We start from the raw sequence: 908726 nt of genomic DNA, 5'->3' as shown, positions 1-908726 counted from the left end.
AACTTCCAACTATCCCGAATAGATTTGTTGCTTTAATACCTGAAAATGATTGTGGAGAAATCAAAAATCTTGCGAATGAGATGAAGAAGAAAATTAAGGAAACTATAAATTCTGCTAAAGATATCATTTTTAAGGAACTCAAAATCAATCAGCAATTTACAAAGGAAATTAATGAAAAAATCAATTCTCAACTCTCCGAATTTCCTGAAATATACTGGGTTGCTTTACCTTGGAAAATTAAAGGTAGAGATGTTTCTTATGACGATTTAAAGGTTTTGTTTGAAGAAAAAATAATAAAGCGACATAAAGAATTATGGGATTTTGCTAATGAGTCTATAGAAAAAGATGGCAAAAAAGAACCCAAAAATGTTGAATGTTTTCCAAATGTAGGGCTATTATATGAACTTTTATATTCTGCCCTTGAGAAATTAATGGGAGCAAGAAAAAATTTAAGATTGTTTAAACAGTATGAGAAAGGAATGGAAGAAAAAGGTAGAAAGTGTAGTGTTTGTGGGGAAAGAGATGTAGTTTTCTTCTGGGAGAGTAAAAACAAAATAAAATTTACAAGTTTTAATACAATTGCTGTTGATTTGACAGAATCTATAGATCCTAAATTTCTTTCAGATGGTGAAGGTTTATGCGCAATTTGTTTTTTAAAAAGGACTTTTGAATTATATCTTAAGAAAGAAATTTCGGAGAGTGTATTTGATAAACTAACTTTTCCTTCAACTGCTGAAATTGCGTGTGCGGATTGGAAAGAGAAGGCAATACTCCAAGCAAAGGATGAATTTAGAAGGTATGTAGAGAAATTGAAAGAAAGTTTAAAGAATAAATTCTTAAAAGTAGAACCCCTTCCTAAACCGAAAGAAAAATTTAAAGATATAGAAAACCCTGATGGACAATATTTCTATGAAGAAAATATAACTCAAAGGTATTTTGAAAAGGAACTAGGAATTTCACTGAGTGTGGATGAAATTAAGCAATTGAAAGAACATTTAAAGGCACTTTATAACAAAATAGATAAACCCAAATCATATTACGCTATTATACACCTTGATGTAGATAATATGGGAAAATGGCTTTCTGGAGAATTCTTGCCTAATATTCAATACGCTTATAATTCTGAAACATGGACAAAGATGTCTGAAGAATTTAAGAAAAAGTTAAATGAGATTTTATCTCGAAAGCTACTAACTCCAGCAATTCATGCTTCAATATCAACAGCCCTGAGAAATTATGCCCTTGAATTTGTGAGGAAAATAGTTGAAGAAGACCATCTTGGTAAACTTGTCTATGCTGGTGGTGATGATGTCCTTGCGTTTGTAAATTTGAAGGATCTGTTTGAAGTTATGGATAAATTAAGATGGGCTTTATCAGGAAATATAAAAATTGAAAATGGAAGAATAATAGTAAATTCAGAAAAAGGATATTTGATTGAAAGCAGTGGATTTGTTGAAAAAGACGAAAAATTTATTCTAACTATGGGACCCAAGGCTACTGCATCAGCAGGGGTTGTAATTGCTCATTATAAGACCCCCCTTCAAATTGTTATAAGAAAAGTTTTTGAAATGGAGAAGAAAGCAAAAGAGAATGGTAAAGACGCTTTTGCGATATGTTTAATGAAGCGTTCAGGAGAAGAAAGAGAAATAGTAGCTAAGTGGAGCTATGATGAAAACAATAAAAAAATTAACACCATTGAGTTAATTAATGAACTTGTAAATGCCTTTGATGAAAATAATAAAGATAAAGATAATAAAGAAGGATACATTGCAAAAGGTTTTATTCAAAAATTGGAGAGTGAATTTGTGCGAATGAAAAATGATAAAGGCGTATTTATTGGAACAGGGGCTATTTTTGATGTGGAACTTAAACGGCTTCTTGATAGGTCTTATAATGGCTCAAAAGAAAAGAAAAAAGATTTTATTGAAAGAAATTACCAGATAATGAAAAAGTTATTTTGGAAAACAGGAGGTAATATAGACAACTTTTTAAATATATGCAGACTTGCTACATTTATTTCCAAGGCGGAGGATTGATAATGTGGATAAAAATCAAGCCTAATGATACTTTGTTTTTTAGAACAGGAAGACCTTTTTCTATGGGTGATGACACATGGGCTGATTTTGTGTTTCCACCTTATCCCTCTACGATTTACGGAGCTATAAGAACATTTTTTATTTTTGAAAAAGGAAGTCTAAAAGAGTTTAAAGAAGAGAAATTTAAAGATGAGATTGGAACTACATCAAAAAAGGGGAGGTTGAAAGTTATAGGACCTTTCATTTACAATGAAAACAACAGTCTTATTTATTTTAAGCCTCCCTTTGACCTCGTAAAATTGAAAAATGGAGAGAAAGAAAACCAATTAATTCCCCTTGATTTGATTAACAAACCAGAGTTTTTTTATTCGGATGAATTTCCTTATGATAAAATTTTGGTTTTCAAAGGCGTTGAGCAAGCAGATGAGCCAGATGGATGGCTGGATCAGATAAATTTAAAGGAATATCTTGAAGGAAAATATGATGGGATATTTATTACTAAGGATAAAGAAATTTTTGAAAAAGAATTAAAAATCGGAATTGCGAGAGACAGAAAAAAATTTACTTCAAGGGAAGGACATCTTTACAGAATACCAATGCTACGACTAAAAAAAGATGTAGGTTTTCTTATAAAAATTCAAGGATTAAACAGTATTCCCAAGCGGGGTGTTTTCCAATTTGGAGGAGAAGGGAAAACAGTTTCTTATGAAGTATTAGATAAAAATCCAGTAAGAGAAATAGAAGATGTAGGATTTGAGTTGATAGATAATATGTTTAAAATTTATCTTGCAACCCCAGCTGTTTTTAATAAAGGGTGGTTACCAAGCTGGATTGACGAAAATAATTTAGAAGGGGAAAAAGATGGAATTAAGTTAAAACTTGTCGCATGTGCAATTGGAAAGTATTTAAGAGTTGGTGGTTGGGACATGGCTAATAACAAACCAAAACTTATGTACAAAGCTATCCCGGCAGGCAGTGTTTATTACTTTAAAGTTCTTAACGGTGCTGATTCTAAAAAAATAAAGGATGTATTTCATTTAAAGAACATTTCTGACATAAACCCTGAAGAAGGATTTGGATTAAGCTTGGTGGGGGTGGTAAGATGAAAAAAATAATAACAATGGTTGGGACTTCTTTATTTGAAAATTATTTTGAAAAAGAAAATAATGATTCTATTAAACATTTTTACGAAACATTAAAATCAAAAAGAAACAAAGATTGGGATAATGAAAAAAGTAGAATTGAAAAAATAAGAAATTTAATTCAAAATTGGATAGAGAAACAGAGGGACAAAAATAATGTCTCTGCAGAAATTAAAAGTCTTGTAAAGTTAAAAGAAGAATTAGACGATGACCTGGAGATTTACCTTCTCTGTTCAGACACTATATTAAGCAGGCTTGCTGGTGAGATTATCAAAGAGATTATTCCAGATATTGAAATTTTGAAGATTAAAGCTCAAGATGAAGTGAAATTGAAAATTATTGATGGTCTTCAAATATGGGATAGAAAAGAGTTTAATAAAGGTATGTCAAATCTAATAAGTGAGGTTTATTCTATAGCTCAAGAGAATTGGGATAATATTGTAATCAATATAACAGGAGGATATAAAGCCACCATTCCATATCTTACAATTATGGCGCAGTTAAATATGTGTCCAATTTATTATATTTTTGAAGAAACAGATGCCTTAATTAAAGTGCCTAATATTCCATTTTCTAAAAATTTATTAAATGTTAAAGAATTACAGAATTATGAGAGGGAACTTGAAATATTAAATAAAGGAGTGGTTGGAAGTCCTGAGTATGAAAGATTAAAATCATCAGATTTTTACTCTAATTTTAGTTTTCTAATTTGGGATGATGAAAAAGACAAGCTGTTAGAACTAAATCCTATAGGAAAAATCTTTTATGAAAGATATAAAGAGATGTTTTTCGTTTTTTACACTACGGAGAATTGCAAAAAGATATTGGAAAATGATATTGAAATAAAAGAACTATTTCATAAAAAATTTTCTAACAAAAATATAAGAGAAAGTAAGACAGAAATCAAAAATGGTCATTATGTTTATGACGATGGAGACAATAAAAAAAGAGTGTTCTATAAAAAAGCAAAAGAGAACAATACTGAAGTCATCTATGTTTATGAGATATTTAATGATCATGATAAATATGAAAGATTTTTAAGGGAAAACCCTTATTCAGAAGAAAAATATCAACAATACAAATTTGAAAAATTTAGAATAAAAAAGGAGGAGGTAAGTTATGTTTAAAGAAAAAAGAATACTTTTTTTGATTGCAGAAACTCCTGTCCATCCAGGAAGTGGAAGTGAAGTCGGAATTGTAGATTTGCCAATTCAGAGGGAAAGATATACTGAATTTCCAAAGATTGAGAGTTCAGGGCTAAAAGGGTGTATAAGGGAGGCTTTTGAGGGATATAGAGTGATTGAGAATAAGAAGGTTAAATTAATCAATAGTGATAAAGTAAAGAAACTTATAGAAAAATTTCCAGAAATTTCCGAGCCTTGGAAAATAAAGGTTAAAGATAAAAGTGGTAAGGAGATAGAAAAAAACAAAACTGATAAAGATGGAAATGAACTTATTAAATTTGATGAAGCCATATTTATTACTTTTGGTCCGGAAGACGAAGAGGCTCACGCTGGAGCTATGACTATAACTGATGCAAGGATTTTACTTTTTCCAATCAAGTCATTAAAAAGTGTTTTTGCCTGGATAACCTGTCCAATGGTTCTTGAAAGATTTAAGAGGGATTTGGAAATAGCTGAATTTAATGTTGATAAAATAAAAAATATAGACTTTTCCGATCTTAAAAATACTGTACCTGAGAAATCTTCGTTATTCGTCTCTGATGAATCTGATAAAATTGTCCTTGAAGAGTTCACCTTTGAAGTTAAAAAAGATAATTCCACAACCAAAATTGCTGAATTTCTTGCGGAAAATATTTTTCCTAATGAGGATTCATACAGATACTGGGTTGAAAAACTTAAAAAGGACTTAGTTATTTTATCTGATGATGATTTTACTCAATTTGTTAAAACTTCAACGGAAGTTGTAACGAGAATAAAAATTGATGATGTTACCGGAACTGTGCAAAGTGGTGCTCTATGGACTGAGGAGTATCTACCTCAGGATACGATTATGTATTCAGTCGTTATGTTTACTCAACCAAGGGTTGAAAACGACGACCAGAAGGGAATTTTTAAAGCAGATAAGCCCGAGGAGGAGGCAAGGCTTGTTGCAGAGTTTTTTGAGAAAGGTTTGCCTGAGGTTATTCAGATAGGTGGAAATCAGACAATCGGAAAAGGATTTATGAGAGTAAAAATCTATCCTGGAAAATAAACAGGGAGGTTAATCATGGCTGAAATGGAAACTTTAATAACAAAGCTTGAAAAGGGAAGAGCTGAGTTTGCATACAATTGTGTAAAAGAGGCTTTGGGTAAATTAGATGATAAAAAGAGAAAAGAATATCGCTCATATACTCGCAAAATTCCACAGATGATACTAACAAATGGATTAGGACAAACACTCGCTTTTATCTATTCAAAAAAAGATAAGGGTAATGCTTATGATTTAATTTACAAGCAATTAACAGATTATCTAAAAAGTGATTCAACTACAAGAATTAATATACCAGAGACAGCAACAGAACTTGTGGAATGGGTTATATCTCTTCCCTCATCTGAGTATCGTTATGTGACGGAAGAAATTCTGGCATTTTTAAGATGGCTTAAAAGATTTGCAGAGGGTATGATTGAGGGCGAAGGAGGTGCTGAATGAGTGTAAGACTACCAGACAAGAATAAATATTATCCAAAAGATACACAGGATATTTTAGCTTCGCTTAAGCAAATTATAGTTCCGGGAAACTGGAACTTTTATTTTTTGTTCAATATGCCTTTTATTTCAGAGGATAAAAATGGACTTCCAAACAAAATTCGAATAAATGAAAATGTTAAACAATTCAAATGGAATAAAGAGTTGTTAAAGAATTTAAAATCCAGAAAAGAAAAATTGATGCAAAGTTTGGAGCTTGCAGGTTTTAAAGTTGAGAGAATTGAAGCCATCTGCAACTGGCGCCTTATTATTGGTCTTGGTGCTTCACATCCTCAGGAAACATCAATGACTCTTCATCACATTTATGGTATTCCTTATATTCCAGGAAGTGCAATAAAGGGGGTTACGAGGCATTGGGCGATTTTAAAATTTTCTGAGGAAAAAGCAAAAAGTGAGGGTAAAGATTTCCTTGAAGTCGTTAAAGAAATTGCGAATGCCCTTGAAAGTGGGAAGGAAATAAACTTAGAAGTTTACGGAATTAATTTTAGGCAATTGATTGAAATCTTCGGAACACAAAAAAAACAAGGGGAAGTTATTTTTATGGATGCCTTTCCAGTTGAAAATATAAATTTAAAGATTGACATAATGAACCCTCACTATCCAGATTACTATGGAAAAGGAAAACCACCTGCTGACTGGCAGAATCCAAATCCTATTAAATTTTTAACGGTAGAAAAAACTAATTTTTTATTTGTTTTAGCTTCAAAAGAAGAAAAATTAGTTGAATCTACCTTAAAACTACTCACAGAAGCTTTAAAAGAACATGGAATTGGTGCCAAAACTTCCTTAGGTTATGGAATTTTTCATATTAGTGGTTGATTGTATATAAATGCCCATTAAATTTACGCTACGCTTTAGGCTGAAACCTAATCCAAAGTATAAAGATAAAACTGATTTTCTAATTACTCCTGATGTGCTTCATGGCTTCTTCTTTAGTTTGTTACCAGAAAAACTTGCTGAGGAGCTTCACCAAAAAACTCAATATCAACCCTTTGCAATCTGGGCTCCTCAAATCTTTAACAAAACCAAATTCCTAAAAAAAGAAAATTCAAACTCAGAAAAAACTTACAACTTTAATCTAACTATTTCCTTTCTTAAAGAGGAACTTTTTTCTCCTTTTTTGTTAGGTCTTTTTGAAAATTCAAAATCCTATTACCTTGGTCCTTTTATAGCTGAACTTGTGCTTTTACCTGGCTCAGTTATTCTAAGAGATCAATATTGCAATTATGATGATTTTCTTCAAGTAAATTGTAAACCCTATTTATACTTTAAATTTATTACTCCAACGGTTCTTAAGAAAACTGGTAAAGATTTAGCTGAACCTGAAGCATACACTATTTTTAAAAGCCTTATACAAAAGTGGAAATATTTTTCTCCTTATGGAATAAATGTAAACTTAAAAAACGTTTTAGAAAATGGTATTAAAGTAGTTTATCATAAAATTCGTCAATCTAAGATTCTTTTTTCCTTTGGAAATAAGATTTTGACTTTCAGAGGAGAAGTTCTTTATTCTTGTGAAGGGGCTTCAGAAGAGGAGTTGAGGTGGCTCTGTGCTCTTTCAGCTTTTTCTGAATTCGCAGGAGTTGGAAGAAAAACCACTATGGGGCTTGGCATGGTCTCTTTTAAAGCCATGGATTCACCAGAGGAGGTGCTAAGCCATGGAGAAAGCCCTAATTTTACAAATAGGTCGCTTTGATAGGAATCTTGAGGAAAATGTTAATTTTGAAATTGAAGGAAAACGGTATGCCTATCCCTTAAGTTCCTTTGCCTTAAAAGACCATCTGCAAGAAAAAGGAAAGATTGCCAAGGTCCACCTTCTTTTTCCTGTAAGTCTTTACTTAAATAAAATTGCTATAAGCGACCTGAAGAATAAAGCTGAATATCAAGAACTTGCAGAAAAACTTGAAGCCCTTTTTTCAGATTCTAATGAAAGAAATAGATTTTTTACCAATCCAGCAGAGTATTATGCCTTACATCCCCATCGTAAGTATTTTGATTCCTTTTCAGTTATTCATAGTGTAGGAACATACGACCATATTACCTTTGATACAGAGTTTTCTTCCCTCGTTTTTGAACTCTTTTTAATTTTAGTTAATCAATACTTAAATGAGCCTTTTAATGAGCTTTATCTTGACATATCAACTGGACAGAATATCTATGTAACTGCCCTTCTTGAAGCAGGAAGATTCTTCCTTGTCTTTAATAATCTTCAGAATTTTCTTCGTAACTCACCTGTTGATGCTTACATAGTCTCTTCAGACCCTATTTTGGGAAGAATTTCACCAGAACAGGTTTTTAAAATTTACCCAAATTATCCCTTTAAGGTCAAGGCTTTCTTTTCAGCTCCCCTTGAACCTGAAAAAACTTCTCTTGAGTACCCCAGAGCTTTTTCTCAACTTTCTAAAAATATTGCTAACCTTTATGCCAGTGGAGATAGAAAATTTAAGCAAAAACTTAATGAAATGCTTAGCAAAGCTTATTTCTTTTACTCAGCTCTTAAAAATAATACTCCTCTTATGTTATATCTTGATGCTTATCACAATCCAGATGAAATAAAGAGCTTTATTAATACTCTTGTGCAGCTTTTCAACGAACAAATTTGTAAAAATTATCTTAACTTAATTATTTCTGAAGTTGACAAATTAAGAAATATACTTCTTATGCTTGCTCTTTATCGTGGTATTTCAATCCTTCTTTCATTTAAAAATATCTCACCTAAAGATGAAATTGCTGTTAGTGAATTGGAAAATCTTTTTGCCTCAGATGAAGATTCTCTTTACTATTATTTTGGGCTCTTTACACATAGACCTTATTTATCTAGCGAAATAAAGAATAATTTCAAAAAAGAAAATATAGTATCAAAGTTCAAAGATACTTTTACCTTATTAAGGGAATATATCTCTGGTGAAGGTCAGGATAAAGATATTGATAATAGAAATTTTCTTGCCCATTGTGGTTTTGAAAGAAATTGTGTTGAAGTAAAAAAGATTAATGATGAAATTTACTTAAGATACACTTCAGATAAAGAAAAAAGAAAGAAAATTATAGAAATTTTACTGGAAAATTAATTTTTATGACTAAAAAGTTTGCCATATATTATGGACAACCTTTAAATCTAACTCTTGATACTATAGGGCTTCTTTGCTTTAAAGAAAATCCCCCTGATGATGGTTTTAATTACAAAAGATTGAAAATTTTTGTTCTCAAAAAGGAAAATTTTAAAAGAAAATATGAAAATTTTAAAACTTTATCTCCTCAATTTGAAGAGAAACTTTATAAGTTTTTCTTTAATTATTCGGAGTTTCGCAGAGAATATACAAAAGTTATTTATTCTTCTCTCAATTATCGGTCTTACAAACTTTACGAAAGGTCTTATCCAGAATATTTATCTTTTGATAAACTTTTAAGGGAGGCATCAGCCCTTATTGAAGCTTATTATTCTTATTACAGCATTGCAGTGTCTATTCTTACCTTTTTATTTTTCTCAAAAATTGGTTTACCCAGTTCAATTCCTAAAATAGTAGATACCCTTTACGGATACGATTTTCTTGACGACTTTTTCTTTCCTGTTGCCTTTCCTTTTATTTGTTACGAATCTACCAATGATCTTTTATATAACTTAAAACTTGAAGACCCCCTTCATATCTTTTATACTTTTGTGTCTTTTCTTCTTTGGAAAAGGGCTAAAGTTTACTTAAAACTTCCTTATTACAAACTATATAATTTAGGAGTTAATAAGCACGATTTATGGATTACCTTGTAGTTTACGACATAAAGAATCATAAAGTAAGAAATAAGGTTTCTCGGATTTTACAAAAATTTGGCTACCGTATTCTTTACAGTGCCTTTTTTCTCAAAGACCTTTCTCGGGAAAAGCTTAACTTTCTTTATGAGGAAATCTCAAAGCTTGTTGACCATAAAACTGATAGAGTCTTTTTCTATCCTGTAGATGAGCCTGAGATTTTTAAAGGTTATCCTCTTGAACCCTGGAAAATTTTCGTTATTTAAGGTTTTTCTGTGAAACAAACGCTAATTATTTTTAGTGATTATGTCTCTCTAAGCCGTAAAGCAGATCGTCTTTTAGTTGAAACTCCAAAAGAAAAGTTTCCCTTTCCCTTAAGTAATCTTGATGGAGTTTTAGTTTATGGGAAGGCAAAGATCACTTCTGAGGCTCTTTCTCTTCTTGCAAGAAACCGTATTCCCCTTATATTTCTTACACAGGGAGGAGGTATCAAGGCTTTAGTTATTCCTGCTGATGGCTCTTACGGCTATAATGCGAGACTTACTCAAGCTTATCTCTTTTTCACTAAAAGACTTGAGATAGCCAAATATCTCGTTAAAAGAAAACTTCTTGAGATAGAATATGCCTTTGATCTTGAGCTTGAAGAGGAAAAGCTTAAAGTGAGCAGGGTAGGGGACTATAAGGCTCTTCTTGGACTTGAAGGAACTGCATCAAGATCTATGTTTGAAGCCTTTTCCCAGATGATTAAAGAGTCTTCCTTTACCTTTACAGAGCGAACCTATAATCCTCCTCAGGATGAAGTAAACGCCCTTTTGAGTTTTCTTTATACTCTTGGATTTAACCTTACCCTTGGAACTATTCTTATAAAAGGTTTTGACCCTTACATTTCCTTTTTACATTCTAAGAGAGGAGAACATCCTGCCTTTGCCTCTGACCTTGTGGAGATTATCAGACCCTGGCTTACCCGCCTTGCAGGAGAGCTTATTCAGGAGGGAAGAATAACTAAAGGGGACTTTACAAAGACAGAAAAAGGAATTTACCTTGGGAAGAAAGGAGCCTCCATAGCGCTTGAAGCCCTTAATCCCAAAAAAGAAGAGTATATAGCTCTCATGAAGGAGTTTCTGCTTGAACTTGAGGAATTTAGAAAAAAGGGGTAAATTAAAATTAAATTCTTTGGGATTTGGGGGTGATGTGTGATGAAAGAACTTGATTTTTTTTAATAAATTGGATAGCGAAGATAAGCAAAAGATTATTTATTTTTGTAAAATACTATTAAAGCAGAAGAAATATAAAAAGTTAAAAAAGAATTAGAAGAAAGATTAGATGAGATTGAACGAGGAGAGGTTTTAACCCACGAAGAAGTATGGAAAGATTTAGATGTTTAAATTTTATACGCTAAAGGTGTGTTAAAAGATATCAAAAAAATTAATAAAGAAGACAGATTAAAAATTAAGAGTGCAATAGAAGAATTAAAAAATTTTTCAAATATCACTAATATTAAATATTTAAAAGATATTTAAAAGAGCATCCTTTAGCAGAATATAGGTTAAAAGTTGGGAACTATAGAATTTTATTCAATGTGAATTGGGAAAAGAAAGAGATTTATATTCTTAAAATAGGACATAGAAAAGAGGTTTATTAAAGAAATAAAAATTGATAACAAAACTGGGATAATTTTATGGCTTTAAGGATAGTGCTTTATGATTATGAGACTGAGAAGGTTAGGGGGAAGGTAAGGAAAAATCTTAAAAAGATAGGGCTTCATGCTCAATGGAGTGTTTTTGAAAGCATTGAGAAATTTGAAAAAATTTTGTCTAATTTACTTGAAGAGGAGGGAAGTTATAGAGTGGCGGTATTTAGAGTAAGACCAGATGGAGAAATAAAGAAAATAGGAAGAGAATGGGAAAAAATAAAGTGTGTTATTTAAAAATAAAACAGTTTAAAAACTTGACACAATTTTAAAAATGTGTTATTAATTTAATAACATTTAGCTGATCTTTGAAAATTGGGTTTTAGCTGGGGCGGGGTTTTAGATTCTTTTTTTGAGGGGGTAATTTTTTAAAAATTCTATCTATTTTCAGGTAAAGAAATAAAGAATTTTTTAGAAAAATTGGCTTTTTGTGTTAGGATTGATGGGATTTTTAGGGGGTATAGATTAGCGGTTGAATTTGAGAATAAGTTGCAAAAAGCCAGTTAAAGGGGTATGGTTTTAAGTTATTGATTTTGTGTTAAAAGTTTAGTTAAAAATTTAGACTTTCAGAGGTTTTGCGCATTAGATTTAGTGAGGGATTTAAGGGGTAGATTTTTGAAGTTGTATTTGTTCTAAAATTCACAAAATAGTATTTATGAGAGGTGCACGGTAGTAGGGTTGAAACCTTCCCCGCTTCTAAGGGGATTGCGACGATTGAAGATATACCTTTAGATACGAGCGCTTTCTATTCTGTTGAAACCTTCCCCGCTTCTAAGGGGATTGCGACAGGCCACCATACAATCGCCTTTATATTCTTCCAATTCCCAGTTGAAACCTTCCCCGCTTCTAAGGGGATTGCGACCATAAACAAAACCATTTTCATAAATGCCCTTTGGTATAAGTTGAAACCTTCCCCGCTTCTAAGGGGATTGCGACTTGGATAACTCGCTTTTCCCAATTTTCAAGTTCTTTCCGTTGAAACCTTCCCCGCTTCTAAGGGGATTGCGACCAAAATAACGAAGGTTCCCAATGTCATCTGACCTTGAGTAAGGTTGAAACCTTCCCCGCTTCTAAGGGGATTGCGACATAAATGTATTGTCGTTTATCCAATGAAGAAAATTTTTCACGTTGAAACCTTCCCCGCTTCTAAGGGGATTGCGACACAACGACCGCCGGAATCGGACCGGCCGGTCGCTTTTGTGTTGAAACCTTCCCCGCTTCTAAGGGGATTGCGACTTGTTTCGGTTCTATTACGGTTTGTTACGGTTTGTTACGTTGAAACCTTCCCCGCTTCTAAGGGGATTGCGACCAAAAGGCTTTCCGTGAGAACAATTCGGTTCATTTTTAAACTGGTTGAAACCTTCCCCGCTTCTAAGGGGATTGCGACTTTATCGTTTCTACTTCGTTAAATGGCCACTTTGCAAGTCCAGTTGAAACCTTCCCCGCTTCTAAGGGGATTGCGACAGGTAACTGGTGGATTCCAGGCAGTCTTGAATTTGAGTTGAAACCTTCCCCGCTTCTAAGGGGATTGCGACTAAATTCCTAAATCTTACCCCATAAATAACCAATTGGTTGAAACCTTCCCCGCTTCTAAGGGGATTGCGACAAAATATCATCTGCATAATTCTTAAATTTAACTTCTTCTAGTTGAAACCTTCCCCGCTTCTAAGGGGATTGCGACACACTTCTTCTTCCCACCAATCACCACCGCACCGAGTTGAAACCTTCCCCGCTTCTAAGGGGATTGCGACCCTCCCTTTTGTTAGAATTTTCCGTTTGAACTTAGACAAGAGTTGAAACCTTCCCCGCTTCTAAGGGGATTGCGACTTTCAACTCCTGAACCGGAATACAACCGATTCAGGAGTTTCAGTTGAAACCTTCCCCGCTTCTAAGGGGATTGCGACGGGAAGACTTCTGTCCTGATGGTGGTCAAAATTGTTGTTGAAACCTTCCCCGCTTCTAAGGGGATTGCGACTTTTTTCCCTCCTTGTTTCTTATCAGGCGGACAATTCAGGTTGAAACCTTCCCCGCTTCTAAGGGGATTGCGACTTAACTTCTGAAGTTATTTGATTTTGGAGACTTTTTGTTGAAACCTTCCCCGCTTCTAAGGGGATTGCGACTTAACTTCTGAAGTTATTTGATTTTGGAGACTTTTTGTTGAAACCTTCCCCGCTTCTAAGGGGATTGCGACCCGAAAGCAGGGAAGTATTTCTTAACAACTCCGATGTTGAAACCTTCCCCGCTTCTAAGGGGATTGCGACCATTTCAGAAATAAATTCTCTTGCTTCCTCTGGGATACCGAGTTGAAACCTTCCCCGCTTCTAAGGGGATTGCGACAACAAATTATCGCCCTCCTCAACTCTTCATCTTCTAGTTGAAACCTTCCCCGCTTCTAAGGGGATTGCGACCATTTCAGAAATAAATTCTCTTGCTTCCTCTGGGATACCGAGTTGAAACCTTCCCCGCTTCTAAGGGGATTGCGACAACAAATTATCGCCCTCCTCAACTCTTCATCTTCTAGTTGAAACCTTCCCCGCTTCTAAGGGGATTGCGACACTTATTTTTGTTTTTTCCTCGTACCTCATCAGTGTTGAAACCTTCCCCGCTTCTAAGGGGATTGCGACATTAATCACCGGATGTCTTTCAACAAACTCAAAATATTCGTTGAAACCTTCCCCGCTTCTAAGGGGATTGCGACCCGCACCCTTCTTTTCCTCCGACAATCCCGTCGTGTTGAAACCTTCCCCGCTTCTAAGGGGATTGCGACCGCTGATGACTGCCTCCGTACCTAAAACCCACCATCAGTTGAAACCTTCCCCGCTTCTAAGGGGATTGCGACTTGACAGATGGGCAGTAGATACCTGCCCATCTGTCAGTTGAAACCTTCCCCGCTTCTAAGGGGATTGCGACAGTGATTGGTTCACTCGTTATAAAATCATTTTCAAATGTTGAAACCTTCCCCGCTTCTAAGGGGATTGCGACATCATAGCTCCACCTCCCTCCTACTGTTTTTTTTTGTTGAAACCTTCCCCGCTTCTAAGGGGATTGCGACAACAAGGTAAATGTCAGTATTCCACAGATCCCTCGTTGAAACCTTCCCCGCTTCTAAGGGGATTGCGACTGAAATGGGTATAAGTTCTATAGTCCATTTGATTTTATGTTGAAACCTTCCCCGCTTCTAAGGGGATTGCGACGAGTTGAATAGTGATTTTTCTTTGAGAAGAGTATCGAGTTGAAACCTTCCCCGCTTCTAAGGGGATTGCGACGGGAGCAGAATTCCCCTCTCCAAGAGGAGTTCACCCGTTGAAACCTTCCCCGCTTCTAAGGGGATTGCGACCAATAATTTGGCTTTTACCTGCTGTGTAGTTTGTTGGGTTGAAACCTTCCCCGCTTCTAAGGGGATTGCGACGCTTATAAGCTTAGCTCCCTTTAAAGAATTTATGAGTTGAAACCTTCCCCGCTTCTAAGGGGATTGCGACCAATAAATAATGTCTTTAGGTTCAAAATTAAAAGATTTGTTGAAACCTTCCCCGCTTCTAAGGGGATTGCGACACAATTTGATCCCAATCCTCTTTTTGAGCAATATCCCGTTGAAACCTTCCCCGCTTCTAAGGGGATTGCGACAAAACACTAAACTGTAATTTGAAGAAGTTCCTGTTAAGTTGAAACCTTCCCCGCTTCTAAGGGGATTGCGACATCTCTGAAATTTCTGACAATCCAGTATAAACAGTTGAAACCTTCCCCGCTTCTAAGGGGATTGCGACTAAACATTGGGGGAACTGGACGCACATACGAAAAGGAAGAGTTGAAACCTTCCCCGCTTCTAAGGGGATTGCGACACAATTTGATCCCAATCCTCTTTTTGAGCAATATCCCGTTGAAACCTTCCCCGCTTCTAAGGGGATTGCGACAAAACACTAAACTGTAATTTGAAGAAGTTCCTGTTAAGTTGAAACCTTCCCCGCTTCTAAGGGGATTGCGACATCTCTGAAATTTCTGACAATCCAGTATAAACAGTTGAAACCTTCCCCGCTTCTAAGGGGATTGCGACTAAACATTGGGGGAACTGGACGCACATACGAAAAGGAAGAGTTGAAACCTTCCCCGCTTCTAAGGGGATTGCGACAATATGTCTCCTTCAATGTCTTTAAATTCCAATTTTTCAAGTTGAAACCTTCCCCGCTTCTAAGGGGATTGCGACAAAGAATTAAAAGTAAATCTTCTAAGGAAATTCCTATAAGTTGAAACCTTCCCCGCTTCTAAGGGGATTGCGACTTTTTTTTCATTTATTTCCTCTTCATTACCTTCAAAACAAAGGGTTGAAACCTTCCCCGCTTCTAAGGGGATTGCGACAGGTAAATGCTGTGACTTCCAAGAAAGTAATTTGTTGAAACCTTCCCCGCTTCTAAGGGGATTGCGACCGGTCCTTCCCTGAATGTTCTTCCCCACCCTTCCCACCAGTTGAAACCTTCCCCGCTTCTAAGGGGATTGCGACATAAACAAATAAACAAATCAAACATACCACTAAAAGGTTGAAACCTTCCCCGCTTCTAAGGGGATTGCGACACTCTGGCTTTTGCATTTCTCCTTTCAGCCTTGTTAGTGTTGAAACCTTCCCCGCTTCTAAGGGGATTGCGACTTCAAAATCTTTTTTTGTTTGGATAACTCTCATCTTGTTGAAACCTTCCCCGCTTCTAAGGGGATTGCGACCAGAAAAACTATCGTATTTTACTTGCCACTTCTCAAGTTGAAACCTTCCCCGCTTCTAAGGGGATTGCGACCTGGTGATATGGAGTTCGAAGTTGCAGGAGAAACTTGTTGAAACCTTCCCCGCTTCTAAGGGGATTGCGACTTACTTTCTGTGGTTATTCCTGCCCTTATTTTTTTTGCGTTGAAACCTTCCCCGCTTCTAAGGGGATTGCGACTTTGACTTTTAAGGTGACCCGGGGCCGGATTTGAACCGGGTTGAAACCTTCCCCGCTTCTAAGGGGATTGCGACTAGTGCATCTGAGTATTTTTTGTTTCGTGTTCAGAAGTTGAAACCTTCCCCGCTTCTAAGGGGATTGCGACTTGTTTTGCCATCCTAACTCCTAAAGTTTTTTTTGTTGAAACCTTCCCCGCTTCTAAGGGGATTGCGACTTTAATACTTTGTGTAGCTTGTTGTTGTTGTGTCATGTTGAAACCTTCCCCGCTTCTAAGGGGATTGCGACACAGAATAGGTTTTCTCCTGAAACAGTTTCTGTAGTTGAAACCTTCCCCGCTTCTAAGGGGATTGCGACATCTTACCACCTCCTTTAGTTTTTTTGTTTTTTCTGGTTGAAACCTTCCCCGCTTCTAAGGGGATTGCGACTCTAATATTAAAATAGCTTTTATACAACCAGTAATTAGTTGAAACCTTCCCCGCTTCTAAGGGGATTGCGACACAGAATAGGTTTTCTCCTGAAACAGTTTCTGTAGTTGAAACCTTCCCCGCTTCTAAGGGGATTGCGACAATTATTTCTTGTGGTTCAAAATTGAAACTTCTTCTAATGTTGAAACCTTCCCCGCTTCTAAGGGGATTGCGACTTTCTTCTTCTGTGTTTTCCTTCAATTTTTTATAAGTTTGGGTTGAAACCTTCCCCGCTTCTAAGGGGATTGCGACTCAAAGAGGTTTATTTTGCAGTTGGTTGAGGTGTTGAAACCTTCCCCGCTTCTAAGGGGATTGCGACTGGATATGGGCTCCCAAAGGAAACCTATCTCCCTTTATATGTTGAAACCTTCCCCGCTTCTAAGGGGATTGCGACTGGATATGGGCTCCCAAAGGAAACCTATCTCCCTTTATATGTTGAAACCTTCCCCGCTTCTAAGGGGATTGCGACAAATCTATCTCTTTTCATCAATCTTAAAAATTTCTAAAAGTTGAAACCTTCCCCGCTTCTAAGGGGATTGCGACCAAACCACCTTCTCTCTATCCCCATCCCTACAAACTCTAAGTTGAAACCTTCCCCGCTTCTAAGGGGATTGCGACACGCTTCGTCATACTCCTTCTTCAAAAGCTCCAAATCGGGTTGAAACCTTCCCCGCTTCTAAGGGGATTGCGACTTTGAATTTTGAATTTTTTTGGATTTTTTGAATTGATTAAGTTGAAACCTTCCCCGCTTCTAAGGGGATTGCGACAAATCTCTCAAAACTTATGTATGCAATTGGAAATCCTCTAGGTTGAAACCTTCCCCGCTTCTAAGGGGATTGCGACATGTAAAATATTTCCTAATACTGTAATTCCATCTTTATCTTTAGTTGAAACCTTCCCCGCTTCTAAGGGGATTGCGACTTTGAATTTTGAATTTTTTTGGATTTTTTGAATTGATTAAGTTGAAACCTTCCCCGCTTCTAAGGGGATTGCGACAAATCTCTCAAAACTTATGTATGCAATTGGAAATCCTCTAGGTTGAAACCTTCCCCGCTTCTAAGGGGATTGCGACATGTAAAATATTTCCTAATACTGTAATTCCATCTTTATCTTTAGTTGAAACCTTCCCCGCTTCTAAGGGGATTGCGACTTCAAAATTGTTTAATGGAATGTTTTTTTCAAAAGAATATGTTGAAACCTTCCCCGCTTCTAAGGGGATTGCGACTTTTTATTTTTGTCATTTTTACCTCCTTAGTTTATTTAGTTGAAACCTTCCCCGCTTCTAAGGGGATTGCGACATGAAAGAATGTCTCCTATAGTCCTGAAGGCACAAATCAAGTTGAAACCTTCCCCGCTTCTAAGGGGATTGCGACAATGAAATTTACATTTCTAATTCCATTTTCCTGATTGTGTTGAAACCTTCCCCGCTTCTAAGGGGATTGCGACTTAAACCCAAAAGAATTAAAGCCAAAAAAGATTTTAAAAGTTGAAACCTTCCCCGCTTCTAAGGGGATTGCGACTCCAATTTTGAAACAATTCACAGATTAACCAGGGGTTGAAACCTTCCCCGCTTCTAAGGGGATTGCGACCCAATTTCCTTTTACACAATTCACAATCTCCGATAAAATTGTTGAAACCTTCCCCGCTTCTAAGGGGATTGCGACTAATAAGGCTCTCCTTGACTGTAAACTTCAAAATAGTTGAAACCTTCCCCGCTTCTAAGGGGATTGCGACTTGTTGGGTGATAGAAGTGAATTAGAAACCCATATAAGTTGAAACCTTCCCCGCCTTTAAGGGGATTGGAAGCCTTTCTGAAAAGATAAACTTTTTCAAATAACTATCATTCTGGGGGCTGGTTATCCCGTAATTGCGCATTTTCAAATTACTGAGTGGACCATAAAGAGCCCTTGTGCGTTCCAGTGGTAGACCAGCCCCCAGCCTAATTTATTTTCCTTTTCTTTAAAAACTCAATTTTTGCTTGACATCCTCTTGAAAATTTTTTAAAGTAATTCTGAGACCGAGATTAGAAGGCCGAGATTAAAAGGGTTAAGAAGAATGAGTATTGCTATAAGTGTGAATGCTTCTTACGCTGAAATCTGGGACGAAAAAAAACTTGCTGAAATAATTAAAAATTTTATTCCTCCTCAATCTGAAAGAATTTATGTTCTTTTTACTGAAATTCCCCTTCAACTTTTGATTAAATTCTGTTATGACAATGACATTCCTTTGGAGCTCCTGAAAACCTATTACGAAAAATATATAAAGCCCGTTTATAGAAACCAGGAACTGGAAGAATATCTTTATGAAAAATAAGTTTTTATGAACTCTTTAGATAAAATCGTTAAAAATTTGAAAATTGCTCTGGAAATTATAAAACAGGTTAATCTTCCTTATGAAGAGTATGGATGGGGAGGAGGCTCTGCCCTTGCCTTTAAATTTCATCACAGGTTTAGCAAAGACATAGACATTTTCCTATATGACCCTCAATGGCTTGGCTTTTTAACACCCCGACTTAATGATGACATAGAAAAACTTGTCAAAGATTACCTTGAAGGTCCAACCTTTTTGAAATTATATTTTTCAGACTTTGAAATAGATTTTATCATTTCAAGAAATCTAACTGGAATTCCTAATGTTTTTGTAGAAATCGAAGGTTATAAAGTTCCTGTAGAGTCTGAGGTAGAAATTATTGCCAAAAAAATTTTTTACAAGGGATTATCATTAAAAGTAAGAGACATAATTGACATAGGAACAGTATATGAAAACAAGAGCCCTGATGAAAGAAGGGATATGATTAAAATATTGGCTAAAATGAAATTGATTCCTAAGCCAACAGAAATCCTTTTTAAAAATCTCAACAGATTTAAAACAGAAATTGACGAAAAGAATTTAAAAGAATTGTCTTTAGAAAAGCCTATAACAATAAAAGATTTTTTACACTTTGTTGAATTAACAGAGGAATTGATCAAGAAAGTGTCAGACGAAGCTGCTAAATTAAGGAGCAAGTAAATTGAGAGAGCAGGGTTTTTTTTTGAGGGTAAGGCATTTTTTTTGTCAGAATTTTTTCAAAAATCTGATTATATTTATAATTAGAAAAATAATAGAGAAAGCAAAGTGAGGGAGTAAAATGGAAGTCTTCGTCTTTTTCATCATAGCTCTCATTGTCTACATCCTTGCCAAAAATTATCAAATAGACTCAGATTCCTCAAGTAAGCCCTTCCATCGTACCCAGACTTATGATGACGATGGCTGTTACACCTCAAGAGCGTTTTGGGCCCCAACTTGTCCTCTTTATCACATTCTACACGATGACGATTGTATTTCCTCTTCAAGCTCTATCACTTCTTCAAGCTTTACCACTTCAGACGATAGCGACCTTTCCCGTGCTTTCTGGGATCCAACTCATCCTCTTTATCACTCTTTTCACGATGATTACACTTCCACTTCGTCCTCCTTTGATGACTGGTCTTCAAGCTCATCTTCTTGGGATGACTGGTCTTCTTCCACCTGGGATGATGACTGGTCTCGCTCTTCATCCTGGGATGACTAAAAATTTTAAGTGTCAGATTTTTTAAAAATTCTGAATTTAATTATATAAGTAGTTTCTAAGTGTTCTTTGAAAAGTGAATAAAGCACAAAAATTTATAAAACATAAAAATCTTAAAAAACAATAATAGGAGGGGGTATGGAAGAAACTGAAATATTTAACGAGCTTGAAGGAGAACTCTCTCAGACTTTAAAAGGGGAGTTCTCCGATGAGCTCAAAGAAGAAATATCTAATAAAGAAGTAACGAAGCTTTCCGAAGAAATTAAGGAACTGGGAAGAGAATTTAAGGAAGGAGGGAAAACATCAGAAAAAAGAGTAAACAAGGCTCTTCCTCTCTTCAAAACCTTCAGAGAAGTTGAGTATATACCTGAGCCCTGTAAAGAGTGTAAAAGTTTGGATCTTACAAGAAAAAAAGGTATTGAGGCTAAAGTAATTGGACTTAGACTTGAAAGTCCGATTGGACTTTTTATTCTTGAGGGTTGCAATTTAAAGCTTCTTTGTGCTTATAAAAAGAAAACCTTTGTTTTAAAATGTTTGCCTATTGATATTAATGGAGTGATTGATGTGATAGCAGATCTTGAAGACTGGCTTTACGGTATTCACAGGGAGATAGACGATTCTTACTTCTGGGAAAAGTTTTCTGTAGATGAAGAGGGGCTTCAATTTGCTAAGGAGATTATTAAAAAGGTGCTTCTTTTTGGAGAAGAAGAAAAAGCAATGAAAGCTCTTGAAAGTTTTCCGTTTCCGGCTCACTTTAATGAAGTTTTTGAAGCCTTTGCAGAAGTTTCTCCTTATGGAACTCTTGTTTTCCCATACATGGCTTCAATTCTTTGCACCGTTAAAGCTGACGAAAGTATAAAAACAGAAGAAGAGACCGGAGTTATAAAGACTGAAGAAGAACTCGAGGAATTTTTTTACAAATTTTTTACCAGACCTTATGAAAACATTGATACATGTTTTATGGAAATGAGAGGTAAAGAGCACGAAATAGGGATTTGTTATTGTATTGCAAAAAGACACCATGCTATCAGCTTTGGAAGTGTAAAAATTGAGTTTTTTGAAAGAATAAATAAAAAATCAGGTAAAGGTCCAATTCAAATGCTTTATGGATTAACCCATGCACCTTTAATTAACGCTATGGGAGACATTCTCTATGCTATACTAACAACCGGACAATCAAAAGAAAACATTTATAAAGTTTTAAACGAGCTATATCAAAAGTATTTGTAAAAAATCAATTTTTACTTGTAAACTCTGAAAAATGTTTTTAAATAAAGATTGATGAAAAATAAAGAAGTAGCAGAAATTTTTAATAGGGTTGCTGCGCTTTTAGAAATAAAAGGAGATAATCCCTATAGAATAAGGGCATATCAGAGGGCAGCTCAAACCATTGAAGCACTTACTACAGATGTTGAAGAGTTAGCAAAGCAAGGGAAATTAGAAAAACTTCCTGGAATTGGTCCAGATCTTGCCGGAAAAATAAAAGAAATCTTAAGAACAGGAACTCTATCTCTCTACGAAGAGCTTAAAAAAGAAATTCCCTTAGTGTTGTTAAATTTTTTAGAAATTCCTGGTCTTGGTCCAAAAAAGGTAAAAGTTCTTTATGAAAAACTCGGAATTACCAGTATAGAAGAACTTGAAAAAGCCTGTAAAGAACACAAAATAGCTAAACTTCCTGGTTTTGGCTGGAAAACAGAAGAAAACATCTTAAAAGGTATAAAACTTTTTAGAGAAAAAACCGGGAGAAGACCACTTGGAGAGGTTTTGCCTTTAGCTGAGGAAATTATTGAAATTTTAAAAAGAGAAAGCCCGGTTGAAAACATCGCTGTTGCAGGAAGTATTAGAAGAAGAAAAGAAACTGTTAAAGACATAGACATTCTCATTACTTCAGTTCAACCAGAAAAGGTAATGAAAAAGGTTACGGAGCTTCCTTTTGTTGAAGAGGTAATAGCCTTTGGAGAGACAAAAACAAGTGTTAGATTAAAAACAGGAATTCAAATGGATGTAAGAGTGGTTGAGCCAGATTCCTGGGGAGCAGCCCTTGCTTATTTTACCGGCTCAAAAGCTCATAATATAAGAGTTAGAGAATTGGCTTTAGAAAAAGGACTCAAAATAAACGAATACGGAGTTTTTAGAGGAGAAAAAAAGATTGCAGGAAAGACAGAAGAAGAAGTATATGCCTCTATAGGATTGCCTTTTATTCCTCCTGAATTAAGAGAAGATAGAGGAGAAATAGAGGCTGCACTCAATAAAAGTTTACCAAATCTCGTTGAATACGACGAAATTCTTGGGGATGCTCATGTTCACTCTAAATACAGTGATGGAACTGCAAGTTTAGAAGAAATAATAGCAAAAGCTGAAAAATTGGGTCTTTCCTGGGTTGCTGTTTGTGATCACTCTCAAGGGTTAAAAGTAGCAGGTGGAGTTCCAATTGAAGACCTTTTCAAAAAGAAAAGGCACATAGAAGAATTAAACAAAAGGTCTCAAAAGGTTAAGCTCATTTTTGGAGCAGAGGTGGATATCCTTTCTGATGGAACTCTTGATTATCCTGATGAAGTGCTTGCTGAAATTGATTTCGTAATTGCTGCCATTCACACGGGTTTTCAGCAAAGCGAAGAACAAATTACTAATAGAATAATTTCAGCTTTAAAACACCCTTTAGTTCACGCTATCGCTCATCCAACAGGAAGAGTTTTAGGAGAAAGAGAGCCATACGCAGTTAACATGCAAAAAGTTATAGAAGTTGCGTCTCAATACGGTAAAGCTCTGGAAATAAATGCATATTATAAAAGGCTTGATTTGGATGATATAAACGCAAGAGCAGCAAAGGAAAAAGGGGTTCCTTTAATTATAGGAACAGATGCACACTTTATAGATCAGATGGAATACTTACCATTGGGGACTGCTGTAGCAAGAAGAGGATGGTGTGAAAAAAAGGATATCTTAAATACTCTAACTTATGAAGAATTTATGGGCTGGCTCAAAAAAGTAAGAAATAGAACCTAAATTAACCTTGCAATACTTAGAAATAAAGGATATCTATACTCACAATTTAAAAGGTTTTAGCTTAAAAATTCCTCTGAATTCTTTAGTAGTAGTAACAGGACCTTCTGGATCTGGGAAAAGCTCACTTGCGATAGATACTATTGCTGAAGAAGCTAAAGAAAAGCTTTTTCAAATAATGAATTATTCCCAGGAGACAACGCTTAGCAAAATCCCCAAAGCTAAATTTGTATCCTCAATACCACCTGTAATAGCAATGACTCAAGGTGTAAAAACCTGGTATCCCTATAAAACTGTAGGGGAGTTTCTTTCTCTTTATCAGGTTTTGAGACTGCTTTTTGAAGAATTTGGAGAATATAAATGTTTTAATTGTGGAAAACTAAATAGGATTAGCACGCTAAACAAAGCTATAAGCTGGTATCAGAACTTAAAAGAAGGAGAAAAATTTTATTTACTTCTTCCCCTCCCAGAAACAACCCCAAAAGCTATAGAATTTCTGATCTCTCAAGGTTATACCAAATACATGATAGATGAAGTAGTAATAGATCTTTCTGAAGAAAAAATGCCAGCTAAGTTTGATAAAATCTATCTTTTGCTTGATAGAATGATAAAAGAAAAGGGAAGTTTAGAGAGATTTGTAGAGAATTTAAGAATAAGTATTGGCTTAAATCAGGGAAGAGTAGTTATAAAGTTTTTAGATGGAGAAGAATACTTTTTTAATCTCAGAGCTATTTGTCTTAATTGTGGAAGTCAGCTTGTAACAGAATGGATAAAGTGTAGAGTTTGCCAAGGACATGGATATAAGGGTAAAGTAGCTTGCGAAAATTGCAAAGGTTTAAAATTAGATCCTCTAATACTTAAAAGTAAACTATTTGAAATAACTCTTGAGGAGTGGCTGAATCTATCTTTAAAAGAGTTTTATAATTATTTAAAAAATTTAAAGATTTCTGAAGGTCTAAGTTCTTGGCTTGAATCTATATTTTTTAAATTAGAAAAAGCTAATTTTCTTGGAATAGATTATCTTAAGCTTTCAACCCCTCTTTTTGAGCTTTCAGTGGGGGAAAGAAAACTTTTAGAAATACTTCTTATTTTTAGCGTAAACTTAAACGGAATTCTTTATATATTAGATGAGCCAACCCTTGGATTAGACATAGAAAGAAAGAAAAAACTTCTTACGATTCTGAAAGATTTAATAGAAAGCGGTAATTCTGTAATTTTAATAGAGCATGATCCATACATGATTCAAAATGCAGACTATATAATAGAGCTTGGACCTGAAGGAGGAGAAAAAGGAGGATACTTAATAAAGGCAGATTTTAAAGAAAAGTTTTTTAAAGAACCTTATACTCTAACCTCTGAATATTTGGCAGGGAAAAGAAAACTTAAAAGAGAGATTTTACAAGGAAAAAGAGATCTTCTTGAAGTATTTATAGAAGAAAAAGAAGTAAGGTTGTTAAAAAATGGCATAAATTTAATTTATGGGAAAGTAGGTAGTAAAAAAACTTATTTTTTTAACAAATTATGTGAAGTTTTAGAAAAAAAGGGAGAAAAGATTCTTAAAGTTGAGGCAAAAGAAATTAAGGGAAAAAGCGATTTAGTTGTTAGTTATACCGGAATATGGGATGATTTGAGAGAAATATTTGTGAAACTTCCTTCTGCAAGAATGAAAGGGCTTACAAAAAAGAACTTTAGTTTTTACGCTAAAGAGGGGATGTGTTCTTCTTGTAAGGGAAAAGGAAAGAAAATTTGGGAAACTGAAAATTTAAAAGTGAGTTATATCTGTGAGGAGTGCCTTGGAAAACGCCTAAATTCTGAAGTATTAAATCTTACTTATAAAGGTTTTAAAATCTCAGAGATTTTAGATTTTACTATAGATGAGGTAGGAACTTTGTTTAGTAATGTTTATCAAATAAGAGAAAAAGTTTGGCTACTAAAGGAGCTTAACCTTTCTTATTTGAGATTAGGACAAGAAATTAACGAACTTTCAGGAGGTGAAAGAAGCAGACTTTTTATAGCCAAAAAATTTTTGGAAAAAAGTAAATTTGACTACATCTTTTTAGAATTTCCTTTGCAGGGATTACATTTAGAGGATGTTAATCGTTTCTCAGATTGGTTAAATGCTTTTAAAAGAAAAGGAGTTAGTGTAATAGTTTTAGAAACTAATCCGTTTGCTTTCTTTTTATGTGATTGGTTAATAGAGGTTGAGAATGGGGAAATTAAATTTACAGGTTTTTTGGAGGAGTGGCTAAAAAGATTGGAAAAAGAGAATTTTGAAAGGGAGATATATTTTTATAAAAAATTTTTTGATTATTGAATTTAGTTGTTTTTCTAAATTTTTAAAACAAATTTAAACAAAAACTGAAAAAGCATTAAAATTTTAAATTTTAAAAAAATTTTTAGATTTATACAAGAAATATTAAGTTTTTTTAGCTTTTATGTGCTCTTGACTTTTTAAAACTAATTTTACAAAATTTAGTTTTTAAAGGTGAATTTTGCTTAGAGGAGTCAACTATCGGAAAATAGGGTAGAAAAATGTTAAACATGGCAAACACCTTCCACCGAAATATGCTTTATTCCTCTTGTAGAAGGAGCAACCAATTCAGGTTTAAAAGTTTCTCCTTTTCTCAACATTGCAAAAATTACTCTTATCAGCTTGTTTGCAAGAGCAATCATAGCCTTTCTAGCACTTCCAAAAGCCTCTTTCTTTCTTCTCCAATACTCCCAAAAAACTTTGTTCCAATTCTTAACTCCATAAGCCATCTGGTAAATAATATCCCTCAAATAAGGGCTACCTCTCTTAGATATTCCTTTTCGGCTCTCCCACTTTCCAGATTGTTTTATTACTGGCTCAAGCCCAGCATACTTTATGAGCTTGGAAGCCTTGCTAAACTTTTTAATATCTCCAATCTCAGCCAAAAATCTGTTAGCAAGATTTTTAGAAATTCCTTTTATAGAACTGATAAGTTCTCTTTCTTTAGGAGACCAATTTTTGAGAGTTTCATCAAGGAAAGTTTCAAGTTCGGCTATTTTTTCCTGAAGAAAGAAATATTCTTTAATGTGAACTTTGAGAGTAGCCTCATAACCTTTATGAGGGATGCCGATAGAGTTTTTGGCAAGGGTTTTAAGAGTTTCTGGAGTAATGGAAGGTTTTCTACCTTTTTCGGAGGTCTCAAGAAGGAAATGATGTATTCTTTTAAGAGGTGCTTTTGCAATATCCTTAGCAGAGGGGAGGTAAAAAAGCATAGTAAGGATGGCTTTAGAGAAGATTTCAACATTTTTCTCAAGTTCTGGGAAAAGGACGGAGAGGCAGGCTTTGATTTGAGTTTTTGTTTTAGCAAGTTCTTTTGTGAGTTTTTGGAGGGTTCTTGCGATGATTTTAGCATCATCTGGGATGGGAGAAGGTTTAAGAAGTTCTGGGTTTTTGAGGGCAAAGAGAGCAAGGAGGAAGGCATCTTTGGGATCAGTTTTAGAAGGAGAAGTAGCCTGATGATATTTAGCAAACTGATAGATGAATTTTGGGTTAACAATGAAGGGTTTAAAGTTTTCGGAGATGAGAAAGGAAGCAAGAGGGATGTGGTATCTGTTGGAAGATTCCATAATAATAGTTACGGGGTTAAGAGTTTGAAGGGTGGAAAGAAAATCTTGAAAGCCTTCAAGGGAGTATGGGAAGGTTCTTCGGCTGATAATTTGAGCTTTTTGGTTGATGATACAGGTTGTGAATTGATTTTTAGAGACATCAATACCGATGTAGTACATAGGCAACCTCCTTGTTATAGGAGTTTTAGTGAAATAGTCCCTCACTCCATCCTCCCGTGTGGCAAGGGCTTTAGAGCCCAACCAACTTATTCGGAGTGGAGGGACAGAGGGACAGACTCCTCTGCGGGCTTGATAGCCCAGAAAAAATGGAGTTCTTGTCCCTCGCCTTTTAAAATTTTGAAACTTAACCATGGTTATATTATAAACTAATTTACTGCAGGAGGGGGAAATTTCTAATGAAAGAAAGCTGGGATTGGGAAACAAAAGAGAAGGTAATTGCAGATATAAATGAATGGAAAGAGAAATACATTGATGTAAGAGAGCTTACTCCTTCTCCTGATGGCGAAAAAATTGCAGGGATAGTTCAGCCTGAAACAAGAAGGTTTACGCTTTGTGTAAATGGCGAAACATGGGAAGATCTTTTTGACAGGATGTATTCTCTTAGGTTTAATTTAGATAATCAACCTATTTGTCTTGTTTATAGTGATTATCAATGGACTGTTGCCATAGGGGATAAAGGTGAGACAAGGTGGGAAAATACTTTTGATATGATGTGGAATTTAACTTTGAGTGCTGATACAAAAAGTATAGCAGTAAACATAAGAACATCTGAGATGACAAGTGGCGTTTGTTTAAATGATCAACCTTGGGAGGAGACTTACCCAGAGATTCAGGGTCTGGTGATGAGCTCAGATGGAACTAAAGTTGCTTCATGTGTGCAGATAAATCAAAGAAGGGAATTGGATATTTTCTGGTTTTATGAAAAAAATTTTACTATAGCTATAAATGGCAAAGCTTGGGATAATTCTTTTCTTTATCTTTGGGGACCAATCTTTAGTGATGATGGTAATCATGTAGCAGCTTGTTTAATGACAGATTTAGCGAAATATACTATTGTGGTAGATGGAAAACCTTGGAGTAAAGAATTTAGTGGATGTTGGGAACCTATCTTTGTTCCTGGAAGTTCAGATGTTATTGCACCTGTTCAGACTCCAGAAGGTTGGACTTTAGCTAAAAATGGAGACCCGATTTGGCCTTATTTTATACAGGTATGGAAACAAAGATTTAGTCCTGATGGTAAAAAGTTAGTGGCTGTTGTTGCAGTGGATGTAGGGAAATGGACGGTAGCTGTAGATGGAAATCCTTGGAAGAATACCTTTAATCAATTAGTTGCAGATCCTGTTTTTAGTCCAGATGGTAAAAGGATTGCAGTAGCATTTAAACATAATGAAAAATGGAGTATTGCAGTAGATGATAAAGTTTGGGATGAAACATTTGATATAGCTTGGGATCCTGTATTTTCTCCTACAGGAGAAAGAGTTGCAGCAAGGGTTGAAAGGGATGGGAAATACTACATTGTGGTTGATGGTAAGATAGGTAAAGAAGCTTATGAATGGGTTTGGGATCCGGTATTTAGTCCTGATGGTTCAAAGCTTCTTGTAAGATGTATTAAAAATGGTAAATACTGTAGAAAGATATTTTCCGTAAATGAGATATAAATAAAATATAAAGAGGGATGAAGCATGGGATTTTTAGAGAGTACAGCTTTATATACCTTTTTAAGAGGTCCTATGGTATGGATAACTTTTATAATTTTTATTTTGGGAAGTATTTATAGGATTTATACCCTAATTGATCTTGCTAAGAAAGAAAAGGTAATTTTTCCTTTTATCAACATAAAAGCAGCTATAAAATCATGGCTTCATTGGTTAATACCTTTTGGTTCAAGAAGCTGGAGACTAAGACCTTATTTTACTATTTTTACCTTTGTTTTTCATACAGGGCTGATTTTTGTTCCTATTTTTCTTTATGCTCATAATGCCTTATGGTATGAATCTTGGGGTATTTCTTGGTGGACTTTACCAGAAAATATAGCTGATGTTTGGACAATTTTTGTAATAATTGGCTGTATCTTTTTTATTGGCAGAAGAATATTTGATCCAACGGTTAGATTTGTAACAGATTATTCTGATTTTATCTTTGTTTTTATCTGTCTTTTTACCTTTTTAACAGGATTTTTAGCTCATTATCACTTAGTATTACCCTATAAAGCTATGTTAAATCTTCATATATTATTTGGGGAAATTATGCTTATTAGTATTCCCTTCACAAGGCTTACTCATATGTATTACTTCTTTATGACAAGAGCGTATATGGCTTCTCAGTTTGCACTTTGGAAAACAAAAGATTGGTAAATATAGAATATAAGAGGAGGTGTTTTAGGAATGACTACAAAGCCTGCTACTAAAGAGGGTGAAGAAAAAGAGTTGTATGTAAGTCCTTATATTCCTGGGTATGTAAGAGAAGTAATAAAAGACCCTGGGCTTGATGAGACTTATTTGAGGTTGACTCCTGAAAAAATAGAAAAAGCCTATAAAGCGGTTTTTGGTAAGCAAACAGCAAGAATTAAGGCGATTATAGAAACCTGTATGCATTGTGGGCTTTGTGCAGAGGCTTGTCAATGGTATTTATCCAATGATAGAGAACCTACTTATGCACCTGTTGCAAAGGTTAAGATGACAGCTTGGGAATTAATAAAAAGGGAGGGGAAAGTTGAACCTGGTCATGTAAAAGACATGTCAAGGATTGTATTTACTGAATGTAATATATGCCATCGCTGTAGTATGTATTGTCCTTTTGGTTTGGATATAACTTTTATTATTGGATTGGTAAGAAGGTTCTGTTTTATTTTGGGAGTTGTTCCTCAGCGTCAATTTGATCAAGCTCAGGCACATATAGTTAGTTTAAATCAGGTATGGATGACCCAAAATGATTACTTAGATACATTATTCTGGAGAGAAGAAGAAGGAATATATGAACTTAAGAATTTTACTATTCCTATTGATAAAGAGGCTCCAGAGGTTATATGGTTTCCTTTGGGAGCGGAACCGAAAAATGGACCCTATCATATAGATAGAATTGCTAAGATATTTCAAGTTGCAGGAGTAAACTGGACGATGGTTTCTCAAGATGCATGGGATTGCAGTAGTATGTCTATGTTTGTGCGTGACTTTTTTACAATGCAAAGAATTGTTAGGGGTTTATATGAAAATGGGTTGCGATTGCGAGCAAAAAAATTAGTATTAACAGAGTGAGGGCATCCAAGATTTGCCACCAGTATGGTGGCACCACCAATGATGGGATATAAAGAATTACCTTTTGAAGTTATGCATCCAGGAGAGTTTTATTACGAACTTTTAGTTAGTGGGAAAATTAAAATAGATCCTGCAAAGAAAATAAAAGAACCCGTTACTTTGCAGGATCCTTGCAATGTTATAAGAAGAGCAGGTGCTGCTGAAAAGTTTAGATATGTTGTGCAGCAATGTTGTGAGGATTTTAGAGAGATGTATCCTAATAGAGAACACAATTTCTGTTGTAATGCAGGAGGTGGACTTGCTGCGTTAGCTCAGTGGGCATCTCATAAGGCAAAGGGTAATAGGGTGAAAGCAGAACAAATAATGGCAACAGGAGCAAAAATAGTAATTACTCCCTGTCATAATTGCAATACAGGAATTAAAGATGTTATAAAATATTGGAATTTGCCAGTTAAAACTATGTTTTTTGATGAATTAATTGTTAATACTATGTATATTCCTGAGGAATTACAACCTGAAGCATAGAGGGGTAAAAATATGAAAAAGACTACCTGGATTTTAATAGTAATTGCGGGCTTAATTTATCTTCTCCTTATAGTTTACGGAATAAATAAGGTTTATACTGCACCTATTTCGCCTATAAAAGAAGCAATTGTGACTGAACCTCAAAACAAGGTTCTTATTGCACATACTGAGTTATTTGGAGCTCTTGAAAGACCTCCTGTAATTTTTGATCATCAAAAGCATGTAGAAGCAATTAAAAAAGAAGGGAAAAAAGAATGGGAAACCTGTAATGTTTGTCATAGACCAAAAAAGGAAGAATTAACAAGAATTAAAAAGGAAGATGAAATAATAAAGGAAAAGAAAATAGAAAAAAGAGATGTTTTAGTGTTTGAGTTTCCCAAGAAAGAGGTGAAGTTAGAAAAAGAGGCTTTGAAAAAGGCTTATCATGATGAGTGTATAGGGTGTCATAAAGAAAAAATGAAAGAAAAGAAAAAGACAGGTCCTATTACTTGTGGAGAATGTCATGTTAAAGGAAATGAACTTGTTAAAATAAAATACCCCTTAGTAGAGTTTGATTTTAAGCTTCATTATGACCATGAAGGAAAGTTGAAAGAAAGGACAGGAGAAAAGGATTGTGGTCTCTGTCATCACATCTATGATTTAAAAGAGAAAAAGTTAGTTTATCAAAATGGAACAGAAGAATCTTGTTATTATTGTCATGATTTAAGTAAAAAGAAAAGAGGTCCTGAACTTTCTCAGATAGTGAAGATTGCCTCTGAAAAGAGACTTTCTTATCAGAAGACAGCTCACGAAAGGTGTCTTAGCTGTCACATAAAAATTAACAAAGAGATGGAAGTTAGCAAAAAGAAGGAAGAAAAGTTACCACCTTTAGAATGTGTTAAATGTCATACAGGAAAGTATAGAACTGTAGAAGATCTTAAAAAAGTGCCTCGCCCAGATAGAGGGCAGAAAGAGACAGCTTTTATAGAAATAAAAGATGCCAAAATGAAAGGTGTTCCTTTTAGTCATAAAAATCACGAGTATTACCATAAGACTTGTAGAGTATGCCATCATGAAAGATTGAAAGCTTGTAAAGATTGCCATAAGTTAGAAGGGACTCCTGAAGGTGGCTGGGTAAATATAGTTGATGCCTATCATGCTGTTTTTTCAGAACATAGCTGTGCAGGGTGTCATAATAAAGAAAAGTGGAAAAAGGATTGTGCAGGATGTCATAAATTTATCCCGTTAATGGATGTTAAGGCAAAGGAGCCAAATAAAGAGGTTTGTGATAGGTGTCATACTGGTAAAAAAGAAGTTATTCTTCCTTCACCACTTTCTACAGCAAATCTTGATCCAGAGGTAGTTAAAAAAGAAATTAAAATAAAAGTTTTAGAAAAAGAATTTGAACCTGCAGATTTTCCGCATCGTAAGATTATAGATAAGTTAGTTGATATTTCAAACAAGAGTAATTTAGCCAGATATTTTCATAACGACTTAAGGATGCTTTGTGAAGGATGTCATCATCAAAGAAAGGCTCCCGCTGAAGCTAAAAAAGATACACCTCCTTCTTGTCAAAATTGTCATCCTAAGTATTTTAATCCTGTAAATCCAAATAAATTAAAATTACAGTCTGCTTATCATGTGCAATGTATAGGTTGTCACGATGCTATGAGACTTGAAAAACCAACACATAGATGCACTGATTGCCATAAAGAAAAAAAACCAAGACCTGTGCCAAAAGATATACTTGGTATAAAAAATTAAGAAAGGAGTGAAAAATGTATATATTTGAGCAACTTTTTACTGCTCACGGTTTTGAATATGTAGTGGCAGTTACAGCAGCGTTTGTGTTTATATTTATTTATTATCTTCTTAGCACAGAACGGAAATATTAAAAAGGGGGAAAGTTTATGAAACTAAGTAGAAGAGAATTTTTGAAGAAATTAGGATTCGTTGTAGGGACCTCTATTGTGACTGCCCCTTCAATCTCTCAAGCTTATACCAAAGAAGATGATCCATCTATATATGCAACCGGTAACAAAGCTAATAAAAGGGTTTGGGAAATATATGAGAAAAGAAAAAAGAAGCACCTTCCACCTCCAGAGGAACCTTATGGAGTATTAGTAGATGTATCTAAATGTATTGGATGTAGAAGATGTGAATGGGCATGTAATGAATGGAATCAAAATCCCAATAGACCTTTAAAAGAGTTTGAAGCTTCTGTTCATCAAAAACCGTCAGTTTTTGATAAGATAAGAAGACCTCATGCAGGACAGTTTACTGTAGTAAATCGTTTTTACACCAAGGACGGAACTCCTGTATATGTAAAAAGACAGTGTATGCATTGCATTGATCCTGCGTGTTATTCAGCATGTTTTGTAGAAGCTTTTAGAAAAACTCCTGAAGGTCCTGTGATTTATAATCCACATGTATGTATAGGTTGTAGATATTGTATGGTAGCATGTCCTTTTGATATTCCAGCCTATGAATATTATGATCCAATAACTCCACAAGTTACTAAATGTACCATGTGTTACGATAGAATTGTAGAAGGGAAAGTTCCTGCCTGTGTTGAAATTTGCACTGCAGGAGCTTTAACTTTTGGCAAAAGGAGTGAACTTCTAAAATTAGCTTGGGAAAGAATACATAATAATCCCGGGAAATATGTTCCTTATGTTTATGGAGAAAAGGAAGTAGGTGGAACGAGCTGGCTTTATATTTCTCCTGTTCCTTTTGAAGAAATTGGCTTCAGAATGGATTTGGGAGAGACGCCAATACCTGAATATAGCAGAAACTTTTTATTCACAGTTAAGTTTTTTGAAGTGGTAGCTGCTTGGCCGCTTGTTTTTGGTGCGTATTATCAAATTTCCAGATCTCGTAAGAAAAAACAGTCTATAAATGAGGAAAAAGGAGAGGGCCATGGCCAAAAGTAATTCTTGGTTTAGAGAAAAAATTCTTATGGGAAGAACTTTTGGAGAATTTATAAGGGATAATTTGACCATTGGAAATATGATAGCTCTTATTGTTTTAATTTTTGGAATTTATGCAATGGTTTATAGACTTATTTATGGACTTGGTCCTTCCACCAATCTTTCTGATGAATATCCCTGGGGTTTCTGGATTGGGTTTGACATTTTAGTAGGAATTGCTCTTGCTGCTCCTGGTCTTACAGTAGGAACTGCAATCCATTTATTTGGGTTAAAAGATTATCACCATATGGCTCGTCCTGTCATTCTTTCAAGTCTTCTTGGATATATATTTGCAGTATTTGCCCTTATGTTTGACCTTGGGCGTTATTATCGTGTTTTTTATTTATTAGGATGGTCTTGGGGTTTTGAATCTATTCTCTTTCTAATCGGTTGGCACTTCTTCCTTTATATCAATATCTCCCTTATAGAATTTGCCCCTGTTATATTTGAATGGCTTGATATAAAAAGACTTAGGGACTTTTTTGCTAAACTTACAATCTGGGCTACTATTTTTGGAGTAATTATCGCTGGAGGACATCAATCTGCTCTTGGTGGTTTGTATTTGGTTGTTCCTTCTAAACTTCATCCGCTCTGGTATTCAGTATTGTTACCGCCGTTTTTCCTTATTTCTGCTATTTTTGGTGGAATTTCTATAGTAATTATAGAAGGAACTATTACTCATAGGGCTTTCAAGCATCAATTGAAAGATTTTGACGAAGAAGATTTTAATAAAAAACTTATTGGTTTGGGAAAAGCTGCAGCCTGCGCTCTTTATATTTATTTAATTTTAAAACTTCTTGATTTTGCTCATTACGAAAAATGGCATTACTTAAAGGGATTTTATGGATGGTGGTATTTATTTGAATTAATCGGATTTGTTCTTGTCCCAGCTCTTATGTTTACTTCTGCAGTAAGGAATAGAATGGTATGGCTTGTAAAACTAAGTGCAGTTCTAACTGCACTTGGAGTTATCGTTAATCGTTTGAATGTTAGTATAATTGCATATAAGTGGTATATACCCTTCTCTCAAAAGTATTACCCAGCTTGGACTGAGATTGCACTTAGTGCAGGTGTAGTTACGATGTTAATTCTTACTTATAGATTTGTACTTAACCGTATGCCAGTTCTTTATGAACATCCTAAATATAAATCTGAACATTAAATTTTTTGAGCATTAAATTTTTAAAGCTTTTATTATTATGTAAGTAATAAAAACTGCACCTGTGATTCTTATTACCCAGAGATACCAGGGACTGCTCTTTAAATAATTCCATATAAATCTCTTCTTACTCATCCTTTATTACCTCTTTAATTTCTGGGAGATGTCTGAATCTTTCTGCAAAATCAAGTCCATAGCCTACTAAAAATCCTTTTTCAATTTCAAATCCTACATAATCTATAGGAATTTCAACTTTTCTTCTTTCTTTTTTGTCAATTAAAGCACAGATCTTAAGTGTTTTCGGGTTAAAGCGTTTAATATGATTGTAAAGAAACTCTAAAGTAATTCCTGTATCTACTATATCTTCCACTAAAATGACATTTTTTCCCTCTAAAGAAAGCTCAAAATCTTTAGTAATTTCAACTTTTTCAGAAGAGGTATCTGACATTCCATAGCTTTTTACCCTAACAAAATCTATTTGCACATTGGGATTTTTAAGATGTCTTATGAGATCAGCTAAAAAGATAAAGGCACCTTTAAGGGTTCCTATTAAAATTATGGGTTCTTCGTCAAAGTCTTTATCAATCTTTTCTGCCAATTCCTTTACTTTTTGCGAAATTTCTTCTTTAGATAAGACTAATCTTAAGTTTTCCTTAGTCTTTTCTGAGTTCATTTTATATGTCAAGTTCTCTGTATTCTAAAGCGTGCTGGTAAATAAATTCTTTACGAGGTTCTACATTTTCTCCCATAAGAATAGAGAAAAGTTCATCAGCTTTTTCTGCATCCTGTATACTTACTTTTTTAAGCACTCTATTTTGGGGATTCATGGTAGTTTCCCACAACTGTTTGGAATTCATTTCTCCCAGTCCTTTATATCTTTGTATAAATAATCCCTTTCTTCCTTCATCCCTTAAATATTGTAAAATCTCGTTTATAGAGAAAATCCAGTTTTCCCACACCTTAACTGAGTCTTTATAAATAATTTGAAGTTTGTAGGAGATATAGGGTTTAAGATTTTCAAATATTTTAGAAGCTTCTCTGTAATCTTTTTCTAAAATAAGTTCTGGACCGATGCGTGTTGAGATAAAACTTTCCCTTTCTGAAGATATGAAAAATTCATAATATTTGGGGTTATACTCACTTGGCTTTATTTTAGAAATTTTGAAATTAAGCTTTTGACATTCTTGGGAAAGAGATTCCATTTTAGAAATGTCTTCAAACATAGAAAGGGTATTAAAACCAGACTTTAAGAGAAGTAATATTACTTGAGAAGGATAGGTTTTTTTATAAAGATTCAAAAGAAGGCGATCAAGTTTTGCACAGTTTAAAAAGAAACTGCGAAAATCTTTAATTTCCAATTTTTCTTTAGGAAAATCTTTTAAAAAGGAAAGTTTAATCCCCTCAGCAATTCTTTTTAAAATATATTTATCAAGCTCTTCGTCGTTTTTTAAGTAAACTTCCTTTTTTCCTTCCACTACTCTATAAAGAGGAGGTTGAGCAATAAAAAGCCATCCATTTTCAATTAATTCTGGCATTTGACGATAAAAGAAAGTAAGAAGGAGGGTTCTTATGTGGGCTCCATCTATATCAGCATCAGTCATAATTATAATTTTGTGATATTTACATTTTTCGGAATTAAAATTTTCTGGACCAATTCCAGCTCCCAAGGCTGCAATTATGCTTTTAATTTCTTCAGAGGAAAGCATTTTTTCCACATTAGCCTTTTCTACATTGAGGATTTTTCCTCTTAAGGGAAGAATAGCTTGAAAACGGCGGTCTCTTGCCTGTTTTGCCGAACCACCAGCAGAATCTCCTTCCACAATAAAGAGTTCTCTTTTTTCTGGATCTTTTTCAGAACAATCTGCCAACTTTCCTGCTACTAAAAACTCTTCTATCTCGCTTTTTTTTCTTACGAGTTCTTTTGCTTTTCTTGAGGCTTCTCTTGCTTTAGCAGTAATGGTTATTTTTTGAATGATTTTTTTCGCTTCATTTGGATTTTCCTCTAAAAATTTAAGTAAACCTTCGTATACAATAGATTCAACAATAGGTTTAACTTCACTATTACCCAATTTCATCTTAGTTTGACCCTCAAATTGAGGGTCAGGAACTTTTAAAGATATAACAGCACAAAGCCCTTCCTTTACATCTTCCCCCTCAACTTTTATTTTAAATTGTTTTGGAACTTTTTCATCAGAAATATATCTATTTATAGCTTTGGTTAAGGCACTTCTAAATCCGATAACATGAGTTCCTCCTTCTTTGGTATGGATGTTATTTACATAGCTATAAAGTGTTTCTGTATATCCAGAATTGTATTGAATGGCTACCTCTACTTTTACATTATCTTTTTCTCCTGAGATATAAATTACTTTTGAATGAACAGGATTTTTTTTGGCGTTGAGAGTTTTTACTAATTCAACTATACCACCTTTAGAATGATATTTTTCTGAAAAGCCTATTCTTTCATCAATTAGATAAAATTTTATTTCTGGATTTAGGTAGGAAAGTTCCTTTATTCTTTTTTGAACCGTATCCAAATCAAATTCCAAATCTCCAAAGATTTCTGGATCAGGTTTAAATCTTACGAGGGTTCCCCTTTTTTTTGTTTCTCCCACAATTTTTACAGGACCATCTGGAACTCCCCTTTTATAAGTTTGTCTATAAATTTTCCCATCTCTATAAACTTCAGCGATTAACCATTCAGAAAGTGCATTAACAACAGATACCCCTACTCCGTGAAGACCTCCAGAAACTTTATAAACTCCGTGATCAAATTTAGCTCCTGCATGAAGTCTTGTCATTACAAGTTCAAGGGCAGAAATTCCTTCTTCTGGGTGTATATCAGTAGGGATTCCTCTACCGTTATCTTCACAGCTTGCCGATCCATCTTTGTGAAGTGTAACTTTTATTTCTGTAGCATAACCAGCTAATGCTTCATCAACAGCATTGTCAAGAACTTCCCAGAGTAAATGATGAAAACCTGAAGCATCAGTTGAACCTATGTACATTGCAGGACGAGCTCTAACTCCTTCAAGACCAGAAAGAACCTTTATACTACGAGCTTCGTAATCTTCAACAAAATTCATATTTTCTTTATACTCCTTTTTCTTTTTATTTGGAACTTGCATAAACTGCTTTACTAAAGAACCATTGGCATTACGAGATAAAGAAAGCCTTCGTCTCTATATCCCGTGATGAGTGCAGGAGTTCTCTCTTCTCCTATTTTGATTTCAACCTCTTCTGAATTCATAACCTCAAGAGCATCTAAAATATATTCTGCATTATAATTTACTGTAAGTGGTTTTCCTTCATAAATAGCATTAAGTTTAATTTGAGCTTTTCCCATCTCTGTTTCCTGAGAGGTTAAAACTATCTCATCAGGTTTTAAATCAAAGGTAATAGGCTTAAATTTTTCTGGAATAATCAGGGAAACCCTTTTTAAAGCATCAATTAAGAGTTTCCTATCTACTTTCAAGATATTTTCATAAGAGGAAGGAATTACACTTCTATAATCTGGATAGGTTCCTTCAATGGTTCTTGCAAAAAATACCGAATTTGATGTCCAGACAACTGCATAGTTATTTATGTATCCTAATTTAACTACAAGCTCTTCTTCAGCAATGTCTTCTATCTGTTTAGCTGCTTTTCTTCCCAGAATAAAACCTTCATTAAAATTAGCATTTTCTATTCCCAAAACTGATCTATCCAGTTTTACAAGCCTGTGTCCATCTGAAGCAACAGCTCTTAAAATACCTTCTTCTTTTATAGGTTCAAAATATATACCTCCTAAAACAAAATGACTTTCTTCTTTGGAAGTAGAGAAAATAGTGGTGGAGATTAGTTCAGCCAATACCTTTCCAGGGATTTCGACAGCGTTTTCTTCTATAAATTCAGGTAAACTTGGAAATTCTTCACTATCAGTAATGGCTAAGTTATAAACTATTCTTTCATTTGCATCTCTTATAATTAATCTGTGATCTTCTTTAATAAGAAAGATTTCTTCTTCTGGAAAGTTTTTAACTATTTCATAAAATTTTCTTGCAGGGACACAAAAGGCTGTTTCTCCTCCTTCTACTTCGGCAAATACTTTACCTTTATAACCTATTTCAAGATCTGTAGAAAGAAAGTGAAGATAACTCTCTTCAGGTTTATATTCTACTAAAACCATAGATAAAACAGCCATAGAAGCTTTCTTATCAGCAACACCCTCCACTTTTTTAAGAATTTTTTCCAATCTCGAAGTATCGATTTTAGCTTTCATAAATATCCCCCTTTAGAAGCGATTTTTTAAAATTATAGCATAAAATTTTGGATTTGCATTTTAAAATTTTCAAAAATTTACTTTTTAATTAAATTTAGCTCTCTTTTTATTATTTCTCTTGCAACTATTATTCCTGAGACTGAAGCCTGGATTAATCCTCTTGTGATTCCTGCTCCATCTCCTGCTACAAAAAGGTTTTTAATTTCTGTTTCAAGAGAACTGGTTAATTTAAGTCTTATACTATAGAATTTGACTTCTACCCCGTAAAGTAAGGTATAAGGTGAATTAATGCCAGGTGCGATTTTATCAAGAGCTTCAAGCATTTCTAAGATATTTACCAAATATCTATAAGGTAAAACAAAACTCAAATCTCCGGGGGTAGCAATTTTTAAAGAGGGTTTAACTGGATTTTTAGAAATTCTTGCTTCAGTTGATCTTCTTCCTCTTTTAATGTCTCCCAATCTTTGAACAAGAACTTCTTTTCCCAGAAGATTTGCGAGTTTGGCAATACTTTTTCCATATAAAATAGGATCTTTAAAGGGTTCAGTAAAGTAAGTGCTACACAAAAGAGCAAAATTGGTATTATCTGTTTTTTTATAGCTATAACTGTGTCCATTAACAGTCCATATTCCTTCTACATTCTCTATAATTACTTCTCCATAAGGATTAACACAAAAAGTTCTTACAGGATCGTCAAAGGTTTTAGAATAGTATATAAATTTAGGTTCGTAGCAAAGTGAAGTTAATTCTTCCATTACTGAAGCGGGGACTTCAACTCTTACTCCAATATCTACTGGATTAATTTGGGTAGTAAGTTTTAATCTTTTTGCTTCAGCCTCTAACCAACTGCTTCCTGCTCTTCCAGGAGCAATAACCACATATTTGGCAAAAATTTTAGTTCCATCTTCAAGTTGAACCCCTTTTATTTTTCCTTTAGAAGCTAAGATTTTGGAAACGGATTTTTCAAAAATAATATCTGCTTTTTCTAAGATTTTATCTTTAAGGTTTTTTAAAATTTCCTTACATTTTTCAGTTCCAATATGTCTTATTTTAGAAGGAATAAAGATAAGACCATATTTTGAAGCAGTTTTTTTAATCTCTTCTATTTTTGTACTTTCAGGGGCATAAACTTTTTGGGTAGCTCCCATTTTAATATAGATTTCGTCTACATAATTAATAAGGTTAATAAGTTCTTCTTTCGGGATATATTCCAGAAGGAATCCTCCTATTTCAGGAGAAAGATTAAGTTTTCCGTCGCTAAAAGCTCCTGCTCCTCCCCATCCGTGTAGCATATCACAAACTTTACAATTTAAACACCTTCCAGATTTTTCTACATAGCATTTTCTGTATTCGATGTCTTTGCCTTTTTCGATGATAATAACTTTTAGATCGCTTTTAGAAATTAACTCTAAAGCAGTGAATATTCCTGCTGGACCAGCTCCCACTATTATTACATCATAGTAATTTTTCATGTTTAAACCGCTACTTGTTAATTTTTAAAATTTAATTATAATTTTTAATTAATACAATAAAGCGGGCGTAGCTCAGGGGTAGAGCGGAAGCTTCCCAAGCTTCAGGTCGCGGGTTCGAATCCCGTCGCCCGCTCCAATCATTTAAAGTAATCCTTTAATTTTTCTATAAATAAAAAGGGATCCGAAGCAACAACAGAAGTTCCAGCATAAAGCTCCATTCCACCTATGTCTGATGTTCTCTCAAGAGGATTTCCTCTGTCAACAATTCTTGCCAAAAAGATATCTTTAGAATTAAGAGAAGGCATAAAAATTGCCATATTAAAACTCCTTACTCCTATTGCATAATAACATTTTAAAACCAAACTTATAGGAGTTGCAAATTCCAGAAGGTTGTCAGAAATCATAACAACTTCTTTTTCTTTTATGGGAGTTAGGTGAACTATAACTTTTACCTTATTATAGGTGAAAGCAAGTCCCAGACTCTTATGCACTCTATAGAAATCTTCAAAATACTCTGTTCCATAGGAGCGGAAATAAGATTTTCTTATATAATTATAAAATCTTTGTTTTCCATAGGGCTCTTCTGAGATTAATATCTGGGCATGTCCGTGAATTAAACTGGCACCAGCTTTCCATAAACAATTCCACATAAAGAAAGGATAAAGAGCGTTTTTATCATATTCGTTAGCTTTTTTATACCATTTTAAGGCAACCTCAAAAAAATCTTTTATTTTTTCTGCATCTTCCACAAAAGGATAGTGATCCTTAAATACTATAACTGCGTGAAGATAGTCATACTTTGCTATGTTACTCGCTGTAATACAGTATTTTCCTTCTATTCTTCCAAAGATATCCGACGGAGTTTGTTCAAGGGGATTGCAAAAAACTCCACCTTTACTTTTTTCAATAATCTCGTTTAAATCCTCATTTACTTTTGTCTCTATAGGTCTTTTCGCTCTCAGTTCATTGAAAAGAGTGCTTTCAAAAGTAATTTTATTAGTAATTCTTATTATTTTTTGCGTTTCGCAGTTGCCAAATTTTTTGTTTGCCCATGATTTTAAATTTTCGGGTATTTTGAGCTTTCCAGTTTTTGTATAAAAAGAATATATTCTATCAAAAAGGACTTTTTTCCTTTTTGGGAAGATTTTTAACTATTTCTTCAAGCTGGTAAATTTTTTTGATTGTATTCATTATCTTTAGTATATTACCCAATGCACTTTAAAAATCTGTAACTTTTGATATATTTGTGATATAATTTTAAACTATGCAAGAAGAAATTAAAGAAAAAATTAAAAAAATTATTGAAATACCTATTTTAAAAAAGAATATGGAGTTAGTGGATTTAGAATGGAGAAGGGAAAGGAGAGGCTGGGTGTTAAGAATTTTTATAGATAAACCAGGAGGGGTTACTATTGAAGATTGTGCTAAGATAAGTGAAATAGTAGGGGAGATATTAGACAGAGAAGACATTATCCATCATTCCTATGTATTAGAAGTTTCTTCCCCAGGAATAGAAAGACCCTTAGTAAAAAAAGAAGATTATGAAAGATTTAAAGGAGAAAAAGCTAAAATTACTTTAAAAACACCAGTTTCGGGAAGAAAAAATTTTACTGGTATTATTTTAGGAATAAAAGAAAATTTAGTGCAAATAGAAGTAGAAGGAAAAGTTTGGGAAATTCCTTTAGATAATATAAAAAAGGCAAACTTACAGCCTGAAATTAGCTTTAAGTGAATTTTAAAAGAAAGGAGATATTTATGCAAGGAGAGTTAAAAAAGATTATAGAAAGTTTAAGCAAGGAAAAGGGCTTATCAAAGGAGATAGTTGTTGAGGCACTAATTGAAGGAATCAAGGTTGCTGCAAAAAGAAAGTTTGGCAATAAAGCCCACATTGAAGTTAAATACGATGAGGAAAAGGGAAGTTTGGAAATTTATAAATTAAAAAAAGTGGTGGAAGAGGTAAAAGATAAGGAAACTGAAATATCCTTAGAAGAAGCAAAGAAAATTTCTTCCAGTATTAAAATTGGAGATATTATTGGAGAAAGAGTTGAGCTACAAGATCTTGGACGCATTGCAGCCCAAATTGTAAAACAACTTTTTTCCCAAAGATTAAGACTTGCTGAAAAACAGCTTATATATGAGGAATATAAATATAAACTTGGAGAAATAGTAAGTGGATATATTCATAGATTTGACAATAAAGGGGTAATTTTATCCTTGGGAAGGGCAGAAGCCCTTTTACCTGAAGAAGAACAAGTGCCTGGGGAAAGGTATATTAGAGGACAAAGAATAAAAGCTCTAATAATAGAAGTTTATAGACAGCAAGAACCTCAAATAATAGTTTCTCGTTCACATCCAGCTTTTGTTAAAAAACTCTTTGAAAAAGAAGTGCCAGAAATTCAAGAAGGTATTGTTAAAATTGTAGCTATAGCAAGAGAGCCCGGTTCAAGAACGAAAATAGCTGTTACCTCAACAAATCCAAATATTGATCCCGTAGGTACCTGCATTGGGGTAAGAGGTTCAAGAATTTCTGTAATTTTGGAAGAACTGAATATAGCAAAGGCAGATAAAAAAGACAGAGAAAAAATAGATGTAGTTTTGTGGGACCCAGATCCAGCTAAATTCGTTTACAATGCTTTAGCTCCAGCTGAATGCAGTAAAGTAATTGTTGATGAAAATAATAAAACCTTAGAAGTAATAGTTCCTGATGACCAATTATCACTTGCTATAGGTAAAAAGGGAGAAAATGTGAGACTTGCTTCAAAACTTGTAGGGTGGAGGATTGATATCCTGAGTGAGACACAATATTTAAGACGACAAGAACCAGAATTTTTAAGACTTCTTAAAGTAACAGGGCTTTCTGATGAAACAGCAGGATACCTTTATGAAGCAGATATCAAAGATTTAAAAACTCTTGTTGAAACTCCTATAGAAAAAATTGCTGAATTAACCAAACTTCCTGTTGAGGAAGTGGAAAAGATTGTTGAAAAAGCAAAGAAAGAAATAAGTGCCTAAGAAAGGACATATTCCTGAAAGAAGTTGTATAGTTTGTAAAAAAAAGTTGCCCAAAAAAGAATTGATTAGATTTTGTTTAAAAGGAGATAAAATAATTTTAGATAAACTTCAGAAAGAAGGGGGAAGAGGAGCTTATTTTTGTTCAGAATGCCTTCACAAGATAAAAAATTTAAAAGTAAAAAAGAGATTACTTCATGCTTTAAGAATAAAAAATAAGGTAGTAGATATAGTGTTATGAAAAACAAGCTTAAGGAACTAAGGGAACGAATTGATAAAATAGATACTCAGATTGTTGAATTGTTAAAGGAAAGAATAGAAGTTGCTAAAAAAATAGGTAAAATAAAGGAAAATATGGGTTATGAGAATTTTGACTTATCAAGAGAAAAAGAGATTTTAAATAAAATTTTGGAAATAAATCAAAAAGTATTTCCTGAAGATACTTTAAAATTAATTTATTCAGAAATTATAAAAGCCTGCAGAAATGTTCAGCAGAAAATAAAAGTAGCCTATCTTGGTCCTGAGGCAACTTTCAGTCATATAGCAGCTTTAAATTATTTTGGAACCTCTGCAGAACTTGTTCCTGTAGAAACTATAGTAGATGTATTTGAAGAGGTTAATAGCGAAAGGGTTAATTTTGGAGTAGTTCCTATTGAGAATTCTATTGAAGGGGTTGTGGCAACTACCCTTGATGCCATCTATGAGTACGGATTAAAAGTGTGTGGAGAGATTTATGAGTCTATATCTCACCATCTTATGAACCAGACCGGGAGAATAGAAGATATTAAGAAAGTGCTTTCTCATCCTCAAGCTATAGCTCAATGTAGAAAATGGTTGAGAAAGAAACTTCCTTCTGTTCCCATTGAGACTGTCCCCTCAACAGCACTTGCAGCAAAATGGGCAGCTGTTGATGAAAGTGTGGGAGCTATTGCAAGCCTTGTAGCAGCAAAACTTTATCATCTTCAAATTGTTGCTAAAAATATAGAAGATATAAAAGGAAATTCTACGAGATTTTGGATTATTGGGAAAACAGAGGTTGAACCAACTGGTAATGATAAAACTTCATTACTTTTTAGTGTGGCAGATAGACCGGGTGCCCTTTTTGATGTGCTTAAATGCTTTGCAGTAAGAAAGATAAATCTTACGAAAATAGAAAGTAGACCTTCCAAGGATGAACCTTGGAAGTATGTATTTTTCTTGGATTGTGAAGGACATATCAAGGATGAAAAAATACAGTCATGTTTGGAAGAGATGCAAAACTACTGTCTTCAGGTAATTTGGTTGGGATCTTATCCAAAGGGACAAAGATAAGATCTTTTCTTAAAAGCTTTTGCCAATTTTATGAACTGGAAAAAATCTTTCACCTTTGTGAGGTAAATCTTATTGAAAAATTTAAACTTTCTGAAAAAGAGCTTAACAGAATGCTTTATGATGTTTATATTCTTAGAAGTAATCAATTTTTAAAAAATAGATTTGCTACTATTTTGAAAGGAGAAATTCTTCATGACCTTCCATCAAAAAGAAAAGATGTTTACTTTATCTGTCTTAACAAAAATAAGGTTTTTTACCGAAAAACCCCTTTTTTAAAAGAACTTTTGCTTTATATTTTAACTCACGAGTTGGTGCACTTGGTTCGTTTTATAAGATATGAGAGCAGTTTTTATTTAAAGGATAAATGGGAAGAGGAAAAGAAGGTGCACGAACTAACAAAAAAAGCCCTGAGAGATTTTTGGTTTTTGCCATACATGAAAAATATTTTCTCTTATTTTGATAAAATATATTCCTAAACTTTTTAAAGGGGGTGGAAGCAATGCCAATTTATGAGTATGAGTGTAAGTCCTGTGGAAAGCACTTTGAAGTGTGGCAGAAAATTACCGATGAACCCTTAAAGGTTTGTAAAGAATGTGGAGGAGAATTGATAAAACTTATCAGTGAAAGCAGTTTTATTTTAAAAGGAACAGGATGGTATGTTACAGATTACGCAAGAAAGGAAAAGGAAAGAAAAGAGAAAAAAGAAAATAACAAAAATAAAGAAGAATAAAGAAGTCAAAAATGAAGAAAAATCTATTTTACTTAACGGTATGGGTATTTTTAATCACATTTTCTTCTAATATTTTAGCCTCAAGTGGGGAAGAGGTTTTTCAAAGATTAAGATGCAGTGCTTGCCATCATCAGGAGGGAAGCGGATTTGCTCCATCTATTAGAGAAATATCTAAATTTTACAAGGATAAAAAAAATAAATTAATCAAATATCTAAAGGGAGAGGCTAAGGCTATTATTGATCCTGATAGAGAAGAGTATATGAAACCTTATTTGAATCAAACAAAAAAGTTAGAAGACAAAGATTTAAAAAATCTGGCAAAATACCTTCTTTCATTTTAAAAATTATTTAAAAGGTAATTTAATTTGCTTTATGAAGATCTTATATACCTCTGGTTAGGATTTATTGTTTATGAATTTGTTCCTATTGTTTCATATAAAGTTTCCTATCTTCTTCTTTTTTCTGCTTTTATTGTAAAAGAAACTTTTTTCCTTTCTTTGTTATTGATAATAAGAAGAAAAATTTATAGCTTAGAGAGCTCGTTTAGTTCAATTTTGGAAAAATTTTTTATATTTCTTGGTTTTGTTTTTTATATTATAGACCTAAGTTTACTTAACTTTAAAGTAATTTTGGATAAAATTTACTTCTCTTCTTTCTTAGGATTTTTATGGTTTTTACATTACATGTTTTTAGTTAAATTTTTAATTCTTAGATTTTCCTTTAATTACTTAAAGATTCTTATAGGTATTGTTGTTCCAGTGCTCCTTTTAGTAATTATTCAGGACATTTTTAACATTTTAGGATTAAGCTTTCAAGGAGACATTTTCCTTTTTCTGTTTTTAGTTCTCATCTTGTCTCCTTTTTTGATGGTTAAAATCTGGCCTTTAGAGCCTTTAAAAGACTTAGAGCTAACACAAATAATTTTAGATTTTTTAAAGAAAAATAAAGTAAAAATAAATCAAATTTATGTTTTAAAAAACTTGGGTAAGACTTTATATACAGCTGGCATAATAGGATTTTTACCTCCTTTTAAATATCTCTTTTTTTCTAAGCCTCTGCTAAATATTCTTTCCCCCGAAGAGATTTTAGGGGTAGTGGCTCATGAGCTGGGGCATCTCAAAAAAAGACACAATATATGGCTTTTATTAATTTTATTAAACCTTCCTTTATTTCTTTTTACAATTTTTATATTATTCTTTTTAATAACCTATCACATTTATCCAGATTTGATAAAAATTATCAAGGATAAAAAAGATTTACCTTTTTCAATGGAAGCCTTCTTAGGAATAAGTTTAATTTTTTTATCTTTTCTTTATATAAGATATATTTTTTCTTACTTTTTGAGGCAATTTGAAAGGGAAGCAGATCTTTATTCTGCAATTATTTTGAAAACACCAGAGCCCATAAATTCTGCCTTATTTAAAATAGGAGAAATTACAGGGCAAATGTATAAGAAAAGCTGGCATCATTATGGAATTTATGAAAGAATTGAATTCTTAAATAGTATTTCAACTAATCCAGAACTTTATAATAAAATTAAGAAAAAATTTTTAAAACTTCGCATAGTTTTGATTCTATGGATAATTTTGAATTTAATAATAATTTCAGGAATTCTATATACTGAGGAGATTTTAAAAAGTTTGCCCTGGCTAAGTTCCTTGTGAGATTTAAATTTATTAATTAAAATAAATAACATATGCTTAAAGGCAAATATAAAAAATACGATACTTTATATGTATATAGTTTCAGAAATTCACATCCAGAGCTTAAAAATTTTGATGATGAAGATTTGATAGGGGTTTGGGAAGAAGAAGGTATAAGTGTTCTTTTTTTCCATAAGCCTAAAGAAGAACTTGTAAAGGAATTGGCAAAAAAGTACGGTCTTGAACTTGAGGTTAAGGATGTTATACCTTATGAGAGTTGGAATGAGAAAAGAGTGCCTCAACCATTTAAAGTAGGTCCTTATAAAATAGCTCCTGTTTGGTATGAAGGGGAGTGGGATCTTATTTTTGATCCCAGTGTAGTTTTTGGAGAAGGTAATCATCCCACAACCTCTATGATGCTTGAGTTAAGTTGGGAATTTTATCAAAATTTTGGAAAGCCTAAGAAAGTGCTTGATATTGGTTGTGGAACAGGTATTTTAAGTCTTTTTTGGGCAAAGCTGGGTACAGAGGTTATAGCTGTAGATATTAATCCACTCTGCGTTAAAGTTACTAAACACAACTTAGCTTTAAATAGTCTTTCAGCAGAAGTAATAGAAGGAGATATTAAAGAATTACTTCCCATTAAAGTAGATCTTGTTTTGGCAAACCTTTATAAAGGACTTTTGGAAGAACTTTTTAATCTTGAATCTTTTTGGACTTCACAATTTTACCTAATTTCTGGATTTATAAATAACATGGAAAATGAACTATTGGAGAAATTAAATAACCGTAAAGTGGAAATTCTTTTAAGAAAAGAAAAGGAGGGTTGGATAAGCTGGTTTATTAAAAATAGAGAAGGGGAGGGGTAAATGCTTTTAACTGTAGATATAGGTAATACCTCTACAGTTTGTGGAATTTTTGAAGATAATGGCAATTTAAGAGCTATATTCAGTTTTAAGACAGAAATATCTGTTTCTTCTCACGAGGTTTTAGTCAAATTAAAATCCTTTCTTGACATTTACAATATAGCTTTAAAAGACATAAAAGGAGTGTGTATAGCCTGTGTGGTTCCTCCTGCGCTTCACTGGTGGATAGAGATGGGAGAAAAGCTTCTTGCAAGGGAGGTTCTTGTTGCAGATCATAAGACGGTAAAAATACCGATAGATCTTCTTTATCCCTGTGAAGTTGGGGGAGATAGACTTGTCAATGCTTTAGCAGGTTGGGAAAAGTATAAAACTTCTTTAATTATAGTTGATTTTGGAACAGCTATAACCTTTGACTGTGTTTCAGAAAAGGGAGTTTATTTAGGAGGAGCAATAGCACCAGGAATTTTGATTTCTATAGAAGCTTTGTTTAGAAAAACAGCTAAATTACCCAAAATAGATTTAACAAAACCCCCTTCGCAAGTTATAGGAAAAGATACCGTTTCAGCACTCAAAAGCGGTTTAATATATGGCTTTATAGGACTTACTGATTTTTTGGTAGAAAAACTTTCAGAAGAAATGGGCACTTCTCCTAAAATTATAGCAACAGGAGGACTTGCTAAATTTATAGCACCCTATTCTAAAAAAATAGAAAAAATAGAACCTAATTTAACCTTAGAAGGACTTTATTATTTATGGAAAAAGAAATAAAAATAGCTCTTTTTTCTCCTGCAAGTCCACCATCGGCAAGAAAATATCAAAAAGGGCTAAAAGTCCTAAGAAAAAATAAAATTTCCTTTAAAACCTTTGCTGATTTTTCTGAAATTTCCCCAGCTTTTAAAGCCTTTCTGCTTTATGAATTAATTACCAATGGAGAATTTAACTTTATTTGGGCAATAAGAGGAGGTTTTGGCTCCATAAAACTAATTCCTTATTTAGAAGAAATTTTTGCCGAAAGTATAAAAATAAATATCTATGCAAATTTAATAGGATTTAGCGATGTTACAGCTTTACATCTTTATTTTTATAAAAAGTTCGGAAAAAAGGGATTGCATGCTCCTATGATTGTAAATTTGTCAGACCTGAGTGAAAAAGCTTTAAAAAATCTTTTAAAAGTTATGTTTGAAAATAAAGACATAGTTTTAAAAGGTAAAGCCTATAGAGAAGGAGAAGCTGAAGGTATTCTTTTAGGTGGGAATTTAATTACTTTAGCAAGTCTTTGCGGAACACCCTATTTACCTTCGGAAAAATCCTTAATATTAATAATAGAAGAAACAAACGAAAAAAAATATAAAATTGAGAGAGCCTTTTTACAAGTGCTTTTTTCTTTTGGTATTAATAATATAAAGGGCGTAATAATAGGGGATTTAGGTAAAGTTGACCCTTTGGAATTTTTAAAAGGAGTAGAAGAATTTTTACCTGAAAATGTACCTATAGGTTATTCTTTTCCCTTTGGACATATTAAAGATAATTTTCCTTTAATAATTGGAGAAAAAGCTTACTTAAGGGTGAAAAATTGGGAAGCAAAGCTTTTTCAAAAAAATTTAGGTTTTTAAAACTTTATAACTTTAATTATAATAGTTAAGAAGGTTTTAAAGGAGGTGAGAAAAAATGAATTTTGATGAAGATATTTTGCAAGATTTTTTGGTTGAAGCCAAAGAGGGAATAGCAAATCTTGAAGAAGGTTTTATAGAGTTGGAAAAAGATAAAAAAAATGTAGAGATTTTAAGGTCTCTTTTTAGAACTATGCATTCTTTAAAAGGTGCAGCTGGTTTTTTTGGGTTTAAAACTCTTGAAAGCATAGCTCACTTTTCTGAAGACATTCTTTCAAAGCTCAGAGATGGTTTGATAGAACCTGAAGAAGATGTAATAGATATTTTGTTAAAAGCTGTAGACCATATTAAGTATGTTATAAGTTACATAGAAGAAAATAAAACAGAACCTATTGAGGAAAAGATTTTGGATTTTTTAGTTGAACTTTCAAATTTCAATGAAAAGCTTAAGAAAAGGATTCAGGAAAAACCAAAAGAAGTTGAAGAGATAAAATTAGAAGAGAAAAAAGAGGAAAAGGTTAAAGAAGAAAAAAAAATTGAGGAAAAAGAAGTAAAGCTTGTGGAGAAGCCTAAAAAAGAAGAAGTTTCTCCTCCTTCTCAGATAGAACTTACAGAAACACACATAAAGGTTGATGTAAAACTTCTTGATCAATTAATGAATTTGGCTGGTGAGCTTGTTCTTGCAAGAAATAGAGTGGTTCAGCTTTCTCAAAGAATAATGGATGAGGAGTTAACAAGAAGTGTTCAGGTGCTTTCTATGATAACAACAGAATTGCAGGAAACTATAATGAAAACGAGAATGCAACCTATTGGGACGGTTTTTAATAAATTTCCAAGAGTAGTAAGAGATCTTGCTAAAGCACTGGGTAAAAGAGTTAATTTACATCTTGAAGGGACAGAAACAGAACTTGATAGATCAATAATTGAAGCCATTAAAGATCCACTTACTCATCTCGTTAGAAATGCCATAGATCACGGCATTGAACCACCCGAGGAAAGAGTTCAAATGGGCAAACCGCAGGAGGGAATCTTAATTCTTAGAGCTTATCAAGAAGGTGGGCAAGTGGTTATAGAGATTGAAGATGATGGAAGAGGAATAGATGTTGAAAAGATAAGAAAAAAGGCTGTAGAAAAGGGTTTTATGAGTTTTGAAGAAGCGGAAAAAGCTTCTGAAAAGGAATTAATAAATCTTATTTTTAAGCCAGGTTTTTCTACTGCTGAAAATGTAACCCAGATTTCTGGTCGTGGTGTAGGGATGGATGTAGTAAAAAGTAACATTGAAAAAATTGGCGGTTCCATTGAACTTAATACTATTCTTGGTAAAGGAACCATTGTTAAAATAAAGATTCCATTAACCCTTGCTATAATTCCAGCTTTAATAGTAACTTCTGGAGAATACCGCTATGCTATTCCTCAAGTTAATCTTAAAGAACTGGTTAATATTGATCCAGAAAAAGACCTTCTTAAAGTGGGGAATACAGAATTTTATAGACTCAGAGGTGAAATAATTCCTGTATTAAGACTTTCTGAAATTTTAAAAAACAACGATCAAACAAAAGAACAGAGAAATCTCGTTATTTTAACTACGGGAGAAAGATTTATAGGGCTTTTAGTTGACAGGATTTTTGCTTCAGAAGAAATCGTGGTTAAACCTCTTGGGAAGTGGTTTAAAAACATTCCTATTTATTCTGGAGCAACCATTATGGGGGATGGGAAACTTGCTCTTATTCTTGATGTAATAGGACTTTCTCAGTTTGTAGGAATAAGCGTAGAGGAGGTAGAAAAAAGATACGAAACAGCAGTAAAAATAAAAACTTCAGAAGAAACCATCTTTTTACTTCTTTTTGAGGTAGGTAAAGATAGACTTGCCCTTCCCATAGCTCTAATATCAAGGCTTGATAAAATAAAAGCAAGTGATATTCAGATTACTGGAGGAAAAGAAATAATTATTTATAACGATGAAGTAGTTCCTATTATAAGACTTGAAAATTATCTTCCCTTGCAAGGAGTTTCTCCACAGGAAGAATATAACGTGCTTTTCTTTACAGAAAGAGGCAAAACCTGTGGAATACTTTGTTCAAAAATTATAGGAACTCTGGAAACCACTCTTGAAGTAGAAGAAGGTATTTACACTCAGCCCGGTATTCTCGGGCACAGAATTATTGATGGCAAAACAGTGCTTTTTATTGATATTTATAAAATAATTGAGATGTATGATCCAGAATGGTTTATTGTAAGAACTAAAAAAGAAGAAAGAGTTAAAAAGATACTTCTTGCTGAAGATTCTCCCTTTTTCAAAAATATGATAAAGAACTACCTTGAAGGAGCAGGTTATGAAGTAGAAACTGCAGAAAACGGGAAAGAGGCTTTGGAAAAACTTTTTAGCGGAGTTCATTTTGATCTCATTGTTACAGATCTTGAAATGCCAGAGATGGACGGTTTTGAGCTTATTAAAGAAGTAAGGGCACATCCAGAATATAAAAATATTCCCATAGTTGTAGTCACTTCTCTTGCAGGAGAAGAAATAAGAAGAAAGGTCTTAGAGCTCGGTGCTAATGGTTACGAAGTTAAATTGAACAGAGAAAAACTGTTAGAAGAAATAGGAAATTTACTGAGTTAAGAAAATTGAAAAGTATTTAAAAGGAGGAAAAGCATAATGGAGTTAGCTAAAAGAGAAAGTTTAGTTATAGAGAAAAAAGAAGATACCTCTCTTACTTTTGCAGAAACTATTACAGTAGTAACCTTTTACTTAGGAGATTTTCTACTTGGTATTCCAGCAGATAAGGTTATGGAGATTAATAAGGAAATAGAAATAACACCTGTTCCTCTTTCAGACGAACACATACTTGGAATAATGAATTTAAGAGGAAGAATAATTACTGTCATGGATCTTGCTAAAAAACTTAAAATTGATTTAAAGGTTACTCCTAAACTTAATCTTATAGTTAAGGATGAGGAAGAGACAGCTATTTCATTCGTAATAGAAGAAATAGGAGAAATTTTGGAAATTCAACCTTCAAAACTGGAAAAAACTCCAGAAAAGTTAGAAGGACTTTCTAAGGAATACATTAAAAATGTTTACCAGCTTCCTGATAGACTTTTGCTTATTCTTGACGTAGAAAAGATTTTTAGAGAGTAATAAAACTTAAAAAATTCTTTAAAAAGGGGGTGGATATGTTTAAAAACTGGAGCATTGCCAGAAAGCTTGTTTTTGGATTTGCCGTGATAATTTTTATAGTTGCTTTAGTTTCACTTAACACCTTGTATAGTCTTTACGTAATAAGTAAAAACGTTAAAGATTTGCAAGAAAGGTTAGCCAAGGTTCACAATGCTTTCGAGTTAAGAGATGATATCCTTACTGATGTTCAGTTAAACATAACCAAGATGCTTTTAACGCAGGATTTGGAAAAAAGAAATCAGATATATAAAAAAATTTTAGAGGCAAGAAAGGAATATAAAGAGTATGTTGACTATCTTACGAAAGTAACGAGATCGGCAGAAGGTAAAAAGGAGTTAAATGAAGCTGTAAATTCCATTCTTTCTTTAGAAGAAAGCAATAATAAAGTTATTCAGCTTGCTCTTGAAGGCAAAGATAAAGAAGCTACTTATATTTATGTTACAGAAGTTGAACCCAAGGTAAAAGCCATGAAAAAAGAACTTGAAGATTTAATAAATTTTTATTCTAACAGGGCTAACGAAAGAACTGAAGAATCTTTAAGGTATATAAAAAGGGAATTTGTAGTTCTTTTAATTTCTGGGGCTATTTTTGTTTTGGTTTCTCTTTCTGTAGTTACTGGTGTTACGAGATCGGTGAGGAATTCAATTGAGAAGTTGAGAAAAGTTCTTGCAAGGGTTAGAGAAGGAGATCTTGCTGTAAGTATTGACATTACTTCTAAAGATGAAATAGGAATTATGGCAAAAGATCTTGCAGAAGCACTAACATCAATGAAAGCACTTATAGAAGAGGTAAAGCAGGCTTCAGTATCTCTTGCAAGCTCAAGTGAAGAACTTTCTGCTATAACCAAACAGTTTAGTGCAAGCATAGATACACAGGCTGAAAAGTCAACTCAAATTGCAAGTTCTGCAGAGGAAATGAGCGTAACGGTTGTTGATATAGCAAAAAATGTTACAGAGATTCTTGAGGAAAGTAAAAAGACCGCAGAAATTGCAAAAGAGGGAGAAAATTATACTTTAAAGACTGCAAATGAAGTTAAGGTGATTGAGGAAGTAGCCAGTAAATTAAAAGAAGTTATGGGAACGCTGGAAGATAGAACAAAGGCTATAGAATCTGTGGTTGAATTTATAAAAGAAGTGGCAGAGCAGACCAATCTTCTTGCTCTTAATGCAACCATTGAAGCAGCTCGTGCAGGGGAGCATGGAAAGTCTTTTGCAGTGGTTGCTGGAGAGATAAGAAAACTTGCAGAAAGGACAGGCAAATCCACAGAAGAAATTGCAAATACCATAAAAGAGATAAAAAAAGCAGTTGAGGAGGTAAAAAAAGAGGTTGAGGACATTTCTGGTAAAGTTGAAATTGGGGTTAAACTTTCAGGTGAAGCAGCAGAAATACTAAATAGAATTGCTAATGCCTCAGAAAAACTTCAGGAGATGATCCAGAGTATAGCTTCAGCTACAGAAGAAATGAGTGTTACTGCAGAGTCAATAGCAAAGGACATTGGAAGTATTGCTGATGCTACTAAAGATCTAAAAGTAGGAGTTGAACAAGTTGTCGTAACTACTGAAGAAGTAGCTAAATTAGGAATAGAGCTTAAAAATGCAGTTGAAAAATTTAAAATTTAAATCTAAAGCAATAGGAGGGACAAATGCAGGCTTCACTTGTTTCAGAATCTCTTAAAAAGGCAGTGGAAGAGGTTTTAGGAATGTATTTGATGAAAAAACCTATATTAAAAGATACCCAAGTTAAAAAAGAAAACACAGGATTGAAAGATATTTCAGTAGTTATAGGGTTAGCTTCGGAAAAATTAGAAGGTGTGTTTATTGTAAGTTACGATAAGAAGATAATTTTTGAATTTATGAAAAATGTTCTTGGAGAAGAAGTAAACGAGGTTAATACGGATGTTATTGATGCAAGCGGAGAGCTTACTAATCAGATATGCGGTGTATTCAGAAGAGAATTTGAAAAGACAGGAATAACCCTGCAAGGTTCTACTCCATCCATAGTAATCGGTGAAAACCACAGAGTAGAAATTCCGAGTAAGATCCCAAGATTGGTATTTTTATATCAGGTAGACGAGAATAAGGAATTGGTAATAGAATTTGGGCTCATTAAAAAATAAGAAATTCAATGCTTTGGGATATTTTAATTGAAGAATCGCCCTTAAGTTTTGAAAAATATATGGAGCTTTCTCTTTATCATCCAGAATATGGATATTACGCGAGAGCTAAACTTCCTTCAAAAAAGGGAGATTACATAACTTCCCCCTGTGTTCATAAAATTTTTGGAGCAACTTTGGTTTATCAAATTATTGAGATGTATGAAATTTTAGGAAAACCCAAAGATTTTTTGATTGTTGAAGCAGGAGCTGGACAGGGCTTTTTAGCTAAAGACATTCTTGAATACTCAGAAAAGAAGGGTTATTTTTTCAATTATTTAATTGTAGAACCCTTTTCAAATATTGAAAAAATTCAAAAGAACACTTTGGAGTTCTTTAAAGAAAAAGTGAGCTGGGTAAAAAGTCTTGAGGAATTGCCTAAGTTTAAAGGAGTTTTTTTATCAAATGAACTTTTCGATTCATTTCCCGTAAAACTCATCCAAAAAAACGGGAAAAAAGTAAAAGAAGTATGGCTTGAAGTAAAAACAAAGGGAGAGATAAAGGAAATTTTGAGAGAGGTAGAAGACGAAAGAATTTTTAAAATAATAGAACCTTATTGTTTTTTCTGGAAAGAAGGCTATAGAACTGAAGTTTGTTTAAAAGTAGAAGAATTTTACAAAAACCTTTCTGAAAAAATGGATGAGGGATTTATCATTACTATAGATTACGGATATCCAAGGCAGGACTATTATTCTCCGGAAAGAAGTAGAGGAACCCTTCTTTGCTATTATCAACACAAAGCCTTTGATAATCCGTATTTAAAACCTGGAGAAATGGATATAACTTCCCATGTTGATTTTACTTTGCTTAGAGAAATGGGAGAAAAATATGGATTTTTAAATGTGAGTTTTACTCAACAGGGTTCTTTTCTGGTTTCCCTTGGTATAAATGAGGTGTTTTACGAGATTTCTGAAAGAACCTGGAAAGACATGTCTGCTCTAAAATTTTTAATTCTTCCAGAGGGATTGGGAACTTCTCACTGGGTTCTTGTTCAGGCAAAAATAAAAGGAAAAGAATTTAACAAAGAATTAAAGGGATTCTCTTTAAGTAATCGCATTTATTTACTTTACAAATAATCTGCAGGAGCTAATGTTGTTAGAACAAGATTTTAACTTTCCAGAAGAAGTAGAAGTTTATGTAGATGGTTGTTCTCTTGGGAATCCTGGTCCTGGTGGATGGGCAGTTCTTATAAAGACAAAAAATGGGGAAAAGATTTTAAGTGGGGGAGAACCATTTGCTACCAATAATCAAATGGAATTGAAAGCTGTAATTTCAGCTCTTTCTTATTTTAAGCAACCTAAGAAGATAAGAATTTACACAGATTCTGAATATGTAATAAAAGGCATTACTGAGTGGCTACCCCAATGGAAAAAAAGAAATTATCTTACCTCAGAAGGTAAACCAGTAAAAATTAGGGAGCTTTGGGAGATTCTTGATAAGTTAGTTAATTTTCACAAAGTGGAATGGAAAAAGGTATTAGCTCATAGTGGTAATCTCTATAATGAAAAAGTTGATAGGATCGCTAAGGAGAGTGCCAAAAGATGGAAAAAAAACTCTTAGTAGGAATTACTGGAGCAAGTGGTTCTTTATATGCCTATTATTTTCTGAAAGAATTGAAAAAACTTGAAATACCTATTGAGGTAATTATTACTAAAGCAGGAGAAATGGTGTGGTGTTATGAGTTAGAAAAGCCGGTTGAAGAGATTTTAAATTTTGCAGAAAGAATTTACAAAGAAGAAGAAATTTTTTCTCCTCCTGCAAGTGGTTCAAGTAATTATTCTGGATTGGTTATTATTCCTTGCAGTATGGGGACACTTTCAGCTATTGCTTGTGGCAGTGCAAGAAATTTATTGCAAAGAGCTGCTGATGTAATGTTAAAAGAAAAGAAACCATTGATTCTCGTTATAAGAGAAACTCCTTTTAATTTAATTCATATAAAAAATATGGAAATTTGTAGTAAAGCAGGAGCAGTTATATTCCCTGCTATGCCAGGTTTTTATCATAAGCCCAAAAGCCTTGAAGAGCTTGTTTTACAGTTTGTAAAAAGAATTCTCCAATTTCTTGGCTTTAATCCTGATGGTTTAAAAACTTGGGATAAAATGGAATTAGAATGAAGGAAATTAGTAAAAGTGCAGAACCTAAAATTCCCAAAAAATTTCCACAACTTACAAAAATAGTTTCTTGATACAAGGGCTTAATTTCTCCGTGAACAATCTCTTCTTTTTCAAGTTGAGTAACTTTTATTATTTTCCCTGTTGGATCAATAATTCCTGTTATACCGGTATTAGCAGCCTGTATAGTATATCTTCTTGCTTCAACAGCTCTTATTATTGCCATTTGAAAGTGTTGATAAGGAGCAGAAGTTTTTCCAAACCATGCATCATTGGTAGCAATAAAAATTAATTGTGGATTTTCAGCAAGTCTATTTCTTAAAATTTCAGAAAAGGCACTCTCAAAACAAATAAGGGGAGTTACCTTGATAGTTAGAGACTTTAATGGAATGACAAGATTTTTAGAAAAACCAGGTTTTAATATTCCAAGTCCAACAGTAATTCTTCTTAAAAATGAAAAGTATTTTTCTAAAGGCACATATTCTCCAAATGGAACGAGCTTTTCTTTATCATAAAGGTCTACAAAGTCTTTTCCATCCCAAACAATCAAACTATTATAAACCATAGGATTTCCGTTTTTGTATTTAACTGTAAATGTTCCAAAAACAAGAGCAGGAGTTTTTTTATCTTGAGATTTTACTTTAAGATCATTTAAAAATTCTAAAAGCTTAAGTGTAGGTTCTCTTTCATCAGGAAAAAAGAAAGGAAAAGAGGTTTCAGGTAAGAATATTATATCTGGACTATATTTTAAAGAAGAAAAAGCTAAAGTTTTATAAACCTTAAGGGAATATTCAATTTCGTGAATTTCTTTCATTTCTTGAGGGATGTTTCCTTGTAAGAGTGAAATTTTTATAGAGGTTTTTTCTTTTGAAAGAATGCTTTCCCAAAAATTTTTTTCATAAATTCCGTAGCTATAAATAAGGGCAAAGATTACAAAAAAGCAAAAATTGTTAATTAAGAAGTTAGCTTTTTTAAGGAGTTTTGGTGTTAAAAAAATTTGATATAAAAAGAAGAAAACATAGTAATTTATAAAGGCTACGATAAAAGATAGTCCCCAGATTCCCCATATATCAGCAGATTGTAGAAAGGGAGAAAAATTGCTTAAAACATAGCCAATTTGTCCCCAAGTAAATCCTGTTAACAGTTTGCTTCTTAGATATTCCTCTCCGACTAAAGTTAAACCAAAAAAAAGAGCCTTAATAAAATTGGGAGATTCAAAGATTTTAAGCTTAAAGTTTACATAAAAAAGAAAAACATAGTATAAAGCTAAATAAGAAGATAAAAGCAATAAAAGAAGAATAGAAAAAACTTTAGATAGATAACCATACTTATTGAGGGTATATACAAGCCAATAAAGAAGGGTTGAAAAGTGAACAATTCCAAAGATAAAGGATAAAATTAGTACATTTCTACTTTTCTTTTCAAAGGCAAAACAAAAAAATAGGGGGATAAAGGAGAAAAAGCTAAATGACCATAGATTCCACTTAGGAAAAGAAAGACTTAATAATAAAGCCGAAAGGAGAGCACTTAAGAGGTTAATAAGATTTCTCACTTTCGTAAGAGGGTGTCTTTCTTATTTTTAAAAGTTCTATTTTTCTTTCGTCAGCCTTAATAATCTCTATTTCCAAGGGAGGTATTTTTATTTTTTCTCCTTTTTTGGGTATTCTTTTAAGTTGACTTATAATAAGTCCAGAAATGGTTTCAAATTCTCCTTTTGGTAGTTTTATTTTCAAACATTCTTCCAATTCTCTGATTTTAAAAGTTCCAGGTAAAATTAGCCAGCCTTCTTGGTCAGGTAAAGGATATTGTAGCTCTTTTTTTAGCAATTCATCAAATATATCCTTTAGCCTTATAATTCCCGTCAATTCAGAAAGTTCATCTACAGCAAAGGCAATTTCTACCTTTTTTTCTATCATTTTTTCTAATGCAGAAACCAAAGAGATATTTTCTGGAATTATTAAGGCATCCTTGACAAACTCAGTCCAATTAAAATTTTCTTCTTCTATTCCTCTTATTAGATCTTTTAAGGCTATGTATCCCAAAAAGTTATCCAAACTTTCTTTATAAACAGGGTAAAAATAATGTGGTTTTTGAGATAAGATTTTTTTTACTTCCTGCCAAGATAAAGAAATATCTAATCCAGTTAATATATTCCTTGGAATTACAATATCTCTTACTTCAAGACCTTTTAAATTAAAAAGAGCTAAAACGAGCTTTTCCTCAAATTCGCTAAGAACCTTTTCATCTTTAAAATCCTCTAATACTTCCTTTATTTCTTCTTCAACTTCAGAAAAATTTTTGGGCTTTTTTTTAAAAAAAGACTTCAAAAAATCTAATATGAGATTGCTATCCATAAAAAAAGGTATAATTTTTTTCTAAATAATTTACATAATTTTTAATTGCGTCTTCCAATTCCCACATTGGTTTATTATAACCTGCTTTTTTAAGTTTGGTAATGTCGGCTTGGGTAAAATATTGATACTGTTTTTTAAGATTTTCTGGCATTTCTACATATTCAATGTTGGGAGATATATTAAGGGCTGAAAAAATAGCTAATACAAGATCTTTAAAAGATCTTGCTTTTCCTGTTCCTACATTAAATATGCCTTTTATATGAGGGTTTTCTAAAAAAAAGATCGTAACCTCTACTGCATCTTTTACATAGATAAAATCTCTTAACTGTTCTCCATCTTTATAATCGGGATGATAGGATTTAAAGAGTCTGACTTTTCCTTCTTTTTTTATTTGTTCATAAGCTTTTAGAGCGACACTTCTCATATCTCCTTTATGAAATTCCCTTTCTCCAAAAACATTAAAATATTTAAGCCCTACAACTTTATTTAAAAATCCATTGTAATAAAGCCAGAGGTCAAAAAGATGTTTTGAAAATCCATAGGGATTTAAAGGCTTTAATTTTGGAAGGAGATTTTCATCATCAGAAAAACCAAGAGAGCCGTCTCCATAAGTTGCAGCAGATGAAGCATAAATAAAGTTTATTTCATTTTCAAAGGCAAAAAGAGCAAGTTTTTGAGAATATTTATAGTTGTTTAAATAAAGATAGTGTAAATCTTTAACAGTGGTATCACTACAAGCTCCCAGATGAATTATAGTTGAAATATCTTTAAAATAGCCTTTTTCAATTTTTTCTAAAAATTCATATTTCTCTATATAATCTAAAAATTTAAGTTCAAGTAAATTTTTCCACTTTATGCCTTCTTTTAAGTGATCTACTATAATAATTCTATCTTCACCTTTTTGATTAAGAGCTTCTATCAAGTTTGAACCTATAAATCCTGCTCCTCCTGTAATTATTATCTTTGGTTTTTTCATATCATTTTGCTCCAGAAAAGATCTAATAAAATGTTTCTATACCATTTTTTTCCAAAAAATCAACTAAACCCGAAATCTGCCACTTGTATGTGGCAGATTTCTAACACATACGAAGTGGCAGATTTGGGATAGTGTATTGATAAGATAAGGATTTATGTTAACCTTATATGAAAATTTGGTTAACGAATTAAAAATGATAAAACTTAGAGGACATCATCTTCTTTGTTTACAGTTTTTTGAAGGAAGAGGTTATGATAAGAAGTTTATCGAAAACCTTAAAGACATTCTCAAAAGGCTAAATAGAGGAGAAAAGATAAAAATAGTTAAAGGAAAAGATGATATCTGTAGTACTTGTCCTTATTTAAGTGATAACGGAAGATGTAGGTTATACAAAAGACATGAAGAGAAAGACAAAATAGTTCTCAAAATTTTTGATTTAAATGTAGGAAAAGAAATTTCCTGGGATAAAGTTATTCAAATATTTAAAAATCTTCCTAACAAGAAAATCTTCTTAAATATATGTAAAGATTGTCCTTGGAAATACATCTGTTTTAGATATTTTAAATAAACACTTAGGAGGTCTATATGGGAATAAAAAGAAAAATTTTGTTTTTAATGTTAACCTTAATTATTTTTAATGTTAACAAAGTTGCTCTTTCTTTAGAACCTCCTTCTTATCTTTTAGAAGAAGTAAAAGTAGTTTCTCCTGCCAAGTTTCAAGATTTGGAAAAAATAAGTCAGGAGGTAAAGATTATAAAAGGGGATGAGGTTAAAGAATTTGGTGCCGAAGCTTTTTCAGCTCTTGAGTTAAGAGAAAGAGGAGCCTTTGGGGTGCAATCCGATCTATCTATAAGAGGAACGAGTTTTGAAGAGAATCTGGTTACCCTTGAAGGAATAAGACTTTCTGATCCCCAAACAGGACACCATCTTATGAATCTTCCTTGGGAAGAGGATGTATTGGAAAGTTTAGAAATTCTTTCGGGAGGAGCAAGTGCTATTTATGGACCAGGTGGCTTTGGAGGGGTTTTAAACTTCAATCTAAGACCCTCAACCCCAGGATATAAATTTTTAGCTGAATACGGAAGTTATGACTTTAAACACCTTTATGCAAATTTGGGCTTTTCTACCTCTTTTTCCCCTTTTAATGTAATCTTTTCTCAAAAGAAGGCTAATGGCTTTATATGGAATAGAGATTTTGACATAAGAACTCTAAATCTTTATACCAAAAACAAAAAAAAGACCATATTTTACGGATTTCAGGAAAAAGATTTTGGAGCAAGAAATTTTTACACCACAAGATGGGATACAGAGTGGGAAAGCACAAAAACTCACCTCTTTTTAGCTAAGAAAAACATATACGGAAAGAACTGGTTTTTTGAACCAACACTTCTTTGTAGAATAAATTATGATGTATATCTTCTTAACAGAAAAAATCCCGATTTTTATAAAAACACTCATAAATCACAAGTTTTTCGTTTAAATATTCCTTTAAGATATGAAACTACTTTTTCGGATTTTCTTTTAGGAGCAGAGTTTTCATACGAAACGCTTGATAGCTCAAGACTTGGAGATCACTTAAGACAGGAGGCAGGTTTCTATCTGGGGATTTATCCTAAAATAGATTCCAAATTTTTTCCAGGTTTTAGCTTGCGCTATGATACCATAACCAAAAATAAAGACATGTTTTCTTATAATTTAGGATTTGCCTATCTTTTAAACTCCAATCTGAAGTTAAGAAGTGCTTTTAGTTTTTCTTACAGAATACCAAGTTTTACAGAGTTATACTATGATTCTCCAACCATAAAGGGGAATCCATCTCTTTCCCCAGAAAAGGCTTATAATGCTGAAGCTGGTTTGGATTACAGTAAGAAAAATTTAATTTTTTCCGGAACGATTTTTTATAGATATGGGAAAGATATTATAGATTGGATAAGTGAAAAAGAAATTATTAGGGCTCGGAATATAGAAACTTTAAAGACTGTAGGTTTTACCCTTGATGGAAGCGTAAAATTAAAGGCTTTTAAACCATTTATTAGTTATACTTATCTCAATCAGGTTGCAGAAAATTTACCGAGTGCCCGTTATCAGGGAAATTATTTAAGGCACAATTTTATCCTCGGAGTTTCAGCAGACCTTCCTTTTGACTTCAAATTTTTTGGGGTTCTTAATTACAGAAAGTACTTTCAAAGAGATAATGTAATTTTAGTAAATTTAAAAATAAAAAAGCAAATTTTTAAGTATATTACTTATTCTTTATGGATAGATAATCTTTTTGATGAGGATTATAAAGAAATAGAAGAAGTAAAAGCCCCTCCTCAATGGATAGGGATAGGATTGGAGATAAAATTTTAAGGAATTTTAAGGAAAATAAAAAGAAAATAGTAAAAAACGATGTATTTAAAAAAGATTTTCTTTTTAATTCAGGATACTTCCAAATTATAAAAAAATTTTTCAGAAAAACTTGACAAATAAATTTTATGATATATTTTAAAAGCCGTTCCATAATAAGGTTTTAAGGGGGGATGAAAAATGAAAAACATCAAAAACATAGAAAAATTTGAATATGGTTTTGGACAGCACCTTATCATTGATGGATATGGAGCAAATCGTGAGAAACTTATGGATCTTGATTTTATATATAACTTTTTGAGTAAATATCCTGAAGAGATTCAGATGACCAAAATAATGCCTCCTTATGTTTTTAAGTATTATGCTCCCGTTCCTGAGAACTGGGGAATTTCGGGATTTGTGATTATTGCTGAGAGTCACATAAGTATTCATACCTTTCCAGAAAAGCTTTATTTAAGTGTAGATGTATTTTCCTGTAAACCTTTTGATGTAGATAAAGCCATTAAAGATATTATAGAGATTTTTGAAATTAAAAAGAGTGAAGTCAAGTTTTTTGATAGAGGACTTGAGTTTCCTCGCTCAATTAGAGCAGTGGAAAAATTTATTCGTATGGAAAGGAAAGACTTGATATTATAAAAGATGAAACTCACTTTCTTGGGGCTACCTGATCATCCTGAAGCAAAGGTAGCCCTTATTCCTGCTCCATTAGAAGTTACTACTTCTTGGCAAAAAGGAACAAAAGAGGCTCCCACTGAAATTTTAAAAGTTAGTCCCAATCTGGAATTTTTTGACGAAGAAACAGAACTTGAACCACACGAGATACTAGGGTTTTTTACCTATCCAGTACCTGAGCTTCCTTTTGATATAGAGAAAGCACTCAATGTTATCTCCAATACTTTAAGAGAAGCCCTTAGAGAAAAAAAATTTCCTATTGTTATAGGAGGAGAGCATACTATTACTATAGGAAGTATCAGGGCTTTGGCTGAGATTTACAAAAATTTAAAAATGCTTCACCTTGATGCGCACTTAGATTTAAGAGATGAATATTTAGGAAGCAAATTTTCGCATGCAACTGTAATGAGAAGAATTTATGAGATGGGGATTCCCATTTTGAGTGTAGGAGTAAGAACCCTTTGTAAGGAGGAACACGAATTTGTAAAAAAGTCTAATTTTTCTCTTCTGTGGATGAAAGATTTAAGAGAAAATTGGGATAAAAGTGTAAAAAAAATAGAGGAGTTTGTAAAAGAAGGAGACATATATTTAACTCTTGATATGGATGTTTTTGATCCTTCTTTTGCTCCTGGAGTAGGAACTCCTGAGCCTGGGGGAATGGACTGGTATGAATTTTTGCAAATTCTTAAATTAGTAGTTAGATATAACTTTATAGGAATGGACATTGTGGAGGTAAAACCAGTTTCAGGAAATGCCATTACTGAATACTTAGCAGCAAAAATAATATTTAAAGTTTCTGCTTATCTTGCTAAGAAATATGAAGCCTTTTGAAAAATACGCCAAACTTCTTTTTGAATCAGCTCTGCTAAAAAGAATACAAAGAACAGGATATGCCTATCTCGGGACAGGTAAAGAAAATGTGGCTTCTCACTCTTTTGGAGTGATTTTTTGTGCTTGGATTCTTTCCGAGATCTGTGAAAAGAGCCTTAATAAAGAAAAACTTTTGAAAATGGCATTAATTCACGATTTTGCAGAAACAAGAATAGGAGATTTTAACGCAGTAAATAAAATATACAATAAGGCTGATGAGAGAAGAGCATTAGAGGATGCCTTTTCAGAAACGCCTATAAAAGATGAAGTTCTTTCTCTTTGGGAAGAATATAGAACCTTAAAAACCCTTGAAGCAAAGATTGTTCACGATGCCGATGTTTTAGATTTGATAATCCAATTAAAGGAGCAAAAAGATTTAAACAATCCCTATGCAGATAAGTGGATTGAATATGCCCAAAGAAGGCTTATTACTGATGAGGCAAAAAAATTGGTTGAAGCAATTTTGAATACAGAGTGGTGTTCTTGGTGGCTGGAATATTTTATTAAAAATAATGAGAACCGAGAAAAAAAATCAAATTCTTAGTCTTTGCAATCGTTGTGGTAAGTGTGTTCCCGTCTGTCCATCTTACGGGGTTTATAAAACTGAGGCTTTTTCACCAAGAGGAAGAATCTTTCTACTTTCCCAGGGCAAAAAACATGAAAGCTTTGACTTTTGCCTTTTTTGCGAAAAATGTCAGAAAATTTGCCCTAATAATATAAGTTTTCCTGAGCTCTATCTTGAAGATTTGAAAAAAAAGAAAGAAAATACCCTTTCTAAGGAGTTAATGAAAGCCTTTTTAAAGGATCCTCTTTTTACCTTTTTAAAACTCAATAACTGGTTACACTTAGTCAATTTAAGAAAAGAGATACAGGTTGAATTTGAAGTAACAAAGGGTGATGTCACTGTGTATTACTCCTGTGGTTTAAAACATCTTTATCCAGGGGCTTTGAAAAACTTTGAAAAGATTTTAAAGAAAAGAGGAGTTTCTATTGGAATACCAGAGGGATTGGTTTGTTGTGGAGCTATTTTCTTAAATCTCGGGCTTATTTCACTTCTTAAAAAAAATGCACTTAAAAATTTAGAAATACTTGAAAAAGAAGAGGGTCCTGTTTTAATGTTTTGTGCTACCTGTTTGTGGATGTTTAAAAGAGTTTATCCTCAAATTTTTAAAGAGACTGAATACGAAAAAAGATTTGAAAAACTTTCAAAAAGGATAGTTTCAGCTCATAGCTACCTTTTTTCTGAGATAGAAGACCAAGTTGAAATTCTCAATAAAAGAGCTTTAAATGAAAACATCATTTTTCATATTCCTTGCCACTTGACAGAAGAATTGAATTTGGTTAAAAATAAATTAGAAGGAAAGGAATTTTGCTGTGGTTCGGTAAAATTTTCCCTCTTGTTAAAAGGGTTTCAGGAAGAAAATAAAAAATATTGGATTAAAAACTTGAAAAATAAAAATATTTTAGCTACCTTTTGTACAGGTTGTTTTTTAAATTTCAATGTGCTTTTAAAAAAACCTCCTCTTATTTATCATTGGTTTGAGCTTTTATGAAAAAGTACCCCTCCTATCTAAATTTGCTTGATTCTGGGGAGATTGATAGAAGAATTGAAGCACTCTATGAAAAACTTTCTTCCTGCACTCTTTGTCCTAATGAATGTAAGGTAAACAGGCTTAAAGGTGAGAAGGGTATATGCAAAGTTAGTGACAAACCTATGGTTTCAAGTTATGGTCCCCATTTTGGTGAAGAAAGACCTCTTGTGGGTAAAAATGGTTCTGGAACTATATTTTTTACTTATTGTAATCTTTCTTGTGTTTTTTGCCAGAACTGGGAAATTAGCCATCTTGGAGAAGGAGACATAATAGATGAAGAAGCACTTGCTAAAATTATGCTTATTTTACAGGTTTGGGGATGTCACAACATAAATCTTGTCACTCCAACCCATCAAGTTCCCTTTATTGTAAAAGCTATAAAAATTGCTGCTGAAAGCGGGCTTAGTCTCCCCATCGTTTATAACTGCGGTGGATATGAATCTATAGAAACTTTAAAGCTTCTTGACGGAATAATAGACATATACATGCCAGATATTAAGTATATGGATGATGAAGTAGCTCTTAGACTTTCTAAAGTAAAGAATTATTCAAAAGTCGTTAAAGAAGCGGTAAAGGAAATGCATCGTCAAGTAGGAGATCTTATTATAGAAAACGGAATTGCTAAAAGGGGATTAATAGTAAGACATTTAGTTTTGCCTGGAGACCTTTCCCAAACAGAAGAAGTGATTAAATTTATAGCAAATGAGATTTCTCCTCACACCTATTTTAATCTTATGGATCAATATAGACCCTGTGGAGATGCCTGGAAGTATCCTCCTCTTGATAGAAAGATTACTAAAGAGGAATGGGAAAGAGCTCTAAAACTTGCTTATAAATATGGTCTCACAAGACTTGATGATAGAAGAGCAAGATTCTGGGATTACTAAAATTTTTGCTATTGGAGATATTCACGGCTGTTTGCAAAGTTTGGAGAAACTTCTTGATATTCTTCCTGTAAATTGGGGTAGCGATCTTGTAGTGTTTTTAGGAGATTACATTGATAGAGGACCTGATCCAAAGGGAGTTATAGAGAAAATACTTGAGCTTAAAGAACTTTACGGAGAAAAAGTAATAACTTTAAAAGGAAATCACGAATGGATGTTTGAAAGATTTTTAAAAGGCATAGATGTTGAAGTTTTTTTATATAATGGGGGAGGAGCAACTCTTAAAAGCTACTACAAGGATGGACGCCTTGATGTTCCAGAAGAGCACCTTAAATTTTTAAAAGAACTTAAGCTTTATTATGAAACCGAAGATTACATCTTTGTTCATGCAGGACTAAGACCAGGAAAAAAGTTAGAGGAGCAAGAGGAAGAAGACCTTTTATGGATAAGAGACAGCTTTTATCTTTATGAGAAGAAATTTCCTAAGACTGTTGTTTTTGGGCACACTCCTTTTCCAGCTCCTTTAATTTTAGATGATAGAATTGGGATTGACACAGGTTGTGTTTACGGAGGAGCATTAACTGCTATAGAACTGCCTTCCAGAAAAACCTATCAAATTGAATGTAGGGGGTTATTCCTATGAGCAAAGACAGCGAAAGAAAAAAACTTTCTTGGAGAGAAATTGACAAACTGAAAGATCAGAGTGGATTTAGTAAGATAAGAAAAAAACTTGAACGCTCTGAAAGAAGCACTCCCAAGGAAGATAATAAAGCAAAAGAAAAATATTTGAAAGAGCTTGAAAAACTTTTTGTAAGCAAAGAAGAACTTGAAAAACAGAATTTTATTGAAAACCTGCATAAAAGTTATGGAACTAAAAATTTTAAAAAACTTGCTAAAGAATTTGTAGAAAAATATGGTATTCCTGATGACTGGAGAACCCTTCTTCTCTTTCTTGATTTAGATGATAGAACCCTTGTTCTTTCAGCTTTAGAAAAATTAAAAGAAGACTTTCCTAATAGAAGCATTTCTGAAAAACAGGGAATCTTATCCAAGTTAAAAACCCTTGCTTTAACTTCCAAAGATGAAATAATAGGATTTAAAGTTGAAAAGACATTAAAGGAATTGACCCTTTAAATGAAAGAGCTTTTAGAAGAGTTTCTCGTTTATCTTGCTTCAGTTAAAAACTATTCTCACAATACTTTATTGGCATATCAATCTGATTTGAAAGACTTCGTAGAATTTTTTGGTTCTTTTTCATTTGACGAAGAAGAAAATTTTGAAAAATTAAGAAAGTATTTAGAGAATTTAAAAAAGAGATACAATCCTTTCAGTATAGCCCGTAAAATTTCAAGTATCAAAAGTTTTTTCAAATTTCTGGAACTTGAAAAAGGCTTTAGCACAGGTTTTCTTCTATTTCTTGAGTCTCCTAAGCTTCCTTTTAGACTGCCCAAGGTTCTTAGTCTTGATGAGATTGAAAAACTTTTAAATTCTCCAGACCTTAATGATCCTCTTGGGATTAGAGACAAAGCTATGCTTGAAGTTCTTTATGCTACAGGTTTAAGGGTTTCAGAACTTGTTAGCCTTAAACTTGAAAACTTAAATCTTGAGCTTGGTTTAGTCAGAGTTTTAGGAAAGGGTTCAAAAGAAAGACTTATTCCTATGGGAGACTATGCCTTAAAATTTTTGAAAATTTATCTTGAAAGCGTGCGAGAAAAACTGGCAAACGAAAAAAGTAAAACTTTCGTATTTTTAGGAAGAAGGGGGTTACCTCTTACAAGACAGAGATTTTGGCAGATAATAAAAGATTATGCAAAAAAATGCGGACTTGAGGACAAAGTTTCTCCTCATGTAATAAGACATTCCTTTGCAACACATCTTCTTCAGGGAGGAGCCGATCTCAGAGCCTTACAGATGATGCTTGGTCATGCAAGCCTTAGCACAACACAGATCTATACCCACCTTGATTATAAAAATTTGAAAGAAATATACGAAAAACATCATCCCAGAGCTTAAAAAATTTTTGAAATGAAAACAGAAAAAATAGAGCTTGATAAGTTTTTAGAAAGTGTTTTACCTAATCAGGGACTTCATAAAATTTTGTCTATAGCTCAGGAAATCTCCGAAAAAAGAAAAGAATTTCTCTATTTTGCAGGTGGAGTAGTAAGGGATTATCTTTGGGCAAAATTTTATAAAAAACAGATCCCTAAGGTGAAAGATCTTGACCTTGTTTTGCAGGGAAATCTGGAAAGATTTTTAGAAGAACTTTTTAAAAAAGTAAAAGGAGAAATTCTCTTTAAGTCTCAGTTTTTAACTTATAAAGTAAAGATAAATTTAGATGAAAAAGAGTTTTTGATAGATTTTGTCACCGCAAGAAAAGAAATTTACGAAGATGTGGCAAAACTTCCCAGGGTTTTTCCTTCAGACTTTAAAGAAGACATTTTGAGAAGAGATTTTACTCTCAATTCTCTTATAATAGGACTTTCCTCTCCTTATAAAGGAATTTTAATAGATATGGTTAACGGAATAGAAGACTTAAAAGAAGGTTTAATAAGACCTCTTCATGTGAATTCCTTTGTAGATGACCCCACAAGAATCTTTAGAGGCATCAGATATAAGGTAAGGTTTAATTTTCGCTTTTCTGAGGAATTTTGGATTGCCCTTGAAAGGTGTTTTGAAGTAGATGCTTTAAAAAAACTTTCTGGAACAAGACTTGCTAATGAGCTAAAACTCTTTCTTATTAAAGAACAAGAAGCAAAATTAAAGAGTTTACTGGAGGAAACTCTGAATCTGAATGTGTTTGAGAAAGCAGGTCTTAAAAGTGATAAAAAAATACTTACCTCAGTTCTTGAACTTTTAAAGGAGTTGGAAGGGGAATTGAGTGAGAAAGAGAGAGAAAAATTTTTCTTACTGGGATTTGTAAGCCCGAATTCTCTGGATTTAGCTTGCAGACTTGGGTTTTCAGAAAAAGAAATAGATGAACTTAAGAGGCATAAAGAGATTTTAGAAAAGTTTGTAAAAAACTGGAAAAAACTATCTTTGTGGGAAAGGGTAAAAATATTTGAAAGAATAACAGTTCCTTATCTTCTCATTTTAAGTATCTATTTTCCGGAGATAAAAAAAGATGTAGTTAATTTTCTAAAAAAATACAGAAAGATAAAGCCTGAGCTTACAGGTGAGGAGCTAAAAAAGCTCGGTTTAAAGGAAGGTAGAAAAATAGGGGAGCTTCTTGAACTTTTAAGAAAAGAAAGAATAGAGGGAAAAATCAAAACAAAAGAAGAAGAAAAAAACCTTATAAATCAAATGCTCTTGATGAAATCAGAAAAGTCAATTAAAATGTAGCAAAAGGTTATACGAGTAATCTCTGATGAATAACTGGTCTCAGGAATTAGAAAAATATATAAATAAAAGTTTCCAGAATATTAAACCTGGATGCATTGTTTCAGATTTACAATGATTGTGAATACGCTCGCAAGGAGTGCCTATACATCAATTAAAAAACTCCACGAAAAACAAAAAAGACTTACACGAAAACTTTACAAAAGAATAGAAAAAACCACTCTGCCCGTCTTTCTACCATTTAGCTATGTTGGAGCAAGAGTGTGCTATTCTGAAACTCATCCTCTTCTTCTCTTTGAAGAAGAAAAGTTCAAAAACCACGAAAAGTTTCGTGAGTTTCTTTTGAGACTCAAAAAAGCAGGACATTACAGCGTTTTCGCACACACTCCCGTTTTCGTAAACACATCTGGATTTTCTCCTGAAGAAAAGTTCGAAATAGCCTCAACCTTTTTCAAGGTCTTCTGGAATGAAAGTTCAGATCTTGCACTTTTCAACCTCCGCCACTTTGCTGAAACGCTTGATGACGACAGCTTTCTTTCCCTTATAGAACCTGAACCAGATCTGAACAAAATAGAAATAATCTTTGCAAGAAATTATCAGGTTCTCTATCAGGGAAGTCTTTCAGAATTTGACAGAAACCTGCTAAACGAAAAGAGAGAGAATCGGGACTTTTTCGTTCAACCAGAGGTCGTAGTTTTAAAAACTGGTGAAACCAGAAATTACCCTTTTAACTGGATTGGAGTTATAGCACACAACTTCTCAAGAATATTCAGTCATCAGTTCGTAAGACACACATGGCTCAACTTCAATCAGAGGTCTCACCGCTACACAAAAGTGGATAGCTTTGTAATACCTGAATCCTTCTCAGAAGAAGATATCGTAATCTACGAAGACATTATCAGGAAGACTACAAAATTCTACGAACTCCTTTACTCAGAAAAACGAATAAAAAAGGAAGACGCAAGGTTTATGCTACCACAAGGAACCGCAACAACAGTTTTTGCAACTGCTCCTGACTTCGTGTGGGAAGATTTTATAAGTAAAAGAGCCATACCTCAGGCACAGGGAGAAATCAGAAAGTTTGCCAGTTTCTTAAAAAACAAATTGCTATCCCAGGGATAATAGTAATAAAAATAAATAATAAAAACCACACTTTTAAGGGTTTACAACAGTAAAATTAGATTTTAACATTGTTTGACTTTTTTTGACAAAAGTTTTATATTTAAAAATATGAGAGCTTACAAAATAGGACAGGCATCGAGAATTCTTGGAGTTCATCCAAATACTCTGAGAAAGTGGAGAAAAGAGGGTAAGATAAAAGCGATCAAGCCTGGAAGAGACTGGGTTCTTGACTTTTCTAAATTTAAAGCTAACAATTAAAGATAAAAATGGAGGATTTAAAATGAAAGTGATAAAAATAACAAATCTGGCACTTAAGACACCTGGACCAGCAAGATCAGTGGGAGAAAAACTTGCCGAAAAAGTAAAACCCAGGGATATTATAGATCTGGAAAACGACAGTATTTTGCTTTCACACTCATTCTGGGACAGTTTTTTCAGAAAGTTTATAGAACTTCATGGAAAAGAAAAAATTGAAACACTGCAATTTCAAAATTTGAGTAGTGAAGTAGATACTCTCATAAAATATGTCATCAAAAGAAGGTGTGGTGAAATAAGGAGTCCTAAGGTTGATATTGAAGTTCTCAGGAAACAGTTCGTTTGAGTTTCTGAGATACCTTTGTAATACCAGTTTCTCCTCCTTGGACAATTTCAAAATCCTTGATCTGAGCGAAGTTAAGTTCGTAACTCCTATCATTTGCGTTCTTTACAAAATATTTCTGCACTTTAACAAGAATGTAAAATTACCTTCATATGGTGAAGCAAAAAATTACTTATCAGGCATCTTTTTTGATGGAGACACGAGATATATTCCTGTTATCCATTTGAACAAGGATAAGCTTAATGAAGAATTACATTACCAAATAGCCAGAAAATTTATAAATGAGACCTTTGCAAAATTAACCCTGATAAAGGCTTGACAATTAAATTTTTATAAGAAACTACAAAGAAAACAAAGGGGTAGATGTTATGTATAAATCAAACAAAACTCAATTAACTATTGGAGAGAACTTACTTCATAGCAATCTACCTGAAGATACCCTTTCCCAAATCAAAAAAAGCAGGTAAGGGAGGTTGATTTCTAAAAAATGGGGGTAAAAATGTAAGGGGAAAGGGATTAAAAGTTAAATGAGTGTGAAAAATTGACAAAAATGTAACAAGGAGAAAGAGTGGAAGTTTAAAAAGGTGAAGTTTTACAAAGGTCTCAATTTATTAAAATGTCAAATAAGGAGGGAAGAATGAAGACATTAGCTTATGGTTTTCCTAAACTTGGAGATAAAAGGGAATTTAAAAACCTTCTGGAAAGCTTCTGGGAGGGTAAAATTTCGGAAGAGGAATTTACTAAAGGAATGGATCTTCTAAGAGACTGGATGATAGAAAACTATAGAGCCTACGTGGAGCTTTTCCCCTCTAACGAGCTTTCTTACTACGACTTTATATTGGATACCGCTTTTATGGTGGGAGCTATACCTAAAAGGTTTGGAGAGTTTAAAGGACTTAACACCTACTTTGAGATGGCAAGAGGGCCTCAGGCGCTGGAGCTTACTAAATACTTTAACACTAATTACCACTATCTGGTTCCTGAGCTTGAAAGTTTCCATTTCAAGCTCATAAAAAACTATCCCCTTGAGGAATACATGTATTTTAAAAACAAAGGTATAGAAACACTTCCCAAGATTATATCTCCTTACACTTTCCTTAAACTCTCCAAAGCACTCGTAAAAGATGAAGGCTCAAGTTTATCCTTATACACTCTTTCCAGGATAAAAAAAGTGGAAGACCTGGAAAGATACTTAGATGCCCTACTACCTGTGTATGAAGAAGTGCTGAGATCTTTAAAGAAAAAAGGTGCTGAGACTGTCCTGATAGAAGATCCCGCCCTTTGTTATGAAATGGAGGAGAAAGAATGGGAGCTTGTAAAAAAGGTATACGAAAGGCTCAGCTCTTACCTTGACATATATGTAATAACCTACTACGACAGCGTATCAGACTACTTCAAGTTCATTAACCTGCCTGTAAAGGGTGTAAGTCTTGACTTTGTATCCAACAGGGAAAACTTAGAAAACTTGAAGAAAAAAGGCTTTCCTTCTGATAAGGTTCTGGTGGCAGGCGTGATAAATGGAAGACAGCCATGGAAAGCTAATCTAAGAGAAAAGATAAAGCTCGTAGAAGAACTCTTAAGTATTAGTAAAGAGCTTATAATTTCCAACTCTTGTCCTCTCTTTCATCTTCCTGTAAGTATAGAACCGGAAGATCAAATGAACGGTTTAAAAGAGAGACTTTCCTTTGCAAGAGAAAAACTGAGAGAGTTAAGTCTTATAAAAGATGTTATAGAAGGAAAAGAGGAAGCCCTAAAAGAAGTGGAAAAAGTACAAGATGTACTCAGCATACCATTTGGGGTTAATGAAGAAGTAAGGAAGAAAATAAGGGAGCTGAAGGAGGAAGATTTTAAGAGGGATGTACCTTATAGCGAAAGAGTAAAGATACAGCGGAACTTGCTAAATTTACCTCTCTTTCCCACCACCACTATAGGCTCCTTCCCGCAAACAGAAGAAGTAAGAAAAATGAGGTCTTCCTATGTCAAAGGTAAGATATCAGAGCAGGAATATAAGGACTTTATAAGAAAGCAAATAGAGTACGCAATAAAGCTTCAGGAAGAAATTGGCTTAGATGTATTAGTTCACGGAGAGTTTGAAAGAACAGATATGGTGGAGTTTTTTGCCCAAAGGTTAGATGGTATAGCCACGACAAAATACGGATGGGTTCTCTCTTATGGTTCAAGGGTTTACAGGCCGCCCATAATATATGGAGATGTGTCAAGACCAAAGCCTATGACCTTAGAAGAAACAACTTACGCCCAATCCCTGACGGACAGGCCAGTAAAGGGAATACTTACTGGACCCGTAACTATACTAAACTGGAGCTATTATAGAGAAGACATACCTAAATATGAGATAGCCTACCAAATAGCTCTTGCATTACTTGAAGAGGTAAAGGACTTAGAAAGAGCAGGTATAAAGGTCATTCAGATAGACGAGCCAGCATTTAAGGAGGGTGCTCCCCTCAAAAGGAGGGCCTGGAAGGAATACTTTAATTGGGCAGTGAAAGCCTTTAGACTTTGTTCCAAAGCAAGCCCCCAAACACAGATACATACTCACATGTGCTATTCGGAGTTTAACGACGTTATAGAATATGTATACCAGATGGACTTTGATGTAATATCCATAGAGGCATCAAGAAGTAAAGGTGAAATAATCTTAGTCTTTGAAAATTTTAAGGGATGGGACAGACAGATTGGCATAGGTGTATACGATATTCACTCTCCTGCCATACCTACAAAGGAAAGTATAAAATCCATACTGGAAAGGGCTATGAGGGTACTTCCTAAAGAACTACTTTGGATAAATCCCGACTGTGGACTAAAGACGAGAAAATGGGAAGAGGTTATACCATCTTTAAAAAACATGGTGGAAGTTGCCAAAGAGATAAGAGAAAAGGTAGGACATGACACTAACCTGTCATATTGCAGGAAACAATAGACGATGACATTACAGTGTCTATACAGACTTATGCGGTAAATTGAAAAAAATTAAATAAGAAAACGTATTTTGAGAAAAATTAACCAGAAAATCTGAAGAATCTACATCGTTAATGTTTTCAATAAAAAATGAAGCAGTAAAAATTGAAATGGAAACTCAGAAAGCAGGAAAAATAAAAATTTCCATTGTTACTCTTTACGATAATTACCTGGTAGATCCAAGGCTGAAAACTGGATGGGGATTTTCCTGTTTGGTAAAAGCCGGCAATAAAAACATTTTATTTGACACTGGAGCAGATTTTGAAACTTTATTTTATAATGTGGAGAGGATGGGAATTGACATTAAACGAGTTGATTCAGTTTTTCTCTCACACGTTCACGAAGATCACACCGGGGGATTAAAGGGAATTCTGGAAAAGAATGGAAATTTGACTGTTTACATTCCGGATTCTTTTCCAGATTCAATTAGAGAACTGATAAAATCTTCTGGTGGAAAGTACATTAATGTAAAGGGACCTGTAAAAATTTCAGAGGGAATTTTTTCTACAGGTGAACTCGGAGATTTGATAAAAGAGCAATCTTTAATTTTGAATTCAGAGAGAGGTTTAATTATAATTACAGGTTGTGCTCATCCCGGGATTTTAAGCATCATCGAAAAAGCAAAAGAAATGTTTCCAAAAGAAAAGATTTATCTGGTTCTGGGCGGATTTCACTTGACTGGAGCTTCAGATTACCGGTTAAACTCTATAATTGACAAATTTGAGGAATTAGGAGTTCAAAAGGTGGCTCCCTGTCACTGTTCAGGTAGTAGGTGCAGAGAACTTTTTAAAAAGGAATATAAAGAGAATTTCATTGAAAATGGAGTGGGGAAAATAATTGAGGTTTAAGGAATGAAAGCGGTAGAGATAGTTGGTTTGCTCCTGCAAAAATGGGAACATAAGGAATATTTTGAACGATAGAGTATCCGTGCATTTAGCAAATTCCTGGGACATGCATCCAGGTAAAGAGGGGGTTGTAATTGTATATTTTCTTCAGGTTCTTTTCTCAAACCGCAGCAAGATAGTATTGTGAAGATTTTTTAAAAAATAATTCCCAGTCCAAAATTATACGGACTTATACATTCCCTTGACAAAGGAAATAAAGTTTTATAATTGAAGTTGATAAAAATGAAAATGTTTTTTGATTTTAAAATTTAAAAAAGGAGGTGTGTAAAATGCCCTGGTTTGGACCAGGTTTTGGTTGGGGTAGAGGTTGGAGATGGAGATGGTGTTGGATTTTTGGAGGACCTGGTTTTGGCTGGAGATGGTGGTGGAGATTTAGTTATCCCTATTATTGGGAAGTTTTTCCGGAAGTAGAAAAATCCATACTGAGAACTGAAGCAGCTCTTTTGAAAGAAAGTCTTCAGGCAATTGAAAGAAGACTTTCTCAGTTAGAAAAGGCTCAGGCTTAAAAATAAAAAAATAGGAGGTAAAAGCTATGCCTTGGGGAGACAGAACAGGTCCCTTAGGAATGGGACCAAGAACAGGTAGAGGATTGGGATATTGTAGTGGATTTGACAGCCCGGGGTTTACCAAAGGTCCTGGTTGGGGTAGAGGAAGAGGCTGGGGATGGAGATTTTGGGGAAGATGTTTGGGCTGGGGTTGGAGATGGCTTTTCGGTTTTCAAGAAAAACCTGTAGATGAAAAAGAAATTCTTAAAGAAGAGGCAGAATCTCTGAGAAGAAGACTTACTGAAATTGAAAGAAGACTTGCTGAATTAGAAAATAAATAAAGATGCCTATTTACGAATATAAGTGCCTTGATTGTGGAAAACTGAACGAATTTTTACTTCTTTCTAATAAGGAAGAAAAGTTGACTTGTAAATATTGTGGAAGTGAAAGGCTGGAAAAGGTGCCCTCTTTTGCAACTTTTTTAAAAGCAAACAACAGAAAAGGAAGAACTTGTTGTGGAAGAGAAGAGAGGTGTTCTTCTCCGCCCTGTGCAGAAGATGGAACTTGTAAAAGACATTAATTTAGCTGTGGTTGCAGGTAACGGATTTGTGATTTGTTTCCAGACACCTTGAATTTCTTTTGATTGATTAAATAAAGCAGTTTGAAAATAATTTAAAAACAATCCCAGGGAGGTGAATCGTGAAAAAAAGTCGTACTCGTAAAGTGCAAAACGATTAGTGATCAGAATATGTGTCCTGGAGATGCAAAGTGCATGATTGCCATGCTTCGTAAAGAGGGTGAATTTGAAAGATACAAAGATGAAGGAGCTCATATTATTGGAATTGTGGATTGTGGAGGTTGTGAGGGAAATGAAAATAGAGTAGTTTGTAGTTTGGCTCTTCTAAAACTTCAGTTATCAGCTTTAAATGAAAAACCAGACGTAGTGCACGTTGGAACGTGTATTATGAAGTTCTGTAAAAGAAAAGACGATCTTATTAAAGCAATTAAAGAAAAAGCAGGAGTTGAAGTAGTGGAAGGAATGCATCCATACGCTTCTCCTACAATTTTTGGAAGCTAATTTTTTAAAAATCCGCTGAAGTGAAAGAAATTACAGATAAGCTTTAAAAAAAACTTTGTCAAAGAAAAAGGAGCTGTCATGCAGGAGAAAAAAGAAGCTGAAAAATTACGAGAAAGTTTCTCTAAGATAAGAAGAAAAATTCTGGTATTATCTGGAAAAGGAGGAGTTGGAAAAAGTACAGTTTCTGTGAATTTGGCTGTTGGTTTATCTTTGAAAAATTATAAAGTTGGTCTTTTGGATGTTGACCTTCATGGTCCAAATATACCTAACATGCTGGGGCTTAAAGGAGCACTTCCTTATGTTACTCCAGAAGGAATTTATCCAGTAAAATATTCAGAAAATTTAGAAGTTATGTCTATAGGTTTTTTTGCAAGAGATGAAGATGCAATTATCTGGCGTGGTCCCCTAAAACACAAAGCAATTCAACAATTTTTAACTGACACAATCTGGGGAGAACTTGACTTTCTCGTTGCTGATTGTCCACCTGGGACAGGAGACGAAATACTTTCTATCTATCATGTTTTACAAAATGTGGATGGAGCTATTATAGTTGCAACTCCTCAAGAGGTTGCCTTAGCAGATGTAAAAAGGTCAATAAGATTTTGTAAGGAAACAAAAATTCCCATACTGGGTATAATTGAAAATATGAGTGGTTTTATCTGTCCAGTGTGTAAAACTCAATTTAATATTTTTAAGAGTAACGGAGCAAAAGATTTAGCTGAAAAATACAAAATTCCATTTTTAGGGAAGATTCCTATAGATCCTGATTTTGTTGAAGCAGGAGATGAAGGTAAACCATATATAAAGTATTTTGCAGAAAGCGAGGCTTCAAAAATATTTAACGAAATTATTGAAAACATAGAAAAACAATTGAATATACAGAGTTAATCGTGAAAATTACTGTTCTAATTGAGAATTCAGCAGAAGTTTTAATTCCTGCAGGGCTTTGTGGAGAGTGTGGGCTAAGCCTCTGAATTGAGCACAACAATCATAAAATTTTATTTGATACTGGCCAAACAGAAAATTTTCCGAACCAAAAATCATTATGGTGAATTGACGATTAGCATGCCAGTTTAATCAAGCAACACACAGCAATTTTATACCACAGGAATCAGCAGAAAAATATTTCGCTCCTGTCTACTGCAAAATTAAGGAATTTTAGAATTCAGGAGAATAAATTTCACGGTCAGGGAAAAAAACAGAACCCGAACTAAAGAGTAACGTCCTGAATTCTAAATCTAAATAAGTATTTGTAAACAAAAAAACAAAACCATTAAGGAGGTGAAGCCATGCAGTTAAAACTCTCAAAGTGGAAAGTTTTATCAATTGCAGGTGTTTTAACCTTAAGCTACGCAGTTTCGACTAAAGCTGCCCAGATCAGGGTTAGTGACGACACTTTTGCCGATCTTGGTTTCTGGATGAAAGTGAGGTACGCAAATCTTGACGACAGAGCCAAAAAAGAAGGCGCCGCCCTCAGCTCTCCCGATTACAGAAGAAACGTTTTTGACGTGGTTGACGCAAGATTTAACATTGAAGGACAGGTAAACAAAATGGTTCAGTTCTACGGTGAATTCGTATCAACCAGTTCCTACGAGAACTGGGTCAACAGTGTGTTTGGTATTTATTACCGTGATACCAACACCAAACTTTCAGAGGGGGGAATTAATCTCGTACTTTTACCCGAACTTCAGCTGAGAGCCGGAAAAATTCGCATACCTTTTACGAGAGGACAGCAGAAGGATCCTTATTCAGCAATCGTCCAGACCGGCTGGATTTACGATCCACACAGCCGGGTTGATTACTGGAGAGATGGACTTTTGAGACCTGCTGACGGTGGTGCAGTTCTTCACGGAGAAATCGCAAAGGGAATGCTGAAATACGATCTCGGTATTTTCAACCAGTCTTCAAATGACAAACCTTTTAACGACGTTGCCTGGACTGTGAGAGTTGAGTTTACTCCAACCATGCTCGGATTCAACCCCGAAACAAAAACTTCGGGAAGAGGATGGTTGAGGGATAGTTATCTTGGTAAAAAAGGAGATATTTTAACCGTTGGTCTTGGTTACCTCAGACAGAGAGTGACCACAGACGTCGATACGGTTGTGGGACTAACCGGAGGAGAATATGCACTTCTTCCTGGTTACAGTGTTCTTTGGGGATATTACGGCGAATATAAAGCTCTTGGTCTTACAAAGACTCTTAACGTTAACGGTTACACTGTAGATGCTTTTCTTGAGAAGAAGTTCGGGCCTGCGATTCTCAATCTTGAAGGTGCTTACGTTTACTTTGATAACAGTCATCTTGCAGGTAAGTTTGACAATGGAAGACTCGTGGGAGTTAAAGGAGAAGATTCTTACTACTGGTATTTACAGGGACAGGTTCTCTATGATTGTAAAATTGGAATTGGTAAACCTGCCATTTATGCCATGTATGAATATTTGAACGCAGACAGGGCTTACAGCGATCCCTCAAGAGGCATTTACTATAAGGATTACAATTACTCTCGCTGGGGAATTGGGTTGAACTACTACATAAAGGACAACGCAGTTCGTTTATCTCTCGGACTTGATCACGTGGATTACGGAAAGGGAACAGAAAAGTATCTCGAAACGAGAAGGCAGTGGAAAGACAGTATGACTGATTACTTCGTTCAGTTTCAGGTTATGTTCTAGTAAATTTATCACGCAGGGCAGGGGTTTGCAACAGTAAAATTAGATTTTAACATTGTTTGACTTTTTTTGACAAAAGTTTTATATTTAAAAATATGAGAGCTTACAAAATAGGACAGGCATCGAGAATTCTTGGAGTTCATCCAAATACTCTGAGAAAGTGGAGAAAGGAAGGTAAAATAAAAGCAATCAAGCTTGGAAGGGACTGGGTGTAAAGAGTATTAAGAATGAAATCAAAGAACTCAAAGTGGAAGGATAATTTTTGTGAAATTTTTGCAGTCCATAAATTAAAGTTTCCGGAGAGATATTACTTTGATTTTCACAATTTATTCGAAAGCAGTAAGTCATATACCAATTCAGTAATTTACTCTTTATGGAACGAAAAAGGATTTAGAGAAGTCTGGAATAATTCTCACGCTTGGAAGTCAATAGAACCACTTTTCAAAAGACCGGAGAAATTTCCTTCAAGAGTTTTCAGAAACGTTCTTGAACTCAGTGGAAGAATAATAAGATCTCAGGCTGAAAGGAAAGAAGTATTTGACCTGGTCTGGGAAAAGCCCTGTTTGGCTTTGTATCCCGAATGGGAAATTAAAGAACATTTTGGTTTGAAAAGTAGTCCGCTTCTCATTTATAATGTTTGCAGACAGGTGAGAAACTTAATTGATAAAGGAAAAAAGATAGAGTCTTACTTTGATTTAAAACCTCCAGAGTTTAGAGGAACTATTATGCTAACTGATGCAGACGATAGCGTTGAAAATGGGCAGTTTAAGAAGTTAAGAGTGACTGAGGAAAAGATAGAATTTGAAATTAAACTTCCAAAGTTTTCAGGCTGGCAGTGGGAAAAGATTGAGTTTGAAACACCAGAAAGAGTAAGAAGACTTCTTGCAAGTGGTTTTGAAGTGAGAGCTCCTTTACTTTACAGGGAAAGGAATCACAGAGGAGAAGAATTTTATCTCATATTAACTTTCAGCAAGACTGTTAATGAAAGAGACAAGGGAAAGATTAACGAGCCTGACAGAGTTTTAGCCCTTGATTTATGTTCATCCATGAAAAGACTTGCTGTTGGAGTAATAATGGACAAAACGGGTAAGTTTTCAAGACCCATTTATTTCAAGGCTGAGAGGATTGTGAAAAAGATTTTGAGGATAAGAAACGAAATATCTAACCTGAGAAGTAAGATAGATAGGACCTACAAAGAATGGAAAAAGACAAAGAAAGAGAGTGTCAGGAAAGCTTTAAGAAAGAGACTGGATCACCTTTATAAAGAGAAGAAGTCAAGAGAAAGAAAGCTTAAAAACTTGAGAAAGGAGATCGTAGAAATTTTTGTTAATGAGGTTTTACTTATTGCTAAGATGTACAATATTGACACTGTAGTAATTGAACAGTTAACTTTTAAAGAAGTACTAGAATGGAAGGATAAAACTTTAAGGTGGTTATTCTCAAGTTGGTTTTATTCAAAATTTAGAGAAAGACTTGAGTACAAAGCAAGGTTGAATAGTATTCAGGTTAAAACGGTTAATCCTGCAAATACGAGTAAAATTTGTTTTTGTGGAGAGAAGGTCAAAAAAGAAAATCATTACCTGATTTGTCCAGTTCACGGAAAGTACGACAGAGACTTTACAGGAGCTATAAATGTAGGGAAGAGGTATCTAAAATCCTCTGCCCTTGAGGTGGGGGATATTCCAGAGGCCGTTCCCTCTGGAGATACCTCTTCTTCTTTCATACAGATTACTACTTTAATGAGTTATCTTTCTATCGTGAAGTGTACATTTTTAATTGCAAAACTGATAAAAATAGTAGAAAGTGTTAAGTATTGTCAGCTGAGAAGGAACGGTAAAATCATAGCTATAGATCCAGAAAAAAGAAGAATTCATATTTCTTATAAAAAGTATCTGGAGGAGCTTGAAAACAGGGAAATAGAAGATTACAAAATGAAAGCTAAGAGTTCTTCTCTTTTAACTCTGAGTGAGATTCTTGCTAAGAAGTTAAGTTAACAAATAGAGGTAAAGGCATGAAAAGACCCTGGCTTGTTTATGGACTTGCTTTCATTGGAGGCTTGGTTGTATTTTTAATATTTTTAAGTTTTCTTTTATCGTTTTTAATGCTTTTTAAAGAAAAAGATTTTGGGAAATCTCAAATAGGTGTTCTTGAGATAAAGGGCGTGATTCTTGATGCTGAAGAGTATCTTATGGCAATAAAGGAGATGGAAAAAAGGGGAAGTATAAAAGCTATAGTAGTGAGAATTGATTCTCCTGGTGGTTCGGTTGGAGCTTCTCAGGAAATTTTTGAGGAATTAAAAAAGGTAAGAAGAACAAAGCCTGTGGTTGTATCTATGGGAAGTGTAGCTGCTTCAGGAGGACTTTATGTAGCTCTGGGAGGAACAGAAATCTTTGCCTCTCCTGGCACCATCACGGGAAGTATAGGAGTTGTGCTTGAAATACCAAATATAGAAAAACTTTTAAAAAAAATAGGAATTGAAGCAGAAATTATAAAAAGCGGAGCTTATAAGGACACTGGTTCCATTTACAGACCTTTAACCCCTGAAGAAAGAAAATACCTTAGTGAGAAGGTTAAACTTATTCACGATCAATTCATAAGAGCAATCTCAGAGGAAAGGAAAATTTCTATAGAGAAGGTTAAAGAGTTTGCAGATGGAAGAATATTTACTGGAGAGGAGGCTCTTTCTCTTGGGCTCGTTGATAAACTGGGAAATTTCTGGGATGCAGTTGAAGAAGCTAAAAGACTGGCTAAAATTCCTGAAGCCAGGCTAATTTTTATGCCAAAGAAAAAGGGAATTCTTTCCAAATTTCTTGAAGAAAAAAGTTCTTTAGTCTTAGAATCTCTTTTTTTCAAACCTTTGTTTATTACGGTTAATTAAAAAAATGACTAAAAAAGATTTGGTAGATAAGCTAAGCTATAAATTTTCCGATATTGAAAAAGAAGACCTTGAATACATTGTGGATTTATTTTTTGAAATTATAAAAGAGGAACTAAGGAAAGGAAACAGGGTAGAACTCAGAGATTTTGGAGTTTTTACTTTAAAAAAGACAAAGGGGATGATTTTTCAAAATCCAAAAAACAGTCAGAAATATTATGTTAAAGAAAAATACAGGATCTTATTTAAAATTGGAAAGGAATTTAAAAAAAGATTAAACACCTCCTTTTTAGCCTCACTTGATCTTGGGACTCAGACTTTTAGACTATGCATAGGTAAAGTTTTTGACGGGAATGTAATGTTTTTATTAAAAAGAAGAGAAAATGTTAGGTTAGGGGAGGGGCTTGGCAAAGAAGATTTAATATCTTCTGAGGCATTTAAAAGAGGTATAGAGAGTTTAAAAAGATTTAAAGAAGAACTTTCAAAACATGAGGTAAAAACTTATAAAGCTATAGGAACGGAGGTTTTCAGAAGAGCTAAAAATGCTGGAGAATTCATAGAAAAAGCAAAGAAAGAGACAGGATTTGAAATTAAAGTAGTTTCTCCTGAAGAAGAAGCGGATTTATCTTTAAAAGGAATTATGTGGGGTTTGAAGGAGCTTGGAATAGAAATAAAAGATTTTATAACAGTGGATGTTGGAGGAGGATCTTCAGAAATTGTTTATATCAAAGATGGTGAAAAAAAGTGGTGTAAAAGCATTGAACTTGGTGCTGTAGTTTTGAAAGAAATGTTTGACTTAAGATATCCCTTAAACTCTAAACTTATACGCTCTTTAAAAAATTACATAAAGGAAAAACTTTCTATTATACCTGCAGATACCCCACAGGAACTTGTTATTACTGGAGGAACGGCAACCCTTCTCGGTGGGCTTGATTTAAAACTTACCCAATATATTCCTGAAAAACTTCACGGGCATAGAATTTCAAAAGATCGGCTGGAAAAACTTATAAAAAAGCTTTCAGGTTTTGATCTTGAAAGATTGCGAAAGGTAAAAGGTATGGAAGAGGGAAGAGAAGACATAGTTTTGCCTGGACTTTTGATTTATTCTGGGATACTCGAGCACTTCAATAAAGATAGCATGATTCTTGACGAATATGGTATTCTTGAGGGCACTTTACTTTCTTTAATTGAGGGTTATAATAATTAACTCAAATCACATAAAAAATTTTAACAAAAAGGGGTTTTAGCCTTTATGCTTGAAATTCTTTATGAAGCCTACACTTTTGATGATGTACTATTAGTTCCTGCTTATTCAGAGGTTTTACCAAAAGATGTTGATGTTTCAACTTATATAACGCCAAAGATAAAGCTTAACATACCCATTCTTTCAGCTGCAATGGACACAGTAACTGAGAGCAGAATGGCAATAAGTCTTGCAAGAGAGGGAGGATTGGGAGTTATTCACAGGAATATGAGTTTGGAAGAACAGGTGAGAGAGGTAGAAAAAGTTAAAAAATCTGAAAGTGGAATGATTTATGATCCTGTAGTAGTAAACCCAGATACTCCCATCAAAGAAGTTTTGAAATTAATGGAAGAATTTAAAATTTCTGGAATCCCTGTGGTTGAGGGACCTGAAAAAAAGCTTGTAGGGATTGTTACTAACAGAGACTTGAGATTTGAAACCAATCTTGAAAAGCCAGTTAAAGAGGTAATGACTAAAGAAAATCTTATAACTGCAAAACCTGGGATTACTTTAGATGAAGCTGTTAAAATATTGCACGAGCATAGAATTGAAAAGCTCTTAATAGTAGATGATAACTTCTGTTTAAAGGGGCTTATAACTATAAAAGATATAGAAAAAATAAAGAAGTATCCCAATGCTTGTAAAGATGAATTTGGTAGGCTTAGAGTGGGTGCAGCCATAGGAGTGGGTAAAAACAGGCTTGAACAGGCAGAAGCTCTTTTAAAAGCAGGTTGTGATGTGCTTTTTATAGATTCTGCACATGGGCATACTAAAAATGTTATAGAAACCATTATTGAGATAAAGTATCACTTTCCCGATTGTCAGTTAGTAGCAGGAAATGTGGCAACTGCTGAGGGTGCAGAAGCACTTATTAAAGCAGGAGCAGACGGAATAAAAGTGGGAGTAGGTCCTGGTTCTATCTGTACCACAAGAATAGTTGCAGGAGCTGGTGTTCCTCAGCTTACAGCCATTCACAATTGCGCTGTAGTAGCTGATAAATACGGAATTCCTGTAATAGCTGATGGAGGAATTAGATTTTCTGGAGATATTACCAAAGCTATTGCAGCAGGAGCCCATGCAGTAATGATAGGAAATCTATTTGCAGGAACTGAAGAAGCTCCAGGAGAAACTATACTTTATGAAGGAAGAACCTATAAATTTTACAGAGGAATGGGTTCTCTTTCTGCCATGTTTAAATCAGGAGGAAGGGAAAGGTATGGACGAGAAGCTGAGGATGTTACTAAATTTGTTCCTGAAGGAGTAGAAGGTAGAGTTCCCTATAGAGGACCGGTTTCTAATATGATTTATCAACTTGTAGGTGGGCTTAAATCAGGAATGGGTTATTGTGGATGTAGGACTATTGAAGAACTCAGAAAAAAGGCTAAATTCGTAAAAATTACACAAGCTGGCTATAGAGAAAGCCATGTTCATAATGTAAGTATTTTAAAAGAAGCACCAAATTACTGGATAGGTAAATAAAATGCCCCTTTTTGAATGGCAGGGGAAGTCCGTCACAGGGGAAATAAGGAAGGGTGTTTTTGAAGCACCTAATCCTCAAGTTGTTGAAGTTTATTTAAGACGCCTTAACATAATTCCTGTAAAGATACAGCAGAAGAAAGAAAGTACCTTTAAGCTTTTTCAAAGAAAGTCAGTTTCAGACAAAGACATTGCTACTTTTACTCGTCAATTTGCAACTATACTGGAAGCAGGGCTTCCGATTGTAAAAAGCCTTGAAGTTCTTGCAGAACAGCAGAAAAATCCATATTTTAAAAAGATTCTTCAGGAAATTAAGTTAAAAGTAGAAACTGGAAGCTCTCTCAGTGATGCCTTAGCTGAATATCCCAAAGTTTTTGACCGTCTTTATGTGCAAATGGTAAAGTCAGGAGAATCAAGCGGAAACCTTGACCTTGTTCTCAAAAGGCTTGCTAATCATCTTGAAAGAATTATGAGCCTTAAAGGAAAGATAAAACATGCCATGGTTTATCCTTCCTTAATTGTAGTAGTTACCATAGCTGTCATTTCAATCATAATGCTATTTGTGATCCCCAAATTTGCAGAGGTTTATGAATCCGCTGGGCATGCCCTTCCTTTACCCACGCAAATTTTAATTAATATAAGCCGTAATTTCGGAAAAATTCTTTTAGCTTTTATTCTTCTTACAGCAGGAATTATCATAGGAATAAAATATTATCGCACAAAAGAAAGGGGGAAATATAATACAGATAAGTTAATTTTACATCTTCCTCTTCTTGGGGATCTTTTCCACAAGGCTGCAGTTGCAAGAATTGCCCGAACTCTTGCCAACCTTATAGGAGGAGGTGTTCCCTTACTTCAGGCATTAACTATCGCTGGAGAAACCTCAGGTAATAAGGTTTTAGAAAAAGCTATGGAAGAAGTTAGAATTAATGTTTCTGCAGGTCAGTCAATAGCTGATCCCATGTTTTATACAGGTGTTTTCCCCTATCTTTTGGTTGAAATGGTAAGAGTTGGAGAACTTACTGGAAACTTAGAAGATATGTTAAATAGAGTGGCAGACTTTTTTGAAGAAGAAGTTGATAGAATGGTAAATACTCTCTCAACTTTAATAGAACCTATTCTCATAGTATTTCTTGGAATTGTAGTGGGTAGTATTCTTGTTGCTTTATATTTGCCTATTTTCAAACTTGGAGAAGTAATAGGTGGAGGAACATAATTTTTAATCTTATTTCTCTCCTTTTTAATATTCCAGAAAGTTAAATTTTCATGAAAAGTATAAAAGACCTTACCTTGGAAGAAGAATGGATTAACATAAGGGGAAACGCTTTAAAAATCTTTCTTCCTGCAAGACTTGAAGAAATATTTGAGGGAGACCCATTTTTAGAGGTTGAGAAGTTTCCCTTTTGGGCAAGGGTGTGGGAGGCAAGTATTGTTCTTGCAGATTATGTAGCAACCATTGAGCCACCTAAAAAGATTTTAGAACTCGGAGCAGGTCTTGGAGTTCCGAGCTTAATTGCTGCAAAGCTTGGGCACAAAGTTTTAGCAACAGACTACGAAAGACTTCCCCTTGAATTCATAGAACTTGCTGCAAAAGAAAACAATATTACCTTAGAAACTAAAATTTTAGACTGGAGAAATCCAGACCTTTCAGGAAAGTTTGATTTAATAATAGGTTCAGAGGTTGTTTTTAAAAAGAGCCTTTTTGAACCTCTCTTAGAAATATTTAAAAACTATCTTGAAAACGGAGGAGAAATAATTCTTTCCCATCCTTCAGAAAGAAAAAGAGTTCTGATTCCCTTTTTACACGAAGCACAAAAATACTTTAAAATTTTTACCAGCATAAGAAGACTCAGAGGTGAAGAAAAAACCGTAGAAATAGTACTAAACAAACTTCAAAAAATTTAATGCGGGTTTTGGATGCCCTTAAACTTATTAAAGAATCTCTTTCAGAAATAGAAACCGTAGAGCATGCTAAATGGGAAGCCTTTCTTATCCTTTCCCACCTTTTAAAAACTTCACCTCTTAATATTTATCTGCATCTTGATAAAGAAATTTCTGAAGAAAAGGTTTTAAAAATTCTTGAAGAAAGAAAAAAGAAAAAGCCCCTTCCTTACATTTTAAAAGAAGCCTATTTCTGGGGAAGAAAGTTTTACATAGAAGAGGGAGTTTTAATTCCGAGACAGGAGACAGAAATTCTCGTTTCTGCTTTTTTGAAACTTCCCATAAATGAAGGTAGAGTTTTAGAACTTGGAATAGGTTCTGGTATTATTGCTGTAACCCTTCTTCTTGAAAAGCCTAAACTAAGGGTTTTTGGAATTGACATAAGTGAGAAGGCTTTGGAAATTACAAAAAAGAATGCCAAAACCTATAAAGTAGAAGACAGGTTATTTTTGATTAGAGGAGACTGGTTTTCTCCCATTTTAGAAAAGCCTCTTTTTAAAGCTATAGTTTCTAATCCCCCATATATATCTTTTTCTGAGTGGGAAGCTCTTGATGAGGAGGTAAGACTTTTTGAGCCCAAAGAAGCTCTTCTTTCAGGAGAAAAGGGAACAGAATTTCAGGAAAAACTTTTAAAATTTGCTCACAAATATCTTTTAGAGGGTGGTTTTTTAATTTTTGAAATGGGATATAATCAGGGAGAAAAAATAAGAGAGTTGTTGAAACTGTATACCTGGGATTTCAAGATTTATAAGGACTTTAAAGGATACGAGAGGGTAGTTTTGGCATGGAAAGAAAATATGTAATAAAAGGGGGAAATCCCTTAAAAGGTGAGATTGAAGTAAGTGGAGCCAAAAATGCTTCTCTTCCTGCAATTTGTGCAACCCTTCTTTCCCCCGGTATTTATAAGTTAAAAAAAGTTCCCAAGGTAAGAGATGTTTTTTGTATGTTAGAAATTATGGAACATCTTGGAGCAACTTATCAATTTGAAAAAGAGGATTTAAAAATAGACACTACAAGTGTTAGTAAGGTTTCTGTTCCCTATGAGCTTGCAAGTCAGATTAGAGCATCAATTTTGTTTTTAGGAGCACTTCTTAGTGCTTATAAAGAAGCAGAAGTTCCTTTGCCTGGGGGTTGTGCTATAGGAAAAAGACCTGTTGACTTTCACATAAAAGGGCTTTCTCAGCTTGGAGCAGAAGTGAATTTAGAAAAGGGAAATCTAATTGTAAAAGCAAAAAAGCTTAAAGGCACAGAAATCATCCTTGATTTCCCCTCAGTTACTGCTACAGAAAACTTAATGATGGCTGGAGTTCTTGCTGAGGGAGAAACGATTATCAAAAATGCTGCCAAAGAGCCAGAAGTGGTATTTTTGGGAGAAATGCTAAAAAAAATGGGAGCAGATATAAAAGGATGTGGCGAAGATACCATATACATAAAAGGAAAAAAGAAGCTTAAACCCGTCAAAATAGAAATAATTCCGGATAGAATTGAAGCTGGAACATACATAGTTCTTGGTGCGTTAATGGAAGAAAACGAAGTTGTAGTAAAAAATGTTAAGGAAGAACACTTAAAAACCCCTATTCTCAAGCTTGAAGAAATAGGTGTTTTTCTTGAAAAAGTTGGTAAAGACGCCTTTAAAGTAAAAAGAGAAAAGAAGCTTAATCCTGCAAAGATTGTAACCTCTCCTTATCCTGGATTTCCGACTGATTTGCAACCAATTTTTACCGTGCTTTTAACTCAGGCAGAAGGTGTTTCCTTTGTTACAGAAAACATCTTTGAGAATAGATTTCTTTATGTTTATGAGTTAAACAGAATGGGAGCAGACATAAAGTTAGAAGATAGAACAGCTATTATAAGTGGTCCTGTCCGTTTAATGGGTTCTCCTGTTAAGGCAACAGACCTGAGAGCAGGAGCAGCTCTTGTTTTAGCAGGACTCATAGCTGAAAATACGACCACCGTTTACAATGCTAAGCTTATAGAAAGGGGATACGAAAACTTTGTAGAAAAACTCTCTGGAATTGGAGCTGACATAAAAGTAGTGGAGGATGAAGGTTAGAAATTTAAAAGAAATTTTAAAACAGGAACCAGCGGTTAATCTCTTAACCCTTGCTTTAAAAAAAGAAAGGCTTTCTCATGCTTATCTTTTTACCGGTCCTAAAGGGGTTGGTAAGGAGACCACAGCCTGGGCATTTTTATTTCATCTTTTTTGCGAGAGAGACAGAGAAAATCCCTGCGGAGAGTGCAGAGCCTGTAAAAAGTTAGAAAAAGAGATTCATCCAGATGTAAAAATCGTCTATCCTGAAAAAAGGGAAATCACCATAGGACAGATTAGAGAGACAATAAACTTCTTAAGATATAGACCCCTTGAAACCCAATATAAGGTAATCCTTATAAGAGAAGCAGATAAAATGAACCTTGAAGCAGGAAACGCTTTGCTCAAATCCCTTGAAGAACCTCCTTCTTATGCCATTTTTATTTTAACGACTGAAAATTTTAGTAAGCTTTTACCCACCATAATTTCCCGTTCTCAAATTGTAAGATTTAGAAGCCTTCCTAAGGAAGTTATAAGTGAATTTTTGAAAAAGAGGTTTCTTTTTGAAGACAAAGTTGCGGAAACCCTTGCAGAGATCTCTTTTGGAAGCATAGGTAAAGCTATAGCTATAGCTGAAAAGGGTATGCTTGAAGAGTTAAATAGTTTTGTTAAGGCAGGAGTTTCTAAAAGCCCATTCAAAAGATTTAAGGTAGCAGAAAGGCTCTCAATTTTTTCACCCCAAGACCTTGAAGAGTTTTTTTACCTTCTTAACATTTGGGTCTGGAGGTCCTACTTAAAGAGAAAGATTGATTATTCTTATCCTCAGGCATTACCAGAAGAACTTTTTCAGGGAGACCCCTATTTAGCTATGAGAGTTATTAATGAAGTAAAAACAGGCTTAGAATTTTACGCTAATTTAGAACTATCCCTTTATTACCTTTTTACCAAGCTTTTTAATTGAAGCCAAAAATTAAAAGTTTTTAAAGATACTCAACTATAGCGTGTATAAATCTTTTAAAATCTTCTAAATTTTGCAAAAAGTCCAATAATTTTAAAGGATCAATAGTAAGATACTCGTGAGCTAAAAGGTTTCTTAAGCCGATCATTTTTATTAAAGTTTCTGCAAAGATCTTCAGAGACATAATTATATTTTTTTAACAACTCTATGCATTCAGAATAAGTTTTAGGCATACCAAGATTATGGAAAGCTACAAAATGGCATGCTATATCTATTATTAATAGATTCGTAAAGTCCGTACCGCAAAGCCCATTCTTTAGTTTTATCTTTTTTTAATATATCTGGAGTTAAAACACTTTTTAGGTCTTTTTAGGTCTTCAAGAATAGCAATATTTTCTTCAAGTAGTTTAATTTTTTCTAATATTTTTTCTGGCAAAAATTCCCTCCCTAATTCTTTTTATCAGGGCTTTGTTAACCATTTCATAAAGGGGCTGATGGTCAAAAAACCAGAGAAAGCACTTAGTTTTGAAATCTGCCAATTTTTCTTTATCTCTACAAAAAATACTTACTCCCTCGCTTACTATGTTATAAGCTAATATAGGCTCTTTTTTGTAAAGGTTGTTTAAAATCACAAGGTCTATATCTTTTTGGGTAATTTTTTCAAGTTTAGATATAATTTCTCCTATTTCGAGAAGTTCAAGTTCTTTAGAAGTATGAATAGCTATGTCTATATCACTTATAGGGAAAGCTTTGTTTTTGGCATAAGATCCAAAGACAATAGCAAAGTCTATAAATTCGTAATTTCTAAAAAATTCTTTCAGTCTTTCAAAAAGCTCTTTAACTTCTTGCATATTTTTAAATATTAGATTATGATTTTTTTAGGTCAAGCATAAATTGAAAGAAGTGGAAGGAAGCGGTTATGTTTTATACTGCTAAGATATATAAAGAAGGTGATATTTATGTAGCTGAGTGTTTAGAATCGGGAGTTGTAAGCCAAGGATATACTGTAGAAGAGGCTTTGAAAAATTTGAAGGAAGCTACAGAGCTCTATCTTGAAGAATTTGGTATTTTAAAAGAGGAGGAAAAAAGATATGAAAGAGAATAAGAGGGGATTTACTTTAATGGAGCTTCTTGTTGCTCTTGCTTTAATGGCGATAATGGCAGCAGTGGCTATAGGTGTTTACAGAGGTTATGTAAAAAAGGCAGCCCGTTCATCTCTTCAGACAGACACGAGAAACTGCGTTACCTGCGTTGCTTCTGAACTTGCAAGAGTAGCCTTAACTGGAGGAACTCCAAATTTTGATAATTGCACAAACCGTGTTTCCCGTTATACCAATAGTTGTAGTGTCCAATGTGACAGCAATTATGAAAATTGCACCTGCACCTGCACCGGGAAAGGTATAATCTCAGATAGCACTTGCGTTCTTTCTACTACGAGTACAAATTTTGAATCTAGAAGTGTAAACTGCGAATAAGTTCCCCATTTATGAAGCAGGAAAACTTTTTCAAGACCTAATTATGAATTACTTGAATGTCTAAGAAATTTTACTAAAATTTAATTAATAAATTGAAAGAGGTGATAAAATGGATAGTAATACAATTCCTTTAAAAAAAGAAAAGTTAATTGAATTTTTAAAATCCTTCCCAGAAGATGATCTGGAAGAAATATTCTTAGGCCTTCTTGTTGGAAGTGATGATTCCCCTCTAAGCGAAGAAGAAAGGGAAGCAATAAGGGTTGCTTTACAGGAATATGAAAGTGGAGAAACTATTAAGTGGGAAGATATAAAATAGAATTTTCAAAGTCAGCTGCTAAAGAGTATCAAAAACTACCTTTAAAATATAAAATTCTTGTAGATAAGGCACTTTTAAATAAAAAAAAATACTTTTGTAGTTGCTAAAATTTCACATAGAAAGGATATTTATAAATGAGAATAAATTCCACACTACTAAGTAGAAAGAGGTTGAGTGCAGATTATTTGGTCAGAAGTAGAATTATAGGAGCAGGTAACTGTAAAAGTTGTTTCATCTCCTTTAATTTTTCCTGAAGCTGAAACTGTTATACCACTTGAACAGCTTCCACTTGGTGTTATTTGAATGTTTTCAAGGTAGCTTGTTTCTGATGTTGGGTGACTGCAGGTGGCAAGGTTTTCAAAATTGTTAAAGTTTGCATTTTCAACACATTGAGCTACTGCCTCTTGAACGCAGGCTCTTGCAAGGGTAACAAGTTCTTTTGCTTTAGCCTTTCTCAAGTAATAAGTATAAGGGATAATAGCCATCCCTGCAAGTATGGCAAGGATGGCTATAACTATCATGAGTTCAATGAGAGTAAAGCCAGATTTAGACATTTTTAAAGCATTAAAAAACATAACAATCAAAAACCATCCCTGAAAAAGGGATGGCTCTTACTAAAAAATCAAAATTGTGTTAAAGTTACTCTACCTGTGGTTGTGTGCATGTAACACCTGTATCTGATATATAGCATTGAACTTGATATTTAGTGTTATTAATTGTTGCTTTAGCTGTAACAGTCATATTACTACTACAAGAAGTTGGGAGAGTAAGAGTCACAGCCTCTCCACTTGGAAGTGTTGCGTTACTTTGACATGATTCGAGTTTTGAAAGATTTGGAGTAGGATTCATACATTCAGCTACAACTTCTTGAGCACAAGACCTTGCTAAAGTAAGAAGTTCTTTTGCCTTAGCCTTTTTTTGATAAGCACGATAACTCGTTAGAGCTACAGCTGCTAAAATGGCAATGATTGCAATTACGACCATTAACTCAATTAGTGTAAACCCTTTTTTACGCATATCTACCTCCTCTTTTTTGATTTTTTCAATTTATTTTTTCCAAAAATCATTTTATTTTACATTCTAAAAAAGTCAACAAAAATTTCCTCAAAATTAATAAAAAATTCATCTTTTACCTTTAATATATATTATCGGCACCTTCCCCAAAAACTTTAACCCCCCACCAAAAATCTACCACTTCGTAGTGGCAAATTTAGTTAAAGCTCTTTTAGTTTTAAATATTCTTTTATTTCGTGGATGAGCTTAGAAGGTGTTTTGATAGGATATTGAATATTCTCAATTATCTCTTGGGAAGGAATGCCTTTTATGGTTATTCCATCAAGTTTTTCTTTTAATTCTTCAGGAGAATTTATGGGATACTTTATTCCCTTCGTTTTTCTTAAAACAAGATAAGCCCAGGGAATATCAAGCCCTTTTACCAGATCTTCTGCTAAGTGAGACGCATATTGAAGGAGGATTTGGGCATCGTGTCCCTCTTTAATTTCTTTGTAGGCAAGTTTAGCAATACCACCTGCAGTGTGGACTTTAAGTTCTCTTGCTTCTTCACTTATAAGTTCTTCCAAAGCTTTTATTTTTTGCAAGGCAAGTTCTGGGTCAGCTCTTAAAATATTTCTTACTGTGTTCTTAGTCAATCCAACTTTTTGAGCTATCTCTTCGTCTGTTTTCATATATTCATCCTTTAAAACTACAACAAAAGCTGCCCTTGCTAAGGAAGGAAGCCAAGTAAGAGTTCTAAATTCGGTAAGTTTATTAAGTCCTCCCAGAAGTTCTATAGCTTTGAAAAATACACGATTTACTAAATGTTCTACTTCTGTATCAGAAACAGCTGGTGCTCCAATTTGTATAACCATGATATCACCTCCTTGTTTAAATTCTATTTAAATTTAGAAATAGGTTCTTTTATTACTACTAAACCCTCTTCTGTTATTTCTAAAAAGCGAGTCTTGGTATCGTGTCCACACATTCTGCATCCGTCAATCCTAAAAAGCCTGACCATTTCCCCAATTTCCTTTTTATAAAGTTTGGCTTTAAAGGCGGAATCAACGAGATCTTTTGCTAAAACCATAGTTCCATCAACAATGTGTCCAACTGCGTATCCACCTGCTGCTTCTGCAGTTAATTCTTCATGACCACTTCTTTTCTGAGAGACAAAAAGGGCTGTTTGATACCACTTTTTCATAAAATTAAAAAGTCTTCTTACAATGGAACGAGCAAGCATTTCCTTTGTTTCAAAAAGTCCCGTTATTGAATCTATAATAGTAAAATTAACTTTATAGTTCTGGATTACATAAGCAAGTGTTGCAAGAAGATCAGGGATGTTTTCCCTTAGCCTGGTAGAAGAGGCTGCATCAATAAGAATAAGGTTATTTTCAAACTCTTCAAAATTTAATCCCATAGCATTTGCTCTGAGTTTTAAGGAGGCTACCACGAAATTGGCTGGAGCTTCAACAGTTATAAAAGCTACTCTTTCACCTAAGGATGCCTGTTTAACTGCAAACTGTTCCACCATTAAAGATTTTCCTGTATCTGAGACCCCTGTAATATTAAAAACTGAATAAGCAGGAATCCCCCCAAGATTCTTTTTTACTAATTTTCCATTTTCAGAGGTTACGATAAAAAAAAGCTCATCAAGACCTTTAATACCAGTTGGAACGCCATATATTTTGGGTGCTTTTTTGATAGCTTGACTTCCAGTATAAATAGATTTTAAATCAGGTTCACCTATACCATAAATACCTTCTTCTTTCTTTTCCGTTCTCTCAGTTTTATCCCACTTATCCATAATTTTCTCCTTTTTATACCTTTTTAATAAAATTCTAAATCTAATTTTTATAAATTCAAGACAAATCTGATTAAAATGTTAATACATAATTTGTTTTTAAGGATTGGCAACGGTTCAAAATAGATTTAAAAATAGACCAAAAAGGGACAGAAACATGCCTCTTGTGAGGAATAAGAACTAAATTATAATTTAAAATAGCATGTACATTTTTGACAGATTTTCCTTAAAGTGGAAGCTTGTAAGCCTCTTGCTTTTACTTGAGTTTATCTTGGTATTTGCACTTTATTTATTTTATACTTTGAGTGAAAAAAAATTATTAAAAGAAATAGAAAATCAAACCGCAGAACTTACAAAAATTATTCAAGTAGGAGTGGAAGAGGTTACTGGAGAAAGATCAGATAGACTTGCGGAGTATTTAAAAAAACTCAAAACCAAAGGTATAAAAGAGGTTTCTATAATTAGTAATACTAAAAAAGTTATTGCAAGCACAAATCCTCAAAAAGTAGGTAAACTCGTAACTCATAGAAAGAAAGAATTAATTATAAAAGCAGAACTTGGTGAACCAGTACTTGAAGAAGAAGAAAACGCTTATAATGTAATCGTTCCTGTAATTGCAGGTGATGTTCAATACGGATACATTCATTTAAAAATCAATAAAGAAAATTTTTCAAAAATTTTAAAAAGTTATACTTTTATGAGAATGCTAATAACTTTAGTTATATTCTCTGTAGGGATACTTGCGATTTATATTATCTCTTCAAGGTATACCAAACCAATTGATATGTTGAATAAAGCTGCTATTAAAGTAGCTCAAGGAGACTTTAGTTATAGGTTAAATATTAACAGAAAAGACGAAATGGGTAAAATAGCAGAAAGTTTTAATTTTATGATCCAAAAGCTTCAAGAAAATCAAGTTTTGCAAAAAAGACTTAGAGAAGCAGAACATCTTTCTGCAATTGGTGAGCTTAGCCGAACAATTGCTCACGAAATAAGAAACCCTCTAAATTTTATAAGTTTAAGTATTGACCACATTATAGAAAAGCTGGAAAAAAAAGAAAAAGATGTTGACACCTATATAAGGTTGTTGAAAACTATAAAACAAGAAATTTATAGGGTAAATAACCTTATTACAGAATATCTTGAATATACAAAACCATTAAAGTTAAACAAAAAGCCAGTAAGTATAGCGGAACTAATAAATGAAGTTATTTCTCTCGTTAAAGTTAATGCAGAGAAAGAGGGTGTCAGAATTTTTAAAGATTATACTTCAAATTGCACTTTAAATCTTGATGTAGATTTAATGAAAAGTTGTCTTATAAATATAATAATAAATGCGATACAAGCAATGAAGGACTCTAAAGTGAAAAATCTCTTTATTAAAACAGAGTTTTTAGAAGATAAGCTTTTAATAAAAATATCTGATACGGGTTCTGGCATTCCTGAGGAGATTATTGATAAAATTTTTGAACCTTTATTCTCTACTAAAAAAGAAGGGCTTGGGCTTGGGTTATCTTTAGCAAAAAAAGTTATAGAAGAACATGGAGGTAAAATAGAAATTTCAAGTAAAGTTGGGCACGGTAGTGATGTAAGAATATATTTGCCAGTTTGATGTAAGCTATGACCACGATACTTATAATAGAGGATGAACCTTCGCAGAGAGAAATTCTCAAAATCATCCTTTCAGAAAAAGGATATAATGTCTATGTTGCCTCGTCTTTAGATGAGGCGAGAAAAATAATTAACGAAACCTTACCAGATATTATCCTTACTGATTTAAAGTTAGGGAATCAAAACGGAATTGACATTCTTGAGGATCTTCCAGAGGAACCTTATAAACCTGCTGTTATTGTTATCACTGCATTTGGGACGATTTCATCTGCGGTAGAGGCTATTAAAAAAGGAGCCTTTGACTATCTTACTAAACCTCTCGATAAGGAAGTTCTTTTATTAACTCTCAAAAAAGCAGAAGAAAGAATGAATCTTATCAAAGAAAATCTGAGGTTAAGAAAAGAACTTTACCAAAAATTTAAGATTGATGGTATTATTGGCAAATCAAAAAAAATGCTTCAAGTTCTTGATATTGTAAAGAAAGTAGCTCCAACAAATGCTACAGTTCTTATATATGGAGAATCTGGAACTGGGAAGGAGCTTATTGCAAAAGCAATACATTATAATTCTCCAAGAAAAGATAAACCTTTCATTGCAATAAACTGTGCAGCAATTCCAGAAACTCTTATAGAATCAGAACTTTTTGGCTACGAACCAGGGGCTTTTACTGGTGCAAATACGAGAAAAATAGGGTTGATTGAGGCAGCAAATAAGGGAACACTTTTTCTTGATGAAATAGCTGAACTCCCACTAACAATTCAATCTAAGTTACTTAGAGTTTTACAGGAAAAAGAAATAAGAAGAATTGGTGGAAAGGATACAATAAAAGTTGATGTAAGAATTATTGCAGCAACTAATAAAAATTTAGCTTTGGAAGTAGAGAAAAAAAGATTTAGAGAGGATCTTTATTATAGATTAAAGGTTGTAACAATTGAACTACCGTCTTTAAGAGAAAGAAAAGAAGACATTCCAGAACTTGTTAATTTCTTTATAGAAAAGTACTCAAAAGAGTTTGGAAAAAAGATTAGTGGGATTGAAGAAAAAGCAATGAAAGCTTTACTTGACTATAATTGGCCTGGAAACATAAGGGAATTAGAATCGGTCATTGAAAGAGCAGTCATTATTTGTGAGGGAGAAAAGATTACATTGAAAGATATTCAGGACGAATTAAAAAATCCCTTACCAGTAAAAAATGTATTTGAAATAGATATACCAGATGAAGGAATAAATTTTGAGGAACTTGAAAAGGAATTGCTGAAAAAGGCTTTGATAAAATCTAATTATGTTATTGCAAAAGCGGCAAGGTTGCTTGGTATGAGTTATAAGACATTTTGGTATCGTCTTGAAAAATTCGGACTTTCCAAAAATTTTCTCAAAAAGGAAGATTTTCCTAAATAAAAAGTCTTATCATTCTTAGTCTATATTTCAAACCTTGTTAAGACTCCGTGAAGCTTTTGAGAAGGTAAGTTGAAAAAGCTTACAAATGAAGGTGTTATTTTTTTGATAAACGCAAATAATTTCCACCATCTTTTTGCAACTATTTCTTCAAGTCCATAGAATATTGCTCTCTCTTCAATTCCATTTTCTCTTAGTATTTCTTCAATATTTATAATTTCCATGTAACCCATTTCAATTTTAAAAACTTTAATGCCTGAGCATAGATCCTCTAAAAAGTATGCATTTACTCCAAAAGGATCTGATTTTACTGTAATTGAAAGAAATATATTTTCTTCATAAATTATTCCGTGATAAAACATTGTTTCTACAATATAAGGAGAAATTACATTGGGATCCCTTACAAAAAAAATAGCAGTGCCTGGTATTTTAGGATTGGTTTTATAGACCCTTTCAAATTTTAAAATAAAATCTTCGCGTGGTAAAAATTTCATAATGTTATAAAGTCTTTTTTGTCCTTGGGTGAAAGTTAAGATAATTATAAAAGGAAATGCAGCAAGTAAAATAGACAAATAGCCACCTGTTGGAATTTTATGTAAAGTTGATATGAAAAACAAAAAATCAGCAACTAATACAATTATAGCTCCGATTATATTTAAATAAGCCTTTTTTAAAAAATATATTGAAATTAAAAATAAGCCTGTTATGCACATAGTTCCTGATACTGCAAGCCCGTAGGCTGATGCCAAATTTGCTGAACTACCAAATTCAATCATTATAAATAAAACCGCTATAAACAAAAGCCAATTTACTGCAGGAATGTATATTTGTGAATGAAGTTCTTTTGAAGTATGTTCAACTTTTAATATAGGCATTATTCTTGTGGTAATTGCCTGATAAACTACTGAAAACATCCCACTTATTAATGACTGTGAGGCAATAGCAGTGGCAGCTAAAGCTAAAATCAAAAAAGAGGTATATAAAAGAGGAAAAAAATAAAAAGCAAGTTCAAAAAGAATGTTTTTAGTTTGAGGATAATTTAAAAGGAAAGCCCCTTGACCAAAATAGTTTATAACTATAGATAAAAATACCAATATCCATGCTCTTTTAATTGGTTTTGCTCCAAGATGTCCCATATCAGCATACATTGCCTCAGCACCAGTAGCACAAAGAATAACTTCACCAAGGACAAGAAAACCTTGCCATCCATTGTCTAAAAGAAATTTAATTGCATAATAAGGGTTGATAGCTTTTAAAACTTGAGGATTACCTAAGAGAGCGTGAAATCCAAGTATAAAAAGTGATAAAAACCATACAAGCATTATCGGACCAAAAGTAGAAGAAACTTTTTCAGTTCCCTTTTTCTGAAAAATAAATAAAAGAACCGCAATTATAATAGCCATTAAAACAATAGTTGTTTGAGAAATATTTTTAAAACCTGGAATAAAAGCTATACCTTCTACTGCACTTAAAATACTTATTGCCGGAGTAATAACTCCGTCTCCCATTAAAAAGGAGACACCAATAAATGTAAGTAATGATACCAATTCTTTGATTTTATTTGATTTTAGAAGAGACTTTAATATTTCGCTAAGGATAATTATTCCACCTTCACCTCTTATACTTAAATTCATGGCTAAAATGTTATATTGTAGAGTTGGGATTAAGATAAGAGTCCAAAATACAAGAGAAAGAACTCCGAGAACATTTTCATAAGTTGGTTTTAGAATTAAAAAGGCAACTGTAAGAGTATATATAGGACTTGTTCCAATATCGCCAAAAACAAGTCCAAGAGCCTTAATAATTCCCTTCACGAGGACTAATTATACCACTTTTAAAATTTTTTTGATATAATTTTTTGGAAAAAGAATTTTACTTCAGAAATGAGAAAAACAAAGATAGTTGCGACAATTGGTCCAGCATCGAGAGATTGTAAAACTATCAGAGCCCTTATAGAAGCAGGTGTAGATGTTTTTAGGCTTAATTTCTCTCATGGAGATTTAAATTTTCATAAAGAAAACATAGAAAGGATAAAAAAAGTCTCTTCAGAACTTAAAAAAACTGTTGCAATTTTGCAAGATCTTTCAGGACCAAAGATAAGAATAGGAGAAGTTAAAGAACCTTTCCCTTTGTTTCAGGGGGAAATCTTAGAAATTTATGAGAAACCTATTTTTTGTGAAAAAGTAAATGGAATAGGTAGAATATTTATAGACCATTCAGAGGTTCTTAAAGAGCTAAAAAAAGGAGATTTTATTTTTATAGCAGATGGACTTATAAAAGTAAAAGTTGTTAAAAAAGAAAAAGAAAAGGTAGTTACAGAAGTTATTCAAGGAGGTGTTATTTCTTCAAAAAAGGGAATAAATTTTCCAGGTAAAGCCTTACCTATTAAAGCTTTTACAGAAAAAGATAAAATTGATCTTCATTTTGGACTTCAAATGGATGTTGACTTTGTTGCTATGTCCTTTGTAAGGGATAAAAAGGATGTTCTTGAAGTAAAAGAAGTAATAAAAAGTTATAACAAGGATATTCCTCTTTTTGCTAAGATTGAAACTCAGAAAGCTTTAGAAAACATAGACGAAATAATAGAGGTTTCAGATGGATTGATGATTGCAAGAGGAGATCTTGGAGTTGAAATACCAGTTGAAAGAGTACCTGTTGTCCAGAAGATTTTAGTAGAAAAGGCAAGAGAGGCTGGAAAACCTGTTATTGTTGCCACTCAAATGCTAACCTCTATGATAAATTCAGTTATGCCAACAAGGGCTGATGTTTCAGACATTGCCAATGCAGTTTTTGAAAAAGTAGATGCTCTTATGCTTTCTGATGAAACAGCTGTTGGAAAGTATCCAGTTGAAGCAGTAAAAGTTATGGCAAAAACCATTGAAGAAGCTGAAAGAATTTTAGAATACAAATTGGAAGAATATGAACATGTTTCCCCAGATTTTGCTATAGCTTACAGTAGTTGCATTCTTGCTGAAGAGTTAGGAGCAAAAGCTATAGTTGTTTTTACTAAATCTGGAAGTTCAGCAAAGAGAGTTGCTAAATTTAGACCAAGATCCGATATTATAGTAAATGTTCATGACGAAGAAATTTTAAGAAGACTTAAAATAGTGTGGGGAGTTTATCCATTTATGGTTCTTACTGAAAGAGAAGATACTGAAAGCATGGTAAGAGAGTTTGTAAAAAAGGCATACGAAAAAAATTTAATCAAAGAAGACACCTTAGTGTTGACTATGGGATACCCCGTGGGTAAAATTGGTTCCACAAATCTTATAAGAATAATAAAAAAAGAGCAAATAATGGAGCTTATTTCAGAGTAAAAATATATGCCTGTTTTTACCCCTGTTCAAATAATTAAACTTGTTGAGCTTGCCAAAAAAAACCGTATAGCTTCAATTTATCTTTTGATAGGTCCAGAAAACATTTGCAAAGAAAAAGCTAAGGAAATTTATGAGGTTCTAAAAGAAAAAAACTCCTTATTGGAATTTTACGATCTAAAAAACAAAGAAGAAAAAAGAGTCTTTCTTGAGACAAAGGGGTATCAGGAAAGTTTATTCGGGATAAGAAAGGTCTATTTTATTTTGGGAGCAGAAAATATACCCTATGAAAAGGGGGAAGAAATTGTTAAAAACCTAAAAGAAAAAAACGATGTTTTCAGCTGGTTTTTGATAAGCGAAAACTTTAGCGAAGCTCACCCTTTGTATCAATACGCTTTTGAAAAAGGTGCTGTAATTCCATTTACTACCAAAAAAGAAGAAGACATTTTTGAATCTGAACTTATAATAACTTTAAAGAAATATGGAAAAATTATGGATAAAAATACAGCAAGTCTTTTTCTTTCATTAGTTGGCAAAGATTATAATTACTTTAAAAACGAGCTTGAAAAATTGATTTTTTATACTGAAGATAGAGAAGTTATAACAGAAGAGGATATCTGGGAAATAGTAATTCCTTCTGAAGACGAGGCTTTATACCTTTTAGTAGATAGCTTTTTTAATTATGGACCAGAAAGGGCTTACAGAATAGTTATAAACCTTTTAGATAGAAAAACCGAACCTCCAAAAATCCTTTGGTATCTTTATAAATACTTTAAAAAAATGGAGATTTTTAGAGAATTTTTAAATAAGCATCCAGAGCTTGCTTCAGAAAAAAGATATTCCAATTTTAGCAAAAATTTCCAAGAACTTAAGGACAATCCTTTAGAAGAAATTCCTAAAATTATTGCAGAGTCTCATCCCTATGTTCTTTTTAATATAAGAAATCAGCTTGAAAAGATAAAAGATTCTAATTCTATCTTTGAAGAACTTTTTAAAGCTGATCTTTCTCTAAAAAGGGACTTTAAAAATCCAGCCAAAGTCTTTAACGAATTATTTTTAAATCTCTGGTATAAAATAGAAAAGAAAGATTCTAAATCTCCTCAAGAAGTTTTTTAAGCTCGTTTTTATTCTTTTCTAAAAAAGTTAGTTTATTCTCTATGTCTTCTACAGAAGAGCTTTTGAAGCGAACTTCAAATTCTTTTTTTTCAAAATAAGGAGAAAAAGTAAGGTAAATCTGTTTTTCTTTAAACCTTTCAATCAAGGGAGAGATTTTTTTTAATTTAGAAAAATAATTTGGATAATAAAGCTCCTTTAAAGTTTGTAAAAATTCCTTTTTTCTTTTATTGAAATCTTGCTCTTTAAGAATTTCTTTCAAAATATCTGGTAAAAGAGAAGGTAGATCTTTTCTTTTTTTATAATCAAGAAGTTTTTCTAAAACCTCTTTCTGCTCACTAAAACTTAATCTTAATTTTTCAAAAATTTCTAAAAATTCTTTTCTTTCTTCAAAAGAAAGCTTTGCAAGAATTTCAACAATCTTTGGATTTAAAGCTTCCTCCACTATCAGCTTTTTAAATTCTTCCTCAAGAGTATTTAAGGCTTTTAAATATTCAATCCAATGATAAGAGGGATGAAGATTTAATTTGGGAAGAAAAATTGAGATTACTTCTTCCAATGAAAAGATTTTCAAAGCCCTTTTTACAAATTCTGCTTTTTCAACTAAATTTAAACCTCTAAAGAGATTGCTTTCGAAAGACAAAAGTAAAAGTTTTTGGGATGAGCTGTTTTTAGCAATAAAAACCGGAAATTCATAAATATTGAGTTCATAGCAAGCAATTATTCTTCCTTCTCCACATATAATTTTAAACTTGGAAGCTTCGTTTTCTAAAAAAAGAATGGGAGGTTGAAGAAGTCCTGCAGATTTTATGCTTTCTTTTAAAAGTTCCCCTCTTTTTGGATAGGAAAAGACATAACTTCTATCTTTAAGATCTATGTCTTCTATGGAAATGATTTTATATTCAAATTTCACTTTTAAATAGTTTTGCCAGTAAGTCTATAAAGAGCTTCTAAATACTTTTCTCTTGTTTTTTCTACTATTTCAGGAGGAATGGGAGGTGGAGGAGTTTTGTCATCCCAAGCGATGGATTTAAGCCAATCCCTTATGAATTGTTTATCAAAACTCTTTTGCGATTTTCCAGGTTCATATTCATCTTTTGGCCAAAAACGAGAGGAATCAGGGGTTAATACCTCGTCAATAAGTATTATTTTTCCGTCAAAGAAACCAAATTCAAATTTGGTGTCTGCAATTATAATGCCCTTAGATTCTGCATAATCTGCTGCCTTAATATACAATTTTAAAGAAAGATCCTTTAAAGTTTCTGCTACATCTTTTCCCAAAAGTTTTACCAATTCTTCAAAGGTTATATTAACATCGTGTCCTTTTTCAGCTTTAGTTGAAGGAGTAAAAATTGGTTCAGGAAGTTTATCAGCTTCTTTTAATCCCTCAGGAAGTTTTATTCCGCACACCTTGCCTGTTTTTTGATATTCTTTCATGGCAGAACCGGTAATGTACCCTCTTACTATGCATTCAACAGGAATTACTTTGGCTTTTTTGACAATCATGCTTCTCTGGAAAAGAACCTCTCTATAAGACTTCAAAACATCTGGATAATCGTTTATATCAGCAGTAATTAAATGATTTTCTATAATATCTTTAAGAAAATCAAGCCAAAAAATGGTCATAAGAGTGAGTATTTTTCCTTTATCAGGAATAGGTGTTGGTAAAACTACATCAAAGGCAGAAATTCTGTCTGTAGCAACAATAAGAAGGGAATCCCCAAGGTCGTAAATGTCTCTTACTTTACCTCTCTTCAGGAGAGGAATTTCTTTTATTTCCGTTTGGAAAATAGCCCTGCTCATTAAGCAATTGCTTTTGCTAATTTTCTTGTGCGTTTTTTAAATTTACTGGCAAGTCTTCTATACCTTTCATATCTTACCCAATCTTTATTTTTCTTTGCCTCTTCAGCAAGGGCTTTAAATTTCTTAACTTTAGCCTTAAGTTCTCTCATTGATTCTCCAACTTTTTTAGGCTCTTCTTTTATTCCATAAACCTTTTTTAGAGCTGAGATAAGCTCCTCTTTGTTCATCCCATGAACGCCACTAATTTCCGGAATTTGAAGAGCAATTTCTCTCAATTCTTTAATAGTCATTTTTTCAAGTTTTTTCTCTAACTTGGGAAGCTCCCTTGTTTCTTCCATAAAGTCCTCCTCCTTTAAGGGGGATATTTTTGAAAGCTTTTATAAAATATCACAAATCACATATAAAACAACTTATCTACGCTTTAAATATTTTAAACAATCTCCTACAAAATAAATAGAGCCAGTAATTAATATTTTTTCAAAATTGCTTTCTAAACCCATTTTAATAGCTTTTTCACTATTTTCTATAAATTTTATCTCAGAGTTTACTTTATTAAAAAAGTTAAGATTTTTTTTCCATTCCTCTAAAGTAACTATTTTTCTTGGAGAAACAAATTCACAAAGATAAACTTCTTTTGCTAAAGGTAAAAGAAGTTTTAACATTTCAGTAAAAGGCTTTTCTCCATCCTCATTAGTAATTCCAAGAATTAGGAGAAAGTTTTTAAAATCATCTTTTAAGATAGAATCTTTTAGTGCTATGAATCCGCTTAAATTGTGAGCTGTGTCAACTAAAATAATTTTATCTTTAATTTTTAATAATTCATAGCGACCAGGTATTTTAATATCAATTAAAGCCTTCCTTAGCTTATCTTCTGAAATTTTAAAAAGTTTTTTATCTTCAAGAATTTCTAAAGTTTTTAAAGCACAAGATAAATTGTTTCCCTGATAATAGCCTTTGAGAGAAAGTTCTAAATCAGAAAAGTTATATTTTCCTTTATAGTTCCATCTATTATTTTTAAATTCTATGTTGAAATCTTTACCAAACATAAAAAGTTTACTCTTTAATCTCTCTGCCTTTTTTTGAAAGATAGGGATTAGGTTTTCTGGAATGTTTCCTAAAACACAGGGGCTTTCTTTTTTTATTATTCCTGCCTTTTCTGAGGCAATTTTTTCAAGGGTGTTTCCAAGATATTTAGTATGATCCCATCCAATGCTTGTTATAACAGAAACTTCAGGATTTACGACATTTGTTGCATCAAGTCTTCCCCCAAGTCCACATTCAATAACTGCTATATCTACTTTTTCTTCCCAAAAGTATAAAAAAGCAAGAGCAGTTGTAATCTCAAAATAAGTGACAGGAAAGTCTTTGATAATAGCTTTAAAGTATTTTAAGTATTCATTTAGTCTTTCGTCTTCAATTTCTTCTCCATTAATTTTAAACCTTTCGTTTAAGCGGAAAAGATGAGGGGAAGTATAAAGGGCTACTTTTAATCCGTGATTTGAAAGAACTTTGCTTATAATATTAGAAGTAGATCCTTTTCCATTTGTTCCTGCAATGTGAATAGTTTTAAGGTATTTGTGAGGATTTCCCAGCTTTTTAAGTAAATCTTTAATTCTCTTTAAACCCGGTTTTATTCCAAAAAAATTATAAGAATTAAGCCATTCTATATAATTAGAGCTTCCCATTTTTAAAAAGAAAACGTTTGTATTACAAAGTAAACATATGTAAAGTAAGCTAATCCTGAGATAAGTAAAAGATAAGGGGGAAGGGTTTTAAAAATTTTCAAAAATAAAAGATAGAAAGTTCCCAAGAAAAGCGCAATTAAAGCCGAAATTAGAGCAAATCCTTTTATTTCCCATGGAGTAAAAAGAAGCCCTATACTTACGGGAAAGGTTGACTGAAAAACCATTGCTCCGGTCATATTTCCAAAGGCAAGGGTGTCCTTTTTTCTTAATGACCAAAGGAGGCTATTACTTTTTTCAGGAAGTTCTGTTGCTATAGGAGCTAAAAGTAATGAAAAGAGAAGAGGGTCTATTCCCCAGTTTTTAGAAAGTATTTCCAGATTTTCTACAAACAAATGTGCCCCTTTTATCATTGCAAAAAGAGCAAAAAATATCTGAAAAATTGAAAGAAAAATTAAAACGAATTTCTTTTCTGAATTAAATTTAAAAAAACCCATCAATTTAGAAAAGTAAAGTTCTCTTGAGGATTCAACTTCTAAGCTATCAGCTTTGAAAGTAAAAAATATATAGATTATATAATTAATAAGAAGCAAAGTGGCGATGATATAGTGAAGCAAACGAGTGTTGGGAAAAATTAAAGGAAAAAAAATGGCTAAAGAATAGCTTAAAATAAAAAATTTAAAGTCTCTTGAAAAGGTATGTGGTTCTAAATATATTTCAAGTTTTTCTCTTCTCTTTAAAAAATAGCTCAAAAAAACCCCAATACCTATTAAGAAAAATCCTGCAGTTGCTAACATAAAAGGAGCCCCTAAAATAGCTCCCACTCCTATGTGAGCTCCGCTTTCTCCTCTGTAAAGAAAAATGGCAACAAGAGGAATTATGGTTTCAGGAAGAGCTGTTCCTATAGCTGCTAAGATACTTCCAACTACTGCCTGAGAAAAGGAAAATTTTTCTCCAAAAACTTCAATACCATTGGTAAAAAGCTCAGCACAAATAAGAATTATTATTAAGGATACAATTAAAAGTAGTATTTCCATAAGAAGTTTAAGATTTTCCAACAATCCAAATAGGAATATCAACCCTTCTAAGTAATTCCTTAGTTATAGAACCGAGTCCTAACTTTACCATTTTTCCTGTTTTCCCAATTAATAAAAGATCTGGAAAATAGACTCTAATGGTTTCGAGTATCTTTTTTACTCTTTCTCCGTATTTTATTTCAAAATCCAGGTTTTTCATTTTTTCATCAAGGCTTAAATTATTTATTAGCTCTTGCCAAGCCTTTTGTCTTTTAGATTTTTCCTCTTCTAATACCTTATTAAGTAAGTTTTTATCTCCAATGTTTATCTCAGGAATTACATTTAAAACTTTTAGTTGAGCTCCTAATTTTTCGCATATAAATTTTGCTATTTTTAAAGAGGACATAGAGGTTTCAGAGAAGTCTATACAACACAATACTTTTTCAATTTTTTGCAAAGGCTTATCTTTTACTACCAAAAAATTACAATCCAGTCTTTCGAGCATTTTTTCTGAGGTTGAGACTTTAAATTTATAAAAATGATAACCCAAAACAAGTAGATGGGGTTTTAGATTTTTAATAAAATTTTCTAAAGCTTCCCAAAAGTTTCCCAAAATAATTTTACTTTCTATAGAAATGTTCCCGTCTTTAAACCTTTCAGAAAGTTTTGAAAGTTCATCTTCTAATTTTAACTTTTCTTCTTTAAAATAACTGAGAAGATAATGGGGAGGAGTTAAAAAATATTCAATTACATGGAAAAGAACCACTTTGTTTTCAGGATAAAGATTTTTTGCCAAAAATAAACCTGTTTCCAAAATAGAGGGAGTAAATTCTTTAAAGTCTATGGCTAAGGCTATATAATTAGACATTACCTTGACCAATAGACCCTTACCAATTTATTCCCTTTGGACCATCTAAATTCAAGGTCTCCTTTATAGGCTTTGTAAAGCGCTCTTCCCAGTCTTTGAGCAAGTTGATCAGTAGTTGTTTCTATGACAGTTTTTCCGTCTTCTTCATATATATCGATTATTTGATGCAAAGGGTTTAATCCCCTTGCCCTTTCAACTTCGTTATTAATTAATCTCATTATATCATCTTTGTGAGTTTCCCAAAATTCTCCAGAAATGTAAAGATATCCCATAGCATACTTATCAAGAGCTTTCCTACAAGCAGGACATATAATCTGAGGAACAGTCTCAATATCTTTTAACTCTTCATAAAGTTCTTCGTCAAGAAACCATCTTTTGTCTTTAAAAACTGCTTTACAATTAGGACAAATCGCTTCTCCTGCAGGGGCAGCTTTTATTGCGTAGGGATCTTCAGTGGATTCAAATTCATGGGTATACCTCATCCATTTCTTTTCTCCCTTTTTGCTCATATTTTACCCCCTTGATAAGAAAGTTTTTTTAAAAATATAAGCTCTATAAAGAAATATTTCAATTTAAAACCCCTGTCTTAGAAGAATAATTGGTTCAATTTTTGTTGCTTTGAAAGCTGGATAAATCCCTGCAATAATTCCAAAAATTATGGTCAAAAAGGCAGAAGTAAAAATAGGAATCCATGGAAAAACTAAGGGATAGTTGAAAAGGGGAAGTAAGATGAGGGAACCTGCAATTCCTATTAAAATGCCAATTATTCCACCAAACATAGTTATAAAAATACTTTCTATTAAAAACTGAAAAAGAATGTCTCTATCTTTTGCTCCAAGAGCCTTTCTGATGCCAATTTCCTTCCTCCTTTCATTAACAGATAAAGTCATTATAGCAGTAACTCCAAGAGATCCTACCAGAAGACACAAGATAGAAACACTTTTTACTAAGGAAGAAAAAAGCTCGGTTGTTTGGGTCTTTACCTGCAATATGTCTTCAGCTTTTACTATTTCAAAGTCCTTATTTTTTTCCGTAACTTTATGTCTTTTTAAAAGGATTTCATTTATTTGATTTTCTATTAAAGCCATTTCATCAAGATTGTCTACACTTAGGTAAATACTTCTTATGTAATCCACATTATACACTGCTGAAATTGCTACACTCCAAGGAATAAGTATCTGATCGTCTTGATCAGCATTACTCGCATCAATTCCTATAGGAGAAAGCACTCCTATTACTCTGAAAGGAAGTTTATTTATGAGAATAATCTTTCCAATAGGATCTTCTTCCCCAAACAATTCTTTTTTTACTTTATAACCCAAAATAGCAACTTTTTTGTATCCCAAAATTTCATCCTTTAAAAAGTTTCTTCCCAAAAGAAGAGGAAATTTTCTTAATAAAATATATTCTTCATTAACTCCATTAACAATTGTAGTTAGATTATTTCCAAGATATCTTACAATTCCATCTCCGTTAAAAACAGGAGAAAGATATTTTATTCCTTTAATTTTTTTGAGAGCTTCAGCATCTTCAGGTTTTAGAGTTGTGGTAATTTCTGTTTGTATAGCTCTTCCTGCGTAAACTCTTACACTTCCAGCAACAACCATCATAACTTCTGGACCAAAGGTCTCAATTTCTTTAGTAGTTTTTATTTTGGCAGATTCTCCAAAAGCATTCATAAGAAGAAGTGAAGAAACACCTATAATTATTCCTATCACCGAAAGAAAAAGTCTTAGTTTTTTATGAAAAAGCCCACCCCAGAGTAATTTATACTTTATAAACATGATTTTTATAAACTCTTTAGTAATAGTGCGGGTTCAATATTAGATGCCTTTATAGCTGGAAGTAAAGTAAAAATTATAGAGGTAAAGGTAGAAAAAAAGAAACTTATTAAGAAAACTTCCCAAGAAAAAATAGGTTTTAGCGGAGTAAAAAAGGAAATAACTTTCATTAAAATTAAACTTAAAATCCAACCCGCAAATCCACATACAATGGCTACAAAAAGGGACATTAATAAATAATGTTTTATTACTTTGAGCGGGGTTGCTCCAAGAGCAATTCTTAAGGCTATAATAGGAGCTTTTTCTTCTATGTTTGCATACATAAGATTCATTATAATAACACCGCTTATAGTTAAACTTATTAAAGCTATGGCTAAAAGGAAAACATTTATAGTCCTTGATGTTTTTGTAAAAGTGGAAATAAAAAGATCAGGTGTAATTATTCTAAAATCGTCTGGTTCTATTCCTGTGAGATTATGTCTTTTTCTTAAAATTTCTCTGATCTTTTTTTCAGCCATCTTTATATCTGTTCCTTCTCTAAATAAAAGTTTTACCACATCTATATAGTCTTTGTTAAATACTCTTCTCTGAGCTGTTGTAAAAGGAATAAGAATTCTTTCATCTCTTCTAAAGTAACCAAAAGAGGGTTTGGGCTCTAAAATTCCCACCACCTCAAAGTTTTCTCCAGCGATTTTTATTCTTTCTCCTATAATATTCTGATTATTAAGTTTTTTAGGAATGTCGGCTCCAACAACACACACTTTAGCCATAGTTTCTAAATCTCTTTCATTAATAAATCTTCCAATTCTTGGATACCAATTATTTGCTACAGTGTAATTAGGAAGCACCCCCTCAATTCTTATCTTTTCCGCAAAATCTTTATAAGATACTTCAAGATCTCCTCTTGACATAGGAGAAGCCAACTTCACGAAATCAAGTTTTTTAATTTCCTCTACATCTTCTAATTTTAAAGTATCGGTTCTTGTGGTAGTTAACCCTACTATTCTACCTCCACCTGCTATGATAAGCATGGCATCTTTTCCAAATTGAACACCGGAGAGAGCATCTAAAACCTGTTTTTTAGCAGAAGCTCCAAGAGAATAGATAGTATTTAAAGCAATAAGGCTTATAGTTAGAGCCAAAAACATAAAAAGAAAGTTTATTTTATTGGAGGAAAGTTCTTTTAAAATGTCTTTTACAAATTGAAAAAAATAACTATTCATTATTCTACAAATATCCCATCTTTTATTATTTTAATTTTCTGTGCAAATTTGGCAATTTCTGGATCATGAGTTACCATAATAATAGTAAGTCCCTCTTCATTTAGTTCTTTAAAGATATTCATTACTTCCTTGCTACTTTTACTGTCAAGGTTTCCTGTAGGTTCATCGGCAAGAAGAAGCTTTGGTTTTGTAATAAGAGCTCTCGCGATAGCTACTCTTTGTTGCTCTCCTCCTGAAAGTTCACTCGGTTTAGCATTTATTCTTTTTTCAAGCCCCAAACGGATTAAAAGTTTTTTAGCTCTTTCTTCATCCTCTTTTTCAATTTTTCCTCTGTAAAGAAGAGGCATTAAAACATTTTCAAAGGCTGTTGACCATGGAATTAAGTGAAATGCTTGAAACACAAAACCAATTTTTTTATTTCTTATCTCAGCAAGCTCTTTTTTGCTTAATTTGCTAACTTCCTGGTCATCAAATATGTAAGTTCCAGAATCAGGTTTATCAAGAAGGCCTATAATATTTAGAAGTGTTGACTTTCCACTCCCAGAAGCTCCCATGATAGCAAGAAATTCTCCCTCTCTAACTTCAAGGTTAATTCCTTTTAAAACCTGATAGGCTACTTTTCCAGTTTGATAAGTTTTGGTAATACCCTTAAGAACAACAAGATTTTTTACCACAAACCTACTTCCTCACCCTCTTTAAGTCCAGAAACTACTTCCGTTTTTCCTTGTGATTCCCAGCCTGTTTTAATTACTCTCTTTTCCCACTTATCCCCTTTTTTGACCATTACATAATAATTCCCTTGAGGATCTATTTTAACTGCTCTTGATGGAACGACTAAAGCATTCTCTTTTTTTCCTGCAATAATAGTTACCTGAGCTGTCATTTCAGGACGAAGAATGTTTTCGTAGGGATCTAAAATGTCTAAAACTACATCGTAAAAAACCACATTATTTTTAATAATTGCACCTGGATAGATCGTTCTAACTCTTGCTTTGAAGACTTTGCTAGGGTAAGCATCTACCGTGAAAGTAGCTTCCTGTCCCTCTTTAATTTTTCCTATGTCTGTTTCATCAACATAACATTCAACTTGAAGTTTGGAAAGATCAATAACGGTTATAAATGTGGGGGCATTGAGCCCTGCAACAACCGTTTCACCTTGTTGGGTGGTTACTTGGGAGACAACCCCTGAAATAGGTGCATAAACAAAGGCATAACTTAATTTCACTTTTGCTTCTTCCCAGGCATTTTTTGCTGCCAAAACCTGAGCTTCAGCCCTTTTAAGTTCTTTTTCATATTCAGAAATCAAAGCAGAAAGGGTTGATTTTTCAGATTCAAGCTCAGCCTTTTTTACTTTATAATCTCTCTGCATTCTCTCAAGGTCAGTTAAAGATATTAAACCGTCTTTATATAAAGTTTCAAATCTTTTTAGTTCCCTTTCTATTTGTTCCAATTCGGCTTTTACTGCTTCAATCCTTTTTTTCTGAGCTTCAATTTTTGGGGGATAAACTTTTTTAACCTTTTCTAAATTTTCAAGAGCATCTTTATAGTTTGCATAGGTTCTGTCAACCTCATCTTTGAGATCTTCATGCTCAATAATAGCAATAAGTTGTCCAGCTTTAACTCTGTCTCCTTGAGTTACAAAGAGTTTTTCTACTTTACCAGATATTCTTGCACCAACTTTAACCTCAGCTCCAACCTGAGGTTTTACAGCACCTGTTGCCCTAACTTCAAGATATATGGTATCTCTTTTTACTTTTGCAACTTCCTTAGGTAAGGAATCTTCAATCTTTTTACCTTTACAGCTGATTAGCAAAAAAAGTAAAGTTAAAATGATAAAAAAAGATCTTCTCATTTTTCTATTTCAGGAATGAGTCCTAAAGACTTTTGAAGAGTATAATAAGCGTATATCCAATTATATTTTGATACTGCAACTTGAGCTCTTGCTTGAGAAAGTCTTGCAAGTAAAGTAGTTACATCTACAATACTTGCCAGCCCACTTTCATATTTTTTCTGAATAATTCTGTAATCTTCTTCTATACTTTTTAGCCAAGCAAGAGCTGTTTCATAATTTTCTTTTGCGGTCTTTAAGTTTTTATAACTGGTAAAAATTTCCTGTTTTATATTAAGTTCTGTGTAAGTCTTTTCAAAGTTTTTTTGCTCCAAAATAGCCTTTTCTTTTTGAAGTTTAGCAATCCTTGAGAAACCTAAAAATATAGGAAAAGTAACTTTTATTCCTGCTATAAATTCTTCATCAAGGTGAGGATAATTTTCATACTTATAATAGCTACTAAAGAGATCTATGGAGGGATAAAATTCACCTTTTACGCTTTTAACTTTCTCTTCTTGAGCAAGAATTTCTTTTTCCTTAGCTTTTAATTCTGGTCTTTTATTTAAACCTATCTTTATTAAATCTTCTAATTCTTTCTCAACTAATTTTTTTTCTTCAACTGGTAAAAATTCAAATTCATTTATTTTAACGATGTCATAACCTATCAAAGTAAACACATTAGCCTTAGCAATCTCAGCTGTATATTTGTAATTAGTTACATTAAATTCGGCTTCCTTTACTTTTGCTTGAGCATCAAGCACATCAGCATAAGGAGAAAGTCCTACCTCATATTTTTTCTGAGCAAGTTTAAGCAGAATTTTAGCATCTTCTAAATCTGCCAGTGCTGCTTCGTAAAGAGCTTTTTGTTTAAAGTATTCAAGATAGGCTTGCACTATATTAAGAGATACATTTAAAATGGTAGCTTTTATGTTTTCATCCTGTGAAGCAATTAATAAAAGAGCCTCTTTATAACTGTGCCAGGTTGAAAATCCAGAAAAGATATTCCAAGTTAAATAAGGTCCCCATCTTTGATAATCAATATTGGGAGCGTTTTTGCCTTGATCCAGCCTTTGAAAGCTATATTCAGCGTATAAATACGGAAAAAATTCAGCTCTCACAATATTTTTTTGATAAAGATATTGTTCCTTTATCTTTGAGGCAATATTAATTTGGGGATTGTTTTTGATTCCTATCAAAATGACATCTTCTAAGGATAAAGTCTGAACTCCCCAAAGATTAGAGCAAAAAGCATAAAAGAAAATAATCAATAAACTTAAGATTCTTTTCATATACATCCCTATGTAAGTACTTACTTAATTAAATCCCTTTTTAAATATTTGTCAAGAAGCATCATTATATTTATTTATAGTTTAGTTTATTAAGCTGTGTTTATAGCCGTAAAAGAAATAAATTAAAATTCCGATAATACTCCATACTACGAATCTGATCCAGGTATCAAGAGGGAGTCCAAGCATTATAAATAAAAGAAAAATTAGATTTATAGGTAAAAATAAAGTAGGGAAGGGCACTTTGAAAGCAGGATTGTATTCTTTATGTCTCCTTAGTAATATTACGGCTACTCCTATTATAAAATAGGCAAAAAGAGTTCCTATATTTATTAATTCTGCAAGGATTTTTAAAGGTAAAAAGCCAGCAAATAAAGACAAAAAACATGCTCCAAAAAGAGAAGCTTTGTAAGGAGTAAAATATTTGTAATGAATTTCAGAAAAAGCTTTAAATATAAGTCCGTCTCTTGCAAGGGCATATAAAACTCTCGTAAAACCTATAGCCATAACAAGCATAACAGAGGTAATAGTTATCACTGCTCCAAGGGATATAAAATCAGCAACCCATTTTTCATTTACCTTATACATAGCATAGGCAAGAGCATCTGGTTTGCCTTCGTATTCCCAATAAGGAAGCATTCCAACCAAGGTAAAAGAAACTGTAATATAAAGAAAAGTAATAATTATCAAAGACAAAATAAGACCTCTGGGAAGAGTTTTTTTAACTTCTTTGGTTTCTTCAGCAAGGGTTGCAAGAGCATCAAATCCAAGATAGGCAAAAACAATAAGTGATGCTCCACTCCAGACACCTCTCCATCCATAGGGCATAAAATCCTTAAAATTTTCCCACTTTATGTATTTAATTCCAAAAATTATAAATACTGAAAGAACAATAAGTTTTAAGGTTACTACAAGATTGTTTACTAAAGCGCTTTTTCTTATTCCTATGGTTACAAGAAGAAAGATTAAAATAACTGCTATGAAAGCAAAAAGGTCTATAAAGGTGCCCTGTTGGAAATTTATAGGACCTGAGAGGGCTTTAGGTAAAACAAAATTGAAATTGTTTTTCAAGAAGGCTCTTAGATAACCAGACCAGCCAGTTGCAACAGCAGCAGTTGCTACCCCATATTCAAGAAGTATGTTCCATCCTACTAACCAGGCAAAGAACTCTCCAAGTACAAAATAGGTATAGTTGTAAGCACCGCCAGCAAGTGGGAATGCAGAGCACAGTTCAGCGTAAACGAGTGCTGTAATTCCTATTCCAATACCAGCCAGTATAAAAGAAAGAACAATAGCAGGACCTGCATACGAAGCAGCTGCTTGTCCTGTTATAACAAAAATTCCTGCTCCAACTACTGCTCCTATCCCTATAAAAACTATATCCCATAACTTAAGCTCTCTTTTTAATTGTGAAGTCGTTTTTTCAGCAAGATCAAAAGGTTTTTTTCTAAAAAGATCCATAATTAAACCAAATTATACTAAAAAATTTCTTTGAGTCCAGTAGTTATATATTCAATGGCTATACTTGCAAGTATTAAGCCAAGAATTCTAACTATAGCTTTCGTTCCAAGTTCCCCTAAAAGTTTGGAAATTTTAGAAGATTTGCTAAAAATAACAAAAGTTACTAATAAAACTAAAAAAATTATTCCAGATAAAGCCAATTTTGTAGAAATTCCGCAAGTTTCACTAAAAATAATAGTAGTTGTTATTGCTCCAGGACCAGCAAGATAAGGAATTCCAAGAGGAACAATGGATATATCCTCTTTTTCTTTAACCTTTAAAGTTTCCTTTTCTGTTGTTTTAACTTGAGTGGTTTTACCAAAAAGCATTTCTATTGCTATAAGAAAAAGAAGTATCCCCCCAGCTATTTTAAAAGAAGAAACTGAAATTTGAAAAAAGGAAAGTAAATATTCTCCTATCCATAAAAAAATTAAAAGAGTTAAAAAAGCTGTAAAGGAAGCTCTTAAAGCAATTTTTTTCTTTTCCTCCTCTGAACATCCAGCAGTAATACTTAAAAAGAAAGGCACCCCTCCTATAGGATCAATAATGGTAAAAAGGGTTAAAAAACTTTTTATTAAGAAGCCTGTTTCCATATGTTTTTTTCCCTTAGATAAAAATAAAGTCCTGGTAAAGAGGATATTAAAATTAAAGAATAACCCAAAAGTCCTAAAGAAATTCCATATTCTAAAGAATAATGTAAAAGAGAAAGAAAGTAGCTTAAAGTTCCTTCCCTTACTCCTAATCCAGAAATACTTATAGGTAGTGCTGCAAGAAAACTGACTACTGGAATAATTACAAAAAGATAAACAAATTTTAAATTTAGATGCAAAGCTTTACTTAAAAAAATAAACTGTAAAACAAAAAGGTTCTGAATTATGAAGCCAAGAAATAGAGGTTTAATATTATAAGGGAAAAGAAGAGGCTTTAGGTATTCGGGAGAATAAAATTTAAGAATTATTATATTGGTAAAAACTGCTGTAAATATTACTATGTAAACAAGAGATATAAGAAAGGTATAAAATTTATAAGGTAAGAATTTTCCAAAGGAAGGGAGGGTCCAAATGAGAATTAAAAAGATACCAGATAATCCAAACAATCTATCATAAAAAACGCTAAGGCTTGCCTTTTTCCAGTTAAGACCTGCTTTTGTTAGAAAGAAAGTTCTCAAAAGGTCACCTCCCACAATCCCAGGAAAGACAGTATTTAAGGAAAATCCCATTAAATAGCTTTTTAAATAAAAGAAATACTTTGTTTTAAAACCCCAAGTTTCGCATATACTTTTCCAACGAAAAGGTATCAATATTTGAAAAGTATTAAAACTTAATAGAGCCAAAAGATAGTAAGGAATAGAAACATTTTTAAAAATATCTTTCAATTTTTCAAAATCGCTTTTTTTGAATAAGATATAAAGTATAGAAAAAGTTATAAAAATTCTTAAAAAGAAAAAAAGATAAGATTTAAACTTTTTCATCTCAGTCTCTAAATACCTTGAAGTATTTAATGTAGGTTGAGGAGGGATTAAGAAGGGGGTTTTCTATAATAGCTACCAGTTTGCCTCTGGTAGTAACGATTCTTATCCACTTTTCCGTAGGTGAAATTACAAGTTTTTGAAATTTTATAAAAGACAGAAAGGAAGAAGTATAAATCTGTTTTCCCTCCCGTATTTTTTGGGAAAGGTCTTCGCTGACAATAATTTTTGGCAGAAATTCAAGGGCTTCATCAGGAGTAATAATGTAAGGCATTAATTTTTCAAGTCCCTGAGAAGAAAGTTCTTTTAATTTTTCCAAGGTTAAAGCCTTTTCAAGAGTAAACACACTTTTTTTAAGTCTTCTTAAATTCGTAAGTGTTGCTCCACAACTTAGCTTTTCTCCAATTTCGTGAATTAAAGACCTTACATAAGTGCCTTTAGAGCAATGAAGATAAAAACGGACTTCAGAATTATTCTTTTCAAGGATTTTAAACTCGTGAATTTTAACTTTTCTTGGCTTTTTGGAGATAATTATTCCATTTCTGGCATATTTATAAAGAGGTTTTCCTTTATATTTGGCAGCAGAAAAAGGAGGAGGAGTCTGTTCAATCTCACCTAAAAAAGTATCAGCTACTTTTTGGATATCTTCTACACTGATTCCAGGAACCTCTTTTTTAGCTACGATTTCCCCTGTTATATCATAAGTTTCAGTAGTTATACCAAGCTTAAATTCACCCTCGTAAATCTTATCTCCCTCAAGAAAGATTTCTGCAAGTTTGGTGGTATTATTTAAAAAAATAGGTAAAACTCCTGTTGCAATAGGATCAAGGGTTCCTCCGTGTACAGCCTTTTTTACCTTTAAAATTTTTCTGACCCTTTCTAAAGTTTCTGTAGAAGTAAGTCCTTTAGGCTTGTCTATTACTAAAATACCATTCAATAAAGTTTTAGCCTCCATAATACTTCCCTAAGGTTTCTTTAAAAGAATTTAAAAATTCATAAAAATTGGTAACCTTAATTTTAAATCCGCAGGCATATTTATGTCCGCCACCCCCGAAACTTTTAGCAAGCTCATACACTTCTATAGGTGCTCTGCTTCTAAGACTTACACTTACTGTATTTTTTTCAATCTCTTTTATTAGAGCTGAAATTTTAACCCCCTTTATACTCCTTAAAAAATTTGCAAAGTCACTCAATTTTTGGGAGCCAAATTTTTGAATGTCTTGATAAGTTAAGTAGGAAACTGCTATAATACCATCTTGAAAGAATTCAAGCCTCTCTAAAATCAATTTTAACACCTCAATATCTTTTAAAGAAAGATTTTCAAAAAGATAAGAAGCTATTATGTGAGGTTTTGCTCCAAGTTTACATAATTCACTTGCCACTGCAAAGGTATTTTCATTTACATTTTCGTATTTAAAACAACCTGTGTCAAAGTAAAGACCAGAAAGCAAATTTTGAGCTAATTCTGGAGAAAAATCAAATCCTCCTTTTTTAAGAATCTCATAAACTAAATAAGTAGTTGAGGGAGCTGAAGTATCAATAATGCAAAGCTCATTTTCAGAAAATAGATAGTTTTTTTTATCAAGTTGATGATGATCTATAATAATAAAAAATTTAGAGGATGAGACTTTTTCGTAAATCCTTTCAGGAAGTCTTTCAGGGGTATTAGTATCTAAAACAATGGTTGCAAAATCTTTAAGGTTTAAGTTAAAATTATCAACTAAAATAAGCTCCTCTGAAGGAGATAAAATTTCTATATCATCTGGGATATCTTCTATTAAAGGGAAGGAACTTTTGTTAAGAGACTTTAAAACTAAGTGCAAGCTTAGCATGGAAGAGATTCCGTCTATATCAGGATTTAAATGGGTAACCAGTATAAAGTTTTGAAAAAGGTTAATTATCTGAAAAAAATCTTTTATTAATTGATCCATTTTCATTTTGTTTTTTTAGAAATTTTTTCAAACAATTCATTAAGTCTTTTTTCTTTTTCAGCTCTATCATCTTGGCGAAATTCTATATCCGGCATATATTTCAGGGTAATTTTTTCTCCCAAGAGTTTTTTAATATATCCTTTAGCTTTGGTTAGTGCTTTTTCTACTTTATTTGTATCACCTTCGTATACTGTAAAATAAACAACCGCTTTTTTCAAATCTTCTCCGATTTTAACCTCGGTAATAGTAATAAGTTGCTTAAGTGCTGGATCATTTAGGTCATGCATAATTATTTCTGAAATAACTTCCTGTAATAAGCTGGCTACTTTTTTTGATCTGTGAGAGATTGGATTATGAGACATTGGATTAATAAGAGATAAAGTCTATTTCAGCTTTAATAATTTCAAACCTTCCATCGTTTTGCATAAAATTTAAAATTGAAGTAATTTTACGATCTACAAATTTTTGGTCCTTTCCTATCACACTTATGCCAATGGTTGTTTTTTGCCATAAGTCGTGACCGTCAACCTCAGCTATGGATACTTTTTTGAACTCAGACTCTAATTTATGAAGAAGCGCCCTCAGTATTTGTCTTTTTGATTTTAAAGAATTAGGCTGAGGAAAAAAGATTTCTATTTTAGCTATTCCTACAACCATTTTAAAATTTTATAGTTCTGGAGTAACTTCTTTTATCTCAAAAGCCTCTATTATATCTCCTTCTTTTATGTCTTGAAAATTTTCTATTCTCAATCCACATTCGTATCCTGCTGCGACTTCTCTCACATCTTCTTTAAATCGTTTCAAGGAAGCTATATTTCCTGTAAAAATTATTACTCCATCTCTAATTACTCTGATCTTGTTATTTCTGTGAATAACTCCTTCTTTAACATAGCAACCTGCCACAATACCAATTTTTGGGATCTTAAAGGTTGCTCTGACTTCGGCAATACCTGTAATGTGTTCTTCAATTTTGGGTTCAAGAAGACCAGCCATAGCCTTTTTGATGTCATCAAGAAGTTGGTAAATTACATCGTAAAATTTGATCTCCACTCTTTCGTTTTTAGCAATATTTTTAGCATTTGGTGTAGGTTTTACATTAAATCCTACCACTATGGCATTTGAAGCTGAAGCAAGCATAACATCACTTTCTGTAATTGCACCAATTCCTGCACGAATGATGTTAACTTTTATTTTATCTGTTGAAAGTTTTGATAGAGAAGTTTTTAAAGCTTCTAAAGTTCCTTGGGTATCAGCTTTTAAAACAATATTGAGCTCTTTAATTTCACCCTCTTTAAGCTTTTCAAATAGTTTTTCTAAAGAGATTTTAGCTTCTTTTGCAACTTCAGCTTCTCGTGCCTTTCTTTGACGATATTCTGCAATTTTTCTCGCCTTTTCTTCTTCATCAACTACAATAAAATCATCTCCTGCTTGAGGAACTTCTTCGAACCCTATTATTTCAACAGGAATAGATGGTGTAGCCTCTTTTACCCTATTTCCATAGCTATCAAACATAGCTCTTACCCTTCCATAGGTAAGACCAGCTACAAAGACATCACCTTCTTTTAAGGTTCCTTCCTGAACAATAACTGTAGCAACCGGTCCTCTACCTTTGTCAAGTTTACTTTCTATAATTCTTCCTCTTGCAGGTCTATTGTAAGCTGCCTTTAATTCAAGCATTTCTGCTTGAAGAAGAACAAGTTCTAATAAATCTTCTATTCCTATTCTTTTTTTAGCAGAAATATTTGCTACTAAGGTATCTCCTCCCCACTCTTCAGGAACGAGACCGAGTTCAGCAAGCTGAGATTTTACTTTTTCTGGATTCGCATCGGGTTTGTCAATTTTATTAATGGCAACCACAATAGGAACTTTAGCAGCTCTTGCATGTTCAATGGCTTCTTTTGTCTGCTCCATTACCCCATCATCGGCTGCTACAACAAGAATAACTATGTCTGTAACCTGAGCACCTCTTGCTCTCATAGATGTAAAGGCTTCATGTCCAGGAGTATCAATAAAGGTTATAATTCTTCCATCTTCTAATTTTACTGTATAAGCACCAATGTGCTGAGTAATTCCTCCTGCCTCTTTGCTTGCCACATCGGTTTTTCTTATGGCATCAAGAAGGGTTGTTTTTCCGTGATCCACATGTCCCATTACTGTAACAACAGGCGGTCTCGGTTTAAGCTCTTCTGGAGAAGGAGGAGTATACTGCAAAAGAATTTCTTCTTCTATAGGAGCTTTTTCTACTTGATAACCAAATTCATCAGCTAAAATTGCTGCAGTATCAGCATCTATCGATTGATTTGCCGTTATAGGCATACCCATTTGTAAAGATTTTTTGATAAGCTCACTTACTTTTACTCCCATAGCCTTTGCAAGGTCAGATACCTGTATAGTTTCGTAAACTTTAATTTTTCTTTCCTTAGGAGGAAGGGTAGGAGGTCTTTCCGGAACCCTTTCTATCTTTTCTTTTAGTTTTTTAGGTTTTTCTTCTTCAATTTCTTCTTTTTCTTCGAAAAGAGCAGCAGGTTCTTCTAAGAAAAGTTCTTCTAATTCCTCTATTTCTCTCCTTGATTTTTTAAATGCACCTGGTTTTTTCTTTCCTTTTTTTCTTTCTCTTAGTTCAAATTCTTTTTCCTTTTTCTTCTTTTTCAGTTCTTCTCTTTCTGGTTTAGTTACTTCTTCGGGAATTTCTTCAGGTACAGGAATGAAAGGCGCTTCTCTTTTTGGTTTAAAGGGTCTTTCTTTTCTCGGTTTAAAATCAGTAACCACTCTCTTTTCAAGAGTTTCGGGAGTAACTTTTTGTTCTTTCTCTGGTTCTGTAAATGGCTTTTCTACTTTGAGCTCCTCTTCAAACTTTACACTTTCTTTTTCAGGAATTTCTTCTTCTAAGGGGACTGAAACTTCGACAGATTCAGGTTTAGGCTCTTGTTGTTCTTCTTTTTTCTTTTTTATAACTAATTTTTTCTTTTTTGGTTTTTCTAAACCTTCAGATTCTAAAATTTCTGAGATGATACTTTCTGAAAGCTCTACCTTATGTTCTTCTATTTCTTCCCTTTTTATAATGATAAAACTTGATTTACTGCCAAAAAGTTCTCTTATCTTTTGAGCTTCTTCTTCACTTACAGAAGAAGCTATCGTTTTTACAGCAAATCCCCTTTCTTGAAGACTTTTTAAAAATTCTTTTGGATCCAAATTTAATTCTTTTGCCAGTTCTCCTACTTTTATTTTTCCCATCAGACACCTAAATTAAAAAAATTTTTTTTAAAATTTAAAAGTTTGAATAAGTTTAATCTTAAAGCAAGAAAATTCAAGAGCTTCTTTTATTTTAAAAAATTTAGATTAAATTTTATTTAAATGAGAAAAGTTATCATCATTCCTGCAAGATACGGTTCTACAAGATTTCCTGGAAAACCTTTGGCTTTGCTCTGGGATAAGACTTTAATACAACATGTTTATGAAAGAGCCATGGCTTCAGACATTTTAGAAGTATATGTGGCAACTGATGATGAAAAAATTCTTAGGGAAGTTGAAAACTTTGGTGGGAGGGCTATTTTGACTGCTAAAGAACATACCTGCGGAACAGAAAGGGTTGCAGAAGCAGCAAACATTTTAGGACTTGATGACGAAGATTTAGTAATCAATTTACAAGGTGATCAGCCTTTATTTCCCTCTGAATATATTTCGTTACTTATAAAACCTTTGCTCTTTTCTTCAAATATTCACATAAGCACCCTTGCAACACCTATAATAAATTTAAGGGATCTTGAAAACCCTAACAAAGTTAAGGTAGTTCTTGATAAAGAGGGTAGAGCACTCTATTTTTCAAGGTCTCCAATACCTTACTTTATGCCTCCTGGGAAGGAACCTCTTTATTTAAAACACATAGGCGTGTATGCATATACTAAAGGATTTTTAGATAAGTTTATAAAGCTTCCTCCTGGAGATTTAGAACAATCAGAAAGACTTGAGCAGTTAAGGGCGTTAGAATATGGCTATAAAATAGCTGTAACAGTTGTTCCAAAAGATGTCCCAGAGGTTGATACTCCAGAAGATTTGGAATACATAAAAAATTTAAAGAAGGAGAAAGTAAAATGAAAAGAGAACCGGCAGTAGCAGGATACTTTTATAGTAATAATCCAAAAGAATTAAGGTTCCATCTGTCAACCCTTATTAAATTTAGAGAAAATAAAATTAAAGCAAAGGGTGCAATTGTTCCTCATGCTGGGTATATGTATTCTGGATGGGTAGCAGGAAAAGTTTACGGAAGTATAGTTCCACCTGATGTAGCCATAATATTAGGACCTAATCATACAGGACTTGGAGAAAGAGTTTCTATTTTTCTGGGAGAATCTTTTATTACACCACTTGGTGAGGTCTTTATTGATAAAGAAATAGCAGAGGATTTAGCTAAAAGAGTTTCTTTTTTAAAAAAAGATGTAATGGCTCATCTTCATGAGCATTCTATAGAAGTTCAGGTTCCCTTTTTACAATACATAAATCCTAAAATAAAAATAGTTCCTATCTGCCTTAGAAAGATGAATTTTGAGGAGATTATAGAATTGGGAAAAGAAATTGCAGAAACTGTTAAAAAGCACTCTGATAAATATATAGTAATAATTGGAAGCAGTGATTTTAGTCACTATGTGCCTCATGAAGTGGCTAAAGAAAAAGATATGTTAGCTATAAAGGAAATTCTTAAGCTTTCAGAGAAGAGTTTCTTAGAGGTTGTTTTTAAAGAAAGAATAAGTGTTTGTGGATACAATCCAATAGCGGTTACTGTAAATGCTTGTAAAAACTTAGGAGCTGAGAAGGCTGAACTTATAGATTATATGACTTCTGGGGATGTAATAAAGGATTATTCTTCTGTTGTTGGTTATGGAGGAATAGTAATATACTAAAAGGGGGTTAGGTAAAATATGGTTGTAACCAGATTCCCTCCAAGTCCTACTGGACATTTACATCTTGGAGGAGCAAGAACTGCTCTGTTTAATTGGCTATTTGCAAGACATAACAAAGGAAAATTTGTGCTTCGTTTTGAAGATACAGATAGAGAAAGGTCTAAACAGGAATATGTGGATTCTATTTTAAAGGCTCTTAAATGGCTTGGACTTGATTGGGATGAGGGACCTTATTTTCAAAGTGAAAGATTAGAGATTTATCAAAGTTATGCTCAAAAACTTTTTGAAGAAGGAAAAGCATACTATTGTGAGTGTTCAAAAGAGCTTTTAGAAATAAAGAAAAAAGAAAGAATGGAAAAGGGGCTTAAACCAAAATATGATGGAACTTGCAGAGAAAAAAACTTAGGACCAGGAGAGGGTAGGGCTCTAAGGTTAAAAATACCAGAAATAGTTGAAGTTGCTTTTGAGGACTTACTTAGAGGAAAAATCATCTTTCCAGCAGAGGAGTTAGATGATTTCATTATTATGCGTTCTGATGGTACTCCCACTTATCATTTTGCTGTGGTGATAGATGATATAACTATGGGAATAACTCATGTAATAAGGGGAGACGATCATATTTCTAACACTCCCAAACAACTTCTTATTTATCAGGCTCTTGGGGTTGAGCCACCAAAATTTGCGCACATTCCCATGGTTCTTGGACCTGATGGGGCAAGACTTTCAAAAAGACATGGTGCTAAATCTATTTTAGAGTATAAAGAAGCTGGATTTTTGCCAAATGCACTTATTAACTATCTTGCCCGTCTGGGCTGGGGATACGGAGATCAGGAATATTTTACTATTGAAGAATTAATTGAAAAATTTGACCTTAAAAGTGTTAATTTATCTCCAGCCCGTTTTGATCAGGATAAACTTCTTGCTATAAATGCTTACTGGATAAAAAATAGCGATAATAGGTATATTTTGGAGCATCTGAAATATTTTCTAAAAGAGTATGATTTAAGCAAGTTTTCAGAGGATTATCTCTTTTCTGCTATAGAGACTGTAAAGACAAGAAGTAAAACCTTAATTGAGATGGCTGAAATGATAAAGTTCTACTTAGTTGAGGAAATTAGTTACGATTTAGATGGAGCAAAAAAGTTTTTAGTTCCTGAGATAAAGCCTCTGCTTCAGAGATTTCTTGAAGATTTTAGAGATTTACCTTTAGATGAAAAAAAACTGGAAGAATACTTAAAAAATCTTGCTGAAAAATCAGGTGTTAAGCTTAAAAATATTGCCCAAGCTATAAGGATTGCTTTAACTGGTAAAACTGTAAGTCCAGGTCTTTTTGAAATAATAAAAGTTTTGGGAAAAGAAAGGGTAGAAAAAAGATTGAGGAAGGCTTTAGATTTTATAAAGGCATAGAGAGTGGCTGAGCTTGTAAATTCTTAAAAAGAGTTTATAATATGTTTTTGAAATAAATTTAAACGGGGCGTAGCGCAGCCTGGGAGCGCACCTGCCTTGGGAGCAGGGGGTCGGCAGTTCAAATCTGCCCGCCCCGATTTGTAAAGGGTTTTAAGCTTAAAGACCTGAAATGCTCTTGTATAGAGATTTTATACCTCTATTTTTCCTGTTTCTTTAGACTTATAACAAAGCTCATCTGCTAACTTTAAAATTTTATCAATTTCCATAGTTCCATCAATTTCCACCACTCCTATACTCACATTTGGTTTGATTTTTTCGGAATTTACCTTGATTTCCTCAGCAGAAAGATTTTCAATAATTCTTTGAGCTATTTTTATTCCTGCAGTTTTATCGCAGTGATTTAAAATTACCGCAAACTCATCTCCACCCCACCTGGCTGCTACATCTTCATCTCTAATAGATTTTTTTATACTTCTTGCAATACTTTTCAAAACCTCATCCCCTACCAAATGTCCATACTTATCGTTTATCTTTTTCAAATCATTGCAGTCTATAAAGAGAAATACAAATTTTTCTCCCCTTTTTGAGGATGCTATAACTCTATTTAAAGTATCTTCCAAATATCTGCGATTGTAAAGATTGGTAAGAAAATCTTGGGTAGCTAATTTAAAAAGCTCTTCTTCTCTTGCCTTTATGGTTGTGATATCCTGCCCAATCAAAAGAAAAAGAACTTCGGAAATCGGTATTATTTGAAAGAAAAACCAGTAGTTTTTTATTTTTAATTCCTTTTTGAAGCTTCTTAAATATTTTCCTTCTTCAAAAAGACTCTCAACTAAGGATTTTAGTTCTTCTGAATTGAAGTATTTTGAAGTATTGGCATTTTGAAAAAGTATATTTTTATCCTTGTCAAAAAGCACAATTATATTTTCAGTTTTTTCCGCAATAGATCTATAAATTTCTTCCCTTATTGAAATGTCTTCAAGAAATTTATTTATAGCAAGTCCCAAGTCTACATATTCCTTAATCTTATATTCTAAAGAAAGTTTTGTGATTTCTTTATCCTTTATCTGATTGATTTCCTTTAAAAGCTTAAAAAATGGTTTCAATACATATTGATTTAACAATAACGAAACCATAATACCAAATATTATTAGTAAAATTATTTGAACAGAAACTGCATAAGAAGCTTGGGAATTTATTAGGGTCGTTTTTATAGGATAAGTTATTCTAATCTTTATTTTATCATTAGCTAAAAAGGGAGATTTTTCTAAAACAATTTCTTTAAGATCAGCCTTTAAAAATCTAACTTCTTTAAAGGGTTCATCTGATCTTAGAATTTCAAAATCCTTTATTTTAAATAAATTTATAATGATATTTTTGTCTTCATCGTTTAAAAATCTTCCCATAAAAAGATATCCCCTTTTAGGACCTTTATAATCAGATCTTAATACAGGATAGACTGCAAGAAAAAAGGGTTTATTCATAAAAAACAAAAAGCATTTTGTTCCTTGTAAAGTATTTAAAGAAGTTTTTTCAATTAAACTTTTTACGAGATTTAAAAGTTCAGTGCTAATGAAAATCTTTTGAGTTTTTCTATCGTAAAGCCCACCTGCCTTAACATTTCCATCTAAATAAGTATAAAGAAGAAGATCTATTTTGAGATTTTTAAAGGTTTCAGAAGTGATATTCTTTTTTACGAAATTTGGGCTTTTATTTTGCATAAAAAGGTAGGCATCATCCCATGCTGCCCAGTCTTTAGTGAGATTATATAAATTGGTTAATTCCCTTTCAAAGTAAAGTTCAACTTTTTCTGCATGTGCTTTGGCTTCTTCTTTTTCTAAAGAAAGAAAAGTTTCTTTTGAAAAATTAGAAATAAAAAAATAAGAAACAGATAGAAAAAGAAAAATTGTTATAAAAAGCAAAAAGAAAACCCTTTTTAAACTCATAGCTTGGAATTTTATTTTAATATAAATTTTAATATAATTTTTAGATTTTATTTTAAAAAATTCAAAAAGCAATTTTTTTCTTGACAACTAAAAGTTTTTAATTATTAAAATTAAAAGCAAAATGAGTAAAATTTCTGTTAAATTTGTCTTTTGTAGTTTAAAAGAAGAACATCTTAAAGAATTAAAGAAACATATTGGAGAGGTCTATTTTTCTGAACCGGAGATTTCCTATCTTCATTTGGACATTTCTAAGGCTTATGATTTTAGAAGAAATCAGTATTTGGCAGAACTTATAATAAAAGAAGCAGAAAGCTTTAAGAAAAATCCTAAAGAGAAATGGTTGCTTGTAGTTGATGTTGATCTTTATGCTCCTGGACTCAATTTTATTTTTGGTCAGGCTGATCCAAGATCGGGAATTGGAATAATTTCTTTATCAAGGCTTAAGCCTGAATTTTACAGACAAAAACCTGATAATAAAGTCTTTTTAGAAAGGGTTTTAAAAGAAGCTACACACGAGTTGGGGCATCTTTTTTATCTTCCCCATTGTGAAAACCTTAAGTGTGTGATGGCTTTTTCTAATTCTATTTTAGATGTTGATAAAAAGGAAAAACATTTGTGTATGAGTTGTAAAAAAATACTAAAAATGTATTTAGGATTAAAAACCTAATAATTTGAAGATTTAAAAATTATAAGAATAACGGATAAATTAGAAAAAATAAAAGAAAATTGCCAAAAAATCAATTTTATTTGTAAAAAAAAGAAAAATTTTAAATTTATTATTCTTGACAAAAAATTAAGTTTTTATAAGATTTTACTTAATCTGCTAAAAGATAAGAATATTGTATTTCTATTTTGAGGAGGAAGGATGAAAAGGAAGAATAAATTTTTTTATATTTTAGGAGTTTTAATATTTGTATTTATTTTTGCAGGAATATATATTTTTTCAGGGAATCCCATCTTTGCGAAAAGTGAAAATAACTGTCTTAAGTGTCATTCAGTAAAGAGATTACCAAAGATTCTTGAAAATGGAGAAAAGATGGAGCTTTATATAGATAAGGAGGCATTTTTGAAATCTGTTCATGGAAGCATTAGTTGCACCGATTGTCATACAGATATAGATACTGCAAAGCATCCAAGACCAATTAAGATAAAAAGCAGATTGGCTTTTACTAAAGAAGTTTCGCAGAATTGTGCTAATTGTCATCCTCAAGATTCTCTTTCACCTATTCATAAAGGGATACTTAAAGAAGGAAAAGTTACTTGTGCTGAATGTCATGGTTCTCATTATATAAAATCTATAGCTGAGCTTAAAAAAGAAAGTGAAAAATGTTTAGATTGTCACAATACTGAAGGAATGACAAAGGTATTAGAAAATAAAGAAGTATTAGATCTTTATGTCAACAAAGAAAAATTTTTAAAATCTGTTCATGGAAAATTAGGTTGTCTATTCTGTCACAACGATATTAACCCCTTAACTCATCCTGAAGATGTTAAGAAAATAGAGAGTAAAAAAATTTATAGTAATAAAATGTATAAAAACTGTTTAAATTGTCATCCTTTGAATTCGCTCTCTCCTATCCATAAAGGTTTTCTCAAAGAAGATAGAATGGTTTGTTTTGGTTGTCACGGAAATCACTATGTAAAATCAAAGACTCAGTGGGCAGAAGAAACTGATAAGTGTTTAAAATGTCATTCAGTAAAAAGATTACCTAAAGTTCTTCCCAACGGAGAAAAGATGGAACTTTATGTTGATAAAGAAGCTTTTAAAAAGACTGTTCATGCAAAGGTGGGTTGTTGGGCTTGTCATCAGGGTATTGACCTTTCAAACCATCCTCGTCCAATTTCTATAGCGAGTAAAAGGGCTTATACTGAAAAAGTTGTAGCTGGCTGTTTTAGATGTCATCCAAGAGATGTAATTTCTAAGCATCCTGGTCATGCTAAAATAATAAATAGGAAAGACCTTTTATGTATTGAGTGTCACGGATATCACAAAAATCAGTCAATTAAAGAATGGAAAAAGAAGGTCAGTATTAATGAATATTGTATGAGCTGTCATAAATTTGATGTGGTAAAAATTCTTCCAAGCAAAGAAAAATTGAGTGTAAAAGTTGATCCCTCTCAAATTAAACAATCTGTCCATTCTGGCTTAAGTTGTACTGATTGTCATACAGATTTTTCAAAAGAAAAACACCCTGCCTATTCTTTCAAAAATAAGAAAGAATATACCATAAATCTTTCCCGCAATTGTAAAGTTTGTCATACTGATAAAGAACTTCAGAAAAATCCAGCTCATTACGCTATTTCAAAAACTGCAACCTGTGTAGAATGTCACGGAGCTCATAATGTAAAACCAGCTAAAATACCCTCTACGGCTTCGGAAAGAGAATACTGCATGACTTGTCATTCTAAAGCCTTAACTAAAATGATGGAAAATAAAGAAGTTATATCTATTAAGGTTGATGACAAACAAATTTTACAGTCTGCTCACGGAAAACTTAAGTGTTCCGATTGTCATAAAGGGTTCTCTTTAAAGACACATCCTGTAAGAAGTTTTAAATCTGTAGCTGAATATAGAAGTAAAGCACAAGATATGTGTAATAGTTGTCATGCAAAGGAGGTGAGTGAATATAACCTTAGTATTCATGCTGCAGTTGCTAAAAAAGGACATTCCAAAGCACCGGATTGTTTATCTTGTCATGGATATCACAATGTAAGAAAAATTACTACCGATAATGCGGCAAGATATCAGCTTTGTGTAAGTTGTCATGAAAAAGAAGCTGTAAGTTTTCAAGAAAGTATACACTATAAAGCTTTTAAAGAGGGTAAAAAGGATGCACCTATTTGTTCAAGCTGTCACGGAGCTCATAAGGTATTACCTACCAATCTTGCTAACTTAAATAATTCTTGTATTACCTGTCATAAAGATGTGAAGATTTCTCATAATAAATGGTTATACAATCCACCGTTTAAGTTAAAGAGTTTTGTTGATGTTCATTTTGCTGGAAGTTCCTGTGCTGTATGTCATGTGTCAGGAGAAAAGGCTGTTATTTTAACGCTCTTTACTTCTGAAAATAAGCCCTTAACTGTTGAAGAACTGGCAAAAATTACAAATTGGGAGAAAGAAGAAGTAAAGAAAAAAATTGATTTAAACAATGATAATTTAATTCAGAAAGAAGAACTTTGGAAATTTGTAGGACTTCTCAAAGAAAGGGTTAAAGTAAAATTTAAAGGAAGGTTAGATATAGTTAATGCAAATGATGCTCACAAAGTTCTTTCTAAGGAAGGTGCTATAAAGGACTGTGCAATTTGTCATAGTCCTACAGCTCAATTTGTAGGAAAGTTAGAAATTAATAAAGAAGAAGGAAAGGCAGAGAAGATTGCCTTAGAAAGAAGTGCGGTAAATTCAGTTTATGCTATACCTAATATTAAAGATTTTTATGTGCTTGGTTTAACCAAAATAAACATTCTGGACGCCTTGTTTGTTATTGCCTTGGTTGCTGGAATTGCTGTTGTTGCAGTTCATGTCTTTTTAAGAATTATAACTATACCAGTTAGAAGAAAAAGAAAGGAGGGGCACTAATGAAAAGAATATATCTTCATCCCATCCCTGTAAGAATTTGGCATTGGGTAAATGCCATCAGTTTTATAATACTTATTATTACAGGTTTACAGATAAGATTGGGGGATAAGTTAAGTTTAATGTCCTTTCAGACAGCAGTAAAGATACATAGCTGGCTTGGTTTCGTTTTGATTGCCAATTACTTAATCTGGTTTATCTATTATTTTGCTACTTTAAAGTTTTTTAAAATCTATTTACCACCTTTCTGGAGACCTATTGAGCTTATCAAAAGAGCTTTAAGGCAAGCTAAATACTATGGATACGGAATAATGGTAGGTGATAAAAATCCACATCATCCAACTCCTGATAATAAATTTAATCCTCTACAACAGATGGCATACTTCTTTATTATGGTAGTTTGTATTCCTCTTCAACTACTTACTGGGCTTGTTTTATGGGATCCTGTTAAATTTAAATTTTTAGGAGATATTTTAGGTGGAATACAGGTTGTTTCTTTAATTCATGTAGCATTGTGGGTGTTTTTTTCAGCCTTTATAATTGTTCATTTTTATTTGGCAAGCTTAGGGCATACATTCTGGGCTCACTTTATTGCTATGATTACAGGATATGAGGAAGAACCGGAAGAACATTAAAAATTAAAATTAAAATAAAGGGGGTGATTTTATGAGACTTAAAAAAGTTTTAATTGGGCTTTTAAGTGGAGCGTTTTTACTTGGAGGAACTTATATTTTAGCTCAACAGATTCCTGAAGAGGCTGTTATTACCGTTCCTGGTGGAAAGATGGCACCTGTTAAATTTTCTCATGCTAAACATTCTAAGGAGTATCAAGTAGACTGTAAGATGTGCCATCATAAAGAGAAAGACCCTACTAAAGGTGTAGAAAAGTGCACAGCTTGTCACGGATTGGAGGGTGGAACTGAGAAAGCTCCCAATGCACCTAAAGCAATGTTAGCTTACCATAAAAACTGTATTGGTTGTCATAAGAACGTAAATGCCGAACAAGGTAAGGCAGCACCAACTAAATGCAACGAATGTCATAAAAAGGAATCCTAACTTTTAGGAATTCAAAACGAAAATTAGGAGGGAGAAAGAACTTTCTCCCTCCTAATTTTAGTATTCTTCCTCTGTTTCTTCTGGAGTTTCCTCTTCTTCGTATAAATATTCTTCTTCTGACTCAAATTTTGATTCCTCAGTTAAGGGAAAAGAATAGGGAACTCTGATAATTTCTCTAAGTTGATCAAGTTCCAGAGGTAAATCTTCGTCTTTTTGGCATATCTCACAATTCTTGATATGTTTGTTTATTAGCTCCATCATTTTAATAGGAGAAAGGGTGAAATTCCTAACCTCTTGATACCAATCTCTAATTAAATTTTTTAATCTTTTACATTGCATTTCTATTTCCTCATTAATGATATTTTCGTAAAATTTTAAAAAAGTTTAGTTATTAAAAGAAAAAATTCAAGTTTAAAATTTACAAACTTGTGATATTTTATTAGATCTTAAAAGAAATGCAATAATGTAAAAAGGGGAATTAAAGTGGAAAAAATAAGGATTTTAAGTGGGATGAGACCTACCGGTCCTTTACATTTGGGACATCTCCACGGTGTTTTAAAGACATGGTTAGAGTTACAGGAAAAATATGAGTGCTTTTATTTTATTGCAGACTGGCATGCTTTAACTACTGAATATGAAAATCCTGAAAATATTTCTGAGTTTTCTAAAGAGCTATTTTTAGAATGGCTATCAGTAGGGCTTTCTCCTGAAAAAAGCACCATTTTTATTCAATCAGCCATAAAAGAGCATGCAGAGCTTCATCTGATCTTTAGTATGTTTGTTCCTGTTCCATGGCTTGAAAGAAATCCATCTTATAAAGAAATGCTGCAAAATTTACAAAATAAGGATCTTAATACTTATGGATTTCTGGGATATCCTGTGCTTCAGGCTGCAGATATTCTTATTTACAAGGCTAAAAAGGTTCCTGTAGGACTTGATCAGGTTCCGCACTTAGAATTAACAAGAGAAATTGTAAGAAGATTTAATTATCTTTATAAAGTGGATTATTTTCCTGAGCCTGAACCTATACTTTCTGAAGTTCCTAAAATTCCTGGTATAGATGGAAGAAAAATGAGCAAAAGCTACGATAATGCCATATTTTTAAATGATTCACCAGAGATTGTGAGAAAAAAGGTGATGAGCTATATTACAGATACCCAAAGGATTAAAAAGAGTGATCCAGGAGATCCTGAAAATCGTTGTGTGGTATTTAATTTAATAAGACTTTATTTTAGCGATGAAGAAAGAGAAGAAATAGTTAGAGATTGTAAGGCTGCAATTTTGGGATGTGTTGAATGTAAAAGAAAATTGGCAGATAAGATAATATTTGAGCTTGAAAAAATATGGAATAAAAGGAAAGAGGTGGAAAAAGAAGATTGGAGAGAGATGTTATATAAAGGTATTGAGATTGCAAAAGAAATCGCCCATCAAACCATGGAAGAAGTAAATATTATTGTTTTTAGAAAAAAAATTATTTAATCTCACCTATCAGTTTTAAAAATTCTTCTTCATTTATTATTTTTACACCCAATTGTAAAGCTTTTGAGTATTTAGATCCTGGATTTTCTCCTACCACCACATAATCAGTATTTTTAGATACTGAATCTGAAACTTTACCACCAAGTTCTAAGACCTTATGTTTAGCTTCATCTCTTGTCATAGACTTTAAAGTTCCTGTAAATACAAAGGTAAGTCCTTCGAGGATTTTTGGTTTTTCTTCTTTTTCTTCTTCAACAAAGGTAATTCCTGCATCAAGCATTCTCTGAATCATTTTGCGATTTTCTTCATTTTTGAAAAATTCAACGATAGATTTAGCTACTTCATATCCCACTCCCGGAATACTTAATAAATCAGACATAGAGGCATTCATGAGTTTGTCAAGACTTTTAAATTTTTCTGCAAGAAGTTGAGCCATTGCCTCACCTACATGTCTAATTCCAAGAGCATAAATAAACCTTGCAAGGGTTGTTTTTTTACTTTTTTGTATAGCTTCATAAAGATTTTTAGCTTTTTTATAAGCAAAACCAGGAAGTTTCATAAAATCTTCCCATTTTAAATAGTAAAGATCAGCTACATTTTGAACCAATCCTTTATCTACCAAATCTCTTGCAACTTTTTCTCCCAGACCATCAATATTCATAGCATTTCTACTTGCAAAGTGAAGAAGCTTTCTTACTGCCTGAGCATAACATCCTTTATTAGGACATCTCCATATAGCTTCTCCAGGTTTTTTAATAAGTTTTGTTCCACAAATGGGACAATGGGTAGGAAATACAATTTCCCTTTCTTGACCAGTTCTGCGCTCCTTTATAGGCATTACTATTTCTGGTATAACTTCTCCTGCTCTTTGCACAAGCACCCAATCCCCAATTCGTATGTCTAAATTTTTAATAAAGTCTTCATTGTGAAGAGTTGCTCTTTCAACAATTACTCCACCTACTTGAACAGGTTTTAATATGGCAACAGGTGTTACAGCGCCAGTTCTTCCTACCTGAAAAACTACATCTAAAAGTTGTGTAGTAGCTTGAGTGGGTTGGAATTTATAAGCAAGGGCATATCTTGGTGAGCGAGCTTTTGTTCCTAATTTTTCCCACAGAGAAAGATCATTAACCTTTATAACAACTCCATCTATTTCATAAGGAAGACCGTCTCTTATTTTTTCAATATAATGATGATATTCAATAGCCTCTTTTATGTTTTTTACCAATTTTGCATGAGGATTTACTTTTAATCCCCATTTTGGAAGAGTTTGTAGTATTTCCCATTGGGTTTTAAAAGTATATCCTTCAACTTTTCCTATTCCATAACAAAATATATCAAGTTTTCTTTTGGCTGTAATTGAAGGATCAAGCTGTCTTACTGAACCTGCTGCAGCATTACGGGGGTTTGCAAAAGGAAGCTCTCCTTTTCTAATTCTTTCTTCGTTCAATCTTTTGAATTCTTCTTTAGTCATATAAACTTCTCCTCTTACATCAATTCGTGCAGGAATATCTGGAGCATCTTCTGTAAATTTTCTAAGTCTTAAAGGAATGGCATGAATGGTTTTAATGTTATTGGTTATATCTTCTCCTACATATCCATCTCCTCTTGTTGCGCCAACAACCAAAATACCATTTTCATAAACCAATTCCACAGCCAGACCATCTATTTTGGGTTCAACTGTGTATTCAATAGGTTCTTCTTCAGGCATTCCCAAGAATCTTTTAATTCTTTTATCAAATTCTATAACCTCTTCTTCACTCATAGCATCATCTAAAGATAACATCGGTTCAGCATGAGGGACTTCCCTAAAACCTTCTGCAGGTTTAAATCCAACTCTTTGTGTAGGAGAATCAGGTGTGATTAATTCAGGATACATCTCTTCTAATTTTTTTAATTCCCTCATTAGGGCATCATACTCTGCATCTGAAATGACGGGAGAATCAAGAACATAGTACCTATAATTATGGTATTCAATTTCTTCTCTAAGTTTTTTAACTCTTTCTATTATTTCTTGCGGTATTTCTCTTTTCTCCTTTACCTCTTCAGGCATTTTTTACCCCCTAAAAGTTTTTTAAATTTTACTTTAAAAAATACAAACTTTCAAAAAAATTTCCAGTTTCGAAAATATTTTCTCTTGTCAAATTTGTTAAAAAGTCTATAATATCAAAAATTTTTTTAAGGGTTAAAATCATGAGAAAATTTTGGGATTTTTTAAGTTCAGCAAGACTTGCTATCACCTTATTTTTAATATTAGCTATTATTTCTATTTTTGGAACAGTCATTCCACAGGGGGAACCTGCCCAATTTTATCTTACGAAATATGGCTCATCTTTGGGAAAATTGATTCTTTTTTTTAAACTTGATGATGCTTATCATTCCTGGTGGTATGTAGGAACTCTCTTTCTGTTTTTAACTAATTTGATTGCCTGTTCTATTAAAAGATTCCCTGTAAGTTTAAAGCTTTACAAAAAGGATCCCAGTGACGTCAATTTAGATAATTTGCCTAATAAATATGAATTATCACTAAAAGGAGATCTCTCTAAAATAGCAGATTTTATTTCTAATAAGTTAAAGTTTAAAAAGGCTGAAAAGGATTTTAATGGATGGATACTTTTTTATAGAGACCTTAATAAATGGGCACATTTTTCTGTTTATGTAGTGCACCTTTCTATAATAATAGTTATCATCGGAGCACTTATAGGAGCTATTTGGGGATTTAGAGGTGATATGTCCATAGTTGAAGGTCAGAGCTCTAATACAGTTTTACCCTTCAGAGACAAAAAACCTATATTTTTGGATTTTTTTGTAAAACTTAATAAATTTATTGTAGAATATTACCCTGATGGAACTCCAAAAGAATTTATTTCAAATGTTACTATAATAGATAAAAATAATACTTTTAATGCCACCATAAAGGTAAATTCTCCTCTTAAATATAAAGGATTTTCCTTTTATCAGGCAAGTTATGATACCATTCCTGAATTTAAAATAAAGGTTAAATACAAAGGAAGAGAAAGTTTTTATACTTTGACTTCTTTTTCTCCGGTTGATATTGATAATAGGTTTACTATTGCTCTTAATGAATTTGGTGAGGTTCATGGTTTAATTTATGCCAGGATTTTACTTTTTGATTCAGAAACAGGTGAACAAATACCTGGTATAATAATAAAAGGAATACCTCATTTTAGAGTTCCTTTAGGCAATGATAAGTTAGAAGTATTTTTAGAAGATATAGAAAAAGTTACCTATGTATCTGGGCTTCAGGTTAAAAAGGACCCAGGGATTAAAATAGTTTATGCAGGATTTATTTTAATAATTCTTGGACTCCTTGGGGTTTACTTTTTTGAACCAAAAACATTTTGGGTATTCGTTAATCCTTTAGAAAAAAATAAAATAGTATTAAAAATAGGAGGCTATGCTAAAAGAGAGAGAGATACTTTGAAATTCAAAATTGAAGAGATAGCAAAAAAGATTAACAATACTGCAGAAACTTAAAATCTTGACAAACTTTCAAAAAAATTTATATTTGAAAGAAGTTTTTATCAATATCTGGAGGTAGGAATGGCAAGGCATAAGAAAAGGGAAAGAGAAAGAGAGATTGAGAGAAGAAGGAGAAGAAGAGCGAAACTTGCTAAGCTCCGTGCTAAAGGTCTTTTTCCAAGACCAGAAGGATACGACCCAAGAGTATATTCTTATGTAGCCTATGCTGTAGCAAAAGGCATTATGAGTTTAGAAGAAGCTCTGGCAAGATTAGAAAAAGCAAAAATTTCTTAACCTTAGTTTCTAAAAGTTCTATTGAAAGTTCATTTTTTGATATTTAACTTCTTTTATGCCTCCTGTTCTTAAAGTAGAAAATTTGGTCAAAAAATATAATCAAAAATTAGTTTTAAATAATATTTCTTTTGAACTTTATCCTTCAGAAATTTTAGGCGTGATAGGTCCAAATGGAGCAGGAAAAAGCACATTGCTTTATGTTCTTTTAGGCGTAGTTTCTCCAACTTCAGGAAAGATATTTTATTTTGGAAAAGATTTTTTTAAAAATAGAAGCGAGATTCTTTATAAGGTAGGTTTTGCTTCTCAATATATAAGTTTACCTTACTCTCTTACTGTAGAGGAAAACCTAAAAGTTTTTGGTTATCTCTATGAAGTTTCTGAAATTAACAAAAAAATAAACAAACTTCTTGAGCTTTTTAAACTTTTAGATAAGAAAAAAACACTTACCAGAGCTCTTTCTTCAGGAGAAATGATGAGACTTAATCTGGTAAGAGCTTTTTTAAATGATCCAGCTATTTTACTTTTAGATGAGCCAACAGCAGGATTAGATCCAGAGTATATAAAATATGTGGGAGGGCTTTTTAAGAAGTTTTCTCAAGAAAAAGGTCTATCCATTATTCTTACTTCTCATCAGTTAGGGGAACTTGAAAAAATAATTAATAAGGCACTTTTAATAAAAAATGGAGAAACCCTTGCTTACGGCAATCTTACAGAACTTTTTGGGAAATTTAAAGTTTTTTCTTTAGAAGAACTTTATTTTAAGTTATTTACTTAAGAAAAGATATGTTAAGAGCAAAAAGAGTTTTGGGAATAGTTTTAAGGCATTTTTATTTGTTAAAACATAGTATTAGTAGATGGATTGACCTACTTTATTGGCCTACAATTGATTTACTTTTGTGGGGATTTATAACTCTTTATTTACAAAGGGGGTCTTCTCAAGAGGGTAAATGGATATTTCAATTTTTAGGAGCTCTTATATTCTGGAATATTTTAATTCGTGCTCAACAGGGTCTGGCAGTAGGATTTTTAGAGGATATATGGGCAAGAAACCTTCTTCATATATTTGTTTCACCTTTAACGATTTTTGAATACCTTGTTGGGCTTTTTATATATAGCCTTTTTAAAGCTTTAATAGCTTCTTTATTAATGGCTATTCTTGCCTTTTTTGCTTTTGATTTCCAGATCTGGATACAGGGAGCGGATGTATTTTTACTTACTTGTTGCTTGATAATTTTTGCTTGGAGTATAGGACTTTTAACCATGGCTTTTGTCTTATTTTTTGGACAGGAGGCAGAAATTTTGGCTTGGGCTTTGTCACTTTTGTTTTTACCTTTTTCAGCGGTTTTTTATCCTGTAGAGGTTCTACCTAAGAGTTTTCAAATCATTGCTAAATTTATTCCCACTTCTTACATTTTTGAAACCTTTAGAAAAATTCTTTTAGAGGGCTATACCCCTTATAAATTTATTGTAAATGCCTACATCCTTGTGTTTATCTATTTTCTTTTCAGTGCAGGGGTATTCGTATTAGCTTTTAATTTTGCTAAAAAAACAGGGAAACTTACTAAAATAGGGGAATAGATACCTTGTTTTTTAAAATAGATTTGTTATTTTTTAAATTGCTATGAGACCTATACCTATAGAGAGGATTAGAAATTTTAGTATTATTGCACACATTGATCACGGGAAATCTACGCTTGCAGACCGTCTGCTTGAATTTACAGGTGCTGTCTCAGCAAGAGAAATGAGAGATCAATATTTAGATCGTCTTGACTTAGAAAGAGAAAGAGGAATTACCATAAAAGCTCAAGCAGTAAGACTTTATTATCAAAGAGAAAATGGAGAGGTCTATCAATTAAATCTTATTGATACTCCTGGGCATGTTGACTTTACTTATGAGGTTTCAAGAGCTCTTTCTGCCTGTGAAGGAGCACTTCTTGTAATTGATGCTTCCCAAGGTGTAGAAGCACAAACCCTTGCAAATTTATATCTTGCTTTGGAAAATAATTTAGAAATAATACCAGTTATAAATAAAATAGATTTACCTCAAGCTGACGTAGAAAAAACTAAAAAAGAAATTGAGGAAATTATAGGGCTTCCTTCTGAAGACGCTCTTCTTGTTAGTGCAAAATTTGGGATAGGAATAAAAGAGGTTCTTGAGGCCATTGTCAATAAAATTCCGCCTCCCAAAGGAAAGAGGGAAGCACCTCTGAGAGCCTTGGTTTTTGATTCTTGGTATGATCCTTACTTAGGAGTGGTTGTACTAATAAGGGTTGTTGATGGAAAAATTTATCCTGGGCAGAAGATAAAATTTCTTTCTACTGGAAAAGTTTACGAAGTTACTAAAGTTGGAGTTTTCGCGCCAGAGGCAGCAACCTTAGATTGTCTATTTGCTGGAGAAGTAGGATTTATTGCAGCTGGAATAAAAGGAGTAAGAGAAGCAAGAATAGGGGATACTATAACAGAAGCCAATGCTCAGGTAGAGCCTTTACCAGGATTTAAAGAAATGAAACCAGTCGTTTTTGCAGGTATTTTCCCAGTAGATAATAACGAATTTGAAAACTTAAGAGAGGCAATAGAAAAACTTTGGCTCAATGATCCTGCTTTTTCTTATGAAATGGAAACCTCAGCAGCCTTGGGTTTTGGATTTAGATGTGGTTTTCAGGGGCTTCTTCATATGGAAATCGTTCAAGAAAGATTAGAAAGAGAATTCAAATTAAACCTTATTTCTACTGCTCCATCTGTTAAATACAAAATAAGACTCAAAAATAAAAAAGAAATTGAAGTAGATAACCCTGCACACTGGCCTGATCCAGCCTTGATTGAAGAGGTTTTAGAACCTTACATAAGAGCTGAAATTTACACACCAAAAGAATACATAGGAGCTTTAATTAAACTTTGTGAAGAGAAAAGAGGAATACAGAAGGAAATTAAATTTTTAACTCCCGATAGATGTATTCTTGTTTATGAGCTACCTTTTAGTGAAGTTGTGCTTGACTTTTATGATAAATTAAAAAGTTATTCCAAGGGTTATGCATCCTTAGACTATCAGTTTATTGGATATAAGCCAGGAGATCTTGTTAAAATGGATATACTAATAAATAAACAACCTGTTGATACTCTTTCATTAATTGTTCATAGAGAAAAGGCTTACTATAGGGGGAGAGAACTTACCTCTAAATTAAAAGAAGTAATTCCCAGACAGCTTTTTGAAGTAGTAATTCAAGCAGCTATTGGAAATAAAGTAATAGCTCGGGAAAGAATTCCACCTCTTAGAAAAGATGTTTTGGCAAAATGTTATGGAGGAGATGTAACAAGGAAGAAAAAGCTTCTTGAGAAACAAAAAGAAGGGAAAAAGAGACTTAAAGCTATAGGTCATGTTGAAATTCCACAAGAGGCATTTTTAGCAGTTCTTAAAATTTAATTTCAAGGAGGTCATTTCAAATGAAAGACTTTCATAACAAACTTTGGGATTGGACTAAAAGTATACTAATTGCTCTTATCCTTGCTCTTTTTATTAGAACTTTTATCGTTCAGGCTTACAAAATACCCTCGGGTTCTATGATTCCCACATTACTGGTAGGAGATTATCTCCTTGTTAATAAGTTAGCTTACGGTATAAGAAATCCAATAAAAAATGATTTTCTTTATTTTAAGAAACTTCCTGAGAGACAGGAAATAGTTGTTTTTACCTATCCTTTGGATAAAAAATTGGATTTTATAAAAAGGGTGATTGGTCTTCCTGGAGATACTATTCAAATTATTAATAAAAAGGTTTATGTAAATGGAAAGCCTCTTACAGAGCCTTATGTTCAATTTACTGATCCAGAAGTTTATCCCAAGGAAATAAGTCCGAGAGATAATTACGGACCTATAAAAGTTCCACCAAATCACATATTTGTCTTGGGAGACAATAGAGATCAAAGTTATGATAGTAGATTCTGGGGTTTCGTTCCGATCAATTGTCTTAAAGGAAGGGCATTAATAATTTATTTTTCTTGGGATTCCCAAAATTTTAAAATCAGGTTTGATAGAATAGGTAAGTTGATTTATTAAAGATTATTTTGCTATCATAGCCCTCATTAAATCTGCTGTATTTTCTGCATGATGGGGTATACCAAGAATTAAATCTACAAGTTTTAGTGTATAAAAGAGCTTTAAAGGCTCCTCTAATTTTGAAAAAATTTCTTTTTTGATTTTATTTCCTGATTCTTCTGCAAGGTATTGAGAATATCTTATGTTTCTTATTATTTCCTTTGCTTGATTTCTACTATTTTCATTTTTAGTGAGAAGAAAATCAGCAGAATAAACAATTAAATCTTCCAAGTATTTTAAAGATTCAATACTTTTTGTTAAGAGATTTTCAATTTCTTGAAAGAGTTCCTTAGGTAGGTCTATGTATTTAAAGGAAAGCCAATTTAAAATCTCTTCTGCTACATCAGCAATAGCATCTTGTTCTTTAAGATACATAAAAAGTTCAAATCTTTCTACAGGAAGAATAATTCCCTTAGGAAGATGTCCTCTTATATTTCTTTTTAATTGGTCTGCTTCTTTTTCTATTTCAAAAATATGTGTAGCAATTTCTTCAAGCCTTACAGTGTCTTTTTTGTCGTAGGCTTCTAAAGCAAGAGATAGCCTTTCAACGCATTCAAGAACTAAGTGGGCATGTTTTTTTAATAAGTAAAAAACAGGAAGCTCCTTTAAAACAACTTCCCTCATTTCTTTCAATTTTTTAGCTTCTAACTTGGGTATTTTTCCTTCAACAGTAAAAATAACACCCTCAGCAATATTAGTAGCCAGATCTCCAACTCTTTCCAAGTTTTGCACTACTATTATGTAATCTATTCCAATGTCTAAAAGCTCGGGATTTCCTTTCATACAATCTTTTATTTGTTCAATGTTGTCTTTTTGAAATCTATCAACTATGTCATCATAATCAATTACAGAATAGGCTTTTTGAACATTTTCATTTACGAAGGCATTAATAGCAGATTGAAGCATGTACAGTGCTTCATTAGCCATTTCTATAATAGTTACTTTACATTGAGGAATAGCCTTTTCTCTTGTTTTAGATATATCAAGAACTCTGAAGGCAATATTAACAGACTGGTCTGCTATCCTTTCTAAGTTTCTTGCAATATCTATAGCAGTTATTATAAATCTCAAGTCTTTTGCCACTGGTTGCTGTAAGGCAATTATTTCCAAAGCAGTCTGAGATACCATGTTTTCATAGTAATCAACTTGATCGTCAAATTCTATAACCCTTTTAGCTAATTCTGGATCCAATTTATCAATAGATAAAATGGCACCATTTACCATTTCATCTACTATTTGTGCCATATCTAATAAAAGGTTTTTAAGAAGTTGTAATTCTTTTTCTAATGTAATTCTTGCCATAAAAACCCCCTAATTTTCAAAAGATTTGATGTTATAAGTTTTAAACCCCTTTTTTCTCAATTTTAAAGCAAAGAAATATCCAACTTCTGGTTCAGGAGAAACTAAAAATATGTGTTTATTTTTGTAAGGTTTTAAAATCTTTTTAAACTCCTTTAAAGATTTATTAAGTAATTCTGCATTTTCTTTTAAATCTATCAAAACCCAATCAGAGTTAAGGTTTTTAACGTAGTTTTCAAATTCTTCTTTTGTAAGTTCTAAGACTCGGTTTTCTACTTTACTTAGCAAATCTATTCTTTTACATCTACTGCAGATATTGTCAGGTGCAGAAGTAATTTCACCACACTTTTTGCAAGCACTCAAAGGAAGTTCTTCTTTATACTGAGACTTGATAAGAGGAATCAACTTTTTGGTAAAAACAGAGAGAAGTTGATATTTAATCTGTTTGTTTTCTTTTTCCAGTTCTTCAAGCACTATTTTAATTCTTTTAGGAGGTGTGCTATCTGCATGGGGACAGACAAAATCAGCTACAGGTATTTCGTTTAAGGCTACATAATAAAATATCTCCTTTTCAGGAGTGGTATAAAGAGGTTTAACCTTTTTAACCTGGGTGGGAGAAAGAGGAGGTAAAACTGGTTGCAATTTTGCAATACCTAAAAAATCTCCTTGGAAAAAAAGAGTTAACATGGTGGAGACAACATCATCAAGGTGGTGTCCAGTTGCTATTACAGTTAACCCTAAGTCTTTTGCAATTTTTGAAAAAAGATACCTTTTTATAGCTCCGCAAGCTGAACATACTTTATTTTTAAAGTAAGTAAAAACGAAATCGTCAATGCTGAATCCTTCTTTCTCTGGTAAATTGTACACATAAAGAGGAACTTCCAGGGTCTCACATAGTTTTTTAACTACGCTTTCTATCTTTTCTGAATAGTATTTTATTCCCAAGTTTAAAAAAACAGCCTGAAGATTTAGCTCTGGATAGAGTTTTTTTAATATAGCAAGGAGGGCGGAACTATCTTTTCCTCCAGAAAGGAATACCCCTACTTTATCTTGAGAATTGATCATTCTGTATTTCTCAATGGTCTTTTTAACTCTATTTTCAAAAAAGTTGTTATAACAAGACTTACAAACTTTTATCTTCTGAGAGGGAATTTCTATTAAAGCCTTTTCTTTTTTACAAAACTTGCAGAAAAAGGGATACTCTTTAAATTCAAATTCAAGGGTTCTATACTTATAAGATTTCATAACTTTATTTTAACCTAAATTTTATTAAATGTTAAGAAAATTTTTTCTATCTGGCAAGGTTTTCTCCTATTTCTGAGACTTATTTTTTGAAAAGGTTATAAGAAAACTTACAGAGAATTTGAGATGTTTAAGTGGATTCTCTTGAAAATTCGTCCATTCTTTCTCTCAATTTTTTCATAGCTTCTGCCTTTTCTTTTTCGTATCTTTCAATAACCTTTTTAAACTTTTCAGGATCTTTTGGTTTCCACATACCAATTTTTACTCCTTCAATAATTAAATCATAAACAGCCTTTTCTATAGCTTCCTGAACAGCCATTTCTACAGGTTCATTAGTAGTATATCCTGCTTCTGCCTCTAAGAGCCTGTTTAATCTTACAAATCTGAAGATACCCATAGAAAGTTGTTGGGATAAAACCACTTTAGTTACCTGAACAGTTTTTAAGATGGCCCCATTTTTGACAGAAACTGCTCTTAAATATACAGTAACCCTATCAACTCTATACTGAACTGCACCACCTGCACCAAAGTACTTAGCCCCAAGTCCTCCAGTAACTATATTTGTATCGTATCCAATTATTCCTCCTTCAAGAAGAAGCCCAGCAAAAACGAGGGGCTGAAGCACACTTGTTGCTGCCTCATGGATTGTGGTTGAGTTATATTGACTGGCCATCTGAAAGGCTATTTTTCTTTCTTGCAAGAGATTGGCAAGTCCTTCCCTTTCTACCGGCATAAACCACCCACTATCCTCAAGGGCTTTAATTAAAATTGAAGTTGCCCCCTGGGTTACCGCTGTTGAGAAATTGGTTGAGGTGGTAGGGGGTTTATACTGCCCGGTCTGATCTCTAAATTTATAAACAGCAACAGGAATTTTTTTCTCAGGTTCAGGAAGGCTTGTTAAGTCTTTGTGAATGGAGGTTACATATTCAGGACCACTTATAGCATTCTCATAAAAGGGAGAATAAAGAGGGGCTGCACACCCTCCAAGAATAGTGAGAAAACCCAGTAGGAATAAACCTTTTTTAGTCCTGGAAAGTTTTTTCATCTCAGCCCCCTTCTTTACATCATTTTTGGCATTTCAATAACCGTGGTTTGTCCAGAAGAAAGGTCTGTAATTTCAAAGGTGTAAGTATCCGTCCCTGGTATAAAGTGAAGCATAAAGTTTCCTATGGTATAAGTTTGCTCAGTTTCTGGAAGGGTATTATCTTCACCAAAGATCTGGTTAAGCATTAAATTAGCCATTCTATAAAGAAGCTGACTAGTAAAGGACTCGGTAAATCTCTCAAGAAGGCTCTTTGGTTGATAAAAAGAGCTTGGCTTTTCTTTAAACTTATTCTGAAGCTGAGCCTGTTGAAGAAGGAAAGTTCCATAAAGAGGATCTCCACCAAAAGAAGGATTGGTAAACTTAAAAACAAGCTCTGAGGCTAAAAGAGGAGAGATAAAAATATATAAATTTGCTACCAAAAAGGTTAATAAACTTAGCCATTTTTTCATTTTTCCTTCCTCCCTACCAGAATTTTGCTTCTTCTTTTAAATGTTCTTCTTGCCTCATTAAAAATACAAAATAGTTTAAAACTGCATCCACAGCCTCATCAACCTTTTCTTCAATATCTTCAAGCCTTGGCTTTAACATGGTGGAATATACAGCCACCTCTTCTACATAAATAATTATCATTGAACCCCATCTGGGATCAGACATCTCATTAATGATTATATTTTTGTCTTCTATGCCAGAGGGAAATTCCCATATCTTGGCAAAGGTCTCGTAAAAATCTCTTCCTACCTTGGTTTTAGTCTGATCAAGCACAAAGCCAGAAAGGATAGCTTCCTGAGCAAAAAGAGAATTACTTAAAAAGATAAGGAATAAAATTATAAGTAAAAAAGCCTTTCTTTTCATAAACTCCCTGAACTGAAGGTTCTTTCTTCAAGAAGATCGCCTTTTTCATCAAAGACCTGTAATATTATCTCATAAAAATCTTCTGGTTTGACATTAAGTTCTGTTACAAAGGGAAGGGAGGTTTCATCTGGTTTTAGATATAAATCTTTGAGCTGGGCTATTTGGGAAATATTTTTATTTGCTCCCTTCTTATAAACTAACATCTTTAATTTGATTGTTTGACTTTCTTTGCTTTCGTTTTTGCAAAGTATAAGAATTTTTAAAAAATGAGAAGTTCTTGTAATTTCAACATCAACCTTCACAGGGGATTTTGAAGGATTTTCAGCAAAAAGAGAAGTTATCATACTTCCAAGAAAAATAGTGCAAAGTATATAAATAAAAAAGATACTCATCCTTTTATCCGCCTCAGTTCTGATAAACGATAGCCCGGTTAAAGTTTCCTTCCTGGATAATAACGCTTCTATATCCTCCGCTTCCTGTCTGATACTGTTCAGCACGGTTTCCTAACCCTATCTGGTATATGATGGCAAGGTTTCCAGAACTTAACTGCTCCTGATAGGCATAATTTTCGCTTCCTATCTGGATGGCATAGGACTTATTGTTATCTCCCTGCTGGATCTGCTCGGCAAAATTTTTTGCCCCTTCCTGATAGATGAGGGCAAGATTAGAGCTACTAGCTTGAGTCTGATAAGCCTTATTTAAAGAACCTATCTGAAAGATTAAACCCTGATTGAGAAGACCTTCCTGAGAGATTTCTGCCTCATTGGAAGTCCCTTTCTGATAAAGGAGGGCAAGATTAGATTGATGAAGAAGCTCAGGATCAAGGGGAATCTCAATATTGGTATCAAGGTTCAGATTAACAGTAACATCCACATCTACGGAAAAGTCAAGACATATATCAGGGGAGGCCTGAAGAAGATTTACCCCTGAAAAACAGATAAAACCAGAAATCCCAAGAAACTTTATGGTCTTTTTTATCATCTTTTTCATTATGGCTTCCCTTTTGCAAAATTTAAAAGGGGAGAGTCCCCCTTGCCCGGCAGGGGGTGAATCTTGTTACTGATTAATGGTTGCGGTGTTGCCAGTTCCAAGCTGAATGGCTATAGCAGATGCAGATTCAAGATTCTGTGTAATAGTAGCAGTATTTGAACTCCCACCCTGAACAGTGAAGGCATAATCATTAGCTGCATTTTGAGTTGTTGTAGCAGTATTGGAATCTCCTACCTGAATGATGCCAGCAAGATCATTGGTGGCAACTTGTGAAATACCTGCGCTATTGCCTTCACCTTCCTGGTAAATTACTGCCTGTGTGGACCAACAATCATCACCATGACAACCTATTAAATTTCCAGCATCCACGCAGACATCAACATCAATATTGAAATCCAGACCAAAATTTAATTGATAGGGATGAGAAATATTGCACTGATCTCCAGAGCATCCCCCACCACTAGGACCTGCAAAAGCGGCACCTGTTGCCAAAAATACACCTAATACACCTGCTAATAAGGCTTTCTTTAACATGGCACACCTCCTTTAAGTTTTTTTGTTATTAAAACCCCCCTGCCGGGTTTTAACTCTTTTGAGTCTTTCTTCATCCTCTTCTCCATAAAATTTTTTTCTAATGTATTTTTATAATGAAGACTAAAATTGAGTAAATCCATAAAAAGTTTGAAAAGGTATGAAAAGAGTATTAAGATTTAAGATTTTTTAAAAATAATACTTTAGATTTAATACTTTGGTATTAAAATTTTAAGGTGAGACTTACTAAGAGGTGTTATTTTCTTTCTTAGGCTTTAGCTTAATAACCTTTTTAATCTCTTTTTTAACTTCTGGGACATTATTCACAATTTGGGAAGAATTCATAAAAAGCTTTATTAATTGAGATCTTCTTTTAACCCTGGTTTTTTTGAAAATACGACTTATGCAAGATTTAACAGTATTAATAGAAATGGATAAGTGATTGGCTATTTCTTTATTGCTAAGCCCTTTTCTAATGAGTAAAACTATTTCTTTCTCCCTCGGAGTCAAAGAAGGAGGATCTTTTGTAGAAAAGAATTCATAATCTTCACAAAGTTTTTTAACCAAGCCTCTTGATAACCAGATTTCACCCCTTGAAACTACTTCAAGAGCCTTTAAAAAATTTTCAGTAGTTGTCTCACAGGAAATAATCCCTGATAACTTGTAATATAAAAATAGAAAAATAGTTTCACTTTCAGAGGCTCCGTCATCAAGAAGAAGTTTTTTAGATTCAGGATAAGCCTCTTGAGGTAATTCTTTAAGAGAGTTTTTATCAAAGATAATTATATCATAGTTTTTCCTTCCTTCAGGTTTGATATCTATTTCCCAGTTTGGTTTTAGCTTTTCAACGAAAAATTGATAAAATGCTTCTGCAATTAATTTATTTTTAAAACTAATAAGAACTTTGCCCATGCTATCTTGCTACTTTTTTCATTATATTATTATTTTTTATCGGCATTATTTAAACTTTCTTTAAGATGCCCACTTTTACCATTAAGGTATTTTAAAATTTATAAAAGTTATTATAATCTAATTTATAATGAATAGAAATACAATTTTTAAAAATTTACTTTTTTTTGGTTTTTTATTTTTTATTTTTGGATGTGCAACGAAACCAGGTCCAAATTTAGCTTCTAAGGCTGCTTTAATTCATCCTAAACAAACTACTAAAGCAGAGGTATTACGGTTTCTCGGTCCTCCTGTTCAAATATTTACTTTTCCTGATGGGAAGGAAGAGTGGTACTATTATTACAGAGTAAGAAATTTTTGGGAAAAGGTTCCACTTGTTAAAAACTACAAGGGACAAGACTATACAGAAGTTTTAAAGGTTGTTATAAAAGGGGAAGAGGTAATAGATTGTGTATACTATACTGTATCAGCTCCCAATAAGAGGTAAATATGAACTCTTTTACAGAAAACGATAAGGATTTATATAGAATTGCCAGAGAAAGGATGGTAGAAACCCAAATTAAAGCTCGCGGTATAAGTGATGAAAGAGTTTTACAGGCAATGCTTAAAGTTCCAAGACATCTATTTGTAGATGAAGCTTTAAGAGATCAAGCCTATGGAGACTTTCCTCTTCCCATAGGAGAAGGACAAACCATTTCTCAGCCTTATATAGTGGCTTTAATGACTGAAGCACTTGAGTTAAAGGGAAATGAAAGGGTTCTTGAAGTGGGAACAGGCTCAGGTTATCAAACAGCAATTCTTGCTGAGCTTGCTCTTTGGGTTTATACCATAGAAAAATATCCCACCTTACTTGAAAGAGCCAAAAAAATACTTTTAAACTTGGGATATAAAAACATTTCTTTTAAATTAGGAGATGGAAGTTTGGGATGGAAGGAAGCTGCTCCTTTTGATGCTATTATTGTTACTGCCGCAGCTCCTAAAATACCTCCTCCTCTTGTAGATCAACTTTTAGAGGGAGGCAGAATAGTAATTCCTGTAGGAGATGCCTTTTCTCAGATGTTGATAAAGGGAGTAAAAAAAGGGGGGAAACTCTACACACAATCTTTAGAACCTGTAAGATTTGTAAAATTAGTAGGAGCTTATGGATTTAAAGAATAAAAGAATTGGAATAATAGGTGCCGGCATTGTGGATAAAGAAACTTACGAGCTTGCTTATAAAGTAGGAAAACTACTTGCAGAAAAAGGAGCTATTATTTATACAGGTGGACTTGGTGGAGTGATGGAGGCTGCCTCAAAAGGAGCTTTTGAGGCAGGAGGAATTACAGTAGGCATTCTGCCAGGAAATAAAGCTGAAGATGCCAATCCCTATGTAAAAATTATAGTTCTTACTGATATGGGATATGCCAGAAATGTAATTTTAGTAAGGTCTGTAGATATAGTAGTTGCAATTGCTGGTGGATACGGAACACTTTCTGAAATTGCCTTAGCTCTAAAAATGTGGAAACCAGTTATAGGACTAAAAACCTGGGAAAATATCCCAGGAGTTCATTATGTAAATTCTGCTGAAGAGGTTTTGTCTAAAATCTTAGAATTCTTAAGCTGAGAAACAAAAGAAAAAAGATTATCAAGTTCTTTCTTGGAAAGAGGTCTTATTTCTCCAGGTTTTAAGTTCTTTAAAGAAAGAGGACCAAACTTAATTCTAACTAATTTGTGAACCTTTCCTCCAAGATAGGCAATCATTTTTCTTACTTCTCTTTTAACCCCCTCTTTTACAGTTACTTCATAAACCCATTTTTCTTTATCTTTTTTTAAAAGGCTAAAACTTAGTGGTTTAATTAGTTTCCCATCCATTAAAATTCCAAATTTAAGTAAGTCTTTAATTTTTTTATCTTCAAGCCTTGGAGTAATCCAAACCCAGTAAACTCTTTTTACTTCGTATTTAGGATGTAGTAAAAGATTGGCAAGATCTCCATCATTAGTGAGTAAAAGCAATCCTTCGCTGTATTTATCAAGTCTTCCTACAGGAAAAACTTTATAAGGAAGTTTTTCCAAAAAGATTTTTATGGTTTCTCTGTGGTGAGGATCATAAAGAGAAGTAAGAAATCCTTTTGGTTTATAAAAAAGGTAATAAACCTTTGGAGGAGGGGTAATAAGTTTGCCTTCTACATATACTTTATCTTTTTCAGGGTTAACTTTATAATTAAGCTCTTTTACTGTCTTGCCATTTACTGAAACCTTCCCAGATAATATTAACTCATCAGCCTTTCTTCGAGAAGTAACTCCACAGAAAGATAAAAATTTGTTAAGTCTCATAATATCTCATTTATTTTTCTTTTCTTCTTCAGGTTCTATATGAATAGTTACCGAAAGTTCTGGAAATTTATCTGTAATTCTTTTTTCAAGCTCATTGCATAAATCATGAGCACATCTCACAGGCATATCTCCTGAAACAGTAAGATGAAATTCTACAAATCCCTTTCTTCCAGCCCTTCTTGTTTTAAGATCGTGGACATCATGTATTTGATAATTTTTTTGAGAAAAAGTTTTTATAGTATCTTCTATGATATTTTGAATGGAATCTATTTTTTCTTGAGGCAAACTTACATCAAGCAAAGAGATTATTGAAGCTTTAACGAGCTTATACCCCAAATAAAGAATGTTTATACCTATTGCTAAGGCAATAATGGAATCTATTATAAGAAATCCTGACAGATGTGCCACATAAACCCCCACTATAACACCACCTGAGGTTAATACATCAGTAAAAAGATGCGAGGCATAAGATAGAAGTATGGGCGAATCTTCTTTTTTACCTTGTTTGTAAAAATAATATGAAAGAAGAGAATTTAAGAGTACAGTAACAAAAATTATGAATAAACCGGTTTCTAAATTTTTAAAAGTTTGAGGATTTATAAAACTTTTATAAGCCTTCCATAATATGGAAATAGAAGCACCTATAATAAAAAAAGCTTCACATATAGAAATAAGATATTCAAATTTAGTATACCCATAAGGATGCCTTTTATCAGGAGGTTTAAGGGCTACCTTAGTTCCTAAAAATGCTATAGAAGCTGATATGATATTAATCACCGATTCCATGGCATCTGAATAAATAGCAATTGAGTGCGTTATGAAAAAGGCAAGCAGTTTAGCTAAAAAAATTAATATACTTACTAATAAACTTATAAAAATCAGTTTTAATGCTTTAGAATCTTGAAAAAGAAAGCGTTCCTCCATTATTCCTTTGCAATCTTTATGGAATAAAGAGCAATTACGAAAGAAATTATAGCTATAAAGGAAAGAATTATCAAGTAAGAAGGCTTAAAAGAATTATAAAGAGCGATACCTCTTAAAGTATGAGAGGTTATAGTAAGAGGTAAAATTTCAATTAAGGGTTTGATAAAAAAGGGGAGATTTTCTGTTGGGAAAAAGGTTCCTCCCAAAAACATCATAGGAGTTATTACAAAGTTAGTTATCAAGGCTTGATCAGCATGTGACTTAACAATCATAGCTGAGGCAAGTCCAAGACTTGCAAATACAAAGGCATTAAGAAAAATAGTGAGAAAAAAATAAAAATTTAAATAAAACTTAATACCTGATAGAAGGGAGATTCCAAGTATAATGAAAATAGCTAAAAAAGCTCTCGTAACTCCGCTTAAAACTTCGCCAAGAGCATAACTAAAATAAGAAATGGGTGAGCTCTGAAATTCTTCAAAAATTTTAAGATAGAAACGAGATATGTTTATTTCTATATTTATGGCAAAGGCTTGCATCATACTTGTTGCAGAAATTAAGCCCGGAATTAGAAATTCCAAATAACTTTTTCCACCGATAGTAATGTTTTTTCCTAAACCAATACCAAAAGCAAAAATGTAAAGAAGAGGATTTACAGAAAAGGAAAGAAGTATCCTTAAAAGTCTCTTTTTTAGAAGTAAAACTTCTCTTAAATAGGTAGCTAAAAAACCTTTCATAAGCTTTTTTCTATATAACTTAAAAATACATCTTCAAGGGTTACCTTTCTCAAACTAACAAAATGATCTTTACTATATTTTAATAATTCCTTTTCAGCTTCAAGCTTTTCTTTAAAGTAATAAGTTTTTACCTTGTCAGAAAAGTATACATCCAGTGCATAATTTCCCAATTGATTTATAAAGTTTTGAGGAGTATTTATGGCTACAATTTTTCCTGAAAAAATAAAAGCAACTCTGTCTGCCAAGTGTTCTGCTTCTTCCATGTAGTGTGTGGTAAGAAGTATGGTTGTTCCTGTTAATTGTATATTTTTTATAAAACTCCAAATTTTTCTTCTTATATGTGGATCAAGACCAACAGTTGGTTCGTCCAAAAGAAGTATTTTGGGATTATGCATAAGAGCTCTTATGATTAAAACCCTTCTTTTTAATCCGCCTGAAAGTTCTTTTATCTTTGCTTTTTTTCTATCCTTCATATCAGCAAGGTCTAAAAGTTCATCTATTCTCTTTTTTATAAAACTTAACGGCATTTTATAGAGTAATCCATGAATTAAAAGGTTTTCTTCTACAGTTAATTCTGTATCAAGATTTATATGTTGTGGAACAAGTCCTATTTGAGATTTGGACCATATAGGATTTTCAAAAAGGTTTTTCCCAAAGAGATAAATTTTTCCTGAGGTAGGATTGGTAAGACCAGCAATTATTCTTATAGTAGTGGTTTTTCCAGCACCATTCGGACCCAATAAGGCAAAAAGTTCTTTTTCTTGTAATTCAAAGGAAATACCCTTAAGAGCAACTACTGAGGCATATTTTTTAACGAGATTTTCAACTTTTAGAACAATTTTTGACATTTAAAAAATTGATTAGAAATGGCGGAGGAGGCGGGATTCGAACCCGCGGTACGGGTTTTAGCCCGTACATGCGATTTCCAGTCGCACCCCTTCGTCCACTCGGGCACTCCTCCAGATGCGTTTAATATTTTTTTAAATTTTAAGTCCTTCTTTTAATTTTGCAATATCCAATATGTTTGATAATCTTATTCCTCTAAATAAGATCTGAGAATTTCTAAAATTTTTTCCGTTGCTCCTCTTTTTTTATTGAAAATTTGATAAGCCTTTTTGCCAATTTCTAACCTCATTTCAGAATCTCTAACAAGATCTTTTAAAACATCTTTTAGCTCCTCTTTATTAACTTGCAAACAGGCATTTTCTGCTAGAAATTCTTTAACAAAAGGAAAGTTTTCCATAGATGGTCCGAAAATAACAGGCTTTTTCCAGTAGATAGCCTCTAAGGGATTTTGCCCTCCATGGGGTATAAAACTTCCACCAATTATAGCAATATCACAAATTCTGTAAAGGGAACCAAGAATTCCCATTTGGTCTACAAGAACGATAAGTTTGGAAAAAGAATTAATTCTTATATTTTCCGATAGATTACTTAGCCTATAAAAAGCTACATCTTTTTCTTTTGAAATAAGAGCATTTACTATTTTTTCAACTTCATCAAATCTTTCGGGATGTCTTGGCACAAGAAAAAGAGAGCCCGAACCAGATATTTTAAGAAAGGCTTTAGTGATCACTTCTTCTTCAGAAGAGTGAGTACTTCCAGCTACAATAACCGGTCTCGGAATAAAGCTTTCCCATATAAAAGAAAGAAGAGAGGGTTCTATATCAAATTTGGTATTCCCTGTAATTATAATTTTTTCTTCAGGAGCTCCTAAAGCTTTAAATCTCTCTTTGTATTTCTCATCTTGGACAGCAATCAAAGAAAGAGACTCCAAAATTGGCTTTAAAAAGAACTTTATTTTTTTATATCTTTTAAAAGATTTATCACTTATTCGTGCATTTATCAAAAAAACGGGAATTTTTTTAGAAGCTGTTAAAATTAAATTAGGCCAGAGTTCAGTTTCTGCAATAATAAGAATTGAGGGATTAAAAGTTTTTAAAATTCTCTTTATAGCAAAGGGACAATCATAAGGTAAATAAATAATTTTAACTGAAAGGTTTTTAAATTTTTGAGAAGCCACTTGATTTCCCGTGTCTGTTATAGTGCTTAGCAAAATGTCATAATTTTTGGCTAAATTTTTTACTATACTTGAGATAGCCACAACCTCTCCTACCGAGACTGCATGTATCCAAATAACTCTTCTCTGAAAAATAAAATCTTCTTTTTTAAAAAAAGCCAATTTCTCTTTTATCCATTTTTTTCTAAGCTCTGGAGGTCTTTTTAAGTATTCCTTTGGTAGTAATATAGCAGAAACTAAGTAATACAAGAAAGTATAAGCCCAATACATCATTTTAGTTTTCCTACCAATGAAATCTGAAATTTTCTATTTTCTTTGTGAAATCTGTGAGACCAATAAAGATCTTTCAAACAATAGGTGCAATCTTTTGAAATCCAAATGTTGTCTAATGGAATTGAAAGTTCTAAAGCTTGCTGAAGATTCAATTTTTCAAGATCTAAGAAAAATTTCCCATTCTTAAAATGAATATAATTTTCAAAATTTTTAAAATTCCTTTTTAATCTTTTCAAAACCTCATCTTTTACTTCGTAGCAACATACTTTTATGTGAGGTCCCATGGCTATTAAGATATCTTCAGGTTTTATGCCTAAGTTTATAACTTTTTGTAAAAATTTTAAAAGGAGCTTATTTACTGTACCTCTCCAACCTCCATGAACAGCACCTACAAAATCCCCCTTTTTGTTAGTGATTAAAATAGGAACACAGTCTGCAGTTTTAATTCCCAAAAAAAGGTTTTTATTAAATGTAAGGACTGCATCTCCTTCAATTTCAAAAAAGGATTGAGAAATTTTTAATTCATCTACTTCTACAATTTTTGTGCTGTGAATTTGTTTTGGGAAAAAGAATTTAAAAGAATCTGAAAAATTTAAAAGTTCAAAGCTAAAGGTATAGGGTAATTTTTTGGAAAATACCCCTAATACAGGTGTATCTTCAAAAATGGGAGGAAAAATAAGTTCTGTTTTGAGTAAATTTTTTAGCCAGTTAATTAGGGTTTCCATAGGATTTTAGCTTATAGATTTTAAAAAGTCTGGAAGAACCTTTTTTAGTTTAGCCAAGGCTTTACCTCTGTGACTTATTTTATTTTTTTCTTCAATAGGTAGTTCAGCTGCGGTTTTTTGGTAGTTATATTCGGGAACTAAAAAAATTGGATCGTATCCAAATCCATAAGAACCTCTTGGTTCAAATCCTATAAGTCCCTCCCAAACCCCTTCGGTTGCTATGTATTTTCCACTGGGATGATAAACTACCATAACACATACAAAACGGGCTGTTCTTTTTTCAAGGGGTATTCCTTCAAGAAGTTTCAGGAGTTTTTTGTTGTTTTCTTCATCAGTTGCCTTTTCTCCTGCAAAACGAGCAGAATAAATTCCGGGTGCTTTATTCAGTGCATCCACCTCAAGACCTGAGTCATCTGCCAGACACATTAATCCTGTTTTTTCTGCCCAGTATTTAGCTTTAAGATAGGCATTTTCAAAAAAAGTTTTTCCTGTTTCTTCTGGGGGTTCTATTTCGCAAAAATCCTTTAAAGTTTTTATTTCTAAAGAAAAATCTTTTAAGGCTTTACTTATTTCTTTTACTTTTCCCATATTTGAGGTTGCAATAAGCAACACCTTATTATTCATCTTTTAATACCTCTTTTTGTTTTTTTATAAGCTCTAAAATACCCTTATAAGCAAGGTCTTTCATAGAACTCAATTCTTCCCATAAAAATGGTGCTTTTTCAGCAGTAGCCTGTACTTCTATGATTTTTCCGGACTCAGTCATAAAAAAGTTGGCATCAACCTCTGCAATTAAATCCTCTTCAAAGTTGAGATCAAGATAGTATTCATTTCCTATCTTTCCTACACTTACACCCGCCATATACTCTAAAATAGGATCTTCATTAAGAATACCCCGTTGTATAAGTTTTTTAATAGCAAGTTTTAGAGCTACGAATGCTCCTGTTACAGAAGCACTTCTCGTTCCTCCGTCAGCATTTAAAACCTCACAATCAACCCAAAGGGTTCTTTCTCCAAGTTTTGTTAAATCTACCACCCCTCTTAAAGTTCTTCCTATAAGTCTTTGAATTTCCATTGATCTTCCTTTTCTTCCCATAACTTCTCTCGGAGTTCTTTCTATAGTTGCCCCTGGGATAAAGGCATATTCAGCAGTTATCCAGCCTGTTCCAGTGCCTTTTAAAAAAGGTGGCACCTTTTCGTCTAAACTTACTGTGCATAAAACTTTGGTATTTCCAAATTCTACAAGAACTGAACTTAAAGGGTTTTTTAAAAAATTAATTATAAAGTTAACAGGTCTTAATTCGTTTTTTGCTCTTCCATCACTTCTCATTTTAAATTTCTCCTCCTTTTTTAATTTCACATAGTCTAAAAGCAACTTTATCAAGCAAATTTTTTAGCTCTAAAGATGAGCTTATCTTTTTTTCAAAAATTTCTTCCCACATCCTTTCTCCCTCCATACAAAAATAATAAGTTACTTTATCCTTTGTTTCATCAATTAAATTCTTGAAAGATTTATAAAGTTTTTTTCTTAAGTCTATAAAATAACGTTTTTTTCCGTCTAAACCTTCTATAAATTCATAGGAATAAATTTTGGTTTCAGGAAATCTGCTTTCAGCTATAGTTTTTAAATCCTTAGGGTATCTTAAAGTGCCAAGGCTAATCCAAGCTATATTTTCAAGTGGAACAGAATTTAATATTTTTTCTAAAACCTGAGGGTATTCTTTTTCTGCTTCTTCATAAAAGATTATAGGATCAAAATGAAAAGCTACTGTAAATCCGTATTTTACGGCTTTTTTAGCACTCTCTATTCTTTTTTCAAGAGAGGAGGCTCCCTTTTCTTCGCTTCTTATAATTTTTTCTGTGTTAACAGACCAAGCAAAAATAATTCTTGGATCAGGTTTAAATTTCGCAAAATAATTTTCAGAAAGGGCTATTTTAGTTTTTAACTCAAGTACAGCCAAGGGATCCGAATCTTGCCAAAAATTTATCAAAATTTCAGAAACATTGCAGATTGATTCCAGAGCTAAACTATCTGCGAATTCGCCTGTTCCAATTCTGAGAATTTCGTTTTTCTTTTTATGTTCTTCTAAAATTTTTGAAACCTCTGGGAGACCATCCTCTATTAAATTCGCCCAAATCTTAAGTCCGGGTCTATTTAAATAAAGTTGCAAAATACAATAGCTACAATCAAGAGGGCATCCCTCTCCAAAGTGAAAAATTTTATATCCACAGCAATAATAAATCTTTGTTCCCGGACAGGATCTGAAAAAATTTCCTTTATAATTCATTAAAAATAATCTTTTTTTCCCAAGGGAAATAAGTTCTGAAAAAGGTTTATCTTCCCACTTGAAAGCCTCATAAGAAGGTATTATTTTAGCAGAATGTCTTTTTAAAAATTTTTTAGTTAATTGAAAAGAAAGGGCTGATTCTTCAACAAATATTTCCATTATAAATAGTTTTGAATTAAAACTTCAGCGATTTGCACTGCGTTGGTAGCTGCACCTTTTCTCAAATTGTCTGCAACAATCCAAAGATTAAGTCCGTTCTCAATGGAAAAATCCTCTCTAATTCTTCCTACAAAGACTTCATCTCTTCCTACAACTTCAATCTGAAGAGGATAGAGTTTTTCTTGAGGATTATCTAATACCACCACTCCAGGAGCTTTCTCCAGAAGTTCTTTAGCTTTTTCAACTGTTATTTTTCTTTCTGTTTCTACATTTACAGACTCAGCATGTCCATAAAATACAGGTACTCTCACAGTTGTTGCAGTTACTCTTATATTTGGGTCTTCCATAATTTTTTTGGTTTCTTCTATCATTTTTATTTCTTCCTTGGTGTAGCCATTGGGAAGAAACACATCAATGTGAGGAACACAATTAAAGGCTATTATTTGAGGGATATACTTAGCAGGAGGCATAGGAGTTCCCTCACACCAAGCTTTAACCTGAGCTTCTAATTCATTTATAGCTTTTTGACCTGCTCCTGAAACAGATTGATAAGTGCTAACTACAATTCTTTTTATTTTCCCATAATCATGCAGAGGCTTAAGAGCAACCACCATTTGAATAGTAGAACAGTTAGGATTAGCAATTATTCCTTTATTTTTATAGTTAGCAACTGCGTGAGGATTAACTTCAGGAACTACTAAAGGAACTTCTGGGTCCATTCTCCAAGCACTGGAATTATCTATAACCACGGCTCCATCTCTTACAAAAAGAGGTGCATAATCTAAACTTCTTTGAGCTCCAGCAGAAAAAAGAGCAATATCTATTCCTTTAAAACTTTTGGTTTCCTCTAACACTTCTACTTCAATTTCTTCGCCTTTAAAGGGAAGTTTTAATCCTTTTGATTTGGGAGAAGCAAAAAGTTTTAAATTTTTAACAGGAAAATTTCTTTCTTCAAGCACAGTAAGCATCATTCTACCAACTGCTCCTGTTGCTCCTACTATAGCCACATTATACTCCCTCACTTTAAGCCCCCCTTAAATGGATTAAATTAAAAAGCTATCATATAACTAAAAGATTTCAATACCTTTGTTTTTGCTTACCCTTTAAATAGCAAAAATTAAAGCTTATATCAACACAAAATTTCATATATACTCTTAAAAGACTTTACAAATTTAATATTTGTGGTAATTTAAAGTTTAAAAATCTAAATATAAAAAGAAAAAAAGTAACATCAAATAAGAGGTTATTTATTATGAGGAAAAAGGGGGAAAAGATGGAAAAACTTGCACGCTTTGGAATTTCCATTCCAGAGGAATTGTTAAAAACTTTTGACGAATATATAGAAAGAAAGCATTATGCCAATCGTTCAGAAGCTATAAGAGATCTTATAAGACAAAAATTGGTGGAAGAGGAATGGAAGGAGTCAAAAGAAGAGGTGGTAGGAGTTATAACTTATTTATATGACCACCATAAAAGGGAACTTGCTGATAAATTACTTGATATCCAGCATGAGCATTATGATAAAATTATTACTACTCAACATATTCATGTAGATCACGATAGATGTCTTGAGGCAATTTTGGTGAAAGGAAAAGCAAATGAAATAAAAGAACTGGCAGATAAAATTCAGGCACAAAAAGGGGTGCTTCATCTTAATCTTGCTTTAACAACCCTTGGGAAAAGTTTACCCACTTAATTTTTTTTATTCTAACAATTCAAAATTGATATAAAACCTTTTGAGATCTACATCTTTTACTTTTACTTTTACTTTTTGTCCCAGCTGAAGGATTTTTCCTGTTTTTTGCCCTATAAGAGCTATTCCCTTTTCATCAAGATTATAGTAATCATCTTTAATGTCAATTAATCTTACAACGCCACTTACCAAATATTCTTCTAAATCCACAAAAAATCCAAAAGCAGTAATTCCTGTGATAATTCCGTGGAAGGTCTCTCCGATTTTGTCTTTCATAAAGAATGCTTGAAATCTTTTTAATACATCCCTTTCTGCTTCTTCAGCAGTTCTTTCTCTTTCCGAAAGAAATTTGCCCATTACTTCAAGCTCTTCCTCTTTATAAGGAGGTTTTTTATTTCTTAAAGCTCTTTTGAGAGTTCTGTGAACTACAAGATCAGGGTATCTTCTTATGGGTGAAGTAAAATGGCAGTAACAGGTAGAAGCAAGACCAAAATGCCCTACATTTTCTGGGGAATACCTTGCCTGTTTAAGAGATCTTAAAAGAAGGGTATTAAAAAGATATGCATAGGGTTTCCCGCTGAATTTTGCAATGAGTTCTTGGAAAAAGTGAGGAGTTAGTTCTTCTGGAAATTCTACATCTATTCCGTAGGCTAAAAGTATTTCAAAAAGTTGCTTGAATTTATTTAAATCAGGGGACTCATGAATTCTATAAAGAAAAGGATAGCCCTTTTTGGTTAAATATTCAGCTACTGCTTCATTAGCAGCAATCATAAAGTCTTCTATCAGCATATGGGCAAGATTTCTTTCTCTTTTTATAATATTTTCCACTTCCCCTTTCATATTCATAATTACTTCTGGTTCTGGAAGGTCAAAATCAAGACTTCCTCTTTTTAATCTTTTTTCTCTTAAAATAAGAGCAAGTTCTGCAGCCGTATCTAACATTGGGTAAAGGTCTTTATATTTTTCTACAGTTTCTTTATCTCTATCCACAATCATTTTTTTTACTTCTGTATAAGTTAAACGGGCATGTGATTTTATGACAGCTTCATAAAATTTAGTTTTTATAATTTCTCCGTCTTTGGTAAAATCGATTTCTACAGTCATAGTAAGTCTTTCAACCTTTGGATTGAGACTACAAAGATGATTAGAGAGTTTTTCAGGAAACATAGGAACAACCATATTGGGAAAATAGACACTTGTTCCTCTTAAATAAGCTTCTTTATCTAAAAAGGTATTTTTTATAACATAATGGGCAACATCAGCTATAGCTACCCAGAGTCTGTATCCGTTTTTGGTTTTCATAACACAGATAGCATCATCAAAGTCCCTTGCATTTTCTCCATCTATAGTAACTAAAGGGATTTTTGTAAGGTCAACTCTGCCTTCTTTATCTTCTGGTCTGACTTCTGATGGTATTCTTATTAATTCTTTTTGAACTTTTTCACTCCAAACATGTGGTAAGTCATAAGCATATACTACCGCCCAAGCGTGAGTTTCTAATTCTTTAGGATCTCCGAGGTCCTTTATTATTTCTCCTACAGGTAATCCAAATTCTGAAGTATTTTGAATAATCCTGGTAACTACTAAATGATCTTTTTTGGCTTGATGAAGTCTTTTTTTGGGAATATAAATTTCAAAGGGAAATCTTGGGTCTTCGGGCTCAACAAAGAAAAACTTTTTACGCTTTACTAAATAACCCACGATATTTTTTCTTTTCCTCTCTAAAACTTTAACAATACTTCCTTCTGGACCTTTTGGAGTTATCTTTTCAATTCTTACAAGGACTATATCTCCATTTAGTGCGTTTTTGATTTTTCTTGGCGGAATAAAAACAGTTCTTCCGTCTTCGGTTTCTACAAATCCAAAACCATCTGGGTGAACTCTCAACTTTCCCTGATAAACCGGATAATTTTCAGGCAGGGCATATTTTCTTCTTTTTAATTGAATTAATTTTCCCTTTTCAAGAAGTTCTTTTATTACTGACCTTACAAAGGGTCTCTTTTCAGAGGGGATATGCAGAAGGTGATAGATCTCTCTTAAAAGAAGTGGTTTTTTATATTTTTTAAACAGAAAAAGAATTTCTTTTTCTAAGTTCTGGAAAATTTTTCCTTTTTCCTTAGAAGGCATAAAAATAATAATGTAACTTTATTCCAGATCCAGATATTGAATAGCTTTCTCTAAGTCCTCATCCGGAACAGTTATATGAAGACCCGATTTAGGCCCCTCTCTTATCAAAAATCTCAGTTTTTTTGCAGAATCGATGTTTTTTTCTTTTACCATATTCTCAAGACTTTTAGAACCTTTGTGGCATTTTAAACATTTAAAGTCTTTTGGCTTTTCTTTCGTGGTATTTTGGATGTTACTTTCCGTTGATGCTAATACAAAGACTTCTTTGCTAACCTTTTGAGCAAATTTTGCATAATAATTATCGTTTAAAACGATAAAACTTCCTATAAATAAAGCCAGAGAGAATAAGATTAAACTAAAAAATCTCATTTCTTACTTTAACTTACTTGGTAAAATTTTATTTGTCAAGATAAATATTTAACAAATCTTTTAAATTCTCAATAAAAGCTTTATTTTCTTCAGGTAATCCCACTGAAATTCTTAAAGCATTTGGAAATCCATAAGCTTTAAGGGGTCTTATTAAAAACCCTCTTTTAAGTAATTCCTGGTATAATATTTCTGCCTTATCTCCAAAATCAACCATGATAAAATTAGCCTGAGAGGGATAAACTTTAAATCCAAGATGAGTTAATTTCTCGGTTAAATATTTTCTACCTTCCTTTACAATGTTTAAGCTTTTTTCTATATATTCCTTATCTTGAAGAACAGCTAATCCAGCTTTATAGGCCAAAAAATTTATGTTAAAAGGCTGTCTCACGAGATCAAGTATTTTAGAAAGTTCTAAAAAAGTTATACCATAACCCAATCTTAGTCCAGCAAGTCCATACGCTTTTGAAAAAGTTCTTAGTACTAAAAGTTTATGTCCTTCTTTCAAAAACTCAATTCCTAAAGGAATAGAAGGATCATCTATAAATTCTCCGTAGGCTTCATCTATCACAAGTAAAACACGAGAAGGAAATTTGTTTAAAAAATCTTCCCAGGCTTTTCTATTTAAAACACTTCCAGTGGGATTATTGGGGTGATCTAAAAAGACGATTTTGGTTTTTTCTGAAATATTTTTTAAAATCTCATCTAAATTATGTGTCAAATTTTCAGTTAGTGCTACAGATTTTATTTTAACTCCGTAGATCTGAGCAAATTTTTCATACATTAAAAAACTTGGTTTACTTACTACTATTTCATCACCATGATTAACAAGGGCTTTAAAGATAAGCTCTATTACTTCATTTGAACCATTCCCAAGAACAATCTGTTCTGGTAAAACATCCCACTTTTCTGCCAAAGCTATTTTTAGTTCATAATAACTTGCTTCAGGATAAAGGTGAATTTGTGTAAGGCAGGCTTTAAGAGTCTCTATAACCTTAGGTGAAGGACCTAAAGGATTTTCATTAGAATTTAGTTTATATACCCTACCGGTAATATTTAATTCTTTCTTAAGTTCATTAATGGTTTTTCCAGGAGGGTAGGGGATCAAATTTTTTAAATGAGATTTAAACTGCATTTTAAGTATTTAAAATCCCAGTTTAGCAAGCTCCATGGTTTTATCAATTTGAGCCTGCAGAGCAGGTGGTATTCCCTCTATTTTAACAGTTAAAAATCCTTTTACAATGAGAGAAGTGGCTTCTTCTTCGTTTAGTCCTCTTGCCATAAGATATTCCACCTCCTCTTGAGCTATTTTACCTACCGCAGCTTCGTGGGTTAATTCTACATCGTAAAAAAAGCTATCTAATTCTGGTATAGCTCTCATAACCCCTTCATTAGACAGCATCAGCCCTTGACATTCAAGGTGTCCCTTTACCTTAGGTGCCTTTGCAATTATTTTCCCTCTGGCAATGTTTTCTCCTCCGTATACTACATTACGAGATATGATTTCTGTTCTCGTTTCTTCTGCTTCTAAATGCACTTCTCCTCCTATATCTACATAAGATTTTGGATAATTGGCAATTATGGATATGAAAGAAGCTTTAGCATTTTTACCTACAAGACGACATACAGGAGCTGTTTGTATATTTCTTACAGGAAAAAGACTAACATAAGTTGAGATATAAGTTCCACCTTCTTCAACTATTATCCCTGTTCTTGGTCTTACATCTGTCTTTTCTCCCCATACATGAAGCATAGTAAAAGTTAACTTTCCACCTCTTTTCACATAAAATTCAGAAATTCCTATGTGAAGAGCAGAACCAATGTGAGGATGAACAGAACAGGAAGTAATTAAATTAAGCTCGGCTCCTTCCTCTACAATTACAATATTATGAACCCTTTGAGCTATATTATCGGTTCTGATATAAAGACAGGTCTGAACAGGATAAACCAATTTACAATTAGGCAAAATTCTGATAAAATAGCCATTATCTAAATCTTCGGCTACAGCTTTTGTAAATTCGTCTTTTTCTGGTGATACAGCCTTCCAGTAGTAGTCAGAAATCCAATCGTATTTTTTTAAAGCTTCAGTAATAGGAAGAATCTCCAGACCTTCTACTTCTCTCTTGCAAAGAACAGGTTCAGCATCTATCTGGACATATTCTCCTTCTCTTTTTAATTCCTCATCCAAACCTAAAAGCTTAAGACGATCCTTTTCTTCCTCACTTAGTTCTGATAAATCCTTAGGTTTAGGAGCTATTTTAGCTGGTTTATATTTCTTTAGATCTATATCCGTTTTTTCTGTCATAGAATCCTCCAAAATCCAAAATTAAAAGGAAAGCCTTTTTAAACACTTTTTACATCCTTCGTATCCATACTTTTGAATACCTTCAAAAATTTCTACAGGATTGCCTTGACAATAAATTTCTCCATCCATAATTACATATCCAAGATCAGCTGCTACATATTGAAGAATAAAACCTGTATGTGTTATTATAAGCCCACTTTTTGTCCTTGGTTTATGAGGGGTATCCTTTTGTAAAAGTTTTTTTATCATTTCTCCAATTAATTGAATGTTTTCTACATCAACTCCTGATTCTGGTTCATCAAGTAAAACTAAGGAAGGATCTTGAACCAAGAGTTGAAGAAGTTCACTTTTTTTAATTTCTCCTCCTGAAAAACCTTTATTTACTTCTCTATCAAGAAAGTCTTCAAATTTAAAGGTTCTTGCCAACTCTTCAATTTTAACATTATTTTCCTTTGCACACAATCTTAAAATGTCTCTTAACTTAACCCCTTTTATAGTGGGTGGTCTCTGAAACATTATACCGATTCCTCTTTTAGCTTTTTCATAAGGAGGAAGGTCAGTTATATCCTCACCTTTAAAGAAAATTTTTCCATGCTTCACTTTATAAGCAGGAAAGCCCATAATAGTCATAAGAAGCGTGGTTTTTCCTGAGCCATTTTTCCCAAAAATTACATGAGTTTGTCCTAAAGGAAGGGTTAAGTTGATACCCTTGAGAACCTCCCTTCCTTCAACCTCAACCCAAAGGTCTTTTATTTCTAAAAGTTTTTCCATTTTTTAAAACCTCTCTAAAGGGTTATTATAGTATAATTATAATGCACAACTTTTAAATTTTTACTATAATGCTTAACAATTCTTAAAAAATTTTTTGAGAGTTTAATAAATCTTTAGCAATTTGACAAGCTCTAAAAATTAAAAGAAGTTAAAAAATAAAGTTATCTTGAAAAATTTAAGTTATATTCTAAACTGTAAAACCAAATTGAAAAATTCTGAAGGAGGCGAGCTGTTATTATGGAGAGAGTAGAGGTGGAAATTGGCTCTTCAGCACCGATAATTATTGAAACTGGAGAATATGCTAAACTTTCTGATGGAGCAGTAGTTGTGAGGCAAGGAGATACAGCTGTTTTGGTTACTGCAGTAATGGGTGAAAATCTGGTTGAAGGAGTAGACTTTCTTCCCTTATCAGTTGACTATAGAGAGCAAGCCTCTGCTTGGGGTAAAATTCCAGGAGGTTTTATAAAAAGAGAAGGTAAACCAACAGATAGAGAAATTTTAGTTTCTCGTTTAATAGACCGGTCTATAAGACCGCTTTTCCCAGAGGGTTTTTTCTATGATGTTGTGGTAACTGCCTTAACTTTATCTGCTGACGAAAAATACGATCCAGATGTTCTTTCTATAATAGGAGCTTCGGCAGCTCTGCATATTTCTAAAATTCCCTTTGAAGGTCCTTTAGCAGGGATAAGGATTGCAAGGTTAGAAGGAAAGTTTCTTATTAATCCTACCTATGAAGAAAGACAAAAAGCAGACCTTGACTTAGTAGTAGCTTGTTCAAAAGATGCAATTGTTATGGTAGAAGGTGGAGGAAAGGAGGTTGAAGAAAAAGTAATAACAGAAGCACTTTATTTAGCTCTGGAAAAATGCCAGCCTTTAATAGAGGCTCAAGAAAAATTAAGACAAAATACAGGTGCTCCTAAAAAGGAAATAGAACCACTTTACATACCAGAAGAAGTAAAAACTAACTTGGAAAATCTTTATTACGAAAAAATTAAAAAAGCCTTAGAAATTTCTGATAAAATTTTAAGAAGAGAAAATCTTAACAAAATTTATGAAGAATTTATAGCAAATTTAGAGGATCAAGAGATCAACAAAGTAGCTTTAAGTTATTTTTATAAAAAATTGATTAGCAAAATTTTGAGAAAAAAGCTTTTTGAGGAAGGAAAGAGAATTGATGGAAGAACTCCTGATGAAATAAGAGAAATAGACATAAAGGTTCACCCCTTTGAAAGACCTCACGGAAGTGCCATTTTTACTCGGGGACAAACTCAAGTTTTTGCTACCACTACTTTAGGATCTCCTGAAGAAGCACAACTTGTAGAAAGCATTTACGAGGGTGAAACCTTTAAAAGGTTTATGCTTCATTATAATTTTCCTCCCTTTTGCACAGGAGAGGCAAGACCTTGGGGACCTCCAAGAAGAAGGGAAATAGGACACGGAGCCCTTGCTGAAAGAGCAATTGAACCTCTAATACCTTCTGAAGAGGAATTTCCCTACATTATAAGAGTTGTAGCTAATGTGCTTGAATCAAACGGATCATCCTCCATGGCAACAGTATGTGCAGGTTCTCTTGCTCTTTTTGATGCAGGAGTCCCTATAAAAAAACATGTTGCTGGAATTGCAATGGGACTTGTTATGGAAGAAGATAAATATGTGATTTTAACGGATATTCTTGGTGAGGAAGATCAGTTGGGAGATATGGATTTTAAGGTTGCTGGAACTAAAGATGGTATTACAAGTATTCAGATGGATATAAAGGTAAAGGGATTAAAAAGAGAAATTATGGAAGAAGCGCTGTTAAAAGCAAAAGAAGCTCGCCTGTTTATCCTTGATAAAATGTACTCAGCTATTTCAGAACCAAGAAAAGAACTTTCTCCTTATGCGCCAAAAATTGAAATTATTACTGTTCCTGAAGATAAAGCATTTCTCATTATAGGTCCGGGAGGAAAAACAGTAAAAGAAATAAGAGAAAAAACTAACACAGTAATATGGGTTCTTGATGGGGGTAGGGTATCTATTACAGGACAGAGAAAAGAAGATATTGAAGCAGCAAAAAGGGAAATCGAAGCTATTATTGCTGAAATAGAAGTTGGAAAAATTTATGAGGGGAAAATTACAAGAATAGAACCTTATGGGCTTTTTGTGGAGGTACTTCCAGGTAAGATTGGACTTTTACACATTTCCAAAATAGAAAATCCTCCTAAAGATTTAAGGTCAGCTTATAACATAGGAGAAAAAATAAAAGTAAAAGTTTTAGAATTTGATGAGCTTGGAAGACCAAAATTTACTACGAAATTTGAGGAAGAAGAAAAATCACTAAATGGAAGAAACGCTCCAATACTTTAAAAAAGTTGAAGAAACTTATAAATTTCTAAAGGAAAAAATTCCCTTTTACCCTGATATTGTTATTACTCTTGGCACAGGACTTTCATCTTTAGGAGAAAAGGTCGAAAAGATACAAACTTTTCTTTACAAAGAAATTCCTAATTTTCCCCTTTCTACAGTAGAAACTCACAAGGGGGCACTTGTTTTTGGGTTATTAGAAGGAAAAAAAGTAGCTATTTTACAAGGAAGATTTCACTATTATGAAGGTTATTCTGCAAAAGAATTAACTTTTCCTTTAAGAGTCCTTACCCTTTTTAAACCTAAAGTTTATATCGTTTCTAATGCAGCAGGAGGATTAAATTTGTCTTTTAAGTCTGGAGATATAATGCTTATCAAAGACCATATAAATTTAATTCCTGATAACCCTTTAAGAGGAATAAATAATGAAAACTGGGGACCAAGATTTCCTGATATGTCAGGTGCTTACGATGCTAATTTAAGAAAACTTTTTAAAGAGGTTGCAGAAGAACTTAATGAGGAAGTTAAAGAAGGGGTTTATGTAGCTGTTCCTGGTCCAAGCCTTGAAACACCTGCAGAAACAAGATTTTTAAGAATGATAGGAGCCGATGCAGTGGGCATGTCTACAGTTCCAGAAGTCATAGTAGCTGTCCATGCAGGACTTAAGGTTCTTGGAATTTCTGTTATCTCCAATGTAAATGATCCAGACAACTTTAAACCTATAATTTTTTCTGAAGTAGTAGAACAGTCTAAAAAAGCCGAAAAAAGACTTGAAAAACTAATAAGAACCTTTATTAAAAAATTAGAAGTTTAAAATGGAAAAGTTACTTATAAATTATACACCCTTTGAGATAAGAGTAGGACTTATAGAGGGAAATCAATTAGTGGAGTTTTATGTAGAAAGACCTTCTGAAAAAGGGCTGGTAGGAAATATCTACAAAGCAAAAGTCGTAAGAGTTGTTCCGGGAATTAATTCTGCCTTTCTTGATATTGGTTTAACGCGAACTGCTTTTCTTTTCGGTGATGACATAATGCCTCCAGGAGAAGTAGACTGGGAAAAAGAAGGGGTTGTAGTTACTAACTTACATGAAATTTTGAAAGAAGGGCAAGAGATATTAGTTCAGGTTATAAAGGAGCCAATTGGAAATAAGGGAGCAAGAGTTTCAACCAATCTTACTTTACCTGGACATTATCTTGTTTTTCTTCCCTATATCAACCATATAGGTATCTCAAGAAAAATAAAAAGCGAAAAGGATCGTAAAAAACTAAGAGAACTATTTGAAGAAATAAGACCTCCCAATACTGGATGGATTATTAGAACAGCAGCTATTGAAGCCTCTCAAGAAGAACTAAAAACAGAAATGGAATTTCTTTTATCTCTCTGGCAGGAAATAAAAGAAAAGGCAGAAAAAGTAAAGGCTCCAGCCCTTATTTATGAGGAATTAAATATAGCTTTAAGAGCTATTAGAGATCTTTTTAACAAACAGATTTCAGCAATAATAGTAGATGACCCAGAATTTTATCAAAACATTAAAGACTTTTTAGAAAAATTTTTCCCTCACCTTGTTCCATATGTTGAACTTTATGAGGGACAAGAGGATATTTTCACAGCTCACGGTATTCAGATAGATGTAAAAAAGTTGCTTTCCCGGAAGGTCTGGCTTAAATCAGGAGGATTTATTGTAATAGAACCTTGTGAAGCATTTACTGCTATTGATGTTAATACAGGAAGATATACTGGCACAAAAGAACTTGAAGAAACCGTTTTTAAAATTAATTTAGAAGCTGCAGAAGAAATTGCGTATCAGTTAAGGCTTAGAAATATAGGAGGACTCATCATAATTGACTTTATAGATATGGAAAATCCTGAACATCAAGAAGTGGTTTTTCAAACCTTAAAAGAAGCTTTAAAAAAAGATAAGGCAAAGCATAGTTTTCTTCCTATTTCTCCTTTTGGAATACTTCAAATGACAAGAGAAAGAAAAAGAGAATCTCTTTATCAAATATTTTATGAACCCTGTCCTTATTGTTCTGGAGAGGCAAAAATAAAGAGCAAAAGAACTATCTATTATGAAATTTTGAGAAGACTTATGAAAATGGGTCCTCATATTAAAAATAAAAAGGTTGAAATAGAAATACATCCAGATCTCTCTGAAATTATAGGAGAAGAAATTAATTACTTGGAAGACCTCGAAAAAAAGTATAATTTTACGGCTATTTTAAAACCAAATAAGGAATTTCATCTTTGTGAATATAAATTTCATATACTTTAAAACTAAGTATTAAATGAAATATCCAGCAGTTTTTTTAGACAGAGACGGGACAATTAATGAAGAAATGGGTTATATAAATGATTTATCGCGCTTAAAACTCTTGCCTGGCGTTGCAGAGGCTTTAAAACTTTTAAAAAGTCATGGATTTAAACTTATTGTAATCAGCAATCAAAGCGGACCTGCGAGAGGATATTTTCCTGAAAGTCTCGTTTTTGAAGCAAATGAGTTATTACAGAAAAGACTTAAAAAAAGAGGAGCTTTTATAGATGATTTTTTCATTTGTTTTCATCATCCCGAAGAAAATTGTCCTTGCAGAAAACCAAAGCCAGGGCTTATATTGCAAGCCTTAGAAAAATACCCCATAGATCTTAAAAAATCCTACTTAATTGGAGACAAAATCATTGACATAGAAACAGCGCAAAACATAGGAATTAAGGGAATTCTTGTTTTAACCGGATACGGAAAAGGAGAGCTTAAATATGTTGCTCCTAAAAAGGGGATTTTTCCCTATTTTGTGGCAAAAAATTTAAAAGAGGCTGCTCAATTTATCATAGAGGATTTTCAAAAGGGTGAAAATTCTAATAGTTAAACTTTCAGCATTAGGAGATGTCGTTCAAACCTTGCCATCTCTGAGTTTTCTCAAAAAGTATTTACCAGATTCTCAAATCGACTGGGTAGTAGATAAAAGAAATGCCGAAATTTTAGAAAATCATCCTTATATTAATAGACTCATTATTTTTTCCAATGACAATTTTTTTTCTTTCAAAAAATTTAAAAACTTTCTGAAAACTTTAAGATCAGAAATATACGATGTAGTTATAGACTATCAAGGGCTTTTAAAAAGTGGTATTATTACAGGATTTACCAAAGCCAAATATAAAATAGGTTTTTCAAATCATAGAGAAGGAAGCCCGTTCTTTTATAATGTAAAACTCCCTCCTTATGATAAAGATTTACACGCAGTTAGAAGATACCTTTATCTAACCAAAAAAACGATAGAGCTATTTAAAAAAGCTGAAATTTTAGAAACCTTTGAAGAAATCCCAAAGGCAATTTTTTCCTCAGAAATATACAACATAAATCTTAATTTTATTAAAAAGCCCTACCTTGTTTTTATTCCTTCTGCCAGATGGGAAACCAAGTGGTGGCTTTATTCTTACTGGGAAAAACTTATTGAACTTTGTACAGATTTAGCTCATAACTTTGAGATAGTTATAACTGGTAGCACCTCTGAAATAGAACTTAAATTTTGGGCAGAAAATATGGAAAAAAGGTATTTTTTTGTAAAGTCCTTAGTGGGTAAACTTTCTTTAAAAGAACTTGTGGTATTAATAAAAGATTCTAAAGCTGTGGTTAGCGTGGATACAGGTCCTATGCACATAGCTTCTGCTTTTGAAAAACCAACTGTTGCCCTTTTTGGACCAACCTCTCCAGAAAGAACAGGACCATGGGCAGGAAGATTTAAAGTCTTAAAAAGTCCTTTATCCTGTAGCCCCTGTTTTAAGAAAAAATGTAAAAACTGGAAGTGCATGTCTGAGATAAAACCTGAAGATGTAAAAAATGCTTTAGAGGAAATTTTGTAAAATTAATCTTTATGAAATGTTTTGTAAAGGTTTTGGTAAAGGGGGGATCTATCAAGTAGTTCTTCGTGAGTTCCTTCATCAATAATTTTCCCTTTTTCAAGAAGAAAGATTTTGTCAGCTTTTTTAACAGTTGTGAGTCTGTGAGCGATGATAATGATGGTGTGTTTACCCTTAAATCTATCAAGAGCTTGCTGTATGGCTGTTTCTGTAATACTATCAAGTTGACTTGTAGCTTCGTCAAGAATAATAATGGGAGGCTTTTTAAGAAATACTCTTGCTAAAGCAAGACGCTGCTTTTCTCCCCCAGATAAAAAAAATCCCTCTTCACCGATAACTGTTTCATAACCTTTTGGTAGTTTCTCAATAAATTCATGAGCCATAGCAAGCTTACAAGCTTCTATTACTTCATCTTTCGTGGCATCTGGTTTGGCTAAAATTAAATTTTCCCAAATAGAAAGATTGAAAAGAAAGGGCTCTTGTAAAACTATTCCAAAAAGGCTTCTTAAACTTAAAATATCAAACTCCTTTAATGGTATATTATCAAGATATACGATTCCCTTTTGAGGTTCGTAAAATCTTGGTAAAAGGGAAACAAGGGTCGTTTTTCCAGATCCACTTGGTCCTACAAGAGCTATTACTTGATTTGCAGGAATAAATAAGTTGATTCCATTTAAAGCATAGGGTAAATGGGAAGCATATTTAAAGTAAACATTTTCAAAATGAAATCCAATTTTTGGTGGGAATGCTATAAGTTCTCCTCCTTTTTCTTCTTCTAATTTCATTACTTCCTGAATTCTTATCCAAGCACCCTGAGCTTCTTTTAGACCTGTATAGGACTTTGCAAGTTGTCTAATAGGATTGAATATAAGAAGAATGGCAGTTAAGACAGATAAGAAAGCCCCTGGAGTTATAGCATTATTTATGATAAGATAACCTCCATATCCTATTACTAAAGCTCCTCCAAAACCTGTAACAATATCTACCAAACTTTTTGAGCCCTCTCTATATTTAGTGATTTTTAAGCTATATCTATAAAATCTATTTAGCTCTTTATGAAAAAGTTCTGCTACATTTTCATAGGATCCACTTACTTTAATTTCTTTAATTCCATTTACAATTTCGTTCATCTTTTGGGTCAATTCCCCAGTTGCACGCTGAGCTGATCTTCTTGCTTCTCTTGTTTTTTTTCCTAAAATTCTTGCCCCTATAACAACTACAGGAATAGTAGATAAAGCAAGGAGGGTTAAATCCCATCTTTGAAAGAAAGCAACACATAAAAGAGCACACACTGTTAAAGATTCTTTAACAATAGTTTGAAAACTATCACCCAAAATAGGCTCTATTTGAGCGGTATCATTAATAACCCGGGAAATAGTTTGACCAGGACCATGTCTGCTCAATTTTTCAACAGAAATAAAAAGACACTTTTTAAAAAGATTAAATCTTATAAGATTTACTACCCCTGTAGAAACTGCCTTCATAAAATAAGCTTGTAGAAGGGAAAAGATTCCAGTAAGACCAAAAGTAATGATTAAAAATAAAGGAATGAATTTAAAGTATTCGTAATGCTTTTCTACAAATACAAAATTAAATATGGGTTTTATTGCCCAGGTGCTAAAACCAGTTATTCCTGAAACTAAAATGGCAAATATTATACCTAAAAAGAATTTTTTCCGGAAAGGTTTTAAATAAGAAAGAAGGTCTTTAATAAAAAAAAGAACTTCAAGAGACAATGAAACTCCTAAACTCCTTCTTTAGCCATTTTTAGGAGCCTTTCTATTCTTTCTTCTATTGGAGGATGGGTGGAAAGAAGCTTAAAAAGGCTTTTACTGGAAAGGGGATTTACTATATACATCTGTGCATGCGCAGGGTTTACATCTAAAGGATATGCTCTATTCCAGTTTTCGAGTTTTTCAAGAGCATTGGCTAAGGCTATAGGATTTTTAATAATTTTAGCTCCTGTTTCATCTGCTAAAAATTCTCTGCTTCTGCTTATAGCAAGCTGAATAAGAGTTGCAGCAATAGGAACTATGATAATAGCTATTAAAGTTGCTATTATTCCTAAGGGGTTGTTGTCTTCTTCATCTCTGTGAAAACCACCAAAGAAAAGAGCCCACTGAGCCATTTGTGCAAGATAAGTAATAGCACCTACCAAAACTGCAGCAATGGTAGAAATTAAAATGTCTCTATTCTTTATATGGGCAATTTCGTGAGCTATAACCCCTTTTAATTCTTCAGGAGTTAAAAGGTTTCTTAGTCCTGCAGTTACAGCAACTACACCGTTTTTGGGATTTCTTCCTGTGGCAAAAGCATTGGGAGTCTCAACAGGAATAATGTATACCTTTGGTTTGGGAATACCTGCTTTTCTTGCCACTTCCTCTACTATAGCATGAAGCTCAGGATCTTGATTGCGGTCAACAGGTATGGCACCACTTGAAGCTAACACAATTTTATCTGAAAAGAAGTAAGCTATCAGATTCATGGTTAAAGCCATAAAAAGAGCAATAGTTGCCCCTGTTTTTCCTCCAATTAGGTTGCCAACAACAATGAAAAGAATACTTAATACAGCTAAAAAGAAAAAGGTTTTTAAAACATTCCACATACTTTACTTTTCACCTCCGGATTTTTTTTAATTATAAAAATATAAAATTAAACAGACCCTTGTCAAGATAAACAATTTTTGAAGACATAATTGTTTACCTCAGTTCCTATGTGAGAAGCAATTACAGGACATTTCACTTTTAAAAGAAAAAATATGTTCTGTTTTCTTATATCCGAAAGACTTTCATAATTTCCCTGTCCCTTACTTATTATAATACTAGCCTTGTAAAAAATTTCTAAAAATTCTTGACTACATTCCTTAAAATCAATACCTGGAAGACTGCACCCTGTGGAGATAATTTTACTGCACTCATGCAATCCCGAAGCATAAGCATCTTCCAGGGTAACATCATTTATAATAGGAATTCCCCTAACAGCATAAAAAATTTCTTTAGCAGATAACTCTTCTATTAAAATTTTGTCAAAAACCGTTTCTCCAGCATTATCTCCCAGAATCAATACACTTTTTGCATCTTTAAGCAGTTTCTCAAAAATTTCTATATCACATACAGCAAAGTCTTTTTTCAATTCTTTTTCTATACATTCCTCTAAATTTATTTTGGAGTAAACTCCTGTATCAATGGTATTACCTATAGCTGAAATTTTCAAAGCCCAATACAATTTGTTTTCCTGCTTATCTAAAAATTCTTTTAAGGATTGATAGTATTTTTTTGCAATTTCTATACTTTTTGCCTTGAATTTCTTATAAGGATCAGTATTTCCGGTATGAATTTTTACCAAGTTATGTATTTCTCTTCCCAGTTCAGGAGGAGATGTATATTTCTTGTAATTTTTCAAGATGTTTAAGGCATCATTTATGATTTTTTCTTGTATATTAATATCATCTGTTACCCAACGGGAAGCCTCTAATGCCTGTCTTAAAAAACATGGTACACAGTCAAGCTGGATTTTCATTTTTAAATAATTTTTAAAGTATGTTATTACAGAGCAAAAATGTCACCATAATTGCAAGGGCAAAATGTCACCATCTTTTTTAATTTTCCTTTTTATCCTAAATTTCTTCTTTTGACAAGTCTTCTCATTCCTTCCCAACTCCTCATAAGGAATTACTTCCCCACTCGGATAATAATTCCTATAACTTCCGTCAAAAAACTCCCTCACCACTACCTTTACCCCAGAAAGTCTCAAACTCATCTTCACAGGCTTAAGCTATAATATCTTCCTCTCAACTGAAATAGTGAAATCCTTATTCACCTTCCTCTCTACTCTCTGACTCAAAATCTCTTTAAGGTTCTCCGGAGCTTCCCTCCATGCCTTCTCCTTATCTGCTGCTTCAACTCCAAATTTCTTATTATACCGTGGAAGAAAAATCTCATTAAAATATTTGGTAGCACTATCTACGTCTTTTATTCCCTGTAATTCAAGCTCTTTTACTAAACGATCTTGCAAAGTCTGAAAAGCCCGTTCTATCCTACCTTTAGCCTCTCCCCTATGAGCATAAATAAGGCCTATACCTAATTCAGCCATGGCTAACTGAAAAGCAGTTGGATTCTTAGCAGATTGTTTAACATGAACACCTTCATGTCTTATGGTAATAAAAACTGAGTGGCGGTCTAAATAAAATCTTTGAGGGAGTCCATATCTGGAAAAAACTTCATAGCAAAGCTGAAAATAAGCTTGAACACTTTCTCTGGAGACAAAAAGGCCATAAAGAGCTTTGGCCTTCGCATCATCCAGAGCAAGAACCAAGGTAGTTTCCTGATTGTTAAACCAGGGATGTAGAGAACCATCAAGGAACACGATTTGTCCTTCTTTTTCAGAACGAGGGCGTCGTTTTCTTCTTTTGTATTTGGTGCGGTTAGGTTTAATTAATCCAGCTTTAATAAGCCAAGATCTTACAGTTTCTCGGGAAAGATTTATGTTGTGTTCTTCTTTAAGAAGATCGGTGAAGTGGGAGAGATGAAGAACTTGGTTTTGGATTTCTTTTGGGTAGGCATTAGGGGGTGTGCGTCCACAATTTTTGTGTATGAGAGCCTTTGGACCTAATTCTTTGACTTTTTTTCTTAAGGCGTTTAAGGTGTCTAAGGGAGATGTTGAGGATTTGAGCAGTGGCTTTAGAGGGGATTAAGCCCTCTATAGATTGTTGAATGATGTGATAGCGCTGAGCGTATTTCATAAGCCATTCCTCCTTTTTGGATGAAATTCTCATAGGCCTTCCTCCTTAATAAGGAACTTAGCCTATGAGTTTACCAGAGGAGTGACATTTTAGCTTTGCAATTAAAAGATGACAAAATCGCTTTGCAATAACAATAATTTTTAAAGTATTGACAATCTGATTGAAAGCTATATTTTAATCATATTTAAAAATTTTTGGAGGACGATTTTAAAATGTTTAAAATTAAATTTTTACCTTACAATATAGAGGTTCAGGCTTTACCAGAAGAAACCATTATAGAAACAGCAATGAGATATGGTATCCATATTAATGCCTCTTGCGGAGGGGCTGGAGTCTGCAATAAATGTAAAATTCTTATAGAAGAAGGAAAGGTAAAAGGGGAAATCATTGAAGGAAATTTTTATAAAGCCTGTGCAACCTTTCCTCTTTCAGATGTAGTGGTAAGAATTCCTCTTGAAAGTGATGTTGATAGAACCGCACTTCTAAAAAAAGCAAAAAAAAGAGCAACCTTTTTATCAAAAAAAGTAGAAAAGTCTCCTGAATCTCCTTTTCAAAAGCTTTATCTTAAACTCCCTCCACCCACTATTGAAGAAAACTATCCAGACTGGACACGGTTAAAAAATTTTCTTGAGAAGAGAAAGATTTTTCATCCCGAAATTAACATTAATCTTTTGAAAAAACTTCCTTATGTTTTAAGAGAGAAAAACTTTGAAATTATTTTAAGTTTATATCACGATCCCATAAAAGATAGATACTATCTTTTAGATGTAGAGAGTGGAAATGAGCTTTCTGAGAATTTGGGTGTAGCTATAGATCTTGGAACAACGACCTTACAACTTGAACTTGTTGATTTAAATACAGGAGAAACACTTGCTTCTACTTCTGATTACAATCCTCAGATAAGTTACGGAGAAGATGTAATAAGTAGAATTGAATTTGCTAAGAAAAAAGACGGATTAAAAATTTTGTCTAACAAAGTAAAAGAAAGGATAACAATTTTAATAGAAGAAATGCTTAAGGTAACACAAAAAAATTTAGAGAATATAAACTTAATTTCCATTGCAGGAAATACAATTATGAGTCATCTCTTTTTGGAACTTGAACCAAGATACTTAAGAGAATATCCTTATGTTCCTGTAACTACAGAATTTCCTTTAATTTATGCCAAGGACTTAGATTTACCTTTTAAGGAAAAAACCATAATTCAACTTGCACCTTGTAAAGCAAGTTATATGGGAGGAGACATTGTGGCTGGAGTTGTAGCCTCTGGCTTAGCAGAGGAAGAACCTTTAACTCTTTTTATAGATCTTGGAACAAACGGAGAGATAGTTCTCGGAAATAAAGAATTTCTTATGTGTGCATCCTGTTCTGCCGGACCTGCCTTTGAGGGAGGGGGAATAAAACACGGAATAAGAGCTGTCTCTGGAGCTATAGAAGCTGTAAATATTGATCCTTTAACCTTTGAACCAATGGTTTTAACCATAAATAGAAAACCTCCTAAGGGAATATGCGGTTCAGGTATTATTTCGCTTTTAGCTAATTTATTTAAAGTAGGGCTTATAGATAAAGGAGGAAAATTCGTAAAAGATGCAAAAACGCCAAGAGTAAGAAAAGGAGAGGAAGGATGGGAATATGTGGTTGTGTGGAAGGAAGATTCAGCAACTGGAGAAGATATAGTTTTTACAGAAAACGATATAGAAAATGTTATAAGAGCAAAAGGTGCTATGTTTGCTGGATATCAGATATTATTAGAATCTATAGGACTTAGTTTTGAAGACCTTGATAGAATATACTTAGCAGGAACTTTTGGTAGCTACATAGACTTAGAAGAAGCAATTACTATAGGGCTTTTACCTGACATTTCTCGTGAAAAAATTTTTTTCTTAGGAAATACAAGCCTTGAAGGTGCAAAACTTGCCTTATTATACAAAGAAACCCTTTTAAAAATGGAAAAAGTGGTTAATATGATGACAAACATAGAATTATCTGTTTACCCCAAATATATGGAATATTACATGGCAGCCTTGTTTTTACCCCATACTAATGAAAAACTTTTTCCTTCAGTAAGAACTTAAAGTAGGAGAAAAAAGATGATTCACAAAGAGGGATTACCCTGGGTAATTTATCCTCTTCTTTTTTCTGCTGGCTCTTTAGCCTTTGGTAAAAAGAAGCTTGCTGTAGCAGGATTGGTGTTGAGTTCTTTAAATGCCTATTTTTTTAGAAATCCAAAAAGAGAGCCTGTATTAAATCCAGAGCTTATTGTTTCTCCAGCAGATGGAAAGATAGTTCTTTGTCGGATAGAAGAAAATAAAGACTGGTATCCAGGAGCTTTATGGAGAATAGGTATTTTTATGAGACTCTGGGATGTTCACATAAATAGAAGCCCTGTTACAGGTAAAGTATTAAAAATGAGCTATTTCAAGGGAGATAAAGGTCCTGCATTTAATGAACCTGCCTTTTCTCAAAATGAAAAACAAATTTACCTTATTGAAAGAGAAGATGGATGCCCTTTCTGGGTGGTTCAGATAGCAGGGTTTGTTGCCAAAAGAATAAAAAGCTTTGTTCTCCCTGGGGACGATGTAGTTGCAGGAGATCCTATAGGAATAATTAAGTTTGGCTCAAGAGTAGAGCTTTTCTTTCCTGTAGAAAGAGCAGAACTTTATGTCAAGGAAGGTCACAGAGTTTTCGCTGGAGAAACTATCCTTGGAAGGATCCCATTAAAAACATAAATTGATCATGATTTATCTCTTACCGCACATTTTCACTACCTTAAATATCTTTTGCGGTTTTTATGCTACTATCAAGGTTATAAGTGGAGATTTTTTAAAGGCAAGTTGGGGTATTTTATTTGCTATAGTTTTTGACATATTTGACGGAAGAGTAGCTAGAATATTTAGAACTTCAAGTAACTTTGGATTGCAATATGATTCTCTTTGTGATCTTGTTTCTTTTGGAGTAGCTCCCTCTTTATTGATATATCAATATTCTTTAAAAGATTTTAACAAAATTGGTTGGTTAGCAAGTTTTTTATATACAACCTGTGTAGCTTTAAGATTAGCAAGATTTAATGTAAAGGTTTTTCTTAAAAATGAGCATTTTGAGGGATTACCCTCGCCTGCAGGAGCTGCGATCTTAGCCTCAGTTGTTCTCTTTTTGCTCAAAACAGATGTTAGCCATGTTTATAAAAGCTGGGGACTGTTGGTATTAACTTACTTTACAGCTTACTTACTTATTTCACCTATCCAATATCCAAGCTTTAAAGAAATAAAAATTAAAAAAGCGCAAGCCTTTTATTTTTTAGTGTTTTTTGTCCTTGGATTAACAATAATTGCCTCAAATCCACCTTTATATCTGGTTATCATATTTAGTTTTTATGTGATTTTAGGTCCGCTTTTGTTTTTTAAAAATAATAGTAGAAAAATTTTAAAAAACTTAAAAAGAAAAACTGAAAAAATTGATAAAAATTGACAAAATAAAAAATTGCTTTAAAATATTTGTTAAAATCTGTAAAAATTTGTGAAAAATTTTAAAATATTAAATATACTGAAGGAGGATAAAAGATGGGAAGTAAATATAAGCTTTTAAACATTGGTTTTGGGAACTTTGTAGTAGCAAATAGGATTATTGCTATTGTTAATCCCAACTCAGCACCCATGAAAAGACTAAAAGAAGAAGCAAAAGAGGCAAAACATCTTATTGATGCTACTCAAGGGCGTAAAACAAGATCTATTATAATCACTGATAGCAATCATGTTATTTTATCTGCTATTCAAGCAGAAACCATAGCGCAGAGATTTATGGGAGATTCTTTGGAAAAATTTGAAAAAGATGAAGAGCCATAAACCCTTGATAATTGTTATTACAGGTCCTTCTGGGGCAGGCAAGACAACGCTTCTCAAATCTTTACCTTCTGAGGATTTTTACTTTTCCGTTTCCCATACTACTCGTGCTCCTCGGAAAGGAGAAATAGATGGTAAGGATTATTACTTTGTTAGTGAAGAAAAATTTTTGGAAATGATTGAGAAAAATGAATTTTTGGAGTGGGTAAAGGTTTTTGATACTTATTATGGAACTGCTAAAAGTGAAATAGAAAAAGCCTTCTCTCAGAATAAACACCTTATATTAGATATAGAAGTAATTGGAGCAACTCGGATGAAATCCTTTTTTGGTAATTCAGCCGTTTTTATATTTATCCTTCCTCCAAGTATTGAAGAACTTAAAAATAGACTCAAAGAAAGAGGAACAGAAAATGAGGAAAAATTAAAAGAGCGTATTCAGCGAGCAAAAGAGGAAATTAAGTTTGCAAGCTGGTTTGACTATGTAATAGTAAATGACAATCTTGAAAAGGCAAAAGATGAGCTTTTTTCTATTATCAAAGCAGAACTTTGCAAACCCTTCAGAAATCCTCATCTGCAAAATATTTTAAATTTTTCAATTTATGAGTAAAGTCATTTACGGTATTAATCCCGTTTTAGAAGCACTAAAGTCTCATCCTGAACTTATTGAAGAAATTTGGATAAATAAAATCAACCTTTCAGGTAAAAAATATCAGATACTTGAAAAAGCCAAAAAACTGGGAATCCCATTAAAATTAATCTCTAAAGCTGAATTTAGACCTCCCAAAGTTTCTTCTCAAGCAAATACTCAGGGTGTAGTAGCTTATCTAAGCGATTTTCCATATTCCTCTTTAGAAGATATTGTAAAAAACTGGGAAGATAAAAAGGAAATTCCTTTAGTTCTTATACTTGATGAATTAGAGGATCCACAAAATATAGGTTCTATTATAAGAAGCGCTGATGCTGGTGGAGTTCACGGAATAGTTATCCCAAAGCTAAGAAGCTGTGATATAAATGAAACGGTAATTAAGGTTTCTTCAGGATCGGCTTTTAATTTACCAATAGTTAAAGTAAACAACCTTAAGCATGCAATCTCTTTTTTAAAAGAAAAAAATTTGTGGATAATAGGATTAACTCACAGAGCTGAAACCTCTATATACGAATTAGATTTAAAATTGCCTATAGCTATAATAGTTGGGAATGAAGGAAGAGGCATAAGACCAAGTATTCTTGAAAAGTGCGATTTTTTAGCAAAAATACCCATGAAAGGGAAGATAGAAAGTTTAAATGTTTCTATAGCTACAGCTATTGCAATTTTTGAAACATTAAGACAGAGAATGAGCATTTAATTTTGCAGATTCACAATCTGCAAGCTTTATTTTTTCAGCCACCGCTTAAGTAAATTGCAAGAATTTTCTTTTCTATTTGAAGATCAAAACTTTTAGTAAATTCTAGTTTATAATCCTTTAAAGTTATAAATTCAGGTATTACTCTTTCATCTCCCTTTTTCTTTTCTCCAGTATATGGATTTATAAGTATAAACTCTTTGAGGTTAGTTATGAGAATAAAATAGGGTGGGGGATCAAAAAAGACCCTTGCTAAAGCAATCATTCCTCTTTCTGAAAAAGTTAAGTTTTGCTGTGGCTTATAATCTACAATAAAAAGTGTTTGAGAGTTATGTTTAAACACTAAAGTGATTAGAATCTCAAAACTAAGATTTTTGTAAGAAAAAATTAAGCTTTTTTTCTCAATGAAACCTTCTTCAGGATAACCTTTATTTTTAAAAAGGGTCTTAAGAGTTGTAAGGATTGGATCTAAAGAAACCTCTTCTTTGCTATTTCCCATATTTTTTCTATTTCTTCTGGTTTAAGACCTGCTCCTAAACCTATTTTAAAGGCAAGCTCCTTAGTTAAAAGGTCAGAAGGACTATGAGCATCGGAATTTATAACCAAATTCGCTCCATATTTTTTGGCAAGGCTTACTACATGCCCATTAGTAAAGGAATGTCCTTTTCTTCCTGAAATTTCTAAAAATACTCCCTTTTCAGCCGCTAATTTTACTTCCTCATCTTTTATAAGTCCAGGATGAGCAAGTATGTCTGCGCCTCCAAGTATAGCTGAAAGATTGGTTCCTTCAGCAACAGGTTCAACTATTGTTTCTCCATGAACCACAACTATTTCTGCTCCACACTTTCTTGCCTCTTTTATAAGTTCTGGAATAAATTCTGGAGGCACATGAGTTAGTTCTATTCCTGCAATGAGACGGGGCTTTAATCCTTGATAAGCTTTTTTTATCTTTAAAAGATTTTTTATTATAAATTCAAAATTTGAATGATCTGCATGATCTGTAATAGCTATAGCAGAGTAGCCTAAAACTTTTACTCTTCTCCAGATTTCAGCAGGAATAAGCTCTCCATCGCTAAAAACTGAATGGCAATGAAAATCTATCATTAGAATTTACATTACATTTTGTATTTGAAATGTTTTGGATCAAGGCTTTCAAGAATTTCTTTGAGTTTTTCTTTTTCTTCTTCTGTTGTAATAACCACTTCTCCTTCTTTTTCGGTTTGAGGAGTTTCAGTATAAAGTTGACTTTTTTGTAAAACTTCTTCATTTACAAATATTTCTGCTCCAGTTCTTAAAGCAAGAGCTACAGCATCACTTGGTCTGGCATCAATATCAAAGGTTTTTCCTTCAATGGAAAGAGTAATAATGGCATAATAAGTATTCTCTCTAAGATCTACAATTTCTATTTTTGGAATTTTCACTCCCAAAAAATCAAAAATATTTTTCATAAGGTCATGAGTTAAGGGTCTTGGGAATTGAATGTTTTCAAGTTTTGCAGCAATAGAGGTTGCTTCAAGCACACCTATCCAGATGGGAAGAATTCTATCTCCTTCTACTTCTTTTAGAAGCATGACAGGGCTATTAGATAACGGATCCATCGCTATTCCGTGTATAACCATTTTTATTTTCATATCCTTTATCCCTCCCTTTTGCAGGTTTAAAACTATTTATATAAAAATATGTTAAAACCTTCTCCAAAAAAGTCAACTTTATATTTCAGCTTTGCATTAACAATTTTTTTTTAAAAAATTTTTTAAAACCTCTTGACAAATGTTTTTTAGTCTATACAATTAAAATCTAAATCAAAATTGAAAATAAAATGCAAAATCAATTATAGAGGGATGAGTGAAAAGTTTGGAAATTCAATTTCAAAAATAAGGAAGGAGAGGGAGAGATGATACCGCTTGCATTTAGTAAAAGTGGAGAAAGATATGAGGTTGTCAGTTTTGCAAGACCAGGATGGAATTTTGCAAATAGGCTTATAAATATGGGGATTTATCCAGGAAAGGTTGTTGAAGTTATAAACAATGTAGGACACGGTCCTATTCTTTTAAAAGTTGATGAATTTAGAGTTGCCATTGGTAGAGGTATGGCAATGAGAATTATGGTTAAAAAAATTTAATAAAGAGGGAGGGGATAAAAATGAAGTTATCAGAGTTAGGAGTAGGAAAGAAGGGCAAAATTTTGCGAATAGGAGGAGATAGTGTTTTGAAAAGAAGATTAAGAGATATGGGAGTGATTACAGGAGAAATAGTAAAAGTAGAAAAAATTGCTCCCTTAGGTGATCCTATTGATATTGTGGTTAAAAACTATCAACTGTCTTTAAGAAAAAGTGAGGCAGAAAATATAGAGGTTGAGGAGGTGACAGAATGAAAGAAATAACCGTTGCCTTTGCAGGTAATCCTAATGTTGGTAAATCTGCTTTAATTAATGCTATTGCAGGAACAAAATTACAGGTTGGTAATTGGCCAGGAGTTACGGTTGAAAAGAAAACAGCTACCATTGAGTATAACGGATTAAAGCTTAATTTAGTAGATTTACCAGGTACATATAGTCTTTCTCCCTTTACTCAAGAAGAAGTTATAGCAAGAAATTTTTTAATTAAAGAAAAACCCGATTTAGTAATAGATGTAGTAGATTCTACAAACCTTGAAAGAAATTTATATCTGCTTTTACAGATTTTGGAATTGGGAATTCCTGTAATTGTAGCTTTAAACATATTTGATGAAGCCAAGAAAAAGGGAATGGAAATAGATATAGAAAATTTAGAAAAACTTTTGGGAATAAAAATTGTTCCAACTGTGGCGATTAAAGGAGAAGGAGTTAAGGAACTGCTTGATGCCGTTAAGAATTTTGTTGAAAATAAAGAAAGTTACTTACCAAAGTCTCCAAAATTTGAGGAACCTATAGAGGATGTTATTCGTGCTGTTGTAGAAAATTTAAAAACGCAGTATTCACACCTTTTACAGGTATATCCAGCAAGATGGTTAGCCATAAAACTTTTAGAGGAAGATGAGTTAATTTTAAAAGAGCTTGGATTTTCATCTTTACCAGAATTTGTTGAAAAAGGAAGAACAAAAATATTTGAGCTTTATAAAGAAGACCCAGCTAATGTAATTGCTGAGGCTTATTATGGAATTGCTCACGGAATTGTTAAAGAGAGCTTAAAGGTTAAACCAAGATTTAAACCAGATATTACAGAAAGAATTGATAAGATTGTTTTGAATAGGTTTTTGGGCTTTATAATTTTTATTTTTATTATGTGGTTAATGTTTAAAATTACCTTTGATTTTGCAAGACCTTTTTGTGATTGGGTAGATGGATTTATTGGGGGGTTTTTGGGAAAATGGGTTAAGATAGGTTTTGAAAACATAAATGCTCCTTCCTGGTTAACATCATTGGTGGTAGATGGAATTATCGGTGGAGTCGGTGCAGTTTTAGTATTTATTCCTTTAATAGGAATGTTTATGTTTTTGGTAACCTTTTTAGAGGGTAGTGGATATTTAGCAAGAGCTGCCTTTGTTATGGATAGGATAATGCATACCTTTGGACTGCATGGAAAATCTTTTATTCCTTTAATAATAGGATTTGGTTGTAATGTTCCCTCTATTTATGCTACAAGAACTCTTGAAACTGAAAAAGACAAAAAGCTTACTGCTACACTTTGTCCTTGCATGTCCTGCGGAGCAAGACTTCCTGTTTATGTTCTTTTTGCAGGAGCTTTTTTTGCATCCTATGGAGCATCTATAATTTGGCTTCTTTATGTTATAGGAATTTTTGTTGCCGTTATTTTAGGAATTATTTTAAATAAAACCGTATATAAAGGTGAAAAAACACCACTTTTGATGGAAATGCCACCGTATAGAATGCCTACTTTTAAATATATGATGATTTACACCTGGGAAAAATTAAAACACTTTCTTATAAAAGCTGGAACTTTTATTTTGGCAACCTCTATAGTTGTGTGGATTCTTTTAAACATTCCTTACGGAGCACCAAAGGAAGAAAGTCTTCTCGGAAGAATTGGCAAAGCAATAAGTCCTATCTTTTCTCCTTTGGGATTTGGCAATTGGCAAGCATCTTCCTCACTTATTACAGGGATAGTTGCTAAGGAAGTTATTGTAAGCACTATGGGAGAAATTTATGGAATAGGAGGAAAAAAGGAAGAAGAAGGGGCACAACCTCAATTTTGGGTAGATCTAAAAGACCAGATTGTTAAATTTATAGGTGCTTTTAAGCCAGCAATTGAAAATCTTTTTAGTTTAAAACCGTCTGTATTTTCGGTAGAAGAAGAGGAAGGTGGTTTAAAAGCAAAACTCAAAGATTCGTTTACCCCACTTTCAGCCTTTTCTTTTTTAATTTTTGTTCTTTTATATTGGCCTTGTATGGCTTTTGCTTATACTTTAAGAGCTGAATTTGGAAGTTGGAAGTTTTTAGGGCAGGTAGTATTAATTTATACAATTGTTCCGTGGATAGCATCTTTTATTGTTTATCAGGTAGGAAGATTATGCGGATTTTAGTTCAAATTTTCTTAAAATATTGCAAAATTTTAAAATTTATATTATCTTTGCAAAGTTAATTTTTAAAAAAATATAAATTTAGGAGGTGTAATATGAGAAAAATAAAATTAGCTGTTATTGCTGGAAGTATTTTGGCAATTGCTTCTCAGACAGTTCCAGGATGGAGTTTTGAAGTTAATAAAAAGCTTTCACTTGAAGGAACTTTTACCGGAGTTTATCAGTGGATGGATGGTTCAAGAATTGATAGTAAAAATAGAGGCTCAGGTGCTGTAGACCTCGGTTTATCTTATAAGCTTACTGAAAATGACGAATTTTATCTTTTGGGTAGTTTTGCAAGTGGAAATGGTTTAAAAAATGTTTCACCTTTTAAAGAAGAATTGACACCTAATGCTGATGATCTGGAAGATGATGTAAAAAACATAAATGGACATAAACAGCAGGATAACATTTTGGAAGCCTGGTATGCGCATACATTTAACTTTTCAAACGATACTTCTTTAAAACTAACCTTAGGAATAATTGATGCTACAAAGTATATTGGTGATAATCGTTTTATTGGTGATGAAATTAATCAGTTTATGAATGGAGTGTTTGTAGATTTACCTTTAACCACTCCTCCAAGTTATGACCTTGGATTAGTTTTTGAACTTAATAAAGGTCCATTTTCTGCAAGATTACTTGGAATGACAACTAAAGACGGAGAGGAAGGTCCTTTTTATCAGTATTATGCACTTCAGCTTGGTTATACTTTAAAATCTAAATGGGGAGAAGGAAACTATAGAATTTATGGTTTTTTAACAAGTGATGATTTTTATAACTGGGAAGGCTCTCATAAGGAGAACAAGTATGGTGTTGGAGTTTCTATAGATCAGGATCTTGGATTTATCAAAAATCCTTTTAGCAAAGATCCTATTGGATTTTTCTTGAGGGCTGGATGGCAGGATGATGATGTAGTAGTAGATTATAATAACTTTGTTGCTCTTGGTTTTAATATTCCATTTTGTTTTCTTGGTAAAGGAGGAAATGAATTTGGAATTGGTTATGCCTATTTGAATAGTCCTGATAAAGCAGACATTTCTAATAGTCACGCAGTTGAAGCCTATGCTAAATTTAAATTATTTACTTATGAGTTGTTAAGTTCGTATCTAACTATAGATTTTCAGTATTTACACGATAATTACAAAGAAAAAGAAGAAGACAAAGAAGGATATATTATTGGTTTAAGGTGGAATCTATCCTTTTAAGTCTTACCTTCATACTACACCTCTTAATTTTCCATAGCTACTCTGGGGTTTTCCCCGGGTAGCTTGACTTTATTTTAAGCATTTTTAAAATATAAAATTAAACTAAGTTAAGAGGAAGGCATATGAGCTGTATATTCTGTAAAATTGCAAACAAAGAGATATCTTCAAACATCGTTTATGAAGACGACAGAGTAATTGCTTTTCACGATATTAACCCTCAAGCTCCTTATCACATTTTAGTGGTTCCTAAGAAACACATTTCAACTCTTCTTGAGTTAAAAGAGGAAGATAAAGATCTTATAGGACATATCTATCTTGTGATAAACAAAATTGCAAAAGACTTAGGATTTGAAGAAAGAGGATACAGGGTGGTAGTAAACTGTAAAGAGGAAGCAGGTCAAACAATTTTTCATCTTCATTTTCATGTTTTGGCTGGTCGTGCTATGGGATGGCCTCCAGGTTAAGAAACCTTTGCTCCTGGCTCAACCTCTTTTTCAGGAACAATTAGGCAAAGACCATTTTTATCTTTAGCAGTAAGGATCATACCCTCAGACAAAACACCTTTTATTTTGGCTGGTTTTAAATTTACTACAAGAATGACCTCTTTTCCTATTAAATCCTCAGGTCTATAGTATTCTGCAATCCCTGAAACAATCTGTCTTTTCTCAGGACAAAGAACTTCCAATTTTAAAAGCCTATCTGCGCCAGCTATTTTTTCTGCAGAAATTATTTTTCCTATCCTTAAATCCCACTTTCTAAATTCCTCTATGGAAAAAGTTTCTTTTTCAACCTTTATCTCTTCCTTTGTTTTTTCTTCTTCAAACTTTTCTTCAATTCTTGGATATAAAGGTTTTCCTTTATTCACAGGGGCACCTGTTTCAAGTAATTTAAAATTAAGTACATTTTCCCAGATAAGATTTTCCCTGCTAAGGGAAAGATTTTTTAAAAGAGTTTCTGAAGTTTCTGGCATGATAGGATAAAGAGCAATAGCAAAACTTTTAATGGCTTCAAGAAGAACTCTAAGTATAGTTCCAGCTCTTTTTTTATTACCTTTTTTGACTTCACTCCAAGGAGCGGTTTTATCAATATAAACATTGCTCTTTCTTACGGCTTCCCAGAGTTTTTCTAAAGCTTTGTAAAAATGAAAATTTAAAAACTGAACTTCATATTCTTTTAAAGCTAATTCAACCGTAGTAAGTAATTCTCTGTCTATATCTTCCATAGCTTCAAACGGAGGAACTTTGCTTTCAAAATATTTCTCAACGAGATTAAGGGTTCTATAAATTAAATTTCCGTAGTCATTAGCCAGATTGGCATTAATTCTCGTTATAAAAGAAGATAAGCTAAACTCTGCATCGTATCCAAAAGCCATTTCTCTTAAAAGAAAATATCTCAATTGGTCTTTTCCAAATTTTTCAGCAAGGGAAACAGGATCTACAATATTTCCGAGGGATTTAGACATTTTTAATTTATCAACTAACCAATAGCCATGAACAAGTAACTTTTTATACATAGGAAGTTCCATAGCTTTAAGCATTATAGGCCAGTAAATAGCGTGAGGTCTTAATATGTCTTTGGCAATAAAGTGGTGAGCATTTATCCACCAATCTTTCCATTCTGGATTATTTGGATAACCAATTCCTGAAAGATAATTGATTAGAGCATCAAACCACACATAGGTTACATAATTTTTGTCAAAGGGTAACTCTATTCCCCAGGAAAGTCTTTCTTTAGGACGGGAAATACAGAGTGGAGGAAGCTCCTCCTCAAGCATGTTTAAAACTTCATCTTTATAGAATTCTGGATAAATTACTTCATTTTTGTGTAAATAATCCTTTAACCAAGCTCTATATTTTTCCAGATTAAAAAAGTAATTTTTTTCTTTTATGGGTTCTGGATAGGTTTTATGGTCTTTACATTTACCTTCTTCGTCAAGTTCCTTTGAGGTCAAAAATCTCTCGCAACCAAAACAGTAAAGTCCTTCGTATTCATCAAGATAGATTTCTCCCTTCTCATAAAGTTTTTGTAAAACATATTGAACTACCTTTTTATGTTTCTCTGAGGTTGTGCGAATAAAATAATTGTAAGTTATACCAAAAAAATCCCAGGTTTTTTTAAAAGCAGAGCTTATTTCATCTACAAAGACTTGAGGTTCTTTACCTTTTTCTTTTGCTGATTTTTGTATTTTATCTCCGTGCTCATCTGTGCCAGTTAAAAAGAAGACTTGCCATCCCTTAAGTTTGTAAAATCTTGCTAAGGTATCTACTACAATTGTGGTGTAAGCATGTCCCAAATGAGGATAGGCATTAACATAGTAAATAGGGGTAGTAAGATATATTCTCATAACCTTACCTTTCTTCAAGTTCTTTTAAATCTTCTTCAGTTGGTGCTTCTTCTATATACTCTTTAATAAAGGTCTTTAAATCTTCAACAGGTACTTGAATTATTTCCCCATCTTTGTTTTCAAGATAAGCTGCTTTTTGAAAAATGTTATATTTTAAAATTCTATAAAACTCACCGTTTACTTTAATTTTACTTTTTACTTTGGGAAGATCCTGCAAAAATTCTTTGTATAAATATTCTTCATAAGCTAAACAGCAGAGAAGCCTTCCACAATGACCAGATATTTTATTTGGGTCTAAAATAAGCCCCTGTTCTTTTGCCATTCTCACGGAAAGAGGTGTAAATTGTTTTAGGAATTTGGTACAACAAAATTCTTTCCCACAATATCCAATTCCTCCTATAAGAGCTGTTTCATTTCTTACCCCGATTTGTCTCATTTCAATCCTCATTCTTAAGGCTCTTGCCAATTCTTTTACCAGCTGTCTAAAATCAATTCTTCCTTCTGCAGTATAAAAGAAAATTATTTTGCTTCTGTCAAAAAAGCAATCAACTCTTACCAAATTCATTTCAATACCAAGTTCTCTACAGAATTGAAGACAAAACTCCTTGCCCTTCTTTTCTATTTCAAGTTTTTTTTCATAACTTTGAATTTCTTTAAAATTGGCTTTTCTTAAAACAACGGGGATTCCCTCTATATCAAAAGGAATTTTATAAGGAACTTCTGTAAGAATAAAAATTTCTTTTCTATTATCTGGAAGCTTTACTAAAACATAACTTCCCTTTGGAACGGGTTTATTAAGCTTAAGAACCTGATCAGGATATCCTCTTTTAAGAGTTCCTAAACTTAACCAGATACCTTGAAAGTCTTCCTGTTTTTGTTTTTTATCCCTTTTAGACATTTATCCACCAATTGCTCTCATCGGTCTTATAGTAAAATTAAGGTTATGTTTAACCGGTTTTAACTTTAAGGCTAAATAAAAAGCTTCTTCTAAAGTTCCTTTACCTTCTCTTAAAATCGGTTTTAAATTTATTTCATAATCAGAAAAAAGGCAAGGTCTTAATTTACCATCAGCTGTAATTCTAAATCTATTACATTTATGGCAAAAATGTTCAGAAATAGGAGAAATTAAACCTATTTTTCCGATAGCATCTTTCCATTTAAAAACCTTTGCTGGTCCACCACCTATAGATAAATCAGGAATTAATTCGGAAAATTTTTCTAAAATTTTTTTTATTTCTTTTACGGTAACAATGTTTTTCTCATCCCAAAGGGTGTTTTTTCCTATAGGCATAAATTCTATGAATCTCACTTCTAAAGGCTTTTCTAATGTGAGTTTTGCAAGTTCTAAAATTTCATCATCATTAAAACCTCTAATTACTACTGTATTTATCTTTACAGGGTTAAATCCCAATTCCAAAGCAATATCAATACTTTTTAAAACTTTCTCAAAAGCAGAAATTCCTGTAAGTTTTTCAAACTTCTTTTTATCAAGGGTGTCAAGACTAATATTTATTCTTTTAAGTCCTGCTTCTTTTAATTTTTCTCCTAAGGTATCTAAAAAAAAGCCATTGGTAGTGAGACTAAGATCCTTAATTTTAGGTATTTGAGAAAGAATTTTTATAAGAAATTCTATGTTTTTTCTTAAAAGCGGTTCTCCTCCAGTTAATCTAACTCTTTTAACTCCTAATTTAGCTGCAACCTTTACTATTTTTTCAATTTCTTCAAATCTTAAAATTTCTTCATGAGGAACCCATTTCCAATTTTGATGAGTAAAACAATAAATACATTTAAAGTTGCATCTATCTGTTACTGATATTCTTAAGTATTCTATTTTTCTTCCGAAGGGATCAATTAACATTTAATTTTTTCCTTATACCAAGCTCTTACTTTGTTAAAAGTTTCAATTATTTCTGGCTGCTTATAATCTGGATATGTCCAAGGAAGTTCTGTAAAGGTTTTGTTTTTATAGATTAAAGTAACCTCAGCATATACTCCTTTACCTAAGTATATTCTGTGTGCATAATCTTTGAATGTTGAAAGCACTATTTTTGAAAGACCTAAATACCCAGGATCTAAATTAACCCTTCTATTACCCGAAGAATCAGCTAATTCTTTTTCTATTTCGTAACACTTAAGTTTAAGTTCAATTAAATAATCAGGTGATTTTAATTTTTCAAAAAAATAAAAGCCCTTTTTTAAGTTTTCTCCCATCTCTTTGGCATAATAAGAAGTGAAAGAGGAAAAATCATAGGTTTGAGATTGAAAAAAGGGATCTCCGAGTTCGGGCTTTAAAATATTAAGCACTTCTTTCCATATTTCTAAGTCTTTACCTGTTATAGCAATAAAATAAAGTTGAGGTGGAGGAACCTTAGGATGGCTCATTTTGTTGTAAATTAGATATATTTATAGCTTCTTCTATAAGCATAACGGGAATATCATCTAATATAGGATAAAAAAGTTTACAATTTTTACAATAAAATCCTTCTTTATCTTCCCAAAATTTAAAAATTACTTCGCCTTTACATTTAGGACAGGCTAAAACTTTTATATATTCTTGAATTTTTATTTCATCCATAGAATCTTTATAATATCACTTTTTAAACTTTGTGCAAATTAGAAAGTTAAATTAAAGAATAGGTTTTAAGACATTCTTAACAAGTTCTAAAAAGATTTTGATACTTTCTATGATTTGATCTTCTTTGATTTTTTGAGAAAAGATAATTTCTCTAATTTTTTCAATTTTTGAAATATCTTCTGAATCAAAGGATTCTAAGGCTTTATCCCAAAGTTCTTTAAATTCAGGAGATTTCTCAGGAGGAGTAACATAGGAAAGAGCCCATATAGCCTTTAATCCCAATTTAAATATTTCTTGTGCTCTTTTTTGGAGTTCAGAGGGATTATCTTTAAATTTGTTTAGATCTTTAAAAAGATCAGAGGCGTATCTGTAATAGCTTTTTGCCCTTATATAATAGACCATTTAAATTTTACGGATTTACTCTTTCAAGATATTTCCCAGTTCTTGTGTCAACCCTTATTATGTCTCCCTCATTAATAAAAAGAGGAACCTGGACTACAAGCCCTGTTTCTAATTTTGCAGGTTTGGTAGCGGATCCTACCGTATCACCTCTTATTCCTGGTTCTGTTTCAACTACTTTTAACTCTACTACATTAGGAAGTTCAATACTAACAACTTTTCCTTTGTAGTAAAGAACATATACATTGAGATTTTCCTTTAAATATTTACCTGTCTCTCCAACCTCTTCTTTTGTAAGATATACTTGATCATAATCTTCGAGATCCATAAATACATATTGATCTCCCTCTTTATAAAGATATTGCATTTCTTTTTCCTGAAAATCTGGTTTTTCAAAGCGTTCTCCAGCTCTAAAATTTACCTCTAAAACCCTTCCTGTAGAGAGGTCTTTAAGTTTTGTTCTTACAGTTGGTTGATTTTTAGAAACTTTTACATGTTGAAATTCTAAAATTTCGTAAAGTTTGCCTTCCCACTCAATTTTTAACCCTCTTTTAAAGTCAGAAGTAGTGTAAGCCATAGTTCTACTCCTTCTTCTTTTTTTCTAAAAAAGAAGGCATTGGAGTAGCCCAGGCTTCTTCATCAAAATACAATTCTTCTAAATCATTAGGAATTGGCACATTTAAAATTTTGGGTCCTTTCACAACTTCGAACCTCACAAAACAAGATTTATACCAGTCTACATCTGGCAATTCCAAATCAAATTCTTTCATAATACGATAGGTACGGTAAAAATCTTCCCATTGATTTTCTTTTTCTGGATAGGTGGTAAAATCTCTTAAAATATCAGTTATAACAAATCCTGATTCAATAAGAAATTTTTCAAAATCATACCACTTTTTCAAAGAAGCTTCTCTATGTGTAAATCCCATATATCCCACTGAACCCTCACCCTTTAAAGCAGAGATACATCTATTAATAAAAAGTTTTAAACCCTTTTGCGTTTCTACTGGATCAGTAACGAATACATCAAATTTTCCTTTTAATTCCTCAGGCAATTCATTTATAACATTATAGTTATAAACTTCCAAATTTTTATAGCCTATTTCTTCGGTTTTTTCTTTAATAAATTTGTTAATTCTTTCGTCAATTTCAACAACCACAATTCTTTTAGGAAGCCCAGTTAAAGCCATACTTAAAGAAATAAGATCATCGTCTCCCAAAATAAATATTTCTGAATTTTCAAGGTCTCCTCTTTCGTAAATAAAAGCTGTTCTTTTTAAAGTATCTTCAGGTTTTATGAAACCCTGGTCAAAATCACTTGTTGGGAGAGGTCTCCCTTCTATTATTTTTAAAAATTTATTTAAAATTTCTTGCCAATAAGAATCTTTTGAAAAGGGAGAACAGTTGAGACATCCAGGATCTTTATAAGAAAAAATATTTATGTTATCACTTATCCGAAAAAAGGGTTTTTCGTATTTTATAAGATTTTTGTGTATTAGATCTTTTAAAGCTTGAAGAAAATTAACTATATGTGAATCTTGATAATTTATTAGTTCCCAAAAGGTAGAAGGTTTTTTAACAAGTTGTCTCAAAATTTGGTTTTTAATCCTATCTAATTCTCTCACGAAAGAACCTCTTTAAAATTTTTAAAAAGACTTAATAAGATTTTTGTTATAAAAGATTTATGATCCTAAAGAAATTGGTTGCGGGGGTGGGATTTGAACCCACGACCTCCGGGTTATGAGCCCGACGAGCTACCTGGCTGCTCTACCCCGCGATCTTAAACCAAAATAAAATATAATAAAAATTCTTTAAATGTCAAGATATCCTGGTATAATTAAAAGTAATGAGGTGCCCTAAGTGTAAAGAAGTTGAAACGAAAGTTATAGATTCAAGAGTTATAGAAGACGGCTTTTCCATTAGAAGAAGAAGAGAGTGTGGCAAATGCGGATATAGATTCACTACTTATGAAAAACTAGAATTAGATATAATGGTTGTTAAAAGAGATGGTAGAAGAGAACCTTACAACAGAGAAAAATTAATTTCTGGCATAAGAAAAGCTTGCCATAAAAGACCAATAAGTGAAAATACTATTCAAAAATTTATAAACGAACTTGAGCTTGATTTAATTCAAAGAGGGGAAAAAGAAGTTTCATCTCAATACATAGGAGAAAAGGTTATTTCTACATTAAAAGAATGGGATAAGGTAGCTTACATAAGATTTGCTTCAGTTTACAAAAAATTTAATGATGTGGAAGAATTTATAACCCAGATAAAAGATTTAAAAGATGAAGACTAATCAAAAACCAGAAGATATTATCGTTTTTCCTTTAGATGTTCCCAGTTTAAGAGAAGCTTTGTACTGGGTGGAAAAATTAAATGGTTTGGTAGGAGTTTATAAGGTAGGATTGGAACTTTTTGCAAGCTGTGGTCCTAAAGCTATAGAAGAAATTAAAAAAATTAGTAATTGTAAAATATTTCTTGATTTAAAGCTTTTTGATATTCCTAATACTTTATCAAAGACTATAAGAGTAATATCTGAATTAGGGGTTGATTGGATTACAGTTCATGCTTTATCAGGAAGAACTGCCTTAAAAAGTGTAGTTGAATCCGCTTTAAATAATTTAAAAATCATAGCTGTTACTATCCTTACTTCCCTTGATAGAGCAGATTTATTGGAACTTGGTTTTAATTCTGAATTTGCAAGAGATACTAAAGAATTGGTCTTTAAACTTACTCAAATAGCTTATAAAAGTGGATGTGATGGAGTTGTGTGCTCAGCAAAAGAAGTTAGCAAAATAAAAGAATTTTTTCCAGAACTTATTACTATTGTCCCTGGTATAAGGTGGGAAAATACTGAGGATGATCAATTAAGGATTGCAACGCCTTATGAGGCTGTTTTGGCAGGTGCAGATTATTTAGTAATAGGAAGACCTATTAGAGAATCTCCCTCACCAGAAGAAGCATGTAAAAAAATAGTAGAAGATATTAAAAAGGCTTGGGCAGAAAAATATGATAACCCGTAGTATAGTTGATCTTCCTTTACATGATGGTAAGTGCCCTCCGTGGCTTTTTGAAAAAATGGTAAGACTGAGCAGAGCCATTCTTCTTCTAATCTATGAAGAATTTGGAAAAAAGGAGTTAATAAAAAGATTAACCGATCCCTTTTGGTTTCAAGCTTTGGGATGTTTACTTGGATTTGACTGGCATTCATCAGGATTAACTACTACTGTAGGGGGAGCTGTTAAAGAGGCATTAAAACCTTATTTCAAAGAGTTAGGGATTTATATATGTGGAGGAAAGGGAAAAAGGGCATTAAATACTCCTCAAGAAATAATTTTTTGGGGAGAAAAGGCAGGGCTTCCTCAAAGTTCATACAAATTTGTAACTTTAAGCAGACTTACAGCAAGAATTGATAACAATGCTATCCAGGATGGCTTTCAACTTTATTTCCACCTTTTTATTTTTTCAGAAAGTGGGGAATGGGGAGTTATTCAACAAGGGATGGATGAAAAACTTGCCTATGCAAGAAGATATCATTGGTATAGTGAAAAAATTTTAAATCTTTGCGAAACCCCACATATTGGTATAGTATCTCAAATTAAAAAGAGAGAAGTTTTAAATTTGGTAGCTAAAAACAGCAAAAATGTCCAAGATGCCTTGGTAAATCTGTTAAAAGAAAATTTAAATTTAATAGTTAAAGAACTTATACCTAAAGTGCATATTACATTTAAAAAAGAACATATTCTAACTCCTCAGGATTTGTCCTTTAAATCACTTAAAAAAATTTGGGAAAAGACTTATGAAAATCCTCCTTCAGATTTTAAAGAACTTGTCTTAACACCAGGTATTGGTGCAAAGGCTTTAAGGGCTTTAACTTTAGCTTCTGAGTTAATTTACAATGTGAAAGCTTCAAGAGAAGATCCAGTAGTATATAGCTATGCCCACGGAGGAAAAGATGGGCATCCGTATAAGCTAAATAAAAATCTTTATGAAACAACTATTCAGGAGTTAGAAGAAATTTTAAAGAGGATAAAATTAAGAGAGAATGAGAAATTAGAAATTTTTAGAAAGCTTCCTAAGATTTTTAATTTTTAAAAAAATGTTGAAAAATTTTAAAAAAATTTAAAAAATTTTTGACAATTTTTGAAAACCTTAAAAACATAATAGAAAAAATATTTAAAACCTTTCAAAATTGAGGTTGACTTTTGTAAATTGGATTATATAAAAGGGTAAAATGCTAAAAAGCTCAACAAGCTTATCTCGAGAATTTGTTGAGTATTTAGAAGGTAAAAAAGGAGATATTTTAAAAAAGTGGAAGTCCATTTTTTGGGATTCCTTTGGAGAGGAAGCAAAAAGATTTTTTACAAAAGAAGTGGATAGATTTCAAAATCCATTTGGATATAGAATTGACGAGACTTTTGAAGGTTTAATAGAATCTATATTTGGAGATTTCAAATGGGAAGAAGTAGATTATTTTTTAAGAAGACTTATGCAATTGAGAGCTGTGCAAGAAGTTAAACCTTCAAAAGCGTTAAATATGTTTATTCAACTGAAAAGTATAATAAGAGAAAAGTTAGGAGAAGAAATACTAAAAAAATTTGGAATAGAGGAGTTTTTAAAGCTTGAAGATAGAATAAATGCGCTTATAATAAGAGGATTTGATCACTTTTCCGATTATAGAGAAACTTTAAATAATCTCAGATATGATGAATGGAAGAGAGCTCACTTTTTGCTTTTAAAGAGAGCAGGTTTAGTATATGATCCTATGGAAGGGATGCCAAAAAGTGGAGAAAATGAAGAAGAAAATATTAATTAAATTATAGAGAGGGAGTGGATTATGAATGCATTGGTAAGTTTTATAATTGTGATTTTCTTAATTTTTATTCCTTGGTTTGGGGTAAGTGTTTTAGGTTTAGAACCTCTCTTTGGAATAATAATTCCTTATGTTTGTTTTCTTGTATTTGTAATAGGTTTAATTTATCGTATTGTATATTGGGCAAGATCTCCTGTTTCTTACAAAATTCCTACAACCTGTGGTCAACAAAAAAGTCTTCCTTGGGTAAAAAGAACTTTAAAAGACAGATTAGAATCTCCTTTTACAACTTGGGAAGTAGTTTTAAGAATGTTTTTTGAGATTGTATTTTTTAGAAGTTTATTTAGAAATTTAAGAGCTGATTTATATGGAAAAAGGTTAATTTACGGTTCTGCCAAATGGTTATGGCTTGGAGCAATTCTATTTCATTGGTCATTTTTTATTATTCTTTTAAGACATTTGAGGTTGTTTACAAATCCCGTTCCAATTTTGATTCAGAAATTAGATTATTTAGATAGTTTTATTCAGAGTTTAGGAGTTCCTCCGGTTTACATTACTGATATATTAATTCTTGCAGGGTTGACTTTTCTTCTTTTGAGAAGATTTGTAGATGCCAAGGTATCTTATTTATCTTATGGTTCTGATTTCTTCCCGCTATTTTTAATTATTGGAATCGTTGTTACTGGGGTTTTAATGAGATATTCTATAAAGGTTGATTTATACGCAGTTAAACAGTTAACACTTGGTCTTGCTACTTTTAATCCAGCCATTCCTGAGGGAGCAAAAATTGGAGTTATTTTTTACATGCATCTATTTTTAGTTTCAACTCTCGCAGCTTATTTCCCGTTTAGTAAGCTTGTTCATATGGTTGGTGTATTTTTCAGTCCTACTCGTAATATGGCTAATAATAACCGTGCAGTAAGACATGTAAATCCTTGGGAATATCCTGTAAAGCATTTAACATACTATGAATTCCAAGAAAGGTTTAAAGAACAGATGCAGAATGCAGGTATACCTCTTGATGAAGAGGTAGAAAAAGAAGAACATGAATGGTATACCATGTATGGACCAAATAAAAATATCTAAGTAGACAGGAGGTAAAATTATGAGTCTTCCCAAACCTGACGAATTATTGGCTGATATAAATTTACATAAAACTCCAGAAAAAGATTGGATGGATATAAAGCCTGAATTAAAGAAAGGTTATTATCTTAGTATTGTAGATCCTAAGATTTTAGAAGAATTAGATCTGCCTAATATGGGAAAGTGGCAACCTTATGATGAAAAGTGGCCACTTCCTGAAAACTGGAAAGAGATTGTAAGGGAAGCTATTCTTAAAAGAATGGAAAAACATAGATCTTTTAAACTTTTTATGGATATATGTGTGAGGTGTGGAGCCTGTGCAGACAAGTGTCACTTTTTTCTTGGAACAGGTGATCCCAAAAACATGCCTGTTTTAAGAGCTGAACTTATAAGATCTATTGTAAAAGGAGAGTTTACTACTTTTGGGAAACTTCTTGGAAAATTTGCAGGAGCAAGGAAATTAACGGAAGATGTTATAAAAGAGTGGTTTTATTATTTTTATCAATGCACAGAGTGTAGAAGATGTTCAGTTTTTTGTCCTTATGGAATAGATACTGCAGAAATAACCATTATGATGAGAGAGATAATGCTTGAGCTTGGTATTGCCGCAGATTGGACATTAAAACCTGTTCATAATTCTTATTATATCGGTAACCATGTAGGAATTCCGCCTCATACCTTTAAAGAGAATTTAGAATTTTTAACCTGGGAATTTGAAGATATTACAGGAATACATATTGATTTGGACAAATATATAAATAGAAAGGGAGCTGAAATTTTATTTGTTCCTTTATCTGGAGACTATTTTGCTGAACCTGGAATTTATACTATGCTGGGCTATCTTGTTCTCTTCCATTACTTAGATCTTGATGTTACTATGAGTCCTTTTGCTACTGAGGGAGGAAATTTTGGATTTTTTAATTCTTTAGAGATGGCAAAAAGACTTCATTCAAAGATTTATGAAGAAGCAAAAAGATTAAAGGTTAAATGGATACTTGGTGGAGAATGTGGACACATGTGGAGGGTCTGGCATCAATATCATAATACCTGGTTTGGTCCAATTGACTTCTTAGAAGTCCCTAAATCTCCTATTACGGGAACAGTTTTTGAACATGCAAAATCTAATAAGATTGTACATATAATAGAATTTACTGCAGATCTAATTGCACATGGAAAATTAAGGCTTGATCCTTCAAGAAATGATCATCTTATTGTTACTTATCATGATTCCTGCAATCCTGCAAGAGCCATGGGAATTTTTGAAGAGCCAAGATTTATTTTAAAACATGTTTGTAATAACTTTGTTGAAATGCCCGAAAATACCATTAGAGAAAAGACCTTCTGTTGTGGAAGCGGTTCAGGACTTAATGCAGGAGAGAATATGGAAATAAGACAAAGAGGAGGTTTCCCAAGAGCAAATGCAGTAGAATATGTGCATAAAGAGTATGGAGTCAATCAATTAGTTTGCATTTGTGCTATTGATAGAGCTGTATTTCCTACTCTTTTAGGTTATTGGGTTCCTGGTGTTGAGGTAAGTGGTGTTCATGAGCTTGTGGCTAATGCATTAGTTTTTGAGGGAGAAAAATCAAGAGATGTAGACCTAAGAAGAAGACCCTTAAAACATCCTGTAAAAGGTAGAGATGCAGAATAGGAGGTATAAGCTATGTATAATACTGGTAAAGTACTATTTTTTATAGTAGTTTTAATTGTATTTTTTACTTCTCCAATGTGGTTAAATTTTGGAAGGTTAGAGGCTATTCCGCAACCTGAGTTACCTAAGGAAGAAAAAAAGTGTATAGAATCAAAGGAGTATATGAGAGCCTATCATATGAAATTACTTGATAATTGGAGAAAAAAGGCCATTCGTGAGAATCAACATGTCTATGTTGCAAGTGATGGTAAGACTTATACTATAAGTTTACAGAGAACTTGTATGAAGTGTCATACTAATAAGGAAAAATTTTGTGATAAGTGTCATAATTTTGCGATAACACACCCAGATTGCTGGGATTGCCATATTGCACCGGAGGTGGCGAAAAAATGGCAATAAAAAGAAGAGAATTTTTAAAATTAACAGGATTAACCTTATTAGGAACTGCGGTATCAACCGCAGTTGGTGACTTACTTACACGGGGAGAGATTAAAGCACAAGAATATACATCTCCCCCCGAGGCTTTAAAAGGAAAAAGATGGGCAATGGTAGTTGATGTTAAAAAGTGTAAAGAAGGGCAAACAAAGGGTTGTGGAAAAAAGTGTATAGAAGTTTGCCATTATCTTCACAATGTTCCCTCTATTCCTGATAAAAAGAAAGAAATAAAGTGGATTTGGGAGGATAGGTTTGAACACGCCTTTCCAGAACAGGCAGATGAGCATTTAGAAGAAATATTTAAAGACGTTCCGTTTTTACTTCTATGTAATCAATGTGATAATCCTCCCTGCGTAAGGGTCTGTCCTACTAAAGCCACATTTAAGAGACCGGATGGAATTGTGATGATGGATTTTCATAGATGTATTGGATGTCGTTTCTGCATGGCTGCATGTCCATTTGGAGCAAGATCTTTTAACTGGTTTGATCCTCGTCCATACATTAAAAAGGTAAATCCAGAGTATCCCACCCGTATGAAAGGTGTGGTAGAAAAATGTTTATTCTGTTATGAAAGATTAGCTCAGGGAAAAATTCCTGCATGTGTTGAAGCATGTCCAGAAAAAGCCCTTATATTTGGAGATCTTGGAGATCCAAACTCTGAAGTTAGTAAAATTTTAAAAGAAAGAGTCGCTATTAGAAGAAAAGCTGAATTAGGAACTCATCCTTCAGTATTTTATTTGATAGACTAAATTTTTTTAAAGAGGGGTGTAAATATGTTAGAAAAGGCATTAACAGGAAGTAAAAAATACTGGTTGTGGGTATTATTTTTATTGACTATTATTTTTATAGGTTTTCTTTGCTATCTTTATCAGTTTAAAGTAGGTTTAGGAATTACGGGAATGAGTAGAGATGTTTCATGGGGTTTTTATATTGCTAATTTTACCTTTTTAGTCGGAGTTGCAGCCTCAGCTGTGATGGTTGTTCTTCCCTATTATTGGCACAATTATAAAGAATTTGGGAAAATAACCATATTAGGAGAATTTTTAGCTGTTGCTGCAGTTACTATGTGTATTCTTTTTGTTTTTGTTGATCTTGGTCAGCCCATGAGGGTGCTAAATGTTATAAGGTTTCCTACTCCTAATTCTATTATGTTTTATGATGTAATTGTTTTAAGTGGATATTTACTTTTAAATTTAATTTGTGGATGGACTGTTTTACATGCAGAATATAAAGGAACCAAATATCCTTCTTGGTTAAAGCCAATTATTTATTTAGCTATAGTGTGGGCTCCAAGTATTCATATTGTTACTGCTTTTCTTTACCAGGGTTTACCAGGAAGACATTTTTGGTTAACTGCTATTATGGCACCAAGATTTTTAGCTTCAGCTTTTTCTTCAGGTCCAGCTTTTATTCTTATTGTAGCTTTATTACTTAAAAAGGTTGCCAATTTTGATCCAGGTAAAAAGGCAATTGAGACTTTATCCAAAATTGTAACCTATGCTTTTGTTATAAATGTATTATTCTTTCTCTTTGAAGTATTTACAGCTTTTTACAGTGGTATTCACAGCCATCAGGCTCCTATTAAATATTTATTTGTTGGACTTGAAGGTCATGCTGAATGGGTACCCTTTATGTGGACTTCTTATATTTTAGCAGCTATTGCCATAATACTTCTTGTAATTCCAGCAACCAGAAAAAATGAAACAACCTTAGTTCTTGCTTGTATGGCTGTATTCCTTTCTTGTTGGATTGATAAAGGTATTGGGTTAATCACCGGAGGGTATACTCCCACTCCATTTGAAACTATTACTCCCTATAGACCTACATTACCAGAGATTGGAATTACTTTAGGAGTTTGGGCGGTTGGATTTTTGATTATGACTATTCTTTACAAAATTGCTTTGGGAGTAAAGTCCTCTAAAGATTTAGTGGTAAAATACGAAGGAGTTTTGTATAAGAAGTAAGGTATTTTGAAAATCTATTATAATATTCCTCGGATTCTTATTTCTTCTCATAAAGGTGGTGCTGGGAAGACTGTATTTACTATAGGATTAATCTCAACCTTTAGATCTTTGGGATTTAAACTATCAGCCTTTAAAAAAGGTCCTGACTATATAGATGCAGGTTGGCTAAGTAAAATTTCTAACATCCCCTGCAGAAATTTGGATTTATTTTTATTTGACGAAAAAGATAATTTATATTCTTTTTATCTTGGTTCTAAGGATTCTGAACTTGCTATTATCGAGGGAAATAGAGGACTTTTTGATGGACTTGATGTATTTGGAAGTTGTAGCACTTCAAAACTTGCCCAGCTTTTAAAAGCTCCAGTGATATTAGTGTTAGATTGTACCAAAGTAACAAGAAGTATGGCAGCTTTAGTAAAAGGTTTTCTTGAGTTTGAAAAAGAAGTAAAGATTAAAGGAGTTGTTTTAAATAGAATAGCAAGAACAAGACATGAAGACATAATAAGAAAATCTATAGAATTTTACACAGATGTAGAGGTGCTTGGAGTTATTCCAAAACTTAAAAATCTACCACAGGAAAGACATTTAGGACTTGTTACTTCTTTTGAATACGATGAAAGTTCATTTTTAGAACAGCTTCAAAGCATAATAAAAGAAAATGTAAATATTAATAGGTTATTAGAAATTAGCAAAGATGTGCCTCCATTGGAGATAGAGTTACCTCAAATAGAAAATGTTTTAGATTGTAAAGGTTTAAAAATAGGAGTTTTTAGAGATGAGGCATTTCAATTTTATTATCCTGAAAATTTAGAATTTTTGACTAAATTGGGGGCTGAGTTAGTTTTCATAAACTCCTTTAAGGATAGAAGATTACCCGAGGTTTCTGGTTTATATTTAGGAGGTGGATTTCCTGAAGTAAGAGCTGAAGAACTTTCTGAAAATAAGGAACTTATGAAAGATGTTAAAACAGCGGTTTTAGAGGGTATGCCGGTTTATGCTGAATGTGGTGGCTTAATGTATTTAGGGGAAAAAATAATATGGGAGAAAAAAGAATATCCGATGAGTAAAGTTTTACCCATTACTTTTATCGTAGAGAAATATCCGCAGGGACATGGTTATGTAATAGCAAATGTAAAAGAAAAAAATCCTTATTTTGAATTAGGGAATTCTATAAAAGGGCATGAATTTCACTATTCAAAACCAGTTGAAGTAAAATTTAATGATGAGATGAAATTTGTATTTGAGCTTGAGAAAGGAAGCGGATTTGATGGAAAAAGAGACGGAATTTTATATAAAAATTTATTCGCAACCTATACCCATATTCATATTTTTAGTGTAAAATGTTGGGCAATAAACTTTTTAAAGAAAGCTTTAGAGTTTAAAGAGTAAAAATTATACTAAAGGAGGTGTGGTATGGTTGAGATTACTGTAAATTATGACACCTGTGAAGCCTGTGGAAGTTGCATTGATTCTTGTCCGGCACAGGTTTATGACAAGGGAGAAGATGGAAAGCCCATTGTTGCAAGACCTGATGAGTGTATGGTTTGCATGACCTGTGTAGAGGTTTGTCCAACAGGATCTATTACTGTTAAGGAACTTTAAAAACTTAAGAGGGGGCTTTATGCCCCCTCTTATCTAAATTTTTCTTTTAGTTTCTCAGCTACAATTTTAGGAACTAAGTCTTCTATATTCCCACCAAATTTAGCTACTTCTTTAACGAGAGAAGAACTTAAAAATATCCATTTTAAACTGGTTAAAAGAAAAACCGTATCTATACTATTAGAAAGTTTTCTATTCATTAAAGCTAATTGCATTTCGTATTCAAAATCAGAAACTGCTCTTAATCCCCTTATTATAGCACAGGCAGATTTTTTTTTGGCAAAATCTATTAATAACCCAGAAAATGGTTCAACTTCAATTCTGTAACTATCAGGCAGTTCTTTTACTGCTTCTTTTACTAAATACACTCGTTCTTCTATAGTAAAAAGTGGCTTTTTTTGAGGATTTTCTCCAATAGCTATTATAACTACATCAAAAAGTTTTAAGGCCCTTTTGATTATATCTAAATGACCATTAGTGATAGGATCAAAAGTGCCAGGATAAATTCCTATTTTTTTATTTTCCATCATAAAAATTTATATAAAAAACCTTTAATTTGGGTTTTCCTTCCAATTTTCCGAAACCTAAAAATCCTTCTAAAAATTCTATATATTTTGTTTCTGGACCCTTAACTATTCTTAATATAAAAGCAAGTTCTTGAACACTTCTTAACTTAGATTTTTCGTATCTATAAAGCCCCCACATTAGTTTTAAAAAGGTATAGTCATTTTGCTTATAATATTCCCATAATTTTAAAAAAGCACTATAATTTCTTTCCATCCCTTCGTCATAAAGTGGCAAAATTGCCGGAAAATAATAAAAATTAGTAGCTTTGTTTGAGGATCCATACCCATAAGATTCGTATCCGTAGAGTAAAGGCCATATCCGATATTCCTTTTGTTTAATATTTTCAGTTTGTTCTGTATATTTATACTTAGAGAAAATCAAAAATCTATATTCCCTTTCATCAAATTTTAAATTTCCTTGAGTAAGATGGTCCTCTTTATAAAAATACAAAGGCCAAATAATAAAATAATCTAAGCTATCACTTTTTTTAACATATCCATAAAAGGGCCAATACCTCACTCCCTTAATATCTTTTCCTTCTATTTTTCTATAAAAAGGCCAGGGTGCATCAAGTTGTTTATAATAATAATTTTTAGCACAAACCTTCTGGAAAAAAGGCCAAAGGATAATTTCTCTGTTATAAGTGTCTGTATCTTCTCTGATATAAAAGGGAAATACTATAAATCTATCAGAATATTCATTTTCAAGATCCTTAAATTTAGTTTTTATGTAAAAGGGCCAAAAAACAAACTTTCTTTCAGTATCCCCTTCTTTAAAATGTCCATAAATGGGCCAGAACTTAAAGCCACTATATTTAGCAGATTCCTTTTTTTCTTTCTCCTTTATAATTCTTATAAATGGCCAAAAATAATTATAAGCTATGTAATCTTCGTATTCAATTTTACTGTAAAGTGGCCAAAGAACAAAAGTAATCTCCTTTTTACCAAATCTATTTTTAAACTTTCCATAAATAGGGAAAATACCCCCATAGGTTTCATTTTGAGTAGTTTGTCCCCAGAAAACAGGAAAGAAATCAAAATGTCTTTCTTCCTCTTTTTCTTCTGGGGTTTTGATCCAGGTTTTATTAATTAAGGGAACAAATTTTAAAGAGGTAGTTTCATTGTCAGATTTATAAATTCCTAACGGAGAAAGAAAGAATATTTTTTTAATTTCGGGTCTTTTTACTGAAGAATAGAAAGGTCTAAAGGAGGTTCCATTTTCTCCAGGAAATGAATATTTATAAAAAAAAGGACCAGCAATTTCCAATCTTTCCATCTTATCAAGTTTATTTTTACTATAAACTACAAAAGGCCAAAGATTAAGACGTTTTTCATAGCTGTCTTCATAGGAAAATAATTGAGAAGAAAAAAATAAAAGAATAATTAAACCCCAAATCAAACAAAAAAAATATTTAGGAAAGCTATACATTGGTATTAAATTATATTTTATTATGTAGATAAAGTCAATACTTTTGGTGTGTCAATATTTTTGGGTGCTTTAGATTATAAAAATTTAAACAGTTTATTTTTAGGAAATTTAGCCCTTAAAGAATTTAGCTGATTATAAAACGTTAAAAAATTTCAATTTAATTTCAATTTACCCTTGACTTAAGTTTTAAAACTTATAAAATTTTAAAATTGTATGATAATAAAATTTAATTTACTTCCCAAAAAAGAGGTATTAAAACCAGAATTAGAAAAAGAAAAATATCCCTTTTTGAAAACATTATTAATAGTTTTTTTAGTAGTGATGATAGGTATTATAGTTGAAGGATTTCATTTGGAATATACCTTAAGAAATTTAAGAAATGAGAAAATAGAAAAAGAAAAAAAACTTGCAGAATATAAGAAAATTGCAGAAAGAGTGCAAGAATTAGAAAAAGGAAATGAAGAAATTAAGAAACGCATTGCTACAATTATAGAACTTAAAAAAAATCAGGGTAGGGAGCTTCAAAAATTAGAAACATTAATAGCAAATATAGGGAAAAATAGAATCGCTTTTACTGAACTTTCGTTAGAACCTTCTAAAGCCGAAATAAACGGTGTTAGTTCAGATCTAAAAGATATAGCTAATTATTTGAAAAACTTAGAAAATATTAAAGAAGTTATAAAAGAGGTATCTTTAAACAAAACCCAAAAAAAAGAAGCATACATAGAGTTTAAAGCAGGAGTTTCTTTTTAGCTATGGAAACTTTTTGGGAAAAGCTTAGATCTTGGGAAGAAGGAGCTACAAAAAGAGAAAAATTTTTGATCGTTTTTATTTTGGTTTTGGTTCCTTTGTTTTTATTTTATCAGTTTTACTATACCGAGACCAAGGAAAAAATAAATATTTTAAAAGAGGAGATCAATAAATTAGATTTAGAAATTAAAAAATACAAAAAAATAACAGAAAAAATGAAAGTTTTAGAAGTTCAAATGAAACAGAGAGAAGAATTTTTAAACAGAATAAAAGAAATTTTGCCTTCAGAAAAAGAGATTCCTGATGTTTTAAAAAGGGTTTCTGATCTTGCTAAAGAGAACAATTTAGAAGTGATAACCTTTGAACCAGGCAAAGAAGATCCTAGAGATTACTACAATATAGTACCTTTTAAGATGGAAATTAAAGGTCGCTTTAATAATATTATCAATTTCCTCAATTCTATAGAAAGTTTAGAAAGATTAATAGTTTTAAATGATATTAAATTGCAAGCAAAGGCTAGCCAATTGGTAGCTACAGCAACTTTTTATACCTATAAATATACGGGTGTGCCTTTAAAGAAAGAAGAAAAAGAAGAAACAAAAGGAAAAAAGAAATGATCAAGTATTTTGTAACATTTTTTTTAGCTGTATTACTATTAGCGGGTTGCTTTCAAAAAGAAGAAAAAACGAGCATAGTCAAAAAGGGGGGAGAAGAGCAAAAAATTGAAGATACAGAACTTAAAAACTGGATGAAAACCTTAGAGGAAAAATCTTATAAAATTGATGTAAGTAAACTTAAAAATCCATTTATCGCTCCAGAAACTCTAAAAGCTTTTTCAGAAAAAAAAGAAAAAATACCTTTAGAACTTGTAGGGGTTTTAGAAAAAAAGGGAGAAAAAATGGCTTTATTAGAGGATAATAACAAAAAGGGTTATATAGTTAAAGTGGGAAATAAGATAGGTAACATTAAAATTTTAAAAATAGGGAAAGATTATGTAATAGTAGAGGAGGAAGAAACTAACATTTATGGAGAAAAAGAGGTCAGAAAAAGGTTATTACCTTTGAAAAAGGAGAAAATGCCATGAAAATAAGAATGGGACTTAAAATTTTTATTTTTATTCTGAGCTTATTTTTAACCAAATTTAATTGTTTTGCCTTAGAAAAAAGAATTCATTTAGAAAATGTATTATTTTTGCAAAAACCTGAAGATAAATTAATTTTTGAGTTTGATAATAAGCCTAAATATGAAGTTTCTAAAGAGAATACGAAAATAAAATTCACTTTTTATAATGTTTCCCCAAAAACCTCAACATGGATGAGAACCCTTCCTAAGGAAATATTTAAAGAAATAAACGCTTCTTATGAGAAAGAAAAATTATATTTAGAATTTACTTTAAATAAACCTTTTAATTTTAAAGCTTCTACTTTTGCAAATAAATTAATAGTTGATTTAATATGGGAAACACCGGAAAAGCCGGTTAAAATAGTTATTAAAAAGGAAAGCCTTGAATATTTAGAAAAAAAGCCTTTATCAGAGATTGAAACTACTCTTCCTAAGGAATCAAAGTTTCCTGAATATGAAATCTATTTAGGTGCTCACAGAATGAAAATGCCTTTAACTGCTAAAGAATATAAGGGAATTCCTGTTTCTGTAGATTTTCAGGAAGCAGATATTCACGCAGTTTTGAGATTTCTTGCTGAGGTTGGTGGAATTAACATTGTTGCCAGTGAACAAGTTAAAGGTATGGTAACTTTAAAAGCCAAGGAAGTTCCTTGGGACTTGTTATTAGATGTAATCCTTGCTAATAATGGACTGGCTAAAATTACCATTGGTAATGTAACAAGAGTAGGAAAAATAGAAGAGATTAAAAAAGAAGCAGAACTTTACAGAGACTATATGAGAGCTCTTGGAGAAAGCACAGAGGGAATTAGAAGAGAGATTGAAAATCAGAGAGATATTTTAAGAGCTATACAAGAAACAGAAGAAATGACAAATAAACTTATTACCAAAACTTTTAAGTTGAAACATATAAGAGCAAGTAAAGTGGTAGATATAATGAAAAATCAGAGAATTTCAGAAAAGCTTGCAGAAATTTTGAAAGACCCCAACAAAATTACCTTTGACCCTTTCACCAATATTCTTATCGTTAAAGCAACACCTAAGGTATTAGAAGAAATGGAAGCGATAATTAAAGAAATAGATAAACCGAGACCACAGTTTTTAATTGAAGCAAGAATAGTAGAAGTCAATGATACTTATGTTCACGAACTTGGAGTAAGATGGGGAGGAGCTACTTGGAGAGCAACTGAACATAGTATTTGGGGCGTTTCTCCCAATCCATCTTCATCTACTGGTAGTATGACTTATACATATCCTGGAGGGGGTTACACTTCTACTAACGCCACAATTTCACTTCCTACTCCAACCATTGTAGATCTTGGAGCAATGCCTACACAAATGGCTAACCCCAGTGCCTTAGGAATAATTTTAGGTTATTTTGGTAAAAATATTGCATTATTAGATTTTCAGCTTTCTGCTCTTGAAGAAAAGGGAGTTGGAAGAATCATTTCTAAACCAAAAATACTTACCTTAGATAGAGAACCAGCAACTATTCAACAGGGATATAGAATTCCATATTTGAGTTATGCTGCTGAAATAAGAGAAGCAACAGTTAATTTTATAGATGCTGGGTTAAAATTTAATGTTACTCCTTCTTTAACTCCTGAAGGGAAAATTCTTTTAGATATATCTATTGAAAGGTCCTATCCAGATTGGACTCACACTGTAGCTGGACAGCCAACTATAATAACAAATAATATTCAAACTTCAGCTCTTGTTGATAACGGAGAAACACTTGTTATAGGGGGAATTAAAGTTACAAATGTCATAGAAAATATAGATCAAGTTCCTGGTTTAGGAAATATTCCAGGTATTGGAGAAGCTTTTAAAAGACGCGGAAAACAATTAACTAATGCTGAGCTTATAGTATTTATTACACCTAAGATTGCATACATTCCTATTGCTGGAATAGATTATTAAGTAAAACTCTTACTAATTCTTAAAAGTTCTAAGCTTTTCCATGAAACATTTTGAAGTTATTGTAATTGGTGGTGGACTTGCTGGTTCAGAAGCCTCATGGCAAATTGCTCAAAGAGGTATCAGAGTAAAACTTTATGAAATGAGACCTGTAAAAATGACTCCCGCCCATAAAACTGACAAATTTGCTGAACTGGTATGCTCTAATTCACTTCGTTCAAAAGATCTAAAAAACGCAGTAGGATTGCTAAAAGAGGAGTTAAAAATTTTAAAATCCTTAATAATGGAAGCTGCTATAAATTGCGAAATTGAAGGAGGAAAAGCTCTCGTAGTTGATAGAACTTGCTTTGCAGATTACATTACACAAAAACTTTTAAATCATCCATTGATTGAAGTAATAAGAGAAGAAGTTATAGAAATTCCAAAAGACAAAATTGTAATCGTTGCAACTGGTCCCCTTACTTCAAAAAAATTAGCAGAAAATCTTGCAAAACTTATTGAAGTTCCCTACTTACATTTCTATGATGCCATTTCTCCCATAGTTTACGCTGACTCTATAAATTGGGAAAAAGTTTTTATTGCAGATAGATATGGAGAAGGGGAGGGGAGTTATATAAATTGTCCTTTAACCAAGGAAGAATACGAAAGATTTGTAGAAGAATTACTTAAAGCTGAAAAGGTCCCTTTACATCCTTTTGAAGATTCCAAATATTTTGAAGGATGTTTGCCTATTGAAGTTATGGCAGAAAGAGGGAAAGATACCCTTCGCTATGGTCCTATGAAACCAACAGGACTTATAGATCCAAAAACGGGCAAAGAACCCTATGCAGTTGTTCAGCTCCGTCCAGAAAATAAAGAAAAAACTCTTTATAACATGGTCGGTTTTCAGACAAAGCTGAAGTATCCAGAACAAATAAGAATTTTTAGAATGATTCCAGGATTAGAAAAGGCAGAATTTGCTCGTTTAGGCTCAATTCATAGAAACACCTTTGTTAATGCTCCATTAGTTTTAGAGCCAACTCTTCAGCTCAAAAAATTTCCTAATATTTTTCTTGCAGGACAGATTACAGGAGTTGAAGGATATGTAGAATCTACAGCTATGGGACTTATAGCAGGTATAAATGCAGAAAGATTAATAAAAGAAAAACCTCTTGTTGTTCCACCAAAGGAGACTGCAATTGGTTCCTTAATCAATTATCTTCAAACTGCAAATTCTAAATACTTTCAACCGATGAATATAAACTGGGGACTTTTTCCACCTCTCGAAGAGAAAATTCCTAAAAAATTTAAATATGTCAAATTAGCAGAAAAGGCTTTAAAGGCTTTACAAAATTGGATTAGAGAAAACTCAATTATTGAGTAAAAGGACCACTTATATAGCCCTTTATAACAGGTATACTTACATCTTTATCAACTTCTAACCACACTACATTATCCTCAATTTTAACAATTTTTCCCACCACTCCACCAGCAGTAAAAACTTTTTGTCCTACTCTCAATTCTGAAAGAAATTTTTGATGCTCTTTCATTCTTTTTTGTTGAGGTCTAATGAGAAGGAGATAAAAAATAATAAAAATAAGAATTAAAGGAAGTAGAGTAAAAAGAAAACCAATTAGTCCTCCTCCCTGAGGAGCCTGCCCTTGTTGAGGGGGTGTTCCCATAGAAAAAGCAAGATTTACAAAAAAGTTTAGTAAATTCATAAGCCCTCCTGTTTAAAATAATATTGAGCTATTTCTTCTCTCAAATCTTCAAGAGTTTCTGTTTTAATAGCATTTTTAATATGTTCCATTAGTTTAGCATAATAAACCAAATTGTGAAGGGTTAAAAGGAAGTAAGCTAAAAGCTCTTTGGCATGAAAAAGATGTCTCAAATATCCGCGAGAATAATTTCTGCAGGTATAACATTCGCATTCTGGATCAAGTGGAGAAGAATCGTATTTTAAAGAAGCATTTTTTATAGAAAGGGGGCCTACCGAGGTGAAAACCGTTCCTCTTCTTGCATTTCTCGTTGGCAAAACACAGTCAAACATGTCTATTCCTCTCATAACTGCATCTATTATGTCTAAAGGAGTCCCTATACCCATTACATATCTTGGTTTATCTTGAGGCATAAATTCAACACTTATTTCTATCATTTGATTTCTGATTTCTAAAGGTTCTCCCACTGAAAGCCCACCTATGGCATATCCATCAAAATCTAAAGAAGTAATAAATTTAGCACTATATGCTCTTAAATCCTCATACATTCCACCCTGAATTATTCCAAAAACTGCCTGTTTTTCGTTTTTATGTCTTTCCCAATATTTTAAAGATTCAACAGCCCACTTATGAGTCAGTTCCGTAAGTGATTTGGTTTCTTCGTAAGATAAGGGATAGGGAATACATGTATCAAGAACCATCATAATATCTGAACCGAGTTTTCTTTGAATATCCATAGCTATTGTTGGAGAAAAAAAGTGTTCGCTTCCATCTATGTGAGATTTAAAAAGTATTCCCTCTTCAGTTATTTTTCTGAATTGGGAAAGACTGTAAACTTGGAATCCACCACTATCCGTAAGTATAAGTCTTTTCCAGTTCATAAATCTATGAATTCCTCCGAGTTCATGAATTATATCTGGTCCTGGTCTAAGATAAAGGTGATATGTATTGGAAAGAATGATATTATACCCAAGGGAACTTACAATTTCAGGTGGCATAGTTTTAACAGTTCCCTGAGTTCCAACAGGCATAAAAACTGGGGTTTCAACAACTCCTCTGTGAGTGATAATTTTCCCTATTCTGGCTGAAGTTTTTTTACTTTGGTAAATGATTTTAAAGTTAAACATAATTTTGAATTTTTTTACATGCTTTCAAGAAGTTAGGTTTCATATTTAATAAAGTTTCTTCAGAAACACAAAAAGATAATCTTACATGATTTGCACTTCCAAAAGCCCTCCCGGGGACTACAAGAATAAGTTCTTCTTTAAGAATTTTGCAAAATTCAAGGTCATCTATTGGGACCTTAGGAAATATAAAAAATCCTCCTTTGGGTTTAACAAAAGACAATCCAGCTTCTTTTAAAATATCGCAAATTATGTCTCTTCTCTTTTGATAGATTTCTACATTTACCTTGGAGAAGGCACAATTTGCTACAATTCTCTGCGCAAGAGCAGGAGCATTTACAAAACCAAGAATGCGATTACATATCACCATACCCTCTAAAATATTTCTTTTGTTTTCCATCTCTGGATGGACAGCTATAAAACCAATTCTTTCTCCTGCTAAAGAAAGCTCTTTTGAAAAACTATAGGCAATAATGCTGTTAGGATAGTATTGAAATATTGAAGGAACTCTTTCATTATCAAAGGTAAGATTCCGATAGGGCTCATCAGAAACAAGATAAATAGGTCTGCCAAGCTCTTTACTTTTTTTACTGAGGAGTTCTGAAAGCTTTTTTATCTCTTCTTCTGAATATATTTGACCTGTAGGATTGTTGGGGGAATTAATTAAAAAAATCTTGGTTTTTTGAGTAATTGCACTCTCTATTTTTTCAAAATCTAAACTAAAATCCTCTTTTGTAGGAATGGGTTTAGGAACTCCCTGATGATTTTCTATATAAAAGAAATATTCTACAAAGTATGGAGAGGGAAATAAAACTTCTTCTCCAGAATTTAAAAGAGTTTTGAAAATAACATTTAAAGCTCCTGCTGCACCACAGCTCATTACAATTTCTTCAGAACTTACCTTAACTCCCTGTTCTTGCGTTACTTTTTTAGCCATAACTTCTCTAACAAAAGGAAAACCAGCATTGGGCATATAGCGATGATATGAGGGATCGTAATTTTTAACAATTTCTTCCAAGGTTTCTTTAACTTCTACTGGAGGAGGTAAATCCGGATTTCCTAAGCTTAAATCAAAAACTTTGTCCTCCCCAAACTTTTTTTTAAGTTCTAAGCCATCTTCAAACATTTTCCTTATCCAAGAGCTTCTTTCTATGTAAATTTCTACTTGTTTAGACATATACATTTTTCTTTCCCCCTTAAGGATTAAAAAGAAGTTATTTCAGTTTACCACATTGCAAAAATATAAACAACATATTGACAGAAATTTAATATTGTGATAATCAATGAATTGAAATTTTAAAAATTTTAATTTAGGAGGTGAAGTATGAAAGAGATTTTAAAAAATGCTATTTTAATTTCATTGGTAATAATGTTTTTAAATGTTTCGCTTGTAAAAGCTCATTTTTTGGTTCTTATACCTGACACAGACAATGTAGAGGGAAACAAAAGAGAAGTAAAAGTAGAGGCAAGATTTACTCATCCAATGGAGGGTGGTCCAAGTATGCCTTTTAAAATTTTAGACAGCGGAGTTTTCGTAAGAGGTGAAAAAATAAATCTTAATTGGGAGAAAAAATTAATTCCTTCCACTAAAGGAAGTTCTCAAAAAATTCCTATGTATACCACAGTTTTAAAAATTACCAAACCTGGGGTTTATCAAATTTATGTAGATCCTGAGCCTTATTTTGAACCCTCAGAAAAGAAGTATATTAAGCAGATTACCAAGGTTCTTGTGCAGGCTTTTGGTTTGGAGGAGGGATGGGATACTCCTATTGGACTTAAAGCTGAAATAATTCCTTTAGTTAAACCTTTTGCCATTTGGGAAGGAAATACCTTTAGAGGACAGGTTTTAATTGATGGAAAACCTGCCAAAAACATTGAGGTAGAGGTAGAATATTTAAATACTAAAAATGTAAAAGCTCCCTATGAATCTTTTATAACTCAAGTGGTAAAAACTGACGAAAATGGATATTTTGAATATACCATTCCCTGGGCTGGATGGTGGGGTTTTTCTGCTCTTGGAGATGGAGGAGTAATAAGAAATGAAAAAGATGGAAAGGAATATCCTCTTGAACTTGATGCAGTAATTTGGGTTAAGGCTTATCCTAAACCTAAGGAGGTAAAATAAAATGCATATCTCAGAGGGGGTTCTTTCCCCTCCTGTTCTTTTAACAGGAGGAATTTTAACAACAGTAGGCTTAGTTTTAGGATTGAAAAATTTAAAAATAGAAAAAATTCCAGAAATAGCAGTTCTTTCAAGCACATTTTTTGTAGCATCTCTAATTCATGTACCCATAGGTCCGAGTTCTGCTCATCTTATACTTAATGGACTTGTGGGACTGATTCTTGGATGGGCAGCTTTTCCTGCCTTTTTTTTAGGTCTTTTGCTTCAGGCAATTCTTTTTCAATTTGGAGGTCTTACCACTTTGGGAGTAAATACCTTTAATGTGGCTTTTCCATCGGTGTTATTAGGTTATTTATTTAAAAAATTTATTCAGAAAAATAAATTTATTTATACTTTTATAGGAAGCTTTTTAACAGGTTTTTTTTCTATAATCTTTACGGCAATTTTGACAGGTTTAGCTCTCTATTTTACAGAAAAAAGCTTTGTTCCTGTTATTATTGCTTTATTAACCGCTCATTTTCCTATTGCTATAATAGAAGGATTTATTACAGCTTTTGTAGTTCTTTATTTACTTAAAGTTAAACCGGAGGTAGTGTTATGAAATATATCAGTATTATGATATTATTTTTGTTGGTTTTCGTTAAGTTGAGTTTTTCTCATAAATTGAGCACTTTTGCATATAGAGAAGGAAGTCAAATTACAGGAGAGACTTATTTTTCAGATGGTTCACCCTGTATAAAGTGCAAAGTTGAAGTTTATGATGAAAAGGGGAATAAAATTTTAGACACTGTAACTGATGAAAAAGGAAAATATAGCTTTAATACAAAATATTCAGGTTCCCTTAAAATTAAAGTTATAGCTGGGGACGGACATCTTGCAGAGACGAGTTTAGAAGGTGTAAAAAAAACTTCTAAAACCGAAAAAGCTATATCTTCTCAAGAGAATAAGATTTCTAAATCGGAAATTTCTAAGTCCTCTCAAAATAAGGAATTAGTTTCAACAAAAATAGATAAGGATGAAATAAAAGAAGCTGTAAAGGAAGCTGTTAAAGAAGAGACAGAAGGAATAAAAAATATATTGATAGAAATGAGAAAAGATATGGATGAAGCAAGATTACATGATATTATAGGTGGAATAGGTTATATTTTTGGTATCTGGGGTATTGTGGTGATGTTAAGATATAGAAATAGTGCTAAATAAATTTGGAATTAGATGCATCTTGAAGTTTTTGCAGAGGGTAGCTCTTTTTTACATAGGCTTGATCCCAGGGTAAAGATCCTTGTATTTATGCCTTTTGTCTTTCTGTGTGCTGTTTCAAAAGGGCTTTCAGTTCCTTCTTTGTATTTACTACTTTCTCTATTTTTTGTTCTTATAGCTAAACTTAATTTTAGAAATCTTCTTAGCCGTCTGGCAGGAGCCAATTTTTTCATACTTTTTATATGGATTTTTATTCCCTTTAGTTATAAGCATAATCCTTATATAGACCTTGGATTTTTAAAACTGAGTTATGAAGGGCTTAAATATGCTTTATCCATTACTTTAAAGTGTAATGCTATCATTCTTGCAACGATTTCTCTTTTATCCACTTCAACTATTTTTTCTCTTGCACATGCCATGTTACATTTAAAAGTGCCTTCAAAACTGGTAACTATATTTTTCCTTTTTTATCGTTATATAAGTGTAATGCATGAAGAATACATTAAAATAAAAAGAGCTGTTTTAGCAAGAGGATTTAAGCCTGGAACAAATCTTCATACTTACAAGACTTATGCCTATATGGTGGGAGCTTTATTGTTAAAAAGTTTTGAAAGGTCTGAAGAGATTTACAGAGCAATGCTTGCAAGAGGATTTAAAGGCTTTTTCCCTTTATTTGAACACTTTAAACTTAAAAAGACTGATATATCCTTTGGTATTATTGCAAATTTAATTATAATATTTATCTATCTCTGGGGAAGTTACAGGTAAGTTATGGAAAATAATATTATTTCTCTTGAAAATGTTTGCTTCGGATACAACTCCTATCCAGTCTTAGAAGACATAAAATTCAAATTAGCATTTGGAGAAAAAGTTGGTCTTATAGGTCCAAATGGTGCTGGAAAAACTACTCTTCTTTATCTTATAATGGGATTTTTAAAGCCAACTTCAGGTAAGATTTTTATATTGGGAAAGGAAAGAAAAAAAGAAAAAGATTTTTTAGAAGTTAGACAAAAAATTGGTTTATTGTTTCAGGATTCTGATTCTCAATTATTTTGTCCCACTGTGAAAGAGGATATAGCCTTTGGTCCTTTAAACTTGGGAAAAGACCGAAATGAAGTAAGGGAAATCGTTGAAAACATAGCAAAAATATTTGATATTGAGCATCTGCTTGAACGCCCTATATATAAGCTTTCAGGAGGAGAAAAAAGAATAGTTGCTCTGGCAACGGTTTTTGCCATGAATCCAGTTTGTTATCTTTTAGATGAACCCTTCTCTGGGCTTGACGAAAAAACTATAGAAATACTTATAGAATTTCTTAAAAATCATGTAAAAACCTGTTTAATAGTTTCTCATGATAAAGACCTTCTAAAAAGAACGGTTGATAAAATCTACATTTTAAAAAACCGAAAGATACATATCTATCAAGAAAAATTATAACAAAATTTTTGGGTATGGTTGGGTACCTCTTAAAGAATCCTTAGCTAAAATAAAATATGAAGCTGAAAAGTTGAGAAAAGAAAAAAGAAGAAAGCTGAATTTATTAAACAATGAAAATTTTTGAAAAATGGCGAAAAATCTGTTAAAATTAAAATATGAGCGAAAAGAAATATGGAGAAATTGCAATAGAGGAAGCTCAGCTTGAAGCATGGGAAAATCCCTATCCTGATAGAGACTATCTTATTGAAATTACCTTTCCAGAGTTTACTTGTTTATGTCCAAGATCTGGATATCCTGATTTTGCAACAATAAAAATTTCTTATATTCCAAAGGATAAAATCGTAGAACTAAGATCTTTGAAACTCTGGTTAAATAAATTTAGAAATAGATATATTTCTCATGAAGCAGCAACTAACGAAATATTTGATGCTTTGTGGAAACTTCTTGAACCTAAAAAACTTAAAGTTATAGCTGATTTTCATCCAAGAGGAAATGTTCACACTATAGTTACTGTGGAAAAACCTTAGTCTTTTAAAAAAGACTGAGATAAAGCTCGCTTTCTGTCTCACCTGGGTATTTACCTTTTACAAGGGTATAATAAATGCCATTTTCAAACACACCCAATCCAGTTATAAAACCTGTTTGAGAAGCCCATAAACTTCTAAAGTAATAGGTCCCCTCAAATCCAAGAACAAATATTTGAGAGGTAGCGCTATTTAATGGTATGTACTTCAAATCTCCTTTAATGGTTTCCAAAGGAAAGTTTGTAGAGGCAAAAAGAACTTCCGATTTTCCGTCTTTATTAATATCTGCTAAAATAGGAGTTATAAGAGGGTAAACAATTCTTTTAATTACTTCCTGTCCTTTTTTCCCTTTGGTTAGTTTTACTTCGTAAAAATGATGGGCTACAGGATAAGGAGATATCCATACTGTATTTGACTCTTTATAAACTGCTAATCTTCCATCTGAAAGATAATTTATAATTTCTACTTTTCCATCTCCATCTAAGTCAACAAAAGCACTTCCAATATTTTTATAATCTGGTGGAACTTTAACCTCTGCTGCATAAACTAATTGATTATTTTCTCTTTTTAGAATATAAACCTCTTTTCCGAAAAAGTTTTCAGGATCAAAGGTCTGTCCTATTAAAGTGTCTCTTACACCTCTTGCAGTATAATCTACAAAATTTAAAATTAAATTCACATTGGTAATAACAGGAATCAATCCTTGCTGGGTATATCTTAAAACCTCGCTTCTCATTCCTGCATTTTCGTCAAAAATATTTAAAGCTATCCAGCCAGAGGGACCTACTGAAAAATTAACGATTTTACCGTTTTTAGGAGAATATTGAGCTAAAAGACCACCTTTTATTTTTACTATAAAAAGTCCTTGAGAGTTAAAGTAAATCATTTCAGGAGTATTATCATTGTCTATATCTGCAAATTCAACTTGAAAAACTTCTCCTTTCATTTTTCCTAAGATACTTGGTGGATTTATTGAAAAAATCCCTGTTGTAGGTGGTTTATAAACTTTCGTGGTAGCTGTAACTGCTGAAGGTGTTATAGGTTTTTTGTAACTCAAACTTCCATAATACCTTATTAAATCTAAATTCTGATTAAAGACCTTTACCACCTCATCTTCTACAGCAAGCACTAAATCATATTGTTGTGAAAGCACATATTGAGGGGTTAAATCCTTTAATTTCAGATTTGGGTCAAATACAATTGTAGATTCAGGTAAGGCATTTTTAAGAATCAAAAATAGACTTTCATCAGGAGTTTGCGTTTCGGAAATTATAAGAATTTTCAAATCTTTAAATCTTTCAATAGGAGTGGGAACAGGAAAAGGTTCTTTTTGAAATATTACTCTTCCTGTAGCAAAGTTTTCTTCAACTTCAGTGATTTCGATTTTTCCAATGATCTCCTTTAAGAAACCAAGAGTTTTTCCTGTTTCTGGATGAACAATCTTTTTTCCCATTTTATAAACTGTAAAAACATCCTTAGGTCTAACTCCTTGAACTTTACCTTTATCTATAATTATTTTGCTATCCTCTATTCCGATAATTAAAGCTGAAAGAGGAGAGAAATCTTTTTTAATTTCTTCATAAGTTTGCGGAGCAACTGCAGAAAAAGAAAGCTTATTAATTAAAAGGCTTAAAATAACTATTAAAAATAAAAAGGAAATTTTTTTTATTTTCATAAATCTTTTTCCTCCTTTTTATTCATTTTTTAGAGAGCCTTGTCCAGTAGATTCCAGAACAGAAAGCCAGAATCTACTATTTAAATTTACTTGTTTTCTCCTTTTTATTGCCTCTTTGATAGGAACATGCACAAATTGATCGTTAAGATAACTTATCATTATTCCTGTTTTCCCAGCCATAGCAGCATGAACTGCATACTGTCCTAAGAATCCACAATAAATTCTATCTTCTACATTGGCAGGAACACTTCTTATAATGTAGCTTGGGTCAATGTATCTTATTACAACCTCTATGTTTTTTTCTTTAAAATACTTTTCGATCTGTTCTTTTAAGAATTTGCCTATATCTCCCAATTTAATGTTTCCCGAAGCGTCGTATTCTGGAGGATCTTTCTGCACATACTTTTGTCCCGCACCTTCTGCTACTACAACTACTGCGTGTTTTCTTCTTTGTAACCTTTTTTCAAGTTCTGCAAGAAATCCTTTTTCTCCTTCTAAATCAAAATCCATTTCAGGAATTAAACAAAAATTGACTTCTTTAGTTGCAAGAGTTGCAGCAGCAGCGATAAAACCTGAATGTCTTCCCATGAGCTTAACCAAACCTATTCCGTTTGGCACTGCTATAGCTTCTGTATGTGCACATCTTATAGCTTCACAAGCAAGTTCAACAGCTGTATCAAAACCAAAGGTTTTAGAAACAAGCCATATGTCGTTATCTATAGTCTTAGGTACAGCAACTATAGCAATTTTAAGGTTTCTTCTTGTAATTTCTTCTTTTATTTTGTAAGCTGCTCTAAAAGTCCCATCCCCTCCAATCATAAAAAGTATTTGAATATTCATTCTTTCAAGGGTATCTACAATCTCCTCAATAGATTGGTGTCCGCGAGAGGTTCCAAGAAATGTTCCACCCATTGTATGTATATCCTTTACAACTTCAGGAGTTAATTCTACTATTTCATGTCCATACTTAGGTATAAAACCTTGCAATCCGTATTTGAATCCGATAATTTTGTTCACCCCATAAGAATAATAAAGGGTCATCACTATTGAACGAATTACATCATTAATACCTGGGCAAAGCCCTCCGCAAGTAACAATTCCAGCCTTTACTTTAGAAGGATCAAAATATATATAAGGTCTGGGACCAGCAAGCTCTAAAGACGGGATTTCTTTATTTTGTAAAAGTTGCTCTCTTAAGTAATTATAATTAACCCTTAAAGTAACTTTTGCTTCGTCAGTAACGAAACATTGTGGTTTAAGTTTTAAAGGAGATGGAATTTTACAAGGACCTAAAGACTCAACTGTGGTATCAATATCTTCTGTTATTTCTTCTGTAAATTCTAAATAATTACAAAATTCCTTCATCTTTTAATCCCCCTTTGTACTTATTCCTTTAATCTTACTCTAACTGCTTCAGCATGCGAAGGAAGATTTTCTGTCTCAGCAAGGATTATAACATCTTTTGCTTCCTTTTTCAGTGCATCGGGGGTATATTTGAGAAAATTTATTTTTTTCAGAAATTTTTCTGCAGAAAGAGAGGAAGCAAACCTTGCAAATCCCATAGTGGGTAAAACATGATTAGGACCTGCGATATAATCTCCTATAGCTTCAGGAGTAAAAGCACCTAAAAACACAGCTCCTGCATTTTTAACAAGCGGTAAAAACTCCATCGGTTCTTTTACCATTATTTCTAAATGTTCAGGAGCAATAATATTTGCCAAGAAAAAGGCTGTTTCTAAATCCTTTACTACTATAATGCTTCCTCTTTTATTAAGTGCTTCTTTAGCTATCTCGCTTCTAAATCCTCTCTCCAGTGCTTGAGGGATTAATTTTCTTACCTCATTAGCTATTTTTTTAGATGTGGTTATAAGAATGGATAAGCTCATGGGATCGTGTTCAGCCTGGGCAAGCAAATCCCAGGTTATAAACTCAGGATTGGCTGTTTCGTCTGCAATAATTAAAACTTCACTTGGACCAGCTATAATATCAATCCCAACAAAAGAAGAAACGATCCTTTTTGCAGTGGTAACATAAATGTTACCTGGACCGCAGATAATATCTACCTTAGGTAAGGACTCCGTTCCATAGGCTAAAGCAAATATAGACCAGGGTCCACCAACTTTATATATTTCGTCAACTCCTGATTCGTTTGCAGCTACAAGAAGAGCAGAATGTAAGGTTTTATCTTTTCTTGGTGGAGAAACCATAACAATTTTTTCAACCCCAGCAACTTTAGCAGGAACTGCAGTCATAATAACTGTAGAAATAAGTGGAGTTTCTCCCCCTTTTCCTCCTGGAATATAAAGTCCTGCAGTTTCTACAGGTTTTATCATTTGTCCAAGAACAATTTCTGAGTCTTCGTCTATAAACCAAGATCTTGGAAGATTTTGAGAATGAAACCTTTCTACTTTTTTAATAGCTAATTTAATTGCTGAAAGAAGTTCCGAAGATACATTCTGATAAGCTAATTTTATCTCCTCTCTACTTACTTTAAATTCTCTTTCTTCAAAAAGAACTCCATCAAATTTATAGGTATATTCAATTAAAGCTTTATCTCCTTCTTTCTTTACTTTTTCACCAATTTTTCTTACTTCTTTTTCTATTTTTTTAGGAATTTCTTCAACTCTATTTATAATTTTCTCCAAATATTTGTTAGCCTTTTTTGAGGGATAATTAAAAAATCTTATTTTCATAGATTTCTCCTTTTTACCAATTACTGAAAGGTTCTTTCCAAACTTTTTTTAACTCTTTTATATCTTCTTCTATTAGAATTTTGCCATTAATTCCTTTTATTCTCAAAATTGGTTCATTGGTTACTTCACCTATTAAAGCAAAAACTACACCCTTCATTATTTCTTCAAAATCTCTTTTTTTTTCTTTTTTAACAGTTACAAGAATTCTTCCTGCACTCTCAGAAAAAATTATAAAGTCATCTCTTAAATCACCTTTATAAGGCACTGCAGATAAATCAACAGTTATTCCGTATCCTCCAGAAAAAGCCTTCTCAGCAAGAGCTACTCCCAATCCTCCATCAGAAAGGTCATGAGCTGATTCAATAAGACCTTCATAAATAGCATCTCTTAGCTTTAAATAAATTTTTTTATTTAAGTTAGGATCTGGTTTGGGAACTTTTCCACCTTTTATTTTTAGAAGACTAAAATATTCTGAACCTGCTAATTCGTCTTTGGTAAATCCTAAAATGTATACAAGATCTCCTGGATTTTTTACATCCATAGTTTTAGCAAGAGAGCAATTGGGAATTTTAGCAACTACCGAGAAAAGAAGAGTAGGGGGAACCGAAATTTTTAAGCTACCATCAGGAAGAATTATTCCTACTCCGTAAGGATTTTCCTCATCTGGATTAAGTCCTAAAGACATAAGATAATCATTTTTCATGGAATCCTTTCCTGAAATACAGGGAACTCCATAAGCTTTGGTAAAAGTATATAGTGCCTGATTTGCTCTTACTAACTGCGCAAGTTTATACCTTCCATCCGGGTTTTTCTCACTTTCAACAGGGTCACACCAACAAAAGTTGTCAAGTCCTGCCATATACTCAATATCTGCTCCTACACAAACAGCGTTTCTTATTCCCTCATCAATGGCATTGGCAACCATCCAATAGGTATCATAATCAGAAAATTTAGGACATATTCCATGAGCAATAACAATCCCGCTTTCATTTTCAAGATCGTATCTTAATACTGCTGCATCACTTGGTCCATCATTTTCTAACCCTACTAATGGTTTTATTACACTTCCTCCTTGAACCTCATGATCGTATTGAGTCACTACATATTCTTTTGAACACACATTATAGGACCTTAAAATTTTCTTTAGAATACTTCCATAATCTTTAGGAACTTCTACTTCAGGATTTAAAGGATAGTCTGGGGTTTTCCATTCAGCATATAGTTCAAGCTGAGGAACTCCTTCATGAAGAAATTCTAAAGGAAGTAATCCTACAGTTTTTCCATCATATAAAATATGAAAATATCCAGAATCTGTAAATTTTCCAAGAACTGTTGCTAATACTCCCATTTTTTTAGCAAGGGTAAGAAATCTTTCTATTTTATCAGGAGGAACAGCAACGGTCATTCTTTCTTGACTTTCAGAAAGAAGAATTTCCCAAGGGCGAAGCCCTGGATATTTAAGAGGAGCTTTTGCAAGATCTATTTCAGCCCCTCCTGACTCTTTTGCCATTTCTCCAACAGAAGAGGAAAGTCCTCCTGCACCATTGTCAGTAATTGAGTTATATAAATTTTCGTCTCTTGCCTTCAGTAAAAAATCTACCATCTTTTTTTGGGTTATGGGGTCTCCGATTTGCACTGCTGTTGCCGGAGAACCTTCGTGTAAGGCTTCAGAAGAAAAAGTAGCACCGTGAATACCGTCTTTACCTATTTTACCACCAATCATTACAACTAAATCTCCTGGTTTTGCGGACTTTTTCCAGCCTGGATCTCCATTAATGTACAAAGGCAAAATTCCCCCTGTTCCACAATAAACCAAGGGTTTCCCAAGATAACGAGGATCGAAAACTATAGATCCATTAACTGTTGGTATTCCACTTTGATTTCCACCATGTTCAACACCTTCTCTAACCCCCTCAAAAATTCTTCTTGGATGTAAAATTCTTGGTGGAAGAGGTTTATCCCAATCTGGAGGTGCAAAGCAAAATACATTTGTATTAAATATAAGCTTTGATCCTTTACCAGTTCCGAGGGGATCTCTATTTACTCCTACAATTCCAGTTAACGCTCCACCATAGGGGTCAAGTGCAGAGGGACTGTTATGTGTTTCAACTTTAAAGGAAAGTGCCCACTTTTCATCAAGTTTAATAACTCCTGCATTGTCAACAAAAACAGAAAGACAAAAATCCTTTTCTCCTTTTTCCTTTCTGATTTCTTCAGTAGCAGATTTTATATAAGTTTTAAACAAACTATCTATAACTATTTCTTCTCCTGTATCAAGATCCTTATAAAAAATTTTGGCGTTAAATATTTTATGTTTACAATGCTCAGACCAGGTCTGAGCTATGCTTTCTAATTCTACATCTGTAATAGCTTCGCTTAATCCATATTTTTTTCTTATTTTTATAAATTCTTCTTTAGAGAAGAAATCCTTTATAGTTTTCATTTCTTTAAGATTAAGAGCTAAAAGCCTTTCCTGAGAAAGTTTCAAAAGCTCTTCGTCAGAAAAGTTGTTTAAATTGAAACTCTCTACTATTGGAGGAAAGTATTCTGTAACTCTGGGAGAGTGATAAAAAAATCCTTTTCTCTCTATAAATTCTTTTTTAGAAAGAATAAACCATCTTTCTATAAGTTCATTCGCAAGTAGTTCTTTTGCAATTTTTTCAACTGTGTCCCTTGAGAGATTCCCTTTTATTAAGTATTGTCTTGCAAAATAGACCCCCTCTTTATCTGTATAAAGCGGTCTTTCTAATATGTAGCTTAGTGCTTCCTCTGCAACCTTTCCTTCATTATCAGTAACTCCTGGACGATATCCAATTTCAAGAGCCCAATCAAAAGAAAGATTTAATTTTAAAGAAATAGGTTCATTAATGCTATAAGTTTGAATTACAGGATCACAAAGAGCAGATTCAGCAAAGTTTTTTATTATTTTTTCAGGAAAAGTGCCTTCAACTAAATATACTTTTACAAAATAAACTCGATCTACATAAATATTTAAATGCTGTGTTATTTTTTTCTTGATTTTAACAGCAATTGCATCTTCAAAAGCAGGTTTAGAAATTACTTCTATTCTGAAAAGGTCCATAGATTTGAAATATATCATTTAACACTTAAAAATTCAATATTTAAGAAGTTAATACCTTAGTTTTAACCAGTTCAGAGGTATTAACCACATTTAGAGCTTTAAATATCTTTTCAAGAAGACCTTCCATGTCTGACAAAATTTTTTCTTTTACTTCAGTCGATAAATCCCACCAATCTTTTTTAAAGACTCCAAATCCTTTTTTTCTTGTTTTATAAATAAACTGTGCTTCTGTCATGCCTTCTTTCCACTCGTTTTTAAAATTGTTTTTAAGATAGTTATAAATCCTTTCTTTGAAGTCCTGAGGTAGGGCAGGGTGGTCGTATATAAAATTTTGGAAACCAGTTGCTAAATGAACCTCTACGCATTCACATTCTGGAAAAAGATTAAAATAATCTTCTGGAAGGGTAGATGCTCCATGCTGAACGGCACCTGCCAGTCCAAATTCCTCTCTTGCAATTTTAGAAAGTGTTTTTAGGGTGTTAAAATCAAGATTAACTGTAGCTACTTTCCCATCTGGTAAAACAACCCCTCCATGAGTAGTTCCTGTTTGTACACTAATTTTTGAAATTCCTATTTTCCCCTTAAAAGTTTTATTAAATCCCGTCATAAAAGCTCTTAATTCTTCAGGGGTACTATTGTGTCCCCCAATTTCTCCTATTTCACCTCCCAGATTAACAGTTATTCCCTTAGGCTCTATAGACCTTATAAACTCCGCCATTTCAGCAGTAACTTCATAATTAAATTTTTGTTGCTCATCAAGAGTCTCTTTTTCAAGTATTACAAGGGTTGAAGCATCTATATCAATGTTATAAAACTGGGCTGAAATAGCCTCTTTTATAAGCTCTCTTATATTGTTTTTTTCTCTTTCTGGATCAGTAAAAAAAGATTTTCTGTTGAACTGAAAATGATCTCCTTGAATAAAAATAGGACCATCAAAACTTTCTCTAAATCCAGCTGAAAGAATAACTGTAGCATATTCAAGGGGAGGCTGTTTAGTATAACCCATCTCAGATTTTGCTATCTCAAAAATCAAAGCTCCCACTTTCAATCTTTTAGCAACTCTAAAAACAGTTCGAGCCACATCATAGGTCATTCCTCTTAAGTTTATTGCAGGAACAGTAAAGCCAAGAAATTTATTTGTAAACTCCTTGTAAAGAGGATAAATGGAATATCCCTTATATCCCAGTTCCTTCAAAACCTCCTGTAAAACCATTAACAATCCTTTATTTTCAAAAACCGCTTTGTAAATTAATTTGTCTATTTCTTCGGGATTTTCTTTTAATTTTTGTAAAATTTCTTCTTTTTCCATTTCCTCCCCCAATGATTTTATTTTAATTATACTTATAAAAGCAATTTTAAGCAATTGACATTTAAAAGAAATAGAGTAAATAAAAAATTAAATGTGAAAATCAGTTTTTAGAAATGCAGATTGCCATAACTGCAGACTGTCACTTACATCCTTTCTATCCAGAAAGAAAGGAAACTTTGAAATTCCTTTTTCAAAGACTTAATGAACTTGGCATTAACATTCTTATTATAGCAGGAGATCTTTACGATAAAGAAACAAATGATTATAGCAGTTTTGACGAAATACTTAAAAACTTTCCCGAGATAAATGTATATTTAATTCCAGGAAATCATGATGCAGGTCTTGAAATTTCATCATTTACTGCTTCTAATTTAAAAATAATTAACCATAAATCTTCGGAAAACATTATACCTATCAATAATTTAAATTTTTTGTTTATTCCCTATTTGCCAGAAAAAAACTCTATGGATGAAGCTATTGAAGAAATTCTCTCAAGCACAGGAAAGATTGAAAATTTAGTCTTAGTTTCTCACGGAGACTACATAACTAAAAAATACGAATTTAATCCCTATGAAGAAGGAGTCTATTTTCCTTTAACTTTTTGTGCGGTAGAAAAGTATAAATTTCTTAAAGTATTTCTTGGACACATCCATAAACCTACTGAATACGGTAAAATTTTTTATCCAGGCTCTCCTTGCCCTGTTGATAGCTCTGAAGTAGGAAAAAGAAGTTTTATAATCTTTGACACCAATACTTTGGAAGTAAAAAGAGAACATATAGACACACCTTATATCTTTATGCAAGAATTTTTGAGCGTATATCCATTTGAAGATGAACTTGACTATGTAAAAGAAAACTTAGAAAATAAAATAAAAATGTGGAATTTTTCGGAAAATGAGCTTAATAAAGTAAAATTAAAACTTATAGTAACAGGTTATACCAAAAATAAAAGAGCCCTTTATGAATTTATTAAAAAATTTTTTTCTGAAAAGGCTATAAATCTTGTGGGCAATGAGCCTATACTTGAAGTTAAAGATTTTCGAGGAGAAATGTTTGAAAGTTATTTTAGACTTTATGAAAGTGTTTTAAATGAGTTAAATAATCTTGAATTAATGGATTTTGAAGAAGGCATTTTAACAAAAGAAGAGATTAAAAAAGAGATTTTAAGATTATTATTTGATGAGGAAAAAAGTTAATGCATATTAAGGAAATCGCAGTAAGAAATCTCGGACCTATTGGAGAATTTAAGTGTGAACCAGCTCTTGTTAACTGCATTTACGGCCCTAATGAGGCTGGCAAAACCCTTATGGTAGAATTTATAATATCTTCTCTTTTTAAGGATGCTAACCTCTGGGAAGATTTAAGAGATCTTCCTTATTCAGCTATGGGAAAAGTTAGAGTAGAAGTTATTCAAGAGGGGAAGAAAATAGTTCGAGAATTTTTACCGGAATTTTCCAAAGGAAAAAAACAAAAAGGTGTGAAAGATAAAATTGAAAAATTTTTACCCATTTCAAACATCCATAGATTACTTATAGTAAAAAGTGGAGATGTGAATATTGATTCAAAACATCCTTTAACGAAGGAATGTCTCGTAAATTTTTTATCACAAAATAATATTTATAATCAAATAAGTGATAAAATTTCTCAAACTGTAAAATCAGCTCAGATTAAAGACGGAATTATTAATATTCCAAAATGGGGAGAGGGAAAGCTTTATCACAACTTAAAAAACGAAATAATGCACCTTGAAAAGCTTATTGAAGAATTGATTTCTCAATATAATCCCACTCAGATTAAAGAATTAGAAAGAGAAATAGAAAGGCTTGAAGAAGAGAAAAGGCTTCAAATAAAGGCAAAAAAATACAGGGCATATAAACTTTTTACTCAAATTGAAAAGCTTAAAAGGGAAATTAAAGAATTACCTTCTCAGGAAGAAATTAATTTTATCAAAGAAAGGATTGAAGAGTTTAATAGTTTAAGTTTGAAACTAAAAGACAAGCAAAATGAATTAAATGAGCTTGAAAAGAAAATTAAAGAGCTTGAGGTTTTATGTGAAGAATTTAAAGAACAGACCAAAGCAAGAGGATATAAGGCTTATCAGTTATCTGAAAAAATAAGAAATTTAAAGATTGAACTCGAAACCAAATATCCTCAGGAGCTATTAAATAATATTGAAAAAAATATTGAAACTTGGAGAGAAAAAGCCCAAGAACTTGAGCATAAAAAGAAAAAAGGTAAAGAGTTAGAAAAAGATCTTTCTATTTTAAATGAACTCGAATCTATTCGTGACATTTATACTAAATTTATTGAAAATCCACCTCTTAAACCACCTTCTCTTTTTGTATTAGTAATTTCTTTTTTATTTGTTTTTTCAGGATCTCTTTTATCACTAACAGGATTAACTTGGGCTATTTTAGGGATTTTTTTAGGATTGGTAGGTATTTTATATTTCTTATTGAAATATCATAAAAGCACAAAAGACATTCTGAAAGTTGAAGAAATTGAGGCATTGAAAAATAGGTTTAGAGAGCTTACAGGACAGGAACTTGCAAGTCTTTCCATTCTTTCATTTAAAATAGAAACTCTAAAAGAAAAGAGGTCCGCTTTTGAAAACTTGGGAATTGATAGATTAAAAACAGAATGTGAAATGTTATACAACAAAATTAAAGAAGATTTTAAAGTTCTTGGATACATCTTGTCAGATGAAACTGAGGTAGATTTTTCTCACTTTTCTGAAATTTATGAAAAATTACTTAAAATACTAAATAAATTTAAACAGAAGAAAAAAGAAAAAGAAGAAGAACTTAAAGATCTGGAAAAACTTCTTGCAAAGCTTGATATTGAAGAAACTGAATATGTAAAGGAAAAGCCTGAAATAGAGTTTGATAAAAATAGATATGAGGAATTAAAAGCTTCATTAGAAGAATTAAAAAGACTTAAAAACAGGGTAGAAGAATTAAAGACTGAGATCGGGAAACTAAATTTAATTCTTGATGATTTAGAAAAAAGTATTAAGGAGTGGTTTAAAGATCATTTAAAAGTTGAATTAAAAAGTGAAGAATGGAAGAAAAAAATTAAAGAATTAGAAAATGAAATTAATGCCAAAATAAAAGAACTTAATAGATTAGAAGGGGAATTTAACGGACTTGGAGTAGAGGAAGAAGATCTTCTTAGTGAGGATCCTGGAGTAACTTATCAAAAGGGACTTCTTGAAAAAATAGAAGATAAAATAAAAGAACTTATAAAAAGAAAATCTGAGGCTGAAGAAAATTTAAAAAGTTTAAAAGCAAAGGTATCTTACATAACGGGCAAAGACATTACAACTCCTTGGCCTGAACTTATAAAGTGCTTGTATGAAAAAAGAGAAGAAAAGAAAAACGAATTGAGAGAAATCACAGCAAGAATAGTAGCTGGTTATCTTGTTCACAATGTTATTGAAAAGGAAAAAAAGGACATTGAAAGGTGGTTAGAAGAGGTTTTAAATTCAGAGGAAATAAAAAATATAATCGAAAAAATTACCACGAAATACAAAGAGTTTAGAATAGGAGAAAAAGAAATTTTGATTTCTGATGGCTACGCTAATTTTAGTTTAAAAGATTTGAGCACAGGTGCAAAAGAGCAGGTTTTAATAGGACTAAGAATTGGTATGGCTCAAAAATTTTTTAATTCTATGAGCGGATTTTTAATTCTTGACGATGCCTTTCAGCATGTTGATTGGAAAAAAAGAGAAAAATTAGTAGATACCCTTATAAACTTCGCAGAAAAAACTAACTGGCAGATTTTTTACTTTACCATGGATGACCATATTAAGTCTCTATTTGAAAAGTATTTAAACAAGAAGCCAGAAACGGTAAAGATCTGGAATTTAGAGGATACATCTTCTGATTATAAATTGACGAAAGAAAAAACATCTGTAGAGAGGAAAGAACCTAAAATATCTGGCTCTATTTACAGTTTATTTTCTTTAGAAAAAGAAAAATGAACTAAATCCCTTGTTTAAAAGGATTTTTTGAGTAAAATAACCTTTCTAAAAAATGAAAAAAAAGAGGAATTTCTATGATTCAATACACTTTAACTGAAGAACAGAAACTTTTAATTGAGCTAATCAAACAAATTGGAGAAGAATATATAAAACCTCATGCTTTAGAATGGGATGAGATGGAAGTCTATGATGAGAAACCTATTAAAGCTCTTGCTGATGCAGATTTGTTTGGAATAATCATCCCTGAAGAGTTTGGAGGATTAGGGTGGGGAAGTTTTGAAATGTGTTTAGCCGTTGAAAAACTTTCCTATTATTGTGGAGGGGTTTCAACAACTTATGCTGCCTCTTTTCTTGGATGTTATCCCATTCTTCTTTTTGGAAGCAAAGAGCAAAAAGAAAAATACTTACCCGATATTGCTAAAGGCAAAAAATTGTGTGCCTTTGCTTTAACTGAGCCTCAAGCTGGAAGCGATGCCTTTGCTATAAAAACTACTGCTAAAAAGGAAGGAGATTTTTATATATTAAATGGTATGAAACAGTGGATTACAAATGGAGGAATAGCTGATATTTACATCGTAATTGCTATAACTGATCCTGCAAAGGGTGCAAGAGGAGCAAGTGCTTTTATTGTAGAAAAAGGAGATCCTGGTTTTTCGGTAGGCAAAAAAGAAAAAAAGTTAGGATTGAGAGCTTCTGTTACGACTGAACTCTTTTTTAACGATTGCAAAATTCCTAAAGACAGACTTCTTGCGAAGGAAGGGATGGGTTTCATAGTAGCTTTAAAGACTTTAGATTATGGGAGATGTGGTGCAGGAGCTCAGGCTCTTGGAATAGCCCAAGCTGCTATGGAAGTATCACTTAAACACGCTACTTCAAGAATACAGTTTGGTCAACCAATTTATAACTTCCAAGCCGTCAGTCACACCTTTGCAGATATGGCAATGAAAATAGAAGCAGCAAGGGCACTGATTTATAATGTTGCTAAATATATAGATAGTGGAGCAAAAGACATTACAGGAGCTTCTTCTATGGCTAAGTGTTTTGCTACAGACATTGCTATGTGGGTTACTGAAAGAGCTATTCAAATGATGGGAGGGCTTGGATACATGAGAGACTATCCAGTGCAAAAATACTTCAGAGATGCAAAATGCCTTCAAATTTACGAAGGAACAAACGAAATCCAGAGAAATATTATAGCAAGAGAACTGATAAAATACTATAAGTAAAGAGGAGATCAATGGAAAGAATAATAGTTTGTATAAAAGGTGTTCCTAAACCAGGAAGTGTTAAGGTTGATCCAGAAACTCATACCTTAAAAAGAGAAAGTATGGAACTTATTTTAAATCCCAATGATAGATCCGCCCTTGAAATGGCTGTAAGATTGAAAAATAGTTATGGTGCCGAACTAACGGTAATATCAATGGGACCTCCCAATGTTATTCCTCTTTTAAAACATGCCTACACTTTAGGAATAGATCAGATGATTCTTCTTTCAGACAGAGCTTTTGCTGGGTCAGATACTCTGGCAACAAGTTATGTTCTGGCAAAAGCTATAGAAAAGCTTTCTCCCTTTTCCCTTGTATTAATGGGGCTAAAATCAATTGATGGAGAGACAGCTCAAGTCCCACCAGAAACAGCAAGCTTATTAGGAATTCCATCATTGACTAATGTAAAAAAGCTTTCTTTTGAAAACAATAAATGGATAGCTACAAGGGAGCTTGAATACGGAGAAGAAGAAGTTGAGGTCAATAGTCCCCTTTTATGTTCTGTATCCCCTACAGCTTTTGAGTATATCAGACCTCCATCCTTAAAAAGGCTTATAGAGGTAAAAAACAAAGAGCCTATAATCTGGCAGGCAAGTGATTTAGACCTTGAGTTTGAAAAGTTAGGGCTTGCTGGTTCACCAACACAGGTAGTAGAAGTTTTAGAAAAGAAAATTGAAGCAAAAGGTGTAATTATAGAAGATGAACCTGAAAAACTTGCAGAAAAACTAATTGAAGTGCTTAGAGACAAGGGATTGATTAAAAACTAATTGGGGTAATGAAATGCTTGAAAAGATAGAATTAGAGAATCTGCCAAAGGGAAATATTTTAGCCTTTGGAGAAGTTTTTAGAGGTGAATTAAATGGCTCAAGTTTAGAAATACTTTCTCCTTTAAAAGAAATAGCAGAAATGTTAAATAAAAAACTTGTTTTGGTTTGTTTAATAGATTCTCTTAAAAGCATTAAAAACTTTGAAGAATTTAAAAAAGCCTTATCAGATGAAATCTGGTTTGTGATAAATGAAAATTTAAGAGATTTTAAAGACGATCTTTATGCTGAAGTTTTTGTCCAAATAATAAGGTTTTCTCAACCTTATGGGGTATTTTTTCCTGCAACGAGAATTGGAACTTCTTTAGCTCCAAGAATAGCAGGTCTTTTACAAGTAGGGCTTTGTGCTCATATAAATAACTTAGAGGTGAAAAATGGACAAATTGTAATGTCAAGACCTACCTATGGAGAAAATATTATTGCCAAACTTGTATCTAAAAGCATACCGGTTATGGCAACTATCTCCTTAGGGGCTTTTAGCATTAAGTATGGAGAAAAAGAGCCTTTAATGAGAGAAATAATTTTTTCTGAAAATTTTTCTTGGGAAAGTAAAATCAAGGTGAGAAATTTTATTCCTTCTAAGAAAAAGACTACTAAGCTTTCTACAGCTAAATTAGTGATTGCAGGGGGTAGAGGGCTTAAAAGTAAGAACAATTTTCAAAAGCTTTTTAAACTTGCAGAAATTCTGGGAGCTGAAGTTGGGGCAACCCGTCCAGCATGTTACGAAGGCTGGGTGGAAGAAGATAGAATGATAGGAGTGAGTGGTGTTACTGTGAGACCAAAGGTTTATATAGGTTTTGGTATTTCCGGAGCCTTACAGCACACCGCAGGAATGGAAAATTCTGAATTTATAATTGCTGTAAACACTGACAAAGAAGCTCCCCTTGTTAAAATGGCAAATCTTGCCTTAATAGGAGATGCAGAAAAGATTATCGATATTTTACTTAAAAAATTGAAAGCTTAATGTTTTTAATTTTTTAAAATCTTCTTCTAAAATCTTCCTTATTTTTGGAAATCTTAATCCTGCTGCCGGATGATAGGTGATAAAGAATTTTTTGTCATCCTTTTCTATCATTTCTCCTCTAAAATTTTTCAACCTTTTGTCAGGAAAAAATACAGAAAAAGCTATTTCACCTAGCAAGATAAAGATTTCAGGATCAATTATTGCGATCTGTTTTTTAAGCCAAGGAAGGCAAGCTTCTATTTCTTCTTTCTTTGGTTTTCTGTTAATAGGTGGTTGAGGAAGACACTTTAAAGGGGAGGTTATAAAAATTTTTTCTCTTTCAAGTCCTGCTAATTCAAGAAGATAGTTTAAAAATTTTCCTGCAGGACCAACAAAGGGTCTTCCTGTTTTGTCTTCCTGAACCCCTGGAGCTTGACCTATGATCATAATTCTGGCGTCAGCTGGTCCTTCCCCAGGAACAGCATTTTTTCTAAACTTCCACAACTCACATCTTTGACATTTTTTAATTTCTTCATTTAACTTTTCCAATTCACTTTTTTTCATTTTTTACCCACTTTTACTTTTCATTTATGCACCACTGAACTATATTTTCCAGCAAAAAACCGTATTAGTATATATAAATTTTACACCTCGTTTTAAAAATTAGAGAATAGTTCAATTCTCTCCTTTTAAAGTCCCTTGTCCGTTTAATTTTTCTATTTTATAATCTTGTTGTGTAAGAAAATGTATTTCAATTTTTAATAAATTGGAGTTAAAAATATGTGGTTTGGAAAACTTGACCTAACAACTCTTGAAAATTGGTTATGGGAGGCAGCTTGTAGTATAAGAGGTCCAGTAGATGCTCCAAAGTATAAAGATTATATTATTCCTCTTATATTTTACAAGAGACTTTGTGATGTTTTTGATGACGAAATAAAAGAACTCAGTCGCGAATTCGGAAGTATAGAGCTTGCTAAAAGTCTTGTGGCACAGGATAAGAAGCTTGTAAGGTTTTACATCCCGGAGGATGCTCACTGGGAAACAATTAGAAAAATCTCCACAGGACTTGGGGAAAGATTAACCTCAGCCCTAAGGAAAATAGCTCAGGAAAATCCCAAATTGCACGGCGTGATAGATATTGTGGATTTTAATGCTACTCAGGCTGGGCAGAGAATCATTAGTGACGAACACCTCCATGCTTTAATGCAAATTTTAAATAAGTATAGACTTGGTTTAAAGGATGTGGAGCCTGATATTTTAGGAAGGGCTTATGAGTATCTTTTGCGAAAGTTTGCAGAAGGTTCTGGTCAATCAGCAGGCGAGTTCTATACTCCAAGAGAGGTAAGCTGGCTTATGGCAAAGCTTCTTGACCCTGAGGAGGGGGAAGAAGTATACGACCCTGCCTGTGGGTCTGGAGGGCTTCTTATTAAGGCCCAGCTTGTTTTAAAGGAAAAGTATGGAGAGGTTAAAAAGCCTTTAAAACTCTATGGACAGGAAATAAATCCTTTTACTTATGCTATGGCAAAAATGAATGCCTTTATTCACGACATGGATGCTATCATTGAGGTGGGAGATACTATAAGAAATCCCAAATTTCTTGAAGGAGATAGAATTAAACAGTTTGATAAAGTTATAGCTAATCCCATGTGGAATCAAAAGTTTCCTCCCGAAATCTTTGAAAATGATCCTTACAACAGATTCAATTTTGGAATTCCTCCTTCTAATCAGAGTTCCGACTGGGGATGGATTCAGCACATGTATGCCTCTTTAAAAGAAAATGGAAAACTCGTGGTAGTTATTGATACAGGAGTAGTTACAAGAGGTTCAGGAAGTTCAGGAACTGATAGAGAAAAAGAGATAAGGAAAAAATTTGTGGAAAATGATTTGATAGAGGCAGTAATTCTTCTTACAGATAATCTTTTTTACAATACCACAGCCCCAGGGAACATTATTGTTATTAATAAGGTAAAACCTCACAAAGGTGAAATCTTGCTGATTAATGCCTCAAAGGAATTTGCCAAAGGAAGACCTAAAAATTATCTTACAGAGGAAAACATAAACAAAATTGTTGATGCCTATTTTGGATGGAAGGAGATTGAAGGTTTTTCAAAGATAATCACGATAGATGAGGCAAGAAGAAACGATTATAATCTTAGTCCCTCTCGTTATGTGTCAACTAACGAAAAGGAGGAGTTAAAGCCAATTGAAGATGTGTTGATTGAACTTGCAGAGCTTGAAGAGGAAAGGGTAAAGGTTGAGGAGGAGTTAAAGGAGATTTTAAGTAAGATTGGGTATGAAGTATGAAGCTATAAATTGAAAAGAAAATAATGAAAGAGGAATTAAAATGAATGGCTTTAAACAAACGGAGATTGGTTTAATTCCTGAGGATTGGGAAGTGGTGAGATTGGGGGAGATATTATTTCCAAATAGGAAAAAATTGAAATTTAGAGAATATGATGGATCTATTCCAATAGTTGAAAAAATTCAATTTGATACAGGGAAAATTATTTTTAGAAATAAAAATCAGACGAAAACAGATCTATATATAGGAGAAAGAGGAAGATTACTTACTTCAAAAATAAATTTCCATCAAGGTGCAGTGGCAATTATTAATAATTATGAAAAAATCGCAGCTACTACTCATTATGAGATTTATAAAACAAATGAAAATCAAGCTAATATAAAATATCTTTGGTATTATTTTCGTTCGAAATTTTTTAAAAAAATTCTTTATGATGAAATAAAGTTTGCTGGCTTTAAAAAGGAAGCAAATTATGAATTTATTAAAAACCTACAAATCCCCCTCCCACCTCTTGAGGAACAGCGAAAGATTGCGAAGGTGCTTGATAAAATCCAGCAAGCGATAGAAATTCAGGATAGGATAATTGAAGAGACCAAAAACCTTAAAAAATCTCTTATGCAAAAACTTTTTACCGAGGGACTTTACGGCGAAGAACAAAAGGAGACAGAAATTGGATTAATTCCAAAGAGTTGGGAAGTGGTGAGATTGGGGGATGTGGCGGAAATTAAATTAGGAAGAACACCTGAAAGAAAAGAAAAAAAATATTGGGAAAATGGTGATATTCCTTGGGTAAAAATCCAAGATTTAAACAACGGTATAATTTATGATACTTCAGAAAAAATATCACAATTAGCGTTTAGAGAGGTATTTAGAAAAATATTTATACCCAAGGGAACCTTGTTGTTCAGTTTCAAACTTACAATAGGAAAAGTAGGAATATTGGGTATCGATGCAGTTCATCATGAAGGGATTGCTTCTTTATTTCCAAATAAAGAAAGAGTAAATAAAGAATATTTATTTTATCTTTTTCAAAATCTAAATTATGAGGAATATCTTGACACGTATGTAAAAGGCAAAACATTAAATAAAGAAAAACTTAACAATTTACCCATCCCCCTCCCACCTCTTGAAGAACAAAAAGAGATAGCCCACATTTTAAGCACGGTTGATAAAAAAATAGAAATTGAGCAAAAGAAAAAAGAGCTTTTAAAAGAACTTTTCAAAACAATGCTCCATAAATTGATGAGTGGAGAAATAAGATTAAGGGATGTAGAAATATGAATAAGATATACGAAGACTCATTAAAAATGCTTATAAAGATTATAGAAAGTGTAATTAATGAAAAGGGAGTAGTTGTCTATCTTTTTGGTTCAAGAGCTACAGGTAAGGCTACAAGTACTTCTGATATTGACATTGGAATTTTATATACAAAGGATACAAACTTAAGTAAAAAACTAACCATTCTTAGGGAAATGATAGAAAATTCTAATATTCCCTATCTGGTAGATGTGGTAGATTTATCTAAAGTTTCTGAATCATTTAGAGAGAAAGTATTAAAAGAAGGAAAAATTATATGGAAAAATTAAAGAGAAAAATAGAGGAAACTGAGCGGGCTTTAAAAACCCTTGATGAAATTTTAAAGGAACCTTTTTCCGTTATAGTAAGAGATGCCACAATTCAAAGGTTTGAATATACCTTTGAATCCTTCTGGAAAACTTTAAAGGAGTATCTTAAAGAATATGAAGGAATAATATGTAATTCTCCGAAAAGCTGTTTTCGTGAAGCATTAAGAGTAGGTCTTTTGAGTGAGGAAGAGACTATTACTTGCCTTGAAATGACTGATGCCAGAAACTTAACAGCTCATACATATTTTGAAGAGGTAGCTCAAGAAATTTATGAAAAAGTAAAAAGTTATTTTGAGATAATGAATAAAATATTCAACAAAATGAAACGAAAATTAGAAAATGAATGAAAGCATTAATAAAGAACAAATTATACAAAAACTAAGAGAGAATATAGATAAGATTAGAAGTTTTGGGGTTAAACGAATAGGGATTTTTGGTTCTGTAGTAAGAGGGGAACAAACAGAAGAAAGCGATATTGATTTTGTTGTAGAATTTGAAAGAGGAAAGGGAACTTTTAAAAATGTCGCTGGACTTATTGAATTCCTTGAGAAATTATTGGGGAGGGAAGTTGATATCTTAACTCCTGATGGGATTGAGTCTATAAGAATAGAATATATTAAAGAACAAATTAAGAAGGAAATAGAATATGTATAAAAGAGGAGATAAAGAATTTATTTTAGATATGTTTTTAGCCTGTAAAAGGATATTGGAATACACAAAAGGAATGGACTATGAAATGTTTTCTAAAAATCAGTTGGTGATAGATGCAGTAGCAAGAAATATTGAAATTCTCGGTGAAGCTTCGAAAAATATATCAAAACAATTTAAAGAAAAATATCATAATGTTGAATGGAGTGAAATTGCAAAAACAAGAGATAAAATTATTCATAATTATTTTGGGATTTCTTTAACTATTCTGTGGGATATTATTACTATTGATATTCCTTTATTAAAAGAAAAATTAGAAAAAGTTATTGAGTTGGAAAATTGGGAGAAAATATGAATGGTATCACGGAAAAAGCAGATGTTCAAAATAGGGTAATAGAGATTCTTCAATCAATCGGTTGGGAATACTTATCTCCTGCTGAAATCCAGGAAAAAAGAGCTTTTAGTATAAGAGAGCCTTTTCTCATTGACATCCTTAAAGAAAAACTTCAAGAACTTAATAAAGAATTAATTACTAACGAAAAAACAAGTGAAATTATAAGAAGATTAAGATTCATTCCTTCAACTCTTAAAGGAAATGAAGAGTTTCTTGAGTATTTAAGAGGTTTAAAAACTGTTTATGTGGAAGAAGAAAAAAGAGAAAGAAATTTTAAACTAATTGACTTTGAAGATTTAGAAAAGAATCACTTTGCTTTCACAAAAGAATTCTGGTTTGAAGATAAAGAAAAAAGAAGACTTGATATTGTTCTATTTGTTAATGGTCTTCCTATTGCAATTTTAGAGTTTAAAAGTCCAATTCTATGGGAGGCAGAAGAAGAAGCTTTATACCAAGTAAAAATTTATAATCAGGTTCTTCCAGAACTTTTTAAGTATATCCAATTCTATGCTGTTTCTGAAGGGATAAGACTTTTTTACGGTCCAACTTGGAAGTATGAAGCCAAAACTTTTTATAGATGGAGAGTGGAAAATGGCTATAATTTTGAAAAGCTAATAAGAACTTTCTTTGACAAAAGGGAAATACTCGAGACTCTAAGAACTTACATTGTCTTTATGACTGTTGATGAGGAATTACAAAAGTACATTTTAAAACAACATCAAAGAAGAGCTATTGCCAAAATTATAAGAAGAGTTTTAGAAGAGAAGAAAAAGAAGGGACTAATCTGGCATACTCAGGGAGCATATAAAAGTTTGACTATGATAGTTACTGCTGATGAATTAAGAAAAATCACAGAGCTTGAAAATCCAACTATTCTTGTTGTGGTAGATAGACTTGAGCTTGAGCATCAGATCTATCAAAATTTTCAGGCTTATAGATTTCCTAATATCGTGAGAGCAAAAAGTAAAGAACATTTAAGGGAGTTACTTGAACAGGATTATCAAGGACTTATCATTACAACAATTCATAAGTTTGAAGGAATGCCTAAAAATGTAAACTTAAGAGAAAACATAATTGTGCTAATTGATGAGGCACATAGAAGTCAGGAAGGTGACCTTGGTAATTACATGCGAGGTGCCTTACCTAATGCTTATTACTTTGGATTTACAGGAACTCCTATAGATAAAACTAAGGTAGGGAAGGGCACTTTTATTGCCTTTGGCTATCCACCAGATGAACCCTATCTTGATAAATATACCATAGATGAATCTATAGAAGATAAAACTACAGTTCCATTATATTACACATTGGCAAAGACGGAGCTCCATGTTGATAAGGAAACCCTTGAAGAAGAGTTTTTTAAAGTTGTGGAAGAAGAAGGAATTGTTAGTATTGAAGGTATTAATAAAATAATTGAAAGAGCTCAAAAACTTAAGTCTATTTTGAAAGCAAGAGATAGAATTGAGAAAATAGCAAAACACATAGCTGAACATTATACACAATATATTGAACCTCTTGGATTTAAAGCTTTTATTGTAGCTGTTGATAGAGAAGCTTGTGCCCTTTATAAAGAGGCAATTGATAAGTATTTACCTGAAAATTATACGAAAGTTATCTATACACCAGATAACAGGGATAACGAATTACTTAGGAAATATTACATATCTGAGGAAGAAGAAAAGAGATTAAGAAAGGACTTTAAATCACCTGAAAAGTTACCAAAAATATTAATTGTCACTGAAAAACTTTTAACTGGCTATGATGCACCAATTCTTTATGTGATGTATCTTGATAAGCCTTTAAAGGACCACACTCTTTTACAGGCTATAGCAAGGGTAAATAGACCATATCCAGAAAAAAGCTGTGGTTTAATTGTAGATTACATTGGAATATTTGAAAACTTACAGAGAGCCTTAGCCTTTTATTCTAAAGATATTGAGGCAGGTTTAATTGACTTTGAAAAACTTAAAGAAAGATTTAAACAATTGATGAGCGAAGCAGAGTTTATTTTAAAGGAGATTGATTTAGAAAGCAAAGAAAGAGTCCAAAACATTATTGACTATTTCTTTGAAGAGGAGAAAAGAAAAGAATTTATAAAAATTTTTAAGCAAATTCAGGAAATTTACGAAATTTTATCTCCCGATGAATTTTTGAGAGATTACATTGAAAAATATAAACTTCTTGTGCAGATTTACGAAGTTATTTATCAAACTTTCAGCCCAGATGTAGAAAAAAAGAAAATCAGGAGAGATATTCTAAAAAAGACGGAAAATTTGATAAAAGAAAATGTGGAACTTTTGCAGATTATAGATGACCTACCTCTTTATGAAATAAACGAAAATATCGCAAGTGTTATCAAGGCTGACAAAATTTCTTTAAGGGTAAAAATCGCAAGTCTTTATAAAAGCATTAAAAAACACATTGAAGAGAATAAATTTGAAAGTCCTTATTTAATATCTATTGCTGAAAAGATTGAGAAAATAGTAAAAGAGTTAAGAGAAAGGCAGAGAAGTGTAGAATCTACTTTAGAAGAGTTGATTAAAATAGCAGAAAGAATGGCTCAGGCTGAAAAAGAACAAAAAAATTCAAAGCTTAATAAAGAAGAATTTAGTTATTTCTGGGTATTGAGAAATTACGGAATTAAAAATGCCGAAGAAATTGCTAAGGAAGTCCATAGAATTTTTTCTGAAAGTGCTTTCTGGAAATTTAATGAAAAGGAGGAAATGAATTTACGAAGAAAACTTTATTCAGTTTTAATGAAAACAAAGGAATGGCCTTTATTATACCAAGATAAATCAAATTTATTTGTAGTAAGAGAGTCGCAAGATTTTTATAATATAGGAGTTTACACAAAATTGGTTGATGAATTATTAAAAATTAATGTAGAAATGGATATAGATAAATGAATCAGGAATTAACTCGTAAAGATATCTTAAAAATTTGTGAAAAGTGGGAAAAGGAATTAAAGGTTAAAATAAAAAGACTTTGTATTAGACCAATGAAAAATAAATGGGGCTCATGCTCAGCTAAAGGAGTGCTTACAATTAATAAGGACTTGTTAAATTGTTCTGAAGAATTGGTTGAATATGTCATAGTTCACGAACTTTTGCATCTAATAATCCCAAACCATGGAAGAACCTTCAAAACTTTACTTTATACTTATTTACCTAATTGGGAAGATTTGCATAAGAATTTGATTGCAAGAGGAGTATAAAAGTGAATCAAAATCATTTAACACTTGATGAATTTAGTCAGTTTTATTCTATGATAGATAAATTTTATTCAGAAAATGATAGAAAAAATCTTGAAGAGATTATAAAATGTTGTAAAGCTCAGGCTTGGAGAGCTGCCTATATCATGATCTGGATATCCATTGCTGAATCTTTAAAGGAAAAACTTAAATTTTTATCACAACGAAATGATGAGATTTTAAAAAAAATTCGTGAAATTGAATTCTTAGAAGCTAATCAAAAATCAGCAGATAGAAAAATTTTAGAAGTTTCTCGTGATGCTGGAATTATTAACAGTACAGAATATGAAAAATTGGAGTATATTCTAAAAATGAGACATGTATATGCCCATCCATATACGGACTCTCCTACCCCAGAGGAGGTATTGGCAGCATTAAAAGTAGCAATTTATTGTGCTTTGATTAAACCTCCTTATTTCAGTAAAGGAATGCTTGAATCTATAATTAGAAATCTTGCGAACGACCCATATTATATCATAGATGATGAGAATAATATTAAAAATTTTGTGTATAAAATAAAAAAGAATATAAAATCCGATGATTCTTATTTCATTTTTAAAAAATGTTGTGAATATTTAGAAAATCTTCTTAAACAACCGGATTTAAAAAATTATCAGAATAGATTAATAAGATTTAGTAAGGAACTTTTTTCTTATGAAGAATTTAAAAATCAACTTTGTGATGAGTTTAGCAAAGCTATTAATGAAGAGTTAAATAAATTATTCAAGAAATGTCCCAATTCATTTATTATTTTAATATTGAAAAGTAATCTTTGGAACAATTTAGACACTGTTTTACAAGATCAAATATTAAACTATTTATTATCTAAAAAAAATCTGGAAACTGGTTTAAAGATAATATACTCTCTCTTTAGATCTAATATGCTTAATGAATCTCAAATAAGTCTTCTAATTAAAACTTTAAACGATAACACTTTATCATACGAACTACTGATTAAATCTGGAATACCAATTAATTACTATTTTAAAAGAATAATTAATGATTTAAAAACTAAAGATTGGTATATTCAGAATCCTGCAGGAATTGCTTTATCTAATTTACCTCCTGAAGAATTCAAAGAATTAGACGAAACACAATTAACAGAATTAGGGCGTAATATCTTACAGGCAGCTGAAGGAAATGCTTTTGATGTCATAAATTTATTAACAAAAATTTTAAATAAGCCAAATCAATATCCTTATCATTTGATAAAAGGTATTTTTTTTGAAACTTTATTTAATGAGCAGTTACAGTTTAGATTAAAAATTAAATTTATGAGTCAAATATTACTATCTATAGACAATTTAGACGATGAATTAATAGAAGCTCTTTTTAAGGAAGCATTAGATAATTTAAAAAAATCAACTTCTAAATATGGTAAAGAATTTGATGAATTTTATATAAAAAGATTATTAGCAATATTAGATAAAACTTATAATGACTTAAAAAATAGTAAACTTAAACAATATCTAGGTGAATTAATTAGTATAATAAAAAATTTGAATTAATTAAATGGTAATAAGGCATGCTTTACTTGAAGAAACAAATCTTGGTTTTGAGGATGCAAAGTTTATGTTAGTTGCATGTTCAGCATTTATTAATTATCTTATCCAGAAAGCAGAAAAGGCAGAAATTAAACTCAATTTTTAAATGAAAATTCGGGAGGAGCAGTTTTTAGAACTGCTCCTCCTGAATTTGTTTTAAATTTTTAAACCTTTAAAAATTTTTTAAAAGATATTCTTTTCCTTTTTCTGTAATTTTCCATATACCTCTTGAAGAATTTGCCGAAATAAGTCCCTCTTTTACTAATTTATATTTGCACCACTGAGCAGTATTTTCCCATCTTTTTTGAGTATTAAATGGCAAAGATAGTAAGTCATACCCATTTAGCTGGTCTTTTATCTTTTGATAAACTCTCTGAAGCACATCTTTTGCCAGAGCACTCCCATCTAATTCATTTAAACTTTGAAGAATCGGAATTCTAAACGCATTTTCAGGAGTTCTTAATCCTTTTTTAAGTTTAAAATATTTTCTTTTCTTTTTTCTTTTTAATACCTTTACTTTGAGTAAATTTTTGCACTTTTTTTGAAATTTTTTAATTTCCTCTACTAAATATTCTAATAAAATTCTCTCTTTTTCATGGTAGTATAATAAATTTTGTATATGCAATGGATTTTTAAAAATGAATGAACTAAAGAGCTTAAAATCTTTAAAGGATGATATAAGTTGCCTTCCTGTATTTAATAGAATTCTTTTCTTTTTTCGGTTAAGCTGAAAGCATAAAAAATGATGTTGTCAAATTGTTTTTGTTTTTGCTCTTTTTAAATACTCTACTCCTTTTTTACTGATTTTCTAAGCGCACCTGGGAGAGTTGGGAAATGCAGTTATTTAATTCTTTATCAAAAGAGATAACCGGATATTTCCTGCTATATGAACATAAAAGACAATCTACAAAATCAAACCCTTTAGTTTCAAACAATTTAATAGCATCAAGAAGAATTTCTTTATCTTGAACTTTTACTCCTTTAAGTTTTATAAGCTCCATTAAAATCTCTGATACTTCTTTTTTACTAATTTTATAAAATTTTAAAAGAACATAAACTACCTCAGCAAGAACGGAATGCATTATCCAGATTTTTTTCTTACCTGAAAAAGCTTCCTCAAACAAAGTTTCAGATATTTTGTAAAACTCTTCGTTATCCTTAAGTAAATATCTTAAAATAACATTAGCATCAACTATTATTATGTTTTTCTGCAAAGGCATTCTTTATAACCTCTTTTTCCATTTGGATTATTTCTTCTATAGGTTTATCTTTTATAGCATATTTATGAAATATTCCTCCAAGTTTTTTGACAGGTGTAATTATTATCTTTTCTCCTTCCATCTCTACTTCTACCAAATTTGTATTAAGCTTTTTTCTAAATTTAGCAGGTATAGTAATCTGTCCTTTTCGAGTAATTTTTACTATAAACATCTTACCTCCTAAAAAAGTATTACTTTTTATAAAAAGTAATCTAATAAAGAATAATAAGTCAAAAGTTGAACAATGCAAGTGTTAATGTAAAGTAATTTTGTCACCACTTAATTGCAAAGCTAAAATGTCATCCTCCTGGTAAACTCATAGGTTCAAATTCTTTATCAGGAGGTTGATACTATGGTAAAAATGAAAATTGTAATATAAAATTATTGATAGTTTTTTACTTTGGAGGTGTATTATGAAGATTGACAAAAGTATGGATTTGTTTCTTGGTGAAATGTCAGGAAGGTTTAGTGAAAAAAAATTAAGTAAATACCAATTTATTCTCAGGCTGTTTTTAAATTATCTTACAAATTATGGAGAACTTCCAATTGAGGAAGATGAAGAAGGCTATTTCATACTTCAAGCTGATACAACAGAACTTATTGAGGGTCATGTTTCTGAGTTTCTTGAATGGTTCCTGATAAGAAAGGTAATAGGACCTAAATGGGTCTATACCACAGCCCCCAAAGTAATGAAGAGATACATTAAGTGGCTTGACAAAAAGAAACTCCTTGCTAAAGATGTTAAATATGAGATGTTAGAAACAATTGAAAAAGCTACTAAAGATTTACCAAGAGTTAAAAAAGCTGCATCATTACTTTATAAGCTTTGTGACAAAAACAATGAAAAATTTTCAGTAGATGATTTTGAAGATGAAAATTTTATGGAAGGCTATGGAGAAGTGATAGAAATTTTTGAAGATAAACTCTATCTCGATTATAATGGAGAAAAAATAGGACCAGTTAAGATTACCAAAAAGATAGCAAAATACTTGAAGATAGGTGATACCGTAAATCTTGCTATGGGTAGAAAAGGTGATATATGGTATCCTCTGGAATCCGGATTTGTATATCCTCGACCTTTGAGTGAATTTGGATTTTAAAAATTTAAATTAGAAATAAAAAATAAGGCAAAAGTTTTATGGAAAAGACCAGTCAATCCGTTAGACTAACCCCTCTGGAAAAAAAGGCTTTAAAAAAAGCCCTTCAAGGATTTAAGGGAGAAATTTACCTTTTTGGCTCAAGACTTGATCCTAATAAAAAGGGTGGAGACATTGATCTACTCTTAGTGCCTTATGAAAAGGTTAATCCTATTGAGTTGGAGCTTCAGGTTCAGACCAAATTTTTCATGGAATGTGAAGAGGATATAGATGTCCTTGTCTACCGAGATACACCTTTTTTCCAGGAGATCCTTAAAAATGCAAAAAAGCTTAATCTTGAAGAGCTTTAAAGACTTAGAAAAAGCCCTCTTTCTACTTAAACAGTCTCTTGAATCCTATCTCCCCTATGACTCTGCTAAAAATTACAGTTCAGAAGAACTTGAAAAGTATGACGCTTTAAGTTTTAGATTTGAAAAAGCTGTAGAACTTACATTATCTTTTTTCAAGGGTCTTGAAATTTATTTATTTGGTGAGGCAAGCGACACTTTGAGAAACCGTCTTTTAAGACTTCAAAAAGCAGGTTTTGTTGATGATCCAGAGTTCTGGATCTCCTCTAGAATGTTGAGAAATAAGATAGCCCGTGCTTATTTGCCAGAAGAACTTGAAGAGATATATACAGATATAGTTAAAACTGGTCATGAAATTTTGAAGAAGTTTGAACATATTAAGAAAAAAATTAATGAACTTTCTATTTTTCTTTTTTAAATAAGCTCAAATATTATGCCTGCGACATCCAATTTAATCTCAAAGAACCTTTTAAAGCCGAACATCTAAGTTTTCCAGATCTCTCCAAAAATTATTTATTTTAACAATTTTTTTAATCTTTCTTTTAGTCTTTTTATGTGATCTCCTTTCCAATAAAGTTTTTTACATCTGGAACAATAATTGAATTCATCATAAAATTGATAAGCCTTGAGTGGAATAAGGTCTTTAAAATCCTTTTTATTAACTGGAATCAGTTCCTCACCACAAATACTGCATATGTTTAGCTTTAACTCTGTGTTCAGATTTAATTTGTTAACAAGAACAACAAGCTGGGATCTAAGGCTGTCCCTTGGCAAAAGTAAATACCTCACACCTGCTTTTTCAAGAGTTTCTGCTGTAGCTGGACTTGTTATGAGGAAAATTTTATCTTTGTGCTTAAGTATCTCTTCTCTTGTAATTTTACCTTCAGAGATCAGGGTTTTATATCCAAAAAATCTTAACCATTTGCTTAGCCCCTTAAGAGATGCTTCAAGAAAAAATTCCATTTCTTAAGATTTTTCTTTTTTCTTTTCCCAGCCAGGCAAAAGATGCAATTCCAGAATTTGCTCAATTCTCACTTCAGCAGGAGCACCTGTAAGAAGGCATTGGGCTCTCTGAGTCTTTGGGAATGGAATAACTTCTCTTATGCTTTTTTTACCAAGCATAAGCATAATAAGACGATCAAGTCCAAAAGCTATTCCACCATGTGGAGGAGCCCCATATTCTAAAGCTGTAAGCAAAAATCCAAATTTCTCCTGTGCCTCATCAGGACTTATATTTAAAAGGGCAAAAATCTTTTCTTGAAGCTCCCTTTTATGAATACGAATGCTTCCCCCTCCTACTTCTACCCCATTTAATACAATGTCATAAGCCCTTGATCTAACTTTTAAAGGATCAGTATCAAGAAGAGGTATGTCCTCTTCCTTGGGATGGGTAAAAGGATGATGAACAGAAACTAAACGATTTTCTTCTTCATCCCATTCAAAAAGAGGAAAATCAACTATCCAAACAAAACTAAACTTATTTTCTGGAATAAGCTTTAAACTTTTTGCTAAATGAACTCTTAATTCAGAGAGCACAGCATTGGCGACCTCTTCTTTATCTGCTACAAAAAAGAAAGTAGCAACATCTTCCAATGGATTAAATATACTTTCAAGCTTTTCTAAAATTGACCTATCAAAAAATTTTACTATAGGAGAACTAAACTTTTCTTCAAAAGAACGTGCATTTTTATTATACTTTATCCATGCAAGACCTTTTGCTCCCAGTTCCTGAGAAACCTTGGTAAGATCATCTAATTCTTTTCTTGAAAAACTGGCAGGAGCTTTAAGTCCTTTGATTACACCTCCAGATTCTAAAGCACTTCTGAAAACTTTGAAAGAGGTCTCTTTAAAAAGAAAAGAAAGGTCTTTTAATTTCATATCAAATCTGATATCCGGTCTATCTGTTCCATATTCCTTAAGTGCAGTTTCATAAGAAAGTTTTGGAAAGGGAGTTTCCAAAGTTATATTTAAAGTCTTCTCAAAAAGATAAGCCAGCAATTCCTCAACCAGATTCATTACATCCTCTTCTTCAACAAAGGACATTTCCAAATCAAGCTGGGTAAATTCGGGTTGACGATCAGCTCTAAGGTCTTCATCCCTGAAACACTTTACTATCTGATAGTATCTATCCACTCCTGCTACCATAAGTATTTGCTTGAAAAGCTGGGGAGACTGGGGTAGGGCATAAAATTTTCCTGGATAAAGTCTACTTGGAACCAGATAGTCTCTTGCTCCTTCTGGAGTACTTTTGGTCAAAAAGGGGGTTTCAATTTCTAAAAATCCTTTATTGTTTAAAAATTCTCTAATAGTTTGATTTACCCGATGTCTGAAAATAAAAGGTTTTAAACCGTCAAGGGCCCTCATTTCTAAATAGCGATACTTTAAACGGACAGCTTCAGAAACTTCTGAAAGATCCTCATCCATGGGGAAGGGTGGGGTTTTAGAGGTATTTAAAATTTCTACTTCATTTGCCACAAGTTCAATTTCTCCAGTTGGTATCTTAGGATTTTCCATTCCAGGAGGTCTTCTTCTTATTAATCCTTTAACACTTATTACATACTCTATTCTTATAGAGTCTGCTAAATCGTGTATTTTTGGATCAAGTCCTTCCTCAAAAACAACTTGCAAAAGCCCGGTTTTATCTCTCAAATCCAAAAAAATAACTCCTCCGTGGTCTCTTCTTCTTAAAACCCAACCTGAAACTATAACTTCTTTGCCTATAAACTCGTTAGTAAGTTCTCCTATATAATGAGTTCTTTTAAACCTCATAGATCTTTAACCCCTTCCTTAAATTTTTAATCCAAAATATTTAATTGCATTGTTTGTAGTAATCTCTGCAACTTCTTCTAAATCCATGTTTTTTAATTCTGCTACCTTTTGGGCTATATATTTTAAAAAAGCCGGTTCATTTCTTTTCCCTCTTACAGGATGAGGTGCCAAAAAGGGGCTATCTGTTTCTAAAACAATTCTTTCTATAGGAATAAATTTAACAGCTTCTCTTAAATTTTCAGCCTTTTCAAAAGTTATTACTCCAGGAATAGAAATAATACCTCCTAAATCAAGAATTTTAAAAGCCGTTGCTTTGTCTGAAGTATAACAGTGGAAAAGAAGCTTAAGTTCTATGTAGTCCTTTAAAATATTTAATGCGGTATTCCAAAAATTTGAGTCTCCTCTTAAGTGAAGAATAACAGGTTTTTCATACTTTTTTGCAAGTTCAAGCTGTCTTATAAAGTGTTCTATCTGTAATTCCTTAGGCGAATATTCTTTAACCCAGTCAAGCCCAATCTCTCCTATAGCACAAACCTTATCTATATTCTCTTCTAAAAATTGATAATGTTCTTCTTTTATGTTTTTTACCTCATGGGGATGAAAACCAATCGCAGGAGAAATAAAATCAGAATAAGCTTCTGCAAGTTTTAAAGCTTCTCTACAAGTAGAAGGATCTATTCCAATTACTATAGTATGAATAACCCCATTTTCTTTTGCTCGATTAATTACCTCTTCTAAATCTTTTTTAAAACTGGGAAAATTTAAATGTGCATGGGTATCAATTAGCCTCATTTCAAAAAACTCCAAACAAAAGAAATCAAAATATATAGGCTCATAAATATAACTACTCCCCCTGAAAATGGAATATCCCAGAAAATGGAAATTATAGCACCACTTATAATTCCAAAAATATTCAAAATAGCAATAAAAAAGATCAATAATTTGAAACTTTTTATAAATTGTAAGGCAAAAATAGTTGAAAATACGAATAAAACAGATATTAAAAGTATTCCCATTAATTTTACACCTATGATTATTTGTAGGGTTATTAAAAGAAGAAAGGCAAAATTAGCTCTTTTAAAATCAAGCCCAGGAATTTCTCTGTCTGTAACTTGAGCTATCCATAAAGGATAAAATTTGTAAAACAAAATAATTGTTAAAATTAGGACTATTACACTTTCTATAAAGTCTTTATCAGTTATTCCAACCAAGCTTCCAAAAAGATAGGAGAGAACTCTTGCGTCATATTGATAGGTTTTTGCAGCTATGATTAAACCAAGTCCCATGGCTAAATGAGCAATTATAGAAGTTGAGGTGTCTTCATAAAGCTTAACTTGTTTTTTTAAAAGCCAGATTAATGAAGTAAAAAGAAGGGTAAAACTAACTATAAAAGGAAAAAAGAAAAAATAGGGAAGTTTATATAAAATTACAGAAGCTAAAATTACAGCTAAAAAATATATATGGGTTAGGGCATGGGGAAAAAGAGCATTTCTTTGAAGCACAAGAAAGGGAGAGGTAAAAGAAAGAGATATTGCAAGTAACACCCCTGATAGAATTCCCCACTTAACTAATTTTAAAGATTCATAGAAAAATTCCATTTTTTACCAGTGAGTATGTTCAATTTTATGGTGTTCTGAGAAGAATTCCAGTCTTTTAGCTATCTCACAAAAACTTTCGTGATCTCCGTGGAAATATAGTTTTTGATTTACACAAGCAACTTTATTAACCCACTTAGTAAGAAGCCAGGTCTCATGTGTAACTAAAATAATAGTAAGTCCCTTTTTGTGAAATTCTCCTAAGGTTTCATAAAATACTTCCTGTGTAAAAAAGTCTAAACCGACAGATGGTTCATCAAGTATTAAAAGTTCTGGTTCTGAAATAAGAGCTCTTACAATATAAGCCCTTTGAAGTTGTCCATAAGAAAGTTCTCCCAATCTTTTATTAAGAAGTTTTTTCATACCAAACTTTTCTATTAATTCATCAAAAAGAAATTTTTTGAAATTATTTTTAAACCATTTAAATGGCAATAAAAGGAATTCCTTTACTAAAAGCGGAGTTAATTGATCAACCAGATCTCCTGCTCTTTGGGGGACATATCCAATTTTGTGCCAATCTTTAAAGTTTTTAAGATTTTTGCCCCATAGAAAAATCTCACCATTGGCAGGTTTTAAAAAACCAAGGATGCATCTTACAAGGGTGGTTTTCCCCCCTCCATTTGGTCCTATAAGAGCTAAAAAATCTCCCTTTTCTACCTTTAGATTAACATCTTTTAAAATAGGATGTTCTTCGTAGAAAAAAGATAGATTTTTTACTTCAATAATTGTCTGGCTCATGTAACTTTTTAATTTCCTCCCATATTAGATCAAGTTCTTTAATGTCAAGCTTCTCCCAAGAAAGCCCTCTTTTTTCTACTTCTTTTTCAAGAAGTTTAAAACGTTTTTCAAATTTATTTAAAGCAGTTTTTAAAGCCTCTTCAGGATTGATATTAAGTTTTCTTGAAAAATTGGCTATGCTAAACAAAAGATCTCCTATTTCTTCTTTTAACTTTTCTTCTGAAGAAGTTTTTAAAGATGTTTTGATTTCTTCTATCTCCTCTTTTATTTTTTCAAGAACATCTTCAGCTTTTTCCCAGTCAAAGCCTACTCTTCCTGCTCTTTCTCCTATTCTGAATGCCCTTTGCAATGCTGGTAAACTTTTAGGAATTTCTCCAAGAACTGAAGATTCTTTTCCTTCTTCTTTTTTTATTTTCTGCCATTTTTTTACCACTTCTTCAGCATCCTTTGCAACTTCTTCTCCAAAAACATGGGGATGACGACGAATCATTTTTTTAGCTGTTAAATAAAGTAAGTCTTTTAAAGTAAAAAGATTTTTTTCTTCATAAAGATAAATAACAAAAAGCAAAAGAAACAGAAGATCTCCTAGCTCTTCTCTCACCTCTTCAGGATTTTCTTTGTCTATAGCTTCCAAAACTTCATAAGCTTCTTCTATAAGATATTTTTTTAGAGTTTGAGGTGTTTGCTTTTTATCCCAAGGACAACCATTTTCTCCTCTTAATGTTTTAATAATCTCCCAAAGGGTATAAAAATCTACTTTTTCTTTTTCTACTATCATTTTATTGAACTTTAAATTTTTTTATAATATGAGGAATTAAACCACCATCTTCAAGAATTTCTCTCATAAAGGGAGGAATGGGCTTAGTAAAATAGATTTTTTTCTTGGTTAAATTTATTATTTTCCCTTCATCTGGATAAACCTCTAATTCATCTCCAGTTTCGGCATCCTTAGATGCCTCTTCACATTCTAAAATTAAAAGTCCAGTATTAAAGGCATTTCTGTAAAAAATTCTGGCAAAGCTTTCAGCAATTACACAAGCTATCCCGCATGCTTTTATAGCAATAGGAGCATGCTCACGAGAAGAACCGCATCCAAAGTTTCTTCCTGCAACAATAATATCACCCTTTCTAACCTTTTTAGAAAATTCTGGATCTGCGTCTTCCATGCAATGCTTAGCCAGTTCTTCTGGATCAGTTGTGTTTAAATATCTTGCAGGAATTATTACATCTGTATCTATATTGTCTCCAAACTTCCAGACTTTCCCTTTTATTTTTTCCATTTTTAATCCTCCCATTTTAGACCCAATTCTTCTGGTGTTCCTATATAACCAAGCACTGCACTTGCAGCAGCTACTGCAGGGCTAGCCAAATATACTTCACTTTCAGGATGTCCCATTCTTCCTACAAAGTTTCTATTGGTAGTGGCAACCGCTTTTTCTCCTTTAGCTAAAATACCCATATGACCCCCGAGACAAGGTCCACAAGTCGGAGGCGAAACAATAGCTCCAGCTTCTAAAAAAATCCTTATATAACCTCTTTTTAAAGCCTGATAATATATGTTAGGAGTTGCAGGAATAATTATACATCTTACATTGGAATTAACTTTACGATTTTTTAAAATTTTTGCAGCAATAGCCAAATCTTCAAGTCTTCCGTTGGTACAAGAGCCAATTACTACTTGATCAATGTATATTTTTTGAGACAATTCTTTTACTGGTTTTACATTTGAAGGAAGATGGGGTAGGGCAACAACAAGATCAATCTTGGAAACATCGTATTCTCTTATATCTATATACTTAGCCTTTTTATCAGCTTTTAAAATAAGAGGTTTTCTTTTAAACCGATTTTTAATATATGCCAAGGTTTTTTTATCAGCCTCTATCAAACCTACTTTTCCTCCTGCCTCAATAGCCATATTTGCCATAGTAAATCTTTCAGACATAGAAAGTTTTTTGATAACCTCTCCTGTAAATTCCATAGCTTTATAAAGTGCCCCGTCAACACCTATATCTCCTATGGTGTAAAGAATGAGATCTTTTCCTGTAACCCAAGGGTTAAGTTTCCCATAATAAACAAACTTTATACTTTCAGGAACTTTAAACCAGGTTTTACCTGTGATCCATGCTGCAGCAAGATCTGTTGAACCCACACCTGTAGCAAAAGCTCCAAGTGCTCCATAAGTGCAAGTATGACTGTCAGCTCCTATCACAATATCTCCTGGTCCTACAAGACCCAGTTCTGGCAAAAGAGCGTGCTCTATACCACATTTTCCTCCTTCATAATAATGGATTATTCTATATTTTTTAGCAAATTCTCTGCAAATTCTAACCTGTTCCGCACTTTTTATATCTTTATTAGGCGTAAAATGATCCATCACAAGAACTATTTTTTCAGGATCAAAAACCTTTTCAACCTTTGTAGATTCAAAAATTTTAATAGCTAAAGGACCTGTTATATCGTTAGCTAAGGTTAGATCTACAGAAATCTCAACCAATTCCCCTGGTTCTACAAAATCTCTATTTAACTTTGCTGCTAAAATTTTTTCTGCTAAAGTCATAGGATGTTTTTTCATAAATTTAGCTCCCTCTTTAAATGTTTACAAAAGAGAAATTTTACTTTTTTTATCAGAATTTGCAACCAAAAGACTTGTAATTTATAAATGTTTTTTTAAACTTTAGATATATGGCTTGGAAAAAAATTGAATTTGAAGATCTAAAACTTGATTTTAATTTCTCTTACGGAACAAACCAATATCCTGAAGAGGAAATCTTTCTTCAGCAAGAAAGACTGGAAAAGGCTTTTGACCTTGCTCTTAAACTTGATAAAGAAGGGTATAATGTATATGTATGTGGTCCAAATGGAATTGGAAGAAGTAGATATACCTTAAAAAGGCTTCAGGAAATAGCTCCTACAAGGGAAAAGCCTTCTGATATATGTTATGTAAATAATTTTAAAGATTTTTATCGTCCTAAAGCTCTTGTTCTTCCTGCTGGCTATGGAAAAAAATTAGCAGATTATATAGAAGAAGCCTTGGAATTTCTAAAAAGAGAAACTTTTAAAACCTTTGAAGGAAAAGAATATGAAGAAGAATTAACCTCTCTCACTAAAGAAATAGATTCTCAAAAGGAAAAAATAATAAACGAACTTATAGAAGAAGCTAAAAAGTATAATTTAATGGTTCTCTTTGGTCCAGAAGGGGTGAGGTTACTTCCTATATTCAAAATAGAAGCTCCTGTCTCTCAAGAACAATTGTTAGAAAATCCACAAATAAGAGAGGAGTATCAGAAAAATTTAAATGCCTTTGAACCAGCCTTTAGAGAATACATGAGAAAACTTCGTGAACTTGATAGCTCCTTTGGGGAAAATTTATTCAAACTGAGGAAAAAAATAGCTACCAATCTTGTAAATAAAGCTTTTGAAAAACTTGAAGCTGAATTCAAAGAAATAGAATCGGTTATGGAGTTTATCTCAGAAGTTAAAGAAGAAATAGCTAAAAATATTCATCTTTTTATTGAGTGGGAAAAGGCAAAAGGTAATGTGGTTGTTCAAAATAGTATCAACAGGGCTTTGAATGTCTTTAGAGTAAATGTTTTGGTAGATAATACGAAAACTGAAGGTGCACCTGTAATTTATGAGAGAGTACCTACATTAAAGGGACTTTTTGGGCAAATTAATTACAGAGCTGAAATGGGAATACTTTATGCAGACCATTTAAGTATTGCTCCAGGAGTTCTTCATAAAGTTAACGGAGGATACCTTGTCTTAGATCTCTGGGAAGTTCTTAAAAATCCTTATGTATGGATTTTGCTTAAAAGAACACTCCTTCATAAAAAACTTTATCTAATGGGGGGAATGGTAGAAGAAATACCCGTTCCTCATATAGGACTCCTTCCAGAACCAATCCCATTTTCAGCCAAAGTATTTCTAATAGGAGACCCTTATCTTTATTACCTTTTAAGCCTATATGATAGAGAATTTATTGAACTTTTCAAAATAAAAGCAGAATTTAATCCCGTAATAGATATAAACAAAGAAGTACTAGAAGCATTTCCTAAAATTATTAAGAAAATTATTAAAGAAGAAAATTTAAAAGAACTTGATCCTTCTGGTCTTTCCGAGGTTTTTAAATATGCCGTATATCAAGCAGAAAACAGGAAAAAAATAAATATCGTCTTAGAAAACATTATAGATCTATTAAGAGAGGCAAACGCTATTTCCAAAAATGAAGTAATAAGCAGTGAAGAAATAAAAACAGCTCTTAAAGAAAAAATTTTTAGAGTGAATCTAATAGAAGAAAAGATAAGAGAATTTATAAAAGAAGGCAAAATAATTATAGACATAGATGGTAAAAAACCTGGACAAATTAATGGTTTAAGTGTTTACATTCTTGGAGATCACAGTTTTGGTAAACCGTCAAGAATTACAGCTAATGTATTTCCTGGAAGCAAAGGAATTATAAATATAGAAAGAGAAATTGAGATGAGTGGTCCTATACACTCTAAAGGAGTTCTTATCCTTTCTTCATATCTTTATAACAAATACAGCTCAGATTTTCCTCTACAACTCTCGTGTACACTTACTTTTGAACAGGCATACGAACCTGTAGAAGGAGATAGTGCATCAGCTGCAGAATTAATGGCAATCCTTTCAGCTATCTCAAAAATTCCTATAAGACAAGATATAGCTGTAACAGGATCTATTGATCAATTTGGTAATATTCAACCTGTAGGAGGGATAAAAGAAAAAATAGAAGGTTTTTATAGAGTTTGTAAACTTACTAATTTTACAGGAAAACAAGGGGTAATAGTTCCTGCTAAAAACTTTGATAATATTCTCCTTGACGACGATGTATTAGAAGATATAAAAGCCGGAAAGTTTCATATTTATACAGTAGAGACAATAGATGATGTGATAGAAATTCTCACAGAATATAAGCCTGAAAGGTTTCACAAAGAAGTTTTAAAAGGACTTAAAAATCTTTACAAGTTAAGTAAAGAAAAAGAAGTAAAAACTAAAAAGAAGTCTAAAACCTCTCAAAAAACCAAAAGTTAAATTCTTTTTCTTAATACTCTTTTATCTCCAATTCTTAAAGTTACTTTCTTCTTGTCCAGATATTCTGCAAGCGGAATTAAATACTTTCTACTTATATTTGATCCAAGAAGAGTTCTAAAATCAGAAAGAGACATTTCTTTGTTTTTGGTCAAAAAATCTACAACTTTCTTCTCTATCTCTTCAAGCACTTTTTGATGATAAACTAATTTTTCAGAAACTTTAACGAGAATACCCTCTCTTAAAAGTATTTGCGAGAGCTCCTTAACCGCTTTATATCTTGCTCCAAAATCAAAAAGGATTTCTTCAAAATCCCTTGGTGTTAAACCTTCTTTTAAGAATTTTTCTTCAATTTGTTTTTTAAGTTCTTCTTTTTCAGTTAAATCTATTTTTTTAAATTCAGAAAGAAAAATTATTTCTTTCTCTTTATTTAAGATTTTGTTTTGTGTGAGTTTATCTATTAAGTAATTAAAAACTATGTCAGAAACAGATGAAGGAAGTCTACTTTTTAAAAGCTCTTTGGTTAATCCAGGGCTAAAGGGATTGTTTTCGTGATATTTTTTAAGAACTTCAATTATTTTATTACTAAGTTCTTCTTCAGCTTTTTTGGAAAAATAAAAGACCCTTTCTCCTTCTTTAAGTTCTATTATTTCTTGAGAAAGTTTTTTAATCAAATTTTTAAATTTTTCACCAAAAATTGAAACAAGAAGCTGTAAATCTTTTTGCAAAATGCCAAGAAATCCTTTTTTTTCTACATAATATTTGATAAGTTCTAAAGGTTCTGCTTGAGAGATAAATTCCAACTCTTTTCTTTCCCAGGGTTTAGTTCTTTTTCTTCGGTAAGAAACTGGATTAATTATTTCTCCTCCTCCAACAGTAAGGTTAGTAGATGCTCTTCTCAATATAAATCTATCTCCTTTCCATACTGTAACTGGTTTTTGAAGAAAAATTTGAGCTATGTCGTTTTCTCCTGGTTCTAAATGATCTTTTCCAAAAAGGATAATTTTTCCGAGAACTTCTGAAGTTCCTACATAAAAAAGTAAATTCTCAAAATTTTTTATGGGATGTTTTATATCTTTTAAAACTGTAAGCTTTATATCAAGCCATTGAGAGGGTTTTAAAACCTCTGGCTCAGCAACTACATCTCCTCTTTCTATGTCTTCTTTTTCTACTCCTTGAAGATTTAAGGCTGTTCTCATCCCAGCATATGCAACTTCTACATTTTTCCCATGAACCTGTATATTTCTTACTTTCGTTTCTATTTCTTTGGGGTAAATTTTTACAATCTGATTAAGGGATACCTTTCCTGAAATAGCTGTTCCTCTTACTACAGTACCAAATCCTTTAATAGTAAAAACTCCATCCACAGGCAGTCTAAAAGGTTGGTCTTCTGGTTTCATAACTATTTGGGAAGCCTTTTCATCAAGTGCTTTTAAGAGTTCTTCTTTTCCTTCCCCTGTAACAGCAGAAAAGTAAATAATAGGTGCATCTTTTAAAAAGGTATTTTTCAAATAATTTTTAACTTCTTCTTTTACAAGCTCTAACCAATCTTTTTCTACCAGATCTACTTTTGTAATTACCACCACTCCATCTTTTATTCCTAAAAGCTCACATATTTCTAAATGTTCTTTTGTTTGAGGCATAATTCCTTCATCTGCTGCGATAACTAAAATTACCAAATCTATACCAGTTGCTCCAGCAACCATATTCCTTATAAACTTTTCATGTCCAGGAACATCAACAATTCCAGCAAGAGTCCCAGAAGGAAGAACAAGATTAGCAAAGCCTATATCAATGGTTATTCCCCTTTCTTTTTCCTCTTTAAGACGGTCTGTATCAATACCAGTAAGAGCTTTTACTAGAGCTGTTTTGCCATGATCTATGTGACCAGCTGTTCCTATAATTACTCTTCGCATTTTAATAGAGCTTTATATAAGAAAAGTTAAATCTCCGAAGGAATTAAATAAAAACGCTACTTCAGCAAGAAGTTTAAGCCTATTTTCTCTTAAAGTTTTATCTTCCACCATAACAAATACCTTTTCAAAAAATCTATCTATTAGCTCTTTGAAATCAAGAAGCTTTTCCAAGTATTTTGTGTATTCTTTTTTAGAAAGAAATTCTCTTAACCCCGGGGTTAGTTCTAAAACTTTAGAATAAAGTTCTTTTTCTTCTTTTTCTCTAAAAAGACTGGGGTTTAATTCAGGTAGTTTGTCTATATCCAATCCTTTAAGAATTTGTGCAACTCTTTTAAACCCTGTAATAAGATTTATAAACTCTTCTCTATTCTGAAAATCTTTAAGGGCTTTTATTCTTAAATATAAATCAAAGGGATCAATGGGAAGTTTTATAACTACACCAATAAGTAATTTGTTAAATCCCTGATTTAAAAATTCACCTTCTAAACGTTTTCTTAAAAACTCTAAAATTTCTGGTAAAACCTCTTTATCTTTTAAGAAGCCTTGCTTTTCAAGAACTTTTAAAGCATAAGCAAAAACATCTTCTAAATTAAGAAAAATATTTTTTCCAATGAGAATTTTTATTATTCCGTAAGCTGATCTTCTAAGTCCATAAGGATCAGCTTCTCCTGTGGGTTTTTCTCCACTTCCAAAAAGAGAGGATATATGATCAATTTTGTCTGCCAAAGAAAGAATAGTTCCTTCTTTGGTTTTAGGTAAGCTGTCGTCTTGGGAAGAAGGAAGATATTGCTCATATAATGCTATCGCTATGTCTTTTTCTCCAAAGTAATTTGCATATATACTTCCCATAATTCCCTGAAGAGAAGTAAATTCCTTAACTACTTCAGAAGCGAGATCAGCCTTAGCGTAAAAACAAACTTTTTCAATTTTTTTTAGCTCTAATTTTGAATCCAATTTTTGGGCTAAGTATTTTCCGAGTTCTATAAGTCTTTGAGTTTTATCCCAAAGGTTTCCACATTTTATGTGATAAACAATCCCTTTCAACTTTTCAACTTTTTTATCTAAGGACTCTTTTAGATCTTTTTCAAAATAAAACTTAGCATCTTCAAGTCTTGCTTTAGTAACTCTTTCGTGTCCTCTTTTAAGTATTTCTGGATTTTTTGGAAAATTATTATTTATTGCAATAAAGTAATTTGTAAGTTTTCCTTTTTTATCCTTTATATGTATATATCTTTGATGTTCTTTTAGCGCTGTAGCTACAAGTGGTTCTGGAAGTTTTAAAAATTCTTTGGGAAATTCTCCAACTATAGGAAAAGGGTATTCAACAAGGTTAGCATTTTCTTCTAAAAGATCTTCTTCAATCTTAGGAATACCAATATTTTCAGAAACTTTTAAAATTTCTTCTTTTGTTTTTAAAATCCGCTTTTCTGGATCGACGATTACAAAATTTTTTACTAATTTTTTTTCGTAGATATTCCAATCTGCTGAAGAAATTTTAATGGGTCTTTTTGATAAAAACCGGTGTCCAAAGGTAAGATTAGAAGCCTTAACATTTGCTATCTCTATTGGAATTATTTCTTTTCCATAAAGGCATAACATCCATCTTATCGGTCTTGCAAATCTTATTTCATAACTTCCCCATCTCATAGACTTAGGAAAATAAATGTTTTGCAAAATATTTAAGAGAATTTGAGGAAGAAGCTCTTTGGTATTTCTACCTGGTATAATTCTTTTTATACAAAAGTATTCCCCCTTTTCAGTTTTTTTTATAATTAAATTTTCAGGAGTAACTCCAAATTTTTTGGCAAATCCTATTACTGCTTGAGTATAATTTCCTTTTTCATCAATTCCTACTTTTGTTGAAGGACCAAGAATTTCTTCTTCTTTTTCTTCCTGCTTTTCTGAAAGATTTTTAACAAAAAGAACAAGTCTTCTTAATGTCCCTGCAGTTTTTATTTCTTCAAAAGGAAGATGGTTTTCTTTAAATTTTTTTTCTGCAAGAACTTTTAAACTCTCTAAAGCTGGTATAATAAATCTTGCAGGTAATTCTTCAGTTCCTATCTCCCAAAGAAGATTTTTTCCCATTTTTAATACCCTTTACTTTCCAACCATTTTTCAGCGGTTTTTTTAGCTATTCCTCTAACCCTTCCTATATAATTTGCCCTCTCTATAGGAGAAAGAACTCCTCTTGCATCAAGTAAATTGAATACATGAGAACATTTTATAACAAAATCATAACCTGGTAAAACAAGCCCTTTTTCTAAAAGTCTGTTTGCTTCCCTTTCAAACTTGTCAAAAAGTTCTCTTAAAAGCGTCACATCTGCTTCATCAAAATTATAGATAGAGTATTCTACTTCCCCTCTAAAATGAATATCTCTATAAGTTACTTTTTCATTCCACTTTATATCAAAAATGTTTTCTACTTCTTGAAGATACATAGTAATTCTTTCAAGTCCGTAAGTAATTTCTACAGTAACAGGATTGCAATCAAAACCTCCTATTTGTTGAAAATAGGTAAATTGAGTTATTTCCATTCCATCAAGCCAAACTTCCCATCCAAGCCCCCATGCTCCAAGGGTAGGAGACTCCCAGTCATCCTCAACAAATCTTATATCGTGTTCTTTTGGATCTATACCAAGGGCTTTTAAACTTTCTAAATAAATATCTTGAATATCATCCGGAGAGGGTTTGATTATTACTTGATACTGATAATAATGCTGTAATCTATTAGGATTTTCCCCATATCTTCCATCTGTTGGTCTTCTGCAAGGTTCTACATAGGCTGCTGAAAACGGTTCTGGTCCAAGTGCTCTTAAAAAGGTAGCTGGATGAAAAGTTCCTGCTCCAACCTCCATATCATAGGGCTGTAAAATCACACATCCCTGGCCTGCCCAGAATTTATTAAGTTCTGCTATTACATCCTGAAAATACATAATCTCTCCTAAATAAAAACTACCTGTTTTTCCTGTTCGTCTCTTTTATCAATATAACCGATAACATAGCATTTCTCTCCCAATGCTGACACAATATTTTGCACATCTTCTAAAATCTCTTTATTAATTATCATAACAAAGCCTATTCCACAGTTAAAAACCCTAAACATTTCTTCTTCAGAAATATCTCCTAATTTTTGAAGAAAGGAAAAAATAGGCTGAATTTCCCATGTGCCTTTTTCTATTACTGCTTTACAATTTTTAGGTAGTATTCTTGGAATATTATCTATAAATCCTCCACCTGTAATATGAGCACATCCTTTTATTTCAAGATTTTTATTAACCACAGTTTTTATAATAGGTGCGTAAATTTTCGTAGGAGTTAAAATTTCTTCTCCAATAGGTTTTCCTAATTCTTCGGGAATATAATCTAAGTCAAATTTATTTTCTTCAAATAGAATTTTTCTTACCAAGGAAAAACCATTACTGTGAAGTCCGCTGGAAGAAATTCCTAAAATGACATCTCCGATAGAAATATTTGAACCATCTATTATTTTATCCCTTTCTACAATACCTATAACAAATCCTGCACAATCGTAATCCCCTTCCGCATACATACCTGGCATTTCAGCAGTTTCTCCTCCAAGAAGAGCACATTCAGAAATTTTGCACCCTTCAACTATTCCCTCTATTAGTTCTGAAAAAATCTTTTCATCAAATTTGCCAAAGGCTAAATAATCTAAAAAAAACAAAGGTTTTGCTCCACAGGTTATTATATCGTTTACGCACATCGCAACGAGATCTATCCCAATCCCTTTATGGCTATTAGCCATAATAGCAACTTTGATTTTTGTTCCTACACCATCTGTTGAAGCTGTAAGAACTGGATTTTTATAAGATGAAATATCAAGAGAAAAAAAACCAGAAAACCCTCCTATTTCAGAAATTACCCCTCTTTGAGGAAGTTGAGAGGCAAATTTTTTTACAATTTCTACTAAAAGATTAGCCTTCTCAAGGTCAACTCCAGCATTTCTATACTTTTCTGCTGTCCCCATTTTGTTCCTCTTTTTGATAAAATTTGAATTCTAAATTTTATAATACATTTTGTCAAAAACAAGTTTTTAAGATAAAATATAAAATCCATAATGGAAACAAGATTTCCTCAAAAGGTTTCAAAAGAAGAAAGGGAAGAAGTCTTAAAATATTTAGAAGATAGGTTTGGTATAGAAGCTTTTCACTTTGATAATTACGAAATTTTAAGAGGAGTATCTAATTTCTGGCTTTTTCCTAAAACTGAATATTTGGAAAAACTGAAAAATCTTCAGGTTCAAACAGTAGGATTGCTATTTATGAGACAGGTTTCTAAGTATTTAAAACCAACTTCTGCATTTTTACAAAGATTTGGCTATTTAGCAAAAAAAAATGTGGTTCATCTTCCAGAGGAAATTATTTTAATTTTAAAGGAAAAAAATAAGGTTGAAATAAATCTTGATTTGGAACCAGGATATGTAATCTTAAAGAACAAGAAATGGATACTTGGATGCGGGCTTTATCTTCCTGGTAAACTTTTTTCATATTTAGAACCAAAAATTTTAAAAAATTTATAGGATTTAAATTTTAGAAGGTCTACAATTAATAAAAAGGGATAAATTTTTAGGAGTTTTTATTTTCCCAATGGCTTGTTTTTTAACTATTTGGTCTCCTATATTTACAGTAATTTCATCAAGTCCTGAAAGAGAAGCTGTGCATTTTTCACCTTCTATTATTACATTAACTTCAGAAGCTTTATAGGAGATCCTTCTTACAATACCATCAATTGGTGCTAATATAGAGACAGGTTCTTTTACTTTAAGGTAATGCCTACCTTCCTTTATAGGTTCACCATTTATTGGATTTACTGCCAAAGCTTTTAAACTTCTTATTTTTTCTTCATTTTTTAATTTTTCTATATCCTTTAAAATTTTACTATAAGCTATATCAAGCTCTTTTTCTTCTTCAGTAATTTTAATTAATTTTCTTAATAAGGCTTTTTCAATAAATTTAAACATTTCCTCTTCTTTCAAAAAGAATAAATAATCAGAACTTTTTAGAAGCTCAGATATGTCATTTTTGTAAATTCTCTTAACATATAAAGCAAGGTAGACTTTAAGAAGTCTTTCTTTTAAAGCTTTTAATTCTTTCTTTTTTCTTTCAAGCTCATTTAGTTGCTCGTTCTTATATCTAAGTATATTATTTATGTCTTTAGCTATGCTTAGGGAACCATAAATAGCTGAGAAAATCAAAAGCGATAACAAAAAAAGACTTATTTTAAATTTCATAATCTTTATAACTTATGATTATAGTAAACCAAGGTAGAAAGAATATAACAAAAAATACATAAATTCCAAAGTATAAGATATGAACTTCCTTAGAAAAGTTGGGATAGGTTTTAAAAAGAGGAATAAGAGATGACACACCATCTGAAATGTAAAAATATAAAAGAGTTGAGTATAAAAAAGCTACAACTAAAATTAGCACCACAAAGAGAAATCTTAAAAGTTTAAATTTTCTAAGGGTTCCTCCCAATAATAAAAAAATTTGAGTTTGGCTTTTTAAATAAGAATTTATTAAATTGTTTAAAAAATATAAAAAAATCACATAGAATAAGGTCCAAGATATGGCAAGGACAATAAAACCGAGTTTAAAAAAATAGGCAAAGTATATGAATTTTAAAAAACTTGGCTCATATATTTCTATATTAAGATTTGCTTTGGTTAAAAGATTAAGCTGATCTTTTAAGGTTTGATAATTTTTTATAGATGAGATGTAAATCTTAAGAATATAAGGAAATTCATCTTTAAGTTCTTCTTGAGAAAAACTATTAAGTATTTCCGGAGGCAAATCATTTTTATATTTTTCCAGCAGTTTATCTGGAGGGACTATAACTATATTTTTAACATAAGGAATTTTCTCAATTTCTGAAGCTAAGTTTAAAACATTAAGTGGATTTTTTTCTGAAAAAATAAGCATATTTATTGGTATCTTGTCTTGATAGATTTGCAAAATATTCTGAATATTTAGATAAAAATACACAATAAACAAAGAAAAAAAGTTCCAAAAAAAGAAGAATAAAAAGAGAAAGAAGTAATAGGAGAAACTCTGTTTTAATTCAATTTTGCTTAAATATCTAAACATCCTCTACTAATTCACCTCTATTAAGTCTTACAATTCTCCCCAAATTTTGATTTAATATAACAGGATCATGAGTAGCAAGGATAATAGTTTTTCCTTCTTTGTTAAAATCTTTGAGAATTCCCAGTATTTCATTTATACTTGCTGGATCCAAGTTTCCGGTAGGTTCATCTGCTATCAAAATTTCTGGATTTCTTATAATGGCTCTTATTATCCCTACTTTCTGCTGCTCTCCTCCTGAAAGCTCTTTTACTTTTTTTTGTGCTTTTTCTGAAAGATTAAATCTTTCCAAGTATTCATAAATAAGGTATTTTAAATCTTTAAAAAATTTTTGAGAAAGAACTAAAGAAATTTTTATGTTTTCATATACAGTTAGTTCTGGAAAAAGTTTGTAATCTTGAAAAATAATTCCTAAATTTTGCCTTAAAAGACTTATCTCTTTTTTATTTAATCTGGAATAGGGTATATCTTCGTAAAAAATTTCTCCTGAAGTAGGTTTTTCTTCTCTATAAATGAGTTTTAGCAAAGTGGTTTTTCCTGCTCCAGTAGGACCTGTCAAAATTATAAAATCACCTTTGTCAATTTTTAAATTTATATTTATCAGAGCCTTAAAAAAAGGAGGATAGATTTTGCTCACATTCTGAAAAGTTATTAAGCTCATTGAAAATTTATTATAGCTAAAAAATTTATTTTAACAAATCTTTTGACATTTAATAACTTTTTGTTATATTTAGAAAAATTTTAAAGACAAAGCTTTTATGTTAAGATTTTTAAGAAAGGGCGCAACCTCTTTATATGTTAAACTTTTTCTTGCAATTATCGTTATTGTCTTTATATTCTGGGGAATAGGCAATTTTACTTCTGAAAGAAAAAATCTCGTAGCCAAAGTTAATGGAATACCTATTACTTTAAATGAATTTGAAGAATATTATAACTTTCAACTCTCAAGACTAAAACAAACTTTTGGAGAAATTTCACCTAAAGACTTAGCTAAGCTCAATTTTAAAGATCAGGTTTTAGAAGAACTGATAAGAATTAAACTTTTAGAAGATCAAGCAAAGAAATTAAATATAAAAATAACACCTGTAGAAATAACCTATGCAATTTCCCAAATACCATCTTTCCAAGAAAATGGAAAATTTAGTCCTTTAAAGTACCAATATATTTTGAGAGAACTTAGGATTTCTCCAGAGTTTTTTGAAAAACTTATAAAATCTGACCTTATTTATCAAAGATTAAAGCTTCTTCTTACCGGACCTATCATTGTTTCTGAAGAAGAAGCCAAAGAATTTTTAAACTACAATAAACAAACCTTAAATATATTGGAATTTGATCTCCCTCTAAGCAATTACATTCAAAAAATAAAATACACAGAGAAGGATCTGGAAAATTATTATCTTGCTCACAGAGACATTTATAAAGAAGAAGAAAAAGTTAAGCTAAGCTATTTATTCATTCCTTATAAAGGTGAAGCAAAAGTTACAGAAGAAGAAATTAAAGCCTATTATGAAAAAAACATAGAAAGATTTAAAAAGCCATTAAGGGTAAAATTAAAAAGAATATTTATACCAGATAGTGAGCCAAATGCTTTCAAAAAAGCTCAATCTATTAGAGCTGAATTAAAGTCTCTTGAGGACTTTTCCAAATTTGGGGTAAAAAATGGGGAATGGTTTGAAGAGTCTTCTTTTCCTGAGACAATAAAAAATATTATAAAAACTTCTCATCCTAAAGATATTCTTGGACCTATCAAAATCCCTTCAGGATTCTTAATTTTAGGAATTGAAGAAATACAACCAGAAAGAGTTTTAAAATTACCAGAAGTAAGAGCTGAGATACGCAGATTTTTAGAGAGAGAAAAGATCGTAAATGAAACTAAAGAAAAGGCAAATAAAATCTATGCAGAAATAGTTAAAGCCAATGGATTGAGTGTCTGGGCTAAAAATAAAAACATTGCCTTACAAGAAACAGACTGGCTTTCAAAAAAAGAATTAAGTGAAAAATTCAACAATTTTAAATTAGCGCAAGAGGTTTTTAATTCTTCAAAAGGAGATTTTTTATCTCCTATTGAAACTTTGCAGGGAATATTGTTAATTGAAGTAAAGGATAAAAAACCAGAAAGGTCTCTCTCATTTGAAGAAGCAAAAGAGAAAGTAAAAAAAGATTATCTTAATGATAAAGGAAAAGAGCTTTGTGAGAAAGAAGCAAAACAATTGATTGAAAATTTAAAGAATAAAAAAGAATTAACCAAAAGTGATCCTATTTTTAAAGATTTTAGTATCAAAGAGTTTAGTATAAAAAGGTATGAAATAAAAGATAAGTTTCCACCTGTAATTTCTCAGGAATTGATGAATGTAGGTAAAATAGGGCTAATAGAAAAGCCTTTATGGGATAAAGATATTTTAAAAATCTTTTATGCCCAGAAAATTATACCTTTTGAGGGTAAACTCGGAGAAGACGAAATTCTGGAAGCCTTGTTGACAATTTTGAAAGAAAAAAGAGAAATGTGGTTTACAGCATGGTATCAAGCTTTCAGAAAAAAGGCTAAAGTTAAAATCTATCCAGTCTTTGAAAAATTTTAGTTTTTTCAGTATTTAATTAAAAGTGACATAATAAAAAAATTTAAAAAGTGAAAGTATGCCTAAAAGAACTGATATAAAAAGAATTCTAATTATAGGTTCTGGACCCATAGTAATTGGTCAAGCATGTGAGTTTGACTATTCAGGAAGTCAAGCTTGTAAAGCACTTAAAGAAGAAGGATATGAAGTGATTTTAGTTAATTCTAATCCTGCTACCATAATGACTGATCCTGAAATGGCAGACAGAACTTATATAGAACCTCTAACTCCAGAAACTGTTGAATACATTATTAAAGAAGAACGCCCTGATGCTTTACTTCCTACCTTAGGTGGACAAACAGGACTTAATATAGCTTTTGCCTTGGCTAAAAAGGGAGTTCTTGAAAAATACGGAGTTGAACTTATTGGTGCTAAAGCATCAGCAATAGAAAAAGCAGAAAGTAGAGAGCTTTTTAGAAAAGCTATGGAAAATATAGGATTAAAAGTTCCAAAAAGTGTTATCGTTCATTCTATTTTTGAAGCTGAAAAGGCTGTTAAAGAAATAGGATTTCCTGTAATAATTAGACCAAGCTTTACACTTGGTGGAACAGGAGGAGGGGTAGCCTATAATATTGAAGAACTTAGAGAAATAGTAGAACTTGGACTTGAAATGTCTTTAATTCATCAAGTAATGCTTGAAGAGTCAGTAATAGGTTGGAAAGAATTTGAATTAGAGGTAATGAGAGATTTTAAAGATAATGTGGTAATTATTTGTTCTATTGAAAATTTTGATCCCATGGGAATTCATACAGGAGATTCTATAACTGTTGCTCCTGCTCAGACTCTTACAGATAAAGAATATCAAAGAATGAGAACAGCTGCACAAGCTATAATTAGAGAGATTGGAGTAGAAACAGGGGGATCTAATATTCAGTTTGCCATAAATCCTAAAAATGGAGAGATGGTTGTGATTGAAATGAATCCAAGAGTTTCTCGTTCCTCTGCACTTGCAAGTAAAGCAACAGGATATCCCATTGCTAAAATAGCTGCTAAATTAGCGGTAGGTTATACTCTTGATGAATTGCCCAATGACATTACAAAAGAAACTAAAGCCGCTTTTGAGCCTACTATAGATTATGTAGTAGTTAAAATTCCAAGATTCACTTTTGAAAAATTTCCAGAATGTCCAGATGAAATAACAACTTCTATGAGATCGGTTGGAGAAACCATGGCAATAGGTAGAACTTTTAAAGAGGCGATTCAAAAAGCTATTAGAGGATTGGAAATAGGTAGATTTGGATTTGGAGCTGATGGAAAGTCTCCTTCTGACCAAGGAATTATATTGCCAAAGGAGGTAATTAGAGAAAAACTTGTTCGTCCTAACAGTCAAAGACTTTTTTATATAAGAGAAGCTTTCAAAGCTGGCTTTACAATAGAGGAAATTTATAACCTAACCTATATTGATCCCTGGTTCTTGTATCAGTTAAAAGAGATTTTTGATAAAAGCGAAGAGATTAAAGGTAAAAAATTAGAAGAAATTGATGAAGAAGAAATGAGGGAGCTTAAACAAATGGGCTTCTCTGATTATCAAATAGCTTTTTTAACAGGAACTACTGAGACTAAGGTTAGAGAATATAGAAAATCCTTAGGTGTAAATCCTACTTTTAAACTTATTGATACCTGTGCTGCAGAATTTGAAGCGTATACGCCTTATTATTACTCTTCCTGGGAAGTTGAAAATGAATCAAGAGTTTCTAAAAATAAAAAAGTTTTAATAATAGGTGGTGGACCAAACAGAATAGGGCAGGGGATAGAGTTTGACTATTGTTGTGTCCATGCCTCTTTAGCTTTGAGAGAACGTGGAATAGAATCTATCATGGTTAATTCTAATCCAGAAACAGTTTCAACTGATTATGATATTTCTACCAGACTTTATTTTGAACCACTAACTTTTGAGCATATTTTAAATATTTATGAGGAAGAAAATCCAGACGGAGTAATAGTTCAGTTTGGAGGACAAACCCCTATTAACTTAGCTGTTCCTCTTTACAAAGCAGGGGTAAAAATACTTGGTACATCTCCGGAAAACATTGACAGAGCTGAAGACAGGAAAAAATTTGATCAACTTTTAGAAAAACTTGGTTTAAAAAGACCAAAAGCAGGAACTGCTTTCAGTGTAGATGAAGCTCTTGCTGTAGCTGAAAAAATAGGATATCCCCTTCTTGTTCGTCCCTCTTATGTCCTTGGTGGTAGGGCAATGAGAATAGTTTATACAGAAGAAGAACTTAAAGAATTCATAGAGAGTGCTACTAAAGTTAACCCAGAACATCCTATCTTAATAGATAAATTTTTAGAAGACGCTATAGAAATTGATGTAGATGCAATTTCAGATGGAAAGATAGTGGTTGTAGCTGGGATAATGGAACATATTGAAGAAGCAGGAATTCACTCTGGAGACTCAGCGTGTATTCTTCCTCCTCTGCATATACCTCCTAAACTTATAAAAGAGATAAAAGAAGCAACAACACTTTTAGCTAAAGAACTTGAGGTTATCGGACTTATTAATGTGCAGTACGCTATAAAAGACAACGAACTTTATGTACTTGAAGTTAATCCAAGAGCCTCAAGAACAATTCCCTTTGTCTCTAAAGCAATAGGGGTTCCTCTCGCTAAACTTGCTACTTGGATAATGTTAGGAGAAACATTAGAAAAGATAGGTTTCACAAAAGAAGTAGTTCCTCCATATTATTCAGTAAAAGAAGTAGTTTTTCCTTTTAAAAGATTTCCCAAGGTTGATGTTATTTTGGGACCAGAGATGAAATCTACTGGTGAAGTAATGGGTATAGACTGGGATCCAGCCTTAGCTTATGCTAAAGCACAAATTGCTGCAGGCATGAAGTTACCAACTGAGGGAACAGTTTTTATTTCTGTTAAAGACGAAGATAAACCAATGGTAGTTCCTATTGCAAAAACATTATCAGAACTTGGTTTTAAAATAATTGCAACTAAAGGGACTGCAAATGTATTAAAATCTTTTGGAATAAAAGTAGAAGAAGTTCCCAAAATATCAGATCACATAAGACCAAACATACTTGATCTCATTAAAAACAGAGAAATAGCTTTAGCTATAAATACTGCCAAAGGAAAAGAAAGTAAAAGCGATGCATATATGATAAGAAGATATACTATGGAATTTGATATTCCCTACGCTACCACTCTCTCCTGTGCAAGAGCCATGGTTGAAAGTATAAAAAAGATGAAATCAAAAAGTTTTTCCTTTTCGTCTTTACAAAAATATTATACCTATTTAGATTACAAATTTTACAAAACATAATATATTTCTCCTGAAAAAATCTCCAAAACTTCTTCAGAAAAGTTATCCTTAATTAATAAAGTTCCTTTTTCTGTAATATCCAAAACTTTACCCACTAATAAATTTTCCTCTACATCAAAGTTATAAGAATAAACTACACACTTTCCAATTGTATCAGAAAATTTTTTAAAATCTTCTACTATTAAATTTAAAATCTCTTCTTCTTCGAGTTTTTTTCTCTCATAAAATCTTAAAAAACCAAAGTAATATCTTAGCCAGTAAATAACAACATTTAGAACCTCAAGGATAGATACTTCTTTTTTTAAAATCTCTTTAAAACTTATGGCAGGAATTCCTGGGGGTAAAGGATTATTAACATTTATTCCTATGCCAGCAATATACCAGTTGTCAAATTTTTCTATTAGTACTCCCCCCATTTTCTTTCCGTTAAGGTGAAGGTCATTAATCCACTTAATTCTTGCTTGAATTATATTAAAATGGTGGGCACATTTAGCCATTGTCAGACCAAAGATTAAAGGAATAAAAAATGAACTTTCTTCCAGAAATTCATCGTATATACTTATTGCCATCCAAAAACCTCCCTTTTCAGCAAACCATTTTCTGTTAAATCTACCTTTGGCTTCAGAAAGAATATCAGCTCTGACAATCCTTCCATTTGCCTTTTCTGGAAAAATTTTAATTAAGTTTTTAATAACTTCCATTGCACGCGGAAGCCTTCTAAAATGCCAAACTTCTTGACCTATTTCTGGAAAATATTTAGAATAATCCAATTTTTAATAGTTAGGCCATTCTTCTTTTATTCTTTCTATAATTTTTTGAAGATAAGAAAGATTTTCTTCGGGACAAAAGCCAATCAAAGGTTGATCCCTTTCTACTAATTGAAAAGGTGTAAAATAGATATGATACACTACAAATTCTCCATCCTCAGTAAAATAAATAGGGGTTTCTCTTTTCATGAAAGTCATTATTAAAATCTCTTCTCCCTTTTTAACTTTAGTTTTTTTTAATCCCTGTTTTTCAAGTCTTGAAGCGAGTGCCGGACTTAACACATACCTTGCTGTTTCTGGAGCTCTTACTATATAAAGAGCTGAAAGTAATATTTCTGAAATAATTTCCTCTTGAGAAAAAGGATGCTTAATTTCTAAAATCGTTTCCTCAGCTTCTACAAATTTATTTAAAAGCTCTTCTCTAAGATTTTGAACAATTCCATTTATTTTTGCTCTAATAATTTTTTGATTTTTCTCTCTTTCTAATACAAAAAGGGGGGTGCCAGGTTTTTCAAGCCATTTACCTGATGGACCTTTTACTAAATCTCCTTCTTTAACTTTAAACTCTCTTATATATCCTGTATGAGGAGTTTGGACTGGATAAACTTTATAAGGATTTGCCTTAAATTTTTGTAAAATTAGATTAAGGTTTTGATATTCTATTTTCATATCTCAAATTACCTATAGTATAAGTTTTTACCTCCCATAGTAAGAAGCGCAGTAAATAGTTTTTTTCTTAATTCTCTTCTATCCCAAATACCTTGAATATGTCCTCTTTTTAAAGCATTTTCTGCACTGTGATAATCAGGTGGGACATCCTGTCCGGTTGTTTCTCTTATTACTCTTGGTCCTGCAAAACCAAGTCTTGTTGATTTAAGGGCGAATTGATAAGGAGCTGCACCTAAAAAGCTTGCAACTGGTCCTGCATAAGAATTATTATCATAAACTACTATATAAAGTCCACCTGCATCTACATAATCTCTTACAGCCATAGTGCATCTTGGCATTTGAATTACTCCAAGAGTTCCTTCGTGAATCCTTATTCCTCCTGTAGTATGAACAAGAGCTAAAAATGGTCGGCGAGTAATTTTAGCGAGTTCAATAGCTCTAATAAATTTTTCTCCTTCAGCCACCCCTACAGTACCCTGTCTAAACTCTCCTACCAGCATAACTGCAACTAAGGAAATACCCCCTATTTTCGCTTCAAAGGAAAGAAGAGCAGATTTTAAACCTGTTCTTTCCCTTGCTTCTTTCAATTTTTCTGCATATCCTTCAAATTCTAAAGGATTTCCTGAAGCTATATCATCATTGAATGTTTTAACACTGCCTTTATCAAAAAGATTGTTAAGATACCATTTATATTCCAATGGAAAATGATATCCACAATTCGGACAAACTCCGCAAAATTCCCCATATAGATCAGGCACCCATATATCAGGACATCCGTATTTTTCAGCTTGAGGACAAGTTACGGTTTTGTCTTCCAAAGCTAAGGGACTTGTATATGGAGTGATTTCTTCCTCAGCTAAAATTGGGACATGTAGTTTGGGTTTAATTTTTTTGCCTACAATAAGATTATATACTGTTTTTACTGGATCTGAAACCGGTTTAAAGAGTAAAGAAGACTCTGTGGTTAACTCATCAAAAAATTTTTTAAATCCTTTATGTCCTGGTTTAAGAACTCTATATTTTAATTCATTTTTAAATTTTAATCCCAAATTGTGTCCAAAATCAAAAAAAGATTTAAATACACTTTTGGGTTCACAAACCGCCCATTGAGACATTTTTCTATATTTTTTATATCGATTTTCTATCAAAATTTCTATTTCATCTTCATCAAGATCCCAGTTTACAAAGAATTTAAAATCTTCTGTATCTTGTTTAGAAAGGGCATATTTTCTTAAAAATTTTAGACTTCTCGTTTGAAGTATTACTTCGTCTGTTGCTTTTATCAGTTCAAATTTTAACCTTTTAAAAAAGTCAAAATCTTTTCTTCTTGCTCCAAGAGGTGGTTCAGGGATAATTTTATCTATAGTTCCAAATTCTAAATTATCTTTAGCAGTTAGCTTTAAAGCTCTTGCACATTTTTCTACTAATTCCCTGGGGGGTCTTCCTTCTTTAAGTTTGGCTACAATGGCTGCTGCACCTTCAGGACTTATAACTGAATAATAACCTTTTTCAGCCATCAATCTCATGTCAGCAAGTCCTATAGCTTCTGCTCCTCCAGAACCCCCTTCTGAAATAAAGGCTATAGTAGGTACTTTTAATTTTGCCATATAATATAAATTTCTTGCTATTTGTTGAGCTGCACCTGGATAATCTTCAATAGGATAAGCCCCTGGAGTAAAAATAAAAAAATGTATAGGAATACCTTCTGTTTCAGCCATTTTCATATAACGAAGAGCCTTTTCATTACCCCAAGGTTTAGCACTTCCTCCTTGACGAAATTCCTCTCCATGCCCCTTTTCGTGTCCAATAACCATAACCTGATGAAAATAAAGCTCATTATCAACCTTTCTAATTAGCATTGCTTTAGCACAAACAATAGCAGGATCTATATTTAGCTCACCCTCTCCCCCTAATTCCATATATGAATCATAAACATTTTCCAAAATATCCTGAAGAGTAAATCTTTGGGGATGTCTTGTAATTTTAACAATTTCATAAGGAGTAAGAGTTTTTTCTCCCTCCTCCATGATAAATTTAAGTCTGCTATCAACTTGAAAAATAAAGTTTTCTATAAAACTTGCATCATAATGATAAAAATTTTCATAAACTTTAGAAATTTCTTCTACAAGAGAAGAAATATTTAAAAAGTCCTCTCCCTTGATATCTCTTACATAAACAGCGGTATCTAAAAGATCTTTAATTTTCCTGTGCCACTCTAGTTTCATAATCTTTAAGTTTTTACAAATTTGTAAAGCAATCCTATGTTTTCTTTTAAAAATTCTATGTTAGTAATGAGCTTTTCTCCTTTTGGAGTATATCCCTCTATTATAACATCATTCAGAAATTCTAAACTTCTCCTTTTTGCTTCTTCAAAATTTTCTCCATAAATTATAGCTAAGGCTAAGTTAGGATCAAACTGAGTAGGAATAGTATAAGGTTTGTCTCGAGGAACATGGGTTCTTATAGTAAGCCAAGGTTTTTCAGTCCAGCTAAACTTAGTAATGGTTCCACTTAGAGGTATAAATCCTTTTTTTGTATCCTCAGCAATTAATCTTAATTCAATACTTACCCCTTTAAACTCAATATCTTCTTGAGAGTATCCCAATTTTTCGCCAAAAGCAATTCTTATCTGCTCTTTTATCAGGTTAACTTGTTTACCCCTGATAAAGGATATTTTAGCTGATATTTCATTTTCTACTTGAATTCTTGTATTTACTTCCATAAGATAATAATTACCTTCAGGGGTTATTAACCACTCCCATGTCCCTACATTATCATAGTTAAAATGTTTAGCCAACTTTAAAGAATAATTAATTATATTTTTTTCAACTTCTCTAAAATCAAAATTATATTCGCCTTTTTCATCAAACCCAGGAGCTATTTCTATTCTTTTTTGTTTAGAAATGCTCTGAATACTACAATTTCTTGTTCCAAAATGAACATATTCTCCGTGTTTACTTCCAAGGATTTGGACCTCTACATGCTGTATACAAGGAATCTTGGCTTCAATAACAATTCCTTCATCACCAAAAAGTCTTTTAGCATAGGCTCTAATTTTTCTAAAGGTTGGACGGAGTTCTTCTAAGTCTTTTACTTCGGCAATTCCCATTCCTCCACCACCTGCAACAGCTTTAATTAATAAAGATGGATTGTTAATACCTTCTGAATTGAGATTTTCATAGAGTTCTTCTGCTTTTAGTTCTGCTTCTATTTCATTATAAATGGGCTCTGTAGTTCCTGGAATAACCGGAATTCCTAAATTTTTAGCTAATTTTTTCAAAAAAAGTTTGTTCCCCAAATTTTTTATGGTTTCCCAAGAAGGACCAATAAAAATAAGTGGTCTTTCTCTTTTTACTACTCTTCTTGCAAATCTATAATTTTCTGAAAGAAAGCCATAACCTGGATGTATGGCAGTACATTTAGCTTCATCAGCTACTGCCAAAATATCATTCATGTCATTGTAATCAGAAATTCTATACTTTTTTTCTGCTAATTTCACATGGAGAGATTCCTGATCTTCCTTAGTATAAACAGCAACATAGTCAATACCTAATTCTTTACAAGCTTCCATTATTCTTAATGCAATTTCCCCTCTATTTGCAATAAGAACTCTTTCTTTCATGAAATTTTTAAGTTAATCTTCAAAGGGATTTTTTAAAATAAGACAGTTTTCCCTTTCCGGACCAGTAGAAATTAAATAAAAGGGAATACCTAAATGCTCTTCTATTGTTTTTATATACAATTTTGTTTCTTCTGGAAGATCTTCAAAATTTTTAATAGATTTAATATCTTGTTTCCATCCTGGAATTTCTTTGTAAATAGGTTTAAGCTTAGCTATTTCAGTTAAATTTGCAGGTAAATAATCTATAATTTTTCCTTCATACTCGTAATCAACACAAATTTTTATTTTCTCAAGTCCTGATAGAACATCAAGTTTGGTAAGAGCAAGAGCTTTAATGCTATTAAGTCTTATAGCAGTTTTAACCAAAACAAGATCTAACCATCCACATCTTCTTGGTCTTCCAGTAGTTGAACCAAACTCATTACCTTTTTCTCTGAGATAATTACCTATCTCATCTTTTAATTCGGTAGGAAAGGGACCTTCTCCAACTCTTGTGGTATAAGCTTTTACTACTCCTAAAACCATATCTATCTCAAGAGGACCAAGTCCTGTGCCGCAACAGGCATTTCCAGCAAGTGTATTAGATGAAGTCACATAGGGATAAGTTCCATGATCTATATCCAGAAATGTCCCCTGAGCTCCTTCAAACAAAATTTTTTTATTCTCTTTTTTTGCTTTCCAAAGGACTAAAGAAACATCTGTTAAATACTTTTTCAAATATTCTCCATATCTTACATATTTTTCATAAATATCCTCAAATTTTATGGTTTCCTCATTAAAATACTTAAGAATAAAATTTTTTTCCTCAAGAATAACTTTTAATTTTTCTTTAAAAACTTCTGGATAAGTAAGATCTATCAATCTAAAACCTTTTCTTGCAACTTTATCCTCATAACAAGGACCTATTCCTCTACAAGTAGTTCCTATTTTATCTTTTTTAGCCTTTTTTTCTCTTGCTAAATCAAGAATTTTATGATAGGGCATTATAGTATGAGCTTTTTCACTTATAAGAAGTTTATTAGAATCTATCTCAAATCCTTCCTTTTTGAGTTTTTCTATTTCATCAATTAATACTTCAGGATCTACAACTACACCGTTTCCTATTACACAAACTGTTTGAGGCCAAAGTATTCCAGAGGGTATCAGATGAAAAATATATTTTTTTCCATTTATAATAATAGTATGTCCTGCATTACTTCCTCCTTGAAAACGGACTACATAATCTGCTTTTTCTGTAAGAACATCAACTATCTTTCCCTTTCCCTCGTCTCCCCATTGAGTCCCCACTACCACTAAGGCAGGCATAATACCCCTCCTTCCTTATTCCCCAAAAAATGTATTATACCATTAAGTTTAAAGATTACAAAGTATTTTGATTTTTTAACTAATTCTTTTAATTTTAGCTACAAAAAAACCAACTGCCTGAATCTCGTGAGTGTAAAAACGTTTAGTCAATTTTAAAGAAGGATGATAGGGTTTTCCTTCCCATTCAGTTAACCCTGGATGATAAGGTAAAGGTGACTCCCAATCTACTATCTCTGCATGTCTTTTTCTAAGAAGATAATCAACTACTTCCTCATTCTCTTTAGGATTTATGGTGCATGTGCTATACACTATTATTCCTCCTGGTTCAATAAGATCAAAAGCTCTAATAAGAAGACCTTTTTGAATAGAAGGAAGATTAGCTCTTCCTGTTCCTTTTTGATAAAGAATCTCCCCTTCTAAGCCTACTCTATATCTTCCCTCTCCTGTGCAAGGAGCATCAACTAAAATTTTATTAAAAGGTATCCCAAAGGGAAATTGTTCTCCTCTATATCTTGTAGTAATAGCACAGGTTATTCCAAGTCTCTTAATATTAGCTACAAGTGCAGTCAATCTATCAATTCTTTTATCATTTGAGACAATTATGGCTTTATCTTCTGTTACCATTGCTATAAGACCTGTTTTTCCGCCCGGAGCTGCACACATATCTAAAATTAAGTCTCCTGGTTTTGGATCAAGAGCTATAACAGGAAGACTACTTGAAAGCGTCATAGAATGAATAAGTCCTAAACTATACTCTTCAAGATTTCCTAAAGACACTTCCTCATTATTGAGCACTCTGTAAAAATAGGGGACCTCTTTTACCTTTTCAAAAAAGACTCCTTTTTCTTTGAGACTTTCAAGCAAATATTCCTGTTCTTCTTTAGTTGAAACCTTTAAAGTGTTTATTCTAAAATATTGAGGCATAGGAATTTTAAGATAAAGAAGAAACTTTTCATAATCTGGGATTAAATTTTCGTATTTACTAAAGTACTCCTCATAATAAAAAGAGGAGACATTATTCTTTCTTCCCATTTAACAAAATCTCGCAAAGTTCTTTATGATTTTTTACAATTAAATCAGCCAGATTTAGGTGATTTTCAGGAAGAGTGGTAGTTATTCCTATACAGAAAATATTAGCATTTTTTGCAGACATAATACCTGCAGGTGAATTTTCCACCACAAGGGCTTCTTCATTTTTAATTTTAAAGATTTCAAGAGCTTTTAAATATGGATCTGGATTAGGTTTTCTCCTCTCAACTTTATCTCCCGTTATTATTACGGAAAAATAGGGAATTAATTTTTTAGGAAATACTTCATTAAAAATTTCACTATGAGAACTCGTAACTAAGGCCATTTTCTTTTTTTCTTTTTTTAAATTTTCTAATAAATCAGGCACTTCAGGAAAGGGTTTAACTAAATTTGCATATTTGGTTTTAAAAATCTCTTTTTGAATTTTAAAAATCTTTTTAAAAAATTCAGGCGTGGGATTTATCCCTTTTTTAAGAAACATATCTTTTGCAGTATCAAGTTCAATTGCTCCTTCATGAAGATAAATTTCTATTTCTTCAAATTTGAGCCCAAAATAAGAAAAAGCTTCTATCCAGGCTTTAGCATGATAAGGCATACTGTCTAAAATAACTCCGTCTAAATCAAAAAATAAATAATCCTTCATAAATCTTTAACCTTTTTCTAAAGCCTTCTTAATTGACTCTAATACTTCTTTTTCAGTAAGTTCCTCTATTTTAACAAGTTTATTTTTAGTTGTTTTTCCTTTTAGAATTTTTACTTGCTCTTTGGGAATTTTAAAAAGTTTTCCTAAAAACTGGCATAAACTTTCATTAGCCTTGTTTTTTTCTGGTTTTGCTTTTAAATTTATTTCTAAAAAATTGGGTTCTTTAAAAAAAATAATTTTGTCCTTTGAAGACCCTGGGTTAACTTTTATTTGTAAAATCATTAAAACATGAAAAGTTTTATACTAAGATAATTAAGAAAATTTTGGATAACAAATATAATGAAAATAACAATAACAGGACTAACATCAATTCCTGCAACAGGTGGGATTATTCTTCTTATCGGGGCTAATACCGGCTCTGTTACTCTATAAAGAAATCTCGCCACAGGATGAAAGGGAAAAGGATTTACCCAAGAAATGATAGCACGAGCTATAATAATCCAGATGTAAATAGTTAATAATAAATCTATCAATTGAATAAAGGACCTTAGCAATATCTTTATAAACGCCATTTTTAAGTATTTACGGTTTTTCCTTTATTTTCGTAAGCCTCTATAATTTTCTGAACTATAGGATGTCTTACCACATCGTTTTTGGTAAAGTATACAAAGGTAATTCCTTCGATACCTTCTAATATTTCTATAGCTTCAAGTAATCCAGATTTTTTAGGATCTGGCAAGTCTATTTGGGTTATATCTCCTGTAATTACAGCTTTAGAATTTTGTCCTAAACGGGTAAGAAACATTTTCATTTGTTCTGAAGTAGTGTTTTGAGCTTCATCAAGAATAATAAATGCTTCATTAAGAGTTCTTCCTCTCATAAAAGCAAGGGGAGCAATTTCAATAGCTCCTTTCTGGAAAAGTCTCATCACTTTATCAAATGAGAGCATATCATAAAGGGCATCATAAAGGGGTCTCAAATAGGGATTTACTTTTTCTGTTATATCCCCAGGTAAAAATCCGAGTTTTTCTCCTGCTTCAACAGCAGGTCTTACAAGGATTATTCTATTTACTTCTCCTTTCATTAAATAAGATACTGCCATAGCTACAGCAAGATAGGTTTTTCCTGTCCCAGCAGGACCTATTCCAAAAACTACTTCAGACTTTCTTATAGCTTCTATATATCTTTTTTGAGTCACTCCTTTGGGAGTTATTATCTTTCTTCCAGAAGTTACAAATATAGTGTCTAAGAAAATGTCTTTTAATTTAGCTTGAGGATTTTCCAGAATAATTCTTGAAGCATATTCTACATCCGAAGGATAAAGGTTATAACCAGACTTTACCAGTAAATACAGTTCTTCTATCGTTTTTTCGGCAAGCTCAGAATCTATAGGCTCTCCTGTAATAAAGACATGATTCCCCTTAAGAGAAAGTTGAACCCTAAAATGATTTTCCAAAATTTTAAAATGTGCACCTCTTTCCCCGTAAAGTGCACGCAATACAGGATATTCTTCAAAAACCAATTCTTTTGTAACAATTTCTTCTTTTACATTCTCCAAATTCATGTTTGCCTATCACCTCAACTTAAAATTTTAATTTTAAAGTTATTTAAATAATAAATGAATTTAAAACAATTTCAAGTTAATTTGACAAAAGAAAAGTTAAGATTAAAATACTCAAGTTGAATTTATTTTTAAGGGGGGAATTGATGATCAAAAAAGAAAAAAGCTTTATTGCGGAACAACAGGATAAAAAAATAAGAGAACAACTTTCCAAAATAAAACACAAAATTCTTGTTATGTCTGGTAAAGGTGGAGTAGGGAAAAGCACAGTTGCAGTTAATATAGCTGTAGGATTGTCCTTACAAGACCTTATGGTAGGACTTCTTGATGTAGATTTACACGGTCCTAATGTCCCTAAAATGCTTGGGGCAAGAGACTTAAAACTTTCAAGAAGACCTGATGGTAAGTTAGGTGCTATAAAATACTCCCCTAACCTTAAGTTTCTTTCTATAGAATCTTTTTTACCCTCAGAGGATACAGCTGTAATATGGAGAGGACCTATTAAGCACTCTGCTATAAGACAGTTTATAGGAGATATTGACTGGGGAGAGCTTGATTATTTAATTATTGATGCTCCTCCTGGAACAGGGGATGAACCTTTAACTGTCGCAAAAACTATGCCAGATGCCTATGCCCTTTTAGTAACAACGCCTCAAGAAGTATCCTTAATAGATGTTAAAAAGGCATTAAATTTTTGTAGAAAAATTAAGTTAAGAATTCTCGGTATAGTTGAAAATATGAGCGGATTTATTTGTCCTCATTGTGGGAAACCTGTAGATATATTTAAAAAGGGAGGGGGACAAAAACTTGCGGATGAATTAGGAGTAAGGTTTTTAGGTCGTATTCCCGTTGATCCTCGAATTGTAGATACAGGAGATGCTGGAAAACCAATAATAGCTGCCTATCCAGAAAGTATTACAGCTAAAGCTTTTGAAGAACTGGTTAGAAATATCATTGTCGCAACTGAAGAAATGAAAAAAGATGTATTAGAAGAAAGGTTCATGAGAGTAGCTATACCTATTAGCACCCCTTCAAAATTGGAAACTGAACCAGAAAAATTTGAACTTTTTGCAATTTACGATATAGAAAACAATAAAATCTTGGTAAAAGATATTGTTAAAAAGGTTGAAAATCAGAGCTTAATAGATTTTCTGAAAGAACAGGTTGTGACTCATATTCTTCTTTTTGATCCTCCCAAAGAACTTGCAGATTGTATTTCGCAAAACGATATAAGAGTTTTAATTACCGATACTTCAACTGAATCGCCAGACAACTTAATAGAGGATCTCTTAAGAGAAAAACAATTGCATTAAAATGGATATTTACTATTTTACCTATACAGGCACCTCACAAAAAATAGCAGAATGGTTAAGTGAAAAAATTTCTATAAAACCAAAAAGAGTTGAAACTTACAAACTTCCTTATCCTATTTGGCTCCTCCTTTCATTCATTCCTTATCTTCCATTAAAAGCTTCTTTTGAACCTCCCTCTAATGAAACTATAATCTTTTGTTTCCCTAAATGGACCTTTAATTGTCCCCCCGCAACTTATTTTTTAAAAAAAATTAATTGTAAAAAACTTATTTTAGTAATAAGTTATAAAGGATGGGGAGAAAATTTTTATAAATGGTTATATTCAAGACTCCTTCAGAAAAAAGTTAAAGATTTAAAAATTATTTTTGTAAAAAGAAAACTTTTAGAAAGCGGAATTTATCCTGAAATAGGAATCTAAATTTTATATTTATAAAAACCCTTAGGAGGTACAAAATGGCTAAAGTTTTAACCATTGATGAAGAACTTTGTATAGGTTGTGGAACATGTGTTGAAATCTGTCCCGAAGTTTTTGAATTAAATGAACAAATTGAAAAGGCTTTTGTCAAAAATCAAGAAGGTTGTTCTCAGTGTGATTGCGAAGAAGCTATAAATAGCTGTCCTGTGGGAGCCATTTCCTGGCAAGAAGAATAATTAATTATGAAGGAAGCTTCCTACCGAGAATTAGAAAGGAAGACAAGGGAACTTACAGTTCTTTTTGAAATAAGTAAAATCCTAAATTCCTCTTTTGACCTAAAAAACAATCTTTACAGAGCTTTAAAGGTCCTTTCTGATATTCTGGATATGCAAAGGGCAACTATTACTCTTTATGATACAGATACAAACACTCTTCAGATTGCTGTAGCCTACGGATTGACAGAAGAACAGATAGCAAAAGGAAAATATAGAGTAGGAGAAGGTATAGTTGGAAGGGTTTTTCAAACAGGAGAACCTATAATAGTTCCCAATATTGGAAAAGAACCTCTTTTTTTAAACAGAACAGGTGCAAGACTGCAGAAAGATAACATATCCTTTCTTTGTGTTCCCCTTAAAATTGAAGAAGAACTCCTGGGAGTCTTTTCTGTTGATAGAATTTTTAGTAGAGAAATTGATCTTGAAGAAGACATAAGGGTTCTCAATATTATTGCCACACTTATTGCTCAATATCTAAAGCTCTACCAATTATTTAATAAAGAAAAGACTGAAAAAGAAAAATTAACCTTAGAACTTAAGAAAAGATATAGTCTTCAAAATGTAATAGGGATATCTGATAAAATGCAGGAGGTTTTTAAAATTGCTTTGAAAGCAGCAAGAACTAGAGCAACCATTTTACTTATAGGTGAATCAGGAACAGGAAAGGAGCTTATTGCAAAAGCTATACACTATGAAAGTGATAGAAGTAAAGGTCCATTTATAGCAATAAATTGTGCAGCTATTCCTGAAAATCTTCTCGAAGCGGAACTTTTTGGATACGAAAAAGGAGCTTTTACAGGAGCTCTGGTATCTAAACCTGGAAAGTTTGAATTGGCAAATGGTGGAACTATTTTTCTGGATGAGATAGGAGATCTACCCTTTTCTTTGCAAGCAAAACTATTGAGAGTTATACAGGACAAAACCTTTGAAAGGATAGGAGGGACAAAACCCATAAAGGTTGATATAAGAATAATTGCAGCCACTAATAAAGATCTTGAAAAAATGGTTAAAAATGGCAGTTTCAGGGAAGATTTATACTTTAGATTGAATGTAATACCTATTTATCTTCCACCTCTAAGAGAAAGAAAAGAGGATATTTTTCTGTTAATTGACCACTTTCTCAAAAAATTTAATAAAGAATACAAAAAGAACATAACCATAAACAAATCCGCTATGGAAAAGCTTATAAACTATTCCTGGCCTGGGAATGTAAGGGAACTCGAAAACACCATAGAGAGATTAGTAATTCTTGCTGAAAAAGATGAAATTACTATAAACGATCTTCCTTTTTACATAAGGCAAGATGAGGAAAATAAGTTTACAGAATTGAAATTGAAAGGTTCCCTTCCAAATCAGATTGAACTTATTGAAAAGAAAGCTATAGAAGAGGCTTTAAAAGCTTGTAATTATAATCAGACAAAAGCTGCTAAAATGCTTGGTTTAACTAAAAGACAGATTAACTATAAAATAAAAAAATACGGTCTCATAAAATAAAAAAGCCTGGAAGATAAAGAGAGCTTCCAGGCTTTTAATTTGAAGAAACTCTACTTAGAGAATAGGCAAGTATTTTTCTATTTCATAGGGAAATACCTGAATCCTATATTCATCCCACTCAATTTTTTTGTTCTTAATTAATTCATTAAAAACATGCTCTCCGAGGGTATCCCTAAGAAGTTCACTTTTTTCAGCATAACTAATAGCTTCACCTAAACTTCCAGGTAAATTTTCAATTCCTAAGGATTTTCTTTCTTCTTCGCTCATATGGTAAATATCTTTTTCAATGGGCTCAGGAAGTTGATAGTTTTTCTTAATGCCTTCAAGTCCTGCTCTTAACATACAGGCGAAAGCAAGATAAGGATTGCATGCTGGATCCGGACTTCTAAGCTCTATACGAGTTGCTTTCTCTTTTCCAGGTTTATACATAGGTACTCTAATTAAAGCTGAACGATTTCTTCTTGCCCAACAAATATAAACCGGAGCTTCGTATCCTGGAACAAGTCTCTTATAAGAATTAACCCATTGATTTAAAACGAGGGTAATTTCCTTAATATGGGTTAAAAGCCCAGCTATGTATTTTTTAGCTACTTCTGAAAGGTGATATTTATCATTAGGATCAAAAAAGGCATTTTTATTCCCTATGAATAATGATTGATGAGTATGCATACCACTTCCATTTACACCAAAAATAGGTTTTGGCATGAATGTAGCGTATACTCCATATTTTTTAGCTACTTCTTTTACTACAACTCTATAAGTCATAACAATATCTGCCATTTCTAAAGCATCAGCATACCTTAAATCTATTTCATGTTGAGACGGAGCAACTTCATGATGAGAATACTCAACCCTTATTCCCATTTGTTCTAAACAAAAAATGGTTTCCCTTCTTAAGTCCTCTGCTGCATCCATTGGATAGTCAAAATAACTTCCTTTATCTAAAATTTCTGTTCCCTTATCACTTTTAAAATAAAAAAACTCTAACTCAGGACCTATATAAAAATTAGTAAATCCCATTCCTTTCATTATTTCTAAATTCTTTTTTAATACATATCTTGGATCTCCTTGATAAGGAGTACCATCGGGATTGTAAATGTCACAAAACATCCTTGCAACTGCTTTTTCCTTTGGTCTCCATGGTAAAAGGGCAAAAGTGGTTGGATCAGGAATAGCGATCATATCTGATTCTTCAATACGAGTAAAACCTTTGATAGATGACCCATCAAATCCCATTCCTTCCTCAAAAGCAATCTCCAATTCTTCTACGGGAACAGCAAAACTTTTTAATTGTCCAAGAATATCGGTAAACCAGAACCTTACAAACTTAACATCATACTGTTTAATCAGCTCCATCACATCTTTTTTGTCTCTCGGCTTTTCTTTAATCATAGAACCTCCCTCCTTATTATGGTTTTGAAAATTTTTAGCAAAATTTATGCCCAATATAAACCACTAAAATGCTTTTTATACCGTAATCCTTTTGTTACATTTTTGTTATCATTACAAAATTGTAATAAATTATTCTGTAAAAAACCTTTTTATCAAACTTTTTACTTCGAAAAATAATTTTAAAGTGTTATTAATGGTATTGTCAATATCTATTTCTACCTCATTAGAAATTTTCCTATGCCCTGGAAGAAGCTCTATTTTAAAAGTTCGTAGTTTTCTTAAAGAATTTAAATATAAGGCTCCAAAATCTTTTCCATCAATTTTTTGCTCAAATTTTCCAAAATATAAATATTTTCACTTTCTATTTCTAAAATTTTTTTCGGATCAATATTTTCCTTTATAAGCTCATTTTTATAAATTTTAGTCCACTTTTCCAGCATATCTGAATCAATTTCTATATGAAACTGAAGTCCTATAGCCTTATTATATACAAAAGCTTGGTTAGGATAATTTTCTGAGGAATATATTCTTAAAGCTCCTTCAGGTAAATCAAAAGTATCCCCATGCCATTGAAAAACTTTAAGCTTTTCAGGAAAGTCTCGGAAATAGAAATGATCTCCGGTTTTGAAAACTTCATACCAACCAATCTCTTTTCCCTTTTCTCCAGGATAAACTTTCGCTCCAAGAACTTTAGCAAGCATCTGAGCACCAAGACATATTCCCAAAACTGGTATTTCTTTTTTCAAAGCCTCTTCTATCAGTTTAAATTCATAGGAAAGAAATTTGTATTTTTCTTCTTCATAAGCTGCCATATAACCGCCGAGAATAAAAAGCATAGAATAATTTTCAAGAGATTCTTTTAAGGTCTCACCTGTAGGGGTATCCAGATATTTAAACTCATACCCAAAAGTCTTTAAAATATCTTCAAACACCCCAAGATCTTCTATTTTTACATGTCTTATTGCCAACACCTTCTTCATTCTAATCCTCCTACTTTCGTTTTTTCTATTTTTTATTTTTATTACCAACTTTTATGCCTGATCATAAAATTAAGATTTTACAAGGATTTCAAGAACTCCTTATCAAAACAAAAATGTTTTTAAATTACAAAATTGAAACAACGAGATTTGACAGGCATAATTTTTGTTATAAGATTTTTTAAATTTTAATAGGGAGGAATTTCATGCGTAAATTATCTTATGAAGCGGTTACAAAAAAGATTGTGGATTTTATAAAAAGAAAGATAAAAGAAAGTAGGGCAGGAGGAGTTGTTTTAGGAATAAGTGGTGGGCTTGATAGCGCAACCGCGGCTTATCTTGCTGTTAAAGCTCTCGGAAAGGATAAAGTCTTGGGGATTATCATGCCTTACTATGAAAATCAAGATATAGAAGACGCCCTTTTAGTTTGCAAAACTTTGGAAATTAATCATAAAATCATAAATATAAAAGATATAGTTAATGAATTTGAAAAAGCGCTAAATTTAGAGCTTGATAGAATAACAAAAGGTAATTTAATGGTTAGAAGTAGAATGGTTATTCTTTATGGATTTGCCAATGCTTTGAATTATTTAGTCCTTGGAACATCAAATAAAAGTGAATATTTAGTAGGTTATTTTACAAAATGGGGAGATGGAGCAAGTGACATAGCTCCTCTTTTAGGTTTATATAAAACTGAAGTAAGAGAATTGGCAAAATTTTTAGGAATTCCTGAAAAAATAATTTCAAAGACTCCTACAGCTGGTCTGTGGAAAGGTCAAACCGATGAAAGTGAATTAGGAATAGAGTATGATTTACTTGATAAAATACTTTACAGACTTGTAGATTTAAAAATGAAAAAAGAAGAAATAGCAAAGGATCTAAATATTTCTCTAGAAAGAGTTTTATATGTAGAAAACCTAATAAAATGGAGTAAACATAAACGAGTTTTCCCGCTAAATCCCCAGCTTTAAGTTAAAAAAATCTTGTATTATAAGGATTTAATTTTATAATTTTTTATTTAATTTTAAATAAATAACTCGGAGGAAGAAAGGAAAAATGAAAATTTTAGAACATTCCTCTTGTGGGGTTGGTTTCATTTGCGATATAAAAAATAAAGCAAGTTATCAAATTGTGAAATGGGGAATAGAGGCAGTTAAAAATTTAACTCATCGAGGTGCAATTGGAGGAGATGGAAAAACTGGAGATGGAGCAGGAATTCTAATTCATATCCCCAAAAAGTTTTTTGCAGATTATTTAAATGAAAACTCTTTAGAAATTTCCGATATAAACAATCTTGCTGTAGGAGTATTTTTCTTTTATAAAGATTTGAAAAATGTAGTAGAAAAATATATTAAAAGGTCTCCTTTCAAATTTGTAAGCTGGAGAGAAGTTCCAGTAGATCCTTCAGCTGCCGGAGAATCAGCCATAAAGGTGATGCCCAAAATTTTCCATCTTATTTTAGATACTGAAAAAGTGGAAAAGGAAAGGGTGGAATTAGAACTTTATTTTTTAAGAAGACTTATAGAAAAAGATCCTCTACTAAATAAAAATGTTTATGTTGCTTCTTTATCCTCTAAAGTTTTAGTATACAAAGGAATGCTTGTCGCACCGCAACTTGATAAGTTTTATCCAGAATTAACTGACAAAAGGTTAGAATCTTCTATTTGTCTTTTCCATCAAAGATATTCTACAAATACTTTTCCTGATTGGAGACTTGCGCAACCATTGAGATATTTAGCTCACAATGGAGAAATAAATACTTTACAAGGGAATAGAAACTGGATAAGAGCTCTGGAAACAGAACTTAGACACGAACTTTTTGGTGAAAGAATAGAACTGGTTAGACCTATTGTTTCTTTTGAAGAAAGTGATTCTGCCTCTATTGATAAAGTTTTTGAATTACTTTGTTTAGCAGGATATTCTACTGCACATGCTATAAATATGCTTATACCCCCAGCTTGGGAAAGTGTTCCAGATATATCAGAAGAAGTACGATTATTTTTTGAATTTCAAACCCTTATGATGCAACCTTGGGACGGTCCGGCTGCAATAGCTTTTACAGATGGAGATACAATAGGGGTTCATCTGGATAGAAATGGACTTAGACCATGTAGATATATTCTTACAGAGGATGGAATAATGGTTGCTGGCTCAGAAGTGGGAATGATCGATCTTTCAGGAAAAAAAATAAAAGAAAAAGGAAGACTTGGACCGGGAGACACCGTTTTAGTAGAATTAAATAAGGGAAGAGTTAAAAAAACAGAAGAAATTTTAGAGGAGCTTTCCAAATCTAAACCTTACAGAGAGTGGATTGAAAAAAATCTTATTAGACTTCAACATCTCATAAAAGAGAATAAAATCTCTATTCCTGTAAGGGATGAAGAGCGTAAAAGAAAACAGATAGTATTTGGGTACACTCAGGAAGAACTTAAAAACATACTTACCTATATGGCAAATGAAGGAAAGGAGTTAACTTTTTCTACAGGAGACGATACCCCAATTCCTCCTCTTGCAGAAAAGCCGGTTTTACTCTTTAGATATTTTAAACAAAGATTTGCTCAGGTAACCAATCCGCCAATAGATCCAATTAGAGAAAGAGCCATTATGTCTCTTTATATGATTCTCGGAGCTAAAGGTAATTTTATGAAAGAAGAAGAAACCCACGCTAAAAACTTACAGATTAATAGTCCTGTTCTTCTCCCACACGAAATATCAGCTATTAAATCTCAAAACTATTTAAAGGTGGCTGAAATCCCTATCGTTTACTCTAAAAAGTCAACCTTAGAAAAGGGATTAGAAAAGATTTGCAAGGAAGCAGAAAAAGCCGTTAAAGATGGAACAAAAATAGTTATTCTCACGGATAGAGAAGTTTCCAAAGATAAGTTACCTATACCAAGTTTACTTGCTGTTTCTGGTGTTTTTCATTATTTACTAAAAAAAGGTCTTGTAACAAAAGCCTCAATAATCATTGAAACAGGAGAAGCAAGGGATACGCATCAAATATGTTGTCTTATAGGTTATGGGGCTTCAGCAGTATATCCTTACTTAGCATACGAAACCATTTACGAACTTTGTGAAAGAGGGGAGATAAAAATTCCCTATGAAAAAGCTATTTTAAACTATAAAAAAGCTTTAGAAGCAGGCATTTTAAAAATTCTTTCTAAAATGGGAATTTCAACCCTTGTTTCTTATCATGGAGGGAAAATTTTTGAAACCTTATGTCTTAACAAAGATTTTGTTGATAAATATTTTCCAGAAACACCTGTAACTTTAGAAGCTGACGGGATAAAAGAGATAGAAGAAAGTATAAGAAAAAGACATGATTTAGCTTATAAAAATAAAGAGCCCCAAATTCCTGCTGGTGGAGAAATGAGATTTAGAAAAGGAGAAGAATGGCATGCCTGGTCTCCTGATGTTATAAAGGCTTTACATAAATTTCTCAAAACCAAAGATTACAAAGATTATAAGGAATTTTCTAAACTTTCTAACTCAGTTAGACCAGTTTTTATAAGAGACCTTTTAACCTATAAAAAAGCAAAAAAACCTCTCTCCATTGATGAAGTTGAGCCTGTTGAAAAAATTCTTCAAAGATTTGTAATCAGTGCTATGTCCTTAGGAGCACTTTCTCCTGAGGCTCATGAAACACTTGCTGAAGCTGCTAACAAATTAGGTATGAAAAGTAACTCCGGTGAAGGAGGAGAAGATCCAAAAAGATACTGGACTCTTAAGAATTCTGCTATAAAACAAGTTGCTTCAGGAAGATTTGGGGTTACTCCAACTTATTTAGCTTCAGCTCAGGAAATAGAAATTAAAATAGCTCAGGGAGCAAAACCAGGAGAAGGTGGTCAGCTTCCAGGACATAAAGTAAATGAATATGTAGCTAAATTAAGACATTCCCAACCAGGGGTAACTTTAATATCTCCTCCACCTCATCATGACATTTATTCTATAGAAGACCTTGCTCAACTTATAAATGACTTAAAAGAAGCAAATCCACAAGCCAAAATTTGTGTTAAACTCGTTGCTGAAACAGGAGTAGGTACCATTGCAGCAGGTGTAGCTAAAGGATATGCAGATCTTATTCAAATAAGTGGTGGAGAGGGTGGAACAGGAGCAAGCCCTTATTCTTCTATCAAACATGCTGGAAACTATTGGGAAATTGGTCTTGCAGAAACTCAAAAAATACTTATGGAAAACAACTTAAGAGATAAGGTTATTATAAAAACAGATGGAGCGATAAGAACGGGAAAAGATATTATAATAGCAGCACTCCTTGGAGCTGAACAATTTGGATTTGGAACTGTAGCAATGGTTGCTCTTGGCTGTATAATGTGTAGAAGTTGCCATACTAATAAATGCCCTACAGGAATAGCAACTCAAGATCCAGAACATAGAAAAAAATTTAAAGGAAAAGTAGAAGATGTAATGGCTTATTTTAAAGCTGTTGCTCAGGAAGTAAGGGAAATTTTAGCTGAAATGGGGGTTAGAAGTCTTGACGAAATAATAGGAAAGCGAGAATTTTTGAGAATAAAAACTTATGATGAGTTTCCAGGCTCAAAAAGAATTAAACTTAAAAAGTTTCTAATTAAAGACTATCCTAAGAATAAACCCTTAAAATGTTTAGTTCAAAGAAATGATAATCCCAGAAGATCAGAATTAGCTAAAAGACTTGAAGAAGAAATTGTTCCTTTTATAGAAAGAGGGGAAAAGGTTTTTAAGGAATATCAGATAAGAAATGTAGATAGAAGTATTCCTACCCGCCTTAGCTATTATATAGCCATAAAATACGGAGACAAAGGATTACCTGAGGATACTATTAATTTAACCTTTATTGGCACTGCTGGACAAAGTTTTGGTGCTTTTAATCATAAAGGAATGTCTCTTACTTTGATAGGTGATGCAAACGATTATGTGGGAAAGGGAATGAACGGTGGAAGAATAGTAATAAAAGCAACAGATGTAAAAGATACCCAAAATCATGTAATAATGGGAAATACCTGTCTTTATGGTGCAACTGGTGGAGAGTTATACGCAGCTGGAAGGGCAGGGGAAAGATTTGCAATAAGAAATAGTGGTGCTATTGCTGTGATTGAGGGAACAGGTCTTCACTGTTGTGAATACATGACAGGAGGAATAGTGGTTGTCCTTGGAAAAGTAGGATTCAATTTTGGTGCAGGGATGACCGGAGGTTATGCTTATGTTTTAAATTTAGACGGAGATTTAGAACAAAAAATAAACTATTCCTATGTTACTTTAAGAAAACTTCTCATAGATGAAGAATTCAAGGAACTTAAAAACCTTATAGAAAAGCATTATAAATATACTGAAAGTCCATGGGCTGAATACATTCTTAAACACTTTGATGTCTTTGCAGAGAAATTTTTTAAAATTATACCCTTAGAACAGTATCACAAACATGTGCCAGAGATTAAGGAACCTGGAGAAGAAGGTTAAAAAAGTAATGGGTTAAATGAGTTAAATATGAATAAATCTTTAGAAAAAGATTTAGAAAAAGATATTAAAAAACTAAAGGAAGTTTTAGAAAAATATAAAAAGAAAAGGAAAATTCTATTAGCCTATCTTTTTGGTTCTTTGGCAGAAGGAAAAATTCATCCCCGTTCAGATATAGATCTTGCCGTTTACTTAACAGGTTCTGAAAGAGAAAAATTACAGATTTTGGAAGAACTACTTGTAAGTGTAAAGAGGGATTTAGACATTTTAAGACTTGATGATGAAGATGAGTCTCCTTTTATTGTTCAAAAAGCTTTAAAAGGAATACCTTTGATTGAACCAGATGAAGAGATTTTATATCAAGTATGGGACAGAGCTTTACACGAATCAGAGCACATTCGTTTAAAAAGAGGTATTAATGAAGACCAAACTGAAGACATTAGTTGATTATCTTTCTGAAACTGTAGAATATTTTCTTAAAAAGTTCGAAAAAACTACAAAAGAACTTTATTTTGCTGATAGGGATACGCGCTACATACTTGATAAAAGCATAAACGATATAATTCTTTGCATTGTAGATATTTGCGAAGAAATTTTAAAAATTAATAAAAGACGCATTCCGGATACTTATAAAGAAACTATTTTGGCTTGTTATGAATTTATAGGAGATTTAGCCATAAAACTGGCTCCTCTTGCTAAATGTAGAAATGAAGTTGTCCATCAGTATCTAAAAATAAATTGGCAAAATATTCAGATGGTTCACAATAAAATTACAGAAATTCAGGAATTTATCAAAAAAATTAAAGAGAATTTCATAAAAAGTTTATAAGGCTTGAATGATATTTTCAAAAACGGGGCTGTTTGCTATTAGATTTTATTTTACATAATATACATTATCGGAAGTAATTTTTGATTTTTAAATTTAAGGGGTTTTTAAGAAACTACATCAATTCTTTAAAGATTCTTTAGAGCTTACAGTCTGAACAGGATATCTTCCTCCACAGTAATAGTGTGCTTCACAAATAAATTTTAGAAGTTTTTATATTTCGTAAGCTCTGCAGTCAGTGGTTGTTCTTTGCTTTTCCCTTCCATCAATAGAAATATTTATAAACTTAAAATCAATTACTTTAATATCAAATTTTAGAAAATCTCTTGATAATAGACCGTCCTTATATTTAAACACTTTCTTAAAAACGAGCTCTAAGTAATTTATTCTCTGAGGATTTCTTCAGAATATGCCTTAAAAGGTTTTATGTCTAAAATGGGAGTTCCGTCAAACATATCTATTCTTCTCACTTTAATTACATTTTCTTTTACTTCCAGAACTTCAAGCACAGAAAGACCTATAGGATTAGGCCTCACAGGAGAACAAGTATTAAATACTCCTGTAGGTTTTTCCCTATGAGGAGGTTTTTGAATTAATTTTTCTTCTGTAAAAGGTGGCGATTTATGGAAACAAAATAAAACTACTATTTTGTCTCCTGGTTTAATATCTTGGAGTCCCTTTTTATATTTTTCGTCAATAATTAATTCCCCTTCTACATCAGAACAGCTCCAATGTCTGGGAATGGAGCTTGCTTGAGTTCTTACATATCCAATGGGTTTAAATACGAATTCCATACAGTTCTCCTTGTAGCAGAAAATTTGAGAATTATATTAAAAATTAATATTAGTATGAAAATCAGAAAAGTGAATCCTCAAGATATAGAAAAATTTACAGAAGCTTATATTAAAGCTTATGAAGCCCTTAGTGATTATAAATACAGAACCAGAAAAGAAGTAAAAAATTATTTCAAGTGGCTTTACAAAAGGGATAAAAATGGATTTTTAGTAGCTGAGGAAAATGAAATTTTTGTAGGATGTGTTGCAGGAGATGCTAACTGGGTAAATTTTGAAGGAGAAAAGGTTTTAGAAATACATGAAATTTTTGTAATTCCAGAATTCCAAAAAAGAGGTATAGGAAGCAAGCTTTTAAATGAAATTTTATCCTATGGAATTGAAAAGGGACGAAAAATCGCCGAGTTATGGGTGGGAAAAACTAATTATGAAGCTATAAAATTTTATGAGAAATTTGGATTTAAGGAATCAGGAGAATGGGGAAAATGGTTAAGGATGATAAAATCGTTAAACTCTTAAAAACACTTGTTGAAATTGAATCTCCGAGCAAAAAAGAAGACAAAATAAAAGAATTTGTAAAAAAATATTTGGAAAATTTGGGATACGAAGTTGTTGAAAGAAAATATTATCTTGCTACAAGATCTGATACAGACCTTATAGTAGCTACACATTTAGATACAGTGCCTGTAAAGTCTAAGTTTTCCTGTGACGGAGTTTATGCCTATGGCACTGGGGTGTGTGATGCCAAGGCAAACATAACTGCAATGCTTCTTGCCGCTGAAAAAGGACTAAGTTATACCCTTGCATTCTTTTGTGATGAAGAAGAAGATGGACTCGGTTCCAAGGAATTTGTAGATTCCTGGAAAGAAGGGAGGTTTGTCATTGTAATGGAGCCCACAGATTTAAAAATAGCCTCAAAACATTGGGGAAATTTTGAACTAATTATTGAGATTAAAGGAAAAGAAGCACATGGAGCTTTTCCTGAAGATGGAATCAATGCTATAGAAAAAACTTTGGAACTCTATAACAAATTAAAAGAATTGAATTTAAAAATAAATCCTCTTAAAATTAATGGTGGTTCAGAAGAATACGTAATACCAAATATTTGTAAAATAAAATTTGAAATTTTTCTAAATCCTGAAGAAAAAATTTCTGATTATTTGAAAAAAATTGAATTTATAAAAGATTTTGGGAAATATGAAATAGATCATGCTTATGAAGGTTATGTAAGTAAAGAAATCATGTATTATATTGAAAAGGCTCTCAAAATGAGTAATTTACCGGTCTCTTACACAGAAATGAAATCTTGGACAGACGCTTTAAATTTAAAAGAAAAATTTGATGTAGTAGTTTGGGGACCAGGAGATTTAAGAATCTGTCATACTAAGGAGGAAAAAATAAAAATAGAAGATATTAAAAAAGCTGTAGAAGTTTTAATTAATTTAAATTCTCTTTTTTCTTTTAAATAATCCAAACATATATAAAGGCACTTTTACAAACATTCTTAAAAATATAGCTGTTCCTATTGAACTTAAGGCTAAAATTGGGAGAAACTTTTTCTTCTTTATTTCCCCTACCCTACTCATATAAGTCTAACCCGCCCCTGGCAGGATTCGAACCTGCGACCTCGAGATTAGGAATCTCGCGCTCTATCCTACTGAGCTACAGGGGCAGGTTAATTACAAAATTTTAATACAATTTTTCATTTTTGACAATAAATTTTGTTGTCTTGAATTTTTACAATTTTTAATTAAAGTTTGCTTATTCAAATTTTTTAAAATAGTTAAATACCAATGGAAAAGAATTTAATTTCTTTAAAAACTACTCATATTGGTAGTTTGCCTTTTGAAGATCCTGAAAAGGCAGTTGAGGTTGTTTTAGAATTTATTGATATTCCTGCATGGCCACAGTTACCAAAATTGAAAAACGAAAATATGATTATTCAATTTAATGAAGGACTTCCTGGTTTCGATAGAAATAGAGAAATTATTAATACTTTATCTCCTGATTTTGAAGATAAGTTAATTGAGTTTTATGAACTTTATTTTCAAATAATAGAGGAAAAAAACTTTGATTTATTGAAAAACTTTTCACTTTCAGAAAATTACGCTAAAGGATTTAAAACTTTTTTAAAAAAAGCTGAAAAGCTGAACCTTTCTATAGTAAAAGGACAGATCACAGGACCTTTTACCTTAGCTACAGCTTTAAAAACCGAAAGCAAAGAGATCTCATTTTTTAAAGATGAGTTAAGAGATTTGATAATCAAATTTTTAACCTTAAAAGCTTTATCTCAGATATTAGAGCTTAAAAAGATTTCTAAAAATGTTATTCTTTTTTTTGACGAGCCTGGTTTATCAGGCTTTGGTTCTTCTTCTTTTATAACTATTTCCAAAAATGAAGTTGTTTCTATTTTAAACGAATTAATTGAAATTTTGAAAAGTTTTGAAGTAATTACAGGGGTTCATGTATGTGCTAACACTTCCTGGGATATAATTCTGGAATCAAAAGTTGACATTATCAGTTTTGACAGTTTTAATTTTTACGATAAATTAATTATCTATAAAGAATCTCTTAAAAAATTTTTAGAAGGTAAAGAAAAATATTTGGCATGGGGGGTGATTCCTACAAATAGCGAAATATTAGAAAATATAAGTTTAGAGGAAATATTTCAAAAATTTGAAATCCAATTAAATAATCTTTCTCTTATTTTGGATATTCCAAGGGATGTAATACTACAAAAGAGTCTTTTTACTCCAGCCTGTGGTTTTGGAAGTCTTACAGAAACCCTATCCATTAAGGCTTTTAAGTTATTAAGAGAGTTCAAAAATTGCGTGATAGGAGGATAAAAAATGCCTATCCGTGCTTATGTTTTAATAAATACACAAATTGGACAAACTCAAAAAGTGGTAGAAGAGTTAAAGAAGATACCTGAAGTTAAGAAAATTGACATAATTATGGGACCTTATGATATAATTGTAGAAATTGAGGTTTCTACTTACGAAGACATATCTAATATTCTTCTTAATAAATTCCAAGATATTCCTGCTATTCAACATACTATGACTTGTCCAGTAGTAGAATAAAGATGGATTCAAAAAGTCTTTTACAGGAAAAAGTTCTTGTTCTTAATAAATATTATCAAGCTATTCAAATAACCACAGTGCAAAAAGCTATATGCCACTTAGTAAAAGGAACTGCTAAAGTAATAACTACAAATTGGACTACTCATACCTTAGAGGATTGGATAAAAATAACAAAATTTCACGAAAACGGAAATAATAGAATAATAAGAAGTCCCTCTATTTCAATCTTGGTGCCGGATGCTATATATCTTCCCTATTATGAAAGTCTTCCCAAGATAGATGTAGTTTTTTCAAGGCAAAATTTATTACTGAGAGATAAGTATACCTGTCAGTATTGTGGGAAATACCTTAAAAATCCGAAAGAACGAACTATAGACCATGTAATCCCTAAAAGTAGAGGAGGAAAAACAGTTTGGACTAATGTAGTTCTTTGCTGTAAGAAATGTAATTTAAAAAAAGGAGATAGAACTCCCGAGGAAGCAGGAATGAAACTTTTGAAACAACCAAAAGCTCCCAAGTGGCAGGCTCTCATTCTGGAAGAATTTCCGAAGCATAAGAAGGAGGTGTGGAAAGTATTTTTAGACTTTGCAGGTTTCTTTGAGGATACAAGCTAATTTTGCAACTAACTTTTTTGCCTGAGGAGGAATTTTTTCCGGAACATAAATCTGAAAATCTATTAAAAGATCTCCTCTTTCTCCGTTTTTAAGAAAAGGACCTCTACCCTTTATCACTATGGGAGGAGTTTTAGTAAAAAAATGAGAAGGGACCGCTTCCTTTCCTTCTAAGGTATGAATAACGATCTCTTCTTTTAAGATTATTTCCCAAAAAGGAATTCTACATTTGTATATCAGATTGCCATTTTTTAAAAGAAAGTATGGATGCGGAGCAATTGATACCTCTAAGTATAGATCATAAGCTGAATCTATTCTCTCTTTTGGAATAAATATAATATCTCCCTCTTTTAATCCTAAAGGAATTTCTATGAACACTTCTTTTTGAGTTCTAACTTTCCCTTTTCCTTTACAATTTCCACAAATTTCTCTTAACAAAATCCCAGTTCCTTTACAGTATGGACAGTTAAGATAGGTTGGAATGTTTTTTCTTTTATCTATCAATTTTATAGAGCCAGATCCTTTGCAAAACCCACAAACTTGAGTTATGCCATCTTTGTTTTTCCCGGTTCCATTACAAGAAGGACAAACTACTTCTTCCCCAGGAATTTGAATTTTTTTCTTTCCCCCTAAAGCAACTTCCTCTACTGTTAATTCAACCATAGAAAAGAAATAATTCCCTACCGAAGGACAACTATTGACTACCTCTATTTTACATTTTTTCTCAAATTCATTTAAAATCTTTTGATACCAGTCAAGTAAACTTAAAAATTCTTCTTTGTTTCCCCCCTTATCGGGATGTAATTTTTTTACTTTTTCTCTAAAATATTGTTTAATTTCTTCAAAAGAAGAAAAGGATTTCAAATTAATTTCGCTCATTTTAATCCTTTTTACGATAAAATGTTGTCTTTCCTATAACTTTTTTTCCATATCAGGAAAACTTACAATTGGAATTTCTGTTGCTCCAAGAATTAAATATCCTCCTGGATTAAGAAATTTCCACAAATCAGTTAAAACTCTTTTTTTTATTTCTTCAGAAAAATAGATTAAAACATAACGACAAAATATTAAATCAAATTTTTCTGATAGCCTTGTTGTTGCTTCTAATAGGTTAAGTTTTTGAAACTTGACCAATTTCTTTACTTTTTCGTCTATATACCAATGAGCCCCGTCCTGTTTAAAATATTTAATCAGAAAAGCAATGGGAAGCCCCCTGTTAATTTCAATCTGATTGTAAACGCCTTTTTCGGCTTTTTCTATGCATTTTTTAGATATATCAGTAGCTAATATACTGATTTTGTAATTTTGTAAATAAAGCGGAAAATATTCTAACAATATCATAGCGATACTGTAAGGTTCTTGACCTGTAGAACAACCTGCTGACCATATATTAAGCCTTTTTTCTTTTTCTCTTTTTTTAAATAATTCTGGTAAAATATGAGTTCTTAAAGCTTCAAAGGGATGAAAATCTCTAAAAAAATAAGTCTCATTGGTTGTCAAGGCATCTATAATTTCATTTAATATTTTTGAATCTATTCCCTTTTTAGTTATGCTCTGATAAAATTCATTTAAATCTTTATATCCCAAAGATAAAGCAAGTTCATTTAATCTGCTTTCAATTAAATATTCTTTTCCTGTAGTATAAGAGATTCCTGAGACTCTTTCTAAAAGAACCGTAAAAAATTCAAACATCTTTTCGTCCATCTCAGTTACACCCAAAAAGGTCTTTTAATCTTTCTGGGATTTTAGAAAGATTAATAACTTCGTCTACCAATCCTTCTTCAATTACTGCTTTTGGCATACCAAACACAATAGAACTTTCTGCATCTTGAGCTAAAACTACCCCACCCTTTTCCTTTATTTTTTTTGCTCCTTCCTTCCCATCACTTCCCATACCAGTTAAAACTAAAGCAAGTGTATTGCCATCATAAACTTCTGCCAAAGATTCAAAAAGCTCATCAACAGATGGTCTACAAAAATTACGAGGCGGCCCTTGGTGTAATTTTATTCTGACTAAAGCATTTTCTTTTTTCACTTTCATATGGTAATCTCCTGGAGCAATATATACTACACTATCTTTCACAAGTTCACCTTCTTCTGCTTCTTTAACTCTTAATCTTGAGATAGAATTCAATCTTTCTGCTAATTGTTTAGTGAAGATAGGGGGCATGTGTTGTACGATTAGAATTGGAGCAGGAAAATTAGGGGGAAGTTCAGGGATTATTTTAAGAAGAGTTTGAGGACCTCCTGTAGAAACTCCTATTCCACAAACCTTATAAATACCTTTCTTAATTTTAGGAGTTATAAGAGAAGGCTTATAAATGGATTTAATTCTTTCTAAGGGGGTAACACTTTTAATTTTGGGAACGAGCTCTTGCTCTATTTTTTTTATGCTTTCATAAAAAGACTTGCTTGAAGGTTTAGGAACAAAATCATAAGCCCCTAAGGACAAACACTCAATAGTTGCTTTTGCACCCTCCTGAGTAAGTGAAGAGAACATAATTACTTTTGTTTGAGGTATTTCTTTTCTCAATATTTTTAAAGCTGAAATCCCGTCCATCTCAGGCATTTCTATATCAAGGGTGATAACATCTGGTTTTAATATTCTTGCTTTTTCTATTGCTTCCTTTCCTGTTTTAGCAGTATCAATAACCTCTATTTCAGGATCATTTTTTAAAATTTCCGTAATTAATTTTCTCATTATAGGAGAATCTTCAACTACTAAAACTTTTATTTTTTTCATTTTTAAAATATTTCTAAAACATATTTAATTTTTGTTTCTAACATTTCTTTATCAAAAGGTTTCATTAGATACTCGTTTGCTCCTGCCATAATAGCTTCTACTATGCTTTTTTGTTGATTCTCTGTGGTTACCATTATAATTTTGACATCTGACCAATTGGGATTAGAACGAACTTTGAGTAAAAATTCATAACCATTCATAACAGGCATGTGCCAATCAAGCAAAATTAATTTAATATCTGGATTTTCCTCTAAAACTTTTAATGCAATTTCACCATTTTCTGCTTCTAATACTTCAAATCCCATTTCTTCTAAATATTTTTTTTCTATTTCTCTTATTGCCTTTGAATCATCAACCACCAGCACTTTATACATTTTTTATATACCTTATCCTTCTTTCTCTAATATTTGCCCTGGTAAAATTTCCAGCATATTTAAACTAATTTTTGCTGGAATTTTATAAGTAACAAATAAATTCTCTAAAACTTTGATTTCCTTTTTAGCAAGTTCAAAAGATTCTTTATTAGCAAAGTAAAGATCTACATAAACTTCATTTTCTATATAGCTTAAAAAACATTCAAGTAATCCTAAATATTCAAAAAACATTTTAAAGTAAAAAAGTTTTATTTTACCTCCCTCTTCTTTTGGTTCCCCCAGTTCTAAAAACCCCCAAGACCTTTCATCACTAAAGACAAAGGGAATTATTATTTTTTCATCTTTATAAATAAATTTGAAGGATTTAATTTTATCTCCAAATAAATCTCTAAATTCCTTGTCATTGATTTCCTTTTTTTCTTTTTTTGTTATATCCACTAAGTCTTTTATAAAAGCTGTTAAGAGATTAACATCCTTCTCAAAACTTTCTTTACTTATAGGTTTTTCAACGAGTTTAGCACTTATCAAATATAAAAATTTAAGTTCTCCTTCCTCTTTTTCTGGAGAAATAACCTGAAGAATTATGGGATTGCCGGTTTTGGTAACCTTTACTTTTAAAACTTCCCCAACGGTAAAATTTTCTGGAAGAAGAGTGCCTCCAATTCTTGCCTGAAACTTTTCTCCTCCAAGTTCTAAATGAAGAGTTTTTCCTTCTATATTGAGCACTTTTATTAACAAGGTTCTTCCCGGTTTTGTAAAAAAAGACCATAAATTCTCAGGTAAGTAAATAATTGGTGCTGGTGCAGTAATTTGCATAATTACTTATTCTTTTAAGTTTTTTTGAGAAGTTAAAACTAACTCTACTTCTGCCTGTGAGATACCTAACTTCTTAGCAATCTCCTTAGAAGATAAACCTTCCATTGCTAACCTTTTTATTTCTTTTTTAATATCAGTTTTGTGAGGCGTCTCTAAAGAGGGTTTTAGCTTTTCAAGTTTACTAACAAGTTCGTAAGCCCTTTCGATACTTTCTTTAATGTCTTCCCAGGGTAATTCTAAAACCTTTTTAAACTTTATATAAAAGAAAACTAAAACCCCTATCATTACCAGATCTGTAATTAAAAGGATAATTAAAAATGCTTCCATATTTCACTTTCTATCCTTTTAATATAGTACCTTCAAATATTATTTTTTGAGGAATTGGTTTTATATTATCCTTTTTCAAACTCTCTTTAAGTCTTTCTTCTAAAAGTTTAACAGCCTCCTCATTTTTCCATGTGTCAGGTGGTACATTTTTAAAATAGCTATAGAGTTTCTCTCTAAAATCAAGCTCAGCTTCAGCTATTTCTTTTGTAGAAGTGCTGTTATCAAAGTATAAAGTTACATTCAGACTTAAAAATTCCTTTGCACCTAAAGGAATTAAAAAATTTTTAAGTTCCAGTTTATAGGGATATTCTCTCTCTTTTTCCTTTTTCATTATTACTATCTTGGAAAATTTTTTAAAAGCTTGACTTTCTGGAATTTTTATCTCAGATTCAGAGAAAACTTTTTCTTTCTTATTTACCTCTCCTTTTATTAACTTTAACCCAATCCACACACCTAAAAGAATAAAAATTAATACAAAAATACTACCAGATATAAGGACTAAATCTCTTGATTTAAATCTTAGAGGTTTTCTTTCTGGAACTTCTTCTTTTTCTTCCTCAGGCTTAATTAACTTTTCAACTAAACCTTCTGCCTTTTCAGGAGTTATCTCAGTTTTTTCTTCTACTTCTGAAGTCTTTTCTTTTTCCTTTACTTCTTCTTCAATTTCTTTGAGATTTTTCTTAATATCTTCTTCCAATTTTTAGTCTCCAAGAACTTTTTCTAATTTTTCTTTCAGAGTTTCTGGAGTAAAAGGCTTTACTACGTATTGATTAACTCCGTGTTTAATAGCTTCTAATACATTCTCCTTCTGTGCTTCAGCGGTAACCATGATAAATTTTATATCTTTCAATTTTTCATCACTACGAACAGCCTTTAGAAGTTCAATTACCGGCATTTTAGGCATATTCCAATCAGAAATTATCAAATCCACCTTTTGTTTTTTCAACAATTCCAAAGCTGTTGTCCCGTCGTCAGCTTCTATTATGTCTTTAAATCCAAGCTGAGTAAGAATGTTTTTTATAATCTTTCTCATAGTTGCAAAATCATCTACTACTAAAATTTTGATATTTGTGTTTAATGCCACTTTTGTTATCCCTCCCCTTTCAAAAAATTATTTAATTAAAATACTTCTAAGTTTTAAAATTGCTTGATTGTGTATTTGAGAAACTCTACTTTCTGTACAATCTAATACCTTAGCAATTTCTTTCATTGTCAATCCTTCGCAATAATATAATGCCAGCACCAATCTCTCTTTCTCTGAAAGATGTTCCAAGGCTTCTGCTAACTTATCCTGCAATTCTTTTAAAGCGTATTTTTCAAAGGGATCCTCTTTTTTATCGCCTGCAATAAATTCAAAAATGTCTTCCTCTTCTAAATCGGATATTTTCTGTTTAAAACTTTCTATATCAATAAAGGTCACTCCTTTTATACTTTCTAAAAATTTATAATATTCTTCCAAACTCAATCCCATAAATTCTGCAATTTCTTCATCCTTTGGCATGCGTCCAAGTTCTTGATAAAGTTTTCTCAGTTTTTCCTCAAATTCATTAATTTTGCTCTTTACACTTCTCGGTATTATATCTAACTTTCTTATTTCATCAAGCATAGCCCCTTTTATTCTAAATTCAGCATAGGTTTTAAATTTAACTTTCTTAGAAGGATCGTATCTGTGATAAGCTTCTATAAGTCCTATCACTCCCGCAGACACTAAATCCTCTTTACTAATTACTGGAGTTCCATAATATGCGTATCTGTTTGCCCAGTAATTAATTAATGGCAAAAATTCTTCTATTACTTCTTCTAAAGGCGGTTTTTCTATGAAAAACTTATCCATTAATTTTTTCATTTTATACTGTTACCAACCTTTCTAAAAAATTCTCCAATCCTTTCACTTCTTGAGAACTAAATTTAAGTAATTTTAAAGCAATTTGTGTTAATTTTTTACTGACATTATTTTCGGGGCAAAGTTTCAAATAAGGAATTTGCGATTTTACTGCAGTTTTAACGCACTCATCAAAAGGAATCCCTCCTAAGTAGGAAAGCTTAACTTCGGGTAAAAATCTTTCTATCACATATAGAAGTTGTTGATAAATTCTTTTCCCCTCAATTTCATCTTTCACCATATTTACGACTAAGTAAAAGTCTTTTAATTTGTGATTTTTATAAGCCACTTTTATGAGGGCATAGGCATCTGCAATAGATGTTGGCTCTGGAGTGCAGATTACTATCCTTTCTTCAGCAAGATACATAAAAAACAATACATTTTCTGAAATACCAGCAGAGGCGTCAAAAAGAAGATAATCGTATTTTTTTAAAACTTCTTCCATTTGGTCTTTTAAAAGTAATTTCTGATCTGAATTTAAATTTGTCAATTCTACCACACCTGAACTTGCAGGAATAAGATCAAAGTTATATTCTGTAGGAAAGACAATATCCTTTAATGCAAGTTCTCCATTAATTACATATCTAATATCAAATTTCGGAGAAATTCCCAACATTACATCTATGTTAGCAAGCCCAAGATCTGCATCAAAAATAAGAACTTTCTGATGATGCTGAGAAAGAGCCAAAGCTAAGTTTATTACAAAACTTGTTTTCCCTACCCCTCCTTTCCCACTTGCTATAGCAATGCTTCTCATAACTCCTCCCTTTTTAGAAATTTGCAATACTTTTTAAAAGTAATTTTTTAATGGTTTCCTCTTCTGCTTTTAGGATGTCTTCCGGAAGTCTTTCTCCATTAGAAATAAAGGTAATAGGAGGTATTCTACTATCAAGTATCCAAAAAAGTGGCAGACTGTTATAAACTTTATCTACAAAAGTGAGAAATATACCCTCTACTGGAAGTTTTTCAATTTTTTCCCACATTCTTAAAATATACTCATAGTGCTCTGTTGCTCTTACAACCCACTGAAATCTTAAAAACGGCATTTTAAAGACCATTTCCTCAAGATCATTTATAAAAAGCCTTTTTTCAAGACCGGGAGTATCTATTAAAACATAATTATATTTAGCAAAAACTGGTTTTATCTTTTCAAGTTCTTCAATATCTAAAATCTCAAAATCAATTTCTAAAAGCTCTGCCATTCTTTTAGTCTGAAAACTATTCCCTACCTTGTAATCGTCTGTATCTATTACCAAAACTTTGGCTTTGTGTCTATATTTATACCAAGCTGCGAGTTTAAAAATGTTAGTAGTTTTACCTGCTCCTGAATCTCCAATAAATACCTGATATTTAGAATTAGGAACACTTCCCTTTTCTTTTAAGGTTTTAGAAATAAATTCTGCTAAATTGGAATTGGTGGAACTTAGAGTTTTAGCTATGAAAGGAGGAACACCCCTTTCAATAAGCTTTAAATAGTTTATATCTTTAAGCCGAGGATTTAAGGTCTCTTTTAACATCATTTTTATTTCTGAAATTTCTCTGCTGATATAATCTTTAAATTCGTCTTCGTCTTTTCCAAATTTTAAAGACCTATACTGGAAGTTGTCTTTTATTTTTACTTCCTCTTCTTCAATAGCTGCAGTTATTTCATAAATTATTCCCTCTTCAGTTTTTACCTGTTCAGAAGCAAGAATTACAGCTTCTTCTCCAAATTCACTTTTAACTTTATTTAAAGCTTCTAAAATGGTTTTACCTCTAAATTTTTTAATCCTCATCTTTTATTCCTTCACCAATCTAACAACTTCCAAAATCTCTATTTGTATTTCCAGAGGTATTTCTGCCTGGGAAATAACCGGTATATGAGATAAAGTTCTTTCTATAAGCTTTCTTAAGTGTCTTCTAACAGTGGGGCTGCAAAGAATTACAGGCATAATATTTTTTTGGCTTGCCCTTTCTACAGCCTGAGTTAAAGCAGCAACTATTTTGCTTCCTATTTTAGGATCAATCATAAGAAAAGTTCCTTGCTCGGTTCTCTGAAGGGATTTTTTAATTATTTCTTCCACATCGTCTCCAATTAAAATCACAGGTAAAGTACGATCTCTAAGTGCTGGCTTTACTATATATCTTGACAATTTCTGTCTAACATATTCTGTTAATATTTCAGGATCCTTAATTGAAACTCCGTAATCACTAATGGTTTCAAAAATAGTTATAAGATCTCTTAAGGGAATTCCTTCTCTTACAAGATTTTGAAGTACCTTCTGAATAACGGTCAAACTAACATTGTTTAGGCATTCTTCTACTATTTTTGGATAATACTTGTTTAAAGTATCTATAATTCTTTGCACTTCCTGTTTGGTTAAAAGTTCATCTGCATATTTCTTAATTATTTCAGCAAGATGTGTAGTAATTACTGTAGAAAGTGAAACCACAGTAAAACCTGCCATTTCTGCTTCATCTCTTAGCTCTTCAGTTATGAAATAAGCATCCATTCCAAAGGTCGGTTCTTTGGTAGGAATTGCACCTTTTGGTGGAATTAGGTCTGGACTTGAAGGCAGTGCCATCAAATAATTAGGCATAAGTTCTCCCTTAGCAATTTCTACACCCTTAATTAAAATGGAATATTCTCCTGGTTTCAAAGCTAAATTATCCCTTACATGAACAGGAGGAACCATTATACCCAGTTCTTGTGCCAGATGTTTTCTTAAATTTTTAATCCTTGCGAGTAAGTCTCCTCCTTTGGTTTCATCTGCTAAGTAAATTAATCCGTATCCCATTTCAATAGCAAGAAGTTCAACAGGTCTTATTTCTTCTATCTCTGGGGGTGGTGGCGGAGCTTTTTCTTCTGGAATAAATTCTTCTTTAGCTTTTTGAGCTGAATAAGAAAGATATCCCAAAGTTAAAAGAAACATACTTAAGATAAAGAAAGGTAAAAAAGGAAGCCCAGGAATAAGGGATAGTACAAAAATTACTCCTCCTGCAAGCATAAGAACTTCTGGACGGGCTGCAAACTGAATAGCAATATCTTTTCCCATTCCAGCTTCTGCTGCAGCTCTGCTTATCAAAATTCCAGCAGAAGTAGAAACAATAAGAGCTGGAATTTGAGAAACTAAACCATCTCCTATAGTTAATATGGTATAAGTTTTAGCAGATGTTGCTAAATCAAGCCCTCTTTGAAGAGTTCCTATTAAAATACCTCCTATTATGTTAACACAGGTAATAATAAGCCCAGCAATTGCCTCTCCTCTTATAAATTTAGATGCACCATCCATAGCTCCGTAAAAATCTGCTTCCTTTGCTATCTCTTCTCTTCTTCTTTTTGCTTCTTTTTCATCAATTAATCCAGCATTAAGGTCTGCATCTATAGCCATCTGTTTTCCTGGCATAGCATCAAGAGTAAATCTTGCTGCTACCTCAGCAATTCTTTGAGCTCCTCTGGTAATAACTATAAAGTTTATCAAAACAAGAATTAGAAATACTACAAAACCTACAACATAGTTTCCTCCTACCACAAACTCTCCAAAACTTTTAATAATGTGCCCTGCTGCATGAGTCCCTTCATGCCCTCTCAAAAGAATTACTCTTGTAGTAGCTATATTCATTGAAAGTCTATATAATGTCGTTACAAGAAGCAAAGCAGGAAAACCTGTAAAATCAAGAGGTTTATTCACCTGCATGGTCATAATAAGAATAAGTACTGATACAGAAAAATTAAGAGCTAAAGCAAGGTCTATAAGATAGGGAGGAAGGGGAAAAAGAATAATGGAAAGTAAAATTACAATCCCTACTATAGCAGTGAGATTATAAAAATCAAAAAAGTTTTTAAGAGTTAATTCTTTAGCCATCTTTACTTAGTTTTAAAGTATATTTTCTCTAAATCCTGATTTTTTCAATTTTTCTAATTTATCTTTTCTTAATTTATATACATAAGCAAGAACTTTAGCCACTACTTGGTAAAGCTCCTCAGGTATATATTTTCCCACTTCAACTTTCTCATAAAGTAATTGAGCCAGCGGTGGATCCTGATATATAGGAATTTTATGATTTTCTGCAATCTCTCTAATTTTTTGAGCAAGATAATTTTTTCCTTTGGCTATCACCTGTGGAGCAGGCATTTTACCCAATTCATATTTCAATGCCACAGCATAGTGGGTAGGGTTTGTTATTACCACATCTGCTTTTTTAACTTCTGCAAGCATTCTTTGACGAGCCATTTCCCTTTGTCTTTGTCTTATTCTTGCTCTTACCCAGGGATCTCCTTCAGTTTGTTTCAATTCTTCTTTCAACTCGTGACGAGTAAGTTTTACTCTTCTTTCCACATCCCACCAGTTATAAAGCCAATCTAAAATCCCAAGAATTGCAAGAATAACAAGAAGCTTAGAGAAAAAATCCTTTAGAAAAACTTTAAAATTATATGCTAAATAAGAAACATCTACTCCAAAAAGTTTTAAAATGTTAGGCATGTATTTACTTATAATCCAGTAGGTAACACCAGATATAATAAAAATTTTCAACAAAGCCTTTAAAAGCTCAAAAAGAGCTGTCAAGGAAAACATTCTTTTAAAACCTTCCACTGGATTTAGTCTTTCAAATTTAAAACTGATGACCTCTTCTGCCCAGACCCCTCCCCCAGTTTGAAAAAGATAAACAATAACAGCTGTTAAAGAAATTATAATAAAAAATGGCAAAATAATTTTTAAAACAAAGGTAGTAATTGATTTGTTTAGGCTTAAGAAGGTAGACATATTCAGATCAAAATAATAACTATTAAAGGACTTGTAAAAAATAAGATAAAACTGATTAAAAAACATATAGCTTAAAAGTATAAAAGTAAAAAAACCAGTTGCTAAAATCGCAACTGAGGACAGTTCTCTACTTCTAACAATCTGTCCCCTTTTTCTCGCTTCCTCACGCCTTCGCGGCGTGGGTTCTTCTGTCCTTTCTTCAAGAAGCTCTTCAGGCATAGTTTTACCTCAAAAAAGTAAATATAGATTTAAAATAATTTTCAAATACAGGGTATATAATCCTTGGAAGAACATAAAGCATCAAACCAAAAAACAAGAGACCAAGTCCTGTTATCAAAGGAAAGGCTACAAAAATAACATTCATTTGAGGTATAAGTCTTCCAATAATAGCTAAACTAACATAAATAAGCATCATAAAAACCAAAAGAGGTGCTAAAAACTTTATAGCGAGTTCAAATATAAGTTTGCTTTTTTTTATCATAAATACTGCAAAGTCTTCTTTTATAGGAAAACTGCCAGGAGGAAATTTTTCAAAGCTTTTATAAAGAAAATAAATTAAGTAATGGTGAAAATCAAAACTAAAAAAGAGCAACAAAAGAATTATATACACAAATTGAGAAATAACAGGCATACTAAATCCTGAAATAGGGTCTATAGTCTGAGATATTCCAAAACCCATTTGTATCCCCACGAGTTCTCCTCCTAATTGTATTCCTGCTAACATGATTCTAAAAATGAGAGAAACGAGGAAAATTAAAACGAAATCAGACACTAAAAATTTTACAATAGTTATATTATCAAGTGGAGGGAGCTTAAAAGTAAGAGCTGGGGTTAAAATAAAGGCAAAAACTAAGGAAAGAAGAATTTTTAATTTTGTAGGAAAAAAGGTAACCCCAAAAATAGGGAAAAGAAGAAATAACAATAGTGTTCTATAAAAGATAAAAAAGAAGTTGTAAAGGTTATTTTCTAAAATTTGAAACATCTCCATAGGCTATTTTATTAAATTAGGGATGTTTAAAAATAAATTTTCTGTAAAGGTAACCAATTTTTTTAAAGCCCAAGGTAAAGTTAAAATAAAAACTACAATCATGGCAAGTATTTTAGGAACAAAAGTAAGAGTCATTTCCTGAATTTGGGTAACAGCCTGAAATATGCTTATAATTAAACCTACCAAAAGAGCTGTTAAAAGAATAGGTCCCGAAAGAAGTATGGAAAGTTTAATTGCTTCTTTAGCTAAGGTTAAAACTGTAGTGTCAGTCATATTAAATCACCCCCTTAATAAAAGCTTTTTACCAAAGAAACTACAAGAAGATTCCAGCCATCAACAAGCACGAAAAGAAGAAGCTTTATAGGTAAAGATATCATCATAGGAGGAAGCATTAAAATACCCATAGAGATAAGAACACTTGAAACAACTACATCAATAACCAAAAAAGGTATATAGAGCAAAAAGCCTATCTGAAAAGCTGTTTTAAGCTCACTTATCATAAATGCAGGAATAAGAGTAAAGATGGAGACATCCTCTGGTGTTTTAGGACGCGGTTCATTTCTTAACTTTATGAACAAAGCCAAATCTTTTTCCCTGGTATTTTTAAGCATAAATTCTTTAAAAGGTTTGGCTGCTCTTTCAAACATTTCCTTTTCATTTATCTTCTTATTAAAATAAGGAACAAGTGCTTCTTCATATACTGCCTGAAATGTTGGAGCCATAATAAATATAGTTAAAAAAAGAGCAAGCGAAATTAAAACCTGATTAGGTGGCGTCTGCTGAGTTCCGATAGCATGCCTTAAAATGGAAAAGACCACAATCAATCTTGTAAATGAGGTGAGCATCAGCAAAAGTGCAGGAGCAACAGAAAGAACAGTAAGGAGAATTAAAATTTGTAAAATCGTAGAAAATTGCTCTGGAGATTGGGCATTTTTTAAACTCAAAGTTACAGTAGGAAAAGCTAAGGCATACAAACTAAGCATCATCTTTTATTTCTCCTAAGCTGGTAAAACCCTTTTCTGAGTACCCTATTAGCAGTTTCTTTTGCTCAACTTCAATTAACAAAAGTTGTGCTTTATAGTTTATAGGCTTTATTTCAAGAATCTTTATGTAATTAGAAGTAGTTTTTTTAACATTTACCTTCTTATAAAGATATGCTCCAAGAGGTAGCATACTTAATACTAACAGAAAAATACCAAGGCTTTGTAAATAGTTAATCCAATCCATATTAGGAACCCAATTTTTTTACTCTTTCCTGAGCACTTATAATTTCTGTAATTCTCACTCCAAATTTTTCATTAACCACAACCACTTCTCCTTTAGCCATTAGTTTTCCGTTTACATAAATCTCTACCGGCTCTCCAGCGAATTTATCAAGTTCAATTATGGAACCCTGATTGAGCTTTAAAAGATCTCTAATAAGCATTTTGGTTCTTCCAATTTCAACAGAAATTTCAAGGGGGATATCAAGAATAAATTCCAATTCTGGGTATACACCTCCTTTTTTTGCTGGAGAAAGTTCTTCCAGTTTAGCAGGTTGAGAAGATGAAGATTCTTCTGGTTGAGATTTTTCTTGTTTGGCTTCTTTAAGTGCCTCTTCCCACATAGCCATTAAATCATCAGGACTTATCTCTTCAGAGTTTTCTTTCTTTTCTACCTCTTCAACTTTTTCTTCTGCTTTTTTTTCTTCCTTCTCCTCTAAAACTTCTTTTGTTTCTTCTGGCATTAACTTTCCTCCTTTTTAGCATTTTCTTCCTCTAAGGTTAAAAACTTTTGAATTTGAACAGCCATACGATTTTTAAATACTCCAAGCTTACCAAGCATCTTAGGAACTCCTTCTATATAAATCTCTACAGGTTCTTCTATCTTTTTGTCTAAAACAATTACATCTCCTTCTTCAAGATTTAACAAATTTTCCAAAGTTATAGTAGTTTTACCAAGAATAGCAAAAAGACTAACCTCACTTCCAAAAATATATCTTTCTAAGGACTTTCTCCAAGCCAAATCAACATATTCCTCAAATTGATAGGGAGAATATAACTTTTCTTTTACTGGCTGAAGAGTATTGAGAGAATAACAAAAAAGAATTTTTCCACTTAAAGACTCAAGCTCAACATTATAACCTGTAACTATTACTGTTTCTTCAGGCATTAGGACTCTTGCAAATTGAGGATTTACTTCACTCCTTATATATTTTGCCTTAACAGGTGTAATGTTTCTCCAAGCTTTCTCAAGCTCAGCAAAAATAATATTTACCACTTTTTTAATTAGTTTTTGTTCAATGGAAGTAAATTCTCTACCCTCAACCCTTACAAGTTTTCTTTCACCTCCTAAAAATCTTTCTATAAAAAGATATGCCAAGGTAGCATCTATTACGAGAAGACTCTGACCTTTTAAAGGCTCTAATTTGAAAATATGAATAGAAGTGGGAACGGGTATTCTATTTAAAAAGTCTCTAAATCTTTCCATTTGAAGAGGTAAACTGTGAATATCAACGACCTCTCTTAAAATAGTTGAAAGATGCATTCTTAAACTTCTTATCAATTGTTCGTTTATAACTTCTAATCCAGGAATTCTTAAGCGAGCTGAAATAGTATAATTTCTAAAATCAAAAGGCTTAACCTCTCCTATGCTTTCCTTTTTCTCAGGCTCAATCTCTATTTTTCCCTCAGCAAGTCCTGCAAGTAAAGCATCTATCTCTTCCTGACTTAAAATTTTTTCTTCCATAACTTACTCCACTATATACTGGGTTATATAAACATTTAAAACCACTTCTTCCCCTAGTGCAGAATTTATTTTTTTTAGAAGCTCATTTTTTATCAAATCCTTCGCCTCGGGCTGTAAAACTTCTTCAGGTGTTTTAGAACTTAAACTACTAATAACTACATCTTTTATCTTTGGTTCTTCGTTCTTAATTTTTTCTTCCGATTTTTTATCTCCCACTTCCAGAGCAAGTCTAATCTGAAGATATCTTTTTCCTGTAGGATCAAAAAGATTTACCACTATGGGTTCCATTGAATAAATAATAGTTTCTTTAGATTGTTTCTTTTCAACCTTCCCTTTTTCTCCCCCTTTAAAAGAAGTAATTAAAGCTACTAAACCACCTGCCAGAATTATGATTACAACACCTATAACCAAAAATAGTAAAAGTTTTTTCTTACCACCTTTTTTAGCTTCTTTTTCTTGAACTCCTACCTGTGTCTCTTCAGCCATAAGCACCTCCTACTTTATTAATATCTTTTACAAATTATATGCCTAATCATCAATTATTAAATTTCAAGCTCTTTCTTTTTAGTATATGTCACATTTTTGACATTACTTGTCAAAAATTTATATTTAGTTCTCTATAAAGTAAAAACTGTTTTATAATCAATCCTTGAGAATATCCTGTAAGTCCTTTGGTTCCTATTATTCTATGGCATGGATAAATAAGGGGTAAAGGATTTTTTGAAAGTGCCTGTCCTACAGCTCTATAAGCATTTTCATATCCCAGTCTTTTTGCGAGTTCTTTATAAGTTAAAACTTCTCCTATTTTCAACTTTTTAAGTTCTTTTAAGACTTTTTTCTGAAATTCTGTTGCAAAAACTTTGTGAGGAATGTCAACAAAATCTTTCTTAAATTCCCAATAATCAAGAAAGGCTTGATAAAAATTTTTTATTAAATTTAAAACTCCTTGTGAGGTTATGCTAAGAACTTGGGGCTTCATATCAAAACAAAATTCAAATTTTAATTTTATTAATTCTTCTTCCTCATTCCAAACCAAATGAAATTTAAAAGGAAAAACATTAAAAGTAGCCTCTTGAACTTTCACATAGAATATTATAATAGTTAGTATGAAAAGCGTTAAGATCGGAGATTGTATTCTTGAGTTAGTTCAGGGTGATATTACTGAGCAAGATACAGAGGCAATTGTTAATGCTGCTAATGAGAGACTTATCCCCGGAGGAGGGGTTGATGGAGCTATACACAGAAAAGGCGGACCTTCTATCCTTGAAGAATTAAGAAGCAAATATACCCATTGCCCCACAGGTCAGGCTGTTATAACAGGAGCAGGAAACTTAAAAGCAAAGTATGTAATCCATGCAGTTGGTCCTATATACAAAGATGGAAAAAGTGGAGAGGCTGAACTACTTAAAAGTGCCTATAAAAATTCTTTAATAAAAGCGGTAGAACACAACATAAACTCTATCTCCTTTCCAGCCTTAAGCACAGGGGCTTATGGATATCCTATAAAAGAGGCAGCTAAAATTGCTTTACAAACTGTTATAGATTTTCTCAAGGAAAATAAAAAACCAAAACTTGTAAGATTTGTCCTCTGGGGAGAAGAAAACTACAAAGCCTTTGAGGAAGTTTTAAATACTTTAATTTAAAAGTTTTTTAATCCTTCGCTCCTTTTTTAGGAAGCGGAATATATTCAACTGAAGGAGTTCTTTTTACAGGTTGAGGAAATAGTTTCATCAATTGGTATATTTCTACAGGCATATCCTTACTTACGGGTAATCCAAGTTTTTTTGCCTCTTCGTAGGTAATGGGATAATCATGAGTAAAATATCCCTGAGATAATATTTCGGCAAGTTCTTCAATCTTTTCAGGTGGATATCTTTCATTTAAAATTATTTTTAAGTTTTCCTTCATTTGTTTTAAAGCCATTTCAGCAACATCTGCCAATATTAAAGTTTTATCGTCTATGTGTTCTAAAGGTTTTCTTTTAACAGCTCTTAAAATTGAGGCAGCTGGATATTCTCCTATTTGAGGATCAACAGGACCAAGAACTGCATGCTCATCCATTACGATTTCGTCACAGGCAAGAGCAATTAAAGTCCCTCCACTCATGGCATAATGAGGAATAAAAGCGGTAACCTTGGCAGGATGTTTTTTTATAGCAAGTGCTATTTGAAGTGAAGGTAAAACAAGACCTCCAGGGGTGTGCAAAATTATATCTATAGGAACATCTTTATCTGTAAGATGTATGGCTCTTATTACTTCTTCTGAGTCATTTATATCAATAAATCTCATAATCGGAAAACCAAGAAGACTCATAGTTTCTTGGCGATGAACAAGAAGAATAACCCTTGAACCTCTTTTTTTCTCAATAGCTTCTATAGCCTTTTGTCTCGCAATTTCCAGAAATTTTTGCCTTAAAAAGGGTTGCATAGCTATAGCTATAAAGATAAGCCAAAATATATCTCCAAAATACATGCTCTACCCCTTTTTATTTTTTGTCTATGTCAAAAAGTGAACCAAATATGCAATATTCGTCAAGATAGTATCTGCGTTTTCTTTTGCAGAAAAATTTATAAATTAAAGCCCCTGTTAAAAATCCTCCTACGTGAGCAAACCAAGCCACACCTCCAAAGGAAGTGGGAAGAGCTAAAGAAAAGAGTCCACTATAAAACTGAATTAAAAACCAATAACCTAAATATAAAAAGGCTGGAATTTCAAAAAATATAGGAAAGAAAAATACAGGAAAAACTACCAAAATTCTTGCTAAGGGATACATCATGAAATAAGCACCCATCACTCCGGAGATTGCACCTGATGCGCCAACCACAGGAATAACCGAATTTTTATAAATTATGGAGTGGACAAGAGTAGCAGATATTCCACAAAGAAGGTAAAAAAGAAGAAACCTAAAGGGTCCCAAGCGGTCTTCCACATTATCTCCAAAAATCCAGAGTGTCCACATATTTCCAATTATGTGGAGCCAGCCTCCATGGATAAAAAGATGCGTAAAAAGGGATAGGTATCTACGATAAGCTGGTTCTCCCACCAATACAGCAAAGTAATCATCAAAAAACCTTGCAGGAACAAATCCCCAAGTTCTAAAAAAAGCCTCTCTTTCTAAAGGAGTTAGAGAAATTTCGTAAAAAAATACCATTACATTTACTATTATCAAAAACCAGGTCATTACAGGAGGATTTCTGCGGGGAAGTATATCCTGAAGTGGAATCATCCAAGAGCTCCTATAGCCTCTCCTCTAACCTTTTTTCTAAAGGCTTCACTTTTATTAACAAGCTTTTCAAATTCTTCTTTTTGAGAAGGGACCTTGCCAAACTCATAGGGCTCAGTTTTTTTAAAATTTTCCAGTCCTTCTTTTCCTTTTTCCAGAAAAAGTTTAGAAAGCTCTAAAAATACACTCCCCTTTTTAGAAAGGACATAAAATTCTGCACTTCTAAGAGCATATCTATTGCCGTTAAAACTGAGAGCCACTCCTCTGTTTTCTTTAAGCAGTTGCAATGCCTGAGTATCGGTTATGCTGTCTCCTACATAAAACCCTTCTGAAAGAGGGGCAGAAAGCTCTTTAGAAATCTTTTCACAAGCATTGGCTTTTTCAAATCCTCCAATAGGATTTACTTCTCTTAAAAAGATCCCTATATCCATATTCCAGATTATATCAAAAAATATTTCCTCTAAGCGATCTAGAATTTTTATTAACTCTAAAGGTAAATCCTCAGGCTTACTTGCCTCCTTAGGAAGCTTAATTTCTGGCATTTCAATTATTTCTTCGTAAAGTTTTTTTAAAACCTGTGCTTCTGAAGGAGAAAGCTTTACTCTATCAAGGTCAACCTCTGTGCAAAAAACATTTTCCATAGGAAAGTTTGTAACCTCACAAAGAGCTTCTAAATAAGGTTTGTAACTTGTGCTTATTATAAAGGTTGGTAAAATTTGATTTAATTTAAACAAAGTTTGTGGGACTTCAGGCAAAAAGGCAAGGGTCTTTTTAGAAAATTCTCTCAAGCTCTTATTATTAGCACCAAAAAGCTTTAAAAAGGGTAAAATTAGTTTTAGGGTATCCCCTGCCTTGTATCCTTCCTTCTTTTTTATATCTGCCAGATAATCGTCAAATCTTGAAATCTGAGTAAAAAAATAATCACCTTTAGGAATTATAGCTTGGGAATATTCAAAGGCATTATCATTAAGGGTTAAAGGACCTTCACAATCAAGAGCTAAAAATGGCATAAATTAAACTATAATAAAAATCTACAATAAGTCAACAAATTCCTAAAGTAGTAATACAAAGCGATTTTTGTCTCCTTTTAACACTTTATAGCCATAAATTTAAAAAAAAACTTTCTATTATACTGAAAAATTTTTTCACAATCTTTTGCAAAAAGAAAAGATGAGATTATATTTTTGGGAAAATTTTATTTTTTAAATAAGGAATGGCAAAAAAGGAATGGCCCTATAAACTAAAAATTGAACCTTTGAGGGATGAATATTTTAAGATAGCCTGGGAAAGGCTTGATAATCTTACAAAACCTAAGGGGAGCCTTGGGAGGCTTGAAGAGCTTGCAGCTCAAATGGTTGCCATCTTTGAGGACCCCTTTCCCAAAATCACCAAAAAACTTTCTTTTGTCTTTGCAGGAGACCATGGAGTTACCGAAGAAGGAGTTTCTGTCTTTCCTAAGGAGGTTACTGCTCAGATGGTCTTTAATTTTCTGAGAGGAGGAGCAGGAATTAATGTCCTTGCAAGATTTGCTGGAGCTGAGGTGAGAGTAGTTGATGTGGGAGTAGACTATGACTTTGAGGATGTGCCAGGTCTTGTCAAGAAAAAGGTCTGTTACGGAACGAAAAACTTTCTCAAAGAACCTGCTATGACCCGTGATGAGGCTCTAAAGTGCCTTGAAGTGGGCTATAGTCTTGCCAAAGAAGCTATATCTCAGGGATACAACCTCATTGGGATTGGGGATATGGGAATTGGAAACACCACTCCCTCCTCTGCCATTACTGCTGTAATCACAGGAAGACCGGTTGAAGAAGTCACAGGAAGAGGAACGGGAATAAATGACCACTTTTTTCAGAAAAAAATTGAGGTTATCAAAAGAGCCATAAAGCTTCACAGACCAGACCCAGAAGACCCCCTTGACGTGCTTTCAAAAGTGGGGGGAACAGAAATTGGGGCCTGTGCAGGAGTTGTCCTTGCCTGCGCAGAAAGTAAAGTTCCTGTGGTGATGGATGGATTTATCACTGGGGCAGGGGTTCTCCTTGCTTACAAAATCAATCCCCTTGTCAAAAATTATGTGATTGCTTCACACAAGTCAGTGGAGAAAGGACATCAAGCTCAGCTTGAATACATGGGACTTTCTCCCCTTCTTGACCTAAACTTAAGACTTGGTGAAGGAACAGGAGCAGCTCTTGCCATGCTTCTTATTGAAGCAGCTTTGAGGATCTATCACGAAATGGCAACCTTTGATTCTGCAAAGGTTTCAAAAAACATAATTTGAAATGCTTAAAGCCCTTTTGCTTTCTGCATCCTTTCTCTGGCGAATCCCCATAAAGGGCTTCTTAGCTGACAAGTCTTCCTTTGAAAAGGCTCTCTCTTTTTTCCCCTTAATTGGCGCTTTTGAAGGTCTTATACTCTACTTTCTTGCAAAAGCCCTTTATCCTTTTTTCTCCTCAGAGCTATTAAGTCTTTTCTTACTGATAGCTCTTTACTTCATCAGAGGCATCTTTCACCTTGATGGACTTTCCGATACCTTTGATGCCTTGTCTTACAAAGGGGGACTCGGGGAGAAAGAAGACAAAAAAAGAAGACTTGAGATTATGAAGGATAGCACTGTTGGAGTTTCAGGAGTCACAGCTATTGTTTTAAACATTTTATCCAAATACCTGCTTTTAAAGTCCTTAATTGAGCTTCAAAATCTAAAAGTTCTCCTCCTTCCCTTTTTCTTTTCAAGGACTTTTTTGCTTGGCATCATATTTTTTTCAAAACCAGCAAGAAAAGAGGGGCTTGGCTTTTTAATGAAAGAATCAATGAGTACCAAAACCTTATTCAGCGGGCATCTTCTTGCCCTTGCCGTCCTTCTCTTTTATCTTTATTTTGAGAGTTTTAAAAACTTAAAGAATCTCTTTTTCATGGCCGGCTTTAACTTTATTTTGCTCTTTTACTTTAAGAGAAAATTTGAAAAGTCCTTTGGAGGGCTTACAGGAGATAACTTTGGGGCTCTTGTTGAACTTTCTGAAATAGCTTCTCTCTTTTATCTGGGGGTTATATGGCCAAGGCTTTAATGATAACTGGCACCAATTCTTCAGCAGGAAAGTCCTTTCTCGTGATGGGGCTTTGCAGGATTTTTGCCAAAAAGGGAATTAAGGTTTGCCCTTTTAAGGCTCAAAATATGAGTCTTCAGAGTTTTATCTGTAAAGATGGAAGCGAGATCGGTCTTGCCCAGGCCTTACAGGCCTTTTCAGCTGGTCTTGAACCCCAAAGATATTTTAATCCCATTCTTTTGAAACCCGAAGGAAAGGGAAAGTCTCAAGTTGTCCTTCTCGGAAAAAAATACAAAACCCTTTCAGCTGAAGAGTATTACAGGGAAAGGGATTTTCTCTGGAATTATGTTAAAGAAGCCCTTGATAAACTTTCTTCAGAATACGAGGTTATCCTTCTTGAAGGTGCTGGAAGCCCAGCAGAAATTAATCTTCTTGAGGTAGACCTTGTAAACATAAAACCAGCTCTTTATCTTAAGTGCCCTGTTCTTCTTGTAGGAGACATTGATAAAGGAGGAGTCTTTGCCTCCCTTTTTGGAACCCTTGAACTTTTAAAAAGATTAAAACCAGATTATGCAAGCCTGTTTAAGGGCTTTATTATTAACAAATTTAGAGGAAATCTTGAGATCTTGAAACCTGGCTTAGCTCAACTTAAAGAACTCACCCAGCAAGAGGTCCTCGGAGTTTTACCCTATTTTGAAGACCTAAAACTTTCAGACGAAGATGGTTTTTCCTTTTTCAATAAGAAAAGACCTTTTAAGAGAGGAGAAATTAAGATTGTTATCCTTCCTCTAAAGCACATTTCTAATTTTTCTGACTTTGACCCCTTTTATTTTGAAGAGGACGTAGAGATTATCTATTCTATGAGAAAAGAGGACATCTTGCAGGCTGATATTGTAATACTCCCTGGGAGCAAAAGTGTCTTTGATGATTTAAAGGAACTTAAAAAGTTAAATATGAGGGAAACTCTGCTTTTAGCCAGAGAAAGGGGAGCTGAAATTATTGGTATCTGTGGGGGGTTCCAGATGCTGGGTGAGGTTTTAAGAGACCCTGAAAAAGTAGAAGGAGACTATGAAGAAATGAAGGGACTTTCTCTTTTGCCTGTTGAAACCATCTTTCTAAAAGAAAAGATTACCTCTCAATGTCTTGCAAGACCCCTTTTTGAAAGAACTTCACAAAATGCAGATGAAAAACTCTGGGGATATGAGATTCATAAAGGGGTTTCAACAGGAGAGCTAAATCTCTTTGAAATTGAAAGACTTGCAACCAAAGAAACTTTGCTTGATGGTTCAAAAAGGGATTCTATCTGGGGGACCTATCTTCATGGCATTTTTATCAATGACACCTTTAGAAGAGAGCTCTTAAACAAACACCGCCTCAAAAAAGGTTTAGAACCTCTCCCAGTTAAGACCTCCTTCTGGGAAACCCTTAATGCAAATTTTGACCTCTTGGCTAACTTTTTAGAAAAACACCTTGATCTTGAAAAGATTTACAGGCTTCTTGGAATATGATTTCACCTTTTAAGATAAAGGGTTATCAGGTGCTTTTTGCTTTTTTACTTGATCTCGTGATTGGTGACCCAAGGATTCTACCCCATCCTGTCTGCGGAATTGGAAAAATCATTGCCAAATATGAAGCCCTTTTTAGAAGACTTTCCTTAAGTGAAAAGATACAGGGACTTTTCTTTTTCCTGGGTGTAGTTTTTACTATTTTTCTTCTTGGTCTTATTTTTTGTTTTCTTCTCTCTGTTTTAGAAAGGGTTTCTTTTTTTCTTTCTCAGGCTATCTTTATTTTGGTTTCCTCTCTTTTTCTTGCCCTGAAAGGCTTAATTGATGCGGGCTTAAAGGTTGAAGAGGCTTTAAAGAAAGGGGACATGCTTTTGGCAAGAAGGGAACTTAAGGCTCTTGTAGGAAGAGATACCGAGAATCTTGATAAAAAGGAAATAAGAAAGGCTATTTTAGAAAGCTATGCGGAGAACCTAAATGATGCCGTTATTGCTCCACTTTTCTGGTTCTCCCTACTTGGTTTTATGGGGCTTTTAATTTACAAAACTGTGAATACCCTTGATTCCATGGTAGGTTATAAGAATGAAAGATATCTTCACTTTGGCTGGTTTTCTGCTAAAATGGATGACCTCTTAAACTTTCTTCCAGCAAGAATTACTGCCCTTTTAATAGCCCTTTCAGCACTTTTTTATCTTGGAAAAGAATCTTTCTTTAGAGCTCTTTCCTCCATTAAAGAATTTGCTCATCTTCATCCCTCACCAAATAGTGGTTATCCAGAATCTGCCTTAGCTGGAGCTCTTGGAGTTAGACTTCTTGGTCCTTCTTTTTACGAGGGAAAACTTATCCCTAAACCCTATCTTGGATACAGTCTTCACGAAAATTACGAAAGAGCCCTTTTTATTGCCATAAGAGTTCTATATCTCAGTTCTTTCATAATGATGATCTTTATTTTGTTATTTAAGGGACTTAAATGAGAGTCAAGACCTATCCTGAGCATGGCGGAAATGTTTATTACTTTGCCAAAATCCTTGGAGTCTCTCCCTTTGAAATCATTGATCTTAGCTCATCAGTGAATCCTCTTTTGAAAAAATATCTCAAAATAAGCCCTGAAGAACTTTTTCAGATGCTTGAACACTACCCTGAACCAGAAGGTGAAAACTTAAAAAGCCTTATTTCTCAGAAATATGGCCTTAAAAAAGAACATCTTCTTCTCGGAAACGGCTCCATGGAACTTATAAAACTTCTTCTTCTTAATCTTCCCTTTAGCCTTAAAATTCTTCTCCCTGAACCCACCTTTGTGGAATACAAAAAAATTCTTAACTTGAGAAGCGATATTAAGGTTTTTCAAATTTTTTCGTTAAATGAGGAAGAAATCTTACAAAATATAGAAAGTTTCTTAAAAAAAGAGAAGAGCTTAAAAGGGGTTATTTTATGCAATCCTAACAACCCTACAGGTCTTCTTTTAAAGAAAGATTCTTTGAAACAATTTTTAAATCATTATGATGATGTTTATTTTATCGTTGATGAAGCTTTTATAGATTTTGTAGAGGAAGAAAGCCTTCTTAATGAAGTTGAGAATTTTCCAAATCTCTTTATCTTCAGGTCCTTTACCAAGTTTTATGGGCTTGCCGGGGCAAGAGTTGGCTATCTTGCAACCTCAAATGCTCTTCTCAAAAAAATAAAATCCATTTTGCCTGTCTGGAATGTAAATACCCTTTCCCTCTATCTTGCTGAAAAATTACTTTCTGATGAGACCTTTAAGAAAGAAAGCCTTAAATATTTTACAGAACTTAAAGGCTATTTTGAAAAAGAGCTTTCTGAGCTTAAAGTTTCTTTTCTTCCAAGTGTAACCAATTTTTATCTTCTAAGAGGAATCCCCAGGGCTGAAGGATTTTTCTTCTATCTTCTTAAGTCAAAGAAAATTCTCGTAAGACCGGCTTTTAATTTTTATGGGCTTACAAAAGAGGACTTAAGGGTGTCTTTAAAGGACTTTGAGAGCATAAATCTCTTTTTAGAAGCTTTAAGGGAATGGCTAAAGGGCTTTTAATTGCAGGCTTAAGAAGTGGGGATGGAAAGACCTTGGTCACCCTTGGGCTCTTAAGACATCTTGTGCAAAGGGGGTTTAAAGTTCAGCCCTTTAAAGTTGGGCCAGACTACATTGACCCAAAGTGGCACTATATAGCCTCAAACCTTCCCTCTTATAATCTTGACCTCTTTTCCATGGGAAAAGAACGGGTTTACTTCCTCTTCTCACAAAAAGCACTCAAAAAGGACTTTGCCCTTGTGGAAGGGGTAATGGGGCTTTTTGATGGAAAGTTTTCTACCTTTGAGGTTGCAAAGCTTTTAAATCTTCCCATTCTTCTTGTCCTTGATACTTTCGGAATTGCAGAAAGCCTTGCCTATATCGTTAAAGGAATCTCTCAGGTGTTAAAAAAGAGGGGACTAAGACTTTATCTCTTTCTGAACAAGGTCTCCTCTGAAAGGCATCTTCTTCGCTTAATGAAGGCTTTAAAGAGATACAGGGTGGTAGGCTATCTTTTTAGAAAAAGAGAGTTTGAGCTTCCTTCAAGGCACCTTGGACTCTTCTTACCTGAACACTTAGAAGAAAAGATAAATTTTATTGATAGTCTTTCTACTGAGCTTAAAAAGACCCTTGATACCTCCTTTTGGAAAGAGCTTCCAGAGGTTGAGACTCTCTCAAGGGATGAGCCTTCCTTTCTTCCTGAACTTCCTTTTAAAAGAATTGGTCTTGCCTATGATGAGGCCTTTAACTTTTATTATCAGCACCTTCTTGATGAGCTGGAAAAGAAGGTAGAATTAGTTTACTTTAGCCCTTTAAGGGATAAAAGGCTTCCTTCTGAGAATCTTTCTGCCCTTTTTATAGGAGGGGGGTATCCAGAACTTTTTGCAGAAGTCTTAAGTGAAAATAGGGACTTTCTTAAGGACTTAAGAGATTTTGTGGCCTCAGGTGGAAAGATTTATGCAGAATGTGGAGGACTTATCTATCTTTCAAAAGGGCTTTACTGGGAAGGAAATTATTATCCCATGGCAGGTCTTCTTCCCTTTAAAATTGTCAAAAAGGGACTTAGGCTTGGTTATAGAAAAGTAAAACTCAAAGGAAGACACCCTTTCTTTGGAGATTTAAAAGGATTCCTTGCTCATGAGTTTCACTATACCTCCTTTGAAGAGGGTAATTTCAAAGGAAAAAAGATTTACAAAGTCTTTACGCAGGATGGAGAAACCTTTGATGAGGGCTATGAATATAAGGGAATTTTAGGAAGTTATCTTCACTTTTTAGCAAAAATTTGATTTTAAGATACTATATGGGGAGGGTTAAAATGAAAGAAAAGATAGTTATCGTACTTCATGGAAGTCCAAGAAAGGAGGCAAATGCCTGGGAAAATTTTTTAGGAGTTCTTGCTTCAGTATTTGGAAGACCAAAGGAGGATTTTTCTTTGAGCTATCTCCAATTTGGAGAGCCCTCTCTTGATAAGGCTCTTGAAGAGGCAATTCTTAAAGGGGCAAGGCGTCTGATTGTTCATCCCCTTTTCTTGAGTGCAGGACACCATGTAGTTAAAGATATCCCCCAGATCATTGAAGAAACTAAGCAAAAATATCCCCAGGTTGAAATTCTTTATACCCGTCCCCTTGGGATGCACGAAAAACTTGCAGAAATTGTTAAAGAAAGAATTGAAGAACTGGGAATTAAAACGGGAAAGGCGATTGAAGAAAAGAGCTTTGAGATTATTGAAAGGGGGGTAGATTTAGGCAATCTTTCTAAGGAAGAAAAGGAAATTGTAAAAAGAGTTATACATGCTACAGCTGACCCTGAATTTAAGGATACCATGATCTTTCATCCTCAGGCTATTTCCAAAGCTATTGAAAACCTAAAAAGCGGTAAGGACATTCTCGTTGATGTGGAAATGGTTTCTGCTGGAATTTCAAAAAAGCTTCTAAAGGGGAATAGAGTCCTCTGTTATCTCTCTCAGGTTGAAGATGAGCCTCTTGAGGGAACGAGAACGGAAAAGGCTATTGAAAGGGCTTTAGAAAAAGAAAGAAATCTGGGAATTATTGCTATTGGAAATTCTCCCACTGCCCTCTTGAAAACTATTGAAATTTTAAATAAAGAAAAGAGAAGGGATCTTGTGGTGATTGGGATGCCTGTGGGATTTGTAAAGGCCTTTGAAACAAAGCTTCTTCTTGCTTCTCAAGATTTTCCTTTTATTACTAATCTAAGTAGAAAAGGCGGAAGCCCTGCCTGTGTAGCTGTCGTCAATGCCCTATTGAGACTTTCTGCAACATAGAGGGTGATATCAAATGGTTAAAAAATTTTATCTTATCGGTATTGGCCCAGGGGACCCAAAGTATCTTACCCTTCAGGCAAAAGAACTTATAGAAAGGCTTGAACTCTTTTTTGTCCCCGAAAAAAAGGAAGGAAAGTCAGAACTAACCAAAAAGAGATTAGAAATTGTAAAATTCGTGAAAGGTAATAGACCCTTTAGTGTCGTTCCTCTTTCCTTTCCAGAAAGGAAAAAAGGGCTTAATTATCGGGAAAAGGTAAGAGAGTGGCGAAAAGAGAAGGCAAAAATTCTAAAAGAAGCTCTTGAAAGGGAAGAAAAAGAAGAAGCCGGGTTTCTCATCTGGGGAGATCCCTCTCTTTACGATGGTCATATTGAAATCATGAAGGAGGTTGAAAAGGTACTTGAGATTGAGTGGGAGGTGGTGCCTGGGCTTTCCTCCTTTCAGGTGTTGAGTGCTAAAGCAAAAGTTTCTTTAACCAATATTGCTACCCCTCTTAGCTTTCACACTCCAAGAACTTTAAGAAAACTGAAAGAGCTTGAACATACAGTGGTTGTCTTTCTTGACAACTACGAGACCTTTCAGCTTTTTAAAGAAAAGGAGCTTGAGATTTGCTGGGGAGCCTATGTGGGAAACGAAGAAGAACTCATTCTTAAAGGATCAATTAAAGACTTAGCTTCAGTAATTAAAGCTCAGAGAAAAGTTTTAAAAGAAAAAAAGGGCTATCTCATGGAAATTTACTTTTTAAAGCCTAAAGAAGATGGCTAAAACTATTCATCTTGTAGGTATCGGTTATAAACCTTTAAATAAAGAAACTGAGAACCTTTTAAAAGGAATCTCAAAAATTTTTGCCTTTAAAGGAACCATTAAAATTTTTGAAAATTATTCTGTTGCTAAAGAGGTGAAAAATTTAATTCAGGTGGTTGAAAAGCTTGATGAGCTTATTCAGAGAATCAAAGAGGAGGATAAAGAAGTTGCAGTGCTTGCAAGCGGAGACCCTCTTTTTTTTGGAATTGGGGAGAAACTGCTTGAGGTCTTTCCCAGAGATTCAATTAAGGTTTATCCAGATCTTACCACACCTCAGGTCCTTTGCAGCCGCCTGAAAATCCCTTTCTACAAAGTCAAGGTCTTTTCTCTTCACGGAAGAAGCCTAAATCTTAAAAATTTCTTAAGAGAGGTCTCTGAAAACCCCTATCTTTTTGTCTATACCGATAAAGAACAAGACCCATCTTTTATTGCCAAACTTTTATGTGAAGAAGCTTTTGAAGGGGTTATCCTTCACATTGGAGAAAGGCTTCAAAGCCCCGAAGAAAGGGTCATTTCAGGAAGCCCAAAAGAATTTCTTGATAAGGTTTTTCATTATCCTCACTGCATCTTAATTGAAAACCGCAAGTGGGGAAAAGAGCCTAAGCTTGGTTTTAGAGAAAGTGAAATTCTTCACGATAAGGGTATGATTACCAAGGATGAAGTAAGGGCGATTATTCTTCATAAACTAAGACCACCTTTAAGGGGTGTTATCTGGGATATTGGTGCTGGTTCGGGCTCCATAAGTCTTGAACTTGCAAGACTTTCTCCTTATCTTGAGGTCTATGCCATTGAGAAAAAAGAAGAATATTGCAAAATCATAGAAAAAAACTCCCAAAGGTTAAGACTTCCCAATGTGAGGGTGGTTTATGGAGAGGCTTCTCAAGTTTTAAAGACTTTGCCAGAGCCAGACCGGGTCTTTGTCGGAGGTTCCTCTGGAAGACTCCAAGAAATCCTTCTTTTTCTTGAAACCTTGAAAAAAACAGAGATTTTTGTCTTTTCTTTTATTACCCTTGAAAATCTTTATGAAACCTATAACTTTTATAAGGAAAAGGGGATTGAGCCTGAGATTCTTCAGGTTCAGGTAAACAGACTTAGACCCTTGGGAGGATTTTTAGGCTTTAAAGCAGAAAATCCTATCTTTCTTTTAGTGGTCTCTAAGGTATAATACTTTTATGGTTGATTTTGAGGCGCTTTCAAAGGCTCTTCAAGAGGAAAGAGACATCCTCTTTGTCTATCTTTTTGGAAGTGTTGCGCAAGGAAGGGCTCATGAGGAGAGTGATTTAGACCTTGCAGTCTACCTGGAAGGGGAAGGGAATAAAGACTACTTCTTTGAAAGAAGGCTTGAGCTTATTGCCAAGCTTGTGAAAGTTACCTCCTTTGACAGAGTAGACCTTGTAATTCTCAATGAGGCTCCACCTATCCTTGTTTACTCTGTCTTTAAAACATGGAAACTTCTTTTTTCAAGGGATGAAAAAAGAAAAATTAGTTTTCTTGTGAAAAATCTCAAGGAATACTGGGACTTGGAGATTACCTGTAGACCCATTTACAGAGCCATGAAAAAGCGAATTGAGGAGGGAAAATTTGGTCTCAGAGGGAGTGATTGCTGAATTTAGCTTGGGAAAGTCCCAAAGGCTATACCTCTCTTCCTGAAATTCTCGTAAAACATGGAGTAATTCCCGAAGATTATGGAAAAACTCTGCAAAAATCTTTGCCCTTAGAAATATCCTTGTTCATGAATACACGGAACTTTTCCTTGAAAAGGTTTATGAAAATCTACAGAGGCTTGAAGACTTAAGAAGATTTGCTAACTTTGTAAAGAAATTTTTTGAAACTAAGTTATAATTTCCTCAGCCCTGGTTTTAAGATTCAAGGATATACCTGCAACAATTAAAAAAGCCTCATCTGAGAGACTTGCAACTTTCTGATTTAAAAATCCTAAATATTCGCGATAAAGCCTTGCCATTTTTGACTCTGGCACAATCCCAAGCCCAACCTCATTGGAAACAAGAATTATCCAATCACTTCTCTCTCCTTTAAATTTTTCAAGGCTTTCAAGAAGTTTATTCATCTCTTCTTCAAAAGGTTTTTTATAATGTAAAAGGTTTGAAACCCAGAGACTAAGGCAATCTATGAGAATAAGGGAACTTGTATTTTTCAAATTTTCAAGGACTTTTGCAACTTCAAGGGGCTCTTCTATCACTTTCCAGAAGGGTTTTCTTTCAAGTCTGTGTTTCTCAATTTTTTGTCTCATTTCTTCGTCAAGGGGTTCTGCTGTAGCGAGATAATAATAATTTTTAAAACCCTTTAAGGTTTCAGCATAAACAAGGGACCATTTTGTTTTTCCTGATTTTGCTCCGCCAAGCACAAAAGTTATCACCTATATGCCTCTCTCCAGAGTCTTACAAGTACCTCTTCAAGAAGATTAATAAGACGCTTGTATTCCCCTCCATAGCTCTTTTTATTTTCCCCGAAAACCTCCTTTAAAATCCCTTTTTCTTTTATTTTAATTCCCCTTTCTTTCATGTAATCAAGTTTTAAGGCATAAAGCACTTTATGAATTAGTTCCTCTATACACTTAGAGATTTCAGAAAGGTAATCCAAGGTTTCTTTTTTTAGCTCTACATAATGTAAAAGATAAATTATTTCCTCAAACAAATAAATTAAATTTAACAGTTCAAGCCCTCTTATACCCCGCCTCCACTGATAAAAATAGGGATATCTCTTATGAAAAAGGAAATTTCTTATACCAAAGTCAAAAAGAGAGAGAGCCTCTTTATAACACTTATCAAATTTTATTTCAAATTTTCTCTGAAGGCGTTTTTTCTGTGAAACTATTTTTAAGGTTCCACCACCCTTTGGCAGTTCATAATGTTCTGCAAGATTTTTGAGAAACTTTAAACCATTTTGGCAATTGGGAGTATCAAAGTGAATCAAAGAAAGAATTACCTTCCCATAACCATAAGACTCCTCAAAAACCAAAGGTTTGCCTTTCATTCTTGAGGGATTAAGAGGAATTCCGTATTTTTCTTCAAAAAAATTAAGGTAATCCTTAAAATCTTCAAAAGCTAAATCAGAGACATAGGCTCCCTTTTCAGGGGCTTCAAAGATTGCAAGAACTTTGATCTCAGGGCTTAACAGTTCAAATTCAGGAGGAAACCATAGAAAAAAGTAAGGTTTTATTCCCTGAAAAAGGGGGTATTCCTTTTCCAGTTTGACTTTACAAGGTCCGCTATAACTTGGAACCCTCTTACTGATTCTCCTTACAGAGGCTATGCCAAGTTCTTCCATTCCTGCAAGACTTGCTCCACCACAAATACCTACATAGAGTCCCCCTCTTCTTACAAATTCTCTAACAATCTCCCTTTGTTCTTCAGAAAGTCCTTCCAATTTGTTTTTTGACCAGCCACCAGGCACAAATAAAGCTTTGTATTCCTCCAAAAACCTTTCATTAATGTCTGAATAAAGTAAGGGCTGGAAAGAGATTTCAGCCTTCTTTAAGGCTTTAAAAGTCCAGAGTCCCCAGAGATGGGAATCAGACACAAGGAGAGCCGATTTTGAGGCGTTCCTCATATTTCCTTTCATACCCCCTTTTAGCAATCAAATATTTGCCAAGCCTTTCAATTCCCGAACTTCCAACAATAATAAGACTATTCATCCCTACCCTTTCCTCAAGAAACTCTTCCAAAGTAGCAAAAATAACCTCTTCCCCTTCTCTCGTTGCTGAATTGATTATAGCTATAAGAGTATTAGAAGGTCTCTTTTTCTTCATTATCTCAAGAGCCTTTTTAAATTTTTCTTTTCTTCCCTTACTTCGGGGGTTATAAATCACAAGGGGAATATCCACCTCTAAAAGTTTATCTAATCTCTTTTCTATCACCTCCCAGGGTGTGAGTCTATCAGACAAACTTATGACTGCAAAGTCATTTCCTAAAGGGGCACCAAGAAGGGCATTTCCCACATTTAAAGCCGAAAGCCCTGGCACAATCTCCACTTCAAGGTTAATTTTATTTTTAGAAAGCATTTCAAGCACAAGCCCTGACATCCCATAAATGCCAGGGTCTCCCCCACTAACAAGGGCCGTATCTTTTCCTTCAAGACAAAGCTCAATAGCTTTCTTTACTCTGTCAACTTCCTGGGTCATGGAAAATTCATAAATCTCCTTGCTTCTGACAAGATGTTTAATCTGTTTCACATAGGTTTTATATCCTACAATCGCTGAAACTCTCGTTAAAACTCTAAGGGCTCTTAAAGTTAAATAGTCTTGGGCTCCAGGACCGATCCCCACTACATAGAGTTTTCCTCTCTTCTGATAGAGTTCAAAGGAAATAGCTATGGTAAAGTCCTGATAAGCCCTTTTGGGGAATAAAAGAAGTCCTTTTGCTGCAAGAAGAGCTGAAGCCTCTGAAACACTTTCAATCCCAAATCTCTTAAAAGTATGCTCTGAAAAGGAAATGGTCTTTACCTCCGAAAGCTCAGCTTTTTCAAATCCCATTAAACTTAAACCATGTTTCAGGGCAAAGTTTTTAAGAGGCAAATATTCAGCCTTTTTCTTAAGGGTTGCTACTCCCTTTAATGCTTTAAATTCTAAACCTAGTTCCTCAAAGGTTCTTTGAAAGAGCTCTTCAAAATCTTCCTCCCTTAAAACCTCATGAAATCCGATACCAACCCAGAGACACCTGGGAATAAGAATCAATTTATCCAAATCCTCAACCCTTTTATAAGTGATAATAAGGTCTGCGTAAGCCCAATTCTCAGTTTCAACGAGCCCCTTTGGAAGGGGATACTTTAAAGGTTTTTCAAAATAAACCTTAAGCTCTCCATTTTTATTAAATTTTGACATTACTTCATAAAGTTTTTTCTCATTTTTAAGAATAAAGCTGAAATCTTTTATCCAGAGATCAAGGGGAGGAAGTCCTTTGGTATCTGAAGTTGTAGTGATTACGGGATGAGCTTTAAGATAGGTTGCAAGCTCAAGGGTTAAGCGATTGACCTCTGCATAGTGCCCTCCAAGATAGGCAATTACATTCCCTCCACCCTCATCAATCACCACAACCCCTGGGTCTTCTCCTTTTTTACTGATTAAAGGTGCTAAAACCCTTGCCACAATCCCAAGAGCCATAATAAAAATTAAAAGATTTTCTCTTTTCCAGTAAAGGGTGAGCTCCTCCTTTTTCAGGGATTTGAATTCAACTATTTCTCCGCTTCCTAAAAAAGCTTTTACAGCCTCTGCAAGATTCCTACCTTCCTCTGACAAATAAAATAAGAAAATTTCTTTATTCTTTTCCATAAAGGTATGAGCGTTTGTAAAAATTTTTGTCTATTAATTCAAGGACCTTCCCCACTACAATTAAGGCTGTTTTTGAGATTCCTTCTCTTTCCATAGTTTCTGAGAGTTTGTCAAGGGTGGTGAGGATGCTTTTTTCTTCGGGTCTTGAAAGTTTGTAAAGAATGGCAACTTTTGTTTCGGGTGAGAGGGCCTTTTTGAGAAGGTCTTCAAGTTTTTTACATAGGCCCGAGCTTAAAAAGAAAACCAGAGTGGATTTGGTTTCGCAAAATTTTAGGATTTCTTCTTCTGTTGCTCCACCAGTTTTTCCTTCAAGCCTTGTAAAGATTATGGAATTTGAAATTTCGGGATAAGTGAATTCAAGAGAAAGACGAGCCCCTGCCATAAGGGCAGAAGAGATTCCCGGAATTATCTCATAAGAAATACCTTCTTTCCTAAGAATCTCGAGATGTTCCATAAGGGAGCTAAAAATTGAAGGGTCTCCGCTTACAAGTCTTGAAACTGTCTTCCCAGAGAAATAAGCCTCTTTGATGATTTGGCAAATCTCTTCAAGTTTTTTGCCGAAGGCATCTACAAATTCAGCCTCTTTATTCTCCCTTTTCAAAAACTCAAGCATTTCCTGGCTTATAAGACTCCCAGGATAAATGATTACCTGAGAACTTTTAATAGCTTTTAAAGCCTTTAAAGTTAAAAGCTCTGGATCTCCAGGCCCAAAACCAATAAAATATACCTTCGCCATAAATCTCAGTCTCCCTTTTTCTTTTTAAGTATAATAGTAGAAAAATAATCAAGTTCCTCTTCAGAAGCCAAATTCAGATCTTCCCAGATTTTTTCTTCCCCCTGCCCTATTCTTTTCCCAAGAAGCCCTTGATAACTATATTTTTTTGCCCATTCTTTAATCTCATTAAAATGGCGATTTCCTTTCATTATAACAATGGTATCAAAATTAACAAACTTTTCAAAATTTTTAATAAAATTTTCTGCCACTGTAATAACAGCCTCTTCTCTTCCAAGGGCTAAAGAAAGGGTTAACTTTGCAGAAAGAGCTGAAAAGGAACTAATCCCGGGGATAATCTCAATTTCAATTTCCTTTTCTTGAAGATAGGGTTTTAAATAGAAAAAAGTAGCATAAAAACTTGGATCTCCTAAGGTAATAAAGGCACCTTCCTTATAAATATCAAGCTCCTTTATGATACTTTCTGCAAGCCCTTGCCAGAGCTCTTTTAAGCTTTCATCCCTTTTCATGGGAAAGTAAAGTTCAACGAGTTTTTTATCTGAAAGTGGCAAGAGTTTTTCTACAATTGAGAGAGCAAAAGTTTCCTTACCTCCAGAGGGATAAAAAATGAGTTTAATCCTTTCAAGGATCTTTTTGCCTTTAAGAGTAATTAACTCAGGGTCTCCTGGCCCAACTCCGATAACAAAAAGCTTCATTTTTTAACTTTAATATTAATCGTCTTTTCAAGCCTCACTGTAAGTTTAAATCTTCAGTAAGTTTAAGATATTTTCTTTTTCCCAATTCTACAACCTCTTGTGAAAAGAATATCAAAAGTAAAAGCATAGGTTGAAGCAAAAAACACTTTACGGTTAAAGCATCAAATCTTGAAAACCTTAAAAAAAGTATTAGCATACTAAATACCATGATGAAAAAATTTTTCCATTCTTTAAATAAAGAGGAGCTTTTTGAAAAAATTACTCTTCAGACTCCTTACTGTCATAAATCTAAAGATTGTTATTTAGTTATTTTACCTATTCAAAATGGGCTTAAGGAGCTTTTTCCTTATCTTAAACCTCAAGTAAAAGCCCTTTTTTCCGATGAAAATTCGCTAATTTTTAAGTGGTTCTTTAGAGATAAATTTTTCAAGGTATCTCTTTCAGACGAGGAACTTAAATTTGGATTGGTAAGTGATAAAGAGGAGGCTAAAGAGGTTCTTTCAGCTCTTATAGATTATCTTAAAGAGCTTGAAGAAAGGGCAAAAGATATTGAGCCAGATTATAAGCCTGTGAAAAGACCTCCTGCCCTTGAGATATATAAATTTCTTCCCAAAACTAATTGCAAGGCTTGTGGAGAACTAACTTGCCTTGCTTTTGCAACAAAGATTTCTATTGGTGAGGCTGAACCTGAGGATTGTCCCTATCTAAAGGAAGAGTCCTTAATCTCTTTACGCCGCCTTCTGGAATGGGACCAGTTTGATTCAAGTTTTATTTAAAAATTTAAAAGAAATTTTTTCTTAGCGGGCTACAAATTTAACAAAACGCTTCTTTCCTATTCTTAAGATGTATTCTCCTTTTTCAAAAAAGACCTCTTCTGAGGTTAAGGTTTCTTTATTTAAATCAATGGCTCTTTGAGCTATCAGTCTTTTTGCCTCAGAGCTTGACTTCACAATACCAAGCTCTTTCAAAAATTTTGGTAAATAGACCTTCCCAGCAGTGATTTCAAAAGTCTCAACCTCAGTCGGAAACTCCCTTTTACTGAAAACCCTTTCAAACTCTTCTTCTGCCTTTAAAGCCTCTTCTTCTGAATGATACTGAGCAACAATCAGGCGAGCAAGCCTCTTCTTCACTTCTTTGGGATGAAGTTTCCCATCTTCAACCCCTTTCTTCATCTCAGCAATCTCTTCAAGGGGAAGATCTGTCAAAAGTTCGTAATATTTCCACATAAGACTATCAGGAATGGACATAAGTTTTCCAAACATCTCCTTTGGAGGTTCCATAATACCCACATAATTTCCAAGGCTTTTACTCATTTTCTGAACGCCATCGAGCCCTTCAAGAAGGGGAAGGGTAATAATGACCTGAGGCTCTTGCCCATATTCTCTTTGGATGTCTCTTCCTATAAGAAGATTGAAGAGTTGATCCGTTCCTCCAAGCTCTACATCCGCTTTAAGGGCTACAGAATCATAGGCCTGAAAAAGGGGATAAATGAGCTCGTGAATTGCAATAGGAAGCCCATTTTCAAAGCGTTTTTTAAAATCATCTCTTTCAAGGATGCGGGCCACGGTGTACTTGGCACAGAGCCTGATAATGTCTTCAGCGGTCATCTTTGAGAACCATTCACTGTTAAAAACTATTTTGGTTTTGGCAGGATCAAGGATTTTGAAGACCTGCTCCTTATAGGTTTTGGCATTTTCAAGCACCTGTTCTTTAGTAAGGGCTGGACGGGTTTCTGAACGCCCAGTTGGGTCACCAATCATGGCGGTAAAATCTCCAATGAGAAAGTAAACCTCGTGCCCAAGGTCCTGAAAGTGTTTGAGTTTTCTTAAGAGAACTGTGTGCCCAAGATGAAGGTCAGGGGCCGTTGGGTCAAAACCAGCTTTAATTCTAAGAGGTATTCCTGTTTTATATGACCTTTCAAGCTTTCTGATTAGCTCTTCCTCCTCGATTAAATCCACAATGCCTCTCTTAATAACTTCAAGGGACCTCTTTACCTCCTCCATTATCTACCCTCTTCTTTTTTCAATTTTAGCTTACCGCATTTTTAAAATATTCTACCATGGCTTTTACCAAACCAGGAATAGTATATTCTTTAGCCTCAACAGTTGGTTCGTATCCAAATTTTCTTATACTTTTAGAAGTTATAGGTCCAATAGAGGCAAGAACGACTCCAGGAGGAAGGGAAAGCTCCATTTCTTTTAAGAGCTCAAAAAAGTTCTCAACTGTTGAAGAACTGGTAAAAGTTATGGCAGAAATGCCCTTTTCAAGGGTTTCTTTCAGTTTTTCTCCTGAATCTACAGGTTTTAAGGTTTCATAAATGGGCAAAATTTCAAGCAAAACCCCTTTTGCTTTAAGTCCTTCTGAAAGCACCTCTCTTGCCACTTTTGCCCTCACATAAAGTACTTTTTTCCCTGAAAGATCTTTCTTCCCAAAGGCTTCTAAAAGACCTTCCTGAGTAAAATTTTTCTCAGGCATAAGATCAGGGAAAATTCCATAAGTCTTTAAGACCTCTTTGGTTGCAGGTCCAATTACAGCAATTTTTATTCCCCCGAGAGCCCTCACATCAAGCCCGGTATCAAAAAGGGCAGAAAAAAAGAAACGAACCCCGTTTTCAGAGGTAAAGATTAGCCAGTCATAATTTTTAAGGTTTTTTAATGTTTCTAAGGTTTTTTTGTTGAAAAGGGGTCTAACCTCAATAGTTGGTATTTCAATCACCTCAGCTCCAAGTTCAATTAAAGCGGATTTCAATTTGCTTGCCTGTTCCCTTGTTCGGGTAATAACAATCTTTTTCCCAAAAAGAGGTTTTTTCTCATACCAGTTAAATTTTTCTCTCAATTTTACTACTTCTCCAACCACAATAATAGCTGGAGCCGTGATTCCCTGTTTTTTAACCTCATCAAAAATGGTTTCTAAAGTACCAACGGCGGTTTTTTGTCTTGGTGTTGTCCCCCATTGAATAACGGCAACAGGAGTATTAGGGTTTTTTCCCTCCCTTATGAGGTTTTCCACAATATTGGGAAGATTTTTAACCCCCATTAAAAAGACAAGAGTTCCAATTTGGGCAAGGGCTTTAAAGTCAATTTTGCTTTCCTCTTTTCCTTCAGCTTCATGCCCAGTGATGATGGCAAGGGTTGAGGTGCAGTCCCGGTGAGTTACGGGAATTCCTGCATAAGCTGGAACAGCAATCGCAGAAGTTATTCCAGGAACTACTTCAAAAGGGATTTCCTCTTTTACCAATTCCTCAATCTCCTCGCCCCCTCTCCCAAAAAGAAAAGGATCACCGCCTTTAAGCCTTACTACTAACTTTCCTTCCTTAGCTTTTTGAACAAGAAGTTGGTTGATTTCTTCCTGAGACATAGTGTGCGCACCACCCTTTTTGCCTACATAGATAAATTCACACCCCTCAGGGCAATATTTTAGAAGTTCTGGATTAGCAAGATAGTCGTAAACTACAACCTGAGCCTTTTCGAGGAGAGCCTTTCCCTTAAGGGTTAAGAGCCCAGGATCTCCAGGCCCAGCTCCAACGAGATAAACCTTCCCTTTTTCTTCATTCCCTTTCACTTCTAACTCCCCTGATAAAGTTCTTTTAAAATCTCTTCTCCTCCTCTTTTTAAAAGCTCTCTTGCAAGAGTTTCTCCAAGTTTTTCTGGTTCTGAAGAATTACCTTTTAAAGTTTCTCTGTAAAAGCGCTTTCCTTCAGGATCTCCAATAAATCCTGTAATAACAAGACTACCATTTTCAAAATAAGCATGGGCTCCTAAGGGGACCTGACACCCTCCCTCAAGGGTCTTAAGAAAAGCCCGCTCAGCTCTAACAGCTATAGCAGTTTTTTCACAGTGAAGTACCTTCAGAATCTCTTTGACCTTTTTGTCCTCGCTTCTTACCTCTATTCCAAGAGCACCCTGTCCTACTGCAGGAATCATCTCATCAAGGAAAAATCTGCGATACTTAACTTCAAGACCAAGTCTTTTAAGTCCAGCTTCAGCTAAGATTATACCCTCATATAAACCCTCTCTGAGTTTCCGTAACCTCGTATCCACATTTCCTCTTAGAGGTTCAATTACGAGGTCAGGTCTAAGCCTTTTCAACTGACAAAGTCTTCTCAAACTGCTTGTTCCAATTTTTGCATTAGGTCTAACCTCTTTAAGGGTTTCGTATTCAGAAATCCAGACATCAAAAGGAGATTCCCGCTCAGGAATAATGGAAACTTCTAACCCTTGAGGTACAAGGGATGGTACATCTTTCATACTGTGCACTGCAAAATCAATTTCTCCCCTAAGTAAAGCTTCTTCAATTTCCTTAACAAATAAACCCTTTCCTCCAATTTTACTTAGTGGTGCATCAAGAATTTTATCACCTGTGGTTTTAATAATTACTTTTTCTATTTCAATTTCAGGAAAAAAAGCTTTTAGCTTACTAATTACCCAATCAGTCTGCGCAAGAGCAAGTTTACTTCCTCTTGTGCCAGCTCTTAAATGCATTCTCAAATGCATAAAGTACTAAACCTCTTAATTTACCAGTTTAGTGGCAGGTGCTGCAGGAGCCACCACTGCAAGAGGAGCATCCTGAGCCAAAGCTTACCACAAACTTCCCTCCTGACTTAAAGGCTACCTGAGACATAACCTTTTTAATCCTTGAACTTCCGCATTTTTTGCACTTAATTCCTTCAAGATTTCCACCAAGCACAAGCTCTTCAAAGATCTCCCCGCACTCTTCACACTGAAACTCAAAAATTGGCATTTCTCCCCACCTCCCTTGCAAGAAAGCTTTTTAATGGATGAATCTTCAATTATAATACTGCTTTTTCAAATTAAAAGAGATTTGCCTTTGACCTGCTGAGGATGTATAAAAATATCTAATGCCCCATACCCTCTCCCTCAGCAGGGACAAACTTCAGCAGAGATAGGCTTATAAGTAAAGAAGTATTCAAAATTTTAAACCCATTCAGCCAGAGTTTTTTAAAATTCACTTTTTTAGCGTTAATCTAACGAGAAGCATGACCAATCCCAGATTTTGAAAAAATTCTTCTTGATTTTTTTAGAAAAGGCCTTTATTTTTAAATTTTAAGAACAGAATGGGGCTTAAAAACCTATGAAAAAATTACCCATTGGAATTCAGAGCTTTGAAAAACTTAGAAGTGAAGGCTGTTACTATGTTGACAAAACCCCTTTTATAAAAAAACTGGTTGATGAGGGAGATTATTACTTTCTCTCCCGCCCAAGGCGATTTGGAAAATCCCTCTTTCTTGACACCATAAAGCAGGCCTTTCTCGGAAAAAAGGAGCTCTTTACCGGGCTTTATCTTGAAAATAACTGGGACTGGGAAAAGACCTACCCTGTGGTGCATCTTGATTTTGGAGAAGGGGTGGTCAGCTCTGCTGAAAAGTTAATCAAAGGCATAGATTCGAAACTGAACAGAATTGCCCGAGCTTATGGCATTGAACTTACCGAGGAATTACAGGAAAACCGTTTCATTGAATTGATTGAAAAACTTTCTGAAAAATTCAAAACTCAGGTGGTAGTCCTCATTGACGAATACGACAAACCCATTCTTGACAAAATTGAAGACAAAGAAGAGGCCATAAAAATCAGGGAGATCCTAAAAAACCTCTATAGTGTCCTCAAGCCCCTTGACCGCTACCTCAAATTCGTCTTCCTCACAGGAGTCACCAAATTCTCCAAGGTCTCCCTTTTTTCTGGACTTAATCAACTCAATGACATAACCCTTGATGAAGCCTATTCAACCATTTGTGGATACACTCAAAGTGAGCTTGAAAGTGTCTTTGGAGAACTTCTAACCAAAGAGAAGCTTGAAGAAGTAAAATGTTGGTATAATGGCTATTCTTGGGGCGGAGAACCAGTTTACAACCCCTTTGATATTCTCCTTTATCTTAAAAAGAAAATTTTTCGCCCCTATTGGTTTGAAACAGGGACTCCTAACTTCTTAGTTAAACTTCTTGTGGAAAAGAGATTTTTTATACCAGAGCTTTCAAATCTTGTCGTTACCGAAAGACTTATTGAAAGTTTTGACATAGATGAAATTGAACCAGAAAATTTGCTTTTTCAATCGGGTTATCTCACTATCAAAAAAATTGAAAAAACTGAAACAGGCCCCATCTATTATCTGAGTTATCCCAACCAAGAAGTCGCTGTAACCCTCAATGACTATCTCCTAAGTTATTTAACTCAAAGCAAGTATGAACCCTCTCGCTTAATAAAAACTTTAAAGCTTGGCTTAAGAGAGGGAAAGGTTGAAACTTTAGGAGAAGCCTTAAAAAGTCTCTTTGCAAGTATCCCTTATGAGTGGTACAGGAAAAACGAACTTGCCCGTTATGAAGGTTTTTATGCCAGTGTAGTTTATAGTTTCCTTTTTGGTGCAGGTTTTAAGCTTATCCCAGAGGATTTAACAAGCAAAGGGAGAATTGACCTGACCGTTCTTTATGAAGGAAGGTGCTATCTTATTGAGTTCAAGGTGGTTGAGATGGAAGGAGAAGGAAGAGCCTTAGAGAGCTTGAAAGAAAAGGGTTATGCCGAAAAATACCAGGGGAAATACAGCGAAATTTATTTGATAGGAATTGAGTTTAGTAAAGAGAGAAAGGAAATCACGCGGTTTGAGTGGGAAAGGGTGTAAAATTCTTGCGAGAGCCTACCTTTTTCCTGTCATTCTCGCGAAAGCGGGAATCCATTCATAGACTCCCACTTTCATGGGAACGACGGTGAAGGAGAAAGGGCTCAGACCTCAAAGGAAGTGTAGCAGGCAAGCTACTTGATATATTTTTTTTAGGTGACCTCAGATGTTCTTTATCTATTATTTCCGGTTGGCCGTAGTACCTTGGTTGGTTCTTCCTCTATCTTCTTGGCAATTATTCTGATTATTTTGAGGGTAAAGTTTTTCAAGTTTCTTTTTGTATATTTTCCAAACCATCTTTAAAAATAATTCTATTGCTGCTATAAGAATAAAAATAATAACTATGTATTTCAATATATTTGAAAAAATTAATGAAATTTGTATTTCAAGTTTATCACAATAAGAAAAATATATACTTATAAAATGTAAAGAAATTAATATTAAAAGAATCACACTGGAATAAGAAAACAATTTGTAAAGCTCAGGTGGGTCAATACAAGATACTCTGTCAATCAAATTAAAATTTGGTGGCAACAAATCTTGACTATATAAACAGCAAAAATCTTCAATTTTAGATAAAACAACTTGATTTTGGCGATAAGTATAAGCAAAAACATTAGAGACAAAGTATATAAAAATACAAATCAGAGCAGAAGCTATATATCCGAGGGATAAAATCAAAAAGTAATTAACATCGTCAGATTTGCTATAAAACTCTTTGACTGCATATCCATATACCACTAATGAAGTAAGAAGAGGAATAGCAAGTTGAATAAAATGACTTTCAAGTTGCCTTAATTCCTTTTGCATAGTGGAATAGAGCTGAATTAGAATATCTTTCTGAACTTCAGATGGCTTAATAGTAGAATAGTTGCCTTGTTGATTGGTTTGCTGAGCCTGACACTGAGGTCTTTGGCTTCCTTCGGCCCCATTAGTATGATTACTCATAAGAACCTCCTCTCCTCTTTGGATTTTTAAATTCTTTAATATCTTGGCAATTTTATTCTATTTTCAAAAATCAAAAAGGGGGAAACTAAGGTTTTGAAAAGGAGCAAGTTGTAAGAAACCCTCTTATTGTCACCCTCCCACTTGTCCTCTGCCCTTTTACATATTTTGAGGAAATGGTCTCCTGGGTCTGGCGATTTAGGCGGAACGCACCGCAGGGATAAATCCTCCTCCTTCCTTCTTCGTCGTCCTCACGAAATTGGGGACCCCCTCTATAGACCCCCGTTGTCACGGGGTGACACCCGCCCCCACCCACGCTTTTGCGAGGGCAAGCTTGCGCAGGGACAAGCCCCTGTCCCTGCTTACGCGGGAATGACGAAAAAAAGGAAAGGAGCGAGGGTAAACCCCCGCGGGGACAAGTTGCGCGGGGGTAAACTTTTGCAGGGGAAGGTCCCTGCTTTCGCAGGGACGACGATATACATTTACGATAGACGACAATATACGATGATATACGAGGACGATATACGACAAAAAGAGAATGCGGGGAAAGCTTTTGTAAGGGTGACAAATAGAGTGGGGCTGTCTCAGGCACAAATTTTGTTAAGATAAATTAAAATTCTTTAGGGAGGGATGAGATGCTAACTGTTCAGGCTAAAAGAAGGCTTTCCTTGGATTTCAATGGCTATCACTTTGAGTTAAAACCTGGAGAAAAGCTCCTTTTTGCAAACGATGTCTTTGCCCTACTACCCAAGGAACTTCAGGAGGCCTTTGAAAAGACTAACTCTGCCCTACCCCCTTTTTACGACGGAGAACCCTTAAATGGTAAAACCCTCTTTGTCTTCATGCAGGGAGCTATTGGTGATGTCCTCTGCTCAACGGTTGCCTTAAGAGAAGTGAAAAGAAGATATCCAGATTGCAAGCTCTGGGTTGCAGTTTCAGGAAGGGCTCGCCCAGTTCTGGAAAAACTTTCCTACATAGATAAACTTTTTCCACACCCTGCCCCAGTAAAAGAGGTAGTTAAGGCAAATTACTTCATCAAAGCTGTCGAAATGGTGAATACCCCTGCCTTTGACAACCTCAACATGGTTAAGTGGTTTCTCTGGAAATTCAGGCTCTACTTTGCAGAAGATGAGACTCCAGATGTAGTGGTAGACGAAGAAGTAGTCAAGGAGTTGACGCCAGTCTTTGAAGAGGTCAAAAAATTGTCAAAGAAAAACAAAGTGCTTCTTTTCCACTATCTTGCCTCTTCTGTTCACCGCACCCTTCCCCCCAAGCTCTTAAAAGAAATTGAAGACCTCATCTGGGAAGAGTATGTACCGGTGATTTGTAGTTTGCCTGAAGAGGATATCACTGTTGAGGTTGCCCTTGATGTTTACGGAATAAGGGCAGCCAATCTCTCCTATCTTATGAAGGACATCCGCTACCTGATAGCTTCCGTTTATCTTTCTGATGCCGTAATCACGGCAGATACGGCTACTTTGCACATTGCGGGGGGTCTTAAAAAGCCCACAGTCTTTATCACAGGCCCCATTGAGGCCGAATTAAGAAGTAGCACCTACCCCACTGTCATCCCTGTAAGACCCAATTATACTGGGCAAACCTGTAAGGCTCCCTGTGGAATTCATGCCCTTGGTGAACCCTGCAGTGAAGCCAAAATAAAGAAGCAATTTTACAGCCCCTGTTTTGAGAGCATCCCTCCTAAGGTTATTTACTTTGCCCTTAAGGATGCTGAAAAAACCCTTGAAAAGGACTATCCCAGACCTGAAAAATGCCCTTTATGTCAATATTCTGGCACCTTTGAGCTATTTGAAATTATTAATGGTCACAGAGTCTTTGAGTGCCCCTCCTGTAATTTGCAATTTACTTACCAAGTTAAAGCGATGGATTATGATAAAGCTTATGAAGGGAAATATGAAGATTTGTTAGCATTTACTTCTATTCCTTATGAAAGCTATCAATTCGTTGAAGATGAGGATAAAGAAAGAAAAAAATGGGAAAGATTACCCCGTTTTAATGTATTACTTCCCATCCTTACCCTTCTTCCCAAAGGTAAGCTTTTTGATGTGGGATGCTCAACTGGCTTTTTCCTTCTTCTTGCCAAAAAGTTTGGCTACGAGGTCTATGGAATGGATGCCAGTGAAAAGGCAATTGAGATTGCACGAAAGAAATTCAAATTAAATGTGGTTAAAGCTCTAACCTTTGATGAGCTCCCCCCTGAATTTAAAGGACCTTACAAAGTGGTCACCGCCTTTGAGGTTATTGAACATGTGGAAAACCCTTATGGTTTCTTAAAGGGAATTTACGAACTTTTGGAAGAGGGAGGTTTTGCTATTTTGAGCTGCCCCCCTTATTTTAAGTTTGAAAACACGGCACTCAGTTATAGAAAATTTAAGTGGTGGCACGGTGATTATCCTCCACTTCATATCAACCGCTTTAAACCCTGGACCCTTTATTATGGTTTAAAGAAAGTTGGTTTTGAAGAGGTGGTCATATTTACAGAGCCTTTGCTTACTGGCACAGTCCTTGAAGGAATTACTCCAAAGGAGGTGGTATTAAAGCTTGATAATGAGCAAACCTTCTTATTACCAAGGGAAACTGTCATAGCCATCATCCTTGATGCTTTAAAACCACTTTATATCAATGCAAGGTATCTCGGAAATTTTTTGTATGCCATTGCCTGTAAGGGAAAAAGCGGTATTCCCTGGGAAAAGGTCTTAAGAGATGCCATAGCTATCTCTGCTGTTGATATTATGTGGAGGGATGATAGAATGTAAAAAAAATCTCACCTCAATTCTAACCCCTCTCCCACTCAAATCTTACGATTTCCCTCTTTTCCTTGCTAAACTCAATTCCTATTAAGTAAACCTCACCGTATTTCCCCTTATATTTCTCTGCATATCCCTTCTCTTTTAAGCTCTCTAAAGCCCTTCCTTCTCCCTCCATCTCAACCACTTTAAACTCAAGAAGATAGCACTTCCTCTCAAAAATAATAGTCAAATCAATTCTTCCTTTGCTCGTTATGTCCTCCGGAATAAGCTCAAAACCTGCTCCTGCAAGAAAACTATATACCACACTTGCATAATAACCTTCATAATTTGCAAGCTCATTTTTTCTATACCACTCATAAGGGATGCTTGCAAAAAGACTCTTTAAAACCTCTCTTAGGGTCTCAACCTTACCTTCTCTCAAACCCAGAATAAGCATTCTTATTAAACGGGGAGGCTCATACTTACTCTGGGTTAGATAACTTATAAGGTAATCATTAAGCGCTATAGCTACTTCTTTATTGGGATAACTCAAATAATAAATTGGACCTGTTTCAGTTTTCTCAACCTTTTTAATAGTTAAATAACCTGATTGAAAAAGCAAATTTTCCGGTTCAATTTCATCTATATCAAAACTTTCAATGAGCCTTTCGGTAACTACAAGGTTTGAGAGTTCTGGGAGATAAAATCTTTTCTCCACAAGAAGTTTAATCAAGAAAGTAGGAGTCCCTGTCTCAAACCAGTAAGGGCGGAAGTCTCTCTCTTGAAGATACAGCAAAATGTCAAAAGGGTTATAAACAGACTCCCCACCCCAGGAATAGCCGTTATACCAACACTTTACAGCCTCAATTTCTTCCTTACTTAAGAGTTCTCCAAAGACCCTTTCAAGCTCCTCCTGAGTATATCCACAAATGGTCGCATAGTCTTTACTTAAAGTAATATCTCTTAACTGATTAAGCCCGGAAAAGAGCGAGACATTGGAAAACTTAGTTACTCCTGTGAGGAAGACGAATTTGAGGTAGCGGTCAAGGGGTTTAAGAACGCTGTAAAGGTTTTTCAGAACTTCCCTTATTTTTATGGCTTCATCTTTGTCTTCAATTCTATCAAGAATTGGTTTATCGTATTCGTCAACGAGGACTACTACTTTTTCTTTGTATTTTTCAAAAAGTTTTACAATCAAATTATGAAATAAAAATCTGATATCTTTTCCATCGTGAGTTTTTAGCCCTTCGTTTTCGTAATGGAATTCAAGCATTTGTTTTATCCAGTTTTCAAGGTCTTTATGGTCTGCAATGACTCCACCTGCAAAGTCAAGATGAACCACAGGATAGCTCTTTCCCCAGTTCCAACTATTTTCGAGGTAAAGCCCAGTGAAGAGTTCCTTCTTTCCAAGGAAAGCCTGTTTCAGGGTGTCAAGAAAAAGAGACTTTCCAAATCTCCTTGGGCGTGAAAGGAAGTAATACTTTCCTTCGTCAACGAGTTTTTTCACAAAAGGAGTTTTATCTACATAGTAGTAATTTTCAGTTATTATTTCTTCAAAACTCTGAATCCCAATAGGTAATTTCTTCATAAGTTTTGTAAACAGTTTTAAACTTTATTTTAAAGTAAACTTCTTTTTTAAAAAAACAAGCGTATAACTAATTCTTTATATCAAATCAAATAACTTAAAATTACGCACACTTAGGTATATAGAATATATAATTGGCAAATACCCCGAGGCATTTAAGAAAGTAGAGCTTTTCAGGTTGGAGCTTGGCTAAAGTGTCAATGTTTCCGATGTAGACATTTCTGAAAAAGGCTCTTCCATACTTGCACTTCACTTCAAAGTCAATGGGTTTAAGACACTGGTGTTCTATCAGGGTTTTGGTAAATTCATAGACCTTCTGGAAATCAAGGGCAAGGTTAGAAAGCTCAGTTTTTACACTTTTTAAAAAGGGGGAGTCAGAACCATCCTCTTCAAAAAGAGGCTCTCCTTCTTCAGAGGCCATTGCAAGGTCAACGAGAACGAGCCAGTCAGTTCTTTCTCCTTCAACCTGCCTTATCACCCCAAAGGGATAGGTTATAAGAGCCCTTGGAATAACATCCACTTTGAAAGACCCCTCCTCATTTAAGTAAACATTTACCCCCTCAATTCCTATAACTGCAAAGGGAAAAAGCTCTTCTTGAAATGAGGCAAACATCACAGGATAATACATAGAAACTGGCAAAAGCTCTGAAAAGGTAAGAGGAACAACTTCTACCTTCTCAGCAAAAAAGTAATCAAGAGGTTTTTTGATTTTAAGATTTTTGTGTTTTTCAACATCAAGTATTTCTGGGTTTTTAAAAGCCTTAAAAGGTGCAAGCATGATTACATAGCCTCCTTTTTAAAAAAATTTGATTTTGTAAAATTTGTAATTAAAATTAACTTTTGATTATATCAAAAGCAAAAGGAATGACAACTCAAAGAGAAATTCAAAAAGAAAAAGTTGAAAAAGTTCTGGCAAAACTTGTTGAACTTTTGAAAGAAGAACTTAATCCTGAAAGGATAATTCTTTTTGGATCAAGGGCAAAAGGAAAATCAGCTCCTTATTCAGATATAGACTTAGCTATAGAGGGGGCTCCAGTTCTTAGTTTAAGAGAACTAAGAAAACTCAAAGAAAAAATTGAAACTATAAGCTGGCCTTTTTTTGTGGATATAGTTTTTCTTGAAAAAGTGGATGAGGAGTTTAAAAAGATGGTAAAAAACACAGGGAGGCTCATTTATGAAAAAAATAGAACTAATTTTTAGTCTTAATAAATTAAAAAAGGCTTTTGATACCTTAAAGGATGGTGTTTTACAGGCTGAAACTCAGCTTGAAAAAGATGGTGTAATTCAGAGGTTTGAATATACCTTTGAACTTTTCTGGAAAACTTTAAAAGTTATACTTTCTTATCTCGGTATTGAATGTTACAGTCCAAGAAGTTGTATAAAAGAAGCTTTTAGACAGGGACTTATAGAAGACGACGAAGTGTTTTTGGATATGCTTGAGGATAGAAATTTAAGTTCTCATATTTACGAAGAAAAATCTGCCGAAGAGATTTTTAAAAGAATAAAAGAAGTATATGTAGAAGTTTTGGAGAAAACAGTTAAGAAGCTGGAAACAAAATTAAAATAATAAGGGAGGTGGGATACTGACTCCCACCTCCCTTTATTTATTCAGGTTATCCGAAAAAATTATCTCAAAAGTTGAAGGACGAGCTGAGGTAAAGTATTTGCCTGAGCAAGCATAGCCATGGTTGCTTGCATACGGATCTGGTAGGTGGTGAATTCCGCCATCTCTTTGGCATAGTCGGTGTTTCTGATAACGGATTCAGCCTCCTTGGTATTGTCGTAAGCCACCTTCTGGGAATCAAAGATGGACTGGAGGTTGTTCATGGTAGCACCAATCTGAGCCCTTATGGAATCAACCCTTCTTAAGGCAATTTCTGTGGCAAGCATGGCTATCTCTGCACCTTGATTGGTGGTTACATCAAGGGCATAGAGATTTTTGAATTCAGAACCAGTATCGGAACCAACTGTAGGAGTACCAAAGGCATTTTTATCAAATCCATCTAAGGTAAACTCACGCTCATTGGCAATGTAGAGCTCACCCACCTTAATGGCAGCGCCAGTCTGGCCAGATTGTGCATCAACTCCCTGAATTAATTGATCAAGATTAATGGTAGCGCTACTATCATTTTTCAGATTGACCTCCACTCCAATGGTATAACCTTTGGATGAGGTAAGGACGAGTCTTCCTGCATTGGTTGAGGCCGTAAGGTCTGCACCAGCTGTAGCAGCAGCTCTGTTAATTTGCTCAACCAATTGGTCAAGGGTGACAGTGGTATCAACATCAAATGAAAAGCTTTTATCTCCCACATAGAACTTAAGAGTTGCAGTATCACTTACATCGGCAATAGCAGTATAAGGGTTGGCAATACTCACATTTACAGCTTTAGCTTTAAATCCAATGTCTGCAAGGCCACTATTAATCTGCTCAGCCACATACCCAGCATCATAGATGTAGTTATTACCATTTTTTATTGTTGCCTCAATTACCCTTCCGCCTACTGTCATGGTAGTAGAAGAAGAGAGAACTTGAGCAGATAAAGTTGATATACCACCAGCCCCGGAAGTTGCACTTCCTCCAGCCACTACCATATGGGCACCAAGGCTCTGGGCTCTAACATCAGCAATGCTTATATAGACAACCTGATCAAGCCTTGCTCCATAGTGAATGTACTTGTTATTGAAAGTTCCATCAAGGAGCTTGATTCCGTTATACTCGGTATCCGTTCCAATCTTCTGAATAGCATCCACAAAGTTTCTGATTTCCTGCTGGAGAGCGGCTCTTGCGGTAGGGTCATTGATGTCGTTTGCGGCATTCTGAGCTCTCACATAGATTTCCTGAAGTTTGTCATAGATTTGGCCAGCACTTGCTTCAGCAATCTGAAGGGCTGAGATTCCGGTCTGGATGTTGCGGTTACCTTGGTCATAAGCTTTAGCCACTGTCCCAAGCATGTCTGCAATGAAAAGACCTGCAGAATCATCAGCGGCACTCAAAATTCTAACACCTGTTGAGAGCCTTAAAAGGCTCTTGTTCATTGCGCGCTCATTTCTGATGAGCGCGGTGTGGGTTTGGGCTGCTGCTTCGTTGAAGTTAATTTTTACTGCCATTTCTCACACCCCCTTTTTGTTTTTTTTCTTTTTTGTATTTAATATCGGTTAATTTTTAAAAAACTTTAATTAATTTTTGCACACTTCTTAAAACACATTTAAGGGTAGATACCTCTTGACAAGACAAAATTAGTTTTTATACTTATTTTTAGCTTTTAAGGTGGCGGCGTAGCTCAATTGGTTAGAGCATGTGGCTCATATCCACAGGGTTGGGGGTTCGAGTCCCTCCGCCGCCACAAGATTTAAAAACTTGGCGGCGTAGCCAAGCGGTAAGGCGACGGCCTGCAAAGCCGTGAATCCGGGGTTCGAATCCCCGCGCCGCCTTTCTTTTTATGTTTAAACTCAGAGTAGAAGACCACTTTTCTTCTGCACACTATCTCAGAAATTACGAAGGTCTCTGCGAAAAACTGCACGGACACAACTGGAAAGTTGAACTCGTTGTTGAAGGCTCCAGACTAAACAACTCTGACATACTCATAGACTTTAAAATTCTCAAAAATTACCTTAAAGAGGTCCTTTCCGAACTTGATCACAGACTGTTAAATGAGCTACCCTATTTCAAAGATGTCAATCCCTCCTCTGAAAGACTTGCAGAATACATTTTTAAAAGAATAAAAGAAAAACTCTCAAATTACCCAAATGTAAAGGTAAAAGAAGTTACCGTTTACGAAACAGAAAAGGCTTCAGCAACATACTACGAAGATTAACTTTCAAAGTGTCTGTACTAAAAATTTCTGAAATATTTTTTAGCATCCAAGGAGAAGGACCCTTGGTAGGTTATCCAACTTTATTTATAAGGCTTTTTGGATGTAATTTAGAATGTTCCTGGTGTGATACCCCTTATGCAAAAGGAAAAAATCCCTACAAAGAAATGGATACCTCTGAGATTGTTTCTTTCTGGAAAAAAAATTTTAGCTCTATTCCCTTTATAACTGTTACTGGAGGAGAACCTCTTTTGCAAAATGCTGTTTACGAACTTATGGATACTTTTTTAGAGCTTAATTGCACTGTGGTTTTAGAAACAAACGGAAGTATAAGCTTAAAAAGAGTTCCAAAAGAGATAATAAAAGTTATGGACATAAAGACTCCTTCCTCAAATATGGAAAAATTTAATCTTTACGAAAACTTTAAGTTTTTAACCCAAAGAGATGCTGTGAAATTTGTTATAAAGGATAAAAATGATTTTGACTTCGCTTTAAACATAGTAGAAAAGTTTCAGCTTTTTTATTATACTCAGGTTTTTCTTTCACCTGCGTATCCCTTTTTAGAAGCTAAAACCTTAGCAAATTGGATTATTGAAACTAAAAAACCATTAAGGTTTCAGGTTCAACTTCACAAAATAGTAGGAATAAAATAATTATGTGATAAAATATTTTATTATGAAAAACCTTGAGAGCAGTGAAAAGCCAGCTCTTATAGACCCCTCTGAATTTGAGGAACTTTCCTATCTTCCTGTAAGTGTAGAAAACTTTGAAGAACAAGTTCCTGCTAAATTTGATCCCCTCCAAAAGTATTTGCAGGAAATAAGCAAGTATCCTGTGCTTTCAAGAGAGGAGGAAGAGGCTATTGCAAGGGCTTATTATGAAACTAAGGATCCTCGTCTTGCTTATAAACTTGTAGTTTCAAACTTAAGACTTGTGGTAAAAATAGCCCTTGAATTTCAAAAATTCTGGGCACACAACTTTTTAGACCTCATACAGGAAGGAAATCTTGGACTTCTGCAAGCAGTTAAAAAATTTGATCCCTATAAAGGAGTTAAATTTTCCTATTATGCCTCTTTCTGGATCAAAGCTTATATTCTAAAATACATTATGGATAACTGGAAACTTGTGAAAATGGGAACTACTCAGGCTCAAAGAAAACTTTTTTATAAGCTAAGAAAGGAAAAAGAAAGACTTTCTGCTCTCGGCTTTGAGCCCACTCCTGCTGAAATAGCTAAAAGACTTGGAGTTAAGGAAAAGGAAGTTGAAGAAATGGAAAGTAGAATGTTTTCTCAAGACCTTAGTTTAGAAGCTCCCATATCTCACGATTCAGAGGATACCTTAGCAAGTTTTTTGAAAGACGAAAGACCAACCCCTGAAGAATCTTACGCAAGAGAAGAAGTTTTAAATAATTTCAAACGCCTTCTTAAAGAATTTGCTCAAACACTTACAGGAAAAGATTATGTTATTTTTTACGAGAGACTTCTTGCAGAAGAACCCAAAACCCTTCAGGAACTCTCTCAAAAACTGGGAATTTCTAAAGAAAGAGTAAGACAAATAGAAGAAAAAATAATTAAAAAACTTAAAAAATTTCTCGAGGAGAGATTGCCAGATGCATACTACTATCCGCTTGCCCTACCCTATAAGGATTAGCCTTTTAATTTCAGCTTTTCTTTTTTTAGCCTTCCTTAATTCCTTTGCTGGAGATAAAACCCAGGCTTATTATTACTATCTTCTTGCCATGAACGAAAAAGATCCTCCAGTAGCAGAAAAGTTTCTCAAAAAAGCTATAAAGTTTGATAAAGAAAGTCTTTATCTTAAAAAAACTTTGATTTCTTTTTATCTTGAAAACGGAAAGTTAGAAAAGGCTGAGGAGCTTTCTAAAAACCTTCTAAAAAGGTATCCAAAAGACAGAGAATTCAATCTCTTTTTAGCTAAAATATACCTTTTAGAAAATAGACCGCTGAGAGCAGCCTCTATTCTTGAAAAATATATAGAATTTTTCCCTGAAGACGAAGTCTTTCTTACCCTTCTTATCAATATCTATCTTGATCAAAAAGACTGGAATTCAGCAATAATAAATCTAAACAAACTTTTAAAAATCAACGAAAACAATTATATAGCTTGGCTTTTAAAAGCTCGTATTTTAAAGGAACAAAAAAAGATAGAAGAAGCAAAGGAAGCTTATTTGAAGGCACTAAATCTTTTTCCGGAAAACAAAGCCCTTTTAATAGAGGTGCTCAAATTTTTAGATGAAAACTCTGAGGTTGAAGAAATTGAAAATTTGCTTAAGTCCTATGTAACAAAATATCCTGAAGATGAAGATTTTATTAAGCTTCTGCTAAGTTTTTATATTGAAAAAGCTAATTGGGAAAAATCTGAAAGGGTATTAAAGGAATATTTGGAAAAAAACAAACACACTCCTGAACTTATTTTCTTTTTGGGATATTCCTTAGAAAAACAAAATAAGATGGATGAAGCCATAAAGATTTATGAAAAACTTTTGTCTGATAACGAATGGAATTATGAAGCCTCAAGAAGAATAGTAAACATATTGAGGCAAAGAAAAAAAGAGGAAGCTATAAAGTATTTAGAGGACTTTTCTCAAAAATACCCTAAGGATAAAAATTATTACATTTTTTTAACAAATTCCTTTGAACTTCTTGATCTTTGTGAAAAGGGATTAGAGTATGCAGAGGAGGGAATAAGAGCCTATCCAGAAGATCTTGATATGATTTTAACCTTGGCTTCAAGTTATGCCTGCTTAGAGGATTACAAAAAAGTTCTTTCTCTTGTTGAACCGCTTTTAAAAAGGTACCCAAAAGATCCTTATGTATTAAATTTCGTAGGATATAGCTATGTTGAACTTAATAAAAATCTTGATGAGGCTGAAAAGTTACTTCTTAAGGCTTTGCAAATTCGTCCCTTAGATCCCTACATACTTGATAGCGTGGGCTGGTTATATTACAAAAAAGATAATTTAGACTTAGCCATACAATACTTAGAGAAGGCAGTAAATAAGCTATCTGAAGACGAAGCAGTTATAATTGAACATCTTGCAGATGCCTACTATAAAAAAGGAGACAAAAATAAAGCCTGTGAGTTATATCAAAGAGCTTTAAAAGCAGTTATCCATAAAAGGGATAAAGAAAGAATTGAAAAGAAAATCAAAAACTGCCCAAATTCTAAATAAGTTCGTTTTTTTTCTTTTTCTTTATTTCGTTTTCGGATGCTGTTATAAATCGCTTATTCTAAGAAAAGCCCCTGCGAAAAGAGTTTATTTCGGAAATTTATGGTTAGAAGTGAAATTTTTTACCAATAATCAAACCCAAATTTTCAGTGGTTATGCAGATTTTCAAGCAAGTGAAGACTTTCTTTTTTTAAGATTTAAATCACCTTTAAACACTACCTTGGGATATGGAAAATGGGAAATTTCTTCGTTTAATCTTATTGAAATTTTTGACTTTTACAGCAAAAAGCATTATCTCGTAACTTTTCAAAAACATCCCGAATTAAAAAACATTCCCCTTTATTTTATGGGACTAAAGGAAAAAACCTTAAGATGGGATTTTTTAAAAACTTCCTTTGAATATTCCTTTTCGGAGGAGAAAAAGGAAGGAATGATAAGTTCTGAGGTTTTTCAGCTAAGGTGGAAAATAAAAACTATTTCAATTTCACAAGATTTCAAACCCCTATTAGATGAAACATCTTTTTTGAAAGATTTTTCCAAAGTAGAAATTACTTTTTAATTCTTATTATTACTTCTTCTACTTTTCTTGGGGTAGCTTTTACAACTTCTATTTCTAAATTTTTGTAATAAATTTTTTCTCCTTCTTTTGGTATTTTGCCTGTTATAAAGTAGATAAATCCATTGAGGGTTTCGTAATCTCCTGAAGGAATGGGTATTCCAAGGGATTGTAGTTTTTCTATCTCTATGTATCCTTTGAATTTATACAGATTTTCGCTGATTTTTTGATACTCAGGAACATAGTAATCGAGCGCGTCTCTAAATTCTCCTAAAACCTCTTCTATAAGATCTTCTATGGTAATAATTCCGGTGGTAGAGCCATACTCATCTACTACCACAGCTATTTCTATTCCACTTTTCTGAAGCTGGGAGAGAATTTCGTGGGCAAAAGCTACTTCCGGGACAAAAATGGGTCTAAAACTAAATTCTTTAATTGGTCTTTCTGGCTGAAGAAGAACTTTTCCCACAAGGTGTTGAACCTTTACCATTGCCTTTATGTTATTAATGCCTTCTTCATAAAGAGGAATATAAGAAAAGTTGTATTTTTTGCTGAATTCTATAGCATCTTTTACAGTTGCTGTTATAGGTAATGCTTTTACCTGAGTTAAAGGGATCATTATTTGAGAAACCCTTTTTTTGGCAAACTCTACAATTTTGCGCATAAGTTCTTTTTCTTTAAAATCAATTTCTTCTTCATAATGAACGAAAGTCAAAAGTATTTCTCTAAACTTGGTTAAGAAAAAGGGATTTTCTTCCTCTTTTGACTTGAGAATTTTATTAGCAAGTTTTGTATTCAGAAAAATTACAGGAAAAAATATAAAAGAAATTATGTAAAGAAATGGCATTAAGTAAAGAACCAAAGGATAAGAAAATTTTTTCCCTATGGTTTTGGGAATTATCTGACCAAAAAAGATCATAGAAAGAGGCAAAAAGGTAGAAGAAATTAAAATCCCCCAGGTTTTTAGACTTTTTATTAAAAAATAGGTAGTGAATATACCGTTTCCTGCTATACAGAGAGCAATTCCCATAAGAGTTGTAGTGAATAAACGTTCAGGGTTTTCCCAAAATTTAAGGTAAAGTTTTGCCCCTATGTTTTTTTTAGCTAAACCTTCTATAAGAATCCTTTCTGCAGAAATAAAAGCGATTTCACTGCAGGCAAAAAAGGCTTCCCCTGAAAGAAAAATTAAGAAAGAAATTAAAGCTTCAAGCATGTTTTTCTATTTCCACCCAAATAATCTTTCTTCCCTTAATTTTTCTAACAGTAAATTTAAACTCTCCATATTCTATGCTTTCTCCTTCCTTAGGAATTTCTTTAAACAAAACGAGAAGAAACCCGCTTAAAGTCTTTATATCTTGAAATTCTTCTTCAACTATTTCCATTCCTAATAAACTTTTTAGTTCTTCTAAAAGAACTTTTCCACTAACCAGCCATTTTTTATCCTCTATCTTTTGTATAGGCTCAATTTTAGCTTCCTTTTCTTCGTAAATTTCACCAAAAAGTTCCTCAAGCACATCTTCTAAGGTAACCAATCCTTTCAAAACGCCGTATTCGTCAATTACCAAAGCTATTTTTATCTGTCTTTTTTGAAACTCAAAAAGTAAATCTCTTACCGTAAAGGTCTCAGGAATAAAATAGGCTGGTCTTACAAATTCAGAAAGTTTTTTAACATTTAAAATTTCAGGAGAAAAATCTTTAATTAAATCCTTTGCATAAAGAATCCCTATAACATCATCAAGGTTTTCTTTATAAACTGGAAACTTGTTATAAGGAAGTTGCTTTAACCTTTCTAAAAATTCTAAGGTTATAATTTGGTCTTTAAAAGCAACTATTTCTGAACGAGAAGTTAAAATAGCTGAAACAGGAATTTTTTCAGAAAGAAATAAACCATGAATAAACTTTTTTTCTTTTTCGGTTATTCTTTTCTGTTTGTAAGCTTCGTCCAGCATGTAAAGTATTATCTGTTCTGCAGGAGAAAAGGTGTGGGGATAAATCGGGGTATAGGGGAATTTTTTTTCAAGGGCTGAGTAAATGGAAGTATAAAGCTTTCTTACAGGATAAAAGAGTTTGTAAAATAAATAATTCAGGTAAAAAACTTTAGTAATTATTAAGCTTTTTAATTTAAACCCTACAACTTTTGGAAAAAAATCTCCTATCCAGAAGCCAATTATAGCAAAGACTATAAAAGCAGTTGTTCTTCCTTCTTCAGAAAATAAAATAGTAAATCCTTTGGAAATACAAAAACTTGCAAAATAATCAACTATTTCGTGTCCTGCTATAAGAACGATTAAAAGCTCCTCGGGATTTCTTAGCATATGTAAATACTTTTCTGATACTCCTAAACTTCTGAGAGAGGCAATTTCTATTCTTGAAAGAGAAAAGATACTTACTTCACTTGCAGAGAATATCATTGAAAGAAAGATTAAAAATGCCGTGATTATGAAATAGAGTTCCGCCATTAAGGGCTTAAAAAAAGCACCCCTGTTTCAGAGGAATAGGTTTTTAAAGAATTTATAATGGATATTCCGATAAGGTCAAAAATAGAGGCTTTAAAGCTGTAAAATTCTGCCTTATCTTCTTCTCTTTTCTTTTCAAAGGAAAATCTATCCTTCCAGTCCTCTAAAAGTTCCTTTTCTGTAATTAAAAGATTATTCAGAGGATGGACTGATTCCCAGTTTAGATATTTTCCAATTATCTTCCATGCAGAAACCCTTAGTTTGAGATTGGGCAATTCCTTTGATAAATAGCCTCCCAGAGGATTTTCAATATGAAATATCCTTTCAAAAGTCTCATCCTCTCCTATTATTTTTTCTTCAAAAAATTGATTGTATTTTTTTTCCATCTCCTTTAAGGATTTTTCAACTTCGTATAGCCTGAAATCAAGCTTTTCAGCAAGAGAAAGAAGAATTAAAGCTCTTCTGACTTTAAACTCTTCCTTAGATTTTTCCTCTTTTTCTTTTTCGTTAAAAGATGGAAACAATCCCTCTAAGGATTCTTCAAGGGTTTCTTTAAATTGACTGAAATATTTAAGATTTTCAGGGGTTCTAAAATTAAATCCCCACTCTTCAATAAGATCAACTTCTTTGTCAATTTGATCCCAATTTATTTTTACCTCATCTTTTAACTCTAAAAATATTATCTTTTCTTGCCAAGGTAAAACACTATCTTGATAAATCTCTTTCGTAATATTTAAAGTTTTAGGAAGTTTTAAAACAACGAGATTAGAAATTAAAGAGAAAACTTTTATTGCTTTCTCAGGAAAAATAAGGCTCTGAGGGTATAACAAAAGTTTTGAGGGAAATTCAGACATCTTTAAGAAATTATCTTCTTAAAAAGATTTTTAAAATATTCAAGCTGTTTCCCATATTCTTCGTCAAGTTTTTCTTTTATTTTGTTCCACTCATCCTTAAACTGTGGATGTTCTTCCACATTTACTTTAACCTCAGCTCCCAATTGATCTGATAAAGCTCTTTCTAAAGCCTCAACACCTGCATTAAATCTTCTTAAAAGCTCATTGTAAATTGCCTCTTTGTGCTTTAAATACTCTCTTACGAGTGTTTCTAATTGTTGACAAATTTTGGAAATTTCTGGAACTTTTTTAAAAACCTTTTTTAATCCTTCAATAGCCTTCTTAATATCGTCCATCTGATATTCATACTTTGGAAGAACTATGTTTTTTAAAAATACATCCACCATACTCTGATAGATAGCTTTTTTTTGTTGAGAATTTTTATTTTTTAAAAATTCTGCTAACCTTTCTTCAAAATTGGGAAGTTCATTTCTTAAAAATTTAGCTGAAAGCTTTTGAGCCTCTTCTTTTATTTGAAGAAGTTCTAATTCTTCTTTTGAAGCTTTTCCAATTTTTTCTGCTTTCTCAAGAGCTATTTCTAAGGTACTTTTTATCTCTTCAGCCATTAAGATTTTCCTCCTTTAGTATTTATTTTTAAAAATTAACATCTTTCTTAATTTTATTCAAGGGGTTTGCAAAATGAGAATCTGGGTCGTCCTACTTGTAGGATTGGAGTTAAAAGTTTATAATTTATAAAATATGAAAAACTTGGATTTTCTTAAAGAACTTAATCCAGCACAAGCTGAAGCTGTTAGAACTGTTTTTGGTCCTCTTTTAGTTATTGCAGGAGCAGGGTCTGGAAAGACAAAAACCATAACCTGCAGAATGGCTTATCTTGTTGCTCAAGGAGTTCCGCCAGAAAAAATTCTCCTTCTTACCTTTACTCGAAAAGCCTCAAGGGAGATGATTGAAAGGGCAGGATGTCTTCTTAAAATGGATTGTGACAAAATTATGGGTGGAACATTTCATTCACTCTGTCAATATATGCTCAGATTCTACGGATACTTGTTAGGCTATAAACCAAGTTTTACCATTCTTGACAGAAGCGACACAGAAGACCTTATAAACTTACTTAGAAACAGTCTTGGACTGGCTGAAAGAAAAAAGAGATTCCCAAGAAAAGATACCCTTGCCAATATCTATAGCAAAATGATAAATCAACAAAGAGGTCTTGAAGAAATTTTATCTTCTGAATATCCCCAGTTTCTTGACCATTATCATGAGATAGAAAGACTCTTTATTGAGTATGTGAACTACAAAAAAGAACATCAGTTAATGGATTATGACGACCTTTTGTTAAACTGGCTTGAAATTTTAAGAAAATTTCCTCAAGTAAGAAAAGAAGTGGGAGAAAGATTTAAGTTTATCATGGTTGACGAGTATCAGGATACAAACACTTTGCAGGGAGAAATAATAAAATACATGGGAGAAACTCACAAAAATGTGATGGTTGTAGGTGATGATTCTCAGAGCATATACGGATTTAGAGGAGCAAACTACAGAAATATCTTCGAATTTCCCAAACTTTTTCCTGATACAAAAATTATAAAATTAGAACAAAATTACAGAAGTACTCAGTTTATTTTAGACCTTGCAAATGCCATTATTTCAAATTCCAAAATAAAGTATACCAAAAACCTTTTTACTCTAAAAAAAGATGGTAGAAAACCCGTTTTGTTTAAAGCCAAAGATGAAACAGAATCAAGTAAATTTGTAGTAGATAGAATTTTGGAATTAAGAGAAAAGGGAATTAAACTTTCTCAGATGGCAGTTCTTTTCAGGTCTGCCTATCATTCCTTTGATCTTGAAGTTGAATTAACAAAAAGGGGAATACCCTTTGTAAAATATGGTGGTTTAAAACTTTTAGAATCTGCCCATGTAAAAGATTTTGTTTCCTTTTTAAAAATTGTAAGCAATCCTCAGGATTTTCTTTCCTGGCACAGAGTTCTTTTACTTTTAGAAGGAATAGGACCAAAGAGCACAGAAAAAATCATCAATTATTTGAAACAAAATCCTTTAAATATTAAACAAACTTTGGAAAAACTCGCTTTTCAGTTCCCTTTTAATGAATTTAAAGAACTGAGCTTTCTTTTAAAAGATCTCTGGAATAGCAAAAAAGCTCCTTTTGAAATTCTTTTAGTTTTATGGGACTTTTATAAACCCATTTTTGAAAGAGTTTATTATGAAGATTATTTTAAGCGAGAAAAGGATATAGAAGGAATTATAGCTCTTTCTGAAAAATACAACTCTCTTGAAGAATTTCTCAGTGATTTAATACTTGAACCCTTAGAAATTACAGATATTACAGATATAGAAAATAATACAGTTAAAGATGAGGAATATCTCACTCTTTCAACTGTGCATTCTGCAAAGGGATTGGAATGGCATACTGTTTTTATCATATCCCTCATAGAAGGAAGATTTCCCTCAATTTATAGCGTTAACAATGAAGAAGAACTTGAGGAAGAAAGAAGGCTCTTTTATGTAGCAGTTACCAGAGCAAGAGAAAATCTGTTTCTCGTTGCTCCTATGACTGTTTACATACCGGGAGAGGGGAAAACCCTTGCCAAACTTTCCCGTTTTTTAAGAGAAATCCCTTCCTCTTTATTTGAATATTACAAAGAAGAAAATGAGGAATCACTCTCAGATAACGGCAAAAAATTTAAGGTGGGAGACATAGTAAAACACCCCCATTTTGGTGTGGGAGAGGTTACAGAAATATTAGGTCCAGAAAAAATTAAAGTACTTTTTGAAGGAAAAGGTCCAACCCTTCTACATCTCAGGTATACAAATTTAGAAAAGCTGATTTTATAAAGTTTTAAGTTATGGAGAAAATTGAGCTTTCAAGTAAAATAAAAATTTCGGTATTAAGTAGAAATGTACAACTTGCTTCGCTTAAGTATCTTCCTATTCCCTTAAGAGTTGATTTAGATAGAACCTTAAAAAATGCTATAGTCTTTCATAAACAAAATATCATTAAAGATTCGTTAAAGGTTTTAAATGAAAAAGAAATTATTCTTGAAAAAACTCAGGATTTGCCCGAATTTACAAAAGGAGAACTTATCCTTATTATACTTCCTTATAACGAGGAAATTAGATTTATCTTTCAAACAGTAGTAGAGGAGATTCTGCCAGAAGGTTATAAGCTAAAAATTCTTAGCCCAAGGCATGATAAAAGACTGATTTTAAAAACTCCTATTCCTGCTTTTGTATCTTATATTCCCCACAGTTTATTTTTTAACTTTCTTCAAAAAAATTATTACTTAGTTAGAAATACAAATTTTTCTTTGGAAAATGTTTCAGAATTAAAGGATTTAGAATTTTACGATCTTATCTTTGATGAAAAGAATCAGCTTAATGAAGAATTTAAAAAGGTTATAAACAAATATCACATACAGGGTGAACTTGTAGATATAAGTAGTAGTGGGCTTTGTGTAAAAGCTATGCCCATTATTCAGATTCCAGAAAATACCCACTTATTATATACTAAATTTGAAATTTCTTCTCAAAATGGAAGCATAAAGTCAGGACTTCTTTGTCATCTAAGAAATCATCGCATTGAGGGAAACAAAACTTTCCTACACATGGCATTCCTATTAACTTTTAAGCCTGAAATATGGCAAAAATTAGAGGAAATATTAAAAGATTTAGCTAAGTAATGTTTGGCAAATATTAATTGCAAAATCAAGGAGATTTTCTTTCGTTTTTATAACAATTTTGGCAAAATTTTTTTCATCTTTTAAATGAAAGTTAAATTTAAATCTACTTAATGTTTTTTTAAACTTTATAAAAGCTTCTTTAGCTTTGACAACAAAAATTAGATTGTCTCCTTTAGCTTCTATTAATGGAAGTTTAAGGCTTTTCATGTAAAGTTTTAAGAGAAAAATTTTAACTAAATTTTCTACAGGTTCTGGTAAGGTCCCGTATTTATCTTTTATTAATTCATAAAATTCTTTAAGTTCTTCTTCGTCTCTAATCAAAACAAGCTCTCTATAAAGGCTTAATCTTTCCTCTGGTTCTGGAATGTAATTTGGAGGAATATAGGCTGGCACTTTTATGTTAACTTCTGGTTCCCAATCTTCTATCTCTTCTCCTTTAAGTGCCCTTATTGTGTTTTCAAGAAGTTCTAAATACAGTTCATATCCCACGGTGTTAATATGTCCTGATTGACGAATACCTAAAAGCTCTCCAGCTCCGCGTATTTTTAAATCACTCAAAGCCAGCTTAAAGCCTGAACCGAGTTCTGTAAATTTGAGCAAAGCCTTAAGTCTTTTTTGAGCTTCTTCAGTTAATCCTTTTAATGTAGGAACCAAAAGATAGGCATAGGCAAGTTCATCAGACCTTCCTACCCTTCCCCTTAGCTGGTAAATATCTGCAAGACCAAACATATCTGCTCTATTTATTATAATAGTATTAGCAGAAGGAATATCTATACCACTTCCTATTATAGGTGTGCAAACAAGCACATCTATTTCTTTGTTCAAAAATTTGTACATATTTTTTTCTATAAGTTCTGCTGGCATCTGTCCGTGAATGATTTCTATTCTTGCCTGTGGAACGAGTTTCTTAAGATAGTTAGCTAAAGAACTTAGTCCTCTAATTCTTGGATTGACAAAAAATACCTGCCCTCCTCTTTCTAACTCTTTTTCTATAGCATTTTTGATGATTTCGGGTTCAAATTTGGCAAGAATAGTTTTTATGGGTTTCCTTCCAGGAGGTGGACTTTCAATAACAGAAAGGTCAAAAATATTTAGAAGACTTAACTGAAGACTTCTCGGAATAGGTGTAGCAGAAAGAGAAAGAACTTTTACACTCTTTTTGAGTTGTTTTATTTTTTCCTTCTGTTTTACACCAAATCTGTGTTCTTCATCTATCACGAGAAGTCCTAAATCTTTAAAAACTACATCTGAAGAGAGCAATCTGTGAGTTCCTATAATTACTTTTATTTCACCCTCTGCAAGTTTTTTTAGGGTTTCCCTTTGTTCCTTTAGGGGTCTTAGTCTTGAAAGAATTCCTACTTTTATATTAAAAGGCTCTAAACGGGTTTTAAAGTTTCTATAATGCTGTTCTGCAAGGATGGTGGTTGGAACCAAGAAAGCAACCTGTTTTCCTGAGTAAGCAACAAGAAATATAGCTCTTAAAGCCACCTCTGTTTTCCCAAATCCTACATCTCCCACTAAAAGCCTTTCCATAGGCTTTTCACTGCAAAGATCGTTAATTATTTCTTCAATGGCAATTTGCTGATCAGGTGTTTCTTCATAAGGGAAAGTGGAGGAAAATTCCTGATAAGCAAGTGCAGGAAATTTAAGAGCATAACTCTTTATTGCTTTTCTTTCTGCATAAAGAGAAAGCAGTTCTTGCACAACTTCTTTTAATTCCTGTTCTATTTTTTTCTTACGATTGATAAAAGTCTTTTTGCCGAGTTTATCAAGTTTAGGTTCTTTCTCCTCTATTCCAACATAAGGATAAAGCTCGTTTAGACGAGAAACAGGTAGATAAAGTTTATCTCCTCCGTCGTATTCAATCTGTAAAAACTCTCCCTCAATTCCATCAACTTTTAAAAAGGTTAATCCTAAGTATTTTCCTATTCCATTGTATTTATGGACAACAAAATCTCCTGGCTTTAAATCTTCAAATTTTCTGAAATAGCTTTTGGCTTTACTAATAGCTCTTTGTGAAAACTCTTTTTTTAACGAAATTTTCCCAAAAAGTTCATATTCTGAAGTCACCCATATAGACCACTGAGGTAAGTAAAATCCCCTTTTTAAAGTCCCTTTTCTAATTTCAAGATTTTTAAAATCCTCCCATCCTCTAAATCTAAGTCCCTCTAAAATAGTTTTTTCAGTCCTTTCATCAGACACCACAAGAATTATTTTTTCTCCTTCTTCCAAAGATTTTTTGAGAAGTTTAAAAGCTTGTTCTACTTTATTAATGCCTTTAATCTCTTCTATCTCTTTTTGGGAAAGAGAAAAAGAAAGCCCATCATTTTTAATTTCAAAGGGAATCTCCTTTACAATCAATTTTCTAAATTTTTGAATTGAATCTTTAAATTCCTCTACAGATAAATACAAAAATTCCTCATCAAAGAATAACCTCTTTTTTTCCTTTGCTTTCAAAGCATTTAAATAAACTCTGTCCCAAAAACTTTCTGCATTTCTTTCTATAATCTCTGGTTCATATAAAATCACTAAAACCTCTTTTTCTAAGTTATCCCATATAGGATTCAGTTTTTCGTAAAAAATGGACATCAAAAGGTCTTTCTTTTCAAAAATATATCTATTTTCTATTTGATTAAGAATTTCTACAAATAAAGGCTCAGGAATCTTTTCTTTTAATTTAAAAAGATTTTTGTAAATGTGTTCTGTATTTTCAGGAAAAAATATTTCTCTACAAGGAAGTATGATAAGTTCTTCAATATGGGAAAAACTCTTTTGAGTTGCAGGATCGAAAAATTTAAGCGCTGTGATTTCGTTCCCAAAAAACTCAATTCTCACAGGAAATTCATAGTTTGGAGACCAAAGATCTATAACTCCTCCTTTTACTGTAAAAGTTCCCCTCTCCCTTACAGTTCCTACTCTTTCATATCCAAGATCTAAAAGTCTTTTTAAAAAGCTATCTCTATCAATTTTTTCACCGGAAAGAAGATAATGATAAGCCTTTTTAAGTTCCTTTCTTGGAATATACTTTCTTAAAAAGGCTTCTATTCCTCCAGCTAAAACCTTAATTTCAGGAAGCTCCCAAAGAATTTTTATTCTATCCAGCTCTTCTTCTTCAAAAGCATATACTTCAGAAAATGGAGGAATATCTGAAGTAGGATAAAGTTCAGCTTTTTGAGAAGAAAATACTCTTAAGGCTGAAACAAATTCAGAAGCCTGTTTTTCTTCAGGAAAGATAGCCAAAACAAAAATATCCTGTAATACACCTAAGTAAAAAGATAAAAAATAAGATAAAAACGCTGGATTTACTCCTGAAATAAAAAAATCTTTATTATAATTTTTATTTTCTAAAAATTTTTCAAAATTGTGAAACCTAAACATTACCACTTTTAATTCTTTAAATTATTACCTATTTTGAAACTTCAAATTTTTTATAAATTTTAGGTTATCCTTTATTTTTTTCAACAATTTGTCATAAAGACAAATCTTATCTTGACAAAACCTAATTTTAGGATATTTTTTAAGGTGAATTTTTAAAAGGAGGTTTTCTTGTGTTTGCAGTAATTAAAACAGGGGGTAAACAGTATATAGTAAGACCTGGTGATCGTTTAAGAGTTGAAAAAATAGAAGGTGAAATAGGAGAAGAAGTTGAAATCAACGAGGTTTTGCTTGTTAAAAAAGAAGAGGAATTAAAGATTGGAACTCCCGTAGTTGAAGGGGCTAAGGTTAAGGCTTCTATTGTTGAACAAGGTAGAGCCCCAAAGGTTATCGTTTTTAAGAAAAAACCCAAAAAGGGATATAAAAGAAAAAAAGGACACAGACAATATTACACAACCATAGAAATTAAAGAAATTTTAGCATAAGGAGGAAAGTAGATGGCTCATAAAAAGTCAGGTGGTGCCTCAAGAAACGGAAGAGATTCTCATTCAAAGCGTTTAGGAGTAAAAAGATATAGTGGACAATATGTAAAACCTGGTGAAATTATTGTAAGACAAAGAGGAACTAAAGTTTATCCCGGATTTAATGTAGGTTTAGGAAGAGACTACACTATTTTTTCAAAAATTGAAGGAATTGTAAAATTTGAAACAAAAAACGGGAAAAAAGTAGTAAGTGTATATCCTCTGTAAAAGTCAAAAATTATCTAAATAACTTAGTGTTTTCTTGTCTTTTCTTTATTTTCTATTAAAATAATTTATGTGCTCAAACTAATTTTTTTGTTTTTTTTTAGCTATCTTTTAGGCTCCATTCCTTTTGCTCTCATTGTAGCTTTACCACAGGGAGTAGATCCCAGAAAGGATGGAAGTAAAAATCCCGGTGCTACAAATGTGGCAAGACTCCTAGGAAAAAAGTGGGGTATTATTACTTTCTTAGGTGATTCCTCAAAAGGTGTCATAGCCCTTTTAATAGCCTTTTTCTTTTCAAAAAAAATCCCATATCCTAAGGAATTTATTTTAGCTGGAACTGCTTTTTTTGCAGTCTTAGGTCACTTATTTTCTATCTTCCTTAAGTTTAAGGGTGGAAAGGGAGTAGCAACTACCATAGGAGTTTTTTTAATTCTTACACCAAAGGCAATGCTCATTTCCTTGATTATATTTCTGATTGCTGTTTTCCTATCAAATTATGTTTCTGTGGGGTCTCTTTTAGCTACAGCTTTACTTCCCCTAAACATTTTTTTTCTTGGTTATCCTTCCGAATATGTTATATGTAGTCTTTTTTTAGCTATTTTGATATGGATAAAGCACAAAGATAACATAAAAAGACTTTTAAGGGGAGAAGAAAAAACCTGGAAGAAAATAAAAGATGATAGACAGAGCTCAAGCTAAACAGGAAGGAATACTAATTGAAGATTTTGTAATAAAAGTCTCTCCTGATGACATGTATCTATATTTAGAGATAGATCCTAAGGATATCTCTTTAATAAATGCTTTAAGAGAAAAATGGAAAAAAATAAAAACTCATTTAAGGGAAAACAAAATTTTTGGCATACTTGATGATCCAGACTTTGTAGATAATATGCTAATTATTGCCAAAGGAGTACCTCCTAAAAATCCCATTCCTGAAAAAATAGAAATTTTTGAAAAATTTATGCGGGTTTTACAAAAAGACAGTAATCTAAAAAAAATATGTGAAGAGGTATCAGAGGAGGAAGCAGAGGATCTGAGGGATCTCTGTCAAAGTATAGTTTGTGCTAAAAAGGATGAAGTTATAGGAAGGTGGTTTCCTTCAATACCTGGGGTTCCTGGAGTAAATATATGGGGAGACCCTATTGAACCACCTCCTCTTTCTGAAAAACCTCCCTTTACACTAGGGAAAAACCTTTTTATCGATGAAAAAGATAATCTTATTAAAGCTAAGGTTAGTGGAGTAGTCTTGGTTGAAAAGAATGTAATTGAGGTTTATCCAGAATATACTCTTAAAGGAGATGTAGACTTTTCAACGGGAAATGTGTATTTTACAGGTAAAAAACTCACTATACAAGGAGATATAAAGTTTGGATTTAAAGTAATTTGTGAAGGAGAACTTGAACTCCAAGGCGCTACAGAAAATAAAGTATATATAGAAGTTAATGGCACTTTTATTTGCCAAGGGATTGTAAGAGGAGAAGATACCACAGTAAAAGTAAAAGGTTATGCCGAAATTAAAGCTGTTGAATTTGCAAAACTTGAAATAGAAGGGAATCTTACTATTACAAATTATCTTATATTTTCAAAATGCACTGTTTATGGAAATCTCACTGTAACTTCAGGGAAAGGGATTATTTATGGAGGAGAAGTAAAGTGTAGCGGAAATATAGAAGTTAAAATTCTTGGAAATGAAACCCATACCCCTACTAAAGTATTTGCTGGATATAATCCTGAATTAATGGAACCCTATAAAAAAGCTTTAAAAGAGGAAATGACCATAAAAGAAACCTTAGAAAAGCTTGAACAAGGAATAAAATTAGGAAAAAAATTAAAAAAATATGGAACTCTCTCTGAGGAAAAAGAAAAAATCTTATTGAAACTTCAAGAAGAAGCTGAAAAATGTTATAGACATTTAGAAAAAATAAAGGAAAATTTAAATAACTTAAAAATTTTGATTGCTGAATACAAGTCTAAAACCATAAGAATTCTTGATAAAGTTTATGCAGGAGTTACTCTTGGTATTACAGATATTACCTATACCTTAAATGAAGATAAAACAGGTCCTGTTACCTTTTACTTAGAAGCTGATAAACCAAGTTTTAAAAGTTAAAATTTATGGAAAAAAACTGGGAAGAGTTTTTAGAAAATTTAACCTCAGAAGTAAAAAGAGAAATTGTAGAAAATTACTTTTCAGAAAAACTATATTTAGAAGAAGAATGGAAAAATTATCAAGATCTTTTGGAAAATCTTAAAAAGAGCCAAAAAAGAGTTTTCAATAATGCTTGGAGAATATATTTTATTCTCAATAAAGACGGAAATCTAATTAAAGAATTTGAAAATATTACTTCCTTTTCCCTTACTGATACCTGTAAAAAAAGTTTGGAATTATATAAAGAAACTTACGGAATTTCAGAAGATGAGCTTAAAAGAAGGCTTTTTAACAACATATTTTCTCCTTTTGGATTAACCTCAAAAGGAAAATTCGTAAAGCTTTTTTACAATATATACAAACGCCTGTATAATATTTTAACGATTTACTTAAACGATTATAGAAAAGCAGAAAAAACTTATAAAGCTTTGAAAGAAGAGACTGAAAAATTTCACAAAGCTTTTGATCTTTCTTATATTTTAGGTTTTTTTGAAAGGCTTGAAATTTCAGAAAAAGAATTGGGAGCAATCGAAAATAAGGGAAAGGTTATTGAAGATCTTGTTGAAAAGCTAAAAATACCTATTCCAGAACCTTTGGAACATAACTTTATGAAGTATTCTTTGATTTCTCCGCCTTCTAAAATTTCCTCTAAACTATCACACCTGGCTAAAGCTTCTTTTGAACTAAATCCTGAAAATGCAAAAAAAATTTTAACTTTTCTTCTTTAGGATGTTTCTTAATACCGTAAAAAAATATATAGAAAAATTTAAATTATTTCAAAAGGGAGATAGAGTCCTTCTCGGAATTTCAGGTGGAGTAGATTCTGTTGTTCTTCTGGAAACTTTATATATTCTTAAAAAGGAATATAAACTTAGTCTTTTTGTATCCCATTATGACCATAAGATTCGCAAGGATTCCTACAAGGATGCTCTTTTTGTATACAAACTTTGTAAAGAAAGGGATATTCCCTTTTTCTATACGGCTTCTTCAGTTCCAGCGTATGCTAAAAGAGAGGGTTTAAGTTTGGAAATGGCTGGAAGAGAGCTAAGATACAGACTCTGGTATAGTTTAGCTAAAAAGTATGATTTTCAAAAAATTGCTCTTGCCCATCATTTGGATGATCTCGTAGAAGAGATTTTTATGAAACTCATAAAAGGCACCGGGAAAAGAGGGCTTGCTGGGATACCCATAAAAAGAGAAGATTTGATTGTAAGACCGCTTTTGTTTGTTACCAAAGATGAAATAATAAAATTTGCTTTAGAAAGAGGATTAACCTGGAGAGAAGATGAAACTAATAAAGACTTAAGATTTTTAAGAAATAAAATAAGGCATGTGCTTATACCCTTCTTGGAAAATAATTTTAGTAAAAAAATAAAAGAAAATATAAGAAAAACTGCTTTTTTAATAGCAGAAGAGGAAGAACTCATTGAAGAATTAGCTAAAAATAAGTTTGAGGAAATTAAATTTTATTTAGAGGGAGATCTGGCTTTAAAACTTCACGAATTTAAACAGATTCATCCTGTTCTCAGAAGAAGAATATATTTTATCACTTTTAAAGAGGCAAATATCCCCCTTTTTAGAATAGGATACTCTCATATTGAAAGTCTTGAAAATTTAATAACCAAAAAGGCAAAAGGTCCTGTGTATTTACCTGGAAATTTTTTAGCTTATAGAGGTCCAGGATATGTAATTTTTACAAAAAAACTCTTCTCTTTACCCTATTTTGAAATTCCTGTATCTAAAGAAGGAGAATATTTGCTACCTAATAAACAACTTCTTAAAGTCTTTAAAATGCCTATTACTAAAGATTTTATTCAACCTGCAAATAGTATGCTATTTTCTGCTGAAAAACTTAATTTTCCTTTTGTTGTCAGAAGAAGAAAACCAGGAGATAGAATATATATACCTTCTGTTGGACACAAAAAATTAAAAAAATTCTTTTGGGAAAAAAATATCCCCTTTTATTTAAGAGAAAGTATAATATTGGTGGAACACCAAAAAGAAATTGTAGGGGTATGGAATCTATATATCCATCCTGAATATAAAATAAACAACCAAACGAAAGAAGCTATAGTTTTGCAAATCATTTAGTTTTTTTCTTTTTGTTGATTTTAAGAAAACTTGTAATAAATTTATTTTTTAGAAAAAAAGGAGGTAATGTTTTGCATGAAAAACATAGGTAAAACTCTTGTTATTTGGATAATTATAAGTGTTATAGTTTTATTGCTTTATAATTTTTTCTTTTCAGAGAAAGGTTTTTATCCTACTTTTAATAACAATGTTAATATAAGCTATTCAGATTTTTTAGATAAAGTTAATAAAGGCGAGATTAAAGAAGTAACCATAGAAGGGAAAAAGATCACAGGAAAGCTCTATTCAGGAGATAGTGTAACAACTTATACCCCCGAAGATAATGAATTAATTAGACTTTTAAAGGAAAAGAATGTAAAAATAATAGTAAAACCCGAAAATCAAAACAATTGGATTACTTCCTTTCTTATTTCTTGGCTTCCCTTTCTTATACTAATTTTCCTTTGGATTGTCTTCTTAAAACAATTGCAACCGAGTAATAAGCCTTTTTCTTTTATAAAAAGTAGAGCAAGATTAGTAAAAGGAGGAGACACCAAAGTTACTTTTAATGATGTAGCAGGGATAGAGGAAGTTAAAGAGGAGTTGCAGGATGTAGTGGAATTTTTAAAGAATCCTCAAAAATTTACCAAGCTTGGTGCTCGCATACCAAAAGGGATTCTTCTTGTGGGACCTCCTGGAACAGGAAAAACTCTTCTTGCTAAAGCTGTAGCTGGAGAAGCAGGTGTTCCATTTTTTAGTATAAGTGGTTCTGACTTTGTAGAAATGTTTGTTGGTGTAGGAGCTGCCCGCGTAAGAGACCTCTTTGCTCAAGCTAAAGCACACGCTCCTTGTATTATATTCATTGACGAAATTGATGCAGTAGGAAGACAAAGAGGAGCTGGACTTGGAGGAGGTCACGACGAAAGAGAACAAACCCTTAATCAGTTACTTGTTGAAATGGACGGATTTGATACTGAAGAAGGTATAGTAGTTTTAGCTGCTACAAATAGACCCGATATTCTAGACCCTGCCCTTCTTAGACCAGGAAGATTTGACAGACAGGTAGTAGTACCTCCTCCTGATCTTAATGGAAGAGAAGCTATTTTAAGACTTTATGCAAAAAAATTTAAGGTTGATCCATCAATTGATTTTAAAGCCTTAGCAAAAAGCACACCTGGTTTTACTGGAGCTGATCTGGAAAATATGTTAAATGAAGCAGCACTTATCGCTGCAAAGAAAGGAAAAGAAAAAATAGAAATTGAAGATTTAGAAGAAGCAAAAGATAAAATCCTTATGGGTAAAGAAAGAAAAGGAGTTATTTTGAGTGAAGAAGAAAGAAAAATCATAGCTTATCACGAAGCAGGACATGCCTTAGTTGCTTATTATCTTCCCGATCCTGACCCGGTTCACAAAATAAGTATTATTCCAAGAGGGCAGGCTTTGGGAGTTACTCAGCAATTACCTTTAGATGATAGACACATCTATACCGAAGATTATTTATTGAAAAAAATTACCGTTCTTTTGGGAGGAAGGGTAAGTGAAGAGATAGTCTTTAACAGATTAAGTAGCGGTGCTCAAGATGACCTTAAAAGAGCTACTCAAATTGCAAGAAAAATGGTATGTAACTGGGGTATGAGTAAGAGATTGGGACCTATAACTTTTGGAAAAAGCGAAGAACATATATTTTTAGGTAAAGAAATGTTTCAAATTAAAGACTTTTCAGAAGAAACAGCTCGAATAATAGATGAAGAAATTAAAAACATAATATCAAGTTGTTATGAAAAAGCGAAAGCTATATTAACCCAATACATACATAAACTCCACAAAATTGCTCAAGCTTTATTAGAAGAAGAGACCTTAGATGCAGATAGATTTAAACTTCTTCTTGAAGGAAATTAGTTTTTTATGCTTCCGCCTTTAATTTTTGGTTCAAAAATTTTGGATTGGACTAAATCTCCTTATTTCGTTGGAATACTTAATGTTACCCCTGACTCTTTTTCAGACGGAGGAAAGTATTTAAATATAGAGTCAGCATTGAAAAGAGCTAAAGAGTTGCTAGAAGAAGGTGCAGACATTATTGATGTAGGAGGTGAGTCAACCCGCCCTTTTTCAGACCCTGTTCCTGAAGATGAAGAATTAAAAAGAGTCATTCCGGTAATAAAAGCTATTAAAAAAGAATTTCCTAAAGCTATTATTTCTGTAGATACATATAAAAGTAAGGTAGCTGAAAGGGCTTTAGAAGCTGGGGCAGAAATCATTAATGATATAAGTGCTTTGCGCTTTGATCCTAAAATGGTTGAAGTTGTAAAGGTTTTTAGTTGTCCTGTAATAATTATGCATATGCAAGGTAATCCCAAAACTATGCAGATAAATCCTACTTATAAAGATGTAGTAAGTGAAGTTAAGGATTTTTTGAAAAAAAGAATTGAATTTTTGGTAGAAAAAGGGATTTCTTTTGAAAAAATTATAGTTGATCCTGGTATAGGATTTGGCAAAACTTTTGAACATAATCTACAAATTCTCAAAAACCTTGATTCATTTAAAGAACTAAATCGCCCCATTTTAATAGGACATTCAAGAAAAAGCTTTATTGGAGAAATTGTCAAAAAACCTCCTTATCAAAGGGATGGAGGAACTGTAGGTATTTCTATTTTCGCTTATTTAAAAGGAGCACATCTTTTAAGGGTTCATAAAGTTGATATTAATAGGGATGCACTAACTACTTTTAAATTTTTAAATAAAAATTAAAGAGGTCTGATTTTGATTTCTGGAAAAATTTTAGAAATTTTGAAGGCATTAACTTTTAGAGATGTTTTAGATATAGCTATTGTTACTTTTATAATATATAGAATTCTTCTCTTAATTCATGGAAGTAGAGCCTTTCAAATGGCAGCAGGACTTACTATAATAGTTTTAATATATCTCATATCAGAGACCTTTCAGCTTTTAACTCTAAACTGGATCCTACATACCTTTATGTCCTCTATATTTATTTTAATTATTATTGTCTTTCAGGAAGACATAAGAAAAGCTCTTGCTCAAATTGGGAAACCTACTTTTCTAAAATTCCAGACCGAATTTTCTTACGGTATCGAAGAAGTAGTAAAAGCAGTTACAGCTCTGGCAGAAAAAAGAATAGGTGCTTTGATCGTTTTTGAGAGAGAAATAAGCTTAAAAGATTTTTTAGAAGGAGCTATAATACTTGACTCTAAGGTAACTAAGGAACTTCTTATAAGTATTTTTAATCCTAAAAGCCCTTTACATGATGGAGCAGTTATAATAAGTAAGGGAAAAATCCTTGCTGCTGGGGTAATACTTCCTCTTTCCACCAATCCAGATATAGCAAGAGATCTCGGAACAAGACATAGAGCTGCTATAGGAATTACTGAAATTACAGACGCAGTTGCTATAGTAGTTTCTGAAGAAACAGGATATATTTCTTTAGCAGTAAGTGGTAAAATAACAAGAGATGTTACACCTGCTACCTTAAGAAAAATGCTTTCTCAACTTTTGGGATTTGAATCAAAAGCCCCCTGGTGGGTAAGAATAGGTTATGAAATTCAAAAGGGAACATAAGTTAAAAATAATTTCCTTTCTCTTAGCTGTAACTTTATGGTATTTTGTCGTTTTGGGTAAACCTATAGAAACAAAGCTTGAAGTTCCTATTGTTTTAAAATCATCTAATTCTAATTATTTAATAGAAGTTAATCCCTCTGAAATTACGCTAAAAGTAGAGGCTACAAGAAAAATATTAAGAACTTTTCCCAACAATAATCTTAAATTAGAAATCGATGCCTCCCGCTATCCTTCAGGTATTCATCAAATAAGAGTTCCTATAGAAAAATTAAATCTTCCTTCAGATTTAAAAATAATAGAAATTAAACCTGATACAATAACTTTAGTTATCAAAAAGGTAGGAACCAAAAAAGTTCCTATTAAACCTTCTTATGATGAAGAACAATATTATTTTCCCAAAAAATTTAAACTGATAATAAAACCTTCTTATGCTATTGTTAAAGCCCCTGTAGAAATTTTAAGTAACATTCATTACATAACAACAGAACCTTTAAATATTTTTAAATTAAAAATAAAAGGAGAAACAGAAATAGAACTTATTCTTCCATCTGGAGCTTTATCAGTATATCCTAAAAAGGTAAAAATAATTTATCGTGAGTAAGGGGATTTAAGATATGAAGAGAAAACTGTTTGGAACTGATGGAATAAGAGGAGAAGCTAATGTTTTCCCAATGCTTCCTGAAATAGCTTTACAAGTTGGTAGAGCCATTGGATATTTATTTAAAAATAGTGTTCATTCCAGTAAAGTTCTTATTGGAAAGGATACTCGTCTTTCAGGCTATATATTTGAGTCAGCATTAGTTGCAGGGCTTTGTTCAATGGGAATTTCAACTTTATTAATTGGCCCTCTACCTACTCCTGCAGTAGCATTTTTAACTAAGGATATGCGAGCTGACGCAGGAGTAATGATCTCAGCTTCACACAATCCCTATTACGATAATGGTATTAAAATCTTTGATAGATACGGTTACAAGCTGCCAGATGAATTAGAGGAAAAAATTGAAGAACTTGTTTTTGATGAAAAATTTTCTATGAAAAGATGTTTAAAAAGTGAACTTGGAAGAGCCTATAGAGTAAAGGATGCCATTGGAAGATACGCAGTTCATTTAAAATCTGTAGTCCCCTCTTACATTAATTTTGAAGGAATAAAAGTTGTAATAGATTGTGCTAACGGAGCTGCTTATCAAATAGGACCTCAAGTTTTAGAAGAGCTTGGAGCTGAAGTTATTTCTATTGGATGCAGTCCCAATGGATTAAATATAAACGATGAATGCGGAGCACTTTATCCTGAAAAAATAAAAAAATTGGTTTTAGAAAAAAAGGCACATATTGGTATAGCACTTGATGGAGACGGAGATAGAATTGTGATAGTTGATGAAAAAGGAAATCTAATAGACGGAGATGATATTTTAGCTATTTTTGCCCTTGATTTTAAAGAAAGGGGAATTCTTTCAAATAATACAGTAGTTGGGACAATTATGAGTAATTTAGGATTGGAAAATTTTTTAAAAACTAAGGGTATATCCTTCGTTAGAACATCTGTAGGAGATAGATATGTGCTTATGAAAATGAAAGAAATTGGAAGTATACTTGGTGGTGAAACCTCTGGTCATATTATTTTTCTTGACAAAACAACCACAGGAGATGGACTTCTTACAGGAATAAGGCTCATTTCTTTAATGAAAGAAAAAGAAAAAGCGCTCTCCGAACTTGCCCACCTTTTTGAAAAAATACCTCAAATAATAGTAAATGTGAAGGTCAAAGAAAAAAAACCTGTAGAAGAAATAGAAGGTCTTAAAGAAAAATTAACCTTAGCAAAATCTAAAATAGGTAAAAATGGGAGAATTGTAATAAGACCCTCTGGAACTGAACCAAAATATAGAATAATGGTTGAAGGAGAAAATAAAGAAATTATTGAAGAAATAGCAAAAGAACTTGCTGAATACATAAGTCAAAAGCTTAATTAAATGAAAAAGCTTGTTCTTCTTCTCTGGATACTTATTTTTGTAGGATTTTTTTTAGGTATTTTATTCAAAGGTAATAATTTTGTCAAAGAAAGGGCATCAATCCTTTGTTTATCCTGTATGGGATTAGAAGAATGAAAAGAAAATGGGTTCAATTAATTTCAACCTTTATTCACAACGGTTATTTTGGATTTTTAGTAAATAGTAAAATTTACACAGGTTTTCTAAAAAATTTTTGTGGACCTGGACTTAACTGTTATTCCTGTCCTGCAAGTCTTTTTGCCTGTCCCCTTGGAATTTTACAAAACTTTTTTATCTCAGTAAGAATTATCTCCTGGCAAGTTTTAATAGGTTCTTTTTTCTATATTATGAGTTTCTTTCTACTTTTTGGTCTTCTCTTAGGAAGATTTATTTGCGGTTGGCTATGTCCTTTTGGATTTTTTCAGGATTTGCTTTATAAGATTCCCTTTTTAAAAAGAAAAATTATTTTCCCTTTTCAGCTTCAACGTTCTTTTAAATTTTTATTTCTAAGTTTTTTTGTAATTATCCTACCCTTATTTTTAACAAACGAATTTGGATATGGAACTTTATGGTTCTGTAAATATTTGTGTCCTGTAGGAACAATAGAGGCTGGATATTTTAACCTTCTCTTGCATCCTTCTTTAACTCCTCTTATAGGCTTTGTTTTTTATTTAAAAACCTTTATATTAATTGGACTTTTAATCTTGTGCCTTGTAGATTTGAGATTTTTTTGTAAAAACATTTGCCCTCTTGGACTTATTTATGGGGCATTTAATAAAATAGGAATTTTTAAACTTTCTTTTAATAAAAAAAATTGCAATTTATGCAAAGTTTGTGAAAAGGTATGCCCAATTGACCTTTCTATACCAGAAGAACTTAACTCCATAGAGTGTATAAGATGTTTAAATTGTCTTAAAGTATGTCCTACCAAGGCTATAAATTTAGAAGTACAAAAACCTTATGAATTATCCAGTTATCACACTTAATAAAACAGGTATTAAAAGGTATCTAAACAATCACTTATGGTTCACCTTTAAAGAAATTCTTCATTTTGAAAAAGTTAAGGAAAAGATAGAACCTGGCTCATTAGTAAATGTAGTTTCTGAAGAAAATAACTTTTTAGGGTGTGGATACTTTAATCCTAAAAGTTATTATTCGTTAAAACTATTAGCTAAAGAAAAAACTATCATAGATAAAAATTTCTTTTTGAAAAAATTTTCTCAGGCTTTAACTTTAAGAAAGTATATTTATCCGAAAGAAACCTGTTTCAGACTTATTTTTTCTGAAGGAGACTTTCTACCCGGACTTATTATTGACATTTATGAAAAAGTTGCTGTTATCCAAATACAAACTCTTGGCATGGAAAATCTGAAAAATCTTATAATCTCAGCTTTAAAAGAACTTTTAAACCCGAAAGCCATTATACTAAAAAATGATTCTTCTAAAAGATTAGAGGAAGAACTTGAGCTTTATGTAGAAGTTGTCTATGGAAAAACTGAAGAAATAATTTCTGTTGAAATAGATGAAATAAGGTTTCTTATACCTGTTTTAAAAGGACAAAAAACAGGCTTCTTTTTGGATCAAAGAGAAAATAGAAAATTTTTAAAAGGTATAGCAAAAGATCAAATAATATTAGATGGATTTTCTTATGTAGGTGGATTTGCTTTTTATGCTTTAAAAGGCGGTGCCAAAAAAGCTTTTCTCATTGATAGATCAGAATTTGCTTTAAGTCTTGCTGAAGAAATAGCAAAAATTAATGGATGGAAAGAAAAGATAATAACCTTTCAGGGAGACATTTTTCAAATCCTTAAAAACCCTCCTAAATCAGATATTATAGTTCTTGATCCACCAGCATTTATAAAGAGTTCAAAAGATATAAAGGCTGGAGAAAAAAAATACGAAAATCTTTATTTTCTTGGAATTAAGGCTCTGGAAGAGGGATTTATTTTTGCCTTTTCTTGTTCTCATTTTTTTAAAATTGAAAAAATGAAAGAATTGATTAAAAATTGTTTAAAAGGGACAAAAAAAGAGGGAAAGATTATTTTTTATGCTTCACAAGCCCCTGACCATCCTGTCAATCCCTTTGTTGAGGAAACTTTTTATTTAAAGGGTTTAGGAATTTATATAAAATGAAGTGTAAAGTATGCTTAAAAGAAAAAAGTATAGTTTCTCAAATTTTGGAGGTTTGTGTTGATTGTATAAGAGACTTGCCAGAAAAAGTAAAGCCCTTTGTAGAAAAAGCCCATAAAATTAGCAGAGTCCCTTTTGGTCTTCCTCCTAACTTGCCTTCTTCTAAAGATGGAATAAAGTGCAAAATATGTGCTAATGAGTGCAAAATTTCTGAAAATCAATATGGTTTTTGTGGTCTTAGAAAAAACATAAACGGAAGACTTATAGGTCCAAGTTATAGAGAGGCTAAGGTTTCTTGGTATCTTGATCCATTACCTACAAATTGTGTGGCAGACTGGGTATGCCCAGCTGGAACAGGATGTGGATATCCTGAATTTGCCTATAAACCTGGTGCAGAAACTGGATATTATAATTTGGCTGTATTTTTTCATGCCTGTAGCCTTAATTGTTTATTTTGTCAAAACTGGCATTTTAGGGAACTTACTTTTAAACCAGAAACCAAATCTGTAGAAGATTTACTAAAAGCTTTAACTCCTAAGGTTTCCTGTATTTGTTATTTTGGAGGGGATCCCTCCCCACAACTTCCCTTTGCTATCAAAGCCTCTGAAGAAGCTTTAAAAAACAAAAAAAATAGAATTTTAAGAATCTGCTGGGAAACTAACGGACTTATGAACAAAAATATGCTTAAAAAGGTAATTAAACTTTCGTTAATCTCAGGGGGTTGTATAAAATTTGATTTAAAAGCCTGGGATGAAAATTTACATATTGCTTTAACAGGCGTTTCCAACAAAAAAATTTTAGAAAATTTTGCTTTCGTTTCTCAATATATAAAAGAAAGACCTAAAGTGCCTCTTCTTATTGCAAGCACCCTCCTTGTTCCAGGATATATAGATGAAAAAGAAATAAAAGGTATTGCTCAATTTATAGCTGATTTGAATCCAGAAATTCCTTATAGGCTACTTGCCTTTTATCCTCATTTTTACATGAGAGACCTACCCTTAACTTCAAAGGAATTTGCTTACCGATGTTATGAAGTGGCTAAAAAAGCTGGATTAAAAAGAATTTCCATAGGAAATATACACCTTTTAAGCTAAAACTCTACAACCTCTCTATTAAATCCGTTTAAATCTTCTTCTTTCTTTTCAAAATTAATAGTCTTATGGTTAAGTATGTTTAAAACCTCTTCTTCCTCAAGTTTTTCAAATTCTATCACTACTCCTTCAAGAAAAACTTTTTGAAATTCTTCAGGATTATAAAAAAATATATAAGAGTTTGATTTAATTTCAGCTTCTAAATAAACAAGACAATCTCTAATAAAGGCTTCCTTAGGAATAAAGTTTTTAAACTTTTGAGCATCTTCTTTAAATTCCCTTTCTAATAAAACCCAAGGTTCTAAATACTCCCTTTTTATACAACCAAGATATTTATAATTTAGAAATTTTCTATAATATTCTTCATAAGTATTTCTTTTTAAGATCAATTTTTTAAGCAAAATAATTTCTTTAAAAAACATTTGCTTTTTGGTATTTCTCAATCCTGAAAAATTCATATAGGTAACGATATCAAAAAGTTTAATTTTTAATCCCTTAGATTCTTCGTAAAGATTTTTTAGATATTCAAAACCATTTTCTAAGTATTGCCAGAGTTTTTCTTTTAGAAGCTGGTTATAAAAATTGAGCTTTCTATTTTGGGTTTTTAATTCTTCTATTTCCCTCTGCAAAGTTTTTCTCGAAAGTCTTTCTATGTATTTTTTTCTATAGGCTCTAAAATTTTCTGGATTTTTATCAAGATTTATACTTTCAAAAGCAAGATTTATTTCTAAGGCCTTCTTAGGATCTCCTCCTTTATCAGGGTGATAGACAAGCTGAAATACTCTATAAATTGCTTTTATTAATTTAAAAAGGGTTTCTTCGTCAAATTCTTTAACAATTTGCGGAGAAAGCCCAAAAATTTCAAAGGGATTCTTTTTTCTATTTTTCATAATTTATACTCAAGAAAATCTTTTAATATTTCAAAAAGTCTTTCTCTTTTAGTTAAAATTTCTTTTTCAGGTCTTTTACTAAAAATTTTACCCACCTCATCTACTATAAAATGTAAAGCCATAACCTTCATTTGTAAAGACTTACCAACTGAAAACAGAGCTGAAGTTTCCATATCTACTGCTTCTACTTTATTTCTCCATTTTTTTAAGTATTCCTTATTTTTTTCAAACACAAAGGGAGCATCAACAGAAATTATGTTTCCTTTTTGAAAGGGTATTTCCTTTTTAGCAATTTCTTTTTCTATTTTTTTAAACAAAAGCATATCCGGATAAAAGACCCTCTTTCTGGGGAAGTATAATTTGCTAACACCTTCAAGAGAATAGGCTCTTTCAGGCAAAAATAAATCTCCTAAACTAAGCTTATAATTTACTTTTCCAGACCATCCTATTCCGATAATTTCTTTTAAACCTAAAGATTTTAATACTTCTAAAATTATGCTTAAAAGTGAAGCTCCTATTAAAGGACCTAAAATAAGAGCTTTTTCGTTATAACCTATTTGTAAATTTAAAAACTTTATATATTTTCCTGTAAAAAGTGCTCTTTTTGCATAATCCCATTCTGGCTGAGTAAAAAAAATGACTGCTCTTGAACCAGTTTCAATATTTAATCTTGGCAAAAACATAATTTTTTATTCAAGATTAATTCTATCTATTCTATATTTTATAATCAAATTTTGAAATACTTCATTTTCAAAAGGATTTTGAAAAAAATAAAAGAGATGAGATTCGCACTTACAATCTGACGATCCAAATCTTAAAATAGGCTTATCAGAAATGGAAAAAAGCTCTTTGGCAATTTCACATTCTAATTTTTCTGCACTTCTTATAGGGATAGATTTTAAATTTGAAGCTTTTAAAAGTAAGTAATCTATATGCCATTTTAATTTTTTCTTTTTCCTGAAATGTCTTTTAATTCTTTTTGACAAATTATTCATAGATGAGCCTACATAAACATAAAATCCTTTTTTAAAAATTTTTTCCCCCAAGTTTCCGATTTTTATTTTTTCTTCGTTTTTAAGCTCAAATACTAAAAGATATGTTCCTTTGTCTTCTATTTTTTTAAAAAAATCAAAAGGGATTTGAAGTTCTTTTATTTCTTTTATATAAGTAAAGGTCTCGTCCCACTTTAGACTCAATGCTTTAATTAATATTTCTTCCTTAGCTTCAATCAAGGCTTTAGAAAATTCGTAATCAATATGATAGGCAGGTAAAAAGTATTTTATTTCTGGATTCATGACTACAAAAAGAATACCGCTCTTTAGTCCTTTTCTCTGAATTTCTCTTAGTTCCAAAATATGTTTTGTTCCTCTCTTGGTTTCTGCATCAGGAAACATAGCTATTTTTTTACCAAAAAGTGTGCAAGTCTTAATTTCTAAAATAAGTCTTTCTTGGGTGTGTTTTTTCTCAAGTAATAAGTCAAATCTTGAGGATCCAAAGCTGACTTCTTCTTTCAAAACTACGAAACCCTTTAAAAATTCTATTTTTTCTTCCTCAACAAGTTTTTTAATTACCTTATTAGTTAAATGAGTGTGAAGAAGGATAAAATTTGAATTTTTCTGGCAAGCTAAAACTGTGTAAGGAATTTTAGAAGGTTTATTATTTTCAAAAAGAAGAAGAGGTTTTCCTGGCAATAATAATTCCCAGAGTCTTCCTGGATTGGGAAGATAGGCTAAAACTTCTTTATTTTTAAATTTTGCTTTTACCACAAAACGATTTAGCCTTTTTAAAAAAGTAGCTTTTATTTTTTTAAAGTTAAAGGGATATTCGATTTTCATATATAGGTGATTTTACCTCAAAATTAAATATAATTAATGCCATGGTTAAAAAATTAGAGGGTGAAGAAATCTTAAAAAAGTGGAGAAAAATACGTCCTAAAGAGAGATATCCTATCGTTGCTATTCTTGATAATATAAGAAGTGCTTATAATGTAGGATCAATGTTTAGAACCGCGGAATGTGCTTATATTTCAAAACTTGTTTTGTGTGGAATCACTCCACATCCTCCCCATCCCAAGATTGAAAAAACTGCACTTGGGACAACAAATTTAGTTCCTTGGAGCTATTTTGAAAACACATTAGATGCTGTTAAAAATTTTAAAAATAAAGGGTTTAAAATTGCAGTTCTTGAAATTACAGAAAAAAGTATTCCTGTTCAAAGTATTGAAAAAAGCTTTTTTCCTTTGGCTTTAGTAATAGGAAATGAAGTAACGGGTGTAAGTGAAGAAGTGTTTCCTGAAGCTGATTTAATTTTAGAAATTCCACTTTATGGAGAAAAAGAATCCCTTAATGTTGCTTTAGCCTTTGGAATAGCCATTTTTTTACTTCTTGAAAAACTAAAAAGTTAAAAGTAACTCTTGTAATAAAAAAATTTTTTTTTATATTTATTTTATAACTCAGCCTATTTAAGGAGGTAAATGAGTTATACCGTTTTTGGAAATACTGCAGGATTAAAACCAAGTGAACTTAGAAAGTTAGAAAAGATCTATAGGCGTAAAGTTCCTCCTTCATCTATTATCACTCATGAATTAGCAAGAGAAATTTCCAAAATCTCTGCAGAATTAAATCGTCAGGTAGGAGTTCTTATTAATAGAAAAGGTGAAATAGATTTTGTCATAGTGGGAACTTTTAACAGAATAGAAATTCCTGAACTTAAGGGATATCGTGATCACATAGCAAGATTAAAGGGATTAAGATTTATCCATACCCATCTTCTTACCAATCAAAGCAAGCACTCTGGTCTTGATCAGGATGATTTACTTGATTTAGCTTTTTTAAGATTAGATTTAATAGGAGCTTTAGAAGTTAAAGAAGATGGAGAACCTGGAAAAATCTATATTGCACACATACTCCCTGATCCAGAATTTTATAGGGGTAACCTTTCTGATCAGGAAGAAAAATTTTTCTACTTTTTAAATCCCTGCTATGTATGGGAATTGAAGGAAAACTTTCTTGAATTGATTAAAAATTTAGAAGACGAATTAGAAAGGATAAAACCTCTTAAAGAAGTAGGAGAAAATAAGGATCGTGCCATTCTCATTTTTATTAAAGAACCAAAAGATATTTACATTGAAGAAAGAATAGAGGAGCTTGAGGAACTTGCAAGAACAGCAGGAGTAACTGTAGTAGGCAAAATAATTCAAAAAAAGGTCTCCCCAGATCCAAGATATGTAATAGGAAAAGGAAAGCTTGTAGAAGTTATGATTGAAGCTATGAGAAATAGAGCAAATTTGCTCATTTTTGACAGAGAACTTACTCCTTCTCAAGTCAGAGCTCTTACTGAGATTACAGATTTAAGAGTTATAGATAGAACTCAATTAATCCTTGATATCTTTGCTCAAAGGGCATCTTCCAGAGAGGGAAAGATTCAGGTTGAAATTGCTCAACTAAAGTATGCGCTCCCTCGTCTAAGGGCAAAGGATGATGCCTTCTCTCGTTTAACTGGAGGTATTGGAGGAAGAGGACCTGGAGAAACTAAATTAGAAATTGATAGAAGAAGAATAAAAGATAAAATTGCTAGACTTGAAAAAGAACTTAAAAAAATTTCTCAGGAAAGAGACCTTAGAAGAAAAAGAAGAAAAAAACTTAATTTTAAAGTCGTTTCTTTAATCGGTTATACCAATGCAGGAAAAACTACCCTTCTTAACACATTGGCAAAAACTCAATACCTTGCAGAAGATAAATTATTTGCCACTTTAGATCCTGTAACAAAGTTAATAAAAACAAAAAATGGTAAAGTTTTTCTTTTAACTGATACAGTAGGATTTATAAGAGATCTTCCAGAAGATCTCAAAAAAGCTTTTAGAGCTACTTTAGAAGAACTCTATTCTGCAGACATTCTTTTACATATAGTTGACATAGCTCATCCTGATTTTGAAAATCATATTAAGACTGTTGAAGAAATTCTTGAAGAAATGGAGCTTATTTCTACTCCAAGAATTATTGTTTTTAATAAAATAGATCTTTTAGAGAAAAAAGAAAACTTTTCTCCCTTGTGGCTTAAAAACCTAATTTCAAAATATAATGCTATACCCATTTCTGCTAAAATGGGGATTAATTTAGACCTGCTTATAGAAGCTATAGAAAATAAGTTATTTACTCTTGAAAAAGAGGAGCCTGAGATTTATTTTGTGCCTTCCGAAAAGGAGGCTCTCCCCACAACTCCTCAAGAGCATAAATTCTTCTAATAGGTTCATAAAATATATGAACTATTACTGTTTCATAGTCCATCACAACCCATTGTCCTAACTCTAAACCTTCTACACCAAGTGGTTTAATTCCCAATCTTTCAAGTTCTAAAGTTATGAATTCACAGAGTCCTTGAGCATGCTTGGTAGAATGGGTGCTACATATTATAAAAAAATCTGCGTAATCTACTTTCTTTCTCACATCTATTAAAATTATCTCCTCAGCTTTTTTTGATTCTAAAAGGTTTACTATCTCTTTAGCTAAAGCTTCACTTTCCATTTATATCTTTCCTTGTTGAACTAATTTAGCAAAGAATTCAAAACTTCTGTCATATGTTTTTTCATATTCAGGAGGAAAAAAGCAGCCAGGAAGTTGTCTCATTCTTAAATGATACCTTAAACATTCACAGCAAATACCTTTTTTAGGACAGGGCTCATAGGTGCAATTACATTTTTTCAAATTTTCTTCTCTTTTACATTCCATTTTTCCACCTCCTATTCTACAGTAACACTTTTAGCAAGATTTCTTGGTTTATCTACATCACATCCTCTTAAAACTGCCATTTCATAGGCAAAGAGCTGTAAAGGGATTACATAAAATATAGGCAATAATTCATAAAAGGTCAATGGAATTTCTATAAAGTCTTCAGCAATTTTTTTGAACTCTTCTGAACCTTCAGAAACAAAGGCTATAATAGGACCTCTTCTTGATCTTACTTCTTCAGCATTGGAAAGAGTTTTTTCGTAAATAATCCCTGTTTCTTTTGCAGCAAGCACCACTGTAGGAAAGTTTTCATCAATCAATGCAATTGGACCGTGTTTCATTTCTCCTGCTGCATATCCCTCTGCATGAATATAAGATATCTCTTTTAACTTTAAAGCTCCTTCAAGAGCTATAGGATAAAGAATGTCTCTTCCTAAATAAAGACAGTTTCCTATATGATACCACTTCTCAGCTATTTTTTTAACCTCCGAATGAACCTTTTTAGTAAATTCTTCAAGAATTTGAGGAAGCTTTAGCAATGCCTCTATCTTATCTTTATTTTCATTCTGATTAAGAAGTACTCTTTTCAAGTAAAAAACTAACAGTATAAAAATTATTACCTGAGTTACAAATGCTTTAGTTGAAGCTACACTTATTTCTGGACCTGCTTGTGTGTAAAGAACTACATCACTTTCTCTTGCAATAGTGCTTCCCAATACATTACAAATAGATAAAATTTTAGCACCAAGCTTTTTAGCAAGTCTCAACCCTGCCAAAGTATCTGCTGTTTCTCCTGACTGAGAAATAGCTATAAATAGGGTTCGGGAATTTATTAAAGGTTCTCTATAACGAAATTCAGAAGCAAGATCAACTTCAACGGGAATTTTCAAATGTCTTTCTATCAAGTATTTAGATACCAATCCTGCGTGATAAGAAGTCCCACAGGCAACAACAAAAATCTTTTCTATGTCTTTAAAAAATTCTTTCTCAAGTCCTTCTTTTGAAAAATCTATTTCCTGTTTGTCAAGGTTTATTCTACCAAGTAGAGTATGTTTTATAGCCTCTGGCTGATCATAGATTTCTTTTAACATAAAATGAGGAAAACCACCCTTTTCTGCAGAAGAAATATCCCAGGAAATAAAAACCGGATTTCTTTCTATTTTATTCCCTTCTAAATCAAATATTTCAATTCTATCTTTATACAGTATAGCTACTTCACCATCATTTAAAAACAAAACATTTCTGGTAAAGGGTAATAAAGCCGGAATATCAGAAGCTAAAAAGTTTTCCCTTTCCCCAATTCCTAACACCACTGGACTCTGATTTCTGGCAACCATTATCAAATCTGGATTTTCTTTAGAAATAAGACCTATAGCATAAGCTCCTTTTAATCTCTTTAAAGCTGAAAGAAAAGCTCTTCTTAAATCTAAACCTTGGTTTATATAATCTTCTATTAAGTGCACTATTACTTCAGTGTCAGTTGCTGACTTAAATTTATGTCCCCTTTCTAAAAGTTCTTTTTTAAGTTCATAGTAATTTTCTATAATTCCATTGTGAACAACTGCAAGCATTTCTTTACAATCAAGATGGGGGTGAGCATTTTCATCTGAAGGCTCTCCATGAGTAGCCCACCTTGTATGCCCAAGCCCAGGAGCTACTGGCTTTTGAGGAAGATTTCCAAAAATCTTTTCCTCTAAGTTAAATACCCTACCCTTTACTTTTATAACCTTTATTTTTTTGTCCTCTAAAAAAACCACCCCTGCTGAATCATACCCTCTATATTCCAATCTTCTTAAACCTTCTAAAAGAACTGGCAAAATTTGTCTATCCCCTATATAACCTATGATCCCACACATTAATCATTCCTCCTGAGTTTTCCCCTTTAAAATTCTTAAATACTCTTCCCATTCCCAAGGAAGTAAATACTTCTTTTTGTTATTACATTCTTTACAAGCAGGAACTATATTAATTCTATCCGAGGTTCCCCCGCGAGAAAGGGGTATTTTATGATCCATAGTAAGTTCTTCTGGTTTAACCTTTCTACCACAATAATAACATATCCCTCTTTCTAATTGTTTCCTCCACCACCTGGTATTCTTAAGTTTTTTGGCTTTAGCTTTTTCTCTCTTTATAAACTCTTCCAAACTTAAAACTTTTCTTTTCATTTCTTGCTTTCTATTATTTTTAAAATTTCTTCTAAAACTTGTTCTGGAGTTAAATAAGATGTATCTATAATATAAGCACCTTCAGGAATAGTTAAAGGTGAAGTCTCTCTTTGACTATCTAAGTTATCCCTTAATTTTATGTTTTTTAAAATCTCTTCGTATAAACAATTTTCTTTTTCTGCCTTTTCTTTAAACCTTCTCTGAGCTCTTATTTTCTCATCAGCAGTTAAAAATATTTTTACATCTGCATAAGGAAAAACTACACTTCCCATATCCCTTCCCTCTGCAATTAAACTACCTGTAGCAAGACTTCTCATAAATTCGGTTAAAAATTCTCTAATTTTTTTATTTGCAGAAACTTGAGAGACCATTTCTTCTACCTCTTTATTTCTAAGTTCTTCACTTATAATTTTTCCGTTTAAATAAATATGTGTACCCGATGGCTTTAACTCTATTTTTATCTTTCTAAAAATCTCATTCAAAAAATTGAGTAAAGTATTTTTATCTTTTAAATATTTATCAAAGGACTCTTCTGAATTTATCAAAAGATAAGTTATAAGTCTATATAAGGCGCCTGATTCAAGTAAAGGAATGCTTAGTTTTTGGGCAAGCATTCTTGCAATCGTTGTCTTACCAGAAGAAGCAGGACCATCTATAGTAATAATTTTATTTCCCTGCATATTATTTTTTTATATTTTTTATTTCTTTTTTGTAAATACTATCTAAAACTCCGTTTATAAAGGCTGGGGAGTCATCGGTTCCATAAAGTTTGGCAAGTTCTATAGCTTCATTTATGGAAACCACTTCTGGAATATCTGGTCTAAAAAACATTTCATAAATAGCAAGTCTGAGAATGTTTTTATCTGTAAGATTAAGTCTTTCTAATGGCCAGGATGGTGTATATTTTTTTATTATCGCGTCTATAAATTCTATATTTTGGGAAACACCAAGGGCTAATTCTTCACCGAATTTAAATGCTTCGTTATCCTCTTTTATATTGAAGTAATTTTTGTAATTATTAATAGCTTCGGTTATAGGTATTTGAGCAGCTTCTTTCTGATAAAGAATTTGTAAAGCTATTTCCCTTCCTTTTCTTCTTTTCATAAATTATATCATTTTTTCTGCAATAAATACAGTTAAATCACCCATTAAGTTAGTATAAGAACCTAATTCATTATCATACCATCCATAAACTACTATCTGAGTAATAGGTATTTCTACATGAGTGCAAACAGTTTTACCTATTTCTGGTAAAACATTACATATATCAACTTTAGCTAAAGCTGTTCTGGTATGAGTTTCAGCGCCTTCAATAATAGCTGCTGCCCTGGGATAACCAATAATATCTGAGGAAACATTCTGTTCCATAGTAAAAATAAGAAAATCTTTGTATTTGGTATTGGCTGCTTCTTCGTAAATCTTATTTATCAAATCTCTGTTTATGTGATTTTCTATACTTTCATCTTGAATATTTACTGTCAAAATGATAAGACTCCCTGTATTCAAGGGGACCCTTACACTTTCAGCCATAAATCCAATCTTTTGCATCTCTGGTATAACAAGTCCTAAAGCTTCAGCAGCACCTGTAGTAGTTAAAATAATGTTATTAAATATGCTTCTTGTTCTTCTTAAGTCTTTTGCTCCTTCTTTAGGAAGTCTATCTAAAACTACCTGAGAACTTGTAACTGCATGAACCGTCACCATAGAAGCTGAAAGAATTCTATCTGCCCCAAAATAATCCAATAAAGGCTTAATCATAAAAGCTAAGCAAGTAGTTGTACAAGAAGCAGAAGAAATTATATTGTGCTTATTAGGTTGATACATATCTTCGTTAATGCCATAAATTACAGTGATCGCATCTTCGGGAATTCCTTTTTCTTTGTCTTTTATTTTAAAAGGCGCAGAAACTATTACTTTTTCAGCACCAGCTAAAAGATGTCCCCTTACAGAACCCTTAGGATCATCTGGATCAACATTGGGATCTCTAAACTTTCCCGAACACTCTACTACAAGTCTTACTCCTTCATCCCTCCAATTAATCTCTTTGGGATTTCTCGTTTTTCTAAGGATTTTCACCTTTACCCCATCTACATACATGGTTCCTTCTTTCTCATCGAGATTCTCTATAACTCTTTTTCCTTTATGTCCATAAAGATAAACTGGCAACCATCCATAGGTGCTATCCTTTTCTATATAATTTGCTATATCAGAAAGAGATGTTCCCACTTCCCTTCCTACATTCACTACTATTTCATCAAAATATTTCCTTGCTACATGATGCCAAAGAGTTAATTTTCCTATTCTTCCAAAACCATTTATACCTAATTTCATTTTTACACCTCCCTATAATTTTTAAAGTTTATTCTACTTTAAAGTTTTTGATTAGCTCATCTATTTTACCTTTAAAGATTTGTCCACTTATACCATTTAAGGTAATCCAGTCTCCTAATTTTAACACATATCCATTAATTTTTGCCTCCTTTTTCAATTCATTTATGCTTAAACCTTCACATCCGACCACACAAACTTTCCCAAGTCTTGAAGCCACAATAGCTGCATGGGAGGTCTGTCCCCCTCTTGCGGTAAGAACCCCACTTACAAGTGATATTTCTCTTATATTATCAGGCACCGTATCATATCTTAGCAAAATTAACGGATCTTTGGTAGATTTAAATTCTAAAATGTCTTCTAAAGAAAAAACAATCCTTCCTGAAATAAGACCTCCCGAAACCCCTATTCCCTTTCCTATAAGTTCTAAGTTATCTAACAACTTTTTATCAAAAAGAGGAATTGCCCTTTCTTCTCTTAAGATAATGTCTCTTACTTGAAGTATATAAAGGTCTTCCGGCTTTTCACTTTCAAAAGTAAATTCAATTTCTTGATGACCCCATTCCTTTTCGTATACCAAATAGTAAGCAAAATCTAAAAGGGCTTTGTAAATGTTAGGAAAAGCTTCCTCTAAAGATGGACCTTCTCTATTTTCTATTTTTCTTTGTTCTAAAGATATAGGATAAGCATTGACAAGCCCTGAAACAATATCTTCTCCCTGATTATAAGGGGTATAATCTCCCCATAAAATAATTCTTGGAAACTTACCTACAGGAGAAGTAGTTAAAGTAACCCCTGTTCCTGAAGATAATGACTTGTTACCAAATACCATCTGCTGAACTATAACAGCTGTTCCCCATTCTTCAGAAAGATGCATAATTTCTCTATAAGCATTTGCTTTGTAAGTATGCCAAGAATTTAAAATAAGTTCTATTCCTCTAAAAAGCTGTTCCCAAGGATCATCTACTAAAAAAACTCCCAATTTCTCAACGGACTTTTTATAAAGTAAAGCTAATTCTCTCATCTGTTCACCAGCAAATTCTCTCTTCTTTTTTACTTTATATTTTCTTTTATGTTCTCTCATAAGATTGTTAAAAAAATCACGAGGAATTCCATAAGCCATTGCCCAGCTCTGTATAAATCTTCTATAAGTATCCCATGCAAACCAAGGATTTTTGCTAATTTCAGCTAATCCCTCTATTATCTCTTCGTTAACCCCAACATTTAAAAGGGTGTTCATCATTCCAGGCATAGAAAGCGCTGAACCACTTCTTATACTAAAAAGCAATGGATTTTTTTTATCACCTAACTTCTTATTAGTCAAATTTTCCAACACTCTTACACATTCTTTGATTTTATTTTCGTAATCCTCCCACAGCTCTCTATACTTTTTTATCAATCTATAACATCTAAATACTTCTGTAGTCAAAATAAATCCATAGGGTATTTTTATGCTAATGTTTTCCTCATTAGCAATAGTTACAAGATTGTATCCTTTATTTCCCAAGTAAATTAAATTGTTAACTAAATGATTAGGTTTGTGAATTAAAGAAAGTATTCTTCTGGAGTCATAACTCATAAGTAAATTTAAATCTTCCATATCAACCTTGTTTGAATAAGAAGAGAGAAGATCGTATATTTTTTTGAGAAATTTATCAAGATATTTTAAGACTAAGGCACTATCTATAATCTCTCTAATAACAATTTCACTTATACAAAAATAGGCTTCTTCTTTATTGTGAAGGTTTTTAAAACATCTCTTGTATTTTTCCTGTATATCCTCAGAATCAAGTGCCTCAAATACCAGGGGAAATACTTTTAAAAATGGACTTACATAGTATGCCTTTAAAATATGCTGGACTCCTTCTATTAATCCTCTAAAAATATCAAGGTACTGTCTGTAAGAAAGTGGATAACTTTTTATAGAACTTTCAAGAAGATTTAAGTAAGTATCAAATTTCTGAGAAAAAATTCCATCAATATAAAGGGCTTTTTTAAATAACTTCAAGATTTTCAAAATTTTAAAAAATGAAGCTTTAGTAATAAAACTAAGATCCAGTTCATCTATAAGCTTTGAAAATAAATTATTTACCACATATTCAATTCTAAAAGTAAGACCGAGTGCATCAAACTTTTTTTCTTTATACCTTCCATACATAGAAGGAATGTCAACTGCTATATGCCTTTTAATCAAAATCTCTTCAACAGGAGTAAATTTCTCTGAAGTTAATATTATGTTTTCCTTTAATTCTTTTAACCATAATAACAATTTATCTATCTTTTTTTCAATTTCTATTTCTTTATTAACAATTAAATCTTTTATATCTGAAATAAAAGGGAAATCCTCTTTTGAATATTGAGACAAAAATGTATCTATATCTTCTAAAACACCATAGTATTTTTGAAATTCTAATTTATAAAGATATATAATTAAATAAAGTTTATGCTTATAAATATTATCAAATTCAATTTCTTCTATATATTTTTTTATCTGATTTATATCCTCACTAAAAATAGCTTCTAAAGTATTTTTCTGAGATCTTTCAAGCAATAAATTTAAGAGTTTTTGCATATTTAAATGATATTCTTTTTCCTCATTAACTACTTTTTCATAAATTTCTTGAGGTAAATATTTTTTTATAAAATTGTCATCTAAGGTTAACCAATAATTCAAAATATCTTTAATAAACTCAATAGCTAAACTTGAATTTTCTATGTGAATAAATTTTCTTAAAAAGTGAATTAAACTATCTTTTCTTTGAAATATTTCGTCAACTTCTGTAGAAAAATCTCTTATTAACCCTTCCGCTCCTATTTCATTGTAATAAACAGGTAAAATTTTACAAAACTGCTTCACCAAGTTATAAACCGGTTTTATAGGAGAATTTAAAAGACTGGTTATTTCTTTCTGAAAAAGATCGGTATCTTTAATTGATACCCCGTATAATTTCAAATTTAATATAAGCGCAGAAAGAAGACTGCTACACCATTCTGGATTCACTTTAAATATATCTAACCAGGTTTTAATGTTTAATAAGTGATTGGGATTTTGTTTAATTCTCCAGTTAACATCAATCCCTCTAATCTGTGGAGGTTGAAAACCAAATTTTATCATTTCATTTATAAGAACTTCCGTGAGATATACATTCTTTTTATTTAAAATGCATATTCCTATATTTTTTATACATTCTAAAGCTGTCCAAGGATAAAGATGGATTTTTTCTTTAAGAATCTTAAAAAATTCAATTAAAAACTCATCTAAATTGTGAGAAGGTTTAGAATTAATTAAATAAATGAGATTGTTATTAACCTCTTTTATTAATTCCTCATGTATGAGTCTAAGGGTAGGGACTTCTATAAGTTTAAATAAAAACAAAATTTTCTTTTCCTCAGAAAAAGTTGAATTTTCTAAAGAATTAATAAACTGAATAAGTTTCTTTAGTTCTTTTAAAAGATCTAAATGATCAGGTAGCTTTAATAGATAATTCAAATCAGATTTGGAAAAATTCAATTCCTCAATAACCTTAGCAAAATATGAACTTTTTAAAATAAACTTTTTCTCTAATAAAGGTAGCTCTAAATTATCTATATTTTTTTCAACAAGTTTTTTCCATAAGGTATAAGTCAATGTATAGGATCTCACAAGTAAAAGAGTGCAAATTTCTTCTAATTCTAAGGGAAGTGAAAATTTAATAAGTTTTGATACCAATTTTTTGAAAGAATAGTAGTTTTCCAAGAAATTTAAAAAATATTTTTCAGGAAGATTGGTTATAGCTTTTAAAATTTCCTTTAAAATTGGAGCAATCTCTTGTAAAACCTTTTCATCTATAATATCTATAGTTTTATCAAGAACTGAAAAGATTGTTTCGGCTGTTTTGATGTTTAAATCTTTTTCTTCGCTGAAAAATTTAAATAAAATATCAAAAGTCAACCAATATCCTTGAACTTTAAGTTTGTGATTTATGAGAAGGGAAAGATTTTTTAAAAGAAAACTTCTAAATTCATTAAGCACTATATAGCTATTTTTATAAGGATGAAAAATTTCTCTCAATAATAGTTTTATTTGATTTTTTAATGCAGGAAAATTGGAAAAAATTTCCAGAAAAACATTATACTGAGGTTCGTATTGAACTTCCTCTACAAAGGTATGAGTTAAATTTGCTAAAAGAGCTTTAGAAGTAAATCTTTCCATCATAAATTACATATTAAATTACATATTAATACTAAACTTCTTTTTCTGCTATATAATTTACTAAATCCAAAATTCTTACAGAGTAACTCCACTCGTTATCATACCAGGCAAGCACTTTTACTAAATTTCCATCTATTACTTTTGTTAAAAGCCCATCAATTACGGCATTATAAGGCTCTTCAATAATATCTGAAGATACGACAGGATCTTCAGTATATTTTAAATATTTACTCTGGTTTTCTTTAAAGATTTTGTTAATCTCTGCAGGATTAGTTTTTCCTTTTATTAAAATGTTAAAATCATTTATGGAAACATCAGGAACAGGAACCCTTACGCAAATCCCTTCAATTTTCCCTCTTAAATTGGGGATAACTTTTGTTATAGCTTCAAAATCTATGTTTACAGGAACTATATTTAAAGCCGCCGCCCTTGCTCTTCTAAAATCCTTAGGATGAACCATATCAAGAAGTCTTTGAGTATTGGTATAAGCATGGATACTGTTTAAATAACATTTTTCCAACTCATAATGTTTCATTAAAAGATCAAGAACAGGAATTGCAGAATTAGCAATACAAGAAGAAGCTGAAATAACAAAATGAATAAGTGGATTATAATCCCCCTCATTTACTCCCATAACAATGGTAACATCCTCATTTATAGCAGGAGCAGAAATAATAACCCTCTTTGCTCCCTTTAAAAGATGCTTTCTTGCTAAATTCCCATCTGTAAATCTACCCGTTGCTTCTATTATGTAATCTACTTTTTCCTCATGCCAAGGAATTTTTTCTGGTTCTGGTTCCTGAAATATTCTTATCTCTTTCTCTTCTATTTTAATATAACCTTTTTCAGCTTTGACCTTAAAAGGCATTTTTCTAAATACTGAATCATACTTTAACAGATAAGCTAACATCTCTGGAGAAGAAAGATCATTAATAGCTACTATTTCAAGATTTTTAAATTCAGAATATTTCAGCTTTGCTCTTAATATAGCTCTTCCAATCCTACCAAATCCGTTAATCCCTATCCTTACCATAAAACCCTCTATATCTCTTTAAACATAATCAAGGCGTCTTCGTTGTTATAATAATTTTTTCTTCTGTAAATTTCCTTAAAACCCAACTTTTTGTAAAAATTGAAAGCTTGTAAATTGGAAGCTTTTACCTCTAAAAATATTTTACTTATCTTTTCCTTTTTGGCAAATTCTATCAAATTTTTTATAAACTCAGTCCCTGCTCCTTTTCTTTGATATTCCTTTTTTATTCCTATCCGCAAGATCTCAATTTCTGGTTCAATTTTCCTGAAAATGAGATATCCAATCACTTTTTCTTCAACTTTTAAAATCCAAATTTTAGAAAATTTGTTCTCAAATTCTTTTAAAAGTTGTAAATAAGACCAAGCTTCCTTTGAAAAGAGGTTATTTTCCAATTCCGAAATAATTTTAATATCCTCTTTTTTTACTTCATTGAGAATGAACATCCTTCTCTATATCTCTATAAGTTTTTACTAATTCTATTTCTGGATGTTTCTCTTTTATTCTCTGAGCCAAAATCTCTATAATTGCAGGAGATCTATGTCTTCCACCTGTACAACCTATTCCTACAGTTAAATATTTTCTATTTTCTTTGTAATAAAAGGGTATCAACCAATCTAAAAAGGACTCTAAATAATCCATAAATTTGAGGGTTTCAGGAAATTTTAAAAGATAATTTTTTACTTCCTCATCTTTTCCACTCAAAGGCTTTAAAGATGAAACAAAATAAGGATTGGGTAAAAATCTGACATCAAAAAGGAAACTTGCTTCATAGGGAATACCATATTTGTATCCAAAACCTATAAAATGAAGAATCAAATTTTTATCTGATTTTCTTTCTTTATAAAGTCTAAAAATTTCATTTCTTAGTTGATGAACATTAAATTCAGAGGTATCTATAATCAGATTTGCTATCTCTTTCAAATCTCCCAGAAGTTCCCTTTCTTTTTTAATAGCCTTTTCTAAGCTTTTAAGTTCTTCTTTCATTAAAGGATGCATTCTCCTTGTTTGATTGAATCTGGTTATAATAACATCATCTTTCGCATCAAGAAAAAGAATTTCAAAGTTGTATCCTTTCTCGTTAAGTTTCTTAAAAACTTCCGAATATTCTCTTAAAAAATGCTTGTCCCTTATATCCATTACTAAAGCTATATTTTTATTTTCTAAACTCTCTTTAACCTCTTCTAAAAATTGCAGAAGAAGTCTTATAGGAAAGTTATCAATAGAGAGGTATCCCAAATCTTCAAAAGCTTTAAGAGCTGTACTTTTACCAGAACCAGAAAGACCTGTAATTATAACTATATTCATAGATTGCTTTTAAGAAAATTCAGGCACAATAATAACCGATTTTTCTCCCTCTGAATAAATTAAACAAATTTTTTCATAATCAGTATTATAAAAAAGCATAAAACTGTTTTTATTTTTTTTGAACCATTCTAAAGCTTCTTGGGTTGACATAGGATCAATTTTTACTGATTTTATAATATATTTTTCTTCAGTTTCAGGTAAACCTGTTTCTACCTCTTTGCTTTTTCTAAATTCTTTTCTTTTTTCTTTAATTTTCTTAATCTGTTTCTCTAAAGTTTCATAAGCTAAATCTATAGCTTCATAAATGTCTGAAGTTTCTTCTTTGGCAATTATATTTTCTCCATCTCCATTTATGATAACTTCTACAATTTCTCTAAACTTTTCTCTTTTAAATACCACTTGAACATTAACCGGTCCTGTAAAGTATTTTTCAAATTTACTGAACTTCTTTTCTGCATAATTTTTAATTGCTTCTGAGGAATCCATTCCTTTGAAAGTAAAATTAAATTCCATCATAGATTTATCCCTCCTTCTTATTGTTTTTTAGATATCTTTCTTTCTTTTATAGATGGAATTTGCATCTCTTCTCTATATTTTGTAACAGTTCTTCTTGCAATACTAATTCCGTATTTTTCTCTTAATATTTTAGCAATAGCACCATCGCTTAGAGGTTGGGCAGGATTTTCCCCATCTATAATTTCTTTTATATAGTCTTTCACAGCTTTAGCTGACAACTTTTCTCCTTCTTTGCTTTTATAACCTGAGGAAAAGAAAAATTTTAAAGGAAACATTCCTTTAGGAGTTTGCACATATTTATGAGTGATAATTCTACTAATTGTAGATTCATGTAAATTAACATCTTCAGCAACATCTTTAAGAGTAAGTGGCTTCAAGAACTTAATTCCTCTTTCCAAAAAGTCCTTCTGATGTTTTAAAATTGATAGACCAACTTTATAAAGATTGGAATATCTACTATCTAAAGCTCTTAAAAGATCTTCAGCATCTTTAAGTTTCTGCTTAAGAAATTTTTTAACTTCTAAATCTTTTCCTTTTTTAAGAAAATTTTTATAATAATTATTTAATTTAATTATAAAAGGACCTTCCTTTACGACCTCTACCTTCCATTCATCTTCCTCTTTATAAAAAATTAAATCTGGTTCTATATAAACGGTGTTTTCGTTAAAATAATTTCTGGCAGGATATGGTTCTAAGTGTCTAATTATTTCTAAAGCTTCTTCTATCTCTTTTTCATTGTATTTATAAGTATTTTTAAAATATTCTATTCCTTTTGGTATCTCTTCAAGATGTTTTTCTACTAAAATGTAAGGTAAGGAGTTTTTATCGTATCCAATAAATTCAAGCTGAGTAAGAAGGCATTCTTTGAGATTTAGTGACCCTACCCCTACGGGATCAAGAAATTTTAAAATGTTCCTTACTTTTTCTACCTTTTCAAGAGAGGTGTTAAACTCTTTTGAAATCTCTTCCAAAGGAATACTCAAATAGCCTTTGTTATCAAGATTACCTATTATAAAATAGGCTATGTTTTTTTCTAAATCTGTAAGGTCTTTTAAATTGATTTGCCATAAAAGATAATCCGTAAGTTTTTCTTCTGCTTTAAGTGTTTTTTCCCAACTTCTTTCTTCTGGTATTTCTTCATCAAAATAAAACTTTCTCTCTATAAGTGCTTCTTCGAAGTTGATTTCTTCGTTTAATTTAATTTCTTCTAAACTTTTTTTTTCAAAATAAGAATCTTCTGGAAGGTCTTTATACTCTACCTCTAAAAATGGATTGCTTTGAGCTTCTTGAAGTAAAAAATTGTATAATTCCAAAGTGTTTAACTGTAATACTTTTAAAACAAGCTTAAGTTGAGGAGTAAGTATTAGCTGAGGCTTAAGCTTTAATTCGTTTCTCAGGTCTACCATCTTTTAACTTCTAAATAACAAATTTCTCACCTAAAAATTTTTCTCTTACCAAATTATTTTCTAAAAGTTCTTGAGGATTTCCTTCCCCAATTATTTTCCCTTCAGCTATCACATAACCTCTGTCACAAATTTTAAGTGTATCTCTTACATTGTGATCTGAAATCAGTATACCTATACCTTCCTCTTTCAAATCCTTGAAGATCTCTTTTAATTGAGCTATTCCAATGGGATCTATTCCTGCAAAAGGCTCATCTAAAAGAATAAATCGAGGTTCAATTAAAAGAGCTCTTACTATCTCAACCTTTCTTTTTTGCCCTCCAGAAAGGGTATATGTTTTTTGATTTAGTATATCATTAAGATTAAAAAGCTTTATATAATATTCTAATTTTTCTTCAATTTTTTTGAGATTATTTTTTAGTCTTTCTAAAACTAGCTTAAAGTTTTCGGCAACGGTAAGTTTTCTAAAAACTGAAGATTCTTGAGGTAAGTAAACTATCCCTTTTTTGGCTCTTTCAGCTACATCTAAATTTGTAATATTTTCTTCTCCTAAAATTATCTGACCTTTGTCTGGTTTCAAAAATCCAGCAATCATATAAAAACATGTAGTTTTACCTGCTCCATTAGGACCTAAAAGCCCTACAATTTCTCCTTGTTGAATCTTTAAAGATATATCTCTAACCACTAATTTTTTTTTAAAAGATTTTTCTAATCTCTCAGCCTTTAACATAAAATGTTATCTCAAATACACCTTTGCTCTCACTCTACCCTGATCTTTAGCTAAAATTTCACTTCTATCTTCATTAAAGTATATAATTACTATGTCTCCTTCTACTAAATTTTTATCGTGCCATACCTTTGGAGTTTCTTCCAATACCAATTTTTCCTGGTTTTTAAAGTAAACTGCCTTACCAGCATAGGCTTTCCATTTTCCCTTTTCTATTATCACCTTCCCTAAAGCAACTATTTTGTTAATCTCCTTTTTCCCCTCTGGAGTAGTTACATAATACACATACATCTTATCACACCAAACTTTTAAATCTTTTTTAACTCCAAAAACTTTTCCAGTAAACACAACTAATCCCTCACTCTCAAAAACTTCCATTTTGTCAGAAGTTATATTTATCTCTGAAGCTTCGGAACAAAAAACAAAACTAAATAGCAAAAATAATACCAATATAATCCTTAATAAAGCCATAAATCTTTCCTTTAACATTGTTTATTTTTAATATAAATCATCTTTTAGGTTTAAACAAGATCAAAATAATGAGAGAATTAAGAAGACTGGTCAAAACTTGAATTGGTTTTTAAGAATTAAAAGATTGGTTTAAAAAATAAAAAAGGGGGGGGTTAACCCCCCTTTTTATTTTCATTTAGAATTCTCCAGGTGGTGTAACCGGTCCTTTTTCATCCTTCTTAGGTTTCTCAGCAACCATAGCTTCTGTGGTAAGGAGAAGTCCTGCTATAGATGCTGCATTTTGTAAAGCGCAACGGCTAACTTTCTTAGGATCTATTATACCAGCAGCTACAAGGTCCTTGAATTCTCCAGCTTCTGCATCAAATCCAATTGACCCTTTTTCAGCCTTTACTTTTTCTACAATTATAGAACCTTCATATCCTGCATTAGAAGCTATTTGACGAAGTGGAGCTTCTAAAGCTTTTTTAACAATTTCTACACCATATTGTTCGTCTCCGTCTAATTTAAGATTTTCTAAAGCTGGTAAACATCTAATATAAACGGTTCCGCCTCCAGGAACAATTCCTTCTTCTACTGCAGCTTTTGTAGCATTAAGAGCATCTTCTACTCTGGCTTTCTTTTCTTTCAATTCTGTTTCAGTTGCTGCTCCTACATGGATAACTGCTACTCCACCTACTAACTTAGCAAGTCTTTCCTGCAATTTTTCACGGTCATAATCTGAGGTAGTTTCTTCAATTTGAGCACGAATTTGTTTAATACGAGCTTCAATATCTTCTTTTTTACCAGCTCCGTCTATGATTGTTGTATTTTCTTTTGTTACCACCACTCTTCTTGCTCTTCCAAGATCAGAAAGCTGAACATTCTCAAGTTTCATACCAAGCTCTTCAGAAACAAAAGTTCCTCCAGTAAGTATTGCAATATCCTGTAACATTGCTTTTCTTCTCTCTCCAAATCCAGGAGCTTTCACTGCACAGCACTGTAGAACTCCTCTAAGTTTGTTTACAACTAAAGTAGCAAGAGCTTCTCCTTCCACATCTTCAGCAATGATTAAAATTGGCTTTCCTGCACGAGCTACCTGTTCAAGAAGTGGCAAAAGATCTTTCATTGCACTTATCTTTTTATCATAAACTAAGATATATGGATCCTCTAAAACGCATTCCATCTTTTCAGCATCAGTTATAAAATAAGGAGAAATGTATCCGCGATCAAACTGCATTCCCTCAACTACTTCAAGATAGGTTTCAAGTCCTTTAGATTCTTCTACAGTAATAACACCTTCTTTTCCTACTTTATCCATTGCATCAGCGATAAGATTTCCAATAGTTGAATCGTTATTAGCAGAAATAGTAGCAACTTGTGCTATTTCCTGACGAGATTTGCAGGGCTGAGCAATCTTTTCCATTTCTTTTACCACTACCTCAACGGCTTTATCAATTCCTCTTTTTATAGCCATTGGATTAATCCCAGCTGCGACCAATTTTAACCCTTCACTAAAAATAGCCTGAGCTAAAACTGTAGCTGTAGTAGTTCCATCACCTGCTACATCGCTGGTTTTTGAAGCTACTTCCTTTACCATCTGAGCTCCCATATTTTCAAACTTGTCTTCTAACTCAATCTCTTTTGCAACTGTGACTCCATCTTTAGTAATTAAAGGTGATCCAAAAGATCTTTCTAAAATTACATTTCTACCTTTAGGACCAAGAGTTACTTTTACTGCATTAGCTAACTTATTAACTCCACTCAAAATTTTCTCTCTGGTAGTAGCTCCGTAAATAATCTCCTTAGCAGCCATATCACTACCCCCCTTTTTTAATTTTTAATTATTCCTCAATAATAGCTAAAACATCGTCTTCTCTCATAATTAAATATTCTTCTCCTTTTATTTTAATTTCAGTTCCAGCATATTTGCTGAAGAGTATCTTATCTCCCTCTTTTACTGTTAAGGGCTGTTTTTGTCCATTATCTAATATTCTTCCATCTCCTACAGCTATTACTTTACCCATAATAGGCTTTTCCTTAGCTGTATCTGGGATGATAATTCCTGCTTCAGTTCTCTGTTCTTCTTCTATACGTTGGACTAAAATACGATCATGCAATGGTTTAATCCTCATACCTCCACCTCCTTTTTAAGATTAATTTTGAAATTATCTTACGAGTTTAGCAAAAAGATAATCATTAATTTTAAAAAGACAAGGGAGAAGAATTTAATTTTTGGCTTTTAAAAATGATAGAATTTTATTTAAAAGATTTTCCAAGGATTCTGAAGTATCAAGAGTCAAAAGGGGGAAACAATCGTCAGGTAATTCAAATTTTTGTTTTTGAGAAAGATAAATATCCCAGAGTGCATCAGAGTAAGTCTTTTCTAATTTCCTCTTAAAAATCCTTTCCCTAACAACTTCATCTTCTGCCTTACACCATATCCAGTAAATCCTTGTTTTTACATTTTTTAATTTTTCCCTTAGTAAATCTCTAAATTTTCTCTCTCTAAAAGTAGCATCTAAAATTACATCTCTTCCATAAGATATTTCTTCTATTGCCATTTCTATCAATTTTTCGTAAGTTTTTAGTGTAATCTCAGGAGAATAAATTCCCTTTTCAAATTCAGCATAATAATGTTTATCTGGATCAAGCTTTAAAAGTTTTTTTCTTATAATATCAGAAGCCAAATAAACCGCTGGCATTTTTTTTAAAAGATTTTGTGAAAGAAAGCTTTTTCCAGTCCCTGAAAGACCAAAAAATACAATAACTTTTGGAATCCCTCCTGCATAGAGATAAGCAAGATCAAAATATCTTTGAGCAGACTCAAGCGCCTTTTTTCTTTCCTCTTCTAAAATCTCCAAAGATGCATAGGTAAAACACCCGATTTTGCCTCTTACATAGGCTCTATAACATTTATAAAAATTTAATAGTTTATAAATATCCTTATCTCCGCTTTTCTCCACATAACTCTTTATAAAGTATTCGGACAAATCTTTAAATCTATGATAATCAAGATCCATAGCTAAAAAGGATATATCACAACATACATCTCCGCATCTAAATCTTTCATTAAACTCAATACAGTCAAAAATGTATACTTTTTTTAAATTTTCAAAACAAATATTGGCTGAGTAAAGATCTCCATGCCCATCCCTTATAAATCCTTCTTTAATTCTTTTTTCAAAAAGCCTTTTTTCTTGTTTAAGAAATTCTTTGGTATAATTAACAATATAATTATATTTTTCTTTTGTTAAGGCTATCCCGACAAAATCTTTTGTTTGCTCAAAATTTTCATTAGTGTTATAAGATATAGTTTCTATACTTCCGTATTTATTAATCTCTTCTCCTGTTTGAGAATTTTTGTAAAAAGGAACTAAAACATCCACAATAAGATCAATGTGTTTTTCAGTAACCTTACCATTTTGCAAAAGCTCTTTCATCATTCCTTCTTCAGGAAGTCTTTTCATTTTCACTGCATATTCCACTATTTTACCCTTTCCTTCAAATTCAAATTTTCCGTCTTTTTCAGTAATAGGTACAACCCCAAGATAAATATCAGGAGAAAGCCTTCTATTTAGTTCTACTTCTTTTTCGCAAAAATATTTTCTTTTTTCTAAGGTGGTAAAATCAAGGAAACCAAAATCAACTGGCTTCTTGATTTTATAAACCAGTTCATCTGTAATAAAAACATAAGAAATGTGAGTCTGGATAATTTTTAGCTGAGAGGTTTTGTAAGGAAAAGAATCTAGAGTTATAAGTTTATCCCAAAAAATTTTCTCCATTTTCTATAATTTTAAATTCTCTTATTGATTTAGGCAATATAATTTACCTTGACCAATTTTTATAATTTATTTAAAATTTAAAAAAACAAAGGTAACGGAGGAAAAAAAATGGGTTTAACTATACTTTTCTTAATTGTTTTTCTTTTATTGTTTTTGCAGGCTTCTGTAAAAATAATAAATGAGTATGAAAGAGCTGTTGTTTTAAGATTGGGTAAGTTTTTAGCAGTAAAAGGACCTGGCTTAATTATATTAATTCCAATTATTGATAAAATGAGAAAACTTGACTTAAGAACAGTAACTCTTGATGTCCCTCCTCAAGAGGTTATTACCAAAGATAATGTTTCTATTAGGGTTAGTGCAGTTGTTTATTTTAGAGTTATAGATCCGGAAAAAGCTTTTTTACAAGTTGAAGATTATCATTATGCTACCAGTCAATTAGCTCAAACCACTTTAAGAAGTGTCTGTGGGCAAGCAGAATTAGACGAAATTTTGGCAGAAAGAGAAAAATTGAACATAAAGTTACAGGAAATTTTAGATGCTGATACTGAACCTTGGGGAGTAAAAGTTTCAAAAGTTGAGATAAAAGAAATTGATCTTCCTGAAGAAATGAAAAGAGCTATGGCAAAGCAAGCTGAGGCTGAAAGAGAAAGAAGAGCCAAAATCATAAACGCTGAAGGTGAGCTTCAGGCTTCAAAAACGCTTCTTGAAGCTGCTCAAGTAATGGCACAAAATCCCATAACTTTACAATTAAGGTATCTTCAAACATTAACCGAAATATCTACGGAAAAAAATTCTACTATTATCTTCCCTCTTCCATTGGAAATACTTAAAGCTATTAGCGCCTCTCACAAATGATTTTAAAAAAAATTTTAAGGTTAAAGGAATTTTTTCACAAATTGTGTAATAATTTTATTTATTTATATATAATATTTTGTGAAAAAAGGAGGTTTGGATGAACAAAGAAATAGTTAAAGAATTTAGTAAAAAGTATCCTGATATAAAGGACTTATTTGAAAAACATCAGGCTTTAGAAAATGAGGTTGCTCAGATATCCCAAAAAATTTACTTAACACCTGAAGAAGAACTCAGAGTTAAGCAGCTTAAAAAAGAAAAGCTATACATAAAGGAACAAATTTACAAATTGATAAAAAAATACGAGGGAATAGAAATAGAATAAAAGCTGAGTTTCTCTCTTTTCTGTTTTGTATTTTAAAAATTTAAAAAGGGAGGGATATAAATTGGGGAAAGTAATGAGTGGAGCTCAAATGGTTATAGAAGCTTTAAAAAAAGAAAAAGTTGAGGTTGTTTTTGGATATCCAGGTGGGGCTGTTATTGATATTTATGATGAACTTTATAAAACTCCTGAAATAAAGCATGTGCTTGTTAGACATGAACAAGGTGCTGCTCATGCTGCTGATGGTTATGCCAGATCAACAGGTAAAGTCGGAGTTGTATTAGTTACTTCTGGACCAGGATCAACAAATACTGTAACTGGTATTGCAACAGCTTACATGGATTCCATTCCTATAGTAGTTTTAACAGGACAGGTTCCTACAAAACTTATTGGAAATGACGCTTTTCAAGAAGTTGATACTACCGGAATTACCAGACCGATTACTAAACACAATTTTTTGGTAAAAAAAGTTGAAGATTTACCAAGGATTTTAAAGGCTGCTTTCTATATAGCCAGAACCGGAAGACCAGGACCTGTGGTAGTTGATCTTCCAAAGGATATTCAACAAGCTAAGGGAGAATTTGTTTATCCTGAAGAAATAACTTTAAGAAGTTATAATCCTGTCTATGAGCCTCATATTAAACAAATAGAAAAAGCTTATTCTCTTCTTGAGCAAGCAGAAAGACCAGTTCTTTTGCTTGGAGGTGGTGTAATTTCTTCGAATGCCTCTCAAGAGGCTATAAAATTAGCTGAAACACTAAATTTGCCTGTTACTATGACTCTTATGGGACTGGGTTCCTTTCCAGGAGACCATGAACAGTCTCTCGGAATGCTTGGTATGCACGGAACTTATTATGCAAACATGGCTGTTGCTAATTGTGATGTATTACTTGCTGTTGGAGCAAGGTTTGATGACCGTGTAACAGGAAAGGTAGATGCCTTTGCTCCTGGAGCTAAAATTATTCATATTGATATTGACCCTACTTCTATTCAAAAAAATGTTAAAGTCCATGTTCCCATTGTAGGAGATTGCAAAAGAGCTTTGACGAGGATTTTAGAAATGGTCAAAAATAGCGGAAAACCTAAAAAATATTGGAAAGAAAGATTTAAAGAATGGTGGGAACAGATTGATATCTGGAAAAAAAGATATCCCCTTTCTTATAAATATGATCCTAATTATATAAAACCTCAATTCGTAATAGAAAAACTTTATGAATTAACAAAAGGAGAAGTAATTATCGCTACAGAAGTAGGACAGAATCAAATGTGGACTGCTCAGTATTATAAATTTAAATACCCAAGAACCCTTATTACCTCAGGTGGACTTGGAACTATGGGTTTTGGATTTCCTGCTTCAATTGGTGCTAAGATAGGTAACCCTGATAAATTGGTTATAGATATCGCTGGTGATGGTTCTATCCAAATGAATATTCAAGAATTAGCTACTGCTATGGAACAAAGGCTACCTATTAAAATAATTATTCTTAATAATGGATATTTGGGTATGGTAAGACAATGGCAGGAATTATTTTACGGAAAAAGATATTCATATGTAAAATTCCATGTTTTGCCTGACTTTGTCAAATTAGCTGAAGCTTATGGTGCAGTTGGAATGAGAATAACCAAACCTCAAGAGGTTGAACCTGCCCTAAAAAAAGTATTAAGCATGGATACTTTAGTAATTTTAGATGTTCACATAGCTCCTGAAGAAGGTGTATTTCCAATGGTTCCTGCAGGTAAAGCAACTACTGAAATGATTTTAGTATAAGAGAGAGGGAGGACAAAAATGGAAGAAAAAAGACATACTCTTTCTGTTTTAGTAGAAAATACACCTGGAGCATTAGCAAGAATTGCTGGGCTTTTTAGCGGAAGAGGATTTAATATCGACAGCTTGTGTGTTGCTGAAACTCTTGACCCCACATTATCTCATTTAACCCTTGTTACTCACGGAGATGAATTTATTTTAGAACAAATTATAAAACAATTAAGAAGATTAATCGATGTGTATAAAGTTGTAAATGTTACAGAAGAAGGAGAATATGTAGAAAGAGAAATGGCATTAATAAAAGTAAAAGCAGAAAAAGAAAATAGAGAAGAAATTTTCAGAATTTGTGAAATTTTTAGGTGCAAAATTGTAGATGTTAGTCCGAGAAGTTACATAATAGAAGTTACAGGAGATAGAGAAAAACTTCAAGCAGTAATAGAACTTTTAAAACCTATGGGAATTAAAGAAATTGCAAGAACTGGAATCATAGCTATGAAAAGAGAGAAAAAAACTTTATAATTTTTCGCAACTTTCTTCTTGATTTTTTCTTACTCTCAAGTTATAAATGTCTTTTATAATTTTTTATAGAATTAGAAGAGGGAGGTTTTATGATGAAGTTTGATCTCAATAAAGACGATTTGTCAAAAGAGGAAATCCAAGCTTTGGAGCTTTCCTTTAAAAGGTGTGCGAGAAGAATTATATTAGCTACCACTTTGGCAGGAAGTGGACATCCAGGAGGTTCTTTATCATCTTTAAGTATGCTTCTTGTTTTGTATGGAATTGCTAAAATTGATCCTAATAATCCAAGAGCTTATGATCGAGATAGAATAGTTATAAGTCATGGACACATTAGTCCTGGTGTATATAGTGTTCTTTGTGAATATGGATTTTTCCCTGAAGAACCTTTTCTTATGGAATTTAGACGCGCTGGATCTGCTTTTGCTGGGCATGTAGAACAGGCAGTTCCTGGAGTGGAGTGGAATACGGGAAATTTGGGACAAGGTCTCTCAGCAGCTTGTGGAATGGCAATAGCTATTAAATTGAAAGGACTTAATAATAAAGTTTTTTGTTTAATGGGTGATGGAGAGCAACAAAAAGGGCAAGTAATTGAAGCAAGACGCTGGGCTGTAAAATTTGGACTTGACAACTTAATTGTTTTAATTGATTATAACAAACTTCAAATAGGAGGAGATATATCAAAAGTTATGCCTCAAAAAATAAAAGAAGAAATATTGGCAACTTCTTGGAATGTAATAGAAATAGACGGACATAATTATTCAGAAATATTTAAAGCTTTAAAAAGGGCCATCAAAAAAGAAGTAGACAATCCTGGGAATCCTACTGCAATTTTAGCTCATACTACAATGGGTAAAGGAATATCTTTTATGGAAAACGACCATAAATGGCATGGAATGGCTCTTCCAGAGGATTTAGCAAAAAAAGCTTTAGAAGAACTTGGTTTTGATCCAAAGGAACTCGATGTTCTTAAAGAAAAAAGAAAAAGCTGGGTTGTATCTTTTCCTCACCAACCACATGAACCCCTTCCTGTTGAAATAGAAACACCAGAACCTACCATCTATTCAGTTGACACCAAAACCGATTGCAGAAGTGCCTACGGAAATGCCCTCCTTAAACTTGCTGAAAAAAACAATTTACCAAATAAACCTCCTAAGGTTTTAGGATTAACCTGTGACCTTGAAAGTTCCGTAAAAATGGGAAGTTTTAAAAAACATTCTCCTTCAGCATTTTTTGAATCTGGTATTCAGGAGCATCATACTGCTTCTCTATCTGGAGCTCTTTCAAAAGAAGGCTTTTTAGTATTTTTTTCAACTTTTGGTGTATTTGCTGTTGATGAGGTTTACAATCAATTAAGGTTAAATTCTCTTAACAAAACCGCCTTAAAGGTTGTTTCAACCCATTTAGGAGCTGATGTGGGAGAAGATGGTCCAACTCATCAGTGTATAGACTATTTAGGAATTCTTTTCAATCTTCCTGATTTTGAAATTTACATACCTGCAGACCCCAATCAAACAGATCACATAATAAGATTTATTGCTAAAAGACCAGGAAATGTTTTTGTTGGCATGGGAAGATCAAAAGTTCCTATAATAACTAAAGAAGATGGTAGTCCTTATTTTGACGAAAACTATCAATTTATCCCTGGAAAAGCAGATTGGATAAGAACTGGAAATAAAGGTGTAATTATTACCTACGGAACTATGTGTCATTATGCCCTTTCTGCTTGGGAAATGCTTAAAAATAAAGGCATTGAAATTTCCCTTTTAAATGTAGCCTCAATTAGACCTTTGCCAGAAGAAGATCTTCTAAAAGCTTCAAAACTAAAAAATATATTAGTAGTAGAAGATCACTATGTAGAAACTGGTTTAGGAAGTAAAATCGCTTCTTTTTTTGCTCTAAAAGGTATATCTGTAAAACTTAAACTTCTGGGATTAAAGGGTCCTATGTCTTCTGGAAGTCCAAAAGAATTATTTAAATTAGCAGGAATTGATCCAGAAAACATAGCAAAAGCTATGGAAAATCTTATTCATGAATAATTTGACACAAGAGTATAAAAAACAAACAATAATAGATCACCTTATTGAATTAAGAAGCTGTTTAATTAAGTCTTTTATTGGATGGGTAATAGGTGCAATTGTCTCTTATATATTTGCTGAAAAACTACTCAATTTTCTATTATTACCTTTATATAAAGTTGTTTCTCCTCAGTCTAAAGTTTTTTTTAGGATATTTCCTGAAGTATTTATCGTTTATATAAAGTTAGCTATAATTGTAGGGTTTATTGTAGCAAGTCCTTATATTTTTTATCAAATATGGGCATTTGTTGCTCCAGGTCTTTATCCACACGAGAAAAAATGGGTAAAGAGTGCTGTTTTTCTAACCTGCTTTGCCTTTTTGATAGGTGATCTCTTAGCCTATTTTGTGTTTCTTCCAGCTATTTTAAAATTTTTATTATCTTTCGGAGAAAAATTTCTCGTTTTTAAACCCTTTTTAAATGAATATATATCTTTTGTTCTGAAAATTTTTATAATCTTTGGTGTGCTTTTTCAAATACCTTCTTTTTTATTCCTCCTTTCAAAACTTGATTTAGTAACCTCTAAACAGCTAAAAAATTTTAGACCATACGCCATCATTTTAGTCTTCTTCATAGCTGCTATTTTAACTTCAGGAATTGACCCTATTAATCAGATTCTTTTAGCTATACCCTTGACACTTCTTTATGAAGTAGGTATAATTTTAGTAAAACTTGGAGAAATCAAAAAGGGAGGATAATCATGTTTCCTAATTTAGGAGGGCAAGAACTTTTTATTATTCTTTTTTTAGCTTTACTTATTTTTGGTGCTAAAAGACTACCAGAAGTTGGAGCAGGTCTGGGAAAGGGTATCCGTTCTTTTAAAGAGGCATTAAAAGGTGCAGATGTTAAGGAGGATATTGAAAAATTAGAAGACAAAAGTGAAAAAAGTGCATCTAAGGAAGCATAAATTTTTAAGTGCAAGCCTTTATCCTTTCAGCAGGTAAAGGGACTCGTCTTTTACCCTATACTAATATCTTACCTAAACCTCTTTTCCCCATCTTAGGAAAATCAATTATTGAAATCATTTTAGACCAGATCAAAAACTTAGGAATAACCTCTATAGGTATAAATGTTTTTCATCTAAAAGAGAAACTTATAAATTTTATAAAAGATTATCAGAAAAGAAATCCAAATTTAGAAATAAGAATTTTTGAAGAAAAAGAACTTTTAGGAACAGGTGGTGCTATAATAAATGCAAAAAGTTTCTTTAAAGAAGAAACCTTAATTATAAATTCTGATATTTTAACTAATTTTGATTTTAAAAAGTTTTTTTCTTTTCTAAAATTTTCAAAAAGCCCTGTAGTAATGGTTCTTTATAAAGGGGATAAAAACAATGTTAAAGTTGACGAAATCTCTAACAATGTTATCTCTTTTAGAATAACAAAAAACAACCTTTTCACCTTTGCAGGGATTCAAATAATAACCCCAGAAATAATTAAATACTTTCCCTTTAAAAAAGACATCATAGAAATATACCAAGATTTAATAAAAAGTGGAATTAAAATTTCAGCTTACATAGAAAATTCCTCTTATTTTAAAGACATAGGAACAATTGAAAGTTATTTTAAAGCCCATGAAGACATTCTTATTAAAAAAATAAAAATTCCTGAAACACCTTTTTATTCTAATCCTTTAGTCGTAAAAACAAAAAACATAGGAAAAAAAGTTATATTTAAGGATTGGGTATATATTGAAAAAGATACTGTTATAGAGGATGAAACTTTACTATCAAAGGTTATTTCTTGGAAAGGAGCTTATGTAAAAACAGGAATTTACAGAAATCAGATTTTAATATGAAAGATGTTTTAAACTGTTTAAAAATTTTTAAAATTTATCCTGAGAAAATAGAATCTTTGAGAGGTGATGGTTCTAATCGTAGGTTTTACAGGCTTTTTTTAAAAAACTATTCTTTAATTCTTATTTTACCTCAAGAAGGTCCTTATGGATTAAAAGAGGCAGAATCTTATTACGAATTAGGAACTTTCTTTTATAGAAATGACATACCAGTCCCAGAAATAAAATTATGGGACAAAGATAGAGGAATTCTTATAATAGAGGATCTTGGTGATATTAAATTATGCAATATCAAAAATCTAGAATCTTTTTATTATGCGACTATAGAAATACTAATTAGACTACAAAATCTTTCTTCCATTTTCCCTATAGAAAAGACCTTAGATACCCCCTTTTATGATTTTAATTTTCTCTGGGAAAGGGAAATAAATTATTTTTTTGAGTGGTATCTTAAAGATTACAAAAACCTCAAGTTAGATTTTAACTTCATTAAAGATTTTTTTAACTGGGCAAAAGAAAAAAGTGAATTTATTTCTTTGGTGGTTATGCATAGAGATTTTCAAAGTAAAAATATTATGATTAAAAATAAAAAAGTATTTATTATAGACTTTCAAGGAGCAAGGTTGGGACCTCCTTCTTACGATTTAGCCTCCTTATTATTTGATCCTTATGTAGATTATTTTGAAAATTTTAAAAATTCTTATAAATTTTTGAGATACTATTTAACTCTTGCGAAATATCCTGAAAATAAATTTTTTGAAGAATTTAAATTTTTAAGTGTTATCCGCTTAATGCAGGCTTTAGCAGCTTATTGTAAATTATCTAAAATGGGAAAATTATGGTTTAAAAAATATATACCTATTGCTGAGAAAAGATTATTTAAATTGACGGAAACTTTTTATCCTAAAATTTTTAAACTTTTTCAAAAAATAATTAAGGGAGGGGGTTAACCCTCCCTTAATTTTAAAAATCTAACTTTACTCTTCTTTCTCTTCTTCCTCTTTTCTAAAAGCAGTTTCTACACCAATTCCTACACCAGGAATTCCAAACATTACTGTACTTCCAGAGGAGAAGTATTCAAGCTTACCTTCTCTCACCAGTTCATTAGCTGCATTTTTAATATCACGGGGACTAACATCAGGAAGATCTCTCTGAATATCTTTTAAATACACCTTACTTTTTCCACCTTTTTTAACTTTTTCTTCTATTACCTGAAGAATTTTTTGCTTAAGTTCTTCTTTGGTCATAATTTTTCACCCCTTTTTTATTTTTGAATAAAATATTCTTCTAATTTTGTTTTTACATGTTTAGTAAACTTAAAGTGAGTAGAGGTTCTGTAGGTAGTATAAGCGAGTCTGTAGTCATCTATGCATTTTTCAGTAAATGGAATATCTGTTAATTCAAAGAATCTTTCCCAACCAATTCTCTGAATCCAGTCACCCACTCTTTCATATTTTCTCGCGTGTTTAGCATAAACTTCTAATATGTGTTTTACCCATTTTACAGTAGTTGGCCAACGAGGAGGTTCATTGGGAATTCCTGTAAGAACAACCCTTGAAAATCTGGGAGGTGAAATTCTATTAGATACTTTTCCACCAACAACTATAGTAACACAATCTCCCTCTCCATCAGCAAGAGGCATAGCAGGACACATAGTATAACAGTTTCCACAGAACATACAGCGTTCTACATTAACTCTTACTGTTTTCTTTTTCTTTCCGTCAATTTCTACTGTTGCAGGTCTTATAGCTCCTAAAGGACAAGAGGCAATTGTTAAAGGAATTTCACAAACTGCTTCCAATCTTTCATCTTCAACAAAGGGTGGTTTTCTGTGAATTCCAACAATGGCAATATCTGAACAATGAACTGCTCCACACATATTCAAACAGCAGGCAAGAGCAAGTTTTGTTTTTGCAGGAAGTTTGTGAGAACCAAAATATTCAAAAAGTTCATCCATTAATGCTTTAACAATTCCAGAAGCATCAATAGCAGGAGTATGACAATGGATCCAACCCTGAGTATGAACAATATTGCTTACTCCGGCCCCAGTTCCGCCAACGGGAAATTTATAAGAACCGTTAGGATGCTTTCTATTTTTTAAATCCTCAAGAAGAGCTTTTAATTTTTCTTCAGAATCTACAATAAATTCTACATTATTTCTGGTAGTCCATCTTACATATCCACCACAATACTTATCAGCAATTTCACAAATCTCTCTTATATAATCAGTTGTCTCTAAACGGGGAGTTCCACATCTTACTACATAAATAGTATCTCCTGTTTCAGAAACTCTCTTTATAACACCAGGTTGTATAATCTGATGGGATTTCCATTTTCCAAAGTTTTTCTGAACAATAGGAGGCATAAACTGCCAAAAATAGGGAGGTCCAATATCACTGATTCTATTTTCCATGGGTTTCTGAGGATTATATAACTTCTCTGCTAATTCTGGATCATAAGGTTTTTGAAAAATAGGATCAAGCTCTTTTAATTTTTCTAAACCCATAACTCCCTCCTTTTAATTTTATAATTTTTTAACTTTCATAACTTAAGCTGGGTGGCGTTTTCTAAATTCTGCAAGATCTCTTGTCCATCCACCAGGAACCTCTTCTTCTCTCCAGAAAATATAAGGCTCAGCACGAGGTATAAGAATATGCTGAGGAAGTGGCTCAATTCCAAGAACATCAACTAAGAATCTATTTAATCCAACTCTCTGAATCAATTCCCCAACTCTTTCACGGTTCTTACCATTTTCCATCCAATAGTCCCAAATTTTATAAATTAAATCCTTTATTTCATCATAAGGTGGCTCTGTTTTCATAAAAGGAATAAGAACAGTTGAAAGTTGAGCACCCTCTAAAATAACCGATTTAGCTCCAATTAATATACAAACACCTCTGTCATCTCCCGGTCTCAAAGCTTCAGGCATAACTGCTATACAGTGCATGCATTTGACACATTCTTTATTGTCTATGTAAAGTTTCTGTTCCTTTTCATCCCAATACATACACTTTGCTGGACAAAGATCAATTACTTCCTTTTTAATATCAAAAGGACCCCAGTCCCTATCAGAAAAAGCACCAGCATTGGGTGGTATCTCACCATTTACATAAGCTCTTACTGCCTCCTGATCAATTTTTATGTCATCCCTCCAAATTCCAATAAAAGATAAATCTGCTCTTGCAACAGCTGCTACACAATCAAGAGGACATCCAGAAAATTTAAATTTAAATTTATATGGAAATGCTGGACGATGAAGCTCATCCTGAAAATGCATAGTCAATTCATAATCCATTTCCTGAACATCAAATAAAGCCCATTCGCAAAGAGATTTTCCCATACAGCAGGCAGGGCTTCTTAAATTGGATCCTGATCCACCAAGATCCCAATGTAATTGGTGAGTTAAGTCATAAAAGGTATATTCCAATTGTTCTGTTACTGTCCCAAGAAGAATGATATCTCCTGTAGAACCATGAAAGTTCACAATTCCACTTCCACGATGATCCCACATGTCACAAAGTTTTCTTAAAGCAGAAGTATGATACCACTTACCTGCAGTATGATGAACACGAATGGTATGAAAGGCCCAAATAGCAGGAAATCTTTCCTGCTGGTCTGAATACCGCCCAATAACCCCACCACCATAACCAAAAACTCCCACAATCCCACCATGCTTCCAATGAGTTTCCTTATGAACATAAGACAACTCTAACTGGCCCATAATGTCAAAACAAGCCTGCTTTTTGTGCTTTTCTCCATAAGTATAAATGTCATCTACAAAACTTGGCCAAGGACCCTTTTTTAGCTCATCAAGCATCGGTGTATCATGCTTCTTTACCTCACTCATAATACCCTCCCACAATTTTTTTGGATAAAGTTATTTTACAATTATTTAATTACAAGTCAAGAATAAAAATAGCTAAATATCAAAAATACTCTTTTAAAAATCTTAATTATTTAAAATTTTCCATTCCTTTTTTTGTTTTTATAAAAAAATATAAAAATATTGCTTTTTTTATATATTGACTTAAAATTTTTTTTATGGATGCTCAAATTAAAAACTTAAAAACTCTTATCAATTCCAATCTCTCAAACTTAGAATTTATTAAAAAAAGTATCGAAGACTTAGAATCAAAAACACCTCAACCCTTTTTACTATTAGAAATAATTTTAGAGATCCTTCAGAGTAAAAAATTACCCAAAAATGTAGAAATTTATCTTTTAGAAAAAGCTGCTAATATCTGTGAAAAACTTTATGAATTCAGTAAAGCTTTAGAATTATACAGAAGACTCTTTCTTTTAACTTCAAATCCCAGATATTTAGATCAACTTGAAAAAGTAAAAACTCTAAAAATCTTTGAAAGACTTAAGGAAGTTCTTAAAAAGGCTACCTTTTCTCCTGATGACCTTTTAAAAATTTATTATCGATCTTTAGAGACAAATAAAAGTATAGAAGCTATTATAATGGAACTTTTGAAGGTTTCTAAAAAAGAGGTCTTGAATGCAATCAAAAAATTTTACCAAATTCCTGCATTTGATTTGGAAGATCTTAAAAAGTTTAAAAAGGTTCCTCAGGTCTTAACCATTAAAAAAGACTTTTTCTTAAATACCCTTTGTATTCCCTTCCAATCTCAAAAAACCATATATTTAGTGTGTTACAATCCTGAAGATTTAGAAACTATTGAAAGAGTTAAGAGAGTCCTTCAAATTCCCTCAACAGATGTTCAATTAGCCTTTGCAATAAAGGAGGATCTTTTAGAAGTTATAGAGATGTATTATTCCTCGACCTCTCCTTATATTTCGGAATTTGATTTTGAAATTGAACCTGTAGAAGAAAGAGAGGAAGAAGTAGAAGAAGAAGCTCTTATTGACAGTGCTGTTGTTCAATTGGTAAATAATATTATTGAAGAAGCTTATAGAAAGAGAGCATCAGACATTCATTGGGAGAGTTTAACAGGAAAAAAAGGGCTCCAGGTAAGATTTAGAGTTGATGGCGATTGTTTTGTTTATACTACTATTCCAGAAAATCAAAAAAGACCTGTTATATCCCGTATTAAAATTATGGCGAACTTAGATATTGCAGAAAGAAGGCTTCCACAGGATGGAAAAATTAAATTTAAGACAAAGGATGGAAAAACTTTTGAGATAAGAGTTGCCACAATCCCAACCATAGAAAATAATGAGGATGTAGTAATGAGAATTCTTGGAGGAATAGAATTTAGAGAATTAGAAGAACTTGATTTTAGTGAAGAAAATTATAAAAATTTTAAAAAAATATTAAGCTATCCCTATGGATTAATTTTAGTTGTTGGACCAACTGGCTCAGGGAAAACAACAACTCTACATGCTGCTTTGAAATACTTAAACACTCCAAATAAAAAAATATGGACTGCTGAGGATCCTGTAGAAATTGTTCAAGAAGGATTGAGGCAGGTTCAGGTAAATCCCAAAATAGGACTCACCTTTGCAAGGGTTTTTAGATCCTTTTTAAGAGCAGACCCTGATATTATTATGATAGGAGAAACAAGGGATCAGGAAACTGCCCACACTTTAATTGAGGCTTCTTTAACTGGACATTTGGTTTTAACTACCCTTCACACCAATAGCGCTCCTGAAACAATTACAAGACTTCTTAATATGGGAATAGATCCCTATAATTTTGCAGATGCCTTGTTAGGAATCTTAGCACAAAGGTTAGCAAAAAGATTGTGCAAAAATTGTAAAAAACCTTACAAACCAAATAAGGAAGAAATAGAAAGACTCAAAAGAGAATACGGATACCATCCAGTAAAACCACTTACCGATGAATTAATTGAAAAAGCAACCTTTTATGAACCAGTTGGATGTCCAGAATGTAATTACACAGGATTCAAGGGAAGATTTGCTATACATGAACTTCTTATCCCAGATGATGAATTGAAAAGGCTTATTATTAAAAATGCCCCTGCCAATGAAATTAGAGATGTAGCTATGCAAAAAGGATTCCTTACACTTAAACAAGACGGTATATTAAAAGTTTTAAAAGGAGAAACCACCTTGAAACAAATCTTAGCTGTTACTGTAAGATAGTTTGAGTTTTAATCTATGAGGTCGGTTATTTCTCAAAAAATACTTAAAGTCAAGAACGAAAAGATTGAAACCTTAGAAGACCTTTTAGCAGTTGAGACAAAAATAAAAATATTTATTAACAATAAAGAAATACTTTCTTTTTCTGCAACTCCTATACAAATAAGAGAACTTATTGTAGGTTTTTTTCTTACTGAAGATATAATAAAAGGAAACTTTTGTCCTGAAGAAATAGAAATTATTGAAAAAAATGGAGAAATAGAAGTGAAAATTGAAACTGAAGGATCCTTAGATCTTAGTGAAAAAACCTTGACTTCAGGTTGTATGTCTTCTTTTAATTTTATGAAAAATATACCAGAAAAATATGAAAGTACTTTTAAAATTGGACTTAAAAATATTTTTCTCCTTTTTAAGGATTTTCAAAAAAAATCAGAATTATACAAGACTACAGGTTGTATACACTATGCAGCCCTTGCTGATTCAGAAAAAATCATTTTTCTAGGAGAAGATATAGGAAGACACAATGCAGTAGATAAAGTTATAGGGTATGCTCTTTTGAACGAAGTTTCTTTAAATAATAAATTACTTCTTGTAAGTGGAAGAATTTCTTCTGAAATGGTTTTAAAAGCTGGGAGATGGAAAATTCCTGTTATTATTAGCAGAAGTGCTCCTACATCGCTTGCTATTGAACTTGCAGAAAAAATTGGACTAACAGTAATAGGATTTTTAAGAGGTAATAGGTGTAATATTTATACTTATTCTAATAGAATCATCCTTTAAAGGGGGCTTTAACATGAGTATTTCTATAGGATTTTATGGAGGGGTTCAAGGAGTTACAGGAAGTTGCTTTTTATTAGACATAAGAGGAACTCAAATCCTTGTAGATTGTGGTCTTTTTCAAGGATTGGAAAGTGAAAAAAATTATCTTAAATTCCCTTTTGACCCTAAAAAGATTTCCTATTTAATTCTAACCCATGCTCACATAGACCATTGTGGAAGGCTCCCCCTCTTAATAAGAGAGGGTTTCAGAGGAAAAATTATATGCACAAAACCTACATCTCAGATTGCAAGAATTATGCTTCTTGATGCTGCAAAGGTTATGAGAGAACATTATAAAACACTTTATAGAAAGTCTGTAAGAAAAGGGCTAGATCTTCCTCCACCGCCTCTGTATGATGAATACGATGTTATTGAAAGTTTTAATTACTTTAAAATATTAATTTCCTATGACACTCCTTTTCTTTTAGAAAACAATATTAAGATAACTTTTAGGGATGCTGGACATATACTTGGTTCAGCTTTTGTAGAAATTGAAGACCTTAAAACCAATAAAAAAATTACTTTCTCAGGTGATCTTGGAAATAAAAATAAACCTATCGTAAAAGATTTTACCTACCCTTCTCAAACTGACTTTTTATGCATTGAAACTACCTATGCTGATAGAAATCATAAAACCTTTGAAGAATCTAAACAAGAACTATTACAAGCTATTTTAGAAACTTTTGAAAAAGGAGGAAATGTAATTATTCCTACCTTTGCTTTAGAGAGAGCTCAGGAAATTCTTTATGTATTAAGAGAATTTTATGAAGAAGGAAAACTTCCAAGATGTCAAGTTTTTCTTGATAGTCCTTTAGCCATCAAAGCTACAAAAATTTTTAAAGATAATCCAGAATTTTTTGACGAAGAAACCTTTAAAATCTTTATACAAAAAGATCCTTTTGAATTTCCCTATTTAGTTTTTACTGAAGATGTAGAGGAATCTAAGGCTATAAACAATATCAAGTCAGGAGCCATTATAATTGCAGGAAATGGCACAGTTAGCGGTGGAAGAATTTTACACCATCTTAAAAACAATATATGGAGAGAAGAGTGTAGTATTGTTTTTGTAGGATTCCAACCTAAGGGCACCTTAGGAAGAAATATAGTAGATAGAGCTGAAAAAATTCATCTTTTTGGTGAAGAAATTCCTGTTAAGGCAAGCATTTATACTATAAATGGTTTTTCTTCCCATGCAGGACAGAATGAATTAATTGATTGGATATCAAAATTGGAAAAGGTTGAAAAGGTATTTTTGGTTCACGGAGAGCCTGAAAAAATGGAAATTTTCAAAGATCTACTTACCCAACAATTCAAAGATAATTTTAAAGAAGTACATATTCCTTCTTTTGAAGAAGTTGTCCAAATTTTTTAAAATGCATTTATTTTTCTTAATTTACCTACTAAATTACCAAAAATGGGTAATTTTCCTCTTAATTCTAAGGGAACCCTCTTTTCATCCCATAAAAACATGTCCACTTCAGAAGCTCTCTCCAGCAATTCGCTTTTTTTGGGTAAATAAACTCTGATATACAAGCATTCTTTTTTTGCCTCTTCAAATTCACAAATCTTTCTTTCTACAAAACTAACTTTTACATATTCTTTCTTCTTTTTTATAAATAAAGGTAAATATCTCTGAGGGCTTTTCATATAATCTATATAAAATGAAGCCACAAAAGAGGATAGCTCATCATATATAGGAAAATCTAAAGAAATATTTTCAGGTTCTTTATATTTTGGTAAAAGTTCTTGATAAACTACTTTACCTTCTTCTCTTTTAAAATAAATCGCCCTTTTTCTCTCTTTCCCTCTTTCTTTAGAATAAATAACTACTGTTTTGGGATATCCTTTTTTATCTACCCAAGTTTCCCATTTAGCATAAAAAGGAAAAATCTTTTCTGCTAAACCGGTGCTATAAACAATAGCAGTGTATTTTTCAGAGGTTAAATAAATCTCCGATTCCCCTACTTTAAAGGGGCCGTAATAGATTTCATAAAACAATTTTACCTTATTTTCTATACAAAAACTCTTTGGTATCCAGAAAAAATAAAATACTATACCTACTAAAAAAATACCAAACAATTTATTTAAATTTCTCATTTTTTTTTCTCCGATTTTTTTATGATTATTAAAAACCAAAATTAGCAAAAAGTAAAGGTTGAATTTTTAAAACTTTGAAATATACTATGTAAACTTCTTTAAAGAAAGTTAAAGAGGAGGTTGAAAATAATGTCCAAGATATGTGAAATTTGTGGGAAAAAACCTCACGCAGGAAATCAAATTAGCCATTCTAGTAAAAAATCTACCCGGTGGTGGTATCCAAATATACAAAAAGTAAGGGTTAAATTGCCTAATGGAAAGGTAAAAAGAATGAAAGTATGTACTCGCTGTTTGAAGGCTGGGAAAGTTCAAAAAGCAGTAAGTTAACCAAATTTTCTCTCTACACTTAAAACACCTTCTACTTTAAATATGTTAGAAATAATTCTATCTAAATGTTCCTTATTATTTACCTCTATATAAAATTCAAAAAAGGCTTTCTTATCTGAGGTGGTTTTTACTTCAGCTTTAAGTATATTACTTTCTGAGGCTGCTATTGCTGAGGAAATATTAGCTAAAAGTCCCTTTCTGTCTACACAAACTATGTATAAATGTGCGGGATATGTTTTGTTATCATAACTTCCCCAGTTTACCTCTATAAATCTTTCTGGATCAAGATCTTTTAAATTGGGACAGTCAGCACGATGAACAGAAATTCCCTTTCCTCTGGTAATATAGCCAACTATTTCATCTCCTGGAATAGGTTTGCAACATTGAGCAAGGTGAAAAAGAATATCCTTTGCACCCTCTACAACAATTATATCCTTTGGAGGTTCAAAAACGGGTTTCTCTTCAAAGACTTCCTTAGAAATCTTTTCTATGTTTTCTTCTTCAGAAATAATAACTCCCTTCTTTTCAGCAAAAACTTTTGCTATATGTTTAGCTGAAATTTTAGCACTACCTATCTGATAAAATAATTCATCTAAATCTTTTATATTAAAATCTTCAAAGAAGGTTAAATTTTTTTGGGTTTCTTCTATAAATGTGTTTAAAGAAAGTTTGTATTTTTTAAGTTCTTTATTTAAAAGTTCTTTTCCTAAATTAATAAGTTTTTCTTTTTCCTCTCTTTTAAACCATTGTTTTATTCTGCTTTTTGCTCTACCTGTAACAACGATTTTAAGCCAATCTCTACTCGGTTTTTGATAAGGTGAAGTTTCTATTCTAACTATGTCTCCTGTTTGAAGCTTATAATCAAGAGGAACTAATTTTTCGTTAACAAATGCTCTTACACACTTATTACCTACCTCAGTATGAATAGCATATGCGAAATCAAGGGGGGTAGCTCCAACAGGTAGTGTAATTACATCTCCCTTGGGAGTAAAAACATATATCTCATCAGGAAATAAATCCAATTTTAAAGATTCCAAAAATTCTCTTGGATGTTTAAGCTCTTTTTGTAGTTCAATTAATTTATTTAACCATTCTAAATATTTATAATGTTGATGTTTAGAAGTAAAAAAACCTTCTTTATAAAGAAAGTGAGCAGCTATCCCTTCATTAGCAATCTTATCCATATATTCTGTTCTGATTTGAATTTCCACTTTTCTGCTATTAGGGCCAAGAACAGTTGTATGAAGACTTTGATACATATTAGGTTTGGGGAGATTTATATAATCTTTAAATCTCCCTGGAATAGGAGTCCAAAGGGCGTGAACAAGTCCCAAGGTTTTGTAACATTCTTCAACTGTATTTACAATAATTCTAAATCCAATTAAATCATAAATTTGATCAAGCTCGTCAATGGTAAGATTATATTTTTGAAGTTTTTTATATACACTGTAAAGATGCTTCACCCTCCCTAAAACTCGTCCTTTAATATTATTTTTTTGAAGAAGATCTTCTAAAATTTTTTTTACTTCCTCTACATAATCTTGAGCTTCTTTAACTCTTTTTTCTACTTCTATTTTAAGCCTTTTATATTCTTCGGGATATAAATATTTAAATGACAAATCTTCTAATTCACACTTTATCCAATCAATACCAAGTCTTCCTGCAAGAGGAGCGTATATCTCTAAGGTCTCTTTTGCAATTCTCAATCTTTTATGTTCTGGTTGATATTCTAAGGTTCTCATATTATGTAATCTATCTGCCAGCTTAACTAAAATAACTCTTAAGTCTTTTGACATAGCAAGAATTATCTTTTTTAAATTTTCAGCTTGTTTAGAAATTTTATCTATTGAGCCAGGAATATTTTTTAGTTTAGTAACTCCATCTACTATAAAGGCTACTTCTTCCCCAAATTCTCTTTTTATTTCGTCTATACTTATTTGAGAGTCTTCAACAGCGTCATGAAGTAATCCAGCAGCAATTGTAGGAAGATCAAGTTTCATTTGAGTAAGTATATAGGCAACTTCAATAGGATGAGATAAATAAGGTTCACCAGATTTTCTAAATTGTCCATCGTGGAGGCGAGCTGCCCACTCATAGGCTTTTTCTACAATACGAGTATTACAACCTGGTAAATAACTCTGTATTTCATCTAAAATTTTACTTAAAGTTATCATCTTATAATTAAATTTAAATCTATTTGTGGTTTTTACAAGAAAGATACTTGTTAAAAGAAGATTATTAGTTACTAAGTAGTTCTAAAGCACATTGTTTAATGTATTCAGAAGTAAGTCCATATTTAGCTTTAAGAGTTTTAAGATCTCCATGTTCTATAAACTTATCAGGAAGTGCTATTCTTTTCATCTTTACAGAAACATTTTTATCCATTAATAACTCACAGATAGCTGAGCCGAATCCACCAATTATTGTATTTTCTTCTACAGTTATAATTTTTCCTGTTTTTCTGGCAAATTCTAAGATTAGTTCTTCATCAAGAGGTTTTATAAATCTTGCATTTATTACTGCAAGAGAAATTCCCTCTTTTTCAAGTTCTTCCGCTGCTTTTAAAGCTTGATAAACCATATTTCCTACAGCTATTACAGCAATATCCTTTCCATCCTTTATCAATTCTGCTTTAGCAAAGGGAATTTTTTTAAACTCCCAATCTAACTCCACTCCCTCTCCAGGGCTTCTTGGGTATCTTATAGCTACAGCTCCAGGATATTCAAGTGCACTATAAAGCATGTGTTGTAATTCGTTTTCATCTTTTGGTGCCATTATAGTTAAATTGGGGATAAGCCTTAAATAAGAAAGGTCAAAACTCCCGTGATGCGTTGGTCCATCTTCTCCTACCAATCCTCCCCTATCTATAACAAAAATAACCTTCGCATTATTTAAAGCTACATCATGGATTATCTGATCATAAGCCCTTTGCAAAAAGGTGGAATAAATTGCACAAATCGGGATAAAACCTTCTAAAGCTAAACCTGTAGCAAAAGTAACAGCATGCTGTTCGCAGATTCCTACATCAAAAAATCTTTCAGGATACTTTTCAGAAAAAGCCTTTAATCCTGTCCCAAGTCTCATAGCTGCAGTTATAGCTACAATTCTTGGCTCCATTTCTGCAAGTCTAAGAATCGTTTTTCCAAAAACTTCAGTATAAGAGGGAGGTTCTTCAGGAGATTTTAGCACCTTACCTGTGTTTATATCAAAGGGTCCTATTCCATGAAAGGTTTCTGGATCATTTTCAGCAAATGGATATCCCTTCCCTTTTTTCGTTATTACATGAAACAGTATAGGTCCTTTCATTTTTTTAATGTTATTCAAAATTTCAATGAGGGTTTCTAAATCGTGTCCATCTACAGGACCTATATATTCAAAATTTAAGGCTGTAAAAAGTGCACCAGGAGTAATAGCCATTTTAAAAATATCTTCACCCTTTTTGAGAAGATTAACCACGCTATCTCCACCAGGGAATTTATGAGCCATTTTCTCAACTTCTTTTTTAATAAACCTTGCAAGATTTCCTGTCAATTTCTTTGAAACAAAAGAGGATAAAGCTCCTACAGTTGAAGAAATACACATTTCATTATCATTTAAAACCACTATTAAATCTTCTTTACGGAATCCTGCATTATTTAAACCTTCAAAGGCAAGACCCGCCGTAATTGAACCATCTCCTATAACAGCTATAACTTTACCATCTTCTTTTTTCATCCTGAGAGCAGTAACTATCCCAAGAGCAGCAGAAATAGAGGTGCTACTGTGTCCTGTATCTAAGATATCGTGAGGACTTTCACTTCTTTTAGGAAATCCAGCTATGCCATTGTATTTTCTAAGTGTAGGAAATTGATCCCTTCTACCTGTAATAATTTTGTGAGTATAGCATTGATGTCCCACATCCCAAATTATCTTATCTTTTGGAGAATCAAAAACATAATGTAAAGCTAAGGTTAGTTCAACTACACCAAGGTTTGGTGCCAAATGACCGCCATTTTTAGAAACTACCTCTATAATGTATCTTCTAATTTCCTCAGCTAAAGCCTTTAAGTGAGAAATTTTAAGTTTTTTTAGATCCTCTGGAGAATTAACCATTTTTAAAAATTTCATTTTTAATAAACCCTGTGAAGTATAAATTCTGCTATAGCCTTGAGTGGCTCTGCTTTTTCCCCAAAAATCTTTAAAGCTGAGATAGCCCTTTTAGTATATTTCTCTGCAATTTCTTTAGTTTTTTCTATTCCAAAAAGAGAAGGATAAGTAAGTTTTTGTTTTTTCACATCAGAAAAGGTTTTTTTGCCAAGCTTTTTCTCATCTCCCACCACATCAAGTAGATCGTCAACTATTTGAAAAGCAAAACCCAAATTCTTTCCATAAGAAGATAAAGCTTTTATTTCTTTAGTTTTAGCACCTCCTAATAAAGCTCCACTGAGCACTGAAGCTTCAATTAATCTAACTGTTTTATTTAGGTGTATCCATTTTAATATACGAGCATTTCCCTTCTTTCCTTCCATTAAAAGATCAACCATTTGTCCACCTACCATTCCTTCAAAACCTACAGCCTTAGAAACAATGTAAATAGCTTTTAAAAGCCGATTTTTATTAACATTTTTTACTAAATCTGGGTGAGTAAAAAATTGAAAGGCTAATGCTTGTAAACCATCTCCAGCAAGAATAGCGGTAGCCTCATCAAAAGCTTTGTGACAAGATGGCTTTCCTCTTCTAAAATCGTCATCATCCATACAGGGAAGATCATCATGAATAAGCGAATAGGTATGAATGCATTCTATTCCAGCAGCAAAGAGAAGAATTTTCTCCCAATCTCCTCCTACTACTTCACATCCTGCAAGACACAATACAGGTCTTATTCTTTTCCCACCTGCAAAAAGACTATATTTTCCTGCTAAAATAACCCGCTCTCCATAATTACCTTCTGAGGGAAAATACCTTTCTAAGACCTCTTCAACTTTTTTGCTTCTTTCTTTTAAATACGAACTGAGCTCAAATCTATTTTGAACCATTTTTTAAGATTTCGTATGCCTTTTCCAGACTTTCAAACCTAAACCCTTCTTTATCCTTTAAAATAACCTCAATTCTTGTTCTGGCATTTTTAAGCTTTTCTTCACAAAAATGAATTAATCTTAAGCCCTCTTCGTAAAGATTTATTGCCTCCTCAAGATCAAGCTCTTTATTCTCAAGTTGTTTCAAAATTTGTTCAATTCTCTTTAAAGCCTCCTCAAAACTTAGACAATTCTCTTTAATCATAACTACTCCTCCACTTTCTTAACTTCTACAAAAAGTCTTCCTTCTGAAAGATAAATTTCCAATAACTCTCCGTTTTTTACTTCTTTTGCACTTCTTATAATTTTACCTTCTGGATAGGATTTTACTATACTGTAACCCCTTTGTAAAACATTTAGAGGTGATAAAGACTTAAGCAACTTTTCAAATCCTTCTACTCTTTTTTCTTTTTCTGCAAGATAATTTTTTATAGAATAAAACAGTCTATTTTTAAAAAATTTTAGCCTTTCTTCTTCAAGTCTTATTTTCTCTTGAGGATGCCTTTTTCTCAGTAAATTTTTTATTTCCCATAACTTTTTTTCTCTAACACCCAAGTGTTTTTCCATCATTAAAATGAGTCTGTGAGAAAGATCCTTAATTTTCTTTTCAAGATCGTGAACAATTTTAAAAGGATTTTTGTTTTCGAGTTCTATTTTAGCTTCATAAAGTCTTTTCTCCCGTTTTGAAAGTGCAATTTCTAAAAGTTGATTGTATTTCTTTTTGTAAAAACTTAATCTTTCGAAAATCTTTTCTTTTGAGGGAATTATTTCTTCAGCAGCAGCAGTTGGAGTTGCACACCTCTTATCTGCAATCATATCACATAAGGTATAATCTATTTCATGCCCTACAGCTGAAACCACAGGAATTTTTGAATCTTTTATTCCAAGAATGATATCCTCTGTATTGAAAGGAGCTAAATCTTCAAAAGATCCTCCTCCTCTTGTTATTACAATTACATCCACTTCACTAAAATATGTATTTATATCTATTAAAGCCTGAACTATCTCCTTTTCAGCTCCTTCTCCCTGAACTCTTACAGGGTAAATATAAATATCCAATTCCCATCTGTCTTTACTTATTTTTAAAAAGTCTTGCAAAGCTGCTCCAAAAAGAGAAGTAATTAGGGCAATCTTTTTAGGATAAAGCGGAATAGATTTTTTTCTATTTATATCAAATAGATGCTGATACTTTCTTAAAAGTTGTTCTTTTTTTAAAGTTAAAAGACCTTTTCCTAAAGGTTCAATTCTTCTTACTATAAAATAACATTCTCCGGAGCGAGGATAAAAATTGAGTCTTCCTAAACAAAGAACCTTGAGTCCATCTTTTAAATAAGGGACAACTTCAAAATCTCTTTGGGAGCTAAAAATTATAGCCTTAAGAGATGCCTCCTCTTCTACTAAATTAAAATATATGTTTCCATTCTGACTGTATCTTAAATTAGCGATTTCTCCTTCTATCCAGAGAAGGGGGAAATTTTTTTCAATGAGAGATTTTAATTCCTGAGTAACTTCTTTTACAGTAAAATATAGTTTTTCCCTTTCTTCTAATCCTCCGACGGTTATTTCTTCTAACTCTCTCATATCAGAAATTAATTTACCATATTTATTAGTATTTACTATATCAAAAGTTTTCTTGACTTAACTTTTTACCTTTTTAAAATTTAAATTTATGGAAAAAGAAAGGCTTATTCCGGACACAAGCATTTTCACTAATCCAGATGTATATGTGCAGTTTGGAAAAACTCCTTCTGAAGCTTTTACTAATTTTCTTTTAATGGTTGCTGAATTAGAAGGGGAAGTGGCAGTTTATATTCCTACTTCAGTTTTTGAGGAATTGAAGCGAATGTTACCAAATCTTAAACTCCCTCCAAAAGCACGTTCAGTTTTAAAAGTAAAGTCTCCTAAAAAATATGAACTTTACATACCTGCTTTTTTGATGTATGAATTTATTGAAGAATTAAGAAGCAGAATAAACAAAGGTTTAAGGGTGGCTGAAGAAGCTGTAAAAGCTTCAGCTTATAAAAAACCAGAAGAAGTTTTAAAATTTTTGAGAAAACGCTACAGAGAGGTTTTAAGAGAAGGAATCGTTGATAGCAAAGAAGACTTAGAACTTATTCTCTTATCCTTAGAACTTGATGCTATAGTGCTTTCTGCTGATAGAGGTATTTTAAATATGGCAGATAAATTGGGATTAAGATACTTAGAACCAAAAGATATAAAGGATACTTTAGAAGGTTTCAAATTTTGGTAATTATTTGATTTCTACATCTTTAAACATTATTTCTTGTAAAATAATATCTGCTAAGTCTTTTGCCAAAAGTTCTATAGCTTCACTTCTCCCTGGATCCATAACCTCAGTAGCCTCCACAGGAACACGATATATTTCGTATCTACTTAGTTTCTCTTCTAAAATAACCTTCCCTTCTTTTTTTTCTATTAGCTGAAATTTCCCTTCAAAATTAATTTTTCTTTCTTTAGTTTGAACAAAGGTTTCATAAGATACGGGCTCTAAGTATACCTTTGTTATTTCTCCTTTAAGTATTAAGTCAGCATAAGCCTCATCATAAACAGGCATCAAAAATTTACCCTGAGCTAATTTGTGTCTTAATTCATAAGCAATTAATTCTCCAAGAGAAGTTTCTGAGGTAAAATTTTTCCACGGAGCAATATAGATAGTATGCCATTCTGGCTTGAAATAATTTGGTCTCTCTAAAACCTGATAACCGCAAGAGACGAATAAAAAGCTAAGAAACAACAAAATTAATAAGTTTTTTGGGCACATAGATAGCATTTTTTAAGGTCTTACCCTCCAAATATTTTAAAACTTTTGGTCTTTCTTTTGCTATCCTTATGATTTCTTCCTTTGAAAGTTCAACAGGAACCTCTATTTGATCTCTAACCTTCCCATTAACTTGAATTACAAGAATAAAAGTGTCTTCCTCTATAAGTGCCGGATCATATTCAGGAAAGGTTTCTAAGGATATAAAAGTTTCATGTCCAAGTTCATGCCAAAGTTCTTCTGCAATATGAGGACAAATAGGAGAAATAAGAAGTAAAACCTTTTCAAAACTTTCTTTTAAAACTTTTTTAACTTTCTCATCTTCGGCAGAAACCTCTTTTAAGGTATCCTCCAGAAAGTTTAAAAATTCCATAATACCTGCTATTGCAGTATTAAAATGAAGTCTTTTTTCTAAATCTTCAGATACTTTTTTAATGGTTTGATGAAGCTTTTTTCTAAGCTTTAGTAAGTTGACTGAAAGATTTTTAAAATCCTCTTCAGTATAAGTAATCCCTTTCAATCTTTCAGCATGGCTTATAACCAGATTATAAAGTCTTCTTAAAAATCTATAAGCTCCTTCTATTCCGTGATCACTCCATTCAAGATCTCTTTCTGGCGGTGCTGCAAAAGCTATAAAAAGCCTCACTGTGTCTGCTCCGTATTTTTCAATCATTTTATCTGGATCAACTACATTGCACTTACTTTTAGACATCTTCTCAAATTTTCCAACTATAACTTCTTTTCCGCATCCATCTTTTAAACACTTCCCCTCTGGAGAAACTTCCTCTGGATAAAGCCATCCGTGAACAGGACACTTATAAGTTTCTTTAATAACCATTCCCTGAGTTAATAAATTAAGAAAGGGTTCATCAAAATCAAAATATCCCAAATCTCTTAAAACCTTAGTAAAAAATCTGGCATAAAGAAGATGCAAAATAGCATGTTCTATTCCTCCAATATACTGATCCACAGGAAGCCAATACTTTATATCTTCTTTATCAAAAGGTTCTTTAGCATTTGGACAGACAAATCTTGCAAAATACCAAGAAGATTCCATAAAAGTGTCAAAGGTATCGGTTTCTCTTTTTGCTTTAGCTCCACATTTGGGACAGGTTGTATTTACAAATTCGGGAAGATTGGGAAGTGGAGATCTTCCTGAGGGATCTATTTGGGCATCTAAGGGTAAAACTACAGGGAGATTTTCCAGCTTTTCAGGAACAATTCCACACTTTTCACAATAAATCATAGGAATTGGGCAACCCCAGTATCTTTGACGAGAAATTCCCCAGTCTCTCAATTTATAGGTTACTTTTCTTTTCCCAAGCCCCTTTTCTTCTAAATAGGCGGTTATTTTTAACTTTCCTTCAATACTATCAAGACCGGTAAAAACATCAGAATTTACCATTATTCCTGGTTCTTCATAAGCTGATTCCATTTCCTCAGGTTTTAAGTCTTTATCCTTAGGTCTAATCACTACCTTAATAGGCAAATTGTATTTTTTGGCAAACTCAAAATCCCTTTGATCGTGTGCAGGAACACACATTATAGCTCCTGTACCATATTCCATAAGAACAAAATTTGCTGCAAAAAGAGGTAATTTCTCTTTTGTAATTGGATGAAGGGCATAAGTTTCTAAAAACAAACCCTCCTTTTCAGCAAGCCCAGCTTCTATGTTTCTTCTTTCTTTTCTTACTTTCTCTTTAAAAGTCTCTAATTTTTCTATTAATCCTTTTTTTCTTGCTATTTTTTCTGCTAAAGGATGTTCTGGGGACATACAAACAAAGGTTGCTCCAAATAGGGTATCTGGTCTGGTCGTATAAACAATAAGATCCTCCTCTATTTCTGGTAAATAAAATTTTATTTCTGCTCCCTCACTTTTACCTATCCAGTTTCTTTGCATGGTAATGACCTTTTCAGGCCAGTGTCCTTCAAGTTTTTTCAAATCCTCTAAAAGTTCTTCAGCGTAAGCTGTAATTTTTAAAAACCAGCCATCCATTTCTTTAAAAGTCACTTCTTCCCCACATCTCCAGCAGGCTCCATCTTCAACCTGTTCATTAGCAAGAACTGTATGACAGGAGGGACACCAATTAACAAGCGTTCTTTTCCTATAAGCAAGCCCTCTTTCATACATCTCTATAAAAAATCTCTGTTCATGCTTATAATATTCTGGATCACAGGTGGCAAATTCTCTTGACCAATCATAACTGAAACCAAGTTTTTTAAGCTGTTTTCTCATGTAATCTATATTTGAATAAGTCCACTTAGCAGGATGAATGCCGTGTTTAAGTGCTGCATTTTCAGCTGGAAGTCCAAAGGCATCCCATCCCATGGGATGAAGCACATTATATCCTTTCATTCTTTTAACCCGAGCTAAAATATCTCCGAGAGTATAATTTCTTACATGCCCCATGTGAATCCTTCCTGAAGGATAGGGAAACATTTCCAAAACATAATATTTTAGCTTTGAAGGATCCCTCTTTACCTCAAAAATTTTATTTTCTTCCCAAAGTCTTTGCCATTTAGCTTCTATAAAGGAGGGATCGTATTTTTTCATAAAGAAAACCCCCTTAAAGCCAAATACTCTAAAACTTACTAATTTTCTTCGTCCTCGTAAATATTTTTTACTACAGCCTCAGCAAATTCAGAACACTTAACCTCTTTTGCTCCTTCAAGTTGTCTTGCAAGATCATAAGTAACAATTTTTTGCTGAATCGTTTTAGAAAGAGCCTTCCATATAAGTTCTGCTGCTTCTTTCCAGCCTATGTATTCAAGCATCATTTTTCCAGAAAGGATAAGTGAAGAGGGGTTTACTTTGTCAAGCCCAGCATACTTAGGAGCCGAACCGTGAGTTGCTTCAAAAACTGCATAACCATCTCCAATGTTTGCACCAGGAGCCATTCCTAAACCACCTACCTGAGCTGCAAGCGCATCTGAAAGATAATCACCATTTAAATTTGTAGTAGCAAGAATACTATATTCTTCTGGTCTTAAAAGTGCCCATTGAAACATGGCATCTGCGATTCTATCTTTTATAATTACTATTCCTTCTGGCACTCCCTCAGGATATCTTTCTGAAATCTCTGCTTCTGCTACTGTCTTGTCTGGAAACTCTTCTCTTGCCAGCTCATAACCCCAGTTTCTAAAAGCACCTTCCGTATATTTCATTATATTTCCTTTATGCACAAGGGTTACACTGGGATATCCATTTTCCAAAGCATATTTAATTGCCTTGCGAACAAGTCTATAAGTTCCAAACTTACTTATAGGTTTAATGCCTATTCCAGAATCTTCTCTTATTTGTTTCCCAAAATTTTCTTTTATAAATTCTATGAGCTTTTTAGCTTCTTTTGATCCTGCTTCATATTCAATTCCTGCATAGACATCTTCTGTATTTTCTCTAAAAACTACCATATTTACTTTTTCTGGATGTTTAACAGGAGATGGAGTTCCGGGAATCCATTTCACAGGTCTTATACAAGCATAAAGGTCTAAAACCTGTCTTAGAGTAACATTAAGGCTCCTAAAACCTCCTCCTACTGGAGTAGTAAGAGGACCTTTTAATGTGACCACACACTCTTTTATGGTTTTTAAAGTTTCTTCCGGAAGATAATTACCTGTTTCCTTAAAAGCTTTTTCACCTGCCAGAACCTCTTTCCAGATAATTTTTCTTTTCCCATTATAAGCTTTATCAACTGCTGCATTTAAAACCTTTAAAGTTGCTTTCATAATATCTGGACCTATTCCATCTCCCTCAATAAAAGGTATTTCTGGATCATCTGGAACCTCTAAAGAAAAATCTTCTCTCAATTTTATTTTACCCATAACCAACCCTCCACACTTTAAAAATTGTTCTTAAAAATCTTAATCTATGTAAAAAGTTTTGACAAGATAAAATTTCTCTTATATAATTTTTAAAAACACCATGAATCTCTTAGAAGAAATTAAAAAATACTTTCTTTATCTAAATGAGTTAGGATTTTACCATATCCCTTTTGATAAAAGTTTTAAAAAATTATTACAAAACAACAATTATTTACCTGAAAACAATTTAGAAAAGATTAAAAATGCTATTGTAAATTGTGAAAGATGCCCTCTTCATAGAATAAGAAAACAGCCCATCTGGGGAGAAGGAGAATCAACATCTGAACTTATGCTTATAAGTGAATACCCTGATAAAGACGAGGACTTTTATGGAAAACCCTTTGTAGGAACCATAGGAGAACTGCTTGAAAAAATGTTAAAAAGTATAAAACTTTCGCGAAAAGATTTTTTTATTACTCATGCTGTTAAGTGTAAAACTCCTGGGGGAAGACCACCTGAAACAGAAGAAATTTCAGCTTGTAAAATCTATCTTTTGAAACAAATCAAATTTATCAAACCAAAACTTATTTTGGCTCTTGGATTTACCCCTCCGAAAGTCTTTTTTACCACAAATCCCACCTTTTCTTCAATAAGAGGTCAGCCCATTAAAATGAAAGAATTTATTATTCTTTTTACTTATCATCCCAATTATATGCTTAAAAATCCCGCTGTAAAACGCTTAGTGTGGGAGGATTTACAAAAATTTAGGAAACTCTATGAGGAACTTTTTAAAGTTTCTTAAATTATTTCTTTTTGTAAGTTTTGTTTTTTTGCCCACCTTTAGTTCTTGTAAAGAAAACAAGGTTTTTGTGGTTAAAATCGATGCTCCTATTACTCCAGTTATTGCTAATTTTCTGATATATAGCATTGATTTAGCAAACAGAGAAAATGCCCAGGCTTTGATCGTAGAGTTAGATACTCCTGGTGGATTAGTAGAATCAACAAGAGAAATTGTAAAAGAAATTTTAAAAAGTAGAGTCCCTGTTATAGTATACGTAAGTCCTTCTGGTGCAAGAGCAGCTTCAGCAGGAACATTTATACTTCTTGCTTCTCATTTAGCAGCTATGGCTCCTGGAACCCATGTAGGTGCTGCACACCCTATAGAACTTACAGGAAAAGCTGACGAAAAAATAATGGAAAAAATCACCAACGATCTTGTTGCTTGGGCTAAAAACATTGCCCAAATGAGAAAAAGAAATGAAAAATTCGCAGAAGAAGCCGTGAAAGAAAGCAAAAGCATAACAGAAACAGAAGCTCTAAAATTAGGCGTAATAGAAGTAGTAGCAAAAGACCTTAACGATCTTTTAAATAAAGCCCACGGAAAAACAGTTTTAATAGATGAGGAAAAAGTTCCTCTTAAATTAAAGAATGCCGAAATTAAAGAAATCAAAGAAGATTTTAAAACCAAGCTTTTAAAAATTTTAACCAATCCAAATTTAGTTTATTTTCTTTTAATGCTGGGGCTTGTCGGTCTTTACTTTGAATTTTCTCATCCTGGAACAATCTTTCCAGGAGTAGTAGGAGCAATCTGCCTTATTCTGGCTTTAGTAGGTTTAAGTATATTACCTGTAAATTATGCAGGACTTGCTCTTATCATATTAAGTGGAATTCTTTTTTTCCTTGAAACACAAGTAACTTCTCACGGACTTCTTGCCCTTGGAGGAACAATTTGCCTTCTTTTAGGTTCTCTTATGCTTTTTGGTAAGAACCCACCTTCTTTAAGAGTCTACCAACCTTTCTTATACACCGTAATTTTAACTATTTCTGCAACCTTAGCTGGCATAACCTACTTAGCTGTAAAAACTATTAGAAAAAAGCCTGTTTCAGGAAAAGAGGCTCTTATTAATAAAATAGGAAATGTTATAGAGGATATTGGACCAAAAGAAGGAAAAATATTTGTAGAAGGTGAAATATGGAAAGCTATTTCAGACGAATACATCCCCAAGGGAACAAAGGTAATAGTAATAGAAAAGAAAGGCTTTACTTTGAAAGTCAAACCTTTAAAAGAGAAATGATAAAAAGGTTTTTTCTACTTTTCTTAACGCTAATTTTTATAAGCTTTGAGCACTCTTTTTCTTATGATATGAGTATTTCTTCTGAAAGCTGCCAAACTGATCCCTTTTTAAATACTGCCAAATTTTTTATTGATGTTAAAGGTTTTGAAGCAAAACCAGTAAAGATAGAATATGTAGGCTTTTTTGGAAATATATTTATAGAAAGAAGAACTTATAAAAGTGCAAAGGGAAATTTTAAAGTTCGTTTGTATAAAGGAAAAGGACTTATTAACAATTGGAAATCGTTACTTTTTGCTTTAACAGGATTTTCTGAAAGTGAATTAAAACCTTTACAAATAGATGATTTGGGAGCAAGACTTTACGAAAAAGAAAATTATAAGGCTGTAATTATACCAGTTTTGGAAACGCAAGACAGCGAAATTATAATTGTTTTTAGCACAGAAACATTTTCATTAGAAGAATTAGTAAACTTAATAAAGCAATTTCCTATTAAGAATTTTTATTTACCCCCTTGCCCTCAAAATTAATTCTTTCATTTCTTTTACTGCCTCTTTCATTCCTACAAAAATGGCTCTTGAAATAATGCTATGTCCTATACTAAACTCTTCTATTTGAGGGATTGCAGCAACAGGTCCTATATTTTCGTAATTTAATCCATGCCCAGCATGTACCTCAAATCCAAGGTCTTTAGCAAGTCTTGCAGAAATCTCTATTTTATTAAGCTCTTCTTCTCTTTTCTCTTCAGTTTCAGCTTCAGCATAAATTCCCGTGTGAATTTCCACAATCTGAGCTCCGGTCTTTTTAGCAAGCTTTATAGTTTTTTCATCGGGATTTAAAAATAAGCTTACTTTTATTCCGGCTCTATTCAACTCCTCTACCGCCTTTTTAACCTCATCAATCCTTCCTTCTAAATTCATACCCCCCTCTGTAGTTACTTCTTCTAATCTTTCAGGAACTAAAGTAACCTGATAAGGTTTTACCTCTTTAGCAAATTTAATCAGTTCTTCATCAATAGCCATTTCTAAAATAAGCTTAGTTTTTACAATTTCTTTTATAATCCTAACATCTCTCTCTTTTATGTGTCTTCTATCAAGTCTTAAGTGAACAACAATTCCATCAGCACCCCCAAGTTCAGCAAGAACTGCTGCATGAACAGGATCAGGATAATAGGTTTTTCTTGCTTCTCTTACTGTAGCTACATGATCTACATTTACTGCAAGTTTTGCAGGCATATACTCCCTCCTTTTAATAAAATTTATAACCTCTTTTTTGCCCTTTTTAAATCCAAGTTTATTAAATAAATTTAGCTCATTTTTAAGCATAAGAAAAGGGGAAAACCAACCTTTTTCGTGATCATAATCTAAAAGATGAAAAAGACCGTGAATTAAAAGCAAAAGAAGATAATTTTTAAAATCAAGTTGATATATCTCCGCTTCTTTCCTTGCTTTTTCCACTGAAATAATAATCTCTCCTAAAACATTAGAAACCAATTTTCTTTCTCTGCCAAAAGGAAAGGCTAAAACATTTGTAGGATATGATCTTCCAAGGTATTGAAAGTTAAGCTTTTTAATGTGTCTATTATTGGTGAAAACTATAGATACTTCTTTTTTTGAAAGTTTCAAGTATTTTAAAGCTTTTTCAACCTTTTTCTCTATTTCTTTAACTTCTTTTTCTGAAAGTAACTTTTTAGAAGTAAGCTTTATCAGAACTGGCATTATTATTTTTCAGAAATCTTTTTAGCAAAAATTAGATATCCCGTATGAGCAACCATTCTATCTTCTGGACGAAATCTTTCTGGATTGGTTTTATACTTTCTTAAAAGTATTTCTGCTACTTCTACATCTACAAAGGGATATTTCTCAATTTCTGACAGGCACTTAGATACTTGATTTGCCGTTGGAACAAGGATACCAAGAGGATGACCACTTTTTAAAGCTTCCCAAGCACCTTTTATGAGCTCCCAGGGAGTTTTTAAGTCAAGAAAAACAGCATCAACCTCTTTTTCTTCGAAGCCTTCCAAAACTTCTACATTCTTAAAAATGACTCTATGAGAAATCCCCAGTTTTTTGAGATTTTTTTTGGCAACCTCTTGAAATTTAGCCTCTTTTTCATAAGAAATGACCTTTCCTTCTTCGCCAACCATATAGGCAAATGCAGAAGTCAAAGCACCTGAGCCTCCTCCGCATTCAAGAACTGTCTTTCCAGGACCTATATCAAGCTTTAAAAGTATATATCCTATATCCTTGGGATAGACAATTTGAGTTATTCGCTCTATTTTAATTAAAAAGTCATAAATAGTCGGTTTTAAAAGGTAAAACTTTTCTCCTTTTTTTCCAAATACAGTTTCTCCGTAATTTTTACCTATTAGCTCTTTTAAGTTTAAATAGTCTTTGTGAGTGTGAAAGTTTAAATCCTTTATTTCAACAAGATAGGATTTTTCATCAGGAGTTAAAAGTAAGACATAATCCCCTTCTTTTAAAGACATTCTTTATCAAGCTTTTAAAAAGGTTTTATATGCTTTATAGGTCATATAAAGGTCAGCCTTATGAGCGATTTCAAAAGGAGAATGCATAGAAAGAAGTGGCGGTCCAGCATCAACTATGTCCATTCCATAAGAAGCAAAATACTTAGCTACTGTTCCACCTCCGCCTTCATCAACTTTTCCCATAGAGCAAACTTGATACACTACACTATTTTCATCCCATATTTTAAGAAGCCATGCTAAGAATTCAGCGTGGGCTTCACTTGCTAAATATTTTCCCCCATGTCCTGTATATCGGCTAACTGCTATTCCAAAACCAAGTTTAGCATCATTTAATTTGTCGTGAACCTCTATATAATTGGGATCTATTCCAGCTGTAACATCAGCAGAAATAGCTTTTGTTTTAGCCATTATGTTAAAAAAGGTATCTGCTGAAGGAGAAAACCCTACTTTTTTTATAAGATTATAGATAATACCTTCAAAAATTCTGCTTTTAGCTGAGGTATTACCTTCAGAGCCTATTTCTTCTCTGTCCATAAATAAAATGAGGTTAGTATATTCTGGGTTTTCTATTTCTAAAAAGGCTTTTAAAGAAGTAAAGGCACAGATTCTATCGTCCTGCCCATATCCTCCTATAAAGGCTCTATCAAGCCCGACCTCACGAGCAGAACCAGCTGGCACCACATAAAGTTCTGCAGATACAAAATCTTCCTCCTTAATACCGTATTTTTCATAAATTAACCTTAAAAAGTTAAGCTTTATTTTTTCTTTAACTTCTTTTTCATCTTTTTCATCTTTTTCTAACGGAATACCTGCTACTAAAACATTGAGTTTCTCTCCTACTATAGCTTCTGAAAGTTTCTTTTCAGCCTGGATTTTCTTTGCAAGGTGAGGAAGAAGATCGCATATTGTAAAAACAGGATCTCTTTTATCCTCTCCTATAACAATTTTAACTATCCTTCCGTCTTTTTTGGCTACAATTCCGTGTAGAGCTAAGGGTTTAGAAACCCAATGATATTTTTTAATCCCTCCATAGTAGTGGGTTTTTAAAAAGGCGAGGTCTGTATCCTCAAAAAGGGGATGAAGTTTCAAATCAAGTCTTGGAGTATCTATATGACTTACAATTATTCTTAAACCTTCTGTAATTGGATTTTTTCCTAATTTCCAACAAGCTAAAAATTTATTTTTATAGATGAAATATCCCTTTTCAAGCTCGTTTTCTTTAAATCCTTCTTTGTCAAGAAGTTCTTTAGCAAAATCTACAGTTTCTCTTTCTGTTTTTGCTTTTGAAAGAAAGTCTATATATTCCTCAGATAAAACTTCCAGAATCTTTTTTTCTTCTTTGTCTATTTTTGTATAGACATGCTGAGATTTGTAGACCAATTCTTTTTCAAGCTCTTTTACCTTCATTTTTGTTTCCTCTCTTTAGTGTTAATATCTTAAATTTTTAGCAATATAATAATAACATTATATTCTACTTTTTCTACTTTTAACAACAATTCCAGCTACTTGGAGATGAGGGGATTCGAACCCCCGACCTCCGGAGTGCGATTCCGGCGCTCTCCCGCTGAGCTACATCCCCCTTATTATGAGGTAGTAGTTTGAGCTTTAGCTTGATTTAACTTTTGAAATAGTTTAGATATTTTATTGGAGGCTTTTTTCCAATGGAAAATACCTTTACTTACTCCTTTATGAAGTAAACTTTGAGCCACTCTTAATTGAGCTTCGGCCTTTTCTAAATCCCCTGCTTGCAAATAGTTCAAAAATTTCTTTATTTCTGTTTTTACTCTGCTTTTAAACGCCTTATTTCTTAATCTTCTTTTTTCACTTTGCCTAAGTGCTTTTTCCGCTGATTTGTGATGTGGCACCTTCCCCTCCTAATTTTTGTTGTCTCTAAATTTAATAACACATTTTAATTTTGTCAAGTTCAAACACAATTTTTACAAGCTCTTGACTTATTTTTCAAATTTTTTTATTCTAAAAATAATGTCACCAAACAAAAGGAGGTCAGAATTATGGAGCCAAAAGTATTAGCTATCTTAGGTCAAACTGAATCAGGAAAAGCAACTTTCTGCGAAACACTTTGCAAGCTTTGTGGAGAAACTATCAAAAATCCAAAGAAAGAACCTTTTTATTACTTAAAGATATACGGTTTAAAATACAAAAATATTCCCTTTTATCTTTTAAATACACCAGGAGACGAAAATTTTATAGGTGAGGTCAAATGGGCATTAAAGGTGGCTGATGCTGCCATTCTTTTAATTGATACCACCTCTCCTTTAAAGTATCACAATGTCCGCGTTGTTGATTTTGCAAAAGAAGAAGGTGTCCCTATATTTGTATTTCTAAATAAAATTGATGATTTTGAAAAATCTAATATTGAAGAGACTTTGTCTAACCTAAATAATTCTTTAGAAATTTCCCAAATTCCTATCACTTATGCATTTAAAGATTCTAACGGTTTTTCTCTGTTAGATCTTATAGAAGAGAAACTTTTTGTAGAAGAGGGATCTAAAGTCAAATATCAAGAAGCCCCTGAAAAGTTTAAAGGGAAAATTGCAGAAATAAAAGAAAAGCTTATGGAAGCTGCTGCTGAAAGCTCTGATGAACTTATAGAAAAATATTTAGAAAAAGGGGAACTTGAAAAAGAGGAACTTTTAATTGGATTAAAAGAAGCTGTTAAAGCTGGAAAAATAAATTTTGCCTTTGCAGGTTCTGCAAAAACCGGAGCTGGATTAATAGCCTTTCTTGAATATGTCTCATCTCTTGCCCCTTCTTATAAGTTAAAACTTGAAAAAGAAAATATAGATCATCCAGTTATTGGATTTATTTTTAAAAACTACATAGATCCTTACGCGGGGAAACTTTCCTATGGAAGAATTTTTGCAGGAAGTTTTACTTCAGATGGAGTAGTATATCTCTCTAATGGAAAAGAGGAAAAATATACCCAGATATTTATACCAAGAGGAGACTCTTTAGAACAAGTTAAAGAGGTTGGTAAAGGAGAAATAATTGTATTTTCTAAGGTTGAAAGTTTAACAACTGGAAGCACATTTTCAAACTCACCTATTTCTGTAAATTTTGGTATTCCTGAAATGCCTTTTCCTATGCTCACCATGGCTCTTCATCCTGAAACAAGAGCAGACGAAGATAAAATAAGTGGAGCCATTTCCAAAGTAAAAGAAGAAGACCCATCTATAGTATTTAAAAGAGAAGAAGAAACAAGAGAACTTTTGATTTCAGGAGTGGGACTTCCTCATATTGAAAAAACTGTAGAAAAACTAAGGGAAAAATACGGAGTTAAAGTAAAACTTACTACTCCAAAAATTCCCTATAGAGAAACCATTAAAAAACCTGTTCAAAGTGTAATTTATAGACATAAAAAACAGACGGGTGGAAGGGGGCAGTTTGCTGAGGTTCATTTCAACATCTTTCCTTTAGAAAGAGGAAAAGGTTTTGAATTTATAGAAACCCTCACAGGTATGAATGTTCCAAGAAATTATGTTCCTGCTGTTGAGAAGGGTGTAAAGGAGGCTATGGAAAAAGGTCCTTTGGCAGGATATCCTGTAGTAGATGTAAAAGTCCAGTTTTATGATGGAAAATCTCACGAAGTAGATTCCTCAGACCTTGCCTTTAAAATTGCTGCATTCCATTGTTTTAAAAAAGGAATAGAACAAGCCAATCCCGTTCTTTTAGAACCGTATGTAGAGCTTGAAATATTTGTGCCTGATGAGAATGTGGGAGATGTAGTGGGAGATTTAAATGCAAGAAGAGGAAGAGTTTTAAATCTGGAAAAAGAAGGTAAACGCACGAAAATAAGAGCTCTTGCCCCTATGGCTGAAATTCAAAATTATGTAGTAACTCTTCAAGGAATTACTGCAGGAAGGGGTTATTTTACCGCAAAGTTTTCCCACTATGAAGAAGCTCCTCCATTTATAGCTGAAAAAATAATTGCTGAAAGTAAAGAAGCTAAAGAAAAGGAGACCAAATGATAAAAGTTGGAATACTTACACTTAGTGACAAAGGAAGCAAAGGAGAAAGAGAGGATCTCTCAGGAAAAATCTTAAAAGAACTGTCTGAATCTCAGGAATGGAATGTCTTAAAATATAAGATTATTCCAGACGAACGATCTCAAATTGTAGAAACTCTAAAAAATTGGGTTGATAAGGAGAATCTTGATTTAATTTTAACTACAGGTGGGACAGGTGTTTTCCCGAGAGATGTTACTCCTGAGGCAACTAAAGCTGTTATAGAAAAAGAAATCCCAGGAATTCCTGAATATATAAGGTATATAAGTTATCCTATAACTCCGATGGCTGCTTTAACAAGAGGAACAGCTGGAATAAGAAAGAAAACTCTAATAATAAATCTTCCGGGAAGCCCTAAGGCTATAAAAGAAATCTTCCCAAAATTGATTCCTATAATCAAACATGCTATAGAAAAGATAAAGGGCGACCCTAGTGAATGTGCAAGAGATTAAACTTACCCAAATGACTAAAGCCTCCGGTTGAGCAGCAAAACTACCGCAGGAGTTTCTTGCGGAAATATTACAAGAACTTGAACTTCCAGTTCATCCAGACTTAATTCAAAGCTTTGAATACGGAGCTGATGCAGGAATTTTCAAGCTTAACAAAGATATAGCTCTTATATTTACAGCAGATTTTTTTACTCCTGTAGTAGATGATCCTTTTGTCTTTGGACAGATTGCTGCTGCTAATTCTCTTTCAGATGTATATGTATGCGGAGGAAAACCTCTTTTAGCTATAAATCTTATCTGTTTCCCAAAAGAAGGTATACCAAAAGAAGTATTAAAAAGTATTTTAAAAGGGGGACTTTCCAAAATAAAAGAAGCCGGTGCGCTTCTTGTGGGTGGACACAGCGTTGATGATCCAGAACCTAAGTATGGACTTGCTGTTCTCGGAATCGTTCATCCAGAAAAAATTATAACCAATAAAAACGCAAAAGATAAAGATCTTCTATATCTTTCTAAACCTCTTGGATTAGGCATTCTCATTACTGCTTATAAAGGAGGGCTCATTTCTAAAGAAAGCGACATTTATAAAATTATGATAAATACTATGACAGAGCTTAACGATAAAATAGCTGAAGTTCTAATAAAACTTGAAATTAAAGCTGCAACAGATATTACAGGATTTGGACTTCTGGGACACGCCCTTGAGATGGCAATTGCAAGTAAAAAAGACTTAATCATATATGCCCACAAAATTCCTTATTTTGAAAAAGCTAAGGATTTTGTTGAAATGGGCATAATTCCTGAGGGAGATTACAATAATCTAAATTTTTGTAAAAAATATATAAATTTTCACCCAAGTATTTCAGAAAACGAACAAATTTTACTTTGTGACGCTCAAACTTCTGGAGGTTTTTTGATAGCTGTTCCTCCAGAAAAAAAAGAACTTTTTGAGGCAAAAACAAAAGAAAAAGGATTAAAAGTCTTTCTTATAGGAGAGGTCAAAAATCCAAAAAATCATTGCCCTACTGTAAAAGTCCTTCCTTAGTCTCTTATTTATTTTTTAAATAATCTTTAAACTATTAATTTAAATTATCTATTTGATTTTACCTTTTTATAATGCTAATTTTAAAAATGCTAATTTTAAAAAAATCTTTTCCAGGAGGACTCTATGCCAAAGGACTATACTGAAATGTGGAAAGACCTTGAACTTGATTTAAAAGCTCATGAAGTGTTACTTAACACTCTTTCTGAGTTTTACAAAAACATCTATCTTTCTCAAAAAAATAGACCTGAGGGGATGAAATATTTTGACTTTGTTATATCTGAAGCACACGGATTGAGGATTGAGGAGCTTGTGAATGCCAAAAATGAGGGAAGAAAAGTAATTGGAGCTTTCTGTGTATATGTTCCTGAGGAGATAATTCTTGCTCTGGATGGAATATGTGTTGGACTATGTGCTGGGGCTGAAGTTGGATTTGATGAGGCAGAAAAATATATACATAAAAACAGTTGCGCCCTTATAAAGGCTTTTATGGGATTTGAGTTAACCAGTGTGTGCCCTTACATAAGATGCTGTGATTTACTTGTTGGGGAAACAACCTGTGATGGAAAGAAAAAAGCCTATGAAGCTCTCCAAGAAATTACAGGCAAGGTTTATGTGATGGAAGTACCTCATACTAAATCAATTGAGGCAAGAAAATTATATCTGAATGAGGTCAAAAAATTTAAAGAACATATGGAAAAACTTACTCAAAAAGAGATTACCTTAGAGGCGCTTAAAAAGGGTATTTCAATTGCTAATGAAAAAAGAAAGGCTCTTGCAAGACTTGAAAAACTAAGAGCTTTTGATCCAGCCCCCATCTCCGGACTCGATGCCTTGCTTATTCAACAGATAGCTTTTTATGATGATCCTGTAAGATTTACTCAAAAGGTTAATGAGCTTTGCGATGAGCTGGAAGAAAGAGTAAAAAAGGGTATTGGGGTTTTTCCCAAGGGCACTCCGAGAATTCTCGTTTCAGGATGCCCCTTTGCTTTGCCAAACTGGAAGCTTCATCACTTAATAGAAACAAGTGGAGCAGTGGTTGTGGGAGAAGAATCCTGTGTGGGAAAGAGATATTATTATAGTTTGATAGATGAAAATTTTTCTTCTGTAGAAGAAGCTCTTGAAAAAATTGCAGAAAGATATCTTCTTACACACTGTGCCTGCTTTACACCCAATGACGAAAGAATAGAAGATATTAAAAATTTGTTTTCCTCCCAAAAAGTAGACGGAGTTATTCACTATTCCTTACAGTTCTGTACACCTTACATGTTTGAATCTTATAAAGTTGAAAGAAAAGTTGATTTTCCTTATCTTAAGATAGAAACCGATTACAGTATGGAAGACCTTGCCCAATTAAGAAACAGAATAGAAGCTTTTATAGAAACTTTAAAGATGTAAAAATGAAAGTCCTTGGTCTTGATATTAGCTCAACCTATATTAAATGCGTTTTAATTGAAGATAAAAAACCTACGGTTTTTGAAATTACTGAAACTTCATACAATCCTTTAGAAAAGTGTCTTTTCTTTGTCAAAAAATTTCAGCCTGATAAGGTTATAGCTACGGGTTATGGAAGAAAGCTGATCAGCCAAAATTTGAAAGATTTCAATATAACTGATCTTACAGAAATAAAAGCTTTTGCAGTGGGAGCAAAGTATATTTATCCTTCAGTTAGAACGATTATAGATATTGGGGGACAGGATACCAAAATTATAAGGCTTAATGAAGAAGGAAAGATCATAAAGTTTGAAATGAATGATAAGTGTTCTGCAGGCACAGGTAGATTTTTGGAAATAATGGTAAAAACCCTTGGTTATACTTTAGAAGATGTGAAAGATTTTCCTGTAGATACAGAACTTAGTGTCAAAATAAACAGCGTGTGCACTGTTTTTGCAGAATCAGAGGTTATTTCAATGATTGCTAAAGGAATTAAGAGAAGAGAAATTTTAAAAGCTGTGCACTACTCAATTTCCCAAAGAATAGTAAGCATGTTAAAAAGAGTTTCTTTTGAAAAAGACATAATTATTGCAGGAGGATGCGCCTATAATGAACTATTAAAAGCTTTCATTGAAAAAGAAATTAAAATGCCTATTATCATTCCTAAATATCCTCAGTTTCTTGGAGCTTTAGGTGCTGGGCTTATTGGTTTTAACTCAGATTAACTGCTTTTTTACAAATTTTATGAACTTTTCTTCTGAAGAAGTTAATTTTCTTATTCTTGAGTAAATAAGATAAAACTTTCTTTTTATTAGAACATTTTCTATTTCAATTATTTTTAAAAGACCTAATTTTTTTTTCCAGTTCTATTGCAAAAGAGGAAACAAAACCGCATCCAAGTCCAAATTTTACTGCTTCTTTGACTGCCTCTGTTGAACCCATTTCTCCTATAATTTTTAATTTTAAAATGTCTAAACCTTTATTCTGCAAATTTTCTATTGCATTTTTCCAGGTACCTGAACCTTCTTCCCTTTTTATTAAAGGAATATCATAGAGTTCTTCCAAACTTATCTTATCCTTAGGAAAATCAGAAGGAGCTATTAAAACTATTTCATCTTCATAGCAGGGCACATATACTAATTCCTTATTTTTATATACCGCTCCTACCATGCCAAGATCTAAATCTCCTTTGATAACTCTTTCTGTTATTTCTTTACTATCTCCTACTTTTAAAAAGACGGACACTTCTGGATTTTCTTCTCTAAAATCTTTTATAAGCTTAGGAAGAATATATTGACCAGGAATAGTGCTACCACCTATTTCTATCACTTTCCTCTTTTCTTCTTTATACGCCTCAAGCTCTTTTTCCATTTCTTTTAAAAGTTTTACTATTTCTTTACCATATTCATATACCACCCTTCCAGCCTTACTTGGCACTACTTTTCTCGTATTGCGGTTAAGTAATGTAACTCCAAGACTTTCTTCTAAATCTTTTATATGAAGAGTTATAGTTGGTTGAGTAAGGTATAGCTCTTTTGAAGCTTTAGAAAAACTCCGAGTTTCGTAAACCTTAAGAAATACCTCAAGCTTCCTTAAATCTATCATAGAAACCCTATGGATGAGAATATTTAATAAATTTTAATTGCAATTCACATATTTGTTTAAAATTTTAATCCAGTCCTTCAGTCCTTTATAACCTACTACTTTTTCTACTAAATTTCCATTTGGATTTAATATGTAAGTTGTAGGGGTTATAGAAAAATCTGGGAAAATCGTAAAAATATTATCAGGAGCTATTCCTACAGTATAACTAATATTATTAGAGGTTATTATTTTGGAAAGAGAGTTTATCCCTTCTTTATCAACCAATAAAGAAACAATGACATAATTATTGGATTTGCAGGTATTATTAAGTTTGTTTAAAGTTTTTAATTCAACTAAACATATTGAACAATAACTGGTAAAAAGATTTAAAAGCACATACTTTCCTCTAAAGTTTTGTAAGTTATTTTTTTGCCCTTTATATGTATAAAAATCAAAGTTTATTTTAGAAGAGATAGCCTCTGAAAAGCAAAAAATACTTAAACTTATAGCAAAAATAATCAAAATTTTTTTTAACTTCATGCTTCCTCCTTTTTTTCTTGTTTTTATTATTTTTCTAAATTAATTATTATATCTCAAAAATTTTAAAATGAATTCAACAAGCCCTTCAACTTCTATTTCAAAATCCAATAAGTAAAGATTTTCTTTCCGAGAAAATTTTACTCCATCTTTTAAAGTAGTGATATAGCTTTCTTCTGGGTCAAGCTTAAAATTCTTATAATGATAGTGGTCTGGAAAAGAAAGTCTTTTTTTTATCTTTAAGCCAAGTCTTTCTAAGGTATCAAAAAACTGTCTATTATCTCCTAAACCACAAAAGGCTATAAATTCTCTATCTTTAAAATTTTTAACTTCCTTTAAATCCATATTTAATATTTTCCAGTTTTTTCTATAAAGCTTAAAAACTGGTTTGTTTGGGAAGGAAAAATTAAAGGGTTCGTATTCTTGATAAGTTAAAATTATAGCATCTGCTCTTTTCAAAGAATCTAAGGATTCTCTAAGTCTTCCAAATGGGAAAAGCCTATCTTCTAAATCTTTTCTTTTTAAAAGAACTAAATCAAGGTCTCTTTTAAGCTTTTGGTGTTGAAATCCATCATCTAAAATAATTAAATCTGTGTGAAACTCTTTTAAAGCTTTTTCACATCCTCTTTTCCTATCTTCATCAACTATTATATTTACTTTTATACCCCTTTTCTCAAAAATTTTACCAAGCAAATAGGGTTCATCTCCTGCATAAATCCAATTGGTTTTGAGGTTTCCCCTTTCCATAACAATAATGGTCCCTTTACTTTTTCTTTTATATCCTCTTGAAAGTACTGTTATACTAAAAAAAGAAGATAATTTTTCACAGAGATATCTTACAAGAGAAGTTTTTCCACTTCCACCAAAAGATAAATTTCCTACAGAGATAACAGGAACTGGAATTTTAAAACTCTTTAGGATCCCTTTTTGATATAAAAAGTTTCTTGTTAAAACAAGGTAAAAATAAGGGTTTATATGATCTAAGACTTTAAACATTTTTTTTAGCAATGTCTTTTGCTAAGATTATTAAAAATAAAATACCCCCGATAGAGGCACTGAAATATTGACTTATAAATCTCCACAGTATGGCAAACACTCCTGCAGATTGAGGAGTTAAAAACCTTTCAAAAATATAAAGTGCTCCCAATTCTCCTACTCCACTTCCTCCAGGGGTAGGACTCATAAAAATAGCATAAATAAGAGGTAGCTGAGTTAAAAATATATTTTTTATAGATACATCTTTATTAAATGCTTTTACCAAGAAAATCCCTACGAAAAGCAAAGAAATATACATCAAAAAACTAAAAAACAAAGTTAATAAAAAAACCCCCTTTTTTTCTTGGAAAAAGAGTTTACAGGTAACGAAATACCTTAAAACAGTATACTTGATTTTAATAAAAGTTGCTTCATTAATCAGTTTTAAATTTCCTTTGAAAAGGATCTGCCATAGAAAAAACAAAAAAATAGCTAAAGAAATTATTACCAAAAGTAAAATTGCCAGTTCTTTTGCTTCTTTGGGATTGTTTAATAGTGATTGAATAGTAAAAGGAGAAAAGAGTACATAAAAAACCATCCCAGAAAATCCCTTTAAGGTTACTATACTCATTATTTTATAAATTTCTCCTTTAATTCTCTTTAAGGTATAAAAAGGCAATATCTCTCCACCTAAGCAAAAGGGGGTTATTGTTGCTCCAAAGGTATTTATTAAAGAAATAACATAACCGTATAAAAAAGAATAATGTAATTCTAAGGATCGTGCAATAACAAAGATTCTTAAATTATCAAAGGTGTGAAAACAGAAAAGTGCAAAAAAACTCAAAAAAAGATAATTTTTATTAATTAGATAAATTATCTTTAAAAAATCTTTAGGAGCACTTTTGTTAACTATATATAAAACTGATAAAAGGATTATTATGAGAGTTAAAAAAAGACCGTAGATAATATTTTTATACATTCTTCATCTATTTTACTTGATGTTATTTTACTTCTAAATTCATAATCTTAAAAGAGGGCTTTCATGGAAAGAAAAAAATTTATGGACTCCTTGGAAAGGTAAACAGGGTATCTTTTATCTTAAATTTATTTTTAATGGCAACTGCTACAGGTACCACCTTTACAAGTTGCACAAGCTGAACCTGAGGAGCTAACGAATTTATTCCCTGATTTGAAGGCTACTTGAGAAATCAATTTTTTGACCTTAGGACTTTTACATTTTTTGCAAACCACTTTATCATCATTACTTCCCAGAACTAATTCTTCAAAAATCTCTCCACATTCCTCACATTTAAATTCAAAAATAGGCATGGTTATCCCCCAGTAAAAATATTTGTAAAGGAGATCTATTTAAAATAATACCATATTTTAATTCGTCAACAGCCCTTCTGCATTCAGAAACTGGTAAAAGGTAAATAAATTGGCTTAATGAGGGATATCTGTAGTTTCTAAAAGTATATCCCACATAAATTTTACTTCTACATCAAGATTGTAGGCTTTTACTAAATCATGTATCTGCGTATGACAGTTATGACAGGGAGCAATTACTATTTTAGCTCCTGTTGCCCTTAATTGTTCTGCTTTTACTTTATATCCTTCAACTCTTACTTTTTTCCAGGGAGGACCACATGCTATAGGCCCTCCTCCTGCTCCACAGCAAAAATTGTGTTCTTTATTGGGATAAGGTTCTCTGAAATCCTCACATGTTTTATTAACAAGGTATCTGAACTTTTCTGCAGCTCCTTTTCTTCTAACCAAATTACAGGGTTCATGTATAGTAACAGGTTCTTTAATTTTTCTTACAATTTTTAATTTTTCTGTCTTTACAAGCTCATAGTAAAATTCTACCGCATGCAGTACTTCAAAGGGTAATCTTTTATAACCTAAAAGCGGAGGCGCTTCCAAAAAAGTTCCCTGAAGTGCATGTCCGCATTCAGTTGCTACTATTTTTTTACTCTTAATTTTATAGCTTCATCAAAAATTGCTTTAGCTATTCTTTGCATAGTAAATTGATCCTGAACAAACATACTTGCTTGGGCATAATCATGCAATGAATAACTCCAGTTTACTCCTGCATGATTTATAATTTTAGCCACAACTGCTATATACTGAGGCACCAATTTAGGTTCTGTTCCTAAGGGAACATATAGCACTTCTGCACCTTCTTTACTTATGGGAATATAGATCTTTTCCATTTCCAAGGCTGTTTCCTCCTCCATCCACTGAGCAGTATCAATCCATTCTGCCTCTGATATCCAGAGCTGAGTAAGGGTAGTCATCAGACTATACGCATAATCCATTAAAATGTAAGGAACAACCCCCAGTAAAAAGCAAATTCTTCTTACCTGTCCTATTAAAAAAGGAATATCTATTCCAAAGGGACAATACATACTGCAACGATGACACATATTACACTCTGTAAATACAATTCTTGCACAGTCTTTTATAAATTCAGGTTCTACCTTTCCCTTTCTTTTTATCATCTCCCAGAGGGTCATTTTGATCTTACTAACAGGTGCATAAGTGGGATCTTTATCCATAGATAAATAATAGGCACAAGCATCAGCGCAAAGACCACAATGCATACAAGTTTCTATAGCTGCTTTTACCCTTGCAGAAAGTTTTCCTAATACTGCATTTATAGTTTTTTCTATTTTTTCCGGTGTTAATTGTTTAATTTTTTCATCAAGACCCGGATCTTCTACCTTATCCCTTACATATTGTGGAAAAAATTTGCTAACATATTTATTTTCCTTAGTTTTTTCATCTAATTGAGCTATTTTCCTCACCTTAACCCCCCACAAATTTAATTATCAAATAAGATAAAAACTTGTTTAACATAAGTCAAATAGATTTTTTAAATAAAAATCAATCTAATTTATTTAAACCCTTAAATCTACACTTTGAAGTGAAAGATTTTTATCACATCGTAGATGGTGGTAGTTGTTTTGTGTATTCTGTGGTATAATAGAGGAAATTTGTTGTAAGTGCTTAAATGTTTATCAAAAGATTAGAAATTTACGGCTTTAAATCTTTTCCCTATAAAGTTTCTATCCCTTTTTCTCCAGGAATTACCGCTATAGTTGGTCCAAACGGAGCAGGAAAAAGCAACATATTGGATGCTATAAAATGGGTTCTTGGAGAACAAAGTCCTAAAAAACTAAGAATTAAAGACCTTTCAGATCTTATATTCTCTGGAAATAGCGATAGAAAAGTTGATTTCGCTGAAGTTAAACTTATTTTGAATCACGAACCAGTTCTCTTAGAAGCCTATAAAGATTACCCAGAAATAATTATTACAAGAAGGTTTTATAGAGACGGAGAAAGTGAATTTTTTATTAATCAAAAACCTTGTAGATTAAAAGATATTCATTTTTTATTTCTTGATCTGGGAGTAAATCCTCAAAGCTACGGAATTATTGAACAAGGAGAAGTAAATAAATTTATCGAACTTTCTCCAAAAGAAAGAAAAATCTTTCTCGAAGATCTGGCAGGTGTATCTAAACTAAAAGTTACAGAAGAAAATACCTTAAAAAATCTTCAAAAAACAGAAGAAAATCTGGTAAGATTAAATGATATTTTAAATGAAGTAAAACTTCAATACGAACATCTGAAAAAGCAGGCAGAAGAAGCAAAAAAATATTTAAACTTAAAGGAAACTCTTCAAAATCTTCTTATTGAAAAAAATTTACACCTTTTAGAAATAAATAAAAAAGAAAAAGAACTTATAAAAAAGAAAAAAGAGAAACTCTTACAAAAAAGGGAATTTCTTGAAAAAGAAATAGAAAACTTAGAAAAAGAAGAACACACAATTTATCAAGAAATTTTCCTTTCAGAAAGAAAGATAAAAGATTTAAAAACTGAACTACAATCCAAAGAAAGATATTATTACGAACAAAAAGAAACTTTAGAAAACCTTCTTAAACAAGAAAGAGACTTGCTTTACAAATTAGAAAAAATAAAACTAAAAAGAGAAAATGAAAAGGAAAGGATTGAAATACTCAATAAAGAAAGTCTTTCTATAGAAAAAACTTTAGAGGACTTAAAAATAAAGTATCAAGAGCTTAATCAAGTCTTAATAGAATTTAAAAACGAAAGGGAAAAAGCTTTGAAATTATACAAAGAAAAACTTAATAAATTCCAAAACCTTGAAAAAGAATACCTTTTGATCAAAAAAGACAAAGAAAGACTTGAAGAAAAACTAAATTTTCTTGAAAAAGAGTTAACCCGTTTAAAAAAAGAAGAAGAAATCAATGAAAAAATTTTAAACGAGCTTAACCTAAACTTAAAAAATTTGGAAAAAGAAAGAATAACCTTTAATTCTTTAATCGAAGAAAAAGAAAAGGAACTTAAAAACTTAACAAATACTTTAGAAAAATTTAAAGAAGAAAACGAAAAATTCAAAGAAGAATTTGAAATACTTAATCAAAACAAACAAAATATTTTAACCCAAATTCAATCTTTAAAAGATAGGCTAAATCTTATAGAAAAAATTCTCGCAAAAAGCCCAAACTTTGGTTCTTTACTTTCCAAAGAATTTAACCTACCAACTTTAGAAAACTATCTAAATTTGGATTCTGAAGATATTTCTCTTCTTGAGATAGTATTTAAAGAAAATCTAAATGCCTCTGTAATAGAGGATATAAATATAATAAAAAGCCTTATTTCAAAAAACTTTAAAGAAAATATGGTACTAATCTGGATAAAGCCCGAAAGAATTAAAAATTTTTCTGTAGAAAAATTTGATTCTTTTTCTGAAGAAATTTTAGAAAGTTACGAAAATAATCCCAGATTTATTTATCTTAAAAAAGAAAAAATACTTTTTACTCCCTATGGGTTTATTTACTTTATAAGAAAGGAAAAAAAGGGGATTTTCAGTTTAAAAAGAGAAAAGGAAGAACTTTTAAAAAGTGTCAAATCTTTAGAGGAGTTGTTAAAGGAATTTCTTGAAAAAGAAAAAAAATTAAAATCTAAAAAAGAGGCAGTAGAAAAAAGCTTTAAGGAACTTGAGAAAAAAATAAACAGAACCAATTTGGAACTGCAAAATCTTAAATCTCAAAAAGAAAAATTAGAAATATCCTTTATAAAGCTTGAAGAACAAAAAAAGAATATAGAAGAGAAGATAGAAGACTTTAAAAGAAAAAAGAAAGGCTTAGAGGCAGAAAAAGAAGACTTTAATAAAAATATCTTAGCTATAAACACATTAATTAAAAAAAGCAAAGAAGAATATGAAAATATTAAAAAAGAAAAAGAATTTTTAAGCTCAAATTTAGAAGATCTCAATAAAAAAATCTATTCTCTTGAGCAGGAAATAGTGAAAATTCAGACACAAGAAGAAAACTTGAAGAAAAGAAAAAACTCCCTAAAAGAAGAATTAGAAAGAATAAAAAATTCTCTAAGGCAATGTGAACTTAACGAAGAAACCCTTCTAAAAGAGCTTGAATATATAAGGGAAAACATGGAAAAATTCAATAAAAATACTAAAAAGCTTCAATCAGAAATTTTAACAATTAAAAAAAACATAGAAGCCTTATTAATTGAAAAAGAAAAAAAAGAAAAAATAGCAAAAGAGTTAGAAGGCAAAAAAAGACAGTTTGAGCAAAAATTGAAAGAGTTAAGTGCTGAAGAACATAATTTAGAACTTAAGCTTCTAGAAATTAACTTAATCTTAAGTTCTGTAGAGAGAGATTTAAGAGAGCTTGGATTTGAGAATAAAAATCTTTTAAATAAAAAAGAGGAAAAAACTTTTAACTTTGAAGAACTCGAAAAGAAAATTGAAGAAACAAAAAAATTATTAAATCAGTTTCAGGAGGTTAATTTAGCAAGTATAAAAGAGTTTGAATTGGTATCTCAAAGATATGAAAATTTAGTAAAACAAAAAGAAGATCTTGAACTAAGTATAAAGGAGTTCAAAAAAATTCTCGAAAATATTAAGGAAATTTCAAAAGAAAGAATCTTAAAGACTCTGGAGGAAATAAACAAAAAATTAAATGAAATTTTCCCTTTGGTTTTTAAAAGCGGAAAGGCTGAACTTTTTCTTTCAGGAGAGAATCCATTAAGTTCGGGACTTGAATTAAGAGTAAACATTCCGCATAAGGGATTAAAACACATAAACATGCTTTCCGGGGGTGAAAAGACCCTTTGTGCTATCGTTATTTTAATTTCTTTTTATTTAGTTAAACCTGGTCCTTTTTGTATATTAGATGAGGTTGATGCCTTTTTAGATGAAAAAAATTCCCTTGAATTTATTAAACTTCTTGAACTCATTAAAAAAACTTCCCAAATAATTCTAATAACTCACAATCCAAATATAATGAAAGAAGTAGATACTTTACTTGGGGTAACTATGGAAGAAAGGGGAATTTCAAAAATTTTTATTCTAAAAAAGGAAAACTTCCTTAACGAGTATACATATCGCTAAGAGAGGAAAGAGCAAATTCTGAAATCAAAGACGATAAGACTTCTCTGTTTACCATATCCATTTCTGTAAATCTTATTCCAAATTCTACATGAAATTCTTCATTTTTAATCCATCTTACCTCAGCTTTAGCCTTAATGGGCGATTTCCATTTTATTACTATACTTATAATATCTCCTTCTTCTAAAGGTGGTTGAGAGTCAGTTCTTAATCTTGCTCCTTCTGCACTTATATCAAGAACTCCTACAGGAAAGATATAGCCCTTTTCTGTAGCTACCCTTCCTTCTAAATAGGTCTTATAACGAGTATAATAACGCTTATCTGAATCCATTTAACATTTCTCAAACCAGGTTATATATTTTAATTCAGAAAGATAATGCATTATCCTTTCAAGCCTTTCTTTAAATTCTTTATAACTCATCTTTTCCTTTTCTACAATTTCTTTAGGTGCTTTTTCAAGAAACTCTTTATTTTCAAGCTTTTTCTCAATTTGAGCTAACTTTTTCTCTATTTTCTCCTTTTCTTTTTCAAGTCTTTTTATTTCCCTTTCAACATCAATAAGTTCTGCGAGATTTATAAAAATTTCTCCTTCTGAAAGAACCAAAGAAATATCCCCTTTTTTCTTTTCATAATTACTGCTAACTTCTATATCTGAAATTTTTGCTAAAAATTTTATAGGCTCTTTTTGTGCCTCGACAACCTCTAAAATGTTTTTGTCTGAACTTTTAAAAATTATGCTTAAATTTTCTTTTAAAGTCAAGTTATATTCTGCCTTAATACTTCTTATACCTACAATTAACTCCTGTAAAACCTGAACTAAATGCTCTATCTTTTCATCTACGAATCTTTCTTCAAAAGAAGGATATTTAGCTATAATAATATGTTCTGTTTCTTTTTCAGGCAAATATTGCCAAATTTCTTCAGTAATAAATGGTATAAAAGGATGAAGCAATTTAAGAGAATCTTTAAGAACCTTTACAAGGACTCTCTGAGTACTTTTTCTATGCTTTGAATCTTTAAGATATATTTTGGCTACTTCTAAATACCAATCGCAAAATTTATCCCAGAAAAAGTGATAAATTTCCATAGCTGCTTGATCAAACTCAAATTCCTCAAGCTTTTCTCTGGTCGTTTTTATAGTTTTTTGAAGTTCAGAAAGAATCCATTTTGAAAATAAGGGAAGTTCGTTAAAATTAAGCTCTTTTTCCTCTGGAGTATAATCTTCAAGGTTCATCAAAACAAATCTTCCCGCGTTCCAGATTTTATTGATAAAGTGCCTAAAGCCTTCTATACGGGCTTCTGAAAGTTTTATATCTCTTCCTTGGGCAGCAAGGGCAACCAAAGTAAATCTTAAGGCATCCGTTCCGTATTTTTCTATCATTTCCAGAGGATCTATTACATTTCCTCTGCTTTTACTCATTTTTTGACCTTTCTCGTCTCTTACCAAAGCATGAATATAAACATTTCTAAAAGGAATTTGTCCCATAAAGTGAAGTCCCATCATTATCATTCTTGCCACCCAAAAGAAAATAATATCAAAACTTGTTACCAGAACTGAGGTAGGATAAAAGGTTGAAAGTGCCTCTGTTTTTTCAGGCCATCCAAGAGTGGAAAAAGGCCATAGAGCTGAAGAAAACCAAGTATCAAGTACATCTTCGTCTCTTTTCAAATTCTTAGAACCACAATTGGGACATTCCTCTACATTTTCTTCTTTACTTACTATAGTTTCTCCACAGGAATTACAATACCAAACAGGGATTCTGTGCCCCCACCATATTTGTCTTGAAATACACCAATCTCTTATATTTCTCATCCAATCAAAATAAAGATTAACCCAGTTTTCAGGTATAAACTTTATAAATCCATACTTAACTGCTGAAATAGCAGGCTGGGCGAGGGGTTTGGTTGAAACAAACCACTGCTTTGAAAGTAAGGGTTCAATAACTGTATTACATCTGTAACAATGCCCAAGAACAAGCTGATAATCCTCCTCCTTTTCTAAAAGACCTTGAGCTTTTAAATCTTCAACTACCCTTTTTCTTGCAGAAAATCTATCAAGTCCTGCATAATCTCCTGCTTCTTCGGTCATTTTGCCTAATTCATCTATAACCTTCACAAAAGGAAGTTTATGTCTTTTAGCTATTTCAAAATCTGTAAAGTCATGAGCAGGTGTCACCTTTACTGCACCTGTTCCAAATTCAGGATCAACTACTTTATCCGCAATAATAGGAATTATTCTTCCTATTAGCGGAAGTTTTAATTTCTTTCCTATTAAACCTTTATATCTTTCATCTTCAGGATGAACTGCTACTGCTGTATCACCAAGCATAGTTTCTGGTCTTGTTGTTGCAACAACTACATATCCGCTTTTGTCTTCTAAGGGATATTTTATATACCAGAGTTTTCCTTGTGTACTTTCAAATTCTACCTCTAAATCTGAAAGAGCTGTTTGACATCTTGGACACCAGTTAATAATATAATCTCCCCTGTAAATAAGTCCTTCCTCCCAAAGTTTTACAAATACCTCCCTAACAGCTCGTGAAAGACCTTCATCCATAGTAAATCTTTCATAACTCCAGCTACAACTTGCTCCTAATTTTTTAAGTTGATTTATAATTTTATTTCCGTATTGCTCTTTCCACTTCCAAACCCTTTCTAAAAATTTTTCTCTTCCTAAATCATGTCTGGTAAGCCCCTCTTTAGCCAATTCTTTTTCCACCACATTCTGAGTAGCTATTCCTGCATGATCAGTTCCAGGAACCCACAAAACATCATAACCATCCATCCTTTTATATCTCACTAAAACATCTTGAAGGGTATTATTCAAAGCGTGTCCAATATGAAGTGCTCCTGTAACATTGGGAGGAGGAATCACTATAGAAAACTTAGGCTTGTTTTGATCATAGGTTGGTTCAAAATATCCTCTTTTTTCCCAAATTTCATACCATTTTTCTTCAACTCTTTTTGGATCATAACTTTTTTCAAGGATCTTGCTTTTCAAGGCTAACCCCCTCCCTTTGCAAAATTTGAGTGCCCAGTCCTTCATCGGTAAAAAGTTCTATAATTAAACTGTGAGGTATTCTACCGTCTATTATATGTGCTTTTTTGACACCTGCTAAAATTGCTTTTCTTGCACTTTTCAATTTGGGAATCATTCCACCTTTAACTATACCCTTTTCTATAAGCCTTTCTATCTCATCTACATAAAGGGTTGAAATTAGACTACCCTTTTCATCCTTTACACCTTCCACATCTGAGAGATAGATAAGCTTTTCTGACCCCAAAGCTCCTGCTAAAGCACCTGCTACAAGATCTGCATTAATATTGTATGCCTCACCATCAGGTCCCACTCCTACAGGAGCTATTACAGGAATAAAATCGTTCTCAATAAGAGTGTATAAAACTTCAGGATTTATGGTTTTTACCTTTCCAACCCTTCCTATATCAATAATCTCAGGTGGTCTATCCTCTCCTGTATATTTGTAAAGGGTCATCTTTTCTGCTATTATCAAATTTCCATCTCTTCCTGAAAGTCCAACAGCTTTACCTCCTGCTTTATTAATAAGACTTACTATTCCTTTGTTAACCGTTCCTACCAGAACCATTTCAACTACATTCATAGTTTCTTCATCAGTAACCCTTTGTCCTTCAATAAAAACTGGCTTTAGTCCCATTTTTTCCATAACTTGATTTATCTGGGGTCCTCCTCCATGAACAATTACTGGACGAATTCCCACATACTTCATAAGAACGATGTCCTGAGCAAAAAAACTTCTAAGCTCTTCATCTACCATAGCATGCCCACCATATTTGATAACCATTATTTTGTTATAAAAATTTTTAAAATAAGGTAAGGCTGAAATTAAAATTTTGGCTTTTTCATTAATTTTGGCATTCATAAGAATAACCTACCAGAGAGCTGGTGCATGAACAATATAACATTTCAACGGAGTATTACCTATATTTTTAATCCCATGTTTTTTACCAGCTTGAATTACAACTATATCTCCCTTCTTTACTTTATACTCTTTGTCCTCCAAAAATAAAGCTCCTTCTCCTTCAAGAATAAAAATCGTGTCTACTTCTTTCTCATGAATATGAACAGGAATGACAACTTCTTTTTCAATTTCCAAAAGGGTAATACTTAATTCTGGAGTTTTCTCTTTAGTGGTAATAAAACCAATTTTTACTCCTTTAAATTTAGGATGAGGTTTCATTTCAACTTGTTCTAAATTAATAATCATTTCTTTTACTTTCCCCTCTTATTTTGAATATTTTAAGTATTCTGACTTCACTTTATAAACAACCATATTGGGAAAATCATCCAAAACCAGCTCAAAATATTTAGGATCATACTTTCTTAAAAGAAACATTTCATTAAAAAGGGTTTCATCTGAAGGAGGCTCAAGAATAAAAAGGGCTGTCTGATTGTTTCTTCCTTTAACTATTTCTACTGTCAGACCTTGTTCAAAAAATTTCTTTTTAGTCAAGTTCTTTCCATCATAATAATAAAAATCTTTTACTGGTATAGTTCTGTTAGAAACAGTGATTAAACCATTGTTTAAATCTATGATAGCATTATTTAATTCATCGCACTGAATTAAATTATTGAAAAGAAGCTTACATGTAGGTGCTATGATTTTACCAAAAATACCTTCTTTTTTATCAAAATCATAGCTACCAAAATAATGAATCCACCCAAATTTAGCTATTAAATCCTCTGTAAAAACCCAATAAACAGGGTTTTTAATAGGTTGACAAAATTTGCCACTTTTTATCTCTTCAACAATCTGTTTGGCAGGTATTCCCTCTTTTAAAAGTTTGGCAAGACCTGTTAAACCATAATTTGAGACAAAGGAAGTTAAGAGCCAGGCTTCTTTCGGGTCAGAGGTGGCAAAGGAGCGAGCTATAAAATAGGTCTTGGGACTTTCTTGAGATCCCCCATCATGAAAAGTTGCTCTTCTTGAATAAAGCTGAAAGGCATATCCGTAATCCCACCAAGTCCAAATTACAGAATCCTTGGGAGTACTTTTCTTTAGCCATTCCATATCTTTCACCAGAGGAGAAAACACCTTAGGAGTACTGTGAAGACTTAATGCTTCTTTTGCTTCTTTTTGAACTATCAAAGTAGTAATAAAAATAACTATTCCCACTAAAAGTACAGTTATTTTCTGCTTTCTTTCTTCTTCTAAAATGTGAAAGAATGGTAAAATATCTTTAAATAAAAGATAGATCCAGTATCCAAGTCCCATACCAATAAAGGGAGAAAGATACATAGCAAATCTTGCTCCAGAAAAAAAAGACAAGAGTCCAATTCCAAAAAAAGGAAGTAAAAAAAGAAGTTTCCTAAAATGAAAAAGAAAGAGTAAAAAAACACCTATTAAGCCAAAAACTCCAAGAACTTTGTTAAAAATAACAGCAGATAAAACCTCCCAAAAGCTCATTTTTTGCAATTCAGAAATAGACATAAATATATTTGGAAAGTCCTTAAAAAGAAGTTCTGCAGCAGTAGGGCTTTTAATATTGAAAACTAAAGTTTTTACCTGTTTGTATAGATGAATAGGTCCTATGTATACATACCAAAGTTGAGGAAGAATTAGTAAACCTAAAAAAATTATATCTTCTCTTTTCCAGTTTAGTTTTTTATCCCAAAAGTATCTTAATAAAAACATTATAATCAAAACAAAGTTAAGATTGGGATGAGCATACCAGAGCTGATATAATATAAGAAAGAAAGAAGAAATTAAAATCCAGGTATATTTTTTCCATTTCTCAGAGGTTTCAAAGAATTTATAAAAAGTATAGGCTATGAAAATTGGGAGAGCCAAATTTAAAACATCGTGATCAAGCCTCATAAGATTTGTTCTTGATAAATACATGGGAGCTGAAACAGAAATTACTCCTCCTATCAATCCAGCATAGGGATATCCAAGATCCTTAAGATAAAAAAACACTGGAATAGCAACGGAAACTGCCAAAATAGGTATTAAATACCAAGTTAATTTCTCAAGAGAAATATTAAACCAGTCAGAAAGATATGCCCATATAATACTTATAAAATTTCCAGAAATTGCATATTTTACATAGAATTTGTTATCCTCATCAAGCATTGCTTTTGAAGAATTATCTGGAAAAAATCTATAATTATCTATTGCTCCTGGTTTAAACTTTCCTTCTTTTACATCCAAAGCAAGTCTTGCAAAATAATAGGAATCATATTCACTATAAATTGGAGAATTATTGTAGAAAAAAAGTTCTTTATTTTTTTTCCAAAACTTTACATCTTCAAATCTAAGGTAAATGCCAAAAAAGATTATAATAAGAAGCAGAAAATAAAAATAGATCTTTTCAATTTTATTCATCAATTTTAGCCCTCTTGTTTCTAAAATTTTAAAAATTATATAAAATAATACTAAAAAAACAAGCAAGTTTATACTTGTATAATGTTTGAATTAACTGAAGAACAAAAAAGGGTTCTTTTAGAGGAAGGAGATCTTACTGTAATAGCAGGTCCAGGAACAGGAAAAACTTATACTCTCGTTAAAAAAATCGGATATCTTTTAGAAGAAAAAAACTTCTCTCCAGAAAAAATTCTTGTTTTAACATATTCTGTTAAAACTTCTCAAGAATTAAAATTTCGTTTAGAAAAAGAGGGATTAACCTTTATAAAGGTTGATACTTTTCACGGATTTGCTTACGATCTCTGGAAAGACTATTTTAATAAACTACCTTCTTTAATTTCGGAAAAGGAAAAAAATAAAATTTTAAAAAATCTTTTCCCAAAAGTAAAAAATCCCTTAAGGGATAGAAAAAATAGGGAAATTTATTTTAGATACCTTAAATCTAAGAATTTGATGGACTTTGAACTTCTGCTTTACGAAGTTTCTAAACTACCTCTACCCGAATTCAAAGGGTATTATTTTATTATTGATGAATTTCAGGATCTTTCACCTGATTTATTAGAATTTCTCATACCTTTTCAGAAAGCCAATTTTATTCTCTTTGGCGACCCTAATCAATCTATATACAGTTTCAGAGGAGTTGATCTTAATGCTCTTTATCAGTTCTGGCAAAAATTTAAACCCGAGATGAAAATACTTAATTTAACAATAAGTTTCCGCTGCCCAGAAAAGATTTTAGATTATGCTGAAAAATTTAAAAATGCTCCTTGGAAAGTTCCACCTTACAAAGGTCTTAGAAAAGAGGGAATTATTCAAGGGTTTCTTTTTCCAAATACTTTTGAGGAAGAAGATTATCTTGTTAATTTAGTTAAAAATCTTCTAGGTGGACTCCAATTAGAAACTCAAAAATATCAATCTGTCTCTCCAAAGGAAATTTTTATTATTGCAAGGATAAAAAACATCTTTTTGTCCCTAAAAAATAAATTTTTAAGCGAGGGAATTCCTGTGAACTTTGTAGAAGAGGAGGCTTTAAACTCATTTGAAAAAATCTCCCAATTTTTAAATAAAATTGAAAATAGTTTTGTTCCTGTTGAAGAACTTATTAAAAATAGTGATATAGAAATTAAAATTTTTTTGGAAAACCTATGGGCACTATCTTTTAAAGATAAAGAAAAATTTATAAGTTATCTGAAGTCCCTCGAACCTTCTGATTTTATAAACCCTTACAAAGAAGGAGTAAATTTTCTTTCTATTCATGGGTCAAAAGGATTAGAAGCTGAATATGTAATTTTGGTTGGAGCTGAAGAAGGGATAATACCTTTAAAGTTATTTGAAGATACCTTAGAAGAAGAGGAAAAAAGGCTGGTTTATGTTGCTTTAACTAGGGCAAAAAAGGGTTTTTATTTTACCTCAGTAAAAGAAAGAAAAGTTTTTAATTTTACTTTAAACAGAGGAATTTCTTCATATTTTAGAGACTTTCCTTTTAAAAGTTTTTCTCCAAAACCTAAAAAACCTAAACAGGAAGGACTTTTTAATCTCTGAGGTCAAATTTTTCTTTTTGTGCAATCTGTCTCATTTTAGCAAGAGCTTTCTTTTCAATCTGTCTTATTCTTTCTCTTGAAACCTTAAACATGTATCCAATTTCCTCTAAAGTGTATCCTCCATACTCTCCCAAACCAAACCTCATACGGATTATCTTTTCTTCTCTTGGAGAAAGGGTTGCTAAGAATTTTTTCAATTTTTCTGAAATATCCTTTTTTCTTGCAATTTCATAGGGTGAGGGGCTTTTTTTGTTCTCTATAAAGTTGCCAAGGGTGCTATCTTCATCTCCAATTGGTGTTTCCAAAGATACAGGCTCTTTTGAGGTTTCAAAAATAACTAAAATTTTCTCATAAGGTACTCCTGTTCTTTGTGAAAGTTCTTCTGGAGTAGGTTCTCTTCCAAGTTCTTTAGAAAGCTCATAAAAAACTTTAAATACTTGATTTCTTAACTCTAAGAAATGAACGGGAAGTCTTATAGTGCGAGTTTTATCAAGTATAGCTCTGGTAATAGATTGCCTTATCCACCAAGAAGCATAGGTGCTAAATTTGTTACCTTTTCTATAATCAAATCTGTAAACTGCTCTCATAAGACCCAAATTTCCTTCCTGAATTAAATCAGCCAAAGGAAGCCCTTGTCTTATATACTTTTTAGCAATAGATACCACTAATCTCAAATTAGCTTTAACCATTTCATCTTTTGCTTTTTCAATCTGAGCAATATATTTCTTTATTTGCTCACAAAAGTTCAAAATGTTTTTCTTATTGAGATTTTTATATTTTTCTTCGCAAGCTTTTATAGTATTTTCAAGATAATTTACATAACTTTTCTTAGGTTTCAGATTAGGATCTCTTTTTCTCCATTCTTTTACAGCCTCTTTAAGTTCTTTAATCTCCTTATAAGAAAGTTTTGTATTTTCGATTAACTCTATTATTTTTTCAAATCCCTCTCTTATTTGTCTTGATAATTCTTCTTCCCTTTCAGGAGTTAAAAGCTCATATTTACCCATTTCTTTTAAATATAGAGAAAGAAGTTCCTCAGTCCCTGGTTCAGAAACAGGTTCCTCTTCAAGCTCACCCTCTACAAAGGTTGACAACTCTTTTATCTTATCCTGAACTTTTTTCTCTATAAATTCTTCCTTTTCATAAGGATCAAGTTCTTTCAACTCTATTCCGTAAGACTCGAGAAGATCAAAAATTTCTTCCATCTTATCAGGATCATTATACTCCTCAGGTAACATCTTATTTAACAAATCATAAGTAAGCTGACCAGCTTTCCCAAGTTCTACAATTTTTTCTTGTAAATCCTTAATAGCCATATCCTTTTTACTCACCTCTTTTTTAGTAAATTTATGTTATAATATAAATCGGTTTTTTAAACAGTTTATTAAAAAATAATTCATTAATCTTTCTTATTCAATGCTAAATAATTTATTATTTAAATTTCTCCTTTACCTTTTAGCCCATCATCCAGAAGAATTTGGTTTAATACCTGATAATAATGGATTTTTTAAAATTAAAGAAATTTTTCAAGTTCTAATTTTTACTAAAAAATTTAAAAAAGTAAGATTAGAAACATTAAAACAATTATTTTCTTATTATTACAAAGATTTTTTTGAAATTTCAGAAAATTTCAATTTAGTTAAACCAAAATCTATATATTACTCACCTCCTCAAAAAATTGAATTTTCACAAATTAATAAATATACTACTCTTTGGACATTTGTCAAGCCAAAAATCTGGCTAAAAATTTCTGTGGAAGGAATGTGGAAGCCTTGCAATTCTCTTATTCCGCTTTTTTCTGACAAAGAACTGGCGCAAAATTGGGCAAAAGTAAAGGGTTGTTTACTTCTTGAGGTTTTTCCAAAACTTATCACCCTTAATGTAAATCTCTATGTTTTCGGAGAAAAAATTTTTCTCGCAGATAAAATAAATTATGAAGCACTTAAAGGACCTTCAATTGATCAAAAGTTTCTAAGAAAATATGGTCCCAAATTTGAGGTATCTCCTAAACCTTTTAAAATTATTCCTTTTAAAGAAATTTCTTCTCAATCAGAAGAAGAAATGGAAAAACTATCTTATAGAAAGATAACCCACGGAAAGAAAAAGGAAAAACCCTGGAAAAAATATCAAAAAGAAAAAGCAAAAAAGAAAATTTCACAAGAATAAAAATTTATTTTCCAACTGCTGTCATATAAATTACACTTTCTCCTTCCTCTAAGTCAAGAAATTTATTTAATTCTTCATCAAAAAAGGCTCCAACAGGACAAGCTTTAAATCCAAGCGCTTCACTTGCCAAGAGCACATTTTGACATATATGTGCTACATCCATAAATATATACCTTAAACCTCTGCTTCCATATTTAGAAATAGTTCTACTTAAAACTGCAGACCAGATAAAAATAACACTTGCATTAGCTAAAAAAGCTTGACCAAGAGCTAATTCACTTAATGTTTTTCCTACATATCCATTTTTTAAAAGGGCAAGTGAAAAATCCCTTACTTCTAAATGGTAAACTCCTGGATTAATTTCAGAAGAATAATTTACAGTTAAATAAGTTTCTATAGGGTATAAAGCTCCTGCTGAAGGTGCAGTTCTTAATAAATAAGATCCAGCAATACCTGTAATCCCCTGAGCAGCATAACAAAGAAGAGAAATTTCTTTTAAAGAGAAGGGCGCTTTTTTATAACCTCTTCTGCTTCTTCTTTTAGCTAAAATTTCAAAAAAGTTTGGAGTTTTAGGAAACTCATCTATTAAGAGTTTTATTTTAGGCACATTTTGATACTCTTTAAAAGGTGGTGCCGAAGGAACCGAAGCCTCCCTTAAACCAAGAGTTTTTAAGGATAAATTAGTAAATTTTAAAAATTCGTAAGCTTTCGTTTCTTTTAATCCCATTTTATTCTCCTCTATTTAGAAACTGTATCAGATATAGAATGCTTTTTCAGATAAATCTGGATAGCGGATATAGCTGAAGGAGTAACCCCGGGAATTCTTAAAGCCTGTCCTATTGAAGTAGGTCTTATTTTGCTAAACTTTTCCTTCATCTCATTAGAAAGCCCAGGTATTTCATAATAGTTGAGCCACTCAGGAAGTTTCATATTCTCAAGCTTTTTAAATTTTTCAACCTCCTTAAGCTGCTTGCTTATATAACCGCTGTATTTTATTTCTGTTTCTATTTCAGATAAAATGTCGTCTGAAAATTCTTTCAAATCTGGTATTAACTCTGAAAGAGCTTTTATTTCCACCTCTGGTCTTTTTAAAAGCTCATAAAGTTTTATTCCAGATTTAAGGGGAGTAGAACCTATACTCTGGAGATAGCCATTTACAAGATCTGGGGAAACTTTTGTTTCTTTTAAAAATTCCATAGCTCTTTTTAGTGCTTCCTTTTTATCAAGATACAAGCTCCATCTTTCATCATCAACAAGCCCTAATTTTCTTCCAATTTCAGTAAGCCTTAAATCTGCATTGTCTTCTCTTAGAAGTAATCTATACTCTGCTCGGGAAGTAAACATTCTGTAGGGCTCATCTGTCCCTCTGGTTACCAAATCATCTATTAAAACTCCTATATAAGCTTGGGAACGATCAAGGATAAGAGGTTCTTCTTCTTTTACAAATAGGGCTGCATTTATTCCTGCTATAAGTCCCTGAGCAGCTGCTTCTTCATAGCCTGTTGTTCCGTTTATCTGCCCTGCTAAAAATAGACCTGAAATTAACTTTGTTTCTAATGAATGTTTTAGCTGGGTTGGGATCACATAATCGTGTTCTATTCCATAACCAGGTCTCAAAATTTCAGCCTTTTCAAGCCCTGGAATACTTCTTACCATTTCCCACTGCACATCAATGGGGAGACTTGTACTTATTCCGTTGGGGTAAACCTCTACTGTATCAAGCCCCTCTGGTTCAAGAAATACCTGATGTCTTTCTTTATCAGGAAATCTAAAGACTTTATCTTCAATAGAAGGACAGTATCTTACTCCCCTTCCTTTAATTTTTCCTGTAAAAAGAGGAGATCTATCAAGGGCATTTCTTATAATTTCATGAGTTTTTTCTGTAGTATAAGTTATAAAACAGGGCACTTGTGGAAGAGGTGGTCTTTTACCCTTATTTTTAAAAGAAAACAAAGGAGGAGGAAAGTCTCCCCACTGGATTTCAAGTTTACTATAATCTATGGTTCTTCCATCGAGTCTTGGGCAAGTCCCTGTTTTAAATCTCCCCATTTCAAAACCGAGCTCTTTTAAATGCTCTGGAAGCCTATTAGATGGAGGATCACCCATTCTTCCTGCAGGAAAGCTTTCAAGTCCTATATGAATAAGCCCGTGCAAAAAAGTTCCAGGTGCTATAACTACTGCTTTTGCTCCAAATTGTTCTCCTGCTTTTGTTTCAACCCCTATTACTCTTTTATCCTTTACCAAAAGTCTTGTTACTAAAGCCTGCTTTAGGTAAAGATTGGGAGTCCTTTCTAAAACTCTTTTCATTCTTTCCTGATATTTAAATCTATCTGCCTGGGCACGAGTTGCTCTCACTGCTGGACCTTTTTTAGTATTAAGTTTTCTAAATTGAATTCCTGTTTCATCGATAGCAAGAGCCATTTCTCCACCAAGGGCATCAATCTCTTTAACCAGATGCCCTTTACCTATTCCACCAATAGAAGGATTACAACTCATAGCTCCTATACGCTCAAGATTTATGGTAAGAACTAAAGTTTTGCATCCCATTCTACTTGCTGCTAAAGCTGCCTCAATCCCCGCATGCCCTGCCCCAATTACAATTACATCAAAATTTTCCAAAAACTTCATATTATTAAATCACCTCTCAACTTAATCTATCTTAAAATAAAAAATATAATCAAAGTTGAAATTTTTGGCAAACAACTTTATTTTTAAATTTATGAAAAGTAACACAAGGCTTTATTATACTTTAAATGAATTTCTAAAGGAAAAGTTTGGAGAAAAAGTCAAAAAAATACCTTTGGATGCAGGATTAACCTGTCCAAATAGAGACGGAACTAAAGGTTTGGGAGGATGCATCTATTGTGATCCAAAAGGTTCTGGAACAGGTCTTTACAAAGAAGGAAAGACCTTAGAAGACCAAGTAAAGTTTTTTTTAGAAATTTTTAAAAAGAAAAATTTCAAAAAGTTTATAGCCTATTTTCAATCTTTTTCCAATACTTATGCTCCTATAGAGAAACTAAAAGAAATTTATGATATAGTATTTATAGATTCTTCTATTGTAGGAATGGCAATAGGAACAAGACCCGATTGTATAGATGAAAAAATTATCAATTTATTAAAAAGCTATAAAGAAAGAGGTTATTATCTGTGGATAGAACTTGGACTTCAAAGCATACATAATGAAACTTTAAAGTTTATTAATAGAGGGCATACCTTTGAAGATTTTTTGAAAGCTTACGAGCTTCTTAAAGAAAATAGTATACCAGTAGTTGTGCATATCATTTTTGGATTGCCAGGTGAAACAAAAGAAATGATGATGGAAACTGTAAAAACTTTAGCGAAACTTAAAATAGACGGAATTAAATTTCACGCCCTTTACATTCCAAAGGGATCAAAAATGGAAGAAATGTATTTAAAAGGAAAGTATAAACCTTTAGAAATGAAAGAATATGCAGAACTTGTTGCTGAAGCCTTAACATATTTACCTCCTATAACCGTTATCCACAGACTGTGTTCTGAAGCAAGAGCTGAAGATATATTAGCTCCTTCTTGGATTGCAAGAAAAATGGAAGTTATAAATTATATAAGAAAACTTATGAGCGAAAGAAACCTTTTCCAAGGTAAAAACTATCAGCCATAGCTATTTGGTTTTTATTTGTAAATTGTCAATTACTTTAATTACTCCTGAAACACTTTTAGCATGCTCTATAGCTTTTCTTTTTTGATATTCACTTTCTACAACCCCTGTTAAAGTTACAACTCCATTTACTGTGTCTACATCAATTGAAAGTGCCTTGAGATCCGGATCTTCTATAAGCTTGAGCTTGACCTTTGTAGTAATTTCTTTATCAGATAAGTAAGTCCCTATACCTCTTTTTCCTATTTTTAAATTATTTACTACCTTTCTAACTCCTTTAACACTTCTTGCAATTTCTATAGCTCTTTCAATTTCCCTTTCACTTTCTACAACCCCTGTTAAAGTTACAACTCCATTTACTGTGTCTACATCAATTTTGCGAGCTTTGGTTATAGGATCCTCAAAAAGTTTTAACTTTATTTTTGCAGTAATAGTTGCATCATCAATTTGAGTTCCCACACTTCTTGGATCGGACCCCATTTTATAACCTTCATAAACCCCCCCTCCTACAGCTATCCAGCCACAGCTTGAAATAAAAAAACCTATTATAACAACTACTAAAAAGAGGTTGTTAAAATTTTCTTGCAAATTTCCGATAATATTATTAAAATATTTCATAGGAGACTCCTTATGAAAATAGACTCAAAATTTAATTTTCCAATTAATTTTACTACTGAATCTGTAACTTCAAAGAGAGAAAAAAGCATTTTTGAAGAATACTTTAAAACAGCTCTTTCTGAATTAGAGGCAAAGGAGTTATTAGAAAGGACTCAAAAAGAGAGGTTAAATCTAATATCTCAAAAACTCGAAGAAAGTTTTCAATTATTAGAAAGAGTGTGTAATATGGAATTAGATGAAGCCTCCTCTGAAACTGTAGGGAACTTTCTTTTAGCTCAAGCATTAGAAATGGATAAAATTTTAGAAACTTTACCAGAATCTTCTTTTAAAAATCTTTTAAAAGATTGGATATTTCTTGTAGGAATTGAAGCTCAAAAAATAAAACAAGGGATTTATTCTTAAGACTTTCTTTTTAAAGCTAATTCAAGTAATTTTTGAACAAGATTTTCGAAAGTATATCCAGCAACTTTAGCAGCAAGAGGTAGTAGACTCGTTTCTGTCATACCAGGGATGGTATTTGTCTCAAGAACATAAATTTCATTTCCTACAACTATCATATCAGTTCTACTGTAATCTCTCAATCTTAAAACTTTATGTGCTATGAGCCCGCATTTTTGCGCCTTTTTTGTCAAAGCGGAAGAAAGCCTTGCAGGACAAATTTCTTCAGCAAGACCTGGAGTATATTTAGTCTGGTAATCAAATACCTCTGAAGCCTTTGGAATTATTTCAACAACAGGTAAAGGTTTATCATCTAATATCCCTACTGTTATTTCTCTTCCTTTAAGGTATTTTTCTACGATTATTTCCTCATCTATCTCAAAAGCTTTTTCCACTGCGTCTTTTAGGTTTTCTTCTTTTTTTACTATACTTAAACCTACGCTTGAGCCTTGTGTTGCAGGTTTAACAACTACTGGAAAATCAATCTTTTTTGCATATTCTTTAATTTTCTCAAAAGAGTAGTCTTTAGAGAAACATTTTCCCTCAGGAACTTTAAGTTTAGCAAGTTTATATAAAGTTTTTGATATTCCTTTGTGCATAGCAAGAGCGCTACCCAAAACACCTGAGCCCTGATAAGGAAGTCCTATAGAATCAAGAAAGCCCTGCAAGGTTCCGTCTTCTCCCCCAGAACCATGAACCACCAAAAAAGCACAATCAAATTCTTTTGCCCTTTTTGCAAGTTTAGGTAAGTCTTTTGCTGGGTCAAAAAATTCATACTTGTGTCCTATATTTTCTAAAGCCCTTTTTACTGCTTCTGCTCCCTTAAGAGAAACTTCTCTTTCAGAGGAGGTTCCGCCAGCAAGAAGTGCAACCTTCAATGCAGTAAAAGAGGACATCCTTAACCTCCCTTATCTTTTCTAATTCTAAGATCTTATCTGGTGTAAAAGGAAGTTTTTCAAAAATTCGCTTTTCAAGCAAATAATTTAATCTCTCCAAATTCTCTAATCTTAAAATAGCTTCTCTGTTTTTGCCGTATCTTTTTTTAAGATCTTCAAATCTTTCCTTTAAAGTTACTATTTTATCATGCATTACCCTTTTGTCTGCATAATGCACTATTTCTTCCTCAGTAATGGGAACATCTGAAGGCACTATTTCTAAGTAAATGTGAGCTTTTATAATTTCTCCTATCCTTGGATAACCTAATTTTTTCATAAATTCATCTCCGAGAATAGCATGACTTTCTCCTCTCAATATAGACTCATATTTTTTTATATCATGTAAAAGCGCTCCTGTAACCAATAAATTAAGGTCAAGTTTTTCACCAGTTTCTTTCAAAAAACAACCTATGAATAAAGATACAAGAGCCACTTTTTCAGAATGTTTGATAATATGTTCAGGAACTTTTTCTTTCTTTAAAAGAAAGTAAGCTTCTTCAAGGGAAGGAATCATTTTTTATTTTAATAGTTTTAAAATTATTAAAAAAAGAGGTGAAGAAAGTAACACACTATCTATTCTATCAAGTATTCCTCCATGTCCAACTACAATACTACCTGAATCCTTTTTATCAACTATCCTTTTGAAAGCAGATTCAAGAAGGTCTCCCATTGTTCCAAAAATAGAGAGAGCTAAAGACACAATAATGTTAATCTCAAATTTGAAAAAATTCCAGTAATAATTTAGAAAAATTGCCACAATTAGGGCAAAAAACAATCCTCCAAAAAAGCCTTCCCAAGTTTTTTTAGGAGATATTTTGGAAAAAAAAGGGGTCTTTCCAAGGGTTTTCCCTAAAATATAAGCTCCTGTATCATTAGCAAAGACAACAGAAAAAAAATAAACCAAGTATTCTCTTTTAAACTCTTTTAATATCTCAACAAAAGGATAAAGACCTATAAAAATATATATGAAACCGACAAAAAGGGGAAAATAGCCGTTTTTGAATTTTTCTTTTTCAAAATTAAGTAAATAAGATAAAAAAGAGAAAATGAAAAAAAAATATAGTGCGTAAAAAGGGGGAATTTTACATAATAAAATACCTAAAAAGCTGGTTAGAAGTGCAATTTCTCCCAACACCCATAAAAAGAAAGAAAAATTATAAAGATTTTTCCACTCATAGAAACACAGAAAAGCTACAAGAAGAAGAACAAAAATTATAAGTGAAAAGTTTGCTTTTAAAAGAATAAAAACGAGTAAAGGAAAAAGAATAAATGCTGTAATTACTCTTTTAAGGTTCATAAATTCTGCCAAATCTTCTTTCTCTTTGTTGATAAGACTTTAAAGCTTTAAGGTATTCTATTTCATCAAAATCTGGCCAATAAACAGGAGTAAAGTAGAATTCTGTGTAGGCTAACTGAAAAAGCAAAAAATTTGAAATTCTCATCTCTCCGCTTGTTCTTATAAGAAGATCAGGATCTGGAATGTCCTTGGTGTCTAAAAAATTTCTAAACAGTTTCTCATCTATATCTTCTGGAGAAATTCTCCCTTCTTTCACCTCTTTTGCTATTTTTTTTACTGCTTTTAGAATCTCGTTTTTCCCTCCATAGCTTAAAGCCAAGCATAGAACCATGTTCTTATTTTTTTCTGTAACCCTTTCAATAAACTCTAACTTTTCTTTTAGATCTTTTGGAAGATCTTCTATGTCTCCTATTATTTTAAGCCTTATGCCATTTTTATTCATTTCTTCAAGTTCGGTATCTAAATAAATTTTTAATAAATCAAGAAGAGTTTCAACTTCTTCCTTTGGACGCAACCAGTTTTCTTTTGAAAAAGCAAAAAGAGTAAGATATGGTATTCCGAGTTCTCTCGTTTTGTATATAATTTTTTTTGCTACTTCCGCCCCTTTTTTATGACCGTAGATTCTTGGCAAGCCCTTACTTTTTGCCCATCTACCGTTTCCATCCATAATGATAGCAACATGCTGGGGAAGTTTTAAAGGATCTAAAATAACATCATTTGAAGATTGGTTCATTCTTAAGGAGCTAAAATTTCTTTTTCCTTCTCTTTTAAAGCTTGGTTTACTTTTTCAATATATTCGTCTGTTATCTTCTGCACTTTCTTTTCTAATTGAATGTAATCGTCCTCAGAAATTTCTCCTTTTTTCTTAGCTGATTTAAATTTCTCCAGAACATCTCTTCTTAAATTGCGAATAGCTATTCTTGCCTCTTCAGCAAGTTTTCCTGCAACCTTCATAAGTTCTCTTCTTCTTTCCTCAGTTAAAGGTGGCATAACAAGTCTTACGGTCTTGCCATCACTTGTCGGAGTAATACCAAGGTCTGATTTTTGAATAGCCTTTTCAATCTCTTTTACTAAGTTCGGATCCCAGGGTTGTATAACTAGCATTTTACCTTCAACTACATTTATAGTAGCTATTTGAGGAATAGGTAGCTTTGTTCCATAACAATCTACTTTTATTGCTTCAAGAAGCGCAACAGATGCCCTTGAAGTTCTTATATGTGAAAGTTCTTCTTTAAAATTTTTAAAACTTTTTTCCATTTTCTTTTTTAATTCTTCTAAAGCCTCATTCACAAATCTACCACCTCCTCCTTTAAGGTTTTATCAATGTTCCTACATCACCTCCTAAAATCGCTCTTTTTATATTCCCCTGTTTTAAAAGATTAAAAACCAAAATAGGTAATTTGTAGTCCCTTGCTAAAGAAAAGGCGGTAGCATCCATAATCCTCAACTTTTTTTCAAGAGCCTCGTCAAAAGTAAGAACTTCGTATTTTTTTGCTGAAGAATCCTTCATAGGATCTTTATCGTAAACTCCGTCTACTTTTGTGGCTTTAAATAAAATATCTGCATTAAGTTCAAGAGCTCTTAGAACTGCCGCAGTATCTGTAGTAAAAAAAGGATTACCTGTCCCACAGGCTAAAATAAGAATGTTACCTCTTTCAAGGTGTTTGAGCGCTCTTTCCCTAATGTAAGTTTCTGAAACTTCTACTACCTCAAAAGCTGACATAACTCTGCAGGGAACACCATTAGAAATTAATGCATCTTGCATTACTAAGGCATTTATAAGAGTAGCCAGCATCCCTATATAATCCGCTCTTACTCTATCCATTCCTATTTCTTGTCCCTTAATCCCTCTAAAAATATTACCTCCGCCTATTACAATACCCAATTCTATCCCTAAATCATAAACTTCTTTTAACTCCTCTGCTATACCCTTTACTACTTGATGATCTATTCCAAAGGGTTTATCTCCTAATAAAGCCTCTCCTGAGATTTTTAAAAGTATTCTTTTATATTTTGGCTTATCCACTTTTTATTCACCTATTTGAAACCTGCAAAACCTTTTTATTACAATCTTTTCTCCTGTTTTTGCCATAAGTTCATTTAAAAGATCTTGAACAGTGATATCAGGATTTTTGATAAAAGGCTGTTCAAGAAGTACGCTTTCTTTATAAAATTTTTCCAATTTTCCCTCTAAGATTTTAGGAATGATATGTTCAGGTTTGCCAGCCTCTCTTAATTGTTCTTCATAAATTCTTTTTTCTCTCTCGAGTATTTCTGGAGGAACTTGTTCTCTACTTATGGCAACGGGATTTGTTGCAGCAATTTGCATAGCAATATTATGAGCAAACTCCTGAAATTCTTCTGTTCTTGCTACAAAATCAGTTTCACAATTTACCTCTACCAAAACACCTATTTTTTTATTACTATGAATATAAGATGCTATAACCCCCTCTAAAGTTTCTTTAGCTGCTCTTTTAGCAGCAATAGCAAGTCCTTTTTTTCTGAGTATATCAATTGCTTTTTCTATATCTCCTTGAGCTTCTTCAAGCGCCTTCTTACAGTCCATAAACCCTGCTGCTGTTCTTTCTCTGAGCTGTTTTATAAGTTCTAAACTAATCTCTGCCATTTCTTCCTCCTACTATAAATTTTTTATTCTTTATCCATAAGTCTTGCCGCTTCTTCTTCAAATTTTATTTCTTTTTCTTCTTCAGAAAGTATTTCTTTGATTATCTCTTCTGCCTGTTTTTCTTCTGTTTTTAATAGTTCTTCTTCAACAGAAACTTCTTTATCGGTCTGAGCTGCCATTCTTTCTTTATAAATTTCTAATCCCTCTAAACAGGCATCTGCAATTTTACTGGTAATGAGTTTTATGGCTCTAATAGCATCATCATTTCCGGGAATTATATAATCAATAAGATCTGGATCGCAGTTTGTATCAACTATAGCTATAATAGGTATTCCAAGTTTTCTTGCTTCTTTTACTGCAATTTCTTCATGCACAGGATCTACTATATAAAGTGCCTGAGGAAGAGTCTCCATATTTTTAATTCCAGCCAAATTTCTTTCCAGTTTATTTTTTAAACGTTCAAGTCTTAATCTTTCCTTTTTAACAAATCTTTCGATAGTCCCATCTTGAAACCAAGTTTCAAGTCTTTTAAGCTTTTCTACACTTTGTCTTATGGTTTTAAAATTGGTAAGTGTTCCTCCAAGCCATCTGTGAACTACATAATACATTCCACATCTTTCAGCCTCTTCTTTGACAGTTTCCTGTGCCTGTTTTTTGGTACCTACAAATAAAATTTTACCTCCTTGAGAAACTAAATTTACTACAAATTCATAGGCAATTTCAAAGTAGTGTAAAGTTTGCTGTAAATCAATGATGTGAATCCCGTTTCTTTCACCAAAAATAAAAGGTTTCATTTTGGGATTCCATTTACGAGTTTGATGCCCAAAGTGGACACCAGCTTCAAGAAGCTGTTTCATGGTAATGTGTGACATTCTCTCTACCTCCCTTGGGGTTTTTACTTCCGTCTAAGGTGGATTTTAACCAAGCATCCCTCTAAAGAGGGACACCCCAACCCTTAGACGTGCTTTTTAGTCTCATAATTAAATCACTTTTTATCTATTTTTCAAGCTTGTAAAATAATCTCAGAATTTTAATAAGCACAATATCTTGAAAAAAATATATTTAGGTGTTTAATTTTTAGAAATTTCTATACTTTATAAGGAGTTATTAGTATGTATAAGGCTCTTAAAAATTTGAAAATTTATTTATTTTTAACTCTGGGAATTGTTTTTCTTTTAATCTTCAATTATGGCTTTTCTGAAGAAGCCAAAGAAAAAAATGAAGAAATTTATAAATATCTTAAACTTTTTTCACAGGTTTTAAGATTAATTGAAGAAAACTATGTAACTGAAGTGAATCCTAAAGATCTCATTTATGGTGCTATAAATGGAATGCTAAATTCTCTTGATCCATATTCTTCCTTAATGAAACCAGACGAATATAAGGAGTTAGAAATAGAAACAAAGGGAAGTTTTACAGGAATCGGAATAGAAATTACCATTAAAGATGAGGTCATTACTGTGGTTGCTCCTATAGAGGACACTCCTGCGTGGAAAGCAGGGATAAAACCAGGAGATAAAATTTTAAAAATTAATGACAAATCAACCAAAGGAATGAGCTTACTTGAAGCAGTAAAACTTTTAAGAGGTCCCAAGGGAACTAAGGTTACCCTTACTATTTTAAGAGACGAAAAGGATATAAAAGAAATCACTTTGGTAAGAGATGTAATTCCTATAAAAAGTGTAAAATTTAAAATACTTGAACCAGGGTATGCTTATGTAAGAATTACAAGTTTTCAGGAAAAAACACCACAAGAGTTAGTTGAGGCTCTCGAAAAATTGGAAAACGAACAGCAGATTAAGGGAATTATACTTGATTTAAGATTTAATCCAGGAGGTCTTCTTTCCTCAGCCGTAGATGTAGCAGACGAATTTTTAGAAAATGGGGTTATTGTTTCTGTAAAAGGAAAAAATAAAGAAGCACAAATGGAATTTAAAGCAAAGCCTAATCCACCTCAAAGAAAGCATGCTTATCCTATAGTTATTTTAATTAATCACGGAACCGCTTCTGCTGCTGAAATCGTTACTGGTGCTTTAAAAGATAACGACAGAGCTCTTATTTTAGGACAGAAAAGTTTTGGGAAAGGACTTGTGCAGACCGTAATTCCATTGGAAGAGGGTTATGCAGTAAAATTGACTACTGCCTACTATTACACACCAAAAGGGATTTGCATTGATAAAGTGGGTATAACCCCTGACATAGAGCTACCTGAAATAGAGCTTCCTGAAAAAAAGAATTCAAAAAAGGAAGAAGAGGAAGTTTTTAAAATGTTTCCCAAACCTGAGGAAGATTTTCAGGTTAAAATGGCTCTTTCTATACTAAAAAATATAAAATATATAGCAAAATTGAAATATTAATGTTTGATCTAAAAGTATTTCTATTTCTTACTCCACCTTTATTGCTTGCTTTAACGATACATGAATTTTCTCACGGTCTTGTGGCTTATATTCTCGGAGATCCTACTCCTAAAGTTGCTGATAGATTAACTTTGAATCCTATTAAACATTTAGACTTTTTGGGAACTTTAACTTTATTTATTACTCAAGCTATAGGATGGGCAAAACCTGTGCCTATAAATCCAAACTATTTTAAAAATCCCTGGAGAGACATGGCTTTAGTTTCATTAGCTGGTCCAATATCCAATATTGTCTTAGCCTTTTTATTTGGCTTATTTTTCAATATTTTTAGTAATATAAACTTAAATTTTCAAAATTTTGTCATTTCTGAACCCCTATCTCTTATGTGCTATCTTGGTGTAAAAATAAACATAGGTCTTGGAATTTTTAATCTACTTCCCATACCTCCCCTTGATGGAAGTAAAGTAATCGTAAAATTTTTGCCTCTTTCCCTGAGGGTAAGTTATTTAAGATCAGAACTTTTCGGTTTCTTTTTTATCATTTTTTTAGCTATTACTGGTATTCTTTCTAAAATAATATATCCTGTTATTACCCTTTTTTCTGATGTTATTTTTTATTTAACAAAAGTATTTTAATTGTTTTTTATGATAGAAATTGAAATTCCAGGAGAAAAAAAACTTATTCTAAAATATTTAGTTTCTGATTTTACAGGAACTCTCTCTGTAGACGGAATTTTAGTACCAGGAGTGATAGAAAAATTAAATCAATTATCTAAATTTCTTGAAATTTATATACTTACTGCTGATACTTTTGGAAAAGCAAAAGAAGCCTTAAAAGAAGCTAAGGTTAAAATACACATTTTAGAATCAGGAAATGAGGATTTACAAAAAGAAAATTTTGTTAAAACCTTAGGAAGCGAACATGTTATAGCTTTGGGAAACGGAAAAAATGACAGGTTAATGGTAAAAACTGCCAGAATAGGGATTGCAGTCATACTAAATGAGGGATGTGCAGTAGAAACCCTTTTAAATTCTGATATAGTAGTAAAATCCCCTTTGGATGCGCTTGATTTAATCTTAAATCCTAAAAGATTGATAGCTATTTTGCGAAGATGAAAATGGACAAAAATGTTTTAATACTTTGGCTTTTAACTATTCTTTTCTGGGGTATGTCTCCTGTTATAGAAAAAATAGGCTTAAAGGGAGTTGAACCCTTACTTGCACTTTTTATAAGAACATTAGCAGCTCTTATAGGGATTTCTTTAACGCTTTTAGTAAGCTCTCACTCAGATTTTTCCTCGCTTACTATTAAAAATATAGGAATACTTTCTTTGAGTGGCATTCTTGGAGGTTTCTTAGGAATGTTTACCTATTTTTCTCTTCTTAAAACTAAAAATGCCTCTCAGATTGTTCCTTTAACCTCTACCTATCCCTTAGTTGCAACTTTACTTGCAATTTTATTTTTAAAAGAAGAACTTACTCTTTTAAAAATTTTAGGAACCCTTTTTATAATAACAGGAATTTATTTTCTATTTAAAAGTTAAAAATCTTCAAAAAGGAGGAGGGTGGTATTATGGAAAGAACTCTTGTTATGATCAAACCCGATGGGGTTGAAAGAAATCTTATTGGTAAAATTATTAGCATTTTTGAAGAAAAGGGATTGAGGGTTATTGCTCTTAAAAAATTAAGGCTTACAAAAGAACAGGCAAAGGCATTTTACATTGTTCATAAAGAGCGTCCTTTTTATGAAAGTCTAACAGATTATATAAGTTCTGGTCCTGTTGTGGCAATGGTTATTGAAGGGGAAAATGCCATAAAAAGAGTGCGTGAAATAATGGGAGCAACAGATCCTAAGGAAGCTGAAGAAGGCAGTATAAGAAAGCTTTTTGGCTTAAACAAAGAAAAAAATACTGTTCATGGTTCTGATAGCCCTGAATCTGCTCAAAAGGAAATACACTTCTTTTTCAGTGAGTCAGAATTAATAGCAGCTGAATAAATGACAGAAAAAGATTGGATAGAATATCTTAAAAAATACCTTGTAGAAGATTTTTTAGTTTTAAAATCTAAAAATGAAGATTGTGCAGTCATAAAATTAGGTAATAAAAAGTATTTACTTCTCACTACAGATGCCTTGGTAGAGGAAATTCATTTCCGATTTGCTTATACCTCTTTTTTTGATTTAGGGGTGAAACTTGCTACTTCAAATTTAAGTGATATAGCTGCTATGGGAGGAGAGCCCAGGTGGGCTCTTCTAACCATAGGCTCTCCACACTCTATAGAACCATTTTGGATTGATCCTTTTATGGAAGGATTAACCTCTGTTCTTAAAAAATATGGAGCTTTTTTAGTAGGTGGAGACACTGTAAAAAGTCCTTCCTTTTTTGTTAATTTGGCTCTCATTGGAGAAACTAAAAATCCCATTCTGAGAAAAGGAACAAAACCTGGTGAATTTATCTTTGTTTCAAGACCTCTTGGAGAAAGTTCTGCTTTTTTAAGATTAATTAAAAGCAAATCCTTAGAGGAAATACCTCAGTCTGTAAAGTTAGCTCACTTAAGACCTGAACCAGAAATTGAACTTGGAAAAGTTTTGTCTAAAAATAATTTAGTAACCTCTATGATTGATATTTCTGACGGACTTCTCCTTGATCTTTGGAGAATTTGTGAAGAAAATGAAACAGGTGCAGAAATTTGGGAAGAAAAAATCCCTAAAGGTGAATTTGCTACCTTAGAAGATGCCTTATACGGTGGAGAAGATTATGCCCTTTTATTTACAGTTAAAGAAAATAACCTTAAAAATTTAGAAAAAATAGCTAAAAAGCTTAAAAAAACCTTATTTAAAATAGGAAAAATAATAGAAGAAAAAAAGCTTTATTTAATAAGAGGAACTGAAAAAGTTGAAATTAAACCAGAAGGATTTGATCACTTTAAAAATTAAAGAAAAAGAAGGGAGGAAAAATTTTTCCTCCCTTCTTCACTTAAATCTTTATTTTTCAACATTGATTTTAATTACTTTCTTCTTTTCTTCTGGCTTCTTCGGTAATACTATCTTTAATACACCATTTTTATAGGTTGCTGAAACTTTGTCTTCTTCCACTTCACAAGGTAACTGGATTGATCTCATAAAACTACCATAGTATCTTTCCATTCTATAAAAGTTTTCTTTCTTTTCTTCTTCCTCCTTCTTCTTTTCACCTCTAATTATTAATACATTATCTGAAATACTAATTTCCATATCCTCAGGATTTACACCTGGAACATCAACTTTTACGATAATTTCATTTTCAGTTTCTGAAACATCAATAGCTGGTATCCATTCTATACCTTCAAATCTTTCTGTTAACCAACCTTTACCAAAAAATTCTTGTAATATACGATCCATCTCCCTTCTTAATTCTTGAAATGGACGCCAAAGTGTTAAATCAGCCATATTCTCACCTCCTTTATTTTATTTTTTCAATTTTTATTTTAAAAATAAGCATCAATTTATTTTTTTCAAGCAGTTAAACTGAAGTAATTTTAGTATAATTTTTATAACAATTTATCAATGATACACATATTGAAACTTTAACGATCGTATTTATTTTTAATAAAAAACTTTTACCTTAGGGGGTAAAAAATGAGACTTGACAAATTTACTTTTAAAGCTCAAGAGGCTTTACAAAGTGCTCAGCGATTAGCTGAAGCTTATAGCCATCCTCAATTAGAAGCTGAGCACTTACTAAAAGCTTTAGTTGAACAAGAAGGAGGAATAATACCTACTATTCTCGATAGATTGGGGGTTAATTCAAAAATTATTTCTTCTGATTTAGACGAAATTTTAGAAAAATTTCCCAAACTCACATATGGAACATATCAACTATATCTTTCAATGAACCTGAAACAGATCCTTGATAAAGCTGAAGCATTAGCTAAGGAAATGAGAGATGAGTACATATCTACGGAGCATTTATTTTTAAGTATAATTGACAGCCCCACAAGAGCGGGAGAAATTTTAAGAAAAAGGGGAATCACTTTTAGTAATGCTAAAGAAGAAATTATGAAAATAAGAAAAGGGCAAAGAATTACAGATCAAAATCCAGAGGAGAAGTATCAGGCTTTGGAAAAATTTGGAAGAGATTTAACAGCTCTTGCCAAAGCTGGAAAACTTGATCCAGTTATTGGAAGAGATGAAGAAATAAGAAGAATTATGCACATTTTATCAAGAAGAACTAAAAATAATCCTGTTCTTGTTGGAGAACCAGGAGTTGGTAAAACAGCCATTGTAGAGGGTCTTGCTCAAAGAATTGTTGCGGGAGATGTTCCAGAAGTATTGAAAAACAAAAGAATCATTCAACTGGATATGGGTGCTTTGCTTGCAGGAACAAAGTTTAGAGGTGAGTTTGAGGAAAGGCTTAAAGCTGTTTTGAGGGAAATACAGGCAAGTGAAGGAGAAATCATTCTTTTTATTGACGAGATTCACACTATTGTTGGTGCAGGAGCTGCAGAAGGTGCAATTGATGCAGCTAACATGCTTAAACCTGCTCTTGCAAGAGGTGAACTTAGATGTATTGGAGCTACAACAATTGATGAATATCGCAAATACATAGAAAAAGACCCAGCCCTTGAAAGAAGATTCCAACCAGTTTATGTAGATGAACCCACTCCAGAAGAAGCAATAGCCATTTTAAGAGGATTAAAGGAAAAATACGAAGTTCATCACGGAGTCAGAATTACTGATAATGCCATTATCGCTGCTGTTATGCTTTCTCACAGATATATTAGCGATAGATACCTTCCTGATAAGGCTATAGACTTAATAGATGAGGCTGCAGCAAAACTTCGTATAGAGATAGATTCTATGCCAACAGAAATAGACGAAATAGAAAGAAAAATTAAACAGCTTGAAATTGAAAAAGTAGCTTTAGAAAAAGAGACAGATCCTAAGGCAAGAGAAAGATTAAATAAGCTTCTTGAACAGCTAAACGAACTTAAAGAAAAGGCTGAAACTTTAAAAGCTCAATGGTTAAAGGAAAAAGAAATAATTCAGAGTATAAGAAAATTAAAGGAAAAAATTGATCAACTAAAAATTGAAGCTCAACAAGCTGAAAGACAAGGAGATTTAAACAGGGTGGCAGAAATTATATATGGTATTATTCCTCAGCTTCAGAAAGAATTAGAGGATAAAAATAAAAAATTAGAAGAATTACAAAAAGAACATAAATTTCTAAAAGAAGAAGTGGATGCAGAAGATATAGCTCAAATTGTATCTAAGTGGACGGGAATTCCTGTGAGTAGGCTTCTTGAGAGTGAGAGAGAAAAACTTTTGAAAATCGAAGAAAGGTTGAAACAAAGGGTGGTCGGTCAGGATCATGCCATATCTGCAGTAGCTAATGCTTTAAGACGAGCAAGAGCAGGATTAAAAGATCCAAGAAGACCTATAGGTTCATTCCTTTTCATTGGTCCCACAGGAGTTGGAAAAACAGAATTAGCAAAAGCACTTGCAGAATTTATGTTTGATACAGAAGATGCCATGATAAGAATTGACATGAGTGAATATATGGAAAAACACTCAGTTGCAAGACTTATAGGTGCTCCACCTGGATATGTAGGTTACGAAGAAGGTGGTCAATTAACTGAAGCAGTAAGAAGAAAACCGTATTCTGTTATCCTTTTTGACGAAATAGAAAAAGCTCATCCTGATGTTTTTAACATACTCCTTCAGGTTCTTGATGATGGAAGACTAACTGATGGAAAGGGAAGAACCGTTGATTTTAAAAATACAATTATCATAATGACCTCAAATGTAGGAAGCTTTTACTTCCAAGACCTATCTTTATCCCGTAAAGAAATAGAAGACAGAGTTTTTGAACTTCTTAAATCTACTTTCAGACCTGAGTTTTTAAATAGAATTGACGAAATCATAGTATTTAACAATCTCACAAGAGATGATATAATTAAAATTGTGGACATTCAAATTAGATATCTTAATGAAAGACTTGCAGAAAAGGGAATGGTTTTAGAATTAACAGATAAAGCTAAAGAACTTCTTGCTACTTACGGGTATGATCCAGTATTTGGTGCAAGACCTCTAAAGAGAACTATTCAAAAGTATATTGAAAATGTCTTAGCTTTAAAAATTTTAGAGGGAGTTTTTAACGAAGGAGATAAAATAATAGTTGATGTAAATGAAGCCAGAGAATTTGAATTTAGAAAAGCTGGAGAAGTAGAAGAGTTTAAAAAGGTGGCTCTTCATTAATGAAATATAAAATAATTTTTTTTGGAACTCCTGAATTTGCCATTCCTCCTTTAGAGGGTCTTTACGAAAAAGAAGACTTAGTAGCTGTTGTTACCCAAACAGATAAACCAAAAGGGAGGGGATTAAAACCTTCTCCCTCTCCTGTTAAAACCTGGGCTTTATCAAAAGGTATAAAAGTATTAGAACCTCTAAAATTAAAAGACCCCCAATTTTTAAGTACTATAAGAGAACTAAATCCAGATCTTATTGTTGTTTGTGCTTATGGTAAAATATTACCGAGAGAGCTTTTAGAAATCCCTAAATTTGGCTGCTGGAATATACATGCATCTCTTCTTCCAAAGTATAGAGGCGCTTCTCCTATAAACTGGGCAATTTTTGAAGGGGAAAGAGAAACAGGTATTACTATAATGATTATGGATGAAGGACTTGATACCGGTCCTATACTTTTGCAAAAAAAGATAGAAATTTCTGAAGAAGATGATGCTATAAGTCTTTCTAAAAAACTCAGCTTTTTAGGAAAAGAAGCTATCCTTGAAGCTATTGAATTACATAAAAAGGGAAAACTCAAACCTTTTCCACAGCCAGAAAACGATATCTCCTATGCTCCTATTTTAAAAAAAGAAGACGGATTTTTTACTTTTGAAGAACCTGCTCAAAAAATAGAGAGAAAAGTAAAGGCTTTCTTACCCTGGCCAACTGCTTTTACTTATTATAAAAATAAAATTTTAAAAATATTTTCAGCTAAGGCTATAACATTTGAACATAATGAAAAACCAGGAACTATTTTAGAAATAAATAAAGATGGCATACTTGTTGCTACTTCTAAGGATGCAATCTTACTCAAAGAGGTCCAGTTAGAGGGTAAGAAAAAAATTTCTGCTTATGAATTTGCCTGCGGTCAAAGACTTAAAAAAGGTGATCTTTTGGAGTAAGATGAGGAATCCTTCCTTTGTGTAAAATCTTTAAAATTGGAGAAGCGATAAATATAGAACTATAAATCCCTACGATAAATCCAATAGTTAAAGCAAGAGCAAAATCTCTTATAACAGTTCCTCCAAATATTAAAAGACTTACCGAGCCAAAAAGAGTGGTAAGAGTAGTGATTACAGTTCTTGATAGCACCTCATTTATGCTAACATTTATTAAATTATCAAATTCGTCAAACTTTTTATTTAAAATATTTTCTCTTATTCTGTCAAAAATAACTACTGTGTCTGTTAATGAGTAACCAGCTAAGGTAAGTAAAGCTGTAATAAAAAGGAGGTTTATTTCCTTTCCTAAAAGGTAAAATATTGCAAGGGTTACCAATACATCGTGGAATGTTGCAATTCCTGCTGCTACACCAAAATAAAAATCAAATCTAAAAGTTAAGTAAAGAATAATTCCTATTAAAGCACCAAGAATTACAAAGGTAGCCTTGTTTTTTAATTCTTTACTTATAGTTGCTCCTATTTCTTCTTTTGCTAAAAGAGTAAATTTATATTCAGAGCACTTAGTTCTTAAAGTAGTTAGAATTTTTTCCACATCCTCGGTAAGAGTTTCCTTAGAGCTTTTTAGCTTTAAAAGAAGCATATTTTCTCCTTTTACATCCTGAAGGGTAAAATCCTTGAATCCCTCCTCTAAAAGAGCTTTTCTTACTTTATCAAGAGCTGGAGGAGTTTCACTTTTCAGGTAAAGAAGTGTTCCACCTGTAAAGTCTATTCCAAGATTTGCCTTTCCTCTAAAAGCCTGAATAAAGGCTATTATTCCTATTATAGAAAGGATGATAGATAGTCCTGCAAATATTTTTTTATACTTCATAAAATTAAATTTAGGATTTCTTATAATTTCGAAAAACTTGATCTTAAAATCCTTTCCCCCTTCGTAAAGATATTCATAAAATATTTTGGTTACAAAAATAGCTGTAAAAAGATTAACTATGATAGAGATGGAAAGAGTTACTGCAAAACCTCTGATAGGTCCTGTTCCAAAAATAAACAAAATTAAAGAAGTTATAAGCACTGTAATGTGGGCATCAAATATAGTCCAGAAAGTTCTTGAATATCCTTGAAAAATAGAAGAAAAGGTGCTTCTTCCTAATTTTAATTCTTCTCTAATCCTCTCAAAAATAAGCACATTTGAGTCAACACCCATCCCTATACTCAAGATAATTCCTGCAATTCCAGGAAGAGTAAGGGTTGCCTGAAAGGCAGATAAAAGAGCTAAAAGAAAATAAATATTTAAAATAAGCGCAAAAACTGCTATCATTCCAGAAATTGTATAATAAATAGAAGTAAATAGGACAACAGCTGTTGCTCCTATCAAACCTGCTACAATTCCCTTTTGAATTGAATCTTTTCCAAGAGAAGGACCAATGGTAATATTTTGTAAAATTTTAACTGGAGCAGGAAGGGCTCCGGCTCTTAAAACAAGAGCAAGATCTGAAGCCTCTTCCATAGTAAAACCACCTGTAATCTGAGCCTCTCCTCCTGAAATCTTCTCCCTAATAACAGGTGCAGACCTAACTACTTCGTCAAGAACAATGGCAAGTCTTTTACCTACATTTGAAGAGGTAATCTGTTCGAATATCTTTGCTCCTCTTGAATCAAATTGAAGCCATACATAAGGCTCATTAAACTGTGGATCTATTCTAACTTGAGCATTTTTAAGATAAGTTCCTGTAAGAACTGCCTCTTTTTTAAGAATTATAGGTTTTTTAATAATTTTACCGGTTTTTCTATCTTTTTCTACTAAAAAGTAAAACTCGGAATCTACAGGAATATAAGAACTTATAATCCTTCTCCATTCCTCTAAGGACGCATCTGGAGAAATCTTACCTTCTTTTATAAGGGAATTAATAAGAGCATTTAAATCGAGTTTTTGCATGGTTTCTTCATCTACAAGTTTAAATTCAAGCTGAGCAGTCTGCCCTATTACATTTATAGCTCTTTGAGGATCTTTTAGTCCAGGAAGTTGAATTACAATTTTATCTGAGCCCTGTTTAGTTATTATAGGTTCTGCCACTCCAAATTGGTCAATTCTATTTCTTATTACCTCAAGAACCTGATTTAAAATATGCTCTTTTATATAGGAGATTTTTTCTTCTGATAAGGCAATTTCTACAAAAAATGCTCCTTCCTTCTTTTCTTCCTTAGTTATCTGAAGTTCTTTAAAGTCTTTTAAAATGTCCTTTTTAAATATTTGCAAATCCTCTTCTCTATAAAACTTCAAACTTGCCTTATTTTCTTGAGGAATTAGGTCAAATCTAATGTCTGCTCTTACAAGTTGAGCTTTTATATCCTGCAAATAATTATCGAATTGATTTTTTAAAGCCTTATCTAAATCAGGTTGTAAAACTAAATGAACTCCACCTTTTAAATCAAGACCGAGCTTTAGCTCACCTCTATAAATATATTTCTTAAACCAAGGAGGAAGCTCTTTTACAAAGGTGGGAAGTAAAAGGAATCCTGAAAATAGAATCAAAAAAATTACTAATCCTATTTTTAACTTTAGTTTTAAAGACAAAACCAGATCTCCCTTAAGACTTTACTTACATTCAAGTGCTTTTCTAATGTTTTCTAAATTATAATTTAAGAGATCTATATAGCTTCCTGGCATGTAATAGGTTCCACCAGACCAAAGTTTTATAACTTTGATTCCTCTTTCTTCAAAAAATTTTCGATATCTTTCAAATTCAGGATCTGTTAAAAATACAATTTTACTTCCTGAATTTTTAGCTTTTTTATAAATCTCTATTAAAGCTTTAATGCTTGGTTCCCCTTCTTTATGATGACTTTTTAAAAGAGTAACTTCTCTCACTCCAGAATCTTTCAAAAGATAGCCAAAAACAGGATGACCTAAAAGATAAATCTCTTTTAATTTACACCTTTTAAGAGCTTGATATTCCTTTTGAACTTTATCTAAAGACCTTAAAAATTCCTCTTTTCTTCTTTGATAAACTTTTTCTTTTGAAGGCTCTTTTGTAATTAAATAGTCAGTAAAATCCTTTACCAATACTTTTATTCTTTCTATATCAAACCAAAGATGAGGATCTGAAAATTTAAATTCTCCTCTTGAAAGACTTAAAGTTTTTTTATCTTTTCTCAATTGATATACCTTCTTTGCCCAGCTTTCAGTTCCTACAATTATAACAAGATCTGCTGATTTGATCCTTTGCCACTGAGAAAGAGTGGGTTCAAAAAAGTGGAAGTCCTCTTTTTCACTCTGAAGTCTGTAAATGTTATGCTCTTTCGCAATTTCTTTTACAATCTTTTCCAAAGGTTGATTAGAAACAATTATTTCTAATGCATAAAGAGAATCTTTTAGAAAAAATAAAATTAAAATACCTAAAAATATTCTTAAAAATAACTGAACTATTTTCATATTTTAAACCTCCTAAAAATTCCTAAAAATTTTAAATTATACTTTTTAAAAAGTCAATAAAAAATTTAGGATATATTCTATTTTAAAATACGAAAATCCACTGAAATTGGCTTACCATTCAAAACTTTGCACAACTATTATTCCTTCTTTTTTGGCAAGCTTTATAGCTTCCTTGGTTGCAAAATGGGTAACAATAAGTTTTACCAACTCAACTTCTCCATATTCTTCCTTTAATGCCTTTTCCTTTTTCTTAAGCTGCTTGAGAGTTTTTTCAAAATCCTTCTTTTTCTCCTCAAATCTAATCTTTGACTCACCTATAATATAAACTTCCTTACCATTAAATTTCCCCTTAGCAAAAAAGTTAATTTCTTCACCTTTAATGCAAGTTCTAATAAATCTTTCAATTACTTCAATTCCATATTTTTCTTTTAAAAAAGAAGGAAGACGTCTATAAGCTTCGTTTTCAAAAGCATAGCTGAGACTTGTAGTAAAGCCTCCAAAATCTTTGCGAAGTTTATCAAGATCATCTCTCGTTTTTCTATGCTCTTCAACAAGTTTTCTAAGTTCCTCTTCAGTTCTCCTCTGAGCCTCAGCTAAAGCCTCAACCTTTTCACTTAAAGTATTAAGTCTCTCCTCGGTTTTCCTCTGTGCTCCAGCAAGAGCCTCAAGTCTTTCCTCAGTTCTCCTCTGAGCCTCAGCTAAAGCCTCAACCTTTTCACTTAAAGTATTAAGTCTCTCCTCGGTTTTCCTCTGTGCTCCAGCAAGAGCCTCAAGTCTTTCCTCAGTTCTCCTCTGAGCCTCAGCTAAAGCCTCAACCTTTTCCTCTGTTCTTTTCTGTGCCTCAGCCAAAACCATCAGGGTATTTGAAATTTTTTCTACAATATTTTTAAGCTCAAGAAAATCTTCTCTCCTCACAGTCTCCCCGATAACTTGATCAATTTTCTCAAGAATTTTAAAGAAAATTTCCCTCAAATGAGGTTCAAGATTTTGTAATTCACGATAAAGATCAACTATTAAAACCCCCATCTTTTCCCCTTTTTAAAAATCTTAAAAAGAATTTAGGTTATTTTCAAAATTTGTCAACATAAAGTTTCATTGAATAAAATATTATATTAAAGCTCATCTGAAAGAGTAACGAATTCTATTTTCTTTCCATTAATTTCCTTTGTTTTTATAACAGTTTTTAAGGATAAAAGATTTTTTTGTAAAAGCTCCTTTTTTCCAAAAGGTATTTTTAAAACATAAAAATTTCCTGGAGGTGTTATTCTTCTTCTTAGTTCTGCATTTAAAAGTAAGAGAATTTTATAATCTATTTCTCCAGCAACAGAAAATACTCTTAAATCAACTCCGCCATTTACTTTTATCTCTTCGTAATCAAAGACTTTATTTTCTTCAAAAGATAATCCGTATTTTTTAGGATTTTTTGCTATTAATGTAATAGCCATCCATTGAGGTAAATAGGCAGTTGTCTCAACAGGTAAACTATTTGAATTCAATACCTGCCAGTAATCCATAAAATTTTTAGCTGCTAAAATTCTTTTAAGTTTACCTTCTCCTAAATTATAACTTGCTATAGCTATTCTCCAGTCTCCAAAAGCCTCATATAAAGTTTTTAAATATTTCGCTGCTGCATAAGTAGATTTAATAAAATCTCTTCTTTCGTCAATCCAATCGTTTATTTTCAACCCGTATCTTTTTGCTGTTAATTCCATAAATTGCCATATACCAGCTGCACCTGCAGGAGAAGTAGCAAGAGGATTGCAACCACTTTCAATAAAAGCAAGATATACTAAATCTTCTGGAAGTCTGTATTCTTTGAAAATTGCTTTAAAATAAGGTAAAAAAAGAGAACATCTTGCAAACCAGCTTTCTAAAACTTCTTTTTTTTCGTTAGTGAAATATTTAAGAAAATAAGCTACTTGAGCATTTATGTCGGGAGGTAAGTTCTTTATAATTTGGGGCGGAAGTTCCTCTGTTGCTTCATAAGCCTCATCTTGATAAAACTCTTTATTTAAAAGCTCACTTTCAGAATTTACCCTAAAAGGGAAAATTAAAAAAATTATCCATATTATTAAACTAATAATCCCCCTTAAAAACATTGAGAAGTATCTCCACATTAATGTAAGTATCTTCTTCATTATGAGCTTCTGAAACTAATAGAGGTCTTATATTTTTTTCTTTAAGAAAGTCAAATACTTCTTTAAACCTCACTTTCCCCTTTCCTATGGCTAAATGATCATCATATTTTCCTAAATTATCATGGCAATGAATTTCTTTAAGATAAGGATAAAGGACTTTTAACCATTCCATTTCTTCTTTTTCAGAAAACACTCTTGCATGAGCAGGATCAAAGCACCAATAAAGTTTTCCTTTAAAATTTTCAAAAACAGGCTTTAAAAATTCAGGATCTGGCTCAAAAACATTTTCCAAGGATATGGTTAAACCAAGTTCTTCTGCCAGAATTAAAATCTTTTCCAAACCCTTTATAAAACTTTCTCTCCATTCCTCTTTTGCTTCTCTATGATAATCCATATGATATCCAGAGTGTAAAACAAGATTTAAAGGCTCAAAAAGAGAAGCCCTTTCCATGCTCAAAAAAATTCTTTTTAAACTCACTTCTTTTATCCAAGGATCAAGCGCCCCCACAGATAAATCCATAAAAGGTAAATGAATAGTTGTTTTTATGCCATAATCTTTAAGTTTCTTTGCAATATGTTTGAAATCTAAATAAGAATAATTATCAAGTGCCTTTGCATTTATAGATATTTCTAAATTTATTTTTGTTTCAAGAACTAAAGGAAAATATTTATTCAACAAAAGCTCCCAAGGAATGGAAACAAAAACCAATTCTTCCATCTTAAGCACCTTTATAAAAATTCTTTATTGATAAAATAACATAATCAACTTCTTCCTCAGTCAAATAGGGATATAGAGGGAGACTTAAAACCTCTTTTGAAAGTCTTTCTGTAATAGGAAGATCTCCGTTTTTAAAATTAAGCTCCCTATAAATAGGCTGTAAATGCAAAGGTTTTCTGTAATAAATTCCTGTTATTATTCCTCTTTCTTCTAAAAATTTTTTCAGTTTATCTCTATTTTTAGCTCTTATTGTAAATAAAGAATAGGAAGAAAAATAATTTTTAGGAAAATAAGGAAGTTTGAGATAAGGCTCTAAATCTTTTAAACCGTTTATATATTTTTCTACAATTTTTTTTCTCAGTTCTAATTCTTTTTCAAAATATTTAAATTTTACAAGTAAAATTGCACTATGTATTTCATCTATTCTGCCATTTAACCCATGATATTTATAAAAATAAGGCTTTGTCTGGCCGTGTTCCTTTAATCTTCTTATGAGTTCTGCAAGTTTTCTATTTGAGGTAAATACCATTCCAGCATCCCCAAAAGTAGAAAGTGGTTTAGTGGGATAAAAAGAGGTTGCAGAAGCTATACCAAAGGTTCCCACCTTCTTTTCTCCAATCTTTGCTCCAAAAGCCTGACATATATCCTCAATTAAGTAAATTTTCTTTTCTTTACAAAATTCGCTAATCTCTTTTAAGTCTGCAGGAAGCCCAAAAAGACTCACAGCTATTACCGCTGAAATTTTTTTTCTTTTCTTTTTTAATTTTTCATAGCTTTCAACTAAACTTTTAAAAGACATGTTATAAGTGTTCTTTTCTACATCAACAAAATAAGGAATTAGCCCGGCTCTTATCACTACCTCAGCGGTGGAAACAAAAGTGAAGGAAGGAACAAGAACATAGGTGTTTTGAGGAAGATTTAAAGCTTTTAAAATAAGAAAAAGTGCCTCTGTCCCAGAAGAGACTCCTATGGCATAAGAAGTCCCCAAATAATCAGCTAAGGTCTCCTCAAGTTCTCTGGTATTTGGTCCATTTAAATAAATACCACTTCTCAAAACCTCTAAAACCTTACTTTCTAACTCTTCTTTATAAACCTCATAACATCTTTTAAGATCTATAAAAGGTATCTTCTTCATACTTTTTTCCTTTAAAACCTTGTAATAAAAAATTACAATAATTATACTTTAGTTTTTAAGAATTTCCAAAGGAAATTTTTACCACTTGCAATGACTGCACACTTAGCTATCCAGTGATAAATTTCATCTACCTTATGTATCACTTCGAAATTCGCTTACGAGTGATTTGTTTTATTTTTAATAGCTTTTATGAAAAAGAGTTTTATTCCTTCCCAGAGAGGCTCTATCTCTGGAAGAATATCAAGCTCCGCATCTTCAAAATAAATCACAGCCCTTTCAAAAGCTGCTTCAGAAAAAACCTTACCATATTTGCTCTTGCAAATCTCTTTAATTTTGTTCAAATTCCACCTGTGAGTCTTCATAAGAAACCACAGATCATAAAAGTCTTTTTTTGTTCCTCTCTGCATAATGGCTATTGCTTTCATTCCTGCTATATCCTCATCTGAAGCCACAGCCACGTTTTCTATTATTTCCACAGGTTTTATTAACTTATAGGGATAAAGGAAAAAACTGCATTTTACTCCATCAAGATAAAAGATCAAAGTGTCATCCTTAAGTGTTTCCACTTCCAGATTTCCGTGCTTTTGAAGAGTATTTAAATGAAGAAGGACAGGTTTTTGAAAAAAAACTTCAGAAAAAAAGTCAAAGTCTTTTGAAGTTCTATGATTATACTTTAAGGCTAAAGCTGTGCCACCTGCTAAATAAAAACTTTCTTCAATAATCCCAGATTTTACAAGCTTCTCTAAAACTTTTTTTAGCTTCTCTGGCAATTTCATCATCTGAAATCTCCAGAATTATTTTCCAGAAATTTCTGTTTCTTTTATCCATCTGATAATAAAACTTGAAATAAAGATCTTTTAGATATTCCACAGGATACTCTTTTAGAAGTGTTTCATAAGGCTCTCCGCACATTTTTCTGAAAACAAGCACATCTTTGCTTTTTGTCCCATCCCAGAGGTATTTTTCCATCTCAAATAACTTTTAGTTTTCTTTTAAATTTGAAATTTAATCCTTGATATAATGTTTTATAATAATTATACTTTAGTTTTGGTATTCTCCCAAGAAATTTTCCCAACAAAAAAATGAAAAAAGTCCTTTTTTACAGAAGAGGAGCACTGGGGGATACCCTTCTCACTTTTCCCATTTTTGAAACACTAAAAAGAAAAAATTTTTATATAGTAGCTGTAGGGAATACAGATTATTTAAAAATAGCCAAAACCTTGGGATGGGTTGATGAAATCTATAGTGATCTCTATCCTCAAATTCTTGAAAAGGACTATGATCTAAAAATTTTATTTCGTAAAAATGAAGGCTTTTCTCCATTTCCCTCTGAAAGAGTCTGGATAGTTGATTATTACTTCAAAATTTTGAATCTGAAAAAGGATTATTCTCCTATTTTACCTATAAAAAAGAGTCCTGAAAGTCCTCTTAAAGGAAAGGCTGTTTTGCATCCCGGAAGTGGTTCATTCAAAAAGATTCCTCCCTTTTTGCTTTTTGAAAAAATTGAAAAATATCTGCATTCAAAGGGATTTGAAGTAATATACCTTGTGGGAGAATCAGATAGATGGGTAAAAAATTTAGTTTTCAACTACTGGGAATGCTTTGACCCATTATCCATAGCACAAGCCTTGAAAAGTGCGAAGCTTTTCATTGGACTTGATAGCGGAATATCTCACCTTGCTAGTTATCTGGGAGTTAAATCTCTTCTATTTTATGGTCCAACAGATAGCATTATCTGGAAACCCATAGGGATTAATTACAAAATCATATCTCTAAATTTAGAATGCAGTCCCTGTTTTCCTGATGTATGTGAAGAAAGAACCTGCTTAAATCCAGATGCTCTTTTTAATGAGTTTTTGAAGCTTTTTAATTATTAGTTTTTCTAATAATTTCTTAACATTTTATTAATACTTTCTATTAGCCTTATCCATTTTTAAAAGTAAACTTTATATAAAAACTTTCTTGGAGGTTGGAAGATGAAGGAGGTTGATGCAAAAGGGCTTCCCTGTCCACAACCTGTTATAAAAACTAAAGAAGCTTTAGACTCCTTAAATATAGGAGAAAAAATAAAGGTAATTGTAGATAACGAGACTGCTCTTAAAAATATCCAAAAATTTGCAAGCTCCCAGGGGCATAAAATTATTTCTGTAGAAAAGGAAAATTCAAATTTTTTGATCACTATTGAGAAAGGGGGCAAAATAAAAAAAGATTTTACTATTAGCTGTGAGTTAGATATTGAAAAAGAAAGCGAAGTGTTTGTTGTGGTGGCAACTGATACCATGGGAAAGGACGAAGAGCTTGGAAAAATTCTTATGAAAGCCTATTTTGAAACTATGCTTGCCCACAATCTTTTCCCCAGCAGAATTTTTTTTATGAACAAAGGGGTTTTTCTAACCACTATTTACGAAGATTTTATTCCCTTACTTAAAAAGCTTGAAAAAAAAGGAGTAGAAATTTTTAGTTGTGGAACATGCTTGAAATATTTTCAGTTAGAGGATAAACTAAAGGTCGGACATAGAGCAGGAACAGATGTATATTTAGAAGGAATCTTTTATTCTAAAAAGACCGTTTGGATTGGATAAAAGATTTAAGGGGGATCTATGAAAGTAGGAATTCTTATGGGAAGTGATTCAGATCTCCCTGTTATGAAGGATGCGGTTGAGCTTTTAGAATTTTTTGAGATTCCCTATGAAATTTCCATCATATCTGCTCACAGAACTCCTGAAAAGGCTTTTGAATATGCAAAAACTGCTGAAGAAAGGGGAATTGAAGTAATAATTGCAGGAGCTGGTGGTGCAGCCCACCTTCCAGGTGTAATAGCTGCGTTGACCGTTGTCCCCGTAATAGGAGTCCCAATTAAAAGTAAAACCTTAGATGGACTTGACTCCCTTTTATCTATTGTTCAAATGCCAGCAGGTATACCTGTTGCTACAGTTGGTATAAATAATGCTAAAAATGCAGCTCTTCTTGCAGCCCACATCCTTTCTATAAAATATCCAGAAATAAAAGAAAAGTTAAAAGCTTACAGAGAAAAAATAAAAGAAGATGTAATAAAGAAAAACGAAAAACTTCAAAAATTAGGTTATAAAGAATACTTAACCACTTAATCTATTTTCTATCATTAAAAGTGTTTTAAATTTAAGTATTTATACGCTCTTTTCCCTATATCTTTTCTGTAATGAGCTCCTTCAAAATGAATCATAGATACTGCTTTGTATGCCTTTTCTATAGCTGAAGGTATATTCTTATCAAGTGCAGTTACTCCGAGAACCCTTCCTCCATTTGTATAAAATTCTCCATTTACCTTTTTTGTCCCTGCATGAAACACAATAACTCCCGGAATTTGTGAAACCCTATCAAGACCTTCTATTTTTTTTCCTTTTTCATACTTTCCAGGATATCCTTTGCTTGCCATCACCACACACACTGCAGATTCCTTTTTTTCTTTCAAATCTATTTTTCCAAGTTCTCCCTCTAAGGTTGCCTCAATAATTTCAAGAAAATCGTTTTCAATTCTTGGTAAAATAACCTGAGCTTCAGGATCCCCAAGCCTGCAATTAAATTCAAGAACATAAGGCTCTTTATCAACAATCATAAGACCCGCATATAAAAAACCGAGGTAGGGATGTCCCTCTTTTTCAAGAGTTTTTAAAACCGGGGCTATTACCTTCTCTTCTATCTTTCTTCTAAGTTCTTCATCAATCAAAGGAGTAGGTGAATAGGCTCCCATCCCCCCTGTGTTGGGACCCTCATCATTGTCAAGAAGTCTTTTGTGATCTTGAGAGGTAGGTAAAGCCTTAAAAGTATATCCATCTGTAATTACAATATAAGACGCCTCTTCTCCAACAAGCCTTTCCTCTATTACAACTCTATTTCCGGCTTCTCCAAAGACTTTTTCTTCCATTATTTTTTCAATAGCTCTGATCGCATCCTCTTTTGTTTCGCAGACAAAAACCCCTTTCCCGGCACAAAGTCCATCAGCTTTAACAACTATAGGAGCTCCTTTTTTTTCTATGTAAGCCTTTGCCTTTGAAGCATCATCAAAAACCTCAAATTTAGCTGTTGGAACACCAGCTTTACTCATTATTTCCTTGGCAAAGGATTTGCTTCCTTCTATAAGTGCCCCTGTGCTATCAGGACCAAAAACTTTAATATTCTCCTTCTCAAGAGCATCTTTTAATCCCTTTACTAATGGCTCCTCAGGACCTGGGATTACGAGATCAATTTCCTTTTCTTTGCAAATTTTAATAATACTTCCAAAGTCAGTTATAGAAACATTTTCTATTGTCTCTGCTATTTCTGAAATCCCTCCGTTACCAGGAAGACAATATAGTTTTTGAAGCTTTGGACTTTTTGAAAGGACATAACAAATGGTATGTTCTCTTCCTCCTCCTCCCAAAACAAGTATTTTCATTTTTCTGCCCCTTCTGGACTTTTTATTTTATTATAGGAAGACTTTTTAAATGTCAACACCTTAAATCTATAAAGCATTAAAATTATTAGAAATATCCCGCCAACTTGAGTCCAGATAAAGGTTTCTCTAAAAGTATCCTGAAAGGCAAAGCTTAAAGCCTGAATGTATTCTGCTTTATACAATAAAGCTTTTGCCTTTTTTAAGGCGTAGGCTTCAGAAAAATATTTTTGTGCCATATTCCACCATTTTTCCAAAAACATATTAGTATATCTAAAGTCTTGTAATTCTGTAATTCTCAAAAAATGATAATTTGTGCTTTTTTCAAGAGTATTTGTAGCTATTGCAATACCTATTGAACCTCCTACAAATCTTTGATAATGAAAAAGGGCTACTCCAAGACCTATTTTCTCTCCAAGATTTCTAAAAGCAAGGGTTGTCAGAGGAGCAAAAAAGCACCCCATAGCAATTCCCAAAGGTATGGTTAAAATTGCTGCTCTTAAAGCAGGAGTATAATAATTGAGTTTTGGTAAAAGAAAAATGGTAGTAATACTGAGAATTAAAAAATTAACTAAAAGAATTGTTTCTGGTGGAATTTTATCGGAAAGTCTACCTGATACAATGGAAAAAATACCTACAAAAGAAGCATAAGAAAGCATGTGAACTCCTGCTTGAAAGGTAGTAAGTCCTTTTAGATTTTGATAATAAAGGGGAATTAAATAAAAAACCTGATACATAACAAAACCCAAAATAAAAAACTGAAAAGCCATTGCCAGACCAAATTCTGGAATAGTATAAATTTTAAAGTCTATTAAAGGTTTTTTACTCATTAGCTCTCCCGCAAAGTAAAGGGAATAAAAGGTAAAACTTAAAAGAAGAAAGGAAACTATGAAGGTAGATTGAAACCAGCCATATTGTTGACCTTTTGAGACAGCTATAAGAAAAAAGATGGTTGCAAAAGAAATTAAACCGTAGCTAACAAAATTAAAGGAAAACTCTTTTCTTCTCCCGAGAGCAAAGGGTAAAAAAGATATAGCTGCTACGAGATCAAGAATACCAATAGGAACATTTATATAAAAAGCCCATCTCCAGGAAATATACTCAGTAAGAAAGCCTCCCACTGTGGGACCAAGAGCTGGAGCAAAGCTAACTCCAAGACTATAAATTCCCATAGCAGTTCCTCTTTTTTCAGGAGGATAAACATTAAGAAGTATAGTCTGAGCTGTTGCCATAATAAAGGCTTCTCCAATGCCTTGAAAACTTCTAAAAATAATCATTTGAGGCAAACTACTGGAAAACCCAGAAAGTCCACTAAAAATTATAAAAAGAACAAGTCCAGTTGTGTAGCAAAAAGAATATCCCACATATCTTGAAAAACTCTCTACAAAAAGAAGGGCTATAGCTGCAGAAATCATATAACTTATACCTACCCACTGAACTCCGTAAAGATCTGTAGAAAGAGGACCAAGAAGTTTGGGCATTATAGTATTTACAACTGTTGTATTAAGAATAGCCAAAAAGTGACCTATCATAAGGGTAATAGTTATGGCTATTCTCTCAAAAGAAGATATTTGATGATAAAACTCGGTTTGACGCATTTTATCTAAAGATTTATTTTAAGTTTTACATATTTTCCAGGCAAATTTTCTACCAATCCTTTTAGTTCAAGTTCAGTAAGAAGAGAAAGAACTTCAAAGGGAGGTCTATTTATCTTTGCAAAAATTTCCTCTACATGCTGGGGATAGGAAGATAAAACAGAAAGGATTTCTTTTTCTTCTTCTGAAATTTTAATTTTTATCTTTTCTTTGGATGAGGCTTCTTTTCTTTCCCAGCCAAAATATTCCAGAATCTCATCTGGAGAGGTGACCACATTTGCGCCCTCTTTTATGAGAAGATGTGTGCCTTCACTCTGAGAAGAAAAGACACTTCCTGGAACAGCAAAAACCTCCTTTCCCTGATCCAATGCCCATTTGGCAGTTATTAAAGTTCCACTCCTTTTTCCTGCCTCTATAACTACTACTCCCTCAGAAAGACCACTTATTATTCTATTTCTAATAGGGAAATTTTCTTTTCTTGGCTTTGTGCCAAAGGGAAATTCAGAAATTATTGCCCCTTTGCTTTTAACGATTCTTTCAAAAAGTTCTCTATTTTCTGAGGGATAAACAATATCAACTCCACATCCCAAAACCCCTATTGTATAGCCATTTGCTTCAAGAGCGGATCTGTGAGAAATACTATCAATCCCTCTTGCAAGTCCTGAAACTATTCCCACTCCAGATTCTGCAAGTTTTTTAGAAAATTGATAAGCTACCTCTTTTCCATAAGAAGTAGGCTTCCTTGAACCTATAATAGCAATTAAATTAATATCTTCTCTGAATTCACCTTTAACATATAAAAACAAAGGCGGATAAGATATTTTTTTTTAGTTTCTCTGGAAATTCTATATCTTTGATAAAAAGAATTTTTACTCTCCTTTCTTTTGCCTTCTCTAATTCCTTCTTTGCTAACTTAAGTATCTCATCTTCTGAATATTTTTTAGTTCTTAAAATATCTCTTATTTCTAAAGCTTCTTCAAAATATTTTATAGTTTTAAAAATGTTTCTTTCCTTGAGATAAAATCCTAACCAAAGAAGTTTTTCTTCCATTTTTTAATTTTTAAAATTGAAAAGAAATAAAGTTCTTATCCACTTTAATGTCTGCTAAATCTTTAAAGAGTTGAGAGAGGTTTTTTAAATTTTCATAAACTTGAGAATCCAAATCTTTATCCCAAACAAACTCAATCTTTTTATCTTTTTTTATAAAGATTTTTAAATCGGTGTTTTCTTTTAGATTTAAAAATAACTCCTGGCAAAAATTGCAAAAAAGACCTTTTAACAAATTATAGGGAACTTCCACAAAACTTTGAGTTTCTTCTATAATCTCTTTTTTAATTTTGTGTTTAAAAGGCATAAAAGCTTCCCAAAAAAGTATTTCCTTTTCTATAATTTCTTTAAGAGCCCAAGGTCCTTTCTTTTCGTTATAAATCTCGTCAAAAGCTGCATCTATTTGATTTTGAAGTTTCTGCAAAAGTGAAAAAGCTTTATTTATTCTTTCCTTAATTTCCTCGTTAAAATCGGGATCTTTTTGTACCTTCATAAGGATAATTTGGAGTTCAAGGGAAATTCCTTGCAAAGTGCCTCTTATATTATGGAAATATCCCTGAAGAAGTCCTCCTAAAGCCAATCTTTTGCAAAATAAAGAATTTTCTTTCATCTGTCTTTTAATATCTCTCTTCCAAAAAGGGCTTTTTTTAGAGTTAAAGGGTCAACAAATTGAATTTCCATACCCATAGGAATCCCACAAGCTATTTTAGTTATTTTAACAGGGTAATTTTTTAGCACTTCAAGAATGTAAGAAGTAGTTGCCTCCCCTGCAAGAGTTGGAGAAAGAGCTATAATTACCTCTTTTACATTTCTTAGCTTTATTAAATGGACAAGTTGTTCAAGTCCAAGTTCTTTTGGTCCAATTCCATCCTTTGGAGATAAAAGATAATGTAAAACAAAGTAATAACCGTTAAATATACCCGTTTCCTCTATATAGAAAAGATTTACCGGGTTTTCGACAATGCAAAGTAATTCTTGATCTCTTTTTTCATCTTTACAGATGTTGCAGATCTCTTCTTCGGAAAGATTTCTACAAAATTTGCAGAGTTTAACTCTATAAGGTAATTCCTTAATGAGTTCTCCCAGAGTTTCGCAAAGTTCTGGTTTTGACAAAAGAAAAAGAGAAAACCTTGTTGCACTCTTTTCCCCTATCCCGGGTAGCATAGAGAATGTTTCTATCAGTTTTTTTAAAGTGTAGGGATATGCTCCAGACATAAATTTAGAAAAATCCCGGCAGATTTAAACCTGGAATTTTTAGTCCACCTGTGATTTTAGCTAATTCTTCTTCAACCATCTCTTTCGCTCTTTTTAAAGCTTCATTTACTCCTGCCACTATAAGGTCTTCAAGCATTTCTTTTTCTTCAGGTTTAATAAGTTCATCCTCAATCTGAATAGAAATAATTTCCTGCTTACCATTTGCTGTAACTGTGACCATTCCACCACCAACCTGTACAGTTACTGTTTTTTCTTCAAGTTGTTTCTGCATTTCTTCCATTTTTTTCTGAATCTTTTGCATTTCTTTTACCAACTGTTGAAATTGTGGTGGTAATTTCATTTTTTACTCCTTTAAAGGTTGTATGTAAGCTATTTTTGCAGAAAAAATATCTAAAATCTTTTTAACTTCCTCTCTTTTCTTAACCTCTTCTAAAGTAGTTCTTTTAACTTCTTCTATCTCTACTTTAAAAGGTCTGTTAAAATAGTTTTCTACTTTTTCTTTTAGAAGTTTATAATAGGGAGAGTCTGTAAAATTAAGGGATGAGCTTAATCTTAAAAATACTTCATTTGGTCTTATTTCTGGTTTAGGTAAACTACTCACCAATCCATAAAGAGGCAAACTTTCTTTTTTTATTTCCTCCACAAAGTCTTCCCAGCTTTTTTCTTTTACTTCTGTAATTTTTTCTTCAGGAGGAGGAAGAACAAAAGAAAGGTTGTTGCTGGTAATTTGCTCTAATCTTTCTACTATATTTTTTAAAGGTACAAGTTTTCCGTATTCGCATATTCTTAAAAGCGCAAGTTCAAACTGAAGCTGAGGATAGTTGCTTCTTCTTAATGTTTCTAAATCTCTTACCAAACTCTGAAATATAAGTAAAATATCCTCTAACTCGTTTTCAAGAACAAGTTCTCTAAGCTCTGGAGTTTGAAATCCAATTTTGCTTTCCTTGGGAAATGCTTTCATAACAAGAAGTTCTCTGAAAAATTCAGTCAACTTTTCCATTAAATATATGAGATCTATCCCTTCCTCATAAACTCTCTGAGCAATCTCTAAGGCTTTTTTTAGATTTTTCTCAAGAAGAGTACTTGCTATTTCTTCTACTAAAATGGTTTCATGCCATCCAAAGGCAGAGATTACATCTTCTTTAGTTTTTGATCCATATGCCATTGCCTGATCAAGAAGAGATAGAGCATCTCTCAAACTACCTTGTGCTTCTTTAGCAATAAGCTCTAATGCCTCTTCTTCCATTTCGTAATTTTCTTTTTCGCAAATCATTTTTAAATACTTTACTATTAACGGTTGTTCAAGCCTTCTAAAATCATATCTCTGACACCTTGAAAGAATAGTAGGTAAAAGTTTATTAGGTTCGGTAGTAGCAAGGATAAAATAAACATGAGAAGGGGGTTCTTCTAAAGACTTTAAAAGAGCATTGGAAGCTTCTCTTGTCAACATGTGCGCCTCATCTATTATATATACTTTAACTTTTCCTTTTGCAGGAGCGAATTTTAAATTTTCTATTAATTCTCTTATTTGATCTATTCCTCTATTTGAAGCTGCGTCAATTTCTATGACATCTACAAAAATTCCCTTGTTGATTTCTATACAATTAGAGCATTCATTACAAGGTTCATACCCATCTATAAGGTTTTTACAATTTAAGGCTTTAGCAATAATTCTTGCAACGGTAGTTTTTCCTGTTCCTTTTATACCTGAAAATAAAAGTGCATGAGAAAGTTTCTGATGTTTAAGCGCATTGGTTAAGGTTCTGACTACATGAGCCTGTCCCACTACTTCTTTAAAGGTTTGAGGACGATAACGCCGAGCTAAAACCAGATAGGACATATGTATATTTTAAAACTTTTTATTGAGTTGACAACAAAGTTTTATCCAGTGCTCTTTAAGAGCTTCTATTTCCTCCTGATATTCTTTAGCAGGTCTTTCAATTCCGCAGGTAAGGCACCTTACCTTTGCTTTTGCTCAGGTGCCTTCAATTACAGCTTTTCCTCCACAATATTTACAGGTAAGATAATTTTCTTTTACTTCTTTGTCCATTTTTAATTTTTTTATAATAGTTAAACTTTTTCAACTTGACAAGGAAATTTTTAAAGTTAACTTATATTAAGGAAATTTTGCGGGGCGTAGCTCAGCCTGGTAGAGCTCCGGCTTCGGGAGCCGGGTGTCGCAGGTTCAAATCCTGTCGCCCCGATTTGAAAAAACTTGCCGGGGTGGCGGAACTGGCAGACGCGCTGGATTCAGGATCCAGTGGAGGTTACTCCGTGCGGGTTCAAATCCCGCCCCCGGCATTAGCCTCAATTTTTCTCTAAAAACTGGTTTCCAAAAAATCTTTAAAAATCTTATCTTGAGTTAGATATAAATTTTTCATATATCTTACGCAGGGCTTCGGGAAGGAGCTCTGCAGGATACTGCCTCTCAGCAATCAAATCAAGATACCACCACCACTTTTCAAGAGGAGGGTTTACTTCTCCGTATTTTCTTTCATCAGGCACATCAGCATCCCCTATCTCTAGGGTGTAACGAATAAGATTCTTGTCAAGCTCAATCACTTTATCTGCAAGTCCTCTCTCTTCAATAATATCCCGAATAGGAATAGCTACATCACAAGCCCAGTAAGAAATAGCATCCAAAACGCTATCTCTGTCCAAAGTGTAGTCTTCCCAAGCTTCAAGCAACTCTTCATCTGAAAAACTTCTCAAATATTCATAATATTCTAACAAGCCCATCTCTTTTTTTTTCCTTTAAAGTTACTTCTATAACGACATTTTATCTTTTCAAACTTCTGAAATAACAGCTTTCATTCCACCAATTCAAAAGAAATTCCTTTTTCTAAGGAAAATTCCCATAAAAGGTTCTTTGCCTGTTCTACTAAAGCTGTTCCCTGAAAAAAATAGCAAAGAGTTCCTCCTTCTACTTCTTCAAAAGAAGAAAGTCTCTTGAGTTCTTTTTTAAAATCTTTTGGCAAACTCCCCCTTTTCTATTTTTTCAAGAAAAGCTATAGCCTCAACTCTACAACCAATTCTTGTAATCACAAATTTAACCTTTGCCAAAGCTTTTTTCCTTTTTTAAAGTTCTTCCTTTTCTTAACTCCTTCCTAAAGGTTAGAAATTTACTTCAAAAATTAATTAATACAACATTTCTTCTTAACTGCATCGTAGCTTTTTTATTACCTATAATCCCTGGAAAGATCTCAGATTCGCAGAGAAGCTTTCAGCTAATTAAAGATGAAAAGAAAAGAGAAGAGATATCTTTTAGGGTTAAGATGATAGAATTTCATGACAAATACGGAACTCCCACTACAGTATCTGCTTTTGGTGTTTCAAGGGCAACTATATATTTATGGAAAAAAAGTTTAGAGAAAGTTGAGGAAAGCTTGAGAGTCTTATTTCAAAGCCAAGAATACCAAAAAGGGTTAAACAAAAGACTTGGAGACCTGAGGTAATTGATTTTATTTTGAGATTTAGAAAGGAGCATCCTGGTATAGGTAAAGAGAAACTTAAACCATTTGTGGACAAATTTTGTGAGCAGAAGGGAATACCTAGTGTATCAGTTTCAGCCATAGGGAGGATAATTAAGTATTTGAAAGGGGATTACTTCGAGGGGAGAAGGGTGTAAAGTTAAGTTATTGTGGAAGGACAGGAAGGTTTTATGAGAGGGTGAGGAAAAGGAGGAGGATAAAGAGGTATTTGGTAGTAGGAGTTGATTTAGCAAGCAGATTTGGATTTGCATATGGATACAAGAATTTATCAAACAGGAGTGCAAGAGATTTTATGGAGAAATTTAGGATGGTAGCACCTTTTGAGGTGAGAGGGATGCAGACGGATAATGGGAGTGAGTTTTTGGGTAAGTTTGAAAGGTATTTAAGGGAAGAGGGTATTATAGAGCATTATTTTAGTTATCCGAGGAATCCGGAGGGGAATGGATATGTTGAAAGATTTAACAGGACACAGCAAGGATTTTGTAGATTTTATGGAGGAAGAGTTAAGAAATGATTTAGAGGGATTTAACAGAAAGTTGATGGAGTATTCAATCTGGTATAATGGTGAGAGACCTCATTATGGGTTAAAAAATAAAACACCAATAAGATGATATTGTGAAGATTTTTAAAAAATAATTTCCAGTCCAAAATCATATGGACTTATACATCTTCTTGACAAAAATTTATTTATATTTTTAATAAAGTAAAGAGACTTGGAGCTTTACCCTTGAGGCTCAAGATTACCTTTAAGGCTGATAAAGATTCTCCAGTAATCTTTCCTATCAATTACAACGAACTTATTCAGGGTTTTATTTATCGCTATCTTGATGAATATCTTGCTACCCAACTTCACGAAGAGGGACTTAAAGACCCTGAGTCAAGAAGAAAATTCAAGTTCTTTACTTTTTCAAGGTTAATTCCACTTGAAAAGCCAAGAATTGAAAAAAGTCAGATTTTCTTTTCAAGCCCGATTATATTAGTAATAGGATCACCTTTAAGGGAGTTTATTCAAAGTATGGCAAACTACTTGATAAAGGCAGAAACTATAAAGCTTGGGAATGAGACCTTTTTAATAGAATCTATTGCAGTTGAGTCACCCCCTCCTTACAGAGAAAAGGTCTTGGTAAGAGCCCTTTCTCCTATAACAGTTTATAGCACCCTTACTGCCCCAAACGGCAAGAAGAAGACCTACTATTACAGCCCCTTTGAAGAGGAATTTGAAACTCTGATTATTGAAAATCTCAATAAAAAGTATAGAGCCTTAACAGGAGAGGAGGCTTCTTTTTCAGGAAGTGTTAAGCCTTTTAAGGTAAGCTCTCGCAATCAAAGGATTGTGATATATAAAGGGACGGTGATTAAAGGCTGGGATGGAGTGTATGAGCTTTCATTACCCCCTCAACTTTTTCCCCTTGCCTTTGAAGCAGGTCTTGGCGCAAAGAACTCCCAGGGGTTTGGCTGTATTGAGGTGTGGCAAGGTGAAAGAAACTTATGAGGTCTTGACAAGTAGATAGAGATTTGATAGGATAGAGTAAGTATTATGATTGAATCGTTTTGGCAAGTAGGAAAAGGACTTAAAGAAGGGGTTAACATAGATGAATTTGTTAAAAATTTAACTCTAGATATAGATAAAGAAAGGAATAATAGAAGACAGCATATAGTTATTCTGGACATTCAGACAGAAGACTTTAGGTCTTTTAAATTAGGTATAGATTTTAAAGAAATCTCAGATGAGTCGCGAATAGAATATTTATGGGTTGGTAACGCACCAGCTCCCAATTTGCCTCAAGACAGATTTACGACTAACAATATAAACTACTTAATTTCTCAAACTATTCCCAATTTAATTGGAAATTTGCCTGATTGCAGTCTAAAGGAACTTTTACTGAAGCTGAAAGAAAATATGTTCTTTGATTTGGGAGAAAAAGAGAGTGTTGGTTCTACAGAACAGAATTATGAAAGATACAGGTTTATTTGGGATTTATCAAAATTTGGTTTTGATTTAACTCCTCAAAAAATAAGAGACGAAATTAAAAAAGAACCAGCGAATAAAAAAGCTAAAAAGGCCATAAATATTGTTAGTAAATTTCTGATGCAAGTTATAGAAGATACAACAAGATTAACTGAAGAAGATATTGCTCTTTTTACGCTTTCTGTTAATGGTGCTCCTTTAGTAAATTACAACGAATATAAAAAATATATTTACAAAAAATTAATAGAAGAAGCTTTTAAAGATTCAAAAAAAGGTATTTGTCATATATGTAATAAAGAAAAAGAAATTACTTGGGACACAACAAAATTTTGGTTTAAATTCTATATGACTGATAAGATTGGATTTTCAAGTAACTTAGGAGGTGGAGAAAATTTCTTAAAAAATTATTCCCTGTGCAAAGATTGTTATCAAGCTGTACTTTTAGCGGAAGTATTTGTCAGAAATAATCTCAAAACATCTTTATCAAATTATCAGGTTTATATCCTTCCATCTTTTCAATTAAATCAACTTATGCCAGTAAAAAAATTAGAAAGATGGGCAGAATATTTTAAAGATAAATTCTCTGCAGTTGCGTCACTTAAAGGTTTATATAATTTTCAGAGTAAACTCGAAGAATATATGGATTATCAAAATTTGCAAGATAACTTTATTTTAAATTTTCTTTTTGCTGAAAAGTCGAAAGCTGCTTTTAAAATTTTTCAGTTGATACAGGATGTTCCGCCAAGTAGGTTGGACGAAATTATGAGCGCTGGTTTGGATGTGCAAGAAATGGGAGAGAAAATATTTAAGGAAGATAGTTGGTATCTTTCATTAGATAAAATGTTTTATTTATTTCCTATTGGTAAAGATAAGAATTTAAAGTTAAAGTTCACATTGAACTTTTATAATTCGTTATTCAGTTATACCCCAATGGAGTCAAAAGCATTGCTTAGAGAATTTATAAAGCGGATATGGGAAATAAGATTTTTAAAAGACTTTGACGATATAGAATTCTCAAGAACTATATTGTTCCAAAACTTTTTATTTTATTACTTAGACAAACTAAATCTTTTAATAAGAGGTGAGGCCATGGCGAACTCTTTTGACTTTTTAGATACTTTGGAAGTAAATGAAAACATAAGGAAATTTTTAAAGGAAGCTAAATACGATGAAAAGAAAACTTCGCTTTTTCTTCTTGGTCAACTCATAGGAGAGATAGGAAGAGCGCAATTTAACAAAGGCGATAAGAAGAAATCTATTTTGAATAAGTTGAACTTTCAAGGTATGGACTTAAATAAAGTTATGAGGTTATTTAATGAAGTTTTTGAAAAAATGAGACAATATAAAGTCCTAACATCTGAAACGGAAAAAATTTACGGTCTATCAAAGAAGTTGTTTGAGGCTCACAAATCTGATTGGGGATTAACTCCTCAAGAAAATGTCTTTTATATTTTATCAGGATACAGTTTTACTACTTATACCGCAATAACGAGTGGGAAACAAAAACCATTAGAAGAAGAGGAGGTGGCAAATGAGTAAAGATCTAAAGATATTGAACAGTGAAATCCTTTTTATTTACGATGCTAAGATGTGTAATCCGAATGGAGACCCTGATGAGGAAAACAAACCCAGGATGGATTATCACACGGGTAGGAATCTGGTTAGTGATGTAAGGTTGAAGAGGTATTTAAGGGACTATTTACAATCTAAAGGGTTTGAAATATGGGTCTCAAAAGTTAATGACGAGGTAGTTGACGCTACAAAGAGACTTGAGTTTCTTGCAAAAAAGTATTCAGAGGAAAGGGGGAAGAAGGTTAGTTACAAAAAACCTGATAAGGAATTTATTGAATGGCTCTTGGATACTCTTATTGACATACGGCTTTTTGGAGCCACTATACCAATAAAGGGAGAGGATGAAGGTGCGCGGGGAGGAGGGCTTAATTTTATAGGTCCTGTTCAATTTTCTTGGGGGTATTCATTAAATCCTGTTGAAATTATACCTTCATCTTCTATCACATCCACTTTTGCAGGAAGAGATGAGGGATATGGAACCATAGGTAAAGATTGGAGAGTTTATTATTCTCTTATTGCCTTTTACGGAATAATTAGTTTCAGAAGAGCAGAAAAGACTAGGCTATCGCTAGATGATGTCAAGTTACTTGACAACGTTTTAATTGAAGCAATTTCAGCAGAGGCAACAACAAGAAGCAAAATTGGGCAGTTTCCAAGGTTGCTAATGAGAATCGAGTATCAAGAAGGAGGATATGTTGGTGATTTAAGAAGATACATTGAGATAAAACCTAAAGAGAATATCAATTTAGAAACTATTAGAGACATTAGTGATTTTGAATTGGATATAAGTCGACTTAACGATATTTTAAGTGGAAATAAAGAAAGAATTCACAAAATTTATGTATGGTTCCATCCCGAATTATCAATTGTTGGAAGTAAACTAGATGTTGAGTTTAAGGATAAAATAGTACTTCTTCCTCACAAAATATAAGGGGGAATGATTAAATAGTCAAGGAGATAATTTGACTGTGGATAGAATTATAATTTTTGATTTAGAAGGAGCTATTGCTCACTTTAGAAAGTTTTATACTAATTCTTCATCTCTGTCTTATGCTTTTCCACCAAGAACAGTAATTATTGGCTTAATAGCTGGAATTTTAGGATTTGAGCGTGATTCTTATTATGATAAGTTTAATACTGAAAATTGTAAAATAGCATTATCCGTTAGGACTCCTGTTCGCAAATTGATGCAAACAGTAAATTATATTAGAACAAAGGATACGCGTGAGCTAACTGGTTCAGGTGGGTATACACAAGTCCCTGTTGAATTTGTGTTGCCTCTTAATGCGGACTTTTTAAGGTACAGAATATACTTTCTTCATAAAGACGAGAAGATAATGGAAAACTTAAGAGAACGGCTTAAAAATGGTACATTTGAATACCCACCTTATCTTGGAATAACAGAATGTCTAGCAACAATACGTCTCATAGACGATGAAGCAGAAATGTTCTTTTATGATGACTTAGATAAAAAATTGGAATTACCAACAGTAGTTCCTATACATAAGATCAGATCTATTAATTTCGTTGAGGGCTTTAAATACATAAAAGAAGATAGGGTTCCTGTTGAATTTGACATGAATAGGATGATTAAAAAAGTTTATGGATATATATACGAGCACAATTGCAAATCTATAAAAAATGTAATGATTAAAGGTGAAGTATTTAAAGTTAATTATAAAGAAGGCAGTAAGACAATTGAAGAGTTTGGTGTATTTATGGAATGAAAATAGACAAGTTTTATTCTCATCCTGGAATACTGTTAAAAGATCATTTGAATGCTGTAGGACTTCACGCAAAGTCTTTTATTGAAAAGCTTGAAACAAAATATAGAGGAATTTCTGATATTGTTTGTCTTATAGGTAAGTGTCATGATTTTGGAAAATATACTTCATTTTTTCAGAGGTACTTAAGAGGTGAAAGAATTGGTACTCAGGCACATCATTCTTTATTGTCAGCTTTGTTTGGTGCTTATGTCGTTAAGTCTTATTTAAATAAAAACCTCAAAAATGTTGAATTACCAGAAAAAGAGTTCTTACCGTTCATAGCTTATCTGGTAATTTCCAGACATCATGGAGACTTAAGAAGTCCTGAAGAAATTCTTCCCAGAATTAAAGAATTAGATGACTATCCAGATTTAAAAAGGTTGAGAGAACCATTAAGGAGTGAGATTAAAAACTTGAAGTTTCAGTGGGAGGACATAATACACAATCTCAGCAAAATACAGGAAGAGCTTAAAAGTATAGATCTTGAAGTAAATCTTTCATTTCTTGATATATCTGAATTTTTGAGACTTTTTAAGGAGCTTGATAGATTAAGGTATAGATTATTAGAGAATGACACTGTTGATATTTCTGGAAAATTAAGGATATACTTTTTGACTCTATTATTTTATTCTGCTCTTATAGATGCAGACAAGAGGTCTGCAGGAAGAGACGATATTCTCAAGGTTTCTCGGAAGGATATTCCACCGGATCTGGTTGATGTGTATATTGAGAGAGTACTTAAGCGAGATAAGTTTGACAGTAGGTTAATGGATAAAATGAGAGAAGAAATTTATCGCAAAGTATCAGGTAAGGCAGAATCTGTTCCTCTGGATCAAAAGATTTTTACTCTCACAGCTCCTACTGGTTCAGGGAAAACTTTAACTGCTTTTTCTTTTGCTTTAAAACTCAGAGACAGGATTATAAAAACTAAGGGACTGAAGCCGAGGATAGTTTATTCTCTCCCGTTTGTTAACATAATAGAGCAGAATTATGGGGTTATATACGATGTTTTAAAATTGATTTCTGATTTTGAAGAAAATTCTTCTTTGTACTTGATAAAACACCATCATCTTGCAGATTTAGAGTATAAAGAGAGTAACGAATTAAAGCCCGTTGAAGATGCGCTGCTTTTGATTGAGTCCTGGGAGGCTGAAGTAATCGTAACGACTTTTGTTCAGTTACTACACAGCATAATAGCTTTTAAAAATAGCTTTTTAAAAAAGTTTCACAACATTGCTGGGAGTATAATCATTCTTGATGAGGTACAGAGCATACCTATTGAATACTGGGACCTCGTTGGGGAGGTCTTGAAGGGTTTGGTTGATTTTCTTGACTGCAGGATAATACTTATGACGGCAACGAGGCCTTTACTTTTACGAGATTGTTCTTTTGAACTTTTGGAAGAGCATAAAAATTACTTTAGCAATTTGAACAGAGTGGTTATTGCTGGAAAGATGAATAAGATTACTGATAAGGAATTTATTGATTTTGTTTCTGAGAAAGCTAGTGGTAAATCTTGTTTGGTTGTATTAAATACAATTAGTAAGTCAATAGATATTTATAATGCTTTGAAAGCAAGGTTAGGATGTAGAGGTTTTACTGAGATTGAGGAGAGAGATAAAGGTTTTGTTTTACTGGACTTGAATGAGGTAAGTATTTTTGAGGAGTTGCTTGCCAAACTTTTACAGGAAAAGAAGGTTATTTTTTATTTATCTACCAATATTACACCTATACAGAGAGCTAATAGGATTAAGATTTTGAAGGAATTTATGAAGAGAGGTGGTAAACCGATTTTAGTTTCGACTCAGGTTGTAGAAGCGGGAGTCGATTTAGACTTTGAAGTAGTTTTCAGAGACATAGGTCCCCTAGATTCAATTATACAAGTTGCAGGTCGCTGTAATAGAAATTATAGGTCTGACTGCTTGGGTGAAGTTTATGTCCTGAATTTAGTAGACAACTATGTGGAGAGTGTTTATGGGAAAGTTCATCCTTCTATCACATCAAAGTTACTTCATGGAAAGGTAGAGGAAAAGGATTTTTATGACTTAATAGACAAGTATTTTCATGAGGTTGAGATAAGAACAGACAAGGATGTTTCTAAGAAAATTCTTAAGGCAATACATTCGTTGAATTTTTATCACAGCCAGTTGTCTGATAACATTAGTAAGTTTCAACTTATAAAAGAAAAAGGTCAGTTTTATGATGTTTTTATAGAAATTGATGAACATTGTATGGAGCTAAGGGAAAGATTTATAAATGAAGTATTGAAAGAGAAGGATTTCAGAAAGAGGAAAATTGCGTATCTTCAGTTGAAGAAAGAATTTTATAAATTTTTGATTTCTGTTAGAGAAAACAGGTTAGATAAGAATTTTCCAATACGGTATGAAGATTATAATTTATTTTTTGTTTCTCATAATCAGCTTAAGGATTTTTACGATCTTGAAACAGGATATAAAATCTCATCACCGTCTGCTTTTATTTGGTGATAACTTTAGTCATTCCCACCCTCATCTGGTATTACTACATTTGCCCAAGGGAGGTGTGGCTTATGAGTAGACATCTTGAGCCACATCAGGAAAATCCCTTTATTGAAATTGGAAGACTCCTTTCTGAAGAGGCTTATAAGCGAGATACCAAGGAAGTTAAGCTTCTTGACGAAAAGGAAGGAGGTATGATTCTTGACTTAATTAGGTCTGAAGGCGAAGAGGTGGTGGTTGCAGAAATTAAAAAGAGTTCATCTTTTGAAAAGGCAGCAACCATGCAACTTGCTTACTATTTGTATAGATTAAAGAAACTCGGAATTTTGGCAAAAGGAATTTTGCTCTTCCCAAAAGAGAAAAAGAGAATTGAGATAACTCTAACAGAGGAGCTTGAAAGGGAGCTTATCTCGGCACAGAAAGCCATACAAGAGATACTTTCAAGGGACTTACCTCCAGAGCCCAAAAGAATTAAATATTGCTCCAAGTGTGGATACCAAGAACTTTGCTGGGCTTAAAAGGACCCTTATGAAGAAGACTATTTACATCTTTTCCGATGGAGAACTAAAGAGAAAAGATAATACCCTTTATTTTGAAACTAAGGAAGGAAAGAAGTATATACCCGTTGAGAACACCCGTGAAATCTATATCTTTGGAGAGGTCTCTCTTAATAAGCGTCTTCTTGAATTTTTAACCGAAACAAAAATTATACTTCACTTCTTTAACTATTACGGATACTATGTTGGCTCTTATTATCCTCGTGAGCATCTGAATTCTGGATATATGATTCTTAAGCAGGCTGAGCACTATCTTGACCAGAAAAAAAGAATGAATCTTGCAAGAAAGTTTGTAAGAGGAGCTATTGAGAATATTTTGAAAGTGCTTAGCTATTACGAGAATAGAGGAAAGGCTTTGTCTGAAACTATTAACAAAATAAGAGAACTTTCTCTGGGGCTTGATAAGTGTTCTCAAGTTGATGAGCTTATGGCTATTGAAGGAAATGTCAGAGATAGATACTATCAAGCCTTTGATGTAATTCTTGATAATAAACACTTTGTTTTTGAAGGAAGAACCAAAAGACCTCCTAAAAATAGGCTTAATGCCTTGATAAGTTTTGCCAATTCTCTTGTTTATACCATTTGCTTAAGTGAGATTTATCAGACACATCTTGATCCTCGCATTGGTTTTCTGCATTCTACCAATTTTAGACGTTTTACTTTAAATCTTGATGTAGCAGAAATATTTAAACCAATTTTAGCTGACAGAGTAATTTTTAGTTTGGTCAATAAAGGGATAATAAAACCGCAACACTTTGAGAAAAAGCTTGACGGTATTGTTTTGAATGACAAAGGTAAACAGATAGTTATTCAGGAAATGGAAGAAAAGCTCAAAAGCACAATTAAACACAAAAAGCTTGGAAGACATGTCTCTTATCGTCAATTAATTCGTCTTGAGTTATATAAAATTGAGAAGCATCTTATGGGAGAGGCGGAGTATCAACCTTTTGTGAGTAGTTGGTAATGAGAGTTATACTGGTTTATGATATAAATGTAAAGAGAGTTGCCAAGGTTTTGAAAATTTGTAGAAAATATTTACACTGGGTCCAGAACTCTGTCTTTGAAGGAGAAATCACTGAGTCAAAACTTGAGAAGTTGAAGAGAGAACTTAAAGCAATAATAAATGAGGAAGAAGATTCTATTATAATTTATACCTTTAAGACAGGTTGGTACACTGAAAGGGAGTTAATAGGGGTTAAGAAAGGAGGTGAGGAGGTTTTTCTGTGAGGAAACTAAAGAGTTTCGTCGATGTGGAATAAGGTAAAAAGTGCTGGGGTTCGACGAAAATAATTTTTGTTGACAAATCAATAGGTTTTGAGTAAAATAATAACCGAGGCTAAAGATCTTTGAAAATTTAGAAAAGAACTTTATAATTAGATTTGACGAACCTTTTAACGGGTTGCGAGCCTACCTATAAGGAATTGAAACAACCTTAAGCCAATTAAACCAGTTATTAAACCTTAAGCGTTGCGAGCCTACCTATAAGGAATTGAAACAAGGAGCTTGAACCGTTTGTCGTTCATCATTACTGGGTTGCGAGCCTACCTATAAGGAATTGAAACCTTAAATTTGAAAATTCCCGTCTTGTAAAGGAGATGTTGTTGCGAGCCTACCTATAAGGAATTGAAACCTGGAATCCTGTAAGGGCTGTTGAGACTACTAAAATTGTTGCGAGCCTACCTATAAGGAATTGAAACATTCTTTTCCATCCTTTCAGTTCCTCGTAATTTAAAAGTTGCGAGCCTACCTATAAGGAATTGAAACCAAGATATTAACAAAGTAAAAGATTATATCATTAAAGGTTGCGAGCCTACCTATAAGGAATTGAAACAGAGAATTACCAAAAAAGGATAAAATGGAAGAAAATGTTGCGAGCCTACCTATAAGGAATTGAAACTGTCACCTATCGCCGTTTCTATCGTATCAAGCAAAACTGTTGCGAGCCTACCTATAAGGAATTGAAACCTCCATAAATTCTTCCTTTGTATAAGCATAAATATTCTACGTTGCGAGCCTACCTATAAGGAATTGAAACTTGTTCCTGTCTATCTCTATCTTCTCAGGAAAGAAAGGTTGCGAGCCTACCTATAAGGAATTGAAACAACGCAACGGCAGGAAAATGCCCTGATGGTACAAGGTTGCGAGCCTACCTATAAGGAATTGAAACTTATACGGATATCACGAAAAGAGAGGAGCTCTGATATGTTGCGAGCCTACCTATAAGGAATTGAAACCCCTGAGTCTGATAAATGTGCTTTAAAACCTTCTCAAGAGTTGCGAGCCTACCTATAAGGAATTGAAACTCACCACTGCGTTCGGATACTCTGCACCATACTCCACATGTTGCGAGCCTACCTATAAGGAATTGAAACCTTGATAAATCAAGTGTGGTTAAATCAAAAGGTAACTGTTGCGAGCCTACCTATAAGGAATTGAAACATCCTTTTCTCTCTGAAGTAAAATAAATCGCAAAGTAAGTTGCGAGCCTACCTATAAGGAATTGAAACATAACGCATTAGGAGGGTAGGGTATGCAAAAATTTTGTTGCGAGCCTACCTATAAGGAATTGAAACATAGTATGCAGGGATACAGCAAACGGTAAAGAGGTAAGTTGCGAGCCTACCTATAAGGAATTGAAACCCCGAACATGCTATAAAGTGGAGTGTCGGTAGGGCTAAGTTGCGAGCCTACCTATAAGGAATTGAAACCCCGAACATGCTATAAAGTGGAGTGTCGGTAGGGCTAAGTTGCGAGCCTACCTATAAGGAATTGAAACTTTAAATGAATTGAAAGGTAACCCTGAGAAGATAGAGTTGCGAGCCTACCTATAAGGAATTGAAACTCGCTGGTTCAAAGATGCTCTCATTGGTGGGCTTGGGGTTGCGAGCCTACCTATAAGGAATTGAAACTCACCAATATTAGCCCTACCGACACTCCACTTTATAGTTGCGAGCCTACCTATAAGGAATTGAAACAGGAGATGTTTGGTTCAGCAGTGCGGGGATGTGTTTAGTTGCGAGCCTACCTATAAGGAATTGAAACTGATGGAACTCAATGGGTAGCATTGAAAACAAACTTTGGTTGCGAGCCTACCTATAAGGAATTGAAACAAAGTTTTGAAAGCTTTCTTTTTTGCATCCTTCTTAAGGGTTGCGAGCCTACCTATAAGGAATTGAAACAATTTACAACTAAAGTATTCTTTAATTCATCCTCACGTTGCGAGCCTACCTATAAGGAATTGAAACCAAATTTTTTCAACTTCATCAAAAAATGTAGTTTGTGGTTGCGAGCCTACCTATAAGGAATTGAAACAAGCTTTGTGAGTGGATAGATTTCAGGAATGTGCAGGAGTTGCGAGCCTACCTATAAGGAATTGAAACCAGGACAGGTTTATGCAGGAGAGATATGTTTTGAGTTGCGAGCCTACCTATAAGGAATTGAAACCTGTAATCGGCATATAAGGAGCATAAACTGCTGGAGCGTTGCGAGCCTACCTATAAGGAATTGAAACAAGTTTGAACTGAATTAACTAAAGGCAAAAGCCAAGTTGCGAGCCTACCTATAAGGAATTGAAACTCAATTTTTAAATTATCTGTTTTATGTAAAAATTCTTGTTGCGAGCCTACCTATAAGGAATTGAAACCCATTTTTGAGCGAAAACGAGTTAAGTTTTACCAATGTTGCGAGCCTACCTATAAGGAATTGAAACCCCGGAATACCTTTTCAAACTCAGGAAAATCTATCCGGGTTGCGAGCCTACCTATAAGGAATTGAAACCTCTAAAGCCGTGGTTCACTGAGTCCCTCAGTTTCCTCAGGTTGCGAGCCTACCTATAAGGAATTGAAACTTTTCTTCTTTCTTAATTTTTTTCTCTTTTTTTGCCAGTTGCGAGCCTACCTATAAGGAATTGAAACTAATCAAACTGTTTCCATCTTCAACATACCAGTCATAGTTGCGAGCCTACCTATAAGGAATTGAAACATTTCTTGCCACATTTCGTTTTCAGCCTCAATTGACGTTGCGAGCCTACCTATAAGGAATTGAAACTGAGCTTATCGCTGGCGTTCCTCTTACCAAAGGCCAGGTTGCGAGCCTACCTATAAGGAATTGAAACTAGTATTTCTTGCAGGCACTTGTTTTCTGTTTCTGAGTTGCGAGCCTACCTATAAGGAATTGAAACACTGCAAAATGCAGTCAAAAATGGAATGAAATTCCACGTTGCGAGCCTACCTATAAGGAATTGAAACTTGGTCAGCTGCGAATGATGGTATTTATTTTATTATGAGTTGCGAGCCTACCTATAAGGAATTGAAACCAAACTTTTCTTCACCTACTTGATAAAACAAAATTGGTTGCGAGCCTACCTATAAGGAATTGAAACACATACTTCCTTTCAAAATCAGAAATATCACTGAAATAGTTGCGAGCCTACCTATAAGGAATTGAAACCAAACTTTTCTTCACCTACTTGATAAAACAAAATTGGTTGCGAGCCTACCTATAAGGAATTGAAACACATACTTCCTTTCAAAATCAGAAATATCACTGAAATAGTTGCGAGCCTACCTATAAGGAATTGAAACTGTAACTAATCCAATTCTTCATAGAGATAGAGCAATCTGTTGCGAGCCTACCTATAAGGAATTGAAACAAAAAGTGTGCTCCACATCTACTGCAGGAGCCTGCTCCGGTTGCGAGCCTACCTATAAGGAATTGAAACCAGGTATTCTTTTTGTTCTGCGTAACTCATAACTCCGTTGCGAGCCTACCTATAAGGAATTGAAACAACATGTCTGTAGGATGGTTTCTCTGCGACATAAAAAGTTGCGAGCCTACCTATAAGGAATTGAAACTAAGGTTTGGCTTCCAAATGAACATCTGATAATACAGTTGCGAGCCTACCTATAAGGAATTGAAACTTGTTTTAATTCTATTCTTTGCATACTCATTGGCATCAAGTTGCGAGCCTACCTATAAGGAATTGAAACCAATAACAGTTTTGAAATCTGAAATAGCAATTATTGGGTTGCGAGCCTACCTATAAGGAATTGAAACAAAGAAAAAATCCAGATCCAGATAATTCGACTTGAAGAGTTGCGAGCCTACCTATAAGGAATTGAAACATCAATAAAAAGATGTATACTGTTGATGAATTGGCAGTTGCGAGCCTACCTATAAGGAATTGAAACCTCATCCAGGATCCGTAGGCTCAATACGAACCTTATCCGTTGCGAGCCTACCTATAAGGAATTGAAACCTTCCCAATCAGACTGAAACTGACTGGGAAGTCCTACCTGTTGCGAGCCTACCTATAAGGAATTGAAACTTTGCAAAATATGCCATTCTTCGCCCTCCCCCCTAGTTGCGAGCCTACCTATAAGGAATTGAAACCATCGTAGAACTCAATTCTGTTTGTATCAAGAGGAGTTGCGAGCCTACCTATAAGGAATTGAAACCAGTTATGATAATGTTTATGGTTATGACGATGTTTGGGTTGCGAGCCTACCTATAAGGAATTGAAACACATTGCCAATCTCTGAAGATCAATGGTAGCCATGGCTTGTTGCGAGCCTACCTATAAGGAATTGAAACCTGATAAAACTGTCTTTCAAGTCTGGAAACGGTGGCTGTTGCGAGCCTACCTATAAGGAATTGAAACCTCAGCTTGTTGATGAAAAAGTAGCAAAGGTTTTAGGTTGCGAGCCTACCTATAAGGAATTGAAACCATCTCCAAACAATTCATATAATACAGAATCCAAAATGTTGCGAGCCTACCTATAAGGAATTGAAACAAAAGGATAGAAGAAGGCTTGCTATGAGAAGGTTTTGTTGCGAGCCTACCTATAAGGAATTGAAACTAGAACATGGCAGAATCTCTTAAGAGGGGTGAACCAGCCGACTTCAGAAACTCTTCAACGAATTGCCCAGACCTTTGGTGTAAATCTCAACTGGCTTCTCACGGGCGAGGGGCCAATGTTCATAAAAAAGCCTCGCTGGCTTGAAGAAAGAGAGGAGCAAGAAGCCCTTGCAAAAGAGCTCGGGGCCATACTCGTTGAACCCGTCCCAGTCCTCGGCTATGTCCCCGCAGGCTTCCTCACAGAAATCCCCGAAGATGCCATCATTGAATGGGTCCAACTCCCCGACATTCCCAAGAACTCTTTCGTCTTTATTACCCGTGGCGACTCCATGAGCCCCATCATCCGTGACGGTGACTACATCGTGGTGGTCCCCAACAAAGAAATTGTCTCAGGGAACATTGTCATGTATCAGAACGAGTGGGGCGAGGTCTCAATCAAACGACTACGCAGGAAAAACGACAAAATCTACTTGGTTCCCGAGAATCCTGAGTATCCCATTACTGAATATGACCCGCAAAAGCATAAAATAATCGGAAAAGTAATAACGGCTTTTAGAAAGTTAAAATTGGAGTAAGATAGAAAAAACCCGATAAAGAGGAGAAGTAATATGATAGAAATTCTCTCTATGCTTCTTATTGGAATAGTGACAGTTTTATTTGTTTTGTGGGAGTTTATTATGTGGAAGGGGGAGAAAAAGCTCAAGCTAATAGAAAATCTTGAAAAACAGTTGAAAGTCTTTGGGAATAAGGGCGTTTTAAAAATGGAAATAGAAGTTGAGTATCAATACAACCCTTTAAGTAGGAATTATGAATTTAAGGGGAAAATCTTTTACACGCTCTTGCATTTTATCCCTTTCCCTCAGCAAACTAGTATTACCTCTCACTTCTTAAGAGAAAATTAAAGGCCACTAAAAGGAGGTGTGCCATGAAACTTTTTGTGACTATTGTAACCTTCTTTTTGATGGTCTGCTTCTTTGTATCTCCCTCTTATGCTAAGAGAGGCTGTTGTTCTAAACACGGAGGTGTTTGTGGTGATAGATGCTGTGATGGAACCCCTCTTTCTGCCCAATGTCTTTCAAGTGGCTCAGGCACTTCCTATTCCAAAGCTTCTTCCTATTCTCGCTCTAAACACAGCCATCACACTTATAGAAGGCACAGCAGAAGACACAGATAAGGTGAGCTGATAGAGAAAAAGTGAATTAAGTTTTTATTTGTTCAATGAGCTTTACTAAAAGCAAATAAACTTTTCTTTTTTCATCCATGTCAAATATTATAGGTTTGCCTGACCCTTTGTGAATAAATATCCCTACAGGATATAATTCAAGGTAAATAATCTTATTGTATGGCACAGTGATATTCTTTTTCAGTCCTTTAAATATAATTCTTTCACTGGTAACGCAAAAAATACCGCTATCAACATCTTTAATTGTTTCAGTAACTTCTTTCTGGACTGTTCCTCTACCTGATCGCAAATATATTCCTTTTGCTACTCTAAAACTTATTCCTGCCCCTCCAACTGAATAACTCTTTACTTCCTTTTTCCATTCTCTTAAATTAGCTTCTGTTTCCCAATAACATTTTTCATCTTTCTTTAATAGTAAAGACGGAGAAAGATGTAATGGTAAATTGCCCTGCTCTATTTGCCATGCGAATCTATAATCTTCTAAAAGTTTTTCTGTTTCAGGATCAAAAGTAAGGTTGACATGGAATTCTTTAGCAAAGTCAAATAAAGCTTTTTCCTCTTCAGGGCTCCAACTTCCATCAGCCAAAGCTTGGTTGATATAATCACGGATAGCTGACTCCATGAAATTTTTATAAGTTTTCTTGAACATGTCCTCTGGAATATCAAAAAGTTTAAGCAGTGTTTGAATTTCTTCTTTTTCACTTTCATCAAACTTTTTGTCTGCAATAACATGCTTTAAATACTCTTCAATTAAAGTCAAAAGTTTTTTACGAACATCCTTCCGCACCAAGAAACTATCAAGCTTATACTTTTTCAATAGCTCTTTAATGGCAGTCTCAGGTATTTCTTTGGCTGAATTTACTTGTGCAAGTAAATTATTGACTTCAATTGTAAAATTCTCTAATCGCTCTATACCTGCCAACTTTTGAAACCAGCTACCCTTCATAAGGGGTTTCATAATAAATGGCTTCATAGGTGCCCCCATTAAAAGAAACTCTAATATATGAGTTTAATGGGAATGCGAATTGAAGTCAAGATTATGATTGAGGATTACCCCTTCACATATACTTCCCGCAGGGCTTCGGGGAGGAGCTCTGCGGGATACTGCCTTTCAGCAATTAAATCCAGATACCACCACCACTTTTCAAGAGGAGGATTCACCTCTCCGTAAAGCCTTTCCTTAGGGGGATAGGCATCCCCTATCTCCAAGGTGTAGCGAATAAGGTTCTTGTCAAGCTCAATTACTTTATCCGCAAGGCCTCTCTCTTCAATGATGTCCCGAATGGGAATTGCCACATCACTTACCCAGGGAGAGGTCGCCTCAAGGACGCTTTTTCGGTCCAAGGTGTAGTATCCCCAGACCTCAATCAACTCTTCATTTGAAAGGCTCCGCAAATATTCATAGTATCTTGATAATTCCGACACGCTTGCCCCCTTTTAAAGCTTTATCTATGTCCTTTTCTGCCTCCTCCCTGAGTTTATAATAACTCACAATCCTTAATTCGTCATCATTGGAAACCACCACTTGATTTCCTTTAACGAAAATCAGATTGGTCTCTCCATCCCGTGCCTCTAGTTGCGAACCTACCTATAAGGAATTGAAACAAAACTCTTCCGTTCTTTTTTAAAAAATAAAATTAATTTTAATATCCAGAGGTATAATAAAGGTTTTTAAAATCTGATAAAGAAAGGAATTTATGAAAAAGAAAGGAAAGGTTAAGGGGCATATTGGTATAAAAATCCCTGTAAGTCAATTAAGCCCTCTTCTCCAAGTTCTTCCCTTATAATTTTTTCAAGTTTTTTAAGATCATAATGCAAAGACTTTATCAATAACTCGATATCCCTTTGATCCTTGATTCTTCCAGCTATCAATTTGTTAAGAATTAACCATTCTGGTGAGAGAATCTTTAGTTTTAACCCTTCCCAAGTAGCTACTCTGTAATCGGATTTATGCAAAAATTCCTCATTTAAAAGTATATCAAATTCTTCTGAATCTTTACTTGCAATGTAATGTTCAAAAATGGTCCAGTATCCTGACTTTACTACTTTCCATCTCTTTTCCTCGAGAGTCCCTGCAATTTTTATCAGGTCTTCAGGGTCTAAAAGAAGATCAAGGTCACCTGGGGTGGGCATTCTTTCAGGCACATAAAAAGAAACAGCAACCCCACCAATAAGACGGTGGGGATAAGAAGTGATTATCGTTAAGTATTCTTTAAGGTTTTGATAGTTAGAAATTTGAGAGAAATTAATCACTCTTGTACTTCAATTTTATTCAATTCAAAATTTATTTTGTATTTAAATAAACTTATATTTTTGTTCACCATAGAAGTAGCATATTTTAATTTATCATCAATATCGTATGCTATAATAACACCTTTTACTTCTTTATCTTTTGCTAAATTTTTCTTTACCCATCCCATATATTTTAATAATTGACCAAGAGCATCATCTTTTGCTATTCCCTGTTTTATTTCAATAACCACAAAGTTTTTCTCGTTATCTACTGCTAAAATATCTATTCTTCCAACCTCAGTAAGATATTCTATTCCTTCTCTTCCATTTTCGTCAATGTATAATTCTAAATTTTTTCCGTCTATCTGTAAAGATTGAAGATTTTTGGCAATAAAATCTCTTAAATGTGCTTCTAAAGGAAATTGCAAACTTTCTTCTTTTGATATTTCTTCAGGCTCATCTTCAAAAATTTGAACTACTTTTAAATTGCCATATTCATCTTTTTTAATAGCCCATTTTTCCGTGTTTATCTGGATCATAAAATTCTACCCATCCGTTACCCAAATTATAAAGAACATCATATTTATTTGATGGATCACAGATTCTTTCTTTTTTATTTTCAGGATAATGAATCCTTGAAGGCATGTTGACCGAAAGCACAGCAATTTGGCAATTAATCGTACCTTCGTTAATTTCACCGTACTTGTTTTTAATATATTCTTTAATTTGCTTGTAAGACGCTTTACCTCCATGATATTCCACTGCTTCTTTAATCATTTCGTTAACCGTTGGTTTTGTCATAGGCCCCCTCCTTGTTTTATTTTTTATTTCATTTTCTCCCAAATTCTTCTCATCCAATTATTGAATTCTACACATTTTGGGCAGTCTGGTAAGCCCACTGGTGGCTCTTTCTCTGAAAGAATACTTTCCGCTTTCCTTATAAGTTTTATAATTTCCTCTTTATCCCATTTTTCAACTTCTTTTACCTTAAAATCAAAGGATAAAACAAGACATTCTTCATTAAGCTCAGGTTTATAAAAAGGGTGTTCAAAGTTAGTAATTGGCTCAAAATAAATTAAGGCAAGGTGTTTAACATTTAAACCATTTCTTTCCGCAAGAAAGGCATAGCCGTTTAACTGCACTTCATAAAGTGGAAAAAGTTTTTCCTGAGTCTCTGTAAACTTTGCGGTCTTAAAGTCAACAATAAAAATCTCTCCATCTTCAAGACGAAAAATCATATCTGGCTGACCTGTAAGATTAATATTCCCTAATTTAGTTGTAAATTTTTTACTTTTCCTTACTCCAACTATATTATAAGTTTCTTTAAGATCTCTCAACCAGGAAAATAATCTATAGCCTTCAAAAGCCAATTTTATAATATTTTTAATATACGAATCAATATCCGTAAATATGCGCGGAAAATGTATATAATGAGGATGTCTATCTTCTATAGGATAATGATACTTAAGCCAGAAACATCTTGGACAAAAATCCTCTAATCTGAGTTCACCAAGAGCTTTAACACTTAACTCAAACATTTTTCACTCCTTCTTTTAGATTTTGTTTTAAATGCTCTTCTAATTTCGGCAAGTCTTTCTTTTTCGTAATCTTTTCTCCTTTCAAGCTCTTTCTTGATAAAATCGATTATTTTTCTCTCTATATTGCTAAAGTTAACCCTTTCCTCCAGAAATGAGAATACTTTAAAATCTCTTTGAATAAACGCTCTTACAGAAATACACCAGTAGTAAAGAATACGAGCAAACTGGCACTCCTTTGATTCAATATCTTCAAAGTCCTTACAGTCTTTATCCATGTCTTCAAAACTTTCATTTTCAAACTTTTCTCTCATGTAGTCATCTTCACTTATTATTCTTTCAAGTGCATATCTGAGAATCTCGTATAAAACTTTAATTAGTTCACTATCAAGTGCTTTCGTAATATCTGCATTAAACTTACTTAAAATTTCTCTTATTTCTTCCTCTGTTATGTCAGCATATTCGTTTAAGATTTTATCAATTGCATAACAAAATCGGTCATAGTATGGTTCTTCCATAATACTTTCATCGTCCACAATCTTCATTTTTTCTAAATATTTTTCCGTATACCGCCTTTCTATATTTTCTATAAATAACCTTAAAACAAGCTCCTTATCCTCTTTTATAATTTCTTCCTCAGTATCTTCTGAAGTATTATACTCTTCTTCATAAAATTCTTCATAATATTCTTCCTCTTCAAAGTTTTCAAAGCGATAAAACCACCTTTTAAATTCTTCATAAGTTGGATAATATCTGGCAAGAAGTATCGCAGAAAGAAAGTTTGTTATTTTTGGGTCTTTTATGCACTTAAGGGCTATATCTTTACCTGTGGTTGAGAAAAACCATAAATCATTGGTTGAGACCCTTAAGGCTTGCTCAAGAAGGAGAAAATTTTCAAATCTTATCTTAAGAATTTTATTTTCATCCAAATTTTTGCTTTTTAAATTTTCCAGAGTTTCTCTTACATATCTCTTTAAATACCTTATAAGTTTTCTTAAAAGCTCTTTTTTACCGTAATGTGCAAAAGAAAATCCTTTTTCAAAAAGCTTTTCAAGTAAAAACTGAGAATCTAATTTGACATTACCTTTGGAAAGAGTTAACTTGTATATCTCTCTTTCAACATTTTTTAAATCTTCATCAGCATAGTAGAGGCTGATATTCATGGTGATCTTCTAAAACCCAAGCTGTTCTCTTGCTTTAACCTCCTTATGAAAGGAAATCTTAAGTTTTTCAATTGCTTCAAGCACGGTTTTAGGATCATATTTTGATTCATTAAACCTTTCTCTTTTTAAGTATTTTACTAGGGTTACCAGAAAGGCACCGGTTGCTTTTAATCTTTCAAGTCTTTGAGAAACCCTTTCGTCTTTAAAAACTGAAGCTAATTTTTCATCTCCTGTTTCTCTTAAAACAATAGAAGGATAAAACTCTGGTTCAAGATGCTGAAATTCAAGAATTAAATCAAACCTTCCAGGTCTTCTAAGAGCAAAGTCAACAAGTTCTCTATCATTAGTTGTTGCAATTAAGAATGTATCTTCTTTTGAAATAAATCCGTCAAGAGCTTGAAGGGCTGTTGAGAGCTCAGTTGAACGCAATGATTTTTCCCTTGAACCAACAATTAAATCGATATCGTCAATGCAAACCAAAACCGGTCTAAAAATCTCAGCATATTCAAATAAGACCTCAAGAGGAATTCTACCTCCTGCATCAACTACAAATACTGTTAAATCTTTATTAACTCTTTTACACTCCGCTATTATAGCCTTTATTGTATCGGTTTTACCAGTTCCGGGATCACCTACAAAAAGATATCTTACACCCTCTCTGGCTTCTTTTACAGACAAAATAAAATCATAAAGTTCAGATTTATCTTTAAGATATATATCGTCAAGTGTTATCTCTGGAAAAGGCAAAGTTTTAAAAGTTACACTTTCTGAACGATTATCATAAACCATTCTTAAAATTTTACCTAAATAGCCAGAATGTTTAACAGCCTCTTTAAGTAAAATTTCTGAAAGTTCTTGAGGTTTGAAATCTCCTGTTATATCTCCAGAAATGCTAAGAAAGTAATTGTTATTAAATCTCTCTTCCACTGAATAACAGGAAATAAGATACCTTTCCCCTTTGAAGTTTATAACTCCAAGCAAAGAAGACTCCCCTGAAATTATATTGTTATAAATGTCAAAACCCGCAACAATTGGAAAAGTAAAAAATCCTGGCTTAGTATAGGAATAAAGGTCTTCAAGTTTAAAACTTTCCGTATTTATTTCCTTCATGTAAAGTTTTATAAGAAAAGATCTTACTGCGTTGTAAATCTCATAATTAAGAATTTTTGAAAAAGTTGATGTAATAAGAAGGGGGAGCTGACAATCTCTTCTTAGTTTACGCATAGTTGACTCCTTTTTTTAGAATTAAAAAATTTTAAAAAATTTTTAAAATTATTTCTAATTTTTAATTTTAGATAAATGAAGCTTAGCGTCAAGTTTTGTAGATAAAATGAGAGCTGAAAAGATTCCTTTTTGATTTAAATTTTTTAAATTAAAAACTTGCTATTAAAAAACAAAATGCTTAAAAATTAGCCTATGAAAATTCGTCTTGATAAATTTTTGAGTAAATGCGGACTGGGTTCAAGAAAAGAAGTTCTAAGGCTAATAAGAGAAGGGAAAATAAAAGTAAACAATAGTATTGCTAAAAACCCGGCTTTAAAGGTAGACCCTCAAAAAGATTTGATACACTTTAAAAATTTACCTATTTATTACCAACAATTTTATTATTACAAATTTTATAAGCCAAAAGGAATTATTACTTCTACTAAAGATAAAGAAAAAACTATCTTTGATTTACTGCCTCAAAATCTTCCTGGATATAAGGAACTTTTTCCAGCAGGGAGACTTGATAAAGATGCAGAGGGATTAATCATACTCACTAATGATGGAGAGCTTGCCCATAAAATTACTCATCCCCGCTGGAAATTGGAAAAAATCTACGAAGTTTTAATTGATAAACCTTTAAATCCTGAAGATGAAAAAATTATAGAAACTGGAATTGAATTAAAAGACGGAAAAACTCAACCCTGCGAGGTCTTTCCTTTAAACTTGGAAAGAACCTATTTAAAAGTTGTAGTAAGAGAAGGAAGATATCATCTCTTAAAAAGAATCTTTGGAAAAATGGGATATAAAGTGCTTAGCATTAAAAGAATTGCTATAGGTCCTGTTTTACTTGGAGATCTTAAGCCTGGTGAAGTAAAAAAATTAACCAAAGAGGAACTTCTTGCTTTAAAAAACTATTTCAGCAAGCTATCTTCTAAACATTAAAAAACTAGAGAAAACGAGCTGGATAAAAGTCTCCGTGTCCTGGAAAAATTATTAAACCTTTACCCTGCTTCCTTAAATTCTTGTCTAAATCTATACAAAGATTTTTAAGTAATTCCATTTCTTGCCTAAAAATTCTTGAATTAGCATTTGTACTTGTCATCAAAAATTTCGGAATGTTAAGTATATTTTTTTCTTCCTCTGTTAAGCTTGGAACATAAAGAAGATAATCAGCTGTAAAAATTATCCCAGCTTCTTCACATAAAAAGAAAACCTGACCAGGTATATGTCCTCCCAAACTTTCTAATACCTTAAATTTGTAGTCTCCAACTTTAAAAAAATCTACAACTTTAAACTGATCGTATCTTTCAATTTCCTCAGCATTAAACACCTTATAATTTTGGGGAAATTTACATTTAGTAAAATAATTTACTAAAATCGTAAAATAATGATTTAAATCATATAAAGGTGTATTAACTCCGTATACGCGATTTTCATTTTTAATAACATCTATAGCATCTTTATGTAAATAAACCTCAGTATTAAACTCCTCTTCAAAATATCCGCTTAATCCAGCGTGATCAGCATCTGGATGAGATATATATATTCTTCTTATTTTTTCAGGAAAAATTCCATTTTGTCTAAGCATTTTTTTCACATCTTCGTAATAAATACCGTATGAGCCATCAATCATCACATATTCATCCTTTGTTTCCAAAAGATAAAGATTACCTCCTGTTGGTAATTTGAAAGTGTGAATTAAAATATCTCCGATAGGAAGACTTGGAAGTTTCTTGTAAAAGAAGTTGGTGTGAGTTTTTGTTCTTGAAGAGATTGCAAAAGTTAAAATATTTGCAAAAACCTGCCCAGCTTCCAAATTTTGCCCAGCTTCTCTATTAAATTTTAACAAGGTTTCTGAAAGATACTTTGATGCATTAATTATTTTCCTTAAGTTTTCTACTTCCTCTTCTGAAAGAATTTTTTTAAGCTTTAAATAGAATTTTTCAACTAAATTAAGTCCTATCAGCTTATTAGTATCTTCTTGATTTACTCCAGAATATTCTAAGTTGTAATGATAACCAAGAGCATTTAACTCATTTAATAAACTATTTATCTGAGTAGAATCCTTTACATAAAAAGCTATGTTAGCTTTATTTTCTGAAACAAGTTCATTAAATATCATGTAAATTACATTAGCTTCATGCTTTTTTAAAATTTGAGCCACTTTGAAAAGGGTCCCAGGTTTATGTTCTAAATAAATGGACAATTTTAAAATGTTTTCAAGCTCTGTAATTTCTAAGTCTTCTTCATAAATTTCTTCAAAAAAACCTTGATTTTGGGCTTCTTCATAAAGACTTTTCAAACTTTCAGAATCTAAAGCTTTCCCTTCAATTACAACTCTATTAGGATGCTCAGATCTATTATAGTAAAAAAGCACAATATTTATGTTTCTTTTTGAAAAAAGTTCTGCTAATTTAGCAAGAGACCCTGGTTTATCTGGGACATAAAATTTAGTCCTTACTAAGAATAAATTACCATCTAAAGCCCTTAAGGTCTCCCACATAACTTTATTTTGAAGATTTAAGAAGTTTCAATATTGCATTTGCAAAGGCTTCTGCTGCATGAGGACCTGATGCTGTAACAATTTTTCCATCAACTGTAACATCCTCTCCTGTGTATATTGCTCCTCTTGCTTTCAAAGCATTAGCTTCTGATTTCCAAACAGTTGCTTTTTTACCTTTGAGAATCCCTGCTTCAGCTAAAATTCTTGGTGCAATGCATATAGCCCCAAGAATTTTACCCTGTCTTACAGAATCCTGAGCAATTTTTAGTGCTATAGGATTCCCAAAATACTCAGTTGCTCCTATTCCTCCAACAAAAACCACTGCATCATAATCTTTAACATTTACATTGTTAATTAATGCCTCTGGCTTAACCTTTGCACCAAGCATACCAGTAGCAGTATTTAAAGAAGATGAAGCAATTGTTACTTTAAAGCCCTCTTTCTCAAAAATTTTCTTTGGTTTTAAAAGTTCCTCATCTCTAAAATTTTGAGAAGCAATAATCATAAGGATTTTTTTACTTTGTCCTGCATAGGAAGAAAAATTTAAAATATTAATAACTAAAAAAATTGAAATTAAAGAAAACATATATAACACCTTTCTCATACTTTTCCCCTCCCCTTTTTATAAAAATTTAATTTTACTTTAAGGCTCTTTTAAAAGTTGTCAATAGTGATAATTTATTAAATTAAAGGTATGAAAAGAAATCAAAAATTCCCTTCAAAAGAGCTTTTAGAAAAAACATTTATTGCTGATTTACATATACATTCTAAATACAGCCGTGCTTGTAGCAAGTCTATGGAAATCCCCTTATTAGCTGAAACAGGGAAATTAAAAGGGCTTCAGGTTATAGGAACTGGCGACTTTACTCATCCACTTTGGTTAAAAGAGCTAAAGGAATACCTTGAGTATGAAAAAGAAACAGGTCTTTATCTCTTTAAAAAACAGCCAGACGGACCAAAATTTATTCTAACCACTGAGGTTTCTCTTATTTTTTCAAAAAACCATAAATCAAATAGAAGGGTTCACTTGATTATAATTGCCCCTGATTTTGAAACAGTAGAAGAAATAAATCTTTATCTTTCAAAACTTGGAAATCTTCTTATAGATGGAAGACCAACTTTTGGCATAGATTGTGAAAAATTGACCCTTGATTTAATAAAAATCTCTGAAAAAATTCTCATCATTCCTGCTCATGCATGGACTCCATGGTATTCAGTATTTGGTGCTTTTTCAGGCTTTGATTCTCTGGAAGAAGCTTTTGGAGAAGCTACTCCTTATATTTATGCTATAGAAACTGGACTTTCCTCTGACCCTGAAATGAATTGGAGAATTTCAAAACTTGATAACATTACTTTAATATCCTGTTCGGATGCTCATTCTCTTTCTAAATTAGGAAGAGAGGCAACCGCTTTCTTCTATCCTTTAACTTACGAAAACATTTATAATTCCATCAAAACCGGAAATATTGCCTTTACCATAGAGTTTTATCCCGAAGAAGGAAAATATCACTATGATGGACACAGAAATTGCAAAATATGTCTTTCTCCTAAAGAAACTAAAGCTCTGGGATATAAATGTCCGAAATGTGGAAACCCTCTTACTATAGGAGTTCTTCACAGAATAGAACTTTTGGCTGATAGGGAAGAAGGTTATATCCCTCCTAACAAACCTCTTTCTGTGCACTTAGTTCCTTTAATAGAAATAATAGCTGAAATATTCAACACTAATACAATTAGTAAATCTACAGAAAAATTATACAAACAATTTCTATCTATGGTTGGAACGGAATTTGACGTTCTCTTAAAAGCTAATTTAGAGGAACTCGAAAAGGTCCTTCCTCAAAAGCTAATTGAAGGAATTAAAAGAGTTAGAGAAGGAAATGTTTTTGCTAAACCAGGTTATGATGGAGAATACGGAATTATAAAAGTCTTTGAAGCTCCTGCAGAAGAAAATTCTTTAGGTTTAAAACAACAAAGTCTTTTTTCTTTGCAATAATTGCAAAGATTTTGAAAATTCTGCACCCTTCTAATCGATTTACTCTTGACTCCTAACAGAAAATGTCCAATTATTCTTACAAAATCACTTGTAATTTTAGGCACTTTTTTTGAGTATCTATTAGTAAAAACCACCAGGAGGTGAAGAAATGAAAACTACTAAAATTTTTACCCTTTTGTCACTAATTTTGGTGTGTCTTTTTATTCCTTTCACTGTAAAGTCTTCTTACGGAAAAGATATAGATATAGGTATTTCCTTAAACGACGGAAAACTTTCTCACTTCTATTTTTCTGTGGGAGATTATTATAGAGTCCCTGCAGAAAGAATAATTATCATCAAAAAAAGATACCCCTTTATTTTAGATGAAGAAATCCCCGTAATTTTTCTTATCTCAAGACATTGCGGAATTGAACCAGAAATTATTATAGATATGAGAAAAAGAGGATATTCTTGGTATAGCATAATGATTCACTTTGGTTTATATCCAGAAAGACTGTTTAGAGAGTATATTGTAGTTTATGGACCACCCTATGGAAAAGCCTGGGGTTATTATAAACACCATCCTAAAAAAGAAAAAATAATCATTTTATCAGACAGAGATATTATAGAACTTTCAAATATTAAATTTTTATCTGAATATTATCAACAAAAACCAGAAACTATCATTTATTATAGAAAAAATTATCCTAACTATATAGAAATCAATGAATTATTTGTAAAACCTCACAAAAAATGGAAAGATAAAAAATGGAAGGACAAGAAATGGGAAGATTAAAATAAAATTAGTCCCTCCCTTTAAAGGGAGGGACTAATTTTATTTTCATTACTTTTTCTCAGCAGGTTTTTCAGGAGCTTTTTCAGGTGCCTTTTCAGGAGCTTTTTCAGGTGCAGTTACATTTCCTGTCTGATTTTCTGCAGGTGCAGGTGCAGGAGCTTCTACCTTAGGAGCTTCCCCTGTTTTAGGAGCTTCTTCTTTTTTCTTACAACCTGCAGTTAATCCAACCATTCCAACTAAAGCTAAACTCAACACGAAAGACACTAACTTCTTCATGGCTTACCCCCTCCTTTTTAATTTTTAATTTAAGATTAAATTATTGAACTTTTTTAATTTTTGTCAAGGGGATAATTTAAAAAGTATTTAAAAAAATGTTAAACAAACTCTCTCTGAATTAGAAGTGATTTGTATAATCCCGTTTTTAAATACCTGTAAATTTTCTCAGGCTCTATTTTAAGATTTTCCAACAGATTTTTAGGAACTCTGTAATTAAAAACATCTACCCCACCACCTATACCAAGCATATTTGCCAAAATATTTGCCAAAGCAACAATACTTGCTATGTCACTTTGAAGCATAAGATCAGCATCGTGATGAGCCCTTACTGCAAAAGAAATATATTTAGGAAATTTCCATCTTTCTAATAAATGAGCTCCTACAAGTCCATGGTCTACTCCTAAAACTAACCATTCCACCTGAATGAAATCCCAATCCCTATTCTCCTTGGATATTTTTTGAAATTCCTTAATTTCAAGTTTTGTATATAAATCAAGCACTATCTTACCAATATCATGTAAAATTGCAGCAATATATACAGTCTCTATTTTGTGAAGAGGAAATCCTATGTCAAAGGCAATTTCCTCAGCAATAATCCCGCAAGTAAGAGAATGAATCCATATCTCTTCCACATTAAGTCCATATCCTATCAAATCTTTATTAAAATAATTTTTAGCAACTGAAGCCACAACAATAAACTTGATCTGATTAAGTCCTAAAAACATAAAGGCTTTAAAAAGAGAATCTATTTTTTGAGGCAAACCAAAAGCTGGAGAATTTACTATTTTTAAAAAGTTTGCTGTAATACCTGGATCGCTCTTTATTACCCTTTCAAGTTCTCTAAAGTCAACATCTTCTTTTTTAAGCAATTCAAGTGCCTGAAAAGCTACCTTAGGAAAAGTAGGAATGGTGTCAACCTTGTCAAATATTCTTTCTAAAATTTGCCTTTTCATAATATCTCTTCTTCCCCATTTAAATTTATTTTTAAAACTTTCTCTTTTAAATTAACCTCCAAAAAACTCTGGCAACTAAAACCCACTCTTAATATAACATTTTCAGGATTTATGGGATACTTAATTAAAAAACTCTGGACAACTTTAAAATTTGCTTCACCTATGTCTAAAGCTTCTGTAACCTCTTTATATTTACTTCCCCCTGCAATTGCTATTTTAGCAGATGAAAAATCAAAACCCCTCTTTTCTAATTCTTCTAAAAATATTGGAAGCAGGCTCTGACCTGACAAAACTACCTCTCCTTCTCCAATCTCTATATCATGTTCTTTATAAGGCAGAACAAAATGGCACAGAGCTCCTATCTCGTTTTCTTTATCAATCATTCCAAGAGCAATTCCACTTCCCAGAAAATCTGTTTTTAATATTACTCCCCTTTTCTCTACTATCTGATAATGTCCTTTGGGAACTTTTATTATCACCTCTTTACTCCTTTATTCCAGAATTCTAATTTTTTTTGTAGGGGCTGTTACTACATCAAGCTTGTCTATTTCCTGCAAGGCTTTAATCACATTTTTTTCCTTGGTTTCATGAGTTAGCATAACTACTGGTACAGACCCCTTCTTTTTTTGCCTTCCAATTTGAACTACAGAAGCTATACTTATATTATACTTACCTAAAATACCAGAAATTTTAGATAACACCCCTGGTTTATCTATAGCTGAAAACCTAAAGTAATATTTAAATTCCACTTCTTCTATAGGTCTTATATTAGAGAAATTATCTTTTTTTGTCAATGGATATTTTATAAAAGGTTTTTTACCAAAATAAGAGTATTCTATGGCATCTATTATATCGCTTACCACTGCACTTGCTGTTGGTTCTTTACCTGCTCCTAATCCATAAAGTAAAACATCTCCTACAAAATCTCCTGTAATGTAAAGTGCATTGTAATTTAACCTTACAGAGGTTAATACATGATTTTCAGGAATGAGAGTGGGATGAACTCTTATTTCAATCTTTCCTTTTCTTTTTCTGGCAAAGGCAAGCAATTTAACGATATATCCAAAATCTTTAGCAAATTTTAAATCCATAAGATCTATTCCATCTATTCCCTCAGTATAAACTTCGGAAGCAGGAATATAAAATCCAAATGCAAGGGAGGCTAAAATTGAAATTTTATGAGCTGAATCAATCCCTTTTATGTCAAGAGATGGATCCGCCTCAGCATATCCTTTAGTTTGAGCAGCTTTTAATGCATCTTTAAAATTTAAATTATTCTCAAGCATACGAGTTAAAATGTAATTGGTAGTTCCGTTTATAATCCCTATTATAGATTTAATGCTATTTCCAATTAGAGCTTCCTTTAGAGTTTTTATTACAGGTATACCTCCTCCAACTGAGGCTTCAAATCCTAAAAATCTCTTTTTTTTCTTGCTTCCTCCCAGATTTCATCTCCGTGCTGAGCAAGTATTGCTTTATTGGCTGTAACAACCTCTTTACCTTTTTGTAAAGCTTTAAGCACATAACTTTTTGCTGGCTCTATACCTCCCATCAGTTCACAAACAATTAAAATTTCTGGATCATTTAAAATCTCTTCTATATCGGTAGTAAAAAGATTTTTATCCACTTTCGCATCTCTTTTCTTTTCCAAGTCTCTAACTAAAATTTTTTTGATAACCGGTTTTATTCCTACCCTTTCTTTTATAAGCTCTGAGTTCTTTTCTAATAACTCATAAACTCCCGTTCCTACAGTTCCAAATCCAAGCAAAGCTATCTTAATTTCTTTCATATAACCTCCGGATTTTAAATCAGAGAAAAACTACAAATAGGACAGGAGGGTTCTCTTTCTTCAGAACCTCCTATATAAATTACTTGTTCACTTTTTGAACCATACCTAAAAACTGTAACACCTTTTAATCCCAATTTATAAGCTTTTAAATAAATATTTTTAACATCTTCCACTGTTGCTTCTTTTGGCAAATTGATCGTTTTAGAAACGGCATTGTGAGTATATTTTTGAAAGGCTTCTTGAATTGCTAAATGCTGATCAGGAGAAATTTCATAAGTTGTCATAAAAAGCCTTTTTATCCTCTCAGGCAATTTTATATCCTTTAAAATCCCTTTTTCTTTAACCTCTTTCAGGATATTCTCTATTTCATTTCCAGAAAATTTTTCTTTTTCTAAAATTTCTACAAAAAGCGGATGAAATTCTTTTATAAACACATTTTCAAGTGTTCTTCTTTCATAGTAAATCCCAAAAAGAGGCTCTATACCTGATGAAACACCTGCAATAAGAGAAATGCTTCCAGTAGGAGCAATAGTTGTGGTAGTGGCATTTCTCATAAAGGGTGTCTCAGGTCTATCCCATATACTTCCTGCATAAGCGGGGAAATTACCTCTTTCTTTAGCAAGTTCAGCAGATGCTCTAACAGATTCTTCATTTATAAATTTCATAACCTTTTCTGCTATTTCCACTGCTTTAGGCTCTGCATAGGAAATCCCCAGCTTTATAAGAAAATCTGCAAATCCCATAACTCCAAGCCCTATTTTTCTTGTAAGTCTTGTAAGTTTTGCTATCTGAGGAAGAGGAAATCTATTTATCTCTATTACATTATCAAGGAATCTTACGGCTAAATGAACGGTTTCTCTAAGTGTTTCCCAGTCAATTTTGCCATCTTCAACAAAATTTGCTAAATTAATAGAACCTAGATTACAAGATTCAAAAGGAAGAAGAGGTTGTTCCCCACAAGGGTTTGTAGCTTCAATCTCTCCCAAATGTGGTGTGGGATTGTATCTATTTATAGTATCTATAAAAATAACCCCAGGATCTCCCGATTCCCATGCACACTCAGCTATTAAAGAAAAAATTTTCCCAGGATCTACATATCTTACTATTTTCTGATTTCTTGGATTTATTAAAGGAAATTTTTCTCCCTTTTCTAAAGCTTCCATAAATTGATCGGTTATAGCTACTGATAAATTAAAGTTTGTCAAAACATTTTCTTCTCTTTTAGCTGTTATAAATTCTTCTATATCTGGATGATCAACTCTTAGGATACCCATATTTGCTCCGCGTCTTTTCCCACCTTGTTTGATAGCCTCGGTGGCACTATCAAAAACTTTAATAAAAGATAGCGGACCACTTGCTACTCCTTGAGTAGAAGCTACTATGTCTCCTTTAGGTCTTATCTTTGAAAAGGAAAAGCCTGTTCCTCCTCCTGATTTATGTATAAGAGCTGCAAATTTAAGAGTTTCAAATATTGAATCTAAGGAATCTTCAACAGGCAATACAAAACAAGCAGAAAGCTGTCCTAATGAGCAACCTGCATTCATTAAAGTGGGAGAATTAGGCAGAAAATCAAGATTAACCATGAGTTCATAAAATTTCTCAGTATATTCTTCAACACGACTCAAACCCTTTGAAAAGTTTGCTTCAGCACTTGCAACAGCCTTAGCCACTCTTTCAAAAAGTTCTTCAGGGGTTTCAATTACTTCATTTTTTTCATTTTTTAATAAATACCTCTGTCTTAATACAATAAGAGCCGATTCTCTTAACTTAGCCTTTTTACGCTTCTTCATTTTTACCCTTTAAGATCTATAAGTATAAGGATCTGATACTTAGGATCTGGTGGCTCTTTTACATCTATATACTTAAATTCGTCTTCAAACCTTTTAATTACGAAATTTAAAAAGGAAGTAAGCAATTCCTTTTCAAGATACCAATTAGTTTTTGCAAACTTTTCAAAATTTTCAAATAAAGCTTTTTTCAAATCTTCTTTCATATAACATACTCCGTCTTTTTCTTCTATCAGCTCTTCTATTACTTTTTTCCAAGCACTTTTAGGCAGAGCTTCAAAAACAAATTCTTTTTTATAAACCCATTGAGAAAGCGCAGTTAATATTAAAGAACTCCAGGTAAGAAAGGTAGCATCAAAATTTCTTCCAGGCTTCCCTATTTCATTTATCCAAGAGAAAGAAGAACCGAACATCTTTTCAATAAGTGGAGCTATATAGCCTATTTCTTCAATATATCTTCTTACCATTTTTATTTCACTTAATCTTCTGAAAATGGTATACTCTTCAGAGGTTCCTATTTTATTAGGCTGGAAAAGTTTTATTTCATTTATTTTTTTAACAAGAACTCCTTTCAAAAAACCTTGATAGGGCTGATCAAGATAGTTAAGGATTGAAGGGTCAAATTCCTTACTTTTGGTAAGATTTAACGCAAATCTTCTTAATTCTCTTAAGACTGTTTGGGAAACTCTGAAAATATCTTCAAGAAAGTGTTCTTCTAAAATTTTTTTTGCTATTTCCAAATTTCCCATAGAGATATATTCAAGTCCTATATTTAAAGAACCCCAAACTTTATCTAAACTTTTTTTAATTTGTTCTATGTCATCTATAACTACATTATCAACAATTATCACCTTATTTGCTACCCAAGCAAGTTCTCTTTTCATTCTTTCGATTTGGCTTATATCTTTTATAGTATCAAGTACCTTAAAAATAAATAATTCTTCAGGACCTGTATAAACTGCAATATTAATAGAAGGTTGATATTCTTCTTCGACAGAAGGCAAATACTTGGGATCTATTTTTCTTAAACTTTTGGGATGAATATAGGAATAAACATCAAGGGCTTCAAAATACTCTGGTATACCCTCATCAGCAAGCCTTCCGTTTCTCCATCTATAAGCCCTTTCTTCAACCTCAGCAGGAATTTCCCAAATTACCGATTCCATGAGAGCAAAATAAGTATCTGGCATTTCTTCTCTTATAATCTCAATCATTCTCCTAAAATAAAATTCTAAAGATGGAACTTTAAAATCTATAAAATAAAAGTCATCAAGGGTATAGGGAGGTAAAAAATCCATAGCTTCAATTAGCTCCATCTCATCAGGTTTTTTATAAACTTTTATAAACTTTTGGAATATGGCAATCAAAAAATCCCAATCTGCAACCCTTAACCACTCAAGAACTTTATCTTCTCCAGCATTAAAAAGAAGTATAATCCAGGAAGCAACTCTTTCCGACTTTATTCTATCTTTATACCAAGCATCTATGTCAAACATAAATTGAATTTGGGTCCCCTTGGCATAGGAAAGTAGTTCTACCGCTAAATCAAGAGAAGAAGCCTTTAGAGTAAGGAATAATTCCTGAGGAGGCAAATTTTTCACTATGCCTTCTGGATAAGGTGAATAAAGAATCAACTTTGCCCTCTCTTCCCAAGGAACACTTAAAACAAGATCATATACCTGATGAAACTTTAAACCTGCTAAAGCCTTTTCTATTTCTTTTTCAGAAAGTTTTACAAGTTCTTCTAAATTAATCTCTGCTAAGGTTTCTTTCTTTGAAGAAAGCAGACTCATAATGTATTACCTCCCCACTTTTTCCCTTTACCACCATTACATCAAACCTAATTTCCTTTATTTTACTTAATTTTTCGGAATTTTTAAGAAGAAAATACTCTGCTACCTTAAAGATTTTTTCTCTTTTTCTCAAATTAACCTTCTCTTCAGCAAGAAGTTCTTCGTTACTGAATTCACTTTTTACCTCTACAAAAATAAGTGTTTCTTTTTTCTGAGCAATAATATCTATCTCTCCAAAGGGGGCTTTAAAATTTCTTTCTAAGATTTTATAACCCTTAGAGCAAAGATAATTAGCTGCAAAATCTTCGGCTTTTGCTCCCTTTTCTTTAGAGGTTAACTCTTGAAAAAATTTTTTTATTTTCACTTCTTAAAACACCTATAATAGGTTCTGTGAACCTTACAATACCCATATTTTTCAATCTTTTCAAAATGGAGTTTTGTTGCGTATCCTTTATGTTTAGAAAAGGCATATTGAGGATAAATTTCATCAAGTTTTTCCATATACTTATCTCTTGCTACTTTTGCTAAAATTGAGGCTGCAGATATAGAAGGGCAAAACCTATCCCCGTCTATTATGGCTTTCTGTAAACCCTTATATTGAGGAATCTCATGAGGACCATCTATCAGAACAAGTTGAGGCTTTATTTTTAAACTTTTTAAAGCTTGAAACATAGCTTTAAAAGTAGCAAACGAAATACCAATTTTATTGATTTCTTCAACTTCTACATAAGAAATAGCGTAATCTAAGGCATTCTTACAGATGTAGTCAAATAGCCTTTCTCTTTTTTGGGGAGAAAGAAGTTTTGAATCTTTTATTTCTGAAGAGTCAAAATCTGGAGGAAGTATAACAGCTGCTGCAAAAACAGGACCAGCAAGAGCACCTCTTCCAGCCTCATCTACTCCTGCAATGAGAGAATATCCTAATTTTTTGAACTTAAGCTCTAAGTTTGAAAATTCAAAAATGTTAAATAATTTGTTTTCCAAACCTTTAAAAGTTTATTCCATAATCTTATTGTCAAATCTTTCTTTGATACGGGCAGCCTTACCTGAGCGTTCTCTCAAATAATAAAGTCTTGCCCTTCTAACCTTTCCTCTTTTGACAATTTCTATCTTTTCAATACGAGGAGAATGATAGGGAAATGTTCTCTCTACTCCTACTCCAAAAGAAACTTTTCTTACTGTAAAGGTAGCATTAATACCTGAGCCTCTTCTCCTAATTACTACACCTTCAAAAACTTGAACCCTTTCTTTTTCCTCTCCTTCTTTTAACCTAAAATAAACCCTTATAGTGTCTCCTGGATTAAATCTTGGAAGATCTGTTCTCATATATTTCTTCTCAACTTCTCTTATCACAGGCAACATAAGAGATCTCCTCCTTATTATAGACTAAGCCCAAATATAGCACGATTTGATAAAAATGCAAATAATTTATTTTCTGCAAATAATACAAGGGAGGCCGACGGGACTCGAACCCGCAACACCCGGGGCCACAGCCCGGTGCTCTACCATTGAGCTACGGCCTCCGATACCAGAATTCTTTTTTAGAAATTTAATACATTTTATTAAAAAAGCAACCAATTGTAGAAATATTCCCAATTTTATTACTACATCTTGAAATATTGGTCTTGGGTCTTAAATTTTATGAAAACTTTAAAAATTTAAAAAAGTTTTTATGAGAGAAGAGTTTGAACTTCAGATCCCAGAAATTTCAGAAGAAGAAATTATTGATGTCCCAGAAGTTTTGCCTTTAATGGCAATAAGGGATATTGTGCTTTTCCCCTCCATGGTAGTCCCTCTTTTTGTAGGTAGACCAAAATCTATTAAAGCTATAAATGAGGCTTTAAATAATAAAAACAAACTTATAGTTCTATCTACCCAGAAAAACTCACGCATTGAAAATCCAAAACCTGAAGATCTTTATAAAATAGGAACCATAGCCTTAATTCTTAAAACCTTAGTCTTATCAGAAAATAGGTTAAGAGTGGTTGTTCAAATTTTATCAAGGGCTGAAATAAAAGAATTTCTGCAAACTGAGCCTTATTTCAAAGTTAAAATAGAACCCTGTAAAGAGATTGAACCAGAGATTATAACTCCAGAGATAGAAGCCTTGATGAGATCTGTTAAAGACAACATTGAAAAGCTCCTATCTTTGAAAGGAAATCTAAATCCTGAAATTTCTACAGCAATTCAATCTATAGAAGAACCAGGAAGACTTGCAGATCTTATTACGGCTTACTTGAAACTTAAAGTAAAAACTGCTCAGGATCTTCTTGAAACCTTAGATGGAGTGGAAAGGCTTAAAAAAATTTCAGAAATACTTATTCAGGAAATAGAAATAACCACTCTTCAAAACAAAATCCAAACTGAGGCTCAGGAAGAAATAGGAAGATCCCAAAGAGAATATTTCTTAAGAGAACAATTAAGAGCAATAAAAAGAGAACTGGGTGAATTTGAGGATGTAGAAAGCGAAATAGAAGAGTTAAGGAAAAAGATTAAAAAGGCAAAGATGCCCAAAAATGTAGAGAAAGAGGCTTTGAAACAGCTTAAACGCCTTGAATTTATGCATCCAGATTCATCTGAGGCAGCAGTCATAAGAAATTATCTGGAATGGTTGATAGAACTCCCCTGGAATAAATCAACAAAAGACAACCTAAACTTAAAACATGTAAAAAAGATTTTGGATGCAGATCATTATAATCTTGAGAAAGTAAAGGAAAGAATTCTTGAGTTTCTTGCAGTTAAAAAGATAAATCCTAAAGCAAAGGGAGCTATTATCTGCTTTGTTGGTCCACCAGGTGTTGGGAAAACAAGTCTTGGAAAGTCTATAGCTAAAGCCCTGGGAAGAAAATTTGTAAGAATTTCCTTAGGCGGAGTAAGAGATGAAGCAGAAATAAGAGGACATAGAAGAACCTATGTAGGAGCTTTGCCTGGAAGAATTATACAGGGAATAAGACAGGCTGGAACAAATAATCCTGTTTTTATGCTTGATGAAATAGACAAACTTTGCTCAGATTTTCACGGAGATCCCGCAGCAGCTTTACTTGAGGTGCTTGATCCCGAACAAAATAAAGAATTTGTAGACCACTTCTTGGATGTTCCTTTTGATCTTTCAAAAGTTTTGTTTATAGCAACTGCTAATATGACTGAACCTATTCCCAAAGTCCTTCTTGACCGTATGGAAGTTATTTACCTTTCTGGTTATACCTTTAAAGAAAAGCTTGAAATTGCTAAAAGACATCTTCTTCCCAAACTTTTAAAAGAACACGGTCTCACTAAAAAAGACATTTTAATTTCAGATGAAGTAATTTTGAAAATTATAGAAGAATATACTTATGAGTCTGGGGTAAGAGAGCTTGAAAGAAAGCTCGCAGCTATATGCAGAAAAGTGACCAGAAAATTGGCTGAAGGTGAAAAGGGTCCTTTTGAAATTACTGAAGAAAATCTTACAGAATACCTTGGACCACCTGAATATGTTGAAGAACTTAGACAGGAAAAAGACGAAGTAGGAGTTGCGACAGGTCTTGCCTGGACTCCTTACGGTGGGGAAGTTCTTTATGTAGAAGCTGTGACTATGCCTGGAAAAGGCAACCTCATTTTAACTGGGCACCTCGGAGATATTATGAAAGAAAGTGCCCAGGCTGCTCTATCCTATATAAGATCAAAACACAAAGAACTTGGTATTGATCCCAAATTTTACACCAAATATGATATCCATGTGCATGTGCCTTCTGGAGCTATACCAAAAGACGGTCCAAGTGCTGGAGTAACTATTGCAGTGGCTTTAATCTCAGCTCTTACTCAAAAACCCGTTTCTAAAGATTATGCTATGACGGGAGAAATTACTTTAAGAGGAAAAATCCTTCCTGTAGGAGGAATAAAAGAAAAGTGTCTTGCAGCCTTGAGAAAAGGAATTAAAAAGGTTCTTTTACCTTACAAAAATCAGAAAGATCTCGAAGAAATTCCAAAAGATTTAAGAGATCAAATTGAGTTTATTTTTGTCTCTCACCTTGATGAAGTTATAGATTTAGTGATAAAAAGAACTTAGGTCTTTTCAAATTAAAATTTTCTGTAATAATAATTAAAAATCCTTTAAAATTGTTTAAAAAAATGCACGAAAATATTAAAAAGAAAGGAAGAAAGCCAAAAGAAACTCCAGAAAGTAGAAAAAGAGAAATCTTGGAAGTTGTAGATAAAGATTGTAATCCTATAAGTATTTTAAGTAGAGAAGAGATTCACAAAAAAGGGTTATTTCATAAAATTGTCCATATCTTTCTTTTTAATAAAAATGGAGAAATATATCTTCAAAAGAAATCTCAAGCAGTAGATGATAATCCAGGACTATGGACCTCTTCAGCGTCTGGTCATGTTCTTGCTGGAGAAGGCGTTGTAACTACTGCACAGAGAGAATTAAAGGAAGAACTTTCTATAAAAGTAAAACTTAAAGAGGTTTTGAATTTTCCTCCTTCAGAAGAAACGGGAAACCAATGTGTTACCTTATTTGTAGGATATACCAAAAAAATACCTAAACCAAATCCACTTGAAATAGAAGAAGGTAGATTTTTTTCGGTTGAAGAAGTTGAAAGGCTTATTAAAGAAAGTCCTGAGATGTTTTCTCCTATTTTTCGCTTTTTATGGAGAAAATATTGGGAAAGTGTTTTTCAAAAAGCTCAACTGGAAAAGTAAGTCCTTCCTTTTCAATCAAAACCTTTAAGAGCTCAAAATCTCCATACTTTATGTAACGAGGAATAGGAGCTAACGCAAGTTTCTGAAGTTTTTGTTCCTTTTCTTCTATTGATAGATTTAAAGCTAATATCTGCTTTCTTAAATTTTCCATAAGCTCTATGTAAACTTCATATTCTTTACCTATAATTTCTTCAAGGGTCTCTCTCAATCTTCTTGTAACTGCAGGAACTTTTCCAGAGGTAGAAATAGCAATGTTTAAAAAACCTCTTCTTATAACTGAGGGAACAATAAAACTACAAAGGGAGGGAACATCAACTACATTGCAAAAAATACCCCTTTCTTCAGCTTCCATATATACTTCTTTCTGAACCTCTGGATCATTTGTAGCAGCAATAACCAACCAAGCTGAATTAAGATCCCCCTTTTCATATAACTTTTTTTCCCACTCAATCTTCCCTTCTTCAGCAAGTTTTTTTATTGTGGTTGTGACTTCTGGAGATATAACTTTAACCTTAGCACCAACCTTAAGTAAGTTGTTTACTTTTCTTTCTGCAACCTTTCCTCCGCCTATCACTATACAAAGCTTATCTTTAAGGTTTAAAAAAGCAGGAAAAAATTCACTAATCAATTTCTCCCCACCCCTCTAATTTTGATTTCCAAAACTGGGTTGCTTTTGGATATATTTTAATAAACTCTACATAAAGATAACCGTTTTTCCACTCAGTATTTTTTATCTCTATACTAACTTTTGCCAAACGAAAATGAGCAAGCATAGCTAAAAAGCTACTTTCTTTTTTAAATCTTACTTTAAATGTTTCCTGAAAAGGTTTATCTGTTTTAAAGATCTGAAGGGTTTCCTCAAACATACTTTTTCCTAAAGTATTATAAACTTCTTCTTTAAATTCTTCAAATTCATAAAGATTAAGCGCAAGCCTTATTAGTCTTAAAGATACGAAATGTGGATCTATTTCCCCAAGGTATGGAAAAACAACTCTTAAATCTTCGAGATTGGAAAAGGGAGTTACATATTTAACCCTTGAACCCTGATAATCAGGCTTAAAAACTACTCCTTCTCTCTTTTCTAAATGATACCTTTCTAAAAGTTCTTTTACTCTTTCATAATCTTTTTCTGGATCAAAAGGTCCACTTATCTCAGGAGAATTAAAACCATATTTTTTTAATAGTTTTAACTTTTCAGAAACACTTAAAAACTCTCCTGTTCCTTTTTTCATAAAATCGAAAACAAAAAAGTTAATATCCTCTTTTATATAGCTTGGATACTCACTAACGAAAGGGTTTTCTGGTCCTGCAACCTCAGCACATACAACAAGATCTGGATTTTCTTCAAAAAAGTCAGGAAGTCTTGGCAAAAAGTCTTCCCATCTATCAGTAGCAAAAGCACAGACATAACCTCTTCTCGTAAAAGCAAGTATCTCATCTTCTACCTTAATTAGTCTTACATTGTAACCCTCTATTTTTTCTTCAGCATAAAAGGGATATTTTAAATATCTTTTAAGACCTGTTTTTAACACATAAATTCTTGGAATATGGGGATAACCTGGGACAAAAATCTTTTCGTTAAAAAATGTTCCCATAGAATAGCTTTTAAAATCCTTATTAAGCCTAAAAAAGTTTTTTTCCTTCCAGCTAAAAAATATTAACTTTCCTTTATAATAGGCTTCTTCCCACTCTTTTAAAGGATATTTCTTTAAGTATGAATTTTCCTCCCAGCAATGTTTTAAATATTCTAAAATTTCTTTTTCATTTTCTCTCAACTTTTACCTCCCCCGGTAATTTTTCTTTTCCTAAAACTTTTATTTCTATATTTTCAATAAACTGGGGAATAAGCCAAGCTTGAGTTAGTAAATGCCTTGTTACTTTTGAAGTTGTGAATGAAAAACTTTTTCTATCACTTTTTAATATAGCTAAACTTAAAGGAATCAAAATTTGATCTGCCAGATGTTCATCTATTTGGGCTTCAGTTTTAAGAAATTCTAAAAATTGAGAAACTGCTTCTTCTCCTACCTTTTCTACAGGATATCCCTTTTTACCAAGCTCAAAAAAACCAGCCCTTTTAATTCCATCTTTATCAATTGAGTAGACAAATAGCATAGTCCCGGGAGAATCGCTTTTTACTTTTTCTAAAAATTCCTCTTTTGGTTTTAAATTAGCTTCTAAAAGCTTTTTTCTTGCAGAAGATGCCTGTCTTTCGAGAATATGCGAAGGCAAATCTTGTGAAATTACACTATAAATGTAAACATCTTCTGGTAAAAACCTTTCATTTATATCTGGTAAGAAAAAATTTTGCCACGGTAAAATATTTACCTTTATTTCTCCTCCTCCCTTTGGATAAAAACCAGCTTTTTTAAGATTTACTTCGGCTCTTAAGCCTAAAAACTTGAGAAAAGGTAAAAATACATACTTTATGTAATGAAAAGAGGGACTAAAGGGAACATGGGTTCCCCCTCTTAAATTTAGCTCTCCTCCTTGTGATAAAGCTATAGGATAAAGAAGGGTTTGAAAAAGTAAAGAGGTTGATCCTGCTGTTTTTATATCAAAAGTGTATGTTTTATTTGCAGGATTTTTTCTTGGAATAAAAGTTATTTCTGTAGAGTTAAGCTCTGCTCCAATTACTTCTGCTTCAGAAATTTCTGCACAGGCTTTTACACAGGCTAAATGCTGAGGCTGAAGTCCTGGTTTAGGTCTATTTTTTCTTATGTTAAAAATTTTAAATGGCTTTTTAAGTACTACCGAAAGAGAAAGACAGGTTCTTAAAACCTGCCCTCCTCCTTCTCCGTATGAACCATCTATTAAAATCATTTTAACTCCTCTTTTTCAAGCTCTCTTATTTCTTTTAAAAGAATTTCTACCAATTTTTCTGCCAAAATTTTTCCTTTTTCTTTAGATGCCTTCAAGGGATTGCCCCATATTCCAGAAGACCAGTATTTTTCTTTTTCAGCTACAACTCTAAACTTGGGAAACTTGGGATAGTCTTCAAAAGCCCCTTCTTTAACAAGCTCTGGTTTAAAGTAAAGTATGAGAGAAGTTTCCCATTCTCCAGCGTGGGAATCACTTTCAGGAATTTCCAATTCCTTTAAAACTGGTTTTAAAAGTTCATAAATATCTGCCACGAAAAACTTTGCATCTTTGTACATCTCAATAAAAGTTTCTGCAGTATCAATTAAGTAGGCTTTGTGCGTTCCACCTGCGTGTCCAGAAAGAATAAAAAAATTCTTAAAACCCTGCCTGTAAAATTCAAAGATAATATTTAAGAGAAGGGATTTCAAGGTTTCTCCCTTAAGACTTATAGTTCCAGAAAGTGGTTTCGTGCTTCTACAAAGACCATAATACAAAGGTGGCGCCACAAGAATTTTTGCTTTTTCTGTAATTAGTTTGCAGACTTCATATATAGTATAGAGATCTGTAGCTAAAGGAAGATGTGGACCGTGTGCTTCAACTGAACCTACGGGTATAATAACAGTTTTTGTTTCCTTTCTTAGCTTTTCAAATTCTTTAGAGCTAATACTTTCCATCAACATAGCATCCTCCCTTAATTTGAAAAAAGTTTTAAAGTGAATTATATTTAATTTTGCTATGAAAAAAAGGGTTTACATTAAAACTTTTGGCTGCCAGATGAATGAAAATGATACGGAGAAAATGTATATTTTGCTCTCTGACGAATACGAACCTACTGCAAATCCAGAAGAAGCTGATCTTATCCTGATAAACACCTGTTCTGTAAGGGAAAAACCTCAGCATAAAGCTTATAGCGAAGCAGGAAGATATAAGCATCTCAAAAAGAAAAACCCAGAGCTTATCATTGGAATAACAGGATGTGTTGCTCAGCAAGAGGGTGAAAATATTATAAAAAAACTTCCCTATGTGGATCTGGTTCTTGGAACTCAGGGATTTTATTTTATAAAAGAAGCTTTAGAAAAATTTAAAAATACAAGAAAACCTGTAGTCTTTACCGAGCTTAAACCTAATTTTAAGCCTCCTCTTATTCTTGACAAAAATGGAGTTCTTACTTCTAAGGAAAGAAAGGTTACAGCCTATGTTACTATTATGCAGGGGTGCGACAATTTTTGCTCATACTGCATTGTTCCTTATGTAAGGGGAAGGGAAATAAGCAGAGCCCCAGAAGATATTCTTAAAGAAGTGGAAGAGCTTGTTAAAAAAGGGGTAAGAGAAGTAACCCTTCTTGGGCAGAATGTTAATTCCTATGGGCTTAAGGAAAAGGGATATCCTGATTTTCCAGAACTTTTAAATTTAGTTTCTCAAATAGATGAAATCTGGAGAATAAGATTTACTACAAGCCATCCAAAGGATCTTTCTGAAAAGCTGATAAAAGTTATGGCAGAAAATCCAAAGGTATGTAAACACATTCACTTACCTTTACAGGCTGGTTCTAACAAAATTCTTAAAAAGATGAACAGAAAATACACAAGAGAAGAATACCTTGAGAAAGTAAAGAAACTGAAATCTGCAATTCCTGAGGTTGCTTTAACAAGCGATATTATAGTGGGATTTCCAGGAGAAACAGAAGAGGACTTTAAAGAAACTCTTGATATGCTTGAAAAAGTAAGATATCACGAAATCTTTTCTTTCAAGTATTCAGATAGACCTTTCACTCTGGCTCAGAAATTAGAAAACAAAATCCCTGAGGAAGAAAAAGAAAAAAGACTTAATGAGGTTCACAAACTTCAAGCAGAAATAACAAAAGAAATTTATAATTCCTATATAGGAAAGGAAGTTGAAGTTCTTGTAGAAGACTATAGTGCTAAAAACAAAAACATGCTTATGGGAAGAACTACAACCAATGTAATTGTTAATTTTAAAGCTCCTCGCCTTGACATAAAAGGCGCACTTGTAAAAGTTTTAATAACTGAAGCTGGAAAGCATTCCTTAAAAGGTGAATATTTAGAAACTATTAAAACTTAAACCTTTGTAAATTTTGCAAAATTTTGAATTTCTTGCATTTTTAAGTCAATTTTAAAATCATTTCTTTAACTAAAATCTTATAATTTCTTAGTTCATTTTTCAGGCACAACTTTTGTAGATAATAAAAAATAAAAAATCTTTTGCAGGAGGTGCGGTATGTTTAAGAAATTAAACAAAGGATTAGCTATTCTTGGAGTAATGTGGATTCTTACCCTTGGAACGGCTTTTGCTCAAAATGAGGCAGCTCCTCAACCTGGTCCTATGGGATTTCCCTACGGTAAAGGACAAAAGCACTACAGACAGAAAGAGGCTTTTTATAAACCCAATATAGATCCACAGAAAGCTCAGGAGTTTTGCAAAGAAATTCAACCTGAATGGGAAAAGATGTGGAAAACGAAAAGGGAACTATACGAATTATGGAGGAAAAATCCACCTGATTGGAAAGAAATAGAAAAAAAAGAGATGGAGCTTAGAAAAACTCAGCTTGAAATTAGAAAAAAAGCATATGAAAAGGGATTACCGTATGCTCCAAGAAATGGGCTCAGATTAAGAAAGATGTGTGGATGGTAACTAAAAATTTGGGGGCTTTTTAGCCCCCTAAATTATACTCTTTAAGTTTGTTATAAAGCGTTCTTAAAGATATCCCCAAAAGTTCTGCAGCCTTTTTTTTATTCCCACCTGTCTTTTTTAAAGCTTCCAAAATTGCCTTCCTTTCAAGATTTTTTAAACTTTCTGCCTTTTCTTCATACAAAACCTTGTCAAAACCCTCTAACTCTATCTCTATTTCTTCTCCTTTTGCCAATATAAAGCTTCTCTCAAGAACATTTTCAAGCTCCCTTATATTTCCCGGCCAAGAATAACTTTTTAAAATCTCTAGGGATCTCTTACTAAGTTTTAGAGGTTCTTTCCCTAATTTTTGAGAAATTTTTTTAATAATGTAGTCTGTAATTTTAAAGATAGCCTCTTTTCTTTCTCTTAAAGGTGGAATGTGTATAGGAAAGACATTAATCCTAAAATAAAGATCTTCTCTAAATTTCCCTTCTTTGACGAGTTCAAGAAGATTTTTATTAGTGGCAACGATAAATCTTGCGTTTGTTTTAATAAGTGTTAAACCGCCAAGCCTTTCAAAGGTTCTATCTTGTAAAACTCTTAAAAATTTTGCCTGAACAGATGGATTCATCTCAGCTATTTCGTCAAGAAAAAGGGTCCCATCTTTTGCCATTTCAATCTTTCCTGGTTTAGATTTTATTGCACCTGAGAAGGCTCCTTTTTCGTATCCAAAAAGTTCTGATTCTATAAGGGTTTCTGGAATTGCTGCACAATTTATTTCTACAAAATTTCCTTTTCTCCCACTTAAAAGGTGTATAGCCTTAGCAATCGCAGATTTTCCAGTTCCTGTTTCCCCATAAAGAATTACCGTGGTTTCTGTGGGAGCTACTTGCATTACTTTTTCATAAACATCTTCCATTCCAGCAAAAAGAATTTCTAAAGGTGGAATTTCAAAAGGCTTTTCAAAGGATTCAGGCTCTTTTCTCTCCTTGGGAATTGACTTTTCAATTTTAGAAAGAAATTCTTCTGGACTTGATAAAGGTTTAGTTATGTAATCAAAGGCTCCCTTTTTAATAGCTTCTACTGCTGAGGGGATAGTTCCATAGGCTGTTATCACTATAAACCGGGTTTCTGGTAAAATTTTTTTTGCTTTTTCTAAAAAGGTAATGCCGTCCATTTTAGGCATTTTTAGGTCAGTAATGACAAGCTGGGGGCAAAAATCAGGTAATTTCTTCAAAGCAGTCTCAGGATCGTAATAAACCTCTACTTTATATCCACTTTCTTCAAGAATAGTTTTTAAAAATAAAGCAAAAGACTTGTCATCTTCAACTATAGCGATTCTGGGATAATCAGACATACTCTCGTCCCTTCCCCTTTCTTACTTTCTATTTTAAATTTTATATTTAGTGCCTCTGAAAGTTTTTTAACTATAGCAAGCCCAAGCCCTGAACCCTTAGATTTAGTAGTGAAAAATGGCTCTATGGCTTTGTTTAAAGTCTCCTTATCCATCCCTACTCCATTATCTACTACTTCAAGTTTAATTTTATCTTCTCTTTTTTCCACATTAATTTCAACAATTTTTTCTTGCTTATTTAATTCTAAAACTGCATCAACTGCATTTTGTAAAAGATTGATAATTACTTCCTTTAATTTGTCTCTATCGCTTTTTATTTTAATACTCTCTTTAAAATTTAGCTTAAAAACCACTTCCGGATAAGTGCGTTCAAAACTTATTAACACTTCTTTAAGAAGCTCAGTTAAAGAAAATTCAGAAACATTTATTCTAACAGGATTTGCATAGAGAAGTAGCTCATCAGTAAGTCTTTCTATCCTTAGCGTCTCATTAAAAATTATTTTAAGTGGTTCTCTGAATTTTTCATCAACTCTTCCCATCAAATACTGAGAAAAGCCCTTAATACTTCCTAAGGGATTTCTTATTTCATGAGCGAGAATTTTTGTCATAAGAGAAATGCTTTCTAATTCTTTAAATTTTATTTGCATTGCCTCAACCCTTTTTATAAGTAAACTTCCCAAAATTCCAAATAAAATGAGTATAAAAGCTAATCCTATTTTTATTCCTGCAAAAATTTTAGCTTTTTTTATCAGGGTCTCAGCAGAAGAAGTATATAAAGCTATTCTTAAAATGTAAAAAATATTGTGAGTAAAACTTATTTTAAAGTCAGCTACAAAAGCTTTCCCAAAATCCTGAAAGGTTATGTAATGATAATAGGGATAAGTTGAGACCTTTTCAAGTTTAACCCTTTTACCTATCAGTTCTGGATTGGAATGCAAAACAGTATAACCATTTTGATCATAAAGGCTTATAAAAGCTACTCCTTCCCATTTTTCGTTAAGAATAATGTCAGAAAAAATTCCGTAGTCAAAACTACTTAATTCTTCAAGTTCAAGGGATTGTAAAAAATTTTGAAGGGTTATTGCTATTCCCATAGCTTTCATTTTTAAAGTATTTTCAGCTGCTATTTTTGTATTTTTGTAAGTAAGTATGGCACTTATTGTCAGGGTTAAGGAAGAAAGGATAACAACAAACCAAAGGATAATTGCAGACCAGAGATTTCTATACTTTGAAAAAAAGTTATAAAACTTTGATTTTTCCATAAAATTTATTATAAAGTTTTATTGTAAAAATTGAAAGATATGGGTTTAGCTTGTAAAAATTGGAAAATACTTTATATTATTAAATAGTTTTGAGATGCGCCCGTAGCTCAATTGGATAGAGCATTGGACTACGAATCCAAAGGTTGCAGGTTCGAGTCCTGCCGGGCGCGTTGCTTTTTCACTAACTCAAAAAGGCTTTCAAATCTTTTAAAGGCAAAGGTGGACTAAAGTAATAGCCCTGAGAATAATCAATACCAACTTCGCAAACCTTCTGATAAATCTCTTCATCTGCCACAAATTCAGCTATTGTTTTAATCCCAGCCTCTTTTGCAAAGCTAACAATAGCCTTAACAAGAGAATAAACCTTTTCATCTTGAGGTAATTTCTTTATGAGAGAGGCATCAATTTTTATGTAGTCAACTTTAAGTTCAATAATCCTTTGAAGATTTGAATATCCACTTCCAAAGTCATCTATGGCTATTTTTACTCCCTTTTTCTTAAATTCTTTTAGCTTTGAAAAAACTAATTCTGGATTCCCAATTTCTTCAGTTTCAAGAAATTCAAAAACAAGCCTTGATGAAATATCCTCATCAAGAGCCTTTTCTATAAAACTTAACAGTTCTTCAGAGAGAAAATCTCTATAAGAAAGGTTTACAGAAACCTCAAAAGGTAAAAAGCGAAAATCAGAAATAACCTTATTTAACATTATTTGAGTTAATCTAGGACCATATCCTGCTTTCTGGGCAACAGATAAAAACCTGAACGGGCTTACAACTTCTCCATTTTCGTCAATAAGCCTTACAAGGGCTTCAAATTTAACAGGTTTTCTGGTTTTATTATCAAAGATTGGCTGATAATAGGGAACTATTCTATCCTCTTCAAGGGCTTTTCTAAATTTTTTTAACCAGAAAAGTGATTCCTCGTGCAGTTTTCGAAATCTTTCTTCAGGCTCGTATTCGTATAAAAAGCTCTCATTCCTTGCTTTAGCCTCATTAAGAAGTGTATAAGCATCTGTGAGGAGTCTCTCACCTTCTACTGATTCGCAGATAGCAACTGCCGTAAAATTAAGTAAAATATTTTCTCCATCCAGAAGAAAAGGACTTTTTATTAAACTTTCAAGCCTATTTTTTATTTCTTTTGTAAGAATTTCAGAGACTTCTTTCTCTTTTTCAGGAAATTCAAATACTACAGCAAATTCATCTGCCCCCACTCTGTATGCCTCACTCTTAAAAGCCTCCTTTAACCTCTGGTAAAGCTCTTTCAAAATTTTATCTCCTGCTTTATAACCATATATAGAATTGATGTCACCGAAAAAATTGATGTCTATTAAAATAAAAACAGGATGCGAAAATTTTTGAATATCAAGAAGAAGTTTTTGACGGTTTGGAGCCGAAGATACTTTGTCGTAAAAGGTAAGAAAGAAAATTTCATCCAGGGACTGATTAAGAACCTTTACTGTCTCTGCTATTTCATCTTTTCCTTCAAGAGTTATCCTGTAAGCATGGTCTCCTTCCGTAATCCTTTTTACTCCCTCTGAGATTGCTTTCAATTTGCTAATTATATATCTGTAAGAAACATAAAAACCCAGAGTAGTCAGTATAAAAACAAAAGATAGACCTGAAAGGAGTAAAGTAAGTCGTTTAAAATAACTGATTTTCTTATTTTTAATAATTTTTAAGGAGGTATACAACAACACTTTATGGGACTCAATAAATCCATCTATAACTGAAGTTGCAGATTTAAAAAATTCAGTTCCTCTCAATCCTTTTACTTTGAAATCCTTAGCAAAGTATTCATTAAAGGTGGACATAAACATATTAAGTAAATCTTGCGCATTTCTGAACATTATAATGGTCTCTTGAGGTAAAGTTATATTTTCAAGAATCCAGTGCAGGCTTTTTCTATAACTGACAATTTCTTCAAGATATCCGAGTATAAGCTTTTTATCCTCCTCACTAAGCCCACCCTTTTCAATAGCCCCACTACTAATAGCTCTAAGTCTTCCCATATACTCAATAAATCTTGGCATTTCCATAAGAGTTACCTGAGCAAGAGTTCTAACATACAAATCAGGTTCTGTAAAAAGTTTATGTGCTTCACCTTCCATCTGTAAAAGTTGCAGACCTTTATTTATAAGCTTAGTATGGCTAAAAAAAACTTTCTTCAGCAGTGCCTTTAAATTGAGAAATTTTTAAAGACTGGTATGCTTCCCACAGAGCTTTCAAAGTCTCCTTTGTTTCAGCCTCTTCAAGATAAAGGATTTCTAGTTTTTTATAGATTTCTTCAAGCTTTCCTTCAATCTGTTTAACCTCCTTTTCTGCATAAGACTTCTCTTCTCCCTCTGGAAGAAGTAGATATAAATAAGAACGACCTCTATGTCTCTGTAAGTTCCAGACAAATTCAGCTAAGGGAGGGATATGTTTTTCTGCTTTAAGCTGAAGTCTTGCCTCTTTAATGTGAGGATAAATATAGTAAACACCCAACATTAATCCCAGTAACCACGGGATAAATGTTAAAATAAAAAGAATAAAAAGAATCTGTTTTAAGGTGAATTTTTGAAAGAATTTCCCCTCCATTACAACAATTCCATCACTTTCTTGATTAATTCTTCAGTAAGTTTAACATAGTTTACAAAGTCTTCTAATGTTATTGTTTTTTCAAGAGATAATTCTTTTAGACTCTCTTCATCAATTTCTTTTTTAATCTATTGAGATTTTAAAAAAGGATTTCTACAGGTTTGGGAAGTAATACTCATATTTTTGTAAACTGTTCCTATGTCAATTATATCTCTTAATTTTAATGATAAACCTTTATAAAAAACTTTTTTGGCAACGATTTCTATATCAGACTCTACAGGAACTTTATAACCTTCAATTTCTACAAGATTATTAGGTATTCCTGTTAAATTTCGGGAAACAATGAAAAAGGCATATTAACTTGTCTTAATTTAATAAATTCATAAAGTTTTATTTTTCGTATAAATATTCTTCAAGTTCTTGATTTCTATAGATAGGCTTTATAAACTTTTCATAATAGGTTTTCAAAAGTTCAAGGAAGATATTGTTATAATAACAGAATTGAATTAAAAGCGGAAGAGGAACTTCGGTAAAGAGGACATAAATTCTCTCTGATTGAGGAGGGATGAGGTTTTTAATAATTTCAGCAAGCTTTTTTTCTTCCCATATTTCCTTGTATGCAGCACTTACTGTTAAAGCAATACTCATATAACTAACTATGAAGATATAAGGTGCAACCAAGCAGGTCAAGATTTTACCATTTCTGACCACTTTTGAGCAAGCTCGTCTCTTCTTGGTTTGTAAACAGCTTCATAAAAATATCTTTGTGAAAGAAGAACACCTTTGTCGTAACTTTTAACAATTTCTAATGCCTCTTTCCATGCCTCTTCAAATTTGCCTTTAAACCTTGCTTCAACCTGTTTTTCAAAATCCTCTGGAGTTTGTATGTCATCCCCTATTAAGAAAAATTTTTTATCTTCTATTTTCACACAATAAGCCATTTCATCCCCCAGTCTTTCTATGGAAAAACTTTTTTCTATTTCACTGATGTCCTTTTTTGGAAACTTGCGAATTAGCTTCCATTTAGGAAGCTTTATTTCTTTTAAAAGTCTGTGGGATTTAAATCCCTTCTTTGCAGCAGCATAAAAAATGGCTCTATTTAAACCAAAGCTTTTTGCCTCATCAATAGAATAACCTAAAACGTAAGCCCTTGCTGCCTGCAATGTTGCCATTACTTGAAATCTTCCTATCATCTTTATCCCTTAATCTTTCTCCAGTAATGCGTAGCAATAGGTGCTGATTCAGAAACTAAGTATGGCGAATCAAGATTTTTTATAACTATACCTTCAAATCCCTTTTCTAAACACTCTTTTAAGGCAGTTTCCCAGTTTTCTAAAATTTTATATTCTAAAAAATAAAATGGCGGATTTAATGTAATTTCTTTTAACAAAAATTTCCTTTCTCTTAGTGGTTTATTTCCTACAAATTCTCCTTTAAAATATACCACATCAAAAACATAAATTACAGGTTTTGCAAGCCCTGTTTTTGCCATTACAGAGGGAATCCCTCTCCTACCTTTTGTAGAATAAAGTTCACTGTCAAGTAAAGTACCTGGAGGAAGTTCTTTTAAGTAAGGAATGAGATAGAAGAGATTTTTTGTCCAGTTAGGGTGTTTTTCAAGTCTTCTTCCCCAAAATTCAATTCTGCCATCTTCATACTTTATTATTTGAAGTCTCCATCCATCTATTTTAGGTTCGAAAATCCATTCTCCTTCTAATTTTTCTCCAAAATATGGAATTGGTTGCATAGGAAATATGGGAGAAATTTTCATAATTTTAATTTTAACTTATTTTTTATAAATTTTCTCGTTTCTTCTGCTAAAAGAAGCAAAACTGCAAAGGGTATCAAAATAAGCCAGACCTCTAAAGAAATTGGATAAGTTGAAAATATTTTATTCCCAATTGGATGATAAACAATAAAAAGTTGCAGGGCGATTTCAAAGGCAATTCCTACTAAGAGAAATTTATTTGAAAACATTCCTATGCTAAAGACAGATTCTTCAAAAGAGCGATTGGCAAAAGCATTTGCAACCTGAGCTATAACGATACCTGTAAGACAGGCAGTGGTAGCTTGCAGATAAAGATGAGTGTGGTTTAAAACATAGAAAAACCCAAAAAGTCCTGCGGTAGCTTCAATCGGTCCCAAAAACAAAAAGACTCTTAAAAGAAGCCCAAGATTTAAAAGCCTCTCTTTTGGACTTCTTGGCGGTTTTCTCATAACCTCTTTAGTAGGTTTTTCCACCCCAAGAGCAAGAGCAGGAAGTATATCAGTTCCAAGGTCAATAGATAAAATCTGCATAATTGTTAAAGGTAAGGGGATTCTGAAAATTGCATAAGCAAGATAGGGTACAAGCTCTGCTACATTAGAAGTAAAAAAGTAAGAAATAAACTTTCGTATGTTTTCATAAATTGCCCTTCCCTCTTCAATTGCACTAACTATGGTTGCAAAGTTGTCATCAAGAAGAATCATTTCAGCAGATTCTTTAGCTACATCAGTTCCACTTCCCATGGCAACACCTATGTCAGCTTTTTTTAATGCTGGAGCATCATTTACTCCATCTCCTGTAACAGCAACCCTTTCTCCCAATTCCTGTAAAAGTGTTACAATTCTCAACTTGTCTTTTGGGGTCATTCTCGTAAAAATTATCTCTTTTTGAGAAAGCCTTTCTTTAAGCTCTCTATCACTTATTTTGTGAAATTCTTCTCCCTCAATTATTATTGGATTTTCCCTTACAAGCCCTATTTCCTTAGCTATGGCAAGAGCAGTTCTACTTGCATCTCCTGTAATGAGAATTATCCTTATACCTGCTTCATGACACTTTTTTATAGCTTCTTTTACCTCTAGTCTTGGTGGATCCTCAAGTCCGGCAAGCCCAACAAATACCATATCTTTTTCTGGCTCTTCTGAATAGGCAAAGCATAAAACCCTTAGTCCCTCATCCATTAAAGCTGTATAAGAAGTACGAATTTTTTCTGTCAATTCATCATTTAGAATTACTTTTTCGCCATTTATAAGAGCATACTTACACAAAGGAAAAACAGTCTCAACAGCACCTTTTGTAAGAGAAAGCTTAATACCGTCAATCAGATTTACTGTTGTCATTCTTTTTCTTTCAAAATCAAAAGGAATCTCAAAAAGTCTTTTAGATTCAAAATCTCCAAAATTTTCTCTAACATACTTTAAAAGTGCTACTTCTGTTGGCTCACCTTTATACTGATTATCAACGAATTTAGCATTATTGCAGAGATAGGCAATTTTTATAAGCATATCAACGGCTTTGGAATCAAAGGTCCAAAGTTTTTTTACTTCCATTTTATTTTGAGTGATTGTTCCTGTTTTATCAGTGCATATAACTGTTATTGAACCAAGAGCTTCAACTGAGGTTAATTTTTTTATAAGTGCCTTTCTTTTAAGCATTCTCTGACTTCCAATAGCAAGTGAGAGAGTAACAGTAGGAAGCATTCCCTCCGGGACAAGGGCAACAATTACGCCAATAGCAAAAATAAAATTATCCCAAAAACTTCTTCCAATGATATGCCCTATAACAAAAAAGAGTAATCCAATGGAAGTAGCAAAAAAAGCGATAATTTTTGATGTTTTTGCAATTTCTCTTTGAAGAGGGGTTTGCTGAACCTGAACAGTTTCTGTAAGACTTGCAATTCTTCCAAACTCTGTTGACATTCCTGTAGCAAAAACAACAGCCTTCCCATTTCCTGAAACAACTGTTGCACCTGCAAAGGCTATGTTTTTACTTTCGATTAGTTCTCCGGTGTCAGGCTCATCAGTTAAAGTAACTGCGATAGATTCTCCTGTTAAGGGAGCGTTATTAACAGTAAGGCTGTGAGATTCAATTACCCTTGCATCTGCTGGAACTTTATCTCCTTCAGATAAAATAATTAAATCTCCTGGAACGAGCTCTCTTGCAGGAATTTCCTTTTCCTTCCCTTCTCTTATTACTTTTACATAAAAAGGAAGCATCTGCCTCAGTTTTTCAATAGCCTTTTCTGCTTTGTATTCCTGAACAAATGCAAAAATAGCATTTATAAAGATTACTCCAATAATTGCAAAACCAAGATGACGCATTCCCTCGCCAGGATTGAGGTAATCAGAAATGAAAGCAAGCAAAGCTGCAAGCCATAGAATTATAGCAAGAAAGTGAGTTAACTGATTTAAAAACTTAAAAATTAATGAACCTTTGCGAAGCTCTTTTATCTCATTAAAACCAAAGTGCAAAAGTCTTTGCCTTGCTTCTTCCTCTTTTAGCCCATCCTCTGATGTGCCAAGTAATTTGAAAACTTCTTCTTTTGAAATTTCGTTTATTCTCATTCTTTTTGGTAGAGCCTGAAGGTTATTAAATTACAAGGCGGATTTTCAATAAACTTTTCGTAATCTGATTTTAAAAACTTAAAAACCTTTGGCTTTTCTATCTCTATCAAAACAAGTCCCACCTTCTTTGATAAAGCCTGAAATACGGCTGTTTTGTAAGAAAACTTAGGAAAGATTTTGCTCTCAAATTTTATTCCTTGGTCTTTTAAAATCGAAAAAAAATTTTCTATGTCTTTATCATTTCCAAAGTAATTTATAATAAACTTTGCGTGAAAAATTTTAGCTATATTTTCAAGAAAAGTGGCTTTTTCTTTTATTTGAGATATTTTTCCTTTTAAGATCAAAAGGATTTTTTTGGGAAGTATCTTACCAAGATTAACGATTTTAACATTTACAACTGAGCAAGGAAGTTCAAAGATTTTTCTCAAATTCTCATCAGGCAAAAATACAATTTCAACATTTTCTTTTTTAATGATTTCTTTTAATTCCTCAAATTTATCTCCTGTTTTTATAATACCTTGGGTCTTAATTTTTATTTTTTCAGCCTCAAGAAATATTTTTTGCAGAATTTGTTCAGATCTTTCAAACTGAGTTCCCTTTTTATGAATAAGACAGATAAGAAAAAAAGCATTATTAATTTTAGCAAACTTTAAGGCATAACGGGCTGAAACTTCTGAGGTTATTTTTTCATCAACTAACGCAAGAATTCTTTTAAACATTTAAAAATAAGCTCTTTTCTTTCTCTCTATATCCACAATTTTTACACAGAGAGCCTCAAAAGTCAATTGATAAATTAAAGGCTAATTTTTATGAACATTATAACTTATAGTCAAAATTTTTAGTCCATTTTTGACATAATATAGTTGTTTGATTATATTATTTGTATCATGAAACCAAAAGAAGTAATGGAAGTTTTAAGAATTTCAAGAAGCACACTAAGAAGACTCAGAAAAGGAGGAAAGATAAAAGCCATTAGGCTTCCCAACGGAAGATACGAATACGATGAGGAGAGCGTTTATAGATACCTCTTAGAGACTATGGGAAAACCGCGGGAGAGGAAAATCGTAATCTACGCAAGAGTGAACTCTCCGAAACAAAAGCAAGACCTTATAAACCAGATAGAACTTGCCAAGAACTTCTGCGTAGCAAGAGGCTGGAGAATAGATGGAGTTTATAAGGATGTAGCTTCTGCTCTTAACTTTGATGCAAGAAAGGACTTTCAGGCACTCTTGAACGAGATTTTGAGTTACAGAATAGAGAAGGTTGTGGTGACCTACAAAGACAGACTCACAAGGGTGGGATTTAACTTTTTTGAAAACCTTTTCGCAAGATTCGGAACTCAGATAGTTGTTATCAATGACTACACCAACGAAAAGAAGGATGTTGAGGAAATAATAGAAGAGATAACAACTCTACTTCACTCCTTCTCTATGAAGTATTATTCAAACAGAAGAAAACTCAGGAAGATCGTGGAGGATGTCATCAGTTAAGAAAGTTCTCACAATAAGGATTTCTGGAAAAGAAAGAAAGCAGAAGGTTAGAAGACTTCTTTATGATCTTTTACACTTCAAGAATTTGCTTATAATTCTTATAAACAAGTACAGGCTTATTTTCAAAGAAACTCTTCTAAATCAATCTGTCCTTTACGGTTTGCTTACAGAAAACGGTTATACAGGCAAGTATAAAACGGACCTTGAAAAAGTTCTGGAAAGCATAAGTATTAACAGAGAATTGGCGGAATTTTTAGACAAATTAAAACCTCAAAAGAAAAAAGCTGGAAATGCGCCACTTATTCAATCAGTTATAAGACAGGTTATAAAGGATTTTAAAAGCTATTTCAAAGCTCTTAAGAAGTTTAGCATAGACCCATCAAGATTTACAGGGGTTCCTCAACCTCCGAAACCTAAAAAACTGAGATTCTTAATGAACTTTTCTGTAGAAGCCAACGCGAATATTTTCAAGCAAGAAAAAATTATCTTCTCATAAGACTAAGAGAAGGAAAGTATTTGAAAGTGAAACTTCCCAGAGACTTTCCTTACAGAGTAAGCTCAGTCAGGCTTAAGTTTTTTGGTGATGACCTGTACGTGGATGCCGTGTATGAGTGTTCTCTAGAGACTAAACAATCTAAAGGCAACTTCAAGGTAGGAATAGATGTAGGACTTGATGAGCTTTTATCGGTAGTTTCGGAAAATCCAGAACTAAAAAGCTTCATAGTCTCTGGAAGAGAAATCAAGGCTTTCAACCAGTGGTTTAACAAAAAGAAGGCAAAACTTCAAAGTCAAATGGATTGCCTGAAAAATGAACTGAAAAACGAAATAAATTATGGAAAAGAAGACTTAAATCACTTAAAAAGAAAACTACATGAACTTGAGATAAAAAGCAAAGTTTTATCCGCTTATAGAAAAAGATGGATAGATACTCAATTTCACAGGATTGCAAGAAAATTGGTAGATTTACTTTACGAAACAGGACACAAGGTAATTTACATAGGCAAAAGTGCATTGGAAAGCAAGAACGGAATAAATCTTGGAAGAAAAACTAATCAAGCTTTTGTATTTATACCCTTCAGGAGATTGATAGAATTAATTAAATACAAGGCACAAGAACTTGGAATGGAAGTTGTGGAAGTGGACGAATCTTATACTTCTAAAACTTCACCTTTTACAGATATAGAAAAAGTTCAAGAAACAAAAGACTTTAAAGGAGAAAGAAAAGGAAATCTTTTTAAGGACAAAATTTTGAATAAAGTATTTCATGCAGATCTTGTGGGAGCTTTAAATACTCTCAGAAAGGGAGCAAAGCTCCCGAAACTTGAGTTTTACGATAACCTGAAAGTTCTATTTGTTAAGCTTTGTAATCCTGTAAGATTGAAACTGATGGACTTGTTTTTCAAAGTAATCCCTGAGTCCCTGTTAATAACAGGGATAGGGGATAGTAGGCGGGAAAGTATATCTCCCGCAGGGTTGAGTCTGAGAGCTGAAAAATCTAATTATTTAAATACATTTTGTTCTTAATTTTCAGTTCTCAGATACCTTCCTGAAAAATGGGTTTATCAAAACGATATACCATGCCTTCAAAAAATGCCACTTTTTCTCCTGTATCCTTTTTAGTAACAGTTATATGATAGGTTGCCAAGTTTTTCCCTCTGTGAAATTCCTGGGCTTTCGCTACAAGTTTTTCTCCCACCTTAGCAGATTTTATATAAGTTATATTTGCATTTATAGCCAGCGCCAGAGTACCATAGGAATTTGAGGCAAGGGCAAAGGCAAGATCTGCTAAAGTAAAAATAACCCCTCCCTGACATACATTAGCAGCATTTAAATGGGTTTCTTTAACCTCCATTTCAACTTCTGCTACTCCCTCTCCCATATCTGTAACTTTTGCTCCAAGAAATTCAAAAAGTTTATCTCTACTATAAATGTATTCTTTTACTCTTTCATAAATCTTTTTCTCCATTTGAATCCTCCCACATAGCATTTTTAATTTGACCAATAATTTTAACTGTTATATAATTTTTGTAAATCTTTTATAAACTTGAAATTGGAGGGGGTTATGAAATTTTACAGAACCCTTCATCCAAGACCAGTTGTCGTTATAGGAAGTGGAAATGTAGAAAAAGAAGAAGTAAATTTTATGGCATGCTCTTGGATTACTCCTATTGCTGAAGATATTCCAGCACTTGGTTTTGCCTGTGATAAAGGGCACTTTACCCATAGGCTTATTCAGAAATATAAAGAATTTTCAGTAAACATAACAGAGGATATTGAGCTTATCTGGAAAGTTGGTACATCAAGTGGAAAGGAAATAAATAAAGTTGAAAAATTCAGTATAAAAGTTAAAAAAGGTAAAATTTTAAGTGTGCCTCTTCTTGAAAATGCTCTTGCAGTTCTTGAATGCAAAGTAATAGAAGAAGTTGAAGTGGGAGAAGTAATGTTTTACATAGGTGAGGTTAAAAACTGGGATGCAAGAGATTTTGATGAATATGGATATAAAGAGTTTTGGAGACTTCCGCTTCACAAAGGTGGAAAGGCTTTTACTTTTTCCTCTAAAAAACTTTACTTTCCAAAGTAAATTTTAGAATGCAAATTTACACACTTGGAACCTCTAACAGAACTCTGGAAGAATTTCTTGAAATTTTAAAATTCTATAAAATTCAAGCTGTTGCTGATGTTAGAAGATGGGCAACTTCTCAGAGATTCCCACATTTTAAAAAAGAAAATCTTGCAAAAATTTTGCCTGAAAGTGGAATCTCATATTATCACTTTGATGATCTCGGAGGTTATAGAATTGAAAACTATGAGAATTACATGAAAACAGAAGCTTTTGAGTCTGCTCTAAAAAAACTTATAGAGGTTGCTAAAAGAGAACTGACCTGCATGATATGTGCCGAAAAATTTCCCTGGAGATGTCACAGAAGATTTATAGCAAGAGCTTTGGAAGAATTAGGAATTGAAGTTATACACATTATTGAAAAAAATAAGCTGTGGAAACCAAAAATTGCATTTATTTTTTCCAGAAAATAGGAATAAGAAGAATTAAAACGGTATAGTATTCAAGCCTTCCAACAAGCATACAAAAGATAAGAATCCATTTGGCTAAAGTGAGAAAAGGAGCATAGTATATAAAGGTCCAGCTTTCCCAAGACCTGAACCAACACTGCTTAAGGCTGAAATGGTTGTAGAAAACGCAGTGATTATATCTAACCCAGAAAAAGTAAGAATGACACTTGCAACAATCCACACAAATAAAGATAATAAGGCAAAAGAAAATATACTTGCAACAATTTCAGACTCTATAGTTTTATCACTTATTTTAATTGCAGTAACAGCCTTAAGATGAATTAAATGAAAACATTGAGAATAGATTTGTTTTAATATTACGCAAAAGCGAAGCTGTTTTATTCCTCCTGCAGTTGATCCAACCATTCCACCTAAATACATCAGAAATAGAATCTAATTTGAGAAAAAGAACTCCATTTTGTATAATCAGCTGTAGCATATCCAGTAGTTGTAATAAAAGTTACAACCTGAAATAATCCATATCTAACAGATTTTTCAAAAGATGAATAAATACCTGTAAAATAAAGATTAAAAATCACTAACAGAGAAACTACGAAAACAAATAACAGATAAAATTTTAATTCTTCATTTTTAAAAACTTTAGAAAAATCCATTTTTGCTAAATAAAAGTAAAGGGTAAAATTAATACTTCCGCATACTATTCCTATTATTCCTACATATTCAATCAAGGGATTATTAAATCCTGCTAAACTGGCATTTTTAGTAGAAAAACCTCCTGTAGAAATGGCAGTAAAGGCATGGCAGATGCCGTCATAAATACTCATTCCACATAATATATAAGCCCCTGCTATTATTAAAGTCACACTTGCATAAATAATCCACAAAATTTTAGCAGTATCTACAATTCTTGGCTTTAACTTATCTACGGTAACACCAGGAAACTTCTGCTTTAAAAAGCTGCATTCCTCCAGTTCCCAAAACTGGAAGAACTGCAAGTACAAAAACTATTATTCCCATTCCTCCTATCCACTGAGTTAAGCTTCTCCAAAAAAGAATGCCCCTTGAGAGACTTTCTACATCTGCAATCACACTTGCACCAGTTGCTGTAAATCCTGACATTGACTCAAAATATGCATCTGTAAAAGAGCTTAAAGCTCCTGTTAAAAAATAAGGTAGACTACAAAAAAAAACGCTATACTTATCCAGGAAAAGGTTACACTTGCAAAAGCCTCTTTATATCTTAATTCCTCATATTTATATCTTCTTGTTAAGAATTATAATAAAATCCCTGCAGCAAAAGTAATTAAAAAAAAGAAAGGAAAAATCCCTGTATTCAGATGTTTTATAAAAGAAAACTACTCCAAGAGGAAGAAGCATAAAGAAAGAAAGTATAATTATACTTAAGCTAACTACATTGATAACGATCTTGATGTTCATTCTTGAATTTTATGTAAGAAGTTTTTCTACATCCCTTATGGATTCTTTAAGTGCAAAAATTATAAGTTTATCTCCCTCTTTTATTATATCTTCTCCTTTAGGTATTATTACTTCTCCTCCTCTTATAATCGCTCCGATTACAGCATTTTTGGGGAATTTAATGTCTTTAAGTACTTTGTCAACAATAGATGACTTTTAGCTTCTGAGAACTTCCATTATTTCAACTTTATTTTCTGCAATAGCGGTTAAAGATAAAACATCTCCTTTTCTTATATATCTTAATATTATACTTGCAGTTAAAAGCCTTGGACTTAAAACAGAGTGAACTCCAAGCTCATAAGCAAGAGGAATATAATCAGACTTGTTTAACCAGTGCTATAACCTTTTTAGCTCCAAGTTTTTTAACAAGAAGAGCACCCATTATGTTCATTTCATCATTTCCTGAAACTGTAATATAAGCATCCACATCTTTTATATTTTCCTCAACTAAAAGTTGCTTATCCGTTCCATCTCCATGAAGAATAAGGGCTTTTTTTAAATTTTTACTTAAAAATTTGCATTTTTCTTCACTTTTTTCTATTATTTTTACACTTGCCTTTTCTTCAAGAGCCTTAGCAATGTAGTATCCAATTCTTCCTCCCCCAACTATAATTACCTTCTGAGTAGGGAAAACAGGTATCTCAAAAGCCTGAGCTATATCCATTGCATCTTCTTTTTTTAAAGGGATATAAACTATGTCTCCTTCATAAAGCACATCTTCTCCTCTTGGAACTATAACCTCTTCGTCTCTTTTCACCACTCCGATAATAAAATCTTTATTAATTATGTTTCTAAGATATTTAAGTTCTCTGTTAATCACCTTGCTTTTGGGTGGAATTTTGAAACCTGCCACAACAACCCTTCCTTCCTCAACCTCTATAACTTCTGTAGCAAAAGGAATTTCTAAAATTCTTAAAATAGCCTTTGCTGTTTCAAGTTATGGATTTATTGCAGGATCTATATCAAGATAGTTTTTCCCAAGAAGCTCTTTATTAAAGAAATAATCTGGATTTCTAATTCTTGCAATTCTTCTCCTGACATTAAACATAGCTTTACCAAGCAAACAAGCTATCATGTTTGTTTCATCACTATTAGTAACTGCAATAAGAATATCTGCGTTTTTTGCTCCTGCTCTTTAAAAACATTTGGATCACTTCCCTCTCCTTCTATAGTTGCAATGTCAAGCTCTTCAGAAATTCTTCTTAATTTCTCCCCATCTCTATCTATTACAACTACATCAATTCCTTCATAAACTAAAAATTTTGCAATATTATACCCTACCTTTCCTGCACCAACAATAATAACTTGTATAAAATATCTTTTTGAATTAACTCAAATTTAAGCGGATTTTTTAAAAATTAGCTTCCAAAAATTGTAGGGGGAGCGTATGAATGTGTTCCTTCCACTACTTCAACACCTGCTTTTTCTTTAATTGCTTCAATAAGATCATCTTTTCTTTTACAGAACTTTATAATACATGTTCCAACATGCACTACATCTGGTTTTTCATTTAAAGCTGATAACTGAAGTTTTAGAAGAGCCAAACTACAAACTACTCTGTTTTTATTCCCCTCACAGCCTCCACAATCTACAATTCCAATAATATGAGCGCCTTCATCTTTGTATCTTGCAAATTCTCCCTCTTTACGAAGCATAGCAACAAAGCACTTTGCATCTCCAGGACACAAATTTTGATCACTAATCATTTTGCATTTTACAATTACAACCTTTTTCATAATCCACCTCCTAAAGGTTGTTTTAAAATTATTTTTTCATTTAATTAATCAATGGAAATTTTTATTCAAGCTTATATGAAATGGGAAGTTTGATTTTGACATCAACAGGAGGCAAAGGAAAGTATTTTGAAGTCTTTTTAATGGTTTCCATTGCATTTTTATCAAGAATCTCATATCCAGAAGATTTTTCTATACTCAAAAAGTTGATTTTACCCTCCTTTGTTAGAACAAAAGAGACCACTGCCTTTCCTTCCCATCCCATTTTCCTTGCAATATAAGGATAACTTATGTTGTTTTGCACCATCTTTGAAATAATAGAAAGCTTCTCCAAAAGATATTTCTCTCTTAATTTTTCTAAATTATAACTACTTCCTCCCCCTCCTTTCTCGCTTCCGTCTCCTCCTTTCCCGCTTCTGTCAACCTCCCCGCTTCCCCCTTCTTCCCTACTAAACCCCCCTTCCCTAATCATACCAATATTCTTAAACTTTCCTTCCCCCTCTCCTTTTTGAACACTTCCTTTGTCCTCTGCATGTAAAGGTTTTACCACTTCTTTTACCACTTCTTTTGAAATAACCTCCTCAACCCTTTCTTCCTTGGGAGTAATTGAAGTATTTTTTACAACAGAATCTTGTTTTAATGCCTTTTCAGGTATCTTTGTAACTTTTAAATTTTTTACTTGATTTTTCGTTTCTAATTTTACATTTTCCTTATTAGAAGTAGCTTTATTAGAAGTAGCTTGGGATAAATTGGCAAGGCTTGCTAAAGAAAGGTCTATTTCTATATACTTTGCAGAAGTTTCTGCGTTAAGCTTTAATAATCCTGCAACTGCCGTTAAAAAGAAAATGTGTATAAAAAGAGAGCACAAAAAGGCTCTTAACTTTATCATCTTATCAATTCTGTTTTAATTACCACTCTTTTAATTTCGTATTTTTTCAGTATGTCAAGAACAGAAACCAGAGTTTGAACTTTAGAAGCTTTATCAGCAAGTATGGAAACTTGTGCCTCTCTATCCAAGTTTTTAACAATTTCTTCAAGTTCTGAAAGCTCTAACTTTTTTCCTTCAAAAAATACATCTCCTTTTTCAGTAATGTTTATCTGAAAACTTTTGATATTTTTTACCTCAGCATTTTTAGCTGTTGGAAGTCTCACAGGAATACTTCCCTGAACGATAAAAGTTGCTGTAGTAAGAACGATGGTTAAAAGAACAAGCATTATATCAACTAATGGAATCACATTTATGTAATCAATTTCCCTTTCTTCCATTTACTATCTCCCAGAGCGCAATTTTTTCTTTAACCTTTCTTAAAAGATAGTTATAGAGCGCAACTGATGGAATAGCAACGAGGAGTCCCACTGCTGTAGCTTTTAGAGCAAGGGCAAGTCCTACCATTATTTTTTTGCTATCAACAAGCCCTTCCTGCCCTATGGTGTAAAAGGTAAGCATTATTCCAAGAACAGTTCCGAGAAGCCCAATATAGGGAGCATTAGCACCAATGGTAGCTATTATGTAAAGTCCTCTTGTTAAGTCAGTTTCAAGCTCTTTTACACTTGAAAACTTTAAAACATCTACCTTTTTGTAATACCCTACTCTTTCTATTGCTACGGCAATAGAAATAATGCTTAAAAGGATAAGAAAACCTATAATTCCGTAATCAATTATCAATTTTAGGTATTCCATAAACTTTCACCTAATTTTATAAAATTTTTAAATTTGTGACATTATCAGAAAACTCTTTAATCCAAAACTTTAATTTTGTCAATACCATCTACCACATCGTAGCAGTAGAAATTTACTACTACGATGTGGTAGATTAAGGCTAAGCGCCATATTTTTTGAGTCTTCCTGCGTGAGCTAAGAGAAGGGGCATAAGCTTGTAAGCGTAAAATATGCCAAGCTCCCCTTTTAGAGCCTCCCTTTCCGTAAATCTTTCTGAGGTGCCTCCAAGAACATAAGGAGAATTTATAAGAACAGGAACTGGATGCCAGGAATGAGATTTTAAAATGCAGGGGGTTGAATGGTCTCCTGTTATACAAATGACATCTGGTTTTAGCTCTAAAATTTCAGGCAAATATTTATCAAATTCCTCTATTATCTTTACTTTTAGCTCAAAATTCCCGTCCTCACCTGCTGAATCAGTTTTTTTAATGTGGACAAAAAAGAAGTCAAAATTATTCCACTCTTTTTTTAAAGCTTCAACCTCGTCTTTTATGTCCATTCCTTCAAAATTAATAAGTTTCATTCCAACAAGACTTGCAAGTCCTTTATACATTGGATATGTAGCAATACAACAGGCTTTTAAAGCAAATCTTTCTTCAAAAGTTTCGAGATCTGGTTTTACAGAAAATCCCCTCAAAAGGGCATAATTAGCCTTTGGCTCATTTTTTAAAAGTTCTGCTACTTTCTGAGAAAAAATTTCGGCAATCCTTGAAACCTTTTCAGCCATTTCACCTTTTCCAGAAGGCTTAAGTGGAGTTTTCCCCACTACCTGAGGATCTGTATCATTTATGGTTTCTACCTCCTGAGAAACCTTATAAGGAAATCTGAAAACCACAACAAATCTATGCTCCATTCCGGATTTTAAAATTACTTCAGCATCTTCTATTTTTTTGATATTTTCTGAAAGATAGCTAATAAGCCTTTTATTTTCTTCTGTTGGAATACGCCCTGCCCTTCTATCAACAACAACCGGAATACTGTTTTCATACTTTACCGTAGCAAAATTACCTCTTATAGCAACATCCGTTTCTTTTAGTTCAAGTCCTACTCCAAGAGCTTCAAGTACTCCCCTTCCTATGTTTATTTTCAGAGGATCGTAGCCAAAAATACCAAGATGTCCTGGTCCGCTTCCAGGGGTAATTCCGTAATCAACAGGAATGTGAAGTCCGAGGGCAGATTTTTTGGCTAAACTGTCCAAATTGGGAGTTTTAGCATATTCAAGTGGGGTTTTTCCTTCTTTAAGGGGTAAATCTCCTACTCCATCAAGAACAAGCAAAAGAATTTTGGAATTACTTTTTTTAAGAAGAGTTTTAAGAATTTCCATTTTTAAAACCTCTCAAATTTAGTTTAAAGACTTTTAAAAAGTTTTTCTATCTTTCCAGATTTCTTCAAGTCTTTCTGTTTCTTCGTCTTTTTTTCTGATTTCCTCTTCCCAGTCCATCTTTTTTTCAAACTGAGCTACTTCGTGCTTAATAAGCCTTTCTTTGAAATCAGCATGAGAAAGGTAGATAAGAGCTGCTTTTAAAAAGTTTTCTTTCATGTTAGAAAATATGGTAGATACTGCATCTTCAGGGACAAAGTGTCTTTCTTTTCTATAGCGGTAATAAACTTTTCCATCAGTTTTTTCAAGAAATTTTTTATAATACTCAGGGTTTGAAAAATCCTTTTCTGAAGGAGAAATTCCAATTTGAGCAAGAAAACCAACAAGCCAGCGATCGCCTGCAAGTCTTCTTGAATAATTCCATATTTCTAAAACTAAACCGTTTTCTAATTCTATTTTTTCAACCATTATACCCTCCCATAGTGGTTTGTGTGTCTTTGATGGCGGAAGCCATTTATATGCCATAGTGTTTTTAATTTTAGTTTAAATTACAAATTCAATTATTGCAACTATTTGGTCTTAACTTTAATCTGTCACTTCGGAAATGGTTGACAAGGGAAAAGATAAGAATAATATTAGATTTGATTATGAAAGGAGAAGTGTGGATTTTAGATGATGAAAAAGGCATTCTTGAAATCCTTGAAGACATTCTCAAAGACGAAAACTTCCAAGTTAAAACCTTTCTCTGGGGTAAAGAACTCCTAAAAGAAATAAATATTAGCCAACCTCAAGTAATTCTTCTTGATCTCTGGCTAAAAGACATAGACGGTTTTGAAGTTTTGGAAAAGGTTAAAAAATTTTATCCTGAAGTTCAGATTATAGTAATTTCAGGACACGGAAATATAGAAACAGCAGTAAAGGCAATAAAGTTAGGAGCCTTTGATTTTATTGAAAAACCTCTTTCTTACGAAAGAGTCATAGTTACAGTAGAAAATGCTTTAAAAATTGCTCTTTTAGAAGAAGAAAACAAAAGACTTAGAGAAAATGTTTTTGGAGAGGTAAAACTATCAGGAATTTCTCCTGCTATACAGAGTATAAGAGAACTAATTATGAAGGTTGCTCCCACAGATACTACTGTTTTAATTCAGGGAGAATCTGGCGTGGGAAAAGAGGTAGTTGCAAAATTAATACATCTTTATTCAAAAAGAGCAAAGGAAGCATTTGTGGAAATAAATTGTGCAGCAATTCCAGAAACCCTTATAGAATCAGAACTTTTTGGATACGAAAAGGGAGCCTTCACAGGAGCTCAAAGCTTTAAAAAAGGAAAATTAGAAGTGGCTCACAAAGGTACTCTTTTTTTAGATGAAATCGGGGATTTAAGTCTTGATGCACAGGCAAAACTTCTAAGAGTTTTACAAGAAAAAAAATTTGAACGCTTAGGAAGTAATAAATCCATAGAAATTGATGTAAGAATAATTTCTGCTACGAATAAAAACTTGCTTCAAGAAATAAAAAAGGGGAAATTTAGAGAAGATCTATTTTTTAGAATAAATGTTTTCCCTATTTATATACCTCCGTTAAGGGAAAGAAAGGAAGATATTCCCATACTGGTAGAGGAATTTCTGAAAGAATTTAGCTACAAAATTGGTTCAGAAAAAAAGATTATTAAACAGGATGCCCTTTCCGCACTTATGGAATATGATTGGCCTGGAAATGTAAGAGAACTTAAAAATTTTATAGAAAGACTTGTTATAATATCCTCTTCCTCAGAAATAGGTTATGAAGACCTTCCTTCAGACTTTAAAAATCTAATAGAAAAGAAGAAAAAAACTGAACAAGACGCCGATTACTGGTTTAAAGAAAAAAATTACAAAACAGCTAAACTTCTTTTTGAAAGAGAATTTATTAAAAGAAAACTTTTAGAATATAAGGGAAATATCTCTAAAACGGCAAGAGAAATTGGTTTAGAAAGAGCTTATTTACAGAAAAAAATAAAAGAACTTAACATAAAAGAAGAACTTACCGACTAAAATTTAAATTTTTCAAAAGTAGCTCTGGCATAAGGTTCTTTTTCTAAGAAATCAAAAAGCCCTTTTTTCCACTTATAATATCCTACTATTCCCACTATAGCAGCATTATCAGTACAAAACTCTGGAGAAGGAAAAAATACTTCAATTCCTTCTTTTTTAGCTTTTTCATTGAATAATTCCCTTAATCTCTTATTTGAAGCCACTCCTCCTGCAACAACAATCCTTGGAATTTCGAATTTATAACTTGCTTTTAAAGCCTTTTCCACCAATACTTCACAAACAGCTTCTTCAAAGCTTGCACACACATCTTCTATTTTAAATTGAGAAACAGATTTTAGATAATTGAGAACTGCTGTTTTTAATCCTGAAAAACTAAAATCAAAGGTGTCTTCTTCTAAAAGTGGTCTTGGAAAAAAAATGGCTTTTCTATTTCCCTTTTCTGCAAGTTTACTTATAACAGGTCCACCTGGATATGAAAGTTTCAAAAGCTTTGCCACTTTATCAAAGGCTTCTCCTGCTGCATCATCTCTTGTATGCCCGAGAAGTTTATAATCCTCCCAAGAATTTACTAAAAAAAGTGCAGTATGTCCTCCAGAAGCAAGAAGTCCTATATAGGGAAATCTTACCTCCTTTTCTAAGAATATAGAAAAAAGATGAGCCTGTAGGTGATCAACTCCTATGATAGGAACTTTAAGTGCAAAACTTAAGGCTTTGGCTAAAGAAACCCCTACCAAAAGAGAACCTATCAATCCAGGACCAAAGGTTACACAAATACACTTAATTTCTCTTAAAGATTTACCTGTTTCATCTAAAAGTTTTTTAATCAAAGGGGGTAAAATTTCCAATTGTTTGCGAGAGGCAATCTCAGGAACTATTCCTCCAAAAGGCGAATGTAGAGCAACCTGTGAATAAAGAAGATGCTTTACTAAAAAACCTTCTTCAGAAAATAGAGCAACTCCTGTTTCATCACAAGAAGTTTCTATAGCAAGAAGCATTTCTAATCTTGAAAAATAACCTCTTCTAAGAGTTCTGAAAAAATGTGTAAAAATAAAAGATGCCCTTCCTGTATGCGTGGAGTTTCATGACTGGGAACTAAAATAAGGTAATCACATAAATCTTTCATCAAACCTCCATCTCCTCCACTAAGTCCTACTGTATATAATCCTAATTCTTTGGCAACCTTTAAGGCTTCTATCACATTTAAAGACCTTCCACTTGTGCTTATTCCAAGAGCTATATCTCCTTTTTTTCCAAGAGCCAAAATTTGTTTTGAAAAAACTTCCGAAAAGCTGTAATCATTTGCAATAGCAGTCAAAATAGAAGTATCTGTTGTTAAAGCTATAGCTGGAAGAGGTGTCCTTTCCTTTTTAAAACGGTTAACAAGCTCAGCTGCTAAGTGTTGAGCATCTGCTGCGCTTCCTCCATTTCCAAAAATAAGAATTTTCCCATTTTTTAAAATGACTTTTTTAGCAAGAAGAACAACTTCTACAATTTTATCTTTTTCAAGTTCAATAAAGCTTTCCTGAACCTTTCTTGAAATCTCTGAAATTTCAAAAATTCGTTTTTTTAATTCTACTTTTTTCATTTTATTATTCCTAAAATAAAATATTTTATTTTGTAAAACCCCAAAGCTAAGTATTCATGAGCTGCTCTGTTAGTTAAATTTATATAAAGATCGTTAGGCAAAAATTTCCATATACTAAAAGATGGAATGCAAAGTTTGTAGTTATAATTAGTAGGATATGGTATAGGATTTAACCCTTCCTTTTTAAAAAGATACATTGCTCTCGGAAGATGATAAGCAGAAGTTAAAAGTAAGAAAGGAGTATCAGCTTTTTTCCCCTCTTTTAAAAAGTAATCCTTTAAAACTTTAGCACTTGTTATAGTATCAAGAGGTGTATCAACTGCTTTGACTTTAAAACCAAATTTTTCAGCTAATTCTTTAAGATAGGAAGCTCCTTTATTGAATCTATCTTCGTAAGACCCTCCCAGAAGAATTATTTCTTTATCTGGATAATCTTTTTTTAACTCTAAAGCCTTAAAAAGTCTTATTAAGGTCTCCCTACTAAATCTTTCCTCTAAACTTAAGTTTTCTTCTCCATAAATTCTTCCAGTAAGTACGACTATATTTTTTGTGTTAACTATTTTTTCTTCAGAAGGAGGAAAATAGTTTTTTTCAAGTTGCTTTAAAAGAAAATAGGGTAAAAAAGGGGTTGAGGAAAAATAGTAAAGAATGATGGCAAGAAAAAGCAACAATCTTCTTCTCCCTTTTCTTTTTTCAAGGATTACATAGATAGAAATTAAAAGGAAAATAATAAAAATTAAACTTGAAGGATAGAATAAAAAAAGAAAGAATCTTTTAAGAGAGGGTAACCAATTTTCCATAAAAAATATGGCGGGGCTGACGGGACTTGAACCCGCGGCCTCCTGCGTGACAGGCAGGCGCTCTAACCGTGCTGAGCTACAGCCCCTTGTTGAATTAAATTATAACTCAAATTTTAAAATTTACAAATGGGCGGAAGAGGATTTGAACCTCTGACCCCCGGCTTGTAAGGCCGATGCTCTCCCCCTGAGCTATCCGCCCACTCATAATTTTAAATTAAATTAATCTAAATTTTGCTTTTGTCAAGCATTTGTAAATTACAAACTCAGATAATTTATAAGAAATCTGGATAAATTGTCCATAAAATAATCCACTCCCCTTTTTCATCTCTCTCAAGAGCTACAACCCCTCCTTGCCTAAATTTGATAACAGGCTTTTCTGAATTCTTTATAATTAAAAAAGAACAAAGCTTTTGTAAATGTGGTAAGTGCCCAACTAACATGATAGGATCCTTTAACTCAAATAATTTATTTGCCCAAATATCTGGCGGATCAAGAGGGTTAAGCCCCTCTGCTTCTGCAATTCCTTCCGAGGGATTTAAATAATCTCCTAAAATTTCCGCAGTTTCCTTTGCTCTGAGTTTTCCTGAATGAAAAATCTTTGAAACTTTAATTCCTGCTAATTTAAGAGCCTTAGCCACCTTTTCAACTTCAGTTTTTCCAATTTCAGAAAGAGGTTTTTGAGGATCCTCAGATTCAGGTTTGGGAATTCCATGCTGAACAAGATATAACCTCATCTTTATCACCCCCTTATTAGATAATTTACTTGCCATATTGGTTAATTTAATTATAATATAAAACTTCAATGAAACATATTAAGTTTTCATGGTTTTTATTTTTATTTTTTCTTTTATTTCTTTTAGTCTCTTGCACAACCTCTAATTCTGAAAAGCCATTTTTTACCCTTATCTCTGAAGAAAAAGAAGTAGAATTAGGAAACCTATATACTCCTTCTTCCATTGACGAATTTGAAGGACTTTATCCAGAAAAAGAGGTTCAGGAGTATGTAAATTCTGTAGGATTAAAAATTGCTAAGGTAACTGAAAGAAAACTTCCATACAAATTTTATGTTGTAAATTCTGGAATTGTAAATGCCTTTGCCCTACCAGGAGGGGCCTGTTGTAATTACAAGAGGACTTCTTTTACAACTTGATAGTGAAAGTGAACTTGCAGGAGTTCTTGGCCATGAGCTGGGACATATAAATGCAAGACACCATGTAAAATTTCTGGCAAAACAATTAGCTTTAAGCTTTATTTTACAAGTGGGTAGTCTTTTTGTTCCCCAAAATTTAAGCGGAGAAATACTTTTACAACTTGGACAAATTTCAGCCTCCCTTTTAACCCTTAAATTTAGTAGAGATCAGGAAAGAGAAGCAGATAGGTATGGATTTTTATACGCCTTTAAGGCTGGATATTCTCCTGAAGGAATGATTGAGGTTTTTGAAAAATTTAAAAAGTTAGAAAAAAAGAGACCTCCTGCATGGCTTTCAACTCATCCTTTACCAGAATCAAGAATAGAGGAAGCAAAAAAGCATATCGCTACCTTTAAACCAAGCGGGATATTAATAAAAGATACTCAAAGGTTTCACGAGGTTAAAAACTATCTCGTTAAAACGAAAGAATCTTACGATTATGTAGAAAAAGGAAAAAAGGCTTATAAAGATAAAAACATAATTGAAGCAAAAAGTTATTTCAAAAAAGCTTTAGAACTTTATCCCAAAAATACTGTTGCTTTAGTTTATTTAGCAAAGATTGAAGCAGAAGAGAAAAATTTAGAAAAAGCAAAAGAATACTCAGATCTTGCTCTCAAATACGATCCGGAATTTTTTACAGCAAACATAATTTCTGGAATGGTTTACTTTAAACTTAAAAATTTTGACACTGCTTTAAGGTTTTTTGAAAAGGGAAAAGCCCTTATTCCTTTTAATGGAATTTCTTACTATTATGCAGGAAGAATATACGAAGAAAAGCAGAATTTAAGTTTAGCCTTAAAAAATTACGAAAAAGCTTTAGAGCTTGGACCTAAGGACGCAAGCTGGTATAGAGATTGTTATTACAGATACAACAATTTGAGAGGGTATTAAGTATGGTAGAATTACCTTTTACTGTTACTTTTCCTATTTCTCATGTAAAGACTTCTATCATTATTCCTCCCCTGGTTTCTTTTGTCATTTCTTATTTATGTGCTGCAGGAGGAATTAGTGGTGCCTTTTTATTACTTCCTTTCCAGGTAAGCGTTCTTAAATTTACCACTCCTTCTGTGAGCGCTACGAACCATCTTTTTAATGTCTTTGCCATTCCCTTTGGAGTATATAGATATTGGAAAGAAAAAAGATTTTTTTATCCTCTAACTCTAATAATTATTTTGGGAACCCTTCCTGGAGTTCTTATAGGTTATTTTTTAAGAATTTCATTTTTTGTAGAATTAAAAAAATTTAAATTATTGGTGGGATTGGTTCTTTTTGTAATATTTGTAAGATTGATATATGAATTTTTTGCAGTTAAAAAGGAAATCAAATTTTCTAAAGAACCACCAAAGGTTCTTGTTTTTAACTGGAGATCCTTAGAATTTACATATTCTCAAGAGACATTTAAAGTGAACTCTTTCGTTATTACTATTCTTGCCTTTGTAATAGGAATAATAGGAGGAATCTATGGGATTGGTGGAGGAGCTTTAATGGCTCCGATATTACTTGCTTTTTTTAGGCTTCCAGCTTATGTTTTTGCTGGAGCAACACTTGCTGGAACTTGTATTACTTCAGTATTTGGAGTTATAATCTTTACCCTCGGTGGAAATCCACCAGACTGGTTACTTGGATTTCTTTTTGGAATAGGAGGTGCCTTAGGACTTTATCTTGGCGCAAAAACTCAAAAATATATGCCTCAAAAACTTATAAGAGCTATAATAACACTTGCAGTTCTTTTTATTTCTGTTAGATACATTGTTTCATTTTTTAAATAAAGTTTTTTTCTAAGTCGTAAAATAATTTTAGTCTGACTTTTTTTAATTCTTTTATCGTTTCAAGCATAACATAATTTTTTATTCCAAATTCTCTTGCAAGCAAATGAATTTTTTCTTTTTCTTTTTCTTCTTTAAAATGGCACATAGTATAAAGATTGTATTTCCAATGGGGATAGGTTTTTCTTTCGTAACAATGAGTTATAAATAAATTTTTAGAAAGTTTTTTGACAATGTCTTCCATTTTATTTTTCTCTACCTCCCAAGCTACCATTACATTTGTTTTAAATCCCAGCTTGTCATGTTTTAGAAGTGCTCCAAATCTTCTTAAAGCTCCTTTCTTTTTCATTTCTTTAATCCAAGAAAAGATCTCTTCTTCTTCCATTCCCAAAGAATTTGCGATCTTTTCAAAGGGATTTTTAACTAAAGGAATTGGTTCTTGCAGTGCTTTAACCAAATTTTTATCTTTTTCGGAAAAATCTTTATTAAGTTTTCCAGACTCTGTTTCCAAAATCTCTTCTTTAGCATAGTTGTTGATAACTTCGTTCTCGAAAACTGTAGAAATTTTAAAAGTTTTTAAGGCTGGCAAATACAGATATTCATCTATTTCACAAAGCTCAGCCAATCTATGAGCCTCTTTTAAAAGATCTCTTTCTGGTAAATTAACCAAAATAAACCATAAATTATATTTATGATCCCTTAAGTAGTTGTGACTAACTCCAGGGTGTTTATTTATAATAGATATTGCTTTTTCAAGTTTTTCGGAAGAAACTTTAAAGGCAAAAAGAGCAGATTTATGTCCAAAAAACCAAGGATTGAATATAGCTGAAATTTGCCTCAAAATTTTCTTTTTTTGAAGCTCTTTTAAAACTTCAATTACCTTTTCTTCTTCTATATTTAATAAATTACCTATTTCAAGAAAAGGACGCTTTTTCAAAGGAAAATTTTTTTGAATAATATTAAGAAGATCCTTTTTAACTGCTTCTGAAATTTCGCTAAGAGCCATAAATTAAAAAGTTTTTCAGCAATTTAATTCTATTGGGATGTTTGAGCTTTCTTAAGGCCATACTTTCAATTTGCCTTATTCTCTCCTTAGTAACACCAAATTTATTCCCTACTTCTTCAAGGGTACAGGCTTCTCTTTCTCCTATCCCGAATCGCAGTCTAATAATTTTTTCTTCTCTGGGAGATAGGGTTTTTAGAAGTTCTCTAACTTTTTCTGAAAGAGCTGTGTTAAAGGTTACCTCATCAGGTTTAACGGCATTCTGATCCTCTATAAAATCTCTCAAAGTTGTATCTTCATCCTCCCCAACTGTCGTTTCAAGAGAAATGGGTTGTTTCATTACTTTAAAAATGTAATTGAGTTTTTCAACAGAATACCCTGTTTCTTTAGCTAATTCATCAAGCGTGGGGTCTCTTCCATACTCTTGATAAAACCTTGTTGAAATAATTTTGCTTATTTTATATATGAGCTCAATAATATGCACAGGCACTCTTATTGTTCTTGTATTTTCAGCAAGATATCTGGTTATACTCTGTCTTATCCACCAAGTAGCATAGGTGCTAAACTTAAATCCCTTTCTATAATCAAATTTTTCTATAGCTTTCAATAAACCTATATTACCTTCCTGAATAAGATCACTTAAAAACATATCCTTAGGAGAATACTTACGAGCAAGGGATATTATCAATCTAAGATTTGCTTTTACTAACTCTTCTTTATTTTTTTTGATCTCCTGTAAAGCTTTACAAATTACCTCTCCACTTTCGTATATTCTTTCTAAAGGCTCTCCAAAATAATCATTTATTTGTTTAAGAAAATTATTATATTCGTAAACCTCTTTTTTGATCTTTTCTACATCAAATTTTTCTAAATGCATCCTCTTTAAACACTTTTCAATGTAATCCCTTTTTCCGTTTAATGAAAAGATTCTTTTTAAAACTGTTTCTTTCAATAAATAATCTTTTTGAAGTTTTTCTTTAAATTTGTAAAATTCTTTAATTTTTTTGTAACTTTCTAATATTTCACAAGCAAGTTCATCAAGTAAAACTTTTGTTGGTCTTGTTACATAAACTATGTCTATAATTTTTTCTACAAGTTTTTCTTTTTTATTTTTATTAAATTTTTCCACCAATTTATTTATATTTGATTTTAATTCTTCAAGCCATTTTTGAGCTTTTTCTCCATTTCTTGAAAGTTCTTCATAGTCTTTAAAAAGAAGAGTAAGATTTCTATTCTTTTCTGCTTTAATCAATAAATGATAAAACTTTATAACCTGAGAATAGTAATTTAATACTTCTTTTAAAATAATTCTTTCGTTTTCTTCAATGGTTTTGCCAATTCTTACTTCATCTTCTCGCGTTAGAAGATTATGAGAAAATACCTCTTTAAAATAAATTTTAATGGGATCATCTACTTTCCTTTTTAAACTCTTTGTTTTTTCCTCATTTTCATCCTCAAACCAATCATCTTTATCTTCCTCTAATACTTCTTCAAAAGTTACATCATCTTTAAATAAGCAAAACTTTCTATCTTTTTGGAGGCTCACCATTCCCCTCCTTTAATTTTTATTTTCTCTGTTAATTTATTTGCTAAAGAACTTTTTAAAATCCAGAGGTATTTTTCTATTTCCTCTTTTGAACCCTTCATCTGAAGAAGCTTTAGACTTTCTGTAATTTTTTTTATGTCTTTTTTCGCAAGCTCCCTTTTTATATATTCCTTTATATGAGAAAGTGCCTCTTCTTTATTTTCAAAAGGGGGTTCTAAAAGAAGATCACTTAATATTTCTTGAAATTCAAGATCAGGAATGTACTCAATTTCGGTATTACCCTTTTTAAATTCCTCTATTAAGTATTTTAAAAATCTCCCATAAACTACTGTAGAATAAGCCTCGACAAACTCTGAAAGACCTGAAGCTTCAAGTTCATTATAACATTCTGGATAGTTTATCAAAAATTGAGAAATTTTCTTTAAAAAAAGTGTTTCTCTACCATCCTTTTTTTCTATTACTTCGTCTATTTTTTCCTTTGCATAGGTGTTCTTAGCGAAATACTTAAATATTTCACTTTCAAAAATTCCTAAATTAAAGTTTAATTCCCTTGCAATTCTATTTCTTAAAAAGGGATCTTCTGTAAATTTAAAAACTTCCATCATTTCCTTAAATGCTTTAGAGGGATTTTCTCTGTATTCTTCTTTATAAAAGTCAATAACAAAGGAAATAGCATCCACTGCCTGCTCTTCTATTTTCTTTTTTAGCTCTTCATTCTTTAACCCCTGCTTTCTTACCCAGGAATCTGGATCATCTTCTTCTGGAAGCAAACCACACTTTGGTAAGATACCCTCTTTCAAAAATAAAGAAATAGCCCTTAAGGTTGCCTTTCTACCTGCAAGATCTCCGTCGTAAAAAATAATCCAATTTTCTGTAAAATTTTTAAGAAGTTTTACATGAGCTTCTGTTAAGGCAGTACCGCAGGTAGCAACTACATTCTTTATACCTTTTTCCCAAAGACTTAGAAAATCAAAATATCCTTCTACTAAAATTCCCTGATTTTCTCTTTTAATAAATTCTTTTGCTTGGTAAAGCCCATAAAGAATTTCACTTTTTTTGAAAATCTTTGATTCTTGAGTATTCAAGTATTTAGGTTCTACATCTTTGTTTAAAGCTCTTGCACCAAATCCTACACACTCCCCTCTAAGATTAAAAATAGGAAAAATTATCCTTTCTCTAAAAAGATCAATATAAGATCCGTCAGGAGTTTTTTTTATGAGACCAAGTTCTTCACCTTTTGTCAGTTCTTCAGAGGAATTTCTCAAATATCCAGCAAGAACTCTTCCATCAGGAGGAGCAAAGCCTAATAAAAAATACTTGATAGTTTCCTCACTTATTCCTCTTTCTTTAAGATAATTCTTAGCTTCTTCTGAAGAGCTGTGGAAATATAAAAGATGATGATAAAATTTAGCAACTTTATAATTAAGCTCTGCTAAATCTTTTTCTTTCTTTTTTTCAACAAAGTATTTTTTATCTACTGTGATACCTGCCTTTTCAGCAAGCTCAAGAAGTGCCTCTTTAAAAGAAATACCTTTTATTTTTGTATAAAAAGTCACAACATCTCCTGCTACTCCACATCCAAAACATTTAAAAATTTGTTTTTCAGGACTAACTACAAAGGAAGGAACTTTTTCAGAATGAAAAGGACAATATCCTACAAAATTTCTTCCTACTCTTTTGAGCTTAACATAAGAAGAAACTATTTCTACAATGTCATAAGACTTTTTTACTTCCTCAAAAAGATCTTCTAAAGGCATATTTTTATAAAGTTTTTAAAATTTAGCTTAATCTTAAACTCTACAAATACTTATGTGCGCCTTTTGAGAAAGAAAGAAAACTTTTGAATACAAGAAGATTTTACTAATCTGCCCCATAGACTGTTCAATAAGAATTAAAAGAAACCTTAATATTTTTTTAACACAGTTTTTAAAAAGTTCAAGAGTTTTTACGAATTTTATTTTAGTTCTTTTCTTCTAAATATACAATAGTTACTCCTGTTCCTCCTTCCTCAGGATCTGCAAATTTAAAATCCTTTACCAAAGGATGTTTTTTAAGGTAGTCTCTTACGCTCTCTCTAAGTTTACCTGTTCCGTGTCCGTGAATTAAATGAACTCTTTGAAATCCTTCCAAAAAGGCTTTGTTTAAAACCTTCTCAACCTCTTCTAAAGCTTCTTCAACACTTAATCCTATAAGCAAAACTTCCCATTTTTTATTTCTGAATTTTTCGTAAATATTTTGAGGATTCTCCAATTTTAAATTACTTCTAAACTTTAAATATTTAGAATCTAAGGGCTTATTCTCAAAATGTTTTTTAATTATATTTCCTTTGGAAACTTCTAATTTAAACCCTCCAAGCTTTACTTCTACCATTTTGTCTTTTATTTTTAAAACTTCTCCTTCTCTTTGAAAAGGCAAAACAAACACTATATCCCCTTCTTTAATTTCTTCTTTTATTTCTGCTTCTAAAAATCTGTTTACGAATTCCTCAAAATATCTACTTGCCTTTTTAAAATCCTTTTTCTTTTTCACATCTTCTATCGTCCTTCTAAATTCTTCATTCCAAAAAGACATCAGCTCTTCTATTTTTTTGTCATAGGTATCTTTCAACTTCTTTTTTTCTTCCTCAAGGAATTTTTCTTTAGCCTCAACCTCTTTCAATTTTAGTTTTAGTTCCTTTTCCAATTCTTTAAGTTTTTTTCTTTCTTCTTCTATCATTTTATACCATTCCCAATATTCTTTATTTTTCAAATATTTAGTAGCTTCTTCCAAAATTTTCTCTGAAAATCCCAGCTTTTTAGCAAGGTCAAAGGCTAAAGATTCTCCCCAAGCATTATATATCAATCTATAAGTAGGCTCCTTGGTCTTTAAGTCATATTCCATAGTAGCTACATTTAGATTCTCCATTTTTAAGGCAAGTGCTTTTAAAAATTGAGAATGGGTAGTTATAACTACCTTTGTTTTTCTTTTAAGTAACTCACTGATAACAGCAGCAATTAAAGCTACTCCCTCTTCTGGATTAGTCCCTTTTCCAGGTTCATCAAGTAAAACTAAACTATTATCGTTAGCACTATCAAGAATTTCTTTTAAGCTTTTAAGATGTGAAGAAAATGAAGATTCTCCTTCTATCATATCCTGGTCATCTCCCAGATCAACAAAGATTTTAGAAAATACAGGTATTTCTGCTTCTTCAGCTGGGATGGGAAAACCAGCTTGTGCCATAAGAGTAAGAATACCTATGGTTTTTAAAGAAACTGTCTTCCCCCCTAAGTTAGGACCTGAAATTAAAAGACCACTCTCAACTATAAAATCATTGTAAACTATTTTTTGGAAAGGTTTCTCTTGTTTTTTAAGTATTAATAAAGGATGCGCACCTAAATGAATTTTTATTGTCCCTTCTCTTTTTAAAAGAGGAAATTTTCCTTTGTAAACTTTACCAAGGCTTGCCTTAGCAAAAGCTATTTCAAAATCCGCGTAAGCTTCTTCTAAATTAAAAAACAAAGAAGAAAAAGAAAAAATTTCCCTTGAAACTTCCTTCAAAATTTTAACCACTTCTCTTTGTTCTGCATGCTTTAGAGTTTCTATCTCATTGGTTATCTCAATTATACTTGCTGGCTCTATAAACACCGTGGCTCCACTTTGAGAAACCTCATGTAATATACCTTTAACCTTATTTTTGTATTCTACCTTAACTGGCAATACATATCTTCCCTCTCTTTGCGTAAAGAGATTTTCCTGAAGATAACCTTTTTTGTAAAGATTTTCTTTTATTTTTTCAAGCCTTGAAAATAAAATTTCCCTTGTTTCTTTAAGTTTCTTTCTTATAATAAATAAATCATAAGAGGCTTTATCTTTTATTTCGGCTCTCTCCCAATCAAGTATTTTTTCAAAATAAAAATCTATTTTCTCAAGCTCTTCGTATAAACTCTTGAGAATGCTAAAAGGAGAATTTTCAAGATAGGGAATTAGTTTTTTTAAGGTGATAAACCACTTTTTAATTTCTGTAAGTTCAACGGGAAGAAAAAAACCTCTCTTAAATGCCTTATTAAATGAAGCTTTTAAAGATTTTAAGGAAATAAGTTCTAATTTTTCTCCTTTTTCTATTAAGTCCCAGATAAACTTGGTTTTTTCCTGTGCTTTTACCGCTTCTTCATAAGAAAAAAAGGGAGTTAATTTTGAACAAATTTCTTTAGAAAAATCCGAATATAGAAAATTACTTAAAAAACTAAGTAGACGATTCCAATCTAATTTGTTTAAAAATTTAAGCACCTAAAAACAAAGCTTATAAAAAACTTAAGCTTTTGATTTTTGTTGAAGTTTTTTAAGTTTTTTAAGCAATTTTTTACGAGCAGCTTGCATCTTTTTTCTTCTTCTTACTCCAGGTTTTTCATAAAACTCCCTCTTTTTTATTTCTGAGAGAATTTTTGTTTTTTCAACCAATCTTTTAAATCTTTTCAATGCTTGTTCAAAAGACTCCCCTTCCTTAACTATTATTCCTGCCAAAAACATCCCCTCCTTTTTAAGAATTTTGCTTAAGTCTAAACTCTTTTCTAATTTTGTCAAGAAGAAATTACTTGATTTTATTTTAAAATGTTTTAAAAATGTTTCTACCTATGAATAAGGTCTTTTCAAATAATTTTGATAAAGACTCTGTAATTTTAATAGATGGTTCTTCTTTTATTTACAGAGCCTATTTTGCCATTCCAGGTTATTTAGCCACAACAAAAGGGTTGCCCACGAAGGCTATATTTGGTGTAACTCAGATGATTTTAAAAATACTTAAGGAGTGGAAGCCAAAGTATGTTATTTGGTTTATGGACGAAAAAGAACCAACCTTTAGACACAAAATATATGAAAATTACAAAGCTACCCGTCCAAAGATGCCAGATGATCTAAAAATTCAAATTCCCTACATAAGAACTATCGTTTCTGCTCTTGGTATACCTGTTCTTTCCTCCCCTGGATATGAAGGAGATGACCTCATCGCTTCTTTCGTAAAAAATATAATTAAAAAAGTGGATCTCCCAGCTATTATTGTTGCAGGAGATAAAGACCTATATCCTTTAATTGACGAAAAAATATCCATCTACGACCCAGTAAGAGAAAAATTTTTAGATCTAAACTCATTTTTAGAAAAATATCAATTTCCACCTCAAGTTTTCCCAGAATTTAGAGCTTTAATCGGAGATCCAAGTGATAACATCCCTGGCATTCCAGGAATTGGAGAAAAGACGGCAAAAGATCTTTTAATAAAATTTAAAAATCTGGAAAATCTATACCAAAACATTCAAAAGTTAACTTCCTCTAAACTTGGAGAGGTTTTGATAAAGTATAAAGATCAGGTGTTTAATAATCTCACTTTATTAACTTTAAATTTCAGTGCTCCCCTTCCATCTTATGAATTATCTTACTACTTAAGAAAAGAGCCTGACTATTCTGTTTTGAGAAAGCTTTTTAAAGAATTAGAATTTAGAAAACTTTTATCAGAAATAAAATACACTCCTCCTGAATTCAAACCTATCTTAATAGAAAAGAAAGATCTTTCTGACCTTCCAAAAGGTGATCTCTTAAGTCTTTTACCTATGAAAACTCACAGTTCTCTTTTTTCCATAGCACAACCCTCTGATATTTTATTAGCTTTTTCTGAAAAGGAAGCCTACAAACTATCTGCTATCCATTTAAAAGATTTGGTCAAAACTTTCTCAGAGGCTGAATTTATTGTTCACGATTATAAAGATTTTTTAAAAACTTTTGAAATCCCTTTAAATAAAGTTTTCGATACAAAACTGGCAGGTTATCTTTTAAACCCTTCTTTAAAAAAATATGACCTTGAATTTTTACTGCAAGAATACTTAGACATCGTGTTAGAGCCTTCTACAATTTACAAAAATGGTAAAGCTGCTGTAAAAATCTGTGGTCTCTTCTTATTAGGAAAAGAGTTGTATAAGAAGATAGAAGAAGAAAAGTTAACAGAGTGGCTTAGAAAAGTTGAAATACCTTTAAGTGAAATTCTTTTTGAAATGGAAAAAAAGGGATTTAAGATAGATCTGGATTATGTAAGAACTCTTAATAAGGAGTATCAAGTAAAACTAAAAGAATTAGAAGAAAAACTATTTGAATTAGCAGGTTGTAAGTTTAATCCAAGATCAAGTCAGGAAGTAGGAGAGATTCTTTTCAAAAAATTAAAGCTACCTTTAATAAAGAAAACACCCAAAGGACTTTTTCCTTCAACTGATGCAGAGGTTTTAGAAGAACTTGCTCCACTTCATCCTTTTGTCAGCTATCTTTTGCAATACAGAACTTTTTATAAAATAAAAAGCACCTATTTAGAAGCTTTTCTCAAATATGCCTCAACAAAAACTCACAGAATCCATACAGAATTTAATCAAACAGGAACAGCAACAGGAAGATTGAGTTCACAAAATCCTAATTTGCAAAATATTCCCATAAAAGGTGAAGAAGGATTAGCTATAAGACGAGCCTTTATCGCTGAGGAGGGAAATCTACTTTGCAGTCTTGATTATTCACAAATTGAACTAAGAATTCTTGCTCACTTTTCTGGTGATGAAAATTTAATTGAAGCTTTCAAAAAAGGAGAAGATATTCACACCTTTACTGCGTGTGAGGTTTTTGGAGTTCCTTCAGAAAAAGTAACCCCTGAGATGAGAAGAATGAGCAAAGCTATCAATTTTGGTATAGCCTACGGAATGAGTGCCTACGGCTTGGCAAAAGAATTAAAAATAAGCCCAAAGGAGGCAGAAACCATTATTAACCGTTACTTCAGTCGTTATCCCAAAATAAAAGATTACATCCAAAAAACTATAGAATTCGCTAAAGAAAATGGTTATGTAAAAACCTTAGCAGGAAGAAAGCGTTATGTTCCGGAACTTTTCAGTTCAAACAGAAGTATAAAAGAATTAGGAGAAAGAATAGCCATAAATACTCCTATTCAAGGATCTGCCGCAGATCTTATAAAATGTGCTATGGTTGCTTTACAAAGGGAACTAAAAAAACACAACCTTAAGTCTGCTATAATTTTACAGGTACATGATGAGCTCGTTCTTGAAGTTCCAGAAAATGAAGTAGAAAAAATCAAAGAATTAGCTCCAAATATTATGGAAAATCCCTTCGAATATTTAAATCTTCCTTATAAACTCAATGTTCCTATAAAAGTAAACTTTTCCTTTGGCAAGAACTGGGCAGAATGTAAGTAAAATTCTTAATTAAAGTGTGCAGGGAATTTTTATAACTATAGAAGTTCCAGAAGGTTCATTTTTTTCAATCTCAAAAGTCCCTTTATGCAGTTTTATAATGGAATAAGCCATTATGAGTCCCGTCCCAAGTTCTTTTAGTTTTACTAAATCTCCTTCGGTAATTTTTTTTATTATATCTTCAGAAATACCTTTTCCATTATCTACCATTTTTACTATAACCTGTTGATCTGATCTTCCTAAAAAAAATTTTATTTCTCCCTTTTCTTGCATAGCCTTTATAGAGTTATCAATCAAATTAATCCATACTCTTTTAAAATGGAATTTATCAAATATACACTCTCCGTCATCATCAGCCTCAATAATAAATTTTACTTCGGGATAGGCAAGTTCATATAAATTAACAACCTCTATAATATTTTCTAATAAACTACTTTTTTCTAAGTTAAGAATTGGTTTTTTGGAAAAATAGTAAAAATCTGTAGCCAACTTTCTCAGCTCCTCTACATACTTTTCTATTATTTCGGTTGTTTTGAGAAGTGTCTCTTTATTTTCCCCCTCAAGGTTTTTTTCAAGCTTTTTTCTTAGTCTTTCTACGGAAAGTTTAATAGGGGTTAAAGGATTTTTTATTTCGTGAGCTATTCTCATAGCCACTTCTTTCCAAATGGAAAGCCTTTTTAAGTTTTCTTTTTCCTCTAAATTTTCCAGAATAACCATAAGATTTTCTTCACGAAATAAATTTAACTTTAAAATTGTTAATCCTAAAAATATTTCCTTTGTTTCTTTGCTAAATTCAAAAACCTTGTAAAAAGGAACTTCTAAATCTAAGGTATGAACTAAATTATAGAAATCTAAATAATTTAAAAGCTCCTCTACACTCTCAAAGCCATAATTTGTTAAAAATTTCTTAAGACTTTCATTAAGATATCTGATTTGGAAATTAGAATCAAATATGAGTATCCCTACAGGAAGATGGTTCAATATAGAGATTAAATATTCATTATATTTTTTCATTTCTTCTTCGTATTCTTTAATTTTTTTAACCATATCTTTGAAGGACTTCATCAATATGCCTATTTCGTCTTCTGAAGAAGAAGTAAGTTTGCTTTCTTCTATTTGATAATCTTTTTGAGAAATTTTTTGGGTAGCTAAAACAAGATTTCTTAAAGGTTCAGTTAGATTTCTTCCAATTTTACTTCCCACCCATATACCCACAAAAATTACAAGCAAAAAAACAGAAATACCTGCCATTAAAAGAAATTTTTTGAATACTTGAAAGTATTTTTTTTCTGGAAAAGACTTACTTTCAGCAAATTTTTGTAGATTTAAAACCTTTCCAGTAGCAAGAATCCATTCATTTCCGTATTTATCCTTACAGGGAATAAAAACCCGCAACAGTACTCTGGAGTCTATTATTGAAATCTGGGTTACAGGAATTTTTTCTTTCTTAAGTTTTTCCAGAATAGAAGGGGGAATACCAAGTTTTTCCGAAATATTTGAAGAATAGGTTTTTTTGTAACGCTCTCCAGCATAATTATAAATTTCTATAGAATCAAGATCAGAAAAGTATCTGTATTTTTCTCGCAGATCTTTACTTCTTATTTTCTCAGTTTTTAAAATGTAGTCTTTAATAATTTCCTGACCTTTTATTAAAAGATATCTTTCCGTTTCTTTATAATAATCTTCTGCCTTCATAAATTGAGATATAACCCTTTCTTCAAAAAATTCTTTAATCCAGTAGTCCAAGGTCTTTTTAAAAAAGAAAAAGCTTCCTAAAATTAATATTAGAGAAGGAAATATTATTGAAATAAAATAAGTAGCAAAAAGTTTAAATTTTATGCTTTTTGATATTTTACCAACTTGTATTTCCCAGAAAATTTTAAAAACATATCTAAAAATAAAGTAAAGAAGAACGAGAATAAAAATAAGATTGAGCTGAAAAAGTAAAAAAACTAAAACATTTTTTTGAGATAAACTGAAAAACGAAAAATCAAAAATGTTAAATTCTAACCATAAAGTAATAACGATAAGACCAAAAATAAAAATAAAAATTTTACATTTTTTAATAGCGTTTTTAACTCTTCCCCAAAAGTTCATCAAAACCAACGATCTTTTCTGCTTCTATTTTTTTGAAGCGTTCTTTTCTGATATACCTAAGCTCATCTGAAAGATGGAGGCTATAGGTAATAATAACTTTCACTTTTAGTTTAAGTGAGTTTTTATCAGGTGGAAGGGTATATCTTAGCAAATAGGATTCTAAATTAATTATAGAAAGTACTGCATCTTCTGGTCTTTCAAAGGCTTTAAGACTAAAGTTATCTTCTAAATAATACAAGTTTTTTTCAGGATCATAATAAAGTTTTTGATAGTATTTATCTCTGTATAAAAGGACATCTTTTAAGAAAAGACGCTTTTGATAAATTTCAAACTCGTAGTCTATCAAAACAGGATTTTTTTGCTCCTTTAGTGCAAGAACCAGCTCTTGAAAGGGAAAATCCTTAAAAAAAATATTTATAAGAAAATTTTGTTCATAAAAATAGCCTTTTAATTCCTTTATTTCAAAAGCATAAAGGTTGGTAACAAGAAAAAAAACTATTATAAGAAAAAAATCTTTAAAAATTCTCATTTTAAAACTATAATATCACGATTTTAAAAGTTGAAAACTTAAAGTATAGTTAAAAAAATGGATAAATTTTTTGACAAAAAAAGAATAATCCTTTTGTTAATAATTTCCTTTTACTTTTTAGTTCTTTTTAACTGGTCTATAAATATAACCTCTTCTGATGAAGGAAAAAATGCCTATGTGGTTTTAAACATGATAAAAACGAAAAATTTTTTGATTCCCTACTATAACTGCGATTATAGATTTGAAAAACCACCTATGCTTTACTGGATAGGCACTGTAACTTCTTTAATTTTTGGAGTAAACGAATTTTCCTTAAGACTCGTTTCAGGATTATCTGCCATAGGTCTAATACTTTTTTTTTATTTAATAGTTAAAGAGTTTTTAGATAAAAACATTGCCCTAAAAAGCATTTTAATTTTTTTAACACTTCCTCATATCTGGATAGAAGCAAGAGCTTTTACACCTGAGATGCTTCTTAATTTTTTTTCTATCGGAAGTATTTACTTTTTTATAAAAGAAAAACCCGTTTGGGGATGGATATTTTTAGCCTTTGCAGTTCTTACTAAAGGACCTGTAGGAGTTATCCTTCCTTTTGTGGTAATTTTATTCTTCTGGCTTTTTCAAAAAAGATTCCCTATTTTTAATATTTGGGGAATTATTTTATTTATACTTATAGGAGGATCTTGGTATTTTTTTATGCTTTATAAATTTGGATATACCTATTTTTATAAATTTTTTCTTCAAGAAAATTTTTTCAGATATACAGGTAAAAAACTCTTTCATCCTTATCCCTTTTACTTTTATTTCATAATTGTTTTATTAACTACTTTCTTTTATATACCTATTTATTTTAAAATTTTTTCCAAAATTAAATCTATGTATACTTCACCTATTAAACCTTTTTTATTCTGGTTTTTATTTGTATTTCTTTTTTATAGCTTTTCTAAAAATAAACTTCATCATTACATTCTTTTTGCTTATCCACCTCTTTGTGTAATCTTAGCTAATTTCACTTCTGAAAGATATATTAAATGCATTGCAATATTTTCTGGATTTTTACTTTTAATTCTGATTTTACTTTTTAGTAATATCTATGAAAAAAATCGTTTTACTGTTCAGGCTAAAAACTTTTTAAAAACTTATGAAGGTGAGGTTTATTTCTATAAAAGTGATCTTGCCAATCTGCCTTTTTATCTTGAAAAATGTATCCCCGAAATAGAAAATCCCCAAAAATTAAAAAAAGGGCTTATAATTACCAAAAAGAGGTATGAAAAAGTCTTTAATAATTGCACAAAAATTATTGAGGCAAAAGAGTTTAATATGTCCTTTGTTTTGTTAAAATGCGATTAAAAGTTAAAGTTCATATTTAGCGTGCTTTCTAACTATTTCTTTTTTAGTAAACAAAACTTGATACTCTGAAAGACCAAATTTTTCTGAAATTTCTTTTATTCTTCTTTCCACTTCAGTTTTATCTTTTCCGTGAATCATAGTATAAAGATTATAATCCCAATCTTTGTAAGTTTTTCTAAGATAGCAGTGAGATATACAGCTAAGCTCAGTTAAGTATTTACCGATTTCTTTTATTTTTTCTTCTGGAACTTTCCAAGCAACCATGGCGTTTCCTTCAATACCTGCAAGATTTTGTCTAAGAGTTATCCCTATTCTTCTAATTATTTTTTTATCAAGTAAATTTTTAGTAATTTCTAAAACCTCCTCTTCTTTAAGCCCTATGTTTTTAGCAATCTCACGGAAAGGACATTTTGATAGAGGAATCCCTTCTATTAAATGTTTTAAAACCTTTTTTTCTTTTTCAGAAAGTTTTTCCATAATACTTTTAAAATAGAAAGCGGTAAAAAACTATAAGGATTGAAGTTATTATACTTTATGTTAAAATTTATAGCAAGATTTTTTAGACTTTTCCTCTTGACAAAAGGAAAATTCGATTTTATTATTTAATTTGATTGTTTTAGCAGAGTGAGAATAAAGTTCCCCGGTAGCTCAACAGGCAGAGCGGCGGGCTGTTAACCCGTAGGTTGCAGGTTCGAGTCCTGCCCGGGGAGCTTTAAACTCTTAAAATCTTGTAATTCTAGTAAAATCTTAAAAATCTTAAAAATGCAATTTCTATTTTTAGTAAAAACAAAAATCCTTTAGTAAGGAGAAAAAGGTATGGATCAACAAGCAAATGGAAAACTCACTTCTGAAAACTTAGAAGTATTTCTTCCTGAAGAGTTTCCTGAAACAATTACTTCTCCGGTATACCTTTCAGAACTTAGAAAAAAAACCCTTACTGAACTATATGCCTTAGGAGAAAAATTGGGAATTGAGAATATTTATAATTATTATAAAAAGTCTGAAGTCATTTATCAGATAGTAAGCAATTTGCTTAATAGAGAGATAGAGGTTATTGTAGAGGGTGTTTTAGAGGTTTTACCTGAAGGGTTCGGTTTTTTGAGATTTAACGATTATAATTATCTTCCAAGCTCAGAAGATATCTATGTCTCTCCCCCTCAAATAAGAAAATTCGGACTTAAAACTGGAGATACAATATTAGGTTATATAAGACAGCCAAAAGAGGGAGAAAAGTATTTTGCTCTGGCAAAGATTGAAAAGGTTAATTACTATCCTCCAGATGTTGTAAGAACAAGGACTCCCTTTGATCATTTAACTCCTATTCATCCTAATAAATGGCTTCGTTTAGAAACTACTCCTGATAACTATTCAACCCGCATTATTGATCTTTTTGTTCCTATTGGTAAAGGTCAGCGTGGGCTCATTGTTGCTCCTCCAAGGACAGGAAAAACGGTTTTATTGCAAAACATAGCCAATGGAATAGTAACTAATTATCCAGATGTGCACCTCATTATTCTTCTTATAGATGAAAGACCAGAAGAAGTTACAGAGATGCAGAGAACTGTTCCAAGAGCAGAAATTATAAGTTCTACTTTTGATGAGCCTCCTCAAAAGCATACTCAGGTTGCAGAAATTGTCATTGAAAAAGCAAAAAGATTAGTAGAATGTAAATACGATGTAGTTATTCTTCTTGACAGTTTGACTCGTTTAACAAGAGCTTATAATGTGGTGGTTCCCTCAAGTGGTAAACTTCTTTCTGGAGGAATAGATGCTAATGCTCTTCACAAACCAAAAAGATTTTTTGGAGCAGCAAGAAATATAGAAGAAGGAGGAAGTCTCACTATTATTGCTACCTGTCTCATTGATACAGGAAGCAGAATGGATGAAGTAATCTTTGAAGAATTTAAAGGTACTGGAAATATGGAAATAGTTTTAGACAGACGCCTTGCAGATAGAAGAATTTGGCCTGCTATTGATATCCATCTCAGCGGAACAAGAAAGGAAGAACTTCTTCTCCCACCTGAAATTCTTCATAAAGTGTGGCTTTTAAGAAAAGTTCTTTCTCCTTTAAGTCCAGTAGAATGTATGGAATTTTTACTCGAAAAGATGAAAGATACTTCAAGCAATGAAGAATTCTTAAATAAGATGAATCAATAAATGCTATTAATGTTCTAAAGCTACTGTCTGATCTTTAACCTTTTCTTGTAATTCCATAAGTTTCCAAATGTCAAGAGAGGGAGCTTCTCTAAAGAGCGTGGAAGGATCTTCAAGAAGAAGAGCGATCTTTAAAACCTCATCCATATTATCAACCAATATCACTTCTAAATCCTTCAATACTTTAGGATTAATTTCTTTTAAATCTTTTTCATTTTCCTTAGGTATGAGAACGGTTTTTATTCCGCCTCTAACTGCAGCAAGAAGTTTTTCTTTTAATCCTCCTATAGGAAGAATTCTTCCTCTAAGAGTTATTTCTCCTGTCATAGCAACAGTATTTTTAACAGGTATCTTTAAAAGTGCTGAAATAATAGCGGTTGCTATGGTTATTCCTGCACTTGGACCATCCTTTGGTATAGCTCCTTCAGGAACATGAACATGAATATCAACTTTTCTATAAAAATCCAAAGGAAGTCCTAATTGAAGTGCTCTTGATCTCACATAACTCATTGCTGCTTGAACGGATTCTTGCATTACCTCTCCAAGTTTACCTGTAATTTGAAGGTTTCCTTTTCCAGGCATAATAACTGCTTCAATCTGAAGTAAAGCTCCTCCTGTTTCTGTCCAGGCAAGCCCTGTGGCTATACCTACTTGAGGTTGTTCCTCAGCTACTCCATATCTATACTTAGGAACACCTAAAAATTCTCCAAGCTTAGAAATTGTAATTTTAAAAGGTTTAAATTCTTGAGGATTCTTAGCTACATCTTTTGCTATTTTTCTACAAATGGTTGCAAGCTCTCTTTCTAAATTTCTAACTCCAGCTTCTCTGGTATATTTTCTGATAATTTCTAAGATAACATCATCATCTATAGGAACCATTTCAGGCGTAAGCCCATGAGCCTGGAGTTGTCTTGGCAATAAATAATTCTTAGCAATTTCTAATTTTTCTTCTTCAGTATATCCAGGAAGCTCTATAATTTCCATTCTGTCAAGTAAAGCCGGTGGAATAGTATAAAGAGTATTAGCAGTGGTAATGAAAAGAACCTTTGATAAGTCGTATCCCACCTCTAAATAGTGATCCTGAAAAGAATGATTTTGTTCAGGATCAAGAACCTCAAGAAGCGCTGCAGCTGGATCTCCTCTAAAATCCATACCTATTTTATCAACCTCATCAAGACAAAAAACGGGATTAATAGTTCCTGCTTTTCTCATTCCCTGAATAATCTTTCCAGGTAAAGCTCCTACATAAGTTCTTCTATGCCCTCTTATCTCTGCCTCATCTCTAACTCCACCCAAAGATATTCTGACAAATTTTCTTCCAATAGCTTCAGCTATAGACTTAGCTAAAGAAGTTTTACCTACTCCAGGAGGTCCAACAAAACAAAGAATAGGTCCTTTGATAGATTTGGTAAGTTTTTGAACAGCTAAATGTTCTATAATCCTTTGCTTAGGTTTTTCCAATCCATAATGATTTTTATTAAGTAACTCCTCTACCTTTTCTATGTCTATATTATCTTTCGTCTGCTCATACCAGGGAAGACTAATAAGCCAATCAATATAATTTCTAACCACTGTTGCTTCAGCTGACATTGGAGACATAAGAGAAAGTTTTTTAAACTCTCTTCTTACTATGCTTGCAACTTCCTTAGGAAGTTTTTTCTTTTTTATTCTCTTTTCCAGTTCTGCAAGATCACTTCTACCATCCTCTCTTTCCCCAAGCTCTTTTTGAATAGCCTTCATCTGTTCATGGAGATAATAATCTCTCTGAGTCTTTTCCATCTGTTTTTTTACTCTTTCCCTGATGCGGGACTCAATTTTTATAATTTCTACTTCACCTTTAAGATAATTGAGAAGAAATTCTAAACGTTTTTTAACACTAATAGTTTCAAGAAGTTTCTGTTTTTGCTCTAACTTAAGATTCAAAATAGCTGCAAGTCTATCGGAAAACTCTGCAGGACCTTCTACATTAAGAAGATTATTAACCAACTCGGGATTTATTTTTTTATTGTAATGAGAATATTCTTCCAAAGCCTCTTTACAGAGCTTCAAAAGAGCCGTTGTCTCTAAATCTGCCTCAATGATTTCAGTTTTTAGTTCAACCTCAACCTTAAAGTAATCTGCATCAGATAAAAATCTAACAATCTTTCCTCTGTTTAAACCCTCTACCAAAATTTTTAAAGTTCCATCAGGAAGTCTTAAAAGCTGAATTATTTTACATATGGTTCCGACTTTATATATATCCTGCTCGGTGGGATTATCCAGTTTGGCATCTTTTTGAGCAGAAAGAAAGATCAATTTGTCTCCTTCATAAGCCTTTTCAATAGCAAGAATACTTTTTACTCTTCCAATAAAAAGAGGAACCGCAGTATAAGGAAATACTACAATCTCTCTTAAAGGTAGTAAAGGTAAAACCTTTAAACTTTCATCAAACATTACTTTATTTATCCCTCCTTTGCTTTTTTGTTTTTATTAAAAATTAAGATCGGTCTTTCTTTTTTCAAGATTACTTCCTCAGTAACCACACACTCTTTAACATCTGTTAAAGATGGAATCTCATACATTACATCTACCATTACTTCTTCAATTATTGATCTCAATCCACGAGCTCCTGTTTTCCTTTTGGCTGCTTCTTCAGCAACCGCTCTTAGAGCACTTTCAGTAAACTTAAGCTCAACCCCTTCCATTTCAAAAAGTTTTTGATACTGCTTTATTATTGAATTCTTTGGTTCAGTAAGAACTCTTATCAAATCATCTACCGTGAGTTCATCAAGAGTTGCAACCACAGGAAGTCTTCCTACAAATTCAGGAATAAATCCGTATTTTATTAAATCCTCTGGCTGAACTCTGGATAAAATTTCTCCTAAAGTTAAGTCCTTTACATTTTTTATTTCTGCACCAAAACCTATAGATCCTTTACCAAGCCTTCTTTTTATTATTTCTTCCAATCCTACAAATGCTCCTCCACAAATAAAAAGGATGTTTGTGGTATCCATCTTGATATATTCCTGTTGAGGATGTTTTCTTCCTCCCTTTGGTGGAATATTAGCTATGGTTCCCTCAAGAATTTTAAGAAGTGCCTGCTGAACCCCCTCTCCAGAAACATCCCTTGTAATAGACGGTCCCTCTCCTTTTTTAGCAATTTTATCTATCTCATCAATGTAAACAATTCCCTTTTGAGCAAGCTCTAAATCATAATTGGCAGCCTGTAAAAGATAAAGAAGAATATTTTCCACATCTTCTCCTACATAACCCGCTTCAGTAAGAGGAGTAGCATCAGCAATAGTAAAAGGAACTTTTAAAAATTTAGCTAAAGTTTGAGCCATAAGGGTTTTACCACAACCTGTTGGTCCAATCAGCAAAATATTAGTTTTTTGAAGCTCAACATCTTTTGAGCTTCTTCTATTTAATTTTTGATATTCTATTCTTTTGTAATGATTATAAACTGCTACAGAAAGTATCTTTTTTGCTCTTTCCTGACCAACTACATACTGATCAAGATAGGCTTTTATTTCAGCAGGTTTAGGAAGTTTAACCAATCCTTCATCTGAAAGATTTACTCTTTCGTACTCCTCTTCAAGAATTTCATTACATAGCTCTACACATTCATTGCAAATGTAAGCAGACGAACCTGCTATGAGCTTTTTAACTTCACTTTGTGCTCTTCCACAAAAAGAACACCTGGGTTCTTTAGTAAAATCTTTCATATTTCATCTCCTACCTTGTTATTAATATTTTATCAATAATTCCATATTCTAAAGCTTCTTCAGCAGACATATAAAAATCCCTTTCTGTATCCCGAGCAATTTTTTCCTTTGGTTGTCCAGTGTGTTTAGACAAAATCTCGTTAAGTATTTCTCTTAAGCGCAGAATTTCTTTTGCTTGAATTTCAACTTCTGTAGCCTGCCCCTGAAAAGCACCAATTGGTTGATGAAGCATTATTCTTGAATGACGAAGTGCGTATCTTTTACCTTTAGTTCCCGCTGCTAAAAGAACTGCTGCCATACTTGCAGCCTGCCCCACACAAATAGTACATACATCTGGTTTTATATACTGAATCGTATCATAAATTGCAAGACCCGCTGTTACCAATCCACCTGGAGAATTAATATAAAGCATAATGTCTTTGTCAGGGTCTTCAGCTTCTAAATACAAAAGCTGAGCTATAACTAAATTAGCCACATTTTCATCTATAGTAGTGCCTATAAAAACAATCCTTTCTTTTAAAAGGCGGGAATATATATCATAGGCTCTTTCAGTTCTACCTGTCTGTTCTATTACTATCGGTACATAAAATGCCATACTTTAATTCTCCTTCTTTTCCTCTGTTTTTTCTTTAATTATAGGTTTAGCATTATTTACTAAAAATTGCAAGGTCTTTTCTGCCAATTTTTTGGGAAGTATATTAAAATAAACAATTCCGCGTGCCTGTGCTAAAGAAATTTTCAAACCCTTAGAAATACTCTCTACAGTTTTATCTATCTCCTCCTGTGGAATTTCAATATTTTCGAGTTCGGCTATCTTTTCCAAAAGTAATTCCTCTTTTGCCTGTCTTTCAGCAATAGGCTGAAGTCTTTCCTTTAATTTATCAATAGAAATATTAAACTTTTCAAAACTTAATCCATCTCTTTCAAGACCTTCCTTTATTTGCTCTAACAATTGATACATCTTTAACTCCACATATCGGGCAGGTACTTTGAAATCTACTTTTTCTAAAATTTTCTCAAGAAGTTTTTCTCTAAATTTATTTTCATTCCTTCTTTTTTTCTCTTCTAAAAGCCTCTTTCTTATACTTTCTCTGAGAGCAGAAACCCCTTCAAAACCCATGTTTAACCCTTTAACAAACTCATCAGTCAACTCTTGTAACTTTCTTTTATAAACCTCTTTTACTTCTATTTCATACCTCACTCTTTTACCAGCAAGAAGAGGATTTAGCCCATCTTCTGGATATTCTACTTCTACACTAAACCTATCTCCTTCTTTTTTCCCAATTAATTCGTTTTCTACTTTTTCATTAAATTCTCCTGTCCCTACATCTATAAATAAAGCCTCTGCTTGATGCCCAGGTATAAGTTCTTCTCCATCGTATGCAGAAAACTTAATAACTGCTACATACCTTTCTTTAATTGCTTCATCCTTTTCAACTCTTTCTAACTCTGAAAAAGAATACCTAAATTCATTTAAAATCCTCTCTACCTCTTCTTCCTCTATTTCGTCTGGTTCTCTTTCAACCTCTACTCCAACATAATCTTCCCTTTTTATATTAATTTCTGGTCTTATCTCTACTAAAACCGAATAATTAAAAGGTTCACCTTCTTTTAGCTCTCCAAGTTTTTCCACTCTCGGTCTCAGAAGAGGTTCAATCTTCATTTCCTTAATAGCCTCGCCAAGAGTATCCTCTATAATTTTTGATATACTTTTTTCTTCAATTTCTTCTTTGAAAAACTTTTTAACAAGATAAACCGGAACTTTTCCTTCTCTAAAACCTTTAATCCTTGCTTTTTTTCTAATCTCTTCAGTAATTTTTCTAATTACTTCATTTACTTTTTCTTGAGGGACCTCTACCGTTAAAATCTTCTCAACTTCGCTTAAATCCTGCAATTCCACCTTCATACCTTCTTTCTCCTCCTCCAATTTTTTACTTTACCTTACCTTAAATTTAAAAATTTACAAGTTTAGCTAAGCTTTCAAAACTTGTGTCTACTATATTTCTTTTTTACATATTCAATAGCTTCTTCTTTAGTTTTAAGTTTATTTTCCAAAACTTGAAGTTCTACATCCTGCAAAATTTCTTTAAACACTGGTCCTGGTTTAAACCCAAGCTCTATCAAATCATAACCAGTAATAAGCCTCTTTTTTTGTGTCTCTTTTTCTAAGGCATCTTTTAATTCAAAAATTTCATGAAAAAATACTTTTAGGCGTTCCTCGTAATTTGGCTCTTTATCAGGTCCCTGGCTTGCGAAAGAATCTGCCATACAAACTACAAAAAGTTCTCTTAAATAAGGTATATCTCTTATTAAATTTCTCTTAGCCCTCAAGGTGAGCCTTCCTTTTTCCTTTTCATTTAACAAATGAAATGGTCTCATGTGGTTTTTTATAAGAAGACAAATTTTATTAATTAAACTCTTTTTAAATCTCAATCTTTCTGCCATCTCTTTAAAAAGCTCAGCTGAAACCTTTTCATGCCCATAAAAAGTAATCCTATCTTTAAAATCAAAAGTATAAGCTTTACCAAGATCATGAAAAAGACTTGCAAGTTTTACAGATACAACAAATTCCTCATCTTCCATATCTTCTGTTTTTTCAATCCCCAGATATTTTTTCGGATCTTTTAATATCTCCTCAGCCCATTTAAGTGCTTCGAAAAGATGCCCTTCCACATCTAAGTGATGGAAAGAGGGCTGAGGAACACCCTTTGCTGACTCTAAATGAGGAAAAAGCTCTTTCAATACACCGTCTTCATTCATTAGTCTAAAGGTTTCAAAGGATTTAAATGTAGTTAAAATATACAGAAGTTCTTGTAAAATCCTTTCTTTAGCACACCAGTTTATTTTATGTTTGTGAATACGAAAAAGCTTTCTTGTATTTTCTTCTATAATTCCGAAACCATAAGCAAAAAATCTATAACCTCTTAAAATTCTTAAAGGATCTTCTACTATGTTTTCTTCACTAATTGCTCTTATAATTCCCTCTTTTAAATCTTTATAACCAGAAAGTGGATCAAAAATAAGAAGTTTATTCTCAAAAAGGGAACTTACAGGAATAGCCATTGCATTAAAGGTAAAATCTCTTTTTTTTAAATCTTCTTCTATTGTTTCTCCTCTAAACTTAGTAAAATCTATAGTATTTTTACCTTTTGCAAGTCTATATATACCTAATTCTGGGGCAAGTGGAACATAGTTATATTTGAGATATATCTGAGCAAAATTTACTAAAAATGTGATATCTTCTTTGACTGTTAGATCAAGATCAGTAATTTTCTCTAAAGTAAATAAGGCTCTTACTGAGCCTCCTGTTACAAAAAAATCTTTTCTATTTTTGAATTTTCTCAAAAATGATATAATTAATTCTTTTTGAGGAAAATCGAGAAGATTAAAAAACCTATCCCTTGATGTTTCGTTAAATTCTAATAACATTCATGGCAAAAATTTTGGATTCTACTCAGACTCTCTTTTTTCTTCTTGAGAAGAAGTTTCAGGTTGAGAGATTTCTTCTACTTTATTTTCTTCTGCTTTTTTTTCAGAAGGGGCTTCTTTTATTAAACCATATTCTCTCTTTTTTCTTTCAATAAATTCTACAATTTTTTTTAATCTTTCTTTTTTAATCTTTGAACCTTTAGTAGTTATTTTTTCTTCAACCAGTTCTACAATAGCCATCATTGAAGCATCTCCCCTTCTTGGACCAACCTTTATAACTCTGGTATATCCCCCTGGTCTGTCTAAGTATTTTTCTCTTAATTCATTAAAAAGTTTTCTAACAACTTCTTTATCTCTTATAAAAGCTAAAGCCTTTCTTCTTGAAGCAAGATCTCCTCTTTTGGCAAGAGTAAGCATTTTATCAGCTATTCTTCTCAGTTCTTTTGCTTTAGCTAAGGTTGTAGTAATTCTCCCGTGTTTGAAAAGATCTGTTACCATATTTCTCAAAATTGCTTTATGATGCTCTGAATCTCTTCCAAGCCTTCTACTCACTTTTCTGTGTCTCATCTTCTCCTCTCCCCTTTTTATTAATCCTTAGATGGCTTCCATTTAATATCTGTCATTCCAAGTCTTAAATTTAATTTAGAGAGCTTTTCTATAATCTCATCTAAGGATTTTTTACCAAAGCTTCTTAATTTAAGAAGTTCCGTTTCTGTTTTCTGCACCAATTGTCCAACATAGTTTATACCAGCGTTTTTAAGACAATTATATGCTCTTCCTGAAAGTTCAAGTTCTTCTATCTTCATGTTTAATAAATTGTTTATAGGAGTAGCCTCAGCTGCAGTCTCCAGAGATATGCTTTCTCCTTTTAAAAATATCATAAAATGTTCTATCAAAATCCTTGCAGCCTGAATAAGGGCTTCCTTAGGATCTATCGTTCCATCTGTATAAATTTCCATTACCAAACTGTCATAATCACTACTTTTACCTACACGAGCCTGCCCTACAGTAAAATTCACTTTGGTTATAGGAGAAAATATGGCATCTACCAAAATTACCCCTATTTCATTATTTTTGGTATATTCTGCAGGAACATACCCTCTTCCCTTTTCCACCTTTAATTCCATAAAAAGCTTTCCATCCTTGGTTAAGGTAGCAATGTGATGATCTGGATTGGCAATTTCACCTTCTTTGTTTATTTTAATGTCTCCTGCTTTAACCTCTCCTTCTCCTGTTTTTTCAAGTCTGAAATAAAATGGACCTTCTCCGTTAAGTTTAAATCTTACTCCTTTAAGATTAAGAATTATTTCAGAAACATCTTCTATTACACCAGGAAGACTTGTAAATTCGTGTGGGGCACCTTCTATTCTTACCTCTGTAATAGCATAACCAGGAATAGAAGAAAGTAAAACCCTTCTCAAGGCATTGCCAAGAGTTATTCCATATCCCCTTTCTAAGGGTTCTATTATGAACTTTCCATAAAAAGGAAATTGACTATCCTTGTGAACTTTAATTTCTTCTGGTTTAATTAATTCAACTTCTTTTCTCATAGGTTTTTAACCCTCTTTTAAATTTAAAGATTTTTTACAAAATTATTTAGAATAGAACTCAATAATATAGCTTTCCTGGATAGGCATGGTAATATCTTCTCTGGTAGGAAGACTTTTAACTATACCTTTGAAGTTTTCTGTATCAAGCTCAAGCCATGATGGAATTCCTCTTCTCATTACTGTTTCCAGGGATTCAAGAATTTGAGGATTATTTTTATATTTTTCCTTAAGTTCTATAACATCTCCTGGTTTAACAAGATAAGAGGGGATATCTACATTCTTGCCATTTACTTTAAAAAATCCGTGATTTACATATTGTCTTGCCTGAGCACGAGATACTGCAAACCCTAATCTATAAACCACATTGTCAAGTCTTCTCTCAAGAAGTTGTAAAAGATTGTGACCGGCTTGTCCAGGCATTTTGGTTGCCATTTCATAATATCTTCTCATCTGTTTTTCTGAAATACCGTAAATTCTTTTTACTTTTTGTTTTTCTCTTAAACGAATTCCATAGTCAGAAAGTTTAACTCTTATTTGCTGAGGTCCGTGCTGACCAGGAGGATAACTTCTTCTTTCAAAAGCACACTTATCAGTATAACATCTCTCACCCTTCAAAAATAATTTCATTCCTTCTCTTCTACAAAGTCGGCATTTTGGTCCGGTATACCTTGCCACCTTAATTTCCCTCCTTTACAAAAATTTTAAACCCTTCTTCTTTTAGGTGGACGACACCCATCATGAGGAATAGGCGTTACATCCTTAATAAGGGTAATTTTAATTCCTGATCCTTGTAAGGCTCTTAAAGCTGCCTCTCTCCCAGGTCCGGGACCTTTTACATAAACCCAGGCTTCTTTTAAACCATAAGCCTGAGCTTTCTTTAAAGCTGATTGAACTGCTAACTGAGCAGCAAAGGGTGTTCCTTTCCTTGTTCCCTTAAACCCCTCTGTTCCACCACTTGCCCATGCAATCGTATTTCCCTGTCTGTCAGTTATAGTTACAATAGTATTATTAAAGGTTGAATGAATATGAATAATCCCTTCAGTAACGGTCTTTTTAACCTTCTTCTTTTTTGTCTTTTGGCGTGCCACTTTTCAAACCTCCCTATTTTTTCTTTCTTCTTAATGAACCAGGTCTCGGTCCTTTCCAAGTTCGGGCATTAGATCTTGTTCTTTGCCCTCTTACTGGAAGCCCCATCTTATGCCTCAATCCTCTGTAACATCCAATAGATATAAGCCTTTGAATATTTTGCCTAACCTCTTTTCTTAAATCTCCCTCTACTTTGTATTCTTTTTCAATTATTTGCCTAATTCTATTTAACTCCTCTTCTGTTAAATCCTTTATCTTTTTAAACCAATCTACTCCAGCCTTAGATAAAACCTTCTGCGCAAGGGTTCTTCCTATTCCATAAATGTAAGTTAAAGCTATCTCTGCTGGTTTATTTTCAGGAATATCTACTCCTGCAATCTTGGGCATGTTTATCCCTCCTAACCTTGTCTCTGCTTATGCTTAGGTATCTCACAAATGACTCTCACAACCCCCTTTCTTCTTATTATTTTACACTTTCTACATCTTTTCTTAACAGAAGGGCTAACTTTCATAAACCTCTACCTCCCCTTTTCGTAGTCTTTTTTTGATCCTCTGTAAACTATTCTTCCTCTTGTTAAATCATAAGGAGAAAGCTCTACTACTACAGTATCTCCAGGCAATATCCTTATATAATGCATCCTTATTTTCCCAGAAATATGAGCTAAAACCTTATTTCCTGTCTCAAGCTCAACTCTAAACATGGCATTAGGTAAAGCCTCTATAACCTTCCCTTCCAAAAGAATTACATCTTCCTTAGGCATATCTTTTAAATCCTTGATAAAATTTCTGGCCCCTGTGGAGTTATAGCAACAGAATGCTCAAAATGGGCTGCTAAACTTCTATCTTTTGTTACTGCAGTCCATCCATCTTCTAAAATTTCTACTCTATAATCTCCTGCTGAAACCATAGGTTCTATCGCCAAAACCATTCCTATTTCTATTTTTGGACCTTTACCAGGTTTCCCAAAATTAGGAACCTCAGGTGGCTCATGTAATTGTCTTCCTACTCCATGTCCTGTAAATTCTCTAATAACATTAAATCCATGTGCCTCAACATGTCTTTGTATAGCACTTGAAATATCTCCTATTCTATTACCAAAATGAGCTTTTTCAATACCCTTGTAAAGCGCTTCTTCTGTCACTTTAATGAGCTTCTTTGCTTCCTCTGAAATTTCTCCTACTCCCACTGTTAAGGCAGCGTCTCCTACATATCCCTCGTATATAACTCCAAAATCAAAACTCACTATGTCTCCTTCTTTAAGCACTAATTCTTTCTTAGGCATCCCATGCACAACTACTTCATTCACAGATACACAAACTGCATAAGGATATCCTCTATATCCTTTAAACGCTGGTATAACTCCTTTTTTTTCACAAAGTTTTAAAGCTATCTCTTCAAATTCAAAAGTGCTTTTTCCAGGTTTTACTTCTTCCTTTAGGGTAAGCAAAACCTCCATTACAATAGCATTAGCTTTTCTTAATATCTCTATCTCCCACTTATTCTTTAAAATGGGTCTGTTACCTAAAAACTTTCTAAACAACTTATTTTTTCTCTAAAATATTAATAAGTTGATTTGTAATTTCTTCAATGCTTTTGCTACCATCAACTTCAAATAATACACCTTTCTTTCTGTAATATTCAATAAGGGGTGCTGTTTGTTCGTGATAAACTTTCAGTCTATTCCTTACTGTTTCTTCATTATCGTCAGGTCTTTGATATAATTCGCCTCCACAAACATCACATTTTCCTTCTACCTTTGGAGGTTTAAATTTTATATGATACATCATTCCACAATTTTTACAAGTTCTTCTTCCTGTAAGCCTTGTCACTAACTCCTCATCAGGAACTATAAGAGCAAGCACGAATTCTATTTTTTTACCCATTTCTTCTAACATCTTATCCAAAGCTTCAGCCTGAGCAACTGTTCTCGGGAAACCATCAAGAATGAAACCCTTTTGAGCATCAGGTTGACTAAGTCTTTCCTTCACCATGCTTAAAATAATTTCATCTGGAACAAGCTGTCCCTTTTCCATATATTCCTTGGCTTTAACACCCAGCTCAGTTCCCTTAGCCACATGCTCTCTCAACATGTCTCCTGTTGAAATTTGGGGAATTCCATATTTTTCTACTAAAATTTTTGCTTGTGTCCCTTTACCTGCTCCTGGAGGTCCTAAAAATATAATATTCATAGCACACCTCCTTACTTTATCTAATTTTTATTTTGCTCTGTTTTATAAAGGTCTCATATTGACGAGTAAGTAAATGAGCTTCAATGTTCCCCATTATATCTAAAGCAACACCAACTACAATCAAAAGCGAAGTTCCACCAAAATAAAAAGGAAGATTAAGCTTAGTAATTAAAAAACTTGGTAAAACACAGATAAAGGCTATATATAGAGCACCTATAAGAGTTATCCTTGCTAAGACTTTGTCAATAAATTCTTCAGTTGCTTTGCCAGGTCTTATTCCTGGAATAAATCCACCCCATTTTTTCAGATTGTCAGCTACTTCCTTAGGATTAAAGATAACAGCAGTATAAAAATAACAAAAAAAGATAATTAAAAGAGCAAAAACAATTTCATAAAATATAGCACCTGGTCTTAAAAAGGCAGATATTTTCTGAAAATATTCTATGGGAACGAAGTTGGCTATGGTTGCAGGAAACATTAAAATTGAAGAGGCAAATATAGGAGGAATAACACCTGCAGTATTTACTTTTAAAGGTAAATATGTACTTTGCCCACCTACTATTTGACGCCCCACCTGTCTTTTTGCATAATGTATGGGAATTCTTCTCTGAGCTAATTCCATAAAACATGTAAAGGCTAAAATTCCTATTATCAAACCAAGTATTAAAAATAAAGAAAAAACCGAAAACTCCCCAGTCTGAACAAATTTAAGGGTTCTTGATATAGCTGGAAAAATACCTGCCACTATTCCAGCAAATATTATTACAGAAATCCCATTTCCTATTCCATGTTCGGTCATTTGCTCTCCCAACCATACGAGAAACATAGTTCCTGCAGTCAAACTTATCATGGTAGTTATTCTAAAAAGCCACCCTGGTTCACTTACTATAGGAATTCCGTTGGGAGCTGTCATTCTTTCTAATCCCAAGGATATACCAAATCCCTGTATTAAACAGATAACAACCGTCAAATAACGAGTATAATAAGCCAATTTTCTTTTTCCCTCTGGTCCTTCTTTATATAATTCTTTTATAGAGGGATATACTACCGTCATTAACTGTAAAATGATGGAAGCACTGATATAAGGCATTACTCCAAGAGCACAAACAGAAAATCTTCTTAATGCACCCCCTGAAAAAATATCTAAAAAACCAAAAAGTGTTCCACTTGCCTGTTTAAAAAGACTTAAAAAGGCTTCCCCATTAATTCCAGGAGTTGGAATGTGAACAGCAAAACGATATATTGCAAGACCGAGAAATAAATAAAAAAGCCTTCTTTTTAGTTCTGGAATATTTGCTAGGCTTAAAAGATTTTCTCGAGTATTCACCCTAAATTTTTCCTCAAAAACTAAACCTTAATTATTTCTACTTTACCACCAGCTTTTTCAATCTTTTCCTTTGCTGAACGAGAGATAGCATTTACCCTTACAATTAAAGGAAAATCTATCTCCCCTTCTCCTAAAAGCTTAACGAGTTTATTTTTCCCTTTTAAAAGCCCTTTCTCCTTCAAACTGTTAGGATCTACTACCTCATTTGCCTTAAACTTTTTTACTAGGTCTTTTATATTTATTACTCTATATTCTATTTTAAAAGGATTTTTAAATCCCCTCTTAGGTAGTCTTCTTATAATAGGAGTTTGTCCACCTTCAAACCATGGAGCAATGTCTGGAGACTTTCTTGCCTTTTGCCCTTTATGCCCTCTGCAGGAAGTCTTTCCATGACCAGAACCATGACCTCTTCCTACTCTCTTTTTTCTATGTTTTGAACCAGGAAAGGGTTTTAAATTTTCAAGCGTTATAAGTTCACTCATTTAACTCCTCCACTTTTACCAAGTGTTCCACTTTCCTTATCATACCTCTTATCATAGGATTATCTTCCCTAATCACACTCTGACCAATTTTTCTAAGTCCAAGCCCTTTTAAGGTCTCTCTCTGATCAGGTTTTCTTCCGTACTTGCTTCTTACTAAGGTAATTTTTAACCTCTTCATTATGACCTCACCTGTGCTAAAATTTCTTCAATACTTTTTCCTCTTTTTTTAGCCACATAATCTATGCTTTGAAGTTGAGACAAAGCTTTAAAAGTTGCCTTAACAAGATTATGAGGATTGCTGCTACCTATACATTTGGTCACTACATCTGTTATTCCTGCAGCATCCATAATAGCACGAACTGTTCCACCTGCTATAACACCAGTTCCAGAACGGGCAGGCTTTAATAAAACTCTTGTTGCAGCAAATTTAGTCATTATAGTATGAGGGATGGTTCCATGCACAATCGGAACATTAATCATATTCTTTTTAGCTTTTTCTATAGCTTTTCTTATGGCATCTGGCACCTCAGATGCCTTACCCAAACCATAACCCACTTTTCCCTTACCATCTCCCACCACTACCAAGGCTGAAAATCTTAACTTTTTTCCACCCTTAGTTACCTTAGTTACCCTATTTATCATTATAATTTTTTCTATAAGTTCTTCTCCTACCTTAGCCAAAGCTCAAACCTCCTTCAAAATTTAAAATTCTAATCCTGCTGCTCTTGCAGCATCAGCCAGAGCTTTAATTCTTCCATGATATTTAAATCCACCTCTGTCAAAACAAACCTTTTTAATCCCTTTTTCTAATGCCTTTTTAGCTATCAATTCTCCAACTGCTCTTGCTACCTCAGTTTTTCCACCCTTTTTCTTTAATTCCTCTATTTTTTCCCTAATTTCAGGAGATAACGAGGAGGCTGCAACCAAAGTATGCCCAATAGTATCATCTATAATTTGAGCATAAATATGCTTACAGCTTTTGTAAACACTTAGCCTCGGTCTTTCTGGAGTTCCAAAAATCTTTTTCCTAACCCTTTTTTTTCTCCTAAGTCTTGCTTCCACTTTTCTTTTGCGTTTTTCAAGCTTTGCCATAAATCCACTCCCTTACTTATTTAGCACCTTTTCCTGTTTTACCAGCTTTTCTGTAAATTACTTCTCCAGTATATCTAATTCCCTTTCCTTTATAAGGCTCAGGTGGTCTAAGTTTTCTAATATTTGCTGCAACCTGTCCAACTAACTCTTTGTCTATACCTTCAATAATAACTCTTACTTGAACATCTCCACTACCCTTCTCAACCTTAGCAGAAATTCCTTCTGGTAATTTAAAATTTATAGAATGAGAATATCCCAAACTAAAAATTATTTCTTGGCCCTTAAGCTCAGCTTTATACCCAAGTCCAACAATATCCAAAGATTTTCTAAATCCTTCAGTAACTCCAATTACCATATTATTTATTAATGATCTAGCTAATCCTTGAAACGCTTTGGCTTTCTTTTTAAGCTTTTTTCTCACTTCTTCCGGAGAAACAGTAATAATATCATTATCAATATTAACTTTCACTAAAGGTGGAAGTTTCTTTATTAGCTTGCCTTTTGGTCCTTCTACTTCAATAATTCCGTCCTCTTTAAGTTGAACTTTAACCCCACTTGGTATTTTAATAGGCTTTCTTCCTATACGAGACACTTCTCCCATCTTTTAACACCCCTTTTTACCAAATTTCACAAAGAACTTCCCCACCAATTTTCCTTCTTCTTGCTTCGTGATCAGTCATAATCCCTTGAGAAGTAGAAACAATAGCAATTCCAAAACCATCTAATACCTTGGGCAGATTTCTATATCCTCTATATATCCTTCTTCCTGGTTTACTCACTCTTTTTACTCCTGCTATTACAGGACGCTTGTTTTCATCATACTTAAGAAAAATTTCTATTTTAGCTTGCGGTTTTTCTTCAATATACTTAAAATCCTCTATATACCCTTCTTCTTTTAGTATTCTTGCAATCTCTAACTTTATTTTAGAAGCAGGCACTATAACACTTTTATGTCTTGCCATAGAAGCATTTTTTATTCTTATCAGCATATCAGCAATTGGATCTGTCATCATCTTTTATATCCCCCTACCAACTTGCCTTTCTAACTCCAGGAATTTTTCCCTCAGAAGCTAATTTTCTAAAACACATCCTACAAAGCCCAAATCTTCTTATGTATCCCCTTGGTCTTCCACAAATAGAACAACGATTTCTTTTTCTGACTTTAAATTTAGGTTCTCTTTTTGCTTTTTCTATTTGAGCTTTTCTTGGCATTTAGTTTTTACCTCCTAAATGGCATACCTAATTCTTTTAAAAGTTCATAAGCTTCTTCATCTGTTTCAGCTGTTGTTACTATGGTTACACTCATACCTTTTATTTTTTCAACTTTACTTAAATCTACCTCTGGAAAAATTGTATGATCAGTTATACCAAAAGTATAATTACCTCTTCCATCAAATCCAGATCTTGAAAGACCTTTAAAGTCTTTTACCCTTGGTAAAGCAACATGAATAAGCCTTGCTAAAAAGTCATACATTCTTTTTCTTCTTAATGTTACCATAACTCCAATGGGAACTCCCTTTCTCAGCTTAAATCCAGCTATAGATTTTCTTGCTCTACAAATTTTAGGCTTCTGTCCTGTTATTTGGGCAAGTTCAACTAAAGCTTGATCAATAATTTTAGGATTAACTGTTGCTTCTCCCAAACCCATGTTTACACATATTTTTTCAATTTTTGGTACTTCATGAATGTTTTTATAATTAAATTTTTCCATAAGTTTTGGTCTTACCTCGTTAATATAATAATCTCTTAACCAACTCATTTCTTACTCCTTTGCCTCAATTATTTCTCCACATTTTTTACAAACTCGTACTTTTGTACCGTCTTCAAGAATTTTTCTCCCTATTCTTACACCTCTCTGGCATTTGGGACAGTATATCATCAAATTTGAAACATGTATAGGTGCTGGCTTTTCTATAATACCTCCACTACTATAAGGAGTAGGTTTCACATGTTTTTTAACAATATTTACTCCCTCAACTATTGCTCTTCCTCTTCTCGGAAAAACTTTTAACACCTTCCCAATTTTACCCTTATCTTTTCCAGCAATCACTACTACTATATCATTTTTTCTTATGTGAACTTTTGCTTCGTGTGGTTTAGGTAAATTTTTGCTCATTCCTCTCCTAATCATGTTCTTTCCCCTCTTTTTTTATACCACTTCTGGCGCTAAAGATATGATTTTCATAAAACCTTTAGCTCTTAATTCCCTTGCCACAGGTCCAAATATACGAGTTCCTATAGGTTCATTATACTGATTAATAAGAACCGCTGCATTTTCATCAAATCTAATATACGTTCCATCAGGTCTTGAAACCTCCTTTTTTGTCCTTACAATAACTGCTCTCACTACATCTCCCTCTTTTACCTTTGAATTAGGAAGAGCTTCTTTTACAGAAGCTACAATAATATCACCTACCGTTCCATATCTTCTTCCAGATCCTCCTAATACACGAATACACATTATTCTTTTTGCCCCCGAATTATCAGCTACATTTAAATAGGTCTGTTGCTGAATCATGACTCACCACCCTCCTCAGGAAGCTCTTCTTTCTCTATAACCTTTGCTCTTTCCAATATCTGCCTTACTCTCCATCTCTTTCTGCGAGAAAGTGGTCTTGTCTCTTCTATTAAAACTTTATCCCCGACTCTACATTCGTTATTTTCATCATGAGCCATGTATTTTTTTCTTCTCCTTACATACTTTTCATATAAAGGATGCTTAACCAGAGTTTCCACCATTACTACCACTGTTTTATCCATTTTGTCACTTACCACAGTTCCTATAAACTGTTTTCTTCTACCCATAATTTTCTCCTAAATCTATCTAATATTAAGCTCCTTTTCTCTTAAAATCGTTAATATTCTTGCAATATCTCTTTTTACCTGCCTAATTCTCATAGGATTTTCTAATTTATGAATGGTTTTTTGAAATCTTAAATTTAGCAATTCCTCTCTTAATTGGGACAGCTTTTCTTTTAACTCTGGTATAGAGAGTTCTCTTAATTCACGGGCTTTCATTAAAATTCCTCCCTGCTAACAATCTTACATTTAAAAGGAAGCTTACTTGCTGCAAGTCTAAGAGCTTCTCTCGCAACCTCTTCAGGAACTCCAGCAATTTCATAAATTATCTTACCTGGTTTAACAACCGCCACCCAACCTTCTACTGGTCCTTTCCCCTTACCCATACGGGTTTCCGCAGGTTTTTTGGTTATAGGTTTGTCTGGAAAAACTCTAATCCATAATTTAGCACCCTTTTTAGCTGTTCTTACAATGGCAACACGCCCGGCTTCTAATTGTTGAGCTGTAAGCCAACCTCCTTCCAATACCTTTAATCCATATTCTCCAAATTCCAGAGTATACCCACAGGTAGCCTTTCCTCTAACTCTACCTTTTTGCTGTTTCCTATATTTTGTCTTTTTAGGCTGAAGTAACATCTTCTCACCTCTTTAACTTTTTATATTACAATTCTTTCTTGCTCTCCCTTTTCAGGTAATACTTCTCCTTTAAATATCCAAACCTTTACTCCAATACTTCCATACTTCGTAATAGCTTCTGCAAATCCATAATCAATATCAGCTCTTAAGGTTGAAAGGGGAACTCTACCAACTCTATACCATTCACTTCTTGCAATTTCAACTCCTCCTAATCTTCCTGAACATTGAACCTTAACCCCTTGAGCTCCAAACCTCATCACCAGAGTTACCGCTCTTTTCATCGCCCTTCTAAAAGAAACTCTTCTTTCAATCTGGGTGGCAATATTTTCTGCAACAAGTTGTGCTTCCAATTCTGGTCTTCTAACTTCATTAACGAAAACTTCAATTTCTTTATTTTTCAGAAGGTCGGACAATTCCCTTTTTATCTTTTCAATTTCTGCACCTTTTTTACCTATTATAATTCCTGGACGAGCTGAATGTACAATTATTCTTACCTTGTTAGATGCCCTTTCTATTTCAATTCTTGCTATCCCCGCATGATAATAATTCTCTTTTAAGTATTTTCTTATTAAATAATCTTCATACACATATTTTGCAAATTCCGAAGGCTTAGCAAACCAACGAGAATCCCAAGTTTTAATAATGCCAATTCTTAATCCTATTGGATTAACTTTCTGACCCAAGACTTACCCCCTCCCTTTCTTTTTGTCTGTTTCTTTTTCCTCAACAACTATGGTAATGTGACTCATCCTTCTCAATATTCTACTTGCTCTACCCCAAGCTCTTGGCCATATTCTTTTCAAACGGGGTCCTTCATTAACATAGGCTTCACTCACATAAAGCTTATCAACATCCATTCCGTAATTATTTTCTGCATTAGCAATAGCACTTTCTAAAACTTTCTTGATTATTCTTGCAGCCTTTTTAGGTGTAAACCGCAAAATATCTAAAGCCTCATCTACCTTTTTACCTCTTATTAAATCAATTACCAGTCTTGCTTTATAAGGAGAAATCAAAACATATTTAGCTGTAGCACGAGCCTTCATTTTTTAAACCCCTTTATTTTTTCTTTACCCCTTTAACTCTACCTTTATCTGCAGGATGCCCTTTATATGTTCTGGTAGGTGCAAATTCTCCTAATTTATGACCTACCATATTTTCAGTTACATAAACAGGTATAAATTTGTGTCCATTATGGACTGCAAAGGTCAATCCAACCATTTCAGGAATGATAGTTGAGCGTCTGCTCCAAGTTTTTATTGGTTTTTTATCACCTGTTTCCTTTGCTTTTAAAACCTTTTTCAAAAGGTGTTCATCTACAAAAGGACCTTTCTTTTTTGATCTTGGCATTAAAATTCACCCCCAAAATTACTTTCTTCTCTTTATAATAAACTTATCAGAAGGTTTCTTTTTACGAGTTTTAACACCCTTACACAACCAACCCCAGGGTGAACAAGGATGTCTCCCTCCGTGAGACCTACCTTCTCCACCACCTAAGGGATGATCAACCGGATTCATTGCCACTCCTCTTACATGCGGTCTTCTACCAAGCCACCTTGATCTTCCCGCTTTACCAATGGTTATGTTTTCCCACTCTAAATTCCCCACCTGCCCAATAGTTGCTCTACAATCTCCATGAATCATTCTTATTTCGCCAGAGGGAAGTCTTAATATTACATAATCTCCTTCCTTACCAAGTATCTGAGCAAAAGAACCGGCAGCACGAGCAATCTGCCCTCCCTTTTTAGGTCTTAGCTCAACATTGTGAACCATAGTTCCTACAGGAATATTCTTTAAAGGTAAAGCATTCCCTACTTTTATTTCTACATTTTCTCCTGACATAACAACATCGCCAACCTTCAAACCATGAGGAGCTAAAATATATCTTTTTTCCCCATCTGCATATTGAAGTAAAGCAATGTTTGCTGATCTATTGGGATCATACTCCAATGCTATAACCTTTGCTGGAATGTTGTCCTTGTCTCTCTTAAAATCAATAATACGATAAAGTCTTTTGTGCCCACCTCCTCTAAACCTTACCGTAATTCTTCCATAGTTATTTCTACCACCTGTCTTTTTTAAAGGCTCAACCAAACTCTTTTCAGGTTCTTTTTTAGCAAGCTCCGGATCAACTAAACAGGTCATAAATCTTCTGCCAGGTGAGGTAGGCTTAAACTTTTTAATAGGCATTTTATTCACCCCTTATTTATAAGGTTTCAAAAAATTCTATAGTTTGTCCTTCTGCAAGTCTTACAATTGCCTTCTTTCTTATTGATGTTCTTCCAGGATTTCTAAAACCTCCCTTGGGTTTTCCCTTTACCCTAATTGTCTGCACATCTATCACCTTAACCTTAAAAAGATCTTCCACTGCCTTTTTAATCTCAATTTTATTGGCAGAAGGATCCACCCAAAAACAAACCTGATTATACTTCTCTTTTAAATACATAGACTTTTCAGTAATAATTGGTGCCAAAATTATCGTTCTCGGGTCTTTCATTTTTCTCTCCTTAAACGCTCCTCTATTTTTACCAAAGCATCCTTTGCCAAAATTAAATTTTGGTGATTTAAAATATCATAAACATTTAATCCTTCAACTGCAAGCACTTTAACTTTTGGTAAGTTGTCTGCACTCTTTTCTAAAACAAGATTTCTTTCAGGAACCACTATCAATGCATCATTTATACCTAAATTTTCTAAAAATCCTTTTAAAACTTTAGTCTTAGGTTTATCTTTAACAGGAAATTCTTCTGCTACATAAATTCTGTTTGCTAAAGCTCTTGAAGATAAAGCCATTTTCAAACCAAGTCTTCTTACTTTTTTATTCAACTTAAATTCATAACTTCTTGGCTTAGGACCATGAACCACTCCTCCTCCTACCCACTGAGGCGCTCTTATAGATCCTTGCCTTGCTCTTCCTGTATGTTTCTGAGGCCAGGGCTTTCTACCCCCTCCTCTTACTTCCCCTCTTGTTTTAGTTGAAGCTGTTCCTGCTCTCCATCTTGCCATCTGCCATCTAACGACCTCATGTAAAATCCCTACCTTAGGAGTAACTCCATATAGATCTGAAGGTAACTCTATTTCACCAATTACTTTTGCTGAAGCATCAATTAGCTTTGCTTTTATAGCCTCCATTTTTTAACTCCTCTTTTCTTTGAAATAAACCATTACATATCCATTATTCCATCCAGGAACAGCACCTTTAACCAAAAGTAAATTTTTTTCTGGAATTATATCAACTACTGTTAAATTTTTAATTGTAACTGTCTCATTCCCATAGTGTCCAGGCATTTTTTTCCCTTTTATAACTCTTCCAGGAAAAGTATTTGCACCACTTGAACCCCTTTTGCGATGAACCTGTTTAGCACCATGGCTCATAGGCTGTCTCGAAAAATTCCATCTCTTAATACAACCAGTAAAACCTCTTCCCTTGGAAGTGCCAGTTACATCAACCTTTATACCCTTTTCTATAGCTAAATCAGAGAGAGATATGTATTGTCCTGGTTTAAATTCCGAAGGATCTTCTATTCTAAACTCCCTTAAAATGTAAAACCCTGTATCTAAACCTGCTTTGAGAAAATGCCCTATCATGGGCATAGTACATTTTGTAAGTTTTTTAGGTTCAAATCCTAACTGTACTGCATTATATCCATCTTTTTCTACCGTTTTAACTTGAACCACCGCACAAGGACCTACCTGCAATACCGTAACAGGAATAGCATTTCCTTCTTCGTCAAATATTCTCGTCATTCCTAACTTTTTTCCAATTAAACCCTCAAGTTTCATCTTCATCACTCCCTTTTATACCTTTATTTCTACCTCTACTCCAGCAGGTAACTCTAATTGCATTAAAGCATCTATAGTCTGTTGAGTAGGTTCTAATATCTCAATAAGTCTTTTGTGGACCCTAATTTCAAATTGTTCTCTTGAGTTTTTGTCAATATGGGGAGATCTTAATACAGTCCACCTGCTTATTTTTGTGGGAAGTGGAATAGGTCCAATTACTTTAGCTCCTGTTTCTTTAGCTGTATTTACAATACTCATTACCGACTTATCAAGTATTCTATGATCAAAACTTTTTAATTTTATTCTTATCCTCTGTGCAGGTATCATATTTAAAACCTCACACCCCTTATTCTATTATTTTTGTAACAACTCCAGCTCCAACTGTTCTCCCTCCCTCTCTTATCGCAAATCTCAACCCCTCCTCCAATGCAACAGGCTTTATTAACTCAACCTCTAACTCAACATTATCCCCAGGCATAACCATCTCAACCCCATCAGGTAACTTCACTACCCCCGTAACATCTGTCGTCCTAAAATAAAACTGCGGTCTATACCCACTAAAAAACGGTGTATGCCTCCCACCCTCCTCCTTCTTCAACACATATACCTCAGCCTTAAACTTAGTATGCGGCTTTATACTACCAGGCTTCGCTACAACCTGACCCCTCTCCACATCATCCTTACCCACTCCCCTCAAAAGTATCCCTATATTATCACCAGGTAACGCCTCATCAAGTATCTTCCTAAACATCTCAATACTTGTCGCTACCGTCTTTATCGTAGGCCTTAACCCAACTACCTCAACCTCATCCCCAGGCTTAAGTACTCCCCTCTCTACCTTCCCAGTTACAACAGTCCCTCTACCACTTATACTAAATACATCCTCTATCGGCATCAAAAATGGCTTGTCTATATCCCTCACAGGCTCAGGTATGTACTCATCCATAGCCTTAACTAACTGCCATATCGGTCCGCACCACTGACATTCCTCCTTCCCACACCCACACTCAAGCGCCTTCAATGCACTACCCCTAATAACCGGCACCTCATCTCCAGGAAATCCATACTTCGTCAATAACTCCCTAACCTCAAGCTCAACAAGATCAAGTAACTCAGGATCATCCACCATGTCTATCTTATTCATAAATACAACTATCGCCGGCACATTAACCTGCCTTGCCAAAAGCACATGCTCCCTCGTCTGAGGCATAGGTCCATCAGTTGCCGCAACAACAAGTATAGCACCATCCATCTGCGCAGCCCCTGTTATCATGTTCTTAATGTAGTCCGCATGTCCAGGACAATCTATATGCGCATAATGCCTCTTCTCACTCTCATACTCAATATGCGCAAGCTGTATCGTTATACCCCTTGCCTTCTCCTCAGGTGCCTTGTCTATCTCCTCAAAAGGAACCCAATTCGCTAACCCCTTCGTTGATAATACCCTCGTTATCGCACTCGTCAGCGTAGTCTTCCCATGATCAATATGCCCTATAGTACCTACATTCACATGAGGCTTTTTCCTCTCAAATTTAGCCTTTGCCATCTCCCTTTCCTCCTATTATTTTTATTTTATATTCCTTTAGCTTTTTTTATAATCTGTTCTGCTAAATTAGCTGGCACTTTTTCATAGTGGGAAAATTGCATAATAAATGTTCCTCTTCCTTGGGTTAAGGATCTTAAAGTTGTCGCATATCCAAACATTTCTCCAAGCGGAACATAAGCTATGATAACCCTTGCATTACCTTTTAAATCCATACTTTCTACTTTCCCTCTCCGAGAGGAAATATCACCTAAAACATCTCCTAAATACTCTTCTGGAGTAACTATTTCAACTTTCATAATGGGTTCAAGTAAAAAGGGAGAAGCCTTTTTACAGGCTTCTTTAAAAGCTAAAGAACCAGCAATAGCAAAGGCAAGATCAGAAGAGTCAACCTCATGATAACTTCCGTCAACAAGTCTCACTTTAACATCTATAACTGGATAACCAGCTAAAACCCCCTCTTGGGTAGCCTCTCTTACACCTTTTTCAACAGCTGGTATAAATTCTTTTGGAATAACTCCTCCAACTATCTCAGAAACAAATTGAAAACCCTTTCCTGGATTAGGTTCAACTATTAACTTCACATGTCCATACTGTCCTCTACCACCTGTTTGCCTAATATACTTTCCTTCTGCTTCGGCAGAAGTGGCAATACTTTCTTTATAAGCTACCTCTGGTTTACCTACATTTACACCTACCTTAAATTCCCTTATGAGTCTGTCAATAATAATTTCCAAATGCAATTCTCCCATTCCCCAAATAAGAGTTTGCCCGGTCTCATGATTTACTGTTACCCTAAAGGATGGATCTTCTATAGCTATCTTTTGAAGAGCTAAGGTAAGTTTGTCTTGATCTGCTTTTGTTTTAGGTTCTACAGCTATTGAAATAACTGGTTCAGGAACTTCAAGTTTTTCAAGCTCAATCGGATGAGCCTCATCACACAAAGTATCACCTGTAGTGGTTACTCTCAATCCTATAGCAGCAACTATGTCTCCTGCAAAAGCTCCTGTTATTTCTTCTCTTTGGTTAGCATGTAATCTTACCAGTCTTCCAATTCTTTCTTTTTTTCTTTTAGTAGAATTATAAACTGACATTCCACTTTCTAATCTTCCTGAATAAATTCTCAAAAAGGTTAAAGTCCCTATGTAAGGATCAGTCATAATTTTAAAGGCAAGTGCTGAGAGTGGAGCATCAGGATCAGTAGGTCTTTCTTCAATTTCTCCTGTATCTGGATTAACCCCTTTTACAGGTGGAATATCAAGAGGAGAAGGAAGGTAATCTACTATAGCATCAAGTAAGGGCTGAATTCCTTTATTTTTAAAAGCAGCTCCACACAGTACAGGAACTATTTTAAAACCTATAGTTGCCTCTCTTATTGCCTTTTTAATTTCCTCAGAACTAATTTCCTTTCCTTCTAAATACTTTTCCATTATCTCATCGTTAATATCTGCCAAAGCGGAAAGAAGATTTTCTCTATATTCCTCAGCTTTATCTCTAAAGTCTGACGGAATTTCTTTAAAATAGTATTTAACACCCAAGGATTCTTCGTCCCAGTATATGGCTTTCATTTCTATCAAATCGATAACTCCTTCAAAATCGCTTTCCTGTCCAAGCGGAATTTGTAAAGGAACAGGATTTGCTCCTAATCTTTGCTTAATCTGTTCAACAACCTTTTCAAAATTTGCACCAATTCTATCCATCTTGTTAATAAAAGCTATTCTCGGAACCTTATATTTGTTAGCTTGTCTCCAGACAGTTTCTGATTGAGGTTCAACCCCTCCTACAGCACAAAAGATCACTACTGCCCCATCAAGAACTCTCAAACTTCTTTCTACCTCTATTGTAAAATCTACATGTCCTGGAGTATCAATAATATTTATTCTGTGTCCTCTCCAGAATGTGGTTGTACAAGCAGAAGTAATGGTAATTCCTCTTTCCTGTTCCTGAGGCAAAAAGTCCATGGTTGCTGTTCCTTCGTGCACTTCACCAATTTTGTATGTTTTACCAGTATAGTAAAGCACTCTCTCAGTGGTTGTAGTTTTTCCAGCATCAATATGTGCAACAAATCCTATATTCCTTGTTGTTTTCAAAATTTTTAGTTCTTCTGGTGTCATTCTCTCACCCTATCCCTAAGTCTTAAAAAGCACAAAAATTTATTATCTTTTTTCTTCCCCAATATTTAATATTTTCCTAAAAGAATAAATTACCAGCGATAGTGAGCAAAAACTCTATTTGATTCTGCCATTCTATGAGTATCGTCTCTTTTCTTTATAGCTGCTCCTCTTTCATTGTATGCATCCCACAACTCATTTGCCAATCTTTCAACCATTGTCTTTTCAGGGCGAGCTCTTGCAGCATTAATAATCCATTTTATAGCTAAAGATATCTGTCTCTCAGGTCTTACCTCAACCGGAACCTGATAATTTGCTCCTCCTACTCTACGAGTCCGAGTTTCAAGTAAAGGCTTAACATTTTCTACAGCTTTTTCAAAAATCTTTAGAGGGTCTTCTCCACCTGATTTTTCTCTAAGTTTCTCCAAAGCTGAATAAAAAATTTTACGAGCTATATTCTTCTTTCCATCTTTCATAAGGTTATTTATAAACTTAGCTACAAGAACACTTCCAAACTTGGGATCTGGTGGAATTTCTCTTTTAGGTACTGGTCCTTTTCGCGGCATAAAAACTCTCTCCTTTTACAATTTTATTTAGGTTTAGGTGTTCCATATTTGGAACGGGATTTTCTTCTGTTCTGCACCCCTGCTGCATCAAGAGCTCCTCTTATAATCTTATATCTTACACCAGGTAAATCCCTTACACGCCCTCCTCTTACCAAAACCACTGAGTGTTCCTGTAAATTATGGCCAATTCCAGGTATATAAGCAGTAATTTCTATTCCATTAGTAAGCCTTACTCTAGCAACCTTTCTTAAAGCTGAGTTAGGCTTCTTGGGAGTTACGGTATAAACCCTTACACAAACTCCTCTCTTTTGAGGACAACCTTGCAAGGCAGGGGCTTTTGATTTCCTAATCTTTTTTCCTCTTCCTAATCTTACTAATTGGTTAATAGTTGGCATATTATCCCTCTTTTAAATTTTTAAAAACTTTTCTTAAAAATGCAAACCCTTTATATACTACTTTTTCCTATATTGTCAAGGGTTCAAAATTTCTAAATTTTTTAATTATTGAGGTTTAACTATTATATCATTTTTTTAAAATTTGTTAAGAGCTTTGTGCAATTTAAATAATTTAAAATTGGGGGTTAAGTTCTATACAAAAATTTAATTTGGGTTTAAAATAATTAGAGTTAAAAAATGTTAAAGAAGATATCCTTGATAATCCCAGTTCACAATGAAGAAAAAAATATCCCTGTAGTATATAAAGAGGCAAAAGAAGTTTTAGAAGAATTATCAAATCAGGGTTATACATACGAAATTCTATTTATAAATGACGGAAGTAGTGATAATACTTTAGAGGTTCTCAAAAGTATTAAAAAAACTGATCCTTTCTTAAGAATTCTTAATATGGATAAAAATAGAGGGCAGGCTGCTGGACTTTCAGCAGGTTTTCATTATGCTACAGGGGATATTATTGTAACTATGGATGGAGATGGACAAAATGACCCCAAGTATATTAAAGATCTTGTTAAAAAATTAGAAGAAGGATATAAGGTAGTTACGGGTTATAGAATTAAAAGAAAGGAACCTTTTCTAACAAGGATCTTGCCCTCCCGAATAGCTAATTGGCTCATTAGTTTAATAACAGGTCTTAAGGTTAGAGACAATGGCTGTTCGCTAAAGGCTTACATTTCTTTTATACCTAAAAAATTTCAAATCCCTCACGGTTTTCATCGCTTTATACCTGCTCTTTTTGGAGTGAAAAATGAAGAGGTTTGCGAAATTCCTGTAATTGATAGACCAAGACTTTATGGAAAAACCCATTATGGACTTAAAAGAACATTTGAAGTAATAAGAGAATTATTAACCATACCCTTTGTTCTTAAAGACCCTGTTAAATTTGAAAATATTTTTAAAAACCTTTTCTATCTTTCTCTCGTATTTCTTTTAATAGGCTTTTCTCTTATTTTAGCTTTAGATTTTTCTACTTTTTTAGTTCTTATAGAGGGTATTTTTTCTGTTTTATCAGGTTTAAGTTTTATAATTTGGAAAAATTTGGAAAGATTTAATAAGGCTCAAAAAGAAGGAGTTTTTAAAGTTGAGGAAATTTTTTAATTTTCTGATAAAATTGAAATTAAATTTAAAATTTAGGGGGAATAATAAATGTCTCTCTTGAAAGAAGTTGATCCAGAAATATGGAGTTTAATTCAAAAAGAAATTGATAGACAGGAGTATCAGCTTGAAATGATAGCTTCTGAAAATCTTGCAGATGTTGCAATAATGGAGGCTGAGGGCTCTTGTTTGATGAACAAATATGCAGAGGGATATCCCTTTTCTCGTTATTATGGAGGCTGTGAAAATGTAGATGAAGTAGAAAAACTTGCTATTGAAAGAGTTAAGCTTCTTTTTGGGGCAGAACATGCCAATGTCCAACCCCATTCAGGAACTCAAGCAAACATGGCAGTTTATTTTGCCATCTTAAATCCAGGAGATACTATTCTTTCTATGAATCTTGCCCATGGTGGACACCTTTCCCATGGAGCAGGAGTAAATTTTTCAGGGAAATTTTATAAAATAGTGCATTACGGTGTATCAAGAGAAACAGAAACCATTGATTATGAAGAGGTAAGAAGGCTTGCTTTGGAATACAAACCTAAACTCATTATAGCTGGTGCAAGTGCCTATCCAAGAATAATAGATTTTGAAGCCTTTTCTAAGATAGCTCAAGAGGTGGGAGCTTATTTTATGGTTGATATGGCTCATATTGCAGGTCTTATTGCTGCAGGTATTCATCCTTCTCCTATACCTTTTGCTGATTTCGTAACCTCTACTACCCATAAAACTTTAAGAGGACCAAGAGGAGGGTTTATTCTTTGTAAAGAGGTATATGCAAGGTTAATTGATAAAACCGTTTTTCCAGGAATCCAGGGTGGTCCCCATATGAATATTATTGCTGCAAAAGCTGTATGTTTCAAAGAGGCCTTACAGCCTGAATTTAAAGCTTATCAACAACAGGTAGTAAAAAATGCCAAGGTAATTGCTAATGTTTTTAAGGAAGAGGGTTTTAGAGTTGTTTCCGGAGGAACGGATACTCACTTAGTTTTAATAGATGTTTCTACAAAAGGGCTTACTGGAGCTGAGGCAGAAAGACTTTTAGAAGAAGCAGGAATAACAGTAAATAAAAATGCCATTCCCTTTGACACTCGCCCACCAAAAATTACAAGTGGTATAAGAATTGGAACCCCTGCTATTACAACAAGAGGTCTTAAAGAGCCTGAAGTTGAGGAAGTAGCTCGTTACATGTGCGAAATTCTTAAAAATCCTGATAACGAAAAATTAAGAAGAAATATAAGAGAAAAAGTAAGGGAAATATGTAAAAAATTTCCCTTTTATAAGAGACAAAATGGGGGATAAAATACACAGACCTGATTGGCACGAATACTTTATGCTTATTGCTAAAATAGTAGCTTTACGATCTGGTTGTAATTCCCGTCCTACAGGAGCTGTAATTGTAAAAGACAAGAGAATTCTTGCCACGGGTTACAATGGTCCCATGCCAGGAGCCTGGCACTGCACTGATAAAGGAAGGGGATATTGTTTTAGAAGAGAAAAGGGTATTCCTGACATAGACAAATATAACTTTTGCAGATCTACCCATGCAGAAGCAAATGCTATTGCTCAGGCTGCTAAATTTGGCATTTCTGTAGAAGGAGCAAGTATATACTGCACTCTTGCCCCCTGTTATGTATGTTTGAAACTTCTTGCTTCAGCAGGGATTAAGGAAGTATATTACGAATATGATTATGAAAGCAGAGATTTTGAAAGAGATGAGTTCTGGAGAACAGCTATTAAAGAGGCTAAAATAGAGGTTTTTAAACAGATTACTGTTTCAGAAGAAACACTAAAAGCTTTGCAGGAAATTTTACCCTATCCTACCTCAAAAAGAAGACTTCCTCCTACTGAGTAATTAAGCTTTGGTTAGCTCCTTTCTAAGCCAGGTAAAATGTTCAGGAGAAAACAAAAATTTTTTACTCCTATACATTTTTAAAATTCCTATTTTGACCATATCATTAAAAATAAACCAGGGCATAGTATAACCCCATACAAATAAAGCCCATTTCCAACCTATAGGGGTAATTAAATCAAAACCATAAACTGCTATAATAGTTCCTATAACTCTGGTACTAAAAGTTGCTATCCAAAGAATAGAAGAAGGCCAAGGTTTTTTCCAAAACCAGTCTTTTATACGTGTATTATAAATAGTTACATGACCTGCAACTACCAGTTTAGTAAATATGATACTTTGTATTAAATCCGTAGGCAAATTCCAATATTCTTTTAATTAATATAAATAAAATGAAAGATGAAATAACTCCAGCTATGCCAAGCCAGAAAGCCATAATACTTATTTCGTATAAATCCCAACGGACAGGTTTTTTAGAAATACTTACATTATCATAAGCAATGGTAAGAATAGGTAGATCATTAAGGAGAGCTAAGATTATAATCATGATGGATGTAACAGGATAAAATTTGAAAATTATAATAGATAAAACCATAAAAATTGCTATTCTAATAGTTTCAGCTATTCTATAAATGGTATAACTTTCCATTCTACCAAATATTTGTCGGGCTATTTTAATGGCTTTAATAATAACCATCAATCCTGGAGAAAGAAGTATAAGTGAGGCTGCAGCTCTTGCTGCATCTGTAGCATTTGAAACTGCTATCCCTACATCTGCTTTTCTCAAAGCTGGAGCATCATTTACTCCATCTCCTGTCATTCCAACTATATGTTTTGATTTCTGCAACTTTTCTACAATAAAATATTTATCCTCTGGAAAAACCTCTGCAAATCCATTTGCTTCCTCTATAATTTTTATAATTTCCGATTCATGTTGTTTAACAATTCCCATAGGCAATTTCCTATGTTCTAATTCTTTTTCAACTAATTTTGCAATCTCTTTTGCTTTTTTCTCAGCTTCTTCTTCAGAGAGACCTTTTTCAATTTTAAGAAAACTTTTACTAATAACTTCGGCAAGGATAGCATATTCCTGATAGGTTTCTCCTTTAAGCTCCTTCGCATTATATATTTTTTCACCTATCCTAAAATCCGAGAAATATATTTAGCAATAGCAAGGTTATCTCCTGTTAACATTTTTATTTCTACATTATAGCTTTGAGCCATTTCTATAGCTTTTTTAGAATCTTCTCTTGGAGGATTAAAAAGAGGAATAAGTCCTATAAATTTGAAGGCTTTTTCTTCAGGTTTCTTATAAGCAACCCCGAGTGTTCTAAAACCATTCTCTGCAAATTCTTCTATTTTTTTAAAAATTTCCTCGTTATGATTTTCTTCCTCGCATAATTTTAAAATAACTTGAGGAGCGCCCTTTACAACAACCCATTCCTGGTTATCCAAACTGCACATTAGTGAGCTGTGCAGCCGTCCCTGCACCAGGTACAGGAACTCGTCTCTTCACCACCCTCTCCCACTTCCCCTCAATAAGCACTGGCCTTAGGGGAGAGAAGTCTCTTGCAAAAGACTTCCCAAGGAAAGGGAAGGTGAGGACTGCCCTGAGAACTCTCCAGCTTTTTTGTCCCTCAACGGAACCCCTCACAGGCTTGTTCCCTCCAGAGGCCTGATGTCGGGTAGCCGGATCACTCTCAGGGCTTTTTAATCTTTCAATTTCTTTCCTTATGATCTTTATATCAAAGTTTATTTTCTTAAGCTCTTCTTTTATTGGATTTTGCTTCCACTTGTTGGTTTCTTTTCTTAATTTTTCCTTTAATTCTTCTTTTCTCTCTTCCAACCTGTATAAGCAATACATCAAAAAGTCTTTCCTATTTAAAAGTTTTAAATAGTTTTCAGGTATCTCTTCTCTAAATCCCATTCCTCTTCTACCTATTACGAATGCTCCTGCCACGTCCTTATCAATGCCGTATTGTGGAGCATACTTAAGTTCCCCTATTACTGAAGTAAATGCAGGATCTACTTTGATAACCTCTATTCCACTTCTTTTTGCTAGAACTTCTATCTTCTCAAGTATTCCCCTGTAGATAAACTGCTGTAACCTCTTTCTCAGTTTCCTTCTTCCGTCTCCCCTGCTTCCTTTAGGTATTTTTCTGAGATTTTCTATTACAATTGCTTTTTGCTTTTCTCTGGCTAAGTTGACGATACTGTGAGCTACTTTCCAGGAAAGTATTTCCCTCTCCCCTTTGCTCTTATCTATAAGACAATCTAAACTTATCTTTCCATAGCTTTTGAGGTTTCCATCCTTACCTACTTCTGCATAAGCCAGGTGAAAGGGGCTTGCATTTACGTCTATTCCTATAACTCCACTCTCTTTCGTTATTTCTATTTCTGGTAATTTCTCCTCAAAACTTACAAACGCATAAATCTTCCCATTCTTCTTTTTAAGCTCAACTGAGTAAGGAATGTAATTTCCTGTAGCTTCTCCTACAAGAAGTCTCTCAATAAAACTAACCCACTTGTCTCTATCTGCTCTTCCTTTCTGAACATTTCTGTAAACCTTTGCATATACGTAGTTTCCTTTACCCGTATTAATCCTTAAGCATAGCTCTCCCTCTATAAAAACAAATCTCATGTTTAAGTTTCCTTTTTTTGTTTTATCCCCTCTTGAATATGCTGCCCCCTGTCTTTTCTCTTTCCACTTTCTCTTTAACTCTTCTAACCTTTTCCCTGTTAAATGCCTTTTGTGGAGCTTTTCAAATAGACTCCTTCCTCCAAATACAAGCTTCTTTGGATTTTGTCCTCTTTCTTTACAGCTCTTTAAAGACTCATTAGCTTTCATTATTGCATCGTCACAGTACCTTGAATTGAGGGGAAATATGAATTGCAGATGTTTTTTCAGTTCTTTTCTTTCCCATCCTTCAAGAAGTCTGTTGTATGCATATCTCATACAGGACGAAAAATTTCGCATCAACTCTGATACTTCTTCCTCTTCTTTTGTCTTTCTAAATCCCAGTCGGGAGGATAGCGTTATCATTTCGCTTTTTCCCTCCAAGTGAACCGTAAACTCTTGCCGCAAAAGAGGTAACTATTGCTATTAAATCTTCTGCAAGTTCTTTAGTTCTATCCTCTTCGTTTTCCTCACCATTCAAAACTATCAACTCCACTCCAAAGCTTTCGAAGAAAAACTTAAGATACTCATACCCAAATCTTGCAAGTCTATCAGGGTATTCAATCACTACTTTTTCCACCTCTCCCCTTTTTACCATGTTAAGAAGCTTTCTGAGCTGTCTTCTGTTCTCGTTTACTCCGCTTGCTATTTCTGAAATAACTTCGTAGTTCCATCCTTTAGACTTTGCAAAGTTTTCAAGTCTCCTTATCTGGTTAGTGAGGTAATCTTTCTGCTTTTTCGTAGAAACTCGAGCATAAAGAACTACTCTGGGCCTGGGGTTTTCTTCAAGTATACCGAGTAATTTCTCTATGTCTTCCTTTTTGTATCTTCTCTTGCCTCCAGGTGTTTTTATAGACTTAAGAAGTCCTCTTTTTTCCCAGTTCAGGAGAGTATTCCTGTGAATGCCGTAAAGCTCTTTTACTTTTTGTGCAGTTAATAACATTGATAACAATTATAATATAACTGTGCAGTTTTATCAACAAATTATCAACTGTTGTCAGCCTCCTCTCCACACTGAATAAGAGCTTCTGTTCTTTTTCTGACAGGATCAAAAGGAATAAATTTCTTTTGTTTACAATTTTTAATTTTATTATACAAATTGTGATTTTTTAGCCATTGAAAAATAGGTATCTCTATGGGATCTCTATTTTCTTCTTTGGAGGCAAGGGCTGCAAAAAACATTAAATCTTCGGGATTAAAATTTTTAACAGTAAAAGGTTCTGCTACAGTCATCTGATTTTTTGTTAATGTTCCGGTTTTATCACAACACAAAATGTCAACACCAGCAAGTTCTTCAATAGAGGCTAATCTACTCACAATAACCTGCTTTTTAGCAAGATAAAGAGCTCCTATAGCCATAGTTACTGTAAGCACAGCTGGCAAAGCAACCGGGATAGAAGCTACCAATAAAACTAAGGAGAATCTGATTAATTCGATCCAATTAGTTCCTCTTTTAAGTTCTACCAAAATCATTAAAAATATTAGAACAAAAGCCATAGCAATTAATAAATTTCCCACTTTTATAATCATCTCTTTAAAATGAGATCTTTCTTCTTTTTCAGCTTTGGTAACTAATTTTACTGTTTTTCCAAAATAAGTATCTAATCCTGTAGCAGTAACTAAAGCTATCATTTCTCCTTGTTTTACAATAGAATTAGAGTAAACTACATCTTCTTTACTTTTACTTACTGGTAAAGATTCACCTGTAAGAGCTGATTGATCTACTAAGATAAAATCGCCTTCTAAAAGCTTTACATCGGCAGGAACTATATCTCCTATTTTAATTTTTATAATATCTCCAGGAACAAGATATTTAGCTTCAATTTCTTGCCAAACACCATCTCTTAACACCAAAGCTTTTTTAGCTAATTTTTGTTTCAGAACTTTTAAAGCTGAAAGGGCTTTATTTTCCTGCCAAAAATCAACCAAGGCATTTACAAAAAGTAATATAGTAATAATGATAAAGTCTTCCCATTTTCTAACCAGAACTGATAAAATTGCAGCAATTTCGATCATCCAAGGAATAGGTCCCCAAAATCTACGAAAAATTCTGTGCCATAAAGGTTCTTCTTTTTCAGGAATTTCATTGAAACCGTATATTTTGAGCTTTTCTTCCGCTTCCTTAGAACTGAGACCCTTTTTTAATATCTATCTTTTCCATTTAATCATTTCCTTTTCTATTTTTCTTACTTTTAAAGCTATTCCAGATAATAAATATATCTGCACCAATAGCTCCAAATACACTCAAAAATCCTAAATAATAAAAAATACAGAAAAGAAAATCTTGATGACACATTTCTAACATTTAATTTTATATCAATTTTCAAAATCGCACACATCAGTTTTGAATAATCTTGATTTTTATTTTTTTAGAAATTATTTTTAAAATACAAACAGATTTTGGGGGTGTAAATCTATGCCTAAGGATTATTATGAAATTCTTGGAGTTCCGAGAAATGCTACCCAAGAGGAAATAAAAAGGGCGTATCGTCGTCTTGCTATGAAATATCATCCAGATAGAAACCGTGGAAACAAAGAGGCTGAAGAAAAATTTAAGGAAATAAATGAAGCTTACGCAGTCCTTTCTGATCCTGAAAAAAGAAGATTATACGATATGTATGGTTCTGCAGAGTTTGAGAAAAGATATACTACTGAGGATATTTTTAGAGGATTTGACTTTGAAAGTGTTTTTAGAGACCTGGGAATTGATCTTGGAGGATTTTTCAAGAGAAACAGAAGAGGCGGAAGAACATTTATCTTTGATTTAGGAGATTTATTTAGCAACCTTTTTGGAACCTACTTTGAAGAAGAATTTTCACCCTTTGGAGAAGTTTATGAAACTATACAAATAGATTTACCCCTCACCCTGGAAGAAATTATGAAACAGGGTGAAAAAGAAGTCGTTCTTCCTGGAACTTATGAAACTATAAAAATAAAAATACCTAAAGGAGTAAAAGATGGGCAGATTTTAAGAATAAAAAGAAAAGAAGGAAGAAAAACCAAGGAATATCTTTTTAAAGTAAGAATTGTTCCAGATTCTGAATATAAGGTTGAAAATGGAAACATTTTAATTGAAAAGGAAATTCCTCTCACGAGTTTCCTTTTAGGAGATGAGATTGAAGTAACAACACCTGAAGGAAAAAAGGTAAAAGCTAAAGTTCCTCCTTTAATTAAACCCGGTGCAAAACTTAGACTTAAAGGATTGGGATTGCCTTTAGAGGGAGGAAAACAAGGAGATTTGTATGTAATTCTTCAACCAAAAATTCCCGATAAACTAACCTTAGAACAAAAAAACTTAATTGAAAAATTGAGAAGCACTGGTCTTTAGTTTTTATCTTATTTGTTGACAAAATACCTCAAAATGATTAAAATTTTTTTAGTCTTTCAAAGAATTTCATAGTTGGGGCGTTCTTTATGGTCAAAGAAATAATGGCTAATGCACTATTTACTGAAGACAAAGGGGTTAGAGTTCTTTTTGCTGAATTTGTTAATACAGATTACATGTTTGCTTATATAGGAAGAATTATTTATGGAGAATCTGGATTGCAAAATATATATATTTTAGAAAATAAGTTCTGGGGAAGAATGCTTTTTATAAACAATAATTTACAATTTACTTCAAGAGATGAATTCATTTATCATGAAGCCCTTGTTCATATTCCTGTGCAAGCTTCTCCTGAAAATTCAATAAAAAGGGTCTTGATTTGCGGAGGAGGAGATTACGGAGCTGCCCGTGAGCTTCTTAAGTATCCCGAGATTGAGGAGGTTATAATTGTGGATATAGACCCCAGAATACCTAAAATAGTGGAGGAATATTTTCCTGAACTTCTTCCTGAAAATCCAAAGGATCCCAGATTAAAGCTTATTGTAGCAGATGCTTATGAGATGGTTAAAAAATATAAAGAAGCAGGAGAAGTTTTTGATATGGTAATTATAGATTCAACAGATCCTGATGTTACTGAAACTGGAGTTACCCAAGAGCTTTCCCACGCTCTTTTTGGTATAGATTTTCATCAAATGCTTCTTCAAATTTGTCCCAAAGGAATTATCGTTCAGCAGTGCGGAACTCCTTTTACTATGAAAAACATTCTTGTTGAAACCTATAAAATTTTTAAAATGGTTTATCCTGAAAAAGAAATTTATTGTTATAGAACCAATGTCCCTTCCTTTGGAGGGGATAATGCATATTTGATGAGATGCCCTTATCCTAATCCGGAAATTCCAAAATGGAAAGAAATCCCTAATACTTATTACTATACCCATGAAGTCCATAAGTGTTCTTTTGGATTACCAAAATTCTGGAAGGAGGTTTTGAAATAATGAAAGTGCTGGGAATTTTAGGTTCTCCTCATAAAGATGGAGGATCAGCCCAGCTTCTTTTTTCTGCTTTAAAAGCTGCAGAAAAAGAAGGAGCAAAAACTGAACTTGTCAGTGTTTATGATGAAGAGATAAAACCCTGTATAGGTTGTATATTAGATTCTGAACCTACCTGTAAATTTCCTTGTATTTTTGACGATTATGGAAAGGTAATCTTAGAAAAAATAAATGACGCTGAGGGATTGATTTTTTCTACTCCTATTTACTGGTTTGCTCCCTCAGGTCCTTTAAAAATTTTGATAGATAGAATGACATGTCTTGAAAATATGGTAAGCTATGGAGAGCCAAGTTATATGGAAGGAAAAGTTGTGGGAGCAATTGCTGTGGGAGCTGATGCTGGCGGTCCTTGGACCTGCGGATATTTAATTACTGCTCTTACCTCTATGGGAGCTATAATTCCTCCCTGGGGAATAGCCTACTCTTATAAAGGAAAAGAAGCTATCTGGGACGATAAAGCTCTTATGGATGCTATAAACATTGGACTTTTGGTAACAAATATGATAAAAATTTTAAAAGGAGAAAAGACCAAATTGACTTATTTAGATGACAAAAAACTTTTAAAAGAAATAAGGATTGCAGTTCTTGAAGAATTAAAAATTTTTAAAAAGTTTGAAAGCAAAGATTATGAAAGAAACACAATTTCAAGAAGCAGTCTTTAAGGCTGTATTTGAGAGAAGAAGTATAAGAAAATATTTAGACAAGATTCCCGAAAGAGAAAAAATACTTAAAATTATAGAAGCTGGTATTTGGGCTCCCTCAGGAATGAACAATCAACCTTGGAGATTTGTTATCATCTGGTCAGAAGAAATAAAAGAAAAAATTGCTGAACTTACTAAATATAAAGCACTTGTGAAAAATGCTCCTGTATTAGTGGGAGTTTTCCTTGACAAAAATGCCATATATCATCAAATAAAGGATCATCAATCAGCCGGAGCTTGTATTCAAAATATGCTTCTTTCTGCTTATGCCCTCGGACTTGGAACTTGCTGGATTGGAGAAATTTTAAAAAATGAGGATAAAGTAAAAGAAGTATTAGGCTTGCCAAAGGATAAATATGAAATGTGCGCTCTTATCTCCATAGGATATCCTGATGATAAGAGCGAAAGGGCTGGAAGGTATCCTTTGGAACACTTTATTATTAAGGAATTTTAAATCTTTTTTAAAAAGGAGGCTGTCGTGAAAAATTTAAAATTCTTAAATTTAAAAAGTGTTTTTGTATTATTTTTGGGTTTCGTTTTTTTTATATCCTGTAATAGCGTAAAAAGTTCTTCAAACAATTGTCCAAGCAAAGAAGATGTAAAGAAAAGGTTAGAATCTGTCCAAAAAGGAATTGAGATCGAAAGTGTTGGAAAAACCCCCATTGATGGTATCTGCGAGGTTATTGTAAAACTCTCTGACATTCAAAAAGGAATTTTTTATATAGATTCTTCAGGAAAATATATATTTAGTGGAAGCATTATTGATCTTCAAAATCTTAAAAATTTAACTCAGGAAAAACTTGAGAGTATAAATAAAAAAGTGCTTTCTAAAAGCGATTTATCTAAGCTCGACAAGATGACTGATATAGTTTACGGAAAATCTAATAATGTTGTCTATTTAATTACAGATCCAGACTGCCCTTATTGTAAAAAAGCAGAAGCCATCCTTGATAGATTGGTAAAAGAGGGAAAAATCACTGTAAAGGTTATTCTCTTACCTCTTGAAATGCTTCATCCAGATGCTAAAGCTAAAGCTATATCCCTTATTTGTGATAAAAAAGGATTTAAGGAGCTAATGGAAGGTTATAAAAGCTTCAATCAATGTGAAATTGGAAAGAAAAAAATAGATAAAAATATTGATTACTTAATTAACGATTTAAAGGTTAGAGCAACTCCTACTTTCATTTTCCCTGACGGAGAGATGAAATCCGGGATTATAAATGAAACTTACATACTAAGTAAATTTTAGTTCTTAAGATGCTTCAGGAAGAAGAAAAAATTTTTTGCCTTAAACTGGCAAGAAAAACTTTAGAAAATTACTTTACAAAGAAAGAAGAAAAAATTTTCCCACCTAAGGAATATAAGAATCTCTGGGAAAAAAGAGGGGTTTTTGTAACTCTTTTAAAAGAGGGACATTTGAGAGGATGTATAGGAGTTCTTGAGCCTATTTATCCTCTTTATGAAGGCATTCAAAAAATGGCTTTATCTTCTGCCTTTGAGGATCCAAGATTTCCACCTCTTAAAGCTGAAGAATTGCCTCTAATAGAAATTGAAATCTCCGTTCTTTCTCCTTTAAAACCTGGAACAATTGAAGAAGTAGAAGTTGGAAAACATGGGGTTTACTTGGTAAAAGGGATTCATAGAGGGGTTTTACTTCCACAAGTTCCTGTGGAGTATAACTGGGATAAGAAAACCTTCTTAGAACATGTTTGTCTTAAAGCAGGGCTTCCTCCTGATTGTTACAAAGATCCTGATGCCAAAATCTATTTATTTACTGCTGAGGTCTTTAAAGAAAGCGATTGTCTAAATACTTTTCTTTCTTAAGCTTTTGGAAATATTTTAGATTCAAATTTTTTATATGTCTTTTCGAAGCATTCAAAAGTTCTTTGGAACTTTTCTATATTAATCCCTTCTACTCTTGCAAGGTCAACAACCTCAACATTTCTTATAAAATAGGAAGTTTTTCAAGCTCCTTTTCAATCTCCATTAAAGTCTTTGTAGAAATCTTATTTTTACAAAAAATAGCTACATCTATATTCAAAGCTTGATCAACCCCCTTTCACAAGCGAGCTGTAAAAGATAATTAAAGCAATTTGAAGAAGTTTAAATTTTACTAAAGTTGACAAATTAAAAAACATGTCCTAAATTTTTTTAAAATTTTTAAATTTTTAAAAAGGGAAAAGATATGGGGGTTTTAATAGTTGATCTTTATCGTGAATTACAAAATCTTGAACCTCACTTGAGGGAAATTTTCTTTAAAATTCTTGAGAAAATTGATCAAGTTATCGGGGAGACTGTGAGGAGAGAAGATTTTCTTGAGCTTAAAAATATTGTAGAAAAAATTTCAAATACCCTGATGGTTTTGGCTGAGGCACAGAAAAGAACAGAAGAGAGAGTTGAGGCTCTTGCTGAAGCTCAAAGAAAAACTGAGGAGAGACTTAATGCCCTTGCTGAAGCTCAGAAAAGAACTGAAGAGGAACTTAGAAAACTTGTTGAAGAGCATAGAAAAACGAGAGATGATCTTGATAAACTTCGCAAAGATTTTGGAGGCTTTACTACAAGTCTCAGCTATGCTTTTGAAAACGAAGCTTATAGACGTCTTCCTTCTTTTTTAAAAGAAAAATATGGAATTGAAATAATTGAAAGATTTATTAGAACTCGCATTAAAGGTGAAGAAATTAACTTTTTTGCCAAGGGTAAACTTAACGGTAAGGAAGTTTATATTATAGGTGAGTCAAAGATTAGATTTGAGGAGAAAAAGAAGGATTTTGAAAAAACTCTCAAGCAGCTTAAGAAAAAGGAAAAGGCATTAAAAGAGACTTTTGGAGAGGTTGAGATAGTTAAACTTATTGTCACTCATTTTGCAACTAAGGAAGCTATTGACCTTGCTAAAAAGGAAAAAATAATTGTTGTGCAAAGTTTTGAATGGTAATGTGAACAAAAATATCTTCCAAAAAGCCAATCAGCCAAGTTTTTAGCAAAGAAAAGTTCTAAAAATTTAAATATTGTTTTAAAAACTACCGGTTAAAAACTTTATAACCTTTTAACATCTGGTAAAGTCCTACAATTCCAATAATCCAACCTGCAATTCCAAGGGCTATAAAAATTTTTGTATACCTTGCAACAAGAGGCTTCTTAAATTCCTCAATACTTAGCTTTCGGTTTAGTTTTATTTCTACTTTAGCTCCGTGCAATCCGTGTTCTGTCTCACCCTTTGCAAAAACCTGCCAAATTCCATCTCTATCTGGCATAAAGCAAAAAATTCCATTTTTATCAGTCCTTGCCTTTTGAAAAACTATATTTTCTCCTGGTGCATAAACTTCAATTTCTGCGTAATTCATAGGCTCACCACCAGCAAAAAAGAAACTAACACAAACCCCTTTCCCCTCTTTTACCTGATAATTAACCTCATGTGCAAAAAGGTTCTGAAAACTCAATATCCAAAACAATACAAAAATAAAGATAATTTTTTTCATAAAACCCTTAATTTATTTCAAACCTTTAATTTATTTCTGCCAGGTTAAAGAAGTCATAAACCAATAATAATCAGCCTTAGGATCGTTAACCTTTACCTTATAAAAAGCTACAAAACCATAATATCCTTCCTTTATCTTAAGGTCTTCTAAGTTTAATTCAACCATACCTTTGGAATCAGTTTTTGCAAGCTCTTTGTGAAAGGCATTAAAAATAATTACCCCTTCTGCAGGTTTATGTTCATATAAAACTTTTACTCTAACTTTGTTTTTACCTTTGTAGGGGGTTTCAACAAAAATTGGTTCAAGCTTTAAGCCTAAAGGTTTCCTCAAAATTGAGGAGTCCTCAAAAATGCCCTTAGTAGCCTGAAAAACGCAGGCACTATCTACAACCTGTAATCCCTGCTTTTGAGCCTCAATTTTATCCATCCTCTTTTTCCCCTCTGGTGTGGTAACTATGTAAACTCCTTTCATAGAAATGACAATCAAGGAAGGTTTTTTCTCAATATCTAAGATTAATTTTCCCTCTTTAGCTTCTTCCTTTAGCTTTAAAGATTTTCCTTTTTTATCAAAAGCTTTTATCTCTTTTTCAAATTTAGGAATAGGCTCAACTTTCCCAACATGTCCCCAAAAAACCTCAAATTTTCCATCATTCCTTTCTATCCAGAGCATATGGGCAAAACCATAACTTACTAAAAAAAGAAACATTATTAGCCCAAGGAAACTGCGTTTTAGATAAGTCTTAATCATGGTACTCCCTCCTTTATAAGTTTTTATAAGATTTAAATTTCAAAAAATATAGGAACAATCCTGCCAAAATGGTTAAAGCTCCTGCTAAAAGGGTTAAAGGTTTAGTAAACACAGTAAAAAATATTATCCAGAAATTTATAAGGATAAAGATAAGGGCACAGAAGTCAAGCTTTTTCTTTAATTTAAAAAGACCTGCTACTGTTAGACTTGCGCATAAAGATAGAGTAAAACCAATGTAAAGCAGTAAAGCTTCAAAAGTAGAAGTTAAAACCATAAAAATTGCAATTAATGCCTGAAATAAAATTGAAAAAACAGGTGTTCTGGTGTTGGGATTAATTCTTGAAAAACTTTTAAAAAACACTCCATCCCTTGCCATAGCATAATAAACCCGAGGACCTGCCATAATCATAGCACTTAAAACTGAAAGAAGTCCTAAAGTTATTCCAGCTGTAAAGACAAAGCAAAGTTTCTTCCCAAAAATCTTTTCAACAGTCTTAGCACCTATTTCTAAAACACCCGACATTTCATCAATAGATAAAGTTCTTATGTAAAGAAGATTTAGCCCAAGGTATAATAATATGACTATTAGCGTTCCCAAAATAAGAGAAAGGGGAAGATTTCTTTCGGGATTTTTTATCTCCTCTCCAATGTAAGTTGAGGCATTCCAGCCACTATAAGCATACATAACATAAATAAAAGAAATAGGAAAACTTAAATTAAAAACTGCCTCCTTTTTTGGAATTAATTCTTTGAATCCAAAAGAGTTAAATTCTTCTCTACTCAGCAAAAAACCAAAACTTATTAGGGCTAAAATAAAAAAAATCTTAAAAAGAGTAATACCTGTCTGAAAATTAGCTCCTACTTTTATTCTATTTAAGTGAATAAAAGAGAGAATCAAAATAATGCAAATTGCTATAATTTTGGATAAGGAAAAATTAAAATACATTTCAAAGTCTTTGAGTTTAAAAAGCTCTAAAAAGTATTTTGAAAAGGCAATAGAAGTTGCAGCAATGGGAGCTGAAAATCCGACTATAAGTGAAATCCATCCAGCAAGAAATCCAAATGGTTCACCAAAACTTTCTTTTAAAAAGACATACTCACCTCCTGCCTTAGGAAAAATCTTACCAAGTTCAGAATAACTAAGAGCTCCAAAAAAAGCAACCATACCACCTAAAATCCAAACCAGTAATAATGCACCTGGGTCTCTCAATTCCTTCATAATAAAACCAGAAGTAGTAAAAATTCCCGTTCCTACAGTATTCCCCACTACAAGCATAATAGACGGAATAAGCCCAACTTCCCTCCTGAGAATAACAGAAAAAGCCCTACTTTCCAACACCAAAGTCCCCTATGTAAACTATATACTCAAAAGGAAGTTTAACATCTTTAATTTTTTCGTATATGTCCTCAAAAGTTCCAGCTATCACTCTCTCTTTATCACTATAGCCTGCATAAATAACAAAAATAACTTGAGTTTGGGGAGAGTAATATTTTTCAAGTTTTTTCAGAACCTCCTTTATGTCTTTTATTCTCATAGTAAATAGAACGAGATTTGTACCTGTTTGAGCAAGCTTTTCAAGATCTGAAAAACCACTTGCAAGAGTTATACTTCTCGTTTTATTTTTACTCCAGCCACCAACAACAGAACTCTTTATAGCTGCATTCCCCGCATTAAAGGCACTCACTCCAGGAATAATCTTCGGATTTAAATCCTTAAAAGCATCCATATACCAAATGTGAGGTCCAAAAATTGTTGGATCTCCATCATCTAATATAGCAACAGTTTTACCCTCTTTTACAGCATTCCTTATAATCTTGTTTATCTTTTCAAATTCCTTTTGTTTTTCTTCTAAGTTAAATCTTTCGTCTTTTACTTTGTAATAAGCCCAGCCAACTCCAAACCCTGCATCGTGAATTTCCTTACCATTGATAAGTTCTTTTACTCTTTCACAAGTCCATTTACTGCAAAAAATGACATCAGCTTCTTTTATAATTTTATAAGCCTTAAGGGTAATATTGTCTGGGTCCCCAACCCCTACACTTACAAGGTAAAGCTTTCCTTCCTTGCTCTGAGCAAAGCACAAATTAACACCTAAAAAGATTAAAACAACTAAAGTAAAAATCACTTTTCTCATAGCTCCACCCCTTTAAAACTTAAATTTTACGGAACCTATATTAGCTTTTCTCACAAAATCAGTAATTGTAGTCCCTCCATAGCATAGGAAGGAATCACATTTATAAAAATCAGACATATTAAAATATATTAAAATCAAGATTTTTCTTGAGCTATGCATAAAGCTTTTCCAAAATTTCTTTAATTTCGCTAAAAGCGTGAACTTTCTCTGGAATCTTACCTTCAATGGAGAAGCTATAAACTTCGGGATAGAAGTGAATCATGCCTGCAATACTTAATCCTCTTCTTTCCACTGTCTCTCTAACTTTGTTTTCAAGCTCTTTAGGAACTTTATTTAAGATTAAATAAACCTTCTTTCCCATCTCTTGGGCAAGGGCTAATGCCTTTTCTGCCACTTCAATTGAATCCAGATATGGCTCAGCAATTGCTATAACTGTATCTACTCCCTTTTCTACACCCCTTCCAAAGTGCTCAATCCCTGCCTCGGTATCAACAATTACTATCTCATCTTCTTTAAGCCTTATTTTTTCAAGAAATTCCCTACTTAAAGCCCCCATTGGACAGGCACAACCCTCCATAGGCTCCTTTATTTTGCCAATACTTATAAGAAAGAGATTTCCTTTCTTTTTTAAAAACTCTTCTGGTATTTCTTCAAGCGTGTAAGACTCCTTTTCAAAAATTTTTACCTCAGGCTCTTTCTCATCTTTTCTAAATCTCTGCATTAACCTTTCTTTAAGTGCTTCTTTCCCACCAAGAAATTCCATAAAATCTGAAGGCGGTTCATTAAAACCAAAAAACTTATACAAGCTCTGATTACTCTCATCAGTATCAACTACTATAACCTTCTTTCCTTTTTCCAGAAAAGCCTTAGCAAGACCATATACGACAAAACTTTTACCTACACCACCTTTTCCACAAACTGAAACTTTTTTCATACTTTTATCCCCCCTTCTTAAAAACTAAAACTTATAAAAGCTTTAACAGAAAAAGGAGCACCTGCTCCATAACTTGTCCCAGATACTGCATCATCCATAGCATTTATAACAGAGACATATTTTTTATCAAAAAGGTTGTCTATGTTAACTCCAACTTTAAAGCTCTTTAATCCATAAAATTTTTCTTTTTCATAACTTAAACTTAAATCGCAAACCACATAAGAAGGAATTTTCTCATCATGCTCAACATCTCCATATCTTCTTCCTAAATATTTTACTACAGGAGTAATGGTAAATCCCCTGTATTTCCAGATTGCACCTGCAACCACACTCCATCTTGGAACATCAACAACTTGTTTTCCCTCTGTATCAAGGGTATTTCCTGCATAGGTTATATCTTCATCATAAGTTAAGTGAACATATGTAGGATTAACAAAAAGAGTTAAATTTTTAGAAGGAATAAAATTTACATTAAGCTCAAAACCATATCCTGTAGCCTCACCAATGTTTTGCTGATAATTTACTGGTTTTTTTGTTGTTGGATCAATTACTCTCGGATCTGAAATAGTAGTTAAAAGTTTTTTGTGTTTGGAATAAAAGAGAGTGGGATTAATTTCTAAAAATTCATGTCTAAATCTTAATCCCAGATCATAATTATAGGAATATTCAATATCGAAACCCTTAAAAAGGTCGTTTAAAGTTATACCTGCGTTCTGAAACTGAGATCTTAAGCGATTATAAGTATTTACAAGAGGCATGTAGGCATAGGGTCTTATAAAGTTTTTGCCGTAGCTTGCATAGACTTCAAGATTAGGATTAAAAGAGTAAGAAACCCCAGCTGTAGGAAGCCAGATATCATAAACCTTTCCTTCTCTATCAAGATCTGGAGCTCTCTCAAAAATCATGGTCCCATTAACTATTTTACTCGTATATCCTTTACTGTCTGAATCTTTAAATCTAAAATATTTTAAACCAACTTGCCAGTTAAAATTTCCTATAGTTCCTGCTAATTTGGCGTAAGGACTATTTATGTAGGTCATTCCAGTAGTTGCCATAACTCCATATCCTCTGTAAATTAAATTTCCTGTGCTGTTCTCAATCCAGTAATTTTCTGTGTAAATATTCATATCGGCTTCTTCATACTGGTATCCCAAAAATAAATTAATCCCTTTAAAGCTAAAATAAATCTCAGGTATAAGTCCTTTTTTCTCAATATCTCTTGTTCTTTTCGTCACCCCTGGTTTTCCTTGAAGATTAGAGCTTCCTCCCCAGATCTTGGCATCTTCACTTAAATAGTAAGCTTTTAAACTTACTTTAAGGTTGTTTATTGGCTTAAAGTCTATAAATCCCATATAATCTCTGTTTATATGTTTAGCTCTATTATACTTATAATATAGCCAGTCTTTATTAGGATCACCTGTTAGATTTTCGTTATAGTCAAGCCTTCTATAGCCAGATATATCTCTTGCCTGATCATAAGTGAGATACCTATATTGATCATATTCAATTTCATTAAAGTTGGTTAAAAACTTAATTTCTAATTTTTCCCCAAAAGGCTGAACAAGCGTAAAGTTTATATTATGTCTTGGACCAAGGTCACCAGGACCCTTCCACTTATCACTTTCTGTATAAGAATAAGCTATACTGGAACGGGTACCTAAGGGACCAAGTTTCCCTGTATCAATTCTTACATAGCTTCTTTTATAATCAAAACTTCCATAAACTCCCTTCACTTCAAAATTAAACTTTTCTTCTGCCCATCTTGGTCTAAGCTCAATAAGCCCTGCCCTGTTTCCCACCCCTGCTCCAAGATCAACAGGAATGGCACCTTTGTAAACCGCAATGCTTTCAAAATTTTCTAAATCATAAAGATAATCTCTTGGTCCTATCGGGTTACCTCCATAATTAGGAATCCCTTGAACTGTCATTCCTCCTAAATAACCTCTAACACCTCTGATCCTTATATTTGACTGCTCTGCTGCAAGATTGTTAGGATCAACACTTTCAAAAGATACTCCCGGAATAATACTTATAGCCTCCCAAACACTCCCCTTTCCTTTTTCTCCAGAAACTTCTAATCCTTCTCTTGTTATCTCAACCCCTGTATAAACCGTCTCTGCAGTTTCTTTTGTGGGAACAATAATTTTTTCCCCTTTAACCACAACCTCTGGAAGCTCCTTTTCTTCCTTACCTTCCTTTACCTCCTCTCCTAAACAAGGCATGCTCAAAACTAAACTTCCCAAAAGCCCTAAAACACTTAAGGCTACAAAACACCTTTTTATCATACTTACCCCTTTTTAAGAATTTAAAAATTTTTTAATCAAATTATAGAAAATTGTCAAGTATAATATTATAAAATTGCTAAAGTTTATAAGAAGTATTATTAATTTTCTTTGATTTTTTTAAAAATAACTACAAATTTTTGCTACTTTTAAAACTTTTAACAGTAAAAACCCGATTCTATCTTGACTAATCTTTTTATCTCTGTAAATTGAAAAAAAATGAAAAACTCTAAAAAGCTATTAATAGTTGAATCGCCAAGTAAGATAAAAACTCTTAAAAAACTATTAAACTCTTCAAAGGAAAACTTTATCTTAAAAGCAACACTTGGGCACATAAAAGACCTTCCTCCCAAAAATCTTGGTATTGATTTCTCTACTTTTGAACCAACTTTTTTATATTTACCAAGTAAAAGAAAGATTCTTAAAGAGCTTAAAAAATTAGTTTTAAAGGTTGAAGAAATTTATCTTGCAACAGATCCAGATAGAGAGGGTGAAGCCATAAGTTACCATCTTTACGAATACTTAAGCCAGGTCAAATCCTCACTTAAGTTTTTCCGTCTTCCCTTACAGGAAATTACAGAACTTGGTTTAAAAGAGGGCTTTAAAAATTTAAGAGAAATTGATAAAAATCTTTACCTTTCTTGGAAAGCAAGAAGGGTTTCAGATAGACTTATTGGATACCTCATTTCTCCCTTTCTTTCCAGAAGTTTTAAAAAGCCCCTTTCTGCAGGTAGAGTGCAAAGCCCTGCCTTAAGACTAATTGTAGAAAGAGAAAAAGAAATAGAGACCTTTATCCCTCAAAAAAGTTATTCCCTCATTGTGCTGGCAGAAGACAAAAACGGGAAACTTTACGAACTTGAGCTTATCTCAAAAAAAGAACTTTTAAAAAAAGAAAACAAGGAAACTCTTTTAGAATATTTTAAAAAGTATTTTGAAGGAAAAACTTTAAGGCTTTTCAGTATAAAAGACAAAATTCTTAAAAAGTATCCTCCTTACCCTTTAAAAACAAGCACTCTTATTGAGGTTTCTGGAAATTATCTTTCTCTTTCTCCCAAAGAAACCATGAAAATTGCTCAAAAACTATACGAAGAGGGATACATAACCTACATGAGAACAGATTCTATAAGGGTAAGCCCTCTTGCAAAAAAGGAAGCAAGGGCTTACATAGAAAAGTTTTTTGGTAAAGAATATGTGGGAAAAGAAAGAAAGATAAAAACTTTAGCCTTTGTTCAAGATGCTCACGAGTGCATAAGACCAACTCAAATTGAAAGAAAAAAAATTTTTTTGAGCAAAAAAGAAGAAGCTCTTTATGGTTTAATAAAACAATTTTTCCTTGCCAGCCAGATGAGTGAAGCAAAGTATCTTGAAAGAACTTACGAATTTAGAAGTGATACTCTCCCAGCTAATTTAAAACTTCAAATGAAAAGAAAAAAACTTCTCTTTGATGGTTTTTTAGCTCTTTTAAAGACCGAAGAAGAAAAACTTTCGGAACTTCCTGATTTAGAAGAGGGAGATGTATTGAAAGTAAAAGGATGTAAGATCAAGGAACACGTTACTAAACCACCCGAAAGATATACTCCCCAAAGTCTTATTAAAAAATTGGAATCTCTTGGAATTGGCAGACCTTCAACTTATGCTACTATTCTTGATATTCTTTGGAAAAGAGGTTATGTGGAAAAAGAGGGAAAGTATCTTAAACCTACGGAACTTGGAAGAAAAGTTTGTGAGTTTTTAGAAAAAAGAACTCCCCTCTTTATGGATTATAACTTTACTGCAAACCTTGAAAATGCACTTGATGAAATTGCTAATAATAAAAAAGATTACTACTCCACAGTAAAAGAAGTTTTTAAAGTTCTTGAAGAGTATTTAAAATAATATTATAATAGCTCTGATGTTTAGCTTTAGATTGTGCTTACTATTTATTTTGATGTTTATTTTTTACGGATGTGCAACTTTACCTAAGGAATTCCAAGGTTTAAGCTTTGACAGAAATGCGACAATTTCTCAAGTATTGGCTTCACCCGAAAAGTATAAAGATGTTAATGTTCTCTGGGGAGGAAAAATCGTAAGTTGTGTAAATAAGGAAATGATAACCCTTTTAGAGGTTGTTTACTTTCCTTTAGATTCTGAAGGGAGACCAAAAGTTGATACAAAGTCTGAAGGAAGATTTCAGGTAGAAACTCCTGATTTTTTAGATTGTGCTATATATTCTCCTGGAAGATTAATAACTGTTTCAGGAATTTTTAAAGGATTGAAAGAAGGAAAAATCGGGGAAAGACCTTATAAATTCCCGCTAATTGAGGGAAAGGTTTTCCACTTATGGAAGGAGGAGTTAAAAGTTGAGTTAGAACCTTATCCTTGTTATTGGTGCCCCTGGTGGCATCCTTACTGGTATCCTTGGTGGTATTGTCCTTGGTGGTGTTTTTAAATTAAAAAGATGTCTTTAAAAGACAAGCTTGAAAAACTTGAAGAGGCAAGAAAGATTTTAAAACTTCCTAAAAAAACTACGAGAAAAGAAATTATTGAACAGTATAGAAAGCTTGCGAAGGAATGTCATCCTGACCACGGAGGAAGTGAAGAAATGATTAAAAAGCTTAATTTTGCTTATGAACTTTTAATGGAGTATTGCGATAATTACATAATTGATTTAGAGTCTATAGAAAACACTAAATTGAGCCCTGATGAGTGGTGGTTTGAAAGATTTGGAGAAGATCCCATTTGGGGAAAAAAGGAGTAGCTTATGTTAATAGTGCAAAAGTATGGTGGAACTTCTGTTGCCAATTTAGAAAGAATTAGAGCTGTTGCAGAAAGAATTATAGAATACAAAAAACAGGGACACGATCTTGTGGTAGTTGTTTCTGCCATGGCAGGTGAAACAGACAGACTCATAAATCTTGCAAAGCAAATAACCCCAAATCCACCTTTAAGGGAGCTTGATCTTCTCGTATCAACAGGGGAGAATGTAAGTTCGGCTTTGCTTGCTATTACGCTTCACAGCCTTGGTTATCCTGCTATTGCATATTTAGGATATCAGATTCCAATAATTACTACCGATTTATTTACTAAAGCAAAAATAAAGGAAATAAAGGTTGATAAAATAAGAGAAGCTCTTTCTGAAGGAAAAATAGTAGTTGTTGCAGGTTTTCAAGGAGTTACAGAAAAAGGGGATATTACTACTCTTGGAAGAGGTGGCTCTGACACCACCGCTGTTGCACTTGCTGCAGCTTTAAAGGCTGATCTTTGCGAAATTTATACTGATGTAGAAGGGGTTTATACTGCTGATCCAAGAATTGTAAGCAATGCAAGAAAGCTTAAAAAGATTTCCTATGAGGAAATGCTTGAGATGGCAAGCAGTGGTGCCAAGGTTTTAGAAATGCGCTCAGTTGAACTTGCTATGATTTACAAAGTTCCTCTTGTTGTAAGATCAAGCTTTACCAATTCAGAGGGGACTTTAATAACTGAGGAGGATGAAGAGATGGAAAAAGTTCTTGTTTCTGGAATTACCTATAATAGAAATGAAGCTCGTATAAGTATTTACGGGGTTCCAGATAGACCAGGGGTAGCAGCACAAATCTTTGGTCCTGTAGGAGAAAGAGGAATCGTTGTGGATATGATCATTCAAACCGCCCGTCCTGATGGAAAAGCAGATATTACCTTTACCGTGCCAAGAGGAGATTACAAAGAAACCTTAAAAATTATAGAAGAAGTAGGAAAAAAACTTTCTGCAGAAAGAATAGAAGGAGATGATAAAATAGCTAAGGTTTCTATAGTTGGTGCAGGAATGAGGGCTCATCCAGGAGTAGCTACTAAAATGTTTGAAACCCTTGCAAAACATGGTATAAATATTATGATGATTTCTACTTCTGAAATAAAAATTTCCTGTGTAATAGATGAAAAATATACAGAATTAGCAGTAAGAGCTTTACACGAAGCTTTTAAACTTGGAGAAGAAAATGTTATAAAAGAAGAAAAACTTTAAGATTTGAGTTAGAGGCTATGAAAAAGGTTCAAATTTATGATACTACTTTAAGAGATGGGGCTCAGGCAGAAGAGATTAGTTTTTCTTTAGAAGATAAGATAAGAATTGCTTTAAAATTGGATGAATTTAAGATTGATTATATAGAAGGAGGTTGGCCTGGCTCAAATCCTAAGGACTTACAATTTTTTAAAGAAATTAAGAATTATAACCTTAAACATGCTCAAATTGTTGCCTTTGGAAGTACCCATCATCCTAAAAAAACTCCAGAAACAGATGAGAACTTAAAGCAACTTCTCCTTGCTAAAACTCAAGTTGTAACTATTTTTGGTAAGTCCTGGACTGTCCATGTAAAGGAAGCATTAAAAACTGATTTAGAAACCAATTTAGAAATTATTTCAAATTCTATAAAATTTCTTAAAGCCCATGTTAAAAAAGTTTTTTACGATGCCGAACATTTTTTTGATGGATTTAAGGAAGACCCAGACTATGCTGTAGAAACCATTAAAAGGGCAAGAGATGCAGGAGCAGATTGCATTGTGCTCTGTGATACCAATGGAGGAACTCTTCCTTTTGAACTTGTAGAAATAATTAAGGAAGTTAAGAAAAGAATGGGCAAAAAGTTTCCTTTTGGAATTCATGCCCACAATGATTCAGAATGCGCAGTAGCAAATAGTTTAGAAGCTGTTAAGCTGGGAGCTATCCAGGTACAGGGAACGATAAACGGAATTGGGGAGCGCTGCGGAAACGCAAATCTTTGTTCAATCATTCCAAATCTTGTTTTAAAAATGGGATATAACTGCAGTTGTGCAGACAACTTACACAAACTGACTGAGGTTTCAAGGTATGTTTTTGAAATAGCCAATCTTCCTCATCCACCTCGTCTTCCTTATGTAGGTCGTTCAGCCTTTGCACACAAGGGAGGAGTTCATGTCTCTGCAGTTTTAAAATCACCAAGAACTTACGAGCATGTAGATCCTCTTGCTGTTGGAAATACGAGAAGGGTTCTCGTATCAGAACTTTCAGGAAAAAGTAACATCATTTATAAAGCTAAGGAATTTGGCATAGATCTTAAAATGGACAGTCCTCTTTTAAATAAAATAGTTGAGGAGATCAAAAATTTGGAGGCTGAAGGATACGAATTTGAAGCTGCAGAAGCCTCTTTGGAGCTTCTCATTTATAAATTAATGGGGGAACCAAAACAGTATTTTGAGCTTTTAAGCTATAAAGTATTTGATTTAAAAGTAGATCAGCATTTTCCAAAAGCTGAAGCAACGGTTCTTGTTAGAGTCCCACCTGGAGTTGGAGAAGTTGAACATACTGCTGCTCTTGGAAACGGACCCGTTAATGCCCTTGACAATGCTTTAAGAAAAGCTCTTGAAAGGTTTTATCCTCAAATAAAGGAAATGGAATTAGAAGATTATAAAGTAAGGGTTCTTCCTGGTCTTCCAGGAACAGCATCTAAAGTGAGAGTGCTTATTATCTCTAAAAGTAAAGATAAAAAATGGGGAACTGTAGGAGTATCTACAGACATTCTTGAAGCAAGTTGCCAAGCTCTTATAGATTCTTACACTTACAAACTCTTTCTTGATAAACGGGGAATTTAAACATTTATGTCTATTAGAATTTCCTTTGTAGGAAAGGGTGGAACAGGAAAAACCACTTTAGCTTCGCTCTTAATTGACTTTTTAATCCAAAACAATAAAATTCCTATTCTTGCTGTAGATGCAGATCCCAATTTCAACTTAAATGAGCTTTTGGGAGTGGAAATAAATCTAACATTAAGTGAGCTAAGAGAAAAATTGCTTAAAGAGGAAGTTCCAAATTTCATGTCAAGATACGAATATGTAGAACTGATGTTAAATCAAATCCTTGTAGAAGATCGTTTTTTTGATCTTTTGGTTATGGGCTATCCAGAAAAATCAGGCTGCTATTGCCCTGTTCACAGTTTTCTTTCAAATGCTTTGGAAAATCTTATAAGGGCTTATTCTTACATAGTTATAGATAATGAAGCAGGAATGGAACATCTTTCAAGACTAAATCTTACTGAAATGGAACACCTCATAATTGTTTCGGATGCAAGTATAAGAGGAATTTTAACTGCTGGAAGAATTGCAGAGCTCGTTAAAGCCTTAAATATAAAGGCAGAAAATATTTGGTTGGTAGTAAATTTGTGTCCCGAAAACAAAGAAAATGAACTAAAGAAACATATAGAAGATATAATAAAAAGAGAAAACATAAAATTTCTTGGATTCCTTCCCCAGGATCAAACTCTTTTAGAATACGAACTTAAAAAGGTTCCAGTTTTTAAATGGGAAAATCTTTTAAAAACTAAGGCTTTTGAACTTTTTGAAAAAATTAATCTTTAAGATATGGAGAAATCAAAAACTTTAAAAATCTATAATTCTTTAACGAAAAAATTAGAAGAGTTTGTTCCCTTAAATCCACCTAAGGTAACCATGTATGTGTGCGGAATCACTGCCTATGATTCTTCTCATCTTGGACATGCAAGATCTGCAGTAATCTTTGATGTACTTTACAGATTTCTTAAATTTTTAGGATACGAAGTAATTTATGTTAGAAATATAACTGATATTGACGATAAAATCATAAATCGTGCAAACAAGGAGGGAATTTTTTGGAAGGATTTAACGGAAAAATACATAAAAGAATACGAAGAAGTAACCAGGGCTTTAGGGCTTTTAAAACCAACTTACGAACCGAAAGCCTCAGAGCACATTCCTGAAATAATAGCTCTTATAAAAAAACTCATTGAAAAAGGATTGGCCTATCAAAGCAATGGAGATGTTTATTTTGAAGTAGCTAAATTTCCTTCTTATGGAAAGCTTTCTGGAAGAAAGATTGAGGAATTAATTGCAGGAGTAAGAATTGAAGTTTCTGAGAAGAAAAAAAATCCTTTAGATTTTGCTCTCTGGAAAGCCTATAAACCAGGGGAACCTTTCTGGGAAAGTCCCTGGGGTAAGGGGCGTCCTGGCTGGCATATAGAATGTTCTGCCATGGCTCTAAAGTATCTGGGAGAAACCATAGACATTCATGGAGGAGGACTTGATTTAATCTTCCCTCATCACGAAAATGAAATTGCCCAAAGTGAAGGTGCAAACGGAAAACCCTTTGCAAGATATTTCATTCATCACGGACTTATTACTGTTAACGGGGAAAAAATGTCTAAAAGTTTAGGAAACTATGTAACCATGAAATACCTCTTAGAAAGATTTCATCCGGAAGTAATTAAAGCTTTTCTTCTTTCAACGCATTATAGAAGTCCTTTAGATTATTCTGAGCAGAATGTGAAAAACATGGAAAAAGCAATTTATCGTTTTTATGAAACTTTATACTGGATAAAAAAAGCTCAGCCAATAAAAGAAGGACTCCTTTCTGAAAAGGCAAGAAAACTTGAAAGAGCCTTAAACGAATTTGAAGAAAAATTTATTTCAGCCCTTCTTGAAGACTTTAATACTGCTTTAGCCCTTGGGCATCTTTTTAGCCTTGAAAACGAAATTTACAATTTTATAACCAAAAATCCCTATTTAACTACCGAAGAAGTTCTTTTATTGGAAAAGATAGAAAAAAAAATAAAAGAACTTTCTGGAAAAATACTGGGAATTGGAAAAACTGAGCCAATTGAATTCTGGAAAAAAGAAAGACTCAGAAAACTTCAATCTATCGGTAAAAACCTTGAAGAAGTGGAAACGATGATAAGAGAAAGAGAAAGGGCAAGAAAGGAAAAAAATTTTATTTTAGCTGACAAAATAAGAGACGAATTGAAAAATTCTGGTATAATTTTAAAGGACACAAAAATGGAAACTTTCTGGTATGTGGAGTAAATTTTATGATATGGTTTGATTACTTTGCTCTTGGTTTTTTAACTTATTTTGTAATACGAGGTTTTTTATCAGGTTTTGTAAGGGTAATTTTTTCTTTTTTAGGAATGATAATTGCGTTTCTTTATTCAGGCTGGCTTTCTTTAAAAATAAGTCCTTTTGTAGGAACTTTGGTTACTTCTAATCCTAAAGTACTTCCTGTCTTAAGTTTTATTATTTCCTTTTTGCTAATTTACTTTAGCTTTGTAATAACAGGTTTTATAATTTTAAGTATTCTCGGCAAATTTCATTTAACAGTGGCAGATTACATTTTGGGAGCCCTTCTTGGTTTTATAAAAGGTGCTTTATTTATAACGATTTTTTATATAGCCCTTGTTTTACCTTATCCTCCTTCTCAACAAACTTTAAACAAAGCTTTAGTTTATCCTGTTATTAAATGCAATCTAAAGTTTTCCTCTAAAATCATGCCACAAAGCTGGAAAATCTTTCTTAAAAACAGAGGGATAGAGATAGAGTAGTCCTTAAAGAATCCCCTTAGTTGAAAGAACATTTTCTTTAGTAGGTTCAATAGCTTTTCTAAAGGCATAAGCTAATGCCTTAAATATGCTTTCTGCTATGTGATGAGCATTTTTCCCATAAAAATTCCTCACATGTAAAGTAAATTTTCCGTTCATACAAAGGGCTTTTAAAAATTCCTCAATAAGTTCGGTGTCAAAATTCCCTATTTTTTCAACAGGAAATTTAACATCGTAATAAAAATATGGTCTCTTTGCAAGATCTATTACAACTTGACTTAAAGCCTCTTCCATAGGAATGGTTGCTTCACCATAGCGGGAAATCTCTTTTCTTTCTCCTAAAGCTTCATCTATTGCCTCTCCAAGAACAATCCCAATATCCTCAACAGTATGATGTAAATCCACCTCTAAATCTCCTTTTGCTTCTATTTGAAGTTTTATTCTTGAGTGATAAGAAAAAAGTTCAAGCATGTGGTTTAAAAATCCAATTCCTGTATTTATAATGCTTTTTTCTAATTTTTCTCCGTTTAAATCAAGCTTTATTTTTATTTCAGTTTCAAAAGTCTTCCTTTCTTTTTCAACAATTTCCATTTTAACCCCCAATGTCATTTATCAGATTTAAAAAGTATATAAATTTTTTTTCAAAAATAAAGGCTTGTTTTATTAAAATTCAGCCATATTTTTTATATTCTGATGGATTACATAGTAAACGGATTTATTATTTTTCTTGCCAGAATCTGTGATGTAAGTCTTGGAACAATAAGGATCGTTCTTTTAACAAGAGGTCTTAAACTCCAGGCAAGTATTATAGCTTTTTTTGAAGTACTGATCTGGATTATTGTGGTTTCTCAAATTATAAAGCATCTTGATCACCCTTTTTACTATATAGCCTTTGCCTCTGGTTTTGCCTTTGGTAATTATGTAGGATTGACTCTTGAAAACAAATTGGCTATAGGAAATGTGCTTGTGAGAGTAATAACCAGAAAAGATCCTGAAAAATTGCTAAGTATTTTGAGAGAAAATGGGTTTATAATCACTTCAGTTAACGCTGAAGGAAGAGAAGGTCCTATAATGATTTTATTTTCAGTTATAAAAAGGAAACAGATCTCAAAATTTTTAAATCTGATACAAACACACTGTCCTCAAGCTTTTTACACAATTGAAGACATAAGAGAAGTTAAAAGATACAGCGGAGAAACATATCCTCATAAAACTGGTTTTTTTGATAACTTCAAAAAATTTTTCTTTATAAAGAAAAAGTAAGTTAAAGCTCTACCTTGAACCTGGGGTAACTATCTATAATTTTTACCTCTGGATATTCTATCTTTTTTAAAAATAGCCCCTGAGGTGGAGCTGGGGGTGGAGCAACCTTTCTATCTCTTGCCTCTAAAATCCTCTGAAAATCTTCAACTGTAAGATTTCCTTTGCCAACCTCAACAAGAGCCCCGACTATGTTTCTTACCATGTAACGCATAAAGCCTCTTCCTGTTATTTCAAACGCTATCATGTGTTTTTTGCCAGGAACTTTCTTAAATTTTGCCTCATAAATTGTTCTTACTGTAGTTTTTATATCTGTTCCTGATTTTCTAAAACTTGCAAAATCCTTTTCTCCTATAATTAACGGCAAACAGGCTTTCATAGCAGATAAATCTAATTTTTCAGGAACCCACCAGGAATAAAGCCTTACTAAAGGATTTCTTATTGGGTAGTTGTAAATGTAATAAACATAGGTTTTTTTAAGTGAATCTCTCTGGGCATGAAATTTAAGATCTACTTCTTCAATCTTCCAGATCACTATGTCTTGAGGAAGCATTGCATTTACTGCTCTAAAAATGACCTCAAGAGGTCTATCTGAAGTGGTTAAAAAGTGTGCCACCTGATAAAAGGCATGCACTCCAGTGTCTGTTCTTCCAGCAGATTTAAGTTTAACCTTGTGCCCTAAAATTTTGGAAAGTGCATCCTGAATTAATCCCTGAATAGTCGGTCCTTTAGGTTGAATCTGCCACCCTAAATAATTTGTGCCATCATAAGCTATAAATATTCGGATATTGCGAAGATTAACTTCAGACATATTCTAAACATTTCAAATATTAAAAAATTTTTTTATTTCTTCTATAAAAACTTCAAAATCTTTTAATCGTTCTTTGTATACTTGATATACAATTTTATCATCTATTTTGTCGTAAATATGAATAAGTAAATTTCTAAATTTTGCCATCTGTTTGTAAATTTCTAAATTTTCCTCCTTAATTATCTTATTTTCAGCAAGTATTTCAAAACAGTCCGCATAACTTGTAGGTTCTCTCAAATTTAATCTGCTTACAATATGCTTACATATACTTATAACTTGCTCTATAGCCAGTTCTATATTTCTTTCTATAAATCTTTTTAAAATAACATTTTTACAATATTCTTCATAAGTATTTACATTTACATCCCTTAATTCTTTTAAATAAGTTTCAATCTTATTTAATTTGTTTTTTATTAGAACCTTATCTATCACTTTTCTATCAGTCTATAGTTATCACTTATATACAAATATTCTTCATAATCTGTCATGGTTTTTTCTCTAAACTTTGCATAAGTATCAAAATCTTTAATAACCAAAATCTTTCTCTCTTTCATTATTCTATGTCTTAAAAGAGGTGATGACGTATTTAAAACAATTAAATGGACTTCTCTTTTAATAAGGTCAGAAAGTTTTGTTGCCAACTTAAGATATTCTAAAGGCTCTAATTCTTTTGTTACATAAATAGCCACATCTATGTCACTATCTTTTCTCAATCTTCCTTCTGCAGCAGAACCAAAAACAAGAGCAAACGAAATGTTGGGATCTTTTTCCAAAAATTCCTTCAGCTTTTCAAAAATCTCATCAGGAGAATTACTCATAAATACTATTTTACACAAAGAGGGGGGTTTTTGGAAGTCCTGTATCTTCAGAAAATCCAAACATTAGATTAAAGTTTTGAATAGCCTGTCCACTTGCACCTTTTATAAGATTATCAATCACAGAAACTATAATACCAAATCCTCTTTTTTTATCTTCAAAAACTCCTATTTTACAAAGATTTGTTCCTTTAACCTCTGCAATTCTTGGAATCACTCCCAAAGGAACCACTTCCACAAAGGGGCTATCTCTGTAATACTCCCTTAAAGTTTTGTAGATTTCTTCCTTTTTAACTTTAAATCTTACATAAATAGTTGAAAAAATGCCTCTGTTTATAGGTAAAAGATGAGGAGTAAAGATAGCTTTAATTTGAGTATCAGAAAATAAGCTAAGTTTTTCTTCTATCTCTGGATTATGCCTATGTTCTGCAATTTTGTAGGCTTTAAAATCTTCATTCACTTCACAAAAACTGTAATAATTTTCCGCCTTTCTTCCGGCTCCAGAAGTTCCACTTTTGGAGTCAATAATTATTGGTTCTTTTTCTATTAGTTTGTTTTTTACTAAAGGGATAAGTGGTAGTAAAACAGAAGTTGGATAACATCCTGGATTGGCAATGAGCTCTGCGTTTTTAATTTCTTCTTTAAAAATTTCTGTTAATCCATAGACTGCCTTTTGACAAAGTTTTGGATGAGAATGTTTTATATTGTAAGTAACTTCATAGGTTTCTACATTTTTAAACCTAAAATCTGCTGAAAAATCTATAACTTTTATTCCTTTTTGTAAAAAGGAATATGCCATTTCTTGGGCTTTACCTGAAGGAACACACAAAAAGACAACTTCTACTTTTTCAGCTATTTTTTCAACTACAGGTTCTTCAAAAATAAGATCCGCATACTTACCACTCCAGGAAAAAACCTCTCTAAGACTTTTACCTGCTTTTTCTCTTGAAGTAATGACTGATATCTCAAGGTGAGGATGGGTCTCAGAAAGTCTTATAAGTTCTAAACCTGTATAACCAGTAGCTCCAATAACAGCTGCTTTGATCACAGAAAAATTTTTAACGCTTGGAGTATTGTTGACCTCTTCTTGCTCCTCTAAGTCCGTATTTCTTTCTTTCTTTTTCGCGAGGATCACGGGTAAGAAATCCTGCTTTTTTAAGGACTGGCTTTAAGTCAGGCATATAAGATACCAGAGCCCTTGCAATTCCGTGCCTTATGGCTTCAGCCTGAGCAGACTTTCCTCCACCTTCTACTGTGCATTTTACATTAAATTTACCGAGAAGATTGCAAATTCTAAAAGGAGCAAGTATAACATCCTCAGCAACTATATGATCATAAAAGTATTCTTTAAAAGGCTTATCATTTACTATAACCTCACCATTTCCAGGATATATCCACACTCTTGCAACAGCAGTTTTTCTTTTTCCGGTAGCATAAATTCTTTCCATTCTTTCTCACCCTCCTTAAATCTCTAAAGGTTTAGGATTCTGGGCTAAATGTGGATGATTGGGACCAGCATATACTTTAAGTTTTTTTAGAAGCTTTTTTCTCATTCTATTTCTGGGGAGCATTCTTTTTACTGCTAAATAAATTAACTGTTCAGGTTTCCTTTCCAGAAGTTTTCTAGCAGTTTCAAGCTTTAATCCACCCATATACCCGGAATGACGCCAGTAAACCTTCTGGTCAAGCTTTTTACCTGTAAGTTTTATTTTTTCAGCATTAACAACTACTATAAAATCTGCTTGATCTACATGGGGAGTGTAATCAGGACGATGTTTACCCTGTAAAATGTAGGCAAGTTTGGAAGCCAGTCTTCCTAAAATTTTATCTTTTGCATCAACAATATACCATTCCCGTTTAACTTCTTCTTTTTTAACCCAAGGAGTTTGAGTAGTAAAAATTGAACTCATAAAAAATTACCCCTCCTTTTCAGTTTTCTAAAAAGCACTCCTAACTTTATAATAAATTAAAAAATTGTCAAGCTTTTATTGGGCAAGTTTTCCAAAAATAGCAATTCTATCTATCCATGGTTTTCAATAATTTTTTACCTGACATGCCTCCAGGTATCTGGCTTTCTTTAATGCACTTTGAGCATCATTTTGGCTTATACCTCAGAAGGAACCACTTCCTCAGGTAAAGCATCGAATAAAACAGCACAAATTAAAACTTTTCCAAGATAATGCTTTTTCAACATCCTTTAAGTCATATTCAGCTTGTTTAAACCACTTTTTAGCTAAAGCTCTAAGTCCTTCTTTCATACAATATAACTCCTTCTTCCAAAGCTTTCCTTATAAATGGATTTTTTTTCTTTCATTTTTTCTATCTCCTGCAGTAAATTAGTTTATAATATAACCATGGTTAAGTTTCAAAATTTTAAAAGGCGAGGAACAAGAACTCCATTTTTTCTGGGCTATCAAGCCCGCAGAGGAGTCTGTCCCTCTGTCCCTCCACTCCGAATAAGTTGGTTGGGCTCTAAAGCCCTTGCCACACGGGAGGATGGAGTGAGGGACTATTTCACTAAAACTCCTATAACAAGGAGGTTGCCTATGTACTACATCGGTATTGATGTCTCTAAAAATCAATTCACAACCTGTATCATCAACCAAAAAGCTCAAATTATCAGCCGAAGAACCTTCCCATACTCCCTTGAAGGCTTTCAAGATTTTCTTTCCACCCTTCAAACTCTTAACCCCGTAACTATTATTATGGAATCTTCCAACAGATACCACATCCCTCTTGCTTCCTTTCTCATCTCCGAAAACTTTAAACCCTTCATTGTTAACCCAAAATTCATCTATCAGTTTGCTAAATATCATCAGGCTACTTCTCCTTCTAAAACTGATCCCAAAGATGCCTTCCTCCTTGCTCTCTTTGCCCTCAAAAACCCAGAACTTCTTAAACCTTCTCCCATCCCAGATGATGCTAAAATCATCGCAAGAACCCTCCAAAAACTCACAAAAGAACTTGCTAAAACAAAAACTCAAATCAAAGCCTGCCTCTCCGTCCTTTTCCCAGAACTTGAGAAAAATGTTGAAATCTTCTCTAAAGCCATCCTTACTATGCTTTTTTACCTCCCCTCTGCTAAGGATATTGCAAAAGCACCTCTTAAAAGAATACATCATTTCCTTCTTGAGACCTCCGAAAAAGGTAGAAAACCTTCCATTACTCCAGAAACTCTTAAAACCCTTGCCAAAAACTCTATCGGCATCCCTCATAAAGGTTATGAGGCTACTCTCAAAGTTCACATTAAAGAATATTTCTTTCTTCAGGAAAAAATAGCCGAACTTGAAACTTTCCTTGATGAAACTCTCAAAAATTGGTCTCCTAAAGAAAGAGAACTTATCAGTTCTATAAAAGGAATTTCTAAAAATCTTGCTAACAGATTTTTGGCTGAGATTGGAGATATTAAAAAGTTTAGCAAGGCTTCCAAGCTCATAAAGTATGCTGGGCTTGAGCCAGTAATAAAACAATCTGGAAAGTGGGAGAGCCGAAAAGGAATATCTAAGAGAGGTAGCCCTTATTTGAGGGATATTATTTACCAGATGGCTTATGGAGTTAAGAATTGGAACAAAGTTTTTTGGGAGTATTGGAGAAGAAAGAAAGAGGCTTTTGGAAGTGCTAGAAAGGCTATGATTGCTCTTGCAAACAAGCTGATAAGAGTAATTTTTGCAATGTTGAGAAAAGGAGAAACTTTTAAACCTGAATTGGTTGCTCCTTCTACAAGAGGAATAAAGCATATTTCGGTGGAAGGTGTTTGCCATGTTTAACATTTTTCTACCCTATTTTCCGATAGTTGACTCCTCCGGAGTATAAACTAAAATGTCTATTGGGAAAATCTGGATTCAAAATTTTGTAAACTCTATCTAATCTTTCTAAAAATTTAGAAGGTATGTCTTTTGCTATAATAAGGTCTACATCGCTACTTTTATGAACATTTCCTTTGACAAAAGAGCCAAATAAAATAACTCGTTCAGGATTTAATTCTTCCAAACGAGGAAGAAGTTCTTTTAATTTTTTTTTCGAGATAAATCGAGATAAAGCTTTCTTTTCTTTGCAAGTCCTGTTTTAATAGGCATTATTTAATGTGGTAGATTTTCTATTTTTACTTCTGGCTCTTCAGGTTTTGCAGTTTCAAGTGGTTGCAGAACAAAAAGAAGCTGTCCTTCTTCTACCCTTTGATTAAGTTTTACACATATCTCTACAATTTGAGCATCAAAAGGTGCTACAATAGGATTTTCCATTTTCATAGATTCTAAATTAGCTATTTCCTCTCCCTTATGCACAATATCTCCCACCTTTAAAGTACCTCTCTTGGGATTACCTATTCTCCAAATGGTTCCACTAATAGGTGCTCCAATTTCATTAGGTTTGGTTGCCTTTTTAACCTCTTCTTTCTTTGCTCTTGGAGTCTTTACTTCAAAAACTCTGGTTTTGTTATTTACTTTTAGAACTACATGAATAACACCATCTGTCTCTGAACCTATGGAGACAAGTTCAATACAGTAAGGTTTGCCCTCGTATTCAAATTCCACTTTATCTCATGGTTTTTTAAGTCCTTCTCTCCATACTTTAGTGGGTAAAACAAGAGGAGCGTCTCCATACTTTTCTCTAAATTTAATAAACTCTATAGCATCCTTAGGGTGCATTAAAAATAAAATAAATTCCTCTTCTGTTGCAGGTCTTCCAAGTTCCTCTTCAAGTTGTTTTCTTAATGCTGAGAGATCTTCATCTGGAATAGCCTCTAAAGGTGAGGTTTCTTTTCTTTCTTTTATTTTTTCTTGCCACTGATCTCCAAAAGCGCTTTTATAAACCCATTCATCAGGCCAACCAACAGGCATTCTTCCATAATGCCCAAGTATTAAATTTTTAAAATCCCCTGGAGCATGTCTAAATAGTTGTAATAACTCTTCCTGCTCTTCTGGTTCCATCGCAGAAAAGTCTTGATTTTTCTCTTCTACAAACTTTTTAAGAAGTCTTATAACATGTTTTACTCCTTCTTCCCCTCTTTCCTTGGCATATCTATTTACTATTCCACTACAGGTAACCCAAGTAATTTGAGAGCCCGGAGTTACATCAAAATATTTAACAATTTGATTGTAAAGAGACATTACTTGCAGAATGTAGGGCATATAGTGTAAAAAGCCTCCTTTTTCTGCCTGTTCAAAAGAGCTTGGGAAGGCTCCTCCCGGCATTTTGTGTTTTGTAACCATATGATCAAATCCTTTAAAAGGAGATTCAGCCCATTCATAATCTCTTATCCACTCTCTAACCTTTTGAACTGCCTTTTCTGCAGCTTCTCTATTTAAATTTACAGGAATGCCGTGTTCTCTAAGAAGTGCTTCTACTGCCAAAATCGGGGGATGCCCGTAAAATCTAACAAGGGTATCCTCTTCTACATCAAGTATTTTTGCACCTGCTTTGGCAGCTGCAAGCAAAACCGGCATGGCAAGCCCATCTGTAATGTGTCTGTGATAGTTTATAACAAGCTCTGGATACTTTTGTTTTATAGCATCAATCAATTCTGTTATAGAAGTAACTGTTCCAACCCCTGCCATATCTTTAATACAAAGAATTATCTCATCTGTCCCTCCACAAAGATCTATAATTTCGTCGACTACCTTCAGGTAATACTTAGTATCAAACCAGGGAGCCACTGTATAAGAAATTGCAGGTTCAAAAAGTTTCCCTCTTTTCATAACAACTTCTGCAACGGTTCTCATATTTCTAACATCATTTAGAAAAGAGAAACATCTCCACACATCTATGTCTACTCTCTCAACTACGTACTCAATTATATTTTTAGGATAGGGTCTATAACCCCACATGTTGGTTTCACGAATAAGTGTTTGAAGAAGAACATTTGGCATAAGTTCTCTCAATATAGCTATCTCTTCAAAAGGACTTTCTCTTCTGTTCATAATTCCAACATGCCACCTTGCCCCACCATGGCACTCTGCAGCAAAAAGTCCCATTTCATTATAGTAAGGAGCAAGGGTTTTTAAATCGTATATTCTTAAACGGTTTTTATAATCAGATTGTCCTGCATCTCTCATACCCACAGAGACAAAACAAACCCCAGGAAGTTCTCTTACTTTTTGAACTATTTCCCTCGGGCTCATTCCTGGTTTTACAAATATATAGCTCATATTTCCCCCCCTTTTTTTACATCCAGCTCTGAGGACCAAGAGCTGATATTTCAGCTATATATCTTGCTATTTTTAATACTTCATCATCTGGTGTTTTTTCCTTAAACATAGAAATTAGCTCTTCGTAATGCTCCTCAATAAATCTTGTTGAATAATTTCCTTTGATAAATTCTGGATGTCTTATAATGCTTAACAAAAGTGGGGCTGTAGTTTTTATTCCTTCAACTCTTAAACCTCTACTTAGTGCTCTATCCATAACTCTTATAGCCTCATTTCGGTCTGCCCCTGCAGCCATAACAAGCATGATAAGAGAGTCATAATAAGGTGGAACCTCTGCTCCTTCATAAACACCTGAAGAAACCCTTATACCAGGTCCTTGTGGAATTTCTAATCTTGTTATAGTTCCAAAGGAAGGATTGAAAGTTTTTGGATCTTCTGCATTAATTCGCACTTCTATCGCATGTCTATTGGGAACTATGTTATCCTGGGAAAAAGGAAGTGGCTTTCCTTCTGCAATATCAAACATTAAACCTACAATATCAACTCCTGTAGCAAGTTCAGTTATTCCATGCTCCACTTGAAGTCTTGTATTTACCTCAAGAAAATAAAATTTCTTTGTTTGAGGATCAAGTAAGAATTCTACAGTTCCTGCAGAATAATAACCAATTTCCCTCATAAGTCTTACTGCAGTAAAACAGATTTCTTGTCTTAAATCATCATTTATACTTGGGGAAGGTGCTTCTTCCAGTATTTTTTGGTTTCTTCTCTGAATGGTACATTCTCTTTCATAAAGATGAACTATTTTCCCATACTTATCACCAAGAATTTGGACCTCTATATGTCTTCCCTTCTGAATATATTTTTCTACAAAAACTCTATCATCTCCGAAAGCTTTCCTTGCTTCTGATTTTGCCTTTTCAAGAAGTAAAGGTATAGCATCCTTGTTATCAACCCTTACCATTCCCTTCCCACCACCGCCTGCTGCAGCTTTTATCATAATGGGAAAATCAATTTCTTCTTCTTCCATCCACTTAAGTATATCTTCTACTCCTTCTACTTTTAACAATGCAGGAATTGTGGGAACATTTGCTCTTTGAGCAATTTTTTTGCTTTTTATTTTGTCTCCCATTAAACGTATTACTTTAGGAGGAGGACCTACCCAGATAAGCCCTGCTTCTTCTACCATTTCTGCAAAATCAGGATTTTCTGCAAGAAATCCCCAACCAGGATGGATGGCATCACAGCCTCTTTCTAAAGCTATCTTTATAATTTTCTCCATATTCAAATAAGATTCATGAGGGGGTGCCTCCCCTATATGAACTGCTTCATCTGCAAGAAATACATGATAAGCTAATCTATCTGGGGTGCTGTAAATAGCTACTGTTTTAATTTTTTTATCTCTACAAGTATTCATAATTCTTACAGCAGGAACCCCTCTATTAGCAATAAGAACTTTCTTAATTTTTTTAGTTTCTTTATTTTTCATTACTTCCCTCCCTCAATTTTTAGGGATTTCAACTATTATAACATACATCATAGCAACTAAAATCGCAATCAGATTGTGAAAAAATACTAAAAAATTCTGACCTAAAAATTTCTGAATTTTCAAATTTACTTAAAAAAGCAAAATTTTGTGAAGCAGATTGTAAGGTATTTAAGATAAGAGCTAAAAAGGCATTGTAAATGTTCAGGTTGCAGAAACTCCAAAATTACAATTTATAGATCTTTTATTTTAGAAGTATCAGAAGAAAGAATTGTAAGTTCTGGGTGGTGCCGGGGCCCGGAATCGAACCAGGGACACGCGGATTTTCAGTCCGCTGCTCTACCAACTGAGCTACCCCGGCAACCAATAATTAAAATATAATATTTCTCTATTTTGTCAAGAGTTTTTAAAAATAAACATTTACTTTAAACAACTTATAAGATGTCCCAGTTTTTCTTTTTTAGTTTTTAAGTAATTGTAATTTTCAGGTCTTGGAGGAATTTCAAGTGGAACCCTTTCTACTACTTTCATCCCGTATCCCTCAAGACCAACTATTTTTCTTGGATTATTAGTCATAAGTCGCATCTGTCTTACTCCTAAATCTTTCAAAATCTGTGCTCCAATTCCATAATCTCTTAAATCGGGTTTAAATCCGAGAGCAAGATTAGCTTCTACTGTGTCTTTTCCTTCCTCTTGCAACTTATAAGCTTTAAGTTTATTTAAAAGTCCTATACCCCTTCCTTCTTGCCTTAAATAAAGAAGAACTCCTTTTCCCTCTTTGGCAATCATTTCCATAGCTTTTCTTAACTGCGGTCCACAGTCACATCTAAGAGAACCAAAAACATCTCCAGTTAAACATTCAGAATGGACCCTCACTAAAACTGGATTTTCATCAATTTCTCCCATTACAAGGGCTATATGAGTTGCATTATCAATGAGATTGGAATAAGCAATAAGTTTAAAAACCCCGTATTGCGTGGGAAGATAGGTTTCAACCTCTCTTTTGACTAAACACTCTTTTTTTATTCTGTAAGCAATGAGGTCTCTTATAGTAATAATTTTTAAACCATGTTCTTCCGCAAATTTTTCAAGATCAGGAAGACGAGCCATAGTGCCGTCATCTTTCATAATCTCACAGATAACACCTGCAGGTTTAAATCCCGCAAGCCTTGCAAGATCAACAGCTGCTTCTGTATGACCTGCTCTAACAAGAACTCCTCCTTTTTTAGCTATAATAGGAAAAACATGCCCCGGAGTAATAAAGTCTTGAGGTTTGCTGTTTTCATCAATTACAAGTTTTATAGTATATGCTCTATCATAAGCTGAGATTCCAGTTGTAATTCCATATCTTGCATCTATGGATACCGTAAAAGCTGTGCCAAAAGGATCTATTCCTCTTCTTGGCTGAAGAGGAAGTTCAAGCCTTTCTGCTGTCTCCTGAGTTATAGCTAAACAAATAAGACCTCTTCCGTATTTTGCCATAAAGTTTATAATCTCAGGAGTTACTTTTTCTGCAGGTATTATCAGATCTCCTTCGTTTTCTCTATCTTCATCATCAACAACGATTATCATTTTTCCTGCCTTTAAATCTTCTAAGGCTTCCTCAATGGTGCTGATGGGCATAAAAAATCCCCCTTTTATAGGTTGGTTAAAAAAATACTTTAATTATAATAAATTCTGTTAACTCTTTTGCCAAGAGGCAAGATGAAAAAAATTGAAAGTATAACAAGCTCAGCTACTTCAGTAACGATTGCGGTTTTTATAAGTAGAATTCTTGGACTTATAAGAGAGCAAGTGCTTGCTTATTTTTTTGGAGCAGGAAAGAGTATGGATGCCTTTGTTGTAGGCTATAGAATTCCCAATCTTTTAAGAGATCTTTTTGCTGAAGGTGCTCTCAGTTCAGCCTTTGTAAAAGTTTTTAGTTCAAGCCTTGAAAAACAAGGAAAAGAAAAAAAGCGACAACTGTTCCTCTATTTTATTCTTTGGGTAAAACTGTTATTCCTGCTTTTGGAAGTGTTATAGCAGTTGTTACAAATGTAACGTAATACTTTTAACTATAAAAAATTTAGGAATAAACGGAGTGGCTTTAGGAACAAGCATGTCTCTTGTTTTTCAGGCAGGTTTTTTGCTTATCATGGCTATTTATAATTTAGGAGCCCTCAAATTTAAATTTTTGTTGAAAAGCCTTTTCACCCTTATTTTTGCAAGCCTTGGATTGATTGTAATATTAAAGCTTTTAAATATATTTATTTCTTCAAAAACTTTTGAAATTCTTTTTGGCATTCCTTTAGGAGCTATAATCTTTATTGGAATTTGTAAATTTTTCGGACCAGAGGAAACCTACATGTTCTTTGAAAAACTCATTAATCTATTACGATGTGGTAGAAAAGAGGTAAATCAGGCTAGAAAGAGCTAAAAAGGGACCAAAGGGAATTTCTGCCTTTAAATCAAATTCCTTTGCTACACCTTTCATCCTATACCAGAAATAAACCCCAAAAAAAGCAAATATGCCCGTTAACGAAGCTATTATCAAAATCGAGTAAAAACTCTTATATCCCAGAAAAGCCCCTATTCCTCCCATAAGCTTAAAATCTCCCATTCCCATGCCTTCTCTCTTGGAAAAAAGATAGTAAACTTCATTTATCAGAAATAAAAGTCCTATACCTGCTAAACCAGATATAAAACTTTTCTCAAAATCAACAAAAGGATTAAATCCAAATAGAGAAAAAATCCACCCTACAAAAATAAGACCTAAACTCAATGTATCAGGAATTTCTTTTACTTTTAAGTCTATAAAAGAAATTGGAATAAGAGAAAGCACAAAAAAAGAAAAGCCTAAGAATGGAATTAAGCCAAAAGATCTAAACTTTAAATAGGTTAAAACAAAAAGGATAGCCGTTAAAAGCTCTATGAAAGGATAAATAGGAGATATGGGCTCTTTACAGTAGGCACACCTTCCTTTTAAAAAAAGGTAAGAAAGAAGAGGGATGTTGTGATACCACTTTAGAGTTTTTCCGCACTTTGGGCATATGGAAAATATAGGATTTTTAATGGATAACCCTTTGCTCCATCTGTAAATTACTACATTAAAAAAACTTCCTATACAGAGTCCAAAAACAAAAATTAAAAAAACCATCTTATTCTTAATAAAGATATTTTATTATTGGAAACTTACTTGAAATTACCTTAAAATCTGTATCTACTGTATATATCTCTTTACATTTTGCTTTTTTATATGTAATGTAAATTAACGCATCCGCAGTTGGAAGACCCGTTCCATGAGATATTAAAGCAGCTTCTAATGCTATTTCTTTATCTATATTTTCAATTTGAAATAGAGTTGCCCAGTGATTTTCAATTATTTTATATGCCTCTTTATTTATAGCCCCCTTTAAGGCAATCCGTTTTAATTCGAAAATTACAATAACTGAAACTACTCCTATTATATTACCTTCAACTATTGCTTTGTACAAACTAATAGCTTGTTTATTTCCACTAAAAAGTTCTATAAAGAATCCTGTATCTAATCCAATTCTATACTCTTCACCATTCATACTTTTTCTCTGATATTTATCACCACTCTCTTCTTAATCTTTCCAGCTCTTTTAAAGCTTCTTCTTTATTAAGTTGTGGTCTTTTTTCTACAAGATTTAAAAGATTTTCTCCTACCTGTTTCCTTTTTTGATAAAGAATAAATCCTTCTATAGCCTCTCTTACAATTTCACTGATAGATTTTTTTTCTTGTATTGCTATCAACTTTAAACTTTCTACAATTTCTTTATTAAGACTTACTGTTACTCTTTTCACCATCTCCCTAACCTCTTATGTCTTAATTTTGTTTTTTTTGAATTTTACCATACACTTGATAAGCTGTCCATTTTGTATATTTTTTACAAATTTTATTTACTGGACAATTTTTACAGTTTGGATCTATCTCAGTACAATATCCATCTTCAAAAAGATAGAAAGCATTGCTCTAAAATAACATCAATAAAATTCATACCATTCTCGTTCAACCATTTTATAAATCCCTCATAAGCCTTAAACCGATATGAAAATAGTGATAAAGGCTTTATTCCGCCCAGCGCTCCCACTCGGTATAACAAAGAACCTCTTTCACCTGCAACACTTTTAAAAACTCTAAACAATTCACTTTCTGAAATTTTAAAAGGCTCAAAAAGAAACATATCCGTAAATTCTTCTAAAATTTTGATAGACATCTCCCTTACTTTCTCAAATCTCGCTTGCTGATTTATTAAAACTCTCAAAAGCAAATATCTTAAAATCTTCTCCTGTTCATTTTTATCTTTCGATAATACATCCAAATTACTTGGAATTGCCATATGTTCTTTCCATCTTTTGAGCCACTTTACTTTACCCTCTTTTTCTAAAATAGTTAGTACTTTTTCTTTTTCTCTATCAGATAATCCTTGCTGTTTTTCTTTTGGCATTTTTTACTACTGATTTTTGTTTTTTAACCCTTTCTTGTAAGTTTGTTCTTAAATGTTTAGCATCTTCTCTAATAATTATTTCAACCTCGTAATTCTTCTCAAAAAGTAAATTCTCCTTCAAACCCATTTTTTCTTTTACGACTTCACACAATTCTAAGTCAATTTCATAACCAACACTATTTCTACCAAGCATCGCAGCAACTTTATTTGTGGTTCCAGAACCCATAAATGGGTCTAATACAGTCTCACCTATATATGAGAACAATTTTATCAATCTATAAGGAATTTCTTCAGGAAAAGCTGCTATTCCTTCTTCTATTCTATTTTTAAAAGGTAATACATTGGTTATATTCCATACCGTTAGATACCACTTATTTTGTTGATACTCTTTTATATCTATTTTTGACTCTTCTTTTCTTTCTTTTGGAATACTTTTATACTCAAATTTTCCATTCTGAAAAATAAGAATTGTTTCTTGAATATTGTCAGGATAAAAATACATCGGATAGGGATGCTGTAAAATTACTCCACTTCTTTTACTTATCCGAATATAACCCTCTGGCTTTATCCAAATAATTTTATCTCTATAAATAAATCCTTCCTCAACATATATTTTCGTTAAATCTGCAACAATAGGATATTTTTTTCCATTTATAAGTGTATCATCACATACGATACATACTATTCTCCCTTCAGCAACAACTCTTTTTAATTCTTTTGCAACCCCTCTCATTTTCTCTAAATATTTTTCGTAACTTTCAAACAAATCTGGATAATCAAATGGAGCATTAAAATAAGGAGGAGAAGTAACCACAAGGTGTATACTTCCATCCTCTAATTCTTTCATATTTTCTGAATCACCAAAAATTAACTTGTGATGTGTTTTTATTGTTTTTTCCATTTTGATTTAATTTTCTTCTGGACCAGGTTCTTTTGAAGATTCTTCTTTTCCAATTTCCTCTAAAGCCTTTTTGTATGCGCTTTTAGCTTCCTCTATGTAAAAAAGTGCTTTTAAATAATAATTTCATACAGGACGCATATTTTTATCTATGTCAACTATTTCTATTCCAAGTCCTTCTCTTTCAGAAGTCCCATGATGAATTACTACTCCATATATAGGAATCAATCCCACATCTGGAATTTCTATTTCAAAATACACCAGTTTGTTAATGGGGATTTTTTTGTCAGTCTTTATAAAACAACCTTTATAAGAAACATTTAAAACTTCGTAAGGATTTTCGTCACCTGGAAAGAAGGCTTTAAGCTTGGTTAAACATCTGGGATATCTTCTAAGGTCTATCATTTTCAATCTCCTTTAAAACTTTTGGTATAGCCTCTGCCACATCTGTGGCAGTATAGCCAAAAGGTCCCAGATTTTCTCTTAAATAACTTCCCGCCTTTCCGTGTAAAAAAACTGCAAAACATGTTCCGATAAACGGTTCATATCCCTGAGAGATAAATGCTCCAATAAGTCCTGAAAGTACATCTCCCTGTCCTCCTTGAGAAAGCCCAGGTTCATCAATAGAAGAAATACCACACCTACCATCAGGGGAATAAACTATACTGTGTGGTCCCTTTAAAACCACTATTGAATCAGTTATTTCAGAAAGATTTTCAGCAGCTTTTAAACGGTCTCTCATTATTTCATCTTTAGAAACTTTGAGAAGCCTTACTGCTTCACCTGGATGAGGTGTTAAAACCTTAGGTGCTTTGTAATTTTTCAAAATTTCAGGATTTTCTGAAAGAAGGGTTAAAGCATCTGCATCTATCACAAGAGGAATATTTAGCTTGGATAGTAACTCAAAAAGAAGCCTTTTTACATCTTCGCTTAAACCCAATCCAGGACCTACTACAAGAACACTTTTATTTTTTGCAATCTCTAAAACCTCTTCTAAACTTTCGTAACTAATTTCTCCTTTTTCATTTTCTTCAAATCCTGCCGTAAGGATTTCCGGTATGAGGGAACAGTATATTTTTTGGAGACTTTTTGTTGAGGCAAGGGTTACAAGCCCTGCTCCTCCTTTTAAAGCACCAAGAGCACAAAGTGCTCCAGCCCCACTTTTCCCCCTGCTTCCTGCTAAAATAAGAACATGCCCAAAAGTCCCTTTATGGGTATAACCCTTTCTTGGCTTAAAAACCTTTTTCGCCCAGCTTAAATCTAAATACTCTCTTTTAAGGTCTGCTCTTTCAATAATTTTAGAAGGAAATCCTATAGGAACAACTTCAAGCTTTCCGGTATATTCTTTTCCCGGATAAAAAAAATGCCCTATTTTGGGAAACTCAAAAGTAACTGTTAAATCTGCCTTAACTGCTATCCCTAAGATCTCTCCATTATCAGCTGAAATCCCAGATGGTATATCAACAGAAACAACTTTAATTTCTTTTTTTACTCTGTACTCGGTTATCTCCTCAATTACCTCTTTATAAAAACCCTCTATATTTCTTTTTAAGCCTGTTCCGAAAATGGCATCAACAATAATATCTGGCAAAAAGAAGTAAAGCAAATTTTTTAGCTGTGTTTTTTCTTTTACTTCTTCCAAGGGAATTTTTAAATTTTCAAGGATTTTTAAATTGGTTAGAGCTTCACCTTTGTATTTTTCCTTTTCCGTAAGAAGAGCTACCTTTACTTCGTAACCTTTATCCCAGAGATAGCGGGCACAAACCATTCCGTCTCCGCCATTATTACCAGGACCACAGATAACTAAAACTTTTTTATAAGTTTTTTTAGGATAGTATTTCATAATATTTTCGGCAACTCCAAGCCCTGCTCTTTCCATTAAAACCTCAGCAGGAATTCCGACAGAATTAATAATTACTCTATCAAGTTCCTGCATTTCAGAAGCTGTAACTATTTTCATAGCGCTTAGCTTAAAATTATGACTATATTATTATAACTATACTGATAGTATATTCATTTTCGTGAGATAAGGCAAGATAAATTTTTTTTCCCCCTTTTTTTTGAAATACCTCTTTGGCTTTGCCAGAAAGTTCTAAAAAAGGAGCTCCCGTTTTTTTGTCTCTTTTTAAAATAACTTCTTTAAAGGAAAAAGGGCTATATCCTCCTATAGCTTTGAAAAAAGCTTCTTTTGAAGCAAAGGAAGATGCAAGATGAAAGGAGACATTTTTTCTTTTTATGGCATATTCAATTTCCTCTTCAGAAAAGACTTTTTTTAAAAATTTTAAACCGTATTGATCTAAGAGCCTTTGAATTCTTGGAATGTGAACTAAATCTACACCTATGCCTATGAGATCCATTTATTTTTTGCAAGCTCTTCTATGAGATTAATCCTTCTTTCGTGTCTACCTCCTTCAAAGGGTGTTTCAAGAAAGGTTTTAACTATCTCCACTGCCATAGCTTCTCCTATAATTCTTCCTCCAAGAACAAGAACATTGGCATTATTGTGAAGTCTTGCCATTTTAGCTGAAAAGGGTTCATGACAAAGGGTTGCTCTTATTCCAGGAAATCTATTGGCAACGATACTCATCCCAAGCCCTGTCCCACATATAAGAATCCCTATTTCAACTTCTTTATTGAGAATTTTTCCCACTGCCTTAGCTCCATATTCTGGATAATCAACCGATTCAGGAGAAAAACAGCCAACATCTATCACCTGATAATTTTCGCTTTGAAGAAACTCTTTAATTTTTTCTTTTAGATAGTATCCTGCGTGATCCGAGGCTATTACTATTGATTTTCCCATTTTTTAAATACCAAACAGGCGTTTGTTCCACCAAAGCCAAAGGCATTGGAAAGTGCTATTTTTATATCAGCCTTGCGAGCCTGATTGGGAACATAGTCAAGATCGCATTCTGGATCGGGATTTTCTAAGTTTATGGTAGGAGGAACAATTCCTTCGTAAAGTGCCAAAACAGTTATTACCGCTTCAAGGCCACCAGCTCCTCCAAGTAAGTGACCTGTCATGGATTTAGTTGAAGAAACCATTAGTTTATAAGCGTGTTCTTTAAACACCTTTTTTATAGCTTTTGTTTCTGCCACATCGTTAAGGGGAGTGCTTGTGCCGTGAGCATTTATGTAATCTACCTGTTCTGGGGTAACACCTGCATCCTTAAGAGCCTGTTCCATACACCTTGCAGCACCCTCTCCGTCTGGAGGTGGAGCAGTCATGTGATAGGCATCCGCATTAAGTCCATAACCTATGAGTTCTGCATAAATTTTAGCACCTCTTTTCTGAGCATGTTCAAGATCCTCTAAAATAAGTATCCCACAGCCTTCAGCAATAACAAATCCGTCTCTTTTTGCGTCAAAAGGACGGGATGCCTTTTCTGGCTCGTCATTTCTTGTGGATAAAGCCTTCATAACAGAGAATCCAGCAACACAAAGCGGAGTAATTATACTTTCTGTTCCACCACAAATCATAACTTTAGCTCTTCCTTCTCTTATGAGTCTAAATGCTTCTCCTATGGCGTGGTTCCCAGCAGCACAGGCAGTGCATACTGCTGAATTTGGACCCTTTGCTCCAAAAAGAATAGCTACCTGACCTGCAGCCATATTAGGAATAATCATAGGGATGAAAAAAGGGGTTACTCTTCGGTATCCTTTTTCATCAAGTATTCTGGTATAGTGTTCAATTAATCCCACTCCTCCCATTCCTACGCCAATAATAACACCTACCTCGTCTCCGAGATCACTTAAAGGCAAACCTGCATCTTCTAATGCCATTCTGGTTCCTGCTATAGCATACTGAATAAAGGTATCCACTCGGGAAACAAGTTTTTCAGGCATAAATTCTTGGGGCTTAAATCCTTTAACCTCTCCTGCAATCTGGCTCGGAAGATTAGAGGCGTCAAATTTAGTTATTCTGCCAATTCCAGATTTTCCTGCTTTTATGTTTTTCCAGGTCTCTTCAACCCCTATTCCAAGAGGGGTTACTGCTCCAAGCCCTGTAACTACCACTCTCCTTCTCACAATCCACCTCTAAAGCTATTCTCCAACTTTTGCTTTTACATATTCTATAACATCTTTTACGGTTCTTAATTTCTCAGCCTCTTCATCGGGAACTTCCATTCCAAAAGCCTCTTCCATAGCCATAACAAGCTCAACAAGATCAAGGGAATCAGCACCTAAATCATCTACAAATGAAGCCTCAGGTTTAATCTGGTCTTTTGAAAGATTTAATTTCTGAGAAATAATTTCAATAACTTTTTCCTCTACAGACATATACACCCTCCTGCCTAAAAATTTTTCCTTACTTTTTACCAGATTTTCTCAAAAAAACAAGATAAAATTTTATTTCTTCTTTAGAATTAAGATAAAACTTAAAAAATTACTTAGTATCAACAAAACTAACAAGATACCTGCTAAAAGAATACCCTTCCTTAAAAGTGCCTGTAAAAATAAATAAGTAGTCAATAAAGCAAAATAGGCAGCCAAACTTTTTAGAAAAGAGTTTGTTATTTGCGAAGGGGTGTAATTATTAACAAAAAATACTATGGGCAATAAACCCAAAAATAAAGGCACAAAAATGTAAATTATCTTCAAAAATATTTCTGATGCCACCTCGTTACAGGGTCTTTTTACTAATTTCAAAAATTTGTATCTTTCTATAAGTTCCCCAAAGGATAGAAATTTCATAGGTTTTTCTATAAGGACCAAAGTTTGAGGAGTAAAAACTGCTTCGACTTCCAAAGTTTTAAAAATCTCTGGAGAGAAATTTTTTTCTCTTTTTTGAACAATCACATTTTTAAAAATCCACTTGCCTTTGTAATAACCCTCTTTTGCCCATATAACTTTACTTGGCTCTTCCTTTTCTAAAAATACAATTAATACATCCTTTAAATATTCCCCTGCTGGTTCTAAAGGTTTAGCCACAAGATAAAAATCTATTCCTCTAACAAAAATCTCTTCGTTAAATATAAGATATTGCTCTTTTTTTTCCGCAATTTTGTAATCCCAAGTATAAAGACTTAAAAATGCTGCTCTTGGAAATATTACATTCAAAAAAATTCCTCCCAATAAAGAAAAAAGGAAAATTCCCTTTCCTATCAGACTCATAATCTCTTTTTTAGAAAAACCCAGAGAGAGAAAAGCAAGAAGTTCTCCTGTCCTTGCTAACCACAAAAGCAGTAATATTCCCGAAAATCCACAAACAAAAGGGAAAAATTCATATAAATTCGTTAAAGACTTCCAAAAAATGTAAGTTAAAAATAAATAAAAAGGTTTCTTAAAAGAGAGAAAATTTCCCAGTTTATCAAAAAAATCTATTAGCAAATAAAAGGAGGAAAAGATAAACAACAAAAGTAAATTTATTTTTATGAGATCCGATAAAAGGTATTTTTTGTAAATTTTCATAAATAGGCTTCTTTTAACTTTTTAAAGGCAAAAAATTGAAAAATAAGTAAAAAGCTTATTATAAGGTAAAAAATAAGGAAACTCCAAAGAGGAAATATTTTTCCGTTTTCTCCCAAGGAAGAAAAAAAACTGTAAGTAATGTTAAAAATCAAGAAAACCGCAATACCTATAAAAAAAAGCAAGAATCTATGAGAAGTTTTAATATAAATACCCAGAAAAAAGGCTTGAAAAACAAGAAAGAAAGCTAAAAGAGGGAAGAAAAATCTTTGATAGTATTCTTCAAGATATCTGAAATATTGAGAAGTTCCTGGTTTTATTTTTCTCAAATCTTCCCTCAATTCTGAAAAACTTTTTTCTCCTCTTTTAAAATAAAATCCCTCCTCCAAATTTTTCCTCTCTAACCTAAACTTATAGTTATCAAATTTTAAAACTTCTATGTTGTTTTGAGGATCTATAAAAATTCCCCATCCCTTTACAAGAGTAAACAAATTCTCTTTTAAAGAATAACTTCCATTCTGAGAAATAAAAAATCCTCTTTTTCCTTCTTGGGTTCTTGTCAAAAGAAATATATTTTTAAAAATCTGGGTTTGATCCTCTTTTTTGGACTTTAATACATAAAGGTAATATTCCTTTCCCAAAGATATTGGTCTTTTTTCTACAAAGGGGTTTTCAATCTGAGCTTTTATAAGAGATATTTGAATTAATTTTGCATTTCTTTTAGCCCAGGGTAAAAGAAAAAAATGCATCAAAAAGGTTATTGCCAAACTTATTAAAGAGAAAATTATAAGAGGTTTTAGAAAGTCTTTTAGAGAAAAGCCAAGAGAATAGAAGGCAAGCACTTCTTTTTCAAACTTAAATCGGTGAATTGCAAAAAGAACTCCCATAAAGGCTGATAAAGTGTAAATAAAAGATAAGAGCTGAAAATACACCAAAACAAAAAACTTAAACATAATTTCAAAAGAAGGATTTAAATCCAAAATCTCTTGAAGTTTGATTATCCCTTGAATAAGAGTTATAATACTACTAAATATTATAAAAAAAGAAAAGGTATAAAAAAGGTATTCTCTGAGATGATACTTAAAAAAAGTATTCATCTGGTCTAATTTTAAAATTTTTTTGGTAAATTTAAAGAAACTTTAATGAAATTAAAAGCTGGTTTATACCTTCACATTCCTTTTTGCCTTAAAAAATGTCCCTACTGTGATTTTTACTCTTTAAGCCTTAGATCTTTAAAATCTCTCAAATCTTTAGAAAAAAATTACTTAGATGCTATTAAAAATGAACTGACTTTATTAAAACAATTTTTAGAAGAAAGATTTAACTTAAAAGAGATTTCTTTTATAACCTTTTATGCGGGAGGTGGAACTCCTTCTTTGCTTTCTCCTTCTTTTTATGAAGCTCTTTTTAACTTTTTAGCTCAAAACTTTGAATTTTTTCCAGAAGAACTCACCTTAGAAGCAAATCCAGAAACCCTATCTTTTGAAAAAGTAAAGGCTTTTTATGAACTTGGATTTAACAGAATAAGTCTTGGAGTTCAAAGCTTATCTCAAAGAGGTTTAAAGTTTTTAGGAAGAATACACAGCTTAAAAGATGTTTTTAATTCACTTGAATACATTATCAAAAGCGGATTTAAAAACTTTTCCTCAGACTTTATATTTGGATGGAAAGGACAGGGAGAAAAAACTCTCCAAAAGGAAATCTTAAAAATTTTAGAATTTAAACCCACTCATCTTTCTTTTTATGAGTTAACCTTAGAAAAGGGAACACCCTTTTACAAAATTTTTAAAAATAAGAAAAACTTTATGAATGAAAAAAAATTAATGAGATTTTGCAAAATTATTGAAGAAACCTTAAAAACTTACGGATACGAAAGGTACGAAATTTCAAACTATGCTATTCCTGGGTTTGAATGTAAACACAACCTTATCTATTGGAAACTCAAACCTTATTTGGGAATCGGACCCTCTGCTGTATCAAGAATTGAAAATTTAAGGTGGGAAAATCCGAGAAATCTTAAGTATTATTTAACTAATCTCTTAAAGCTTAAAAAACTTCCTCTTAAAATCGTCGAAACTCTCAACGATTACGAATTTGCTAAGGAATACATCTTTATGGGATTAAGATTAAAAGAGGGAATAGACCTAAAAGAATTGAAAACTAAGTATAATCTGTCTATTTCTGAAGACAGCATAAATACTTTAATTAAAGAAAGTTTATTAGAAAGAAAGGACGAAAAAATATGGCTAACTTTTAAAGGAAAACTTCTTCACAATAAGATAGCGGTTATGTTATGGGAAAGTCTAAAGAATTAGTTCCTACCCCATTTTTAGAGGGTTCTATAACTGTTTATCAGCCAGAAAAGGGATTTAGATTTGGTATAGATTCTGTCTTACTTGCTCATTTTTTAAATTTAAAGCCAAAAGAGCTGATTTTAGAAGTAGGAGCTGGCTCTGGGATCATTTCTCTTATCGCCTTAAAACGCTTTTCTAAATGTAAAATCTTTGCTTTAGAACTTGAAAATATTTTTGTAGAGTGTCTTAAAAAAAATTTACTTGAAAATAACATGCAAGATAGACTCTTTGTGATTCACGGAGATATTAAAGAGTGCCCTTTTAAAAGAGAAACCTTTGATGTGATCTTTTCTAATCCTCCTTATTTTAAAAGCGAAGCAGGAAGAAAAAGTCCCTACGAAATTGAAAACATTGCAAGAAGGGAAAGAAAATTCAATTTAGACGAATTTTTAAAAAATATAAGCAATCTTCTTAAAAATAGAGGAAGATTCTATCTTGTATTTACAGCTTTAAGACTGGCAGAATTAATTTATTTACTCAAAAAGCACAAACTTGAGCCTAAGATTTTAAGATTGGTTTATTCCTATCCAGGGTCAGAAGCAAGACTTGTTCTTTTATTAGCTATTAAAAATGCAGGAGAAGAAGTTAGAATTCTTCCACCCCTTTTTATATATACCTCTCCTAAAGGACCTTATACAGAAGAAGTTAAAAATTATTTCAAAAAATTAGATGTTGAAGAAAATTGAAAAATAGCTTATAGTATTGGTATGAGAGAAGCGCTATTTTATGAAAAATTGGAAGATAAAAAAGTGAGGTGTAATCTTTGCAATCATCATTGTGTTATTTATCCTGATCATACGGGAATTTGTGGGGTTAGAAAAAATGTAGAAGGTGTGCTTTTTTCTTTGATTTATGGAAAGGTCATTGCTGAGCACTTAGATCCTATTGAAAAAAAACCTCTTTATCACTTTTTGCCAGGTTCCTGGAGTTACTCTATAGCTACGGTTGGTTGCAATTTTCGTTGCGATTTTTGTCAAAACTGGGAAATTTCTCAATATCCGCACATTTATGGAGGTATTCCTGGAACACAAACCTCAGCAAAAGATGTGGTAAAGGCTGCCAGGGCTCAAAATGCTAAAAGCATTTCCTATACCTACACCGAACCTACAGTCTTTTTTGAATTTGCCTATGATTGTGCAAAACTTGCCGTAAAAGAAGGGCTTAAAAATGTGTTCGTTTCTAATGGATACATGACAAAAGAAGCTATTGATTACATTAAACCATACCTTCACGGCATCAATGTAGATTTAAAAGCATTTAAAGAAGATTTCTATAAAAAATTTTGCAAAGCAAAGCTTCAGCCAGTGTTAGAAAATTTGAAATATTTGAAATCCCAAGGAATATGGGTTGAAATAACCACTCTTGTCATTCCAGGGGAAAATGACGACCCTTCAGAATTAAGAGATATTGCTAATTTCATAAAAACTGAACTTGGTCCAGAAGTTCCCTGGCACATATCTCGCTTTTTTCCCAATTACAAGCTTTTAAATAAGCCTTTTACCCCAGAAGAAACTCTTTTAAAGGCTTATTACATAGGAAAAGAAGAAGGTCTTTACTACATCTATGTAGGAAATGTTCCAGGAAATCAGTATGAAAACACCTACTGTCCAAAATGTAATCATTTAATTATTGAAAGATATGGATTTAGAGTTTTAAAAGTAGATCTTAAACCTGACTTAACCTGCCCTAAGTGCGGATTCTTTATACACGGGGTGTGGAGTTAAAGATCTTAAAAATTTTGCTCCAAGCTGACCACAGGCAGCATTTATTCCAAGTCCTTTGCTTTTTCTTATAGTGGTTAATATGTTTTTTGATAAAAGATATTTCTGAAATCTTTCTACATCCTCATCAGAGGGTCTCTCAAAAGAAAGTTCCGGATGAGGATTAAAAGGAATGAGATTTACTTTAAATGGATAACCCTTTAAAAGTTCTGCAAGCTTTTCAGCACACTCAATGCTGTCGTTTATTCCCTTTATAACTATGTACTCAATGGTTGTTCTGCTGTTTTTAATACGGGGAAATTTTTTACAGGCTGAGATAAGTTCTTTAACTGAATACTTTTTAGCAATGGGAATGAGTTCTCTTCTTATTTCATCTGTTGGAGCATGAAGTGAAAGAGCAAGCGCTACTGGAAACTCTTGAGAGAGTATTTTCATTTCTTTTATAAGTCCCACTGTTGAAACGGTAAGCCTTTTTCTGGAATAATTAAATCCCTTAGGATGAGCAAGTATTTTTAAAGCTTTTAAAAGATTTTTAAGATTTAAAAGTGGTTCTCCCATACCCATAAAAACGATGTTTCTTAAAGGAAGTTCTGCCTTTTTTTCTTTTAAGTATCTTCTTGCCAGAACAACCTGAGAGAGAATTTCGTAAACCTTAAGGTTTCTTTTAAACCCAAGTTTACCTGTGACACAAAATTTACAACCAATCGGACATCCAACTTGAGTAGAAACACAAAGAGTATAATGATCCCTTTCTGGAATAATAACAGTTTCAATAAAATTTCCGTCATCAAGTTTTAACACAAATTTAACTGTTTCGTCCATATCTTCTTCTTTTTCAACGATTTCTGGTAAATCAAGAGAAAATTCTTCAGAAAGTTTGGCTCTTAATGTTTTGGGAAGATTTGTCATCTCTTCAAAACTTACAGCGTTTCTACAGGTAATCCAATGAAAAATCTGCTCCCCTCTATAAGATGGTTCTCCCAAATTTTCCATTAAATCTTTAAGTTCTTCTAAGTTGTAATTTCTTAAATTTGGTTTTTCCATATTTTTATTTAAAGCTCCAAGGGTTTTACCAAGTAAACAGTTGAAAGTTCACTCAATTCCTTTAAAGCTTCTTGCGTAGGTGGCTGATCTAAGCTCAACAAAATGACATTTGTTTTTTTCATAGGATCCTGTCCCACATACATTCTTGAAATATTTAAATTGTGGCTACCAAGAATAGTTCCTATTTTTCCTATCACTCCTGGTCTGTCTTCGTTAAAAATATAAAGCATGTGTCCTTCTGGTAAAGCATCAAGTCTAAATCCATTAATTCTTACTATACGAGGTTCTTTCTTACCAAATAGGGTTCCTTCAACCACCGTATAACCTTCTGTATGCTTTATTTTAACACTGATTAAGGAGGTAAAATCTTCTGAAATCTCAGTTTTAGATTCTGTTATTTTTATGTCCCTTTCTTTTGCTCTTATAAGGGCATTAACATAGTTTACATCTTCTTTAAGGAAAGGAGAGAGAAGCCCTTTCACAAGAGCAAGGGTTATGGGTCTTGTATCAAGTTGAGAAATCTCTCCTTTATAAGTGATTTCCACTTCTTGTATAGCTCCTTCTGCAATTTGGGCAGCAAGCAATCCCATCTTTTCTGCCAAATTCAAAATTGGAGTTATAATTTTTAAAACCTCCGGTGGTAAAGAAGGAACATTTACTGCGTTTCTTATTATTCCTTTTGTTAAATAATCCGCAATTTGTTTAGCTATTTCTATAGCTACAATTTTTTGAGCCTCAACTGTTGAGGCTCCAAGATGGGGAGTTCCTATAAAGTTGTCTAAGGAAAGAAGAGGATGATTAGGGTCTACAGGTTCTTTTTCAAATACATCAAGGGCTGCACCTGCAACCTTACCTGAAATCATAGCCTTATAAAGGGCTTCCTCATCTATTATTCCACCCCTTGCACAATTTATAATGTAAACTCCGTCTTTCATCATAGAAAAAGCTTTTTCATCTATAAGATGATAAGTCTCTTTAGTAAGGGGCGTATGAATGGTTATGAAGTCTGCTCTTCTATAAAGATCCTCCAAGCTTACAAGTTCTACTCCTTTTTTTTCTGCAGTATCTGGAGAAACATAAGGATCATAGGCAATAACTTTCATCTTAAGTCCTATAGCTCTATCTGCTACGATACTTCCTATTCTCCCAAGACCAATAATTCCAAGAACTTTGTTATTAAGCTCAACACCCATGAATTTCTTCTTTTCCCACTTTCCACTTTTTAAAGACGATACTGCTTGAGGAATTTTTCTTGCGAGAGCAAAAAGTAATGCTAAAGTGTGTTCTGCTGCAGATAAAGTATTTCCTCCTGGAACATTCATAACTACAATACCTTTTTCATTAGCAGCTTGAAGATCTACATTATCAAGACCTGTCCCAGCTCTTCCTATTACTTTTAAATTATTAGCTCTCTCTATTACTTCTCTCGTAACTTTAGTTGCACTCCTTATAATAAGTGCATCATATTCAGGAATTATTTCTAATAGTTCCTCATAAGGAAGTCCTGGTCTGTATGTGACTTCAAGACCCGAATTCTCTAAAATCTGAATTCCCTCTTCTGAAATAGGATCTGAAATTAAAACCTTCATCTCTTTTCCCCCTATTTTTATAAATTTTTTACATAATCAAAAATTATCTCTTCAGCTGCTCTCACGCCTTCACCCAAAGGAACTTTGTATCCAAAGAGATTTAATCCTATCTCTAAAGCTGAAATAGCTATTAAAAGATCAAAGGGGGATTGATCACCCATGTGGGTAATTCTTAAAATTTTTCCCTTAAGCTGATCCTGTCCCCCTGCAAAAACAATTCCTAATTTATTTCTCAAAAACTTTAAAAGTTCTCCTGTATTTAATCCATCTGGAGTCTTAATTACTGTAAGTGATTCTGAGGGAACCTCAGGAAAGAGTTCAAGATCGAGTGCCAAGATAGCAGATCTACAGGCAAGAGAAAGGACTTTGTAGTGTTTAAACAGATTTTCTAATCCTATTTCTCTAATGCGTTTAAGCATTTTTCTTAGTCCAACAAGAAGACTTACAGCAGGAGTAAAGGCTGTCGTATCCTTTTCATAAGCTTTTTTCTCTTTTTGGAGATCAAAGTAATATTTAGGAAGTTTTGATTTTTGGGAAAGCACATAGGCTTTATCTGAAAAGGCAATAAAAGAAAGACCTGGAGGAAGGCTAAGAGCTTTTTGAGATCCTGTTATAACTACATCAAGCCCCCATCTATCCATGGGAAGCTCATACACCCCGAGAGCAGTAATAGCATCAACCACGATAACTGCGGGAGTTTCCTTAGTTATTTCTGCAATTTCTTTAACAGGATGCTTTACCCCTGTTGAGGTCTCACAGGCTTGAATTAAAACACCCTTAATATCAGAATTTCTTTTAAAAATTTTTTCTACCTCTTCAGGCTTTACGGCCTTACCCCAAGGCACTTCTATTACTAAAGGTTCAAGGCTATATGTTTTTGCAAGCTCAAGCCATCTTTGACCAAACTTTCCTCCCACAACAACTATTACCTTATCTCCAGGAGAAAAAAGATTAACTATGGCTGCTTCCATTGCTCCAGTTCCAGAAGAAGCAAAAAAATAAACTTCTTTTTGAGTCTGAAAAAGATATTTAAGATCTTCTCTTATTTCTTTTAAAATTTCTGAAAATTCAGGCAATCTGTGATGAGTAATAGGCTGAGCCATAGATAAAAGTACATCCGGTGCAACTGGGACTGGGCCTGGGGTAAAAAGGTATTTTTTATCCAAAAATTTCACCTCATACCTCCTAATTAAATGTCTATTTCTAATATTTCAAAATTTTTTACTCCTGAGGGTGTATTCACCTGAACTTCTTCCCCTACTTCTTTTCCTATTAAAGCTCTGGCAATGGGAGAATGTATGGAAATACTCCCATTTGACGGATCTGCTTCATAGGGACCAACGATTTTATAAATAACTACTTCATCTGTATCAAGGTTTAATAGTTTTACTTTTACTCCGAATTGAACTCTATTCGGAGGTTCTTTAAGCTCAGGGATTACTTCTGCATTGGCTAAAATCCCTGAAAGTTCTTGAATACGCCCCTCCACATAAGCCTGTCTTTCTTTTGCAGCTTCATATTCAGCATTTTCTGAAATATCTCCATGGGCTCTTGCCTCTTCAATAGCTTTTATTACATTTCTTCTTTCAACCTTAATAAGATGTTCTAGCTCTTTTTTGATTTTTTCCAAACCCTCAGGAGTAAAAGGTATTTTGGTCATAAATCCCCCCTTTTAAAAACTTAATGTTTAAAGGCTCTCTGCCCTGTAAACATCATAGCAATAGGAGGATTGTATTCGTTGCATGCCTGAATCACTTCCCAATCTCTAACCGATCCTCCTGGCTGAAGTATAGCTGTAATTCCGTGTTTTGCTGCAACATCTACAGAATCCCTAAAAGGCAAAAATCCATCAGAAACCATAACCGCACCTATAAGTCCTGCCTTCTTTTCCTTGGTCTCTTCGTCAATTTCCTCTTTTTGAGATCTTGGTCTCAATCCCTTTTCTATTTCCAATTCTAACTGTTTATAAGGTATTCCGTATTTTTCATAGCAAAGAAGATCTGCAAACTTTGTATAGGCTTTAAAAATGGCTATCTCAGTACAACCAACTCTATCTTGCTCACCTGTTCCAATACTTACTGTGCATTCATCTTTTACAAACAAAACTGAATTAGAAGTTACCCCCATTTCAACAGCCCAACCAAAAATCATATCCCTTATTTCTCTCTCATCAGGCTCTCTAACACATCTATACTCAATTCCGTCTTTAACCGCTACTGCCGGTAGAAGATCCTCTTTTTTTCTAATTTTATTTATCTGAGAAACTTGAACGATCAATCCTCCATCAATAAGGCTTTTAAACTCAACAACTCTGTATTTAGCATATTCTTCTAACCTATCTAATTTCTTTATTCTTATAATCCTTAAAGACTTTCTCTTTTTTAAAATTTCTATACTTCCCTCCTCATATTCAGGTGCAGCAATCACTTCAAAATACTCCTTTGCTATAGCTTCGGCACATGCCTTATCTACAGGTCTATTCAATGCTATAGCACCACCAAAGGCAGCTATTCTATCTGCTTTATAAGCTCTTAAAAAAGCCTCTTCTATAGTGTTACCGTAGGCAACACCACACGGGTTATTATGCTTGACAATTACACAAGCTGGTTTCTCAGTTAAATACCTCAAAATACTTAGAGCGTCATCTATGTCCGTTAGATTTATCTTACTTGGATGTTTACCAAATTGAATAAAATCTGATTCCTTTAAATTTGAGATAAGACCAAGTCCAGGTGAAATAAATTCGCATTCACCTAAAATCAGATTTCCTGCAACAAGTTCATAAAGTGCAGCCTCTTGATCAGGATTTTCTCCATATCTTAATCCTCTTTTTTCAAAAACTCCTGGTTCTACCTCAACTTCCCAGGTTTTTTTCTTATAAATAAGGGTTTGATCACCAAAAGTAATTCTTAATTCTGAAGGGAAAGGATCTTCTACAACGGTTTTATACATCTTTTTTAAGTCCTTACCCATATTTACACCCCCAATTTTAACTTATTTTTAAGAGCTACTAATAGATGAAATATACTTTATCATATCTTCCGCAATTCTCCAACTTGCTCCAGGAGAACCTATTATCTTTTTCACATTTTCAAGCTCTTTTTTTATCCACTTTCTTTTTTCCTCATCCTCAATAAATTCCCTTATCTTTTGAGTAATAAGCTGAACCTTGTTTTTTTCTGTTATTATTTCCGGATACACCTCTTTTTGTAAAATCAAATTAGAAAGACTTACATAAGGGACTTTTATCAATCTTTTAGCTATAAAATACATCCAGGAAGGTAATGAATAAGTAACTATAGCAGGAGTCCCAAGAAGGGCAGCTTCTAAAGTAATTGTCCCTGATGCAAGAAGAGCTACCGTAGAGTATTTCAAAACCTCATATTGAGTATTTTCTATAACCCTAAGCGCGGATCTTGCTTTATCCCATAAAAATGAGTCTCTCAATCCTGGTGCTTTTACCATTATCCCCTGAACATCGGGATTTGTTTTTTTTAAATTATCAAAAATTTTTAAAAACATAGGTATATGTCTAACTACCTCTTTTTCTCTGCTACCTGGGAAAAAACTCACAATAGGTTTGGTCTTATCAAACTTATACATTTCATAAAAAAAACTCTCTGTTAAATTGATTTTTATTAAGTCTAAAATAGGATGTCCAAGATAGACAGTAGGAATATTATAGGAAGAAAAGAACTCCTTTTCAAAGGGAAGAACTACATATAATCTATCCACACATTCTTTTATTACATAAACTCTTTTCTTATTCCAAGCCCAAACTTGAGGAGCAATGTAATATATTACAGGATAACCTAATTTTTTGGCTAATTTGGCTACTTTTAAATTAAAACCCGGGAAATCTACCAGTATAACTACATCTACTTTCCTTTTTTCCAAGAATTCTTTAATTTTTTTATAGACAAATAAATATCTTTTAAGCTCAGAAAAACTTGGTAATCCTACTAAGGCAAGCGATTCAGCTGGAAAGAGTATTTCTATACCAAGACTTCTCATCTTGGGACCACCGATTCCGACAAATTGAAAGGCTGAATTTAGTTCTTTCATTCTTTTAATTAAAAGATATCCGTATATGTCTCCTGAGATTTCACCTGTAATTATCAAAACACGAGAAGGAGTTTGAACTTTCATAAGAATTTTTTTAAATTTTTTTCTACTTCGCTTTTTATTCTAAAAGCAAGTTCAAGAGAATTTAATGCTTCTTCTGCGGGCACCTCCACCCTGCTTCCATTTACAATACTTCTAACAAAAACTTCAAGCTCCTCTTTCAAAGGATCACTCTCAGGAAAGGATTTTTTATCAAGTTTATATTCTCTATTTTTAGGATCTACCTTAACTTCTAAATAGCTTTTTTCTATAGTATCTACTACATAATAGGCACCCTTTGAAAAGACTCTGAACTTTCTCTGTTTATTAAGAGATATTCTACTTGCCGTAAAATTGCAGGTAGTGCCATCTTCAAAAACGACTCTTGCATTGACTATATCAGGTAAATCGGTAAAAAGAGGAGCTCCCACAGCATGAATAAACTCTATTTTTTTATCTTTTTTCAAAAGCAGCGTAAGATCAAGATCGTGTATCATAAGATCTAAAATCACATCTATGTCTAAGTTTCTTTCTACAAAAGAAGATAGTCTGTGAGCCTCTATAAATAGAGGCTCTTTTACTTTTTGCAAAAGAATTTTTACAGGGGGTTGAAATCTTTCAATGTATCCTACCTGAAAAGGAAGACCTTTTTTTATTGAAATTTTAACCAATTCTTCTGCTAACTTTAAATCATGCGCAAGGGGTTTTTCCAAAAAAACAGGTTTACCTGCCTCTAAAAATTCCTTAGCAATCTCGTAATGTGTTATAGTTGGTGTAGCAATACTCACTGCATCAACAAGAGGTATAACCTCTTTGTAATTGGTAAATGTTTTTACAAACCCCTTTTTATCTCCTAACAATTCTAAAGTTTCTCTAATTCTTTCTGGATTAATATCAACTATAGCAAAAAGCTCTACTTCAGGTATTTCGGTAAATTTTTTAGCATGAAATTTTCCTAAGTGTCCTACTCCTATAACAGCAACTTTTATCTTGTCCATCAATTTTTTCCCTCTTTATATCCTACTATGGAGATATCATTTTTATCAGCTAATTTGATAGCTTCTTCTCTTTGTAGGAAAAAGGTTTTACCTGTTTCTAAGGCAAGAACTTTTGCACCAGCCTTGATGAGCGTTTCTATAGTTTTTAATCCAACTACTGGAAGATCCATTCTAAGATCCTGAATAGGTTTAGCTACCTTTATCACCACTGTGTTTTTTCTAAGTTTACCTGCTCTTAAAATTGTAGCATCTGTTCCTTCCATAGCTTCAACAGCAACGGTCATCTTGTTTTTTACTACCACACACTGCCCAATATCAAGAGCCCCAATCATTTTGGCAATTTTAAATCCATATTCTATATCCTCCCATTCTTCAGAAGTTGGAATTCTTTTGGTAAAAACTCCTTCAGGAGTTAAATAATCTTGTAAAAACTCAGAAGGACCCCTTATTATAAATCCTTCATTTTCAAGCTCTTCAACTATACCTCTTAAAATGGAATTATCCTCTCTATTTTTTAGTTTTTTCCACAAAATCAGGGCTTTAAAATCAGGAATACCTATTTTTAAAGCTTGGCTTTTATCTATTTTACCTAAGAACACAAGTTCTTTTATTTTTCTTTCTTTAAAAATTTTGATTAATTTCCCAAACTGTCCGATAGAAATCTTAAAAACTTCAGAGGTAAGGTTTTTTAATTTCTCTTTTTGATCATTAGAAAAACAAACTGCTACAACTTGGTAATTTCGCTCTTTTAAGTTACGAGCTAGAATAATAGGAAATTCTCCTTCTCCTGCAATTAAACCTATTTTATTTTCCTCTGTTTCCATAATTTTTTAACCAAAAGCTTCTTCACCTTCAAAGGGCTTTCTTCTCATTATACCTTGTTTTGAGGGATTTTCCAAAAATCTAATAAGTTTTTCTACTACGGGATCATTACCAAATATATCTCTTAGCTCTACTATAATTTCCTTGATTGTTGAAGGGGCATCTAAAAAAAAGCCGATTGCCTGAGAAATTTTACGGATTTCTTCTTTAGTAAAGCCTGATCTTCTCAATCCTACTAAATTAATTCCCTGTATTTTAGCTGGAATACCAAAAACTTTTACATAAGGGGGCACATCCTTATCAACCCCACTCATAGCACTAACAAAAGCAAAAGCTCCTATTCTACAAAATTGATGAACAGCAGAAAAACCACCCATTACTACCCTTTCTTCAACTCTTACATGCCCTCCTAAGGTGGCATTATTTGACATGATTACATTATCTCCTATCTTGCAATCATGAGCAATGTGAACATAACTCATCAAAAGACAATTGTTTCCTATCCGAGTAATTCCATCGTCAAAGGTTGTTCCTCTGTGAATAGTTACAAACTCCCTGATTACATTGTAATCACCTATTTCTACGGTAGTTTCTTCACCTTTATAACCAATGTGCTGAGGAGGTGTCCCAATTACAGCAAATGGTCCAATTTGATTGTATTTCCCTATTTTAGTGTTTTTCTCAATATAAGAATTTGCCTTTATAACTGTTCCTTTCCCTATATATACCTTTGGTCCTATATAAACCCCTGGACCGATTTCTACATCTTCTTCAATCTCAGCTGAAGGGTCTATGAAGGCTGTGGGGGAAATTTTAGTCATTTTCCCTCCCTATCCATTAAAATTCCAGCAGTAATCTCTGCTTCTGCTACAACTTTGTCATTCACTTTAGCAATAGCCATAGCCTTAACAATATATCCTTTCTTTTTAAATCCCTGGGCTTCAATAATAAGCGTATCTCCAGGATATACAGGTTGTCTAAATCTAACCTTGTCAATTGCAGCAAGCACGAAAAGCTTGTCTTTATACTCTGGATAGATTACTTTCAACCCAACCCCTGCAGCTTGAGCCATAGCTTCTAAAATCAAAACTCCTGGCATAATAGGATAATCTGGAAAATGCCCTGCAAAATAGGGCTCATTAATAGTAACATTTTTTATTGCCCTTACATATTCCTTTTCTAAATCTATCTCCTCTATTTTATCAATCATCAAAAAGGGATGTCTGTGAGGCAAAAGCTGAAAGATTTCTAACAGGGTTATTTCTCTTTTTTCCATCTCTCATTACCTCCGTTTTTATTCCTTATGTTTTTTCATCCCTATAATATCATAAAAATTTCTATCCAAAAGATTAAAACTTATTGCATTTTTAAATCTTATTGTTAACTTTTTACCAAATGTCTATCCATAAAGATGATAAATTTAAAGCCCTAATTAACTTTTTACAGAAAGATTTTCCCTTATCTTCTGAACCATTTAAAATTCTTGCTGAAAAGTTTGGCTTAGAGGAAGAGGAAATTATAGATTATTTGAAAAATTTAAAAGAAAAAGGAATAATAAGACACTTTGGAGCAAGTGTAGATTCTCATAAACTTGGATATGTTACTTGTCTGTGTGCAACAACTATCCCAGAAAATAAAATTGAGATTGCATACAAAATAGCCGAACTTCCGCAAATAACACATGCCTATCTTAGGGAGCATAAGTTAAATTTTTGGTTTACCATAGTTGAAAAATCAGAAGAGGATTTAAAAAAACTTTGTAAAGAATTAGAGGAAAAATATCAAATAGAAATTAAACTTTTTCCAGCTACAAAAAAATTTAAGGTAAAAGCAGTTTTTGAAGTGTAGCTTTAATGCATAGCTGCACCAGCCACAACTCCAAGAACTGTAATAGGTACTTGTTCCTCTACACCCTGAGCAGCTCTATTAACACTTTTTAATGTTTTCTTAGCCTCTAAATAAAGAGAATCATCTTTAAGCAGTTTTCCAAGAGTTCCTTTACCACTCTCAATCTGAGCTGTTATTTTTCTTAAATCCTCAGAGATAGCCTTTAAGTCTTTATAAAGTTTGTCATCTCTCATTAATTTACCAAGTGTTCCTTCTCCCCTTTCAAGTCTCTTAGATACACTTTCTAAATTAGCAACAGTAATTTTTAAACTCTTATAAAGTTCGTCATCTTTAACAAGCTTTCCAAGGGTTCCTTGACCACTTTCAATCTGTTTAGTAACCACCTTTAAACTCTCTGCAGTTGAGGCTAAATCTTTATAAAGCTTGTCATCACTTATAAGTTTGCTTAGAGTACCCTGCCCTTTTTCTATTTTTTCTGCAATATTTTTAAAGCTTTGAGAGGCATCCCTAATGTTAGCTACTAAAATTTTTAAATTTTCCCTGCCTTCTTCAGTTCCTAAAAGTTCTTTTAATCCTTCTACAGTCGGACCAATGCTTGCCAAAATCTCATCAACAGAAATTGCCCCTTCTGTATAGGCTATCATAGAACCAGGCTGTAAATAGGTAGTTGAAAATCCGGGTTTTATCTCCACAAATTTATCTCCTAAAACTCCATAAGTTCTTATAACTGCTTTAGCATCTTCTTGAATTTTGTAATTCTTGTAAATTAAAAGCTCTACCTTTGCTTTCCCATCTGGAGTTAGTTCAATATTTCCTACTCTTCCAATGGGAATTCCTGCCATTTCTACCTTAGCCCCTTTAGTGAGCCCAGAAATATTATTAAATACTGCATAAATTTTATACACATCCTTGGGAACGAATGCCTCCTCTCCAAGTTTAAAAGTAAGATAAAGAAGAGCTACAATACCAATAAATACAAAAATACCCACTTTTATTTCTGTCGCTCCTCTAATGGTAGCCATTTTAAAGTCACCTCCTTATTTTTATAGCAAAGCACTTTTTATAAATTTTTTAATAAACTCGTTAGTTGAATTTTTTATTTCCTCAGGTGTTCCTACTTCTATAATAATTCCTTCATTTAAAAAGGCAATATAATCTGCAAATTTGAAAGCAAGATTAAGATCGTGACTAACTATTACACAGGTGAGATTGTATTTTTCTTTAAGATTTTTGATCAATTCTAAAATTGAGACCTGAAGAATGGGGTCAAGACCTGTAGTGGGTTCATCAAAAAGCACTACTTGAGGTTTGAGAGCAAGTGTTCTTGCAAGAGCTGCCCTCTTCTTCATCCCCCCAGAAAGTTCAGAAGGATACTTATCTTTAGCTAACTGAAGATCAACTGCAGAAAGAAGCTCATCTACCGTCTTTTCCATTTCAGCTTTTGACATTTTAAAATGTTCCTTTAAAGGGAACATTACATTTTCTTTGACTGTCATAAAATCAAAAAGCGCTCCTTCTTGAAAAAGAAATCCTATTTTTTTTCTTATTTTCTGTAATTCTTTTTCAGAAAGCTTTGTAATGTCTTTATCTTGAAACCAGATTTCACCGCTATCCGGTTTTAAAAGACCTACTATATGTTTTAACAAAACACTTTTTCCGCTTCCACTCTGCCCCATTATAAAAGTAATTTTACTTTCTGGAATGGTCAAATTAACTCCTCTTAAAACTTCAAATCCGTTAAAGCTTTTTTTGAGGTCTTTTATAGTTATCATAAGCCTTAAAAGAACAAAGTAGTTAAAATATAGTCAGAAACTAAAATTCCAACTGTTGAAATAACAACAGCCTCAGTAGTTGCCCTTCCAACCCCTTCTGCTCCACCTGAAGCATAATAGCCTTTGTATCCACAAACTGTTACTAAGAATGCACCAAAAAAGATGGACTTTATTATCCCGCTCATAATGTCTTTAAGCTCTACCATATCAATCATTCTTGCTGTTAAGAGCCCAGGGTCTATGTGAAGTAAAAAAGTACCTATTACATAACCTCCTGCAATACCTACAAAATCTGAAATAGCCGTCAAAAGAGGTAAAACGAGGATAGCGGCCCATAATCTTGGACTCATAAGATATTGAATTGGATTAACAGCCATAATTTTTAGCGCATCAATCTGTTCTGTTATTCTCATACTTCCAAGTTCAGCAGATATAGCTGAACCAGCTCGAGCAATTACCACCACTGCGGTAAGAACAGGACCAAGCTCTCTTGTAAGGGTTAAAGCAACTACCCCTCCAAGAATACTCTGAGATCCAACCTTAGCCAAGGCAATATTCACCTGATAAGCAGTAACCATCCCAGAAAAAAGTGAGGTTAAAATTACCACAAGCCAGGACTTTACTCCAATAAATTCCATATGTTTTATAAGAAGTCTTCCTCTATAAGGAGGTGAAAAGGAATAAATAAGGCTTTTTAAAAAGAAAAGAAAAATTCCACCACAATCACTTAAAATTTTAATAAAAGCCCTTCCTAAGAAAAAAAAAGGATTCATTCTAAGATTGCTCCCTTAGCTCCAGATTTTACTAAACTATAATATTTTTTCAACACCCCTTTTAATTTTTTTTGCAAGGGTTTCCATTTTTTTCTTCTTCTTTCTAATTCCTCTTCTGAAACCTTTAAATCAAGCCTTCTTTGAGGAATATCTATTTCTATGATATCCCCGTCTTCTACCAAGGCTATAGGACCTCCTTCAGCTGCTTCAGGAGAAACATGCCCTATACAGGCTCCCTGAGTTCCCCCACTAAATCTTCCATCAGTTATAAGAGCAACAGAATCACCGAGTCCCATTCCTATTATTGCTGAAGTAGGAGATAGCATTTCTCTCATTCCTGGTCCACCTTTTGGTCCCTCATATCTTATTACTACTACATCACCTGGCTTTATCTTTTTCCCCAAAATGGCTTTATAAGCTTCTTCTTCTGAATTAAAGACTTTTGCTGGTCCTGTATGTCTTAACATCTTTGGAACTATGGCACTTGTTTTTACCACTGCTCCTTCTGGAGCAAGAGAACCATAGAGAATAGCTATCCCTCCCTCTTTGTAATATGGATCCTCAACAGGTCTTATTACATTTCTGTCAAGCACTTCCACTCCCTCAAGATTTTCTTTCAAAGTTTTTCCTGTAACTGTTTTTACCTCAAGATGTATTATTCCCAATTTGGAGAGTTCTTTCATAACTGCTGGAATACCACCAGCAAAATGAAGGTCAACCACTCCGTGCTCTCCTGCAGGAATAAGCTTTGCAAGAACAGGGGTTTTTCTTGAAATTTCGTCAAAGGTCCTCAAATCAATATCAATTCCTGCTTCCTTAGCAATAGCCATAAGATGAAGAACCGTGTTAGTAGAACAACCAAGTGCCATATCAACAGCTATGGCATTTTCAAAGGATTTTTTAGTTATAAGCTTTTTGGGTGTTAGACCTTTTTTAACGAGTTCAACAATTTTTCTTCCTGTTTCTTTAGCAAGTCTTATCCTATCAGAAAATACGGCAGGGATTGTTCCATTCCCAGGAAGAGCAAGACCTATAGCCTCGGAAAGACAATTCATTGAATTTGCCGTAAACATACCTGCACAGGAGCCACAGGTTGGACAGGCACAAGCTTCTAATTCTTTTAATTCTTCTTCAGTCATTTCTCCAGCCTTAACCTTTCCTATTCCTTCAAAAACTGAAATAAGATTTGCCCTTTTTCCTTTATAACTTCCTACAAGCATTGGTCCACCAGCTACGATTATAGAGGGTATATCAAGTCTAAACATAGCCATAAGCATACCAGGGGTAACTTTATCACAGCTTGTAACCATAACCAATCCATCAAAACCATGAGCCATACTCATTATTTCAATAGAATCAGCAATGATTTCCCGGCTTGGTAAAGAATATTTCATACCTTCGTGGTTCATAGCAATACCATCGCAAACCCCAATTACACCAAATTCTACAGGTACTCCTCCCATCTCTCTAATACCTGCTTTAACTGCTTCAGTAATCTGTCTCAAATGAATATGCCCAGGAACTATTTCATTAAAGGAGTTGGCAACACCAATTAAGGGTTTTTTAAGTTCTTCATCTGTGAATCCAAGAGCTTTAAATAAAGACCTATGAGGAGCTCTTTCTAAACCCTTTTTAACTCTGTCACTTCTCATCGGCCTCTCCTTTAAATTTTTAATTTGTTTAAATATTTTAATTTTAAATAAGTCGCCCTTGCTGTCAAGAAAAATTGTATTAAATTTTAAAAAATCAAAGTTTTAATCAGGAGGTTTTTTATGCTTAAAGATGAGGTGGAAAAAGCCTTAGCTAAGGTTAGACCCTATTTACAAGCAGATGGAGGGGATGTGGAGTTAGTTGAGGTTACTGAAGATGGTATAGTAAAGGTAAAATTAAAGGGTGCCTGTGGATCCTGTCCTATGGCTCTTATGACTCTAAAAATGGGTATTGAAAGATACTTAAAAAAAGAAATACCAGAAGTAACTGAAGTAGTTGCTGTCTAATTTGATATTTTAAAATTTAATTGTTGGGGTGATAAAAAATGGCAAGAATTACCGTAGAAGATTGTCTCAAAAAAGTGCCAAGTAGATTTAGATTAATTCATCTTGCCATAGAAAGGGTAAAACAACTAAAAGAGGGGGCTCAACCACTTATAAAGTGCGATAATAGAGAAATAGTTACTGCTTTAAGAGAAATTGCTGCAGGACTTGTTACTCCAGAAAATATAAAAGAGCTTGCAAAAAAAGAAAAGGTATCCTCTGTTTACGAAATTTCTGAAATTTTAAAGCAAAAAAGCCTGAATAAATAGAAAATTTAAAGATGGTTTATAAAGACTACTATGCCATTCTTGGAGTTCCCAGAAATGCAACTCAAGAAGAGATAAAACGTGCTTACAGAAAACTTGCTCTCAAATATCATCCTGACAGAAATCCAGGGAACAAAGAGGCTGAAGAAAAATTTAAGGAAATTTCAGAAGCCTATGAAGTTCTCTCAGATCCACAAAAAAGAGCAATATACGATACTTATGGATATTCTGGATTAAAATCCTCAGGTTACAGAGGATTTGAAGATATATCTGATATTTTTAAAGCCTTTTCTGATATATTTGAAGAGTTTTTTGATTTTTCCTTTGAAGAAAAGACTCATACCAGACCGAGAGATGGAGCTGATCTTTCTTATGAAGTAGTTTTAGACTTTGAAGACCTTTTTGAGGATAAAAAAGTTAAACTTGAAATTGAAAAATTTGATGTATGTGAATATTGCAAAGGACTTGGATACGATCCTCAAAAGGGTTTTAAAACCTGTGAGGTCTGTAAAGGAAGAGGAAAAGTTACTTATACAGAGGGTTTTTTTAGAATAAGTTATACCTGTCCTGATTGCAAGGGAAGAGGGACTACCTATATAGCTCAATGTCCCAAATGTAAAGGTTCTGGAAAGATATGGAAGAAAAAAGAACTTGAAGTGGTCATACCTGCTGGTATTGAAGATGGAAGCATTTTGAGAATCCCAGGAGAAGGTGAACCAGGACTTTTTGGCGGAAAACCAGGAGACCTTTTTTTAAGAGTAAAAGTTAGACCTCATCGCTACTTTTATAGGGAAAAAAATAATGTAATAGGGATGCTTAAAATTAATTTTGTTTCAGCTATTTTGGGAGATAAAATAAGACTTCCCTACTTTAAGGAGGATTTGGAAGTAGAAATTCCTCCTGGAACTCAGCCAGGAGAAGAAATAATTATTGAAGGAAAAGGTCTTCCAGATGTTAAAACAGGCAAAAGAGGAGATTTAATCTTAAAAATCCAAGTAGAAATACCAAAAAAATTAAGCAAAGAAGGAGAAGAATTGTTAAAAAAATTTGCAGAGATAGAAGGAATTAAAACCTACGAAAATGAGCTCCTTTTAAATCAAAAAAACTCTAAAAAGAAGAAGGAAAAATTCTGGGAAAAATTTATTTTTGGAAATAAATAAAGATAAATTATGCCTCAATTTTCTCATCTTACAGAAAAAGGCGAACTTCAAATGGTAGATGTTAGTGAAAAACCAGATACAGAAAGAGTAGCTATTGCAAAAGCAGAAGTTATCTTTCCTGAGGAAATCTACCCAAGGATCATTTCTCAGGATATACCAAAAGGAGATTTTTTAGCCTGTGCAAGGATTGCAGGAATACTTGCAGCTAAAAAGACTTCAGAACTTATTCCCCTTTGTCACCCTTTACCTATCTCTAAAATTGATATAGAATTTAATTTTATTCCAGAAAAATTTTCTATAGAAATTACAGGAAGTGTTAAGACTGTTGGGAAAACAGGGGTCGAGATGGAAGCTTTAACCTCTGTTTGTGTTGCAGCTTTAACTATTTACGATATGTGTAAATCCTTACACAAGGGTATAAAAATAACCAATGTCCGTTTAATTTACAAAAGTGGGGGTAAAAGTGGGGAAATCCTTTTAGAAGAATAGCCTTAGGAGGTTTTTATGGAAAAAGAAAAGCTTGAATTCTTTAAACAATTACTTTTAAAAAGAAAAGAGGAAATTCTTAAGGAAGTTATGGAAACTAAAAAGGAATTAACAGAAGTGGGAGAACCTCTCCCTGACGCTCTTGATCAAGCTACAAGAGAAAGCAACCTTGCTTTTGAACTGAGATTGAGGGATAGAGAACAAAAGCTTTTAAAGAAAATAGAGAAGGCTTTAAGAAAGATTGAAGATGGAACTTATGGAATATGTGAAGCCTGTGGAGCAGAGATAGATGAAAAAAGACTTATGGCTCGTCCTGAAGCTACTCTTTGCATAGACTGCAAAAGGGCGCAGGAGAGGATGGAAAAAATCAGAGGCGAATGAAATTTATTGAAGTTCTTAAAGTCTCACAAAACAATCTTAAAGGCTTTGATCTAAAATTACCTTTTTACAAACTTACAGTAGTTACAGGAGTTTCTGGAGCTGGTAAATCAAGCTTAGTTTTTGATACCCTTTATGCAGAGGGACAAAGAAGATATCTGGAAACTTTTTCTTCTTATGTAAGACAGTATTTTGAAAAATTACCTAAACCTAAAGCAGAAGCTATAAACAACATACCACCTGCCCTTGCTTTTCCTCAAGGAAATTACATCAAAACCTCACGCTCAACAGTAGCAACTCTCACGGAGATAAGCCATTTCACTAAAATGCTTTACTATAAAGCTGGAGTCCCCAAATGCCCAAGATGCAATCGATACATCTACATGAAAGATCCTCACTCCATCGCTAAGGAAATTATACAAAAATTTAAAAACACTCCTATATACTTAATTTCCCCGCAAAAAATTAAAGTAGATTTTGAATATCTTAAAAAGGGACTTCTTTCAGCAGGATTTAGTAGAATTTTGTGGAAAGGTAAAGTTTGTGAGCTTGAAGAATTAGAAGAAACGCCACAGGAAGAAATAGAAATACTTCTATACAGACTAAAACCCTCTGAAGAAGACATACCCGAAATCGTTAATGCGGTAGAGCAGGCTTTTAAAATCTCGGGTCGCTTAAAGGTTAAAACCGTATATGGAGAAGAAATTAATTATGTTCAAGATCTTATCTGTCCAATTTGTGGTTTTAAGGTTCCTCCCAAAAATCCTAATCTATTTTCTTTCAACACTTCTCAAGGAGCTTGTCCAGAATGTAAAGGATTTGGCAATCTTTTAGTTGTTGACTATGAAGCCTTAGTAAAACATCCAGAAAAGTCAATTAAAAACGGTGCTATTCCCCTTCTTGATTATCCTTTTATGCTGGAAGTTAAAATGGATCTTATGGAATTTTTAAGAAAATATGAGGTGGACTTAAATCTTCCTTTTTATAAGCTTCCCTCTGAAATAAAGGAAAAGATTTTCTGGGGAGAGGGGGAATGGTACGGGCTTAAAGAAGTTATAGACTGGCTTGAAAGTAAAAAATATAAGGAACATATAAGAATTCTTCTTTCAAAGCTAAGAAGAGAAATTACCTGTCCTACCTGTAAGGGAACACGCTTTAATCCACAGGCTCTCATTTTTTATATTCAGGATCTAAACATAGGAGATTTTTATTCCCTTGAGGTATCGCAGGCAAAGGAATTTATAAGTGAATTTCTTTCTAAAACAAGGCTTCCAGCTGAAGAAAGACTTGCAAAGGAGATTTTAAAAAGACTTTCCTATTTGGAGGAGGTTGGACTCTCCTATCTTACTTTAAACAGAACAAGTAGAACCCTTTCTGGAGGAGAAGCAAGTAGATGTCTTTTAACAAGAGCCCTTTCTTCAAATCTTGTAGAAACTCTTTATATAATAGATGAACCTACAACAGGACTTCATCCAACTGATACTAAAAAAGTTATCAAATTTATGGAAAACCTTGTTTCTCAGAATAACACCGTTGTAGTAGTAGAACACGATCCAGAAGTTATTACTCAAGCAGATTATTTAATAGATCTTGGACCAGAAGGAGGAGAAAGAGGAGGTTATCTTTTATATGCAGGAAGTCCAAAAGAAATATTTGAAAAAGATACACCTACAGCCCTTGCGCTTAAATTAGTAAGTTCTCCGCGAAAAAAAGAATTTACCTCTTTAAACTCTTTTTCTCAAAGATTGATAATAAAAAAAGCAAAAAAACACAATTTAAAAAGCATCACCTTTTCCATTCCCCTTAAAGCCATTACTTCTATAGTAGGAGTTTCTGGTTCTGGAAAATCAACCCTTCTTGAGGAAATACTTTATAAGGGGATAAATGCTTACAAACAGGGAATAAATTTTGAATTTTGCGAGTCTATAGAGGGAGCTGAAAACTTCTCTCAAGTGCTTTTCATCACTCAAGAACCCCTTGCCCGTTCTCCAAGAAGTATCGTTGCAACCTATATAGGAATCTTTCCTTACATAAGAAAGCTTCTTGCAAGCACACAACTTGCCAAAAAATACGGCTACACAGAATCCTTCTTTTCTTTTAACTCTCCCGTTTCACAATGTCCTGAATGTAAAGGTCTTGGCTTTGAAGTAGTTGAAATGCAGTTTCTTTCAGATCTTGTTCTTCCCTGTGAAGTCTGTAAGGGAAAAAGATTTAGAGAGGAAGTCCTTGAAGTAAAATGGAAAGATAAAAACATTGCAGAAATTCTTGAGCTAACTGTGGATTCAGCAATTGAATTTTTTGGAAATCATCCCCTTATTAATAAGCCTTTAACAATCTTACAAAAACTTGGACTTGGATATTTAAAATTAGGACAACCCCTTTCAACCCTTTCTGGAGGAGAAGCTCAAAGATTAAAAATTGCAGAGATCTTATCACAAATTAAAAAAGAAAAGGCTCTTATTCTTCTTGATGAGCCAACTGTAGGACTTCATTTAAAAGATATAGAAAAGCTCATCTCCTCTTTGAAGTATTTAAAAGATGAAGGGCATACTATAGTGGTAGTAGAACATCATCCAGAGATAATACTTTCTTCAGACTGGATAATTGAGCTTGGACCTGAAGGAGGAGAAAAGGGAGGTTATCTACTTTTTGAGGGACCTATAAGTGACTTTTTAAATTTAAAAAACCAGAAAAGTCCAACTGCTTATTATTTAAAAGAGTATTTAAACGGGCTCAAACTTAAAGAAAAGGCTTTTCAAAAAAAGGAATATCAATACGAAGACCAATATATAAAACTTAGAGGGATAAGACATCACAATTTAAAAAACATAGATGTAGATTTACCAAGAGGCAAATTCATTGTTATTACAGGGGTTTCTGGTTCTGGAAAATCAACCTTAGCCTTTGATGTAATCTTTACGGAAGGACAGAGAAGATTTTTAGAGACCTTACCTGCTTATTTAAGACAATTTTTAAAACTTTACGAAGAAATAGACTATGATCTTATTTCTGGAATTCCACCTACTATTGCTTTAGAACAAAGGTCAGGAGAGCTTTCACCTCGCTCAACTGTAGGAACTCTTACAGAAATCCTTCCATACCTGAGACTTCTTTACTCAAAAATAAGCAAAGCCTACTGCCCTAAGTGTAATTCTCAATTGATGCCTCATTCTGAGGAAGAACTTCTTGAAATTGCTAAAAATCTTTTTAAGGAAGAGGGGCTTACATCTACAGAAGTGATTTTTCTTGCACCTATGGTAAAACATCGCAAGGGAATTTATAGAAATTTATTTGAAAGACTTTTAAACTCCGGATACAATGAAGTAAGAATTGATTCAGCTTTTTATAAGCTACCGCCTATACCCTCTCTTTCAAGATATAAAGAACACACCATTGAAGCAGTCATAGGAAAAACCTCTTTTAAAAAAGAAAAAATATTTGAAGAACTGTTTTTAAAGACTTTAAAGGAAGGAAATGGAGAGGCTTTGCTAATTGTCGATTCTCGAGAATTCCTTTTTGGTAAAAAAAGAACCTGCATAAAGTGCGGAATAAGTCTTCCTGAACCTGATCCGCTTTTATTTGCCTTTAATTCAAAAATAGGTGCCTGTCCATATTGCCAAGGAATGGGAAAAGTGGAAGATGAAATATGCCCTCTCTGTAATGGAAGTAGATATAGAAAAGAGGTTTTTTACTATAAAATAAATGGATTATCTCTTCCTGAACTTTGTGAACTAAGCATTTATGAAGTAAAGAAGTTTTTTGGAAACTTAAAACTTGAGGGAAAAGAAAAAATTTTAGCTGAAGGACTTATTTCTGAGGTGATATCAAGGCTTGATTGTCTTATTAAGCTTGGTGTAGGATATTTAACCCTTGGAAGATCTGCTGACACACTCTCTTCTGGTGAGGCAAAAAGAGTGAGAATTTCAGCTGAAATTGGAAGCAATTTAACAGGAGTTGCCTACATTCTTGATGAACCTACAATTGGACTTCATCCCAAAGATAACGAAAAATTAATAAATGTATTAAAAGCTTTAAGAGATAAAGGAAATACGGTTATAGTGGTTGAGCATGATGAAGAAACTATTCTTTCAGCTGATTTTATAGTGGACCTTGGACCAGGAGGAGGTAAAAGGGGAGGAGAAATTGTTTTTGTTGGCTCTCCTTCTGAACTTCTTAAAAATGAATTTTCAGAAACTGCAAAAGTTCTCAAAGATAAAAAAAGAAAAGAATTGAAAAGCCTTAAAAGAATTCCCTCAAAATTTATAACCCTTAAAAATGCCCATTTAAGAAATCTTAAAAACATAGATGTATCCATACCTTTAAATGTGCTTACAGTTGTAGTAGGGGTTTCTGGTTCTGGAAAGTCAACCCTTATTTGTGATCTTCTTTACGAAAACCTGAAAAGACTTTTAAGCAAAGAGAAACAATCCAAATTGGATCTATGGGGTGTAGAAAAAATAGAAGGTTTTAAAAACATAAAAAGGGTTTATCTTGTTGACCATTCTCCCATAGGAAACACTCCCAGATCAACTCCTGCAACTTACATAAATGTATTTACCAACATTAGAGAAGTTTTTGCTAATACTCATCTGGCAAGAGAAAGGGGTTATAAGGAAGGAAGATTTTCCTTTAATACCCCTGAGGGGCAGTGTCCTTATTGTAAAGGACAGGGTTATATAAAGGTAGAGATTAAATTCCTACCCGAGGTTTATCAATTGTGTGAATACTGTGAAGGGAAAAGATATAATCCAGAAACCCTTGAAATCTATTTTAAAGGAAAAAACATTTCAGAAGTTTTAAACATGGATTTTTCTGAGGCAAAGGAATTTTTTAAAAATTATCCTCTTATTCAACAAAAGTTAGATACTGTATGTAAAATTGGTCTTGATTATTTGAATCTTGGACAACCAAGTCCTTCTCTTTCTGGAGGAGAAGCTCAGAGAATAAAACTCGCTAAGGAATTTGTCAAATCTTCAAAAGGAGGGTCCCTTTTTATTCTTGACGAACCAACAACAGGTCTTCACATAAAAGATGTAGAAAAGTTAGTAAATGTTCTTCAAGGGCTTATTGAAAAGGGACATACAGTAGTAGTTATAGAGCATAATCCAGAATTAATTAAGTGGGCAGACTGGATAATTGAGCTTGGACCCGAAGGAGGGGAAAAAGGAGGTTATCTCCTTTTTGAGGGACCTATAGAGGAATTTCTTAAAAAAGATACCCCTACCTCTGAAATTTTAAGAAACTATCTTAATCTTTAATAACCTGTCTTATCATTGTTTTCTCTTTGCGTTTTAAATTTTTGTGGTATAGTTTTTTTAAAGTTTTTGTGTGAGGTATTCATCCTATGAAAGTTAAAAACTGGATGGTAACAGATGTAATTACAGCTTCTCCAGATGATACTGTAGAAGGAGCAATTCAACTTATGAGGAGATTTTCTATAAGACATATCCCTGTAGTGGAAAATGGAAAACTTATAGGTCTTGTAACTGAAAGCAATCTAAGAGCCTATCTATCTCCTGAAAAATTGCAATTACCTTTGAGAGAGGTTATGATCCTTAATCCCATTACTGTAGATCCAGAAACTTCAATTGATGAAGCAGCAAAAATTATTTATAAATACAAAATTGGGGGATTGCCTGTAGTTTCTAAAAGTGAACTCGTTGGAATTATTACTATTACCGATATTTTGGAAGCTTTTATTGAACTTATGGGACTTCTAAAATCTTCTTCTCGTTTAGATGTGATTCCCAAAGAAGACAACTTAGACGATGTTCTTGAAATAATTAGAAAGAATGGAGGAAAAATAATTTCCATAGGAATGGATGTAAATCTTAACGGAGAAAAGGTATATTTTATAAGGCTGGAAAAGATAGCTCTTGATAAAATAGCTTCAGATTTAGAAGCTTCTGGACATAAAGTAGTATCACTATTGGAATAAGGGAGTTTTGAAGTGAGTAATGAATTTAAAGTTAAAAGAACCGTAGAGGAGATAAACAGAAAAATTGAGAAAGGGGAGGTAGTGGTATTAACAGCTGAAGAGTTTTCAAAGTTGGTAAAAGAGGTGGGATCTGTCCAGGCTGCAAAGGAGGTTGATGTAGTTACTACTGGCACCTTTTCTCCTATGTGTTCTTCTGGTGCTTTTATAAACTTTGGACATCCTGTTCCAACCATTAAGGCTTATAAAGTCTGGTTAAACGATGTTCCTGCCTACGGAGGACTTGCTGCTGTAGATTTATACATAGGAGCAACTGAACCAAGAGAAGACGATCCTCTTAACAGAGTATTTCCTGGTCAGTTTCTTTACGGTGGTGGGCATGTAATCCACGATCTTGTTGCAGGAAAAAAGATACATCTCAGAGCTATAGGATACGGAACTCACTGTTATCCAAGAAAAACTTATGAAGCGGAAATAACCATTCACGATTTAAAAGATGCTATTTTGTGTAATCCAAGAAATGCCTATCAAAATTACAACTGTGCTATAAATCTTTCTGATAAAATTTTATACACCTATATGGGGGTATTGAAACCAAATCTGGGTAATGCCAATTATGCTACAGCAGGATGCCTTTCTCCCCTTCTTAAAGATCCTTATTTGAAAACTATAGGAATTGGGACACGAATATTTCTTGGGGGAACAAAAGGGTATGTGATCTGGTGTGGGACACAGCACAACATGGAGGTTAAAAGGACTCCTAAGGGAGTTCCCATTCAGCCTGCAGCAACTCTTATGGTTATAGGAGATCTAAAAAAGATGAGTCCCAAATGGCTTGTCGGAACAAGCCACATAGGATACGGTTGCTCCTTAGCTGTAGGATTGGGAATCCCCATTCCCATCTTAAATGAAAAGGTCGCTGAATGGGCAGGTCTTTCTGATGAAGATCTTTTCACTCAAATAGTTGATTATTCCTATGATTATCCTAACGGTATAAAAAGAAATTACGGAATTGTAAGCTATGCAGAATTAAAAAGTGGAAAAATAAATATTTTAGGAAAAGAAGTTCCTACCCATCCCCTGTCAAGCTTTTCAAAAGCAAGGGAAATTGCAGAAATTCTCAAAAACTGGATAAAAACTGGAGAAATGCTTTTAACAGAACCCGTAGATAGTTTGCCTGGTGCAAAACTTTTCCCCATGAGATAATCAGGAGGAAAAAATGGAAAATTTTTTAATCGTTTTTCAAATAATTTTGGCAATTCTGATAATCCTTATAGTTTTAATAAATGTAACCAAAGGTTCTGAATACGGAGCAGTTTTTAGAGGAGCAGAAGCCATTTTTGGCGGTGCAGGACCAACAAGCTTTTTAAATAAAGTTACCATGCTCCTTGTTTTACTTTTTTTCTTAAATTCTATTTTTCTTACCAAGGTTTTAACCGAAAAACATAAACCCGTTTTATTAAAGGCAGAGCCTCCCTCTTTACCAGCTTCAAACCAAACTTTACCTCCTAATCCTCCAATAATACCTACACCACCCAAAGAACTTCCTTCTATCCCAGAAAGTAATAAATAAGTCTATTTAGTAATGAAAGGTCTTGCCATTTTTGGAGCAACAGGATCTATCGGAAAATCAACTATAGATTATGTTTCAAAAAATTTAGACAAATTTAAAATTGTTGGACTTACAGCAAAATCAAGAATAAATGAACTAAAAGAGCTTTCCGAAAAATTTAGAGTTCCCTATGTAGTCGTTGAAAAAAAAGAAGATGCAAAGTATTTAAAAGATTCTTTAAGTTATGAGGCTAAGGTTTTATGGGGAGATGAAGGTCTAAAAGAACTTGCTTCTTTAGACCTAATAGACATAGCAGTTATAGGAATTTCAGGAATAAAAGCTCTCATACCTACCTATTATGCTTTAAAGACAGGAAAAAGAGTTGCCATAGCAAATAAAGAGTGCATTATTTCTGCAGGTAACCTTTTAAAAGAAACTGCTAAAACCTATAAAGCTGAGCTTATTCCTGTTGATAGCGAGCATTCTGCTTTTTTCCAGCTTTTGCAAAAGGAAAAAAAAGCTCATATAAAAAAACTCATTCTTACTGCTTCAGGAGGACCTTTTTATAAAACTCCTAAGAAAGACTTTCCTAAGGTAACACCAGAGATGGCTATTTCTCATCCAACCTGGAAGATGGGTAAAAAAATTTCTGTAGATTCTGCAACCTTAATGAATAAAGGTTTTGAGGTTCTTGAAGCGATGGTTCTTTTTGACTTTCCCCTTGATAAAATTGAAGTAATCATTCATCCCCAAAGTTTGGTGCACGCAATAGTAAAGCTTATAGATGGAAGTTATTTAATGCATTTAAGTCCTGCTGATATGAAAATTGCTATAGCCTATGCTCTTAATTATCCAGAAAGAAGGGAACTAAATTTGGAAAGCTTTGATCTTGCTAAAGTAAAAAGGCTTATTTTTGAAAAACCAAATTTTAAAAAATTTCCCTGTCTAAAATTGGCTTATGAAGTGGGAAAACTTGGAGACCCATATCCCCTTATATTGGAAGCTGCAGATGAGGTAGTAGTTTCTGCTTTTCTTAACCGCGAAATTAGCTTTGATAAAATTCCATATTTCCTTGAAAAAACCTTAAATGAATTTAAAATACCCATTATTAACTTAAAAGATATTTATGAGATCTTAAAGTTTCATCAAGAGGTTTGTAATTTTACTGAAAATCTTATTAAGGGTAAAAAATGACTATAACCATTGCTGTTGCTATTTTAGTAATAGGTGTTCTCATTTTTGTTCATGAGCTTGGACATTTTTTAGCTGCCAAGGCAATGGGAGTAAGAGTTGATATTTTTTCCTTAGGTTTTGGTCCTCGTCTTATTGGATTTACAAAAGGAGAAACAGAATATAGGCTTTCTCTTATTCCCTTGGGTGGATATGTAAAACTTTATGGAGAACACCCTGAAACTATTCCACTTGTTGAAAATCCAGAAAGGGCTTTTGCTTTTAAAAAATCTTACCAAAAAGCTATTATAGTCATTGCAGGGCCATTGGCTAATTTTATTTTAGCTTTTTTCATTTTTTGGATTTTATTTGCGATCGTAGGAAGTTATATTATTCCAGCTAAAGTTGGTGGATTAATACCAGGCTCTCCTGCAGAAAAAGCAGGACTCAAACCAGGAGATGAAATTCTGGAAGTAAATGGTAAAAAGGTAAAATCCTTTCAGGAACTGTTGTTTTACCTGCGATCTAAAAATGTTCAGGATTGGGTAATCTTAAAAGTAAAAAGAAACGATCAAATTTTTGAAGTTAAGCTAAAACCAGAATTTCAAGAAGGTTATAACATCTTCAGCAAAAAAACCAAAATCCCCATAATAGGAATAAAATCTACCCAAGAAATTATTCATCAAAAACATGATTTGATAACTGCCTTTTACTTAGCTGCTGAAAAAGTATGGGAAATAACGAGTCTTATATTTATAGCTATTTATAAACTTTTTACAGGAGAAATGCCTTTTTCTACCCTCGGAGGTCCTATAACTATCGGAAAAATGGCAGGGGAAGCAGCAAAAATAGGATTATCCTCTCTTTTTTCTTTTACTGCTATTCTTTCTATAAATCTTGGTGTGCTAAACATACTTCCTCTTCCTATGCTTGACGGAGGACACCTTGTACTTTTTGGAATTGAAGCTATAAGAAAAAAACCTCTTTCTTTAAAAACTCAAGAACTAATTTTTAAAATCGGCTTAGCTTTAATAATCGCCTTGAGTATAGCAGTTTTCTACAATGACATTTTAAAGCTTTTTAAAGGATGGAATCTCCCTTAATTCTTGCTATTGAAACATCTGGAAAAACAGGAGGAATAGCACTCTTTAAAGAAATCTTGTTAGGAGAGGTTTCTTTATCTTCAAAAGAATCTTATTCAACTATAATCTTTAAGACACTTCCTTTTCTTGAAAAAAATCTAAAATTTTCTTTAGAAGAAGTGGATTTCTATGCAATAGATATAGGACCTGGAAGCTTTACTGGATTAAGAATTGGGTTTTCTATTTTAAAAGGGTTAAACTTAGCCTATCCAAGACCTGTAATTCCAGTTTCAAGCTTAGAGGTTCTTGCAACCAATTTCATTAATTATCCTGGGAATATAGTGAGTCTCGTTGATGCATACAGCAAAGAAATCTTTTTTGCTTCTTATGTATGGGAAAATTTTAACCTTAAGACCTTAATTTCACCCATATGCATCCCATTAAAGGAATTGCTTAGTTTCGTAAAAGTTCCCTCTCTTTTTGCCAGTGAGACACTTGAAAAATGGAAAGATTTTTTTAAAAAAGAATTAAATGAGGTTTTCATTGAACCCCCTTTTTCACCTAATTTAAGTGCAGGACTTGTTGCTAAATTAGCTTTCATTAAACTTAAACAGAAAAAGGTAGAATTAAAAGATGCAGAAACCCTTTTACCCCTTTATTTAAAACCCTCTGAAGCCGAAAGAAAAAGCGGTTTAAAGCTAACATGATAGCCTTTTTATTAAAAAGAATACTAACCCTTATTATCACTCTCTTTGGCATAACCATTATAAGCTTTTCTATCATTCATCTTGCACCAGGAGGACCATTAAGTCCTCTAACGGAATTCAATCCCAAAATAACACCAGAATATAGGGAAAAGCTGGTAAAAATGTATGGACTTGATAAACCCCTTTATATCCAGTATTTAATGTGGCTTAAAGGAATTATAAAACTTGATTTTGGGAAGTCCTTTTCTTTGGATCAAAGACCTGTGTGGGATAAAATAAAAGAAAGACTTCCTATAACTATTTTCATAAATACTCTTTCTCTTTTCCTAATTTTACTTTTTAGCATACCCTTAGGTGTTTATTCTGCAGTAAGAGCAGGAAGTACTTTTGACAGGATAACTACAGTTATCACCTTTATTGGTTATGCCATGCCGAGTTTCTGGTTAGCTATAATACTTATGATGATTTTTGGAGTAAAACTTCAACTGCTTCCCATTTCAGGGCTTCATTCAACCATAGGTTATGAAGAAATGAGTTTATTAGAAAAGGTCTGGGACTGGACAAAACACCTCATTTGCCCTCTGTTTGTAGCAACCTTTGGAGGAATGGCAGGAGTATTAAGATATGTAAGAAATTCTATGTATGAAGTCTTAAAAACAGATTTCATACTTTTTGCCAGAGCAAAGGGACTTCCAGAAAAAGTAGTAATTTATAAACACGGTTTGAGAAATGCCCTCTTACCTCTTATAACCATTCTTGGACTTTCCATCCCTGGACTAATAGGAGGAAGCGTAATTTTTGAAACCATTTTTGGAATCCCTGGAGTAGGGCAACTTATGTGGCAAGCTGTAATGGCAAGAGATTACCCTGTTATTATGGCAAACCTATTTTTGATCTCCCTTCTTACCCTTCTTGGAAATTTCCTTGCGGATATAGGTTATGCACTTGCTGATCCAAGAATAAGGTTAGAAGGAAAATGAAAGAGATCTTAAGAGAACTTTTAAAGCACAAAATAGGATTTACCTGTCTAATTATTATTTTTGTTCTTGTTTTTCTTGCCCTTTTTGCTCCCTACATTTCTCCTTATGATCCTTTTGAAATAAATGTAAATGAAATTCTTCTTCCACCTTCCTTTAAACACCCACTTGGGACAGATCTTCTTGGAAGGGATTTATTAAGCAGAATGATTTATGCTTCAAGAATTTCTTTAGAGGTAAGCATTGTTGCAGTTGGAATTTCTATAGGAATAGGAGTATTTTTGGGTTCTCTGGCAGGTTATTTAGGAGGAGTTGTTGATCAGATTATCTCCCGTTTTATAGATATTATGCTTTGTTTTCCCACTATTTTTCTTATTTTAGCAGTTATTGCCTATTTAGAGCCTTCTATTTTAACCATAATGATTGTAATTGGGGCAACAAGCTGGATGGGGGTTGCAAGGCTTGTAAGGGCTGAAATAATGTCTTTAAAAGAAAGAGACTTTGTTCTGATAGCCAGGGTTTATGGTGCAGGAACTTTAAGAATTATCTTTAAACATCTTCTTCCCAATGCTTTACCACCTATTTTAGTTTCAGCTTCTTTAGGACTTGGACAGGCGATTCTTATTGAATCTGCCTTGTCTTTTTTGGGAATAGGAGTTCAACCACCTATTCCATCTTGGGGAAACATTTTAATAGAAGGTAAAGAGACTTTAGAGGTTGCCTGGTGGTTATCTGTTTTTCCAGGGCTTGCCATATTGATTACTGTTCTTGCTTTTACTTTGCTTGGAGAAACTTTGCAGGAGATTTTAAATCCGAAAAGAGAGGCAAAGTGATTTTTGTGGTGCCGAGGGCGGGACTCGAACCCGCACGGGCCGAAGCCCACTAGCCCCTCAAGCCAGCGCGTCTTCCAATTCCGCCACCTCGGCGTTAATACTTAATATATTCTCATTTTTTCCTTTGTCAAGACAAATTTATTACTTAAATTTACTAATATTAACTTGGGGTTTAACCTTTGGAGAAAGATTTCTACCAAAGTTTTTTATATTTGACTTTTTGTTATTCTTCGCTACATTTTATAGAAATAACTATGAGGTAGGCATCCCGGGAGGGGTAAAAAATTACAAACACCAAACAAGGTGCAAGGAAAAGCAGACATATTCCCACAAGAACCGTCCAAGCAATTCATTTGCTTGTTTATACCTATGTAAGCAAGACAAGTCTTGCAAAGCTTAATAGACTGATGAAAGAGAGAGGAGTATAATTTCGCTTAGAGAGATATATATGCGCAATGCGGATATTATTCTAAAGAGGGGGTATATCCGCAATGAGTATATGAACGAATTAGGCGTAATCGGGGATGCGGCTTGAAAGAAAGATTAAAAAAGAAAGAACTATTAAAGAATTATAGGTGAAGAACATGCTATACGAAACAAAAAAACAAACAACATTACTTGGTTTAAAAACTCCTGAACAAGAATATTGGGACATGATCAATAGGGATTACTCCTTTTCAGAAGCTTTACAAATACTTGATAAAATTGATTGGGATTTTAAAGATTTTACTACACAATATTTAACTCATAAATTTCATTCCTATCCTGCAAGGTTTATTCCCCAAATCCCTTTAACATTCATAAAGTTATTTACAAAGGACGGAGAAACCGTTCTTGATCCTATGTGTGGATGTGGGACAACTTTAGTAGAGGCTTTCTTAAATAACAGAAATTCAATAGGCAACGATTTTAATCCCCTTGCAACTTTAATAACTAAGGTCAAAGTTACACTAATACCTGATACAGAGTTCAAATATTTAAAAGAGAAACTGCGAAGAATGAAAAGATATTTAGATTTAGATTATAAAAGAATTAATAAAAGGATTGAATCATTACCAAACAGGAAAATCAGCAAGATTTTCAATAGAGTTGTAATATCTAAATTAGAAGTTATTAGAGAAACTCTCCTAGAAATTAAAGAAGAAGGGGAACATGATGATATTTATGATTTGGGAAGGGTTGCTTTATCCTCTACAATATGGTCTTTAGTTGAAAATGGTGGCGGACTTGATGTAGATGATTTGTTTTTGAAAAAAGTGAATTCAATGGAGAAAGAGTTAAAAAAGATGTCTAAGATTGTAAAAAATCCACCAAAAGTGAAAGTGATAACAGGAGATGCCAGAAAACTTGAAGTTGAAAGTAATTCAGTTGATTTAATAGTTACATCACCACCTTATGTTAATGCGTTAGATTACTATAGAGTTCATATGTATAACATGTTATGGTTAGGAATGGACTTTGATTTATTTAAGAAACATGAAATTGGTGCTCATTCTCATTTTATCTATAATCGTTTTAGACTTTTGTCTGAATATTTAGGCGATATGCTCCGTGTAATGATAGAAATGAATCGCGTTTTGAAAGAAAATAAGTTATGCGTTATTGTTGTTGGTAATTCAAGTTTGGAGTATGAATTGATAGAAAGTCATAAATTCTTTGCTGAAATGTCTAAATTTATTGGATTTAAGCCAATAAAAACATATTTCAGGAATATTGATAAAACTCGTAAATACACAAGTGCAGACATAGGAAAAATTGATGATGAGTACATTTTGATTTTACAAAAAGTAAAAGATAGTGAAGTGACAGCTGAAGACGATGATTTCATAATAGATGTAGTGACTCAGCAGATGATTAATTTTAAAAAACGAGTAGAAAGGGTTCAAGGAACGTCAATAAGGGGAAGAAAACCTACGAAGGAAAGACTACTTAAAAACATAGAGAAAATAGAAGAGGCAATTAATCATATACCAGAGGATATAAAAATAAAAAAGTAAAAAAAATGAAAGAATTGATAAGTAAAATAATCCATTCGATTCTAACGGGGCAAGATTATAGAACTTATGTGTTGGCTACTATAAACAAGCGGTTTATTGACAAAGTGGAAGAGTTAACAGCTGAAATTTTTGAATACAAAAAACGCGGCGATAACTGGCTTGAGAAACTATTAGAAGATACATCAAAAAAGCAAGGAAAAGAAAATAAATTTAAATTGCTATGGTATGGTGGATTAAATGACAAAACTGTCAAGAATATGACAGGCGGAACTTCTAAAAAAGAGGTATGCTTAGAAATAGGTAAAAAAAACTTAGAATCATTCAGGCTTTTACTCTCAGAAATAGAAAATGAAAGCTCCTATAAGATTAAAATAATTATCAAGAAAGATTACAAACAAGTTGAGCTTGATGATCTTGAGAGTATAATATTTGTTAATATCATTTCTGCAATGAAGTTAACCATTCAGGGTGGTGCATGGAGTGAAGTGGGGAAACAAACAGAGAAAAGTTTGCTATATGTAATTTTTAGTATTTTAAAAATTCCAGAGGAGGATTACATCTTAATTTTTGATGAGATGAAAAAGAAAGGATTGGTTAAAAATAGAGAAATTGATGCTATCGTGTTCAACAAAAATAAAGAACCTATCACCATTGAATTAAAATTGCTGGGAATAGGAAATCCAGAGATTGGAGACGAAGCACTAGCTAGAAAAGTAGATTTATTTCTGATTGATAGATTAACAGAAATGATGATTAAAGAGGCTGAAAAAATAGGAGTAAAAGTAATTGAATTTAGGCAAGAAAATCCATTAAAGGAAATTTACAACTTCTTTATTTCTAAAAATGTTAATTGTAGTGAACCAGAGGACATGACTTTGGAAGAATTAAAAGAAAAAATTGAACAAATAATTAGTGAATGGCAAGAAACAAAGGAAGAATATAAGATCTTAAAGAAACTAAAGGAGTTAACAAAATGACACCGCACCGCCCGACTCTTCGTTCGCTTACGCTCACTTCGGGGCTATCGCCCACGCCTAACAAGCGAGTATCTGGCTTCGGCGACTTCAGATACTCGCCAAGCCGTTATAATAATAACGGTGGAAAAGCCCATATCTTCATAAATACCAAAAAGTTCCCAGCCTTCAAACTTTTGGTTTTTAAGAAAGAAAAAAGTAGTTTTAAGGAGGAAAAGGGTAAATAAATATGCTGAGAACTGCCGTAAATATGTGGGGAAATCTAAAGAAGGAGAAAACTCATTGATAATTTTAAATAAAATTTCGTCTCTTGCTTTCAATGGCTATCAAAGCAAGCAAAAGTATTGAAGCAACTATAAACCCCCTTGAAACTATCAAATTCCAGGAAAGCTCTCCAAGATATTCTGGCAATTTAGTCATTGTCCAGAAATAAAAAAGCACCCCTATAAATATAGCTGAAGTTCCATAGAAAATATAAACAAATATTTTAGGAATCTTCAAAAATACATCTCTTGTAAGCTCTTTATAGAAATTTTCTACCCCAAAAAGCCATACAAAGGCTAATATCTCTATAAAGCCAAAGATTATTAAAAACATAGTTCCTGCCCAAAAATCAAGTTCGTCAAGAAATTTGGGAACGAAAGCAGAAAGAAAGGCACCAATAGACACCATAATCATAGAAAGGTTAACTGCTCTTGAGTGAGAAAAATTCAGCTCATCCTCAAAAAGAGCAACAAGAGGTTGAATAAGGGCAAGAGAAGAGGTAAGAGCTGCTATAAATAAAAGAGAAAACCATATAAAAGAAAAAAGATATCCAAAGGGTAAGGCTGTCAAAATTGCTGGCATACTTACAAAACCAATTCTAAAAGTCCCTTCCTGAGCTAATTGAGAAATTGAACCTGCGCCAAACATAGCAAAAGCAGCTGGAATTGCAATAGAGGCTCCTATAACTACTTCTACAAATTCGTTTAATCCCGCTGTATAAAGTCCTGCTTTTAAAACATCTTCATTTTTCTTTACATAACTTGCATAGGTAGCTATAGCTCCCATAGCTAAAGAAAGAGTAAAAAAGATTTGACCAGAAGCCTCTACCCATACCTGAGGATCAATAAGCCTTGAAAAATCAGGCTTGAAAATAAAATAAAGTCCTTCTAATCCTTTCCAGTTATTCATGGAAAGGGAAACAAAAGAAAAAAATATCCCCATCAAAAGAAGAGCAGGAATTCCAACTTTAGCTATAAATTCAATTCCCTTTATTATCCCTCTATTAAGTATATACCAGTTAATAAAAAGAGTTATTATCAAAAAATAATGGCATAAAAGGATGGCTTAGTATAGTTTCTATAAAACTCTAAAAAAGGTAGCATTATTGCTTCAGAATTTCCGCTTACAGGTTGAGGTAATTTTTTAAAAAGAGATAAAAAGGCAAAACCAAGTGTCCAAGATTCAATATAGATATAATAACAAATGATAAGAAAGGAGATAGTAACTCCAAGACTTCCCACAATTCTTGCCAGATATGAATGGTTGAAAAATTCTCCCATAATTCCAACCATAGATCCGTGTCCTTTTGAACCTGCATATCTTCCTATAACCCATTCCAGGATCATAAGAGGAATTCCGAGAAAAATAAGAGAAATAAAGTAAGGAATGATAAATGCTCCTCCACCATAGAGGGCTACCTTAGAGGGAAATCTAAAAAGGTTACCCAATCCGATAGCATTTCCTGCTGCAGCAAAGATTAAACCAATTTTTGTAGCCCAGGTTTCTCTTTTTGCATAATTTTAATTTTATAGCCATTTTAGCTTATCCTGTCAAGCGACAATTCATTAAAATTTTGGGTAGCAAAATTTTTAAATGGGGATATATTAAAATTATATGGAAAGTGTAGTTATAGACGGAGTAACTTTATACCTTTCTCATCCTGATGAATTAAATATTCCCCTTTATCCAAGAGATGAGATTATTGATCAAATCCTTGCCTGCTGGCTTGTGTTAGATGAAAGAGATATTCCCTTAACGCCTCGCCTTATAGGAAAACCCGGAGTGGGGAAAACTACCCTTGCCTATGCAGCTGCTAAAAAACTAAATAAAGAAGTTTATATATTTCAGGCAACAGTTGATACCCGTCCTGAAGATCTTATTATAACTCCTGTTATTTCAGAGGATAAAAAAATAAGATATGTAGCAAGCCCTATTGTTACTGCTATGATAAGAGGAGGGGTTGCTATAATTGATGAGGCAAATAGAATGAGTGAAAAGTCCTGGGCATCCCTTGCTCCTCTTCTTGATAGTAGAAGATATGTAGAATCAATTGTAGCTGGAATTAAAATAAAGGCACACCCGGATTTTAGACTTTGTGTAACTATGAATGAAGATGCCTCAACATTTGAATTGCCTGAATATATTCAGTCAAGACTTCAGCCTCAAATTTTTATTGATTTTCCTTCTTATGAAGAAGAAAAAGCCATTTTAAAAACAAATCTTCCCTGGGCTGAAGAAGGACTTCTTGATTATATAGTGAGATTTTTGCAAATGGCTCATGAATATGGAGAACTTTACAGTGTGAGAGATGGAGTAAACATAGGGCGTTATATCCTTAAAAAACTTAAATTTTTGAATAAATCTATTGAAAACTCTACAGACCTTTTACCACTTCTTAAAGAAGCCATATCACTTATACTTGGCTCTCAGGCTTTAGTATATTTTAAAGAATTACTTGAAAGTAAAAAACCCTCAAAACCCTTACTTCGTCCTTTAGATTAATCATGTTTTATGCTTAAACTTGAAAGAGTTTTTCATAACAGGACTTCAACTTTATACTTCTTGCCTTTCTTTCCGGGAAATCTTGAGACTACCCAAAGCATTGCGAAACTTTTAGCTGAGATTAATCCCTCAGCTATAGCCTTATCTCTTCCATTTTTTGTAAAAGATAAGTGGTTAATTGCTGTAAAGGAACTTCCTAATATTTCCGTTCTTGCTCTTATATATAAAGAGAGAAAAACTGAATACTTGATTATAGAACCTTTATGCGCACTTGTAGAAGCAACAAGATATGCCTTAGCTTCAAACATTCCCCTCTTTTTTATAGACTTCCCAAAAGAAGCACCTCAGGAAGAACCACCTCAGCCTCCCCTTCCTCCCTATCTTATCAAAAACTTAGGTTATACTAAATATGTAGAATCTATACTTTCTTTTTTAGAAGACCACATTACAGAAAGAGAAAGGTATATTGCAGAAAAAATTTACGAAATTTCTCAAAAGCACAGTTCTCTTGCTATTGTGCTTCCCTTTAATCAGGTAAAAGGGGTAATAAAAGCCCTGAAGAGTGTTTCAGGATTGCTATATTTTCCCAAAAACATACCTAAGGAAATTAAAATCTTTACCCTGCATTCTAAAAGCGTGAGAGAGATACTTACAGAACCAGGCTATTTTCAGAGTACTTATGAAAAAAATAGAAAAAAACTGATAGAAGATAAAACCTTTTATCTTGACAGAATAACCCTTTTTGAAGAAATTTTTGAAAAGGCGAGACAAAAATATCATAAAGAAACTGGGGCAGAACTTTCTCCCAAGGATCTTAAAATTTTTGGACAATTTTTGAGAAATCTTCTTTTGATAAAAGGTCAGTATGTACCTGATCTTTATACACTTATTTTGGCAGTAAGAGGTATAGGAGGAGACGAGTTTTCTTTTTGGTTCTGGGAGATTGCAACCTTCTACGAATTTCAAAAAGAGGGGCTTTCACCTTTTCCTTTAATAAGCCTCTCTCCTGAAGAACTCAATTTCCCCTATAAAAAGCTTAGATTTTCCAGAAAAATAAAAAGTATAAGAAGTAAATTAAATTTTTTGAAAAGATATACTACGAGAGAAGAAAGAAAATTTTTAAGAACGGGATTTTCTGGAAAGGTTATTTGTTCTTTTCCACCTGAGGATGTAATAATTGAAACCTTTGGGAAAAAAGTTATGGAGAAAGGTCTTAAGGTTATAACAGAAAATTTGAGAAAAGTTGAACCTTTTACCTCTTCTTTAAAAGATGGTTTAGATCTAAGAGAGACTATAAGAAGATGGGTTTTGGAAGAAACCCCCTATATTAAAGAAGAGCCTCAAGCCCATGCAAAAGCAGGATCTGTAGTGATAATTTTTGAGGAAGATCCAGATCCTTTTACAGGAAAGGAAAAATATCCTTGGAACTTTACTTGGCATGGAGAACACAATCAAGAATCTGATATGGCTTTTTATGCAACAGACCCAAAGGAAAATGTTATCGGTCCTGGAATTGCTAAGGCAAAATATGGAGGATTTATGCTAACCTATCCTCCTATGAGAGTATACGATATATGGGAAGATCCTTATTTTGATATAGCAAAAAATAAAGCTGAAAGGCTTCTTTTAGCTGGAATTGATTATAGTTTAGAAAAATATATAGTTTATGTAGCTAAAAAACCTCCTGAAAGATTTGCTAAAGAATTTGCCTATGTTCAAGGGAAAAAAATAATTTTCTTACCTATAGGTTCTTTTTCCAGAAGCTTTCTTGAAAAAATACGCATTTTCCATGTGCTTGAAGGACATCATGTAAGAAAGTATGCCCATAAGTATATAAATAAATAATCAAAAATTTGACATCTCTGTCAAATTTATGATATAATTGAGGTATGTATCTTTTAGAGACCCATAATCCTGTAATGAGAAATATTTATCAGTTAGTAAAAAAAATCGCTCCCTCTTCAAGCACAGTTCTTATTCTTGGAGAATCTGGAACAGGAAAAGAAGTATTAGCAAAGTATATACATTTTTGTAGCAAAAGAAAAGGACCCTTTGTTCCTATAAATTGTGCAGCCATACCTGAAGAGCTTTTAGAGGCTGAACTTTTTGGATACGAAAAAGGAGCTTTCACAGGAGCAATAAGAAGTAAACCAGGAAAATTTGAGATGGCAAACGGAGGAACGATTTTTCTTGACGAAATAGGAGATCTAAGCCCAAAACTACAGGCTAAGCTTTTGAGGGTTATACAAGAAAAACAAGTTGAAAGACTGGGAGGAGAACGCCCCATAAAAATTGAAGTAAGAATTCTTGCTGCTACAAATAAAGATTTGGAAAAAGAAGTAAAAGAAGGAAGATTTAGAGAGGATCTCTTTTTTAGACTAAATGTTATCCCTATAAAACTTCCACCTTTAAGGGAAAGAAAGGAGGATATACCTCTTTTAGCAAATTTTTTCTTAAAAAAGATCTGCGAAAGAGAAGGAGTAGAAGAAAAAAAACTAACTCCTGAGGCTATGGAAAAACTTATTAATTATCCATGGCCTGGAAACATAAGAGAGCTTGAAAATTTTATAGAAAGATTGGTAATACTTTCAGAAAACAACATCATCGGAGTAGAAGACCTTTCCCTATCTTCCTTAGATTTTAAGATTAAAATAAGAGAAACTCTTACCGAAGATAGAGATATACTAATTAAAACAACCCTTCCAGAAATATCAGAAAAAGGAATTGAATTACCCAGACTTTTAAAGGAGATAGAAATATATTATCTTAAAAGGGCTCTTGAACTCTCAAAAGGAGTAAAAACAAAAGCAGCTAAGTTATTAGGACTAAACCGTACAACCTTTATAGAAAAACTTAAAAAATATAATCTGGTATAATTCTTGATATTTGTTTAATCAAATGAGAAATTTAAAGATGGGAATTCTATTTTCCTTAGTCCTTTTATGCTTATTTTTCATTCTCATTTCTATATCTATTTCTCAGGAAAACAAAAACCAAAGTATTTTTTTGTTTATTTCTAATGAAACCAAAGAAAAAATAAAAGAAGAAGAAATTAAAAAAGCTGAAGAACTGGTAAAACAAATCAAAAATTTCTACAATAAAAGGCTTTATGAAAAGGTTGAAGAACTTCTAAAAGATTTACCCCCAGATTTTTCTTTAACTCCTGAAGAAAATCTTATAGTAGCTGAAAGTCTTCTCAAATCAGGATCACCTGAAAGGGCTATTGATTTTTCTGAAAAGGTAATATCAGTAAAAAAGGGAACCACTGAGGCATGTATGGCTAATTTGATAAAAAATAAAGCTCTTATAATAAAAGGAAACTACAAAGAGGCTAAAATAAATTTGAAAGACTTTTTAGAATCTTATTGCGAAGAAGCTCTTAAAAATGAGGCAAAAGTTTTACTTTATTTTATGAAGGAATTATCCCCTGATGAATTTAAAAAAATAGATAAGAACCTTGCTAAGAGAGTATTAGGAGAACTTTATAAACTCAGAGGATTTTATTTTGTTAAAAAAGGGGAACTTAAAAAGGCAGAAGATGACTTCTTCACCTATATAAATGTATATGGAACCTATAAAGATGCTCCAGAACTAATATATAAATTAGCTGATGCTTATTTTAATAAAGGGGAGAAAGAAAAAGCCAAAACCTATTATGAGTTAATTATTACCAACTGGGATGGAACTAAAGAAGCTCTTTTCTCTAAATTTAGACTTTACCAAATGGCTTATGAAAAGATTTTAGTAAAAGAGTTGGTTCCTGAAAAGACTATACAGGATCTAATTTCTTTTGCAACCCTGATTAAAAGTAAGTATCCTGAAGAAAAAATAGCTGAGGAAGCAAGTTTTACTATCATTAAAGTAAACTTTGAGAATAAAAATTATCTTTCTGCAAAAAAAAGCGCTGTAGAATTTTTAAAAGCTTATGAAAAAAGCTCACTTGCTGAAATGGTTAAAAATTATTATTGCGAAAGCGTGAGTTTTCTCTTTGAAGAGGATCTAAAAAAGGGAAATATTTCTTCAATTGTAAAATTAGAAAAAGAGGACAAAGAATTCCTGGAAAAAACAAAATGCGGGAAAGCTTATTATGCCTTAGGAAATGTTTACTTAAATTATAATTTTTATAATAAAGCTACCTATTGTTATATTAAAGCTTATGAATTAGGAGGACGCAAGGAACTTATATCTAAAACCTTACTTAAACTGGGATTGATGGCTCTTGAAACGGAAAACATGGATATATTTGATGATATATTTGTACTTTTGGAAAAGAAAAAAACTGAGGAAATAAAAAATGATCCTTATTATTTTTATCTCAAGGCTTTTTATGAACTGCGGAAAAATTTTAAAAATGGTGAATATTACTTGAATCTGGCTCTAAATTCTTCTTTACCTGAAAATTTTAAAGAAAAACTTTTAAAATATTTTCGCGATAGAGCTCTCTTTTTAAAAAGGTATAACCAAGCTTTAGCTTATACACTTAATCCCTTCTTTAAAGCAAAAGCTGAGGATTATATACTCTTACTTTTAGAAACCTTTTATAATGACAAAACTACCTTTGAAAAAACGCTGGAATATGCTAAGTCAAAATTTCCTGAAAATTCCAAAATTAAATGGTTAGAAGTTTATTATCTTGAAAAAAAGGGAAATATTAAAGATTCAGAAAAGCTTTGGAAAGAGTTAACAAAGGGAGATTCCTTAGAAAACGAACTTGCCAGAAGTTATGAGAAAATGAGAGAATTCATAGAAAGAACCCATCAAACCATTTTTTAGATATTTAAAGTTATGAAGGGAAAAATATGCTTAGTTGGAGATAGTCTGGAAGTTAAACTCCTTAGAGACTTTCTTTCAGAAAGAGGACTTGAGATCTTCTTTTTTAAAAAATCTGAATTTGATTATCATAGAATTCCTTCTCATGTAGATGTAATGGTGTATGAACTTAGCTATGAAGAAACTAAAGATCCTTCTATAGTTGATAAGTTTTTTAAATCGGAATTAAAGTCCGTTGTTTTTCTTGCTAAAAAGGCAGATTTAGAAGATGCCATTGAATTTATAAAGAAGGGAGCTTATGATTTCAAACTTCTTTCAACTCCTTTGGAAATTTTAGAAAAAACAATACTTTATGCACTGGAAGAAAAAAGAATTTTCTGGCAAAATGATACCTTTCTTACTAAAAATCCCTATATGTTGAAAATTCTTAAAAAGTTAGAGGAAGTTGCCTCAAGTAAAGTCCCTATTCTTTTGATAGGTGAATCTGGAACTGGAAAAGAATTACTTTCCAAATACATTCATCAAAAAAGTCCAAGAAGATTTGGACCATTTATAGCTATAAACTGTGCAGCTTTGCCTGAATCTCTTTTAGAATCAGAACTTTTTGGATACGAAAAAGGGGCTTTTTCGGGTGCTATCTTCAGAAAAAAAGGAAAAATTGAACTTGCTGATAAAGGAACTCTTTTGTTAGACGAAATTACCGAAATGCATACTCATCTACAAAGCAAACTTTTAAGAGTTCTTCAAGAAGAAGAGGTAGATCGTTTAGGTGGCTATCAACCTATAAAAGTAGATATAAGACTTATTTCAACCACTAATAAAGACATAGAAAAAGAAGTTGCCGAGGGTCGTTTTAGAATTGATCTTTTTTACAGGATTAATACTATAACTGTCAAAATTCCGTCATTAAGAGAAAGGAAGGAGGATATAGAGTTTTTAGCTTTTTATTTTCTGGAAAAATTTTCCTCCTTATATAATAAGAAAATCAAAGGATTTACGGATAGAGCCTTATCTTTTTTAAAGAATTATTCCTTTCCGGGAAATGTGAGAGAACTAAAAAATATGGTTGAGCGTGCGGTGCTTACCTGTGAAGAAAAATTAATAGATCTGGAAAACTTAATAGATCCTTTTTCTCAAAGCTCTATTTCTTTAGATACAGGCACGGAATTTGCTAAAGATTTAAAAGAGGTGAAACCTCTTTCTGAACTTGAGAGGGAGGCTATTTTGAAAGCTTTAAAAGTGTGTAAAGGTAACAGAACAAAAGCAGCAGAACTTTTAGGAATTACGGTAAGAACCTTAAGAAATAAACTTAAACAATACGAAAAGGAGGGTCTTTTATAGTAGCTATGTTAGGAGTTTTTGAAAAAACTTTTAATCTTGTTAAAACTGCTTTAAAACTTAGATCATATAAACACTCACTTCTTGCTTCAAACATTGCCAATGTTGATACTCCTGGTTACAGAAGAAAAGATATTCCCTTTGAAAAAATTATACAAAGCTACCTTTCTAAAGAAAATTATTTAAAAACCACTCATCCAAAGCATCTAAAAGGCTATAGAAAAAATATAAATGAGCTTATAAAGGTTTATGAAGAAGAAAGTTTAGGAACTCCAAATAATGTAAACCTTGAAGAAGAATTGACTCAACTTACAGAAAATCAAATGCTATATGAGGCAACTCTACAGGCGCTTTCTAAGGAACTGGAAAGGTTAAAAGAAGCAATTACAGAAGGAGGTAGGTAGAAATGAACTTACTTAAAATATCTCAAATAGTGGGCAGTGGACTCTATGCTCAAAGAGTAAGATTAAATATTGCAGCAACCAACATTGCCAATGCTCAAGTAACAAGAACTTTGGAAGGAGGTCCCTACAAAGCTAAAATTGTAGTTTTAAAAGCTGTTCCTATTTCAGAAAAAAATCCTGAACTTAAGGCTGTAAAAGTAGAAAAAATCGTTGATGATCCCTCACCTTTTAAAGAAGTTTATGCCCCGGGACATCCAGATGCGGATGAAAGAGGAATCGTTAAATATCCCAATGTAGATGTTATTACGGAAATGGTAGAGCTTATTTCTGCTGGAAGAGCCTATGAAGCAAACTTAACCGTTCTCTCTACAACAAAAAGTATGATCCTTAGAACCTTAGATTTGTTAAAATAAAGATGGAGGAGTCAACTATCGGAAAATAGGGTAGAAAAATGTTAAACATGGCAAACACCTTCCACCGAAATATGCTTTATTCCTCTTGTAGAAGGAGCAACCAATTCAGGTTTAAAAGTTTCTCCTTTTCTCAACATTGCAAAAATTACTCTTATCAGCTTGTTTGCAAGAGCAATCATAGCCTTTCTAGCACTTCCAAAAGCCTCTTTCTTTCTTCTCCAATACTCCCAAAAAACTTTGTTCCAATTCTTAACTCCATAAGCCATCTGGTAAATAATATCCCTCAAATAAGGGCTACCTCTCTTAGATATTCCTTTTCGGCTCTCCCACTTTCCAGATTGTTTTATTACTGGCTCAAGCCCAGCATACTTTATGAGCTTGGAAGCCTTGCTAAACTTTTTAATATCTCCAATCTCAGCCAAAAATCTGTTAGCAAGATTTTTAGAAATTCCTTTTATAGAACTGATAAGTTCTCTTTCTTTAGGAGACCAATTTTTGAGAGTTTCATCAAGGAAAGTTTCAAGTTCGGCTATTTTTTCCTGAAGAAAGAAATATTCTTTAATGTGAACTTTGAGAGTAGCCTCATAACCTTTATGAGGGATGCCGATAGAGTTTTTGGCAAGGGTTTTAAGAGTTTCTGGAGTAATGGAAGGTTTTCTACCTTTTTCGGAGGTCTCAAGAAGGAAATGATGTATTCTTTTAAGAGGTGCTTTTGCAATATCCTTAGCAGAGGGGAGGTAAAAAAGCATAGTAAGGATGGCTTTAGAGAAGATTTCAACATTTTTCTCAAGTTCTGGGAAAAGGACGGAGAGGCAGGCTTTGATTTGAGTTTTTGTTTTAGCAAGTTCTTTTGTGAGTTTTTGGAGGGTTCTTGCGATGATTTTAGCATCATCTGGGATGGGAGAAGGTTTAAGAAGTTCTGGGTTTTTGAGGGCAAAGAGAGCAAGGAGGAAGGCATCTTTGGGATCAGTTTTAGAAGGAGAAGTAGCCTGATGATATTTAGCAAACTGATAGATGAATTTTGGGTTAACAATGAAGGGTTTAAAGTTTTCGGAGATGAGAAAGGAAGCAAGAGGGATGTGGTATCTGTTGGAAGATTCCATAATAATAGTTACGGGGTTAAGAGTTTGAAGGGTGGAAAGAAAATCTTGAAAGCCTTCAAGGGAGTATGGGAAGGTTCTTCGGCTGATAATTTGAGCTTTTTGGTTGATGATACAGGTTGTGAATTGATTTTTAGAGACATCAATACCGATGTAGTACATAGGCAACCTCCTTGTTATAGGAGTTTTAGTGAAATAGTCCCTCACTCCATCCTCCCGTGTGGCAAGGGCTTTAGAGCCCAACCAACTTATTCGGAGTGGAGGGACAGAGGGACAGACTCCTCTGCGGGCTTGATAGCCCAGAAAAAATGGAGTTCTTGTCCCTCGCCTTTTAAAATTTTGAAACTTAACCATGGTTATATTATAAACTAATTTACTGCAGGAGGAGTTTTAGTGAAATAGTCCCTCACTCCATCCTCCCGTGTGGCAAGGGCTTTAGAGCCCAACCAACTTATTCGGAGTGGAGGGACAGAGGGACAGACTCCTCTGCGGGCTTGATAGCCCAGAAAAAATGGAGTTCTTGTCCCTCGCCTTTTAAAATTTTGAAACTTAACCATGGTTATATTATAAACTAATTTACTGCAGGAGGAGGCTAAAAAATGAAAATAAATAATTTAGGTTTTCAAATCAAAAATTTACCGTTTACCAAAAAAAACTCTGTAGAAAATAAGCTCGACTTTAAAAACTTTCTTATTAAAAAAATAAAGGAAATTGATACTTCTCAAAAGGAAGCACAAAAAATGTTAGAATCCCTTGCCAAGGGTGAGGATATAGATTTTTCAGAAGTTGCCCTTGCTATTTCTAAAGCTGATTTAAATTTCAAATTGCTTTTAAGAATAAGAAACAAGATTTTGGAAGCTTACCAAGAAATTATGAGAATGCAAATTTAACAAATAAAAGAGCTAAAAAATGGATTTAAGGGCTATTCCAGCTCAATTAAAAGATTTTTGGAATAAATTAGACAAAAAACAAAAATTATTTCTTATAGGTGGAACCATAGGTATAACTTTGTTTTTACTTTTGAGTATTTGGTTATACAATCAAACGAAATGGGGACTTCTTTATAGAGGACTTGATGAACAAACTACTGGTCAAATTGTTCAATATCTCAAGGAACAAAAAATTCCTTACAAAGTAGAAGCTGATGGAAGTATATATGTGCCAAAAGATAAAGTTCCTGAGTTGAGAATAGAAATAGCAAGTAAAGGATTAGTAGGTGGTGGAGGTCCAGGTTTTGAACTTTTTGATAAAGAAAAAATGGGACTTACCGAATTCCAAGAAAAGGTAACCTATCAAAGAGCTTTAGAAGGGGAATTAGCAAGAACCATTATGGGAATTAAAGGAATAAAATCTGCAAGGGTTCATCTTGCTTTGCCTAAGGAAAGTATATTTATAGAAGAAGAAAAACCTCCCAAGGCTTCAGTATTGATAGAATTAAAACCTGGCTATCAATTAACCCCTTCTCAAATAAAAGGAATTGTCAACTTGGTAAGCGGTGCTGTGCCTAAGCTTGAACCACAAAATGTAACTATAGTTGATGCTAACACAGGAAAAAGTCTTTATACACCTTCAGAAGAGGAAGAGTTGCCAGCTACTGCTTTTGCTTACAAGAAAAAGATGGAAAAAGAACTAAAGGAAAAAATAGAGGAAATACTTTCTGGAGCTTTAGGATATGGAAAAGCCATTGCTCAAGTTTGGGTAGATCTTTCCTTTGACAAAGAAAGTATTGTAGAAGAAACATACGATCCTGAGGGAACAGCTGTAGTTTCTGAAGAAACTGAAGAAGAACAAAAAACAAGTAGAGTTCCTGAAGAAGGTGGAGAAGCTGGTGTAAAGGGAGCACTTCTTCAAAAGATGGAAGCTACAACACCTCAAACTCAGGGAGAATCTTATATTAAAAAAAGAAGCCTCAAAAACTATGAAGTAAGTAAAAAAGTCAGAAATCTTGAAATTTCTCCAGGAAGTATTAAAAAAATAAGTGTAGCTGTATTAGTTGATAAAAGTGCCTTAGGAGAAAATGCAACAGCAAAGCTTTCTTGGATTGAAGAGTTAGTAAAAGGTGCTATAGGTTATAATCCCGATAGAGGAGATGAGGTTAAGATTCAAACCGAAGAATTTGTAAAAATTCCTACAGCAAAACCTGGAATTATGGATTATGTAGTTCAGTTTTACAAGCCAGTTTTATTAATTGGGGCTTTAATTCTTTTATATCTTTTTGTTGTAAGACCTCTTATTAAAGCCCTTACAACACCAAAGCCTACTCCAGTTGAAGCACCTCCTGTTCCTCCAAGTGTACCCACTCCACCAGAAGAAGAATTAGGACCTTTGCCTCAGGAAATTGCTCTGGGAATTATAAAAAGTCAACCTGAAAAAGCAGCTATGCTTGTTAAAAAATGGCTTTTAGAGGAAACTGTTGAAGAAAGAAAGAAAGAAAGCTTTAACTGAGGCTGGATACTAAAAATGGCTAAAATAGATCCCAATAAATTAACAGGACCGCAAAAAGCAGCTATTTTTTTGATGTTAATGGGAGAAGAATTTACCTCTGAAGTTTATAAATACTTAGATGAAGAGGATATCAAAAGAATTGGTATTGAGATGGCTAAAATTGAATATATTCCTTCTGAAGCAGTCAAAAAGGTTTTAGAAGAGGCAAATATTGAAGCAAGGGACTTATTAGTAGACATTAATGTTGTCCCGGAGGAATTTCTGAAACAGAGCTTAGTTAAAGCTTATGGAGAAAAGGGTAAAGAAATTTATGAAGAAATTAAAAAAGAAATTGGTCCGGAGATCTTTAAGAAACTAAGAAAACTCGATCCAAAAACTATTGCAAGTTTTCTTTCACAGGAGCATCCTCAAACCATTGCTATTATTTTAGTTCACCTTGATCCGTTTTTAGCTGGACAGGTTCTTCAACTTCTTCCTGAAAGAATAAGAGGTGAAGTATTGTTAAGAATTGCTCTTTTAGATAAAGTTGATCCAGAAATAGTGAAAGAAATAAGTGATTCCTTAGAAGCTGAGCTTCAAAGTGTGGGAGGAGCCCTGGGTAAAAAAATAGGGGGACCAGAAAAGGCTGCAGAAATTTTATCTCACGCAGGAAGAGAACTGGAAGATGAACTTTTAACCGAAATTGAAGATGAAAACCCTGATTTAGCTGAGGAAATAAGAAAATATCTATTTACCTTTGAAGACTTTATTAAAGTTGACGATTTTGCCATCCAGACCCTTCTGAGAGAGATTTCAACTGATGACCTCAAATTAGCTTTAAAGGGTGCCTCTCCGGAAGTAAAAGAAAAATTCTTTAGAAATATGAGTAAACGCGCCGCAGACCTTCTCAAAGAAGAATTGGAAATGATGCCTCCAGTAAGAATTACAGAAGTTGAAAAGGCTCAGCAAAATATAATAAGAACAGCTAAAAAATTAGAACAAGAAGGAAAAATCGTTCTTACAAGAGGAGAAGAAGAATTTGTCTAAAATTTTAAAAACTAATGAAAAAAATAAGGTTTCTATTATTAAACCCGCTTTAACACCTGTAGAAGAGGAAAAATTTTATTCTCTTTTTGAAATAAACTTGGAAAATTCTTATAAATCTAAAAAAAATTTAGAAACTGAAGAGGAAAAACTTAAAAAGGAAGGATTTGAAAAAGGTTATAAGGAAGGATTTAACAAAGGCTACCATGAAGGACATCAAAAGGGATATAAAGAAGGTTTTGATAAAGGAAAAAAGGAAGCCGAAAATGAATATAAAAAGCTTGAGGCAAAATTAGAAAGTGATTTCCGGGAAAAAATCCAGACAATAAACACATTTTTGAAAAATTTAGAAGAAGAGACTAAAAACTTAATAATAAACATGGATAAAGAAGTCTTGAACTTAGCTTTAGATATAGCTAATAAAATGGTTTTAAAGGAGATCCAAATAGATTCAGAAGTTCCGCTAAGAATAATAAGAGAAGCTTTAAATTATATTGCTGAAGGGACAGAACTACACATTAAAGTAAATCCAGAGGAATATCAATTTTTAAAGGAAAATTTTTCAAAATATTTTTCTCCTTCACAAAAGATTAAATTAATTCCTGATGAATCTATTTCAAAGGGAGGGGTATTTATTGAAACTTCTTTAGGAGTAATAGATGCAACTTTTGAAAAAAGATGGAAAATGCTTTTGGATACCCTTTTAAAAAATGAAAGTTAAAAGTTTAAAAGAATATAGAAAGGAACTTTCCAAGGCAATTCCCTTTGAAATCTATGGTTATGTAACTAAACTTCTTGGGTTAACCATTGAAAGTAGCGGACCTTTTTTAAAAGTGGGAGATCTTTGCAGAATTGAAGGAAGAAATGCCAATTTAATTGCTGAGGTTATAGGTTTTAAAGAGAACAAATTACTACTTACTGCTCTGGGGGATATAAAAGGAATTGAAGTTGGGGCAAAGGTTTTTCCCATAGGTTCTTCCTATGCACCTGTTGGAGAGGATTTTCTTGGTAGAATAGTAGATGCCTTAGGAAATCCTTTAGACAATAAAAAAAAGCCCAAAATTTCTGAGTTTTATCCATTACACGGAGAACCTCTAAAACCTTTAGAAAGAGCTCCTATTAAAGAAATATTAGATGTAGGAGTAAAGGCTATAAATGCCCTTTTAACTATAGGGAGGGGGCAAAGGGTTGCTATAATGGCTGGTTCTGGGGTAGGTAAAAGTACTCTTCTTGGAATGATTGCAAGATATACAAAAGCAGATGTAAATGTTATTGCTTTAATAGGAGAAAGGGGAAGAGAAGTAAGGGAATTTATAGAAAGGGATCTTAAGGAAGAGGGCTTAAGGAAGTCAGTAGTTGTTGTTGCAACCTCTGATGAGGCACCTTCCATAAGAATAAGAGCAGCTTATTATGCTACTTCCTTAGCTGAGTATTTTAGAGATAAAGGCTACAAGGTTCTCCTTCTTATGGATTCTTTAACCAGATTTTGTATGGCTGGAAGAGAAATAGGACTTGCAGGAGGAGAACCACCAACAGCTCGTGGATATACCCCTTCTGTATTTGCAATGCTACCAAAGCTTTTAGAAAGGGTTGGTCCAAAAATTGGTGCAAGGGATATAACAGGAATTTATAATGTACTTGTTGAAGGAGATGATTTAAATGATCCCATTGCAGATTCAGTAAGAAGCATTGTAGACGGTCACATCGTTCTTTCAAGAGACCTCGCTCACGAAGGACATTATCCACCTATTGATGTTCTTTCAAGTATAAGCAGGGTTATGAAAGATATTGTCTCAAAAGAGCAATTAGACTTAGCTTACCAAACTATTGCTATTTTAGCTACTTACAAAAAGGCTGAAGACCTTATAAATATTGGAGCTTATGTTAAAGGCTCCAATCCTGAAATAGATAGAGCTCTTTCTTTAATAGGAGATCTTAAAAATTTTTTACGCCAGTCAGTTGAAGAATGTTATTCCTATGAAGATTCCGTAAGTTTATTAAAGGAAATTCTAAATAAAAAATGAAAAGAAAATTAGAAATTTTAAAACTCTTAACCTGGTACAAAGGTCTTCAAGAAGAACAGGCAAAAATAAGGGTGATAAATTGTAGAACAAACTTAAAAAAACTTTTACAAGAAAAGGAAGAAATCATTTCTCTAAGAAAAAATTGTTACAGTTTTTTGGAAAAGGAACGTATCTTAAGTGGAGAGGAGTTAAAATACATACTATTTCAAGCAGAAAAAAGTTTAGAATTTGAAAAAGCAATAAATAAAAAAATTGAAACGCAAAGAGAAGAACTCAAATCCCTCTTAAAAATTTTAGAAAAGGCTTACAAAGAAAGAAAATTAATGGAAACTTCAAAAAACAAAGTTCAACAATTGTGGAATATGGAAATTACTAAAAAATTTTATAGAGAATTAGATGATCTAATTCTTTTAAGAAAAGGAAGATCTTATGCATAGCATTTTGAAAATTAAAAAGCTTTTAAAACCCCTTTTAAAAACCAAAAATGTTTTGGGATTTTTAATCTTTTTAGGGATTATCAAATTTTTTCTTGTTATTGGCTTAATTTCTACTAAGGTTTATAAAGTAGAAGCAAAAGAAGAAAATGTTTTAACAGGATGTCCTCCTGAATTTTCTGAAATTCTTGTTTTGGAGCGAGCAAAACTTTATGAAAAAGCTAAAGAATTAGAACTCAGAGAAAAGAAATTAAACCTTTTAGAAAAAAGAATTCATGAACAAATAGCAGCTTTAAAAGATTTAGAAGCTACTATTGATAAAAAACTTTCGCAAATTGAAACTATTCAAGATCAAAGAGTTAAACTTTTAGTTAGGGCTATATCTGAGATGAGAGCCTCAAAGGCTGCTGAAGTTTTAATAAATATGGATAAAGAAATGGCTGTTAAGATATTAAGCCAACTAAAAAGCTCACAAATAGCAAGCATTCTCAGTGCCATGCCTCCTGACAAAGCCGCATCTTTATCCGAAGCTTTATCTGGTTATCCTCCTAAGGAGTATTAGAGTAAAAGATTTTACCAAGTATCAGTCCCAATTCAAATAAAATATATAAGGGGACTGCAAGGAGTGACATATTAAAAGCATCTGGAGTAGGAGTAATTAAAGCTGCAATTACCACAATAACGAAGAAAATTTCCTTCCTGTATTTGCCAATTTTCATAGGATTAATTATTTTTGCCATAGAAAGAAAACAAATAAATAATGGCAGTTCAAAAATCAATCCAAAAGCAAGTACAAAAAAACAAAAAAAATTGACAAAATGGCCAAGAGAAATGGCAGGTTCAATCCTTTCCGTTCTAAATGAAATTAAAAACTTTATTCCATACGGAAGTGTAATTTCATAGCTAAAAAAAACTCCTAAATAAAAAAGAAAGACACCTAAAAAATAAAAGAGCCAGAAAAGAGATTTTTTAAATGAAAAAAGAATGTTTAAAAAGGAAAGAAAGAAATACCATAAAAAGGGAAAAAGAAGGATAAGAGTTAGAATAAAGGAAAATTTTAAAAGAGAAACCAAAGGTTCAGAAATACTGTAAAAGATGAATTTTTGATGATAGCTATCTTGGAGATATTTTAAAATGTAAGGAGAAAGCAAAAAAAATGTTAAATAAACTGTAAACAATAGAATTAGTATAAGAATTCCTTTACTTTTCCATAATTTCAAAAATTTCTTTAAAAATTGGGCTATTTTTTTTGAATTCATCAAAAGATGTTTTCTTTCACCCACTCTACAGCATTTTTAAAAATGTAAAGTCCTTGTGCTATTTTGGTTTTTTCTCTTGTCCAGCGTGGATGATTGGTAAAGTGGTTAAAAGCTTCTGGATGAGGCATAAGACCAAATATCCTCCCCGAAGGATCACATATTCCTGCTATTGCTTCCTGAGAACCATTGGGATTAAAGGGATATTCAGAAGTAGGTTCTTTACTTTCAGGATTTATGTATTGAAGGGCAATTTGATTGTTTTTCTTTAGCTCTTCTAAAATCTTTTCACTTTCTGCTATAAAATTTCCTTCTCCATGTCTCACTGGAAGATATAATTCCTCAAGGCCTTTTAAAAAAACACAAGGAGAATGTGGATTCACTTTTAAATAAACCCATCTATCTTCAAATTTTCCTGATTTATTGTAAGTAAGGGTTACTTTTCTCTGTCCTAAATATTTACCTCCTGGAAGCAAGCCCATTTTTACTAAAAGCTGAAATCCATTACATATTCCAATTATGAGTCCTCCTTGATCAAGAAACTTTAACAATTCTTCCCAAAGAGAAATCTTTCCTTGAATCTTAAGATACCTAAAGCGATGAGCGCAGGCTTGAGCACTACCAAGATGATCTCCATCTAAAAACCCACCAGGAAAACATAAAATATGATAATCTTTAATTCTTTTTTCCCCAGAAAAAATCTCAGAAAGATGAACAATTTCTGGATCAGCTCCACACATTTTAAAAGAATAAGCTGTCTCTGTTTCGCAATTTATACCGTATCCCCACAAGACAAGCACTTTAACTTTTTTCATATAATCCGATGTTCTTTGCAAATTTCAGTTTCTTTAGTATAGTAATAACATAACCTTGTTATTATATTTCAAAAAATTTATTTTTCAAAAACTTAAGTTTTTATGAGATTTTTTCTTTTAATTTTATTTTCTTTGATATTGCTTTTACCAAATCTTTCGTTAGGAGCTCCTCCTTTTCTGAAAATAGAATTGAATTTTTATCCAGAATTAAACCTTCTTAAAGGTAATCTTTCTACTAAACTTTACTTTAATGAAAACTATAAATTTACAACCTCTGACCTTTTTATAGAAGAAATTAAAGCTACTTCAGGTATTTTTCTTTCTGAGGAAAATGAATTCTTAAAAGTTTCCAACGAAAAAGATTCAGGGTTCTTAGAAATTTCTTTTGAAAAAACAGTTAACCCTCTGCTCTTACCCATTACAATTATTTATCCCCCTTTCCCTTATCCTGATAAACCTTTTACTTATGAAGTCACTATTAGGCTTCCTTCAAACAGAAACATAGAAATCTTAATGCCCTCAGAAGAAACAGAAATTAAAGAAGAAAAGGATTTCTTAGTATATACTTTTAAAGTACAAACACCTGTTTTACTTCCCTGTATAGTTTTGAGCACCACACAAATGAAAAAAGAAAAATTTTTTTTAAAAAATTTTAATCTTTATTTCTGCTATTTTCCTCAAATAGATAATTTATCACCTAAGGATTTTAAAAACTTAATTGAAGAATTAAAACCCTTAGTTCCTTACTTGAAAAATATAGGAGGTGATTTTTCCCCTTTTAAAAATCTTTACATAATTGTTTCTAACAACATTTCAGAAACAAAAAGTTTTTCAAATATTTTACTTATCAATCCTTTTCTTTTAAAAGATCCCAAACAAATTCTGCATCTCCTTGCAAAGAAAAAACTTGAAGATGGTCTTTTTTTAGAAAACGACGAAATAAAAGATGGACTAATCACTTATTTAATTGATTATCAACTTGCTGAAAATAAGAAAACTTTCAGAAAGTTAAAGGCCCTTTATCCTGAAGAAAAAAGCAAAAACTTTTTTTACTTTTTATTTTTATCTCAGAATATAGGTGAGAAGGAACTGATAAAACTTTTTAAAAAATTTTACGAAGCTAATATTTTCAGTGTTAAAACCTGGGATGACTTTTTGAACTTTGTAAAAGAATCCTATCCAGAGTTTGAAACTTATTTAGTTCCATACCAAAAATTTCAAAAATTAAATTTAGAAGGAAAAGTGATTGATATAAAAAAAGTTGAAAATTTTTATTGGATACACTTAATTATAAACACAAATTCTACCCTTATAGATCTTGTTAATTCTATTCCTGTTACTCTTAAAATCGTGAAAGAAAGTGGGGTAGAACTTTATGTTTTGCAACTAAAAAAATCGTTTCAAAATTTTAACATATCTGTAAAAGAAAAACCAAAAGCTATTTATCTTGATCCTGAATATATGCTTTGGAGAAATTTAAATTTTGAAGAAATTCCTAATTCTATTGGTAAACTTTTTTATCATCCAGGGGTTATTTTTGTTAAAATAGAGCAATTTTTGCTTTATAAGGACATAATAGACTTTTTTAGAAATATTGGTTATAAACTATCCTTTTCTTTAGTGGATCCTTTTAATAATTCTCAGGAATTACAAAACCTCATTTATTTGGACACCCCTCCCATACCTTGGCATTTTATCCCACCTTCAAAAGGTTTTTATTTGAAGGTCATTCCTAACCCTTTTCATCCTGAATATAGTATCGGATATATATACATTTCATCTAAAGATGAGTGTAATTCAATTTTCTCTCATCTGAGTTTTTTAAATCTTTACTCTGAAATTCTGCTTCAGTCCGGAAAAGTTCTTTTAAAAAGAGAAGATAACGCTATAGAAGGTATTCCCATTTATCTTTCTTCTTTACCTCAAAAAGATCTCTCTCCAAGAAAAGTAGCTTTTAATTTCATCAATTCTCAAATAATTATCTTAGGAGTAGAGGAAAATTCTTTATCTTCTCAAGATTTTTTAAAACCCTTTCTTGATAATATTTATGCTTTAAATACTAATCTTATTTTAGCTTTAGATTTACCCCTTTCTTTTCAAAAACTTTTTGAAGATTATTTTGAAAATAAAGTTTCCGAATCTCAATTTAAGGAAGCTATAAAAGATGCAGGTATATCCAATCCATCAACACTTTTAGAAATTATAAATTGGGCAAAAAGCAACAAAATAAAAGCTTTTGTAATAGGTGAAAAGCCTGATTTATCATCAAAAATATTAACTAAAGGATTAAAAGGGCTTTCTACAGAAGATTTTCTAAATCTACCTGAAATAGACCTATTTAATCCTGATTACAAAGATTATTTATACGATTTATTCACTTCCTCAAAAGATCTTCAAAAATATAGTTTTGAGAGTTTTTATGAAGCTCAAATTTTTAAAATTGAAAACTTAGCTGAAAATATTAAAAATCTTTTAGATTTGTTTAAAGACAACCAGATTGTTGTTATTACTTATAAGTACTTAGTAGACAAAAAATACAAACTTGCTTACTACTTGCAAAAGAGAAACATTTTAAATTTTAAAATATTAATCTTGGATTCAGAAAAACTTGAAATTTTAGAAAACCAGTAATTAAACGGGGGCAATAGCCCCCATTTAAAAAATGTTATTTCCCTTGAGCCGCCTCTTCAAGTTTTTTGCCTGGTTTAAACTTTACTACCTTTTTAGCAGGAATCTTAATGGGCTTACCGGTTCTTGGATTTCTTCCTTCTCTTGCTGCTCTTTTAACTAGCTGAAAGCTTCCAAATCCAACCAATACAACCTTATCCCCTTTTGATATGGCTTCTTCAACAGCTTTCATAAAGGCATCTAAAAGTTTCTCTGCTGCTGCTTTAGGAACCTCTGCAATTTCTGCCATTCTTTTAACTAATTCTGCCTTATTCATACTCCCCTCCTTTTATTTGAGTTTTTCTTATTTTTATTTTTTATACGAATTTTTAAAAAATTGTCAAGTTTTTTTTAAAGATAAAACGATAAATTCTTATAAAATTTTTGTAAATTTACATAAAAACTTGTTGACAATTTTGACAATAAAAAGTTCCTCTTTGAGATATTTTTTGATATTTCAAAGGCTCCCCACACTCTGGACAGGGATAACCCGCTTTACCATAAACTAAAAGTCTTTCCTGAAAATTTCCCTTTTTACCTTTAGCATCTACATAGTCTTTAATTGAAGTCCCCTTTAAATCTATAGCTTCTTTGAGTAAATTTTTCATCTGAAAAAACAGTTTTTCTATTTCTTCCTCTTTTAGCTCATTTGAAAATTTAAAAGGATTTACTTTAGCTCTGAAAAGGAGTTCATTTGTATAAATATTGCCAAGACCAGAAATGATCCTTTGATCCATCAATAAATCTTTAACCCTCCTTTTTTTACTTTTAAATATGTTTTTAAACTCGTCAAATTCTATTTCTAAAGCATCTTTCCCAAGTTTCTCTAATTCCTTTAATTTTTTAAATTCTTTAACTTTTTTAATTTTTCCGAACTTTCTTATGTCAAAATAATTCAATACATGCTTCTCAAATTCAAAAATCAATATAAGATGTTTTTGTTCCTTTTTAAAACTTAAATCTTTTTCTTGAAGGATAAAAAAACCTGTTAAACCTAAGTGAAAAAGAAGAAGCTCTTTTTCAAATAAGAAAATCAAATACTTTCCTTTTCTTTTAACAGAAAGAAGTTTTGTATTTATAAGAGTATTTAGATTTTCAACTTTATTTTTAAGTAAAAAAGGGGGATCAAAAATCTTTATATTTATTAATGTTTGCCCTTTTAATTCTTTTTCTAAATCTTTTCTAATGGTTTCTACTTCAGGAAGTTCAGGCATAATATATTCTATTCAAGAACTTTCATTTTATAAATTTCAATTATAGATAAAACAAGACCAAGAATTACAGGACCAAGAAATAATCCTAAAGCTCCAAATTGGGCAAGTCCACCGAGAACAGAAAAAAATATGAGGAGGTTGTGAATCTTAGTTTTTTCCCCAATAAAAACCGGTTTCAAAACATTATCAACTTGAGCAATTATTAAAACTGAACAGAGGAAAAGAATAAAGGCTTTGGCATATTTTCCTATGATTAAAAGATATATAATAAGGGGACCCCAGATCAGACTTGTTCCAAAAACAGGTATGAAAGAAGCAATTAAAGTAAGAAAAGCCCAGAGCAAATATTGAGGTATTCCCAAGACTAAATATATAAAAAATGCAAGAACTCCTTGAGCAAGAGCTGTTAAAACATTACCATACAAAACCCCCTTCAATATTAGGGACACTCTATTTAAGATTTTTTCTTTTTCTTCCTTATCTCCGGGAATAAGATTGAAAACCTCATTTACAAATTTTTCTCCGTCAATTAAAAAATAGTATAAAGTAATTAAAGTAAACGCCATTTGAAAACCAAAAGAGAATAAAAATTTGATAAAATTTTTAAAAAACTCAAATCCACTTTGAAGTAAATTCGTGACAAATTGCGCAATTTTTTCTTGAAAATTAGGAAGATAAAGCTGAATTTGATTGATAATTTTAGAAGCAAGTTCATAAAGATGAGGATAACTTTTTAAAGATTCAACAAATTCAATTAAATCCTTTTGAGTAATAGGCTCTAAACTTTCTAAGAAGGAAACGGTCTGAGAATAAAAATTTAAAAGAATCAAGCTAAAAGGTCCTATTATAAAAATCAAAAGACAAACTATTATAAATAAAGCTGAGAGCCTTTTTTTTCTTTTAAACTTGAGATAAACAAATTTATAAACCGGGTGAATAAAAAAAGCTAAAATAGCTGCCCAGCAAAAAATATTGAAAAGAGGAGTTAGTAGGTATAAAAAAAGCAACAATATAATGAAAGCTAAAACTATTAATATCCAATTGCTTAAGTTTTTAAACGGAATTTTTTCAAGGTTGTTCATACTAAAGTTTGAGTATAAAGCATTTTAATAAATTTTGAAGATATTTTTAAAAAGTTACGAAACTGTTCTAAAATCGTTGATTTAGGCTTTCTTGTAAAGTTTAAAATAAATATTATAATAAAAACATGCCTATTTATGAGTTCAGATGTGAAATATGTGGAGAAATTTTTGAAGCTTTACAAAAGATGGGTGAGGATTTTCCTCCTTGCCCTAAATGTAATTCAAGTTATGTAATAAAATTACCCTCTATCTTTGGTTTTCAAGATAGAAGTGCAAGAGTTTCTGAAAGGGAAAAAGCCATTTTAAAGAGAGCAAGAGATTACTTAATAGATGGAAAGGTTAAGGATGCTAAAAGATTTTTGGAAAAGGCTAAAGAATTTTGTCCCACCGATAAAATTAAAAAGCTTCATGATACTTTAGCTGAGAGAAAGCCTATAAAAGGTGGGTATATCTGTAGAACTGAACTTATAGTAACTAAAAAGAAGGAGAAATAAGCTATGAGTAAAGAAAATGATGAAATTTTTTCCAATCTCATAACTTTTAGCACTTTCATTCTTTCTTTAAATACAGCTGCATTAGTTCATTTAGGAGAAATTCCAGATCCTATAACCAATAAAAAACAAGTAAATTTAACCCTTGCCAAACAAACCATAGATACTCTTGAAATGTTAAAAGAGAAAACAAAGGGTAATCTCTCCATAGACGAAGAAAAGCTTTTACAAAGTATTATTTATGAACTCAAACTAAAATTCTTAAAATTAGTTGAATAGTTTTTATCATGAAAAGCTGTTTTCTTCTTTCTCCTGCAAAAATCAATCTCACTCTTCAAGTTTTGAGAAAAAGAGAAGATAATTATCACGAAATATACACTATTTTCCAAAAAGTTGACCTTTTTGACGAAGTTGAAATAAAAAAAGCCCAAAATTTTTCATTAGAGTTTTTTTGTGAGGTCCCTATTCCCTTGGAAAAAAATTTGGTTTACAAAGCTTTTAAGCTATTTAAGGAAACTTTTAATATTAGAGAAAATGTAATTATAAGAGTTAAAAAAACCATTCCTGTTTCCGCAGGACTTGGAGGCGGTAGCAGTAATGCAGCCTCTGTTCTTAGAGGTTTAGCTTATCTCTATGGAATAAACATAGAAAATCTTTATCCTTTAGCAAAAATTCTTGGAGCGGATGTTTCCTTTCTTTTAAGTCCATATCCTTCTGCTATAGGAAAAGGTATAGGGGATGAGCTATCACCTTTCCCAAATTTTTCTGCCTGGTACATAATAATATCTCCTAATTTTCAAATTAGCACTAAATGGGCTTACGAAAATTTAGGATTGACAGAATCAAAAAATCCGGTTTTTTATACTAGAGATATTCCTCCCTGGTATCAGAATCAAGGATTAATTAACGATTTTGAAACATTAGTTTTTAAAAAATATAAAGTATTAGAAAATTATAAAGAAATTTTAAAAAAATTTGGAGCCCTTACCGTAAGTTTAAGCGGAACAGGACCTTCTATTTTTGGTGTATTTGATGGAGAGCCACCGTTTTTTATTTATAAAACTTTGAAATCTCTCTTAGAAAATTGCAAAGTATTTCTCGTTAAAAATTTAGAGTAAACCAAAATTTAGGAGGGATTTATGCCTATAAATCAGTTCAAAGTTTTTTCGGGAACTGCTAATCCAGAGCTTGCTCGAAAAATTTGCAATTATTTAAACATTCCCTTAGGTGAATGCATAATTAAAAGGTTTAGTGATGGAGAAATTTTCGTAGAAATAAAGGAAAATATAAGAGGGGCTGATGTTTTTATTATTCAACCTACTTGTCCACCTGTTAATGAACATTTAATGGAGCTACTTATTATGGTTGATGCTGCTCGTAGAGCTTCTGCAAGAAGAATAACTGCTGTTGTTCCCTATTATGGATACGCAAGACAGGACAGAAAAACTGCTCCCAGAACGCCTATTTCTGCAAAGCTTGTTGCCAATTTAATAGTTACTGCTGGTGCAAGAAGGGTTCTTACTATGGATCTACATGCAGGACAAATCCAAGGATTTTTTGATATTCCTGTAGATCATCTATACGCTCTACCTGTTTTTCTTAAATATATAAAAGAAAATTTTCCGACTGATAAGATCGTTATTGTGTCTCCAGATGCTGGAGGGGTGGAAAGAGCAAGAGAATATGCTAAAAGACTAAATACAGGAATCGCTATAGTTGATAAAAGAAGGGAAAGACCTAATGAAAGTGCCGTAATGAATATTGTGGGTGATGTAAAAGATAAAATAGCTATTATTATAGATGACATGGTAGATACAGCAGGAACAATGTGTCAGGCTGCTGATGCTATAATGGAAAGAGGGGCAATTGAAGTTTACGGAATGGCTACCCATCCAGTATTATCCGGAAATGCAGTGGAAAGGATTAAAAAATCTTCTTTAAAAGCCCTTTTTGTAAGTGATACCATTCCTCTAAAAGATGAGGCAAAAAACCTTGAAAAAATAAAAGTTTTATCTGTAGCTAACCTTTTAGGAGAGGCTATAAGAAGAATTCATACTGATGAATCCATTAGTTCTTTATTTGTTTAAAAAAAATTGACAGGAGGTGAAAGAAAATGAAACAGGTTACCTTAAATGTTATCAAAAGAGAAAAAACAGGAAAGGAAATCTGTAAAAAGTTAAGAAAAGAGGGATTAATCCCTGCTATTGTATACGGACCCCATATTCAGAGTCTACCTATTGCTGTAAAATCTAATGAGCTTGAAAGTATATTAATAAAACATAAAGGGGAAACTATCCTTTTTAATTTGCAATTAACAAATGGAGAACCTTCCAAAATACAGGCTATATTAAAAGAATATCAGACTCATCCTGTAACAGATAAAATTATTCATATTGACTTTTTGGCTATTCACGAAAAAGAAACTATAACCATAGATGTTCCTTTGGAATTTATTGGAAAACCTGTAGGAATTAGTAAGGGTGGTATTTTAGAAATTCTTTTACATGAATTAACAATAGAGTGTCTGCCTTCAAAAATTCCTGATAAGATAACCGTTGATATAAGTCATCTTGATATTGGAGATGTCTTGCATGTAAAGGATATTAAAGTTCCTGAAGGAATAAGAGTGTTAGATGATCCTGAGGAAACTGTGGTTACCATCCTAACAGAAGAAAAAGAAGAAGGAGCAGAGGGAGAAACTCCTGAAAAACCAACAGAATAAAATTTGAATGTGGCTTTTTTGTGGACTTGGGAATCCTGGCGAAAAATATAGAGATACCAGACATAACTTTGGTTTTTTAGTAATAGATACCTTTGCAAAGAAGCATAACTTAAGATTCAAGTTTTACAAAGATTTAGAAAGTGAAGCAGCCTTTTACAAAGACAAAGCTATTTTAATAAAGCCACAAACCTATATGAATTTATCTGGAAGAGCTGTTAAAAAATGGATAATAAAAGAAAATATTACCCCTGCAAACTTACTTGTAATTTATGACGATTTAGATCTGCCTCTTGGGAAAATTAAAATACTTCCTAAGGGAGGGGCAGGGGGGCATAAAGGAATATTTTCTATAATTGAATATCTTGGAACTTCAGACTTCCCAAGGATGAAGTTAGGAATAGGTAAACCCATGAATTCTTCAGTAGTAGAATATGTGCTCTCTCCCTTTTTAGAAGAGGAAAAGCCTATAGTAATGAAAATCTTAGAACTTTCCTCCTCTGCCCTTGAAGACATTTTAAATATAGGACTTTTAAAAACCATGACCAAATATAATTCCTTAAAAGGAGTTTTAGATGCAAAACCATAAAGAATCTAAAAAATGGCATATATTTGGAAAATTATTTCTTATGAAGTCTGAAGAAATAGGGTATTTCATAATTTCTATAGGTTTATTACTTGGTTTTGTGCTTATAATTTTTGATGCCTTTAAAACTTTATTTAGTCTTCTTTCCTATGAAAACTTTACCCAGGGTGCAATTGTTATTCTTGATAAATTTTTAATTGCTCTTATTTTTTTGGAAATATTTTATACAGTTGAAGTGGCTCTATTGGAAGAAAGTGCAATAAAATGTGTAGAACCTTTTCTTTTAGTAGGCATTACAGCTCTTATAAGAAGGCTACTTATTTTGAGCTTTGAAATCTCTCACCCAAAAGAGTTTTTTATAGAAAAAATTAAATATTCTCTTTTAGAGCTTGCAGAAGTTGGATTTTTAATATTGGCTTTACTTGGGGGATTGATTATACTAAGGAAATTTAGAAGATAAAATGAATTTAAAGAATAAAATTTTGGTCCTTGATTTTGGTTCTCAAACTACTCAACTTATTGCCAGAAGAATAAGGGAACTCGGAGTTTATAGTGAGATAAAGCCCTGCTTTGTAAATTTAGACGAAATAAAAAGATTTTCCCCCTCCGGTATTATTCTCTCGGGTGGTCCAAGTAGTGTCTATGATAAAAATGCTCCGCTCATTGATAAAGAGATTTTTAATCTTGGAATACCTGTTTTAGGGATCTGCTATGGTGCTCAGCTTATAACCCATCTTTTCGGAGGAAAAGTTGAAAAAAGCGAAAAAAGAGAGTTTGGGTTAGCTTACATAGAGATTTTAAAAACAGACAAACTTTTCAAAGGGCTCAGAAAAAATAAAAAGTATAAAGTTTGGATGAGCCACAGTGATAGGATTGAAAAACTTCCTGAAAATTTTTATACACTTGCAAGAACTGAAAATTCCCCCTTTGCAAGTATAGCTCATAAAGATAAACCTTTTTATGGTGTGCAATTTCATCCAGAGGTTGTGCATACTGAGATAGGTATGAAACTTTTAAGTAATTTTGTTTTTGAAATCTGCAAATGCAAAGCTGAATGGAGTATGCCTTCATTTATTGAAGAAACCGTAAAAGAAATTGCAGAGACGGTTAAAAAAGATGAAAAAGTCATTTGTGCTCTTTCAGGAGGTATAGATTCTACTGTTACCGCTATCCTTGTTCATAAAGCTATAGGGGATAGACTTATTCCTATTTTCGTAAATACTGGTCTTCTAAGAAAAAATGAGCCAGAAGAAGTTCTAAGTTTAATGAAAGATTTGGGATTGAATGTTCATTATGTTAATGCCTCTTCTATTTTTTTATCCCGTTTAAAGGGTGTCAAAGACCCAGAAGAAAAAAGAAAAATCATTGGAGAAACCTTTATAGAAGTTTTTGAAAAGGAAGCACAAAAGTTTGAAAATGTTAAATATCTTGCTCAAGGAACTCTTTATCCTGATGTTATTGAAAGTATTTCTTTTAGAGGTCCTTCAGCTACAATTAAAACCCATCACAATGTGGGTGGATTGCCTGAAAAAATGAACTTAAAGCTTATAGAACCCCTAAGAGAGCTTTTTAAAGATGAGGTAAGAAAGATCGCAGAGGTTTTAGGTCTTCCTAAGCATATAATCTGGAGACAACCTTTTCCAGGTCCTGGATTGGCTATAAGAATTATTGGAGAAGTTGACGAAGAAAAACTCAACATTTTAAGAGAAGCCGATTTTATCGTAACAGAAGAAATGCTCAAATCTGGATGGTATTACAAAGTTTGGCAAAGCTTTGCTGTCCTTCTCCCCGTTAAAACAGTTGGTGTTATGGGAGATTACAGAACCTATGAATATGTAATTGCTATAAGATGTGTTGAAAGTCAGGATGCAATGACCGCAGATTGGGTAAAACTACCTTACGAAATTCTTGAAAGACTCTCAAACAGAATAATAAATGAAGTAAAGGGTGTAAATAGAGTCGTATATGACATTTCATCAAAACCTCCTGCAACTATTGAATGGGAATAAATCTATATAGAAAACTTTTTCATATCTTCTGGGGACTTTTTCTTTATTTTTTAAGCTCTTACCTCTCTTTTTTACACTTTACTATTTTTTTAATTCTTTTATTTTTTCTTTTAACCCTTTTTGAAATTTTTCGTCTTTATAAGCCCTATTTCCTTCCTTTAAAATCTATTTGGCAACCCCTTTTAAAGAAGGAAGAAAAGGATAGATTAAACGATGCGTGGTTTTTTCTGGCAGGTATAATTATAAGTTGGTTTTTCTTAGATCTTAAAAATTTTCAGACTATTGTTTTAATTTTAGCTCTTTCAGATCCCTTTGCTTCAATAATTGGGCATTCTTTAGGAAGGAGAAAACTTAAAAATAACAAAACTTTGGAAGGAAGTTTAACCTTTTTTACCCTTTCTCTCATAATTACTTATTTTCAAGTAGAAAATTTTTCTTTTTCTGTGGTTTTGTTTTGTCTAATTCTTACTCTTACCGAGGTTTTTACTAAAAGAGATAATTTCTGGATACCTGTAATAGGAAGTGTTTATTTAAAAATTTTATTTGACAAAATCTTTTTTGGAGTTATTTTTTAACAAATTTATAGGGAGTTAAAAGTTATGAATGATCTTAAAAATTGGGGAATTTTTTTAGAAGAAATTCCTCCAGAGGGAATTAAAGTTGAATTTGATAATGTTTCTGATCTGGGAAATGAACTTAATATAAAAGTACCCTTTTCTGGCTACTTTAAATTGAAAAAATTAGGAATTGAGGTAAAATTAGAGGGCTTTTTAAAAGGTGTAGTAATTCTTGAATGTGATAGATGCTTAACCTCTTATGAATTTCCTATTGAACATACCTTTAAAATAGATATTTTACCCCTTGCTTCGCTTAATTTAGAAGAGGAAAAAGAGCTTTCTGAGGAGGAGATGGAAGTTAGCTTTTATGAAAACTCTTGGATCTCTTTTTATGAACTTTTAAAGGAGGAAATATTTTTGAGCCTACCTTATAAAAAACTCTGCAAACCTGATTGTAAGGGGCTTTGTCCTATTTGTGGAACAAATTTGAACGAAAAATTATGTCAATGCAAGGTTTATAAAAAGGATAGTCCTTTTGCAGTTTTAAAAGAACTTTTTTCTGGAAAAACTTAAAAAGGAGGGCTATTTACCATGGCTGTTCCAAAAAGAAAAACTTCCAGATCAAGAAGAGGAAAAAGAAGGGCTCATCAGCATTTAACAGCTCCGTCTTTATCTATATGTCCAAAATGTAAATCACCCAAAATGCCACATAGAGTTTGTCCTAACTGCGGATATTACAAGGGAAAGGTCTTTTTAGAAAAGGAAGAAATCTAAATTTAATCAAAAATGTATAGAGTCGTATTAGATGTAATGGGGGGTGATTTAGCTCCCTCATCTACTCTAAAAGGAGCTGAACTTGCTCTTCAAAAGTTTCCGGATCTTTATCTTTATCTTGTAGGAACTGAATCTATTTTAAAAGATTGGGAAGGAAAAGAAAGAGTTTCTCTGGTGTATACTGAAAAAGTTGTAGAAATGGATGAAAGCCCAAAGGATGCTTTAAAGAAAAAGAAAGATGCTTCAATCTTTAAGGGGCTTGAACTTTTAAAAAGTGGAGAAGCGGAGGCTTTTGTTTCAGCCGGGAATTCCGGAGCGGTAGTTGCAGGTGCTATTTTTATTCTTGGAAGAATTGAAGGAGTGAGACGCCCAGCTATAGCTACTTTACTTCCCACTCTAAAAGATCCCTTTGTTCTTATTGATTCAGGTGCCAATGTTGATTCCAAACCTTTTGATTTGTTTCAATTTGGAGTTATGGGAAGTATTTTTATTGAAAAAATCTGGAAAAGAAAAAACCCTAAGGTAGCTCTTCTCTCTATAGGAGAAGAAATTGGTAAAGGAAATATCTTAGTAAAAAAAACCCATCAGCTTTTCACCAACTCTAATCTCAACTATGTGGGAAATATTGAAAGTAGAGACATTTTTAAAGGTGAGGTAGATGTAGTGGTATGCGATGGTTTCATTGGGAACATTTGCCTTAAACTCTCTGAAGGCTTAGCAGAAGTGATTTTAGAAATGCTAAAAAATGAGATAAAAACTTCTTTTGTTTATCTTCTTGGAATGAAACTTGCCGAGGGAGCAATCAGGAATTTTAAAAAAAAGGCTGACTGGAGGGAACACGGAGGTGCCCCCCTTCTAGGAGTTAAAGGAAATGTTATAATAGCTCACGGAAGATCAGATGCGATAGCTATTAAAAATGCTATAAAAGTAGCTATTAACTCCATAAAGTTTAACTTAGTTAAGCAACTTGAAAATGCTATTACAGAAACCCTGGATTTAGAGGAGAAACAATGGGCTTAAATTCTATAAGATCTGCCATACTTGGAATAGGAATGGCTGTTCCTTCCAAAGTTCTTACTAATTTTGATCTGGAAAAGATGGTTGATACCTCTGATGAGTGGATAACAGAAAGAACAGGCATTAAAGAAAGAAGAATTTTAGAAGATGGAGAAAACATAAGTAAATATGCAATAAAGGCATGCCTTGAGGCATTAGAAAAAGCAAAGATTTCATCAGAAGAAATAAATCTTATTATATGTGCTACCGTTACCCCTGATTATCTTATACCTTCTTTGGCAGTTTTGGTTCAAGAAGGAATTAAAGCTTTCAATGCTGGGGCTTTTGATCTTTCTGCCACCTGTTCTGGCTTTATATATGGATTAGCAGTAGCAGATCAGTTTATTAAAAACAATCCTGATTGGAAAATTCTTGTTGTAGGAGCTGAAGCTTTATCCAGAAAAACGAATTGGAAAGATAGAACTATCTGTGTGCTTCTTGGAGATGGAGCTGGAGCAGTAGTAGTAGGAAAAAGTTCAAATCCTGAAAAAAGTGGCATTATAGATTTTATCCTTGGTGCTGATGGTTCTCAATGGTCTCTTCTTACTTTAAAAGGAGGAGGATCTTGTTATCCTCCTTTTGATAAGAGGCTTCCTGAAGATGAGTATTACATCAAAATGCAGGGAAGAGAAGTTTTTAAAGTAGCTACAAGAATGATGGAAAAGATTTCTCTTGAAATTCTTCAAAGAAATGGTTTGACTGCTAAGGACATAAACCTTCTTGTTCCTCACCAAGCAAACTTAAGAATTATAGAATACTTAAGAGAAAGGCTTGGACTTCCGAAAGAAAAAGTATATGTAAATATTCATAAATATGGAAATACTTCAGCAGCAAGTATACCTTTGGCTCTTTACGAAGCAGAAAAAGAAGGAAAGCTTAAAAAAGGAGACCTTGTTTTACTGGTGGCTTTTGGAGGAGGTTTTACCTTTGGGGCTACCCTATTAAAATGGTAATCTACCACTTCCGAAGTGGTAGAAATCTACCACTTCGAAAGTGGTAGGAAGTTATTATCTCTTGAGGTTGATTAATTCTTCAAGCATGCTGTCTGAAACGGTAATAATTCTTGCATCTGCCTGAAATCCCCTCTGGAAGATAATCATCTTAACAAACTGCTCTCCAAGATCAACATTAGATTGTTCTATACTATTTGGTGCAATTGTTCCAAGTCCATTTGTTCCTGGTTTCCCAGTAACAGGAGGTCCTGAATGAGTGGTTTCTTTAAATAAATTACCACCAACTTTCTGTAACCTTTCTGGTGCATTAAAATTGGCAAGCGCAACCATCCAGAGAGGAATAACCCTTCCATTGGAATAATAACCAGTAATTCTTCCTTCATTATCGGCAGCAATACTTTCCAAAGTTCCTGGACCGTATCCATTTTGATCATAAAATAGGGTTGCAAAGGGAGCTGAATACTGGGTAGTTCTTACTGTCTCTGAACGCCAAGAAGAACCATCCCAATAATAGCCAAAATTAAGTTCTATAGGCTGTAAGTTCTGAGTTGCTGAAGGATCTTCTGTTCCCCCTGAATCGGCAACTTTTATACCTAAGAAATCTGCTATTAATATAGGATAACCATTGGCACCAAGTGCACCAATAGTTGTGGTAAAAGGAGGTGAAGTAGCAAAGGCATCGTTAGGAACCTGAGGAACTCCACTATCATTAACTATTCTAACTAATTGATATTGATTATTATTAGCATCCCATCCATATCTGTAAACATCTAAAAAGTTTTTCACATTTCCCTGAGTATCAAATTCAAGAAGCCCATACATTAAAACTCCTTTTTTATCCCCAAGATCACTCCCATCTGCATTTCTTCTCATATCCTCATTGGGATTACAGGTAACCAAAAATTCATATACCGGTGTGGTAGTCCCATCAGCCTTAACCAATTTTGCAGCTTTATAATAAATAGTTATCTCATGAGGCGTTCCAAGAGAATCATATATATTAAGAGAAGTTCTGTAATCATAATCTGTAGTGGCAAGAGGAGTGGATAAAGTAGCATTCCACTTAGAATAAAGGGTAACTCCATTGTTATCTGTAATGGAATTATCTCCAAAAATAGCATTGTTATTGTTATCTATGGTCACATTTCTTTCAACCTCAGCATTTAAGTTTGTAATTACCTCAACGAGACTTGTTTTGACAGGGGGTGAACTTCTGTCAATTCTGATATCTGTGATAGCACCTGTAATGTCTCCTGTATTTTCATCTATTCTCCAACCTTGAACTCTTAGTCCTGCTGCATTAACAAGGTATCCGTTTTTGTCAATCATAAACTGTCCATCTCTCGTATAATATACATTACCTGTTGCTCTTGGATCTGCTACTATAAAAAATCCATTTCCTGCAATGGCAAGGTCTGTAGGATTTGCTGTTGATTCAAAAGATCCCTGAGTAAATATGGGATAAATAGCCTGAATTGTTGAACCTCTTCCAAGTTGACCAGATCCTGCAGCAGTGTTTATATTCTGAGCCATTATGTCACTAAAGGAAATTCTCGAACCCTTGAAAGCTGTGGTATTGAGATTGGCTACATTATCTCCTATAACACTCATGCCATGCCCAAGTGCTCTTAAACCACTTGTTCCTGCAAATAAGGCATCGGTTAAACCCATTTTTTATTCACCCCCTTTTTTATTTATCGGCTATTTTTATGTTTTATTAAAAAAATATTCCAAGGTTTGATCTGCTGTAACAATAACTCTTATATTGCTTTGGAAAGCCCTTTGTAAAACAATCAAATTGACAAATTCCGTTGCTAAATCTACATTTGATTCTTCTAAAGCTCCAGAAATAAGCCTTCCTCTTTCATAAAGTCCCGGAGCAAATATAAATGGCTTTATTCCTTCTCTTGCCTGAAAAAGATTTGATCCAATTTTTGCTAATGAATCTTCATATCCCGTAAAATCAGCAAGAAATATCTTGGAAACCTCTATATTTTGCCCATTAGTATACCAGGCTCTTATAAGTCCTTCTTCGGTAATTACTTCAATTTTGTCAAATATGCCTTGAGAATACCCATTTTGATTGTAATAGAGCTGAACAAAGGGATTTGCCATAAGTTTACTTGCATAAGAAGTTCTTGTGATGCTTCCATCTGCCTCAACCTGAAATCCAAAATCTAAGGTTATGGTTTGAGTATTCCCCTTAACATTTAAAGTAAATTGAGGCTTCCCAAGGGTTTTTAAATCCATAGGAAATTGCGTGTTAGGATCAAAAGATGAGGGATTGGTAATTTCCCAAAATTTTGCATCGGTAATATCTCCATTTCCTCCAAAAGTTAAAATTCCGTAAAGAAAAGCTCCCTGAAATTTGCCAGCTCCCCTTCCATCAAGTGAAGGATCATCAAGAGCAACAAGAAGTTCATATTGATTAGGATCACTCGTTCTATCTATGTAAAGCTGAAGATTCCTTTTTTCTCCTAAACTATCATAAATAGGTAAATTCCACACAAATTCATATTTGCCATCTTCAAGAACTTTTTCTCTTGTTGCGTCATAATTTTGCCAAAGAGGATCATCTACGACTTCTGCAGGTTTTCTACTGTCAAATATTGCTTGAATATTTATTTCACTTGTAGCTTTAGGAGGCATTATTTTAGGAATTAAATAGGGTTTTAAAGAAGTTAAATCTGCAGTTGTTGCTTCTGGTTCAGCTCCAAGGAGGTAAAGTCCAAGACTATTTTGAAGGGCAAAATGATTTTCGTCAACCTCATTTACAAAAAATTGCCCATCTCTTGTGTAAAAAATGTTGCCATTTTTATCTGATACTATAAAGAATCCTTTGCCTGAAATAGCAAGATCTGTAGGAACATCAGTTGTTACAATTCCTCCTTGAGTATATAAAGTTCTTATGTCCTTTACTCTACTCCCCAACCCTTTTTCCCTAACAAAAGCCTCCTGAGTTGCTGTAATTACTTCATTGGCGAACTCCCATCTACTTTCTTTAAAACCAGTGGTGTTAAGATTAGCAATATTATCAGCAACTACCTTCATACCTACGGTGTTTGTACAAACACCACTATAACAGGTGTAAATTGTTCCAAATATTCCCATTTTTTACTCCCCTACCAATTCTTTTATATCCTTTAAATCTATAGGATAATTTTCATCAATTACTATTTGAGGTTTTTCTCCAAGCTTAGCCCCTGTTACCTTAGCAATCATGGTGGGAGTAATACTTTTAGTTGTGTTCTCGTAGGGAATAATTATAGAAAATACATAATTACCATCAGGAACTTTATTCCCATTTTTATCTGTGGCATCCCAATCAATTTTGTGAGTTCCTGCTTGAAGCCCATTTAATTTTATGTTATCAATCAAATTGCCTTTACTATCTTTTATTACAATTTCTAAATAATTTACAGGTTCATCTAAACTAAATTCTCCTCCCAAAAACTCTCCATTTTCAACTCTACCTATATTAGTTTCAACTTTAATTTTTTTACCAACAAGATTGGAAATATAAGCTAACTCCAAAGATTTAGCCATATCAACCAGGGTATTAAGTGTTTCATTAATTTTAAAAAGCTGATCTACCTGATTAAATAGGGCAAGCTGTATAGCCATTTCATTATTTTCTATAGGATTCATAGGATCCTGATACTGGAGCTGAGTTATAAAGAGCTGAATAAAATCTTGCATATCAAGGACCTTTTTTGGAGTTCTATTTGTTGAAATACTTGGAGTATTTACATTTATGTTGCTAATCTGAGACGCCATTTTCTAAAACCTCCTTTAAACAATGTAATAGTATTTACCATTCGTATTATAAACTTTAATAGTGTCTTTTTCTTTCGTATTTTTACTTACCTCTTCTATTTCTTGTATTTCCTTCTTATAAGAGGGGCTTCCTTCTCTTTCAAAATTTTTGGTAAAAGCTTTATTTTCCAATCCAGAACCCAAAAATAACTGAAACTCTTTAAGATTGAGACCCAGCTCTTCCAAACTTGCTTTTATGTTATGCAGATTATTTTTTATATCCTGTAATACTTCAGGTTTTTCAACCCTCACAATTATCTCTATATCCTTATTTTTTGTTTTTATCTCAAGATTAAGAAAACCCATATCTGGTGGTTCAAGTTTTATAAACGCCCTTTTTTCTCCTTCTGGCTGAATCTCAAAACTCATACTTTTTATTATCTCAAGAAACTCATCCGGAAATTTGTAAAAATTAACAACCTTAACATTCTCCGATTTAATTACATCTTTTATTCCCAAGTCTCCCTTTGTAAAGCTATCATCAAAAAATCTGTTAATAAAATAAGTTTCTACCTCTACCTTTTTATTTAACACTCTATTTAATGCATCGTAAAAACCAAATTCTTTACTAACTTCTCCTTTATTTTTAATCAACAATTTTTCATTCTCTAAAGTGCTATCGTTCGTATGAGCTTTTTTAAACAGAAAAATATCTTCGTTCAGTTCTTTTACCCCGTTTTTATTGTTATTATTTTTAACTTCTAACCTTTCGCCTTTTCCACTCTGATTTTCATTTTCTGAATTAAAAACACTTATATAGGTTTGTAAACTCTCCTTGTCTAAATGTTTATCTAAATGAAAAGGATTTTCAGAATTTTGTTTATTTTGAATCTCATCTTTTACAGCGATTAAATTTTTTATATGGACAAATGACTCATTGATTTTCTGCAAATCTCCATCTTTCGCTAAATTTGTTACATTTTTATCATCTTCTCCAGATCGGAAAGAAACATTTTTAAAATCTGAAAAATTATTTGAAAGTTGTAAAACCTTCCCTTTTATAGCTGAAATGTCAATCTCTTTAAACTCTGGCAAAGATTTTTTCAAAATATTTTCAAAAATTTGATTTAATTGAGGAAAATTAATCTCTTTTGCATTATTTATTTGGGAAATTATTTCCTCAATAAAGGAAAATTTTTCTTTATTATAAATTCCTAAGTTCTCATTATTTCCCTCTGAAATTTCAGAAAAAATGTTTTTCTGATAGTTATAACTCCCAGATTCAGCTAAATTTTCTATACTGAATAATTCTAAATTATTATTATCTAATACATAAGCTAAAAGTGAGTTTATTTGATCTAATTTTTCTTGACCTAAATTTCTTAAAAGAACATTCTTGTTAATTTCTTTATCTTTTCTAAGAAAGTTTGTTTCAAAATTTTGAATTACATCAGGATTTTTGCCTAAACTGTTGTCTAAATTGTTATCTATTAAACTTAAAAAAATTAGCTGAAACCAATCAGATATTTCAACATTTTTATTGTTATCAAAAAGGGAAACAAACTCTTTTGTTTTTGGATTAAGATAACCTGTTAATACTTTAATCATCCTGTTTTCCTAAAAACTCATTTTTTTGTTTTTTTAAAATAGCAAGATGTATGCCAAAGTTAAAATGAGATTTTTTAAGGAATTAGAGGAGGGTTTTGATAGAAATTAAGAAAAAATTTCCTATTTTATGAAAGGTAAAAAGGAAAAATTTTTCAGATTAGTAAGGATATAATAGAGAACTAATGTAAAAATACATAGTTTTGTAAATTATATCTGTCCAAGGTTTGGGATATATTCCTATAATAATTACTAAAAATACTGAGATACAAACAGGGATTAGAAAGGCAAAATCATATTTAAACTTAAATTCAAATTCCTGTTTATCCATGTATATAACTTTTAACACCCTCAAGTATGGATAAGCACCTATTACAGCAAAAAGAATAGCGATAACAGCCACCCATACATATTTGGCTTTAATTAAACTCATAAAAACATAAAATTTAGCTATAAATCCTGCTGTAGGTGGAATACCTGCTAAAGAAAACATCAAAATTAATATTAATAGGCTAACAAAGGGGGTTTTCTCACTTAAAGCTGCCATCCTTGGAATATTGAGCAATTCTTTCTTGAAATTGGCTAAAAATATCAAAACTCCAAAAATTCCGATAGTCATGATTAAATATACAAGCATATAAAATATGGTAAAGCTATAACCCATGTAATCTGCACTGATAATCCCCAATCCTGCATAACCTGCATGAGCTATAGAGGAATAAGCTAACATTCTTATAATGTTGTCTTGTTTGATTGCCATTATGTTTCCAATTAATATACTTGCCAAAATTATAGGTATAAGAACTTCTCCTATTTCTATTCTTAGAGGATTAAATCCTACAAGAATTATCTTAACCAAAGTAGATATTACTGCAAATTTTACAATACCAGCTATAAAGGAGGTGATAGGAACAGGAGCACTTTCATAAGCGTCAGGAGCCCACATGTGGAAAGGAACTAAAGAAAGTTTTATGGAAAAACCTATAAGAATAAAAATAAAGCCTACTAAAAGTTCTTTGAAATAAAGATTTTGTGCCAGAGTTTGAGCAATTTCCTGCAAAACAAAAGTTCCGATAAAGTAGTAAATTATTCCCAAACCTATGAGAATAAAAACTGAGCCAAGACTTCCTACAATAAAGTATTTTAAAGCTCCCTCAAGAGAAGGTCTGTTATAAGCATAATTTAGAGCAATAAGAAAATAAACAGGGAAACTCATAAGCTCCATGGCTAAATAAATAGTAACTAAGTCCATTCCAGAAAGCATTAAAAATGCACCAACGATAGAGAACAGAAGAAAACCATAATATTCCCCTGAATTTAAATTCATGTAATACTGAAGATAATTGTAAGAGAGAATAGAAATCAGTATTGCTCCACAAACTAAGAAAAGTTTTATAGTTGAAGAATAAAAATCAGCTTTATAAGCATAAGTAAACTCTCCAAAGGGAACAAAAAGAATTAAATAAGTAGCTATTATTAAAGTAATAAGCGTGATATAAAAAGCATAATTTTTATTTTTTATAAACTTGTCTATAAGAAAGATAAAAGAAGATACTAAAATAAAAATTATCTCTGTTAAAATTACTGAAAAATTTAAAACAGTTCCCATAAATCCCCCCAAACTACCTCAAATTCATTAATAGATTTTGCACTGAAGTGGTCATAAAGTCTAAAAAAAGATTGGGATACAGCCCAATCCAAAATACTAATATAGTTGGTAAAATAAGGGCTGCAAGTTCATTTACTTTTAAAGGTGGCATCTTAGCTACATTGGGATTGAGTTCTTGGAAAAATACCCTTTGATAAAGCCACAACATATAAGCTGCTCCTATTATTACACCAGTAGCTCCAAATACCACCATAATTTTGGTAGAAAGAAATGTCCCAAGAAGAATGAGAAACTCTCCTATAAATCCATTTGTTCCTGGAAGACCTATGGAAGCTAAAGTAAAAATCATAAAGAAGGCTGCATATAAAGGCATGGAGGTTGCTAAACCTCCATAATAACTTATAGCCCTGCTGTGAGTTCTATCATAAACTATACCAACACACATAAAGAGGGCACCTGTAACAATACCATGGTTTATCATCTGCAAAATCGCACCTTTCATGGCTATGGGATTAAAGGAAAAAATACCAAGCGTTACAAATCCCATATGACTTACTGAACTGTAAGCAATAAGCCTTTTTAAGTCTTCTTCTACTAAGCAAACTAGTCCTGCATAAATTATTGCAATAACAGAAAGCACTAAGAATAACTTAGAAAAATATAAGGCTGCCTGAGGAAATAGAGGTAAGGCAAACCTTATAAATCCATAACCTCCTAATTTAATTAAAATTCCTGCTAAAATAACAGATCCTGCAGTAGGAGCTTCAGTATGGGCATCAGGAAGCCATGTATGAACCGGCCACATAGGCACTTTTATAGCAAAGGCAATGGCAAAAGCCAAGAAAAGAAGAGCTTCTACTAAAAATGGATATTTCTGATTTAATAACAGTGTATAATCAAAAGTGCCAAACTTAATATATAAATAAATTATACCAATTAACATAAAGACTGAACCAAAGAAAGTATAGAGGAAGAACTTTATAGTAGAGTATATTCTTCTTGGTCCTCCCCAGATTCCAATAATTAAATACATAGGAATAAGTATGGCTTCCCAGAAGAGATAAAATATTACTAAATCAAGAGCACAGAATGTTCCTACCATAGCAATATTAGTAGCAAGAAGAGCTAAATAAAATTCTTTCACCATCTCTTTTATTGAATCCCAAGAAATCAATATACAAAGAAGTGTAGTAAGAGTGGAAAGAGGAACAAACAAAATACTTATTCCATCAACACCTAAAAAATAGTAAGAATTTATAAATTCTATCCAGCGTTTTTTCTCTACAAACTGAAAACTAGCTTTAGAAAAATCAAAGTTAACAAGGAGATAAAGAGATAGTATGCAATCAATTAAAATGGTTATCAAAGAGACCCACTTTATGAAAGTTTCATTTTTTCTATTAGTAAACATTATCACTAATATTCCAATTAGAGGAAACCAGATAATCCAAGAAAGCAGATTATTTAATAAAAATTCCATAGTACTCCCCCATACCAACTATTTCAAATATAAATAAATCAAAAGATATACTAACACACCAATTAAGATAAATGTTGAATAGTGGTTTATTATTCCAGTATGCAAAATCCTCAATCCTGTTCCAGTAATATTTACAAGCTTTGCACTTCCATTGACTATTCCTTCTATGATAATATTGTCTCCCACTCCGCGCACAACTTTTCTTGAAATCCAAAGAGTTGGTCTCACAATGATATAATGATATAGTTCGTCAAAATACCACTTTCTAAAAAGGAAAATATAAACAGGCCTGACATTTTTTGAAAAGAGAGTTTCAAGTTCAGGTTTTTTAATATAAACTAACCAAGCTAAGAAGATTCCAAAAAGACCTGCTCCAACTGAAAGAAGCATAAGAAGATATTCTGTAGAGGGTGAGGCTTCGTGAATAATTCTTGGATGACCCAGAACAGGAACTAAAAACTTTTCAATATGGTTTTCTCCCCCTAAAATTTCAGGAATTCCTATCCAACCTGCAACTATAGAACCTATAGCTAAGAAAATTAAAGGAATAGTCATAACTCTTGGGGATTCATGAGGCTTTCCGTGAACATATTCCCAACCTTTAAACTCTCCATAAAATGCTTTAAAGAAAATTCTAAAAGTGTAAAAAGCCGTCATAGAAGCCACAACCCAACCTACAAACCAGATAAATTTACCCCATGGATATTTTGAAAAAAATGCCTGAGCAAGTATTTCATCTTTACTGAAAAATCCTGCAAATCCAGGAATTCCAGAAATAGATAAACTTGCTATTAAAAGCGTCCAAAAAGTAATAGGCATGTATTTTCTAAGCCCACCCATAATTCTTATGTCATTTGGATCTGGTGCGTGATGAAGCAAATGAATAATACTTCCAGCTCCCAAAAAGAGTAAAGCCTTGAAATAGGCATGAGTTAAAAGATGGAACATTCCAGCTATAAAAGCCCCCACTCCACAAGCCATAAACATATACCCAAGCTGTGAAAGGGTTGAATAGGCAATAACTCTTTTTATATCAAACTGAGTTGGCGCAATAGTTGCAGACATAAAACAGGTAAATGCTCCAATAATTGCCACTATAAACATCATTGCGGAAGAAAGCTCAAAAAGTGGATGAAGTCTGCATACCATAAAAACACCAGCTGTAACCATAGTAGCAGCATGAATTAATGCTGAAACAGGTGTAGGACCTTCCATAGCATCAGGAAGCCATACATGAAGCGGAAATTGAGCACTTTTACCCATTGCTCCACAGAAAAGTAAAAAGGCAATTAAGAAAGGAACATGTACCTCATAACCAAGAACATTTATATATTTATTAGCAATTTCAGGAAGCTTGGGAAAAATTTCATTGTAATAAAGCGTTCCCAAAAAATAAAATGCCATAAATATACCAAGAGCAAAACCAAAGTCCCCTATTCTGTTAACTATGAAAGCCTTCTTTCCTGCATCAGAAGCACTCTTCTTTTGATACCAGAAACCAATCAGAAAATACGAACAAAGTCCAACCCCTTCCCATCCGAGATAAAGCTGAACAAGATTGTTGGAAAGAACAAGCATTAACATAAAAAAGGTAAATAAAGATATGTAAGCAAAAAATCTATAATATCCTGGATCCCCTCCCATATAACCTACTGAATAAACATGAATAAGAAAAGAAACACAGGTTACCATAGTTATCATAGCAACAGAAAGAGGATCAACAAGAAAACCCAATCCTACCTTAAAATTATAGGCAAATATCCAGCTATATACATCAAAGTGATAAATCTTTCCATTTATCACCTCAACCAAAACTTTGATTGAAAGTAAAAAGCTAAAAAATAAGGCTAAAATTGGCAAAATGTGAGCCTTATTTTTGAAATATTCGTAATATTTTCTTCCTAAAATTAAAGTAATGATACTCGCTACAAGAGGTAAAAAGGGAATTAAAAATACATAAATATCAAAATTGGTTATTACCTCAAAATGCTTTTCTACCATACCTTACCCCTTAAAAGTTGTAATCTCATCTGAATAAATTGTTCTAAGTCTCTTATAAATTAAAACAACTAAGCTCAATCCTATAGCAGCTTCTGCAGCAGCCATAGCTATTATAAAAAATACTATAATGTATCCACTTATGTCTTTAGTAAAGTGAGAGATAGCTGCAAAAAGCACGATAAGTCCATTAAGCATTATCTCTATAGAAATAAGAATAACAATGAGATTTCTTCTTGAAATAAAACCAAAAAGCCCTATTAAGAAAAGAATTATGGATAAAATTATATATTGTTCTAAGCTCGGCATCTTACCTCCCCTTTTATTCTACAGTTCTTACCTTCCTTATTAAAAATACCGCCCCAAGTATAGCCACAAGCAAAATCACTCCTATTATTTCAAATTGCAAAAGATAGTTTTTAAAAAGATAATTTGCTATCCACCAGACATTACTCTTTTCCTCTACACTAAAGGGTAAATAAGCTCTAAAAGAAGGCTTGAGAGAAATGAGAATGAAAAGATTCTTCACAAAAAGAGCTCCAAAAAGTAAAAACACTATAGCTATTAAACTAACCTTTCTTATAAATATACTTCTTCTAGTCTCCTTTCTTAGATTAATAAGATAAACTACGAATAAAAATAAAACTAAAATTGCACCTGCATATACTATAATCTGAACAACAGTTAAAAATTCAGCACCAAGGGTTAAAAGTAAAAAGGCTTGATGAATAATCATTAAAAGCACTAATAAAACCGTATATACGGGATGCCTTGAAAATATGGCAAAAATACTTGAAAATATCATTACAATAGCCAAGTAATAAAAAATAATTAAATCCCAATTCATATTTATACTCCTGTAAACTGGCGTTTTTTAACAGGTAAAAATTTCTCTGGAATACCTCTTGGTTTCCAGAAGGGATTTAAATAAGGTCTTTTTTGAGTAACTATAAATTCGTCCCAATTTTTAAGCAGTTTTTCTTTATCAAAATAAAGATCATCCCTTTTGAAACCTACATACTCATACCATTCTGTAAGCACAACTGCATTAACAGGGCAGACCTCTTCGCAATAACCGCAATAAACGCATCTTAAAGCATCTATTTCGTATTTAGTAACCTTCCTTTTTTTAGTCTCTGCATCTACTTCATACTCAATGTGAATACATTTAGAAGGACAAACCCTTGCACAACGCATACAGGCTATGCATAAAGTATCTCCTGTTTTTTCGTCTCTAACCAAAGCATGACGCCCTCTAAATCCAGGAGCAGGAACAGGTCTAACCTTATCATAATATTGAATAGTAACAGGTTTTGCAAAAAGCATTTTTCTTAAAGTTAATGCAAGCCCTTTCAGAATCTCAATAAGTAAAGCCTTTTCAAGTATCTTCATTACCCTACCCTCTTAAACTATTAATTTCAAAAAGGCTGTCAAAAAAAGATTTGCTAAACCTACAGGTATTAAAACCTTCCAACCAAGCCCCATAAGCTGATCGTAACGATAACGGGGTAAAGTAGCCCTTACCCAAATATATACAAATAAAAGAAAATACAATTTCACTAAAAACCAGAAGAAGGGAATATAGGGCACCTCAAAAGGTCCTATCCATCCACCTAAGAAACAGGTAACAGCAAGGGCACTCATAACAACCATTCCAAAATATTCCGCAAGATAAAATATGGCAAATCTCATCGCAGAATACTCTACAAAATACCCTGCAACAAGCTCTGTTTCAGCCTCAGGAAGATCAAAAGGCACTCTGTTACATTCTGCTATTGCTGAAATCATAAATACCAAAAAGGCTACAATTTGAGGAATAAGATATATTTTATAGGGAGAATTAATCTGAGCCTTTACAATATCCATCAAATTAAGACTTCCAGCCATAAGAACTACGCTAAGAAGGGCAAGACTCATAGCAATCTCATAACTTATCACCTGCGCACTCGCTCTCAATCCTCCTAAAAAAGCATATCTTGAATTTGAAGCCCATCCAGAAAGAATAACTCCATAAGCACTGAGAGAACTCAAAGCCAAAATAAATAAAAGCCCCACATTTATGTTACTTAAAACAAACTTTTCCCAAATAGGAATTAATGCTACCCCTGTTCCTGCGCAAACAAGAGAAATAAAGGGTGCTAAATAAAATATGGGCTTATCAACTCCGTAAGGAACAATATCTTCCTTAGTTAAAAGCTTTAACATATCTGCAATAGGCTGAAGAAGACCTCTTGGACCAACCCTATTAGGTCCAAGTCTCTGCTGCATACGAGCTATTATCTTTCTTTCTGCATAGGTCAAATAAGCTACATGTAATAAAGCTATAACTAACAAAATAACCGCTGAAATACCTAAAATTATTAATTTATCTATTGTTTCTCCCATCTTTCCTCCTCATCTATCAGAATCACCCAAAACTATGTCTAAGGTTCCAATAATAGCTATAAGGTCTGCAATCATGTGATTTTTAGCCATATAAGGAATAGCTGAAATATGAACAAAAGAGGGTGTCCTAACCCTTAATCTCCAGGGCTTATTTGAACCATCACTTACCACATAAACAGCAAGCTCTCCCTTAGGTGATTCTATGGAGGCAAAAGCCTCACCTGGTGGAACAACGGGAACATCTTCTCCTCTAAAAATTACTCCTTTCTTGGGAACTGGCTTAGGCTCTGGCTTTTTAATTTTTTCTGGCATCAAGAGATCTGGAGCATTTTCTGCAATAACAGGTTCTCCCTCAGTTTCAGACAACTTGTCTAAGCACTGTCTTATAATATAATTAGACTGTCTTAATTCCTCCATTCTAACACGGTATCTATCATAGGTGTCTCCATTTTTACCTGTAGGAACGATAAAATCTACCTCTCCATAAGCATCATAAGGTCTAAACTTTCTTACATCATAGGGAACTCCAGAACCTCTTAAAACAGGTCCTGTAAGTCCGAGATTAATAGCCTCCTCTGCAGTAACTACCGCTATCCCCTTTGTCCTCTTAAGCCAAATCCTGTTAACATCAATTAGAGTCTCATAATCGTATATTCTTGAAGGAAATTCTTCAGTAAATCTATAAAGCTCATCTATAATCTCTTGAGTAAAATCCTGCCTCACTCCCCCAACCCTTACATAAGTATGAGTAAGCCTTGCTCCACATATTTTTTCATAAATATTGAGAAGCCATTCTCTGTCTCTAAAACAATAAAGAAATACCGTCATAGCTCCTATATCAAGAGCATGAGTAGCAAGCCAAAGCAGATGGTTACAAATCCTTGCCATCTCACAAACAATTGTTCTTAAAAGCTTTGCCCTTCTTGGAACTTCTAAATTCATAAGTTTTTCAAATGCAAGAGCAAAAGCAGTGTTATTAGCTGCCGAGGCTATATAATCTAAACGATCACTTAAAACGATAGCCTGATTGTAGTTAAGATTTTCTCCTAACTTTTCAACCCCTCTGTGAAGATATCCTATTATAGGTGTGCAATTTACAATAGTTTCTCCCTCAAGCTCTAAAAAAAGTCTTAAAACTCCGTGAGTAGATGGATGCTGAGGTCCCATATTAAGATAAAAAGGCTCTTCCCATCTTTCCTCATTTACCTGTTTTTTGTTAATTTCAAGATATGTAGCCATATCAGTTCTTAACCCCTTTCTTTAACTTTTTGTATAAAGTCTTTATATGTTTTCCATTCTTGCTCTTCCTCTAAATAAAGCGGATAATCCTTTCTTAAAGGATGTCCTTCCCAATCATCCGGCATAAGAACCCTCTTTAAGTTTGGATGACCCTTAAACTTTATGCCAAACATGTCATAGGCTTCTCTTTCAAACCAATCTGCTGTTTTCCAAAGAGAAGTAACTGAATATTGCCAACAATCGCTTTCTGGGATCCTTACTTTTATTCTTAAAAGAATTTTGCTATCCAGATTATAAAGATGATAAACTACTTCAAAGCGCTCTTCAAAGTTCTTTTGAGGATAATTCAAATAATCTGCTCCACATAAATCTATTAAATACTTAAATCCCTTTTCATCTTTTAAATACTTCATTAAATCTAAAAATCCACTTCTTTTACAAATCAAAGTGGGAAAATCTTTTTCCTGAATTTCTACAATAACTGAAGAAAACTTTTCTTTCAATTCACTAAGCAATTCCTCCATCTTCTATCTCCAAAATCCCCATTTTTTAGCTTCTTGCTTTATCTTTTGTTGAAGATTTAATAAACCAAAAAGAAGAGCTTCAGGTCTTGGAGGACAACCTGGAATGTAAATATCTACTGGCAAAAACTCATCTGCGCCCTGAACCACAGAATAGGTTTTAAAAATACCTCCAGAACAGGCACAACTTCCCATAGCAATAACATATTTGGGTTCTGGCATCTGATCATAAACCCTTCTCACAATAGGAGCCATCTTTTTAGTAACTGTTCCTGCAACAATGAGAACATCTGCTTGACGAGGAGTAGCTCTAAATATGATTCCATATCTATCCAAGTCAAAGTGACTTGCTCCTGTTGCCATCATCTCTATGGCACAACAGGCAAGACCAAAAGTTAAAGGCCACATAGAACCTGCACGAGCCCAATTGATAATTTTATCAATGGGACTTATAACTACAGGTGCTCCTGGAATCTGCCTAATACCAGGGGCTATTTCTACGGTATCCTTTTCTATTCCCATTTTAATGCTCCCTCACTCCAAGCATATATATAAGCTATTAACAACATTAATACAAAAATTCCTATTTCTACAAAACCAAACCAGCTAAGTTCCTCAAAAATAACTGCCCAAGGATAAAGAAAAATTATTTCCACATCAAATACCAAAAATATAACCGCTATCAAATAAAATCTTACTCTAAAAGGGATCCTTGCATCACCTGAAGGATCAAGCCCACATTCGTAAGGAATCAACTTTTCAGGATGAGGTCTTCTTAATCCCAAAAGTAAATTTATTCCAACAAGTGCTATACCAAGAACTAAAAGTAATAAAGCAAAAGTGAATAAATTGAAATAAGGTCCCATTTTAGCTATTCTCCCTTTGCAGTTTTTTCTGCAGCTTTTGGTTCCACTTTTTTTACCTCTAAAGCTTTATTTGGACAGGCACTTACACAAAAAGGCATTTCACCTGCTATTATTTTATTATAACAAAGATCACACTTATTAATAGTTCCTGTATTGAAATTAAATTGAGGAACACCCCAGGGACAAGCCTCTACACAATTTCTACAACCTACACAGAGTTCTGCATCAAAAACTACTACACCCTCTTTAATAGAAATTGCTCCCACAGGACAGACAGCGCCACACTGAGGCTTTTTACAATGCATACAGGAAAAATAATAAAATTTATCTCCAACTTTATAAATTCCACAATTGCTTAATCCAAAATGATTTTCAGCACAGACACTTACACAACTTCCACAACCATCACAAATCTCAAAATTATGAACGATCTTGTAGGACATACTTTTACCCTAATTGTAAATTTTCAACTATTATTTTGCATTTTTATTTTACTAACCAAAAAGTCAAATTTTAAAAATAGCCAAACAACTTGCGATTTTTTATATCTTCCAAAATTTTATAATTTTTTATTTAATTTTCTTAAATTTTCTTTTATTTTTAATTTAATCCTATTTTGGATTACAGGTGATTTTTTGAAAACACTACAATATCTTCATTTTCGCTATTCTGAATCATATAACAAATCTCTTCAAAGCACAAAAAAAGTAATGACAAAAAATAATAAACAATTTCCGCAAATCTATTCTCTTTTTCTTTTCCTACTTTTTCCTCTATCAGTTCTCTAAACGAAAACGATATCTTTTCTTTTAGATATTTTTTCAATTCATTCATATAAAACTCTATCGAAAAAGTCGAAAAATTTTTTTGCATTCTTTCTTTAAACTCTTCCCGAGCTAAAATAGATAAAATTGCTTTCAAAATTAAGCTTTTCTCTCCTCTTTCTAAATTCTTCTCTCTACTTATTTTTTCTAAAATCTCTGGAACTTTACTTAAAAAGATTCTATCAAATAAAATCCTGTCTAAGGGGAGAGCTTTGTAGTAATTCAGCTTTTTTTCTACTTGGTATTCCTCAAATTTTAATTCTTTTGAAGTTTCCATCTCATTTTCACTTTTAACATAGGTATTAATGAGTAAGCAACTTTTTAAATAGATAGCTTCAGAAAGCCTCATTAAAAATTCCAGAAATACTTCATTTAAGGTCGTTAAGGATAGATATTTCTGGGCAGAAAGGACAAAGGGAGTAAGGGTTAGCTCTATAAGGTCAAATCTTTTTTTTGAAATTATGTTTTTAAGATTCTCAAGGGTATTATAAAGTTCTAAGGCTGTTTCTGAAACTGCCATCTCTCAGAATTTATTTTTGCCAAGAATGTGAATTTTTTTAAAACACTTATTCATAACCACCTTTATACCTTCTTTTTCAGCAAGTTCTTTAGCTTCTTCATTAATTATTCCTTCTTGCATCCATATTACTTTTGGTTTTAATTTTATAGCTTCTTTTACAATGGGTAGAACCTGATCAGACCTTCTAAAAATTATAATGACCTCGGGGTAAAATCCAGAAGGCAAATCAGATAAAGAGGGATAAACTTTCTGTCCTAAAATTTCTTCTCTTATAGGATTAACAGGTATGACCTTAAATCCTTCTTTTAAAAGATACTCCATTACCATGTAACTTGGACGATCCGGATTATGGCTTACTCCAACAATAGCGATATTTTTATATTTTTTGGAAATTTCTAATATTTCTTGAGGAACATTTGAATAATCTGATAAAGAACAGGATTTTTCCACCATTTTTTATTCTTTCTCCACCTTTATACTACAAATTTTGAAAAATTTTTCTGGATCAAGAGAAGCACCACCTACAAGAACACCATCTATATTTGGCTTTTTTATTAAATCTTTTATATTTTCAGGAGTAACGCTTCCTCCATAAAGAATCCTAATTCTATCTGCTACTTCCTCTGAATATATATTTTTGATTTTTTCTCTTATAAAAGCTTGAACTTCTTCTGCTTCTTCAGGTGTTGCGTTAATACCAGTTCCTATAGCCCATACAGGCTCATAAGCAATAACTATGTCGTCTCCTTTCACCTTTTTTAAACCCTTTAATCCTTCTAAAAGTTGTTTTTCTACCACTTCTAAAGTTTTTCCCTTTTTTCTTTCTTCTAAAGTTTCTCCTACACATAAAATTGGCACGAGTTGAAATTTATAAACTCCTTCCACTCTTTTAGCTATTAGCTCGTCAGTTTCTCCAAAAATGTGTCTCCTTTCTGAGTGTCCTAAAATCACATATTCAACTTCAAGTTCTTTAAGCATAGGAGGTGCTATTTCTCCTGTAAAAGCTCCTTTTTCTTCCCAACAAGCATTTTGCGCACCTAACTTTAAAGGAGTATTTTTAATAATGCTTTGACATAAAGCTAAGTAAACAAAGGGTGGAGCAATCATTACTTCTCTATCAGAAAAGTCTATTTCAGGAATCTTTTTTAAGAAATAGTCAAAGTATTCTTTTACTTCTTTAAGGGTTTTATTCATCTTCCAGTTTCCAGCAAAAAGATATTTTTTCATTCCACTTACCCCTTAAAATTTTGAGTTTAAATTTTAAGAACTTTTAATCCTGGAAGTTCTTTTCCTTCAAGGTATTCTAAAAAGGCTCCTCCTGCAGTAGAAATATAAGAAAAAGCTGTTTCAACTCCAGCAAGTTTTATAGCCAATATCGTATCACCACCACCTGCTATGGTTGTTCCAGAAAGAGTTGCTATTTTTCTTGCTATAGCTACAGTTCCTTTATGAAACGGAGGCTTTTCAAAATATCCTAAGGGACCATTCCATACAATGGTGTTAGCTCCTTCCAAAGCTTTAGAAAAAAGTTCTACAGTTGCACTTCCTATATCATAAATTTTGTCCTCGTTAGTTATTTCTTTTAAACTGACTTCCTTAACCTCATTTCCTCTTTCAACAACAACATCAACGGGAAGATAAATTTTTACTCCCTGATCCTTCCCCTCCTTTATTATTTCTCTTGCTATATCAAGGGAATTTTCTTCTAATAAGGAATTACCTATCTGAAATCCCTTTGCAGCTAAAAAGGTATTGGCCATAGCTCCGCCTATTATAAGCTTCTCTACTTTATTAAGAAGGCTCTTCAAAACTCCTATTTTCGTAGAAGTTTTGCTTCCTCCCACAACTGCATAGAAAGGTCTCTCTGGTTTACCTACGATTTTAGAAAGATATTTCAATTCCTTTTCCATTTGGAATCCTATTCCTTTCTCAGTAACAAGTTGAGCAATTCCTACTACTGAAGCATGAGGTCTATGTGAAACAGAAAAGGCATCATTTATAAAGATATCTGCAAATTTAGCTAAAATTTTTGCAAACTCTAAATCATTTTTTGTCTCTCCATCATAAAATCTGACATTTTCTAACAGTAAAACTTCTCCCTCTTTTAATTCTTCAAGAACTTTATCTGCTTCTTCGCTTGTGATGTCTTCTAAAAATTTGACCGGAACTTTTAAAAGCTTTTTTAAATATTCATATACTGGTTTTAAAGAATATTCAGGAAGTCTTTTACCTTTTGGTCTTCCGAGATGAGAACAAAGAATAGCTTTTCCAAAGGAATTAACGACATAGTTTATGGTAGGAAGACTCTCTATAATCCTCGTATCATCAGTAATTTTACCATTTTCCATAGGAACATTAAAATCAACTCTAATAAAAACCTTTTTACCCTTCAAATCAAAATCACTTAAAGTTTTCATAAATCACCCCCTTAGAAATGTTCAATCTTTTTTATAAGATTGACCATTTCCAAAGCTGCAAGTGCAGCCTCAGCTCCTTTATTACCTGCTTTTGTTCCAGCTCTTTCTATTGCCTGTTCAATGGTATCTGTGGTTAACACACCAAAAATAATTGGTATTCCCGTCTCTAACATTACCTGGGCTATTCCTTTTGAAGTCTCTGCTGCTATGTATTCAAAGTGAGGGGTTGCTCCTCTTATAATTGTTCCCAAACACAAAATGGCATCAAATTTTTTGGTCTCTGCAAGCTTTTTTGCCACAAGAGGAATCTCAAACGCACCAGGAACCCAAGCAACATATATGTTTTCTTCAGAAACATTGTGTCTTTTTAATATGTCAAGTGCCCCTTCTAAAAGCTTTTGAGTTATAAAAATATTAAACCTACTAACTACTATACCTATCTTTATCCCTTCTCCTTCATAAAAACCTTCCAATACTACATACTTCATTCCCCTACCTCCGTCTGTCTTTTATAGTAGTATGGAGAATATATAATAATCTTTTCTCCCTCCTTTATATATCCATATTTTGTTCTTAAAAGCTCTTCATAAGGAACATCAGAACTTGATAACTTCTGAATTTCTTTTCTCAGGTATCTGTTTTCCTTTTCAATTTCTTCAATTTGCCTCATTTCCCTTTTAACCATAAAATTAAGAACTAAATAGATAGAAATTGTAAAAATAATACCTATTAACAAGATCCCTATAAACCACTTTCTTTTTTTCTTTCTCTTTTTTTTATATGATTTAATAATAATTTGAGATTGGTATCTTTTAAGCATCTCTTTTTACTTAAAACCACTGCCACGGAGATGGTGGATAAACTTCTTTTTTAGGTTGAACTTGCTGAGGTTGCTGATAAACATTTTTCGGAATTTCTTTATATTCAGTATAACCTGGAGGTGGAGGAGGAGGTGGGACGGGAATCTTTATATCAAATTCATTCTTCTTAGAAAATAACTTAGAAAAAAGGCTATTTATTTTGGTAAAAGGATTTATTTTAGAAAAAAAAGACTCTTTTTCTTGAGATAAAATAGGAGTTCCCTTATTTGACAAAATTCTTCTTTTTATTTCATCACAATGAATTGCTAATCTTGATAAAAGTTGAGGAAGATCTACTTTTTCTTTTACTGAATAAACCTTTTTTGAAGAGGCACCTTCCAATAAGTCAATTTCCATTTTTGCTTTTTCTTTTGAAATTTTTATAGAAGATTTCAAAAAATAGTGAAAAAATGAAACCTCCTTTTCTTTTTTACTTAAAATTACTGGTTCAATTTGAGAGGGAAAGGATAAATTTTTATAAATAGTTTCTTTTACTTCTTCTATAAATTGAGGAGATACCTCTTTTCCTTTAAATTCAGTAGGTAAAATACCTATTCTAATTTGTGCAAAAACTAAAGATGGAAAGCACACTAAAAATAGTATTAAAAGATTTTTCATCTTCTAAGGCTTTTTTCTTTTTCTGCTACTAAAAGTCTTGTTTTAACTATGGTATCTGGGGTTAAACTCATGGAATCAATTCCGCACTCAACTAAAAACTCAGCAAAATCAGGAAAATCACTGGGAGCTTGACCGCATATTCCTATTTTTCTATTATAGCTTTTGGCAATCTGTATAACTTCCCTTATTAGTTTTTTAACTGCTGGATTTCTTTCATCGTATATGTGAGAAACGAGCTCTGAGTCTCTATCAAGACCAAGGGTTAACTGAGTAAGGTCATTTGAACCAATAGAGAATCCATCAAAAACTTTGGCAAATTCTTCTGCTAAAATGACATTGCTTGGAATTTCACACATTACATAAACTTCAAGCCCATTTTCTCCTTGTTTAAGCCCGTATTTTTCCATAACTTTTATTACTTTTATTCCCTCTTCAACGGTCCTACAAAAGGGAATCATTACCTTTACATTATGAAGCCCCATTTCATCTCTAACTTTTTTGATGGCTTTACATTCTAAAGCAAAGGCAGGTTCAAATTTAGGATCATAATAACGAGAGGCTCCTCTCCACCCAATCATGGGATTGTGTTCCACTGGTTCGTATAAAAATCCTCCTACAAGATTAGCATATTCGTTAGTTTTAAAGTCTGAAAATCTAACAATAACATCATTGGGATAAAAAGCTGCACCAATCATGGCTATACCTTGTGCAAGTTTATCTACATAAAAGTCTGCCTTATTTTCATATCCATAGGTTCTTTCTTCAATAAAAGAAACTACTTTAGCAATCTTTTTATCGTTTTTAGCCATTTCTTTAAGTTTTTCGTATTCTATTAAAGCAAGAGGGTGAATTCCTATGTGAGAACCTATTATGAATTCTATTCTTGCAAGTCCAACTCCATCGTTAGGAAGTTGTGCATAAGTAAAGGCTTGTTCAGGGATACCTATGTTCATCATAATTTTTGTTTTTGTTCTCGGTAAAGCTTCAAAATCAATTCTTTCTACTTCAAAAGGAACTAAACCTTCTAAAACCCTTCCTTCTTCTCCCTGAGTGCAGTCAACAGTTACTTCCATTCCTGTTTTTACAAGTTGAGTTGCCACTTCAGCTCCTACAATGCAGGGGATACCAAGTTCTCTTGAAACAATGGCTGCATGACAGGTTCTTCCTCCCTTATCAGTAACGATAGCTGCTGCTTTTTTCATTATGGGTTCCCAGTCAGGATCTGTCATAGTGGTTACTAATACCTCTCCTTCTTTGAACTCAGAAATCCCACTCACATCTAATATCACCCTTGCTTTCCCTTGTCCAATTTTACTACCAACTGCATTTCCTGTGCAAATAACCTTTCCTTCTCCTTTCAGTTTATAAATTTCATAATATCTTTGTTGCTTCACAGCATGAACTGTTTCAGGACGAGCCTGAACAATGTATAATTCTCCTGTCCCAACATTAATTCCGTCTCCATCTTTTGCCCATTCTATATCCATCGGTCTTCCATAATGTTCCTCAATAATAATTGCCCACTTAGCAAGAGTTAATATTTCATCATCCGTTAATACAAATCTTTTTCTCTCTTCTTTTGATGTCTTTACCGTTTTTATAGGATTTTTTGTACTATTTCCATAAACTATTTTTATATGTTTTGTTCCTAATTTCTTTGAAAGAATGGGCTTATAGCCTTGCTTTAAGGTTGGTTTAAAAACATAATATTCATCAGGATTTACTTTTCCCTGAACAACAGCCTCACCCAAACCCCAAGCACCAGTGATATAAACTACATCTCTAAATCCGCTTTCAGTATCTAAGGTAAACATAACTCCTGAACAAGCCACATCGCTTCTTACCATCTTTTGCACAGCTACAGATAAATAAACAGAAAAATGATCAAATCCCTTGTCTTCTCTATAGGAAATAGCTCTATCTGTAAAAAGTGATGCAAAGCATTTTTGCACCGCTTTAACTACATTCTCTTTTCCAACAATATTGAGATAAGTTTCTTGCTGTCCTGCAAATGAGGCATCTGGTAAGTCCTCAGCAGTAGCAGAAGATCTTACAGCTACATCTACATTTTCAAAATAAATATTTTCCAATTTAGCATAAGCTTTTTTTATTTCTTCAGCCAAATCTTCAGGCATCTTAGCTTTTAAAATCAATTTTCTTATTTTTTCTCCTCTTCTCTGAAGATCTGCTACATCATGAGTATCAAGCCCTGTTAAAAGCTCTTTTAACTTTTCATCAAGGTGATTTTCTTTAATAAAATATTTATATGCCTCAGCTGTAACAGCAAATCCGTATGGAACTTTAATTCCTTTTTCTGTAAGTTTAGAATACATTTCTCCTAAGGAGGCATTTTTACCCCCTACAAGTGGAACATCTTTATAAGTGATTTCATCAAACCACAAAATAAAAGGTTTATGAGAACTCATTAATTGCCTCCTTGTTAGGTATTATGTTTCCTTTTAAAAGGATAATAGCAAAGGTTATTTTTCTTGTCAAGAAGCTGTAAAGTAAATTGATTTTATGCTTACATGTGTTATTTTTTGAATATGCCACAAAAAATAGTTTGTACTAATAAAAAGGCTCACCATCTTTATAACATAGAAGAAACTTATGAAGCTGGAATCCAGCTTCTTGGTTGTGAAGTAAAGTCATTAAGACAGGGAAGGGCTAATTTAAATGATAGCTTTGCAAGAGTGGTTAACGGAGAAGTTTTTCTTTATAATCTCCATATAGGCCCTTATCCTCACAGCAGGGAAGCTCAAAATATAGATCCTACAAGAACAAGAAAGCTTCTTTTAAAAAAATCAGAAATAAAAAGACTTGCTGGAAAGGTCCAAGAAAAAGGATATACCCTTATTCCACTTAAAATTTACTTTAATGAAAGAGGACTCGCAAAGGTTGAACTTGCCTTAGCCAAAGGTAAAAAAATTTACGATAGAAGAGAAGAAATAAAAAGAAGAGACCTTGAAAGAGAACTTAAAAGGAAATTTAAAATTAAATAAATAAAAGTTGAAAACACTCATCTTAGCAGGAGGAAAGGGTAGCAGATTAGGAGGAAAGAAGGCTACCCAAATTCTTTTAAAAAAACCTCTTATTTATTGGGTTTTTCAAAAATTAAAAGATCTTTTTTCCCCTATTTATATTTCAGTAAAAGATAAAAATCAAGAGACTGAAATAGTTGAGGCTCTAATTAAAGAAAAGATCAAACTTGGCGAAATAATATTTATAAAGGATTTATATCCAGAAATAGAGGGACCTTTGTCTGGGATTGTTTCTGCTCTAAAAACTTTTTCAGAAAAAGAAGCTCTTTTAGTAGTAGCAGTAGATCAACCTTTAATAAAAAAAGAATTTTTAGAATGTTTATGCAATCTTTCTTATATTTTCTGCCATAATTTTTTAATAGTTAGTAAAGGGAAAGAAAAAATTAGACCTTTTCCCGGAGTCTATCCCTGTTCTTTAAAGGAAGAAATAGAAAATTTTTTACTTAACTCTCCCAAAAAAAGTCTTTTTAGACTCTTTCAACATTTAGCCTCTAAAAACCAAATTTTGTTTATTGAAAAAAATGATAAAATAAATTATGAAAATTTTATAAATATAAATACTTTTGAAGATTTAAAGATGGTAGAAGAATGTTTTTCCCAGAACTTGAAGACCCAAGAAATGTAAAAATTTTAGTAGTTGACGATGATCCTGCTACTCGGGAGAATCTTAAGGATATTCTTTCCTTAGAAGGTTATAAGGTTTATACTTCAAAAAACGGAAAAGAAGCTTTGGAAAAACTTTTTGAGGTCAACCCTGATATTATAGTAGTTGATTGTTTAATGCCTGAACTTGATGGAATATCTTTATGTAAAATAATTAAAAACAATCCAGAAACAATTGACATAGGAATAATTCTTATTACAGCAGCAAATGATATGGACACAAGAATTAAAGGACTTGCTTCAGGAGCTGATGATTTTCTAAATAAACCCTTTCTTATACCAGAGCTAAAAGCAAGAATAATTTCTCTTTCTAAAATAAAAAAATATAGAGACTTTTTAAAAAACTATCAAACTCTTTTAGAAAAAGAAGTAGAAAAAAAGACATCGGAACTGCAAAAACTTTACCTACAGCTTCAAATAGCTTACAACGAAATAAAAGACCTTTCCCTTGAAGTAATTTACAGACTTGCAAAAGCTGCAGAATTTAGAGACATATTTACAGGATATCATATCCAAAGAGTAAGCTTTTATTCTACAAAAATTGCTGAGCATTTGGGATTAAATAAAGAAGAAATTGAACTAATAAAATACAGTTCTCCTCTTCACGATATTGGAAAACTAAAAATACCAGATAGTATCCTTCTAAAACCAGGTCCTCTTACTAAAGAAGAATGGGAAATAATGAAAACTCATACTATTATAGGTGCAAAAATTCTTGAGGGCTCAAAAATAAAATATCTAAAAGCTGCAGAAAAAATAGCCCTTTTACATCACGAAAAATGGGATGGAACAGGATACCCCTTCGGACTTAAAGGAAAAAAAATACCTCTATTGGCAAGAATTGTTTCTCTTGCAGATGTCTTTGATGCCTTAACTTCAGATAGACCTTACAGAAAAGCCTTTTCTATTGAAGAAGCCTTTGAAATAATTAAAAATGAATCTGGTAAACATTTTGATCCAAAACTTGTGGAGCTGTTTCTTAAAATAAAAGACGAAATAATTGAAATAAAAACCCTCTTCAAAGACGAAAAACCACTCAGTCACAAGTCATAAGTAGCTCCTTTAATTTTAAGGCATTGGGAACAGCATATCCCTCTGCAGTATTGTCAAAATAAACAAAGGCTGAATCAATCTTAAAAGCTTTAATCTTTTCGGCTAACCTTTTTAATTCTTCTTCTTCATAATTTGATACATAAAGCTTTTTGGAACCATGCATTCTAATGTACAAATAGTCTGTTGTTTGAACTTCATACCAGGAAGGATATTTACCAGCACAATCAGAAAAACACAAACATACATTATATCTTTTTAAAAGCTCTACAAACTCTTCGTTGTGAAAAGATATGTTTCTTATTTCAATCGTGTTTAAATAATCTGAGGGTAAAACTTTTAAAAAATTTTCTAAAACTTCTTTGTTATACTTAAAAGAAGGAGGAAGCTGAAAAAGAAGAATTCTTGCCTTTTCCTTTAAAGGAGATATAGCTTTAAGAAAATTTTTTAAATCTTCTTCTATTTCTTTAAGCTTTTTTAAATGGGTTATAGTTTTTGGCGTCTTAACTGAGAAGATAAAATCTTCAGGGGTTTCCTCATACCACTTTTTAAAAGTTTTTGCTGTAGGAATTTTGTAAAAGGTAGCATTTATTTCTACGGTATTAAAATATTGAGAGTAAATTTTCAGCCACTCTCTTGGTTTACTATCTTGAGGATATAAAAATCCTTTAAAAGAATAATAACTCCAGCCACAAGTTCCTACATAATACTTGACTTTCATATCTTTTAAAGTTAAAATATTTTCAAAAATTTTAAAGTATTATTTTTAAATTTGCCAAAACATTTTAAAAATGAAAAAGACCTGAGACTCTTTATAAAAAGATTTTTAAAGGAAAATTTAAAAGGGCTTCCTCCTGAAAGCAAAATTGAGATTGAAGTTCTAAAAGTTAAACCTGCTGAGGTGATCTTGAAATTTCCCTTTTATTCAGAAGGCAATCTAATAAGGGCAAACGAGGTAGATTTTTTGTTAAAGGATTTGATAGAACTTGGGATAAAAGCTCACATTATGTATGTAGATGATTTTGAAATAAACGAAATAAATTAATATGAAAAAACTAACGGTTTTTGTTCCTTCAGAATTTGAGGCTAAGGCATTAGAGGGGCTTGATTTAGATTTAAATGTTATAGGTTTTGGACCAATTGAGGCTGCTTTATCTTCTTATGAAATTCTTTTACAAAAAAAACCAAAAGTAGTATTTTTAACAGGTTGGGCTGGAGCTTATCCTGATACTGATTTAAATATAGGTGATGTAGTAATTGCAATTGAAGAAGTTTTTGCAGACTTTGGAAGAAAATATAAAACCCATTACGCTTCCTTTCCAGAGAGTTTTAAGGTCTGCAACAGAATATCTTTAAGTCATATATTTACAGAAAAAACTGTTAATATTTTGGAAGAGTGTAATTTTAGTGTGAATGTAGGAGTTTTTGCCACAGTTTGTACAGCAACCTATGATGTGGAAAGAGCCTATTTTATAAAAGAAAAATATGATGCCATTGCAGAAAATATGGAAGGATTTGGAGTGGCTAAAGCCTGTGAAAGGCTAAAAATTTTTTTAGTGGAGGTAAGGATAATAAGTAATCTTCTTTCTCAACCAGAAAAAGAATGGAATAAAGAAAAGGCATCTCAAGTTTTAAGAGAGGTCTGGGAATGCATGGAGAAAAATTGGAAATAGCCCTTTCTCCTTGTCCAAATGATGTTTTCGTAGTATCGGGACTTCTTTTAAAAAAGTTTAACTCCTTTTTTGAATTTACTTTTTATTTTGAAGACATAGAAACCCTAAACAATTTAGCTATAAAAGGAGCTTTTCCTGTTATAAAAGCTTCTTTTGCTATCTGGAATCTTATCTATTCTGATTATGAGCTTTTACCAGTTGGAGCTGCAATAGGTTTTGGGGTAGGACCTCTTCTTGTAGGAATAAAACCTTATGATCTAAACGAATTTAGTAATTTAAAAATCGCTATTCCAGGAGAACACACAACTGCTCATCTCCTTTTTAACTTTTTTTATCAGGGGAAAATAGAAAAAATTTTTACAAGATATGATAAAGTAATTCCTCTTTTAATGGAAAATAAGGCTGAGCTTGGTATCCTTATTCATGAAGGAAGATTTGTATATTCCAAATACGGGCTTTACAAAATCGTTGATTTAGGTGAATTTTGGGAAAAAAGTACCAAAGCACCTCTACCCTTAGGCGGCTTTTTTGTAAAAAGAGAGCTTCATGAAGAAAAAAAGGCTGAATTAACAAGACTTTTTAGATTAAGTTTGAACTGGGCAAAAAATAACTGGAAAGAGGCCTTACCTTTATTAAAATCTTATGCCCAAGAACTTGACGAGAAAGTTATAAAAAGGCATGTTGAAACTTATGTTAACGAATATACCTACGAATTGAAAAACTCAGCCTTAAAAGGCTTGACATTTTTAAAGGATTTCTTAAAAATAAAAAAATCCTTACAAGAACTTATCTGGGGAATTTAATGGAACTCTTAAAAATATTTTTACAAACAGGATATGTAGGAAAATTTGTTCTTCTAATACTCCTTTTAATGAGCATACATAGCTGGTATGTAATTTTAGCCAACTATTTTAGGTATAAAGCCTTTAAAAACCTTTTACATGAGACGGAACTTTTAGCAAAAAGAGCAAAAGATTTCCCCTCTTTAATTAAAGAAGTAAAAGAGATGGAATCTCATTTTCTTGGACAGAGCATAAAAAAAATTGTAGCCTCCTTTGGAGAAATCTATGAGAGTTATTTTGAAAAAGAGAAACTTTCTAAAAATCTTGATAAGGAGCTTTCTTTAAATTTGGCTGAAAAGGAACTTATGGAAAAAGCTTTAATAGAACAAGAAACTCTTGTTATGAAGCTAAATAAAGGATTAGGGGTCCTTGCTACTGTGGGTAGTGTGGCTCCATTTATAGGATTATTTGGAACGGTTTGGGGAATAATGAAGGCTTTTCATGATATAGGTTTAAAAGGGAGTGCAAGTTTAGCAACTGTTGCCCCAGGAATTGCAGAAGCTTTAATAAATACTGCCATGGGACTTTTCTGTGCCATTCCTGCTGTAATGGCTTATAACTATTATCTTTTAGAAAAAGAAAACATTTCTAAATCCTTAGAAATACTTTTTAAAAAAATCCTGCTTGTTTTAAAAAGGGGATTTATTTCTTATAAATCCTAAAAAATTATTGAAGGCTACGGAAATTATATTAAATTAAATTAAAATTTTTCAAAAAATTTTATACATTAGGAGGTTTTATGCCTGCATACAAAGTAACTGATCAGGATTTTGAAAAAGAGGTTCTTAAATCAGAAATACCTGTATTAGTTGATTTCTGGGCACCTTGGTGTGGACCTTGTAAAATTATTGCTCCCATTATTGATGAAATAGCTGAAGAAATGGAAGGCAAAGTAAAGGTTTGCAAAATGAATGTAGACGAAAATCCAATTATACCGGGTAGATACGGAATTAGAGCTATTCCAACTTTAATTATTTTTAAGAAAGGGGAAGCAGTAGAAATTATTGTAGGAGCTGTATCAAAAACCACAATTATTAATGCCTTAAACAAAGCACTATCCTCTTAAAACTTAAACTATGTTTTTAACAAATTTTCAAAGATTCCTTTTTATATTTTTTTTGTTAGTTTTCTTAAATTCCTGTGGAACTATTTCAAAGATTAGCTCTGGAATTGGGACTCAATTTTCCGAGGCTTTTGGAAAAAAGAAAGCAAAAAAAGAAGAACCTTTGCTTGCTGAACTTTTAAGGGAGGCTGAAAAAAATTTTGCCAAGGGAAACTATGAATTGGCCTATGAAAATTACAGAGAAATAAGGGATAAATTCCCAGGCTCTCCTCAGGCTGTGCTTGCAGCATTAAGAATGGCAGATTGTAAATTCTGGCAAGAAGAATATCAGGAAGCTATAGCTTTATATGAAGAATTTGAGAAATTTTATCCCAACAATGAAGCTATTCCCTATGTAATATATCAGATAGGAACATGTTATTATAAGATGAGACGTTCCTACGATAGAGACCAAAGTTATAGTAAAAAAGCTATTTCTGCCTATCAAAGGCTTTTGCAAAATTTTCCTGAAAATCCTTATAAAGCTGAAGCTGAAAAAAGAATTAGGGAATTGAGAGAGCTTCTGGCACAACACGAACTTTATGTAGCTAAATTCTATTATAAAATAAAATATTATAGAGGCGCCTATGGAAGGCTTCTTTACATTATAAACAACTATCCAGATACCTATACAGCTAAAATTGCTCAAAAACTTGTTTTACCTTTTTATCAAAAAGCCCTCTTAGAAACCAAAGAACTTGCAGAAGGAACAAAAAAGGATTTTTGGGGAGAAAAAATTCCCTAATCTTTTATTCTTCACTTAACTCATAAGGCATATCTATTTCCTTTCTCCCCTCTTTAGTTCCTTCTCTTTCTAAAGATTCGAAATTGGGTTTTTCTTTAAAGTCTTCTACGGTTAAAAAGGGTTTAGAGGCAGAGGGAGGAAAATATCCTAACTTTTCAAGTACCATCCCCATATCAGCTCCACATTTGGGACAGATTTTAATTTCTTCAGAAAAAATGTAATTACATTTTGGACAATTCATCTCTCACCTCTCCCTGTTCTAAATTTCTGCCACAGCATTTTTTATACTTTTTACCACTCCCACAAGGGCAAGGATCATTCCTACCTATTTTCTGAGCTCTAATAGGTTGAGAAGCTGGTTTTTCTTTTTCTTTAAAAACATCTTCCTTTTTAAATTGAAGCTTTTTTTGGTCAGGTTCTTCTATTTTTAATTCTTCTAATATTTCTTCGGAAACTTCGTGAGCTTCTTCAATTTCTATTCTAAATAAATAAGATAAGGTGGTTTCTTTTATCCTTTTCATCAAATCTACAAAAAGATAGAAAGCCTCTTTTTTATATTCCTGTAAAGGATTTTTCTGCCCGTATCCTCTTAAACCTGTGCTTTCCTTTAAATGGTCAAGCATGAGTAAATGTTCTTTCCAAAGGGTATCTATAGTAGTTAAAAGAAAATACTTTTCAAGTCTTCTAAGAGTATCTGCACCTATTAATTTTTCTTTATCTTCGTATCTCTTTAATGCCGCTTCTTTGAGTTCCTCTACAAGATCTTCCTTTTTAGAAATATTTAAATCTATTTTTGGATTAAAGGCAAAGATTTCTTTAAATCTTTGTAAAACTTCCTCTAAATTCTCTTTTTCAAGTTGTTTGCTTCCACCAAGATTTTCTTCTACAATTTCTTCGCATTTTTCTTCTATCATAGAAATAATCCAATCTTTTATGGACTCGCTTTTTAGAATTTCTCTTCTTTGAGAGTAAATAGTCTCTCTCTGTTTATTCATTACATCGTCATATTCCAGAAGATGTTTTCTTATTTCGAAGTGATAAGCTTCTACTTTTTTCTGTGCCTGCTCTATTGCTCTTGAAAGCCAGGGGTGTTCTAAGGGTTCTCCCTCAGGAAGACCAAGTTTTTCCATAAAAGACTTAAGCTTTTCTGAACCAAAAAGTCTTAAAAGATCGTCCTCTAAAGATAAGAAAAAGCGAGATGCACCTGGATCTCCCTGTCTACCAGCTCTTCCTCTAAGCTGATTATCTACCCTTCTTGACTCATGTCTTTCAGTTCCAATAATATAAAGCCCACCGAGTGCTTTTACTTTTTCTGCATCTTTCTGACATTCGAGATACTTTTCGTAAAGGACCTTTGCCCAGTAGTCTTTATACTTAGTTGTAGGGTCAAGCCCTTGTCTTGCCATAGCAAGAACTTCATTCCAGGCTCTTTCATCAATTTCAGATAAATCATATCCTTCTGCAGAAAGCTGAGCCTTTGCAAGACCCTCAGGATTTCCTCCCAAAATGATATCTACTCCTCTTCCTGCCATATTGGTAGCAATAGTTACTGTGTGAGACCTTCCAGCTTGAGCAATAATCTCGGCTTCCTTTTCATGATGCTTTGCATTTAAAACCTGATGAGGAATCTTTTTCTTTTTAAGCATTTTTGAAAGAAGTTCGCTTTTCTCAATACTTGTCGTCCCAACAAGAACTGGTCTTCCTTCTTTATAACATTTCTCTATTTCTTCAACTACTTTTTCAAACTTTTCTTTTTGAGTTCTAAATACCACATCTGGGTAATCAATTCTTATCATGGGTTTGTGAGTGGGAATTACCACAACATCAAGATTATATATCTCTTTAAACTCTGCAGCTTCTGTTTCAGCAGTTCCTGTCATACCAGCAAGTTTCTCATACATCCTAAAATAATTCTGAATGGTAATCATAGCTAAGGTCTGATTTTCAGGTTCAATCCTTAATCTTTCCTTAGCTTCTATGGCTTGATGAAGCCCATCACTCCATCTTCTTCCAGGCATAAGTCTTCCAGTAAATTCATCAACTATTATTACCTTTCCATCCTTTACTACATAATCAACATCCCTTTTAAATAAGTGATGAGCTCTCAATGCTTGATTGATGTGATGCACAATTCTTACGTATCTTGGATTATATAAATTTTTTATACCAAGAAGCTTTTCACATTCTGCGATTCCCTCTTCTGTTAAAACTGCATTTTTGGCTTTTTCGTCTAAAGTAAAGTGCACATCTTTTTTCAATTTTCTTACGATTTCATCTATGTAGTAATAAATATCTGTAGATTCTTCAGAAGGACCAGATATAATTAACGGAGTTCTTGCTTCATCTATGAGGATAGAATCTACTTCGTCTATAATAGCATAGTAATGACCTCTTTGAACCATATCATCTAAGGAATATTTCATATTATCGCGAAGATAGTCAAAACCAAATTCACTGTTTGTTCCATAAGTAATATCACAAGCGTAGGCTTTTTTTCTTTCATAATCATTCATTTGATTCTGAAGATAACCTACAGTTAAACCGAGGAATCTATAAATAGGACCCATCCATTCAGCATCTCTTTTAGCGAGATAATCATTAACGGTTACTATGTGAACCCCCTTTCCGGTAAGGGCATTTAAATAAGCAGGAAGAGTTGCAACAAGAGTTTTTCCTTCTCCTGTCTTCATTTCAGCAATCTTTCCTTCGTGAAGCACTATTCCTCCCATAAGCTGAACATCAAAATGGCGCATTCCAAGAACCCTTCTTGCAGTTTCTCTTACTACTGCAAAAGCCTCTGGTAAAAGTTCATCAAGGGTTGCTCCTCTTTCAAGCCTTTCCTTAAATTCTATAGTTTTTCTTGCAAGCTCTGCATCAGAAAGTTTTTGCATTTGAGGTTCTAAGGAATTTATCTTTTCAACTATAGGTTTAAGCCTTTTTAATTCTCTTTCATTCTTTGTCCCTACAATTTTAGCTAAAATCTTAGTAATCATAACCCAGAATCTCTCCTTTTTTTGAATTTTTAATAATTTAATACTTTTTCTTCACAAAACAACCACCTTGTTTTTAAGGCTCTATCTTTTAAAATAAGGCTTAATGAAAATAAAAGAAAGATTGGAAGATTTTATTGTTTCAGAAGTTGCAGATATTTATCCAGAGGGAAAGGGAGAATATTCTCTTTACATGCTTAAAAAATTTGATATCTCTACTTGGGATGCCCTCGGGAAAATAGCAAAAAAACTCAGAATTTCAATGGATTCCATAGGTTACGGTGGAATAAAAGACAAGAAAGCCATAGCACATCAGTTTCTCACTATAAAAAATGGCCCTAAAAAAGATATAAAAGAAAAAGATTACGAGCTTATTTATCTTGGAAAAACAACAAAACCTATGTCAAAAGAACTACTCATAGGAAATAAGTTTGAAATTGTAATAAGAGATTTTAAAGTTGAGGTAGATAGATTTTCTAAAGAAGTAGAGCTCGTTAAAAAATTTGGTCTTGCAAATTACTTTAATGAACAAAGATTTGGTTCAGTAAAAAGCTCTAAAGAATTCGCAGTAAAGGAAATTATTTTAGGAAATTACGAAAAAGCTCTTTATCTCATGCTTGCTGAAGGAAGTGCCGTTGATATAGAAAAAACCAGAAAATTTAGAAATTGTTTGAAAAGAAACTGGAGAAATTTTGAAAAGTGTTTAGAACTTGCCAAAGTTAATTGGGAAAAAAATCTGTTAAAATTTTTAATTGACCACAAACCTTCAAAAAGAACCTTTAAAAGAGCCTTAAATCTTGTAGATAAAGAGTATCTATTTTTTCTAGGAAACGCCTATCAGAGCTTTATCTGGAATGAGGTTTTAAAAGAAGTTCTTTTAAAACTTAACATTCCCTGCTTTAAAGCACCTTATATTCTTGGAGATCTTTATTTTTATAAAGAGATACCTGAGGAAAAATGGGAAATTTTGAAGAGCCTCAAACTTCCTTTACCTGCCCCAAAGCTTCAGTTTAAAGAAAAAGTTGATACCCTTAACTTAGAAGAAATCTATAATGAAATATGCAAAAGAGAAGGGTTAAATGGTATTAAAAACTTGAGAACCTTCATAAAGGGTCTTATATTTAAGACCTATCCACGACCAGCAGTTGTGTTTCCAGAAAATTTGGAGTGGGAAATAGTGAATGATAAAGCTGTTAAAATAAAGTTTTTCTTAGAAAAAGGAGCTTATGCTACCTTAGTAGTAAAGAGGCTGTATTATGGTTATCAGAATCCCTAACTGGCTTGGCGATGCCTTAATGGCGACTCCAGTTTATTATAATCTCTGTAAAATAGAAAAAATCTATCTTTTTGGACTACCTCAATTGGTAGATCTTTTCAAAGCATTTCCGAATACAGAAATTCTTTACTACAAAAAGGGGGATTCCAAAGAAAATATCAAAACTTTAGCCCCTTTTAAAAATGAAATAGGACTTCTTCTTACCAATTCTTTTTCCTCAGCCTGGCTTTTTTTTAGAGCGGGTTTAAAAGAAAGATGGGGTTATGCAAGGGATTTTAGAAGCTTTCTTTTAACAAAGGCTATAAAACCTCCTCGCGAAAAACTACATCAAAGAGATTATTATCTTTATCTTTTAAAGTCTTTGGGATTGCCAAACGAATTTAAAGACCTTTTTTTGCCTGTAAAAGAGGAATTTCTAAAAAGTGCAGAAAAATTTTTAATCCCACTAAAAGATAAACCTTTTGTCGTTCTTGCACCAGGTGCTGCCTATGGACCAGCAAAAATGTGGCCTAAAGAATACTATAAAGAGGTTGCCTCTTTTCTTGTTAAAAAGGGAGTTGCTGTGTTGATAATAGGTAGCCTAAGAGAAAAAGAAGTGGGAAATTTTATCAAAAACGGGTTAAAGGAAGTATACAATCTTTGCGGAGAAACAAAATTAACAGAAGTTGCAGGAATTTTTTGCAAGGCTAAGGTTGTTGTTTCTAATGATTCTGGTCTCATGCATCTTGCAGCATCGTTAAAACTTCCTCAAATAGCTATTTTCGGCTCAACAGATCCTGAAATAACAGGTCCTTTAAATCAAAAAGCTATAATTTTAAAGAAAAATTTACCCTGTAGTCCTTGTTTTGAAAGAACCTGTAAATACGGACATTACGAATGTCTGAAAAGTATTACTCCTTATGATGTTATAAAAGCCTTAGAAAGTTTGATTTAAATTTTAAATCTTTTGTAGTAATCAAGAATTTCTTGCCATTTTTCCCATGCTTTCCCTTCTTCAATAAGTGCTTTTGCCTTTTTGATTCCTCCTTTAAAGTCTATGGCTTTTTCACAAAGATAAATTGCTCCTCCTAAATTTAACAAAAACATATCCATAATAGGACCTTCAAGCTTCCCCTGCAAAAGGTTTTCAAGAATTTCTTTACTTTGGAAAGGATCCTTCACCATAAGCTCCTCTGGATTTTCACACCTTTCAAATCCAAAGTTTTCAGGATCTACATAATAGGTGGTGATTTTTTCCTCTCTTAATTCTGAAATTTTTGTGGAACCTGTTATAGTAATTTCATCGTAGCCTTCTTCTCCAAAAACAACCAAAGCTCTTTTAACTCCTATGCTATCAAGAACATAGGCTATTTTTTCCGTAAGTAAAAAATCATAAACTCCCATTAGCTGATAATTAGCAAGAGCTGGATTCAAAAGAGGACCCAAAGTATTAAAAATGGTTCTGCCAAGTTTTTTTCTTATTTTAGCAACCTTTTTAAAAGCAGGATGATAAGAGGGAGCAAAAAGGAAACAAAAGCCTATTTCTTCAAGAGCTTGAGCTGAAGCCTCAGGTGGAAGATCTAAGGGAATACCACAGGCTTCAAGAAGATCTGCACTCCCACACTTACTTGAAACTGATCTATTGCCGTGTTTAGCAACATAAACTCCATCAATAGCTGAAAGAGCTATAGCAACTGCTGTTGAAAAATTAAAGGTGTGTTTTTGGTCTCCTCCTGTTCCGCAAGTATCAACAATTATAGCATCTTTACTTAAATTATGAGGAACTTTTATCATTACCTCTCTATATGCCATAACAGCACCAGTTATTTCCTGCCAGGTCTCACCTTTTTTTCTCAAAAGATCAAGAAATGTTTCTGCTTCAGACTCATCAAAATCTTCAATAGCTATCTTTTTAAAAACCTCGTAAGCCTCTTCTTTTTTCAAATTTTCTCCTTCTTTAAGTTTTACTATAGCTTCTTTAATTTCCATTAATCTATCCTCCTAAATCCATTTTTTCTATAAGCAGACTTGGAGAACCGAAAGAACCATAAAAAGTAAGATCAGACCCTATCTCCACAACATTTCTAAATAGCTCAAAAAGATTACCAGAAAGAGCAACCTCACAAAAGTAATCAACAGGTTCTCCATTTTTATAATATATCCCAGATACTCCAAAAGAAAAATCCCCAGAAATTGGATTCGCAGTGTGAGCACCTAAGACTTCTAAAACTTCAAATACTTCTTTTTCAAGCTTAATTAATTCTTCTTTTGCTAAATTACCTTTTTTAAGATAGAAATTGGTTGAAGAAATTTTAGGAAATGATGAAAAGTCAGGTCTTCTTGAATTACCTGCTTTAAACCCCTTTAACCCCTTCTTTTCAGCTTCTAATTTCCAGTAAGTATCAAATAAAAAGTCCTTAATTACTCCCTCTTCTATAAGAATTTTTTTATTCTGAGGAACTCCTTCGTCGTCAAAGGGTCTACTCTCAGGCAATTCAGGACTTATTCCGTCATCAAAGAGAGTTATCCTTTCACTAAAGATCTTTTTTCCAAGCTTATCTTTTAAATAGGATCTTTCTTTTAAAACCTCATCTCCGAGAAAAGAAAATTCTAAAATATCAAGAAGTTCAACCGCTACAAAAGGAGGAAAAAGAACGGAAATTTTTAAATTTTTTCCCTTTTTTGTTTTAGAAAGAGCTAAGGCTTTATTACAAGCAAACTCAACTCTTTCTAAAAGTCTTTCATAGTCGTAATTTATTCCTTCATACCATTCGTAGGCTGAAGCCTCTTTATCTTTACCCTTGGCAATAACTGATATAAAAAAGGTACAAAAAGGCTTTTCGTAGCTCAATTCTTTTCCATTTCTTATTAAAATGTATTTTGTCTTACCAAGCGAAACTTTTATCTTTTCAACCCTTGCAATTGATGAATTAAAGCCATATGCCTTTTCTTCAAGCTTGTTAAGATTTTCTTTAAGTTCTTCAAGTGGTATGTTAACTTGTGTTTGATAAGAAATTTCAGGATACTCTTCTTCTATTTCTGGAAAAATAGAAGGAACTCCGTATTGGGAAAGAAGTTTTGCTTTTAAAACTGACTTTTCTACCTCTAAAGGATCAAGATAAGTAGTATATGAAAGTCCTGCTTTTTTATTTTCGTTTAAGTATCTTACAGATATACTTTGATCTACATATTTTTCTTCTAAAAAGGGGGTTCCGTCTCTTTTTTCTATCTCTAAGCCTTCTTCAATTTCAATAAAGAATTCAACAGTTTCTTTTTTAGAAAGGGTTTTAATCTTTTCTAAAGCTTTCATAAAACTTTTAAAATGCTTTTTCCTGCAAAAATAGCTGAAGAACCAAGGCATTCTTCAATTCTCAGAAGTTGATTAAACTTTGCCACCCTTTCACTTCTTGCAGGAGCACCTGTTTTTATTTGTCCTGTATTTAAAGCTACAGCGAGATCTGCAATAAAGGTATCTTCTGTTTCTCCAGAACGATGAGAAATCATACATTTCCAGTTGTTTTTATAAGCAAGCTCAACCGCTGAAATTGTCTCAGTAAGTGTTCCTATCTGATTAAGCTTAATCAGTACTGCATTAGCAAGTTTTTCTTTAATTCCCCATTCAATTCTTTTGGGATTGGTAACAAATATATCATCTCCTACAATTTGAATTTTATCTCCGAGACGGGACCTAATAAGCTTAAATCCCTCTGGATCGTCTTCAGAAAAGGGATCTTCTATTAAAATAATAGGATAATTTTTGACGAGTTTTTCGTAATATTCTAACAATTCTTCTCTGTCCATTTTTTTACCAAGACCAGAAAGGTTATAAATTCCGTTCCCTTCGTAAAATTCTGAAGCTGCAACATCCATAGCAATTGCTACATCTTCTCCGGGTTTATATCCAGCTTTTTCAATAGCTTTTATAAGATAATCGAGAGCCTCTTCAGGGGATTTAATTTGTGGAGCAAAGCCTCCTTCGTCCCCTACAGAAACACTTAAACCTTTTTCTTTTAGAACACTTTTTAGAGCTTGATAGGTTTCAACTCCCATCCTTAAAGCTGAGGAAAAATTTTCTGCTCCCCAAGGAGCAATCATGAATTCTTGAAAATCAAGGGGATTGTCTGCATGAACTCCTCCGTTTATTACATTCATAAAAGGAACAGGAAGGACCCGTGCTCTCAAACCACCGATATAAGCAAAAAGGGGCATACCAAATTCCTCAGCTGTTGCCCTTGCACAGGCAAGAGAAACACCGAGAATTGCATTAGCTCCGAGTTTTGATTTGTTTTCTGTTCCATCAAGCTCACAGAGCATCATATCAATTTCTGCTTGCTTAGAAGACTCAAATCCCTCTAATTGCGGAGCAATAATTTCATTTACATTAAAAACAGCTTTTTGAACCCCTTTCCCGAAATACCTCTTAGGGTCTTTGTCTCTTAATTCCAAGGCTTCATGTTTACCTGTTGAAGCTCCAGATGGAACAGATGCCCTTCCATAAAATCCACTTTCTAACCAAACTTCTACTTCAATTGTGGGATTTCCTCTTGAATCAAGTATTTCACGAGCTTTTATAGAAGAGATTTTACCCATCTCTAACCCCCTTTTGAATTCTCTTTTGAATTCTCTTTGACAAAAGCTTTTATCTCATTCCAGTAAACAGGTTTTGTTCCTATCTTTCCAACAACAATTCCAGCTGCGATATTAGCAAGGTTAATAATTTGTTTAAGAGGCAGTCCTATAGCATAAAATGCCCCCAGGGAGGCAACAACAGTATCCCCTGCACCAGAAACATCGTAAACTTCTTTAGCTTGAGAAGGAGAATGAAAAGCTCCTTCCTTTGGGTGATAATAAAATATTCCGTCCTTTCCCAATGTTATTACAAGAAAGTCAAGATTATATCTTTCAACAAGAAGGGAGGCTGATTTTTTTAAATCTTCTTGAGGAAGATTTTCCTTTAATGCTGTTTCTTTAAATTCTTTGAAGTTTGGAGTAATTGTAGTTGCACCTTCGTATTTTTTCCAATCAACGCTTTTAGGGTCAACTATAAGAAATTTTCCCCTTCTCCTTGCCTCTCCTATTATCCAAGCACAAAAACTTTCAGATAAAAACATACCTTTAGCATAATCAGAAAGAATAACTCCATCAACTTCCGTTAGAAGAGTTTCGTAAATTTCTTGAAATTTTTTCTTTAAATTTTTATCAATTGGTTTTCTTTCTTCTTTATCTATGCGAAGAAGTTGTTGTGATTGAGCAATTATTCTTGTTTTAATGGTAGTGGGACGAGTAGGATCTTCCAAAATACCTTTTACTCCTACTCCTTCTTTTTTTGCAAGTTCTTTCAAAATCTTTCCGTGCTCATCTTTGCCCACAACCCCTATAAGTTCAACTTGAACATTAAGTCCTCTTAAGTTTGCTGCAACATTTGCTGCCCCACCAAGGCTAAAGTAAGTTTCCTTTAAATCAAATACAGGAACTGGAGCCTCAGGAGAGATTCTATTAACTTCTCCAACGAAATATCTGTCAAGAATGCAATCCCCTATTACGAGAAGTTTTACATTTTTTAGCTTTTCTTCTATTTTTTCTAAGGTTTCTAACTGCATTTGTTTTTAAAGCGGTAAACCTGCCATTTCTCTTATTTTTCTTTCTATTTCTTGAGCAAGTTCTTTTTTCTCTTTAAGTAATTTTCTAACATTTTCTCTTCCCTGTCCTAATCTTTCTTCTTTACCATCAGTTTTATAGGTATACCAGGCACCACTTCTTTCCAAAATTCCCATAGCAAGCCCAAGATCAATCAATTCAGCTTCTTTTGAAATGCCTTCCCCAAAATATATATCAAATTCAACTTCTTTAAAAGGTGGAGCAAGTTTATTTTTAACTACTTTCACTTTTACTCTATGTCCCAAAGTTTCTGTGCCTTCTTTTATGGCTCCTAATTTTTTTATTTCTAATCTTAAGGAAGCAAAAAACTTAAGAGCCATTCCTCCTGGAGTTGTTTCAGGAGGACCACCATATGTTCCCATACCTATTTTCATACGAGTCTGATTGATGAAAACAACTGCCGTATTGCTTTTAGAGATGGCTGCAGTTAGTTTTCTCATAGCTTTTGACATAAGACGAGCTTGTAAACCAACTTGTTGATCTTCCATCTCCCCTTCAAGTTCAGCTTTGGGAACAAGAGCAGCAACTGAATCAACAACAATAATGTCCACTGCTCCGCTTCTTGCGAGAAGCTCTGCGATTTCAAGAGCTTGTTCTCCTGTATCTGGTTGAGAAATAAGTAAATCCTCTACATTAACACCAAGTTTTTTAGCATAATTTACATCAAGAGCATGCTCTGCATCTATAAAAGCAGCAATTCCTCCCATTTTTTGGGCTTCAGCAACCATATGTAGAGCTAAAGTGGTTTTCCCTGAAGCCTCTGCACCGTAAATTTCCGTAATTCTTCCCCTTGGTATTCCCCCAATACCGGTTGCAATGTCAAGACTTAATGAACCTGTAGGAATTACGCTGACTTCTATCTTTTTTTCGCTTTCTCCCAGACGCATTATAGCACCTTTCCCAAACTGCTTTTCAATCTGGGAGATTGCTGCTTCTACAGCCTTTTTTTTGTCTAATTCTTTTTCTGCAACCTTCATAAAAATTCCCCCTTTAATTTGGAACAAAAAACAAATTTTTTTAAATCTTACCATAAAAAAATTTTATAAAAAAGTCAAGTTTGGTTTTATTAAAAGTAGATGATAAAATTACCATTAAGATGAGCAAAAATCCCTGGTTTGACAAATGGGCAAAAAAGGCAAAAGAAAAAGGGTTCCCTGCCCGCTCTGTTTTTAAATTACAAGAAATTCAAGAAAAATATAAAATTATTAAAAAAGGAGATATTGTATTAGATCTAGGAGCATCTCCGGGCTCTTGGTCTAAATATGTTTTAAATATCGTAGGAAAGGAAGGAAAAGTAGTGGGAATTGACTTATTACCAGTCAAAATAAGTCATCCTAATTTTTTCTTTTTACAGAAGGATGTTTTTGAGTTAAAAAATGAAGATTTTAAAAACTTAGGGATAGAAAAATTTGATGTAATTTTAAGTGATATGGCACCAAAAACAACAGGAGATAAGTTTGGAGATCATGTTCGTTCTGCAAGACTCGTTGAGAAAGCCTTGGAATTAGCTAACAATTATTTAAAAGAAAGTGGAAACTTTGTAGCTAAGGTTTTTGAAGGAGAAAAAATTCCCCAGTTAAAAAAACAAATTGAAAAATGTTTTAAAAGTGTTAAATTTTTTAAACCAAAAAGCTCAAGAAAGGAAAGCAGAGAAATTTTTATTATAGCTCAAGGATTTAAAAATATCTGTTTTAAAAATCAAAATAAATAGGAGGTAATTTCATGGCAATAAAAGCTATAGTTGCAGGTGTAGCAGGAAGAATGGGGAAAACAATTACTAATTTGATATTTCAAAATCCAGAAATAGATTTAGTTGCTGCCTTTGAGCATCCAGAAAACCCTGCAGTGGGAAAAGATGTAGGGGAGATAGTAGGTCTTCCTAAAACTGGAATCATAATAGAGGATTCCTTAGAAAAGGTTATAGAAAAAGGGGATGTTATTATTGATTTTACCTTTCACAAGGCTTCCCTTGAACACGCAAGAATTAATGCAAAATATGGAAAGGCAATGGTAATTGGGACAACAGGGTTTGCCAAAGAAGAACTTTCTGAAATTCATGAGCTTGCCAAAAAACATTTTCCCCTTGTTCAAGACTACAATATGAGCATGGGAGTTAATTTGCTTGTAAAACTTGTTGAAATAACTGCTAAGGTTCTTTCAGAAGGTTACGATGTAGAAATAATTGAAGCTCACCATCGTATGAAAAAGGATGCCCCAAGTGGAACTGCTTTAAAACTTGCCAATGCTATAGCAAAGGTTCTCGGAAGAACTGAGGAAGACTTTAGATTTTGCAGAGAAGGACTCATAGGAGAAAGACCTTCTAAGGAAATAGGTATTCAAACCATAAGAGGAGGAGACATAGTAGGAGAACATACAGTTCTTTTTGCAGGAATTGGAGAAAGAATAGAACTAACTCATAAGGCAAGTAGTCGTGAAACTTTTGCGCGTGGAGCTATAAAAGCTGCTCTCTGGGTTGTAAGTAAAGAACCCGGAGTTTATAATATGCAAGATGTTCTGGGATTAAAAAATCTTTAAAGCTATGGAAGAAAAGACTTGTCCCTCAGCTGAAGAGTTTTTTAAAAAAGAATTTAAAAAGCATACAGGAATAAAAGATATTCGCTTTGTGCTTGCTGTAGGAAGTGGAAAGGGTGGTGTTGGTAAAACTACAGTTTCTGCTATTTTAGGACTTGCTTTAAGTAAAGCTGGTTATTTGGTAGGCATCTTTGACCTTGATTTTTATGGACCAAACATAAATCTCGCCTTAGGAATAAATAAAAAACCTGTTATTGAATCTGGAAAAATTAAACCAATTAGTGCTACTAACATAAAAATACTTAGTTTAGCTTTAATGATTTCAGAAAAAGAGCCTATTTTCATGAGAGGTCTTATGGCTTCTAAACTTCTTCAGGAACTTCTTCAAAAAGTGGAATGGGGTCCTCTTGATTTCTTAATCCTTGATCTACCGCCTGGAACAGGAGACATCTTTCTTACCACACTTGATCTTTTTAATCTTGAAGGTTTTATACTCGTTACAACACCTCATAAACTTGCTATTTCAGACGCAAAAAGAACTGTAACTATTCTCAAAGAAAATAAAATTCCCATATTAGGAGTGGTTAAAAATATGGCTGATTTCTTTGAAGATGAAACAGCCTTTCAAAGCTTTTTAACTGAACAAAAATTAAATACTCTATTTGAAATCCCTTTATTAAAAGAACTTTCTAAGACTGAAAACTTAATAGAAGTTTTTGAAAACCCAGAAAAACAAAAATTTTTGGAAACCGTTGCTGAAAGGGTGTTGGAAAAAATTTTCAGAATCCATTAAAGCTTATGGAGTATAAAGACATTTACAAAAACCTTGTGGAAGCTTCTTTATCTATCGCAAGAGCAAAAAAAATAAAACGAGTTTGTGTAGGAATACATTATACTATGGTTGAAATTGAAAGAGGAGGAGTAGGATTAGCTTATACACTTTTACCTTCTGCTAAAACTTGTTGTGAGCTTGGAAATGAATTTAATTTCTGGAAAAGTCCTGCAGATGTAGTTATAAAAGGTTATTTAGGAGGTCATCCAATAGAAGTCTCTATCGGACTTGCAACCATTAATGCTATTTTTAACCATAAAAAAGATCTTTTAAAGGATTTTGTAGTAGGAGACGTATTTTCAGAAATCAAACTAAATAGTAAGGATGAAGTTTTGATGATAGGTTTTTTTGAGCCCCTTTTTAAAAAACTTGAGGGAAAAGTTAGTAAAATCTGGGTAATAGAAAAAAAACCAGAAGAAAGTAGTGTAAAAATATCTGATATAAAAACAAAGGTTAAAGTTGCTATAATTACTTCATCAACCTTAGTAAACAAAACACTTCATTCTGTTTTAGAAGAGTTAGAAGGAATACCCGAAGTGTTATTAATGGGACCAACAACTCCTTTAAATCCTGAGGTATTCAGATTTACTCCCATTACTTGGCTTTGCGGAAGCAGAGTAAAGGACTCTGAGCTTTTGTTTAGATTGGTCTGTGAAGGAAAAGGTGCTTCCTCTTTTTTTAAGAGTGGCGCTTTAGAAAAAGTTAATATAAAGGTAAAGTAATGAAAATCTTAAATTATCTCAATTATCAATTTATTTTACCTTTTTCTCTTTGGGTTCTTTTTAGTTTAAGAATTTATCCTTCAGATGTTTTGAAATCAATCCTTCATTCAGGGAAAATTTTTATAGGATGTGGTCTTTATGGATTTGGACTAACTATTATTATAAATGGGCTTTCAGCAAAGCTTGCTAAGAAAACCTTAGGAAGAGAAAAGTTTATAAAAATTGCACTCTGGCTTGCTGTGATAACAGCTCTTTCTGCAAGTCTTGAATTTTATTTCGGGATAAAAAAGTGATTGGAGTCTTTGATTCTGGTCTTGGTGGTCTCACAGTTGTAAAAGAGATCTTAGATAAACTTCCGAATTATAAAATTATTTACTTTGGAGACACTGCAAGAATGCCCTATGGAACTAAAAGTGCAGAAACAGTGAAACGCTATGCTATAGAAAATACTAAATTTTTACTTGAAAGGGGAGCAAAAATTATAGTGGTAGCATGTCATACAGCATCAAGTACCGCTATGGATGCTTTAAAGGAAAAGTTTCCTGAAGTTCCCTTTTTTGAAGTGGTAACTCCTTCTTTTAAAAAGGCTTTAAAACTTACTAAAAATAAAAAAATAGGACTAATAGGAACGAGAACAACTGTTGAAAGTGGAATTTATGATCGTCTTTTTTCTCAAGCAGGAGAAGAAATAAAATTTTATGCCAATCCTTCTCCTCTTCTTGTTCCTCTTATTGAAGAGGGTTGGTTAAAAAAACCCGAAACAAGAAAAATTGTAAAGAAATACCTTATTCCTCTTAAAATGAGAGGAATTGATACCCTTATTCTTGGCTGTACACACTATCCACTTATTAAAAAAGTTATTCAAGAGAAGGCAGGAAAAAGGATAAAGCTTGTTGATCCATCTGAAGAAATAGCCCTTGAAATTAAAGAATTTATAGAAAAAAATCCAGAATTAGCAAAAGAGCTTGAACCAGATGGAGAACCAGAAATTTTTGTCTCAGACATAACTCCTAATTTTGAAAAAATTGCTCAGCTTTTTTTGGGAAGAAAAATAAAGTTAAAAAAAATAAGTTTTGAGTGAGGTAGAAAATGGGATACATTGTAGAGATGGGGGAACTTTTTTTAGCTGGAAATTACAAAAGGGAGAGACTTGCTTTTGTAAAAGGTTCTGGAACGAGACTTTTTACTGAAGATGGAGAAGAATATCTTGATTTTACCTCAGGAATAGCAGTTTGTAACTTAGGGCATTCTCACAAAGAACTTGTAGAAATTTTGCAAACCCAGGCTAAACTCCTCTGGCACACTTCAAATCTTTATTATGTCCCACCACAGGCAAAACTTGCCAAAAAACTCGTAGAGCTTTCTTTTGCTGATAAGGTATTTTTTGCAAATAGTGGAGCTGAGGCAGTAGAAGCTGCATTAAAACTTGCAAGACGCTATGCCTATGAAAATTTTGGAAAAGAGAAAAATCAATTTATTGCTCTTGAAAATTCCTTCCATGGGAGAACATTTGGGGCTCTTTCAGTTACAGGACAACCTAAATACTGGGAAGGATTTGAGCCACTCGTCCCGGGTGTTATTTTTGTTCCTCCAAATGATAAAAAAGCTTTAAAAAATGCCTTCAATGAAAAGGTCTGTGCCATTATTTTAGAACCTATTCAAGGAGAAGGAGGGGTTTATCCACTGGAAAAAGATTTTATAGAGTTAGCAAGGGATTTGTGTTATAAATTTAATGCCCTTCTTATCTTTGATGAAATACAAACTGGAATAGGAAGAACTGGAAAGCTTTTTGCATACGAACATTATGGAGTTGAACCAGATATTATGTGTCTTGCTAAAGCTCTTGCCAACGGTCTTCCTCTCTCAGCTATGCTTGCAAAGGAAAAAGTAATGAGTGCCTTAAAACCAGGAACTCATGCCTCAACCTTTGGAGGAAATCCTTTAGCCTGTGCAGTTGCATTAAAAGTACTTGAAATTGTAAGTGAACCCTCTTTTTTAAAAGAAGTTGATCTTAAAGGAAGAATTTTAAAAGAAAAAATAGAGAGATTAAATGAGGTTAAACCTGGTATTATAAAAGAAGTAAGGGGTTTAGGGCTTCTTATTGGAGTAGAATTTAACATCTCTGCTGATAAAATTTACAAAAAACTTTTAGAAAGAAAAATTCTTGTAACTCAGCCAAAACCAAACATTATAAGACTTTCTCCCCCTCTTATTATAAACTACAGAGAAATAGACTTTTTTATAGAGAATTTTAAAGAAGTCTTGGCTTCTTTATGACTAAGTAATGTCTTTGGGTTTAATAATTTTTGATCTCAAAAATAACAGATACAGTATCAATGCTCTTCTTGGAGCACTTGAAAAAAATGAACTTATTGAAAAAATACCAATTTATTTTTTAAAAACAAAATCTGAGCTTTTAAAAGGTGTTTCTGAATTTCTTGAAAAGTTTAATAAAGTGGTAATTGCTTTTTCCTTTTTTACTACTCAGGTCTGGGATATAGCAGAAATTGTCAATTCTTTAAGAGAAGTTTTTAAAAACAAAAAAGAAAATCTGATTTTAATTGCAGGAGGTCCTCATTCTACAGGAGATATAAAAGGGGTTTTAAATCTTGGATTTGACTTTGTTTTTGTAGGAGAAGGAGAAAAGAGCTTTTCTCAATTTTTGAAAACACTTTTAAACGATAAAGATTTTTCTAAGATTAAAGGGTTGGCTTATTTTAACGAAAATAAGGAATTTATTTATACGGGAAGACCAGAGCAAATTGACCTTAATTCTTATCCTCCTTTTTCTCTTAAGCTTAACCGAATAAATCCTATTGAGATAACGAGAGGCTGTCCCTTTGGCTGTTATTATTGCCAGACTCCAAGAATATTTGGCAAAAAGGTTAGACACAGAAGCGTAGAAGTTATATTGAAATATGTGGAATTTCTTTTAAAAAAAGGTATTAGGGATTTTCGTTTTATTACTCCCAATGCTTTTAGCTATGGCTCCCCAGATGGAAAAACATTAAACATTTCTGAATTAGAAAATCTTCTTAAAGGTTTATACGAGCTTGTCAAATCAAAAGGAGGAAGAATTTTTTATGGTTCTTTTCCTTCTGAAGTGAGACCAGAACATGTAACAGAGGAAACTATAGCTTTGGTAAAAAAATATGCAGATAACGACAATCTTGTTATAGGTGCTCAATCAGGTAGTGAAAAGATTTTAAATCTTTGTAAAAGAGGGCATACAGTAGAAGATATATATAGAGCTGTTAAATTAACCATTAAAGCAGGACTAAAAGCGAAGGTTGATTTTATTTTTGGTTTACCAGGTGAAGAAAAAGAGGATGTAAAGGCAACTATAAAAGTTATGGAAGATCTTGCGAAAATGGGAGCTATCATTCATGCTCACACCTTTATGCCTCTTCCACAAACTCCTTTTGCTTATAAAAAGCCTGGGAAAATTGATCCTGAACTTTTAAAAACCATAAATAAATTACTTGGTAAAGGACTTCTCTTTGGGGATTGGCAAACTCAAGAAAAGCTCTCCGAAAAAATCTATAAATACTTTCACACCCATAAACTAACTTGATTTAATCTTGATTTTAATATACAGTTGATATATTTTAATAATTAAGTGATAATTAAATAAACTTTTTGATAAGAGGTAAAATATGGCAAAGGGTCTTTTTATAAAATTCATCCTATTGTTGTAGGAATAAAGGTATTTGATAAAGGTATGATGACCTATCAGCACGATTATGGAATTGAATATGTAATTCCCATATACTCCTGGCTACAATCCCCATCCCTTAGATTTTAAATACATGTCTGAATTTATAGAAGAAGTAGATATAGAGGAAGTAGATCAAGCTGGATAGATGGTCTAATAAAATAAAAGCTATGGATCAATAGAAACTATTCCATAAGTTTAAAAATGCTCAAATAACTATAAGGACTTATCTCTTGAGATTTTTCAAGCTTAAAGCCAAATTTTTCTAAAAGCTCCTTTAGTTCTTCTTCTGATATTCTTATTTCCAGAGGTGGACCAATCTCTGTGGCTTCTTTTTTAAATTCAATAACCACAAATCTACCCTGATTTTTAAGCACCCTTTTAACTTCTTTTATTAATTCTTCTTTTTCCTCGTTATCAAAACCATGTAATACATTTGAAACAAAGTAAATATCAACACTTCTATCCTCTAAGGGTAATCTTTTCGTTATATCGGCTTTAATAACCTCAACGTTAGTAATTTTCTTTTCTTTTATTTCTTTTTTCAGTTTTTCTAAGGATTCTTCGTGTATATCAACGGCAATTATCTTTGAATTTGGGCTTAATCTCAATGCGGCTTCAATAGCAAAGTATCCATCTCCGCATCCTGCATCAAGAAAAGTGATATCTCCAGGAAGATTTAAAACATCAAAAACTTGAGAAGCAGAAATTATCCCTTTACTTGATTTACCTGCATGATGATGCTTATGTTTTCTTTCCATATTTTTAATTTTTACCCTAATTTTTTCTTTGTAAACCTTAATCTTAAATTTTTTCCATTTAGAAAATTTGCTTGCAAGGAAGAAAAAAGAAAAATAAAATGTTAAACATGAATCAAAATTTAAAAGAGCTTGAGAGAATACAGCTTGAGTGTGCAAAAAGGGTTATAAAAAAGGATGTATTAACGGATGTGAAAACTGTTGGGGGAATTGATGTCACCTTTGAGAAAGAAAAGGAGAATCCAACCAAAGCCTGGGCATGTATGGTGATAATTGAACTTCCTGCTTTAAAACCGTTATATCACAAAGTAGTGGAAGATAAGGTAAATTTCCCATATATTCCTACTTTTCTTGCCTTTAGAGAACTACCTATTATGCTAAAGCTTTATCAAATTCTTGATTTTAAACCGGATGCAGTATTTATAGATGGGCAGGGAATTTCTCACCCAAGAGGCTGTGGAATTGCTTCTCACTTTGGTGTAGAAACAGGTGCGGTGAGCGTGGGGATTGCAAAGAAAAAACTATGTGGAGAGTATCAGCCTCCTGGAGAAAACCGTGGCAGTTTTTCTTATCTGGTATATAAAAATGAAATTGTAGGAGCTGTTCTTAGAACAAGAGACAAAGTAAAACCTATTTATGTATCTATCGGACACAAAATAAGTCTTGAAACTGCAATTGAACTTGTTTTAAAAACCTCTATTTACCGTATTCCTGAGCCCCTAAGACTTGCCCATAATCTTTTACAGAAGATAAGAAAAAACGCCTCTTTATAAATTTTTCTATCTCTACTGCGATGAAAACTACAGTTGAAAGGGCAAAAGTAATAGCTAATTCCTGTAAAGATAAAGGCTGAGTATGGAAAAATTTGTTGAAAACTGGACAATAGATTATAGCAAGTTGTAAAAATATACTAAATAATACTGAAAGTAATAACACTTTATTAGATAAAAGTCCAAGTTTAAAAAGAGATTCTTTTTCAGATCTTATAGCGAGAACATTTCCCAGCTGGCTTAAGCATAACACTGAAAAAACCATAGTCTGCCAGTGCATGTCAAACTTAAGTGCCAATGCTTGAGTAAAAAGAGAAACTGCTCCCATTAACAGTCCTACCCATATAATATGAATTCCAAGACTATGAGCAAAAATGCTTTCTTTTGGATGTCTCGGAGGTCTTTCCATTACATCCTTTTCAGCAGGCTCTCCTGATAGAGCTATTCCAGGAAGTCCATCAGTTATGAGATTAATCCAGAGAATATGGACAGGTAAGAGTGGCAAAGGCAATCCTAAAAACGGGACTAAACCTACAGTCCATATTTCTCCTGAATTGCTTGTCATAGTATATTTTACAAATTTTCTTATATTATCGTAAATCTTTCTCCCTTCTTTTATAGATTTTACAATGGTTGCGAAATTATCATCAAGAAGAATAAGGTCTGAAGCTTCTTTAGCAACCTCTGTCCCGCTTCCCATAGCAATTCCAATATCTGCTTTTTTCAAAGCAGGAGCATCATTTACCCCATCACCTGTCATGGCAACAAACTGCCCTTTATCCTGCAAGGCTCTTACAATCTTTAATTTTTGCTCAGGAGAGGTTCTTGCATAAACTTTTATTCTTTCAACTATTTTTTCAAACTCTTCTAAAGACATCTCTTCTAATTCTTTTCCTGTTATGGAAACTTCTTCAAAAACCTCATCTTTTTCCACAATTCCAAGTTCCTTAGCAATAGCAAAGGCTGTGATAGGATGATCTCCTGTAATCATCACTACTTTTACTCCTGCTGTTTTACAAAGCTCTATAGCAGACTTAACCTCATCTCTGGGAGGATCAATCATTCCACAAAATCCAAGAAATATCAAATCTGTCTCATAATTTTCTGTTTTGGAAATATCTTCTAATTCTTTGTATGCAAAAGCTAAAAGTCTCATTCCTCTATTGGCGAACTCTTCAGCTTTTTCTAAAACAATTTTTCTTATTTCATCTTTAAAAGGTTCAACTTTACCATCAGAGAGAACCTTATCTGATTTTTCAAGAATAATCTCTAAAGCTCCCTTGGTAAAAACAAGATATTTATTTCTGCTTTTATGAACTGTAGTCATACATTTTCTTTTTGAATCAAAAGGAATTTCAAAAATCCGAGGAAAATCTTTTTGAAGTTCTAATTTATCATATCCTTTACTTTTAGCAAATTCGTAAAGGGCAATTTCTGTGGGATCCCCTGTAATTTTATTGTCTTCCGTTATTTTTATATCGTTATTTAAAATCATACACAAAAAGAAAAGTTCTGAATTTTTGTTAAAAGAAAAGATTTCTTTTATAGTCATTTTGTTTTGGGTTAGGGTACCTGTTTTGTCTGTATAAATATAAGTTACCGATCCGAGAGTCTCCACAGCTGGAAGGTTTCTTACAAGGGCATTTAGATTGACCATTTTCCTTGCGGAAAGGGCAAGGGTTATAGTAACCACAGCTGGTAATGCCTCAGGAACAGCAGCTACTGCAAGTGCAACTGCTGTAAGAAGCATTATTAAAGGTCCTTCTCCTCTCAAAATTCCTAAAAGAAAAATAATTAAACAAATTATAATAGTGGCTATTCCAAGTTTTTTACCAAAATCAGCAAGTCTTTTCTGCAGGGGAGTTTTTGTTTCCTCTTCTTGGACCATTTTTGCAATTTTACCAAGTTCTGTATTCATTCCTGTTGCAACAACAACTCCCTTTCCTCTTCCATGAAGAACAAGGGTTCCTTTAAAAGCCATATTTTTCCTTTCCGAAAGTGTAACCTTTTCTTCCAAAATAGGTTCTGTATGTTTTAAAACAGGAACAGATTCTCCTGTAAGAGGTGATTCATCAACTTTTAACTGATAAACTTCTAATAATCTAAGATCTGCAGGAACTATATCTCCTGCTTCAAGTAAAACTATGTCTCCAGGAACAAGCTCTTCTGCTAAGACCTTTTTAATTTTTCCTTCTCTCACTACTACAGCATGAGGAGAAGCCATTTTAGAAAGCGCTTCCATAGCTTTTTCGGCTCTATATTCCTGAACAAAACCAATAATTGCATTTATAAAAAGAATTACTACTATGGTAATAGTGTCTAAAAGCTCTCCCACAAAACCAGATATAAAAGCTGCAATTATAAGGATTAAAATTAGAAAATCTTTAAACTGATCTATAAAAATCTGAAAAGCTGTTTTTTTCTTCTTCTTTTCCAAAATATTTTTTCCATAAAACTGAAGCCTCTTTTCTACCTCAGCGGAAGATAAACCATTAACAGATGTTTTAAAAAGTTTTAATATCTCTGAAGAATCTTTTTTAAAATAATCCATTTTAAAAAGCCATTTTTAAAGCCATTTTTTAGAATTTAACATAAAGATTTCATTTTTGCATTGCAATTATATACCTATATGTTAGAATTGTTTTAAATAGCACTTAAAAGGGAGGACTAATATGGGTTTACAAAAACTCATTTCTGCTTATATACCTCAGGGAGTTTTTGTGGTGACTTCTAAGATGAATGACAAAATAAACGGAATGACAGCTGCCTGGGTATCCCAAGTTTCTTTTAGACCAAGACTTCTTGCTGTTGCCATTGCACCCCAAAGGTATACCTATGAATTTATTAAAAGCTCTGGGCTTTTTTGTATTAACACCTTAAGCAAGGACCAGATTGATCTTGCTAAACACTTTGGGTTTAAAAGTGGAAGAAGTGTAAACAAGTTTGAAAATGTAGCTTTTACTTATTCTTTAAATGGTTGCCCTGTTTTGAAAGATGCTGTAGCCTATTTTGAGTGTCATGTTGTAGGAGAATGTCAAGCAGGAGATCACATGATAGTCATAGGAGAAGTGACGGATTACGAAGTTTTAAGAAAGGATGCTGAACCACTCATTTTTAAGTGGGACGATTTCTTTGGTGGAATAGAAGATTAGAGGTTTCTAAATGAATTTTTCTGAAAAATTACTTGCCTTTCACGAAAAATTATCTCAGTTCCTTGGAAAACATCTCAGACTCATCTTGGGACTTATAGCTATTTTAATAACAATAGGACTATTATGGGGAGGTTTTACTTATTATAAGCACAAAAAAGAAAAAGAGGCTTCCTTAAAGTTAATGGAAGTTGTTAAATCTCCAAACATAATTCAGGCTTTAAAAGAAGTAAAAGAAAAGTATAAAGGCACTCAAGCCTCTTTGCAAGCATCTCTTTTGTTATTGGATTATTATTTTTCTCAAAAAAACTATAAAGAAATGCAAAACCTTATAAATGAGCTTGAAAAAGAATATCCCAAAAAAATTAAAGGGGTTATTTTATACGGAAAAGCAAAAACCTTTGAAATTCAGGGAGACTTTTCCAAAGCCTTAGAAATTTACAAAGAAATCTCTCAAAAACAACCTGAAATGAATTTTCTTGTTTATTTAGACATAGCAAGGGTTGCTGAAAAACTTGGCAAATTTGATTTGGCAAAAGAATATTATGAAAAATATTTAAAGGAGAATAATACTAAGGATATTGGATTTGCCCAATATAAACTCTCTTACTTAAATACTAAAAAATGAGCCTTCTTATTTTTAAAAAGATTGCCGAAGAAAGAATAAGAAGAGCAATGGAAGAGGGATTTTTTGACAATTTAGAATTAAAAGGAAAGCCTATTGAACTAAAGGAAGATCCCTTTGTTCCAGAAGACCTAAGAGTAGTTTACAAGATCTTAAAAAACGCAGGTTTCTTGCCAAAAGAGGTGGAGTTAAAGAAAGAAATCGCAAAACTTGAAGAGCTTCTTGATGAAGAAACAGGAGATGCCTATCTGAAAGTAAAAAAATTAAGCGTTCTCATTTTCCAGCTAAGTCAAATGAGAAAAGGTCCTATTAACCTTGAGGAAAGTGAATATTATTATAAGATTGCTGAAAAGATTAAACTTGCTAAACAGCAAAAGTCGGGAAAAGAAACAAAAGAGATAGATTGGGTTAAACTTCAAAATCAACTCTATATATCAGCCTTAAAACCAAAGAAGAAGTAATCTTCTTTTATGCATTTTAAAAGTTCTTCTCACGAATTTTTTATGAAAATTGCTATTAAAGAGGGATATAAAGGTTTGGGGTGGACCTCTCCCAATCCACCAGTAGGAGCAGTTCTTGTAAATCCTTTAAACTACGAAATTATAGCTAAGGGCTATCATAGAAAGTTTGGATATCCCCATGCAGAAGTTGAGGTTATTAAAAAAGCAGGAGAAAAGGCAAAAGGAGCTATACTTTATGTAACTCTTGAACCGTGTTCACATTACGGGAAAACTCCTCCATGCACAGAAAAGATTTTAGAGGCTGGAATCTCAAAAGTTATATGTGGAATAAGGGATCCTAATCCAATTGCTAAGGGTGGTTTAGAATATTTAAAATCAAAAGGAATTGGAGTAGAAGTAGGAGTTCTTGAAAAGGAAGTAAAAATTCTTACCAGATTTTTTTTAAGTCATATTTTAAGAAAAAGACCCTGGGTCATAATGAAAGTTGCTTCAAGCCTTGATGGAAAAATAGCAGTTTCTACAGGTGATTCCAAATGGATTACAGGAGAACAAGCAAGAAAATATGCTCATAAATTAAGACACATATGTGATGCTATAGTTGTGGGAAAAAATACAGTTTTAAAAGATAATCCAGAATTAACTTGTAGGCTCTTCAAAGGGAAAAATCCAATAAGGATTATTCTTGATACTAATTTAGACTTAAGCCCTGAATTTAAGGTTTTTAATGTTGACGAAAAAAAGAAAACTATTTTAGTTTGCGGAGAAAATGTAAATTCTGAAAAGGAGAAAATTTTAGCTAAAAAAGGAGTTGAAATTTGGAAACTTCCCTTAAAGAGGGAGAAAATTGACCTCAATGCTGTTTTAGAAAAGTGTTATGAAAATAATATTTGTTCTCTTCTTATTGAGGGAGGGGGAAAAGTTCACGGAAGCTTTATAGAAGAAAACCTTGTAGATGAAATATATTATATTATAGGACCTGTAATAATTGGAGATAAAAAAGGAATTTCCTCAATAGAAAGAGAACCTCTTTCAAGTTTAAAAGAAGCTCTTTTTTTGAAGGACTTGAAAATAAAAAAATTGGGGGATTCTTTTTTGTTTCATAGTTATACACAAGAAGGTATCAATCTTTTAAATACTCCTTTAACATTTCTTTAATTTCCTTTTCCAGTTCCTCCAAATCTTTATCTGTAAATATGACTTTGTGTGCTTTTTTTTCTTTTTCTTTAAGAGGTTTTTGATGTTTTAAAATTTTTTCTCCTGTTTCTATATCTAAACCTTTTTTTAAGATTCTCTCTTTTTGAGTTTTTTCAGAACAGGTTGTTACCCATATTTCATCAAATAGACTTTCCCACCCCACCTCAAATAAAAGAGGAACTTCAAGAAAAACGAGTTTCTTTTCTTTATTTTCCTCCAAAAATTTTAAAAGTTTTTCCTTAACCAAAGGATGAATGAGATTTTCTAAGCTTTTCTTTAATTTCTGGTTTTCTAAAATCTTTTCTAAAATCTTCCTTCTATTAAGTTCTCCGTTAGGTCCAAGAACCTCCTTGCCAAAAATTTCTAAAACTTTCTTCTTTACCTCTTCCTCTTCATAAAGCTTTTTTACAACTTCATCACAAGAAAAGGTAGGAAAACCCATATTTTTTAAAATTTTTAAAACTGTAGATTTACCGGTAGCAAGATTTCCTGTGATGGCTATTTTTTTCATTTTTCTTCTCTTAAAACTTCAATGTAGTTTTTAAATTCTTCAGGAATTTCCGCTCTAAAGGTCATTTTTTCCAAAGTTCTGGGGTGTTTAAAGGAAATTTCATAGGCATGTAACATAAGTCTTGGAGGCTTGGAAACATCATGTTTTAGTCCTCCATAAACAGGATCTCCCAAAACAGGATGTCCTATATAAGAAAAATGAACCCTTATCTGATGGGTTCTTCCTGTGATTGGTTTAGCTAATACTAAAGAAGCCTTATTAAAAACTTCCAAAACCTCATATAATGTTATAGCAAGTTTTCCTTCTTTTAAAACTGCCATCTTTTTTCTGTTAACAGGATGTCTTCCTATAAATGTCTCAATTTTATCCTTCTTTTTTGCTATTTTACCATAAACAAGGGCTATGTATTTTTTTTCAATCAATCTATCTTTAAAGGCTGAAACAAGATTTCTATGTGAAAAGTCATTTTTAGCAATGAGCATAATTCCTGAAGTATCTTTATCAAGCCGATGCACTATTCCTGGTCTTATTTTACCTCCAATTCCAGAAAGATTTTTAAGCTTTAAAAGCAAACCGTGAACTAAAGTGTCATTATAATGTCCAGGTGCTGGATGAACTACAATACCTGCAGGTTTATTTATAACTGCGACATCATCATCTTCATAAATGATTTCAAAGGGGACCTCCTTTGGTTTTATTTCAATTTCTTTCTCAGGAGGAATAATGACCTTTATTTTTTCTCCTTCCTTAATTTTATAACTTGCTTTGGAAGGTTTAAAATTTACTAATACATATCCTTCTTTAATAAGGGCTTGAATTCTACTTCTACTTAATTCTGGAATTTTTTCCTTTATGAATATATCAAGCCTTTTAGCTTTCTCTTCAGGAGATACATCAAAAATATATTCTTTTTGATCCATTAATTATCTTTTATTGAAATTCTGTTTCACAAAGTCCATTTATTGAAGCTCCTCTTTCTATGTAAATAAGCTTAGTTTTTATGTTTCCTTTTACTACACTTCCAGAATATAATTCCACCTCTTCAGCTTTAATATTTCCAAAAATTTGTCCATAAAGCATCAATTTTTTGACCTCTACATCACCTCTAATAACTCCATTCTCTCCAACAAGGAGACCCCCTTCCCCTTTTATATTTCCCTGAACCTCTCCGTCAATTCTTGTTATTCCATCCCCTATAGTAATATTTCCCTCAAAAAAACAACCTGAACATATAAAGGTCCTAATTTCTTCTAAATCTTTTTGATCTTTTTTCTTATTAAAAAACTTTATCATTTTATTCCCAAACCATAAATTTTAAGGGATCTAAGTTTTTGGAATTGAGGAGCACCTCGTAATGAAGATGGGGTCCTGTACTTCTTCCTGTAGAACCAACATATCCTATTATTTCTCCTGCCTTTACCCTTTCTCCAGATTCAACTTCTATTTTTGAAAGGTGCGCGTAAAGAGTTTCATAACCTGAGGGATGTTTTATAATTACTGCTTTTCCATAATCTGAATACCAGCCTGCAAACATTACAACTCCTTCAGCAGTTGCATGAACAGGAGTTCCATAAGGAGCTTCAATATCAACACCCGTATGGTATTCATATCCTTTACCAAAGGGATTTTTCCTCCATCCTAAAGTTGATGTTATCTTTCCCTTAACTGGAAATCCAGTAGGAGTTATTTTTAACTGATAAAAAAGCTCTTCACTTTTGGTAATCAAAAAATCTAAATAATCTTCATCTGAAAGTTCTTCAACCCTTAATTTACTCAAACCTCCAAGACCTTTTTTACTTTTTCTGATAACCCCTCTTTCTATAAGATAGTTTTCAAGTTTTAATAAGTTATTTTTAAATTTGATTAACTCCTCTTGATACTTTTTGTTAAGCGTAGTAATATTTTTTAGCTTTTTTTCTTTTTCTCTCAAACTTAAATATTTTTGAACAAAAAAAGCATTTAAAAAATAAGAAACTAAAGAAAAGAAAGAAAAAATAAGAATTAAAACTGAAAAAATTTTTATGTGTTTAATTTTTAGACTTATAATTTTAGGTGCCTTTCCACTGGGAGTGTGAATTACTATACTAATCTTATCCTTCATTTATCACCTCTTTTGAAAATTTTTTGAAAATTTTAAAAATAAGAAGGTTTTGGAATTTTAACTTTAAAAATTATATACATTTTGTTCTGAAAGTCAAATATTAAATAAAATTAATTATTTTTTAATTCTAAATAAAGTTTAGATTAAACCTACTCATTTTTTTTGTAATTTTTGAAAAATGTATTATAATTGATTTTAAATCTGCTTGGGAAAAGGGGTATTCCTTTCCTAAGCTTAAATATAAAGTAGGAGGTAGAAAAAATGCCTTTAGATCCTGAGATTAAAAAGCGAATTATTGAAAATTTCAGGCGTCATCCTAATGATACTGGTTCTCCTGAAGTTCAAATTGCCCTTTTAACTGCAAGAATAAAACAGTTAGAAAACCATCTTAAGATCCATCGAAAGGATTTCCATTCAAGAAGAGGTTTAATGAAGCTTATAGGTCAAAGAAGAGCCCTTTTAAGATATTTGAGAAGAACTGACTTTGAAAGGTATCAAAATCTTATTCAGAGTTTAGGTCTAAAAAAATAAGGTATGGGGGATATTCTCCCCCATATTCATTTATACCCATCCTTTTTCTTCGTAAACGATTCTTCCTGTGCCAGCAGGAATAAGTCTTCCTATAATAACATTTTCTTTCAAGCCCCTTAAGTAATCAACTTTACCTGCGATTGAGGCTTCTGTTAAAACTCTAGTTGTTTCTTGGAAAGAGGCAGCAGACAACCAGGAATCAGTAAGTAAAGCTGCTTTTGTAATTCCAAGAATAACTGGTTCAGCAACTGCTGGTTTTCCACCTTGAGCAAGAACCTTCTCATTTTCCTCCTCAAATTTTACTCTATCTACAATTTCACCTATCATAAAATCAGTATCTCCTGCTTCTTTAATCTTTACCTTTTTAAGCATCTGTCTTACAATAACTTCAAAGTGTTTATCGTTTATTTTAACTCCCTGCAATCTATAGACTTCTTGGATTTCTTCAACCAAAAATCTGGCAACTCCTTTTACTCCCTTTACTTTTAAAATATCATGAGGATTGGGAGAACCCTCTATTAATGGATCACCTGCCTTTACTAAATCTCCCTCTCTTACCACTATATGTTTACCCTTTGAAATATAATATTCTTGAGCCTCTCCTATTTCTGGTTGAACAACTATCTTCTTTTTACCTCTTACCTCTTTTTCAAAAATCACTTTACCATCAATCTCACTAATAATTGCATATTCTTTGGGTTTACGAGCCTCAAAAAGATCTGTAACCTTAGGTAAACCTCCTGTAATGTCTTTAGCTTTAAGGGTTTCCCTTGGAATTCTTGCTATAACATCTCCTGCATGTATATAATCCCCTTCTTGAACACTTATAATAGCACCAACTGGAAGCTCATAACGAGCCTTCCCTCTTCCATCAGGTAAATCTTTTGTCCTTCCCTTTTCATCTTTTAGAGAAACGCGGGGACGATAATCTGTAAGTTTATAATCCCTTACTACAATGCTAACCCTTCCAGTAGTTGGGTCTATTTTTTCATCTACCGTTACCCCTGCTATAATGTCTCCAAACTTGACTATTCCGTCTATTTCAGCAATAATAGGAGTCGTATATGGATCCCATTCTACTAATAAATCTCCTGGTTTAACTTCCTGCCCTTCCTCTACCTTTATCTTTGCTCCATAAATAACGGGATATTTTTCAAGAATTCTTCCATCCGGACCCTCTATAGCTATTTCTCCTTGTCTGTTTAAAGCAACCAATGTTCCATCCTGCTTTCTTACCAATCTAAGATTAATAAATCTTACTTTACCCTGAGATTGTGCTCTGTGTTCACTCTGTTCTAAAGCTTTACCAACTGCACCTCCTATGTGGAAGGTTCTCATAGTAAGCTGTGTTCCAGGTTCTCCAATAGATTGTGCAGCAATAATTCCTACAGCTTCACCAATTTCTACAAGTCTTCCTGTAGCCAAGTCTCTTCCATAACATTTTCTACAAACTCCGAATTTAGCTTCACAAGTAAGAACTGAACGAATACTTACCTTTTCAATACCTGCTTCTCTTATTTTTTTAACTGCTTCCTCATCTATTTCTTCATTTGCCCTAACAATAACTTCTCCGGTTATAGGATCAACTATATCTTCTAAAGCTACCCTTCCGAGAACTCTATCCCATACAGGCTCTATAATTTCTCCAGCTTCAATTAAATGTCCAATCTCTATACCGTCAATAGTTCCGCAGTCTTCTTCAGTAACCATACAATCCTGAGCTACATCTATTAATTTACGAGTTAAATAACCTGCATTTGCAGTTTTTAAAGCTGTATCTGCAAGACCTTTACGAGCACCGTGTGTGGAAACAAAATACTCAAGCACGGAAAGACCCTCTCTAAAGTTACTTTTAATTGGTGTCTCTATAATTTCTCCAGAAGGTTTAGCCATAAGACCTCTCATACCAGCAAGCTGTCTGATCTGATCTTTAGAACCACGTGCTCCAGAAAAAGCCATCATATAAACAGGATTAAAACTCGGACCCTTAACTTTCTCTCCATTAGGACCGATGTATTCCTTGGTTTCCATTTCTTTTATCATTTCCTCTGTAACTCTTTCAGTTGCATTAGCCCATATATCAACTGCTTTATTATACCTTTCGCTTTCAGTAATAAGTCCATCTCTATATTGTTGCCAGATTTCTGCAATCTTTTTCTCAGCCTCAGCTATTATTTCTGCTTTTTTCTCAGGTATGGTTAAATAATCAACGCAAATAGAAAGCGCTGCTTCTGTAGCCTCAGAAAATCCCATATCTTTTAATTTATCAGCAAAAATTACTGTCTTTTTCATACCAGCCTTGTGATAAGAAAGATGAATTAATCTCTGTAGTTCTTTCTTAGTCAGAGGTTTATTATATTCTTCAAAATCAATCTCTTCTGGAACTATAGTAGAAAATATAACTCTACCCACAGTAGTATCTACCATTTTTCCGTTCATTTTAACTTTTATTCTTGCCTGTAAATCTACAGCCCCGGTTTGATAAGCCAAAATAACTTCATCTCTGTCTTTAAAAATCTTACCTTCTCCTTTGGCAAAAGGTTTTTCTAAAGTCATATAGAATAAACCAAGAACCATATCTTGAGTGGGATATACAATAGGTATTCCATTAGCAGGAAGAAGGATATTATTAGTAGAAAGAATCAACACTCTATTTTCAACTTGAGCTTCTACAGAAAGAGGAATGTGAACAGCCATCTGATCGCCGTCAAAATCTGCATTATATGCAACGCATACCAAAGGATGGAGTTGAATGGCTTTTGTATCGATCAACACAGGTTCAAAGGCTTGTATTCCAAGTCTATGAAGTGTAGGAGCTCGGTTAAGCATTACTGGGTATTCTTTTACGATTTCTTCTAAAGCATCCCAAACAGCAGGATGTTCTTCTTCTACAAGTCTTTTAGCTGTTTTTATGTGAGTAGCATATCCGTGTTTTTCAAGCCATCCATATATGTAAGGTTTAAAAAGTTCAAGAGCCATCTTTTTAGGAAGACCACACTGATGCATTCTTAACTCAGGACCTGCAACTATCACCGATCTTCCAGAAAAGTCTACCCTTTTTCCAAGTAGGTTTTGTCTAAATCTTCCTTGTTTCCCTTTTAAAACATCAGATAAACTTTTAAGAGGTCTCTTGTTAGGTCCTGTTACGGGACGCCCCCTTCTTCCATTATCAAAAAGAGCATCCACAGCTTCCTGAAGCATTCTCTTTTCATTTTTTAAAATTATCTCAGGAGCATCAAGATCTATAAGTTTCTTAAGTCTCACATTACGATTAATAACTCTTCTATAAAGGTCATTTAAATCCGAAGTTGCAAATCTACCACCTTCTAAAGGAACAAGAGGTCTAAGTTCAGGTGGAATAACTGGTATAACTTGAAGAATCATCCACTCTGGTTTATTCCCAGAATTTTTAAAAGCTCTCGCAAGCTGAAGTCTTTTCCCTAATTTCTTTCTTCTTGCTTCACTCTGGGTAGAGTGCATCTCTACAGTTATTTCTTGAATTAACTTATCAAGATCTAAAGACTTTAACAATTCATATATAGCTTTAGCCCCTGTATCAATAATAATTTTATCTCCATACATTTCTTTTAAAGCATAATATTTATCCTCGGTTAGAATAGTCCCTTTAGGATATTCATCTACCTCACTTTCAATAACCACATATTTTTCTAAGTAAAGAATAGATTCAACTTCTTTAAGAGTCATGTTAAGAAGAAGTCCTATTTTACTTGGAATGCTTCTTAAATACCAAATATGAGCAACAGGGGCTGCAAGTTCTATATGCCCCATCCTTTCCCTTCTTACTTTGCTTTGAATAACTTCAACTCCACATTTTTCACAAATTACCCCTCTGTGTTTCTTTCCCTTATATTTACCGCAGATACATTCAAAGTCTCTTACCGGACCAAAAATCTTTGCACAAAAGAGCCCGTCTTTTTCGGGTTTTAAAGTTCTATAATTTATAGTTTCAGGTTTTTTCACTTCTCCATAGCTCCATTCTCTTATCTTTTCTGGAGATGCTATACCTATTTTTATAGCCCTGATTTTCATTAAATCCTTAGGTTTTTCTAAAATAGCTAAGAGTTCTTTCATTCTTAGCTACACCTCCTTTTATTCTTCTATTAATTCTATATCTAAACAAAGCCCTTGCAATTCTTTTGTTAAAACTCTAAAACTCTCAGGCATTCCTCCTTCTAAAAAGTTCTTTCCTTTAACCAACTTTTCATACATTTTTGCTCTACCTTCTACATCATCGCTTTTAACAGTAAGGAATTCATGAAGAGTATAAGCTGCTCCATAAGCTTCAATTGCCCAAACCTCCATTTCTCCAAGTCTCTGACCTCCAAATTGAGATTTCCCACCAAGAGGTTGCTGAGTAATTAAAGAATAAGGACCTGTTGAACGGGCATGAATTTTATCATCAACAAGATGATGAAGCTTTAACATATACATATAACCTACTGTAACTGGTTCTTTAAAAGGTTCTCCTGTCATACCATTATAAAGAATAGTTGTCCCACTTGGATTTAAACCTGCAAGTTTTAACCATTTTTTAATTTCCTCTTCCTTAGCACCGGCAAAAACAGGTGTAGCAACTGGTATTCCATCAATAAATCCCTTGGCAAGTTCTATTATCTCTTCGTCACTTTTTCCTTCCACATACCTTTCGTACTCTTCTTCATTAAAAATTTCTTTTAAAATACTCTTTACACTTTCTACTTGATACTCTTCAGCAAGTTTTGCAAGTTTTTTACCAAGTTCCTTACAAGCCCAACCTAAATGGGTTTCCAAAAGTTGACCTATGTTCATACGAGAAGGAACTCCCAGTGGAGAAAGAATCATATCTACCGGTGTTCCATCAGGAAGATAGGGCATATCCTCTATAGGAACAACTTTAGATATAACTCCCTTATTTCCGTGTCTTCCTGCCATTTTATCCCCTGGTTGAAGCTTTCTTTTCATAGCCACATATACTTTTACAATCTTTAAAACCCCTGGAGGAAGCTCGTCTCCTCTCTTAATTTTGTTTATCTTAGCTTCATATTCTTCAATAATTTCTTTTCTCTTTTTCTCATATATATCTAAAAGCTCTGAAACTATTTCTTTTTTAGAAGGAGGAACAACATCCTTTAATTTTAAAAGCAGGGAAGCAGGGATTGAATCAAGGAGTTCAAAAGTAAAAACCTCTTTCTTTTTAATATATACTTCTCCTTCTTTCTCCAAATCTTTTACTGCTTTTTCTCCCTCTAAAATTTTAGAAAGTTTAGTTATAAGACTTCTTTTAAGAACTTCCAATATATCTGCCTGATTTCTCAATAACTTAGCTATTGCTTCATCTTCCTTTTGTTTGGCTCTTATATCTTTTTCCAATCCTTTTCTGGTAAGAACCTTTGTATCTATAACAATCCCTTCAATTCCTGCAGGAACTCTTAACGATGTATCTTTTACATCTTTTGCCTTTTCTCCAAAAATGGCTCTCAGAAGCTTTTCCTCAGGAGTAAGGGTAGTTTCTCCTTTAGGAGTAACTTTACCCACTAAAATGTCTCCTGGTCTCACATAACTTCCTATTTTTATAATCCCGCTTTCGTCTAAATTAGCAATCAACTCTTCTCCTACACCAGGAATATCTCTTGTTATTTCTTCTCTACCTAACTTAGTTTCTCTTGCTATACATTCAAATTCCTCTATATGGATAGAAGTGAACACATCATCTCTTACAAGTCTTTCTGAAATTATAATGGAATCCTCAAAATTATATCCTCTCCAAGGCATAAAGGCTACAAGAACATCCTTACCAAGAGCAAGCTCTCCATGGTCTATAGAGGGACCATCTGCTAAAATATCTCCTTTTTTTACTCTTTGACCAGGTCTTACAATTGGTCTTTGATTAAAAGTAGTATTTTGATTGGATTTTTTCCATTTAACAAGTTCATAAACTTTTACCTCAGGTAATCCACTACCCTCTTCATCATATCTTACGACAATTCTTGTGCTATCAACATCTTCAACAACTCCATCTTTTTCTGCTATTAAAAGAAATCCAGAATTTAAAGCAATTGACCTTTCCATTCCAGTACCAATAAGGGGTGCTTTTGGTACAATAAGAGGCACAGCCTGTCTTTGCATATTGGAACCCATAAGTGCTCTATTAGCATCATCATGTTCTAAGAAAGGAATAAGTGAACTTGAAACACTTACTATTTGAGCAGGAAATAAATCCACTAAGTCAACTTCATCTCTATGAGCAATGATAAATTCTCCATTTTTCCTTGCTGGAACATATTCATCCAAAATATTTCCTTCCTTGTCAATTCTTATGGTTGACTGAGCAATTATCAAGTCCTTTTCCTCAGCAGCATTTAAGTATATAACCTGATTGGTAACCTTCCCGTTTCTCACCAATCTATAAGGAGTTTCCAAAAAGCCATAAGGATTTACTTGGGCATAAGTTGTGGGAGAAACTATTAATCCGATATTTGGTCCTTCTGGAGTTTCTATTGGACAAATCCTTCCATAATGACTGGGATGAACATCTCTTACTTCAAAACCAGCCCTTTCTCTCGTTAAACCACCTGGTCCAAGAGCCGAAAGCCTTCTTTTATGAGTAAGCATAGAAAGAACATTGGTTTGATCCATAAACTGAGAAAGCTGACCTTGAGCAAAAAATTCCTTCACCGCTGCCATGACTGGCTTACTATTTATAAGCTCTGCAGGAGTTAAAGTTTCTACCTCTTGAAGTTGAAGTTTTTCCTTAATAATCCTTTCCATTCTCATCAAACCAATTAAAAACTGATTTTCCACCAATTCTCCTACAGATCTTACCCTTCTGTTTGACAAACTATCTATATCATCTCCTTCTTCTTCATTCTCTCTTAAGCGAATAAGTTCCTTTAATATGGCTATTACATCCTCTACAGTTAATGTTCTTTGAGTAATAGGGATATCAAGATTAAGCCTTAAATTTATTTTGTATCTTCCTATTTCTGATAAGTCATAAGTTGTTTGATCAAAAAATAGAGACCTAAAGTAGGCAGAAGCTACTTCTGGAGTTACAGGACTTGAAGGTTTCATTTTTCTGAAAATCTCTATCAAAGCTTCTTCTCTGGTCTTTACTTTATCAGCCTTTAAAGCATCCCTCAAAGAAGAAGTATAACGATGGGCGTCCACAAAAATTGTTTCAATTTTTTCTATCTTTTTTTCTCTTAATAATTTGAGTTTTTCTTCTGTGATTTCTTCGTTTGCTTCAACTAATACCTCTCCTGTCTCTTTATCTACAATCTCTTTAGCACTTATCTTTCCAATAATCATCTCATCTGGAAATTTTAGACTCTTTATTCCTGCTTGTTTTAATTTTTTTATTACTCCTGCACTTATTACCTTACCCTTTTTAATCAAAACTTCTCCTGTTTCAGGATGAACAATATCTATAGGAGCTTTACTTCCTGCTAAAAGTTCATAATCTATTTCCTTTTCCACTCCGTCTTCTAAAATTCTGTATTTTTCAGTGGGATAAAACAGTGAAAGAATCTCTTCCTCTGATAATCCCATAGCTCTTAAGAATACCGTAGCAGAAATGTTTTTTCTCTTGTCAATTCTTACCAAGAATCTGCCTCTGTAATCGTATATAAAATCTAACCAAGAACCTTTAACAGGAATAACTCTCCCAATATAAGTTAATCTTCCAGCTTTAGCATGAGTTTTATCTTTTTCAAAAATTACTCCGGGAGATCTTTGAAGTTGATTAACTACTGCTCTTTCTGTTCCATTAATAATAAATTTTCCATCTTCTGTCATTAAAGGAATTCCACCAAAATAAATTTCCTGCTCTTTTATATCTTTTATATTTTTTACTCCTGTTTCTCCTTCTACCTCATAGGTAACTAAACGAACCCTCAATTTCATCGGAGCTTCATAGGTTAATCCCTTTTCTTTAGCTTCATCAGGAGTGTATTCTGGAGGTAGTATCTTATAATCTAAATATTCTAAAACTGCTATATCTGAATAATCCTTTATAGGAAATACAGTTTTAAAACATCTGTGAATCCCAACATCTTTTCTCATATCTGGAGGGGTATTAGCTTGCAAGAAATTATGATAGGATTCCTTCGGAATTTTTAAAAGGTCAGGTAAATCTTGAATTTGTTTAACCTTTACAAAATTTTTTCTTATTTTTGGTTTTTGATTAATATAAGACATATTAAGAATCCCCTCCCTTATAAATTTCTCTTTTCTAAAAATTTGAACAGGGTTTCCCCTTTTTCATAAGAGGAAACCCTTTTAATTGCAAAGTTTTTAAAAAATTTTTTAATAAGCAAGTTATTTGATCTCTACCTTTGCCCCTGCTTCTTCTAACTTTTTCTTAATTTCTTCTGCTTCTCCCTTAGAAACTCCAGTTTTAACAGGTTTAGGAGCACTCTCTACCAATTCTTTAGCCTCTTTCAATCCCAATCCCGTAATTTCTCTTACTACCTTTATAACATTAATTTTATTAGAGCCAACATCAGCAAGTATAACATCAAATTCTGTCTTTTCTTCTGCTGGTGCAGCTTCTGCTGCAGCTGCTGCTTGAGGTGCAACTGCTGCAAATGTTGCAACTGGAGCTGCTGCAGTAACTCCAAACTTTTCCTCTAACTCCTTAATAAATTGAGACAACTCTAAAACACTCATGTTAGCAATAAATTCAATTACTTCTTCCTTAGTTACTGCCATTTCCTATCCCTCCTTTTAAGTTATTTTTTATTCTCCTTTAGCCTTTTTTTCTTCAATTGCCTTAAGAACATAAAGAAAGTTTCTAATAATAGCTGAGAGTACCCCAATAAAATTAGCAATTGGCGCTTGAAGTGTTCCCAAAACCTGAGAAAGTAATACTTCCCTGGGAGGCAACTTCACCAATTCTTCTATAGCTTCTCCCTCAAATCCCTTACCCTTTATAACAAATCCTCTTAATTTTAAAGATGGATGATCTTTTATAAATTTATTTAATACCTTTGCTATCTCAACTGGATCTTGATAAGCAATAACAAGGGCTGTAGGTCCCTCAATATAGTCATTTACAGGTTGAGCAGGTGTGTCCTTAGAGGCTAATCTTATTAAAGTATTTTTAACAACTTTAAATTCTCCTCCTTTTTCTCTTATAAGTTTCCTAATTTCATTACTCTCAGCTGCTGTAAATCCTTTAAATGAAGTTACAAATATGCCCTCTGAATTCATAAATTTTTCTCTTAAACTTTTAACAATCTCCGCTTTCTTTGCTCGGGTAAGCAAGGCTAACCTCCTTAAATATCATTTAGTTTTCTTTCTGAAAGGGTACCCTTTCGCCTCTAAGTAGGCTGGGAAAAGCTTTTCCCATTTAAGCCTCAAGGCACCTACTTGTCTTAGGCCCCAAGAGCAACCCTTACCTCTGAGGGATTCTCAAGGGGCTTACTAATAAATTAAATTTCTTAATCTCCCGAGTATTTATGTATTAAATTTCTCACATCGTTAGGATCCACTTTTATACCAGGTCCCATTGTAGTAGAAATAGTAATTCCTCTTATATATTGTCCTTTAGCTGCAGGAGGCTTTGCCTTTATAAGTGCATCAAAAAAAGCAGCCAAATTTTCTAATATCTTCTTTTCTCCAAAAGATACTTTTCCAACAGGAGCATGCACTACCCCTGCTCTGTCCACTTTAAAATCTACCTTACCAGCCTTAATGTCCCTTACTGCTTTGGCTATATCAAAAGTAACCGTTCCTGTCTTTGTGCTTGGCATAAGTCCACGAGGTCCTAATATCTTACCAAGTTTGCTAACAGCTGGCATCATATCAGGAGTCGCCACAGCTTTGTCAAATTCTAACCAGCCATCTTGAATCTTTTTAATTAAATCTTCATCTCCTACATAATCAGCTCCTGCTTCTATAGCCTCTTTAGCCTTTTCACCTTTAGCAAAAACAAGCACTCTAACTGATTTTCCTATCCCGTGAGGAAGAACTACAGATCCCCTTACCATCTGATCTGCATGACGAGGATCTACTCCTAAATTAACTGCTACCTCAACTGTTTCATCAAACTTCGCATACGAAGTCTCTAAAGCTAACTTTACCGCTTCTTCAAAAGTATATCTTTTAGTTCTGTCAACCTTTGCTAAAGCGGATCTGTATTTTTTACCTCTTCTTGCCATTTCATTCACCTCTTTTTTAATCTACAATTTCAATTCCCATACTTTTAGCTGTTCCTTCTATAATTCTCATTGCTGCCTCTAAGGATGAAGCTGTAAGATCCTGCATTTTCATCTTTGCAATTTCTTCTAACTGTTTTCTCGTTATTCTTCCAACTATCTCTTTTTTTGGATTATGGGCTCCTACCTCAATACCTGCTGCCTTTTTTAAAAGAACAGATGCTGGAGGGGTTTTAAGCTCAAAGGTGAAAGATCTGTCTGCATAAATAGTAATTACTACAGGTATAATCATTCCTTCTTGATTGCGAGTTTTCTCATTAAAAGCCTTTACAAATTCCATTATATTAACACCATGCTGACCCAGAGCAGGACCAACTGGTGGTGCCGGAGTTGCCTGACCTGCTGGAAGCTGTAATTTTACCTGAGCTATTACCTTTTTAGCCATAGGTCTTTCTACCTCCTTAAATCTTCTGTAAATAAGCAAATTCTATTTCAACAGGAGTTTCTCTACCGAAAATACTCACTAACACCCTTACTTTACCTTTCTCAGGCTTCACTTCATCAACTACTCCTATAAAATTAGCAAACGGTCCTTCTATAACTCTAACCTTATCTCCTGGCATAAATTGATATCTTAGCTTAGGCTTAATTTCTTCTACACCAAGTTGAGAAATAAGTTTATCAACCTCTTCTGTTCTAAAAACATAAATTTTGTCCCCTCCTACTACATCAATAACGCCTTTTATCTTCTTAATCTCTTCTTTGAGTGTTTCATCAAGCTCTCCGTAAATCAAAAAATAACCAGAATAAAATTTCTGAGTTATCTGCTTTTCTGGAGAAAAAACCACTTCTATTTCCTTTGGAGGTGGAACAAAAATCTTTTCTATTTTTTCTCTTACTCCCTTTTCTTCAAACAACCTTTCCACATGTTCTTTTACTTCTTCTTCTAAACCTGCCCAAACTTGCACAGAATACCAAGCCTTGTTCATTACCTCACCAAAAATGAAATTAACACATTGTAAATTACATCAAGAATTCCTAAATATCCCCCTATAAGCATACTTAAAAACATAATCATAAAAGCACTAATAACAACCTGTTTCTTCTGAGGCCAAGTAATTTTTTTTGCTTCTATTTTAACCTCTTTTAAAAATTTTACACCCTTTTCTATTAAATTTTCTTCCCTTTCTTTAAGAGATTTATTTTTAAGCTCTTTTTGTCTCATTTTTTTAATTTCTCTAAATTATTAAATGGCAGGCCAGGAGGGATTTGAACCCCCAACCTTCGGATTTGGAGTCCGATGCTCTGCCAGGTTGAGCTACTGGCCTGCCTTACTTTTTAACCTCTCTGTGAATCGTATGCTTTCTTTCCCAAGGACAATATTTTCTTAACTCTAATCTATCAGGAGTATTACGCCTATTTTTTGTTGTTGTATAATTTATTCTCTTGCATTCAGTACACTGAAGATGGATTATTACTCTTGCTTCTCCTTTTTTAGCCATAACCTAAACCCCTTTATTCTAATATTTTTGTAACAACTCCAGCTCCAACTGTTCTCCCTCCCTCTCTTATCGCAAATCTCAACCCCTCCTCCAATGCAACAGGCTTTATTAACTCAACCTCTAACTCAACATTATCCCCAGGCATAACCATCTCAACCCCATCAGGTAACTTCACTACCCCCGTAACATCTGTCGTCCTAAAATAAAACTGCGGTCTATACCCACTAAAAAACGGTGTATGCCTCCCACCCTCCTCCTTCTTCAACACATATACCTCAGCCTTAAACTTAGTATGCGGCTTTATACTACCAGGCTTCGCTACAACCTGACCCCTCTCCACATCATCCTTACCCACTCCCCTCAAAAGTATCCCTATATTATCACCAGGTAACGCCTCATCAAGTATCTTCCTAAACATCTCAATACTTGTCGCTACCGTCTTTATCGTAGGCCTTAACCCAACTACCTCAACCTCATCCCCAGGCTTAAGTACTCCCCTCTCTACCTTCCCAGTTACAACAGTCCCTCTACCACTTATACTAAATACATCCTCTATCGGCATCAAAAATGGCTTGTCTATATCCCTCACAGGCTCAGGTATGTACTCATCCATAGCCTTAACTAACTGCCATATCGGTCCGCACCACTGACATTCCTCCTTCCCACACCCACACTCAAGTGCCTTCAATGCACTACCCCTAATAACCGGCACCTCATCTCCAGGAAATCCATACTTCGTCAATAACTCCCTAACCTCAAGCTCAACAAGATCAAGTAACTCAGGATCATCTACCATGTCTATCTTATTCATAAATACAACTATCGCCGGCACATTAACCTGCCTTGCCAAAAGCACATGCTCCCTCGTCTGAGGCATAGGTCCATCAGTTGCCGCAACAACAAGTATAGCACCATCCATCTGCGCAGCCCCTGTTATCATGTTCTTAATGTAGTCCGCATGTCCAGGACAATCTATATGCGCATAATGCCTCTTCTCACTCTCATACTCAATATGCGCAAGCTGTATCGTTATACCCCTTGCCTTCTCCTCAGGTGCCTTGTCTATCTCCTCAAAAGGAACCCACCTTGCTAACTCCTTCGTTGATAACACCCTCGTTATCGCACTCGTCAGCGTAGTCTTCCCATGATCAATATGCCCTATCGTCCCTACATTCACATGAGGCTTTTTCCTCTCAAATTTAGCCTTTGCCATCTCCCCTTCCTCCTATGTTTTTACAATTTAATTTTAAAAAAGCCCACGACCGGACTCGAACCGGTGACCACTTCCTTACCAAGGAAGTGCTCTACCTCCTGAGCTACGTGGGCTTCTTAATCATTTTTAAAAAGCGGGCGACGGGACTCGAACCCGCAACCCTCAGCTTGGAAGGCTGATGCTCTACCATTGAGCTACGCCCGCATTATTTAAAATTTAAAAATGGAGGGGGGAGGATTTGAACCTCCGAAGGCGAAAGCCACCGGGTTTACAGCCCGGCCCCTTTGGCCACTCGGGTACCCCTCCTAATTTCACTATAAAATTAACTTAAATTAAAATTTTGTCAAGAGAAACTTAAATGAACATTAAGACATTTTCTGACTCACATCTTTAAAGTATAAATCAAATACAATCGCTGTTGTTCTAAAAGCAAGATGAGCAAATTTGGAATAAACAACTCCTAAAAATAATATAAACACAAATACTAAATGAGAAAGATAAATTATAGAAGTTAAAGACCTTATACCTGGTATACTACGAAAAATTTCAATTCCAAATCCAGTTAAACCTATAAGTAAAATCAAATAGACTAAAAAGCTATCAGGATAACTCGTTCTTAAACTTTTTTCTCTCTCGGCTTGAGATCTTCCTAAAATTATGCTTATAATCCCATAAAGTAATAAAAGACCACCTATGTTCCCTAACCATTTTACAGGATGAAAAATTGGATTCCAAGGAGTATGGAATCCTAAAATGTCAGCCATAACAAATACAATAGCTGTAGTTAAAGCCAAAATAATAAATGCCCAAAGGAGAAGTTTGTGAGGAGTGGCTCTCCATTTATTAGCTTCACACTGCTCAAATCTCGTATGATTTAAAATTTCAGCAATGGCAGGTATAAAATAGGTTTTTAAAATAGTCCAAAATCCATATCTATAAGCCTGAGGAATTTTATAAGTCTCTACATAGGCATTCCACATTTTATTAATAGCTGAAAAAAGAATAATTATAACAAAGGCAGCCAAGGGTAAAAATATCACATCTATCATTAAAACTCTTGCTGGGAGATGTAAAAACCATATCTCATATGTAGGACCGCCATAAGGAAATGACTCAGCATCAAAAAAGTTAGGAATTCCTCCAAAAGTTGCAAAGGTAGCGATTAAAATAAAGAAAAGAGCTATAACTACAAGTATAGGAAATCCCCAAGCTTTACTATAAAAGGTGTGTAAAAACTTGAAAGGTGTCGCTTCTTTTATTACTAAAAGTCTTAAAGCTGCCAATACATCGCCAGGATTGGCTCCTCTTGGACAATACTTACTACAATCCCCACATTGATGACACAACCAAATAGCTGGATCATTAAGTAACTTCTCCTTAAAACCCCATTGAGCTAAGATCATCTGTTTTCTTGGAAAAGGTGCGTTATCAGGAGATAAAGGACAAACTGTAGAACATGTAGCACATTGATAACATTTTTTAACCGTATCACCACCTATAGCTTGTATCTCCTTTATAGCAGTTAAATCTCCTTCCACTTTTATAATTTCATTACCCATAGGTTCCCTCCTTTACCAACCTTTAAATGGATTCTCATCAAATCCTTTTATTTCTTCATCAAATTCTTTCATCTTTTTAACTGCCTCATCTACTTCATCAATAGAAACAGTATGCAAAGTAACCCTCTCAGGTTCTAAAGCAAGCTGTTGTAATGTTTCAGCTACATTTTCCATACGCCTGTTAGAAAGCTCACTTCCTTTAATAAAGTGACATTGATAATTTTCACCATATTTACAACCTAATAGTAGAATACCGTCATATCCTTTACTCATAGCATCCTTTACAAAAGAAACATTTACTGCTCCAAGACATCTCACAGGAATTATTCTGAAAGTAACAGGAAGTGGCTTTCTTTGATAAGCTGCCATATCAAGTGCAGGTAAGGCGTCATTTTCACAAACAAAAGCCATAAGTCTGTAAAGCCCATATCCCTGTTCTGGCATTTCAGTTGCCTTTATCATATTTGCTACCATTTCAATAGAGTAATCCTTAAAGTTAATAATTCTCTGTGGACAAGCACCAAAACAGGTTCCACAACGACGACATCTTGTGATATTGGGCAATGGATTGCCTTTCTCATCCTCATTCAAAGCACCAAATGGACATTCCTCTGTGCATCTCTTACACTGAGTGCACATTTTAAGATCAAACTCTGGATAAGCAAAATCCCAAGTTCTTGGATGAACTGCATGCCCTTCTTCAATAGCAACAAGACACTGAATTGCCTTGAGAGCTGCCCCACGAGCATCCTCAATTGCCTGGGCAATGGTCATAGGCTGATGAATCGCACCAGCTGCATATATTCCCGTTCTTCTAGTTTCATAAGGGAAACAAATATAATTAGAATCTGCATAACCATAATGAAGTTCAAGTTCATCAGGTGGTAACCCCGGTCCTTGTCTATACTCTAAATTAAGAACAGGTTCTTCAGCTGTAACAGGAACCATCCCTATAGCAAGGATAACAAGATCTACATTTATCTCTAATGTCTCTCCAAGTAAAGTTTCTTCAACTACAACCTTTACCTTACCATCTTCCCCCTCAGAAACCTCAACTACCCTACCTTTAGTTAAAAATATTCCTGGATCATCCTGTAAAGTTTTATAAAAGTTTTCATAAATCCCCATAGTTCTCATATGATCGTAAACAATATAAGCCTTTGCTGAGGGATCTGCCTCTCTCACATACTTTGCCTGCTTAAGAGAAGCTAAACAACAATAGGAAGAACAATAAGCTAAATGATTCTCATCTCTCTGTCCTGCACACTGGATAAAAAGAACGCTCTTAATAGGTGCTCCATCAGAGGGTCTTACCAATTTTCCATTTTTTGCCATTTCTTCAAACTGAACATTAGTAACCACATTTTTAATATTTCCATACCCAAACTCGGTAAGCTTACTTGCATCATAAGGCTTAAAACCTGCTGCCAAAACAACAGCTCCAATTTTAACCTCTTCTTCCTTGCCACCTACATTAATTTTTACCCTGAATAAACCTGGCATCCCTGAAATACTTGTTACAGTTGCTCCTTTATAAACTTTTATCTTTTCATTATTCTCAACCTTGGGAATAAGATCATTTACAATAGGGGGAACGAGATTTTTAAATGGATGAGTAACCTCACAATGAGCCTTCATCTTGGCTACAAATCCACCAAGTTCCTTTTCCTTTTCAACAAGAACAACTTCATAACCAGCACTTGCAGCTTCAAGTGCTGCAGTTAACCCTGCAACTCCTCCACCAATAACAAGTATAGTTTTAGAAATCTCTTCCTCTGGCTTAAATGGCTCTGGAAACTTATAAACCTGGAGTTTTGCAACCCCCATTCTTACATAGTCCTTAGCAAGAGCCATAAGCTCATCCTTAAAAGAAACCCCTTCTACATACTGTGTAGTGTCTTCTAAAATTTCTCCACCCTCTCCTACTGGAAATCTACTCCAAACAATTCCCTCTCTTAAATTTACTCTCTCTACAGCTACATTTTCAAATTCAAATACATCATAATTCACTCTCGGAGAACAAGCACAAATACAAACTGCATCAAGCCCGTCTTGCTTGATTTTTTCCTCTATAAAAGCTTTTCCTTCCTTAGAACATAAAAATTCTTTACTATAGCAAGCAACTGCTCCTTGCTCACGAGCAGCATTTTCAAGTTCGGCAATATCTAAACGTTTACCAATATCACAGGAAGTGCATATAAATACACCTATTTTTTCCATTTTTTACCCCCTTAATATAGTTTGAATAGCTTTTAAAGCTGCACCTGTTGCCGTTTCATTAGAGGTCATGACATCAAGTGGCATTTTGGCACAACCACAAGCAATTATTCCATTTTCAGAAACAACAAAGCCATTCTCATCTATTTTTAACCCTTTAATATTCATTCCTGCTATACTTGGCTGCATACCAAGGGCAAGAACAACCATATTTACTTTTTCTTTTATCTTTTTACCTGAAAGCACATCCTCTGCTGTTACTATTAAATCCTTAGTTTCAGGATCCTCCTCAACCTTAGCTACCTTTCCTTTTATAAGATGGATTCTTGCCTCCTTTTCCACTCTTTTATAAAATTTTTCATATTTTCCTGGGGTTCTTAAATCTATATAGAAAATAAATGACTCTGCTTCAGGATCTTGTTCTGCTAAATACCAACTGTGTTTAAGTGAAGCCAAGCAACATATGTAAGAACAATAAGGCAAATGATTCTCATCACGAGAACCAGCACATTGAACAAAAGCCACTTTCTTGGGTGGAGTCTTATCAGATGGTCTTAGTATCTTTCCTTCAGTTGGTCCCCAGGGTGAGGCAAGTCTTTCCATCTGCATATTGGTAATTACATTTTCAAATTTTCCGTAACCCAGATTGTCAAGTTTTGTAGCATCATAGGGCTTCCAACCCGTTGCCCATATAATAGCTCCTACTTCAAATTCTAAATTTTCTTCCTTCATATCAGGATCTATTGCATTATACTTACAGGCTGACATTATTCTCTCTAAATCCCCTTCTGCTAAAGCGGATTTGTCAAGAACATACTTAAGAGGAAAAGCCATAGGATATGGTAAGTAAATTGCTTTTGTCTTTCTTAAACCAAAATCAAATTCACTTATTCTTTCACCTTCACACACCTTCTCACACTCACCACAAGCTGTACAATTGTCATTTACATAACGGGGCTTAACTCTAACCTTTACCTTATAATTACCTGGTTCACCAGAGATTTCAGTAACTTCCGCCATTGTATAAACTTTTATTCTTGGATTTGTTTTAATTCTTCTATAATTAATTTCAAGCCCACAAGTAGGAGGACAGAGCTTAGGAAAATAATATCTTAATTGAGCAACTCTCCCTCCTAAACTTGGTTCTTTTTCAACTAAGATTACTTCGGCTCCAACCTCAGCAGCTTCAACAGCTGCCGTTATACCACTTATCCCTCCCCCAACAACTAATATGGGTTTGCCCATTTTATACCCCCTCTTAACACTTTTTCAGAATAAAACCTCTTTTCTAAAAAGAGGTTTTATTCTGAAAAAAAATAAAAAAGGGGGACAAATTGTGTCCCCCCTTTTTTTATCCTAACTTAACTTTTACGGTCCAAGCGGATCAGGAATAATCTGGACATAAGGATATGTCTCTAAAGTCCACTCCTTAGTTTCAGGATCCCATCTTGAAATAGTGAAACATCTCCAGTTTGCATCATCAAGGTTTGGAAAATCTGTTCTATAGAAGTATCCAGGATAACGGGTCTCTTCACGGAAAAGAATGTGTAAGAGGTGAGCCTCTGCTGTCCATACACGATGTCTATTCTCCCAAGCTCTCATAAGTTCATGAAGGTCTCTTGCAGCAGCAAGCTCCATATCCTCTTTCAACATTTTAATAAGTTCAAGTCCTCTTTCAAGCATTACTTTGTTGGTCTTATAAAATGTAGAACAACCAGCTACATATTCATCCATAAGTTTCATAAGTCTATCCTGAATGTGACGAGGAAGTAGATAATTGGGATTAATTTCATAATGAGTAGATGCGTTCTTGAATTCTTCAAATCTATACCAAGGACCATAAATCTCTTTCTTTAATTCTTCAGGAGTTTCTTTAATTGCAGGCTTGTAATCTTTGTGATCAAGACAGAATTTTACCATAGCTTTTGCAGCAATTCTACCCTCTACATGAGAACCAGAGGAGAATTTATGTCCAGATGCTCCTACAGTATCTCCAGCACAGAAAAGTCCCTTAACTGTGGTCATTCTGTTATAAAGCCCGATCTCTCTCCAAGGAGCTTTATATTCTTCAGGAACCCAATCTTCATCAGGTCCACATACCCAAGCACCAGCACAACCAGCATGGCTACCAAGTAAATATGGCTCAGTAGGCATAATTTCTGAGGGTGATTTTTCAGGTTCAATATTCAAGCATGCCCAAAGTCCAGCCTGAGTTACACACATATCTAAAAAGTCTTCCCAAGCTTCAGCAACAAGGTGTTTAAATTCTTTCTTGTCCATTGTTTTTGCTGCTTCCTGAAGAGCCCATTCAGTATGCATATAAATTGGTCCGCGACCAGCTTCCATTTCAATAAGCATCGCATGGTTTCTTAAACAAGTTCCAATATGAGATGCTTCACCATAAGGAGCAAACTTCTTTAACTCATCTTTATGTTTTGCTACATAATCTTCACCAAACGCATTTGTTGCTCTTGCTTTAAAGAGCAAGAACCATGCTCCAACTGGTCCGTAACCATCCTTAAAACGAGCAGGTATAAATCTATTTTCCATAAGAACAAGTTTGGCTCCAGTCTGAGCGCACATTGCATATCCTGTTCCAGGGTTCCATACAGGATACCAAGCGCGTCCTTTTCCTTCACCAATAGATCTTGGACGGAATATATTTACTGCTCCACCAGTAGCAAGTAAGGTCGCATTGGCTTTAATAATAAAGATCTTATTTTCTCTTACAGAAAATCCAACTGCTCCGGCACAACGATTGGGTTCATTTGCATCAAGAAGTGGTCTTACAATAAAACATCTTTCAATTATTTCAGCCTTGTCATATTTAGTAAGAGCATTTTTGGCTGCTTCAGCAACAATCACCTTGTAAGATTCTCCATTAATCATTATCTGCCAACGACCAGAACGAACAGGCTGAGCACCACCCTTTAAAGTTAATCCTTTTGCCTTTGCCTCAGCTCCATCTAAGGTTTTTCCTGTTGCAGGGTCTTTTTTCCAAATAGGAAGACCCCATTCCTCAAAACAATGAACTGTATCATCAACATGACGACCTACATCAAAAACAAGATCTTCACGAACAATTCCCATTAGGTCACAACGAACCATTCTCACATAGTCATCAGGTTTGTTCTCCCCAATATAGGTGTTAATAGCAGAAAGACCCATAGCAACTGCACCAGATCTTTCCATAGCAGCCTTATCACAAAGAATAATTCTCAATCCGTGAGGTCTTGCCCACTTTACAGCCTCAACCGCAGCTCCACAAGCTGCCATTCCACCACCAACTATTAAAATATCTGTTTCTTTTTCTACAATTTCAGGTTCTGCACAGGCTAAACCTGAATTATAAAACCAAATCTTAGGCATAGTGCCACCTCCTTTTAAATTTTTTTCAAATTTTTAGGCTGTTTTAATTTTTAAAGTTTTACCAAGGGCTCCAACTTCAAACTTCTTGTTAAGAACTGCTTCAGGTTTTGCAACTTCTTTTCCTTCAGCAGCTTCAGTAAAAAGCTGATTGTTTCCAATTAAAGCTGGATCAGGATCAGGTTTGCCAAGATCAGGATCTGCAGAACCCTCAGGTGTAGTTCTTGTAGGATACTTAAATCTCAAAACAACACCATTTCTAAATTTAATGGTCCACATGATGTCAGTTGTTCCACGCATAGGCTGACAAGTTCCTTTAAGAGGAGCAAAATCTGCATAATGTCTTATAGAAATAGCTCCCTGAGGACAGCTCTTTACACAGCTGTAACACTCCCAACACTGATCTGGTTCCTGATTGTAAGCCTTCATAGCTTCTGGATCAAGAATCATAAGGTCATTGGGACAAATGTACATACACACTGTTTTGTCTCCACCTTTGCAACCGTCACACTTTTCAGGGTTTACATAGCTTGGCATAGCCAACCTCCTTTTATGGTTTTTTTCTAATTTTTATTATATTTTCAAAATTTACCAAGTCAAACCTTTTTAAAGGCTTTTATTTTTAATTAAAGCCTTTTATTTCTCTCCTTTTTGTATTTTTTATCCCTTTTTTTAATTTTTTAACAAATTATTCTATATCAGAGGTATCAATATCAGGAGGTGGTAAATACTCAGCCTCTTTAGCAGCTGCTTTTTTAATTTCATCAATTTTAGCTAAAATTGCTTTAACCACTTCCTCTCCTAAACTTTTTTGATTGGCAATCTCTTCAAATAAAGCCCTTCTAAAAGCAACTGGAGTGTCAGTTATACAAGCACGAGAATCAATACGAGCAGTTTCAAATGCCTTTAATACCTCATTCTTAACCTCTTCACCCACCTTTACCCTCAAAACCTTTAACTCACCTCCAAATACTGTCTCAATTTGATTTTCAACAGGAGTCCCTTTAATCTTGCTTAATCTGTAGTCATCTAAAAATACCTCAAGTATGTATTCCATCTTTTCACCTCCTTTATATTTTCTTAATTACTCAAGATCGGGAAGATCAACCTCAAGTTCTTCTTCTTTCCGCTGTACATATTTCTCATTAACAAAGGGATATCCAAACTTTTTCCACCACTTCACAATCACTTTAAATACCTCAGGTCTCATAATTACTGTTGGAGGCTGAACACCTTCAGCAACAAGTCCTCTAATTAAACTTCCAGAAAGCTTTTCCTTTTCCTTGATGTGATTGCAGTTTTCACTATAAGCCATCTCCTTACATACTGGACAATACCAGAACTCTCTCATGTTCTGTGGTCTAATTAAAAGCCCACCCTCAACTTCATTTATAGGCTTATCAAAGCCATAACTTGGTATTCCCTTTAACCAAAGAATTTGTGTAGCGTAAGAATCATAATACTCACCCACTGCTGCATGGTCACGACCAAACATATGATGAGTGCATCCCATATTCTGACGAATTATTCCATGTAACAAGCTCTCAAGAGGATTACCATATCTCATGTCCCAGAGAGTAAAAGTAACCATATGCCTTTCGGGTTTAATATATCCAGCCTTGTGAACCATCTCATGAGCTTCCAATATAGCCTCATCAGGATAATCGCCTCTTCTCTTAACCCCAATAATTGCATTAACTAAAATACCATGACAAGGTTCCACATCTCCAGTATAAGCAGCATTTTTCATAAGAAATTCGTGTCCAACATGAGGTACATTTCTTGTCTGATGCGCTATAACTGTTCTCCACCCTCTTTGCTCCATAATTTCTCTACACTTCCTTGGAGGAAGCCAAAATCTATCAAAAGGTGGCTTAAAAATAGGCTCATTGATTATAGTATATTTTCCAGCAAGAATAATAGGATTGTAAGATCTATAAATTACCCACCCAGGATGCTTATCGTCAAACTTTTCCCTCACAACCTCTGGATTGGTCTCTGGAGAACCAAAGGTTCTATTTGCTAATTCTTCAGGATCAATTTCATAAATTTCTTCTATATCTAACATAGCAAAAGGCTTACCTTTAAGCCTTAAAATAAGTCTATCTCCTTCAGAAACACCAAGTTTTTTATAATCTTCTTTAGAGATGTCAAAAAGAATTGGATAAGGAAAAACCCATCCATTAAGAAGTCTTCTCTTAGAAAGAACCGATTCTAACTCAGCTGAAGTCATAGAACCTTCAACAGGACTAAAGAATCCATAACAAACTGACATAATCTCACGATAAACATTCCTTACAGGAACTCCTCTTTTGTAATGAAGAGTTGGCTTAATGTCATAAAATGTACAATACTTTGTACAAGCCCTTAAAAATTTCAAAGCAACTTTTCTGTCTTTGATAACCCTTTCTACTAATTTCCCCCCATGAGGCATAGGTCTTTTAAAGTATAACTCTGACATAGGAACCTCCTTTAATTTTTTTTTAACTTAGCAAGGTAAATTAACTATAATGAAATTATTTAAAAATAATGTCAAAAGTCAAATCCCTTTTTAAACTATTATATGAAAAATATAACTCATTATACAATTTTCTTTTAAATTTTTCAAAATTTTTTTTAATTTTTCCTTGTTTTTCTTAGTCTTTTCAAACACAAATTTTACACTATAATGGGATAAAAACAGGTGAAAAAACAGTGAAAAATACAGATCCTTTAGCACTAATAAAATCTGAGTTAAGTGTTATAGAAAAAACTTTAAAAATCTATTTAGACTCCCAACATCCTTTTATAAATCAAGTTAGTGAGTATGTCATTTTTTCTGGTGGAAAAAGAATTAGACCTCTGCTTACAGTTCTTTCTGCAAAACTATTTTTGAACGAAAAAATTAATAACGAATGTTTGGAATCTGTTTACAGAACTTCAATACTTTTTGAATATCTTCACGCAGCAACCCTTCTTCATGACGATGTAGTTGATTCTGCAGAATTTAGAAGAGGAAGAAAGGCTGCAAGAAATCTATGGGGAAATCAAGCAACCATACTTGTGGGAGATTATCTTTACGCTAAAGCCTTAAGGTTAGCAAGTTTACTAAAAAATACAAAAGTTATGGATGTTATTACTCAAACAACTCTTCTTATGAGTGAAGGGGAAGTGCTACAGCTTTTAAACCTTGATAACTTCAATTTAACCGAAGCTGAATATGAGGAAGTTATTTTTAGAAAAACTGCTGTTTTAATTTCAGCCTGTTGCGAGGTGGGAGCTATTCTTGGAGGAGCAAAAGAAGAAGAAGCTTTAAAACTTAAAGATTTTGGAAAATATCTCGGACTTGCTTTTCAAATAATTGATGACATCCTTGATTACTTAAGTGAAGAAACAGGAAAAGATCTTGGAAAGGATTTTAAAGAAGGTAAAGTAACTCTTCCCGTAATCTATGCCTTAGAATCAGCATCAGAAGAAGAAAAAAATACCTTGCTAAATCTTTTAAAAACCTCTGATATTGAAAAAAAGGATTTCCATACTGCAAAGAAAATTATTGAAAAAAATGAAGGATTTAAAAAAAGCAAAGAAAAAGCCAAATTCTATATAGATTCAGCAAAAAACTGTTTAAAAGATCTTCCAGACAATCTTTATAAAGATTCACTTCTTTTTATAAGTGATTATCTTTTAGAAAGAAAAAAATGAATCTTCTTAAGCTTCTTATTTTTGATTGTGACGGGGTTCTATTTGATTCAAAATTAGCTAATATTAATTTTTATAATTACATATTGGAAAAAGTTGGAAGAAGTCCTTTAACTCCAGAAGAAGTAGAATTTATTCATATGCATTCAGTAAAGGAATGCATTGAATTTCTTTTTAGGGATTATCCTGAAAAACTGGAATTTGCAAAAAATATTCAGAAAAATACTCCCTATGAATTATTTTTTAGGTATATAAAACCGGAGGAAGGACTTATAGAGTTTTTAAATTGGGCAAAAAAATATTTTTACTTAGCTATCTGCACAAATAGAACAACCTCAACTTTTCCTCTTTTAGAACACTTTAATCTAAAAGATTATTTTGATTTTGTTATGACTGCCTCTCAAATTCCTAAAAATGATCCCTCTGCACTTCTTACCATTTTAGAGCATTTTAAAGTAAAACCTGAAAATGTGCTCTATATTGGGGATTCAGAGGTTGATAAAAATTTATGCGATAAATGTAAAGTAAAATTGGTTGCCTTTAAAAACCCTAAGCTTTCAGCTAACTTTCATGTCAAAAATTACAAAGAGTTGAAAAAACTTATAGAGGAAAATTTTGGTTTTCAACCTTTAAAGCTGAGTAAATCTTGTTAAAAATTTCCGTAGCTTCAAATTTTACTCTTTTATCTATTTCTTTTAAATCTTTCAAATCAGGAAGTATTAAGTGGAGAGTTTTTATAGCTCTTGTAAAGCCGACATAAAGAAGATTAAATAATTCAAGTTTTGTTCTTGCTTTTTCTAAATACCATCCAATTAAGCCTTCTTCAGAAAGTTCATCTTTCTTTCCTCTGTAGATATTTCCATTATAAAATACAAGCCCAAGTTCTGAAATATAATTAGGTTCTTCCCAGACAAGAGGCAAAATAACATGATTAAACTCAAGACCTTTTGCCAAATGAATGGTAAGAATTTTTATAGCTGAACTATCCTTTGGCATTTCAAGCTCATCTTCTGAATATTTTTCCCAGTATTCTAAAAATTCTTCCAAATCTCCTCCTTTGAAAGAAAAATCAAGAACTATGCTCAAAAACTTATAAAGATAGGAGGTTTCATTTTTTCTTTTCTCTTCTATCTTTAATTTTTTTACTATGTATTGGCAAAGTTCATAAAGAGATAAATATTTATTAGCTTCAAGAAAATCATTTATATAGGTTTCCCAAAAATTGGGATATTCGCTTTTCACAAAATCTGGTAAAGTAAGCGAAGTTTTTAGAGTCTTAGTTTCGTAATATTTATTTAAAATATTTAAAAAATCTTCTGTAAAACCTCCACTTAGGAACCCAGCAAGAGCTATTTCATCTTCCTGATAATTAATAAACTTAAGGAGGGATACAAGGGAATTTACAAGAGGAGATTCTTTAACTTTTAAAAAGGAACTTCCAATAACTTTAAATCCTTCTGAAATCAGAAAGGAAGATAACTCTGAAATATCTTCATTTTTTCTAACAAGTATGGCTACATCCTCTAATTCCCCTTCGTTTCTAAGTTCTCTAAGTATATTCAAAATCTCTTCCTTCACCAATTCCTTTATTTTTTCTTTAACTTTTTTATCTAAAGACTCCTCTATTTTCAAAAGTTTACATATTACCTTACCTTCAAAGTCTTTTACTGCTTCTTGAAAAACATTTTCAAAACTCCAGTCAAAATTCTTTAAGACTAATTTAATTACTTTTTCTTTTATCTCTGGATTTTCTTTTTCTTTTCCACTTTTCCCAAAAATTAACTTCTCTAAAATTTCTCTTTTGAGCATAACATTTTTTCTGATTTGAGAAAAGAAAAGATTATTAAAATTTACTATTTCTGAAGCGCTTCTATAATTCTTCTCTAAAACCTCTATTTTTATAGAATAATGAGAAAATCTCTGTAAAAGCTCTTCTAAAATAAAGGGATCTCCTCCTCTCCATTGAAAAATGGATTGTTTGGGGTCTCCAGCACAGATGAGAAACCTATTTCTACTAAGAACATCTTCTACTATAGGCATTATGGCTTCCCATTGCACACGGTCTGTATCCTGAAATTCATCTATTATAATTCCTTCTAAATTGCCAAGTTTTACATAGATCCAGGGGATAAATTCTGAAAGGTTTCTTAAAGATTGAGATAGCGTCTCTTTCCAGCCCCCAATAAAAAGTATTTTCTCTTTGTTAAAAACCTCTTTAAGCTTATTTTTTAAAAGGGCACAAAACTTCAAATAATAATCTTGAGAGGGTAAACAATCTTCCTGATAATTTTCCAAAATTTCTATTAATTCCTTCTTATAAGTAATCTTTTGAAAGATTCTTTCTGCCAATCTTATCAGTTTAATTTTCATGTCAATTTTTAACCTTTCTTCTTTAGAAAAAAGATAATCCACAAAGTTTTCAAGAAACTCTAAGAGTTCCCTCTTTTTTTGAGCTTCTTCAAAAAGGCTATTTAAAGATTTTTCTATAAGAGGCTCTTCTATATAAGTTTTTATTTGAAAGTCTGAAGGTATACCAAGTTCATAAGAAAGTGCTCTATAAAGATTTAAAAGAAAACTATCAATAGTTTTAATCTGAAAGGAATCGTATTTTAAAAAAATTTCTTCTAAAAATGTACCTGCCTTTTCAGGAGAAATGTTTGTTTCTTCAGACAAAGTTTTTCCTTTTTCTGTTTTTTTAAAAATTTCCTTCAAAAAGGAGATTATTCTTTCTTTCATCTCAAAAGAAGCTTTGTTGGTAAAGGTAATAGCAAGTAAGTTTTTAAGGTTAAGATTCTTTTCTTTCTCAAATTGATTTAAAAGTTTTAGATAATTAAGTGCAAGTTGATAAGTTTTTCCACTTCCTGCACTGGCATTATAAATTATTATATTGGCAGACATCGGAGTTAATTGTATTATAATATTGTGGAACTTCAAGCCGGTAATAGATTTTATTTTACCTTTGAAGAATCAGAAGGATTTCTTTCTGAAGAGGAGTCTCATCATTTAATAAGGGTCTTAAGGAAAAAAGAAGGAGAAAAAATAAAACTTATTAATGGAAAAGGGGAAGAGTATGAAGGAGAAATTGTTGAAATATTAAGAAAAGGAAAAGAGCTTAAAGTAAGGGTAAAAATTCTTAAACTTTTAAGAAAAGAAGAACCTTTACCCAAAAAAATTACAGCACTTATTCCGGTTTTAAAAGGAGATAAAACAGAATTCTTGGTGGAAAAGGGGACAGAACTTGGAATTACTGAGTTTATCCCCTTTCTATGTGATCATTCCGTTGTAAAGCCCTCTTCTAAATTAATTCACCGTTTAAAAACAAAAAGCATAAATGCCTTAAAACAGTCTGGAAGACTTTATCTTCCTGAAATCAGAGCTACGGTAGTTCTTAAAGATTTTTTGTCTAAAAACCCTTTTCCTCAATCTTTTAAAATCGTAGCTTCCCCAGAAAAAGAAATATCTTTTGAAACTTTTTTAAAAAAATTAGTAAATTCTAAAGAAATCGTTCTAATTTCAGGTCCAGAAGGAGGATTTAGCAAAGAAGAAAAAGAATTGCTAAAAAAATTGGAGTTTGTTCCTCTACCTCTATCTCCCTATATTTTAAAAGCTGAAACTGCATCCTTCTCTATGATGAGTATTATCTCCTGGTTTTTTAATATCATCTTTTCTTAAAAAGGCTTGAAAAAAGTTAAATCTGTGATTTTATTAATTTAGGGAAAATTTTTAAATGAAAAAGGGGTGTTTTTATGGGTGGGCGTTCTCGTAAATCTATTTTAAAGCAAAAAATGGCAAAGTATTATAAAGAAAGGGAAAATCCACTTGCGCTTTTGGCTTTACAAGACGAAATTATTCGTCTCAATCAGGAAAAATTAAGTGTTTTTCAAGAAAATCTTGAGTTTTTAAGAAACCTTGATATGTCTTCAAGTGATGGAAAACCAGTCTCTAAATTGAGTATAAGACGCTTCCCTAATGAGCCAGATAAAAAATTTACTACAAGAGCTTTCTATGAAACTTTATATCCCATTACTATGGAATATCGTTTTATGCCTCTTCAGGCAATTTTTGTATGGTATTTAAGGGCTTTAGAAATGATTTACGGAGAAAAGATACCTAAAATTCATCTAAACAGGCTTCAAAAGTGGATAAAATACTGGCTTTCAAGTCTTACTCCGGAACAGGAATTACAACTTAAAAGCGCAGTTGTTTCCTGGATTTTAAATAGATTTACCTAATAAGATGGTTTTCCTTTTTTTAATCTTTTTAGTTTTTTTTACTTCTTCTGCTTCAGCTTATAAGCTTTTTATAATTTCTCCTTCTGATAATTATGGGAAAATTAAAAAAGAAAAAGTATTTTATATAGGAGGCTCTGAACCTGCCTTTGGAGTTATCTACGATTTAAAACCACCCAAAAAATTTTTTTTACTGTCTCCAAATAATAAACAAATCAAACTTACTCTTTTTAGAACCCAATACGATGACAAAGCATTAAATGTAAAAAGAGTGGGTTATAAAACACAGGTAATTCCTGAAGAAAAGGGTGACTATTATTTATGTATAGAAAGTGATTATTACCTAACAAGGGAACTTAAATTGAGAAAATCCTTTGCTAAGGTGCCTTTCCATGTTGAAGTGGAAAAAGGCTGGGATAATCTATGCGGTTTTGATTTAGAAATAAAGCCATATACAAGACCTTATGGATTCAACGATAGAGGTATTTTCTGGGGACAAGTTCTTTATCAGAATAAACCTCTTAGAAATGTAATTGTAGAATTTGAAAAATTTAGCCCTGTTTTTTTAAGCTTAGAAGACCTCCCCAAGGATTCTTATGGAGAGATAAATTATCCTTATTTAAAAAAGACTGTAAAAACAAATAAAGAAGGGTTTTTTGTAGTATCCTTGGAAGAACCTGGATGGTGGGTTGTTTCTGTCAAAAAAGATTCTGGCACTAAGTCCTTAGGAAATTTCCTTTATCCTTTTGAAATTGTCAATTACTTTTGGATTTATGTTTTTCCATCTAAAAAATAATTCAAAATTTGGTTTTGTGTTTTAAAAATTGCCTTGACCTTTAAATTTTTTTTAACTAAAATGAAATTATTCTATAAATTCTAAACTTCGGAGGTGCCTATGTATAAAAAAATCTTGGTTGGAATTGATGGATCAGAAAGAAGTATGCATGCCCTTGAAGAGGTTTTAAATTTTTCAAAAAAAACTAAGGCTGAGGTTGTGGTTGCAAGTATAGTTCCTACCCACAGAGAACTTGCAAGCTCTTTTTCTATATTTGGACATGTAAAGGATTTAATCAAAAAGCCTTATGAAAAGGCTATTGAGGAAGCAAAAGATATGGCTGAAGAAGTAGGTGTAAGCATAAAAACCATCCTTGAGGAAGGAGATCCTGCTGAAAAGATTATAGAAATATCTAAAAAAGAAAATTGTGACCTTATCGTTACAGGTAGAAGAGGGCTTACTGTATTTGAAAGAATTTTCATAGGAAGCACCGCCCATAAAGTCATTGATGAGAGCCCTGTTGATGTTCTTATAGTCCCTAAAATTCCGAGAGATGGTAAAATTGATTTTAAAAGGCTTCTTGCTACAACTGATACCTCTGAATTCGGAAATAAAGCAGTTAAAAAGGCAGGACTTATTGCCAAAACTTACAATGGTGAATTAGGAGTTATCTCTGTAATTAAGCTTCCTGTAGAGCCCGTTATTGATCTTCAGGAAGTTCTGGAAACCTTGAAAAAAGATTTAGAATCTCACCTTCTTTCTCTTACAGAAGAGTTTGCCAAGGAAGGAATAAAAGTTGAAGTTTTTGTAAAATTTGGAGAACCCTATAAAGAAGTTATAGAAACTGCTAAAGAAATAGATGCAACAACCATTGTAATAGGTGAAAGTCGGAAAACCTTAGGAAGTGTTGGAGAAAAGATAATTGCTAATTCTTTTTGTCCTGTATTGATAGTTAAAACTTAAAAGGATAAAGTTGTATCTAAGTTGCCAAAAGAGGTGTATTGAGGAAAGTAGTTTAGTTTAACTACTCCTATAGGTCCGTTTCTTTGTTTACCTATGATTATTTCTGCAATCCCCTTTTCGGGGGTTTCTTTATTATAGAATTCATCTCTATAGATAAATAAAATTACATCTGCATCCTGTTCCAAAGCACCTGATTCTCTAAGATCTGAAAGCTGGGGTCTTTTATCGGGTCTTTCTTCAACTTTTCTGTTAAGCTGAGATAAAGCAAGTATAGGAATATTTAGCTCCTTTGCAAGTGATTTCAATCCTGCAGAAATCTCTGAGATTTCCTGTTCTCTTCTCTCCTTTTTCTCAAGTCCTTTCATAAGCTGTAAATAGTCAATTACTATAAGTCCGAGAGAAATCTCTTTTAAAAGTTTTCTTGCTTTGGCTTTCAACTCTAAAATATTAATCCCTGGGGTCTCATCAATATAGATGGGAAGCTGACTTAAAGTTGAGGCAGCTTGAGTTATTTTTTGCCATTCTTGAGAATCAAGCTGTCCTGTTCTAAATCTTTGAAAATTCACTTTTGCCTCAGCACAAAGCATTCTTGCACAAAGTTGCTGTTTACCCATTTCAAGAGAAAATATGGCCACTCCAATATTAGCCAGTTTACTGGCATTTCTTGCAATATCAAGTGCAAAGGCAGTTTTACCCATACCAGGACGACCAGCAAGTATGATAAGATCTCCTTTTTGAAGTCCTGCTGTCATCCTGTCAAGATCATAAAATCCTGTAGGAATTCCCGTTATAGCAGTCCCCTTTTTATAAATATTTTCCAAATGTTTTATAGTATCTTTTATAACTTCTTTGAGGAGTGAAAAGCTTTCCTTTCTTCCGTAATAGGAAAGGTCAAAAAATGCCTTTTCTGCATAATTTAATAATTCCTGAGAATCTTCTCCTGAGTAATAAGCCCTGTATATTAGCTCTTGACTTACCCTTATAATTTCTCTTAAAATACTCTTTTCTTTAACTATTTTAGCATAATGAAGGATGTGAGCTGAGGTGGGAAGAAGTCCTACAATTTCTGATAAATAAACTGCTCCACCTACTTTTTCTAAATCTCCTCTTTTCTCAAGTTCGTTGTAAACAGTAACTATATCAATAGGTTCATCCCTTTCAAAAAGAGAAAGACAAGCCAAATAGATAGCCCTATGAGCAGGAGAATAAAAATCTTCTGGTTTCAAGTAATCAATAATTTTAACTATGGAAGAGGGATCTATAAAAATACTTGCTAAAAGATACTTTTCTGCTTGTAAGTCCTGAGGAGGTAAAAATTCTGAAAAAAAGGCGAATTCAGAATTTGCTTCTATTTTTTTGGAATGTTTGGTTGAGGGCATTTTATTTATTTTTCCTCTAATACCTCAACCTTTATATTTACTATTTTACTACCTAATTTTATAGGAACTTCAAAAGTTCCTAAAGTCTTAATGGGTTCTTCTAATAATACCTGATTTTTTTCAATTTCTATACCTTGCTCCTTTAGTAAGTTAACAATATCCAACAAAGAAACAGAACCAAAAATTCTATCTTCTTCTATTTTTTTTCTATAAACTGTAAGAGTTAAACCCTCAAGCTTTTCTGCAAGACTTTCAAGTTTTTTTCTTTCTCTTTCTGCTTTAGCTAATATAATTTTTCTTTGATTTTCAAGAGCTTTTATAGTTTTTTGATTGGCTAAAATAGCAAAACCTTTTGGAATAAGGTAATTTCTTGCATATCCATCCTTTACTTTTACCACATCTCCTGCTTTACCAAGCTTAGGAACATCTTTTATTAAAATAACTTCCATAAGATTCCTCCTTCAGTATTTATTCTTCTGTCTCCACATCAGCTACGAATGGTAAAAGTGCCATTATTCTTGCTCTTTTTATAGCAGTAGTCAATTTTCTTTGGTGATAAGCACATGTGCCAGTTTGTCTTCTATGAATAATCATACCTTTTTCATTTAAAAAGGGTTTTAAAATTTCCGGATTTTTATAATCAATTTTTAAATTGGGATCTACGCAAAATTTGCAAACTTTTTTTCTTACAAAAAATCTTCTCTTTATATTTAATCCTTCGTTCATTTTTTATACACCTCCTTCCTGAATTTCTTTAGTTTCAGCAGTTTCTGGCTTAAATCTATCTTCCAGTTTTACAATAATAAATCTTATAACTCTTTCATCAATTCTAAAAAATTCCTCTAATTCCTTAGGTAAATCTGTTAATCCATAAAACTCTATTAACACATAATAACCTTGTTTTTTCTTTTCAATAGGATAGGCAAGTTTTCTCATTCCCCATTCATCAACTTTTAAGAGCCTGCCTTCTTTTGCTTCAACAATTTGTTTGATCTTTTCTAAAACCTGATCCTTTTCTTCCACTCTTTCTGGATGGATGATAAAAAGAGATTCCCATTTACGAAATCTTTTGACAGGTTCCCAAAGTTCAAACATAGGTCTCCTCCTTTTGGCCTTTATTTGGCCCCCTTTATTTATAAAGGGAGCAAGGAGTAAATGGGCGGTGCTGGATTCGAACCAGCGACATCCACCGTGTGAGGATGGCGCTCTACCCCTGAGCTAACCGCCCCAATTAAGCTAATTTATTAAATTAACCCATATTTTATTTTTTACAAGTATCTTTTAAAATCTCAATAATTTTACTATCTGCTGGACAGAGCTCTAAAGTTTCACATTCCTCAAAATCTACCCACTTCATTTCTAAAGCTTCCTTTAAAACAGGCTCTTCTTCAAATTCCACCTCAAGAAGATAAAGCTCTATATCTCCTTCTGGATATTTATAATTTGTTTTAGCAAGTAAATTTTTTGCCCTCACTTCTATTCCCAATTCTTCTCTAAGTTCCCTTTCTATAGCCTTTTGTAAGGTTTCTCCGTTCTCAACCTTTCCTCCTGGAAATTCCCAAAATCCTCCCCTCTTTTTATTAAAAGGTCTCCTAACAAGCAAAAACCTATTCCCCCTTTTTAAAAAACCTGCAACTACCTTTAAACTCATCTAATCTTCCTTAAAAACCCTCTCAAATATCTTATCTACATATCTCAAATAATATGAAATATCAAAAATTTTTTCAATCTCTTCAAGACTTAAAAACTTAAGTATCCTCTCATCTTTTAATACAAGATCTTTAAAATTTAGGGTTTTATCCTGCCAAACCTTCATAGCCAGTTCCTGAACAATTTTGTAAGCCTCCTCTCTTATCATACCTTTTTCCGTTAGAGCAAGCATAACCTGTTGTGAAAAAACAAGTCCTCTTAGAAGATTAAAGTTTTTTTTCATGTTTTCAGGATAGACCACTAAATTTTTGAGAAGATTCTCAAGTCTTGCAAGCATAAAATCCGCAACTGTTGTAGCATCAGGAATTATAACCCTTTCAACTGATGAATGGCTTATGTCTCTTTCATGCCACAAAGCCACATTTTCCAAAGCTGGAAGCAAATATCCTCTTAAGAGTCTTGCAAGCCCACAGAGGTTTTCAGAAAGAATGGGATTTCTCTTGTGAGGCATAGCCGAAGAACCTTTTTGACCAGGAGAAAAATATTCTTCAGCTTCCAGTACCTCTGTTCTCTGCAAATGCCTTATTTCTGTAGCTATTTTTTCTACCGTTGTTCCAAGGATGGCAAGAGAAGCCATATATTCTGCGTATCTATCTCTCTGAACAATCTGATTAGAAATAGGATCAGGTTTAAGCCCCAGTTTTTCACAAACATAAGCCTCCACTTCAGGTGGAACATGCGCAAAAGTTCCCACTGCTCCAGATATTTTTCCGTAAGAAATCGTATCAAGAGCCTGAAAGAGTCTTCTTTCATTTCTTTTCATTTCTTCATACCAGAGAGCAAGCTTTAAACCAAAAGTGATTGGCTCTGCATGAATTCCATGGGTTCTTCCAATCATCAAAGTGTCCTTAAATTCATAGGCTCTATTCCTTAAAATCTCCTTTACCCTTTTTAGATCTTCTATAATGATTTCCATAGCCCTTTTCATTAACCATGCCATGGCAGTATCAAGCATATCAGAGGAGGTCATGCCAAGGTGAAGATAACGCCCAGAAGGTCCTATAATCTCAGAAAGATGAGTCAAAAAAGCTACTACATCGTGCTTTGTTTCTTTTTCAATTTCCTCTACTCTTTTAACATTTTCTTCCTTAAATCCACCTTCCATATAGGGAGTCAATTTTTCTTTAATAATCTGATAATCTTTTTCAGGAACCTTACCAAGCTTATACCAGGCTTCACAGGCATAAAACTCAACTAAACACCAAACTCTAAGTTTTTCTTCAGGACTCCAAAGTTTTGCCATTATCGGTCTTGTATACCTTGGAATCATTTTATAACCCCTCTTTTAAATAATTATTATATTCTTTTATAAACAAATATTTGACTTTTTTCTATTTTTCCTGTATAAAACTTTTAACTTCATTTTTCAATTTTACCAAATTTTTAAAAATTTTTACAGATGAAAAGAAAGTTTTATTATATTTTAAGTTTTTTGTCAATTATCTTTTTAATTCCTTCTTTTTCTTTTTCTAAATCGCAACCTACTTACATTCACAACAATCTTGAGTTAAAATACATTCCCTATCTGGTAAAAAAAGGAGACACTCTTTATAGCATTTCCAAAAAATATAACATTTCCTTAGACGAACTTAGGGAGCTAAACAACCTCTCAGATAATCACATTTCAGAGGGTCAAATTTTAAAAATACCTGTAAAATTGCAAATAAATAAACCGGAATTGGCAAATCACTCAAACGAATTTTCTTATCAAAATAAGCCTCAAGTTTTTTATCATAAAGTCAAAAGAGGAGAAACCCTTTACAGAATTTCTAAAAATTATGGAGTTCCTTTAAAAGAGTTAATGAAAATAAATGGATTAAAAACTACAAAATTAAAACCTGGGCAAAAAATAAAAATATATCAATATTCTAAAACTGAAATCGCTCAAGAAAAGCCTCTGGGAAAATCCGAAAAAAGTAATTTTACACTATATAAAGTTAAGGAAGGAGATACCCTATATTCTATCTCTTTAAGATTTAATGTTCCCTTAGATGAATTAAAAAGCTTTAATAGAATTGAAGACAATACCATTTTCGTGGGACAAAAACTAAAAATACCTAACAGTTCTTTAGATGAAAAACCTTTTATATTAGAAAATCCTACCGTTTATTTTAAGGAAAAACCTAAAGAAGTTTTATCTCAAAAATTTAGTATAAACTTTTTATCTAAATCTGATTTAAATGAAAGGGACGAAAATCTTCTCAAAAAGAAGTTTTTAGAAATTGCTGAAGAATATAAAAATTACAAGTATAAGCTTGGCGGGAACGGAGATGGATATCTTGATTGCTCTATGTTTGTAAAACTCGTATATGAAGAATTAGGAATTGAACTTCCGAGAACCTCTCGTGAACAATTTTTAGTAGGTATAGATGTAGGAAAAGATGAATTGATTCCGGGAGATCTTCTTTTCTTCTCAAGAAGTGGAGACAAAGAAAGGATTAATCATGTAGGAATTTATATAGGAAATAATAAATTTATCCATTTTTCCTCGTCAAAAAGAGGACTTTCTATAGATTCCTTGGATGAACCTTATTTCAGTTCAAAATTTGTAGGAGCAAAAAGAATACTTAATGGAGAAATTCTGGAACAATTTTATAGATTAAGTAAACTTGAAAATCAAAACTCTTAATAATTTTCATTTTTATTATCTTGATTTTTTTTCGTCTTTGGTTTACATTAAGGTAACTATGAAAAATTCAGACAAAATAGTAAGTTTAAAGGATTGGATAGATTCTTTTTGGAACTTTCAAGAAGAGGATTTACAATATTTACAAAGTTTGATTACTAAAAAAATACCCTTTAATCCTGAAGAAATTATTAATAACATAAAAGAGCGGTTTAAAACGAGAAGGGCTTTTTACCAAATTTACAAACACCTTCCAAGAAATGACTTATCTTTAAAAGATTTGGAGTGGGCTGAACAAAAACTTGCTGAAATTTTATATAGAGAGGAGCTTATAACCAATCTTACCAACAAAATCCTTGATCTTTTAACCTTTTTTATAGAATTTGAAAATTTTTACCTTACCGAGGTTTCTTCTAATCCCTTCTTAATACATTAGTATTTATTCTTTATGAAAAAAGACTTACTTAAAAGGGCAAAAGAAGTTCTTGAAATAGAAAAGGAGGGTATTGAAGAATTATCTAAAAATTTAGATACTTCCTTCATTGAGGCTTTAGAGCTTATTCTGAATACCAAAGGAAGAGTTGTTGTTACAGGGGTAGGAAAAAGCGGAATTATAGGAAGAAAAATCTCAGCCACTTTATCTTCAACTGGAACACCTTCTTTTTTCCTTCATCCAGTTGAAGCCCTTCATGGAGATTTAGGAATGGTTACACCCGAAGACATTTTACTTGCTATATCCTATTCTGGAAACACTTTAGAAGTTTGTGAGCTTGCTTCAATCCTTAAAAAAAGAAACATAAAAATAATCAGTTTTACAGGGAATCCAGAAAGTAGTTTAGCTAAACTTTCTGACATAGTAATTAATACAAAGATTCCTAAAGAAGCCTGTCCTTTTAATCTTGCACCTACAACAAGTACAACTGCTACCTTAGCTTTGGGAGATGCCTTAGCTATATGTCTTTTTGAATTAAAGGGTCTAAAATCTGAAGATTTCAGAAGAAATCATCCAGGAGGTTCCTTAGGAGAGAGACTAAAAGTAAAGGTAAAGGAAATTATGTTAACAGATGAAAAAATACCCGTTGTCCTTGAAGGAACTCTTTTAGAAGATGCTATAGTTGAAATAGATAAAAAAAGATTAGGCTGTGTCTTAATTACTAATTCTTTGGGAATTCTAACAGGAATTATTACAGACGGAGATCTTAGAAGAATATTCTTAAAATATAAAACTTACAGTAATCTTAGGGTTGAAGAAGTTATGACTAAAAATCCGAAAGTAATTGAAGAAAATCGCTTAGCGATGGAAGCCCTTGAGATGATGGAAAAATACCTTATTACAGTTTTACCTGTAATAAACTATGACAACAAACTCGTAGGGATACTACATCTTCACGATATTTTAGGAAAAGGAACCTTTAAATTTACTATCTAAAAACTCAAGAACATACTTTAAATTTTCTTCTAAAGGTTTTTTGGCATCAACTATCAAATGATTAAAAAATTTTAGAAAATTTTTATAGTTTTCATCAACTTTTTTTAAAAAATTTGTGTTTTCAAAAAAGCTTAATTTGCGGTTTTTTATTCTTTCAAAAGCCTCGGAAGAAGGAAGATCTAAATAAATCACAAGATCAGGAATAGGAGCAATGGTTTCATTTTCTATTAAAAGCTCTCTTACCGAGAAACCTTGAGAACCTTGATAAGCAAGCGTAGAAAGATAGTATCTATCAAGAATAATCCATTTTCCTTCTTCTAAAGCTGGAATAATTAAATTTTCTACATGCCACATCCTATCTTTTAAAAAAAGTGATTTCAAATCCTCCTTACTATATTCCATCTTTTTCTCTAAAATTTCTCTTATCCTTTTCCCAAAAGGACCTGAAGTAGGCTCAAAATCAAAAAGGGAGTCAATTCCTTTTTCTCTTAGCTTTTCGCATAAAGCTTTTGAAAAAGTAGTTTTGCCAGCACCATCTATCCCTTCTACAGCTATAAGTTTACCCTTTCTAAAAAATTCTAAACTAAGTCTTTTTTTTAAAAATTCTCTATTTTCTTTTGTAACTTCACAAAAGAAAGAAAACTCAAAGTTTCTTACCTTTTCTAAAAATGCAGACTCTCCTTTACCTATGGTAGCTAAAAAGTAATTTTCAGATTCTAAAAGTTTTTCTATAAATTTGCAGAATTTTGGGGACAAAATTTCCATTTTACCTATTTCATCAACAATAAAAAAAACCCTTTCTTTATTAAAATTCTTTTCTAATTCTTCTATTACTTTGTCTAAATTTTCTACCATTACTAAATACTTACCCACGAAGGGTCTTTTTTTGGTTTCCTTAGAAGATAAAAGTTCTCTTTTTAATGCAAGAATATATTCTTTTTCGGAATCTAAAAGGTTTATTTTAAATCCCTTTCTTTCTCCTCTTTCTCTTATTTCCTTGGTTATAAATCCTTTGAGATCAAATCCTTTAAGATGAGTTTTTAAAAAATTGAAGAGATATTCTACTAAGGTGGTTTTACCAACTCCTGGAGAACCGGAAATGAAAAATTTTTTTCTCGGAGAATTTATAAACATTATCTTTTTATAGGTTTTGAGGAGAGAAGAACATAGGTTGCACCTAAACCACCATCACAGGGTCTTGCAGAACAATAGGCTAATACATATTTTCTGTAAGGTCCTCTCTCTAACCATTCTCTTACTTTATTTTTTAACACTGGCTCGTGCTTTGAAGAAAGACCTCTTCCATGAATAATTAAAACACACCTCTCCCCATTTAAAATAGCTTCTCTCATAAATTCTTCAAAGGCTTCTTTCGCTTCTTCCACAAACATTCCTCTTAAGTTAAGTGTTTTTTGGACAGCAAATCCGCCCTCTCTAAGGATTCTAACAATTCTCTTGCTAACACCCGGGGCTCTACCTTCTATGTATTCTGAGGTTAACCAAATTTTAATTTCTATTCTTTCTGGAGGCCATTCTTTTTTAATTTCCCAAAAAGCTTTTTTAGGGGAAAATTTCCAATAAAAGTTTTTTTCTTTGAGAGGTTTAGAGGTATGAACTATTTCAGACCAATCCCTTTCTTTACATTTGTGAGGCTTTTCAGAATAACAATCTACCTCTTTTTTAAAAAAATTTGGGGGAGTTCCTAAGACCTCCCCCAGCTTTAAAAATGGTTTTTGCATTTCTTATTTTTTTAATCCCTTTTCAAAGATTCTTTCGCACTTAGCTGCTGCAGTTTCTGCCTTTTTAGCAGCCTCTTCAGCCTTGTTAGCTGCCTCCATTGCTTTTTGAGATGCAGAAACTGCTTTTTGAGCAGCCTCATTGGCATTGGTTACATCAACTTTGAGCTGATTTACCTGAGTTTTTAAAGCTTCAAGCTCTGCCTTTAAACCATCAACTTGGTTTTTAACCTCTGTTATGCAATCTGGGCATTCTGACTTGGCTGGAGTTGCCTCAGGTGCTTTAGTTGTCTCAGGTGCTTTTACAGGGCATGTGCAACCAAAAGCTAATAAACCTGCTAAACCTATTCCAGTAAATTTTAAAATGACTTTTTTCATGGCACCCCCCTGTATTTGAAATTTAATTTTTATTTTAACGATTTTGATTATTTAGTCAACTTTTTAAAAAATTTTATCCCTTTATGCATCCCATTGGAATGAGTTTGGCAACTTTTTTAGTAAGTCCTGCTTTACAGGTAGCATTTATAACTTCATTAACATCTTTATAAGCCTCTGGTGCCTCCTCTGCAAGACCCTTTTTAGATTTTCCCATTACGATAATCCCTCTTTTTCTCAATTTTTCTATTATATCATCAGCTCTAAAGGATTTTATAGCCTGGTGTCTGCTCATGGTTCTTCCTGCTCCGTGACAAGCAGAACCAAAAGCCTTTTCTTCTCCCTCTTTTGTCCCTACCAAAATATAAGATGCAGTTCCCATAGAACCACCTATGATAACTGGTTGCCCTACTTCTCTATAGGCTTCTGGCAATTCTTTTCTTCCAGGTCCCCAAGCTCTTGTTGCTCCTTTTCTGTGCACATAAAGCTTTAGTTTCTTTCCGTTTACTTCGTGATATTCTACTTTACAGGTATTATGACTTACATCATAAAGTATTTTTAAATGAATACCGGGAAAGAAATCTTTAAATACTTCCCTTACGAGATGAGTAATGACCTGACGATTAGCAAGGGCACAATTTACTCCACATACCATAGCTTTAAAATACTGCTGTCCTTCAGGAGAATTAATCGGTGCACAAACAAGTTCCTTTTCTTTTATAGGTATTCCGTATTTTCTTGCTGCTTGAGCTAAAACTGGAAGATAATCAGTGGCAATTTGATGCCCAAGAGCACGAGAACCACAATGAAAAGTAACAACTACTTGGTTTTCAAAAAGTCCAAAGGTAGAAGCCACCCTTTTATCATAAATTTCTGCTACATATTGTATTTCAAGATAATGATTTCCTGAACCAAGAGTTCCTACCTGTCTGTGTTGCCTTTTTTTTGCTTCCTTGGAAACATATGCCGGATCTGCTCCAGGCATACATCCTTTTTCTTCAATGTATTCTAAATCTTCTTTCTCCCCGTAGCCCATTTCAACTGCCCACTTTGCACCACCAACAAGAACTTCATCTAACTCTGAGGGAGAAAGTTTTATTTCCCCTTCAGAACCCACTCCACAAGGAACTGTTTCAAAAAGTTCCTTTACAAGCTTTTCCAAATAGGGTTCTACTTCTTCCTTAGTAAGAGGAGAAAGTAAAGTTCTTACTCCACAAGAAATATCGTATCCTACTCCTCCTACTGAAATAATTCCTCCTGCATCTGGATCAAAGGCAGCAACTCCTCCTATAGGAAATCCGTAACCCCAATGGGCATCTGGCATAGCAATGGAAAACTTAACTATACCAGGAAGACTTGCCACATTGCAAATCTGCTCATAAACCTTTTCATCCATTTCCTCAATGAGTTTTTCATCTGCAAAGATTTTTCCAGGAACTCTCATATCTCCATGCGGAGGAATTTCCCATTCATAATCGCTAACCTTTTTCAACTTTTTTAATTCCATACCTTTACCTCACTTAATTTTTAGTTAAAAAAAATAATAAAATTTTATTGGATAAAATCAAGGACTTTTTAATTTTTCAAATTATGGTAAGCTTTATAACATGTTTAAAGGAACTACTGTTATTGCTGTAAAGAGGGATGGCAAAATTGCTATGGCAGGAGATGGTCAGGTTACCTTTGGTAACACCATACTTAAACATAAGGCTAAAAAAATAAGAAAGCTTTACAAAGGAAAGGTTCTTGCAGGATTTGCAGGAGCAACAGCTGATGCCTTAACCCTTTTTGAAAGATTGGAAAAAAAACTTGAAGCTTATGGTGGACAACTTTTAAGAGCTGCAGTTGAACTGGCAAAGGATTGGAGAACAGATAAAGTATTGAGAAGGTTGGAAGCATTTCTTATTGCCTGCGATTCCGAACATTTACTTCTTATATCAGGTGCGGGGGATGTAGTGGAACCAGACGAAAATGTAATAGCTATAGGTTCTGGAGGACCAATGGCTCTTGCTGCTGCAAAAGCTTTACTTAGACATACCAATCTTTCAGCTAAAGAAATTGCAGAACTTTCAATTAGAATAGCAGGAGAAATTTGCATTTACACAAATTCTGAAATAGTGGTAGAAGAACTATGAGCCACAAAGAACTTACACCAAGAGAAATTGTAGCCGAATTAAATCGTTACATAGTTGGGCAAGAAAAAGCAAAAAGAGCTGTTGCCATTGCTATGAGAAATCGCTGGAGAAGGCAACAAATTAAAGGACCTATAAAGGAAGAAATTTATCCGAAAAATATTCTTATGATTGGACCAACGGGTGTTGGAAAAACAGAAATTGCAAGAAGACTTGCCAAGCTCTCCAATTCTCCCTTTTTAAAAGTGGAAGCCACAAAATTTACCGAAGTAGGATATGTGGGAAGAGATGTAGAATCCATGATAAGGGATCTTACTCACATTGCAGTGCAAATGGTAAAGGAGGAAGAAGAAAAAAAAGTTTTAGAAAAGGCAAAAAGAAATGCAGAAGAAAGATTGGTTGAACTTCTTATTCCTTCTTCATCTTCAAGAGTAGAATACGATCCTTTAACCAAAGAAAAGTTTTTAAAAATGTTAAGGGATGGGGCTTTAGATGAAAGATATGTAGAAATTGAGATTGAGCCATCTCAAAAAACACCTGCCATAGAAATTCTTGCAGCCTCAGGTTTAGAAGAGATTGAAATGCAGTTAAGGGATATGCTTTCTACTTTTCTTCCCTTTAGAACCAAAAAAAGAAGGGTTAAAGTTAAGGAAGCTTTAGAAATTTTAACTAAAGAGGAGGCAAACAAACTAATAGATATGGATAAAGTAATAAAAGAGGCTATACATAGAACCGAAACAAGTGGTATTATCTTTATTGATGAAATAGATAAAATTACAAGCAGGGGAGAAACTCACGGTCCTGATGTCTCAAGAGAGGGTGTCCAAAGGGACCTTCTTCCCATTGTTGAAGGAACCACAGTCAACACCCGTTACGGAATGGTTAGAACAGATTACATCTTGTTTATTGGAAGTGGAGCCTTTCACATTGCTAAACCTTCAGATTTAATTCCTGAACTTCAAGGAAGATTTCCTATAAGGGTTGAGCTTGACCCCTTAACAAAAGAGGATTTTGTCCGCATATTAACAGAACCAGAAAATGCCATTATCAAACAGTATCAAGCTTTATTAGCAACCGAAGGGGTAGAATTAGAATTTACTAAAGAAGCTATAGAAGAAATGGCAAGAATTGCTTACGAAATAAACCAAAAAATGGAAAACATTGGAGCAAGAAGACTTTACACAGTGGTGGAAAAAGTTTTAGAAGATATATCTTTTGACGCTCCAGACATTGCACCAACAAAAATAGTTATTACCCCAGAATATGTGAGAGAAAAATTAGAAAACATCGTTTCCGATACAGAACTTGTGAGATTTATTCTTTAATCATTTCTCCCCACATATCGTAAATACCTGTTTTCTTTACCTTAATCTTTACTAAATCACCTGGATAAACTGATTTTTCATTTTCTTTTAAAATGTAAGTTATTCCGTCTATTTCTGGAGCCTGGATTTTAGCTATTCCAAATAGTTTCCCTCTTATATCTTCTCCCAAAACAAGAACCTCCTCCCTACTTCCTATTCTCATTTTAAGTCTCTTTTTAGAAATCTCTTTTTGAATCTTCATAATTTCTTTTTTCCTTCTTATTTTTTCTTTATATTTAACCCTGGGGAAAAGTTTTTCTGCAAAAGTGCCTTCCTCAGGATAAAAAATAAAAACCCCTAAGTGATCAAATTCTACTTCCTTTACAAAATCACAGAGATACAAAAATTCCTTTTCACCTTCTCCTGGAAATCCCACTATTACAGTGGTTCTTATAGCTGACAAAGGATTTAGCTCCCTTATGTAAGAAATTATTTCTTTAATTTTTTCAGAATTTACAGGTCTTTTCATTCTCTTTAAAATCTCAGAATGAGCGTGTTGAATAGGAATATCAAAATAGGGAACAATTTTCGGATTTGAAAGGACTTCCTTAACAAACTTTTTGTTAATATTGGCTGGGTGTAAATAAAGAAGCCTTAGTCTAAACTCGTAAGGAAGTTCTGAAAGCTTATAAAGAAGTTTAATCAAACCCTCTTTCTTTCCTTTATCTTTTTTATAAGAGGTTATATCTTGTCCAACTAAAATAAGCTCTTTAACTCCTTTTTTTAATAAGTTTTCCGCTTCCTTTATTATTTCTTCTTCGTCTCTGCTTCTTAAAGGACCTCTTATTTTGGGAATGGTGCAATAGGAGCATTTATAATTACATCCTTCTGAAATTTTTAAATAGGCATAAAAAGGACTTTCTGTAAGAATTCTATCCGAGGGTTCTTCCCTTTCAAATTCTTTAAATGGCTCTATTCCAAAAAACTCATCTACTTCTGGAAAAAGTTTTTTAAGGGTTTCTTTTCCATATCTTGAAGTTAAGCATCCTGAAACGATGAGTTTTTGACCTCTTCTTTTTTTCTCCCCCAATTCCAAAATATGTTCAATTGCTTCTTCCACAGCAGGTCTTATAAAAGCACAGGTGTTTACCCACAAAATATCTGCTTCCTCAGGAAAAAGAACTATTTCATAGTTTTTCTTTAAAAGAACATAAAGTAACTTTTCAAAATCAACCTTATTTTTGGGACAGCCAAGACTTACAGGATAAACCTTAAGCATTTAAGAATGTGATTTGAACTTTATATCTTTGATTTGATTTTCTTCTGTAAGATATACCAATGTAGTTTGAAAATCTTTTAAATCCTCCTCTGAAACCCAAGCATAAGAAACAATAATTATTTTATCTCCCACCTCACCCAATCTTGCAGCAGCACCATTTAATATGACTTCACCACTTTTTCCTTCTATGAGATAAGTTTCAAACCTTTTACCATTATTTAAATTATATACCCAGACAGCTTCAAAGGATTTTAATTTAGCTTTTTCCATTATTTCTTTGTCGAGAGTAAGACTTCCTTCGTAAAAAAGATTCTTTCCTGTAACTGTTGCTGTATGAATTTTGCTTTTTAAAATTTTTATAAACATAATTTTTAACTTATAAGCATATTATCTATTAATCTTGCCTTTCCTACAAATACAGCTAAGGCACATAAAATTGGAAGTTCTATTTTTCCAACTGGTTCAAGACTCTCTGGATTAACGAATTCAATATACTGAACTTTTGTAAAGGGAAAACTATGAATAAAATCTTCCATTTTTTCTCTTATTCTTTGTGGGTCTCTTTCCCCTTCTTCAATAAGTTTTTTAGCTAAAAGAAGTGCCTGATAGAGTGCAATTGCTGACTTTCTTTCTTCTTGAGATAAGTATGTATTTCTTGAACTCATGGCAAGCCCGTCTTTTTCTCTAACAGTGGGATGAGGTATAATTTTTACATCTAAATTTAAATCTTTAACCATTTGTCTTATCACTTGAAGTTGTTGATAGTCCTTTTCTCCAAAAACTGCAAAGTCAGGATTTACTATGTTAAAAAGCTTTAAAACGACTGTGGTAACTCCTTTAAAATGACCAGGTCTAAAAGCCCCGCAAAGTCCTGTAGTTAACTTAGTAACCTCAACATAGGTTTGAAAATCAGAAGGATACATTTCTTCTACTTCTGGAACAAAAACTACATCAACCCCTTCTTTTTCTAATAAAGTTAAGTCTCTTTCTAAGTCTCTTGGATATTCTCTAAAATCTTCTTTTGGTCCAAATTGCAATGGATTAACAAATATACTTACAACTGTTTTATCCCCCAACTCTTTTGCTTTTCTTACCAAAGCTAAATGTGCCTCGTGTAAAAATCCCATAGTAGGAACAAAAGCTATTCTATATCCGCTTTTTTTCCAGGATTTACTAATCTCTTTCATTTTAGAAATTTCTTTTATGACTTCCATTTTACAATTCAAGCTGTCTATAAGGTTTTAAAAAATTTTCCAAATTTTCTATAAGAAGTTTTTTAAAATGTTCCTCTTTTTCTCTATCTAAAATACTCCCTCTTTCATCACTTTCAACTTTTTCTTTTAAAGCGCCTTTAACCCATTTCTGAATAGTAAGCCTTCTAAGACCTGAAAAATATTCCACAAGATAAAAATTTAAATAACTATACTCGTCTAACTTTATATATAACTCACCCTCAAAAATTTCCATGGGTTTTATTTTGACAGGATAAACAAACTTTTTAAGAATATCATAAAGGTTTTTTTGTGAATTAAAAATATAAACTTTTTCTCCAGATTTAACATTTTTTAAAAGTTCTAAAAGATCTTTGTCATTTAAAGCGATACAGCCTTTTGTCCAGTAATAGTTTTTATAAATGTTTCCATTTTTCTTTTCCAACTTAAATGCTCCTCCTCCGTGAATGCCAATTTCGTTTCCAAAAGGACTATCTCTTATAATATCATAATTTTCTAAGATTTTCATCCATTGGATAAATTTTTCCTTATCTATTTCTCCCTTATAATAAGCAAGAGCTAAGTCATTCACATTAGGATAATTTAGTTCGAGAAAGTATCCATATTCTTTTGAAGGTCTTATATTAACAATTCTATATACCCCTTCTGGAGTTAAGAAATCTCCTTTCTTTTCCTTCGGAAGGGGACTTTTTAAACCAAGTCCTATTTCGTAAAGAGCTATGGTCTTTTTTTCTTTTCTTATTTCAAGTGTTTTTTCCCCTTTATCTATAACAATTATAGTTTCTGCTTTAAGCGGACAAACTTTAAAAATAATCAAAATAAAGCCCAATATTACCCACAAATTTTTCATTTTTCTCTTGACTTTTTAAGTTTTGTAAATATTATAAACTTCTATGAAATCTATTACAATAAATTCAAAAAAGAAAGTAGAATTAATAGATATTACCAAAGAAATTGAAAGTTTATTACCACCTAAGGATGGCATTTGTATAGTATATGTCCCTCATACTACTGCAGGTATAATTGTGAATGAAGGTGCTGATCCTGCAGTAAAGGATGACATTTTAGAAATTTTTCAAAGATTAGCCCCGGATAATTTTAACTATAAACATCTTGAAGGAAATTCTCCAGGGCATGTAAAATCAAGTCTTACAGGTCCTTCCTTAACTTTAATAGTAGAAAAGGGAAGGCTTGTTCTTGGAACCTGGCAAAGGGTGTTTTTTGCAGAATATGATGGTCCAAGAACAAGAAAGGTATATGTAAAATTTATAGAAGGGTAATAATTATGAGAATAAAAATTTTAATTTCTTTAATGCTTTTAGGTTTATTTCTTTTTTCTTGTAAAGCTCAAAAAGAGTATTATGTAGAAAAGGCAGCTTCCCATAAAGAACTTGCTCAAATTTATATTAAGGAAAATCGCTATACCGAAGCCTTAAATGAACTTGAATTGGCTAAAGCTGCTGATAAATGTGATCCAGAGATATACAATCTCTTTGGACTTGCTTACATGGGAAAATATGAGTATTCAAAAGCAGAAGAAAACCTGAAAGAGGCTATCAGACTTGATCCCAATTTTTCTGAGGCTTATAATAATCTTGGTTCTTTAAAGATGCTACAAGGAAAATACAGTGAAGCAATTAAATATTTTAATAAAGCCCTTGAAAATCCCTATTATGTAAATTCTTTCATTGTTCGCACAAATCTTGGATGGGCTTATTATCAGTTAAAAGATAAAGATAAGGCTATTTCAACTCTTCTTGAAGCTTTAAAAGAAAATTCTCGCTATCCCAAGGCTTTGATTTACTTGGGGCTTATCTATTTTAACGAAGGTGATTTAGATTCTGCCGAATTTTACTTTAAAGAAACTTTAAAAGTGGATAAATTTTCTGGAGAGGCAAGATACTATCTCGGAGAAATTTACTTTATGAAAGGTGATAAGGAAAAGGCAGAAGAACTCTGGAAATCTATAATTTACTTAGCTCCAGAAAGCGAATGGGCGAATAAAGCTACTCAAAGAATTTTTCTATTGAGAAAAACTTCTAACCCTTAAAAGATAACACCCTACTTTTAAGCTCTTCTCCTTTTTCTTTAAAGGCTTCAAGACGATTCAAGGCTTTAAGAAGGGCTTTTAAACTTGCAATTACTATATCTCCATCTTTTCCAAGCCCAGCAGTTCTAAATCCCTTTTCATCCTCAATAATTAAACCACAAACTCCTTCAGCAGAAGTTCCACCTGTAAGGGCACTTATGTGAAAATCTATAAGTTTTAAAACCTTTTTTCCATCTTCTTTATCAAAAGAATATCCTAAAGCCTCTGCTACTGCTTTATAGGCTGCATCAATGGGTCCTACTCCAAGTCCAACAGAAACTTTTTTTCCTTCTCTTTTATCCTCTATTTCTACTTGAGCAATAGGCTTTAAAGAACCACTATGAACACTTATAACTTGAGAAGAAACAAGCTGATACCTATATTCTTTTTCTAAAAATAAATCTATAAGAATACCTTCTACATATTCATCATCTATTCTTTTTAGAACATCTTTTATTTCTGAGCGAAATTTTTCAAAAATTTGGCTTAATACCTCATCATCAAATTGCCACCCTTTACTTCTAAGTTTAAATCCTATGGCATGTCTTCCAGAGTGTTTACCTAACACAATAGCAGAACCTGTCCATCCTACATCTTCTGGATTAATAATTTCATAAGTGGTTCTTTCACAAATAACCCCATGTTGATGAATTCCAGATTCATGAGCAAAGGCATTAGCTCCTACGATAGCTTTATTGGGTTGAACAATCATACCAGTATATCTTGAGACTAATTGACTTGTAGGAACTATCTTTTTTGCATTTATATTGAGCTCAAGAGGATATCCAAGTTGTTTTTCAAAGAAATCTTTTCTTGTTTTTAAAGTCATTATAATTTCCTCTAATGCTGCATTACCAGCCCTTTCTCCTATTCCATTGATAGTTCCTTCAACCTGAGTTGCTCCTGCCAAAATTGCAGAAAGAGAATTAGCAACAGCCAATCCAAGATCATTGTGGCAATGAACTGAAATTCTTAAGATTCCCTTTTTAAGTTCCTCTTCATATCCTGCAGAAACAAGCTTTTCTATAAGAAATCTAATTAGGTTGTAATATTCCTGTGGAACTGTATATCCTACTGTGTCAGGAATATTAATAGTTTTTGCACCAGCCTTGACAGCTTCTAAAACCACTTTAGCTAAAAATTCCCAATCACTTCGGGTAGCATCCTCTGCTGAAAATTCAACATCTGGACAAAAAGAAAGAGCATAGCTTACTGCTTCTCTTGTGATTTCTAAAACTTCTTCTCTGCTTTTCCTGAGCTTATATTTTAAGTGAATATCTGATGTAGCAATAAATGTGTGAATTCTTGGAAATTCGGCATCTTTCAAAGCCTCCCAAGCAACTTCTATATCCTTTTTATTTGCCCTTGCTAAAGCAGCAATAGTTACTCCTTTAATTTCCTTAGCAAGTGTTTTAACAGCTTCAAAATCACCAGGTGAAGTAATAGGAAAACCCCCTTCAATTACATCAATTCCTAACTCAGCAAGAGCCTTTCCGATCTCTACTTTCTGCTTTAAATCTAAGGAAACTCCAGGAGACTGCTCCCCATCCCTGAGAGTGGTATCAAAAAAAATTATTCTTGGATTCAAGAACTTACCCCCCCTTTTTAAATCTTATCTTTCAAAAAATTTTAACCTATTTTTAAAATTTGCCAATTAAATGTATAAGTCAATATGATTTTAGATTGAGAGTTTTTTTTAAATCTTCACAATACCATTTTATTGGTGTCTTATTTTTAATTCAAAATATAGTTGAAACTGATACCTTAGCTAAACCTCTCCTCACAAAACTTGTCCACAAATGGTTTAAGTTTCTCTTTTCTTCTCATCTTTAATAGCTAAAAGCGGATCTGCAAATCTAAGATCTTTCCAGAGATTAAGAGTAATAAAAAATAACCTTTTTAATTTTTAATTACACAGAACTTATACATTTTAAAAGAAACCTTGCAAAAATTAAAATTTGGGCTTTATTGAATTTCATAAGTCTATTAAAGAGGGGGATTAAGCATGATTATTATTATGGAACCTCACATTACAAAAGATAGCCCTGAATTTAAATCTTTAATGACCTATTTAGAACGATTTCCCCACCTGCAGATCAAAGTAATGGAACATCAGGGAGTAACAAGAAACCTTCTTGAGGTTCATCTTATTGGGGAGGATTACATGGTATCTTCTGAAGAAATAGAAAGTTTGCCAGGTGTAGAAAAAGCTATAAGAGTAACTGCTAAATATAGATTAATTGGAAGGCATGGGGTTCTTAGTGATTTTGGCTTTGAATATAAAGGAATTCAGTTTAATCAGGATTCTTTTCACATTTTTGCAGGGCTTTGTGCAGTTGATACCTATGAAAATGCAGAAAAGATCTTTAAAGCTTTAAAGGAAAATAATGTATGTTGTGCCAGAATGGGAGCCTATAAGCCAAGAACTTCTCCTTATGACTTCCAAGGTCATGGGAAAGAATGTCTTCCCTGGCTTTTTGATCTTGCTGGAAAGTACGGAATTAAAATCATTGTGATGGAAGTGCTTTCTCCTCATCACATAGATGAAATAATAGAAGCCTTAGAAATTACAGGAAATCCCTGTGGAGTAATTTTACAGATAGGAACAAGAAATGCTCAAAATTTTGAATTACTAAAAGCAGTAGGGAAACAGCAGGATTTCCCGGTTCTTTATAAAAGAGGATACGGACTTTCCTTAGAGGAAAGTCTTAACGCAGCTGAATACATAGCCTCTGAAGGAAATATCAAAATTATCTTTTGTTTAAGAGGTGTAAGAACTCATTTGGGAGATCCTCACAGAAATTTAACTGACTTTGCCCATGTTCCTGTAGTAAAAAGGCTTACAAGACTTCCTGTATGTATAGACCCTTCTCATCCTATAGGCACAAGAGTAAAATCTTCTGATGGAATAAGAGATATCTATCATGTTACTGCTCAGGGAGTTATAGCTGGAGCAAATGCTGTTCTTGTTGAATTTCATCCAGAACCTGATAAGGCACTATGTGATGGACCTCAAGCTATTCCACTTTCTGAACTTCCCCTTTATTTAGATTATGTTTACAAAGTAAGAGAAACCTACTTAGAATTAAAAAAACTGGTAAATAAATCTCAATAGGTTTTACGCTTAGGAGGACCCCTTATGAAAATAAGTCCTTACATCTTCAGAGAATACGACATAAGAGGGAAAGTTGATGTAGATTTTACAGAAGAGGTGGTTAGAGAAATTGGAAAGGCTTATGGAACAATGATTAGAAGAACTGGAGGAAAAAAGGTTTGTTGCGGAAGAGACGGAAGAAATTCTTCTCCCTCTTTGCAAAAAGCTCTTATTGAGGGAATCTTATCAACGGGTGTTGATGTAATAGATATAGGAATGTGCCCAACCCCTGTAATGTATTTTTCCCTTTTTGTGTTTGAAGATACTCACGGAGGAATTCAGGTTACAGGCTCACACAATCCCCCAGAGTTTAACGGCCTTAAAATTTGTGTTGGAAAGGATACCATTTTTGGGGCAAAAATCCAGGAATTAAGAAATTTAATAGAAAAGGAAGATTTTGAAAAAGGAGAAGGAAGGATTGAAGAAAGGGAAATCTTAGATAAATACATAGATTATGTGTGTAAAAATGTAGAGATAAAAAGACCTTTGAAAATAGCCATAGATCCAGGAAACGGGGTTTGCGCACTTACTGCTCCTGAAATATTTAAAAGACTTGGTTGTACAATAGAATGCCTTTTTTGTGAAGTTGATGGAAACTTCCCCAATCATTTTCCAGATCCTGTAGTTCCTGAAAATTTAAAGTGGCTTAAAGATACGGTAGTAAAAAAGGGATACAATGTAGGGTTTGGATACGATGGAGATGGAGATAGAATCGGAGTTATTGACGAAAAGGGAAACATTATTTGGGGAGATCAGCTTTTAATAATCTTTGCTAAAAATTTACTCAAAAAATATCCTGGAGCAAAAATCATAGGAGAAGTGAAATGTTCCAGAACCTTATATGAAACTATAGCAAAGCTTGGTGGAACTCCTATTATGTGGAAAACAGGGCATTCCCTTATAAAAAACAAAATGAAAGAAGAAAAAGCCTTGCTTGCAGGAGAAATGAGCGGACACCTATTTTTTGCAGACAAATGGTTTGGATTTGATGACGGTGTTTATACAAGCGTTAGACTTGCTGAAATTTTGTCAGAAGGTGATATCCCGCTTTCTGAATACTTAAAAGATATTCCCAAAATGTATTCTACCCCTGAAATAAGAAAGGAATGCCCAGATGAGATAAAATTTGAAGTGGTTAAAAGATTAGTAGAAAGATTTAAAAGGGAAGGATTAAATGTAGTTGATGTAGATGGGGCAAGAATTGAATTTAAGGAAGGTTGGGCACTAGTTAGGGCTTCAAACACTCAGCCAGTTCTTGTCTTAAGATTTGAGGCTGAAACAGAAGAGTTTTTAGAAAAATTACAGGAAAAGGTTTATAAAACCTTAGATGAGGTCCTCAAGGAATTTTAAAATGTTTTCTCTTAAAGAAATATTAGAAGAACTTCCTTTACCCCGCGAGGTTAAAAAGGGTATGGTTGCGCTTGAAATAGCAAAAAAATACTGGAAAGATGTTTTGCCTAAAGAACTCTCAGAAAAGACTAATCCCCTTTCTTATGATAGCGGAACTCTAATAGTTGAAGTAGCAAATCATTACTATCTTCAGGTGCTTTCTCTTAAAATTTTAGAAATTCTTGAAAAGCTTGAAAGCTTTTCTCCCTCCGAATTTAAACCCCTTTTTAAAAACCTTAAATTTATTATCAATCCATCCTTAGAAAAATCTCAAAGGGCTAAATGGACCCCTTAAAGATTATTGAAAAATACTATTCTAAAAATCCTAAGCTTTTAGAAATTTTGGTAAAACATTCTTCTGCAGTTGCTAAAAAGGCTTTAAAGATTGCAGAAAGGTTTAAAGAGGTGGACAAAAATTTTATTTACGAGGCTTCTATGCTTCACGACATAGGAATAATCTTTACTTACATTCCTAAACTCAATCCAGAGGGCAAGTATCCCTACATTGCTCATGGCTATCTTGGAAGAATGCTTCTTGAAAAAGAGGGGCTTCCTAAACATGCTCTTGTATGCGAAAGACATATAGGAGTTGGAATAACAAAGGAAGAAATTATTAAAAAGAAACTTCCTCTTCCTGCAAGAGACATGGTTCCTGTAAGTTTAGAGGAAAAAATTATTGCCTTTGCAGATAAATTCTATTCCAAAGATCCGGACGGAAAAGTAAGAGAAGAATCAGTTGAAGAAATAATTGAAGAACTTAAAAAATACGGAGAAGAAAAAGTAAAAATTTTTAAAGAGTGGTTGAAATTATTTGGGGAGGGAGGAGAGAATGGCTAAACTATCAATTATTGGTGCAGGAGCAGTTGGGGAGTCCTGTGCAAGATGGGCTTTGGCAAAAAACTTAGCTGAAGAAATCGTTCTTGTTGACATCGTTCCAGATCTCGCAAAAGGCAAAGCCTTAGACTTAATTCAAAGTAGCCCTCTTTTGGGATATTCTGGAAAAATATGGGGAACAGAAGATTTTTCAGCTATAAAGGATTCTGATGTAGTAATTATTACTGCTGGAAAACCAAGGCAACCTGGCATGTCAAGAGAGGATCTTTTAAACATAAATAAGGAAATTGTAAAGTCCTGTGCAGAAAAAATAAAAGAGTTTGCAAAAGAAAGCATCGTAATAGTTGTTACAAATCCCATTGATGCGATGGTTTATGTAGCTTATAAAGTTACTGAATTTCCCAAAAATAGAGTAATAGGTATGGCTGGTGTTCTTGATTCTGCAAGATATCGCTATTTTATAGCAGAGGCTCTCGGAGTTTCCCCAAAAGATGTTCAGGCTTTAGTAATGGGAATACACGGAGATATGATGCTTCCTCTTGTCAGGTTTGCTAATGTTGCAGGAATACCTGTTACAGAACTTTTACCTCAAGAAAAAATAGAAGAAATAGTTAAAAGAACTAAATTTGGAGGAGGAGAAATAGTCTCTTATCTAAAAACAGGAAGTGCCTTTGTAACCCCTGGTCTTTCTGTAATAGAAATGGTAGAGAGCATCATAAGAGATGAAAAAAGGGTTTTAGTTTCTTCGGTTTACTTAGAAGGTGAATACCAAATCGAAGGGGTGTTTTTGGGAGTTCCTGTGATTCTTGGAAAAAATGGAGTAGAAAAGATTATTGAAATAGAACTTCTTCCTGAAGAAAAGGAAGCCTTAAAGAAATGTGCAGAAGCCTGTAAAAATCTTATTAAGCTTTTAAACATGTGATTCATGCCCAAGATCTATATTCTTCCAGAAGAAATAAGAGGAAAAATCGCTGCAGGAGAGGTAATAGAAAGACCTGCGGGAGTAGTAAAAGAATTAATCGAAAATGCCTTTGATGCTCAGGCTTGCTCTATAAAAATAACCTTAAAAGAAGGTGGGATAAAAGAAATCTCAGTTTATGACGACGGAGAGGGAATAGAGCCTGAAGACTTAAAAATCTGCTATAAACACTTTGCAACAAGTAAAATTAAAAACCTCTCAGATATATTCAGAATTGTTACCTACGGGTTTAGAGGAGAAGCTTTAGCAAGTATTTCTCAAGTGTCCAAATTAACCATTGCAAGCAAACACATAGATCATGAACTTTCATACGAAGTGAGAGTAGAATTTGGAAGGGAAGTCTCTTTTAAACCTGCTAAAATTAACAAAGGCACTCTGGTAAAGGTTGAAGATCTTTTTGTAAATCTTCCTGCAAGAAGGGCTTTTTTGAAAGCTCCAAAAACTGAAACCTTAAAAATTATGGAAATCGTAAAGGGACTCAGTCTTTGTCATCCCGATATTAAATTTGAAGTTAAAAGTATAGAAGAAGGAAAAGAGAAAAGTCTTTTTTTCTGGGAAGGAGGAAATGAAAAGGAACTTCTAAGTTATATAGTAGGGATAGAAGAAACCTTTTTTAACGAAATTTTACTTGATAATCCTCCCTATTCAATCTACTTAGCTCTTACAGATACCTCTAAAACTTTTTCTCACACAAAATATTTGTATGTTTTAGTAAATAAAAGGTGGATAAAAGACGAAAGGTTAAATAAGTTACTTTTAAGTGCTTTTAAACCTTATTACGGAAATCTCGGTTTCCCTGCAGGAGTTATTTCTATAAAAGTTCCCTATCATTTAGTAGATGTAAATGTTCATCCTGCAAAATGGGAAGTAAGATTTAAGGATGAAAAGGCTCTTTTTAACTCTATAAACAAGGCTTTAGAAGAACTTTTTAGCAAAAAAACACTTTATTACAAAAAAGAAGAACCTTACTTTTCAGCTGAGATAAGGGAAGATGTTCCTTTAGATTATTCCAGTTATTCTAAAAAAGCTGATTTTCAGGAAAAAAAGCCTTTTCATTTATTTCCGTCATTTCCCAAAATCTCTTACAAATACCTTGGTACTTTTTTAAATACCTACATTCTTATGGAAAAAGATGAAGAACTCTACATTATTGACCAGCATGCCCTTTCAGAAAGGATAATCTTTGAAGACCTAAAAACCAAAATTTCAAAGAGTTTTTCCCAAGAATTGCTTATTCCTGTATTACTTAGAATTCCAGATTCACTGCTTTCTGAATTTGAAGAAAAAAGAAAGATTTTAAGCTCTTTAGGATTTGATCTTGAGCTTATTAATGCAAATGAGGCAATTTTAAAAAGAATTCCCTCTATTTTTAAAGAGGATGTAAAAGATGTTTTGGAAAAGGTTTTAGAAACTCCTTTTGTTGATGTTAAGGATTTAGAATCTGAAGTCTTAAAAGAATACGCCTGTTTACTTGCAAGAAAAAAAGGAGACATTCTTTCAGAAAGAGAAATAAATTTTATGCTTGAAAGATTTTTAAAGGAAAATTTACAAACCTGTCCTCACGGAAGGCCCCTTTATTTTAAAATTTCTCTAAAAGAAATAGAAACAAAACTCAGAAGAAGGTAACCTTATGAAAAAAGTAGTTGCCATAGTAGGTCCTACAGGAGTTGGAAAATCAGAACTTGCTGTATTTTTAGGAGAAAAGCTAAATGGAGAAATAATAAACTTTGATTCCATTCAATTTTACAAAGAGCTTAACATTGGAACTGCTAAACCAAGTGAGGAAGAAAGGAAAAGAGTTCCTCATCATTTGTATGATCTGCTTTCCCTTAACGAAGAATTTAATGCGGCAAAATTTGTAGAAATAGCTGATAAACTAATTAAAGAGATTTGGGAAAGAGGCAAAGTCCCCATTCTTGTTGGTGGAACAGGTCTTTATCTAAGAGCTTTAGAATACGGACTCTTTCCTATAGAAATACCAAAGGATATAAGAGAAAAAATAAGGGCTGAAGCAGAAAAAGATCTTCCCTCTCTTTACGAGAAACTTAAAAACCTTGATCCAGAATATGCAAAAAAGGTCTCGCCAAGAGATAAGGTTAGAATCACAAGAGCTCTTGAAGTAATTTATGTTTCTGGAAAACCCTTTTCTGAATTTCATAAGGAAAATCCCTTTTTTGGAGAAAAAAGGTATAATATTATAAAAATAGGGCTAAACCTTCCAAGAAAAGAACTTTATCAGAAAATAAATCTCCGCGTCCTTAAAATGATTGAAAGTGGATGGATAGATGAAGTTAAGACACTTCTTGAAAAAGGGTATTCTCCCGAACTAAAACCTTTTAAAGCTATAGGATATAAATACATTATTAAGTATTTAGAGGGAAAACTATCCTTAGAAGCCACTATAAAGCTTATTCAAAGAGATACGAGACGCTATGCCAAAAGACAGCTTACCTGGTTTAAAAAAGAGCCTGATATACACTGGTTTAGACCTGAGGAAAAAGAAAAGATTTTAAAATTTTTAAAAGATAAGCTTTCAGAAAACTGAGAGGTTTTTTATGGAAAGCATGACGGGTTTTGGAAAAGGGATTTTTCAACACAAGAATTATACTGTAACTGTATATGCAAAAAGTCTTAATCACAGATACTTAGAAATTTCTCTTAAACTTCCCAAAAGATATACTTTTTTAGAAGAAAGGATTAGAAAATTCGTTTCTGAAAGATTTAAAAGAGGAAAAATTGAAATTCAGATTAAAAGTATAGGCTTTGAACTCAGTGAAAAAGAAATACTTCTTGATACGGAGCTTGCAAGAAAGTTAAAAACTGCCTTAATTCATTTAAAATTTGAGCTTGGTTTTGAAGACCCTTTGATTTTTTCTGATTTTTTAAGATTTAGAGATTACCTTATCTTAGAAGAAAAAGAGGAAGCTCCTGAGAAACTCTGGGAAGAAATCTATCCTGCCTTAAATTCTGCCTTAGAAGAATTGAAAGAAACCCGCTTAAAAGAAGGGGAAAATCTAAAAAAAATCTTAAAAACTTACTTAGAATCACTTAAAAATAAAGTCTCTCAGATTGAAAACTTAAAGGAAAAAATCTTAAAGGAAAGTAAAGAAAGGCTAAAATCAAGACTTGATAAACTATTCAGGGAATTTAAACTCAATGAAATAGATGAAAACAGATTTTATCAGGAATTGGTTTACCTTTTAGATAAAATTGATTTTTCAGAAGAACTTGAAAGACTAAAGATACACATAAAACATTTTGAAGACACCATGGAGGAAGAAAATTGTGGTAAAAAGCTTGACTTTCTTTGCCAAGAGATGTTTAGAGAAATAAACACCCTTTCAAATAAAGCTCAGTCCTCTGAAATTTCCTTAATCTCCGTTAATATAAAAGACCTAATAGAAAAACTAAGGGAACAAATTCAGAATATAGCTTAAAAGGCTATGGGAAAATTTATGAAAAGACTTAAACTTTATTCAGAACTCCTAAAACTTGAACATACCATATTTGCCCTTCCTTTTGGCTTGGCAAGTTTGTTAATTCTTTACCAAGAGTTTCCTTCCTGGGGAAAAATTTTATACATTTTGCTTGCCCTTGTTTCTGCAAGAACTCTTGGTATGGCATTAAACCGTTTGATTGATAAACCTTTTGACGAAAAAAATCCGAGAACTTCAATTTGGCCTCATGCAAGAGGTCTTATAAAGGACTGGGAAATAAAATTGATCATACTTTTAAGCTCACTTCTTTTTATTGTTTTTTGCTACCAAATAAATTTTTTAGCTTTCGTTTTAAGCCCTGTTGTAATTCTTTCTCTTTTTATTTATCCTTTTGCCAAAAGATTTACCTACTTTCCTCACTTTTTTCTTGGATTTGTTTACTTTCTTATTCCTATCGCTATAGATGTAGCTTTAAATGAGAGTATTTCCTCACTTTCTCTTTTTCTTGGAATAGCCATGGCTTGTTGGGTTTCTGGGTTTGACATTCTTTACAGTTTGCAAGACCTTGAATTTGATAAAGAATCTGGTTTAAAATCTATTCCAGTAAAATTCGGGATTAAAAACTCTTTAAGAATAGCAAAACTTTTACACCTGATAACCTTTTTTTCTTTACTTTTAGTTGGCTACTTTTACTACAAAGCAACTTGGATATACTTTTTAGGGCTTTCTTTAATTGCTTTGTTTTTAGCTTACGAACACAGCCTCATCAAAGAAAATGATCTTTCAAAGATAAATAAGGCTTTTTTTATTACAAATGGCTTTATAAGCATTATCTTTTTCTTAGTGATTCTGATTAACCATCTATATTTTTTTTTGAAATGATTTTATGAAGGTCTTTGCTTTAATAAATCAAAAAGGCGGGGTTGGGAAAACAACAGTTGCCATAAATCTTGCAAGAGCTTTAACTTTAAAAAATTTTAAAGTTCTTTTAATAGATTTTGATCCTCAAGCCAATGCAGGAAGTGGTCTTGGAATAAAGGTAGGAAAAGATGAAAGTATTTATCAAGCTCTTATAGAGGGAAACTGCGAAAGATTTCTCAAAAATCCATATCCAAATCTTTATGTTCTTCCCTCATCTATTGATCTTGTAGGGCTTGAAGTAGAGCTTGTAAATTATCCCAAAAGGGAATTTCTTCTAAGAGAATTAATTGAAAATAGTTCCATCAATAGCTTTCCTTTAAAAGACTTTTTTGACTTTATATTTATAGATTCTCCTCCTTCTTTAAGTTTAATTACTGTAAATATTCTTACTGCCTGCCAAGGGGTGATCATACCTTTGCAGTGTGAATACTATGCCCTTGAGGGCTTATCTCTTCTTGTAAAAACTGTAAGGGGAATTAAGAAAAGTTTAAATCCAGATTTAGTTCTTTTTGGACTTGTTTTAACTATGTATGATGCAAGAAACAGGCTTTCCCATGAAGTAGCAGAGGAGGTAAAAAGTCGTTTTAACTGGATTACTTTTAAAACCCTTATTCCTCGCAGTGTAAGAGTAAGTGAAGCTCCAAGCTTTGGGATGTCAGTAATTGATTATGAAAAAAATAACAAGGCATCCCTTGCCTTTTTAGAGCTCGCAGAAGAGTTCTTAGAAAGAGTAAAAAATTACAGTCAAAAACTTTAAAAGCGCTAAAACTTGACGAAGGAAAAAAAGTTGATTAGATTTAATTTATAAGTATTAGGAAATACAAAGTAATGGGAGGTATTTAATAAGTGGCACTTAAAAGAATAACAGTGGATCCAAATCAGATGGAAGGAGTACCTTGTATAAGAAATTTACGTATTCCTGTGACTACTGTGATAAATATGCTTGCAGAAGGATTGACCGAGAAGGAAATTCTTGATCTTTATCCAGATCTTGAGCCTGAAGACATCAAAGAAGCCTTAAGATTTGCTGCTGAGTTGTTATGGGAAAAGACTCAATATTTGGATAAAATTGAAAGTTTTCAATCTCAGGTAGATGTTTAAGTTTTTAATTAACAATGCTCTTTCCCCTCTTATTGCTAAAAAGTTAAGAGAACATGGATATGATGCTGTTCATGTTAGAAAAATTAATCTTCATCAAGCTTCAGATGAAGAAATTTTTCTAAGAGCTTTTAATGAAGACCGAATTTTAGTATCTGCTGATACAGATTTTTTCTTATATTCTTTTTAAGTGGAATAAAAAGAAACCATCTTTAATTCTTTTTAGAAAAGGTTATCATAAACCTGAAAAACAGATTAAAGTTTTAACAAAATATCTTCCTATTTTCAAAAAAGAACTTCTTGAAGGTAATATTATCGTTTTTGAAAAGGAAAAAGTGAGAATTAAGAAATTGCCATTAATTCCATAAGTCCTTATGTGTTTCCTTCTAAGATCTCAGCTTATTATTGGCTGCTTTTCAAGCTGGTTTTGGGAAAAATTAAGAGAGGGGCGGAAAATTCGCCCCTCAAATTTTCTTAATACTTTTTAGAAGTTGATTCTCAGCATGGCTTTTCCAGTGTAAGCCTGATAGTCAGCATTAAAGTCTCCACGCACATTAAGGTCAAAATAGGCATTCTTTTAGCTTGACAATTTAAAAAAGTTTTTTAATATAAAAAATTGAAACAGGTTTTTTTGTCTTTTCTAATCGGGACGTAGCGCAGCTTGGAAGCGCACCCGCTTGGGGTGTGGGGGGTCGGCGGTTCAAATCCGCCCGTCCCGATTTTTTTATGTTGAAAATCAATTAAAATCTAATAAAACCAGGCACCTTGCCTGGGGGGAGGTGAGCTATGAGAGTCCTTGAACCCGTCTGCCAAGTAGAAAGATTTGAAATCACTCCTACCCAGCAGGGTGCGTTTAAACGAAGTATATGGGGTTATCACCTAATTGTAGAATTCTGGAACTCCCCTTTTGAACTTCTTGCTGAAGCAAAAACCGTAGAAAAAGCTCTGAAATCTGCAATAACCTCTCTTAACGGAAATAAAAGCATAAGAACCATAAGTTATCAGTTCCAACCCTTTGGAGTCTCAGCTCAGGTTAACTCTGGAAGAATTAACATATACATTCATACCTGGCCTGAAAACGGATATTCCGCAATTGATATCATAGCAGAAGACAAAGAAGAGGCTTATAAAATCCTTGAAAACCTTAAAAACGCTCTAAAACCTAAAAATATATATGTAGCTGAATTATCAAGAGGAATTTCCGAAGATTGGGGTGAGACTTGACTGGTCAATTTTGGTGGAAAGAAAAAATCTACCGAAATTTTGGACACGCTTATAAAGTTGAATTAGTCTTTGAAGAAAAAAACTTACAAAAGATTCAGATTTTTAAAAACCCCTTTTGGGGATATTTTTTTGTTCTGGATGGAATAGTACAATTTACTGAAAAAGACGAGTTTATTTATCACGAAACTATAACCTATCTTCCTGCAAGCCTTCTAAAAGAACCTCCTGAAAAGGTTATTATTGTTGGAGGGGGAGATGGTGGAGTTTTAAGGGAATTACAAAAAATCCCCTCTATTAAAAAAATCGTTCAGTTTGAAATAGATACCCTTGTTTTTGAAGTTTGCCAAAAATATTTTTTCAAACTTTCAGGAAATTATAAAGATCCTCGAGTTTCTTTTGTTATTAAAGATGGTTTAGAAGGGCTTAAATACTGCCAAACAGAAGAATTTGACCTCTTAATTGTTGATTGCACAGATCCAGTAGGACCTGCTAAATCCTTATATAGTGAGGATTTCTATAAAGAAGCTTATAGGGTTTTAAAAGAAACAGGGGTTTTTATTCAGCAGGCAAGTTTGCCGGTTTACTTTCCACATATAATAAAATCTGCCTATCCTTTAATTAGTTCAATCTTTCCCATAGTTAAAATTGCAAGAGCCTTTGTTCCTTCCTATGGAGAAGAAATTGCTTTTCTCCTTGCAACCAAAGAACCAAAAGACTGGTTTAATCCCAAACAGCTTTTTAAGGGAAAATACTACCATCCCGAGCTTAACCCTTATTATTTTTCCATTCCCAATAACTGGATGGAAATTCTTTTTGACAAGGAAACATAAACTTGCAAATAACTGGAGGTTTTTTAAAAGGAAGAAAACTTTACTGCCCACCAAAAGATCTTGATCTTATCCGTCCTCTTAGAACAAGGATAAGAAAGGCACTTTTTGATATACTCGGGCAAAATCTTCCTAACCTAAAAGTACTTGATTTGTTTGCAGGAACAGGTGCTCTTGGAATTGAGGCTCTTTCAAGAGGTGCAGAATTTGTAGTTTTCGTAGACAATAGCCCCATAAGTATAAACATCATTAAAAAAAATATCGAAAGATTTAATCTCACCGATAAAGTACAAATCTTTAAATTGGATCTTCCAAAGGGCTTAAAATTTCTTTCTCAAAAATTTAAAAACTTCTTTGACTTGGTTTTTATAACCCCTCCTTATGAAAAAAAACTTTCATTGAAAACCTTGCAAAGTCTTTCTGAAGATATGCTAAAAAAAGAAGCTACAATTATTGTAGAAGAAAGAACGGGAATAGAACTCCCTGAAAAGGTAAATAACTTTCTACTTCTTCAAAAAAGAAGCTACGGAGAAACTACTCTACACATTTATAAGGTGTCTTAGGTCCTGGAATTAAGGTATTTCTAAAATTTAAAATAGCTCTCACGCTGTAACAAACTTTTTCCTTAGGCTCAATTCTATCCAAATATTCTTCCTTGTCTTTCACTTCTATCAGTTTTATCCCCTCTTTGGAACTTCTTTCTATTTGATAAAATAACTCACCTTCAAGAGAACCCCCGTATACATTCTCTTTTGGTCTTTCCCAAGTGATTAATAAAGTATCTTCTCCTAAAATTCCAATCTGAAAGTTTTGAGGAATTGAAGGTGGATCATGCCAATAAATGGTAACTTGCTCTGTGAAAGGGGTTTCTACTAAAAAGTCCTTAATTACCTTTATTCTGTAGGTATATTTGTAACGATGTTTTAGCTCATAATCGCTATAAACAAATAAGTTTCCTGCTGAATGAAGTTTGGGAGAAAGCTTAATGATTTTTTTCTTTTCTTTAGCTCTAATATCAATAGGAGCTTCAGTTTTTTCAATAATGAGTTTTTTTATTTTAACTAACGGATAGCCCCCCTCTGTCTTCGTAGGAAGATAAATTAGGAGATCTACTCCTTGAGGATTAAGTTTTACCTCAAAGGAAAGGTCTTTGGGAATGCTTTCCTTTATAGGAAAGGGTTCTGTCTTTTTCCCACATGAAATTAATAAAAATCCTAATAGCAAAATAAAAATAGCCCTTCTCATTTAGCAATTCTCCTACAAAATTTTTATTTTAAAAACTCTTGCAGAATGGCATTGAATATTAACAGCTACAGGCAAACTTGCTATATGGCAAGGACAGGTCTCAATATGCACGGCTAAGGAAGTAGTTTTACCACCAAATCCAAGGGGTCCAATTCCTAAGTCATTTATTTCTTTAAGAATTTCCTTTTCAAGTTCTGCAACCTTTGGATCAGGATGAGGGTGTCCAAGTTCTCTAAAAAGTGCTTTTTTAGAAATTAAGGCTGCCTTTTCAAAATCTCCTCCTATCCCAACTCCAACAATAACTGGAGGACAGGGATTAGGCCCTGCTTTTTTAACAGTTTCAATAACAAATTTTTTAATTCCCTCTATTGCGGATGAAGGAGGAAGCATGCGCAAAGCACTCATATTCTCACTTCCGCATCCCTTTGGCATCAAATATATCTCAAAGATATCTTCAGGAACTACTTCATAATGCAAAATAGCAGGGGTATTGGTTTTGGTATTTTTTCTAGTAAGGGGATCACAAACAGATGCCCTTAAAAAGCCCTCTTTATAAGAAAGATATAAGCCTTCATTAATAGCCCTTTCTAAATTTCTAACCCTTATTCCTTCTCCTATTTTTACCCAAACTACAGGTATACCCGTATCCTGACACAAAGGTAGTCCTTCTCTTTTAGCTATTTCTGCATTTTCTAACAATACCTCTAAAACTACCTTAGCTAAGAAATTTTCCTCTTTTTCTATTGCGGATTTAAAAGCTGAAATTACCTCTTCTGAAAGAATCCTTGCAGCTCTGATGTAACCTTCCTTAACCAGAGACACTATTTTCTCATAAGAAATTTCTTTTTCCATTTTTACTCCTTAACAACTTTATCTAAAATAAACAAACTTTCTTTAATTCTTTCCTTCAAAACCGAACTTTTTTCAACCTCGCTTTTTATGTCTTCTAAAGCATAAATCAAATCTCCAAAACCTCCACAATAGATTAAAATGTTGTGTCCGCTTGCCAAACTAAGGATTATTCTTTCCTGAATACTCCAATATTTTAACGCTCCCATGTTTAAATCATCAGTAAGTATTAGTCCTTTGTAATTTAAATTTTTTCTTAAGATGTTTAAAACAGCTTGGGAAAAAGTAGCTGGTTTTGTATCAATTTCTTCTACCATTAGGTGAGTTGTCATAACAAAACTTATTTCTCCTTTTTCAATCAAATACTCATAAGGAATTAGACTTTCTTTAGAAATATTTTTAATTATGGGAAGCTCTTTATGGGGATCTATTTTTACCTCTTTTAATCCTGGAAAGTGTTTAGGGCAGGTAAAAACATTTTCTTTTTTATGCTCATCTATAAAAATGTGGGCAAGTTTTTTAACAAGCTCAGGATATTTTCCAAAGGTTCTTTCTCTTAAAAATTCTTCAGCCTGCTCATCGGCAAGATCAAGGCAAGGGGCAAGATTAAGGTTAAATCTATATCTTTTTACTGAATTTGCCACCTTTTTTGCCCAATCCTTAGCTACCTTCTCTCCTTCCTTTAAATACCTTTTTGCAATTTCTAAAGGTGAAGAAAGTTCTTCCTCAATTCTACAAACCCTTCCTCCTTCCTGATCAACTGCCAAAAGCCTCAAATTTATTTTTTCTTTAAGCTTAGAAAGATAATAGTTAAAGTCTTCCTTAAAATGTTCTCTGAAAAATATAAAGTTTGAAAAGTTTAAATCTTTGTAGATTGATATGTTTTCCTCTAAATTCTCTGGCTTAATTAAAAAAAGTTTTCCGATGTTTTTAAACATTTCTTTTGAAGTATTCTGAAAGGATTTGCAAAGTTTTTTCTATATCTTCTAAATTGGTATATTTTCCTAAGGAAAATCTTATCATTCCTTCTGCGATTTCTTGAGAGACTTTTAAAGCTAAGAGGGTATGAGATCCCTTTCTATCATGGCAGGCTGAGCCAGTTGAAGCACATATTTTAGGGTTTTCAGAAAGTATTTTTGTTCCGCTTTTCCCGATAAAAGAGACTGCTAAAGTATTTGGCAAGGTTTTTTCAGGAATACCGAAGCGATAAAGTTTAGGATAAATTTCTTTCAATCCTTGAAAGAGTTTTTCCCTTAAAAATATCAATCTTTCTTTTTCTGGATTTATGTCTCTTAGAGCTATTTCTGAAGCCTTGGCAAGTGAGGCTATTAAGCCTAGGGGCTCAGTTCCTGCTCTTATACCCCTTTCCTGCCCTCCTCCCAAAAACAAAGGTTCTAATTCCAATCCTCTTTTTATGTAAAGTGCTCCTATTCCTTTGGGAGCATACATTTTGTGTCCTGCTATGCTCAAAAGGTCACATCCAATATCTTTAACATCAACAGCTATTTTCCCAACAGCCTGACAGGCATCGGTATGAAAATAAACACCCTTTTCTTTGCAAATTTCAGCAATTTCTTTAACTGGCTGGATGGTTCCTATCTCATTGTTTGCCATCATTACAGAAACCAAAATGGTATCTGATCTAATTCTCTTTTTTACTTCATCTGGCTCAACATAGCCTTCTGAACTAACAGGAATAAAATCTACTTTAAAACCTAACTCAAGAAGCCTAACTGCAGGTTTTAAGATAGAAGGATGTTCAAAGCTACTAACAAGAATGTGTCCCTTTTCTTTTTTGAAAGCAATTCCAAATAACGCAAGATGATTTGACTCTGTGCCTCCTGAAGTAAAGACTATTTCCTCAGGTTCTGCGTTAATAAGTTCTGCAACTTTTTTGCGAAATTCCTCTAATTTTTCTTTAGCAAACTTTCCAAAAATATGACCTGAGCTTGGATTGGCAAAATATTCTGTGGAATAAAGATTAAAAGCTTCTGCTACTTCAGGTAAAACCGGGGTTGTTGCATTATAATCTAAATAAATAAAGTCCCTTTCTTTCATTCTAACTAAATATAAATTATTTTGTCCCTTTTACTACAACAAATGCTGAAAAATTTTTAAAGAAGGTAAAACAAAATTTTTCGTCAAACCTTCTGGCAAAATTCAAAAAGGGAAAAAAGGAAGGAAAGAAAATTACCCCACCTGTTTTTATTTTTCTGAAATTTTCTTTTTCAAGTAAGTTTTTAAGTTCTGAAATTGTATAAAATCTTGCATATCTATAAGCTGTCTCTTTAAAAATAGATTTAAGCCTTTTAAACAAAAACCATAGGCTTTTTGCATTCATTGTTCCTATAACTATTTCTCCTTCTGGTTTTAAAATTCTATAAATTTCTTTTAAAACATTTTCTGGCTTTTTTATGAATTCAAACATGGTAACACTTAAAACGAGATCAAAGGTGTTATCTTTAAAGGGAAGTGAGTAAGCATCTCCTCTAACAAAGAGTATCTCCGGCATTTTGTTTTTGGCAATTCTTAACATTTCTTTACTTATGTCAAGCCCTACAACTTCAAATCCTCTATTTTTAAGTTCAAAAGTATAATTTCCTGTTCCACATCCCAGGTCAAGGGCAAGCCCTTTTTTACTTTCAAGCAAAGAAAAGATAAGTTCTTTTTCTGTGGTATCAACATACCTTCCTAAGCTTGTTTCATACCATTTGTCATATCTTTCAGCAATTTTATCAAAATAATTAAACATTCTGTTTTTAAAATAGAGTCAATTGATGAGAAACCCTTGATTCCTGTAAAAAGATTGTATCTAATTGTATTTCTCTAATTCCTTTACAAAGGGGTTTCCCTTTTATAGCAATAAAATACTTAGCTTTTTTTAAGGGAATTTTTAATTTTTTAAGAGTTTCTTCGTTTATGACTCCTCTTTTTCTTGCTTCAATTATTTTTTTAGCAGAAATAATTCCAATTCCTGGAATTCTTATAAGCTCCCAATAATCAGCTTTAGCTATGTCAACAGGGAAAAACTCTGGATGAGAAATCGCCCATCTTAGTTTTGGATCCATTTTCAAATCTAAATTTTCCTCTTTAGTAAACAATTCTTCTAAAGAGAATCCATAAAGTCTTAACAGAAAATCTGCTTGATAGAGCCTATATTCTCTTAGATATGGAGGTTTTTCAAAAAAGGGTAGATCTTCATCTCTATTTACAGGAATATAAGCTGAATAGTAAACTCTTTTAACAAGGGCTTTCTTATATAAATTTTGAGAAAGTTCTAATATGGTTTTATCAGTATCTGGAGTTGCCCCTATAATTAGTTGAGTTGAGGCTGAAACATTTTTTTCAAGCTCCTCTTTAAGAGTTTTTATTTTAGCTAAAGTTTCTATAAGAACTTTTTGTTCCTTATCTGGAGCAAGCTTTTTTAAGCTTTCCTGAGTAGGAAGCTCTATATTACAACTCACTCTATTGGCAAGTAATATTGCCTTTTTAATGAGTTCCTCTGATGTTCCAGGAAGTATTTTTAAATGAATATAAGCTTTAAAATCGTAATCTCTTCTTAAAATCTCAATTGTTCTAATCATTCTTTCCATGGTATCATCTGGTGAAGGATATATACCTGAACTTAAAAAAAGACCTTTTATATAGTTTTTTCTATAAAGCTCTAAGGTTAGTTCTGCAAGTTCCTGAGGAGAAAAGGAAGTTCTTCTTATATCGTTTTTTCTCCTGTTGTAACAGTATTTACAATTATTTACGCAAAAGTTAGTATAAAGAACTTTCAAAAGTGGAAGACATTTTCCATTAGAAAGCCAAACATAATGAATTCCTCTTAATCCCTTTGTAAAACTATAGGTTAACCTTTTTCCACTTCCAGTGCAGACATTATCAAACTCTGCTGCCTGTGATAAAACTTCTAATTTTGTATGCACATCTTTTTTTATCATATTTATCATTTAAAATTAAAAGACACTTTTTCCTTTGTCAAGAAAGTTAAAATAGTGTAAACTTAAAATTACTTTTAAAGGAGGGATTAAATCTTATGCTTTTTTACATAGCAAATGGGTGTCCTAATTGCCGGGGAATGATTTCTGATGAAAGATTAGCAAAAGGACTTCCTTGTGAGAAGTGCCTACCTGAAGAAAATATTAATGTTTCTGGAATTTCTGAGGTTTGCGAAGTATTGAATTCTAAAAATTCTTTAAAGGATCTTAAAATCTTTTGTGAGGTAGAAAAAAAGGTTGAACTTTTTAAAAAAATTTTTAATCAAATTTTAAATACTTCTCCATCTTCTTTACAAATAGGCTGGGCAAAAAGACTCTTTTTAGGAGAATCCTTTGCTATTGTTGCTCCAACCGGAACAGGGAAAACAACCTTTGGTCTAATAAGTTGCCTTTTTACCTCTAAAAAAGCCTTAATCATAGTTCCTACAAAAGTTTTAGTAAAACAGGTGGAGGAAAAACTAACAAGTTATTTAGAAAAAATCAATGATCCCATTTTAAAAAATAAAAAGGTTATTGCCTATACAGGCTCTACAAAAGAAAAGGAAATTCTTGAAAAGGGTGAATTTGACATATTTGTCTGCACCTCAACTTTTATGCATAGAAATTTTGAATTACTAAAAAATCTTGATTTTTCTCTTATCTTTGTTGATGATGTGGATTCCTTTTTGAAAAATAGTAAAAATGTAGATAATCTCTTTTTACTTCTTGGCTTTACAGAAAAAGAAATAGAACTTGCTTTGAAAAGAAATAAAGATGAGGAAGACTACGAAAAGCTTTTTAAAATAAAAGAAAAGCATAAAAAAAAGATCAAACAACTCATCATTTCTTCAGCAACTTTAAAGCCAAAAACTAATAGAGTTCTTCTATTCCAGAATCTACTCGGTTTTGAGATAACAAGATTTGTTTCAACCCTCAGAAAGGTCATAGACACCTATATTCCTATTCATATAGAAGCTAAATTACCTAAAAATGAGCTGTTTTTAAAGCTTCTTGAGATAGCAGAATCTTTAGTAAAAAATTTAAAAGATGGAGGGCTTATTTTTGTTGAAGAATCTTTTGGAAGAACCTATGTAGAAGTCGCCACAGATTATTTAAGATCTAAAGGATTTAGAGTTATTTCCTATTTAGAAGCTGATGAAGAAAAACTTCTTTCTGTTTTAAAAAATAAAGAGGTAGATGTAGCTATCGGACTTTGTCATATAGGTAATCCTCTTGTAAGAGGAATAGACTTACCAGAAATATTAAGATACGCCATATTTTTGGGAGTTCCCAAACATGTCTTTCCTCTTTCAAGAGAAAAGGAATCTTTCACACTTTCAATTTCTCCCCAATTTTTAAACAACCTTCTTGTCTCCCTAATGCCTCTTTTTGAAGAAGAGGAAAGAATTACTGCTATATCTTACATTAATTATCTTCGCAAATATTTAACATTAAAGGAAGAGCAAGTTATACAATATGAAGGTCTTTATAAAAAAATCCTTTCTATAAAGGAGTTTTTAGAAAAAAAATTGAATGACACTGAATTTTTGGAAAATCTTAAAAAAAGTGAGGAAGTATTTTTAGAAGTTGATGAAGAGGGAAATTATTATGTCATAGTAGGGAACGCATCCTCATATTTACAGGCATCTGGAAGGGTATCAAGATTAACCACCCGTGGATTGTTGCCAGGTCTTTCCATCATTTTAGCTGATAATTTTAAAGCCCTAAATAGTCTCAAAAAAAGATTGCGTTTTTATCTGGGAGAGGAGGTAGAACTCAAAGAAATAAACCTAAATGAAGCTTTGGAACTGGATAATAAGATAAGAGAGGAACGCCAAAGACTGACCAAAGAAAAAATAGATTTTAAAAATTATCTCTTAATTGTTGAATCTCCTCACAAAGCTAAAACTATTGCTAATTTCTTTGGTAAACCCTCTATTAGAAGAATTAAAAATGTGTGGGTTTATGAAATCCCTATGGAAAATACTCTTTTATCCATATGTGCTTCTCTTGGACATGTATTTGATCTTTCAAGAAGGAAGGGTGTTTTTGGCATACTTCAAAGGAATGGTCATTTTTATCCTGTTTTCAGCACGATTAAAATTGATAAAAAAAATGGAGAACAATTTGTGGATGAAGAGGAAATAAAAAACAAAGAGGAAATTTTTGATAAAGGAGAAATTATAGAAGCTCTCAAAATCCTATCTTTTTGTGCAGACCAAACCTTTGTAGCATCTGATCCTGATGCAGAGGGAGAAAAAATTGCCTATGATCTTTATACCAATATTAAGCCTTTTCAGCCTAATGTTAAGAGACTTGAATTTCACGAAGTTACAGAAAGAGCTTTAAAAAAGGCTTTAGAAAATCCTCAAGAAATAAATATAGCAAGGGTTAAAGCTCAGCTTGCGAGGAGAGTGGCAGATAGATGGGTAGGCTTTTCCTTATCTCAACAGCTTTGGAAAGTCTTTAAAAAATCCCGTTTGTCTGCTGGAAGAGTTCAAACCCCTGTTTTAGGATGGATAATAGAAAGAGCTGAATTAGCTAAACAGCATAAATTCAGAATTTCTTTCAGTTTAAATGGCTATAAATTAAGTATTGAAGTTGAAGAGGAAGAATTAGCTAAAAAAATACTTAATGAACTTCCCAAGGATTTAAAAATTATAGAAAAAGAGAGATTTGAAGACGAAATTTCACCCCCTCCTCCTTACACAACTGATACAGTTTTAGAAGATGCCTTTAACTTTTTTAGATTTTCTTCCTCTTACACTATGCAACTTTTACAGGAACTTTTTGAACTTGGACTCATTACTTATCACAGAACAGATTCTACAAGAATCTCTGAAGTTGGACGCTATCAAGTAGCTAAATCCTATATCACTCAAGTATTGGGAGAAGAATTTTTTAATCCCCGGGAATGGTTTAGTGAGGGAGCCCACGAAGGCATAAGACCTACAAGACCTTGGGATCTTTCTGAAGTCAAATTAAGAGTCGCTCACGGACTTTTAACTTTTAAAAACCCAAGAGACAGTTTTAAACTTTACGACATTATTTTTAGAAGATTTATGGCAAGTCAAACAAGAAAAACAAAGGTTTTAAAGGGTATTTTTGAATTCAAACTTCCTTCTTACTCCTGGGAAGCCTCTTTAATTCTTGAAATAATTCAGCCTGGATATGAATATTTCTGGACAAAACCCCAGATCTTTAAATTAAAAGAACCCGTATATCCAGAAAACATCCAATATAGCAAAATTCCTAAGGTCTTTCTTTATAACCAGGGCTCTTTAATTCAGGAAATGAAAAAAAGAGGTCTTGGAAGACCTTCAACCTATGCAGAAATTGTTTCCACCCTTCTTCAAAGATATTATGTTTATGAGTTAAAAAATGGAAGCTTAGTCCCTACATCCTTAGGAAAAGAAGTTTATGCTTACCTTCGAGATAATTACAGTGAATATGTTTCTGAAGAATTTACAAGGGAATTAGAAAAATTTATGGACGAAGTAGAAGAAGGTAAAAAGGACTGGAAAGAAATATGCCTTAAACTGCTTCCTTTGTTAAAGGAATTAAACATTATTTCTTCAAATTAAACCGGGTTGTTTTTTTATTCTTTTTATATTATATTTTTTCTAACTCTTTTGCTGGAGGAAAAAGATGAAGCTTAAAAATGTTTTCTTAGGATTTGTTTTAACCGGATTAATATATCTTGTATGTGTTTTAAATGAAAAAAGTTTTTTACCAGAAAACAGTCTTCTTTTTAGCTTGGCTACTTTTGTATATTTAGGTGCTGCTCTTACTTATTTGGTTCACTGGATATTCAAATGGGACACTCAAGCTTTCGTAGGTTCTTCTTTGGGATGGAGCGGATTTTTCCTTAATCTTTTAGCTTTTTTTGTAAGATGGTTGCAAACTCATCAGGCAGGATTTGGATATATTCCTCTATCTAATTTATATGAATCTTTAGTATTTTTTGGATTGTGCATTGCAGGAGTTTATTTGTTTTTAGAATTTAAGCTTCCTACAAAGGTCTTTGGAAGTGTGGTATTTTTATTAGCAAGTTTCATTATGGCTTATGCCTCGTTAAAAGCAAGTTCCGAGATCAAACCCCTTATTCCTGCTTTAAAAAGTAACTGGCTCATTGCTCATGTTATTACCTGTTTTTTAGGTTATGGTGCTTTTGCAGTTGCCTCTGCTTTTGGAATTTTTTATTTAATAAGTGATAAGGAAAATTTAAAAAAATATCTTCCTTCAAAAGCTACTTTAGACAATCTAATTTACAAATTAATACTCTTTGGATTCTTCTGGCTTACCTTGGGAATTATAACTGGTGCTGTTTGGGCAGAACAAGCCTGGGGAAGCTATTGGAGTTGGGATCCAAAAGAAACCTGGTCTTTTATAACCTGGTTAATCTATGGAGGAACTATTCACGCTCGTTTGACCCGTGGATGGAGTGGCAAAAAACTTGCCTGGTTGAGTATAATCGGTTTTGTATCGGTTCTCTTTACCTACTTTGGAGTAAATTTCTTACTATCTGGACTTCACAGCTATGCTACTTCTTAAAGATTTTCTGAAGTAGAATTTTCGCTCTGAACCTCTTCGTTTTCACTTTGAGTTTTTTCAGTTGGTATATTCATAGGATTAGGAAAATTTAGGTATTCGTGAGCTGTTCCTTGCATGATACTTAACCAGACAGGACAAGCAATTCTTCCTCCTGTTTCCCCTTTTCCTAAAGTTTTACCTCTATCATAGCCTACCCATACTCCACAGGTATAACGAGGTGTATAGCCAATAAACCATGCATCTTTGTAATCCTGAGTAGTTCCTGTTTTTCCTGCAATAGGAACTCCTAATGCTTTAGCACATGTTCCTGTCCCATACTGAACTACTGCTTGCATGAAATCAACCATTACATAAGCAGTATTAGCTGAAATCACAGGAATATTTTCTGGAATATTTTGATAAATAATTCTTCCGCCATAAATACTATCATAAATCTTTTCAATAAAGTGAGGTTTTACCAAAATTCCCATATTTGGAAAAATTGTATAAGCACGAGTTAATTCTAAGAGTGTAACCTCATAAGTTCCGAGGGCTACACTGTAGTCAAGATTGCTTTTAAAGTTAAATCCTAAGTTCTGAAACATCTTTTGTAATCTGTTTATTCCAGTCATTAAAGCTATTCTTACTGAAACAGTATTCCTGGAAAAGGCAAGTCCATCTTTTAAACTAACCGGACCCATATATTTTCCATCATAGTTTCCTGGACTCCAATCTTTCCCAGCATCAGCTCCAGGAAGAACTATAGGGGCATCAGGAATAACAGATGTAGGAAGTAAAATTCCATTTTCTAAGGCTGTTGCCCAAATAAAAGGTTTAAAGGCAGAACCTGGCTGACGTTTTGCTAAAAGTGCTCTATTATAGGAAGATTGAGTATAATTTTTACCACCTATTAAAACTCTTACTCCTCCATCATCATTATTTAAACATACTACTGCAAATTCAGGAACTTCTCTTCCAGCATAAAGTGTATTTATAGTTCTTAGAGCATTTTGATAAGCTCTTTTAGCCCACTCTAAATCTATGGTAGTCTGAATTTTTAATCCACCTTGTTCTATAACTTTAGAAGGTAGTATTTGTGATAATTCTTCTTTTACAGCATCAATAAAATAGGCAGCATATACTGGTATATTGACATTTTTAGGATTAAGGATTACAGGCTGAGAAGAAACGCGTTGGGCAACATCCCAAGAGATATAGCCCACTTCTGCCATTCTTTTTAAAACATAGTTTCTGCGAGCTATAGCAAGTTCGGGATTATTTAAAGGACTGTATTTTACTGGAGCAGGAGGAAGACCTGCAAGAACTGCTGCTTCATTTAGGTCTAATTCCCAAACATGTTTGTTAAAATAGGTTAAGGCTGCCGCCTCTACTCCATAGGCTCCTTCTCCTAAGTATATGTGATTTAAGTATATTGTGAGTATCTGATCTTTGGTAAGATGTTTTTCTATTTGCCAAGCAAGAATAATTTCTTTTATTTTTCTCTGAAAAGTTCTTTCTGGGGAAAGAAGAAGTGCTCTTACAACTTGTTGAGTTATAGTGCTTGCACCTTGGACAATTTTTCCATGGACAACATTTTTGTAAATTGCTCTTAATACACTAAAAAAATCTATACCTTTATGTTTATAAAAATTAGCATCTTCTGCTGCAATAAAAGCTTTTATTACATGGGGAGGGATTTTTTCTAAAGGGACGAAAATTCTTCTTGGTTCTCCGAGATATCCTACGAGATTTCCATTAATATCCAGTATTACATTTGTTTGTTTTGGTCTATAATTTTTAAGCTGAGAAATGCTGGGAAGGGTAATTTTAAGGTAGAGGAAAAATGTGAGAAACAGAATACCTGAGAATAAACTGAAGGATAAAAAAATAAATCCTAAGAGTTTTAAGAGGGATTTCATAATTGATTTTTTAATGATAACTAATTTTTTGAAAATTACAACTGAATTTTAGGATTTAAGAATAAAAAAAAATCCCGGGCACCGACCTACTCTCCCAGGGCGGTAACGCCCCAGTACCATCGGCCCTGGAGGGCTTAACGACCGTGTTCGGAATGGGAACGGGTGTTTCCCCTCCGGTATGGGCACCCGGGAAATTTAAAATATTTTTAACAAGTGAATAAGGGTAATTCTTTAGAACTTTTAAGCTGGTTCTGCAGCCAAGCCGCACGGGTGATTAGTACCGGTCGGCTCCACCCATTGCTGGGCTTCCACCTCCGGCCTATCAACCGGGTGTTCTCCCCGGACCCTTCAGGGGGTGGGTTGCCCCACCCTCGGGAGGCCTAATCTTGGGGTGGGCTTCCCGCTTAGATGCTTTCAGCGGTTATCCCTTCCGCACATGGCTACCCGGCTGTGCTCCTGGTGGAACAACCGGGCCACCAGAGGTGCGTCCACCCCGGTCCTCTCGTACTAGGGGCAGCTCCCCTCAAGCCTCCTGCGCCCGCGGTGGATAGGGACCGAACTGTCTCACGACGTTCTGAACCCAGCTCACGTACCCCTTTAACGGGCGAACAGCCCGACCCTTGGGACCTTCTCCAGCCCCAGGATGGGATGAGCCGACATCGAGGTGCCAAACCGCCCCGTCGATGTGAACTCTTGGGGGCGATCAGCCTGTTATCCCCGGGGTAACTTTTATCCGTTGATCGACGGCCCTTCCACTCAGGACCGCCGGGTCACTAGGCCCGGGTTTCCCCCCTGCTCGGCCTGTCGGCCTCGCAGTCAGGCCCCCTTATGCCCTTACACTCAACGGTGGATTTCCATACCACCTGAGGGGACCTTTGGGCGCCTCCGTTACTCTTTAGGAGGCGACCGCCCCAGTCAAACTGCCCGCCAGGCACTGTCCCTCGGGAGGCTAACTCCCGCAGGTTAGAACCCTGAGGCAGGAAGGGTGGTATCTCACCGGTGGCTCCACGGGAGCTGGCGCCCCCGCTTCACAGCCTCCCACCTATCCTGCACATCCTGCCCCAAGATTCAATGCCAAGCTGCAGTAAAGCTCCACGGGGTCTTTCCGTCCCACCGCGGGTACCCGGCATCTTCGCCGAGACTACAGTTTCGCTGGGCCCCTGGCTGAGACAGCGCGGCAGTCGTTACGCCATTCATGCAGGTCGGAACTTCACCCTTCTCTTGCCTTTCGGCAAGGGGCAGACTATACCTTCACACGACCAAGAACCCTTAGGAGGTCCTCCTTGGTATATTTCCGCTTACCTGAAGGGTTCATACTGTAAGCTAAATCAATTATCTCCTCTAAATAACGAGGAGAAAGATGTAAATTGGCTCTCACCATCTTACATATCTTCTTAAACTTTTCAAAATCCTCAGCTTTACTCCCCTGAAGAGGATACCTCTCAAAGTGAGGAATTATTTTTTCCACTAAATCCTTAATAGAACGAACCTCAAACTTATATGTAAAATCACCTCGGGAAAATCTAATACCTCCACATTGGAAATATTCTCTAATCTTTTTAATTAACTCCAAGTCCCTTTTATTAAGGCTTATTGAAAAAGAAGGTCTTGTTTCAATTCCTACTTTAAGTCTCTTCCTTAAATTAAAACTTACACTAAAGCAACCTTCCCCTTCAGATAAGCCTGTAATATACCAAGGATCTAACATAAGACCTCCATAGGCCTTTCTGCCTGAGAGCTTTTCGCTCTCAGGGGTCGTGGCCGGCGTCTTGCCCATCCCATAGTTTTGGGGTTTACCCCCAGGAGATGGGCCTCCCCTTTCGGGTCAGTCGTTACGGGGCTCTGTAGCCCTCACGAGCTACAGGCTTCCCTCGGGATTACCCCACACCCCTGATAATTTTCAGGGGTAGGAGGGCTCCCCCGATATGAGCCGGACACGGGCAAGTCCTCACTTACCCGACAAGGAATTTCGCTACCTTAGGACCGTTATAGTTACGGCCGCCGTTTACTGGGGCTTAAGGGCGGAGCTTCGCGGAAAGAATAATCTTTCCGCTAACCCCACCCCTTCACCTTCCAGCACCGGGCAGGCGTCAGGCCCTATACGTCCTCTTACGAGTTAGCAGAGCCCTGTGTTTTTGGTAAACAGTCGCCACCGCCGCTTCCCTGCGACCTGCCTCAGCGTAGGTCCGACAAGGGACCTACACCTACACGCAGGCACCCCTTCTCCCGAAGTTACGGGGCCAATTTGCCGAGTTCCTTAGCCAGGGTTGCCCCACGCGCCTGAGCATACTCTGCCCGCCCACCTGTGTCGGTTTGCGGTACGGTCACCAGGGCTTCATCGGTCACGAGGTTATTTCTTGGCAGTGTGGTCCAGGCTCCTTCCCGAGAGCCGTAGCTCTCAGTTACTTACTCCCCCTCACCCTCCGGACGGGGATTTGCCTCCGTCCATCATCGGGCTAGAGGTTTGGAGGGCCAACCATACAGCCCCGGAGCCCTTCCCTCCTGCGTCACCCCTTGACCTCCACCCTGGTGGCGGGGGAATATTAACCCCACTTCCCATCCCCTACGCCTTTCGGCCTCGGGTTAGGGACCGGCTAACCCTGGGCGGACGACCCTTCCCCAGGAAACCTTGGGCTTACGGCGGGAGGGATTCTCACCCTCCTTATCGCTACTCGTGCCCGGATTCTCTCCTCCAGCACCTCCAGCAAGCCTTGTCGGCTTGCCTTCATCGGCAACTGGAGTGCTCCCCTACCGCTGGAAGACATAAGTCTTCCAGCCCGCAGCTTCGGCGCCTGGCTTAAGCCCCGAGTAATTTTCGGCGCACCCCCGCTCGCCCAGTGAGCTGTTACGCACTCTTTAAATGATGGCTGCTTCTAAGCCAACATCCTGGGTGTCTTAGCAGGGGCACCTCCTTTACCACTTAGCCAGGACTTGGGGGCCTTAGCTGGCGGTCTGGGTTCTTGCCCTCTCGTCCTAGGACGTTATCGCCCTAAGACTCACTCCCGGGCTGCGCTTGCCGGTATTCGGAGTTTGCCTGGGTTCGGTAGGCCGTTAAGCCCCCTAGCCCAAACAGTGCTCTACCCCCGGCAGCGACCGCCCGAGGCTGCACCTCAATGCATTTCGGGGAGAACCAGCTATCACGGGACTCGATTAGCTTTTCACTCCTACCCACAGCTCATCCGAGGAGTTTTCACCCTCCACCGGTTCGGGCCTCCAGTGGGGTTTAACCCACCTTCACCCTGGCCATGGGTAGATCGTCCCGCTTCGGGTCTACCGCCGGCGACTAAACGCCCTATTCGGACTCGCTTTCGCTACGGCTCCGCCTCAACGGCTTAGCCTCGCCACCGACGGTAACTCCCGGGCTCATTATGCAAAAGGCACGCCGTCAGGAGGCTTATCGCCTCCCTCCGACTGCTTGTAGGCTGGCGGTTTCAGGTTCTATTTCACTCCCCTCCCGGGGTTCTTTTCACCTTTCCCTCACGGTACTAGTGCGCTATCGGTGCGCGGGTAGTATTTAGCCTTGGAGGGTGGTCCCCCCTGATTCACACGGGATTCCACGTGTCCCGTGCTACTCGGGATCTACACCCAGGGAGACCGTCTCCTTTTCGCCTACGGGGCTTTCACCCTCTCTGGCGGGCCATTCCAGGCGCCTTCAGCTAAGGAGACGGTTTTGTAACTCCCCGAGGAGTCCGTGGCCTCCTCCGGTGTAGTCCCACGACCCCGGATAGGCAACGCCCACGGGCTTTTACACCTATCCGGTTTAGGCTCCTCCCCTTTCGCTCGCCGCTACTCGGGGAATCTCGGTTGATTTCTTTTCCTCGGGGTACTGAGATGTTTCACTTCCCCCGGTGTCGCCTCCATGGGCTTTTAACCCATGGATGACTGGGTATTACCCCAGCCGGGTTTCCCCATTCGGGCATCCCCGGATCAACGCCTGCTTGCGGCTCCCCGGGGCTTATCGCAGCTTGCCACGCCCTTCATCGCCTCCCGCGCCCGAGGCATCCACCGCCAGCCCTTAGTAGCTTGGCTACAGGAACCAGCTTAAAAGTTCTAAAAAATTACCCTTATTCACTTGTCAAAGATCTTTTTTACCACCACTTACCAAGAAGTGGTGGAGGTGAACGGATTCGAACCGTCGACCTCCGGCTTGCAAAGCCGGCGCTCTCCCAACTGAGCTACACCCCCACAATCTTAAATGGGCCTAGGAGGATTCGAACCTCCGACCTCACGCTTATCAGGCGTGCGCTCTAACCTAAGCTGAGCTATAGGCCCTTTTTCGAATCCGTTCACCTTAAGATATTTTCAAAGATCAAAAATTTATATTGAATAGCGTCTGCCCTGACCCCTTTACTTTCTCCTTAGAAAGGAGGTGATCCACCCCCACCTTCCGGTAGGGGTACCTTGTTACGACTTCACCCCAGTCACCAGCCCCACCGTAGGCACCCCCCTCCCAGCCGAAGCCGGGTTAGGGTAGTGACTTCGGGTGGGACCGGCTCCCGTGGTGTGACGGGCGGTGTGTACAAGGCCCGGGAACGTATTCACGGCGGCATGCTGATCCGCCATTACTAGCGATTCCGGCTTCACGGGGTCGAGTTGCAGACCCCGATCCGAACTGAGGAGGGCTTTCTGGGATTAGCTCCCCCTTGCGGGTTCGCATCCCTCTGTACCCCCCATTGTAGCACGTGTGTAGCCCTGGGCATAAGGGCCATGAGGACTTGACGTCATCCCCTCCTTCCTCCGGGTTATCCCCGGCAGTCCCCCTAGAGTGCCCGGCATTACCCGCTGGCAACTAGGGGCAGGGGTTGCGCTCGTTGCGGGACTTAACCCAACATCTCACGACACGAGCTGACGACAGCCATGCAGCACCTGTGCCAGAGCGCGCAGAGTAAAACCCTGCGCTCCCCCAGTGTTTCCACCGGGGTACGACCCTGGCATGTCAAGCCCAGGTAAGGTTCTTCGCTTTGCATCGAATTAAACCACGTGCTCCACCGCTTGTGCGGGCCCCCGTCAATTCCTTTGAGTTTCAGCCTTGCGGCCGTACTCCCCAGGCGGGGTGCTTAACGCGTTAGCTTCGGCCCGGAGAGTTTAACTCCCCAGACCTAGCACCCATCGTTTACGGCGTGGACTACCCGGGTATCTAATCCGGTTTGCTCCCCACGCTTTCGTGCCTCAGCGTCAGGGACCGTCCAGCTGGCCGGCTTCCCCACCGGTGTTCCTCCCGATATCTACGGATTTCACCCCTACACCGGGAATTCCGCCAGCCTCTCCGGCCCTCAAGCCAGACAGTATCGCAGGCCTTTCCGGGGTTGAGCCCCGGGCTTTAACCTGCGACTTATCCGGCCGCCTACGCACCCTTTACGCCCAGTGATTCCGGGCAACGCTCGCCACCTGCGTATTACCGCGGCTGCTGGCACGCAGTTAGCCGTGGCTTTCTCCTGGGGTACCGTCAGCAGACCCGGGCTATTAACCCAGGTCTGGTTCTTCCCCCAGAACAGGGGTTTACGACCCGAAGGCCTTCTTCCCCCACGCGGCGTCGCTGGGTCAGGCTTTCGCCCATTGCCCAAGATTCCCCCCTGCTGCCTCCCGTAGGAGTCGGGCCCGTGTCTCAGTGCCCGTGTGGCCGACCACCCTCTCAGGCCGGCTACCCGTCGTCGCCTTGGTGGGCCGTTACCCCACCAACTAGCTGATGGGCCGCGAGCCCCTCCCCAGGCAGGAGCTTGCTATGCAGAGGCCCCCTTTCATCACAGAGCTTGCGCCCTGTGACTTTATCCGGTATTAGCCACCCTTTCGGGTGGTTATCCCAGACCCGGGGACAGGTTACTCACGTGTTACTCACCCGTCTGCCGCGGTACTTGGGAGGAAAACCTCCCTTTCCCGCACGACTTGCATGGGTTAGGCGCGCCGCTAGCGTTCGCCCTGAGCCAGGATCAAACCCTCAGGGAAAATTTGTCCCGGCTCAATTACCCTCCTTAGTTAAGCTAAGGAGGGACGGCCGCAATCTTTCGGGGCCAGGTACAGACGCTATTCAATTTTCAAAGATCAATTACCTACCTTTAAATAATAAACTCACTTTTTAATTTTGTCAAGAGTTAATTCAAAGATCGCTTAACAAAGCAATTTAAAATTTTAATATTTATAATTTTTTTGTCAAGAGCCCCTTAAAAAATTTCAAATAAATTTTTTCATTAATAGGTTATGCAATTTTCACCTTTTTTCTTAGATTCATAAAGTTTACGATCTGCCAATCTCAACATCTCTTTTAAAGAATTTTTAATCTCTAATTCAACTCCCATAGAAACGGTATATTTTATTTTTATCTCGTCAGAATTTTCTAAAACTGTTAATGTATTACTTTCAACTTGTTTTCTAAATCTTTCCAAATACTCCAAAATACTCTCTTTATCTTCGTATCCTACAAGACAGGCAAATTCCTCTCCACCTATACGGGCAACTAAATCGCTTTTTCTTCTAAAAAAAGTTTTTAAATGCTTGGCAAAATCTTTTAAAACTTCATCTCCTACGTCGTGTCCATAAATGTCGTTAATTTTTTTGAAATCATCTATATCTATAACTATACATGCTAATTTATACCCATACCTTTTAGAAATGGCTAATAACTTTTCTCCTTCTTGAAAAAAATACCTTCTATTTCCAAGAGTGGTCAAAGGATCTCTGTATGCATAAAAATTTAACTCTTTTATAATATCAAGCATCTCAATAGTATTTGTAATTCTAACCATAAATTCCTCTTGACTAAAGGGCTTACTTAGAAAGTCGTTTGCTCCTGCCTTTAATAAAATTGGTATTTTCTCCGTCTTTATAATTCCTGAAACTACAATAATTCCCAATTCCTCTTTTTTATGTTTCTCCCTAACTGAATAAATAAACTCTAATGTATCTTCCTCTGGCAAATAATAATCTAAAACTATTAATCTCGTATCCGGATTTTTTTCTAACATTTCTAAAGCATCTGAACATCTTGAAAATTCAAAAACCTGAAAAAGCATGTTTTGCAAAATTTTTTTCATTATAGTTCGATCAGTTTGAGAATCTTCTATTATAAAGACTTTTGTATTTTTATTTTTTAAAACCCTTGAAATAGAACTGACAATAAGCTCAAGTATATTAGGTGTTCCTTTAACTAAGTAATCAACCACTCCTTTTGCTAAAATATTTTCTCTAATTTTTTCATCATAGGAAGCTGTTAAAACTATTGTTGGAATTTTATTCTCTAATAAAAAGTCTATAGCTTCTCCATGTTCTGCATTAGGAAGATGATAATCACAAATAGACAATAAGTAGGCATTTTCCTTTGCTACTTTCTTAAGTTCTTCAAAAGTTGTTACACATTGCGTAGGAATTTTAATTTGCTCTTTGACTATTTTTGAAAGAACTTTGAGAACTATTTTATCATCATCAACTAATAAAATTTGAGACATTTTTAATAACCTTTTATTAAAAATTTAAACTCAATTTTAAACACCTTATAAAAATTTTCAAACTCAAAAAAATCCTTCTTTTTTACTAGCAGTTTGTTATTATTAAAATTATGTTTTATTTTTTGGGAATTGATATTGCAGGAAGCAAAAATACATGGGTTGTAGCCTTAAAAAGCAAAAACAATCTTTTAGAACTCTGTCCTCTATTTTCTTTGGATTCTCCCCAAAGTCCCTCTTATATAAAAAACCTTTTATCTATTGTTGAGTTTTGCAAAAGAGAAAGGGTTTTAGCTGTTGCTATTGATGCTCCCTTAAGCTTTTCTTTAAAAAATGATAAGGGTTTTAGAACCTCTGATCAGGCTCTCAAAAAACTTCTTCCTAAAAAGGCAAGATCCTGGGTAGTTTCCTATCACACTCTTATGGCTGTTCCTATAAGAGCACTTCTTCTTAGTGAAGTTTTATCACCGCTTTGTGGAACTATTATTGAAACTCATCCAAGAGCAAGTCTTTATTTTTGTTTACCAGAGGATAAAAAGGAGATTTCTTTTATTTACAAAAAGAGATTCCCTGCTGAGGAAGAAAAATTTCTTATTAATTGGTTAAAGGAAAAGTTTCAACTTATCATAAATTTTAAACTAAAGCTTACAGAAGGAACTTTAGATGCTATAATGTGTGCCTTAGCAGCTTATTTTTATCATAGAATTCCAGAAAAACTTATTTTTTTACCCTCTGAGGAGGATCTGAAAGGGTTTGGTCCATTCGTGATTATCTCTTTTTAAAAAATCCTTTCAAATTTTTAAAAATAATTTAAAATTAATTCAAATAAAACTGAGGGGTTTTAATTATGTTATCAAAACTTTTTAATTGGTTTTCTAAAGATTTAGCTATAGATCTTGGGACTGCTAATACTTCGATCTACTTAAAAGGTAGAGGAATCATTCTTACTGAACCTTCTGTAGTTGCAGTAAAAGAAAACGGAAGATATAAAAAGATACTTGCTGTAGGTGAAGAAGCCAAAAGAATGCTTGGAAAAACTCCGGGAAACATAAAAGCCATAAGACCTCTCAGGGAAGGAGTAATTGCTGATTTTGAAGTAACTGAGGCTATGATTAAGTATTTTATACAGAAGGTTTACAATAGAGGCTATTTTTTGAAACCAAGAGTTATAATAAGTGTGCCCTCTGGCACTACTCAGGTTGAAAGAAGGGCAGTTAAAGAAAGTGCAGAAGGTGCAGGGGCAAGGGAGGTTTATTTAATTGAAGAACCTATGGCAGCAGCAATAGGTGCAGGACTTCCCATTACTGAACCTGTAGCAAATATGATTGTAGACATAGGAGGCGGAACAACCGAAGTGGCTATTATTTCTCTTGGTGGAATTGTAATAAGCCATTCTGTGAAAGTTGCAGGAGATAAAATTGATGAGGCTATAGCTCAGTATATCAAAAGAAAATATAGCCTTCTTATAGGAGAAAGCACTGCAGAATATATAAAAATAAAAATTGGAAATGTTATGCCTGAAGAGCCTTACGAAACTTTGGAAATAAAAGGAAGAGACCTCATCACAGGAATCCCAAAAACTATTACGGTATCTTCAAAAGAAATTCAAGAAGCTATAAGAGAACCGGTAGAACTAATTTTACAGGCAATTAAACAAGTTTTAGAAGACACCCCTCCGGAACTTGCTGCAGACATAGTAGATAGAGGTATAGTTCTTTCAGGAGGTGGAGCGCTTTTAAAAAATCTTGACAAATTAATTGCTCAGGAAACGGGACTTGAAGTTAAAGTAACAGAAAATCCACTTTTCTGTGTAGCTATGGGAGCAGGAAAAGCCCTTGAAGAAATTGATAAGTTAAAAGAGGTTATGGTGGAAATTTAGAACAGCTTTTTAAAAATTCCTCTAAACATTTCTTTGAACAAAAATAATATTCCTTACCTTCTATTTCCATTTTTATAGCTTCTTCTTTTTTAACATAGGTTTTACAGTTCTCATCAAAAACTAATTCTTCTGCAAGTTCTTTACGCTTTTTCTCAGAAAGCTTTTTCTTTCTTTCAAAAAAATACCAGTAAATAATGCCTAAAAGAACTAAAAGGATTAAATATTTCATCTTTATCCTCTACTTTTAAATTCTTTATAAATTTCTAATATCGACTTTTTTAAAACCGGGTGAATCCAATTAGGAATTACTTCTAAAGAGGGCAAAATTACGAAATCTCTCTTATGCATGTGAGGATGGGGAATGGTTAAAGTTTTAGATTCTATTACTAAGTTTTCAAAAAAGATAATGTCTATATCAATAACTCTATCTTCGTAATAATTTTTTTTCCTTATTTTTCTTCCCATTTTAGCTTCTATTTTTTTTATTTCAAAAATTAAGGCAAAGGGAGAAAGAAAGGTTTCTCCCAATATTACCATATTCAAAAATAAATTTGAGCTTTCAAAACCCCAAGGAGCTGTTTCATAAATTCTTGAACATTTTATTATTCTGAAAGGAAGTTGACTAAGATGCTTCAAGGCTAATTTTAAATTATCTTCTCTTTTACCAAGATTAGTTCCTAAACTTAAGACAACTTTGTTTAAAATTGCAGGGTAGCTAATCTTTTTATAGCGGATTTTAATCTTTCCTCTCCTACTGTTAAAGCAATTCTGAAATAGCCTTCTCCAGCGTCTCCAAATCCTATTCCTGGCGTAACTACCACACCAACCTCTTGAAGAACCCTTTTACAAAATTCTTGAGAAGAAACTCCAGACGGGGTCTTTACCCACAAATAAAAGGTGGCAGAAGGTTTCATAAGTTGATAACCGAGTTTTTTTAGCTCCTCAAACATAAAATCTCTTCTTTTCTTAAAAATTTCTCTTAAAGGAGGGACAATTTTTTCTAAATTATTAAGTGCATAAGCTCCAGTTTCTTGGATGGCAGTAAAAACTCCTGAATCAATATTGCTTTTTACCTTAGCTAAGGCTGAAACCAAAAAACTATTTCCTACAGCAAAACCTATTCTCCATCCTGTCATACAGAAAGTTTTTGAAAGACTATGAAATTCTATAGCTACATCCTTAGCTCCATCTACTTCAAAGATACTTATTGGTGGTTCTTCAAAATATACCTCTACATAAGCTGCATCGTGTGCTACAATGATATTGTGTTTTTTGGCAAGTTTTATAACCTCTTTTAAAAATTCTTTGGTTACTGTTGCTCCTGTGGGATTATTAGGATAATTAAGCCAGATGATTTTAGCTTTTTCTAAGATTTCATTTGGGATTTTGCCAAGATCTGGCAAAAATTTATTTTCCCAGGCAAGTGGCATATAATAGGGGATCCCATCAGTAAATATAGTTCCTAAATGATAAACAGGATAAGCTGGATCTGGGCACAAAACCACATCCCCTGGATTAACAAAAGCTATGGGAAAATGAGCAATGCCTTCTTTAGAACCTATAAGAGCTAATACCTCTTTTTCTGGATCAAAGGAAACTCCAAACCTTCTTTTCATATAATCTGCGCAAGCCTTTCTAAAAAGTAAACTTCCCCAATTTGAAGGATATCTATGATATTCAGCTTTTTCCAAAGCTTTTTTAGCTACCTCTACTATTTCAGATGGAGTAGAAATATCAGGATCACCAATCCCAAGGTCTATAACATCTATTCCTTCTTTTATTTTTTCATTTTTTAAACGATCAAGTTCTACAAAAAGATAAGGAGGGATTTTTTGGAGTCTTTTAGAAATTTCCATAACTTTTCCCCTTATTTTTCTCTTTTTCCTTCAATAAATTCTAAAACCATTTGACGAGCAATGTAATCAGGAAACTGTTGGGGAGGATGTTTCATAGTGTAGGCAGAAATAGAAATTAGCGGACCCCCAATTCCGCGGTCTTTAGCAAGTTTAGCACACCTTATAGCATCAATAGCAGAACCTGCAGAATTGGGAGAATCCTCAACCTCAAGTTTAACTTCTACAGACATGGGAACTCCCCCGAAGTGTTCTCCTTCAATTCTTATGTAAGCAATTTTTCTATCCCTAAGCCAGGGAACCCAGTCTGAAGGACCTATGTAAATATTTTCCCATCCTATATCATAGGGAATTAAACTGGTTACAGCTTCAGTTTTAGATACTTTTTTGGTTTTAAGTCTATCCCTTTCAAGCATATTGAGAAAATCTGTGTTTCCTCCAAAATTAAGTTGATAACTTCTTTTTATCGGAATACCCCTCTCAACAAAAAGCTGAACAAGAGCTCTATGTAAAATAGTTGCCCCTAACTGAGATTTTATATCATCTCCTACCGCAGGAATACCTTCTTTTTCAAATCTTTCTCCCCAGACAGGATCTGAAACTATGAAAGTTGGCATAGCATTAACAAAAGCAACTCCAGCTTTTAAACAGGCTTCTGCATAAAATCTTGCTGCCTTTTCTGAACCAACAGGAACATAATTTATCAACACATCTGCAGAAACATCTTTAAGCACTGCTACTACATCTTCTAATTCGTCTTCTTTTTCTGAAGATAAAACAAAGGTTTTTTCCTCGGGAAAATTTTTCATGTGTGGAGCTACCCCATCAAGAACTTTTCCTTTTCTTACTTTTACTCCAAGTTTAGGAACATCTCTATAAAAGATAGTCGTGCAATTAGGATAACTAAAGATCGCCTCAGAAATATCTTTGCCTACTTTCCTTTCATCTATATCCCAAGCTGCAACAACCTCTATGTCAAAAGGTTTATATCCTTCTATATCTGGAAACATAATACCCTCAATATTTTCTATTCCTTTTTCCTTATAATAAAAAATTCCCTGCACTAAGGAGCTGGCACAATTTCCTACTCCCACAATAGCTAAGCGAACTTTTTTAGACATAGGCACCTCCTAAAAATTTTCCAAAGCGAATCTAATAAAATTGTAAAATTTTAAACAAAATAACATAAAACCTGATTATATCAATTTATTTTTTCTTTGAATTATAGAAATTCCTGTTACATATTCCCCTGGTAAAAGGGAAATCAATCTTACACCTTTGGTAGATCTTTTTTGTTCAGGAATTTCTTTATCTTCTATTCTTATAGCCTTGCCAGAACTTGAAAATATTAATATGTCTTCTTTACCCATTATACACTTTGCACCAGCCAATTTTCCTGTTTTCTCATCTATACTGTGCCCAATTATACCCTTCCCCCCTCTTCCTTGGATTCTAAAATCTTTAAAAGGTGTTTTTTTTCCAAAACCTCTCTCAGTAATAGTAAATAGATATCCCTCTTCTTTAGTGGTTATTATATCTAAAACTTCATCCTCTTCATCCATTCTAATACCTATAACACCTTCTGATTGTTTTTTGGTTATCCCGATACTCTTTTCAGGAAAATGAATGGCTAATCCGTTTTTGGTGATAATCAATAGGTTTTCGTTTCCATTGGTAATGACACCACTTTTGAGGCAATCGTCTTTTTTTAACTTTATCACTACAGAACCACTTTTTCTTAAATTTTTTATTTCTGAAATCTCAAATTTCTTAATAATTCCTTTAGAGGTTATAAGAACAATAAAACCCTCTTCTTTGTAAGGAAGAATAAAAGAGATCTCTTCTTCTAAATTGGGATTTAAATTCTTAATATGAATTCCTTTTGAGGTTTTTGTAGACAAATTTATCTCGCTAAGATTAAGAGGATAGACTTTACCTTTTTTAGTGAAAATCAATATTTGAGCATCCGAGTCAACCTGTAAGGCTATTTTTAATTTCTCATCTGGCGAAAACGCTAAAGCACCCTTACCTCCCCTTTTTTGAGAAGAAAAACTTTCCAAACTCAGCTTTCTTATGTATCCTTCCTCACTTAATAAAACTAAAACCGGCTCTTTCGGAATACTTTCTTTTGAACTTAAGAGCTCTTCTTTATCATCCTCAATAATCTCTGTTTTCCTCTTATCTCCGTATTTCTCTTTTATTTCTTTTAATTCTTCTTCAATTACCGTAAGAAGAGTAGGCTCATGCGTGAGTATCTTCTTGTAATAACTTATAGCTCTTTTAAGTTCTTCGTATTCAAGTAGTATCTTTTCCCTTTCCAAAGCTGTAAGTCTTTGAAGTCTTAAATTCAAAATTTCCTGAGCTTGAATAGGAGAAAAATCAAATTTTTTTATTAAATTTTCTTTAGCCTCTTGGGGCGTTTCTGATTTTTTAATAAGTTCTATTATCTCATCTATATGAGAAAGAGCCTTTAAAAATCCTTCTAAGATGTGAGCTTTTTCTTCAGCCTTTCTTAAATCATATTGAGTTCTTCTTATAACAACTGTTTTTCTCCAATTAAGAAAGTTTTGAAGAATTTCTTTTAAATTTAATATTTCTGGCTTTCCATTAACAAGTGCTAACATAATAACTCCAAAGGTGGTCTGAAGAGGAGTTAATTCATAGAGTTTTTTGACAATGGTATGAGGGGCTTCTGCCCACTCTTTTTTCAATTCTACCACAATTCTTATACCCTCTCTGTCAGATTCGTCTCTTACCTCAGAAATTCCCTCTAATTTCTTTTCTTTTACAAGATAGGCAATTTTTTCTACAATCTTGGCTTTACTTGTTTGATAGGGTATTTCGTAAAAAACAATTTTTAATTTATCTTTTTCCTTTTCAAGTTTATATTTTGCTTTAATCTTTATAAGCCCCTTTCCTGTAGTGTATGCAGATTTTATACCCTCTTTACCTACAATAAACGCACCTGTAGGAAAGTCAGGTCCTTTTATGTATTTCATAAGGTCTTCAATATTTAGATCAGGGTTTTTCAAAAGTGCTAAAAGTCCGTCTATTACCTCAGAAAGATTATGAGGAGGGATATTTGTTGCCATACCTACTGCAATTCCTGAAGAACCGTTAATTAAGAGATTAGGTATTTTGGAGGGTAAAACTACAGGCTCCTTAAGGGTATTGTCATAGTTGGGAACGAATTCTACGGTTTCCTTTTCTATATCTGCAAGGAGTTCGTGGGCAATCTTTGCCAATCTAACTTCTGTATATCTCATAGCTGCTGGAGCATCCCCATCAACAGAACCAAAATTACCCTGACCATCAACCAAAGGATATCTCATAGTAAAATCCTGAGCCATTCTTACAAGGGCTTCGTAAACAGGAATGTCGCCGTGGGGATGATATTTTCCTATAACCTCTCCCACAATTCTTGCGCTCTTTTTATAAGGTTTATTCCAATCGCTTCCTGTTTCATACATGGCATAAAGTATTCTTCTTTGAACAGGTTTAAGCCCGTCACGAACATCAGGAAGGGCTCTACCAACTATAACACTCATAGCATAATCTAAATAAGATTCCTTTAGCTCCTCTTCTAAAGGAACAACCACTATTTCTCCCATATCTTATTTACCCCCTCAGTTTTTCTTAATAATTTCCAAACCCTTTAAAATTTTATCTCTTACCAATTGAGAAAGCTTTTCTTTATCTTTTATATTAAAATCTTTCACTTCTATAGGCTCATCTATGTAAACCTTTACTTTTTTATTACCAGAAACTCTAAACCAGATAGAGCCCTTAGGTAAAATATCTCTTGTTCCCCAAATTGCTACAGGAACGATAGAGGTCTTACTTTTTAAAGGAATTATAAACCCTCCCAGTTTAAAGGGTAAAAGTTCTCCTGTGGGACTTCTCGTTCCCTCTGGGAAAATTACAAGGGAAAATCCCTTTTTAATCTTTTCTATACAAGCTAAAACACTTTTTACTCCTTCCTTTGGATCTCCTCTCTCCACAGGCACATAGCCAAGAATTCTTATTCCCCATCCAAAAAAGGGGATCTTAAATAAACTTTTTTTGGCTAAAAATCTTATGTTATAAGGCTCTAAGACCTTTTCTAACACTGGTATATCGAGTTGACTTTGGTGATTACTCATAAATACATAAACTCCCTTTGGCAAATCTTTCTTTTTTAAAATCTCTATTTCTATTCCAAGAATTTTGAGAAGTCCCTTACACCAAAAACGAGCCCAAAAGTGTCTTCTTATTACAAAAACCATTATACCAAAAGTGGGAACCGTAAGAAGAACATAAATCCAAAGTAAAAAATTTCTAAAAATTTCGTGAAGCTTTTTAAACATCACTTAATATAAACTTAAGAAATTTTTCAAAAGAATAACCCCCTCTGGTAAATCATCTCTATTAAAATCCCAATTCTTGGGAGGAGTTTTATAAAACTTCCATCTTTCAAGGGAAGTTCCTATGGATTCTGGATGAAATTGAACTCCTTCTATAGGTAGTTCTCTGTGTCTTATTCCCATAATTTCCCCATCCTCAGCTCTGGCAGAAATTTCAAAAAAAGAGGGCAAAGTTTCAAAATCAATTGCTAAGGAATGATATCTCATTCCTGAAAAAGGATTGGGAAGACCTGTAAAAACACCTTTCCCATCATGAAATATTTTAGAAATCTTTCCATGCATAAGTCTTTTTGCCTTTATAATTCTTGCTCCAAAAGCAGCTCCTATACATTGATGCCCAAGACATACTCCTAAAACAGGAACTTTACCTGCAGCCTTTTTTATAAGCTCAACTGATATTCCTGCCTCCTTAGGAGTGCTAGGTCCAGGAGAAATAATTATATGCGTTGGATTAAGTTTTAAAGCTTCATCAGGAGTTATAGCATCATTTCTAAAAACTAAAACCTCTCCTCCCCAAAGTTTTTCAAGCATAATCCCTACAAGTTGAACCAAATTGTAAGTAAAGGAATCGTAATTATCTATTACTAAAACCTTTTTCATGTTAAAAAAAATCTCTAACGAGTTCTAAGGCTTTAAATAAGGCTTTAGCTTTGTTTATAGTTTCTTCGTATTCTCTTTCTGGATGAGAATCAGCAACTATTCCTGCTCCTGCCTGAAGATAAAGTCTTTTTCCTTTTTGAAAAAGTGTTCTTATGGTAATACAAAAATCCATATTTCCTGAAAATCCAAAGTATCCCACTGCTCCAGCGTAGGGACCTCTTGCTTTCTTTTCAAGCTCTGTAATGATTTCCATAGCACGAATCTTAGGTGCTCCTGAAACAGTGCCTGCCGGAAAAGTAGCAGAAAAAACATCAAACATATCAACTCCTTCTTTTGCTTTTCCTCTCACTCCAGAAACTAAGTGCATCACATGAGAATATCTTTCAATCACCATAAGTTCGTATACTTCAACACTTCCGTATTCTGAGATCCTTCCAATATCATTTCTTCCAAGATCAACAAGCATAATGTGCTCCGCCAGCTCTTTTTCGTCGTGCTTAAGCTCTTTTTCAAGAGCCTTATCTTCAATCTCATTTTTACCTCTTTTGCGAGTTCCTGCAATAGGTCTTGTCTCAACTATACCATCTTCCATCCTTACTAAAATCTCTGGAGAAGAACCTATCAAAATCTCATCCCCCAGCTTTAAATAAAAAAGATAAGGTGAAGGATTTACCTTTCTTAAAGCACGATATATAAAAATTGGAGGAATTTCTGTATCAAGATAAAATCTCTGAGAGAGAACAACCTGAATAACATCTCCATTTTCAATGTATTCCTTGGCTTTTCTTACCATTTCTAAAAATTCATCTTTTGAAATTTCAGAAGAAAAGTAAAAAGAATGGTTTTCAAAATTTCTTTCCTTTGAAATCCTTCTTTTATCAATTTTTTCTTTTATTTCTCTTAGGCTCTCCACAGCAATATCGTAAAGTTTTGATGGATCTTCTTTTTCGTCCCTTTTCCAGGTATTATAAATAAGCTTTAAACTATGAGCAAATCTGTCATGCACGATTAAAACTTCAGGAAACATAAAATGTAAATCTGAAAACTGAAGAACATCTTCCCCACAGGGAATATTTTCAAAAAACCTGACACTCTCATAGCTTACAAAACCCACTGCTCCACCTGAAAATCTTGGCAGTTCTTTAAAAATAGGCATTTTAAATTGTTTTATAAGTCTTTTTAACTCTAAAAAGGCATTCTCAGACTCATATTTTTTTTCTTCTAATTTGAAGTTTTTCTTTTCTCTTATATCAACCTTTTTTTCTTTGCTTTTAAAAACTAAAAAGGGATTAATTCCTATAAAACTATATCTTGCCCATTTTTCCGCACCTTCAACGCTTTCAAGTAAAAATCCATAATCCCCATCAAATACTTTGTAAAAAAGGGAAATCGGAGTATCAAGATCACAAGGCAAATCCACAAAAACAGGAATTAAATTGTAATTTTCTATAAGCTTTAAAAATTCATCTTTGGAAGGATAAGGTTTAAAACCCATTTTTTACTTTTTCAAAAATTTTTTGACTGAGATCCTCTAAAGAAGTAAATGCCACCTTTTCCTGAACACTCTTTCTCATATTTCTAAGTATAGCTGATTTATTTTTTAATTCCTCCTCTCCTAAAATGAGAGAGTATCTTGCAGAATGTTTATCGGCGCTTTTAAGCTGAGCTTTTAAAGATTTTTCTTCATAAAGCACTTCACATTTTAAGCCCTTTTTCCTTAAAAGATCCGCTATTTGAAAACCAATCATTAAAAGCTCTTTCCCGAGAAGAATAATAAAAACATCTGGATTTAGTTTTTCTAAAAGTTCTTTTGAAGACAAAGTGCCTTTATTTTCTTCGTCTCCAAAGAGAGAAATAGCCCATCTTTCAAGACCTATAGCAAAACCGATGGCAGGAAGATGAGGTCCTCCGAGCTCCTCTAAAAGATAGTCATATCTTCCTCCTGCTGCTACGGTGTCTTGCGCCCCAAGTCCCTTAGCCTTAATCTCAAAAATGGTTCTCACATAATAATCAAGTCCTCTAACAAGTCTTGGATTTTCTACATATTTGATTTTCATAAAATCTAAAATGTGCTTTATACTTTCAAAGTAATTTTTACAATCACTGCAAAGATAATTTGTAATAATTGGACTTTTTGAAACAACTTCTTTACAAGAGACTTCCTTACAATCAAGAACTCTTAAGGGATTTCTTGAAATTCTTTCTTTACAGGTTTCACACAAATTTTCTTTGTTTTCCTCTAAAAATTTTAAAAGTTCTTTTTTATAATTTGGTCTACACTGAGGACATCCGAGAGAATTTAACTCTAAGGTGTAAATCTGTTCTAAAGTGTTTTCTACAGAAAGGGGAGCTTTAAGTATTTCCATAGCTAAAAAAATTACTTCAGCTTCTATATAAGGATTGAGTTCTGAGAAAAGTTCCACATCTATTTGAAAAAATTCACGAAGTCGACCTTTTTGAGGTCTTTCATGTCTAAACATTGGACCAATAGTAAAAAATTTTAAAGGTTTTGGATTTACAAACAAACCTTTTTCTATAATCATTCTACAAATACCAGCAGTTGCTTCAGGTCTAAGGGTTAAAAATTCCTTATTTCTGTCTTGAAAAGTATAAGTTTCCTTTTGCACGATGTCTGTAAATTCTCCTATAGATCTTACAAAAAGTTCTGTCTTTTCAAGAATGGGAATTTTAATTTCCTTATAATTGTAAGTTTTTAAGATGTTTTTAGCAATTTCCATAAGGTATTCATATTTAACAAAATCTTCTGGAAGCCAATCTTTAAATCCGCGAACTGCTTGAATTTTCATTAGAATTCCTCACCCCAGCTTTTTGGAAGAACAATTCCTCCCAAGGCTACATAAACATTTTCAAACCCTTCAGCATTAAGCCATCTTGCAACTTCATAAGCCCTTGCCCCCACACTACATACAATAACTAAATCCTTATCTTTTGGCAAATTCTTTATTTTTTCTCTTGCTTCCTGATAAGGAACATTTATCCAGTTTGAATATTTCTCTGTAAGGTCTTTTATTTCATCAGGAGTTCTTACATCAACAATTAGCATATTTTCATCTCCTTTTTTTAACCTTTCAATTACAGTTTCCCAATTTATAGGTTTAAATCTTTCAAAAATAATGTTTTCAGCGATGAAAGAAGCGGTATGAATTGGATCTAAAGCGGTGTTAAAAGGTGGAGAATAAGGAAGTTCTAAGGAGGAAATATCCTCAATAGTTGGTTTAAAGGGTAAAATACTTGAAATAGCGTGAATCCTTGCAAGGGTTCCATCAGTAAAAGGACCTATGGTTTGAAATCCCAGAACTTTTCCAGTCTTTTTATCAAAAACTAAGGAATAATAAGAACATCCTGAAGAAAAAAAATGAGCTCTTTCGTGCTGGATGTTTAATGCATATGTTGCTTCACTAAATCCTTCAGCTCTTGCAACCTCTAAACTTAAACCACAGCCACCTATAGCCATGTCAAAACACTTAAGAATAAAAGACCCTACCGTTCCTTTGAAAACAGCATATCCACCAGCGATGTTTGTAGCAATAACTCTACCCTGTCTATTAGCCAAAGACCCCATAGGCATTACTACACCTTTTCCAGTTATTAAATGTCTAATCTCAACACAATCCCCACCAGCATAAATATCAGGATCTGAGGTTTGCATTCTTTCATTTACTACTATTCCCTCTGTAGTTGGAGAAACAAGCAATCCAGCCTTTTTTGCCAACTCAGAATTTGGTTTTACTCCTGTTGCCAACAAAACAAGATCAGCAGGATAAAAGCTATCTTCAGTTCTAACTCCTACTACTTTACCGTTTTCTCCTACAATTTCTTTTATCCTTACATTCAAAACCACATTTACTCCTTTTTTTCTTAAGTGATTTTCTATTATGCGAGACATAAAGGGATCTATAAGTCTTGGCAACACTTGAGGGAAATACTCAAGAAGTGTTACAGGTAATTCCCAGGATTCTCCAAAGGCTTCAACTACTTCAAGCCCTATAAAACCAGCTCCTATAACAAGAGGTCTTTCTACCTTTTTATTAACAAGCCTTTCCTTTATCTTTATAGCATCGTGTAAATTAGAAAGGGTAAAAACTCCGTCAAGATTAGTTCCTGGTATAGGAGGTATTTTAGGAATAGAACCAGTTGCTATTACAAGCTTATCATAGGGAATTTCCTCTTTCTTTCCACTATCTAAATAACAGACTTTCACCACTTTTCTTTTTCTGTCTATTTCTTCTGCAAGAGTTCTTGTTAATGTGGTAATTCCCTTTATATCTTCAAAAAATTTTTTATCCCTTAATATATAAAAAGTGGTTCTTCTAAGTTCGTCTATGTGAGAAACATCTCCAGTAAGGTAATAGGGCATACCGCATCCACCATAGGAAATAAATTCGTCCTTATCAATAAGAACAATTTCTGCATCTGGTCTCAACCTTTTGAGTCTGCAAGCGGTTTTTGTTCCGCAAGCAACTGCGCCAATGATAACTACTCTCATTTTTTTAAAACCTCCTGCAGTAAATTAGTTTATAATATAACCATGGTTAAGTTTCAAAATTTTAAAAGGCGAGGGACAAGAACTCCATTTTTTCTGGGCTATAAAGCCCGCAGAGGAGTCTGTCCCTCTGTCCCTCCACTCCGAATAAGTTGGTTGGGCTATAAAGCCCTTGCCACACGGGAGGATGGAGTGAGGGACTATTTCACTAAAACTCCTATAACAAGGAGGTAGCCTATGTATTACATCGGTATTGATGTCTCTAAAAATCAATTCACAACCTGTATCATCAACCAAAAAGCTCAAATTATCAGCCGAAGAACCTTCCCATACTCCCTTGAAGGCTTTCAAGATTTTCTTTCCACCCTTCAAACTCTTAACCCCGTAACTATTATTATGGAATCTTCCAACAGATACCACATCCCTCTTGCTTCCTTTCTCATCTCCGAAAACTTCCAACCCTTCATTGTTAACCCAAAATTCATCTATCAGTTTGCTAAATATCATCAGGCTACTTCTCCTTCTAAAACTGATCCCAAAGATGCCTTTCTCCTTGCTCTCTTTGCCCTCAAAAACCCAGAACTCCTTAAACCTTCTCCCATCCCAGATGATGCTAAAATCATCGCAAGAACCCTCCAAAAACTCACAAAAGAACTTGCTAAAACAAAAACTCAAATCAAAGCCTGCCTCTCCGTCCTTTTCCCAGAACTTGAGAAAAATGTTGAAATCTTCTCTAAAGCCATCCTTACTATGCTTTTTTTACCTCCCCTCTGCTAAGGATATTGCAAAAGCACCTCTTAAAAGAATACATCATTTCCTTCTTGAGACCTCCGAAAAAGGTAGAAAACCTTCCATTACTCCAGAAACTCTTAAAACCCTTGCCAAAAACTCTATCGGCATCCCTCATAAAGGTTATGAGGCTACTCTCAAAGTTCACATTAAAGAATATTTCTTTCTTCAGGAAAAAATAGCCGAACTTGAAACTTTCCTTGATGAAACTCTCAAAAATTGGTCTCCTAAAGAAAGAGAACTTATCAGTTCTATAAAAGGAATTTCTAAAAATCTTGCTAACAGATTTTTGGCTGAGATTGGAGATATTAAAAAGTTTAGCAAGGCTTCCAAGCTCATAAAGTATGCTGGGCTTGAGCCAGTAATAAAACAATCTGGAAAGTGGGAGAGCCGAAAAGGAATATCTAAGAGAGGTAGCCCTTATTTGAGGGATATTATTTACCAGATGGCTTATGGAGTTAAGAATTGGAACAAAGTTTTTTGGGAGTATTGGAGAAGAAAGAAAGAGGCTTTTGGAAGTGCTAGAAAGGCTATGATTGCTCTTGCAAACAAGCTGATAAGAGTAATTTTTGCAATGTTGAGAAAAGGAGAAACTTTTAAACCTGAATTGGTTGCTCCTTCTACAAGAGGAATAAAGCATATTTCGGTGGAAGGTGTTTGCCATGTTTAACATTTTTCTACCCTATTTTCCGATAGTTGACTCCTCTTCTTTTTAAGGAGAAAAACAATTTCCCTGAAATTTTACCACAAAAGATGAAAATTTATAAATGCAAGAAGCCAAGCTAAAATAAAACTATAAAGTAAAAATCCCAAAGAGAATAGCAAGTTTCCCTCCTTAGCCATAACTACAACCGTTGCCAAACAGGAATTATAAATAAGGACAAATAAAAAAAATGACAGAGCCTGTTTCGGAGTTAAAAGCTCTTTTATTCTTTCCTTTAATCCAGAGACCTCTCCTTCTTCCACTTCAAGTGTTTTAGGAAGAGGATAAAATAAAGAACTTATAGCTTTTTTAAATGCCTTTCCAAGATTTATAATTTCTTCTTTAAAAGTTGAACCTATTTTAATCTCTGAATAAAGTTCCTTTTGGGTTTCCCCAAAAACGATAATTCCCATATTGCTTATAATTGCCTCTCTTGCAAGAAAGCCTTAAAGTAAGGAAGTGGTAATTCTCCAGTCTCCCAGACCAACAGGTTTAAATACATAGCTTATGGTTTTACCCACCTTCCCTGCAAAGGTGTTTTCTATGTGTTTTTCTCCATAGGGAGATTAAGAAGAAGCCATATAATAACAGAAACCACAAATATAACTGTTCCTGCACGATAGACAAAGTTTTTTAAGTGCACCTTGGTTATGTTAAAAATCATCCCTAAAGAGGGAATCCTATAAGGAGGAAGATCCATTACAAAGTGAGACAACTCTTTTTTCAATATGGTTTTTCTTAAAACTAAACTTGTGAGCACAGAAAAGAAAAATCCTATTAAATAAAGGATAAAAATTACAAAAGCTGGATTTTTAAAAAAGATCAGAGCTATAAAAGAAAATACCACAAGTCTTGCTGGACAGGAAATGAAAGGAATCATTGCCATAACAAGCAACTTATCCTTTGTATCTTGAAAGGTTCTTGTAGCAATAACTGCAGGAACATTACAGCCAAGCCCCAATATAAGAGGAATAACGCTCTGACCATGAAGCCCAATTTTATGAGTAAATCTATCCATTAAAAAGGCAACTCTTGGCAAATAGCCTGAGGTTTCAAGTATGGTCAAAAGAAAATACATTATAAAAATAAGGGGTATAAAAGTAAGAACTATACCCACACCTCCTATCAAGGCTTCTGTAACAAATTTAATGAGAAAAAAAGGAGCTCCTAATTTTTTTAAAAGATTAAATAAAAGAGGGGGATGAAAACCCCTGCATAAACTCATCAATCCAGTCAATAAAAGGAGCTGAAAAGTCAAAAGAAATTTTGAAAAAAAGATACATTATTAGAAGAAGAAAGATATTTCCTAAAAAGGGATGAAGAAAAACGCTATCAAGAATTTCTGTTATAGTTCTTTTATGCAAAATTCTTCTATAAGTTACTTCCTTAGCCAATCCCTTTGAAAATCTTAGCCGTTTTTCTTTTACGATCTCATAAAGTTTCTGATTTTCTTTGATTAAATTTTCAAGCTTAGTCCACTTAGAACCTTCTTTGTTTTTAAGCTTTTCTTCAATCTCAGAAGAATATACTATTTCTACAGGTCTTACATTATTTTCGTAAACCTCTATTATAGCTGGCAAAATATCTTTTACCCCTTCGCCGGTTCTTCCATTTGTTTTAATAATTTTAGTTTTTAAGAGTTCTGAAAGCCTTTTTGTATCAACCTCAATGCCTAAATCCTCAGCCTCATCTATCATGTTAAGAACAAGAATAAGAAGTTTTTCCATATCAAGAAGTTGACAGGTAAGATATAAATCTCTTTCTATTCTCGGAGTTTCTATAATGTTTAAAATAATGTCATATTCCCCATTAATAAGAAAGTCTAAGGTTATCTTTTCGTCTTCAGAAATAATCTCTTCTAAGGTATATACTCCGGGAAGATCAATGAAAGTGATTTTATAATCTTGAAAAGTGGTGTATCCCTCTTTCTTTTCAACTGTTACTCCTGGCCAATTGCCAATCTTTAAATCACCCTTTACTAAATGATTAAGAATGCTTGTTTTTCCTACATTTGGATTGCCAACAAGAGCTACTTTTATGTTTTTTTCACAACCTTTCATTTTTACTCTATAACTTTTAATTCTAAGTCTTCTTGAGAATAAATCTCTCCCTTTCCATTTTCTACAAACACTATATTTTCAAGTCTAATACCAAACTTGCCAGGAAAATAAAGCCCTGGTTCTATAGTGAAAACCATCCCGTCTTCTATAATTTCCTCTTTATTCAAAGGTTTATAGTAAATCCGCGGTGGTTCGTGAACCTCAACCCCTATTCCATGTCCTGTTGCATGAACAAAAAACTTATCTACATCTTTACTTTTAAAATATTCTCTTATAGTTTTATCTATTTCAGAAAAAGGACTACCTCTTTTTACTTTCTCAAAACCCTTATACCAGGCAGTTTTTACTAATTCGTAAAGTTTTTTGAATTCAGAGGAAGGTTTTCCTAAGTGTAAAGTTCTCGTAAAATCTGTGCAATATCCCTTCCAAATAATACCCATATCTATTAAAAGCGGAGCATTTTTCTCAATCTTACTTTTTGAGGTTACCCAATGGGGAATGGCAGAATTTTTACCACCTGCTATTATTGCTGGAAAGCTTTCTCCTTCTGCCCCTATTTCAAAAATTCTTGCAACAAGAAATCCTTTTAACCTTAATTCAGTTAAATCCTCTTCTTTATCAAAAATTGTTTCCTTTATAATATTTAATATATATTTATAAAGCTCATCAGTTTTTTTAATTCCCTCTTTTAAGATTTTCAGTTCTTTTTCATTTTTAATTATCCTTAGATTTTTTAAAACCTTTGTAAATCCCTTAAATCTTATTCCTTTTATTTTTAGTTTTTCTCTTAATTCACAGGTAATACCGTCTTTTTCAAATCCTACAACTTTGGGATTAAGATTTTTAATAAATTTTTTTAAAAAAGAATAGGTGTTTTCTTTTATAAGAACCACTTCCCAGTCTTTTAACTCATTTTTTGCCCTTTCAAAATATCTTGCATCTGTAAGAAAAAAATGTTCTTTAGAAGTAATGATAATAAAGGCATTTGAAGATCTAAAATTAGTTAAGTAAAATATATTGGGAGATGATGTAAATAGAAAAGCTGAAAGATTATTTTCTTCTAAAAACTTTCTTATCCAATTTAATTTTTTTTCAAAATTCATATATTTACCTCAAAACTAAATTTATTTTAACAAAAATTTTTTGAATTTCAATCTCAATTCAAATTTTTTTATTATTTATCTCTTGTCTACATTTTAATATTTATTTAAAATAAATTCAAAAGTTTTTTAAACTAAGAAAGGAGGTGGAACTATGCCCTTTATGGAATGGTCTGATAAGCTTGAGACAGGAGTCAAGGAGGCAGATGACCAGCACAAGAAGCTGGTTGGTTTGATAAATGATCTCTATGATGCCATGAAGCAAGGAAAGGGGAGGGAGGTCATTGATAAGGTCCTGGATGAACTGGTAAAATATGCCTGGTATCATTTTACTACTGAAGAAACTCTGATGAGTAAATACGGATATCCCGAGTTACAGGCTCACAAGAGAGAACATGAGGCTTTTAAGGCCAAAATCAAAGAGTTTTTAGAAAAAAAAGCTAAAGGTGAAATAACCCTTTCAGTGGAAGTAATAAGCTTTCTTAAAGATTGGCTGGTAAAACATATTATGGGAACAGATAAGAAGTATGGGCCTTTTTTGATTGAGAAAATGGGTAAGAAGTAAAAGTAACTTTTTAATTCAAGATAAAATAGAAGTGACGATGTAAGAAGTTTTACTTTTCAACCTTGACAAAAAATGAAGTTATATTTTTAAAAAATAAAAATTTAAATTCGGAAAAAAGAAGATAAGATTATGAAAATTCTTGATATAAGTAAAAAAGTTGCTTTTTTACGTTTTTATTTTTGTTGTTATGCTTTTTGCTTTAACAATTGTTTTATTTAATAAGCAAAAGTTTTAAACCTGATATATCTATTCCTGATAAAATTACAGCTATGACTGGTGGTTCTGTAGCGACCACTTTTAAAAAAGAAGGAGATGATTTTTTAAGGATTACGACTTCTCTGAAAAAAGAAGATAAATGATGAGTGACTCCCCCTTTTCTTTGATTATCAATTCTGATGGCATAATTTTAGGCCTAAATCAGTCCCTTCAGAGGGCTTTAGGTTTTACTCTCGCTGAATTAAAAGGACGCTCCCTTAGAGACCTTTTACCAGACGATAAGACTTTTGAAAAGCTCCTTGGAGTCCTGAAAAAGATTGAGGTACCCTCTCCTCTTGAAATCGTCTTTCTCAAAAAGGATAAGTCACACATTCACTTTCAGGGATTTATTAAAAAAATAAGAGAAAATCTCTACCTCCTTTATGGCTTACCTCAAAAATTTATTTTTCAGAGCTCTTTAAGACTTATTAAATTTTTAAAAAGTGTAAACAGGATTATTACCAAAGCACAGAGTGAGGAGGAGCTCTTTCAGAGTATCTGTCAAAGTCTGGTTGAGGAACTTGGGCTTCGCTTTGTCTGGGTGGGAGTCCCTGATTGGGAAAAAGAGGAAGTAAAACCCCTTTATCATTACGGATACGAAGAGGGCTATCTAAGTCAGATTAAAATCTCCTTAAATCCTGAAGTGCCTGAGGGTAGAAGTCCAACTGCAAGAGCTATCCAGAGCGGGAAGATTTCTATCAATCCCTATACCTTAACCAATCCTGAATATGTGACCTTTAGAGAGGAGGCCTTAAAGCGGGGCTATCTCTCAAGTGTAGCCATCACCCTTTATGTTGAGGGAAGGCTTAAGGCTATCCTAAATATTTATGCTGATGAGCCCTATTACTTTGACGAGCTTCAAAGGGATCTTCTTGAGGAGCTAAAGGAGGACCTTGAGTTTGCCTTAAAAAGGCTTGAAAAGGAGAGATATTTAAGAATTCTTCAAAGTGCCCTCACCAATTCTGACCTTCTCCTCTTTATCACCAATGAAAACTTTGAAATCCTCTATGTTAATCCTGCTGTTACCCTTTATACTGGTTATACTGAGGAAGAACTCCTTGGAAAAGACTTATGTTCTTTTATGAAGGGTGAACATTGTTCTCTAAAGGAGTTGAAAGAGCACCTTCTTTCCCTTTCTGAAGGGGAGAGCTATCCCTTTCTTGTAGATCTTAGAAAGAAAAATGGCGAAATCCTCTATGTAGAGTTTAAGGCCCTTCCCCAATCTTCATGTGTAGAGAGGCGATTTATCTTTCTCGGAAAAGACATCTCACTTCAAATAAGTCTTTTTGAAACTATTGAAAAATTAAGAGAATATGACCATCTAACAGGAGCCCTTTCTCTGAGAGGATTTCTGGAAAGACTTAAAGTGAAGCTTGAGTTGAAAAGGTTTTCCCTTGGGATTTTAGTTGTGCTTGACCTCTATCAGTTTGCTTACATAAATGATTTTTATGGCTTTGAGGTAGGGGATGAGCTTTTGAGAAACCTTGTTTCTCGTTTGAAAGAGAATTTCCCTCAGGCCTTAATAGGAAGAAGTTCTGCAGACGAGTTCGTCCTCTTTTTTGAGGATCTCTCCTCTCTTTACGACCTTGAAACCATCTTAGCATTACCTTTTGAAATTCGGGGAGAAAAAATAATCCTTAAGTACAACTTAGGGATTGCCCTTTATCTCAATGATGCAAAGGAGGCTGAAGAACTCTATCGCAGGGCCAATTCTGCCTGTTCTCTTGCGAAAATGGAAGGTCCAAATGTTACCAAATTTTACAGAAAAGATGTAGAGCTTCTCATTAAGAAAACCCTGGATGCAGAGAGACTGATTGAAGAGGCCCTAACCTTTGGTTACTTTCAATTCTTCTTTCAGCCCTACTTTGATACCAAAAGCTTTATTCTTTCTGGAGCAGAATCCCTTATCCGCATCGTAAAACCCAATGGAGAGGTAGTAAGCCCAGGTGTTTTCATTGAGGTCTTAGAAAAGTCACCCCTCAGATTTGACTTTGAAGTCTGGGCAGTAAAAACCATTGTTGAAAAGGTTAATCAACTCCAAATTCCCATTGGTTTAAACCTTTATCCCAAAACCTTTCTTAATGAAAATTTCTGGAAAGAGGTTGCCCCCTATCTTGATAATCTTAAAGGCCCTCTCGTCCTTGAAATCACTGAAAGGGGCTTTATTCATCAGCCAGAAAAACTCCTTGAGTTTCTGAAAGAGCTTAAAGAGAAATATCCTCATCTTAAGATTGCCCTTGACGACTTTGGAACAGGCTATAGCAACATGAGTTATCTCAAGTTGCTTCTCCTTGATTACTTAAAGATTGATATTGCCTTTGTGCGGGATATAGACCGGGACGATAAAGTAATAGGTATAGTGAAAAATATGATAGATCTGGCTCACTATCTTGGTGCAAGAGCCCTGGCTGAAGGTGTGGAAAGAAAGGAACAGGTAGAGATTCTTGACCTTATGGGATGTGACTACTTACAGGGCTTTTACTTTGAAAAACCCCTTCCTTACGAGGAGTTTGTCAAAAAGTATTCTCTTTCAACTAATCTTTAAGCCTTCTCCTATAAACTCAATTTTAAGATGGGTTTTTTTGATTAACTGGTAAGGAATTTACCGCTCTTATGAAATTTATTTTTGCATTCCCTGTTATGCTTTTAAAGATTGAATTTCCCCTTTAAATTGCATTTGGCAATTTTAAACATCTTGAAAAGACTGGGCATTTTGGACACAATTATTTTTCTGCTCCAAAAATTGCATTCTTTGCTGTAAAATTTGTTCTCTTTCCTGAATGTGTGATAGTATTTTTGTTTCACTTTCTGTAACTTTTGCTGATTTGGTTAAAGTATCTGTGGATTTTGTGGATCAGCCATGGCAAGACCAGTTAATGTGGTTACTGATAATAAAACTAATAATAATTTCTTAAGACCTTTGCAAAATTGACCTAATAAAGACTGCATAAGTTCCGTAGCTTTTCAGAAAATAAACTTTTTATCACCCCTAACCCTTGGAAAGATTTCAGATTTGCAGTCCATTTTTCAGCTATTAAAGAGGAAATAGGGAAAGAGAAACTTAGACCATTTGTGGACAAATTTTGTGAGCAGAAGGGAATACCTAGTGTATCAGTTTCAACCATAGGGAGGATAATTAAGTATTTGAAAGGGGGTTACTTCGAGGGGAGAAGGGTGTAAAGTTAAGTTATTGTGGAAGAACAGGAAGGTTTTATGAGAGGGTGAGAAAAAGGAGGAGGATAAAGAGGTATTTGGTAGTGGGAGTAGATTTAGCGAGTAGATTTGGATTTGCTTATGGATATAAGAATTTATCAAGTAGGAGTGCAAGAGATTTTATGGAGAAATTTAGGATGGTAGCACCTTTTGAGGTGAGAGGGGTGCAGACGGATAATGGGAGTGAGTTTTTGGGTGAGTTTGAGAGGTATTTAAGGGAAGAGGGTATAGAGCATTATTTTAGTTATCCGAGGAATCCGAAGGGGAATGGATATGTTGAAAGATTTAACAGGACACAGCAAGGATTTTGTAGATTTTATGGAGGAAGAGTTAAGAAATGATTTAGAGGGATTTAACAGGAAGTTGATGGAGTATTTAATCTGGTATAATGGTGAGAGACCTCATTATGGATTGAGAAATAAAACACCAATAAGATATATTGTGAAGATTTTTTAAAAAATAATTTCCAGTACCAAATCATATGGACTTATACATTAAATTGACAGAAGCTGAAAATTATGTTATTTAATTTAATTGGGCTGGAGTTGTGGAAGAGGGGTGAAAATCCCCCGCTGCCCCGCAGCCGTGACCGGGGACGAAAGCCGCTTGGGCTAAGCTAAAACTTAGCCGACAAGCCACTGGGGTTTAAAAACCCTGGGAAGGTGCGGCGAGTAGGAAGATCCGGAAGCCGGAAGACCGCTCCAGCCCCAAAAAACCCGAGGGGGTGAAACAATGACTAAAATTATCCTTTCAAAAAAACTCATCCTCTAAATAACCTCCCATCTCAAACTCCTTAAAACTATCTAAAAACATCCTATGGGAGGGGATTATGTCTAAAAAATTTTACGGTATTTTTGCTAACTCTTTACTAATTACTTTTTTTATATCTTCTTTTCAGAATTTAAGTTATTCAGCAGAAAATCAAAAAGAACTTCCAGAAGTTATAGTTACTGCAAATAGATTTATAGAACCTTTAGAAGAAACCACTTCAGAAGTTAAAATTATTACGGAAAAAGAATTAGAAAAAATGAAGGTAGATTGGACAATTGATGCCTTAAGAAAATTATCAAACATATATGTAAAACAGTATGGTGGGATAGGAAAACTGGCTTCTGTCTTTTTAAAAACTTCTACCAAGTCTGGAGATGTTTTAGTAATGATTGACGGAGTAAAGGTAAATAGTCCAACAAGTGGAGATTTTGATTTTTCAAGTTTAAGTGTTGATGAAATAGAAAGGATTGAAATCATAGAGGGACCTCAAAGCACGCTTTATGGCTCTGAAGCTATGGCTGGAGTTATAAACATTATAACCAAAAAAGGGAAGGGAAAACCAAAAGTTAGTCTATCTTTAGAAGGGGGTTCCTACGGAACATATAAGCCTTCCTTTAGCCTTTCAGGAGGAGATTCTCAATTTGATTACAGAATTACTACTTACTACTATAAAACAGATGGCTTTTCTGCCTATGCTAAAGGGAAAGAAGATGATAGCTACAAACAAGCCTTTATTTCTGGCAAATTTGGATTTAGACCCTCTGAAAAATTAGAACTTGAGTTTTTTACAAGATATTATTATGACAGAAACGAATTAGATTTTGGGACAGAAGATGGTTTTCTCGTATATAAAGATGATCCTGATTATGTTCAGAGAAGGCATCACTCACTATTTTCTGGAAGATTTAAATTAAATCTCACCTCTTTTTGGGAACAAATTTTAACTATTTCAAAGGTTAAAGAAATTATGAATGCTAAGGATCCTGATGATATTTTTAAATGGTATGGGTTTAAAATTACTCCTCAAATTTACATGGTTGATTGGCAAAATAACTTTTATCTTTTAGAAAGGTTTACTTTAACCTTAGGAGCTGAATATAGAAAGGAAAAGGGGAAATATGAAAGTTTTTCAAGTTTTGACGAAGATATTGAAAATAAAGCCATTTACTTAAATGGCAAATTTAAGTTTTTAAGTAATAAGCTGATTTTGAATGCTGGCTTAAGGTATGATGATCATCAAACCTTTGGAGAAAAGCTAACTTACAGAGCAGGTCTTCTTTACAACTTTCCTTCTTATGGATTAAGATTTAAAGCAAATTTTGGAACGGCTTTTAAAGCACCCACACTTAATGACCTTTTTTGGCCTAATACAGGATGGTCTATGGGTAATCCAAATCTTAAGCCTGAAGAATCCTGGGCTTGGAATTTAGGATTTGAAAAGGATTTTCTGAATGATAAAGTTATTTTCTCTTTTAATAGTTTTTATCAGAAATATAAAAATCTTATTAATTGGACTGAGATAGCTCCTTGGACTTATCAGCCTCAAAACATTGGAAAAGCATCTATAAAAGGATTTGAAGTTAATCTTAATTTAAAAATTACCCCTAATTTTCAGCTAAAAACAGGGTATACCTATCTTGATTCAGAAGACAAAGATACCAAAAAGTATTTAATCTATAAACCCACACACAAGTATTCTCTAATAGGGGAATATTCAGTAGGAAAATTTTTTCTTTTTGCTGATTATGTGTATACAGGAAAAAGATATGATGATAGAGCAAATACTAAAGAGCTAAAATCCTATTCTTTAGTAAATTTTTCAGCAAGTTATGATTTTACTAAAAGAATAAAAGCTTTTGCTCGTATAGAAAATTTATTAAATACCAATTATGAAGAGGTAAAAGACTATGGAACTCCAAATCGTTCTCTCTATTTTGGAATAAATTTTTCTTATTAATGTTATAATTAAACTCAATGAAAAAAAGTGGAATTCTTTATGTGGTAGCACTACCTATTGGAAATTTAAAAGATATTACTCTCAGAGCTTTAGAGGTTTTAAAATCGGTAAAGTATGTCGTTTGCGAAGACACAAGAACTTTTAAAAAACTTGTAAATCATTATCAACTTGGAGAAAAAAAACTTATAAGCCTTTATAAGAATGTAGAAAAGGAAAGATCTGAAAAAATAATAAATATCTTAGAAAGTGGAGAAGACATTGCTCTTGTTAGTGAGGCAGGAACTCCTGGAATTTCAGACCCAGGAGCTTATCTAATAAATCTTGCATATGAAAAAAGAATAAAAATTGTTCCAATTCCAGGAGTTTCTGCCCTAACCTGTGCCTTAAGTGTTAGCGGAGCAAACCTAAACAGGGGTTTCATTTTTCTTGGATTTCTTCCGAGAAAAAAGGTTGAACAAAAAAAAGTATTTGAAAATCTTCCAAAAGACCTTCCCATAATAATCTTTGAAGCCCCTCACAGATTTGCCAAAACTCTTAAAAATCTTTTAGAAATTCTCGGAAATAGAAGGTGCTTTCTTGCAAGGGAGCTAACCAAAATGCACGAAGAACTTTTGTGGAGTGATTTAAAAGAATTAAGCGAAAGAAAAGAATTTTTAGGAGAAATAACACTTATAATAATGCCTGAGAATGAAGAATTTGCTAAGGAAATAAATCTTTCTAAGATTAAAAAGGAGGCAGAATCTTTAAAAGCTCAGGGATTAAGAAAAAAGGAAATAGCTAAAACCTTAGCTAAAAAATACAATCTTTCAGCAAAATTTTTATATGAGCTTATTTCAGAAAAATCTAAGGATTAAGCCTTTCAGGATGTTCTTTAAGAAACTTTTCCACTTCCTCAAAAAAGGCAGGTAAGAGCTCCTTTTCAGAAACCTTTCTTATTATTTTCCCGTTTTTAAAAATTATACCTACTCCCTTTCCTCCTGTTATTCCAAGATCAGCATGTTTTGCCTCTCCAGGTCCATTGACCACACAACCCATTACAGCAAGCCTCAAATTTGCCTTTACATTTTTTGCCCAACTTTCCACTTCTTTGTAAAGTCTCATCAAATCTATTTCACATCTTCCACAGGTTGGACAGGCTATTATATCTGGATGTAAAGTTCTTAATCCAAGATTTTTAAGTATTTCGTAAGCTACATAAACCTCCTCAACAGGATCTGCAGTTAAAGAAACCCTTATGGTGTCTCCAATTCCCTTAAGCAGAAGATAGCTTATTGCCATAGTATTTTTTATAGTTCCAGGGATAATTCCTCCTGCCTCTGTAACACCTATATGTAAAGGAAAATCCGATTTTTTAGAAAAAAGTTCATAAGCCTTAACTGTATCCCACCAGTTAGAAGATTTTAAGGAAACTTTAATGTTTTCGTAATCAAATTTTTCAACAATGTATGCCAACCAGTTTAAAGCACTTTCAACCATAGCCTTTGGTGTAGGCTTTTTGTATTTTTTTAAAACCCTATCTTCTAATGATCCTGCATTTATTCCTATTCTTATGCAAACTCTGTAATCTTTGCAAGCAGAAACAAGTCTGTCAAGGTTTTTTCTGTTTTTAAATGTCCCAGGATTAATTCTTATTCCTGAAATACCTGCTTTAACTGCTTTTTCACCAAGAGAAGTAACAAAATGAAGATCAGCAATAACAGGAATTGGACTCTCTTTAGTAATTTCTTTTAAGGATTCTACAGCCTTCTCATCAGGTATAGCAACTCTTACTATCTCACATCCTGCAGAATAAAGTTTTTCAATCTGAGAAAGGGTTGCTTTTACATCTCTTGTATCAGTATTTGTCATACTTTGAACACGGATGGGATTTTCTCCTCCGATAGAGACACTTCCAACCTGTACAACTCTTGTCTTTTTGCGTTTAATTTGAGGATACATTATTAGCTTAAATGGGCTTTATTTTTTTAACCGATGGGCTTTCTTTTTTTCTCTTAACGAGATTGTCTCCAAAAAGAACTGTTTTTAGCCACTTAAATCCAAATTGCAAAAGTTTTAAATCGTCTTTTTTTATCTCCTCTAAGGTTTCTTCTGGAACCTCAAACATATCTAAAAATTTTGTTTCAAAAATAAAAGCTCTAAATCTTTCAGGATTTGTGCTAACCATAAAAAATAACTGTAAACTTTTTTCTGGAACTTCCATAGGACCAAAGGATTCCTTTCTCATTATAATTTCTCCCCATTCTTTGATAGGCTCTTCTAACTCTGGAATGCCTTGAGAAATTCTATATTCTTCAACAGTCATTTCTTCACCAGATTCTAACCCCTGACAAAATCCTTCTTTTACAAGATAATAGATGTCTTCATTTTTCCTTTCATCTCTATTTCTAAACATGCCAAATCCAAGAGGATAATATCTACAGGCAAGTGGTCTTACTTCATAAATGGTGCAACCACCTTCACCCAAAAAAGGACAGGTTTTTTCTTCATTTTCTCTCATTTTAAGCCTTACAATAGGAAGACCAGATTTTGGCAATATAAAAGGCTCGGTATAAATAAGCAAAAACTCATCTGTCGTAAGACCAAGTTTGTCTCTTATTCTTATAATGTCATAAGGAGTAAGAGGCAAATATAAATCTGAACAGCAAAGCTTAAAGCATGGAACCCCAGGATAACATTGAAACCTAATTTTAGAAGATGAGGTAAGTCTAATAGGAACTATAATTCTATCTAATCCTCTTAAATTAGTAATTGCATCCATTTTTTTCCTCCAAATTTTAAAATTTTTTAAGGTTTTATTAATTATAACTCAGAGACGGAATTGTTTCAAATTTTGAAAATTTTTGTGCTTGACTTTTAAAGAATTTTAAGTATAAATTTTATAATTTAATAAAGCTTAGTAGAATGGGTAAAAGACGATGAAAAGAGTTCATGTATTTATCTCTGGAAGGGTTCAGGGGGTTTGGTTTAGATCTTATACTGAAGCTGAAGCAAAAAAGCTGGGAGTTAAGGGCTGGGTAAGAAATCTCCCAGATGGAAGAGTTGAAGCGGTTTTTGAAGGGGAGGACTCAGCAGTAGATAAAATGGTTGCCTGGTGTCATAAAGGTTCTCCCTATGCAAAAGTTGAAAAAGTTGAAGTTATAGAAGAACCCTACAAAGGTGAGTTTACTGATTTTAAAATCCGTTACTAAATAAAATGATAGATCCTGATAGATTAGCTTTAGAATTTCAGACCCTTTTAACTATAGAAAGCCCCTCTAAAAAAGAGGGAAGATTAGCTTATTACATAGCAGATATTTTTGAAGCCCTTGGATACAGATGTTTTTTTGATAAGTCTTCAGAAAACACAGGTTCTGAAGTAGGTAATTTAATAGTAAAAATTCCTGGAACTTTTCCTTCTGATCCCATTTTTTTCTGTGCACACCTTGATACAGTTGGACCTTGGGAAAATCCGAAAATAATCTTTGATAAGGGGGTTTACAGAAGTGATGGAAGAACGATCTTAGGAGCAGATGATAAGTCAGGAATAGCTGTTCTCTTAGAAATTGCCAAAGTTTTAAAAGAAAATATTTTACCCCATCCTCCTATAGAATTTATCTTTACCACCTGCGAAGAAATAGGTTTACTTGGAGCAAAGTATTTAGACTATAACTTAATTGATGCAAAAGAAGGATTTGTCCTTGATAGTGAAAATCCGGTAGAAGTTATAAATGCTGCTCCTTCTTCATATCATTTTAAAATTGAAATTAAAGGTAAATCTGCTCACGCAGGTCTTGAGCCAGAAAAGGGAATAAACGCAATACATATTCTTTCTCAGGTTTTGGCTAATCTTTCTTTTGGAAGAATTGATGAAGAAACTACCATGAATGTTGGAATTATAAGTGGTGGAAGCTATGTAAACATTGTTCCTGATTATGCAGAGGCAAAAGGAGAAATGAGAAGTCATAATGAAGAAAAGCTATTAAAATTACAAAAAAAGATTCAAGAAGAACTTGCAAAAGTCCTTGATTCTTACCCAAAAACCGAAAATAATCTTCCTTCTGGAAAAGTAAGATTTGAAAAGCTTTTTAAAGCCTTTAACATTCCTTTAGACGATCCCTTGTGTAAACTTGTTAAGAAAGCCGGAGAAAGACTTGGTTTAGAAATTACTTTTAAAAGAAAAGAAGGTGGATCTGATGCCAATGTTTTTAACGAGCATGGATTAAAATGTCTTATACTGGGAACGGGTATGCAAAAAGTGCATACTACAGAAGAATTTATTAGATTAAAAGACCTTATTATTACTGTTAATTTTGTTCTTGAAATTATAAGAACAAAAGGTGAAATGGTTTAAAAATATTCTAAATTTTATTTTTCCTGAAATCTGTAAACTCTGCCAAAATCCTTTAAAGGATAAAGAAGTTCTTGTGTGTTCTGAGTGTTTTAAAAAACTGCCTTTTGTAAAGATCCACTGTATAAGATGTGGAAGCCCTTTAGATGATTCTCTTTTAGATTACATTGAGAAGAAGTATATTTCTTATTGTGGCTATTGCGAAAAACAAAAGCTTTATTTTGATAAAGCTTTTGTTGCCTTTTTATATAAACCGCCTGTCTCAGATTGGATAAATGAGTTAAAATTTGGAAAAAACTTTTCCTTAGGCTATAAGTTAGGCATTCTTTTAAAACGAATTCTTAATGGAAAAATTCCGGAATTTGACTTAGCCATTCCTCTGCCCTTATCTTTAAAAAGACTCAGAGAAAGAGGTTTTAATCAAAGCTTTCTTATAACTTGGGGGTTTTTAGGAAAAAGACCTTCTGATAAATTTTTAAAAAGAATTTTACATACCAAGCCTCAGACAGAACTTTCTCAAAAAGAAAGATGGAAAAATGTTAAAAATGCATTTTTAGCTGATGAAAGTGTTGAAGGAAAAAGAATTCTTTTAATAGATGATATGATGACAACAGGAGCAACATTAAACGAAGCTTCCAAAGCTTTAAAGAAAAAGGGAGCCAAAGAGGTTTATGCTTTAGTTTTGGCAAGAAGCACCATTTAAGGTAAATCTATGCTTAAATTAAGTCTCATTCAGATGGAAGTTAAACCTAATTTGGAGGAAAATTTACAAAAAATAAAAGATTTTATAAAATTTTCTAAGGGTGAACTTATTATTTTCCCCGAACTTGCCTTAACAGGCTACAAATCTCCATTAGCCTCTTTTTCTCAAAAAATTGTTGACAAGGCACTTTCTGAAATTCAGGCTTTAGCTAAAGAGCTTAAAAAATTTGTTTTGATTGGTGCTCCTTTTTATAAAAAAACAAACATTTTTAATGCGGTTTATTTTATCTCTTATAAAGGTATAGAGGTTGTTGCAGAAAAATTTTTGCTTTTCCCAAAAATAGATGATATTTTCTCTCCTGGAACAAAAAGAAAGATTATAGAAGTTAACGGTTTTAAACTTGGAATTATCATTTGTTTTGAACTGAGAAGCCCTGAAATTATAAGAAACTTAATAAAAGAAGGCATAGATATGGTTATAGTCTTAGCACAATGGCCTGAGATAAGAATTGAGCACTGGGAAAACTTACTTAAGGCAAGAGCTATAGAAAATCAGATATTTGTGGTAGGGGTAAATGCTATTTCTCAAATAGATGAACTTTTTATCTCAGGAAATTCTCTCGGTTTTTCTCCCTTAGGAGAACTTCTTAATCCTTATTCTAAAGAAGAAAAAATAATAGAAATAGAAATCTCAAAAGATTTTCCAAAGCCTTCTTATCCTTTAAAAACTCCTTATGTAGAGTTTTCTGAAAAAGTAAAGACCTTAGATGAGTTAAAACCTATTATTCAGAAAAGAAAAGAAAAGGGGCAAATTATGGTCTTTACTAATGGATGCTTTGACATTTTACATGCAGGGCATGTTCATTATTTAAATTCTGCAAGAAATTTGGGAGATTTTTTAGTAGTGGGATTAAATAGCGACATTTCTGTCAAAAAAATTAAAGGTTCTTTAAGACCTATAAATTATCAAGAAGAAAGGGCTTATACCTTAGCAGGGCTTTCCTGTGTGGATTATATTGTTTTTTTTAATGAGGAAACACCTGAAAGATTAATAAAAGAATTAAAACCAGATATTCTTGTGAAGGGTGCTGATTGGGAGGAAGAAAAAATTGTTGGTGCTGAGTTTGTGAAAAGCTATGGTGGAAGAGTAGAAAGAATTCCTTTTAAATTTGAAACTTCTACTACCAAAACAATAGAAAAAATTTTAAGACTCTATAAAAGTTAATTAGGCTATTTCATTAAGAAGATTGAGAATCATTGCCCGAGCAATTTCTCTATTGGAAACTCTGTAATTGCCAGACTGAACCCTTTCTTTTACCTCAGCAACCTTTTCCTCTCTAATTTCAGGCATAGAAAGAGTTTTATCAAGCGCCCTTTCTATAAGTTTTTGAAAAGAAACCTCTACCACTTCAGTTTGATTTGTGCTCTTTTCTTCAGGCTTTGTAGTGCCTACTTTTGAAAGTTCTTCTCTTTTTCTTGCTTCTTTTATATCTCTTAAATTTTCTATATTCTTCCCTATAACTCCGTTTATTTTCATTGCTATATCACCCCGTTTTTTTTATACTTATCGGCACTTTTAAAATTTACTTTAATAATTTTAAAATTTTTGTCAAGTTTTATTCTCTAAATGGAATGGCAAGTCTTCTTATGTAAGTTTCTTTCTCTCTCCAGTCCTTAAGTGCTTTAACCCAAAGGTCTAAATATACTTTTTTCCCAAGTAAAAACTCAAGTTCCTCTCTTGCAAGAGTCCCAATTTTTTTTAGCATTCTTCCACCTTTCCCAATTATAATCCCCTTTTGAGAATCCCTTTCAATAAATATGGTTGCTTGAATATAAAGAAGATTCTTTTCTGGCTCTTCCCTTATTTCTTCCACTTTTACTGCTGTAGAGTAGGGAACTTCCTGATAGGTAAGCATAAATACCTTTTCGCGAATTATCTCTGCTACAAGAAGACTTAAAGGCAAATCAGTAACTCTATCAGGCTCATAGTAAAATGGTCCTTCTGGTAAAAGTTTTACAATTTCCCCAAGCAATCTATCCAGACCATCATTTTTTAAAGCTGAAATAGGAACTATTACGTGAAAATCATGCAGTTTAGAAAAATAATCTATAATAGGTAAAAGTTCCTGTTTTTTTATAAGATCTATTTTATTTAAAGCAAGGATGGCAGGTTTGTTTGCCTCTTTTATAAGATTTAGAATTCTTTCTTCCTCTGGAATGCGATGAGTAACATCCATAACCCAAAGAATGACATCAACCTCCTGTAAAGCATTAAGTGCCTCTTTTACCATCATTTGATTGAAAAGATCTTTGGCTTCGTGAATTCCAGGGGTATCAACAAATACAATCTGATAGTTATCTCTTGTTAGAACCCCTCTTATGTTAAATCTTGTAGTTTGAGGCTTTGGACTAACTATAGAGACCTTTGTTCCCAAAAGCTGGTTTAAAAGTGTTGATTTACCAACATTAGGAAGACCTATAATCCCAACAAAACCTGATTTAGTTGTTTTTAATTCCTTTTCTGTCATCTTTTTTTAAAATTTTTAAAGCTTTTTTAGCTGCCAAAATTTCTGCTTCTTTTTTAGAACCTCCTTTTGCTGTGGCAATTATTTTCCCGTTTAATTTTACTCCTATCTCAAATTTTGGATTGTGTGAGGGGCCAGAAACTGACAAAATTTCATATTCTGGTTTTTTGCTATAGTATTTTTGCGTAAATTCCTGAAGCTGAGTTTTATAATTTTTAAATTTCTTTTGACGAAACTTTACAAAATAAGGTAAAAACCATTTTTTTACCTTTTCAAATGTTAACTCAAAACCACCTTCTAAAAATAAAGCTCCTATAAGCGCTTCCACTGTTCTTGCACAAATGTTTTCTTTACTTTTTTTATCAAGCTTTTCTTCCCTTTTTCCAAGATAAATATAATTCAAAATGTTTAATTTTTTAGAGACCTTTATTAAAGTATCTTTACAGACAAGATATGCCTTTTTCTGAGTAAGTTCTCCTTCTCTATCTTCTTTAAATTTCTGAAAAAGCAAAAGGGAAATACAAAAATTCAAAACTGAGTCTCCCAAAAATTCCAATCTTTCATTATCTTCCCAATCAATATCTTTATGACTTATTTTATATGACCTATGAGTTAAAGCACTTTTAAGAAGTTTTTCGTTTTTAAACTTAAAATCAATAACTTTTTCAAACTCCTCCAAATCTTTTTCCATTATCTTGCCACTAAAAAGGCTGACCTAAACTTTTTCTTTTTTAATCCATCAGAAATTTTAAAAGCTTCGTAGAGATCATCTGTTAAATATACCTGAACTCTGTAAAAGGTTTCACCATTTCTTAAAATAGGTTCTATTCTTACATTTTCAAATTCTTTTTCTAACTCTGATTTTAATCTCAAAGCATTTTGATAATTTTTAAAAGCTCCAACTTGAAGATAAAATTCCCTAAATCTTATGTTGGGAATGTTTTTATAAACTATACCTCCATTTACAATTTCTCCTTCACTTAAAGCAACTATTTTAACCTTTGCAAGACCTTTACCAATCATTCCAAGTTCTTTTGCTGCAGCATAGCTTAGATCTATGCATCTATTTTCTACAAAGGGTCCTCTATCATTTATTCTTACCACTACCTCTTTACCGTTTTCTAAATTTTGGACAAGAACATATGTTCCTAAGGGTAAAATTTTGTGAGCTGCAGTTAAGTCATGCATATCGTATATCTCTCCGCTTGAAGACTGATTTTGATGAAATCCAGGACCATACCAGGAAGCTATACAGACCTCTTCATAACCCTTAGCTTCAGGTAAAGGATAATAGGTTTTTCCATCTATAGTATAGGGTTTAAGCCATCCGGGAATTATCTTTGATGGTTCTTCATATCCGTATTCTGGAGCTGTTTTCGGTGGTCTTGTACAGCCTGCCAAAACAAGAATTAAAAGCAAAAGAAAAAAAATTCTCATCTTTATCTCCTGCTTAAGCTTTTTGCTACTTTTTTTGCAAAATAAGTTATTATGAGATCTGCTCCAGCTCTTTTTATGGAAATTAAACTTTCCCAGAGTATTTTATCCTCATCAAGCCAACCAAATTTTGCCGCAGCTTTTATCATAGCGTATTCTCCACTCACTTGATAGGCAGCTATGGGATAATTAAACTCATTTCTTAGCATTTTTATAATATCAAGATAGGGCATAGCTGGTTTTACCATTATTATATCGGCACCTTCTTCTATATCTAAATAGGCTTCTCTTAAAGCTTCTCTACTATTTGCTGGATCCATCTGATAAGAGCGTCTATCTCCAAATTTAGGTGCTGACTCTGCTGCCTCTCTAAACGGACCATAAAAAGAGGAGCAATACTTTACAGAATAACTCATAATAGCAACATTAGTAAATCCCGCGGAATCAAGGGCTTCCCTTATTCTTCCTACCCTACCATCCATCATATCTGAAGGGGCAACAATGTCAGCCCCTGCTTTGGCATGAGAAACTGCAATTCTTGCAAGTTGCTCCAAAGTTAAATCATTATCAACCTCACCATTTTTAATAATTCCGCAATGCCCATGAGAGGTGTATTCACAGAGGCAAACATCAGTAATTACTACAAGTTCAGGAAACTTTTCTTTTATTTTTCTTACTGCTCTTTGAATGATTCCCTTTTCAATATAGGCTGATGTTCCTACCTCATCCTTTTTATCAGGTATTCCAAAAAGTAAAACCGCTTTTATTCCCAAATCTACAGCTTCTTTTATGTCCTCAAGCGCTTTGTCAATAGAAAATCTAAAAACCTCTGGCATTGATCTTATCTCCTGTTTAATATTTTCTCCTTCACAGATAAAAAGAGGATAAATAAGATCATCAACCGTAAGATGAGTTTCTCTTACTAAAGCCCTTATATTTTCTGTTCTTCTGAGTCTTCTTGGACGATATTCAGGAAAAAGCATTTTTTTCCTCCTTCTATTCAAAACTTAACGCTTTTTCAAGATAGCTGTGAAATTTTTTTAAATCCTCTTTATAGTTCTCTGTAAGGTGAATCATAATAACAGGTTTTTTCTTCTCCTCTAAAGCTTTAAAATCTCCACATGCCTGAGCAAATTGCTGATCCCAGAAGGTGTATCCTTCACCGGGTATAACTTGTTCAGCCTTCCTTCCCCTTCTTGTAAATATCATAAATCTTGACAAAATAGGACCCCCTTTGTAAAGTTGCCCACTTGAATGAAGATATCTCGGACCAAAGCCAAAAACTGTACTACAATTTTTTTTCTCTCTAACTAAGGTCCTAAAATCCCTAAAAATATCCTCTATTTCAAAATCAACAGGAAGATAAGCTAAAAATCCTATATAGGTCCAGGGAGAAAGGTCTTTAAAAAACTTTTTTAAAAGTGCTGTAAATTTGGGATATTCAATGGTTACAGTTTTTTCATAGTAAAATCCCCAGTTAGTATCTTCATCAAGATAGAATTCAATCCCAAAATCTTTTTCTTTTTTAAACTTTTCTAAAAATTCTTTAGTTTTCTGTTTGGTCAAAACTACATCTGGTTCGTCAAAGGGATTAAGGCTCATAAAGTATCCACAAAGAGCAACTGCAAGCATCCATCTAAAGGTTTCTGCAAAAATTTCATATCTATCTTCTAAAAACAGGGTCTTTACTGGAAAACCTTCTTCTTTTAGTTCCATTATAAGTCTTTGATAAAGTTTTTCTCTTCCTCTAAGAGTTAGATAGATAAAAGTTCTATCTGTTCCGTAAACTGTTGGAGAACCTGGAGATTCACCAACAACAGGAATAATCCCTGTAAACTCTTTACCGAGACTTTCAGCCACAAGTTGTTCTATCCAAAGAGTAAAGGGTCTGAGAAGTGGATCAGTTATAAAAGTAAGCTTATCCTGCCCCTTGATATAACATTCCATTAAAAATTCTGCAAGTCCTGCAGAAAGGTTGTATTCCCAAGGAATGTCAGGCAAACAAGCTTCGTACATGTTTTTTGCATAATTTAAAGCTTTATTTATATCAAGCCCCATTAGAACCACTGGCAAAAACCCTATTTCAGTAAGAGCAGCATATCTTCCTCCTATAAAAGGTGGATGATGGAAAATCTTTCTAAATCTGAGTTCCTTAGCAACTTTTTCTAAAGGAGAGTCAGGGTCAGTTATGGCAACAAAGTTTGAGCCAGGATCTGATTTTAGATTTTCTAATTTTCCCCAGAAATATTTAAAATGAGAAAGAGTTTCAATGGTTGTTCCAGACTTAGAAACTACTACAAATAAAGTTTTTTCCAAAGGAAGTTCTTCTATTTTTGAAATGTTTTCTGGATCGTTAGTATCAAGAACAAAAAAATTAGGATAACCTTCCTTAGGTCCGAAAATTTGCGAAAGAACTAAAGGAAATAGAGCTGAACCTCCCATTCCACACCAAACAACATTTGAAAATTCCTTTTTTATTTCCTCTGCAAAACTTTGAAGTTCTTTTATTTTTGGAAGAATATAATTAGGACCATCTATCCAATCAAGTCTTTTTCTAATTTTTTCCTGAGTTTCTTTATCAAAAGGAAAAACCTCTGGATTTTTTTGAAAAAGTTTTTGCAAAACCTCTTTTTTAGTCTCTTCAGGAAGGTTTTTAGGTCTTTTTATTCTTTCTGTGCTTTTGTAAGTCTTTTTGATAATAAAAGGACTTTCTTGCATAGGTGCTCCTTTAGTTTTTTGATTTTGAAGAATTTTTAATAATAAGACATTTTAAAAGACAGAAAAGTTTTGTCAAGCCTACGAATTGCTTAAAAGTTGAAAAATCCTTAGTTTAGATTAAATTTTAACTTAAATTTAGCGGGAGTGGCGGAATGGTAGACGCTCCGGACTTAGGATCCGGTGGGGTTTATCCCCGTGAGGGTTCAAGTCCCTCCTCCCGCAATTTTCAGGATTTTTAAAACACTCAGCTCCAGTCGTTAAATAAAAATGGAACTATTAAAAAATGTATTTTTCTGGACAACCATAGCTACAACTTCTATTGTGTTAGAGTTTGTTATATTTATATCAAGAAGAAAGTATAAAAGATTTGTTTATGTGTTATCAGGAATTTCAGCTTTAATCTTTTTTGAAGTTCCCCGCATTATCATTCCTCTACTTCCACAACCTTCCCTTGGACTAAATCCAAAAACAGCTAAAATTCTTGGAGGATTAATATTTTTTGCAGGTTTATTTATAGTGGAAGGAGCTTTTTCTCAACTTATGAAGGCTAAAAAAGAAAGCTGGAAACTGAGAACTACTGGATTTTATGGGATAGTAAGACACCCCATGTACTTAGGTGATATACTCTGGGCTTTGGGCTGGAGTATTATTTTTAATGCACTTTACGGATTGATTCTTACTTTGCTCTGGTTCTTTCTCAGATATTCTCTTGCAGTGCTTGAAGAAGAAAAATTAATTGAAAAATACGGAGAAACTTACAAAATATACATGCAACAAGTCCCCAAAAGAATAATACCATACATTGTTTAAGTTCAACTATAAAAATTAATTTATTAAAAAATTAATAAAAATTGGCTTTAATTATGGTTTGATAACTCTATTTAGCAAGCTGCATTAAAAATTGCCTGCTCTCAATAAGGTTTTAAATTTTAAAATTAAATTTATACTTTCTCCCACTCAAATCTTACGATTTCCCTCTTTTCCTTGCTAAACTCAATTCCTATTAAATAAACCTCCACATATTTACCCTTGTATTTCTCCACATATCTCTTCTCTTTTAATCTTTCTAAAGCCTTTCCTTCTCCCTCCATCTCAACCACTTTAAACTCAAGAAGATAGCACCTTCCCTCAAAAAGTATAGTTAAATCAATTCTTCCTTTGCTCGTTATGTCCTCCGGAATAAGCTCAAAACCTGCTCCTGCAAGAAAACTATATACCACACTTGCATAATAACCTTCATAGTTTGCAAGCTCATTTTTTCTATACCACTCATAAGGGATGCTTGCAAAAAGACTCTTTAAAACCTCTCTTAAAGTCTCAACCTTCCCCTCTCTTAAACCCAGAATAAGGGTTCTTATTAAACGGGGAGGCTCATACTTACTCTGGGTTAGATAACTTATAAGGTAATCATTAAGCGCTATAGCTACTTCTTTATTGGGATAACTCAAATAATAAATTGGACCTGTTTCAGTTTTCTCAACCTTTTTAATAGTTAGATAACCAGATTGAAAAAGCAAATTTTCCGGTTCAATTTCATCTACATCAAAACTTTCAATAAGCCTTTCAGTAACTACAAGGTTTGAGAGTTCTGGAAGATAAAACCTTTTCTCTACAAGAAGTTTAACCAAAAAAGTAGGAGTTCCTGTCTCAAACCAGTAAGGACGGAAGTCTCTCTCTTGAAGATACAGCAAAATGTCAAAAGGGTTATAAACAAACTCCCCACCCCAGGAATAACCATTATACCAGCACTTTACAGCCTCAATTTCTTCCTTACTTAAAAGTTCTCCAAAGACCTTTTCAAGCTCCTCCTGAGTATATCCACAAATGGTCGCATAGTCTTTACTTAAAGTAATATCTCTTAACTGATTAAGCCCGGAAAAGAGCGAGACCTTGGAAAACTTAGTTACTCCTGTGAGGAAGACGAATTTGAGGTAGCGGTCAAGGGGTTTAAGAACGCTGTAAAGGTTTTTCAAAACTTCCCTTATTTTTATGGCTTCATCTTTGTCTTCAATTCTATCAAGAATTGGTTTATCGTATTCGTCAACGAGAACTACTACCTTTTCGTTATACTTTTCAAAAAGCTTTTCTATTAATTCTATAAATCGTCTTTCCTGTAATTCTTCGGTAAGTTCAATGTTATAAGCTCGGGCAATTTTATTAAGTTTTGAATCTATGACTTTAATTAGATTTTCAGCAGATCTAACTACTCCCTCTCCAAAGTCAAGATGCATCACAGGATAGCTCTTCCCCCAGTCCCAGTTATTTTCAAGATAAAGTCCGGTAAAGAGCTCTTTTCTCCCAAGAAAAGCCTGTTTCAGGGTGTCAAGAAAAAGAGACTTTCCAAATCTCCTTGGACGGGAAAGAAAGTAATAAGACCCTTCATCAACAAGTTTTTTCACAAAAAAAGTTTTATCTACATAGTAATAATTTTCAGTTCTTATTTTTTCAAAACTTTGAATCCCAATAGGTAACTTTTTCATAAGCTTTATGATCCTTTAAAACTTAAATTTAAAGTAAAACTTTTTAAAGTAAAATCAAGCATGAAAAAGATTAATGGCGAAATCTCTTTAAAGCATAAGTTTTCTTTAGCACTTTTAATATGCAATTTTTGCTACATAAATATATTTTTTCTTAAGCTCCGTTAACTCCTTTTTTTCTTTTTGATAAATTTGTTTAGATTTTCGTTAAGTGATTGGCTATCATTGAAGGCTATAAACAGACACTTTCCGGCACATTTGGAAATTTTTTCAAATGTCCCCTTTTCAGGCTGTGAAACTCCCTCTTTTCGGAACATTGGAAATTTTTTAAATGTGTCGTTTTCTGGCAGTAAAACTGCCATTTTCAGGGCACTGAAGTTTTTCTCATAATAACCTGAAATATTTTTTAAAAAGGAAATTGAAAAATTTAAAAAAGAACTGAAAGAAGTAGAAGTCAATTTAGGTCAGGTTAAAAGCAAAGGTTTGAACTTATAAGTTTATAAAAATCACTTTGCATTAATAAACAATTTTTATTTTACCCTCTTGACAAATATTTTTTATTGGACATAATTGAATTTGAAACTGAATTTCAAAATCAAACTAGGGAGGTGAAAAATGAAAAAGGTTGTGGTTTTAGGAGGACATAATCGTATAAGAATCCCTCTTGAAAGGTATGCCAGAGAAAAAAATATAGACTTAGAATTTATTGAAAAGCCACAACAAAATTTGAAAGAAGTTTTAAAAAAGGCAGATTTTGTAATAGTATTAATAAAGCTTGTATCTCACGAAATGGTTAAAATTGCTAAAAATTGTAGTCAAGAAAAATGTATCTTTTGTCCTCAACAAGGTGTTTGTGCTTTAAAAAGAATAATTAATTTGATTAACAATTAACTTCAGAAGAGTTTGTTAATTTTTAATATAATAGAAACTGAAAAATCGGAAAAAAGCTTTTTAAATGTGCAGGCTTCTTTATTTAAATATTTTTAGAGAGGGATAAAATGAAATTTTAGCAGAAAAAACTAAAAAGTATGTTGAAAATAATATTAATTATAATATTGTATTTGATAATAGGTTTTTTAAAAGGGGGATAAGTGTGGTAAAAAGGTATTTTGTAGCCTTAAATGTTTTGGGGCTTTTAGGAAGTTTAATTCTGAGCGTGCCCTGTTTTGGAGAGGAAGTAAAGGGGGTAAAGGAAGAAAAGGAGCTTCCAGAAGTTGTGGTAACAGCAACAAGAACAGAGAAAGAGGTTGAGGTTGCTCCTGCAAGCGTAAATGTGGTAACAAAAGAAAAAATTGAACTTAAAAACCCAATGACCATTGATGAGGCTTTAAATGACCTTCCCGGAGTAATGGTAAAAAGAGGGAAGGGACTTATGGATACTGAGGTTCTTATTACTTTAAGAGGTATCTCTACTCAAAGAAGAACTCTTGTTCTTCTTGATGGAATACCTTTAAATGACTCCATGTCGGCAAATTGGGTACATGTAGAAGGTATTTATCCTGAAAATCTTGAAAGAATTGAGGTGGTAAAAGGACCCTTTTCAAGTCTTTATGGTGGTCATGCTATGGCAGGGGTGGTTCAATTCTTAACTAAAATGCCTGAAAAGAGAGAGATTATCCTTAAAACAGGATATGGGACCTCCTTTGACAGAGGAGATGCTATGGATGACTTAAAGAGAGGATACTTTAGTTTTGGGGATAAGATTAAAAATCTTAGCTTTTTTGTAAGTTATGGAAGGCAAGATACCAATGGTTATCCCCCAGATTTTGTGACCTCAAGTAAAGTCCCTTTTGGCACCATTGGTGCAAAGCCAGGTTATAATCAATACGGAAATCCTGTCTATATTCTCGGAGATAAAGGAGATGAAAGGTATTGGGATGATGGAATAACTATAAAGGCTCAATACGAGTTTGATAAAAATACAAAACTTAGACTTACTTTTATGAGAACTCGTTACGAATACAATTACGATAAGCCCCATACTTATCTTTTTAATGCTACCACTGGGGTTCCTGTTTATTTTCCAAGTGAGTCATATTATCTTTTAGGCAGTAGCGTCAGTGGAGGAAGAACTCAAAATATCTATGCCACCTATTTTGAAACAGAGCTTTTTAAGAAATTAAAGACCAAGCTAAATATTTCCTATATAGATACAGAAAAGAACTGGTATGTCATTGCTGGTTCTAAGGCTAAAATTGGAGGATGCGACTCAGGGACAAATCCTGAGGAATGTGGGTATGTTTCTAACACTCCTCAAAGGGCTTTAACAGCAGACCTTCAATTTATTCTCCCTATCTTTTTAAATCAACTTTTAACCTTTGGAGGATATTACAGATGGGAATATGCAAATACCAAAGAAAAGTATTTAAGAAACTGGAAGGACGAAGATTCAACGGTAAAGCTTAAGTATCAGTCTAAGGGAAAAACAAGGACCTATGCCTTTTATGTGCAGGACGAAATTTCTTTAAGAGAAAATCTTACAGCCTATCTTGGAGCAAGAGTTGATTTCTGGAAGACCTATGATGGATATGCAAACTTGATTGGAGCTTCGGGTTATCCTAAGAAATATAAATCTAATTCTGAATCTTGCTTTAGTCCCAAATTTGCTATTGTTTATAAGCCTTTTGGAAAAACCACTTTAAGAGCCTCTGTTGGCAAAGCTTTTAGACCACCAATAGTTCATGAGCTTTATATAACTTCGGTTCTACCAGGAAGACCGGTTGTTAAACTTGGGAATCCCAATCTTTCACCTGAGACAGTCTGGTCTTATGAGCTTGGAATTAATCAAGACCTCTGGAAGGGAGCAAAATTCAGTTTTACAGGATTTTACAATAAAATGGATGACCTTATTAATCCAAAAGTGTTCAATGCTACCCATAGAATACCTGTCAATGTTGGTAAAGCAGAGAGCAAAGGTTTTGAGGCAGGCTTTGAACAAAAGTTTGACTCTGGATTAAAGCTTTTTGCCAATCTCACTTACACTGATTCAGAAATCCTTGAAAATAAGGTTAACCCAAAAACAGTAGGTAAAAGAATAGTTTTAACCCCTCTCTGGATGGGGAATATTGGAGCGGAACTTAAAAAAGGGAGATTTTCTGCCTATGTGGTGGGAAGATACATGGATAAGATGTATTTTGATGATATGAACAGCGATAAAAAATCTGGAGTTTATGGTTCTTATGATGAATACTTTGTGGTTGATGCAAGACTCTCTTATGAGCTAACGAAATTTGCAACCCTTTCTCTTTCCTTTGATAACATTTTTGACAAAGACTACTACCATTACTATAAAGCACCAGGTGCTTCATGGTTTGCCGAGTTATCTATAAAATTTTAAATTTAGCTCCTCCTATCATAGTTTGCAAACTCATTTTTCTATACCACATAAGGATTGCTTGCAAATTGGTAACTCCTGTGAAGAAAAACGAATTTAAGAGAATGGTCAAAAGACTTAGAGACGCTATAAATTACTAAAATTACCCCGGGGTATGCCCCG

926 protein-coding genes, 26 tRNA genes, 3 rRNA genes, 7 pseudogenes, 2 CRISPR repeat arrays and 1 riboswitch (1 of these 965 cut by a window edge) are annotated in these 908726 nt (G+C 33.1%); of the genes and pseudogenes, 439 read left to right on the top strand and 523 right to left on the bottom strand.

Annotated features, from left to right (window positions below):
• The 19 genes from cas10 to ACLGLP_RS07695 all read left to right on the top strand — a co-directional run.
• Positions 1-2036, top strand: partial view of a type III-B CRISPR-associated protein Cas10/Cmr2 gene (gene cas10 / locus ACLGLP_RS07785; RefSeq protein ID WP_492112715.1) — the 3' portion only. 793 nt of this gene lie to the left of the window's left edge; the window shows 2036 of its 2829 coding nt (coding positions 794-2829); its start codon lies beyond the left edge, outside the window; it ends in the stop codon at positions 2034-2036.
• Between the two features lie 2 nt (positions 2037-2038).
• A complete protein-coding gene (cmr3, locus tag ACLGLP_RS07780; protein WP_492112714.1) occupies positions 2039-3142 on the top strand; it encodes a type III-B CRISPR module-associated protein Cmr3 in 1104 nt (367 codons plus the stop codon).
• The gene (locus tag ACLGLP_RS07775) at positions 3139-4305 is read left to right on the top strand and encodes a putative CRISPR-associated protein (RefSeq protein WP_492112713.1); all 1167 of its coding nucleotides are present in this window, start codon (positions 3139-3141) and stop codon (positions 4303-4305) included. The genes cmr3 and ACLGLP_RS07775 overlap by 4 nt, the downstream gene beginning before the upstream one ends.
• Positions 4298-5392 carry a type III-B CRISPR module RAMP protein Cmr4 gene (gene cmr4 / locus ACLGLP_RS07770; RefSeq protein ID WP_492112712.1) on the top strand — a complete coding sequence of 365 codons (1095 nt, stop codon included), beginning with the start codon at positions 4298-4300 and terminating at the stop codon, positions 5390-5392. Before ACLGLP_RS07775 ends, cmr4 begins: the two co-directional genes overlap by 8 nt.
• A 15-nt stretch (positions 5393-5407) precedes the next feature.
• Positions 5408-5830 carry a type III-B CRISPR module-associated protein Cmr5 gene (gene cmr5, locus ACLGLP_RS07765; protein ID WP_492112711.1) on the top strand — a complete coding sequence of 141 codons (423 nt, stop codon included), beginning with the start codon at positions 5408-5410 and terminating at the stop codon, positions 5828-5830.
• Positions 5827-6705, top strand: a complete 879-nt coding sequence (gene cmr6, locus ACLGLP_RS07760) for a type III-B CRISPR module RAMP protein Cmr6 (RefSeq protein ID WP_492112710.1) — start codon at positions 5827-5829, stop codon at positions 6703-6705. The genes cmr5 and cmr6 overlap by 4 nt, the downstream gene beginning before the upstream one ends.
• Positions 6706-6715: 10 nt before the next feature.
• The gene (gene cas6 / locus ACLGLP_RS07755) at positions 6716-7582 is read left to right on the top strand and encodes a CRISPR system precrRNA processing endoribonuclease RAMP protein Cas6 (RefSeq protein ID WP_492112709.1); all 867 of its coding nucleotides are present in this window, start codon (positions 6716-6718) and stop codon (positions 7580-7582) included.
• Positions 7545-8954, top strand: coding sequence for a CRISPR-associated CARF protein Csx1 (gene csx1, locus ACLGLP_RS07750; protein WP_492112708.1), 1410 nt, complete (start codon positions 7545-7547; stop codon positions 8952-8954). The genes cas6 (ACLGLP_RS07755) and csx1 overlap by 38 nt, the downstream gene beginning before the upstream one ends.
• 5 nt (positions 8955-8959) lie before the next feature.
• Complete coding sequence (locus tag ACLGLP_RS07745) at positions 8960-9649, top strand: hypothetical protein (protein WP_492112707.1); 690 nt, start codon at positions 8960-8962, stop codon at positions 9647-9649.
• Complete coding sequence (gene cas2, locus ACLGLP_RS07740) at positions 9634-9894, top strand: CRISPR-associated endonuclease Cas2 (protein WP_492112706.1); 261 nt, start codon at positions 9634-9636, stop codon at positions 9892-9894. Before ACLGLP_RS07745 ends, cas2 (ACLGLP_RS07740) begins: the two co-directional genes overlap by 16 nt.
• A gap of 9 nt (positions 9895-9903) precedes the next feature.
• Complete coding sequence (cas1, locus tag ACLGLP_RS07735) at positions 9904-10785, top strand: CRISPR-associated endonuclease Cas1 (protein ID WP_492112705.1); 882 nt, start codon at positions 9904-9906, stop codon at positions 10783-10785.
• A 344-nt stretch (positions 10786-11129) separates the two neighbouring features.
• Positions 11130-11270, top strand: a complete 141-nt coding sequence (locus ACLGLP_RS07730) for a type II toxin-antitoxin system RelE family toxin (protein WP_492113742.1) — start codon at positions 11130-11132, stop codon at positions 11268-11270.
• 36 nt (positions 11271-11306) lie between these two features.
• On the top strand, positions 11307-11555 hold the full coding sequence (gene cas2, locus ACLGLP_RS07725) for a CRISPR-associated endonuclease Cas2 (protein WP_492112704.1): 249 nt from the start codon (positions 11307-11309) through the stop codon (positions 11553-11555).
• 440 nt (positions 11556-11995) lie between these two features.
• Positions 11996-18513: direct repeats of the CRISPR family, unit length 35 nt; unit sequence GTTGAAACCTTCCCCGCTTCTAAGGGGATTGCGAC.
• Between the two features lie 249 nt (positions 18514-18762).
• Entirely contained in the window at positions 18763-19020 is a 258-nt protein-coding gene (locus ACLGLP_RS07720) for a hypothetical protein (RefSeq protein WP_492112703.1), read from the top strand.
• A gap of 6 nt (positions 19021-19026) precedes the next feature.
• Positions 19027-19716 (top strand): nucleotidyl transferase AbiEii/AbiGii toxin family protein, encoded by a 690-nt coding sequence (locus ACLGLP_RS07715; protein WP_492112702.1) that lies wholly within the window; start codon positions 19027-19029, stop codon positions 19714-19716.
• Positions 19717-19834: 118 nt separating this feature from the next.
• Positions 19835-20257, top strand: coding sequence for a hypothetical protein (locus ACLGLP_RS07710; protein WP_492112701.1), 423 nt, complete (start codon positions 19835-19837; stop codon positions 20255-20257).
• Between the two features lie 135 nt (positions 20258-20392).
• A complete protein-coding gene (locus ACLGLP_RS07705) occupies positions 20393-21484 on the top strand; it encodes a hypothetical protein (RefSeq protein ID WP_492112700.1) in 1092 nt (363 codons plus the stop codon).
• A 51-nt stretch (positions 21485-21535) separates the two neighbouring features.
• Complete coding sequence (gene polX, locus ACLGLP_RS07700; protein WP_492112699.1) at positions 21536-23260, top strand: DNA polymerase/3'-5' exonuclease PolX; 1725 nt, start codon at positions 21536-21538, stop codon at positions 23258-23260.
• 7 nt (positions 23261-23267) lie between these two features.
• Positions 23268-25571 (top strand): AAA family ATPase, encoded by a 2304-nt coding sequence (locus ACLGLP_RS07695; RefSeq protein WP_492112698.1) that lies wholly within the window; start codon positions 23268-23270, stop codon positions 25569-25571.
• A 221-nt stretch (positions 25572-25792) separates the two neighbouring features.
• On the opposite strand, the gene ACLGLP_RS07690 is transcribed toward ACLGLP_RS07695, so the two are convergent.
• On the bottom strand, positions 25793-27205 hold the full coding sequence (locus tag ACLGLP_RS07690; RefSeq protein ID WP_492112073.1) for an IS110 family RNA-guided transposase: 1413 nt from the start codon (positions 27203-27205) through the stop codon (positions 25793-25795).
• Between the two features lie 44 nt (positions 27206-27249).
• Here ACLGLP_RS07690 and tmcD point away from each other — a divergent pair, with 44 nt between their 5' ends.
• The 6 genes from tmcD (at position 27250) to nrfD (ending at position 34743) form a co-directional block, all read left to right on the top strand.
• A complete protein-coding gene (gene tmcD, locus ACLGLP_RS07685) occupies positions 27250-28512 on the top strand; it encodes an electron transfer complex subunit TmcD (RefSeq protein ID WP_492112697.1) in 1263 nt (420 codons plus the stop codon).
• 24 nt (positions 28513-28536) lie between these two features.
• Entirely contained in the window at positions 28537-29208 is a 672-nt protein-coding gene (gene tmcC, locus ACLGLP_RS07680; protein WP_492112696.1) for a TmcC family electron transfer complex membrane anchor subunit, read from the top strand.
• A 30-nt stretch (positions 29209-29238) separates the two neighbouring features.
• Positions 29239-30633 (top strand): (Fe-S)-binding protein, encoded by a 1395-nt coding sequence (locus tag ACLGLP_RS07675; RefSeq protein ID WP_492112695.1) that lies wholly within the window; start codon positions 29239-29241, stop codon positions 30631-30633.
• A 12-nt stretch (positions 30634-30645) separates the two neighbouring features.
• Positions 30646-32376, top strand: a complete 1731-nt coding sequence (gene hmcA / locus ACLGLP_RS07670; protein WP_492112694.1) for a sulfate respiration complex hexadecaheme cytochrome HmcA — start codon at positions 30646-30648, stop codon at positions 32374-32376.
• A 146-nt stretch (positions 32377-32522) separates the two neighbouring features.
• Positions 32523-33545, top strand: a complete 1023-nt coding sequence (locus ACLGLP_RS07665) for a 4Fe-4S dicluster domain-containing protein (protein WP_492112693.1) — start codon at positions 32523-32525, stop codon at positions 33543-33545.
• On the top strand, positions 33532-34743 hold the full coding sequence (gene nrfD / locus ACLGLP_RS07660) for an NrfD/PsrC family molybdoenzyme membrane anchor subunit (protein WP_492112692.1): 1212 nt from the start codon (positions 33532-33534) through the stop codon (positions 34741-34743). Before ACLGLP_RS07665 ends, nrfD begins: the two co-directional genes overlap by 14 nt.
• Positions 34744-34867: 124 nt before the next feature.
• Here nrfD and hpt read toward each other — a convergent pair whose 3' ends face one another.
• The 4 genes from hpt to ACLGLP_RS07640 form a co-directional block, all read right to left on the bottom strand.
• Complete coding sequence (gene hpt / locus ACLGLP_RS07655; RefSeq protein ID WP_492112691.1) at positions 34868-35413, bottom strand: hypoxanthine phosphoribosyltransferase; 546 nt, start codon at positions 35411-35413, stop codon at positions 34868-34870.
• Position 35414: 1 nt separating this feature from the next.
• Complete coding sequence (gene gyrB / locus ACLGLP_RS07650) at positions 35415-37826, bottom strand: DNA topoisomerase (ATP-hydrolyzing) subunit B (protein ID WP_492112690.1); 2412 nt, start codon at positions 37824-37826, stop codon at positions 35415-35417.
• 53 nt (positions 37827-37879) lie between these two features.
• The gene (gene dnaN, locus ACLGLP_RS07645) at positions 37880-39001 is read right to left on the bottom strand and encodes a DNA polymerase III subunit beta (RefSeq protein WP_492112689.1); all 1122 of its coding nucleotides are present in this window, start codon (positions 38999-39001) and stop codon (positions 37880-37882) included.
• Between the two features lie 77 nt (positions 39002-39078).
• Positions 39079-40473 (bottom strand): NAD(P)/FAD-dependent oxidoreductase, encoded by a 1395-nt coding sequence (locus tag ACLGLP_RS07640; protein ID WP_492112688.1) that lies wholly within the window; start codon positions 40471-40473, stop codon positions 39079-39081.
• A gap of 61 nt (positions 40474-40534) precedes the next feature.
• On the opposite strand from ACLGLP_RS07640, the gene ACLGLP_RS07635 reads away from it, so the two are divergent.
• Positions 40535-40609 (top strand) — tRNA-Gly (locus ACLGLP_RS07635).
• Position 40610: 1 nt separating this feature from the next.
• Here ACLGLP_RS07635 and ACLGLP_RS07630 read toward each other — a convergent pair.
• Entirely contained in the window at positions 40611-41222 is a 612-nt protein-coding gene (locus ACLGLP_RS07630) for a hypothetical protein (RefSeq protein ID WP_492112687.1), read from the bottom strand.
• 515 nt (positions 41223-41737) lie between these two features.
• On the opposite strand from ACLGLP_RS07630, the gene rimP reads away from it, so the two are divergent.
• The 18 genes from rimP to ACLGLP_RS07540 are packed head-to-tail and all read left to right on the top strand — an operon-like array spanning position 41738 to position 57086.
• The gene (rimP, locus tag ACLGLP_RS07625; protein ID WP_492112686.1) at positions 41738-42205 is read left to right on the top strand and encodes a ribosome maturation factor RimP; all 468 of its coding nucleotides are present in this window, start codon (positions 41738-41740) and stop codon (positions 42203-42205) included.
• 23 nt (positions 42206-42228) lie between these two features.
• Complete coding sequence (gene nusA, locus ACLGLP_RS07620; protein WP_492112685.1) at positions 42229-43485, top strand: transcription termination factor NusA; 1257 nt, start codon at positions 42229-42231, stop codon at positions 43483-43485.
• The gene (locus ACLGLP_RS07615; protein ID WP_492112684.1) at positions 43478-43723 is read left to right on the top strand and encodes a YlxR family protein; all 246 of its coding nucleotides are present in this window, start codon (positions 43478-43480) and stop codon (positions 43721-43723) included. The genes nusA and ACLGLP_RS07615 overlap by 8 nt, the downstream gene beginning before the upstream one ends.
• Positions 43720-44793 (top strand): prephenate dehydratase, encoded by a 1074-nt coding sequence (gene pheA / locus ACLGLP_RS07610; RefSeq protein ID WP_492112683.1) that lies wholly within the window; start codon positions 43720-43722, stop codon positions 44791-44793. Before ACLGLP_RS07615 ends, pheA begins: the two co-directional genes overlap by 4 nt.
• On the top strand, positions 44721-45269 hold the full coding sequence (locus ACLGLP_RS07605; protein WP_492112682.1) for a hypothetical protein: 549 nt from the start codon (positions 44721-44723) through the stop codon (positions 45267-45269). The genes pheA and ACLGLP_RS07605 overlap by 73 nt, the downstream gene beginning before the upstream one ends.
• A gap of 23 nt (positions 45270-45292) precedes the next feature.
• A complete protein-coding gene (locus ACLGLP_RS07600; protein ID WP_492112681.1) occupies positions 45293-45523 on the top strand; it encodes an FmdB family zinc ribbon protein in 231 nt (76 codons plus the stop codon).
• 11 nt (positions 45524-45534) lie between these two features.
• Positions 45535-45864 (top strand): c-type cytochrome, encoded by a 330-nt coding sequence (locus tag ACLGLP_RS07595; protein ID WP_492112680.1) that lies wholly within the window; start codon positions 45535-45537, stop codon positions 45862-45864.
• Between the two features lie 24 nt (positions 45865-45888).
• Complete coding sequence (locus tag ACLGLP_RS07590) at positions 45889-47187, top strand: M48 family metallopeptidase (RefSeq protein ID WP_492112679.1); 1299 nt, start codon at positions 45889-45891, stop codon at positions 47185-47187.
• A gap of 32 nt (positions 47188-47219) precedes the next feature.
• Positions 47220-48035 (top strand): 50S ribosomal protein L11 methyltransferase, encoded by an 816-nt coding sequence (locus tag ACLGLP_RS07585; protein WP_492112678.1) that lies wholly within the window; start codon positions 47220-47222, stop codon positions 48033-48035.
• Positions 48036-48800 (top strand): type III pantothenate kinase, encoded by a 765-nt coding sequence (locus ACLGLP_RS07580; protein ID WP_492112677.1) that lies wholly within the window; start codon positions 48036-48038, stop codon positions 48798-48800.
• Positions 48785-49645, top strand: coding sequence for a S66 peptidase family protein (locus ACLGLP_RS07575; protein ID WP_492112676.1), 861 nt, complete (start codon positions 48785-48787; stop codon positions 49643-49645). Before ACLGLP_RS07580 ends, ACLGLP_RS07575 begins: the two co-directional genes overlap by 16 nt.
• A 55-nt stretch (positions 49646-49700) precedes the next feature.
• Complete coding sequence (locus ACLGLP_RS07570; RefSeq protein ID WP_492112675.1) at positions 49701-52262, top strand: hybrid sensor histidine kinase/response regulator; 2562 nt, start codon at positions 49701-49703, stop codon at positions 52260-52262.
• Positions 52263-52298: 36 nt separating this feature from the next.
• Positions 52299-52781 carry a chemotaxis protein CheW gene (locus ACLGLP_RS07565; protein WP_492112674.1) on the top strand — a complete coding sequence of 161 codons (483 nt, stop codon included), beginning with the start codon at positions 52299-52301 and terminating at the stop codon, positions 52779-52781.
• A 35-nt stretch (positions 52782-52816) separates the two neighbouring features.
• Complete coding sequence (locus ACLGLP_RS07560; RefSeq protein ID WP_492112673.1) at positions 52817-54439, top strand: methyl-accepting chemotaxis protein; 1623 nt, start codon at positions 52817-52819, stop codon at positions 54437-54439.
• Between the two features lie 23 nt (positions 54440-54462).
• The gene (locus ACLGLP_RS07555) at positions 54463-54936 is read left to right on the top strand and encodes a chemotaxis protein CheX (RefSeq protein WP_492112672.1); all 474 of its coding nucleotides are present in this window, start codon (positions 54463-54465) and stop codon (positions 54934-54936) included.
• An 8-nt stretch (positions 54937-54944) separates the two neighbouring features.
• The gene (locus ACLGLP_RS07550) at positions 54945-56048 is read left to right on the top strand and encodes a class I SAM-dependent methyltransferase (RefSeq protein ID WP_492112671.1); all 1104 of its coding nucleotides are present in this window, start codon (positions 54945-54947) and stop codon (positions 56046-56048) included.
• A 16-nt stretch (positions 56049-56064) separates the two neighbouring features.
• A complete protein-coding gene (rnhA, locus tag ACLGLP_RS07545; protein ID WP_492112670.1) occupies positions 56065-56532 on the top strand; it encodes a ribonuclease HI in 468 nt (155 codons plus the stop codon).
• A complete protein-coding gene (locus ACLGLP_RS07540) occupies positions 56514-57086 on the top strand; it encodes a UbiX family flavin prenyltransferase (protein ID WP_492112669.1) in 573 nt (190 codons plus the stop codon). Before rnhA ends, ACLGLP_RS07540 begins: the two co-directional genes overlap by 19 nt.
• Here ACLGLP_RS07540 and lnt read toward each other — a convergent pair.
• Genes lnt through rfaD form a run of 3 tightly spaced genes read right to left on the bottom strand, consistent with a single transcriptional unit; the run spans position 57040 to position 60413 of the window.
• Positions 57040-58635, bottom strand: coding sequence for an apolipoprotein N-acyltransferase (gene lnt, locus ACLGLP_RS07535; RefSeq protein WP_492112668.1), 1596 nt, complete (start codon positions 58633-58635; stop codon positions 57040-57042). The genes ACLGLP_RS07540 and lnt overlap by 47 nt on opposite strands.
• On the bottom strand, positions 58619-59437 hold the full coding sequence (locus ACLGLP_RS07530) for a transporter associated domain-containing protein (protein WP_492112667.1): 819 nt from the start codon (positions 59435-59437) through the stop codon (positions 58619-58621). The genes lnt and ACLGLP_RS07530 overlap by 17 nt, the downstream gene beginning before the upstream one ends.
• Positions 59430-60413, bottom strand: coding sequence for an ADP-glyceromanno-heptose 6-epimerase (gene rfaD, locus ACLGLP_RS07525; RefSeq protein ID WP_492112666.1), 984 nt, complete (start codon positions 60411-60413; stop codon positions 59430-59432). The genes ACLGLP_RS07530 and rfaD overlap by 8 nt, the downstream gene beginning before the upstream one ends.
• Positions 60414-60567: 154 nt before the next feature.
• Here rfaD and ACLGLP_RS07520 point away from each other — a divergent pair, with 154 nt between their 5' ends.
• The 32 genes and pseudogenes from ACLGLP_RS07520 to holB all read left to right on the top strand — a co-directional run bounded on the left by ACLGLP_RS07520 (position 60568) and on the right by holB (position 90474).
• Positions 60568-60981, top strand: a complete 414-nt coding sequence (locus ACLGLP_RS07520) for a DUF1284 domain-containing protein (RefSeq protein WP_492112665.1) — start codon at positions 60568-60570, stop codon at positions 60979-60981.
• Positions 60982-60998: 17 nt separating this feature from the next.
• Complete coding sequence (locus ACLGLP_RS07515) at positions 60999-62765, top strand: TonB-dependent receptor plug domain-containing protein (protein WP_492112664.1); 1767 nt, start codon at positions 60999-61001, stop codon at positions 62763-62765.
• A gap of 177 nt (positions 62766-62942) precedes the next feature.
• Positions 62943-63398: an adenosylmethionine decarboxylase gene (speD, locus tag ACLGLP_RS07510; RefSeq protein ID WP_492112663.1), complete on the top strand. Its 456-nt coding sequence runs from the start codon at positions 62943-62945 to the stop codon at positions 63396-63398.
• Positions 63399-63401: 3 nt separating this feature from the next.
• Entirely contained in the window at positions 63402-64265 is an 864-nt protein-coding gene (gene speB / locus ACLGLP_RS07505) for an agmatinase (RefSeq protein ID WP_492112662.1), read from the top strand.
• The gene (locus ACLGLP_RS07500; RefSeq protein ID WP_492112661.1) at positions 64252-64848 is read left to right on the top strand and encodes an HD domain-containing protein; all 597 of its coding nucleotides are present in this window, start codon (positions 64252-64254) and stop codon (positions 64846-64848) included. The genes speB and ACLGLP_RS07500 overlap by 14 nt, the downstream gene beginning before the upstream one ends.
• Positions 64817-65857, top strand: a complete 1041-nt coding sequence (locus tag ACLGLP_RS07495) for a (Fe-S)-binding protein (RefSeq protein ID WP_492112660.1) — start codon at positions 64817-64819, stop codon at positions 65855-65857. The genes ACLGLP_RS07500 and ACLGLP_RS07495 overlap by 32 nt, the downstream gene beginning before the upstream one ends.
• Complete coding sequence (locus ACLGLP_RS07490; RefSeq protein WP_492112659.1) at positions 65854-66783, top strand: radical SAM protein; 930 nt, start codon at positions 65854-65856, stop codon at positions 66781-66783. Before ACLGLP_RS07495 ends, ACLGLP_RS07490 begins: the two co-directional genes overlap by 4 nt.
• On the top strand, positions 66752-67423 hold the full coding sequence (locus tag ACLGLP_RS07485) for a metallophosphoesterase family protein (protein WP_492112658.1): 672 nt from the start codon (positions 66752-66754) through the stop codon (positions 67421-67423). Before ACLGLP_RS07490 ends, ACLGLP_RS07485 begins: the two co-directional genes overlap by 32 nt.
• Positions 67420-67914: a hypothetical protein gene (locus tag ACLGLP_RS07480; protein ID WP_492112657.1), complete on the top strand. Its 495-nt coding sequence runs from the start codon at positions 67420-67422 to the stop codon at positions 67912-67914. The genes ACLGLP_RS07485 and ACLGLP_RS07480 overlap by 4 nt, the downstream gene beginning before the upstream one ends.
• On the top strand, positions 67915-68793 hold the full coding sequence (gene xerD / locus ACLGLP_RS07475) for a site-specific tyrosine recombinase XerD (protein WP_492112656.1): 879 nt from the start codon (positions 67915-67917) through the stop codon (positions 68791-68793).
• A gap of 12 nt (positions 68794-68805) precedes the next feature.
• Positions 68806-70119, top strand: a complete 1314-nt coding sequence (locus ACLGLP_RS07470) for a tRNA nucleotidyltransferase/poly(A) polymerase family protein (RefSeq protein ID WP_492112655.1) — start codon at positions 68806-68808, stop codon at positions 70117-70119.
• A gap of 111 nt (positions 70120-70230) precedes the next feature.
• Entirely contained in the window at positions 70231-71238 is a 1008-nt protein-coding gene (locus tag ACLGLP_RS07465; protein ID WP_492112654.1) for an FAD-dependent thymidylate synthase, read from the top strand.
• A 108-nt stretch (positions 71239-71346) separates the two neighbouring features.
• Positions 71347-71496: a helix-turn-helix domain-containing protein gene (locus tag ACLGLP_RS07460; RefSeq protein WP_492112653.1), complete on the top strand. Its 150-nt coding sequence runs from the start codon at positions 71347-71349 to the stop codon at positions 71494-71496.
• A 22-nt stretch (positions 71497-71518) separates the two neighbouring features.
• A complete protein-coding gene (locus ACLGLP_RS07455; protein ID WP_492112652.1) occupies positions 71519-71839 on the top strand; it encodes a hypothetical protein in 321 nt (106 codons plus the stop codon).
• A gap of 634 nt (positions 71840-72473) precedes the next feature.
• On the top strand, positions 72474-74774 hold the full coding sequence (gene metE / locus ACLGLP_RS07450; RefSeq protein WP_492112651.1) for a 5-methyltetrahydropteroyltriglutamate--homocysteine S-methyltransferase: 2301 nt from the start codon (positions 72474-72476) through the stop codon (positions 74772-74774).
• 112 nt (positions 74775-74886) lie between these two features.
• Positions 74887-75660, top strand: a complete 774-nt coding sequence (locus ACLGLP_RS07445) for an MBL fold metallo-hydrolase (protein ID WP_492112650.1) — start codon at positions 74887-74889, stop codon at positions 75658-75660.
• A 326-nt stretch (positions 75661-75986) separates the two neighbouring features.
• The gene (locus ACLGLP_RS07440) at positions 75987-76223 is read left to right on the top strand and encodes a DUF5320 domain-containing protein (protein ID WP_492112649.1); all 237 of its coding nucleotides are present in this window, start codon (positions 75987-75989) and stop codon (positions 76221-76223) included.
• Positions 76224-76249: 26 nt separating this feature from the next.
• Positions 76250-76543 carry a DUF5320 domain-containing protein gene (locus ACLGLP_RS07435; protein ID WP_492112648.1) on the top strand — a complete coding sequence of 98 codons (294 nt, stop codon included), beginning with the start codon at positions 76250-76252 and terminating at the stop codon, positions 76541-76543.
• A 2-nt stretch (positions 76544-76545) separates the two neighbouring features.
• A complete protein-coding gene (locus tag ACLGLP_RS07430) occupies positions 76546-76782 on the top strand; it encodes an FmdB family zinc ribbon protein (protein ID WP_492112647.1) in 237 nt (78 codons plus the stop codon).
• Between the two features lie 138 nt (positions 76783-76920).
• Positions 76921-77280: pseudogene (locus tag ACLGLP_RS07425) on the top strand (CGGC domain-containing protein); the annotation flags it as partial.
• 78 nt (positions 77281-77358) lie between these two features.
• Entirely contained in the window at positions 77359-78168 is an 810-nt protein-coding gene (locus ACLGLP_RS07420; protein WP_492112646.1) for a P-loop NTPase, read from the top strand.
• A 401-nt stretch (positions 78169-78569) separates the two neighbouring features.
• Positions 78570-79952 (top strand): hypothetical protein, encoded by a 1383-nt coding sequence (locus tag ACLGLP_RS07415; protein ID WP_492112645.1) that lies wholly within the window; start codon positions 78570-78572, stop codon positions 79950-79952.
• 92 nt (positions 79953-80044) lie between these two features.
• The gene (locus ACLGLP_RS07410; protein ID WP_492112644.1) at positions 80045-80164 is read left to right on the top strand and encodes a helix-turn-helix domain-containing protein; all 120 of its coding nucleotides are present in this window, start codon (positions 80045-80047) and stop codon (positions 80162-80164) included.
• A 12-nt stretch (positions 80165-80176) separates the two neighbouring features.
• Positions 80177-81943, top strand: coding sequence for a zinc ribbon domain-containing protein (locus tag ACLGLP_RS07405; protein ID WP_492112643.1), 1767 nt, complete (start codon positions 80177-80179; stop codon positions 81941-81943).
• A 17-nt stretch (positions 81944-81960) separates the two neighbouring features.
• Positions 81961-82827 (top strand): signal peptide peptidase SppA, encoded by an 867-nt coding sequence (sppA, locus tag ACLGLP_RS07400; RefSeq protein WP_492112642.1) that lies wholly within the window; start codon positions 81961-81963, stop codon positions 82825-82827.
• A gap of 4 nt (positions 82828-82831) precedes the next feature.
• Positions 82832-84031, top strand: a complete 1200-nt coding sequence (locus ACLGLP_RS07395) for an HU family DNA-binding protein (protein WP_492112641.1) — start codon at positions 82832-82834, stop codon at positions 84029-84031.
• Positions 84032-84076: 45 nt separating this feature from the next.
• Positions 84077-85546 carry an IMP dehydrogenase gene (guaB, locus tag ACLGLP_RS07390; RefSeq protein ID WP_492112640.1) on the top strand — a complete coding sequence of 490 codons (1470 nt, stop codon included), beginning with the start codon at positions 84077-84079 and terminating at the stop codon, positions 85544-85546.
• 1 nt (position 85547) lies between these two features.
• The gene (locus ACLGLP_RS07385; protein WP_492112639.1) at positions 85548-86759 is read left to right on the top strand and encodes a type II secretion system F family protein; all 1212 of its coding nucleotides are present in this window, start codon (positions 85548-85550) and stop codon (positions 86757-86759) included.
• A gap of 50 nt (positions 86760-86809) precedes the next feature.
• On the top strand, positions 86810-87448 hold the full coding sequence (locus ACLGLP_RS07380) for a class I SAM-dependent methyltransferase (protein ID WP_492112638.1): 639 nt from the start codon (positions 86810-86812) through the stop codon (positions 87446-87448).
• An 8-nt stretch (positions 87449-87456) separates the two neighbouring features.
• On the top strand, positions 87457-88287 hold the full coding sequence (gene prmC, locus ACLGLP_RS07375; RefSeq protein WP_492112637.1) for a peptide chain release factor N(5)-glutamine methyltransferase: 831 nt from the start codon (positions 87457-87459) through the stop codon (positions 88285-88287).
• Positions 88269-89537, top strand: coding sequence for a UDP-N-acetylglucosamine 1-carboxyvinyltransferase (gene murA / locus ACLGLP_RS07370; RefSeq protein ID WP_492112636.1), 1269 nt, complete (start codon positions 88269-88271; stop codon positions 89535-89537). The genes prmC and murA overlap by 19 nt, the downstream gene beginning before the upstream one ends.
• Positions 89527-90474, top strand: a complete 948-nt coding sequence (gene holB, locus ACLGLP_RS07365; protein WP_492112635.1) for a DNA polymerase III subunit delta' — start codon at positions 89527-89529, stop codon at positions 90472-90474. The genes murA and holB overlap by 11 nt, the downstream gene beginning before the upstream one ends.
• Before the next feature lie 19 nt (positions 90475-90493).
• Here the strand turns inward: holB and ACLGLP_RS07360 are convergent, their stop codons facing one another.
• The gene (locus tag ACLGLP_RS07360) at positions 90494-90655 is read right to left on the bottom strand and encodes a HepT-like ribonuclease domain-containing protein (protein WP_492112634.1); all 162 of its coding nucleotides are present in this window, start codon (positions 90653-90655) and stop codon (positions 90494-90496) included.
• Between the two features lie 223 nt (positions 90656-90878).
• A complete protein-coding gene (gene mntA, locus ACLGLP_RS07355) occupies positions 90879-91322 on the bottom strand; it encodes a type VII toxin-antitoxin system MntA family adenylyltransferase antitoxin (protein ID WP_492112633.1) in 444 nt (147 codons plus the stop codon).
• A gap of 68 nt (positions 91323-91390) precedes the next feature.
• Between mntA (ACLGLP_RS07355) and ACLGLP_RS07350 the strand changes: the two genes are divergently transcribed.
• The 3 genes from ACLGLP_RS07350 to ACLGLP_RS07340 all read left to right on the top strand — a co-directional run bounded on the left by ACLGLP_RS07350 (position 91391) and on the right by ACLGLP_RS07340 (position 92262).
• Positions 91391-91576: a type II toxin-antitoxin system HicB family antitoxin gene (locus tag ACLGLP_RS07350; protein ID WP_492112632.1), complete on the top strand. Its 186-nt coding sequence runs from the start codon at positions 91391-91393 to the stop codon at positions 91574-91576.
• Positions 91563-91946, top strand: a complete 384-nt coding sequence (locus ACLGLP_RS07345; RefSeq protein WP_492112631.1) for a prepilin-type N-terminal cleavage/methylation domain-containing protein — start codon at positions 91563-91565, stop codon at positions 91944-91946. Before ACLGLP_RS07350 ends, ACLGLP_RS07345 begins: the two co-directional genes overlap by 14 nt.
• Before the next feature lie 109 nt (positions 91947-92055).
• Positions 92056-92262 carry a hypothetical protein gene (locus ACLGLP_RS07340; protein WP_492112630.1) on the top strand — a complete coding sequence of 69 codons (207 nt, stop codon included), beginning with the start codon at positions 92056-92058 and terminating at the stop codon, positions 92260-92262.
• 155 nt (positions 92263-92417) lie between these two features.
• On the opposite strand, the gene ACLGLP_RS07335 is transcribed toward ACLGLP_RS07340, so the two are convergent.
• The 4 genes from ACLGLP_RS07335 to ACLGLP_RS07320 form a co-directional block, all read right to left on the bottom strand.
• Positions 92418-92837: a pilin gene (locus tag ACLGLP_RS07335; protein ID WP_492112629.1), complete on the bottom strand. Its 420-nt coding sequence runs from the start codon at positions 92835-92837 to the stop codon at positions 92418-92420.
• 64 nt (positions 92838-92901) lie between these two features.
• The gene (locus tag ACLGLP_RS07330; RefSeq protein WP_492112628.1) at positions 92902-93279 is read right to left on the bottom strand and encodes a prepilin-type N-terminal cleavage/methylation domain-containing protein; all 378 of its coding nucleotides are present in this window, start codon (positions 93277-93279) and stop codon (positions 92902-92904) included.
• A gap of 197 nt (positions 93280-93476) precedes the next feature.
• Entirely contained in the window at positions 93477-94130 is a 654-nt protein-coding gene (locus ACLGLP_RS07325) for a bacterio-opsin activator (protein WP_492112627.1), read from the bottom strand.
• A gap of 23 nt (positions 94131-94153) precedes the next feature.
• Complete coding sequence (locus ACLGLP_RS07320) at positions 94154-95062, bottom strand: KaiC domain-containing protein (RefSeq protein WP_492112626.1); 909 nt, start codon at positions 95060-95062, stop codon at positions 94154-94156.
• 247 nt (positions 95063-95309) lie between these two features.
• Here ACLGLP_RS07320 and ACLGLP_RS07315 point away from each other — a divergent pair, with 247 nt between their 5' ends.
• Together ACLGLP_RS07315 and ACLGLP_RS07310 are read left to right on the top strand one after the other, a co-directional pair.
• On the top strand, positions 95310-96671 hold the full coding sequence (locus tag ACLGLP_RS07315; RefSeq protein ID WP_492112625.1) for a sensor histidine kinase: 1362 nt from the start codon (positions 95310-95312) through the stop codon (positions 96669-96671).
• A gap of 8 nt (positions 96672-96679) precedes the next feature.
• Entirely contained in the window at positions 96680-98068 is a 1389-nt protein-coding gene (locus ACLGLP_RS07310; RefSeq protein WP_492112624.1) for a sigma-54-dependent transcriptional regulator, read from the top strand.
• A 20-nt stretch (positions 98069-98088) separates the two neighbouring features.
• Here the strand turns inward: ACLGLP_RS07310 and ACLGLP_RS07305 are convergent, their stop codons facing one another.
• Positions 98089-99879: a KUP/HAK/KT family potassium transporter gene (locus ACLGLP_RS07305; protein ID WP_492112623.1), complete on the bottom strand. Its 1791-nt coding sequence runs from the start codon at positions 99877-99879 to the stop codon at positions 98089-98091.
• A 69-nt stretch (positions 99880-99948) separates the two neighbouring features.
• On the opposite strand from ACLGLP_RS07305, the gene pyk reads away from it, so the two are divergent.
• Together pyk and holA are read left to right on the top strand one after the other, a co-directional pair.
• On the top strand, positions 99949-101382 hold the full coding sequence (pyk, locus tag ACLGLP_RS07300) for a pyruvate kinase (protein WP_492112622.1): 1434 nt from the start codon (positions 99949-99951) through the stop codon (positions 101380-101382).
• A 6-nt stretch (positions 101383-101388) separates the two neighbouring features.
• Entirely contained in the window at positions 101389-102495 is a 1107-nt protein-coding gene (gene holA / locus ACLGLP_RS07295; RefSeq protein WP_492112621.1) for a DNA polymerase III subunit delta, read from the top strand.
• Here holA and ACLGLP_RS07290 read toward each other — a convergent pair.
• The 20 genes from ACLGLP_RS07290 to infB form a co-directional block, all read right to left on the bottom strand.
• Positions 102470-103405: a ParB/RepB/Spo0J family partition protein gene (locus ACLGLP_RS07290; RefSeq protein ID WP_492112620.1), complete on the bottom strand. Its 936-nt coding sequence runs from the start codon at positions 103403-103405 to the stop codon at positions 102470-102472. The two genes, holA and ACLGLP_RS07290, sit on opposite strands and share 26 nt — an antisense overlap.
• Before the next feature lie 2 nt (positions 103406-103407).
• Positions 103408-104295 carry a phosphoribosylaminoimidazolesuccinocarboxamide synthase gene (locus tag ACLGLP_RS07285; RefSeq protein WP_492112619.1) on the bottom strand — a complete coding sequence of 296 codons (888 nt, stop codon included), beginning with the start codon at positions 104293-104295 and terminating at the stop codon, positions 103408-103410.
• Positions 104295-104633: a Rho termination factor N-terminal domain-containing protein gene (locus tag ACLGLP_RS07280; protein WP_492112618.1), complete on the bottom strand. Its 339-nt coding sequence runs from the start codon at positions 104631-104633 to the stop codon at positions 104295-104297. Before ACLGLP_RS07280 ends, ACLGLP_RS07285 begins: the two co-directional genes overlap by 1 nt.
• A 72-nt stretch (positions 104634-104705) precedes the next feature.
• On the bottom strand, positions 104706-105980 hold the full coding sequence (locus ACLGLP_RS07275) for a bifunctional folylpolyglutamate synthase/dihydrofolate synthase (RefSeq protein ID WP_492112617.1): 1275 nt from the start codon (positions 105978-105980) through the stop codon (positions 104706-104708).
• A gap of 2 nt (positions 105981-105982) precedes the next feature.
• On the bottom strand, positions 105983-107014 hold the full coding sequence (locus ACLGLP_RS07270; RefSeq protein WP_492112616.1) for a sodium:calcium antiporter: 1032 nt from the start codon (positions 107012-107014) through the stop codon (positions 105983-105985).
• 7 nt (positions 107015-107021) lie between these two features.
• Positions 107022-107861 carry a universal stress protein gene (locus tag ACLGLP_RS07265; protein ID WP_492112615.1) on the bottom strand — a complete coding sequence of 280 codons (840 nt, stop codon included), beginning with the start codon at positions 107859-107861 and terminating at the stop codon, positions 107022-107024.
• On the bottom strand, positions 107861-108370 hold the full coding sequence (locus tag ACLGLP_RS07260) for a BCAM0308 family protein (protein ID WP_492112614.1): 510 nt from the start codon (positions 108368-108370) through the stop codon (positions 107861-107863). The genes ACLGLP_RS07265 and ACLGLP_RS07260 overlap by 1 nt, the downstream gene beginning before the upstream one ends.
• A gap of 63 nt (positions 108371-108433) precedes the next feature.
• Positions 108434-109645: an ABC transporter permease gene (locus tag ACLGLP_RS07255; RefSeq protein ID WP_492112613.1), complete on the bottom strand. Its 1212-nt coding sequence runs from the start codon at positions 109643-109645 to the stop codon at positions 108434-108436.
• Between the two features lie 5 nt (positions 109646-109650).
• On the bottom strand, positions 109651-110865 hold the full coding sequence (locus ACLGLP_RS07250) for an ABC transporter permease (protein ID WP_492112612.1): 1215 nt from the start codon (positions 110863-110865) through the stop codon (positions 109651-109653).
• A complete protein-coding gene (locus ACLGLP_RS07245; protein ID WP_492112611.1) occupies positions 110865-111539 on the bottom strand; it encodes an ABC transporter ATP-binding protein in 675 nt (224 codons plus the stop codon). The genes ACLGLP_RS07250 and ACLGLP_RS07245 overlap by 1 nt, the downstream gene beginning before the upstream one ends.
• Positions 111533-112717: an efflux RND transporter periplasmic adaptor subunit gene (locus ACLGLP_RS07240; RefSeq protein WP_492112610.1), complete on the bottom strand. Its 1185-nt coding sequence runs from the start codon at positions 112715-112717 to the stop codon at positions 111533-111535. Before ACLGLP_RS07240 ends, ACLGLP_RS07245 begins: the two co-directional genes overlap by 7 nt.
• Positions 112714-113982, bottom strand: coding sequence for a TolC family protein (locus ACLGLP_RS07235; protein ID WP_492112609.1), 1269 nt, complete (start codon positions 113980-113982; stop codon positions 112714-112716). The genes ACLGLP_RS07240 and ACLGLP_RS07235 overlap by 4 nt, the downstream gene beginning before the upstream one ends.
• A gap of 81 nt (positions 113983-114063) precedes the next feature.
• Positions 114064-115440 carry an amino acid permease gene (locus ACLGLP_RS07230; RefSeq protein ID WP_492112608.1) on the bottom strand — a complete coding sequence of 459 codons (1377 nt, stop codon included), beginning with the start codon at positions 115438-115440 and terminating at the stop codon, positions 114064-114066.
• Between the two features lie 17 nt (positions 115441-115457).
• Positions 115458-116072: a MarC family protein gene (locus tag ACLGLP_RS07225; RefSeq protein WP_492112607.1), complete on the bottom strand. Its 615-nt coding sequence runs from the start codon at positions 116070-116072 to the stop codon at positions 115458-115460.
• Positions 116054-116950, bottom strand: a complete 897-nt coding sequence (locus tag ACLGLP_RS07220) for a lysylphosphatidylglycerol synthase transmembrane domain-containing protein (protein ID WP_492112606.1) — start codon at positions 116948-116950, stop codon at positions 116054-116056. Before ACLGLP_RS07220 ends, ACLGLP_RS07225 begins: the two co-directional genes overlap by 19 nt.
• Position 116951: 1 nt before the next feature.
• Complete coding sequence (truB, locus tag ACLGLP_RS07215) at positions 116952-117902, bottom strand: tRNA pseudouridine(55) synthase TruB (RefSeq protein ID WP_492112605.1); 951 nt, start codon at positions 117900-117902, stop codon at positions 116952-116954.
• Positions 117892-118878 carry a DHH family phosphoesterase gene (locus tag ACLGLP_RS07210; RefSeq protein WP_492112604.1) on the bottom strand — a complete coding sequence of 329 codons (987 nt, stop codon included), beginning with the start codon at positions 118876-118878 and terminating at the stop codon, positions 117892-117894. Before ACLGLP_RS07210 ends, truB begins: the two co-directional genes overlap by 11 nt.
• A gap of 2 nt (positions 118879-118880) precedes the next feature.
• Complete coding sequence (gene rbfA, locus ACLGLP_RS07205) at positions 118881-119240, bottom strand: 30S ribosome-binding factor RbfA (RefSeq protein WP_492112603.1); 360 nt, start codon at positions 119238-119240, stop codon at positions 118881-118883.
• A gap of 4 nt (positions 119241-119244) precedes the next feature.
• Entirely contained in the window at positions 119245-119535 is a 291-nt protein-coding gene (locus tag ACLGLP_RS07200; protein WP_492112602.1) for a DUF503 domain-containing protein, read from the bottom strand.
• A 9-nt stretch (positions 119536-119544) separates the two neighbouring features.
• A complete protein-coding gene (infB, locus tag ACLGLP_RS07195) occupies positions 119545-122112 on the bottom strand; it encodes a translation initiation factor IF-2 (protein ID WP_492112601.1) in 2568 nt (855 codons plus the stop codon).
• 120 nt (positions 122113-122232) lie between these two features.
• Here infB and kdsB point away from each other — a divergent pair, with 120 nt between their 5' ends.
• From kdsB to ACLGLP_RS07175, 4 genes are all read left to right on the top strand, one after another.
• On the top strand, positions 122233-122973 hold the full coding sequence (gene kdsB / locus ACLGLP_RS07190) for a 3-deoxy-manno-octulosonate cytidylyltransferase (RefSeq protein ID WP_492112600.1): 741 nt from the start codon (positions 122233-122235) through the stop codon (positions 122971-122973).
• Complete coding sequence (gene amrB / locus ACLGLP_RS07185; RefSeq protein WP_492112599.1) at positions 122970-123776, top strand: AmmeMemoRadiSam system protein B; 807 nt, start codon at positions 122970-122972, stop codon at positions 123774-123776. Before kdsB ends, amrB begins: the two co-directional genes overlap by 4 nt.
• A gap of 18 nt (positions 123777-123794) precedes the next feature.
• Complete coding sequence (gene gltX, locus ACLGLP_RS07180; protein ID WP_492112598.1) at positions 123795-125183, top strand: glutamate--tRNA ligase; 1389 nt, start codon at positions 123795-123797, stop codon at positions 125181-125183.
• Positions 125184-125246: 63 nt separating this feature from the next.
• A tRNA-Pro gene (locus ACLGLP_RS07175) sits at positions 125247-125320 on the top strand.
• 51 nt (positions 125321-125371) lie between these two features.
• On the opposite strand, the gene ACLGLP_RS07170 is transcribed toward ACLGLP_RS07175, so the two are convergent.
• Positions 125372-127105 (bottom strand): sensor domain-containing diguanylate cyclase, encoded by a 1734-nt coding sequence (locus ACLGLP_RS07170; RefSeq protein ID WP_492112597.1) that lies wholly within the window; start codon positions 127103-127105, stop codon positions 125372-125374.
• 145 nt (positions 127106-127250) lie between these two features.
• On the opposite strand from ACLGLP_RS07170, the gene ACLGLP_RS07165 reads away from it, so the two are divergent.
• The 4 genes from ACLGLP_RS07165 to ACLGLP_RS07150 all read left to right on the top strand — a co-directional run bounded on the left by ACLGLP_RS07165 (position 127251) and on the right by ACLGLP_RS07150 (position 131762).
• Complete coding sequence (locus ACLGLP_RS07165) at positions 127251-127796, top strand: archaemetzincin family Zn-dependent metalloprotease (protein WP_492112596.1); 546 nt, start codon at positions 127251-127253, stop codon at positions 127794-127796.
• 198 nt (positions 127797-127994) lie between these two features.
• Entirely contained in the window at positions 127995-130709 is a 2715-nt protein-coding gene (locus tag ACLGLP_RS07160) for a cytochrome c family protein (protein ID WP_492112595.1), read from the top strand.
• Positions 130709-131341, top strand: coding sequence for a cytochrome b/b6 domain-containing protein (locus ACLGLP_RS07155; protein WP_492112594.1), 633 nt, complete (start codon positions 130709-130711; stop codon positions 131339-131341). The genes ACLGLP_RS07160 and ACLGLP_RS07155 overlap by 1 nt, the downstream gene beginning before the upstream one ends.
• 31 nt (positions 131342-131372) lie before the next feature.
• Positions 131373-131762: a cytochrome c3 family protein gene (locus ACLGLP_RS07150; RefSeq protein ID WP_492112593.1), complete on the top strand. Its 390-nt coding sequence runs from the start codon at positions 131373-131375 to the stop codon at positions 131760-131762.
• 57 nt (positions 131763-131819) lie between these two features.
• Here ACLGLP_RS07150 and ACLGLP_RS07145 read toward each other — a convergent pair whose 3' ends face one another.
• Positions 131820-132101: a hypothetical protein gene (locus ACLGLP_RS07145; protein ID WP_492112592.1), complete on the bottom strand. Its 282-nt coding sequence runs from the start codon at positions 132099-132101 to the stop codon at positions 131820-131822.
• A 144-nt stretch (positions 132102-132245) separates the two neighbouring features.
• Here ACLGLP_RS07145 and trpS point away from each other — a divergent pair, with 144 nt between their 5' ends.
• Positions 132246-133241, top strand: coding sequence for a tryptophan--tRNA ligase (gene trpS / locus ACLGLP_RS07140; RefSeq protein ID WP_492112591.1), 996 nt, complete (start codon positions 132246-132248; stop codon positions 133239-133241).
• Here the strand turns inward: trpS and ligA are convergent.
• Positions 133234-135294 (bottom strand): NAD-dependent DNA ligase LigA, encoded by a 2061-nt coding sequence (ligA, locus tag ACLGLP_RS07135; protein ID WP_492112590.1) that lies wholly within the window; start codon positions 135292-135294, stop codon positions 133234-133236. The two genes, trpS and ligA, sit on opposite strands and share 8 nt — an antisense overlap.
• Positions 135295-135434: 140 nt before the next feature.
• Between ligA and resB the strand changes: the two genes are divergently transcribed.
• The 6 genes from resB to lepB all read left to right on the top strand — a co-directional run bounded on the left by resB (position 135435) and on the right by lepB (position 141071).
• Positions 135435-136739, top strand: a complete 1305-nt coding sequence (gene resB, locus ACLGLP_RS07130; RefSeq protein WP_492112589.1) for a cytochrome c biogenesis protein ResB — start codon at positions 135435-135437, stop codon at positions 136737-136739.
• 66 nt (positions 136740-136805) lie between these two features.
• A complete protein-coding gene (locus tag ACLGLP_RS07125; RefSeq protein WP_013909920.1) occupies positions 136806-137018 on the top strand; it encodes a hypothetical protein in 213 nt (70 codons plus the stop codon).
• 55 nt (positions 137019-137073) lie between these two features.
• Entirely contained in the window at positions 137074-137793 is a 720-nt protein-coding gene (locus ACLGLP_RS07120) for an ABC transporter ATP-binding protein (protein WP_492112588.1), read from the top strand.
• A gap of 8 nt (positions 137794-137801) precedes the next feature.
• A complete protein-coding gene (locus ACLGLP_RS07115) occupies positions 137802-138596 on the top strand; it encodes an ABC transporter permease (RefSeq protein WP_492112587.1) in 795 nt (264 codons plus the stop codon).
• A gap of 52 nt (positions 138597-138648) precedes the next feature.
• On the top strand, positions 138649-140439 hold the full coding sequence (gene lepA, locus ACLGLP_RS07110; RefSeq protein WP_492113741.1) for a translation elongation factor 4: 1791 nt from the start codon (positions 138649-138651) through the stop codon (positions 140437-140439).
• A 20-nt stretch (positions 140440-140459) separates the two neighbouring features.
• Entirely contained in the window at positions 140460-141071 is a 612-nt protein-coding gene (lepB, locus tag ACLGLP_RS07105; protein WP_492112586.1) for a signal peptidase I, read from the top strand.
• Between the two features lie 3 nt (positions 141072-141074).
• Here lepB and phoU read toward each other — a convergent pair whose 3' ends face one another.
• The 9 genes from phoU to ACLGLP_RS07060 form a co-directional block, all read right to left on the bottom strand.
• Positions 141075-142412 (bottom strand): phosphate signaling complex protein PhoU, encoded by a 1338-nt coding sequence (phoU, locus tag ACLGLP_RS07100; RefSeq protein ID WP_492112585.1) that lies wholly within the window; start codon positions 142410-142412, stop codon positions 141075-141077.
• Between the two features lie 9 nt (positions 142413-142421).
• On the bottom strand, positions 142422-143654 hold the full coding sequence (locus ACLGLP_RS07095) for a TIGR00269 family protein (RefSeq protein WP_492112584.1): 1233 nt from the start codon (positions 143652-143654) through the stop codon (positions 142422-142424).
• A gap of 127 nt (positions 143655-143781) precedes the next feature.
• Positions 143782-144696, bottom strand: a complete 915-nt coding sequence (locus ACLGLP_RS07090) for a CsgG/HfaB family protein (RefSeq protein WP_492112583.1) — start codon at positions 144694-144696, stop codon at positions 143782-143784.
• A 14-nt stretch (positions 144697-144710) separates the two neighbouring features.
• The gene (locus ACLGLP_RS07085; RefSeq protein WP_492112582.1) at positions 144711-145145 is read right to left on the bottom strand and encodes a curli production assembly/transport component CsgF; all 435 of its coding nucleotides are present in this window, start codon (positions 145143-145145) and stop codon (positions 144711-144713) included.
• Between the two features lie 13 nt (positions 145146-145158).
• Positions 145159-145548, bottom strand: coding sequence for a CsgE family curli-type amyloid fiber assembly protein (locus ACLGLP_RS07080; RefSeq protein ID WP_492112581.1), 390 nt, complete (start codon positions 145546-145548; stop codon positions 145159-145161).
• Complete coding sequence (locus ACLGLP_RS07075) at positions 145545-145940, bottom strand: hypothetical protein (RefSeq protein WP_492112580.1); 396 nt, start codon at positions 145938-145940, stop codon at positions 145545-145547. Before ACLGLP_RS07075 ends, ACLGLP_RS07080 begins: the two co-directional genes overlap by 4 nt.
• Before the next feature lie 13 nt (positions 145941-145953).
• A complete protein-coding gene (locus tag ACLGLP_RS07070) occupies positions 145954-146538 on the bottom strand; it encodes a hypothetical protein (protein ID WP_492112579.1) in 585 nt (194 codons plus the stop codon).
• Positions 146539-146604: 66 nt separating this feature from the next.
• Positions 146605-147072: a hypothetical protein gene (locus ACLGLP_RS07065; protein ID WP_492112578.1), complete on the bottom strand. Its 468-nt coding sequence runs from the start codon at positions 147070-147072 to the stop codon at positions 146605-146607.
• 243 nt (positions 147073-147315) lie between these two features.
• A complete protein-coding gene (locus ACLGLP_RS07060; protein WP_492112577.1) occupies positions 147316-147981 on the bottom strand; it encodes a helix-turn-helix transcriptional regulator in 666 nt (221 codons plus the stop codon).
• Between the two features lie 127 nt (positions 147982-148108).
• On the opposite strand from ACLGLP_RS07060, the gene ACLGLP_RS07055 reads away from it, so the two are divergent.
• From ACLGLP_RS07055 to ACLGLP_RS07045, 3 genes are read left to right on the top strand one after another with little or no spacing between them, the layout of a single operon-like run.
• The gene (locus ACLGLP_RS07055) at positions 148109-148465 is read left to right on the top strand and encodes a hypothetical protein (RefSeq protein ID WP_492112576.1); all 357 of its coding nucleotides are present in this window, start codon (positions 148109-148111) and stop codon (positions 148463-148465) included.
• A 2-nt stretch (positions 148466-148467) separates the two neighbouring features.
• Entirely contained in the window at positions 148468-149136 is a 669-nt protein-coding gene (locus ACLGLP_RS07050; protein WP_492112575.1) for a protein-L-isoaspartate(D-aspartate) O-methyltransferase, read from the top strand.
• The gene (locus ACLGLP_RS07045; RefSeq protein WP_492112574.1) at positions 149120-149581 is read left to right on the top strand and encodes a TIGR00725 family protein; all 462 of its coding nucleotides are present in this window, start codon (positions 149120-149122) and stop codon (positions 149579-149581) included. Before ACLGLP_RS07050 ends, ACLGLP_RS07045 begins: the two co-directional genes overlap by 17 nt.
• On the opposite strand, the gene ACLGLP_RS07040 is transcribed toward ACLGLP_RS07045, so the two are convergent.
• The 11 genes from ACLGLP_RS07040 to ACLGLP_RS06990 all read right to left on the bottom strand — a co-directional run bounded on the left by ACLGLP_RS07040 (position 149527) and on the right by ACLGLP_RS06990 (position 158436).
• Positions 149527-150291 (bottom strand): pseudouridine synthase, encoded by a 765-nt coding sequence (locus ACLGLP_RS07040; RefSeq protein WP_492112573.1) that lies wholly within the window; start codon positions 150289-150291, stop codon positions 149527-149529. The genes ACLGLP_RS07045 and ACLGLP_RS07040 overlap by 55 nt on opposite strands.
• Positions 150292-150297: 6 nt before the next feature.
• The gene (locus ACLGLP_RS07035; protein ID WP_492112572.1) at positions 150298-151215 is read right to left on the bottom strand and encodes a cation diffusion facilitator family transporter; all 918 of its coding nucleotides are present in this window, start codon (positions 151213-151215) and stop codon (positions 150298-150300) included.
• Positions 151215-151949, bottom strand: coding sequence for an ABC transporter permease (locus ACLGLP_RS07030; RefSeq protein ID WP_492112571.1), 735 nt, complete (start codon positions 151947-151949; stop codon positions 151215-151217). Before ACLGLP_RS07030 ends, ACLGLP_RS07035 begins: the two co-directional genes overlap by 1 nt.
• Entirely contained in the window at positions 151946-152797 is an 852-nt protein-coding gene (locus tag ACLGLP_RS07025) for an ABC transporter ATP-binding protein (protein ID WP_492112570.1), read from the bottom strand. Before ACLGLP_RS07025 ends, ACLGLP_RS07030 begins: the two co-directional genes overlap by 4 nt.
• Positions 152798-152816: 19 nt before the next feature.
• A tRNA-Ser gene (locus ACLGLP_RS07020) sits at positions 152817-152910 on the bottom strand.
• A 72-nt stretch (positions 152911-152982) separates the two neighbouring features.
• Positions 152983-154239: a 3-deoxy-D-manno-octulosonic acid transferase gene (locus ACLGLP_RS07015; RefSeq protein WP_492112569.1), complete on the bottom strand. Its 1257-nt coding sequence runs from the start codon at positions 154237-154239 to the stop codon at positions 152983-152985.
• Positions 154239-154967, bottom strand: coding sequence for a peptidoglycan editing factor PgeF (gene pgeF / locus ACLGLP_RS07010; RefSeq protein ID WP_492112568.1), 729 nt, complete (start codon positions 154965-154967; stop codon positions 154239-154241). The genes ACLGLP_RS07015 and pgeF overlap by 1 nt, the downstream gene beginning before the upstream one ends.
• Positions 154968-154973: 6 nt before the next feature.
• On the bottom strand, positions 154974-155591 hold the full coding sequence (locus ACLGLP_RS07005; protein WP_492112567.1) for an XTP/dITP diphosphatase: 618 nt from the start codon (positions 155589-155591) through the stop codon (positions 154974-154976).
• Complete coding sequence (gene rph / locus ACLGLP_RS07000) at positions 155584-156297, bottom strand: ribonuclease PH (RefSeq protein WP_492112566.1); 714 nt, start codon at positions 156295-156297, stop codon at positions 155584-155586. The genes ACLGLP_RS07005 and rph overlap by 8 nt, the downstream gene beginning before the upstream one ends.
• 1 nt (position 156298) lies before the next feature.
• Positions 156299-157414 carry an SPL family radical SAM protein gene (locus ACLGLP_RS06995; RefSeq protein ID WP_492112565.1) on the bottom strand — a complete coding sequence of 372 codons (1116 nt, stop codon included), beginning with the start codon at positions 157412-157414 and terminating at the stop codon, positions 156299-156301.
• Positions 157414-158436, bottom strand: coding sequence for an aspartate-semialdehyde dehydrogenase (locus ACLGLP_RS06990; protein ID WP_492112564.1), 1023 nt, complete (start codon positions 158434-158436; stop codon positions 157414-157416). The genes ACLGLP_RS06995 and ACLGLP_RS06990 overlap by 1 nt, the downstream gene beginning before the upstream one ends.
• A 251-nt stretch (positions 158437-158687) precedes the next feature.
• On the opposite strand from ACLGLP_RS06990, the gene nikR reads away from it, so the two are divergent.
• The gene (gene nikR / locus ACLGLP_RS06985; protein WP_492112563.1) at positions 158688-159110 is read left to right on the top strand and encodes a nickel-responsive transcriptional regulator NikR; all 423 of its coding nucleotides are present in this window, start codon (positions 158688-158690) and stop codon (positions 159108-159110) included.
• A 6-nt stretch (positions 159111-159116) separates the two neighbouring features.
• Here nikR and rnr read toward each other — a convergent pair whose 3' ends face one another.
• From rnr to ACLGLP_RS06960, 5 genes are read right to left on the bottom strand one after another with little or no spacing between them, the layout of a single operon-like run.
• A complete protein-coding gene (gene rnr / locus ACLGLP_RS06980) occupies positions 159117-161234 on the bottom strand; it encodes a ribonuclease R (protein ID WP_492112562.1) in 2118 nt (705 codons plus the stop codon).
• 18 nt (positions 161235-161252) lie between these two features.
• Positions 161253-161603, bottom strand: a complete 351-nt coding sequence (locus ACLGLP_RS06975; RefSeq protein WP_492112561.1) for a hypothetical protein — start codon at positions 161601-161603, stop codon at positions 161253-161255.
• A gap of 28 nt (positions 161604-161631) precedes the next feature.
• On the bottom strand, positions 161632-162735 hold the full coding sequence (hisC, locus tag ACLGLP_RS06970; protein ID WP_492112560.1) for a histidinol-phosphate transaminase: 1104 nt from the start codon (positions 162733-162735) through the stop codon (positions 161632-161634).
• Between the two features lie 9 nt (positions 162736-162744).
• Positions 162745-163905 (bottom strand): SufB/SufD family protein, encoded by a 1161-nt coding sequence (locus ACLGLP_RS06965; RefSeq protein ID WP_492112559.1) that lies wholly within the window; start codon positions 163903-163905, stop codon positions 162745-162747.
• 21 nt (positions 163906-163926) lie between these two features.
• Positions 163927-164676, bottom strand: coding sequence for an ABC transporter ATP-binding protein (locus ACLGLP_RS06960; protein WP_492112558.1), 750 nt, complete (start codon positions 164674-164676; stop codon positions 163927-163929).
• A 237-nt stretch (positions 164677-164913) separates the two neighbouring features.
• Between ACLGLP_RS06960 and ACLGLP_RS06955 the strand changes: the two genes are divergently transcribed.
• From ACLGLP_RS06955 to waaC, 5 genes are read left to right on the top strand one after another with little or no spacing between them, the layout of a single operon-like run.
• Entirely contained in the window at positions 164914-167022 is a 2109-nt protein-coding gene (locus ACLGLP_RS06955) for a polyribonucleotide nucleotidyltransferase (protein WP_492112557.1), read from the top strand.
• Positions 166997-167833: a purine-nucleoside phosphorylase gene (locus ACLGLP_RS06950; protein ID WP_492112556.1), complete on the top strand. Its 837-nt coding sequence runs from the start codon at positions 166997-166999 to the stop codon at positions 167831-167833. The genes ACLGLP_RS06955 and ACLGLP_RS06950 overlap by 26 nt, the downstream gene beginning before the upstream one ends.
• A 1-nt stretch (position 167834) precedes the next feature.
• A complete protein-coding gene (locus ACLGLP_RS06945) occupies positions 167835-169292 on the top strand; it encodes an Rne/Rng family ribonuclease (protein ID WP_492112555.1) in 1458 nt (485 codons plus the stop codon).
• Positions 169293-169305: 13 nt separating this feature from the next.
• Positions 169306-169881: a D-glycero-alpha-D-manno-heptose-1,7-bisphosphate 7-phosphatase gene (locus ACLGLP_RS06940; protein ID WP_492112554.1), complete on the top strand. Its 576-nt coding sequence runs from the start codon at positions 169306-169308 to the stop codon at positions 169879-169881.
• Positions 169862-170875, top strand: coding sequence for a lipopolysaccharide heptosyltransferase I (gene waaC, locus ACLGLP_RS06935; RefSeq protein WP_492112553.1), 1014 nt, complete (start codon positions 169862-169864; stop codon positions 170873-170875). Before ACLGLP_RS06940 ends, waaC begins: the two co-directional genes overlap by 20 nt.
• A 2-nt stretch (positions 170876-170877) precedes the next feature.
• Here the strand turns inward: waaC and ACLGLP_RS06930 are convergent, their stop codons facing one another.
• The 5 genes from ACLGLP_RS06930 to ACLGLP_RS06910 form a co-directional block, all read right to left on the bottom strand.
• A complete protein-coding gene (locus tag ACLGLP_RS06930; protein WP_492112552.1) occupies positions 170878-172608 on the bottom strand; it encodes an ABC transporter ATP-binding protein in 1731 nt (576 codons plus the stop codon).
• A gap of 8 nt (positions 172609-172616) precedes the next feature.
• Positions 172617-173477, bottom strand: a complete 861-nt coding sequence (locus ACLGLP_RS06925) for a zinc metalloprotease HtpX (protein WP_492112551.1) — start codon at positions 173475-173477, stop codon at positions 172617-172619.
• 62 nt (positions 173478-173539) lie between these two features.
• Positions 173540-174391: a damage-control phosphatase ARMT1 family protein gene (locus tag ACLGLP_RS06920; protein ID WP_492112550.1), complete on the bottom strand. Its 852-nt coding sequence runs from the start codon at positions 174389-174391 to the stop codon at positions 173540-173542.
• Between the two features lie 255 nt (positions 174392-174646).
• Positions 174647-175465, bottom strand: coding sequence for an ISNCY family transposase (locus ACLGLP_RS06915; protein ID WP_492113740.1), 819 nt, complete (start codon positions 175463-175465; stop codon positions 174647-174649).
• Positions 175434-175646, bottom strand: coding sequence for a hypothetical protein (locus tag ACLGLP_RS06910; RefSeq protein ID WP_492112549.1), 213 nt, complete (start codon positions 175644-175646; stop codon positions 175434-175436). The genes ACLGLP_RS06915 and ACLGLP_RS06910 overlap by 32 nt, the downstream gene beginning before the upstream one ends.
• 179 nt (positions 175647-175825) lie before the next feature.
• On the opposite strand from ACLGLP_RS06910, the gene ACLGLP_RS06905 reads away from it, so the two are divergent.
• The 6 genes from ACLGLP_RS06905 (at position 175826) to rlmB (ending at position 180798) form a co-directional block, all read left to right on the top strand.
• Entirely contained in the window at positions 175826-177688 is a 1863-nt protein-coding gene (locus ACLGLP_RS06905) for an ASKHA domain-containing protein (RefSeq protein WP_492112548.1), read from the top strand.
• Positions 177689-177703: 15 nt separating this feature from the next.
• On the top strand, positions 177704-178342 hold the full coding sequence (locus tag ACLGLP_RS06900) for a phosphatidylserine decarboxylase (RefSeq protein WP_492112547.1): 639 nt from the start codon (positions 177704-177706) through the stop codon (positions 178340-178342).
• 7 nt (positions 178343-178349) lie between these two features.
• Positions 178350-179081, top strand: coding sequence for a CDP-diacylglycerol--serine O-phosphatidyltransferase (pssA, locus tag ACLGLP_RS06895; RefSeq protein WP_492112546.1), 732 nt, complete (start codon positions 178350-178352; stop codon positions 179079-179081).
• 92 nt (positions 179082-179173) lie between these two features.
• Positions 179174-179455 carry a DUF370 domain-containing protein gene (locus tag ACLGLP_RS06890; RefSeq protein WP_492112545.1) on the top strand — a complete coding sequence of 94 codons (282 nt, stop codon included), beginning with the start codon at positions 179174-179176 and terminating at the stop codon, positions 179453-179455.
• On the top strand, positions 179442-180059 hold the full coding sequence (gene gmk, locus ACLGLP_RS06885; protein ID WP_492112544.1) for a guanylate kinase: 618 nt from the start codon (positions 179442-179444) through the stop codon (positions 180057-180059). The genes ACLGLP_RS06890 and gmk overlap by 14 nt, the downstream gene beginning before the upstream one ends.
• Complete coding sequence (rlmB, locus tag ACLGLP_RS06880; protein ID WP_492112543.1) at positions 180052-180798, top strand: 23S rRNA (guanosine(2251)-2'-O)-methyltransferase RlmB; 747 nt, start codon at positions 180052-180054, stop codon at positions 180796-180798. Before gmk ends, rlmB begins: the two co-directional genes overlap by 8 nt.
• 34 nt (positions 180799-180832) lie before the next feature.
• Here rlmB and ACLGLP_RS06875 read toward each other — a convergent pair whose 3' ends face one another.
• From ACLGLP_RS06875 to ACLGLP_RS06865, 3 genes are read right to left on the bottom strand one after another with little or no spacing between them, the layout of a single operon-like run.
• Entirely contained in the window at positions 180833-181294 is a 462-nt protein-coding gene (locus ACLGLP_RS06875) for a hypothetical protein (protein ID WP_492112542.1), read from the bottom strand.
• The gene (locus ACLGLP_RS06870; protein ID WP_492112541.1) at positions 181264-181899 is read right to left on the bottom strand and encodes a histidinol phosphate phosphatase domain-containing protein; all 636 of its coding nucleotides are present in this window, start codon (positions 181897-181899) and stop codon (positions 181264-181266) included. Before ACLGLP_RS06870 ends, ACLGLP_RS06875 begins: the two co-directional genes overlap by 31 nt.
• Before the next feature lie 11 nt (positions 181900-181910).
• A complete protein-coding gene (locus ACLGLP_RS06865; protein ID WP_492112540.1) occupies positions 181911-182426 on the bottom strand; it encodes a bifunctional nuclease family protein in 516 nt (171 codons plus the stop codon).
• A gap of 263 nt (positions 182427-182689) precedes the next feature.
• Between ACLGLP_RS06865 and ACLGLP_RS06860 the strand changes: the two genes are divergently transcribed.
• From ACLGLP_RS06860 to ACLGLP_RS06840, 5 genes are all read left to right on the top strand, one after another.
• A complete protein-coding gene (locus ACLGLP_RS06860; RefSeq protein WP_492112539.1) occupies positions 182690-182917 on the top strand; it encodes a FeoA family protein in 228 nt (75 codons plus the stop codon).
• A 20-nt stretch (positions 182918-182937) separates the two neighbouring features.
• A complete protein-coding gene (locus ACLGLP_RS06855) occupies positions 182938-183168 on the top strand; it encodes a FeoA family protein (protein ID WP_492112538.1) in 231 nt (76 codons plus the stop codon).
• Complete coding sequence (gene feoB / locus ACLGLP_RS06850; RefSeq protein ID WP_492112537.1) at positions 183165-185315, top strand: ferrous iron transport protein B; 2151 nt, start codon at positions 183165-183167, stop codon at positions 185313-185315. Before ACLGLP_RS06855 ends, feoB begins: the two co-directional genes overlap by 4 nt.
• A gap of 92 nt (positions 185316-185407) precedes the next feature.
• A complete protein-coding gene (locus tag ACLGLP_RS06845; protein WP_492112536.1) occupies positions 185408-186559 on the top strand; it encodes a carbohydrate porin in 1152 nt (383 codons plus the stop codon).
• 122 nt (positions 186560-186681) lie between these two features.
• Positions 186682-187023, top strand: a complete 342-nt coding sequence (locus tag ACLGLP_RS06840) for a histidine triad nucleotide-binding protein (protein WP_492112535.1) — start codon at positions 186682-186684, stop codon at positions 187021-187023.
• On the opposite strand, the gene metG is transcribed toward ACLGLP_RS06840, so the two are convergent.
• The 9 genes from metG to ACLGLP_RS06795 form a co-directional block, all read right to left on the bottom strand.
• The gene (gene metG / locus ACLGLP_RS06835; protein WP_492112534.1) at positions 187020-188903 is read right to left on the bottom strand and encodes a methionine--tRNA ligase; all 1884 of its coding nucleotides are present in this window, start codon (positions 188901-188903) and stop codon (positions 187020-187022) included. The genes ACLGLP_RS06840 and metG overlap by 4 nt on opposite strands.
• Before the next feature lie 4 nt (positions 188904-188907).
• Positions 188908-189801 (bottom strand): PSP1 domain-containing protein, encoded by an 894-nt coding sequence (locus tag ACLGLP_RS06830; protein WP_492112533.1) that lies wholly within the window; start codon positions 189799-189801, stop codon positions 188908-188910.
• Complete coding sequence (gene moaA, locus ACLGLP_RS06825; RefSeq protein WP_492112532.1) at positions 189802-190761, bottom strand: GTP 3',8-cyclase MoaA; 960 nt, start codon at positions 190759-190761, stop codon at positions 189802-189804.
• Positions 190755-191285 (bottom strand): DUF4416 family protein, encoded by a 531-nt coding sequence (locus tag ACLGLP_RS06820; RefSeq protein WP_492112531.1) that lies wholly within the window; start codon positions 191283-191285, stop codon positions 190755-190757. Before ACLGLP_RS06820 ends, moaA begins: the two co-directional genes overlap by 7 nt.
• Positions 191272-191478, bottom strand: coding sequence for a Trm112 family protein (locus ACLGLP_RS06815; RefSeq protein ID WP_492112530.1), 207 nt, complete (start codon positions 191476-191478; stop codon positions 191272-191274). Before ACLGLP_RS06815 ends, ACLGLP_RS06820 begins: the two co-directional genes overlap by 14 nt.
• Before the next feature lie 51 nt (positions 191479-191529).
• Positions 191530-191880, bottom strand: coding sequence for a hypothetical protein (locus ACLGLP_RS06810; protein WP_492112529.1), 351 nt, complete (start codon positions 191878-191880; stop codon positions 191530-191532).
• A gap of 7 nt (positions 191881-191887) precedes the next feature.
• A complete protein-coding gene (gene efp, locus ACLGLP_RS06805) occupies positions 191888-192454 on the bottom strand; it encodes an elongation factor P (RefSeq protein WP_492112528.1) in 567 nt (188 codons plus the stop codon).
• Positions 192455-192458: 4 nt separating this feature from the next.
• Entirely contained in the window at positions 192459-193502 is a 1044-nt protein-coding gene (locus ACLGLP_RS06800) for a bis-aminopropyl spermidine synthase family protein (RefSeq protein WP_492112527.1), read from the bottom strand.
• 75 nt (positions 193503-193577) lie between these two features.
• Positions 193578-193654, bottom strand: a tRNA-Met gene (locus tag ACLGLP_RS06795).
• A 69-nt stretch (positions 193655-193723) separates the two neighbouring features.
• Between ACLGLP_RS06795 and nrdR the strand changes: the two genes are divergently transcribed.
• From nrdR to ACLGLP_RS06740, 11 genes are all read left to right on the top strand, one after another.
• The gene (gene nrdR / locus ACLGLP_RS06790) at positions 193724-194176 is read left to right on the top strand and encodes a transcriptional regulator NrdR (protein ID WP_492112526.1); all 453 of its coding nucleotides are present in this window, start codon (positions 193724-193726) and stop codon (positions 194174-194176) included.
• Positions 194166-194903 (top strand): orotidine-5'-phosphate decarboxylase, encoded by a 738-nt coding sequence (pyrF, locus tag ACLGLP_RS06785; RefSeq protein WP_492112525.1) that lies wholly within the window; start codon positions 194166-194168, stop codon positions 194901-194903. The genes nrdR and pyrF overlap by 11 nt, the downstream gene beginning before the upstream one ends.
• A complete protein-coding gene (locus ACLGLP_RS06780) occupies positions 194890-195975 on the top strand; it encodes a DUF763 domain-containing protein (protein ID WP_492112524.1) in 1086 nt (361 codons plus the stop codon). Before pyrF ends, ACLGLP_RS06780 begins: the two co-directional genes overlap by 14 nt.
• A gap of 139 nt (positions 195976-196114) precedes the next feature.
• Entirely contained in the window at positions 196115-196696 is a 582-nt protein-coding gene (locus tag ACLGLP_RS06775) for an RsbRD N-terminal domain-containing protein (protein WP_492112523.1), read from the top strand.
• A 21-nt stretch (positions 196697-196717) separates the two neighbouring features.
• Complete coding sequence (gene dsrM / locus ACLGLP_RS06770) at positions 196718-197779, top strand: sulfate reduction electron transfer complex DsrMKJOP subunit DsrM (RefSeq protein WP_492112522.1); 1062 nt, start codon at positions 196718-196720, stop codon at positions 197777-197779.
• 19 nt (positions 197780-197798) lie between these two features.
• Positions 197799-199427, top strand: coding sequence for a sulfate reduction electron transfer complex DsrMKJOP subunit DsrK (gene dsrK, locus ACLGLP_RS06765; protein ID WP_492112521.1), 1629 nt, complete (start codon positions 197799-197801; stop codon positions 199425-199427).
• A 12-nt stretch (positions 199428-199439) separates the two neighbouring features.
• The gene (dsrJ, locus tag ACLGLP_RS06760) at positions 199440-199826 is read left to right on the top strand and encodes a sulfate reduction electron transfer complex DsrMKJOP subunit DsrJ (protein ID WP_492112520.1); all 387 of its coding nucleotides are present in this window, start codon (positions 199440-199442) and stop codon (positions 199824-199826) included.
• Positions 199817-200611: a sulfate reduction electron transfer complex DsrMKJOP subunit DsrO gene (gene dsrO, locus ACLGLP_RS06755; RefSeq protein WP_492112519.1), complete on the top strand. Its 795-nt coding sequence runs from the start codon at positions 199817-199819 to the stop codon at positions 200609-200611. The genes dsrJ and dsrO overlap by 10 nt, the downstream gene beginning before the upstream one ends.
• A gap of 24 nt (positions 200612-200635) precedes the next feature.
• Positions 200636-201826, top strand: coding sequence for a sulfate reduction electron transfer complex DsrMKJOP subunit DsrP (gene dsrP / locus ACLGLP_RS06750; RefSeq protein ID WP_492112518.1), 1191 nt, complete (start codon positions 200636-200638; stop codon positions 201824-201826).
• A 6-nt stretch (positions 201827-201832) separates the two neighbouring features.
• Positions 201833-203215 carry a cobyrinic acid a,c-diamide synthase CobB gene (locus ACLGLP_RS06745; RefSeq protein WP_492112517.1) on the top strand — a complete coding sequence of 461 codons (1383 nt, stop codon included), beginning with the start codon at positions 201833-201835 and terminating at the stop codon, positions 203213-203215.
• Positions 203216-203239: 24 nt separating this feature from the next.
• The gene (locus tag ACLGLP_RS06740) at positions 203240-203428 is read left to right on the top strand and encodes a 4Fe-4S dicluster domain-containing protein (protein ID WP_492112516.1); all 189 of its coding nucleotides are present in this window, start codon (positions 203240-203242) and stop codon (positions 203426-203428) included.
• 29 nt (positions 203429-203457) lie between these two features.
• On the opposite strand, the gene coaD is transcribed toward ACLGLP_RS06740, so the two are convergent.
• Entirely contained in the window at positions 203458-203952 is a 495-nt protein-coding gene (gene coaD / locus ACLGLP_RS06735) for a pantetheine-phosphate adenylyltransferase (RefSeq protein WP_492112515.1), read from the bottom strand.
• Positions 203942-205420 (bottom strand): hypothetical protein, encoded by a 1479-nt coding sequence (locus ACLGLP_RS06730; RefSeq protein WP_492112514.1) that lies wholly within the window; start codon positions 205418-205420, stop codon positions 203942-203944. Before ACLGLP_RS06730 ends, coaD begins: the two co-directional genes overlap by 11 nt.
• A gap of 213 nt (positions 205421-205633) precedes the next feature.
• Between ACLGLP_RS06730 and ACLGLP_RS06725 the strand changes: the two genes are divergently transcribed.
• The 5 genes from ACLGLP_RS06725 to trmFO are packed head-to-tail and all read left to right on the top strand — an operon-like array spanning position 205634 to position 210569.
• A complete protein-coding gene (locus ACLGLP_RS06725; protein WP_492112513.1) occupies positions 205634-206173 on the top strand; it encodes a PilN domain-containing protein in 540 nt (179 codons plus the stop codon).
• Positions 206174-206175: 2 nt separating this feature from the next.
• Complete coding sequence (locus tag ACLGLP_RS06720) at positions 206176-206787, top strand: type IV pilus inner membrane component PilO (protein WP_492112512.1); 612 nt, start codon at positions 206176-206178, stop codon at positions 206785-206787.
• Complete coding sequence (locus ACLGLP_RS06715; protein ID WP_492112511.1) at positions 206784-207254, top strand: hypothetical protein; 471 nt, start codon at positions 206784-206786, stop codon at positions 207252-207254. Before ACLGLP_RS06720 ends, ACLGLP_RS06715 begins: the two co-directional genes overlap by 4 nt.
• The gene (pilQ, locus tag ACLGLP_RS06710; RefSeq protein ID WP_492112510.1) at positions 207251-209209 is read left to right on the top strand and encodes a type IV pilus secretin PilQ; all 1959 of its coding nucleotides are present in this window, start codon (positions 207251-207253) and stop codon (positions 209207-209209) included. The genes ACLGLP_RS06715 and pilQ overlap by 4 nt, the downstream gene beginning before the upstream one ends.
• Positions 209210-209249: 40 nt before the next feature.
• Positions 209250-210569: a methylenetetrahydrofolate--tRNA-(uracil(54)-C(5))-methyltransferase (FADH(2)-oxidizing) TrmFO gene (gene trmFO / locus ACLGLP_RS06705; RefSeq protein ID WP_492112509.1), complete on the top strand. Its 1320-nt coding sequence runs from the start codon at positions 209250-209252 to the stop codon at positions 210567-210569.
• Here the strand turns inward: trmFO and yajC are convergent.
• Genes yajC through ACLGLP_RS06690 form a run of 3 tightly spaced genes read right to left on the bottom strand, consistent with a single transcriptional unit; the run spans position 210559 to position 213204 of the window.
• The gene (yajC, locus tag ACLGLP_RS06700) at positions 210559-210906 is read right to left on the bottom strand and encodes a preprotein translocase subunit YajC (protein ID WP_492112508.1); all 348 of its coding nucleotides are present in this window, start codon (positions 210904-210906) and stop codon (positions 210559-210561) included. The genes trmFO and yajC overlap by 11 nt on opposite strands.
• On the bottom strand, positions 210903-212030 hold the full coding sequence (gene tgt / locus ACLGLP_RS06695; RefSeq protein ID WP_492112507.1) for a tRNA guanosine(34) transglycosylase Tgt: 1128 nt from the start codon (positions 212028-212030) through the stop codon (positions 210903-210905). Before tgt ends, yajC begins: the two co-directional genes overlap by 4 nt.
• On the bottom strand, positions 212023-213204 hold the full coding sequence (locus ACLGLP_RS06690; RefSeq protein ID WP_492112506.1) for a pyridoxal phosphate-dependent aminotransferase: 1182 nt from the start codon (positions 213202-213204) through the stop codon (positions 212023-212025). Before ACLGLP_RS06690 ends, tgt begins: the two co-directional genes overlap by 8 nt.
• A gap of 147 nt (positions 213205-213351) precedes the next feature.
• On the opposite strand from ACLGLP_RS06690, the gene ACLGLP_RS06685 reads away from it, so the two are divergent.
• The 6 genes from ACLGLP_RS06685 (at position 213352) to queF (ending at position 217310) form a co-directional block, all read left to right on the top strand.
• Entirely contained in the window at positions 213352-214152 is an 801-nt protein-coding gene (locus ACLGLP_RS06685) for a DUF4198 domain-containing protein (RefSeq protein WP_492112505.1), read from the top strand.
• 1 nt (position 214153) lies between these two features.
• On the top strand, positions 214154-214750 hold the full coding sequence (gene cbiM / locus ACLGLP_RS06680) for a cobalt transporter CbiM (RefSeq protein ID WP_492112504.1): 597 nt from the start codon (positions 214154-214156) through the stop codon (positions 214748-214750).
• The gene (locus ACLGLP_RS06675; protein WP_492112503.1) at positions 214747-215349 is read left to right on the top strand and encodes a NikL family nickel/cobalt ECF transporter subunit; all 603 of its coding nucleotides are present in this window, start codon (positions 214747-214749) and stop codon (positions 215347-215349) included. Before cbiM ends, ACLGLP_RS06675 begins: the two co-directional genes overlap by 4 nt.
• 12 nt (positions 215350-215361) lie before the next feature.
• The gene (gene cbiQ / locus ACLGLP_RS06670; RefSeq protein WP_492112502.1) at positions 215362-216114 is read left to right on the top strand and encodes a cobalt ECF transporter T component CbiQ; all 753 of its coding nucleotides are present in this window, start codon (positions 215362-215364) and stop codon (positions 216112-216114) included.
• 3 nt (positions 216115-216117) lie between these two features.
• Positions 216118-216783 carry an energy-coupling factor ABC transporter ATP-binding protein gene (locus ACLGLP_RS06665; protein ID WP_492112501.1) on the top strand — a complete coding sequence of 222 codons (666 nt, stop codon included), beginning with the start codon at positions 216118-216120 and terminating at the stop codon, positions 216781-216783.
• Between the two features lie 155 nt (positions 216784-216938).
• Positions 216939-217310 carry a preQ(1) synthase gene (gene queF / locus ACLGLP_RS06660; protein WP_492112500.1) on the top strand — a complete coding sequence of 124 codons (372 nt, stop codon included), beginning with the start codon at positions 216939-216941 and terminating at the stop codon, positions 217308-217310.
• 4 nt (positions 217311-217314) lie between these two features.
• Here the strand turns inward: queF and ACLGLP_RS06655 are convergent, their stop codons facing one another.
• From ACLGLP_RS06655 to ACLGLP_RS06635, 5 genes are read right to left on the bottom strand one after another with little or no spacing between them, the layout of a single operon-like run.
• Positions 217315-218982 carry a hypothetical protein gene (locus ACLGLP_RS06655; RefSeq protein WP_492112499.1) on the bottom strand — a complete coding sequence of 556 codons (1668 nt, stop codon included), beginning with the start codon at positions 218980-218982 and terminating at the stop codon, positions 217315-217317.
• An 18-nt stretch (positions 218983-219000) separates the two neighbouring features.
• Complete coding sequence (locus ACLGLP_RS06650) at positions 219001-220347, bottom strand: ATP-dependent 6-phosphofructokinase (RefSeq protein ID WP_492112498.1); 1347 nt, start codon at positions 220345-220347, stop codon at positions 219001-219003.
• Positions 220348-220367: 20 nt separating this feature from the next.
• Complete coding sequence (gene hisD, locus ACLGLP_RS06645; protein ID WP_492112497.1) at positions 220368-221675, bottom strand: histidinol dehydrogenase; 1308 nt, start codon at positions 221673-221675, stop codon at positions 220368-220370.
• Between the two features lie 13 nt (positions 221676-221688).
• Positions 221689-224775, bottom strand: a complete 3087-nt coding sequence (locus ACLGLP_RS06640) for an AIR synthase-related protein (protein WP_492112496.1) — start codon at positions 224773-224775, stop codon at positions 221689-221691.
• Between the two features lie 22 nt (positions 224776-224797).
• Positions 224798-226066 (bottom strand): class II fructose-bisphosphate aldolase, encoded by a 1269-nt coding sequence (locus tag ACLGLP_RS06635; protein WP_492112495.1) that lies wholly within the window; start codon positions 226064-226066, stop codon positions 224798-224800.
• Between the two features lie 113 nt (positions 226067-226179).
• On the opposite strand from ACLGLP_RS06635, the gene ACLGLP_RS06630 reads away from it, so the two are divergent.
• The 5 genes from ACLGLP_RS06630 (at position 226180) to ACLGLP_RS06610 (ending at position 233101) form a co-directional block, all read left to right on the top strand.
• A complete protein-coding gene (locus ACLGLP_RS06630) occupies positions 226180-227262 on the top strand; it encodes a metallophosphoesterase family protein (RefSeq protein WP_492112494.1) in 1083 nt (360 codons plus the stop codon).
• Positions 227262-230048, top strand: coding sequence for an ATP-binding protein (locus ACLGLP_RS06625; RefSeq protein ID WP_492112493.1), 2787 nt, complete (start codon positions 227262-227264; stop codon positions 230046-230048). Before ACLGLP_RS06630 ends, ACLGLP_RS06625 begins: the two co-directional genes overlap by 1 nt.
• A gap of 77 nt (positions 230049-230125) precedes the next feature.
• On the top strand, positions 230126-231274 hold the full coding sequence (locus ACLGLP_RS06620; protein WP_492113739.1) for an acyl-CoA dehydrogenase family protein: 1149 nt from the start codon (positions 230126-230128) through the stop codon (positions 231272-231274).
• A gap of 11 nt (positions 231275-231285) precedes the next feature.
• Positions 231286-232080, top strand: a complete 795-nt coding sequence (locus tag ACLGLP_RS06615) for an electron transfer flavoprotein subunit beta/FixA family protein (protein WP_492112492.1) — start codon at positions 231286-231288, stop codon at positions 232078-232080.
• Between the two features lie 13 nt (positions 232081-232093).
• Positions 232094-233101, top strand: a complete 1008-nt coding sequence (locus ACLGLP_RS06610; protein WP_492112491.1) for an electron transfer flavoprotein subunit alpha/FixB family protein — start codon at positions 232094-232096, stop codon at positions 233099-233101.
• Here the strand turns inward: ACLGLP_RS06610 and ACLGLP_RS06605 are convergent.
• Complete coding sequence (locus ACLGLP_RS06605) at positions 233078-233644, bottom strand: uracil-DNA glycosylase (RefSeq protein WP_492112490.1); 567 nt, start codon at positions 233642-233644, stop codon at positions 233078-233080. The two genes, ACLGLP_RS06610 and ACLGLP_RS06605, sit on opposite strands and share 24 nt — an antisense overlap.
• 216 nt (positions 233645-233860) lie before the next feature.
• On the opposite strand from ACLGLP_RS06605, the gene ACLGLP_RS06600 reads away from it, so the two are divergent.
• From ACLGLP_RS06600 to ACLGLP_RS06555, 10 genes and pseudogenes are all read left to right on the top strand, one after another.
• Complete coding sequence (locus ACLGLP_RS06600) at positions 233861-235384, top strand: type I restriction-modification system subunit M (protein ID WP_492112489.1); 1524 nt, start codon at positions 233861-233863, stop codon at positions 235382-235384.
• Positions 235385-235424: 40 nt separating this feature from the next.
• A complete protein-coding gene (locus tag ACLGLP_RS06595; RefSeq protein WP_492112488.1) occupies positions 235425-236663 on the top strand; it encodes a restriction endonuclease subunit S in 1239 nt (412 codons plus the stop codon).
• Positions 236660-236968: a type VII toxin-antitoxin system MntA family adenylyltransferase antitoxin gene (gene mntA / locus ACLGLP_RS06590; RefSeq protein ID WP_492112487.1), complete on the top strand. Its 309-nt coding sequence runs from the start codon at positions 236660-236662 to the stop codon at positions 236966-236968. Before ACLGLP_RS06595 ends, mntA (ACLGLP_RS06590) begins: the two co-directional genes overlap by 4 nt.
• Positions 236956-237354, top strand: coding sequence for an HI0074 family nucleotidyltransferase substrate-binding subunit (locus ACLGLP_RS06585; RefSeq protein ID WP_492112486.1), 399 nt, complete (start codon positions 236956-236958; stop codon positions 237352-237354). The genes mntA (ACLGLP_RS06590) and ACLGLP_RS06585 overlap by 13 nt, the downstream gene beginning before the upstream one ends.
• Positions 237347-237661 (top strand): nucleotidyltransferase family protein, encoded by a 315-nt coding sequence (locus ACLGLP_RS06580; protein ID WP_492112485.1) that lies wholly within the window; start codon positions 237347-237349, stop codon positions 237659-237661. The genes ACLGLP_RS06585 and ACLGLP_RS06580 overlap by 8 nt, the downstream gene beginning before the upstream one ends.
• Positions 237654-238010 carry a HepT-like ribonuclease domain-containing protein gene (locus ACLGLP_RS06575; RefSeq protein ID WP_492112484.1) on the top strand — a complete coding sequence of 119 codons (357 nt, stop codon included), beginning with the start codon at positions 237654-237656 and terminating at the stop codon, positions 238008-238010. The genes ACLGLP_RS06580 and ACLGLP_RS06575 overlap by 8 nt, the downstream gene beginning before the upstream one ends.
• A complete protein-coding gene (locus tag ACLGLP_RS06570) occupies positions 238007-240955 on the top strand; it encodes a type I restriction endonuclease subunit R (protein WP_492112483.1) in 2949 nt (982 codons plus the stop codon). The genes ACLGLP_RS06575 and ACLGLP_RS06570 overlap by 4 nt, the downstream gene beginning before the upstream one ends.
• Entirely contained in the window at positions 240952-241263 is a 312-nt protein-coding gene (locus tag ACLGLP_RS06565; protein ID WP_492112482.1) for a M48 metallopeptidase family protein, read from the top strand. The genes ACLGLP_RS06570 and ACLGLP_RS06565 overlap by 4 nt, the downstream gene beginning before the upstream one ends.
• A gap of 2 nt (positions 241264-241265) precedes the next feature.
• Entirely contained in the window at positions 241266-242807 is a 1542-nt protein-coding gene (locus tag ACLGLP_RS06560) for a hypothetical protein (RefSeq protein WP_492112481.1), read from the top strand.
• 10 nt (positions 242808-242817) lie between these two features.
• Positions 242818-242949 (top strand): annotated as a pseudogene (locus ACLGLP_RS06555) (AbiJ-NTD4 domain-containing protein); the annotation flags it as partial.
• 66 nt (positions 242950-243015) lie between these two features.
• Here ACLGLP_RS06555 and ACLGLP_RS06550 read toward each other — a convergent pair.
• The 3 genes from ACLGLP_RS06550 to ACLGLP_RS06540 all read right to left on the bottom strand — a co-directional run bounded on the left by ACLGLP_RS06550 (position 243016) and on the right by ACLGLP_RS06540 (position 244274).
• The gene (locus ACLGLP_RS06550) at positions 243016-243468 is read right to left on the bottom strand and encodes a winged helix-turn-helix domain-containing protein (RefSeq protein ID WP_492112480.1); all 453 of its coding nucleotides are present in this window, start codon (positions 243466-243468) and stop codon (positions 243016-243018) included.
• Positions 243469-243640: 172 nt separating this feature from the next.
• Positions 243641-244063 (bottom strand): type II toxin-antitoxin system VapC family toxin, encoded by a 423-nt coding sequence (locus ACLGLP_RS06545; RefSeq protein ID WP_492112479.1) that lies wholly within the window; start codon positions 244061-244063, stop codon positions 243641-243643.
• A complete protein-coding gene (locus tag ACLGLP_RS06540; protein ID WP_492112478.1) occupies positions 244032-244274 on the bottom strand; it encodes an AbrB/MazE/SpoVT family DNA-binding domain-containing protein in 243 nt (80 codons plus the stop codon). Before ACLGLP_RS06540 ends, ACLGLP_RS06545 begins: the two co-directional genes overlap by 32 nt.
• Before the next feature lie 241 nt (positions 244275-244515).
• Between ACLGLP_RS06540 and ACLGLP_RS06535 the strand changes: the two genes are divergently transcribed.
• From ACLGLP_RS06535 to ACLGLP_RS06525, 3 genes are read left to right on the top strand one after another with little or no spacing between them, the layout of a single operon-like run.
• Complete coding sequence (locus ACLGLP_RS06535; protein ID WP_492112477.1) at positions 244516-245202, top strand: hypothetical protein; 687 nt, start codon at positions 244516-244518, stop codon at positions 245200-245202.
• A 38-nt stretch (positions 245203-245240) separates the two neighbouring features.
• The gene (locus ACLGLP_RS06530) at positions 245241-245549 is read left to right on the top strand and encodes a nucleotidyltransferase domain-containing protein (RefSeq protein ID WP_492112476.1); all 309 of its coding nucleotides are present in this window, start codon (positions 245241-245243) and stop codon (positions 245547-245549) included.
• Positions 245518-245964, top strand: coding sequence for a hypothetical protein (locus tag ACLGLP_RS06525; RefSeq protein WP_492112475.1), 447 nt, complete (start codon positions 245518-245520; stop codon positions 245962-245964). The genes ACLGLP_RS06530 and ACLGLP_RS06525 overlap by 32 nt, the downstream gene beginning before the upstream one ends.
• Before the next feature lie 95 nt (positions 245965-246059).
• On the opposite strand, the gene ACLGLP_RS06520 is transcribed toward ACLGLP_RS06525, so the two are convergent.
• The 8 genes from ACLGLP_RS06520 to leuC are packed head-to-tail and all read right to left on the bottom strand — an operon-like array spanning position 246060 to position 253220.
• On the bottom strand, positions 246060-246509 hold the full coding sequence (locus ACLGLP_RS06520) for a Mut7-C RNAse domain-containing protein (protein WP_492112474.1): 450 nt from the start codon (positions 246507-246509) through the stop codon (positions 246060-246062).
• A gap of 3 nt (positions 246510-246512) precedes the next feature.
• Positions 246513-248315, bottom strand: a complete 1803-nt coding sequence (gene aspS / locus ACLGLP_RS06515; RefSeq protein ID WP_492112473.1) for an aspartate--tRNA ligase — start codon at positions 248313-248315, stop codon at positions 246513-246515.
• Between the two features lie 18 nt (positions 248316-248333).
• Positions 248334-249107, bottom strand: a complete 774-nt coding sequence (locus tag ACLGLP_RS06510) for a TatD family hydrolase (protein ID WP_492112472.1) — start codon at positions 249105-249107, stop codon at positions 248334-248336.
• Positions 249104-249913, bottom strand: a complete 810-nt coding sequence (locus ACLGLP_RS06505) for a metal ABC transporter permease (protein ID WP_492112471.1) — start codon at positions 249911-249913, stop codon at positions 249104-249106. The genes ACLGLP_RS06510 and ACLGLP_RS06505 overlap by 4 nt, the downstream gene beginning before the upstream one ends.
• A 3-nt stretch (positions 249914-249916) precedes the next feature.
• Positions 249917-250648 carry a metal ABC transporter ATP-binding protein gene (locus ACLGLP_RS06500; RefSeq protein ID WP_492112470.1) on the bottom strand — a complete coding sequence of 244 codons (732 nt, stop codon included), beginning with the start codon at positions 250646-250648 and terminating at the stop codon, positions 249917-249919.
• Entirely contained in the window at positions 250629-251426 is a 798-nt protein-coding gene (mazG, locus tag ACLGLP_RS06495) for a nucleoside triphosphate pyrophosphohydrolase (protein ID WP_492112469.1), read from the bottom strand. Before mazG ends, ACLGLP_RS06500 begins: the two co-directional genes overlap by 20 nt.
• Before the next feature lies 1 nt (position 251427).
• On the bottom strand, positions 251428-251928 hold the full coding sequence (gene leuD, locus ACLGLP_RS06490; protein ID WP_492112468.1) for a 3-isopropylmalate dehydratase small subunit: 501 nt from the start codon (positions 251926-251928) through the stop codon (positions 251428-251430).
• Between the two features lie 2 nt (positions 251929-251930).
• Entirely contained in the window at positions 251931-253220 is a 1290-nt protein-coding gene (gene leuC / locus ACLGLP_RS06485) for a 3-isopropylmalate dehydratase large subunit (protein WP_492112467.1), read from the bottom strand.
• A 110-nt stretch (positions 253221-253330) separates the two neighbouring features.
• On the opposite strand from leuC, the gene ACLGLP_RS06480 reads away from it, so the two are divergent.
• The gene (locus ACLGLP_RS06480) at positions 253331-255700 is read left to right on the top strand and encodes a Lon protease family protein (protein ID WP_492112466.1); all 2370 of its coding nucleotides are present in this window, start codon (positions 253331-253333) and stop codon (positions 255698-255700) included.
• Here the strand turns inward: ACLGLP_RS06480 and selB are convergent.
• The 4 genes from selB to purM are packed head-to-tail and all read right to left on the bottom strand — an operon-like array spanning position 255697 to position 261601.
• A complete protein-coding gene (selB, locus tag ACLGLP_RS06475) occupies positions 255697-257613 on the bottom strand; it encodes a selenocysteine-specific translation elongation factor (protein WP_492112465.1) in 1917 nt (638 codons plus the stop codon). The genes ACLGLP_RS06480 and selB overlap by 4 nt on opposite strands.
• Positions 257614-257625: 12 nt before the next feature.
• Positions 257626-259698, bottom strand: coding sequence for a glycine--tRNA ligase subunit beta (gene glyS / locus ACLGLP_RS06470; RefSeq protein ID WP_492112464.1), 2073 nt, complete (start codon positions 259696-259698; stop codon positions 257626-257628).
• A gap of 2 nt (positions 259699-259700) precedes the next feature.
• Positions 259701-260546 (bottom strand): glycine--tRNA ligase subunit alpha, encoded by an 846-nt coding sequence (locus ACLGLP_RS06465; protein WP_492112463.1) that lies wholly within the window; start codon positions 260544-260546, stop codon positions 259701-259703.
• 8 nt (positions 260547-260554) lie between these two features.
• A complete protein-coding gene (gene purM / locus ACLGLP_RS06460; protein WP_492112462.1) occupies positions 260555-261601 on the bottom strand; it encodes a phosphoribosylformylglycinamidine cyclo-ligase in 1047 nt (348 codons plus the stop codon).
• A gap of 90 nt (positions 261602-261691) precedes the next feature.
• On the opposite strand from purM, the gene ACLGLP_RS06455 reads away from it, so the two are divergent.
• Positions 261692-262153 (top strand): hypothetical protein, encoded by a 462-nt coding sequence (locus ACLGLP_RS06455; RefSeq protein WP_492112461.1) that lies wholly within the window; start codon positions 261692-261694, stop codon positions 262151-262153.
• Between the two features lie 3 nt (positions 262154-262156).
• Here ACLGLP_RS06455 and ACLGLP_RS06450 read toward each other — a convergent pair whose 3' ends face one another.
• From ACLGLP_RS06450 to ACLGLP_RS06440, 3 genes are all read right to left on the bottom strand, one after another.
• Complete coding sequence (locus ACLGLP_RS06450) at positions 262157-262864, bottom strand: M23 family metallopeptidase (protein WP_492112460.1); 708 nt, start codon at positions 262862-262864, stop codon at positions 262157-262159.
• Entirely contained in the window at positions 262854-263555 is a 702-nt protein-coding gene (locus ACLGLP_RS06445; RefSeq protein ID WP_492112459.1) for a hypothetical protein, read from the bottom strand. The genes ACLGLP_RS06450 and ACLGLP_RS06445 overlap by 11 nt, the downstream gene beginning before the upstream one ends.
• 157 nt (positions 263556-263712) lie before the next feature.
• Positions 263713-264378, bottom strand: a complete 666-nt coding sequence (locus ACLGLP_RS06440; RefSeq protein WP_492112458.1) for a cell division ATP-binding protein FtsE — start codon at positions 264376-264378, stop codon at positions 263713-263715.
• A gap of 97 nt (positions 264379-264475) precedes the next feature.
• On the opposite strand from ACLGLP_RS06440, the gene ACLGLP_RS06435 reads away from it, so the two are divergent.
• The gene (locus ACLGLP_RS06435; protein WP_492112457.1) at positions 264476-266296 is read left to right on the top strand and encodes a SurA N-terminal domain-containing protein; all 1821 of its coding nucleotides are present in this window, start codon (positions 264476-264478) and stop codon (positions 266294-266296) included.
• A 55-nt stretch (positions 266297-266351) separates the two neighbouring features.
• Positions 266352-269606, top strand: a complete 3255-nt coding sequence (carB, locus tag ACLGLP_RS06430; RefSeq protein WP_492112456.1) for a carbamoyl-phosphate synthase large subunit — start codon at positions 266352-266354, stop codon at positions 269604-269606.
• On the opposite strand, the gene ACLGLP_RS06425 is transcribed toward carB, so the two are convergent.
• The 10 genes from ACLGLP_RS06425 to ACLGLP_RS06380 all read right to left on the bottom strand — a co-directional run bounded on the left by ACLGLP_RS06425 (position 269594) and on the right by ACLGLP_RS06380 (position 279205).
• A complete protein-coding gene (locus ACLGLP_RS06425; RefSeq protein ID WP_492112455.1) occupies positions 269594-270307 on the bottom strand; it encodes a biotin--[acetyl-CoA-carboxylase] ligase in 714 nt (237 codons plus the stop codon). The genes carB and ACLGLP_RS06425 overlap by 13 nt on opposite strands.
• A gap of 72 nt (positions 270308-270379) precedes the next feature.
• Entirely contained in the window at positions 270380-271042 is a 663-nt protein-coding gene (locus ACLGLP_RS06420) for a biotin/lipoyl attachment domain-containing protein (RefSeq protein WP_492112454.1), read from the bottom strand.
• Positions 271043-271050: 8 nt separating this feature from the next.
• A complete protein-coding gene (locus ACLGLP_RS06415; protein WP_492112453.1) occupies positions 271051-273267 on the bottom strand; it encodes an acetyl-CoA carboxylase carboxyl transferase subunit alpha/beta in 2217 nt (738 codons plus the stop codon).
• A 5-nt stretch (positions 273268-273272) separates the two neighbouring features.
• Positions 273273-274664, bottom strand: coding sequence for a biotin carboxylase N-terminal domain-containing protein (locus ACLGLP_RS06410; protein ID WP_492112452.1), 1392 nt, complete (start codon positions 274662-274664; stop codon positions 273273-273275).
• A 12-nt stretch (positions 274665-274676) separates the two neighbouring features.
• Positions 274677-275969, bottom strand: a complete 1293-nt coding sequence (locus ACLGLP_RS06405; RefSeq protein WP_492112451.1) for an adenylosuccinate synthase — start codon at positions 275967-275969, stop codon at positions 274677-274679.
• A gap of 75 nt (positions 275970-276044) precedes the next feature.
• Positions 276045-277001 (bottom strand): NOL1/NOP2/sun family putative RNA methylase, encoded by a 957-nt coding sequence (locus tag ACLGLP_RS06400; RefSeq protein ID WP_492112450.1) that lies wholly within the window; start codon positions 276999-277001, stop codon positions 276045-276047.
• Positions 276985-277641: an HAD family hydrolase gene (locus ACLGLP_RS06395; protein ID WP_492112449.1), complete on the bottom strand. Its 657-nt coding sequence runs from the start codon at positions 277639-277641 to the stop codon at positions 276985-276987. The genes ACLGLP_RS06400 and ACLGLP_RS06395 overlap by 17 nt, the downstream gene beginning before the upstream one ends.
• A 6-nt stretch (positions 277642-277647) precedes the next feature.
• Positions 277648-277923 (bottom strand): DUF167 domain-containing protein, encoded by a 276-nt coding sequence (locus ACLGLP_RS06390; RefSeq protein WP_492112448.1) that lies wholly within the window; start codon positions 277921-277923, stop codon positions 277648-277650.
• Positions 277923-278174, bottom strand: coding sequence for a YggT family protein (locus tag ACLGLP_RS06385; protein ID WP_492112447.1), 252 nt, complete (start codon positions 278172-278174; stop codon positions 277923-277925). The genes ACLGLP_RS06390 and ACLGLP_RS06385 overlap by 1 nt, the downstream gene beginning before the upstream one ends.
• A 41-nt stretch (positions 278175-278215) precedes the next feature.
• Positions 278216-279205 (bottom strand): PhoH family protein, encoded by a 990-nt coding sequence (locus tag ACLGLP_RS06380; RefSeq protein ID WP_492112446.1) that lies wholly within the window; start codon positions 279203-279205, stop codon positions 278216-278218.
• A gap of 143 nt (positions 279206-279348) precedes the next feature.
• On the opposite strand from ACLGLP_RS06380, the gene ACLGLP_RS06375 reads away from it, so the two are divergent.
• Genes ACLGLP_RS06375 through ACLGLP_RS06360 form a run of 4 tightly spaced genes read left to right on the top strand, consistent with a single transcriptional unit; the run spans position 279349 to position 282699 of the window.
• Complete coding sequence (locus ACLGLP_RS06375) at positions 279349-280515, top strand: P-loop NTPase (RefSeq protein ID WP_492112445.1); 1167 nt, start codon at positions 279349-279351, stop codon at positions 280513-280515.
• 1 nt (position 280516) lies between these two features.
• Positions 280517-280933, top strand: coding sequence for a hypothetical protein (locus tag ACLGLP_RS06370; protein WP_492112444.1), 417 nt, complete (start codon positions 280517-280519; stop codon positions 280931-280933).
• 35 nt (positions 280934-280968) lie between these two features.
• The gene (locus ACLGLP_RS06365) at positions 280969-281166 is read left to right on the top strand and encodes a ferredoxin (protein WP_492112443.1); all 198 of its coding nucleotides are present in this window, start codon (positions 280969-280971) and stop codon (positions 281164-281166) included.
• A gap of 6 nt (positions 281167-281172) precedes the next feature.
• Positions 281173-282699 carry a sigma-54 interaction domain-containing protein gene (locus tag ACLGLP_RS06360; protein ID WP_492112442.1) on the top strand — a complete coding sequence of 509 codons (1527 nt, stop codon included), beginning with the start codon at positions 281173-281175 and terminating at the stop codon, positions 282697-282699.
• Positions 282700-282753: 54 nt separating this feature from the next.
• Here the strand turns inward: ACLGLP_RS06360 and ACLGLP_RS06355 are convergent, their stop codons facing one another.
• Positions 282754-284091 carry a glutamine synthetase family protein gene (locus ACLGLP_RS06355; protein ID WP_492112441.1) on the bottom strand — a complete coding sequence of 446 codons (1338 nt, stop codon included), beginning with the start codon at positions 284089-284091 and terminating at the stop codon, positions 282754-282756.
• 287 nt (positions 284092-284378) lie between these two features.
• Positions 284379-285071, bottom strand: coding sequence for a type 1 glutamine amidotransferase (locus ACLGLP_RS06350; protein ID WP_492112440.1), 693 nt, complete (start codon positions 285069-285071; stop codon positions 284379-284381).
• A gap of 203 nt (positions 285072-285274) precedes the next feature.
• Here ACLGLP_RS06350 and ACLGLP_RS06345 point away from each other — a divergent pair, with 203 nt between their 5' ends.
• The 4 genes from ACLGLP_RS06345 to ACLGLP_RS06330 all read left to right on the top strand — a co-directional run bounded on the left by ACLGLP_RS06345 (position 285275) and on the right by ACLGLP_RS06330 (position 291348).
• A complete protein-coding gene (locus ACLGLP_RS06345; RefSeq protein ID WP_492112439.1) occupies positions 285275-286039 on the top strand; it encodes an NAD+ synthase in 765 nt (254 codons plus the stop codon).
• A gap of 85 nt (positions 286040-286124) precedes the next feature.
• Positions 286125-290522: a glutamate synthase large subunit gene (gene gltB / locus ACLGLP_RS06340; RefSeq protein WP_492112438.1), complete on the top strand. Its 4398-nt coding sequence runs from the start codon at positions 286125-286127 to the stop codon at positions 290520-290522.
• Positions 290523-290549: 27 nt separating this feature from the next.
• A complete protein-coding gene (locus ACLGLP_RS06335; RefSeq protein ID WP_492112437.1) occupies positions 290550-290966 on the top strand; it encodes a nucleotidyltransferase domain-containing protein in 417 nt (138 codons plus the stop codon).
• Positions 290938-291348: a DUF86 domain-containing protein gene (locus ACLGLP_RS06330; RefSeq protein ID WP_492112436.1), complete on the top strand. Its 411-nt coding sequence runs from the start codon at positions 290938-290940 to the stop codon at positions 291346-291348. The genes ACLGLP_RS06335 and ACLGLP_RS06330 overlap by 29 nt, the downstream gene beginning before the upstream one ends.
• A gap of 380 nt (positions 291349-291728) precedes the next feature.
• On the opposite strand, the gene tsaA is transcribed toward ACLGLP_RS06330, so the two are convergent.
• Positions 291729-292139 carry a tRNA (N6-threonylcarbamoyladenosine(37)-N6)-methyltransferase TrmO gene (gene tsaA, locus ACLGLP_RS06325; RefSeq protein ID WP_492112435.1) on the bottom strand — a complete coding sequence of 137 codons (411 nt, stop codon included), beginning with the start codon at positions 292137-292139 and terminating at the stop codon, positions 291729-291731.
• A gap of 54 nt (positions 292140-292193) precedes the next feature.
• Between tsaA and ACLGLP_RS06320 the strand changes: the two genes are divergently transcribed.
• Both ACLGLP_RS06320 and ACLGLP_RS06315 read left to right on the top strand, forming a co-directional pair.
• Positions 292194-292655, top strand: coding sequence for a GNAT family N-acetyltransferase (locus tag ACLGLP_RS06320; RefSeq protein WP_492112434.1), 462 nt, complete (start codon positions 292194-292196; stop codon positions 292653-292655).
• Entirely contained in the window at positions 292622-293605 is a 984-nt protein-coding gene (locus tag ACLGLP_RS06315) for a M20/M25/M40 family metallo-hydrolase (protein ID WP_492112433.1), read from the top strand. Before ACLGLP_RS06320 ends, ACLGLP_RS06315 begins: the two co-directional genes overlap by 34 nt.
• A 129-nt stretch (positions 293606-293734) precedes the next feature.
• On the opposite strand, the gene ACLGLP_RS06310 is transcribed toward ACLGLP_RS06315, so the two are convergent.
• Positions 293735-293808, bottom strand: a tRNA-Arg gene (locus tag ACLGLP_RS06310).
• Between the two features lie 121 nt (positions 293809-293929).
• Between ACLGLP_RS06310 and ACLGLP_RS06305 the strand changes: the two genes are divergently transcribed.
• The 3 genes from ACLGLP_RS06305 to ACLGLP_RS06295 are packed head-to-tail and all read left to right on the top strand — an operon-like array spanning position 293930 to position 295833.
• Entirely contained in the window at positions 293930-294982 is a 1053-nt protein-coding gene (locus ACLGLP_RS06305; RefSeq protein ID WP_492112432.1) for a uroporphyrinogen decarboxylase/cobalamine-independent methonine synthase family protein, read from the top strand.
• A 3-nt stretch (positions 294983-294985) separates the two neighbouring features.
• On the top strand, positions 294986-295219 hold the full coding sequence (locus ACLGLP_RS06300) for an Lrp/AsnC family transcriptional regulator (RefSeq protein ID WP_492112431.1): 234 nt from the start codon (positions 294986-294988) through the stop codon (positions 295217-295219).
• 2 nt (positions 295220-295221) lie between these two features.
• Positions 295222-295833 (top strand): HNH endonuclease, encoded by a 612-nt coding sequence (locus tag ACLGLP_RS06295; protein WP_492112430.1) that lies wholly within the window; start codon positions 295222-295224, stop codon positions 295831-295833.
• Here ACLGLP_RS06295 and ACLGLP_RS06290 read toward each other — a convergent pair.
• From ACLGLP_RS06290 to ACLGLP_RS06190, 21 genes are all read right to left on the bottom strand, one after another.
• The gene (locus ACLGLP_RS06290; protein ID WP_492112429.1) at positions 295798-296709 is read right to left on the bottom strand and encodes a DnaJ C-terminal domain-containing protein; all 912 of its coding nucleotides are present in this window, start codon (positions 296707-296709) and stop codon (positions 295798-295800) included. The genes ACLGLP_RS06295 and ACLGLP_RS06290 overlap by 36 nt on opposite strands.
• A 33-nt stretch (positions 296710-296742) precedes the next feature.
• Positions 296743-297534: a CheR family methyltransferase gene (locus ACLGLP_RS06285; RefSeq protein WP_492112428.1), complete on the bottom strand. Its 792-nt coding sequence runs from the start codon at positions 297532-297534 to the stop codon at positions 296743-296745.
• A gap of 1 nt (position 297535) precedes the next feature.
• Positions 297536-298573, bottom strand: a complete 1038-nt coding sequence (locus ACLGLP_RS06280; RefSeq protein WP_492112427.1) for a protein-glutamate methylesterase/protein-glutamine glutaminase — start codon at positions 298571-298573, stop codon at positions 297536-297538.
• A 2-nt stretch (positions 298574-298575) separates the two neighbouring features.
• Positions 298576-298947 carry a response regulator gene (locus ACLGLP_RS06275; protein ID WP_492112426.1) on the bottom strand — a complete coding sequence of 124 codons (372 nt, stop codon included), beginning with the start codon at positions 298945-298947 and terminating at the stop codon, positions 298576-298578.
• A 12-nt stretch (positions 298948-298959) separates the two neighbouring features.
• Positions 298960-299763, bottom strand: a complete 804-nt coding sequence (locus ACLGLP_RS06270; RefSeq protein WP_492112425.1) for a hypothetical protein — start codon at positions 299761-299763, stop codon at positions 298960-298962.
• A gap of 6 nt (positions 299764-299769) precedes the next feature.
• Positions 299770-300090 carry an ECF-type sigma factor gene (locus tag ACLGLP_RS06265; RefSeq protein ID WP_492112424.1) on the bottom strand — a complete coding sequence of 107 codons (321 nt, stop codon included), beginning with the start codon at positions 300088-300090 and terminating at the stop codon, positions 299770-299772.
• Between the two features lie 10 nt (positions 300091-300100).
• Positions 300101-300787, bottom strand: a complete 687-nt coding sequence (locus ACLGLP_RS06260) for a hypothetical protein (protein ID WP_492112423.1) — start codon at positions 300785-300787, stop codon at positions 300101-300103.
• 3 nt (positions 300788-300790) lie between these two features.
• Positions 300791-301174, bottom strand: coding sequence for a response regulator (locus ACLGLP_RS06255; protein WP_492112422.1), 384 nt, complete (start codon positions 301172-301174; stop codon positions 300791-300793).
• 27 nt (positions 301175-301201) lie between these two features.
• On the bottom strand, positions 301202-301936 hold the full coding sequence (locus tag ACLGLP_RS06250) for a sigma-70 family RNA polymerase sigma factor (RefSeq protein WP_492112421.1): 735 nt from the start codon (positions 301934-301936) through the stop codon (positions 301202-301204).
• 1 nt (position 301937) lies between these two features.
• Positions 301938-302729 (bottom strand): MinD/ParA family protein, encoded by a 792-nt coding sequence (locus ACLGLP_RS06245; protein WP_492112420.1) that lies wholly within the window; start codon positions 302727-302729, stop codon positions 301938-301940.
• 13 nt (positions 302730-302742) lie between these two features.
• Complete coding sequence (locus ACLGLP_RS06240) at positions 302743-303747, bottom strand: flagellar biosynthesis protein FlhF (protein ID WP_492112419.1); 1005 nt, start codon at positions 303745-303747, stop codon at positions 302743-302745.
• Between the two features lie 3 nt (positions 303748-303750).
• On the bottom strand, positions 303751-305817 hold the full coding sequence (gene flhA, locus ACLGLP_RS06235) for a flagellar biosynthesis protein FlhA (protein WP_492112418.1): 2067 nt from the start codon (positions 305815-305817) through the stop codon (positions 303751-303753).
• A gap of 12 nt (positions 305818-305829) precedes the next feature.
• A complete protein-coding gene (flhB, locus tag ACLGLP_RS06230; RefSeq protein WP_492112417.1) occupies positions 305830-306936 on the bottom strand; it encodes a flagellar biosynthesis protein FlhB in 1107 nt (368 codons plus the stop codon).
• 4 nt (positions 306937-306940) lie between these two features.
• Positions 306941-307699 carry a flagellar biosynthetic protein FliR gene (locus tag ACLGLP_RS06225; RefSeq protein ID WP_492112416.1) on the bottom strand — a complete coding sequence of 253 codons (759 nt, stop codon included), beginning with the start codon at positions 307697-307699 and terminating at the stop codon, positions 306941-306943.
• A 9-nt stretch (positions 307700-307708) separates the two neighbouring features.
• Positions 307709-307978 (bottom strand): flagellar biosynthesis protein FliQ, encoded by a 270-nt coding sequence (gene fliQ / locus ACLGLP_RS06220; protein WP_492112415.1) that lies wholly within the window; start codon positions 307976-307978, stop codon positions 307709-307711.
• 14 nt (positions 307979-307992) lie between these two features.
• Positions 307993-308691, bottom strand: a complete 699-nt coding sequence (fliP, locus tag ACLGLP_RS06215; RefSeq protein ID WP_492112414.1) for a flagellar type III secretion system pore protein FliP — start codon at positions 308689-308691, stop codon at positions 307993-307995.
• Positions 308681-308932 carry a flagellar biosynthetic protein FliO gene (locus ACLGLP_RS06210; RefSeq protein ID WP_492112413.1) on the bottom strand — a complete coding sequence of 84 codons (252 nt, stop codon included), beginning with the start codon at positions 308930-308932 and terminating at the stop codon, positions 308681-308683. The genes fliP and ACLGLP_RS06210 overlap by 11 nt, the downstream gene beginning before the upstream one ends.
• A gap of 1 nt (position 308933) precedes the next feature.
• Positions 308934-309431: a flagellar motor switch protein FliN gene (gene fliN / locus ACLGLP_RS06205; RefSeq protein WP_492112412.1), complete on the bottom strand. Its 498-nt coding sequence runs from the start codon at positions 309429-309431 to the stop codon at positions 308934-308936.
• On the bottom strand, positions 309431-310432 hold the full coding sequence (gene fliM / locus ACLGLP_RS06200) for a flagellar motor switch protein FliM (RefSeq protein WP_492112411.1): 1002 nt from the start codon (positions 310430-310432) through the stop codon (positions 309431-309433). Before fliM ends, fliN begins: the two co-directional genes overlap by 1 nt.
• A 3-nt stretch (positions 310433-310435) precedes the next feature.
• Positions 310436-310918, bottom strand: coding sequence for a flagellar basal body-associated FliL family protein (locus ACLGLP_RS06195; RefSeq protein ID WP_492112410.1), 483 nt, complete (start codon positions 310916-310918; stop codon positions 310436-310438).
• Between the two features lie 109 nt (positions 310919-311027).
• Positions 311028-311516, bottom strand: a complete 489-nt coding sequence (locus ACLGLP_RS06190) for a methylated-DNA--[protein]-cysteine S-methyltransferase (RefSeq protein WP_492112409.1) — start codon at positions 311514-311516, stop codon at positions 311028-311030.
• A 22-nt stretch (positions 311517-311538) separates the two neighbouring features.
• Between ACLGLP_RS06190 and ACLGLP_RS06185 the strand changes: the two genes are divergently transcribed.
• Complete coding sequence (locus ACLGLP_RS06185) at positions 311539-312075, top strand: macro domain-containing protein (RefSeq protein ID WP_492112408.1); 537 nt, start codon at positions 311539-311541, stop codon at positions 312073-312075.
• Positions 312076-312082: 7 nt separating this feature from the next.
• Here the strand turns inward: ACLGLP_RS06185 and ACLGLP_RS06180 are convergent, their stop codons facing one another.
• The 3 genes from ACLGLP_RS06180 to ACLGLP_RS06170 are packed head-to-tail and all read right to left on the bottom strand — an operon-like array spanning position 312083 to position 314665.
• Positions 312083-312904, bottom strand: a complete 822-nt coding sequence (locus tag ACLGLP_RS06180; RefSeq protein ID WP_492112407.1) for an SDH family Clp fold serine proteinase — start codon at positions 312902-312904, stop codon at positions 312083-312085.
• 13 nt (positions 312905-312917) lie between these two features.
• Positions 312918-313658: a rhomboid family intramembrane serine protease gene (locus ACLGLP_RS06175; RefSeq protein WP_492112406.1), complete on the bottom strand. Its 741-nt coding sequence runs from the start codon at positions 313656-313658 to the stop codon at positions 312918-312920.
• Positions 313655-314665, bottom strand: coding sequence for a hypothetical protein (locus tag ACLGLP_RS06170; protein ID WP_492112405.1), 1011 nt, complete (start codon positions 314663-314665; stop codon positions 313655-313657). The genes ACLGLP_RS06175 and ACLGLP_RS06170 overlap by 4 nt, the downstream gene beginning before the upstream one ends.
• Positions 314666-314868: 203 nt before the next feature.
• Between ACLGLP_RS06170 and cobT the strand changes: the two genes are divergently transcribed.
• From cobT to ACLGLP_RS06115, 11 genes are all read left to right on the top strand, one after another.
• Positions 314869-315930 carry a nicotinate-nucleotide--dimethylbenzimidazole phosphoribosyltransferase gene (gene cobT / locus ACLGLP_RS06165; protein ID WP_492112404.1) on the top strand — a complete coding sequence of 354 codons (1062 nt, stop codon included), beginning with the start codon at positions 314869-314871 and terminating at the stop codon, positions 315928-315930.
• Between the two features lies 1 nt (position 315931).
• Positions 315932-316714: an adenosylcobinamide-GDP ribazoletransferase gene (cobS, locus tag ACLGLP_RS06160; protein ID WP_492112403.1), complete on the top strand. Its 783-nt coding sequence runs from the start codon at positions 315932-315934 to the stop codon at positions 316712-316714.
• Positions 316699-318201 carry a cobyric acid synthase gene (locus ACLGLP_RS06155; RefSeq protein WP_492112402.1) on the top strand — a complete coding sequence of 501 codons (1503 nt, stop codon included), beginning with the start codon at positions 316699-316701 and terminating at the stop codon, positions 318199-318201. Before cobS ends, ACLGLP_RS06155 begins: the two co-directional genes overlap by 16 nt.
• Positions 318202-318230: 29 nt before the next feature.
• A complete protein-coding gene (cbiB, locus tag ACLGLP_RS06150) occupies positions 318231-319169 on the top strand; it encodes an adenosylcobinamide-phosphate synthase CbiB (RefSeq protein WP_492112401.1) in 939 nt (312 codons plus the stop codon).
• Complete coding sequence (locus ACLGLP_RS06145; RefSeq protein WP_492112400.1) at positions 319166-320242, top strand: pyridoxal phosphate-dependent aminotransferase; 1077 nt, start codon at positions 319166-319168, stop codon at positions 320240-320242. The genes cbiB and ACLGLP_RS06145 overlap by 4 nt, the downstream gene beginning before the upstream one ends.
• Complete coding sequence (locus ACLGLP_RS06140; protein WP_492112399.1) at positions 320224-321504, top strand: cobyrinic acid a,c-diamide synthase CobB; 1281 nt, start codon at positions 320224-320226, stop codon at positions 321502-321504. The genes ACLGLP_RS06145 and ACLGLP_RS06140 overlap by 19 nt, the downstream gene beginning before the upstream one ends.
• Positions 321505-321533: 29 nt before the next feature.
• Complete coding sequence (locus tag ACLGLP_RS06135; protein WP_492112398.1) at positions 321534-322499, top strand: precorrin-8X methylmutase; 966 nt, start codon at positions 321534-321536, stop codon at positions 322497-322499.
• A gap of 13 nt (positions 322500-322512) precedes the next feature.
• On the top strand, positions 322513-323262 hold the full coding sequence (gene cobF, locus ACLGLP_RS06130) for a precorrin-6A synthase (deacetylating) (RefSeq protein WP_492112397.1): 750 nt from the start codon (positions 322513-322515) through the stop codon (positions 323260-323262).
• Entirely contained in the window at positions 323255-324466 is a 1212-nt protein-coding gene (gene cbiE / locus ACLGLP_RS06125) for a precorrin-6y C5,15-methyltransferase (decarboxylating) subunit CbiE (protein WP_492112396.1), read from the top strand. Before cobF ends, cbiE begins: the two co-directional genes overlap by 8 nt.
• Positions 324467-324473: 7 nt before the next feature.
• Entirely contained in the window at positions 324474-324908 is a 435-nt protein-coding gene (gene mntA, locus ACLGLP_RS06120) for a type VII toxin-antitoxin system MntA family adenylyltransferase antitoxin (RefSeq protein ID WP_492112395.1), read from the top strand.
• A gap of 97 nt (positions 324909-325005) precedes the next feature.
• On the top strand, positions 325006-325143 hold the full coding sequence (locus tag ACLGLP_RS06115) for a HepT-like ribonuclease domain-containing protein (RefSeq protein ID WP_492113738.1): 138 nt from the start codon (positions 325006-325008) through the stop codon (positions 325141-325143).
• Here the strand turns inward: ACLGLP_RS06115 and cobU are convergent.
• Genes cobU through ACLGLP_RS06085 form a run of 6 tightly spaced genes read right to left on the bottom strand, consistent with a single transcriptional unit; the run spans position 325133 to position 330212 of the window.
• Positions 325133-325678: a bifunctional adenosylcobinamide kinase/adenosylcobinamide-phosphate guanylyltransferase gene (cobU, locus tag ACLGLP_RS06110; protein WP_492112394.1), complete on the bottom strand. Its 546-nt coding sequence runs from the start codon at positions 325676-325678 to the stop codon at positions 325133-325135. The two genes, ACLGLP_RS06115 and cobU, sit on opposite strands and share 11 nt — an antisense overlap.
• Positions 325675-326883, bottom strand: a complete 1209-nt coding sequence (locus ACLGLP_RS06105; RefSeq protein WP_492112393.1) for a BPL-N domain-containing protein — start codon at positions 326881-326883, stop codon at positions 325675-325677. The genes cobU and ACLGLP_RS06105 overlap by 4 nt, the downstream gene beginning before the upstream one ends.
• Positions 326834-328588 carry a precorrin-3B C(17)-methyltransferase gene (cobJ, locus tag ACLGLP_RS06100; protein ID WP_492112392.1) on the bottom strand — a complete coding sequence of 585 codons (1755 nt, stop codon included), beginning with the start codon at positions 328586-328588 and terminating at the stop codon, positions 326834-326836. The genes ACLGLP_RS06105 and cobJ overlap by 50 nt, the downstream gene beginning before the upstream one ends.
• Positions 328575-329324 carry a cobalt-precorrin-4/precorrin-4 C(11)-methyltransferase gene (locus ACLGLP_RS06095; RefSeq protein WP_492112391.1) on the bottom strand — a complete coding sequence of 250 codons (750 nt, stop codon included), beginning with the start codon at positions 329322-329324 and terminating at the stop codon, positions 328575-328577. The genes cobJ and ACLGLP_RS06095 overlap by 14 nt, the downstream gene beginning before the upstream one ends.
• A 5-nt stretch (positions 329325-329329) precedes the next feature.
• Entirely contained in the window at positions 329330-330016 is a 687-nt protein-coding gene (gene cobI, locus ACLGLP_RS06090) for a precorrin-2 C(20)-methyltransferase (protein ID WP_492112390.1), read from the bottom strand.
• Between the two features lie 34 nt (positions 330017-330050).
• Complete coding sequence (locus ACLGLP_RS06085) at positions 330051-330212, bottom strand: hypothetical protein (protein ID WP_492112389.1); 162 nt, start codon at positions 330210-330212, stop codon at positions 330051-330053.
• A 10-nt stretch (positions 330213-330222) separates the two neighbouring features.
• Here ACLGLP_RS06085 and ACLGLP_RS06080 point away from each other — a divergent pair, with 10 nt between their 5' ends.
• Entirely contained in the window at positions 330223-330792 is a 570-nt protein-coding gene (locus ACLGLP_RS06080; protein WP_492112388.1) for a (Fe-S)-binding protein, read from the top strand.
• 21 nt (positions 330793-330813) lie between these two features.
• Here ACLGLP_RS06080 and tyrS read toward each other — a convergent pair whose 3' ends face one another.
• From tyrS to ACLGLP_RS06060, 4 genes are read right to left on the bottom strand one after another with little or no spacing between them, the layout of a single operon-like run.
• Complete coding sequence (gene tyrS / locus ACLGLP_RS06075) at positions 330814-332019, bottom strand: tyrosine--tRNA ligase (RefSeq protein ID WP_492112387.1); 1206 nt, start codon at positions 332017-332019, stop codon at positions 330814-330816.
• A 25-nt stretch (positions 332020-332044) separates the two neighbouring features.
• Positions 332045-333577 carry a uroporphyrinogen-III C-methyltransferase gene (gene cobA / locus ACLGLP_RS06070; RefSeq protein WP_492112386.1) on the bottom strand — a complete coding sequence of 511 codons (1533 nt, stop codon included), beginning with the start codon at positions 333575-333577 and terminating at the stop codon, positions 332045-332047.
• A gap of 2 nt (positions 333578-333579) precedes the next feature.
• The gene (hemC, locus tag ACLGLP_RS06065; protein ID WP_492112385.1) at positions 333580-334509 is read right to left on the bottom strand and encodes a hydroxymethylbilane synthase; all 930 of its coding nucleotides are present in this window, start codon (positions 334507-334509) and stop codon (positions 333580-333582) included.
• 28 nt (positions 334510-334537) lie between these two features.
• On the bottom strand, positions 334538-334756 hold the full coding sequence (locus ACLGLP_RS06060) for an FmdB family zinc ribbon protein (protein WP_492112384.1): 219 nt from the start codon (positions 334754-334756) through the stop codon (positions 334538-334540).
• A 351-nt stretch (positions 334757-335107) separates the two neighbouring features.
• Here ACLGLP_RS06060 and ACLGLP_RS06055 point away from each other — a divergent pair, with 351 nt between their 5' ends.
• Complete coding sequence (locus tag ACLGLP_RS06055) at positions 335108-336646, top strand: ATP-binding protein (protein WP_492112383.1); 1539 nt, start codon at positions 335108-335110, stop codon at positions 336644-336646.
• A 177-nt stretch (positions 336647-336823) separates the two neighbouring features.
• On the opposite strand, the gene ACLGLP_RS06050 is transcribed toward ACLGLP_RS06055, so the two are convergent.
• Positions 336824-337591 (bottom strand): hypothetical protein, encoded by a 768-nt coding sequence (locus ACLGLP_RS06050; protein ID WP_492112382.1) that lies wholly within the window; start codon positions 337589-337591, stop codon positions 336824-336826.
• Positions 337592-338223: 632 nt separating this feature from the next.
• Here ACLGLP_RS06050 and ACLGLP_RS06045 point away from each other — a divergent pair.
• Positions 338224-340362 carry a methyltransferase domain-containing protein gene (locus ACLGLP_RS06045; RefSeq protein WP_492112381.1) on the top strand — a complete coding sequence of 713 codons (2139 nt, stop codon included), beginning with the start codon at positions 338224-338226 and terminating at the stop codon, positions 340360-340362.
• 19 nt (positions 340363-340381) lie between these two features.
• Here ACLGLP_RS06045 and ACLGLP_RS06040 read toward each other — a convergent pair whose 3' ends face one another.
• Together ACLGLP_RS06040 and ACLGLP_RS06035 are read right to left on the bottom strand one after the other, a co-directional pair.
• Positions 340382-341923, bottom strand: a complete 1542-nt coding sequence (locus tag ACLGLP_RS06040) for an ATP-binding protein (protein ID WP_492112380.1) — start codon at positions 341921-341923, stop codon at positions 340382-340384.
• A 100-nt stretch (positions 341924-342023) separates the two neighbouring features.
• Entirely contained in the window at positions 342024-342698 is a 675-nt protein-coding gene (locus ACLGLP_RS06035) for a SapC family protein (protein WP_492112379.1), read from the bottom strand.
• Positions 342699-342784: 86 nt separating this feature from the next.
• Between ACLGLP_RS06035 and ACLGLP_RS06030 the strand changes: the two genes are divergently transcribed.
• Together ACLGLP_RS06030 and ACLGLP_RS06025 are read left to right on the top strand one after the other, a co-directional pair.
• On the top strand, positions 342785-343120 hold the full coding sequence (locus ACLGLP_RS06030) for a nucleotidyltransferase family protein (protein ID WP_492112378.1): 336 nt from the start codon (positions 342785-342787) through the stop codon (positions 343118-343120).
• Positions 343095-343487: a nucleotidyltransferase substrate binding protein gene (locus ACLGLP_RS06025; protein ID WP_492112377.1), complete on the top strand. Its 393-nt coding sequence runs from the start codon at positions 343095-343097 to the stop codon at positions 343485-343487. Before ACLGLP_RS06030 ends, ACLGLP_RS06025 begins: the two co-directional genes overlap by 26 nt.
• Positions 343488-343546: 59 nt before the next feature.
• Here ACLGLP_RS06025 and ACLGLP_RS06020 read toward each other — a convergent pair whose 3' ends face one another.
• A complete protein-coding gene (locus ACLGLP_RS06020) occupies positions 343547-345028 on the bottom strand; it encodes a flagellin N-terminal helical domain-containing protein (protein WP_492112376.1) in 1482 nt (493 codons plus the stop codon).
• Between the two features lie 162 nt (positions 345029-345190).
• Here ACLGLP_RS06020 and ACLGLP_RS06015 point away from each other — a divergent pair.
• The 7 genes from ACLGLP_RS06015 (at position 345191) to ACLGLP_RS05985 (ending at position 349478) form a co-directional block, all read left to right on the top strand.
• Positions 345191-345264 (top strand) — tRNA-Met (locus ACLGLP_RS06015).
• 16 nt (positions 345265-345280) lie between these two features.
• Positions 345281-345352 (top strand) — tRNA-Cys (locus ACLGLP_RS06010).
• Between the two features lie 8 nt (positions 345353-345360).
• Complete coding sequence (gene queD, locus ACLGLP_RS06005) at positions 345361-345735, top strand: 6-carboxytetrahydropterin synthase QueD (protein WP_492112375.1); 375 nt, start codon at positions 345361-345363, stop codon at positions 345733-345735.
• An 8-nt stretch (positions 345736-345743) separates the two neighbouring features.
• The gene (locus ACLGLP_RS06000; RefSeq protein ID WP_492112374.1) at positions 345744-346385 is read left to right on the top strand and encodes a 7-carboxy-7-deazaguanine synthase QueE; all 642 of its coding nucleotides are present in this window, start codon (positions 345744-345746) and stop codon (positions 346383-346385) included.
• Positions 346386-346407: 22 nt separating this feature from the next.
• Complete coding sequence (locus ACLGLP_RS05995; protein WP_492112373.1) at positions 346408-347382, top strand: sigma-70 family RNA polymerase sigma factor; 975 nt, start codon at positions 346408-346410, stop codon at positions 347380-347382.
• The gene (locus ACLGLP_RS05990; protein WP_492112372.1) at positions 347342-348922 is read left to right on the top strand and encodes a tetratricopeptide repeat protein; all 1581 of its coding nucleotides are present in this window, start codon (positions 347342-347344) and stop codon (positions 348920-348922) included. The genes ACLGLP_RS05995 and ACLGLP_RS05990 overlap by 41 nt, the downstream gene beginning before the upstream one ends.
• A gap of 109 nt (positions 348923-349031) precedes the next feature.
• Positions 349032-349478 carry a hypothetical protein gene (locus ACLGLP_RS05985; protein ID WP_492112371.1) on the top strand — a complete coding sequence of 149 codons (447 nt, stop codon included), beginning with the start codon at positions 349032-349034 and terminating at the stop codon, positions 349476-349478.
• Here the strand turns inward: ACLGLP_RS05985 and ACLGLP_RS05980 are convergent.
• Genes ACLGLP_RS05980 through ACLGLP_RS05965 form a run of 4 tightly spaced genes read right to left on the bottom strand, consistent with a single transcriptional unit; the run spans position 349468 to position 353390 of the window.
• Positions 349468-350688 (bottom strand): hemolysin family protein, encoded by a 1221-nt coding sequence (locus tag ACLGLP_RS05980; protein WP_492112370.1) that lies wholly within the window; start codon positions 350686-350688, stop codon positions 349468-349470. The genes ACLGLP_RS05985 and ACLGLP_RS05980 overlap by 11 nt on opposite strands.
• Positions 350681-351934, bottom strand: coding sequence for a hemolysin family protein (locus tag ACLGLP_RS05975; protein ID WP_492112369.1), 1254 nt, complete (start codon positions 351932-351934; stop codon positions 350681-350683). The genes ACLGLP_RS05980 and ACLGLP_RS05975 overlap by 8 nt, the downstream gene beginning before the upstream one ends.
• A complete protein-coding gene (locus tag ACLGLP_RS05970) occupies positions 351934-352785 on the bottom strand; it encodes a hypothetical protein (protein WP_492112368.1) in 852 nt (283 codons plus the stop codon). Before ACLGLP_RS05970 ends, ACLGLP_RS05975 begins: the two co-directional genes overlap by 1 nt.
• 2 nt (positions 352786-352787) lie before the next feature.
• The gene (locus ACLGLP_RS05965) at positions 352788-353390 is read right to left on the bottom strand and encodes a DUF6657 family protein (protein WP_492112367.1); all 603 of its coding nucleotides are present in this window, start codon (positions 353388-353390) and stop codon (positions 352788-352790) included.
• A 133-nt stretch (positions 353391-353523) separates the two neighbouring features.
• Here ACLGLP_RS05965 and ACLGLP_RS05960 point away from each other — a divergent pair, with 133 nt between their 5' ends.
• Positions 353524-355638 carry an ATP-dependent helicase gene (locus tag ACLGLP_RS05960; RefSeq protein WP_492112366.1) on the top strand — a complete coding sequence of 705 codons (2115 nt, stop codon included), beginning with the start codon at positions 353524-353526 and terminating at the stop codon, positions 355636-355638.
• A gap of 11 nt (positions 355639-355649) precedes the next feature.
• On the top strand, positions 355650-356483 hold the full coding sequence (locus ACLGLP_RS05955; RefSeq protein WP_492112365.1) for a hypothetical protein: 834 nt from the start codon (positions 355650-355652) through the stop codon (positions 356481-356483).
• On the opposite strand, the gene mfd is transcribed toward ACLGLP_RS05955, so the two are convergent.
• Positions 356472-359861 carry a transcription-repair coupling factor gene (mfd, locus tag ACLGLP_RS05950; RefSeq protein ID WP_492112364.1) on the bottom strand — a complete coding sequence of 1130 codons (3390 nt, stop codon included), beginning with the start codon at positions 359859-359861 and terminating at the stop codon, positions 356472-356474. The two genes, ACLGLP_RS05955 and mfd, sit on opposite strands and share 12 nt — an antisense overlap.
• A gap of 170 nt (positions 359862-360031) precedes the next feature.
• Between mfd and rplU the strand changes: the two genes are divergently transcribed.
• From rplU to ACLGLP_RS05875, 15 genes are all read left to right on the top strand, one after another.
• Positions 360032-360343 (top strand): 50S ribosomal protein L21, encoded by a 312-nt coding sequence (rplU, locus tag ACLGLP_RS05945; protein WP_492112363.1) that lies wholly within the window; start codon positions 360032-360034, stop codon positions 360341-360343.
• Between the two features lie 12 nt (positions 360344-360355).
• The gene (gene rpmA / locus ACLGLP_RS05940; RefSeq protein ID WP_492112362.1) at positions 360356-360607 is read left to right on the top strand and encodes a 50S ribosomal protein L27; all 252 of its coding nucleotides are present in this window, start codon (positions 360356-360358) and stop codon (positions 360605-360607) included.
• A gap of 69 nt (positions 360608-360676) precedes the next feature.
• A complete protein-coding gene (gene plsY / locus ACLGLP_RS05935; protein ID WP_492112361.1) occupies positions 360677-361303 on the top strand; it encodes a glycerol-3-phosphate 1-O-acyltransferase PlsY in 627 nt (208 codons plus the stop codon).
• Positions 361281-362714: a flagellar assembly protein A gene (locus tag ACLGLP_RS05930; protein ID WP_492112360.1), complete on the top strand. Its 1434-nt coding sequence runs from the start codon at positions 361281-361283 to the stop codon at positions 362712-362714. Before plsY ends, ACLGLP_RS05930 begins: the two co-directional genes overlap by 23 nt.
• 5 nt (positions 362715-362719) lie before the next feature.
• The gene (locus ACLGLP_RS05925) at positions 362720-363481 is read left to right on the top strand and encodes a hypothetical protein (RefSeq protein ID WP_492112359.1); all 762 of its coding nucleotides are present in this window, start codon (positions 362720-362722) and stop codon (positions 363479-363481) included.
• A 1-nt stretch (position 363482) separates the two neighbouring features.
• On the top strand, positions 363483-364844 hold the full coding sequence (gene tilS, locus ACLGLP_RS05920; RefSeq protein WP_492112358.1) for a tRNA lysidine(34) synthetase TilS: 1362 nt from the start codon (positions 363483-363485) through the stop codon (positions 364842-364844).
• A 75-nt stretch (positions 364845-364919) separates the two neighbouring features.
• Entirely contained in the window at positions 364920-366722 is a 1803-nt protein-coding gene (gene ftsH / locus ACLGLP_RS05915; RefSeq protein WP_492112357.1) for an ATP-dependent zinc metalloprotease FtsH, read from the top strand.
• A 6-nt stretch (positions 366723-366728) separates the two neighbouring features.
• The gene (folP, locus tag ACLGLP_RS05910; RefSeq protein ID WP_492112356.1) at positions 366729-367571 is read left to right on the top strand and encodes a dihydropteroate synthase; all 843 of its coding nucleotides are present in this window, start codon (positions 366729-366731) and stop codon (positions 367569-367571) included.
• Between the two features lie 12 nt (positions 367572-367583).
• Positions 367584-368399 (top strand): diadenylate cyclase CdaA, encoded by an 816-nt coding sequence (gene cdaA, locus ACLGLP_RS05905; protein WP_492112355.1) that lies wholly within the window; start codon positions 367584-367586, stop codon positions 368397-368399.
• On the top strand, positions 368377-369000 hold the full coding sequence (locus tag ACLGLP_RS05900; protein WP_492112354.1) for a CdaR family protein: 624 nt from the start codon (positions 368377-368379) through the stop codon (positions 368998-369000). Before cdaA ends, ACLGLP_RS05900 begins: the two co-directional genes overlap by 23 nt.
• 13 nt (positions 369001-369013) lie before the next feature.
• On the top strand, positions 369014-370366 hold the full coding sequence (gene glmM / locus ACLGLP_RS05895; protein WP_492112353.1) for a phosphoglucosamine mutase: 1353 nt from the start codon (positions 369014-369016) through the stop codon (positions 370364-370366).
• Entirely contained in the window at positions 370367-370501 is a 135-nt protein-coding gene (locus ACLGLP_RS05890) for a hypothetical protein (RefSeq protein ID WP_492112352.1), read from the top strand.
• The gene (locus ACLGLP_RS05885; protein WP_492112351.1) at positions 370498-371370 is read left to right on the top strand and encodes a 4Fe-4S binding protein; all 873 of its coding nucleotides are present in this window, start codon (positions 370498-370500) and stop codon (positions 371368-371370) included. Before ACLGLP_RS05890 ends, ACLGLP_RS05885 begins: the two co-directional genes overlap by 4 nt.
• Complete coding sequence (locus ACLGLP_RS05880) at positions 371345-372517, top strand: class I SAM-dependent rRNA methyltransferase (protein ID WP_492112350.1); 1173 nt, start codon at positions 371345-371347, stop codon at positions 372515-372517. The genes ACLGLP_RS05885 and ACLGLP_RS05880 overlap by 26 nt, the downstream gene beginning before the upstream one ends.
• The gene (locus tag ACLGLP_RS05875; RefSeq protein WP_492112349.1) at positions 372514-373608 is read left to right on the top strand and encodes a radical SAM protein; all 1095 of its coding nucleotides are present in this window, start codon (positions 372514-372516) and stop codon (positions 373606-373608) included. The genes ACLGLP_RS05880 and ACLGLP_RS05875 overlap by 4 nt, the downstream gene beginning before the upstream one ends.
• Here the strand turns inward: ACLGLP_RS05875 and ACLGLP_RS05870 are convergent.
• The 3 genes from ACLGLP_RS05870 to sfsA are packed head-to-tail and all read right to left on the bottom strand — an operon-like array spanning position 373605 to position 376330.
• Complete coding sequence (locus ACLGLP_RS05870; protein ID WP_492112348.1) at positions 373605-374495, bottom strand: J domain-containing protein; 891 nt, start codon at positions 374493-374495, stop codon at positions 373605-373607. The genes ACLGLP_RS05875 and ACLGLP_RS05870 overlap by 4 nt on opposite strands.
• Positions 374492-375178: a phosphorylase family protein gene (locus ACLGLP_RS05865; RefSeq protein ID WP_492112347.1), complete on the bottom strand. Its 687-nt coding sequence runs from the start codon at positions 375176-375178 to the stop codon at positions 374492-374494. Before ACLGLP_RS05865 ends, ACLGLP_RS05870 begins: the two co-directional genes overlap by 4 nt.
• A gap of 6 nt (positions 375179-375184) precedes the next feature.
• Positions 375185-376330, bottom strand: coding sequence for a DNA/RNA nuclease SfsA (gene sfsA, locus ACLGLP_RS05860; protein WP_492112346.1), 1146 nt, complete (start codon positions 376328-376330; stop codon positions 375185-375187).
• Between the two features lie 41 nt (positions 376331-376371).
• On the opposite strand from sfsA, the gene ACLGLP_RS05855 reads away from it, so the two are divergent.
• Both ACLGLP_RS05855 and hflX read left to right on the top strand, forming a co-directional pair.
• Positions 376372-376899: an RNA methyltransferase gene (locus tag ACLGLP_RS05855; RefSeq protein WP_492112345.1), complete on the top strand. Its 528-nt coding sequence runs from the start codon at positions 376372-376374 to the stop codon at positions 376897-376899.
• Positions 376900-376968: 69 nt separating this feature from the next.
• A complete protein-coding gene (hflX, locus tag ACLGLP_RS05850; RefSeq protein WP_492112344.1) occupies positions 376969-378738 on the top strand; it encodes a GTPase HflX in 1770 nt (589 codons plus the stop codon).
• Here the strand turns inward: hflX and rsfS are convergent.
• From rsfS to ACLGLP_RS05760, 18 genes are all read right to left on the bottom strand, one after another.
• Positions 378647-379018, bottom strand: a complete 372-nt coding sequence (gene rsfS, locus ACLGLP_RS05845) for a ribosome silencing factor (RefSeq protein ID WP_492112343.1) — start codon at positions 379016-379018, stop codon at positions 378647-378649. The genes hflX and rsfS overlap by 92 nt on opposite strands.
• Positions 379019-379222 (bottom strand): DUF6485 family protein, encoded by a 204-nt coding sequence (locus ACLGLP_RS05840; protein WP_492112342.1) that lies wholly within the window; start codon positions 379220-379222, stop codon positions 379019-379021.
• Positions 379223-379233: 11 nt separating this feature from the next.
• On the bottom strand, positions 379234-381078 hold the full coding sequence (gene glmS, locus ACLGLP_RS05835; protein ID WP_492112341.1) for a glutamine--fructose-6-phosphate transaminase (isomerizing): 1845 nt from the start codon (positions 381076-381078) through the stop codon (positions 379234-379236).
• A gap of 3 nt (positions 381079-381081) precedes the next feature.
• Positions 381082-381387: an HNH endonuclease gene (locus ACLGLP_RS05830; protein ID WP_492112340.1), complete on the bottom strand. Its 306-nt coding sequence runs from the start codon at positions 381385-381387 to the stop codon at positions 381082-381084.
• Entirely contained in the window at positions 381384-382067 is a 684-nt protein-coding gene (cmk, locus tag ACLGLP_RS05825; protein ID WP_492112339.1) for a (d)CMP kinase, read from the bottom strand. The genes ACLGLP_RS05830 and cmk overlap by 4 nt, the downstream gene beginning before the upstream one ends.
• A gap of 1 nt (position 382068) precedes the next feature.
• The gene (nusB, locus tag ACLGLP_RS05820) at positions 382069-382491 is read right to left on the bottom strand and encodes a transcription antitermination factor NusB (protein WP_492112338.1); all 423 of its coding nucleotides are present in this window, start codon (positions 382489-382491) and stop codon (positions 382069-382071) included.
• A 3-nt stretch (positions 382492-382494) separates the two neighbouring features.
• On the bottom strand, positions 382495-383718 hold the full coding sequence (locus tag ACLGLP_RS05815) for a type I glyceraldehyde-3-phosphate dehydrogenase (RefSeq protein ID WP_492112337.1): 1224 nt from the start codon (positions 383716-383718) through the stop codon (positions 382495-382497).
• Positions 383719-383746: 28 nt separating this feature from the next.
• A complete protein-coding gene (locus ACLGLP_RS05810) occupies positions 383747-387910 on the bottom strand; it encodes a PEP/pyruvate-binding domain-containing protein (RefSeq protein ID WP_492112336.1) in 4164 nt (1387 codons plus the stop codon).
• Between the two features lie 28 nt (positions 387911-387938).
• Entirely contained in the window at positions 387939-388940 is a 1002-nt protein-coding gene (locus tag ACLGLP_RS05805) for a type I glyceraldehyde-3-phosphate dehydrogenase (RefSeq protein WP_492112335.1), read from the bottom strand.
• Positions 388941-388948: 8 nt separating this feature from the next.
• Entirely contained in the window at positions 388949-389383 is a 435-nt protein-coding gene (gene rimI, locus ACLGLP_RS05800) for a ribosomal protein S18-alanine N-acetyltransferase (protein WP_492112334.1), read from the bottom strand.
• Positions 389367-390245: an RNase adapter RapZ gene (rapZ, locus tag ACLGLP_RS05795; protein WP_492112333.1), complete on the bottom strand. Its 879-nt coding sequence runs from the start codon at positions 390243-390245 to the stop codon at positions 389367-389369. The genes rimI and rapZ overlap by 17 nt, the downstream gene beginning before the upstream one ends.
• Positions 390246-390254: 9 nt before the next feature.
• Positions 390255-390761: a ribosome hibernation-promoting factor, HPF/YfiA family gene (gene hpf / locus ACLGLP_RS05790; protein ID WP_492112332.1), complete on the bottom strand. Its 507-nt coding sequence runs from the start codon at positions 390759-390761 to the stop codon at positions 390255-390257.
• A 17-nt stretch (positions 390762-390778) separates the two neighbouring features.
• The gene (gene rpoN, locus ACLGLP_RS05785; RefSeq protein WP_492112331.1) at positions 390779-392167 is read right to left on the bottom strand and encodes an RNA polymerase factor sigma-54; all 1389 of its coding nucleotides are present in this window, start codon (positions 392165-392167) and stop codon (positions 390779-390781) included.
• 10 nt (positions 392168-392177) lie between these two features.
• On the bottom strand, positions 392178-392894 hold the full coding sequence (gene lptB, locus ACLGLP_RS05780; RefSeq protein WP_492112330.1) for an LPS export ABC transporter ATP-binding protein: 717 nt from the start codon (positions 392892-392894) through the stop codon (positions 392178-392180).
• A 6-nt stretch (positions 392895-392900) separates the two neighbouring features.
• Positions 392901-393362 (bottom strand): LptA/OstA family protein, encoded by a 462-nt coding sequence (locus tag ACLGLP_RS05775; protein WP_492112329.1) that lies wholly within the window; start codon positions 393360-393362, stop codon positions 392901-392903.
• 175 nt (positions 393363-393537) lie between these two features.
• Positions 393538-395154 (bottom strand): chaperonin GroEL, encoded by a 1617-nt coding sequence (gene groL / locus ACLGLP_RS05770; RefSeq protein WP_492112328.1) that lies wholly within the window; start codon positions 395152-395154, stop codon positions 393538-393540.
• A gap of 28 nt (positions 395155-395182) precedes the next feature.
• Positions 395183-395473, bottom strand: coding sequence for a co-chaperone GroES (gene groES, locus ACLGLP_RS05765; RefSeq protein ID WP_492112327.1), 291 nt, complete (start codon positions 395471-395473; stop codon positions 395183-395185).
• Positions 395474-395566: 93 nt separating this feature from the next.
• On the bottom strand, positions 395567-397123 hold the full coding sequence (locus tag ACLGLP_RS05760; protein ID WP_492112326.1) for a bifunctional aminoglycoside phosphotransferase/ATP-binding protein: 1557 nt from the start codon (positions 397121-397123) through the stop codon (positions 395567-395569).
• A gap of 108 nt (positions 397124-397231) precedes the next feature.
• On the opposite strand from ACLGLP_RS05760, the gene ACLGLP_RS05755 reads away from it, so the two are divergent.
• The 9 genes from ACLGLP_RS05755 to ACLGLP_RS05715 all read left to right on the top strand — a co-directional run bounded on the left by ACLGLP_RS05755 (position 397232) and on the right by ACLGLP_RS05715 (position 405399).
• A complete protein-coding gene (locus ACLGLP_RS05755; protein ID WP_492112325.1) occupies positions 397232-397978 on the top strand; it encodes a slipin family protein in 747 nt (248 codons plus the stop codon).
• Between the two features lie 97 nt (positions 397979-398075).
• Positions 398076-398300, top strand: coding sequence for an HP1242/YdcH family protein (locus ACLGLP_RS05750; protein ID WP_492112324.1), 225 nt, complete (start codon positions 398076-398078; stop codon positions 398298-398300).
• Between the two features lie 73 nt (positions 398301-398373).
• On the top strand, positions 398374-400065 hold the full coding sequence (gene ilvB / locus ACLGLP_RS05745) for a biosynthetic-type acetolactate synthase large subunit (protein WP_492112323.1): 1692 nt from the start codon (positions 398374-398376) through the stop codon (positions 400063-400065).
• Between the two features lie 18 nt (positions 400066-400083).
• The gene (gene ilvN / locus ACLGLP_RS05740) at positions 400084-400581 is read left to right on the top strand and encodes an acetolactate synthase small subunit (protein ID WP_492112322.1); all 498 of its coding nucleotides are present in this window, start codon (positions 400084-400086) and stop codon (positions 400579-400581) included.
• A gap of 89 nt (positions 400582-400670) precedes the next feature.
• The gene (locus tag ACLGLP_RS05735) at positions 400671-402617 is read left to right on the top strand and encodes a transketolase (protein WP_492112321.1); all 1947 of its coding nucleotides are present in this window, start codon (positions 400671-400673) and stop codon (positions 402615-402617) included.
• Positions 402610-403353: a twin-arginine translocase subunit TatC gene (tatC, locus tag ACLGLP_RS05730; RefSeq protein ID WP_492112320.1), complete on the top strand. Its 744-nt coding sequence runs from the start codon at positions 402610-402612 to the stop codon at positions 403351-403353. The genes ACLGLP_RS05735 and tatC (ACLGLP_RS05730) overlap by 8 nt, the downstream gene beginning before the upstream one ends.
• A 2-nt stretch (positions 403354-403355) precedes the next feature.
• Entirely contained in the window at positions 403356-403562 is a 207-nt protein-coding gene (gene tatA, locus ACLGLP_RS05725) for a twin-arginine translocase TatA/TatE family subunit (protein ID WP_492112319.1), read from the top strand.
• Between the two features lie 8 nt (positions 403563-403570).
• Positions 403571-404452: a nucleotidyltransferase family protein gene (locus ACLGLP_RS05720; RefSeq protein WP_492112318.1), complete on the top strand. Its 882-nt coding sequence runs from the start codon at positions 403571-403573 to the stop codon at positions 404450-404452.
• A complete protein-coding gene (locus ACLGLP_RS05715; protein WP_492112317.1) occupies positions 404449-405399 on the top strand; it encodes an aminoglycoside phosphotransferase family protein in 951 nt (316 codons plus the stop codon). The genes ACLGLP_RS05720 and ACLGLP_RS05715 overlap by 4 nt, the downstream gene beginning before the upstream one ends.
• A 27-nt stretch (positions 405400-405426) precedes the next feature.
• On the opposite strand, the gene ACLGLP_RS05710 is transcribed toward ACLGLP_RS05715, so the two are convergent.
• From ACLGLP_RS05710 to dsrA, 3 genes are all read right to left on the bottom strand, one after another.
• Positions 405427-405696 carry a dissimilatory sulfite reductase D family protein gene (locus ACLGLP_RS05710; RefSeq protein ID WP_492112316.1) on the bottom strand — a complete coding sequence of 90 codons (270 nt, stop codon included), beginning with the start codon at positions 405694-405696 and terminating at the stop codon, positions 405427-405429.
• Positions 405697-405713: 17 nt separating this feature from the next.
• On the bottom strand, positions 405714-406862 hold the full coding sequence (dsrB, locus tag ACLGLP_RS05705; RefSeq protein WP_492113737.1) for a dissimilatory-type sulfite reductase subunit beta: 1149 nt from the start codon (positions 406860-406862) through the stop codon (positions 405714-405716).
• A 135-nt stretch (positions 406863-406997) separates the two neighbouring features.
• Positions 406998-408296: a dissimilatory-type sulfite reductase subunit alpha gene (gene dsrA, locus ACLGLP_RS05700; RefSeq protein ID WP_492112315.1), complete on the bottom strand. Its 1299-nt coding sequence runs from the start codon at positions 408294-408296 to the stop codon at positions 406998-407000.
• 194 nt (positions 408297-408490) lie between these two features.
• On the opposite strand from dsrA, the gene ACLGLP_RS05695 reads away from it, so the two are divergent.
• From ACLGLP_RS05695 to ACLGLP_RS05685, 3 genes are read left to right on the top strand one after another with little or no spacing between them, the layout of a single operon-like run.
• Positions 408491-410518 carry a GspE/PulE family protein gene (locus ACLGLP_RS05695; RefSeq protein WP_492112314.1) on the top strand — a complete coding sequence of 676 codons (2028 nt, stop codon included), beginning with the start codon at positions 408491-408493 and terminating at the stop codon, positions 410516-410518.
• A gap of 15 nt (positions 410519-410533) precedes the next feature.
• Positions 410534-411295, top strand: a complete 762-nt coding sequence (gene fdhD / locus ACLGLP_RS05690; RefSeq protein ID WP_492112313.1) for a formate dehydrogenase accessory sulfurtransferase FdhD — start codon at positions 410534-410536, stop codon at positions 411293-411295.
• Between the two features lie 13 nt (positions 411296-411308).
• Positions 411309-412706, top strand: a complete 1398-nt coding sequence (locus ACLGLP_RS05685; protein WP_492112312.1) for an MBL fold metallo-hydrolase RNA specificity domain-containing protein — start codon at positions 411309-411311, stop codon at positions 412704-412706.
• Here the strand turns inward: ACLGLP_RS05685 and ACLGLP_RS05680 are convergent.
• Positions 412703-413431, bottom strand: coding sequence for a DUF3108 domain-containing protein (locus tag ACLGLP_RS05680; RefSeq protein ID WP_492112311.1), 729 nt, complete (start codon positions 413429-413431; stop codon positions 412703-412705). The genes ACLGLP_RS05685 and ACLGLP_RS05680 overlap by 4 nt on opposite strands.
• Before the next feature lie 129 nt (positions 413432-413560).
• On the opposite strand from ACLGLP_RS05680, the gene rpmB reads away from it, so the two are divergent.
• Positions 413561-413758, top strand: coding sequence for a 50S ribosomal protein L28 (gene rpmB / locus ACLGLP_RS05675; protein ID WP_492112310.1), 198 nt, complete (start codon positions 413561-413563; stop codon positions 413756-413758).
• On the opposite strand, the gene ACLGLP_RS05670 is transcribed toward rpmB, so the two are convergent.
• The 5 genes from ACLGLP_RS05670 to xseA form a co-directional block, all read right to left on the bottom strand.
• Positions 413755-415932, bottom strand: coding sequence for a RelA/SpoT family protein (locus ACLGLP_RS05670; RefSeq protein WP_492112309.1), 2178 nt, complete (start codon positions 415930-415932; stop codon positions 413755-413757). The genes rpmB and ACLGLP_RS05670 overlap by 4 nt on opposite strands.
• Before the next feature lie 64 nt (positions 415933-415996).
• The gene (gene dxs, locus ACLGLP_RS05665; RefSeq protein WP_492112308.1) at positions 415997-417865 is read right to left on the bottom strand and encodes a 1-deoxy-D-xylulose-5-phosphate synthase; all 1869 of its coding nucleotides are present in this window, start codon (positions 417863-417865) and stop codon (positions 415997-415999) included.
• Between the two features lie 2 nt (positions 417866-417867).
• Positions 417868-418773 carry a polyprenyl synthetase family protein gene (locus ACLGLP_RS05660; RefSeq protein ID WP_492112307.1) on the bottom strand — a complete coding sequence of 302 codons (906 nt, stop codon included), beginning with the start codon at positions 418771-418773 and terminating at the stop codon, positions 417868-417870.
• Positions 418760-419017, bottom strand: a complete 258-nt coding sequence (gene xseB / locus ACLGLP_RS05655) for an exodeoxyribonuclease VII small subunit (RefSeq protein WP_492112306.1) — start codon at positions 419015-419017, stop codon at positions 418760-418762. Before xseB ends, ACLGLP_RS05660 begins: the two co-directional genes overlap by 14 nt.
• 2 nt (positions 419018-419019) lie before the next feature.
• Positions 419020-420393: an exodeoxyribonuclease VII large subunit gene (gene xseA / locus ACLGLP_RS05650; RefSeq protein WP_492112305.1), complete on the bottom strand. Its 1374-nt coding sequence runs from the start codon at positions 420391-420393 to the stop codon at positions 419020-419022.
• Positions 420394-420481: 88 nt separating this feature from the next.
• Here xseA and ACLGLP_RS05645 point away from each other — a divergent pair, with 88 nt between their 5' ends.
• Complete coding sequence (locus ACLGLP_RS05645) at positions 420482-421063, top strand: RNA ligase partner protein (protein WP_492112304.1); 582 nt, start codon at positions 420482-420484, stop codon at positions 421061-421063.
• On the opposite strand, the gene lptE is transcribed toward ACLGLP_RS05645, so the two are convergent.
• Genes lptE through icd form a run of 3 tightly spaced genes read right to left on the bottom strand, consistent with a single transcriptional unit; the run spans position 421064 to position 425413 of the window.
• Complete coding sequence (lptE, locus tag ACLGLP_RS05640; protein WP_492112303.1) at positions 421064-421594, bottom strand: LPS assembly lipoprotein LptE; 531 nt, start codon at positions 421592-421594, stop codon at positions 421064-421066.
• Positions 421557-424145, bottom strand: a complete 2589-nt coding sequence (leuS, locus tag ACLGLP_RS05635) for a leucine--tRNA ligase (RefSeq protein WP_492112302.1) — start codon at positions 424143-424145, stop codon at positions 421557-421559. The genes lptE and leuS overlap by 38 nt, the downstream gene beginning before the upstream one ends.
• Before the next feature lie 38 nt (positions 424146-424183).
• Positions 424184-425413: an isocitrate dehydrogenase (NADP(+)) gene (icd, locus tag ACLGLP_RS05630; RefSeq protein WP_492112301.1), complete on the bottom strand. Its 1230-nt coding sequence runs from the start codon at positions 425411-425413 to the stop codon at positions 424184-424186.
• 100 nt (positions 425414-425513) lie between these two features.
• Here icd and ACLGLP_RS05625 point away from each other — a divergent pair, with 100 nt between their 5' ends.
• The 3 genes from ACLGLP_RS05625 to ACLGLP_RS05615 all read left to right on the top strand — a co-directional run bounded on the left by ACLGLP_RS05625 (position 425514) and on the right by ACLGLP_RS05615 (position 427994).
• Positions 425514-426194, top strand: a complete 681-nt coding sequence (locus ACLGLP_RS05625) for a uracil-DNA glycosylase (RefSeq protein ID WP_492112300.1) — start codon at positions 425514-425516, stop codon at positions 426192-426194.
• A 67-nt stretch (positions 426195-426261) separates the two neighbouring features.
• A complete protein-coding gene (locus tag ACLGLP_RS05620) occupies positions 426262-427467 on the top strand; it encodes an NfeD family protein (protein ID WP_492112299.1) in 1206 nt (401 codons plus the stop codon).
• Complete coding sequence (locus ACLGLP_RS05615; RefSeq protein WP_492112298.1) at positions 427464-427994, top strand: hypothetical protein; 531 nt, start codon at positions 427464-427466, stop codon at positions 427992-427994. The genes ACLGLP_RS05620 and ACLGLP_RS05615 overlap by 4 nt, the downstream gene beginning before the upstream one ends.
• Here ACLGLP_RS05615 and ACLGLP_RS05610 read toward each other — a convergent pair.
• From ACLGLP_RS05610 to rpsT, 5 genes are all read right to left on the bottom strand, one after another.
• Positions 427971-429182, bottom strand: coding sequence for a pyridoxine 5'-phosphate synthase (locus tag ACLGLP_RS05610; protein ID WP_492112297.1), 1212 nt, complete (start codon positions 429180-429182; stop codon positions 427971-427973). The two genes, ACLGLP_RS05615 and ACLGLP_RS05610, sit on opposite strands and share 24 nt — an antisense overlap.
• 2 nt (positions 429183-429184) lie before the next feature.
• Positions 429185-429952 (bottom strand): tRNA (adenine-N1)-methyltransferase, encoded by a 768-nt coding sequence (locus ACLGLP_RS05605; protein ID WP_492112296.1) that lies wholly within the window; start codon positions 429950-429952, stop codon positions 429185-429187.
• A 6-nt stretch (positions 429953-429958) separates the two neighbouring features.
• A complete protein-coding gene (locus ACLGLP_RS05600) occupies positions 429959-431359 on the bottom strand; it encodes an aminopeptidase (RefSeq protein ID WP_492112295.1) in 1401 nt (466 codons plus the stop codon).
• A gap of 100 nt (positions 431360-431459) precedes the next feature.
• Positions 431460-431531: transfer RNA gene (locus tag ACLGLP_RS05595), tRNA-Ala, on the bottom strand.
• Positions 431532-431535: 4 nt separating this feature from the next.
• Complete coding sequence (gene rpsT / locus ACLGLP_RS05590; protein ID WP_492112294.1) at positions 431536-431817, bottom strand: 30S ribosomal protein S20; 282 nt, start codon at positions 431815-431817, stop codon at positions 431536-431538.
• Positions 431818-431964: 147 nt separating this feature from the next.
• Here rpsT and ACLGLP_RS05585 point away from each other — a divergent pair, with 147 nt between their 5' ends.
• From ACLGLP_RS05585 to ACLGLP_RS05565, 5 genes are all read left to right on the top strand, one after another.
• On the top strand, positions 431965-433941 hold the full coding sequence (locus ACLGLP_RS05585) for an elongation factor G (RefSeq protein WP_492112293.1): 1977 nt from the start codon (positions 431965-431967) through the stop codon (positions 433939-433941).
• Positions 433938-434429: a MogA/MoaB family molybdenum cofactor biosynthesis protein gene (locus tag ACLGLP_RS05580; protein WP_492112292.1), complete on the top strand. Its 492-nt coding sequence runs from the start codon at positions 433938-433940 to the stop codon at positions 434427-434429. Before ACLGLP_RS05585 ends, ACLGLP_RS05580 begins: the two co-directional genes overlap by 4 nt.
• Entirely contained in the window at positions 434416-435468 is a 1053-nt protein-coding gene (gene selD / locus ACLGLP_RS05575) for a selenide, water dikinase SelD (protein ID WP_492113736.1), read from the top strand. The genes ACLGLP_RS05580 and selD overlap by 14 nt, the downstream gene beginning before the upstream one ends.
• Positions 435469-435591: 123 nt before the next feature.
• Positions 435592-436863 carry a double-cubane-cluster-containing anaerobic reductase gene (locus ACLGLP_RS05570; RefSeq protein ID WP_492112291.1) on the top strand — a complete coding sequence of 424 codons (1272 nt, stop codon included), beginning with the start codon at positions 435592-435594 and terminating at the stop codon, positions 436861-436863.
• Positions 436864-436865: 2 nt separating this feature from the next.
• Entirely contained in the window at positions 436866-437624 is a 759-nt protein-coding gene (locus ACLGLP_RS05565; protein ID WP_492112290.1) for an acyl-CoA dehydratase activase, read from the top strand.
• A gap of 103 nt (positions 437625-437727) precedes the next feature.
• On the opposite strand, the gene ACLGLP_RS05560 is transcribed toward ACLGLP_RS05565, so the two are convergent.
• The 7 genes from ACLGLP_RS05560 to ACLGLP_RS05530 all read right to left on the bottom strand — a co-directional run bounded on the left by ACLGLP_RS05560 (position 437728) and on the right by ACLGLP_RS05530 (position 442802).
• A complete protein-coding gene (locus ACLGLP_RS05560; RefSeq protein ID WP_492112289.1) occupies positions 437728-438504 on the bottom strand; it encodes a selenium metabolism-associated LysR family transcriptional regulator in 777 nt (258 codons plus the stop codon).
• A 33-nt stretch (positions 438505-438537) separates the two neighbouring features.
• On the bottom strand, positions 438538-439023 hold the full coding sequence (locus tag ACLGLP_RS05555; RefSeq protein WP_492112288.1) for a TlpA family protein disulfide reductase: 486 nt from the start codon (positions 439021-439023) through the stop codon (positions 438538-438540).
• A 39-nt stretch (positions 439024-439062) separates the two neighbouring features.
• Complete coding sequence (lpxK, locus tag ACLGLP_RS05550) at positions 439063-440016, bottom strand: tetraacyldisaccharide 4'-kinase (protein ID WP_492112287.1); 954 nt, start codon at positions 440014-440016, stop codon at positions 439063-439065.
• Positions 440009-440974, bottom strand: coding sequence for a flippase-like domain-containing protein (locus tag ACLGLP_RS05545; RefSeq protein ID WP_492112286.1), 966 nt, complete (start codon positions 440972-440974; stop codon positions 440009-440011). Before ACLGLP_RS05545 ends, lpxK begins: the two co-directional genes overlap by 8 nt.
• A 131-nt stretch (positions 440975-441105) precedes the next feature.
• On the bottom strand, positions 441106-441324 hold the full coding sequence (locus ACLGLP_RS05540) for an FmdB family zinc ribbon protein (RefSeq protein ID WP_492112285.1): 219 nt from the start codon (positions 441322-441324) through the stop codon (positions 441106-441108).
• A gap of 114 nt (positions 441325-441438) precedes the next feature.
• Positions 441439-441918 (bottom strand): (Fe-S)-binding protein, encoded by a 480-nt coding sequence (locus tag ACLGLP_RS05535; protein ID WP_492112284.1) that lies wholly within the window; start codon positions 441916-441918, stop codon positions 441439-441441.
• A gap of 38 nt (positions 441919-441956) precedes the next feature.
• Positions 441957-442802, bottom strand: a complete 846-nt coding sequence (locus tag ACLGLP_RS05530) for a 4Fe-4S dicluster domain-containing protein (protein WP_492112283.1) — start codon at positions 442800-442802, stop codon at positions 441957-441959.
• A 206-nt stretch (positions 442803-443008) separates the two neighbouring features.
• Here ACLGLP_RS05530 and ACLGLP_RS05525 point away from each other — a divergent pair, with 206 nt between their 5' ends.
• The gene (locus ACLGLP_RS05525; protein ID WP_492112282.1) at positions 443009-446434 is read left to right on the top strand and encodes an AAA family ATPase; all 3426 of its coding nucleotides are present in this window, start codon (positions 443009-443011) and stop codon (positions 446432-446434) included.
• Here the strand turns inward: ACLGLP_RS05525 and ACLGLP_RS05520 are convergent.
• The 5 genes from ACLGLP_RS05520 to ACLGLP_RS05500 are packed head-to-tail and all read right to left on the bottom strand — an operon-like array spanning position 446412 to position 452793.
• Positions 446412-446762 carry a PilZ domain-containing protein gene (locus ACLGLP_RS05520; RefSeq protein WP_492112281.1) on the bottom strand — a complete coding sequence of 117 codons (351 nt, stop codon included), beginning with the start codon at positions 446760-446762 and terminating at the stop codon, positions 446412-446414. The genes ACLGLP_RS05525 and ACLGLP_RS05520 overlap by 23 nt on opposite strands.
• Positions 446763-449477: a valine--tRNA ligase gene (locus tag ACLGLP_RS05515; RefSeq protein WP_492112280.1), complete on the bottom strand. Its 2715-nt coding sequence runs from the start codon at positions 449475-449477 to the stop codon at positions 446763-446765.
• Entirely contained in the window at positions 449413-450330 is a 918-nt protein-coding gene (gene argB / locus ACLGLP_RS05510) for an acetylglutamate kinase (RefSeq protein WP_492112279.1), read from the bottom strand. Before argB ends, ACLGLP_RS05515 begins: the two co-directional genes overlap by 65 nt.
• 9 nt (positions 450331-450339) lie before the next feature.
• On the bottom strand, positions 450340-450675 hold the full coding sequence (locus tag ACLGLP_RS05505) for a cupin domain-containing protein (RefSeq protein ID WP_492112278.1): 336 nt from the start codon (positions 450673-450675) through the stop codon (positions 450340-450342).
• Positions 450676-450693: 18 nt separating this feature from the next.
• Positions 450694-452793 (bottom strand): STT3 domain-containing protein, encoded by a 2100-nt coding sequence (locus ACLGLP_RS05500; RefSeq protein ID WP_492112277.1) that lies wholly within the window; start codon positions 452791-452793, stop codon positions 450694-450696.
• An 81-nt stretch (positions 452794-452874) separates the two neighbouring features.
• Between ACLGLP_RS05500 and ACLGLP_RS05495 the strand changes: the two genes are divergently transcribed.
• Entirely contained in the window at positions 452875-454374 is a 1500-nt protein-coding gene (locus tag ACLGLP_RS05495; RefSeq protein WP_492112276.1) for a UvrD-helicase domain-containing protein, read from the top strand.
• On the opposite strand, the gene ACLGLP_RS05490 is transcribed toward ACLGLP_RS05495, so the two are convergent.
• Complete coding sequence (locus ACLGLP_RS05490) at positions 454364-455689, bottom strand: sigma-70 family RNA polymerase sigma factor (RefSeq protein ID WP_492112275.1); 1326 nt, start codon at positions 455687-455689, stop codon at positions 454364-454366. The two genes, ACLGLP_RS05495 and ACLGLP_RS05490, sit on opposite strands and share 11 nt — an antisense overlap.
• A 100-nt stretch (positions 455690-455789) precedes the next feature.
• Between ACLGLP_RS05490 and ACLGLP_RS05485 the strand changes: the two genes are divergently transcribed.
• A complete protein-coding gene (locus ACLGLP_RS05485; RefSeq protein ID WP_492112274.1) occupies positions 455790-456539 on the top strand; it encodes a hypothetical protein in 750 nt (249 codons plus the stop codon).
• Between the two features lie 4 nt (positions 456540-456543).
• On the opposite strand, the gene ACLGLP_RS05480 is transcribed toward ACLGLP_RS05485, so the two are convergent.
• Both ACLGLP_RS05480 and mnmG read right to left on the bottom strand, forming a co-directional pair.
• Positions 456544-457266: a SagB/ThcOx family dehydrogenase gene (locus ACLGLP_RS05480; RefSeq protein ID WP_492112273.1), complete on the bottom strand. Its 723-nt coding sequence runs from the start codon at positions 457264-457266 to the stop codon at positions 456544-456546.
• A gap of 11 nt (positions 457267-457277) precedes the next feature.
• Positions 457278-459167 (bottom strand): tRNA uridine-5-carboxymethylaminomethyl(34) synthesis enzyme MnmG, encoded by a 1890-nt coding sequence (gene mnmG, locus ACLGLP_RS05475; RefSeq protein ID WP_492112272.1) that lies wholly within the window; start codon positions 459165-459167, stop codon positions 457278-457280.
• A 91-nt stretch (positions 459168-459258) separates the two neighbouring features.
• Between mnmG and mnmL the strand changes: the two genes are divergently transcribed.
• Positions 459259-460182, top strand: a complete 924-nt coding sequence (mnmL, locus tag ACLGLP_RS05470) for a tRNA modification radical SAM protein MnmL/YtqA (RefSeq protein WP_492112271.1) — start codon at positions 459259-459261, stop codon at positions 460180-460182.
• Here mnmL and ACLGLP_RS05465 read toward each other — a convergent pair whose 3' ends face one another.
• Positions 460183-460797: a BON domain-containing protein gene (locus ACLGLP_RS05465; protein ID WP_492112270.1), complete on the bottom strand. Its 615-nt coding sequence runs from the start codon at positions 460795-460797 to the stop codon at positions 460183-460185.
• A 12-nt stretch (positions 460798-460809) separates the two neighbouring features.
• Here ACLGLP_RS05465 and ACLGLP_RS05460 point away from each other — a divergent pair, with 12 nt between their 5' ends.
• Positions 460810-461199 carry a hypothetical protein gene (locus tag ACLGLP_RS05460; RefSeq protein WP_492112269.1) on the top strand — a complete coding sequence of 130 codons (390 nt, stop codon included), beginning with the start codon at positions 460810-460812 and terminating at the stop codon, positions 461197-461199.
• Here ACLGLP_RS05460 and ACLGLP_RS05455 read toward each other — a convergent pair.
• From ACLGLP_RS05455 to rpsB, 8 genes are read right to left on the bottom strand one after another with little or no spacing between them, the layout of a single operon-like run.
• Positions 461196-462131, bottom strand: coding sequence for a D-alanine--D-alanine ligase family protein (locus ACLGLP_RS05455; protein WP_492112268.1), 936 nt, complete (start codon positions 462129-462131; stop codon positions 461196-461198). The two genes, ACLGLP_RS05460 and ACLGLP_RS05455, sit on opposite strands and share 4 nt — an antisense overlap.
• Positions 462076-462684, bottom strand: coding sequence for an HD domain-containing protein (locus ACLGLP_RS05450; RefSeq protein WP_492112267.1), 609 nt, complete (start codon positions 462682-462684; stop codon positions 462076-462078). Before ACLGLP_RS05450 ends, ACLGLP_RS05455 begins: the two co-directional genes overlap by 56 nt.
• A 3-nt stretch (positions 462685-462687) precedes the next feature.
• Positions 462688-463467: a phosphatidate cytidylyltransferase gene (locus ACLGLP_RS05445; protein ID WP_492112266.1), complete on the bottom strand. Its 780-nt coding sequence runs from the start codon at positions 463465-463467 to the stop codon at positions 462688-462690.
• Positions 463457-464200 (bottom strand): undecaprenyl pyrophosphate synthase, encoded by a 744-nt coding sequence (gene uppS / locus ACLGLP_RS05440; protein ID WP_492112265.1) that lies wholly within the window; start codon positions 464198-464200, stop codon positions 463457-463459. The genes ACLGLP_RS05445 and uppS overlap by 11 nt, the downstream gene beginning before the upstream one ends.
• 2 nt (positions 464201-464202) lie before the next feature.
• Positions 464203-464724, bottom strand: coding sequence for a ribosome recycling factor (gene frr / locus ACLGLP_RS05435; protein ID WP_492113735.1), 522 nt, complete (start codon positions 464722-464724; stop codon positions 464203-464205).
• A gap of 52 nt (positions 464725-464776) precedes the next feature.
• Positions 464777-465493, bottom strand: coding sequence for a UMP kinase (gene pyrH / locus ACLGLP_RS05430; RefSeq protein ID WP_492112264.1), 717 nt, complete (start codon positions 465491-465493; stop codon positions 464777-464779).
• A 3-nt stretch (positions 465494-465496) separates the two neighbouring features.
• Positions 465497-466093, bottom strand: coding sequence for a translation elongation factor Ts (tsf, locus tag ACLGLP_RS05425; protein WP_492112263.1), 597 nt, complete (start codon positions 466091-466093; stop codon positions 465497-465499).
• Between the two features lie 23 nt (positions 466094-466116).
• Complete coding sequence (gene rpsB, locus ACLGLP_RS05420; protein ID WP_492112262.1) at positions 466117-466965, bottom strand: 30S ribosomal protein S2; 849 nt, start codon at positions 466963-466965, stop codon at positions 466117-466119.
• 240 nt (positions 466966-467205) lie between these two features.
• Here rpsB and ACLGLP_RS05415 point away from each other — a divergent pair, with 240 nt between their 5' ends.
• Genes ACLGLP_RS05415 through thiL form a run of 6 tightly spaced genes read left to right on the top strand, consistent with a single transcriptional unit; the run spans position 467206 to position 471384 of the window.
• The gene (locus ACLGLP_RS05415) at positions 467206-468450 is read left to right on the top strand and encodes a S41 family peptidase (protein WP_492112261.1); all 1245 of its coding nucleotides are present in this window, start codon (positions 467206-467208) and stop codon (positions 468448-468450) included.
• Positions 468450-469085, top strand: coding sequence for a site-2 protease family protein (locus tag ACLGLP_RS05410; RefSeq protein ID WP_492112260.1), 636 nt, complete (start codon positions 468450-468452; stop codon positions 469083-469085). The genes ACLGLP_RS05415 and ACLGLP_RS05410 overlap by 1 nt, the downstream gene beginning before the upstream one ends.
• Positions 469086-469094: 9 nt before the next feature.
• Positions 469095-469565: an HAD family hydrolase gene (locus ACLGLP_RS05405; RefSeq protein ID WP_492112259.1), complete on the top strand. Its 471-nt coding sequence runs from the start codon at positions 469095-469097 to the stop codon at positions 469563-469565.
• 2 nt (positions 469566-469567) lie between these two features.
• On the top strand, positions 469568-469993 hold the full coding sequence (locus tag ACLGLP_RS05400; RefSeq protein ID WP_492112258.1) for an EamA family transporter: 426 nt from the start codon (positions 469568-469570) through the stop codon (positions 469991-469993).
• Positions 469994-470022: 29 nt separating this feature from the next.
• The gene (gene ndk, locus ACLGLP_RS05395; RefSeq protein WP_492112257.1) at positions 470023-470445 is read left to right on the top strand and encodes a nucleoside-diphosphate kinase; all 423 of its coding nucleotides are present in this window, start codon (positions 470023-470025) and stop codon (positions 470443-470445) included.
• Positions 470446-471384 carry a thiamine-phosphate kinase gene (thiL, locus tag ACLGLP_RS05390; RefSeq protein ID WP_492112256.1) on the top strand — a complete coding sequence of 313 codons (939 nt, stop codon included), beginning with the start codon at positions 470446-470448 and terminating at the stop codon, positions 471382-471384.
• A 48-nt stretch (positions 471385-471432) separates the two neighbouring features.
• On the opposite strand, the gene ACLGLP_RS05385 is transcribed toward thiL, so the two are convergent.
• Positions 471433-471876: an Hsp20/alpha crystallin family protein gene (locus ACLGLP_RS05385; RefSeq protein WP_492112255.1), complete on the bottom strand. Its 444-nt coding sequence runs from the start codon at positions 471874-471876 to the stop codon at positions 471433-471435.
• A 189-nt stretch (positions 471877-472065) separates the two neighbouring features.
• On the opposite strand from ACLGLP_RS05385, the gene clpB reads away from it, so the two are divergent.
• Positions 472066-474684, top strand: a complete 2619-nt coding sequence (clpB, locus tag ACLGLP_RS05380; protein ID WP_492112254.1) for an ATP-dependent chaperone ClpB — start codon at positions 472066-472068, stop codon at positions 474682-474684.
• Positions 474684-475616 (top strand): methionyl-tRNA formyltransferase, encoded by a 933-nt coding sequence (fmt, locus tag ACLGLP_RS05375; RefSeq protein WP_492112253.1) that lies wholly within the window; start codon positions 474684-474686, stop codon positions 475614-475616. Before clpB ends, fmt begins: the two co-directional genes overlap by 1 nt.
• Here fmt and secD read toward each other — a convergent pair.
• From secD to ACLGLP_RS05335, 8 genes are all read right to left on the bottom strand, one after another.
• Complete coding sequence (gene secD / locus ACLGLP_RS05370) at positions 475591-478188, bottom strand: protein translocase subunit SecD (protein WP_492112252.1); 2598 nt, start codon at positions 478186-478188, stop codon at positions 475591-475593. The two genes, fmt and secD, sit on opposite strands and share 26 nt — an antisense overlap.
• Positions 478189-478209: 21 nt before the next feature.
• Positions 478210-479046, bottom strand: a complete 837-nt coding sequence (locus ACLGLP_RS05365; RefSeq protein ID WP_492112251.1) for a metal ABC transporter substrate-binding protein — start codon at positions 479044-479046, stop codon at positions 478210-478212.
• Between the two features lie 111 nt (positions 479047-479157).
• Positions 479158-480072, bottom strand: a complete 915-nt coding sequence (locus ACLGLP_RS05360; RefSeq protein ID WP_492112250.1) for a DUF8196 domain-containing protein — start codon at positions 480070-480072, stop codon at positions 479158-479160.
• Positions 480073-480158: 86 nt separating this feature from the next.
• On the bottom strand, positions 480159-481184 hold the full coding sequence (locus ACLGLP_RS05355) for a lytic transglycosylase domain-containing protein (protein WP_492112249.1): 1026 nt from the start codon (positions 481182-481184) through the stop codon (positions 480159-480161).
• Positions 481123-481902 carry a sugar phosphate isomerase/epimerase family protein gene (locus tag ACLGLP_RS05350; RefSeq protein ID WP_492112248.1) on the bottom strand — a complete coding sequence of 260 codons (780 nt, stop codon included), beginning with the start codon at positions 481900-481902 and terminating at the stop codon, positions 481123-481125. Before ACLGLP_RS05350 ends, ACLGLP_RS05355 begins: the two co-directional genes overlap by 62 nt.
• 1 nt (position 481903) lies before the next feature.
• Positions 481904-483037, bottom strand: coding sequence for a DegT/DnrJ/EryC1/StrS family aminotransferase (locus ACLGLP_RS05345; protein ID WP_492112247.1), 1134 nt, complete (start codon positions 483035-483037; stop codon positions 481904-481906).
• Between the two features lie 155 nt (positions 483038-483192).
• Positions 483193-483816 (bottom strand): nucleotidyl transferase AbiEii/AbiGii toxin family protein, encoded by a 624-nt coding sequence (locus tag ACLGLP_RS05340; RefSeq protein WP_492112246.1) that lies wholly within the window; start codon positions 483814-483816, stop codon positions 483193-483195.
• A complete protein-coding gene (locus ACLGLP_RS05335) occupies positions 483752-484006 on the bottom strand; it encodes a hypothetical protein (protein WP_492112245.1) in 255 nt (84 codons plus the stop codon). The genes ACLGLP_RS05340 and ACLGLP_RS05335 overlap by 65 nt, the downstream gene beginning before the upstream one ends.
• Before the next feature lie 113 nt (positions 484007-484119).
• Here ACLGLP_RS05335 and ACLGLP_RS05330 point away from each other — a divergent pair, with 113 nt between their 5' ends.
• The 3 genes from ACLGLP_RS05330 to purE all read left to right on the top strand — a co-directional run bounded on the left by ACLGLP_RS05330 (position 484120) and on the right by purE (position 486144).
• Entirely contained in the window at positions 484120-484914 is a 795-nt protein-coding gene (locus ACLGLP_RS05330; RefSeq protein ID WP_492112244.1) for a glycosyltransferase family 9 protein, read from the top strand.
• A 99-nt stretch (positions 484915-485013) separates the two neighbouring features.
• A complete protein-coding gene (yedF, locus tag ACLGLP_RS05325) occupies positions 485014-485619 on the top strand; it encodes a sulfurtransferase-like selenium metabolism protein YedF (protein WP_492112243.1) in 606 nt (201 codons plus the stop codon).
• 18 nt (positions 485620-485637) lie between these two features.
• Positions 485638-486144, top strand: coding sequence for a 5-(carboxyamino)imidazole ribonucleotide mutase (gene purE, locus ACLGLP_RS05320; protein WP_492112242.1), 507 nt, complete (start codon positions 485638-485640; stop codon positions 486142-486144).
• 14 nt (positions 486145-486158) lie between these two features.
• Here purE and purD read toward each other — a convergent pair whose 3' ends face one another.
• Genes purD through dnaX form a run of 8 tightly spaced genes read right to left on the bottom strand, consistent with a single transcriptional unit; the run spans position 486159 to position 493145 of the window.
• Positions 486159-487451 (bottom strand): phosphoribosylamine--glycine ligase, encoded by a 1293-nt coding sequence (gene purD / locus ACLGLP_RS05315; protein WP_492112241.1) that lies wholly within the window; start codon positions 487449-487451, stop codon positions 486159-486161.
• Positions 487448-489046 (bottom strand): DHA2 family efflux MFS transporter permease subunit, encoded by a 1599-nt coding sequence (locus ACLGLP_RS05310; protein ID WP_492112240.1) that lies wholly within the window; start codon positions 489044-489046, stop codon positions 487448-487450. The genes purD and ACLGLP_RS05310 overlap by 4 nt, the downstream gene beginning before the upstream one ends.
• A 5-nt stretch (positions 489047-489051) precedes the next feature.
• Entirely contained in the window at positions 489052-489849 is a 798-nt protein-coding gene (dprA, locus tag ACLGLP_RS05305) for a DNA-processing protein DprA (protein ID WP_492112239.1), read from the bottom strand.
• A complete protein-coding gene (locus tag ACLGLP_RS05300) occupies positions 489833-490093 on the bottom strand; it encodes a hypothetical protein (RefSeq protein WP_492112238.1) in 261 nt (86 codons plus the stop codon). The genes dprA and ACLGLP_RS05300 overlap by 17 nt, the downstream gene beginning before the upstream one ends.
• A gap of 10 nt (positions 490094-490103) precedes the next feature.
• Complete coding sequence (locus ACLGLP_RS05295) at positions 490104-490700, bottom strand: hypothetical protein (RefSeq protein WP_492112237.1); 597 nt, start codon at positions 490698-490700, stop codon at positions 490104-490106.
• Positions 490697-491305, bottom strand: a complete 609-nt coding sequence (gene recR, locus ACLGLP_RS05290) for a recombination mediator RecR (RefSeq protein ID WP_492112236.1) — start codon at positions 491303-491305, stop codon at positions 490697-490699. Before recR ends, ACLGLP_RS05295 begins: the two co-directional genes overlap by 4 nt.
• Positions 491306-491309: 4 nt before the next feature.
• Complete coding sequence (locus ACLGLP_RS05285) at positions 491310-491645, bottom strand: YbaB/EbfC family nucleoid-associated protein (RefSeq protein ID WP_492112235.1); 336 nt, start codon at positions 491643-491645, stop codon at positions 491310-491312.
• A gap of 3 nt (positions 491646-491648) precedes the next feature.
• On the bottom strand, positions 491649-493145 hold the full coding sequence (gene dnaX, locus ACLGLP_RS05280; protein ID WP_492112234.1) for a DNA polymerase III subunit gamma/tau: 1497 nt from the start codon (positions 493143-493145) through the stop codon (positions 491649-491651).
• 290 nt (positions 493146-493435) lie between these two features.
• Here dnaX and ACLGLP_RS05275 point away from each other — a divergent pair.
• Positions 493436-493509, top strand: a tRNA-Pro gene (locus ACLGLP_RS05275).
• Between the two features lie 13 nt (positions 493510-493522).
• Positions 493523-493606 (top strand) — tRNA-Leu (locus ACLGLP_RS05270).
• Between the two features lie 51 nt (positions 493607-493657).
• On the opposite strand, the gene ACLGLP_RS05265 is transcribed toward ACLGLP_RS05270, so the two are convergent.
• On the bottom strand, positions 493658-494044 hold the full coding sequence (locus ACLGLP_RS05265) for a hypothetical protein (RefSeq protein WP_492112233.1): 387 nt from the start codon (positions 494042-494044) through the stop codon (positions 493658-493660).
• Between the two features lie 71 nt (positions 494045-494115).
• A complete protein-coding gene (locus ACLGLP_RS05260; protein ID WP_492112232.1) occupies positions 494116-494283 on the bottom strand; it encodes a hypothetical protein in 168 nt (55 codons plus the stop codon).
• Between the two features lie 297 nt (positions 494284-494580).
• Here ACLGLP_RS05260 and ACLGLP_RS05255 point away from each other — a divergent pair, with 297 nt between their 5' ends.
• The 13 genes from ACLGLP_RS05255 to ACLGLP_RS05195 all read left to right on the top strand — a co-directional run bounded on the left by ACLGLP_RS05255 (position 494581) and on the right by ACLGLP_RS05195 (position 510168).
• A complete protein-coding gene (locus tag ACLGLP_RS05255; protein ID WP_492112231.1) occupies positions 494581-494760 on the top strand; it encodes a hypothetical protein in 180 nt (59 codons plus the stop codon).
• Positions 494761-495242: 482 nt separating this feature from the next.
• A complete protein-coding gene (locus ACLGLP_RS05250; protein WP_492112230.1) occupies positions 495243-495407 on the top strand; it encodes an integrase core domain-containing protein in 165 nt (54 codons plus the stop codon).
• A 116-nt stretch (positions 495408-495523) separates the two neighbouring features.
• Positions 495524-496288: a CRISPR-associated endoribonuclease Cas6 gene (cas6, locus tag ACLGLP_RS05245; RefSeq protein WP_492112229.1), complete on the top strand. Its 765-nt coding sequence runs from the start codon at positions 495524-495526 to the stop codon at positions 496286-496288.
• 45 nt (positions 496289-496333) lie between these two features.
• A complete protein-coding gene (locus tag ACLGLP_RS05240) occupies positions 496334-498304 on the top strand; it encodes a TIGR02556 family CRISPR-associated protein (RefSeq protein WP_492112228.1) in 1971 nt (656 codons plus the stop codon).
• Complete coding sequence (cas7b, locus tag ACLGLP_RS05235) at positions 498297-499268, top strand: type I-B CRISPR-associated protein Cas7/Csh2 (protein WP_492112227.1); 972 nt, start codon at positions 498297-498299, stop codon at positions 499266-499268. The genes ACLGLP_RS05240 and cas7b overlap by 8 nt, the downstream gene beginning before the upstream one ends.
• A gap of 37 nt (positions 499269-499305) precedes the next feature.
• Positions 499306-500064, top strand: a complete 759-nt coding sequence (gene cas5b, locus ACLGLP_RS05230; protein ID WP_492112226.1) for a type I-B CRISPR-associated protein Cas5b — start codon at positions 499306-499308, stop codon at positions 500062-500064.
• On the top strand, positions 500061-502589 hold the full coding sequence (locus ACLGLP_RS05225; RefSeq protein ID WP_492112225.1) for a CRISPR-associated endonuclease Cas3'': 2529 nt from the start codon (positions 500061-500063) through the stop codon (positions 502587-502589). The genes cas5b and ACLGLP_RS05225 overlap by 4 nt, the downstream gene beginning before the upstream one ends.
• Entirely contained in the window at positions 502586-503098 is a 513-nt protein-coding gene (cas4, locus tag ACLGLP_RS05220; RefSeq protein ID WP_492113734.1) for a CRISPR-associated protein Cas4, read from the top strand. The genes ACLGLP_RS05225 and cas4 overlap by 4 nt, the downstream gene beginning before the upstream one ends.
• A 10-nt stretch (positions 503099-503108) precedes the next feature.
• Positions 503109-504101 (top strand): type I-B CRISPR-associated endonuclease Cas1b, encoded by a 993-nt coding sequence (gene cas1b, locus ACLGLP_RS05215; RefSeq protein ID WP_492112224.1) that lies wholly within the window; start codon positions 503109-503111, stop codon positions 504099-504101.
• A complete protein-coding gene (gene cas2, locus ACLGLP_RS05210) occupies positions 504101-504364 on the top strand; it encodes a CRISPR-associated endonuclease Cas2 (protein ID WP_492112223.1) in 264 nt (87 codons plus the stop codon). The genes cas1b and cas2 (ACLGLP_RS05210) overlap by 1 nt, the downstream gene beginning before the upstream one ends.
• A gap of 171 nt (positions 504365-504535) precedes the next feature.
• A CRISPR array of direct repeats spans positions 504536-508995; the repeat unit is 30 nt; unit sequence GTTGCGAGCCTACCTATAAGGAATTGAAAC.
• Positions 508996-509110: 115 nt separating this feature from the next.
• A complete protein-coding gene (locus tag ACLGLP_RS05205) occupies positions 509111-509569 on the top strand; it encodes a LexA family protein (RefSeq protein ID WP_492112222.1) in 459 nt (152 codons plus the stop codon).
• A 33-nt stretch (positions 509570-509602) separates the two neighbouring features.
• A complete protein-coding gene (locus ACLGLP_RS05200; RefSeq protein WP_492112221.1) occupies positions 509603-509896 on the top strand; it encodes a hypothetical protein in 294 nt (97 codons plus the stop codon).
• A 23-nt stretch (positions 509897-509919) separates the two neighbouring features.
• Positions 509920-510168: a hypothetical protein gene (locus ACLGLP_RS05195; RefSeq protein ID WP_492112220.1), complete on the top strand. Its 249-nt coding sequence runs from the start codon at positions 509920-509922 to the stop codon at positions 510166-510168.
• A gap of 25 nt (positions 510169-510193) precedes the next feature.
• On the opposite strand, the gene ACLGLP_RS05190 is transcribed toward ACLGLP_RS05195, so the two are convergent.
• The 8 genes from ACLGLP_RS05190 to ACLGLP_RS05155 form a co-directional block, all read right to left on the bottom strand.
• Entirely contained in the window at positions 510194-511150 is a 957-nt protein-coding gene (locus ACLGLP_RS05190; protein ID WP_492112219.1) for a hypothetical protein, read from the bottom strand.
• Between the two features lie 77 nt (positions 511151-511227).
• Positions 511228-511602 (bottom strand): hypothetical protein, encoded by a 375-nt coding sequence (locus ACLGLP_RS05185; protein WP_492112218.1) that lies wholly within the window; start codon positions 511600-511602, stop codon positions 511228-511230.
• A gap of 291 nt (positions 511603-511893) precedes the next feature.
• A complete protein-coding gene (locus ACLGLP_RS05180) occupies positions 511894-512430 on the bottom strand; it encodes a hypothetical protein (RefSeq protein WP_492112217.1) in 537 nt (178 codons plus the stop codon).
• Positions 512427-512948: an endonuclease NucS domain-containing protein gene (locus tag ACLGLP_RS05175; RefSeq protein WP_492112216.1), complete on the bottom strand. Its 522-nt coding sequence runs from the start codon at positions 512946-512948 to the stop codon at positions 512427-512429. The genes ACLGLP_RS05180 and ACLGLP_RS05175 overlap by 4 nt, the downstream gene beginning before the upstream one ends.
• The gene (locus ACLGLP_RS05170; protein ID WP_492112215.1) at positions 512914-513252 is read right to left on the bottom strand and encodes a DUF7669 domain-containing protein; all 339 of its coding nucleotides are present in this window, start codon (positions 513250-513252) and stop codon (positions 512914-512916) included. Before ACLGLP_RS05170 ends, ACLGLP_RS05175 begins: the two co-directional genes overlap by 35 nt.
• Positions 513234-513947, bottom strand: coding sequence for a CRISPR-associated protein Cas4 (locus ACLGLP_RS05165; RefSeq protein ID WP_492112214.1), 714 nt, complete (start codon positions 513945-513947; stop codon positions 513234-513236). The genes ACLGLP_RS05170 and ACLGLP_RS05165 overlap by 19 nt, the downstream gene beginning before the upstream one ends.
• Positions 513935-515107, bottom strand: coding sequence for a hypothetical protein (locus ACLGLP_RS05160; protein WP_492112213.1), 1173 nt, complete (start codon positions 515105-515107; stop codon positions 513935-513937). The genes ACLGLP_RS05165 and ACLGLP_RS05160 overlap by 13 nt, the downstream gene beginning before the upstream one ends.
• 9 nt (positions 515108-515116) lie before the next feature.
• Positions 515117-516331 (bottom strand): ATP-binding protein, encoded by a 1215-nt coding sequence (locus tag ACLGLP_RS05155; RefSeq protein ID WP_492112212.1) that lies wholly within the window; start codon positions 516329-516331, stop codon positions 515117-515119.
• Between the two features lie 192 nt (positions 516332-516523).
• Between ACLGLP_RS05155 and ACLGLP_RS05150 the strand changes: the two genes are divergently transcribed.
• Positions 516524-517255: a pseudouridine synthase gene (locus ACLGLP_RS05150; RefSeq protein WP_492112211.1), complete on the top strand. Its 732-nt coding sequence runs from the start codon at positions 516524-516526 to the stop codon at positions 517253-517255.
• A gap of 4 nt (positions 517256-517259) precedes the next feature.
• Here ACLGLP_RS05150 and ACLGLP_RS05145 read toward each other — a convergent pair whose 3' ends face one another.
• Both ACLGLP_RS05145 and ACLGLP_RS05140 read right to left on the bottom strand, forming a co-directional pair.
• Complete coding sequence (locus tag ACLGLP_RS05145) at positions 517260-518816, bottom strand: MBL fold metallo-hydrolase (RefSeq protein ID WP_492112210.1); 1557 nt, start codon at positions 518814-518816, stop codon at positions 517260-517262.
• Positions 518817-518820: 4 nt separating this feature from the next.
• A complete protein-coding gene (locus ACLGLP_RS05140; RefSeq protein WP_492112209.1) occupies positions 518821-519420 on the bottom strand; it encodes a DJ-1/PfpI family protein in 600 nt (199 codons plus the stop codon).
• 90 nt (positions 519421-519510) lie between these two features.
• On the opposite strand from ACLGLP_RS05140, the gene ACLGLP_RS05135 reads away from it, so the two are divergent.
• Together ACLGLP_RS05135 and ACLGLP_RS05130 are read left to right on the top strand one after the other, a co-directional pair.
• A complete protein-coding gene (locus tag ACLGLP_RS05135; protein WP_492112208.1) occupies positions 519511-520812 on the top strand; it encodes an endonuclease Q family protein in 1302 nt (433 codons plus the stop codon).
• 148 nt (positions 520813-520960) lie between these two features.
• Complete coding sequence (locus tag ACLGLP_RS05130) at positions 520961-521587, top strand: hypothetical protein (protein WP_492112207.1); 627 nt, start codon at positions 520961-520963, stop codon at positions 521585-521587.
• A gap of 48 nt (positions 521588-521635) precedes the next feature.
• Here the strand turns inward: ACLGLP_RS05130 and ACLGLP_RS05125 are convergent, their stop codons facing one another.
• From ACLGLP_RS05125 to ACLGLP_RS05075, 11 genes are all read right to left on the bottom strand, one after another.
• Positions 521636-521863: a hypothetical protein gene (locus ACLGLP_RS05125; protein WP_492112206.1), complete on the bottom strand. Its 228-nt coding sequence runs from the start codon at positions 521861-521863 to the stop codon at positions 521636-521638.
• A gap of 98 nt (positions 521864-521961) precedes the next feature.
• Entirely contained in the window at positions 521962-522816 is an 855-nt protein-coding gene (locus ACLGLP_RS05120; RefSeq protein ID WP_492112205.1) for an HDOD domain-containing protein, read from the bottom strand.
• On the bottom strand, positions 522813-523295 hold the full coding sequence (locus tag ACLGLP_RS05115; protein ID WP_492112204.1) for a chemotaxis protein CheD: 483 nt from the start codon (positions 523293-523295) through the stop codon (positions 522813-522815). The genes ACLGLP_RS05120 and ACLGLP_RS05115 overlap by 4 nt, the downstream gene beginning before the upstream one ends.
• 12 nt (positions 523296-523307) lie before the next feature.
• The gene (locus ACLGLP_RS05110; RefSeq protein WP_492113733.1) at positions 523308-524192 is read right to left on the bottom strand and encodes a homoserine dehydrogenase; all 885 of its coding nucleotides are present in this window, start codon (positions 524190-524192) and stop codon (positions 523308-523310) included.
• A gap of 35 nt (positions 524193-524227) precedes the next feature.
• Positions 524228-524605 (bottom strand): hypothetical protein, encoded by a 378-nt coding sequence (locus ACLGLP_RS05105; protein WP_492112203.1) that lies wholly within the window; start codon positions 524603-524605, stop codon positions 524228-524230.
• A gap of 14 nt (positions 524606-524619) precedes the next feature.
• On the bottom strand, positions 524620-526395 hold the full coding sequence (locus tag ACLGLP_RS05100; RefSeq protein ID WP_492112202.1) for an adenosylcobalamin-dependent ribonucleoside-diphosphate reductase: 1776 nt from the start codon (positions 526393-526395) through the stop codon (positions 524620-524622).
• A gap of 2 nt (positions 526396-526397) precedes the next feature.
• The gene (locus tag ACLGLP_RS05095; RefSeq protein ID WP_492112201.1) at positions 526398-528185 is read right to left on the bottom strand and encodes a DUF6178 family protein; all 1788 of its coding nucleotides are present in this window, start codon (positions 528183-528185) and stop codon (positions 526398-526400) included.
• Positions 528142-528549, bottom strand: coding sequence for a YraN family protein (locus ACLGLP_RS05090; protein WP_492112200.1), 408 nt, complete (start codon positions 528547-528549; stop codon positions 528142-528144). The genes ACLGLP_RS05095 and ACLGLP_RS05090 overlap by 44 nt, the downstream gene beginning before the upstream one ends.
• The gene (rnhB, locus tag ACLGLP_RS05085) at positions 528546-529169 is read right to left on the bottom strand and encodes a ribonuclease HII (protein WP_492112199.1); all 624 of its coding nucleotides are present in this window, start codon (positions 529167-529169) and stop codon (positions 528546-528548) included. Before rnhB ends, ACLGLP_RS05090 begins: the two co-directional genes overlap by 4 nt.
• A gap of 12 nt (positions 529170-529181) precedes the next feature.
• Positions 529182-529547, bottom strand: a complete 366-nt coding sequence (rplS, locus tag ACLGLP_RS05080; protein WP_492112198.1) for a 50S ribosomal protein L19 — start codon at positions 529545-529547, stop codon at positions 529182-529184.
• 89 nt (positions 529548-529636) lie between these two features.
• Positions 529637-529708: transfer RNA gene (locus ACLGLP_RS05075), tRNA-His, on the bottom strand.
• Positions 529709-529857: 149 nt separating this feature from the next.
• On the opposite strand from ACLGLP_RS05075, the gene lon (ACLGLP_RS05070) reads away from it, so the two are divergent.
• Together lon (ACLGLP_RS05070) and ACLGLP_RS05065 are read left to right on the top strand one after the other, a co-directional pair.
• Positions 529858-532230 (top strand): endopeptidase La, encoded by a 2373-nt coding sequence (gene lon, locus ACLGLP_RS05070; RefSeq protein ID WP_492112197.1) that lies wholly within the window; start codon positions 529858-529860, stop codon positions 532228-532230.
• 62 nt (positions 532231-532292) lie between these two features.
• A complete protein-coding gene (locus ACLGLP_RS05065) occupies positions 532293-532868 on the top strand; it encodes an NUDIX hydrolase (protein WP_492112196.1) in 576 nt (191 codons plus the stop codon).
• On the opposite strand, the gene ACLGLP_RS05060 is transcribed toward ACLGLP_RS05065, so the two are convergent.
• The 4 genes from ACLGLP_RS05060 to ACLGLP_RS05045 are packed head-to-tail and all read right to left on the bottom strand — an operon-like array spanning position 532801 to position 536401.
• On the bottom strand, positions 532801-533496 hold the full coding sequence (locus tag ACLGLP_RS05060; protein WP_492112195.1) for a precorrin-2 dehydrogenase/sirohydrochlorin ferrochelatase family protein: 696 nt from the start codon (positions 533494-533496) through the stop codon (positions 532801-532803). The two genes, ACLGLP_RS05065 and ACLGLP_RS05060, sit on opposite strands and share 68 nt — an antisense overlap.
• A complete protein-coding gene (locus tag ACLGLP_RS05055; protein WP_492112194.1) occupies positions 533489-534643 on the bottom strand; it encodes an RNA ligase in 1155 nt (384 codons plus the stop codon). Before ACLGLP_RS05055 ends, ACLGLP_RS05060 begins: the two co-directional genes overlap by 8 nt.
• A complete protein-coding gene (rtcA, locus tag ACLGLP_RS05050; RefSeq protein WP_492112193.1) occupies positions 534630-535688 on the bottom strand; it encodes an RNA 3'-terminal phosphate cyclase in 1059 nt (352 codons plus the stop codon). The genes ACLGLP_RS05055 and rtcA overlap by 14 nt, the downstream gene beginning before the upstream one ends.
• Positions 535685-536401 carry a creatininase family protein gene (locus ACLGLP_RS05045; RefSeq protein ID WP_492112192.1) on the bottom strand — a complete coding sequence of 239 codons (717 nt, stop codon included), beginning with the start codon at positions 536399-536401 and terminating at the stop codon, positions 535685-535687. The genes rtcA and ACLGLP_RS05045 overlap by 4 nt, the downstream gene beginning before the upstream one ends.
• Before the next feature lie 61 nt (positions 536402-536462).
• Between ACLGLP_RS05045 and miaB the strand changes: the two genes are divergently transcribed.
• Both miaB and ACLGLP_RS05035 read left to right on the top strand, forming a co-directional pair.
• Complete coding sequence (gene miaB, locus ACLGLP_RS05040) at positions 536463-537809, top strand: tRNA (N6-isopentenyl adenosine(37)-C2)-methylthiotransferase MiaB (RefSeq protein ID WP_492112191.1); 1347 nt, start codon at positions 536463-536465, stop codon at positions 537807-537809.
• Positions 537810-537965: 156 nt separating this feature from the next.
• Positions 537966-538379: a hypothetical protein gene (locus ACLGLP_RS05035; RefSeq protein ID WP_492112190.1), complete on the top strand. Its 414-nt coding sequence runs from the start codon at positions 537966-537968 to the stop codon at positions 538377-538379.
• 19 nt (positions 538380-538398) lie between these two features.
• Here the strand turns inward: ACLGLP_RS05035 and ACLGLP_RS05030 are convergent, their stop codons facing one another.
• Both ACLGLP_RS05030 and ACLGLP_RS05025 read right to left on the bottom strand, forming a co-directional pair.
• Positions 538399-539715, bottom strand: a complete 1317-nt coding sequence (locus ACLGLP_RS05030) for a sigma-54-dependent transcriptional regulator (RefSeq protein WP_492112189.1) — start codon at positions 539713-539715, stop codon at positions 538399-538401.
• The gene (locus ACLGLP_RS05025; protein WP_492112188.1) at positions 539688-540974 is read right to left on the bottom strand and encodes a two-component system sensor histidine kinase NtrB; all 1287 of its coding nucleotides are present in this window, start codon (positions 540972-540974) and stop codon (positions 539688-539690) included. Before ACLGLP_RS05025 ends, ACLGLP_RS05030 begins: the two co-directional genes overlap by 28 nt.
• 96 nt (positions 540975-541070) lie before the next feature.
• Here ACLGLP_RS05025 and ACLGLP_RS05020 point away from each other — a divergent pair.
• Positions 541071-541144 (top strand) — tRNA-Arg (locus tag ACLGLP_RS05020).
• 11 nt (positions 541145-541155) lie between these two features.
• Here the strand turns inward: ACLGLP_RS05020 and ACLGLP_RS05015 are convergent.
• The 7 genes from ACLGLP_RS05015 to ACLGLP_RS04985 all read right to left on the bottom strand — a co-directional run bounded on the left by ACLGLP_RS05015 (position 541156) and on the right by ACLGLP_RS04985 (position 548595).
• Positions 541156-543081 (bottom strand): EAL domain-containing protein, encoded by a 1926-nt coding sequence (locus ACLGLP_RS05015; RefSeq protein WP_492112187.1) that lies wholly within the window; start codon positions 543079-543081, stop codon positions 541156-541158.
• A 40-nt stretch (positions 543082-543121) separates the two neighbouring features.
• Positions 543122-543457 carry a hypothetical protein gene (locus tag ACLGLP_RS05010; protein ID WP_492112186.1) on the bottom strand — a complete coding sequence of 112 codons (336 nt, stop codon included), beginning with the start codon at positions 543455-543457 and terminating at the stop codon, positions 543122-543124.
• Positions 543458-543940: 483 nt separating this feature from the next.
• Entirely contained in the window at positions 543941-544198 is a 258-nt protein-coding gene (locus ACLGLP_RS05005) for a hypothetical protein (RefSeq protein WP_492112185.1), read from the bottom strand.
• A gap of 38 nt (positions 544199-544236) precedes the next feature.
• The gene (locus ACLGLP_RS05000) at positions 544237-544743 is read right to left on the bottom strand and encodes a hypothetical protein (RefSeq protein WP_492112184.1); all 507 of its coding nucleotides are present in this window, start codon (positions 544741-544743) and stop codon (positions 544237-544239) included.
• 2 nt (positions 544744-544745) lie between these two features.
• Positions 544746-545321, bottom strand: coding sequence for an ATP-dependent DNA ligase (locus ACLGLP_RS04995; protein WP_492112183.1), 576 nt, complete (start codon positions 545319-545321; stop codon positions 544746-544748).
• Positions 545318-547876, bottom strand: a complete 2559-nt coding sequence (locus ACLGLP_RS04990; RefSeq protein WP_492112182.1) for a cation-translocating P-type ATPase — start codon at positions 547874-547876, stop codon at positions 545318-545320. Before ACLGLP_RS04990 ends, ACLGLP_RS04995 begins: the two co-directional genes overlap by 4 nt.
• A complete protein-coding gene (locus ACLGLP_RS04985; RefSeq protein WP_492112181.1) occupies positions 547873-548595 on the bottom strand; it encodes a universal stress protein in 723 nt (240 codons plus the stop codon). The genes ACLGLP_RS04990 and ACLGLP_RS04985 overlap by 4 nt, the downstream gene beginning before the upstream one ends.
• Positions 548596-548763: 168 nt before the next feature.
• Between ACLGLP_RS04985 and ACLGLP_RS04980 the strand changes: the two genes are divergently transcribed.
• Genes ACLGLP_RS04980 through ACLGLP_RS04970 form a run of 3 tightly spaced genes read left to right on the top strand, consistent with a single transcriptional unit; the run spans position 548764 to position 550890 of the window.
• Entirely contained in the window at positions 548764-549366 is a 603-nt protein-coding gene (locus ACLGLP_RS04980) for an IS607 family transposase (protein ID WP_492113732.1), read from the top strand.
• Complete coding sequence (locus ACLGLP_RS04975; protein ID WP_492112180.1) at positions 549353-549862, top strand: hypothetical protein; 510 nt, start codon at positions 549353-549355, stop codon at positions 549860-549862. The genes ACLGLP_RS04980 and ACLGLP_RS04975 overlap by 14 nt, the downstream gene beginning before the upstream one ends.
• Positions 549863-549888: 26 nt before the next feature.
• The gene (locus tag ACLGLP_RS04970) at positions 549889-550890 is read left to right on the top strand and encodes an RNA-guided endonuclease InsQ/TnpB family protein (RefSeq protein ID WP_492112179.1); all 1002 of its coding nucleotides are present in this window, start codon (positions 549889-549891) and stop codon (positions 550888-550890) included.
• A 10-nt stretch (positions 550891-550900) separates the two neighbouring features.
• Here the strand turns inward: ACLGLP_RS04970 and ACLGLP_RS04965 are convergent, their stop codons facing one another.
• Entirely contained in the window at positions 550901-551332 is a 432-nt protein-coding gene (locus ACLGLP_RS04965; RefSeq protein WP_492112178.1) for a PaaI family thioesterase, read from the bottom strand.
• A 96-nt stretch (positions 551333-551428) separates the two neighbouring features.
• On the opposite strand from ACLGLP_RS04965, the gene ACLGLP_RS04960 reads away from it, so the two are divergent.
• Positions 551429-551947: a flavin reductase family protein gene (locus tag ACLGLP_RS04960; protein WP_492112177.1), complete on the top strand. Its 519-nt coding sequence runs from the start codon at positions 551429-551431 to the stop codon at positions 551945-551947.
• Positions 551948-551955: 8 nt separating this feature from the next.
• Positions 551956-552399, top strand: a complete 444-nt coding sequence (locus ACLGLP_RS04955; protein WP_492112176.1) for a DUF488 domain-containing protein — start codon at positions 551956-551958, stop codon at positions 552397-552399.
• 72 nt (positions 552400-552471) lie between these two features.
• On the opposite strand, the gene ACLGLP_RS04950 is transcribed toward ACLGLP_RS04955, so the two are convergent.
• The 3 genes from ACLGLP_RS04950 to ACLGLP_RS04940 are packed head-to-tail and all read right to left on the bottom strand — an operon-like array spanning position 552472 to position 553515.
• A complete protein-coding gene (locus tag ACLGLP_RS04950) occupies positions 552472-552801 on the bottom strand; it encodes a potassium transporter TrkG (protein ID WP_492112175.1) in 330 nt (109 codons plus the stop codon).
• Positions 552802-552815: 14 nt separating this feature from the next.
• Complete coding sequence (locus tag ACLGLP_RS04945) at positions 552816-553259, bottom strand: potassium transporter TrkG (protein ID WP_492112174.1); 444 nt, start codon at positions 553257-553259, stop codon at positions 552816-552818.
• A gap of 55 nt (positions 553260-553314) precedes the next feature.
• A complete protein-coding gene (locus ACLGLP_RS04940) occupies positions 553315-553515 on the bottom strand; it encodes a potassium transporter TrkG (protein WP_492112173.1) in 201 nt (66 codons plus the stop codon).
• A gap of 310 nt (positions 553516-553825) precedes the next feature.
• Between ACLGLP_RS04940 and ACLGLP_RS04935 the strand changes: the two genes are divergently transcribed.
• Positions 553826-554032, top strand: coding sequence for a hypothetical protein (locus tag ACLGLP_RS04935; protein WP_492112172.1), 207 nt, complete (start codon positions 553826-553828; stop codon positions 554030-554032).
• A 156-nt stretch (positions 554033-554188) separates the two neighbouring features.
• On the opposite strand, the gene ACLGLP_RS04930 is transcribed toward ACLGLP_RS04935, so the two are convergent.
• The 8 genes and pseudogenes from ACLGLP_RS04930 to ACLGLP_RS04895 form a co-directional block, all read right to left on the bottom strand.
• Positions 554189-554725 (bottom strand): NAD-binding protein, encoded by a 537-nt coding sequence (locus tag ACLGLP_RS04930; protein ID WP_492112171.1) that lies wholly within the window; start codon positions 554723-554725, stop codon positions 554189-554191.
• A gap of 84 nt (positions 554726-554809) precedes the next feature.
• A pseudogene (locus ACLGLP_RS04925) lies at positions 554810-555171 on the bottom strand (NAD-binding protein).
• Between the two features lie 59 nt (positions 555172-555230).
• Entirely contained in the window at positions 555231-555608 is a 378-nt protein-coding gene (locus ACLGLP_RS04920) for a CGGC domain-containing protein (RefSeq protein ID WP_492112170.1), read from the bottom strand.
• Positions 555609-555669: 61 nt separating this feature from the next.
• Entirely contained in the window at positions 555670-556494 is an 825-nt protein-coding gene (locus tag ACLGLP_RS04915; protein ID WP_492112169.1) for an energy transducer TonB, read from the bottom strand.
• Positions 556491-556871: an ExbD/TolR family protein gene (locus tag ACLGLP_RS04910; RefSeq protein ID WP_492112168.1), complete on the bottom strand. Its 381-nt coding sequence runs from the start codon at positions 556869-556871 to the stop codon at positions 556491-556493. Before ACLGLP_RS04910 ends, ACLGLP_RS04915 begins: the two co-directional genes overlap by 4 nt.
• The gene (gene exbB, locus ACLGLP_RS04905) at positions 556852-557286 is read right to left on the bottom strand and encodes a TonB-system energizer ExbB (RefSeq protein ID WP_492112167.1); all 435 of its coding nucleotides are present in this window, start codon (positions 557284-557286) and stop codon (positions 556852-556854) included. The genes ACLGLP_RS04910 and exbB overlap by 20 nt, the downstream gene beginning before the upstream one ends.
• Positions 557287-557425: 139 nt before the next feature.
• Positions 557426-558649, bottom strand: coding sequence for a 2,3-bisphosphoglycerate-independent phosphoglycerate mutase (locus tag ACLGLP_RS04900; protein WP_492112166.1), 1224 nt, complete (start codon positions 558647-558649; stop codon positions 557426-557428).
• Positions 558650-558682: 33 nt separating this feature from the next.
• A complete protein-coding gene (locus ACLGLP_RS04895; protein WP_492112165.1) occupies positions 558683-559114 on the bottom strand; it encodes a hypothetical protein in 432 nt (143 codons plus the stop codon).
• Positions 559115-559293: 179 nt separating this feature from the next.
• On the opposite strand from ACLGLP_RS04895, the gene ACLGLP_RS04890 reads away from it, so the two are divergent.
• Positions 559294-560676, top strand: a complete 1383-nt coding sequence (locus ACLGLP_RS04890) for a sigma-54-dependent transcriptional regulator (protein WP_492112164.1) — start codon at positions 559294-559296, stop codon at positions 560674-560676.
• Here the strand turns inward: ACLGLP_RS04890 and tsaD are convergent.
• The 6 genes from tsaD to sixA form a co-directional block, all read right to left on the bottom strand.
• On the bottom strand, positions 560673-561671 hold the full coding sequence (tsaD, locus tag ACLGLP_RS04885; protein WP_492112163.1) for a tRNA (adenosine(37)-N6)-threonylcarbamoyltransferase complex transferase subunit TsaD: 999 nt from the start codon (positions 561669-561671) through the stop codon (positions 560673-560675). The genes ACLGLP_RS04890 and tsaD overlap by 4 nt on opposite strands.
• A 2-nt stretch (positions 561672-561673) precedes the next feature.
• Positions 561674-562261: a D-sedoheptulose 7-phosphate isomerase gene (locus ACLGLP_RS04880; RefSeq protein ID WP_492112162.1), complete on the bottom strand. Its 588-nt coding sequence runs from the start codon at positions 562259-562261 to the stop codon at positions 561674-561676.
• Complete coding sequence (locus tag ACLGLP_RS04875) at positions 562258-562932, bottom strand: YdcF family protein (RefSeq protein WP_492112161.1); 675 nt, start codon at positions 562930-562932, stop codon at positions 562258-562260. Before ACLGLP_RS04875 ends, ACLGLP_RS04880 begins: the two co-directional genes overlap by 4 nt.
• Positions 562933-563069: 137 nt before the next feature.
• Positions 563070-563147: transfer RNA gene (locus ACLGLP_RS04870), tRNA-Asp, on the bottom strand.
• 41 nt (positions 563148-563188) lie between these two features.
• Positions 563189-563260: transfer RNA gene (locus ACLGLP_RS04865), tRNA-Val, on the bottom strand.
• 73 nt (positions 563261-563333) lie between these two features.
• Positions 563334-563795, bottom strand: coding sequence for a phosphohistidine phosphatase SixA (sixA, locus tag ACLGLP_RS04860; protein ID WP_492112160.1), 462 nt, complete (start codon positions 563793-563795; stop codon positions 563334-563336).
• A gap of 68 nt (positions 563796-563863) precedes the next feature.
• On the opposite strand from sixA, the gene ACLGLP_RS04855 reads away from it, so the two are divergent.
• The 3 genes from ACLGLP_RS04855 to ACLGLP_RS04845 are packed head-to-tail and all read left to right on the top strand — an operon-like array spanning position 563864 to position 566020.
• Positions 563864-564211 (top strand): hypothetical protein, encoded by a 348-nt coding sequence (locus ACLGLP_RS04855; RefSeq protein WP_492112159.1) that lies wholly within the window; start codon positions 563864-563866, stop codon positions 564209-564211.
• Entirely contained in the window at positions 564150-565142 is a 993-nt protein-coding gene (locus ACLGLP_RS04850; protein WP_492112158.1) for a tetratricopeptide repeat protein, read from the top strand. Before ACLGLP_RS04855 ends, ACLGLP_RS04850 begins: the two co-directional genes overlap by 62 nt.
• Before the next feature lie 2 nt (positions 565143-565144).
• Positions 565145-566020 (top strand): sulfite exporter TauE/SafE family protein, encoded by an 876-nt coding sequence (locus ACLGLP_RS04845; RefSeq protein WP_492112157.1) that lies wholly within the window; start codon positions 565145-565147, stop codon positions 566018-566020.
• Here ACLGLP_RS04845 and ahbA read toward each other — a convergent pair.
• The 5 genes from ahbA to rpsU form a co-directional block, all read right to left on the bottom strand.
• The gene (gene ahbA, locus ACLGLP_RS04840; protein WP_492112156.1) at positions 566013-567023 is read right to left on the bottom strand and encodes a siroheme decarboxylase subunit alpha; all 1011 of its coding nucleotides are present in this window, start codon (positions 567021-567023) and stop codon (positions 566013-566015) included. The genes ACLGLP_RS04845 and ahbA overlap by 8 nt on opposite strands.
• Positions 567013-568566: a sigma-70 family RNA polymerase sigma factor gene (locus ACLGLP_RS04835; RefSeq protein WP_492112155.1), complete on the bottom strand. Its 1554-nt coding sequence runs from the start codon at positions 568564-568566 to the stop codon at positions 567013-567015. The genes ahbA and ACLGLP_RS04835 overlap by 11 nt, the downstream gene beginning before the upstream one ends.
• Entirely contained in the window at positions 568563-570323 is a 1761-nt protein-coding gene (dnaG, locus tag ACLGLP_RS04830; RefSeq protein ID WP_492112154.1) for a DNA primase, read from the bottom strand. The genes ACLGLP_RS04835 and dnaG overlap by 4 nt, the downstream gene beginning before the upstream one ends.
• Before the next feature lie 202 nt (positions 570324-570525).
• Complete coding sequence (locus ACLGLP_RS04825; RefSeq protein WP_492112153.1) at positions 570526-572832, bottom strand: endonuclease MutS2; 2307 nt, start codon at positions 572830-572832, stop codon at positions 570526-570528.
• Between the two features lie 24 nt (positions 572833-572856).
• Positions 572857-573066: a 30S ribosomal protein S21 gene (gene rpsU / locus ACLGLP_RS04820; RefSeq protein ID WP_492112152.1), complete on the bottom strand. Its 210-nt coding sequence runs from the start codon at positions 573064-573066 to the stop codon at positions 572857-572859.
• A gap of 110 nt (positions 573067-573176) precedes the next feature.
• Between rpsU and polA the strand changes: the two genes are divergently transcribed.
• Positions 573177-575777 (top strand): DNA polymerase I, encoded by a 2601-nt coding sequence (polA, locus tag ACLGLP_RS04815; protein ID WP_492112151.1) that lies wholly within the window; start codon positions 573177-573179, stop codon positions 575775-575777.
• Between the two features lie 9 nt (positions 575778-575786).
• Here the strand turns inward: polA and ACLGLP_RS04810 are convergent, their stop codons facing one another.
• Together ACLGLP_RS04810 and ACLGLP_RS04805 are read right to left on the bottom strand one after the other, a co-directional pair.
• A complete protein-coding gene (locus ACLGLP_RS04810; protein WP_492113731.1) occupies positions 575787-577871 on the bottom strand; it encodes an ATP-binding protein in 2085 nt (694 codons plus the stop codon).
• Complete coding sequence (locus tag ACLGLP_RS04805; RefSeq protein WP_492112150.1) at positions 577849-578400, bottom strand: hypothetical protein; 552 nt, start codon at positions 578398-578400, stop codon at positions 577849-577851. The genes ACLGLP_RS04810 and ACLGLP_RS04805 overlap by 23 nt, the downstream gene beginning before the upstream one ends.
• Before the next feature lie 57 nt (positions 578401-578457).
• On the opposite strand from ACLGLP_RS04805, the gene ACLGLP_RS04800 reads away from it, so the two are divergent.
• Positions 578458-579750 carry an ArnT family glycosyltransferase gene (locus ACLGLP_RS04800; protein ID WP_492112149.1) on the top strand — a complete coding sequence of 431 codons (1293 nt, stop codon included), beginning with the start codon at positions 578458-578460 and terminating at the stop codon, positions 579748-579750.
• 3 nt (positions 579751-579753) lie between these two features.
• On the opposite strand, the gene ahbB is transcribed toward ACLGLP_RS04800, so the two are convergent.
• Complete coding sequence (gene ahbB, locus ACLGLP_RS04795; RefSeq protein WP_492112148.1) at positions 579754-580227, bottom strand: siroheme decarboxylase subunit beta; 474 nt, start codon at positions 580225-580227, stop codon at positions 579754-579756.
• 160 nt (positions 580228-580387) lie between these two features.
• On the opposite strand from ahbB, the gene ACLGLP_RS04790 reads away from it, so the two are divergent.
• Positions 580388-580460, top strand: a tRNA-Asn gene (locus ACLGLP_RS04790).
• A gap of 106 nt (positions 580461-580566) precedes the next feature.
• Positions 580567-581907 carry a transcription termination factor Rho gene (rho, locus tag ACLGLP_RS04785; RefSeq protein ID WP_492112147.1) on the top strand — a complete coding sequence of 447 codons (1341 nt, stop codon included), beginning with the start codon at positions 580567-580569 and terminating at the stop codon, positions 581905-581907.
• A 6-nt stretch (positions 581908-581913) separates the two neighbouring features.
• Here the strand turns inward: rho and lon (ACLGLP_RS04780) are convergent, their stop codons facing one another.
• From lon (ACLGLP_RS04780) to rpsL, 40 genes are all read right to left on the bottom strand, one after another.
• A complete protein-coding gene (lon, locus tag ACLGLP_RS04780; RefSeq protein ID WP_492112146.1) occupies positions 581914-584337 on the bottom strand; it encodes an endopeptidase La in 2424 nt (807 codons plus the stop codon).
• An 8-nt stretch (positions 584338-584345) separates the two neighbouring features.
• Positions 584346-585608 (bottom strand): ATP-dependent Clp protease ATP-binding subunit ClpX, encoded by a 1263-nt coding sequence (clpX, locus tag ACLGLP_RS04775; RefSeq protein WP_492112145.1) that lies wholly within the window; start codon positions 585606-585608, stop codon positions 584346-584348.
• 10 nt (positions 585609-585618) lie between these two features.
• Entirely contained in the window at positions 585619-586203 is a 585-nt protein-coding gene (gene clpP / locus ACLGLP_RS04770; RefSeq protein ID WP_492112144.1) for an ATP-dependent Clp endopeptidase proteolytic subunit ClpP, read from the bottom strand.
• A 3-nt stretch (positions 586204-586206) separates the two neighbouring features.
• Complete coding sequence (gene tig, locus ACLGLP_RS04765; RefSeq protein WP_492112143.1) at positions 586207-587514, bottom strand: trigger factor; 1308 nt, start codon at positions 587512-587514, stop codon at positions 586207-586209.
• A gap of 74 nt (positions 587515-587588) precedes the next feature.
• On the bottom strand, positions 587589-589037 hold the full coding sequence (locus ACLGLP_RS04760) for a tRNA nucleotidyltransferase/poly(A) polymerase-related protein (protein WP_492112142.1): 1449 nt from the start codon (positions 589035-589037) through the stop codon (positions 587589-587591).
• Positions 589038-589058: 21 nt separating this feature from the next.
• Positions 589059-589604 carry a 50S ribosomal protein L17 gene (rplQ, locus tag ACLGLP_RS04755; protein ID WP_492112141.1) on the bottom strand — a complete coding sequence of 182 codons (546 nt, stop codon included), beginning with the start codon at positions 589602-589604 and terminating at the stop codon, positions 589059-589061.
• A 20-nt stretch (positions 589605-589624) separates the two neighbouring features.
• Positions 589625-590587 (bottom strand): DNA-directed RNA polymerase subunit alpha, encoded by a 963-nt coding sequence (locus tag ACLGLP_RS04750; RefSeq protein ID WP_492112140.1) that lies wholly within the window; start codon positions 590585-590587, stop codon positions 589625-589627.
• A 42-nt stretch (positions 590588-590629) separates the two neighbouring features.
• Complete coding sequence (gene rpsD / locus ACLGLP_RS04745; RefSeq protein ID WP_492112139.1) at positions 590630-591262, bottom strand: 30S ribosomal protein S4; 633 nt, start codon at positions 591260-591262, stop codon at positions 590630-590632.
• A gap of 26 nt (positions 591263-591288) precedes the next feature.
• Positions 591289-591675: a 30S ribosomal protein S11 gene (rpsK, locus tag ACLGLP_RS04740; protein ID WP_492112138.1), complete on the bottom strand. Its 387-nt coding sequence runs from the start codon at positions 591673-591675 to the stop codon at positions 591289-591291.
• 13 nt (positions 591676-591688) lie between these two features.
• Positions 591689-592060 carry a 30S ribosomal protein S13 gene (rpsM, locus tag ACLGLP_RS04735; protein ID WP_492112137.1) on the bottom strand — a complete coding sequence of 124 codons (372 nt, stop codon included), beginning with the start codon at positions 592058-592060 and terminating at the stop codon, positions 591689-591691.
• 11 nt (positions 592061-592071) lie between these two features.
• Positions 592072-592185, bottom strand: coding sequence for a 50S ribosomal protein L36 (gene rpmJ / locus ACLGLP_RS04730; protein WP_492112136.1), 114 nt, complete (start codon positions 592183-592185; stop codon positions 592072-592074).
• A 6-nt stretch (positions 592186-592191) separates the two neighbouring features.
• Complete coding sequence (gene infA / locus ACLGLP_RS04725; protein ID WP_492112135.1) at positions 592192-592434, bottom strand: translation initiation factor IF-1; 243 nt, start codon at positions 592432-592434, stop codon at positions 592192-592194.
• 5 nt (positions 592435-592439) lie between these two features.
• A complete protein-coding gene (map, locus tag ACLGLP_RS04720; RefSeq protein ID WP_492112134.1) occupies positions 592440-593213 on the bottom strand; it encodes a type I methionyl aminopeptidase in 774 nt (257 codons plus the stop codon).
• A 1-nt stretch (position 593214) separates the two neighbouring features.
• Positions 593215-593862 (bottom strand): adenylate kinase, encoded by a 648-nt coding sequence (locus ACLGLP_RS04715; RefSeq protein WP_492112133.1) that lies wholly within the window; start codon positions 593860-593862, stop codon positions 593215-593217.
• A gap of 16 nt (positions 593863-593878) precedes the next feature.
• Entirely contained in the window at positions 593879-595189 is a 1311-nt protein-coding gene (gene secY / locus ACLGLP_RS04710) for a preprotein translocase subunit SecY (protein ID WP_492112132.1), read from the bottom strand.
• 20 nt (positions 595190-595209) lie between these two features.
• Positions 595210-595671, bottom strand: a complete 462-nt coding sequence (gene rplO / locus ACLGLP_RS04705; RefSeq protein ID WP_492112131.1) for a 50S ribosomal protein L15 — start codon at positions 595669-595671, stop codon at positions 595210-595212.
• On the bottom strand, positions 595664-595849 hold the full coding sequence (rpmD, locus tag ACLGLP_RS04700; protein ID WP_492112130.1) for a 50S ribosomal protein L30: 186 nt from the start codon (positions 595847-595849) through the stop codon (positions 595664-595666). The genes rplO and rpmD overlap by 8 nt, the downstream gene beginning before the upstream one ends.
• Positions 595849-596352: a 30S ribosomal protein S5 gene (rpsE, locus tag ACLGLP_RS04695; RefSeq protein WP_492112129.1), complete on the bottom strand. Its 504-nt coding sequence runs from the start codon at positions 596350-596352 to the stop codon at positions 595849-595851. Before rpsE ends, rpmD begins: the two co-directional genes overlap by 1 nt.
• Before the next feature lie 21 nt (positions 596353-596373).
• Complete coding sequence (rplR, locus tag ACLGLP_RS04690) at positions 596374-596763, bottom strand: 50S ribosomal protein L18 (RefSeq protein WP_492112128.1); 390 nt, start codon at positions 596761-596763, stop codon at positions 596374-596376.
• A 16-nt stretch (positions 596764-596779) separates the two neighbouring features.
• Complete coding sequence (gene rplF / locus ACLGLP_RS04685) at positions 596780-597355, bottom strand: 50S ribosomal protein L6 (protein ID WP_492113730.1); 576 nt, start codon at positions 597353-597355, stop codon at positions 596780-596782.
• A gap of 25 nt (positions 597356-597380) precedes the next feature.
• Complete coding sequence (rpsH, locus tag ACLGLP_RS04680; RefSeq protein WP_492112127.1) at positions 597381-597776, bottom strand: 30S ribosomal protein S8; 396 nt, start codon at positions 597774-597776, stop codon at positions 597381-597383.
• Positions 597777-597789: 13 nt separating this feature from the next.
• Positions 597790-597975 carry a type Z 30S ribosomal protein S14 gene (locus ACLGLP_RS04675; protein WP_013909566.1) on the bottom strand — a complete coding sequence of 62 codons (186 nt, stop codon included), beginning with the start codon at positions 597973-597975 and terminating at the stop codon, positions 597790-597792.
• 7 nt (positions 597976-597982) lie between these two features.
• Positions 597983-598522 carry a 50S ribosomal protein L5 gene (gene rplE / locus ACLGLP_RS04670; RefSeq protein WP_492112126.1) on the bottom strand — a complete coding sequence of 180 codons (540 nt, stop codon included), beginning with the start codon at positions 598520-598522 and terminating at the stop codon, positions 597983-597985.
• A gap of 3 nt (positions 598523-598525) precedes the next feature.
• Positions 598526-598879, bottom strand: coding sequence for a 50S ribosomal protein L24 (gene rplX, locus ACLGLP_RS04665; protein WP_492112125.1), 354 nt, complete (start codon positions 598877-598879; stop codon positions 598526-598528).
• Between the two features lie 33 nt (positions 598880-598912).
• Complete coding sequence (rplN, locus tag ACLGLP_RS04660) at positions 598913-599281, bottom strand: 50S ribosomal protein L14 (protein WP_492112124.1); 369 nt, start codon at positions 599279-599281, stop codon at positions 598913-598915.
• The gene (rpsQ, locus tag ACLGLP_RS04655; protein ID WP_492112123.1) at positions 599278-599568 is read right to left on the bottom strand and encodes a 30S ribosomal protein S17; all 291 of its coding nucleotides are present in this window, start codon (positions 599566-599568) and stop codon (positions 599278-599280) included. Before rpsQ ends, rplN begins: the two co-directional genes overlap by 4 nt.
• Before the next feature lie 15 nt (positions 599569-599583).
• On the bottom strand, positions 599584-599781 hold the full coding sequence (rpmC, locus tag ACLGLP_RS04650) for a 50S ribosomal protein L29 (protein WP_492112122.1): 198 nt from the start codon (positions 599779-599781) through the stop codon (positions 599584-599586).
• Positions 599781-600197, bottom strand: a complete 417-nt coding sequence (gene rplP / locus ACLGLP_RS04645; RefSeq protein WP_492112121.1) for a 50S ribosomal protein L16 — start codon at positions 600195-600197, stop codon at positions 599781-599783. The genes rpmC and rplP overlap by 1 nt, the downstream gene beginning before the upstream one ends.
• 20 nt (positions 600198-600217) lie before the next feature.
• The gene (gene rpsC, locus ACLGLP_RS04640; protein ID WP_492112120.1) at positions 600218-600880 is read right to left on the bottom strand and encodes a 30S ribosomal protein S3; all 663 of its coding nucleotides are present in this window, start codon (positions 600878-600880) and stop codon (positions 600218-600220) included.
• 3 nt (positions 600881-600883) lie between these two features.
• Positions 600884-601243 (bottom strand): 50S ribosomal protein L22, encoded by a 360-nt coding sequence (gene rplV / locus ACLGLP_RS04635; protein ID WP_492112119.1) that lies wholly within the window; start codon positions 601241-601243, stop codon positions 600884-600886.
• A 13-nt stretch (positions 601244-601256) separates the two neighbouring features.
• Positions 601257-601547 (bottom strand): 30S ribosomal protein S19, encoded by a 291-nt coding sequence (gene rpsS / locus ACLGLP_RS04630; RefSeq protein WP_013909557.1) that lies wholly within the window; start codon positions 601545-601547, stop codon positions 601257-601259.
• 18 nt (positions 601548-601565) lie between these two features.
• Positions 601566-602387 carry a 50S ribosomal protein L2 gene (gene rplB / locus ACLGLP_RS04625; RefSeq protein WP_492112118.1) on the bottom strand — a complete coding sequence of 274 codons (822 nt, stop codon included), beginning with the start codon at positions 602385-602387 and terminating at the stop codon, positions 601566-601568.
• A 16-nt stretch (positions 602388-602403) separates the two neighbouring features.
• Positions 602404-602694 carry a 50S ribosomal protein L23 gene (rplW, locus tag ACLGLP_RS04620; protein WP_492112117.1) on the bottom strand — a complete coding sequence of 97 codons (291 nt, stop codon included), beginning with the start codon at positions 602692-602694 and terminating at the stop codon, positions 602404-602406.
• Entirely contained in the window at positions 602691-603329 is a 639-nt protein-coding gene (gene rplD, locus ACLGLP_RS04615) for a 50S ribosomal protein L4 (RefSeq protein WP_492112116.1), read from the bottom strand. The genes rplW and rplD overlap by 4 nt, the downstream gene beginning before the upstream one ends.
• Before the next feature lie 3 nt (positions 603330-603332).
• The gene (rplC, locus tag ACLGLP_RS04610) at positions 603333-603980 is read right to left on the bottom strand and encodes a 50S ribosomal protein L3 (protein WP_492112115.1); all 648 of its coding nucleotides are present in this window, start codon (positions 603978-603980) and stop codon (positions 603333-603335) included.
• 15 nt (positions 603981-603995) lie between these two features.
• Positions 603996-604304 (bottom strand): 30S ribosomal protein S10, encoded by a 309-nt coding sequence (gene rpsJ, locus ACLGLP_RS04605; protein ID WP_492113729.1) that lies wholly within the window; start codon positions 604302-604304, stop codon positions 603996-603998.
• Positions 604305-604326: 22 nt separating this feature from the next.
• The gene (gene tuf, locus ACLGLP_RS04600) at positions 604327-605526 is read right to left on the bottom strand and encodes an elongation factor Tu (protein ID WP_492112114.1); all 1200 of its coding nucleotides are present in this window, start codon (positions 605524-605526) and stop codon (positions 604327-604329) included.
• A 26-nt stretch (positions 605527-605552) separates the two neighbouring features.
• On the bottom strand, positions 605553-607637 hold the full coding sequence (fusA, locus tag ACLGLP_RS04595; protein WP_492112113.1) for an elongation factor G: 2085 nt from the start codon (positions 607635-607637) through the stop codon (positions 605553-605555).
• Between the two features lie 89 nt (positions 607638-607726).
• Positions 607727-608200, bottom strand: coding sequence for a 30S ribosomal protein S7 (gene rpsG, locus ACLGLP_RS04590; protein ID WP_492112112.1), 474 nt, complete (start codon positions 608198-608200; stop codon positions 607727-607729).
• Positions 608201-608223: 23 nt separating this feature from the next.
• Positions 608224-608595, bottom strand: a complete 372-nt coding sequence (gene rpsL / locus ACLGLP_RS04585; RefSeq protein WP_492112111.1) for a 30S ribosomal protein S12 — start codon at positions 608593-608595, stop codon at positions 608224-608226.
• Positions 608596-608832: 237 nt separating this feature from the next.
• On the opposite strand from rpsL, the gene ACLGLP_RS04580 reads away from it, so the two are divergent.
• Genes ACLGLP_RS04580 through ACLGLP_RS04570 form a run of 3 tightly spaced genes read left to right on the top strand, consistent with a single transcriptional unit; the run spans position 608833 to position 611602 of the window.
• Complete coding sequence (locus ACLGLP_RS04580) at positions 608833-609750, top strand: glycosyltransferase family 2 protein (RefSeq protein WP_492112110.1); 918 nt, start codon at positions 608833-608835, stop codon at positions 609748-609750.
• A gap of 48 nt (positions 609751-609798) precedes the next feature.
• Positions 609799-611049: a serine hydroxymethyltransferase gene (gene glyA / locus ACLGLP_RS04575; protein WP_492112109.1), complete on the top strand. Its 1251-nt coding sequence runs from the start codon at positions 609799-609801 to the stop codon at positions 611047-611049.
• On the top strand, positions 611039-611602 hold the full coding sequence (locus ACLGLP_RS04570) for a deoxycytidylate deaminase (protein WP_492112108.1): 564 nt from the start codon (positions 611039-611041) through the stop codon (positions 611600-611602). The genes glyA and ACLGLP_RS04570 overlap by 11 nt, the downstream gene beginning before the upstream one ends.
• On the opposite strand, the gene ACLGLP_RS04565 is transcribed toward ACLGLP_RS04570, so the two are convergent.
• The 6 genes and pseudogenes from ACLGLP_RS04565 to ACLGLP_RS04540 form a co-directional block, all read right to left on the bottom strand.
• Complete coding sequence (locus ACLGLP_RS04565; protein ID WP_492112107.1) at positions 611603-611959, bottom strand: hypothetical protein; 357 nt, start codon at positions 611957-611959, stop codon at positions 611603-611605.
• The gene (locus ACLGLP_RS04560) at positions 611922-612596 is read right to left on the bottom strand and encodes an HAD-IC family P-type ATPase (RefSeq protein WP_492113728.1); all 675 of its coding nucleotides are present in this window, start codon (positions 612594-612596) and stop codon (positions 611922-611924) included. Before ACLGLP_RS04560 ends, ACLGLP_RS04565 begins: the two co-directional genes overlap by 38 nt.
• A gap of 140 nt (positions 612597-612736) precedes the next feature.
• A complete protein-coding gene (locus ACLGLP_RS04555) occupies positions 612737-613054 on the bottom strand; it encodes a hypothetical protein (protein WP_492112106.1) in 318 nt (105 codons plus the stop codon).
• Positions 613047-614642 (bottom strand): IS200/IS605 family accessory protein TnpB-related protein, encoded by a 1596-nt coding sequence (locus ACLGLP_RS04550; protein ID WP_492112105.1) that lies wholly within the window; start codon positions 614640-614642, stop codon positions 613047-613049. The genes ACLGLP_RS04555 and ACLGLP_RS04550 overlap by 8 nt, the downstream gene beginning before the upstream one ends.
• Positions 614611-615219 carry an IS607 family transposase gene (locus tag ACLGLP_RS04545; protein WP_492112104.1) on the bottom strand — a complete coding sequence of 203 codons (609 nt, stop codon included), beginning with the start codon at positions 615217-615219 and terminating at the stop codon, positions 614611-614613. The genes ACLGLP_RS04550 and ACLGLP_RS04545 overlap by 32 nt, the downstream gene beginning before the upstream one ends.
• A gap of 68 nt (positions 615220-615287) precedes the next feature.
• Positions 615288-616424, bottom strand: a pseudogene (locus tag ACLGLP_RS04540) (HAD-IC family P-type ATPase); the annotation flags it as partial.
• 268 nt (positions 616425-616692) lie between these two features.
• Here ACLGLP_RS04540 and ACLGLP_RS04535 point away from each other — a divergent pair.
• The 7 genes from ACLGLP_RS04535 to ACLGLP_RS04505 all read left to right on the top strand — a co-directional run bounded on the left by ACLGLP_RS04535 (position 616693) and on the right by ACLGLP_RS04505 (position 622283).
• Positions 616693-617604, top strand: a complete 912-nt coding sequence (locus tag ACLGLP_RS04535; RefSeq protein WP_492112103.1) for a DnaJ domain-containing protein — start codon at positions 616693-616695, stop codon at positions 617602-617604.
• A gap of 86 nt (positions 617605-617690) precedes the next feature.
• Positions 617691-618596, top strand: a complete 906-nt coding sequence (locus ACLGLP_RS04530) for a spermine/spermidine synthase domain-containing protein (protein ID WP_492112102.1) — start codon at positions 617691-617693, stop codon at positions 618594-618596.
• Positions 618596-619312 (top strand): flavodoxin family protein, encoded by a 717-nt coding sequence (locus ACLGLP_RS04525; RefSeq protein ID WP_492112101.1) that lies wholly within the window; start codon positions 618596-618598, stop codon positions 619310-619312. The genes ACLGLP_RS04530 and ACLGLP_RS04525 overlap by 1 nt, the downstream gene beginning before the upstream one ends.
• Positions 619278-619805 (top strand): nitroreductase family protein, encoded by a 528-nt coding sequence (locus tag ACLGLP_RS04520; protein WP_492112100.1) that lies wholly within the window; start codon positions 619278-619280, stop codon positions 619803-619805. Before ACLGLP_RS04525 ends, ACLGLP_RS04520 begins: the two co-directional genes overlap by 35 nt.
• 24 nt (positions 619806-619829) lie before the next feature.
• A complete protein-coding gene (locus tag ACLGLP_RS04515) occupies positions 619830-620600 on the top strand; it encodes a DsbC family protein (RefSeq protein ID WP_492112099.1) in 771 nt (256 codons plus the stop codon).
• A gap of 8 nt (positions 620601-620608) precedes the next feature.
• A complete protein-coding gene (amrA, locus tag ACLGLP_RS04510) occupies positions 620609-621175 on the top strand; it encodes an AmmeMemoRadiSam system protein A (RefSeq protein ID WP_492112098.1) in 567 nt (188 codons plus the stop codon).
• A gap of 361 nt (positions 621176-621536) precedes the next feature.
• Positions 621537-622283 carry a DUF8196 domain-containing protein gene (locus ACLGLP_RS04505; protein WP_492112097.1) on the top strand — a complete coding sequence of 249 codons (747 nt, stop codon included), beginning with the start codon at positions 621537-621539 and terminating at the stop codon, positions 622281-622283.
• 85 nt (positions 622284-622368) lie between these two features.
• Here ACLGLP_RS04505 and ACLGLP_RS04500 read toward each other — a convergent pair whose 3' ends face one another.
• From ACLGLP_RS04500 to ACLGLP_RS04475, 6 genes are all read right to left on the bottom strand, one after another.
• Positions 622369-622827 (bottom strand): hypothetical protein, encoded by a 459-nt coding sequence (locus tag ACLGLP_RS04500; protein WP_492112096.1) that lies wholly within the window; start codon positions 622825-622827, stop codon positions 622369-622371.
• A 30-nt stretch (positions 622828-622857) separates the two neighbouring features.
• Positions 622858-623574, bottom strand: a complete 717-nt coding sequence (locus ACLGLP_RS04495; RefSeq protein ID WP_492112095.1) for a DUF4198 domain-containing protein — start codon at positions 623572-623574, stop codon at positions 622858-622860.
• Between the two features lie 13 nt (positions 623575-623587).
• A complete protein-coding gene (locus ACLGLP_RS04490) occupies positions 623588-624910 on the bottom strand; it encodes an APC family permease (RefSeq protein WP_492112094.1) in 1323 nt (440 codons plus the stop codon).
• Positions 624900-625709 carry an SAM-dependent methyltransferase gene (locus tag ACLGLP_RS04485; protein WP_492112093.1) on the bottom strand — a complete coding sequence of 270 codons (810 nt, stop codon included), beginning with the start codon at positions 625707-625709 and terminating at the stop codon, positions 624900-624902. The genes ACLGLP_RS04490 and ACLGLP_RS04485 overlap by 11 nt, the downstream gene beginning before the upstream one ends.
• Before the next feature lie 151 nt (positions 625710-625860).
• The gene (locus ACLGLP_RS04480; protein ID WP_492112092.1) at positions 625861-626643 is read right to left on the bottom strand and encodes an ATP-binding protein; all 783 of its coding nucleotides are present in this window, start codon (positions 626641-626643) and stop codon (positions 625861-625863) included.
• A 17-nt stretch (positions 626644-626660) separates the two neighbouring features.
• Complete coding sequence (locus ACLGLP_RS04475; RefSeq protein WP_492112091.1) at positions 626661-628928, bottom strand: TonB-dependent receptor; 2268 nt, start codon at positions 628926-628928, stop codon at positions 626661-626663.
• A gap of 216 nt (positions 628929-629144) precedes the next feature.
• Here ACLGLP_RS04475 and topA point away from each other — a divergent pair, with 216 nt between their 5' ends.
• From topA to ACLGLP_RS04435, 8 genes are read left to right on the top strand one after another with little or no spacing between them, the layout of a single operon-like run.
• Positions 629145-630800 carry a type I DNA topoisomerase gene (gene topA, locus ACLGLP_RS04470; protein WP_492112090.1) on the top strand — a complete coding sequence of 552 codons (1656 nt, stop codon included), beginning with the start codon at positions 629145-629147 and terminating at the stop codon, positions 630798-630800.
• A gap of 16 nt (positions 630801-630816) precedes the next feature.
• Complete coding sequence (locus ACLGLP_RS04465; protein WP_492112089.1) at positions 630817-631353, top strand: Slp family lipoprotein; 537 nt, start codon at positions 630817-630819, stop codon at positions 631351-631353.
• 9 nt (positions 631354-631362) lie between these two features.
• Complete coding sequence (locus tag ACLGLP_RS04460) at positions 631363-631662, top strand: J domain-containing protein (protein ID WP_492112088.1); 300 nt, start codon at positions 631363-631365, stop codon at positions 631660-631662.
• Positions 631663-631665: 3 nt separating this feature from the next.
• Positions 631666-632904 (top strand): aspartate kinase, encoded by a 1239-nt coding sequence (locus ACLGLP_RS04455; protein WP_492112087.1) that lies wholly within the window; start codon positions 631666-631668, stop codon positions 632902-632904.
• A gap of 17 nt (positions 632905-632921) precedes the next feature.
• Complete coding sequence (cimA, locus tag ACLGLP_RS04450) at positions 632922-634508, top strand: citramalate synthase (protein ID WP_492112086.1); 1587 nt, start codon at positions 632922-632924, stop codon at positions 634506-634508.
• Between the two features lie 6 nt (positions 634509-634514).
• The gene (locus ACLGLP_RS04445; protein WP_492112085.1) at positions 634515-635270 is read left to right on the top strand and encodes an ATP-binding protein; all 756 of its coding nucleotides are present in this window, start codon (positions 634515-634517) and stop codon (positions 635268-635270) included.
• A gap of 3 nt (positions 635271-635273) precedes the next feature.
• A complete protein-coding gene (gene cysS, locus ACLGLP_RS04440; RefSeq protein WP_492112084.1) occupies positions 635274-636746 on the top strand; it encodes a cysteine--tRNA ligase in 1473 nt (490 codons plus the stop codon).
• 5 nt (positions 636747-636751) lie between these two features.
• Positions 636752-637261: a CvpA family protein gene (locus tag ACLGLP_RS04435; RefSeq protein ID WP_492112083.1), complete on the top strand. Its 510-nt coding sequence runs from the start codon at positions 636752-636754 to the stop codon at positions 637259-637261.
• 3 nt (positions 637262-637264) lie between these two features.
• On the opposite strand, the gene hisB is transcribed toward ACLGLP_RS04435, so the two are convergent.
• The gene (gene hisB, locus ACLGLP_RS04430; protein ID WP_492112082.1) at positions 637265-637849 is read right to left on the bottom strand and encodes an imidazoleglycerol-phosphate dehydratase HisB; all 585 of its coding nucleotides are present in this window, start codon (positions 637847-637849) and stop codon (positions 637265-637267) included.
• A gap of 102 nt (positions 637850-637951) precedes the next feature.
• Between hisB and ACLGLP_RS04425 the strand changes: the two genes are divergently transcribed.
• Complete coding sequence (locus ACLGLP_RS04425) at positions 637952-638521, top strand: DUF2179 domain-containing protein (RefSeq protein ID WP_492112081.1); 570 nt, start codon at positions 637952-637954, stop codon at positions 638519-638521.
• A 1-nt stretch (position 638522) separates the two neighbouring features.
• Here ACLGLP_RS04425 and truA read toward each other — a convergent pair whose 3' ends face one another.
• The 7 genes from truA to ACLGLP_RS04390 form a co-directional block, all read right to left on the bottom strand.
• Positions 638523-639329 (bottom strand): tRNA pseudouridine(38-40) synthase TruA, encoded by an 807-nt coding sequence (truA, locus tag ACLGLP_RS04420; RefSeq protein WP_492112080.1) that lies wholly within the window; start codon positions 639327-639329, stop codon positions 638523-638525.
• A gap of 12 nt (positions 639330-639341) precedes the next feature.
• Entirely contained in the window at positions 639342-639761 is a 420-nt protein-coding gene (gene hepT / locus ACLGLP_RS04415; protein WP_492112079.1) for a type VII toxin-antitoxin system HepT family RNase toxin, read from the bottom strand.
• Positions 639758-640147, bottom strand: coding sequence for a type VII toxin-antitoxin system MntA family adenylyltransferase antitoxin (mntA, locus tag ACLGLP_RS04410; RefSeq protein WP_492112078.1), 390 nt, complete (start codon positions 640145-640147; stop codon positions 639758-639760). The genes hepT and mntA (ACLGLP_RS04410) overlap by 4 nt, the downstream gene beginning before the upstream one ends.
• A gap of 10 nt (positions 640148-640157) precedes the next feature.
• On the bottom strand, positions 640158-641192 hold the full coding sequence (gene argC / locus ACLGLP_RS04405) for an N-acetyl-gamma-glutamyl-phosphate reductase (RefSeq protein ID WP_492112077.1): 1035 nt from the start codon (positions 641190-641192) through the stop codon (positions 640158-640160).
• A gap of 10 nt (positions 641193-641202) precedes the next feature.
• Positions 641203-641592 carry a 30S ribosomal protein S9 gene (gene rpsI / locus ACLGLP_RS04400; protein WP_492112076.1) on the bottom strand — a complete coding sequence of 130 codons (390 nt, stop codon included), beginning with the start codon at positions 641590-641592 and terminating at the stop codon, positions 641203-641205.
• 15 nt (positions 641593-641607) lie between these two features.
• Positions 641608-642054 carry a 50S ribosomal protein L13 gene (gene rplM / locus ACLGLP_RS04395; RefSeq protein WP_492112075.1) on the bottom strand — a complete coding sequence of 149 codons (447 nt, stop codon included), beginning with the start codon at positions 642052-642054 and terminating at the stop codon, positions 641608-641610.
• Positions 642055-642273: 219 nt separating this feature from the next.
• Positions 642274-642402: a hypothetical protein gene (locus ACLGLP_RS04390; protein WP_492112074.1), complete on the bottom strand. Its 129-nt coding sequence runs from the start codon at positions 642400-642402 to the stop codon at positions 642274-642276.
• Between the two features lie 96 nt (positions 642403-642498).
• Between ACLGLP_RS04390 and ACLGLP_RS04385 the strand changes: the two genes are divergently transcribed.
• Positions 642499-643911 carry an IS110 family RNA-guided transposase gene (locus ACLGLP_RS04385; protein WP_492112073.1) on the top strand — a complete coding sequence of 471 codons (1413 nt, stop codon included), beginning with the start codon at positions 642499-642501 and terminating at the stop codon, positions 643909-643911.
• A 7-nt stretch (positions 643912-643918) separates the two neighbouring features.
• On the opposite strand, the gene ACLGLP_RS04380 is transcribed toward ACLGLP_RS04385, so the two are convergent.
• The 5 genes and pseudogenes from ACLGLP_RS04380 to ACLGLP_RS04360 all read right to left on the bottom strand — a co-directional run bounded on the left by ACLGLP_RS04380 (position 643919) and on the right by ACLGLP_RS04360 (position 649396).
• Complete coding sequence (locus tag ACLGLP_RS04380) at positions 643919-644170, bottom strand: nucleotidyltransferase domain-containing protein (protein ID WP_492113727.1); 252 nt, start codon at positions 644168-644170, stop codon at positions 643919-643921.
• A 53-nt stretch (positions 644171-644223) separates the two neighbouring features.
• Positions 644224-646290: pseudogene (locus tag ACLGLP_RS04375) on the bottom strand (biotin/lipoyl-containing protein).
• A 16-nt stretch (positions 646291-646306) separates the two neighbouring features.
• Positions 646307-647776 (bottom strand): acetyl-CoA carboxylase biotin carboxylase subunit, encoded by a 1470-nt coding sequence (locus tag ACLGLP_RS04370; RefSeq protein WP_492113711.1) that lies wholly within the window; start codon positions 647774-647776, stop codon positions 646307-646309.
• Between the two features lie 282 nt (positions 647777-648058).
• Positions 648059-648134: transfer RNA gene (locus ACLGLP_RS04365), tRNA-Phe, on the bottom strand.
• Between the two features lie 59 nt (positions 648135-648193).
• Entirely contained in the window at positions 648194-649396 is a 1203-nt protein-coding gene (locus ACLGLP_RS04360) for a bifunctional 3,4-dihydroxy-2-butanone-4-phosphate synthase/GTP cyclohydrolase II (RefSeq protein WP_492113710.1), read from the bottom strand.
• 81 nt (positions 649397-649477) lie between these two features.
• On the opposite strand from ACLGLP_RS04360, the gene ACLGLP_RS04355 reads away from it, so the two are divergent.
• Positions 649478-649795 (top strand): lipid II flippase MurJ, encoded by a 318-nt coding sequence (locus ACLGLP_RS04355; RefSeq protein WP_492113709.1) that lies wholly within the window; start codon positions 649478-649480, stop codon positions 649793-649795.
• A 120-nt stretch (positions 649796-649915) separates the two neighbouring features.
• Here ACLGLP_RS04355 and ACLGLP_RS04350 read toward each other — a convergent pair whose 3' ends face one another.
• From ACLGLP_RS04350 to ACLGLP_RS04285, 14 genes are all read right to left on the bottom strand, one after another.
• Positions 649916-650056: a hypothetical protein gene (locus ACLGLP_RS04350; RefSeq protein WP_492113708.1), complete on the bottom strand. Its 141-nt coding sequence runs from the start codon at positions 650054-650056 to the stop codon at positions 649916-649918.
• 88 nt (positions 650057-650144) lie between these two features.
• Complete coding sequence (locus tag ACLGLP_RS04345) at positions 650145-650909, bottom strand: prepilin peptidase (RefSeq protein WP_492113707.1); 765 nt, start codon at positions 650907-650909, stop codon at positions 650145-650147.
• Positions 650910-650916: 7 nt separating this feature from the next.
• Positions 650917-651327 (bottom strand): type II toxin-antitoxin system VapC family toxin, encoded by a 411-nt coding sequence (locus ACLGLP_RS04340; protein ID WP_492113706.1) that lies wholly within the window; start codon positions 651325-651327, stop codon positions 650917-650919.
• Positions 651328-651346: 19 nt separating this feature from the next.
• The gene (locus ACLGLP_RS04335) at positions 651347-651583 is read right to left on the bottom strand and encodes a DUF6364 family protein (RefSeq protein ID WP_492113705.1); all 237 of its coding nucleotides are present in this window, start codon (positions 651581-651583) and stop codon (positions 651347-651349) included.
• Positions 651584-651726: 143 nt separating this feature from the next.
• The gene (locus tag ACLGLP_RS04330; RefSeq protein WP_492113704.1) at positions 651727-652224 is read right to left on the bottom strand and encodes a hypothetical protein; all 498 of its coding nucleotides are present in this window, start codon (positions 652222-652224) and stop codon (positions 651727-651729) included.
• Complete coding sequence (locus ACLGLP_RS04325; RefSeq protein ID WP_492113703.1) at positions 652193-653125, bottom strand: DNA-methyltransferase; 933 nt, start codon at positions 653123-653125, stop codon at positions 652193-652195. Before ACLGLP_RS04325 ends, ACLGLP_RS04330 begins: the two co-directional genes overlap by 32 nt.
• A 123-nt stretch (positions 653126-653248) precedes the next feature.
• Positions 653249-653527: a PilZ domain-containing protein gene (locus tag ACLGLP_RS04320; protein ID WP_492113702.1), complete on the bottom strand. Its 279-nt coding sequence runs from the start codon at positions 653525-653527 to the stop codon at positions 653249-653251.
• Entirely contained in the window at positions 653514-655082 is a 1569-nt protein-coding gene (locus ACLGLP_RS04315; RefSeq protein WP_492113701.1) for an NAD(P)H-hydrate dehydratase, read from the bottom strand. The genes ACLGLP_RS04320 and ACLGLP_RS04315 overlap by 14 nt, the downstream gene beginning before the upstream one ends.
• A gap of 22 nt (positions 655083-655104) precedes the next feature.
• Entirely contained in the window at positions 655105-655479 is a 375-nt protein-coding gene (gene acpS, locus ACLGLP_RS04310) for a holo-ACP synthase (protein ID WP_492113700.1), read from the bottom strand.
• Complete coding sequence (gene rpiB / locus ACLGLP_RS04305; protein WP_492113699.1) at positions 655467-655925, bottom strand: ribose 5-phosphate isomerase B; 459 nt, start codon at positions 655923-655925, stop codon at positions 655467-655469. Before rpiB ends, acpS begins: the two co-directional genes overlap by 13 nt.
• Positions 655910-657151, bottom strand: coding sequence for a beta-ketoacyl-ACP synthase II (fabF, locus tag ACLGLP_RS04300; RefSeq protein ID WP_492113698.1), 1242 nt, complete (start codon positions 657149-657151; stop codon positions 655910-655912). Before fabF ends, rpiB begins: the two co-directional genes overlap by 16 nt.
• Positions 657152-657166: 15 nt before the next feature.
• Complete coding sequence (gene acpP, locus ACLGLP_RS04295) at positions 657167-657403, bottom strand: acyl carrier protein (protein WP_492113697.1); 237 nt, start codon at positions 657401-657403, stop codon at positions 657167-657169.
• Positions 657404-657472: 69 nt separating this feature from the next.
• On the bottom strand, positions 657473-658534 hold the full coding sequence (locus tag ACLGLP_RS04290; RefSeq protein WP_492113696.1) for an LptF/LptG family permease: 1062 nt from the start codon (positions 658532-658534) through the stop codon (positions 657473-657475).
• Positions 658531-659628 (bottom strand): LptF/LptG family permease, encoded by a 1098-nt coding sequence (locus tag ACLGLP_RS04285; protein WP_492113695.1) that lies wholly within the window; start codon positions 659626-659628, stop codon positions 658531-658533. The genes ACLGLP_RS04290 and ACLGLP_RS04285 overlap by 4 nt, the downstream gene beginning before the upstream one ends.
• Before the next feature lie 45 nt (positions 659629-659673).
• On the opposite strand from ACLGLP_RS04285, the gene hemW reads away from it, so the two are divergent.
• From hemW to amrS, 3 genes are read left to right on the top strand one after another with little or no spacing between them, the layout of a single operon-like run.
• On the top strand, positions 659674-660846 hold the full coding sequence (gene hemW / locus ACLGLP_RS04280; RefSeq protein ID WP_492113694.1) for a radical SAM family heme chaperone HemW: 1173 nt from the start codon (positions 659674-659676) through the stop codon (positions 660844-660846).
• Positions 660825-661571, top strand: a complete 747-nt coding sequence (locus ACLGLP_RS04275; RefSeq protein WP_492113693.1) for a tRNA1(Val) (adenine(37)-N6)-methyltransferase — start codon at positions 660825-660827, stop codon at positions 661569-661571. Before hemW ends, ACLGLP_RS04275 begins: the two co-directional genes overlap by 22 nt.
• 21 nt (positions 661572-661592) lie before the next feature.
• Positions 661593-662609 carry an AmmeMemoRadiSam system radical SAM enzyme gene (amrS, locus tag ACLGLP_RS04270; protein ID WP_492113692.1) on the top strand — a complete coding sequence of 339 codons (1017 nt, stop codon included), beginning with the start codon at positions 661593-661595 and terminating at the stop codon, positions 662607-662609.
• Here the strand turns inward: amrS and rlmN are convergent.
• The 10 genes from rlmN to fabZ are packed head-to-tail and all read right to left on the bottom strand — an operon-like array spanning position 662562 to position 672439.
• A complete protein-coding gene (rlmN, locus tag ACLGLP_RS04265; protein WP_492113691.1) occupies positions 662562-663650 on the bottom strand; it encodes a dual-specificity RNA methyltransferase RlmN in 1089 nt (362 codons plus the stop codon). The two genes, amrS and rlmN, sit on opposite strands and share 48 nt — an antisense overlap.
• 8 nt (positions 663651-663658) lie before the next feature.
• A complete protein-coding gene (gene serA / locus ACLGLP_RS04260) occupies positions 663659-665239 on the bottom strand; it encodes a phosphoglycerate dehydrogenase (RefSeq protein WP_492113690.1) in 1581 nt (526 codons plus the stop codon).
• Positions 665240-665256: 17 nt separating this feature from the next.
• Entirely contained in the window at positions 665257-666414 is a 1158-nt protein-coding gene (locus ACLGLP_RS04255; RefSeq protein WP_492113689.1) for a pyridoxal-phosphate-dependent aminotransferase family protein, read from the bottom strand.
• Between the two features lie 14 nt (positions 666415-666428).
• The gene (gene greA / locus ACLGLP_RS04250; RefSeq protein ID WP_492113688.1) at positions 666429-666899 is read right to left on the bottom strand and encodes a transcription elongation factor GreA; all 471 of its coding nucleotides are present in this window, start codon (positions 666897-666899) and stop codon (positions 666429-666431) included.
• Positions 666900-666919: 20 nt separating this feature from the next.
• Entirely contained in the window at positions 666920-668212 is a 1293-nt protein-coding gene (locus ACLGLP_RS04245) for an IMP cyclohydrolase (protein ID WP_492113687.1), read from the bottom strand.
• Between the two features lie 27 nt (positions 668213-668239).
• Entirely contained in the window at positions 668240-669388 is a 1149-nt protein-coding gene (gene lpxB, locus ACLGLP_RS04240; RefSeq protein ID WP_492113686.1) for a lipid-A-disaccharide synthase, read from the bottom strand.
• Positions 669385-670341, bottom strand: coding sequence for a Gfo/Idh/MocA family protein (locus ACLGLP_RS04235; RefSeq protein WP_492113685.1), 957 nt, complete (start codon positions 670339-670341; stop codon positions 669385-669387). Before ACLGLP_RS04235 ends, lpxB begins: the two co-directional genes overlap by 4 nt.
• A complete protein-coding gene (locus ACLGLP_RS04230; protein WP_492113684.1) occupies positions 670341-671165 on the bottom strand; it encodes an LpxI family protein in 825 nt (274 codons plus the stop codon). Before ACLGLP_RS04230 ends, ACLGLP_RS04235 begins: the two co-directional genes overlap by 1 nt.
• Positions 671166-671171: 6 nt before the next feature.
• A complete protein-coding gene (gene lpxA, locus ACLGLP_RS04225) occupies positions 671172-671984 on the bottom strand; it encodes an acyl-ACP--UDP-N-acetylglucosamine O-acyltransferase (protein WP_492113683.1) in 813 nt (270 codons plus the stop codon).
• Entirely contained in the window at positions 671981-672439 is a 459-nt protein-coding gene (gene fabZ, locus ACLGLP_RS04220) for a 3-hydroxyacyl-ACP dehydratase FabZ (protein WP_492113682.1), read from the bottom strand. Before fabZ ends, lpxA begins: the two co-directional genes overlap by 4 nt.
• A 119-nt stretch (positions 672440-672558) precedes the next feature.
• Here fabZ and ACLGLP_RS04215 point away from each other — a divergent pair, with 119 nt between their 5' ends.
• Entirely contained in the window at positions 672559-673011 is a 453-nt protein-coding gene (locus ACLGLP_RS04215; RefSeq protein ID WP_492113681.1) for an Lrp/AsnC family transcriptional regulator, read from the top strand.
• A 2-nt stretch (positions 673012-673013) separates the two neighbouring features.
• On the opposite strand, the gene ACLGLP_RS04210 is transcribed toward ACLGLP_RS04215, so the two are convergent.
• From ACLGLP_RS04210 to ilvD, 4 genes are read right to left on the bottom strand one after another with little or no spacing between them, the layout of a single operon-like run.
• Positions 673014-674033: an MlaD family protein gene (locus ACLGLP_RS04210; protein WP_492113680.1), complete on the bottom strand. Its 1020-nt coding sequence runs from the start codon at positions 674031-674033 to the stop codon at positions 673014-673016.
• A 21-nt stretch (positions 674034-674054) separates the two neighbouring features.
• Positions 674055-674783, bottom strand: a complete 729-nt coding sequence (locus ACLGLP_RS04205; protein ID WP_492113679.1) for an ABC transporter ATP-binding protein — start codon at positions 674781-674783, stop codon at positions 674055-674057.
• Positions 674784-674788: 5 nt separating this feature from the next.
• Entirely contained in the window at positions 674789-675556 is a 768-nt protein-coding gene (locus ACLGLP_RS04200) for an MlaE family ABC transporter permease (RefSeq protein ID WP_492113678.1), read from the bottom strand.
• The gene (gene ilvD, locus ACLGLP_RS04195) at positions 675553-677208 is read right to left on the bottom strand and encodes a dihydroxy-acid dehydratase (RefSeq protein WP_492113677.1); all 1656 of its coding nucleotides are present in this window, start codon (positions 677206-677208) and stop codon (positions 675553-675555) included. Before ilvD ends, ACLGLP_RS04200 begins: the two co-directional genes overlap by 4 nt.
• A 120-nt stretch (positions 677209-677328) precedes the next feature.
• Between ilvD and ACLGLP_RS04190 the strand changes: the two genes are divergently transcribed.
• From ACLGLP_RS04190 to ACLGLP_RS04125, 14 genes are all read left to right on the top strand, one after another.
• Positions 677329-677553 (top strand): NifU family protein, encoded by a 225-nt coding sequence (locus ACLGLP_RS04190; RefSeq protein ID WP_492113676.1) that lies wholly within the window; start codon positions 677329-677331, stop codon positions 677551-677553.
• A gap of 38 nt (positions 677554-677591) precedes the next feature.
• A complete protein-coding gene (gene rpoZ / locus ACLGLP_RS04185) occupies positions 677592-677858 on the top strand; it encodes a DNA-directed RNA polymerase subunit omega (RefSeq protein ID WP_492113675.1) in 267 nt (88 codons plus the stop codon).
• An 11-nt stretch (positions 677859-677869) separates the two neighbouring features.
• A complete protein-coding gene (gene dnaJ / locus ACLGLP_RS04180) occupies positions 677870-679015 on the top strand; it encodes a molecular chaperone DnaJ (protein ID WP_492113674.1) in 1146 nt (381 codons plus the stop codon).
• 9 nt (positions 679016-679024) lie between these two features.
• Positions 679025-679504, top strand: coding sequence for a cyclic pyranopterin monophosphate synthase MoaC (moaC, locus tag ACLGLP_RS04175; RefSeq protein WP_492113673.1), 480 nt, complete (start codon positions 679025-679027; stop codon positions 679502-679504).
• Positions 679505-679519: 15 nt separating this feature from the next.
• Positions 679520-679882, top strand: a complete 363-nt coding sequence (gene dksA, locus ACLGLP_RS04170) for an RNA polymerase-binding protein DksA (protein WP_492113672.1) — start codon at positions 679520-679522, stop codon at positions 679880-679882.
• On the top strand, positions 679879-685137 hold the full coding sequence (gene uvrA, locus ACLGLP_RS04165) for an excinuclease ABC subunit UvrA (RefSeq protein ID WP_492113671.1): 5259 nt from the start codon (positions 679879-679881) through the stop codon (positions 685135-685137). The genes dksA and uvrA overlap by 4 nt, the downstream gene beginning before the upstream one ends.
• Positions 685138-685223: 86 nt before the next feature.
• On the top strand, positions 685224-685817 hold the full coding sequence (locus tag ACLGLP_RS04160; protein WP_492113670.1) for a CBS domain-containing protein: 594 nt from the start codon (positions 685224-685226) through the stop codon (positions 685815-685817).
• Positions 685818-685829: 12 nt separating this feature from the next.
• The gene (locus tag ACLGLP_RS04155) at positions 685830-687020 is read left to right on the top strand and encodes a homocysteine biosynthesis protein (protein WP_492113669.1); all 1191 of its coding nucleotides are present in this window, start codon (positions 685830-685832) and stop codon (positions 687018-687020) included.
• A 13-nt stretch (positions 687021-687033) separates the two neighbouring features.
• Positions 687034-687387, top strand: coding sequence for a preprotein translocase subunit SecG (secG, locus tag ACLGLP_RS04150; protein WP_492113668.1), 354 nt, complete (start codon positions 687034-687036; stop codon positions 687385-687387).
• A 12-nt stretch (positions 687388-687399) separates the two neighbouring features.
• Positions 687400-688560, top strand: coding sequence for a 1-deoxy-D-xylulose-5-phosphate reductoisomerase (gene dxr / locus ACLGLP_RS04145; RefSeq protein ID WP_492113667.1), 1161 nt, complete (start codon positions 687400-687402; stop codon positions 688558-688560).
• On the top strand, positions 688557-689639 hold the full coding sequence (gene rseP, locus ACLGLP_RS04140; protein ID WP_492113666.1) for an RIP metalloprotease RseP: 1083 nt from the start codon (positions 688557-688559) through the stop codon (positions 689637-689639). Before dxr ends, rseP begins: the two co-directional genes overlap by 4 nt.
• Positions 689624-690325 carry a tRNA (adenosine(37)-N6)-threonylcarbamoyltransferase complex dimerization subunit type 1 TsaB gene (tsaB, locus tag ACLGLP_RS04135; RefSeq protein ID WP_492113665.1) on the top strand — a complete coding sequence of 234 codons (702 nt, stop codon included), beginning with the start codon at positions 689624-689626 and terminating at the stop codon, positions 690323-690325. The genes rseP and tsaB overlap by 16 nt, the downstream gene beginning before the upstream one ends.
• Entirely contained in the window at positions 690322-691305 is a 984-nt protein-coding gene (locus tag ACLGLP_RS04130) for an ABC transporter permease (RefSeq protein WP_492113664.1), read from the top strand. Before tsaB ends, ACLGLP_RS04130 begins: the two co-directional genes overlap by 4 nt.
• Positions 691302-692135, top strand: a complete 834-nt coding sequence (locus ACLGLP_RS04125) for an ABC transporter permease (RefSeq protein ID WP_492113663.1) — start codon at positions 691302-691304, stop codon at positions 692133-692135. The genes ACLGLP_RS04130 and ACLGLP_RS04125 overlap by 4 nt, the downstream gene beginning before the upstream one ends.
• Positions 692136-692141: 6 nt before the next feature.
• On the opposite strand, the gene ACLGLP_RS04120 is transcribed toward ACLGLP_RS04125, so the two are convergent.
• Positions 692142-692228, bottom strand: a tRNA-Leu gene (locus ACLGLP_RS04120).
• Between the two features lie 491 nt (positions 692229-692719).
• Here ACLGLP_RS04120 and ACLGLP_RS04115 point away from each other — a divergent pair.
• A complete protein-coding gene (locus ACLGLP_RS04115; RefSeq protein ID WP_492113726.1) occupies positions 692720-694132 on the top strand; it encodes a DNA methyltransferase in 1413 nt (470 codons plus the stop codon).
• 5 nt (positions 694133-694137) lie between these two features.
• Positions 694138-695109: a CfrBI family restriction endonuclease gene (locus tag ACLGLP_RS04110; protein WP_492113662.1), complete on the top strand. Its 972-nt coding sequence runs from the start codon at positions 694138-694140 to the stop codon at positions 695107-695109.
• 288 nt (positions 695110-695397) lie between these two features.
• Here the strand turns inward: ACLGLP_RS04110 and ACLGLP_RS04105 are convergent, their stop codons facing one another.
• Positions 695398-696411, bottom strand: coding sequence for an SLC5/6 family protein (locus ACLGLP_RS04105; RefSeq protein ID WP_492113661.1), 1014 nt, complete (start codon positions 696409-696411; stop codon positions 695398-695400).
• Positions 696408-696866: pseudogene (locus tag ACLGLP_RS04100) on the bottom strand (sodium-dependent transporter); the annotation flags it as partial. The pseudogene ACLGLP_RS04100 and the gene ACLGLP_RS04105, both read right to left, overlap by 4 nt.
• A 118-nt stretch (positions 696867-696984) precedes the next feature.
• Here ACLGLP_RS04100 and ACLGLP_RS04095 point away from each other — a divergent pair.
• From ACLGLP_RS04095 to flgC, 7 genes are read left to right on the top strand one after another with little or no spacing between them, the layout of a single operon-like run.
• Positions 696985-697872, top strand: a complete 888-nt coding sequence (locus ACLGLP_RS04095) for an AAA family ATPase (protein WP_492113660.1) — start codon at positions 696985-696987, stop codon at positions 697870-697872.
• 9 nt (positions 697873-697881) lie between these two features.
• A complete protein-coding gene (locus ACLGLP_RS04090; RefSeq protein ID WP_492113659.1) occupies positions 697882-699717 on the top strand; it encodes a hypothetical protein in 1836 nt (611 codons plus the stop codon).
• Between the two features lie 44 nt (positions 699718-699761).
• A complete protein-coding gene (locus ACLGLP_RS04085) occupies positions 699762-700748 on the top strand; it encodes a sigma-54 interaction domain-containing protein (protein WP_492113658.1) in 987 nt (328 codons plus the stop codon).
• Between the two features lie 37 nt (positions 700749-700785).
• Complete coding sequence (locus ACLGLP_RS04080; protein WP_492113657.1) at positions 700786-702645, top strand: tetratricopeptide repeat protein; 1860 nt, start codon at positions 700786-700788, stop codon at positions 702643-702645.
• Positions 702646-702657: 12 nt separating this feature from the next.
• Positions 702658-703983 (top strand): sigma-54 interaction domain-containing protein, encoded by a 1326-nt coding sequence (locus ACLGLP_RS04075; protein WP_492113656.1) that lies wholly within the window; start codon positions 702658-702660, stop codon positions 703981-703983.
• Positions 703984-703988: 5 nt separating this feature from the next.
• Complete coding sequence (gene flgB, locus ACLGLP_RS04070; protein ID WP_492113655.1) at positions 703989-704384, top strand: flagellar basal body rod protein FlgB; 396 nt, start codon at positions 703989-703991, stop codon at positions 704382-704384.
• Between the two features lie 2 nt (positions 704385-704386).
• Positions 704387-704797: a flagellar basal body rod protein FlgC gene (gene flgC / locus ACLGLP_RS04065; protein WP_492113654.1), complete on the top strand. Its 411-nt coding sequence runs from the start codon at positions 704387-704389 to the stop codon at positions 704795-704797.
• A 41-nt stretch (positions 704798-704838) separates the two neighbouring features.
• Here flgC and ACLGLP_RS04060 read toward each other — a convergent pair whose 3' ends face one another.
• Positions 704839-706251: an IS110 family RNA-guided transposase gene (locus ACLGLP_RS04060; RefSeq protein ID WP_492112073.1), complete on the bottom strand. Its 1413-nt coding sequence runs from the start codon at positions 706249-706251 to the stop codon at positions 704839-704841.
• Between the two features lie 14 nt (positions 706252-706265).
• The gene (locus ACLGLP_RS04055; protein ID WP_492113653.1) at positions 706266-706454 is read right to left on the bottom strand and encodes a hypothetical protein; all 189 of its coding nucleotides are present in this window, start codon (positions 706452-706454) and stop codon (positions 706266-706268) included.
• Positions 706455-706496: 42 nt separating this feature from the next.
• Between ACLGLP_RS04055 and fliE the strand changes: the two genes are divergently transcribed.
• Genes fliE through ACLGLP_RS04020 form a run of 7 tightly spaced genes read left to right on the top strand, consistent with a single transcriptional unit; the run spans position 706497 to position 712385 of the window.
• Positions 706497-706787 carry a flagellar hook-basal body complex protein FliE gene (fliE, locus tag ACLGLP_RS04050; RefSeq protein ID WP_492113652.1) on the top strand — a complete coding sequence of 97 codons (291 nt, stop codon included), beginning with the start codon at positions 706497-706499 and terminating at the stop codon, positions 706785-706787.
• A 19-nt stretch (positions 706788-706806) separates the two neighbouring features.
• Positions 706807-708342 carry a flagellar basal-body MS-ring/collar protein FliF gene (fliF, locus tag ACLGLP_RS04045; protein WP_492113651.1) on the top strand — a complete coding sequence of 512 codons (1536 nt, stop codon included), beginning with the start codon at positions 706807-706809 and terminating at the stop codon, positions 708340-708342.
• Positions 708343-708357: 15 nt separating this feature from the next.
• A complete protein-coding gene (gene fliG / locus ACLGLP_RS04040; RefSeq protein WP_492113650.1) occupies positions 708358-709368 on the top strand; it encodes a flagellar motor switch protein FliG in 1011 nt (336 codons plus the stop codon).
• Positions 709361-710086, top strand: a complete 726-nt coding sequence (locus ACLGLP_RS04035; RefSeq protein WP_492113649.1) for a FliH/SctL family protein — start codon at positions 709361-709363, stop codon at positions 710084-710086. Before fliG ends, ACLGLP_RS04035 begins: the two co-directional genes overlap by 8 nt.
• Complete coding sequence (locus ACLGLP_RS04030) at positions 710076-711389, top strand: FliI/YscN family ATPase (RefSeq protein ID WP_492113648.1); 1314 nt, start codon at positions 710076-710078, stop codon at positions 711387-711389. The genes ACLGLP_RS04035 and ACLGLP_RS04030 overlap by 11 nt, the downstream gene beginning before the upstream one ends.
• Positions 711386-711826, top strand: coding sequence for a hypothetical protein (locus ACLGLP_RS04025; protein ID WP_492113647.1), 441 nt, complete (start codon positions 711386-711388; stop codon positions 711824-711826). Before ACLGLP_RS04030 ends, ACLGLP_RS04025 begins: the two co-directional genes overlap by 4 nt.
• A complete protein-coding gene (locus ACLGLP_RS04020; RefSeq protein WP_492113646.1) occupies positions 711819-712385 on the top strand; it encodes a MotE family protein in 567 nt (188 codons plus the stop codon). Before ACLGLP_RS04025 ends, ACLGLP_RS04020 begins: the two co-directional genes overlap by 8 nt.
• Here the strand turns inward: ACLGLP_RS04020 and tatC (ACLGLP_RS04015) are convergent.
• Together tatC (ACLGLP_RS04015) and ACLGLP_RS04010 are read right to left on the bottom strand one after the other, a co-directional pair.
• Positions 712372-713106, bottom strand: coding sequence for a twin-arginine translocase subunit TatC (gene tatC / locus ACLGLP_RS04015; protein WP_492113645.1), 735 nt, complete (start codon positions 713104-713106; stop codon positions 712372-712374). The genes ACLGLP_RS04020 and tatC (ACLGLP_RS04015) overlap by 14 nt on opposite strands.
• Positions 713082-713894 (bottom strand): phosphoribosylformylglycinamidine synthase subunit PurQ, encoded by an 813-nt coding sequence (locus tag ACLGLP_RS04010; protein ID WP_492113644.1) that lies wholly within the window; start codon positions 713892-713894, stop codon positions 713082-713084. The genes tatC (ACLGLP_RS04015) and ACLGLP_RS04010 overlap by 25 nt, the downstream gene beginning before the upstream one ends.
• Positions 713895-713996: 102 nt before the next feature.
• Here ACLGLP_RS04010 and ACLGLP_RS04005 point away from each other — a divergent pair, with 102 nt between their 5' ends.
• Positions 713997-716525, top strand: a complete 2529-nt coding sequence (locus ACLGLP_RS04005; protein WP_492113643.1) for a ChaN family lipoprotein — start codon at positions 713997-713999, stop codon at positions 716523-716525.
• A 34-nt stretch (positions 716526-716559) separates the two neighbouring features.
• Here ACLGLP_RS04005 and ACLGLP_RS04000 read toward each other — a convergent pair whose 3' ends face one another.
• The 3 genes from ACLGLP_RS04000 to ACLGLP_RS03990 form a co-directional block, all read right to left on the bottom strand.
• Positions 716560-716838, bottom strand: coding sequence for an HU family DNA-binding protein (locus ACLGLP_RS04000; protein ID WP_492113642.1), 279 nt, complete (start codon positions 716836-716838; stop codon positions 716560-716562).
• Between the two features lie 115 nt (positions 716839-716953).
• Positions 716954-717775: a bifunctional DNA-formamidopyrimidine glycosylase/DNA-(apurinic or apyrimidinic site) lyase gene (gene mutM / locus ACLGLP_RS03995; protein ID WP_492113641.1), complete on the bottom strand. Its 822-nt coding sequence runs from the start codon at positions 717773-717775 to the stop codon at positions 716954-716956.
• 8 nt (positions 717776-717783) lie between these two features.
• Positions 717784-718857, bottom strand: coding sequence for an AI-2E family transporter (locus ACLGLP_RS03990; RefSeq protein WP_492113640.1), 1074 nt, complete (start codon positions 718855-718857; stop codon positions 717784-717786).
• Between the two features lie 125 nt (positions 718858-718982).
• Between ACLGLP_RS03990 and ACLGLP_RS03985 the strand changes: the two genes are divergently transcribed.
• From ACLGLP_RS03985 to ACLGLP_RS03925, 13 genes are read left to right on the top strand one after another with little or no spacing between them, the layout of a single operon-like run.
• Entirely contained in the window at positions 718983-719351 is a 369-nt protein-coding gene (locus ACLGLP_RS03985; protein WP_492113639.1) for an FmdB family zinc ribbon protein, read from the top strand.
• A gap of 3 nt (positions 719352-719354) precedes the next feature.
• Positions 719355-719627, top strand: a complete 273-nt coding sequence (locus ACLGLP_RS03980; protein ID WP_492113638.1) for a DUF1844 domain-containing protein — start codon at positions 719355-719357, stop codon at positions 719625-719627.
• 8 nt (positions 719628-719635) lie between these two features.
• Entirely contained in the window at positions 719636-720466 is an 831-nt protein-coding gene (gene ispE / locus ACLGLP_RS03975; RefSeq protein WP_492113637.1) for a 4-(cytidine 5'-diphospho)-2-C-methyl-D-erythritol kinase, read from the top strand.
• 21 nt (positions 720467-720487) lie between these two features.
• Positions 720488-721435: a ribose-phosphate pyrophosphokinase gene (locus tag ACLGLP_RS03970; protein WP_492113636.1), complete on the top strand. Its 948-nt coding sequence runs from the start codon at positions 720488-720490 to the stop codon at positions 721433-721435.
• 26 nt (positions 721436-721461) lie between these two features.
• The gene (locus ACLGLP_RS03965; protein ID WP_492113635.1) at positions 721462-722070 is read left to right on the top strand and encodes a 50S ribosomal protein L25/general stress protein Ctc; all 609 of its coding nucleotides are present in this window, start codon (positions 721462-721464) and stop codon (positions 722068-722070) included.
• Positions 722071-722077: 7 nt separating this feature from the next.
• Positions 722078-722656, top strand: coding sequence for an aminoacyl-tRNA hydrolase (pth, locus tag ACLGLP_RS03960; protein WP_492113634.1), 579 nt, complete (start codon positions 722078-722080; stop codon positions 722654-722656).
• On the top strand, positions 722643-723113 hold the full coding sequence (locus tag ACLGLP_RS03955) for a phosphate-starvation-inducible PsiE family protein (protein WP_492113633.1): 471 nt from the start codon (positions 722643-722645) through the stop codon (positions 723111-723113). Before pth ends, ACLGLP_RS03955 begins: the two co-directional genes overlap by 14 nt.
• 1 nt (position 723114) lies before the next feature.
• Positions 723115-724662: a glutamine-hydrolyzing GMP synthase gene (gene guaA / locus ACLGLP_RS03950; RefSeq protein WP_492113632.1), complete on the top strand. Its 1548-nt coding sequence runs from the start codon at positions 723115-723117 to the stop codon at positions 724660-724662.
• Positions 724653-725237 carry a hypothetical protein gene (locus ACLGLP_RS03945; RefSeq protein WP_492113631.1) on the top strand — a complete coding sequence of 195 codons (585 nt, stop codon included), beginning with the start codon at positions 724653-724655 and terminating at the stop codon, positions 725235-725237. Before guaA ends, ACLGLP_RS03945 begins: the two co-directional genes overlap by 10 nt.
• A gap of 24 nt (positions 725238-725261) precedes the next feature.
• On the top strand, positions 725262-725792 hold the full coding sequence (locus ACLGLP_RS03940; RefSeq protein WP_492113630.1) for a YceD family protein: 531 nt from the start codon (positions 725262-725264) through the stop codon (positions 725790-725792).
• An 18-nt stretch (positions 725793-725810) separates the two neighbouring features.
• Positions 725811-725993 (top strand): 50S ribosomal protein L32, encoded by a 183-nt coding sequence (rpmF, locus tag ACLGLP_RS03935; RefSeq protein ID WP_492113629.1) that lies wholly within the window; start codon positions 725811-725813, stop codon positions 725991-725993.
• 12 nt (positions 725994-726005) lie between these two features.
• A complete protein-coding gene (gene plsX / locus ACLGLP_RS03930; RefSeq protein WP_492113628.1) occupies positions 726006-727013 on the top strand; it encodes a phosphate acyltransferase PlsX in 1008 nt (335 codons plus the stop codon).
• Entirely contained in the window at positions 727004-728002 is a 999-nt protein-coding gene (locus tag ACLGLP_RS03925; RefSeq protein ID WP_492113627.1) for a beta-ketoacyl-ACP synthase III, read from the top strand. The genes plsX and ACLGLP_RS03925 overlap by 10 nt, the downstream gene beginning before the upstream one ends.
• A gap of 54 nt (positions 728003-728056) precedes the next feature.
• Here the strand turns inward: ACLGLP_RS03925 and ACLGLP_RS03920 are convergent, their stop codons facing one another.
• The 24 genes from ACLGLP_RS03920 to ppsA all read right to left on the bottom strand — a co-directional run bounded on the left by ACLGLP_RS03920 (position 728057) and on the right by ppsA (position 751126).
• Positions 728057-729673, bottom strand: a complete 1617-nt coding sequence (locus tag ACLGLP_RS03920) for a flagellar hook protein FlgE (RefSeq protein WP_492113626.1) — start codon at positions 729671-729673, stop codon at positions 728057-728059.
• Between the two features lie 36 nt (positions 729674-729709).
• Complete coding sequence (locus ACLGLP_RS03915; RefSeq protein ID WP_492113625.1) at positions 729710-731113, bottom strand: flagellar hook protein FlgE; 1404 nt, start codon at positions 731111-731113, stop codon at positions 729710-729712.
• 3 nt (positions 731114-731116) lie between these two features.
• A complete protein-coding gene (locus ACLGLP_RS03910; protein WP_492113624.1) occupies positions 731117-731779 on the bottom strand; it encodes a flagellar hook assembly protein FlgD in 663 nt (220 codons plus the stop codon).
• 15 nt (positions 731780-731794) lie between these two features.
• The gene (locus ACLGLP_RS03905) at positions 731795-733366 is read right to left on the bottom strand and encodes a flagellar hook-length control protein FliK (RefSeq protein WP_492113623.1); all 1572 of its coding nucleotides are present in this window, start codon (positions 733364-733366) and stop codon (positions 731795-731797) included.
• Between the two features lie 157 nt (positions 733367-733523).
• A complete protein-coding gene (locus tag ACLGLP_RS03900; protein ID WP_492113622.1) occupies positions 733524-734972 on the bottom strand; it encodes an NADH-quinone oxidoreductase subunit N in 1449 nt (482 codons plus the stop codon).
• A 13-nt stretch (positions 734973-734985) separates the two neighbouring features.
• The gene (locus ACLGLP_RS03895; protein WP_492113621.1) at positions 734986-736452 is read right to left on the bottom strand and encodes an NADH-quinone oxidoreductase subunit M; all 1467 of its coding nucleotides are present in this window, start codon (positions 736450-736452) and stop codon (positions 734986-734988) included.
• A gap of 18 nt (positions 736453-736470) precedes the next feature.
• Positions 736471-738453 (bottom strand): NADH-quinone oxidoreductase subunit L, encoded by a 1983-nt coding sequence (gene nuoL, locus ACLGLP_RS03890; protein WP_492113620.1) that lies wholly within the window; start codon positions 738451-738453, stop codon positions 736471-736473.
• 3 nt (positions 738454-738456) lie between these two features.
• A complete protein-coding gene (nuoK, locus tag ACLGLP_RS03885) occupies positions 738457-738759 on the bottom strand; it encodes an NADH-quinone oxidoreductase subunit NuoK (RefSeq protein WP_492113619.1) in 303 nt (100 codons plus the stop codon).
• A 13-nt stretch (positions 738760-738772) separates the two neighbouring features.
• On the bottom strand, positions 738773-739297 hold the full coding sequence (locus ACLGLP_RS03880; RefSeq protein ID WP_492113618.1) for an NADH-quinone oxidoreductase subunit J family protein: 525 nt from the start codon (positions 739295-739297) through the stop codon (positions 738773-738775).
• A gap of 2 nt (positions 739298-739299) precedes the next feature.
• Positions 739300-739842: an NADH-quinone oxidoreductase subunit NuoI gene (nuoI, locus tag ACLGLP_RS03875; protein ID WP_492113617.1), complete on the bottom strand. Its 543-nt coding sequence runs from the start codon at positions 739840-739842 to the stop codon at positions 739300-739302.
• Positions 739843-739854: 12 nt separating this feature from the next.
• Positions 739855-740835 carry an NADH-quinone oxidoreductase subunit NuoH gene (gene nuoH / locus ACLGLP_RS03870; RefSeq protein WP_492113616.1) on the bottom strand — a complete coding sequence of 327 codons (981 nt, stop codon included), beginning with the start codon at positions 740833-740835 and terminating at the stop codon, positions 739855-739857.
• A gap of 9 nt (positions 740836-740844) precedes the next feature.
• The gene (locus ACLGLP_RS03865; protein WP_492113615.1) at positions 740845-742074 is read right to left on the bottom strand and encodes an NADH-quinone oxidoreductase subunit D; all 1230 of its coding nucleotides are present in this window, start codon (positions 742072-742074) and stop codon (positions 740845-740847) included.
• A gap of 8 nt (positions 742075-742082) precedes the next feature.
• Positions 742083-742598: an NADH-quinone oxidoreductase subunit C gene (locus ACLGLP_RS03860; RefSeq protein WP_492113614.1), complete on the bottom strand. Its 516-nt coding sequence runs from the start codon at positions 742596-742598 to the stop codon at positions 742083-742085.
• 3 nt (positions 742599-742601) lie between these two features.
• Entirely contained in the window at positions 742602-743117 is a 516-nt protein-coding gene (locus ACLGLP_RS03855) for an NADH-quinone oxidoreductase subunit B (protein ID WP_492113613.1), read from the bottom strand.
• Positions 743108-743461, bottom strand: a complete 354-nt coding sequence (locus tag ACLGLP_RS03850) for an NADH-quinone oxidoreductase subunit A (protein ID WP_492113612.1) — start codon at positions 743459-743461, stop codon at positions 743108-743110. The genes ACLGLP_RS03855 and ACLGLP_RS03850 overlap by 10 nt, the downstream gene beginning before the upstream one ends.
• Positions 743462-743466: 5 nt before the next feature.
• Complete coding sequence (locus ACLGLP_RS03845; protein ID WP_492113611.1) at positions 743467-743904, bottom strand: 4Fe-4S dicluster domain-containing protein; 438 nt, start codon at positions 743902-743904, stop codon at positions 743467-743469.
• A gap of 178 nt (positions 743905-744082) precedes the next feature.
• Positions 744083-744805, bottom strand: a complete 723-nt coding sequence (locus tag ACLGLP_RS03840) for a hypothetical protein (protein ID WP_492113610.1) — start codon at positions 744803-744805, stop codon at positions 744083-744085.
• Positions 744806-744808: 3 nt separating this feature from the next.
• A complete protein-coding gene (locus ACLGLP_RS03835; RefSeq protein WP_492113609.1) occupies positions 744809-745258 on the bottom strand; it encodes a CoA-binding protein in 450 nt (149 codons plus the stop codon).
• Between the two features lie 3 nt (positions 745259-745261).
• A complete protein-coding gene (tpiA, locus tag ACLGLP_RS03830) occupies positions 745262-746032 on the bottom strand; it encodes a triose-phosphate isomerase (protein WP_492113608.1) in 771 nt (256 codons plus the stop codon).
• Between the two features lie 26 nt (positions 746033-746058).
• Complete coding sequence (locus ACLGLP_RS03825; protein ID WP_492113607.1) at positions 746059-747222, bottom strand: phosphoglycerate kinase; 1164 nt, start codon at positions 747220-747222, stop codon at positions 746059-746061.
• 11 nt (positions 747223-747233) lie between these two features.
• Positions 747234-747710 carry a 6,7-dimethyl-8-ribityllumazine synthase gene (ribH, locus tag ACLGLP_RS03820; RefSeq protein WP_492113606.1) on the bottom strand — a complete coding sequence of 159 codons (477 nt, stop codon included), beginning with the start codon at positions 747708-747710 and terminating at the stop codon, positions 747234-747236.
• Positions 747707-748042, bottom strand: coding sequence for an FtsB family cell division protein (locus ACLGLP_RS03815; RefSeq protein WP_492113605.1), 336 nt, complete (start codon positions 748040-748042; stop codon positions 747707-747709). The genes ribH and ACLGLP_RS03815 overlap by 4 nt, the downstream gene beginning before the upstream one ends.
• 10 nt (positions 748043-748052) lie before the next feature.
• Entirely contained in the window at positions 748053-748700 is a 648-nt protein-coding gene (locus ACLGLP_RS03810) for a hypothetical protein (RefSeq protein WP_492113604.1), read from the bottom strand.
• Positions 748697-751126, bottom strand: a complete 2430-nt coding sequence (ppsA, locus tag ACLGLP_RS03805; protein WP_492113603.1) for a phosphoenolpyruvate synthase — start codon at positions 751124-751126, stop codon at positions 748697-748699. The genes ACLGLP_RS03810 and ppsA overlap by 4 nt, the downstream gene beginning before the upstream one ends.
• A 120-nt stretch (positions 751127-751246) precedes the next feature.
• On the opposite strand from ppsA, the gene smpB reads away from it, so the two are divergent.
• From smpB to ACLGLP_RS03790, 3 genes are read left to right on the top strand one after another with little or no spacing between them, the layout of a single operon-like run.
• Positions 751247-751702 (top strand): SsrA-binding protein SmpB, encoded by a 456-nt coding sequence (gene smpB, locus ACLGLP_RS03800; protein WP_492113602.1) that lies wholly within the window; start codon positions 751247-751249, stop codon positions 751700-751702.
• Between the two features lie 7 nt (positions 751703-751709).
• On the top strand, positions 751710-752366 hold the full coding sequence (locus ACLGLP_RS03795) for a molybdenum cofactor guanylyltransferase (protein WP_492113601.1): 657 nt from the start codon (positions 751710-751712) through the stop codon (positions 752364-752366).
• Complete coding sequence (locus tag ACLGLP_RS03790; RefSeq protein WP_492113600.1) at positions 752330-753457, top strand: HD domain-containing phosphohydrolase; 1128 nt, start codon at positions 752330-752332, stop codon at positions 753455-753457. Before ACLGLP_RS03795 ends, ACLGLP_RS03790 begins: the two co-directional genes overlap by 37 nt.
• On the opposite strand, the gene ACLGLP_RS03785 is transcribed toward ACLGLP_RS03790, so the two are convergent.
• Positions 753441-754175, bottom strand: a complete 735-nt coding sequence (locus ACLGLP_RS03785; protein ID WP_492113599.1) for a DUF72 domain-containing protein — start codon at positions 754173-754175, stop codon at positions 753441-753443. The two genes, ACLGLP_RS03790 and ACLGLP_RS03785, sit on opposite strands and share 17 nt — an antisense overlap.
• Before the next feature lie 51 nt (positions 754176-754226).
• On the opposite strand from ACLGLP_RS03785, the gene ACLGLP_RS03780 reads away from it, so the two are divergent.
• The 6 genes from ACLGLP_RS03780 to ACLGLP_RS03755 all read left to right on the top strand — a co-directional run bounded on the left by ACLGLP_RS03780 (position 754227) and on the right by ACLGLP_RS03755 (position 757816).
• A complete protein-coding gene (locus tag ACLGLP_RS03780; RefSeq protein WP_492113598.1) occupies positions 754227-754499 on the top strand; it encodes a hypothetical protein in 273 nt (90 codons plus the stop codon).
• 1 nt (position 754500) lies between these two features.
• Positions 754501-755127, top strand: a complete 627-nt coding sequence (locus ACLGLP_RS03775) for a phosphorylase family protein (RefSeq protein ID WP_492113597.1) — start codon at positions 754501-754503, stop codon at positions 755125-755127.
• Positions 755103-755930: a 1,4-dihydroxy-6-naphtoate synthase gene (locus ACLGLP_RS03770; protein WP_492113596.1), complete on the top strand. Its 828-nt coding sequence runs from the start codon at positions 755103-755105 to the stop codon at positions 755928-755930. Before ACLGLP_RS03775 ends, ACLGLP_RS03770 begins: the two co-directional genes overlap by 25 nt.
• Entirely contained in the window at positions 755930-756631 is a 702-nt protein-coding gene (locus ACLGLP_RS03765) for a MotA/TolQ/ExbB proton channel family protein (protein WP_492113595.1), read from the top strand. The genes ACLGLP_RS03770 and ACLGLP_RS03765 overlap by 1 nt, the downstream gene beginning before the upstream one ends.
• 77 nt (positions 756632-756708) lie before the next feature.
• On the top strand, positions 756709-757035 hold the full coding sequence (gene trxA, locus ACLGLP_RS03760) for a thioredoxin (RefSeq protein ID WP_492113594.1): 327 nt from the start codon (positions 756709-756711) through the stop codon (positions 757033-757035).
• A 10-nt stretch (positions 757036-757045) separates the two neighbouring features.
• Entirely contained in the window at positions 757046-757816 is a 771-nt protein-coding gene (locus ACLGLP_RS03755) for an outer membrane protein assembly factor BamD (protein WP_492113593.1), read from the top strand.
• Positions 757817-757820: 4 nt separating this feature from the next.
• Here the strand turns inward: ACLGLP_RS03755 and ACLGLP_RS03750 are convergent, their stop codons facing one another.
• On the bottom strand, positions 757821-758057 hold the full coding sequence (locus ACLGLP_RS03750) for a hypothetical protein (protein ID WP_492113592.1): 237 nt from the start codon (positions 758055-758057) through the stop codon (positions 757821-757823).
• A complete protein-coding gene (gene secA, locus ACLGLP_RS03745; protein ID WP_492113591.1) occupies positions 758038-760809 on the bottom strand; it encodes a preprotein translocase subunit SecA in 2772 nt (923 codons plus the stop codon). The genes ACLGLP_RS03750 and secA overlap by 20 nt, the downstream gene beginning before the upstream one ends.
• A 103-nt stretch (positions 760810-760912) precedes the next feature.
• On the opposite strand from secA, the gene truD reads away from it, so the two are divergent.
• Positions 760913-762082: a tRNA pseudouridine(13) synthase TruD gene (truD, locus tag ACLGLP_RS03740; protein WP_492113590.1), complete on the top strand. Its 1170-nt coding sequence runs from the start codon at positions 760913-760915 to the stop codon at positions 762080-762082.
• Positions 762063-763016 (top strand): lipopolysaccharide heptosyltransferase II, encoded by a 954-nt coding sequence (waaF, locus tag ACLGLP_RS03735; protein WP_492113589.1) that lies wholly within the window; start codon positions 762063-762065, stop codon positions 763014-763016. The genes truD and waaF overlap by 20 nt, the downstream gene beginning before the upstream one ends.
• On the opposite strand, the gene trpD is transcribed toward waaF, so the two are convergent.
• The 5 genes from trpD to recA are packed head-to-tail and all read right to left on the bottom strand — an operon-like array spanning position 763013 to position 768696.
• Positions 763013-764050: an anthranilate phosphoribosyltransferase gene (gene trpD / locus ACLGLP_RS03730; protein ID WP_492113588.1), complete on the bottom strand. Its 1038-nt coding sequence runs from the start codon at positions 764048-764050 to the stop codon at positions 763013-763015. The two genes, waaF and trpD, sit on opposite strands and share 4 nt — an antisense overlap.
• A gap of 4 nt (positions 764051-764054) precedes the next feature.
• Complete coding sequence (locus ACLGLP_RS03725; protein WP_492113587.1) at positions 764055-765371, bottom strand: TldD/PmbA family protein; 1317 nt, start codon at positions 765369-765371, stop codon at positions 764055-764057.
• Positions 765368-766651, bottom strand: a complete 1284-nt coding sequence (gene eno / locus ACLGLP_RS03720) for a phosphopyruvate hydratase (protein WP_492113586.1) — start codon at positions 766649-766651, stop codon at positions 765368-765370. The genes ACLGLP_RS03725 and eno overlap by 4 nt, the downstream gene beginning before the upstream one ends.
• Positions 766652-766653: 2 nt before the next feature.
• On the bottom strand, positions 766654-767661 hold the full coding sequence (rfaE1, locus tag ACLGLP_RS03715; protein ID WP_492113585.1) for a D-glycero-beta-D-manno-heptose-7-phosphate kinase: 1008 nt from the start codon (positions 767659-767661) through the stop codon (positions 766654-766656).
• 6 nt (positions 767662-767667) lie between these two features.
• A complete protein-coding gene (recA, locus tag ACLGLP_RS03710) occupies positions 767668-768696 on the bottom strand; it encodes a recombinase RecA (RefSeq protein WP_492113584.1) in 1029 nt (342 codons plus the stop codon).
• Positions 768697-768776: 80 nt separating this feature from the next.
• On the opposite strand from recA, the gene ACLGLP_RS03705 reads away from it, so the two are divergent.
• The 9 genes and pseudogenes from ACLGLP_RS03705 to ACLGLP_RS03665 all read left to right on the top strand — a co-directional run.
• Positions 768777-769430 (top strand): RlmE family RNA methyltransferase, encoded by a 654-nt coding sequence (locus ACLGLP_RS03705; protein ID WP_492113583.1) that lies wholly within the window; start codon positions 768777-768779, stop codon positions 769428-769430.
• Positions 769431-769441: 11 nt separating this feature from the next.
• A complete protein-coding gene (gene dapB, locus ACLGLP_RS03700; protein WP_492113582.1) occupies positions 769442-770254 on the top strand; it encodes a 4-hydroxy-tetrahydrodipicolinate reductase in 813 nt (270 codons plus the stop codon).
• A gap of 4 nt (positions 770255-770258) precedes the next feature.
• Positions 770259-771044, top strand: coding sequence for a P-loop NTPase (locus tag ACLGLP_RS03695; RefSeq protein ID WP_492113581.1), 786 nt, complete (start codon positions 770259-770261; stop codon positions 771042-771044).
• 5 nt (positions 771045-771049) lie between these two features.
• Positions 771050-771805 carry a Rossmann-like domain-containing protein gene (locus ACLGLP_RS03690; protein ID WP_492113580.1) on the top strand — a complete coding sequence of 252 codons (756 nt, stop codon included), beginning with the start codon at positions 771050-771052 and terminating at the stop codon, positions 771803-771805.
• Positions 771805-772098 (top strand): hypothetical protein, encoded by a 294-nt coding sequence (locus ACLGLP_RS03685; RefSeq protein WP_492113579.1) that lies wholly within the window; start codon positions 771805-771807, stop codon positions 772096-772098. Before ACLGLP_RS03690 ends, ACLGLP_RS03685 begins: the two co-directional genes overlap by 1 nt.
• Positions 772095-772886 carry a glutamate racemase gene (gene murI, locus ACLGLP_RS03680; RefSeq protein ID WP_492113578.1) on the top strand — a complete coding sequence of 264 codons (792 nt, stop codon included), beginning with the start codon at positions 772095-772097 and terminating at the stop codon, positions 772884-772886. Before ACLGLP_RS03685 ends, murI begins: the two co-directional genes overlap by 4 nt.
• 8 nt (positions 772887-772894) lie before the next feature.
• A complete protein-coding gene (locus tag ACLGLP_RS03675) occupies positions 772895-774082 on the top strand; it encodes an aspartate aminotransferase family protein (protein WP_492113577.1) in 1188 nt (395 codons plus the stop codon).
• Positions 774083-774089: 7 nt separating this feature from the next.
• Entirely contained in the window at positions 774090-775379 is a 1290-nt protein-coding gene (locus ACLGLP_RS03670) for a TIGR04013 family B12-binding domain/radical SAM domain-containing protein (protein WP_492113576.1), read from the top strand.
• Between the two features lie 105 nt (positions 775380-775484).
• A pseudogene (locus ACLGLP_RS03665) lies at positions 775485-775583 on the top strand (N-acyl homoserine lactonase family protein); the annotation flags it as partial.
• Positions 775584-775705: 122 nt separating this feature from the next.
• Here ACLGLP_RS03665 and ACLGLP_RS03660 read toward each other — a convergent pair.
• On the bottom strand, positions 775706-776437 hold the full coding sequence (locus ACLGLP_RS03660; protein ID WP_492113575.1) for a class I SAM-dependent methyltransferase: 732 nt from the start codon (positions 776435-776437) through the stop codon (positions 775706-775708).
• On the opposite strand from ACLGLP_RS03660, the gene nfi reads away from it, so the two are divergent.
• Positions 776389-777051 (top strand): deoxyribonuclease V, encoded by a 663-nt coding sequence (gene nfi, locus ACLGLP_RS03655; protein WP_492113574.1) that lies wholly within the window; start codon positions 776389-776391, stop codon positions 777049-777051. The genes ACLGLP_RS03660 and nfi overlap by 49 nt on opposite strands.
• Here nfi and ACLGLP_RS03650 read toward each other — a convergent pair.
• Positions 776975-779599, bottom strand: coding sequence for a calcium-translocating P-type ATPase, PMCA-type (locus ACLGLP_RS03650; protein WP_492113573.1), 2625 nt, complete (start codon positions 779597-779599; stop codon positions 776975-776977). The two genes, nfi and ACLGLP_RS03650, sit on opposite strands and share 77 nt — an antisense overlap.
• A 121-nt stretch (positions 779600-779720) precedes the next feature.
• Between ACLGLP_RS03650 and ACLGLP_RS03645 the strand changes: the two genes are divergently transcribed.
• The 4 genes from ACLGLP_RS03645 to ribD are packed head-to-tail and all read left to right on the top strand — an operon-like array spanning position 779721 to position 782438.
• Entirely contained in the window at positions 779721-780200 is a 480-nt protein-coding gene (locus ACLGLP_RS03645; protein ID WP_492113572.1) for a flavin reductase family protein, read from the top strand.
• 10 nt (positions 780201-780210) lie between these two features.
• On the top strand, positions 780211-780825 hold the full coding sequence (locus tag ACLGLP_RS03640) for a tetratricopeptide repeat protein (protein ID WP_492113571.1): 615 nt from the start codon (positions 780211-780213) through the stop codon (positions 780823-780825).
• Complete coding sequence (locus ACLGLP_RS03635; protein ID WP_492113570.1) at positions 780822-781283, top strand: DnaJ family domain-containing protein; 462 nt, start codon at positions 780822-780824, stop codon at positions 781281-781283. The genes ACLGLP_RS03640 and ACLGLP_RS03635 overlap by 4 nt, the downstream gene beginning before the upstream one ends.
• A 9-nt stretch (positions 781284-781292) precedes the next feature.
• Positions 781293-782438, top strand: coding sequence for a bifunctional diaminohydroxyphosphoribosylaminopyrimidine deaminase/5-amino-6-(5-phosphoribosylamino)uracil reductase RibD (gene ribD, locus ACLGLP_RS03630; protein WP_492113569.1), 1146 nt, complete (start codon positions 781293-781295; stop codon positions 782436-782438).
• On the opposite strand, the gene coaE is transcribed toward ribD, so the two are convergent.
• Genes coaE through ACLGLP_RS03610 form a run of 4 tightly spaced genes read right to left on the bottom strand, consistent with a single transcriptional unit; the run spans position 782404 to position 785089 of the window.
• A complete protein-coding gene (gene coaE, locus ACLGLP_RS03625; protein ID WP_492113568.1) occupies positions 782404-782988 on the bottom strand; it encodes a dephospho-CoA kinase in 585 nt (194 codons plus the stop codon). The genes ribD and coaE overlap by 35 nt on opposite strands.
• The gene (locus tag ACLGLP_RS03620) at positions 782985-783908 is read right to left on the bottom strand and encodes an RluA family pseudouridine synthase (protein ID WP_492113567.1); all 924 of its coding nucleotides are present in this window, start codon (positions 783906-783908) and stop codon (positions 782985-782987) included. Before ACLGLP_RS03620 ends, coaE begins: the two co-directional genes overlap by 4 nt.
• Positions 783909-783918: 10 nt before the next feature.
• Positions 783919-784281 (bottom strand): bactofilin family protein, encoded by a 363-nt coding sequence (locus ACLGLP_RS03615; RefSeq protein WP_492113566.1) that lies wholly within the window; start codon positions 784279-784281, stop codon positions 783919-783921.
• 1 nt (position 784282) lies between these two features.
• Positions 784283-785089, bottom strand: coding sequence for a M23 family metallopeptidase (locus ACLGLP_RS03610; protein WP_492113565.1), 807 nt, complete (start codon positions 785087-785089; stop codon positions 784283-784285).
• Positions 785090-785350: 261 nt separating this feature from the next.
• Here ACLGLP_RS03610 and rpsO point away from each other — a divergent pair, with 261 nt between their 5' ends.
• Entirely contained in the window at positions 785351-785620 is a 270-nt protein-coding gene (rpsO, locus tag ACLGLP_RS03605; protein ID WP_492113564.1) for a 30S ribosomal protein S15, read from the top strand.
• A gap of 30 nt (positions 785621-785650) precedes the next feature.
• On the opposite strand, the gene rpoC is transcribed toward rpsO, so the two are convergent.
• From rpoC to sat, 21 genes are all read right to left on the bottom strand, one after another.
• Positions 785651-789712 carry a DNA-directed RNA polymerase subunit beta' gene (gene rpoC, locus ACLGLP_RS03600; RefSeq protein ID WP_492113563.1) on the bottom strand — a complete coding sequence of 1354 codons (4062 nt, stop codon included), beginning with the start codon at positions 789710-789712 and terminating at the stop codon, positions 785651-785653.
• Positions 789713-789730: 18 nt separating this feature from the next.
• Positions 789731-793816, bottom strand: a complete 4086-nt coding sequence (gene rpoB / locus ACLGLP_RS03595) for a DNA-directed RNA polymerase subunit beta (RefSeq protein ID WP_492113562.1) — start codon at positions 793814-793816, stop codon at positions 789731-789733.
• 120 nt (positions 793817-793936) lie between these two features.
• Positions 793937-794329, bottom strand: coding sequence for a 50S ribosomal protein L7/L12 (gene rplL / locus ACLGLP_RS03590; protein ID WP_492113561.1), 393 nt, complete (start codon positions 794327-794329; stop codon positions 793937-793939).
• A gap of 27 nt (positions 794330-794356) precedes the next feature.
• A complete protein-coding gene (gene rplJ, locus ACLGLP_RS03585; RefSeq protein ID WP_492113560.1) occupies positions 794357-794884 on the bottom strand; it encodes a 50S ribosomal protein L10 in 528 nt (175 codons plus the stop codon).
• Positions 794885-795060: 176 nt separating this feature from the next.
• Positions 795061-795780, bottom strand: a complete 720-nt coding sequence (rplA, locus tag ACLGLP_RS03580; protein ID WP_492113559.1) for a 50S ribosomal protein L1 — start codon at positions 795778-795780, stop codon at positions 795061-795063.
• A gap of 16 nt (positions 795781-795796) precedes the next feature.
• Complete coding sequence (gene rplK, locus ACLGLP_RS03575; protein ID WP_492113558.1) at positions 795797-796222, bottom strand: 50S ribosomal protein L11; 426 nt, start codon at positions 796220-796222, stop codon at positions 795797-795799.
• 16 nt (positions 796223-796238) lie between these two features.
• Entirely contained in the window at positions 796239-796766 is a 528-nt protein-coding gene (nusG, locus tag ACLGLP_RS03570) for a transcription termination/antitermination protein NusG (RefSeq protein WP_492113557.1), read from the bottom strand.
• Positions 796766-797002 carry a preprotein translocase subunit SecE gene (gene secE / locus ACLGLP_RS03565; protein WP_492113556.1) on the bottom strand — a complete coding sequence of 79 codons (237 nt, stop codon included), beginning with the start codon at positions 797000-797002 and terminating at the stop codon, positions 796766-796768. The genes nusG and secE overlap by 1 nt, the downstream gene beginning before the upstream one ends.
• Before the next feature lie 26 nt (positions 797003-797028).
• Positions 797029-797105, bottom strand: a tRNA-Trp gene (locus ACLGLP_RS03560).
• 3 nt (positions 797106-797108) lie between these two features.
• Positions 797109-797279, bottom strand: coding sequence for a 50S ribosomal protein L33 (gene rpmG, locus ACLGLP_RS03555; RefSeq protein ID WP_492113555.1), 171 nt, complete (start codon positions 797277-797279; stop codon positions 797109-797111).
• 13 nt (positions 797280-797292) lie between these two features.
• The gene (gene tuf / locus ACLGLP_RS03550; protein WP_492113554.1) at positions 797293-798492 is read right to left on the bottom strand and encodes an elongation factor Tu; all 1200 of its coding nucleotides are present in this window, start codon (positions 798490-798492) and stop codon (positions 797293-797295) included.
• 40 nt (positions 798493-798532) lie between these two features.
• Positions 798533-798605: transfer RNA gene (locus ACLGLP_RS03545), tRNA-Thr, on the bottom strand.
• 19 nt (positions 798606-798624) lie between these two features.
• Positions 798625-798696: transfer RNA gene (locus ACLGLP_RS03540), tRNA-Gly, on the bottom strand.
• A gap of 19 nt (positions 798697-798715) precedes the next feature.
• A tRNA-Tyr gene (locus tag ACLGLP_RS03535) sits at positions 798716-798798 on the bottom strand.
• A gap of 59 nt (positions 798799-798857) precedes the next feature.
• The gene (gene qmoC, locus ACLGLP_RS03530) at positions 798858-800051 is read right to left on the bottom strand and encodes a quinone-interacting membrane-bound oxidoreductase complex subunit QmoC (RefSeq protein WP_492113553.1); all 1194 of its coding nucleotides are present in this window, start codon (positions 800049-800051) and stop codon (positions 798858-798860) included.
• A gap of 12 nt (positions 800052-800063) precedes the next feature.
• Entirely contained in the window at positions 800064-802271 is a 2208-nt protein-coding gene (locus tag ACLGLP_RS03525) for an FAD-dependent oxidoreductase (RefSeq protein ID WP_492113552.1), read from the bottom strand.
• A 3-nt stretch (positions 802272-802274) separates the two neighbouring features.
• A complete protein-coding gene (locus ACLGLP_RS03520) occupies positions 802275-803513 on the bottom strand; it encodes a CoB--CoM heterodisulfide reductase iron-sulfur subunit A family protein (protein WP_492113551.1) in 1239 nt (412 codons plus the stop codon).
• Between the two features lie 123 nt (positions 803514-803636).
• Entirely contained in the window at positions 803637-805637 is a 2001-nt protein-coding gene (gene aprA, locus ACLGLP_RS03515) for an adenylyl-sulfate reductase subunit alpha (protein ID WP_492113550.1), read from the bottom strand.
• Between the two features lie 33 nt (positions 805638-805670).
• On the bottom strand, positions 805671-806171 hold the full coding sequence (aprB, locus tag ACLGLP_RS03510; protein ID WP_492113549.1) for an adenylyl-sulfate reductase subunit beta: 501 nt from the start codon (positions 806169-806171) through the stop codon (positions 805671-805673).
• 151 nt (positions 806172-806322) lie between these two features.
• On the bottom strand, positions 806323-806691 hold the full coding sequence (locus ACLGLP_RS03505; RefSeq protein WP_492113548.1) for a DUF6955 family protein: 369 nt from the start codon (positions 806689-806691) through the stop codon (positions 806323-806325).
• 27 nt (positions 806692-806718) lie between these two features.
• A complete protein-coding gene (gene sat / locus ACLGLP_RS03500) occupies positions 806719-808095 on the bottom strand; it encodes a sulfate adenylyltransferase (protein WP_492113547.1) in 1377 nt (458 codons plus the stop codon).
• Positions 808096-808328: 233 nt separating this feature from the next.
• Here sat and ACLGLP_RS03495 point away from each other — a divergent pair, with 233 nt between their 5' ends.
• Positions 808329-809315: a polyprenyl synthetase family protein gene (locus tag ACLGLP_RS03495; protein WP_492113546.1), complete on the top strand. Its 987-nt coding sequence runs from the start codon at positions 808329-808331 to the stop codon at positions 809313-809315.
• Positions 809312-809965 carry an HAD family hydrolase gene (locus ACLGLP_RS03490; RefSeq protein ID WP_492113545.1) on the top strand — a complete coding sequence of 218 codons (654 nt, stop codon included), beginning with the start codon at positions 809312-809314 and terminating at the stop codon, positions 809963-809965. Before ACLGLP_RS03495 ends, ACLGLP_RS03490 begins: the two co-directional genes overlap by 4 nt.
• Here the strand turns inward: ACLGLP_RS03490 and ACLGLP_RS03485 are convergent.
• Entirely contained in the window at positions 809913-812210 is a 2298-nt protein-coding gene (locus ACLGLP_RS03485; RefSeq protein WP_492113544.1) for a UvrD-helicase domain-containing protein, read from the bottom strand. The two genes, ACLGLP_RS03490 and ACLGLP_RS03485, sit on opposite strands and share 53 nt — an antisense overlap.
• Positions 812211-812219: 9 nt before the next feature.
• Between ACLGLP_RS03485 and ACLGLP_RS03480 the strand changes: the two genes are divergently transcribed.
• From ACLGLP_RS03480 to ACLGLP_RS03465, 4 genes are all read left to right on the top strand, one after another.
• On the top strand, positions 812220-812984 hold the full coding sequence (locus ACLGLP_RS03480) for an RsmE family RNA methyltransferase (RefSeq protein WP_492113543.1): 765 nt from the start codon (positions 812220-812222) through the stop codon (positions 812982-812984).
• A 74-nt stretch (positions 812985-813058) separates the two neighbouring features.
• Positions 813059-813544, top strand: coding sequence for a hypothetical protein (locus tag ACLGLP_RS03475; protein WP_492113542.1), 486 nt, complete (start codon positions 813059-813061; stop codon positions 813542-813544).
• A gap of 4 nt (positions 813545-813548) precedes the next feature.
• On the top strand, positions 813549-814337 hold the full coding sequence (locus ACLGLP_RS03470) for a DUF4198 domain-containing protein (protein ID WP_492113541.1): 789 nt from the start codon (positions 813549-813551) through the stop codon (positions 814335-814337).
• A 99-nt stretch (positions 814338-814436) separates the two neighbouring features.
• Positions 814437-815279, top strand: a complete 843-nt coding sequence (locus ACLGLP_RS03465; protein ID WP_492113540.1) for a universal stress protein — start codon at positions 814437-814439, stop codon at positions 815277-815279.
• Here the strand turns inward: ACLGLP_RS03465 and dnaB are convergent.
• The 7 genes from dnaB to purB all read right to left on the bottom strand — a co-directional run bounded on the left by dnaB (position 815276) and on the right by purB (position 819638).
• Positions 815276-816658, bottom strand: a complete 1383-nt coding sequence (dnaB, locus tag ACLGLP_RS03460; RefSeq protein ID WP_492113539.1) for a replicative DNA helicase — start codon at positions 816656-816658, stop codon at positions 815276-815278. The two genes, ACLGLP_RS03465 and dnaB, sit on opposite strands and share 4 nt — an antisense overlap.
• Positions 816659-816663: 5 nt before the next feature.
• Complete coding sequence (gene rplI, locus ACLGLP_RS03455; RefSeq protein ID WP_492113538.1) at positions 816664-817107, bottom strand: 50S ribosomal protein L9; 444 nt, start codon at positions 817105-817107, stop codon at positions 816664-816666.
• A gap of 19 nt (positions 817108-817126) precedes the next feature.
• The gene (gene rpsR / locus ACLGLP_RS03450) at positions 817127-817384 is read right to left on the bottom strand and encodes a 30S ribosomal protein S18 (protein ID WP_492113537.1); all 258 of its coding nucleotides are present in this window, start codon (positions 817382-817384) and stop codon (positions 817127-817129) included.
• Between the two features lie 3 nt (positions 817385-817387).
• On the bottom strand, positions 817388-817753 hold the full coding sequence (gene rpsF, locus ACLGLP_RS03445) for a 30S ribosomal protein S6 (RefSeq protein ID WP_492113536.1): 366 nt from the start codon (positions 817751-817753) through the stop codon (positions 817388-817390).
• Between the two features lie 61 nt (positions 817754-817814).
• A tRNA-Val gene (locus ACLGLP_RS03440) sits at positions 817815-817886 on the bottom strand.
• A 33-nt stretch (positions 817887-817919) separates the two neighbouring features.
• Positions 817920-818309, bottom strand: a complete 390-nt coding sequence (locus ACLGLP_RS03435; protein WP_492113535.1) for a (deoxy)nucleoside triphosphate pyrophosphohydrolase — start codon at positions 818307-818309, stop codon at positions 817920-817922.
• Entirely contained in the window at positions 818310-819638 is a 1329-nt protein-coding gene (gene purB, locus ACLGLP_RS03430) for an adenylosuccinate lyase (RefSeq protein WP_492113534.1), read from the bottom strand.
• Between the two features lie 129 nt (positions 819639-819767).
• On the opposite strand from purB, the gene ACLGLP_RS03425 reads away from it, so the two are divergent.
• From ACLGLP_RS03425 to ACLGLP_RS03415, 3 genes are read left to right on the top strand one after another with little or no spacing between them, the layout of a single operon-like run.
• On the top strand, positions 819768-820997 hold the full coding sequence (locus ACLGLP_RS03425) for a C40 family peptidase (protein ID WP_492113533.1): 1230 nt from the start codon (positions 819768-819770) through the stop codon (positions 820995-820997).
• Between the two features lie 58 nt (positions 820998-821055).
• Entirely contained in the window at positions 821056-821430 is a 375-nt protein-coding gene (locus tag ACLGLP_RS03420; protein WP_492113532.1) for a hypothetical protein, read from the top strand.
• Between the two features lie 12 nt (positions 821431-821442).
• Complete coding sequence (locus tag ACLGLP_RS03415; protein WP_492113531.1) at positions 821443-822423, top strand: KpsF/GutQ family sugar-phosphate isomerase; 981 nt, start codon at positions 821443-821445, stop codon at positions 822421-822423.
• Here ACLGLP_RS03415 and tmk read toward each other — a convergent pair.
• The 4 genes from tmk to ACLGLP_RS03395 form a co-directional block, all read right to left on the bottom strand.
• Positions 822391-823557 (bottom strand): dTMP kinase, encoded by a 1167-nt coding sequence (gene tmk / locus ACLGLP_RS03410; RefSeq protein WP_492113530.1) that lies wholly within the window; start codon positions 823555-823557, stop codon positions 822391-822393. The two genes, ACLGLP_RS03415 and tmk, sit on opposite strands and share 33 nt — an antisense overlap.
• Positions 823557-824162, bottom strand: a complete 606-nt coding sequence (locus ACLGLP_RS03405; RefSeq protein WP_492113529.1) for a Smr/MutS family protein — start codon at positions 824160-824162, stop codon at positions 823557-823559. Before ACLGLP_RS03405 ends, tmk begins: the two co-directional genes overlap by 1 nt.
• A 3-nt stretch (positions 824163-824165) precedes the next feature.
• Positions 824166-824537 carry an alanine-zipper protein gene (locus ACLGLP_RS03400; RefSeq protein WP_492113528.1) on the bottom strand — a complete coding sequence of 124 codons (372 nt, stop codon included), beginning with the start codon at positions 824535-824537 and terminating at the stop codon, positions 824166-824168.
• A gap of 73 nt (positions 824538-824610) precedes the next feature.
• Positions 824611-826041, bottom strand: a complete 1431-nt coding sequence (locus ACLGLP_RS03395; RefSeq protein ID WP_492113527.1) for an RtcB family protein — start codon at positions 826039-826041, stop codon at positions 824611-824613.
• A 100-nt stretch (positions 826042-826141) separates the two neighbouring features.
• On the opposite strand from ACLGLP_RS03395, the gene hslV reads away from it, so the two are divergent.
• Together hslV and hslU are read left to right on the top strand one after the other, a co-directional pair.
• Positions 826142-826669, top strand: coding sequence for an ATP-dependent protease subunit HslV (hslV, locus tag ACLGLP_RS03390; protein ID WP_492113526.1), 528 nt, complete (start codon positions 826142-826144; stop codon positions 826667-826669).
• A complete protein-coding gene (gene hslU, locus ACLGLP_RS03385; protein ID WP_492113525.1) occupies positions 826666-827991 on the top strand; it encodes an ATP-dependent protease ATPase subunit HslU in 1326 nt (441 codons plus the stop codon). The genes hslV and hslU overlap by 4 nt, the downstream gene beginning before the upstream one ends.
• Here the strand turns inward: hslU and rimO are convergent.
• Genes rimO through ACLGLP_RS03365 form a run of 4 tightly spaced genes read right to left on the bottom strand, consistent with a single transcriptional unit; the run spans position 827981 to position 831331 of the window.
• A complete protein-coding gene (gene rimO / locus ACLGLP_RS03380) occupies positions 827981-829249 on the bottom strand; it encodes a 30S ribosomal protein S12 methylthiotransferase RimO (RefSeq protein ID WP_492113524.1) in 1269 nt (422 codons plus the stop codon). The genes hslU and rimO overlap by 11 nt on opposite strands.
• A complete protein-coding gene (gene panD / locus ACLGLP_RS03375) occupies positions 829250-829615 on the bottom strand; it encodes an aspartate 1-decarboxylase (RefSeq protein WP_492113523.1) in 366 nt (121 codons plus the stop codon).
• 5 nt (positions 829616-829620) lie between these two features.
• Positions 829621-830463 (bottom strand): pantoate--beta-alanine ligase, encoded by an 843-nt coding sequence (gene panC / locus ACLGLP_RS03370; protein ID WP_492113522.1) that lies wholly within the window; start codon positions 830461-830463, stop codon positions 829621-829623.
• Between the two features lies 1 nt (position 830464).
• Positions 830465-831331, bottom strand: a complete 867-nt coding sequence (locus tag ACLGLP_RS03365; RefSeq protein ID WP_492113521.1) for a L,D-transpeptidase family protein — start codon at positions 831329-831331, stop codon at positions 830465-830467.
• A 43-nt stretch (positions 831332-831374) separates the two neighbouring features.
• On the opposite strand from ACLGLP_RS03365, the gene ACLGLP_RS03360 reads away from it, so the two are divergent.
• On the top strand, positions 831375-831761 hold the full coding sequence (locus ACLGLP_RS03360; protein WP_492113520.1) for a secondary thiamine-phosphate synthase enzyme YjbQ: 387 nt from the start codon (positions 831375-831377) through the stop codon (positions 831759-831761).
• A 5-nt stretch (positions 831762-831766) separates the two neighbouring features.
• Positions 831767-832531, top strand: a complete 765-nt coding sequence (locus ACLGLP_RS03355) for a tetratricopeptide repeat protein (RefSeq protein ID WP_492113519.1) — start codon at positions 831767-831769, stop codon at positions 832529-832531.
• On the opposite strand, the gene ACLGLP_RS03350 is transcribed toward ACLGLP_RS03355, so the two are convergent.
• Positions 832521-834158: a 2-isopropylmalate synthase gene (locus ACLGLP_RS03350; RefSeq protein WP_492113518.1), complete on the bottom strand. Its 1638-nt coding sequence runs from the start codon at positions 834156-834158 to the stop codon at positions 832521-832523. The genes ACLGLP_RS03355 and ACLGLP_RS03350 overlap by 11 nt on opposite strands.
• Before the next feature lie 417 nt (positions 834159-834575).
• Here ACLGLP_RS03350 and ACLGLP_RS03345 point away from each other — a divergent pair, with 417 nt between their 5' ends.
• The 16 genes from ACLGLP_RS03345 to rsmD all read left to right on the top strand — a co-directional run bounded on the left by ACLGLP_RS03345 (position 834576) and on the right by rsmD (position 846996).
• Positions 834576-835685, top strand: a complete 1110-nt coding sequence (locus tag ACLGLP_RS03345; RefSeq protein WP_492113517.1) for a 3-deoxy-7-phosphoheptulonate synthase — start codon at positions 834576-834578, stop codon at positions 835683-835685.
• Positions 835686-835709: 24 nt separating this feature from the next.
• On the top strand, positions 835710-837074 hold the full coding sequence (locus ACLGLP_RS03340; protein ID WP_492113516.1) for a phosphomannomutase/phosphoglucomutase: 1365 nt from the start codon (positions 835710-835712) through the stop codon (positions 837072-837074).
• Between the two features lies 1 nt (position 837075).
• Positions 837076-837408: a DciA family protein gene (locus ACLGLP_RS03335; RefSeq protein ID WP_492113515.1), complete on the top strand. Its 333-nt coding sequence runs from the start codon at positions 837076-837078 to the stop codon at positions 837406-837408.
• Positions 837396-837950: an HD domain-containing protein gene (locus ACLGLP_RS03330; RefSeq protein WP_492113514.1), complete on the top strand. Its 555-nt coding sequence runs from the start codon at positions 837396-837398 to the stop codon at positions 837948-837950. The genes ACLGLP_RS03335 and ACLGLP_RS03330 overlap by 13 nt, the downstream gene beginning before the upstream one ends.
• A complete protein-coding gene (gene mdh, locus ACLGLP_RS03325; RefSeq protein ID WP_492113513.1) occupies positions 837943-838869 on the top strand; it encodes a malate dehydrogenase in 927 nt (308 codons plus the stop codon). Before ACLGLP_RS03330 ends, mdh begins: the two co-directional genes overlap by 8 nt.
• Before the next feature lie 3 nt (positions 838870-838872).
• Entirely contained in the window at positions 838873-840552 is a 1680-nt protein-coding gene (gene mutL, locus ACLGLP_RS03320) for a DNA mismatch repair endonuclease MutL (protein WP_492113512.1), read from the top strand.
• 4 nt (positions 840553-840556) lie between these two features.
• Positions 840557-841471: a tRNA (adenosine(37)-N6)-dimethylallyltransferase MiaA gene (gene miaA, locus ACLGLP_RS03315; RefSeq protein WP_492113511.1), complete on the top strand. Its 915-nt coding sequence runs from the start codon at positions 840557-840559 to the stop codon at positions 841469-841471.
• Positions 841472-841481: 10 nt separating this feature from the next.
• Positions 841482-842363, top strand: coding sequence for a YicC/YloC family endoribonuclease (locus tag ACLGLP_RS03310; protein WP_492113510.1), 882 nt, complete (start codon positions 841482-841484; stop codon positions 842361-842363).
• 18 nt (positions 842364-842381) lie between these two features.
• Complete coding sequence (locus ACLGLP_RS03305; protein ID WP_492113509.1) at positions 842382-843245, top strand: UbiA-like polyprenyltransferase; 864 nt, start codon at positions 842382-842384, stop codon at positions 843243-843245.
• 4 nt (positions 843246-843249) lie between these two features.
• Positions 843250-844041, top strand: coding sequence for a ParA family protein (locus tag ACLGLP_RS03300; protein ID WP_492113508.1), 792 nt, complete (start codon positions 843250-843252; stop codon positions 844039-844041).
• Positions 844042-844130: 89 nt separating this feature from the next.
• On the top strand, positions 844131-844385 hold the full coding sequence (locus ACLGLP_RS03295) for a DUF433 domain-containing protein (protein ID WP_492113507.1): 255 nt from the start codon (positions 844131-844133) through the stop codon (positions 844383-844385).
• Positions 844378-844572, top strand: coding sequence for a DUF5615 family PIN-like protein (locus ACLGLP_RS03290; protein WP_492113506.1), 195 nt, complete (start codon positions 844378-844380; stop codon positions 844570-844572). Before ACLGLP_RS03295 ends, ACLGLP_RS03290 begins: the two co-directional genes overlap by 8 nt.
• A 455-nt stretch (positions 844573-845027) precedes the next feature.
• Positions 845028-845101: transfer RNA gene (locus ACLGLP_RS03285), tRNA-Pro, on the top strand.
• A gap of 67 nt (positions 845102-845168) precedes the next feature.
• Positions 845169-845606 carry an S-adenosylmethionine decarboxylase family protein gene (locus ACLGLP_RS03280; protein WP_492113505.1) on the top strand — a complete coding sequence of 146 codons (438 nt, stop codon included), beginning with the start codon at positions 845169-845171 and terminating at the stop codon, positions 845604-845606.
• Positions 845603-846436, top strand: coding sequence for a spermine/spermidine synthase domain-containing protein (locus tag ACLGLP_RS03275; RefSeq protein ID WP_492113504.1), 834 nt, complete (start codon positions 845603-845605; stop codon positions 846434-846436). Before ACLGLP_RS03280 ends, ACLGLP_RS03275 begins: the two co-directional genes overlap by 4 nt.
• A 2-nt stretch (positions 846437-846438) precedes the next feature.
• Positions 846439-846996, top strand: coding sequence for a 16S rRNA (guanine(966)-N(2))-methyltransferase RsmD (gene rsmD, locus ACLGLP_RS03270; protein ID WP_492113503.1), 558 nt, complete (start codon positions 846439-846441; stop codon positions 846994-846996).
• On the opposite strand, the gene ACLGLP_RS03265 is transcribed toward rsmD, so the two are convergent.
• From ACLGLP_RS03265 to ACLGLP_RS03240, 6 genes are read right to left on the bottom strand one after another with little or no spacing between them, the layout of a single operon-like run.
• Positions 846968-847678, bottom strand: coding sequence for a hypothetical protein (locus tag ACLGLP_RS03265; protein WP_492113502.1), 711 nt, complete (start codon positions 847676-847678; stop codon positions 846968-846970). The two genes, rsmD and ACLGLP_RS03265, sit on opposite strands and share 29 nt — an antisense overlap.
• Before the next feature lie 12 nt (positions 847679-847690).
• Positions 847691-848530, bottom strand: a complete 840-nt coding sequence (locus tag ACLGLP_RS03260; RefSeq protein ID WP_492113501.1) for a fumarate hydratase — start codon at positions 848528-848530, stop codon at positions 847691-847693.
• A gap of 2 nt (positions 848531-848532) precedes the next feature.
• Positions 848533-849465, bottom strand: a complete 933-nt coding sequence (locus ACLGLP_RS03255; RefSeq protein WP_492113500.1) for a glycoside hydrolase family 3 N-terminal domain-containing protein — start codon at positions 849463-849465, stop codon at positions 848533-848535.
• Positions 849458-850585, bottom strand: coding sequence for a cysteine desulfurase family protein (locus ACLGLP_RS03250; RefSeq protein WP_492113499.1), 1128 nt, complete (start codon positions 850583-850585; stop codon positions 849458-849460). The genes ACLGLP_RS03255 and ACLGLP_RS03250 overlap by 8 nt, the downstream gene beginning before the upstream one ends.
• Positions 850586-850601: 16 nt before the next feature.
• Complete coding sequence (locus ACLGLP_RS03245; protein WP_492113498.1) at positions 850602-851279, bottom strand: class I SAM-dependent methyltransferase; 678 nt, start codon at positions 851277-851279, stop codon at positions 850602-850604.
• Between the two features lie 7 nt (positions 851280-851286).
• Positions 851287-852471: a putative DNA modification/repair radical SAM protein gene (locus tag ACLGLP_RS03240; protein WP_492113497.1), complete on the bottom strand. Its 1185-nt coding sequence runs from the start codon at positions 852469-852471 to the stop codon at positions 851287-851289.
• Between the two features lie 95 nt (positions 852472-852566).
• On the opposite strand from ACLGLP_RS03240, the gene rgy reads away from it, so the two are divergent.
• Together rgy and ccsB are read left to right on the top strand one after the other, a co-directional pair.
• Positions 852567-856091: a reverse gyrase gene (gene rgy / locus ACLGLP_RS03235; protein ID WP_492113496.1), complete on the top strand. Its 3525-nt coding sequence runs from the start codon at positions 852567-852569 to the stop codon at positions 856089-856091.
• A gap of 64 nt (positions 856092-856155) precedes the next feature.
• Positions 856156-857061, top strand: coding sequence for a c-type cytochrome biogenesis protein CcsB (ccsB, locus tag ACLGLP_RS03230; RefSeq protein WP_492113495.1), 906 nt, complete (start codon positions 856156-856158; stop codon positions 857059-857061).
• Here ccsB and ACLGLP_RS03225 read toward each other — a convergent pair.
• The 7 genes from ACLGLP_RS03225 to ACLGLP_RS03195 all read right to left on the bottom strand — a co-directional run bounded on the left by ACLGLP_RS03225 (position 857058) and on the right by ACLGLP_RS03195 (position 866398).
• On the bottom strand, positions 857058-858959 hold the full coding sequence (locus ACLGLP_RS03225) for a penicillin-binding protein 1A (RefSeq protein ID WP_492113494.1): 1902 nt from the start codon (positions 858957-858959) through the stop codon (positions 857058-857060). The genes ccsB and ACLGLP_RS03225 overlap by 4 nt on opposite strands.
• Before the next feature lie 73 nt (positions 858960-859032).
• A 5S ribosomal RNA gene (gene rrf, locus ACLGLP_RS03220) occupies positions 859033-859149 on the bottom strand.
• Positions 859150-859212: 63 nt separating this feature from the next.
• Positions 859213-862988: ribosomal RNA gene (locus ACLGLP_RS03215) — 23S ribosomal RNA — on the bottom strand.
• 80 nt (positions 862989-863068) lie between these two features.
• Positions 863069-863144 (bottom strand) — tRNA-Ala (locus tag ACLGLP_RS03210).
• 11 nt (positions 863145-863155) lie between these two features.
• Positions 863156-863231: transfer RNA gene (locus ACLGLP_RS03205), tRNA-Ile, on the bottom strand.
• Between the two features lie 90 nt (positions 863232-863321).
• Positions 863322-864902, bottom strand: a 16S ribosomal RNA gene (locus ACLGLP_RS03200).
• Together the 16S, 23S and 5S rRNA genes with 2 tRNA genes alongside form the textbook arrangement of a ribosomal RNA operon.
• Before the next feature lie 242 nt (positions 864903-865144).
• A complete protein-coding gene (locus ACLGLP_RS03195; RefSeq protein ID WP_492113493.1) occupies positions 865145-866398 on the bottom strand; it encodes a GGDEF domain-containing response regulator in 1254 nt (417 codons plus the stop codon).
• Positions 866399-866508: 110 nt separating this feature from the next.
• Here ACLGLP_RS03195 and ACLGLP_RS03190 point away from each other — a divergent pair, with 110 nt between their 5' ends.
• Together ACLGLP_RS03190 and ACLGLP_RS03185 are read left to right on the top strand one after the other, a co-directional pair.
• Positions 866509-867177 (top strand): DUF429 domain-containing protein, encoded by a 669-nt coding sequence (locus ACLGLP_RS03190; RefSeq protein ID WP_492113492.1) that lies wholly within the window; start codon positions 866509-866511, stop codon positions 867175-867177.
• Between the two features lie 65 nt (positions 867178-867242).
• On the top strand, positions 867243-868274 hold the full coding sequence (locus ACLGLP_RS03185; protein WP_492113491.1) for a rod shape-determining protein: 1032 nt from the start codon (positions 867243-867245) through the stop codon (positions 868272-868274).
• Here the strand turns inward: ACLGLP_RS03185 and ACLGLP_RS03180 are convergent.
• The 10 genes from ACLGLP_RS03180 to ACLGLP_RS03135 all read right to left on the bottom strand — a co-directional run bounded on the left by ACLGLP_RS03180 (position 868258) and on the right by ACLGLP_RS03135 (position 879637).
• Positions 868258-868503 (bottom strand): YHS domain-containing protein, encoded by a 246-nt coding sequence (locus tag ACLGLP_RS03180; RefSeq protein WP_492113490.1) that lies wholly within the window; start codon positions 868501-868503, stop codon positions 868258-868260. The genes ACLGLP_RS03185 and ACLGLP_RS03180 overlap by 17 nt on opposite strands.
• A gap of 2 nt (positions 868504-868505) precedes the next feature.
• Complete coding sequence (folK, locus tag ACLGLP_RS03175; protein WP_492113725.1) at positions 868506-868979, bottom strand: 2-amino-4-hydroxy-6-hydroxymethyldihydropteridine diphosphokinase; 474 nt, start codon at positions 868977-868979, stop codon at positions 868506-868508.
• Entirely contained in the window at positions 868973-870130 is a 1158-nt protein-coding gene (locus ACLGLP_RS03170; protein WP_492113489.1) for an LL-diaminopimelate aminotransferase, read from the bottom strand. Before ACLGLP_RS03170 ends, folK begins: the two co-directional genes overlap by 7 nt.
• An 11-nt stretch (positions 870131-870141) precedes the next feature.
• A complete protein-coding gene (locus tag ACLGLP_RS03165) occupies positions 870142-871248 on the bottom strand; it encodes an inositol-3-phosphate synthase (RefSeq protein WP_492113488.1) in 1107 nt (368 codons plus the stop codon).
• A 75-nt stretch (positions 871249-871323) separates the two neighbouring features.
• Positions 871324-873738 (bottom strand): DNA gyrase subunit A, encoded by a 2415-nt coding sequence (gene gyrA / locus ACLGLP_RS03160; protein WP_492113487.1) that lies wholly within the window; start codon positions 873736-873738, stop codon positions 871324-871326.
• Positions 873739-873753: 15 nt separating this feature from the next.
• Positions 873754-874473 carry a lysophospholipid acyltransferase family protein gene (locus ACLGLP_RS03155; protein WP_492113486.1) on the bottom strand — a complete coding sequence of 240 codons (720 nt, stop codon included), beginning with the start codon at positions 874471-874473 and terminating at the stop codon, positions 873754-873756.
• Positions 874474-874476: 3 nt separating this feature from the next.
• Entirely contained in the window at positions 874477-875130 is a 654-nt protein-coding gene (locus tag ACLGLP_RS03150) for an anthranilate synthase component II (protein WP_492113485.1), read from the bottom strand.
• A 1-nt stretch (position 875131) separates the two neighbouring features.
• Entirely contained in the window at positions 875132-876625 is a 1494-nt protein-coding gene (gene trpE, locus ACLGLP_RS03145; protein ID WP_492113484.1) for an anthranilate synthase component I, read from the bottom strand.
• On the bottom strand, positions 876615-877937 hold the full coding sequence (hisS, locus tag ACLGLP_RS03140) for a histidine--tRNA ligase (protein ID WP_492113483.1): 1323 nt from the start codon (positions 877935-877937) through the stop codon (positions 876615-876617). The genes trpE and hisS overlap by 11 nt, the downstream gene beginning before the upstream one ends.
• A complete protein-coding gene (locus ACLGLP_RS03135) occupies positions 877937-879637 on the bottom strand; it encodes an FAD-dependent oxidoreductase (RefSeq protein ID WP_492113482.1) in 1701 nt (566 codons plus the stop codon). The genes hisS and ACLGLP_RS03135 overlap by 1 nt, the downstream gene beginning before the upstream one ends.
• 42 nt (positions 879638-879679) lie before the next feature.
• Here ACLGLP_RS03135 and ACLGLP_RS03130 point away from each other — a divergent pair, with 42 nt between their 5' ends.
• The 3 genes from ACLGLP_RS03130 to ACLGLP_RS03120 are packed head-to-tail and all read left to right on the top strand — an operon-like array spanning position 879680 to position 881093.
• Positions 879680-879868, top strand: coding sequence for a hypothetical protein (locus tag ACLGLP_RS03130; RefSeq protein ID WP_492113481.1), 189 nt, complete (start codon positions 879680-879682; stop codon positions 879866-879868).
• 3 nt (positions 879869-879871) lie between these two features.
• Positions 879872-880411 carry an IS110 family transposase gene (locus tag ACLGLP_RS03125; RefSeq protein WP_492113480.1) on the top strand — a complete coding sequence of 180 codons (540 nt, stop codon included), beginning with the start codon at positions 879872-879874 and terminating at the stop codon, positions 880409-880411.
• Positions 880353-881093 carry an IS110 family transposase gene (locus ACLGLP_RS03120; protein WP_492113479.1) on the top strand — a complete coding sequence of 247 codons (741 nt, stop codon included), beginning with the start codon at positions 880353-880355 and terminating at the stop codon, positions 881091-881093. Before ACLGLP_RS03125 ends, ACLGLP_RS03120 begins: the two co-directional genes overlap by 59 nt.
• 71 nt (positions 881094-881164) lie before the next feature.
• Here ACLGLP_RS03120 and ACLGLP_RS03115 read toward each other — a convergent pair whose 3' ends face one another.
• The 4 genes from ACLGLP_RS03115 to ACLGLP_RS03100 all read right to left on the bottom strand — a co-directional run bounded on the left by ACLGLP_RS03115 (position 881165) and on the right by ACLGLP_RS03100 (position 884289).
• Complete coding sequence (locus tag ACLGLP_RS03115; protein ID WP_492113478.1) at positions 881165-881539, bottom strand: hypothetical protein; 375 nt, start codon at positions 881537-881539, stop codon at positions 881165-881167.
• A gap of 128 nt (positions 881540-881667) precedes the next feature.
• Positions 881668-882243 (bottom strand): nucleoside recognition domain-containing protein, encoded by a 576-nt coding sequence (locus ACLGLP_RS03110; protein ID WP_492113477.1) that lies wholly within the window; start codon positions 882241-882243, stop codon positions 881668-881670.
• A gap of 67 nt (positions 882244-882310) precedes the next feature.
• Positions 882311-883186: a FeoB small GTPase domain-containing protein gene (locus ACLGLP_RS03105; protein WP_492113476.1), complete on the bottom strand. Its 876-nt coding sequence runs from the start codon at positions 883184-883186 to the stop codon at positions 882311-882313.
• Between the two features lie 2 nt (positions 883187-883188).
• Positions 883189-884289, bottom strand: coding sequence for a M24 family metallopeptidase (locus ACLGLP_RS03100; RefSeq protein WP_492113475.1), 1101 nt, complete (start codon positions 884287-884289; stop codon positions 883189-883191).
• Positions 884290-884440: 151 nt separating this feature from the next.
• Here ACLGLP_RS03100 and ACLGLP_RS03095 point away from each other — a divergent pair, with 151 nt between their 5' ends.
• The 7 genes from ACLGLP_RS03095 to rsmI all read left to right on the top strand — a co-directional run bounded on the left by ACLGLP_RS03095 (position 884441) and on the right by rsmI (position 891901).
• Positions 884441-884851 carry a bacteriohemerythrin gene (locus tag ACLGLP_RS03095; RefSeq protein ID WP_492113474.1) on the top strand — a complete coding sequence of 137 codons (411 nt, stop codon included), beginning with the start codon at positions 884441-884443 and terminating at the stop codon, positions 884849-884851.
• Positions 884852-885057: 206 nt separating this feature from the next.
• Positions 885058-885210, top strand: coding sequence for a Cache 3/Cache 2 fusion domain-containing protein (locus tag ACLGLP_RS03090; RefSeq protein ID WP_492113473.1), 153 nt, complete (start codon positions 885058-885060; stop codon positions 885208-885210).
• Positions 885207-887651 (top strand): EAL domain-containing protein, encoded by a 2445-nt coding sequence (locus ACLGLP_RS03085; RefSeq protein ID WP_492113472.1) that lies wholly within the window; start codon positions 885207-885209, stop codon positions 887649-887651. The genes ACLGLP_RS03090 and ACLGLP_RS03085 overlap by 4 nt, the downstream gene beginning before the upstream one ends.
• Before the next feature lie 676 nt (positions 887652-888327).
• Positions 888328-888660 (top strand): DDE-type integrase/transposase/recombinase, encoded by a 333-nt coding sequence (locus ACLGLP_RS03080; protein WP_492113471.1) that lies wholly within the window; start codon positions 888328-888330, stop codon positions 888658-888660.
• Positions 888593-888775 (top strand): integrase core domain-containing protein, encoded by a 183-nt coding sequence (locus ACLGLP_RS03075; protein ID WP_492113470.1) that lies wholly within the window; start codon positions 888593-888595, stop codon positions 888773-888775. Before ACLGLP_RS03080 ends, ACLGLP_RS03075 begins: the two co-directional genes overlap by 68 nt.
• 69 nt (positions 888776-888844) lie before the next feature.
• A riboswitch (cobalamin riboswitch) is annotated at positions 888845-889037 on the top strand.
• 111 nt (positions 889038-889148) lie between these two features.
• A complete protein-coding gene (locus tag ACLGLP_RS03070; RefSeq protein ID WP_492113469.1) occupies positions 889149-891047 on the top strand; it encodes a TonB-dependent receptor plug domain-containing protein in 1899 nt (632 codons plus the stop codon).
• Positions 891048-891064: 17 nt separating this feature from the next.
• The gene (gene rsmI, locus ACLGLP_RS03065; protein WP_492113468.1) at positions 891065-891901 is read left to right on the top strand and encodes a 16S rRNA (cytidine(1402)-2'-O)-methyltransferase; all 837 of its coding nucleotides are present in this window, start codon (positions 891065-891067) and stop codon (positions 891899-891901) included.
• On the opposite strand, the gene ispG is transcribed toward rsmI, so the two are convergent.
• Entirely contained in the window at positions 891891-892985 is a 1095-nt protein-coding gene (ispG, locus tag ACLGLP_RS03060; RefSeq protein WP_492113467.1) for a flavodoxin-dependent (E)-4-hydroxy-3-methylbut-2-enyl-diphosphate synthase, read from the bottom strand. The two genes, rsmI and ispG, sit on opposite strands and share 11 nt — an antisense overlap.
• Before the next feature lie 7 nt (positions 892986-892992).
• Complete coding sequence (locus tag ACLGLP_RS03055) at positions 892993-893805, bottom strand: YkgJ family cysteine cluster protein (RefSeq protein ID WP_492113466.1); 813 nt, start codon at positions 893803-893805, stop codon at positions 892993-892995.
• A 157-nt stretch (positions 893806-893962) separates the two neighbouring features.
• Here ACLGLP_RS03055 and ACLGLP_RS03050 point away from each other — a divergent pair, with 157 nt between their 5' ends.
• Genes ACLGLP_RS03050 through rfaE2 form a run of 4 tightly spaced genes read left to right on the top strand, consistent with a single transcriptional unit; the run spans position 893963 to position 897301 of the window.
• Positions 893963-894235: an acylphosphatase gene (locus tag ACLGLP_RS03050; protein ID WP_492113465.1), complete on the top strand. Its 273-nt coding sequence runs from the start codon at positions 893963-893965 to the stop codon at positions 894233-894235.
• A gap of 5 nt (positions 894236-894240) precedes the next feature.
• Entirely contained in the window at positions 894241-895377 is a 1137-nt protein-coding gene (locus tag ACLGLP_RS03045) for a M20/M25/M40 family metallo-hydrolase (protein WP_492113464.1), read from the top strand.
• The gene (locus ACLGLP_RS03040; protein ID WP_492113463.1) at positions 895364-896077 is read left to right on the top strand and encodes a phosphoribosyltransferase family protein; all 714 of its coding nucleotides are present in this window, start codon (positions 895364-895366) and stop codon (positions 896075-896077) included. The genes ACLGLP_RS03045 and ACLGLP_RS03040 overlap by 14 nt, the downstream gene beginning before the upstream one ends.
• A gap of 9 nt (positions 896078-896086) precedes the next feature.
• The gene (gene rfaE2, locus ACLGLP_RS03035) at positions 896087-897301 is read left to right on the top strand and encodes a D-glycero-beta-D-manno-heptose 1-phosphate adenylyltransferase (RefSeq protein WP_492113462.1); all 1215 of its coding nucleotides are present in this window, start codon (positions 896087-896089) and stop codon (positions 897299-897301) included.
• On the opposite strand, the gene flgM is transcribed toward rfaE2, so the two are convergent.
• The 6 genes from flgM to ACLGLP_RS03005 all read right to left on the bottom strand — a co-directional run bounded on the left by flgM (position 897302) and on the right by ACLGLP_RS03005 (position 902753).
• Positions 897302-897613 (bottom strand): flagellar biosynthesis anti-sigma factor FlgM, encoded by a 312-nt coding sequence (flgM, locus tag ACLGLP_RS03030; RefSeq protein ID WP_492113461.1) that lies wholly within the window; start codon positions 897611-897613, stop codon positions 897302-897304.
• A gap of 79 nt (positions 897614-897692) precedes the next feature.
• A complete protein-coding gene (gene era, locus ACLGLP_RS03025; RefSeq protein WP_492113460.1) occupies positions 897693-898604 on the bottom strand; it encodes a GTPase Era in 912 nt (303 codons plus the stop codon).
• Positions 898576-899292 (bottom strand): ribonuclease III, encoded by a 717-nt coding sequence (gene rnc / locus ACLGLP_RS03020; RefSeq protein ID WP_492113459.1) that lies wholly within the window; start codon positions 899290-899292, stop codon positions 898576-898578. The genes era and rnc overlap by 29 nt, the downstream gene beginning before the upstream one ends.
• Positions 899292-900038, bottom strand: coding sequence for a septal ring lytic transglycosylase RlpA family protein (locus ACLGLP_RS03015; protein WP_492113458.1), 747 nt, complete (start codon positions 900036-900038; stop codon positions 899292-899294). The genes rnc and ACLGLP_RS03015 overlap by 1 nt, the downstream gene beginning before the upstream one ends.
• Before the next feature lie 2 nt (positions 900039-900040).
• Positions 900041-901018, bottom strand: a complete 978-nt coding sequence (gene hemB / locus ACLGLP_RS03010; protein WP_492113457.1) for a porphobilinogen synthase — start codon at positions 901016-901018, stop codon at positions 900041-900043.
• Positions 901019-901031: 13 nt separating this feature from the next.
• On the bottom strand, positions 901032-902753 hold the full coding sequence (locus ACLGLP_RS03005) for a phosphoglucose isomerase-related protein (RefSeq protein WP_492113456.1): 1722 nt from the start codon (positions 902751-902753) through the stop codon (positions 901032-901034).
• A gap of 138 nt (positions 902754-902891) precedes the next feature.
• On the opposite strand from ACLGLP_RS03005, the gene ACLGLP_RS03000 reads away from it, so the two are divergent.
• Positions 902892-902975, top strand: a tRNA-Leu gene (locus ACLGLP_RS03000).
• 45 nt (positions 902976-903020) lie between these two features.
• A complete protein-coding gene (locus tag ACLGLP_RS02995; protein ID WP_492113455.1) occupies positions 903021-903563 on the top strand; it encodes a methyltransferase family protein in 543 nt (180 codons plus the stop codon).
• A gap of 131 nt (positions 903564-903694) precedes the next feature.
• Here ACLGLP_RS02995 and ACLGLP_RS02990 read toward each other — a convergent pair whose 3' ends face one another.
• A complete protein-coding gene (locus ACLGLP_RS02990; RefSeq protein WP_492113454.1) occupies positions 903695-905233 on the bottom strand; it encodes an ATP-binding protein in 1539 nt (512 codons plus the stop codon).
• 612 nt (positions 905234-905845) lie between these two features.
• Here ACLGLP_RS02990 and ACLGLP_RS02985 point away from each other — a divergent pair.
• Positions 905846-906121 (top strand): DUF2325 domain-containing protein, encoded by a 276-nt coding sequence (locus tag ACLGLP_RS02985; RefSeq protein WP_492113453.1) that lies wholly within the window; start codon positions 905846-905848, stop codon positions 906119-906121.
• Between the two features lie 202 nt (positions 906122-906323).
• Positions 906324-908567 (top strand): TonB-dependent receptor, encoded by a 2244-nt coding sequence (locus ACLGLP_RS02980; protein WP_492113452.1) that lies wholly within the window; start codon positions 906324-906326, stop codon positions 908565-908567.
• The last annotated feature ends 159 nt before the right edge of the window (positions 908568-908726 follow it).

The sequence above is a fragment of the Caldimicrobium sp. SLHALR3 genome (assembly GCF_058692735.1).
Note: the sequence above shows the minus strand (reverse complement) of the source record. Positions and strands in the feature narration are given on the sequence as shown.

What these genes read in the sequence shown, in the direction of transcription:
- tsaB (WP_492113665.1), top strand. Translation starts at nt 689,624, where the DNA reads ATGGAATCTCCCTTAATTCTTGCTATTGAAACATCTGGAAAAACAGGA.
- dnaN (WP_492112689.1), bottom strand. Translation starts at nt 39,001, where the DNA reads ATGAAAGCTAAAATCGATACTTCGAGATTGGAAAAAATTCTTAAAAAA.
- nuoH (WP_492113616.1), bottom strand. Translation starts at nt 740,835, where the DNA reads ATGGGAGAAACAATAGATAAATTAATAATTTTAGGTATTTCAGCGGTT.
- frr (WP_492113735.1), bottom strand. Translation starts at nt 464,724, where the DNA reads ATGGAAAAAAGTTTTAAAAATTTTAAAGAAGAACTTTCACATATAAGA.
- ACLGLP_RS03790 (WP_492113600.1), top strand. Translation starts at nt 752,330, where the DNA reads ATGTTTTTCCCAGAACTTGAAGACCCAAGAAATGTAAAAATTTTAGTA.
- ACLGLP_RS03240 (WP_492113497.1), bottom strand. Translation starts at nt 852,471, where the DNA reads ATGATAAAAAAAGATGTGCATACAAAATTAGAAGTTTTATCACAGGCA.
- ACLGLP_RS06585 (WP_492112486.1), top strand. Translation starts at nt 236,956, where the DNA reads ATGGAAAAATTAAAGAGAAAAATAGAGGAAACTGAGCGGGCTTTAAAA.
- ACLGLP_RS03940 (WP_492113630.1), top strand. Translation starts at nt 725,262, where the DNA reads ATGAATGATCTTAAAAATTGGGGAATTTTTTTAGAAGAAATTCCTCCA.
- ACLGLP_RS06270 (WP_492112425.1), bottom strand. Translation starts at nt 299,763, where the DNA reads ATGCAAATTACTGCACCAGCACCAATTATTTACTTACCTGAGAATTTA.
- ACLGLP_RS06480 (WP_492112466.1), top strand. Translation starts at nt 253,331, where the DNA reads ATGGCTTGGAAAAAAATTGAATTTGAAGATCTAAAACTTGATTTTAAT.
- ACLGLP_RS04715 (WP_492112133.1), bottom strand. Translation starts at nt 593,862, where the DNA reads ATGAATATTATATTTTTAGGACCTCCAGGAGCAGGTAAAGGGACACAA.
- ACLGLP_RS04190 (WP_492113676.1), top strand. Translation starts at nt 677,329, where the DNA reads ATGCTTAAAGATGAGGTGGAAAAAGCCTTAGCTAAGGTTAGACCCTAT.
- cbiM (WP_492112504.1), top strand. Translation starts at nt 214,154, where the DNA reads ATGCATATCTCAGAGGGGGTTCTTTCCCCTCCTGTTCTTTTAACAGGA.
- ACLGLP_RS07415 (WP_492112645.1), top strand. Translation starts at nt 78,570, where the DNA reads ATGCAGTTAAAACTCTCAAAGTGGAAAGTTTTATCAATTGCAGGTGTT.
- rpoZ (WP_492113675.1), top strand. Translation starts at nt 677,592, where the DNA reads ATGGCAAGAATTACCGTAGAAGATTGTCTCAAAAAAGTGCCAAGTAGA.
- rpsR (WP_492113537.1), bottom strand. Translation starts at nt 817,384, where the DNA reads ATGAACGAAGGATTAAATATAAAGAGAAGATTTTTTGTAAGAAAAAAA.
- nusG (WP_492113557.1), bottom strand. Translation starts at nt 796,766, where the DNA reads ATGAACAAGGCTTGGTATTCTGTGCAAGTTTGGGCAGGTTTAGAAGAA.
- ACLGLP_RS05625 (WP_492112300.1), top strand. Translation starts at nt 425,514, where the DNA reads ATGAATCTCTTAGAAGAAATTAAAAAATACTTTCTTTATCTAAATGAG.
- ispG (WP_492113467.1), bottom strand. Translation starts at nt 892,985, where the DNA reads ATGTATCCTCAAATTAAACGCAAAAAGACAAGAGTTGTACAGGTTGGA.
- ACLGLP_RS03965 (WP_492113635.1), top strand. Translation starts at nt 721,462, where the DNA reads ATGAAACAGGTTACCTTAAATGTTATCAAAAGAGAAAAAACAGGAAAG.
- ACLGLP_RS06535 (WP_492112477.1), top strand. Translation starts at nt 244,516, where the DNA reads ATGAAGATTGACAAAAGTATGGATTTGTTTCTTGGTGAAATGTCAGGA.
- ACLGLP_RS05525 (WP_492112282.1), top strand. Translation starts at nt 443,009, where the DNA reads ATGTTTATCAAAAGATTAGAAATTTACGGCTTTAAATCTTTTCCCTAT.
- rimO (WP_492113524.1), bottom strand. Translation starts at nt 829,249, where the DNA reads ATGCTTAAGGTTTATCCTGTAAGTCTTGGCTGTCCCAAAAATAAGGTT.
- tgt (WP_492112507.1), bottom strand. Translation starts at nt 212,030, where the DNA reads ATGTTTAACTTTAAAATCATTTACCAAAGTAAAAAAACTTCAGCCAGA.
- ACLGLP_RS05975 (WP_492112369.1), bottom strand. Translation starts at nt 351,934, where the DNA reads ATGGCGGAACTCTATTTCATAATCACGGCATTTTTAATCTTTCTTTCA.
- moaA (WP_492112532.1), bottom strand. Translation starts at nt 190,761, where the DNA reads ATGTTAATTGATCCCTTCGGAAGAAAAATAGAATACTTAAGAATATCA.
- ACLGLP_RS05415 (WP_492112261.1), top strand. Translation starts at nt 467,206, where the DNA reads ATGTATAAGGCTCTTAAAAATTTGAAAATTTATTTATTTTTAACTCTG.
- ACLGLP_RS04025 (WP_492113647.1), top strand. Translation starts at nt 711,386, where the DNA reads ATGAAAAGAAAATTAGAAATTTTAAAACTCTTAACCTGGTACAAAGGT.
- rpsH (WP_492112127.1), bottom strand. Translation starts at nt 597,776, where the DNA reads ATGATGACAGATCCAATTGCTGATATGCTGATAAGAATAAAAAATGCT.
- ACLGLP_RS05310 (WP_492112240.1), bottom strand. Translation starts at nt 489,046, where the DNA reads ATGCGTCAAACCGAGTTTTATCATCAAATATCTTCTTTTGAGAGAATA.
- ACLGLP_RS06415 (WP_492112453.1), bottom strand. Translation starts at nt 273,267, where the DNA reads ATGAAACTAGAGTGGCACAGGAAAATTAAAGATCTTTTAGATACCGCT.
- rpmF (WP_492113629.1), top strand. Translation starts at nt 725,811, where the DNA reads ATGGCTGTTCCAAAAAGAAAAACTTCCAGATCAAGAAGAGGAAAAAGA.
- ACLGLP_RS05145 (WP_492112210.1), bottom strand. Translation starts at nt 518,816, where the DNA reads ATGTGGGAGACCTTAAGGGCTTTAGATGGTAATTTATTCTTAGTAAGG.
- mutM (WP_492113641.1), bottom strand. Translation starts at nt 717,775, where the DNA reads ATGCCTGAACTTCCTGAAGTAGAAACCATTAGAAAAGATTTAGAAAAA.
- ACLGLP_RS04340 (WP_492113706.1), bottom strand. Translation starts at nt 651,327, where the DNA reads ATGAATGGTGAAGAGTATAGAATTGGATTAGATACAGGATTCTTTATA.
- ACLGLP_RS05605 (WP_492112296.1), bottom strand. Translation starts at nt 429,952, where the DNA reads ATGTCTTTAAAAGAAGGGGATTATGTCTTACTTTTAACTCCTGATGAA.
- lpxA (WP_492113683.1), bottom strand. Translation starts at nt 671,984, where the DNA reads ATGACTAAAATTTCCCCCACAGCCTTCATAGACCCTTCAGCTGAGATT.
- ACLGLP_RS05160 (WP_492112213.1), bottom strand. Translation starts at nt 515,107, where the DNA reads ATGAATATCAGCCTCTACTATGCTGATGAAGATTTAAAAAATGTTGAA.
- ACLGLP_RS03615 (WP_492113566.1), bottom strand. Translation starts at nt 784,281, where the DNA reads ATGATAAAGTTTTTTAATAAGAAAAAAGATCAAAAAGATTTAGAAGAA.
- ACLGLP_RS07145 (WP_492112592.1), bottom strand. Translation starts at nt 132,101, where the DNA reads ATGCAATGTAAAAGATTAAAAAATTTAATTAGAGATTGGTATCAAGAG.
- ACLGLP_RS07225 (WP_492112607.1), bottom strand. Translation starts at nt 116,072, where the DNA reads ATGGAAACAGGCTTCTTAATAAAAAGTTTTTTAACCCTTTTTACCATT.
- ACLGLP_RS05225 (WP_492112225.1), top strand. Translation starts at nt 500,061, where the DNA reads ATGAAAATAGACAAGTTTTATTCTCATCCTGGAATACTGTTAAAAGAT.
- fusA (WP_492112113.1), bottom strand. Translation starts at nt 607,637, where the DNA reads ATGACACCAGAAGAACTAAAAATTTTGAAAACAACAAGGAATATAGGA.
- ACLGLP_RS06875 (WP_492112542.1), bottom strand. Translation starts at nt 181,294, where the DNA reads ATGGGAAATAGCAAAGAAGAGGTTTCTTTAGATCCAATCCTTACAACT.
- ACLGLP_RS07690 (WP_492112073.1), bottom strand. Translation starts at nt 27,205, where the DNA reads ATGGTTAAGTTTCAAAATTTTAAAAGGCGAGGGACAAGAACTCCATTT.
- ACLGLP_RS06855 (WP_492112538.1), top strand. Translation starts at nt 182,938, where the DNA reads ATGAAGTTATCAGAGTTAGGAGTAGGAAAGAAGGGCAAAATTTTGCGA.
- purE (WP_492112242.1), top strand. Translation starts at nt 485,638, where the DNA reads ATGAAAGTAGGAATTCTTATGGGAAGTGATTCAGATCTCCCTGTTATG.
- ACLGLP_RS07540 (WP_492112669.1), top strand. Translation starts at nt 56,514, where the DNA reads ATGGAAAAAAAACTCTTAGTAGGAATTACTGGAGCAAGTGGTTCTTTA.
- ACLGLP_RS03360 (WP_492113520.1), top strand. Translation starts at nt 831,375, where the DNA reads ATGAAATCTATTACAATAAATTCAAAAAAGAAAGTAGAATTAATAGAT.
- ACLGLP_RS05150 (WP_492112211.1), top strand. Translation starts at nt 516,524, where the DNA reads ATGAAAATTCGTCTTGATAAATTTTTGAGTAAATGCGGACTGGGTTCA.
- ACLGLP_RS03420 (WP_492113532.1), top strand. Translation starts at nt 821,056, where the DNA reads ATGAAAAATTCAGACAAAATAGTAAGTTTAAAGGATTGGATAGATTCT.
- ACLGLP_RS06860 (WP_492112539.1), top strand. Translation starts at nt 182,690, where the DNA reads ATGATACCGCTTGCATTTAGTAAAAGTGGAGAAAGATATGAGGTTGTC.
- purD (WP_492112241.1), bottom strand. Translation starts at nt 487,451, where the DNA reads ATGAAAATACTTGTTTTGGGAGGAGGAGGAAGAGAACATACCATTTGT.
- ACLGLP_RS06665 (WP_492112501.1), top strand. Translation starts at nt 216,118, where the DNA reads ATGGAAAATAATATTATTTCTCTTGAAAATGTTTGCTTCGGATACAAC.
- rnr (WP_492112562.1), bottom strand. Translation starts at nt 161,234, where the DNA reads ATGCCTTCTAAGGAAAAAGGAAAAATTTTCCAGAACTTAGAAAAAGAA.
- ACLGLP_RS06395 (WP_492112449.1), bottom strand. Translation starts at nt 277,641, where the DNA reads ATGAAGGATTATTTATTTTTTGATTTAGACGGAGTTATTTTAGACAGT.
- murA (WP_492112636.1), top strand. Translation starts at nt 88,269, where the DNA reads ATGGAAAGAAAATATGTAATAAAAGGGGGAAATCCCTTAAAAGGTGAG.
- ACLGLP_RS03765 (WP_492113595.1), top strand. Translation starts at nt 755,930, where the DNA reads ATGGAACTCTTAAAAATATTTTTACAAACAGGATATGTAGGAAAATTT.
- ACLGLP_RS06300 (WP_492112431.1), top strand. Translation starts at nt 294,986, where the DNA reads ATGCCTATCCGTGCTTATGTTTTAATAAATACACAAATTGGACAAACT.
- ACLGLP_RS05025 (WP_492112188.1), bottom strand. Translation starts at nt 540,974, where the DNA reads ATGGAAAAATCAAAGTTTTATAACTTTTTTTCAAAGTATAGAAATCTC.
- ACLGLP_RS03055 (WP_492113466.1), bottom strand. Translation starts at nt 893,805, where the DNA reads ATGGATGCAATTACTAATTTAAGAGGATTAGATAGAATTATAGTTCCT.
- ACLGLP_RS03365 (WP_492113521.1), bottom strand. Translation starts at nt 831,331, where the DNA reads ATGAAAAATTTGTGGGTAATATTGGGCTTTATTTTGATTATTTTTAAA.
- metE (WP_492112651.1), top strand. Translation starts at nt 72,474, where the DNA reads ATGAAGACATTAGCTTATGGTTTTCCTAAACTTGGAGATAAAAGGGAA.
- ACLGLP_RS06910 (WP_492112549.1), bottom strand. Translation starts at nt 175,646, where the DNA reads ATGAGAATTTCATCCAAAAAGGAGGAATGGCTTATGAAATACGCTCAG.
- ACLGLP_RS04285 (WP_492113695.1), bottom strand. Translation starts at nt 659,628, where the DNA reads ATGAATACTTTTTTTAAGTATCATCTCAGAGAATACCTTTTTTATACC.
- ACLGLP_RS05285 (WP_492112235.1), bottom strand. Translation starts at nt 491,645, where the DNA reads ATGAAATTACCACCACAATTTCAACAGTTGGTAAAAGAAATGCAAAAG.
- tuf (WP_492112114.1), bottom strand. Translation starts at nt 605,526, where the DNA reads ATGGCAAAGGCTAAATTTGAGAGGAAAAAGCCTCATGTGAATGTAGGT.
- fliF (WP_492113651.1), top strand. Translation starts at nt 706,807, where the DNA reads ATGGATTTAAGGGCTATTCCAGCTCAATTAAAAGATTTTTGGAATAAA.
- ACLGLP_RS05400 (WP_492112258.1), top strand. Translation starts at nt 469,568, where the DNA reads ATGGACAAAAATGTTTTAATACTTTGGCTTTTAACTATTCTTTTCTGG.
- mntA (WP_492112078.1), bottom strand. Translation starts at nt 640,147, where the DNA reads ATGAGTAATTCTCCTGATGAGATTTTTGAAAAGCTGAAGGAATTTTTG.
- smpB (WP_492113602.1), top strand. Translation starts at nt 751,247, where the DNA reads ATGCCACAAAAAATAGTTTGTACTAATAAAAAGGCTCACCATCTTTAT.
- tmk (WP_492113530.1), bottom strand. Translation starts at nt 823,557, where the DNA reads ATGTTTATAAATTCTCCGAGAAAAAAATTTTTCATTTCCGGTTCTCCA.
- ACLGLP_RS03925 (WP_492113627.1), top strand. Translation starts at nt 727,004, where the DNA reads ATGGGCTTAAATTCTATAAGATCTGCCATACTTGGAATAGGAATGGCT.
- ACLGLP_RS04460 (WP_492112088.1), top strand. Translation starts at nt 631,363, where the DNA reads ATGTCTTTAAAAGACAAGCTTGAAAAACTTGAAGAGGCAAGAAAGATT.
- ACLGLP_RS04205 (WP_492113679.1), bottom strand. Translation starts at nt 674,783, where the DNA reads ATGATAACTATAAAAGACCTCAAAAAAAGCTTTAACGGATTTGAAGTT.
- ACLGLP_RS03725 (WP_492113587.1), bottom strand. Translation starts at nt 765,371, where the DNA reads ATGAAAGCTTTAGAAAAGATTAAAACCCTTTCTAAAAAAGAAACTGTT.
- ACLGLP_RS07340 (WP_492112630.1), top strand. Translation starts at nt 92,056, where the DNA reads ATGGATAGTAATACAATTCCTTTAAAAAAAGAAAAGTTAATTGAATTT.
- ACLGLP_RS04550 (WP_492112105.1), bottom strand. Translation starts at nt 614,642, where the DNA reads ATGATAACGCTATCCTCCCGACTGGGATTTAGAAAGACAAAAGAAGAG.
- sfsA (WP_492112346.1), bottom strand. Translation starts at nt 376,330, where the DNA reads ATGAAAATCGAATATCCCTTTAACTTTAAAAAAATAAAAGCTACTTTT.
- cmr4 (WP_492112712.1), top strand. Translation starts at nt 4,298, where the DNA reads ATGTTTAAAGAAAAAAGAATACTTTTTTTGATTGCAGAAACTCCTGTC.
- ACLGLP_RS04215 (WP_492113681.1), top strand. Translation starts at nt 672,559, where the DNA reads ATGTCTATCCATAAAGATGATAAATTTAAAGCCCTAATTAACTTTTTA.
- infB (WP_492112601.1), bottom strand. Translation starts at nt 122,112, where the DNA reads ATGGGAAAAATAAAAGTAGGAGAACTGGCAAAAGAATTAAATTTGGAT.
- ACLGLP_RS05295 (WP_492112237.1), bottom strand. Translation starts at nt 490,700, where the DNA reads ATGAAAGAAAATTCTTTATTTTGCAAAAGATTGGCTTTAGGAGGACTT.
- ACLGLP_RS03650 (WP_492113573.1), bottom strand. Translation starts at nt 779,599, where the DNA reads ATGGATTATTTTAAAAAAGATTCTTCAGAGATATTAAAACTTTTTAAA.
- ACLGLP_RS06740 (WP_492112516.1), top strand. Translation starts at nt 203,240, where the DNA reads ATGGTTGAGATTACTGTAAATTATGACACCTGTGAAGCCTGTGGAAGT.
- xseA (WP_492112305.1), bottom strand. Translation starts at nt 420,393, where the DNA reads ATGAGAGAGTTAGAAGAAATAACCGTCGGAGGATTAGAAGAAAGGGAA.
- ACLGLP_RS07440 (WP_492112649.1), top strand. Translation starts at nt 75,987, where the DNA reads ATGCCCTGGTTTGGACCAGGTTTTGGTTGGGGTAGAGGTTGGAGATGG.
- ACLGLP_RS04855 (WP_492112159.1), top strand. Translation starts at nt 563,864, where the DNA reads ATGAAACATATTAAGTTTTCATGGTTTTTATTTTTATTTTTTCTTTTA.
- tatA (WP_492112319.1), top strand. Translation starts at nt 403,356, where the DNA reads ATGTTTCCTAATTTAGGAGGGCAAGAACTTTTTATTATTCTTTTTTTA.
- gltB (WP_492112438.1), top strand. Translation starts at nt 286,125, where the DNA reads ATGAAAATTTTAGAACATTCCTCTTGTGGGGTTGGTTTCATTTGCGAT.
- ACLGLP_RS07250 (WP_492112612.1), bottom strand. Translation starts at nt 110,865, where the DNA reads ATGAATAGTTATTTTTTTCAATTTGTAAAAGACATTTTAAAAGAACTT.
- ACLGLP_RS05715 (WP_492112317.1), top strand. Translation starts at nt 404,449, where the DNA reads ATGAAAGATGTTTTAAACTGTTTAAAAATTTTTAAAATTTATCCTGAG.
- ACLGLP_RS03335 (WP_492113515.1), top strand. Translation starts at nt 837,076, where the DNA reads ATGTTTTCTCTTAAAGAAATATTAGAAGAACTTCCTTTACCCCGCGAG.
- ACLGLP_RS04805 (WP_492112150.1), bottom strand. Translation starts at nt 578,400, where the DNA reads ATGAGAATTTTTAAAGATTTTTTTCTTATAATAGTTTTTTTTCTTGTT.
- ACLGLP_RS05685 (WP_492112312.1), top strand. Translation starts at nt 411,309, where the DNA reads ATGAGTATTTCTATAGGATTTTATGGAGGGGTTCAAGGAGTTACAGGA.
- ACLGLP_RS06030 (WP_492112378.1), top strand. Translation starts at nt 342,785, where the DNA reads ATGACAACTCAAAGAGAAATTCAAAAAGAAAAAGTTGAAAAAGTTCTG.
- trmFO (WP_492112509.1), top strand. Translation starts at nt 209,250, where the DNA reads ATGAAACATTTTGAAGTTATTGTAATTGGTGGTGGACTTGCTGGTTCA.
- ACLGLP_RS05680 (WP_492112311.1), bottom strand. Translation starts at nt 413,431, where the DNA reads ATGAGAAATTTAAATAAATTGTTTGGTATTTTTTTAGTAGGTATAGTA.
- ACLGLP_RS04995 (WP_492112183.1), bottom strand. Translation starts at nt 545,321, where the DNA reads ATGAAAATTTCTCCCATATTTCCTATGCAACCAATTCCATATTTTGGA.
- ACLGLP_RS05755 (WP_492112325.1), top strand. Translation starts at nt 397,232, where the DNA reads ATGGGTTTAACTATACTTTTCTTAATTGTTTTTCTTTTATTGTTTTTG.
- ACLGLP_RS03155 (WP_492113486.1), bottom strand. Translation starts at nt 874,473, where the DNA reads ATGTTTAAAAAGCTTCACGAAATTTTTAGAAATTTTTTACTTTGGATT.
- pheA (WP_492112683.1), top strand. Translation starts at nt 43,720, where the DNA reads ATGAAAAACAAGCTTAAGGAACTAAGGGAACGAATTGATAAAATAGAT.
- pyk (WP_492112622.1), top strand. Translation starts at nt 99,949, where the DNA reads ATGAGAAAAACAAAGATAGTTGCGACAATTGGTCCAGCATCGAGAGAT.
- ACLGLP_RS04425 (WP_492112081.1), top strand. Translation starts at nt 637,952, where the DNA reads ATGGATTACATAGTAAACGGATTTATTATTTTTCTTGCCAGAATCTGT.
- mazG (WP_492112469.1), bottom strand. Translation starts at nt 251,426, where the DNA reads ATGATAGTAGAAAAAGAAAAAGTAGATTTTTATACCCTTTGGGAGATT.
- ACLGLP_RS04095 (WP_492113660.1), top strand. Translation starts at nt 696,985, where the DNA reads ATGGAAAGTGTAGTTATAGACGGAGTAACTTTATACCTTTCTCATCCT.
- ACLGLP_RS05890 (WP_492112352.1), top strand. Translation starts at nt 370,367, where the DNA reads ATGAAAAAGCTTGTTCTTCTTCTCTGGATACTTATTTTTGTAGGATTT.
- ACLGLP_RS05960 (WP_492112366.1), top strand. Translation starts at nt 353,524, where the DNA reads ATGAAAAACTTGGATTTTCTTAAAGAACTTAATCCAGCACAAGCTGAA.
- ACLGLP_RS05515 (WP_492112280.1), bottom strand. Translation starts at nt 449,477, where the DNA reads ATGAAGGACTGGGCACTCAAATTTTGCAAAGGGAGGGGGTTAGCCTTG.
- trpE (WP_492113484.1), bottom strand. Translation starts at nt 876,625, where the DNA reads ATGGGTTTTAAACCTTATCCTTCCAAAGATGAATTTTTAAAGCTTATA.
- resB (WP_492112589.1), top strand. Translation starts at nt 135,435, where the DNA reads ATGAGAAAATTTTGGGATTTTTTAAGTTCAGCAAGACTTGCTATCACC.
- queD (WP_492112375.1), top strand. Translation starts at nt 345,361, where the DNA reads ATGTTTAAACTCAGAGTAGAAGACCACTTTTCTTCTGCACACTATCTC.
- clpB (WP_492112254.1), top strand. Translation starts at nt 472,066, where the DNA reads ATGAGACTTGACAAATTTACTTTTAAAGCTCAAGAGGCTTTACAAAGT.
- ACLGLP_RS06690 (WP_492112506.1), bottom strand. Translation starts at nt 213,204, where the DNA reads ATGTCTAAACAAGTAGAAATTTACATAGAAAGAAGCTCTTGGATAAGG.
- rpmG (WP_492113555.1), bottom strand. Translation starts at nt 797,279, where the DNA reads ATGGCTAAAAAAGGAGAAGCAAGAGTAATAATCCATCTTCAGTGTACT.
- ACLGLP_RS04985 (WP_492112181.1), bottom strand. Translation starts at nt 548,595, where the DNA reads ATGTTTAAAAGAATTCTTGCGTTAGTTGATGAAAAAATAACCTCAGAA.
- tatC (WP_492112320.1), top strand. Translation starts at nt 402,610, where the DNA reads ATGAATAATTTGACACAAGAGTATAAAAAACAAACAATAATAGATCAC.
- ACLGLP_RS07515 (WP_492112664.1), top strand. Translation starts at nt 60,999, where the DNA reads ATGGGAATAAAAAGAAAAATTTTGTTTTTAATGTTAACCTTAATTATT.
- ACLGLP_RS03255 (WP_492113500.1), bottom strand. Translation starts at nt 849,465, where the DNA reads ATGTTTAAAAACATCGGAAAACTTTTTTTAATTAAGCCAGAGAATTTA.
- lepB (WP_492112586.1), top strand. Translation starts at nt 140,460, where the DNA reads ATGAAAGACTTTCATAACAAACTTTGGGATTGGACTAAAAGTATACTA.
- ACLGLP_RS07605 (WP_492112682.1), top strand. Translation starts at nt 44,721, where the DNA reads ATGTTTGGAAGAGATGCAAAACTACTGTCTTCAGGTAATTTGGTTGGG.
- fabZ (WP_492113682.1), bottom strand. Translation starts at nt 672,439, where the DNA reads ATGGAAAAAAGAGAAATAACCCTGTTAGAAATCTTTCAGCTTTTGCCT.
- amrS (WP_492113692.1), top strand. Translation starts at nt 661,593, where the DNA reads ATGAGAGAAGCGCTATTTTATGAAAAATTGGAAGATAAAAAAGTGAGG.
- ACLGLP_RS04350 (WP_492113708.1), bottom strand. Translation starts at nt 650,056, where the DNA reads ATGCCAAAAAGAATTTCAAAAGTTTTTGAAGAAATAAATATATTTAAA.
- ACLGLP_RS03990 (WP_492113640.1), bottom strand. Translation starts at nt 718,857, where the DNA reads ATGAACAACCTTGAAAAAATTCCGTTTAAAAACTTAAGCAATTGGATA.
- hemC (WP_492112385.1), bottom strand. Translation starts at nt 334,509, where the DNA reads ATGCATTTGAGAATGCATTTAAGAGCTGGCACAAGAGGAAGTAAACTT.
- ACLGLP_RS03150 (WP_492113485.1), bottom strand. Translation starts at nt 875,130, where the DNA reads ATGAAAAAGGTTTTAGTAATAGATAATTACGATTCCTTTACTTACAAT.
- thiL (WP_492112256.1), top strand. Translation starts at nt 470,446, where the DNA reads ATGACAGAAAAAGATTGGATAGAATATCTTAAAAAATACCTTGTAGAA.
- ACLGLP_RS07565 (WP_492112674.1), top strand. Translation starts at nt 52,299, where the DNA reads ATGGAGTTAGCTAAAAGAGAAAGTTTAGTTATAGAGAAAAAAGAAGAT.
- ligA (WP_492112590.1), bottom strand. Translation starts at nt 135,294, where the DNA reads ATGCCTGAAGAGGTAAAGGAGAAAAGAGAAATACCGCAAGAAATAATA.
- ACLGLP_RS07405 (WP_492112643.1), top strand. Translation starts at nt 80,177, where the DNA reads ATGAAATCAAAGAACTCAAAGTGGAAGGATAATTTTTGTGAAATTTTT.
- coaE (WP_492113568.1), bottom strand. Translation starts at nt 782,988, where the DNA reads ATGAAAAAAATAGCCATCACAGGAAATCTTGCTACCGGTAAATCTACA.
- tmcC (WP_492112696.1), top strand. Translation starts at nt 28,537, where the DNA reads ATGGGATTTTTAGAGAGTACAGCTTTATATACCTTTTTAAGAGGTCCT.
- ACLGLP_RS05365 (WP_492112251.1), bottom strand. Translation starts at nt 479,046, where the DNA reads ATGAAAATAGTTCAGTTATTTTTAAGAATATTTTTAGGTATTTTAATT.
- pgeF (WP_492112568.1), bottom strand. Translation starts at nt 154,967, where the DNA reads ATGGAAACCCTAATTAACTGGCTAAAAAATTTACTCAAAACAGAACTT.
- ACLGLP_RS05955 (WP_492112365.1), top strand. Translation starts at nt 355,650, where the DNA reads ATGGAGAAAATTGAGCTTTCAAGTAAAATAAAAATTTCGGTATTAAGT.
- ACLGLP_RS07090 (WP_492112583.1), bottom strand. Translation starts at nt 144,696, where the DNA reads ATGAAAAAACTTTCCAGGACTAAAAAAGGTTTATTCCTACTGGGTTTT.
- ACLGLP_RS05670 (WP_492112309.1), bottom strand. Translation starts at nt 415,932, where the DNA reads ATGATAACTTTAAGTAAAATTTTAGATGAAATACAGAGTTATTTACCA.
- ACLGLP_RS07025 (WP_492112570.1), bottom strand. Translation starts at nt 152,797, where the DNA reads ATGTCAAAAATTGTTCTAAAAGTTGAAAATCTCGTTAAAAAATATGCC.
- ACLGLP_RS07715 (WP_492112702.1), top strand. Translation starts at nt 19,027, where the DNA reads ATGAACTCTTTAGATAAAATCGTTAAAAATTTGAAAATTGCTCTGGAA.
- dsrM (WP_492112522.1), top strand. Translation starts at nt 196,718, where the DNA reads ATGAATGCATTGGTAAGTTTTATAATTGTGATTTTCTTAATTTTTATT.
- ACLGLP_RS03785 (WP_492113599.1), bottom strand. Translation starts at nt 754,175, where the DNA reads ATGAAAGTCAAGTATTATGTAGGAACTTGTGGCTGGAGTTATTATTCT.
- rpoN (WP_492112331.1), bottom strand. Translation starts at nt 392,167, where the DNA reads ATGGTAGACCTGAGAAACGAATTAAAGCTTAAGCCTCAGCTAATACTT.
- ACLGLP_RS05980 (WP_492112370.1), bottom strand. Translation starts at nt 350,688, where the DNA reads ATGCTTGAAGCTTTAATTTCTTTCTTAATTTTTCTTTCAGGGGAAGCC.
- ACLGLP_RS06905 (WP_492112548.1), top strand. Translation starts at nt 175,826, where the DNA reads ATGTTTAAAATTAAATTTTTACCTTACAATATAGAGGTTCAGGCTTTA.
- rpsL (WP_492112111.1), bottom strand. Translation starts at nt 608,595, where the DNA reads ATGCCAACTATTAACCAATTAGTAAGATTAGGAAGAGGAAAAAAGATT.
- ACLGLP_RS07320 (WP_492112626.1), bottom strand. Translation starts at nt 95,062, where the DNA reads ATGGATAAGTGGGATAAAACTGAGAGAACGGAAAAGAAAGAAGAAGGT.
- ACLGLP_RS06245 (WP_492112420.1), bottom strand. Translation starts at nt 302,729, where the DNA reads ATGAGAAGCATTGCTATAGCAAGTGGGAAAGGAGGGGTAGGGAAAACA.
- ACLGLP_RS07640 (WP_492112688.1), bottom strand. Translation starts at nt 40,473, where the DNA reads ATGAAAAATTACTATGATGTAATAATAGTGGGAGCTGGTCCAGCAGGA.
- ACLGLP_RS07115 (WP_492112587.1), top strand. Translation starts at nt 137,802, where the DNA reads ATGTTAAGAGCAAAAAGAGTTTTGGGAATAGTTTTAAGGCATTTTTAT.
- ACLGLP_RS06240 (WP_492112419.1), bottom strand. Translation starts at nt 303,747, where the DNA reads ATGAGGATTAAAAAATTTAGAGGTAAAACCATTTTAGAAGCTTTAAAT.
- ilvD (WP_492113677.1), bottom strand. Translation starts at nt 677,208, where the DNA reads ATGAGAAGTGACAGAGTTAAAAAGGGTTTAGAAAGAGCTCCTCATAGG.
- ACLGLP_RS05965 (WP_492112367.1), bottom strand. Translation starts at nt 353,390, where the DNA reads ATGGCTGAAGAGATAAAAAGTACCTTAGAAATAGCTCTTGAGAAAGCA.
- ACLGLP_RS03945 (WP_492113631.1), top strand. Translation starts at nt 724,653, where the DNA reads ATGGGAATAAATCTATATAGAAAACTTTTTCATATCTTCTGGGGACTT.
- ACLGLP_RS03170 (WP_492113489.1), bottom strand. Translation starts at nt 870,130, where the DNA reads ATGGAAATTTCTAAAAGACTCCAAAAAATCCCTCCTTATCTTTTTGTA.
- ACLGLP_RS05930 (WP_492112360.1), top strand. Translation starts at nt 361,281, where the DNA reads ATGATAGACAGAGCTCAAGCTAAACAGGAAGGAATACTAATTGAAGAT.
- ahbB (WP_492112148.1), bottom strand. Translation starts at nt 580,227, where the DNA reads ATGGAAAAACTTTCTGAAAAAGAAAAAAAGGTTTTAAAACATTTAATA.
- miaB (WP_492112191.1), top strand. Translation starts at nt 536,463, where the DNA reads ATGAAAAAAAGGGTTTACATTAAAACTTTTGGCTGCCAGATGAATGAA.
- ACLGLP_RS04845 (WP_492112157.1), top strand. Translation starts at nt 565,145, where the DNA reads ATGGTAGAATTACCTTTTACTGTTACTTTTCCTATTTCTCATGTAAAG.
- ACLGLP_RS07160 (WP_492112595.1), top strand. Translation starts at nt 127,995, where the DNA reads ATGAAAAGGAAGAATAAATTTTTTTATATTTTAGGAGTTTTAATATTT.
- infA (WP_492112135.1), bottom strand. Translation starts at nt 592,434, where the DNA reads ATGCCTAAGGAAGATGTAATTCTTTTGGAAGGGAAGGTTATAGAGGCT.
- hmcA (WP_492112694.1), top strand. Translation starts at nt 30,646, where the DNA reads ATGAAAAAGACTACCTGGATTTTAATAGTAATTGCGGGCTTAATTTAT.
- rtcA (WP_492112193.1), bottom strand. Translation starts at nt 535,688, where the DNA reads ATGATTTTAATAGATGGTTCATACGGAGAAGGAGGAGGGCAGGTTTTA.
- ACLGLP_RS04505 (WP_492112097.1), top strand. Translation starts at nt 621,537, where the DNA reads ATGGGGGTTTTAATAGTTGATCTTTATCGTGAATTACAAAATCTTGAA.
- ACLGLP_RS04475 (WP_492112091.1), bottom strand. Translation starts at nt 628,928, where the DNA reads ATGATAAAAAGGTGTTTTGTAGCCTTAAGTGTTTTAGGGCTTTTGGGA.
- groL (WP_492112328.1), bottom strand. Translation starts at nt 395,154, where the DNA reads ATGGCTGCTAAGGAGATTATTTACGGAGCTACTACCAGAGAGAAAATT.
- ACLGLP_RS07275 (WP_492112617.1), bottom strand. Translation starts at nt 105,980, where the DNA reads ATGGGAAGCTCTAATTATATAGAATGGCTTAATTCTTATAATTTTTTT.
- ACLGLP_RS06890 (WP_492112545.1), top strand. Translation starts at nt 179,174, where the DNA reads ATGGGAAGTAAATATAAGCTTTTAAACATTGGTTTTGGGAACTTTGTA.
- ACLGLP_RS05565 (WP_492112290.1), top strand. Translation starts at nt 436,866, where the DNA reads ATGAAAGTCCTTGGTCTTGATATTAGCTCAACCTATATTAAATGCGTT.
- ACLGLP_RS07285 (WP_492112619.1), bottom strand. Translation starts at nt 104,295, where the DNA reads ATGAGCAGGGCTATTTTCCAAACGGAAATAAAAGAAATTCCTCTCCTG.
- acpS (WP_492113700.1), bottom strand. Translation starts at nt 655,479, where the DNA reads ATGGATCTCATAGGCATAGGTGTAGATTTAGTTCACATTCCAAGAATT.
- ACLGLP_RS03395 (WP_492113527.1), bottom strand. Translation starts at nt 826,041, where the DNA reads ATGGAATTAAAAAAGTTGAAAAAGGTTAGCGATTATGAATGGGAAATT.
- ACLGLP_RS06315 (WP_492112433.1), top strand. Translation starts at nt 292,622, where the DNA reads ATGGTTAAGGATGATAAAATCGTTAAACTCTTAAAAACACTTGTTGAA.
- ACLGLP_RS03755 (WP_492113593.1), top strand. Translation starts at nt 757,046, where the DNA reads ATGTTTTTAACAAATTTTCAAAGATTCCTTTTTATATTTTTTTTGTTA.
- ACLGLP_RS03850 (WP_492113612.1), bottom strand. Translation starts at nt 743,461, where the DNA reads ATGGGACCTTATTTCAATTTATTCACTTTTGCTTTATTACTTTTAGTT.
- ACLGLP_RS05065 (WP_492112196.1), top strand. Translation starts at nt 532,293, where the DNA reads ATGCACGAAAATATTAAAAAGAAAGGAAGAAAGCCAAAAGAAACTCCA.
- ACLGLP_RS03880 (WP_492113618.1), bottom strand. Translation starts at nt 739,297, where the DNA reads ATGAATTGGGATTTAATTATTTTTTATTACTTGGCTATTGTAATGATA.
- ACLGLP_RS06170 (WP_492112405.1), bottom strand. Translation starts at nt 314,665, where the DNA reads ATGCCATTTTTAGCTCTTGATTGTGAAGGTCCTTTAACCCTTAATGAT.
- ispE (WP_492113637.1), top strand. Translation starts at nt 719,636, where the DNA reads ATGAAAAGCTGTTTTCTTCTTTCTCCTGCAAAAATCAATCTCACTCTT.
- ACLGLP_RS03970 (WP_492113636.1), top strand. Translation starts at nt 720,488, where the DNA reads ATGCCTATAAATCAGTTCAAAGTTTTTTCGGGAACTGCTAATCCAGAG.
- ACLGLP_RS05410 (WP_492112260.1), top strand. Translation starts at nt 468,450, where the DNA reads ATGTTTGATCTAAAAGTATTTCTATTTCTTACTCCACCTTTATTGCTT.
- ACLGLP_RS05490 (WP_492112275.1), bottom strand. Translation starts at nt 455,689, where the DNA reads ATGGCTATTAAGGATTTACAAGAAAAAATTGTAGAACTTGGGAAAGCT.
- ACLGLP_RS04360 (WP_492113710.1), bottom strand. Translation starts at nt 649,396, where the DNA reads ATGCCCATCAGCACCATTGAGGAAGCCTTAGAAGATTTAAAGGCAGGA.
- ACLGLP_RS04520 (WP_492112100.1), top strand. Translation starts at nt 619,278, where the DNA reads ATGAAAGAAACACAATTTCAAGAAGCAGTCTTTAAGGCTGTATTTGAG.
- ACLGLP_RS06020 (WP_492112376.1), bottom strand. Translation starts at nt 345,028, where the DNA reads ATGGCAGTAAAAATTAACTTCAACGAAGCAGCAGCCCAAACCCACACC.
- mdh (WP_492113513.1), top strand. Translation starts at nt 837,943, where the DNA reads ATGGCTAAACTATCAATTATTGGTGCAGGAGCAGTTGGGGAGTCCTGT.
- dnaB (WP_492113539.1), bottom strand. Translation starts at nt 816,658, where the DNA reads ATGCCCTCAACCAAACATTCCAAAAAAATAGAAGCAAATTCTGAATTC.
- ACLGLP_RS03905 (WP_492113623.1), bottom strand. Translation starts at nt 733,366, where the DNA reads ATGATTAAAGTATTAACAGGTTATCTTAATCCAAAAACAAAAGAGTTT.
- ACLGLP_RS06425 (WP_492112455.1), bottom strand. Translation starts at nt 270,307, where the DNA reads ATGGAAGTTATTAAAAACTTAATTAAAATTTTTCCAGAAAAGGCAAAT.
- ACLGLP_RS07030 (WP_492112571.1), bottom strand. Translation starts at nt 151,949, where the DNA reads ATGAAAGGTTTTTTAGCTACCTATTTAAGAGAAGTTTTACTTCTAAAA.
- glmS (WP_492112341.1), bottom strand. Translation starts at nt 381,078, where the DNA reads ATGTGTGGGATCATAGGTTATATAGGGGATAGACAAATTTTGCCAGTT.
- ACLGLP_RS03645 (WP_492113572.1), top strand. Translation starts at nt 779,721, where the DNA reads ATGGGTTTACAAAAACTCATTTCTGCTTATATACCTCAGGGAGTTTTT.
- truB (WP_492112605.1), bottom strand. Translation starts at nt 117,902, where the DNA reads ATGGAGGCTAAAACTTTATTGAATGGTATTTTAGTAATAGACAAGCCT.
- recA (WP_492113584.1), bottom strand. Translation starts at nt 768,696, where the DNA reads ATGAAGGTTGCAGAAAAAGAATTAGACAAAAAAAAGGCTGTAGAAGCA.
- ACLGLP_RS05660 (WP_492112307.1), bottom strand. Translation starts at nt 418,773, where the DNA reads ATGGTTCAAAATAGATTTGAGCTCAGTTCGTATTTAAAAGAAAGAAGC.
- exbB (WP_492112167.1), bottom strand. Translation starts at nt 557,286, where the DNA reads ATGGAATACCTAAAATTGATAATTGATTACGGAATTATAGGTTTTCTT.
- ACLGLP_RS05885 (WP_492112351.1), top strand. Translation starts at nt 370,498, where the DNA reads ATGAAAAGAAAATGGGTTCAATTAATTTCAACCTTTATTCACAACGGT.
- ACLGLP_RS06725 (WP_492112513.1), top strand. Translation starts at nt 205,634, where the DNA reads ATGATAATAAAATTTAATTTACTTCCCAAAAAAGAGGTATTAAAACCA.
- ACLGLP_RS03415 (WP_492113531.1), top strand. Translation starts at nt 821,443, where the DNA reads ATGAAAAAAGACTTACTTAAAAGGGCAAAAGAAGTTCTTGAAATAGAA.
- ACLGLP_RS05460 (WP_492112269.1), top strand. Translation starts at nt 460,810, where the DNA reads ATGAAAATAGACTCAAAATTTAATTTTCCAATTAATTTTACTACTGAA.
- ACLGLP_RS04915 (WP_492112169.1), bottom strand. Translation starts at nt 556,494, where the DNA reads ATGATAAAGTTAAGAGCCTTTTTGTGCTCTCTTTTTATACACATTTTC.
- ACLGLP_RS06900 (WP_492112547.1), top strand. Translation starts at nt 177,704, where the DNA reads ATGATTCACAAAGAGGGATTACCCTGGGTAATTTATCCTCTTCTTTTT.
- rbfA (WP_492112603.1), bottom strand. Translation starts at nt 119,240, where the DNA reads ATGTCTCATAATCCAATCTCTCACAGATCAAAAAAAGTAGCCAGCTTA.
- ACLGLP_RS05695 (WP_492112314.1), top strand. Translation starts at nt 408,491, where the DNA reads ATGGATGCTCAAATTAAAAACTTAAAAACTCTTATCAATTCCAATCTC.
- rpsS (WP_013909557.1), bottom strand. Translation starts at nt 601,547, where the DNA reads ATGCCAAGATCAAAAAAGAAAGGTCCTTTTGTAGATGAACACCTTTTG.
- ACLGLP_RS03635 (WP_492113570.1), top strand. Translation starts at nt 780,822, where the DNA reads ATGAGCCTTCTTATTTTTAAAAAGATTGCCGAAGAAAGAATAAGAAGA.
- ACLGLP_RS05205 (WP_492112222.1), top strand. Translation starts at nt 509,111, where the DNA reads ATGTTCATAAAAAAGCCTCGCTGGCTTGAAGAAAGAGAGGAGCAAGAA.
- ACLGLP_RS03100 (WP_492113475.1), bottom strand. Translation starts at nt 884,289, where the DNA reads ATGAATTTTGAAAAAAAATTAAATTGGATAAGAAAGTTTTTAGAAGAA.
- ACLGLP_RS05195 (WP_492112220.1), top strand. Translation starts at nt 509,920, where the DNA reads ATGAAACTTTTTGTGACTATTGTAACCTTCTTTTTGATGGTCTGCTTC.
- ACLGLP_RS04020 (WP_492113646.1), top strand. Translation starts at nt 711,819, where the DNA reads ATGCATAGCATTTTGAAAATTAAAAAGCTTTTAAAACCCCTTTTAAAA.
- ACLGLP_RS03225 (WP_492113494.1), bottom strand. Translation starts at nt 858,959, where the DNA reads ATGAAATCCCTCTTAAAACTCTTAGGATTTATTTTTTTATCCTTCAGT.
- aprA (WP_492113550.1), bottom strand. Translation starts at nt 805,637, where the DNA reads ATGCCTAAGATTTGGTTTTATAATTCAGGTTTAGCCTGTGCAGAACCT.
- flgC (WP_492113654.1), top strand. Translation starts at nt 704,387, where the DNA reads ATGAACTTACTTAAAATATCTCAAATAGTGGGCAGTGGACTCTATGCT.
- ACLGLP_RS07045 (WP_492112574.1), top strand. Translation starts at nt 149,120, where the DNA reads ATGGATTTAAAGAATAAAAGAATTGGAATAATAGGTGCCGGCATTGTG.
- ACLGLP_RS07410 (WP_492112644.1), top strand. Translation starts at nt 80,045, where the DNA reads ATGAGAGCTTACAAAATAGGACAGGCATCGAGAATTCTTGGAGTTCAT.
- ACLGLP_RS04390 (WP_492112074.1), bottom strand. Translation starts at nt 642,402, where the DNA reads ATGAAAGAAGGACTTAGAGCTTTAGCTAAAAAGTGGTTTAAACAAGCT.
- rph (WP_492112566.1), bottom strand. Translation starts at nt 156,297, where the DNA reads ATGAGAAGTGATGGAAGAGCAAAAAACGAATTAAGACCTGTTAACTTT.
- flhB (WP_492112417.1), bottom strand. Translation starts at nt 306,936, where the DNA reads ATGCCTGAAGAGCTTCTTGAAGAAAGGACAGAAGAACCCACGCCGCGA.
- ACLGLP_RS03750 (WP_492113592.1), bottom strand. Translation starts at nt 758,057, where the DNA reads ATGAATTGTCCAAAATGTAATTACATTTTTTCTGAAGAAATTAAAATC.
- ACLGLP_RS07075 (WP_492112580.1), bottom strand. Translation starts at nt 145,940, where the DNA reads ATGAGTATCTTTTTTATTTATATACTTTGCACTATTTTTCTTGGAAGT.
- ACLGLP_RS05520 (WP_492112281.1), bottom strand. Translation starts at nt 446,762, where the DNA reads ATGGATTCAGATAAGCGTTATTATACTCGTTATAAGACCTATTTAGAA.
- ACLGLP_RS05265 (WP_492112233.1), bottom strand. Translation starts at nt 494,044, where the DNA reads ATGGGCTTGTTAGAATATTATGAATATTTGAGAAGTTTTTCAGATGAA.
- ACLGLP_RS04810 (WP_492113731.1), bottom strand. Translation starts at nt 577,871, where the DNA reads ATGAACTTTTGGGGAAGAGTTAAAAACGCTATTAAAAAATGTAAAATT.
- ACLGLP_RS04535 (WP_492112103.1), top strand. Translation starts at nt 616,693, where the DNA reads ATGCCTAAGGATTATTATGAAATTCTTGGAGTTCCGAGAAATGCTACC.
- ACLGLP_RS04495 (WP_492112095.1), bottom strand. Translation starts at nt 623,574, where the DNA reads ATGATTAAGACTTATCTAAAACGCAGTTTCCTTGGGCTAATAATGTTT.
- hpf (WP_492112332.1), bottom strand. Translation starts at nt 390,761, where the DNA reads ATGATGGAATTTAATTTTACTTTCAAAGGAATGGATTCCTCAGAAGCA.
- ACLGLP_RS03300 (WP_492113508.1), top strand. Translation starts at nt 843,250, where the DNA reads ATGAAGGTCTTTGCTTTAATAAATCAAAAAGGCGGGGTTGGGAAAACA.
- ACLGLP_RS04370 (WP_492113711.1), bottom strand. Translation starts at nt 647,776, where the DNA reads ATGAAAAATAAAGAAACTAAAAAAATTAAGAAAGTTCTTATTGCTAAT.
- hemB (WP_492113457.1), bottom strand. Translation starts at nt 901,018, where the DNA reads ATGCTTTTTCCTGAATATCGTCCAAGAAGACTCAGAAGAACAGAAAAT.
- ACLGLP_RS06085 (WP_492112389.1), bottom strand. Translation starts at nt 330,212, where the DNA reads ATGCTAATACTTTTTTTAAGGTTTTCAAGATTTGATGCTTTAACCGTA.
- ACLGLP_RS07310 (WP_492112624.1), top strand. Translation starts at nt 96,680, where the DNA reads ATGACCACGATACTTATAATAGAGGATGAACCTTCGCAGAGAGAAATT.
- ACLGLP_RS04880 (WP_492112162.1), bottom strand. Translation starts at nt 562,261, where the DNA reads ATGAAAAAAGTAGAATTAAAAAAACGAATTTTTGAAATTTCAGAGATT.
- ACLGLP_RS06455 (WP_492112461.1), top strand. Translation starts at nt 261,692, where the DNA reads ATGGAAACAAGATTTCCTCAAAAGGTTTCAAAAGAAGAAAGGGAAGAA.
- ACLGLP_RS05445 (WP_492112266.1), bottom strand. Translation starts at nt 463,467, where the DNA reads ATGAACCTTAAAAGAGTAATTACAGCATTTATTCTTTTTCCTTTACTC.
- nrdR (WP_492112526.1), top strand. Translation starts at nt 193,724, where the DNA reads ATGAGGTGCCCTAAGTGTAAAGAAGTTGAAACGAAAGTTATAGATTCA.
- ACLGLP_RS05135 (WP_492112208.1), top strand. Translation starts at nt 519,511, where the DNA reads ATGAAAAGAAATCAAAAATTCCCTTCAAAAGAGCTTTTAGAAAAAACA.
- ACLGLP_RS06655 (WP_492112499.1), bottom strand. Translation starts at nt 218,982, where the DNA reads ATGAAAATAAAAAAAATTTCCTTTTTATTTTTAATAGTTATTTTAAGC.
- ACLGLP_RS07380 (WP_492112638.1), top strand. Translation starts at nt 86,810, where the DNA reads ATGAAAAGTATAAAAGACCTTACCTTGGAAGAAGAATGGATTAACATA.
- purM (WP_492112462.1), bottom strand. Translation starts at nt 261,601, where the DNA reads ATGGGGACAGCAGAAAAGTATAGAAATGCTGGAGTTGACCTTGAGAAG.
- ACLGLP_RS05840 (WP_492112342.1), bottom strand. Translation starts at nt 379,222, where the DNA reads ATGGAATGTAAAAGAGAAGAAAATTTGAAAAAATGTAATTGCACCTAT.
- rplD (WP_492112116.1), bottom strand. Translation starts at nt 603,329, where the DNA reads ATGGAGGCTATAAAAGCAAAGCTAATTGATGCTTCAGCAAAAGTAATT.
- cobI (WP_492112390.1), bottom strand. Translation starts at nt 330,016, where the DNA reads ATGAAGCTTTTTGTTATCGGAGTTGGGCCAGGAGACCCTGAGTTAATT.
- ACLGLP_RS03265 (WP_492113502.1), bottom strand. Translation starts at nt 847,678, where the DNA reads ATGAGAAGGGCTATTTTTATTTTGCTATTAGGATTTTTATTAATTTCA.
- ACLGLP_RS03465 (WP_492113540.1), top strand. Translation starts at nt 814,437, where the DNA reads ATGTATAAAAAAATCTTGGTTGGAATTGATGGATCAGAAAGAAGTATG.
- rpsI (WP_492112076.1), bottom strand. Translation starts at nt 641,592, where the DNA reads ATGGAAAGAATTTATGCTACCGGAAAAAGAAAAACTGCTGTTGCAAGA.
- ACLGLP_RS06445 (WP_492112459.1), bottom strand. Translation starts at nt 263,555, where the DNA reads ATGCTTATTTTTTCAGAAAAAAATCCACTTAATGTTTTAAACTTAGCT.
- ACLGLP_RS03895 (WP_492113621.1), bottom strand. Translation starts at nt 736,452, where the DNA reads ATGGAATTTTTATTAAATAATCTGCTTTCTTGGATTATCTGGTTTCCT.
- rpiB (WP_492113699.1), bottom strand. Translation starts at nt 655,925, where the DNA reads ATGGGAAAATCAATAGTAATAGCCTCGGATCACGCAGGATACTATCTA.
- ftsH (WP_492112357.1), top strand. Translation starts at nt 364,920, where the DNA reads ATGAAAAACATAGGTAAAACTCTTGTTATTTGGATAATTATAAGTGTT.
- ACLGLP_RS06615 (WP_492112492.1), top strand. Translation starts at nt 231,286, where the DNA reads ATGGAAAGAATAATAGTTTGTATAAAAGGTGTTCCTAAACCAGGAAGT.
- ACLGLP_RS05005 (WP_492112185.1), bottom strand. Translation starts at nt 544,198, where the DNA reads ATGAGTATTGCTTTAACAGTAAGTGCTGCATACAAGGAAATATGGGAA.
- ACLGLP_RS05495 (WP_492112276.1), top strand. Translation starts at nt 452,875, where the DNA reads ATGTTTGAATTAACTGAAGAACAAAAAAGGGTTCTTTTAGAGGAAGGA.
- ACLGLP_RS03490 (WP_492113545.1), top strand. Translation starts at nt 809,312, where the DNA reads ATGAATCTTCTTAAGCTTCTTATTTTTGATTGTGACGGGGTTCTATTT.
- ACLGLP_RS05775 (WP_492112329.1), bottom strand. Translation starts at nt 393,362, where the DNA reads ATGGCTTTATTAAGGATTATATTGGTATTATTTTTGCTATTTAGTTTT.
- ACLGLP_RS04890 (WP_492112164.1), top strand. Translation starts at nt 559,294, where the DNA reads ATGAAAGGAGAAGTGTGGATTTTAGATGATGAAAAAGGCATTCTTGAA.
- uppS (WP_492112265.1), bottom strand. Translation starts at nt 464,200, where the DNA reads ATGAACCAATCTTCAAATGATGTTATTTTAGATCCTTTAAAACTTCCC.
- ACLGLP_RS03185 (WP_492113491.1), top strand. Translation starts at nt 867,243, where the DNA reads ATGTTATCAAAACTTTTTAATTGGTTTTCTAAAGATTTAGCTATAGAT.
- ACLGLP_RS05190 (WP_492112219.1), bottom strand. Translation starts at nt 511,150, where the DNA reads ATGAAGCCATTTATTATGAAACCCCTTATGAAGGGTAGCTGGTTTCAA.
- ACLGLP_RS05900 (WP_492112354.1), top strand. Translation starts at nt 368,377, where the DNA reads ATGAAATTCAAAAGGGAACATAAGTTAAAAATAATTTCCTTTCTCTTA.
- fliQ (WP_492112415.1), bottom strand. Translation starts at nt 307,978, where the DNA reads ATGACTGACACTACAGTTTTAACCTTAGCTAAAGAAGCAATTAAACTT.
- ACLGLP_RS06520 (WP_492112474.1), bottom strand. Translation starts at nt 246,509, where the DNA reads ATGGAATTTTTTCTTGAAGCATCTCTTAAGGGGCTAAGCAAATGGTTA.
- sppA (WP_492112642.1), top strand. Translation starts at nt 81,961, where the DNA reads ATGAAAAGACCCTGGCTTGTTTATGGACTTGCTTTCATTGGAGGCTTG.
- csx1 (WP_492112708.1), top strand. Translation starts at nt 7,545, where the DNA reads ATGGAGAAAGCCCTAATTTTACAAATAGGTCGCTTTGATAGGAATCTT.
- ACLGLP_RS06225 (WP_492112416.1), bottom strand. Translation starts at nt 307,699, where the DNA reads ATGTTTCAAATTTTAGAAAATAACCTTTACAACTTCTTTTTTATCTTT.
- ACLGLP_RS03670 (WP_492113576.1), top strand. Translation starts at nt 774,090, where the DNA reads ATGTCTTTGGGTTTAATAATTTTTGATCTCAAAAATAACAGATACAGT.
- ACLGLP_RS05855 (WP_492112345.1), top strand. Translation starts at nt 376,372, where the DNA reads ATGGTTAAAAAATTAGAGGGTGAAGAAATCTTAAAAAAGTGGAGAAAA.
- ACLGLP_RS04320 (WP_492113702.1), bottom strand. Translation starts at nt 653,527, where the DNA reads ATGATAGACCTTAGAAGATATCCCAGATGTTTAACCAAGCTTAAAGCC.
- ACLGLP_RS03280 (WP_492113505.1), top strand. Translation starts at nt 845,169, where the DNA reads ATGAGAGTCCTTGAACCCGTCTGCCAAGTAGAAAGATTTGAAATCACT.
- ACLGLP_RS05645 (WP_492112304.1), top strand. Translation starts at nt 420,482, where the DNA reads ATGGAAAAAGAAAGGCTTATTCCGGACACAAGCATTTTCACTAATCCA.
- dsrO (WP_492112519.1), top strand. Translation starts at nt 199,817, where the DNA reads ATGGCAATAAAAAGAAGAGAATTTTTAAAATTAACAGGATTAACCTTA.
- purB (WP_492113534.1), bottom strand. Translation starts at nt 819,638, where the DNA reads ATGATTCCAAGGTATACAAGACCGATAATGGCAAAACTTTGGAGTCCT.
- flgM (WP_492113461.1), bottom strand. Translation starts at nt 897,613, where the DNA reads ATGAAAATAAACGGAGTTATAGGGAAGAATATAGAAAATTTAAGAGAT.
- ACLGLP_RS05385 (WP_492112255.1), bottom strand. Translation starts at nt 471,876, where the DNA reads ATGGCTGATTTAACACTTTGGCGTCCATTTCAAGAATTAAGAAGGGAG.
- secA (WP_492113591.1), bottom strand. Translation starts at nt 760,809, where the DNA reads ATGATTACTAAGATTTTAGCTAAAATTGTAGGGACAAAGAATGAAAGA.
- icd (WP_492112301.1), bottom strand. Translation starts at nt 425,413, where the DNA reads ATGGGTAAAATAAAATTGAGAGAAGATTTTTCTTTAGAGGTTCCAGAT.
- panD (WP_492113523.1), bottom strand. Translation starts at nt 829,615, where the DNA reads ATGTTTATAAAAATTTTAAAAAGCAAAATTCATACAGCAACAGTTACA.
- ACLGLP_RS04245 (WP_492113687.1), bottom strand. Translation starts at nt 668,212, where the DNA reads ATGGGTAAGGACTTAAAAAAGATGTATAAAACCGTTGTAGAAGATCCT.
- dsrK (WP_492112521.1), top strand. Translation starts at nt 197,799, where the DNA reads ATGAGTCTTCCCAAACCTGACGAATTATTGGCTGATATAAATTTACAT.
- yajC (WP_492112508.1), bottom strand. Translation starts at nt 210,906, where the DNA reads ATGAATTTACTAAACTTTTTTGTAAATCTTGCTTTTTCTATGGGAACA.
- ACLGLP_RS05615 (WP_492112298.1), top strand. Translation starts at nt 427,464, where the DNA reads ATGATAAAAAGGTTTTTTCTACTTTTCTTAACGCTAATTTTTATAAGC.
- glmM (WP_492112353.1), top strand. Translation starts at nt 369,014, where the DNA reads ATGAAGAGAAAACTGTTTGGAACTGATGGAATAAGAGGAGAAGCTAAT.
- cbiQ (WP_492112502.1), top strand. Translation starts at nt 215,362, where the DNA reads ATGCATCTTGAAGTTTTTGCAGAGGGTAGCTCTTTTTTACATAGGCTT.
- ACLGLP_RS07745 (WP_492112707.1), top strand. Translation starts at nt 8,960, where the DNA reads ATGACTAAAAAGTTTGCCATATATTATGGACAACCTTTAAATCTAACT.
- rnc (WP_492113459.1), bottom strand. Translation starts at nt 899,292, where the DNA reads ATGGAAAAAGATTTGGAGGAGTTTGAAAAAGTTATTGATTTTAAGTTT.
- dsrB (WP_492113737.1), bottom strand. Translation starts at nt 406,862, where the DNA reads ATGGAAAATAGAATCAGTGATATTGGACCTCCCTATTTTTGGCAGTTT.
- ACLGLP_RS05335 (WP_492112245.1), bottom strand. Translation starts at nt 484,006, where the DNA reads ATGGAAAAATACCTCTGGGATGGGACAAAAAGCAAAGATGTGCTTGTT.
- fliP (WP_492112414.1), bottom strand. Translation starts at nt 308,691, where the DNA reads ATGATGCTTAGTTTGTATGCCTTAGCTTTTCCTACTGTAACTTTGAGT.
- ACLGLP_RS06410 (WP_492112452.1), bottom strand. Translation starts at nt 274,664, where the DNA reads ATGAAAGAAAGAGTTCTTATTGCAAATAGAGGGGAAATTGCATTAAGA.
- glyA (WP_492112109.1), top strand. Translation starts at nt 609,799, where the DNA reads ATGTCTCTCTTGAAAGAAGTTGATCCAGAAATATGGAGTTTAATTCAA.
- clpX (WP_492112145.1), bottom strand. Translation starts at nt 585,608, where the DNA reads ATGAAAGATTTTACTAAAGAACCCAGGTGTTCTTTTTGTGGAAGAGCA.
- ACLGLP_RS06715 (WP_492112511.1), top strand. Translation starts at nt 206,784, where the DNA reads ATGATCAAGTATTTTGTAACATTTTTTTTAGCTGTATTACTATTAGCG.
- ACLGLP_RS06525 (WP_492112475.1), top strand. Translation starts at nt 245,518, where the DNA reads ATGCAAAAAAGCTTAATCTTGAAGAGCTTTAAAGACTTAGAAAAAGCC.
- ACLGLP_RS07005 (WP_492112567.1), bottom strand. Translation starts at nt 155,591, where the DNA reads ATGAATAATAAGGTGTTGCTTATTGCAACCTCAAATATGGGAAAAGTA.
- ACLGLP_RS03860 (WP_492113614.1), bottom strand. Translation starts at nt 742,598, where the DNA reads ATGGAGGAATTGCTTAGTGAATTGAAAGAAAAGTTTTCTTCAGTTATT.
- ACLGLP_RS05100 (WP_492112202.1), bottom strand. Translation starts at nt 526,395, where the DNA reads ATGAAGAAGCGTAAAAAGGCTAAGTTAAGAGAATCGGCTCTTATTGTA.
- hisC (WP_492112560.1), bottom strand. Translation starts at nt 162,735, where the DNA reads ATGCAGTTTAAATCTCATTTAAAAAATTTGATCCCCTACCCTCCTGGA.
- truA (WP_492112080.1), bottom strand. Translation starts at nt 639,329, where the DNA reads ATGTCTGAAGTTAATCTTCGCAATATCCGAATATTTATAGCTTATGAT.
- holA (WP_492112621.1), top strand. Translation starts at nt 101,389, where the DNA reads ATGCCTGTTTTTACCCCTGTTCAAATAATTAAACTTGTTGAGCTTGCC.
- dsrP (WP_492112518.1), top strand. Translation starts at nt 200,636, where the DNA reads ATGTTAGAAAAGGCATTAACAGGAAGTAAAAAATACTGGTTGTGGGTA.
- groES (WP_492112327.1), bottom strand. Translation starts at nt 395,473, where the DNA reads ATGAGGATTAAACCATTGCATGATCGTATTTTAGTCCAACGTATAGAA.
- ACLGLP_RS06950 (WP_492112556.1), top strand. Translation starts at nt 166,997, where the DNA reads ATGGAAGAAACGCTCCAATACTTTAAAAAAGTTGAAGAAACTTATAAA.
- xseB (WP_492112306.1), bottom strand. Translation starts at nt 419,017, where the DNA reads ATGATTAAAGAGAATTGTCTAAGTTTTGAGGAGGCTTTAAAGAGAATT.
- ACLGLP_RS07720 (WP_492112703.1), top strand. Translation starts at nt 18,763, where the DNA reads ATGAGTATTGCTATAAGTGTGAATGCTTCTTACGCTGAAATCTGGGAC.
- ACLGLP_RS04980 (WP_492113732.1), top strand. Translation starts at nt 548,764, where the DNA reads ATGAAACCAAAAGAAGTAATGGAAGTTTTAAGAATTTCAAGAAGCACA.
- rplS (WP_492112198.1), bottom strand. Translation starts at nt 529,547, where the DNA reads ATGTTGCCTGTGATAAGAGAAGTTGAGAAGAAATATATGAGAACAGAT.
- ACLGLP_RS06505 (WP_492112471.1), bottom strand. Translation starts at nt 249,913, where the DNA reads ATGGAATTTTTCTATGAATCTTTAAAATTAGTTAAGTGGGGAATTCTA.
- ACLGLP_RS03195 (WP_492113493.1), bottom strand. Translation starts at nt 866,398, where the DNA reads ATGTCTCAAATTTTATTAGTTGATGATGATAAAATAGTTCTCAAAGTT.
- rplP (WP_492112121.1), bottom strand. Translation starts at nt 600,197, where the DNA reads ATGTTACTTCAGCCTAAAAAGACAAAATATAGGAAACAGCAAAAAGGT.
- ACLGLP_RS03305 (WP_492113509.1), top strand. Translation starts at nt 842,382, where the DNA reads ATGAAAAGACTTAAACTTTATTCAGAACTCCTAAAACTTGAACATACC.
- ACLGLP_RS07040 (WP_492112573.1), bottom strand. Translation starts at nt 150,291, where the DNA reads ATGAGACTTAACAAATTTTTATCTTTCTGTGGAGTTACTTCTCGAAGA.
- cobJ (WP_492112392.1), bottom strand. Translation starts at nt 328,588, where the DNA reads ATGGAAAAGAATAAAGAAATTTTCTTATTTTATTTGTCAGAGGAAGGT.
- ACLGLP_RS07420 (WP_492112646.1), top strand. Translation starts at nt 77,359, where the DNA reads ATGCAGGAGAAAAAAGAAGCTGAAAAATTACGAGAAAGTTTCTCTAAG.
- waaF (WP_492113589.1), top strand. Translation starts at nt 762,063, where the DNA reads ATGGTTATCAGAATCCCTAACTGGCTTGGCGATGCCTTAATGGCGACT.
- ACLGLP_RS07385 (WP_492112639.1), top strand. Translation starts at nt 85,548, where the DNA reads ATGCCCCTTTTTGAATGGCAGGGGAAGTCCGTCACAGGGGAAATAAGG.
- ACLGLP_RS06540 (WP_492112478.1), bottom strand. Translation starts at nt 244,274, where the DNA reads ATGTTTATAGTAAAAATTACTCGAAAAGGACAGATTACTATACCTGCT.
- ACLGLP_RS04800 (WP_492112149.1), top strand. Translation starts at nt 578,458, where the DNA reads ATGGATAAATTTTTTGACAAAAAAAGAATAATCCTTTTGTTAATAATT.
- ACLGLP_RS04275 (WP_492113693.1), top strand. Translation starts at nt 660,825, where the DNA reads ATGGGAAAGTCTAAAGAATTAGTTCCTACCCCATTTTTAGAGGGTTCT.
- ACLGLP_RS05810 (WP_492112336.1), bottom strand. Translation starts at nt 387,910, where the DNA reads ATGATGGAAAGATTTACTTCTAAAGCTCTTTTAGCAAATTTAACTCAT.
- ACLGLP_RS04990 (WP_492112182.1), bottom strand. Translation starts at nt 547,876, where the DNA reads ATGAGAATAAACGAAATTTCAAAAGAAGAAGTTTTCAAATTACTTGGC.
- ACLGLP_RS04075 (WP_492113656.1), top strand. Translation starts at nt 702,658, where the DNA reads ATGAAGGGAAAAATATGCTTAGTTGGAGATAGTCTGGAAGTTAAACTC.
- rplL (WP_492113561.1), bottom strand. Translation starts at nt 794,329, where the DNA reads ATGGCAGTAACTAAGGAAGAAGTAATTGAATTTATTGCTAACATGAGT.
- ACLGLP_RS06545 (WP_492112479.1), bottom strand. Translation starts at nt 244,063, where the DNA reads ATGCCTTTGCAGAAAAACATAATAATAGTTGATGCTAATGTTATTTTA.
- ACLGLP_RS06925 (WP_492112551.1), bottom strand. Translation starts at nt 173,477, where the DNA reads ATGTGGAATGTTTTAAAAACCTTTTTCTTTTTAGCTGTATTAAGTATT.
- ACLGLP_RS07270 (WP_492112616.1), bottom strand. Translation starts at nt 107,014, where the DNA reads ATGGAAATACTACTTTTAATTGTATCCTTAATAATAATTCTTATTTGT.
- flhA (WP_492112418.1), bottom strand. Translation starts at nt 305,817, where the DNA reads ATGGCTAAAGAATTAACTCTTAAAAACTTTTTTGATTTTTATAATCTC.
- ACLGLP_RS03915 (WP_492113625.1), bottom strand. Translation starts at nt 731,113, where the DNA reads ATGGGAATATTTGGAACAATTTACACCTGTTATAGTGGTGTTTGTACA.
- ACLGLP_RS04335 (WP_492113705.1), bottom strand. Translation starts at nt 651,583, where the DNA reads ATGGTGAAAAGAGTAACAGTAAGTCTTAATAAAGAAATTGTAGAAAGT.
- ACLGLP_RS07235 (WP_492112609.1), bottom strand. Translation starts at nt 113,982, where the DNA reads ATGAAAAGAATCTTAAGTTTATTGATTATTTTCTTTTATGCTTTTTGC.
- ACLGLP_RS03405 (WP_492113529.1), bottom strand. Translation starts at nt 824,162, where the DNA reads ATGCAAAAACCATTTTTAAAGCTGGGGGAGGTCTTAGGAACTCCCCCA.
- ACLGLP_RS07485 (WP_492112658.1), top strand. Translation starts at nt 66,752, where the DNA reads ATGATAGAAGAGCAAGATTCTGGGATTACTAAAATTTTTGCTATTGGA.
- ACLGLP_RS06675 (WP_492112503.1), top strand. Translation starts at nt 214,747, where the DNA reads ATGAAATATATCAGTATTATGATATTATTTTTGTTGGTTTTCGTTAAG.
- ACLGLP_RS03685 (WP_492113579.1), top strand. Translation starts at nt 771,805, where the DNA reads ATGAAAATCTTAAATTATCTCAATTATCAATTTATTTTACCTTTTTCT.
- ACLGLP_RS05545 (WP_492112286.1), bottom strand. Translation starts at nt 440,974, where the DNA reads ATGTATAAAAATATTATCTACGGTCTTTTTTTAACTCTCATAATAATC.
- amrA (WP_492112098.1), top strand. Translation starts at nt 620,609, where the DNA reads ATGCTTCAGGAAGAAGAAAAAATTTTTTGCCTTAAACTGGCAAGAAAA.
- ACLGLP_RS06500 (WP_492112470.1), bottom strand. Translation starts at nt 250,648, where the DNA reads ATGAGCCAGACAATTATTGAAGTAAAAAATCTATCTTTTTTCTACGAA.
- ACLGLP_RS06360 (WP_492112442.1), top strand. Translation starts at nt 281,173, where the DNA reads ATGAAGGAAGCTTCCTACCGAGAATTAGAAAGGAAGACAAGGGAACTT.
- ACLGLP_RS03135 (WP_492113482.1), bottom strand. Translation starts at nt 879,637, where the DNA reads ATGAGAGTAGTTATCATTGGCGCAGTTGCTTGCGGAACAAAAACCGCT.
- ACLGLP_RS05200 (WP_492112221.1), top strand. Translation starts at nt 509,603, where the DNA reads ATGATAGAAATTCTCTCTATGCTTCTTATTGGAATAGTGACAGTTTTA.
- ACLGLP_RS05480 (WP_492112273.1), bottom strand. Translation starts at nt 457,266, where the DNA reads ATGGGATTAAAAGAAACGAAAGCTTACGAATTTTTAAAATTTACTAAT.
- ACLGLP_RS03330 (WP_492113514.1), top strand. Translation starts at nt 837,396, where the DNA reads ATGGACCCCTTAAAGATTATTGAAAAATACTATTCTAAAAATCCTAAG.
- rplO (WP_492112131.1), bottom strand. Translation starts at nt 595,671, where the DNA reads ATGAGTGAACTTATAACGCTTGAAAATTTAAAACCCTTTCCTGGTTCA.
- ACLGLP_RS04570 (WP_492112108.1), top strand. Translation starts at nt 611,039, where the DNA reads ATGGGGGATAAAATACACAGACCTGATTGGCACGAATACTTTATGCTT.
- ACLGLP_RS05045 (WP_492112192.1), bottom strand. Translation starts at nt 536,401, where the DNA reads ATGGAAAGTATTAGCTCTAAAGAATTTGAAAAGCTAAGAAAGGAAACA.
- ACLGLP_RS03810 (WP_492113604.1), bottom strand. Translation starts at nt 748,700, where the DNA reads ATGAAAAATCTTTTAATACTATTTTTAGTGTGCTTTCCATCTTTAGTT.
- ACLGLP_RS03980 (WP_492113638.1), top strand. Translation starts at nt 719,355, where the DNA reads ATGAGTAAAGAAAATGATGAAATTTTTTCCAATCTCATAACTTTTAGC.
- dsrJ (WP_492112520.1), top strand. Translation starts at nt 199,440, where the DNA reads ATGTATAATACTGGTAAAGTACTATTTTTTATAGTAGTTTTAATTGTA.
- fdhD (WP_492112313.1), top strand. Translation starts at nt 410,534, where the DNA reads ATGAGGTCGGTTATTTCTCAAAAAATACTTAAAGTCAAGAACGAAAAG.
- guaB (WP_492112640.1), top strand. Translation starts at nt 84,077, where the DNA reads ATGCTTGAAATTCTTTATGAAGCCTACACTTTTGATGATGTACTATTA.
- ACLGLP_RS04000 (WP_492113642.1), bottom strand. Translation starts at nt 716,838, where the DNA reads ATGAATAAGGCAGAATTAGTTAAAAGAATGGCAGAAATTGCAGAGGTT.
- ACLGLP_RS03290 (WP_492113506.1), top strand. Translation starts at nt 844,378, where the DNA reads ATGTTTAAGTTTTTAATTAACAATGCTCTTTCCCCTCTTATTGCTAAA.
- ACLGLP_RS06975 (WP_492112561.1), bottom strand. Translation starts at nt 161,603, where the DNA reads ATGAGATTTTTTAGTTTAATCTTATTCTCTCTGGCTTTATTTATAGGA.
- ACLGLP_RS07470 (WP_492112655.1), top strand. Translation starts at nt 68,806, where the DNA reads ATGAAAACAGAAAAAATAGAGCTTGATAAGTTTTTAGAAAGTGTTTTA.
- tmcD (WP_492112697.1), top strand. Translation starts at nt 27,250, where the DNA reads ATGAAAGAAAGCTGGGATTGGGAAACAAAAGAGAAGGTAATTGCAGAT.
- ACLGLP_RS03840 (WP_492113610.1), bottom strand. Translation starts at nt 744,805, where the DNA reads ATGGCAGTTTCAGAAACAGCCTTAGAACTTTATAATACCCTTGAGAAT.
- ACLGLP_RS06530 (WP_492112476.1), top strand. Translation starts at nt 245,241, where the DNA reads ATGGAAAAGACCAGTCAATCCGTTAGACTAACCCCTCTGGAAAAAAAG.
- rho (WP_492112147.1), top strand. Translation starts at nt 580,567, where the DNA reads ATGGATCAACAAGCAAATGGAAAACTCACTTCTGAAAACTTAGAAGTA.
- glyS (WP_492112464.1), bottom strand. Translation starts at nt 259,698, where the DNA reads ATGGGAAAAAATCTTCTTTGGGAGATAGGAACTGAAGAATTACCTGCA.
- ACLGLP_RS04210 (WP_492113680.1), bottom strand. Translation starts at nt 674,033, where the DNA reads ATGGCTACCATTAGAGGAGCGACAGAAATAAAAGTGGGTATTTTTGTA.
- ACLGLP_RS06840 (WP_492112535.1), top strand. Translation starts at nt 186,682, where the DNA reads ATGAGCTGTATATTCTGTAAAATTGCAAACAAAGAGATATCTTCAAAC.
- ACLGLP_RS07575 (WP_492112676.1), top strand. Translation starts at nt 48,785, where the DNA reads ATGGAAAAAGAAATAAAAATAGCTCTTTTTTCTCCTGCAAGTCCACCA.
- ACLGLP_RS05355 (WP_492112249.1), bottom strand. Translation starts at nt 481,184, where the DNA reads ATGAAGAAGATACTTACATTAATGTGGAGATACTTCTCAATGTTTTTA.
- ACLGLP_RS06565 (WP_492112482.1), top strand. Translation starts at nt 240,952, where the DNA reads ATGAATCAGGAATTAACTCGTAAAGATATCTTAAAAATTTGTGAAAAG.
- ACLGLP_RS07465 (WP_492112654.1), top strand. Translation starts at nt 70,231, where the DNA reads ATGATTGTGAATACGCTCGCAAGGAGTGCCTATACATCAATTAAAAAA.
- ACLGLP_RS06810 (WP_492112529.1), bottom strand. Translation starts at nt 191,880, where the DNA reads ATGGTCTATTATATAAGGGCAAAAAGCTATTACAGATACGCCTCTGAT.
- ACLGLP_RS04235 (WP_492113685.1), bottom strand. Translation starts at nt 670,341, where the DNA reads ATGGACAAGATAAAAGTTGCTGTTATAGGAGTAGGACACTTAGGAAAA.
- ACLGLP_RS05580 (WP_492112292.1), top strand. Translation starts at nt 433,938, where the DNA reads ATGATAAAAGTTGGAATACTTACACTTAGTGACAAAGGAAGCAAAGGA.
- lon (WP_492112146.1), bottom strand. Translation starts at nt 584,337, where the DNA reads ATGTTTGATGAAAGTTTAAAGGTTTTACCTTTACTACCTTTAAGAGAG.
- ACLGLP_RS07350 (WP_492112632.1), top strand. Translation starts at nt 91,391, where the DNA reads ATGTTTTATACTGCTAAGATATATAAAGAAGGTGATATTTATGTAGCT.
- ACLGLP_RS03920 (WP_492113626.1), bottom strand. Translation starts at nt 729,673, where the DNA reads ATGGGTTTAACCGATGCCTTATTTGCAGGAACAAGTGGTTTAAGAGCA.
- rplQ (WP_492112141.1), bottom strand. Translation starts at nt 589,604, where the DNA reads ATGAGACACAGAAAAGTGAGTAGAAGGCTTGGAAGAGATTCAGAGCAT.
- rfaE2 (WP_492113462.1), top strand. Translation starts at nt 896,087, where the DNA reads ATGCTTAAATTAAGTCTCATTCAGATGGAAGTTAAACCTAATTTGGAG.
- ACLGLP_RS06595 (WP_492112488.1), top strand. Translation starts at nt 235,425, where the DNA reads ATGAATGGCTTTAAACAAACGGAGATTGGTTTAATTCCTGAGGATTGG.
- ACLGLP_RS07265 (WP_492112615.1), bottom strand. Translation starts at nt 107,861, where the DNA reads ATGTCTAATTATATAGCCTTAGCCATAGACTTTAAAGAATTTACTCCC.
- ahbA (WP_492112156.1), bottom strand. Translation starts at nt 567,023, where the DNA reads ATGGCTCTTAGCGAAATTTCAGAAGCAGTTAAAAAGGATCTTCTTAAT.
- ACLGLP_RS07015 (WP_492112569.1), bottom strand. Translation starts at nt 154,239, where the DNA reads ATGTATTGGGCTTATACTTTCTTGTATTACTTAGTTTCTGCTATATTA.
- ACLGLP_RS04125 (WP_492113663.1), top strand. Translation starts at nt 691,302, where the DNA reads ATGAAAGAGATCTTAAGAGAACTTTTAAAGCACAAAATAGGATTTACC.
- ACLGLP_RS06510 (WP_492112472.1), bottom strand. Translation starts at nt 249,107, where the DNA reads ATGAGGCTAATTGATACCCATGCACATTTAAATTTTCCCAGTTTTAAA.
- ACLGLP_RS03865 (WP_492113615.1), bottom strand. Translation starts at nt 742,074, where the DNA reads ATGGCTACATATCTTGAAATTAACAAAAAACAGGTAAATGAGGAAAGA.
- queF (WP_492112500.1), top strand. Translation starts at nt 216,939, where the DNA reads ATGAGCGAAAAGAAATATGGAGAAATTGCAATAGAGGAAGCTCAGCTT.
- ACLGLP_RS05120 (WP_492112205.1), bottom strand. Translation starts at nt 522,816, where the DNA reads ATGAAAAGGCAAATTTTAGAAAGAATATTTGACAAGGTTGACACCATT.
- rplM (WP_492112075.1), bottom strand. Translation starts at nt 642,054, where the DNA reads ATGAGTTCAATTTTTACTACTCAAACTCCTTGGGTTAAAAAAGAAGAA.
- ACLGLP_RS04525 (WP_492112101.1), top strand. Translation starts at nt 618,596, where the DNA reads ATGAAAGTGCTGGGAATTTTAGGTTCTCCTCATAAAGATGGAGGATCA.
- ACLGLP_RS07035 (WP_492112572.1), bottom strand. Translation starts at nt 151,215, where the DNA reads ATGGAGGAACGCTTTCTTTTTCAAGATTCTAAAGCATTAAAACTGATT.
- ACLGLP_RS03475 (WP_492113542.1), top strand. Translation starts at nt 813,059, where the DNA reads ATGGGTGGGCGTTCTCGTAAATCTATTTTAAAGCAAAAAATGGCAAAG.
- ACLGLP_RS07500 (WP_492112661.1), top strand. Translation starts at nt 64,252, where the DNA reads ATGAAGCCTTTTGAAAAATACGCCAAACTTCTTTTTGAATCAGCTCTG.
- ACLGLP_RS04115 (WP_492113726.1), top strand. Translation starts at nt 692,720, where the DNA reads ATGCTATACGAAACAAAAAAACAAACAACATTACTTGGTTTAAAAACT.
- ACLGLP_RS07080 (WP_492112581.1), bottom strand. Translation starts at nt 145,548, where the DNA reads ATGAAAAGAAAGGCTTTTTTACTTATAATTTTATTCCTTATCTTTTTA.
- ACLGLP_RS05035 (WP_492112190.1), top strand. Translation starts at nt 537,966, where the DNA reads ATGTTTAAGAAATTAAACAAAGGATTAGCTATTCTTGGAGTAATGTGG.
- amrB (WP_492112599.1), top strand. Translation starts at nt 122,970, where the DNA reads ATGAAAAGAGAACCGGCAGTAGCAGGATACTTTTATAGTAATAATCCA.
- ACLGLP_RS03520 (WP_492113551.1), bottom strand. Translation starts at nt 803,513, where the DNA reads ATGGGCAAACCCATATTAGTTGTTGGGGGAGGGATAAGTGGTATAACG.
- ACLGLP_RS04530 (WP_492112102.1), top strand. Translation starts at nt 617,691, where the DNA reads ATGGTCAAAGAAATAATGGCTAATGCACTATTTACTGAAGACAAAGGG.
- ACLGLP_RS07570 (WP_492112675.1), top strand. Translation starts at nt 49,701, where the DNA reads ATGAATTTTGATGAAGATATTTTGCAAGATTTTTTGGTTGAAGCCAAA.
- plsX (WP_492113628.1), top strand. Translation starts at nt 726,006, where the DNA reads ATGTATAGAGTCGTATTAGATGTAATGGGGGGTGATTTAGCTCCCTCA.
- ACLGLP_RS05735 (WP_492112321.1), top strand. Translation starts at nt 400,671, where the DNA reads ATGATGAAGTTTGATCTCAATAAAGACGATTTGTCAAAAGAGGAAATC.
- ACLGLP_RS05140 (WP_492112209.1), bottom strand. Translation starts at nt 519,420, where the DNA reads ATGAGAAAGGTGTTATATATGTTTTCTTTAATTTCAATTTTTTTAGTT.
- ACLGLP_RS06440 (WP_492112458.1), bottom strand. Translation starts at nt 264,378, where the DNA reads ATGAGCTTAATAACTTTTCAGAATGTGAGCAAAATCTATCCTCCTTTT.
- ACLGLP_RS06140 (WP_492112399.1), top strand. Translation starts at nt 320,224, where the DNA reads ATGGCTAAAGGGCTTTTAATTGCAGGCTTAAGAAGTGGGGATGGAAAG.
- ACLGLP_RS07560 (WP_492112673.1), top strand. Translation starts at nt 52,817, where the DNA reads ATGTTTAAAAACTGGAGCATTGCCAGAAAGCTTGTTTTTGGATTTGCC.
- ACLGLP_RS04030 (WP_492113648.1), top strand. Translation starts at nt 710,076, where the DNA reads ATGAAAGTTAAAAGTTTAAAAGAATATAGAAAGGAACTTTCCAAGGCA.
- ACLGLP_RS06420 (WP_492112454.1), bottom strand. Translation starts at nt 271,042, where the DNA reads ATGAAAATAGAATATCAAAACCTTAATCTAATTTTACAAAAATTTAAG.
- ACLGLP_RS05465 (WP_492112270.1), bottom strand. Translation starts at nt 460,797, where the DNA reads ATGAAATATTTTAATAATATTATCGGAAATTTGCAAGAAAATTTTAAC.
- ACLGLP_RS07600 (WP_492112681.1), top strand. Translation starts at nt 45,293, where the DNA reads ATGCCAATTTATGAGTATGAGTGTAAGTCCTGTGGAAAGCACTTTGAA.
- cas2 (WP_492112706.1), top strand. Translation starts at nt 9,634, where the DNA reads ATGGATTACCTTGTAGTTTACGACATAAAGAATCATAAAGTAAGAAAT.
- ACLGLP_RS06365 (WP_492112443.1), top strand. Translation starts at nt 280,969, where the DNA reads ATGGCTAAAGTTTTAACCATTGATGAAGAACTTTGTATAGGTTGTGGA.
- ACLGLP_RS05760 (WP_492112326.1), bottom strand. Translation starts at nt 397,123, where the DNA reads ATGGAGAAAATTTTTTGGGATAAACTTATAACTCTAGATTCTTTTCCT.
- ACLGLP_RS03675 (WP_492113577.1), top strand. Translation starts at nt 772,895, where the DNA reads ATGGGATACATTGTAGAGATGGGGGAACTTTTTTTAGCTGGAAATTAC.
- ACLGLP_RS07495 (WP_492112660.1), top strand. Translation starts at nt 64,817, where the DNA reads ATGAGAACCGAGAAAAAAAATCAAATTCTTAGTCTTTGCAATCGTTGT.
- ACLGLP_RS06355 (WP_492112441.1), bottom strand. Translation starts at nt 284,091, where the DNA reads ATGATTAAAGAAAAGCCGAGAGACAAAAAAGATGTGATGGAGCTGATT.
- ACLGLP_RS06780 (WP_492112524.1), top strand. Translation starts at nt 194,890, where the DNA reads ATGATAACCCGTAGTATAGTTGATCTTCCTTTACATGATGGTAAGTGC.
- cas2 (WP_492112704.1), top strand. Translation starts at nt 11,307, where the DNA reads ATGGCTTTAAGGATAGTGCTTTATGATTATGAGACTGAGAAGGTTAGG.
- ACLGLP_RS03190 (WP_492113492.1), top strand. Translation starts at nt 866,509, where the DNA reads ATGTTTTATTTTTTGGGAATTGATATTGCAGGAAGCAAAAATACATGG.
- ACLGLP_RS03640 (WP_492113571.1), top strand. Translation starts at nt 780,211, where the DNA reads ATGAATTTTTCTGAAAAATTACTTGCCTTTCACGAAAAATTATCTCAG.
- ACLGLP_RS04935 (WP_492112172.1), top strand. Translation starts at nt 553,826, where the DNA reads ATGTTCATTCTTGAATTTTATGTAAGAAGTTTTTCTACATCCCTTATG.
- ACLGLP_RS07230 (WP_492112608.1), bottom strand. Translation starts at nt 115,440, where the DNA reads ATGGATCTTTTTAGAAAAAAACCTTTTGATCTTGCTGAAAAAACGACT.
- ACLGLP_RS03835 (WP_492113609.1), bottom strand. Translation starts at nt 745,258, where the DNA reads ATGGTGGAAAAATCCTGTTCTTTATCAGATTATTCAAATGTTCCTCAA.
- leuC (WP_492112467.1), bottom strand. Translation starts at nt 253,220, where the DNA reads ATGAAAAAACATCCTATGACTTTAGCAGAAAAAATTTTAGCAGCAAAG.
- aprB (WP_492113549.1), bottom strand. Translation starts at nt 806,171, where the DNA reads ATGCCAAGCTATGTAAACCCTGAAAAGTGTGACGGTTGCAAAGGTGGA.
- gyrA (WP_492113487.1), bottom strand. Translation starts at nt 873,738, where the DNA reads ATGGGAGAAATAGTGGTTGTTCCTTTAGAAGAGGAGCTAAAGGAATCT.
- cmr5 (WP_492112711.1), top strand. Translation starts at nt 5,408, where the DNA reads ATGGCTGAAATGGAAACTTTAATAACAAAGCTTGAAAAGGGAAGAGCT.
- dxs (WP_492112308.1), bottom strand. Translation starts at nt 417,865, where the DNA reads ATGAAATTTTTAAAAATGGTTAATTCTCCAGAGGATCTAAAAAAACTT.
- ACLGLP_RS05560 (WP_492112289.1), bottom strand. Translation starts at nt 438,504, where the DNA reads ATGATAGATTTAAGGAAGCTTGAGGTATTTCTTAAGGTTTACGAAACT.
- tsaD (WP_492112163.1), bottom strand. Translation starts at nt 561,671, where the DNA reads ATGCTTCTTGCTATAGAAACTTCTTGTGATGAAACAGGAGTTGCTCTA.
- coaD (WP_492112515.1), bottom strand. Translation starts at nt 203,952, where the DNA reads ATGGAAAATAAAAAAATAGGAATTTATCCTGGCACTTTTGATCCTATC.
- ACLGLP_RS07480 (WP_492112657.1), top strand. Translation starts at nt 67,420, where the DNA reads ATGAGCAAAGACAGCGAAAGAAAAAAACTTTCTTGGAGAGAAATTGAC.
- lptE (WP_492112303.1), bottom strand. Translation starts at nt 421,594, where the DNA reads ATGTGCCCAAAAAACTTATTAATTTTGTTGTTTCTTAGCTTTTTATTC.
- metG (WP_492112534.1), bottom strand. Translation starts at nt 188,903, where the DNA reads ATGAGAATATATCTTACTACCCCTATTTACTATGTTAATGCCTATCCT.
- ACLGLP_RS07555 (WP_492112672.1), top strand. Translation starts at nt 54,463, where the DNA reads ATGCAGGCTTCACTTGTTTCAGAATCTCTTAAAAAGGCAGTGGAAGAG.
- ACLGLP_RS05815 (WP_492112337.1), bottom strand. Translation starts at nt 383,718, where the DNA reads ATGAAATTAGGTATAAATGGTTTTGGAAGAATAGGAAAATTAACTCTT.
- ACLGLP_RS06730 (WP_492112514.1), bottom strand. Translation starts at nt 205,420, where the DNA reads ATGTATAGCTTTCCTAAATATTTTTTTTGTTTGATTTGGGGTTTAATT.
- ACLGLP_RS03505 (WP_492113548.1), bottom strand. Translation starts at nt 806,691, where the DNA reads ATGGAATACATACTTGAGGTATTTTTAGATGACTACAGATTAAGCAAG.
- dnaJ (WP_492113674.1), top strand. Translation starts at nt 677,870, where the DNA reads ATGGTTTATAAAGACTACTATGCCATTCTTGGAGTTCCCAGAAATGCA.
- tsaA (WP_492112435.1), bottom strand. Translation starts at nt 292,139, where the DNA reads ATGGAATTCGTATTTAAACCCATTGGATATGTAAGAACTCAAGCAAGC.
- ACLGLP_RS03845 (WP_492113611.1), bottom strand. Translation starts at nt 743,904, where the DNA reads ATGTCCTACAAGATCGTTCATAATTTTGAGATTTGTGATGGTTGTGGA.
- ACLGLP_RS06320 (WP_492112434.1), top strand. Translation starts at nt 292,194, where the DNA reads ATGAAAATCAGAAAAGTGAATCCTCAAGATATAGAAAAATTTACAGAA.
- ACLGLP_RS03070 (WP_492113469.1), top strand. Translation starts at nt 889,149, where the DNA reads ATGTCTAAAAAATTTTACGGTATTTTTGCTAACTCTTTACTAATTACT.
- ACLGLP_RS03105 (WP_492113476.1), bottom strand. Translation starts at nt 883,186, where the DNA reads ATGAAAGGTTGTGAAAAAAACATAAAAGTAGCTCTTGTTGGCAATCCA.
- ACLGLP_RS07210 (WP_492112604.1), bottom strand. Translation starts at nt 118,878, where the DNA reads ATGGATCAATTAATAAAAGATTTTTTTCAGATAATTAACCTTTTTCAA.
- dsrA (WP_492112315.1), bottom strand. Translation starts at nt 408,296, where the DNA reads ATGAGTGAGGTAAAGAAGCATGATACACCGATGCTTGATGAGCTAAAA.
- cbiE (WP_492112396.1), top strand. Translation starts at nt 323,255, where the DNA reads ATGGCTAAAACTATTCATCTTGTAGGTATCGGTTATAAACCTTTAAAT.
- ACLGLP_RS05350 (WP_492112248.1), bottom strand. Translation starts at nt 481,902, where the DNA reads ATGGAAGAATTGGTTTTTGTTTCCATTCCTTGGGAGCTTTTGTTGAAT.
- ACLGLP_RS05880 (WP_492112350.1), top strand. Translation starts at nt 371,345, where the DNA reads ATGAATTATCCAGTTATCACACTTAATAAAACAGGTATTAAAAGGTAT.
- ACLGLP_RS05175 (WP_492112216.1), bottom strand. Translation starts at nt 512,948, where the DNA reads ATGATCCAGATAAACACGGAAAAATGGGCTATTAAAAAAGATGAATAT.
- ACLGLP_RS06580 (WP_492112485.1), top strand. Translation starts at nt 237,347, where the DNA reads ATGAATGAAAGCATTAATAAAGAACAAATTATACAAAAACTAAGAGAG.
- gltX (WP_492112598.1), top strand. Translation starts at nt 123,795, where the DNA reads ATGGTTGTAACCAGATTCCCTCCAAGTCCTACTGGACATTTACATCTT.
- cobT (WP_492112404.1), top strand. Translation starts at nt 314,869, where the DNA reads ATGGCAAAAAAGGAATGGCCCTATAAACTAAAAATTGAACCTTTGAGG.
- ACLGLP_RS04455 (WP_492112087.1), top strand. Translation starts at nt 631,666, where the DNA reads ATGTTAATAGTGCAAAAGTATGGTGGAACTTCTGTTGCCAATTTAGAA.
- ACLGLP_RS06330 (WP_492112436.1), top strand. Translation starts at nt 290,938, where the DNA reads ATGAAGACCAAACTGAAGACATTAGTTGATTATCTTTCTGAAACTGTA.
- ACLGLP_RS05240 (WP_492112228.1), top strand. Translation starts at nt 496,334, where the DNA reads ATGATTGAATCGTTTTGGCAAGTAGGAAAAGGACTTAAAGAAGGGGTT.
- ACLGLP_RS05865 (WP_492112347.1), bottom strand. Translation starts at nt 375,178, where the DNA reads ATGTTTTTGCCAAGATTAAATATTGAAACTGGTTCAAGAGCAGTCATT.
- ACLGLP_RS04760 (WP_492112142.1), bottom strand. Translation starts at nt 589,037, where the DNA reads ATGTTATTAGAATTTAACGAAACATCAAGGGATAGGTTTTTTAATCTT.
- ACLGLP_RS03120 (WP_492113479.1), top strand. Translation starts at nt 880,353, where the DNA reads ATGTTGAAATCTTCTCTAAAGCCATCCTTACTATGCTTTTTTTACCTC.
- rplI (WP_492113538.1), bottom strand. Translation starts at nt 817,107, where the DNA reads ATGGAAGTTATTTTAATAAAAGATGTTCCTAAGCTTGGTAAAGCAGGA.
- flgB (WP_492113655.1), top strand. Translation starts at nt 703,989, where the DNA reads ATGTTAGGAGTTTTTGAAAAAACTTTTAATCTTGTTAAAACTGCTTTA.
- ACLGLP_RS05105 (WP_492112203.1), bottom strand. Translation starts at nt 524,605, where the DNA reads ATGAAAGAAATTAAGATAGCTTTGCTTGGATTTGGAACTGTAGGAACG.
- truD (WP_492113590.1), top strand. Translation starts at nt 760,913, where the DNA reads ATGAAAATAAAAGAAAGATTGGAAGATTTTATTGTTTCAGAAGTTGCA.
- ACLGLP_RS03340 (WP_492113516.1), top strand. Translation starts at nt 835,710, where the DNA reads ATGAAAATAAGTCCTTACATCTTCAGAGAATACGACATAAGAGGGAAA.
- eno (WP_492113586.1), bottom strand. Translation starts at nt 766,651, where the DNA reads ATGGGTAAAATCTCTTCTATAAAAGCTCGTGAAATACTTGATTCAAGA.
- nusB (WP_492112338.1), bottom strand. Translation starts at nt 382,491, where the DNA reads ATGAAAAGAAGAAAAGGAAGGGAAATAGCTTTACAAATTCTTTATCAG.
- rplV (WP_492112119.1), bottom strand. Translation starts at nt 601,243, where the DNA reads ATGAAGGCTCGTGCTACAGCTAAATATGTTTTGATTTCTCCTTATAAA.
- ACLGLP_RS02985 (WP_492113453.1), top strand. Translation starts at nt 905,846, where the DNA reads ATGAAAAAGGTTGTGGTTTTAGGAGGACATAATCGTATAAGAATCCCT.
- ACLGLP_RS04355 (WP_492113709.1), top strand. Translation starts at nt 649,478, where the DNA reads ATGAAAAAAATTGAAAGTATAACAAGCTCAGCTACTTCAGTAACGATT.
- ACLGLP_RS04060 (WP_492112073.1), bottom strand. Translation starts at nt 706,251, where the DNA reads ATGGTTAAGTTTCAAAATTTTAAAAGGCGAGGGACAAGAACTCCATTT.
- ACLGLP_RS04850 (WP_492112158.1), top strand. Translation starts at nt 564,150, where the DNA reads ATGCCTTTGCCCTACCAGGAGGGGCCTGTTGTAATTACAAGAGGACTT.
- ACLGLP_RS02995 (WP_492113455.1), top strand. Translation starts at nt 903,021, where the DNA reads ATGGAACTATTAAAAAATGTATTTTTCTGGACAACCATAGCTACAACT.
- ACLGLP_RS05750 (WP_492112324.1), top strand. Translation starts at nt 398,076, where the DNA reads ATGAACAAAGAAATAGTTAAAGAATTTAGTAAAAAGTATCCTGATATA.
- ACLGLP_RS06955 (WP_492112557.1), top strand. Translation starts at nt 164,914, where the DNA reads ATGGAGAGAGTAGAGGTGGAAATTGGCTCTTCAGCACCGATAATTATT.
- ACLGLP_RS07325 (WP_492112627.1), bottom strand. Translation starts at nt 94,130, where the DNA reads ATGGTTATACAAATTGGAGCACCAGCTGTTTCTGATACAGAAGTAGAA.
- ACLGLP_RS03695 (WP_492113581.1), top strand. Translation starts at nt 770,259, where the DNA reads ATGGAAGAAAAGACTTGTCCCTCAGCTGAAGAGTTTTTTAAAAAAGAA.
- pyrF (WP_492112525.1), top strand. Translation starts at nt 194,166, where the DNA reads ATGAAGACTAATCAAAAACCAGAAGATATTATCGTTTTTCCTTTAGAT.
- nikR (WP_492112563.1), top strand. Translation starts at nt 158,688, where the DNA reads ATGGAAAAACTTGCACGCTTTGGAATTTCCATTCCAGAGGAATTGTTA.
- ACLGLP_RS07085 (WP_492112582.1), bottom strand. Translation starts at nt 145,145, where the DNA reads ATGAAAAAATGGCTAAGTTTATTAACCTTTTTGGTAGCAAATTTATAT.
- gmk (WP_492112544.1), top strand. Translation starts at nt 179,442, where the DNA reads ATGAAGAGCCATAAACCCTTGATAATTGTTATTACAGGTCCTTCTGGG.
- ACLGLP_RS06945 (WP_492112555.1), top strand. Translation starts at nt 167,835, where the DNA reads ATGGAAAAGTTACTTATAAATTATACACCCTTTGAGATAAGAGTAGGA.
- ACLGLP_RS04055 (WP_492113653.1), bottom strand. Translation starts at nt 706,454, where the DNA reads ATGGTTAAGTTTCAAAATTTTAAAAGGCGAGGGACAAGAACTCCATTT.
- ACLGLP_RS04230 (WP_492113684.1), bottom strand. Translation starts at nt 671,165, where the DNA reads ATGGAAACAGAGGAAAATAAAATAGGTTTAATTGCAGGAGAAGGAGAA.
- ACLGLP_RS04500 (WP_492112096.1), bottom strand. Translation starts at nt 622,827, where the DNA reads ATGAAAAAAATTATCTTTATTTTTGTATTGTTTTGGATATTGAGTTTT.
- cmr6 (WP_492112710.1), top strand. Translation starts at nt 5,827, where the DNA reads ATGAGTGTAAGACTACCAGACAAGAATAAATATTATCCAAAAGATACA.
- uvrA (WP_492113671.1), top strand. Translation starts at nt 679,879, where the DNA reads ATGAAATTTATTGAAGTTCTTAAAGTCTCACAAAACAATCTTAAAGGC.
- leuS (WP_492112302.1), bottom strand. Translation starts at nt 424,145, where the DNA reads ATGAAAAAATACGATCCCTCCTTTATAGAAGCTAAATGGCAAAGACTT.
- ACLGLP_RS07165 (WP_492112596.1), top strand. Translation starts at nt 127,251, where the DNA reads ATGAGTAAAATTTCTGTTAAATTTGTCTTTTGTAGTTTAAAAGAAGAA.
- ACLGLP_RS06380 (WP_492112446.1), bottom strand. Translation starts at nt 279,205, where the DNA reads ATGAATTTGGAGAATGTAAAAGAAGAAATTGTTACAAAAGAATTGGTT.
- selB (WP_492112465.1), bottom strand. Translation starts at nt 257,613, where the DNA reads ATGCGAAGAGTAATTATAGGAACAGCTGGTCACATAGATCATGGCAAA.
- nusA (WP_492112685.1), top strand. Translation starts at nt 42,229, where the DNA reads ATGCAAGGAGAGTTAAAAAAGATTATAGAAAGTTTAAGCAAGGAAAAG.
- rpsG (WP_492112112.1), bottom strand. Translation starts at nt 608,200, where the DNA reads ATGCCGCGAAAAGGACCAGTACCTAAAAGAGAAATTCCACCAGATCCC.
- ACLGLP_RS05995 (WP_492112373.1), top strand. Translation starts at nt 346,408, where the DNA reads ATGAAAAACCTTGAGAGCAGTGAAAAGCCAGCTCTTATAGACCCCTCT.
- nuoK (WP_492113619.1), bottom strand. Translation starts at nt 738,759, where the DNA reads ATGCCGAGCTTAGAACAATATATAATTTTATCCATAATTCTTTTCTTA.
- ACLGLP_RS03485 (WP_492113544.1), bottom strand. Translation starts at nt 812,210, where the DNA reads ATGTCTGCCAATATAATAATTTATAATGCCAGTGCAGGAAGTGGAAAA.
- ACLGLP_RS05405 (WP_492112259.1), top strand. Translation starts at nt 469,095, where the DNA reads ATGATAGAAATTGAAATTCCAGGAGAAAAAAAACTTATTCTAAAATAT.
- speD (WP_492112663.1), top strand. Translation starts at nt 62,943, where the DNA reads ATGAAAAACATCAAAAACATAGAAAAATTTGAATATGGTTTTGGACAG.
- hslV (WP_492113526.1), top strand. Translation starts at nt 826,142, where the DNA reads ATGTTTAAAGGAACTACTGTTATTGCTGTAAAGAGGGATGGCAAAATT.
- ACLGLP_RS05600 (WP_492112295.1), bottom strand. Translation starts at nt 431,359, where the DNA reads ATGAAGGTAAAAGAGCTTGAAAAAGAATTGGTCTACAAATCTCAGCAT.
- speB (WP_492112662.1), top strand. Translation starts at nt 63,402, where the DNA reads ATGAAACTCACTTTCTTGGGGCTACCTGATCATCCTGAAGCAAAGGTA.
- hpt (WP_492112691.1), bottom strand. Translation starts at nt 35,413, where the DNA reads ATGAACTCAGAAAAGACTAAGGAAAACTTAAGATTAGTCTTATCTAAA.
- ACLGLP_RS05155 (WP_492112212.1), bottom strand. Translation starts at nt 516,331, where the DNA reads ATGCGTAAACTAAGAAGAGATTGTCAGCTCCCCCTTCTTATTACATCA.
- ACLGLP_RS07595 (WP_492112680.1), top strand. Translation starts at nt 45,535, where the DNA reads ATGAAGAAAAATCTATTTTACTTAACGGTATGGGTATTTTTAATCACA.
- pssA (WP_492112546.1), top strand. Translation starts at nt 178,350, where the DNA reads ATGATTTATCTCTTACCGCACATTTTCACTACCTTAAATATCTTTTGC.
- polX (WP_492112699.1), top strand. Translation starts at nt 21,536, where the DNA reads ATGAAAAATAAAGAAGTAGCAGAAATTTTTAATAGGGTTGCTGCGCTT.
- ACLGLP_RS03985 (WP_492113639.1), top strand. Translation starts at nt 718,983, where the DNA reads ATGCCTATTTATGAGTTCAGATGTGAAATATGTGGAGAAATTTTTGAA.
- ACLGLP_RS07490 (WP_492112659.1), top strand. Translation starts at nt 65,854, where the DNA reads ATGAAAAAGTACCCCTCCTATCTAAATTTGCTTGATTCTGGGGAGATT.
- ACLGLP_RS07155 (WP_492112594.1), top strand. Translation starts at nt 130,709, where the DNA reads ATGAAAAGAATATATCTTCATCCCATCCCTGTAAGAATTTGGCATTGG.
- hisS (WP_492113483.1), bottom strand. Translation starts at nt 877,937, where the DNA reads ATGAAAATTCAAGCAGTTCGCGGATTTAAAGATTGGCTTCCAGAAGAT.
- ACLGLP_RS06940 (WP_492112554.1), top strand. Translation starts at nt 169,306, where the DNA reads ATGAAATATCCAGCAGTTTTTTTAGACAGAGACGGGACAATTAATGAA.
- hslU (WP_492113525.1), top strand. Translation starts at nt 826,666, where the DNA reads ATGAGCCACAAAGAACTTACACCAAGAGAAATTGTAGCCGAATTAAAT.
- ACLGLP_RS06040 (WP_492112380.1), bottom strand. Translation starts at nt 341,923, where the DNA reads ATGAAGAAATTACCTATTGGGATTCAGAGTTTTGAAGAAATAATAACT.
- ACLGLP_RS04480 (WP_492112092.1), bottom strand. Translation starts at nt 626,643, where the DNA reads ATGAAAAAAGTTTCAGTTTGTGGAAAAGGTGGTGTAGGTAAAAGTTTT.
- ACLGLP_RS05505 (WP_492112278.1), bottom strand. Translation starts at nt 450,675, where the DNA reads ATGATTATTAATTTAGAACAAGTTGAAATGAAACCTCATCCTAAATTT.
- ACLGLP_RS06570 (WP_492112483.1), top strand. Translation starts at nt 238,007, where the DNA reads ATGAATGGTATCACGGAAAAAGCAGATGTTCAAAATAGGGTAATAGAG.
- secG (WP_492113668.1), top strand. Translation starts at nt 687,034, where the DNA reads ATGGAAAATTTTTTAATCGTTTTTCAAATAATTTTGGCAATTCTGATA.
- ACLGLP_RS05925 (WP_492112359.1), top strand. Translation starts at nt 362,720, where the DNA reads ATGGAAAAAAACTGGGAAGAGTTTTTAGAAAATTTAACCTCAGAAGTA.
- hflX (WP_492112344.1), top strand. Translation starts at nt 376,969, where the DNA reads ATGAGTTATACCGTTTTTGGAAATACTGCAGGATTAAAACCAAGTGAA.
- ACLGLP_RS07060 (WP_492112577.1), bottom strand. Translation starts at nt 147,981, where the DNA reads ATGGGCAAAGTTCTTATTAGTTTTAAAAATAAATTAATTGCAGAAGCA.
- tpiA (WP_492113608.1), bottom strand. Translation starts at nt 746,032, where the DNA reads ATGAAAAAATATCTTTTTGCTGGAAACTGGAAGATGAATAAAACCCTT.
- ACLGLP_RS06145 (WP_492112400.1), top strand. Translation starts at nt 319,166, where the DNA reads ATGAGAGTCAAGACCTATCCTGAGCATGGCGGAAATGTTTATTACTTT.
- rsmI (WP_492113468.1), top strand. Translation starts at nt 891,065, where the DNA reads ATGAAAAAAAGTGGAATTCTTTATGTGGTAGCACTACCTATTGGAAAT.
- ACLGLP_RS03470 (WP_492113541.1), top strand. Translation starts at nt 813,549, where the DNA reads ATGGTTTTCCTTTTTTTAATCTTTTTAGTTTTTTTTACTTCTTCTGCT.
- polA (WP_492112151.1), top strand. Translation starts at nt 573,177, where the DNA reads ATGAATAAGGTCTTTTCAAATAATTTTGATAAAGACTCTGTAATTTTA.
- ACLGLP_RS06720 (WP_492112512.1), top strand. Translation starts at nt 206,176, where the DNA reads ATGGAAACTTTTTGGGAAAAGCTTAGATCTTGGGAAGAAGGAGCTACA.
- nuoL (WP_492113620.1), bottom strand. Translation starts at nt 738,453, where the DNA reads ATGGTAGAAAAGCATTTTGAGGTAATAACCAATTTTGATATTTATGTA.
- ACLGLP_RS04385 (WP_492112073.1), top strand. Translation starts at nt 642,499, where the DNA reads ATGGTTAAGTTTCAAAATTTTAAAAGGCGAGGAACAAGAACTCCATTT.
- qmoC (WP_492113553.1), bottom strand. Translation starts at nt 800,051, where the DNA reads ATGGGTAATGAAATTATAAAAGTGGAAGGAGATTTAACTGCTATAAAG.
- ACLGLP_RS04200 (WP_492113678.1), bottom strand. Translation starts at nt 675,556, where the DNA reads ATGAATCCTTTTTTTTTCTTAGGAAGGGCTTTTATTAAAATTTTAAGT.
- pilQ (WP_492112510.1), top strand. Translation starts at nt 207,251, where the DNA reads ATGAAAATAAGAATGGGACTTAAAATTTTTATTTTTATTCTGAGCTTA.
- ACLGLP_RS04900 (WP_492112166.1), bottom strand. Translation starts at nt 558,649, where the DNA reads ATGGAAATTCTTAAAACTCTTCTTAAAAAAAGTAATTCCAAAATTCTT.
- pth (WP_492113634.1), top strand. Translation starts at nt 722,078, where the DNA reads ATGTGGCTTTTTTGTGGACTTGGGAATCCTGGCGAAAAATATAGAGAT.
- ACLGLP_RS04290 (WP_492113696.1), bottom strand. Translation starts at nt 658,534, where the DNA reads ATGAAAATTTACAAAAAATACCTTTTATCGGATCTCATAAAAATAAAT.
- ACLGLP_RS06390 (WP_492112448.1), bottom strand. Translation starts at nt 277,923, where the DNA reads ATGATTTTACAAATAAAAGTTAACCCAGGGTCTTCAAAGGACAAAATT.
- ACLGLP_RS04965 (WP_492112178.1), bottom strand. Translation starts at nt 551,332, where the DNA reads ATGGAGAAAAAGATTTATGAAAGAGTAAAAGAATACATTTATAGTAGA.
- ACLGLP_RS06640 (WP_492112496.1), bottom strand. Translation starts at nt 224,775, where the DNA reads ATGATATATTTCAAATCTATGGACCTTTTCAGAATAGAAGTAATTTCT.
- serA (WP_492113690.1), bottom strand. Translation starts at nt 665,239, where the DNA reads ATGAAGGTTTTAATTTCAGATCCTATTTCAGAAGAGGGAATTCAGATT.
- argB (WP_492112279.1), bottom strand. Translation starts at nt 450,330, where the DNA reads ATGAATGCCAAAATTAATGAAAAAGCCAAAATTTTAATTTCAGCCTTA.
- cas1b (WP_492112224.1), top strand. Translation starts at nt 503,109, where the DNA reads ATGAAGAAGACTATTTACATCTTTTCCGATGGAGAACTAAAGAGAAAA.
- ACLGLP_RS04445 (WP_492112085.1), top strand. Translation starts at nt 634,515, where the DNA reads ATGTCTATTAGAATTTCCTTTGTAGGAAAGGGTGGAACAGGAAAAACC.
- ACLGLP_RS03900 (WP_492113622.1), bottom strand. Translation starts at nt 734,972, where the DNA reads ATGGGAACTGTTTTAAATTTTTCAGTAATTTTAACAGAGATAATTTTT.
- ribD (WP_492113569.1), top strand. Translation starts at nt 781,293, where the DNA reads ATGCATTTTAAAAGTTCTTCTCACGAATTTTTTATGAAAATTGCTATT.
- ACLGLP_RS06345 (WP_492112439.1), top strand. Translation starts at nt 285,275, where the DNA reads ATGCGTAAATTATCTTATGAAGCGGTTACAAAAAAGATTGTGGATTTT.
- ACLGLP_RS05340 (WP_492112246.1), bottom strand. Translation starts at nt 483,816, where the DNA reads ATGATGAAATTGCCAGAGAAGCTAAAAAAAGTTTTAGAGAAGCTTGTA.
- ACLGLP_RS05485 (WP_492112274.1), top strand. Translation starts at nt 455,790, where the DNA reads ATGCTAAATAATTTATTATTTAAATTTCTCCTTTACCTTTTAGCCCAT.
- dnaX (WP_492112234.1), bottom strand. Translation starts at nt 493,145, where the DNA reads ATGTCCTATCTGGTTTTAGCTCGGCGTTATCGTCCTCAAACCTTTAAA.
- rpsM (WP_492112137.1), bottom strand. Translation starts at nt 592,060, where the DNA reads ATGCCCAAGATTGCAGGAGTAGATATTCCTGAAAATAAACCAGCAGAG.
- ACLGLP_RS03085 (WP_492113472.1), top strand. Translation starts at nt 885,207, where the DNA reads ATGATGAGTGACTCCCCCTTTTCTTTGATTATCAATTCTGATGGCATA.
- ACLGLP_RS06095 (WP_492112391.1), bottom strand. Translation starts at nt 329,324, where the DNA reads ATGGCGAAGGTATATTTTATTGGTTTTGGGCCTGGAGATCCAGAGCTT.
- rplR (WP_492112128.1), bottom strand. Translation starts at nt 596,763, where the DNA reads ATGGCAAAGCTTGAAAAACGCAAAAGAAAAGTGGAAGCAAGACTTAGG.
- ACLGLP_RS04545 (WP_492112104.1), bottom strand. Translation starts at nt 615,219, where the DNA reads ATGTTATTAACTGCACAAAAAGTAAAAGAGCTTTACGGCATTCACAGG.
- ACLGLP_RS06575 (WP_492112484.1), top strand. Translation starts at nt 237,654, where the DNA reads ATGTATAAAAGAGGAGATAAAGAATTTATTTTAGATATGTTTTTAGCC.
- rpmC (WP_492112122.1), bottom strand. Translation starts at nt 599,781, where the DNA reads ATGAAAGCCCGTGAATTAAGAGAACTCTCTATACCAGAGTTAAAAGAA.
- cmr3 (WP_492112714.1), top strand. Translation starts at nt 2,039, where the DNA reads ATGTGGATAAAAATCAAGCCTAATGATACTTTGTTTTTTAGAACAGGA.
- ACLGLP_RS04325 (WP_492113703.1), bottom strand. Translation starts at nt 653,125, where the DNA reads ATGGAAAAAACAATAAAAACACATCACAAGTTAATTTTTGGTGATTCA.
- ACLGLP_RS04130 (WP_492113664.1), top strand. Translation starts at nt 690,322, where the DNA reads ATGATAGCCTTTTTATTAAAAAGAATACTAACCCTTATTATCACTCTC.
- mnmL (WP_492112271.1), top strand. Translation starts at nt 459,259, where the DNA reads ATGAAAAGTAACACAAGGCTTTATTATACTTTAAATGAATTTCTAAAG.
- ACLGLP_RS06050 (WP_492112382.1), bottom strand. Translation starts at nt 337,591, where the DNA reads ATGAGTAATCATACTAATGGGGCCGAAGGAAGCCAAAGACCTCAGTGT.
- ACLGLP_RS05030 (WP_492112189.1), bottom strand. Translation starts at nt 539,715, where the DNA reads ATGTCTGATTATCCCAGAATCGCTATAGTTGAAGATGACAAGTCTTTT.
- ACLGLP_RS04955 (WP_492112176.1), top strand. Translation starts at nt 551,956, where the DNA reads ATGCAAATTTACACACTTGGAACCTCTAACAGAACTCTGGAAGAATTT.
- ACLGLP_RS07330 (WP_492112628.1), bottom strand. Translation starts at nt 93,279, where the DNA reads ATGCGTAAAAAAGGGTTTACACTAATTGAGTTAATGGTCGTAATTGCA.
- ACLGLP_RS05450 (WP_492112267.1), bottom strand. Translation starts at nt 462,684, where the DNA reads ATGATTCCTTCCCTTGAAGAAGCTTACTTTCTTTTAAAGAAAGAAAAA.
- ACLGLP_RS06035 (WP_492112379.1), bottom strand. Translation starts at nt 342,698, where the DNA reads ATGCTTGCACCTTTTAAGGCTTTTAAAAACCCAGAAATACTTGATGTT.
- dnaG (WP_492112154.1), bottom strand. Translation starts at nt 570,323, where the DNA reads ATGCCTTTAGAAGATCTTTTTGAGGAAGTAAAAAAGTCTTATGACATT.
- secE (WP_492113556.1), bottom strand. Translation starts at nt 797,002, where the DNA reads ATGAGACAAAAAGAGCTTAAAAATAAATCTCTTAAAGAAAGGGAAGAA.
- clpP (WP_492112144.1), bottom strand. Translation starts at nt 586,203, where the DNA reads ATGGCATTTTATGTACCGATAGTAATAGAACAGACAGGTAGAACTGAA.
- ACLGLP_RS06275 (WP_492112426.1), bottom strand. Translation starts at nt 298,947, where the DNA reads ATGTATAAAGTGCTGGTGGTTGATGATTCAAAGGCAATAAGAGAAATA.
- trxA (WP_492113594.1), top strand. Translation starts at nt 756,709, where the DNA reads ATGCCTGCATACAAAGTAACTGATCAGGATTTTGAAAAAGAGGTTCTT.
- ACLGLP_RS05500 (WP_492112277.1), bottom strand. Translation starts at nt 452,793, where the DNA reads ATGAATAAAATTGAAAAGATCTATTTTTATTTTCTGCTTCTTATTATA.
- ACLGLP_RS03310 (WP_492113510.1), top strand. Translation starts at nt 841,482, where the DNA reads ATGGAAAGCATGACGGGTTTTGGAAAAGGGATTTTTCAACACAAGAAT.
- dxr (WP_492113667.1), top strand. Translation starts at nt 687,400, where the DNA reads ATGAAAGGTCTTGCCATTTTTGGAGCAACAGGATCTATCGGAAAATCA.
- ACLGLP_RS06400 (WP_492112450.1), bottom strand. Translation starts at nt 277,001, where the DNA reads ATGGGAAGAAAGAATAATGTCTCCTCTTTTTATTATGAGGAGTACTTT.
- ACLGLP_RS06290 (WP_492112429.1), bottom strand. Translation starts at nt 296,709, where the DNA reads ATGAGCGAAATTAATTTGAAATCCTTTTCTTCTTTTGAAGAAATTAAA.
- rimP (WP_492112686.1), top strand. Translation starts at nt 41,738, where the DNA reads ATGCAAGAAGAAATTAAAGAAAAAATTAAAAAAATTATTGAAATACCT.
- ACLGLP_RS05830 (WP_492112340.1), bottom strand. Translation starts at nt 381,387, where the DNA reads ATGAAAAGAAAAGTTTTAAGTTTGGAAGAGTTTATAAAGAGAGAAAAA.
- rseP (WP_492113666.1), top strand. Translation starts at nt 688,557, where the DNA reads ATGACTATAACCATTGCTGTTGCTATTTTAGTAATAGGTGTTCTCATT.
- ACLGLP_RS06775 (WP_492112523.1), top strand. Translation starts at nt 196,115, where the DNA reads ATGCTAAAAAGCTCAACAAGCTTATCTCGAGAATTTGTTGAGTATTTA.
- ACLGLP_RS06335 (WP_492112437.1), top strand. Translation starts at nt 290,550, where the DNA reads ATGAATAAATCTTTAGAAAAAGATTTAGAAAAAGATATTAAAAAACTA.
- ACLGLP_RS02990 (WP_492113454.1), bottom strand. Translation starts at nt 905,233, where the DNA reads ATGAAAAAGTTACCTATTGGGATTCAAAGTTTTGAAAAAATAAGAACT.
- ACLGLP_RS06155 (WP_492112402.1), top strand. Translation starts at nt 316,699, where the DNA reads ATGGCCAAGGCTTTAATGATAACTGGCACCAATTCTTCAGCAGGAAAG.
- ACLGLP_RS04090 (WP_492113659.1), top strand. Translation starts at nt 697,882, where the DNA reads ATGCTTAAACTTGAAAGAGTTTTTCATAACAGGACTTCAACTTTATAC.
- rlmN (WP_492113691.1), bottom strand. Translation starts at nt 663,650, where the DNA reads ATGGAAAAACCAAATTTAAGAAATTACAACTTAGAAGAACTTAAAGAT.
- rpmD (WP_492112130.1), bottom strand. Translation starts at nt 595,849, where the DNA reads ATGAAGAGGTTAAAAATTACCTTAGTAAGAAGCAAGTACGGAAGAAAA.
- ACLGLP_RS03910 (WP_492113624.1), bottom strand. Translation starts at nt 731,779, where the DNA reads ATGGCGTCTCAGATTAGCAACATAAATGTAAATACTCCAAGTATTTCA.
- ACLGLP_RS06995 (WP_492112565.1), bottom strand. Translation starts at nt 157,414, where the DNA reads ATGGAAATATTTGTTGAAGAATCAGCCCTTTCTTTTCAATTAACTAAA.
- hemW (WP_492113694.1), top strand. Translation starts at nt 659,674, where the DNA reads ATGAAATTAAAAGCTGGTTTATACCTTCACATTCCTTTTTGCCTTAAA.
- recR (WP_492112236.1), bottom strand. Translation starts at nt 491,305, where the DNA reads ATGTCTGGAGCATATCCCTACACTTTAAAAAAACTGATAGAAACATTC.
- ACLGLP_RS07220 (WP_492112606.1), bottom strand. Translation starts at nt 116,950, where the DNA reads ATGAAAAAGTTTAAATCTTATCTTTTTTTCTTTTTAAGAATTTTTATA.
- moaC (WP_492113673.1), top strand. Translation starts at nt 679,025, where the DNA reads ATGCCTCAATTTTCTCATCTTACAGAAAAAGGCGAACTTCAAATGGTA.
- ACLGLP_RS06965 (WP_492112559.1), bottom strand. Translation starts at nt 163,905, where the DNA reads ATGACAGAAAAAACGGATATAGATCTAAAGAAATATAAACCAGCTAAA.
- rpsB (WP_492112262.1), bottom strand. Translation starts at nt 466,965, where the DNA reads ATGTCACACATTACCATGAAACAGCTTCTTGAAGCTGGTGTCCACTTT.
- ppsA (WP_492113603.1), bottom strand. Translation starts at nt 751,126, where the DNA reads ATGAGTTCTCATAAACCTTTTATTTTGTGGTTTGATGAAATCACTTAT.
- ACLGLP_RS03355 (WP_492113519.1), top strand. Translation starts at nt 831,767, where the DNA reads ATGAGAATAAAAATTTTAATTTCTTTAATGCTTTTAGGTTTATTTCTT.
- ACLGLP_RS04160 (WP_492113670.1), top strand. Translation starts at nt 685,224, where the DNA reads ATGAAAGTTAAAAACTGGATGGTAACAGATGTAATTACAGCTTCTCCA.
- xerD (WP_492112656.1), top strand. Translation starts at nt 67,915, where the DNA reads ATGAAAGAGCTTTTAGAAGAGTTTCTCGTTTATCTTGCTTCAGTTAAA.
- ACLGLP_RS03005 (WP_492113456.1), bottom strand. Translation starts at nt 902,753, where the DNA reads ATGCAAGAAAGTCCTTTTATTATCAAAAAGACTTACAAAAGCACAGAA.
- ACLGLP_RS06435 (WP_492112457.1), top strand. Translation starts at nt 264,476, where the DNA reads ATGTTAAGATTTTTAAGAAAGGGCGCAACCTCTTTATATGTTAAACTT.
- ACLGLP_RS03180 (WP_492113490.1), bottom strand. Translation starts at nt 868,503, where the DNA reads ATGAAATATTTAATCCTTTTAGTTCTTTTAGGCATTATTTACTGGTAT.
- sat (WP_492113547.1), bottom strand. Translation starts at nt 808,095, where the DNA reads ATGTCAGAGTTATACTTTAAAAGACCTATGCCTCATGGGGGGAAATTA.
- aspS (WP_492112473.1), bottom strand. Translation starts at nt 248,315, where the DNA reads ATGAGGTTTAAAAGAACTCATTATATAGGAGAACTTACTAACGAGTTT.
- ACLGLP_RS06405 (WP_492112451.1), bottom strand. Translation starts at nt 275,969, where the DNA reads ATGCCTGCCTTAGTGGTAGTGGGGACTCAATGGGGAGACGAGGGAAAG.
- gyrB (WP_492112690.1), bottom strand. Translation starts at nt 37,826, where the DNA reads ATGAATTTTGTTGAAGATTACGAAGCTCGTAGTATAAAGGTTCTTTCT.
- ACLGLP_RS04435 (WP_492112083.1), top strand. Translation starts at nt 636,752, where the DNA reads ATGATATGGTTTGATTACTTTGCTCTTGGTTTTTTAACTTATTTTGTA.
- rfaE1 (WP_492113585.1), bottom strand. Translation starts at nt 767,661, where the DNA reads ATGCAGTTAGAAACCTTAGAAAAAATAGAAGAAAAGCTAAAAAATGTA.
- ACLGLP_RS06600 (WP_492112489.1), top strand. Translation starts at nt 233,861, where the DNA reads ATGTGGTTTGGAAAACTTGACCTAACAACTCTTGAAAATTGGTTATGG.
- ACLGLP_RS03775 (WP_492113597.1), top strand. Translation starts at nt 754,501, where the DNA reads ATGAAAAAACTAACGGTTTTTGTTCCTTCAGAATTTGAGGCTAAGGCA.
- ACLGLP_RS03525 (WP_492113552.1), bottom strand. Translation starts at nt 802,271, where the DNA reads ATGGAAAAAATAGGTGTATTTATATGCACTTCCTGTGATATTGGTAAA.
- lon (WP_492112197.1), top strand. Translation starts at nt 529,858, where the DNA reads ATGAGAGAAGAGTTTGAACTTCAGATCCCAGAAATTTCAGAAGAAGAA.
- rpmA (WP_492112362.1), top strand. Translation starts at nt 360,356, where the DNA reads ATGGCTCATAAAAAGTCAGGTGGTGCCTCAAGAAACGGAAGAGATTCT.
- tig (WP_492112143.1), bottom strand. Translation starts at nt 587,514, where the DNA reads ATGAAGGTGGAATTGCAGGATTTAAGCGAAGTTGAGAAGATTTTAACG.
- ACLGLP_RS07665 (WP_492112693.1), top strand. Translation starts at nt 32,523, where the DNA reads ATGAAACTAAGTAGAAGAGAATTTTTGAAGAAATTAGGATTCGTTGTA.
- ACLGLP_RS05875 (WP_492112349.1), top strand. Translation starts at nt 372,514, where the DNA reads ATGAAGTGTAAAGTATGCTTAAAAGAAAAAAGTATAGTTTCTCAAATT.
- ACLGLP_RS05015 (WP_492112187.1), bottom strand. Translation starts at nt 543,081, where the DNA reads ATGGAAGGTGAAGCACATAAACTTTTTACAGAACCTGATTTGTATGTT.
- fliN (WP_492112412.1), bottom strand. Translation starts at nt 309,431, where the DNA reads ATGCCAGAAGAAACAAAAGAAGTTTTAGAGGAGAAGGAAGAAAAAAAA.
- rpmJ (WP_492112136.1), bottom strand. Translation starts at nt 592,185, where the DNA reads ATGAAAGTTAGCCCTTCTGTTAAGAAAAGATGTAGAAAGTGTAAAATA.
- ACLGLP_RS07120 (WP_492112588.1), top strand. Translation starts at nt 137,074, where the DNA reads ATGCCTCCTGTTCTTAAAGTAGAAAATTTGGTCAAAAAATATAATCAA.
- leuD (WP_492112468.1), bottom strand. Translation starts at nt 251,928, where the DNA reads ATGGAAAAAATAAAAGGGAAAGTCTGGAAGTTTGGAGACAATATAGAT.
- tilS (WP_492112358.1), top strand. Translation starts at nt 363,483, where the DNA reads ATGTTTCTTAATACCGTAAAAAAATATATAGAAAAATTTAAATTATTT.
- ACLGLP_RS07580 (WP_492112677.1), top strand. Translation starts at nt 48,036, where the DNA reads ATGCTTTTAACTGTAGATATAGGTAATACCTCTACAGTTTGTGGAATT.
- ACLGLP_RS04345 (WP_492113707.1), bottom strand. Translation starts at nt 650,909, where the DNA reads ATGGTTTTTTTAATTTTTGTTTTTGGACTCTGTATAGGAAGTTTTTTT.
- ACLGLP_RS03250 (WP_492113499.1), bottom strand. Translation starts at nt 850,585, where the DNA reads ATGAAAGAAAGGGACTTTATTTATTTAGATTATAATGCAACAACCCCG.
- ACLGLP_RS06465 (WP_492112463.1), bottom strand. Translation starts at nt 260,546, where the DNA reads ATGTATTTTCAGGATGTAATAGCAGAACTTAATAAATTCTGGGCAGGC.
- ACLGLP_RS03345 (WP_492113517.1), top strand. Translation starts at nt 834,576, where the DNA reads ATGATTATTATTATGGAACCTCACATTACAAAAGATAGCCCTGAATTT.
- ACLGLP_RS03115 (WP_492113478.1), bottom strand. Translation starts at nt 881,539, where the DNA reads ATGGGAATTATCGTTTTTGGGGAAACCCAAAAGGAACTTTATTCAGAG.
- ACLGLP_RS03245 (WP_492113498.1), bottom strand. Translation starts at nt 851,279, where the DNA reads ATGTTTAATTATTTTGATAAAATTGCTGAAAGATATGACAAATGGTAT.
- yedF (WP_492112243.1), top strand. Translation starts at nt 485,014, where the DNA reads ATGAAGGAGGTTGATGCAAAAGGGCTTCCCTGTCCACAACCTGTTATA.
- ACLGLP_RS07445 (WP_492112650.1), top strand. Translation starts at nt 74,887, where the DNA reads ATGTTTTCAATAAAAAATGAAGCAGTAAAAATTGAAATGGAAACTCAG.
- ACLGLP_RS06305 (WP_492112432.1), top strand. Translation starts at nt 293,930, where the DNA reads ATGGAAAAGAATTTAATTTCTTTAAAAACTACTCATATTGGTAGTTTG.
- cas2 (WP_492112223.1), top strand. Translation starts at nt 504,101, where the DNA reads ATGAGAGTTATACTGGTTTATGATATAAATGTAAAGAGAGTTGCCAAG.
- ACLGLP_RS03955 (WP_492113633.1), top strand. Translation starts at nt 722,643, where the DNA reads ATGCAAAACCATAAAGAATCTAAAAAATGGCATATATTTGGAAAATTA.
- ACLGLP_RS07345 (WP_492112631.1), top strand. Translation starts at nt 91,563, where the DNA reads ATGAAAGAGAATAAGAGGGGATTTACTTTAATGGAGCTTCTTGTTGCT.
- rpoB (WP_492113562.1), bottom strand. Translation starts at nt 793,816, where the DNA reads ATGTCTTATATTAATCAAAAACCAAAAATAAGAAAAAATTTTGTAAAG.
- rimI (WP_492112334.1), bottom strand. Translation starts at nt 389,383, where the DNA reads ATGTTCATTCTCAATGAAGTAAAAAAAGAGGATATTAAAATTATTTCG.
- rpmB (WP_492112310.1), top strand. Translation starts at nt 413,561, where the DNA reads ATGTCCAAGATATGTGAAATTTGTGGGAAAAAACCTCACGCAGGAAAT.
- ACLGLP_RS07455 (WP_492112652.1), top strand. Translation starts at nt 71,519, where the DNA reads ATGAAAGTGATAAAAATAACAAATCTGGCACTTAAGACACCTGGACCA.
- ACLGLP_RS05870 (WP_492112348.1), bottom strand. Translation starts at nt 374,495, where the DNA reads ATGAAAAATAGAAAAAAGAATCCCTTTGAAATTTTTGGGCTTTCTCCG.
- ACLGLP_RS03400 (WP_492113528.1), bottom strand. Translation starts at nt 824,537, where the DNA reads ATGAAAAAAGTCATTTTAAAATTTACTGGAATAGGTTTAGCAGGTTTA.
- mfd (WP_492112364.1), bottom strand. Translation starts at nt 359,861, where the DNA reads ATGTTTAGGTTTCACAATTTTGAAAAATTTTTAGAAAATAAAAATTAT.
- ilvB (WP_492112323.1), top strand. Translation starts at nt 398,374, where the DNA reads ATGAGTGGAGCTCAAATGGTTATAGAAGCTTTAAAAAAAGAAAAAGTT.
- cimA (WP_492112086.1), top strand. Translation starts at nt 632,922, where the DNA reads ATGAAAAAGGTTCAAATTTATGATACTACTTTAAGAGATGGGGCTCAG.
- feoB (WP_492112537.1), top strand. Translation starts at nt 183,165, where the DNA reads ATGAAAGAAATAACCGTTGCCTTTGCAGGTAATCCTAATGTTGGTAAA.
- ACLGLP_RS07430 (WP_492112647.1), top strand. Translation starts at nt 76,546, where the DNA reads ATGCCTATTTACGAATATAAGTGCCTTGATTGTGGAAAACTGAACGAA.
- ACLGLP_RS06210 (WP_492112413.1), bottom strand. Translation starts at nt 308,932, where the DNA reads ATGGATTGGATTAACTATTTACAAAGCCTTGGTATTTTTCTGTTAGTA.
- guaA (WP_492113632.1), top strand. Translation starts at nt 723,115, where the DNA reads ATGAATTTAAAGAATAAAATTTTGGTCCTTGATTTTGGTTCTCAAACT.
- ACLGLP_RS07395 (WP_492112641.1), top strand. Translation starts at nt 82,832, where the DNA reads ATGACTAAAAAAGATTTGGTAGATAAGCTAAGCTATAAATTTTCCGAT.
- kdsB (WP_492112600.1), top strand. Translation starts at nt 122,233, where the DNA reads ATGAGAAAAGTTATCATCATTCCTGCAAGATACGGTTCTACAAGATTT.
- ACLGLP_RS07260 (WP_492112614.1), bottom strand. Translation starts at nt 108,370, where the DNA reads ATGAGCAAAAAGGGAGAAAAGAAATGGATGAGGTATACCCATGAATTT.
- rplW (WP_492112117.1), bottom strand. Translation starts at nt 602,694, where the DNA reads ATGAAAGACCCGAGAACGATAATTTTGGCACCAATTATTACTGAAAAG.
- ACLGLP_RS07335 (WP_492112629.1), bottom strand. Translation starts at nt 92,837, where the DNA reads ATGTTTTTTAATGCTTTAAAAATGTCTAAATCTGGCTTTACTCTCATT.
- ACLGLP_RS06080 (WP_492112388.1), top strand. Translation starts at nt 330,223, where the DNA reads ATGATGAAAAAATTTTTCCATTCTTTAAATAAAGAGGAGCTTTTTGAA.
- ACLGLP_RS06185 (WP_492112408.1), top strand. Translation starts at nt 311,539, where the DNA reads ATGAAAAGCGTTAAGATCGGAGATTGTATTCTTGAGTTAGTTCAGGGT.
- ACLGLP_RS07460 (WP_492112653.1), top strand. Translation starts at nt 71,347, where the DNA reads ATGAGAGCTTACAAAATAGGACAGGCATCGAGAATTCTTGGAGTTCAT.
- ACLGLP_RS03260 (WP_492113501.1), bottom strand. Translation starts at nt 848,530, where the DNA reads ATGGAAAAAGAAATTTCTTATGAGAAAATAGTGTCTCTGGTTAAGGAA.
- ACLGLP_RS05360 (WP_492112250.1), bottom strand. Translation starts at nt 480,072, where the DNA reads ATGGGGGTTTTAATAGTTGATCTTTATCGTGAATTACAAAATCTTGAA.
- rpoC (WP_492113563.1), bottom strand. Translation starts at nt 789,712, where the DNA reads ATGAAAGAACTCTTAGCTATTTTAGAAAAACCTAAGGATTTAATGAAA.
- ACLGLP_RS06055 (WP_492112383.1), top strand. Translation starts at nt 335,108, where the DNA reads ATGAAAAAATTACCCATTGGAATTCAGAGCTTTGAAAAACTTAGAAGT.
- rgy (WP_492113496.1), top strand. Translation starts at nt 852,567, where the DNA reads ATGCTTTTTTACATAGCAAATGGGTGTCCTAATTGCCGGGGAATGATT.
- ACLGLP_RS04940 (WP_492112173.1), bottom strand. Translation starts at nt 553,515, where the DNA reads ATGTCAGGATTTACAGCAACTGGTGCAAGTGTGATTGCAGATGTAGAA.
- rplN (WP_492112124.1), bottom strand. Translation starts at nt 599,281, where the DNA reads ATGATTCAGCAACAGACCTATTTAAATGTAGCTGATAATTCGGGGGCA.
- rplC (WP_492112115.1), bottom strand. Translation starts at nt 603,980, where the DNA reads ATGAAACTTGAGGGTTTAATTGGAAAAAAGTTAGGAATGACGAGAATA.
- ACLGLP_RS04960 (WP_492112177.1), top strand. Translation starts at nt 551,429, where the DNA reads ATGAAATTTTACAGAACCCTTCATCCAAGACCAGTTGTCGTTATAGGA.
- ACLGLP_RS07280 (WP_492112618.1), bottom strand. Translation starts at nt 104,633, where the DNA reads ATGGAAGAAACAAGGGAGCTTCCCAAGTTAGAGAAAAAACTTGAAAAA.
- ACLGLP_RS03075 (WP_492113470.1), top strand. Translation starts at nt 888,593, where the DNA reads ATGTTGAAAGATTTAACAGGACACAGCAAGGATTTTGTAGATTTTATG.
- ACLGLP_RS03425 (WP_492113533.1), top strand. Translation starts at nt 819,768, where the DNA reads ATGAAAAGAAAGTTTTATTATATTTTAAGTTTTTTGTCAATTATCTTT.
- ACLGLP_RS03435 (WP_492113535.1), bottom strand. Translation starts at nt 818,309, where the DNA reads ATGAGTTTAAAGGTAGTTGCAGGTTTTTTAAAAAGGGGGAATAGGTTT.
- ACLGLP_RS04110 (WP_492113662.1), top strand. Translation starts at nt 694,138, where the DNA reads ATGAAAGAATTGATAAGTAAAATAATCCATTCGATTCTAACGGGGCAA.
- ACLGLP_RS06265 (WP_492112424.1), bottom strand. Translation starts at nt 300,090, where the DNA reads ATGGAAGCATTTTTAATTATCCTTTTAATTACAGATCTGGTAATGATA.
- ACLGLP_RS06060 (WP_492112384.1), bottom strand. Translation starts at nt 334,756, where the DNA reads ATGCCAATTTTTGAGTTTCAGTGTGAAGAGTGCGGGGAGATCTTTGAA.
- mntA (WP_492112395.1), top strand. Translation starts at nt 324,474, where the DNA reads ATGGTTGATTTTGAGGCGCTTTCAAAGGCTCTTCAAGAGGAAAGAGAC.
- cobF (WP_492112397.1), top strand. Translation starts at nt 322,513, where the DNA reads ATGGTTAAAAAATTTTATCTTATCGGTATTGGCCCAGGGGACCCAAAG.
- ACLGLP_RS05250 (WP_492112230.1), top strand. Translation starts at nt 495,243, where the DNA reads ATGTTGAAAGATTTAACAGGACACAGCAAGGATTTTGTAGATTTTATG.
- dapB (WP_492113582.1), top strand. Translation starts at nt 769,442, where the DNA reads ATGGCAATAAAAGCTATAGTTGCAGGTGTAGCAGGAAGAATGGGGAAA.
- fliE (WP_492113652.1), top strand. Translation starts at nt 706,497, where the DNA reads ATGAAAATAAATAATTTAGGTTTTCAAATCAAAAATTTACCGTTTACC.
- ACLGLP_RS03165 (WP_492113488.1), bottom strand. Translation starts at nt 871,248, where the DNA reads ATGTCTAAAAAAGTTCGCTTAGCTATTGTGGGAGTAGGAAATTGTGCC.
- mntA (WP_492112487.1), top strand. Translation starts at nt 236,660, where the DNA reads ATGAATAAGATATACGAAGACTCATTAAAAATGCTTATAAAGATTATA.
- ACLGLP_RS06045 (WP_492112381.1), top strand. Translation starts at nt 338,224, where the DNA reads ATGCTAACTGTTCAGGCTAAAAGAAGGCTTTCCTTGGATTTCAATGGC.
- ACLGLP_RS06630 (WP_492112494.1), top strand. Translation starts at nt 226,180, where the DNA reads ATGCAGATTGCCATAACTGCAGACTGTCACTTACATCCTTTCTATCCA.
- ACLGLP_RS03690 (WP_492113580.1), top strand. Translation starts at nt 771,050, where the DNA reads ATGGAGTATAAAGACATTTACAAAAACCTTGTGGAAGCTTCTTTATCT.
- ACLGLP_RS07070 (WP_492112579.1), bottom strand. Translation starts at nt 146,538, where the DNA reads ATGAAAAAGATGATAAAAAAGACCATAAAGTTTCTTGGGATTTCTGGT.
- lpxK (WP_492112287.1), bottom strand. Translation starts at nt 440,016, where the DNA reads ATGTTTAAAGTCTTAGATCATATAAACCCTTATTTTTACCTTGTTTTA.
- ACLGLP_RS07150 (WP_492112593.1), top strand. Translation starts at nt 131,373, where the DNA reads ATGAGACTTAAAAAAGTTTTAATTGGGCTTTTAAGTGGAGCGTTTTTA.
- ACLGLP_RS06195 (WP_492112410.1), bottom strand. Translation starts at nt 310,918, where the DNA reads ATGGCTGAAGAGACACAGGTAGGAGTTCAAGAAAAAGAAGCTAAAAAA.
- rlmB (WP_492112543.1), top strand. Translation starts at nt 180,052, where the DNA reads ATGAGTAAAGTCATTTACGGTATTAATCCCGTTTTAGAAGCACTAAAG.
- ACLGLP_RS07065 (WP_492112578.1), bottom strand. Translation starts at nt 147,072, where the DNA reads ATGTTAAAGAAAGCCTTATTAGCAGGTGTATTAGGTGTATTTTTGGCA.
- ACLGLP_RS06180 (WP_492112407.1), bottom strand. Translation starts at nt 312,904, where the DNA reads ATGTATTTTGGAGATATATTTTGGCTTATCTTTATAGCTATAGCTATG.
- ccsB (WP_492113495.1), top strand. Translation starts at nt 856,156, where the DNA reads ATGAAGCTTAAAAATGTTTTCTTAGGATTTGTTTTAACCGGATTAATA.
- mnmG (WP_492112272.1), bottom strand. Translation starts at nt 459,167, where the DNA reads ATGAAGTTTTTGGAAAATTTTGATGTAATTGTAATTGGGGCAGGGCAT.
- ACLGLP_RS06815 (WP_492112530.1), bottom strand. Translation starts at nt 191,478, where the DNA reads ATGGATGAAATAAAAATTCAAGAATATATAAAAGTTTTAGCCTGTCCT.
- tuf (WP_492113554.1), bottom strand. Translation starts at nt 798,492, where the DNA reads ATGGCAAAGGCTAAATTTGAGAGGAAAAAGCCTCATGTGAATGTAGGG.
- mntA (WP_492112633.1), bottom strand. Translation starts at nt 91,322, where the DNA reads ATGCAAGAAGTTAAAGAGCTTTTTGAAAGACTGAAAGAATTTTTTAGA.
- carB (WP_492112456.1), top strand. Translation starts at nt 266,352, where the DNA reads ATGCCTAAAAGAACTGATATAAAAAGAATTCTAATTATAGGTTCTGGA.
- ACLGLP_RS05330 (WP_492112244.1), top strand. Translation starts at nt 484,120, where the DNA reads ATGAAAAAAGTCCTTTTTTACAGAAGAGGAGCACTGGGGGATACCCTT.
- ACLGLP_RS05165 (WP_492112214.1), bottom strand. Translation starts at nt 513,947, where the DNA reads ATGTTTGAGTTAAGTGTTAAAGCTCTTGGTGAACTCAGATTAGAGGAT.
- ACLGLP_RS04950 (WP_492112175.1), bottom strand. Translation starts at nt 552,801, where the DNA reads ATGGTTGGATCAACTGCAGGAGGAATAAAACAGCTTCGCTTTTGCGTA.
- cmk (WP_492112339.1), bottom strand. Translation starts at nt 382,067, where the DNA reads ATGCAGGGAAATAAAATTATTACTATAGATGGTCCTGCTTCTTCTGGT.
- ACLGLP_RS07200 (WP_492112602.1), bottom strand. Translation starts at nt 119,535, where the DNA reads ATGGTTGTAGGAATAGCTAAAATAGAAATCTTTTTTCCTCAGCCTAAT.
- ACLGLP_RS05000 (WP_492112184.1), bottom strand. Translation starts at nt 544,743, where the DNA reads ATGATAGGAAGATTTCAAGTAATGGCAACATTGCAGGCAGCAAGGGCT.
- ACLGLP_RS03095 (WP_492113474.1), top strand. Translation starts at nt 884,441, where the DNA reads ATGCCCTTTATGGAATGGTCTGATAAGCTTGAGACAGGAGTCAAGGAG.
- ACLGLP_RS04080 (WP_492113657.1), top strand. Translation starts at nt 700,786, where the DNA reads ATGGGAATTCTATTTTCCTTAGTCCTTTTATGCTTATTTTTCATTCTC.
- ACLGLP_RS07240 (WP_492112610.1), bottom strand. Translation starts at nt 112,717, where the DNA reads ATGAGAAGATCTTTTTTTATCATTTTAACTTTACTTTTTTTGCTAATC.
- ACLGLP_RS06250 (WP_492112421.1), bottom strand. Translation starts at nt 301,936, where the DNA reads ATGAAAAAATTAATGGATAAGTTTTTCATAGAAAAACCGCCTTTAGAA.
- ACLGLP_RS06280 (WP_492112427.1), bottom strand. Translation starts at nt 298,573, where the DNA reads ATGAAAAAAATAAAAGTTTTAGTAGTTGAAGATTCTCCTATAATGAGA.
- topA (WP_492112090.1), top strand. Translation starts at nt 629,145, where the DNA reads ATGAAAAACTCTAAAAAGCTATTAATAGTTGAATCGCCAAGTAAGATA.
- ACLGLP_RS05455 (WP_492112268.1), bottom strand. Translation starts at nt 462,131, where the DNA reads ATGTCCTCTTTTACTGCATTGAAGGTTGCACTTCTTGCTGGCGGAACC.
- ACLGLP_RS04750 (WP_492112140.1), bottom strand. Translation starts at nt 590,587, where the DNA reads ATGAGAAAAGAAGTTGAATTAATTAAACCAGAAGAAATTAAAGTTCAC.
- ACLGLP_RS04085 (WP_492113658.1), top strand. Translation starts at nt 699,762, where the DNA reads ATGTATCTTTTAGAGACCCATAATCCTGTAATGAGAAATATTTATCAG.
- ACLGLP_RS05125 (WP_492112206.1), bottom strand. Translation starts at nt 521,863, where the DNA reads ATGAAGAAGTTAGTGTCTTTCGTGTTGAGTTTAGCTTTAGTTGGAATG.
- dksA (WP_492113672.1), top strand. Translation starts at nt 679,520, where the DNA reads ATGGAAAAAGAAAAGCTTGAATTCTTTAAACAATTACTTTTAAAAAGA.
- ACLGLP_RS06175 (WP_492112406.1), bottom strand. Translation starts at nt 313,658, where the DNA reads ATGATTCCACTTCAGGATATACTTCCCCGCAGAAATCCTCCTGTAATG.
- ACLGLP_RS05555 (WP_492112288.1), bottom strand. Translation starts at nt 439,023, where the DNA reads ATGAAGTTAAAAAAAATTTTGATTATTTTTGCTATAAGTTTAAGTATT.
- ACLGLP_RS07055 (WP_492112576.1), top strand. Translation starts at nt 148,109, where the DNA reads ATGAATAGAAATACAATTTTTAAAAATTTACTTTTTTTTGGTTTTTTA.
- ACLGLP_RS06105 (WP_492112393.1), bottom strand. Translation starts at nt 326,883, where the DNA reads ATGAAAGGAAATATGAGGAACGCCTCAAAATCGGCTCTCCTTGTGTCT.
- ACLGLP_RS05255 (WP_492112231.1), top strand. Translation starts at nt 494,581, where the DNA reads ATGATAGAATTTCATGACAAATACGGAACTCCCACTACAGTATCTGCT.
- acpP (WP_492113697.1), bottom strand. Translation starts at nt 657,403, where the DNA reads ATGTCTGTAGAGGAAAAAGTTATTGAAATTATTTCTCAGAAATTAAAT.
- ACLGLP_RS07050 (WP_492112575.1), top strand. Translation starts at nt 148,468, where the DNA reads ATGAACTCTTTTACAGAAAACGATAAGGATTTATATAGAATTGCCAGA.
- fmt (WP_492112253.1), top strand. Translation starts at nt 474,684, where the DNA reads ATGAAATATAAAATAATTTTTTTTGGAACTCCTGAATTTGCCATTCCT.
- ACLGLP_RS04920 (WP_492112170.1), bottom strand. Translation starts at nt 555,608, where the DNA reads ATGAAAAAGGTTGTAATTGTAAAATGCAAAATGATTAGTGATCAAAAT.
- ACLGLP_RS05345 (WP_492112247.1), bottom strand. Translation starts at nt 483,037, where the DNA reads ATGAAGAAGATACCTTTTATAGATCTTAAAAGATGTTATGAGGTTTAT.
- ACLGLP_RS06610 (WP_492112491.1), top strand. Translation starts at nt 232,094, where the DNA reads ATGCTTGAAAAGATAGAATTAGAGAATCTGCCAAAGGGAAATATTTTA.
- sixA (WP_492112160.1), bottom strand. Translation starts at nt 563,795, where the DNA reads ATGAGGTTATATCTTGTTCAGCATGGAATTCCCAAACCTGAATCTGAG.
- ACLGLP_RS05710 (WP_492112316.1), bottom strand. Translation starts at nt 405,696, where the DNA reads ATGACCAAAGAAGAACTTAAGCAAAAAATTCTTCAGGTAATAGAAGAA.
- folP (WP_492112356.1), top strand. Translation starts at nt 366,729, where the DNA reads ATGCTTCCGCCTTTAATTTTTGGTTCAAAAATTTTGGATTGGACTAAA.
- ACLGLP_RS04580 (WP_492112110.1), top strand. Translation starts at nt 608,833, where the DNA reads ATGTTAAAGAAGATATCCTTGATAATCCCAGTTCACAATGAAGAAAAA.
- ACLGLP_RS03125 (WP_492113480.1), top strand. Translation starts at nt 879,872, where the DNA reads ATGTATTACATCGGTATTGATGTCTCTAAAAATCAATTCACAACCTGT.
- ACLGLP_RS04975 (WP_492112180.1), top strand. Translation starts at nt 549,353, where the DNA reads ATGTCATCAGTTAAGAAAGTTCTCACAATAAGGATTTCTGGAAAAGAA.
- ribH (WP_492113606.1), bottom strand. Translation starts at nt 747,710, where the DNA reads ATGAAGTATGTAGTATTGGAAGGTTTTTATGAAGGAGAAGGGATAAAG.
- rpsO (WP_492113564.1), top strand. Translation starts at nt 785,351, where the DNA reads ATGCCTTTAGATCCTGAGATTAAAAAGCGAATTATTGAAAATTTCAGG.
- rplX (WP_492112125.1), bottom strand. Translation starts at nt 598,879, where the DNA reads ATGAGCAAAAATTTACCTAAACCACACGAAGCAAAAGTTCACATAAGA.
- ACLGLP_RS06650 (WP_492112498.1), bottom strand. Translation starts at nt 220,347, where the DNA reads ATGAAGGAATTTTGTAATTATTTAGAATTTACAGAAGAAATAACAGAA.
- ACLGLP_RS06025 (WP_492112377.1), top strand. Translation starts at nt 343,095, where the DNA reads ATGAAAAAAATAGAACTAATTTTTAGTCTTAATAAATTAAAAAAGGCT.
- trpD (WP_492113588.1), bottom strand. Translation starts at nt 764,050, where the DNA reads ATGGAAATTAAAGAAGCTATAGTAAAACTTAAAGAAGGAGAAAATTTG.
- ACLGLP_RS07255 (WP_492112613.1), bottom strand. Translation starts at nt 109,645, where the DNA reads ATGTTTATAAAGTATAAATTACTCTGGGGTGGGCTTTTTCATAAAAAA.
- ACLGLP_RS06820 (WP_492112531.1), bottom strand. Translation starts at nt 191,285, where the DNA reads ATGAGCCATCCTAAGGTTCCTCCACCTCAACTTTATTTTATTGCTATA.
- rplE (WP_492112126.1), bottom strand. Translation starts at nt 598,522, where the DNA reads ATGAGTTGGTTAAGAGATTATTATATTAACGAGGTAAGACCAAAACTT.
- ACLGLP_RS05570 (WP_492112291.1), top strand. Translation starts at nt 435,592, where the DNA reads ATGCCAAAGGACTATACTGAAATGTGGAAAGACCTTGAACTTGATTTA.
- ACLGLP_RS04465 (WP_492112089.1), top strand. Translation starts at nt 630,817, where the DNA reads ATGTTTAGCTTTAGATTGTGCTTACTATTTATTTTGATGTTTATTTTT.
- ACLGLP_RS07550 (WP_492112671.1), top strand. Translation starts at nt 54,945, where the DNA reads ATGCTTTGGGATATTTTAATTGAAGAATCGCCCTTAAGTTTTGAAAAA.
- ACLGLP_RS06370 (WP_492112444.1), top strand. Translation starts at nt 280,517, where the DNA reads ATGGATATTTACTATTTTACCTATACAGGCACCTCACAAAAAATAGCA.
- nrfD (WP_492112692.1), top strand. Translation starts at nt 33,532, where the DNA reads ATGGCCAAAAGTAATTCTTGGTTTAGAGAAAAAATTCTTATGGGAAGA.
- rplB (WP_492112118.1), bottom strand. Translation starts at nt 602,387, where the DNA reads ATGCCTATTAAAAAGTTTAAGCCTACCTCACCTGGCAGAAGATTTATG.
- ACLGLP_RS07530 (WP_492112667.1), bottom strand. Translation starts at nt 59,437, where the DNA reads ATGGATAGCAATCTCATATTAGATTTTTTGAAGTCTTTTTTTAAAAAA.
- efp (WP_492112528.1), bottom strand. Translation starts at nt 192,454, where the DNA reads ATGGCTTACACTACTTCTGACTTTAAAAGAGGGTTAAAAATTGAGTGG.
- ACLGLP_RS07775 (WP_492112713.1), top strand. Translation starts at nt 3,139, where the DNA reads ATGAAAAAAATAATAACAATGGTTGGGACTTCTTTATTTGAAAATTAT.
- ACLGLP_RS05610 (WP_492112297.1), bottom strand. Translation starts at nt 429,182, where the DNA reads ATGCCAGTTCTGATAAAGCTTACTTCTAAAAAGTTACTTTCAGAAAAA.
- ACLGLP_RS03855 (WP_492113613.1), bottom strand. Translation starts at nt 743,117, where the DNA reads ATGGGAATAGAAAAGGATACCGTAGAAATAGCCCCTGGTATTAGGCAG.
- lptB (WP_492112330.1), bottom strand. Translation starts at nt 392,894, where the DNA reads ATGTTAAAGGCTGAGAGATTAGAAAAATCTTTTAAAAAAAAATTAGTG.
- ACLGLP_RS06625 (WP_492112493.1), top strand. Translation starts at nt 227,262, where the DNA reads ATGCATATTAAGGAAATCGCAGTAAGAAATCTCGGACCTATTGGAGAA.
- ACLGLP_RS06845 (WP_492112536.1), top strand. Translation starts at nt 185,408, where the DNA reads ATGAGAAAAATAAAATTAGCTGTTATTGCTGGAAGTATTTTGGCAATT.
- ACLGLP_RS05130 (WP_492112207.1), top strand. Translation starts at nt 520,961, where the DNA reads ATGAAAACTACTAAAATTTTTACCCTTTTGTCACTAATTTTGGTGTGT.
- era (WP_492113460.1), bottom strand. Translation starts at nt 898,604, where the DNA reads ATGACAGAAAAGGAATTAAAAACAACTAAATCAGGTTTTGTTGGGATT.
- panC (WP_492113522.1), bottom strand. Translation starts at nt 830,463, where the DNA reads ATGGAAGTCATAAAAGAAATTTCTAAAATGAAAGAGATTAGTAAATCC.
- rapZ (WP_492112333.1), bottom strand. Translation starts at nt 390,245, where the DNA reads ATGAATATAGTTATAATTACAGGTCTTTCTGGTTCTGGTAAAAGTACA.
- greA (WP_492113688.1), bottom strand. Translation starts at nt 666,899, where the DNA reads ATGACCAAAATACCTTTTACTCCTGAGGGTTTGGAAAAAATCAAAAAA.
- ACLGLP_RS05300 (WP_492112238.1), bottom strand. Translation starts at nt 490,093, where the DNA reads ATGGAAGAAAAACTTCTTTGGTTAGGATTTTATCTCAAGGAAAGAAAC.
- miaA (WP_492113511.1), top strand. Translation starts at nt 840,557, where the DNA reads ATGAAAAAAGTAGTTGCCATAGTAGGTCCTACAGGAGTTGGAAAATCA.
- rsfS (WP_492112343.1), bottom strand. Translation starts at nt 379,018, where the DNA reads ATGGAAAGTGAAGCTTTAGCTAAAGAGATAGTAAACCTTTTAGAATCA.
- hisB (WP_492112082.1), bottom strand. Translation starts at nt 637,849, where the DNA reads ATGGAAATTGTTGAAAAAGAAAGGAAGACTTTTGAAACTGAAATAAAA.
- holB (WP_492112635.1), top strand. Translation starts at nt 89,527, where the DNA reads ATGAAGGTTAGAAATTTAAAAGAAATTTTAAAACAGGAACCAGCGGTT.
- fliG (WP_492113650.1), top strand. Translation starts at nt 708,358, where the DNA reads ATGGCTAAAATAGATCCCAATAAATTAACAGGACCGCAAAAAGCAGCT.
- mutL (WP_492113512.1), top strand. Translation starts at nt 838,873, where the DNA reads ATGCCCAAGATCTATATTCTTCCAGAAGAAATAAGAGGAAAAATCGCT.
- ACLGLP_RS04675 (WP_013909566.1), bottom strand. Translation starts at nt 597,975, where the DNA reads ATGCCAAGAAAAGCTCAAATAGAAAAAGCAAAAAGAGAACCTAAATTT.
- ACLGLP_RS06635 (WP_492112495.1), bottom strand. Translation starts at nt 226,066, where the DNA reads ATGGAAAAAGAAGAAATTTTACAAAAATTAAAAGAAAATCCCGAAGAA.
- ACLGLP_RS07710 (WP_492112701.1), top strand. Translation starts at nt 19,835, where the DNA reads ATGGAAGTCTTCGTCTTTTTCATCATAGCTCTCATTGTCTACATCCTT.
- ACLGLP_RS05095 (WP_492112201.1), bottom strand. Translation starts at nt 528,185, where the DNA reads ATGAGTCTGCTTTCTTCAAAGAAAGAAACCTTAGCAGAGATTAATTTA.
- nfi (WP_492113574.1), top strand. Translation starts at nt 776,389, where the DNA reads ATGAATCAAAATTTAAAAGAGCTTGAGAGAATACAGCTTGAGTGTGCA.
- ndk (WP_492112257.1), top strand. Translation starts at nt 470,023, where the DNA reads ATGGAAAGAACTCTTGTTATGATCAAACCCGATGGGGTTGAAAGAAAT.
- ACLGLP_RS04005 (WP_492113643.1), top strand. Translation starts at nt 713,997, where the DNA reads ATGAGATTTTTTCTTTTAATTTTATTTTCTTTGATATTGCTTTTACCA.
- tyrS (WP_492112387.1), bottom strand. Translation starts at nt 332,019, where the DNA reads ATGGAGGAGGTAAAGAGGTCCCTTGAAGTTATTAAGAGAGGCATTGTG.
- ACLGLP_RS04010 (WP_492113644.1), bottom strand. Translation starts at nt 713,894, where the DNA reads ATGAAAAAAGTTAAAGTGCTTGTCTTGTGGGGATACGGTATAAATTGC.
- rfaD (WP_492112666.1), bottom strand. Translation starts at nt 60,413, where the DNA reads ATGAAAAAACCAAAGATAATAATTACAGGAGGAGCAGGATTTATAGGT.
- fliM (WP_492112411.1), bottom strand. Translation starts at nt 310,432, where the DNA reads ATGGAAGAAAAAATTTTAAGTCAGGAAGAGATAGATGCTTTACTTGCA.
- rpsF (WP_492113536.1), bottom strand. Translation starts at nt 817,753, where the DNA reads ATGTTTGAACTTTGGGAACCTGTCAAAAGATTTCGTAAATGGGAATCT.
- ACLGLP_RS04315 (WP_492113701.1), bottom strand. Translation starts at nt 655,082, where the DNA reads ATGAAAATAGTTACAGCTTCTGAAATGCAGGAACTTGATAGAGTAATT.
- ACLGLP_RS05990 (WP_492112372.1), top strand. Translation starts at nt 347,342, where the DNA reads ATGCATACTACTATCCGCTTGCCCTACCCTATAAGGATTAGCCTTTTA.
- ACLGLP_RS06285 (WP_492112428.1), bottom strand. Translation starts at nt 297,534, where the DNA reads ATGGACGAAAAGATGTTTGAATTTTTTACGGTTCTTTTAGAAAGAGTC.
- ACLGLP_RS07095 (WP_492112584.1), bottom strand. Translation starts at nt 143,654, where the DNA reads ATGAAATCTTATAAGTATAGAACCCTTGAATTTGAATTTAAAGAGTAT.
- ACLGLP_RS04485 (WP_492112093.1), bottom strand. Translation starts at nt 625,709, where the DNA reads ATGAGAAAAGTGATTTTTACTTTAGTTGTTTTAATCTTTTTAGGTGTT.
- ACLGLP_RS03050 (WP_492113465.1), top strand. Translation starts at nt 893,963, where the DNA reads ATGAAAAGAGTTCATGTATTTATCTCTGGAAGGGTTCAGGGGGTTTGG.
- ACLGLP_RS04910 (WP_492112168.1), bottom strand. Translation starts at nt 556,871, where the DNA reads ATGGAAGAAAGGGAAATTGATTACATAAATGTGATTCCATTAGTTGAT.
- ACLGLP_RS06830 (WP_492112533.1), bottom strand. Translation starts at nt 189,801, where the DNA reads ATGTCTAAAAGGGATAAAAAACAAAAACAGGAAGACTTTCAAGGTATC.
- ACLGLP_RS07360 (WP_492112634.1), bottom strand. Translation starts at nt 90,655, where the DNA reads ATGTCTCTGAAGATCTTTGCAGAAACTTTAATAAAAATGATCGGCTTA.
- ACLGLP_RS05970 (WP_492112368.1), bottom strand. Translation starts at nt 352,785, where the DNA reads ATGTCTGAATTTCCCTCAAAACTTTTGTTATACCCTCAGAGCCTTATT.
- ACLGLP_RS03770 (WP_492113596.1), top strand. Translation starts at nt 755,103, where the DNA reads ATGCATGGAGAAAAATTGGAAATAGCCCTTTCTCCTTGTCCAAATGAT.
- ACLGLP_RS04895 (WP_492112165.1), bottom strand. Translation starts at nt 559,114, where the DNA reads ATGGTTGAAAAAATAGAATTAGAAAACGGTTTAGTTTTAGAAATATGG.
- rplK (WP_492113558.1), bottom strand. Translation starts at nt 796,222, where the DNA reads ATGGCTAAAAAGGTAATAGCTCAGGTAAAATTACAGCTTCCAGCAGGT.
- ACLGLP_RS07435 (WP_492112648.1), top strand. Translation starts at nt 76,250, where the DNA reads ATGCCTTGGGGAGACAGAACAGGTCCCTTAGGAATGGGACCAAGAACA.
- ACLGLP_RS06685 (WP_492112505.1), top strand. Translation starts at nt 213,352, where the DNA reads ATGAAAGAGATTTTAAAAAATGCTATTTTAATTTCATTGGTAATAATG.
- ilvN (WP_492112322.1), top strand. Translation starts at nt 400,084, where the DNA reads ATGGAAGAAAAAAGACATACTCTTTCTGTTTTAGTAGAAAATACACCT.
- ACLGLP_RS05540 (WP_492112285.1), bottom strand. Translation starts at nt 441,324, where the DNA reads ATGCCTATTTTTGAATTTAAATGTGAGGAATGTGGAGAGATTTTTGAA.
- ACLGLP_RS03015 (WP_492113458.1), bottom strand. Translation starts at nt 900,038, where the DNA reads ATGAGAATTTTTTTTCTTTTGCTTTTAATTCTTGTTTTGGCAGGCTGT.
- cysS (WP_492112084.1), top strand. Translation starts at nt 635,274, where the DNA reads ATGGAGAAATCAAAAACTTTAAAAATCTATAATTCTTTAACGAAAAAA.
- cobS (WP_492112403.1), top strand. Translation starts at nt 315,932, where the DNA reads ATGCTTAAAGCCCTTTTGCTTTCTGCATCCTTTCTCTGGCGAATCCCC.
- ACLGLP_RS03815 (WP_492113605.1), bottom strand. Translation starts at nt 748,042, where the DNA reads ATGCTTAAAAGATACCAATCTCAAATTATTATTAAATCATATAAAAAA.
- ACLGLP_RS06865 (WP_492112540.1), bottom strand. Translation starts at nt 182,426, where the DNA reads ATGAAAATAAAAATGGTTATACACGGAATAGCGATGGATCCGTTATCT.
- lpxB (WP_492113686.1), bottom strand. Translation starts at nt 669,388, where the DNA reads ATGAAAGTTCAAACTCCTTCTCGTGTTTTGATAATTACAGGTGAAATC.
- cas7b (WP_492112227.1), top strand. Translation starts at nt 498,297, where the DNA reads ATGAGTAAAGATCTAAAGATATTGAACAGTGAAATCCTTTTTATTTAC.
- ACLGLP_RS07125 (WP_013909920.1), top strand. Translation starts at nt 136,806, where the DNA reads ATGGCAAGGCATAAGAAAAGGGAAAGAGAAAGAGAGATTGAGAGAAGA.
- ACLGLP_RS05585 (WP_492112293.1), top strand. Translation starts at nt 431,965, where the DNA reads ATGGAGCCAAAAGTATTAGCTATCTTAGGTCAAACTGAATCAGGAAAA.
- phoU (WP_492112585.1), bottom strand. Translation starts at nt 142,412, where the DNA reads ATGGCAAGAATTACATTAGAAAAAGAATTACAACTTCTTAAAAACCTT.
- cas6 (WP_492112709.1), top strand. Translation starts at nt 6,716, where the DNA reads ATGCCCATTAAATTTACGCTACGCTTTAGGCTGAAACCTAATCCAAAG.
- ACLGLP_RS06295 (WP_492112430.1), top strand. Translation starts at nt 295,222, where the DNA reads ATGGATTCAAAAAGTCTTTTACAGGAAAAAGTTCTTGTTCTTAATAAA.
- ACLGLP_RS06450 (WP_492112460.1), bottom strand. Translation starts at nt 262,864, where the DNA reads ATGAAATTTAAAATAAGTCTTTTTTTGTTATCGCTTTTGATTTTCTCA.
- ACLGLP_RS07520 (WP_492112665.1), top strand. Translation starts at nt 60,568, where the DNA reads ATGTTAACCTTATATGAAAATTTGGTTAACGAATTAAAAATGATAAAA.
- ACLGLP_RS05805 (WP_492112335.1), bottom strand. Translation starts at nt 388,940, where the DNA reads ATGGTAAGGATAGGGATTAACGGATTTGGTAGGATTGGAAGAGCTATA.
- ACLGLP_RS06135 (WP_492112398.1), top strand. Translation starts at nt 321,534, where the DNA reads ATGAAAGAAAAGATAGTTATCGTACTTCATGGAAGTCCAAGAAAGGAG.
- tsf (WP_492112263.1), bottom strand. Translation starts at nt 466,093, where the DNA reads ATGGCAGAGATTAGTTTAGAACTTATAAAACAGCTCAGAGAAAGAACA.
- ACLGLP_RS03610 (WP_492113565.1), bottom strand. Translation starts at nt 785,089, where the DNA reads ATGAAGGATAAGATTAGTATAGTAATTCACACTCCCAGTGGAAAGGCA.
- ACLGLP_RS03620 (WP_492113567.1), bottom strand. Translation starts at nt 783,908, where the DNA reads ATGGATCAAAAAGAATATATTTTTGATGTATCTCCTGAAGAGAAAGCT.
- ACLGLP_RS06375 (WP_492112445.1), top strand. Translation starts at nt 279,349, where the DNA reads ATGATCAAAAAAGAAAAAAGCTTTATTGCGGAACAACAGGATAAAAAA.
- hisD (WP_492112497.1), bottom strand. Translation starts at nt 221,675, where the DNA reads ATGAAAATAAGATTTTTTAATTATCCCTCAAAAAAGGCTAACAAATAT.
- ACLGLP_RS07585 (WP_492112678.1), top strand. Translation starts at nt 47,220, where the DNA reads ATGCTTAAAGGCAAATATAAAAAATACGATACTTTATATGTATATAGT.
- ACLGLP_RS03130 (WP_492113481.1), top strand. Translation starts at nt 879,680, where the DNA reads ATGGTTAAGTTTCAAAATTTTAAAAGGCGAGGGACAAGAACTCCATTT.
- ACLGLP_RS06870 (WP_492112541.1), bottom strand. Translation starts at nt 181,899, where the DNA reads ATGATAGATTTTCATTGCCATTCAGTTTTTAGCGATGGAGAGCTTATT.
- rplA (WP_492113559.1), bottom strand. Translation starts at nt 795,780, where the DNA reads ATGGCAAGAAGAGGTAAAAAATACAGATCCGCTTTAGCAAAGGTTGAC.
- ACLGLP_RS06605 (WP_492112490.1), bottom strand. Translation starts at nt 233,644, where the DNA reads ATGAAAAAAAGTGAATTGGAAAAGTTAAATGAAGAAATTAAAAAATGT.
- ACLGLP_RS06920 (WP_492112550.1), bottom strand. Translation starts at nt 174,391, where the DNA reads ATGAAAATCCAGCTTGACTGTGTACCATGTTTTTTAAGACAGGCATTA.
- ACLGLP_RS06960 (WP_492112558.1), bottom strand. Translation starts at nt 164,676, where the DNA reads ATGGAAAAACTTTTAGAAATAAAAGACCTTTGGGTTGAGGTTGAAGGA.
- ACLGLP_RS06350 (WP_492112440.1), bottom strand. Translation starts at nt 285,071, where the DNA reads ATGAAGAAGGTGTTGGCAATAAGACATGTAAAAATAGAAGATCTTGGG.
- nuoI (WP_492113617.1), bottom strand. Translation starts at nt 739,842, where the DNA reads ATGAAGATACTTGAAAAGGCTTTACTTATTGAGATTCTGAAAGGGCTT.
- ACLGLP_RS03825 (WP_492113607.1), bottom strand. Translation starts at nt 747,222, where the DNA reads ATGAAAACTTTAAGTGATTTTGATTTGAAGGGTAAAAAGGTTTTTATT.
- rpsQ (WP_492112123.1), bottom strand. Translation starts at nt 599,568, where the DNA reads ATGGGTAGAAGAAAACAGTTTATAGGAACTGTGGTAAGTGACAAAATG.
- ACLGLP_RS07705 (WP_492112700.1), top strand. Translation starts at nt 20,393, where the DNA reads ATGGAAGAAACTGAAATATTTAACGAGCTTGAAGGAGAACTCTCTCAG.
- ACLGLP_RS04330 (WP_492113704.1), bottom strand. Translation starts at nt 652,224, where the DNA reads ATGCCAAAAGAAAAACAGCAAGGATTATCTGATAGAGAAAAAGAAAAA.
- ACLGLP_RS03045 (WP_492113464.1), top strand. Translation starts at nt 894,241, where the DNA reads ATGATAGATCCTGATAGATTAGCTTTAGAATTTCAGACCCTTTTAACT.